Source organism: Vibrio sp. QJM3NY_26 (assembly GCF_057786005.1).
Genome location: NZ_CM173516.1, coordinates 1,038,090 through 1,949,255, shown reverse-complemented (window position 1 = coordinate 1,949,255; position 911,166 = coordinate 1,038,090). Strand labels below are relative to the sequence as shown.

754 protein-coding genes, 17 tRNA genes, 3 rRNA genes, 13 pseudogenes and 2 riboswitches (1 of these 789 cut by a window edge) are annotated in these 911,166 nt (G+C 43.3%); of the genes and pseudogenes, 361 read left to right on the top strand and 426 right to left on the bottom strand.

What is annotated here, in order from left to right; translation table 11 throughout:
* Nucleotides 1–105: 105 nt before the first annotated feature.
* The 6 genes from rbsK to AC3CH4_RS23830 all read right to left on the bottom strand — a co-directional run bounded on the left by rbsK (nt 106) and on the right by AC3CH4_RS23830 (nt 5,899).
* Complete coding sequence (rbsK, locus tag AC3CH4_RS23855; protein ID WP_488543970.1) at nt 106–1,050, bottom strand: ribokinase; 945 nt, start codon at nt 1,048–1,050, stop codon at nt 106–108.
* Between the two features lie 192 nt (nt 1,051–1,242).
* The gene (gene rbsB, locus AC3CH4_RS23850; RefSeq protein WP_054547007.1) at nt 1,243–2,121 is read right to left on the bottom strand and encodes a ribose ABC transporter substrate-binding protein RbsB; all 879 of its coding nucleotides are present in this window, start codon (nt 2,119–2,121) and stop codon (nt 1,243–1,245) included.
* Nucleotides 2,122–2,248: 127 nt separating this feature from the next.
* Nucleotides 2,249–3,241 (bottom strand): ribose ABC transporter permease, encoded by a 993-nt coding sequence (gene rbsC / locus AC3CH4_RS23845; RefSeq protein WP_488543969.1) that lies wholly within the window; start codon nt 3,239–3,241, stop codon nt 2,249–2,251.
* On the bottom strand, nt 3,238–4,743 hold the full coding sequence (gene rbsA, locus AC3CH4_RS23840) for a ribose ABC transporter ATP-binding protein RbsA (RefSeq protein WP_076673518.1): 1,506 nt from the start codon (nt 4,741–4,743) through the stop codon (nt 3,238–3,240). Before rbsA ends, rbsC begins: the two co-directional genes overlap by 4 nt.
* Nucleotides 4,744–4,843: 100 nt before the next feature.
* The gene (gene rbsD, locus AC3CH4_RS23835) at nt 4,844–5,263 is read right to left on the bottom strand and encodes a D-ribose pyranase (protein WP_065206271.1); all 420 of its coding nucleotides are present in this window, start codon (nt 5,261–5,263) and stop codon (nt 4,844–4,846) included.
* 234 nt (nt 5,264–5,497) lie between these two features.
* Entirely contained in the window at nt 5,498–5,899 is a 402-nt protein-coding gene (locus tag AC3CH4_RS23830; protein ID WP_114635460.1) for a winged helix-turn-helix domain-containing protein, read from the bottom strand.
* A 390-nt stretch (nt 5,900–6,289) separates the two neighbouring features.
* On the opposite strand from AC3CH4_RS23830, the gene AC3CH4_RS23825 reads away from it, so the two are divergent.
* Nucleotides 6,290–6,925: a porin family protein gene (locus tag AC3CH4_RS23825; RefSeq protein WP_114635459.1), complete on the top strand. Its 636-nt coding sequence runs from the start codon at nt 6,290–6,292 to the stop codon at nt 6,923–6,925.
* Between the two features lie 194 nt (nt 6,926–7,119).
* Here the strand turns inward: AC3CH4_RS23825 and AC3CH4_RS23820 are convergent, their stop codons facing one another.
* Nucleotides 7,120–8,172, bottom strand: a complete 1,053-nt coding sequence (locus AC3CH4_RS23820) for an endonuclease/exonuclease/phosphatase family protein (RefSeq protein WP_171310627.1) — start codon at nt 8,170–8,172, stop codon at nt 7,120–7,122.
* A 380-nt stretch (nt 8,173–8,552) separates the two neighbouring features.
* On the opposite strand from AC3CH4_RS23820, the gene AC3CH4_RS23815 reads away from it, so the two are divergent.
* From AC3CH4_RS23815 to AC3CH4_RS23750, 14 genes are all read left to right on the top strand, one after another.
* Nucleotides 8,553–10,448, top strand: a complete 1,896-nt coding sequence (locus AC3CH4_RS23815) for an extracellular solute-binding protein (RefSeq protein WP_488543968.1) — start codon at nt 8,553–8,555, stop codon at nt 10,446–10,448.
* Between the two features lie 12 nt (nt 10,449–10,460).
* A complete protein-coding gene (locus AC3CH4_RS23810; protein ID WP_004730359.1) occupies nt 10,461–11,549 on the top strand; it encodes a microcin C ABC transporter permease YejB in 1,089 nt (362 codons plus the stop codon).
* Nucleotides 11,550–11,580: 31 nt separating this feature from the next.
* A complete protein-coding gene (locus tag AC3CH4_RS23805; protein ID WP_488543967.1) occupies nt 11,581–12,603 on the top strand; it encodes an ABC transporter permease in 1,023 nt (340 codons plus the stop codon).
* A gap of 9 nt (nt 12,604–12,612) precedes the next feature.
* Entirely contained in the window at nt 12,613–14,262 is a 1,650-nt protein-coding gene (gene yejF / locus AC3CH4_RS23800; protein WP_488543966.1) for a microcin C ABC transporter ATP-binding protein YejF, read from the top strand.
* A 376-nt stretch (nt 14,263–14,638) separates the two neighbouring features.
* Entirely contained in the window at nt 14,639–15,664 is a 1,026-nt protein-coding gene (locus AC3CH4_RS23795) for an ABC transporter permease subunit (RefSeq protein WP_017074025.1), read from the top strand.
* A gap of 2 nt (nt 15,665–15,666) precedes the next feature.
* The gene (locus AC3CH4_RS23790) at nt 15,667–16,710 is read left to right on the top strand and encodes an ABC transporter permease (protein ID WP_146453876.1); all 1,044 of its coding nucleotides are present in this window, start codon (nt 15,667–15,669) and stop codon (nt 16,708–16,710) included.
* A 16-nt stretch (nt 16,711–16,726) separates the two neighbouring features.
* On the top strand, nt 16,727–18,550 hold the full coding sequence (locus AC3CH4_RS23785) for an extracellular solute-binding protein (RefSeq protein ID WP_171330067.1): 1,824 nt from the start codon (nt 16,727–16,729) through the stop codon (nt 18,548–18,550).
* A 13-nt stretch (nt 18,551–18,563) separates the two neighbouring features.
* Nucleotides 18,564–19,433, top strand: coding sequence for an ABC transporter ATP-binding protein (locus tag AC3CH4_RS23780; protein ID WP_171310623.1), 870 nt, complete (start codon nt 18,564–18,566; stop codon nt 19,431–19,433).
* A 2-nt stretch (nt 19,434–19,435) separates the two neighbouring features.
* A complete protein-coding gene (locus AC3CH4_RS23775; RefSeq protein WP_428783121.1) occupies nt 19,436–20,269 on the top strand; it encodes an ABC transporter ATP-binding protein in 834 nt (277 codons plus the stop codon).
* Nucleotides 20,270–20,324: 55 nt separating this feature from the next.
* The gene (locus AC3CH4_RS23770) at nt 20,325–21,164 is read left to right on the top strand and encodes a hypothetical protein (protein ID WP_146453835.1); all 840 of its coding nucleotides are present in this window, start codon (nt 20,325–20,327) and stop codon (nt 21,162–21,164) included.
* Nucleotides 21,165–21,236: 72 nt separating this feature from the next.
* On the top strand, nt 21,237–25,181 hold the full coding sequence (locus AC3CH4_RS23765; protein WP_146453833.1) for a zinc-dependent metalloprotease: 3,945 nt from the start codon (nt 21,237–21,239) through the stop codon (nt 25,179–25,181).
* 236 nt (nt 25,182–25,417) lie between these two features.
* Nucleotides 25,418–26,122 (top strand): response regulator, encoded by a 705-nt coding sequence (locus AC3CH4_RS23760; RefSeq protein ID WP_145565444.1) that lies wholly within the window; start codon nt 25,418–25,420, stop codon nt 26,120–26,122.
* Between the two features lie 18 nt (nt 26,123–26,140).
* The gene (locus tag AC3CH4_RS23755) at nt 26,141–27,430 is read left to right on the top strand and encodes an ATP-binding protein (protein WP_108123152.1); all 1,290 of its coding nucleotides are present in this window, start codon (nt 26,141–26,143) and stop codon (nt 27,428–27,430) included.
* Between the two features lie 79 nt (nt 27,431–27,509).
* A complete protein-coding gene (locus tag AC3CH4_RS23750) occupies nt 27,510–28,058 on the top strand; it encodes an RNA-binding S4 domain-containing protein (RefSeq protein WP_237289003.1) in 549 nt (182 codons plus the stop codon).
* Nucleotides 28,059–28,238: 180 nt separating this feature from the next.
* On the opposite strand, the gene AC3CH4_RS23745 is transcribed toward AC3CH4_RS23750, so the two are convergent.
* The gene (locus AC3CH4_RS23745; protein WP_488543965.1) at nt 28,239–29,114 is read right to left on the bottom strand and encodes a LysR family transcriptional regulator; all 876 of its coding nucleotides are present in this window, start codon (nt 29,112–29,114) and stop codon (nt 28,239–28,241) included.
* Between the two features lie 105 nt (nt 29,115–29,219).
* Between AC3CH4_RS23745 and AC3CH4_RS23740 the strand changes: the two genes are divergently transcribed.
* Entirely contained in the window at nt 29,220–30,182 is a 963-nt protein-coding gene (locus AC3CH4_RS23740) for a nitrilase family protein (RefSeq protein WP_488543964.1), read from the top strand.
* A gap of 163 nt (nt 30,183–30,345) precedes the next feature.
* Here the strand turns inward: AC3CH4_RS23740 and AC3CH4_RS23735 are convergent, their stop codons facing one another.
* The 10 genes from AC3CH4_RS23735 to AC3CH4_RS23690 form a co-directional block, all read right to left on the bottom strand.
* A complete protein-coding gene (locus AC3CH4_RS23735; protein WP_488543963.1) occupies nt 30,346–30,789 on the bottom strand; it encodes a F0F1 ATP synthase subunit epsilon in 444 nt (147 codons plus the stop codon).
* Nucleotides 30,790–30,803: 14 nt separating this feature from the next.
* Nucleotides 30,804–32,189, bottom strand: a complete 1,386-nt coding sequence (gene atpD / locus AC3CH4_RS23730; protein WP_004730394.1) for a F0F1 ATP synthase subunit beta — start codon at nt 32,187–32,189, stop codon at nt 30,804–30,806.
* A gap of 42 nt (nt 32,190–32,231) precedes the next feature.
* Complete coding sequence (gene atpG / locus AC3CH4_RS23725; protein ID WP_016793640.1) at nt 32,232–33,101, bottom strand: F0F1 ATP synthase subunit gamma; 870 nt, start codon at nt 33,099–33,101, stop codon at nt 32,232–32,234.
* Nucleotides 33,102–33,148: 47 nt separating this feature from the next.
* Nucleotides 33,149–34,690 carry a F0F1 ATP synthase subunit alpha gene (atpA, locus tag AC3CH4_RS23720; RefSeq protein WP_012600780.1) on the bottom strand — a complete coding sequence of 514 codons (1,542 nt, stop codon included), beginning with the start codon at nt 34,688–34,690 and terminating at the stop codon, nt 33,149–33,151.
* A 9-nt stretch (nt 34,691–34,699) separates the two neighbouring features.
* A complete protein-coding gene (locus tag AC3CH4_RS23715; protein ID WP_009844933.1) occupies nt 34,700–35,251 on the bottom strand; it encodes a F0F1 ATP synthase subunit delta in 552 nt (183 codons plus the stop codon).
* A gap of 11 nt (nt 35,252–35,262) precedes the next feature.
* Nucleotides 35,263–35,733, bottom strand: a complete 471-nt coding sequence (locus tag AC3CH4_RS23710) for a F0F1 ATP synthase subunit B (protein WP_371977537.1) — start codon at nt 35,731–35,733, stop codon at nt 35,263–35,265.
* 54 nt (nt 35,734–35,787) lie between these two features.
* A complete protein-coding gene (gene atpE / locus AC3CH4_RS23705; protein WP_004730405.1) occupies nt 35,788–36,024 on the bottom strand; it encodes a F0F1 ATP synthase subunit C in 237 nt (78 codons plus the stop codon).
* 46 nt (nt 36,025–36,070) lie between these two features.
* Nucleotides 36,071–36,841: a F0F1 ATP synthase subunit A gene (gene atpB / locus AC3CH4_RS23700; protein ID WP_017082381.1), complete on the bottom strand. Its 771-nt coding sequence runs from the start codon at nt 36,839–36,841 to the stop codon at nt 36,071–36,073.
* 1 nt (nt 36,842) lies between these two features.
* Nucleotides 36,843–37,244, bottom strand: coding sequence for a hypothetical protein (locus AC3CH4_RS23695; RefSeq protein ID WP_004730409.1), 402 nt, complete (start codon nt 37,242–37,244; stop codon nt 36,843–36,845).
* Between the two features lie 896 nt (nt 37,245–38,140).
* Entirely contained in the window at nt 38,141–39,022 is an 882-nt protein-coding gene (locus AC3CH4_RS23690) for a LysR family transcriptional regulator (RefSeq protein WP_017091180.1), read from the bottom strand.
* A 157-nt stretch (nt 39,023–39,179) separates the two neighbouring features.
* Between AC3CH4_RS23690 and AC3CH4_RS23685 the strand changes: the two genes are divergently transcribed.
* The 7 genes from AC3CH4_RS23685 to AC3CH4_RS23655 all read left to right on the top strand — a co-directional run bounded on the left by AC3CH4_RS23685 (nt 39,180) and on the right by AC3CH4_RS23655 (nt 48,833).
* On the top strand, nt 39,180–39,578 hold the full coding sequence (locus AC3CH4_RS23685; protein WP_004730412.1) for a RidA family protein: 399 nt from the start codon (nt 39,180–39,182) through the stop codon (nt 39,576–39,578).
* Between the two features lie 199 nt (nt 39,579–39,777).
* Nucleotides 39,778–41,238, top strand: a complete 1,461-nt coding sequence (locus tag AC3CH4_RS23680; RefSeq protein ID WP_488543962.1) for an aldehyde dehydrogenase family protein — start codon at nt 39,778–39,780, stop codon at nt 41,236–41,238.
* Nucleotides 41,239–41,448: 210 nt separating this feature from the next.
* On the top strand, nt 41,449–42,444 hold the full coding sequence (locus AC3CH4_RS23675; RefSeq protein WP_372244178.1) for a membrane dipeptidase: 996 nt from the start codon (nt 41,449–41,451) through the stop codon (nt 42,442–42,444).
* Between the two features lie 231 nt (nt 42,445–42,675).
* Complete coding sequence (locus AC3CH4_RS23670) at nt 42,676–44,283, top strand: BCCT family transporter (RefSeq protein ID WP_372244177.1); 1,608 nt, start codon at nt 42,676–42,678, stop codon at nt 44,281–44,283.
* Between the two features lie 279 nt (nt 44,284–44,562).
* Nucleotides 44,563–46,419 (top strand): hypothetical protein, encoded by a 1,857-nt coding sequence (locus tag AC3CH4_RS23665; protein WP_488543961.1) that lies wholly within the window; start codon nt 44,563–44,565, stop codon nt 46,417–46,419.
* The gene (locus tag AC3CH4_RS23660; protein ID WP_488519207.1) at nt 46,416–47,153 is read left to right on the top strand and encodes a DUF3726 domain-containing protein; all 738 of its coding nucleotides are present in this window, start codon (nt 46,416–46,418) and stop codon (nt 47,151–47,153) included. The genes AC3CH4_RS23665 and AC3CH4_RS23660 overlap by 4 nt, the downstream gene beginning before the upstream one ends.
* Before the next feature lie 387 nt (nt 47,154–47,540).
* Nucleotides 47,541–48,833: an alpha/beta fold hydrolase gene (locus AC3CH4_RS23655; protein WP_488543960.1), complete on the top strand. Its 1,293-nt coding sequence runs from the start codon at nt 47,541–47,543 to the stop codon at nt 48,831–48,833.
* Nucleotides 48,834–49,098: 265 nt separating this feature from the next.
* Here AC3CH4_RS23655 and AC3CH4_RS23650 read toward each other — a convergent pair whose 3' ends face one another.
* The 6 genes from AC3CH4_RS23650 to AC3CH4_RS23625 all read right to left on the bottom strand — a co-directional run bounded on the left by AC3CH4_RS23650 (nt 49,099) and on the right by AC3CH4_RS23625 (nt 54,583).
* A complete protein-coding gene (locus AC3CH4_RS23650; RefSeq protein ID WP_004730424.1) occupies nt 49,099–49,281 on the bottom strand; it encodes a hypothetical protein in 183 nt (60 codons plus the stop codon).
* 263 nt (nt 49,282–49,544) lie between these two features.
* The gene (locus tag AC3CH4_RS23645) at nt 49,545–49,772 is read right to left on the bottom strand and encodes a PAS factor family protein (protein ID WP_048613371.1); all 228 of its coding nucleotides are present in this window, start codon (nt 49,770–49,772) and stop codon (nt 49,545–49,547) included.
* 207 nt (nt 49,773–49,979) lie between these two features.
* Nucleotides 49,980–52,136 carry a c-type cytochrome gene (locus AC3CH4_RS23640; protein WP_488543959.1) on the bottom strand — a complete coding sequence of 719 codons (2,157 nt, stop codon included), beginning with the start codon at nt 52,134–52,136 and terminating at the stop codon, nt 49,980–49,982.
* The gene (locus AC3CH4_RS23635; protein ID WP_102339248.1) at nt 52,133–52,747 is read right to left on the bottom strand and encodes a cbb3-type cytochrome c oxidase subunit II; all 615 of its coding nucleotides are present in this window, start codon (nt 52,745–52,747) and stop codon (nt 52,133–52,135) included. Before AC3CH4_RS23635 ends, AC3CH4_RS23640 begins: the two co-directional genes overlap by 4 nt.
* Nucleotides 52,748–54,172 carry a cytochrome-c oxidase, cbb3-type subunit I gene (gene ccoN / locus AC3CH4_RS23630; RefSeq protein WP_488543958.1) on the bottom strand — a complete coding sequence of 475 codons (1,425 nt, stop codon included), beginning with the start codon at nt 54,170–54,172 and terminating at the stop codon, nt 52,748–52,750.
* 15 nt (nt 54,173–54,187) lie between these two features.
* Nucleotides 54,188–54,583 carry a c-type cytochrome gene (locus tag AC3CH4_RS23625; protein ID WP_146453807.1) on the bottom strand — a complete coding sequence of 132 codons (396 nt, stop codon included), beginning with the start codon at nt 54,581–54,583 and terminating at the stop codon, nt 54,188–54,190.
* A 488-nt stretch (nt 54,584–55,071) separates the two neighbouring features.
* On the opposite strand from AC3CH4_RS23625, the gene AC3CH4_RS23620 reads away from it, so the two are divergent.
* Nucleotides 55,072–55,527, top strand: coding sequence for a putative pterin-binding protein (locus AC3CH4_RS23620; protein ID WP_065206011.1), 456 nt, complete (start codon nt 55,072–55,074; stop codon nt 55,525–55,527).
* A 9-nt stretch (nt 55,528–55,536) separates the two neighbouring features.
* Entirely contained in the window at nt 55,537–56,562 is a 1,026-nt protein-coding gene (locus AC3CH4_RS23615) for a diguanylate cyclase domain-containing protein (protein ID WP_065206012.1), read from the top strand.
* A gap of 384 nt (nt 56,563–56,946) precedes the next feature.
* Here AC3CH4_RS23615 and AC3CH4_RS23610 read toward each other — a convergent pair whose 3' ends face one another.
* Together AC3CH4_RS23610 and AC3CH4_RS23605 are read right to left on the bottom strand one after the other, a co-directional pair.
* Nucleotides 56,947–59,379 carry a putative bifunctional diguanylate cyclase/phosphodiesterase gene (locus AC3CH4_RS23610; protein WP_065206013.1) on the bottom strand — a complete coding sequence of 811 codons (2,433 nt, stop codon included), beginning with the start codon at nt 59,377–59,379 and terminating at the stop codon, nt 56,947–56,949.
* A gap of 3 nt (nt 59,380–59,382) precedes the next feature.
* Nucleotides 59,383–60,414 carry an extracellular solute-binding protein gene (locus AC3CH4_RS23605; protein WP_114635439.1) on the bottom strand — a complete coding sequence of 344 codons (1,032 nt, stop codon included), beginning with the start codon at nt 60,412–60,414 and terminating at the stop codon, nt 59,383–59,385.
* A 360-nt stretch (nt 60,415–60,774) separates the two neighbouring features.
* On the opposite strand from AC3CH4_RS23605, the gene AC3CH4_RS23600 reads away from it, so the two are divergent.
* The 6 genes and pseudogenes from AC3CH4_RS23600 to AC3CH4_RS23575 all read left to right on the top strand — a co-directional run bounded on the left by AC3CH4_RS23600 (nt 60,775) and on the right by AC3CH4_RS23575 (nt 64,504).
* A complete protein-coding gene (locus AC3CH4_RS23600; protein ID WP_488543957.1) occupies nt 60,775–61,425 on the top strand; it encodes a LysE family translocator in 651 nt (216 codons plus the stop codon).
* Nucleotides 61,426–61,702: 277 nt separating this feature from the next.
* The gene (locus AC3CH4_RS23595; RefSeq protein ID WP_488543956.1) at nt 61,703–62,503 is read left to right on the top strand and encodes a PhzF family phenazine biosynthesis protein; all 801 of its coding nucleotides are present in this window, start codon (nt 61,703–61,705) and stop codon (nt 62,501–62,503) included.
* Nucleotides 62,504–62,622: 119 nt separating this feature from the next.
* Complete coding sequence (locus AC3CH4_RS23590) at nt 62,623–63,126, top strand: YgjV family protein (protein ID WP_488543955.1); 504 nt, start codon at nt 62,623–62,625, stop codon at nt 63,124–63,126.
* A gap of 90 nt (nt 63,127–63,216) precedes the next feature.
* A pseudogene (locus AC3CH4_RS23585) lies at nt 63,217–63,530 on the top strand (cupin domain-containing protein).
* A gap of 91 nt (nt 63,531–63,621) precedes the next feature.
* The gene (locus tag AC3CH4_RS23580; RefSeq protein ID WP_010429227.1) at nt 63,622–64,101 is read left to right on the top strand and encodes a GNAT family N-acetyltransferase; all 480 of its coding nucleotides are present in this window, start codon (nt 63,622–63,624) and stop codon (nt 64,099–64,101) included.
* 106 nt (nt 64,102–64,207) lie between these two features.
* Nucleotides 64,208–64,504, top strand: a complete 297-nt coding sequence (locus AC3CH4_RS23575) for a hypothetical protein (protein WP_488543954.1) — start codon at nt 64,208–64,210, stop codon at nt 64,502–64,504.
* 142 nt (nt 64,505–64,646) lie between these two features.
* Here the strand turns inward: AC3CH4_RS23575 and AC3CH4_RS23570 are convergent, their stop codons facing one another.
* Nucleotides 64,647–65,144, bottom strand: a complete 498-nt coding sequence (locus AC3CH4_RS23570) for a fasciclin domain-containing protein (protein WP_488543953.1) — start codon at nt 65,142–65,144, stop codon at nt 64,647–64,649.
* A gap of 202 nt (nt 65,145–65,346) precedes the next feature.
* Between AC3CH4_RS23570 and AC3CH4_RS23565 the strand changes: the two genes are divergently transcribed.
* From AC3CH4_RS23565 to AC3CH4_RS23545, 5 genes are all read left to right on the top strand, one after another.
* Nucleotides 65,347–66,330 carry a DUF2860 family protein gene (locus AC3CH4_RS23565; RefSeq protein WP_488543952.1) on the top strand — a complete coding sequence of 328 codons (984 nt, stop codon included), beginning with the start codon at nt 65,347–65,349 and terminating at the stop codon, nt 66,328–66,330.
* 166 nt (nt 66,331–66,496) lie between these two features.
* Nucleotides 66,497–66,991 carry a GNAT family N-acetyltransferase gene (locus AC3CH4_RS23560; protein WP_114635433.1) on the top strand — a complete coding sequence of 165 codons (495 nt, stop codon included), beginning with the start codon at nt 66,497–66,499 and terminating at the stop codon, nt 66,989–66,991.
* An 86-nt stretch (nt 66,992–67,077) separates the two neighbouring features.
* Nucleotides 67,078–67,177, top strand: a riboswitch (purine riboswitch).
* Nucleotides 67,178–67,267: 90 nt separating this feature from the next.
* Nucleotides 67,268–68,266 (top strand): adenosine deaminase, encoded by a 999-nt coding sequence (locus AC3CH4_RS23555; protein WP_488543951.1) that lies wholly within the window; start codon nt 67,268–67,270, stop codon nt 68,264–68,266.
* A 345-nt stretch (nt 68,267–68,611) separates the two neighbouring features.
* Nucleotides 68,612–69,328, top strand: coding sequence for a Crp/Fnr family transcriptional regulator (locus tag AC3CH4_RS23550; protein ID WP_017081172.1), 717 nt, complete (start codon nt 68,612–68,614; stop codon nt 69,326–69,328).
* 164 nt (nt 69,329–69,492) lie between these two features.
* Nucleotides 69,493–69,651, top strand: coding sequence for a hypothetical protein (locus AC3CH4_RS23545; protein ID WP_202910123.1), 159 nt, complete (start codon nt 69,493–69,495; stop codon nt 69,649–69,651).
* 87 nt (nt 69,652–69,738) lie between these two features.
* On the opposite strand, the gene AC3CH4_RS23540 is transcribed toward AC3CH4_RS23545, so the two are convergent.
* From AC3CH4_RS23540 to AC3CH4_RS23520, 5 genes are all read right to left on the bottom strand, one after another.
* Nucleotides 69,739–70,392: a DUF2057 family protein gene (locus AC3CH4_RS23540; RefSeq protein ID WP_488543950.1), complete on the bottom strand. Its 654-nt coding sequence runs from the start codon at nt 70,390–70,392 to the stop codon at nt 69,739–69,741.
* A 107-nt stretch (nt 70,393–70,499) separates the two neighbouring features.
* Nucleotides 70,500–70,928, bottom strand: coding sequence for a hypothetical protein (locus AC3CH4_RS23535; RefSeq protein WP_488543949.1), 429 nt, complete (start codon nt 70,926–70,928; stop codon nt 70,500–70,502).
* Nucleotides 70,929–70,936: 8 nt separating this feature from the next.
* Nucleotides 70,937–73,390 carry a hybrid sensor histidine kinase/response regulator gene (locus AC3CH4_RS23530; RefSeq protein ID WP_488543948.1) on the bottom strand — a complete coding sequence of 818 codons (2,454 nt, stop codon included), beginning with the start codon at nt 73,388–73,390 and terminating at the stop codon, nt 70,937–70,939.
* Complete coding sequence (locus tag AC3CH4_RS23525; protein WP_488543947.1) at nt 73,383–74,477, bottom strand: cytochrome-c peroxidase; 1,095 nt, start codon at nt 74,475–74,477, stop codon at nt 73,383–73,385. Before AC3CH4_RS23525 ends, AC3CH4_RS23530 begins: the two co-directional genes overlap by 8 nt.
* A gap of 398 nt (nt 74,478–74,875) precedes the next feature.
* Nucleotides 74,876–76,438 (bottom strand): arylsulfatase, encoded by a 1,563-nt coding sequence (locus AC3CH4_RS23520; protein WP_108086006.1) that lies wholly within the window; start codon nt 76,436–76,438, stop codon nt 74,876–74,878.
* A 347-nt stretch (nt 76,439–76,785) separates the two neighbouring features.
* Between AC3CH4_RS23520 and AC3CH4_RS23515 the strand changes: the two genes are divergently transcribed.
* From AC3CH4_RS23515 to AC3CH4_RS23470, 10 genes and pseudogenes are all read left to right on the top strand, one after another.
* Nucleotides 76,786–78,333: an arylsulfatase gene (locus AC3CH4_RS23515; RefSeq protein WP_004730481.1), complete on the top strand. Its 1,548-nt coding sequence runs from the start codon at nt 76,786–76,788 to the stop codon at nt 78,331–78,333.
* A 209-nt stretch (nt 78,334–78,542) separates the two neighbouring features.
* The gene (locus tag AC3CH4_RS23510; RefSeq protein WP_488543946.1) at nt 78,543–80,951 is read left to right on the top strand and encodes a tetratricopeptide repeat protein; all 2,409 of its coding nucleotides are present in this window, start codon (nt 78,543–78,545) and stop codon (nt 80,949–80,951) included.
* A gap of 95 nt (nt 80,952–81,046) precedes the next feature.
* Nucleotides 81,047–82,030: an AAA family ATPase gene (locus AC3CH4_RS23505; RefSeq protein WP_488543945.1), complete on the top strand. Its 984-nt coding sequence runs from the start codon at nt 81,047–81,049 to the stop codon at nt 82,028–82,030.
* 12 nt (nt 82,031–82,042) lie between these two features.
* Nucleotides 82,043–83,005, top strand: a complete 963-nt coding sequence (locus AC3CH4_RS23500) for a DUF58 domain-containing protein (protein WP_488543944.1) — start codon at nt 82,043–82,045, stop codon at nt 83,003–83,005.
* Nucleotides 83,006–83,548: a DUF4381 domain-containing protein gene (locus tag AC3CH4_RS23495; RefSeq protein WP_488543943.1), complete on the top strand. Its 543-nt coding sequence runs from the start codon at nt 83,006–83,008 to the stop codon at nt 83,546–83,548.
* Complete coding sequence (locus AC3CH4_RS23490) at nt 83,541–84,620, top strand: vWA domain-containing protein (protein ID WP_017082356.1); 1,080 nt, start codon at nt 83,541–83,543, stop codon at nt 84,618–84,620. Before AC3CH4_RS23495 ends, AC3CH4_RS23490 begins: the two co-directional genes overlap by 8 nt.
* A complete protein-coding gene (locus AC3CH4_RS23485) occupies nt 84,613–86,337 on the top strand; it encodes a vWA domain-containing protein (RefSeq protein ID WP_488543942.1) in 1,725 nt (574 codons plus the stop codon). The genes AC3CH4_RS23490 and AC3CH4_RS23485 overlap by 8 nt, the downstream gene beginning before the upstream one ends.
* Nucleotides 86,334–87,701, top strand: coding sequence for a BatD family protein (locus AC3CH4_RS23480; protein WP_488543941.1), 1,368 nt, complete (start codon nt 86,334–86,336; stop codon nt 87,699–87,701). Before AC3CH4_RS23485 ends, AC3CH4_RS23480 begins: the two co-directional genes overlap by 4 nt.
* 78 nt (nt 87,702–87,779) lie before the next feature.
* Complete coding sequence (locus tag AC3CH4_RS23475; protein ID WP_171330147.1) at nt 87,780–88,685, top strand: LysR family transcriptional regulator; 906 nt, start codon at nt 87,780–87,782, stop codon at nt 88,683–88,685.
* Nucleotides 88,686–88,703: 18 nt separating this feature from the next.
* Nucleotides 88,704–88,844: pseudogene (locus AC3CH4_RS23470) on the top strand (lipid kinase YegS); the annotation flags it as partial.
* Nucleotides 88,845–88,925: 81 nt separating this feature from the next.
* On the opposite strand, the gene AC3CH4_RS23465 reads toward AC3CH4_RS23470, so the two are convergent.
* Nucleotides 88,926–91,400 carry an EAL domain-containing protein gene (locus AC3CH4_RS23465; RefSeq protein WP_017094544.1) on the bottom strand — a complete coding sequence of 825 codons (2,475 nt, stop codon included), beginning with the start codon at nt 91,398–91,400 and terminating at the stop codon, nt 88,926–88,928.
* Entirely contained in the window at nt 91,397–92,515 is a 1,119-nt protein-coding gene (locus tag AC3CH4_RS23460) for a substrate-binding domain-containing protein (protein ID WP_488543940.1), read from the bottom strand. Before AC3CH4_RS23460 ends, AC3CH4_RS23465 begins: the two co-directional genes overlap by 4 nt.
* 81 nt (nt 92,516–92,596) lie before the next feature.
* Here AC3CH4_RS23460 and AC3CH4_RS23455 point away from each other — a divergent pair, with 81 nt between their 5' ends.
* Entirely contained in the window at nt 92,597–93,691 is a 1,095-nt protein-coding gene (locus AC3CH4_RS23455; protein ID WP_029221937.1) for a substrate-binding domain-containing protein, read from the top strand.
* A 140-nt stretch (nt 93,692–93,831) separates the two neighbouring features.
* On the opposite strand, the gene AC3CH4_RS23450 is transcribed toward AC3CH4_RS23455, so the two are convergent.
* Both AC3CH4_RS23450 and AC3CH4_RS23445 read right to left on the bottom strand, forming a co-directional pair.
* Entirely contained in the window at nt 93,832–95,514 is a 1,683-nt protein-coding gene (locus tag AC3CH4_RS23450) for an alkaline phosphatase family protein (RefSeq protein WP_488543939.1), read from the bottom strand.
* Between the two features lie 148 nt (nt 95,515–95,662).
* Nucleotides 95,663–96,451, bottom strand: coding sequence for a formylglycine-generating enzyme family protein (locus AC3CH4_RS23445; protein ID WP_054546959.1), 789 nt, complete (start codon nt 96,449–96,451; stop codon nt 95,663–95,665).
* Between the two features lie 136 nt (nt 96,452–96,587).
* Between AC3CH4_RS23445 and AC3CH4_RS23440 the strand changes: the two genes are divergently transcribed.
* A complete protein-coding gene (locus AC3CH4_RS23440; protein ID WP_488543938.1) occupies nt 96,588–97,919 on the top strand; it encodes an anaerobic sulfatase maturase in 1,332 nt (443 codons plus the stop codon).
* 88 nt (nt 97,920–98,007) lie between these two features.
* A complete protein-coding gene (locus tag AC3CH4_RS23435; RefSeq protein WP_488543937.1) occupies nt 98,008–99,066 on the top strand; it encodes a hypothetical protein in 1,059 nt (352 codons plus the stop codon).
* 147 nt (nt 99,067–99,213) lie between these two features.
* Here AC3CH4_RS23435 and ggt read toward each other — a convergent pair whose 3' ends face one another.
* Nucleotides 99,214–100,944 carry a gamma-glutamyltransferase gene (gene ggt, locus AC3CH4_RS23430; protein ID WP_488543936.1) on the bottom strand — a complete coding sequence of 577 codons (1,731 nt, stop codon included), beginning with the start codon at nt 100,942–100,944 and terminating at the stop codon, nt 99,214–99,216.
* A gap of 619 nt (nt 100,945–101,563) precedes the next feature.
* On the opposite strand from ggt, the gene AC3CH4_RS23425 reads away from it, so the two are divergent.
* From AC3CH4_RS23425 to AC3CH4_RS23415, 3 genes are all read left to right on the top strand, one after another.
* Nucleotides 101,564–103,030, top strand: a complete 1,467-nt coding sequence (locus AC3CH4_RS23425) for a methyl-accepting chemotaxis protein (RefSeq protein WP_237290159.1) — start codon at nt 101,564–101,566, stop codon at nt 103,028–103,030.
* A gap of 118 nt (nt 103,031–103,148) precedes the next feature.
* A complete protein-coding gene (locus tag AC3CH4_RS23420; RefSeq protein WP_146453763.1) occupies nt 103,149–104,285 on the top strand; it encodes a porin family protein in 1,137 nt (378 codons plus the stop codon).
* A 9-nt stretch (nt 104,286–104,294) separates the two neighbouring features.
* Nucleotides 104,295–104,705, top strand: coding sequence for a type 2 periplasmic-binding domain-containing protein (locus AC3CH4_RS23415; protein WP_017081159.1), 411 nt, complete (start codon nt 104,295–104,297; stop codon nt 104,703–104,705).
* A gap of 85 nt (nt 104,706–104,790) precedes the next feature.
* Here the strand turns inward: AC3CH4_RS23415 and AC3CH4_RS23410 are convergent, their stop codons facing one another.
* The 10 genes and pseudogenes from AC3CH4_RS23410 to AC3CH4_RS23365 all read right to left on the bottom strand — a co-directional run bounded on the left by AC3CH4_RS23410 (nt 104,791) and on the right by AC3CH4_RS23365 (nt 119,316).
* Nucleotides 104,791–105,870 carry a sulfate ABC transporter permease gene (locus AC3CH4_RS23410; protein ID WP_488543935.1) on the bottom strand — a complete coding sequence of 360 codons (1,080 nt, stop codon included), beginning with the start codon at nt 105,868–105,870 and terminating at the stop codon, nt 104,791–104,793.
* Nucleotide 105,871: 1 nt separating this feature from the next.
* Nucleotides 105,872–106,348, bottom strand: a complete 477-nt coding sequence (locus AC3CH4_RS23405; protein WP_054546952.1) for a hypothetical protein — start codon at nt 106,346–106,348, stop codon at nt 105,872–105,874.
* Nucleotides 106,349–106,357: 9 nt separating this feature from the next.
* Nucleotides 106,358–109,558, bottom strand: a complete 3,201-nt coding sequence (locus AC3CH4_RS23400; RefSeq protein ID WP_488543934.1) for a response regulator — start codon at nt 109,556–109,558, stop codon at nt 106,358–106,360.
* Nucleotides 109,559–109,772: 214 nt separating this feature from the next.
* A complete protein-coding gene (locus AC3CH4_RS23395; RefSeq protein WP_065206041.1) occupies nt 109,773–110,147 on the bottom strand; it encodes a hypothetical protein in 375 nt (124 codons plus the stop codon).
* A 109-nt stretch (nt 110,148–110,256) separates the two neighbouring features.
* The gene (locus AC3CH4_RS23390; RefSeq protein WP_488543933.1) at nt 110,257–112,395 is read right to left on the bottom strand and encodes an ATP-binding cassette domain-containing protein; all 2,139 of its coding nucleotides are present in this window, start codon (nt 112,393–112,395) and stop codon (nt 110,257–110,259) included.
* Nucleotides 112,392–113,978, bottom strand: a complete 1,587-nt coding sequence (locus AC3CH4_RS23385) for an ABC transporter transmembrane domain-containing protein (RefSeq protein ID WP_055319490.1) — start codon at nt 113,976–113,978, stop codon at nt 112,392–112,394. Before AC3CH4_RS23385 ends, AC3CH4_RS23390 begins: the two co-directional genes overlap by 4 nt.
* The gene (locus AC3CH4_RS23380; RefSeq protein WP_488543932.1) at nt 113,968–115,392 is read right to left on the bottom strand and encodes a TolC family protein; all 1,425 of its coding nucleotides are present in this window, start codon (nt 115,390–115,392) and stop codon (nt 113,968–113,970) included. The genes AC3CH4_RS23385 and AC3CH4_RS23380 overlap by 11 nt, the downstream gene beginning before the upstream one ends.
* A complete protein-coding gene (locus AC3CH4_RS23375; RefSeq protein WP_488543931.1) occupies nt 115,367–117,598 on the bottom strand; it encodes an ATP-binding response regulator in 2,232 nt (743 codons plus the stop codon). The genes AC3CH4_RS23380 and AC3CH4_RS23375 overlap by 26 nt, the downstream gene beginning before the upstream one ends.
* A 3-nt stretch (nt 117,599–117,601) precedes the next feature.
* Nucleotides 117,602–118,951 carry an HlyD family type I secretion periplasmic adaptor subunit gene (locus AC3CH4_RS23370; RefSeq protein WP_016799357.1) on the bottom strand — a complete coding sequence of 450 codons (1,350 nt, stop codon included), beginning with the start codon at nt 118,949–118,951 and terminating at the stop codon, nt 117,602–117,604.
* 3 nt (nt 118,952–118,954) lie between these two features.
* A pseudogene (locus AC3CH4_RS23365) lies at nt 118,955–119,316 on the bottom strand (hypothetical protein).
* Between the two features lie 186 nt (nt 119,317–119,502).
* On the opposite strand from AC3CH4_RS23365, the gene AC3CH4_RS23360 reads away from it, so the two are divergent.
* Complete coding sequence (locus AC3CH4_RS23360) at nt 119,503–139,878, top strand: tandem-95 repeat protein (RefSeq protein ID WP_488543930.1); 20,376 nt, start codon at nt 119,503–119,505, stop codon at nt 139,876–139,878.
* Between the two features lie 221 nt (nt 139,879–140,099).
* Nucleotides 140,100–140,453 carry a hypothetical protein gene (locus tag AC3CH4_RS23355; RefSeq protein ID WP_017079131.1) on the top strand — a complete coding sequence of 118 codons (354 nt, stop codon included), beginning with the start codon at nt 140,100–140,102 and terminating at the stop codon, nt 140,451–140,453.
* A gap of 232 nt (nt 140,454–140,685) precedes the next feature.
* Here AC3CH4_RS23355 and AC3CH4_RS23350 read toward each other — a convergent pair whose 3' ends face one another.
* The 5 genes from AC3CH4_RS23350 to AC3CH4_RS23330 form a co-directional block, all read right to left on the bottom strand.
* On the bottom strand, nt 140,686–141,582 hold the full coding sequence (locus tag AC3CH4_RS23350; protein WP_054546945.1) for a sigma-70 family RNA polymerase sigma factor: 897 nt from the start codon (nt 141,580–141,582) through the stop codon (nt 140,686–140,688).
* Between the two features lie 477 nt (nt 141,583–142,059).
* A complete protein-coding gene (locus AC3CH4_RS23345; RefSeq protein ID WP_017079133.1) occupies nt 142,060–142,392 on the bottom strand; it encodes an Hpt domain-containing protein in 333 nt (110 codons plus the stop codon).
* Nucleotides 142,386–143,975, bottom strand: a complete 1,590-nt coding sequence (locus AC3CH4_RS23340; RefSeq protein WP_108118007.1) for a response regulator — start codon at nt 143,973–143,975, stop codon at nt 142,386–142,388. Before AC3CH4_RS23340 ends, AC3CH4_RS23345 begins: the two co-directional genes overlap by 7 nt.
* A gap of 286 nt (nt 143,976–144,261) precedes the next feature.
* On the bottom strand, nt 144,262–145,812 hold the full coding sequence (locus tag AC3CH4_RS23335; protein WP_017088492.1) for a DHA2 family efflux MFS transporter permease subunit: 1,551 nt from the start codon (nt 145,810–145,812) through the stop codon (nt 144,262–144,264).
* Between the two features lie 3 nt (nt 145,813–145,815).
* Nucleotides 145,816–146,880: an HlyD family secretion protein gene (locus AC3CH4_RS23330; RefSeq protein ID WP_009844998.1), complete on the bottom strand. Its 1,065-nt coding sequence runs from the start codon at nt 146,878–146,880 to the stop codon at nt 145,816–145,818.
* Nucleotides 146,881–147,008: 128 nt separating this feature from the next.
* On the opposite strand from AC3CH4_RS23330, the gene AC3CH4_RS23325 reads away from it, so the two are divergent.
* On the top strand, nt 147,009–147,911 hold the full coding sequence (locus AC3CH4_RS23325) for a LysR family transcriptional regulator (protein WP_017092646.1): 903 nt from the start codon (nt 147,009–147,011) through the stop codon (nt 147,909–147,911).
* 72 nt (nt 147,912–147,983) lie between these two features.
* Here AC3CH4_RS23325 and AC3CH4_RS23320 read toward each other — a convergent pair whose 3' ends face one another.
* From AC3CH4_RS23320 to AC3CH4_RS23305, 4 genes are all read right to left on the bottom strand, one after another.
* Nucleotides 147,984–150,428: a glycoside hydrolase gene (locus AC3CH4_RS23320; RefSeq protein ID WP_488543929.1), complete on the bottom strand. Its 2,445-nt coding sequence runs from the start codon at nt 150,426–150,428 to the stop codon at nt 147,984–147,986.
* A gap of 120 nt (nt 150,429–150,548) precedes the next feature.
* Nucleotides 150,549–151,367 (bottom strand): DUF2861 family protein, encoded by an 819-nt coding sequence (locus AC3CH4_RS23315; protein ID WP_488543928.1) that lies wholly within the window; start codon nt 151,365–151,367, stop codon nt 150,549–150,551.
* Nucleotides 151,367–152,014 (bottom strand): response regulator transcription factor, encoded by a 648-nt coding sequence (locus AC3CH4_RS23310; RefSeq protein ID WP_054546940.1) that lies wholly within the window; start codon nt 152,012–152,014, stop codon nt 151,367–151,369. Before AC3CH4_RS23310 ends, AC3CH4_RS23315 begins: the two co-directional genes overlap by 1 nt.
* Nucleotides 151,992–153,401, bottom strand: coding sequence for an ATP-binding protein (locus AC3CH4_RS23305; RefSeq protein WP_171328508.1), 1,410 nt, complete (start codon nt 153,399–153,401; stop codon nt 151,992–151,994). Before AC3CH4_RS23305 ends, AC3CH4_RS23310 begins: the two co-directional genes overlap by 23 nt.
* Before the next feature lie 243 nt (nt 153,402–153,644).
* Here AC3CH4_RS23305 and AC3CH4_RS23300 point away from each other — a divergent pair, with 243 nt between their 5' ends.
* Both AC3CH4_RS23300 and AC3CH4_RS23295 read left to right on the top strand, forming a co-directional pair.
* Nucleotides 153,645–154,178, top strand: a complete 534-nt coding sequence (locus AC3CH4_RS23300) for a YbhB/YbcL family Raf kinase inhibitor-like protein (RefSeq protein ID WP_029222229.1) — start codon at nt 153,645–153,647, stop codon at nt 154,176–154,178.
* A gap of 97 nt (nt 154,179–154,275) precedes the next feature.
* Nucleotides 154,276–155,073 (top strand): helix-turn-helix transcriptional regulator, encoded by a 798-nt coding sequence (locus AC3CH4_RS23295; RefSeq protein ID WP_488543927.1) that lies wholly within the window; start codon nt 154,276–154,278, stop codon nt 155,071–155,073.
* Nucleotides 155,074–155,087: 14 nt separating this feature from the next.
* On the opposite strand, the gene AC3CH4_RS23290 is transcribed toward AC3CH4_RS23295, so the two are convergent.
* Nucleotides 155,088–156,281 (bottom strand): MFS transporter, encoded by a 1,194-nt coding sequence (locus AC3CH4_RS23290; protein WP_488543926.1) that lies wholly within the window; start codon nt 156,279–156,281, stop codon nt 155,088–155,090.
* A gap of 133 nt (nt 156,282–156,414) precedes the next feature.
* Here AC3CH4_RS23290 and dsdA point away from each other — a divergent pair, with 133 nt between their 5' ends.
* The 7 genes from dsdA to AC3CH4_RS23255 all read left to right on the top strand — a co-directional run bounded on the left by dsdA (nt 156,415) and on the right by AC3CH4_RS23255 (nt 162,956).
* A complete protein-coding gene (gene dsdA / locus AC3CH4_RS23285; protein WP_488543925.1) occupies nt 156,415–157,740 on the top strand; it encodes a D-serine ammonia-lyase in 1,326 nt (441 codons plus the stop codon).
* Between the two features lie 260 nt (nt 157,741–158,000).
* A complete protein-coding gene (locus AC3CH4_RS23280; protein WP_488543924.1) occupies nt 158,001–158,801 on the top strand; it encodes a hypothetical protein in 801 nt (266 codons plus the stop codon).
* A gap of 251 nt (nt 158,802–159,052) precedes the next feature.
* The gene (trpS, locus tag AC3CH4_RS23275) at nt 159,053–160,135 is read left to right on the top strand and encodes a tryptophan--tRNA ligase (RefSeq protein WP_488543923.1); all 1,083 of its coding nucleotides are present in this window, start codon (nt 159,053–159,055) and stop codon (nt 160,133–160,135) included.
* A gap of 137 nt (nt 160,136–160,272) precedes the next feature.
* Nucleotides 160,273–160,641, top strand: a complete 369-nt coding sequence (locus AC3CH4_RS23270; RefSeq protein WP_488543922.1) for a YbbD-related protein — start codon at nt 160,273–160,275, stop codon at nt 160,639–160,641.
* A gap of 115 nt (nt 160,642–160,756) precedes the next feature.
* Nucleotides 160,757–161,134 carry a VOC family protein gene (locus AC3CH4_RS23265; RefSeq protein WP_488544349.1) on the top strand — a complete coding sequence of 126 codons (378 nt, stop codon included), beginning with the start codon at nt 160,757–160,759 and terminating at the stop codon, nt 161,132–161,134.
* Between the two features lie 134 nt (nt 161,135–161,268).
* The gene (locus AC3CH4_RS23260; RefSeq protein WP_488543921.1) at nt 161,269–161,730 is read left to right on the top strand and encodes a hypothetical protein; all 462 of its coding nucleotides are present in this window, start codon (nt 161,269–161,271) and stop codon (nt 161,728–161,730) included.
* A gap of 365 nt (nt 161,731–162,095) precedes the next feature.
* A complete protein-coding gene (locus AC3CH4_RS23255) occupies nt 162,096–162,956 on the top strand; it encodes a delta-class carbonic anhydrase (RefSeq protein WP_488543920.1) in 861 nt (286 codons plus the stop codon).
* A gap of 5 nt (nt 162,957–162,961) precedes the next feature.
* Here the strand turns inward: AC3CH4_RS23255 and AC3CH4_RS23250 are convergent, their stop codons facing one another.
* The gene (locus AC3CH4_RS23250) at nt 162,962–163,171 is read right to left on the bottom strand and encodes a hypothetical protein (RefSeq protein ID WP_488543919.1); all 210 of its coding nucleotides are present in this window, start codon (nt 163,169–163,171) and stop codon (nt 162,962–162,964) included.
* 103 nt (nt 163,172–163,274) lie between these two features.
* Between AC3CH4_RS23250 and AC3CH4_RS23245 the strand changes: the two genes are divergently transcribed.
* Nucleotides 163,275–163,901 (top strand): LysE family translocator, encoded by a 627-nt coding sequence (locus AC3CH4_RS23245; RefSeq protein ID WP_135457791.1) that lies wholly within the window; start codon nt 163,275–163,277, stop codon nt 163,899–163,901.
* 143 nt (nt 163,902–164,044) lie between these two features.
* Here the strand turns inward: AC3CH4_RS23245 and AC3CH4_RS23240 are convergent, their stop codons facing one another.
* Nucleotides 164,045–164,650, bottom strand: a complete 606-nt coding sequence (locus tag AC3CH4_RS23240) for a short chain dehydrogenase (protein WP_488543918.1) — start codon at nt 164,648–164,650, stop codon at nt 164,045–164,047.
* A 153-nt stretch (nt 164,651–164,803) separates the two neighbouring features.
* On the opposite strand from AC3CH4_RS23240, the gene AC3CH4_RS23235 reads away from it, so the two are divergent.
* The 3 genes from AC3CH4_RS23235 to AC3CH4_RS23225 all read left to right on the top strand — a co-directional run bounded on the left by AC3CH4_RS23235 (nt 164,804) and on the right by AC3CH4_RS23225 (nt 168,558).
* Nucleotides 164,804–165,688: a LysR family transcriptional regulator gene (locus AC3CH4_RS23235; RefSeq protein WP_488543917.1), complete on the top strand. Its 885-nt coding sequence runs from the start codon at nt 164,804–164,806 to the stop codon at nt 165,686–165,688.
* A 420-nt stretch (nt 165,689–166,108) separates the two neighbouring features.
* Entirely contained in the window at nt 166,109–167,635 is a 1,527-nt protein-coding gene (locus tag AC3CH4_RS23230) for a methyl-accepting chemotaxis protein (RefSeq protein WP_488544348.1), read from the top strand.
* Between the two features lie 359 nt (nt 167,636–167,994).
* Nucleotides 167,995–168,558 (top strand): type II secretion system protein, encoded by a 564-nt coding sequence (locus AC3CH4_RS23225; protein ID WP_488543916.1) that lies wholly within the window; start codon nt 167,995–167,997, stop codon nt 168,556–168,558.
* A gap of 97 nt (nt 168,559–168,655) precedes the next feature.
* Here the strand turns inward: AC3CH4_RS23225 and AC3CH4_RS23220 are convergent, their stop codons facing one another.
* Nucleotides 168,656–170,038, bottom strand: a complete 1,383-nt coding sequence (locus AC3CH4_RS23220; RefSeq protein WP_488543915.1) for an MATE family efflux transporter — start codon at nt 170,036–170,038, stop codon at nt 168,656–168,658.
* Nucleotides 170,039–170,444: 406 nt separating this feature from the next.
* On the opposite strand from AC3CH4_RS23220, the gene AC3CH4_RS23215 reads away from it, so the two are divergent.
* Nucleotides 170,445–170,885, top strand: coding sequence for a hypothetical protein (locus tag AC3CH4_RS23215; RefSeq protein WP_488543914.1), 441 nt, complete (start codon nt 170,445–170,447; stop codon nt 170,883–170,885).
* A gap of 151 nt (nt 170,886–171,036) precedes the next feature.
* Nucleotides 171,037–171,570, top strand: a complete 534-nt coding sequence (locus AC3CH4_RS23210; RefSeq protein WP_123924966.1) for a hypothetical protein — start codon at nt 171,037–171,039, stop codon at nt 171,568–171,570.
* Between the two features lie 888 nt (nt 171,571–172,458).
* Here the strand turns inward: AC3CH4_RS23210 and gcvP are convergent.
* The 3 genes from gcvP to AC3CH4_RS23195 form a co-directional block, all read right to left on the bottom strand.
* Nucleotides 172,459–175,338: an aminomethyl-transferring glycine dehydrogenase gene (gene gcvP / locus AC3CH4_RS23205; RefSeq protein ID WP_488543913.1), complete on the bottom strand. Its 2,880-nt coding sequence runs from the start codon at nt 175,336–175,338 to the stop codon at nt 172,459–172,461.
* An 89-nt stretch (nt 175,339–175,427) separates the two neighbouring features.
* Nucleotides 175,428–175,808 (bottom strand): glycine cleavage system protein GcvH, encoded by a 381-nt coding sequence (gcvH, locus tag AC3CH4_RS23200; protein WP_017074376.1) that lies wholly within the window; start codon nt 175,806–175,808, stop codon nt 175,428–175,430.
* A gap of 51 nt (nt 175,809–175,859) precedes the next feature.
* Nucleotides 175,860–177,152: a serine hydroxymethyltransferase gene (locus tag AC3CH4_RS23195; RefSeq protein ID WP_017079171.1), complete on the bottom strand. Its 1,293-nt coding sequence runs from the start codon at nt 177,150–177,152 to the stop codon at nt 175,860–175,862.
* Between the two features lie 441 nt (nt 177,153–177,593).
* Here AC3CH4_RS23195 and AC3CH4_RS23190 point away from each other — a divergent pair, with 441 nt between their 5' ends.
* The 3 genes from AC3CH4_RS23190 (at nt 177,594) to AC3CH4_RS23180 (ending at nt 181,171) form a co-directional block, all read left to right on the top strand.
* The gene (locus AC3CH4_RS23190; RefSeq protein WP_017082298.1) at nt 177,594–178,217 is read left to right on the top strand and encodes a helix-turn-helix domain-containing protein; all 624 of its coding nucleotides are present in this window, start codon (nt 177,594–177,596) and stop codon (nt 178,215–178,217) included.
* A 494-nt stretch (nt 178,218–178,711) separates the two neighbouring features.
* Nucleotides 178,712–179,845 carry a glycine cleavage system aminomethyltransferase GcvT gene (gcvT, locus tag AC3CH4_RS23185; RefSeq protein WP_488543912.1) on the top strand — a complete coding sequence of 378 codons (1,134 nt, stop codon included), beginning with the start codon at nt 178,712–178,714 and terminating at the stop codon, nt 179,843–179,845.
* A gap of 264 nt (nt 179,846–180,109) precedes the next feature.
* A complete protein-coding gene (locus tag AC3CH4_RS23180) occupies nt 180,110–181,171 on the top strand; it encodes a S1 family peptidase (protein ID WP_488543911.1) in 1,062 nt (353 codons plus the stop codon).
* A 116-nt stretch (nt 181,172–181,287) separates the two neighbouring features.
* Here AC3CH4_RS23180 and AC3CH4_RS23175 read toward each other — a convergent pair whose 3' ends face one another.
* Entirely contained in the window at nt 181,288–181,614 is a 327-nt protein-coding gene (locus AC3CH4_RS23175; protein ID WP_171310550.1) for a hypothetical protein, read from the bottom strand.
* Nucleotides 181,615–181,815: 201 nt separating this feature from the next.
* On the opposite strand from AC3CH4_RS23175, the gene AC3CH4_RS23170 reads away from it, so the two are divergent.
* A complete protein-coding gene (locus tag AC3CH4_RS23170) occupies nt 181,816–182,133 on the top strand; it encodes a helix-turn-helix transcriptional regulator (RefSeq protein ID WP_004730913.1) in 318 nt (105 codons plus the stop codon).
* Between the two features lie 204 nt (nt 182,134–182,337).
* On the opposite strand, the gene arfB is transcribed toward AC3CH4_RS23170, so the two are convergent.
* Nucleotides 182,338–182,748, bottom strand: coding sequence for an alternative ribosome rescue aminoacyl-tRNA hydrolase ArfB (gene arfB, locus AC3CH4_RS23165; protein WP_171328535.1), 411 nt, complete (start codon nt 182,746–182,748; stop codon nt 182,338–182,340).
* Nucleotides 182,749–182,835: 87 nt separating this feature from the next.
* Between arfB and AC3CH4_RS23160 the strand changes: the two genes are divergently transcribed.
* Nucleotides 182,836–183,441 (top strand): beta-phosphoglucomutase family hydrolase, encoded by a 606-nt coding sequence (locus tag AC3CH4_RS23160; protein WP_065206072.1) that lies wholly within the window; start codon nt 182,836–182,838, stop codon nt 183,439–183,441.
* 36 nt (nt 183,442–183,477) lie between these two features.
* Here AC3CH4_RS23160 and AC3CH4_RS23155 read toward each other — a convergent pair whose 3' ends face one another.
* The 4 genes from AC3CH4_RS23155 to AC3CH4_RS23140 all read right to left on the bottom strand — a co-directional run bounded on the left by AC3CH4_RS23155 (nt 183,478) and on the right by AC3CH4_RS23140 (nt 189,585).
* Nucleotides 183,478–185,382 (bottom strand): sensor domain-containing diguanylate cyclase, encoded by a 1,905-nt coding sequence (locus AC3CH4_RS23155; protein ID WP_488543910.1) that lies wholly within the window; start codon nt 185,380–185,382, stop codon nt 183,478–183,480.
* A gap of 237 nt (nt 185,383–185,619) precedes the next feature.
* Complete coding sequence (locus tag AC3CH4_RS23150) at nt 185,620–187,368, bottom strand: formate--tetrahydrofolate ligase (protein WP_488543909.1); 1,749 nt, start codon at nt 187,366–187,368, stop codon at nt 185,620–185,622.
* A 293-nt stretch (nt 187,369–187,661) separates the two neighbouring features.
* Nucleotides 187,662–188,966: an inosine/guanosine kinase gene (locus AC3CH4_RS23145; RefSeq protein ID WP_054546914.1), complete on the bottom strand. Its 1,305-nt coding sequence runs from the start codon at nt 188,964–188,966 to the stop codon at nt 187,662–187,664.
* Nucleotides 188,967–189,108: 142 nt separating this feature from the next.
* Nucleotides 189,109–189,585 (bottom strand): CreA family protein, encoded by a 477-nt coding sequence (locus tag AC3CH4_RS23140; RefSeq protein ID WP_017088239.1) that lies wholly within the window; start codon nt 189,583–189,585, stop codon nt 189,109–189,111.
* Between the two features lie 248 nt (nt 189,586–189,833).
* Here AC3CH4_RS23140 and AC3CH4_RS23135 point away from each other — a divergent pair, with 248 nt between their 5' ends.
* The 3 genes from AC3CH4_RS23135 (at nt 189,834) to AC3CH4_RS23125 (ending at nt 193,228) form a co-directional block, all read left to right on the top strand.
* A complete protein-coding gene (locus AC3CH4_RS23135) occupies nt 189,834–190,328 on the top strand; it encodes a hypothetical protein (RefSeq protein ID WP_372290093.1) in 495 nt (164 codons plus the stop codon).
* Nucleotides 190,329–190,388: 60 nt separating this feature from the next.
* Entirely contained in the window at nt 190,389–192,197 is a 1,809-nt protein-coding gene (locus AC3CH4_RS23130; RefSeq protein ID WP_488543908.1) for an HD domain-containing phosphohydrolase, read from the top strand.
* Between the two features lie 305 nt (nt 192,198–192,502).
* Nucleotides 192,503–193,228 carry an HAD-IA family hydrolase gene (locus AC3CH4_RS23125; RefSeq protein ID WP_029224226.1) on the top strand — a complete coding sequence of 242 codons (726 nt, stop codon included), beginning with the start codon at nt 192,503–192,505 and terminating at the stop codon, nt 193,226–193,228.
* A gap of 458 nt (nt 193,229–193,686) precedes the next feature.
* Here AC3CH4_RS23125 and AC3CH4_RS23120 read toward each other — a convergent pair whose 3' ends face one another.
* Both AC3CH4_RS23120 and AC3CH4_RS23115 read right to left on the bottom strand, forming a co-directional pair.
* Nucleotides 193,687–195,111: a methyl-accepting chemotaxis protein gene (locus AC3CH4_RS23120; RefSeq protein WP_102503469.1), complete on the bottom strand. Its 1,425-nt coding sequence runs from the start codon at nt 195,109–195,111 to the stop codon at nt 193,687–193,689.
* A gap of 148 nt (nt 195,112–195,259) precedes the next feature.
* Nucleotides 195,260–196,483 carry an aromatic amino acid transport family protein gene (locus tag AC3CH4_RS23115; RefSeq protein ID WP_488543907.1) on the bottom strand — a complete coding sequence of 408 codons (1,224 nt, stop codon included), beginning with the start codon at nt 196,481–196,483 and terminating at the stop codon, nt 195,260–195,262.
* A gap of 446 nt (nt 196,484–196,929) precedes the next feature.
* On the opposite strand from AC3CH4_RS23115, the gene AC3CH4_RS23110 reads away from it, so the two are divergent.
* The 3 genes from AC3CH4_RS23110 (at nt 196,930) to AC3CH4_RS23100 (ending at nt 199,173) form a co-directional block, all read left to right on the top strand.
* Nucleotides 196,930–197,058 carry a hypothetical protein gene (locus AC3CH4_RS23110; protein ID WP_004730901.1) on the top strand — a complete coding sequence of 43 codons (129 nt, stop codon included), beginning with the start codon at nt 196,930–196,932 and terminating at the stop codon, nt 197,056–197,058.
* A 174-nt stretch (nt 197,059–197,232) separates the two neighbouring features.
* Entirely contained in the window at nt 197,233–197,844 is a 612-nt protein-coding gene (locus tag AC3CH4_RS23105; RefSeq protein ID WP_488543906.1) for an acyl carrier protein phosphodiesterase, read from the top strand.
* 57 nt (nt 197,845–197,901) lie between these two features.
* Nucleotides 197,902–199,173, top strand: coding sequence for a DEAD/DEAH box helicase (locus AC3CH4_RS23100; protein WP_237298104.1), 1,272 nt, complete (start codon nt 197,902–197,904; stop codon nt 199,171–199,173).
* Nucleotides 199,174–199,299: 126 nt separating this feature from the next.
* Here AC3CH4_RS23100 and AC3CH4_RS23095 read toward each other — a convergent pair whose 3' ends face one another.
* Nucleotides 199,300–200,040, bottom strand: coding sequence for a TetR/AcrR family transcriptional regulator (locus tag AC3CH4_RS23095; protein WP_428783173.1), 741 nt, complete (start codon nt 200,038–200,040; stop codon nt 199,300–199,302).
* A 150-nt stretch (nt 200,041–200,190) separates the two neighbouring features.
* Here AC3CH4_RS23095 and AC3CH4_RS23090 point away from each other — a divergent pair, with 150 nt between their 5' ends.
* Genes AC3CH4_RS23090 through AC3CH4_RS23080 form a run of 3 tightly spaced genes read left to right on the top strand, consistent with a single transcriptional unit; the run spans nt 200,191 to nt 205,390 of the window.
* Nucleotides 200,191–201,279 carry an efflux RND transporter periplasmic adaptor subunit gene (locus AC3CH4_RS23090; protein WP_076645376.1) on the top strand — a complete coding sequence of 363 codons (1,089 nt, stop codon included), beginning with the start codon at nt 200,191–200,193 and terminating at the stop codon, nt 201,277–201,279.
* Nucleotides 201,279–202,334, top strand: a complete 1,056-nt coding sequence (locus AC3CH4_RS23085; protein ID WP_171308670.1) for an efflux RND transporter periplasmic adaptor subunit — start codon at nt 201,279–201,281, stop codon at nt 202,332–202,334. The genes AC3CH4_RS23090 and AC3CH4_RS23085 overlap by 1 nt, the downstream gene beginning before the upstream one ends.
* Complete coding sequence (locus AC3CH4_RS23080; protein WP_488543905.1) at nt 202,331–205,390, top strand: efflux RND transporter permease subunit; 3,060 nt, start codon at nt 202,331–202,333, stop codon at nt 205,388–205,390. The genes AC3CH4_RS23085 and AC3CH4_RS23080 overlap by 4 nt, the downstream gene beginning before the upstream one ends.
* 193 nt (nt 205,391–205,583) lie before the next feature.
* Here the strand turns inward: AC3CH4_RS23080 and AC3CH4_RS23075 are convergent, their stop codons facing one another.
* Together AC3CH4_RS23075 and AC3CH4_RS23070 are read right to left on the bottom strand one after the other, a co-directional pair.
* Complete coding sequence (locus AC3CH4_RS23075) at nt 205,584–206,321, bottom strand: EAL domain-containing protein (protein WP_081279982.1); 738 nt, start codon at nt 206,319–206,321, stop codon at nt 205,584–205,586.
* 575 nt (nt 206,322–206,896) lie between these two features.
* A complete protein-coding gene (locus AC3CH4_RS23070) occupies nt 206,897–207,532 on the bottom strand; it encodes a hypothetical protein (protein WP_114635373.1) in 636 nt (211 codons plus the stop codon).
* Between the two features lie 285 nt (nt 207,533–207,817).
* On the opposite strand from AC3CH4_RS23070, the gene AC3CH4_RS23065 reads away from it, so the two are divergent.
* The 3 genes from AC3CH4_RS23065 to AC3CH4_RS23055 all read left to right on the top strand — a co-directional run bounded on the left by AC3CH4_RS23065 (nt 207,818) and on the right by AC3CH4_RS23055 (nt 209,354).
* On the top strand, nt 207,818–208,063 hold the full coding sequence (locus AC3CH4_RS23065) for a DUF2164 domain-containing protein (protein WP_017059821.1): 246 nt from the start codon (nt 207,818–207,820) through the stop codon (nt 208,061–208,063).
* A 185-nt stretch (nt 208,064–208,248) separates the two neighbouring features.
* The gene (locus tag AC3CH4_RS23060; protein ID WP_146455689.1) at nt 208,249–208,788 is read left to right on the top strand and encodes a cytochrome b; all 540 of its coding nucleotides are present in this window, start codon (nt 208,249–208,251) and stop codon (nt 208,786–208,788) included.
* A complete protein-coding gene (locus AC3CH4_RS23055) occupies nt 208,785–209,354 on the top strand; it encodes a YceI family protein (RefSeq protein ID WP_004730890.1) in 570 nt (189 codons plus the stop codon). The genes AC3CH4_RS23060 and AC3CH4_RS23055 overlap by 4 nt, the downstream gene beginning before the upstream one ends.
* Before the next feature lie 314 nt (nt 209,355–209,668).
* Here AC3CH4_RS23055 and focA read toward each other — a convergent pair whose 3' ends face one another.
* Entirely contained in the window at nt 209,669–211,120 is a 1,452-nt protein-coding gene (gene focA / locus AC3CH4_RS23050) for a formate transporter FocA (RefSeq protein WP_054546901.1), read from the bottom strand.
* Between the two features lie 273 nt (nt 211,121–211,393).
* Here focA and AC3CH4_RS23045 point away from each other — a divergent pair, with 273 nt between their 5' ends.
* Nucleotides 211,394–212,299, top strand: coding sequence for a LysR substrate-binding domain-containing protein (locus AC3CH4_RS23045; protein WP_488543904.1), 906 nt, complete (start codon nt 211,394–211,396; stop codon nt 212,297–212,299).
* Nucleotides 212,300–212,503: 204 nt separating this feature from the next.
* Nucleotides 212,504–212,998 carry a DUF1097 domain-containing protein gene (locus AC3CH4_RS23040; RefSeq protein ID WP_017079195.1) on the top strand — a complete coding sequence of 165 codons (495 nt, stop codon included), beginning with the start codon at nt 212,504–212,506 and terminating at the stop codon, nt 212,996–212,998.
* A gap of 181 nt (nt 212,999–213,179) precedes the next feature.
* On the opposite strand, the gene AC3CH4_RS23035 is transcribed toward AC3CH4_RS23040, so the two are convergent.
* Nucleotides 213,180–214,991 (bottom strand): DUF2813 domain-containing protein, encoded by a 1,812-nt coding sequence (locus AC3CH4_RS23035; protein WP_488543903.1) that lies wholly within the window; start codon nt 214,989–214,991, stop codon nt 213,180–213,182.
* Nucleotides 214,992–215,229: 238 nt separating this feature from the next.
* Here AC3CH4_RS23035 and AC3CH4_RS23030 point away from each other — a divergent pair, with 238 nt between their 5' ends.
* From AC3CH4_RS23030 to AC3CH4_RS23010, 5 genes are all read left to right on the top strand, one after another.
* On the top strand, nt 215,230–216,969 hold the full coding sequence (locus AC3CH4_RS23030; RefSeq protein WP_488543902.1) for a bifunctional metallophosphatase/5'-nucleotidase: 1,740 nt from the start codon (nt 215,230–215,232) through the stop codon (nt 216,967–216,969).
* Nucleotides 216,970–217,632: 663 nt separating this feature from the next.
* Complete coding sequence (locus AC3CH4_RS23025; RefSeq protein WP_488543901.1) at nt 217,633–218,634, top strand: TerC/Alx family metal homeostasis membrane protein; 1,002 nt, start codon at nt 217,633–217,635, stop codon at nt 218,632–218,634.
* Between the two features lie 312 nt (nt 218,635–218,946).
* Nucleotides 218,947–219,135: a hypothetical protein gene (locus AC3CH4_RS23020; RefSeq protein ID WP_017079198.1), complete on the top strand. Its 189-nt coding sequence runs from the start codon at nt 218,947–218,949 to the stop codon at nt 219,133–219,135.
* Between the two features lie 213 nt (nt 219,136–219,348).
* On the top strand, nt 219,349–220,089 hold the full coding sequence (locus AC3CH4_RS23015) for a DUF1223 domain-containing protein (RefSeq protein ID WP_171310536.1): 741 nt from the start codon (nt 219,349–219,351) through the stop codon (nt 220,087–220,089).
* A gap of 143 nt (nt 220,090–220,232) precedes the next feature.
* Nucleotides 220,233–221,519 (top strand): DEAD/DEAH box helicase, encoded by a 1,287-nt coding sequence (locus AC3CH4_RS23010; protein ID WP_171310535.1) that lies wholly within the window; start codon nt 220,233–220,235, stop codon nt 221,517–221,519.
* A gap of 90 nt (nt 221,520–221,609) precedes the next feature.
* Here the strand turns inward: AC3CH4_RS23010 and AC3CH4_RS23005 are convergent, their stop codons facing one another.
* From AC3CH4_RS23005 to AC3CH4_RS22995, 3 genes are read right to left on the bottom strand one after another with little or no spacing between them, the layout of a single operon-like run.
* Nucleotides 221,610–222,965 (bottom strand): FUSC family protein, encoded by a 1,356-nt coding sequence (locus AC3CH4_RS23005; protein ID WP_488543900.1) that lies wholly within the window; start codon nt 222,963–222,965, stop codon nt 221,610–221,612.
* Between the two features lie 13 nt (nt 222,966–222,978).
* Complete coding sequence (locus AC3CH4_RS23000) at nt 222,979–223,839, bottom strand: HlyD family secretion protein (RefSeq protein WP_054546894.1); 861 nt, start codon at nt 223,837–223,839, stop codon at nt 222,979–222,981.
* Nucleotides 223,840–223,849: 10 nt separating this feature from the next.
* Entirely contained in the window at nt 223,850–224,062 is a 213-nt protein-coding gene (locus AC3CH4_RS22995) for a DUF1656 domain-containing protein (RefSeq protein WP_054546893.1), read from the bottom strand.
* Between the two features lie 237 nt (nt 224,063–224,299).
* On the opposite strand from AC3CH4_RS22995, the gene AC3CH4_RS22990 reads away from it, so the two are divergent.
* On the top strand, nt 224,300–225,214 hold the full coding sequence (locus tag AC3CH4_RS22990) for a LysR family transcriptional regulator (RefSeq protein WP_488543899.1): 915 nt from the start codon (nt 224,300–224,302) through the stop codon (nt 225,212–225,214).
* A gap of 72 nt (nt 225,215–225,286) precedes the next feature.
* Here AC3CH4_RS22990 and AC3CH4_RS22985 read toward each other — a convergent pair whose 3' ends face one another.
* From AC3CH4_RS22985 to AC3CH4_RS22975, 3 genes are all read right to left on the bottom strand, one after another.
* Nucleotides 225,287–225,844 (bottom strand): PhnA domain-containing protein, encoded by a 558-nt coding sequence (locus tag AC3CH4_RS22985; protein WP_004730927.1) that lies wholly within the window; start codon nt 225,842–225,844, stop codon nt 225,287–225,289.
* Nucleotides 225,845–226,072: 228 nt separating this feature from the next.
* Entirely contained in the window at nt 226,073–228,592 is a 2,520-nt protein-coding gene (locus AC3CH4_RS22980; protein WP_488543898.1) for a VolA/Pla-1 family phospholipase, read from the bottom strand.
* An 18-nt stretch (nt 228,593–228,610) separates the two neighbouring features.
* Nucleotides 228,611–229,864, bottom strand: a complete 1,254-nt coding sequence (locus AC3CH4_RS22975) for an outer membrane protein transport protein (RefSeq protein ID WP_237298112.1) — start codon at nt 229,862–229,864, stop codon at nt 228,611–228,613.
* A 356-nt stretch (nt 229,865–230,220) separates the two neighbouring features.
* Here AC3CH4_RS22975 and AC3CH4_RS22970 point away from each other — a divergent pair, with 356 nt between their 5' ends.
* Nucleotides 230,221–231,303 carry a site-2 protease family protein gene (locus AC3CH4_RS22970; RefSeq protein WP_488543897.1) on the top strand — a complete coding sequence of 361 codons (1,083 nt, stop codon included), beginning with the start codon at nt 230,221–230,223 and terminating at the stop codon, nt 231,301–231,303.
* Between the two features lie 84 nt (nt 231,304–231,387).
* Here AC3CH4_RS22970 and AC3CH4_RS22965 read toward each other — a convergent pair whose 3' ends face one another.
* The gene (locus AC3CH4_RS22965) at nt 231,388–232,176 is read right to left on the bottom strand and encodes a M48 family metallopeptidase (RefSeq protein ID WP_004730934.1); all 789 of its coding nucleotides are present in this window, start codon (nt 232,174–232,176) and stop codon (nt 231,388–231,390) included.
* A gap of 188 nt (nt 232,177–232,364) precedes the next feature.
* Here AC3CH4_RS22965 and AC3CH4_RS22960 point away from each other — a divergent pair, with 188 nt between their 5' ends.
* From AC3CH4_RS22960 to AC3CH4_RS22940, 5 genes are all read left to right on the top strand, one after another.
* Complete coding sequence (locus AC3CH4_RS22960; RefSeq protein WP_004730936.1) at nt 232,365–232,790, top strand: hotdog fold thioesterase; 426 nt, start codon at nt 232,365–232,367, stop codon at nt 232,788–232,790.
* 77 nt (nt 232,791–232,867) lie between these two features.
* Nucleotides 232,868–233,101 (top strand): DUF3389 domain-containing protein, encoded by a 234-nt coding sequence (locus AC3CH4_RS22955; protein ID WP_004730938.1) that lies wholly within the window; start codon nt 232,868–232,870, stop codon nt 233,099–233,101.
* A 154-nt stretch (nt 233,102–233,255) separates the two neighbouring features.
* Nucleotides 233,256–234,947, top strand: coding sequence for an SgrR family transcriptional regulator (locus AC3CH4_RS22950; protein ID WP_017079218.1), 1,692 nt, complete (start codon nt 233,256–233,258; stop codon nt 234,945–234,947).
* A gap of 48 nt (nt 234,948–234,995) precedes the next feature.
* A complete protein-coding gene (locus AC3CH4_RS22945) occupies nt 234,996–235,904 on the top strand; it encodes a DMT family transporter (RefSeq protein WP_488519136.1) in 909 nt (302 codons plus the stop codon).
* 21 nt (nt 235,905–235,925) lie between these two features.
* Nucleotides 235,926–236,177: a hypothetical protein gene (locus AC3CH4_RS22940; RefSeq protein WP_017082269.1), complete on the top strand. Its 252-nt coding sequence runs from the start codon at nt 235,926–235,928 to the stop codon at nt 236,175–236,177.
* 101 nt (nt 236,178–236,278) lie between these two features.
* Here the strand turns inward: AC3CH4_RS22940 and AC3CH4_RS22935 are convergent, their stop codons facing one another.
* Nucleotides 236,279–236,887, bottom strand: coding sequence for a DUF2238 domain-containing protein (locus AC3CH4_RS22935; protein ID WP_488543896.1), 609 nt, complete (start codon nt 236,885–236,887; stop codon nt 236,279–236,281).
* Nucleotides 236,888–237,089: 202 nt separating this feature from the next.
* Between AC3CH4_RS22935 and AC3CH4_RS22930 the strand changes: the two genes are divergently transcribed.
* Nucleotides 237,090–237,929, top strand: a complete 840-nt coding sequence (locus AC3CH4_RS22930) for an isopenicillin N synthase family dioxygenase (RefSeq protein WP_004730947.1) — start codon at nt 237,090–237,092, stop codon at nt 237,927–237,929.
* A gap of 308 nt (nt 237,930–238,237) precedes the next feature.
* Nucleotides 238,238–238,858, top strand: a complete 621-nt coding sequence (locus AC3CH4_RS22925) for a DNA-J related domain-containing protein (protein WP_488543895.1) — start codon at nt 238,238–238,240, stop codon at nt 238,856–238,858.
* An 84-nt stretch (nt 238,859–238,942) separates the two neighbouring features.
* Here the strand turns inward: AC3CH4_RS22925 and mrdA are convergent, their stop codons facing one another.
* The 5 genes from mrdA to AC3CH4_RS22900 all read right to left on the bottom strand — a co-directional run bounded on the left by mrdA (nt 238,943) and on the right by AC3CH4_RS22900 (nt 246,859).
* The gene (gene mrdA / locus AC3CH4_RS22920; RefSeq protein ID WP_488543894.1) at nt 238,943–240,841 is read right to left on the bottom strand and encodes a penicillin-binding protein 2; all 1,899 of its coding nucleotides are present in this window, start codon (nt 240,839–240,841) and stop codon (nt 238,943–238,945) included.
* Between the two features lie 258 nt (nt 240,842–241,099).
* Nucleotides 241,100–242,755 carry an ABC-ATPase domain-containing protein gene (locus AC3CH4_RS22915; protein WP_237288892.1) on the bottom strand — a complete coding sequence of 552 codons (1,656 nt, stop codon included), beginning with the start codon at nt 242,753–242,755 and terminating at the stop codon, nt 241,100–241,102.
* A 119-nt stretch (nt 242,756–242,874) separates the two neighbouring features.
* A complete protein-coding gene (locus AC3CH4_RS22910) occupies nt 242,875–244,782 on the bottom strand; it encodes a sensor domain-containing phosphodiesterase (RefSeq protein WP_488543893.1) in 1,908 nt (635 codons plus the stop codon).
* 178 nt (nt 244,783–244,960) lie between these two features.
* The gene (gene fabV, locus AC3CH4_RS22905) at nt 244,961–246,160 is read right to left on the bottom strand and encodes an enoyl-ACP reductase FabV (protein ID WP_054546882.1); all 1,200 of its coding nucleotides are present in this window, start codon (nt 246,158–246,160) and stop codon (nt 244,961–244,963) included.
* An 81-nt stretch (nt 246,161–246,241) separates the two neighbouring features.
* Complete coding sequence (locus AC3CH4_RS22900; protein WP_004730957.1) at nt 246,242–246,859, bottom strand: arylesterase; 618 nt, start codon at nt 246,857–246,859, stop codon at nt 246,242–246,244.
* Here AC3CH4_RS22900 and AC3CH4_RS22895 point away from each other — a divergent pair.
* The 3 genes from AC3CH4_RS22895 (at nt 246,858) to AC3CH4_RS22885 (ending at nt 251,958) form a co-directional block, all read left to right on the top strand.
* On the top strand, nt 246,858–247,532 hold the full coding sequence (locus tag AC3CH4_RS22895; protein WP_004730959.1) for an ABC transporter ATP-binding protein: 675 nt from the start codon (nt 246,858–246,860) through the stop codon (nt 247,530–247,532). The genes AC3CH4_RS22900 and AC3CH4_RS22895 overlap by 2 nt on opposite strands.
* A gap of 1 nt (nt 247,533) precedes the next feature.
* A complete protein-coding gene (locus AC3CH4_RS22890; RefSeq protein WP_488543892.1) occupies nt 247,534–249,972 on the top strand; it encodes an ABC transporter permease in 2,439 nt (812 codons plus the stop codon).
* Between the two features lie 531 nt (nt 249,973–250,503).
* Nucleotides 250,504–251,958, top strand: coding sequence for an FAD-dependent oxidoreductase (locus tag AC3CH4_RS22885; protein WP_488543891.1), 1,455 nt, complete (start codon nt 250,504–250,506; stop codon nt 251,956–251,958).
* 211 nt (nt 251,959–252,169) lie between these two features.
* On the opposite strand, the gene AC3CH4_RS22880 is transcribed toward AC3CH4_RS22885, so the two are convergent.
* From AC3CH4_RS22880 to AC3CH4_RS22870, 3 genes are all read right to left on the bottom strand, one after another.
* Nucleotides 252,170–253,120 (bottom strand): 5-oxoprolinase subunit C family protein, encoded by a 951-nt coding sequence (locus AC3CH4_RS22880; RefSeq protein ID WP_488543890.1) that lies wholly within the window; start codon nt 253,118–253,120, stop codon nt 252,170–252,172.
* Nucleotides 253,113–253,880: a 5-oxoprolinase subunit B family protein gene (locus tag AC3CH4_RS22875; protein ID WP_488543889.1), complete on the bottom strand. Its 768-nt coding sequence runs from the start codon at nt 253,878–253,880 to the stop codon at nt 253,113–253,115. The genes AC3CH4_RS22880 and AC3CH4_RS22875 overlap by 8 nt, the downstream gene beginning before the upstream one ends.
* 177 nt (nt 253,881–254,057) lie before the next feature.
* Nucleotides 254,058–254,801, bottom strand: coding sequence for a 5-oxoprolinase subunit PxpA (locus AC3CH4_RS22870; protein WP_017064591.1), 744 nt, complete (start codon nt 254,799–254,801; stop codon nt 254,058–254,060).
* Nucleotides 254,802–254,971: 170 nt separating this feature from the next.
* Between AC3CH4_RS22870 and AC3CH4_RS22865 the strand changes: the two genes are divergently transcribed.
* The 4 genes from AC3CH4_RS22865 to galE all read left to right on the top strand — a co-directional run bounded on the left by AC3CH4_RS22865 (nt 254,972) and on the right by galE (nt 260,633).
* Entirely contained in the window at nt 254,972–257,035 is a 2,064-nt protein-coding gene (locus AC3CH4_RS22865; RefSeq protein WP_488543888.1) for a TonB-dependent receptor plug domain-containing protein, read from the top strand.
* On the top strand, nt 257,025–257,561 hold the full coding sequence (locus AC3CH4_RS22860) for a YfiR family protein (RefSeq protein ID WP_488543887.1): 537 nt from the start codon (nt 257,025–257,027) through the stop codon (nt 257,559–257,561). Before AC3CH4_RS22865 ends, AC3CH4_RS22860 begins: the two co-directional genes overlap by 11 nt.
* Nucleotides 257,561–259,534, top strand: a complete 1,974-nt coding sequence (locus AC3CH4_RS22855) for a diguanylate cyclase (protein WP_488543886.1) — start codon at nt 257,561–257,563, stop codon at nt 259,532–259,534. Before AC3CH4_RS22860 ends, AC3CH4_RS22855 begins: the two co-directional genes overlap by 1 nt.
* A gap of 85 nt (nt 259,535–259,619) precedes the next feature.
* Nucleotides 259,620–260,633, top strand: coding sequence for a UDP-glucose 4-epimerase GalE (galE, locus tag AC3CH4_RS22850; RefSeq protein ID WP_488543885.1), 1,014 nt, complete (start codon nt 259,620–259,622; stop codon nt 260,631–260,633).
* A 355-nt stretch (nt 260,634–260,988) separates the two neighbouring features.
* On the opposite strand, the gene AC3CH4_RS22845 is transcribed toward galE, so the two are convergent.
* On the bottom strand, nt 260,989–263,124 hold the full coding sequence (locus AC3CH4_RS22845; protein WP_171310512.1) for a TonB-dependent hemoglobin/transferrin/lactoferrin family receptor: 2,136 nt from the start codon (nt 263,122–263,124) through the stop codon (nt 260,989–260,991).
* A 224-nt stretch (nt 263,125–263,348) separates the two neighbouring features.
* Here AC3CH4_RS22845 and AC3CH4_RS22840 point away from each other — a divergent pair, with 224 nt between their 5' ends.
* Nucleotides 263,349–264,236: a LysR family transcriptional regulator gene (locus AC3CH4_RS22840; protein ID WP_488543884.1), complete on the top strand. Its 888-nt coding sequence runs from the start codon at nt 263,349–263,351 to the stop codon at nt 264,234–264,236.
* On the opposite strand, the gene AC3CH4_RS22835 is transcribed toward AC3CH4_RS22840, so the two are convergent.
* Nucleotides 264,228–266,909, bottom strand: a complete 2,682-nt coding sequence (locus tag AC3CH4_RS22835) for a bifunctional acetate--CoA ligase family protein/GNAT family N-acetyltransferase (RefSeq protein ID WP_237288879.1) — start codon at nt 266,907–266,909, stop codon at nt 264,228–264,230. The genes AC3CH4_RS22840 and AC3CH4_RS22835 overlap by 9 nt on opposite strands.
* A gap of 216 nt (nt 266,910–267,125) precedes the next feature.
* Here AC3CH4_RS22835 and AC3CH4_RS22830 point away from each other — a divergent pair, with 216 nt between their 5' ends.
* Together AC3CH4_RS22830 and AC3CH4_RS22825 are read left to right on the top strand one after the other, a co-directional pair.
* Nucleotides 267,126–267,689, top strand: a complete 564-nt coding sequence (locus AC3CH4_RS22830; protein WP_004730988.1) for an SPOR domain-containing protein — start codon at nt 267,126–267,128, stop codon at nt 267,687–267,689.
* Between the two features lie 179 nt (nt 267,690–267,868).
* Nucleotides 267,869–268,864: a D-alanine--D-alanine ligase gene (locus AC3CH4_RS22825; protein ID WP_054546869.1), complete on the top strand. Its 996-nt coding sequence runs from the start codon at nt 267,869–267,871 to the stop codon at nt 268,862–268,864.
* Between the two features lie 63 nt (nt 268,865–268,927).
* Here AC3CH4_RS22825 and AC3CH4_RS22820 read toward each other — a convergent pair whose 3' ends face one another.
* The gene (locus tag AC3CH4_RS22820; RefSeq protein WP_488543883.1) at nt 268,928–269,896 is read right to left on the bottom strand and encodes a tyrosine-type recombinase/integrase; all 969 of its coding nucleotides are present in this window, start codon (nt 269,894–269,896) and stop codon (nt 268,928–268,930) included.
* 100 nt (nt 269,897–269,996) lie between these two features.
* On the opposite strand from AC3CH4_RS22820, the gene AC3CH4_RS22815 reads away from it, so the two are divergent.
* On the top strand, nt 269,997–270,365 hold the full coding sequence (locus AC3CH4_RS22815) for a DUF3319 domain-containing protein (protein WP_004730993.1): 369 nt from the start codon (nt 269,997–269,999) through the stop codon (nt 270,363–270,365).
* Nucleotides 270,366–270,368: 3 nt separating this feature from the next.
* Nucleotides 270,369–270,680 (top strand): stress response translation initiation inhibitor YciH, encoded by a 312-nt coding sequence (gene yciH, locus AC3CH4_RS22810; protein WP_009845368.1) that lies wholly within the window; start codon nt 270,369–270,371, stop codon nt 270,678–270,680.
* A 170-nt stretch (nt 270,681–270,850) separates the two neighbouring features.
* On the opposite strand, the gene AC3CH4_RS22805 is transcribed toward yciH, so the two are convergent.
* Nucleotides 270,851–271,219 carry a DUF3693 domain-containing protein gene (locus AC3CH4_RS22805; protein WP_488543882.1) on the bottom strand — a complete coding sequence of 123 codons (369 nt, stop codon included), beginning with the start codon at nt 271,217–271,219 and terminating at the stop codon, nt 270,851–270,853.
* 201 nt (nt 271,220–271,420) lie between these two features.
* Here AC3CH4_RS22805 and AC3CH4_RS22800 point away from each other — a divergent pair, with 201 nt between their 5' ends.
* From AC3CH4_RS22800 to AC3CH4_RS22760, 9 genes are all read left to right on the top strand, one after another.
* On the top strand, nt 271,421–272,008 hold the full coding sequence (locus tag AC3CH4_RS22800; RefSeq protein WP_488543881.1) for a 3'-5' exonuclease: 588 nt from the start codon (nt 271,421–271,423) through the stop codon (nt 272,006–272,008).
* Nucleotides 272,009–272,010: 2 nt separating this feature from the next.
* Entirely contained in the window at nt 272,011–272,211 is a 201-nt protein-coding gene (locus AC3CH4_RS22795; RefSeq protein WP_016786329.1) for a hypothetical protein, read from the top strand.
* Nucleotides 272,201–273,313, top strand: coding sequence for a replication initiation factor domain-containing protein (locus AC3CH4_RS22790; RefSeq protein ID WP_488543880.1), 1,113 nt, complete (start codon nt 272,201–272,203; stop codon nt 273,311–273,313). The genes AC3CH4_RS22795 and AC3CH4_RS22790 overlap by 11 nt, the downstream gene beginning before the upstream one ends.
* Nucleotides 273,301–273,648, top strand: a complete 348-nt coding sequence (locus AC3CH4_RS22785; protein WP_123326314.1) for a DUF1293 family protein — start codon at nt 273,301–273,303, stop codon at nt 273,646–273,648. The genes AC3CH4_RS22790 and AC3CH4_RS22785 overlap by 13 nt, the downstream gene beginning before the upstream one ends.
* A 3-nt stretch (nt 273,649–273,651) precedes the next feature.
* The gene (locus AC3CH4_RS22780; RefSeq protein WP_016786877.1) at nt 273,652–273,876 is read left to right on the top strand and encodes a hypothetical protein; all 225 of its coding nucleotides are present in this window, start codon (nt 273,652–273,654) and stop codon (nt 273,874–273,876) included.
* Nucleotides 273,877–273,917: 41 nt separating this feature from the next.
* A complete protein-coding gene (locus AC3CH4_RS22775; RefSeq protein WP_055319872.1) occupies nt 273,918–274,118 on the top strand; it encodes a hypothetical protein in 201 nt (66 codons plus the stop codon).
* A 130-nt stretch (nt 274,119–274,248) separates the two neighbouring features.
* Complete coding sequence (locus AC3CH4_RS22770; protein WP_133148573.1) at nt 274,249–275,853, top strand: hypothetical protein; 1,605 nt, start codon at nt 274,249–274,251, stop codon at nt 275,851–275,853.
* Nucleotides 275,854–275,855: 2 nt separating this feature from the next.
* Nucleotides 275,856–276,197 (top strand): DUF2523 domain-containing protein, encoded by a 342-nt coding sequence (locus tag AC3CH4_RS22765; RefSeq protein ID WP_488543879.1) that lies wholly within the window; start codon nt 275,856–275,858, stop codon nt 276,195–276,197.
* Nucleotides 276,197–277,564 (top strand): zonular occludens toxin domain-containing protein, encoded by a 1,368-nt coding sequence (locus AC3CH4_RS22760; protein WP_488543878.1) that lies wholly within the window; start codon nt 276,197–276,199, stop codon nt 277,562–277,564. Before AC3CH4_RS22765 ends, AC3CH4_RS22760 begins: the two co-directional genes overlap by 1 nt.
* Nucleotides 277,565–277,643: 79 nt before the next feature.
* Here AC3CH4_RS22760 and AC3CH4_RS22755 read toward each other — a convergent pair whose 3' ends face one another.
* Nucleotides 277,644–277,967 (bottom strand): hypothetical protein, encoded by a 324-nt coding sequence (locus AC3CH4_RS22755; RefSeq protein ID WP_488543877.1) that lies wholly within the window; start codon nt 277,965–277,967, stop codon nt 277,644–277,646.
* Between the two features lie 96 nt (nt 277,968–278,063).
* Here AC3CH4_RS22755 and AC3CH4_RS22750 point away from each other — a divergent pair, with 96 nt between their 5' ends.
* Together AC3CH4_RS22750 and AC3CH4_RS22745 are read left to right on the top strand one after the other, a co-directional pair.
* Entirely contained in the window at nt 278,064–279,023 is a 960-nt protein-coding gene (locus AC3CH4_RS22750) for a hypothetical protein (protein WP_488543876.1), read from the top strand.
* A gap of 91 nt (nt 279,024–279,114) precedes the next feature.
* Nucleotides 279,115–279,699, top strand: coding sequence for a hypothetical protein (locus AC3CH4_RS22745; protein WP_488543875.1), 585 nt, complete (start codon nt 279,115–279,117; stop codon nt 279,697–279,699).
* A gap of 208 nt (nt 279,700–279,907) precedes the next feature.
* Here AC3CH4_RS22745 and AC3CH4_RS22740 read toward each other — a convergent pair whose 3' ends face one another.
* Nucleotides 279,908–280,276 carry a phage protein gene (locus tag AC3CH4_RS22740; RefSeq protein ID WP_102579542.1) on the bottom strand — a complete coding sequence of 123 codons (369 nt, stop codon included), beginning with the start codon at nt 280,274–280,276 and terminating at the stop codon, nt 279,908–279,910.
* 207 nt (nt 280,277–280,483) lie between these two features.
* On the opposite strand from AC3CH4_RS22740, the gene AC3CH4_RS22735 reads away from it, so the two are divergent.
* Both AC3CH4_RS22735 and AC3CH4_RS22730 read left to right on the top strand, forming a co-directional pair.
* Nucleotides 280,484–281,830 (top strand): ISNCY family transposase, encoded by a 1,347-nt coding sequence (locus tag AC3CH4_RS22735; protein WP_488544347.1) that lies wholly within the window; start codon nt 280,484–280,486, stop codon nt 281,828–281,830.
* Between the two features lie 323 nt (nt 281,831–282,153).
* A complete protein-coding gene (locus AC3CH4_RS22730; protein WP_428784916.1) occupies nt 282,154–282,576 on the top strand; it encodes a phage protein in 423 nt (140 codons plus the stop codon).
* A 277-nt stretch (nt 282,577–282,853) separates the two neighbouring features.
* Here AC3CH4_RS22730 and AC3CH4_RS22725 read toward each other — a convergent pair whose 3' ends face one another.
* The 9 genes and pseudogenes from AC3CH4_RS22725 to AC3CH4_RS22685 all read right to left on the bottom strand — a co-directional run bounded on the left by AC3CH4_RS22725 (nt 282,854) and on the right by AC3CH4_RS22685 (nt 288,332).
* Entirely contained in the window at nt 282,854–283,624 is a 771-nt protein-coding gene (locus AC3CH4_RS22725) for a hypothetical protein (protein WP_428792598.1), read from the bottom strand.
* A 71-nt stretch (nt 283,625–283,695) separates the two neighbouring features.
* Nucleotides 283,696–284,376, bottom strand: coding sequence for a hypothetical protein (locus tag AC3CH4_RS22720; protein ID WP_428792599.1), 681 nt, complete (start codon nt 284,374–284,376; stop codon nt 283,696–283,698).
* Nucleotides 284,377–284,480: 104 nt separating this feature from the next.
* Nucleotides 284,481–285,815 carry a KAP family P-loop NTPase fold protein gene (locus AC3CH4_RS22715; RefSeq protein WP_428792600.1) on the bottom strand — a complete coding sequence of 445 codons (1,335 nt, stop codon included), beginning with the start codon at nt 285,813–285,815 and terminating at the stop codon, nt 284,481–284,483.
* Between the two features lie 158 nt (nt 285,816–285,973).
* Nucleotides 285,974–286,204 (bottom strand): hypothetical protein, encoded by a 231-nt coding sequence (locus AC3CH4_RS22710; RefSeq protein ID WP_428786802.1) that lies wholly within the window; start codon nt 286,202–286,204, stop codon nt 285,974–285,976.
* 153 nt (nt 286,205–286,357) lie between these two features.
* Nucleotides 286,358–286,828, bottom strand: a complete 471-nt coding sequence (locus tag AC3CH4_RS22705) for a hypothetical protein (protein ID WP_428786801.1) — start codon at nt 286,826–286,828, stop codon at nt 286,358–286,360.
* 125 nt (nt 286,829–286,953) lie between these two features.
* A complete protein-coding gene (locus tag AC3CH4_RS22700) occupies nt 286,954–287,637 on the bottom strand; it encodes a hypothetical protein (protein WP_428792041.1) in 684 nt (227 codons plus the stop codon).
* Between the two features lie 240 nt (nt 287,638–287,877).
* Nucleotides 287,878–288,000, bottom strand: a complete 123-nt coding sequence (locus tag AC3CH4_RS22695; RefSeq protein ID WP_258186662.1) for a hypothetical protein — start codon at nt 287,998–288,000, stop codon at nt 287,878–287,880.
* Nucleotides 287,954–288,147: pseudogene (locus tag AC3CH4_RS22690) on the bottom strand (hypothetical protein). The gene AC3CH4_RS22695 and the pseudogene AC3CH4_RS22690 overlap by 47 nt, the downstream one beginning before the upstream one ends.
* A gap of 11 nt (nt 288,148–288,158) precedes the next feature.
* Nucleotides 288,159–288,332, bottom strand: a complete 174-nt coding sequence (locus tag AC3CH4_RS22685; protein WP_428786411.1) for a hypothetical protein — start codon at nt 288,330–288,332, stop codon at nt 288,159–288,161.
* A gap of 402 nt (nt 288,333–288,734) precedes the next feature.
* Between AC3CH4_RS22685 and AC3CH4_RS22680 the strand changes: the two genes are divergently transcribed.
* The gene (locus tag AC3CH4_RS22680; RefSeq protein WP_428786412.1) at nt 288,735–290,042 is read left to right on the top strand and encodes a GGDEF domain-containing protein; all 1,308 of its coding nucleotides are present in this window, start codon (nt 288,735–288,737) and stop codon (nt 290,040–290,042) included.
* Between the two features lie 828 nt (nt 290,043–290,870).
* On the opposite strand, the gene AC3CH4_RS22675 is transcribed toward AC3CH4_RS22680, so the two are convergent.
* The 9 genes from AC3CH4_RS22675 to AC3CH4_RS22635 form a co-directional block, all read right to left on the bottom strand.
* A complete protein-coding gene (locus AC3CH4_RS22675) occupies nt 290,871–291,023 on the bottom strand; it encodes a YoaH family protein (protein ID WP_004731009.1) in 153 nt (50 codons plus the stop codon).
* 41 nt (nt 291,024–291,064) lie between these two features.
* On the bottom strand, nt 291,065–292,195 hold the full coding sequence (locus AC3CH4_RS22670; protein WP_372244813.1) for a conjugal transfer protein TraF: 1,131 nt from the start codon (nt 292,193–292,195) through the stop codon (nt 291,065–291,067).
* 50 nt (nt 292,196–292,245) lie between these two features.
* The gene (locus tag AC3CH4_RS22665; RefSeq protein ID WP_488543874.1) at nt 292,246–293,133 is read right to left on the bottom strand and encodes a DUF2861 family protein; all 888 of its coding nucleotides are present in this window, start codon (nt 293,131–293,133) and stop codon (nt 292,246–292,248) included.
* Nucleotides 293,133–293,792 (bottom strand): response regulator transcription factor VxrB, encoded by a 660-nt coding sequence (gene vxrB, locus AC3CH4_RS22660; protein ID WP_009845363.1) that lies wholly within the window; start codon nt 293,790–293,792, stop codon nt 293,133–293,135. Before vxrB ends, AC3CH4_RS22665 begins: the two co-directional genes overlap by 1 nt.
* The gene (gene vxrA / locus AC3CH4_RS22655) at nt 293,767–295,239 is read right to left on the bottom strand and encodes a sensor histidine kinase VxrA (RefSeq protein WP_102462008.1); all 1,473 of its coding nucleotides are present in this window, start codon (nt 295,237–295,239) and stop codon (nt 293,767–293,769) included. Before vxrA ends, vxrB begins: the two co-directional genes overlap by 26 nt.
* 368 nt (nt 295,240–295,607) lie before the next feature.
* Entirely contained in the window at nt 295,608–296,987 is a 1,380-nt protein-coding gene (gene pntB / locus AC3CH4_RS22650; protein WP_017079246.1) for a Re/Si-specific NAD(P)(+) transhydrogenase subunit beta, read from the bottom strand.
* A gap of 10 nt (nt 296,988–296,997) precedes the next feature.
* Nucleotides 296,998–298,548, bottom strand: coding sequence for a Re/Si-specific NAD(P)(+) transhydrogenase subunit alpha (pntA, locus tag AC3CH4_RS22645; protein ID WP_237288875.1), 1,551 nt, complete (start codon nt 298,546–298,548; stop codon nt 296,998–297,000).
* A gap of 300 nt (nt 298,549–298,848) precedes the next feature.
* Nucleotides 298,849–299,130, bottom strand: a complete 282-nt coding sequence (locus tag AC3CH4_RS22640; protein ID WP_004731023.1) for an HlyU family transcriptional regulator — start codon at nt 299,128–299,130, stop codon at nt 298,849–298,851.
* Nucleotides 299,131–299,169: 39 nt separating this feature from the next.
* Nucleotides 299,170–299,538, bottom strand: coding sequence for a late competence development ComFB family protein (locus AC3CH4_RS22635; RefSeq protein WP_004731025.1), 369 nt, complete (start codon nt 299,536–299,538; stop codon nt 299,170–299,172).
* 354 nt (nt 299,539–299,892) lie between these two features.
* Here AC3CH4_RS22635 and AC3CH4_RS22630 point away from each other — a divergent pair, with 354 nt between their 5' ends.
* A complete protein-coding gene (locus tag AC3CH4_RS22630; RefSeq protein ID WP_428785856.1) occupies nt 299,893–301,134 on the top strand; it encodes a GGDEF domain-containing protein in 1,242 nt (413 codons plus the stop codon).
* A 32-nt stretch (nt 301,135–301,166) separates the two neighbouring features.
* Here the strand turns inward: AC3CH4_RS22630 and AC3CH4_RS22625 are convergent, their stop codons facing one another.
* Nucleotides 301,167–302,177: a Solitary outer membrane autotransporter beta-barrel domain gene (locus AC3CH4_RS22625; protein ID WP_488543873.1), complete on the bottom strand. Its 1,011-nt coding sequence runs from the start codon at nt 302,175–302,177 to the stop codon at nt 301,167–301,169.
* Between the two features lie 77 nt (nt 302,178–302,254).
* Nucleotides 302,255–303,226: a diguanylate cyclase gene (locus AC3CH4_RS22620; RefSeq protein ID WP_488543872.1), complete on the bottom strand. Its 972-nt coding sequence runs from the start codon at nt 303,224–303,226 to the stop codon at nt 302,255–302,257.
* A 131-nt stretch (nt 303,227–303,357) separates the two neighbouring features.
* Here AC3CH4_RS22620 and AC3CH4_RS22615 point away from each other — a divergent pair, with 131 nt between their 5' ends.
* Nucleotides 303,358–303,795, top strand: coding sequence for a DUF3069 domain-containing protein (locus AC3CH4_RS22615; protein ID WP_004731036.1), 438 nt, complete (start codon nt 303,358–303,360; stop codon nt 303,793–303,795).
* A gap of 468 nt (nt 303,796–304,263) precedes the next feature.
* Here the strand turns inward: AC3CH4_RS22615 and modC are convergent, their stop codons facing one another.
* From modC to AC3CH4_RS22595, 4 genes are all read right to left on the bottom strand, one after another.
* Nucleotides 304,264–305,370 (bottom strand): molybdenum ABC transporter ATP-binding protein ModC, encoded by a 1,107-nt coding sequence (modC, locus tag AC3CH4_RS22610; RefSeq protein WP_372244816.1) that lies wholly within the window; start codon nt 305,368–305,370, stop codon nt 304,264–304,266.
* Entirely contained in the window at nt 305,367–306,065 is a 699-nt protein-coding gene (modB, locus tag AC3CH4_RS22605) for a molybdate ABC transporter permease subunit (RefSeq protein ID WP_004731040.1), read from the bottom strand. Before modB ends, modC begins: the two co-directional genes overlap by 4 nt.
* The gene (gene modA, locus AC3CH4_RS22600) at nt 306,066–306,824 is read right to left on the bottom strand and encodes a molybdate ABC transporter substrate-binding protein (protein ID WP_372244817.1); all 759 of its coding nucleotides are present in this window, start codon (nt 306,822–306,824) and stop codon (nt 306,066–306,068) included.
* A 120-nt stretch (nt 306,825–306,944) separates the two neighbouring features.
* Entirely contained in the window at nt 306,945–308,423 is a 1,479-nt protein-coding gene (locus AC3CH4_RS22595; protein ID WP_372244818.1) for a cobyric acid synthase, read from the bottom strand.
* Nucleotides 308,424–308,703: 280 nt separating this feature from the next.
* On the opposite strand from AC3CH4_RS22595, the gene AC3CH4_RS22590 reads away from it, so the two are divergent.
* Both AC3CH4_RS22590 and AC3CH4_RS22585 read left to right on the top strand, forming a co-directional pair.
* The gene (locus tag AC3CH4_RS22590) at nt 308,704–309,084 is read left to right on the top strand and encodes a YgiW/YdeI family stress tolerance OB fold protein (RefSeq protein ID WP_171314424.1); all 381 of its coding nucleotides are present in this window, start codon (nt 308,704–308,706) and stop codon (nt 309,082–309,084) included.
* A gap of 98 nt (nt 309,085–309,182) precedes the next feature.
* A complete protein-coding gene (locus AC3CH4_RS22585) occupies nt 309,183–309,707 on the top strand; it encodes a hypothetical protein (RefSeq protein ID WP_017087055.1) in 525 nt (174 codons plus the stop codon).
* Nucleotides 309,708–309,912: 205 nt separating this feature from the next.
* Here AC3CH4_RS22585 and AC3CH4_RS22580 read toward each other — a convergent pair whose 3' ends face one another.
* From AC3CH4_RS22580 to AC3CH4_RS22565, 4 genes are all read right to left on the bottom strand, one after another.
* The gene (locus AC3CH4_RS22580) at nt 309,913–311,520 is read right to left on the bottom strand and encodes an ABC-F family ATPase (RefSeq protein WP_171328635.1); all 1,608 of its coding nucleotides are present in this window, start codon (nt 311,518–311,520) and stop codon (nt 309,913–309,915) included.
* Between the two features lie 324 nt (nt 311,521–311,844).
* Nucleotides 311,845–312,531: a putative ATP-dependent zinc protease gene (locus AC3CH4_RS22575; RefSeq protein ID WP_054546836.1), complete on the bottom strand. Its 687-nt coding sequence runs from the start codon at nt 312,529–312,531 to the stop codon at nt 311,845–311,847.
* Nucleotides 312,532–312,542: 11 nt separating this feature from the next.
* Nucleotides 312,543–313,727 (bottom strand): amino acid aminotransferase, encoded by a 1,185-nt coding sequence (locus AC3CH4_RS22570; RefSeq protein ID WP_171328638.1) that lies wholly within the window; start codon nt 313,725–313,727, stop codon nt 312,543–312,545.
* A gap of 210 nt (nt 313,728–313,937) precedes the next feature.
* Entirely contained in the window at nt 313,938–314,774 is an 837-nt protein-coding gene (locus tag AC3CH4_RS22565) for an AraC family transcriptional regulator (RefSeq protein WP_171312800.1), read from the bottom strand.
* Between the two features lie 121 nt (nt 314,775–314,895).
* Between AC3CH4_RS22565 and AC3CH4_RS22560 the strand changes: the two genes are divergently transcribed.
* The gene (locus AC3CH4_RS22560; RefSeq protein ID WP_428785957.1) at nt 314,896–316,323 is read left to right on the top strand and encodes an MATE family efflux transporter; all 1,428 of its coding nucleotides are present in this window, start codon (nt 314,896–314,898) and stop codon (nt 316,321–316,323) included.
* Between the two features lie 169 nt (nt 316,324–316,492).
* Here AC3CH4_RS22560 and nrdG read toward each other — a convergent pair whose 3' ends face one another.
* Together nrdG and nrdD are read right to left on the bottom strand one after the other, a co-directional pair.
* On the bottom strand, nt 316,493–316,963 hold the full coding sequence (gene nrdG / locus AC3CH4_RS22555) for an anaerobic ribonucleoside-triphosphate reductase-activating protein (protein WP_171312804.1): 471 nt from the start codon (nt 316,961–316,963) through the stop codon (nt 316,493–316,495).
* Between the two features lie 177 nt (nt 316,964–317,140).
* Nucleotides 317,141–319,261: an anaerobic ribonucleoside-triphosphate reductase gene (gene nrdD / locus AC3CH4_RS22550; protein ID WP_017081069.1), complete on the bottom strand. Its 2,121-nt coding sequence runs from the start codon at nt 319,259–319,261 to the stop codon at nt 317,141–317,143.
* A 303-nt stretch (nt 319,262–319,564) separates the two neighbouring features.
* On the opposite strand from nrdD, the gene AC3CH4_RS22545 reads away from it, so the two are divergent.
* Nucleotides 319,565–320,443, top strand: coding sequence for an endonuclease/exonuclease/phosphatase family protein (locus AC3CH4_RS22545; RefSeq protein ID WP_428786329.1), 879 nt, complete (start codon nt 319,565–319,567; stop codon nt 320,441–320,443).
* Nucleotides 320,444–320,599: 156 nt separating this feature from the next.
* Here AC3CH4_RS22545 and AC3CH4_RS22540 read toward each other — a convergent pair whose 3' ends face one another.
* The 5 genes from AC3CH4_RS22540 to AC3CH4_RS22520 all read right to left on the bottom strand — a co-directional run bounded on the left by AC3CH4_RS22540 (nt 320,600) and on the right by AC3CH4_RS22520 (nt 324,635).
* Complete coding sequence (locus AC3CH4_RS22540; RefSeq protein WP_237288868.1) at nt 320,600–321,031, bottom strand: YeeE/YedE family protein; 432 nt, start codon at nt 321,029–321,031, stop codon at nt 320,600–320,602.
* The gene (locus AC3CH4_RS22535) at nt 321,031–321,507 is read right to left on the bottom strand and encodes a YeeE/YedE family protein (protein ID WP_428786330.1); all 477 of its coding nucleotides are present in this window, start codon (nt 321,505–321,507) and stop codon (nt 321,031–321,033) included. Before AC3CH4_RS22535 ends, AC3CH4_RS22540 begins: the two co-directional genes overlap by 1 nt.
* 201 nt (nt 321,508–321,708) lie before the next feature.
* Entirely contained in the window at nt 321,709–322,941 is a 1,233-nt protein-coding gene (locus AC3CH4_RS22530; protein ID WP_488543871.1) for a glycosyltransferase, read from the bottom strand.
* Nucleotides 322,942–323,040: 99 nt separating this feature from the next.
* Complete coding sequence (locus tag AC3CH4_RS22525) at nt 323,041–323,505, bottom strand: GNAT family N-acetyltransferase (RefSeq protein WP_428786091.1); 465 nt, start codon at nt 323,503–323,505, stop codon at nt 323,041–323,043.
* Nucleotides 323,506–323,537: 32 nt separating this feature from the next.
* A complete protein-coding gene (locus tag AC3CH4_RS22520; RefSeq protein WP_488544346.1) occupies nt 323,538–324,635 on the bottom strand; it encodes a beta-ketoacyl-ACP synthase 3 in 1,098 nt (365 codons plus the stop codon).
* 122 nt (nt 324,636–324,757) lie between these two features.
* On the opposite strand from AC3CH4_RS22520, the gene trxC reads away from it, so the two are divergent.
* The gene (trxC, locus tag AC3CH4_RS22515; protein ID WP_488527951.1) at nt 324,758–325,192 is read left to right on the top strand and encodes a thioredoxin TrxC; all 435 of its coding nucleotides are present in this window, start codon (nt 324,758–324,760) and stop codon (nt 325,190–325,192) included.
* A 132-nt stretch (nt 325,193–325,324) separates the two neighbouring features.
* Here the strand turns inward: trxC and AC3CH4_RS22510 are convergent, their stop codons facing one another.
* Both AC3CH4_RS22510 and AC3CH4_RS22505 read right to left on the bottom strand, forming a co-directional pair.
* Nucleotides 325,325–326,974: a GMC family oxidoreductase gene (locus tag AC3CH4_RS22510; protein ID WP_488543870.1), complete on the bottom strand. Its 1,650-nt coding sequence runs from the start codon at nt 326,972–326,974 to the stop codon at nt 325,325–325,327.
* Entirely contained in the window at nt 326,967–328,568 is a 1,602-nt protein-coding gene (locus AC3CH4_RS22505; RefSeq protein ID WP_488543869.1) for a long-chain-fatty-acid--CoA ligase, read from the bottom strand. Before AC3CH4_RS22505 ends, AC3CH4_RS22510 begins: the two co-directional genes overlap by 8 nt.
* A 303-nt stretch (nt 328,569–328,871) precedes the next feature.
* Between AC3CH4_RS22505 and AC3CH4_RS22500 the strand changes: the two genes are divergently transcribed.
* Nucleotides 328,872–329,897 carry an AraC family transcriptional regulator gene (locus AC3CH4_RS22500; protein ID WP_017095742.1) on the top strand — a complete coding sequence of 342 codons (1,026 nt, stop codon included), beginning with the start codon at nt 328,872–328,874 and terminating at the stop codon, nt 329,895–329,897.
* 270 nt (nt 329,898–330,167) lie between these two features.
* Nucleotides 330,168–331,319, top strand: coding sequence for an MFS transporter (locus AC3CH4_RS22495; RefSeq protein ID WP_017079268.1), 1,152 nt, complete (start codon nt 330,168–330,170; stop codon nt 331,317–331,319).
* A gap of 158 nt (nt 331,320–331,477) precedes the next feature.
* On the opposite strand, the gene AC3CH4_RS22490 is transcribed toward AC3CH4_RS22495, so the two are convergent.
* The 3 genes and pseudogenes from AC3CH4_RS22490 to AC3CH4_RS22480 form a co-directional block, all read right to left on the bottom strand.
* Nucleotides 331,478–331,813, bottom strand: a complete 336-nt coding sequence (locus AC3CH4_RS22490) for a winged helix-turn-helix domain-containing protein (RefSeq protein WP_017079269.1) — start codon at nt 331,811–331,813, stop codon at nt 331,478–331,480.
* A gap of 147 nt (nt 331,814–331,960) precedes the next feature.
* A pseudogene (locus tag AC3CH4_RS22485) lies at nt 331,961–332,347 on the bottom strand (winged helix-turn-helix domain-containing protein).
* 120 nt (nt 332,348–332,467) lie between these two features.
* A complete protein-coding gene (locus AC3CH4_RS22480) occupies nt 332,468–333,361 on the bottom strand; it encodes a helix-turn-helix transcriptional regulator (protein WP_114635309.1) in 894 nt (297 codons plus the stop codon).
* Nucleotides 333,362–333,411: 50 nt separating this feature from the next.
* On the opposite strand from AC3CH4_RS22480, the gene AC3CH4_RS22475 reads away from it, so the two are divergent.
* Nucleotides 333,412–334,809 (top strand): MATE family efflux transporter, encoded by a 1,398-nt coding sequence (locus tag AC3CH4_RS22475; protein ID WP_428786336.1) that lies wholly within the window; start codon nt 333,412–333,414, stop codon nt 334,807–334,809.
* Between the two features lie 182 nt (nt 334,810–334,991).
* Here AC3CH4_RS22475 and AC3CH4_RS22470 read toward each other — a convergent pair whose 3' ends face one another.
* Both AC3CH4_RS22470 and AC3CH4_RS22465 read right to left on the bottom strand, forming a co-directional pair.
* Nucleotides 334,992–335,387 carry a nitrous oxide-stimulated promoter family protein gene (locus tag AC3CH4_RS22470; protein WP_171312824.1) on the bottom strand — a complete coding sequence of 132 codons (396 nt, stop codon included), beginning with the start codon at nt 335,385–335,387 and terminating at the stop codon, nt 334,992–334,994.
* A gap of 2 nt (nt 335,388–335,389) precedes the next feature.
* Nucleotides 335,390–335,905, bottom strand: coding sequence for a GNAT family N-acetyltransferase (locus tag AC3CH4_RS22465; RefSeq protein ID WP_372244827.1), 516 nt, complete (start codon nt 335,903–335,905; stop codon nt 335,390–335,392).
* Nucleotides 335,906–336,002: 97 nt separating this feature from the next.
* Here AC3CH4_RS22465 and AC3CH4_RS22460 point away from each other — a divergent pair, with 97 nt between their 5' ends.
* Nucleotides 336,003–336,233 carry a DUF2986 domain-containing protein gene (locus tag AC3CH4_RS22460; protein ID WP_065206160.1) on the top strand — a complete coding sequence of 77 codons (231 nt, stop codon included), beginning with the start codon at nt 336,003–336,005 and terminating at the stop codon, nt 336,231–336,233.
* Between the two features lie 126 nt (nt 336,234–336,359).
* Here the strand turns inward: AC3CH4_RS22460 and AC3CH4_RS22455 are convergent, their stop codons facing one another.
* The 9 genes from AC3CH4_RS22455 to AC3CH4_RS22415 all read right to left on the bottom strand — a co-directional run bounded on the left by AC3CH4_RS22455 (nt 336,360) and on the right by AC3CH4_RS22415 (nt 343,103).
* Nucleotides 336,360–337,283, bottom strand: a complete 924-nt coding sequence (locus AC3CH4_RS22455) for an ABC transporter substrate-binding protein (protein WP_488527948.1) — start codon at nt 337,281–337,283, stop codon at nt 336,360–336,362.
* A 2-nt stretch (nt 337,284–337,285) separates the two neighbouring features.
* Nucleotides 337,286–338,161 (bottom strand): metal ABC transporter permease, encoded by an 876-nt coding sequence (locus tag AC3CH4_RS22450; RefSeq protein WP_488527947.1) that lies wholly within the window; start codon nt 338,159–338,161, stop codon nt 337,286–337,288.
* The gene (locus tag AC3CH4_RS22445) at nt 338,161–338,895 is read right to left on the bottom strand and encodes a metal ABC transporter ATP-binding protein (RefSeq protein WP_428784995.1); all 735 of its coding nucleotides are present in this window, start codon (nt 338,893–338,895) and stop codon (nt 338,161–338,163) included. The genes AC3CH4_RS22450 and AC3CH4_RS22445 overlap by 1 nt, the downstream gene beginning before the upstream one ends.
* A complete protein-coding gene (locus AC3CH4_RS22440; RefSeq protein ID WP_488527946.1) occupies nt 338,895–339,830 on the bottom strand; it encodes a metal ABC transporter solute-binding protein, Zn/Mn family in 936 nt (311 codons plus the stop codon). Before AC3CH4_RS22440 ends, AC3CH4_RS22445 begins: the two co-directional genes overlap by 1 nt.
* 49 nt (nt 339,831–339,879) lie before the next feature.
* Nucleotides 339,880–340,473 (bottom strand): DUF6162 family protein, encoded by a 594-nt coding sequence (locus AC3CH4_RS22435; protein ID WP_171312834.1) that lies wholly within the window; start codon nt 340,471–340,473, stop codon nt 339,880–339,882.
* Nucleotides 340,470–340,805: a hypothetical protein gene (locus tag AC3CH4_RS22430; RefSeq protein ID WP_488527945.1), complete on the bottom strand. Its 336-nt coding sequence runs from the start codon at nt 340,803–340,805 to the stop codon at nt 340,470–340,472. Before AC3CH4_RS22430 ends, AC3CH4_RS22435 begins: the two co-directional genes overlap by 4 nt.
* A 115-nt stretch (nt 340,806–340,920) precedes the next feature.
* Entirely contained in the window at nt 340,921–341,757 is an 837-nt protein-coding gene (locus AC3CH4_RS22425) for a DUF4198 domain-containing protein (protein ID WP_065206166.1), read from the bottom strand.
* 100 nt (nt 341,758–341,857) lie between these two features.
* Nucleotides 341,858–342,376, bottom strand: coding sequence for a DUF2271 domain-containing protein (locus AC3CH4_RS22420; protein ID WP_061025159.1), 519 nt, complete (start codon nt 342,374–342,376; stop codon nt 341,858–341,860).
* Nucleotides 342,377–342,473: 97 nt separating this feature from the next.
* Nucleotides 342,474–343,103, bottom strand: coding sequence for a PepSY-associated TM helix domain-containing protein (locus tag AC3CH4_RS22415; protein WP_428786028.1), 630 nt, complete (start codon nt 343,101–343,103; stop codon nt 342,474–342,476).
* Nucleotides 343,104–343,520: 417 nt separating this feature from the next.
* Between AC3CH4_RS22415 and AC3CH4_RS22410 the strand changes: the two genes are divergently transcribed.
* A complete protein-coding gene (locus tag AC3CH4_RS22410; RefSeq protein WP_017082146.1) occupies nt 343,521–343,841 on the top strand; it encodes a hypothetical protein in 321 nt (106 codons plus the stop codon).
* Nucleotides 343,842–344,007: 166 nt separating this feature from the next.
* Here the strand turns inward: AC3CH4_RS22410 and AC3CH4_RS22405 are convergent, their stop codons facing one another.
* The 7 genes from AC3CH4_RS22405 to AC3CH4_RS22375 all read right to left on the bottom strand — a co-directional run bounded on the left by AC3CH4_RS22405 (nt 344,008) and on the right by AC3CH4_RS22375 (nt 351,203).
* Nucleotides 344,008–345,186, bottom strand: a complete 1,179-nt coding sequence (locus AC3CH4_RS22405) for a tetratricopeptide repeat protein (RefSeq protein WP_488543868.1) — start codon at nt 345,184–345,186, stop codon at nt 344,008–344,010.
* A complete protein-coding gene (locus AC3CH4_RS22400) occupies nt 345,183–345,803 on the bottom strand; it encodes an energy transducer TonB (protein ID WP_488543867.1) in 621 nt (206 codons plus the stop codon). The genes AC3CH4_RS22405 and AC3CH4_RS22400 overlap by 4 nt, the downstream gene beginning before the upstream one ends.
* Nucleotides 345,804–345,822: 19 nt before the next feature.
* A complete protein-coding gene (locus tag AC3CH4_RS22395) occupies nt 345,823–346,227 on the bottom strand; it encodes an ExbD/TolR family protein (protein WP_004731145.1) in 405 nt (134 codons plus the stop codon).
* On the bottom strand, nt 346,224–346,784 hold the full coding sequence (locus AC3CH4_RS22390; protein WP_004731144.1) for a MotA/TolQ/ExbB proton channel family protein: 561 nt from the start codon (nt 346,782–346,784) through the stop codon (nt 346,224–346,226). The genes AC3CH4_RS22395 and AC3CH4_RS22390 overlap by 4 nt, the downstream gene beginning before the upstream one ends.
* Nucleotides 346,784–348,160, bottom strand: a complete 1,377-nt coding sequence (locus AC3CH4_RS22385) for a MotA/TolQ/ExbB proton channel family protein (protein ID WP_479301939.1) — start codon at nt 348,158–348,160, stop codon at nt 346,784–346,786. Before AC3CH4_RS22385 ends, AC3CH4_RS22390 begins: the two co-directional genes overlap by 1 nt.
* Nucleotides 348,160–348,927, bottom strand: a complete 768-nt coding sequence (locus tag AC3CH4_RS22380; RefSeq protein WP_372244835.1) for a DUF3450 family protein — start codon at nt 348,925–348,927, stop codon at nt 348,160–348,162. The genes AC3CH4_RS22385 and AC3CH4_RS22380 overlap by 1 nt, the downstream gene beginning before the upstream one ends.
* Nucleotides 348,928–349,106: 179 nt before the next feature.
* The gene (locus AC3CH4_RS22375; protein WP_488543866.1) at nt 349,107–351,203 is read right to left on the bottom strand and encodes a TonB-dependent siderophore receptor; all 2,097 of its coding nucleotides are present in this window, start codon (nt 351,201–351,203) and stop codon (nt 349,107–349,109) included.
* A gap of 548 nt (nt 351,204–351,751) precedes the next feature.
* Between AC3CH4_RS22375 and AC3CH4_RS22370 the strand changes: the two genes are divergently transcribed.
* The gene (locus tag AC3CH4_RS22370) at nt 351,752–353,056 is read left to right on the top strand and encodes a dicarboxylate/amino acid:cation symporter (RefSeq protein WP_017093555.1); all 1,305 of its coding nucleotides are present in this window, start codon (nt 351,752–351,754) and stop codon (nt 353,054–353,056) included.
* Nucleotides 353,057–353,267: 211 nt separating this feature from the next.
* Here AC3CH4_RS22370 and AC3CH4_RS22365 read toward each other — a convergent pair whose 3' ends face one another.
* From AC3CH4_RS22365 to AC3CH4_RS22355, 3 genes are all read right to left on the bottom strand, one after another.
* Entirely contained in the window at nt 353,268–354,653 is a 1,386-nt protein-coding gene (locus AC3CH4_RS22365) for a sensor histidine kinase (protein ID WP_054546804.1), read from the bottom strand.
* A complete protein-coding gene (locus AC3CH4_RS22360; RefSeq protein ID WP_065206173.1) occupies nt 354,650–355,315 on the bottom strand; it encodes a response regulator transcription factor in 666 nt (221 codons plus the stop codon). The genes AC3CH4_RS22365 and AC3CH4_RS22360 overlap by 4 nt, the downstream gene beginning before the upstream one ends.
* Before the next feature lie 80 nt (nt 355,316–355,395).
* Nucleotides 355,396–355,869, bottom strand: a complete 474-nt coding sequence (locus AC3CH4_RS22355) for a LabA-like NYN domain-containing protein (RefSeq protein ID WP_017076007.1) — start codon at nt 355,867–355,869, stop codon at nt 355,396–355,398.
* A 235-nt stretch (nt 355,870–356,104) separates the two neighbouring features.
* Between AC3CH4_RS22355 and AC3CH4_RS22350 the strand changes: the two genes are divergently transcribed.
* Nucleotides 356,105–356,656 carry a DUF4174 domain-containing protein gene (locus AC3CH4_RS22350; RefSeq protein WP_488543865.1) on the top strand — a complete coding sequence of 184 codons (552 nt, stop codon included), beginning with the start codon at nt 356,105–356,107 and terminating at the stop codon, nt 356,654–356,656.
* Nucleotides 356,657–356,707: 51 nt separating this feature from the next.
* Here the strand turns inward: AC3CH4_RS22350 and cobA are convergent, their stop codons facing one another.
* The 4 genes from cobA to nirB all read right to left on the bottom strand — a co-directional run bounded on the left by cobA (nt 356,708) and on the right by nirB (nt 361,784).
* Nucleotides 356,708–357,484 (bottom strand): uroporphyrinogen-III C-methyltransferase, encoded by a 777-nt coding sequence (gene cobA / locus AC3CH4_RS22345; RefSeq protein ID WP_171312852.1) that lies wholly within the window; start codon nt 357,482–357,484, stop codon nt 356,708–356,710.
* A 463-nt stretch (nt 357,485–357,947) separates the two neighbouring features.
* Nucleotides 357,948–358,763 (bottom strand): formate/nitrite transporter family protein, encoded by an 816-nt coding sequence (locus tag AC3CH4_RS22340; protein WP_017109568.1) that lies wholly within the window; start codon nt 358,761–358,763, stop codon nt 357,948–357,950.
* Between the two features lie 123 nt (nt 358,764–358,886).
* Complete coding sequence (nirD, locus tag AC3CH4_RS22335; RefSeq protein ID WP_004731122.1) at nt 358,887–359,210, bottom strand: nitrite reductase small subunit NirD; 324 nt, start codon at nt 359,208–359,210, stop codon at nt 358,887–358,889.
* A gap of 15 nt (nt 359,211–359,225) precedes the next feature.
* Nucleotides 359,226–361,784, bottom strand: a complete 2,559-nt coding sequence (nirB, locus tag AC3CH4_RS22330) for a nitrite reductase large subunit NirB (RefSeq protein ID WP_237288844.1) — start codon at nt 361,782–361,784, stop codon at nt 359,226–359,228.
* 621 nt (nt 361,785–362,405) lie between these two features.
* Between nirB and AC3CH4_RS22325 the strand changes: the two genes are divergently transcribed.
* Both AC3CH4_RS22325 and AC3CH4_RS22320 read left to right on the top strand, forming a co-directional pair.
* Nucleotides 362,406–363,596 (top strand): hypothetical protein, encoded by a 1,191-nt coding sequence (locus AC3CH4_RS22325; RefSeq protein WP_488543864.1) that lies wholly within the window; start codon nt 362,406–362,408, stop codon nt 363,594–363,596.
* A 392-nt stretch (nt 363,597–363,988) separates the two neighbouring features.
* Nucleotides 363,989–364,927: a VirK/YbjX family protein gene (locus tag AC3CH4_RS22320; RefSeq protein ID WP_488543863.1), complete on the top strand. Its 939-nt coding sequence runs from the start codon at nt 363,989–363,991 to the stop codon at nt 364,925–364,927.
* Nucleotides 364,928–365,433: 506 nt separating this feature from the next.
* Here AC3CH4_RS22320 and AC3CH4_RS22315 read toward each other — a convergent pair.
* From AC3CH4_RS22315 to AC3CH4_RS22295, 5 genes are all read right to left on the bottom strand, one after another.
* A tRNA-Cys gene (locus AC3CH4_RS22315) sits at nt 365,434–365,507 on the bottom strand.
* Nucleotides 365,508–365,571: 64 nt separating this feature from the next.
* Nucleotides 365,572–365,658: transfer RNA gene (locus AC3CH4_RS22310), tRNA-Leu, on the bottom strand.
* Between the two features lie 80 nt (nt 365,659–365,738).
* A tRNA-Gly gene (locus AC3CH4_RS22305) sits at nt 365,739–365,814 on the bottom strand.
* Between the two features lie 50 nt (nt 365,815–365,864).
* Nucleotides 365,865–365,938: transfer RNA gene (locus AC3CH4_RS22300), tRNA-Cys, on the bottom strand.
* Nucleotides 365,939–366,021: 83 nt separating this feature from the next.
* Nucleotides 366,022–366,108: transfer RNA gene (locus AC3CH4_RS22295), tRNA-Leu, on the bottom strand.
* Between the two features lie 349 nt (nt 366,109–366,457).
* Between AC3CH4_RS22295 and AC3CH4_RS22290 the strand changes: the two genes are divergently transcribed.
* Nucleotides 366,458–367,246 carry a lipase family protein gene (locus AC3CH4_RS22290; RefSeq protein WP_146457481.1) on the top strand — a complete coding sequence of 263 codons (789 nt, stop codon included), beginning with the start codon at nt 366,458–366,460 and terminating at the stop codon, nt 367,244–367,246.
* An 84-nt stretch (nt 367,247–367,330) separates the two neighbouring features.
* Here AC3CH4_RS22290 and AC3CH4_RS22285 read toward each other — a convergent pair whose 3' ends face one another.
* From AC3CH4_RS22285 to AC3CH4_RS22255, 7 genes are all read right to left on the bottom strand, one after another.
* Nucleotides 367,331–369,220 carry a methyl-accepting chemotaxis protein gene (locus AC3CH4_RS22285; protein ID WP_488543862.1) on the bottom strand — a complete coding sequence of 630 codons (1,890 nt, stop codon included), beginning with the start codon at nt 369,218–369,220 and terminating at the stop codon, nt 367,331–367,333.
* 313 nt (nt 369,221–369,533) lie between these two features.
* Nucleotides 369,534–369,607 (bottom strand) — tRNA-Cys (locus AC3CH4_RS22280).
* Between the two features lie 65 nt (nt 369,608–369,672).
* Nucleotides 369,673–369,759, bottom strand: a tRNA-Leu gene (locus AC3CH4_RS22275).
* Nucleotides 369,760–369,840: 81 nt separating this feature from the next.
* A tRNA-Gly gene (locus AC3CH4_RS22270) sits at nt 369,841–369,916 on the bottom strand.
* Between the two features lie 48 nt (nt 369,917–369,964).
* Nucleotides 369,965–370,038, bottom strand: a tRNA-Cys gene (locus AC3CH4_RS22265).
* Nucleotides 370,039–370,235: 197 nt separating this feature from the next.
* Nucleotides 370,236–371,681: an ATPase RavA stimulator ViaA gene (gene viaA / locus AC3CH4_RS22260; RefSeq protein WP_065105819.1), complete on the bottom strand. Its 1,446-nt coding sequence runs from the start codon at nt 371,679–371,681 to the stop codon at nt 370,236–370,238.
* A gap of 11 nt (nt 371,682–371,692) precedes the next feature.
* Nucleotides 371,693–373,348, bottom strand: coding sequence for an ATPase RavA domain-containing protein (locus AC3CH4_RS22255; protein WP_488543861.1), 1,656 nt, complete (start codon nt 373,346–373,348; stop codon nt 371,693–371,695).
* A 287-nt stretch (nt 373,349–373,635) separates the two neighbouring features.
* On the opposite strand from AC3CH4_RS22255, the gene AC3CH4_RS22250 reads away from it, so the two are divergent.
* A complete protein-coding gene (locus AC3CH4_RS22250) occupies nt 373,636–374,151 on the top strand; it encodes an NUDIX hydrolase (RefSeq protein ID WP_488543860.1) in 516 nt (171 codons plus the stop codon).
* A 39-nt stretch (nt 374,152–374,190) separates the two neighbouring features.
* Nucleotides 374,191–375,195, top strand: coding sequence for a low-specificity L-threonine aldolase (ltaE, locus tag AC3CH4_RS22245; RefSeq protein WP_146457811.1), 1,005 nt, complete (start codon nt 374,191–374,193; stop codon nt 375,193–375,195).
* Nucleotides 375,196–375,344: 149 nt separating this feature from the next.
* Here the strand turns inward: ltaE and AC3CH4_RS22240 are convergent, their stop codons facing one another.
* On the bottom strand, nt 375,345–376,160 hold the full coding sequence (locus tag AC3CH4_RS22240; protein ID WP_261383288.1) for a LysR family transcriptional regulator: 816 nt from the start codon (nt 376,158–376,160) through the stop codon (nt 375,345–375,347).
* A 943-nt stretch (nt 376,161–377,103) separates the two neighbouring features.
* On the opposite strand from AC3CH4_RS22240, the gene AC3CH4_RS22235 reads away from it, so the two are divergent.
* The gene (locus tag AC3CH4_RS22235; protein WP_146457808.1) at nt 377,104–377,493 is read left to right on the top strand and encodes a glycine zipper family protein; all 390 of its coding nucleotides are present in this window, start codon (nt 377,104–377,106) and stop codon (nt 377,491–377,493) included.
* Between the two features lie 194 nt (nt 377,494–377,687).
* Here AC3CH4_RS22235 and AC3CH4_RS22230 read toward each other — a convergent pair whose 3' ends face one another.
* The gene (locus AC3CH4_RS22230; RefSeq protein WP_146457807.1) at nt 377,688–379,142 is read right to left on the bottom strand and encodes a DUF1214 domain-containing protein; all 1,455 of its coding nucleotides are present in this window, start codon (nt 379,140–379,142) and stop codon (nt 377,688–377,690) included.
* 103 nt (nt 379,143–379,245) lie between these two features.
* Nucleotides 379,246–380,166: a LysR family transcriptional regulator gene (locus tag AC3CH4_RS22225; RefSeq protein WP_488543859.1), complete on the bottom strand. Its 921-nt coding sequence runs from the start codon at nt 380,164–380,166 to the stop codon at nt 379,246–379,248.
* 1,133 nt (nt 380,167–381,299) lie between these two features.
* On the opposite strand from AC3CH4_RS22225, the gene AC3CH4_RS22220 reads away from it, so the two are divergent.
* From AC3CH4_RS22220 to AC3CH4_RS22185, 8 genes are all read left to right on the top strand, one after another.
* Nucleotides 381,300–381,809, top strand: a complete 510-nt coding sequence (locus tag AC3CH4_RS22220; protein WP_488543858.1) for a hypothetical protein — start codon at nt 381,300–381,302, stop codon at nt 381,807–381,809.
* A gap of 77 nt (nt 381,810–381,886) precedes the next feature.
* Nucleotides 381,887–382,384 (top strand): hypothetical protein, encoded by a 498-nt coding sequence (locus AC3CH4_RS22215; RefSeq protein WP_017080976.1) that lies wholly within the window; start codon nt 381,887–381,889, stop codon nt 382,382–382,384.
* Nucleotides 382,385–382,478: 94 nt separating this feature from the next.
* Entirely contained in the window at nt 382,479–383,204 is a 726-nt protein-coding gene (locus AC3CH4_RS22210) for a fimbrial biogenesis chaperone (protein WP_341635762.1), read from the top strand.
* Nucleotides 383,205–383,206: 2 nt separating this feature from the next.
* A complete protein-coding gene (locus AC3CH4_RS22205; protein WP_488543857.1) occupies nt 383,207–383,893 on the top strand; it encodes a fimbrial biogenesis chaperone in 687 nt (228 codons plus the stop codon).
* 91 nt (nt 383,894–383,984) lie between these two features.
* Entirely contained in the window at nt 383,985–386,369 is a 2,385-nt protein-coding gene (locus AC3CH4_RS22200) for a fimbria/pilus outer membrane usher protein (protein ID WP_488543856.1), read from the top strand.
* Nucleotides 386,359–387,240 (top strand): hypothetical protein, encoded by an 882-nt coding sequence (locus AC3CH4_RS22195; RefSeq protein WP_488543855.1) that lies wholly within the window; start codon nt 386,359–386,361, stop codon nt 387,238–387,240. Before AC3CH4_RS22200 ends, AC3CH4_RS22195 begins: the two co-directional genes overlap by 11 nt.
* 94 nt (nt 387,241–387,334) lie before the next feature.
* Nucleotides 387,335–388,018 (top strand): response regulator transcription factor, encoded by a 684-nt coding sequence (locus AC3CH4_RS22190; RefSeq protein ID WP_004731200.1) that lies wholly within the window; start codon nt 387,335–387,337, stop codon nt 388,016–388,018.
* Between the two features lie 377 nt (nt 388,019–388,395).
* The gene (locus tag AC3CH4_RS22185; RefSeq protein WP_054545540.1) at nt 388,396–388,743 is read left to right on the top strand and encodes a c-type cytochrome; all 348 of its coding nucleotides are present in this window, start codon (nt 388,396–388,398) and stop codon (nt 388,741–388,743) included.
* A gap of 46 nt (nt 388,744–388,789) precedes the next feature.
* On the opposite strand, the gene AC3CH4_RS22180 is transcribed toward AC3CH4_RS22185, so the two are convergent.
* The 3 genes from AC3CH4_RS22180 to AC3CH4_RS22170 form a co-directional block, all read right to left on the bottom strand.
* Complete coding sequence (locus AC3CH4_RS22180) at nt 388,790–390,235, bottom strand: pyridoxal phosphate-dependent decarboxylase family protein (protein ID WP_488543854.1); 1,446 nt, start codon at nt 390,233–390,235, stop codon at nt 388,790–388,792.
* A gap of 196 nt (nt 390,236–390,431) precedes the next feature.
* Nucleotides 390,432–391,442 carry a helix-turn-helix domain-containing protein gene (locus tag AC3CH4_RS22175; RefSeq protein WP_488543853.1) on the bottom strand — a complete coding sequence of 337 codons (1,011 nt, stop codon included), beginning with the start codon at nt 391,440–391,442 and terminating at the stop codon, nt 390,432–390,434.
* Nucleotides 391,443–391,557: 115 nt separating this feature from the next.
* The gene (locus tag AC3CH4_RS22170; protein WP_488543852.1) at nt 391,558–391,878 is read right to left on the bottom strand and encodes a hypothetical protein; all 321 of its coding nucleotides are present in this window, start codon (nt 391,876–391,878) and stop codon (nt 391,558–391,560) included.
* 355 nt (nt 391,879–392,233) lie between these two features.
* Between AC3CH4_RS22170 and AC3CH4_RS22165 the strand changes: the two genes are divergently transcribed.
* From AC3CH4_RS22165 to AC3CH4_RS22155, 3 genes are all read left to right on the top strand, one after another.
* Nucleotides 392,234–393,340: an HlyD family secretion protein gene (locus tag AC3CH4_RS22165; protein ID WP_114635278.1), complete on the top strand. Its 1,107-nt coding sequence runs from the start codon at nt 392,234–392,236 to the stop codon at nt 393,338–393,340.
* Nucleotides 393,330–394,325, top strand: a complete 996-nt coding sequence (locus tag AC3CH4_RS22160; RefSeq protein ID WP_488543851.1) for a DUF2955 domain-containing protein — start codon at nt 393,330–393,332, stop codon at nt 394,323–394,325. The genes AC3CH4_RS22165 and AC3CH4_RS22160 overlap by 11 nt, the downstream gene beginning before the upstream one ends.
* Nucleotides 394,326–394,752: 427 nt before the next feature.
* A complete protein-coding gene (locus AC3CH4_RS22155; protein ID WP_488543850.1) occupies nt 394,753–395,955 on the top strand; it encodes an integrase arm-type DNA-binding domain-containing protein in 1,203 nt (400 codons plus the stop codon).
* Between the two features lie 209 nt (nt 395,956–396,164).
* Here AC3CH4_RS22155 and AC3CH4_RS22150 read toward each other — a convergent pair whose 3' ends face one another.
* From AC3CH4_RS22150 to AC3CH4_RS22140, 3 genes are read right to left on the bottom strand one after another with little or no spacing between them, the layout of a single operon-like run.
* Nucleotides 396,165–396,497 (bottom strand): hypothetical protein, encoded by a 333-nt coding sequence (locus AC3CH4_RS22150; protein WP_065101036.1) that lies wholly within the window; start codon nt 396,495–396,497, stop codon nt 396,165–396,167.
* Nucleotides 396,498–396,500: 3 nt separating this feature from the next.
* Nucleotides 396,501–397,439 carry a hypothetical protein gene (locus tag AC3CH4_RS22145; RefSeq protein ID WP_102458910.1) on the bottom strand — a complete coding sequence of 313 codons (939 nt, stop codon included), beginning with the start codon at nt 397,437–397,439 and terminating at the stop codon, nt 396,501–396,503.
* Between the two features lie 34 nt (nt 397,440–397,473).
* Nucleotides 397,474–398,544 (bottom strand): DUF6765 family protein, encoded by a 1,071-nt coding sequence (locus AC3CH4_RS22140; RefSeq protein WP_488543849.1) that lies wholly within the window; start codon nt 398,542–398,544, stop codon nt 397,474–397,476.
* Between the two features lie 672 nt (nt 398,545–399,216).
* Here AC3CH4_RS22140 and AC3CH4_RS22135 point away from each other — a divergent pair.
* Nucleotides 399,217–399,873, top strand: coding sequence for a hypothetical protein (locus AC3CH4_RS22135; RefSeq protein WP_488543848.1), 657 nt, complete (start codon nt 399,217–399,219; stop codon nt 399,871–399,873).
* Nucleotides 399,874–400,075: 202 nt separating this feature from the next.
* Here AC3CH4_RS22135 and AC3CH4_RS22130 read toward each other — a convergent pair whose 3' ends face one another.
* Nucleotides 400,076–401,950, bottom strand: coding sequence for a hypothetical protein (locus tag AC3CH4_RS22130; RefSeq protein WP_488543847.1), 1,875 nt, complete (start codon nt 401,948–401,950; stop codon nt 400,076–400,078).
* Between the two features lie 433 nt (nt 401,951–402,383).
* Complete coding sequence (locus AC3CH4_RS22125) at nt 402,384–404,315, bottom strand: hypothetical protein (protein WP_488543846.1); 1,932 nt, start codon at nt 404,313–404,315, stop codon at nt 402,384–402,386.
* Nucleotides 404,316–404,868: 553 nt separating this feature from the next.
* Here AC3CH4_RS22125 and AC3CH4_RS22120 point away from each other — a divergent pair.
* Nucleotides 404,869–405,795 carry an FRG domain-containing protein gene (locus tag AC3CH4_RS22120; protein WP_488543845.1) on the top strand — a complete coding sequence of 309 codons (927 nt, stop codon included), beginning with the start codon at nt 404,869–404,871 and terminating at the stop codon, nt 405,793–405,795.
* A 272-nt stretch (nt 405,796–406,067) separates the two neighbouring features.
* On the opposite strand, the gene AC3CH4_RS22115 is transcribed toward AC3CH4_RS22120, so the two are convergent.
* From AC3CH4_RS22115 to AC3CH4_RS22105, 3 genes are all read right to left on the bottom strand, one after another.
* Complete coding sequence (locus AC3CH4_RS22115; RefSeq protein WP_488543844.1) at nt 406,068–406,742, bottom strand: hypothetical protein; 675 nt, start codon at nt 406,740–406,742, stop codon at nt 406,068–406,070.
* 170 nt (nt 406,743–406,912) lie between these two features.
* Nucleotides 406,913–407,554: a hypothetical protein gene (locus AC3CH4_RS22110; protein ID WP_108339091.1), complete on the bottom strand. Its 642-nt coding sequence runs from the start codon at nt 407,552–407,554 to the stop codon at nt 406,913–406,915.
* A 239-nt stretch (nt 407,555–407,793) separates the two neighbouring features.
* Nucleotides 407,794–408,567 (bottom strand): hypothetical protein, encoded by a 774-nt coding sequence (locus AC3CH4_RS22105; RefSeq protein WP_488543843.1) that lies wholly within the window; start codon nt 408,565–408,567, stop codon nt 407,794–407,796.
* Between the two features lie 427 nt (nt 408,568–408,994).
* Between AC3CH4_RS22105 and AC3CH4_RS22100 the strand changes: the two genes are divergently transcribed.
* Nucleotides 408,995–410,251 carry a tetratricopeptide repeat protein gene (locus AC3CH4_RS22100; RefSeq protein ID WP_280543353.1) on the top strand — a complete coding sequence of 419 codons (1,257 nt, stop codon included), beginning with the start codon at nt 408,995–408,997 and terminating at the stop codon, nt 410,249–410,251.
* A gap of 302 nt (nt 410,252–410,553) precedes the next feature.
* On the opposite strand, the gene AC3CH4_RS22095 is transcribed toward AC3CH4_RS22100, so the two are convergent.
* Both AC3CH4_RS22095 and AC3CH4_RS22090 read right to left on the bottom strand, forming a co-directional pair.
* Complete coding sequence (locus AC3CH4_RS22095) at nt 410,554–411,246, bottom strand: hypothetical protein (protein ID WP_488543842.1); 693 nt, start codon at nt 411,244–411,246, stop codon at nt 410,554–410,556.
* A 142-nt stretch (nt 411,247–411,388) separates the two neighbouring features.
* Nucleotides 411,389–412,300 (bottom strand): BrxR family helix-turn-helix transcriptional regulator, encoded by a 912-nt coding sequence (locus AC3CH4_RS22090; protein ID WP_280543352.1) that lies wholly within the window; start codon nt 412,298–412,300, stop codon nt 411,389–411,391.
* Nucleotides 412,301–412,473: 173 nt separating this feature from the next.
* Here AC3CH4_RS22090 and AC3CH4_RS22085 point away from each other — a divergent pair, with 173 nt between their 5' ends.
* Genes AC3CH4_RS22085 through AC3CH4_RS22075 form a run of 3 tightly spaced genes read left to right on the top strand, consistent with a single transcriptional unit; the run spans nt 412,474 to nt 415,343 of the window.
* Complete coding sequence (locus tag AC3CH4_RS22085; protein WP_488543841.1) at nt 412,474–413,730, top strand: nucleotidyltransferase domain-containing protein; 1,257 nt, start codon at nt 412,474–412,476, stop codon at nt 413,728–413,730.
* Nucleotides 413,731–414,225, top strand: a complete 495-nt coding sequence (locus tag AC3CH4_RS22080; RefSeq protein WP_108338727.1) for a type II CBASS E2 protein — start codon at nt 413,731–413,733, stop codon at nt 414,223–414,225.
* Nucleotides 414,222–415,343, top strand: a complete 1,122-nt coding sequence (locus AC3CH4_RS22075; protein WP_488543840.1) for an SAVED domain-containing protein — start codon at nt 414,222–414,224, stop codon at nt 415,341–415,343. Before AC3CH4_RS22080 ends, AC3CH4_RS22075 begins: the two co-directional genes overlap by 4 nt.
* Before the next feature lie 160 nt (nt 415,344–415,503).
* Here the strand turns inward: AC3CH4_RS22075 and AC3CH4_RS22070 are convergent, their stop codons facing one another.
* On the bottom strand, nt 415,504–416,811 hold the full coding sequence (locus tag AC3CH4_RS22070; protein ID WP_488543839.1) for a hypothetical protein: 1,308 nt from the start codon (nt 416,809–416,811) through the stop codon (nt 415,504–415,506).
* Between the two features lie 459 nt (nt 416,812–417,270).
* On the opposite strand from AC3CH4_RS22070, the gene AC3CH4_RS22065 reads away from it, so the two are divergent.
* A complete protein-coding gene (locus tag AC3CH4_RS22065) occupies nt 417,271–418,008 on the top strand; it encodes a DNA/RNA non-specific endonuclease (RefSeq protein WP_479255436.1) in 738 nt (245 codons plus the stop codon).
* Nucleotides 418,009–418,424: 416 nt separating this feature from the next.
* On the opposite strand, the gene AC3CH4_RS22060 is transcribed toward AC3CH4_RS22065, so the two are convergent.
* Entirely contained in the window at nt 418,425–418,697 is a 273-nt protein-coding gene (locus AC3CH4_RS22060; protein WP_488543838.1) for a hypothetical protein, read from the bottom strand.
* A gap of 236 nt (nt 418,698–418,933) precedes the next feature.
* On the opposite strand from AC3CH4_RS22060, the gene AC3CH4_RS22055 reads away from it, so the two are divergent.
* From AC3CH4_RS22055 to AC3CH4_RS22040, 4 genes are all read left to right on the top strand, one after another.
* Entirely contained in the window at nt 418,934–419,344 is a 411-nt protein-coding gene (locus AC3CH4_RS22055) for a LexA family protein (RefSeq protein ID WP_061025084.1), read from the top strand.
* Nucleotides 419,344–420,597, top strand: coding sequence for a Y-family DNA polymerase (locus AC3CH4_RS22050; protein ID WP_488543837.1), 1,254 nt, complete (start codon nt 419,344–419,346; stop codon nt 420,595–420,597). The genes AC3CH4_RS22055 and AC3CH4_RS22050 overlap by 1 nt, the downstream gene beginning before the upstream one ends.
* Before the next feature lie 346 nt (nt 420,598–420,943).
* Nucleotides 420,944–421,645, top strand: coding sequence for a DUF726 domain-containing protein (locus tag AC3CH4_RS22045; protein WP_488543836.1), 702 nt, complete (start codon nt 420,944–420,946; stop codon nt 421,643–421,645).
* Nucleotides 421,646–422,048: 403 nt separating this feature from the next.
* A complete protein-coding gene (locus AC3CH4_RS22040; protein WP_488543835.1) occupies nt 422,049–423,254 on the top strand; it encodes a hypothetical protein in 1,206 nt (401 codons plus the stop codon).
* 257 nt (nt 423,255–423,511) lie between these two features.
* On the opposite strand, the gene AC3CH4_RS22035 is transcribed toward AC3CH4_RS22040, so the two are convergent.
* The 7 genes from AC3CH4_RS22035 to AC3CH4_RS22005 all read right to left on the bottom strand — a co-directional run bounded on the left by AC3CH4_RS22035 (nt 423,512) and on the right by AC3CH4_RS22005 (nt 428,977).
* On the bottom strand, nt 423,512–423,646 hold the full coding sequence (locus AC3CH4_RS22035; RefSeq protein WP_279432291.1) for a hypothetical protein: 135 nt from the start codon (nt 423,644–423,646) through the stop codon (nt 423,512–423,514).
* Between the two features lie 9 nt (nt 423,647–423,655).
* A complete protein-coding gene (locus tag AC3CH4_RS22030; protein ID WP_210444871.1) occupies nt 423,656–423,877 on the bottom strand; it encodes a hypothetical protein in 222 nt (73 codons plus the stop codon).
* A gap of 334 nt (nt 423,878–424,211) precedes the next feature.
* On the bottom strand, nt 424,212–425,063 hold the full coding sequence (locus AC3CH4_RS22025; protein ID WP_488543834.1) for a putative phage abortive infection protein: 852 nt from the start codon (nt 425,061–425,063) through the stop codon (nt 424,212–424,214).
* A 470-nt stretch (nt 425,064–425,533) separates the two neighbouring features.
* Nucleotides 425,534–425,722: a hypothetical protein gene (locus AC3CH4_RS22020; protein ID WP_065113523.1), complete on the bottom strand. Its 189-nt coding sequence runs from the start codon at nt 425,720–425,722 to the stop codon at nt 425,534–425,536.
* Nucleotides 425,723–425,730: 8 nt separating this feature from the next.
* Nucleotides 425,731–426,468, bottom strand: a complete 738-nt coding sequence (locus tag AC3CH4_RS22015) for a hypothetical protein (RefSeq protein WP_488543833.1) — start codon at nt 426,466–426,468, stop codon at nt 425,731–425,733.
* A 619-nt stretch (nt 426,469–427,087) separates the two neighbouring features.
* The gene (locus tag AC3CH4_RS22010) at nt 427,088–427,807 is read right to left on the bottom strand and encodes an NYN domain-containing protein (RefSeq protein ID WP_016788570.1); all 720 of its coding nucleotides are present in this window, start codon (nt 427,805–427,807) and stop codon (nt 427,088–427,090) included.
* A 57-nt stretch (nt 427,808–427,864) separates the two neighbouring features.
* Complete coding sequence (locus tag AC3CH4_RS22005) at nt 427,865–428,977, bottom strand: helix-turn-helix domain-containing protein (RefSeq protein ID WP_488543832.1); 1,113 nt, start codon at nt 428,975–428,977, stop codon at nt 427,865–427,867.
* A gap of 996 nt (nt 428,978–429,973) precedes the next feature.
* Between AC3CH4_RS22005 and AC3CH4_RS22000 the strand changes: the two genes are divergently transcribed.
* The 3 genes from AC3CH4_RS22000 to AC3CH4_RS21990 all read left to right on the top strand — a co-directional run bounded on the left by AC3CH4_RS22000 (nt 429,974) and on the right by AC3CH4_RS21990 (nt 433,431).
* Nucleotides 429,974–430,477, top strand: coding sequence for a hypothetical protein (locus tag AC3CH4_RS22000; protein ID WP_488543831.1), 504 nt, complete (start codon nt 429,974–429,976; stop codon nt 430,475–430,477).
* Nucleotides 430,474–432,048, top strand: a complete 1,575-nt coding sequence (locus AC3CH4_RS21995; RefSeq protein ID WP_488543830.1) for a relaxase/mobilization nuclease domain-containing protein — start codon at nt 430,474–430,476, stop codon at nt 432,046–432,048. Before AC3CH4_RS22000 ends, AC3CH4_RS21995 begins: the two co-directional genes overlap by 4 nt.
* 537 nt (nt 432,049–432,585) lie before the next feature.
* Entirely contained in the window at nt 432,586–433,431 is an 846-nt protein-coding gene (locus AC3CH4_RS21990; RefSeq protein ID WP_488543829.1) for a hypothetical protein, read from the top strand.
* A gap of 409 nt (nt 433,432–433,840) precedes the next feature.
* On the opposite strand, the gene AC3CH4_RS21985 is transcribed toward AC3CH4_RS21990, so the two are convergent.
* Together AC3CH4_RS21985 and AC3CH4_RS21980 are read right to left on the bottom strand one after the other, a co-directional pair.
* Complete coding sequence (locus AC3CH4_RS21985) at nt 433,841–436,087, bottom strand: AAA family ATPase (RefSeq protein ID WP_488543828.1); 2,247 nt, start codon at nt 436,085–436,087, stop codon at nt 433,841–433,843.
* Nucleotides 436,088–436,135: 48 nt separating this feature from the next.
* Nucleotides 436,136–436,398, bottom strand: a pseudogene (locus AC3CH4_RS21980) (site-specific integrase); the annotation flags it as partial.
* 350 nt (nt 436,399–436,748) lie between these two features.
* On the opposite strand from AC3CH4_RS21980, the gene AC3CH4_RS21975 reads away from it, so the two are divergent.
* Nucleotides 436,749–437,495: a hypothetical protein gene (locus AC3CH4_RS21975; protein ID WP_488543827.1), complete on the top strand. Its 747-nt coding sequence runs from the start codon at nt 436,749–436,751 to the stop codon at nt 437,493–437,495.
* A gap of 381 nt (nt 437,496–437,876) precedes the next feature.
* Here AC3CH4_RS21975 and AC3CH4_RS21970 read toward each other — a convergent pair whose 3' ends face one another.
* The 4 genes and pseudogenes from AC3CH4_RS21970 to AC3CH4_RS21955 all read right to left on the bottom strand — a co-directional run bounded on the left by AC3CH4_RS21970 (nt 437,877) and on the right by AC3CH4_RS21955 (nt 445,154).
* Nucleotides 437,877–440,750, bottom strand: coding sequence for a UvrD-helicase domain-containing protein (locus AC3CH4_RS21970; protein ID WP_488543826.1), 2,874 nt, complete (start codon nt 440,748–440,750; stop codon nt 437,877–437,879).
* Nucleotides 440,751–441,207: 457 nt separating this feature from the next.
* On the bottom strand, nt 441,208–442,728 hold the full coding sequence (locus AC3CH4_RS21965; RefSeq protein WP_488543825.1) for a KAP family P-loop NTPase fold protein: 1,521 nt from the start codon (nt 442,726–442,728) through the stop codon (nt 441,208–441,210).
* Nucleotides 442,729–442,894: 166 nt separating this feature from the next.
* Nucleotides 442,895–443,240, bottom strand: a pseudogene (locus tag AC3CH4_RS21960) (regulator).
* A gap of 390 nt (nt 443,241–443,630) precedes the next feature.
* A complete protein-coding gene (locus AC3CH4_RS21955) occupies nt 443,631–445,154 on the bottom strand; it encodes an ATP synthase subunit B family protein (protein ID WP_488543824.1) in 1,524 nt (507 codons plus the stop codon).
* A 760-nt stretch (nt 445,155–445,914) separates the two neighbouring features.
* Between AC3CH4_RS21955 and AC3CH4_RS21950 the strand changes: the two genes are divergently transcribed.
* The 3 genes from AC3CH4_RS21950 (at nt 445,915) to AC3CH4_RS21940 (ending at nt 448,378) form a co-directional block, all read left to right on the top strand.
* Nucleotides 445,915–446,214, top strand: coding sequence for a hypothetical protein (locus AC3CH4_RS21950; protein ID WP_065101379.1), 300 nt, complete (start codon nt 445,915–445,917; stop codon nt 446,212–446,214).
* Between the two features lie 48 nt (nt 446,215–446,262).
* Nucleotides 446,263–446,481, top strand: coding sequence for a hypothetical protein (locus AC3CH4_RS21945; RefSeq protein WP_065101380.1), 219 nt, complete (start codon nt 446,263–446,265; stop codon nt 446,479–446,481).
* 388 nt (nt 446,482–446,869) lie between these two features.
* The gene (locus AC3CH4_RS21940; protein WP_488543823.1) at nt 446,870–448,378 is read left to right on the top strand and encodes an SUI1 family translation initiation factor; all 1,509 of its coding nucleotides are present in this window, start codon (nt 446,870–446,872) and stop codon (nt 448,376–448,378) included.
* A 508-nt stretch (nt 448,379–448,886) separates the two neighbouring features.
* Here the strand turns inward: AC3CH4_RS21940 and AC3CH4_RS21935 are convergent.
* The 5 genes from AC3CH4_RS21935 to AC3CH4_RS21915 form a co-directional block, all read right to left on the bottom strand.
* Nucleotides 448,887–449,450, bottom strand: coding sequence for a hypothetical protein (locus tag AC3CH4_RS21935; protein ID WP_488543822.1), 564 nt, complete (start codon nt 449,448–449,450; stop codon nt 448,887–448,889).
* Nucleotides 449,451–449,603: 153 nt separating this feature from the next.
* Nucleotides 449,604–450,038: an AAA family ATPase gene (locus tag AC3CH4_RS21930; RefSeq protein ID WP_488543821.1), complete on the bottom strand. Its 435-nt coding sequence runs from the start codon at nt 450,036–450,038 to the stop codon at nt 449,604–449,606.
* A gap of 87 nt (nt 450,039–450,125) precedes the next feature.
* Nucleotides 450,126–450,764: a hypothetical protein gene (locus tag AC3CH4_RS21925; RefSeq protein WP_488543820.1), complete on the bottom strand. Its 639-nt coding sequence runs from the start codon at nt 450,762–450,764 to the stop codon at nt 450,126–450,128.
* Nucleotides 450,765–450,887: 123 nt separating this feature from the next.
* Nucleotides 450,888–451,184 carry a hypothetical protein gene (locus AC3CH4_RS21920; RefSeq protein ID WP_155759418.1) on the bottom strand — a complete coding sequence of 99 codons (297 nt, stop codon included), beginning with the start codon at nt 451,182–451,184 and terminating at the stop codon, nt 450,888–450,890.
* A gap of 650 nt (nt 451,185–451,834) precedes the next feature.
* Nucleotides 451,835–452,635 (bottom strand): metallophosphoesterase, encoded by an 801-nt coding sequence (locus AC3CH4_RS21915; RefSeq protein WP_488543819.1) that lies wholly within the window; start codon nt 452,633–452,635, stop codon nt 451,835–451,837.
* 1,098 nt (nt 452,636–453,733) lie between these two features.
* Here AC3CH4_RS21915 and AC3CH4_RS21910 point away from each other — a divergent pair.
* The 4 genes from AC3CH4_RS21910 to AC3CH4_RS21895 all read left to right on the top strand — a co-directional run bounded on the left by AC3CH4_RS21910 (nt 453,734) and on the right by AC3CH4_RS21895 (nt 459,488).
* A complete protein-coding gene (locus tag AC3CH4_RS21910) occupies nt 453,734–456,052 on the top strand; it encodes a hypothetical protein (RefSeq protein ID WP_488543818.1) in 2,319 nt (772 codons plus the stop codon).
* A 411-nt stretch (nt 456,053–456,463) separates the two neighbouring features.
* Nucleotides 456,464–456,730 carry a helix-turn-helix transcriptional regulator gene (locus AC3CH4_RS21905; protein ID WP_016788587.1) on the top strand — a complete coding sequence of 89 codons (267 nt, stop codon included), beginning with the start codon at nt 456,464–456,466 and terminating at the stop codon, nt 456,728–456,730.
* A 503-nt stretch (nt 456,731–457,233) separates the two neighbouring features.
* The gene (ylqF, locus tag AC3CH4_RS21900) at nt 457,234–458,178 is read left to right on the top strand and encodes a ribosome biogenesis GTPase YlqF (RefSeq protein ID WP_102577131.1); all 945 of its coding nucleotides are present in this window, start codon (nt 457,234–457,236) and stop codon (nt 458,176–458,178) included.
* Nucleotides 458,179–458,462: 284 nt separating this feature from the next.
* Nucleotides 458,463–459,488 (top strand): GGDEF domain-containing protein, encoded by a 1,026-nt coding sequence (locus tag AC3CH4_RS21895; RefSeq protein ID WP_488543817.1) that lies wholly within the window; start codon nt 458,463–458,465, stop codon nt 459,486–459,488.
* A 151-nt stretch (nt 459,489–459,639) separates the two neighbouring features.
* Here AC3CH4_RS21895 and AC3CH4_RS21890 read toward each other — a convergent pair whose 3' ends face one another.
* A complete protein-coding gene (locus tag AC3CH4_RS21890) occupies nt 459,640–460,185 on the bottom strand; it encodes a GNAT family N-acetyltransferase (protein ID WP_004731280.1) in 546 nt (181 codons plus the stop codon).
* Nucleotides 460,186–460,351: 166 nt separating this feature from the next.
* Here AC3CH4_RS21890 and AC3CH4_RS21885 point away from each other — a divergent pair, with 166 nt between their 5' ends.
* The 6 genes and pseudogenes from AC3CH4_RS21885 (at nt 460,352) to AC3CH4_RS21860 (ending at nt 465,882) form a co-directional block, all read left to right on the top strand.
* Nucleotides 460,352–461,494: an acyl-CoA desaturase gene (locus tag AC3CH4_RS21885; protein WP_488543816.1), complete on the top strand. Its 1,143-nt coding sequence runs from the start codon at nt 460,352–460,354 to the stop codon at nt 461,492–461,494.
* 259 nt (nt 461,495–461,753) lie between these two features.
* On the top strand, nt 461,754–463,175 hold the full coding sequence (locus AC3CH4_RS21880) for an endonuclease/exonuclease/phosphatase family protein (RefSeq protein ID WP_488543815.1): 1,422 nt from the start codon (nt 461,754–461,756) through the stop codon (nt 463,173–463,175).
* Between the two features lie 182 nt (nt 463,176–463,357).
* On the top strand, nt 463,358–463,648 hold the full coding sequence (locus AC3CH4_RS21875) for a putative quinol monooxygenase (RefSeq protein WP_054545549.1): 291 nt from the start codon (nt 463,358–463,360) through the stop codon (nt 463,646–463,648).
* A 30-nt stretch (nt 463,649–463,678) separates the two neighbouring features.
* Nucleotides 463,679–463,810 (top strand): annotated as a pseudogene (locus tag AC3CH4_RS21870) (transcriptional regulator); the annotation flags it as partial.
* Between the two features lie 231 nt (nt 463,811–464,041).
* Complete coding sequence (locus AC3CH4_RS21865; protein ID WP_146457787.1) at nt 464,042–464,938, top strand: hypothetical protein; 897 nt, start codon at nt 464,042–464,044, stop codon at nt 464,936–464,938.
* Between the two features lie 191 nt (nt 464,939–465,129).
* The gene (locus AC3CH4_RS21860) at nt 465,130–465,882 is read left to right on the top strand and encodes a DUF481 domain-containing protein (protein WP_171329719.1); all 753 of its coding nucleotides are present in this window, start codon (nt 465,130–465,132) and stop codon (nt 465,880–465,882) included.
* 118 nt (nt 465,883–466,000) lie between these two features.
* Here the strand turns inward: AC3CH4_RS21860 and AC3CH4_RS21855 are convergent, their stop codons facing one another.
* The 4 genes from AC3CH4_RS21855 to AC3CH4_RS21840 all read right to left on the bottom strand — a co-directional run bounded on the left by AC3CH4_RS21855 (nt 466,001) and on the right by AC3CH4_RS21840 (nt 474,017).
* On the bottom strand, nt 466,001–469,078 hold the full coding sequence (locus AC3CH4_RS21855; RefSeq protein WP_488543814.1) for an efflux RND transporter permease subunit: 3,078 nt from the start codon (nt 469,076–469,078) through the stop codon (nt 466,001–466,003).
* Nucleotides 469,065–470,417: an efflux RND transporter periplasmic adaptor subunit gene (locus AC3CH4_RS21850; protein WP_488543813.1), complete on the bottom strand. Its 1,353-nt coding sequence runs from the start codon at nt 470,415–470,417 to the stop codon at nt 469,065–469,067. The genes AC3CH4_RS21855 and AC3CH4_RS21850 overlap by 14 nt, the downstream gene beginning before the upstream one ends.
* A gap of 194 nt (nt 470,418–470,611) precedes the next feature.
* The gene (locus AC3CH4_RS21845; RefSeq protein WP_054545558.1) at nt 470,612–471,805 is read right to left on the bottom strand and encodes an outer membrane protein transport protein; all 1,194 of its coding nucleotides are present in this window, start codon (nt 471,803–471,805) and stop codon (nt 470,612–470,614) included.
* Nucleotides 471,795–474,017, bottom strand: coding sequence for an alpha/beta fold hydrolase (locus AC3CH4_RS21840; protein ID WP_488543812.1), 2,223 nt, complete (start codon nt 474,015–474,017; stop codon nt 471,795–471,797). The genes AC3CH4_RS21845 and AC3CH4_RS21840 overlap by 11 nt, the downstream gene beginning before the upstream one ends.
* A gap of 357 nt (nt 474,018–474,374) precedes the next feature.
* On the opposite strand from AC3CH4_RS21840, the gene AC3CH4_RS21835 reads away from it, so the two are divergent.
* From AC3CH4_RS21835 to dcuC, 3 genes are all read left to right on the top strand, one after another.
* Nucleotides 474,375–475,094 (top strand): winged helix-turn-helix domain-containing protein, encoded by a 720-nt coding sequence (locus AC3CH4_RS21835; RefSeq protein ID WP_488543811.1) that lies wholly within the window; start codon nt 474,375–474,377, stop codon nt 475,092–475,094.
* Nucleotides 475,087–475,593 carry a hypothetical protein gene (locus AC3CH4_RS21830; protein WP_065206213.1) on the top strand — a complete coding sequence of 169 codons (507 nt, stop codon included), beginning with the start codon at nt 475,087–475,089 and terminating at the stop codon, nt 475,591–475,593. Before AC3CH4_RS21835 ends, AC3CH4_RS21830 begins: the two co-directional genes overlap by 8 nt.
* A gap of 461 nt (nt 475,594–476,054) precedes the next feature.
* Nucleotides 476,055–477,422, top strand: a complete 1,368-nt coding sequence (dcuC, locus tag AC3CH4_RS21825; protein ID WP_016785306.1) for an anaerobic C4-dicarboxylate transporter DcuC — start codon at nt 476,055–476,057, stop codon at nt 477,420–477,422.
* Between the two features lie 234 nt (nt 477,423–477,656).
* On the opposite strand, the gene AC3CH4_RS21820 is transcribed toward dcuC, so the two are convergent.
* Both AC3CH4_RS21820 and narQ read right to left on the bottom strand, forming a co-directional pair.
* Complete coding sequence (locus tag AC3CH4_RS21820; RefSeq protein WP_004731316.1) at nt 477,657–478,289, bottom strand: response regulator; 633 nt, start codon at nt 478,287–478,289, stop codon at nt 477,657–477,659.
* The gene (narQ, locus tag AC3CH4_RS21815) at nt 478,276–480,006 is read right to left on the bottom strand and encodes a nitrate/nitrite two-component system sensor histidine kinase NarQ (protein ID WP_488543810.1); all 1,731 of its coding nucleotides are present in this window, start codon (nt 480,004–480,006) and stop codon (nt 478,276–478,278) included. The genes AC3CH4_RS21820 and narQ overlap by 14 nt, the downstream gene beginning before the upstream one ends.
* Nucleotides 480,007–480,259: 253 nt before the next feature.
* Between narQ and napF the strand changes: the two genes are divergently transcribed.
* From napF to AC3CH4_RS21785, 6 genes are all read left to right on the top strand, one after another.
* Nucleotides 480,260–480,739 (top strand): ferredoxin-type protein NapF, encoded by a 480-nt coding sequence (gene napF, locus AC3CH4_RS21810; RefSeq protein ID WP_488543809.1) that lies wholly within the window; start codon nt 480,260–480,262, stop codon nt 480,737–480,739.
* A 23-nt stretch (nt 480,740–480,762) separates the two neighbouring features.
* Nucleotides 480,763–481,068, top strand: coding sequence for a chaperone NapD (locus AC3CH4_RS21805; protein WP_004731320.1), 306 nt, complete (start codon nt 480,763–480,765; stop codon nt 481,066–481,068).
* Nucleotides 481,065–483,554: a periplasmic nitrate reductase subunit alpha gene (gene napA, locus AC3CH4_RS21800; protein WP_488543808.1), complete on the top strand. Its 2,490-nt coding sequence runs from the start codon at nt 481,065–481,067 to the stop codon at nt 483,552–483,554. Before AC3CH4_RS21805 ends, napA begins: the two co-directional genes overlap by 4 nt.
* 125 nt (nt 483,555–483,679) lie before the next feature.
* Nucleotides 483,680–484,141: a nitrate reductase cytochrome c-type subunit gene (locus AC3CH4_RS21795; RefSeq protein ID WP_004731324.1), complete on the top strand. Its 462-nt coding sequence runs from the start codon at nt 483,680–483,682 to the stop codon at nt 484,139–484,141.
* A gap of 29 nt (nt 484,142–484,170) precedes the next feature.
* Nucleotides 484,171–484,752, top strand: coding sequence for a NapC/NirT family cytochrome c (locus AC3CH4_RS21790; protein WP_017105877.1), 582 nt, complete (start codon nt 484,171–484,173; stop codon nt 484,750–484,752).
* Nucleotides 484,753–484,763: 11 nt separating this feature from the next.
* Nucleotides 484,764–484,901, top strand: coding sequence for a TIGR02808 family protein (locus AC3CH4_RS21785; protein WP_004731329.1), 138 nt, complete (start codon nt 484,764–484,766; stop codon nt 484,899–484,901).
* A gap of 144 nt (nt 484,902–485,045) precedes the next feature.
* On the opposite strand, the gene phaC is transcribed toward AC3CH4_RS21785, so the two are convergent.
* The 5 genes from phaC to AC3CH4_RS21760 form a co-directional block, all read right to left on the bottom strand.
* Entirely contained in the window at nt 485,046–486,872 is a 1,827-nt protein-coding gene (gene phaC / locus AC3CH4_RS21780) for a class I poly(R)-hydroxyalkanoic acid synthase (RefSeq protein WP_488543807.1), read from the bottom strand.
* Between the two features lie 75 nt (nt 486,873–486,947).
* The gene (locus AC3CH4_RS21775) at nt 486,948–487,295 is read right to left on the bottom strand and encodes a phasin family protein (RefSeq protein WP_054545566.1); all 348 of its coding nucleotides are present in this window, start codon (nt 487,293–487,295) and stop codon (nt 486,948–486,950) included.
* A 111-nt stretch (nt 487,296–487,406) separates the two neighbouring features.
* A complete protein-coding gene (locus AC3CH4_RS21770; RefSeq protein ID WP_488543806.1) occupies nt 487,407–488,618 on the bottom strand; it encodes an acetyl-CoA C-acetyltransferase in 1,212 nt (403 codons plus the stop codon).
* 26 nt (nt 488,619–488,644) lie between these two features.
* A complete protein-coding gene (locus AC3CH4_RS21765) occupies nt 488,645–489,385 on the bottom strand; it encodes an SDR family oxidoreductase (protein ID WP_054545568.1) in 741 nt (246 codons plus the stop codon).
* Between the two features lie 531 nt (nt 489,386–489,916).
* A complete protein-coding gene (locus AC3CH4_RS21760; protein ID WP_488543805.1) occupies nt 489,917–490,594 on the bottom strand; it encodes an SH3 domain-containing protein in 678 nt (225 codons plus the stop codon).
* A 96-nt stretch (nt 490,595–490,690) separates the two neighbouring features.
* On the opposite strand from AC3CH4_RS21760, the gene AC3CH4_RS21755 reads away from it, so the two are divergent.
* Nucleotides 490,691–491,266, top strand: coding sequence for a hypothetical protein (locus AC3CH4_RS21755; RefSeq protein WP_114635231.1), 576 nt, complete (start codon nt 490,691–490,693; stop codon nt 491,264–491,266).
* A 269-nt stretch (nt 491,267–491,535) separates the two neighbouring features.
* Nucleotides 491,536–491,778, top strand: coding sequence for a hypothetical protein (locus AC3CH4_RS21750; protein ID WP_017062621.1), 243 nt, complete (start codon nt 491,536–491,538; stop codon nt 491,776–491,778).
* Nucleotides 491,779–491,946: 168 nt separating this feature from the next.
* Here AC3CH4_RS21750 and AC3CH4_RS21745 read toward each other — a convergent pair whose 3' ends face one another.
* Entirely contained in the window at nt 491,947–492,405 is a 459-nt protein-coding gene (locus AC3CH4_RS21745) for an Lrp/AsnC family transcriptional regulator (RefSeq protein ID WP_017078313.1), read from the bottom strand.
* 149 nt (nt 492,406–492,554) lie between these two features.
* Here AC3CH4_RS21745 and AC3CH4_RS21740 point away from each other — a divergent pair, with 149 nt between their 5' ends.
* Together AC3CH4_RS21740 and AC3CH4_RS21735 are read left to right on the top strand one after the other, a co-directional pair.
* Nucleotides 492,555–493,484 (top strand): DMT family transporter, encoded by a 930-nt coding sequence (locus tag AC3CH4_RS21740; RefSeq protein ID WP_171312970.1) that lies wholly within the window; start codon nt 492,555–492,557, stop codon nt 493,482–493,484.
* A gap of 137 nt (nt 493,485–493,621) precedes the next feature.
* Nucleotides 493,622–494,107, top strand: a complete 486-nt coding sequence (locus tag AC3CH4_RS21735; RefSeq protein WP_081279987.1) for an exoribonuclease R — start codon at nt 493,622–493,624, stop codon at nt 494,105–494,107.
* A gap of 131 nt (nt 494,108–494,238) precedes the next feature.
* Here AC3CH4_RS21735 and AC3CH4_RS21730 read toward each other — a convergent pair whose 3' ends face one another.
* The 5 genes from AC3CH4_RS21730 to AC3CH4_RS21710 all read right to left on the bottom strand — a co-directional run bounded on the left by AC3CH4_RS21730 (nt 494,239) and on the right by AC3CH4_RS21710 (nt 498,603).
* Nucleotides 494,239–495,612, bottom strand: coding sequence for a sensor histidine kinase (locus AC3CH4_RS21730; RefSeq protein WP_474357295.1), 1,374 nt, complete (start codon nt 495,610–495,612; stop codon nt 494,239–494,241).
* Between the two features lie 66 nt (nt 495,613–495,678).
* Complete coding sequence (locus AC3CH4_RS21725; protein WP_146457768.1) at nt 495,679–496,410, bottom strand: response regulator transcription factor; 732 nt, start codon at nt 496,408–496,410, stop codon at nt 495,679–495,681.
* Between the two features lie 89 nt (nt 496,411–496,499).
* Nucleotides 496,500–497,180: a spondin domain-containing protein gene (locus tag AC3CH4_RS21720; RefSeq protein ID WP_428784179.1), complete on the bottom strand. Its 681-nt coding sequence runs from the start codon at nt 497,178–497,180 to the stop codon at nt 496,500–496,502.
* A gap of 9 nt (nt 497,181–497,189) precedes the next feature.
* Nucleotides 497,190–497,873: a spondin domain-containing protein gene (locus AC3CH4_RS21715; protein ID WP_065206226.1), complete on the bottom strand. Its 684-nt coding sequence runs from the start codon at nt 497,871–497,873 to the stop codon at nt 497,190–497,192.
* 388 nt (nt 497,874–498,261) lie between these two features.
* Nucleotides 498,262–498,603, bottom strand: a complete 342-nt coding sequence (locus AC3CH4_RS21710) for a YggL 50S ribosome-binding family protein (RefSeq protein ID WP_004731398.1) — start codon at nt 498,601–498,603, stop codon at nt 498,262–498,264.
* 254 nt (nt 498,604–498,857) lie between these two features.
* Between AC3CH4_RS21710 and AC3CH4_RS21705 the strand changes: the two genes are divergently transcribed.
* The gene (locus AC3CH4_RS21705) at nt 498,858–500,894 is read left to right on the top strand and encodes a PhoX family protein (RefSeq protein WP_488543804.1); all 2,037 of its coding nucleotides are present in this window, start codon (nt 498,858–498,860) and stop codon (nt 500,892–500,894) included.
* A 244-nt stretch (nt 500,895–501,138) separates the two neighbouring features.
* Here AC3CH4_RS21705 and AC3CH4_RS21700 read toward each other — a convergent pair whose 3' ends face one another.
* The 3 genes from AC3CH4_RS21700 to AC3CH4_RS21690 all read right to left on the bottom strand — a co-directional run bounded on the left by AC3CH4_RS21700 (nt 501,139) and on the right by AC3CH4_RS21690 (nt 504,416).
* Nucleotides 501,139–501,759, bottom strand: coding sequence for a LysE family translocator (locus tag AC3CH4_RS21700; protein WP_488543803.1), 621 nt, complete (start codon nt 501,757–501,759; stop codon nt 501,139–501,141).
* A 205-nt stretch (nt 501,760–501,964) separates the two neighbouring features.
* Nucleotides 501,965–503,251: a DEAD/DEAH box helicase gene (locus AC3CH4_RS21695; RefSeq protein WP_054545580.1), complete on the bottom strand. Its 1,287-nt coding sequence runs from the start codon at nt 503,249–503,251 to the stop codon at nt 501,965–501,967.
* Between the two features lie 181 nt (nt 503,252–503,432).
* Entirely contained in the window at nt 503,433–504,416 is a 984-nt protein-coding gene (locus AC3CH4_RS21690) for a CobW family GTP-binding protein (RefSeq protein ID WP_488543802.1), read from the bottom strand.
* A 736-nt stretch (nt 504,417–505,152) separates the two neighbouring features.
* Here AC3CH4_RS21690 and clcA point away from each other — a divergent pair.
* Both clcA and AC3CH4_RS21680 read left to right on the top strand, forming a co-directional pair.
* Entirely contained in the window at nt 505,153–506,559 is a 1,407-nt protein-coding gene (clcA, locus tag AC3CH4_RS21685) for a H(+)/Cl(-) exchange transporter ClcA (RefSeq protein ID WP_488543801.1), read from the top strand.
* Nucleotides 506,560–506,895: 336 nt separating this feature from the next.
* Nucleotides 506,896–507,876 carry a TDT family transporter gene (locus tag AC3CH4_RS21680; protein ID WP_488543800.1) on the top strand — a complete coding sequence of 327 codons (981 nt, stop codon included), beginning with the start codon at nt 506,896–506,898 and terminating at the stop codon, nt 507,874–507,876.
* Nucleotides 507,877–508,026: 150 nt separating this feature from the next.
* Here AC3CH4_RS21680 and AC3CH4_RS21675 read toward each other — a convergent pair whose 3' ends face one another.
* The 7 genes from AC3CH4_RS21675 to hmpA all read right to left on the bottom strand — a co-directional run bounded on the left by AC3CH4_RS21675 (nt 508,027) and on the right by hmpA (nt 515,294).
* Nucleotides 508,027–508,842: a phosphodiesterase gene (locus AC3CH4_RS21675; RefSeq protein WP_488543799.1), complete on the bottom strand. Its 816-nt coding sequence runs from the start codon at nt 508,840–508,842 to the stop codon at nt 508,027–508,029.
* A gap of 4 nt (nt 508,843–508,846) precedes the next feature.
* The gene (locus tag AC3CH4_RS21670; protein ID WP_488543798.1) at nt 508,847–509,929 is read right to left on the bottom strand and encodes an ABC transporter ATP-binding protein; all 1,083 of its coding nucleotides are present in this window, start codon (nt 509,927–509,929) and stop codon (nt 508,847–508,849) included.
* A gap of 13 nt (nt 509,930–509,942) precedes the next feature.
* The gene (locus AC3CH4_RS21665) at nt 509,943–510,731 is read right to left on the bottom strand and encodes an ABC transporter permease (RefSeq protein WP_248376562.1); all 789 of its coding nucleotides are present in this window, start codon (nt 510,729–510,731) and stop codon (nt 509,943–509,945) included.
* Between the two features lie 2 nt (nt 510,732–510,733).
* On the bottom strand, nt 510,734–511,546 hold the full coding sequence (locus tag AC3CH4_RS21660; RefSeq protein ID WP_248376563.1) for an ABC transporter permease: 813 nt from the start codon (nt 511,544–511,546) through the stop codon (nt 510,734–510,736).
* A 48-nt stretch (nt 511,547–511,594) separates the two neighbouring features.
* Entirely contained in the window at nt 511,595–512,632 is a 1,038-nt protein-coding gene (locus AC3CH4_RS21655; protein WP_488543797.1) for an ABC transporter substrate-binding protein, read from the bottom strand.
* 23 nt (nt 512,633–512,655) lie between these two features.
* Nucleotides 512,656–513,669: a substrate-binding domain-containing protein gene (locus tag AC3CH4_RS21650; protein WP_488543796.1), complete on the bottom strand. Its 1,014-nt coding sequence runs from the start codon at nt 513,667–513,669 to the stop codon at nt 512,656–512,658.
* Between the two features lie 428 nt (nt 513,670–514,097).
* The gene (hmpA, locus tag AC3CH4_RS21645) at nt 514,098–515,294 is read right to left on the bottom strand and encodes an NO-inducible flavohemoprotein (protein ID WP_017078299.1); all 1,197 of its coding nucleotides are present in this window, start codon (nt 515,292–515,294) and stop codon (nt 514,098–514,100) included.
* 349 nt (nt 515,295–515,643) lie between these two features.
* On the opposite strand from hmpA, the gene norR reads away from it, so the two are divergent.
* A complete protein-coding gene (gene norR / locus AC3CH4_RS21640; RefSeq protein WP_488543795.1) occupies nt 515,644–517,236 on the top strand; it encodes a nitric oxide reductase transcriptional regulator NorR in 1,593 nt (530 codons plus the stop codon).
* A gap of 89 nt (nt 517,237–517,325) precedes the next feature.
* Nucleotides 517,326–517,685, top strand: coding sequence for a glutaredoxin family protein (locus AC3CH4_RS21635; RefSeq protein ID WP_488543794.1), 360 nt, complete (start codon nt 517,326–517,328; stop codon nt 517,683–517,685).
* Nucleotides 517,686–517,797: 112 nt separating this feature from the next.
* Here the strand turns inward: AC3CH4_RS21635 and AC3CH4_RS21630 are convergent, their stop codons facing one another.
* Nucleotides 517,798–518,433, bottom strand: a complete 636-nt coding sequence (locus AC3CH4_RS21630) for an OmpA family protein (protein WP_488543793.1) — start codon at nt 518,431–518,433, stop codon at nt 517,798–517,800.
* Nucleotides 518,434–518,704: 271 nt separating this feature from the next.
* On the opposite strand from AC3CH4_RS21630, the gene AC3CH4_RS21625 reads away from it, so the two are divergent.
* The 6 genes from AC3CH4_RS21625 to AC3CH4_RS21600 all read left to right on the top strand — a co-directional run bounded on the left by AC3CH4_RS21625 (nt 518,705) and on the right by AC3CH4_RS21600 (nt 524,341).
* Nucleotides 518,705–519,331 carry a thioredoxin domain-containing protein gene (locus AC3CH4_RS21625; protein ID WP_004731367.1) on the top strand — a complete coding sequence of 209 codons (627 nt, stop codon included), beginning with the start codon at nt 518,705–518,707 and terminating at the stop codon, nt 519,329–519,331.
* Nucleotides 519,332–519,426: 95 nt separating this feature from the next.
* On the top strand, nt 519,427–519,900 hold the full coding sequence (bamJ, locus tag AC3CH4_RS21620) for a BamJ family beta-barrel-assembly machinery protein (RefSeq protein ID WP_004731366.1): 474 nt from the start codon (nt 519,427–519,429) through the stop codon (nt 519,898–519,900).
* A 188-nt stretch (nt 519,901–520,088) separates the two neighbouring features.
* Complete coding sequence (locus tag AC3CH4_RS21615; protein WP_065605159.1) at nt 520,089–520,679, top strand: TetR/AcrR family transcriptional regulator; 591 nt, start codon at nt 520,089–520,091, stop codon at nt 520,677–520,679.
* Nucleotides 520,680–520,816: 137 nt separating this feature from the next.
* Nucleotides 520,817–521,848, top strand: a complete 1,032-nt coding sequence (locus tag AC3CH4_RS21610) for an NADP-dependent oxidoreductase (RefSeq protein ID WP_488543792.1) — start codon at nt 520,817–520,819, stop codon at nt 521,846–521,848.
* Nucleotides 521,849–521,886: 38 nt separating this feature from the next.
* Nucleotides 521,887–522,507 (top strand): glutathione S-transferase family protein, encoded by a 621-nt coding sequence (locus AC3CH4_RS21605; RefSeq protein WP_004731417.1) that lies wholly within the window; start codon nt 521,887–521,889, stop codon nt 522,505–522,507.
* Between the two features lie 151 nt (nt 522,508–522,658).
* Nucleotides 522,659–524,341, top strand: coding sequence for a pseudouridine synthase (locus AC3CH4_RS21600; RefSeq protein ID WP_488543791.1), 1,683 nt, complete (start codon nt 522,659–522,661; stop codon nt 524,339–524,341).
* A gap of 79 nt (nt 524,342–524,420) precedes the next feature.
* Here the strand turns inward: AC3CH4_RS21600 and AC3CH4_RS21595 are convergent, their stop codons facing one another.
* Entirely contained in the window at nt 524,421–524,777 is a 357-nt protein-coding gene (locus AC3CH4_RS21595; RefSeq protein ID WP_488543790.1) for a DoxX family protein, read from the bottom strand.
* 128 nt (nt 524,778–524,905) lie between these two features.
* Here AC3CH4_RS21595 and AC3CH4_RS21590 point away from each other — a divergent pair, with 128 nt between their 5' ends.
* Nucleotides 524,906–525,802: a LysR family transcriptional regulator gene (locus AC3CH4_RS21590; RefSeq protein WP_488543789.1), complete on the top strand. Its 897-nt coding sequence runs from the start codon at nt 524,906–524,908 to the stop codon at nt 525,800–525,802.
* Nucleotides 525,803–525,884: 82 nt separating this feature from the next.
* Here the strand turns inward: AC3CH4_RS21590 and AC3CH4_RS21585 are convergent, their stop codons facing one another.
* From AC3CH4_RS21585 to AC3CH4_RS21575, 3 genes are all read right to left on the bottom strand, one after another.
* Entirely contained in the window at nt 525,885–526,178 is a 294-nt protein-coding gene (locus tag AC3CH4_RS21585; protein WP_017085602.1) for a YkgJ family cysteine cluster protein, read from the bottom strand.
* 164 nt (nt 526,179–526,342) lie between these two features.
* Nucleotides 526,343–527,527 carry a D-alanyl-D-alanine carboxypeptidase family protein gene (locus tag AC3CH4_RS21580; RefSeq protein WP_065206239.1) on the bottom strand — a complete coding sequence of 395 codons (1,185 nt, stop codon included), beginning with the start codon at nt 527,525–527,527 and terminating at the stop codon, nt 526,343–526,345.
* 178 nt (nt 527,528–527,705) lie between these two features.
* On the bottom strand, nt 527,706–528,296 hold the full coding sequence (locus tag AC3CH4_RS21575) for a DUF4136 domain-containing protein (protein WP_114635210.1): 591 nt from the start codon (nt 528,294–528,296) through the stop codon (nt 527,706–527,708).
* A gap of 268 nt (nt 528,297–528,564) precedes the next feature.
* Here AC3CH4_RS21575 and AC3CH4_RS21570 point away from each other — a divergent pair, with 268 nt between their 5' ends.
* Nucleotides 528,565–528,819 carry a YgjV family protein gene (locus AC3CH4_RS21570; RefSeq protein WP_010430226.1) on the top strand — a complete coding sequence of 85 codons (255 nt, stop codon included), beginning with the start codon at nt 528,565–528,567 and terminating at the stop codon, nt 528,817–528,819.
* A gap of 135 nt (nt 528,820–528,954) precedes the next feature.
* Here AC3CH4_RS21570 and AC3CH4_RS21565 read toward each other — a convergent pair whose 3' ends face one another.
* Both AC3CH4_RS21565 and AC3CH4_RS21560 read right to left on the bottom strand, forming a co-directional pair.
* Nucleotides 528,955–530,418 (bottom strand): sensor domain-containing diguanylate cyclase, encoded by a 1,464-nt coding sequence (locus tag AC3CH4_RS21565; protein WP_171329682.1) that lies wholly within the window; start codon nt 530,416–530,418, stop codon nt 528,955–528,957.
* Between the two features lie 295 nt (nt 530,419–530,713).
* Nucleotides 530,714–533,881, bottom strand: a complete 3,168-nt coding sequence (locus AC3CH4_RS21560; protein ID WP_372243700.1) for a chitinase C-terminal domain-containing protein — start codon at nt 533,879–533,881, stop codon at nt 530,714–530,716.
* Nucleotides 533,882–533,924: 43 nt separating this feature from the next.
* Here AC3CH4_RS21560 and AC3CH4_RS21555 point away from each other — a divergent pair, with 43 nt between their 5' ends.
* On the top strand, nt 533,925–534,332 hold the full coding sequence (locus AC3CH4_RS21555; protein WP_488543788.1) for a hypothetical protein: 408 nt from the start codon (nt 533,925–533,927) through the stop codon (nt 534,330–534,332).
* Entirely contained in the window at nt 534,332–535,918 is a 1,587-nt protein-coding gene (locus tag AC3CH4_RS21550; RefSeq protein WP_017076096.1) for a BCCT family transporter, read from the top strand. Before AC3CH4_RS21555 ends, AC3CH4_RS21550 begins: the two co-directional genes overlap by 1 nt.
* Before the next feature lie 141 nt (nt 535,919–536,059).
* Here AC3CH4_RS21550 and AC3CH4_RS21545 read toward each other — a convergent pair whose 3' ends face one another.
* Nucleotides 536,060–536,422 (bottom strand): RidA family protein, encoded by a 363-nt coding sequence (locus AC3CH4_RS21545; protein ID WP_060981198.1) that lies wholly within the window; start codon nt 536,420–536,422, stop codon nt 536,060–536,062.
* A gap of 112 nt (nt 536,423–536,534) precedes the next feature.
* On the bottom strand, nt 536,535–537,299 hold the full coding sequence (locus tag AC3CH4_RS21540; RefSeq protein ID WP_488544345.1) for a PhzF family phenazine biosynthesis protein: 765 nt from the start codon (nt 537,297–537,299) through the stop codon (nt 536,535–536,537).
* A gap of 197 nt (nt 537,300–537,496) precedes the next feature.
* Between AC3CH4_RS21540 and AC3CH4_RS21535 the strand changes: the two genes are divergently transcribed.
* The gene (locus tag AC3CH4_RS21535; protein WP_488543787.1) at nt 537,497–537,943 is read left to right on the top strand and encodes a DUF417 family protein; all 447 of its coding nucleotides are present in this window, start codon (nt 537,497–537,499) and stop codon (nt 537,941–537,943) included.
* Between the two features lie 103 nt (nt 537,944–538,046).
* Here the strand turns inward: AC3CH4_RS21535 and AC3CH4_RS21530 are convergent, their stop codons facing one another.
* From AC3CH4_RS21530 to AC3CH4_RS21485, 10 genes are all read right to left on the bottom strand, one after another.
* Nucleotides 538,047–538,523, bottom strand: a complete 477-nt coding sequence (locus tag AC3CH4_RS21530) for a GNAT family N-acetyltransferase (RefSeq protein WP_488543786.1) — start codon at nt 538,521–538,523, stop codon at nt 538,047–538,049.
* 101 nt (nt 538,524–538,624) lie between these two features.
* On the bottom strand, nt 538,625–538,912 hold the full coding sequence (locus AC3CH4_RS21525) for a YciI family protein (RefSeq protein WP_488543785.1): 288 nt from the start codon (nt 538,910–538,912) through the stop codon (nt 538,625–538,627).
* A 44-nt stretch (nt 538,913–538,956) separates the two neighbouring features.
* Complete coding sequence (locus AC3CH4_RS21520; protein ID WP_488543784.1) at nt 538,957–539,475, bottom strand: GNAT family N-acetyltransferase; 519 nt, start codon at nt 539,473–539,475, stop codon at nt 538,957–538,959.
* A 66-nt stretch (nt 539,476–539,541) separates the two neighbouring features.
* Nucleotides 539,542–540,006, bottom strand: a complete 465-nt coding sequence (locus AC3CH4_RS21515; protein WP_488543783.1) for an acyltransferase — start codon at nt 540,004–540,006, stop codon at nt 539,542–539,544.
* A gap of 125 nt (nt 540,007–540,131) precedes the next feature.
* Nucleotides 540,132–540,281 carry a hypothetical protein gene (locus AC3CH4_RS21510; protein ID WP_473578351.1) on the bottom strand — a complete coding sequence of 50 codons (150 nt, stop codon included), beginning with the start codon at nt 540,279–540,281 and terminating at the stop codon, nt 540,132–540,134.
* A 94-nt stretch (nt 540,282–540,375) separates the two neighbouring features.
* On the bottom strand, nt 540,376–540,732 hold the full coding sequence (locus AC3CH4_RS21505) for a hypothetical protein (RefSeq protein WP_488543782.1): 357 nt from the start codon (nt 540,730–540,732) through the stop codon (nt 540,376–540,378).
* 224 nt (nt 540,733–540,956) lie between these two features.
* Entirely contained in the window at nt 540,957–542,204 is a 1,248-nt protein-coding gene (locus tag AC3CH4_RS21500) for a RidA family protein (RefSeq protein WP_488543781.1), read from the bottom strand.
* Between the two features lie 578 nt (nt 542,205–542,782).
* Entirely contained in the window at nt 542,783–543,262 is a 480-nt protein-coding gene (locus AC3CH4_RS21495) for a GNAT family N-acetyltransferase (RefSeq protein WP_488543780.1), read from the bottom strand.
* 100 nt (nt 543,263–543,362) lie between these two features.
* Nucleotides 543,363–543,713 carry a hypothetical protein gene (locus AC3CH4_RS21490; RefSeq protein ID WP_488543779.1) on the bottom strand — a complete coding sequence of 117 codons (351 nt, stop codon included), beginning with the start codon at nt 543,711–543,713 and terminating at the stop codon, nt 543,363–543,365.
* A 165-nt stretch (nt 543,714–543,878) separates the two neighbouring features.
* Nucleotides 543,879–544,763 (bottom strand): AraC family transcriptional regulator, encoded by an 885-nt coding sequence (locus AC3CH4_RS21485; RefSeq protein WP_171308950.1) that lies wholly within the window; start codon nt 544,761–544,763, stop codon nt 543,879–543,881.
* 193 nt (nt 544,764–544,956) lie between these two features.
* On the opposite strand from AC3CH4_RS21485, the gene AC3CH4_RS21480 reads away from it, so the two are divergent.
* The 6 genes from AC3CH4_RS21480 to AC3CH4_RS21455 all read left to right on the top strand — a co-directional run bounded on the left by AC3CH4_RS21480 (nt 544,957) and on the right by AC3CH4_RS21455 (nt 550,904).
* Entirely contained in the window at nt 544,957–546,105 is a 1,149-nt protein-coding gene (locus AC3CH4_RS21480) for an iron-containing alcohol dehydrogenase (protein ID WP_372243704.1), read from the top strand.
* A gap of 235 nt (nt 546,106–546,340) precedes the next feature.
* Nucleotides 546,341–547,087: an amino acid ABC transporter ATP-binding protein gene (locus AC3CH4_RS21475; protein WP_019350835.1), complete on the top strand. Its 747-nt coding sequence runs from the start codon at nt 546,341–546,343 to the stop codon at nt 547,085–547,087.
* The gene (locus tag AC3CH4_RS21470; RefSeq protein ID WP_488543778.1) at nt 547,087–547,884 is read left to right on the top strand and encodes an amino acid ABC transporter permease; all 798 of its coding nucleotides are present in this window, start codon (nt 547,087–547,089) and stop codon (nt 547,882–547,884) included. The genes AC3CH4_RS21475 and AC3CH4_RS21470 overlap by 1 nt, the downstream gene beginning before the upstream one ends.
* 12 nt (nt 547,885–547,896) lie before the next feature.
* Complete coding sequence (locus AC3CH4_RS21465) at nt 547,897–548,706, top strand: transporter substrate-binding domain-containing protein (RefSeq protein ID WP_012600468.1); 810 nt, start codon at nt 547,897–547,899, stop codon at nt 548,704–548,706.
* 134 nt (nt 548,707–548,840) lie between these two features.
* Nucleotides 548,841–549,767, top strand: a complete 927-nt coding sequence (locus AC3CH4_RS21460) for an amino acid ABC transporter permease (RefSeq protein WP_017085584.1) — start codon at nt 548,841–548,843, stop codon at nt 549,765–549,767.
* A gap of 192 nt (nt 549,768–549,959) precedes the next feature.
* Entirely contained in the window at nt 549,960–550,904 is a 945-nt protein-coding gene (locus tag AC3CH4_RS21455) for an ADP-ribosylglycohydrolase family protein (RefSeq protein ID WP_488543777.1), read from the top strand.
* Between the two features lie 225 nt (nt 550,905–551,129).
* Here the strand turns inward: AC3CH4_RS21455 and AC3CH4_RS21450 are convergent, their stop codons facing one another.
* Nucleotides 551,130–553,136: a TonB-dependent siderophore receptor gene (locus AC3CH4_RS21450; RefSeq protein ID WP_488543776.1), complete on the bottom strand. Its 2,007-nt coding sequence runs from the start codon at nt 553,134–553,136 to the stop codon at nt 551,130–551,132.
* Between the two features lie 20 nt (nt 553,137–553,156).
* On the opposite strand from AC3CH4_RS21450, the gene AC3CH4_RS21445 reads away from it, so the two are divergent.
* Entirely contained in the window at nt 553,157–554,431 is a 1,275-nt protein-coding gene (locus tag AC3CH4_RS21445; protein ID WP_488543775.1) for a helix-turn-helix transcriptional regulator, read from the top strand.
* A gap of 330 nt (nt 554,432–554,761) precedes the next feature.
* On the opposite strand, the gene AC3CH4_RS21440 is transcribed toward AC3CH4_RS21445, so the two are convergent.
* From AC3CH4_RS21440 to AC3CH4_RS21415, 6 genes are all read right to left on the bottom strand, one after another.
* The gene (locus AC3CH4_RS21440) at nt 554,762–555,322 is read right to left on the bottom strand and encodes a hypothetical protein (RefSeq protein ID WP_171308958.1); all 561 of its coding nucleotides are present in this window, start codon (nt 555,320–555,322) and stop codon (nt 554,762–554,764) included.
* A gap of 215 nt (nt 555,323–555,537) precedes the next feature.
* Nucleotides 555,538–555,969 (bottom strand): GNAT family N-acetyltransferase, encoded by a 432-nt coding sequence (locus AC3CH4_RS21435; protein WP_372243706.1) that lies wholly within the window; start codon nt 555,967–555,969, stop codon nt 555,538–555,540.
* 114 nt (nt 555,970–556,083) lie between these two features.
* Nucleotides 556,084–556,578: a GNAT family N-acetyltransferase gene (locus AC3CH4_RS21430; protein WP_488543774.1), complete on the bottom strand. Its 495-nt coding sequence runs from the start codon at nt 556,576–556,578 to the stop codon at nt 556,084–556,086.
* 51 nt (nt 556,579–556,629) lie between these two features.
* Nucleotides 556,630–557,052 carry an N-acetyltransferase gene (locus AC3CH4_RS21425; RefSeq protein ID WP_488543773.1) on the bottom strand — a complete coding sequence of 141 codons (423 nt, stop codon included), beginning with the start codon at nt 557,050–557,052 and terminating at the stop codon, nt 556,630–556,632.
* Nucleotides 557,053–557,187: 135 nt separating this feature from the next.
* The gene (locus tag AC3CH4_RS21420) at nt 557,188–557,526 is read right to left on the bottom strand and encodes a zinc ribbon domain-containing protein YjdM (protein ID WP_004731484.1); all 339 of its coding nucleotides are present in this window, start codon (nt 557,524–557,526) and stop codon (nt 557,188–557,190) included.
* A 173-nt stretch (nt 557,527–557,699) separates the two neighbouring features.
* Entirely contained in the window at nt 557,700–558,863 is a 1,164-nt protein-coding gene (locus tag AC3CH4_RS21415) for a threonine/serine exporter family protein (RefSeq protein ID WP_488544344.1), read from the bottom strand.
* A 521-nt stretch (nt 558,864–559,384) separates the two neighbouring features.
* Between AC3CH4_RS21415 and AC3CH4_RS21410 the strand changes: the two genes are divergently transcribed.
* Both AC3CH4_RS21410 and AC3CH4_RS21405 read left to right on the top strand, forming a co-directional pair.
* Nucleotides 559,385–559,459, top strand: a tRNA-Gly gene (locus tag AC3CH4_RS21410).
* A gap of 38 nt (nt 559,460–559,497) precedes the next feature.
* Nucleotides 559,498–559,572 (top strand) — tRNA-Gly (locus tag AC3CH4_RS21405).
* Nucleotides 559,573–559,750: 178 nt separating this feature from the next.
* Here AC3CH4_RS21405 and AC3CH4_RS21400 read toward each other — a convergent pair.
* Nucleotides 559,751–562,036, bottom strand: a complete 2,286-nt coding sequence (locus AC3CH4_RS21400) for a glycoside hydrolase family 9 protein (protein WP_488543772.1) — start codon at nt 562,034–562,036, stop codon at nt 559,751–559,753.
* 300 nt (nt 562,037–562,336) lie between these two features.
* On the opposite strand from AC3CH4_RS21400, the gene AC3CH4_RS21395 reads away from it, so the two are divergent.
* The gene (locus tag AC3CH4_RS21395) at nt 562,337–562,594 is read left to right on the top strand and encodes a hypothetical protein (RefSeq protein WP_017078262.1); all 258 of its coding nucleotides are present in this window, start codon (nt 562,337–562,339) and stop codon (nt 562,592–562,594) included.
* A gap of 161 nt (nt 562,595–562,755) precedes the next feature.
* Here the strand turns inward: AC3CH4_RS21395 and AC3CH4_RS21390 are convergent, their stop codons facing one another.
* The 6 genes from AC3CH4_RS21390 to AC3CH4_RS21365 all read right to left on the bottom strand — a co-directional run bounded on the left by AC3CH4_RS21390 (nt 562,756) and on the right by AC3CH4_RS21365 (nt 570,980).
* The gene (locus tag AC3CH4_RS21390) at nt 562,756–563,241 is read right to left on the bottom strand and encodes a hypothetical protein (RefSeq protein ID WP_488543771.1); all 486 of its coding nucleotides are present in this window, start codon (nt 563,239–563,241) and stop codon (nt 562,756–562,758) included.
* Between the two features lie 112 nt (nt 563,242–563,353).
* The gene (gene copI / locus AC3CH4_RS21385) at nt 563,354–563,959 is read right to left on the bottom strand and encodes a copper-resistant cuproprotein CopI (protein WP_488543770.1); all 606 of its coding nucleotides are present in this window, start codon (nt 563,957–563,959) and stop codon (nt 563,354–563,356) included.
* Nucleotides 563,960–564,066: 107 nt separating this feature from the next.
* Nucleotides 564,067–567,210 carry an efflux RND transporter permease subunit gene (locus tag AC3CH4_RS21380; RefSeq protein ID WP_372243711.1) on the bottom strand — a complete coding sequence of 1,048 codons (3,144 nt, stop codon included), beginning with the start codon at nt 567,208–567,210 and terminating at the stop codon, nt 564,067–564,069.
* Complete coding sequence (locus AC3CH4_RS21375; RefSeq protein ID WP_488543769.1) at nt 567,207–568,946, bottom strand: efflux RND transporter periplasmic adaptor subunit; 1,740 nt, start codon at nt 568,944–568,946, stop codon at nt 567,207–567,209. Before AC3CH4_RS21375 ends, AC3CH4_RS21380 begins: the two co-directional genes overlap by 4 nt.
* Nucleotides 568,947–568,949: 3 nt before the next feature.
* Complete coding sequence (locus tag AC3CH4_RS21370) at nt 568,950–570,416, bottom strand: TolC family protein (RefSeq protein WP_488544343.1); 1,467 nt, start codon at nt 570,414–570,416, stop codon at nt 568,950–568,952.
* A gap of 99 nt (nt 570,417–570,515) precedes the next feature.
* Nucleotides 570,516–570,980 (bottom strand): hypothetical protein, encoded by a 465-nt coding sequence (locus AC3CH4_RS21365; protein ID WP_054545614.1) that lies wholly within the window; start codon nt 570,978–570,980, stop codon nt 570,516–570,518.
* Nucleotides 570,981–571,213: 233 nt separating this feature from the next.
* Between AC3CH4_RS21365 and AC3CH4_RS21360 the strand changes: the two genes are divergently transcribed.
* Complete coding sequence (locus AC3CH4_RS21360) at nt 571,214–589,396, top strand: VCBS domain-containing protein (protein ID WP_488543768.1); 18,183 nt, start codon at nt 571,214–571,216, stop codon at nt 589,394–589,396.
* A gap of 96 nt (nt 589,397–589,492) precedes the next feature.
* Here the strand turns inward: AC3CH4_RS21360 and AC3CH4_RS21355 are convergent, their stop codons facing one another.
* From AC3CH4_RS21355 to AC3CH4_RS21330, 6 genes are all read right to left on the bottom strand, one after another.
* Nucleotides 589,493–590,806 (bottom strand): HlyD family type I secretion periplasmic adaptor subunit, encoded by a 1,314-nt coding sequence (locus tag AC3CH4_RS21355; protein WP_048614198.1) that lies wholly within the window; start codon nt 590,804–590,806, stop codon nt 589,493–589,495.
* On the bottom strand, nt 590,799–593,051 hold the full coding sequence (locus AC3CH4_RS21350) for an ABC transporter transmembrane domain-containing protein (protein WP_237298211.1): 2,253 nt from the start codon (nt 593,049–593,051) through the stop codon (nt 590,799–590,801). The genes AC3CH4_RS21355 and AC3CH4_RS21350 overlap by 8 nt, the downstream gene beginning before the upstream one ends.
* Nucleotides 593,048–594,694 (bottom strand): ABC transporter transmembrane domain-containing protein, encoded by a 1,647-nt coding sequence (locus tag AC3CH4_RS21345; protein ID WP_237298212.1) that lies wholly within the window; start codon nt 594,692–594,694, stop codon nt 593,048–593,050. The genes AC3CH4_RS21350 and AC3CH4_RS21345 overlap by 4 nt, the downstream gene beginning before the upstream one ends.
* Nucleotides 594,695–594,833: 139 nt before the next feature.
* A complete protein-coding gene (locus AC3CH4_RS21340) occupies nt 594,834–595,469 on the bottom strand; it encodes a CatB-related O-acetyltransferase (protein ID WP_114635164.1) in 636 nt (211 codons plus the stop codon).
* 415 nt (nt 595,470–595,884) lie between these two features.
* Nucleotides 595,885–596,997, bottom strand: a complete 1,113-nt coding sequence (locus tag AC3CH4_RS21335; protein ID WP_488543767.1) for an NADH:flavin oxidoreductase — start codon at nt 596,995–596,997, stop codon at nt 595,885–595,887.
* A gap of 285 nt (nt 596,998–597,282) precedes the next feature.
* Nucleotides 597,283–597,918 carry an SDR family oxidoreductase gene (locus tag AC3CH4_RS21330; protein ID WP_054545621.1) on the bottom strand — a complete coding sequence of 212 codons (636 nt, stop codon included), beginning with the start codon at nt 597,916–597,918 and terminating at the stop codon, nt 597,283–597,285.
* 231 nt (nt 597,919–598,149) lie between these two features.
* Between AC3CH4_RS21330 and AC3CH4_RS21325 the strand changes: the two genes are divergently transcribed.
* Nucleotides 598,150–600,078 carry a winged helix-turn-helix domain-containing protein gene (locus tag AC3CH4_RS21325; protein WP_488543766.1) on the top strand — a complete coding sequence of 643 codons (1,929 nt, stop codon included), beginning with the start codon at nt 598,150–598,152 and terminating at the stop codon, nt 600,076–600,078.
* A 103-nt stretch (nt 600,079–600,181) separates the two neighbouring features.
* Here AC3CH4_RS21325 and AC3CH4_RS21320 read toward each other — a convergent pair whose 3' ends face one another.
* Complete coding sequence (locus tag AC3CH4_RS21320) at nt 600,182–603,229, bottom strand: efflux RND transporter permease subunit (protein ID WP_488543765.1); 3,048 nt, start codon at nt 603,227–603,229, stop codon at nt 600,182–600,184.
* Between the two features lie 9 nt (nt 603,230–603,238).
* On the bottom strand, nt 603,239–604,390 hold the full coding sequence (locus AC3CH4_RS21315; RefSeq protein ID WP_488543764.1) for an efflux RND transporter periplasmic adaptor subunit: 1,152 nt from the start codon (nt 604,388–604,390) through the stop codon (nt 603,239–603,241).
* A gap of 244 nt (nt 604,391–604,634) precedes the next feature.
* Here AC3CH4_RS21315 and AC3CH4_RS21310 point away from each other — a divergent pair, with 244 nt between their 5' ends.
* The 3 genes from AC3CH4_RS21310 to AC3CH4_RS21300 all read left to right on the top strand — a co-directional run bounded on the left by AC3CH4_RS21310 (nt 604,635) and on the right by AC3CH4_RS21300 (nt 608,508).
* Nucleotides 604,635–604,937, top strand: coding sequence for a hypothetical protein (locus AC3CH4_RS21310; RefSeq protein ID WP_488543763.1), 303 nt, complete (start codon nt 604,635–604,637; stop codon nt 604,935–604,937).
* Nucleotides 604,938–605,042: 105 nt separating this feature from the next.
* A complete protein-coding gene (aspT, locus tag AC3CH4_RS21305; protein WP_017082038.1) occupies nt 605,043–606,761 on the top strand; it encodes an aspartate-alanine antiporter in 1,719 nt (572 codons plus the stop codon).
* Between the two features lie 148 nt (nt 606,762–606,909).
* Nucleotides 606,910–608,508, top strand: coding sequence for a bifunctional aspartate transaminase/aspartate 4-decarboxylase (locus AC3CH4_RS21300; RefSeq protein WP_488543762.1), 1,599 nt, complete (start codon nt 606,910–606,912; stop codon nt 608,506–608,508).
* Nucleotides 608,509–608,621: 113 nt separating this feature from the next.
* Here AC3CH4_RS21300 and AC3CH4_RS21295 read toward each other — a convergent pair whose 3' ends face one another.
* From AC3CH4_RS21295 to AC3CH4_RS21265, 7 genes are all read right to left on the bottom strand, one after another.
* Nucleotides 608,622–609,311, bottom strand: coding sequence for a hypothetical protein (locus AC3CH4_RS21295; RefSeq protein ID WP_114635146.1), 690 nt, complete (start codon nt 609,309–609,311; stop codon nt 608,622–608,624).
* Nucleotides 609,311–610,486, bottom strand: a complete 1,176-nt coding sequence (locus tag AC3CH4_RS21290; protein ID WP_488543761.1) for an OmpP1/FadL family transporter — start codon at nt 610,484–610,486, stop codon at nt 609,311–609,313. The genes AC3CH4_RS21295 and AC3CH4_RS21290 overlap by 1 nt, the downstream gene beginning before the upstream one ends.
* Nucleotides 610,487–610,579: 93 nt before the next feature.
* Nucleotides 610,580–611,392, bottom strand: coding sequence for a crotonase/enoyl-CoA hydratase family protein (locus AC3CH4_RS21285; RefSeq protein ID WP_488543760.1), 813 nt, complete (start codon nt 611,390–611,392; stop codon nt 610,580–610,582).
* Nucleotides 611,393–611,616: 224 nt separating this feature from the next.
* Nucleotides 611,617–613,611, bottom strand: a complete 1,995-nt coding sequence (gene fhuB / locus AC3CH4_RS21280; RefSeq protein WP_488543759.1) for a Fe(3+)-hydroxamate ABC transporter permease FhuB — start codon at nt 613,609–613,611, stop codon at nt 611,617–611,619.
* Nucleotides 613,612–613,613: 2 nt separating this feature from the next.
* The gene (locus AC3CH4_RS21275; protein ID WP_488543758.1) at nt 613,614–614,564 is read right to left on the bottom strand and encodes an iron-siderophore ABC transporter substrate-binding protein; all 951 of its coding nucleotides are present in this window, start codon (nt 614,562–614,564) and stop codon (nt 613,614–613,616) included.
* 91 nt (nt 614,565–614,655) lie between these two features.
* Nucleotides 614,656–616,785, bottom strand: a complete 2,130-nt coding sequence (locus tag AC3CH4_RS21270; protein WP_428783851.1) for a TonB-dependent siderophore receptor — start codon at nt 616,783–616,785, stop codon at nt 614,656–614,658.
* Between the two features lie 206 nt (nt 616,786–616,991).
* The gene (locus AC3CH4_RS21265; protein ID WP_017091277.1) at nt 616,992–617,900 is read right to left on the bottom strand and encodes an AraC family transcriptional regulator; all 909 of its coding nucleotides are present in this window, start codon (nt 617,898–617,900) and stop codon (nt 616,992–616,994) included.
* A gap of 220 nt (nt 617,901–618,120) precedes the next feature.
* On the opposite strand from AC3CH4_RS21265, the gene AC3CH4_RS21260 reads away from it, so the two are divergent.
* Both AC3CH4_RS21260 and AC3CH4_RS21255 read left to right on the top strand, forming a co-directional pair.
* On the top strand, nt 618,121–618,882 hold the full coding sequence (locus AC3CH4_RS21260; protein ID WP_488543757.1) for a siderophore ferric iron reductase: 762 nt from the start codon (nt 618,121–618,123) through the stop codon (nt 618,880–618,882).
* A gap of 77 nt (nt 618,883–618,959) precedes the next feature.
* Entirely contained in the window at nt 618,960–619,745 is a 786-nt protein-coding gene (locus AC3CH4_RS21255; RefSeq protein WP_488543756.1) for an ABC transporter ATP-binding protein, read from the top strand.
* A 192-nt stretch (nt 619,746–619,937) separates the two neighbouring features.
* On the opposite strand, the gene AC3CH4_RS21250 is transcribed toward AC3CH4_RS21255, so the two are convergent.
* Nucleotides 619,938–621,131 (bottom strand): multidrug effflux MFS transporter, encoded by a 1,194-nt coding sequence (locus AC3CH4_RS21250; RefSeq protein WP_004731540.1) that lies wholly within the window; start codon nt 621,129–621,131, stop codon nt 619,938–619,940.
* A gap of 270 nt (nt 621,132–621,401) precedes the next feature.
* Between AC3CH4_RS21250 and AC3CH4_RS21245 the strand changes: the two genes are divergently transcribed.
* From AC3CH4_RS21245 to AC3CH4_RS21225, 5 genes are all read left to right on the top strand, one after another.
* Nucleotides 621,402–622,487, top strand: a complete 1,086-nt coding sequence (locus AC3CH4_RS21245) for a PQQ-dependent sugar dehydrogenase (protein ID WP_171309394.1) — start codon at nt 621,402–621,404, stop codon at nt 622,485–622,487.
* A gap of 449 nt (nt 622,488–622,936) precedes the next feature.
* Entirely contained in the window at nt 622,937–623,146 is a 210-nt protein-coding gene (locus AC3CH4_RS21240; RefSeq protein WP_004731543.1) for a cold-shock protein, read from the top strand.
* A 117-nt stretch (nt 623,147–623,263) separates the two neighbouring features.
* Entirely contained in the window at nt 623,264–623,803 is a 540-nt protein-coding gene (locus tag AC3CH4_RS21235; RefSeq protein WP_004731545.1) for a YaeQ family protein, read from the top strand.
* Complete coding sequence (locus AC3CH4_RS21230) at nt 623,796–624,377, top strand: hypothetical protein (RefSeq protein WP_171309393.1); 582 nt, start codon at nt 623,796–623,798, stop codon at nt 624,375–624,377. Before AC3CH4_RS21235 ends, AC3CH4_RS21230 begins: the two co-directional genes overlap by 8 nt.
* A 508-nt stretch (nt 624,378–624,885) precedes the next feature.
* Nucleotides 624,886–626,358, top strand: coding sequence for a C69 family dipeptidase (locus tag AC3CH4_RS21225; protein WP_488543755.1), 1,473 nt, complete (start codon nt 624,886–624,888; stop codon nt 626,356–626,358).
* 65 nt (nt 626,359–626,423) lie between these two features.
* Here AC3CH4_RS21225 and folE read toward each other — a convergent pair whose 3' ends face one another.
* Nucleotides 626,424–627,077: a GTP cyclohydrolase I FolE gene (gene folE, locus AC3CH4_RS21220; RefSeq protein ID WP_004731548.1), complete on the bottom strand. Its 654-nt coding sequence runs from the start codon at nt 627,075–627,077 to the stop codon at nt 626,424–626,426.
* Nucleotides 627,078–627,293: 216 nt separating this feature from the next.
* Between folE and moeA the strand changes: the two genes are divergently transcribed.
* The 7 genes from moeA to AC3CH4_RS21185 all read left to right on the top strand — a co-directional run bounded on the left by moeA (nt 627,294) and on the right by AC3CH4_RS21185 (nt 636,463).
* A complete protein-coding gene (gene moeA, locus AC3CH4_RS21215) occupies nt 627,294–628,529 on the top strand; it encodes a molybdopterin molybdotransferase MoeA (RefSeq protein WP_428783846.1) in 1,236 nt (411 codons plus the stop codon).
* A gap of 12 nt (nt 628,530–628,541) precedes the next feature.
* A complete protein-coding gene (gene moeB, locus AC3CH4_RS21210) occupies nt 628,542–629,291 on the top strand; it encodes a molybdopterin-synthase adenylyltransferase MoeB (protein ID WP_054545642.1) in 750 nt (249 codons plus the stop codon).
* A 255-nt stretch (nt 629,292–629,546) separates the two neighbouring features.
* On the top strand, nt 629,547–631,682 hold the full coding sequence (locus AC3CH4_RS21205; RefSeq protein WP_488543754.1) for an LruC domain-containing protein: 2,136 nt from the start codon (nt 629,547–629,549) through the stop codon (nt 631,680–631,682).
* A gap of 11 nt (nt 631,683–631,693) precedes the next feature.
* Nucleotides 631,694–632,299, top strand: a complete 606-nt coding sequence (locus AC3CH4_RS21200) for a hypothetical protein (RefSeq protein WP_473578420.1) — start codon at nt 631,694–631,696, stop codon at nt 632,297–632,299.
* A gap of 243 nt (nt 632,300–632,542) precedes the next feature.
* On the top strand, nt 632,543–632,857 hold the full coding sequence (locus tag AC3CH4_RS21195; RefSeq protein ID WP_146457673.1) for a hypothetical protein: 315 nt from the start codon (nt 632,543–632,545) through the stop codon (nt 632,855–632,857).
* 71 nt (nt 632,858–632,928) lie between these two features.
* On the top strand, nt 632,929–633,777 hold the full coding sequence (locus tag AC3CH4_RS21190) for a sulfurtransferase (RefSeq protein WP_488543753.1): 849 nt from the start codon (nt 632,929–632,931) through the stop codon (nt 633,775–633,777).
* A 394-nt stretch (nt 633,778–634,171) separates the two neighbouring features.
* Entirely contained in the window at nt 634,172–636,463 is a 2,292-nt protein-coding gene (locus AC3CH4_RS21185) for a putative bifunctional diguanylate cyclase/phosphodiesterase (RefSeq protein WP_488543752.1), read from the top strand.
* Between the two features lie 125 nt (nt 636,464–636,588).
* Here AC3CH4_RS21185 and AC3CH4_RS21180 read toward each other — a convergent pair whose 3' ends face one another.
* Genes AC3CH4_RS21180 through AC3CH4_RS21170 form a run of 3 tightly spaced genes read right to left on the bottom strand, consistent with a single transcriptional unit; the run spans nt 636,589 to nt 639,889 of the window.
* Nucleotides 636,589–637,779: a patatin-like phospholipase family protein gene (locus tag AC3CH4_RS21180; RefSeq protein WP_488519033.1), complete on the bottom strand. Its 1,191-nt coding sequence runs from the start codon at nt 637,777–637,779 to the stop codon at nt 636,589–636,591.
* Nucleotides 637,769–638,815 (bottom strand): DUF2955 domain-containing protein, encoded by a 1,047-nt coding sequence (locus tag AC3CH4_RS21175; protein ID WP_488519032.1) that lies wholly within the window; start codon nt 638,813–638,815, stop codon nt 637,769–637,771. The genes AC3CH4_RS21180 and AC3CH4_RS21175 overlap by 11 nt, the downstream gene beginning before the upstream one ends.
* A gap of 9 nt (nt 638,816–638,824) precedes the next feature.
* A complete protein-coding gene (locus AC3CH4_RS21170; RefSeq protein WP_488519031.1) occupies nt 638,825–639,889 on the bottom strand; it encodes an HlyD family secretion protein in 1,065 nt (354 codons plus the stop codon).
* 98 nt (nt 639,890–639,987) lie between these two features.
* On the opposite strand from AC3CH4_RS21170, the gene AC3CH4_RS21165 reads away from it, so the two are divergent.
* Nucleotides 639,988–640,866, top strand: coding sequence for a LysR family transcriptional regulator (locus AC3CH4_RS21165; RefSeq protein ID WP_488519030.1), 879 nt, complete (start codon nt 639,988–639,990; stop codon nt 640,864–640,866).
* A gap of 171 nt (nt 640,867–641,037) precedes the next feature.
* On the opposite strand, the gene AC3CH4_RS21160 is transcribed toward AC3CH4_RS21165, so the two are convergent.
* Nucleotides 641,038–642,042 (bottom strand): sugar-binding transcriptional regulator, encoded by a 1,005-nt coding sequence (locus tag AC3CH4_RS21160; RefSeq protein WP_054545652.1) that lies wholly within the window; start codon nt 642,040–642,042, stop codon nt 641,038–641,040.
* A gap of 457 nt (nt 642,043–642,499) precedes the next feature.
* On the opposite strand from AC3CH4_RS21160, the gene tal reads away from it, so the two are divergent.
* The gene (gene tal / locus AC3CH4_RS21155; protein ID WP_029224345.1) at nt 642,500–643,450 is read left to right on the top strand and encodes a transaldolase; all 951 of its coding nucleotides are present in this window, start codon (nt 642,500–642,502) and stop codon (nt 643,448–643,450) included.
* 90 nt (nt 643,451–643,540) lie between these two features.
* The gene (gene tkt / locus AC3CH4_RS21150) at nt 643,541–645,532 is read left to right on the top strand and encodes a transketolase (protein ID WP_065207112.1); all 1,992 of its coding nucleotides are present in this window, start codon (nt 643,541–643,543) and stop codon (nt 645,530–645,532) included.
* A 174-nt stretch (nt 645,533–645,706) separates the two neighbouring features.
* Here the strand turns inward: tkt and AC3CH4_RS21145 are convergent, their stop codons facing one another.
* Both AC3CH4_RS21145 and AC3CH4_RS21140 read right to left on the bottom strand, forming a co-directional pair.
* Entirely contained in the window at nt 645,707–647,269 is a 1,563-nt protein-coding gene (locus AC3CH4_RS21145; RefSeq protein ID WP_237288766.1) for a methyl-accepting chemotaxis protein, read from the bottom strand.
* 182 nt (nt 647,270–647,451) lie between these two features.
* A complete protein-coding gene (locus AC3CH4_RS21140; protein WP_017086398.1) occupies nt 647,452–647,919 on the bottom strand; it encodes an Lrp/AsnC family transcriptional regulator in 468 nt (155 codons plus the stop codon).
* A 153-nt stretch (nt 647,920–648,072) separates the two neighbouring features.
* Here AC3CH4_RS21140 and AC3CH4_RS21135 point away from each other — a divergent pair, with 153 nt between their 5' ends.
* The 3 genes from AC3CH4_RS21135 to AC3CH4_RS21125 all read left to right on the top strand — a co-directional run bounded on the left by AC3CH4_RS21135 (nt 648,073) and on the right by AC3CH4_RS21125 (nt 652,667).
* Nucleotides 648,073–649,038 carry a hypothetical protein gene (locus AC3CH4_RS21135; protein ID WP_488543751.1) on the top strand — a complete coding sequence of 322 codons (966 nt, stop codon included), beginning with the start codon at nt 648,073–648,075 and terminating at the stop codon, nt 649,036–649,038.
* A 499-nt stretch (nt 649,039–649,537) separates the two neighbouring features.
* Entirely contained in the window at nt 649,538–649,855 is a 318-nt protein-coding gene (locus tag AC3CH4_RS21130) for a hypothetical protein (protein ID WP_474357232.1), read from the top strand.
* A 55-nt stretch (nt 649,856–649,910) separates the two neighbouring features.
* Nucleotides 649,911–652,667 (top strand): immune inhibitor A domain-containing protein, encoded by a 2,757-nt coding sequence (locus AC3CH4_RS21125; protein WP_488543750.1) that lies wholly within the window; start codon nt 649,911–649,913, stop codon nt 652,665–652,667.
* A 288-nt stretch (nt 652,668–652,955) separates the two neighbouring features.
* On the opposite strand, the gene AC3CH4_RS21120 is transcribed toward AC3CH4_RS21125, so the two are convergent.
* On the bottom strand, nt 652,956–654,131 hold the full coding sequence (locus tag AC3CH4_RS21120; protein ID WP_054545657.1) for an MFS transporter: 1,176 nt from the start codon (nt 654,129–654,131) through the stop codon (nt 652,956–652,958).
* 230 nt (nt 654,132–654,361) lie between these two features.
* On the opposite strand from AC3CH4_RS21120, the gene AC3CH4_RS21115 reads away from it, so the two are divergent.
* Entirely contained in the window at nt 654,362–655,252 is an 891-nt protein-coding gene (locus tag AC3CH4_RS21115) for a LysR family transcriptional regulator (RefSeq protein ID WP_488519026.1), read from the top strand.
* Nucleotides 655,253–655,400: 148 nt separating this feature from the next.
* On the opposite strand, the gene AC3CH4_RS21110 is transcribed toward AC3CH4_RS21115, so the two are convergent.
* The 6 genes from AC3CH4_RS21110 to AC3CH4_RS21085 all read right to left on the bottom strand — a co-directional run bounded on the left by AC3CH4_RS21110 (nt 655,401) and on the right by AC3CH4_RS21085 (nt 665,537).
* On the bottom strand, nt 655,401–660,323 hold the full coding sequence (locus tag AC3CH4_RS21110) for an ATP-binding protein (protein WP_488543749.1): 4,923 nt from the start codon (nt 660,321–660,323) through the stop codon (nt 655,401–655,403).
* Entirely contained in the window at nt 660,316–661,341 is a 1,026-nt protein-coding gene (locus AC3CH4_RS21105) for an HD-GYP domain-containing protein (RefSeq protein WP_054545659.1), read from the bottom strand. The genes AC3CH4_RS21110 and AC3CH4_RS21105 overlap by 8 nt, the downstream gene beginning before the upstream one ends.
* Nucleotides 661,342–661,831: 490 nt before the next feature.
* Nucleotides 661,832–662,596 (bottom strand): iron ABC transporter ATP-binding protein, encoded by a 765-nt coding sequence (locus AC3CH4_RS21100; RefSeq protein ID WP_488543748.1) that lies wholly within the window; start codon nt 662,594–662,596, stop codon nt 661,832–661,834.
* Between the two features lie 12 nt (nt 662,597–662,608).
* The gene (locus AC3CH4_RS21095) at nt 662,609–663,559 is read right to left on the bottom strand and encodes an iron chelate uptake ABC transporter family permease subunit (protein ID WP_016793444.1); all 951 of its coding nucleotides are present in this window, start codon (nt 663,557–663,559) and stop codon (nt 662,609–662,611) included.
* Nucleotides 663,552–664,505: an ABC transporter permease gene (locus AC3CH4_RS21090; protein WP_016793445.1), complete on the bottom strand. Its 954-nt coding sequence runs from the start codon at nt 664,503–664,505 to the stop codon at nt 663,552–663,554. Before AC3CH4_RS21090 ends, AC3CH4_RS21095 begins: the two co-directional genes overlap by 8 nt.
* Before the next feature lie 99 nt (nt 664,506–664,604).
* The gene (locus AC3CH4_RS21085; protein ID WP_114635078.1) at nt 664,605–665,537 is read right to left on the bottom strand and encodes a siderophore ABC transporter substrate-binding protein; all 933 of its coding nucleotides are present in this window, start codon (nt 665,535–665,537) and stop codon (nt 664,605–664,607) included.
* A 971-nt stretch (nt 665,538–666,508) separates the two neighbouring features.
* Between AC3CH4_RS21085 and AC3CH4_RS21080 the strand changes: the two genes are divergently transcribed.
* Nucleotides 666,509–666,718 carry a hypothetical protein gene (locus AC3CH4_RS21080; RefSeq protein WP_004731601.1) on the top strand — a complete coding sequence of 70 codons (210 nt, stop codon included), beginning with the start codon at nt 666,509–666,511 and terminating at the stop codon, nt 666,716–666,718.
* 231 nt (nt 666,719–666,949) lie between these two features.
* On the opposite strand, the gene AC3CH4_RS21075 is transcribed toward AC3CH4_RS21080, so the two are convergent.
* Nucleotides 666,950–667,543 (bottom strand): hypothetical protein, encoded by a 594-nt coding sequence (locus AC3CH4_RS21075; protein ID WP_114634991.1) that lies wholly within the window; start codon nt 667,541–667,543, stop codon nt 666,950–666,952.
* A 254-nt stretch (nt 667,544–667,797) separates the two neighbouring features.
* On the opposite strand from AC3CH4_RS21075, the gene AC3CH4_RS21070 reads away from it, so the two are divergent.
* Both AC3CH4_RS21070 and AC3CH4_RS21065 read left to right on the top strand, forming a co-directional pair.
* Nucleotides 667,798–667,971 (top strand): hypothetical protein, encoded by a 174-nt coding sequence (locus AC3CH4_RS21070; RefSeq protein ID WP_488544364.1) that lies wholly within the window; start codon nt 667,798–667,800, stop codon nt 667,969–667,971.
* A gap of 259 nt (nt 667,972–668,230) precedes the next feature.
* Entirely contained in the window at nt 668,231–668,770 is a 540-nt protein-coding gene (locus AC3CH4_RS21065; RefSeq protein ID WP_488543747.1) for a DUF3332 domain-containing protein, read from the top strand.
* A gap of 112 nt (nt 668,771–668,882) precedes the next feature.
* Here the strand turns inward: AC3CH4_RS21065 and AC3CH4_RS21060 are convergent, their stop codons facing one another.
* Genes AC3CH4_RS21060 through AC3CH4_RS21045 form a run of 4 tightly spaced genes read right to left on the bottom strand, consistent with a single transcriptional unit; the run spans nt 668,883 to nt 672,796 of the window.
* Nucleotides 668,883–669,542, bottom strand: a complete 660-nt coding sequence (locus tag AC3CH4_RS21060; protein ID WP_016796765.1) for a potassium channel family protein — start codon at nt 669,540–669,542, stop codon at nt 668,883–668,885.
* Nucleotides 669,543–670,643, bottom strand: coding sequence for an AI-2E family transporter (locus tag AC3CH4_RS21055; RefSeq protein ID WP_114634989.1), 1,101 nt, complete (start codon nt 670,641–670,643; stop codon nt 669,543–669,545).
* A 22-nt stretch (nt 670,644–670,665) separates the two neighbouring features.
* A complete protein-coding gene (locus tag AC3CH4_RS21050; protein WP_065207094.1) occupies nt 670,666–671,685 on the bottom strand; it encodes a DUF2955 domain-containing protein in 1,020 nt (339 codons plus the stop codon).
* Nucleotides 671,675–672,796, bottom strand: a complete 1,122-nt coding sequence (locus AC3CH4_RS21045; RefSeq protein WP_054545666.1) for an HlyD family secretion protein — start codon at nt 672,794–672,796, stop codon at nt 671,675–671,677. Before AC3CH4_RS21045 ends, AC3CH4_RS21050 begins: the two co-directional genes overlap by 11 nt.
* A gap of 159 nt (nt 672,797–672,955) precedes the next feature.
* Between AC3CH4_RS21045 and AC3CH4_RS21040 the strand changes: the two genes are divergently transcribed.
* Complete coding sequence (locus AC3CH4_RS21040; protein WP_488543746.1) at nt 672,956–673,951, top strand: helix-turn-helix domain-containing protein; 996 nt, start codon at nt 672,956–672,958, stop codon at nt 673,949–673,951.
* Between the two features lie 37 nt (nt 673,952–673,988).
* Here the strand turns inward: AC3CH4_RS21040 and AC3CH4_RS21035 are convergent, their stop codons facing one another.
* Nucleotides 673,989–675,068, bottom strand: coding sequence for a sensor domain-containing diguanylate cyclase (locus AC3CH4_RS21035; RefSeq protein ID WP_488543745.1), 1,080 nt, complete (start codon nt 675,066–675,068; stop codon nt 673,989–673,991).
* Nucleotides 675,069–675,186: 118 nt separating this feature from the next.
* Entirely contained in the window at nt 675,187–676,191 is a 1,005-nt protein-coding gene (locus AC3CH4_RS21030; protein WP_488543744.1) for a Solitary outer membrane autotransporter beta-barrel domain, read from the bottom strand.
* 343 nt (nt 676,192–676,534) lie between these two features.
* Between AC3CH4_RS21030 and AC3CH4_RS21025 the strand changes: the two genes are divergently transcribed.
* Complete coding sequence (locus AC3CH4_RS21025; protein WP_004731619.1) at nt 676,535–677,002, top strand: hypothetical protein; 468 nt, start codon at nt 676,535–676,537, stop codon at nt 677,000–677,002.
* Between the two features lie 96 nt (nt 677,003–677,098).
* Here the strand turns inward: AC3CH4_RS21025 and AC3CH4_RS21020 are convergent, their stop codons facing one another.
* From AC3CH4_RS21020 to AC3CH4_RS21000, 5 genes are all read right to left on the bottom strand, one after another.
* Entirely contained in the window at nt 677,099–678,340 is a 1,242-nt protein-coding gene (locus tag AC3CH4_RS21020; RefSeq protein WP_488543743.1) for a carbohydrate porin, read from the bottom strand.
* A gap of 122 nt (nt 678,341–678,462) precedes the next feature.
* The gene (locus tag AC3CH4_RS21015; RefSeq protein WP_422824332.1) at nt 678,463–679,011 is read right to left on the bottom strand and encodes a DUF3299 domain-containing protein; all 549 of its coding nucleotides are present in this window, start codon (nt 679,009–679,011) and stop codon (nt 678,463–678,465) included.
* 203 nt (nt 679,012–679,214) lie between these two features.
* Nucleotides 679,215–680,591, bottom strand: a complete 1,377-nt coding sequence (locus AC3CH4_RS21010) for a metal-dependent hydrolase family protein (RefSeq protein WP_488543742.1) — start codon at nt 680,589–680,591, stop codon at nt 679,215–679,217.
* Between the two features lie 327 nt (nt 680,592–680,918).
* Nucleotides 680,919–681,899, bottom strand: a complete 981-nt coding sequence (locus tag AC3CH4_RS21005; protein ID WP_488544342.1) for a helix-turn-helix domain-containing protein — start codon at nt 681,897–681,899, stop codon at nt 680,919–680,921.
* 181 nt (nt 681,900–682,080) lie between these two features.
* Entirely contained in the window at nt 682,081–682,509 is a 429-nt protein-coding gene (locus tag AC3CH4_RS21000) for a PACE efflux transporter (RefSeq protein WP_488543741.1), read from the bottom strand.
* 139 nt (nt 682,510–682,648) lie between these two features.
* Here AC3CH4_RS21000 and AC3CH4_RS20995 point away from each other — a divergent pair, with 139 nt between their 5' ends.
* Together AC3CH4_RS20995 and AC3CH4_RS20990 are read left to right on the top strand one after the other, a co-directional pair.
* On the top strand, nt 682,649–683,551 hold the full coding sequence (locus AC3CH4_RS20995) for a LysR family transcriptional regulator (protein ID WP_488543740.1): 903 nt from the start codon (nt 682,649–682,651) through the stop codon (nt 683,549–683,551).
* A gap of 418 nt (nt 683,552–683,969) precedes the next feature.
* On the top strand, nt 683,970–684,314 hold the full coding sequence (locus AC3CH4_RS20990) for a hypothetical protein (protein WP_009844840.1): 345 nt from the start codon (nt 683,970–683,972) through the stop codon (nt 684,312–684,314).
* Nucleotides 684,315–684,498: 184 nt separating this feature from the next.
* Here AC3CH4_RS20990 and thiE read toward each other — a convergent pair whose 3' ends face one another.
* Complete coding sequence (gene thiE / locus AC3CH4_RS20985; protein WP_488543739.1) at nt 684,499–685,116, bottom strand: thiamine phosphate synthase; 618 nt, start codon at nt 685,114–685,116, stop codon at nt 684,499–684,501.
* A gap of 260 nt (nt 685,117–685,376) precedes the next feature.
* Between thiE and AC3CH4_RS20980 the strand changes: the two genes are divergently transcribed.
* Nucleotides 685,377–687,320: a methyl-accepting chemotaxis protein gene (locus AC3CH4_RS20980; protein WP_488543738.1), complete on the top strand. Its 1,944-nt coding sequence runs from the start codon at nt 685,377–685,379 to the stop codon at nt 687,318–687,320.
* Between the two features lie 137 nt (nt 687,321–687,457).
* Here AC3CH4_RS20980 and thiM read toward each other — a convergent pair whose 3' ends face one another.
* From thiM to AC3CH4_RS20925, 11 genes are all read right to left on the bottom strand, one after another.
* The gene (thiM, locus tag AC3CH4_RS20975; protein ID WP_488543737.1) at nt 687,458–688,243 is read right to left on the bottom strand and encodes a hydroxyethylthiazole kinase; all 786 of its coding nucleotides are present in this window, start codon (nt 688,241–688,243) and stop codon (nt 687,458–687,460) included.
* A gap of 70 nt (nt 688,244–688,313) precedes the next feature.
* The gene (tenA, locus tag AC3CH4_RS20970) at nt 688,314–688,982 is read right to left on the bottom strand and encodes a thiaminase II (protein WP_473578464.1); all 669 of its coding nucleotides are present in this window, start codon (nt 688,980–688,982) and stop codon (nt 688,314–688,316) included.
* An 8-nt stretch (nt 688,983–688,990) separates the two neighbouring features.
* Entirely contained in the window at nt 688,991–689,947 is a 957-nt protein-coding gene (locus AC3CH4_RS20965) for an ABC transporter substrate-binding protein (RefSeq protein WP_104214947.1), read from the bottom strand.
* A 118-nt stretch (nt 689,948–690,065) separates the two neighbouring features.
* Nucleotides 690,066–690,881 carry an ABC transporter permease gene (locus AC3CH4_RS20960; RefSeq protein ID WP_488543736.1) on the bottom strand — a complete coding sequence of 272 codons (816 nt, stop codon included), beginning with the start codon at nt 690,879–690,881 and terminating at the stop codon, nt 690,066–690,068.
* Nucleotides 690,874–691,632 carry an ABC transporter ATP-binding protein gene (locus tag AC3CH4_RS20955; protein ID WP_488543735.1) on the bottom strand — a complete coding sequence of 253 codons (759 nt, stop codon included), beginning with the start codon at nt 691,630–691,632 and terminating at the stop codon, nt 690,874–690,876. Before AC3CH4_RS20955 ends, AC3CH4_RS20960 begins: the two co-directional genes overlap by 8 nt.
* The gene (thiD, locus tag AC3CH4_RS20950) at nt 691,622–692,515 is read right to left on the bottom strand and encodes a bifunctional hydroxymethylpyrimidine kinase/phosphomethylpyrimidine kinase (protein ID WP_428786073.1); all 894 of its coding nucleotides are present in this window, start codon (nt 692,513–692,515) and stop codon (nt 691,622–691,624) included. The genes AC3CH4_RS20955 and thiD overlap by 11 nt, the downstream gene beginning before the upstream one ends.
* A 96-nt stretch (nt 692,516–692,611) precedes the next feature.
* Nucleotides 692,612–692,723: riboswitch (TPP riboswitch) on the bottom strand.
* A 98-nt stretch (nt 692,724–692,821) separates the two neighbouring features.
* Complete coding sequence (locus AC3CH4_RS20945; protein ID WP_488543734.1) at nt 692,822–693,739, bottom strand: DMT family transporter; 918 nt, start codon at nt 693,737–693,739, stop codon at nt 692,822–692,824.
* A gap of 85 nt (nt 693,740–693,824) precedes the next feature.
* Nucleotides 693,825–694,553 carry a helix-turn-helix domain-containing protein gene (locus AC3CH4_RS20940; protein WP_488543733.1) on the bottom strand — a complete coding sequence of 243 codons (729 nt, stop codon included), beginning with the start codon at nt 694,551–694,553 and terminating at the stop codon, nt 693,825–693,827.
* A 174-nt stretch (nt 694,554–694,727) separates the two neighbouring features.
* Nucleotides 694,728–695,756, bottom strand: a complete 1,029-nt coding sequence (locus AC3CH4_RS20935; protein ID WP_488543732.1) for a DUF4382 domain-containing protein — start codon at nt 695,754–695,756, stop codon at nt 694,728–694,730.
* 423 nt (nt 695,757–696,179) lie between these two features.
* A complete protein-coding gene (locus AC3CH4_RS20930) occupies nt 696,180–696,431 on the bottom strand; it encodes a DUF2999 family protein (RefSeq protein WP_009844829.1) in 252 nt (83 codons plus the stop codon).
* A gap of 130 nt (nt 696,432–696,561) precedes the next feature.
* The gene (locus tag AC3CH4_RS20925) at nt 696,562–697,659 is read right to left on the bottom strand and encodes an ElyC/SanA/YdcF family protein (protein WP_488543731.1); all 1,098 of its coding nucleotides are present in this window, start codon (nt 697,657–697,659) and stop codon (nt 696,562–696,564) included.
* A 496-nt stretch (nt 697,660–698,155) separates the two neighbouring features.
* Here AC3CH4_RS20925 and AC3CH4_RS20920 point away from each other — a divergent pair, with 496 nt between their 5' ends.
* On the top strand, nt 698,156–698,830 hold the full coding sequence (locus AC3CH4_RS20920) for a glutathione S-transferase family protein (protein WP_488543730.1): 675 nt from the start codon (nt 698,156–698,158) through the stop codon (nt 698,828–698,830).
* 207 nt (nt 698,831–699,037) lie between these two features.
* Here the strand turns inward: AC3CH4_RS20920 and AC3CH4_RS20915 are convergent, their stop codons facing one another.
* From AC3CH4_RS20915 to AC3CH4_RS20875, 9 genes and pseudogenes are all read right to left on the bottom strand, one after another.
* Complete coding sequence (locus AC3CH4_RS20915) at nt 699,038–701,200, bottom strand: AAA family ATPase (RefSeq protein ID WP_488543729.1); 2,163 nt, start codon at nt 701,198–701,200, stop codon at nt 699,038–699,040.
* 520 nt (nt 701,201–701,720) lie between these two features.
* Nucleotides 701,721–701,978: pseudogene (locus tag AC3CH4_RS20910) on the bottom strand (IMP dehydrogenase); the annotation flags it as partial.
* A 195-nt stretch (nt 701,979–702,173) separates the two neighbouring features.
* Nucleotides 702,174–703,664, bottom strand: coding sequence for a hypothetical protein (locus AC3CH4_RS20905; protein ID WP_171313596.1), 1,491 nt, complete (start codon nt 703,662–703,664; stop codon nt 702,174–702,176).
* A 12-nt stretch (nt 703,665–703,676) separates the two neighbouring features.
* Entirely contained in the window at nt 703,677–704,309 is a 633-nt protein-coding gene (locus AC3CH4_RS20900; RefSeq protein ID WP_171313594.1) for a hypothetical protein, read from the bottom strand.
* Between the two features lie 128 nt (nt 704,310–704,437).
* Nucleotides 704,438–704,634, bottom strand: a pseudogene (locus AC3CH4_RS20895) (hypothetical protein).
* Nucleotides 704,634–705,068: pseudogene (locus AC3CH4_RS20890) on the bottom strand (hypothetical protein); the annotation flags it as partial. The pseudogenes AC3CH4_RS20890 and AC3CH4_RS20895, both read right to left, overlap by 1 nt.
* 92 nt (nt 705,069–705,160) lie before the next feature.
* On the bottom strand, nt 705,161–706,204 hold the full coding sequence (locus AC3CH4_RS20885; RefSeq protein WP_009844818.1) for a GMP reductase: 1,044 nt from the start codon (nt 706,202–706,204) through the stop codon (nt 705,161–705,163).
* An 866-nt stretch (nt 706,205–707,070) separates the two neighbouring features.
* The gene (locus AC3CH4_RS20880) at nt 707,071–707,508 is read right to left on the bottom strand and encodes a PAS domain-containing protein (RefSeq protein ID WP_004731659.1); all 438 of its coding nucleotides are present in this window, start codon (nt 707,506–707,508) and stop codon (nt 707,071–707,073) included.
* Nucleotide 707,509: 1 nt separating this feature from the next.
* Complete coding sequence (locus AC3CH4_RS20875; RefSeq protein WP_004731662.1) at nt 707,510–708,514, bottom strand: response regulator; 1,005 nt, start codon at nt 708,512–708,514, stop codon at nt 707,510–707,512.
* A 102-nt stretch (nt 708,515–708,616) separates the two neighbouring features.
* Here AC3CH4_RS20875 and AC3CH4_RS20870 point away from each other — a divergent pair, with 102 nt between their 5' ends.
* Nucleotides 708,617–708,814: a hypothetical protein gene (locus tag AC3CH4_RS20870; RefSeq protein WP_146456578.1), complete on the top strand. Its 198-nt coding sequence runs from the start codon at nt 708,617–708,619 to the stop codon at nt 708,812–708,814.
* 27 nt (nt 708,815–708,841) lie between these two features.
* Here the strand turns inward: AC3CH4_RS20870 and AC3CH4_RS20865 are convergent, their stop codons facing one another.
* Complete coding sequence (locus AC3CH4_RS20865) at nt 708,842–709,087, bottom strand: hypothetical protein (RefSeq protein WP_004731665.1); 246 nt, start codon at nt 709,085–709,087, stop codon at nt 708,842–708,844.
* Between the two features lie 225 nt (nt 709,088–709,312).
* On the opposite strand from AC3CH4_RS20865, the gene AC3CH4_RS20860 reads away from it, so the two are divergent.
* Complete coding sequence (locus AC3CH4_RS20860) at nt 709,313–709,750, top strand: Spy/CpxP family protein refolding chaperone (protein WP_488543728.1); 438 nt, start codon at nt 709,313–709,315, stop codon at nt 709,748–709,750.
* A 183-nt stretch (nt 709,751–709,933) separates the two neighbouring features.
* Here the strand turns inward: AC3CH4_RS20860 and AC3CH4_RS20855 are convergent, their stop codons facing one another.
* Nucleotides 709,934–711,286 carry an MATE family efflux transporter gene (locus tag AC3CH4_RS20855; protein WP_488543727.1) on the bottom strand — a complete coding sequence of 451 codons (1,353 nt, stop codon included), beginning with the start codon at nt 711,284–711,286 and terminating at the stop codon, nt 709,934–709,936.
* A 100-nt stretch (nt 711,287–711,386) separates the two neighbouring features.
* Between AC3CH4_RS20855 and AC3CH4_RS20850 the strand changes: the two genes are divergently transcribed.
* The gene (locus AC3CH4_RS20850) at nt 711,387–712,379 is read left to right on the top strand and encodes a LysR family transcriptional regulator (protein ID WP_488543726.1); all 993 of its coding nucleotides are present in this window, start codon (nt 711,387–711,389) and stop codon (nt 712,377–712,379) included.
* Between the two features lie 92 nt (nt 712,380–712,471).
* Here the strand turns inward: AC3CH4_RS20850 and AC3CH4_RS20845 are convergent, their stop codons facing one another.
* Entirely contained in the window at nt 712,472–713,872 is a 1,401-nt protein-coding gene (locus AC3CH4_RS20845; RefSeq protein WP_488543725.1) for an alpha-amylase family protein, read from the bottom strand.
* Between the two features lie 269 nt (nt 713,873–714,141).
* Between AC3CH4_RS20845 and AC3CH4_RS20840 the strand changes: the two genes are divergently transcribed.
* Nucleotides 714,142–715,041, top strand: a complete 900-nt coding sequence (locus AC3CH4_RS20840; protein WP_081008954.1) for a DMT family transporter — start codon at nt 714,142–714,144, stop codon at nt 715,039–715,041.
* A gap of 177 nt (nt 715,042–715,218) precedes the next feature.
* Here the strand turns inward: AC3CH4_RS20840 and AC3CH4_RS20835 are convergent, their stop codons facing one another.
* The 8 genes from AC3CH4_RS20835 to AC3CH4_RS20800 all read right to left on the bottom strand — a co-directional run bounded on the left by AC3CH4_RS20835 (nt 715,219) and on the right by AC3CH4_RS20800 (nt 725,227).
* Entirely contained in the window at nt 715,219–715,635 is a 417-nt protein-coding gene (locus AC3CH4_RS20835) for a VOC family protein (protein WP_132762292.1), read from the bottom strand.
* 354 nt (nt 715,636–715,989) lie between these two features.
* Entirely contained in the window at nt 715,990–716,883 is an 894-nt protein-coding gene (locus tag AC3CH4_RS20830) for a DMT family transporter (protein ID WP_065207062.1), read from the bottom strand.
* Nucleotides 716,884–717,038: 155 nt separating this feature from the next.
* On the bottom strand, nt 717,039–717,803 hold the full coding sequence (fecE, locus tag AC3CH4_RS20825; protein ID WP_114634946.1) for a Fe(3+) dicitrate ABC transporter ATP-binding protein FecE: 765 nt from the start codon (nt 717,801–717,803) through the stop codon (nt 717,039–717,041).
* A 2-nt stretch (nt 717,804–717,805) separates the two neighbouring features.
* The gene (locus tag AC3CH4_RS20820; RefSeq protein ID WP_488543724.1) at nt 717,806–718,777 is read right to left on the bottom strand and encodes a FecCD family ABC transporter permease; all 972 of its coding nucleotides are present in this window, start codon (nt 718,775–718,777) and stop codon (nt 717,806–717,808) included.
* The gene (locus tag AC3CH4_RS20815; protein ID WP_488543723.1) at nt 718,777–719,811 is read right to left on the bottom strand and encodes a FecCD family ABC transporter permease; all 1,035 of its coding nucleotides are present in this window, start codon (nt 719,809–719,811) and stop codon (nt 718,777–718,779) included. Before AC3CH4_RS20815 ends, AC3CH4_RS20820 begins: the two co-directional genes overlap by 1 nt.
* Entirely contained in the window at nt 719,808–720,785 is a 978-nt protein-coding gene (locus AC3CH4_RS20810) for a Fe(3+) dicitrate ABC transporter substrate-binding protein FecB (RefSeq protein WP_146456387.1), read from the bottom strand. The genes AC3CH4_RS20815 and AC3CH4_RS20810 overlap by 4 nt, the downstream gene beginning before the upstream one ends.
* A gap of 87 nt (nt 720,786–720,872) precedes the next feature.
* Nucleotides 720,873–723,002, bottom strand: coding sequence for a TonB-dependent receptor family protein (locus tag AC3CH4_RS20805; protein ID WP_488543722.1), 2,130 nt, complete (start codon nt 723,000–723,002; stop codon nt 720,873–720,875).
* Between the two features lie 188 nt (nt 723,003–723,190).
* Nucleotides 723,191–725,227, bottom strand: a complete 2,037-nt coding sequence (locus tag AC3CH4_RS20800) for a TonB-dependent receptor (protein WP_146456391.1) — start codon at nt 725,225–725,227, stop codon at nt 723,191–723,193.
* A gap of 240 nt (nt 725,228–725,467) precedes the next feature.
* Between AC3CH4_RS20800 and AC3CH4_RS20795 the strand changes: the two genes are divergently transcribed.
* The 7 genes from AC3CH4_RS20795 (at nt 725,468) to AC3CH4_RS20765 (ending at nt 733,950) form a co-directional block, all read left to right on the top strand.
* Nucleotides 725,468–726,679: an ATP-grasp domain-containing protein gene (locus tag AC3CH4_RS20795; protein ID WP_488543721.1), complete on the top strand. Its 1,212-nt coding sequence runs from the start codon at nt 725,468–725,470 to the stop codon at nt 726,677–726,679.
* Entirely contained in the window at nt 726,676–728,487 is a 1,812-nt protein-coding gene (locus tag AC3CH4_RS20790; protein ID WP_488543720.1) for an IucA/IucC family protein, read from the top strand. Before AC3CH4_RS20795 ends, AC3CH4_RS20790 begins: the two co-directional genes overlap by 4 nt.
* 6 nt (nt 728,488–728,493) lie before the next feature.
* Nucleotides 728,494–729,711 carry an MFS transporter gene (locus tag AC3CH4_RS20785; protein ID WP_488543719.1) on the top strand — a complete coding sequence of 406 codons (1,218 nt, stop codon included), beginning with the start codon at nt 728,494–728,496 and terminating at the stop codon, nt 729,709–729,711.
* Nucleotides 729,683–731,548 carry an IucA/IucC family protein gene (locus AC3CH4_RS20780; protein WP_488543718.1) on the top strand — a complete coding sequence of 622 codons (1,866 nt, stop codon included), beginning with the start codon at nt 729,683–729,685 and terminating at the stop codon, nt 731,546–731,548. The genes AC3CH4_RS20785 and AC3CH4_RS20780 overlap by 29 nt, the downstream gene beginning before the upstream one ends.
* Entirely contained in the window at nt 731,541–732,743 is a 1,203-nt protein-coding gene (locus AC3CH4_RS20775; protein WP_488543717.1) for a type III PLP-dependent enzyme, read from the top strand. The genes AC3CH4_RS20780 and AC3CH4_RS20775 overlap by 8 nt, the downstream gene beginning before the upstream one ends.
* Before the next feature lie 260 nt (nt 732,744–733,003).
* On the top strand, nt 733,004–733,270 hold the full coding sequence (locus AC3CH4_RS20770) for a DUF3081 domain-containing protein (RefSeq protein WP_488543716.1): 267 nt from the start codon (nt 733,004–733,006) through the stop codon (nt 733,268–733,270).
* Nucleotides 733,271–733,317: 47 nt separating this feature from the next.
* The gene (locus AC3CH4_RS20765) at nt 733,318–733,950 is read left to right on the top strand and encodes a CIA30 family protein (protein ID WP_488543715.1); all 633 of its coding nucleotides are present in this window, start codon (nt 733,318–733,320) and stop codon (nt 733,948–733,950) included.
* A 111-nt stretch (nt 733,951–734,061) separates the two neighbouring features.
* On the opposite strand, the gene AC3CH4_RS20760 is transcribed toward AC3CH4_RS20765, so the two are convergent.
* Both AC3CH4_RS20760 and AC3CH4_RS20755 read right to left on the bottom strand, forming a co-directional pair.
* Nucleotides 734,062–735,087: a zinc-binding alcohol dehydrogenase family protein gene (locus AC3CH4_RS20760; RefSeq protein ID WP_488543714.1), complete on the bottom strand. Its 1,026-nt coding sequence runs from the start codon at nt 735,085–735,087 to the stop codon at nt 734,062–734,064.
* Nucleotides 735,088–735,243: 156 nt separating this feature from the next.
* On the bottom strand, nt 735,244–736,011 hold the full coding sequence (locus AC3CH4_RS20755) for a glycine betaine ABC transporter substrate-binding protein (protein ID WP_488526322.1): 768 nt from the start codon (nt 736,009–736,011) through the stop codon (nt 735,244–735,246).
* A gap of 267 nt (nt 736,012–736,278) precedes the next feature.
* Here AC3CH4_RS20755 and AC3CH4_RS20750 point away from each other — a divergent pair, with 267 nt between their 5' ends.
* Entirely contained in the window at nt 736,279–737,211 is a 933-nt protein-coding gene (locus AC3CH4_RS20750; RefSeq protein ID WP_146456406.1) for a LysR family transcriptional regulator, read from the top strand.
* A 156-nt stretch (nt 737,212–737,367) separates the two neighbouring features.
* On the opposite strand, the gene AC3CH4_RS20745 is transcribed toward AC3CH4_RS20750, so the two are convergent.
* Together AC3CH4_RS20745 and AC3CH4_RS20740 are read right to left on the bottom strand one after the other, a co-directional pair.
* Nucleotides 737,368–737,757, bottom strand: coding sequence for a hypothetical protein (locus tag AC3CH4_RS20745; RefSeq protein WP_054545708.1), 390 nt, complete (start codon nt 737,755–737,757; stop codon nt 737,368–737,370).
* A 399-nt stretch (nt 737,758–738,156) separates the two neighbouring features.
* The gene (locus AC3CH4_RS20740; protein WP_488543713.1) at nt 738,157–738,975 is read right to left on the bottom strand and encodes a hypothetical protein; all 819 of its coding nucleotides are present in this window, start codon (nt 738,973–738,975) and stop codon (nt 738,157–738,159) included.
* 418 nt (nt 738,976–739,393) lie between these two features.
* Here AC3CH4_RS20740 and AC3CH4_RS20735 point away from each other — a divergent pair, with 418 nt between their 5' ends.
* The 4 genes from AC3CH4_RS20735 to AC3CH4_RS20720 all read left to right on the top strand — a co-directional run bounded on the left by AC3CH4_RS20735 (nt 739,394) and on the right by AC3CH4_RS20720 (nt 744,125).
* Nucleotides 739,394–740,155, top strand: coding sequence for a winged helix-turn-helix domain-containing protein (locus AC3CH4_RS20735; protein WP_488543712.1), 762 nt, complete (start codon nt 739,394–739,396; stop codon nt 740,153–740,155).
* On the top strand, nt 740,134–740,616 hold the full coding sequence (locus AC3CH4_RS20730; RefSeq protein WP_054545711.1) for a hypothetical protein: 483 nt from the start codon (nt 740,134–740,136) through the stop codon (nt 740,614–740,616). Before AC3CH4_RS20735 ends, AC3CH4_RS20730 begins: the two co-directional genes overlap by 22 nt.
* Nucleotides 740,617–740,785: 169 nt before the next feature.
* Entirely contained in the window at nt 740,786–742,411 is a 1,626-nt protein-coding gene (locus tag AC3CH4_RS20725) for an MFS transporter (protein ID WP_488543711.1), read from the top strand.
* Nucleotides 742,412–742,484: 73 nt separating this feature from the next.
* Nucleotides 742,485–744,125 (top strand): MFS transporter, encoded by a 1,641-nt coding sequence (locus AC3CH4_RS20720; RefSeq protein WP_488543710.1) that lies wholly within the window; start codon nt 742,485–742,487, stop codon nt 744,123–744,125.
* Nucleotides 744,126–744,610: 485 nt separating this feature from the next.
* On the opposite strand, the gene AC3CH4_RS20715 is transcribed toward AC3CH4_RS20720, so the two are convergent.
* The 3 genes from AC3CH4_RS20715 to AC3CH4_RS20705 form a co-directional block, all read right to left on the bottom strand.
* Complete coding sequence (locus tag AC3CH4_RS20715; protein ID WP_065207044.1) at nt 744,611–746,347, bottom strand: amidohydrolase; 1,737 nt, start codon at nt 746,345–746,347, stop codon at nt 744,611–744,613.
* A gap of 823 nt (nt 746,348–747,170) precedes the next feature.
* Nucleotides 747,171–748,364, bottom strand: coding sequence for an acetate/propionate family kinase (locus AC3CH4_RS20710; RefSeq protein WP_054545715.1), 1,194 nt, complete (start codon nt 748,362–748,364; stop codon nt 747,171–747,173).
* Nucleotides 748,365–749,129: 765 nt separating this feature from the next.
* The gene (locus AC3CH4_RS20705; RefSeq protein ID WP_054541796.1) at nt 749,130–751,139 is read right to left on the bottom strand and encodes a DEAD/DEAH box helicase; all 2,010 of its coding nucleotides are present in this window, start codon (nt 751,137–751,139) and stop codon (nt 749,130–749,132) included.
* Between the two features lie 393 nt (nt 751,140–751,532).
* Here AC3CH4_RS20705 and rnb point away from each other — a divergent pair, with 393 nt between their 5' ends.
* Nucleotides 751,533–753,539 (top strand): exoribonuclease II, encoded by a 2,007-nt coding sequence (rnb, locus tag AC3CH4_RS20700; RefSeq protein ID WP_017088444.1) that lies wholly within the window; start codon nt 751,533–751,535, stop codon nt 753,537–753,539.
* 233 nt (nt 753,540–753,772) lie between these two features.
* Nucleotides 753,773–754,579 (top strand): helix-turn-helix domain-containing protein, encoded by an 807-nt coding sequence (locus AC3CH4_RS20695; RefSeq protein WP_004731740.1) that lies wholly within the window; start codon nt 753,773–753,775, stop codon nt 754,577–754,579.
* Nucleotides 754,580–754,746: 167 nt separating this feature from the next.
* On the opposite strand, the gene AC3CH4_RS20690 is transcribed toward AC3CH4_RS20695, so the two are convergent.
* Entirely contained in the window at nt 754,747–755,109 is a 363-nt protein-coding gene (locus tag AC3CH4_RS20690; protein ID WP_372332861.1) for a DUF3024 domain-containing protein, read from the bottom strand.
* A gap of 309 nt (nt 755,110–755,418) precedes the next feature.
* On the opposite strand from AC3CH4_RS20690, the gene AC3CH4_RS20685 reads away from it, so the two are divergent.
* A complete protein-coding gene (locus AC3CH4_RS20685; protein ID WP_017087313.1) occupies nt 755,419–756,234 on the top strand; it encodes a phosphate ABC transporter substrate-binding protein in 816 nt (271 codons plus the stop codon).
* 157 nt (nt 756,235–756,391) lie between these two features.
* Here the strand turns inward: AC3CH4_RS20685 and AC3CH4_RS20680 are convergent, their stop codons facing one another.
* From AC3CH4_RS20680 to AC3CH4_RS20670, 3 genes are all read right to left on the bottom strand, one after another.
* Nucleotides 756,392–757,078, bottom strand: coding sequence for a MaoC family dehydratase (locus AC3CH4_RS20680; protein WP_004731744.1), 687 nt, complete (start codon nt 757,076–757,078; stop codon nt 756,392–756,394).
* A 333-nt stretch (nt 757,079–757,411) separates the two neighbouring features.
* Entirely contained in the window at nt 757,412–760,564 is a 3,153-nt protein-coding gene (locus tag AC3CH4_RS20675; RefSeq protein ID WP_004731746.1) for an efflux RND transporter permease subunit, read from the bottom strand.
* Between the two features lie 11 nt (nt 760,565–760,575).
* A complete protein-coding gene (locus AC3CH4_RS20670) occupies nt 760,576–761,712 on the bottom strand; it encodes an efflux RND transporter periplasmic adaptor subunit (RefSeq protein ID WP_029405039.1) in 1,137 nt (378 codons plus the stop codon).
* Nucleotides 761,713–761,971: 259 nt separating this feature from the next.
* Between AC3CH4_RS20670 and AC3CH4_RS20665 the strand changes: the two genes are divergently transcribed.
* Nucleotides 761,972–762,415 carry a dCMP deaminase family protein gene (locus AC3CH4_RS20665; protein WP_054541800.1) on the top strand — a complete coding sequence of 148 codons (444 nt, stop codon included), beginning with the start codon at nt 761,972–761,974 and terminating at the stop codon, nt 762,413–762,415.
* A 134-nt stretch (nt 762,416–762,549) separates the two neighbouring features.
* Here AC3CH4_RS20665 and AC3CH4_RS20660 read toward each other — a convergent pair whose 3' ends face one another.
* From AC3CH4_RS20660 to pepT, 3 genes are all read right to left on the bottom strand, one after another.
* Complete coding sequence (locus AC3CH4_RS20660) at nt 762,550–763,392, bottom strand: mechanosensitive ion channel family protein (RefSeq protein ID WP_065207038.1); 843 nt, start codon at nt 763,390–763,392, stop codon at nt 762,550–762,552.
* A gap of 173 nt (nt 763,393–763,565) precedes the next feature.
* A complete protein-coding gene (locus AC3CH4_RS20655; RefSeq protein ID WP_171308376.1) occupies nt 763,566–764,033 on the bottom strand; it encodes a DM13 domain-containing protein in 468 nt (155 codons plus the stop codon).
* A 76-nt stretch (nt 764,034–764,109) separates the two neighbouring features.
* Nucleotides 764,110–765,342 (bottom strand): peptidase T, encoded by a 1,233-nt coding sequence (pepT, locus tag AC3CH4_RS20650; RefSeq protein ID WP_488543709.1) that lies wholly within the window; start codon nt 765,340–765,342, stop codon nt 764,110–764,112.
* Between the two features lie 348 nt (nt 765,343–765,690).
* On the opposite strand from pepT, the gene AC3CH4_RS20645 reads away from it, so the two are divergent.
* The 3 genes from AC3CH4_RS20645 to AC3CH4_RS20635 all read left to right on the top strand — a co-directional run bounded on the left by AC3CH4_RS20645 (nt 765,691) and on the right by AC3CH4_RS20635 (nt 768,180).
* Nucleotides 765,691–765,837 (top strand): hypothetical protein, encoded by a 147-nt coding sequence (locus AC3CH4_RS20645; protein ID WP_004731758.1) that lies wholly within the window; start codon nt 765,691–765,693, stop codon nt 765,835–765,837.
* Between the two features lie 349 nt (nt 765,838–766,186).
* Nucleotides 766,187–767,239: an aldo/keto reductase gene (locus tag AC3CH4_RS20640; protein ID WP_267136080.1), complete on the top strand. Its 1,053-nt coding sequence runs from the start codon at nt 766,187–766,189 to the stop codon at nt 767,237–767,239.
* 206 nt (nt 767,240–767,445) lie between these two features.
* Nucleotides 767,446–768,180 carry a TrmH family RNA methyltransferase gene (locus tag AC3CH4_RS20635; protein ID WP_488543708.1) on the top strand — a complete coding sequence of 245 codons (735 nt, stop codon included), beginning with the start codon at nt 767,446–767,448 and terminating at the stop codon, nt 768,178–768,180.
* Between the two features lie 97 nt (nt 768,181–768,277).
* On the opposite strand, the gene fdxA is transcribed toward AC3CH4_RS20635, so the two are convergent.
* Entirely contained in the window at nt 768,278–768,601 is a 324-nt protein-coding gene (gene fdxA, locus AC3CH4_RS20630) for a ferredoxin FdxA (protein ID WP_004731764.1), read from the bottom strand.
* Nucleotides 768,602–768,855: 254 nt separating this feature from the next.
* Between fdxA and AC3CH4_RS20625 the strand changes: the two genes are divergently transcribed.
* Nucleotides 768,856–770,487, top strand: coding sequence for an NAD(P)/FAD-dependent oxidoreductase (locus AC3CH4_RS20625; protein ID WP_017077435.1), 1,632 nt, complete (start codon nt 768,856–768,858; stop codon nt 770,485–770,487).
* Between the two features lie 114 nt (nt 770,488–770,601).
* On the opposite strand, the gene bluB is transcribed toward AC3CH4_RS20625, so the two are convergent.
* On the bottom strand, nt 770,602–771,270 hold the full coding sequence (gene bluB, locus AC3CH4_RS20620; RefSeq protein WP_488543707.1) for a 5,6-dimethylbenzimidazole synthase: 669 nt from the start codon (nt 771,268–771,270) through the stop codon (nt 770,602–770,604).
* A gap of 167 nt (nt 771,271–771,437) precedes the next feature.
* Between bluB and AC3CH4_RS20615 the strand changes: the two genes are divergently transcribed.
* From AC3CH4_RS20615 to AC3CH4_RS20605, 3 genes are all read left to right on the top strand, one after another.
* Nucleotides 771,438–772,634, top strand: a complete 1,197-nt coding sequence (locus AC3CH4_RS20615) for a DEAD/DEAH box helicase (RefSeq protein ID WP_017109066.1) — start codon at nt 771,438–771,440, stop codon at nt 772,632–772,634.
* A 112-nt stretch (nt 772,635–772,746) separates the two neighbouring features.
* Nucleotides 772,747–773,151: a PPC domain-containing DNA-binding protein gene (locus tag AC3CH4_RS20610; RefSeq protein WP_488543706.1), complete on the top strand. Its 405-nt coding sequence runs from the start codon at nt 772,747–772,749 to the stop codon at nt 773,149–773,151.
* A gap of 69 nt (nt 773,152–773,220) precedes the next feature.
* Nucleotides 773,221–773,844: a 3'-5' exonuclease gene (locus AC3CH4_RS20605; protein WP_004731776.1), complete on the top strand. Its 624-nt coding sequence runs from the start codon at nt 773,221–773,223 to the stop codon at nt 773,842–773,844.
* A gap of 71 nt (nt 773,845–773,915) precedes the next feature.
* Here AC3CH4_RS20605 and AC3CH4_RS20600 read toward each other — a convergent pair whose 3' ends face one another.
* The gene (locus tag AC3CH4_RS20600) at nt 773,916–774,752 is read right to left on the bottom strand and encodes a DUF6279 family lipoprotein (RefSeq protein ID WP_102551468.1); all 837 of its coding nucleotides are present in this window, start codon (nt 774,750–774,752) and stop codon (nt 773,916–773,918) included.
* 312 nt (nt 774,753–775,064) lie between these two features.
* Between AC3CH4_RS20600 and AC3CH4_RS20595 the strand changes: the two genes are divergently transcribed.
* On the top strand, nt 775,065–775,238 hold the full coding sequence (locus AC3CH4_RS20595) for a hypothetical protein (RefSeq protein ID WP_017077429.1): 174 nt from the start codon (nt 775,065–775,067) through the stop codon (nt 775,236–775,238).
* Nucleotides 775,239–775,322: 84 nt separating this feature from the next.
* Here AC3CH4_RS20595 and dbpA read toward each other — a convergent pair whose 3' ends face one another.
* The 3 genes from dbpA to AC3CH4_RS20580 form a co-directional block, all read right to left on the bottom strand.
* The gene (gene dbpA, locus AC3CH4_RS20590; protein ID WP_017074818.1) at nt 775,323–776,702 is read right to left on the bottom strand and encodes an ATP-dependent RNA helicase DbpA; all 1,380 of its coding nucleotides are present in this window, start codon (nt 776,700–776,702) and stop codon (nt 775,323–775,325) included.
* Between the two features lie 176 nt (nt 776,703–776,878).
* On the bottom strand, nt 776,879–777,787 hold the full coding sequence (locus tag AC3CH4_RS20585) for an aldo/keto reductase (protein ID WP_488543705.1): 909 nt from the start codon (nt 777,785–777,787) through the stop codon (nt 776,879–776,881).
* A gap of 217 nt (nt 777,788–778,004) precedes the next feature.
* Nucleotides 778,005–778,589: a hypothetical protein gene (locus AC3CH4_RS20580; RefSeq protein ID WP_488543704.1), complete on the bottom strand. Its 585-nt coding sequence runs from the start codon at nt 778,587–778,589 to the stop codon at nt 778,005–778,007.
* 222 nt (nt 778,590–778,811) lie between these two features.
* On the opposite strand from AC3CH4_RS20580, the gene AC3CH4_RS20575 reads away from it, so the two are divergent.
* On the top strand, nt 778,812–780,659 hold the full coding sequence (locus AC3CH4_RS20575) for a M3 family metallopeptidase (protein WP_488543703.1): 1,848 nt from the start codon (nt 778,812–778,814) through the stop codon (nt 780,657–780,659).
* A 92-nt stretch (nt 780,660–780,751) separates the two neighbouring features.
* Here the strand turns inward: AC3CH4_RS20575 and AC3CH4_RS20570 are convergent, their stop codons facing one another.
* Both AC3CH4_RS20570 and AC3CH4_RS20565 read right to left on the bottom strand, forming a co-directional pair.
* Complete coding sequence (locus AC3CH4_RS20570; RefSeq protein WP_029222415.1) at nt 780,752–781,063, bottom strand: hypothetical protein; 312 nt, start codon at nt 781,061–781,063, stop codon at nt 780,752–780,754.
* A 157-nt stretch (nt 781,064–781,220) separates the two neighbouring features.
* Nucleotides 781,221–782,255, bottom strand: coding sequence for a porin (locus AC3CH4_RS20565; protein ID WP_488543702.1), 1,035 nt, complete (start codon nt 782,253–782,255; stop codon nt 781,221–781,223).
* A gap of 452 nt (nt 782,256–782,707) precedes the next feature.
* Between AC3CH4_RS20565 and AC3CH4_RS20560 the strand changes: the two genes are divergently transcribed.
* Nucleotides 782,708–783,502, top strand: coding sequence for a response regulator transcription factor (locus AC3CH4_RS20560; protein WP_017077418.1), 795 nt, complete (start codon nt 782,708–782,710; stop codon nt 783,500–783,502).
* A 40-nt stretch (nt 783,503–783,542) separates the two neighbouring features.
* Here AC3CH4_RS20560 and AC3CH4_RS20555 read toward each other — a convergent pair whose 3' ends face one another.
* Together AC3CH4_RS20555 and AC3CH4_RS20550 are read right to left on the bottom strand one after the other, a co-directional pair.
* Nucleotides 783,543–784,376, bottom strand: a complete 834-nt coding sequence (locus tag AC3CH4_RS20555) for a RecX family transcriptional regulator (RefSeq protein ID WP_488543701.1) — start codon at nt 784,374–784,376, stop codon at nt 783,543–783,545.
* A gap of 235 nt (nt 784,377–784,611) precedes the next feature.
* Nucleotides 784,612–786,216, bottom strand: coding sequence for a mechanosensitive ion channel family protein (locus AC3CH4_RS20550; RefSeq protein WP_146456440.1), 1,605 nt, complete (start codon nt 786,214–786,216; stop codon nt 784,612–784,614).
* Between the two features lie 252 nt (nt 786,217–786,468).
* Here AC3CH4_RS20550 and AC3CH4_RS20545 point away from each other — a divergent pair, with 252 nt between their 5' ends.
* From AC3CH4_RS20545 to AC3CH4_RS20525, 5 genes are all read left to right on the top strand, one after another.
* Nucleotides 786,469–786,717, top strand: coding sequence for a hypothetical protein (locus AC3CH4_RS20545; protein WP_004731805.1), 249 nt, complete (start codon nt 786,469–786,471; stop codon nt 786,715–786,717).
* 351 nt (nt 786,718–787,068) lie between these two features.
* Nucleotides 787,069–787,545, top strand: coding sequence for a hypothetical protein (locus tag AC3CH4_RS20540; protein ID WP_152960497.1), 477 nt, complete (start codon nt 787,069–787,071; stop codon nt 787,543–787,545).
* 95 nt (nt 787,546–787,640) lie between these two features.
* Complete coding sequence (locus AC3CH4_RS20535) at nt 787,641–789,704, top strand: protein-disulfide reductase DsbD family protein (RefSeq protein ID WP_488544341.1); 2,064 nt, start codon at nt 787,641–787,643, stop codon at nt 789,702–789,704.
* A gap of 3 nt (nt 789,705–789,707) precedes the next feature.
* Entirely contained in the window at nt 789,708–790,277 is a 570-nt protein-coding gene (locus AC3CH4_RS20530; protein ID WP_114634850.1) for a protein disulfide oxidoreductase, read from the top strand.
* A 127-nt stretch (nt 790,278–790,404) separates the two neighbouring features.
* Nucleotides 790,405–791,124 carry a DsbA family protein gene (locus AC3CH4_RS20525; protein ID WP_488543700.1) on the top strand — a complete coding sequence of 240 codons (720 nt, stop codon included), beginning with the start codon at nt 790,405–790,407 and terminating at the stop codon, nt 791,122–791,124.
* Nucleotides 791,125–791,385: 261 nt separating this feature from the next.
* Here AC3CH4_RS20525 and AC3CH4_RS20520 read toward each other — a convergent pair whose 3' ends face one another.
* On the bottom strand, nt 791,386–792,399 hold the full coding sequence (locus AC3CH4_RS20520; protein WP_114634844.1) for a succinylglutamate desuccinylase/aspartoacylase family protein: 1,014 nt from the start codon (nt 792,397–792,399) through the stop codon (nt 791,386–791,388).
* Nucleotides 792,400–792,775: 376 nt separating this feature from the next.
* Here AC3CH4_RS20520 and AC3CH4_RS20515 point away from each other — a divergent pair, with 376 nt between their 5' ends.
* The 3 genes from AC3CH4_RS20515 to AC3CH4_RS20505 all read left to right on the top strand — a co-directional run bounded on the left by AC3CH4_RS20515 (nt 792,776) and on the right by AC3CH4_RS20505 (nt 795,495).
* Entirely contained in the window at nt 792,776–793,765 is a 990-nt protein-coding gene (locus AC3CH4_RS20515; RefSeq protein WP_488543699.1) for a porin, read from the top strand.
* A 153-nt stretch (nt 793,766–793,918) separates the two neighbouring features.
* Nucleotides 793,919–794,809, top strand: a complete 891-nt coding sequence (locus AC3CH4_RS20510; RefSeq protein ID WP_017089881.1) for a DMT family transporter — start codon at nt 793,919–793,921, stop codon at nt 794,807–794,809.
* Between the two features lie 68 nt (nt 794,810–794,877).
* Nucleotides 794,878–795,495 (top strand): glutaredoxin domain-containing protein, encoded by a 618-nt coding sequence (locus AC3CH4_RS20505; RefSeq protein WP_004731823.1) that lies wholly within the window; start codon nt 794,878–794,880, stop codon nt 795,493–795,495.
* 156 nt (nt 795,496–795,651) lie between these two features.
* On the opposite strand, the gene AC3CH4_RS20500 is transcribed toward AC3CH4_RS20505, so the two are convergent.
* From AC3CH4_RS20500 to AC3CH4_RS20490, 3 genes are all read right to left on the bottom strand, one after another.
* Nucleotides 795,652–795,786 (bottom strand): hypothetical protein, encoded by a 135-nt coding sequence (locus AC3CH4_RS20500; RefSeq protein WP_004731825.1) that lies wholly within the window; start codon nt 795,784–795,786, stop codon nt 795,652–795,654.
* Between the two features lie 337 nt (nt 795,787–796,123).
* Nucleotides 796,124–796,474 (bottom strand): hypothetical protein, encoded by a 351-nt coding sequence (locus AC3CH4_RS20495; protein ID WP_004731829.1) that lies wholly within the window; start codon nt 796,472–796,474, stop codon nt 796,124–796,126.
* A gap of 98 nt (nt 796,475–796,572) precedes the next feature.
* On the bottom strand, nt 796,573–797,778 hold the full coding sequence (locus tag AC3CH4_RS20490) for a multidrug effflux MFS transporter (protein WP_171311611.1): 1,206 nt from the start codon (nt 797,776–797,778) through the stop codon (nt 796,573–796,575).
* A 108-nt stretch (nt 797,779–797,886) separates the two neighbouring features.
* On the opposite strand from AC3CH4_RS20490, the gene AC3CH4_RS20485 reads away from it, so the two are divergent.
* On the top strand, nt 797,887–798,783 hold the full coding sequence (locus AC3CH4_RS20485; RefSeq protein WP_004731832.1) for a LysR family transcriptional regulator: 897 nt from the start codon (nt 797,887–797,889) through the stop codon (nt 798,781–798,783).
* 131 nt (nt 798,784–798,914) lie between these two features.
* Nucleotides 798,915–800,753 carry a putative bifunctional diguanylate cyclase/phosphodiesterase gene (locus AC3CH4_RS20480; protein WP_171328342.1) on the top strand — a complete coding sequence of 613 codons (1,839 nt, stop codon included), beginning with the start codon at nt 798,915–798,917 and terminating at the stop codon, nt 800,751–800,753.
* Between the two features lie 122 nt (nt 800,754–800,875).
* On the opposite strand, the gene shyA is transcribed toward AC3CH4_RS20480, so the two are convergent.
* The 3 genes from shyA to AC3CH4_RS20465 form a co-directional block, all read right to left on the bottom strand.
* Nucleotides 800,876–802,168 carry a peptidoglycan DD-endopeptidase ShyA gene (shyA, locus tag AC3CH4_RS20475; RefSeq protein WP_017077403.1) on the bottom strand — a complete coding sequence of 431 codons (1,293 nt, stop codon included), beginning with the start codon at nt 802,166–802,168 and terminating at the stop codon, nt 800,876–800,878.
* Nucleotides 802,169–802,391: 223 nt separating this feature from the next.
* On the bottom strand, nt 802,392–802,691 hold the full coding sequence (locus tag AC3CH4_RS20470; RefSeq protein WP_009845720.1) for an isoamylase early set domain-containing protein: 300 nt from the start codon (nt 802,689–802,691) through the stop codon (nt 802,392–802,394).
* A 126-nt stretch (nt 802,692–802,817) separates the two neighbouring features.
* The gene (locus tag AC3CH4_RS20465) at nt 802,818–803,471 is read right to left on the bottom strand and encodes a hypothetical protein (RefSeq protein ID WP_102538539.1); all 654 of its coding nucleotides are present in this window, start codon (nt 803,469–803,471) and stop codon (nt 802,818–802,820) included.
* A gap of 32 nt (nt 803,472–803,503) precedes the next feature.
* Between AC3CH4_RS20465 and AC3CH4_RS20460 the strand changes: the two genes are divergently transcribed.
* The 4 genes from AC3CH4_RS20460 (at nt 803,504) to AC3CH4_RS20445 (ending at nt 808,741) form a co-directional block, all read left to right on the top strand.
* On the top strand, nt 803,504–803,986 hold the full coding sequence (locus AC3CH4_RS20460) for a GFA family protein (protein ID WP_017077401.1): 483 nt from the start codon (nt 803,504–803,506) through the stop codon (nt 803,984–803,986).
* 150 nt (nt 803,987–804,136) lie between these two features.
* Nucleotides 804,137–804,811, top strand: a complete 675-nt coding sequence (locus tag AC3CH4_RS20455) for a YoaK family protein (RefSeq protein ID WP_004731845.1) — start codon at nt 804,137–804,139, stop codon at nt 804,809–804,811.
* A 229-nt stretch (nt 804,812–805,040) separates the two neighbouring features.
* Entirely contained in the window at nt 805,041–806,411 is a 1,371-nt protein-coding gene (locus AC3CH4_RS20450) for a YjiH family protein (protein ID WP_004731847.1), read from the top strand.
* 458 nt (nt 806,412–806,869) lie between these two features.
* Nucleotides 806,870–808,741, top strand: coding sequence for a methyl-accepting chemotaxis protein (locus AC3CH4_RS20445; RefSeq protein WP_114634832.1), 1,872 nt, complete (start codon nt 806,870–806,872; stop codon nt 808,739–808,741).
* 148 nt (nt 808,742–808,889) lie between these two features.
* Here AC3CH4_RS20445 and AC3CH4_RS20440 read toward each other — a convergent pair whose 3' ends face one another.
* Complete coding sequence (locus AC3CH4_RS20440) at nt 808,890–810,296, bottom strand: alpha-amylase family glycosyl hydrolase (protein ID WP_146456461.1); 1,407 nt, start codon at nt 810,294–810,296, stop codon at nt 808,890–808,892.
* A 283-nt stretch (nt 810,297–810,579) separates the two neighbouring features.
* Nucleotides 810,580–810,858 carry a peptidylprolyl isomerase PpiC gene (gene ppiC, locus AC3CH4_RS20435; RefSeq protein WP_004731852.1) on the bottom strand — a complete coding sequence of 93 codons (279 nt, stop codon included), beginning with the start codon at nt 810,856–810,858 and terminating at the stop codon, nt 810,580–810,582.
* A 282-nt stretch (nt 810,859–811,140) separates the two neighbouring features.
* On the opposite strand from ppiC, the gene AC3CH4_RS20430 reads away from it, so the two are divergent.
* Nucleotides 811,141–812,055 carry a chemotaxis protein gene (locus AC3CH4_RS20430; RefSeq protein ID WP_146456463.1) on the top strand — a complete coding sequence of 305 codons (915 nt, stop codon included), beginning with the start codon at nt 811,141–811,143 and terminating at the stop codon, nt 812,053–812,055.
* Between the two features lie 85 nt (nt 812,056–812,140).
* Here AC3CH4_RS20430 and AC3CH4_RS20425 read toward each other — a convergent pair whose 3' ends face one another.
* The 4 genes from AC3CH4_RS20425 to hutW form a co-directional block, all read right to left on the bottom strand.
* On the bottom strand, nt 812,141–812,683 hold the full coding sequence (locus tag AC3CH4_RS20425; RefSeq protein WP_488543698.1) for an ATP:cob(I)alamin adenosyltransferase: 543 nt from the start codon (nt 812,681–812,683) through the stop codon (nt 812,141–812,143).
* 112 nt (nt 812,684–812,795) lie between these two features.
* Nucleotides 812,796–813,326 carry a heme utilization protein HutZ gene (gene hutZ / locus AC3CH4_RS20420; protein ID WP_004731858.1) on the bottom strand — a complete coding sequence of 177 codons (531 nt, stop codon included), beginning with the start codon at nt 813,324–813,326 and terminating at the stop codon, nt 812,796–812,798.
* Nucleotides 813,327–813,467: 141 nt separating this feature from the next.
* Nucleotides 813,468–813,989, bottom strand: a complete 522-nt coding sequence (gene hutX, locus AC3CH4_RS20415; RefSeq protein ID WP_102424125.1) for a heme utilization cystosolic carrier protein HutX — start codon at nt 813,987–813,989, stop codon at nt 813,468–813,470.
* A gap of 58 nt (nt 813,990–814,047) precedes the next feature.
* Nucleotides 814,048–815,457: a heme anaerobic degradation radical SAM methyltransferase ChuW/HutW gene (gene hutW / locus AC3CH4_RS20410; RefSeq protein ID WP_171311599.1), complete on the bottom strand. Its 1,410-nt coding sequence runs from the start codon at nt 815,455–815,457 to the stop codon at nt 814,048–814,050.
* A 160-nt stretch (nt 815,458–815,617) separates the two neighbouring features.
* Here hutW and AC3CH4_RS20405 point away from each other — a divergent pair, with 160 nt between their 5' ends.
* From AC3CH4_RS20405 to AC3CH4_RS20375, 7 genes are all read left to right on the top strand, one after another.
* Entirely contained in the window at nt 815,618–816,433 is an 816-nt protein-coding gene (locus tag AC3CH4_RS20405; RefSeq protein ID WP_171311597.1) for a TonB family protein, read from the top strand.
* 2 nt (nt 816,434–816,435) lie between these two features.
* Nucleotides 816,436–817,137, top strand: coding sequence for a MotA/TolQ/ExbB proton channel family protein (locus AC3CH4_RS20400; protein ID WP_171311595.1), 702 nt, complete (start codon nt 816,436–816,438; stop codon nt 817,135–817,137).
* Nucleotides 817,134–817,547, top strand: coding sequence for an ExbD/TolR family protein (locus AC3CH4_RS20395; protein WP_017077389.1), 414 nt, complete (start codon nt 817,134–817,136; stop codon nt 817,545–817,547). Before AC3CH4_RS20400 ends, AC3CH4_RS20395 begins: the two co-directional genes overlap by 4 nt.
* Before the next feature lie 168 nt (nt 817,548–817,715).
* Nucleotides 817,716–818,606, top strand: coding sequence for a heme/hemin ABC transporter substrate-binding protein (locus AC3CH4_RS20390; protein WP_488518968.1), 891 nt, complete (start codon nt 817,716–817,718; stop codon nt 818,604–818,606).
* 126 nt (nt 818,607–818,732) lie between these two features.
* Nucleotides 818,733–819,770: a FecCD family ABC transporter permease gene (locus tag AC3CH4_RS20385; protein WP_171311591.1), complete on the top strand. Its 1,038-nt coding sequence runs from the start codon at nt 818,733–818,735 to the stop codon at nt 819,768–819,770.
* Nucleotides 819,770–820,552, top strand: coding sequence for a heme ABC transporter ATP-binding protein (locus tag AC3CH4_RS20380; protein WP_108187788.1), 783 nt, complete (start codon nt 819,770–819,772; stop codon nt 820,550–820,552). Before AC3CH4_RS20385 ends, AC3CH4_RS20380 begins: the two co-directional genes overlap by 1 nt.
* Before the next feature lie 229 nt (nt 820,553–820,781).
* Nucleotides 820,782–820,967 (top strand): hypothetical protein, encoded by a 186-nt coding sequence (locus AC3CH4_RS20375; RefSeq protein ID WP_488543697.1) that lies wholly within the window; start codon nt 820,782–820,784, stop codon nt 820,965–820,967.
* Between the two features lie 23 nt (nt 820,968–820,990).
* On the opposite strand, the gene AC3CH4_RS20370 is transcribed toward AC3CH4_RS20375, so the two are convergent.
* Nucleotides 820,991–821,452 carry a TetR/AcrR family transcriptional regulator gene (locus tag AC3CH4_RS20370; protein WP_004731875.1) on the bottom strand — a complete coding sequence of 154 codons (462 nt, stop codon included), beginning with the start codon at nt 821,450–821,452 and terminating at the stop codon, nt 820,991–820,993.
* Between the two features lie 530 nt (nt 821,453–821,982).
* Between AC3CH4_RS20370 and AC3CH4_RS20365 the strand changes: the two genes are divergently transcribed.
* Nucleotides 821,983–822,282 carry a YfcZ/YiiS family protein gene (locus AC3CH4_RS20365; RefSeq protein ID WP_065206993.1) on the top strand — a complete coding sequence of 100 codons (300 nt, stop codon included), beginning with the start codon at nt 821,983–821,985 and terminating at the stop codon, nt 822,280–822,282.
* Between the two features lie 39 nt (nt 822,283–822,321).
* On the opposite strand, the gene AC3CH4_RS20360 is transcribed toward AC3CH4_RS20365, so the two are convergent.
* A complete protein-coding gene (locus tag AC3CH4_RS20360) occupies nt 822,322–822,621 on the bottom strand; it encodes a DUF1496 domain-containing protein (protein ID WP_065206992.1) in 300 nt (99 codons plus the stop codon).
* Between the two features lie 101 nt (nt 822,622–822,722).
* Between AC3CH4_RS20360 and AC3CH4_RS20355 the strand changes: the two genes are divergently transcribed.
* On the top strand, nt 822,723–823,322 hold the full coding sequence (locus tag AC3CH4_RS20355; protein WP_065206991.1) for a hypothetical protein: 600 nt from the start codon (nt 822,723–822,725) through the stop codon (nt 823,320–823,322).
* 173 nt (nt 823,323–823,495) lie between these two features.
* Here AC3CH4_RS20355 and AC3CH4_RS20350 read toward each other — a convergent pair whose 3' ends face one another.
* Nucleotides 823,496–824,602, bottom strand: coding sequence for a 1-acyl-sn-glycerol-3-phosphate acyltransferase (locus AC3CH4_RS20350; RefSeq protein WP_488543696.1), 1,107 nt, complete (start codon nt 824,600–824,602; stop codon nt 823,496–823,498).
* Between the two features lie 175 nt (nt 824,603–824,777).
* On the opposite strand from AC3CH4_RS20350, the gene AC3CH4_RS20345 reads away from it, so the two are divergent.
* Nucleotides 824,778–825,404, top strand: a complete 627-nt coding sequence (locus tag AC3CH4_RS20345; protein ID WP_017074752.1) for a hypothetical protein — start codon at nt 824,778–824,780, stop codon at nt 825,402–825,404.
* Between the two features lie 217 nt (nt 825,405–825,621).
* On the opposite strand, the gene AC3CH4_RS20340 is transcribed toward AC3CH4_RS20345, so the two are convergent.
* Together AC3CH4_RS20340 and AC3CH4_RS20335 are read right to left on the bottom strand one after the other, a co-directional pair.
* On the bottom strand, nt 825,622–826,110 hold the full coding sequence (locus AC3CH4_RS20340) for a hypothetical protein (RefSeq protein ID WP_488527774.1): 489 nt from the start codon (nt 826,108–826,110) through the stop codon (nt 825,622–825,624).
* Nucleotides 826,111–826,132: 22 nt separating this feature from the next.
* On the bottom strand, nt 826,133–826,654 hold the full coding sequence (locus AC3CH4_RS20335; protein ID WP_171311582.1) for a nicotinate-nicotinamide nucleotide adenylyltransferase: 522 nt from the start codon (nt 826,652–826,654) through the stop codon (nt 826,133–826,135).
* 109 nt (nt 826,655–826,763) lie between these two features.
* On the opposite strand from AC3CH4_RS20335, the gene nadE reads away from it, so the two are divergent.
* Nucleotides 826,764–827,594, top strand: coding sequence for an NAD(+) synthase (gene nadE, locus AC3CH4_RS20330; protein WP_488543695.1), 831 nt, complete (start codon nt 826,764–826,766; stop codon nt 827,592–827,594).
* Between the two features lie 101 nt (nt 827,595–827,695).
* Here nadE and AC3CH4_RS20325 read toward each other — a convergent pair whose 3' ends face one another.
* Nucleotides 827,696–829,552 (bottom strand): MOSC N-terminal beta barrel domain-containing protein, encoded by a 1,857-nt coding sequence (locus AC3CH4_RS20325; protein ID WP_488543694.1) that lies wholly within the window; start codon nt 829,550–829,552, stop codon nt 827,696–827,698.
* 216 nt (nt 829,553–829,768) lie between these two features.
* Here AC3CH4_RS20325 and AC3CH4_RS20320 point away from each other — a divergent pair, with 216 nt between their 5' ends.
* From AC3CH4_RS20320 to AC3CH4_RS20305, 4 genes are all read left to right on the top strand, one after another.
* On the top strand, nt 829,769–829,927 hold the full coding sequence (locus AC3CH4_RS20320) for a YqaE/Pmp3 family membrane protein (protein ID WP_004731890.1): 159 nt from the start codon (nt 829,769–829,771) through the stop codon (nt 829,925–829,927).
* Between the two features lie 202 nt (nt 829,928–830,129).
* Nucleotides 830,130–831,158, top strand: coding sequence for a dihydroorotase (gene pyrC, locus AC3CH4_RS20315; RefSeq protein WP_488543693.1), 1,029 nt, complete (start codon nt 830,130–830,132; stop codon nt 831,156–831,158).
* A gap of 275 nt (nt 831,159–831,433) precedes the next feature.
* Entirely contained in the window at nt 831,434–832,528 is a 1,095-nt protein-coding gene (locus AC3CH4_RS20310) for a GGDEF domain-containing protein (protein ID WP_488543692.1), read from the top strand.
* Between the two features lie 166 nt (nt 832,529–832,694).
* The gene (locus AC3CH4_RS20305; protein ID WP_488543691.1) at nt 832,695–833,621 is read left to right on the top strand and encodes a M14 family metallopeptidase; all 927 of its coding nucleotides are present in this window, start codon (nt 832,695–832,697) and stop codon (nt 833,619–833,621) included.
* A 252-nt stretch (nt 833,622–833,873) separates the two neighbouring features.
* Here the strand turns inward: AC3CH4_RS20305 and AC3CH4_RS20300 are convergent, their stop codons facing one another.
* From AC3CH4_RS20300 to xsc, 10 genes are all read right to left on the bottom strand, one after another.
* Nucleotides 833,874–835,481 (bottom strand): BCCT family transporter, encoded by a 1,608-nt coding sequence (locus tag AC3CH4_RS20300; protein WP_372214001.1) that lies wholly within the window; start codon nt 835,479–835,481, stop codon nt 833,874–833,876.
* A 486-nt stretch (nt 835,482–835,967) separates the two neighbouring features.
* On the bottom strand, nt 835,968–836,540 hold the full coding sequence (locus AC3CH4_RS20295) for an aldolase/citrate lyase/malate synthase family protein (protein WP_004731899.1): 573 nt from the start codon (nt 836,538–836,540) through the stop codon (nt 835,968–835,970).
* A gap of 236 nt (nt 836,541–836,776) precedes the next feature.
* On the bottom strand, nt 836,777–837,697 hold the full coding sequence (locus AC3CH4_RS20290) for a cache domain-containing protein (RefSeq protein ID WP_054545772.1): 921 nt from the start codon (nt 837,695–837,697) through the stop codon (nt 836,777–836,779).
* Between the two features lie 11 nt (nt 837,698–837,708).
* Nucleotides 837,709–839,049 carry a TRAP transporter large permease gene (locus AC3CH4_RS20285; RefSeq protein WP_004731904.1) on the bottom strand — a complete coding sequence of 447 codons (1,341 nt, stop codon included), beginning with the start codon at nt 839,047–839,049 and terminating at the stop codon, nt 837,709–837,711.
* 37 nt (nt 839,050–839,086) lie between these two features.
* On the bottom strand, nt 839,087–839,629 hold the full coding sequence (locus tag AC3CH4_RS20280; protein WP_017074740.1) for a TRAP transporter small permease: 543 nt from the start codon (nt 839,627–839,629) through the stop codon (nt 839,087–839,089).
* A 164-nt stretch (nt 839,630–839,793) separates the two neighbouring features.
* Nucleotides 839,794–840,795 carry a TRAP transporter substrate-binding protein gene (locus tag AC3CH4_RS20275; protein WP_102513168.1) on the bottom strand — a complete coding sequence of 334 codons (1,002 nt, stop codon included), beginning with the start codon at nt 840,793–840,795 and terminating at the stop codon, nt 839,794–839,796.
* 117 nt (nt 840,796–840,912) lie between these two features.
* Nucleotides 840,913–842,379, bottom strand: coding sequence for an FAD-dependent oxidoreductase (locus tag AC3CH4_RS20270; RefSeq protein ID WP_372215753.1), 1,467 nt, complete (start codon nt 842,377–842,379; stop codon nt 840,913–840,915).
* Between the two features lie 48 nt (nt 842,380–842,427).
* On the bottom strand, nt 842,428–842,865 hold the full coding sequence (locus tag AC3CH4_RS20265; protein WP_488543690.1) for a nuclear transport factor 2 family protein: 438 nt from the start codon (nt 842,863–842,865) through the stop codon (nt 842,428–842,430).
* Nucleotides 842,866–843,129: 264 nt separating this feature from the next.
* Nucleotides 843,130–843,945, bottom strand: coding sequence for an FRG domain-containing protein (locus AC3CH4_RS20260; protein ID WP_488543689.1), 816 nt, complete (start codon nt 843,943–843,945; stop codon nt 843,130–843,132).
* 428 nt (nt 843,946–844,373) lie between these two features.
* Nucleotides 844,374–846,185, bottom strand: a complete 1,812-nt coding sequence (gene xsc / locus AC3CH4_RS20255) for a sulfoacetaldehyde acetyltransferase (protein ID WP_004731917.1) — start codon at nt 846,183–846,185, stop codon at nt 844,374–844,376.
* 262 nt (nt 846,186–846,447) lie between these two features.
* Here xsc and AC3CH4_RS20250 point away from each other — a divergent pair, with 262 nt between their 5' ends.
* Entirely contained in the window at nt 846,448–847,431 is a 984-nt protein-coding gene (locus tag AC3CH4_RS20250) for an AAA family ATPase (protein WP_488543688.1), read from the top strand.
* Between the two features lie 3 nt (nt 847,432–847,434).
* Nucleotides 847,435–849,153 (top strand): cobaltochelatase CobT-related protein, encoded by a 1,719-nt coding sequence (locus tag AC3CH4_RS20245; protein ID WP_488543687.1) that lies wholly within the window; start codon nt 847,435–847,437, stop codon nt 849,151–849,153.
* A gap of 100 nt (nt 849,154–849,253) precedes the next feature.
* Here the strand turns inward: AC3CH4_RS20245 and AC3CH4_RS20240 are convergent, their stop codons facing one another.
* Together AC3CH4_RS20240 and pta are read right to left on the bottom strand one after the other, a co-directional pair.
* The gene (locus AC3CH4_RS20240; RefSeq protein WP_237288684.1) at nt 849,254–850,021 is read right to left on the bottom strand and encodes a TSUP family transporter; all 768 of its coding nucleotides are present in this window, start codon (nt 850,019–850,021) and stop codon (nt 849,254–849,256) included.
* A 73-nt stretch (nt 850,022–850,094) separates the two neighbouring features.
* Nucleotides 850,095–851,180 carry a phosphate acetyltransferase gene (gene pta, locus AC3CH4_RS20235; RefSeq protein WP_488543686.1) on the bottom strand — a complete coding sequence of 362 codons (1,086 nt, stop codon included), beginning with the start codon at nt 851,178–851,180 and terminating at the stop codon, nt 850,095–850,097.
* Nucleotides 851,181–851,333: 153 nt separating this feature from the next.
* Here pta and AC3CH4_RS20230 point away from each other — a divergent pair, with 153 nt between their 5' ends.
* Nucleotides 851,334–852,116 (top strand): IclR family transcriptional regulator, encoded by a 783-nt coding sequence (locus tag AC3CH4_RS20230; RefSeq protein ID WP_016767893.1) that lies wholly within the window; start codon nt 851,334–851,336, stop codon nt 852,114–852,116.
* A 182-nt stretch (nt 852,117–852,298) separates the two neighbouring features.
* Nucleotides 852,299–853,726 (top strand): NAD-dependent succinate-semialdehyde dehydrogenase, encoded by a 1,428-nt coding sequence (locus AC3CH4_RS20225; RefSeq protein ID WP_488543685.1) that lies wholly within the window; start codon nt 852,299–852,301, stop codon nt 853,724–853,726.
* Nucleotides 853,727–853,883: 157 nt separating this feature from the next.
* On the opposite strand, the gene AC3CH4_RS20220 is transcribed toward AC3CH4_RS20225, so the two are convergent.
* The 3 genes from AC3CH4_RS20220 to AC3CH4_RS20210 form a co-directional block, all read right to left on the bottom strand.
* Nucleotides 853,884–854,648, bottom strand: coding sequence for a hydratase (locus AC3CH4_RS20220; RefSeq protein ID WP_488543684.1), 765 nt, complete (start codon nt 854,646–854,648; stop codon nt 853,884–853,886).
* 207 nt (nt 854,649–854,855) lie between these two features.
* Entirely contained in the window at nt 854,856–855,161 is a 306-nt protein-coding gene (locus tag AC3CH4_RS20215; RefSeq protein ID WP_372244579.1) for a DUF3861 domain-containing protein, read from the bottom strand.
* 34 nt (nt 855,162–855,195) lie between these two features.
* Complete coding sequence (locus tag AC3CH4_RS20210; protein WP_488543683.1) at nt 855,196–855,687, bottom strand: DUF2798 domain-containing protein; 492 nt, start codon at nt 855,685–855,687, stop codon at nt 855,196–855,198.
* 98 nt (nt 855,688–855,785) lie between these two features.
* On the opposite strand from AC3CH4_RS20210, the gene AC3CH4_RS20205 reads away from it, so the two are divergent.
* Complete coding sequence (locus AC3CH4_RS20205) at nt 855,786–856,223, top strand: MarR family winged helix-turn-helix transcriptional regulator (protein ID WP_488543682.1); 438 nt, start codon at nt 855,786–855,788, stop codon at nt 856,221–856,223.
* A 183-nt stretch (nt 856,224–856,406) separates the two neighbouring features.
* Here the strand turns inward: AC3CH4_RS20205 and AC3CH4_RS20200 are convergent, their stop codons facing one another.
* Together AC3CH4_RS20200 and AC3CH4_RS20195 are read right to left on the bottom strand one after the other, a co-directional pair.
* Nucleotides 856,407–857,468: an MBL fold metallo-hydrolase gene (locus AC3CH4_RS20200; RefSeq protein ID WP_488543681.1), complete on the bottom strand. Its 1,062-nt coding sequence runs from the start codon at nt 857,466–857,468 to the stop codon at nt 856,407–856,409.
* Nucleotides 857,469–857,647: 179 nt separating this feature from the next.
* Nucleotides 857,648–859,432 carry an SgrR family transcriptional regulator gene (locus AC3CH4_RS20195; RefSeq protein ID WP_171308037.1) on the bottom strand — a complete coding sequence of 595 codons (1,785 nt, stop codon included), beginning with the start codon at nt 859,430–859,432 and terminating at the stop codon, nt 857,648–857,650.
* 602 nt (nt 859,433–860,034) lie between these two features.
* Between AC3CH4_RS20195 and rimK the strand changes: the two genes are divergently transcribed.
* The 3 genes from rimK (at nt 860,035) to AC3CH4_RS20180 (ending at nt 862,768) form a co-directional block, all read left to right on the top strand.
* The gene (rimK, locus tag AC3CH4_RS20190; RefSeq protein WP_010428457.1) at nt 860,035–860,940 is read left to right on the top strand and encodes a 30S ribosomal protein S6--L-glutamate ligase; all 906 of its coding nucleotides are present in this window, start codon (nt 860,035–860,037) and stop codon (nt 860,938–860,940) included.
* 32 nt (nt 860,941–860,972) lie between these two features.
* A complete protein-coding gene (locus AC3CH4_RS20185) occupies nt 860,973–861,401 on the top strand; it encodes an ATP-dependent zinc protease family protein (protein WP_004733090.1) in 429 nt (142 codons plus the stop codon).
* A 126-nt stretch (nt 861,402–861,527) separates the two neighbouring features.
* Nucleotides 861,528–862,768, top strand: a protein-coding gene (locus AC3CH4_RS20180) for an IS3 family transposase (RefSeq protein WP_488544340.1) whose coding sequence is annotated in 2 segments (ribosomal slippage) — nt 861,528–861,900 and nt 861,900–862,768 — 1,242 coding nt in all. Because the reading frame shifts where the segments join, the coding sequence is not laid out codon by codon here.
* Nucleotides 862,769–862,783: 15 nt separating this feature from the next.
* On the opposite strand, the gene AC3CH4_RS20175 is transcribed toward AC3CH4_RS20180, so the two are convergent.
* Nucleotides 862,784–863,575, bottom strand: coding sequence for an MBL fold metallo-hydrolase (locus AC3CH4_RS20175; RefSeq protein WP_488543680.1), 792 nt, complete (start codon nt 863,573–863,575; stop codon nt 862,784–862,786).
* 403 nt (nt 863,576–863,978) lie between these two features.
* Between AC3CH4_RS20175 and AC3CH4_RS20170 the strand changes: the two genes are divergently transcribed.
* From AC3CH4_RS20170 to AC3CH4_RS20140, 7 genes are all read left to right on the top strand, one after another.
* Entirely contained in the window at nt 863,979–864,581 is a 603-nt protein-coding gene (locus AC3CH4_RS20170) for a 2OG-Fe(II) oxygenase (RefSeq protein WP_488543679.1), read from the top strand.
* A 287-nt stretch (nt 864,582–864,868) separates the two neighbouring features.
* A complete protein-coding gene (locus AC3CH4_RS20165; protein ID WP_488543678.1) occupies nt 864,869–866,161 on the top strand; it encodes an extracellular solute-binding protein in 1,293 nt (430 codons plus the stop codon).
* Nucleotides 866,162–866,402: 241 nt separating this feature from the next.
* Nucleotides 866,403–867,284: an ABC transporter permease subunit gene (locus AC3CH4_RS20160; RefSeq protein ID WP_488543677.1), complete on the top strand. Its 882-nt coding sequence runs from the start codon at nt 866,403–866,405 to the stop codon at nt 867,282–867,284.
* Nucleotides 867,285–867,322: 38 nt separating this feature from the next.
* Nucleotides 867,323–868,165, top strand: a complete 843-nt coding sequence (gene ugpE / locus AC3CH4_RS20155) for a sn-glycerol-3-phosphate ABC transporter permease UgpE (RefSeq protein WP_012601047.1) — start codon at nt 867,323–867,325, stop codon at nt 868,163–868,165.
* A complete protein-coding gene (locus AC3CH4_RS20150; protein ID WP_488543676.1) occupies nt 868,155–869,465 on the top strand; it encodes a sn-glycerol-3-phosphate import ATP-binding protein UgpC in 1,311 nt (436 codons plus the stop codon). The genes ugpE and AC3CH4_RS20150 overlap by 11 nt, the downstream gene beginning before the upstream one ends.
* Nucleotides 869,466–869,521: 56 nt before the next feature.
* Nucleotides 869,522–870,241, top strand: coding sequence for a glycerophosphodiester phosphodiesterase family protein (locus tag AC3CH4_RS20145; RefSeq protein ID WP_017083204.1), 720 nt, complete (start codon nt 869,522–869,524; stop codon nt 870,239–870,241).
* A gap of 159 nt (nt 870,242–870,400) precedes the next feature.
* Nucleotides 870,401–871,138 (top strand): sulfite exporter TauE/SafE family protein, encoded by a 738-nt coding sequence (locus AC3CH4_RS20140; RefSeq protein ID WP_488543675.1) that lies wholly within the window; start codon nt 870,401–870,403, stop codon nt 871,136–871,138.
* Nucleotides 871,139–871,215: 77 nt separating this feature from the next.
* On the opposite strand, the gene AC3CH4_RS20135 is transcribed toward AC3CH4_RS20140, so the two are convergent.
* Both AC3CH4_RS20135 and AC3CH4_RS20130 read right to left on the bottom strand, forming a co-directional pair.
* On the bottom strand, nt 871,216–871,989 hold the full coding sequence (locus tag AC3CH4_RS20135; RefSeq protein WP_488543674.1) for a L,D-transpeptidase family protein: 774 nt from the start codon (nt 871,987–871,989) through the stop codon (nt 871,216–871,218).
* Between the two features lie 2 nt (nt 871,990–871,991).
* Nucleotides 871,992–872,474: a GNAT family N-acetyltransferase gene (locus AC3CH4_RS20130; RefSeq protein ID WP_488543673.1), complete on the bottom strand. Its 483-nt coding sequence runs from the start codon at nt 872,472–872,474 to the stop codon at nt 871,992–871,994.
* 209 nt (nt 872,475–872,683) lie between these two features.
* Here AC3CH4_RS20130 and AC3CH4_RS20125 point away from each other — a divergent pair, with 209 nt between their 5' ends.
* The 3 genes from AC3CH4_RS20125 (at nt 872,684) to grxB (ending at nt 874,953) form a co-directional block, all read left to right on the top strand.
* Nucleotides 872,684–873,664, top strand: coding sequence for a Gfo/Idh/MocA family protein (locus AC3CH4_RS20125; RefSeq protein WP_488543672.1), 981 nt, complete (start codon nt 872,684–872,686; stop codon nt 873,662–873,664).
* A 164-nt stretch (nt 873,665–873,828) separates the two neighbouring features.
* Nucleotides 873,829–873,987, top strand: a complete 159-nt coding sequence (locus AC3CH4_RS20120) for a hypothetical protein (protein ID WP_004733064.1) — start codon at nt 873,829–873,831, stop codon at nt 873,985–873,987.
* Between the two features lie 333 nt (nt 873,988–874,320).
* On the top strand, nt 874,321–874,953 hold the full coding sequence (grxB, locus tag AC3CH4_RS20115) for a glutaredoxin 2 (protein ID WP_054548426.1): 633 nt from the start codon (nt 874,321–874,323) through the stop codon (nt 874,951–874,953).
* A gap of 120 nt (nt 874,954–875,073) precedes the next feature.
* On the opposite strand, the gene ppsR is transcribed toward grxB, so the two are convergent.
* Nucleotides 875,074–875,907: a posphoenolpyruvate synthetase regulatory kinase/phosphorylase PpsR gene (gene ppsR / locus AC3CH4_RS20110; RefSeq protein WP_017069200.1), complete on the bottom strand. Its 834-nt coding sequence runs from the start codon at nt 875,905–875,907 to the stop codon at nt 875,074–875,076.
* A gap of 178 nt (nt 875,908–876,085) precedes the next feature.
* Between ppsR and ppsA the strand changes: the two genes are divergently transcribed.
* Nucleotides 876,086–878,458: a phosphoenolpyruvate synthase gene (gene ppsA, locus AC3CH4_RS20105; protein ID WP_017086817.1), complete on the top strand. Its 2,373-nt coding sequence runs from the start codon at nt 876,086–876,088 to the stop codon at nt 878,456–878,458.
* Between the two features lie 83 nt (nt 878,459–878,541).
* Here ppsA and AC3CH4_RS20100 read toward each other — a convergent pair whose 3' ends face one another.
* Together AC3CH4_RS20100 and AC3CH4_RS20095 are read right to left on the bottom strand one after the other, a co-directional pair.
* Entirely contained in the window at nt 878,542–879,333 is a 792-nt protein-coding gene (locus AC3CH4_RS20100) for a hypothetical protein (protein WP_054548428.1), read from the bottom strand.
* A gap of 66 nt (nt 879,334–879,399) precedes the next feature.
* Nucleotides 879,400–880,770: a serine hydrolase domain-containing protein gene (locus AC3CH4_RS20095; RefSeq protein ID WP_054548429.1), complete on the bottom strand. Its 1,371-nt coding sequence runs from the start codon at nt 880,768–880,770 to the stop codon at nt 879,400–879,402.
* Nucleotides 880,771–880,862: 92 nt separating this feature from the next.
* Between AC3CH4_RS20095 and AC3CH4_RS20090 the strand changes: the two genes are divergently transcribed.
* The 3 genes from AC3CH4_RS20090 to AC3CH4_RS20080 all read left to right on the top strand — a co-directional run bounded on the left by AC3CH4_RS20090 (nt 880,863) and on the right by AC3CH4_RS20080 (nt 883,886).
* On the top strand, nt 880,863–881,837 hold the full coding sequence (locus AC3CH4_RS20090; RefSeq protein ID WP_054548430.1) for a helix-turn-helix domain-containing protein: 975 nt from the start codon (nt 880,863–880,865) through the stop codon (nt 881,835–881,837).
* 261 nt (nt 881,838–882,098) lie between these two features.
* Complete coding sequence (locus AC3CH4_RS20085; RefSeq protein ID WP_488543671.1) at nt 882,099–883,433, top strand: MATE family efflux transporter; 1,335 nt, start codon at nt 882,099–882,101, stop codon at nt 883,431–883,433.
* Between the two features lie 366 nt (nt 883,434–883,799).
* Entirely contained in the window at nt 883,800–883,886 is an 87-nt protein-coding gene (locus AC3CH4_RS20080) for a DUF3087 family protein (protein ID WP_171311705.1), read from the top strand.
* 138 nt (nt 883,887–884,024) lie between these two features.
* Here the strand turns inward: AC3CH4_RS20080 and AC3CH4_RS20075 are convergent.
* Nucleotides 884,025–884,182 (bottom strand): annotated as a pseudogene (locus AC3CH4_RS20075) (ISAs1 family transposase); the annotation flags it as partial.
* A gap of 12 nt (nt 884,183–884,194) precedes the next feature.
* Here AC3CH4_RS20075 and AC3CH4_RS20070 point away from each other — a divergent pair.
* The 10 genes and pseudogenes from AC3CH4_RS20070 to AC3CH4_RS20025 all read left to right on the top strand — a co-directional run.
* Nucleotides 884,195–884,461 (top strand): annotated as a pseudogene (locus tag AC3CH4_RS20070) (NAD-binding protein); the annotation flags it as partial.
* Between the two features lie 416 nt (nt 884,462–884,877).
* The gene (locus tag AC3CH4_RS20065) at nt 884,878–886,011 is read left to right on the top strand and encodes a sugar ABC transporter substrate-binding protein (RefSeq protein ID WP_171311523.1); all 1,134 of its coding nucleotides are present in this window, start codon (nt 884,878–884,880) and stop codon (nt 886,009–886,011) included.
* 143 nt (nt 886,012–886,154) lie between these two features.
* On the top strand, nt 886,155–887,453 hold the full coding sequence (locus tag AC3CH4_RS20060; RefSeq protein ID WP_114635626.1) for an ABC transporter permease subunit: 1,299 nt from the start codon (nt 886,155–886,157) through the stop codon (nt 887,451–887,453).
* Nucleotides 887,453–888,367, top strand: a complete 915-nt coding sequence (locus AC3CH4_RS20055) for a sugar ABC transporter permease (RefSeq protein WP_114635627.1) — start codon at nt 887,453–887,455, stop codon at nt 888,365–888,367. Before AC3CH4_RS20060 ends, AC3CH4_RS20055 begins: the two co-directional genes overlap by 1 nt.
* Entirely contained in the window at nt 888,367–889,503 is a 1,137-nt protein-coding gene (locus AC3CH4_RS20050; protein WP_114635628.1) for an ABC transporter ATP-binding protein, read from the top strand. Before AC3CH4_RS20055 ends, AC3CH4_RS20050 begins: the two co-directional genes overlap by 1 nt.
* 91 nt (nt 889,504–889,594) lie before the next feature.
* Entirely contained in the window at nt 889,595–890,218 is a 624-nt protein-coding gene (locus tag AC3CH4_RS20045; protein WP_428783755.1) for a hypothetical protein, read from the top strand.
* An 85-nt stretch (nt 890,219–890,303) separates the two neighbouring features.
* Complete coding sequence (locus AC3CH4_RS20040; protein ID WP_114635629.1) at nt 890,304–892,277, top strand: amylo-alpha-1,6-glucosidase; 1,974 nt, start codon at nt 890,304–890,306, stop codon at nt 892,275–892,277.
* A gap of 89 nt (nt 892,278–892,366) precedes the next feature.
* Nucleotides 892,367–894,205 carry a glycoside hydrolase family 13 protein gene (locus AC3CH4_RS20035; protein WP_488543670.1) on the top strand — a complete coding sequence of 613 codons (1,839 nt, stop codon included), beginning with the start codon at nt 892,367–892,369 and terminating at the stop codon, nt 894,203–894,205.
* A gap of 63 nt (nt 894,206–894,268) precedes the next feature.
* Nucleotides 894,269–895,204 carry a LysR family transcriptional regulator gene (locus AC3CH4_RS20030; RefSeq protein ID WP_114635631.1) on the top strand — a complete coding sequence of 312 codons (936 nt, stop codon included), beginning with the start codon at nt 894,269–894,271 and terminating at the stop codon, nt 895,202–895,204.
* 673 nt (nt 895,205–895,877) lie between these two features.
* Nucleotides 895,878–896,108, top strand: coding sequence for a transposase (locus AC3CH4_RS20025; protein ID WP_488543669.1), 231 nt, complete (start codon nt 895,878–895,880; stop codon nt 896,106–896,108).
* A 352-nt stretch (nt 896,109–896,460) separates the two neighbouring features.
* Here the strand turns inward: AC3CH4_RS20025 and AC3CH4_RS20020 are convergent.
* The 10 genes from AC3CH4_RS20020 to AC3CH4_RS19975 all read right to left on the bottom strand — a co-directional run bounded on the left by AC3CH4_RS20020 (nt 896,461) and on the right by AC3CH4_RS19975 (nt 903,434).
* Nucleotides 896,461–896,551, bottom strand: a tRNA-Ser gene (locus AC3CH4_RS20020).
* A gap of 84 nt (nt 896,552–896,635) precedes the next feature.
* Nucleotides 896,636–896,751 (bottom strand): 5S ribosomal RNA (gene rrf, locus AC3CH4_RS20015).
* Between the two features lie 116 nt (nt 896,752–896,867).
* Nucleotides 896,868–899,760: ribosomal RNA gene (locus tag AC3CH4_RS20010) — 23S ribosomal RNA — on the bottom strand.
* Nucleotides 899,761–900,144: 384 nt separating this feature from the next.
* Nucleotides 900,145–900,220: transfer RNA gene (locus AC3CH4_RS20005), tRNA-Val, on the bottom strand.
* Between the two features lie 65 nt (nt 900,221–900,285).
* Nucleotides 900,286–900,361, bottom strand: a tRNA-Ala gene (locus AC3CH4_RS20000).
* Between the two features lie 25 nt (nt 900,362–900,386).
* Nucleotides 900,387–900,462: transfer RNA gene (locus tag AC3CH4_RS19995), tRNA-Val, on the bottom strand.
* A gap of 26 nt (nt 900,463–900,488) precedes the next feature.
* Nucleotides 900,489–900,564: transfer RNA gene (locus tag AC3CH4_RS19990), tRNA-Lys, on the bottom strand.
* A 20-nt stretch (nt 900,565–900,584) separates the two neighbouring features.
* Nucleotides 900,585–900,660: transfer RNA gene (locus AC3CH4_RS19985), tRNA-Glu, on the bottom strand.
* Between the two features lie 123 nt (nt 900,661–900,783).
* A 16S ribosomal RNA gene (locus tag AC3CH4_RS19980) occupies nt 900,784–902,338 on the bottom strand.
* The 16S, 23S and 5S rRNA genes sit together here with 6 tRNA genes alongside, the layout of an rRNA operon.
* Before the next feature lie 571 nt (nt 902,339–902,909).
* A complete protein-coding gene (locus AC3CH4_RS19975; RefSeq protein ID WP_488543668.1) occupies nt 902,910–903,434 on the bottom strand; it encodes a DUF3087 family protein in 525 nt (174 codons plus the stop codon).
* Nucleotides 903,435–903,868: 434 nt separating this feature from the next.
* Between AC3CH4_RS19975 and trmY the strand changes: the two genes are divergently transcribed.
* Entirely contained in the window at nt 903,869–904,468 is a 600-nt protein-coding gene (gene trmY, locus AC3CH4_RS19970; protein WP_004733046.1) for a tRNA (pseudouridine(54)-N(1))-methyltransferase TrmY, read from the top strand.
* 103 nt (nt 904,469–904,571) lie between these two features.
* On the opposite strand, the gene AC3CH4_RS19965 is transcribed toward trmY, so the two are convergent.
* Nucleotides 904,572–905,672, bottom strand: coding sequence for a permease (locus AC3CH4_RS19965; protein WP_488543667.1), 1,101 nt, complete (start codon nt 905,670–905,672; stop codon nt 904,572–904,574).
* 232 nt (nt 905,673–905,904) lie between these two features.
* Between AC3CH4_RS19965 and AC3CH4_RS19960 the strand changes: the two genes are divergently transcribed.
* Together AC3CH4_RS19960 and sigZ are read left to right on the top strand one after the other, a co-directional pair.
* Complete coding sequence (locus tag AC3CH4_RS19960; protein ID WP_004733042.1) at nt 905,905–906,201, top strand: ArsR/SmtB family transcription factor; 297 nt, start codon at nt 905,905–905,907, stop codon at nt 906,199–906,201.
* Complete coding sequence (gene sigZ, locus AC3CH4_RS19955) at nt 906,185–906,784, top strand: RNA polymerase sigma factor SigZ (RefSeq protein WP_488543666.1); 600 nt, start codon at nt 906,185–906,187, stop codon at nt 906,782–906,784. The genes AC3CH4_RS19960 and sigZ overlap by 17 nt, the downstream gene beginning before the upstream one ends.
* Nucleotides 906,785–906,919: 135 nt before the next feature.
* Here the strand turns inward: sigZ and AC3CH4_RS19950 are convergent, their stop codons facing one another.
* Nucleotides 906,920–907,534, bottom strand: a complete 615-nt coding sequence (locus AC3CH4_RS19950; RefSeq protein ID WP_029222369.1) for a DUF6198 family protein — start codon at nt 907,532–907,534, stop codon at nt 906,920–906,922.
* A 396-nt stretch (nt 907,535–907,930) separates the two neighbouring features.
* On the opposite strand from AC3CH4_RS19950, the gene AC3CH4_RS19945 reads away from it, so the two are divergent.
* From AC3CH4_RS19945 to AC3CH4_RS19930, 4 genes are all read left to right on the top strand, one after another.
* Nucleotides 907,931–908,158, top strand: a complete 228-nt coding sequence (locus AC3CH4_RS19945) for a hypothetical protein (RefSeq protein WP_171312079.1) — start codon at nt 907,931–907,933, stop codon at nt 908,156–908,158.
* Nucleotides 908,159–908,173: 15 nt separating this feature from the next.
* Nucleotides 908,174–909,379, top strand: coding sequence for an MFS transporter (locus AC3CH4_RS19940; protein WP_054546296.1), 1,206 nt, complete (start codon nt 908,174–908,176; stop codon nt 909,377–909,379).
* 225 nt (nt 909,380–909,604) lie between these two features.
* The gene (locus tag AC3CH4_RS19935; protein WP_017075912.1) at nt 909,605–910,330 is read left to right on the top strand and encodes a sulfite exporter TauE/SafE family protein; all 726 of its coding nucleotides are present in this window, start codon (nt 909,605–909,607) and stop codon (nt 910,328–910,330) included.
* Between the two features lie 70 nt (nt 910,331–910,400).
* On the top strand, nt 910,401–910,763 hold the full coding sequence (locus tag AC3CH4_RS19930; RefSeq protein ID WP_054546295.1) for an MmcQ/YjbR family DNA-binding protein: 363 nt from the start codon (nt 910,401–910,403) through the stop codon (nt 910,761–910,763).
* A 52-nt stretch (nt 910,764–910,815) separates the two neighbouring features.
* Here AC3CH4_RS19930 and AC3CH4_RS19925 read toward each other — a convergent pair whose 3' ends face one another.
* Nucleotides 910,816–911,166, bottom strand: the final stretch of a protein-coding gene (locus AC3CH4_RS19925; RefSeq protein ID WP_065206288.1) for a phosphatase PAP2 family protein. 396 nt of this gene lie beyond the right edge of the window; 351 of the gene's 747 nt are visible here — the last part of the coding sequence; its start codon lies off the right edge, out of view; its stop codon occupies nt 910,816–910,818.

Here is a 911,166-nt window from a genome sequence, read left to right as displayed (position 1 = left end):
AAAAAATCCTTGTGGGAAACTTGTCCACGTTGCGCGATATTTTGCCTGAAAACAGAGGCTTATGCTTGGGTATTTGTGCGGTCTAATTAAAGACCAGACAATACATTAAGCCGAAAGCTGTTCTGATAGAAAAGCATCCGTTTCAGCTCGGCTTGGAATTGACGTTTGAGCGCCAAAGCGAGTCACAGAAATTGCAGCTGCAGCATGAGCAAATTTAATTGCGCGTTCTAATGGCATATCTTCAAGCAGTCCTGTGACTAATGCGCCATTGAATGTGTCACCTGCTGCGGTTGTATCCGTTGCTTCAACGCGAAAACCTGCGATTAGCTCGCCTTTGCTTTCTTCATCACCTTGACCTTCATGACTAATCCAAACGCCTTTGGCGCCTAGAGTGATCATCACCGTTTCAATGCCTTTCGCATGTAAAGCCAATGCTGCAGTATGAGCCGATTCGTTGTCCGTTACTGTAATACCCGTTAACACTTCCGCTTCTGTTTCGTTGGGTGTAATCACATCAACACAAGCCAATAACGCATCTGAGAGTGGACGAGCCGGGGCTGGATTTAAGATAACTTTAGTGCCATTTTCTTTTGCAATTTTCGCTGCGTATTCAATGCCTTCGATTGGCGTTTCAAGTTGAGTTAACAAATACTTAGCGTCGCGAATTTTAGCCAAATGCGGTTCGATTTGGTCGCAAGTCAGCTTGTTGTTTGCTTCAGCCGATAGACAAATACTGTTTTCACCCGTTGCCGATACTTGAATCATAGCGATGCCGGTAGGGGTGTTGTCTGCAACAATAACGCCATCGATATTGATGCCATCTTTAGCAAAGTCTTGACGAATATTGATCCCAAATGCGTCGTCACCAACACAGGCGATAAAGCCAATGTCTGCGTTTAATCTTGCTGCTGCTACGGCTTGGTTTGCACCTTTGCCCCCAGGGATGACCTGATAGTTACCGCCAATCAAGGTTTCACCCGGACGAGGGAACGAAGGAACTTGCAGTACGTGGTCAGCGTTAACGCTACCTAAAACAATCAGTTGAGTCATGATACGAGCCTTATGATATATCGTATTTGAAAATGCATGGGTCTTTCTCATTACGTTAATTACACGTCTTTTTAGACGACTTATGAGAAACAGCGATACACTATCTGGGTTGGGCAAATAAGGCAGGGATAGGGGAATCCCTGCCAATGTGTAGCTCTATTTTTTGCTTTATTTAATCGATGTTGGATTCAATTACTTAGCAACAATTTTTAGAGGTACTGGTACGTACTCGTCTACTGTCTCGCCTTTCAGTACTTTGTCTGCCATTTCAACACCTAAAGAACCGATTAGGTCAGGTTGTTGTGCAACCGTTGCGCCAAGTAGGCCACGGTTAACAGCAGCAATACCATCGTCAGTGCCATCAAAGCCAACGATCATTACGTCTTTACCTGAAGCTTGAACTGCGCGAAGTGCACCTAGTGCCATTTCATCGTTTTGAGCGAATACTGCTTGTACGTCTGGGTTAGCTGCAAGCAAGTTTTCCATTACGTTCAGACCTTTAGTGCGATCAAAATCAGCAGGTTGGCTTGCAAGAAGCTCAAGGTCGCTGCCGTTTACTGCGTTCATGAAGCCTTCGCCACGTTCACGAGCTGCTGATGTACCAGCGATACCTTCAAGTTGGATTACTTTCGCTTTTTCGCCGACTTTTTCCATGATGAAGTGACCCGCCATTTCACCACCGATAACGTTATCAGAAGCGATATGGCTAACTACGTCACCACGGCTTGCGCCACGGTCTAGCGTTAGTACTGGGATGTTTGAACGGTTAGCAATGCGAATCGCGTTAGATACTGCATCTGAATCTGTAGGATTAATCAGAATTGCTTTAACACCACGAATGGTTAGATCTTCAATGTTCGAAAGCTCTTTGCTTGGGTCGTTTTGAGAATCAAGAACGATAAGCTTGTAGCCTAGCTCTTCAGCTTTCGCTTCTGCGCCATCTTTCATGGTTACGAAGAATGGGTTGTTCAATGTAGACAGAACGATTGCCATTGTATCTTGCGCCTGTGCAGACACAGATACCGTTGTAGAAAGAAGAGCAGCAGAAATAAGAGTCGCTAATTTTTTCATGGTGTAAGTCCTTTATGTAGGGTGAGCTAGGTTGGATAATCCTAGCTCGTTGTTACGTTATTTATTGATTTAATTGTTACGTCTTGTTTTTAATAGGTGTTGCGTTTACTGAATAAATTAATTTGTGTTACTTGTTTTTGTTGTCGACCAATACCGCCAGAAGAATAACCACTGCTTTTGCAATCATCTGGTAGTAAGAAGATACGTCTAGTAGGTTTAGGGCGTTATTTAGGAAGCCGATAATCAGAGCACCAATTAATGTACCCATGATGCGACCACGACCACCAGCTAAGCTTGTGCCGCCAAGTACTACCGCAGCGATGGCGTCTAGCTCGTAGCCCATACCTGCGGTAGGTTGAGCAGAAGATAAACGAGATGCCACGATGATGCCTGCCACTGCTGCTAACAGACCACAGATTGCGTAAACGCCGATTTTTACTTTGTCTACGTCGATGCCTGATAGGCGAGTTGCTGATTCGTTGCCACCCAGTGCGTAAACGTAGCGACCAAAGCGTGTGTGGTTAAGTAGGTACCATACTGCAGCGAATACCACGGCCATGATCCATACTGGAACAGGGATGCCCATTGCGTAGCCTGTACCGAACCAAGCGAATGCGTCTGCTGTTTCAGTGAAGCCTGTTGAGATCGGACGACCGTCGGTGTAAACCATGGTTACGCCGCGCAATAGAGTCATGGTTACTAGCGTTGCGATGAAAGCTTGAACTTTACCCTTAGCGATAATCACACCACTGATAGCACCCAGTGCTGCACCTGCTATTAGAGCGGTTGGAACGGCGATCATGACCGGGATTTCCATGCCAATCATGCTGGCAGCGAAAGCACCACAAAGTGCAAGTACAGAGCCGACACTCAAGTCGATACCTGCAGTTAAGATAACCAGTGTCATACCCACTGCGATAATTGCATTCACAGAGGTTTGGCGCAGAATGTTCAGGATGTTATCGACGGTAAAAAAGTTTGGATTTAAGAAAGAAACGACAACAATCAGGAAGATCAAAGCAATCAATGATTTTTGATCAATCAGCCATTCTTTGCTGATTAACGGCTTCTTCTTTGGCGCTTCAGTTTCAGTTGTTTTGCTCATGGTTTTAGTACTCATGCTGCGTCCTCGTTAATCTTTTTACCGACCGCACATGCCAGTAATAATTCTTGGTTTGCTTCTTTAGCATCAAATTCACCGCTGATGCGGCCTTCATGCATCACCATGATGCGGTCACTCATTCCTAACACTTCTGGCATTTCAGATGAGACCAAAATAATGCTCATGCCGTCGGCTTTGAATTTATTAATGAGTTGGTAAATCTCTTTTTTCGCACCAACATCGACACCACGAGTAGGTTCGTCGAGAATCAGTACTTTTGGTTTGGTCATCAAGCCTTTAGCGATGGCCACTTTTTGTTGGTTACCACCAGAAAGGTTGCCAATGATTTGCTCGCGAGTCGGGGTCTTGATGTTGAAAAGCTTAATGAAGTCATCAACTGCAATCACTTCATCTTTATGTTGGATTTGACCTTTCTTAGTCAGCAGATCCAGCGCACATAACGACATGTTTTCTTTCACTGAAAGCCCTAGCACAAGGCCATCACCTTTACGGTCTTCAGAGATATAAGCAATGCCATTAGCAAGTCCGTCTTTTGGACTGACTGGGTTAATGGTTTTGTTTTCTAAGTTGATGACGCCGCGCTCACTCGGAAGTGCACCGTAAATCACCTTCATCAGTTCAGTTCGGCCAGCACCCATTAGGCCAGATACGCCAAGGATTTCACCGCGTTTTAGCGTAAAGCTCACGTCATGAACACCAGAACCGGTCAGGCCAATCACTTCAAGGCAGGTTTCACCGTGACTCTGGCCGATACGTGGATATTGCTCGTCCAGCTTACGGCCAACCATCATTTCTATTAGGCCATCTTCGTCGGTGTCTTTTACTTCACACTGACCAATGAACTTACCGTCACGAAGCACTGTGATGTCATCGCAAATCTCAAAAATCTCTTTCAAGCGGTGAGAGATGTAAACAATGCCGCAGCCTTCAGAACGCAGCTCATTAATTACCTTGAACAGAGACTCAGTTTCGGTATCTGTTAGCGCATCTGTTGGTTCATCCATGATGATGACCTTAGATTCAAACGATAGGGCTTTTGCGATCTCTACCATTTGTTGCTCACCAAGGCTCAGCTGGCCTAAAGGTGTTTTCGAGCTGTGTTTCACGTTAAGGCGTTTAAGTAGCTTGTCGGCTTCTTGGTACATTTCGTTCCACAAGATGCGACCCATAGTCCCTGTGATTTCACGACCTAAGAAGATGTTCTCGGCGATGGTTAACTCTGGAATTAGGTTCAATTCTTGGTGAATGATACTAATGCCAGCTTGTTGTGAATCACGCGGTCCTTTAAATGCAGCCGGTTTTCCTTGATAAGCGATAGTGCCGCTGTCCAAGTGGTAGATACCCGTAAGCACTTTCATAAGCGTTGATTTACCTGCACCGTTTTCACCCATTAACGCCATTACGCGTCCTGGGTAAACGTTGAGGCTTGCCTTATCCAGTGCTTTAACACCAGGGAAGGCTTTCTCAATTGAACTAAGTTCTAAAATGGCTTGAGTCATGTCGGTTCCTTTACTCGGGGCCAGTTGTATTTGATTGTTCTGTATATGCATTGTTTTTGGTTCAGTGATGACACTGAGCTGTCGTTGCGTTTCGCTTGAGCTAAAACGTTACGCCAGTTTGGAAAATAACATTTGCGTATGGTGTGCATTCACCAGTGCGAATAACCGCGCGGCTTTCATGCGTTCGCTCTTTGAATTCTTCATGAGTGATGTAAGTAATCGAAAGCGGTTTGCCGCAACGCGCTTCTTCTGTCTTGATCAAATCAATCAGCGCAGCGTGGTGCTCTGGGCTTACTTTCGCAAACTCTTCTGCGATTACAACGCCTTCAATTTGAGATTCATCCAGCATGGTTTTTACTGTCTGCTGAAAACTTGGAACACCGTGAGTCAAAGCAAGGTCTATGCGAGTCACATGATCCGGAATCGGCAACCCTGCATCACAAATCGTGATTTCATCTGTATGGCCAAGAGTCGCCACTAGGTAAGAGAGCTCAGAGTTTATTAGGGTACTTTTTTTCATATCACGACCTATCGAAAAATAACGCTTAATGGGTTGAGAACAACTCAAGAAAAAGCCATCGAAACGTTTCGATAGTGATAATAGTGTGTGATTTATCATTTGCACGTTTGATTGTTTTAGAGTGTGACAACGATCATCGAAACGTTTCGATGGGGCGTTTTTTGGTGATCGCAATCACTTTCATCGGCAATTAAGAAGGTAAGGCAACGTAACGTTAACTTAAGGAAAAGGGAGCTAAGGTTTACTCACCGGAACATTTAGAACAGATTCTGTAGGGGATGTTTTAAGAGGGTTTTCTGATGCTACATAACCGGCTTCATTGGTATTGGGTATGACGAACAAGGTATAGCCATATCGAGGAATCGTAACAATTTTGATGTTAGATGCTCTCAAGCGAACAAAAACATTCCTTAAGCAATAAATGACATTGGTTAGTGCTTGTGTCGGCACCGTTTCGTTTCCCCAACATGCATTCACGATGTCTTTTCTAGGGATGGGTTGTCCGGCGCTTTTCGACAGTAGACAAAGCACGGAAAACAAGTGGTGACGTAAATAGATCTTGTTCCCCTGTTTGTTAGTGATGTTTCGAGTATCTACATTAAGAGTTAGGTCGCCAAAGTGGATTTCGTTATTCATTGTTTTTCGATCTTTCTCATTCTTCATTGTGGAGGAGTGGGTTGGGATAGCAGATAAAGCGCGCGGATTATGCAAAATAACGTCACTGTTGAAAGTAAGCCTTCGTAAGTCCTTACCAATAAAATATAAAAATCGGATAGTTTGAAAAATAAGGGGAGGTCTGGTCTAGAAATGGATTGATTTTTATTTGCTTATTATTCAGATGTTTATTTTGTTTTAACTGATTGTGTTGTTTGAAATTACAAAGTGATTATATTTTTATTTATTTTTTTGTTTTCTGTGAGATTAACCTGCTTGCCAATTCGACGGGGTGTCGGATAACTCTAACAGGATTGTGCAGCAGTGGAAGGCGTAACAATCTTGATTTGCAATAAGTAAGGTCAATCAGTAATGAACAACAAACTAATTTTCAGCATCGCGATGATGTCAGCATTTGCAGCAAACAATGTAATAGCAGCAGACAGTGGTTTCTACCTAGGCGGCGCAATCGGTAGCTCTGGTATTGATGATGGTGGTTTAGTTTCATCAACTACAGCTCCAGTGACCTTTGAAGCCGAAGATAATTCTTACCGCCTGATTGCAGGATACAAGTTTAATCGAATCGTATCACTTGAGCTTCAATACACAGATTATGGCGACGTTGTAGCAAAGAACCGTGCTGACAAAAGTGATGGCTTTACGTGGACACCTCAAATCGCTTCAGTAGCAGCGAACGTTGGTTACACATTTGATAACGGTTTACGTCCATTTGGTATTATTGGTTTATCTTCTGTAGATTTAGATATGAAATTCGCAGACGGCTCAAGCCAGACGAGTTCTAACTTCGACGATACAGGTACAGGTGTACGTTATGGTGTTGGCATTGAATTTACACCACCAAAGTTATCAAAGCTAAGCCTAAGACTTGGTTACGAAGCTGATGCCTTTACTATAGAAACTTACGAGGGTGCGTTTGCTCAAAAAAGAAAAGTTGAAAGAGACATTGTATTGGACTCATTTTATGTTGGCGCAACTTACAACTTCTAAGTTTCACACTTTGCTAAATGGTAAATCGGTTTCTAAATGGGGCGTCGGTTGGCTCAACTCGTTTAGCTAAAGTGGACAGCCGCAGTTTTGAACTGCGGCTTTTTTCTATCTGTTTTGTTAGGCCTTACGTAGAGTAGAGTTGCTTTAGTGAGAGCGGGTGAGACTTCTGTTTAAAGCGAATATCAATTGGGCAGCTAGGCTTCACGGATATGAGCGGTGACAGCAACGATGGCATGGTCAGTACTGAATTGGTCGTGTTCAAAGCTGGGATTGATGAGGTGATGGTCGAGCACTGTGTAGCGAGAGATCTCCATCAAGCTTGATGAGTTCTGACAATCGAACTCATTGGACATCAAAATGTAGTCCAGTACAGAACCAGAGGCACCATAATAGTGTGTTGGTTTGCGTTGCTCTAGTAAGTCTTCTTCGTGCAGTTGATGATAGAGATCCCAGCTGTCTTTCAAGCGAAAGTGGGAAAGCCAATGCTTGCTGTTTTCGTCTCGGTTTATTGAATAACTTAGTAGCCCTTTGAACTCATCGTGAAACAGTGGTTTGTTAAAGTCACCCATTAACACCACAGGCTGATCGGTTTGGTAACGCTGATTGGTGATGTATTGATGGAGCATCTGGCTTTCTAGGCCGCGCTGAACACTTGATAACCAAGAACCGAGTTGCTCTTGGTGAAGTCTAGTCAACGTGTCACTTTTCGGCTTGTGTTTGCCCGAGGCTTTAGAGCTATCAGCGTTATCTGGAGTTTGCCCTTTTGGTTCGGTAGGTCGCTGAGATTTGAAGTGCACCACATAACAATCAATCGAGCCCAAATGGGGTAAGGTAATTGTGGCGTGTACTGGCGTTCGGTTGAATGAAAAACTGTCACTAAGATTGAAGGCTGAAAGCAACTCTAAATCGGGTTTAACCGGCTGCACTTTTTCAATCGGGTAGCGAGAGGCGATACCTACGACAGGCGAGGTATACAGGTAATCATCTTCAACATGCGCGCTATCGACGACAGCAAAGTACGGGTAACCAAGCTCCTTCATCAATTGCTCTAAAGACTGCGGGCTAAATATCTCCTGGAAACCAATCACATCGCAATCTGTTGAACCAATCGCTTTCGCCATCCAATGTTGCTTCTTCTGCCACTCTTCGAAGCTGTAGATATTCTCAAAATCATAATAAGCATTCGGTGGTTCTAGGTAGTTCAAAAGGTTGAACGTTGCGAATGTTATTTGGTTTGGTTTGTTCAAAGTGTCATTCCATTTAGACCAAGGCGATAAGGATACTCCACTAAAGCACTGATTGTTGATCAATTCGTGGGTTAAATATCACTTGTCGGTAAAGTTAGTTTAGTTGAACGTCCCATAACAACGGAACTTCATGCCGTAACAGATAGACAAATTATAGTGCTCTTCTCTTAGACCGTGCCATTCAATTGCTTCGAGTAGGGGCGAGTAATTGTAAATAAACGGTAAGAGATACAGCGCTGATGGTTTTATTAGTTATTACATGATGTTAGATTTGAACCTATACTTGTTTTATCGACTTGAATACAAAGCTGATAATGACTTTCGTATAAAACCGATATTATAGCGATACAACGAATTTATACATTTGAAGGGAGAGTCAAATGGGAACAGTTTTTCGACGCAAAGCCTCGCAGCGCACTCAGTTATTCAGGTTTAACTTAGCCTCATGTGCCATCATGTTACCGCTTATTGCTCTACAACCCTCTGTTACTTACGCTTCCGATACCGAATCAACTCCTGCTGTCACTGTTATTGAAACCACTCAACTGGTCGGTTTTGGTGAAGCAAAATATCCTGCCGACTTTTCTCACTTCGATTACGTTAATCCTGATGCGCCAAAGCAAGGTAAAGTGACCTATGGCAGCATTGGTACGTACGATAGCTTTAATCGATTCGGTTCCCGCGGCGTTGCAGCCAGCTATACAGGGGAAATCTACGATACCTTGATGTTTTCTCCGAGCGACGAGATTGATGCTTACTATCCATTGATCGCTTCCAAAATTCGTTACGCAAGCGACTTCTCTTGGATGGAAATCGACATCAATCCAGATGCTAAATTCCAAGATGGAAAACCAATCACGGCTCATGATGTGGCCTTCACCTTTGATAAGTTTTCAAAAGAAGGTGTGCCTCAATATCGCGTGTATTACAAAGAAATTGAATCAGTAACGGCTGTTTCTGATTCGGTTGTTCGTATTGAGATGAACAAGCCAAACCGCGAGAAGCTGTTTAGCTTTGCCCAAAGTACTCGTGTATTACCAAAACATTTCTGGAAAGACAGAAAACTGTCTGAGCCGCTAAGTGAACCGCCTGTGGGCAGTGGCCCTTATAAGATCATCAGCTATAAATCGGGTCAAAGCGTGACCTACGGTTTAGATGAAAATTACTGGGCTGCGGATCTGCCTGTTAACGTGGGTCGCAACAACTTCAAGCAAGTGCAGTACGATTACTATCGCGATGACACGGTAATGCTGGAAGCCTTCAAAGCAGGGGAGTTCGATCTTCGAACCGAGAACTCGGCTAAGTTCTGGGCCAACTCTTACACGGGCGCAAACTTCGACAAAGGCTACATCATTAAAGAAGAGATCAACCATGAGAAGCCAGAGACGACTCAAGGTTTTGTCTTCAATATTCAATCTCCTGTGTTCTCTGATCCTAAAGTTCGAGAAGCGTTAACCTACGCGATGGACTTTGAGTGGATGAACAAGAACATGTTCTACGGTCAGTACAAACGTACTCGTAGTTACTTCCAAAACACTGACTATGAAGCGAAGGGCTTACCAAGCGAAGCTGAAGTCGAGTTGCTTTCTCAGTATAAAGATCAAATCCCACCGAGAGTCTTCACTGAAGAATTTCAACCTTCAGTAACCGATGGCAGCGGCCGTATTCGTAGCCAAATGCGCACCGCTTTCAAGTTATTGAAAGAGTCAGGGTGGGTACTGAAAGACAAAGTGATGACCAATGAAAAGACCGGCAAGCCGATGTCATTTGAGTTGTTGATTTACAGCCCAACTACGGAACGTATTGCAACGCCGGTTCAAAAGAACCTCAAGCGTATGGGCATCGAGATGAAGATTCGTACTATCGATACGACTCAGTACATCAAGCGTCTTCGTGATCGTGATTTCGACATGGTGTCTTCATCGTTTTCTGCAAACCCTTATCCTAGCCCGAACTTAATGATTGTTTGGAACTCTAACTACATTGATTCTACTTACAATACTGCAGGTGTGATGGATCCGGTGGTTGATGCGTTAACAGAAGAAATTGCGCGTAACCAACAGCATCCTGAAAAGCTTCTTACACTAGGTCGTTCACTTGACCGTGTATTGCAGTGGAATTTCTACAACATCCCTCAATGGCACGTTGGTGAATATCGCGTTGCAATGTGGGACAAGTTTGAGCGTCCAGATGTATTACCTAAATACGATTTAGGCATTGATACATGGTGGATTTCAGAAGAGAAGGCGGCATTGCTTCCTGAAAAACGTCGCTAGGAGTTAGTTAGCATGGCCGCGTATATATTTCGGCGTTTACTGTTGGTGATCCCCACGTTGTGGGCGATCATCACCATCAACTTTTTCATTATCCAGATTGCCCCAGGAGGTCCGGTAGAACAAGCCGTTGCTCAGTTAGAAGGGCACAACTCCGGTATTATGGAACGCTTTTCTGGTGGTGGACAAGAAGTTGATTTAAGTGAAAGTGACCAAGCGTCTGCCAGTGGCTATAAAGGCTCTCGCGGGCTTGATCCTGAAGTGGTTGAAGAGATCAAAAAGCAGTTTGGTTTTGATAAGCCGATTCATGTTCGCTACTTCGACATGTTGAAAAACTACGCGACCTTTAACTTTGGCGAAAGCTTGTTTAAAGGCGGCAACGTTATTGATTTAATCATCGAACGGTTGCCAGTCTCCATTTCTTTAGGGTTGTGGAGTACGTTAATCATCTATGTGATTTCGATACCCTTAGGCATCATGAAAGCGATACATCACGGATCTCGCTTTGATATTTGGTCGAGTGCGGTGGTGATTGTCGGCTATGCCGTTCCGGGCTTCTTGTTTGCGATTATCCTGATTATTTTGTTCGCGAGTGGTAACTACTTCAGTTGGTTCCCATTGCGTGGGTTAGTGTCGAGTAACTTCGACCAACTGAATTGGTATCAGCAAATTGGCGACTATTTCTGGCACTTAGCTTTGCCTATTTTTGCGATGGTTATCGGTGGCTTTGCCACGCTCAGCATGCTGACCAAAAACTCCTTCCTTGATGAAATCAATAAGCAATATGTGGTGACGGCGCGAGCAAAAGGTTTGGACGAGAGCAGTATTCTCTATAAGCACGTTTTCCGTAACGCGATGTTGATCATTATTGCGGGTTTCCCGAGCGCATTTATTAGTATTTTCTTCACGGGTTCTATGTTGATTGAAGTGATGTTTTCACTCGAAGGCATCGGTCTGCTTGGTTTTGAGTCGACCATTCAACGAGATTACCCAGTGGTGTTCAGCTCTCTCTATATCATGACCTTGCTTGGCTTGGTGTTGAGCATTATCTCCGACCTGACTTATACCTGGGTTGATCCTCGAATTGATTTTGAAGCGCGTTAATGGCGAACGAATAACAAGGTATTGATAATAAATGTTTAACAACCCTTTAGCTGAAGCTCGTTGGTTACGTTTTAAAGCAAACAAGCGTGGTTTTATCTCCCTTTGGATATTCACCATCTTGTTTGGCTTGAGCCTGTTCGCAGAGATCATTGCCAACGATAAACCTCTCTTGGTTTCTTACGATAATCAGTGGTTTGTACCTGTTATCAATGAATATGCCGAAACAGAGTTTGGCGGCGAGTTTGAAACCGAAGCCGACTACAAAGACCCGTATGTTATCGAACTCATCGAAGACAGCGGATATATTGTGTGGCCAATCATTCCGTTTAGCTACGACACGATAAACTTCGATATTTCAGGCGCGGTGCCATCGGGGCCAGATTCAGTAAACTGGCTCGGAACCGATGATAAAGGGCGAGATGTGCTAGCTCGCATCATTTATGGGTTCCGTATTTCCGTTCTGTTTGGTTTCATTCTGACGATTGTATCGAGCGTTGTCGGCGTAGTCGTCGGCGCGACACAAGGTTATTACGGTGGTTGGATCGATTTGCTCGGGCAGCGTTTTATCGAAGTCTGGTCTGGCATGCCGACTTTGTTCTTGCTGATTATTTTGTCTAGCTTTATCGAGCCTAATTTCTGGTGGTTGCTCGGGATTATGGTGTTGTTCAGTTGGATGAGTCTAGTGGGCATCGTGCGAGCTGAATTCCTACGCTGTCGAAACTTTGATTACGTAAGAGCCGCGCAAGCGATGGGCGTTGATGACAAACGCATTATGCTTCGTCATATGCTGCCAAATGCGATGGTGGCGTCGTTAACCATGATGCCATTTATCCTTTCTGGCTCTGTCACCACATTAACCTCATTAGATTTCTTGGGCTTTGGTCTTCCTGCTGGTTCGCCTTCTTTAGGTGAGCTTTTGGCGCAAGGTAAAGCTAATTTACAAGCGCCTTGGCTTGGTATTTCTGCCTTTGTCGTACTTTCTCTGATGCTTACGTTACTCGTCTTCGTTGGTGAAGCGGTGCGTGATGCCTTCGACCCACATCAACAGAAGTAAGGATAAGTTATGACTTCAAATACAGTTCCTACTTCAGGGTCAACAGCAGAGGCTTCTAATGCATCTCCAGTTCTGACCATAGATAAACTGTCTGTCGGTTTCGGCCGAAAAGATTCGATAGAGCAAGTGACGCAAGATGTCTCTTTAGAAATATACAAAGGTGAGACATTGGCGCTGGTGGGCGAGAGTGGTTCAGGTAAATCTGTTACAGCCAACTCGATTTTAAAACTGCTGCCTAAAGGCTCATCGCACTACTTAAACGGTAAGATTAACTTCTCTGGTACCGATATCCTGAGTTGCTCTGAAAGACAGCTGCGCGGGATTCGTGGTGGCCGCATTGGTATGATCTTCCAAGAGCCTATGGTTTCATTGAATCCGCTTCATCGAGTCGGTAAGCAACTGGTTGAAACTCTATCTATTCACCGAGGGATGCGAACCAACAAAGCGCAAGCCTTGGCGATAGAATGGCTATCAAAGGTTGGGATTCGTTACCCGGAACAAAAAATATCGGCTTACCCTCATGAATTATCGGGTGGTGAACGTCAACGTGTAATGATAGCGATGGCATTAATCAACGAACCAGAGCTACTTATCGCAGATGAACCTACAACTGCGTTGGATGTTTCGGTGCAAGCGCAAATCCTCGATCTTCTGAATGATCTTCAACAAGAGCTGGGTATGGCGATGCTTTTTATCACCCATGATTTGAGTATTGTTCGTAAAATTGCTGATAGAGTCGCAGTAATGAAAGATGGTCGCCTTGTCGAAAGCAATGACTGCAAAACACTCTTTAATGCGCCAGCTCATCCTTACACACACAAGCTTATCAACTCTGACCCGAAAGGCTTGCCCGTTCCAGTTTCTCAGGAAAGTGAACCCCTGCTCAACGTCGACCAACTGCGTGTTTGGTTCCCCATTACAGGGGGTTTATTCAAGCGAACTATTTCTCATGTTAAAGCTGTGACCGATATGGAGTTCACTTTGAAGAAAGGGCACTCAATCGGTTTAGTTGGCGAAAGTGGTTCTGGTAAATCGACAACCGGTATGGCGATATTGAAGTTGGTGGAGAGTGAAGGTTCAATAACTTACGCGAATGAACAAATTCAAGGTTTAAATCGACAACAAATGTTGCCATTTCGAAGTCGCATGCAAGTTGTATTTCAAGATCCGTTTTCTGCGCTGAACCCAAGAATGTCAGTCGCCCAGGTGATTGGTGAGGGCTTGCTAGTGCATCAACAATTGGATGAGAATGAACTCGACCAACGCATCTGTGAAGTAATGAAAGAGGTCGACCTCGATCCTGAGACTCGCCATCGTTATCCGAACGAGTTTTCTGGCGGTCAAAGGCAACGTATTGCTATTGCTCGTGCTTTGATTCTTAAGCCAGAGTTTATCCTGCTAGACGAACCAACATCGTCATTAGACAGAACGGTCCAAGCGCAGGTGCTGGATCTATTGAAATCACTTCAAGAAAAGTACGGTCTGACCTATCTATTCATCAGCCATGACCTCAACGTGGTGAAGTCTCTATGTCACTACACCATTGTGATGAAAGCTGGAGAGGTGATAGAGAAGGGCGACACGGAAACTTTGTTTGGCAATCCACAGCATGAGTACACCAAGCAACTTGTGAGTCTTTCGAATGTCGGTGTTGTATAGGTTAGTGGATTACCCATCGAATTAGCACCTATCTTGTGAATATCAATAAATCGCTTCTGTTCTGCAGAGGCGATTTTTCTTTGTAGACACTGAATTTCGTTAAGTCTTCAGATCTACATAACTTACAAACATGTTCGAATTGCCGTGATGGTTCTATTCCTAGGTTACAAATTAATCTTTTCTACATTTCCCCAATCAAAACTTCTTTCTTGTATTGTCATTAATACTTTGATTTTAAGTACTAAAATCAAAATTTGAGATGGTTTTAGGTTAAATGTATTTGTAAGCAAATGTAGGTGAATGTAACCATTTGACTACTTTATTTTATTGATTAAATTGATGGGATATTGCTTTAAATGGAATTTGGCTAGTTAGAATGATTGCATATTTACTGAAACGTTTTGCTTTAGTCGTACCTACGTTTCTTGGTATTACGATTTTGATATTCGCGATCACGCGTTTTGTCCCTGGTGGTCCTGTTGAGAGGATGCTGGCAAACATGCAGCCTCAGGGGGACGGTGGTGGCGCGTCTAGTCTCGTTGGCCAAAACTCAGCTCTGTCTGAAGATCAGCTTGCTGATCTAAATAAATTTTATGGATTAGATAAACCGGTAACGGAAGCGTATCTCGAATGGTTAGTTCGACTTGTTCATTTTGATCTAGGCGAGTCGACGCGCTACTACGAACCTGTCAGTGACATGATTTTTGAGCGCCTGCCAGTCTCTGTTATGTATGGTGGTGTTACCTTTTTCATTAGTTATTTTATCTCTATTCCTCTTGGTTATTTTAAGGCGATGAAGCACGGCAGCGTTTTTGATTCTGTTTCATCAATCATGATTTTTGTCGGCTATGCCTTACCGGGATATGTGGTCGGCGTGCTTCTTATTACGTTTTTCAGTTATCACTTAGAGTGGTTCCCAATGGGTGGCTTTGTTGATGATGACTTCGACGACTTCAATACTTTCTCAGAGCAAATTACTGACATTTTGTGGCATGCGGTCTTACCTTTGCTTTGTTACCTGATAGGTGACTTTGCGACGTTAACCATGACCATGAAGAATAATTTGATGGAAAACTTATCGTCAGATTACATTCGCACCGCTATCGCTAAAGGTTTGCCTTTCAGAGAGGCGATTCGTAAACACGCACTACGAAATAGTTTAATTCCAATCGCTAGCCACTTTGGCAACTCTCTTCTTTTCTTCATGACGGGCTCTTTCTTAATTGAGGTTATTTTCGATATTAATGGCATAGGCCTGCTTGGTTATGAATCAATTGTAGAAAGAGATTATCCAGTGGTTATGGGTATTGTCGCAATCAACGCCTGCATATTGCTACTTGGCAATATCTTGTCTGATGTCTGCGTTGCATTGGTCGATCCTAGAGTGAAATTTGGAGCTTGATGATGATTAAATTAAATCCGCTGACGCTAAAGCAGATCAAGCGATTCAAACAAATAAAGCGTGGATACTGGTCGCTGATAATTCTATCCGTAATGTTGTTACTGTCTCTTTTTGCTGAAGCGTTGATCAACAGTAAGGCTTTGGTGGTGCGTTATCAGGGGGAATATTACTTTCCAATGGTATCTGATGTTTACTCAGGTAAGACCTTTGGTTTGGAGTCTTCGGGAGAGGCAAACTATCGACTACTTCAATTAGCGCTTAAAGATAAAAACAATGGTGACTTTGCGATTCTACCTTTAGTGCCTTGGAATCCGTATGAACAAGACTTCTCCGGCGAATATCCACCACATGCTCCAAGTGCCTACTCAAAACACTATTTGGGAACAGATGTAATCGGCCGGGACATTTTAGCCAGACTGGTTTATGGATTCAGAACTGCAATGGGATTTGCTCTGATAACAATGGTCATTGCATACAGCATTGGTGTAACAGTTGGTTGTGCAATGGGTTTCTTTGGTGGCAAGTTTGATCTGATTGTTCAAAGAATCATTGAAACTTGGTCTATGGTTCCGTTCCTTTACGTGATCATGATTTTGGTTTCGATAGCGCAACCAACGTTTATGCTTTTCGTGTTAATTAATGTGACTTTTGGGTGGATGGGTATTACTTGGTATATGCGGACGATGACCTACAGAGAATCGGCCCGAGAGTATGTCTTAGCAGCAAAGGCTTTAGGCGCATCAACAGCAAGGATCATCTTTCACCATATTTTACCCAACACAATGGTAATGATCGTTACTTTGGCCCCTTTCACTATTGCTGCAAACATTACAGCTCTTACCGCATTGGATTATTTAGGTTTAGGTCTTATTCCACCTACCCCTAGTTGGGGGGAGCTTCTTCAGCAAGGTAAGTCAAACTTAGATTCCCCATGGATTGTTGGTTCCGTTGTGACCGCAATAGTCGGTGTGTTGGTCATGGTTACATTCATTGGTGAAGCGATAAGAACAGCCTTTGATCCGAAAAAATACACAGTTTATAGATAAGCACTAGGAAGTGATGATGTACAGATATGGACTATTCGCTTTGTTGTTGAGTTTTCTAGCTCAAGCACAGCAAACACCAGACAATTTGGAATGGCATAGTAACTGGGTTGATCCAGTATTTGCGTCTGATGAAGCTAAGCGCGGAGGCACATTACGCAGCTATATGCCTAGCTTTCCACAAACACTGCGTTCAGTTGGCCCAGACGCGAACTCTGGCATCCGTTTCTATTTAATGGATGGCACACCAAAATTGTCGCAACGACATCCAAATACAGACAGTTGGATTCCTCAACTGGCTAATGAATGGGCATTTGGGGATGATCACAAGACAGTTTATTTCAAACTGAATCCTGATGCGAAATGGTCTGACGGAGAGAGCGTAACGGCTGACGACTATCTATTTATGCTGACGTATTACCGTTCGAAAGACATTATTGATCCTTGGTATAACGACTTTTTCCGCAACAGCATCAAGGCCGTTGAAAAATTCGATGACTATACGATCAGTATTACGATGGCCGAGCCTAAAAGTAATGATGAACTTATGGCTCTTATCAATATGCCGAGTCATGGAGTCCAGCCTCGTCCCAAGCATCATTTTGTTGATATTAACGATGGGAATAAGGATGGCATGGATGATAATTTTGTTCGTAAGTACAACTTCAAGTCAGAGCCTACAACGTCGCCTTATTACATATCGAAAATAAATAAAGGCCGCAGCATTACGTTTTCACATGTTGGTGATAACTGGTGGGGTTACGGAAATAAATACTATAAAAACCGATTTAACGTGGAAAAACTTCGCATCAAGGTAATTCGTGATAGTGATATTGCACGTAAGCACTTTGAAAAAGGAAAGTTAGACACGTTTGCGATGGTACAGCCTCAACTGTGGCATGAGAAAACCAGCTCAGAACCTTTTAGCCATGGTTTTATCCAGAAATTCTGGGGCTTCAATCAAAGGCCACAAGGCGCTGGCGGTTTATGGATAAATACATCCATGCCACTGCTGAGCAACATTAATGTTCGAAAAGGCATTACTTACGCTACTGATTTTGATGGCATGATCAAAAACGTGTTGCGAGGCGATTACTCTAGAAAACCTCATGCTATGGGGTTTGGACACGGTAAATACGATTTAGAGGGTGTAGAGGCTCCACCGTTTAGACCTGAACTTGCGATTGGCTATTTCGAATCTGCAGGTTTCGATAGTATCGGTTCTGATGGTATTCGCATGAATGCCAGTGGGGTTCGTTTGAGTTTCAAAATTACATATGGCTACAACATTTGGACACCAAGAGTTGCCTATCTAAAAGAGCAAGCGAAGTTAGCTGGTTTAGAGCTCAACTTAAACCTTGTCGATGGCTCTGCTGCATTCAAATTTATTCTCGAGAAAAAACACCAGCTTGCTTTTCTTAATATGGGCGGAGGGGAGATACCAGCATACAAAGAGTATTTTCACTCGACAAATGCCAACCGCCCTCAAACTAATAATCATACAAATTTTAGTTCACCAGAGCTAGATCAGAAAATTGAGGCGTTTATTTCGGAGTTTGATATGGAAAGAAAACAGCAGCTATCTCAGAGCATCCAAAGAAAAATAAAGGATGCGTATGTCATTGTGCCTGGCTATATGGTGCCTTATACACGAGATGCCTACTGGCGTTGGATTAAGTTCCCAAAGAACCCAATGACGAAGAAGACTGGCGCGATGTTTAATATTTTAGATACCAGTAATTTCTGGATTGATACAGACCTAAAAGAAGAAACTCAGTTGGCTTCTAAAGAAGGTAAGGCATATCCACCCATCACCATCATTGATGACAGATATAAGCTCTAAGGATGACCGTGGAATGAACCAAAATATTGTATTAAAAGTTCGTGACTTAGAAGCAGAGTTCAGTACTGATGAGGGCATTGTCAAGATACTAAAAGGTGTGTCCTTTGACGTGAAATCAGGCCAAACACTCGGTTTGGTTGGGGAGTCGGGCAGTGGGAAGAGCGTAACTTCAATGTCTATTATGGGACTACTTCCTAAGCCTTATGGAAAGGTCACGGCTGGAAAAATAATTTATCGTGATACAGACCTTACAGAGGTGCCTGAACATGAGATGCATAAGATGCGTGGGAATCGTATCTCAATCATTTTCCAAGACCCTATGACTGCTTTGAACCCTGTTCAGACAATTGGCAAGCAGATTGTCGAGGTTCTGGATTTGCACCATAGCCAGATGTCTAAGTCTGAAAAGATAGAGTACGCAATTGGTTTGCTTGAAAAAGTTGAAATTCCAATGCCGAAACTACGTTTCAAAGAATACCCTCATAGCCTGTCAGGGGGGATGCGACAAAGGGTAATGATTGCGATAGCTCTTGCATGTAAGCCTGACATCTTGATATGCGATGAGCCGACGACTGCATTAGATGTAACGGTTCAAGCATCCATTTTGGAGTTAATAAGAGAGCTTCAAGAAGAGACCGGGATGGCAGTGATCTTTATCACTCATGATCTAGGCGTTGTTGCGGAAATTTGCGATGAAGTCGCTGTGATGTATGACGGACGTATTGTTGAGCATGCAGAAATTTTCGAACTTTTTGATCACCCACAACATCCGTATACAAAAAGACTCTTGAGCTTAATTCCAGATCTCAATGTAGAACCGAAACAAACCATTCAAATTAACCCAATTGATTTGAATGAATTCCCAGAATATAAGGGGAATTGATTATGTCAGAAGTCATTAGAATTGAAGGGCTAAAGCAGCATTTTCTATCAGGTAAGAATCTATTTAAGAAAGGTTATTTAATCAAGGCTGTTGACGGCGTTTCATTTTCAGTGAAGCAAGGTGAGACGTTAGGTTTGGTTGGAGAGTCTGGCTGTGGAAAAAGTACGCTTGGTAGAACATTACTCAAACTGTATGAGCCATCCGCTGGGAAGATCTTTTTTGAAGGCGAAGACATCACCCATTACAGCACAAAAAGAATGCGTCCACTTCGTCGAGATATGCAGATTGTATTTCAGGATCCTCTCGAATCATTGAATCAGAGGCATACAGTAGGCGGCATACTTGAAGAACCTTTTATTATTCATGGGATTGGTTCGAAGAAAGACCGAAAGCAATGGGTTTTAGATCTACTCGATAAGATCGGATTACCTCACTCCGCCGTAACCCGTTATCCGCACGAGTTTTCTGGAGGGCAGAGGCAGCGTATAGGCATAGCAAGAGCAATAGCATTAAAGCCAAAGTTATTGATTTGCGATGAGTCAGTATCGGCATTAGATGTTTCTGTGCAAGCACAGATATTGAATTTATTACTAAAAATACAAAAAGAGATGAACCTTTCCATTATTTTCATTTCACACGATCTCTCTGTCGTTAAGCACATTTCAGATAATGTGGTCGTAATGAAAAAAGGTAAAATAATTGAGTTTGGAAGTGTGGAAGATGTTTATAAAAACCCAAAAGAAGAATATACAAAAACTCTATTAGCGTCGATTCCAATAACGCATCCATCTCAAAGGAATAAAATAGAAACAACGAGGTCAGCTAAACAGGCTTAAAACTGGAAAAAGAAAATGTAGATATAATACGGAAGTGTAATACAAGAAGGAAAATATGAATAAACTACTTATGTTGCCAGCGTTCATGCTGGTGGCGCCTTCGCTCGCCCTAGCAAATAATTTGCAAGATGAGTGGGAGTCCAAAAACAATGAAAATCCTTGGTCTGGTTACATTAGCGCTGACTATTCTCGAAACGGTTATGAAGACAGTGCGTCTTTAGCAAATCGTTCGGCTTCTGCAACGGGCGTTGTCCGATATTCGTTTTCAGACAAATCTCGACTCCAAGTAGTGGCGTCAGGTTACCATTTGTCCGACGGTGATGAATATGGGACTAGGGGGCAGTTCTGGAATGATACGTCCATCTCATGGGGGCGCAATGGATTATTCAAACCAACTGATGGTTCATCACTGAGTGGCGAGGTGAGAGTAATATTGCCGACGTCCAAATGGTCAAGGAGGAACGATTTAACGTTAGGAACTAGATTGAAAGTCAGGTGGAGTGCTCCATTCGATAATTGGATTGAAGGGCTTTCATTGAGTAATACGTTATTACTTAGAAAAAACTTTCACGAATATAAAACAGCCGGTGGTAATCAGCTTATTGAATACCAATTGAGTAGCCAATTTTCTCTTGATTATGTTTTTGCAGAAGACTTCTATTTTAACATTTTCGTAATGCCTAGACAGTCATGGAATTATAGCGGGAACACATTTGATCCAACTCTATTACATGGGGGAGAGGTGGGCTACCAAATAACTAAGAGTATTTCTATTTCTTCTGGACTGACTAATGGCATTAGTTATTACAATCCAGAAAGAGGTTCAAACCCTCTTAATGATTTAGTCGATTTAAAGAAAACAACTTATTACGCAGTGATTAACTATCAATTCTAATATTGCTCCGTTCGCATTGAATTTAGGTAGTTAGAAATAAAAATGTAATATAATTATAAATATAGGTAAATTATGTTTAAACACGCAATTATCGCAGCAAGTATTGCCGCAATCCTCAGCGGGTGTGGGGCCGAAGATCGTGCCTATGACACCTATGAAAAACCAACCGAAGAGATTTCTGTTCAATCTTTAGATACAGAATCACTTTGGATGTACATGCCGTCGACTGGTGAAGCTCCTCGCTATGCTATGACTCAGCGTGGCTTTTTCCAAGGCGATCCAAAGCTAGTTAAACTGCGCTTTGACAAAACTAACGGTATTTATGTTGAAGCATTGGATCGCGATAAAGTAGATTCACTGGAGCCAAGTCGTTGGGGTTCTGAGATCAACCGAGTGCCAGTATTGAAAATTCCTGGCGAATTCCGTCAGTATCGCTGTGCCGAAAATGGTTACGGTGAGTGTACGAACAAAGAAGAGATCAACAGTGATGAAAACGTGGATTGGACTAACGCGACGCACTTCATCCCTGACTACGAAAACATCGAACCGCTATCGAAAGATACATTAAGCACGTGGTATACGGCTAGCAATGTAACCGAAAGTGCAGAACCTCGAGTTGTTTCATACGAATACAACCCAGAAGGAGGGGTGATAAACGTAGAAATTGAGCGTACGTTTACCGCTGACCCAGATGATAGATACCAATTCGACCCGTCTGGCAGTTTAGAGAGTCTGTCATTCAAAACTCGTTTTTTCTATTCACTTGTGAAATTAGATAAACTTGCAAGCTCAAACTACGAACCTGTTTATTATCAGGGACAAGACAGCGCATATTATGGCTTTTTTAATGACAGCAAAGCGGTGAAAACCCACACAGGTGAGAGCGATGTACAAGGTTCACGCTTCGCTTACATCAACCGTTTCAATCCGAACTTAGAGTCGATTGATTACCATCTAAGTGATAGCTATTTTGACGAAGGCAATGAAGCGTATCGCCAATTGACGATCGACACCATGAAAGAGGTAAATGAGTCACTTGAAGGCACTGGCGTGCCGGCAATTAAAATTGTAAATACTGATGCGAAAGCAGGTATTCAATCTGGTGACCTTCGTTACAACGTGTTTAACCTTATCGCAGACCCTGTAGATAATGGTCTGTTGGGTTACGGGCCTTCCGCAACTAACCCACTCACGGGTGAGATTATTCACGCACACGTCAACCAATACCTTGGTGTGATTCGTACAACGACTCGTCGCTACTGGAATGATTTAGCGTTGCGTTATAACCGTCAGGAAATTGCGAAACTAGAACCTGTTTCTGAAGAAACTCAGAATGTTGATGCTGGAGATGATGACGCAGCACCGGTTGCTGAGCCACGAACTGACATTGATGTCTTTACAGACATGATCGCAAGTGATCGTGGGCCAGATCAGTTTGTTCCTGCTGTAACTGAAGGTGAAATGGCGTTTGTAGGACAAGGTAAATTTGTCAATGAAAACCCGAAAGCTGACCTTGATCATCAGTTTGATGTGAACAGCAAAGACTTGGCACTTCAAACTTTCTACAAGCGTCAAGATATGCTTAAGCGTTTCTCTGAGCAGAACGTTTACAGCGAAGATGCAATGTGGCTGAGCACCAAAGCGAAAGGTTTGATCACAGGTATTGACTACACTAATGGTGGATTCTTTGCTGATGACGAGCAGAACACCATGAAAACGTGGAACGACCTCGATCTTGATCAGCAGAAACTCGCAAGCGAAGCAATCTCTATGCATATGTTTAAGTCGACTTTGATTCATGAATTAGGCCACAACTTAGGTTTACGTCATAACTTCATGGGTTCGACAGACAAAGCGCATTTTTACACAGAAGAAGAGTTAGCACGCAGCACATTGGGTCACCAAGCAAAACCCGCTGCTTACAGTTCAATTATGGACTATGGCGCATCGATTTTTGATGAGTTACTTGTGTTCGGTAAATATGATAAAGCTGCACTTAAATTTGCTTATGCTCGTGAAATAGAAACCAATGAATTTGTTGGTGATTCAGTTAATGACAAAACAGGTGCTCAACTCCGTAAAACTTATTCCCTTTCTAAGTACGACCGAGAGTTGACAGAAGATTACAATGCTTACCCTACTGGCGTGATTGCACACCTTCGCGCCAATGCGGGTACAGATGATATCCCAGAACTGGCGAGTTACCGTTTCTGTACCGATGAACATACCTATACAAGCTTAAACTGTGATCGCTTTGATGAAGGTACGTCTCTCACTGAAATCACAGAGTTCCGTATCCAACGCTACTACGATAGTTACGAAACGGCAAACCGCAGAAACGGTCGTGATTGGTTTACTCAGTACAAGCAGTATGAGTACTTCTGGATGCGTATGAATGAGTTCCAGAAAATTCGTGACATTGTTGAAAACGTTGGTGAAATTGATTTTGTATTTGCGCGTTACATCGGCGCAGACACAACCAATAATAAGGGACAAGTCTTTGAAGAAATCGCAGAGAATAACTGTCTAGATTGGCGTGGTAATCCAGTACCACTTGATAATATGTCGGCAGGCCTTCGTCCAATTTGTGACACTTACAACGCCGCAAATATGGCTGCAGACTTCTTCCTTGACGTGTTAACGGCACCCGACAAAGTATGTGAGTTGGAAGAGCTAAGTGGTGTTGATGGGGTACCAAACCGTTATCGTTTCGCAACGCTTTCTGATCTGTGGTTAACATACCAAAGTGGTATGTCGTCAAATCGGGATGTTCCAACAAGCTGTTTTGATGAAGAGCTTGTTCAAACGTTGAAAGGTCAAAGCAACGAAGTTGTTATGCGTTCGGAGACTCGTGACGGTCATATCTGGGCTAGCTTGAAGGCGAACAACCCGTATCAAACAGCCTCTAACTCCATGGATTTGCTTGGTGTGTGGCCTGATAAATTGCTAGCAGCACAAATGTTGGTGCGTCGTGATTCGCCGTATATTTCAACAGAGAACTCAAGCTTAGCACTGATCGACCTATCGGATAAGATAACGAAGCTATATACACACTTGTCTGATCTAGCGGGCCGACCAGAAGCACGTCAAGCGATTTTCGTTGATGGCAATGGCGATTACGTTGAAACTGTTTTGCGCTACCAACAAAGCCTAACTAAAACGATTGAAGCTGTGCCGTCATACTTGTGGCCGATGAAACGCTATTTTGTGATGGGCGGGCAAGAAGCGTTTGAATACTGGACGGAAGGTTCACCGCAAGATACAACAGTCCCTTACTTTGGTACGCTTCTAGAAAACCTGAACAAATACAACCGTGCAAATGAGTATGGCTTGAGTGACTCGGTGAGAGGTTTAAGCGACTCGATCCATATCAATTTGGCAAACAGTAGTTCTGCTGACCCTGATGGCGTCAAGTTTACATGGAAAGGCGTTAACTACTCGTTGAACTCACGTAATACGCTTGCCAATGCTGTGGCGTCACGTGCCCTGTATCAAGAAGATCAAAAGGCTCGAGTCGAGAAGCTAAATGGCTTGCCTTACCGTGTTCGCAATGCTCTGTCAGTGTTTAGAAATACACGTGATCGCAATGAAGCCCGTATTATTGCAATCGGTGACAAGGATGCGTTGGTTGCACTTCGAGACACAACTGGGTTTGCGCGTTGGACTATGTTTGACCGTATGTTCGAAGAGTATGAAGAAGAGGGCAACAAGTGTCTGCGTTTCAAAGTGGATGGTGAGTCAGATGAAGATCATATGAAGCGCAAGTGTAACTCTTTAGCTCGCCTACAAACGGCACAAAACAGTGCGATTGGCAAGTTTGAAGGCGATGAGTTAGATAATATGTTTAACGTGGCACAGATCTTTGGTGACCAAATTACTGAGAATAATACAAGTTCTCTCAATGCATCTCACAAAGAAGTGTATGACTACGACCCAGAGGAGCTTCGTCTGTGGAGTTCAAATGAGTACGTATCATTCCGCCGCGCATTTGAGCAGCTCCCTATTTATGATGATTAAATATAAAATGTTCAAATAAACTTATAAATAGAACCGGTTGCCTTGTTTAGGTGGCCGGTTTTTTTGAGTATAAAATTAAGAGCTTTTGGTCTATTTTTAGCTGCATTACCTTTTATTTATATGTTATATAGATACTTTTGTTATTTTTATAAATAGAAGCTATGTAAAAGAATGTGCTGAATTTTTAGATAAATAAGCAGTTCGCAAGTTAGCAGAAGGCATGGTGAAAAGGATTTATGACCAACCCGAAACTCGTGATCGTAGAAGACGACCCCATTTTAAGAGAGATGTTACAGGAGTACTTTGAAAGCCAATCTTTTGAAGTCGTCACTATTTCTGATGGAGCATTAGCGTGTGAGCAAATTTTAACTATTCAGCCCGATATTGTTCTACTTGATCTCATGTTGCCAGAAGTTGATGGACTGACTATTTGCCGACAAGTGCGAAGTCAGTTTAATGGAAAAATATTGATTCTAACGGCGAGTGATGATGATTTCGATCATGTAGCCGCTCTAGAAACTGGCGCCGATGACTTTATTAGTAAACCCATTCGTCAACGAGTGTTATTGGCGAGAGTACGAATGCTATTACGTCGAGGCCCTGAAAGTTCGATGAATGCTGAGGTGAATAAAAATGAATTGGTTTTTGGCAAACTAAATCTAAATCGAACAACTAAGGCCTGTACGCATGTTGGACAAGATATATCGATAGCTGAGAGTGAATTTGAATTGCTTTGGTTATTAGCTTCTTCCCCCGAACAAGTGTTATCACGTAATTTCCTTACTCAACAATTGAGAGGAGTCGATTACGATGGCATTGATCGTTTTATCGACAATAAAATTGTCATTTTGCGTAAGAAGCTTAACGATATAACCGTTCCACCTAAAAAGATCATCACTGTAAGGGGTAAAGGCTACCTGTTTGTACCCGAGCGTTGGTAACGGTGGCTGATAAATAACATGCGACGTATCTATTTTGAATACCTAGCGGGACTGACTGTCATCTTCTTAGTGAGTATATATTCCTATGCTTTTATTGTTTACAAGTTAAGCACTGACTACGAATACATATTACGAGACCATGAAGCAGAAGCTTATCAAGAATTGATTGATGTGGTTTACCGCGAAAAAGGTTTGCTTGAAACGCAGAATCTATTAAAAAGTTATGCAAATAAGACTCGGCAGAACCTGCGAATCATCCCTTTTGATAACGCTCCAGAATTAGTGAGAAAAGCGTTTCAGCAACAAGGCCGAAATGTCTACTACCATGACGAATACTTCCTTTGGTTAAGGTTGGTTGGAAGTGATGAGTTATATGAGTTATCTAAGAACAAAGATTCTTACCTGAGGAAGCAAATCAAGTTTGAAAACCGGCTTATTTGGGTTTTTGCCATAACTGGTTTTGCATTTAGTGGCCTGTTTTTAGTTTGGAGAATAAAGCGCCGATTAAACAACCTTGAAATGGCGACAGTGGCTTTTTCTCATGGTGATCTATTAGAGCGAGCATCTGAGAAGAACAGCATAAAGTTGGGGACGTTGAACCGCAGCTTTAATGTTATGGCAGACAAGATAAGAGATTTAATCAATAGTAATAAGTCTTTGACTAATGCGGTAGCACATGAGCTAAGAACCCCTATATTCCGGATTCAATGGCAAGCTGAGTTGTTGAGTGATTTAGCGCCAACGAAGCAGCAGTCTAAGGCTATAGCTCGTATTCTTGCGGATACCGAAGAAATGGAAGATATGGTCGATGAGTTGTTGTATTACGCCCGCTTGGAAAGGGGAGGTTTTGAGTTACTTAAGCAACCTATTGATGCTAATGAATGGCTAAATGAGCGTTTTACTATTTGGGAGAAAGAGACAACCCTCGATCTCATTAAGGTGCCATTAAAAATTCCAGCCTCTTTTTATGTCGATCTAAAATTATTCAATCGGGCGGTGGATAACATCGTAAGGAATGCGTTTAAGTTTGCTGATACTAAGATCGTTATTGAGTTATGGTATACCGACAATGAATTTGTTATTGAGGTTCATGATGACGGCAAAGGCGTTGAAGCGGAGCATTGGCCTTTTTTGTTTGATCCTTTCTACAGCGCTAATGCAGCGAGGAACAAGGGGAAAACGGGCCATGGTTTAGGGTTAGCTATTGTTAAACAGGTGTGTGACCGTCACCAAGCACATGTCACTGTTGGTGAAAGTTACTTGGATGGTGCGTGTTTTGCCTTGTCGTTTCCTCGGCTTGAGTTATAAATTCAACATGGTCATTTAGTTGTTTTAAGATTACACTGCGCCCAATATTTCAGAAGTACATATTTAGGTAGAGGTCACCATGGACCAAGAACATTACGAAGACGCTGACTACGAAGGCCAAGAGCTGGGCGAAGAAGGCGAAGAGATTGAGATTGAAGCAATTGGTATCGATGTTTCATCACAGCCAATCGAGCTCTACAAGGTGTTTAAAATTGCTAACCTAGTGAGTGGTGGCGGTGAGGCTAAACACATCATTTCTGAAGGTTATGTTGCGGTAAATGGTGAATTAGAAACTCGTAAACGTCGTAAAATGTACGATGGCGACTTCTTTGAATTCAACCAAGAGTATTATGTAGTGGTGTGTGATCAGCCAGTACAAGAAGAATCAGAAAAAACGAAAAAGAAAGAAGCGCCTAAAAAAGACAACAAGGCGAAGAAAGCTCAGTCTAAAAAGGATTCTAAGAAGAAAGAATCTAAGAAAAGCAAAGCAGAAATGCTAAGCGCAACGGCTGAACCAAAGAAAGAGAAAAAAGAGAAGAAGAAAGAAAACAAACCGAAAAAGAAAGCGGATGCGCCAAAGGCAACACGTGATGATAAAAGCGGCCGTAATTCTATCGAATTCTTCTAAACTACAGATCTAAACGGCTGCTCTAAAACTATTTTTTTAACCATTTGTTTAAAAAACAAGCAACGTTAAACCTCGGTTTTGCGTTAAGCAGATATCAAAAGGCTCACTATCTAGTGAGCCTTTTTTGTGCCATTAAGCCTGACTTATTCACTGACTTTTTATCTCATTTTTTCTTTGTTGTTATCTCTGTTCGACAACAAACTCTACAAATCGATCACGGAGTGTATTTTCGCTATTTCTATTCCATATCAGGCCGACTGGCCAAGTGGCGTATTCACCTTCTAACGCAATGAATTCCACATCGGTATTACTAATGAACTGCGCACTGCTGGGTACAATGGTGAAACCGATATTGGCCGATACCAAGGCAAGCAGGGTCAGAATATCATCGGCTTCTTGCGTCTTTGATAAGTCGATTTTATTGGCAAGACAATATTGTTGAATCTGTCTGTCTAATCCAGGGCCGCGATGTTGGGCCAGCTTTAGATAAGGCCATTTCGATAACTTAGAGACGACGTGATTTTTACTTGGCGCTTGCTTGAGAAGATCTTGGTGTATCGCTATTACAAGCGAATCATTGAAAAGCGTTAGGCTCTCTAAATTCGATGATTCTGGTATCCGATTGAAGCTGATATCGAGTTCATGGCTCAATAACTCATCCGTCTGCTGCTTAGAAGGTGTGTCATTTAAAGTGACATGAACGTCCGGATATCGCTGTTTATAAGCCGCAATAAGCTTGGGTGCTTCATGGTAAGTAGATACACCAAAACCAATGTTCAAATGTCCTTGAGTTCCTTTCACCACCGAGCCTGACAGTTGTTCAAACGCTTGCATTGAATGAACCAAACGTTGGGCTTCTGCCAGTAACGTTTTGCCTGCATGCGTTAGCTCTGCGCCATTCCTACTACGAGAAAACAGAGACGCCCCAATATTGGATTCAAGTCGTTGAATCTTTTTAGTGAGGGCCGATTGAGTAATGTAGATCTGCTCTGACGCCAAACGGTAATTGCCCGATTTGGCCAACTGGCAGAATGCCTTCAGTAAATCAAATTCCATTCCAAATGCTCATTGAACTAAGAATATCTTTCATTATATGGAATTGAATCGATTTTTTATACTGAGCTCATACCAATTCGATAAAGACAAGTTTGAGGGCGAATAATGAAGAGAGACATCAAAGTGGCGTCGGTTCAATTCAACCACCATGCAGGTGATAAGGCGTATAACTTATCGGTTATAGAGCAATACGTTCAAAAGGCTGCGGACAGTGGCGTAGAGATCATCTGCTTCCCAGAGATGTGCATCACTGGCTACTGGCATGTGTCTGCTTTGTCGCGAGATGAAATTGAAGTGCTAGCGGAACCTGTACCGAGCGGTGAATCAACTCAAGAACTCATTTCTCTGGTAACGCAATTTGGGATGAGCGTTGGCGCAGGCTTGATAGAGCAGGGTACTGATGGCGAGCTATACAACACCTATGTGTTCGCCATGCCTAATGGCGAGGTGCAGAAACATCGAAAACTGCATACCTTTGTTAGTTCTCACATGAGCAGTGGCGATCAATACACGGTCTTCGATACGCCGCATGGCTGCAAAGTCGGTATCTTGATTTGTTGGGATAACAACTTGGTCGAAAATGTCAGGATCACTGCTTTGAAAGGGGCAGATATATTGATTGCGCCACACCAAACGGGCGGTTGTCATTCACGAAGCCCTAATGCGATGAAGCGAATTGACCCAGAGTTATGGTTTAACCGAGATGACAATCCGGAAGCAATTCGTGCTGAAATGCAGGGTAAGAATGGTCGAGAGTGGCTAATGCGTTGGCTGCCTGCAAGAGCGCACGACAATGGTATGTTTGTGGTGTTTAGTAATGGTGTCGGCGTTGATATGGATGAAGTAAGAACAGGCAATGCGATGATCCTCAGCCCTTATGGTGAAATCATTGCTGAGACCGATAGTGTTGATAACGATATGGTGATTGCAGAGCTAAAAGCAGAAGAGTTAGATATGTGTACTGGCAGACGCTGGATTCGCGGCCGCAAGCCAGAGTTATATCATTCACTCACACAACCTCTTGGTCATGAGCTAGATCCGCACCAAGCGCGTTTTGCTGAGAAGTAATGTGAAGATGCTGGTGGATAAGGCGAGTAAATAAGGAGTCGGCAGGGAAGGGGTTGATTCAATAACATCGGATGTAGTCTACCCACTTAAACTGTTTTTAAGTGGGTAGACTATTTACACATCAAGCACTAAGCACTAAGCATCAAGCATCTAAGTTCTATTCTCAGTGTCGAGTGCGAGAAGACGTCAGTTCTGATGCGCGTAGCTGAGCAACGGCTTTCGCCAGTTCAAGTTGAGCTTGTGCAAAGTTGATGTCTACATTGCCCTTATTGATATTCTCTAGGGCTGCATATTTTGCTTCTTCTGCGCGAGCGCGGTCAATATCTTGGCCGTGCAAGGCAGTATCGGCTAACACCGTTACCACATCCGGCTGAACTTCTAGCATCCCGCCAGAAACATAAAGCACTTGCTCCTCTGATTTAGGGTCTGTGACAAACACTGTTACGCCTGGCTTTATTTTACTGAGAAGCGGGGAGTGACCGGGGCGGATCCCCAGCTCACCATCAGCGCCAGAAACGGCTAGGGCATACGCTGGACCTGAAAACAGCGTACCTTCCGCACTTACAATATTAAGTTGAAATGTATTATCTGTAATTCCGATAGCCATGGTGCACCTGCCTCTTAGAGTGATTTTGCTTTGTTAAGCACTTCGTCGATAGAACCACAGTACAAGAATGCTTGCTCTGGAATATCGTCGTATTCGCCGCCTAGCAGGCCTTTAAAGCCTCTCAGTGTTTCACTTAGCGGTACAAATACACCTTTCTGACCAGTAAATACTTCTGCCACGTGATAAGGCTGAGTTAAGAAACGTTCAATCTTACGAGCGCGAGATACGGTCTGTTTGTCTTCAGTAGACAGCTCATCCATACCAAGAATCGCGATGATGTCTTTTAGCTCTTTGTAGCGTTGCAGCGTTGTTTGGACTTTTTGTGCAATGTCGTAGTGCTCTTGGCCAACCACAAGCGGGTCCAATTGGCGAGATGTTGAATCCAATGGGTCGATTGCAGGGTAGAGGCCTAATGCAGCGATGTTACGAGACAGCACAACAGTTGCATCCAAGTGAGCAAAGGTTGTTGCTGGTGATGGGTCAGTCAAGTCATCCGCAGGTACGTATACCGCTTGAATAGACGTGATCGAACCTTGTCTGGTTGATGTGATACGTTCTTGTAGAACACCCATCTCTTCAGCCAATGTTGGTTGGTAACCTACCGCTGAAGGCATACGACCTAGCAGTGCTGATACTTCTGTTCCCGCAAGCGTGTAACGGTAAATGTTATCAATGAACAACAGTACGTCACGACCTTCATCACGGAAGCGCTCAGCCATAGTCAGGCCTGTCAGTGCAACACGTAGACGGTTTCCCGGTGGCTCGTTCATTTGGCCGTAAACCATGGCTACTTTGTCTAGTACACCCGCTTCTTTCATCTCGTAGTAGAAGTCGTTACCTTCACGAGTACGCTCACCAACACCGGTAAATACAGAGAGACCTGAGTGGGCTTTAGCGATGTTGTTGATAAGCTCCATCATGTTGACGGTTTTACCTACGCCAGCACCACCGAACAGACCGATTTTACCGCCCTTTGCGAACGGACAAATAAGGTCAATAACCTTAACGCCTGTTTCTAGAAGCTCAGTGCTGTTGGCTTGTTCTTCATAAGAAGGAGCTTCACGGTGAATTTCGTAGCTTTCCTTTTGGCCGATTTCACCACATTCATCGATAGGCTGACCAAGAACGTTCATGATACGGCCTAAGGTTTCTTCGCCCACAGGAACCGTGATTGGAGAACCAGTGTTTTCAACAGTTAGGCCGCGGCGTAAGCCATCTGACGTGCCCATTGCAATACAACGAACGATACTGCCACCCAGCTGTTGTTGAACTTCTAATACGAGTGAGCTTGCTTCTTCGCTCGTCACTTTCAATGCATCATAAACGCGTGGGCTGTTGCCACCGCTGAACTCGACGTCTACCACCGCGCCGATAACTTTAACTATTTTTCCAACACTCATCTCTAAATCCTCAAATTCTATTCTGACCCACTCTTTCTGCCCTTAGACAGCTTGAGCACCTGAGACTATTTCACTCAGCTCTTGGGTAATGGCAGCCTGTCGCGCTTTGTTGTAAACCAACTGCAAATCATCGATGAGTTGGCCTGCGTTATCGGTCGCCGCTTTCATGGCCACCATTCGGGCTGCTTGTTCACAGGCAATGCTCTCTACGATGCCTTGATACACTTGTGATTCAATGTATCGATGTAACAGCTCAGAGAGGATGTCTCTTGGTGCTTGTTCGTAGATGTAGTCCCAACGACGTGCTTTTTTCGCGCCTCCATCGGCCTCAGAATCTGAAGGGTGGGGCAGCAACTGCAAGGTCGTTGGTTCTTGAACCATGGTGTTGATGAACTGGTTATACACGAGATACAAACTGTCGATTTTTTCGTCGTCGTAATGCCCTAGCATCGCGTTAACCGTACCTAAAATGTCTTCTAATTTAGGCGCGTCACCAAGGCCTGACGTTTGCGCGATAACATTGCCGCTGCGTTGGAAAAATGAGATAGCTTTTGAACCAATTAAGGTCGTTTCTACTTCAACACCTTTGGTACGCCACTGTTCCATTTCTTCCAGCACTTTCTTGAACAAGTTCGAGTTCAAGCCACCACATAAGCCCCGATCGGACGAAATAATGATGTAAGCAACACGTTTTGGTTCACGCTGTTGAAGATAGGGGTGCTGGTATTCCAGCGACCCTGATGCGACATGAGAGATAACTTTACGCATGTTCTCGGCATATGGACGCGTTAGCGTCATATTGTCTTGAACTTTACGCATCTTACTTGCCGCAACCATCTCCATTGCACTGGTGATTTTCTGAGTGTTACTAACACTGCCTATCTTGGTGCGAATTTCTTTAGTATTTGCCATTATCTGCTCCTAATTTGTTTTGATTTCCAGCCAACAAACCGGAGCGTTTACCAAGCTTTCAACGCTACAAAGTCACCGAGAAGCTTTGCAAGAGCGCCATCAATTTCATCGTTGTAGTCACCGTTAGCGTTAATGGTGTCGAACAATTCTGGGTTTTGACCTTTCGCGTAAGCAATTAATTCTTCTTCAAAACGTGCAACTTTGTGCAACTCTACGTCAGCCAAATAGCCTTTTTCTGCTGCGTAGATAACCGTTGCTTGCTCAGCGACAGACATCGGCGAGTATTGCTTTTGTTTCATCAGTTCGGTTACACGTTCACCATGATCAAGCTGCTTGCGCGTCATGTCGTCTAGGTCAGAAGAGAACTGAGCAAATGCGGCTAACTCACGGTATTGAGCTAACGATGTACGAATACCACCAGAGAGTTTTTTGATGATCTTGCACTGCGCTGCACCACCCACACGAGATACCGAGATACCTGGGTCAACAGCAGGACGTAGACCTGAGTTGAATAGTTGAGTTTGTAGGAAAACCTGACCATCAGTAATTGAGATTACGTTGGTTGGTACAAACGCCGATACGTCACCCGCTTGAGTTTCAATGATAGGAAGCGCGGTTAATGAACCTGTTTGGCCTTTAACTTCACCGTTTGTGAACTTCTCTACATATTCCGCATTCACTCGTGCAGCACGTTCTAGTAGGCGTGAGTGGAGGTAGAATACGTCGCCAGGGAAGGCTTCACGACCCGGTGGGCGCTTAAGTAGCAATGAGATTTGACGGTAAGCGACGGCTTGTTTTGATAGGTCATCATAGATGATCAGTGCATCTTCACCGCGGTCACGGAAGTATTCGCCCATGGTGCAACCCGCATAAGGTGCTAGGTATTGAAGCGCGGCTGATTCTGATGCTGATGCTACAACTACGATGGTGTTTTTAAGCGCATCGTGGTCTTCGAGTTTACGAACAACGTTTGCGATAGTAGAGGCTTTCTGGCCAATAGCCACGTACACACATTTGATGCCAGAATCTTTCTGATTGATGATCGCATCGATAGCTAGCGCTGTTTTACCCGTCTGACGGTCACCGATGATAAGTTCACGTTGACCACGACCGATAGGCACCATGGTATCAACGGCTTTATAACCGGTTTGAATTGGTTGATCGACGGACTTACGCTCGATTACGCCGGGTGCAATTACTTCTACAGGGTCGAGCCGGTCGCAACTCACTGGGCCTTTGCCATCGATTGGCTCGCCTAATGTGTTCACTACACGGCCAAGAAGTCCATTACCGACTGGTACTTCCAAGATACGACCAGTCCCTTTCACTTTCATACCTTCAGATAGGTCAGTGTAGGGACCCATAACCACGGCACCGACTGAGTGCGTGTCAAGGTTAAGAGCAAGAGCGTATTTGCCACCAGGAAGCTCGATCATCTCACCCTGCATGACATCCGCAAGGCCGTTTATGGTAATGATGCCGTCACGAACCGAGACTATAGTGCCTTCGTTGCGAGCTTCGGTGCTCACATTAAATTTCGAGATGCGATCTTTAATCAGGTCGCTGATTTCATTTGAATTTAATTGCATAATTGTTACCTATCTCGCGTGAAGTTGATGAGCCAAACGGTTAATTGATGTGTTCAAAGAACCATCGATGACGGTTTCACCCGCCTTGATTACGATCCCGCCAACCAGCGAGTCATCAATAACCTGTTCCATTTCAACCTGACGCTCTAATTTCTTCTCAAGTGCAGCAGTGAGTGATGTAACTTGATCTTGTGTAAGCAATTCTGAACTGGTGACAGTGACAGGGATTACACGTTCATGTTCGTCCTTTAGGTCGCTGAACAAGTTAAACAAGTCTCTTATCACTGCAAGACGGCCATTCTCAGCCAAGACTTTAATGAGATTAATGACGTGGTCATCAACGAGTCCTTGGCAAACGTGAATGATGAGATTGACCAGTTCTTCAGATTGCTGTGTATGAACACCTTCTGCTGATGAAATCTGTTTAGCGATCGTTTCTTCTTCCGCTACCGTCACAAGAATGGACAGCATTGAGTGCCACTCTTGTAACTTGTTTTCACCCAAAGCAAAGTCGAACGATGCTTTAGCGTAGGGATGAGCAATATTGGTGTAATCTGACATATTGCCTCCGTTTAGAGTTCGCTTATCATTTGATCAACTAACGCTCGGTTCGTTTCAGAATCTAGGTTTTTGCTGATCAATTTCTGTGCACTTTGAATAACAGCATCTGCCATATCCGCCTGAAGTTCACGGCGTAACTTTTGACGTTCGCCTTCTAGCTCAGCTCTACCTTGCTCTAAGATGCGCGCTTTTTCTTGCTCACCTTCTTGGTGAGCTAAGGTGATGATTTCGTTGCGGCGTTTTTTGCCTTGCTCAATCAGTTCGGTCACATTTTTTTTCGCATCTGCGACGAGTTGTGCGCCATTTGATTTTGCTAGTTCTAGCTCTTTCACTGCATTCTCTGAGTGGCGTAAACCATCAGCGATTTCTTTTTGGCGCTCGTCTAACATCGCGGTGAGAGGGGGCCATACATATTTCATGCATAGCCAAACAAAAATCACGAATGAGATTGCTTGACCAAACATGCTGGCATTTAAATTCATACCTTCCTCACTAAATCTTGATTATTTACAAATCGATCTTTTCAAAGCTATTAATTAAGCAACGGCAAAGATGATGTATAGACCGATACCAACACCGATCATCGGTACAGCATCAACAAGGCCCATCATGATGAAGAATTGAGTACGAAGCATTGGAGTAAGGTCTGGTTGACGAGCAACACCTTCAAGGTATTTACCTGCTAAGTTACCAATACCAGATGCTGCACCCGCTGCACCTAAACCGATCAGTAATGCACCTGCTACATATAAAACTGCGCTTACGATATCCATTTGTATCTCCGATAAATAATTTGTTAGTTAATTTTTTAGTTATTAATTAATGGTGTTCTTCTGTTGCCATTGCTAAATAAACAACGGTCAGTACCATAAATATAAATGCTTGCAAGAATACGATTAATATGTGGAATAAGGCCCATGGAACACTTAGTGCCCATTGCATCCACCAAGGCATTAGTGCGATAAGGATGAATATCATCTCGCCTGCATACATATTTCCGAATAATCGTAAGCCTAGCGATATTGGCTTTGAAATTAATGTTATTAATTCAAGAACAAAGTTAACAGGATATAAAAGAGGGTTATCAAATGGCTGAGTAGTTAGCTCTTTGATAAAGCCTTTCAAACCTTTATTTTTAAACGTATAAGTTAACAATAAAATAAACACACCGAGTGCCATCGACATTGGGATATTTACATCCGCTGTCGGTAGGTCTCTAAAGTGCTCTAAACCCATTACACGAGTTAACCCTGGTATTAAATCTATAGGCAATAGGTCGACTGCATTCATTAACAACACCCAAACAAAAGTGGTTAATGCCAGTGGCCCTATTAATTTATCCTCCGCTTGAAAAATCTCTTTGACTAGGTTGTTAACGAAATCAAAGATAAGCTCGATAAAACATTGAAAACGACCTGGAACACCGCTAGTGCCCTTGGTCACTACATATCGAAAAGCTCCAATAAACAGTAAACCCGTGATCCAAGATACCAACATTGAGTCAATGTTGAACGCCCAGAAACCATCACCTGTAGTTAAGAAGGTTAAGTGATGCTCTATGTATTCGTGAGCGGTAGTGACTTGATCCATACTACACGTACTCCGATCTTGTAGAGGCAGTAATAAATGGTGTTAAGAAGTACCCAATCATTGTGAAAATGTACGCGTATAATATTACTGGGTTATCCAATTTAAAAAACTGGAATGCCAGGATAAACATTAAGAACGTATAGGTTATTTTCACGACACGACTCATTTGCATTAAGTCACGTAAACTATAATTAGGATTCTTGTGCACCTTAAGGCTTGCATATATAAAACCAAACAGTGGTGGTAACATCGCGATTACGACACCCAAAGCTGAAGACTCCATATCTACTTTATTACCAAAAAACACTTCATATAAAACTACACCGACGGCTAATACTATTTGGCAGAGAACAACTCTTTTAGCAGCAACAAGGATGTCGCTACTTATCCCATTAAGCCTCATAATAAAACCTTATATTTAACAGTGTAAGTCAATATAAAACACAGTTTGAATATGTTTTGTTACTAGCACTTAATTGTTACTAGCAATTTGACTTGTTAATAAACCTTTACTTGTTAACAAAGAAATAATCATTCTGGCTTTATATCTCCTGACGAAATTAAACGTTAAAAACTAACTCGCTATCGTTTCGACAAAATATAAACTACGCCTAAAATTATGTGATCAAAACGACAAATATCGGCATCAATAATTCCATTTTTGAAATGAGTGTTTTCCATTTATGAAAGTAATAGTTCTATTATTAAATCCATGAATATTTAAAATGCTTTGTTTATAGCGAGAAAAGGGAGGTTTCACCCAGAAAATTAGAGAGAAAAAATATTAAGATATGACGTTATCAATTAAGCATATTCAATGACTTAGAGTCTTTTCTAAATGTGATGACGGGTTGGTATTCGAAGCGGGGTATAACCAAGATTTTGTTGATATTGGAAGGTTTCGTTTGTGTAGTGAAATAGCAGTATGGTGCTCCTTATCATTAAGCTGATTTTTTTTAATATCGTTATCATATTTTCATTATTGATGTATTGGAACGCGAATCAACACGCCCAGCACCGGGTTCAAGATGAAAATTTGATGAAAAATTCAGCGTCCAACCGCTGATGCAACAAGATCTAGGGTCAATGATGAGGGCGAGGAAACGTACGTGCAGATGGAAAGTTCGGGTTAATTGACTAAAAAATAGAGGTATCGCTGAGGTTGGGTCGAATTATTATCAGACGAATTCGCGGAGCATCGACCCAGAAATAACAGTTTCAATACAGAAATAATCGGAATCTAAAGATGTTTGTCGTATCAATAGGCCTATAGGAAGCGCCTTCAATCATGTTCCTTTATTACTCTTCATAGCTTAGGTATTGAATACATAAGTCATGAAAGGCCTGTGCTTGTGGCGAGATCGTGCGGTCAGCCAACCTGAAAATACCGATTTGACGCTGTAAGGGCGGGTCAATCAATGGAATCCACACCAAACGGGTTTCATTGGTTGGGAAAGCCAGTTTAGGCAGCGTAGTCACGCCTATCCCGAGCTCTAACACCGAAAACAAAGAAGTAATGTTCTCTACTGAATACAGAGCTTGTTCGCTGAGCATTCGCGCAGGTGTTGGGTCAAGTAGGGTACAAGTACCGTTGCGAATAAAAGGTTGTTTTAACAAAGTTTGCCACTCTATTCCCTCTCGTTGGGAGGCAATAGGGTTGTCTTTCAAGCAGACCACACCAATAGGATCTGAAAGCAAAGGGGTGAAATCGATGCTCTCTTCTTCTAAATGGGAGCTATTTCCGAGGGCAACATCCACCTCTCCAGAGAGTAATCTCGCTTCCACACCCGCCGCATTATCATCAATCAAACTGACTTCTACATTAGGGTACTGCTCACAAAAAGCCCCTAAAACGCTAGGGATTAATTTTGCTGCTACCGATGGCACGCTTGCTATTCGAACTCTTCCTTGTTGTCCTGCCGCTGCTGCGCGCAAGTCATTATCTAAAGCTTTGTAAACATTCAGGAATTGAATGATTTTTGGCAAGCATATTTCTCCGAAAGGTGTCAGCGTTGATTTGTTGCCTGTTTCAAACAGTGGCTGACCGAGTATTTTTTCCAGTTCTTTTATTGAGGTGGAAAGTGCCGCTTGCGATCGATTTGCTCGGTGAGATGCCGCTCTAAATCCACCTTCTTCGACCACTAAAACGAAATGTTTTAACTGTTGTAGCTTAATACTCATGGCGCTGATCCTTCTCTAGCCCTTGCTATACCTTACTTTTTGAAAGGTGATAGATTTTATTTATCAAATGCACAAAATTTACCGTTAGATTTATCAGTCGTCAAGGTGCAGTATTTAACCATCTTGAAACATAGTTGTTACAAAGTTGGATGGAATCGTGAACGCACAAACTAAAAAACACCCAGTAAAAACGGAGCTTTTTGCTTCAAAAGCACCACTAGAGTGGGCAATCGTTAATAACGGCACTCTATACACCGCGCAGATTCCAATTGATGAAACTGGCGCAGTAGTAGAAGGCGGTATTGAAGCGCAAACGCGTCAGACTTTTAACAACCTTGTTCATACGTTGGAGTGTGCAGGCGAATCTATGGATTCAGTGCTGCAAGTTCTGATTTACGTGACAGACCGCGAATACTTAAAAACGGTAAACAGCGTATACGGAGAATACTTCAATGCACCTTATCCAAACCGTGCTGCGGTCGTTGTTGCAGGGTTAGCAAGAGAAGAGATGCTGGTCGAGTTCGTGGTTTATGCATCGGCGTCTCAACCTGAATAATCAGACTGTGAACTAAAGCTATTTGCGGAGCAAAACTCTTTTGAATTGAAGTAGTTTATTGATACAAGCGACTTGGTTCACTTTAGAAACAAAATATACACCTTATTTTAGCAATTAATTACCTGAATATTAACAGTTTATTAATTAACCAGATGGTTGCCAGACTCAACCGCAACCTAACCGTTACAAGGACAGAATGATGACTCAATTACAGAATGTTCAAGCAGAAAACGAACTTTACATTGGCGGCGAATGGCAAGCGGGTGTAAGCACCGTTGCGAACATTAACCCATCAGATATTTCTGAAAACATCGGTAACTTTGCACAAGCAAGCACTGACCAAGTTCAACAAGCGATTTCAGCGGCGAAGCACGCTCAGCCAGAGTGGGAAAAAACACCGATTGAACGTAAGCAAGCTGTGCTTCAAGCGATTGGTGATGAACTGATTGCACGTTGTGACGAGCTAGGTACATTACTTTCTCGTGAAGAAGGTAAGCCTTTTGCTGAAGGTCGTGGTGAAATTTACCGTGCAGGTCAGTTCTTCCAATACTTCGCAGCTGAAGTGCTTCGTCAAATTGGCGACAACGCAGAATCAGTACGCCCAGGCGTTTCTGTAGAAGTGACACGTGAAGCAGTGGGTGTTATCGGCATCATCTCTCCTTGGAACTTCCCAACAGCGACAGCAGCTTGGAAAATCGCTCCAGCATTGGCTTTCGGTAACAGCGTTATCTGGAAACCTGCAAACCTAACACCAGCAAGTGCAGTTGCGCTAACTGAGATTATCCACCGCCAAGGCATGCCAGCAGGCACGTTCAACCTTGTACTGGGTAGTGGTTCAAAGGTTGGTGATGCACTGATCAACTCTAAAGACGTGAATGGTGTGAGCTTTACTGGTTCTGTTGATACGGGTCGTAAAGTAGCGGCTGCTACCGCGCCAAACTTCGTTCGTTGCCAATTAGAAATGGGCAGTAAGAACGCACTTGTTATTGCTGACGATGCAGACATCCAAACTGCGGTTGACGCAACGATTGCAGGTTCGTTCTCGGGTGCTGGTCAAAAATGTACAGCGTCTTCTCGCCTTGTGGTTATGGATAGCATTCACGACCAATACGTTGAAGCACTAATCAAACGTATGAGCGAGCTTAAAGTGGGTCACGCACTAGAAGACGGCGTATTCATGGGCCCTGTTGTTGACGGCAACCAACTTGAAGCAAACCTTGGTTGGGTTGAGAAAGCACGTCAAAGCGGCGGTGAGCTAGCATTTGGTGGCGAACGCCTAAGCATGAAACACGAAGGTTTCTACATGTCTCCAACGCTGTTCTTGAATACTAAGAACGATTGGGAAGTGAACCAAGAAGAAGTGTTTGCACCAATGGCAAGCGTGATTCGTGTAGCTGACCTAGAAGAAGCTATCGCGACAACAAACGATACTCGCTTTGGTCTAACGGGCGGCATCATTACTCAAAGCCTACGCACTAGCGCAATGTTCAAGCAACAAGCGCAAACAGGTTGTGTGATGGTGAACCTACCAACAGCAGGCACCGATTACCACGTACCGTTTGGTGGTCGTAAAGAGTCTAGCTTCGGTCCTCGTGAGCAAGGTCAGTACGCGAAAGAGTTCTACACAGTAGTGAAGACAGCTTACCAGCGTCCTTACTAATCAACTTTCTATATAAGAATTGGATAGCTGAGGATATAAAGTCCCAAGCTATCCTGCTATCGAATTGGCCTGATTCACAGAGTCAGGCCAACATCCCAACCAAAGCAGCAAACGAAATTAGACAAGTGATTTAACCCATTTTTGAAAACATGTTATTTGAGCGTGTTTTCAAAACCGAGCTAGAACACTGAGCTTTCAATAGGAGTGGTTATGTACCAGCAACGGATTGTTATAGATGGATTGCAATACTGCAATTGGAACAGAGAATATTTCCAAACACTAAAGGCGAGCGGCATTACAGCAGTTCACGCTACCGCGGTTTACCACGAGACAGCTCGTGAAACCTTATCTCGCTTTGCAGAATGGAACTTAAGATTCGAGCAGAATGCAGACATTATCATGCCGATTCATTCAATGGCTGATGTTGAAACTGCAAAAGCGACGGGCAAAGTCGGCATTTTTCTAGGTGCTCAAAACTGTTCTCCAATCGATGATGAGATTGGTCTTATCGAAGTAATGCGTCAGCAAGGTCTTTTGATCATGCAGCTTACTTACAACAACCAGAGCTTATTGGCGACGGGTTGCTACGAAAAGAACGACACAGGCATCACGCGCTTTGGTAAGCAAGCAATCGAAGAGATGAACCGAGTGGGCATGATCATCGATATGTCTCACAGTGCCGAGCGTTCAACGCTTGAGGCGATTGACCTGTCTTCTCGTCCTATTTGTATCAGCCATGCGAACCCAACGTTTGCTCATGATGCACTACGAAATAAATCAAATGATGTGATTAAAGCCCTAACCGCACGCGGTGGCTTGATCGGATTCAGCTTGTACCCATTCCACCTACCAAATGGCAGCCAATGTACGTTGGAAGATTTCTGCCAAATGGTTGCGATTACCGCTGACATGGTTGGCGTAGAGCACCTAGGTATTGGTAGTGACCTATGCTTAAACCAACCTCAAGCCGTTCTTGAATGGATGAGAAATGGTCGTTGGTCTAAAGCAATGGACTACGGTGAAGGCTCTGCGAACAACTCAGGTTGGCCAGATGCGTTGCCTTGGTTCTGTGGTAGTGCGGGTATGGAAAATATTTATAACGGATTGATGCGCCATGGTTTCAGCGAATCTGAAGCTGGGCAAGTCTTGGGAGAAAACTGGTTTAACTTCTTGAAAGATGGCCTAGAGCCTCAAAGCAAGGGTTAAGTGCTTTCTCACTAGTAATCATCGAATTAGCAGCCTTCTAATTGACCTTCATTTAGAAGTGCTGTTGTAACCAATTTAACTATTCAAAAGGAACAACGGTCTATTTCGCAACGCGGTAACCCAAACATGGATTAGCCTGCCCAACACAAAAAACAATAGGGCAGGTGTTAAATACACCTCTTGTAGTCATCATTAAAATGACAGCTGCAAAGAAACCTCTGGAGTCAGAGTATGTCTGATTTAACCAATAGCGTGAAATCTTCAAACGTAAATGCGGGTCAAACACACACAGCAAGTAATACAACAAGCCAAAATACACAGTCTGAATCTACTTCAGACAAATTAGGACTAACCAACCCAGCACTATGGTACAGCGGCGGCTTTATTGCTCTGTTCGTGGCACTGGCTCTATTTGATGGCGAGCTGTTATCAAGCCTTGTAAATACGGGTTTTGCTTGGTCTGTAAAAGTGTTCGGTCCTTATTGGCAAATGCTTCTTCTTCTGACTTTTCTTATTGGTCTTGGCCTAGCGGCAGGGCGAACAGGCAAGGTTATCCTAGGTGGCATCGATAAACCTGAGATGGATGGCTTCCGCTGGATGGCAATCATCTTCTGTACACTACTGGCGGGTGGCGGCGTATTTTGGGCAGCAGCAGAGCCTATCGCACACTATGTGAGTCCACCACCGTTGTATGGCACACAAGAAAATGCACAACAAGGCGCGGTGAATGCTCTATCACAATCATTCATGCACTGGGGTTTTCTTGCATGGGCAATCGTTGGTAGCTTAACGTCTATCGTGGTTATGCATCTTCACTACGACAAAGGCTTACCGCTTAAACCTCGTATTCTTCTTTACCCTGTATTAGGTGAAAGAGCTCTGAAAGGCCATACAGGCGCATTGATTGATGCATGTTGTATTGTTGCAGTAGCAGCGGGAACCATCGGTCCGATTGGCTTCTTAGGCCTGCAAGTGAGCTATGCCCTGAACGAACTGTTTGGTATTCCTGATGGCTTCACGACACAGCTGATCATCATCTTGTTCGCTATCGTTCTTTACACATTGTCTGCATTAAGTGGTCTTAACCGCGGGATGCAAATGCTAAGCCGTTACAACGTAATTTTGGCAATGGCATTGATGGTCTACATCCTGATCTTCGGCCCAACAAACTTCATTTTCAATGGCTACATCCAAGGTGTAGGCAGCATGATAGATAACTTCATCCCAATGGCAACATACCGTGGTGACGAAGGTTGGTTGAGCTGGTGGACAGTATTCTTCTGGGGTTGGTTCTTAGGTTACGGCCCAATGATGGCAATCTTCATCGCACGTATTTCACGTGGTCGTAGTATTCGCCAATTGGTATCAACCATCAGTCTTATTGCACCGTTCGTAACATGTTTCTGGTTCACCATTGTTGGCGGTTCTGGCCTTGCGTTTGAAATTGCAGACCCAGGCAGCGTAAGTAAAGCGTTCGAAGGCTTTAACTTACCTGGCGCGCTATTGGCGGTAACTCAGCAACTACCAATGCCAATGCTTATCTCTATTCTGTTCTTGATCTTGACGACGATCTTCATCGTAACGACAGGTGACTCAATGACTTACACCATCAGTGTGGTAGTCAGCGGTGAGACAGAGCCTAACGCAATTATTCGTACTTTCTGGGGTGTGATGATGGGGGTAACAGCATTGATTCTGATTTCCCTAGGTTCAGGCGGAATCTCTGCGCTGCAATCGTTCATTGTAATCACAGCGGTACCGGTGTCCATAATCTTACTGCCATCGCTTTGGAATGCGCCTCAAATCGCAATCAAGATGGCGAAAGAGCAAGGTTTCTAAAGAACAGGCTCTTTAAAGAGCAGATTTTGTAAAGAAAAGGGCTCTGTAAGGCAAGAGCTCTGTAAAACAAGAAACTGATTAAATAAGAACAAATCAGCCTTCGAAAGAAGGCTGATGCAAAAATTCCGAAAGGAACAGCAAAACCGTACTGGTGAAGATACACCGGACGGCAACGTATTTAGGTCAATCGATCTAGTCAGGACAAATAATAAGGGGCGAGCTCGCTTGCCCCACATAACGTGAAAGCTAACCAGCATACAGTAATAACGAATGCTTCAAATGACGGCAACGATCGGTTCTGAATGGCTAGCAAAATCCTATAACTATAAGGTGGTGAGCAAAATGGATGCACATCGTTCTACCTACACTGAATCAGCATTACGTGACGCAACGGTCGTCATGGCACCGGAAAGGCTAGGTGCGATGCACCAAACACGTATCAGCTTTGTAAGAACTCTGATTCGTAAAATGGCGCAGCAAGAATGGAAAGTGACGAAACATGAATGGCAATTAGACGCTCAGGGTTTTGGTCATGTTATCTATAAACTAGCGACGCCAAACCATGTTTATCATTTGGTTGTTTTTTGCGATGAAATTGCAGATGACGAACGAAATGACCGTGTAATTGCTGAAAAGTGGGACGTAACGTTTGCGCTTGTTCTTGGTGATGTTGATGTCACCCTACTTGAAAGACTTCGTGCGAATGTACCGCTTCAAGAAGCCGGCCGTAATCCAAATAACGTACTTGTTTTAGCGCGTGCAAACAAAAGTGTACGTGTGTTTGAACACATCGTGAGTCACTTGGCGAAAGGTGTTCAACCAACGCCAAAAGAACTCGCTGAAGTAGGCTACATCCTACGAACCACTGCCGTATATGGTAATGGAAAATTTGGCATTGCAGACTTCAAAATCTTAGAGAAAAATGAAGATTTTAATCAGTCATTTAGTGCGCAAATGTGTGCAGTTTATATGCTACGTGAGTTCAGCTTAGATTGGGTTCATTACCTAGCCGAACAACAAGGCGGTGAACAAGCGATTGCTTTACACCGTGGATTACAACGCTACCTAGGCGTTGGTAACGCGACAGGTTTAGGCATGGCGCCTTACCTGATTAACCACCCAAGTATTGTCGATCAGTGGATGACAACCCGTGAACATGCATTGGCGGACGTGTTGTCCAGTCAGACTGATACGGCGTTGATTGAGCCACTACGTACATTAGTTAAAAAAGCGATTTGTCATTTAGAACAAGTCGTTACCATCAATGAAACACAGCAAGAGCTGAACAAAGCCGCTGTTGATGATTTGAAGTACACAGAACAATCATTAGAAGCTTCTGTCAGCCTGTGCGATACATGGGCACAGCTAGTCGAACAATCTAAGCAAATGAGTATGGAAGCCCAAGAAATCCTTATCTCATGCTTGATGGAATTGTACCCAGAATTAGTGGACGCCCATCAAGAGCAAATGAATTGTAGCGAAACACTGTCGCTTCCTAGTGGCAAAAAGATCCAAGATCTTCTTGTTGTACTAGAAGAAAAGTACCGTTGGGCGATCACGACCGACTTTACGAAAGCAGAAAACAACTACTGGTTCTGGTATCGATCTCAAGACAAAGAAGAGCCAAGACTCGGTGTTCGAGGTGAAGAGCTAGGTGAAGAGCGTGAATTGCCTTTAGATATCGGCCGTCAAGCTTACCGTTTGTACCACGCTTTATTGCAATTCGCGCCTGAGCTTTCATTGGCTGAATTCCTTGTTAAACAGCCGCAGCATCGTGCAATCGCACGCCGTGTGTGGACGCTAGGTAACAAAGCGATGGGCGACATTCAAATGAATGTGTTGCATCAAGATTCACCACCAATGCACTTGTTGCGCTGTAAGCTTGCGATGTTTGGTGCAACAAAATTTGATCCTCGCTCAGATCGCTGGGTACGAGTGACGTTTTTCCAAGGTGCACCATTGCTTGATGAAATTCATCAGGACGAATGGGTGTTCCCAATATTACCAAGTGAAGCGGAGCTGTCTGGTTCTCAAAATGTTTCAATTCACAGCACATCTACTCACGGCACAGCTATTCACAGCACACTAACTCACAGTACAAATGCGAAAGGCCAACATGGAGGTAAATCGTTATGATCGTTTCTCACAATGAACTGGTAGCGGCCGTCAATAAAGCCTTTCTGGGTATGCGTCGTACATGTGGTGAAGCTGATGTGATAGCGAACATGGTGGCAGATTTACAAATGGTGGGTTTGGATGGTGTTCGTCATTTTAACAATGCGAGCAACTTTATGGGCCTAGAAGACGATTGCCCTGTAGACATTCAAGTGCGCAGCGATAATACAGTTGAAGTCGACCTACACAAGGCGAGTTTGGCATGTCATCTTCCTGTGATTATGGACTATTCGATTGAACAAATGGTTGGCAAGAAGACGCTGAAAATTGAGCTAAACAACTGTCACAACCGTTGGTTAGCGTACAGCGAGCTTGTGAAGCTTGCTGCGAAAGGCATTGCGTGCATGGCACGTTGGGACAACGGCTCTAATCCTAAGAGCACTTTGTATGTGCTTAACCGTGGTTGCGTTGCTCCAGAACTGTTTTTATCAGATTTGCCACTGGCATCGGACGAACATATCCACAATATGACTATCGAACTTTCCGTCCAGGATTTCGATATCGAACGTTTGTCAGATGGCTACCAAACACACATTGAATCGGACGCGCTTTTTAAAACTCAAGAGAAAGCGTGGAGCGATGGCATTGAAGTTGATGATGGAGAGTGGGGCGCGTTGAAAGAGACCGCGACGGCTATCCTTGTTGAAAGTAGCCAACGTTCGACTCAAGGTGCAGGTGAATTAACGGCTTCGTAGTCGCTAGATTCGTTAGGTTCATTAGAACTAACAGGTTCGATAGATTAACAGTGAGTAATCTAGTTAGTTTATCAACACAGATAAAACCAAAGAGCTTAACGTATCCTCACCTCGTTAAGCTCTTTTTATTTGCCTCTCGCTTTTGGTTTTCTTCACTTTATTCTTCCGATCTCTCGTTAGATAAATCCCTTCTAAACGGACTGTTTTGACACATGTTGTTACCCGTTGAGGGGTAATTGAACAATTAAACGAAGCACCTTCACATTCATGTTAAACAAACGGTTTCATTTACAAGCCACTATGCGTATCTTGCTAATTAAAGGTGCCAAAGGGCGCCGTTTTTATTCGTACCGACGACTTTAGAATCAGATAAAAAAGGAATGAAGCGTGCAAGCTAACTTTATTGATGGAACCACCCTGTATCGTCAGCACTCTTTTGAGCTGCCACTCGATTACCAAGCCAAAGATGGACAACAGATCCAAGTCTTCGCACGTGAACTGGTTGATGTTACAAAAGATGCACAAGAACTGCCGTGGTTGATCTATTTTCAAGGTGGGCCAGGCTTTCCTTCTCCACGAGTAAGCGGTCAATCAGGCTGGCTAAAGCGTGCATTGCAAAACTATCGTGTTCTGCTTCTTGACCAACGCGGCACAGGCAACAGCACGGTTATCAGTCATGAAACGTTGGCGCACCTTTCTCCAGAACAACAAGTCGAGTACTTAACGCATTTCAGAGCCGACAATATCGTTCGTGACGCTGAAGCGATTCGTGAGCAGTTTGGTGTTAAACAATGGTCGACGATTGGTCAAAGCTTTGGTGGCTTCTGTACACTGAGCTATTTGTCACTGTTCCCACAAAGTCTACAGCGCTGTTATGTAACGGGTGGTATTCCGTCTATTGAGCGTGAAGCTGATGACGTTTATCGTGCGACTTACAAGCGTGTAGAAGACAAAAACAGGGCTTTCTTTGCTCAGTTCCCACAAGCGCAAGCTATGTGTCGTGAGATCTCTGATTATCTGCTTAACAATGATGTGAGACTGCCAAACGGTCAGGTGTTTACAGTTGAACAGTTCCAGTTGATCGGCATTAATCTTGGTGGCGGCGAAGCAAACCTTCCGATGTACTTCACGCTAGAGAGTGCGTTTGTTGAAGTGAACGGAAACAAGCAGTTGAGCTACAGCTTCTTAAATCAAATGCAGCAAGAGCAGGGTTACCTAACGAACCCAATCTACGCAATTTTGCATGAATCGATTTACTGCCAAGGCACAGCATCACAATGGTCGGCTCACAGAGTACGCGAACAGTACCCACACTTTAACTACCAAGCGGGTAGCGAGTTTTGGTTTACCGGAGAAATGGTGTACCCATGGATGTTCGATCAACTAGAAACGTTGAAGCCATTGCGCGAAGCGGCGAATCTTTTGGCTGAGAAATCGGATTGGGGCAAGTTGTATAATGCAGAACAGCTGAGCAAGAACACGGTGCCAATGGCATGTGCGGTTTACGCTGATGATATGTACGTAGAGCTGGATTACAGTCGTGAAACACTAGCGAACATTCCAAACTCAAAAGCGTGGATCACTAACGAGTACGAACACAATGGCTTGAGAGTCGATGGCGAAAGAATTGTAGATAAATTAATGACGATGGTTGAAGCGTTAGAAAACCTGCCAAAATAATTAGACGATTTACGTTAGAAGCTGTCTACGTTAAAAAGTTATCTACGTAAAAAGCTATGTACGTTAGAGGCCATCTGCGTTAAAGGCTATCTACGTCAGAGGCTATCTACGTTAGAAATCAGATACGCTAGAAACAAGAAAACGCTGCATCCGTGCAGCGTTTTTTTTTATGTCATCTAACTCTGTTTTTACTCAGTATCGTATTGATTACTAAAGCGAGTAAAACAGAGAGTTTAAGAACCGGGAGGGATAGTTCCTAAACTCATTATGGTTGGATGACGATATCTTGATTTTCAGTAGTCGATAAGCTGGCGCGGTTCTGTTCGATAAGTTGAGCCGCATAAGAGGGAGTCACAGCTTGAATTTCGCCTTTCGAACGAATAGTTAGTGCTTCCCACGCATGATCACGATATTTGCCTGTTTGTGTATATTCAATAAGTACTCTCATGATTCTTCCATCCGATGTGTGGTTAACGTGCTACTAACATTAGCGCCATTGTTGAGGTTGCACACCTGTTAAAAATGGAACATAAGATTAACCAAATGAGAATGTGTGTAACTTGAAAAACAGGCCTAACTGCACTTATCTTACTTAACCGTACTTATCGTAACTAACGGCGTTTATCGTAACCAACCGTCCTTATCGTAAATAGCGTCCATAAAAAACGCTGCACAGTGGCAGCGTTAAAATAGAGATAAGTTGAAGAGCGATCAGTTGTTTTCTAAACCAACGATCTTACGCGCGGACATCACCGCACTATCTAAATCGGTCAATCTACCAGCACTCGCAGGACCAAGAACTGATGAATACAAAGCCAACTGCTTCTCAAATGATAAATCTAATTGGTTATATAGATTTTGGCGGATTTGAGCGTGTTGCTGTGGCTTTGCGCTCGACAGGCCTTCCAACGTATCGTAGATGAGTGTAGTTGTATCCATATCTGTCCTTAGTACACCTTTATAAAATTTTGTATATTATGCACTTGGTGTCATCTTTGTTCTGCGAGATTGATCGCATTATGTGCAGCTCTGCTTAATTGTGTAATCAGTTGGTTATAATTGTGTTGTTTTGACGATGTTAACTATGAAATCAACATAAAGAAAAGGAGGCACATTGGCCTCCTTTTAAAGGGTGATAGATAGCGGTTATCTAATGTTAATCGAGTTATCTCTGCGGTCATACATGTCTGGTGTGGTATGTAAGCCGCCAGCGTAACCTGCAGCTTCCAGTGTTTCTCTTACCTCTCTAACATGTTCCGCGGTTACTGGCTCCTCTCTATCCCCAAGGTGCAATCGTACGAAGGTGATCAACTCTGCCAAGCGTTTATCCGACAGGACATCTTCAAAACTTGCCATCGGCATGAAGTTTCTGTCTTTGTCGAGATAAGTGGGTTGAAGGCCGCGCACGGTTACCGCGATGGTGTTGAACGGGTCGCTGTGCATGATGATGCCATTATTCAGCAGTGTAGGTGCGATGGGATCTCGCCCTTTACCATCGTCACCATGACAAGCACCACACGTTTGGCGGTAAGTGGTGTAAATGTCAGTCGCATAAGCGTCTTCATCAAACCCTTTAGGCTGCAACGGAACAGCGTCACTGCTAATGGTGTTGTTGATGTCACCACTGAGTAGGTAATAGGACATCGACTCGACATCTTCACGAGTCATCAAGCTCAGGCTGTTTTTCACGACATCTGCCATACCCGCAAAAGCAGTCCCTTTGTCTGAGTGACCGGTATGTAAGAAGTCGGTGAGTGTTGCTTCGTCCCAACCGTCGATATACAGCTCATTGGCCGTGATATCAGGCGCGTTCCAACCATCAATCAAGTTACCTTGGAAAATACGTTCAGGTATCAGCGCTTGGGCAATGTTTCGCGGCGTGTGACATTCAGAACAATGTCCAAGTCCCGCAACCCAGTATTTCCCTTGTTGCCATTTGTCGACGTTTTCGATTTCCGTTTTAAGATCTTCAGGCACTTGGTAGTCAATCGGATCGGTATCCATGAACACAATATTCCACCCGAGCAACCCTAGACGAATGTTCGATGGGAACATCATGCTGTTGTCGTCATTACGTCGAGGTACCGCGGTGATTGACTGCATGTATTCCCACAAATCGACCATGTCTTGGTCTGTGAGATACTGATATGACGTGTAGGGCATAGCTGGGTATAGATAACCGTTCTTACCCTTGCCGGCGACTAACGCGGCTCGGAAGTCCTCAAAGTCATATGTTCCAATACCTTCCGTTGTGTGTGGCGTAATATTGGTTGAATAGACGGTGCCAAAAGGTGTCACAAAAGGAAGCCCGCCAGCAAAGGGTTCGCCACCTTCTGCACTGTGACACGCGACACAGTCACCGGCATAAGCGAGGTATTCACCACGTTCAACAGACAGAGCTTCTAGGTTCGCGAGTCTTTGCTGCTGCTCTGATCCTGCATGTCGGATGTAAGCACCCAGTGCGAGTATCTCGTTTTCCGTAAGCTGTTTATCAAACGCAGGCATCAGGTTGTTCAAGCCTTTATTGATAGTGTGTTGTATCTCTTCAATACTCCCTCCGTGCAGCCAGATATCATCTGAAAGATCAGGGACGCCAATCGCCGGATTCGCGATAGAACCATCGGCGTGACAAGACGAACAGTATTTTACAAACAGCTCTTTACCGACTTTAACTTTCACCTGTGGCACATCGGTATGACGTTGATTAAGTGAGGCTAGATAATAAGAAACCTTAGCCACTTCATCGGGGCGCATTATCTCGCTCCAACCCGGCATCGCGCCGTTGCGACCCTTGGCGATCGAATGAATGATCGCTTCATCACTGCCACCGTAGAGCCACTCCTGGTCTATCAGGTTAGGGAAGTGCTTTTGTCCCTGAGCATTATCTCGGTGACAGGCCGCACAGTGAGTTTGGAACAGGATTTTACCGCTGTTAACGATCTCTGGTACTGCAGCTAATCCTTCTAAAGTGGTTTCACTAGTTTGAGAGAATTGTTCATTCAGGCTGGTGGTCGGCGAGCTGAGCTTATCGTCGCTTTGTTTCCAATCGACTAATCCTTCCCATTCCCCTAATCCAGGGTAAAGGACTAAATAGCCTGCAGACATTAAGAAGGCAACGGCATAGCTAACAAAGAGTAGTTTTGGCGGTGGCGCATCTTTTTCTTCAATGCCATCAAAAGTACCAAGGGTGTGGTCTTGATCGGCTTGGTGATTGCTACGCCAATATTTAACGATAACAGACACCATAAGAACGAAGAAGATTAAGGTTAAAATTACCGCCCATAGATTCCAAAATGCACTCATTGTGATACCTCCTGTGACGTATCTTTACCAAGGCTTTGTAGATAGCGGATCAGAGCTTCACCTTTGGTTTTTCCTCTTACTTGTAATCTGGCATCGCCTATTTCTTGGTCAGTATAAGGAACGCCGAGTATGCGGAGGGTCTCCATTTTGTCGCTTATGTCATCACCTGACAGAGTCTGTTCAAATAACCAAGGGTAGGCGGGCATGATCGATGTCGGTACGACTTTTCGAGGGTCAATTAGATGAATAGCATGCCACTGGTCAGAATACTTTCTACCTAGGTTAGTGAGGTCAGGCCCCGTACGCTTAGAACCCCACAAGTTGGGAAACTCATAGATATCGTCTGCTTCTTTGTTCGGACGACCATTACGTTTCACTTCAGGCTCTAGAGGGCGAACCATTTGTGTGTGACACACATGACAGCCTTCACTGATGTAAATGTCTCGTCCTGCTAACTCAAGAGGTGTGAGCGGCATTGCTAAGCTGCCTTTGGTAATATCGTCTCCACGGACAATGCTAGGCACTACCCAAACCAACAGAGAGAAGGAGGCAACGACAACGGTGGTCAAAATTAAAATGACGATTGAATGTGTAAAGTCTTTACTCATCATTTAAGCCCCCTCATTAACGGTGTGTTTAGCGTCATGTACGACTGGCATACGAACCGTTTTGAACAAATTAAATGCCATTAGCAATAAACCCAGAACAAACAGTGCACCACCAAAGAATCGTAAGAACAACCAAGGTGCTTTAAAGTCCATCGCTTCTACAAAACTGTATATCAGTTCGCCATTTTCATTTTGAGCGAGCCACATATAACCTTCACCGATACCCGCGACCCAAAGCGCAATCGCATAAATCGCCACGCCAACATGAGCAAGCCAGAAGTGCCATTTAATGAGTCGTCGTGACCAGAGTTCGGTTTGGCCCCACAAGCGCGGAATGAAGTAGTAAAAAACCGCAATCCCTGACATTCCTACCCAACCGAGCGCTGCGGAATGTACGTGGCCGATGATCCATTCGGTGTTGTGTGCCACCATGTTGAACCAGCGGATAGCAAGCAGGGGCCCTTCGAATGTTGCCAAACAGTAGTAAAGAATCGCTGAGAAAAAGAATAAAAGAATGTAGTCGGACTTTAGCTTTTCTTTGTTTTGTAGAAGGGTCATTGCGCTATTGAATGCGCCAGCCCATGAAGGGAGCCAAAGGATCAATGACATCACGATTCCGATGTTTTGAATCCAGATAGGAACGGAAGAATAAACTAAGTGATGCGTTCCGGCCCATGTGTAAAAGCCGACTAAGCCCCAGAAGTGAATCACGGATAAACGATAGGAGTAGATAGGTCGATCCGCTGCCTTGGGTATGAAATAGTAATTCATACCAATCACACCTGCTGTCAATAAGAACCCAACGGCATTATGTCCCCACCACCATTGCACAATCGCGTCTTGAGCCCCGGCAAACACAGAGTAGGACTTCATCGCCAATACTGGCATCGCGAGGTTGTTGACGATGAAAATCATGGCAACGACGATAATAAAAGCAGCAAAGAACCAGTTAGCCACGAATATATGACTGACTTTCCGTTTCGCGAGGGTACCAAAGAAGAGCACAGCGTAGAGCACCCAAACCAAAACAATCAGTAAGTCGATTGGCCATTCAAGTTCTGCATACTCTTTTGAGCTGGTGTGGCCTGCGGGTAAGGAAATGACTGCAAGCAATAGAATGAACTGCCAGCCCCAAAATACCATCCACGACAGGCTTTTATTGAATAAGTCACAGTGGCCTGTTCGTTGGGCAATGTACAAAGAGGTTCCCATCAAAATATTTACGACGAAGCCGTAGATCACTCCAGATGTATGCAGCGGACGTAGTCGACCAAACTGGAAGTATTGAGAATCAAAGTTTAATACCGGCCAATATAACTGCGCGGCGAGAATCACGCCGATGATCATACCTACAATAGCCCACGCCAAGGACGCGACGATGAAGTATTTCACGACCTTAATGCTGTATTGCGTTGTCACTTGTTCCATAGCAAGGCTCCTTGCCTAAAGTTTTGAATCACTGACTTCGTCTGTATCGTTAAGCGAACTTGGGTCGTTGCCAAGCATTGAGTAGAAATAGGATATGTCGCGGATGTCTTGGTCGGAAAGCGTGTCGGCTTGTTGCTGCATAAGTATCGCCAAACCGCTGGTTCTTTCTCTGGTCTGGTAGTCTTTTAAAGAAGAAATGAGATAACCGACCTTCTGACCTCGAAGGTTAGGGTAGGGATCTTGTGTCGAGATACCATCTTCGCCATGACAGGTCATGCATACCTTGGCTTTTTGTTTTCCCAATTCGAATTTTTCATTATCGGCTTCCGCATAAACTGGATGCGTTACGAGCGTCATTAAAAGGACGGAAAGTGCGGTTATGGGGTTAAACTTGTGTGTATTTAAACTCATTACTGGTTCCCTTGGTTCTAAAGTTAACAAGCGATTTTTGGTTTAAGAACTGTGTTGCTTGGCTGTGACAACCTGAACGAAAGCTATTGGAAAGGCTCTAAATATAGATTCGTTCGATTAAAGGTTATGCAGCGTTGAGCATTCCCGCTACTTGTTGAGCCATATTTATTATTAAATTTATAACTTGATACGTATTTAACTGGTCAATTGGATTACTTACCGAGTTCGAAAAGTAATGTTATTGATAATAAACATCGTTAAACAGAGAATGTTTGAAGGGTAAGAAGCGTCGCACTGCGGATTTGAATACGGTGTTGATGAAAAAGCAGAGGAGAGTCTTCAATTAATGTGAAAGCTATACGATTAACGTGAAAGCTATATGATTAACATGAAAGTTATGTGATTGAAAAATTAGCTAATAGCGAGGCAAGTCAAATGCTCAATATAGGCTAGACTGAATTTAGTGACCTTTTTAAATGGAGTTTAGAATGAGAACTGTACTTTTGTTTGCCCTCTCGCTTTTTTCGTTTTCCAATTTTGCCGCTTCAGAGTTAACGGTTTTCGATCACTTAGGTCAAAAACATGAGTTAAGTAGGGACCAACTTCTTTTAATGCCTCAAAAAGAAATCACCACTTTGCTGCCTTGGGTTGATGGTAAGTCGGTTTATAGTGGTGTGACGCTACAAACGATTCTTGAAACCATTGATTTACCAATATCGTCGCAAGTGACGTTTGTGGCATTGAACGATTATAAAATTACCGTACCTAAAGAAGATTTTGATGATTATCATCCGATTATCGCTATCAAACAAAATGGTGAGTTTATGTCAGTAAGAGATAAAGGTCCTTATTGGTTGATCTATCCACTTTCTTCAAATCCAAGCATCAACAATACGGATTTCCATGCCAAGATGATTTGGCAGATACGAGATATTCATTTGTAAGGGATTACTATGAAAAAGCTGCTGTCATTGGCTGCCATTAAAATTGTCGTGTTATCTTTAGCGGCGGTGGTGCTCGCCGTAAATATCTACAGTGTCACGCGTATTAACGACATCAATAAGAGTTTTTCGAGTCGACAAAATGAAGCAACGTGGTTCGTTTTTCAGTTAGTAAAAGAATACGCCAACTTCTTGATGGTCAGTCGCTCTGACACCATCGATTATGATGAATTATGGTTAGCGTACGATATTACTTGGAGTCGTTTTGATATTTTAATAAACAGCACTGAATCGTCTAACTTCATTAAGTCAGCCAACTTTAGACCTTACTTTACAACAGAGTTTGAAAAGTTTAAGGCGTTAGAGTCTTCAATTAAGCTAGTCAACGAAGGCGTCCTTCCTAAAGAGTCGTTACAGAAAAAAATCGATATTTGTTATCATACGTTAGTGGGCTTTATTAATGAAAAATTTCGCCTACAAAGCCCAGTGATAGAGGAAAACACCTCCATGGTCGACAAATTGGTCATGGTCCATCAAATCAGTAGCGCGTTTCTTGTTTTAATATTGATGATGACGGGAGCTATTTTTTATATCGATTTTTCCGCTAAACGAAAACTCCGTTCGACCGATTGTATTACAGGATTTCATAATAGAGTCTCGCTAATGAAATTTGTAAAAAATAATTACTCGAGAGACAACAACTTCGATCTGTACTTCGTGCGAATCAGAAATCTTAGCGAGATTAATCAAAAGTATGGGCTTGAATATGGCGACTTAGTCGTGAGTTCAGCCGCTAAGTCTCTTACGGCAAAGATCCCTGAAAGTGCTATTTCGTTTCGTAGCAGTGGTAGTCAGTTTTTGTTCTTTATCCCTGATCACTTACATGCGAGTGGTGAAATACAGGAGAAATTTAACGAGGTGCTCAGTGATTATATTTCGGCAGGTAATTTAGAATTGATGATTGACGCTGTAGTAAGACATAAGAAAAATATAAGTTCTAAAGACATGATGGAGTTGGTCACCACCATGCAAGGTTAATGCTCTTTCATGTGAGAGCATTATTGAGTTTACCTGAGCTGTTTAATTCATTCTCCCCATTCATTAATCGCTTTGCTCGGTTCCTCTTCGTTCAGCCGCGTTTAGGTTGAGCAATGTATCGCTCGTGTCCAATCTTTTATTGAGTCGCTTTACGTTTCTATCGACTACTTGATATCGCTTCAATTAGATTCTTCGTTCGTTTAATTTTCACCATAAGAGCCACGTCAGATTTGATTTGTTCACTTTGGACCTTATCTTGGATGAGATGGATGAGATGGATGAGATGGATGAGATGGATGAGATGGATGAGATGGCGAACTCTCTGCGCTGCGGATAATAGTGGCAACCAATACGAGTTCGAAAATATGAAGCGATGTATTGAGGTTATTTTTTCTGAGTTAGAGAAACAATTCTTTCGTCAGGACTAGAATCTACAGTGGATTGAGGGTCTAAGATTTCCTGAGGATTATGGTCTCGAACAAACTCGATAAATTGAAGGTATGTTAATGGTTGGCTGAATAAGTAACCTTGTATCAAATCGCAATTCGCCTCTTTGAGATGTCGATATTGCTCTATTGATTCCACACCCTCACCGACAACTAAAGTGTCACAAGAATGGCCTAAGTTAATCATTGATTCGACCATCTTGCGGCCGGCTTTGTCGTTTACGATATTATCGATAAAACTCTTATCCACCTTTAACTCATCCACAGGGTAGTGGAGAAGTTGATTAAATGCGGTGTAGCCAGTACCAAAATCATCGAGGGACACTTTTAGTCCTAAGCCTCTGAGGTTTTCAATAGTTTGAACCGTAAGTTTTGTACTTTTGACATAACTGGTCTCGGTAATTTCGATAATAATCTTGGCCGGAGGCACTTGATATCGTTCAAGAACTTTACGAATGTTATTTGCAAAATTGCGGTTATATAACTCCATTGCTGAAATGTTGATGGATAAGGTACCTTCGTACTTGTGAACCTCTGACAGCTCTTTATAGCTCTTGATTGCGGTACTAATCACCCACATGTCGAGTTTTGAAATTAGATTACTTTTTTCAGCGACAGGAATGAATTCATCGGGTCCGGCATTAATACTAAACAAAGCAGGGCAACGGATAAGGCACTCTGCGCCATCGATGTGAAGTGTTTGGGCATTGAGAATAGGCATGAAACGAAGTTCAAAATTGTCACTTTCACAACATTCCAAAAGCCTTTTCTCGATGACATCATGTCTCTCTAATGTGTGTAATAACTCTTCGCCGTAAATAACGCGACTTTCGCCATCACTGTGAGACTTAGCATTGATCAACATCTCATCAATACATCGATGCCAAATCTCTTCAAATTTTGGTGTGTCGACAGGCAATACGCCTGTTGCAACCGAGAGCCTAAATCCATAGTAATCAAGGAAAGTGGTTCCGGTCAGTGTGTTGTTGATGTTCTCAATTTCTTCGCTTATCGATTGGTGTTCATCGATTTCCAATATGGCAATAAACTGGTTTCCCCCGAGCCTTGCAAGAGAATAATCACTACAACTAAAGCCCAAAGACGATTGTTGGTTCTGTAGCGTTTCTCTCAATGCTTTAGCTAGGCTAATTAGCACATTATCACCTACTTTTGCACCGTATAAATCATTGATTTTTCTGAAATCGATGATATCCCAACAAACCAAATAGCAACGTGAGTTCATTGAACTTTTTAAACGTACATCAAGGTGACGTATGAACGAACGTCGGTTGGCTAACTTAGTGAGTTGATCAAACTCAGCCTCGAATTTTAATTCCGTCAACGAGTCAATGTACGCGTTCTTTAAGCCATCAATTTCACTTTGCCCAGACGACCGCTTGAAATAACGAAGCTTTAACCCACCGATAGATATCTCGTGCAATAAGCCTTTGAGGGGTCGCACAAGTTGGTATCGCACAACCAGGTGGACAATTAACATGATTATAAATAGAGTAGCTAAGCAGCCAAGTAGGGTCTGTTTGGCGATGATGGCTTTCTCATGATTAAACTTTTTCTCGCGAATGTTAACTTGAGCAATGAGATGACGGCTTGTCATCTGTACATTGATGCTTTCGTTAGTTTGTTCAATGGACTTGATGACGAACTGAGTATTTTCGATGTTGGCAACGTCTGATGAAGGTTCAATCAATAGCTGCATATTGTCATCATCGTTGTATTTGATTAACAAGCTAGAGAGTTGCTTTAAGGGCCCGTCGGCAATCAATATGTATCGATTTAAACTGTTATTTGCACGTTTATCCTGAGGGAGTAAATAAGGATCAATTGCAGCAACATAAGCGTACCTAAGCTCACCACTGACTGAGATATAAGAAAAACCTTCGTTTGATAGTTCGTTCTTATTTATCAATGAAGTATATATGTCGAAGATTTTTTCATAAATATTATCGGGAATTTTTAACCCTTCGAAAGGGTCGGCTCTCAATGTAGACAGTGTTAATTTAAACTTGGGATCTATGATGTAGATATTACGTTGTCCAAATTGGCTAACGTGGTTCTGGTTTATTACGCGCAGTACTCGTTTTTCAAGGAGAGACAGGGTGGTGTAATCACTAGGGTTTTGAATGTAGCGAAGAAACTGTAACGACGACCCGATATCTTTAACTAACAAAGACAAACCGAGTTGTTCATATTCAGCAGCAACTAACGCAGTGTTAACGTCAGATTGTACTTTGTCGAGGTACATGTGTTTCGCATGGTTTGATGCGAAATTATAGGTGACCATTCCCGCTATCGTAAAGACAAATAGCAGTGTTGGTATGAGTACGAAATACAGCTTTTTCAATACTGGCATCAATTATCTCAGACTGTCGACAATACGGTTACGAATTTGAATGCTATTAGGTTCTAATTGTTTATATAGGTAGCTGCGATCTAATATCTCTTTACTAGGAAAAAGTTCAGGGTCATTTTGATACTCTTGAGAGGTCAACTCTTTTGCTTTTGTACTAGGGGTTGCAAACCATGAATCCATCGCGTTTTGAGCTGCGATATTGGGTTGAGATAAGAATGTCATTATTGTGGTGGCTTGTGAAGATAACGCTCCGTTGTTAATTGCTGCGATACACTCTAGCCACAAAGTTGTTCCTTCTTGAGGCACGACATATGCCCAAGATGAACCAGGCTCGGCATCATTGAGTGCATAGCTATCGCCTGAATAACCGTAGGCGAGGTCAATGTTTGAGAGGCGTTCAGGCTGGTGAATATAATCGATAACGTATTCGTTGCTTTCAAGATGCGGCTTCTGTGTTTGTAGGGTTTTATACGCAACGCGCAGTTCTTGTTCGTTGTTCGTGAACGGATCAAATTGATGTGCCAACAGTGCAGTACTCACTAAATCTGTTGCTTCGTAATACATACTTATTTTGCCACTGGCTTTTGTGTCGGGATCAAGAATGGCATTCCAAGATTCGGGAGTAGTAACTTTATCGCTTCGATACAAGATGCCTGATGTCCCCCAAGCATAAGGGATACCGTAATCTCCACATCCATCAACCCATCTAGAATCAAAGTTTCCTGCAATGGATTGTTGCAAGTCTTGGAGGTTGTGGAATAGATTTTGTTCGGCTAACGCTTTAAGTTTTACACTTTCTACAATAACTAGTTCAAAAGCGCCTCGACGTTCGCTCAATAAAACTTCATCTCTTATTGACTCATCAGAGAAGTACTGTTGTTTCAGCGAAATATCGTAAGTATCGCGTAACTGAGTAATGACACGATCAGATAAAAACTCATCCCAATTGTAGAGGTAAATTTCATGGGTTTGGCCAAGTGCAGAGCCAGTTAAAAAGGATGATGATGCAACAATTGAAACATAGAATGTTTTCACTGACGGATTCCTTTCGTACTGTGATTAATTAAATCGTAGCCCAATTCTTGAGACATAGTTCAAATTTAGGCCTCTTATTTTAGTACAACCTAATGCATTGCACGTGAACAACAATTTTCTGACTCCAAATAAGCGAGTTATTGAGCCTTGGTCAAAAGCTCACTAAGCTAAATCGTGGTTTGATAATCTAAACATTGAAAAGCTTATTATTAGGAAGTCTCGTACCTAACAAGACTGATGAAAACGTGTTGTCTGTCTGATTCTCTTAGTATCGAAACCCTAATAATTAACCCAAAAAGCTAATTGTAGGTTAATTATGCAATAATAATGCATTAAATTTTATAATAAGGACATTGGTTTATGGATGCGGGTTTAGTCGGAATTTTTGTTACCGTGGCGATTGCTCACTTTCTAGCGTTATTGAGTCCCGGGCCAGACTTTGTGATTGTGGTGAAGAGTGCTGTTCGAAATAAGGGAAGAAAAGCATTAGGCGTTGCATTCGGTATTGCCAGTGCGAATGCGGTTTATATTGCTTTGTGCTTGGTTGGAGTAGGGTCTATTCTAGCGGCTTCCGTTTCCGTTATGATTGTACTGAAGATCATTGGTGGTGTGTTTCTTGTTTATCTTGCTGTGCAAGCGATAAGAGCGAAGAAATGTAATTACAACAATATAGATGTGGTACCAGAAAATGCATCGAGCCAAACGACTTTCCTAAAGGAGTTCATCACTGGTTTCTTATCAGGAGCCCTCAACCCCAAGAATCTCTTGTTCTATTTAAGCTTATTCACTGTGGTATTGAATAATGATGTGAGCTTTATGTTCAAGCTCGGACTGGGAGTTTGGATGACGGTGGTTGTATTTGTCTGGGATGCAGCAATCATATTCCTTTTATCGGCACCTAAAGTTCGTCGAGAGTTTACACGTGTTGCTTACTATATTGATAAAGTGACAGGAGTCATGCTGGGTCTGCTTGGCTTGACCATTGTGAAATCTGCTTTGGTACGTCAGTAGATTCATCATTACTGAGTAACCTACGTTTGTGGCACGATACAATGCCTATGTGCCGCGAATGTGTGCTTGTTACCTGACAGGCTGATACGTTTTAGCTCTTATCTGCCCGATATTAAACCTTCTGCTTAATCCGCCTATTATTTTCATAACTCTTTGTTTATCATTCCTTACTTCTTAAATAAGTATTAATTATGTCGCTTTTGAACACTTGTAGCACGGGGTGTTTGTGCTTATTGTAGGCAACAATATTTATCCAATATAAGAGCTAGGAACTATTGTGAATTTAGATATATATCAAGTGGACTCGTTCACAACTCAAGCTTTTAAAGGAAACCCAGCTGGGGTCTGCATTTCTCAAAATCTACTTGACGAGTCACTCATGTTCTCAATCGCTGAAGAGATGGCGGTATCTGAAACCGCTTTTCTCGCGCTTAACACTATGACGCTTAAATGGTTCACTCCAGAAGTAGAAGTGAAGCTGTGTGGGCATGGCACATTGGCAACCGTTCATGTAATGAAAGAGCAAGGGTTGGTTAAAACAGGCGACAGTGTTGTGTTTAACACCTTCTCGGGTGAGTTATCTGCCACAGTTTGTGAATCGTCTATCGTGCTTGATTTTCCTAGCACTCATTTATCGCCGAGTCTGGAACCCGATCAAGAATTGCTCGAACACCTTGGCTTGGAGTTCAACCAAGTTGTTTCATTTAGAGAGTTTGATTCAAAGCAGTTAATCGAAGTCGTTGATGAGCGCGTTCTATTGGATTTGTCGCCAAACTTTGACTCCTTGAAACGCATGGATGGTAGAGGTGTTGTGGTAACGGCAGTTCCATCAAATCCTGAACTTGATTTTGTTTCTCGCTACTTTGCGCCATGGGTGGGTGTTAGTGAAGACCCCGTCACTGGTTCGGCACATTGTGCATTGACGCAGCACTGGGCAGACAAGCTAAACAAAAGTAGTTTCAATGCTTATCAGGCGTCTCGTCGTGGTGGCTATATGTCGACAGAGTTATTAGCTAACGGGCGAATAAAGTTAATCGGTTCTGCTATCACTGTGATTAGTGGTGTGTTGAAACTTTAGTTCTCTGTTGAAGCTTTAGATCACTGCTGCCGTATTTTTGAATTAACCAAGAGAGTTTCTTTGGCTATTCATGGTTGAACGAAACGGCTCGGCGTAATGTTATTATTGAAGGAATCACCGTGTCAGCCTTTTATCTTTCTCAAGTATTAGTCGCGATTGCGATCTGTTTCGATCTTTTGTCATTCCAGTTTAAGGAAAGGAAGAAAATCGTCACTTGTCTGTTCTTTGCTGGTGTGCTTATTTCGAGTCACTTTATTCTTCTCGAACAATGGACAGCGGCGAGCCTAATGACGATTGCCACTGTTCGCTATTTAACGAGCGTGTTTTCTACATCGTCTAAGTTTAAATATTTGTTCTGTTCCATGTCGGTGGTCGCAACGGCCGTGACTTACTCTGGGCTGACAAGCATATTGAGTTGCTTTGCTTCCGTATTTCAAACCTTTGCAGCCTTCAATAAAGATGACCGTCGATTGAGAGAGTTGATGATCATCGGAACCAGTTTTTGGTTGGTTCACAACTACTTAGTTGGCTCTCCAACAGCCGTACTGATGGAAGCGCTGTTTATATGCAGTAACTTAGTGGGCTATTACCGTTTTTACTTCAAAAAGAGTGTTTCTGCCTAGGTTTCGGCTTTCTACGGTTTATTAAGTTAAAGAACCACAAGCTTCAAAGCGCAGCACCAGATTACAGTTAACAAGGATTAGGAGAGTTCGATGTCTAATATTTACGCTGATGTTCCTTCGTCGATGCCCAATGAAATATTCAATGACCTGCTTGCGAACGACAGTGTTCGAATCGAAAGAATATTGTCTCATGGTCACAGTTCCCCAGAAGAGGGTTGGTATGACCAAGATGAGAATGAGTGGGTAATGGTGATCGAAGGTCAAGGTGTGATTGAGTTTGAAGATGGACGCGTTGTGACTTTATAAAAGGGGATTACATCAACATTGCCGCAAGAGAAAAGCACAAGGTTATTGGTACAGACAAAGACATGGTGACGATCTGGTTGGCTGTGTTTTATCGTTGAAACTCTTTGTTCTATAGTCGACTCATTCAGAGAGCACATAGGGATAATACTTTATCTGTCCAATACACTAGATACATGAAAGGACTATGTCGTGGTTAGAATCCGAAATTACCAAACCAGTGATGCTAAGGCGTTGTGGGAGATTTACTTTCATACCGTTCGTAACATTAATGTTCGAGATTATTCTCAGCAGCAAGTAGAGGCTTGGGCTCCAAACGGTTTTGACTCTGAGCTTTGGCAAAAGCGCATGAATGAGTTACTACCTTTTGTGGCTGAGCTAGATGGTTGCGTTGTTGGTTATACTGACCTGCAACCCAATGGCTTGATTGATCATTTCTTCTGTCATCATGAATGCCAGGGTAAAGGCGTTGGAAGAGCGCTAATGGAACATGTTCTTGCTGTTGGTCGTGTTCGTGGTGTATCGCGGTATTTCTCTGAAGTAAGTATTACCGCAAGGCCTTTCTATGAACACCTTGGTTTTAAGGTCGTTAATGAGCAGGAAGTTGAAATGCGTGGCGTAAAACTCACCAATTACGTGATGGAGAAGGTAGTGCCTTCAGACGAACGGTAATCTCATTTTTGTTACAGTTTTCACCTGTTTTTGGTTCTCTTCTTAAAGAAAAATCATCACTTTAGCGATAATATTCACTGCAACTAATTTGAGTGAAGGAAGTAACGTGGGAATTGAAGCTTTAGCGTTTGTGATGGACGCATTAATAACAGCATGCTGCATGTATATCGCCTCCAAAATGCCTTTCGTGGTCGCAGACTTTAAATCCCTTCTTACTATTGCTGTAATCGTTGCTTTGGTGTCATTGATTCCGACAGTGGGTTGGGTGTTGGGGTTGATTCTGTTTGTGTTCCTTCTCGGGAAAGCGACGCACTCTAGTATTGGTGATTGCATCTGGGTGGTGGTCTTCACGAAGGTGGTGTCGATGGCGGCATTGCTAATATTCGGCCGCTTGTTTGTGTAACTCGGGTTCTTGTCGATATAGTTCTTGTTGATATAAAGGCAGCCTCGGTTGGCTTGATACAGTTATTAACTTTTTAATTAAAAGATGAAAAGGGTGTGACCTGTCACACCCTCTTAAAAGACTTTGACCGATATTGTATTTCTTATTTAGGCAAGAGCACAGCGTCAATCACATGGATAACACCATTGCTAGCCTCAACGTCTGGCAGAATAACTTTGGCGTTGTCTATCATTACGTTGCCGTCATCTATCGCTATCATTACCGCACCGCCTTGAACCGTCACTGCGCTATTTAACTTCATAACTTCAGCTGCCATCATTTTACCTGGTATTACATGGTATGTGAGCACTGCAACTAATTTGTCTTTGTTTTCTGGCTTCAACAACATGTCGACCGTTCCTTCTGGTAACGCAGCAAATGCCTCATCAGTGGGAGCTAATACGGTGAAAGGGCCTTCACCTTTCAATGTGTCAACTAAGTCCGCTGCTTTTACTGCAGCCACTAAAGTATTGAAAGAGCCGTTTTCAGCCGCAACATCAACGATGTCTTTCTTCATCTCGTGGTGGTTAGCGTGAGCAAAAGCCGTAAAAAGAAGCGTCGCAACTAGCACTGATGTGGTTTTGATTAATTTGTTAAACATATTGTCTTCCTTTGAGTTTTGTCCGTTATTTTCGAGAAGTACTACGAAAGCTTAAAAGCGATAGATCAACTTATTGCACCTTTGAACCTATTTTTTAGACACCCAATTCGTCAGTTGAATAAATGTCCCCGTTAAATAGTTGTTATAATTTTAATTTAATACATATAGTTAACGGGTGATTATTCAATTAATGGATGTGAATATGAGGTTTGTTTTACCAGTTGTATTTTCGGCATTCGCTTCAATGCCAGCTTGTAGTGGCCTTGCACCGACGGAAGGTTTCAGTGGTAACTTCAGTGTCTTGACGGGTGTATCTTCTGACAGCAGTAACTTGAGCACCGAGCAAGACGCGAATCAAGCAACTAACACCAAGGAGGGGGACAGCGAAAATCTAGGGCTACTCGGTTTTTTGGGTACGGTTCAATATACCTTTGGTGAGTCACTGACTCATCAAGTGTATGCGGGTACCACTCGAGAGGACATTGCAACAGGTACCATTGCTTTTGAGATTGGTTATCGACATCAGCTATCTGGAGGCACAATATTGGATTTTTCTGTTCTTCCTACACTTATCTCGGGCAAGGCTTGGACGGATCCGTATGCTGTTGGCGTTAATCGAAATGAAACGGATGTGAAAGGTAATGTAGGACGACTGCAGCTCACTAATATCGGTGGAACTGGTTTTCGAACGGATCTCGCATTTGGGCAATCTGATGTTGATGAAGAGCTATCTGGTAGCCAAGGCTTATCTCCGGAAAATGCTGTGCTGCTGGATAGGGAAAGAACCTATGTGTACGCCAAAGTAGGGTACCGCTTTATCTTGCCAAACCAAGCAGGTCTATTTGTTCCTTCAATGGTGTATTTCCACTCAGACGCAGAAGGAGGAGCACTCAGCTTCGATAGTTATGGTATTGAATTAAACTACGCGAAGAGAATCGGTCGTCATGGTTTTGTTGTCACCCTAGATGCAAGTGATCGTGAATATGATGAGTCGAATCCAATTTACGGGCAAGTACGTGAAGAGAATGAATTCGGTGCATTCTTAGCTTATGAGTTTGGTGGCTTAATGGGTTATGAAGATTGGTCGTTTATTTCATTACTCGGTGTAAGGTCGATTGACTCTAAGATTGACTTTTACAGCTCTGAACAAGCATTAGCGAGTGTTGGTGTTGACTACAAATTCTGATAGTCACACTGCGTAAACAATACTAATCAAAGCTGAAGTAGAAGCTCAGTCTTTCTATTTGTTTAATTATTTCGGGCACTTACACTTTCAAAGGTTGTAGGTGCCCGTTGCTATCCGTAATATGAAAATTAGCTTATGGACAAAAATAATATGATAAGGAAACGTTTTGGATATACAAATTAGACATTTAGAAGCAACGGATAGCCACGATATTTTTGATATTTATCGCCGCCCTTCAGTTTCAGAAAATACCTCACAAAAGCCTTATCTTAGTTCTGACCAAGTGGAGCGACTGTTTGGCCATTCTGATCATTTCACATTGGTCGCCGAATTATCAGAGAAAGTCGTAGGACACATTACGCTATTCATGACCACAAAGGTAAGAGACAGGCACTGTGCTGGGCTTGGTATTGCGATTCACCCTGAAGCTCAAGGGAAGGGGATAGGAAAGGCTTTGATGCAAGAGGTGGTTAATCAGGCCGATAATTGGCTAAATCTAGTTCGTCTTGAGCTTGAGGTTCATGCAGATAACCACTCCGCGATTGCTTTATATGAACGAGTGGGTTTTCAGTTAGAAGGCACCAAAAGGCTGAGTACATTCAAAGCGGGTAAATATATCGATATGTTGCTGATGTCGAGAATTCGACCGGATTATCGTTGATATCGAGCTAAACGGGTTCCTGCTATATAAATCGGTTTTTACTATGTTAATGAGTAATTGATTAGTGAAATTCACACTGAACTCTGTATAGTGGCAACCGTTTGCTTCGTATAACCCCAATGATATGGTTTGGGGGTCTCTACCAGCTCCCGCAAAGTGCTGATTACGAAGGGTTTAGATCACAATTGTGTTCTTACTCTTTGTAATGGCGCTCAAGAAAACCTCCTGTCTATTATTCAGAGTAAGTGCACACCTAAAATCCATAGTAGGTGAAATATGAACGCATTTATTCAAGGGCTTCCAAAAGTAGAGTTGCATTTACACATTGAAGGTTCGCTCGAACCTGAGTTACTTTTCCAACTTGCTCAACGCAACGGCATTGATCTGCCTTATTCATCCCCAGAGCAGCTAAGACGCGCATACGAATTTGATGACCTGCAGTCATTTCTTGATATCTATTATCAAGGTGCGGATGCATTGCGCACTGAACAAGACTTCTATGACTTAACCTGGGCTTATCTAGAACGCTGTAAAGCTGACAATGTTATTCATACTGAAATTTTCTTTGACCCTCAGACACATACCGATCGTGGCATTGCATTCGACACCGTTATTAACGGCATTCATCGTGCGCTTGAACAGAGTCATAAAGAGTTGGGTATTACCTCTCAAATCATCGCATGTTTTCTGCGCCATTTATCTGAAGAGAGCGCCATTCAAACGTTCGCCGATGTGTTGAAGCATCAAGACAAGATCATCGGAGTTGGCCTAGACTCTTCTGAATTAGGGCACCCACCAGAGAAGTTCAAGCGTGTATTCCAGCAAGCAAAACAAGCAGGCTTCTTAACTGTTGCCCATGCAGGAGAAGAAGGGCCTGCTCAAAACATTGTGGATGCGATTGAAATGCTCAGCGTGAGCCGAGTGGATCATGGTGTGCAGTGTATGACCGACGAAGCTCTGATAGCCGAATTGATTGAAACCAAAATGCCGCTGACCGTGTGCCCACTGTCTAATATTAAATTGCGTGTATTCGATGAGATGGAAGACCACAATATTGTTGAGCTGTTAAGACGAGGCGTAGCGGTGACGATTAACTCGGACGACCCCGCATACTTTGGTGGTTATATGTCGGATAACTTTAACGCGGTGAGCTTAGCTCATGAGATGACGGAGCAAGAGCTTGCTCAATTTACTTTAAATGCTATAGAAGCGAGCTTTATTGAAGAATCATTGAAACAGCAATATCGTGATGTTGTTTTGGCGTATCTCGCTTAAGTTAAAAGTTAAAAGTTAAAAGTTTCAGTATGAAGCTAAAGGCGAAGTTTAGGGTATAGGTGAATGCGAACGAACTCTCGGCATTCTGCGATTTAGAAAGCTTAAACGGCCAACAAGTGTTGGTCGTTTTTATTTTGGTTCTCAAGCGGGTTTTAAGCTAGATAAGTGGCTTAAGACATTAAGAAATATGATTTTATTTGGGTAAAAACATCTTGTCTTAAGCTTTAATGAACTACATTTAAACGAGGTGTAGATATACAGTGTCACGCTGTATTGAAATAGAGATTAACTTAAGCATAAGCGTATAAAAGCAGACACAGAGATTGTCTGAGGAGGAACAAACTGTTGTTAGATCCAACAATCAGTGAACAAATACAATGGCCGTGTGAATTGTCTGCGGACTTGATAGAAAGCTTGCTTGATATTGCCGTTTTTAAATCGGGTGTCGACAGCTTTGAGATTACAAAAAAGTTTCAGAATTTGCCCGGTGTCTTTTATATTTTAAGTGGCTCCGCTGGAATCTGTTTTTCTACAGAAAACATGAAAAGCTTATCTGGTGGTGTTATTGGAAGGGGAGATTGGATGGGGGCTTTGTCTATACATGCTGACTACAACCTCTTTGCCGTGGCAGAAGAAGTCGAGCCTATTACTATGGTACTTTTTCCTGCAAGCAAGGTATTAGAGCTCGCAGAGCGGAAATGCATGGTTTACAAATGGCTACTTCACTGTGGAACCAAAGCGCAATCTATTTGGATGCAGGCTTACTTATCCTCGATTCATGAAAAAGAGCAGAAAACCATTTACGTCTTGTTGGAACTTGCGGCACGCCAGACCAATATCGCGGGGGCAACCGTCAGCATTAATATTTCACAAATTCAACTGAGTTCGATAACAGGCATATCAAGACCTAGGCTAAACGAAGTTCTTAAAGGGATAGAGCAACAAGGCTTGGTTAAGATACAAAGAGGAAAGGTGTTTATCACCGATGTTAAGGGCTTGTATGAGCATATTTCACCGATGAATTTGATGATACGAGATCCTGTTGCTGAAATTAAGGCATGAATCTTTAACACTACGAGCTAACGTTTGGATTACTAGATTTTCAGTGTTTATTAGATATTTCAAAAAATTATGCACAGTGTTCTTTTAGGAACATACATTACAAGAGAACACCTATAATGTTCACTCTAGATTTATAAATTGAATTAGAGCGGAATAGAATTGTTATGAAAATGGCTGTATTGGAATATAAAGTATTGGGGCTTGGTGATTGGATTAAAACAAGAGTTTCTAGCCGCTGTGCGCACTTACTGGCAGCAGAATACAAAGCGCTAGGATGGCCAACGAAAGTAGATGGGAAAGTGTTATCGACTGAGTCTGTCTAATCTATGTAAGCCTAAATCATTTAGATGAAGACAAAAAAGAAGCTGGCAGTGCGCCAGCTTCTTTCATTTTTAATTAAGACCATTGAGCTACTTGTTCACGTAGTCTTTGAATTTCTGCTTCGTTTCAGCATCCGCTTTTTCGTACCAGAAATACAACATTTCTTCGGCTGTATTCGCCGCATTTCCATCAATCTTTGCTGGAAGCGTTACGGGTTGTACTACAGCAGCCGCTGTGCCCGCGCTAGCACCTAGTGTAAGTGCTGCGATGCCGCCTTTCTGGTTGTATTCTTTAGCTTCTTGGGGGTATTTACGACCAATCTGCATGCCATCTTTGATCAGCTTATCTTGCTTAACACTGATTGCATTTTGGTTTTCATCAACCAGTTTCCAATCTAAGTTTTGAAGGCTTTTTTTCGCTTCAGCTGTATTACGGTATTTAGGCATATCAAACGTTAATACGGCGCCAGTCGCGCTAAAGGTTGCAATAATAGCGTCGCTATCAATGAACTCACGATCGTTGCCTTTATCAAAAGCAAGTTGATATTGGAATACGATTTGATTTTGACCGTCCGGAACGGTTAGCGTTTTATAAGAAGAGAATAAGCTACCATCGAGATCTGGCTTAGCTTCGTTGACCGCTAGAATATCAACACTTGATGGAACTTGGATTTCAACGTCAGCTAACACGTGCGGTGCTACGATAATTGTGGAAAGCAGTGCAATGGATTGTAATGTTTTCATAATCATACAGTTGTTTATGGATAGTTAAATTACAATCTCATGCAGAACGAAGTATTTCAAGTTACCTTGTCTCGATTTGGTAAAATTCACCGAAACTTAACCTAAGCCTAATTCTTGAACGTACGAAACGTATTTTTTTCGTTCGTATTATGGTGTGGCCTCAACGTTTTCTCTTCTGGATTATCTAAATCGCTCTCTTGAGCGCTTCGAAGCGACTGCAGAGTGATATACATAGGAACGAGAGCAGATACCCAAATGGCATAAATCGTAATCACTCGGTTGAAGGCGACGAACCAGGTTTCACTACCTGTCCCCGACAAGTAGTAACCCAATAGAGTCAGCAGGGTGCAGATGATTGCCCACATGATTGTGGAAAATGGGTCTCTTGTTGTCGATGCGAGTATCACAATCGTAATGTAAGGGACTGCCATAGCAACGCCCAAAGGAACATGGTAATCGACGGCGAAAATAATGGTCGCACCAAGGGCTAAGAGCACGTTTGATCGCGTATTGGGTAAATTGAAGTTCCATGTCATGTGATATCTCACTTAGCCCGTTTTACGTTGTTGATTGAGCCTGTTTTACGTTGTTGATTGAGTTTGTTTATTAGGCGTGTTGCTTGGTGGCTGTTGACCATTAAACGGTTGATCAGTTGTTGGATTAATTCGGCTTCTGGCATGATTTGACGCTCTGCTATCTGTTCAGCGAAAGTGGCAAGTTCCAGTACTTCCGTCATTTCAAACTTTGACGCAATGCTTATTACTGCGTTTAAAGTTTTATTTAAGTCATCGGGTCTGGCGCTCGAGAACAGCTCTATCAATTCATCAATTTCGTTTTCTAGGTCATCAACGAGAGACGTTAAGCATTTGAGTTTTTCATCTAATTTAAGCTTACCTGTGGCTAATAAATGGCTTCGAGAAAGCTCTTCTTCCGTCAGTGGAAGTTTGTTCTTGGGTGGGCGCGTTAATATAGTGATGTTGCTTTCATCTTTGTCTGGAAAGTTATGTACGTTAACCAAGTTATGTCGGTTGCTCTCAAACTGATGATGAAACTCATTGATGGCGTTTTGTAAGCTGTTTTTCTGTAATGGTTTGGTGAGCACGAAATCAGCCCCGGACATGATAAATTCGTCATGCGCTTCTTTAAACACATCGGCTGTACACGCGAAAACTACGGTAGTCAGCTTGAGTTCCTTGCGGATTTTTTGAATCGCTTCAACACCGCTCATGTTCGGCATGTGGTTGTCCATTATGATTAGGTCATATTGGTTTGAAGCCAATTTATCTAAGGCTTGCAAACCGTCGTAGGCGTTCTCAACGGTTAAGTTTATAGATTCACAAAACTTCCTAATCACCATTGCGTTGATCTTATTGTCTTCTACTAACAATACCGAGAAGTTGTCGAGTGCCTGATTGGTTTTTGTTGGTGTTTTAACGACGACTTTTTCTTCGAGTTCGTGCATTTCAAGCGGAAGCGAAATGGTAAATCGAGTGCCTAGATTAAGTTCACTGGTAACCGTAATTGTACCACCCATCAGTTCGACTAACTGCTTAACAATGGAAAGCCCTAATCCTGTGCCACCAAACTTACGGGTCGTGGAAAGCTCGGCTTGTTCAAAGGCTGTGAATATATGGTCTATCTTGTCTGCTGCAATGCCAATACCAGTATCCGTCACCAAAATATTAACGCTTGGCGGGATTGTCTGTGCAATCAAAAATTCAACTTCGACTTTACCTGATTCAGTAAATTTAACTGCATTGCCTGCCAAATTAAACAAGATCTGACGCGTACGCGCGGGGTCTCCCACCAACTGAATATTGGTAGGTATGTTGTCCTTGATGACAAAACTTAGCCCTTTGTCCTCTGCAAGTGGTGTCAATGTCTTATCGAGATGTGTAACCACGTCTGTGACTGAGAATGGGCTGTATTCAAGTTCCATTTTTCCTTGTTCAACCTTAGAGAAGTCAAGAATGTCATTCAATATGGTGACGAGGTGCTGACCTGAGTCGATGATGATCTGTGCTTGCTTACGAGTGTCTGTGTTTTGCGATTCCTCTTTGATAATTTGAGCAATACCTAGTACGCCATTCATCGGCGTTCTTAATTCATGACTCATGGTGGCAAGGAATAAGGACTTCGCTTCGTTGGCTTTTTCTGCTTTGTCTGCGGCTTCTTGATAGGCAAGGTTGTTTCGTTTTAATTCAAAGACCCGGAAGATAAATATGGCGAACGAGAACACGAAGGTTAGTAGTGCTAGTGTGATGGTGAGTTTAACCATGACGCCTTCTAATTGGTCTTGAAGGTCGGTGAATTGGTGTTCAATTTGCTCAAGGTACTCCATGTTATGCACCGAAAGAACTTGAGATAACAATACATTTTGTTGCTGATTAAGTTCAGCGAACGTTTTAGACAGGTCCGCCAACTCTGAGCTTATCTGTTGATGTTGAATTTGGGTGCCTGTAAATAACACGCTAGCGAGCAGCTCACTTTGAATATTGATATCCGGTGTAGAGAGTGCATTTAACTCTTCTGAATTAAGCTCGCTTGCTGCTTCACGATGGTTTGCTGAATGACTATCAATGAGTTGTAGCGTTAGGGATTGCAGTATGAACTGACGAGCGACGCTCAACCCTACGAGCTTGTCGAGCGTATCGACATTGGATATCGAGGCTTTGTGGAAACGTTCAAGTAATTGAGTGGTTTGTAAGTCTTGAAAGAACGTTGAGTGGATGCTTTCACCCTGATAGCTACCCTTTAACTCTTGCAGTTCTATTTCTAGTCTGACTAACTCAGCCGAAATTTGGTAAGGGTTCGAAATATCAGCGAGAGCAGCGTTGGTTATCTGATCACGCATTTCTAAAACTTCATGCCCCAGCTCTCGAACAGATTCTCCATATTCCGATACTTTCTCGTGCTCAGAGTAGGTCAGTATGATTAAGCTAACCAGCCCCACAAATAGCGAAATAAAGAATAAAAATATGAGTCTTATCTTATTCATTTTCAAACTCCACTAACATTTTAGGACGGTTACCTGTTAGGGTTTCGAGGAACACTTTAATCTCGTTAATGGTTTGTTTTTCAAATGTCTTGCCGAGTTGGCTTTCACCCATGATTTTGATGGCTTCCTCTAACGTTTCAGTTTGACCATCATGAAAATAGGGTGCAGTGATCGCCACGTTTCTTAAACTGGCGACACGGAAGAGGTGCTTGTCTTGTGGTTGTCCTGTAAACATAAATCGACCTTGGTCTTCACTTCGTTCTGAACCCGTTTTTGATAACCCAAAATAACCAAATCGCATGACCATTCCTCCGCCAATATTGGTACCTTGGTGGCAACGAATACAACCTTCCTTCTGAAAGGTTTCCCAGCCTCGCTTGGCCTTATCAGACAGCGCTGAATGATCGCCTCGCAAGTACTGGTCGAAAGGAGAATCAGGTGTGGTTAGCCCTTGCATGAACTCAATAAGCACAGCCTTAATCGAAGCTTCGTTGATGGTTGTCGATTGTTCTTTGAATAGGCTGATGTAGGTCTCCGATTGAGATACATAGTCCGTAATATGTTTCCAGTTTGAATCCATTTCGTCAACGTTGTGTACTGGACCATCGATTTGATCGCCAAGGTTATTCACCCGACCATCCCAAAAAAATCGGTAGTTAAAGGCAGCGTTAAAAACGGTGAGTGAATTTCTCATTCCCGCTCCATTTACGCCAATGGAAACAGGAATCACTTCAGCGCCATTGGTTTGTAGGCTATGACAACTTTCACAGCTGACACTTCGGTTCGACGATAAGTTAGGGTCTTTGAATAGCGCCCAACCTATCTTGGCAAGTTCATTGTTAATCTCGGTCGAATCTGGAATTGGGAAGATTTGTTGATCTGGAAATGCCGCTTGTTGGGCATCTTGTGAGTTTGTATTTGAGTCGTGTTCTGAAGAGTATGAATCATCATGGTCGTTTGCATGAGAGTGATTTTCTTGGTGCTCAAATGAGGCGTGCATCTTTAAAGAAGCGGCGTCATAAACCAGTAGGCCTATTGAAACGCAGATGACAGTGATGCTTATTACTGCTAAATATGGCGTTTTCATAGTATTAGTTCCATCTAGTTTAGATAATTTTGGCAAGTCAGAATCCTTCTGATTTAAACCTTATTCACCCTGTGGATGAGAGGTGCATAATTATAAACTTAGTTTCATACCGGTGATGTTGCAAGAAGATGGTGTAACAAGAGGAGAGGAGCAAGATGAAGTCATTGAATCGTTGAATGACAAGGTACAGGGATCGTTAGAAACAACGCGTTACGTAGGGCAAGTTAGTGAGTTAACGGTCAATTCGAAAAGACTTTGTTGTATAAAACTCGGATTTTTAAGATACAGAATATAAGTGCCAGACGTAGAAAAACCGTGGTAACTGCATAGAGTGACCACGGCTTTGGTATTACATCATGTACTTTCTAAACTGCTTGAATTACATGGTCTAGAGGGGCTTATTTAGCTTGAGCTGCTGCCGCTTCTAGTTGCTTAAGTTTACCTTGAAGCATGTAAGCATTTTGGTTGAAGTTACCAGGGTTCAACACTTGGCTTTGCTGCATTGGGTAGTCAGGTAGCGTGTTCATGAACTCTTGTACTTTGCCGCCTACTGGTACGAATAGCCACATGTTGTCTGCCATCCAGCGTAGGTACATGCCCGATTCGTGTGGTGCTTTTTCGAATGGGTCAGCACGTAGGTGAACAACTTGAGGCCAGTTTGGTTGGAAGCGAACCGCATCAACGATGTTACCGTCCATCACTGCGAACGAAATCTTGAAGTCATTCCAACGAACTGCGTTTAGCTCAGCGTTAGCAGAGAAGTAAAGCATGCTGTCACGAGGTCCTTTTTCTTCTTTACCTTGGAAGTAAGGTAGGAAGTTGTAACCATCTAGGTGAACACGCCAGTTTTTACCGTTGTAAGTTGCACCTTTATCAGACGCTAGCTTATCAACTACTTTATCATCACCAGCGGCTGCTAGTAGAGTAGGGATCCAGTCTTGGTGCCCCATGATATCGTTGATCTTAGTTCCCGGTTTGATAGTACCAGGCCAGCGAACTAGCTGAGGAACACGCATGCCACCTTCGTAAGTTGTACCTTTCTCACCGTGGAAGTAAGTAGCACCACCATCAGGCCAAGATACGGTTTCTGCACCGTTATCGGTAGAGTAGATTACGATAGTGTTGTCTGCGATTTTAAGCTCATCAAGCTTGTCTAAAAGGATACCCACTTGGTCATCGTGCTCTAGCATGCCATCAGCGTAGATGCTGATACCAGATGCGCCTTGGTATTTTTCTTGTAGACGAGTCCACACGTGCATACGAGTTGTGTTGTGCCAGATGAAGAATGGTTTGTCAGCTTTCACGGCTTTTTCCATGAAGGCTAGAGATTCTTCTAGGAACTCTTCATCCGCATGCTCCATACGCTTACGCGTCATTGGGCCTGTATCTTCAATCTTACCGTCAGAAGTCGATTTGATTACACCACGAGGGCCAAAGTTCTTACGGAACTCAGGATCTTTAGGGTAGTAGTAAGTCTCTGGCTCTTCTTCCGCGTTTAGGTGGTACAGGTTACCGAAGAACTGGTCAAAACCGTGGTTCGTTGGAAGGTGTTTGTCTTGGTCACCCATGTGGTTCTTACCGAACTGAGCGGTCATGTAGCCCTGTTCTTTAAGAAGGTCTGCGATCGTTGGAGCCCAATCAGGGATACCGTGGTCCGAACCTGGCATACCGATAGTCAGTAGACCTGTACGGAAAGGTTCTTGACCGGTTAGGAATGCAGCACGACCAGCAGTACACGATTGTTGACCGTAGTGGTCAGTAAATAGTGCGCCTTCGTTAGCAATACGGTCGATGTTAGGTGTTTCGTAACCCATCATACCGTTGTTGTATGCACTGATGTTGAATACACCAATGTCATCACCCCAGATAGCAAGAATGTTTGGTTTTTCTGCTGCTGTTGCCGCTGAAGAAGCTGCTAATAAGCCAACACCTAATGCTAGTTTATTAATTTTAGTACCCATAAGGACTCCGATTTACTTTTAAGATTAATGCGTTAGAACAACGCATCGATGAGTAAATGTTATTCTCAAAATTCCGTTACGTCCTTTTATAGTGCTTATAACCAATCGTTATGATGCATGGTTAACTTGCTGATTAAATTGAATTTAGGCTGATGGTTACCAGAAACCCTTAGATAACATGTGTGATCCTTATCATGTTTGTCGCCGTAAACCTTATCGATAACTTCTGCACCTGTATCTGAATAAAAAATGACAAAAAGATTAATAGCTTAGCGAACCTCGCGCATGCTTAAAAAATGGACTATACGTTGTAGGGCAGGATGCAAATAACTTACGAAGAGGTTTCTATGACAGCGAAATATGGCGTTAAACGTCGTTTAGCGATTTTGGGTACGGCGATGATGGCGGCTTCCACCACCACATTCGCAGCTGAAAAGCCAAATATTCTCGTGATTTGGGGAGATGATATTGGACAGTCTAATGTTAGTGCATACACCTTTGGTTTAATGGGTTACAAAACGCCTAATATTGATAGCATCGCCAAAGAAGGGATGATGTTTACCGATTATTACGCTGAACAATCGTGTACTGCGGGTCGCTCTACCTTTATTACGGGACAAAGTGTATTACGAACAGGTTTGAGTAAAGTAGGTTTGCCGGGCGCAGACATTGGCTTGCAAGCGGAAGACGCGACAATTGCAGAAATGCTGAAACCTATGGGTTACATGACAGGTCAATTTGGTAAAAACCACCTTGGCGACAAAGATGAATTCCTTCCAACAGCACACGGGTTTGACGAATTTTTTGGCAACCTTTACCACCTGAATGCTGAAGAAGAACCAGAGAATGAAGATTACCCAACCGATCCTGAGTTTCGTAAGAAGTTCGGTCCGCGTGGTGTTATTAAGTCATTCGCTGATGGCAAGATTGAAGATACGGGTCCACTGACGCGCAAGCGTATGGAAACGGTCGATGAAGAAACACTAGACGCGGCACTTGATTTCATGGATCGCGCAGTGAAAGCGGACAAGCCATTCTTCGTTTGGTGGAACGCAACACGTATGCACTTTAGAACGCACGTGAAAGCCGATAGTAAAGGTGTGACCGGTGTCGGTAATTACGCCGATGGTATGGTTGAGCACGATCGACACGTTGGGCAACTATTGAAGCAAGTGGATGAGTTGGGAATCAAAGACAACACGATTGTTTTCTACTCAACGGATAACGGCCCACACATGAACTCTTGGCCAGATGCGGGTACAACCCCGTTCCGTGGTGAGAAAAACACTAATTGGGAAGGCGCATACCGTGTACCAGCAATGGTCCGTTGGCCTGGTAAGATTGAACCAGGAACAGTATCCAATGAAATCATGCACCACATGGACTGGATGCCAACTTTCGTTGCCGCTGCTGGTGATGACCAAATCAAAGAGAAATTGCTGAAAGGTCATACTGCCGGTGATAAAACGTTTAAGGTTCACTTAGATGGTTATAACTTCCTTCCTTACCTAACGGGTGAAGAAGAAAAAGGCCGTCGTTCAGAGATCTTCTACTTTACCGATGATGGCGATTTAGCGGCGCTTCGTTACAACCAATGGAAAGCGGTGTTCATGGAGCAACGTGCAACGGGTACCATGCAGATTTGGTCAGAACCGTTCGTGACGTTACGTCTTCCTAAGCTGTTTAACCTGCGTATGGACCCATACGAAAACGCAGATATTACTTCGAATACCTATTATGACTGGTTGTTAGACCATGCTTATATGTTCGTTCCTGCGCAAGCGTATGTAGGCGAGTTCCTAGAAACCTTTGCCGAATACCCACCACGCCAAAAAGCAGCAAGCTTTAGCTTGGATCAGGTTATGGAGAAACTTCAAGAGAACCATAATAAGTAAGCTTTGGTTTATTGAAACTGATAGCTTGATGAAACTGATAACACGAAAGAGCTCCTAGGAGCTCTTTTTTTTATGCGCATATCGATGAGTAAATCCCGGTCGTGAATATGAATCACAACTATCGTGCTCATTGCCACTAAATAATTGTATTTTAGTCGTTTTTACGTCTACCTTAGTAAGCATAAGGATGTATAAAAACAAGGAATGTTATGTCTGCATGGTTGTGCTCGCTAGTGAACGGATTGAAACACCAGAGAGTCGCAGTATTATCCGTAATCTTGTCTCCACTTATGTTGTCGTTGTTCAGTTTGAGCACCTATGCCAACGAGCAAGATCCTAATAGCAACACTGAGGCTTCAAAGCTCAGTTCTGTAGCTTCACACGCTAGCTCTGATGTTTTACCTATCGGCTCTAAAGCCACCTATGTCGGATCGGAAGCTTGTGTTGATTGTCATAGTGAAGAAGTCGAAGCGTGGCAGGGCTCTCATCATGACATGGCGATGAAACACGCTACAGATGAATCTGTATTAGGCGATTTCAACGATCAAACGGTCACTCATGGCGGTAAACCCAACCGATTTTTTCGCAAGGGTGAAGAGTTCTGGGTCAATATCGAAGGTCCAGACGGGCAATTCAAAGATTACAAAATCAGCTATACCTTTGCCTTTGAACCATTACAACAGTACATGGTTGAGTTTGAAGACGGCCGTGTACAGTTGATTCCTTTCGCTTGGGACTCTCGCACTGAGGGCGAAGGCGGCCAACGCTGGTTTAACCTCTACCCGGATACCACCAACACTGATGAATTCTACTGGACCAATAGCGGTCAAAACTGGAACTTCATGTGTGCCGATTGCCACTCAACGAATCTAGAGAAAAACTACGACAGCGCGAGTAATACCTATAACACTACTTGGTCTGAGATTAATGTCGGTTGTGAAGCCTGTCATGGCCCTGCAAGCGAGCACGTTAAACAAGCCCAGCTAGCAAAAGCCAACGGCGGAAAGGATGCTCAAGTCTCGTCACATTATGGCTTTGATCGCGACTTGTCGAAGTCAGTGAAAGAGTGGATCTACCAAGAGGGCAACTCAACCCTTCAACCGAAAGACATCGTCCATACCAATCAAGTTCAAACTTGTGCTCAATGCCACAGCCGACGAACTCAATTGAACGAAAGCGGCGATCACGTAAATGGTTCGTTCTTCGATAAATATCGCCTTAGCTTGATTACCCCTGAGCTTTACCACAACGATGGTCAAATCTATGATGAAGATTATGTTTACGGCTCTTTTCTTCAATCGGTGATGGCAGAGAAAGGCGTCACTTGTACAAATTGCCACGATCCCCATACTGCAGAACTGAAAATTGCAGAAGAAGCGGTGTGTAGCCAATGTCACATTGCCTCTGAATACACGCCTGAAAAGCACACATTCCATGAAGCGAATACCGAGGCTTCACAATGTACGACTTGCCATATGCCTGAAACGACGTATATGGAAGTTGACCCAAGGCGTGACCACAGTTGGCACATCCCGCGACCTGATGTTAGCCAACATATAAAAACACCGAACGTGTGTACCAGTTGTCATGAAGATCAAACCGACCAGTGGGCCGATAAGCAGATTAGCGCATGGTTCCCAGATTCTAAGTATCGTAATCAACAGCATTTTTCCGTCGCCTTTTATGCCGATTCAATAGGGCACAGAGGGGCAGAGGATGCGTTGGCATACTCGGCTCAGGACTCCAGCTTAAGCAATATCATTCGTGCATCGAGCTTAGAACGTTTGGGCGGCAATACGGGTAAGAATACGCTTATCTCGCTAGCAAGAGCGGTGAAACATGATGATGAAATGATCCGTTTGGGCGTTGTGCAAGGCTCGTCTGGTTTCCCATTCACTGACCGTTGGCAAATTCTAGAGCCACTACTGAAAGACCCTGTATTGTCGATTCGTTCAGAAACCGCAGGTGCATTGGTACGTTATTGGGGAGAAATGAACCCTCTGCAGAAAGATCAAATCAAGCCTGCATTGGAAGAGTACATTGAGATACAGCAATTTAATGCCGATAGAGGATTTGGACGAACTAACCTAGGCAACGTTTACCGCGATCTAGGTCAGCACGATAAAGCGATTGAGTTCTATCAAGGTGCTATCGAGATTGAGCCTTACTTCGAAAACAGCTACGCCAACTTGGCGGATTTGTATCGAGCGCAAGGTAACGAAGCAAAAGCGTTGTCGACGTTGAAGCAAGGTATTGAAGCTCAGCCTAAATCGAGTGTATTGCCATACAGCACAGGGTTATCTCTGCTTCGTGTGAAAGATTACGACAAAGCAACGGAGTACCTTAAACAAGCTGCTGAAACGGCACAAACCGACCCACAATATTGGTATGTGTACGGATTGACTTTGGAGAAATCAGATGTGCTTGCGGCAAGTCAATCACTGCACAAGGCTTACCAATTCAGCCGCAATCCACAACACCTGTATGTACAGTGTGAAATCTTAGCGCGAAATTACCAACAACCCGGTGTATCTAAAGCGTTTGAACAATGTGTTTCACCATTGAGTAAGGTGGCGCCGCCTGAGGCGATTAACCAATTGAAAGCTATGCTGAAATAAAGCACCAGAATTGACGTGGCTATGGTGTTTATAACTAATAGTTATGGGGCTTGTGAGTAGGATGTACGCAGCCAGATTGAATTAAGGGAAGACCTATGAACCATGCGCAACAAGCAATAAACCAACTGATTGAACAGACAGAGAAAAGTGTTATCGGTCAGAGCCACGTCGTTCGGGCTCTGGTAATCGGATTATTGACCAATGGCCATGTGCTTCTAGAAGGGCTTCCCGGCACAGCGAAAACACGCTCGGTCAAGTCGTTGGCGAATTTATTGAACACAAGCTTTGGCCGAATTCAGTTTACGCCCGATCTCTTGCCATCAGATGTGACAGGTACTGAGGTGTATCAAGAGCTAGAGGGTAAGCCTCAACTGCATTTCCAACCGGGGCCTATTTTCAACAGCATTGTTCTAGCCGATGAAGTGAACCGTGCTCCTGCAAAGGTACAAGCGGCTCTGCTTGAAGCCATGGCGGAAGGAACGATTACGGTGGGTGGTCAAACTCATATTCTGCCAGATCTATTCATGGTGCTAGCCACTCAAAACCCAGTAGAGCAAGAAGGTACGTATCCACTACCTGAAGCCCAAATGGACCGTTTTATCATGAAAGTGACGGTCGACTATCCAGAAGATGAAGCTGAACGTGACATCATTCGACTTGTGCGCAGTGAGGAACTTGGTAGCGAGACGAGTTCGGAACTTGTAACTCCACAGCATATTGAACCTGAATTGGTGCTTGAAGCGCGTCGCCAACTTCCAGACATTGCCGTTTCCGATTTAGTTGAGAACTACATTGTGGCTTTGGTAATGGCTACACGAAAACCTGAGCGTTATCCAGAATCAGACTTATCGAAATGGATTGAAATTGGTTCAAGCCCTCGTGCATCTATTTCATTGGATAAATGCGCTCGCGCTTATGCGTGGTTGCGAGGGCGTGACCACGTCACGTTAGATGATGTGCGTGCCATGTTGCCGACCGTATTAGGCCACCGATTCTCGTTGTCTTATGACGCATTGGCCGATGGCGTTGATCATCAAAGAGTGGTTGAAGAACTGCTTGATAATGTTGAGATCGGATAACTAGGGGGCGTCATGGCGAAGCCAACACAAGCTCCCAAACCGCAAGGCCTTGATCCACGATTGTACTGTGACTATTCAAGGTTAGTGCGAATGCAGGCTCAAGCTGAGTCATTTTCTCTGTTGCCTCATCTTAAGGCGGGCAGTGTACTGTCGGGTCGACATAATTCTCTGTTCCGTGGCCGTGGTTTGAACTTCGAAGAATTACGTCATTACCAATTGGGTGATGATATCCGTAATCTCGATTGGAAAGTTACGATGCGAACGGGGAAGCCTCATGTTCGCAGCTATACCGAAGAGAAAGACCGTAATGTGATTATCTGCGTCGATCAGCGTAGTTCGATGTTCTTCGCTTCTCAAAACACCATGAAATCCGTTGTGGCAGCGGAAGTAGCTGCATTGTGTGGATGGCGAGTGCTAAAAGACGGTGACCGTGTCGGCTTTGTTTTAGCCTCACATCAAAAGCTCTTTCATACCAAAGCACAGCGTTCACAGCCTGATTTATTGGCTCAGTTAAAGCACCTTACCAAGGCTAATCAAAGCTTAGATGTGAGTGTGAGTGACAGCGAGGGAGTTGGGTTTAGTCAGTGGATTGAACTGATCAAGAGAATGAGACTCAAGCAGTCGACTTTAATTTTTATTAGTGATTGGCGTGACTGCCAAGAACAACACCTTGACCGACTCAAGCAGCTTCAACAACACAATGACATCCTAGCGATCATGGTGACTGACCCATTAGAACAGTCATTGCCTCAAGATCTTGCAAGCGCAAACTGGGTGGTGGGTGATGGTCGCTTTCAACTTAATCTGGATAGTCAATCTAAGGTAAACCTCGCGAGTGAAAGTCTTGCTCAGAAAGCGGAACTTCAGAAACAGTCCCTTGCTAAATTGATGGCGATGAAAAACCTCCCTTATATTGAATTAGACACGTCAGGCAATCACATATCACAGCTGCAGAAGCTAGTGGGAGGGCGCTAAATGTCTGTTGAACATACTCCCCCAAGTACTTATATCCTTCGTGAACTGCACGATGTAGCGATTCCTGACAGTGTGAGCTGGGCTCCTCAAACGATCGGCTGGAAGATCCTTGGCGTTATTTTGTTATTGGCCGCTATCTATCTGGCTTATCGTTTAGCGCAGAAATGGTGGAATAACCGTTATCGCAAAGAAGCGCTTCAAGAGCTCATGGTATTGGATGCACGAGACAAAAATTCAACAGAACGAACCTTCAAAGTACTAAAAGTGGTACTTCGTTACCTAGACAGCAGTAATGCAAAGCTGTTTGGACAAGCTTATGTGAACCGTCTGAACGCTTATCTGCCTGTTAGCGCTAAAACAAGTGAAAACAGCAATGCGTTCTTTGCCGATGAAGTTTCAGAATTATGGATGCAAAGCCTAATTGACCCTAATGTGCGTTTGAGCTTTGAACAGCGTTTAGAGGTGATTCAAACCGCGATGATGTGGCTAAAACTTCATAAGCCGAATGTACAGGTAACGGTTGAGGGGCAAGACAATGTTTGATGTTTTATCTTCCAGCTTTGAATTTGCGCATCCGCTGTGGTTTATCGCGTTACCTCTGCCTTTGTTGGTCTACTTTGCAGTGCCTGCTTATCGAACCAAGCAAATGGCCATCAAGGTGCCATTTTTCAGTGAATTGGTTGAAGCGATAGGTGAAGCACCGTCTGAAGGGGCAAGCCAGCTAACACCAAGCTGGTGGCAACGAACCACGCTCATTATTACTTGGGCATTGGTCGTGTGCGCGCTCGCTAAACCAACCATTCTTGGTGAGCCGCAAGTTCGCGAACAATTAGGTCGTGATGTGATGGTAGTGGTCGATTTATCTGGCTCAATGGCAGAACAAGACTTTACCTCTAAGCGGGGCGATAAAATATCTCGTTTGGACGCGACCAAAGAAGTGCTGGCTGATTTTGCGACTACCCGAAAAGGGGACCGACTCGGTTTGATTCTTTTTGGTGATGCAGCGTTTGTACAAACACCGTTTACAGCTGACCAAGATGTGTGGCTTGAACTGCTTAATCAAACCGATGTCGCTATGGCAGGGCAAAGCACGCACTTAGGTGATGCAATTGGCTTGGCGATTAAGGTGTTTGAACAAAGCGAAAAGCAAAGTGCTGCCGTTCAAGATTCAAGTGTTGATGCCAACGAAAAAGAGAAGGTCGTGATCGTACTAACCGACGGTAATGATACGGGAAGCTTTGTTGAACCGATTGATGCAGCCAAAGTTGCGAAGGCGAAAGGCGTTCGTATTCACGTGATCGCCATGGGTGACCCACAAACCGTTGGTGAAGTGGCTTTGGATATGGAAACCATCAAACGAGTGGCTCAAGAGTCTGGTGGCGAAGCCTTTGAGGCACTTAACCGCGACGAACTTACCAAAGCCTACGCTCAAATCGGTGAACTAGAACCACAGTTATATGAAAGTACCACTTATCGTCCTAAACAGGGACTGCACCATTACTTAATGGCGATTGTTGTTGTGATGTATTTGACGGCCTTTAGTCTGGCGACTTTACGTAGAAGGTCGCTTTTGGCTTCTAAAACTAAAAAATTGAAAGGAGAGGATGATGCCTGATTCTCTCACTCTACAACAGTTATTCACCCAGTTTCATTTTATCCGACCTTTGTGGTTGTTGGCCTTTATTCCGATGTTCTTCCTGTTATGGGTTCGTTGGAGAGAAGAGACCAAACCAACGTGGAAAGACATTCTACCTGCACACTTACGTGATGCATTGACGATTGGCGAAACAGGCTGGCGTAAGCAGCTGCCATTGAAGCTATTGGTGGTGATTGTAACTATCGCCATCATTATCTGTTCTGGCCCAACATGGCAGCGTGAGGCTTCGCCTTTTGGTGAAGACAAAGCGTCGATGTTGGTTGTGCTTGATAACAGTGAATCTATGCTCGCTAAAGACTTACCACCGAGTCGCTTGGAACGATCTAAGCAGAAGATTAGAGACTTATTGGCAGCTCGGAAAGGCGGTAATACGGGCTTAGTGGTTTATGCAGGCAGCGCACACGTCGCGATGCCCGTTACTCAAGACAGCAAAGTATTCGAACCGTTTCTAGCGGCTATCACGCCCGATATCATGCCGGTATCAGGTAAGTCAGCAGAAGAAGCACTGCCACTGATTAATCAGCAACTGTCTGGTGAGTTAGGCTCTTCTGTACTGTTGGTATCAGATGGTGTAAACCCAGGCACCATTAGGGCGTACGAGAGTTTCTTTAACGACAATCCGTATCAGTTGCTCATTCTCGCCGCAGGAAACAGTAATGTGGTGAGCGATAACCCTGTCGACCTAGATTCACTGCGTAACTTAGCGAGTAAGACGGGTGGACGAGTGATTGAAGTGACCGTTGATGATTCGGATATCCAACAACTGAACAGAGCGGTTGAAAGAAACATGCAGCTCAACGGCGAATCTTCAATGCCTTGGAAAGACATGGGCTATGGACTGCTTATTCCAATGGCTTTCATTATGTTGCTATGGTTCAGAAAAGGGTGGTTGGTGCAGTGGTGTGTCGTTGGTTTGATGATCACAAGCAGCATGTATTCACCAGACACTTTGGCGAAAACAGTCAACTTAACCGCTGAGAAACCAGTTGTGGTGGAGTCGGTTACTACTTGGGCCAAAACAGCTCAATGGTGGTGGGACTTATGGTTAACGCCCGATCAGCAAGGTCAACGCCTGTTGAATCAGAAAGAATATCTTCAAGCTGCCAAACATTTTACTGACCCAATGCGAAAGGGCGCGGCTTATTACTATGCTCGTGATTTTAAGCTCGCTCACAGTGCATTCCTGCAAACCAAAACTGACCTTGGTTTATACAACGCGGCGAGCGCGTTAGCCAGGCAGCGTGAATACCTTGCCGCGCGAGATCTTTTGAAATCATTAAGCGAGAAAGAGGATCTGTCACCAGAACTAAGAACGGATGTGGAGAACAATCTTGCTGTACTTAGTGGAATTGTCGAAGAGGTAAACCGAACCAGTGAAAGCCAGTCCGGAACCACAGATGGCCCTGAAGAGTCGTTAGAACTCGAAGACGATCAGCCACGAACGGGTGATGGCGCTGAAGAAGAAACGGTATCGGAATTGATGCTCAAGGAAACGCTTAATGCCAATGAAATTTTGGGTAGCCAAGAGCTTGCCGATAAGTGGTTAAAACGAGTAGAAGCGGACCCTAAGTTCTTCTTAAAATCTAAATTCCAAATTCAGCTACGAGACCCTGCACCTTCCATCGAACAAGCGTCAAAACCGGAACAGGCATCAAAACAGGAGCAAACCCAATGAGTCGATATGATTTAGCTCTTGAAGCCATTCAATCAAAGAGAGTGCGATTCAGAACCCATAAGTGGTTACTGTCGATGACTCTTATATTGAGTTGGTTTTCTCCTTTTGTTGCTTCTGCTGCCGATATCTTCGATCTCCAAAAAAGTGGTGACGTTGAGCTTATCGCTTGGGTAGGGGAAAAGCCAAAGTCAGGCGATAAGATAACGCCGACTAAAGTGAGCGTAAATGAGCAGGTGATTCTGAACATTGAGGTGGCGACGCCGCGCTGGTTAACGGGAGGGACTCGAATCGGCAGTATCGAAATCCCTAACGTGATTGCTAAACAGCGTAACCAACTCGCAACTAACTACACGGAACGGGTCAATGGCACTACATGGTCACGCCAGCGTTGGGAAGTGACACTTTATCCGATGACTTCTGGCGAGTTTGTCATTCCAACCGTGCAGGTTCGCATCCAAGTTTCTGCACCTGATGGTTCTAACGTTGGCGGCACGCTTTACACGCAGCCAATTAAGTTTGAAGCTTCGTTACCTTCTGGTTTACTTGATAATGAATCGCCTTGGTTTTCTGCAACAGAAGTAGATACAGAGCAACAATGGCTACGCTCGAGTGAAAACTTAAAAGTAGGCGATGCCATTACTCGAACGGTAACCATCAAGGCAAAAGACAGCCTTTCTGTATTACTGCCGGATGTGTTGAACAATGAATCGACCCAGCAGTACCAAGCTTACCCGCAACCTAATCGTTCAGATGATACTCAAGATCGTGGTAACTACCGTTCCAGTCGAATTGAGGAGACGGTTTATGTTATTCAGCAGGGCGGTGAATTTACGTTGCCAGAGTTTTCATTTCAGTGGTGGGACAGCAAAAATCAACGCCTTGAAACCGTGGTGATAAAAGGGAATCTGTTTGAAGCCAAACACACAGTCCAATCTTTCATCAAGGCTTACATGTCAGTGTTTATTAGCGTTGGTCTGGCACTGTTGTTCAGTGTGGCGTGCTTTGTTTCGGTTAAACGTTATTATGCGAACCGCCCAACACCAGGTTGGTTGGTACTGCGTCGTTTACTTAAGCAAGGTAATTGGGCTGCATTAAGAACCTTTATCTACCGTCAATTGCGAAACGAAACCTCTCAGCTAGAGCTGGATAAAGCACAACTTGGTAAATTGAATGGACAAAAGCGTTGGCTAGAAGACAGTGAATCCCTCCAACAAGGGCGTGAAGACAAAAACGTATTTACTCGTTTATGGAAAAGCTTACGTAAATTACCCAGTGATAAATCAAACTCAAGCAATTCTCGTTCAATTTTTGACCGCTTGAAAATCCCTAAAGCCTTGCCAGACTTAAAAGATAGAACTAAGTAGCAAACTTTAGTCATTCGCATCGAACAAAATCGGCAGGTTCTCTACTATAGGGAACCTGCTTCTTTAATATGGAACTGTATGAAAAGTACTGAACTCAATCTAATTCCTATATTTGTCGCTATTTATGAAGAGCAGAACTTATCTAGGGCTGCTAATCGCATGGATATAAGCCAGCCAGCTGTGAGCAAAGCGCTTGCAAGGTTGAGAGATATCTATGACGAGCCACTGTTTCATCGAACTACTTCTGGCGTAGAGCCAACCACATTCGCTATTGATATCTATCCTGCAATGGCTGCTGCGCTTAAAAACTTTACTTCTACCTTATCCGCATCAAGAGATTTTGACCCTAAAACCTCTGGCCGCGTGTTTTCAATTGCCTGTGTTTCAGCTGCGAGTTATGAAATGATGCCAAGAGTCATGCAGTTAATCAGTCAAGTCGCACCTGGTATCGCATTAGAAATTCATCCTCTATTTACGGAAGATTACGAGTCTGATTTAAGGCTTCAAAGACATGATGTCATTATCGATATGACGCCAAGAGGAAGAACCATGCTCAAGCATGAGGTGATCTCTAAAGAGGAACTGGTGGTGGTGTGCCGTAAAGACCATCCCACGATTGGTGACACTATCGATATGGAACAGTTTTTATCACTTGATCATGTGGTTGTTTCAAGATGGCATGCACGTAGAAGCTTATTGAGTTCTGAGCACTACAGTGACCTTGAAAAACGCAGAATAGTCTATCGAGCTGCAGGCGTTGTTGAGATGCTGCCTGTTATTGAGGGCTCTGATTACATTGGCGTGCTACCTATGTCATCGGTGCGTTGCTTTTCTGAAAAATATGACGTTAAAACACTTCCTTTGCCATTTGAATTGGAAGACCTCGATATGTGTATGATTTGGCACCCCAGTCGCACTAATGAACCTAGTCACAAGTGGTTGCGCACTAAGCTCAAAGCGGCAGCAAAAGAGTTATCAAGTTAGCTTCTAAAGGGGATGGTCATAGAAAGCATTCGCGCAATTTTAAATGGAAAGAAAGCCAGTATCCCCGAGCTGAGGTAAGCGGTGTTTACTACAAGGGGACGGGATATTGACCTACAAGTTAGAGTCATGTGGGACTCGTCAGATATGTTTCGCTTGGTGCTGCCCGAAGGCAGCCCTTGTTTAATCATAAATCAGTGAAAGAACTTAACTTACTGAATTGTTTAATTTAAGTAACGGATACTAAGCCTCTTTGGGGCTCTGTTCTGAGTTAAGCAAGAAGTAGGACACCCAATCATCAATAGGTAAAGGTCGCGCGAAGAAATAGCCTTGAGCGTATTTACAACCGATCTGGCGCAGAGTCGTTACATGATTCTGGGTTTCAAGGCCTTCTGCAATCACTGAGAAATCGAGTATTTGCGCGAGCTTGAGAACCGCGCAAGTAATCTCATAATCTACTTTTGACGAGTTAATATCTTCAATAAAGCTTCGATCTAATTTTACGCAATCGGCGGAAAGATTCTTCAACACCGACAACGAAGAATAACCCGTTCCAAAATCATCGATAGCGATCTTGTAACCCTTAGAATGAAGTACCTCAATGGTCCTTGAACAGGTCTCGAAATCTCGCATCATATCCCTTTCTGTGATCTCCAGAAGCAGTTGATGAGGCTGACAATCTGTTTCGTCGAGTATCACTTGTAACTGGTCTGCGAGATCGGTCATATAGAACATTCTCGCTGAGAAGTTGATGGAAAAAATCACGCCCTGTAGGTCCATTCCTGCGCGTTGCCATTCGGTAATCAGATTCGCTACTTTCTTAAATACCCATTTATCAATGTCGATAATGAGATCACTTTTTTCGGCAACCTCAAGGAAATCGACGGGCGGTAATAAGCCCAGTTTAGGGTGACGCCAACGTATTAGAGCTTCGGCACCAATGATGTCTTGCGAGTCTAAGTTGACTTTGGGTTGGAAGAAGACTTCAAGCTCGTCATTGGCAATGGCTTGATGAAGCCCCATGTTGGTTTCAATCAAGTCATTTACCTCGTGAGTCATTTCGTCCGCGTAGACGCGATATTGATCTCGGCCGTTTCGCTTTGCGTGATACATTGCTGTGTCCGCATTTCTGATTAGAGTTTCACGATCTAAACCATGAGTAGGGTACTCACACACACCAATACTCGCCGATACAAAGATAGAATTATCATCGATGTAATAAGGCTTTCTTAACGCTTGATTTAAGCGGTCTGCGATAGGTTCGCCTTCGTCTAACCCAATGTTTGAGTAAACAACCAAGAACTCGTCTCCGCCCATTCGCGCAACAAAGCCTTTATCACCCACTAAGTTACTCAATATGTGCCCGACATTGACTAATAAGTTGTCACCTGGTGCATGCCCTAAAGAATCATTAATGGTCTTAAACTCGTCAATGTCGAGGTAGAACAGCAAGAAAGAGGCGTTGTTCTCATAGGATTTCCTGATCTCTTCATCTAACTGTTTCGTTGCCAATAGTCGATTTGCCAAACTGGTCAGTGGATCGTGGTGGGCGAGGAAGTCGAAATTCTTTTTTTCTTCAGTGAGGTCTAGGTATGCTTTAGATAGCCTTGAAGCCATATCATTATAGGCTTTCTCTAAGTGAGACCATTCGTCACTTCGGCCCAAGTTAATGGGGTTTTTTAGGCTTCCAGACTCTAGACGATCGAAGCCATGTCTCAGTGCATTGAGTGGCTTTCGAATGTGATGTCGAACAACGTGGTGAACCAACAACATCGATAATACAACGGCTGAAAAACTGATAATAATGGCGTTTAGTCTTGATAAACCGATCTCTTTTTCAAGCTGGTCGGTTAATTCTAAGGCTTGGCTTTGTACGCGTGACTCGGTTTTTTCTACCATCTCCAATAGGTCGCTTTGAGCGACTAAGAGTGAAGCCATCACCAACCAACGCTGCTCCAGATTAGCTCTAATGCGCTTCAAAGCGGCGTTGTATCGTTTCACCGTTCGATTGATTCTTTTCTTCTCAGCAATAACCGCCGTCGTTTCGATATCAACGTTTTCTAAGTGGAGTAAGAATATATCGAGTTCTTTCTCGACTTCGATAAGCAGTACTTTCTCCGTTTCTGGCGTGATGCGACTGTGAATGTCTCCAACCATTTTTCCTGAGGTGAGGAACGACTCTCTCAACATGTTGATAAGATCTAATTCATTGTTATAACGAATGAAATTGGGTTGGTCTAAGTGCCTAAGCTTGCTGTCGGCTATCGCAAATTCGAGCTGATCAAGCTGTTCGGCTAAGGTGGCGTCGATCTGATTGGTCTGTTTTAGAATTCGATTCAATGCGAGCGAACTGCCTAAGAAACGGTGGAAGTTATCGATAAAGGCATCAATTTTTTGCGAGAAACCTTCGTTAGTTGATAGGTCTCTGAGTCGTTGAAGCTGGAAATCCACATTAAATGCTTCTTCCGACAGTGTGGTTTCACTGAACAAAAAAGTTTGTTCAAGTAGCTTAACTCGAGAGGTGAGCGTAAATACGCGTCGGCTGATTTCAGAGTTAACAATCAAGTCTGATACGTGTGTAGAAGTTTCGTTTTTAAGCGTCGACTCGACGTAATACAGAGATCGAATCACCATGATGACAGCAAAGCTGACAATCAAAAGCGAAAGCAGGTTCGAAATAATGAGTCGTTGGGTGATGTTTATCTGAGGTAATTTCATTGTGGCTTCCAAATTTTCAGATACGCTTCACGGTAGCCATTTTTAGGGTCGTAGATGCCTTTGTCTGACTGGCTGATGAGCTCTTCAACATTATCGGGCGTGACGAGATGCACAGGGGCAGAGTAGCCACTTGGCGGCATGTGATTAAATGATCGGTTGAGTTCGTCGACTATTTGCCAGCCTTGTAGATATAAGGGCTCAGGTACTGTTGCCAGTTGGAATTGACCGCTATTGATTCTTTTGTACGCGGCCTTGCTACCATCACCCGCTGAGATATTTTGTGGTATTAACCGGTACTCCTCGAGGTTTGACTCCAAAGACGGGATAGCATAGTCAATGTACAGGTCGTTGATTGCCAGAAGATGAGTGACTTTCTCGCCGTACTTCTCATCTAGGTTCTTTAATGTCGCAGGCATTTGCTCGGCAATTTTATCGAGCGGTAAATAGTTAAGCTCAAGTACATCACAAGTGCTGCAACGCTTGATGGTATTGACCATCGCGTTGGCTTTGATCATCGCGATTTCATAGTTAGGGTCGGTGAACACCACGGTTCTCGCTCGACCGTTTGAGTTTACAATCGCGAGTAGCGCGGCCACTTCCGCCACATCGAGAGGGTCGGTGGTGATGTTGGTGTATAAACCTATTTCTGGATTACCACCGACAAGTTCAGTCGCGTGCCATCCAATGACTACAATTCCCAGATCTTCTGCTTGTTTCAAAATGGTTTTGTGTCGGACAGCGTCAATGCCGCCCAAAACAATGGCATCGGGTTCAAAACCAATCGCTTTCCTGATAGCTGCACCTTGGCGCACTTCTGAGCCTAATCCATCGATGAATCTAAGGTGCCAATTGATGTTAGAAATGGCTTCAGATATGCCTTTCCCAACGCCATAAACGCCACCATTACGTAAATCAGACGCGACAAAAATAACGTTCTTTTCATGGCGCACAGCAGGGCCTTGTGTGGGGCCATTCCACGTTCGCTGGTTGGAAACCGCACGCATCACTTTTTCTTCAGCATATTGGAAGAAATCGTCTTCATTATTACCCGCAAAACTCTGAGAGTAGCAAGTAATAGCGAGCAACAAACTCGCAAAATTTAATCTCTTATTCATATGGCTTATAAAACGCTTTAACTTATAATCGCTCTATATTTATAATAATGTTAATAAACATTCAAACATTTGGTAACAGTTATGCCGGGTCAAATTTGTAAAAACGTCTTGCTAACCCTACTGACAGCGTGTTTTTCCCTCCCTTTGTACGCCAAGTCCGACCGTATAAGGGTGGAGGCTGATGCTCAGAAACTCGAAAAATTTCAAGAGACTGTGAGTGGCGAACCGATTCTTTTGGCTCCAATGTCGGTAGAAAAACCGGTAAGAATTGCATTAATTTACCCAAGTGCAGATATTTCTGACTTTTGGACAAGAAATTACACAGCATTGAAGCAAAGGCTCGTCGCTTTGGAGTTACCATTTGAGATAAGCGAGTTCACCTCAAGGCAAATTGAGCACTCATTGCAGACCCAATACACCGAACAAGTGTTGAACTCTGAAACCCCTTACGACTTCGTTATTTTTGGCCCTTCTGAACTGGGTATTCAAGCGGAGAATATTCAAAAACTGTCTGCTTCGACAGAATTCAAAACGTTTATTTGGGCTTTTCACACGCCCAATGAACAATGGAAACATCAACCGGATAGCTGGTTCGATTTTTCAAGCGCGATGGGGGCCGATGTCCTGTGTGACCATGTGGTGAAAGAGCTCGGTAACGACGTAGAATTTTCAGCGAATCGTGGGATACCGGGAATAACAGATACCCAACGCTCACAAGGTTTCATTGATTGCGTAGAAGAGAAAGGTGATTGGCTAACAGTGTATGAGCACTTTGGACAATACCAGAAGATAGGCGGTGCCGATGGAATTCGTTTAGTGCTCGGTAATTTCCCTGAGGTGACCATGGTTCACAATGCCAATACTGCGATGACCATGGGAGCGGTGGATGCATTAAACAATGCCGACATGTTGTCTGAAATCTATGTGACGGGTTGGGGCGGTACAGCGAAAGAGATTGAAAAGATTCGTACGGATGAACTGGATGCGACTCCAATGAGAATGAGTGATGACCTTGGTGTGGCAACGGCCGAGGCGATCAAGTTTCACTTGGAAGAGCGTGAAGCAGAAGTCCCATTGGTTTATTTAGGCCGTATCACGGTTGTGCACAACAAGATGAATGATGACCAGTTGGATCAGCTGACTAGAGAAGCGTTTCGATATTCTGGTAAGAACTAGGCTAGATTCAATCTATCCTTTATCAATCAAAAAGAGCCGCTTATCCGTTTCGACTGAATCAGTCTGAATATGATAAACGACTCTTTTAATGAGTGGGTTCTGGATTCGAAATTTAGCTCGCGAAACTTTAGAGGTATAGTCTACTCAGTGACCTCTTGTAACACCTCTCCAATTGATCCACTTGGTTGGGTTATACCCAGTTTGTTCGAAAGTGTTGGTGCAATGTCGTATGGCGTGATTGAACGCGAGATCTTCTGAGCTTCAACGTCGTAGCCTGCGAAGATTACAGGGACGTGCGTATCGTACTTCCATGGCGAGCCATGTGTAGAGGCGATTTGAAGGCCTTCCATGTCGTTAATGTAACTACGCGGTGCAAATACCACATACACGTCACCAGAACGAGCAGGGTGGTAGTTGTTTTTGATTAGCTGCATCACATGAGTATCAGGCACTCGGTTCGCTGCAATATCGCTGCTTGATACTGCAAACGCCACACCCTTCACTTTCGCTATTTCATCCGCGATCGCTTCCTGCACTTTAGCTAGGTCAAGTTTCTTCTCTGCGATTAAATCGTGATTCAGATAGATATAAGGCTGTGCATACAAGCGAATGGCGTCTTTGGATAAACCAAATTGATCCTTCAATCTTTTTTCTACGCCACTCGAGAGCAGTGTATCTTTATTGAAGTATTGAGCTTGATTAAAGCCAAGCGCATTTGCCGCAGGTGAAGATTCAGGGACACCATGATCGGCAGACAACACAATTAATGTATTTTTTAGTCCGACTTGGTTATCAACGGTTTTAAGAAGCTTGGCGATCGTCTTATCAAGTCGAATTAGGTTGTCTTCTGTTTCTAGGCTTTCGGGGCCGTATAAATGCACCACGTAGTCGTTTGATGAGAAACTCACAGACAGATAATCGGTCACGTCACTTTGGCCTAGCTTCTCTTGCATCAACAGTGTGCTTGCAAAGTTTTCTGTGATCTCGTCACCAGCCGGGCTAACGGTTAGCGTTGTGCTGTAGTACTTGTAACTTGCAGGGCCATAAGGGTGAGGGAAGGTGCGTTGGAAGTCACCGAGTTTCACTTTGTGTTCGGTATCGTGCTCTTGCAGCGTGTACTTCTCACGTGGTAACGAGAGCTCCCACTTCTGTTTCGAATACTGAGCAGCAATCGCTTTCTCGTTCCAACGTGATACCCAATCTGGATACTCGTCGTAGTAATAGTTACTGGTGACAAACTCAGATTGCGCTTTGGAGAACCAGAAGGCTTTACCACTGTGTCCCGCCAATGAGATAGCGCCGCGGTCTTTCACTGATACACCGAACACTTTTGATTTGCCACTATTGGAAATCGTCAATTCGTCACCAAACGTGGTGGAAAGTATTGGCTCAGGAGAACGTCCATCGCCCTGTGCTGTCTTCTGCGTTGGGTCGATCTCTGTTGCTTTGTCGACACCCGCGCCAGAGGTCAACATTTGGTAGTTACCGTCTTCTACGTTATACACCAAACGCTCTTCGCTACGGTCATACCAAACGTTACCTACCATGCCGTGTACGCTCGGTGGCGCACCTGTTGCGAGCGACACGTGCCCCACGATCGTTTCCGTGTTGCCATGTTGGTAGTTCGCGTTGGTGTAGTAAGTGCCGTCATCCATTAAGTACCGGAAACCACCTTCACCGAAGTTATGCTTATATCGTTCGATTAGGTCTGCGCGCAGGCCATCTACCGTGATTTGAAGGACTAGATCTGGCTTTTCCGCAGCCGAAGCTGGGAGAGCACAGAGTAACGCGAGTGTTAGTCCTGAAAGCTTGGTGTATTGCATAGAGTTTCCTTATTCAGTATTGCCGCAGCGTTCTAAGGTTTGGTCAGATTTCCAACGTTTGGTCAGATTTCTAATGTTTGTACAGTGCGAATCGTATTTTTAGGATTGTTTGTGAAGATTATTGAGTCATAACCGTCGGCATCTTTAGTTAGTTCGTATCCTTAACTAAACGCAGGCCCATATCTGACATAGTGATCGATTGGCTTGCGAAGTCGCGACGGTAACTTTCAGATTCATTTTCGTCATAAGCAAAGCTGCCACCGCGAACCGATTTATGTGATAAACCAACGTCGCTGTGTTTTGCATTGTTAGGATTGTCTGTTGGACCGAATCGGTAGAAGGTGTCATCGAAGGCATCAATCACAAACTCACCCACGTTTCCGGTCATGTCATATAAGCCTAGTTCATTTGGCTTCTTTAGCCCGACTGGATGTGCGCTATTTTTAGAATTTGCTGAGTACCACGCAACATCATCTAAGTTATTGGAACCACTGTAAGTATAGCCTTTGCTCTTGTTGCCACCTTTCGCTGCAAATTCCCATTCAGCTTCAGTCGGCAGACGGTATTCTTCACCCGTAAGTTCGTTCAATTGTTCAACGAAGTAGTTCGCCTGTTGCCAACTTAAGTTATTGACCGGAACTTGTGGGTTTTGGAAATAACTGAGAGATGAACCCATCACCGATTCGAACAATTCTTGAGTTACCTCAAACTTCGCAATGTAGAAACTATCTACAGTTATATTTCGCGCTGGTCGTTCTGCTTTGGTCGCTTCAGGATCGTTCGAACCCATGGTGAATGTACCACCTTCAACTAGCACCATTTCTTGGTCGATTTGTTGAGCGATAGGGTGTGTAGGCACGCTCGCACAGCCGCTTAGGAAAATAGTCATGGTGACGCTGCTGATCGCCGCTAATTGTTTGTAATTGAAAAATTTCATCACGTGCCTCGAATGTTCGAAATAGAGGGCAATTTTAACGTTTAAGGTCATTCCTATTGGTTATAAAGGGTATAACATGCCACTGACTGAAATAGGCATTATGATGGCTACAGACACTAAGATAGGTAGGTAAATCATGCACATTACTCAAGGTCCACAATACAATGGTAAAGCGTCTAAACGCTTGCATGTTATGGCTAAGCCAATTGGCGCAGCGTGCAACATTGACTGTAAATATTGTTATTACCTAAGTAAGCAAGATTTGTTGGAGTACAAGAAAGGCAGTTCTCCAAGAATGGATGATGAGACGTTAGAAACCTACATCCGACAATACATCGAAGGTCAAAATACGCCTGAAATTATCTTTTCATGGCAGGGCGGTGAACCGACCATGCTAGGTTTAGCGTACTTCGAAAGAGTGGTTGAACTACAGAAAAAGTACCGACCTCAAGGTGTGTTGATCTCAAACGATCTACAAACCAATGGCACATTATTGAATGACGACTGGGGCCGATTCTTAGCAAATAACAATTTCCTAATCGGCTTGAGTATTGATGGCCCTGAAATGCTGCACAATGCGTATCGTGTTAACAGAGCAGGCCGTGGCACATTCAAACAAGTGATGGCGGCTGTGGAGCTACTCCACAAACACCAAGTGAAGTTCGCAACGCTGACTTGTGTGAATAACCTCACCAGTCAAAATGCACTTGAGGTGTATCGTTTCCTACGTGATGTGGTGAAGTCACCGCAAATGCAGTTTATTCCTATCGTTGAACAGAAAACGTTCCGAACGGTTGCGCCACAAACATCCCAAGTGAGCGAGCAGCTCAAACAAGGCGATAAACGCCTGATCCCCGGCCATAAAGACTCGATCTTGGAATCGTGGTGTGTGTCGGACTTGGCTTGGGGTAACTTCCTTATTTCTGTATTTGATGAGTGGGCGAAGAACGACATCGGTAAAGTGTTCGTTCAGTATTTTGAAGCAAGTTTAGAAACATGGATAGGGCGTCCTAACCCGCTTTGTACCTTGAATGAGATATGCGGAAAGGGTTTGGCAATGGAGCCAAATGGCGATGTGTTCTCGTGCGACCACTATGTTTACCCTGAATACAAGATTGGCAATATTCATCACGAGAAGCTTGATGATTTGGCGTACAGCGCACCACAGCAAAAGTTTGGTTTTGCTAAATCACGCACAATGACCAGTCAATGTCAGCAGTGTGATTACAAGTTTGCTTGTCATGGTGAATGTCCTAAAAACCGCTTTATCAAAACTCGCGCAGGCGAACCGGGCTTGAACTACTTATGTGCAGGTTGGCATAAGTTCTTTTCTCATGTCGACAAGTCGATGGCTTATATCGCTCGTGCGATGGGGCATCCGGTTGCTCATGGCAAATTTAGCGACTCAGTATTGATAGCGCATCAAGCAAAACAGGCGCAACAAGCTACGTTCGAGACCAAGTTTTAACTCGTTTTTTTGGGTCAACAGGTCCAAAACAAATTTAATCAGATACGAGTCTAAGGACAGGCTAAGTTCTCCAGTTTAAGGTAATACTATGATGAAGAAGAGTTTAGCGACGGCTGTTGCTTTATTGATTTCAACGTCCGCAATGATTTCAACGTCTGCGATGGCAGCGAATAGCGTTCAGCAAACTGTTGACGCACCGGCACAAAATATCAATCAAGTGCTTGAAATGACGGACACACAAACCCGTATTCAACAGTTGTCTTACATGGCACAAGATCAAAATCAGTCCATTGAAAACCGCACTGGCGCGCTGCAGGAGCTAGCATCATACCCAAGCCAGAATGCGCTGGTGGCAGTTGCGCGAGGCTTAAAGGATCAAAACCCTGAAGTTCGTGAAGCGTCGGTTATCGGTTCTGCACCGTATCAATTGGAGCACCGTTGGGCGTTGGTTTCTCCTTTGCTAAAAGACAGTGATTCGATGGTGCGTCACACAGCGACATCCAATTTAGTTCGTGATTACAATACGTTAGATGACGAGCAGAAAGCTCAAATAGAACAGCCTGTTGCTGAGCTAATCACATTTTTGGAAACACAAGAATCTGAAAAGTTTCAATTGTTGTTCGCTGACGTGCTCCGTTGGCACAATGAATGGGATAAAGCGGAAACGATTTATATTGAGTTAATTAATACTCACCAGAAAGACCCTCAAGTTTGGTTGAGCTACGCGGATAACTTCCGAGCTCAGAATAAAGATCAACAAGCGGTCGAGGTGTTGGATCGTGGTTTGAAGAACGTGCCGGACAATGCAGCGATGCACTATTCTAAATCATTAACTTTGGTTCGCCTTGAAGATAAGGCAGCAGCAGCCAAAGAGATTGAAGTAGCAGCAGAACTTGCAAAAGATAACAGCTACTACTGGTACTTGAATGGGGTACTACAAGAAGAGCTGGATATCGACAAATCGACTAAATCGTTCGAGAAGGCGTATTTGATCTCTGGTTCTCCAGAGCAGTTATATGCGGTATGTGATATCTACGTGCGATACGGCAACGACAAGACCGATGATTGCTTAAGTGAGCTAGGTAAAGTGGCTCCTGACTATGTTATTGAGCAGTTGAAAGAGAAGCGAGTAGCGCCAAGTTCATAATATTTGAATGAGTAAATAGATAAGCCGCTAATGAAAAGCCAGTCGAAATATTCGACTGGCTTTTTCGTATCAATGAACTGCTTATACAAGGCTCAAGTGACTAGAGACAAAACAAGGGCAAGCCTATTACTTGCCCGTTTCGTTTTATCATTCCCCCATAGAGCTTGATGCACGGCGTCTGTCGGTCGCGCCATGGATCTTGCCATCTTTGATTTCAATGGCGTTCAAACCGCTGACCACTGGAATGACATGTACTGGGTAACCGAGCTGCATAAATTCTGGAACCAACATTTCAGCGTAAGTCTTCTTCTCGATCAATAAACCGGTTGGGTCATAAGGTTTGGTGCGGTCGATCTTGGTGCCGTACTGAATGTTCGGCAGGTCAATTGCTTCTTGTGCGGAGAGATCCCAATCGAGAACGCCAACCACGGTTTTCAACACGTAACCTGGGATTTGCGAACTACCCGGAGACCCGACCACTAAGCGCAGGTCGTCTTTTTTGTCAATCACCATTAACGGCGTAATCGCTGAGCGAGGACGTTTGCCTGCTTCGATAGCGTTTTGTGTCGGTTTACCGTTTATGGTGGGCTTGGTGGAGAAGTTGGCCATTTGGGCATTAAGAATCACACCATCGACCATTACACCTGAACCCATGCCTGTGCCGACAGTACTTGTCATTGCAATCGCGTTTCCGTCTTTGTCGATGATAGATATGTGCCCTGTATCTTGGCTCTCAAAACCTTGATATTGAGCGTAATCGGTATCAGATAGCTTGCCTGCTTTCGGTTTTGTTTTCGCAATGCCACTCTCCGGAATGAGCTTACGTCGCTCGTCGATGTAGGTTTTGTCGAGTAGGGCAGCAATTGGCGCTTCAATGTAATCTGGGCCACCTGCATACGCAATGCGATCGGCTTTGGCGATTCTCATGGCTTCAGTCATCAAGCGCCAAGGTTCAACATCAGTTTTAGACATGGCGGCTAAGTCATAAGCTTCTAACATTTCAAGGCTTTGAGCAACCATCACGCCACCAGAGGCTGGATAACCGAACGAGACAATCTTGTTGCCTCGGTAGTCGCTTTCAATAACCTCACGCTGTTTGACTTGGTATTGTGCAAAATCTTCTATAGAGAGCTTTGCGTGGTCGGCATCGATTCTGCTGTTCACAGTTTCAACGATGTGCTTACCAAACTCGCCACCATAAAGGTACTTATCGCCTTGTTGAGCAATGTTGCTAAGAGTGTCAGCAAACTTTGGGTTCTTCATCAATGTGCCGGTTGGTTTGATTTGGTCGTCACTCCAATACAGGGCTTCGATTTCTGGATCTTCAATCAATCGTTCTTGTTCACGAACCACGATGTCGTAGGTGTAGCTGTTCATCGCGTAACCCTTGCTTGCCAGTTCAATCGCGGGTTGAACAAGCTCAGACCATGGTAGCTTTCCGTATTGTTGATGAGTGCTATAGAGCAAACGAAGCGTGCCGGGAACGGCAACAGATCTTGGTCCTAAAATCTCATTTCGACGGAGTGCTTTACCATCTTCCATAAACATATTTGGAGTCGCACTTGAGGGCGCTTCATCACGCCCATCCAGTGCGAGAAATTGATCTTTGTCTTTTTGATAAAACAGCGCAAAAGTACCACCGCCAATCCCTGTCATATCCGGTTCAACCACCGACATTGTCATCTGCATCGCCACCATCGCATCGACCGCATTACCGCCATGCTTAAGTACCGAATACCCGGTGCTGCTTACATATGGATTCGTTGCACTGACCATAAACTCTTCGCCACTTTCATCTGGCGTAATTGGAAAAGGATTTGGCTCAGCCGCGAAACCGACCGCTGAAACCAAACTTAAAGATAAAGTAGCTATTCGCATGCGTTCTCCGTTTAAGGTATCTGTTTATTCGCTCTAAGATTGACCGAGTAAGGGCGGTGAAGTTCGTGAGTTTGCAGCCTTTTTACACAATGCTGACGGCTCTGACAGAACCATTAAATTGTAGATCACTCTGCGACGTTAATTTATTACCAAGTTGAATGTAAGAAGGGTTTTGGCTTCTTTATATCGATTTAATCGTGACGATAGGTCTGCTCTTAAATAATAAAAATGAGGACAAAAACCGCAGAACTATATTTTAAATAAAGGGCCGATATTTTGATGACTAAGGGTTTTTAATAAAATGGTTATTTATACATGTTGATTTATATGGTTATTTTTCTGAGATAACAGTTTATAAATAATATTAACATTTCTGTCACTATTTTTGGTGTGACAGATTGATATACTGGTCAGATCTGTTATTGTTCGAATAATTAGTGCAGTTTATCATACTGTTTAGCAAGGAAAGCTTATGTTTACACTATCGATCAAGAATAGAATTCTAGCGTTATGTTTAGTTTCGTTAGTCGGGTTTATTAGTATTCTATTTGTTGGAGGGGATACATTAACCAACAATACAAAGCAGGTTAATCGAATTGATCAAGTGACTTATCCTGTCATGAATTCTGCTTCGTTGAATAGTGTTTTAATCTCTCAATTAGCAGAGCGTTTTAATTTAGCCGTGACTCTCGGTGATGAAGAGATTTTGGAGATGAATAAGCAAACTCTTGCTGCGATCCAAAGCAACTTCAATATTCAAATTTCATTGGACCCATCTTTACAGGGTTCATCCGCACTTTTGCAAAATCAAACCAATCAATATTTCGATCTGGCTTATCGTATCGCGCAAGGCATGATCGACGAAGAAATTAGCCTTAGTGAGGCAGGTCGTCTCGCGAAGCAAAGCACTGCAATTTTAGAAGAGCTTACTACGGGGATGAGTGAGTTTTCGTCGGCTCGTCAGTCAGAGTTTGAGAACGCAGTGCAAGAGTTGGAATCGAATAACAAAGCAGCTAACCAGATCATGAGTATTTCAGGTGCATTAGCCATGCTTGCTATGTGTATCTTTGGGTGGTTTGTTGTAAAAGGTATACGGAAAGATTTAGCAAACATCAGTGATAAAATGCGTGATATTGCGGAAGGAGATGGTGACCTAACCGTTCGCTTACAACACGAGAAAAACGACGAACTAAAACCTCTAGTTGAATCATTCAATAGCTTTGTTTCTCACCTACAACAAAACGTGACGCATACAATCGAAAACGTCACTCAATTGGACACTATTTCTGGCTCTTTGGTGAGATCTAGTCAGGTCACGAACGAACTTTCAACCAAACAACATCTTTCTATTGAAGAAGTATCTAGTTCATTAAATCAGTTGTTTGTTGCTGCCAGAGAGATCGCAACGAACGCGAATGATGCTTCGACTTCTGCTTCGAGTGCCAGTGAACAGGCGACACTAGGAGAGCAGCAGGTTAAAAGTACCATTTTAGCCGTGCAAGAACTGACGCAAGATGTAGGCAATGCTTCACAAGTGGTTAAGCAATTGAATGACAAGACTCAAAGTGCCGGATCTATCTTAGAGGCGATAAGCGCTATTGCTGAGCAAACAAATCTACTGGCACTAAATGCTGCAATCGAAGCGGCACGTGCTGGTGAGCAAGGTCGTGGTTTTGCTGTTGTTGCTGATGAAGTTAGAACGTTAGCATCAAGAACACAAACGTCGACACAAGAAATCCAATCTGTACTTTTGCAGTTACAAGAGCAAGCTAAAACAGCCTCTACGATCATTTCGGATAGCGTGACGAAAGCTGAAACTTGCGTTGAAAAGTCACTTGTTGCTGAAAACTCGCTACAAAAAATCACTTCCGAGATCACTGAAATCAGTCAGCGAAACGAAAGTATTGCCGCTGCAACTGAAGAGCAGGAACAAACTTCAACTCGTATAGAAACTTTTGTCGAAGAAATTAGAAAAATGGCAGAAGGTACAAGCAACAGCGTTCAACAAGTCGATGCAGTTGCTCATGACATTCAGGAAGTCACTCGTAACATATCAACATTAACTGGCCACTTTAAGGTGAGTTAAGCCCCCTAGAATCATTCCTTCTCTCTTTCTGGCGATGCCTCAAGGAGGGCGGGAGTATGCCCAACATTTGGGTTAATTACATAAAAACAAGAAACAACATAACAAATTGGAGTTAGTTATGAAGAAGACAGTGGTTGCTGCCCTAGTAAGTATGGCGTTTGGAGCAAATGCTGCAAATATGGATAACCTTCGTATTAGCGGATTTGGTTCTGTAGGTATCGGTAAGTCAGATAACGCAATCGGTTATGCTGGCTACACGGACGAAAAGTTGGATTGGGAGCAAGAAACACTAGCGGGCTTGCAGTTTGATTTTCAAGTTAACGAGCGAGCGAAGTTCGTGACGCAAATTGTTGCAAACAGCCGTTATGACTATGAACCAAAAATCGAAATGGCTTACGCCTCTTATGATTTTGATTCATTTACTGCCCGTGCAGGTAAGCTGCGTCTACCTCTGTTTTTCTACTCTGACTACACTGATCTTGGTTATGCATACCCTATGATCAGGCCTTCTCAAGAATTGTATGAAAACATTGTTTTAAAGGGCTATACGGGCGCTGATTTATTGATTCCGATTGAGCTTGAAGATTCAAGCATTCTTCTTCAGCCTGTGGTCGGTATTGGTACTATTGATGAAGACGACTCAATTGTTGGTGAAGTTAAACTGGATAAACTATTCGGTATCAGTGCCAACTGGAACGTTGATGATTTTACTTTCCGTGGTTCGTACTTTGTTGCTGAGTCAAACCCTTCTTGTGATTTCCAAAACTCACAAGACCCGTATTGTCAATTGGGTGCAATGCTAGATAGCCAAGATGGTCAGTTCATCTCCTTGGGTGCTCAATATGACAATGGTGATCTGTTAGTTAATGTTGAAGCTGCGGATGTTCAGTTGGAAGGGCAGTTTTATGACTATCAATCGGTTTCTGGCTTGGTCGGTTACCGAATTAATGAATTTACGCCTTACGTTTCTGTTAGCTGGGTTGAAACAACAGACAACGAAGAACGTGAAAACATGACTACGACGGCAATTAAAGAGTCGATGAATTACGAGCGTCTTTCTTACTCTGTTGGTAGTCGTTGGGATTTCGCTAAGAACATGTCTTTAAAAGCGGATGTGACGTATGTGGATTACCGAGATACTAGTGGTGGGTTCCAAAGCAATGTTGAAACAACAGCAAACCCATATATTGCAACGGGTAACTACCTTGAAGACAGCTCTATTGTCTATTCAGCACGTCTTGATTTCGTATTCTAAGGAGGCAACATGAAAAGTTTACTGGCAGCAATAACCGTAGCGGTTCTTTCATTTAACGCTTCTGCTGGAATGGTAGTGATTGGTAACAATGCTGGCGTTGATTCTCTATCTAAATCTGACGTTAAAAAGTTATTCATGGGTAAGAAAAGCAAGCTATCGAATGGTACCAAAGCACAGATCATCGAGCTGGCTGATGGTTCTGAAGGTCGACTAGCCTTCCATGAGGTGGCGACGGGGCGCAGCGAATCACAACTTCAATCAGCGTGGTCGCGACTTGTATTTACCGGTAAAGCTGAAGCGCCAATCCAGGTTGCAGACTACAACGAAGCAATCACAACGGTTGCTTCAAAAACCAACGCAATTGGTTATGTCGACGAAGCCGCTGTAACAGGTGACGTGAAAGTATTATTTAAATACTAAGCGTTGTTTGCTTACCAACATTAAAAAGCCCAAGGTTATTTGATTACCTTGGGCTTTTATTTAATGACGATTGTTTAATTCTAGGTTAGAAAACGAAACTCAACATGATGGTGTAAAGGACGGCATCTTTATCATCAAAACCAGTAAGTGCATTGAAATCCTCAACAAAGGCGCCGTTTGTTTTGCGAGCCTCAAAATATTGCACTTCACCATTAATAGACACGTTAGGTAACACATCATAGTCAACGCCAATTAAGTAGCTGTTCCCTTCTAAGTGTTCATTGGAGTCAAATTGTGCGCCATAAACGACGTAAGGCGTGAATGACCCTAAGTGGTAGCCAAGACTTGCGTACATGGATGAAGAGAAGTCGCTGATTTGCCCTTCACTGGCAAGTACAGCTTGACCAAATTCGTACTCAGCACCTAACGACCAAAGTTGGATGTGTTGGTTATCTTGCTTAGTTCTGAATGGGGCTGGTACTCCAGGAATTGTCGTGGTGACCGTTTGATCAAAATTTGAATCTAAGAAAGATAGATTCCAACGATAATCTTCTCCACTCAATTGTAGATTGGCACCAAACATTCGATTGGTTTCAAATTCAAGCTCAGTTGTCGAATTGAAGTCGACTTCATTGTTATCTTTAATTCCGAAAAACGGAGAGAGTAGTAGGGTAGCTTCATCGCTTACATCATGAGTCCAGCTCACTTTGATACCATTGAAGGCAGTGATACCTAATACGGCGTTATATACCTCTGTAGGGGGTCTCGCCGTCATATAGGCTTGGCCGACATAGTAGTATTCAGAGGCAAGGAACAGTGGCAGCCTTAAGCGTCCAACACTGACATCGAAGTCATTAAACTCGTAACCGACGTAAGCCCACTCTAATTGAGGGTCACTCCAATCATATTGGGGTGGTTTGACAACTTGCACAGAAGCTTTGAATGAGTTGTAGAAGTAGTCTAACTGAACCCCAAATGTGGTATCACAGTCGTAACAATTTTCATCGGTAAAACCACGGTTGATGATTAATGGATTATCGTTATCTGAGGTTGCCCAAGAAGTAGAACCGAATCCGCTTAACGAAAAATTATCGGTAAGTTCAATAATCGCAAAAGCCGGAGAGGCAACTGAAGCACACAGTACTGACGTAATTATTCTTTTCATATTATTTCTCCGAACTTATAACGTAGAGAATGTTGGCATTTTGAGGAACCGAAGAGAGTGGGGAGTAACCAATACGGTTTGGTTTGTCATCAAGCCAGTCCACTAAGCTGTCGGTTGACGCCGTTTTGATTTCTCTTGGATAACGCGCTTTTCCTGAAAAAGATAAACCAGCCCAGTGTGCATTCATTTGAGCGGCATTTTTTCCAAGCAAAAGCTGATAAAAGTCCTCTCTTTCGGCACTGTTCTCAGGCCAATCAGACAGTTCAACACGTTTGCCATTGAGGCGTTTAGTTTTCCCTCTATAGAGCTTTCGCGCTTTGTTTATTGATATCTCTTCAAATCCGGAGTCTAAAGAAAATATGGCATAATCTTCAGCGGCGTGAGCAGGGCTGAGAAGAAGCAAGCTTCCTAATAGCCCTACCGTGACTGGCAATATGACTCTGCGGGGAAGTGTTTTTATTGTTCTAATCCAATCCATGGGTATCTCCTAACAAGTCGCACTTTCTATTTGATGGAATAGCTTTTCTTTTCTTACGGGCTTCGCTACATAACCATCCATGCCTGAATCAAAGCACTTTTGAATATCATCGTCGATAACACTGGCGGTTAACGCGATGATAGGAGTTTTGCTTAAGCCTAGGTTTTTCTCATGCTCTCTGATCTCTTTGGTCGCAGTGAAGCCGTCCATAACGGGCATCATGCAATCCATTAAAATAATGTCGAAGCTACTGTCGTTTTGGTACATGTCGACGGCGATTTGTCCGTTGTCGGCGATTTCAAACGCGTAGCCCGCCTTTGTTAACATCACAGAAGCGACTTTTTGGTTAACTCGATTGTCTTCGACGAGCAGTATTCTTTCAGATTTACTCGGAACCGTGTTTTGTACTCTTTCTTCTGGCAATGTTCGCTTAGCTGCAGCATTAAGAATCGGTGTTACGGTCGCGGGTTTTTTCGTAGATTTAGTTTTGTAGGCAGCAGGAAGTGGCATCGCTTCAACGGCGGCAAGTACTTTTTCTTTTAGCATTTCAAATTTGAAAGGCTTTGGTACATAGTCATCCATACCTACGTCGAAACACTTTTGAATATCATCATCAATCACACTGGCGGTTAAGGCGATGATAGGGATACGACGCGTGGCATTGGTCTCTTTTTCAACGCGTCGAATGTTGCTTGTCGCTTCAAAGCCATCCATGACGGGCATCATACAGTCCATCAGTATCACTGCGTAATGAGGATTTGCGGTGAACATGTCCACAGCTTCCTGACCATTATTAGCGAACTCGAATTCAAAACCACTTTTACCGACATGAAGCCCAGCAATTTTTTGGTTGATCTTGTTGTCTTCGACGATGAGGATTTTGTGTTGGATCTCTAGAGGTTGCTGGCTTGCCTCTGAAAGCTCAGCCAAACCCTGCGTATCACAGAGCTCAATAGCTTTAATTAAACGTAAGCCGAGTAGGGGTTGTGCGACTTGTGCAGTAACGCTGTCGCCAAGATCCGCAGGCTCACTTAAGAAAGAACGTATCAAACAGATAGTGATGCCATTTTGGTGCAGCTTAGCTAAGTTATCTGCGTGGGTATTAGCTAGGAATGCATCATCTTCAGCGAAAACGACAGTAATCGGTTTATTGTGTTTCTGAGTCGCGAGTTGCTCGGTCATCGCGGAAGAGTTATTCGTTCGCTGAGTTACCTTTAAGCCATAAAGGTTAAGGTCGCATTCTATTCGTGTAGAAAGCATGCTCTCGTTACCCAGAATATAAATGTCAGCGGTTGCCGTGCTTGGTTTCGGTAGCATCATGTCAACGGGTAATTCTAAGTCGAAGTAGAAACAGCTGCCTTTACCCTTGACTGAATCGAGCTGAATCTGGCCACCCATCAGTTCGACCAACTGTGTACTGATGGCGAGGCCAAGACCAGTACCGCCAAACTGACGTGTAGTTGAGTCATCTTCTTGAGCGAAGGGCTCGAATATTTGTTTCTGTTGTTGCTTGCCGATACCAATACCTGTGTCGCGAACGGCAAATCGAATGGTGACATTATCGTCAGATTGTTCGAGCGTTTGGATTGATAATGTGACGCCACCTTCTGCCGTGAACTTCACTGCATTCGACATAAAGTTCATTAGGATCTGTCTTAAGCGGTGATCGTCGATCATCACGCGTGCAGGTGTGTCTGGGCTGATATCAACGTTAACCGATATTTTTTGCTCTTTCGCTTTTGGCGCAACAATAGAGGCTATGTCGTATATCGATTCTCTAATCGACGCCGAGTGCGGGCTGATTAACAGCATGCCAGATTCAATCTTCGAGAAGTCTAAGATATCGTTGATCAAGCTAAGTAGCAGTTGGGATGAAGTTTCAATCGTATCCACATAATCACGCTGTGTGGGTGTGAGTGGGGTATCTGCAAGAATCTCGGAAATACCAATAACGCCATTGAGTGGGGTACGAATTTCATGAGACATATTGGCTAAGAAGCTGCTTTTCGCTTTGCTAGCTTGTATTGCATGATCTTTCGCTTCTTCAGCGTCTTCTTTGGCTCGCTCAGCGTCTTCTTTCGCTATCGTAAGCCTGTCTTTTGCAAGTTCTCGCTCGATGGTCAACCGTTCAACTTGCTGAGCAAATAGGCTGAGTTCATCTTTGCCTTGAATCAGCTTATCCAAAGAAGGTCGAGTTTCATCATTTTCGCTTTTCAAGAAAGCTAACACCAAATTCAGGTTGTTGGTGACTTGTCGTGCCAAGCTTAGGGTTAATCCCATTACAATGGTCGCGAGCAAAGCAACGATGGAGATAAACAGTGTTCGTTGGATTTGCGCTTCATAGATGGCTTGCTCAACTTCCTGTTGAAACTCTTGCTTGATAACATTACCGAGGCTTTGCAATAAGCTGAGTCGAGCACTCATAGCCTCTAATCCGACTGAAATCCCTTGTGGCGTCAGTTGGCTGATTGCGTTTAGGTCGAGTAGGGCGCTGCGGATCTCTTGGCTTTGAGCAAATACATCGTTTCTAAACACTTCAACCATCAATGACACTTGATGTTCGTTGGCATTCAATGACACAAAGCGTTCTAGGAACAGTTGTTGTCTTTCACTCAGAGTTTCGATCTGTTCAGCGAGTTCTGGATCGTATTCTTGGCTATTTTGGAATATCTCAATCAATGAGGTACCCAGTTTAAATTCTTCATTTGACCAAAACATCAGCCATTCAAGCTGTTGTAACGCGGTGAGGTGCTGTTGAATTTCACGCTTGGTGTTTTCGAAAGGGACTTTTTCTATCTCAAGGAGCAACTGTTTGTACAAATCACTCTGCCATTCAAGTGCATCCAATTTATCGTAACTATCAGTCGCTTCCATCGTTGATAGAGTCGCTTCGCTGAAGTCTGCAACCAGTTGGTTCATTTCATCAGAGGTGTTTAAAAATATAGCTGGAGAAAGCGTTTTTAGTTCTGCCTTTACTTGGTTGCTTTGTGTCGCGAATTCTTCAGGGCTAGAAGCCAGAGTGCTCCGATATAAGACCGAAATATCTTGAAGATACACAGATAACTGATTGGTTCGTTCAAAATCGGTTAACTGAGTCGTTAAAATATACGCTTGTCTGCCTGCTAGAAAGAGCAGTAGTGAAATGGGAAGTAGAACTAAGCCAAAGAGTTTATGTTTGACTGAAAGGTTATTCCAGACCGTAATCGCCATATAAGGATCCATCCAACTGTTTTTATATAAAAACAGTAGAATAAAAATGCGGATATGGAAACCTTGAAACGGTAAATTTAATGGAAGTGTGGGAGGGGTATAAGTTCTTGTGATTCCAGAGCTTATTTTGAAATATCTTCTCTTACTAGCAACTTATAGCGATTGTCAGTCGGTTTAATTTTTATGCTTATTGATGAATAGCTTATAAAGCGAGTTAATGAGGACGCTTTTTATCGAGGCTTAGTTCAAACAGAAGTTGCTCTAACACCGTTTTTGCAGAGGGCTCTAACGCCCAAACACCAAGCATTCTATTCAGTGCAGCGCGGTACACTCTGTTTTTGAGTAGGAAAGCGAGCGTACTCGTATCGTTGCTCAAAACATGTGTTTGTACGACGGTTAGCTCAGCTTTGTTCTCGATATCGATTTTCTGAAGGTTGAAAGCAGGGAGAAAGGCACACTCATACCAAACCTCAACGATCTCTCGAAGTTCGATTTCCTCTTCAGGAACATCGCAGTCCTGAAGTTGATGGTTTTCAGGAATTGCGGATAAGTAAGCTACATCAAGCTTGTCTGCAACGAATGTGTACATTTGCTTCCTTGTTATAGGTGATTTTAGAGCGAATCATCTCTCTCACTTATGTTTTTGTCAATTACATCCATTTATCGAACGAGTAATCTGTGAGTAAGCATCGCTGTGTTTAACTTAAACTGTTTAAGTATTTGTCTGTTAAGCCAAAATATTTAAGATTCCCGTCAGGCTCTAGAACCAAACTCATATTGGAAGTGGCGATCAAGCCGGGATCATTGGTTGAAAAAATGACTGTTTTGTTCAACAACTTATCGCTGAACAAACGGTTAAAATACTGCGCGTTTTCATTTTCAGCCCCATTAAAGGGTTCATCAATGATGATCAGAGATTGCTCACAGTTGCCTAAACCAAGCGCCAAACGCAGCTTTTGCTGAATACCATTGGGAAGGCCTTTGCATTTATCGACACTCAATTGCGTTGCCAATCCTTCTGCTAGCCATTCGTCTAGTTCGAAGAAGCTCACCATTTCCTGCATTTTCTCTGTCGGAATCAACCCATTGTGCAAAATGAAGTTGGTCTCTAAAGAGCCTTCGAAAATGTGCAGATTGAAAGGGATGTAATTGATCGATGTGCGGTAGCGATAGCTGTTGAACTGCTTAATGTTATAACCATCGACAGATACGGCACCCTGATAACGATCTTCTAAGCCAACAATAATAGAGATGAGTGTTGTTTTCCCACAGCCAGTAGGGCCACAAATGACGACTTTTGCACTGGGTGGTATCTTAAAACCAAGGTTGGTTAAGCCGGTCGCCGCACCTGTGTAACGATGACTGACGCCACTGCCAACAATACTACCTTGGAACAGACGAATCGGTGGGCTTTTCTCTAAGGTCAATTTGTCGTCATTCATCGACATTAAGTTATTGATCTGTGCTGATGAAGCCTTAATCGATTGGAATTTAGAAATTGAGTTGTAGATACCCATGATCGGACCTAACGCCTTCCAAACCAATATTACTGTCGCGAGCATCGCACCGGCATCAGAAGTCCCTTCCATTACTCCGATTACTGCGGTCACGATACTTGCAGTACCAATCACCTGAATCAAACTGCCGCCAGCAGCCTGAATCTTACTGTTAGTCACGGCAACGTTCTCGGCATCACTGGTACTTTGCATATGCGAAGCGCTAAAGCGAGATTGAACCACACGCAGCAGAGGCAAGCCTTGAATGGTCTTGATACCGCGCAGGATTTCGTTCCATTGATAAGAGACCATTGCGTTAGCGCGCGAGCTTTTGGATGTCGCTTGTGAGTAGATATAGCGCGAGTACACACAGAACACCAACATCAAGATCAAGCCGCCCATTACCACAAGCGCGGCTGTACCAGACATCAGAGCGATCGCAATAATGAACACAATCACAAATGGCATATCAAAGTAGCTTAGGGTGGATTCTGCGGTCACTAATCGGCGGAAGGTGTCGATATCTTTCAAACGAGCCAATTGGGATGAAACCCCTGCGGTTGATGTCATCGCGTAGGGCAGCCAAAGAAGCTTGGATATTACGGCTTGGGATATGTGTACTGCGAGATCTTTACCTGAGGTAGCAATGATGTTGACCCGCATCTTCTTAAAGAAGTATTCCGAGAAACCGACAATCACGGCGAATAAGGTCAACCAATAGAGTGTGGCTTGAGAGCTCGAAGTCAGTGCGAAATTATAGACACTCATGATGAAGAATGGCTGTAACGCGCCTAAGATACTGATTACGAAGCTGAGGATGATCAGGCTTTTGAGTTCATTGTTGTAACGATAGAAAGCGTACTTTATCCAATTACTTCTGTCTTGAGATTCCGGTGGTGGTTCACGGAACAAACGAGAGTATTCACTAATTGAAATAAGCAGACAGGGCTTTTTGCACATTGGATATTCAATGGTGTTGTTGTTCGTGTAATCAAACAGGATCAACTTTCCATCTTTGGTGCCTAAGAAGATCGCACTAAGGTTCTCTATCTCAATAAAGCATGGGTGAGGGTATTTATCGATATTCTCGAGTGTCTTTAGCTTGGTTACATCACAGCGATATCCAAGACGCTCTATAGTTGCAGTAAAACTGTCGCTGTCTTTTGGCTTAGGAATAAAAGCGTCACTGAGTATAGAAGGCGTCCCCTCCCATTCCAGCGCTATCAAGGTGTAGGCTAAGCCGCGGATCAGCGGTGACTGACCGTAGCGCTCATCATAACCACTTGATTCAAAGTCCAATACACGCTGCGGCACATTGTTGAAGTCAACTAGGATACTCATTGGTCACCTCCCGTAAGCTTGACACGTTTGAGGCGGTGGTTGAGTTTGTCCATTTTATTGCTGGCGATGATTAAGATTTTGTCATTGGCACGATAGGCGGTGCTAGTGAGTACAACACGCGCAAACTCTTCATCAAAGACGCAGTCTATGTCATCGAATATCAATACGCGTTTACTGGCGAGCAGGGCCCGGACTAATAACAGAGCATACCCAACTTGGCGAGAGAATGGATTACGCATGTGTCCTTTCAGTTCGGTATAAAAACCGGCGGGCAACCCATCGATTTGAGCCTTGATATTCATGGTTTCACATAAGGCGAAAGCCGTGTTATTCAGGCTTGGTCGAAAACAGGTTAGGTTATCAATAATGGTCCCTTCCACGAATGAGCTTGTTTTATCGACCATCAGCACGCTGTTACGCCAAACGTTGTAGTTCACGTCATCCAGAGGCGTGTCATTAATCATGATGTCCAGTTTGTTATCGCTGTTCTGCCGCGTAATACAGTTGGCGAGATGGGTCTTGCCTGTGCCACTTTTCCCTGTCAATAAATAAGCTTGTCCGAGTTCGAATTCAATACGCTGCTTTTCAGAGTATTTAACCGAAATACGTTCTACTTCCGTTGTCTCATGTTGGTGTTCAACAGACGCTGCTAGTTCAAGAAGCTCGGCGATACGCTGTATGTGAAGTTTGTTCAATTCCCAACGGCTCGCGGTACGCATCACTTGTTGGTAGGGCGCGAAGTAACGGTTGGTCAGCATGATGATCGCGGCCATGATGCCTTGGCTTGATTCCATGTTGATAACGGCGGTTGCTAGTACTACAACAACGCAAGCAATAGAAAGCTGTTGGATGAGCGCCAAGATCAAGCCGAAGTTCGATTCAATCTGTTCGTATTTGATGTTCTCCACTTCACGCTCTTCCACCATTTGTGTCATCAAGCTTTCAACGCGGTATTCCATGTTTCGCGCTTTGATATCTAGCGGGCTAGAGATGATCTCGATGATTTTAGAAGTGGTTAAGCCTTCTATGTCGGACTTGTTTTGTAGGCTGCCAATCTTTTGTTTAGAAAGGCTCCAAGCGAAAATCGCTAAAATGAGTGAGGCAATCAGAAGCGTCACGCCTGCCCATATGTTGATTAGGCCAATGATGAGGATGGTTATCACGCTGACAGCAAGGTTGATCAGTGCTCGAACCGACTCTCCGCCAAAGAAGGTTTTCAACTCGGGAATTGTTGAGATTCGCTCTAAGTATTCCCCCGGTTCTAAACGGCGGAATTTAGATATTTCAGCCAAACAGATGGATTGGAACACCTTGTTGGTTAAGTTGGTCTCAAACTGCCTCATGATGACGGAAGATATCTTCTCTTCCTGATTTTTCAGGTGATAGTCGAGGAAGATGGAAATCAAGATAATCGCGAACAATAAGAACAGAGTATCTTGTGCTTGGTTGGGTAACACTCGGTCAAAAATGATCAGAATAGAGAAGGGCAGTACCAAGCCAAACAGGGTGGAAATTATCGTAGAGAAAGTCAGATAGCACTTATCTGCCATATTGATCTTTTGAGAAAACTGTTCAGTTTGCATTGCGGCCTCCTGTTTTCAACGACTCCGTTGAGAGAAGGTGTTTCGGCACGAGTTCTTGATTGTTGCGACCTTCGATATCGCTCATCAATTGCATGATGCTCTCTATCGATTGAATAGAGAGTATGCCCTTAATTTGCTCTAGCTTGATCGTCTCGATGATGTAGTCGTATCGTGCGCTTTCGTAGTCTCTTAAGGCGCTGAACAGCTTACTTTCTGCGGCCAGTAGATCGGTGATGGTACGGGTGCCTAACTGGTAAGCTCTTTGGATACCTTTATAAGATGCATAGTTGGCGCGAATGATATTTTCGTAACTGCTTATAGATTGCGAAAAATCGTTAATGTTGAGCACAGAGGTGTTCACGCTGTTACGGGTAGTGTAAAGCGAGTCTTGATAAAGCAGCTCGGTACGTTCAATTGCCGTCGATGATTTTTGATATCCATAGTAATCAGAACCACCAGACAAAATAGGCAAGGCTAGATTCAAGCCAACGCTAGTTGAGTTGCTTTCGCCTGTAGCAGTGATGTCGGTTTTATCGTAGTTATTGGCGTCATCGTGACGATAACTGGCTGAAAGCGACACGGTAGGTAAGAAGTTTGTACCGCTCTCTTTTAAGCTTCTACGGCTTCTCTCGACGTTTTTCTTCGCCACTAACAAGTCGTTGTTGAGCTTTAATGCTTGATCCATGATTGAGTGTTGTTCGCTTTCGTTTATCTCTTTTAATGGCACACTTTCGTATATATCTTGCGATGGAGTGATAGGGTACTGAATCTGAATCGTTAGTCCGTTGAGAATGACACGGCGATCTTTCTGCAAGGTTCTTAATCGATTCGACACACCTTCTTTCTGAGCGATCACTTCGTACAGCTCGCTGGCGGCTGTGTTCCCCAATTCTACGTTACGTCGCATCTGATGTTCACGAGTCTCAGACGACTTAAGTTCGACCTTGGTCGCTTTTATTTGCGCATTGTTTTTCAAATACTCGAAGTATTGAGATCCGATTTCAGAAATGGTGCTCTGGATTTTGTTTTCGTGTTTAATCTCTTCAATATTGAAGTCGAGTTTTGCCGTGCCATATTTGAAAATATCACCAAGATTGAATATCGACTGAGAAAGGGAAAGGCTGTAGCTGTTTGAGTTATAGCTAGAGGTTTCATCGGGCACGCTTGATAATAAGGTTTCGTTTTCATTCCATGTGGTATCGGCTGCACCATTGAGTGAAGGAAGAAACTTAGAGCGGCTGATCCCAATGTTGTATTCGTTCTCTTCCACACCTTTATCACTGGCGCGAAGGGATAGGCTGTTTTGCAGGCCGAGTTCTACCGCCTCAAGCAGGGTCGTCGCCGATGCTGAAGGTGTTGTGCTCAATGCAAGCGCAGCCATAATGCTGCTAGTTAAGTTTCTGTACCGCCACATACTTGTTGATCACCTTGATGATTTGGTCGCTTTTGTAAGGTTTGCTGATCACGTAATCCATTCCGGCTTCAATACAAGCCTGGTGTTCGTTACTGCTGGTCAATGCGGTTGCCCCTATGATGGTACAAGGGTTTTTCTCGTTCTCTTGTTCAAACTGGCGAATGCGTTTGGTCGCTTCAATGCCGCCCATACCTGGCATGATGCAGTCCATAAAGATGATGTCAGAACGTTTATTCATAAAGTGCTCCACTGCGTCGGCACCATCGCCAACCGTGTCTGGTTCATACTCTTGTTTGGTGAGGATTCGTTTCAGTAAGATTTGTTGAACTCGGTCATCCTCTACGATAAGGAATGAACTGTTTTCCATCTGCTCTTCTGATGCTTCTGCTTCCATAATGGTGAGTAAGTTCGGAATAAACTCATAAGGAATCGCAGGGGAGTTGATGATCTTATCGACGAAGCTGTGACACTCTTGTGCATGCTGAGTATTGGTTACTGATAGCAACAGCTTGGTATTTGGATGATTCTTAAGTTGAGATTTCACCGTTTTGCTCAGTGATGGCAGCTTGTTAGGTTCAAAGGTATCGGTCAGCATGATGGCATCGTACTCACCAAAGGTCTTCGCCGCTGAAAACAACTCATTTGCAGTGCGGATTTCAGTGATATCAAGCCCCAAGTTGTTGAGCATTTTCTTCATTACATCGATACGAACTTGTGTATTGGCGCACAGCAGTAAACGTTTGCCGTCGAAGCGTGTTTTCTCTGTATGGAAATTCTTCGCCTTGAGATCAAGCTCGATCTGAAAACGTTCCTGTGTACCCGATTGGAACCAGTGACTTTCGTAATACCCGTAATCTTTTAATACGCTTTTTGCTAAGTCGTCTGTGCTTGCGGTGTGGTCCTTGTGACTGCTCCAATGGAGTTTATTGAGCTTGGCTACAGAGACATCTAACGTTGAAAGGAAGTTTAGATTGATGGTAACTCGGGTATTTTCCATGTCTGAAGCCGCCCCAGATTCAATCGTCACAAATAGTTTCTTATTTGATTTGAGTTGAATGGCATTGGAAAGCTGCAGGAACAATATCCAGAACAAGCTGGTGGATTGGCCTTCTACGCGATTGGGTAAGTTGTCGGAAATAAAGCAGTCCAGTTGGCTTTCATTACGTTGTACTTTGGCACTGATATGAATCATTAATTCAGATAACACGTTCAATAACGAGAACTCTTTCGACTTGCTTTCCGTACCCTGTGAAATCAATCGATTATAGTTTTCTGCTAGCTCAGATAGGGTGCTACATGCAGAGGTAATGTCCTTCGCCATCAAAACGCCGTTTTCATCGGTTTCTTGAACGAGGTACTGGACACCACCGTTAATGGTGTTGGTGATCCCACGAATCTCATAGCCGATGAGTGCATACAACTGTTTGTAGAGATCGTTATTGCGCTTTTGGTCTTCCAATTTACTGAAGATCAGTTTGAGATGAGAGTAGATCTGACGCTGTTTGGGATTGATGCTCACTTCATTAAGAAGCTCTTCAAGCCTTTGTAAATCTAACTGTTTTAGTTCTTGATACAGTGCATCGAACTCATAGTCGATTTCGCGTTCGTTAGAGCTGGATTTCTTCAGTTTCAACATGGCGACAGCGTTAGATAGAACCGTGATCACAGCCAGTATTACGACCACTATAAACAACCAAACGAAGAACTCGTTTTTCTCAGACATCAAATCGCTCGCATGGTTGTTAAACATGGTGCGGTAGTTGTCATCCATCTGCAGATAGTTGTTGGTCAGTGAGAGATATAAATCGAGTACATCGGCACGTGCTTTAGCGCTATCGGAGAAACGGTTAATCGCTAATTCAAGTTGAGTGTATTCAGTAGCGCCAACCAAGCTGAACTCAGTTTTGTTCAAAGAGGCTAAAGATCGAAATTCATCTATTTTACGCTTCAAGTTAACTAGATTGAATTCGTTAGTACCACAAGTGTCGTTACTTAAGCACTGCTGCAGAGTTTGAATATCTTGTTCGATGGTCTGATTAAGCTTCTGAGCTTGTATGAGCAGTGGGGCACTTTGCACTTGCGCGACTGAATCTACTTTTGACCAAGAAAAGTATAAATAGAAAGCGAGCGCAGCCAGTACGATGCTAAACAATATGCTCAGTCGCAGGGCGGGTACAGAAATATTGTACGAAGGTTTTCCGCTCATTGATTACCTCTCATCGAAAGCATCTTCGATGGCAGACATAACTGGCTTCGCTGCGTATTCGATCACGCGACGCGAACCTGTTTTTACATCGGCGGTAAATTCCATATAAGGTGATAATTTGTATTGAGTGCCTCCTCGTTCAAGAAAGTTTCGGTCAATTTCAATCTCTGCTAAATAGAATTCGGCGTCTTCTTCTTCATAAGACGAGCGGCTGATTGAGGCGATGGTTCCCTCAACAAATCCATATTTAGCGAAGTTATAGGTATCCATTTTTACCTTCACAGCCTGTCCGATTTCTACAAATCCCATGTCTTTACGTGGAATCTTCGCTTCGCCGTGTAGCGAATTATTTATTGGGGCAATATCGGCGATACTCTCGCCTGGCGGAATCACAGCTGAACGGAAATTGAAGTGCAGTTTGTCGACCACACCATCCACCGGAGAGTAGACGACTAGGCGATCAACCTTGTCGGAATGCTGCGGTTGTAAGATTCGCTTCAGCTTTAGGTCTTTATTCGCTTGAATGATTTGCGCTTGATACTCAGAGTTTCGGTTCTCAACCAAGTCACGGTGTTGCTTTTCAAGCTTGTCGAGTTGGAAGCGCTCATTCATCACCGATTCGTCAAGGTTCTCAATCTCACGCACCATATTCGACTCTTGTACTTTCATGTTAAGAACGTCGACATAAGACGCCATCTCTTCTTTATAAAGCGTATTTTTGATGTTGAGTTGTTTGCGAATGAGCGATAGTTGGTTCTCTGAGCTTTTACGACGCTTAAGCATCGACCTAATCAGAGAGTTTTTGTGTTTAATATCATGGGTAATGAGCTCTTCGTTGGAGCGGTTTTTAGAAAACTCTTGTTGCCACGTATTCATGTTGACCTGAACTTGTTCTGGAAATTTTTCGATATAAGAAGCGAAGTTTGGTTCTACCATGTCGCGTAGGCTTTCATAACGAATTTTGTCTAGCTCTAGCTGAGTGATTTCGGTATTCACGGTATCGAGTTGTGTGTTGCGATCTAGTGAGCGTATTCGTGCGATCGGTTGTCCTTCATAAACAACTTCTCCTTTTCGGACTAACATCTCTTCTAATATGCCGCCTTCTAGGTGTTGAACCTTCTCTACGTCAGATTCCAGTAGCAGCTCTCCACGCACAGAAACGACAATGTCGATACGCGCCTGTGACGCCACGGCGATAGCGACCAAAGCGAGTAGGAATATGATGAGCAAGGTTTTATGAACGCTGGTCATGGCACTCGCAAGTACGATGGTGTCATCTGCTGTCACCTTAGACGCTTCGTTATTAGAAACGAGTGCTTTTCTGAGGTGGTGCTCTATTTGGTTATTACTCATGACCTACCTCGATGACTTGTCATCGACCCTTCCTTAATATCCAGCAAGTGATTGATTTGTCGATTGACGTTTTGTAGTTCAGTTTTTACATCCTCTAAAAGCGCTTCCGGCGCAGGGAATTCGTGCTTACTCAAATGTTCCAATTTGGCCATTTTGGGTGGCAAGTCTTGATCGCACAGTAAAGTTAAGATGGTCTTCAGTTTTTTAGAGTAGTTGTTGAGTTCGTCAAAACGATTCCCTTTATGAAGTGTCTCTATGTTCATTGGTGCGTCCGAGAAGTCCTTATAAAAGTCGCCTAACAGCAATTGCAGCCCTTTGTGGTTGTTGTCGATTGAACGCAACAAATTCGTCATGTCTATCATCATTCCACTGCCTTAATTGCTTTAATCACAATAACTAAGGATGTTTAAAGGCAGTTTTCAAATTTTTTTTGATTCTTTATGTATAAAAAGAAAAATATGAAAAATGTTGTATAAAAACTTGGTTTTTCAAAATGGTGTCCTTTAATGCCTCTAAATACGATCAGTTAGCTAGTAGCAACGGAGGCTGTAATGGCAGGCGAAAATAACCAAAACAACCAAAATGAAGATCTCAATGACGCGGTAGAACAGACGGACACGAACGACGCGGGTACGCCCTCCCAACAGCAGAATCAACAAAATCAACAGAACACGATTGCGTCGACGGTAGCGACGGGTGCTGAAAATACGGATGCAGCAGACGAAGTTAACCAAGCGTTGGAAGACAATCCAAGTGGCGCAGGTAATGCGGAAGAAGCATCGGCTTCTGGTGCGGCTGTTCAAGAAGAGACACCAGAAAGCGATGGAGATTCAGACGCCGCTCAATCTAATGTAGTCGACAGTGTGGCTTCTGAAGGAGGAAGTACTGAAGGCGCATCCGGAAGTGGTGGTGGGGATTCTGGTGCAGGCGCACAGGCAGTAGGAGGCGGTGGTGCAGCCGGATCTGAAGGGGGAGTTGATGCAGAAGGCAATCAAGCCCAAGGTCAAGCAGTACAAACTTCAGTAGCATCAAGCTCGTCAACAGATTCTGAAGGGTCACAAGGTGGTGATAATCTAGACTCGGAAACCGCAGAAGAAACGTTTGCAGTCGATGTTCAGGACCAAAGCGGTGAAGCAACGAATCAAGTAGAAGAAGATTTTGATTCTGAAACGACGAGTGAAACTTTCCAAATCAATGTAGAAAGTGAAAATGACGCGCCAGAAGCAGAACAAGATCTGGCTTACATCATGGATGAAGATGGCTCCATAACATTCACTCAAGAACAATTACTCGAATACGCAAGTGATGTAGATGGGGACGAATTGGTTGCCTCTAACGTTCAAGTTGGTGCTGATGCAACAGTTCAAGACAATGGTGATGGTACTTTCACAGTAGTTCCTTCAGTTGACTTCAATGGTGAACTTGACCTTACTTTCGACATCACTGACGGCCAAGAAACGATTAGCAGCGCAATTGATTTAACGGTACGTCCGATTAATGACGCGCCGGTTCCTGAAGATAAAACGTTTGAAATAGAGGAAGACGGAACTCTTGTCTTCACCGACGCAGAGCTGTTAACAGGCGCGACAGATATTGAAGGCGACAACCTTTCTGTTGAAGGTGTGACCTACGATGGTGGCGATGGCATTCTTACCGACAACGGTAATGGTACGTACACCTTTGCTCCGAATGAAAACTTCAATGGTGATGTAAACTTCGGCTTCGATGTATCAGACGGTACAGACACGGTTGCTGCAAACATTGATGTAAGCGTAACAGCAGTTGATGATGCACCAGTATCTGGCGACTTAGCTTACTCAGTCGATGAAGACGGTTCGATTCGTCTAAGCCAAGAGCAATTGCTGTCTCAAGCATCAGATGTAGAAGGCGATGACCTAACTGCTAGTGGCCTAACGGTTGGTGGCGATGCGACAGTTACTCAAAACGACGATGGCAGCTTTACCATCACGCCAGATGAGAACTTCAATGGCGACATCGATATCAGCTTTGATATCTCAGATGGCACTAACACGGTTCAAGCCTCTGCCGATTTAACTGTTAACCCAATCAATGACCTGCCAGTTCCCCAAGATCAACAGTTCAGCATTGAAGAAGACGGTACGCTGCAGTTTACTGATGCAGATCTGCTAACTGGTGCAAACGATATCGAAGGTGATGATTTAACGGTTGAAGGCATCAGTTATGAAGGAACTGATGGGGTACTGACAGACCATGGTGACGGCTCATACAGCTTTGCGCCAAATGAAAACTTCAATGGCGACGTGAACTTTAGTTTCGATGTTTCAGACGGCACCGATACGGTGTCTGCAAACATTGATGTTAGCGTGACTCCAGAGAACGATCCGCCAGTTGCTGGCTCTACGTCTTACACTGTTAATGAAGACAATTCGATTACCATTTCTGATGCACAACTATTGGCAACATCTTCAGATATTGAAGGTGATGTATCGATAGACAGCGTGACTTACTCGGGTAGTGATGGTGTACTTGAAATCAACGGTAACGGCACTTACACCTTCTCGCCAAACGAGAACTTCAATGGTGAAATTGCTCTAGATGTCGTGGTTGCCGATGAAGAAGGTGCAACCGATGCGACAACTGCGGGTATCACCGTACTTGAAGTGAATGATCCGCCAGTCGCAGGCCCAACGTCTTACACCATTGATGAAGACTCAGTACTGACCTTCAGTGAGTCACAAGTGCTACTGAATGCTTCTGATGTAGAAGGGGATGTTGAGCTTGTTGGTATTAACTACAACGGCCCTGACGGTATCTTCTCGGTAAATGGTGATGGCACTTGCAGCTTTGCTCCGAATGAGAACTTTAATGGCCAAGTTCAACTTGATGTGACCATTCGTGATGAAGACGGTGCAGAAGTTGATACCGTCATCAACGTGGATGTTCTGCCAATCAACGATGTACCAGTATCGGGTGATTTGGCATATAACGTAAACGAAGACGGTTCAATCACATTGAGCCAAGATCAGTTGTTGTCTCAAGCGTCCGATATTGAAGGCGAAGACCTAACCGCGAGCGATCTAACGGTTGATGGTAACGCAACGGTAACCGCTAATGATGACGGTAGCTTCACCATTGTTCCAGATGCGAACTTTAACGGTGACGTTGATATCCAATTCAACATCACAGATGGTACAGACACGGTTCAAGCTACAGCGGACTTAACCGTTAATCCTGTGAATGACTTGCCGGTCCCTCAAGATCAACAATTCAGTATTGAGGAAGACGGCACACTGCAATTCACTGACGCTGACCTGCTTACGGGTGCCACCGATATTGATGGCGATGACCTCACCGTAGAAGGCATCAGCTACACAGGCGGTGACGGTGTATTAACAGACCATGGTGATGGTACTTATACCTTTGCACCAAACGAAAACTTCAATGGCGATGTCAACTTCAGTTTCGATGTCTCTGATGGCACAGAAACGGTTAGTGCAAACATTGATGTGAGCGTAACGCCTGAGAATGATCCGCCCGTTGCGGGTTCTACTTCGTATATGGTCAATGAAGACAATGCGATCACCATTTCTGATGAGCAATTATTAGCTAACTCTTCGGATATTGAAGGTGCGGTATCGGTTGATAGCGTGACCTACAGTGGCACCGATGGTGTGTTCCAAGATAACGGTGACGGTAGTTACACCTTCCTTCCTAATGAAAACTTCAGTGGCGATATCAGCCTTGACGTTATTGTTGTTGATGAAGATGGTTCGATTGATGAGACCACCGCGGGCATTACCGTTCTAGAAGTGAATGATCCACCAGTCGCAGGTCCAACGTCATACACCATTGACGAAGATTCGGTACTGACGTTCAGCGAATCTCAGATTCTAGTGAATGCCTCTGATGTTGAAGGTGATGTAGAACTAGTCGGCATCAATTACGATGGGGAAGACGGTATCTTCACTGTAAATGGTGATGGTACATGTAGCTTTGCACCAAACGAAAACTTCAATGGTCAGGTTCAACTGGGTGTGACCATTCAAGATGAAGATGGTGCGACGGTAGAGACACAGATTAATGTTGATGTACTGCCAATTAACGATCCACCAGTATCGGGCGATTTGGCTTACACCATAAATGAAGACAGCTCAATCACACTAAGCCAAGATCAGTTATTGGCGCGAGCTGGTGATATTGATAGCGAAAACCTAGAAGCTATTAACCTTTCGACCGATGAAAACGCAACCATCCAACAAAACGACGATGGTAGCTACACCATTACACCAGACGCTGATTACAACGGCGACCTAGACTTGAGTTTCGATATCATCGATAACGATGGTGGTGAGGTTCAAGTTGGTCTTGATATCACAGTGAACCCGTTGAATGACTTGCCACAAGCACAAGATCAACAGTTCACGATTGAAGAAGACGGTACATTACTATTTACCGATGCTGACCTACTTGCAGGTGCGTCAGATATTGATGGTGATGAGCTGTCGATTGAAAACGTGCTCTACACGGGGGCTGATGGTGTTCTTAGTGACAATGGTGACGGCACATATAGCTTTGCACCAAACGAGAACTTCAATGGCGATGTTCAATTCTCATTTGATGTTTCTGATGGCACGGGCTCAACGGCTGCTGTCATCGATGTCAGCGTGACGCCAGAGAACGATCCTCCAGTCGCAGGTTCAACGTCCTACACAGTTCAAGAAGACGGCCAAATCACCATCAGTGATGAGCAGTTATTAGCAAATTCTTCCGATGTTGAAGGTGATGTTGCTCTATCAAGTGTTAGTTACGCTGGTGATGACGGCTCATTCGTTGATAACGGTAATGGCACATACACCTTCACACCAAATGAAAACTTCGACGGTGACATCTCACTTGATGTTGTTGTGGTTGACGAAGATGGTGCAACGGCGACAACCACAGCTGGCATTGATGTTATTGCCGTGAATGACGGTCCTGAAACGTCTGGCATTCAGGCTGAAGTCGACGAAGATAATTCAATCACCATTACTCAAGAGCAGTTACTTGCGAATGCAACTGACGTTGAAGGTGATGAGTTAACGGCATCTAACTTACAAACCAACGATCCAGACGCAACAATTGTTACTAATGACGATGGTTCATTCACCATCACGCACACGGAGAACTTCAATGGCGAGTTGGACTTCACATACAGCATCAGTGATGGTGACAATGAAGTTCTGACCACACTCGACTTAACGATTAACCCAGTTAATGATGCGCCAGAAGCGGGCGAAGAAATCTTCATCCAAGCGCAAGAAGACCAAACAGTTGGCGTGACGCTTCGTGAAGAGCCCGCACTGCGTTTAGACCAAGCGCCAGAAAACGGCATTATTGAAGCGAATATCAATGATGAATGGGTGGTACTGGAAGTAGGACAAGAAGTTCCTGCAGATACAGAAGTGCGCTTTGTTCCAAGTGAAGATGCTCTGGCTGAAGGCACACACACCACACAAATCGGTACGTTTGACGATAACGCGAGTGTGGATGACTGGGGCACAGAAGTTGACCCTTACACACGTGAGTTCTCAGATGGTGACTTAACAGTAACCGTTCAAAGTAACGATGATCCTCTAGGTGCTTGGAATGGCAATACTCACATTGGTCATGGCCTCGGTGATACAGACCGCCAAGGGTTGAGTGGTGATGAAAAACTGACAGTTTCAGTTGAAGGTCAAGACATCAATGAAATCAGTTTCCACCTAGATGGTTTAGGTGGTTGGTTCATGGAAGATTCACGTCACTTTACAGAAGTAGAAATTAAAGCATTCAATGAGGATGGCGACCTAATTGACTCGATGACTTACCACAAAGAAGATCGTGGTGGTTACGAGACTGATTACACGCTTACTGTTTCTGAACCTGTGTCTTACTTTGAACTCGGTACGGTACAAGGAAATGGTACTTACGTCGTTCAAAACATGACAGTGTCACAAACCTGTCATGATGAAGCAGTGTTTACTTCGATTGGTGTAGACGGTTCTGAAATCACTGAAACGGTTGAGTTGAACATCCATGCGGGTGACAACGAAATCGAGCTAACGGCTGATCTTCCAAATATCACTATCGATACGGAAGGTTCTGCTCAGTTTGCTTCTGTTGTGATTACAGAAGAACAGCTACTGGCACAAGCCTCTGATATTGATGGCGACGACCTTGATATTCAAAATCTAGAGCTGGTGGGTGAAAACTCAGAGCATGCAACACTGACTGATAATGGTGATGGTACTTGGACGGTAACACCGGATGAAAACTTCCATGGTGAAATCGAACTGGGTTATCAAGTTACCGATGGTGAATTGACCGACGACAACATCATTAACATTAACTTCGAGTCGGTGAATGATGCACCAATCGTTTCTGGTCCAATGGTGCTATCGACAGACGAAGACCAAGGTATTACTTTCAGTGCTGATGATTTATTGGCGAACACTACAGATGTGGAAGGCGATACGCTGTCTATTTCTGACATCACTTACGGTGGTGATCACGGTGACTTGGTCGACAACGGCGATGGCACGTTTACCTTCATGCCGAATGAAAACTTCAATGGTGAAATCGACATCGACTACAAGGTGTTTGATGGTACTGATGAAGTTGCAACGCACCTAGACCTAACGGTTGTACCGGTCAATGATGTGCCGGTTCCGGGCGAACCACTGCACACCCAAATGCTTGAAAACGGATCCATGATCATTGAAGCGAAAGACCTATTGTCTGGCGCAACGGATGTCGATGGTGACATTCTTCATGTTGAAAACCTATTACTTGCAGACCAAACGCAAGGTACGTTAACAGATAATGGCGATAATACGTTCACCTTTGAGCCTGCAGAGAACTTCTCTGGTGAAGTGAATCTGACCTTCGATATCAGTGACGGGCAAGCAAGCGCGCCAAGCATTGCAACAGTCGACGTTGAAATTGTCAACGAAGGCCCTGAAGTTAGCGGCCCAATTGAAGCGGCGGTTGATGAAGATGGTTCAATCACCATTACGCAAGAGGACTTGTTGGCGAATGCAACCGATGTCGATGGTGATAACCTTGAAGCCGTTAACTTAGCGACCAACGATCCAAATGCGGTTATTGTAGAAAACTCAGACGGTAGCTTCACAATCACACCAAGTGCAGACTTCTTTGGTGAGATTGAGTTCACTTACGATGTCACTGACGCAATTGAGACAGTGGCAGCCGATCTTAACCTGACCGTAAATCCAATCAACGATGCGCCAGACGTACCGGATATGTCTTTCACAACGGAAGATGGTCAAGCAATCACCATTACCGAAGCTGAGCTATTAGCACAAGCGACAGACGTTGAAGGCGATGAGCTGTCTGTTGTGAATGTGACTAGCGCGAGCGACACGGTAGAAGTCACGGACAACGGTGACGGTACATACACATTAACGCCAGAGCAGGGTTTCTTCGGCAATGTTGATTTAGCGTTTGATGTGAGCGATGGCACTGACGTGGTTGCCGCAAACATTGACCTAAAAGTTGAGTTCGTCAATGACACGCCAGAAGCGACGCCAATGGTTGCAGATGTCGACGAAGATGGTTCAATTCTCGTTACACAAGAGATGTTGTTGGAAAGCGCGAGCGATCAAGATGGTGATGAGCTGTTTGCGAGTGCGCTGGAAACCAATGATCCAAACGCCACCATCGTAAATAATGGTGATGGCACGTACACAGTGACGCCTTCGGAAAACTTCAATGGTGATATCGCATTCACTTATGAGGTGAGCGACGGTGAGCTGAGCACGTCTAATGACATGACATTGACCGTGAATCCGGTGAATGACATTCCAATCGTTGCTCCAGGCATGTACCACATTGAAGAGGATGGCAGCATCCTGTTCACTCAAGAAGATCTGTTGAGTGGTGCGATTGATATTGATGGCGACGACTTAAGCGTTACTAGCATCAATTACTCTGGTGATGAAGGCACAGTCACCGATAACGGCGATGGCACGTTCAGCTTCGTTCCTGAAGAGCACTTTAGTGGCGATCTACAGTTCAGTTTTACAGTTACCGATGGCACAACTGAAGTAGAACAAGACCTCAATGTTCACATTGAAGCGGTCGCAGATGCGCCGGATCTTGTGATTACCGATAGCGATGGCGTTAACGTCGATGACCAAGCGATTTTGGTTGAGCCAGGCGGCATTGTTGAACTGAATATTGCAGCGGCGCTTGTCGACCAAGACTTGTCTGAAACACTTACCGTAACTGTAGATGGTGTGCCAGAAGGTTCGGTTATTCAATACGATAACGAAGGCGTTCTGAATGACCAAGAAAACGGTATCACCAGTTACAACGATACTGAAATCACAGTAACGTTTGAAGGCGAAACCGCGGGATACCAAAATGCAGCGGGTTACTACAAAGTCGATGAAGACGGCAACATCACAGGTGTTGAAGTTGTCTACGAGAATGCATCACAAGTGGGTGGCGGCGGTGACCTTGTCCCTGGGCAAGATCAGTTCAGCTTCCAAGTTGAGGAGGGTGAGAGCTTTAACCTGTTCTTAATTCCAAACGGGCATCAACACAACGACTTTGATGCGATGCAAGACGGTCAGTACGAGTTCCGTGCTGAGGATGGGTCGCCTGCGAACATGGACACGGTTGATCCTCAACTTGTCTTCGTTGCTGCTGATGGAACCGAAACCGTGGTGCAAGGGCAGAATGGTGACGCGATCTTCCATGGTGGTTCAAGCTCTCAGCTAAACCAAGATGGTATCGAACATACGCGCACGACGGTTAATGAAGACGGCGAGCTGGTTTACGGATTTGAAGATTTGTATGGCGGCGGTGATGCTGACTATTCAGACTTCAACTTCACAATCGATGTCGGTGAAGTGAACAGCCAAATCTACAGTGGTGAAGTGACGGTTGGTCCTGATGGTACGGTGAACCTACCAACAACGGCTATCGAAAATGCACTACAAATCCAGTTACCAGAAGACTTCAACGAACAGCTTGAAGTTCATGTAACAGCAACCGCAACAGAGCTATCGAATGATGATTCTGAAACGGTCTCTCAAACCATCTACATTAACGCGACAGGCGCCCACATTGAACATGCACCTGAAGCACTTCCTGTTGCTGCTACTGTGGAAGAAGATGGTTCTATCATCATTACGCAAGAAGACTTGTTAGCTAATGCTCGTGATCTCGATGGCGACCAGCTGACAGCTCTGAATTTAGCAACCGATGATGAGAGCGTAACTATCACAGATAACGGTGATGGTACGTACACATTAACGCCAGATGCTGACTTCAATGGCGATGTTAGCTTTACGTTTGATGTGTCTGATGGTGATGATGTTGTCTCTACCAACCTAGAGCTAACAGTTTCACCAGTGAACGATGGTCCAGAAGCACAAGACCAGGCATTCACAGTTGGTGAAGATGGCGTGTTAACTTTCAATGACCAAGACCTATTAACGGGCGCGACGGACATTGAGGGAGATGACCTAAGTGTTGAAGGTGTAACTTACACTGGCGCAGACGGTGTCCTAACCGATAATGGCGATGGCACCTACAGTTTCGCGCCAAACGAAAACTTCAATGGCGATGTGAATTTCTCGTTCAATGTATCAGATGGTACCGATACGGTAACCGCTAACATTGATGTGAGCGTGACGCCAGAGAATGATCCTCCGGTTGCGGGTAGTACGTCTTACACGGTTCATGAAGACAACTCTATTACAATCAGCAACGAGCAACTGCTAGCGAACTCTTCGGATATCGAAGGCGAAGTCGCAATTGATAACGTGACTTACAGTGGTAGCGACGGTGTTCTGGAAATCAACGGTGACGGCACATATACCTTCTCGCCAAACGAGAACTTCAATGGCGAAGTTAGCCTAGATGTTGTCGTGACGGATGAAGATGGCGCGACCGAAGAAACAACTGCGGGTATTACTGTCCTTGAGGTGAACGATCCGCCAGTTGCTGGGCCAACGTCATACACCATCGATGAAGATTCAGTACTGACTTTCAATGAGTCTCAAGTTCTGTTGAACGCTTCTGATATTGAAGGTGATGTTGAGCTTGTTGAGATTAACTACGATGGCCCAGACGGAATCTTCTCAATCAATGGTGACGGTACATGTAGCTTCGCACCGAATGAAAACTTCAACGGCCAAGTGCAGTTGGATGTGACCATTCAAGATGAAGACGGCGCTCAAGTTGATACGTTTATTACGGTTGATGTATTACCAATCAACGATGTACCAGTATCAGGCGACCTAGCATACAGTGTTGAGGAAGACGGTTCGATTACCTTGAGCCAAGAGCAGCTTCTTTCTCAAGCCAGTGATGTAGATGGCGACGACCTTACTGCTTCTAACTTGATTGTTGATGGAGACGCGACGGTTGTTGCTAACGATGACGGCAGCTTTACCATTACCCCTGATGCGAACTTCAATGGTGACATTGACCTAACGTTCGACATTAGCGACGGTACAGATACGCTTGTTGCGACGGCTGACCTCACCGTTAACCCAGTTAATGACCTTCCACAACCACAAGATCAAACGTTCAGCATTGGCGAAGACGGCGTCTTGAGCTTCACTGATGAAGACTTGCTGACAGGTGCGACCGACATTGATGGAGATGACCTATCGGTTGAAGGTGTTACTTACACAGGTGCGGACGGTGTTCTTACTGATAATGGCGACGGAAGCTACAGCTTTGCGCCAAACGAGAACTTCAATGGTGATGTGAACTTCAGTTTTGATGTGTCAGATGGCACGGATACGGTTCAAGCCAACATTGATGTCAGCGTGACACCAGAGAATGATCCACCGGTTGCAGGTAGCACGTCTTACACCGTTCATGAAGACAACTCAATTACCATCAGCGACGAACAGTTACTTGCTAACTCTTCGGACATTGAAGGTGATGTGGCCGTTGACAGCGTGACTTACACTGGCGCTGATGGTGTCTTTGAAGACAACGGTGACGGTACTTACACCTTCTCACCAAACGAAAACTTCAACGGCGAAGTTAGCCTTGATGTTGTCGTTACCGATGAAGAGGGTGCAACTGAATCGACCACCGCGGGTATTACTGTACTTGAGGTGAACGATCCACCAATCGCAGGTTCAACGAGCTACTCAGTCAACGAGGACGAAGTTATCACCATCAGTTCAGAGCAACTGTTGGCGAACGCTTCTGATATAGAAGGTGAAGTGGCGATTGATAGCGTTAACTACACCGGTTCAGACGGTATCTTTAGCGACAATGGTGACGGAACATTCAGCTTCGCACCTAACGCTAACTTCGATGGCGATGTAAGCCTTGATGTTGTCGTTACTGATGAAGAAGGCGCAACCGCAACTACCACAGCAAGCATTGATGTTCTGCCTGTTAACGATGCTCCGGTATCGGGCGACTTGGCGTACAGCGTGGACGAAGATGGTTCAATTACCTTGAGCCAAGAGCAATTACTTGCTCAAGCTGGTGACATTGACGGCGATGACTTAACAGCGGCTAATCTAACTGTTGGTGGTGATGCGACCGTCACTGCAAACGATGATGGTAGTTTCACTATCACGCCAGATGCTAACTTCAATGGCGACATTGATTTGAACTTCGACATTACCGATGGTGATGCGACGCTTCAAGCAACGGCTGATCTTACCGTTAACCCTGTCAATGACTTGCCAACTGTCGGTGAGCCACAGTTTGTGACTCAAGAAGACACGAGCTTTACCTTTACAGAAGAGCAACTGCTGCAAAATGCGGGCGACATTGATGGCGATAACCTATCGGTTGAAAATGTGGCTTCAGATAGCGGTACTTTGGTTGATAACGGCGACGGTACTTATACATTCGCACCGAATGAAAACTTCGACGGCAATGTGAATGTGACGTTCGACGTGAATGACGGTACAGCGACAGTACCAGCAGAAGCGACGATTGATGTTCAATCTGTGGTTGATATGCCAGAGCTGTCGATTGCTTCTGACCTAGTGATTGCTTCAGACAACTTCGAGTCTGGCTCAAACGGTTGGAATACCGGTACTGAAAGCTCACAAGGCTTCGAATCAGGTGACATGCTGGGTCGTATTGGTGGCACTGGTGGCGATGAAGCTGTCAGCAAAACTTACGACATTCCAAGTGATGTGAGCGAAGTTAATATCTCGTTCAGTTTCTACGAAATTGATTCTTGGGATGGTGAGTCATTCCAAATTTTTGTCGGCGGCGAAGAGCTTACTTCGTTAGACAACTCGGCGTTCCAAACTCAAGATGGCACGACAACGTTGTACGATTCAGCGGGCAATGAAGTGGGTGAAGTTGTCCATGGCGTGTCGCAAGGTGAAGGCTTCAGTGGTTGGAACGACCAAGCACACCAAATCAACCTAACGGTACCCGTTGAAGACGGCCAACTTGAGTTAGGCTTCGGTTCAACCTTGAACCAAGGTGTGAGTGATGAGTCGTTTGGCATCGATAACATTGAAATCACAGTGTCTGACGCGGATTACCAAATCATTGGTACCGAAGATACACCTGTACCACTCGATATTGATGCCGCTCTAACCGATACCGATGGTTCAGAAAACCTTGCTATTTTGATTGAAGATGTGCCGGAAGGCAGCTCGCTTTCTGCAGGTACTGATAACGGTGATGGCACTTGGTCATTGCAACCTGGCGAGCTAGAAGGGCTAGAGTTTATCCCTTCAGGTGACTTCAATGGGGATGTGGTTCTAACCGTGAATGCGACGTCGACTGATGTTGATACGGGCACCACCGCAACGGCAACACAAGATGTGAAGATTCACATTTCGCCAGCGAACGATGCTCCAGAAGTTGATGGTGATATCAGTGCCGTGACAGCCGAAGATAACAGCATCACGCTAACTCAAGAGCAGTTGCTAGAGCACGCTGTCGACATTGATGGTGATGACCTATCAGCAATCAACCTAACCACCAATGATGAAAATGCGACCGTTCAAATGAACGACGATGGCAGTTTCACCATTACACCGAGTGAAAACTTCAACGGTAATATCGAATTTAGTTACGATGTAACTGATGGGGAAGACATGGTCGCTGCAGGCCTAGACTTGACGGTAACACCTGTCAATGATGCGCCAGAGCCACAAGACCAAGCATTCACTATTGGTGAAGATGGGGTTCTTAACTTCACTGACGCTGACCTGTTAACGGGTGCAACGGATGTTGAAGGTGATGACCTAACAGTCGAAGGTGTGACATACACGGGTGCTGATGGTGTGCTTACCGACAATGGTGACGGAAGCTACAGCTTTGCGCCAAACGAGAACTTCAATGGTGATGTGAACTTCAGCTTTGATGTCTCAGATGGAACGGATACGGTTCAAGCCAACATTGATGTGAGCGTGACGCCTGAGAACGATCCACCAGTGGCGGGCAGCACGTCTTACACTGTGGATGAAGACAACTCAATCACGATCAGTAATGAACAGTTATTAGCCAACTCTTCAGATATTGAAGGTGAGGTTGCGATTGATAGCGTGACTTACACTGGCAGTGATGGTGTCTTTGAAGACAACGGTGACGGCACTTATACTTTCTCGCCAAACGAGAACTTCAATGGTGATGTGAGCTTAGCGGTTGTTGTTACCGATGAAGAAGGGGCAACAGAAGCGACCACAGCGGGAATCACTGTACTTGAGGTGAACGATCCGCCAATCGCAGGCTCAACCAGCTACTCAGTCAACGAAGATGAAGTTATCACCATCAGTGCAGAGCAACTGTTGGCGAACGCTTCGGATATTGAAGGCGAAGTGGCGATTGATAGCGTTACTTACACAGGCGCTGACGGTATCTTTACTGACAACGGTAACGGCACATTCAGCTTTGCACCGAACGCAAACTTCGATGGCGATGTTAGCCTAGATGTAGTGGTGACAGATGAAGAAGGTGCGACAGTAGCCACTAGCGCAAGTATTGATGTTCTTCCAATTAACGATCCACCTGTATCGGGTGATTTGGCATACAGCATTGATGAAGATGGTTCCATTACTCTGACTCAAGAGCAGTTGCTGTCTCAAGCATCTGATGTGGATGGCGATGATCTGACCGCAAGTAACTTAAGCGCAGGCGATAATGCAACCGTTGTTGATAATGGTGATGGCACCTTTACGGTAACGCCAGATGCGAACTTCAATGGCGATATCGACCTAAGCTTTGATATTTCGGATGGTACAGAGTCAATTGTGGCAAACGCCGATCTGACGGTAAACCCAGTCAACGACTTGCCAACGACATCTGATGTATATGCGAACGTTGATGAAGATAATGTCATCACTATCACACAGGAGCAGCTACTTGCGAATGCCGCTGATATTGAGGGAGATGACCTTGTCGCTTCCGACTTAACCTTAGTGGGTGACGACGCAACGATTGTCGATAATGGCGATGGTACGTTCTCAATCACTCCAAGCGAAAACTTCAATGGCTACATCGACGTTGCCTACAGCATCAGCGATGGCGACACACCAATTGCCGCTAACTTAGGCTTAACCGTTGACCCAGTTAACGACGCGCCAATTGTTTCTGCTGATGTGGCGATAACCATTGAAGAAGACGGTTCATACACCATTACTCAAGAAGAGCTCCTACAATTCGCGACTGACATCGAAGACGATGACATGACCGCAATTATCGGAGAGCAGGGCGATGAAACGACCGTTACTGGTACTGTGTTGGATGCTGAAACTGGCAATCCAATCGCAGGTGCGGATGTTACGCTAACCGACAACGCTGGTCATTCTTACACGGCGGAGACGGATCAATCCGGTAACTACTCTGTGAGCGGTCCTGTTGTTGACCAAGGTACCGTTACGATTGAACAAGAAGGCTCAATTACTAGCAGTTTCCTAGTTCCAGCAGGCGAAGATACCAATGGTGGCGTGACTGCAATATCTGAAGTCCTTGAAGAAACAGATATGCGTATCGTGGTCACATGGGGTGACAGTCCACGTGATATGGACAACCACCTATGGCTCTACGATACAGAGAATGGCAGTGAGCTAGACCATATTTACTATCGCGACATGAGCCATGATTTGGGTGAAGGTAATGTCGTTCAGCAAGATGTAGATGATACGAATGGCGGTGGTCCTGAAACCATCACCATTCCAAACTACCAAGATGCGGACATGCACTATTCAGTACACAACTACACCAGCAGAAGTTGGGATGTAGATGGTGTTGAAGATGTACAGGTTCAGGTATTTGTTGGCGATACATTGGTTGAAACCTTTAGCCCTGATTTATCTGAAAGCCCATCGGGTGACCACTGGCATGTATTCGATATCGTTAATGGCGTTGTGGTTCCAAGCCAAGATGTAGGCAGCGAGAATGCGTTTGATTTACCAACGGCTGAAGAAGCGCTCACGAATGAAAACGGCATTGATATCTCTGAGTTGCTAACGGGTGATGAAGATGGAGGCTCTGGTGAAACGGGTGGTAACGAACCAAGTGTTGGAGACGTCTCAATTGAGAACGCACTTATCACTGACAATGGTGACGGCACTTACACCATCACTCCTGAAGAGAACTTCAATGGTGAATTCTCGATTAGCTATAACGTGGACGATGGCAACGGTGGGATTACTCCAGCAGAACTAGACGTTACCGTTACAGCAGTTAACGACCTTTCTGTTATTTACGACCACGACTACACCATTAATGAAGATGGGTCGTTGATCTTTACCGATGAACAGCTATTGGCTGGTGCAACGGATATTGATGGCGAGAACCTTTCTGTCGAATCGGTTAATTACGAAGGCACCGACGGTGTGTTCACGGATAATGGCGATGGTACTTATACCTTTGCTCCAAACGAGAACTTCAATGGTAACGTTGACCTAACTTACGATGTCAGTGACGGTACCGATGTTGTATCGGCAAACATTGATGTGCAAGTTGTCCCAATTAATGACGTACCGGTTGCTGGAACCACCGCTTACAGTGTTGAAGAGGATGGCAGCATAACCCTAAGCGATGCACAACTTCTGACGAACAGTTCGGATGTTGAAGGGGAAGTGTTTGTTAGCGATGTAAGTTACAGCGGCACAGATGGCGTGTTCACTGACAATGGTAATGGCACTTACACCTTCTCGCCAAACGAAAACTTTAACGGTGACATCAGTCTTGATGTGTCCATTATGGATGAAGATGGTGCAACGGCCGAAACCACAGCAGGTATTGATGTCATAGCAGTAAATGACTTACCAGTAGCGGGTTCTACGGCTTACAGTGTCGACGAAGACAACGTCATTATACTATCTGACGCACAACTTCTGGCAAACAGCTCAGACATTGAAGGTGATGTATCCGTAAGTGATGTTTCGTACTCGGGTGCAGACGGCATATTTACCGACAATGGTGATGGTACATACAGCTTTGCACCAAATGAAAACTTCAACGGCAATGTCAGCCTAGATGTGACGGTTGCTGATGAAGACGGTGCAACCGCTGAAACGACGGCGGGTATTGATGTTATCGCAGTCAACGATGCTCCAGTATCTGGCGACTTGGCTTACTCAGTAGATGAAGATGGTTCAATCACGCTAAGCCAAGAACAATTGCTAGCTCAAGCATCGGATGTGGACGGCGATGATCTTACCGCTGCCAACCTAACTGCGGGTGATAACGCTACCGTTACGGCAAACGATGATGGTTCATTTACCATTACTCCGGATGCCGACTTCAATGGCGACATTGACCTTAGCTTCGACCTTTCTGATGGTACTGAAACGGTTGTTGCAACGGCCGACCTTACTGTGAATCCAGTGAATGACATTGCGGTTGTAGAAGATGTCGCTTACACCATTGAAGAAGACGGTTCACTTACCTTTACAGACGAGCAACTGCTAGCGGGTGCCTCTGATATTGATGGTGACGAGCTTTCAGTTGCCGATGTGTCTTACACTGGCTCAGAGGGTGTGTTCACCGACAATGGCGATGGCACTTACACCTTTGCTCCAAACGAAAACTTCAATGGTGAAGTAAGTCTGGACTTCTCAGTATCTGACGGTACAGAGACGGTTGATTCAAACATCGACGTCACGGTAACAGACGTTAACGATGCACCAGTGGCAGGCGCAACGTCTTACCAAATGAACGAAGATGGCACTATTACATTGAGCCCTGAGCAGTTGATTGCTAATAGCTCCGATGTGGACGGTGACGTGTCGCTTGATAGCGTGAGCTACTCAGGTGCAGACGGTATCTTGGTTCAAAATGAAGATGGTTCGGTAACGTTCGCACCAAACGAAAACTTTAACGGCGACATCAACCTTGATGTGACGGTTATTGATGACGACGGTGCGACGGCTCAGACTACCGCTGGTATTGAAGTCATTGCAGTTAATGACGCACCTGTTGCCGGAAACGTGGCCTACTCAGTTGATGAAGACGGTTCAATTACGCTATCGCAAGAGCAGTTGCTGGCTAACGCATCCGATGTTGATGGTGATGCACTGACCGCAAGCAACCTATCTGCAGGTGACAATGCGACCGTAACAGCGAACGATGATGGTTCATTTACTATCACTCCGGATGCTGACTTCAACGGCGACATAGACCTAAGCTTCGATGTTTCAGACGGTATCGAGACAGTCCAAGCTGGCGTAGACCTAACCGTTAACCCAGTGAACGACTTACCAACGGCTGCTGACCAGAGCTTTACCGTTGAGGAAGATGGTACGTTAACCTTCACTGACGCTGACCTATTAGCAGGCGCTGCAGACATTGACGGCGATGACTTGTCTATCACGGATGTGTCTTACACGGGCGCAGAAGGTGTGTTCACTGAAAATGGCGATGGCACTTATAGCTTTGCTCCAAACGAGAACTTCAATGGCGATGTAAACCTTGGCTTCACAGTGACTGATGGCACTGAAACAGTCGATGCCAATATTGATGTGACGGTAACGGATGTGAATGATGCGCCGGTAGCGGGTTCTACGTCTTACCAAATGAACGAAGATGGCACGATTACCATTAGCCCTGAACAGTTGATTGCTAACAGTTCTGACGTTGATGGTGAAGTGTCGCTTGAAAGCGTGACTTACTCAGGCTCTGACGGCACCTTGGTTCAAAACGATAATGGGTCTGTGACCTTCACGCCAAACGAGAACTTTAATGGTGATATCAGCCTAGATGTGGTCGTGACCGATGATGACGGTGCAACTGCAACAACAACGGCAGGTATCGAAGTTCTGGCTGTGAACGATGGACCAGAGTCGGAGGATGTGAAACTAACCACAGCCGAAGACAGCACCATTATTATCACACAAGACATGTTGTTAGCTCAAGCTACCGACATCGATAACACCGCAGATGAGCTGTCAGCTTCTGGTCTACAAATCGACTCTAGCTTGGGTGAGTTGCTAGACAACGAAGATGGTACTTGGTCATTTACGCCAAACGAAAACTTCAATGGCGATGTGCCAATGACGTTTAACGTTAGCGATGGCCAAGAGACAATTTCAGTCGACGGCAACATCGATGTCACGCCAGTGAATGATGCACCTGAAGCACCAATGATTGAGATGCAAGGCGAAGAAGATGTGGTCATGGTGATTGACCCAGCTTACATCGCGGATCAAGTGACAGACCTTGATGGCGACGATATCAGCATTGAAAGCATCACAGTTCGAGCTCCAGCGAACGCGACCTTAACTCAGCAACCAGACGGCATGTATCACTTAGTGACTACGCAAGACTTCAATGGCTTGGTAGAACTGGGTTATCAAGCGACTGACGGCGAAGAAGTGGTTGATGGCTCGCTGAATGTGGATGTCATTCCGGTTAACGACGCACCATTCAATGTCGGCAACGCAATGATGACCACAGACGAAGATGGCGCGTTCACCTTCGATGCTGGCGACTTGATGAACTTGTTCGGTGACATTGATACCGCTGACCTTGTTGTTTCTCGCATTATCACCGCAGACGGTGAAGATGGCGGAGAAGTAACAGACAACGGTGATGGTACGTGGACATTCACACCAACAGGCGACTTTGCGGGTGTTTCTGACCTACAAGTTGTCGTGAGTGACGGTGAGTTTGAAACCGTTCTCGATGTTCCTGTGTTCGTACGTCCTGTCGCAGATGGCGCGGTTATTTCAACTGACCATGACGGTCCATTGGTGTTCGGTGAGGATGAAACCGGTCACTTAGGACTGAATGTTGGCCTAGTCGATGACTCAGAGACACTGAGTAACCTAGTGATGACAGGTTTCCCTGTTGGATTCGAGGTAACAGATGGTGTGAATACCGTGATGATCACCGAGCCGGGTCAATACATCGACCTGTTCGATTGGGATATCTCAAACATTCAAATGACGCCTCCTGAAGACTTCCATGGTGAGTTCTTCGTAACGGTTAGCGCAACAACGGTTGATTACGGAGATGAGCCGGAAGCGTTTGAAGATGGCATCGATTCTGGTGATTTCGAAACCGTAGCGGGTGATTCCATCATCCTAACGGCGGACGACCTAATCGGTTTGGCTGAGAATGTGGATGCTGACAGCGATGATGAAGTGAAACTGGTTCATCTTGCTGACCGCAGCCAAGGTGAGATTGTCGATAATGGCGATGGCACTTGGACGTTCACACCAGCACCAGGCTTCACGGGCGAAGCAGACATTGCGTACGTAGTTGATAAAGATGGCGTGCTTCATGATGAGCAAACTGGCGTAGTCGTGAAAGAAGGCGACTCACAAGAGAATGCAGCACCAGAAGTTAACAGCATCACAACGACGGAAATCGCAGCTGATGCAACCTTGTCGTTCACTGATGAAGACATGTTAGCGAACCTGAGCGATGCAGAAGGCGATAGCATGAGCATTGAGTCAGTAAGCTTGATGGAAGGTCAGGGCGTAATTGAGAGCGATAACCAAGGTAACTATCAATTCACACCTGCTGAAGACTACACCGATGATGTTCAAGTTGGATTTATAGCGACCGATGGCGAAAATCGCATCGAAAGCTTCTTCAATGTGGATATCCAAGGCGGAGATGAAGCAGCGGCGAGTGAAGGTTATGCCTTAGCTGATGATGGTTCACTAACTATCACGGATGCACAGCTGGTGGATGAGTTGGGCGTGAGTGATTCTGCACAAGTTGTTGATGTTGCAGACGCGAACGATGCTGGCTTCTTTGCCGAATCAGGTGAAGGTGAGTGGACTTACTGGCCGAACGAAGACTTCGATGGCAACTTAGCGATGAATGTTGAAGTTAACGACGGCGGTGAAGTATCAAGTCATAGCTTAAGCATCCAAGTTGAAGATGATTCAGTACAAAGTGATGAACCACAAGTCCAAGCTGCTCAAGCAACAGAAGAGCAACAAGTGGAAGTGGCTCAACAAGCTGATGACCAAGCTCAAGATGCTGAAACTGAAGACAGTACAGCAGATATAACCGCGGCACCGGGTGATACCATCTCTATCTCGATTCCAGATGAGGTAAGTGGTAACGAATCGGTTGATTACGCTGATATGTCTGGTCTACCTGAGGGCGCTACTGTGAGCAACGCACTGGATAACGGTGATGGTAGCTTCACAATCAGTGGCAACCTAGAGCAGCCTGTATCCGTTGAACTTCCAGAAGGTTACGAAGGGACTAGCGAGATCCAATTCCAAGGTTACGACGAATTGGGTAGTTCAATAGACGGTGCTAGCGGTTCTGTTGAAGTTGAGGTCGATGATCAATACACCATGCAAGGTTCTACGCAAGAGCAGCAACCGGACATGGCGGGTATGGAATCTGGAGGCAGCGACTGGACAAGTTCAGGTGGTCAAGATCAAGGTGTTGACTTCACGGATGACTCTGGAAGCTTCGATTCAGATTCTCAAACTGGAACCGATCAAGGCAACGACTTCGACCAAAGCTCGATTTAATCGAGAGGGCTTAGTTTTAGTCTGAACCGACATTTAGTCTAAACCAACAAGTAGATAGGGCAGCGTAAAGTTGCCCTCATTAAAGCCATGTAGGGTTATTGATACATGGCTTTTTTCTTGCTTGTTCTTCTAAATAATATTGTTTGTTTCGTTAAATAAACTTGAGAACAGATAAAAATGTCCTTAATTATTAGACGAGTTAGTTAGAAAGGAGGGACGACATGTATCGTTATGTTAGTTCACCGCAAGCGTCGAAGTACATCGTGCCGCCACCTCAACATCGTGAGTTGTCGAGTGTGGATGTGCCTGAGTCTGAATTAGAGATGCGAGAAATATTGAATAATTGGTTTGCTGATGGTTTAGCACCCATTATTGAAAGTGAAGATGACTACATCTCTGCGAGCGATCACGTTCGATTTGAAAAGCTCAGCGGCACCGTTGGGATGCTGTTGAGAAACAAAGATTATTATTTTGCGGCCAAACGGATTTTATCTGTGTGGGAACAAGATTGCCTTGAAACCACTTACATCAATTATCTCATTTTACGCAGTGAGCGAGTCACTTCTTTAAGGTAAGTGAATGCTGTGGCACTTCTCATTAGCCATTAGCCATTAGCCATTAGCGACTTACGGTTCGTGTGCTTACGATCTTTTTGTTTTTCTAGCGAATCAGGCAAACAAAAAGGGCAAGCTTTGAGGCTCACCCTTAAGGTTCTTTTTACCTAACGTTGTTGCTCTCAATTAACGATGCTTTTGTCTAACGTTATTGTTCTTTCCTGTCGTTATAACTTCTCAGTAGGGTTGAGACTTACACCCAACCATCAAATTTGAGTCGTTTTTGAATTCTCTCGACTGCTTCTTTCTGCATTTGTCTAACACGCTCATTAGAAACATTTACATCTTGCATTTGTCCCACCTCAGACAGTGTTTTCACCTTGTTATCAAAGAAACCAAAACGGTGAATGAGAACCTTCTGTAATTTGGGTGGCAGTGTGTTTATGATTTGCTCTAGAGCTTGGGTAAAAGACTGATCTTCACAATCTTTTTGCGGGTCAGGGATATACTCACTTTCACACTGTTCAAGTACTATCGGTGCGTGGCTGATACCAACCGTTGTTGTTACGTCAATAAACCCGCTAAGCGCCACGAGTTGGTCGACACGTTTTGCCTTTACGCCAGAGCTGTCTGACAACTCTGAAATAGAAATCTCTTTACTCATTTTTTTACTTACATCGAGCTTCTTGGACGCGAGGCTGTTTATTTCTTTGCATACGTGGGCGGGCAATCGGACAGTACGACCTTTGTTCATCAATGCCGCTTCAATATTCTCTCGAATCCACCATACGGCGTAAGTCGAAAAGCGATAACCGGGTTCGGGATCGTATTTATCGATTGCTTTGATTAAGCCGATGTTACCTTCTTCGATAAGGTCGAGCAGCGTGAAGTTGTTGCCTTTACGTTTTAGGTAACTCTTTGCGATTTTTACAACAAGTCGCAGGTTTGATTCGATCATGATGTCACGTGCTTGCTTGTCACCAGCGCGATTCAATTTTGCGTAATACACCTCATCTTCACGCGACAGCAGATCAATCCCCACAATATCCTTTAGATAGTGAGCATAAGGTTCTGCAGTGGTAGAAAATGATTCTTTAATGGGTGTGTCATCCGTGAACCCTTGAAACGCAGCAAAACTGTCATTGTTCATTTCCTTGTCCTTTTTTAGCCGACTGAACGTTTTATTTTTTTATTTTATTATTATGCCACCAAGTGATTAACGCTTGGTTTCATTAGAGTGTAGATAACAGTTTCTTCTTTACCAATAAATAAAATGCAATTTCGTATACTTACGTCACAAAAAGATCTACAAGTATTTAACCATTTTACATCTCATCGAACGTGTCGGTTTTTCATAGGAAACATGAACATGCATAGCTTATAAAGTATGTGTTATGCATTGGCGTATGTAGATAAACCGAGTGAATTTATAGGAGCGGGCGGCTATATAATTGATAGGGAAAATGAGGAGAACGTGGCAAGAGTCGAGGTTCCATGTTGCCAAAGTACCTCAGCTCTTTAACCTGTTCAGCTGACATTGTTTGCTGCGTAAAACTATAAAACTATTAGTGGAGACTAAAAGCTGTTACGGAATACTAAAAGCTATTACAAAAGCTCAGTGAATTGACTAATAGGTGCTGAGCACCTCATCGATTTGTTTGTTGATGATCTTCATTTCGCTGTAGATAACAGAAAGATCATCATCTTGAGGTGCAAGCTTATTAAGTGTGTTTTGCTCGACTCTTTCTAAGGCCACGGTGGCGGTTTCTTCGCCGAAGCTGGCTAATATGCCTTTTAATGTGTGCACGGTAAAATGAAGCTTGCCCCAATCCTGTTGCTGTACCAGTTCTTGTATCTCTTCTAATGAATTGCCATGGTCTTCTTGATACACAGACAACACAGCGAAAATCACTTCTTTGTCATTATCTAAGTAGGCATTTAAGGCATCAAAATCTAGCATATAGACTCCTGTCGGCTGTATGTTGAAAATGGGCTGGGCGGCTTAGTAGAAAAACCAGATCTTAATGAATCACTGAGCCATTGGCTCCATCTTGGTGGAAGCTCTAGCTGTGCGAGCTGTTTCAAGTATTCGTGTCTAAGGTTTTCTTCTATATGAGCTTTATGGACGGCATATATATAGTCAAGTTTCGCCGCAATTGAATATGGGTAATTGTGAATGTAGTCCTTTAGTTCTTGGATGGAATCGGAATTTTCGATATTTACACAAGTAGAAGGGTCTACATCTTTTGATTCGAGTTGATGGTTTATTGTCTCCCCTCGAGCTTTTAGGCACTCTGCAACTAAGTGGTACAGGGAGTACTCGCCAAAGTGAGTTAAAAGAGGTAGCAATTGAAGCAATAAGTGAGTGGGTTGGTTGTAAAAGTTATTTGCTAACAGTGTCGAGGCTCGAATCACTTTCTTGTGAGCAACTTGAGGGCTGTTCTCAATGAGTAAAATATTACTTTGAAATAGGGCAAGGCTGGCCAGAACTTGTTGCTGTTGTTTTACGGGAAGTTTGAGGTTTACCAACTCTGTGAATTGATTAGCATGTTCCAGCAGAATACGTTTGTACTTTAATTGAGTCTCACGTTGGTAGGTCGCCTTTAGTGAACTGAAGTGAGCGCTAATGGAATGAATAATATCAATGTCGGCAGACGATATATGCGTCGCGTACATCTCACCAAGCTTGATAAGCATCAGGGTGTTGTCGACGTTTTCTGCCAAGTCGATTGCTCTTATCGCACGGTGACTGATGCTAGGCGTCATTTCAAACGCTCTTATGGCCAGTTTAAGCGCGGGCAGTAACATATTATGTTTTTCATAAATGCAGCTTAAACAATCAATAACGTTTAATGACAACGGCTGAGCAATCAGGTAATTGTGGAGCTTTTCTATGGCTAGGTTCGGTTTACCCAAGCTGTCTAGAATTAATGCCTCTGCGACTAATTTGGTCGGGTGCATTTTCGTGTTCGAGTTGTTGATTGTACTTGAAAGCAAATCCCATTCTTTACCTCCGATTAAGTGTTCAATCAACGTCGCTTCAAATTGAACGCTATTGCCATTCGGGGAGATCGCTAACGCTTGTGTCAATCGTTCCAGATTAGTGATCGGATACAAGTCATTCAGTTGGGTGAGTTTCTTCGAAACGGACACAGCACTTTGAATCTTCTTGCCTAAAGATTGAGTATTGATCGGTTTAGAAACAAAGTGATGTGCTTCGCCAGAAAGGGCCGTCAATACGGTTTCCTGACGCATATCCCCAGAAACAAGAATCGTGGCGACTGTATGATCGATGAGCCTGTTTCGATAGAGGATCCCCAAAAGCTCAAACCCCGTGAAGGATTGCTCTAAGTGGTAGTCAATGAGGAGTACATGAAATGAGTGCGTCTCGACCGCCTTGATGGCTTGTCGATAATCGGTCGCAATAAAGATGCAATCATGTGAAATGCCCAAGCTCGAGAGTTGCTGCTTAATAAGTATTGTTGCGCTCTTAGAGTCGTCGACAATCAAAACCCGCAGGTCTGTTGGTAAGGTCAAATCCATTTTCCTCAATACCAAATGTTATGTTTAATTTAGGTGTCAGGTTGCACATTGTCAAGGTGCCTATATCACATACAAACACTCAATAAACTATTGGTAATTAAAGAGTATTCGATAACATTTATGAAAGCCTTCAAACGCAGGTTACGTTTACCTTATTTTTGTGGGGTTATCCGTGTTTTAGAAATAAAAAAGAGGTAAGCCGATAAGCTTACCTCTCTGTTTTCTTACACGATTGTTTATTTGAAATGTAGTCTTTTTTGAAGTTTTACTTACTAAAAAACTAGCGCTAATCACGCATGTTCAAAATCAATACTGCCGCTAGAGCCAAGAACGCCGTCATCATTAAGAACACATCGTTGTAAGCCATGATGGCAGCGTCACGTTGCATTGTACCAAGTAAGCTTGCTTGCGCTTGTTGCATCGCCGTTGCGGCATCACTTCCTGACTGAATGAAAAACGCCTGTTGTTGCTGAAGCGTCTGCCAACCGAGTTGACTCACAGAAGGTAGCGACTCCTTGATGTGAGCCAGATGCTCACGGGTTTTGTTATCCAATAGCGTAGCGATAATCGCGATGCTGAAAGCGCCCCCTAAGTTTCGCATCACGTTGGTTAACGTTGATGCGTCTGGCGTGTCCATTTTGCTGATGTTCTTCATGGCAACCAAAGACAGCGGAACCATAATAAATGGGCTACCGATAGCACGCAGAACCATAGACAAAATCAGCTGCTGGCCACCAAAATCGATTGTCATGTGCGTATTCACGTAACAACTGAAACCGAACATTGCGAAGCCAAAGGTCACCAAGTACTTAGGCTTAATTATCTGTGTTAGCTTGGGCACAATTGGGAATATCAGAAGTTGTGGGAAACCCATCCACATTAGCACTTCACCAATTTCCATCGCGTTATATTGCTGAATTTGAGTGAGATACATCGGCAGAACATAGATAGAGCCGAGCAATGCCATCCCCAAAATCAAATAGGCGATACAAGACATAGCAAACTGCCCATCCCGCAATAGCCGCAGGTTAACCAATGGCTTTTTGTGTTGGAGTTCGTTTATCACAAAGTAAACCAAACTCACCGCCGACACGATACTCAAGCCAATAATAAAGCTCGAACTGAACCACTCTTCACGGTTACCTTCTTCTAGTACCACTTCCAAACAACCTAGCCCTAACGCCATGGTGGCGATACCAAACCAGTCCGCTTTTTTCAGCGTGCCAAGGTCGAGCTTTTCATCATCCAAGCCATATCGGATCATGGTGATCACAAGCAAAGCAGGCGGAATATTGATGTAGAAAATATAGTGCCATGAAAAGTTCTCCGTCAGCCAACCACCAAATGTTGGGCCGATCGATGGAGCAAAGGTCGCGGTTACGCCAAACAGTGCCATACCCACAGCCCGTTTGTTAACAGGCAATAACTGAATCACTAACGAGAAAGCAAGCGGGATTAAAGCGCCACCACTGAAGCCTTGCATCGCTCGGAATACGATCATCGAGGTCATATTCCAAGAGAACGAACACAGCAAAGATGAAATGGTGAAAATGGCCGTCGTCCACGTGATATAACGGCGTTTACCGAGCGCTTTAGAAAGCCAACCACTGAGTGGGATAGCAATCATCTCTGCGACTAGATAAGACGTAGAGATCCATGAACTTTCATCTAAGGTGGCAGACAGCGCGCCTTGAATATCTTTGAGAGACGAGTTGGTGATCTGAATATCCAAGATCGCCATAAACGCGCCAATCAAACCGCCAAATAGGGCGATCCAATGGCGTCTAGAAACCACTCCATCATCATTAGTGTGGGTGACAACACCAGCGTTACTCATGATCTAGCCTCGTTTATCGATGGTCGCTACCACAGACAAACCAGGAAGCAATCTACCTTTCAATTCTTGCTGATCTGGAATGGTAATTTTCACCGGTACACGTTGAACGATTTTAGTAAAGTTACCGGTCGCGTTTTCTGGTGGCAGTAGCGCAAACTTGGCGCCAGTCGCAGGAGAGAAACTGTCTACCACGCCTTCAAGTGGCTGACCCGGAAAGGCATCTAGTTCGACTTCTACCGTTTGGCCTTTGTGAATGCCGCTTAGCTGTGTTTCTTTGAAGTTAGCTTCAATCCACACTTGGTTGTTTGGTACCAAGCTCATAAGTGGCGCGCCTGCTTGAATCAGCAAGCCTTCACGGACGCTACGTTTACCAATCACGCCATCCGCTGGCGCGTAAACCTTGGTGTAATCAAGGTTAAGTTGTGCTTGATCTCTTTGTGCTTGAGCTTCAGTCACGGATGCGTTTGCTTGTTCGATTTCACTCGCAATCACGATTAGTTGGTCATTACTTGCGACGAGGTTTGCTTTTGCTTCTTCAAGTTCTGCTTGGGTGACTTTTTGTTGTGCGACCATGCTGTCGACTTCATCTTGCGAAGCATAGTTGCGCTTTAATAAGCTGCGAGAACGCACGACTTGTTGGATTGCACGCTCGTATTCAGCTTGTGCGGAATCAACACGGCTCTCGGCTTGATTTATTTGGCTACGTTGTAACGTTTGTTGAGCGATAAGGTTGTGTACGCTTGATTGAACGACGCTTAAATGCGCATTCGCCTGAGCAAGTGCAGATTGGTAATCACGATCATCGATTTGAACCAACAAGTCACCTTGTTTAACCGATTGGTTATCACTCACGTAAGACTTAACAATATAACCCGACACCTTCGGGCTTATATTAGTGATGTCGCCTTGTAGGTAGGCATTGTCGGTAGATTCAAAGTATTGGCCATAGCCGTACCAATATCCGGCACCAGCAAGACCTAATGACAGCATGATCGCAGTAGCAATAAGCGGAGCTTTTTTACGTTTTTTTGTGCTTACTGATTGCGAAGCGTTATTGTTCTCTGTCATTTTTTATTTCTCATTTTGTTTTTATTTAGATGTAACGAATTGTAAATGAATTCGATTGATTGATAAGATAGGAAAAAAGGGAAACACTGTTGCAAAAATCTTACTAATATAGCTTTGGGAGAAATACGATGGACTTAAATGCTGTGACTGTTTTTACACAAGTTGTTGATTGTGGGAGTTTCACGCACGCAGCTGAAGCATTGAACATGACCAAGTCGACCGTCAGCCGAAAGCTTGATGAGCTCGAGCAGCACCTAGGTGTGAGGTTGATCACTCGTTCGACACGAAGTTTAGTTTTAACGCCAGAGGGTGAGCGCTTTTATCAGTCGAGCATGCAGATGCAAGAGATCATGAACCAAGCTGAGTTAGAGGTTTCTGCCAATCAGGATTTGATCCGAGGGCAGTTGAATGTTGTGTTGCCTGTCGAATTGGGACATCAAGTATTAGCCACATACATCCACAGTTTCCTAAAAGAGCACCCAAACGTGACTTTGAACTTAGAACTGTCGAATCGAGAAGTCGACATCATTGCGGAGGGGATCGATCTTTACGCGCAAATTGGTGAGCTGGTGGATTCGAGCTTGGTTTCTCGCTACCTCACAACATCGAAGCGTGTATTGGTAGCCAGCCCTGAGTATTTAGAACAGTTCGGTGAAATCTCTTCACCCGATGACCTTAAGCCTCCATTTAGGATGATTGAGGTGGTGAACAAGGCGGCACGTCTACCTAAGTGGCATTTGCAATTAGAAGGCGGAGAGTCGATTTTGATCGATCTACCGTGTCAGTTGCGGGTGAATACCATCACGGCATGCCTAACAGCGTGTGTGGATGGGCTCGGCTTGGCGGTGCTTCCTGAATTCATTTGTCGTGAGCACTTCAAGACAGGGAAGCTGATTCGTTTGTTACCTGAGTATGAGATGCCAGAAGTTTCAGTAAGCCTAGTGTATGCAGACAGACAGTTGATGCCGAAACGTAAAAAGGTCTTTATCGACTATCTACTGACTGCCTTTCAAAATAGGAAGCAAAAGTAACGGGGATAACCTTAGCGGGTAAATAAGTGCTTAGGCTTCCTATTAATCGTTTTTGCCTAAACCGTATCGAAGCTAATGATAAGTTGACTGCCAATCGACGACTTGTCCATTCGCCAATATAGCTTTGACCGACAGGGCCGCAATATCAACGTTATCGTGACGAAAGGTCTTGTTGGAGAAGTTGGCAATGATCTTACTCCCGTCACTGAACTCGGTTTGTTGAACATCTCCGTTCTTATCTAACCAGTCGAAATCGACCAACTGTTTATCCCATAACTGTTCGTGCATCGGTTCAAAGCCATTTTGATAGTGTTTCAATGCTCTGATTCTCGGGCTTGAACTTGATAAAGCTTCATCTCTGGTCAAGTGAACCATCGGTGGCGTGTTATACAGCATGGCGCTTAAGTCACGATTTGCTTGTATATTGGTGAACTTAAGGCTGTCTGAGTGCCAATGGTGCGTATTGATTACTTCATCATGGAAAACGGCTTGGTAAAGCGGAATTCGATATTGTGGCGAAAACAGTAGCGACTTGTAGGGCTCTTTAACCTCGGAGGGTTTAAAGAAGAAGTCAGGCTTGTGGTCTGGGTACCAACGACCTAAGTAATAGGGAGATCGGCGGTTCTCTTTCATGTCTTTATCTGTCCAACCAAAACCAACCGTTTCTAAGCCGTGCGCAAACGCGATGCCTTTTGTTGTTAGGCTGTTGCCGTCTTCAGATCCTAATACTAACGATGGTTGCTCGCTTAGCCACTGCATTCGGTTGTTGAAGGCAGAAAGCATATCCGATTCGTTTGTATCGCCATTACCATTGCTGTTGCTATGACTCTTGCTATGACTGTCTATAGAGCCGCTGTAATCCTCACGTGCCATGGCGGTTGCATCAACATCTAAGAACAAGCTGTTGAAGTTGCCGAATTTCATAATGTCTTGAGCGCGCTGCTTTACGTAATCTAAATGGCAATTCGGATTAAGATAGAATCCGTTACCTCGAAACCCTTTTTTTAGGCTGCCATCCGCTAGTTCAATGGCACAACTTTGACGCATTGGCTCTGGTAATTGAGCGGTTAGCCAGTTGTCGTTCAGCTTCGCAGGAATGGCTGTGTTGTAGGAGTCATAGGTGCCGACCAGATATCCTGACTGTTTTGCCAGACCCACAGCGTTAGGTTGATAGAATGCTGGCATCCAATTATCAAATCCGAGCCAAAGTTTGTTTAAGCCTGCCTTATTTAGATTGGTTACCATGTCTGAAGACAACGCTTGTCCCCAAGTGTCTGACGAGTTTAGGTAAGGGGAAGCGTGCTCTAGCAACCAGTTCTTCTTATTCTGCGCTGCCACGTATTGAGCTTTAATCGTGTTGTTTTCGAGTGTCGGATTACCGACTGAAAATAACACCTGCAACGACTGGCTAATAGAGTCCAACAATAACTGTTTGTGGTACTGACTGAACCAATCTTTACCCTTGGAGAGTGATGAAAGCTCTCTTTTTGCTTCCTTGGAAACGTTGAGTTTTGAGCCCTTTAGATACCAGCTTTTCAATCCCCACCAGTCGCTTACATCTTGGACGCTTAGTGGATCTTTGCCAAACAAATAAACGTGGCTCGCGCCGATCAACTTACTCACATCTGGATTGCGCTTTTGCTTTGCTACAAGTGTTTCAGACTGGTCATTATTGATGCGCCAATCTCGGTATTGTTTGGCACCATCTAACCACGAGTCTCCGAGGGTGATACGAACAATAAAAGGCTGTGACTGATTGAGCATCGTAAATTGGTGTGATGCCTTCATATCAATTTTGGTCTTTGTATTTGAGGAAGCATTAGAGGATGCATCTGAAAAGAGCAGTTGATTGTTGGTTGCATTAATCATCTGATAGCTAATGAAGTGGTCGTTCTGTTGTGCTGTCCCAAAAGGCATCTTTAGGTCTTGAGTGGTGTTGCTTCCAGAATGGTTGTCGACTAGGTAACTACCCCAAAGCTTGTTATTTGTAGGTACACGCATGCCTTCGCTAAAAGGAAGAAATAGGGTCTGAGTTTGTTGTTCTGCAAGATCAAACCACGCCAACTCTACGGGCTGGTTACGTTTCACCTGTATATTTGAAGGGAAGCTGAACTGAAAAGTGAGTTGATCTTGATTTAGTTCTGCCTCAATGTTTATCCCACTAGGTACTAAGGTCCAAGTTGCGGTCTTTGCTGAGTTAGTTTTATCGGAAAGACCAATGACTAGATTGGTCGCTTTCTGTGGTTGGCTATCAACGGTGAGAGCGCCGCTGTTAACGCTTAAGCCGTTCCAATCTATCTCTAAAGTATTCGATGAAATAGAGACTGTATTGTTAGTGGCGGTGTTAGCGTTGTCGCGAATACTGCTGCCGCTAATGCTATTTCCGCTAACGCTGCTGGTGCTAATAGTGGTTAGCGTTATTTGGCTCGCTTGTGCATTGGATGAAAACAGACAAGCTGTTGTTAAAGCCACAATGGCACAAGTAGAAAGATTGAGTGGGTGACGTACGCTGAGCATATCTAGATTCCGTAAAGGGTAAGTACGGTTATTACACCCAAGTAGCGCTAGTGCTTTGTCACCTATATGTCTCTATTTTCTGCATTACCTAGTTTCTAATCTTCTTCTGAATGCATTCCATTAGAAAGGCACCGCGACACGCTGCACATATTGGACTTCAATCGCGCCTTGGTATTCAAACATTTCAACCGAAGCACTCAAGTGTTTGGCATTAGTCCCTAGTGGGCTTTCTGTGGGAACGGGTGCTTGCGCTGTCTTGATTGGCACTTTGTAGCCTAACAGGTTGTAGTTCTCATCGAACCATTGCCAACTCACATTGGCGTTAGGGCAGTTGTCGATCACCTTCGGTGGCGTGATCACGATATGTGGTTCGCTGAGTTTACTTTCGAGTGTTAACCATCGCTTGCTGTTGTCTAAAGCGACAACAATAGGATAGTGGTTCGAACCTATCCTTAGTTGATAAACACCAGATTCGGGTTTGATAAACATTTCACTGGTCTCAATCTCTTGATACTCATTGTTAGAAGCGAGTTGTCCATCGAGAAGGATCTTACCTCTTGGGGAAACTAGAGAGATAGGTTGTGTTTGGATTTTCATGTCTTCACTGAGTTGTTCTGCAGCGACTTTGATTTGATAACCTTGCGATGACAGGCCGTAGCGTCGAATGAAGCTAACTTGAATGTGATGTTTCGTCTCAATGTCTTGTCTTAGTGAAGTTCCGCATTGAGTTTGGCTCAGTATCTCTTGTTTAACTGGCAACCAAAGCTCGCTATCAAGTGTTTGTTGATTGAGTGCGATTTGAAGCTCTTGCCACGCGACTTGAGGTTGTTCATCAAGCAGAGATTGATACGTATGTTGTAATGGCGTGTTGGTAAACCAAGCGGCGTGACACGCAAACGGCAAAGCGCAGATCAATGCGATTAACGAAGTGACTCTCATTATGATTCCCCAGCTAAGCGGTAACCAACGCCGCGATGTGTTTCGATCTTTAGGGTTGGCAGCTTCTGGCGCAAGCGCAGTATGTGATTATCCACGGTTCGGGTACTTGGAAAGGCTTGATAACCCCAAATCTTATTGAGTAACTCATCACGATGAAACACACGACTTTGGTTCTGAACAAACAAGACCAATAACTGGAACTCTTTAGGTTTTAACGTGATCGGGCTTTCATCCAGATAAGCGATTCGTTCCGATAAGTTGATTTGGATATTTGCGTAATTTAAGTGGCTCACCCCTAACGGACGAAGTTGGGTAATGACTCGAGCAAGCAACTCCTCGTTCGAGAAAGGTTTAGTGACGTAATCTTTGGCACCTGCCATTAAGCCTTCTACGCGTTGTTGGACTTCCACTTTAGCCGTTAACACAATCACTGGTAGGGCTTTGAGCAGTAACCAATTCGGCAAATGTCGCAAGCTGTCACCGTCTTCGAGTTGTCGATCCAGTATCACTAGATCGGCTCGGAACCATTGCTTACTGGCACTCTCTGAATCCTTCGCCCAAAGGCATTGGTAACCATTGGACTCAAAGAAGCTGACGAGGCCCTGTCCAAGTAGATGGTCGTCTTCAATCAGCAGTAGGGTGTTCATAAGCTATTTCCAAAATACATCGGGTTGGGTTACGAAGAATAATGAGGCGGCCATTCGCTTGTTTCATCAAGTGTTCGACAATTGTGAGGCCAATGCCCATGTTGTCTTGTCTGTGATTGATATTCGGTGTTGCTCGAGATACTAACCGTTGCAGAAAAGAAGGGAAGTGACCTTCGTCTTGCACCTCAATCCTGAGCTTATCAGCGAGTTCTACCTTGACCAAAACCTCACCTATACCGTGCTGTTTAGCGTTCTTAATCAAGTTATCTAAGCAGATGGTTAGCCAGTAATACGGTAGGTTAAGTTCAGCATCACTTGAATCACATTGATACTCGATATTGTGCTTTTCACATACATGATCGAGCCACTCTTCTAATGAAGCGTTTTGCTTCAACAAAGGTTCTGACTGATCCGAACTTAGATACACTTTACTGTTTTCGGTGAGCTGAGAGAGCCTTTGATAGTCGGATATTAAACGCCAAACCGCATTTTGAGTTTCATCAGAAAAGTCATCGTAGCGATTTCTAAACATTTCGACGGTTAGACCTAGGCTAGTAATGGGCGTGCGAAGTTCATGAGTAAGAAGCTGTAAAACGAACTGCCTCTCTTTTCGTTGTTTTGTTCTTAGGTATAAGACTCTACCGAGTCCGGAAAGCAACGTTAACAGCAATGTAAAGATCAACGTTTTCATGATCAGATTGTCATTGCTAGGTTCGCTTAAGCAGACGTTGCTGTAACGAAAAGTGCAGGTTTCACCCGTCAAAGACACCTCTTGCTGCTCTGCAATAGGTTGCCAAACATTTAAGGGAATGGCTTTCCAGCCTTGTTCGCCACTTAACCAAAGCACATCGTCCTGTTGCCAAGCTCGGTACCCACTGAGCAGTGCTTCTCTGCCTTGTGCACTTAGGTTTTCTAGCTGGTTATATAAAGGGTGTAGAGGGTTGGTAAGACTCAAAAATGGGCGTATCTGCTCGGTCACATCTGGGTAAGCTGCTAAATAACGATCAGCAAAACTGCCACCTGCAGGGTGTCGTTTGGAGTGTGCAGCAAACCAAATGGAATCCAATGCTTGTTGCTGACACAAAGCGAGCTCAAACTCGATGGCGTCATGTAATGAAGGGTTATCGCTTTCAATCGCTCGGCAGTGATCTTGTATTGACGCTAACGCTGCGATGTCGTCCCAACTGAATTGGTTGAAATCAGGATAGCGGCTACGTTCATGAAGCAGAACTTTCGGATACTGAGCCAACTCTTGTTGAGATACTAGGATTGGGGATGATTGCCAGCTCAGTTGATACAGGGTTTGCCACTTGTCTTGCAAACTTTGGGCATTAGCTAGAGTGGGGAGCCAAAAGATCAAGCAAAGAGCTAAGGTAAACCTACGCATCCAATCATTCTCGTTAAAAGTCGTGGGACGAGTCTAAAGAGTTTTGGACGTGATTTGTAACCTGAATGTCAACAAGTGTTCCTTTAACAACAAATTGTCAAGTGGGTCATGTTTTAAAATAATAAATTGGAAATGCAGTAAGTATCATTTGGATGGATTAAACTAGATTATTGTGTACTTATTGTCATTATTGAACGAATGGAGGGGACTATACTGGGCTCATACCTAATCAGAGGAACCACCATGAAAACACTCATTAAATCAGTATTGGCACTTAGTATCTTAACAGCTGGCTCGGCTCAGGCATTCGAATTAACGAGTAATGATATTCAAGAAGGTCACCCAATGGCGAAGACGTTTGAATATTCAAGTTGGGGCTGTGATGGCGAAAACTTGTCACCGCAGTTGATGTGGAAAGATGCTCCAGCAGGAACCAAAAGCTTTGCAATCACGGCTTATGATCCAGATGCTCCGACTGAAAGTGGTTTCTGGCACTGGGTCGCGTTTGACATTCCAGCAACAGTGAGCGAGCTACCTCGTGGTGTCGACATCTCTAAAGTGGGTGGCAAAGAAGGCCGCATAGATTATGGAACGGTAGGTTTCGGTGGCGCTTGTCCTCCTGAAAAAGATGGCATGCACCGCTACCAGTTCACGGTTTGGGCATTGCCAACGGATAAGCTCAACCTAGACGAAAACACGCCGTCGGCTGTGGTTGGATTCACGTTGAACAGCATGGCTCTAGACAAAGCGAAACTGACTACAACTTACACACGTTAATAGCTTTATACACGTTAATAATTGACACACGCTAATAAAGCGACCAGTTATTGATGCGATAGCTGGTCGTTGATAATAAGTAAACAAGGGGGATGAGATGAATCATCAATATCAAGTGACGATCTTTCGTGCAGAGCAGTTACAAAAACTGCGTAATGTGAGGATTCTATCTCCTAGTATTATTCAGATCATTACAGGCAGTAAGCGCCTGTTTTGGAAAGACTCAACGGCAGAACTCTCACATTCTGAGCTGCTGTTGTGTGAGGCATCAGCGTCATTAAGTTTTGAGAATATGCCTCACAAAGGACGCTTCTTATCACGAGTGTTCAGCTTTCAATTCCAACCTTCTCAGGCGATGCTTGATTTAAGTGAGGAACGCTCGAATGATCTGGGGCTGCCTAAAGTACAAGCGGATCGTAGCTTACAAGATTCACTCAATGCTCTGTTTTCCTTTGATAGACAAAGCATGAGTAAAGAGACCCAGCAGTTTTGGTTGCAGGGCTTATACCAGCAATTAGCCGAGAAGGGCGTACTGCATCTATTGTTTATTAGCTCAAACGTCTCGTTTAGCCAGAAACTCAGCCACTACCTTTCACATTCACCGGACGAGAAACATCCGTTAGAGTCGGTAGCAGAGCGCTTTGCGATGAGCCGCGCCACGCTTATCCGTAAATTGAAACTTGAAGGCATGCAATATCGTGAGGTACTGGCTGAAGTTCGCTTGAGTCATGCGCTTTATCTGATGCAAAACGGGCAGCAGAATGTGGCGATGTTGGCTCAGTCTTGCGGTTACCAATCGGAGGGGCGTTTTAGTCAGCGCTTTAAAGGGAAGTTTGGTTTGTCGCCAAGCGAATACATCAAAACCGTCGTCAGCAATAGAGTCGCGACGCCATAACAATTCTGTTTGTCCTAAACGCTCACTTTTTTATCTCGTGCTGCCAGTGCTGCGAAAATCGTGCACGCAAAGGCAACAGATGCGATCAGCAGAATAGGAACACTCCAAGAATCTGTCTGAGCATGAAGCTTACCCACCATCGTTGGGCCTGTTGCTGCTAAAGCATAACCAATTCCTTGCGCCATACCCGACAGCGATGCGGCTTGGCTGCTATTCGATGTTCTCAGGCCAACAAAAGAAAGCGCGATAATAAACGTAGAGCAGTTGGCTAATCCAAACAGTCCCACCCAAAAGATCGCAAACTCAGGCAAATACAGCAGCCCAATCAATCCAATAAATACACTCGAAGTACAAAGCGTAATGAGCCATTGTTGGTTATCGCTTTTACCTAAGAACGGCAGTAACAGCAATCCCGGAACCATAGTCGAAAATTGTAGAAATCCGTAGATGTAACCCGCATCGATTTCGCTGTAGCCAAGGTCGTTCAAGATCTGTGGAAGCCAGCCTGCCAAAGAATAGAAGGTAAATGAGTTAAGCCCAAGAGCTAGTGTCACTTGCCATGCAACGCCACTCTTGATCATCTTCTTCATCGGAATCGGCTTTTCTTGATGCTTGTTATTGGTTGCTGAAGAAGAGCGCTTTCTGATTTTAGGCAACCAGATCATCAAAGCTAATATTGGGAATATTAGGTTCATTAACAGTGCTAATTGCCAACCAGTGACCGTGAATAAAGTTAGATTTGAAAACGGCACCATCAAACTTGAACCTAACGTCGAACCGATGCCCATCGTAAAAATGTACAAAGAAGTCACTGTCGCAATACGAGTAGGGAAGCTAATTTTCACTACAACGGGCAACAACACGTTACCAATCGCGATACCAAGTCCAATCATTACTGTGCCGATGTATAACGTCGGAATTGCGCCAAAAGAGCGCAGTGTAATACCCGAAGTGATCAAAACTAAGCCTAAGAGCAAGCTTGGTTCTAGACCAATTCGTTGAGATATCTTGGTGACTAATGGTGAAAATAAGGCAAAAGTTAACAGTGGCAAAGCTGTTAAGAAGCCAGCAGCCGACGACGTAAGGTTGAGGCCTTCCATAACCTGAGAAAGCACAGGAGCCAAGCTCGTAAAAGGCCCTCGAAGGTTAAGTGCTAGGAATAGAATCCCTAACATGACGAAAATGCTATTACGAAGAGAGGCGCTCATAGGTTGTTCTACTGTTTGCTTATGAGAAGAAAAGCTAGCCTACAGGTCATTGAATGATTACACAAATACCGTTTAAATAGGTTTACTAATGACTGAACCAGCGTCGCGCGCGCTTTACCAAAGAAGGTAATCCATGACCGTATTGAATATCGATAAACTCATCTCAGATTTCCCATTACTTCAACAATTGATTGCATTGGAAGAGGTTGTTTGGTTTAACCCAAATGTGACGACTCTGGAGCGCGGTTTACCTTATGTGGGATTGGGCGAACAAGATATTCATGATGCGAGTTTGAGGTTACAAAGGTTTGCCCCTTATCTGGCGAAGGCATTTCCTGAAACTCATGTGACGAATGGCATCATCGAATCTGAGCTTATCGATATCCCTGCAATGAAGTTGGCATTAGAAGCTCATTATCAGCAGCCAATAAAAGGGCGTTTGATGATGAAGAAAGACAGCCACTTGCCGATTTCAGGTTCAATCAAAGCGCGCGGAGGTATTTATGAAGTACTAACGCATGCCGAGAAGCTTGCGATTGAAGCCGGGTTACTGTGTGAGAGCGATGACTACAGCAAGTTGCTCGAACCTGAGTTTCGTAACTTCTTCCAACAATACAGCATTGCAGTAGGTTCAACGGGTAACCTAGGCATGTCGATCGGTATCATGAGTGCCAAATTGGGCTTTACGGTCTCTGTTCACATGTCGGCTGATGCAAGAGCGTGGAAGAAAAATAAACTGCGAGAGCACGGTGTTAACGTGGTCGAGTATCAACAAGATTATGGCGTTGCAGTAGAACAAGGACGTAAAGAAGCGGAACAAGACCCACGCTGTTTCTTTATTGATGATGAAAACTCAAAAACACTGTTCCTTGGTTACTCTGTGGCTGGAGAAAGGCTTAAGAAGCAATTCGAGCAACAGGGTATTGTGGTTAATGAACAGCATCCTTTGTTTGTTTACTTGCCATGTGGGGTAGGTGGTGGCCCCGGTGGTGTTGCATTTGGCTTGAAGATGGCATTTGGTGACAACGTGCACTGTATTTTTGCTGAGCCGACCCATTCGCCTTGCATGTTGCTCGGTGTTCACTCGGGTTTGCATGATGAGATCGCAGTGCAAGATCTGGGTATTGATAACCTCACCGCCGCAGACGGTTTAGCGGTTGGTCGGGCTTCAGGTTTCGTGGGTCGCGCGATGGAGCGCTTGCTTGATGGTTATTACACATTAACCGACGAGCGCATGTATCAATTGCTAGGCGAACTGAACCAAGCAGAGGGTATTCAACTTGAGCCTTCAGCACTCGCAGGCATGCCGGGTGTGATTCATGTTGAGCAGAATAGCGAATACCTTGCTCGTCTACAAATTGATGAGTCGACGCTAGCGAATGCAACGCATCTTGTGTGGGCGACTGGCGGAGGCATGGTGCCGAAAGAAGAAATGGCCGCTTACTTGGAAAAATCGTAGGTTTAGCCCTAAAGCGTTTATAAGCTCGCTGTTTGTAGATGCTTAGCTGTTACAAATATAAGCATTTAAAAAGATAAGTCATGATAGAAGAGTGTTGTTTATCGGTTGAATGCACTCTTTTTTACTCCTAAATTCAGTCGTTATTCAAACAATAACTTGCGCAGATCGTTATCCAAAACACACATTTTATAAATTAAGCTTCTTAGATGTTCTAACTATCAGTTAGGTTGAGTGGCATTCAACTTAATAGGGATTTAGCAATGCAAACGGATAAAGTGATGCAGACAAGACACACAAACACACCAGAAAAATTACTCCAGCGTCTAGATGCTATTGGGGAGTCTTTGGAAGCATCGGGTAAGGCTCATGCTCTATTAGGGTTAGGTTCAGTCGGTATTGAAACAGAACGACTTGATCAGTATTCAGATGTCGATTTTTTCGCGATAGTACAAACGGGGCATAAGCAGTATTTCTTAGACAGCTTGCATTGGCTCTCAGACATTCACCCAATCGACTACGCGGTGAGAAACACCGTCGATGGCTATAAAGTGCTTTACGCTGACGGAATCTTCTGTGAATTTGCTGTGTTTGAACCCCACGAGTTAGCGCATATACCATTTGCTGAAGGGCGCATTGTTTGGCAGCAACCGGAATTTGATTCGCAATGTTGTGTTCCACCAGTAAAAGGGGAGTCAGACGCTAACTCCCAAGAGTGGATCATTGGTGAGGCACTTACCAATCTTTATGTGGGCATGTCTCGTTATAATCGAGGCGAAAAGCTGGCTGGGAGTCGGTTCGTTCAATCTTACGCACTTGATCGTTTGATCGATCTTGTGGATCAAACTGAACATTCTGAGCCTGAATTCGTCGATGAGTTTATGTCGGATAGAAGGCTAGAAGCGCGCTTTCCTAAGTTTGCCCAATTGCTACCAACCTTTACCCAAGGTTACGAGCGCACCGCTGAATCAGCACTTGCCCAACTAGCGTTCCTCAACACCCACTTCACAGTTAACCAAGCCATGTGTGACCGAATCACTGAACTGTGTTCCGGTAAAGATTAAGCTTATAACCTGTTAATCTTAAAACCTATTTTCCTGGTGCGCGTAAATAACAGTTGTCGCTAGTCTGTATTGTTGATAGGTTTTAACCATGAAATTTAATTCTGCTTCAACTTCAATTTTCTTTTGGTGGTGCTCTTAATAGAGCAGCACGGAATATTCACATTCTTTAGCTGCTGGACGGTAGCTAAGAATGTCATCAAAAATGTCGCCTCTTTTTATCTCCAGTAGCCTTTCTAACTTGGAGATACCTCATGAAAACCCATTCAAACAGCCATATTGATAGCAACAGCGATGCGGTCAGCAACTATAGCGCTGGCAGTAAGAACAATACCAACAAGCCTGAAATCATTCTGACTGGCGATAGAGCAACTGGGCCTTTGCATTTAGGCCATTACGTCGGTTCTCTCGAACAAAGAGTTTCTTTGCAGCATATTCACGACCAAACGATATTGGTCGCCGACATGCAAGGGCTGACCGACAACGCCCATAACCCCTCGAAGGTTTCTTCTAACATTCTCAATGTAGTCGCTGACTATCTTGCTGTTGGAATTGATCCGGCGAAGACCACGATTTGTCTGCAATCACAGCTGCCGGTGTTAGCTGAGCTCACCATGTTCTACAGTAATCTTGTTTCTATCGCTCGCTTGGAACGCAATCCAACAGTCAAAAGTGAAATTCAGAACAAAGAGTTTGGACGTTCAATTCCAGCAGGCTTCCTCACTTATCCCATCTCACAGGCGGCAGACATCACCGCTTTCAACGCGACTTTAGTGCCTGTCGGTGATGATCAACTGCCGATGTTAGAACAAACCAATGAGATTGTAAGAAAGGTTAACTCGCTCGCTGGCAAACCAATCTTGAATGAATGTAGACCGCTTCTAAGCAATGCATCTCGTCTCCCTAGTACCGATGGTAAAAGTAAGATGTCTAAATCGATGGGTAACGCCATTAATTTGGGTGCGACAGAGAAAGAGATCAGAGCTGCCGTTAAATCTATGTATACCGATCCAAATCATCTACGAATTGAAGACCCAGGCAAGGTAGAAGGCAATATCGTGTTCACTTATCTTGATGCTTTTCACACAGACGCTAACTATGTCAGTCAACTAAAAGAGCATTACCAAAGAGGTGGGCTAGGCGATGGACAAACTAAGAAAGTGTTGGAAGAGTGCCTGCAAGAGATGCTTCGTCCTATTCGTGAAAGGAGAGCAGAGCTGTTGGACGACAAAGCGCAACTCATCGAAATTTTACGAAATGGTAGCGAAGTCTCTAGGGAAAGAACGCAAAAGGTATTGTTCGATGTAAAAGGCGTCTTTGGTTTGAATATTATCTAGCACTGGCTACGTGTAAATAAAGTCAATTAATTTGAATGCTGATTACGATTGATTTATAAAATGGATTTTGTGAATGGAAATGAGGCTGTATGGCAACGCATGATCCCAAACTCCAGCTTTCAAGTTATGGTAATTAAATGAAAATTAACGTTTTACTCTCTGTCTTATTTTCGGCTTTGGTTTCAATGTCTGGCTGTTCCGATGTGGTCTGCGATGAGTACTCGACTTATGCGCAAGCCAAACAAGAGCGATTGTTCGACAGAGGTTGGTTACCCGACATTCTGCCTAAATCTACCGTGAAGATTGAAGTGAATAACGATCTGGATGTGAATACTTCAGAAGGAAGCTTCGTTATCAGCGAGCCAGCATTGTCTGAATTTATTGGGAAATTAAAGCTGACTGAATCAACCAATCAATTTCAGTTTGTAGATGGCGAGAATGTTTGGGTGTTCAAGGTAGGTGATGATAATTTAGTTTCCTACACGCTCAGTAAGCACGAAGGCTAAGTTCAGTAATTCCAACCTACATTTCTGTTATGAGTTATGTGGGTTGTAGAATGACGTTGCCCACCTAACTCACCGCCAATAAGCCCTTATCACTCTTAGTTACAGGAAGGTAATGATGGAAATCAGTCATTTAGATCATTTGGTATTAACCGTGAAAGATTTACAAGTTACGGTCGATTTTTACCAACGGGTACTTGGAATGAAGCCTATCGAATTTGGCGAGGGCAGGTTGGCGTTGTCATTTGGGACGCAGAAGATCAATTTACGCCTCAGTGGTAGCGAGTTCGAGCCAAAGGCAAGGCATGTGCAGGTCGGTAGTGCAGATCTCTGCTTTATTACCAATACGCCAATTGCTGAAGTTGCCGAACATATCAAAGCGCAAGGAGTCGTGATAGAAGAGGGACCAATACAACGAACAGGTGCGACGGGGAAAATTGTCTCCGTTTACGTTCGAGACCCTGATGGCAATCTGATTGAGGTTTCTAACTATTAGGCTCTAGCGTCAAACTTCATTTCCACTTTATCTTTAGATTCAATCAATCTCGCTCTTAAGCCACTTGGGACTGGATGTAGCAAGACAAATAAATTACAATCGAACAATGTTTTATTAATTCGAGCCTTATCGTCATGGTGCGAAACCTAGTCACATTCATCATTAGTGTGTTTTTCTTAACCGCTTGCTCTACAACGAGTAATAATCAGCTAGACGACAATACATTGAGCAACGAAGACGCTATGTCGAAAAGCGTAGAGGGACAGAGTAATCTCGAGACTTCAAAGGAGACAAATGCTGAGACCAGCGTTAATTCTTCCCCTGAATCAATCGTTAATCATCAACCACTCACTAACCTTGATTCAAATAAAGACACGATAACTCACGCCAATGCAGAGCTAGAATCAGTGGAACCTTCTCAAGTAGCAGCGACAGAAACAACAGAAAGCGATGCTAAGAGTGGCGGTGAGAAAGGCATCGGAAGCTATTTTATTCGTCATAACCAACCGACTAAGACCGTGATTAAATCACTAGAGGGCGTGACAGATGCATTGAACGTCATGACGTTTGGGATATTTGCCACCGGTAATGGTTAAACCGTTAACCAAGAACGCCAACCTAATAGATAGAATGAAACGATGAAGGCGAACCCAGTGGTTCGCCTTTTTTGATCTTCTAAATCTAGCCAGCGTTGCGCCTAATCATCGTGTTCACTTATCTGAGCGTTTGAGTCAAGCGACGGTTAACGAAAATAGGAAATTATTAGTTCTGGGATGGACTCGCCGTATTTACCGAGTTCGACTTGTTATATGCACCAAGGCTTTTAATACTCTTACCCAAAAGTAAGCAATGAAATCTAATCTTGCTAAGACAATGTCTTATATTCACTTTGAAGCATAGTAATATGTTTGTTGTGAAGTTCGATGTTTAGATTAAGTTATCAATATTCTAGGGAAGAGATATGAAGAATAAGAGTGCATTTTTAAGCGTCGCGATGGTTATGTTAGCTGCTCAAGCGAACGCATCTGAGGGGAGCTATGAGGCTGTAGCAGACAGTGTTATCGCTGAACAAAGAGCGAATCTATCTGAAAATACTCAAGGGAAAGGTTTTGGCCCGCAAGCCCCACGAGATTTGGACTCTTTAAAGGGAACTAACGCCCGCCTGTTTTCGGATGCGCCAGATTCAACAGCAATGAACTTATGTAATATTCACTTTCACAAGAACGCTGAGCATAAAGGTGGTGAGTTTACTCAATACGCTGGCAATGGTGATGGCAAGGGCTTCCAAAGTGGTTTCAAATACACAGGTAAGCTAAGTGCGGTTGAACTTAAACCATTCGATCAAAAGGTTTGTCCAAGTGATCATGGTTCTCTTCACTCGGGAGATACTATTGAGGTGCATTACGTGTATTCAACGGCGCAAGTTGAACCGGGTGAAACATTGGGCGCTTGTTTTAACGATGCGATTACCAATCCACAATTGCGTGTTGAAACTCAAGTCTATGTATTAGTTAATGACGACAAAGCTCTCGACTTCGAAGCATTAGCGAAACACTCTAAAGTCAACGGTTTAAACCAAGCCCCGAACATTCCACAAGATACCGGTTCTGCGATTCAATACGCAGGCTCTACAACTGGCCCTGGCTACAATGAACAAGGTTCGCCGTTCCAAGTAACATGGAGCGTGAGACCGCAAGTAGCGAAAGTGAACATTGCGACGGTTGGCAGCTGGTGTGAAGGCAATGACTTCAACGAAGATCACGCGCATGGTGTGAGAAACATAGTTGTAAACCCAGATTTGTTGTCACCAATAGCGAACTAATCTTGTTACGTTGATTTGTAATCAATATTTTTCAAAGGCGAGCCACTAGGTTCGCCTTTTTTGTGTCTTAACGAAAAACGCTTAGTTTCAGTTTCAGTTTCAGTTTCAGTTTCAGTTTCAGTTTTAGGCTTAGGCTTAGGCTTAGGCATAGGCATAGGCATAGGCATAGGCATAGGCTTAGCGGGGAAATTACGTGTGACACTTATTCTAAACATGAGTTGTGTTAAACGTGCTTAGTCAAAAACGTTCTTTACCCGAATCGAAGCTCCATGATACGTTCATGATCAATTATGTTGGGTTATAAATAAGGACAGTCCAATGTCATTAGAAGGTGCGATTACATTCTTTATTGCCATGTTTATATTTGGTATTACTCCGGGGCCTGGCGTATTTGCCATTTTAGCTCGAGGCATGGTTAACGGTTGGCGAAAGTGCATCACTCTCTCGTTGGGGATGATATGCAGTGATCTTATCTATCTTGCGCTTGCCTGTTTTGGTCTCGCGACGATTGCTGAGAACTGGTCGTTTGCTTTTGAGGTAATTCGCTACGTTGGTGCGGCTTATTTGATTTACTTAGGCTACAAGATGTTTAAGAGCCTACCGGAAGTGCAAGGCTCAGCGGAGCTCGCTGCTAAACAAAGTCAAAAATCAGAACTCGCCAGTTTCGCACAAGGCTTTTTGATCTCAGCATCAAACCCTAAAGTGATTCTCTTTTATATTTCATTTTTGCCGACGTTCATTGACCTGACTGTTTTGCGCTCACAAGACATCGTCTTGGTTTCTGTTCTGGCGGCTGTTGCGCTGATGTCTGGTTTAATGCTCATTGCAATGGGCGCGGGCAGAATGGCCAGTTTACTGAAAACGCCACGCGCACATAAAAGATTAAACCAAAGTGCTGGTGGAATAATGATTGCTGCTGGCTCATATTTGGCGATAAATCGATAAACACGACTTTTTAAGCACGACTCTTTAAACAAGAAGGCGAACCGAATGGCTCGCCTTTTTTGTTAGAGAGAAATGGACTATGTGCTTGTAAAAACTATTCGTATAAAAAGCGAGCGCTTATAAACACGGTTCATTTGCTAAATCTAAGCATCTACAAAAATCACTTCACCGGTAATGAAGCCATCGACAGAACGCTCGAAAGCTTTACCGACTAATTTGCTCGGTACAGGTTCAAAGCCTGGCATCATTTCACCGTAAACATCCCATGCTTCAGCAAGAACCGTTGGGTTGATTACATTGATACGTGTGTTTCTTGGCATTTCATAAGCGACACACTTTACGAATGTATCAATTGCGCCGCTGGTGGTTGCGTCAGCAATAGCGAAAGGAATTGGTTTAACGTTCAATATGCCACTAATCAGCGTAAATGAACCACCGTCAGCGATGTACTTTTGGCCGATACGAACAAGATTAATTTGTCCCATCATTTTGCTCATTACCGTGGTCATCCATTGATCTTCAGTCATATCCGCAAAGGTGTTGTATTCGCACAAGCCAACGGTGTTAACAACTGCATCAAAGTGTCCGACTTTTTTGTAAAGTGCCTCAATTGATTGCGGGTCAGTGATATCAACGATGTGGTCGACATCGCCAGAGCGACCCGCAGTGATAACGTTGTGATTGCCCAGTCCCATTAATGCTGCTTGACCCATCTTGCCACGTGCGCCAATTAGAATGATTGTTTTCATGTTGTTCTCCGATCTGTATATGTTTCGTTTCGATGGAAGAACTTTAACTAAACCTCTAAACAAGTAGAAACAAAGTCTAATTGTGAGTGTTACTGGTTTTTCTTGTTGAGTGTTACACTGACATGGAACCCAACTACACCGAAGCGAGTGCGTGTGAGTAAACTAGACCGATTAGACATTAAGCAGCTTAGAGTTTTCCAAGCTTTAATCCGTGAAGAGAACGCGTCTAAAGCTGCGAATCAATTGGGGCTGACCCAGCAAGCGGTTAGTGAGCATTTGAAGAAGCTGCGAGAAGTGTTCGACGATAGGCTGTTTGTGAGAAAAACCAACGGCTTTGTTCCGACCACCTTCGCACAAGAGTTATCTGTTGGTGTTGATCGTTTACTGATCGATTTCAATTTGTTGTTATCTAGAACAAATTTCATACCAGAGAAAGCTAACGGGACGTTTGTGATTGCGGCGACGGATTATGCCCAGCAGATCATCCTACCAAGCCTAATTGCAAAGCTAAGGGCACAAGCACCAGAGTTAAAGCTGATTGTGCGTGACTTCGAAATCGACAACCTGCACGAGCTAATGGAAAGCGGCAAAGTTAACTTAGCGATCGCGTTTCCAGACTACATTCCAAGCAGCTACAAAGTAATCAAGCTGTTTGAAGAGCACCATGTGTGTGTTGCATCACCTCATTCTTCAATAGCACAGATCACGCCTTCATTAGAGGAGGTGGCGACCTATCCAACCATTATTGCTTCACCATCGCGTCCAAACTTCAAAGGGTCGATTGATGAATGGTTCGGTCAGTTTAGGTTAAAGCGTAACGTGGTGGTATCTGCACCGTGTTTCTCTATCGTACCTATGTATTTAAACACTACTGACTCTATTGCTTTCTTACCATCAAGGGCAATCGAAGGGCTGAACTTGGTGACTATTCCAATGGAACAATCACCCGAGAGTTTTGATGTGATAGCCGCATGGCACCCAAGGTATAACGATGATCCGCTACAAAAATGGGTGACGTCTTTGTTAGAAGTCGATTAATGGGAAGAGTGTTTTTGTATCGCAGCGAACCAAAGAAGGCTCTTGTTGGGCTGTCTATGTGATTAGATTAGATTAGATCAGATATTTCGACCTGAACCGACGCTACTTTAATTGGTGTTCTTGCACTTATTTGTTCATCGACATTTTTTTCTTCTAACCTGAACTCCAACTACTTGATTTCCAGTCAATTGACCTTTATTGAATGATTTTGCGTGTTGCATAAATGTGACCAATATATATTTTTTATATTCTTCGGCTAAAGTTATCGGGATTTTTACAGATAAAGGAATAGAGGCGAGCTCTAACACGAGATAAACGTGCGAGCTTTGGTTTCAGTTATTGAAACCTTCAGAGAATTTTTAACAAACTTGCGTCGAGACAACCTAAATGAAGAAAACAATCCTATTTGCCGTTTTTATTATGTTTGGCATTGCAGTCGCTGCGAGTATGGCGTCAACCTATTTCATTTCAAGCGAAAAAATTGATGAGATAATATTGAACAAATCTCAAGTCCAAGCTGAATTTTTGGCTGGAAACGCTGGGTATATCTTAGAGAATTCGGATAATCCAGTTCAAGACTTACAAAAGCTGGTGGGTGAGCTGAAACAGCGATCTGATGTCACTTATGCCATTGTTATTGATAGTAACGTAAGCGCTGTTGCACACAGCGACAAAAATAAACTGAATAAAGTTTACGAAGATAGCTATACCGTTAAAGGCGCAACCCAAGGCGTCCAACAGTATTCAAAATGGTACGCTGATGTTCAACAAGTGTGGGTGTTTGACATCATGGCACCTATCTACGTCAACGGTGAGCTGTACGGTACCTTTGATATCGGTATTCCGATCACGGAAGTGAGCCAAGCAACGAATGGTATTATTAGCTACCAGCTCGCTTCAATGGTTTTCATTTTTGTTGTTTGTCTCGTTGTTCTATCGCTTCTTCTTAGCAAACTGATGCAGCCTCTCTTAGTATTGAAAAACACATTACACGATATTTCTGAAGGTGATGGTGACCTATCGGTACGTTTGCCTATCAAAGGGAATGACGAAGTCGCTCAAATCTCATCGGCTTTCAATGTGTTCGTTGGCAAGGTGCACGAGATAATTACGCAAACAGTGAATACGGGTGTTGAATTAAATAGCACCGCTATTGGGCTTCGTGAACAGTCGCAGCAAGCATTGCAAAGAGGACAAGAGCAGAACGAACAAACCATGTTGGTCGTGACATCTATGAATGAAATGATCGCCACGGTTAATGAAATTGCGTCTAGCGCGGCTGGTGCTGCAAGCGCGGCAAACATGGCGGCAAGTGAAACTCAAGAAGGTCATAAGACGATCGAGAAGACAACAAATTCGATTGCAAACCTTGAAGCCGAAATGAATAGTGCTTCTAACATCATCGTGAGCCTTGCTGATAATACTCAGTCGATCGGTACTATTCTTGACGTTATTCGAGGTATCTCTGAGCAAACAAACTTGCTTGCACTCAACGCTGCAATTGAAGCTGCACGTGCTGGTGAAGCTGGCCGAGGCTTTGCGGTTGTTGCTGACGAAGTTCGTAACCTTGCGACAAAAACAGCACAGTCGACCGATGAAATTGACACTATGATCAACCAACTTCAAACCGAAGCTAAGAACGCTGTTAGCTCGATGAGTAATAGTAAGAACCTAATTGAAGAGGGTACGACTGAAACTGAAATGGCTCGCCAAGCTTTGGAAAAAATTTCAACGCAAGTTTTGGCTATTCTCGATATTAATACGCAAGTCGCAACGGCAACGGAGCAGCAATCAGCGGTAGCGAATGAAATTAATATGAACATGGATACGGTTAATAGCTCAGTCAAAAACGGTTTGAGCGCAAGTGAAAAGTTAGAGCAATCAAGCCAGCAGCTGGCAGAGTTGTCACAAGTTCTCGATCGTTATGTCGGTTCATTTAAAATCTAGAATTCCCAACATATCTCTTTAAGAGAGGTGTGGGTCTCCAGTTATTTAATAGCGCTTATGTCATACATGAGCGCTATTTTTTTGCGATATGCAGACGCAGGTCTCCGATAGAGCGCAACAGAAATGAAGAATGTACCTGCAGTGTAAAATTGTGACAATTTGGCCTATTTAGAACAACGCGATCAAATAAGACTGTGACAGGAGGCACTTACTTTTATTTCCGCATGCGTAAGGTCAAAAAATCGACTAAACAACAGCTCTGACGCGACACATAAGGTGTTCCGCATCTCATCACGATGTATAGTTATTGATAGTTCATTCAGTAATTGTATCTGTAGTTGTCAGTTGATGTGGGTGTTATGAAGAAAAACGGATTTACTTTAATGGAATTAATCATTGTGATCGTGATACTTGGAGTATTGGCCGTTACAGCAGCCCCGAGGTTCCTCAATATTCAAGAGTCAGCAAGAGAAGCGGTACTTGAAGGTGTTGCTGGTGCGATGGAAGGCGTGATCACGCAGGTGACCTCTAAAGCCATTATTGTTGGGCTTAACCCGGACGCAATAAACCCAGGTGATCAGAGCAACTATGTAATCGATTTTGGCATTGGTAGCGTTGAAGTAGATTGGGGAACACTTTGCCCTGAAAGCCGAGGGGAGTCCGGAGACAAGTTAAAAATGCTCGATTTCCTTACCTTGTCAGATGATGACAGTATTATCTCAGATTATGGAAATAGACATACGGTAGTCGGATACAATCAACCTTTTAGTGACGCAGACCTGAACAGCAATAATATTACCGACGATGCCTTACCTTCGGGTTGTTATGTTCTTTATGATTCTTTTGGCGGCAGGACAAGTGGAGACACATGTCCAGTAGATGGTTGTGAGTGTACAGTTCGTGTTATGAACGATGAGTGTTAAACCAAGCACACCAACTGATTTATAGAAATTCAATAAAAAAGCGCGTTATTGCCGAGTAGCAATAACGCGCTTTTTTGTATTAGCTTAATGATTTGTCTTAGTTTACCAATGGAGTACTTGCTGGTGGCAAGCCACGCTTCTTAATCACGTATCGCAAGCGAATTAGCATCAGCGTCGCTGAAACGCTTAATCCCGTTAGGATACCAATCCAAAAGCCTTCTTCACCCATTGCTGGAACAATATGGTCTGTTAGTCCTAGCACCATGCCGAGTGGCAGTGCCAAGCCCCAATATGAAGCGATGGCTAAGATCATTGGGATCTTAGTGTCTTTATAGCCACGTAATGCACCGTTAGCCGATGTTTGTAATGCATCGCTGAATTGGTACATCGCCGTAAAGGTCAACAATACCGCTGCTGTAGCGCTTATTGCAGGGTCGGTGGTGTAAAGCCTAATGATCCACTCAGGGAACAGTAAGAACATCGCTACTGAAAGAAGCGAGATTAATGCTGCAACTAAGATACCGACTTTGCTGCGTTCAATTGCGCCGAGTTCATCTTTCTCGCCTAGTGCATGCCCAACACGAATTGTAATGCCAAATGAGATACTCATTGGAATCACGTAAGTCAGGCTCGATATATTCAGAGCAATTTGCGCCGCTGCCACGTTCTCTGCACCAATACGACCAATCATCAGAGCGATTACCGCAAAGATACTGCCACATACCGCGATGTTCATCCCGATAGGTAAACCTAATCTTAGAAGGTGAAGCATCTCTTTTGCTTTTGGCTTCGCGTCTGCAAAGCTAATAATGGTCTTGTAGTGGTGATGGCCTTTAATGTAGGAATACAGCATTCCCGACATTAACCAATACACCAAACTTGTTGCCCAACCACAACCTACAGCGCCCATTTCAGGGAAGCCGAACTTTCCGTAGATAAGCACGTAGTTAACAGGAATATTAACCAACAAACCAACCACCGAAATGATCATCGGCACTTTGGTGTTGTTCATACCCTCACAGAAGCCATTCAAGGTGTAGAACAGGGCAATACCCGGTACACCAAAGGCTAGGGCAAATGCATAGTCACTGCCAATTGGAATGATCTCAGCGGCTACGCCAATCCATTCTAAGATCGGTTTCGCACTCACCAAGTAAGCGATCAGCAGTACGCTCGCGATTAATGCCAACCAAACCATCTGGAAGAACTCGACAGAGATACTTTGAAAGTCGCGTGCGCCGCGGTGGTAAGCGACAACAGGCGTTAACGCCATAATCACGCCACGCAGTAACAGCAACACAGGAATCCAAAGGCTGGTGCCAAGTGCAATAGCGGCGAGATCGGCAGGGCTTACTTGGCCAGCCATTGTCGTATCGACAAATCCCATCGCTTGGGTAGCTACTTGAGTCAAAATGATTGGAATCGAAAGATGCATAAGCGCACCTGATTCACGAGTAAAAGGACGAAATTTCGTTAGCATGGAAGTTCACAACACCAATATAAATACACGAATGATGGCAGGATGGCCGGTGTGCATTTTAGGATGTGCCCCGTTGGGCGGGCGACAATATAAACACCTTACCGTATAGGGTCAAGCTTTGGATTTATAGAGTTTCACTTGCTCCGAGATACGGATAGGTTCTGATGGTCAAAACACAGCACCAACGCACGTAAGTTAATGATTTAGTGGGAATCATTCGAGAAAGATAAATTCTATATTTGCCACGCTAATCACTAAGCTAACGGTATAAGTGATTGTTATGAAAAGACAAAGGCTAGTACAATTGATGGCATAATAAACTAGATAGAAAACTTTGTATTTATATGCGGGATTTTTCTTTCTAAGAACTGTTATAACGCAGTTGAGTTCATCAGCAAGAGGTAGTATGGATATTCAAATTTTAGTAACTGTCCTATCGGGTGTAAGTGTTTTTATTTTTGGGCAAATAGTACTAAAGCTCTTTATTGAACCCGTTGTTACTCTAAAGGCTACATTTGGTGAAATTTCAGGGTTGTTTCTACGAGAGCAACCAAAAATAATTGGCGCAGTCGCTAAAAGTGAAACTCGTGAGGATATGTTCAGGTTCGCTTCATTGTTGTTGGCGCAAAAGAGTGCAATTCCTTTATATTGCTTTACTCGTTTGTTGTTTGGTTTGCCTAGTGAGAAGGCATTGGTATCGGCAGCTTGTTCGTTGAATCTTCTAGGCTCAATAACTAACGAGAAAGCGCTTGATATTGCGGGCAAAAATAAGTACGAGTTTGTGCTCGAATCAATGAAAAACATATCTAATAAGCTAAAAATCATCACTGATTACACAACGTTATAACAAGTTATTTAAGAGTGATTCACCACGCTTGGTATTCTTGGTTTAAGTCTAGTTCGGCGTTTACGGCGTCCAAATAAAGTGTAGTGTTGGTGTGGCGTCACCTTAATTGGAGGTGATGAGTTTTAGCAAGGTACAGCACTTTGAGGTAAGAATGAAAGAAGTCTTCACAATTGTAGCATCTAGTAGCGTCTTGCTTGGGTTGATAGCGTATTTAATCAAATCTGTAGTCAAACAATACCTAGACAAAGATTTGAAGGTGCATGAAGCTCAATTACAAGCAAAAGCTGAGTTGCAACTTACTAAGTTCAAAGATGATCTTGAAAGAGATAGAACAAGGGTTCAAATCTCCTATAGTGGTATATTTGAGCGACAAGCTAATGTCATTATTGAACTTTATAGTAAAGTTATAGCGCTAGAAGGGCGATTGAATGACGGTATCTCAACCCCAGATACGAGAGAAGAATTTCATGATTTAGTGCTCCAGTTTCGCGCTTATTATCACGAAAATAGAATATTACTTCCCGAAATTCTTGATGGTCTAGCTGGTGAAATATTAGGATTTGCGATCAACATATATTCTGAATCATCGGGTGGGAAAGTACCACAAGATCTGTACTTTGCAATGAAGGATGCCAAAGACGAAGCCATTCGTAATATAAGGCGCCTTTTGTCCACAAACTCATAACAAACCACTATGGCGCCAACACCAATTTGGCGCTATCTATCTTGTCCATACCATCACTGCTTAGTTTCAAACCCAGTGCGATATAAGCCTCTCACTGCCACAAAGCCAGCAGAAAAACAAAAAGACCAATCCCAAGCGTGACTTTTAAAAGCAAGCCAAGAGGGGCCCCACCTTTTGGTGCTTTGTTGCAACATCCCATAATTGTTTCCTCATTCATCGTTGGATTCATTTCACCTTAAACCTTTCCCTTACGGTAAGGTCAATGCATTTGTTGACGTTGAATTTCAGAAAACAAAAAGGCGAACCGTTTGGTTCGCCTTTTGTTATGTTTTTCAGCTTAGCGTCGTGGTCAAAAGTGAACAATACAACGTAGACTGTTATTACCTAGCATTAGCTAGAAATAATATACCAGCTTTCAATATCTTTTCGTTAGAGCGAAAAGCATTCTTCTATGAACTTGTTTCTTAATTTACCAGCAAGTTACATTTCCCCACGCATCTTTGCTACATGTTTGAGTTTCGCTTGTTGGTGACGGATTGTTGTTACAACCAAATGTTGTATCACAGTGCCCTGCAAATACAGTGGTTGATGTAGATAGTAAGATTAGTGCGCATAGTTTTTTCATTTTGATTCTCTTTACTCTTAGAGTGAATTTTCCCATTGAACTATAAATCAACGATTTTAAAATAAAGGGTAACGTCCTTTATTTGGAGTTTATAGTAATTTATTCGAAAATAAAAGAGGCTAGCTGTTTAGGTCAATAATTGCGGAACACTATCTTACGAATGTCTAGTTCAATGTATCAGTAAATACGATTTGTCTAAAAACAAAAAAGCGAACCATTTGGTTCGCCTTTTGTTATGTTTTTCTGCTTAGCGTCGCTACGAATTAGTCTTCGTAGTTGTCGATGCTTGGGCAAGAACAGATTAGGTTACGGTCGCCGTATACGTTGTCTACACGGTTAACTGTTGGCCAGTACTTCGAGTTCTTCGTTGCTTTCGATGGGAAGCAAGCCAGTTCGCGAGAGTAAGGGCGATCCCATTCTGCGCCTGAAATGTCAACTTGTGTGTGTGGTGCGTTCACTAGAGGGTTGTTGTCTAGTGGCCATTCACCCGCTTTCACTGCTGCCATTTCGTGACGGATTGCGATCATCGCTTCACAGAAACGGTCTAGCTCTTCTAAATCTTCTGATTCAGTTGGTTCTACCATTAATGTGCCAGCTACTGGGAAAGACATCGTAGGCGCGTGGAAACCGAAGTCCATTAGACGCTTAGCAATATCTTCTTCGCTGATGCCTGTGTCTTCTTTAAGCGGACGAATATCGATAATACATTCGTGCGCTACGCGTCCGTTAGTGCCACGGTAAAGAACAGGGTAGTGAGGACGTAGTTTCTCCATCACGTAGTTCGCGTTCAGAATCGCTACTTTAGTTGCGTCTGTTAGGCCTGATTCGCCCATCATCGCGATGTAAGCCCAAGAGATAGGCAGGATTGAAGCACTACCTAGATCTGCAGCTGATACCGCGTAATCTGAACCTTGTACACCGTTTTCGATGTGACCCGGTAGGAAAGGTGCTAGGTGCGATTTAACGCCGATAGGACCCATACCCGGACCGCCACCACCGTGTGGGATACAGAATGTTTTGTGTAGGTTCAAGTGAGATACGTCTGAACCGATGAAGCCAGGTGAAGTTAGACCTACTTGAGCGTTCATGTTCGCGCCGTCTAGGTAAACCTGACCGCCCGCTGCGTGTACTTGTTCACACACTTCTTTCACTTGCTCTTCGTATACGCCGTGCGTAGAAGGGTAAGTGATCATGATGCTTGATAAGTTTTCTTTGTGCTTCTCGATTTTCGCTGCTAGGTCTGTCATGTCGATGTTGCCATCTTCATCACACTTAACAACCACTACCTTCATTGAAACCATAGATGCTGTTGCAGGGTTAGTACCGTGCGCAGAGCTTGGAATCAGACAAACGTTACGGTGAGCTTCACCGCGGCTTGCGTGGTAACGTTGAATCGCGATTAGACCTGCGTATTCACCCGATGCACCAGAGTTAGGCTGTAGTGAGAAATCGTCGTAACCAGTGATTTCACATAGCTTCTCTTTAAGATCTTTTGCTAGTGCCGTGTAACCAGCCGCTTGCTCTAGAGGTGCGAATGGGTGAATCGAACCAAATTCAGGCCATGTTACTGGAATCATCTCAGCAGCAGCGTTCAGCTTCATCGTACAGCTTCCCAGAGGGATCATGCCGTGCGTTAGTGAGAAGTCTTTGTTCTCAAGCTGTTTTAGGTAACGCATCATTTGCGTTTCGCTGTGGTGCGTATTGAATACTGGGTGAGTTAGGAACTCTGATTCACGACGGCAGTTTTCTGGAATTGCTGCAAACTCGTTTGATGCAATGTCAGAAGATAGTGCTTGAACGTCTTCTTTCACGTCGAAGATTGCGAACAATGCGTTCACGTCGTCGATCGTTGTTGTTTCATCTAAGCTGATACCGATCTTACCAACAAGTCGACGAAGGTTGATGTCTGCTGCTTGCGCTTTCGCGTACAGTGCATCTGTCTTGTCTTCTGTGTTCAGCGTAATAGTATCAAAGAAGCTGTTGTTCGTTAGCTCGTAACCCGCTTTAGTCAGGCCAGCCGCTAGGATAGCTGTCATGTGGTGTGTACGACGAGCAATAGTACGTAGGCCTTCTGCACCGTGGTAAACCGCGTAGAAAGACGCCATGTTTGCTAGAAGTGCTTGAGCTGTACAGATGTTTGATGTCGCTTTCTCGCGGCGGATGTGTTGCTCGCGAGTTTGCATTGCCATACGTAGCGCTTGGTTACCGTGAGTATCGATTGAAACACCGATTACACGACCTGGCATTGTACGCTTATGCTTTTCACGAGTACCCATGAATGCAGCGTGTGGACCGCCGTAACCCATAGGAACGCCGAAACGTTGCGCTGAACCGATGACTACGTCTGCACCCATTTCGCCCGCAGGCTTAAGTAGAGCAGAAGCAAGTAGGTCAGTTGCAACTGTAACCAGTGTTTTGTTAGCTTGAGCTTTCGCGATGATGTCTGTTAGGTCACGCACTTCACCCGTTGTACTAGGGTATTGAAGAAGCGCACCAAATACGTCTTGCTCTGGCAGTGTTTCAAGAGCACCAACCATTACTTCAAAACCGATGTACTCAGCACGAGTTTTAACAACTTCTAGTGTTTGAGGGTGAACATCGTCAGCAACGAAGAATACTTTGCTCTTGCTTTTGCCAGCACGCTTACACAGTGTCATCGCTTCGCCAGCCGCTGTCGCTTCATCAAGAAGGGATGCGTTCGCGATTTCCATACCTGTTAGGTCCATTACCATTTGTTGGTAATTGAGTAGAGCTTCAAGACGACCTTGAGAAATCTCTGGTTGATATGGTGTGTAAGCTGTGTACCAGCCAGGGTTCTCTAAAACGTTACGTAGAATAACGTTTGGAGTGAATGTGTTGTAGTAGCCTTGGCCAATGAAAGTACGTTTCACTTGGTTTAGGTTAGCGATCTCTTTAAGAGAGGTCAGCATGTCCATTTCGCTCAGTGGCGCGGCAAGTGTCATTGGTTTTTCAAGACGGATTTGTGCAGGAACCGTTTCGTCGATCAGTGCGTCTAAGCTAGTCGCGTTGATCGCTTCAAGCATTTTTTGCTGGTCTGCTTTATTAGGGCCGTTATGACGAGCAACAAACTCGTTTTGAGTACCCAAGTCTTTCAGTAATTGGCTTTGAAGTAATTCAGTCATGATATGTTCTACTTTCTCTCTGGAGCCGTGAGCTAGCCCCTAAAATTAAGCTGCTCACAAGAGCAGCTTTATCGTAATGAGGTTACCTATTAGTCTTCTTCTACAGAGCTTAGGTATTCTTCCGCATCTTTAAGGTTGTTTAGTTCAGACGCATCAGACATCTTCACTTTAACAATCCAACCACCTTCATAAGATTCTTCGTTAATTAACTCTGGGCTATCTTCTAATTCTTCGTTGATTTCTACGATTTCGCCAGAGATTGGTGCGTAGATATCAGAAGCTGCTTTCACTGACTCAACGAGAGAGAAGCTTTCGCCAGCTTCAATTTCGTCTCCAGTGTCAGGCAGGTCAACAAACACAACGTCACCTAGTAGCTCTTGAGCGTGCTCAGAAATACCGATAGTTACAGTACCGTCACCGTTGTCTTTTACCCACTCGTGGCTGTCTGCAAACTTTAGTGTATTGTCCATTGCTTATTCTCCAAAAATTTATGAGGTTTTAATTTAAATCTTAAAAACGGTTTAACGGTAAAGAGGGAAGCGCTTGCAAAGCTCTTTAACTTGCTTGCGAACACGTTGCTCAACTTCGGCATTGCCTTCAGGGCTTTCAACTAAGCCATCAAGTACATCGCCGATCCATTCACCGATAAGTTTGAATTCTTCAGTGCCAAAACCACGAGTGGTTCCAGCTGGCGTGCCTAAACGGATACCAGAAGTAATCATAGGCTTCTCTGTATCGAATGGTATGCCATTTTTGTTACATGTGATCCCAGCACGCTCTAACGCTTCTTCTGTTACGTTACCTTTCAAGCCTTTAGGGCGAAGGTCAACCAGCATTAGGTGTGTGTCTGTTCCGCCTGTCACAATGTCACAACCGCGAGTTTGCAACACTTCAGCGAGAACTTTTGCGTTATCGATCACTGAATCAATATAAGTATTAAATTCTGGGCCAAGAGCTTCGCCAAACGCGACTGCTTTCGCTGCGATAACGTGCATTAGTGGGCCGCCTTGTAGGCCTGGGAACACTGCAGAGTTAATCTTTTTGTTGATGTCTTCGTGGTTAGTCAGAATCATGCCGCCGCGTGGGCCGCGAAGTGTTTTGTGCGTTGTTGTGGTTACAACGTGTGCGTGTGGTAGTGGGCTCGGGTGAGCACCTGTCGCGATAAGACCCGCGATGTGTGCCATATCGACCATTAGGATAGCGCCAACTTCGTCAGCGATTTCACGGAACTTAGCGAAATCAATAACGCGTGGGATAGCACTACCACCAGCAATAATCATTTTAGGTTGGCTTTCGATAGCTAAAGTACGAACTGCTTCGTAATCGATTTCTAGAGTATCGCGGTCTACGCCATATTGAACGGCATTGAACCATTTACCAGACATTGCAGGGCGTGCACCGTGTGTAAGGTGACCACCAGCGTCAAGAGACATACCCAAAATAGTGTCGCCAGGTTGAAGCAGAGCAAGTTTAACTGCACCGTTTGCTTGAGCGCCTGAGTGAGGCTGTACGTTTACGTATTCGCATTTGAATAGTTGCTTCGCACGTTCAATCGCAATCGCTTCAACTGTATCTACATGTTCACAACCACCGTAGTAACGGCGGCCTGGGTAGCCTTCTGCGTATTTGTTTGTTAGGCAAGTGCCTTGAGCTTGCATTACTGCTTTAGAAACGATGTTCTCAGAAGCAATAAGTTCGATTTGTTCATTTTGACGAGTGTTCTCTGCTTGGATGCCAGCAAATACTGCGTCGTCAGTACCAGATAGGTTCGTAGTGAAAAAACTGTCTAAGCTATGGTTTTGGTAAGCGTTCATTGTCGAGACCTTTCATTAAGCTAATGGTGATTATTTTTATAGTCCATTAGGTCTTACGTTGATTTCTGCATCGGTATCGTTTGCGCTATATAGGTATAGATAAACGTGAATTGCGTTATAAATATACTCTTACAGCGTCTAAGCGATCGTTGTAGGGTCAATGCAGCACGAATTGTTTCCCAAAAAGTTCGGGTAAAAAACAGCTCTTACAAATGTTAAATCTATCATTTGCTGCAAGCTGAAGTAGCATCTCTTCATCTAACAAGTCGATAACATAGCTCCGATAAAATCAATTTTCAACAAAAATTTCCAATAGGAAACAACTTTTCTTGTTTTGCTACGGGGAGCACGCTTTATTTCTCTGTGTGCTCTTTAATCAACAAAGCGCTTCATGCAACAATGAAATTAATAGACAGGAAGCAAGAATTTAATGAGGGACCTATGTCAGAAGACATTTATGATGAGTACCCATCTTTAACGTTGGCGAAGGAAACGTTAGACCAGAATATCGAACCACTTAGGCTTGGCCAGCGCATTAAAGATATCCGCGGCAAGCTTGGGATTACGTTAGAAGAAGCGAGCCAACGTACTGGTTTAGCTCGCTCTACGCTCAGCAAAATTGAGAACGAGCAAATCTCTCCAACCTTCCAAGCGATGCAAAAGCTAGCGATGGGCTTACAAATAAATATGCCCCAACTGTTTGAGCCACCAAGGAAAAAGGTCGCAACAGGGCGTCGTGACTTAACTAAGGCCGGTCAAGGTAAACCTCACCCAACCCCAACGTACGAGCATGAACTGCTTGCAACAGAGCTGTCTAATAAGAAGATGATGCCCTTTAAGAGTCGCGTGAGAGCGCGTACTTTTGAAGAGTATAACGATTGGGTACGTCACGACGGTGAAGAGTTTTTGATGATCATCTCTGGTGATGTGATGTTCTACTCAGAATTCTACGAACCTGTGCCAATGAGTGAAGGTGATAGCATGTATTACGATGCCAATATGGGTCACATGCTTATCTCGACCAGCGCAGAAGACGCGCTCATTTTGTGGGTGACAGCAAAATAAATTAACAAAGTTGGAATTTCTTATAGTGAATGCAACCGTTTGCTATTGTTTCTTACGTTAGCCAACAGACGCGATATTGATTTGATAATCATCAATATCGCGTTTTTGTATGCATCGAAAAATTGTTTTTAAATTGTTAAATGTCACATTTTGAGCTGTTTTACTATTGTTAAGGGTGTAAAACTGACTCAGGCTTGTTTATTATAGTGAACACGGTTTACTCATGTTGATTGAAGTTTACTGAAGTGAATTCTTAGAAAGTGACTTGTAGAGCTTTTGTACAGCTAACCTGATTTATCAAGCTAACGATATAAGCCTATATAAAAGACATCACTTTTTACTATCTACTGTTTCTAAGGTTAAGACGTCAAGGTGACTAACGCGAATACGCTGAGGTGACTAATGATGAGACTTATCGTTAGAGGCGACTCTAAATAGAGATATAAGCGGCAGACTTGACTTTGGACAGCCTGCAACGCTTCATGGAGAAGAAAATGACTCAAGAACACGCTAATCAAGACCTACTAACAACACCACTGCATGCACTTCATGTTGAAGAGGGTGCAAAAATGGTTCCTTTCGCTGGCTACGATATGCCAGTTCAGTATCCACTAGGTGTAAAGAAAGAGCACTTACACACTCGTGATGCCGCCGGTCTTTTTGATGTTTCTCACATGGGGCAACTTCGTCTTCATGGCGTAAACGCAGCTGCTGTCTTAGAATCTTTGGTTCCTGTAGATATTATTGACCTTCCTTCTGGTAAGCAGCGCTATGCGTTCTTTACTAATGAACAGGGCGGCATTATGGATGATCTGATGGTTGCTAACCTAGGCGATCACCTATTTGTTGTTGTGAACGCAGCATGTAAGACACAAGATATCGACCATCTAACTGCGCACCTTCCTGCTGACGTAGAAATGGAAGTGATTGATGATCGTGCTCTATTAGCACTTCAAGGCCCTAAAGCGTCTGAAGTTCTTGCTCGTTTCCAACCAAGCGTTGCTGACATGCTGTTCATGGATGTTCAAAAAGTCGATATCGATGGCGTTGAATGCATCGTAAGCCGCAGTGGTTACACGGGTGAAGATGGCTATGAGATTTCAGTACCGAACGATCACGCAGAAGCGCTAGCGCGTAAGCTAACTGCAGAAGCTGAAGTAGAGTGGATCGGCCTTGGCGCTCGTGACTCACTTCGTCTTGAGTGTGGTCTATGTCTATACGGTCATGACCTAGATACAACAACTACTCCAGTAGAAGCTAGCCTTCTATGGGGTATTCAAAAAGTTCGTCGTACTGACGGTGAACGTGCAGGCGGTTTCCCTGGCGCTGATATCATCCTCGAGCAAATCGCAACGAAAGATGTTCAACGTAAGCGTGTTGGTCTAGTGGGTCAAACTAAGGCTCCAGTACGTGAAGGCGCTGAGTTGTTCGATGCTGAAGACAACAAGATTGGCGTTGTAACAAGTGGTACAGCGGGCCCTAACGCTGGCAAGCCTGTTTCTATGGCGTACGTTCGTACAGACCTAGCAGTAATTGGCACTGAAGTCTTCGCTGACGTTCGTGGCAAGAAACTACCAATGACAGTAGAAAAAATGCCTTTCGTGCCTCAACGTTACTACCGTGGCTAATCTCTTTTAAGAGAAACCATTAAGCTAAATGAAAGCCTATTGTTTACCTCTTTATAATAAGATGTTTGACAGTAGGCTTTTTTGTATTTGGTAACGTACATAACTTTGAGTATTGGCTAAAGGCACGTCGTCTGAAATTTCGTTTATAAAATGAGAGATGTGGCCATATCGTTACAAATACTTACTATACTCAGGGTTATGCCGTGTTATGGTGGCCACATATCATTTTTATAAATAAGTCGTAGTGGTTACAAGGAGTTAACTATGAATGTGAACTATACAGTGAGTCCGGTTCGTAAAGCCGTTTTAGTGCTATTAGCACCGTTGATTTATACATCTAGTGTATTGGCGACGGAAAACACGGCCGAGAGTGCTCCTGATGTGGGTGTCACACCTTATATCGTGAATGGTAGCAATGCTTCGGTCACTGAGTTTCCTTCGATGGCGAGCTTGTTCATTGATCGTATTGATTATGACGGTGTTTACTCTACAGGCCCTTACTGTGGAGCAACAATTTTAGATAACTATCATGTATTAACGGCTGCTCACTGTATTTATGATGACGAGAATGCTCAACTTTTCACTGTAGTTGTTCCGCAATTACAAGATACCTCTTTATTCCCAAGTGGCGGTGTCCAGAAAGTTCGAGTATCTGACGTTTATTATCGTAGTGACTATTCAGACCTCGAAGCCAATCTTTTGCCGAACGATATCGCTATTTTGAAGTTAGAATCATCTCTTGGTTTGACTTCATCCTCAGAAACTCAAATTCCTGATTTCGAAACATATCGCGATATTAATAACAGTTTTGTTGCAGTAGGACACGGTAATACAAAATCAGGAGAGGACAGCACTACTTTGTTGCAAAAAGTAGACCTGACATATGTTGATACTCTTAATTGTAAAGCTGTCTTCGGTCCGTTAGTCACTGATAAACAAATTTGTTTCAATGGTAATGGACCTGATAATGGCCTATACGGTGGTACATGCCAAGGCGATTCCGGTGGTCCGGTATTTTGGAAAAATGGCTCTACATATGAACAGGTCGGTATAACGAGTTTTGGACCGACCACTTGTGGTGCTGGCATCGGTGTTACATCGGTATTTACAGAGATATATGACTATAAAGATTGGATAACTGATGTGACTAATGGAGTAATCGATAGCGCTGAAACTGTCCAATTTACCGCGACAGAAGCAAAACGAGTTGCTGTTGCTGGTAGAAGTTCTTCATCTGGCTCTGGTAGCAGTGGTGGTAGTGTTTCATTTGGTTTGCTAGGGATGCTGATGTTGTTCGCGGGTCTTAGAAAAGCTGTGTTACGTTAAAGCTTCAATGTTCTGAACAAGTCGACGCTTTATCTAACGATAGCGTCGACTTTTTTATGTCTGCAGGTTTAGCTGTTTAGTTATTTACTCGCTTAGTTGCTTAGTTGCTTAGTTGCTTAGTTGCTTAGTTCTACAACTGCTTTACGGCTGTACCTTTCTAGAATCTCGTCCATCTCTTTTATTGCATCGTTGATGCTTTTAATACCGCCTTGCGCGACATCTTTTTCATCTTGGTTCAACGCCGAAAAAGCCTGTCTTAATTCCTTGTCTTCCAACATGTTCCCGTGTAACAACACTTCTTTGTAGGTGAGTAGCCTATGCTGTACCGCGATAATTTGACTGCGGGTATTGTCTGATTCTAAAGCGTGCTTTATGCAAGGAAATGCCAATGTATAACGATTCGCAATTTCCAATTTGACGTCTTCATTATTCGCAATTTGCAATTTTTCTTATTTCCCAACACTTGAATATTCAAGTTTAGTAGCCTGTACGCTCACGACCGATCTAAGTGTCAAAGTTTATGAAACGTAACGTTTTTTAATAATCGAATAATATGCCTTTAATGGCGTATGTAAACCGTTGCGAGTCAATATGGTCTGCTTCTTGCTGAAATTAGGTCATAACTGTCTATTGAGGATAAGCTTATGTCACAAGAACCCATAATCATGGCGCTGATTGATCGCAGGAAGCTCGCCAATTTGTCCCAGGAAAAATTAGCCTCAAGTGCGGGAATGAGCTTAAAAACCTACCAACGAATCGAGCGTGGTGAAGCTGATATCAAAATGTCTCAGTATCGTTCGCTCACTAGGACGTTGAAAGTTACCGATTTGGATGTAGTACTGGATGTTGTTGGCGCATCACAAGCGACAGCGGAAGATGTAGCGGCGGTCAGTCGTTTACTGACCAGCGAAGAGCGCATGTTGTTAATCAAGCTGATTTTGTCGGTCAAAAAACAGCAGTAGAGTTTTGTTCCATTAGGTTATTTTGGAATACCTAGCTTTCTAATACCTAGATTGCGCATGCCTAGCGTTCGAACTAATAGGCTTCGAATCAATACTTCGAACAAATGCCCTGCGAATAAATAGCGTTGGGTATCGTTTTTGTTCAAGCAAATAGAGTTAGAACGGCTGTTTGATGGGTGACGTGTTCACTGATGAAATCAAAAATTATTCTACTCTTCCACGCAGTTGCTTGGTGGAGCTTCTTTGTTTCTTTCCTTCTAAACGTCTTTTCTGAGAGCCACGCGTCGGTTTAGTTGCTCGTCTTACTTTTTGAACTTTTGTTGCTTCCAAGATCAGTTCTTTCAAACGCACCAAAGCATCGTCACGGTTTTGTTCTTGAGTTCTATACTGCTGCGCTTTAATGATAATTACTCCATCTTTCGTGATGCGGCTATCTTTGTGCGCTAACAGTCTTTCTTTATAGAAATCAGGTAGTGTGGAGTGATTAATATCAAAACGTAAGTGTATCGCGCTCGATACTTTATTGACGTTTTGACCGCCAGCTCCTTGTGCTCTGATCGCAGTTAACTGGATTTCCCAGTCTTGAATTGAAACAGAGTTAGATATTTGTAACATAAACATCCATTTTGAACGGTAATATGGGGTCATGATACTGAATATTGGTTATGGTATCAGTAACTTTCTCAAACAGTGGTAGTAGTGATGAAAATAGATTTAACGGCATATGATGGATTAATCTTTGATATGGATGGTACGTTGATCGATACGATGCCAGCACATGTAAAGGCGTGGCAGCAAACGGCTGAAGAATTCGGTTTTCATTTTGAAGCGTCTTGGCTGCATAGCTTAGGTGGCATGCCGAGTTATAAGATCGCCAGTGAAGTGAACAGTAAGTACGGTTTATCGCTCGACCCACAAGCGGTTTCTACGTTTAAGATGGCGTCGTTTGCGGCTATTGAAGATAAAGGGGATATTATCCCTTGTACGCATTCTCTGTTGTTAGAGCATTTAGGCAGCAAAAAGATTGCGGTTGGAACGGGCAGCCAACGTAAAAGTGCCGAACAGTTGTTGGACAAAACAGATATCTTGAGCAAGCTCGATATCCTAGTGACAGCAACAGATGTTAAGAATCACAAACCCAATCCAGATACCTTCTTAGATGCGTGTTTTGGTATGGGATTACAGCCAAAGCAGTGTGTTGTGTTTGAAGATACGAACTTAGGTAAACAAGCCGCTCATGCTGCGAAGATGGATTGCATTCTGGTGGTAGAAGGGAACAAGTTAGAGTTTTACCCGGCCCCAAGTTGATCGAGAGCCTAACAAGAGTGCTTGTACTATCTTTTGTTAGGCTATTTCACTTATTTCTTTGTCTAGGAATAAGCATACATTGTTTCTACCTGCTGCTTTAGCTTCGTATAACGCTAAATCAGCGCACTTGTAGTTCAGTGCTGGATCATTGGTGATGTTAGTAATGCCGCCACTCACAGTGACTACGTTATCGAGTTCAAGGCTGACTGCAATTCTCAGCCTGTTGAGAACGTATTCAGCTCCTTCCGTTGTGGTGTGAGGAAGAATAACACCAAACTCTTCGCCACCAATGCGAGCAACAAAATCTGTTTCACGGCATTCACGCTGAAGTACTTGAGCGACTGTTTGAATGACTCGATCACCGTAGTCGTGCCCAAATCTGTCGTTAATGCGTTTGAAGTAGTCAATATCCAAGATAGCTAAGCAAGATTGCTCGCGAGTAGGGTAACGATTAACACGAGAACATTCGTCGCGAAGTTCAAGGTCAAATTTTCTTCGATTCCAGCAACCAGCTAATGCGTCCTTTTCACTTAGATTTCTGAGCTTTTTCTCGAGTTCTTTGTGTTTACTAATATCGACAAAAGAAGCGACGTAAAACTGAATCACATCTTTCGAATCTTTGATGGTTTGGATTCGTAGTATTTCGGTAATCAATGAACCGTCTTTGCGACGATTTATCACTTCTCCCTCCCACATGCCTTTCTTCTGGATTACGCTCCACATCTTGATGTAGAACTCCTGATTATAGCGCCCAGAGGCAAACATCGATGGTTGGCGACCTTTTACTTCTTCCAGTTCGTAGCCACTGACTCGAGTAAATTCTTGGTTAACTTTAATGATTCGGTTATTTCTGTCGGTAATGACCAGTGCAGACATACCGTTCATTGCTGCTTTGGCCAGTTGGCTATCTATGCTGTTCTTTTTATGGTTACTGTTCCACAAAACAAAACCAGCAGAGATCATAGAAATTAGGAAAGATAAGGTGATGACCTGCACGAATATGGCTTGTTTTTCTTGTAGGTACTGGCTGCTGAACAGTTGGTTTTCAACATGAAGAACCAAATAAATTGGTCCTTCAAATTGCTTTATTTTAGGGCTGATATCTGAGTGGAAATACCAGTTTTTACCATCAAAGTAGCTAGAAGAGGTATTTTCTTGAATGGCTTTCCAAAGTTCAGGGTAAAGCTTCGCGTAGGTTTTATCTGAACGAGATTCAATAAGATGGCCAAACGATTCTTCGATATCCGGGCCCATGATGACATGTCCGGTCCTGTTAAGAATAACAGGGACGGCGGATGACGTACCGATTTGATAAAGAAGACGGTCGTAGACCTCGAGCATATTCAGGTTAGCGATAAAGTAACCAATAATACGATCTTCTGATGCGACGGGTGTCATTATCCTTAGGGCTGGCATCAAAGGATGGACAACCTCACCATTTTCAATCTCTAAATCGATACCGTTGGAGCTTACGTCTCCAATCTTCAGTCGATGGAGATCTTTAAAGTAGCTACGAGCTGATTTGTTCTGCAGTTTATTCTCAGGAACTATTGTCGCTTTATTGTTGTTGTAATTGATACGGTAAACCTCGTTACCTTCTAGGTCGAGGTAGCGAAGTTGAGAATAGTATTGTTGTCCGCGAGCTAACATCACCCACAAATCTTGCAGAGCTTGTTTATGAACAATTGATGGTTCTTCAATTGCGCGAAGCAACGTTTGAGAGTCTGCGATGGAAGGAACAGAATTAGATATTTGGTCAACAATAACGGCCAGTTCGTGGAAGCTGTATTCAATTTGGTTTTGACTTGATTGCTTAATATTTAGCGTGTGCTGAGCGTCTATCCGATCAAATTCAGAGTTAATATAGAGGGCAGGGACTAGTCCTAGGGCAAAAATGGTACATAGAAATTGGCTGACTAGTTTTTTTATACTCGTATTCATCACTGTCCTCAAAGAATCAGCGCAATACTATATATTTTATGGGGTTTTTAATGTGATCTTGACCCAGAACTTAAAACAAGCTTTGCATATAATTATGGTTTTAGTGCAACTTTTTGCAATTAAGCTTGATTGTTGAGCAATCACTTCGTTAAAAAATGATTGCTCGATATAGAACGACGATCTGAAACTTGAGCCCAATTAATCGCGATTAATTGCCGTTTATCTAGCTATGAGCAGCTAGCTTAGGCCGATAATATTTCCATTGCTATCAATATCTAATGACATGAAAGCCGGTTTATCAGGTAAACCTGGCATGGTCATTACGTTGCCGCACAAAGCGTAGATGAAGCCTGCACCAGCACATAGTTTTAACTCTCTAACGGGTACGTCAAACTGAGTGGGTGCACCCTTTATTTGAGCTTCTGTTGAAATCGATAATGGCGTTTTTGCCAAACAAACCGATAGGTCGCTATAGCCGTGTTGGTTGAACTCAGTCAGTTGCTTTCTTGCCAGTGGTGATAGCGAAATACTTGCTGCGCCGTATCCGACTTCAGCGACTGCCATCAGTTTCTCTTCTAAGCTTTGCTCAGAGTAGTACAAAGGCTTAAATTTACTCTCTGTTTTGCATGCTTTTACCACGGCGTGAGCCAACTGAGTTGTACCTTCACCACCTTGACCAAAGGCTTCACTTACTTCAACGCTGACACTTGGGTCAAAGTCGGTGATCATTTGTTTCAAAGCATCGATCTCTTGAGCAGAATCTTGTGGGAATTGGTTAATTGCTACTACCGTTGGCACTTGGTATTGCTTAACATTGTTGATATGCCATTTAAGGTTTTCGAAGCCCGCGGCTAGGGCGTCTTGGTCATCATTAAAAATCGAATCCGGTAACGGAGTGCCTGGTCTTAAATCGTATAATCCAGAGTTCGCCTTTAATCCGCGTAATGTAGCTACAACGACTGCGCAATCGGGTTTTTTGTTCGATGCTTTCACCTTTATGTTACAAGCTTTCTCAAACCCCATGTCAGAGCCGAAGCCGCCTTCAGTCACAACAAAATCACTCAGTTTGAGAGCAATCTTATCGGCAATAATTGAAGAGTTACCATGTGCAATGTTAGCGAAAGGCCCCGCGTGTATTAGGGTAGGAACGCCTTCAAGGGTTTGCATCAATGTAGGTTCAATAGAGTCCTTCATCGTTACTGTCATCGCGCCTGCAACGTTGAAGTCTTCTGCGGTTAATGGCGAACCTTGATTGTTGTATGCGAGTACGACACGGCCGATACGCTTGCGTAGGTCTTGTAGATCATCGGCCAGCGCGAGAATAGCCATCAGCTCTGAAGCGGCTGAGATATCAAAACCATCTTCGCGTTCAAGGCCATTAATTGTTTTGTCTGCTTCGTTTTTGCCTACTGTGATCATGCGCAATGCGCGGTCATTGTGGTCGAGTACACGGCGCCACACGATTCTGCTTGGATCGATGTCTAATGATTTTAAGCCAGAGCGCGTTTCAAAGGCTTCTAATCCTTCACGCTGCTCGTGATACAAACGAGCGTCGATAGCGGCAGAGGCAAGGTTGTGAGCGGCTGTTACAGCATGAATATCACCGGTGAGGTGCAAGTTTAATTGTTCCATAGGGGCGACTTGAGAGTAACCACCACCGGCTGCGCCACCTTTAACACCAAAAACTGGGCCCATTGAAGGCTGGCGAATGCAGGCCATCGCAGATTGGTTAATCTTTGCGAGGCCTTGTGCTAATCCAATAGTAGTGACGGTTTTGCCTTCGCCAAGAGGCGTTGGTGTGATAGCGGTCACCACGACCAATTTACCATCTTGTTGGTTGGCGAGGCGTTCAAGTGATGTCAGAGACACTTTAGATTTGTATTGCCCTAATGGCTGATGTTCGTTGTGTTGCAGGCCAGCTTGTTTGGCAACTTCACTGATGTTTTTAAGGGGAGTAGAGCGACAAATATCAATATCAGACAGCATATTTGATCCTTATATCAGAACCGAAAGGTTGTACGTAAACGTTTGCGTGGCGATAGTACTGTATAAATTTGCCAAGTAAAGGCAAACCACACGAATTATGTGCTGGAAGATAACAGATCTAAAGAGTCATTGCGCGAGATCAAATGTTAAACGAGCAAAATATTCGATGTGACTACCTTCAGCTGCAGTTATATTAGTGCTGAATACAAAAAGGGCTGCATATAGCAGCCCTTTAGGAATGGAAAATCTAGCTGGTCATCAACTTTGATGAGTTAACAACCTGGCATGGTTGATTATCGATCCCAGTATGTTTCTTCTAAGCTATCTTCGCGTTCAGGTAGCGCACGAGAAAGGCGAGGAGAGTGCTGAGTTAGCACCTCATAGCTTACGCGGTTTGCGTACTTACAAATTTGAGACAGTGAAGAGTAAGTCAAGCACGCGTGCTCGTGTTTCTCTGAATTCGGTACGTTCACGTGATGGTAACTGTTCGCTGCCATGTCATGTAGAAGTGCCGAAAGCGCGCCATCACCAGCACCGTTTGTGTTTTTAATCTCAAGTGGGCCACCTAAGTAAGGGCCGATGTGAGAGTACACTTTTACTGGGTCTTTACAGTCTTGCTTACGCATCGCACGGCTGAATTCGTATTTGTTAAATTCAGGAATGTTACCCGGTAATAACGGTAGTGTGGTTTCGCGTTTCGCTGGCTCGTCAGTGTAGCCTGCCATGTATAAGCCGACAGGACCCGCAGTGCAGAGAACTAGGTCAACCCACTCAAGCGCTTTGTTCGCCGCTAGCAAAGGATCTTTTTCACCCGTTAATGCTTCACCTTCATCTTCGTTCATTGCGACGATGGTTACGTTCTCTTTCAGGTATTCTTGCCACCATTCAGCGTTACCTTCGATCACGTACTTCGTACCAAGCGTCAGTACAACAGGCACATTGTGCGCTTTCGCGTATTCAATCGCTTTTTGTACCGCTTTTGGCATCGGATCTTCAGGCTTACCGCGCATTAAGTATGAAGACACAACCAATGCAGACGCTTTTTCAAAAATCTGTTCAGGAATACTTTCAGGGAGTAGTTGGTTCATGTGTCCTTCGTTGATCGCAAACGTACGTTCGCCATCTTCGGTAATGAGCGTATAACAACGACCAATTGGACCATCAACGGTTTGTAGGTGGTTTAAGTTCATACGAGAAGAAGTGCGGCAAAGGTAGCGGTAACCAAATGAGCCAACTTCAATCTTCTTAGACATTACGCCAAGCAGGACAGATTTACTGTCTGCAAGTACGGAATAGTTGTGCAATGTATTGCCGATAGTATCGCCAGGGTATTGATGCGTGATCAAACCGCGTTGAACTAATTCTTCATACAGCGCATCTGCTTTACTTTCTTCCAATACTAGTGAGTGACCTTTACTCAGCTCGTATTTTTCTAGGAACGCGTTGTCAACACGGGCCTCGATATCAACAATAGTTTGACCCACACCGACAATTGTTGCGCGGTGAAGCTTAGGTGTTTGTTGAATTTGGTTGACCAACGGATCACGGGCGTGAGTTGGAAAGTAGTGCTTAGATTTACGCTGTCCAGGAAATTTCATATGACAAATACAGTGAAAAAATTTTGCCGCATGATATCACATTTTGTTTCTGTTTCTTTCATTTTTATTACATTTTGAATCACCTGCGCAATGTCTGTACAGGTGATTCAGCTTACTCTTGCTTCAGACCATTCGTGTGAGACTATTCGACTGGAACGAGTGTTGCCGGATCTACGTAAGCCTTTGTACCCCATAGCGGAACGGTTGAAAGGCTATGTTTGAAACTGCCTTCTGTTTCTTTGGTTGTGTAAGACAAGTAAAGCAGCGATTGATTCTCAGCATCGTAGATACGACGAACCTTCATCGTTTTAAAAAAGATACTTTTCGACTGCTTGAATACCACTTCACCTGATTTACTTTTGTCTATTTTAGCAATCATTTCTGGAGTGATTTCGCCCGTTTGACGACAAGATATAGAGCTATCGCTTGGATCAGAAAGGCTAAGATTTGCTTCGATTGATGCAATGTGACAAGTCACACCTTCGATCTTATCATCATCTAAAGATGACATTTTGATATCCTTCATTGTGAAGAATCCCAAAGAGACGTCGCCAACCTCGTTGTCCGAACAGCCTGCTAACATTGTGATGATACCTGCTGCTATTAAGGCTTTTTTCATAAGAAGTCCTTTTTATTTATATAGTTCTGTTTACTATAAGGATATTGAAAGCTTGAATACGAGTGTAGAGCTTTTCACCGAGTTCTTAAAGGATGTTATGAGAGAATGAAAAATATGAAGCATTTAAAGTACTTGTTGGTGTTAGTTATGCTCTGTATCCTTTCTGCATGTAGCTCGGCACCTACGCCGACCATATGTCTTCCAAATAACTGTGATATTTGGGGTTACTAATCTTAGGTACTAAAAGAATGAATAACGAAATACCTGAAAGCGCGCATAAGAAAAACCAATGGCTGTTTAGCCAACTCGACATTGCTTATCCCGCAAAGGAGAGCTTGCTAGGTCGAGAACTTTATCAAAGCAGACTCCCATCCAAGAATTACCAACTCCTCGCTCAAGATCAAATTCCTTCCCAAATTGATGAACTTCATAAAGTCGATTTCCATAAACTGACGGTACTTTTTTCACTTAACCAAGCCAGTGTTTATCACGATGAAACCGAAAGGGCACATATGCTCGAGTTCTTGAGTCAGATTATGTTGTCTGATGAGCATGTTTTATACATTGGTACTCAAAGTGGTGATGTTGTGGCGAGTGCTATTGTCACAGAAGTGGAAGACTCTCTGTTGATCTCCGACGTGATTATTGAAAACGGTCAAGATATCAACGGCTTTGCCAAGCAGTTACATGATTTTTGGGCACAAGATCATGCTTCTCACGATAAAGTGTGGGTCGAGAACTAAAGATTCTTTGAGAAAGCGTTAATCTAAGTACAATACCCCATCTTTTATAAAGGGTTTTGTATGTACAAGCTATTGATATCAATCGCTGTATTGTGTGTTAGCGCTTTTTCTACAGTCAGTTTTGCTACCGACTGGGATATCAAACGCATCCTAGTTTTACACTCATACGAACCTTCTTACCAATGGACTGCTGACTTTCAGAAAGGGATAGACAGTGCGTTCAGCCAATCTCAAACCGAAGTTAAACTCTCAATCGAGTATTTGGATACAAAGCGCGTCCATAGCTCTGAGTACTACCACTCTCTCACCGATTACTTACAAGCCAAATACGCAGGTTATAAATTTGATGGTGTTATTGCGACTGACGATAACGCGGCTAATTTCCTTGAATCACTGAGTGCGTTGATTGACCGTGCGACACCTATTGTTGCGGCGGGTATCAATGATATAAGCACCGATATGTATGCGGTGTCTGATAGAGCGACTGTGCTTTATGAAAACGATCAGATAGACGTCAATATTAAGCTGATCTCTAAACTAAGACCTAATCTAAAGAACCTCTATTTCATCAATGATTACAGTGTCACTTCTGAGCTAATCCGTAAAGATATAAGCCATATTATGGCAAGCTTTCCATCGATTAATTTGGTAGAAATACGCGATTTGTCGCTCAAGCAAACAAGTGAGTTCTTGAAAGGGGTCTCTGTTGACGATGCGGTCTTACTGAGCCACTACAATACTGAGTTAGATCAAGGTGTATATCATACCTATCAAGAGGTCGCGGAAACCTTATCTGCATCGAGCGCCGCACCAGTGTTTGCGTTATGGCAGTTTAATATAGTCGGTGATGTACTCGGAGGTTATGTAAACCACTCGCGAAGTATGGGCGAAGAGGCCGTTAGTGCATTGGATAAGTATGTGCCTCTTAATTTTTCTACACCTTTAGTTCCCGGTGACAACAAGCGTTTTGTTTTCAATTATCCGGCGCTTAAAAAGTTTGGTATTGGTGATAATGTACTGCCGACAGGATCTGTGATTGTTAACGAGCCTTCCTCCTTTTTACAAAAGAACTTTCAATTGTTGTTGGGCTTAATCATGGTCATTACAGGGCTGAGCGTGATTATCGTGATGCAATTTATTACCCTGCGCCAAAAGAAAGAGTTGGCAAAAAAGAACAAGCGAATCCTTGCACTACAGAAACAAACTTTGAATGTTCAAAAAGACATGATTCATGTGCTGGGTGAAGCCATTGAAACTCGCTCTGGCGAGACGGGTAATCACGTTAAGCGTGTAGCCAAGTTATCCGCATTGCTTGCCAAGTATCGTGGCTTGAGCCATCGCGAGGTCGAGATGATTGAGATCATAAGCCCGATGCATGATGTAGGTAAGATTTCGGTTCCGGAATCTATCTTGGATAAACCAGGTAAATTGACAGACCAAGAGTGGGATGTAATGAAACTTCACACCACTGCGGGCTACAATTTACTGAAGAGCGGAGCGGGTGATATTACCAACCTCGCAGCAATCATTGCTAACGAACATCATGAGCGTTGGGATGGCACTGGATACCCTAATGGTAAGGTAGGTGAACAAATTCATTTGTTTGCTCGCATTACTGCGGTAGCCGATGTATTTGACGCATTGCTTAGTGCCCGCTGCTACAAAGAACCATGGCCATTAGAGATGGTCGTCGATTTGTTCGATAGAGAGTGTGGCTATCAATTTGACCCTAAACTAACCAAACTGCTACTGAAACACTTGCCCGAGTTTGTCGCCATCCGAGATTCGTATCCCGATACTGGAACTGTAGAATATGCGTCTGTACCTTCGATTGAAGTTAAGGTATTAGAAGAGTCGGTTGTTAGCTAACTCTCGCTCTATCTGAATAGTCTATAAGTCTTGGTTTCTTTATCAATTCGCCATAATCCGACTAGGACGTGGCAATTTATATTTTCCACTGAGATTAAGTCGTTTATGTAAACCTTGCAGTATTTGGTTTGGCAGATTCTGGGTTAATTTGATGAAAGCTGTTGCTTATGTCGAGCGATAAGGTGATCAAGCCCATATTTCGCGAAGAGAAATAAGCCTGCGTCCGTAAACTGTTATCTTAATCATCCCACGCATTGAAAGAACACTATAGGATAAAACTTGAATTCAATGCGAGTGAGAGAGCTATGCGGTTAGAACAGACTAAATGTGTAATTTTCGATTGTGATGGAACACTCATCGATAGCGAAAAGCTTTGTTGCCAAGCCCTAGTGAATGTATTCACCGGCTTTGGGGCGGAGCTAAACGTTAATGACTGCTATGCGCACTTTCAAGGTGGAAAGCTAGCCGACATCTTAATGGATACACAGGAACGTTTAGGGCTATCTATCTCGATTGATACGCTTGAGCCGTTATATCGTATTGAATTAGAAGCCTTGTTCCAACGTCATTTAAAGCCGATGGATGGTGCTATCGAGCTCATTGAATTTCTAAAGCGACAGGACATCGAATTTTGTATCGCTTCTAATGCGCCTAAGTCTCGGGTTGAATCTTCATTGGCCATGACAGGAATGCTTGATGACTTTAAAGGTAAAGTGTTTTCAGCTTTTGATGCCAACAGCTGGAAGCCAGAACCTGACCTGATTATGTATACAGCCATGAATATGGGCTTTTTACCCAATGAGTGTATCTATGTGGACGATACTTTGAAAGGAATTGAAGCGGGTGTTCGTGCGGGTATTCAATCATTCCGATTGCGCCCAAGTATTAATGAATCAATCGTAGATCCCGAAGCCGACTCATCAGAGGTAGCGGCTCAGGATATCTACAGTTTGGAAGAGATTTCGGTTTGGATTAATGGCAAACACTGCTCAAGTGGTGGAATACCGAACCCTGCAGCTTTGGTGGGGTAGAGCCTAGCTGAAGGCTGACTACCTTACTAAATTGTTTAGTGTGAAAACCGCAAGATGCACAAGTAAACTTTTCTCCACTTTCTGAGAGCAGATATTCGTCGTGTTGGCATAAAGGACATGTAATGTCGTCGGTGTTTGGTGTTTCTGTTTTATTCATTATGTGTCACCTGCAGCAAGAGGGTAAGCGAAAAAAGACCCGTTTAATTAGATTACCCCTAAGCTCGAATATTAGACAGTTTTGACACTTGATAATCTCGCCTTTGCGACTTGCTTCATGGTAATGATAATCTCATCGTTAAAGACCATGCGTTTCTTGTTGTTATTAAAGGAGGTTGTTATTAGTGAAAGTTGCTATAAACGGACGTTGCTATTAACGAACGTCGATAAAAAAGGACTCATGATGAGTCCTTTTTAGTTTCGCTGAATTTAACTTGGTCAGCCTAAGTCATCACTCAAACCTAAGTGCGGTATCTTGCCAAAGTTTTAGACAAAGAAACTGATGCGTCTGTCAGTGTAGACACGCCATTTGAAGAGTTTTGAGCCACTTCTTTAATCACATCGGATTGACTGCGAATATCGTTAAGCTCAGCTGCGATGGTGTTCGCTACGTTGCTTTGCTCGTCCGCTGAGGTTGCAATCTGAATACTCATATCCATTAGCGCTTGAGCTGAGTCAGCAATCGAGTTTACATCGTCCCCAATGTTTGAAATCAGTTGGCTGCTTGTTTGCGCTTGGTCGACCGTTTGCTCGGTGATCTTAGCGATATTTTGGCTCTCTTGCTGTAAGCGTTCAATCATCGCTTGGATTTCAACCGTAGCCGACTGAGTGCGACTTGCCAGTGTTCTTACTTCATCCGCAACAACTGCGAAACCACGGCCTTGTTCGCCCGCACGAGCGGCTTCAATCGCCGCGTTCAGTGCAAGCAAGTTAGTTTGCTCTGAGATTGCGTTGATCGTCGTGATCACTTCATTAATTTGACTAGTGTTCACATTCAAGCTGGTAACTGAAGATGAGGTTTGCTCAATCAAAGAAGAGAGCGTGGTGATCTCTGAGATGGCTTGTTGAACTTTCGTATGGCTGTCGTTGATTTGCTGCGCGTCTTGTTCAGTTTGTTCAGTTGAACGTGCTGAAATGTTAGAGACTTCATTGGCTGAAGCGGTCATTTGATCCATGGCAGTAGCAACAGAGTCTAGAGACGCATTCTGGCTCATGATTTGTGTTTCACTGCGCTTCATCTCTGTTTCGAAAGAAGCCGATGTTTCGCTTAGTGTCGCTGCACTGTGGTTTACGTTGTTGACTAGCTCACTAAGCGTGTCCATTGAACGGTCAAGTGCACAACCAATCGTACCGAACTCATCACGTCCAGGGTGGAAACCAAGGCGTGATGTTAAGTCGCCATCACCAATCTTTTGAGTGGTTGAGTAAAGCACCCAAAGTGCGCCGCCTAGAAAAGTCGCCACCCAGTAACAGAAAAGACCAAAAGGCACACACCACAAAAAGCTCAGTAATAAAGTGTACAGTGCTTGCTGCTTTTGATTCTGTATATCGTTAGCTGAAACGGTAAGTGAGTAGTAGTTGCCATCTTGTGCGAGTGCTGTGGCAGTCACCGAACCATTGTTTGAAATAGTGGTTTGTTGAGCGCGAGTTTGCTGGCTAACAGAGCGAACAGAAGCAGGGGAATCTGATGCTGATAAAATGCCTTGCAGTTGATACTCGACCTGCTGTTTTGCAGTTACGTCAATGTGTTCCATTTTGTTGACGTAGTTGAGTCCAGCTAGGCTTGCCAGAGCGGCAAAAAAGATTAAGAAAATGACCCAAAACTTGTCGTTGATCGACATCTTGATAAACAGTTTGTCTATCGTTCGAAATTGTACTTCTTTCATAAAAACTCCACGGTAAATCCTTTACCGTGGACTCTAAATAACCGACCTCAATAAAAATGTGATGCCAATCGACTAATTGTGAAAATTAATGATACCAACATATCGTTTATGAGACATCTATCAAGTATTTTTGTTCTCTATGGGTTTATTAGCCCAGAGAAGGCAATAGCCCTACTGAAATAAGGATTTGAATCGCAATGATAAAAACGCCTACGCTGCCAACTAAAAACAACGCTTTACTTCCACCGAGCACTTGGTAAGTCGCTTCTGTACCTTGAGGTTCTACAGAGAAATCCGTGTAACGAATCTTGTATACCATCACTGTCGGCAGCAAAATTGCGAGCACTGAAAGTGCTATGGCTGCGTAGCCCAGAGCTGTAATGAAACCCTGTGGGTAGAACAAGGCAAAACCTAATGGCGGTAAGAAAGTGATAGCGGCCGTTTTAACGCGTTTTGCACTGCCTAGTTTCTTGCTCAGTGAATCCCCCATGAATTCAAATAACCCCAAGCTCACACCAATAAAAGAAGTCAGCAGTGCAAGGTCTGCGAATACGCCAACGATCACGCTAAGGTTTGATTGATGAACGGTTTGTGACAATGAGACTAACAGTGCGCCTAAGCTTGTATCCGACAAAAGCTGCTCTTGGCTGATCACACCTAGAGTCACACTCTGCCAGAAAATATAGATGACCAAAGGCAGTGCAGAGCCAATAATCATGACCTTACGTAGAGATCGAACGTCACCATCTAAGTATCGAACAATTGAAGGGATGCTGCCGTGGAAGCCAAAAGAGGTAAACACGACTGGGATTGCTGCAACAATCAGCCCTTGCTGTAAAGGCATGCTCATCAGGTATTGAGAGGTGATGTTTGGTGCTAGGAAGCTGAGTACCAGTACCATCGCAATCAGTTTAAGTCCGAATAAAACGCGGTTAACTTTATCAACACTGTGCGTACCAATCGTCACAACGCCAGCAACTAACAGTGTGAATAGAAGGGTTGTGATTTGGCCATTAAGCTCAATGCCTGAAATATCCGAGATACGTTGATTAAACTGCGCACCACCGCCTGCAATATAAGCTGCACACAGAGCGTAGAAAAGGAACATAACTGCAAAGCTAGCGATCCACTTACCTTTTGTCCCTAAAATTTTGTCAGCTAGCGTATGTAGGGTTGCGTCAGAATCAGCGAATTGATGTAGTTCTACCATTAACAATGCAGTAAAGGCCATTAGGGCCCATAAGCCAAGCATTAAAAAAAGTGAGGTTGAAAAGCCAATACCTGCAGAAGCAAGTGGAAGAGCGAGCATGCCAGCACCAATAGTGGTGCCTGCAATGATCAAAGTACTACCAAAAACCTTTGATTTATTCATTGTATATAATTCTTTACGTTAGGGTGTGTTTTCATTGTAATTCTTCTAGCTTAAGCGCATAAACCCAAAGAATATCTCGATTTTTAAGTATTCTGATTGAGTTTAATTCCAAATGCAATGTCTAATGTAATTAAAAATATCCACTGTAAACTTTATTTTACGATTGGTGGGTTGGAAGCACTCAAATGCCCGAAGCAAACGTTTGACCATGATCTGCTTCAAAATTTGTAGAGTAATTTGTTGTACTTGGTGTAAGGTGACAGTACATATGTCGTTCGCGTATACCCCTTTGGCGTAAACAAGCGCTAATGATCGCGAGTAGCTTCAAGCTATAAATATGGAATGGGTAGAGTAGAGTGCGTTCATCAAAGTGACATAATATAAGTCCAAGATGGTGCACTAGTTAATCGGACATCATGTCCGCATCAAGGAATAGAGGGGGCACTATGAGTGACCAATCTTTTAATGACGAAAGTCTTGAGTTGTTAGATGCCATGGAAATTGGCATTGATTTATCTGACTACGAGCAGGCGGTTAAACAATTAGCAGAAGAACTTTTTAAGTCTTCGAACTAGGTTTTACCTGAACTAAAGGTTTCTGTAGTTCAACGTTCTCAAATTAGACAATTCTTAAACTGAGCAAATCTCATTCGCTCACACGTCATAACAAAACTATCCTCATTAAAGTTCGCGAAGATAAACGAGTACGTTTACCATGTTACTTAGTTCTCGATACTTTAATGAGGTTCAATGAACTTTCTCGCACACCTCCATATCGCTCAACACTGTAAAAGTAACTTAGCTGGTAATCTGTTAGGTGACTTCGTTAAAGGCGACCCTAATAAACACTATTCAACCTCGCTTTCAGACGGAATAAGACTTCATCGATTCGTGGATAGTTACACAGACCGCCACGATGTATCCCGATCGGCAAAATCGCTTTTTTTAGACCAAACACGACGCTTTGCACCTATCGCACTCGATGTATTTTGGGATCACTGCTTAGCCAATCATTGGACTCAGTTCTCGCAGCAGACGCTAGAGCATTTTTGTTTCGATAGTCATCAACAGATCTTTGAACATCAAGAGCCTCACTGGCCTGAGAACTTCATTACGATTCATCAGAAGATGGCTGAACAACGTTGGCTGGAAAGCTATCAAGACATGTCTTCCATAGAGGTGGTATTGCAACGTATGGCTTTGAGAAGGCCCAAGCTAGGGATGCTCAAAAATTGTTACGGCGACCTCGAACGTCATTATGATACGTTGCAGTGTCACTTTAATGAACTGTATCCCAACGTTTTAGAAGAAGCGAAGCAGTTTAATGCACTTCAAATGAAGAAAAATCACAAGGAAAGGTAAACAGCGTAATGCAGGTTTGCTACAATCCGCGCCTATTTAATCTTTGAGCATCATACTATGTCTGAATCTACCCAATCTTTTAACCAACTAGGATTGTCTGAGCAACTTCTTACAACGCTATCAGAGCTAAACTTTACGGCTCCGACTAGTGTTCAAGAACAAGCTATTCCATTGGTACTGGAAGGCAAAGATGTACTGGCTGGTGCGCAAACGGGTACCGGTAAAACCGCGGCATTTGGTTTGCCGATTATTCAAAGATTAATCGAGACTAAAGACAATGTTATTCCGAACCCTAAGCTCGTTCGCGCACTTGTGTTAGTGCCAACGCGTGAATTGGCACAACAGGTGTTTGATAACGTAACGAGTTATGCGAAAGGCACCGATATTAAAGTTGTAGTGGCTTACGGCGGCGTTAGCATGAAGGTTCAAACCGATAACTTACGTGGAGGCGCCGACATTCTTGTAGCGACGCCTGGTCGTCTTATTGACCATATGTTCACCAAGAACATCATGTTGAGCCAAACGGAAGTGTTGGTATTAGACGAAGCAGACCGTATGCTAGATATGGGCTTCATGCCTGACATCAAACGCATTCTTTCTCGCATGAACGACGTACGTCAGACGCTGTTCTTCTCTGCGACGTTCGACAATAAAATTAAAGCGCTTGCACATCGAATGATGCAGTCACCAAGCGAAATTCAAGTTACGCCAAAAAACAGCACCGCTGACACCGTTACCCAGATGGTTTATCCGGTTGATAAATCGCGTAAAAGTGAACTGTTGGCCTATTTGATTGGCTCAAAAAACTGGCAACAAGTGTTGGTGTTCACGAAAACTAAGCAGGGCACTGATGCTCTAGTTAAAGAGCTTAAGTTAGACGGCATCAAAGCGGCATCAATCAATGGTGATAAGAGCCAAGGTGCGCGCCAAAAAGCACTGGACGATTTCAAATCAGGCAAGGTGAGAGCGTTGATTGCAACCGACGTGGCAGCTCGTGGTATTGATATCCAGCAGCTAGAACAAGTTGTGAACTATGACATGCCATTTAAAGCTGAAGATTACGTTCACCGAATCGGACGTACTGGCCGCGCAGGTAATACTGGCTTAGCGATTTCTTTGATGAGTCAGGATGAAGCGTACCTATTGGGTGACATTGAACGCTTACTTGATACTCGCTTGCCTCAAGAGTGGTTAGAGGGCTTTGAACCAAGCCTAGAAAAAGATGTAGCCCCTGATCGCGGTGGTCGCAGTAAAAGTCGTTCATCAGAAAAACGTAAGATGAAAGCGAAGCTTAAGATTCACCAAAATCGCGGTAAAGCACGTCGCTAACAAGCTGGACAAAGCTCCAGTTTAAAGATCTATAGATATAAAAATGCGCCGTTACAGTTGGTTCTGTAACGGCGCATTTTTGTTTCAAGTAAATCAATTTATGACCAAGGAAAATAAAACACTGGATTAATGATGTTCTTGATTGCACTTCCATACACAGGGCACTTCATAAATTAGATCATCTAGGCTAATTGGGTTTAGCACCCATTGGTCTTCGATTCTAAACTTACTTACCATTTGTGAGTTGAATAGTTGCCAATGCTTAAGTAGGGCATCTTCGGGCGAGGTGACCATATCGCCTTCATTCCAAGTGCTTTCCATGAAGGGAGTTAGGCATACCGCTCCGTGCGCATACATGATCATTTGCCATTTAATCTCATAAATGTTGATCAAGTTCTTTGGATTCGCATCGTTATATTGTTCAGCTAACATGTTGATTTCTTTTTCGACATCGCCAACATTGTCGATAAAGTAATCGACCAAGTTGTCTTTTTGACGAACAGAGTCAGTGATAAGTTGCATCGGTTTTCGTGAGTGAATCATGTTGCTAAAGAGGCGCATACTAAATAAATAGATAGTAATGTTTGGTGCGACGCCTTTTGGTAACTCTTCCACTATCTTAGCAATATAAGACTGAAAATAAGCGTGTAAACAATCACTTATCGCATGCCAAATTTTTTCTTTGCTGCCAAAGTGGTGGCGAATAAGGCTATGCGATACGCCTGCTTTTTCACTGATGTTACGAAGCGAAACGCTATCATAACCATGCTCACAGAACATATCCGCGGCAACACCCATGATCAAAAATCTCGTCTCTTCAGCGTCTTTTGCGCTTCTTCTGCCTTGTTTCTTTTCAGTCATCTTCATTTCACACATTTACCTGATTACCACATTCTACACTGTTTTTACTCAAATAAAAAATACTGCACAGGTGGAAAGTAAAGCTTGTGGATTATGGATTTTTGAATATACTGCCCACCTGTGTAATAAATCATAATAATTAAATGGAGAGACATCATGCAGTCCAATTTGTCTATCAATGCCATATCGAGTAAGCGCATGGGAGCTGTGATTGCAGCACTATTGCTCGCAGGCTCTTTGACCGGATGTAATAAGGTTCAGTCAGAAGAAACGGTTCAAGTTGTTAAGCCTGTAAAGCTGTTTGAGATTCCTTTGCAGACGGATATCGAGCTTGATAGCTTTATCGCAAAAGTGGATGCAACCGACCGTGCTGCGCTTTCCTTCCAAGTAGGAGGCGACATTGAAACCTTCGATGTTCGTATGGGACAAGAAGTGAAGAAAGGTCAGGTGCTCGCCGTATTAGATGCGACGGATTACCGTATTGCGGTTGATGCAGCACAAGCCAAATTTGATCTTGCGAATAGCCAATACAAACAAGCTTCTGAGTTGTACGCGAAAAAGTTAGTCAGTACCGATTACTACGACCAAGCCGTGAACACCTTTACTGCCGCTGACGTTGAGTTGGACCAAGCAAAAACAAACCTTGGCTACACCACCTTAGTTGCTCCATTCGATGGCGTGGTATCGATGGTGTTTGGAAAACAATATCAATTGATCGCAGAAAAGCAGCCTGTACTGAATATTTTGAATCACAGTGAGATGGACGTGACGTTTTCAATTCCAGTATCAAAGCTTGAAGACCGTTCTATTCAAGACCTAACGAGCTCAAACATGTGGGTTGTGATGGATAGCCACCGTGGTATTCGTATCCCGACTCGCTTTAAAGAAATCTCTACACAACCAGATGAAGACACCAACAGCTACCAAGCGGTTGTATCCATCGAAAAGCCGGAAGGCATCAATTTACTTTCTGGAATGACAGCGCAAGTTGAAGTTCAGAAGCATAAATCTGACTACGGTATTGGCATTGTTGATTCAGCTTGGTTAACCAAAGAAGCTGACCATGGTGAGCTATGGCGCTATAACCCTGACTCTCAATTGATTTCTAAAGTACAAGTCCTTCTTGATGAGCAAGGCAAGGTTATTGATGGATTGTCGTCTGGCGACCTTATCGTTGAAGCGGGTGTGGATGTGTTATCCGATGGACAGCAAGTAAAAGCTTGGTTACGTGAGGGAGGTATTTAATGAACCTTTCCAAATTATCAATTGTTGTCGCGTCGGCTATGTTGCTTCAAGCCTGTAACAGTGAAGCCGTACACCGTGAACAACGCCCTCTGCTAGTTTCTACCTTTGAAGTTGGCGCGCCGCTGACTGATCAATTCAGAAGTTTTAACGGTCAGGTAATGCCCGCTGAATTGACCCCCTTGGCATTTAAGCTCGCAGGCGAAATCCAACAAGTCTTGGTAGAAGCCGGTGACAACGTCGAAAAAGGGCAGTTACTTGCGACCTTAGACAACGCAACGTATCTCCAAGATCTTACTGACGCTAACTCTCAATTCAAACTGGCGAGCAAGCAGTTAGCCCGTGGTACGGAGATGTTTGGTAGCAAGATGTTGTCGCAGTCAGAGCTAGACCAACTAACGGCTAACTATAAGCTGGCATCGGCGAATTTGGCGGCTGCAGAGCGCAAGCTAAGTTACACAGAGCTTTTAGCGCCATTTTCCGGGACCGTTTCTACCGTGGACAAGCAACGTTTCGAAAACACGACACCGGGTGAAACACTATTAAGCGTGTACCAGAACGACAAGGTATATGTACGAATTCAAGTATCAGATTCGATCTTGGCATCGATCAGTCCAGACATGCGTTCAAATAGCTATCGTCCTGAGGCGACCTTTGGCGGTCACACTGGCCAATATCCACTGACGTATTTGGAGCACACCAGTGAATTGCACCCGCAATCGCGTACTTACGAATTTTGGATGCAGATGCAACAACCTAAAAGCGAAATCCTGCCGGGCACCAGCGTTACGGTGAACGTGGATATGGCGAAAGCTGGCTTGAGCGATGTTCAAGGCTACCAATTACCAATGACAACTTTAGAAGCGGGTTCTGAAGCGAATCAGTTTTATGTGTGGAAAATGGAAGACGGACAAGCATTCAAAAGCGAAGTAGAAGTCGACAAGATCAGTGGCCAAGGCGCATTAATCGCTCATGGTGTTGAGCAAGGTGATCGACTCGTAAACTCGAATCTAAGAAAACTCCGTGACGGAATCAAATTGTCAGGAAAAGCAGAATGAACATCGCAGAATATTCAATAAAGAACAAAGTAATCAGCTGGCTATTTCTAGTCATTTTGGCCATTGGCGGTGTGACGTCTTTTGGTAATCTATCCCGTTTAGAAGACCCAGCTTTTACCATTAAAGATGCAATGATTATTTCAACTTACCCTGGCGCTACGTCAATGGAAGTTGAGGAAGAACTGACTTATCCCCTTGAGAAAGAGATAAGACAGCTCCCTTATATTGACAAGATCACTTCGACCTCATCGAATGGCATGTCCCAAATTATGGTGAGTATGAAGATGGACTACGGTCCAGACGAGCTACCACAAATATGGGATGAAATGCGTCGTAAAATCAATGATCTACAGCCAACACTACCAAATGGTGTTAACTCAGTTCAGATCATTGATGATTTTGGTGACGTATTTGGTGTGATGATCATGCTGACTGGTGATGGCTACGATTATGTCGAGCTAAAACAGTACGCAGATTACCTAACACGTGAAATCGAACTGGTTGAAGGCGTAGGCAAAGTAAGTATCGCAGGCGACCAACAAGAGCAATTGTTCGTTGAGATGTCACTTGAGCGTTTAGCTGCATTAAACCTAGACATGTCGACAGTGACATCATTGCTCGCACAGCAAAACAGTGTGGTATCGGCAGGCGAGGTAATGCTCAATGGTCAAAGCCTAACGATCAAACCGAATGGCACTTTAAGTACGGTTGAAGAGCTAGAAAACTTAATCATTCATGGTCGCGATACGGGTAACCTAATTCGCTTAAAAGATGTCGCTGAGGTCACTCGCGGAATCCAAGAAAAGCCAGGCAATGTACTCACTTACAATGGTATGCCAGCCATCAACCTCGGGATCGCATTTTCTTCAGGCGTAAACGTCGTCGAAATTGGTAGCGCGTTAGATGCCGAACTGGATCGTTTAGAAAGCATTAAGCCAGCCGGTGTTGAGTTGAATTACTTCTACAACCAAGCACAAGAAGTGGACAAGTCTGTTGCTGATTTCTTGATCAGCCTAGTGGAAGCGGTCGCAATTGTTATCATCGTACTTCTGTTCGCGATGGGCTTGCGCAGTGGTTTGATCATTGGTTTGGTTCTGTTGCTGACTGTATTCGGTACGTTCATTCTTATGGACTACAACGATGTTGAACTGCACCGTATCTCGCTGGGTGCTTTGATCATCGCACTGGGTATGCTGGTGGATAACGCGATTGTTGTCGTTGAAGGTATTTTAGTTGGCTTGAAGAAAGGCAAAACCAAGCTTGAAGCAGCGAAAGACATCGTGACACAAACACAATGGCCACTATTAGGTGCAACCATTATTGCTATCACAGCCTTTGCACCTATCGGCTTGTCGAAAGATGCAACGGGCGAGTTCATGGGCTCGTTGTTCTGGGTACTGTGTTTCTCGCTATTCTTGAGCTGGGTAACGGCGCTAACATTAACGCCTTTCCTGGCTGAGATGTTGCTTAAAGAAGAAGACAAGGTTGATGAAAACGTAGACCCTTACAAAGGCATCTTGTTCGTTGTATTTGGTGCGTGCCTGAAAGTAGCGCTTCGATTTAGATGGCTTACTGTTGTCAGCATGGTTGCGCTATTAGCGGTTTCCGTTGTCGGCTTTGGTATGGTGAAACAGCAGTTCTTCCCGCCATCAAACACGCCAATGTTCTATGTAGACATGTGGATGCCGGAAGGTACTGATGTTCGTGAAACGATCAAGCAGACAGAAAAAGTCGAAAGCTACATTCGTCAACAAGACGACGTAGAGTTTGTAACCACAACGGTTGGGCAGGGCATGCAACGTTTCGCGCTGACATACCAACCAGAGAAAAGCTACGAAGCGTACAGTCAGTTACAAGTAAGAACCACTGACCGTGACACCATGTTCGAAGTCCTAGAAGAGTTAGACAAGGACTTAGCCAACAAATTTGAACAACCTACGTTCCAATTCAAATTGATTGAGTTTGGCCCGTCACCAGCTTCAAAAATCGAGGCTCGTATTAGTGGTGCCGACCCACAAATCTTGCGCAGTATTGCGGTTGAAGTGGAAGACATCTTGTTAGCGGACCCTGGCTCTCGAAATGTTCGTCACGACTGGCGTGAACGTACCAAAGAGCTAGTGCCACTGTTTAACGAATCAAAGGCTCGTCGTCTTGGTATTTCAAAGACGGATCTGTCCGAGACGTTACAGATGGCGTTTGGCGGTTACAACATCGGTCTACTGCGTGATGGTACTCATATGTTGCCTATTGTTGCGCGTTTACCTGAAGCAGAGCGTTTTGATTTTGAATCACTGAACAATGTGAAGATTTGGAGCCCATCGTTACAAACCTACATTCCAGTTGAACAAGTGATTGATGGTGTAGAGCTTCAATGGTCTGAACCACTGATTCAACGTCGTGATAGAAAACGTACGCTAACCGTACTGGCTGATCATGATGTATTGGGTGATGAAACGCCGGCTAGCTTGTTTGCTCGTGTTAAACCAAAGGTAGAAGCATTAGAGCTACCAGCAGGTTACAACATTAGCTGGGGTGGCGAGTACGAAAGTTCGAAAGATGCACAAGAATCTCTATTTGGTTCACTACCAATGGGTTACTTATTGATGTTTATCATCACCATGCTTTTGTTTAATTCGCTTCGTAAGCCACTTGTGATTTGGTTTACGGTACCACTTTCTATCATTGGTGTTTCGATTGGTCTGTTAGGTACCAATATGCCATTCAGCTTCACGGCGTTCCTTGGCCTACTGAGCCTAAGCGGCATGATTTTGAAAAACGGAATCGTCCTGCTTGACCAGATCAACACCGAACTCTCAACAGGTAAAGACCCATACCTAGCGGTTGTCGACAGCGCGATCAGTCGTGTACGACCTGTATCTATGGCAGCATTGACGACTATCTTGGGTATGATTCCTTTGGTATTCGATGCATTTTTCGGCTCGATGGCGATTACCATCATGGCAGGCTTAGGCTTTGCTACAGTACTAACGCTAATAGTAGTACCAGTGATGTTCGCTATTCTATATAGAATCAAACCGTCCACTGCGGGTTATTAGGGAATGATATAAAACAGATTCTTTTAAGCCAGCCTAGTCAATTTTGACTGGGCTTTTTTATGGGTGTGATTTGGCGACTAAGGGACTATAGCGTCAGCGAACGTTGCGTTAAGAAAGAGATAGGTATTAAAAAGCCGCTAACCAATGGTAAAGCGGCTTCCTGTAGAATAGAGAATAGAGAATAGGGGGCAGTTTAGATTGCGAGGCGGAGATCTAACTCAATCGGCTTTGGCATCGCTAAGTGATAGCCTTGATACATATCGAAGCCTAAGCTTTGCATTGCTGCGAGCTGTTGTTCGGTTTCGATACCTTCGATTACGGTCTTAGCACCAATTTGATTAGCAAGGCTAAGAACCAATTCCATCTCGCTTGTGTCGCCTTGTTCAAAATCCAACATGACAGAGCGATCTATCTTGATGATATGAGGATTAATATGACGAACGCGCTGTTCTGTTGACGCTTGTGTTCCAAAATCATCAACAGCAATTTGAAAGCCGTTCTCTGCGAGAGAGTGAGCAGCATCTTTCAAGCGTTCTTCACTTTCTGCATTCAGTTCTACCAGCTCCATGACGATTTGTTCGCATGAAAGGTTAAGTTCATGCAGGCGTTTAGCCAACAGGCTGTCACTGACTTTTTCTGCGGCAAACAGCTCACCAACGTTTGGAAGAACGTTTAGGAAGAGGTGTAAATGACGAATATTCGATTGCGCGAAGTTACGGATATGGATAGCGCGACTCAGCCTTTCTACATTGATCTTGTCAGTGCACAAGGTATCGTCGGAATGGAAGAAGTGATCAGGACGAACAACATCCCCTTTGCTATTCGAAATACGAACCAAAGCCTCAACGCCTATCTGAGTCATTGAACTGTCAAATATAGGTTGATAGACACTTCTAAGTGTTAAGTCTTGATATTTCGCAATAAACTGCATATCGGCATCCACAGATATACAGCTAATAAATTCACTTCTGTCTGATAAAATCATAGTCGCTAATAAAGGTGTTTATTTAATGACGAAAATATACGTCATGGCTGTCACAATATTGACAGGTGTAAGTAAATTGTCAATTAATAAAAATTCATTTGTAGGGTCAATATTTAAATAAATATAATTAACGAAAAATCAGCATGATAAATGACATTAGCCATTAAATTTACTTATCATTCACTATATTTGATAGTTGCAGTGAATTTAATGGCTAAGTAACGTCTCTCATATTAACCCCAGCCAATATAAGGCTAGAATGCTGATACACCAGAGAAAAGTAGGGTTAAAGGCTTAGATTGTGGGGGAATGTCAAAGTTACAAAACAGAGAGACTAAGCGAGTTACATAGAAATGGTATCTATCTCTCAAAATCGAGACGGCAAGTACAACAACTATTAATAATTAAAACAGAAGGTTCGAATAATTAATGAACAAGGAATGAGTTGTCTTTTATAAAATATTGGGATGAAGGTCTAACAATTTACTTTCAATATTGAATGAAAAAGTTGACCCGTATTATCACTGCCATTGAAGTACCGCATAAAGTTGCAGGTATTTACGAACCAATTGTTGATTTCCTGACCGTTTGAGTGGGTGGCTGAATTTAATAAAGCAAGGGCTGATTCTGAAATTGTTATTTAAATCGGAAGCGAATTGAGAATCACTCTCTCTTAGGGTGATGCCTTGCTGGCTGTATTCCGTTATCTCGTCTGGGAGTTCTCCCATCCACCAATGTAACAACTCACTACTGTTTTTACTTCGGCTTATCCAATGGTCGGAGACAATGATCAAAACGTCATTTGGCTGAATGGCAAATCCATACTCTTGCTGCCAGTTATGAATGTCTAGCATCAACTTTTTACGACAGGTTTTTCCTGCACTCACCATATGATGGCTGATCATCCAAACGGTACCGATTTCAGAAGAGATTCGGAAGTGTCGAGGGTTTTCACCAGAAGAGAGTATTTCGAGTGGGCTGATGTTGCTTGCATGGTTAAAGCTAACAAAGGTGTGTTCCATTCGTCGGGCAAAGGCTTTGCCGATGTGATGCTCACTGATTCCTTGATTGTGTACCGTAGGGTAGTGGCGTTCACATAGCTTTAGGCAATCATCTTGAAATTGATTGACGCTTTTAATCACTAGATCTAATAACAATGAAGTCCCTTATACACAGTTACTATCTTATTGATGGGCAATAGTACGGTAATTGAGGTTCCGTTACCTATCGCCAAAGTGCGAGTTCTTGATCCCTCTATCAAAATTAGCTATTGCCGAGCGATTTTATGGATAGCACTGGCACTTCAATTGTCTGTATTCTAAATTATTAGGAATTCTAATTAGTTAGAAGGATTATGCTTAGTTAGCAAAGTTACTGGTGGCTAGCTTAATCTTAGTCAGCTAATCACAATTGATCTACTTACTCTTTATTTGGAAACATTCATGACCATTCAATTAGATTCGAAACAAAAGTCTGAACTCACGCATACGCTTCAAAAGTACCTTCAAGATGAACTTGATGTAGAACTCGGTCAGTTCGACACAGAATTCTTGGTCGACTTCATTAGCAAAAAGTTTGGTGCGGTGTATTACAACAAGGGGATAGAAGATGCTCAGAAAGTCATGGAACGAAAAATGTTGGATATCTCAGATGAGCTCTATGAAATTGAACAAATCGTTGAAATATAGACACAGCAAGCGATTGTTCGACAAAGAAATTTGTCAATAAAGCAACTTGTTCAAAAATTTTGAATAACTTGTTTAATTTGAAATGATGTAACTAATGTAAAGCTTGGTAAATAATATGTTACACAAACTTAGTGTAGGGTACGCTTTTCAAAATTACACGACTCGTTAACATTCGGAACAGATGCATGGACAACAACGTTAAAAATTACAATCCCTTAGCAAGAGCAATGCATTGGATTTCAGCACTCGCAATATTTGGCTTATTTGGTGTAGGCCTATGGATGGTTGATCTTTCATACTACAGCGAGTGGTACAAAACAGCACCAGACTACCACCGTTCGGTAGGCATTCTTTTGGCTACAGTTACTGTTCTCCGCTTGCTTTGGAAACTAGTTACCGCGTCACCTAAGGTGGAAGGTAAAAGCTATGAAGTTGCAGCAGCGAAGATCGCTCACGGCTTTATGTACATCAACTTAGCAGTTTTATTTGTTTCAGGTTATTTGATTTCGACATCAGATGGCCGCGGGATCGAGGTTTTCAATTGGTTCACTGTACCAAGTATGGGTGAACTGTTTGCAAACCAATCTGATCTCGCAGGTACGGTTCACTACTATGCTGCATGGGTACTGATCATTATGGCATCAGTGCACGCCTTAGCGGCGATAAAACACCACGTTATCGACAAAGACGATACGCTACGAAAAATGATAGGAGCTTCAAAATGAAAAAGTCAATTATCGCTACAGGATTAGCACTTGCTATGGCAATGCCTTTCGCTGCGAACGCCGCTGATTACGTGATTGATACAAAAGGTGCGCATGCTTCAGTTAACTTTAAAGTTAGCCACCTAGGTTACAGCTTTATCCAAGGTCGTTTTAACACATTCTCAGGTGATTTCTCATTTGATGAAAGCAACGTTGAAGCGTCTAAAATAAACGTAACGGTTGATACTACAAGTCTTGACTCAAACCACGCAGAACGTGATAAGCACATCCGTAGCGGTGATTTCATCGATGCAAGCAAGTTTTCTGATGCTACATTCAACAGCACGAAAGTGGTTGATAAAGGCGACGGCAAACTTGAAGTTATGGGCGACCTTAAACTTCATGGCGTAACTAAGCCTATCGTTATCGAAGCTGAATTCATTGGTGCTGGTCAAGACCCATGGGGCGGTGAGCGTGCTGGTTTCGTTGGTACAACTCGTCTAGAGCTTGCTGACTTCAACATTCCAGTAATGGGCGCTTCAAGCTATGTAGACATGGATCTGCACGTTGAAGGTGTAAAGAAATAATCTAGCTTTCAATATTCGCTGACAGGTATCAACATTTTTTAGAAACATCAAAAGTTTGGTCGATACTAAAGAGGTCAGCAGCTGGCTAGTTAGTTAGTCATCGGGAAAGTAGTAAAATAGCTAAAATATAGAGAAAGGCGCAAAGTTTTCACTTTGCGCCTTTTTTATTGAGGTAAATGGCCACGCGTTTAGGTCTGTTTTGTGTCAAACCTTTTACTGCGTCTTAAGCCACCATTTACTTCTGCCAGTCAACGTTGCCATGACTGAGTTATCTAATTGAACTACTAATCCCTAATAGTTCAACTTACGATTCGTTAAGCCGTTTCTAGTTCAGCCTTTGGAACCACGTTTAGTCGGTCACCGTAAATTGGACGTAGTGCTTGCATCACTTCAATGCGAGTTAACACACCGACCATTACGCCATTTTCTAACACTGGCAGCATATGTGGTTGGCTTACTTTCATCGCTTTTGCACGCTCTTCTAGAGAAAGAGAAGTCAGGCGAGTGGCGTAGCCCATGCTTGTAGTAGGGTAAAGTTGCTCTTTGTCGATACATAGGAATTCAGCAACATCGACCAACTTATCACTAGCAGAGATAGCGACTACGTCACGGCTCATTAGGTCTACGACTTTCTGACCTTTTGTCGGGATGTAATCTTGGCACCAAAGGTCAACCATTACGTCGTGAACAGAGAAGATACCCACTAGACGACCTTCAACATCGCAAACAGGAGCGCTAACAAGTTGAGCGTCTAGAAGGGAATCAATTGCTACTGATGTAGGCATTTCTACGCTCAGTGTAATTGGTTGAGTGTTCATGATTTGCTTGATAGTCGTTGCTGTGTTCATAGTGATTTCCTTAACTGACGTAATTTCTGTTGTTTGTGTAATTGCTGTAATTTTTGCTGCTTTCAGCTGCGGGCGACGGTAAATGCTCCAGTTAGCTAAGCCGACCAATACTGAACCACCTACAATGTTGCCGATTGTCACTGGTATTAAGTTTGCGGTGACAAATTTCATGATGTTTAAGTCTGCGTACTGAGCAGGCGTTGCTCCGATTTGCATCCAAAAACTCTCTGGTGCGAATGTTTGAATCGTGATGCCTAGTGGAACCATGAACATATTCGCCACACAGTGCTCAAAGCCTGAGCTAACGAACATTGCAACGGGTAATACGGTCATCATTGCTTTGGTCATGGCGTTCGCAGAGCTGAACGTTAACCAAATCGCTAAACACACCAATAAGTTACAAAGCACACCCAAAGCAAAAGCTTGAACAGGGCTGTGGTGTAGCTTGTGTTGAGCAATGTTCAGAGCGTTTAAGCCCCATTGACCGCCATCCAGTTGATATAAGCCTGCTGCGCTTACCAAAGCCAATAGGAACATGGCACCGATAAAGTTACCGACGTAGACCTTGCCCCAGATAGACAACATCTTGGTGAAGGTTATCTGCTTGTTAGCCCATGAAATGCTTGATAACACTGAACTGGTAAACAGCTCGCCACCGCAAATCACAATCAGGATTAACCCCATACTGAATGCAAGACCGCCGGCTAAACGACTCAATCCCCATCCAGCATCAGCGCTACCCGTGGTCACCGTGATGTAGAATAAAAAAGCAAGCCCGATGAATGCGCCAGCCATGATTGCCAAACTCAATGTCATGCTGCTGGTTTTATTTGCTTTGCTTAATGCAAACTTCTCGGCTTCCGCCATCATTTCTGTTGGCGAGAACAGTTGCTGATTTTCAGAAGTGCTGGTTGCCATATCCCCCCCTTGAACAATCCGTCATGTGTAATTCCTAGTGTTAACGACTTGGTTAATCCGTAATGGTTAATCAGTGATTTTTTGCAGGGCTCGTTGTGTCCTGCCATTCCAGATTAGGGGGTAGAGGGGTAGAGGTAAAATTGATAATTTTTAGAAACCACATCAAATTTATTGATATAGATTGGGTTACGCGTAGAATGAAATTGATTGCTCATCGGCTTAAGAAAAAACGAGCAACAGGACACAAGTTATTAAAAGAATTAAGGATGAATTTTGCGTTATTCATTAAAGCAACTCGCGGTATTTGATGCAGTGGCAGATTCCGGGAGTGTAAGTCAAGCAGCAGACAGATTGGCGTTGACTCAATCGGCGACAAGTATGTCTCTTGCACAGTTGGAAAAAATGCTCGGCAGGCCTTTGTTTGAAAGGCAGGGCAAGCAAATGGCCCTTACTCATTGGGGTATGTGGCTAAGGCCTAAAGCGAAGCGTTTACTGCAAGATGCGCAGCAAATTGAGATGGGTTTTTATGAGCAGCACTTACTAAGTGGAGAGCTCAAACTCGGTGCAAGCCAAACACCAGCGGAACACCTTGTTCCTGACCTCATCAGTATTATTGATAACGACTTTCCTGAGATGCGAATCTCGCTCGGCGTACAAAGTACCGATGCGGTTATTGATGGCGTATTAGATTATCAATATGACATGGGTGTTATCGAAGGCCGTTGTGATGACAACCGAGTTCACCAAGAAGTGTGGTGTACTGACCATTTAACGGTGGTTGCATCGGCTCATCACCCGTTTGCGAAGCGTGAACGAGTAAGCTTGGCGCAATTAGAACAAGCAAAATGGGTATTACGTGAACATGGTTCGGGTACTCGCAAAGTTTTTGATAGCTCTATTCATCATTTAATTGGTGATCTTGATGTTTGGCGAGAGTATGAACACGTTCCTGTTTTAAGAAGTTTGGTTGCAAACGGCCCATATTTAACGTGTTTACCTTATCTCGATGTCGAACAGTTTGTTGAGTCTGGCCAACTGGTCACGTTAAATGTCCCTGAGCTTGAAATGGAAAGAACCTTGTCCTTTATTTGGCGTGCAGATATGTCTGAGAACCCACTTGCTGAGTGTATTAAGCGAGAAGGTAAACGCATGATGAAAGGCAAACCGTCGGTTCTGTAGCGATAAATTGATAAAAGACTAATAACTATTTATGTTGAATAAGCGATTCCGGTCTCCATCTGGTGATAAATGCATGTTCGCATACATTATTAATGTGATCACGATCGGCTAAAAGAAGGCGTTCTTCCCATAATATGCTTACTTGATTTTAAGTGAGGCTAAATCCGGTTGCGATGAGTTACGTAATTAGGCTTTAGAAATAGTATGAGTACATTAGTCGCGATTTCATTAACAACAGGTATTTTGTCAGGTCTATGGGGATGGATTGCTATCTCTTTCGGCTTATTGTCATGGGCAGGTTTCTTAGGTTGCACCAGTTATTTTGCTTCGCCAACAGGCGGCGTTAAAGGACTAGCCGGTAGCTTATTGACCAACATGACAGGCGTATTCTGGGCAATGGTGATTATCGAAAGCTCAACCTTCGCAGGGTTAGAGATATTAGGCTATATGATTACCGCTATTGTGGCTTTCTTTATGTGTATCCAAGCGAAACAAGCGTGGCTAGGTTATATCCCAGGAACCTTCATTGGTTGTTGTGCGACGTTTGCTGCAGGTGGCGATTGGCAACTTGTAGTACCATCTTTACTGCTTGGTGGTGTATTTGGATACTTGATGAAAGCAACGGGGCTATGGCTTCACGAGAAATCGACTCAATCTTCGGAAGTGGTTGAACAACACACTAAGCAAGCTAAGGCCTAATTAATACGTTAAGCCGTAGTTTAGTGACTGTAAACTCTTGCAAGATAACCCCCAATTAATTTGTATATCGATTTATACAGGCACACCACTTGGTGTGCCTTTTTTGGTTCTTGGTTAAGCCAATCAGTCAAAAAATTCATCTGCAGAAGAACCAATAGCATCTATCAATTAATTAAAGCACTTAGGTGTTGCCGTTTGCCATGGTGATGACACGTTTTAGCGTCCACCTCAATAACAAGGGAATACAGTCTTGTCCTTGATTCTCACAATGAGACACGATCGCTAAAGCCAGATCTGGTTTTGCGTGTTTCTTAAGAACTTTAGCTACGACTTTTTTCGCTGGGATAGGGTGATCGTGAGGAATCTTAACCATGTCTCTGAAAAAGTTCTCAAACCCATTCATATACAAGTAGTGCTCGATGTCCCTATCAGGCAGTTCTGTGAGGCGATGTCGCTCTTGATCGTTCCCAAGTTTAGATAGCACTGTTGCCGCATATTTTTTGCCTGCTGCATCACCATCGGTGACGACATGCCAATCGATGCCAAACTCTTGCGCGACTTTGATTAATGCCTTTAGTCCTGATTGAGCGAACTCAATAATCTGAACGCCTTCCGCAGCAAGGTTATACCCACATTGGTTGGCTAGCTCGTTAAACAACCAAACTTCAGTCTCACCTTCTACCAATAACCAACAGCGAGCATACAGAGCACCTGAACGATGGAAACGAATATGAAAACCAATTCGACGAAGCTCATCTTTGCTAAAGTGGTTCATGTTGAGTTGGTTAGCGATGGTTTTATCGGACTGACGCACCAAACGACGAATCGATTGAAGTGGTACAGCAGCAAGTAGATCGCCACTGTTGGTGGTAAGGATTTTTTGCATGGGTAACTTCTGCATTAAGCTCCAAGCCCTTGCTAGGTGCGTTGGGTGCAGTCGACCCTCTGGATCTTCAAGGATCAAAAGAGGGCGCGCACATCGTCTTAAGTCTGTCGGCCCTTTGGCCTGTAGATAAGCGTTAAGTAACCCCATGAATAACAGCCGAGTTTGCTTATTCTTGGTCTCCTCGACCAATTGATGAATGCTCTTGTCGTTCGCTCCAGCTGAGTACAGTAGCCCGTCACGCGGTTTTCTCGGATTCTTACGTGAGACACTCTTAAACGAGAAGTAGTGTTCTATTAAGCTTTGCATTGACTCAAGACTACTGCGCATTTCACCTTTATTAACATGTCCGGGTATCGCCATAAGACGGCGGCAGGTGTTGTCGATCCGCTTTTCTATTCTTGCCTGACGGCCATTGCCATTGCCATTGCCATTGCCGTTGCTGGCGTTTCCATTCGTGCCGTGACCATTGGTTGTGTGATTATGTCCGTTCCCATGCACGTTATTTGGATTATTGTTCCCATTTCCGTTTGCATTGTTAGCGTGACCGTTATTAGCGTGAACATTAGTCGGCAGGTGAGCATTGTGGTTGAGTGAATTTCCGTTGAAAGGGCGATCAAAGTGCCTAGCGTCTCGTAAACGGATCACAGGATGTAAGGTCATTAATTCTTGAGCGAGTTTTTCTGAGTGATGGAGTTTGAGCGGATTACCGTCCAAACCTAAGAATGCGTAGTTTGTGGTCGTTTCATATTGTTCTAATGTGGCACTGATTCGATAATAGATACGATAGACGCCAAATTCATCTTGAACCCATATAGGTTTAAGCTTGCGATAACGACCAGCGTTGAGTTCGCTCTTGTCATTGGCTTTTAAAGCGAGAACAATTTGAAGATGTTGAGATTGTGGATGTGAAACCGAGTAATCGACATGAAAATCAGTCATTTCGAAGTGATATGGCACACCGTCAGAGGGAAGAACGACGGAAAGGGCATCCAGTAATGAAGACTTACCCCAAGTATTTTCACCAATCAGCGTGGTTAGCTCGTCAAACGCGAGTGACATGCGCTTGATACCTCGAAAGCCAGAAATCTCGATTCTTTCTAGTTGCATAGGCTTACTCCTAACGGAAGGCTCTGCTAATTGTTTGAAAGCTAACAGATATCTTTAATCATAATCGAAAAATACCAATCCGGTATGCTCACCTGTCACAAAACCCGTTGTTTATTTATACGGATCGAAACGAGATTTTTGATCTATCTCGAGTATTTTTTTGCAGTGCAGTTTCATAAAATTCACGATTCTGTCATGATTCTCGACCTAGTATGAAGGGACAAAGAGAGAAGAAAATATGACTAAAAAGAATAAGCCGACAAAAATAGTGTTGGCACACATCAACGACACCCACTCATACTTTGAACCAACCTCGTTACAGCTATCACTTAAAATGAACAACCACATCATTGAACCTTATGTGAGTGCAGGTGGCTTTGCTCGAATTTCAACACGCTTTAAACAAATAGAACAAGATGCCCAGCGTCAGAAGGTTGGAACCCTGTTCCTACACGCTGGTGACTGCTTCCAGGGGACTTTGTACTTTTCTTTATTCAAGGGAAAAGCCAACGCCGATTTGTTGAATGCCCTTAATGTAGATGCCATGACGCTTGGCAATCACGAGCTAGATATGGGTAATGAGCCCGTTGCGATTTTCGCGAAAAGAATCAAATTCCCATTGTTGGCCGGTAACTGGAATCTATCGAATGAGGATATCAATAAAACTCATACCTTAGCGGACAACGAAATTGTTAAGCCTTATCTGACTGAAACGCGAAGTGCTTCTTTTATAACGAAAGAGTTTGATGGCGAGAAGGTTGCAATATTCGGCTTAAGCATCGACAAGATGGCAGGCATTGCTAATCCAGATATCGATACACCATTTGAAAATGCTTTAGAAACAGCAAAAGCGACCATTGAGCAGATTCATAAAGCTGGTATCAACAAGATTGTGTTACTTAGCCATCTTGGTTACGAAGCTGATTTAGAGTTAGCAGCCAACGTAACAGGTATTGGTGTCATTGTTGGTGGTCATAGTCATCGCTTACAAGGTGATTTCTCTGATATTGGCTTAGTTAAAGATGATGATTACGGCGTGAAAATCGGTGACACTTATGTTGTGCAAGCGGGTTTCCATGCAATGAGTCTAGGACACTGCGAAATTGAGTTCGATGCTAAAGGCAAAGTGACTCACTTTAACGGTAAGAACGAACTGCTACTAGGCCGTCGACTGTTTATAGACGCAAAATTGAGTGAAGTAGGGCAAGACGATGCCCACGATATGGCGTGTGAGTTTTTGAACAACCACCCCAATATTGCGGTATGTAAAAAAGATCCGGAACTTCAGAGCATTCTTACGGATAAATATCAGCCGAGAGTTCGAAAGCTTCAGCAACAAGTTATTGCTCATGCAGATACAAAACTGCGCCACATACGTATCCCGGACGAGAAAGGCCCGAGCCAACTAGCGCCCTTAGTTGCTCAATCATTTCACTACCTAATGAACAAAAAAGGGCATCAGGTTGAATTTGCCATTCACAACGCAGGTGGTGTTAGAAATTCACTGAATAGCGGCGATGTCTCTATTGCCGATATTGCCGGAAAACTACTACCGTTTGCCGTACCCATTGGTGTGTATGAAGTAAAAGGTGAAACGATCGCAGGCATGCTTGAAGGTGCAATCAACAATGCTTTGGATAATGGCGTTGTAGGGACAGGTTCAGGCAGCTTTCCTTATACGCATAACTTGAGGTTTTGTTACCACAAAGAAGCACCTCTAGGGCATAGGGTTCACCATTTAGAAATTCACTCTGAAGTATTGGGCTGGCAGGCTGTTTCTCGTGACCGTATTTACCGAGGCGCGTCGTCAGCCTATACCATGAAAGGAAAAGAGGGCTATAACGCCGTCTTGGATATGATAGGTGATGGCGTGGTTACGACCGACTCAATGGCAGACTGTTTCATCGAGTTTCTACAAGACCACCCAGAGTCACTGCAACACAACGAGCCGCTAAATTGTTTGGAGTGTTTTAGATAGTCACAGGTAATTTAGATAGTTACAGGTAATGCTTGTGGTTAGTATTATTAGTTTTGCCTATTTATAAATTTGGCATTGTTTATGCTTTATTCCTGCAGGTCGCCTTCTTGTGGAGATAAGCATGGATAAGAAAGATTGGTTAGATGCGGTAGCGGTGGTTGGTTGGGTATCGGTTTGGTCTGCGTTAGTGTACTTGGTACCCGCTGCAGGTTTATAACGTAGCGTGCCTTGAAGTGAGCTGTCAGACAAAGCGCGTACAAGACTCGTTCGTTATTCGTATCATTGAATAACGGATTTGTATCATGAGTAACGGTAATAGGGGTTAATCCTCTAAGTAGTATTCTCAGAATCAATACGAATGTCGTTTTGATAAGCCTATAGAAATAAATGAGGAGCGTTTTGCTCCTTTTTTATTTATTTCCGAAAATTTTTCTAGACGAAACAAAGATAGAGGAATATTATCCACGCGTTTGGGGAGTAGTTAGCGCAAGTTTACATATCGTCATCTCGTTAGGCCAAGAGTCTATCCGGTATGTAAAGGTGAAATCCCATATTTCACTTCAACGAGACCAACGCAATCACAATCACAATCAAGATCCGTCGTGGAACTTGATAGTTTTGTTTGCGGAAGGTCTTTGTACAGTTCTTCCGCCCGGAGGAATAATGAACTCAACACAATCTCTATTATCTACAAATAGTGAATCCTTTTTTTCATCGCCAATCATGACGACTTACGTGGGCTTTTTCCTGCTGACAGTCATTCTCGTCTCTATTGATATCTATCAGACTCGTGGTGGCAGCGTAACCATCAAGAAAGCGGCAATTTGGAGCGTTTTCTGGTTTGTGCTCGCGTTTTTATTTGCTGGTTCCATTTACCTTTTTTGGGACATCTATGCGCCGAATAGTGAATACACAGCCCAAAAAGCAACCGTGTCATTTATTACCGGTTACTTGTTAGAAAAATCCCTTAGTGTAGACAACTTGTTTGTTTTCGCGATGATCTTTGCTCAATACCAAGTTCCCGAGCACCTAAGGCCTCGAGCGCTTCTTTGGGGCGTAATTGGCGCATTAGTGCTTCGTGCAATTATGATCGCATTAGGTGCTCAGTTATTGGCTGAATACCACTGGGTGCTTTATGTATTTGCTGCGTTCCTAATTGGTACGGGTATTAAGCTGGCGTTAGACAAGGGCGAAGAGGAGAGCGTGAATACGCTACCTGAGAAGTTACTTCGTAAAGTGATGCCTGTAACTGAAAACTTCCACGGCCCAGCGTTGATGATCAAGCAAGGTACCAAATGGGTACTCACGCCAATGATGTTGGTGATTGGTGCCATTGCGGTCATGGATGTGATGTTCGCACTGGATTCTATTCCAGCGATTTTCGCCGTTACGCGAGAACCATTCTTAGTACTGGCTGCGAACGTATTTGCATTGCTTGGCCTTCGTTCTTTGTACTTTGTTCTTCAAGGCATGATGGATAAGTTCATCTACTTGAAGCCTGCACTGGCATTCATCATGGTGTTCATTGGTGTGAAAATGCTATTGGTTGACAGTGAGTGGGCTATCCCAACGTATTGGTCGCTAGCTGTTCTGATTTCTACTATGACGATTGCAGTTATAGCGTCGATTTATGCGAAGAAGCCAGACATTGAACAAGTAAATTAAAACAAAAATAACTTATCGAAAACTCGATAATAATTAGGTGATCAATGAAGCTTGAAATTTATTTATGTAAATTTTTTGTGACATTGACCGCTGTTGTTTGAGGGTTATTTGTACTAAATGCATGATTTAGGCACTACTGTGAATTTTTAATCATCAAGCGTGAATATGTATTTCGAGGCGTTGTTAATGATTTGTTTTATTAGAAAAACTAATCTGAATTTCTAATTTTAGTCATTTTTTAACCTGCAAAAGATCACCTATTATTCTTGTCATCAGAACGAACCACATAAACAAATTTATAGAGAGGCAATCATGGCTCAAGCAATGCAAATGAATACTATCGCTGTTCCTAACTCTATGGATAAGAAGACCTACTCGGTTAACATCAAAGGATTGATTGCACACATTTTCGATATTCTTTTCGTAGACAACTCTCCACGTAGTTACTACGCAAGCGACCTATCTGGTCACATGCAACGCGATATCGGTATCAACCGTTAATCTCTGCGTTAACATGTAAAAATATAGAATTTTAAAAAACGCCAGCTTCTAAAGCTGGCGTTTTTTTATCTGAAATAAGCTGTGCATCTAAAATAAGCTGTGTATCTGAAATAAACTACACATCTGAAATAAACCCAGCACCTGAAAGAAATACTTAGGCATAACGGTCTTTGTTTGAGCGCCAGTAAATTCGCTTTGTACGAGGATCTCGGTATGTCACACGCCACACGCAATTCATCATTGATTAAACTTTGTTTATTTGCCTTACCGATCGGCGCCTATTCCTCTGTGTCGTTTGCACAAATCTGGAGTAACGAAGGCCAGCCTGCTCAGGTTATTGAGCTGTTTACCTCTGAAGGTTGTTCGAGTTGTCCGCCTGCTGACACGTACCTTAGTACTTTTGCAGATCATCCAAAACTTTGGACCGAGGTCATACCGCTTGCTTATCACGTAGACTACTGGGATTACTTAGGCTGGGGAGACAAGTTCGCCAGCAAGGCATTCAGTCAGAAGCAGCGTTTATACAAAGCTTATGGGGTAACAAGTGGCGTTTATACTCCGGGCTTTGTTGTCGATGGAAAAGAGTGGCGTGGTTACTTTAATTGGCTAGACAGAACGTTGCCTTCGCTCCAACAACAAACTAATCCCAAATTAACAGTGAACCATAAAGGCGATACGTTCAACGTGAGTTACGAAGGCAAAGGGGATTATGTCGCTCATATTGCCTTGTTGGCGATGAACGAAGTCACCAGCGTTAAAGCGGGCGAGAACAGAGGTAAGAAACTTAAGCACGATTTTGTCGTGGTTTACGACGGCTATCAACGTGGTGAGTCTGATTGGCAATTCAATATCGATTTCTCTCCTTTAGTCGCCACGCCAGATGCTGTAGCCGTGTGGTTAACTGAGCTCAACTCGTATACGCCAGAGCAAACGGTAGCAGGGTGGCTTAACTAAATTTGCGATAACTTGATATCTGGATGTGTTTTAGAGGGGCTTAATCGCTGAAACACGGGAGAAAGGGGCGATTTAGTTACGTAATACTGCTGAAATACGTTAATATAGCGCGCTATTATTTTAGCTTTGAGTTCCTGCAATTAATGACTAACACCACAACACCAACCAACTTCTCTGATCTTGGCTTAATCTCTCCTTTGATGGCTCGTTTAACAGAGCTTGAATACCAACAGCCAACGCCTATCCAAGCGCAAGTTATTCCAAGTGTGTTAGCAGGACGCGACCTAATTGCAGGTGCAAATACGGGTTCAGGTAAAACTGCAGCATTTGCACTGCCGCTGTTACAACAAATCCATGAAGATTCACCTTTAGACCGCAGAGCAGGCAAAGGTAACTTTGTGTCTGGTCTTATCTTAGTTCCTACTCGTGAACTTGCTAAGCAAGTGGCTGACAGCGTTAAGTCTTACGCAGTACACTTCAATGGTGCGATCAAAACGGTTTGTGTATTTGGTGGTGTATCGGTAAACACTCAGATGCAAGCGCTACGTGGCGGCACTGATATCTTGGTGGCAACACCGGGTCGTTTACTTGACCTGATCTCAAGCAACGCTATCAAGCTAGATAAAGTAAAAACGCTAGTGCTTGATGAAGCTGACCGTATGTTGAGCCTTGGCTTTACCGAAGAGCTCGATGCTATCTTGAAGCTATTGCCGAGCAAGAAGCAAACCTTGTTGTTCTCTGCGACTTTCCCAGAGCAAGTAAAAACGCTGACTCACGAACTACTGAACGATCCAATTGAAGTTCAACTTCAAAGTGCTAATGCAAGCACATTGGTTCAACGTGTATTCGAAGTTGAAAAAGGCCGTAAGACCGCATTGCTAGCGCACCTGATTCAACAGCACGAATGGCGCCAAGCTCTGATCTTCGTTAATGCGAAGAACAGCTGTGAGCACTTGGCAGACAAGCTTTACAAGCGCGGTATTATCGCGGAAGTATTCCACGGTGATAAAGGGCAGGGTTCACGTACTCGCATCCTTGAAGATTTCAAATCTGGCGAGATCGACGTTCTTATCGCGACAGACATCGCGGCACGTGGTCTGGATATCGAAAAGCTACCAGTAGTAATCAACTTTGACCTACCACGTAGCCCATCAGACTACATGCATCGTATTGGCCGAAGTGGTCGTGCGGGTGAGGTTGGTCTAGCGCTATCTTTGATCGACCACGAAGATTACCATCACTTCACAATCATTGAGAAGAAGAACAAAATCCGTCTTGAGCGTGAGCAAATTGAAGGTTTTGAAGTGGATGAAGAGGCAACCGCTGAACTTGTTGCTGCATTAAAACCCGTTGCGCCACCGGCTGGTACAGGCAAGAAGAAAAAGAAGAAAGCACCTAAAAACCAAGATGTTTGGTTGAGAAACAACTGATATGAGTCAATAAAAATAGAATTTCTAAAGGCGCTTAATTGCGCCTTTTTGTTTTTATTATTCCAAGTTTAGCGAATCCGCGTAACGAGATTAAACGACACTCTTGACTCTAAAGAGGTCAGTAAATAATTTGCCGATCATCAAAATGATGAGCAGTGTGGTTAACATTAGCAAAGGTGTTTGAATCTGATAAACCGGTGTTAGATTGAGCGCGCCAGATGTAAGGACGACCAACAGGTTAATGCCAAGTATTCGGTGTATCATCAGTTTAGGCGTTGCGAACACTTTCCATATCACCATGCTATTAATGAAATAGAACAGTGCCAATTGCCACAATTCAGTCATCATCGGCATGATAAAGATGTATTGAAGCAAGATAACGGTGCCAGTGCCAATCACACCGAAAAAAGCATCTTTGATAACACTTGGTGGCATCGTAGGCAACATGGAAGAAAATACGCCTGCAATCATCGGAAAAATAAAACCACCCGGCACAGGTAGATATATCCAAACCAATAGCGACGTTACGAACATCGAGACTCCTTGTAAAACTTTTCTCCCATCTTCATCTAGGTGTTGAACAAAGGTACGGTGCTCATGGTGCCAAGAAACGTTTTTCTTCTCACTCTTCACAAACGGCACATCATCAATCAATGATAAGTGCGGCGCCATTAACTCTAGTTTTTCCATTTTTTCGGTGAGAATTGGCCAATCAATAGGTTGAGTCAGTTCATCAGAGGCGAGTTCAAGCAGACGATCTTGAATATGAGCCATTTCACAGACTCGTAAACGCCACGCATGGATATTTTGTTTTAGGTGATAACTGCCAGTGAGCGGTAAATCTAACAGTTGATAAAGCTTCTCAATATTAGCGGTATTGGACTCCAATGCTTCTATATCTAAGTTGTTAGTGTTGCTCATTGCTGTTATCAGCGTTTCTCTGCTTGTTTCAAATCGTTGTACGAAGTTTTGTTCAGTGTTTACCGGCCAGATTAGACGATAAACAATTGAGAAGGTGATAACGCCTAGCAAAGTTTCTTGTATTCGTAGTACCGCAAAATAAAATGTAATTTGGTTATCGAATCCGCCCATGCAAGAGATGATGGAGCAGACAGCAAAGCCTATAGAAAAGACATAACCGTATTTTTCATCACTCGACATGAAGATGCATGTACCGAGAAATAAGGTGAAAAACATCAGAAACAGAAAGCGGTCCTGAGAAAACATCGCTATTAAGAAAAAGGCATAACCCGTCCCTAACAAGGTTCCCATTAATCGGTTATGGCCTTTGTTTATTGAATGGGCAAAACTCTCGTTCAATGCCATGACTGCAACCGCAATTGCCGCCCAATAGGGCTTCTCCCACTGAAACCACAACGCAAGGCAGATAGAGATAACAATCGCGAGAGAAGCCTTAATTGCTTCTTTGGTCGATGCACTGAACATAAATGCCATCCAACTATTTGATTATTTTGATTGAAGCTGTCATGCCGACACGAAGTTGCAAGTCTTCAGGCACGTTATCGAGTACTACTTTAATTGGTATACGCTGAGCGAGGCGAATCCATTGAAAATTTGGGTTCACGTTGGGAAGAAGGTTATTACCAGTACTGCCATCTTGTGTCGCAATGCCAAAACCAATACTTTTAATATGGCCTTTTAATTGAACATCATTGTGCATCATGAGCGTGACGATAGCTTTGTCGTTTGGTGCAACGTTCACAAGATCAGTTTCTTTGAAATAACCTTCAATCCAAAAACTATCCTCATCGATTAATGCCACCACAGGGGTATTAGCAACAACTTGAGAACCTTCACGTAGGTTTAAGTTCGTGATGAAGCCATTCGTTGGAGCGTACACCTTGGTGTATTTGAGATTTAAATGTGCCTCTTCAACATTGGCCTTTGCTAGTGCAACGTTAGCTGCATTTGTCTCAACCGCATTGTTCAGGTTATTCAAGGTCAGCACTGGCAGCGCGCCAGGCGTTCTTTTTTCTAAGTTCAACGCGCGTTGCTCTTCGTTTTTAGCTTTTGCTAAGAGCGCGCGAGCCTGTTTCTGTGTCGCGAGTGCTTTATTGTAGGCTGCCTGATAAATGCTTGGGTCGATCTCAAACAGTAGATCCCCTTTAGCTACCTGTGAGTTGTCTTCAATATGGACTTTGGTTACTTGCCCGGTGACTCTAGGGGTAATCGAAACGATGTATGCGCTGACCTGACCATCTCTAGTCCAAGGATTACTTGAATAGGATTGGTAATAGCTATAAACCACAGAGCTTGCGGCAACGACCAGTAGTAGCGTGATGAGATAACGTTTAATCAAGGTGAATGCCTCAGAAAATGGTAATAAATTGGCCGATAACGCCGACGAAAATAACGATTAAGCTTATTTCGGCTATTGCAGGAAAAGCGACATATTTATGTAGCCCAAGTTTTGTCGCGATTGAGCCAGTCAATATCGTCAATACATACGCTAACGCGATAACCAAAAGCAAAGGCGGGAAGTAGATCTCACCCCACACGAGTTCATGTGGCATTGTGTTCATGGGTCTGTCTCTATCGTTTGAAGAAGGTTACGATAAAGGAACTATGGCAATGTTAATAATCGTATATAGAGGATCGGATCCATCAAACGTAGGTAGGTTTAGGTATATACTAGAAAGAAGAGTTAGCAAAAGGCACAAATCATTAGCTATTTAGATCCGTCTTTTTATCATTATTATTCTGATGCAGTAGATATTTTTCTATTTCATATGCATGACTAAGAAAGTAAGCACATCAAAATGAACTTTAGTATTGAACAACTTCTCGCGTTTGTGACCGTTTATGAACAACGGTCATTCAGCAAAGCAGCAGTCAAACTCAACAAGCACAGAACGACCGTCGGCCAGGTTATTACAAATTTGGAAGATCATCTTGCTGTGCATCTTTTTGAAAGAGTTGGCCGCTCTGTTGAACCAACGGAGGACGGGCACCTCCTTTATCACTACGCAAAACAGACGATTGAACAAGCTCGTACTTTTGACAAAGTAGCGTTGAGCCTTTCTTATGGTGGGTTAGAGAAAATAACAATCGCGTATTCTAGTTTCGTTCCACAACGTGTTTTGGTGGATATACGTAAACGACTTAAGCACGACTTCCCAATGATGCGAGTGAACTTTCTGGTTAGGAATAAGAACGAAATTAAACAAGGAATACAAAGTGGGGAATATCACTTTGGACTTGTGAATGCTCACAATAGCCGAGCGATGCATAGTTTTGATTCTACCTTCCTTGGACACTTTGAGTTCTACCCATTCGGACAAAAAGGTGGAGAACTATCACATATAAATAAAGACGAAGTATTAGTCGCACTAAGGAACTCAAAACAGTTCGTATTGAAGTCTCTGATTGATGAAGGGATGTCTGAGAAGATTATTGTTAGCTCTGACTATGAGGAAATCGATCAGCTTTCGTTAATGATCAAAATGCTTGAAGAGGGTTTTGGATGGGCACTTCTTCCTAAGGCATTTTTTACCGACTCTGAATTTTCAAAACATTCAATCGAGCCCATTCACTCTGCGCAAATGGTGGAAGGATTCAAATTTGGATTCGCGTTGTGGTGTCCGCACTCAAAACAAGTCAGTGGTATCAAAGGCTCTTTGGTGTCTGTTATTAAAGAGTACCGCGAGCAACTTATTGATAGTTTTAAGTCGTGAAAATTTGAGATATTAAAAAGGCGCTAATTATTCATTAGCGCCTTTTTAGATTTTGTTCAGCGAAAAGAAGAATTACTTCTTACGGCAGAACTCAGCGATTACGTACATTGATTGACCGCCGTTTGTTTTACCAGAAACAAGCTTAGGATCGTCACCAACGCTGATGCCACGGATAACAGTACCTTGCTTAATCACTTGGTTAGTACCTTTGATTGGCAGGTCTTTGATTACTGTTACGTCGTCACCTTTTTTAAGTTCAACGCCGTTCACATCAAGAGGTTTGTCATCAGCAGACATGCCGATTTGTGCCCAAACTGATGTTTCTTCTTCAAGGTACATCATGTCTAGCGCGTCTTGAGCCCAGCTTTCAGAGTTCAGACGAGTAAGTTGACGCCACGCCATTACTTGAACTGGCGCTTCTTGGCTCCACATGCTGTCGCTTAGGCAACGCCAGTGGTTGATATCTTTTGGATCGTCAATCTCACCCAGGCATTTGTCACATACCATGATGCCGTGATCCACTGTTACGTGGCTGTGTGGCGGTACTGCGTATGCAGTAAGAGAAGAATCAGAACCACATAGTTCACATTTAGATTGGCAGCGTTCTAGCATCGTAGCTTCAGAAGACATAATGGACTCACATTTATTAGGTATTAAATTACGGGGCTATTATCCACTTTATTTACAATAAAGAAAGAGGTCGTACGGTATTCTGTCTTGATTAATTTTAGCTGAGATCAACCATTTGTGTTTTAAGGTTCTATGCAAACGGTTAACTAGGGGAATTGTTCGAACGACAGATACAAAAATGCCAGCGGTTAGGCTGGCATTTAGAGGGTAGTTTATCTCCGGAAACGTCTACTGAACATTTTTAGAAGCATCAAGTAGAGTATCATCTACCGCTAACGTTCCAGTGGCGTTACCTTGAGTAAGAGTAAACTGGACGATTTGAGAGGTCATTTCTGTATTTGCAGCAACATCTGCACCAGTAGTGCTCGGTGAAATTACAGTTGAATGCCCAGCTGAAGAGTTTGCGTCAAAGTAAGAAGCAACTCTCATCCCCGAAGCATCGAGTGCAGTATTAACCAAGGATAATTTCTTAAACAGTGGTTCAGTTCCGGCTGTTGGAATCTCAGCAACAGAGTTTGGTATTGTTCCATCACCATCTGCTTGAATACCAAGTACAGGTCCGGTAGTTGTAGATGCAATATTATATGGATCAACGTTATCTAGAACTGTTTGCGCAGCATACATGAATGAAGTCAGGGTAGAGTCAATTGTCGCTTTAATTGCTTTATCTGAACTCGACGCACTGTCACTACTTAAGGTCGTATAATACTCAGTAAAGCAAAGGCCACCTGACTTACTGACTGGAGCACAGTTACTTGAATAGTGTGCTTGGTACTCTGTTACACTTGATAGGCTAACGGTATGCTTGATTTCAGGAGAGAAAGAACCTGAATTAAGCAAGAAAGGAGCAATGCCACCACCAGGGTTAGCAAGGGTTGCACTTGTATAACTAAACATAGAATCGATTGCAGGGTTCAACACAGTGTTACCTACCGTGTAAGAGCTGATTCCCGTAATAGCCCCAATAGAATGCCCAAATAGAGAGACATTCGCTTTATCGAGGTTACTGAATGCGGCATCTGTAGCTGAATTTAAAGCAAAACGAACTCCAAGCCCATCAATGGCGCTCTGACGTATGTTATCTCGTGCAACGGGTAAATACTCAAGATTCATATAAACGGTAGGTGTTGTTGGTGTCGTGACAACATCAGCACTTAGTGCGCGTTGACCGTGAAGTGGTTGGTCAATAGCGATGATAGCGTAAGGCTTAAATGGAGCTGCACCATTTATTGCGCCACCAATGTGTTGCATAGCGTATGCGAAGGCACTTTCCTTTACACTTGTAATTCCGTGCTGGTATTGAAGAATAGGTAAGTCACTACCAATTGCTCCACCTTCTGGTACAAACATTACGAATGGCACTGATTTCACTGCGCGAATTTGAGGTACAGCACTGTATTTGGTCATGATACGCGCACTGTCTAACTGTTCTCCATCTGCGAGAGTTAACTTTTCGCCAATAAGTAGTTGTTGATATTCTGCAAGATAAAGTTGGGTCGCAGGTTCGGTGATACCTAAGCTAGCAAGTTGTGTCGTGATCGCTGTTTTATCTTCGTTACTACCTGAACTTAGAATGTTTAGTATCGTTAGAACACTTGGCATTGCGCTGCGCCAAGGCATTGTTTTCCATTCATCATCTGTTAGTGAATCGGACAAGAAATACGGTAGTTCAATCGTCCCGCGATATACCTGAATCGAAGCTATTGCAGCATTAGAAAAGTTTGTATTGTAAGCCGCAGTAAGTTGGTCTGCTGCTGCCTGTCCAAATGCCGATTTAAAAACATCATCGTTTTGAACTGCTGTAGCAAGGTCTTCTACTGTACTTGAAACATTAAAAGTATATAAGCTGTCTAAATCAGTCGTCGAAATATTGTTTGGATTCGCTAGGTTCTTCCATATGTCCGAAGGGGAAACGGCTGGGCTGATTGTTTGAGCAATCGCTGCTTTAGCACCGTTCATTACGTTACCTGCCGACGCAGTAGTAAACCAAGATGAGTAGATGATTTCATCGGAGCTTGATACAGAACCATAGCCTGCGAATAACGCTTCAACTTGATGGATGATTTTTTGTGGTAAATCGAGCGAGCCTGCTTGGTCTATATCTGTCGTTTTTAAAGACGCGTAGGAGCTTGATGTTCCTAGTGGTTCATCTGCGCTATCAATAATTGAGTCAGTTAATGCATAAATGTAGTCAGAGCTAGGATCTAAACCTTTAAGAGGTAAAACTTGTATGGTCTTAAAATCGCTAGATGCCACTAAGTAGTCAACGCCAGCAGTTAGCGCAGTAAAGTTAGACATGACACCAGTGCTCAGATCAACATCGACTTTAGCAACTTTTACCCCAGCATTGAGGTGCGCACTAAACGGTGTCGTCCCGTTCATCACGACATCATTCTTCAACGTTCTGTCACTAGGAAGGTTCACATTGATAGTGAACGGCATGATAGTACTCCAACCATCAGCTTCTCCCATTGCTACTTTGGGATCATTCAGTAATCCTGTTGAACTTGCATCTAACGGGATGTTCAGAGTGTGATCGTTAGTATCGAACAAGAAAAAAGAAGGAAGAGGGACATCCGCTTCATTACCTAAAAGCGTAAAGCTAATTTTTGAGCTTCTAGCTAATGATTGGTTGATTGCATCGGAATAAGGTGCAGCCGTTGAATCACCGGAGCTTTCACTGTTGTCCCCACAGCCAGCAAGAAGTAATGCTGAGCATACGAGAGATAAAGAAAATTTGTTATTCATGTAATTATTCCCGTACGGTTAGTTGAACGTGTAGTTAAGTTGTATCGCTGAAAGGTAAGCAACGCCTTCAGCATCAAATGTAAGCTTTTGTCCTGCTGCATCGGTTTCGGTAAACGAGCCGCTTTCGCTTTGTACTAATGCAAATGCTGCATCGACAGTCATGTTTTCAGAAACTGCATAAGTTAAACCGGCTGAATACCACATACGGTCGCTATCGGGGATGCTTAACGTTGCTTCACCAGCTTGTTCGTCATATGCCAAACCTGCACGTAGAGTCCAGCTTTGGTTAACCATGTAAGTAGCACCAACAGACCATCTTTGGTTGTCTTCGTAATGCTCGGTTTTTAAGAAACACTCATTATTTTTACAATCTGAACTCGTTGCTTTTAATTCTTTGAACTTACTCCATTTGGTTAATTGCCAACCATAGTGTATTGCCCAAGCATCGCTAAGTTGATGAAAAGCGGATAGTTCAAAGATATCGGGTAGTTCAATTTCTAAACGTCCGGTAGTCTTACCTGGAGCGCCACTTTCCATTTTTAAGCCGGTGTAATCAGTGAACTCTCCGTCATCAAAATCAAGTTCGACAGATGAGCGATAGCCAAAACCAAAACGGTTATTTTCATTCAGTTCATACAGCGCACCGACATTCCAGCCAAAAGCAAACGTTTCACCAGTCATTGATATCAGTTTGTCACTTGGCGATCCGCCAACAGGCAGACTGCCTTTGTGTCTATTTAATTCAGCTTCCGCATATACCAGATTGATACCAGCACCGAGGCTTACGCTTTCATTTACTCTGTAAGCAATGTTTGGATTTAGGTTTACGGACACCAAAGATGTGTCACCGGCTAAATCACCTGCATAAATATCGTCGGGATAATCAGTAGCAACGCCATATGTAGTGAACATGCCAATCCCCCATGCCCATTTTTCATTGATTGGACTGATGTAGTAAGCGGCTGGGACTATTTGCAAAGGGGCTACGTCAGAAGACTTCTGATTGAAATCGCTATCATTAATTTTGGTTTGAGTGACGTTAACCTCTGGATCAACGATAGAAACCGCGCCTGAAAATTGGGCTGTATCAAATAGGGTCATTGCGGCGGGGTTTCTCGCTAGTACACTCGCGTTATCAGCTACAGCACCTTCACCTGAAAATGCGCGACCAAGACCTGAGGCAGAGTGCTCAGCAACTTGGAAACCAGCCGCAAGTGAATTACATGCAAATAGCACAGAAAGTGAAACGAGAGAGCGTTGTATTGTTTTCATCCTTGACCCTCCTAGGGCATCAAATCTCATTCTTATTGTTGAAAACACACTGAGCGTTTTTGGTGCTTAAGCTCTAATGTAAACGACATGTTAAATTCATGTTTAATATAAAGTCAAAGAATGAGTTGTCATTTTGTGAAGTAATATTTTTAAGGGGCGGCACTCTAACACTAATAATATAATTACAATCAATGATTTATGGGTGGTTGGAGGTGTGACCAGAATGTTTGTGTTAGGTGTTGGTATAAATAGTGTTCAACTGCTCAATATGTAACAACTTTGTTTATGTTTACCGTTTATCGTTAAATCGGCATAATATCGATTCATATTGATAGTCATTAAATTGGGATTAAAGTTTGGAATTACTCGCGATAGAGTTTCTTGGAAAACCACTTCGTTTAGAGGGGTCAATGGCAGGGTGGCAACAGTTGTATTGGGACAATACTTTGGTGTCCCAATTAGATGCAACCACAGATCAAGATGACGCTCGAACTCATGCATTTACTCTGCGCGCAGGTGAAGAAACGTTGCAGTGTCACGTTGAGGCGACCGTTCAGTGGCAACCGTTTGAGATGACCTATAAAGCGACCGTGAATGGCCAAACCGTTACCGAAGGCAATCGAAACACCAAAGATATCGAGCAACAAACACCGGTTGTCGCACCAAAACCAGAGAAGCGTTTTAGCTTAATCGGGTTAGTTTCGCTGGGAATGAAAGCCCTTAAGAGTGCCAAGTTAATCAAGGTGGTACTTGCCTCTGCGAGTTTAGCCGCTTACTCATGGCTATTTTCAATTCAGTTCGCTTTAGCCTTGATCGCTTGTTTAATGTTCCATGAATATGGCCACATCAGAGCAATGAAATACTTTGGAATGAAGACCAAAGGCATCTATTTGATCCCATTCCTTGGAGGCTTGGCGTTATCCGATGAAAAGATCAATACGCGCTGGCAAGATGTAGTTATCTCGATCATGGGACCATTGTTTGGCTTGATATTGTCATTGATATTTATGGTGTTGTACTGGGCGACTGGCGAAATGTTCTTCGCGGGGCTTGCGGTATTTAACGCCTTGTTAAACTTGTTTAATCTATTACCGATTTTGCCTCTCGATGGCGGACATGTACTAAAAAGTATCAGTTTCTCGATGAACAGTGTGCTTGGTATTGTCCTGTGTGTTGCGGCAGCTCTTGCTGGCGTGGTACTGAGTTATCAGTTGAATTTGACCCTGTTTGGCTTCTTATTGATTATGGGCAGTGTGGAAATACTATTCGAATGGAAAGGGCGTCACCACAGTCACTTGTTGCCATTAGACAAATACGGTCAAGTCGTGTCGTTTGTTTGGTATGTGGGTCTAGTGAGCAGTTTGATCGGTGTTATCTGGTATTTTGCATCTACTGGTGATCAGCTATTAAGCCTACCATTGCAAATTCTTGGTACTTAACAAGAATCAAAAACAAAAAATGCCCTAAACAATATGGATAGGGCATTTTTGTATTCGAAGTTTAGCGTCTAAACAAATGTAAAATTACGCTTTGCAATTTGGTCTTGGTGAACCTGATTGAGGTAACGTTTTTATCGTCGCCTGTAGATCTTTGATACGCGTACTGTGGGAAGGGTGCGTAGACAGCAATTCTGGCGGTTGGCTACCACCTGATGCTTTCGCCATGTTTTGCCACAAGTCGACGCTCTGTTTAGGATCGAACCCTGCCTGAGCCATATATTCTAAACCAACAACATCGGCTTCTGATTCCTGAGTTCGGCCATACGGTAGAATAACCCCGTATTGAACACCTAAACCTAGGGCAGCCATTGTCATTCCTTGGTACTGTTTGTATTCTGATGCGCCTAACGCAACACTGGTAATGGATAAACCAGTATTAGCGATTTGAGACTGAGATAGACGCTCATTACTGTGGTCAGCGAGAACGTGAGCCACTTCGTGTCCGATAACCGTTGCGAGTTGGTCTTGATTGACCGCTACCTTAAGTAACCCTGTGTACACACCAATTTTGCCACCCGGCAAAGCAAAGGCATTCACTTGGTCACTATCAAAAACAACAACTTCCCATTCACTAAAGCCTTGTTTTGGAATATGTTGAGTAATGCTATTTGCAACGCACTGTACATAAGCGTTCGTTTTCGCGTCTTTACTTATTGGCTGTTCTTTCTTCATTTGTTCAAAAGATTGCGCCCCAAGTTGAGACATGTCTTGATCAGAAAAAAGCAGTAATTGGTTTCTTCCTGTCGGGGAAGCGCTACATGCGGTTAGGCCTGCAAGTGTGAGAAGCGAGGCAAACTTCATCCATGACGTCATACAATATCCTCTGTGTATTCGGTTTTTATGCATGTTAACATCAACTTGCGTAATAACTAAGAGCTGTAAGATAAGTATTGTATTTAAAAACATTGTTATCGTTAAGATCACTATTAACGATAATGAAGCTATTCACTTACTAATAAAGCGATTCACGCACTAATAAAGTCAATAATTAAGGAACCCATATGAGTATTTGGAAAAAGCCCGTTGACCTAGATACCTTCAACGCGACCTCAAAAAATACCTTAATTGAGCACCTCAACATTGTTTACACAGAGGTAAACGATAATTCCTTAGTGGCAACCATGCCGGTTTGTCATTTTACGCACCAACCACTAGGCATGCTTCATGGCGGCGCATCGGTTGTGCTAGCTGAAACGCTTGGCTCATTGGCGGCTAATTTCTGCGTACCAGAAGGCTACTATTGCGTTGGCTTAGATATCAACGCGAATCACGTAAGATCAATGCGTGAAGGCCATGTTATCGGTACGGCTGAACCTATTCACCTGGGTGTCTCTACCCAAGTATGGCAAATCAATATCACTGACGAGCGTCAACGCTTAGTGTGTACGAGTCGATTAACGATTGCCGTGAAGAAACATAAGCGATAATAGAGTAGGAAGCAGTTAACTGTGTACTATTTAGAATAATAGTAATTTGTATTTAAAAGAAGTAGCTAGAGAAACCGATGGTCATAACGTTTAAAAGTGGAAAAGTTATCGCAACCGCACATGAGCTGGTTGTTCGTTTAGATGGTGAACATAGAGTCACGCTGCAAGCCCAAGTTGATGCGATTCAATTAATTGGAAAAGGGGCAAATGTCATTTCGGCGAATGGCTCTGAGTGCAAGTGGTCAATTAAATTAGATAATGAACAACAGCTTCGTGACATCGCCAATGAAATCGGCTGTGATGTGATGTAACCGTATGCTGCAAAAGTACTTAGCCATTCTGTTTGAATAACATATTGGGACGTCATACCCAATAATTCGCAATAAAAACATGTCAGTAAGATTGATTTTACGTCTTAAAATAGGGAAACTGAATTCAATGTCCTTTGAATAAGTTTTCCTCTTTATGAGCAGCCCAAGACTTCGCGTTCAATTTGAAACTCTGTTTGAATACTTCGATGGTAAAGATTCTGATGTTCAGCTCGATGACATAACAGATGTACTCTGTTGTACCCGTCGTAATGCAAGAATGGTACTCAACAAACTTGAAGAACAAGGCTGGGTAGAGTGGCTACCGGCGGCTGGCCGAGGTAAGTTATCTCAACTTATCTTTAAGCAGAATCGTTGCGATGTCAGTGAAAATTTAGCGAGGCGATACTTACAGGAAGGTAAAATTGGTCAGGCGTTGTCAGTGCTCGATCACAATGCTGCCAAGCTTACTCAGGTTATTCAAAACTATTTGGGTGTGCAATATCAAGAAGGTGAGCAGGTCATTCGTTTGCCTTATTACCGACCGCTCTCTATGCTTAACCCGACAAAATCGATGCGACGTTCAGAGCAGCATATTGCCTGCCAAGTCTTCAGTGGGTTAACGCGATTGGATGAAAATGATCAGTTACAGCCCGATCTTGCTCATTCATGGCAAAAAATCAGCGACTATCAATGGCGATTCTTCTTAAGGCCGGGTGTCCGTTTTCATAACGGGGAGCCTCTATTAACGAACCATGTTGTCGACACGCTTCTTGCGCTCGAACCACTCAATTTGTTCTCGCATATTAAAGATGTCTCTTCACCCGCAAATTGCGTGGTCGATGTATTCTTAACGCGCCCAGATAAGTATTTCCCACTTGCGCTCACGGAATCGGTCGCTAAGGTCACTTTACCGATGATTTTACGTGGCGAAGACTACGATATTCGACCAATTGGTACGGGGCCGTATCGCATTGAGAAGAACGATGAGAAGCAACTGGTATTAACGGCTTTCAACGGATACTTCGGTTTCAGGCCGCTGATTGATCGCGTTGAGGTTTGGGTGGTTGATGAGGCGTATTCTTCTATGGTTTACCCAAGCCTTTCGAAACCAGTAATGGCCGACCGTGGTGATAGTGATGAAGTAGAGCTTGATCCCGGCTGTACGTATTTACTGTTGAATAGAAAGAAGGGCATCGCACAAGATCCCGCATGGGCGGAGTTTTTGTCTAATGCATTGAATGCAGCTGATCTGTTTGTTCATATCCCAAAAGAGACCGTCATCGATTTGGGCGTTCTACACGCCTATGGGATAAAACCTGGTTGGTATGACATAAAGTTAAACACGCCAGTCTGTCCACCAGCAAATGCGAAACCAACCATTAGATTGGCGTACCAATGCCAACACCCGATGTTTCCAACACTTGCCAAAGCGATTGTCACCGTGTTGAAGCAATATAATGTCGATGTTGAGCTTATCGGTTACGAAACTGATCCTCCACACGCCGATAATGTTGATATTTGGATTAATCCAATGGGTATCGCTAACAATAGAGACGATGCATTAGCCGGTTGGTTAATGGATTACAGTTTTCTTGATGAATCTAGCCCAGCTGAAGACTTCGACCAATGGTGTCACATGATTGATCGTTGGCGCTCGGGCGAGTTTGAGCAATTCCCAGCAAGACAACTCGGGAAACAACTTGTGCAAAGCAATCAGTTGATCCCTATGTTTCACTGTTGGCTAGGTGTAAACAAAGACCAATGCGGTACGTTGCAGAACGCAAAGTGTAATGCACTCGGTTGGTTCGACTTTAGCCAAGTTTGGGTGAAGCCTGACGTTGATTGAAATCCAAGAACACTTATTAGGACCAAACAACTCAATTAGGACAAAACGATGCAAACTGTGATGGTTACATTTATTACGCTGGTGGCCTTTGCTGCTAATTCAGTTTTGTGTCGCTGGGCTTTAATGGATCAAACGATTGATCCTTTGAGCTTTTCGATCGTGCGCATCTTGTCTGGTGCGCTTACACTTCTGATTTTATTCACTTTATCTGCCCAACCTAAGCATAAACAGGAGTTAGCAAACAACAGCACATCGGTATATACAAAGCTAAAGTCACAGTTTCAATTCACATCAATATTGTCACTGCTTGTGTATATGTTTGGCTTTTCATTCGCTTACTTAAAGCTTGGCGCAGGTCTCGGTGCGTTGGTGCTGTTTGTCGCAGTACAATTTACGATGATTGCCGCGCACTTGTTCTCTGGAAACAGAATGTCATTACTTGAGTGGGGCGGATGTTTGTTATCGGTGGCAGGGCTTGTTTACTTGTTAATGCCAACTGAATCGACACAGGCACCAGACTTAGTTTCTATCATCTTGATGTCTCTGGCAGGAGTTGGGTGGGGTATTTACACATTGGCAGGAAAGAAATCTTTAAACGCACTGCAATCGACGACCGCTAACTTTGGATTTAGCTCGCTAGTTATCCTTGCAGGTTTAAGCCTTCTAGTTGTAATACCTAATGCAATGCCTCAAGTCTCTATCACTGAGCAAGGTTTGATTTACGCGGTTATATCGGGCTCGGTGGCTTCTGGTGTGGGTTATAGTTTGTGGTATTACGTGGTGAAAAAGCTTAATACAGTGGTCGCATCCATTGCACAGCTCTCTGTGCCGGTTATCGCGACACTCGGTGGCGTCTTGTTACTCTCCGAGCCGGTCACCATGCAATTCATTATCTCATCGACCGTTATTTTACTCGGGATAAGCTTGGTTCTTGTCGCACCTAAACTTAAGAAATAAAGAGTTCAATCATTAACTTCTATGGCTAAACCAAATAAGAAGCAACCGACCAAAACGGTTCAGATTTTCTGTGCGAAATGCAAAACGCAACTTTTTAAGTATCGGAAAGGTGGCAAAGGTGCCCTCGTGAAGTGTTTTAAGGAACGTATTGTTGAAGATTTCACTAAAGAGCCATGTGTGTGCCCTGAATGTGGGATTGAATTTGCGCGAGATACCTTGGTTCGAGGTACGCCAGCCTACAAGTTTGTGGGTGGCAAGGTGACTATGAAGTAGAAAAGAACAAATGCCACCACACAGTTTCTGTGTCGTGGCATTTAGATCGACTTATTAGCTTATTAGCTTATAAGCAAGAAGTTGAGCGGGCTATCCACGAACTACTGATCTCTAACTCGCCCTTGAAGTTTCAGAAGTAATAGCGAGACAATAGCACCCGTTGTATCACACAGCATGTCTTTCTGTGCATCCCAAATATCACCTTGTGAGCCAAGGAACGCGATACCTTCATCACCACCTGCAATCTCGGCATACCACCACTCGATAATTTCGTAACCTGCGGCAACACTCATGATCGCAAATAAGGCAAAGAAACATGCCAGTACTGGTTGAGCCAATTTCTTACGGATCAAATATTCAGCGAGCGGGTAAGCGTAGAGACCAATCGAAAAGTGCGCCACGCGGTCAAAGTTATTACGCTCAGATCCAATCAGGTTATTAAACCAATCAAAGGGGACTTCAGCGAAAGTGTACTTAGCGCCAATCGTATGCAGAACCAACCAGATGAACATCAGGACGTAAGCCGTCTTTGAAAAGGTGAGCTTGGTGGATAGCCACCAGATACCTACTAATATCGCTAGAGCAGGAACAATTTCGGCAATCCATACTGCTCTTGAAGAGGGAGCAAACGCTGAAAATAGAAACACAATCAGATAAAGCGTCGTTAATGAAAGCAATGGTCGATTTTGAGCAAGTGGCGTAATTGTCATATCGAGATCTCTCGTCGAAGTTTTTAATAGTGTTACACAATATTGAACAGTGTTCAATTGGGCTCTAGTACCCATATTTGTTGAAAACTGGCGTTATCGCCCAGTATCTAGACAAACGGTTGCGAGAGTTTCACAAAAGTTTGATTTACAACAAAGCGATCCTTAAAATCGCTTTATCACTACATAACAAGAAAGAAAAGTCATGAAACTGGAAACTGTCGATTACCTTGCTGACGACGCAGCAGAACAATTTGTTCGCTCTCTACGTGAAACTGGTTTTGGTGTTCTTAAGAACCATCCAATCCCAAAAGAGCTTGTTGAGTCTATTTACGAAAACTGGTACCAATTCTTCATCTCTGAAGAGAAAGAAAACTTCCACTTTAATGTTGAAACACAAGATGGATATTTTCCACCATCAGTGTCTGAAGTTGCTAAGGGCCACACTGTAAAAGACATCAAAGAGTACTTTCACGTATACCCTTGGGGCCAAATTCCTGAGCAGCTGAAAGAACAGATTCTAGATTACTACCAACGTGCGAATGCTTTTGCTCAAGAGCTTCTAGGATGGGTTGAAGCTCATGCTCCTAAAGAAGTACAAGAGAAGTTCTCTATCGCGTTGTCTGAAATGATCAACGGCAGTGAGCAGACTCTGCTTCGTGTTCTTCACTACCCACCAATGCAAGGTGACGAAGAGCCAGGCGCTATCCGTGCAGCAGCACACGAAGACATCAACTTACTGACTGTTCTTCCTGCAGCAAACGAGCCAGGCCTTCAAGTTAAAGCTCAAAACGACGAGTGGTTAGATGTTCCGTGTGACTTCGGCAACATGATCATCAACATTGGTGACATGCTTCAAGAGGCATCGGGTGGTTACTTTCCATCGACAACTCACCGTGTAATCAATCCATCAGGTGAACGCCAAGAGAAATCTCGTATCTCTTTGCCTCTATTCCTTCACCCGAAACCGGAAGTTGTGCTGTCAGAAAAGTACACAGCAAACGAGTACCTAATGGAGCGCCTAAGAGAACTTGGCGTTATCTAATTAGCGAAATATGTCGTGCTAAAATTGGTATAGATATCAAAGGTCAGCTAAATTGCTGACCTTTTTTGTACCTGTACTTCAGGATCACTTCTGCATTGATGGCGGTTGCACTCACTTAATGACTTTCAGTTTCATGATGAAAGGGTGCCTTTGAGCCAAGCGTTTGAAAGTTGTTGGTCCATTAGCTCGACAAATCACAGAAAATCGCTTTCAATTAAAAGATATACGCCAATGGGTATGATGTAGGTTGCTCATTGTATCCAATGCCCTAGTCATCCATTAATACAGAAAATCTAACTGAGTCCACTATGTCGAATCATCAAGAGGTGAGAGCAAACTTTCATTGCCATATGGAGAACCCATTGCTTTGGCCGATTATGGAAGTGCTCAAGCAAAAGCCAAGCGGCTGGAAAGTACACACATTGGCGGCTCACCTTAACGACCTTGGATTTGTGCCGGTGCTAGACCCAGCACCAGAGAAAGAGTTGTTTAAAAAGAACTTCCTCATCATGAATGCGCTTTATCAGCTTCAAGAAACCTTACACCCTGATGGTTGGCTACAAGTCCAAGCCATGGACATTGAACTGATGAGCGGCCGTTATCATGGCAGCACTCATACCATCGACCTTCAAGACCCATTGCGTGACTACTACATCAACTGGCTCAACTATGAGGCGAATGAGGGTGAAGTCAAAAGGTTGTTGAATGAGTTTTGGACTCGATACAAAAGGTTTGTTGGTGGCAGTGAAACGGATATGGACAGAAGCCATGCACTCAGTTTGTTTGAGTTGCCATTAGATGCGACTCAACAGGAGATTCGTAAAAGATGGCGACGTCTTGCGCTACGTTGGCATCCAGATAGGGACGAGGGCAACACGGCTAAGTTTCAGACATTGTGCGAAGCATGGCATATATTGAGAAGCTCGTAACCTAACGAAGTCTCTAGCTACGTCTAATGCAACTCTAAAATAAAAAGCCCCATACTATGAATCTAGAGTGGGGCTTTCTTGGTATTAGGAGTTATCTTTGTTTTGGCCACTTTTATGCTCAAACGCATAATCGAGTACTTTACGGATATATGGCGCGCCGACTTTTGAACCGCCGTTACCGTGTTCAATGACCACCGTCGCGACATACTCAGGGTGCTCATAAGGTGCGAAAGCCGTGTAAAGCGCATGGTCGAGTAAATGCTTAGCCAACTTTTTCGAGTTATAGACCTGATCTTTCGCAAGATCAAAGACTTGTGCCGTACCTGATTTTCCGCCGCTAGTGTAGCTAGTTCCCTTAAATGCGCGCCTGCCGCTACCTCGGCTGCCGTGGTTTACGAGTCTCATTGCATTGATGGGTACATCCCATATTTTGTCAGGGACTTCAGTGATAGACGGCATAGGTTCAGGTGTAACGAGTTGTTGTGTGTCAAAGTCCTCACCATGATCCAAGATTGCTCTCAGGATATGAGGTGGCATCACCTTTCCATGATTGACCAACACTGAAGTCGCTTTGGCAAGTTGCATTGGTGTCGATGTCCAATAACCCTGGCCAATGCCAATTGGAACTGTGTCACCTTGATACCAAGGCGTACGATAACGCATCATCTTCCATTCTCGGGTTGGCATGTTGGCGGTACTCTCTTCATAGATATCGATACCTGTAGGTTCACCAAAACCAAAGCGATTCATCCAGCTTGATATACGGTCAATGCCCAAATCAAAAGCGGTTTGATAGAAGAACGAATCCACTGACTCTTCAATGGCTTGAGTAACGTCGACAGGGCCGTGACCCCAGCGTTTCCAGTCTCGCCATGATTTAGAGTTACGCTTAGAACCAGGAATTTGCCATGAACCGTGGTCATCACGAATCGTATCCTCAGAGATGACATGCTCTTGCAAGCCAGCGACTGCCATAAATGGTTTGATGGTAGATGCCGGAGGATAAACGCCGAGAGTAGTGCGGTTTACCAATGGGTGAGCAGGATCATTCAATAAACGTTGATAGTTCTTGCTAGAAATACCGTCGACAAAGAGGTTCGGGTCGTAGCTGGGGCTTGATGCCATTGCAAGTACACTGTTGTCTTTCGGGTCCAGAACGACTGCGCTGCCTGTTCGGTGATCAAGCTGGTCGAATACGTATTTTTGTAGTTCGAGATCGATATTTAATACGATATCTTTTCCTGCTACTGGAGCTACATACTCAATGGTGCGGACGACTCGCCCACGGCTGTTTACTTCGACTTCTTGATAACCTTTGGTACCGTGCAAAATGTCTTCGTAATAGCGTTCGACACCAAGCTTACCGATAATGGTCGTCGCTTGATAATTCGCTTCGATGCCTTTTTCTTCTAGTCTCTTAAGATCGCTATCATTGATGTGTGCGACATATCCTAAGACATGGGTAAGTACCTCTCCATTTGGATAAAATCGTTTCAAGCTGGTATCGATCGATAAGCCGGGGAATTGGTACTGGTGCACTGAGAACTTAGCAATTTCCTCTTCGCTTAGGTTCTCTAGTATCGTGACAGATTTGAAACGGCGAGTGTTGTGATAACGCTTTTTGAAACGAGCAATCTGCTCAGCCTCTCGCGGGATGTATTTGTCCAACTTGGTAAGCATTGCATCGACATCATCAGTTTGCTCTGGAATCATCGTCAGATTAAAGACAAGTTCATTCTCGGCGAGCAACACACCATTACGGTCGTAAATAAGCCCGCGAGTCGGGGGAATAGGTAATACTTTGATTCTGTTGCCATCGGCACGGGTTTGATAGCTTTTAAAATTTTCGACTTGAAGTCGGTAAAGGTTGCCGACTAAGACAAGAGTGAACAGCAAGATCCCACAAAACGCAACGGTTACACGGTTTTTGAACAGATTTACTTCTTTTTTATGGTCACGCATCTTAACGCGTTTATGATTCATTGAAGCCTCAAAGGGTTGTTACATTTGGTTACACTTGTCGAGTCGGAACTTTATATGAATATCGCCATAGTTTTGTAAAAGCTGTGTCATGATTTTTAGGATAAGCACAATATTGGTGGGTTTTATCGTCAAACAAGAAAAGTGAGGCAGGAGACGGTCTTAAGGCTTTAGATCTAGATATAGAGCTAGAGCTAGCGAATAAAAAAACGGCCCTCACAATGAGGGCCGTCCATACAATTTATGATGCTTGGATCTAACTTAGTTCGAAGGTTTGAACTGAGATTTACGCATACGGTTTAGTGCGGCCATTACATCCAATACTCTTGGTTTCGCTAAATCACCGTAGTTTGGCATATTAACGTGCCACTCATCGCTTAAGATAGCGCTAAACTCTTTAGCAGGGTTGTTTGACCAACCCGGAGTTTGTGCAAACTGGAACCATGCCCAACCAATCGCGTTCACTTCTGATGTTGACTCTAACTGCTCTAATGCAGAAAGATCAGCGAATTCCTTACCAAAACGCAGTGACTCTTTGCCTTTCGCGTTAACTCGGAATTTGCCGTCAGTAAGAATGTTCATCAGTGCAGCACGGTTTAACGAGCGAGGAACAAACGTTTCTAATGCTGTCTCACATTCGTTAGTTCGTTGAGTAGGGTGTTGAGCGATGACTTCTTGTGCTTTTTCAGTGACGTCTACCGCTTGGTAGTCGTGCATTTGAATCACAGTGTCAGCAACATCTAAGTAATCACCAGAACCACCCATTACCACGATAGTTGAGATGTCCATCTCTTCGCGAAGTTGGCCAATACGGTCAACAAGTGGAGTGATAGGCTCAGCCCCTTTTGATACAAGCGCTTGCATACGCTCGTCACGAATCATGAAGTTAGTCGCTGACGTATCTTCATCAATAAGTAGCGTTTGAACGCCTGCTTCAATTGATTCTTGTAGCCAAGCCGCTTGCGATGTCGAGCCAGACGCATCTTGTGTACTGAAATCAGACGTGTCTTTTTGCATCGGCAAATGGTTGATGTAATTTGATAGGTTCAAGTTGTGAACACATCGGCCATCTTCAGCGCGGATCTTCATTGTATCAGTCGCAGTCACGATACCTTCACGACCGTCACCAGGAATATGGTTGTAGATAGAACGTTCAACGGCGTTCAACAGCGTAGATTTACCATGGAAACCACCACCAACGATTAGCGTGATACCTTTTGGAATGCCTAGGCCAGTCACATCACCTTTGTTCGGTGTGTTTAACGTAACACTCAACGATTCTGGAGCAGAGAAAGGCACCGCACCTTTCATTGGTAGGTCACAGTTACCAGCAATACGAGGTAATACGCTGCCATTTGCTACGAATGCCGCTAGGTTGTTTTCTTCCAATTGAGCACGCAACGCGTCTTGGTCTTCAACGGCTTCACAATGCTTAATCATCGCTTCAATGTTGAGTTCGCGTTCAAGCGTTGCGCGACGAATAAACTTAGGCAAATAGAATGTAATGATGTTGATTGCTTTCTTTGCAAGAATACTACGACCATCAGCAGGTAGGTTGATACGAAAACGGATTTCGATACCGTGCTCGGTGAAAACCACAGATGTGTTATCCAAAACAGTTTGGCCTGTTAGTGCGATAGACACAGTCGTTTCTTGCTTAGCAAATTCAGAGAAGCTACGTGCAATGAAATCACGCGCTGCTACTTGGTATTCGTAAGACTTTTCTTTCAGCCAACCTAACCCTGTTAACGACCAGGCGCGTGTTGCGCGAAAACGTGAAGAAGATGCGTACGGGTCACCTTGAACGTGGTCGATGTGTAATTCGAAATCAGCAAAGTCGTATTGACCTTTAATTTGTTGATATGCGCGGAAGTTTTGTTTTTCGAGCTTTTTAAGCTTTGCAGTCAACTGATCCATAACGAGGAATGCCTATATAAAGGGAAGATTAAAACAGAAAGGCGGCGATTATAAAAATCACCACCTTTAGAGTAAAGAGAAAGTAGGCCTAAATCCAAAACAAACTGCTCTTTTTCGCTTTAAGCGTAACGGGTTGTCCCCAAATAGTTTTGATTGATTAAACTGTGTTCGAATTCTTGGCTCGGCATTGGCCGCCCATAAAGGTAACCTTGGCCCACATCGCAGCCCTCGTTGATAATAAATTGCTCTTGAACTTCAGATTCTATCCCTTCAATCGTGACTTTTAGGTCGAGCTTCTTCGCGATTTGGACAATAGAACGAACGATTTCCGAGTCTTCGTGTGAGTTAAGCATCTGATCGATGAAGCTCTTATCAATTTTAATCGTATCGAACGGAAATTTCTTGAGATAACTGAAAGAGGCGTAGCCCGTCCCAAAGTCATCCAGTGACAATGTAACGCCAATGTCATGCAGCGATTCTAAGGTATTCTTAGCGACAACTTCATCGGCAATCAGGCCACTTTCTGTCACCTCGAGTTCCAAAAAATGAGGTTCTAGGTGATAGGTTTCGAGTAGGTGAACCACTTGTTCCGCAAAGTGCACGTTCTTGAGTTGAATTGCAGACACATTCACAGCCATCTTGAAATCTTCAACGTATTCGGACCACTCTTTCGCTTTTTCAATCGCATTACGCAGAACAAAGCTTCCGACTTCGAAAATCAAGCCGTTTTGCTCGGCCATATGTATCAAGGTTTCGTTGGAGATATCACCTAATACTGGATGGCGCCAACGTAGTAGGGCTTCAGCACCAACCCAACGATGCGTTAATGGACATACCTTAGGTTGAAAGTAGAGCATGAGGTCATCATTACGGACAGCTTGAAGCAAATAACCTTCGATCTTATTGATGTGACTTTGTTGTTCAGTATGAGATTGAGAGTAGTAAGCGAATTTTTGCCCGGAATCTTTACAGGCGAGCATGGCTTCTGATGATTTCTGGAGAATGCTTTCCGCATCGTCTTCGTTATCAGTAATCGCAATCCCGATAAAGGCATGCAAATGTACTCTGTCACTGTCGATATCGAACTCTGAATGGCCGACCTTAACGAGCGTCTGGCAAAGTTCTTCTAGGCGTTGGTGTAAATCTTTTACGCTGAAGGCCAGTACGAGATCGATAGAAGTAGGACGTGCAGTTAGTACATCGATATCAGAGATACTGTCGATACGTTTTCGGTATTCAACCAACACTTGGTCTAAAGCGTCATAGCCATATCGAGCCTGTATGCGCCTTCCATTCGTAAACCCTATATGAATAACCGCAAATGAACTGTCCGTCAGCCTTTGTTGTGACGATAGTTTGTTATTTAAGCGAGACTCGAATGCGGTTCGGTTCAAAAAACCGGTGCCGATGTCATGATTCTTTTGGAAGTTTATCTTTTGTTCAGCCGCTCTTCGCTTATCAATCTCTTGGTTTAAAGAATAATTGAGGCTCGCAAGATCTTTAGTGCGAGTGTAGACCCGGTTCTTTAAGTCACGATTCATTTGGGTGAGCTTAGCGTGCTGAAACAAGGTTTTAAGCTGGGACTCTATTGAGGTACGAAAGCTCTCTAATAGCTTGATATAGGTAGGCGTATAGTGATTCTCTTTCGAATCCAAGATACAAATGGTGCCGAACAATTCGCCGTTAGGCCAAAATAGCGGAATGCCACAATAAGAGATTAAGCCAAGCTTTGTATCGGGGTTGTTTTCCCAATCAGGAGCGGCAAGCGCATTGGGCACCACAAGTTGTTGCTGAGACTCCATCACCGTTTCGCAGTAAAGCCCATTTCCTAAGGTTTCAGAATCGCCTTTGTTGTAAGGGTTATTCTCACTGTGACTGGTAGAGAAAACTTCAATGTAGTTGGTGTGAACACGCATGATAAGTGCGGCAGGCACTTCAGTGATTTGAGCCAAGAGGTCGACAATATTCTGCCAACTGGAGGCCATATCGTCTGGGATATCTAAGTCTATCGTTTTTATCTTCTTCATATGACTCCGAGTCAATTATGCTAAATGCATCAACACATCCTGTGTTAATTAAGATGAACCAAATAAACTGTGAATCTTACTTTTACTAAGTATAAGAAATGTTGCACAAAAAAACCTCTGCAATTTTGCAGAGGTTTTCAAATGTGAATCTGGGTCTCAGTAATGAGATAAGTTTCGATTAAGGCTTTAACTTTATAAAATCATCAGTGTTAAGTTTCTCTTTATAGTCTACCGACGGTTGAGCAAAACCGTTCAACTGTAAAAACTCTTCTTTGAATCCTTGATAGTCGCCAATTGCTTGAAAGTTGTTTTCATCCATAGCTTCAAGTAGCTCAGTCACATGGGCTTGGGTTTCTGGATCGAGTTCCCATTCATCCATCCGAATTAGGCGTTCGCCATCCAGAGGGACTTTTGATTGACCATACAGTTTACTGCTGAATAGACGCTGCATTTGTTGGATACAGCCTTCGTGCGTCTCTTTCTCTTTCATCACTTTATATAAAGCGAGCAGATAAGGACTTAATCCCGGAATGAATACACTGGCTTTGGTGACGAGTGCCTTACACACAGTCGCGTAGGCATTACCGCCGAAGTTTGCTAGTTCAAGATTCAGAGCATGGCTGGTTTGATGAAGGTCTATTTTAGCGCGCCCCAAAGTGCCGTCTAAGTAAATAGGGTGCGTGACTTCTGGACCAACATAGGAAAATGCGATGGTTTTACAACCAGGGGCAATGGATTCAGCGTTGATGAGCTCATCTATCCACTGTTCCCAATCTTCGCCGCCCATGACTTTGAGTGTACTTTCGGCTTCTTCTTCCGTCGCTGCAGCAAGTGTGTCTGTCACCCAGTTGTCGTGCTCTAGCGAGATAGTCGCGCCGGTAACGCTTTCACCAATAGGCTTAATGGCAGAACGCCAAAGCTCATCAGTATTTGGCTTAGGTCGAACGCCCGCCGCTAAGCTATAGATAATCAGATCCACTTCACCTTCGAAGTAGGTTTCAATGGCTTCGACAACTTGTGTACGTGTTTCTTGTGAAAATGCATCGCCAACGATGTTGATAGCAGTGCGTTGCTCTCGTTCGGCTTCTTTCTTGAAGTAGATGTTGTTGTACCAACCAGCACTACCGAGGGACTTTTCGTTAGGACCGCGCTCGAATGAGACGCCGATGGTGTCAGCTTTTGCACCGCCAAAGGTCACGGCAATACGAGCGGCAAGGCCGAAGCCTGAGGAAGCGCCGATAATCAGTACTCGTTTGGGGCCATCTTTGATTTGCGGCGCACTCTTAACAAACTTGATTTGTTGCTTTACAGCTTCTTGACAGCCAAGAGGGTGAGCGCTTTTGGCTACCACACCCTTGATAATAGGTTCGATCAGCATAAATAACCTTACAGTTAACGGTGATATGCACTCAGGCTAACGTAAAGCTGTGTAAAATTTATTGAGCTAGACCATTAAAACTTAAAGATACTGATATAATTCTTCGGCGACGAATTCAGCGATCCAAGGTTGAGCTTCTGGTTTTGGATGCAGTCCGTCGTTCATCATCCACTCAGGTTTAAGGATGATATGCTCTAGGAAAAACGGCAAAAGCGGCACATTTTGTTGATCAGCAAGCGCTGCAAAAACGTATTCAAATTGCTGGTTGTAACGCTTACCGTAATTCGGTGGGATTTTAATCTGCATCATAATTGGCTTGGCGCCCGCAGCTTTTATCTGCTCAATGATTTGATCAAGGTTCGCAGACATCAGCTTAGGTGGGAAGCCACGAAGGCCATCATTTGCACCGAGTTCGATAAGAACAGTGTCTGGAGCATGTTCTTCGAGTAATTGTGGTAAACGAGCTAACCCGTTGCCAGTTGTGTCGCCCGAAATACTGCCGTTTACCACGGTAACTGTTTTGTCATGCTTCGCTAATGCGTTTGGCAATAGACTTGGCCAACTCTGTTTGATGTCCATGTTATAACCAGCACTCAAGCTATCACCAAGTACCAGTAACTTAGAATCTAACTCGGTATCTTGAGCCAAAGAAGCGGTTGAAAATATAATAAAGAATAAAAAGGAAATTAGTCGAGTCATGCATACATCCATCATTAAAGCTGAAGCTGTTTCGAAGACAGTGTCTACTAATCAAGAACATTTAACAATCCTAGAGCACGTCGATATTGATATTCGTGAAGGTGAAACTGTCGCGATTGTCGGCACGTCTGGCGCAGGTAAATCAACCCTAATGACATTGCTTGCAGGGCTTGATGTGCCAACGAAAGGCGAAATCAGTTTATTAGGGCAGCCACTTTCACAGCTTGATGATGAAGCAAGGGCTAAGATCCGCAGTGAATCGGTAGGATTTGTATTTCAAAGCTTCTTATTGATCCCAAGCCTTTCTGCACTGCAAAATGTCACGCTTCCTTGTCTACTTAAAGGGGAAGACGAAGACATCGAACGTGCGACGGCTTTGCTTGAATCAGTGGGCTTAAAAGACAGGCTTGATCACCTGCCATCTCAACTATCAGGCGGTGAACAACAAAGAGTCGCTTTAGCTCGAGCTTTTATGATCAAGCCAAAAATCCTTTTTGCTGACGAACCCACAGGCAACCTAGACCAACAAACTGCAGCCAAAATTGTCGAATTGTTGTTTGAGTTGAACTCATCACATGGCACAACGCTTGTTCTAGTGACGCATGATCCTAAACTCGCACAACGTTGCCAGCGAACACTTAAGATGCATGTCGGTCAGATAGAGGAAGTCTAAATTGAATTCATCAAACGGACTGAATAAACGCCTGTTCTCATGGAGTATCGAAGAGATTCGACACGGTCAATTGTGGCCAGTTTCCATAGCATTAACACTGATCATTGCGTGTGTTTTTGCATTGTCGGCATTGGCCGAACGTATGGAGCAGGTGATTGTTAAACAGGGCAAAGATGCGCTTACTGCCGATAGTGTGTTTATCTCAGCAAACCCAATCCCGCAATCCTTATTAGACCTCACTCAGGTTGAACAGTTAGACAGCTCTCAGTTGACCCGTTTTTCAACGATGGCATTCAGTGATAACTCGATGCAGCTAGTGACGGTGAAAGCGGTTGAAAGTAATTACCCATTACGCGGTGAAATGATCTTAGAGGGTGCTGATAAAGCATCAAGTAACCATGTTGAGCCAGGTGAACTTTGGTTAGACGAGCGTATATTTGCACAGCTTGAGGTTGAAATTGGTGACAATGTCACTATTGGCGATGCCGATTTAACGATAACTGGGCGTATCACCCAAGAGCCAGGTTTGAGCTTTAACCCATTCCAACAAATGCCTGCTGTGCTAATTCATACCAGCGATATCGAGGCCACTGGAGCGATTCAACCGGGCAGTCGCGTAAGCTTTAGGCTATTTCTAAACGGTGATGATACAAAACTGAAAGCCGCGCAAGACAGCGTAGAATTGACACCGAGCGATCGCTGGCGCACGCAAGATTCAGCGAGTCGCACTAACGACATGTTCGAGAGCACAACTCAATATCTTTCGCTAACGGTTGCTATCGTTGTGATCATGGCTGCGACCACTTTGGTACTTACTTGCCAACATTATGTTGCGAGTCGCCGTAAAACCATTGCGATGCTTAAGAGTTTAGGCGCAAGCAAGCAATGGATCATTAAATGGTTGTTTGTACAGGTATCTCTGTTAGTGGCCATCGGCGCTGTACTAGGAATTACAATAGGGGTCGGCTTAGAGTTTCTACTTCGTATACCATTAGGTGATTTGTTGCCAACACCACTTCCTAGCTATGGTATTGAACCTGTCATTTTGGCGATTTTATCAAGTATCCTCATTGGTGTGCCTGCTCTTGGTATTCCGTTAATTGGCTTGGTCAACACTTCGGCAATCAGCGTGATTCAATCAAGTCATCAATCAAATGAAAGCTACAAGAAATACTTGTTATTGCTGGTACCTATAATTCCAATGATGCTGATGTACGGCGACAATCTGTTGGTATGGATAGTTCTAGCAGGTATCGCATGCCTGTTCTTAGTGCTCGCGATTGTCAGTACGTTTGTTCTGCGTTTGGTCGGCAAGCTGCCGACGTCGACATCTATGCGTTTGGCATTGAGCCGAATTAATCGCACACCATTAGCAACAGGGATTCAATTTGGTTCTCTAGCGCTATCTTTGATGCTGCTATCGATCATATGGCTTGTGAGAAGTGACTTGTTGTCGGATTGGCAACAAACCTTGCCCGAGAACGCACCTAATGCGTTTGCGCTGAATATTGCGAGCTATGAGAAAGACAGTTATCTCGAGACGATTGATGCAAACGGAGTAGAGCGTACTCAAGCGTTTCCAATTATACGAGGAAGACTCACGACCATTAATGGCGTTGAAGCGGCAAAATACAGTGATACCTCACAAGAAACAGATGCACTAAGCCGCGAAATCAACTTCACTTGGGGAGATAGCCTTCCTGAGTACAATGAAGTGTTAGAAGGCAGCTGGACACAAGAGCAGGGCGTATCTGTGGAATCCGATGTCGCGGAGCAGCTGGGTCTAAAGATTGGCGATGAGTTATCGTTCACAATCAACAGCCAGAATGTCTCTGCCAAGGTGAACAGCATCCGAAAAGTAGAGTGGCGAGAAATGAAGCCGAACTTCTACTTCATATTTACGCCAGATGTCTTGAGCTCTATTCCTTCTACTTGGCTCGTCAGCTTCCGACTAGAAGAACAACATAATCAGATGCTCAACGAACTCTCTCGAAATCACCCAACCGTGAGTTTGATGGATATTCGTAAGATGGGTAGCAAGATCCAAGAGTTGCTCAAACAGATTGTTTGGTCGATAACCGTACTTGCGGCTCTGGGTGTGATAGCAGGGTTGTTGCTAATCTTTACTCTGTTGCGATTGAGCTTGTCTCAAAGACAACAAGAGATACGTTTGTACCGCACTTTAGGTGCGAGCAAGAAGCGAATTCTCAACACTATTTGGTGTGAATACGGGTTAATGGCGTTAGTGGCTGGCTCGATTGCTGCGATGGGTTCTGAGCTCAGTGTTGCAGGGGTAATGAACTTTGGCTTCGAGTTAGAACCTTCACTCCACCCAATGCTGTGGATAGCGCTACCTGTACTAACGTTCATCACATTGGCTGCGGTAGTGAATAGCTTAATCAAACGTTTGTTGGCACCCGTGAACAAGGATTTTGGCTAGTCGCTAGCGAGATCTCACAAATGCTTAAAACGGTCTAAAAGTGACATTATTTATATTTAGTCATGCACTATTTATAAGGCGTCGCTTTAGACCGTTTTTTATTTGACCAATGGGTAGCACAAGTAACGAATATAGCACCTTAATTTTCCAATTTTTTAGTGTTTTTTAAAACTAATCGCACAATAATGCCGATTTAATGAACAGCGGTTAGTCCCTGTAAACAAAGGGTTTGCGCAACTTAGCAAGAACGTTATCAACAGTTATCCACAAAAACGGTGGATAACTTTAGGGATAAGTTAACATCTATGTTTTAAGAGTACTGAGGCAGCCTTTATGTGGCGTCACTTAGGACAATTTTGACTGTTAGAATAACCTTTAAAACTCTATCTGGAGTTATTGAGTCAAGAGATTATTTATGTTTTTTACATAGATATTAAATCCCACTGAACTAAGACCTTGATAAAAATGTGTTTTAATTCATCGCAGAACAAAAGTAGAATAGCGGCAGTTAATCTTATTCTACAGAACACGATGAACCACAACAAAACGGATACAAATCAGCCTTCTATTGCCATTGTTGGTGGTGGTATTGCCGGAACAACGAGCGCGATTCACTTTAGTGAGTTGGGTTTTAAGGTCACTATCTTGGAAAAAGGGCCGAGTTTGGTTAATGGTCCACCAATTTGCCACCTGCACGCTGGCGGCAATTTGTATCGAGATATTTCTGTAGAGCAGTGTCTTCAGTTGCTCACTCAGTCAATTGATACTGTCCGCTTGTTTCCCCACACGATCAATATTCGACCGACAATTATTGCTGTTCCACACAGTGATGGTGGAGAGCCGTTGGATCTACTTCCGCGTCTAAAGATAATCAAAAACGCTTATGCTGAGCTTGTTAATCAAGATAAAAGCAACCAAGTGCTTGGTAAACCGGAAGAGTATTACAAGCTGTATGGTAAAGAAGAGTTACTAGCACTTGCTACCCGAACACAGCCTCTGAAACCAACATCGCTTGATGATTGGTGTATTCCTTTCGCGAAACATACGGATCTAGAAACCCTTAAGTATCCTGTTGCTATGGTTCAAGAGTATGGCTGGAGTGTATTCCGCTTATCTGCAACCGCTCAACTGTCTTTGGGGCAACAATCGAATTGCTCAGTATTAACCAACAGCCGATTACAATCTGTTGAATCGTTAGAGCAAGGCTGGTCTTTGACTTATACAGACGCTGATAACCAAAGCTGTCATCTAACGACCGACTACTTGATTAATGCAAGTGGCTTTGAGACGGGCATCGTGGATGACTTTGTCGGTTCTAAGCAACAAAGGCTTGTTGAGTTCAAAGCCGCATATGTTACAGAGTGGCCGTATTCGCAAGAATGTAAGGAAGAGTGGCCAGAGGTGATCTTCCATGGCCCGAGAGGCACACCGCAAGGCATGGCTCAGTTAACACCGTACGCTGATGGTGTATTCCAACTTCACGGTATGACAGAAGGGATTACTCTATTTGAGGGTGGGCTTGTTTCATCATCAACAGATTCATCACAACCACAGTTACCTTCGAAGCTTCTTAAGAAAATCGTATCAGGTTGGAGTGAAGAGCAGCTTGAATTAAGAACTCGCGCTGCGATAACGCATATGTCTCAGTTCATCCCAAGTTTTAGCTCTGCACTGGTAGGTGGTAAGCCTCTGTTCGGTGCACAGCAGATTCCGGGAACCGATCCGAGCTTAAGAGCTTCAGATGTTTCATTCTGTGGTGAGCGCTATGCTCGACTTGAAGTAGTCAAAGCTTCCTCAACCCTTGAGGCTGCACAAAAGGTTGCTGAGCATTGGTTTGATGTCGCAGAGTCAGTATCGATTGAAGATACGCACTCAGTGACAATGTCACTTAATCTAAATGCTATTGAAAACAGAGCGATAGATTTGACACAAGAACGTGGATACCCAGAAGCGCTTGCAAAGGTGTCAGGTCAAGACCACGCTTAATACTCAGTCATAATCGACTACGCTGAACATCTTCAATTCGGCTTACTTTGACAGGTAAGCCGAACCTTTAACTGCAACGCCTGCTTGTATCTTGTCAATTGCCTGAACTACATCTTCCAAACGAAACCTTCCTGGCTAACTCTTTCAAGATTCTTAGATTCTTTGCGACATAACTACAGAGTCACAGAGTTACATAGCTACAGAGCAAAAACTAATAGCCGAAAAACTGAGCCCATTGGCACCACACATCTTGTAATCCTAAGCGATCTCCTTTACTAAACGAGACCTCATGTCCAGGTTTGGCTTGTGCTAAGCGTGGCAAATCGATTCTGGCGACACATCCAATCTTCGGATAGCCACCAATGGTCTGTCTGTCATTAAGCAATACGATAGGTTGCCCATCTTGGGGGATTTGAATCGCACCCAAGGCAATGCCTTCTGACAATAGCGAAATATCAGGTGAATCAACCGATTCACCACTCAGTCGATAGCCCATGCGATTTGAATTTTGATCAACGTGATACTGTGCGTTATACAAAGTCTCTTTTGCTGACTCGGAGAACAGCTCGCTTTGATAGCCTTCAATCACTCGCAGGTTCACTGGTAGGTTGTAATTAGGCGTGTATCGGAAAGTGACACTCAACGCTTTAAACGGGCGAGAGAGTTTGTGTTGGGTAAACGCAATTTGTTGCCCTTGCTGGCATGGCTCTCCATCTTGCGTTAATCCACCAATGTTTTCTCGAGTCACCGTAGAACAGCTATGAAGAGTTGATGGAACATCGAAGCCCCCCTTAATGGCTAAATACGCCCTTAGACCATTTTTAGGTAAACCAAATGAGAGAACTTGCCCTGCGAAAGCTTGAAAAGTACGCCAGTTCGACTGTGGTTTGCCATCAATCTTCGCTTGTAAATCGCCACCACATAACGCCATCTCACAATCAAAGTCGATTCGTAACGCGCATTGCCCAAGAGTGATTTCCAACGCCGCTTGGTTGACTGGGTTTCCGAGCAGGTGATTGGCCCAGCTATACGAGTAATCATCAACAGGGCCACCTTGTGTCAACCCGAGATGAGCGACACCAAATCGTCCGAAATCTTGAATCAAACTCAACGGGCCGGGTTTAATCACTGTTAGTGTTGGTTTAGCTATTGTATTAACCATTAGCGACATCTCCACTAATCTCCATAAGCCTAAGCTCTACAAATTCTTGTTTTGAAATCGCGATGAAACGGACCGTATCACCGACATTAAGTAGAGACAGCGGCGTTTGCGTGGTATCAGCGTTCTTCAATTGGCTGTGATCAAACAGTGCGATCGGGCAATTGCCAATAATATTCCAACCGCCCGGTGAGTCCGAAGGATACACCGCCGTTTTCGTATCCGCGATGGCGATGCTGCCTTTCGGTACACTTAAACGTGGGGTTGAATGACGAGGCAAAGCAAGCTCGCTGACCACATTAGACATAAACGCAAAGCCAGGCGTAAACCCAATCGCACTGACGCTGTATGTTTGTGAGGTGTGATGTTGAATGATTTCATCCAGCGACATGCCTTTGGCTTGATATCGGTCTAAATCGAGTGCTGTTTCTGGTGAGTAATAGGCGGGAAGCTCGATAGTGTTACGCGTGTTACTAACGCTAGAGAAAGACGAAAGAGCGTGATTCAACAAATTATTGAGTTGTTCCATGAGCTGCTGTTCTGATATTCGATAAGGTAGGTAATCGACCAATATTGTTTGGTAAGCCGGCGTCACATTCATCAATACAGATGTTAAATTTTGGCGAATGGCATCGGAAAAGTGAGCCATGTACTGCGCATAATCGGCGCTAGATTGATTATTTGAAGGCGATAGCGTCAAGGTCACCAAAACGCTGCATTCTGCGACTGGCGCTATATTGAACTCAATTTGATTCGTCGTCATTTCGTTTCCATACGTTTGTTTGCCTTTGATTGACTTACTGCCTTTTATTTGCGTATTTGGCGTTTTTAACATCCGTGTCTAAACCAATACAAAGCGATTAGACCTTACGAGTAATTGGTTGGATGCTCGGTTAGGCGAGTGATAAGGCCATGCGCCATACCAATCACACGCTTCATACTAGTTAAAAGCGTTAAGGTCTTGTCTGATTTTTCTAATTAATGCGATGGATTGGGGGTTATCACCATGAACACAGATGGTATCGGCTTCAATAGGCAGTCGTTCACCTTCAATGGTCGTGACCGAACCGTAGTTAATGATTTGCATGACTTGGTTGTAGATGTCGTCTTGATTGACGTAAACCGAGCCTTTTTGAGTTCGCGGCGATAACTGCCCATTATTCAAGTATGCACGGTCGGCAAACGCTTCAAACAAGAGGGGTAAGTCATGATCGTCAGCAATATCTAAATACTGCTGATTGTCTGACGAAGAGAGGATCATTAAGGGGATGTTAAATTCAGCGACTGCTTGGGCTACCGCATTAAACACATCAATGTTCGCCATCATATCGTTGTAAAGGGCGCCATGAGGTTTCACATAGCCAACAGATGCATGGTGATATCGGCAAAGGGCTTGTAGTGCACCGACTTGATAACAAACCAGTTCACTGATCTCGTCCATGGTATGAGGAATAGAACGGCGACCAAACCCAACCAAATCTTGATAACCAGGGTGAGCACCGATTTGGGTGTGATAGTGCTGCGCTAGTTTTATGGTTTTGGACATAACGTGCGGATCAGACGCGTGAAAGCCACAAGCGATGTTTGCCATATCGACCCATTCCATGACCGACTCATCATCGCCCATCTTCCAATTGCCGAAACTTTCTCCCATGTCGCAATTAAGCAAAATCTTCGTTGTCACGTGGTGCTAATCCTTTACGTTGAGGTAAGTAATGACGGTCTTATAAATGCCATAAATAAACAGTGACCTGACTCAAACTTTCGACACCGAAAATTTACCAGTATGGCATTTCATATATGATTGAACTATTGATTAAAGGATTAATATCTATCTGTATATTAGGTGAGCACATGATATCGCGCCAGGTTTGCTTAGGACTAGCATTAACGACACCTGTTTTTGTAGCTGCTCAAGAAAACTCTTTAGACCAACTCATGTCGATGAGCCTTGAAGAGTTGTCTATGTTAGATGTTGAGATGGAAACGGCTTCGAAAGTGACACAAAAACTTACCGACATTCCCTCATCGGTTTATGTACTTTCTAATGAGCGAATTCAACGCAGTGGGGCGAAAACCATTGCGGAAGTGCTGACGCTAGTACCCGGCCTCAAAGTGACTAAGTTTAACGAGACCTCGTGGTTTGTTTCGACGCGCGGCTTTCATGATGGGCTGTATAACAAAATGCTCGTGATGATGGATGGACGAAGCTTATTTAGCCCAGTCTATGGCGGCACGTATTGGAGTGATGTTGACTATATACTTGCCGACATCGAACGTATCGAAGTATTAAAAGGCCCCGGCGGAACGATTTGGGGAGGCAATGCGGTTAATGGTGTGGTGAATATCATTACTAAGTCTGCCAGTGATACTCAAGGGACGTATCTCTCTGGTGTCGCTTCTAATACTGATAATTACGAGTTTAGTGTTCGTCAGGGTTTAAGCTTTAATGACGATGTGAATGCGCGTGCATTCTATAAGTACCGAGAAGAACCCACGTATCGCACAAACGAATCTGAAAAATGGAAAGCGCAAACGGCTGGGATGGTGTTTCAACCAAGTAATGCCGAAGAAAGTTGGTCATTACGTATCGGCGGCGAGAAAAGCTTTTACGAGTCGGAACTCTATACGTTCCAATATGATAACTCAGGTTCGTTTGTCGATTCACAAGCCAATGATTTCGATAACAAGAGCCAATCTGTTTACGTCCAATTCAACGACTCTCGCCATTTTGATGAAAGTTCGACACTCTCATACTCGTTATGGGGGGAATATAATGAGGATAACGCGCCAGATGCTCCGGGAAGCTACTCGACCCTCGATTTTGACTCGACCTATATCAACCAGCTATCTGCAAAGCATCAGATGACACTCGGTGGTGGCCTGCGATATATGTATCTTGATTTCTCGTCTAGCCAAGTTTCGGAGGTTGATTGGTACAATCCCGATTACGAAGGTCGAGCCTACAATATCCAATCTGCCAACGATTATATTGCGAACGCTTTTATACAGTCTCAAATTCAAATGACGGAAGCGCTATCTATTACTATTGGTGCCAAGGTCGAGCACTTTACACAGAATGATTCAACTGAGCTTTCACCTCAATTGCGAGGTTTATATAAGTTAACTCAACGTCATTCTGTGTGGGCGGGGCTCAGCCGTGCAGTGGTTGCACCATCATATATGGATTCAAACTCTACATACTACTTCAACAGTTATAATACCGATTCAAACGACAGTTATCTGGATGTCTATAAATCAAACTCTAACCTTGAAATAGAGGACGTCATAACGGCTGAAATGGGGTATCGCTACTCTAACAATTCAAATTTCGAGCTCGATGCAACAATCTACCTGAGTGAACATGACAATCTACGCTTCCACAGCTATGACCCGAATGATATCCCCGCGAATCATGTCTATGTCGGTGCATTATCTGATGATTATAAAGCGAAAACCTATGGCTTAGAGCTAGGTGCAAGTTATCAACTTACAGAAGATCTCACCAGTTACCTTAGTTATGCTTATTCAACGTTAGAAGGCGAAAACAAAGGGGATGACCCTAAATCTAGCCCACAAACTGGCGTCTATTACGATATTGATAATGAACATTTAGCCACGGCACAGTTGATGTGGAATATCACCGATAGCTGGCAATTCGATGTTATCGGCCAATACATTAATGTGAATTACCCAGACTATTGGATAGCAGGCGATGGCACTCAATACGAATGGCAATCTTACCCACATGAAATAACCTTTGATGCACGTCTTGCATGGAAAAAATCATCCGCAGCACCTTTAATTGAAGTGGTCGTTGAAAACATTGGTAAGAGTGACGGTTATCAAGCTGAGTTCACGTCTGAGAAAAGTGTTAACCAAGAGTCCGTATATGTGAGGGTCTCTCATGAATTCTAAGTGGCTCAAGTACCGTATTAAGCTTGGTTTTACTAAACTCAGCCTTGCCACTTTAGCGATGTTTATTGTGCCTTTGAATACATCGGCGGCTAGCTTCAAGCCTTATGAAGTGAAAGCGGTGTACCTATTTAGAATTGCCAACTTTATTCGTTGGAACGACGAAAGCACAATGAATACGGTTAACTTCTGTGTGATTGGCGATGAGAAGGTAAGCAAAGCACTGAAGTCGATTACACAAGGAAAATCTATTCGTTCTTTTGCTATTCAAGTTCATCAATTGGTGACTCCTAAGTGTGATATCACTTATCTATCTGATCTCGATAATGATGAATTTAGCCGTAAAGCCCACTCACCACATACTGTGACGATTAGCGATATCCCAAACTTTACGGACATGGGAGGAGTCATTGAGCTAACGCACATCAATAATAAGCTAAAGCCTAAGATCAACTTAGTGAATGCAAGACGCGGTGAATACGTCATCGGCTCAAACCTGTTACGAATCGCTATAGTGGAGGGCCAATAATGTTGTCTTTCATTAATAATTTATCGATTAAAAACAAGCTGATATTACCGATTGTCATCTTCATCGCGGTTACTTTTGTGACGATTCAATCAGTGAATTACACTGTCACTTTTGAGCGAGAAAAAGAGAGTCTTATTCAGCGAGTTAAAGTGTTGGCACAAGGTGTTGCTTATAACCTACAAGCCGCGATTCTATTTGAGGATAAATCCTCGGCTCAGGAGATTTTGTCAGCCTTCGTTGCGGATAAAGATATCGTCAGGGTGAAGCTCTATGACATTAATGAACAGCTTTTTGCGAGTTATCAAGTGAGTAATACGCTGGTTCCAAGGCCGAATACAGATGAATTAAATGACATCGTGGATCACCAATTTGCCATCTCCGAGAATTTCATCTTTTTGCTTGTTCCGGTGACGCTGGATGACGCTGTGATCGCTAACTTGAGAGTGACAATATCAAAAGAGACGTTTAATACGATCTTAACGAATATTTTCAAGGTTGCGGCCGTCTACTTGCTGTTTCTGGTGATCTTAGGCGGGGTACTAGTCAAATTGGTTCAACGCTTGATTATCGAACCGATGTTTGACCTTAATGAGGCGATGCAAGCCTTTGTTGAACGTCGTTCAGAACAACAAAAATTAGTCGCAACGAACCACGATGAGATAGGGGATCTGGTTCGAGCTTTTAATACCATGCTCGAAAGACTTCAACATCGTGACAACCAAATCAATTTTACGCTCGATAAACTACAAGAAGAAAAGTCGTTTGCAAATGAGGTAATTGAAACTGTTCAGCACTCGTTGTTGGTAGCCGATGAAAAAGGGTTCATCGTTCATGCGAACGCTGCTACTCGTGACATTTTTAAATGTACCGAAGCGTTTCTTGAAAATTTGTTGATCCAAGAGTTGATCGCGACAAAGCAAACTGGGCTCTTACAAGAGGTTATCGACGCTAAGATTGAGCTCAATGACGAACTACTCGAAACCACCGATCTCTTTCACTCAAAACGCTGGCTTCGTGTGAGTAGCCGTTCGTTGCCAAAGCACGGTCGTATTCTTTATGCAATCCAAGATGTCACGGGGATGGAAACGGCCATGAGTCGCCAGCGTATAGCTGCGGGTGTTTTTGAGAACAGCAAAGACGGCTTAATCGTACTGAATTCATCCAACGTAATTACCATGGTTAACCCAGCTGTCACCCAACTTCTCGGTTATCACGCCGATCTGCTGGTGGGCAAAACACCATTTGACGTGTTTTCTTGGCAACAATTTTCATCCCTAATGCCGACAATTCGCAGTTCATTGGAAAATTATGGGCAGTGGCAAGGCGAGGTATGGGAGAAGAGTGCATCCGGCACTTTGGTTCCAATGTTTGTAAAAGTGAATCGAGTTTCGTCAGACAACGAGAAAGACGAGTTTGATATGGTACTCACATTGTCTGATTTATCTAATGTCAAAGAGATGGAAAGGCTCGAACACTTGGCTCATCACGACGCATTAACGGGTTTGGCCAACAGAGCTCAGCTGTATAAAGTGATGGATGATGTAGTCACGTCTAGCCATTATTCTAATCAACACTTCGCGGTTATCTATTTGGATCTCGATGGCTTTAAACACGTTAATGATAACTATGGACACGATGCGGGCGACGAAATCCTCAAAGCAGTATCGAGCCGGTTGTTATCTCAAGTTCGTGCAGGAGATTTGGTAGCACGTTTGTCGGGTGATGAATTTGTTCTTATTATTAAACAAACCAACAAAGTCTTGTTAGCAAAGTTAGCGGAGCGACTGTTGGAGCTGATCGGGCAAGAAGTGATCCATAAACAGCGCTCGCTTCATGTTGGAGCGAGCTTGGGCATACACTTAGTTGATGGTTCAGAGCGTGATATAGACGTGATCCTAAAGGTTGCCGATGAGGCGATGTACCAAGCAAAACGCAAAGGAAAAGGTCAATTTGTGTTCTCTCGTGATAGTTAATAGCCGTAGGCGTTTGTGACCTCTACCTAAGTTGTTGTATCATAAGTGATAGGTTGAATATTTTTAATTAAAAGGTCTGCTAGACATGAATGTTTTAGTTACAGGTGGCATGGGTTACATAGGTAGCCATACAAGTATCCAGATGATCAACGCAGGAATGACACCTGTACTTTTTGATAGCTTGTATAACAGTAAACCAAGCGTTCTAGAGCGTATCGAAAAAGTATCTGGTGTTCGCCCTAATTTCATTGAAGGTGACGTTCGTGATAAAGTGCTTTTGACTGAAACCATGAAGCAACACAACATTGAAGCCGTTATTCATTTCGCTGGTCTAAAGGCGGTTGGTGAATCTGTGGCTAAGCCACTTGAATACTATGACAATAACGTGAACGGTACGTTAGTTCTTGTTGATGCAATGCGTGACGCTGGTGTGAAAACCTTAGTATTCAGCTCTTCAGCAACGGTCTACGGCGATCCTGCGAGTGTGCCTATCACAGAAGATTTTCCAACAAGCGCAACCAATCCTTACGGTCGTAGTAAGCTAATGGTTGAAGAGTGCTTAACCGATTTCCAAAAAGCCAATCCAGATTGGAGCATTACACTGCTGCGTTACTTTAACCCAGTAGGTTCACACCCAAGTGGTGAGCTAGGTGAAGACCCGCAAGGTATTCCAAATAACCTAATGCCATTTGTCTCTCAAGTAGCCGTGGGCCGCCGTGAATTCCTATCGGTATTTGGTAGCGATTATCCAACAAAAGATGGGACTGGTGTTCGTGATTACATTCACGTCATGGATCTGTCTGATGGCCATATTGCAGCGCTTGAGAAAGTAGGGCGTAAAGACGGTCTTCATATCTACAACCTTGGCACTGGTAACGGTTCGAGTGTATTAGATATGGTTAAAGCGTTCGAGAAAGCGAGCGGTAAACAAGTCCCTTATAAACTGGTCGATCGTCGCCCAGGTGATATCGCAGAATGTTGGGCAGACCCTGCTAAAGCTCAGAAAGAGCTGGGCTGGAATGCGACGCGTACATTGACTGAAATGACGGAAGATACATGGCGCTGGCAGTCAACGAACCCTAATGGTTTCCCTGGCTGATCTAGTAGTTTCATGAATGATTAATATACAAAAAGATGCTTTAGGGCATCTTTTTTGATCTAAATCGAATAAAAAGTGAATTAGTGGTTAAAAAGTATCATTCTGTATCGGTTGTTGTTATCATGCTCGCGAATTATATGTTTAATGTTAATTTTCTTTGGAGTTAATCATGGAACTAGGCCTAATTATCACTTTCATCATTGCTGCTGCAGTAATGGTTAAGAAAGAGATGGCAGAGAAGTAATTTCACTTTATCCCTTTTTGATACAATTTTTAGTGAAATAATAAAAGCCAGCATTTAGCTGGCTTTTTAGTCTCTGCTGTATACGTTTCTGTGGTTCAGCTTACTAACGAATTAGAATTCGTATTTAGCGGTGATTGACCAGTTACGACCAGCTTGCGTGTAATCTTTATCTTCTTGTGAGAATCCACGAACATCATTCCACGAATAGTACTCTTCATCCGTAACGTTGAAAAGACCAGCTCTAAGCGTAAGATCCTTCATCGGCAAGTAGTATGCAGTTAGGTCAACTACTGTTGCAGAATCAGTCGGTAGAATTTCGTCTTTAAGACCCGCGCTATTTATATCACTAGACTTCTTGCCAGCTGTATAACTAATGTTAAGTGATGTACCCCATAACGCTGAAGGAGCATCATAGTTAAATCCAACTACAGCATTCCAAGGATTCACACTGTTAAGAGGGTTACCTTCACCGTCTTCACCTTCTGTGTACGTAGCTGCAACACGGGTACTCACACCTTGTACCGGCATGAAGCTATTCCAAGACAACGTGTTTGAAGCCTCGATACCTTTGATTACTGCTTCATCAATGTTGATATTCTTATAGACTGTCGGATCCATAGGAGAGCCAGAACCACTAACAGGCTGAGTATCAATAAAGTTATCATAGTCGCTGTAGAAGATAGCGATTTCACTTGATGAATAATTTGTGTTGTGGCGCCAACCTAGCTCGTATGAAATACTTTCTTCAGCTTCTAAATCTGGGTTAGGGGCATTAACATAACCGTGAGCTGGATTACCAAATGAATAGTAAAGCTCTTGGAAATCAGGAGCTCTGAATCCTTGGCTAATTTGACCGAAGATCTTATTTTCGTCATTAAGCGTGTAAGTTGTACCTAAGCGTCCAGTTACAGCTGAGTCTGAATATTTTGCATAAGCTTCTTCAGGGTTTCCACTTGGGTTTTGGCTTGTATCACCAGGATCCGTTTCAAAGCCGTCAAAACGAACCCCCGGAGTAATCATCCAATTTCCGATCGTCATTTCATTTTGTGCAAAAAATCCATACTTTCTTTCTGATGCTGAAGGAATATAGAAGATAACTTGGTCTGCACTGATTGAGTTATATTCGTTATTAACGTTTTTAATATCTTTGTCCGAATATGAAGCACCATAGATAAAGTAATTTTCTACATTACCTGTCATGAAGAACTTATCGAATTGCACATCCAGCTGGTAACCTTTATCTTCGTAGATATAGTCCTTTTTCTGAACGTTGCCAGCTGGCGGTAAGAACATACTACCGCCATTAGAAGTACGATTAGTTACGCCATTTTCTTCTTTGCTCAACCAGTCAGCTTGCCAAGTAACGGTGTCGGCAAACGCTAAGTTAGCATCCCAAATATGTTTGATACCAATTTGTTGTTGACTAGTCGAATCTTCGCCAGTGTAACCGGTGTAGCTTGAGCTATTTAAATCGGTATCACCTGAATTCTCGATAAAATTACCTGAGAATTCTAAACGATGTTGTTCATTGAATTGATATTGAAGCTTAACCAGTAAGTTGTTGTTTTGAGTGTCTTGCTCATTAGGTGTACCGAAGTTTTCAGTTTGCTCACCATCCCTGCGAGTATAAGCAACTAGCGTTTCAAGATCTCCAATACGATTCGCTAAGGCAACAGATTCGCTAAATGTGTTATCAGATGAAGAGTAGTTGAACTTCGCGTGCCCCCCGAAATCTTTGCCTTTTAAAAAGTCACTTGGGTCTTTTGTTTCAAACGCAGCAATACCACCAATAGCGTCTGAACCGTAAAGAGAAGAAGCCGCACCTTTAACTATCTCTACAGACTTCAACATGTCCGTATCAATATCAACGCGCGAAGAGTTGATGAAGTTATATGACTGAGTACCACTCGGGGTAAATTGGCTAGTTTGTGATACTCCATCAACGATAACCTTTACTCGGTTACCTTCCATACCACGAATATTAATACCTTGAATCCCCTGACGAGAATTCGTAGTGACGGTGACACCTGGTGTGTACTTAAATAAATCATTTACATCCGTTACCATGTTTTTTTCGATATCTTTATCGTTAATCACAGTTACCGATGCAGCAACATCTTCAAGTTGTTGATTAGTACGAGTCGAAGATACAACAACCTCATCAAATAGGGCATAATCGTCAGCAAAGGCTGATGTTGATGAAAGCGCTAAAACAATTGAAGCAGAGAGTAGGGATTGCTTATACATCTGATAGTTACCTTAGTTCCATAGTATTATCTTGATTTGCGAAAGATGATATTGGATCTAAATGATAATTACTATTATTTGCATTTAAATAATTTTTAATCTTATCAACTAATTCATAATTAATAATCTTAAACATCTGTATTAAAAAGACTTTTACAGTTCCATTCATAGCCTGAATGCTTCTGTTTTTGTGATTCAAGTCTCATTTATAAAGTAGGAAAGCTATGCATAGTCCAATAACACTTGAAGCATTACACATATTAGATGCCATTGATCGTCGTGGGAGTTTCGCAGCTGCAGCGAATGAACTGGACCGAGCGCCTTCTTCATTGAGTTATCAAATCCAGAAGTTAGAGCAAGACTTAGATATCATGATTTTTGATCGCTCAGGCCACCGTGCAAATTTCACGGAAGCGGGGCAGTTAATCTTAGAGCAAGGTAGAATCATTCTTGGTGCCACAGAACAACTCGTTAACGATGCGAGTATTCTTGCTAATGGCTGGGAGCTAGATTTGACCATTGCCTTTGATGGCATCATTCCTATTACCAATTTCTTCCCGTTGGTCGACGAACTCGGGAAAATCAGCAAAACACGTGTTCGCTTACAAGAAGAGATCTTAGCCGGATGTTGGGAATCCCTGACAGATGGCCGAGCCGATTTATTGGTATGTCCCAAGCTCGACACGATTCCAAACGATATGAAAAGTGACATCATTGGTAAGATGGAAATGGTATGGGTCGCTGCAACAAACCACTATGTTCATAAGCGATCTGGCGAGTTCGATCAAAAAGCGAGGGAAAGTTACAGGGTTATTGCAATTGCGGATACTGCACGCGATCAACCAGCGTTAAGTCGCAACATTCTAGAGAAACAACCTCGTTTGACCGTAACAAGCTTCCCTGCAAAGGTAGAGGCTCTAACAACTGGATTAGGGATTGGCACCTTGCCGAGTAGTATTGCTAAGCCGCTGATTGAATCTGGCGTTCTACAGCAGATTTCGGGTACAGAACCACAGCCGATCGATATCGTCATGGCTTGGCGACGCAACAAAATGGGCGACGCCAAGTCTTGGTGTATCCAACATCTTAAAAAGACATGGGCGTTAAAGTAACGGTAACACCATATCTGCAGTACCATCTTCAAAACTGATATCTAGCTCGAAGCCGAGCTTTTGAGCTAGTGTCAGCATCCCTCTATTCGTTGGCATCGTCATGCCCGACATCTGTTTAGTCTGCTTCGCACGGCAGTAATCAATAACCTTAGTCATAAGAATACGACCTAAGCCGACACCTTTCAGATCGGAACGTATCAGAATCGCGAACTCGGCATCGGTGTTCTCTGGGTTAATTAGCGCTCTCGATACACCAATAATCGCAGGCACACCTTGTTCCTTACGTACCACCACAAACGCGATTTCTCTATCAAAATCAATCTGAGTAAAGTTCGCCAACGCCTCATGGTTGAATTCTCCAACATCACTAAAGAAACGCTTATACAGATCCTCTTTAGAGACGCGATTAATAAAATCGGCATGAAGCGGTTCATCTTCAGGAAGAATAGGGCGTAGCAACACTTCGGTGCCGTCCTTGAGTACTATATTCTCTTCAAGCTCGACCGGATAAGGGCGAATCGCAAGACGTTCTTGTGGATCGCCTTCGTACGCTTTCAAGATGATATCGGCATCTAATATCGTGAACTTGTCACCATTGGCCAGTACTGGGTGGATATCCAAATCATGTATTTCGGGGCAATCCACTACCATTTGCGATATACGAACCAGCAACTCAGAGAGACCTTCAATGTCGATCGGGTTAGGCAGTTTTTGCAGGCGAATCTTGCCACTTTTTATCGCCCTAATGATCAAGTAACGCGCCAGTGTCATGTTAAGCGGTGGGAAAGCAGCAGCGGCATCAATTGATTCGTCCCACTCAGAGCCACCTTGGCCAAGTAAAATGATAGGGCCAAAGGTTTCATCCGTTGTAACCTTAACTCGCAGTTCTTGGCCGCCTGCAAGCTTGGCCATACCTTGAATCAACAAGCCATGGATATGAGCAGTAGGGAACGACAATTGAGATCGATCGAGAATTGCCTGAGCGGCATTCGCGACTTCACTACTGTTTCGTAAATTGAGCATCACACCTTGAACGTCCGACTTATGCGCAATGTCTGGCGAGCGAAGTTTTACGGCGACCGGGTAACCGATCGTTTCAGCAATGTGCACCGCTTCACTTGGGTCGGAAGCTATCCAAGTTGGCAACACATCAAGATTGAAGTGCTTGAAAAACTGGCTGTTTTGATGGGTATCAAGACTAACTGTTTCTTTATCCAGTAGTTGGCGTTCTATCCAATGTTTGGCATCTGCCAAGTCTTCAATGTGCACTTTTTCTGCCGTGGTCGGCGTTTCCATTAACTGACGTTGGTTGCGTCTGTACTCGACCAAGTGCATGAATGCGACCACTGAACTTTCAGGCGTTCGATAGGTTGGGAAACCCGCTTCCGTAAACAGCTTTCTCGCTGGCCTTGCGGTTAACTCCCCAGACCAATTCGTTAAGATATTAAAGCGCTTGTGGCGAGGATGCTTTTTAATCGCCTCAATAATTCGCTCTGCTGTTTTGGCTGAATGTGCGACCGCAGAAGGGCTGTGCATGATAAGAATGGCATCCGCTTCATCACCATCGAGCAAGATGTTTATGGTGTCGATATAGCGTTGATCGCCGGCATCGCCAACAATGTCGATAGGATTGCTATGAGACCAACTCGATGGCAAAACCTTACTGAGTTTATCGAGCGTATCTTCAGATAATTCTGCGAGCTTACCGCCGCGGTCAAATAGGGTGTCCACGGCCATAATTGCAGGGCCGCCACCATTGGTAACAATAGCCAAACGCTCGCCACGCAAGGGCACTGAATGAGTCAGTGTCTCTACCGCAGCAAACAGTTCATGTAAGTTCTTAACTCGTAACATACCGCTACGTCGGATCGCAGAGTCATAGATAATGTCTAAGGTATCGGCACCACCGGTATGTGCCATGGCCGCTGCTCGGCCTTTCGCGGTACGCCCGCCTTTTAGTACTAGAATTCGTCGATTGCGTGACGCTGCACGCGCTGCAGAGATAAAGCGCCTCGCATCAGTAATGCTATCGACATAAAGCAATATCGCTTCGGTGTGAGAATCGGTACTCAGATAATCCAAGAGTTCCGAGAATTCAATGTCACTGCCATTGCCTATCGAGATAAACGCTGAGAAGCCAATCTCTTTGTCGTTCGCCCAATCGAGAATCGTGGTACACACTGCAGCCGACTGAGAAACAAAGGCGATTTTACCTGGCAGCGCAGTTACCGGAGAAAAAGAGGCATTCAAATTTAACCAAGGGACAATAATCCCCAAGCTATTGGAGCCAAGCACCCGAATGTTGTGTTTTTTAGCAATCGCTAGGCATCGTGCATCATACGTTTCGCCATTATCGCTTTGTTGCTGCATGTCGGAAGAAAGCACAATGACAGAGGCTATGCCTTTCTCGGCCAGCTCTTCAAAAATGGCCACATTACGGGTCGCATTGGTACAGAGAATCGCAAGGTCAGGCACGATAGGCAGCGACAAAATGTTCTTGTATGAGAGTACGCCTGCCACCGAGTCATATTTTGGCGTAACGGGCATCACCGCACCTTTAAAATCCCCGTGCAACAAATTGTTCATGACGATATATCCCGCGCGCGTTTCTCGTTGAGAAGCACCAACAACAGCGATTGAACGGGGTTTAAGGAGGGGATCAAGATGATTCATAGACATATCCTAGCAATGCACGTAAGTTCATCGTAACTTACTTTTCACTCACGGGTTGATGGCAAATTCACCGAATTCAGATGAATAAGCAAACACTGCATAAAGTTTGTGAAATAGGTCACCCACTAATGGTGTATAATCTCAAAGTTAACTTGATTCTAAACCGACGTATCGGCATGATTTATAGTAATTATTATTAAGGATATAGAGCTTTCCATGAAAAAATTTGCAATTGTGACTTTGCCACTGCTCTTGGCTGCATGTGTATCGGACGACTACGTTACAAATGTAACTTCAGATAGTTATCAAGAAGAGTACAAAACGGCAAAAGTTGAAGCTCCAGTTGTATCTCAATCTGAGCAAACAGGCGTTGTTGAAGAAAACGTTGTCAACGTGATCAGAACCGAACCTGTTGAGCAGAAAGTCACTCAAACGACTAAAGCTAAGCCAGTTGCAGTAGTGACAGGCCCAACGAAGAAACAACAAGATATGAACCAGCGTTTTGGTTACACGGTTCAAGTTGTTGCTGTTGGCAGCCAGAGTAAAGTCGATTCTTTCGTGAAAATGCTACCTACGACTTCTCAACCAGTTTGGGAAAACTACAAAATGGTTAACGGCACTAAGTGGTTTACCGTACTTTACGGTGATTACGCAACACGCTTAGAAGCTAAAAAGGCAATCTCAACGCTGCCAACCACTTTCCAAAACTTGAAGCCGTTTGTTAAGAGCATTGATGACATCAAGAACTCTGAATACCCAACGCTTAACAAGTTGAACTAAGTTTTAATTCAGAAAGAGGGAGCAAATGCTCCTTCTTTTGTTTTAAGACCAGCAGTTTTGTTTAATAGTTAATCGCTCGATCTTTCGAACACAATTTTAACGTTCAAAACACTGTACCTATTTCGACTTTTGTTTATCATTGAAGTCAGTATTCCTAGTTTCAAGGACCGAATTTACCCATGAACACCATTAACATCCTTCTACTTTGTGGCGGTGGATCTTCAGAGCATGAAGTCTCTTTAGTTTCAGCCAATTATCTTTTTGAACAACTGAATAGCGTTGCAGATTTTAACGTTGTCAGAGTTGAAATTAAAAACGAAGGCTGGTGTCTTGATTCAGGTGAATTGGTTTATCTAGATATCAATAATCAAACCTTACGTGGCGACAACCTAGAGTCTAAAGTCGATTTCATTGCGCCTTGTATTCACGGCTTCCCGGGTGAAACAGGTGACATTCAATCATTGTTTGAAATGGCTAAGATTCCGTACTTAGGTTGTGGTTCTGAAGCGAGCAACAACAGCTTCAACAAAATCACTTCAAAGCTTTGGTACGATGCACTTGGCATCCCAAACACGCCGTATCTGTTTTTATCAGACAACAACGACCAAGCTCATTCACAAGCGACTCAAGCTTTTGAAAATTGGGGTAAAGTGTTCGTGAAGGCGGCTCGTCAAGGTTCTTCTGTAGGTTGTTACCAAGTTAACCAAGTGGAAGACTTAAGCGAAGCGATCAATAAGGCGTTTACCTTCTCTGATCAAGTGCTGGTTGAGAAATCAGTTGTGCCTAGAGAGCTAGAAGTTGCCGCTTATGAAATCGATGGTGAGCTACACATCAGCAAACCGGGCGAGGTGATTGCACCTAATGGCGCATTTTACTCTTACGAAGAGAAATACAGCTCAGACAGCCACTCAATTACCGAAGTTGAAGCAAATAACTTAACAGATGAACAACTAGAGTTAATTGCAGACAGTGCTCGTAAAGTATTCACCCAAATGAAGCTTCGTCACTTGTCTCGTATCGATTTCTTCTTAACACAAGACAACGAGATCTACCTGAATGAAGTCAACACCTTCCCAGGTATGACACCAATTTCCATGTTCCCTAAAATGGTTGAACATGATGGCCACAAATTCAGCCAGTTCCTAGAGAACTGTGTGAGAACAAGCATTTCTTAGTTGTTTCAAAATATCTTAGCGAGTCTTACACCACTGGCTAAAGAACATAATAGTGCCTTGAGCTTATTGCCAAGGCACTAGTGTTTTAAACTTCATCTTCTCACTCTCAGCCGTCCCCGAATAACCCACATATTGCGCAGGCATTGCAGGGCTGAGCCAACGACCAAAATCCTGAATCTCCCTCACCTTAAGACCTTGTTTTGACAACTCTTGTGCGGCACCCACACGAATCGAATTCCCTGAAAAATGGTGGTTTTCTGCGAGCTGAAGTAAGTCGCTTGCACTTCTTAGTATCCTATAGATCGACGAATCATCTAAAGGTTGCAGACTGATATTCTCATGCTTGTCTATCGCACGAAACACTGGTAACTCGTCTTGTGTCCCAGTAAACGCAAACCAACGCTGAAGTGCAGCACTTGCAACTTGCGACAGGCGATACGCTGAATCTTTTACTGTAATCTGGTAATCATTTTCAACGCACTCGACATTACCCATTGATAACGCCTTAAGTTCTGATCGTTTTAAAGCACACTCAAACATCACATTATAAATGGCGATATCTCTGATCTCTTTTAAGCTCGATTTCTCATTTGAAAGTAACGTGTTTAACTCCGCGAGGTGTGCAGATGTCATGGCATTGGTTTGCTTAGCGTCGCCAGCCATTTGAGCTTGCAAGTGGAGCAGGGCAAAACGAACTTGTCTATGCTTGATTGGGTTGGCAAAGCTCAACACAGTATGCAACAAACTAAGCGTTGCAGTGTAACGTTTTAAAGATGCGTATTTTCTGTCACTGGATTCCGTCTCAAGAAAACGACGAACAGCAGTAATAGAGGCTGGGAGTGTGTTGATACGGTTTTTAGTACAGAACGCATGGTAGCGATTCCAATCACTGTAGATACCCAGCAGTGAGTTACGAGAGTACTGATATCCTGTTAACTCATCTATAATTTCAATTGTCGCGTGCCTGTTCAATTTTTCAACAAATGAATTAATTGTCACAGAGTCGGTTAAAATAGGGACTTTTTTTCGCAAATTACCGTACCTCGACAGGTGTTTTTACCATATTATGCTTGATATCATTATAAGTATACTTATGATTAATACAGTGAAAACAAAAAGATGATTAATAGATATGGCTAATTCAATTTACCGTAGCGTCCATCTGCAATCGATGGATGCGAATAACACCATTTGGCGTGCTAAGTTAAAAAACAATGTGATTCAGGGCAACCTAGCTGCCGTGAAGAAGAGTATTGATTGGTGGATTGACACGGCGTCTATTATTGACCCTAAAGAGTTCACTGCATTAAATAAGTCGAGAGGAACTGGTGGCCTAACTGAAAACTTCAACGGCTATCAGATCAAGAATGACACCGGTGAGCCTAACGCGTGGTATTGCATGTTTAACGGGCGTCTTATCAAAGGCGGCAAGATTGCAATCCAGCGTCATATAGAAGCTTACTTACTCGCAAAACAAAAAGCAGAGCAACAAAAGAAGTAATTTATGAGCCTAGTATATTCAACAGAAACAGGTCGCATTAAACCTGAAGAAGAGAAAGTCCAACGTCCTAAAGGCGATGGTATCGTTCGAATCCAAAAAGAAACCAAAGGCCGTAAAGGCAAAGGCGTTTCTATCGTAACGGGCCTAGACCTAGATGACGCACCATTAAAACTAATGGCAGCGGAACTCAAAAAAGTGTGTGGCTGCGGCGGCTCAGTAAAAGATGGCAACATCGAGATTCAAGGCGACGCTCGTGACAAGCTCAAAGCGCATCTTGAAAAGAAAGGCTACAAAGTTAAATTTGCTGGCGGTTAAGCTCTAACTAATGCCAGGGGTAAAATCGAAGATTATTATCACTGGTTATTAGGTATTTTATGGTAAATAGCCAGTATGGTTAAATACACAGTATAAATCAAAGAATATCGACACCAAATAAAGGCAGGGCATCACACAAAGATACCTGCCTTATAAAGGCTAAAATCAATTTAACATAACGTACATAATACGCACTGAATCGTGGGATCAACTGGGGTGGTCGCCAGTAACGCCAAACTACCACAAGCCATTGATACACCTGACATATTAAGCCCGTTAAACTTTTTTGCGATGTTCTGCCAAGCCATCTGAGCCTTATGATTTTTGCTGCGGTCAGCGGCTAAGTACACTAAGACTTCTTCTTCTGACAAACCAATCCTTTCAGCAATAAAAAGTGCTTCTGTTTCAGTTAGATAGCGTTCTCCGCTTCTAATTTTGCAAATCTTCTGAGGTGTAATCCCTAAGTCATGCGCTATTTGCTTATCTTGTACGTAGTTTTGAGCCTGTTTATAGGCATTTAAGATTTTATCTTGGTACATAAGTACACCTCCATTTAATTCATTTTAGCCCATTAGTTGCGATTTTTGTTTACTTGTAATTCCGATTTTCGTTAATTAGGATTAACACAAATCGGGACTCACTTGATTTGGCTGTCTAGGTTTGGGCTGTTTGCCCTTGACGCTTATAGCTCGGCTTAGATGGTCACTCCCAACTCTCAATAATCAGTCAAGGTGGTTGTTATGAAAAAACTGAATACTCAAAACGCTATTATTCTGGATACTGAAACTACCGGTTTGGATAGATTTGCTGAAGTTATCGAGGTTTCTCTTATCTGTGCAACATCAGGTAAAGTTCTTTTCAACTCATTGATAGACCCAGTTAAACCTATCCCTTCAGACGCATCGGCTATTCATGGTATTACTTCTCAAGATGTTATTGGAAAGCCTACTTTTTCCGAGGTAAAACAAACTATTGAATCACTGTTGTGCTCTTGTGATTCGCTGCTTATCTATAACGATTCTTTCGACCTTCGTTTGCTTTCCCAGTCCTTCAAATACTCCGGTGCTTCATCAGAATCGGTTGATTCATTTTCCAAGTTCCTGTCTGACCTTAAACAAAAGTCACAGTGTGTCATGAATTGGTATGCAATGTTTTATGGCGAACTTACTGATACTGATGGCTTCAAATGGCAGTCTTTGTCTAATGCTTGTGTTCAACAAGGTATTGATAACTCTGACTTAAAAGCACATCGAGCCACTGCTGACTGTGAAATGACAAGACGCTTAATTGATGTCGTCAATGCCAAGATTGAAGCATCAGAGGCTTAGTCATGGACTCTATCTACTTCGACAACGAACCCAATCACGGCATCAACGCCTATTTTCCTTGGGGTCATAACTTCTTCAAGACTCCGCGTGATTTCTTCCAGTTCATGGAAGCTCACTACGGCATGGTGTCATTTCAAGTTGTTGAAATCACAGATGAGAACTACCAAGAGCTTTTGGTTAAGGGTGTGTTCCATGCCATCTAAAAAACCACATAAGTTCCATGATGAAATTCGTCCGGTTCAAGTGGATCACCTAGCCTTTTCGTTTTCGTACGGCTCGCTTAGACACTTGGACAGCTCAAACGAACAAGACTTTATCAACATGCAGTTTCCTGAGTTTAAAAAGCAAAGCGTCAACGGCCGTCTTAACTCACCAGAAGCTATAGAGAAATCAATCGAGTTACACCGTAACAAGTGTCGTAAGGTTTTGGCTGATAGGTTTGATGAGTTCATGTCTAGAGTCTTTAACTTTCGTATCTCTCCTATGCGTGGCCGTGGCTTACATGGTTATGAGGATTCGATGGTGATTTACGATTCTACTGGAACGGTTGAATGTGGTTTGGTTGGTATTGGCGGAAACAACGATACGGTCTACGTGCAAATCAATGGTACGGGTTGCGCTAAGTTGTTCGACTTCACCACTCACAAAAAGGTGCATTGGTGGTTGTCTCTTTTAGGTATCACTCGCCTAGCCCGCTTAGATCTCTGCGTGGATGACTACACCGGAATCTTTGACTGTAAGTATGCTGAGAAATGTTTTTATGAGGGAGCATTTCGCACTGCTTCTCGTGGACGTGGTCCCACAATGGTTCCTCATAAGCGCGTTTCACAATCCGGTGAATTATCAGAGGAAGCCGTTCTTGTTGGCTCTCGTACCTCTGCAATCTACTGGCGTGTGTACAACAAGAAGTTCGAGCAAAACATCGCTGACCCTGAAGTGATTTGGTACCGCAATGAAGTGGAATTGAAGAAGTGCGATTTGGCACTACTCGCCTCGCCTGCTTCGGCCTTTGCTGGCCTGTGTGACTTCTCGGCCAGTATCGACCCTGCTGAACCAATGAAGATTGAGCTTAATAAAAAGAAAGCGGGTCTTGAGTTCTTCGCTCGTATCGCTTGGGTTCGTCGTCAATGTGGCAAGGCACTCTCTGAAGTTATTGCAATGACGGACGGTGACTTGGGTGAAGCCTTTGGAATGCTCATTCCTACGCATCATAGACGTGCAAACTTTGAAACCTCGTTAGGTATTCCTGACGAATACACTAAACAGAAAATCGAAATTTTGGAGTCAAGAATATGCCTACAATAACTGGTATTGCTATCAAGCGTTTCCCTAAATCTAATATGGAGTTCGCGGAGCTGTCTGTCCTGCGTGCTGTTGAAGAAGTCGATAACGAGAAGTTTCAGCAAACGGGTATCGGTTACTCGACTGACATCCCTTACAACAAACAAGCGTTGAAAATTGATGTGGCTTACGCTCGTCAGCTTATCCAATCACGCGCTTTTGTTGCTAACCGTGACTACGAACTGAGCTTTGGTGCTAACCCAAATGATCCACTCGATATCTTGGTGAACAAGCTTGTTCCTGTCGATGAAGAAATTAAAAAGCACTTCGATAACTTCATGAAAGCTAACAAGGCTTAATCAATGAACTGCATTACGACCACTCAACAAGGTTACTTAAGAACGTCAACCGACTTTGATTGTCAGCTCGTAATGCTTACAGATTCTGAATACAACAATTTAGTCTCTGCGTCTCAATCTTTGAACATCGACAGTGAACTCTACACCGCGGTTTCAGGTTGGATTTTATTATCTTTCGTGTCTGGCCATGTGCTAGGACGAATCTTAAAAACTCTTGGCAAAGGCTAAGGGGCAACTTTTAGTAACACACTCTTAAAAAAGGAAATATCATGAAAAAACGTCTATTGGTTCTAGGTTCTACTGCATTTGTATCTGCTTCTTCATTTGCTGATAATACTGCAATCACAACGGCTATCAACGAAGCTGTAACGACTGGTCAATCTAACTACGGTTTGGTTGTGGTTGGTCTTATCGGTCTTGCTGCGATTGGCTTTGGTCTTCGCGCTATCATGAACTCTATGGGGAACTAATGGGAGACATTGTCTCTCAAGTCGTAACCGTCCTGTTTGGGGTGGTTATGGCTATGTCATTCGTATATGGCGTATATACGGGTATCAATGCCTCCTAGTTTGGGGGCTTTTTTATATCTAGGCTTTGAATATGAGAATAATACGATACACGCTCTTGGTACTGTTCGCGTCTTTAAGTAGTTACGCTCATGCCATTAGCTGCCCTTTGGGGGAAGTTGATGATGGTGGCGTTTGTACTTCGGTTTGCACCGTATTGAAATCTCAATCACGAACCTATACCTATGATGCTTACATATGGGGCGAAAGCCCAACCTCTGCGTGTATTGGCCAATATGGTTCAGCTTGTGTTCTTCGCGGAAGCTCTGTATCGATAAGCGTTGACCCGACCAAACGTATGTGGAGTAATTCTTTTACTTTTACGGGTGAAAAATGCTCTAGTGGTGATAGCTTTTCAGGTGACTCAGCCAAGCCTTTCCCTTGGGAGGGTGACATTAATATGAATGGCATTCTCGACAGTGAGGAAGATTGGGATGGTGACGGAATCCCTAACCATTCCGATGCGAATCCAGAGAGTAATGACAATGTGGTTGCCGATACTGACGCAGATGGTATCCCCGACCGAATTCAATCCGACTATGACAAGTTAGTCGAATTAAAAGAGATCAAGAACTACAACTGTGTTGGTGGCTTGGATTGTATGAACACTAAGGCGTGGTCGGATTCAGTCAGAGAATTGTCCAAAAACCAAAATGATTTGGTTGGTGTAATCGATAAATTGGTACGAACGGGTATCACTCGTAAGCAGTTTAATGAAGCGCTTGATACTTATAATGGCGGCCTCAACGAAACGATCATTAACGGTCATCAAAGCATTCGACAAGACATCTCCCACCTTCACCGTAACTTCATCGAAAGAACGGGCAACATCAATGAGATACCCAATCGCATCAGCAACATGGGCGCTAACCTTTCATACAAATTTGTAGAAATGGACAAAGCGCTATCTGAGGTTGAGCAAAACATACTAAATCAAACCTATGCTTTGGATTATCGACACGTACAAGCCAAACAGTTGCTATTAGACGTTCAATACAAACTCGATAACTTAGAAGTCGACGTTGACCTTGATGAGCTTTCGCTTTCAGAAACCGACTCGAACCGATTAAGAAACGCAGCTAAGGCCAGTGCCAACCAAAAGATACTCAAACGCATGGAGTCATCCCAAAAAGAGATGACAACTAACGTGTCAGGCCTTTCAGACCAGGTCACGGTTGTTGATGGAAAACTGGATTCTTTGAATACACAACTAGGCACCCTATCTTCTCAAATAGACGGTATAGACGGCTCTGATATGTCCGGTGTCGAAAGTAAGCTGACTGACCTCATCAATGGTGTCACTAACAACAATAACTTTGTTGAACCTAACTATGGCTTTAATGGTGAGGGTTTCATTGTCACTCAAAACCAAATAGCTGAAGTTCAAAATGAAGTCACAGAAATCAAACAAGAAATGACCGATGAATTTGAAAAGTTCAAAGCGTTATTCTCTATCGATACCAGCTCTTTCAATAACGGCACCTATAAAGAGCACTCATTAAATCTCAATGTTAACCATGCAGAACGCTCTTTCAAATCAGGTGTGCTCTCTGCTCTATTGGAGAACGCCACGATCATTTCAGCTGTTGTGATGTTCTTGTTTGTTTTGTCTGGCATCAGAATGTTAGGTAAGGATTAGTTATGGATTACATCTACTCTTTTATTGATTGGATTAGCTTACAGATGGCATTTATTACTGACTTCTTTAAAGCTATACCCCAAATGACGTTAGACCTCTTTTCATACATCCAGATTTTCATGATTAAGATGAAGTTAAAAGCGGAATTGGAGTTCATTAAACTCTCTTACAACTCGGCTCAAATTCTCTTAAAAGAGATCGGCTTTAACGACATTCTGTCCAAAACTTTTAATGCTTTACCTGATGAGCTGAGGTTTTATGCGTTTAAGTTTGGCGTACCTCAAGGCCTCGCGGTATGGGCTAACTTCTTCACAACCGCTTTAGTAATGAGGCTCTCTAGATAATGGCTATCACCATAAGAACGGGCGCTAATGGCTCTTACAAGTCTGCATACACGGCTTACTTTTCTATCTACCAAGCTTTAAAGGCAGGTAGAACAGTTGTAACTAACATCGAGGGTATGCAGCCCTTAGCTGTCATTGAAGAGCGATTTAATATCCAATTCCCTAGCACCGCTAAACTCTTTCGTATTAGCTCTAGGGATGAATCTGGCGTTCACCTTTGGACGCATTTCTTCTGTTGGTGCCCTATTGGTGCGCTTATCGTTATTGATGAGTGCCAAGATATATTCTCTAAAAACGTCGGCTTTGATATTCGCAAAGTGAAATACAAACCGCTATCTGACTTCATCACTCAATCACCTCGTGACGGTTTACTACCTAAAGATTACGAACGCTTTTTCAATTCTCGTTACACCCCTGCGAACATGGACGAATTACAAGATTCTGAAATAGATGATAGAGGGATTGCTGAGTACGATTCAGAAGGCAGAATTATCTATCCTCATAGCTTCAATGAGGGGTTCATGAGACATCGAAAATATGATTGGGACATCGAGTTGCTTTCACCCGATTGGAAGCAAATTGATTCTGGCATTAAAGCCTGTGCGAATCAGAACTTCTTCCACAAGGGACGCGATCAGTTTTTCTGGACGAAACGAAATCCTTATATCTTGAAGCATGACAAATCGGTATCGACTCCTGTTATTCCCAAAAAGAAAGACGTTAACTTAACCAACCAAAAAATCCCTCTAGACTCTTTCCTACTCTACAAATCTACGGGTACAGGCAGCGCGAAACAACAATTAGCCATGAATACGCTTTTTCGTAACCCTAAAGCTATTTTGGTTTTCCTTTTATCCATCTTCTGTTTGGGGTACATAATCTATGACTTATCCAATCGTTATTTTGAAACTACTGAGACGGTGGAGGAAGCGGGACAAACAACGTCTTCAACTGCCGTTCCTAAGCAAAGTGAAACACTACCTAGTGAAAATAGTGAAGCTTCTGGGGATGTACGTTCTAGTGGGGATAGCAGTAAAGGCACTGACAAAGATAGCCTTTCTCATGTTCCTATAGCTGAGGTTCTTCCTTTTGAAGGAATTAAGAAAGCGTATGTAACGGGGATTAATTTCGCCATCAAGAGAGGAGCTATCGAGCAACACATTAGCATCGAGGTGGAAGCTCTAGACGGTCTTTATTATGTAAACGAAAACTTCCTAAAGGCTTATAACGTTACTGTCGACCACATTGATGATTGCCTGTTGAAACTGAACAGAGGCCAACTGTCGAAGTTGATAACATGTAAGCCTTACGCAGCTGCGGCAGCCGCTTTGCCAGAAGTGAGTCGAGCTGATGTCAGTTTGTTTTAGCTAGCCCCGCAGGGATAAGGGAGTGCGAAGCGCGAACGAGGCACCGAGCCACACCGTAGAGGTTATTAGTCCGTATGTCTCAACTGGCGAGTGTTTCTAACTGCCAATGCCAATCTAAGTAGCACCCTCCCTCATCCTGCCAGAATCGCTCTTTAAGGCCTTGCCACATCGGTAAGGCTTTTTTGTGTTCACTAGCTTTCTTTAAGATCATTTGAGTGTCGAAAAGGATCTCTTTCCAGTGCTGACGGACAACAAGTGAGAACGACGAAGACTGAGGAGGACGAGCGCGGCGGGAGGAAGCCAACCCCCGTGTTGTATCACGGGGGTAAATTCGACCAAACTTGTAGCGATCACCAAAACCTGTCTCTTCGGTTTTGCGTTCATTCACCACATTTAAAAGCATAAGTAATTGTTAGCAAATAGAAACTTCTAGTAGAATTGCACCAACAAAGAACTAGATATAAATTTTCTGGTCAATTGATTTAGCGCGGAGCTATTTGTGATTTTAGAATTTCCAACAAAAGAAGATTTTTATAATGTAGCGGATGGCTTCTTGAACTCTTCCTGGGACTCTGTAATAGAACATTTACATGAGTTTGAATTATTAAATAGTATTGTTGATGGTTTAGATGGTGAGAATGAAAGCCAGCGCTACTGGGCTTCGGCAAAGCAAACATTAGTCAGTGCTACAGCTTTAGTTCAACAAGCTGTTGAGTTCTACATTAAAGGGAGAATCGTAGATGTTTCCCCTTATCTTCTGATACCCGGTAACCCTCAATCATGGCCAAAAGGCTGTCACAAGAACGATATTGAATTCTCTGCATTCCGGACATTAGATGCACAAGATTTGATTAAAGTTCACGATACGGTTTGCTCCGAACGGTTTAGTGACCAATTTATTCAATGGAATGATGATTTGAGAACGATCCGAAACAAAGTGATGCATACAGTTGATAAGTCCTTATCCGTAACTCCAGAACAAGTCGTTAATTTTATCTTGTACACGCATGCCTATTTCAACAACTCAGAACTTTGGTTCGAATCTAGACGAAAATACATCGCGAATACGCCTGCTAATTCAATGAAAAGTATTAGGTCAGATAGCAATTATGAGTCATCTATAACTCAATCTCTTTTGACTGATTACCATTTAACTCTTGCTGTATTGCCTCCTGCAGCATGTAAAAAATATTTAGGTTACGATAAAAAGGCTAAATCTCGTCATTGCCCATGCTGCGCTAACACAATGTCACTCAATGAATTTTGGGAAATCGAGTATTTACAAGATTGTGCGGAAACCTATCAAAACTTACCTAATTCAGAACAGTATTTGTGTCGATTATGTGGATACCAAGGGGAAATAGTTGAACGTGACTGTGAAGAGTGTGGATGCGAAGGTGCTCAACAGGATAGTGAATATGGTATTTGCTTTACTTGTTTTATGGAGCATGGCACGTAATAAATTGTTTAGTACACAACCCTAATCTTCAAACCAAGACCAACAAATTTCCCAATTTTATTGGGCATTATGTAACATATTGGAAATCTAGATGAAAATTAAAAAGACACCAGTGGGTCAAACCATCCTAGAGAACTTAGGTGATACTGATAATAGTTATGAAGCTATCGAAGATTTCCTGCCTATTATCGGAGAGATTGTTGTTGCCTTTAACGGCCTTGAAGCTTGCCTCGACAGTGTGTTATGCGAGACGTTTTCTGATCGGTCAGATCAAAAAGGCTTACTTGTTCTGAACTCTATGATGTATTCAACAAAGGTCGATCTGTTCAAAAAGTTTAATGATGACTTTATTCGTGGGTTTGAGTGGGATATTAAAGAATACAAACCTTTGATTTCTAGCCTAAAAGAGTGCGGAGTACTGAGAAATAAAGTTGTTCATGCTAACTGGGAATATACAAACGATGCAGGCTATACGCAGGTCAAATTCAAAGTTGGCAACGATGGTCTGGAACACGAGCTGTGCCAGTTTTCTGTAGAGTCATTAGATTCCATTGTAGTCAAGATTTATGAAACTAGGCATGCTTTGTCTGACTTTGATGCTGAATGCAGTTATAAAATATCCGAATGGAATCGAGAAGTTTTTGAAGCCAACCAAATCAGAAATCGTTCATCGTAACTTCTAGTTTCTAGATGTAAAAAAGCCGAACCCTCTCGATAAAGGTTCGGCTTCTTTCTCCTTGATATGACCAAAAAGGAGGACTGGTTAATCCCACAAGGAACGTCTCGTGCCCAGTCGCAGTAACTTTAACAACTAATTACCACGCCACGTAGTTGATAACTATAAACCTTTGTGACCAGCCTGAAAAAACCATACTTTTCTAATCCTATTTCTTGATATTGGCTATCGCCCTAGCAAGACTAAGTAAATGTGTTGAAGTCTTGATCTCTAATTCTGACTGAATCCCTAATAGTGCAATCCCTGCCAATATCTGTTGTGGCCTCACCACTTGGCCAGTTGGCAACTCCATACTGTCGTATAACATTTTGAACTGTTCCCAATCATCACTTACGCTCAGTTCCCGACCTTTTGCCATACGCATAAGCCTTTTACATTCAGGAGGTATCGGTTTCCCTTCATCCCAACCCGTGACAGTCCTCACAGTTTTAAAACACAGTTCAGCAACCTCTTCCTTGGTCATTTGGCACTCTAACTCTCGAAAAATGTAATTCTTACTCATTTCGCGATACTTCAATGATAAAACCTCTAAATACAAGAGGTTGTACTGATTTTATAAGATATGCACCATTAAACATAATTAGACATAATACGCACTTAGAGTGTAAGCCCCAGATAGTAATGTCACTTTTGAGCTAGGTTAAAATGTCACCTTAGTACTGGTTGCTGACTACATTTCATGTACCAGCTTCGGTTACTAAGGACTACTGAGATGTTGATTGCCATGAGTGAAAAAGAAATTAGTCGATTCAAAGTTATTCAAGACGTCTGTGAACATCGTTTGCGTCGTACTGATGCGGCAGAGATACTTTCGTTAAGTGAGCGTCAAGTTCAAAGGTTAATGAACAAACTACGTGAACATGGTGCGGCTAGTTTAACCCATGCTTCTAGAGGTAAACCCAGTAATCGGCGTTATTCTAACGAATATCGCAAAGAGATTCTTTCGACTATCCATAAACACTATTCTGATTTCTCGCCCACATTTGCACGTGAAAAGATCATAGAAAATCATAATTTAGCTATCTCGTTAGAGACACTTCGCCAATGGATGATTGCCGACAATCTTTGGATCCCGCACTCACAACGAAAACCTAGAGTCTATCAACCTCGTTACCGTCGAGATTGTCTTGGAGAATTGATTCAGATAGATGGCTCACATCATGACTGGTTTGAAGGCCGCAGCGACAAATGCTGCCTATTGGTGTTCATTGATGATGCGACTGGCCGTCTGATGAACCTAAGATTCAGCGAGACAGAATCCGCGTTTGACTACATGATGACCACGCGAGAATACCTCAATGAGCACGGCAAGCCCATCGCATTTTACAGTGACAAGCACTCTATTTTTCGAGTGAATCAGGAGAAACATACACAAGTTGGCCAAACTCAATACGGGCGCGTGTTGAAAGAACTGGCCATAGAACTCATCTGTGCCAACAGCTCCCAAGCCAAAGGCCGCGTTGAGCGAGCCAACCTCACGCTGCAAGACCGACTGGTTAAAGAGATGCGCTTACAAGGTATCGACACCATCGAACAAGCCAACGCCTGGCTTCCCTACTTCATCGCCGATTTTAACCATCGCTTTGCTAAGCCCGCTCAATACCCAAAAGACATGCATCGTCCGGTTCGAGAGTCCAAGCAAGAACTCGACGATATTTTCAGTTGGCAAGAAACTCGTAAGCTCTCAAAGTCACTGACATTTCAATACGATAAAGTGATTTATCTCATTGAGCCTACCGAAGAAAACAGCCGATTAACGCACGAAACCGTCAAGATACTCGACTACCCAAACGGTGAAATCGCCATCCAATACGGGCATCGAAAACTCGAATTCAAAACCTTCGACAAACTCGAGCACGTTCAACAAACCCAAATCGTCGACAACAAACGCCTCGGCCAAGTTTTAAAATTTGCTCAGCAACAACAACAAGAATTCGAACAACAACAGCAACGAACCCGCAGTAAGAAAGCCCCCAAGCGCCGTGCACAACAAAGAGCCCTTCAAACAGCCCCTCGAACCATCAACTCAGTCCTCACCGAACCATTCAAAGCCTCCAGTCGAAAGACCTAATAACGGGACATTTCTATTTGGGACAAATGAGGACATTTTAAAATGGGATTGACAGATTGTACGTGAAATGTGAGGGGTTTCAGTGCCTTAGTCCTTACGAATTTTGCACACAACGCCGGATTAAGTCCTTAATGTTGTTGGTTTTATGGATTTTGGCTGCACGTTTATGCACGTTGCGTTCAATATTGTTGGCTATACTTGGTTTTCTTGTCTCTGATTTCTGCGCTCACGCGTCACCGTTTCCAGAGACTTTCTACTACAAACACACTTTATGAGGAGGAAAAAAACTTTGCGCCCTTGTCTTAATTTTTGAAGGAGATCACATGCTCACGCCACACTTTGCGGATCTCGTGCATCATCACTTTGATGGTATCCACGACGCCGCGGCCTTTTTTCACGTTCAACCAATCACAGTCCAACGCTGGCTCTCAGGTGAAGTCCCTGTGAACCCGATGGCCGAAAAATTGATGAACATCCACGCTCGCGGCTATTTGCCTTTAGACTATCGTTGGAATGGATTTAAGGTGCACTTTGACCGTGCTACCTTGATCACGCCTGAACGACGCGAGTTTAATCCGAAAGAATTGCTCAGTTTTGCGTATTGGCGCGATGAACATCGTCAGCTCGTCGAACGCCACGGTCGAATTGATTCCCCAAAGTTTTACCCACCTAAAGAGCATCCTTTGCCATTTCGTGGCGGTCGTCGTATGCCGGCGAAACCTTGGGTGCCTGCCAAGTTCAAGTAAACCTCACGCAGAACTTAGTGAATTACCATCCGCATAATAAGAACAAAAATGCCAAAATAAAGGTAATGAATCCCTATTGTAAGGTACCGAGTAAAAGGTATGACTCTCCTATCCCATTTTTATACGCTGGCACTTAAGAGATCAGACTGTTTCCAGGGCGCCCCCATAGCGTATGAAAGCAATATCGAAGCCGCCGCATGCCCCCTAAACACTAAAACCAACGCATATGAACATACCACGCGTTACGAATGACTCTTACAGTTTGTTAGGTTTTGGTTCAACTTAGTTCACTTGAAAGTTCTTTCCACGCTTCATCAGCGGATATAGGTAACTTCAGCTGACGCTCTACTTTAGACGAAAAACCAATAAACCTAGAGCCTAAATCTTCTGGCTTTACATTAAGTTCTTTACACAGTTTTTCTATGTAGCCCAGTACGCCCGGGGCTAAAAATGCAGATTTAGGATCGAATGGAGGATACATCTTCAATATCTCAGGGTCCTTTGTGCCACAATTATTCGGACCGTTTAGATCTATAAAGCAAACCTCAAGATATGTGTCCAACGCTTCAGATAGTTTACCTTGCTTCTTTAGGACATCTCCCATTCCCAAGCGAGCATTACGATATAAGCCCCATTTGTACTCTGATGCTAGTTGAGGCAATGAAACCTTTAATTGCTCCCACTTAACATCTAAGTCCGTAGGAGTGTTGATGCCTTGGCTCATCAGCTTGTTTTTTGTTACTACTCTATCGTGCTTTTCCGCTAAGAATTGTTCATGGGTACCGTTCTCAATTGCCCACTTTTCTTCTATGAGTTCAATTTGATCTTCACGTACTAAAATCTTAACTCGTTCATCAGGGCAAGTTCGAACATACATAAATTGACTGCAACTAGGGCATTTTTTCTTTCGCCCAGGCATTTTATCTAAAGTACTACTGCAATAAGGACAAACTGGTTCTTTGTTTCCTACTCTAGGCATCTCAGTTGTTTTGTTCCCCTCGGTACAACTATTACCGAATACTCTAAATATCTTGGATAAGAAACTCATAGCTTTCCCTTATAAAACCTAACGCCTTGTTAGGTAACCGCTAACTGTTAGCTGTCTGCTTGAACAATTTGTTATAACCCGGCTATATCGTATCCAGAGTCAAAAAACCTTTGTACCATTCTGTTTTTATACTGTTTACTTTCTCCCCAATCAAACTGAATATAATTCCACTCTGATTCCAAAGCTTCCTTAGGAACCAAAAACTCAATATTACGTCTGATTAAAGAAGCTATTAGATACTCATACGGGGTACTATCTTCGTTGTAATTCACCGCAAACAGTCCCCAGCATTGATTGACTAAAGGATCTATAACTTTGTAAATGAAATTTGCTGATTCTAAAGAGCAATCTTTCCCCCTAGGGTCTGCGAAGTGCTGTATGCAATTGCGCAAATTACCAAAGCTCTTAAACGTTTCAAGATCGTTAATCTTGATTCCAGTAGTTGCCCATAGCCTTTCAGGTAACTCAGAATACTGAATTGTTTTAGCTTTCTCGACTAAATGTTCAAAATTCAATGTATCAGACTTGACTTGCGTCGAGCGAGGAAGTTGCTCAAATATTAATAGAGGGTGCTCCTGTGCAATTCGAGCTTTTATTAATATTTCAGCTGCGTGAGCAGCCTGTAGCACTGATAACTGCGCCCATTTATCGTTTTCAATACTATAGTAGTTGGCATGCCAGTTAGCATGTGCCAACGCACCTAACCCTAGTTCTCGCATATTTTCAGGAACATTTTTTAATTCTGGATTCATAATTGAGCAACACTAAATTATTACACCGTAAACACAAAAGCTAATTCAAACCAAAACCGCCGAGCGTTGCGAATCACTCTTAAACAGGTTTTGTTATACCACCGTTAGCTTGGATTGATTTCTGACAGCCATGAGCTGATTGTTTTGAGAAAACTTTTTGGTGCTCGCGCTGGTCTATCGAGTTGAATCTCTTTTTCTTCTAACATACTTTGTCTAGTAGCGTCGTCGGCTAAATCGAAGCGTACAAGCCTATTAACATATTCAAGGGAGTAATATGACCCGGAAGATCCGATTTCGTCTAACCTAGCTGCATTTATAATATTACGAGAGTCCAATTGCCCATTAACTGGTTTCAAGCAATTTGGGTGGCAAGCTTTCAAATAACATACCATAGCAATCATATACTGATAATTTTCGTAGTATCTTTTTGCACCTAGCATATTGTTTATAATTGCGAAATACGACAGCATGCGCTCTATCTCTCTGAATGATGGCTGATAAAACTTAACGATATCATTCAGCACTGAAACTGAATCAGAATTTGCGATAACCTCATTATCCTCTTTCATTGCAGAAAGAGCATTTTGTAAGAATTGATAACCATTATCATCATACTCACCTGCGGCACGAGGCATGGTTAACCAAACATTAATGAACTTATGAAGATAATTTGTAGGGTCGATTCCTTGACCATACTTGGATTTAATTGACTCTTCTAACTGCTCTCTATTAGTAACGAGAAGAAAGGTAATACCTTTAACTGAAAACAAATGCTTAATTTGTTCTAGCAATTCTAAAGCAAAGTCGGGCTTACAGCGGTCAAGTTCATCGATAATAAATACAATTGGCTTGCCACCATTCATTTCATTGGCAAACGTAGATAAATGATTTCTAAACTCTTTCAGAGCCAACTTATCTTTTTCTGCGTGTTCAAACCTTTCTTTTATCAAGTCATCAACTTGATCCGAAACCAAATTTGATATCTCTTTCTCTGCGGCATCCACTGCACTACCATCAACGATTCCGGCTGTACCAACTTTTACTGATACTTTTAAAGCCCCTCTGAAAAGAGACTTAGCAGCCTTAGCCGCTTTATCCTTAAACTTAGCCTTTCTTTCTTCATCTTCAACTGTGATAAGTTGATAAATTTCGGATGCCAATGTCAAAAACGGGTCTTTTTGATAGTCATTTTCAAAAGCATCAAAGTAAATAGATTTAATTTCTGGATCTCGGTGGTTCTCAAGGTAACCTCGCCACATTTTAATAAATGTACTCTTACCTTCACCCCAGCCCGAATCTAGAGCTATAACCGGACTTCCGCCTGAATTTTCAACAAGGTTAGCCAGTCTTTCACCAAAACCTTTTCGTTTGAATATATCAATATCCGAACTAAATCCACACTCATCAGAAATCTGAATATCAGGGACAACTATCTTCATACTAAATCCTTATATTGATATGTTTGGTAATACCGACTTAGGGGTATAACGCCTGCAATAAGGTGTGCCCCACTGAACCAACAAAGCACACCGAACTCCATACAAAACCGCCGAGTGTAACGCATCACCTTGATTGCTTTGTTAGTTTTATAAGGCCCTTACATATGAAGACGCTGTTGCTCTAACTCATCAATTTTATCAGTGATAAATGTTACATTGTTAGTTCGTTTATTAAACTCTTCATACTGCTGAGGAGTTGCATTCTGTGAATCATGATAAAGTGCAGCAATGACTTTGTTCAAAGCTTCCTTTTCTTTTGCAAGCTGAGTTTTGTAATACCCAATTACGATATGTACTCCCTCTTTCGTGAGCTCAAAATGATCTGTCATTTGTTATCCTTATTTTGATTAAACTAACGCCGCGTTAAGTGGTGAGCAACGCCACCACGACACTTAACCATACCACCGTAAACAAAACCCAACGATGGAATGAAAAATGCCATGCGTTGGGAATCAATCTTAATTGCTTTGTTATACAAATGGTTACTGATTACTTTTAGCTACAGAAAACGCAGATGCAATGTTTTTTAGTTCTTCATCAAATCGCTTTTCTTGAAGTTCTATCATTGCTGTGATTTCTTGCGCTTTAACCCTATTTTTCTCTTGGGTCGAATCTAGGTTACCAATATAAACGCTCTGTTCTAGAGCATTATCCCTTTCTTCAATTAATGGCTTTGTTACCGATTCTAGACGAGTACGAGCATTTACTATCTCAGCCTGAATCATGCTAACTGTAGATTCTTTAGCTTGCGAACTCTTCAACTCTTTTTCAGCCCATATATAGCCAATGAAGATCAGACCACAAGCAAGAAGTAGAAATGCAAAAACGACAGGTAAGCTATGTTTAGCGGGTTGAGGTGTCTTTATATATGTGACGACTGCATGACCAACGACGACCAACGCTAAAGCAACCAAACCCAAATACCCATATTGCATTACATCTAACTGATTCAATTACTTTCTCCTCATTTGATAAATTTGTATAACGCCGCATTAAGGTGTGAGCGGCGCTTGGCTATACTTGAGCGAAGCGAAACTGCCAAGTGTTGCGAATCACTCTTAAATGCTTTGTTATGTGACTATTTAACGTAATAATAAAGAAGGTCTTCATCAAACCAGTTTTCATGACAAAATATTTTAACCATATGAGCATACTCATTGATGTAAAAGCTCTTAATTGGTGTTTGTTTTGTCGATATTTTCGAAGAAATAACTTCATAATCATCAAGTAAAACCACAAGAGTTCTCAAATCTGCCTCCATATATTTAACGCGACTATAACCGCTAGAAAGTGGATCCATCATTGAGCCGGTAAGTTCATAATACGCATCATTTTCGTTTACATTCAGAGCGCCACACAGCGCCGCATGAATTGACTTACCATTGGGTAAATGGTTTTTGTTGTAAGTATTATTAATCCGCTCTGCTAACTTTGAAATTAATCTGTAAGCATCATCACGCTCTTGCTGCGTCGCGAGATAAGTAGACTGTTTCTCATTAGCATCGGCTGTCCGTGAAAGTTCAACTCTAGTCTGCTCCAACTCTTTACTTTGCAGTACGATTGTAATTAACAACGCAATCAAAGCCATAAAGCTTAATAATGGATTAAGAGTCCCCCCAATGAAATCACCAAACGTACCCCAGTCACCTTGTTCGGAACTCCAACTAGTTCCAAAATTTAATACGTAAGACGTAATGACGACAGCATATGCTAAAAGGCTAAAACCGACTATCGAACAAAGAATCGTTAATGTTTTTTTCATAGAAGTCTCAATATTGTGCTGTCACATAACAGCTTATTAGACAGAAAAATTCTGCATTTAAATACAGAATTTTTCTGTCTAGTCTGATTTATGGAAAAGGATTATAACCATTAACCCCATCTATAACAGTAATTTAAATCATTAGCTCTAAAACTAGGTGCTCATAGCTCAGTCTCTTATAGAGAGAATGAAAAATGAGCCACTTTTATAAGAAAAGTAGCTCATTTTGATTGGTGTGAATTATCGGCGTTTCTTGTAGCGTTTTCGGGTGGTATTCGCCCTCACCACTCGCCCGTTCTTGAGCGTGTAACCTTTCTTAAGTTGGCCGTTTGGTCGGCGGCCTTTGCACTTGTGTCCTTTCATTCGGAATCTCCAATTTTCGTATCCGTTGCTCTTGGTCTTGTTGCACTCGTTTTATCCAATTGATTCCGTTTTCAAAGCCGCAATCGTGCCAAGGCTTGAGACTCCACCGGTAATCAATGCAATGATTAACGCATAAAGGAACACCATCACTTCGTTTTTCATCGAGATGCGTAGTATTCAAGTAGGTATCGCACCATGGCGCGCATGCCTAGCATATCGACCACAACAGCACTGGCTACAATCCAATAAGTGTTAGGGATGTTCTGCAGCGCGTTAAAGCCTTGCTCAACATAGGGCGCGTAATTGGGAGTGAAAGACAAAATGAGTGACAAGAAGGCTTACATAGCTAACAAAGTGTTTCGATAAAATTGAGCTTAAAAAGTGACACTGCAACATAACCACCCGACACTTTAATTGATGAACAGTAACTGTGGCCTCGTGACTCGTTATCACAGCAAGCCTTATAACTCGCGCACACTACTCTGATTACAACAAACCGAACCACTTTAAATATAACTGTATAAACATACAGTTATATTGCTACCCCCGTAAAAACCGCACTTATTGAGCAAATAACATTCAGAATCAAGGCTCTGCGTTCAAATTTTAAACTTACATTTGGTTAAACGAATCTCTTTACTGTATAACCTCTGCTCTGTATTAGTTTTAGGTATACCGATTCCGCCTAAGGCAATACCTCAAATAGAATCTTCGATTGCGCCAACTCTAAGGCATTGCGCATTACATTCGAATCACGTGTACGGGTTAGTATCATGAGCGACAAAGCATTCCGAAAACTCAACATATTCCTTTCGATTTTTTGCCTAGCAATCACGCTAGTGTCGTTGATCTCTTTTAATACGCTCATGAATAAGAGCTACGTTATTACACCCGACAAATACCCTACACGCGTTAACACAGACAGAGACCACGATGGTGGCACCGTAGGCTCATTACATAAGTCAGAAGGTGGAATTGAGTTACAGTGTGACTTTGAACGGACCTATAGCTTACCCTTCTGTGAAATTGAATTCGTTATATCGACACAAGGTAAAGGGCTCGATCTCTCTACGTACGATTCGGTCACCATTAATATGGATTACCAAGGCCAAGAAGACCCAAGGTTTCGCTTCTACATTCGTAATTACGACAAGAATTACAGCGTGAAAGGCGATGCTATGTCGAATAAGTTCAATCGCTTAGACTTCTCGCTACCAGATAAAAACTACATCGACTTAAACTACTTCAACGTTCCTTTTTGGTGGATTGATCATTACAACCAACCTATTACTAGTAGCGCGGTAGACATTACAAATGCGGTGTCTGTTGAGCTCGGGCTTGGAGCCAGCACGCTAGATGGACACCATTCACTTAAGATCTCGAGCATTGTTTTCCACGGTAAAGTCATCAGCAAAGCTTTGTTGGGTGAGCTTTTGGTTGGATTATGGGTGACGTATGCCATCTATTATGTGGGTTGTGCGTTACATATCGCGCAAAGAAGCAAAACGCGTGCAGCAGAGCAACAACGCTATTTAACCCAAGAAATTGAAGAGCTAAAGGTAAAGGCCACAACCGATCCGTTAACCGGATGTAGAAACCGAACCGAAGCGTTAGATACCTTCTATGATTTCGAATGGCTGGCGCAACAAGGAAAAACCATTCACATCGCGTTGTTTGATTTAGACCATTTTAAGCAGATCAATGATCAACATGGCCATGAAGTGGGTGACAAAGTACTTATTCAGTTTGTCGCAACGGCGAACGAGAGCCTTGGTGATCAGTACTTACTTTATCGCTGGGGTGGTGAGGAGTTCCTTTTAGTTTGCCTGGAACAAACTGCGCTACAGTGTAACGAATCTATCGATGATTTTTACCTAGCAATGGACCAAAGCCCTTGGCCTAAAGCGCTTAAAGTAACGACTTCGACCGGAGTAACGCAACTTAAGGAGCATGAATCGATACGTACTGCCATCAAACGTGCAGACAAAGCGCTCTACCAAGCGAAAGACAACGGACGAAACCAAGTCGTTACGTTTTATTAAGGCTCGCTAGACTGGACCGCAGCTAAACATTCAACTCTGGGCCACTACTCAATCAACTCTCTGCTAATACTCAATCAACACGCCATTAATACCCTGTCGATATCTAATCTCCACTTAAGCACCCGTTAGATTCTTTAGTGCTGACCAAACAAGCCCATAAGCTTTGCTGTCTCATCAGAACTCAAATCGATTCGTATGCCTATAAGCGTGCTCTCGCCATCTGCTATAACACCGTTTGCTATAACACCACCTGTAATAACGCCATCAATAGCATCCTCAGGTTGATACGTATCGTTCCTGAATCGCTCTATAAACAGCTCTTCCGTACGCCTCTATCTTCCTAAGTAACTGTTTTAATTGCACATATTTGGCTAGCAAAGCGCGCTCTAACCAGTGGTTATTCACTCGCGGTATCGGTTTTGAACATTACCGTCGTCACTTATCTCGCACTGTTCTTCGATGAAATCCTCATTTGTCTGCTTCTGAACATTCATCCACTCGTATCCGCTAAAAATAGAAGTCACAACGTCACCAGCCTTAAAAAACGCAATATATTTAACCACTTAGACGTGGTGACATAAATGCTGACACCTAAAGTGGCGATTATTCTACTTTCAGACCTTGATGTAATTTAATTACAACCCAAAGCCAAGGAAAGCCTAAAAAGTGGATTACTCCGACGTAACTTACTGAATATAAGGAATTTAAGGATTTTTGGCGGATCGGGTTTTAGGGTAACTAAAGAGTTCGGATGTACGAGATAATATACTAGAGGGTAATATATTTAGTTATAGTGCACTAAGGTGTTAAAAAAGAAGGGCTGATGCCCTACTCTTCTTTATTACTCATTTCTTCACGAATTTGCTCAGCAACGATTTTGATAGCTTGTGCTGTGCTGATGCCCTGAGTCATCATTTCTTGAATTCGTTCAACAGCTTTCTGTTGTTCTTCGTGAGAAAGGGTTGGTAAGTCGTTTAGCATGCTCTGCTCCTTTATTTAGGAGCAGAACTATATAAGGACTGTTAGTAACTAGCAAGGAAATTGATTGAAGCACCCATTGCATTTTCGTTTGTGTAGTTCGCACTTAAATCTAACTGGAACAAGTTGAGTGGCGAGATACCAATACCGGCTGTGACTGTTCCTTCTGAATCAGAGTAAGCCAGGTTCTTGTAGTACCCTCCCCTTAACTTAAGCTGACGTAGAAGATCGACTTCGGTACCCACACGAATCATCTGTTCGTTATCAGCAAACGAAGTAAACTTCTCAGTCTCATTTAGGTCGTAATCAACACTGAAAGAAAAGTAATCCGATACGATGCCGGCACCCACTGTGTAAACAGGCTCTAATTTGTAGGCGTATTTGCCCCCAACTGAATGTCCGGGAACGATTTCTTTTGTAGAGTCTTTTGTCTCGATGTCTCGAGAGATTAAGTTAGTCGCTGCGAATCCAACTCTAAACGGGCCAAAAAACCACAGTGCGCCAGCATCAACGTTAAACGTCGTGTCACCATCACCATTTTCACGTACGTCAGATAAGTCATAGTCGTTTACCGACGCAACATAATTGTACGTGTAGATACGCTGGAGTTTTGGTGAGATGCCAAATGATAAGTGCTGCCCCATAAAAGTTTGATACTTCGCTAAGGATATACCAACTTCAGCGACTCCAATTGAAACCGCTTCTACTGCCGAACGCTGCAAATTATCCGCGTCACTTCCTGCCGTATACACATCTGGTGTTACAAAACTTTCAGTGTACGCTTTACCAAATATATTCGCAGCGACAAATTGATTAGGCAGTGCAAAAGCTACGACGCCACCTAAGTCAAAGTTCGCTTGATTACCATCAAGCTTCTTCAATCCATCTGTAATATCACTGCCTGAAGCATCAAGCACTGCATCGATGTTCGATTTCATGTCGTTGGGGTCGTTATAGCTACCACCAAAACTTGGCGTGATCATTCCCATATCATCATTACGACGATAAATAGCAACAAGTGCTGGGTTATAGAATGGAGCGGTTAGGAAGTTTGCTGAAACAACACCAACACCACCCATCGCATCACCACGCGCTTCAATGGCGTAGTTTGCTGCTGAAAGAGGAAGACTGGCGAATGCAATTGATGCTGCGAGTAGTTTAGTCGTATTTTTCATGCCGTTTATCTTTGTTAGATCCCTTACATAGTTAACGGCTCAATTTTAAATTACTTTAACTCTTCTTCGCTAGAAATATCATAAGTTTTACTGATAGTTTGTGCTTGTTCTATCGCTATGTCACCTTGCCAGCGTGAATGCACCATTGAAACCGCCAAAACGTAGCGATCATTTGGAAGTTCTTCGCCAGTTAGGTTCATTGGATAATCAGATTCATAGCTCTTGCCCCACACCTGCTCATAGTGTTCATCGACGTAATCGTACAAACCAATTTCGAGCTTAGGAAGCGGACAATAAGGGTTCAGCAGTTCTTTTTTATCGATGCGCCACGTGTCTTTTGATGCCCAACGAACTTGCTGGCGAAAAGAAACGTCACCAAGAATAATCCAAGTACTCCATGAATTACCGCCATCGCCTTTCACACTTAAACGATACAGGCCTGACTCAAGTTGAGATGCTAAATTGTAACGCTTGCGGTATAGGCTCACCGATGCGTTGTTTACCACTTCACTGTCTTTGGTTAGCTCACTGTCCGATGAAACAATCTTATCGACCCACTTCTCGAAGGTAATATCTTGAATGTTGTTTTCGGATTCAACATCAATTGATACGCGAAAAGTATCTCGGCCAGGGCTTTGAATGATGTGTCTTTTAACGACGACTGAACTGATCCAATCTGGGAGTGTTTTTCTGGTGAGGGTTTTACCACAATCTTTGTTCAATGCTTGATCGAACAGCTCATTGAGGTGGTCTTCTCGTGATTGAGAAGAGTTGATTTGCCAAACTTCCACTAGTGAATCAAACATCTGAGGTAAGTCATTATCCAACAGGTGTTTATGAACTTGAGTTAGAGTATCGCTACTCTTAAACCAATCTGCAGCTTGCGCGGTATTCACCACGCAAGACAACATTAATAGTGGAAGTGAGGCTTTTTTCATTACGCTTTCATCTTGTAACCAACGCCACGCAGCGTTTCGATTTCTAGACCCGGTAGTTTCTGTCTTAGTTGCAGAACGTGCGTGTCTACCGTACGTGTTGTTGGGAAATGGTTGTAACCCCATACATGGTCAAGCAGCTCATCACGCGTGAAAACACGGCCAAGATTGCTTGCCAAAAATAGCAGTAGGTCAAACTCAGTGCGCGTTAGCGTGACTTCCAGTTCATTGAAAAACACTTCACGTGTCGCTTTATCGATAACCAAATTTTGAGCCATCACTTTTGATGCGTCTTGATCTTCAGCATCAGGTAGGCGTAACTGAGCGCGAATTCGAGCAAACAATTCAGCTTCAGCGAAAGGCTTAGTTAGGTAGTCGTTTGCACCTGAGTCTAGGCCCGCAACTTTGTCTTTTACTGTTACGAGAGCCGTTAGCAAAATAACTGGGATGTCTTTCTTTTTCTTCCAACCTGGAAGTGAATCTACTGAGTCACCATCAGGAAGTTGACGGTCTAGAATCACTAGGTCCGCTTGTTCCCAGTAGCCTTCAACTTCAGAGATCAGTTCTGCATGCAAACATTCATATCCAGCTTGCTCAAGGCTAACTAATAAACCGTCAGCTAAATTTTTATCATCTTCAACGAGAAGCAATGTCTGTTTCACAAGGTATCTCCAAAATAAATGTTGTTGGGGGGCCTATCAGCGTCATGTGACCGCCCATTTTTCCGACCATAGATTCCACTATCGTCAGACCTAAACCGAGTCCACTCTTACTTACGAATGGCTTTCTTAGTTGCCCCCAATCTTTGCGGGACAAGTCTCCATTATCTATAACTTTGAATGTCAGCTTCTTGTCAGAAGTATTCAGTTCTAGTATCACTGGTGCGACACCGTATTTCACGGCGTTCCTGATCAGGTTGTCGATGCACGTTCCTAACCAATATACGTTTATTTTTGCAGCAATATCTTTGTTTACACGGAGTTCAATACCCGGTGCAAATTCTTCTTCAACTTTGTATTGAAGCCACTCTTCTACGCTTGGTACCCACTCTGTTGCGAGCGGTTGGTTGTCTGATTGCAAATAGTCTTTACTTGCTTCTGCCAACTGTCTTAAACGGCGTGTATCTTCACACAGCCTACGAAACTCATCATATACCGATTCTGGTAAGTGTTCGAACTCACGTCTAAACCCTTCAACCGTCAATGACAAACTTGCAATCGGCGTTCTTAATTCGTGCGTTAGGATTTGAAGCACCAGCATGCGGCTCTTCATCTCTTGTTTCTTACTGTTCCAACGGTAAACCGCCCACCCCAAAACAAGCATGATGTTGGCGAGCACCAAGATAAACATGGCGACTTGCAGAAGCTCTGAATGATCTTCTATTTCCCAACATACATTACCGCGCTGAACAAAACAGCTTTTGCCTTCTGAAGATAAACTGAACGATAAGCCGGCAAGTGTCGCGTTTTCATTCCAGTCTGATTCTTTGTACAGGTAATATCTGTCGCCGCGTTTTACCCACATTTCGTCAAGCTCGACAAACATGCTCGAACCGGCTAACAGTGCCGTGATGGCCTCACTGTCCATGTTTTGTAAACGAGATAACAGTTCATCATGTTCAGTATTTGGACGCTCTTGAATATGCATAAAACGTTTCAAAGAGTCGAACTTGTCAGGATACTTCTCTACGTATCGCGCCGCATAAGAACCACCACCTGGGTGAATCAAGCCACTACGGCTAAACCAACGATCAGAAAGCTTGGTTCCTTTACACATTGCACGAGTAAAGACCAATGGTTCAGTGATCAACGGGCTTAACGGTAATTTCCCGCTACAGGTTTTTGATAACTGGTATAAGCGCTGTATGTCTTTTAATGGGTACTCTGCGGTTTGTGGCAGCATAGAAGACGGCATGATCAAACGTGTTGGATAATCAGCCTGCAACAATCGAATATCATAAGATTCGATTGCGGTTTCATGATCAAAGAGTTTGGTGAAATTATCGATACGCTCAGGTAAAGAGTCAGCAAGCGCGTTTGCAGACACAGATAACGTAGCGATAAGAAGAGTAAATGTTCTTTTGATGATCACAAACCAACGCAAATTCATATAGATCAAACAAATATATACCATTCGCTATCAAAGATAAATTTTTAACCGCATGAAAAACAGTGGGAATGGTGAGTTATAGCGATAAATCCCATCATATTAGGATTGTGTTGCACAGGCGTACTCGCTAGCTGATTGATGAATCCAGCCATCATTCGAATGGATTTTGCTTTGGTTTCTTTACCCCATTTGTTGTGGGTTTGGGTTAAGACAAGTTCTGAGGATCAAAAAAAGGAGCTCAAATGAGCTCCTAGTCTGGTTATTACATGGTGCTTAGAAAGCACACTCAGAAAACTATTAGAAACCCCCTCAGAAAACTCTTAGAAATCTTCTTAAAAACTTCTTAGCAAGAGATTAGAAAATGCTTTCTATAGATGTTCTAGAATGCCTAAACAGCTCTGTTTAGCATCACCAAACAACATCTGCGTATTCTCTTTGAAGAACAGTGGGTTTTGCACACCGGCGTAACCTGTGTTCATCGAACGTTTGAATACGATAACATTCTGAGCATTCCAAACTTCAAGTACTGGCATACCAGCAATTGGGCTGTTCGGATCTTCAAGTGCTGCAGGGTTCACGGTATCATTTGCACCAATAACCAATACAGTATCGGTCTCATCGAAGTCATCATTGATTTCGTCCATTTCAAGAACGATATCGTAAGGCACTTTTGCTTCAGCAAGCAGTACATTCATGTGACCCGGTAACCTACCAGCAACTGGGTGGATACCAAATCGAACTTTGATGCCCTGCGCTCTTAGCTTGTCAGTGATTTCATGCACTGGGTATTGAGCTTGAGCTACTGCCATGCCGTACCCTGGAGTGATGATGACTGACTTTGAGTTTTTCAGCATGTCTGCCACATCTTCAGCTGATGTTTCGCGGTGTTCACCCTGCTCTTCATCGCCATCAGACACAACCACGTCTTGGCCGAATCCACCAGCGATAACACTAATGAACGAACGGTTCATCGCCTTACACATGATGTAAGACAGAATCGCACCTGACGAACCTACCAACGCACCAGTTACGATAAGCAGATCGTTCGCAAGCATGAAGCCTGCTGCCGCTGCTGCCCAACCAGAGTATGAGTTCAGCATAGAAACAACCACTGGCATATCTGCGCCGCCAATCGATGCCACTAGGTGGTAACCGAATGCGAATGCGATAAGAGTCATCACCATTAATGCGAACATACTGCCGTCAGCTTTAACGAACATAATCATGAGCAATGTAGAAGCAACGATAGCCGCTAGGTTCCACTTATGCTTATGAGGGATGTTCAGTGCCGACGAAGAGATAACGCCGCGAAGCTTACCAAATGCAACAATAGAACCGGTGAAGGTTACCGCACCGATAAACACGCCTAGGAACACTTCCACTAAGTGGATAACGTGCTCTGCATGCGTTGCCGCTTCTGGTGCATCAATGTAGCTGTTGTAACCAACAAGTACCGCCGCCATACCTACGAAGCTGTGCAGAATTGCCACCAGCTCTGGCATTTCGGTCATTTCTACTTTCTTCGCGAAGTGGATACCAATACCACCACCGATCACCATAGCAATGATGATCCACACAATTCCTGCAGAATGAGGGCCAAAGATCGTCGCGATCAACGCGATTGCCATACCCGTAATACCGTAATAGTTACCTGCACGTGCAGATTCCTGTTTCGATAACCCGGCCAAGCTCATTATAAAGAATACAGCAGCAACAATATAAGCTGCTTGTACTAATCCTTCAGACATCTGTTACTCCTTAGTCTTTACGGAACATTTCAAGCATACGTTTGGTCACGGTAAAGCCACCAAAGATATTGATACTTGCAATTAATACGGCAATAAATGATAAGAATGTGACGACGCCACTTCCTTGTCCTATCTGTAACAGTGCGCCTACTACAATGATCCCTGAAATCGCGTTAGTTACGGACATCAGAGGTGTATGCAGAGAATGGCTTACATTCCAAACTACGTAATAACCCACCACACAAGCGAGAACAAAAACGGTAAAGTGAGATAAGAACGCAGCAGGAGCAACCGAAGCTATCCAAGCGAAAGCACCAACAGCAACCGCCATACCCGCCACTTTCTTAATTGGAGAGACAGGTTCTTGAACTTTTGGTTCAGGTCTCACCGCTTTAGGCTTAGCTTGTTGTTGTGGTTGAGCAGAAACTTGAATTGGTGGAGCTGGCCAAGTCACTTCGCCCTCTTTAACCACCGTTACGCCACGTAAGACGACATCTTCAAAGTCGATATTGATGTTGCCATCTTTCTCTTTGCAAAGCAGTTTCAGCAGGTTAACTAAGTTAGTCGCGTATAGCTGAGATGATTGAGTCGGCAGTCGACCAACCATATCGGTGTAACCTACCACTTTCACGCCATTAGCGGTTGTGATCACTTGATCTGCAACCGTGTATTCACAGTTACCGCCATTCGCAGCGGCAAGATCCACAATGACGCTACCTGCACTCATGCTGTCTACCATTTCTTTGGTAATCAGTTTAGGTGCCGGGCGACCTGGGATCAGTGCCGTTGTAATAATGATATCGACGTCTTTTGCTTGAGCCGCATAAAGCTCTTCCGCTTTCTTGTTGAATGCTTCAGACATCTCTTTTGCGTAGCCATCACCCGCGCTGGTATCTTCCTTGAAATCAACTTCCAAGAATTCAGCGCCCATAGATTCGACTTGCTCTTTTACTTCAGGACGAACATCGAACGAACGAACGATCGCACCCAAACTACCTGCAGCACCAATCGCCGCTAGGCCAGCAACACCCGCACCAGCAACCAATACTTTCGCTGGTGGAACTTTACCTGCCGCCGTAATTTGACCCGTGAAGAATCGACCAAACTCATGTGCCGCTTCAACAACGGCACGATAACCGGCGATGTTTGCCATAGAACTCAATGCATCTAGCGCCTGAGCTCTCGAAATTCGTGGAACAGAATCCATCGCCATCACGTTGATGCTACGAGTGGACAATTGTTCCATTAATTCTGGATTTTGAGCAGGCCAAATAAAGCTGACCAATGTTGCGCCATCTTTAAGTAGATCGATTTCGTTTTTAGACTCGTCAACGATCGGAGCGTTAACTTTAAAGATAATATCGGATTTCCAAGCTTCGTCTGCAGTAACAACTTTTGCTCCAGCTTGTTCATAAGCTGCATCTTCAAAACTTGCTAACGCACCTGCTTGTGATTCAACACAAACTTCAAACCCTAATTTTAGAAGCTGTTCTACCGATTTCGGCGAAGCAGCGACTCGCGTTTCACCTGCGAGTGTTTCTCTTGGTACACCAATTTGCATAGCTATTCCTTGACTATTGGCACGAATGACTTATTCGTTTGTATCTAACGACAACTAATACTTCAAGCGTTTTGTTCAAAGAACAGGAAAAGTTATTACTTATAACGATTTGGATGGAATTTGAGCGCTTCATTTGAAGAAATGACGACCGTCTCGAACTAAGAGGTCAAACCACTTGCAAATAATCCTTTAAATAACAACTTACTAGCTGTTCTTTGTCCCTAAAACTAAAAAGAGCTTTCAGCATATACACTGAAAGCTCTCTAAATTATGACCAACATCAATTCTAACCCTATTTGGTTAGCTAAATATATTGTCGCCCATTTGGTCGATGAACATCTGCGATTTTTTTAGCATCAATTCATCGGCATCTTGTTTGTTTGAAACAACATCTGAACGAATAAAACGATGAGTTTTGATTTCACCGTCGAATTCTTTCTCGATTCGCCCAGCAACACGGTATTGACCAGATTCTGCAATGGCATCTTGATAGATATTGAAACCTTTATATTCGACTGGCTCAATCTCTACTTTTTGTTCGGTTTTTTCTTTGCCACCAAATAATCTAGAAAAGAATCCCACGTTTTTTACTCCTTAAATGACCGTATTAACCCTAAACTATCACGACTGTTTACGGTTCAACAATGGCTTTTCATACCACTGCAATTCTACGTCATCATCAAAATTGTGTTGACTAAAGATAACGGGCACATTGTCGTCACGTTCGCGTCTTCTATCGTCAATGATCATACTTTCTGCATTCTTGACCGCGATCTCACTATTTCGTTTATAGAGTACCAATTTGTCTTCTGGCAATGCCGAAAGAAAATCGATATCGAAACGAATATAGATGGGCTTAAGTTGACCTAAAGCCAAACACGCGAGATCAGCCAACTGTTCGTTGTTATAACTAGACACATATTCCTCGGTAGCCAAGACCTGACCCACCAACGTTTCCATATAGTTGTGAACATCAACACTAATTTGCATACCACACCTCCATTTGTAGCTATCACGACAGATCGCTATCACGACAGATCGAGTTCTAGCCTGATTGGCAACGACCTACATATTGTTACCTTACTATACCCTACTCATTACTACAGATTTACTAACTGCATGTTAACTAACTATAACGACTAATTAATTTCTCATATATACTGTGTAGTTGGTTCTATGGTTAATAGCAACTCAAATACATATAAAAATGGTTGCACCATTAGCGGCCTATGACTATGTTTTTGCTCTAATTTAAGTAAAAAGCTTGGCATTCGCTTGTTTAACCGTATCCTACGTATAAAATTAAATTATAAGATCATCAGTATAATTAGGCTCACCACGTAAATGGCATCTTCTTTTGTAACGTCGAGCATGTTTCGATTTTGCTTCCCTCTATTTTTATTGGCAATTTTACTCGCTGGTATGAACAACGTCATTCTTGTGACGGATTCAAACCTAGGGTTTGCTAGCAACCTTCCATATATCTTATTGAGCGTTGCCGTTTTGCTATGCCATACATTCAGACAAGGGCGCATGGCCATGGTGTCATTAACCATGCTAGTAGCCTATTTGATCATCCAAGTTCGCTTACAGACCCCTTTAAACACCGGAACCACCTTATTAGAGCTGTCGTTACTTGCGGCATTAGTACCGGTTACTTGCTTATTGGTGTATGCCTTCCCGGATAACGGTGTCAATTCAAAGTCGATGCTCCTCTACGCCATCGTTCTCGTGCTGTTTATGGTATGGGCGCAATTGATCGTTTCTCATTTCCATGCTGGCGGTTTTGAATCATGGAGTGAAGGCCTACTGTTCATTGTTAGAGACTTCTCCAAACTGCCTTTTGTTTTGGTGTTGTATAGCCTTTGCTTGCTTGGCCTTACAGCCATCCTCGTGCTGGTGTACAACCGTTCTATTGATGTTGTCGTTTATAGCACTATCTTGCTGTCTTCTTGTACGTTCATCTTCTTTGACGTGCAGTACATCTCTAGCACTATGTTCTCCTTATCAGGCACGTTGATCATCGTCTATGTGATGTCTGCTAGCCACGATATGGCGTTTAATGACCAACTGACTAACATCCCAGGTCGACACGCCTTAGAAGTCGATATGAAGCACTTAGGCCGCAAATATTCGATGGCTATGGTTGATATCGACCACTTCAAGAAATTTAACGATACCTATGGCCATGACATTGGCGACGATGTGCTGAAACTGGTGGCTCGTATTCTTAAAGAAACCACTGGTGGTGCGAAAGCGTATCGCTATGGTGGAGAAGAGTTCACGATTATTTTTAAAGGCAAATACACGGAACAGGTGAAAGAGCACCTTCAAGTTCTGATTTCAGAGATCCAAAATTACGACATGACCATTCGAAATAGCCACGAGCGCCCTGATGACCATGAAGTGGGTATCAAAAATCGTGGTCAGAACGGAAAACCATCGGAAGTGGTAAACGTGACGGTGAGCATTGGGCTGTCTGATAGCACAACCACCAAGCATCCTGAAGAAGTATTGAAGCTTGCTGACAAGGCACTCTACAAAGCGAAAGAAACCGGCCGAAACAAGCTGTGTGTTGATAGCTAAACGTAAGTGTCGATAACTAGACTAGAGTGAGATTAATCTTGGTTGAAGAAGATAACTAAGCTCCCTCCTTTCAGACTACTTCCGTAATTGATCGTAAACCCAATTCCAACATTATCAACCCAGTCGTTAAATAGATTTGGGTTGAGTAGCCAACCTACACTGCCTTCGTAGTATGACGTTGTACCCATAGAAGCAACGGTATCACCACCGATATCAATTCTTCTTATACTGGAGTACATAGAAGTAATGTTCTTATCCCAGCGTATTAAGTCATAGAAAATCTTGGCTTCATTGGCGATATACCAACCTTCGGGATATCCAACGTTGCCATTATTAGCCTCTCCCCAACCTATACCATTGAAGTAATGCCAACTAGTACTTAACTTGTATTTTCCCCAGTCATTCTTGTCTTCAAAGGTCATTTTAATTTTAGGTTCAATGATGTAAGCCCATGCATCGGTATTGAGATAAACGTTATCCAATTGATCTTTAATAGTCACAAGCAATGATGAACGATATTCGAAGTCGTTACGGTAATAAGAGATGTGGTTACCAATAGCAGAACTGAAACTCCAGTGCTCATCTAATTGGGATACATTCGCAAATTCTACATAGCCAGAAATGACTGATTCTTTTTGAAAATCGCTTTTCACCGTAGACGCGTACGAAATGTCCTTCTCAATACGCAGTGCAGACAAACGCAATGTTATCTCTTGATGATTATCTTCAATATATTCAGGTAGTTCAAACGTATACGGAAGGCTGATTGAAGTAATATCTTTTCTGCGACTTACAGAGTCTTTTGAACCAATATCTTCGTTATCTAAACTAAAGACTTTGTTTGGATCAAAATTATTAATACCAAAGGTAAACACGTCGGTGTCGTTAAGCAGTACGCTCGTCGCGAATGTTCGTTCGATGTCCTTTCTGAATGCATCTGTCAACGAATTTGCATTACCTATTGTAGGAAAGATAAAACAAAGCAGTGGAAGTATGGCTGCCCTATTTATATTAACCCTAGAGCATAACTTTGAATGTGGCATTTCTTTTATCACTAAATCGGCTTCCTAGCTCAATGCTATTAGAAGTATAAATTCAATTATCTAAAAGAGCTCACCAACTAACGTGCAAGCTCCAAAATAGTTCGCTGTATAAAGGTATTTCTACCACTTTGCTTTGCTTGATAAAGTGCCTGGTCAACCTTGTCGTAAATAGAGGCCGTAGATTCATCACCTCCGGGTACAAATGACAACACACCTTGTGACACTGTCACCCTATCAGATACCGTTGAATGATCGTGTGCATAGTTCATTTCATGCAGCGCTTCTTTGACCCGGATAGCTTGTAACTTAGCCGTTTCACTGTCGGTATCACTCAGAATCAAAACAAACTCTTCACCGCCATAACGCCCTACATACTCACCCGCACGAACGAAGAGTTGCTTTAAGGTCGTTGCAAGGCCTTGCAAGCAGATATCCCCTTGAATATGCCCGTAATTATCGTTGTAAGGCTTAAAGAAGTCTACATCTAATAAAATGACTGTCATGGGTATATTACGCCTTCCATGCCATGCAATACTTTCTTCAAGCTTAGTGTCCATATATCGACGATTATACAGTTTGGTGAGACCGTCTTCGTTTGCTTGTTGCTGTAGGAGTATGTTGAGTTCTTCGAGTTTGGCAGTACTCTGCTTTAATTCTCGTCGCATGTGCGCGATACGCTGCATTGCGATCAGCTTGGAATTCAAAACAACTTTGTTAACTGGCTTAATCAGGTAATCGTCACCGCCCGCATCAATCGCCTTAGCGATCATTGCTGGCTCTTCGTGACCACTCAAAAAGATGATAGGAACCCATTCAGGGAATCGACTGCGAACCTCATTAGCTACTTCAAAACCATCCATGTCTGGCATGCTGATATCGAGCAATACGAGTTCAGGATCAAAATCAGAATAAACATTCAGGGCTTCCTTTCCGCTGCCAACAGCTTCAACAATATGACCTAATTGCTTAAGTCGAATAGCAAGTTGCATCCGGTCGAGTTGAACATCATCAACCAGCAATATGCGCATCGAAGATCCCTTTTCTATCATCACATCACCTTTATCTAGTGTTGAATATTCAAAGTAGCTCAAATTTGGGCTTAAATCATGCCCTAATCTCTATATTATATTGACTTTTTTACAGATCTTTTTAGCATTGTTTCTTTTTAAAGAGAAATACTATGTCAGACGCTACAAACAACGAAGTACAAGAAATCGATTTAACCACTATCTCACCAGAGCTTCGCCAAGTTATCGAATTTGATGAAGTGCCTAAAGAGATGCACAACATGGTTACTTCTATTCATGAGGTGTCTGAAGAAGCAGTGCGTGAAACTTGGAGCAGCCTTCCAGCAAGCGCACAAAATGTTTTAGACAACTTTGAGCAATTCCACGCTCTAATCTCTGTTAGCCAAGCTTTCGCTGGCGTAAACATGATGGAGGAGTTCCCTACTCTTAAACTTCCAGAAGGCATGTCTGATGAAGAAAAAGAAGAGTACCGAGCTCAACTGCTTGACCAAATTTTACATAACTGTGTAAAAGACATGGCTAAGCAAATCAAGAAAGCGCGCCGTGATGCTATCTTGAAGCGTGATTTCAAAGAAGTTTTCATCCGCTAAGCTATTCATCGCACCTAAATTTAGGTTGAATATTTAACGAAAACTTAATGATTAAGCCGTATGTTATTTAAAACATGCGGCTTTTTTGTGCCTGCAGCTTTTTCTGTTCGTTGCTTGAGAGCTTCGCTCACAATATGTTTGTGTTTTTGCCACTGAAGCTCTTGTCAGTGTCGCTTTTGACATTCGACAAATAAGCAATATGCCTTAACACTCATACAGTGTGGCGCAAAACTGGCAGTTATACCGTAAAAAAATGACGCATGTATCCATTCATGGAATCAAGATCAATATTCATATCGCGGACAAGTATTCATATTGCAGACAAGCATTACACTCGCTGGCAAGCAGCAAGGATCACTGACAAACGTTAGACTCGCTGACAAACGTTAAATTCGCAGACAAGCAGTAAACATAGAAAAGACAATGATCGAACTTATCTCACTCATTGCCTCAAAGGTCGCGCTTGAATCAGTGCGTAACGGCAATATCTCGCTGAGCGACACTCACGCCTTTAATTTGAGCGTAGACTTGCTGACCAATTTCCAAACTCAACTCGTCCAGAGCCCACAAGGTTATAGTGGCCCACAAGTAACAACCAGGCTCTAGCTCCAGTTCTACTGCAACACTCTGCTTGTTTGAGCCTTGCTGGTGCGTCTCTACGCTTTTAATGGTCACAGGAAGGATATTACGTATCGAAGTGCCTTGCGGCTGTTCTAGCGTAATAGAGACATCATTTGCTCTAACTTGTAACCTTACCGCGGCTCCAATGTCGCTCGACACCTTCTGAACCCACAACGATGTCGATTTACCAAGCTTCAGTCGAGATAACGCGTAATCGTCATTGTGCTCAGCCAACGTCCCCTCAAACAATGAACTTTGTTCTGAGAATGATTGCCAAGGCTGCATGGCTCTTGAAGCCCACACTTCTTCTGTCACACCCGACGAAATGACTTTGCCTTGATCTATGATCACAAGGTGATTGGCCAAGCGTAGGATTTCATTAAGGCTGTGCGTCACGTAGATAATTGGAACATTCACTGTTTCAGAAAGGTTTTCCAAAAACGGCATCACTTCGCGCTTACGAGGTAAGTCGAGAGAGGCTAGTGGCTCATCCATCAACAAAATACTCGGTTTAGACAACAAAGCACGTCCAATTGCCACACGTTGCTTCTCACCGCCAGACAGGCGAGCTGGATAGCGATCAAGCAATGAGTCCAAAGACAACAGCGAAACTATTTGCTCAAAGTGCGCTTTGTCGGCACCTTTCATGCCGTACTTAAGATTCGCCGCGACTTTCATGTGCGGGAACAATCGCGATTCTTGGAACACATAACCAACGTTGCGCTTATGGGTTGGCAAATTAATGCCATTGCGACTATCAAACAGAGTGGTTCCAGATACGCTGATCAAGCCTTTGTCTGGCTGTTTAAGGCCACTGATCGCATTGATAAGGGAGGTTTTCCCCGCTCCAGAACGACCAAAAATCGCTGTAATTCCGCGGCTAGGGAGTTCTAAGTCGATATCGAAAAAGGTTTCTCCAAGCTGCTGTTGGTATTGGAGGATCAAAGCACTCATGCGTTTCCTCCCAAGCGTTTTGCTGACTTTTTGTTGAGCCACTCAGATAGCATTAATGAACCAAGCGCTATTACAATAGAAATGACACACAAACGCGCCGCTTCCATTTCTGCGCCAGGGGTTTCAATAAAGGTATACATGGCCAATGGAATGGTTTGAGTTTCACCGGGAATATTTGAAACGAAACTGATGGTCGCACCAAACTCACCTAGGCTTCTTGCGAATGAAAGCATGGTGCCGGTAATGATCCCAGGGATCATCAAAGGTAAAGTGATGGTGAAAAACACACGAAGAGGTGAAGCGCCCAATGTGGCTGCGGCCTCTTCCAGTTTACTGTCTACGGTTTCTAGGCTCAGGCGAATAGAGCGAACCATTAATGGCAACGCGACAACAACACACGCGAGTGCCGCGCCCTTCCAGCTAAAACTGAATACGATACCAAACACGTCATTAAGCCAAGAGCCAATAACGCCTTGTCTGCCCATCATCACAAGTAACAAATAACCAATGACCACAGGTGGAAGCACCAAAGGTAAATGGACAATACTTTCTACAATGCTTTTACCCACAAATTGTTTCTTAGCAAGCAACCATGCTAAGCCGATGCCGATAGGAATAAGCCACAAGATGGCAAACCCAGCGACTTTCAAGCTAAGCATTAAGGCTTGGTATTCGTATTCCGATAAATACATCATTTAACGCACTTCAAATCCAAAGCTGTTCAAGGTGTCCTTCGCTTTTTCGCTATTTAGGAAAGTATAAAATTCTTCTGCGACGACTTTATCGCTCAATTTCGCTACAGGGTAACGTATTGACGTATGTGAATTTGATGGGAACGTCGACACTAGGTTCACTTCTTTAGAAAGCAACGCATCTGTTTTGTAGACAATGCCAAGCTTAGCTTCACTACGCTCTACCAAAGCCAATGCCATACGAACATTGTTACTTGGTGCCAATCGAGTCTTCACATCGTCCCATACACCTAACGTTTCTAGCGCTTCTTTCGCATAGATACCCGCAGGAACCGACATGGTGTTGCCAACCGCAAGTCTTTCATTCGTTAGTAGTTTAGCCCATTGGTCACCGTTTGAGAGATCCAACGATATTGGCGTCTCTTTCGGGGAAATCAGCACCAATTCGTTTTCGCACAAGTTTGTGACATTGTCACTAGAAACCAATTGACGATCCACTAAATGCGTCATCCATTTTTCGTTTGCCGAGATAAAGATGTCTGCTGGCGCGCCTCTTTCGATTTGGCGTACCAAAGATGACGTGCTCGCATAGACTGGAATAACATCGACAGAATGAGCTTTCTCAAACTCTTCGACCAACAAGTTAACCGCATTCGTCATCGACGATGCAGCGTAAACTCGTAGCTTTTCCGCAGCCAAAAGATGACTAGAACTCAATGCCGAAGTTAAGGCGATGGTTAAAAGGATGACTCGCTTTTTCATTGTGATCACTTATCTATTGTTCGTTTCAGTTCTTGAGCTCGCTTTTAAGTCAGACTCAACGGTTTAACGCAGGCTAAAGTTATTAACGCAAGCTAAGGCTTTTAACTCTGACTGAAGCTATTAAGTCAGACATAAGCTTTTGAATTCAGGCCAAAGCAAATCAAGATTTAAATGCTCTTCGATGGCATCAGCGATTCGATTGATACCCAGCTCTTTAAGCTGTTCATGGTCAATCGCTGTTACATCGTTGGCTCCTGCCCATTCGCAAATAAGCGACAACGCATCGCTGTTATCGAATACGCCATGCAGGTAAGTACCAAAAATCGAGTTATCTTGATTCACAGCGCCATCAAGGCTGCCTGATTCTAACTGAACCGGTAATGCTATTTCTTTGACATCAGTCCTACCTACGTGGATCTCATACCCTTTTACTTGTGCTGTTTTACCATCAAGTGTCATGGTGCCGCGCATGTTTGTTAAGGTTTTCTGTTGTGTTAGCGTCGTTTCAGTATCGAGATATCCTAACCCTTCGCTGCTTCCTGGCTCACCTTCAACGCCATCTGGATCGTGGATGATATTTCCTAGCATCTGGTAACCACCACAAATACCAATCACTTTGCCGCCCAAGCGTAAATGACGCTGAATATCTTTATCCCAGCCTTGTTGTTTTAGGTAATCCAAATCTGCTCTTACCGATTTTGTACCCGGCAAGATAATCAAATCTGCATTGTTTACACGTTCACCTTTACCGACATAACGTAAATCAATGGAAGGATTAAGTCTTAACGCGTCGAAGTCCGTATGGTTGCTGATTCGGGTTAGCACTGGCACCACCACCTTAAGCTTAGCTTCTCCGTCAGACTCTTGAGCTGAGGTAATGGCATCTTCCGCTTCTAGGTTAAAACCATGGAGATATGGCAATACACCAATCACTGGCTTGCCGGTTTTCTCTTCTAGCCAATCAAGTCCAGATTGAAGTAGCGCGATATCGCCTCTAAAGCGGTTTATCACAAAGCCTTTTACGCGAGCTTGTTCAGATTCAGATAACAACTCTAATGTGCCGTAGAGGTGTGCAAAAACGCCACCACGGTCAATGTCAGCAACAATGATCACAGGGATATCCGCCTTTTCAGCAAATCCCATGTTCGCAATATCATTTTCGCGGAGGTTAATTTCTGCTGGGCTACCCGCCCCTTCAATCATCACGCTTTCGTATTCGTCAGAAAGTCGGTCAAATGAGTCAATAACGGTATCCATCGCCACTTTCTTGTAATCGTGATAGCCCGTAGCTTCCATGTTACTGATCGCTCGGCCTTGCAGAATCACTTGTGCGCCAGTATCTGAATTGGGTTTTAGCAATACCGGATTCATGTGAACAGTGGGTTCAATGTTACAAGCTTGCGCCTGAACGGCTTGAGCGCGACCAATTTCGCCGCCATCTTTTGTCACCGCACTGTTTAACGCCATGTTTTGTGGCTTAAAAGGTGCCACTTTGATTCCTTTCCTTGCCAAAACACGGCATAAACCTGCCACCAAAACACTTTTTCCGGCATCTGACGTTGTCCCTTGAACCATAAGGGCGTTTAACGGTGATCGCATCTGTACTTAAATCCTTAATTTCTTAATGTTCAATTTATAGCTGTACGCAATATTTCTCTGCCTCCATCTTAACGTCATTGCCGAGTAGATGCTCAATAAAATGAATGGAAAATGAATGTGTTACTCACTCTGGATTCAACCCCGGTGTTGTTTAATGGCTCCATCGAAACGAAGCTTATGAACAATAAGCAGCGCATCAACAAATAAAACGTACTAACGAAAAGAAACGTTTCAAATTCAGAAAAACGTTTCTACTAAAAACAACATTAAGGGATTCACCATGAAAAAAACTGTATTAGCTATCGCATCTACTATTATCCTTGCCCCTACTTTCGCAATGGCTAGTGACCACAACAGCAATAGCAAGCACGAGAGCGCTATCGCTTACACAGGGCCGATTGAAACCGTTTCTGTTGCGACACTACTTGCAGACACAAGCATGTTCGCAGAGCAAGAAGCGATTGTAGATGGCAAGATTGTTCGTCAGCTAAAGAATGATACATTTGTCTTCTCTGATGGGCAGAGTGAAATTCAAATCGAATTGGATGATGATATCCGCCTAGCACAACCGCTAACTGCTGATACTAAAGTACGCATCTTCGGCGAATATGAAGGCGGCAAGACACCGGAAATCGAAGTGGATCATATCCAAGTTCTATAAGCGATAAATACAAAACATACTGACTTCAAGTAATTGGCCTGCATATTGCAGGCTTTTTTGTATTATACTGCCGAAAATACAATTTATATGGAGTCACCATGCTAGGTTGCACGAATAAGACTGTCCTTTTAGGACTAGCTGCACTGTGTTCATTCTCTGCGTCTGCAAACAACTTTAACTACAACACATTCGAGCTACGCATGGGGGCTAGCCCTAGTACGTTTGGTGGTGAGTTCACAACATTATTTACTCAAAATGCTCATTTTATCGGTCGTATTGATAGTGGTTTCGAAAGTGACTGGGATGCTGCAGCTGGTGTTGGCTTTAATGGTCCGATTGGGCAGTTTGCCGATATCTATGGCCAGATGCTATTACACAACATCGAGCGAAACGATGAAAACGACATTAAAACGGAAGTAAACATCGGCGTAAAAGCCTGGATCATTGCAAATGTTGAAGTCAACGCACGCCTTGGTCAACTGATTGATAACGATAACAGCAACTCAATTGTTGGTTTTGGTGCTCGTTTTCACTCAACCGATCAACTTTCTGTTGGTGTAGATCTGCGAAACAATGGTACTTATGGCCACCAAATCTTAATGTCTGCTCGATTCGGCTTCTAAACTGAATCGGCTGCTAAACTGAATTAGTTGCCTTAGTTAAGTTCTGTTTCTAAGCTAGGGTCGACTTTCAAGCTAAATTCCCTTTCTAAGTAGTGATACAGAGATACTAATTAAAAAGCCCCGAGCACAATCATGCTCGGGGCTTTTTATTATTCGCTGTTATCGCTCGCTTTAGCCACATTAAGGCTTAGCGAGCAATTTGCATCTATAGAGCAACCATCAGCATCTTTTTCTGATGATCTAAGTACTCTTCATAAGTACCTTGGAAACTAACCAGTTGCTTGTCTTTCACATCAATAACGTGTGTCGCCAAAGAAGAAACGAACTCACGGTCATGGCTTACGAAGATAAGTGTGCCAGTGTAAACCTTCAACGCATCGTTAAGCGCTTGAATTGCTTCCATGTCCATGTGGTTCGTTGGTTCGTCCATTACAAGCACGTTGATGTCTTGCATCATTAGCTTGCCGAATAACAGACGGTTCTTCTCACCACCTGAACAGTTACGCGCTTTCTTGTTCGCGTCATCAGCAGTAAACAATAGACGACCTAGAATGCCACGTACCATAAGGTCATCGTGCTTCACTGTGCGCCATTGAGAGATCCAATCGAAGATGCTCAGGTCGTTGTCAAAGTCAGTCGTGCTATCTTGTGGGCAGTAGCCTACCGATGCGTTTTCAGACCATTTAACGATACCTTCGTTTTGCTCTAGTTCTTGAACTAGGCAACGTAGCAGCGTGGTTTTACCCACACCGTTCTCACCAATAACAGCAAGGCGTGTACCCGCTTCAAGCAGCAAGTTACCACCAGCAAACAGTGTTTCGCCATCGAAGCCGTGACCAAGCTCTTTAAGTTCAAGCGCTTGACGGTGTAATTTCTTGCCTTCACCAAAATCAATTGATGGGCTCATACGGCTCGATGATTTCACTTCATCAAGCGTGATTTTGTCCATTTTCTTAGCACGTGAACTTGCTTGCTTCGCTTTAGATGCATTTGCGCCAAAACGGTTAACGAAATCTTGAAGTTCGCTAATTTCAGCCGCTTTCTTAGCGTTGTTTGCTAGAAGTTGCTCGCGAATCAAACCAGAAGCTTCTAGGAAGTATTCGTAGTTACCAGGGTAAACACGTAGCTCACCGTAGTCGATATCAGCCATGTGCGTACACACAGAGTTCAGGAAGTGTCTATCATGCGAAATGATGATCATTGTACATTTACGCTGGTTTAGCTCTTCAGCAAGCCAGTTGATCGTGTGAATGTCCAAGTTGTTGGTTGGTTCATCAAGAAGCAGAATATCTGGGTTTGCAAATAGAGCCTGTGCCAGAAGCACACGCAGTTTCCAACCTGGAGCAACTTGCTGCATCAGGCCGAAATGGAACTCTTCTTCGATACCCGCTTGAATTAGGATGTCACCTGCACGGCTTTCTGCTGTGTAGCCATCCATTTCAGCGAATTCACTTTCAAGTTCAGCGACTTTCATACCATCGTCTTCGCTCATTTCTGGCAAAGAGTAAATACGGTCACGTTCTTGTTTTACTTCCCACAGTTTTCTGTCCCCCATGATCACAACGTCGATAACGCTGTATTGTTCAAAAGCGAACTGATCTTGGCTTAGCACACCCAGTTTCTCTCCTGGAGTGATAGAAACGTTGCCCGAGCTTGGCGTTAATGCACCACTTAGGATTTTCATGAACGTTGACTTGCCGCAACCATTGGCGCCGATCAAACCATAGCGGTTGCCGTTACCAAATTTAGCAGAGATGTTTTCAAACAACGGCTCTGCGCCAAATTGCATTGTGATGTTCGCGGTAGATATCAAAGAACTAATTCCTAAGCGTGTACTGACAGATAATTATTAGGCTATTTCAAGAACCTAAATAAGAAGTACGAAAGTATGGATTAAACAAAAATCGAAGCGCGGATTATATAGAGATCTCGATCACGTTGTCGAGGCCAAACAGTAAACGAATGGTAAACATAGACCATTTAGATGCTTTTCATACGTTATTAACGTGTAAATAGAAAAATCCCCACCAGTTGAACTGACAGGGATTCAATTTATCGATACTAAAAATGTTCTAATCTGATCGCTTTTAAAGCTATCTCTCTTCAAGTCTAAAAGCCTTGATTATGAGAAGAACCGTTATTTAGTAATTTTCTTTTGAACGTACTTTTGACTTACATCCACTACCGCAACATCTCTAAAGAAGCTTCTACCCAATAGAATAGGGAAAGAAAGATGCGTTCGGTCTGCTAGCGTAAACTCAGTTTTGTCTTTCAGATCGCCGATTTGAATTGAAGCTACGACAACAGCACGTCGTTGTGTGCCTTCCGCGCTCGACTGCTTGATCTTAACCCAACGCTCTACCGGTAAACTGATCTCTTTGGTTGTGATACCGTCATGCTCAATTTTAAACTTAACCCAGTCTTTTCCGTCACGCTCAAAATCAACGATATCTACAGCACTGATCGAAGATGTTGTTGCACCTGTATCAATACGAGCTTTAAATGCTTCTTTCAAACCAGGAACAAACACCCACTCTTCTTCACCAAGAATCAGTTTTCCATCATCCGTTTTTAACGGTTTTGCTGGTGGCTTTTCAACTGGCTCAGGTTTAACTTCTGGCTCAGTTGGTTTTACTTCTTCAGGCTTCTCTGTAGGTTCCGTTACTTTCTCGCCTTCAGTTGCTTCAGTCTTTGAAGAGTCATCCACAACAGGTTGTTCTACTTGAGGCTTTTGCTCTGGCTCGACAGGAACTTGAGTCGTCGTCGAACAAGCAAACAGGCCACCACTGAGCATTAAAACTACAATCGCTTTCCAATTATACATTCAGTCACCTTCTATTTCGAAACGTTAGCTATCGCTTTAGCTACATAAGGAATATGGGATTCAGAAAGGCCTGCGATATTGATGCGTCCGTCACCAACACCATAGACTCCATATTCTTCACGTAATTGATTCATTTGAGTTTCTTTAAAGCCTAGTACACTAAACATACCTTTATGGCTTTCAATGAAGTCAAAGTGTGACGTGTTGTAAGTATTTCGCAATTCATCACATAAACTTTGGCGCAGATTTAACAAACGTTGCTGCATTTCACTCAACTCTTGCTTCCAAATCTTCGTTAGCTCTTGATTCTGAAGAATTGTTTTAACCAGAGCAGCACCGTGATCAGGCGGCATAGTGTAAGTTGAACGAGCCAGCGTAAGAAGCTTGCCTCTTGCGTTGCCAACGTGTTCGCTGTTCTTACCGATAACGATCGCAGCACCCGTTCTTTCACGATACAAACCGAAGTTTTTTGAACAAGACGTAGTAATCAGCATTTCTTCAACGTTGTTAGCCATGTGTTGAAGACCTTTTGCATCTTCTTCTAGGCCGTCACCAAAGCCTTGATAGGCAATATCAACGAACGGTAAGAAACCATTTTTCTGAGATAGTTTGGTGATTTCCTGCCACGCTTCAAAGTTGATATCAGCACCCGTTGGGTTATGGCAGCAACCGTGAAGTAGTACAACGTCTGATGGACCCGCTGTTGATAGGTCTTCCATCATTCTTGCAACATCAACTTGCTTCGTTTCAGGACTGAAGTAATTGTAGTATCGAACTTTTAAGCCCGCCGCTTCCATCACCGGTTTATGGTTAACGTAGCTTGGGTTTGAAATCCAAACCGTGGTGTCTGGTTGAGAGACTTTCATCAAGTCGCCCAACATACGAAGTGCGCCACTTGCACCTGGTGTTTGAATCGCAGCAACACGATCCATTGCTGAAGTCCCTTTAAGCAGCAGATCAACCATACTCTGGTTAAACTCTTCACAGCCTGCTAGGCCAACGTAAGCTTTGGTTTTCTGAGTATCGACAACAATGTCTTGAGCCATAGAAACGGCTTTCATGATCGGTGTTTCGCCTTGGTCGTTTTTGTAAACGCCAATGCCTAAATCGACTTTGTCAGTACGAGGATCGCCGCGGTAAGCGACAGAAAGAGATAAAATTGGATCTAAAGTTGGTTTTGGTAGATGTGAAAACATGAAAGTCACAACCCTTTGAAATTCAAGTATTGAATTTCACGTTAACATTTTCGTACTAAAATCAGAAACATTTTTTAATAGAAGAGCTTAGTTACCATAAGTAATCAGAGATTGGTCATTTTAAGCCAAGATAATGTGAAAATTTCGGGCGTTTAATAACCAATCACAAAATAAACGGGCTTATTGTTAAGTCTTTTATTACGACTTCAATTAGGTGTTCTGTTTGAATTGCCTCGGTGTCACTCCCGACCAAGCCTTGAATCGAGTACTAAAGTTAGACGCATTCGGGTAACCGACTATCTCGCCGATGTGTTGAATCGACCAATCACTCGACTTCAGCAAGCGTGCTGCGTACTCCATCCTCATACGCATAATATGGGTCATCGGGCTGTGTGAGTAATAGCGCTGGCACAAACGATGGAAATGCGGCTCTGAACACGGGAATAAGCCTGCCAGCTCATGAACGTTCCATTCCTTGTGGAGCTGCTTTTGTACGTTGTCGAACACTCGTCTTAAACGAAGCAAATTTCGTGACTGCTGTTGTGGAACCGGTGCATTAATCATGAACTCTATTTGGGCTACGCTGTGAATCGCAATCGCTACACCCAAATCCATGGGTAAAGCAATGCTTCTCAATAGAGTGTGAATGCACGACGAGACGACTTCTGCTGCGGGAGACAGCGTATAACTCACTTCATCACTGACGACATTTTCCCATTGTTTATCGGGCGAGAGAAAGATCCATGCAATTTGCCATGTTTCTTCTTCAATCCCGAATCCATTCTCAATGCCCGCAGGCACGGTAATACACGACCCTGGCTCTAGAATGTAGCGACACGCCCCACTTTCTAACCAACCCTTTCCTCTCACGGTATACAGCAACATGTGTTTTTGTTGGTTTTTCCGATACACCGAAAAGAAATCACGACACGACGCCGTCCCACACTGAACGATACCTAGCTCTTCGAATGCCAATACATGGCTTTGGTCGACAAACTCTTGATGCGTGTTTTCAGAAATCTCATACCGTTCTTGCTTCTCACTCATTTCTCTTTTCGCTCATTGGGTTTGCCTGCAACTCAGTCGCCACGTAAGTAGTTCGATAGTTTTGGAAAATAGATAGTTTGGCAAAAGTTTGTGATGAACAGGAACAATACAGGCAAAACAAATGCCGATAAACTTCTCGCATATTAACCACAGGAGAAATGCGATGCTCTCGACATATCGTTATTTGGACAAAGAGTTTTGGCAAAAACTATTACACATTGGTTTACCTGTCTCACTGCAAACCATGTTGTTTTCATTACTAGGCGTGGTCGATATTTTTATGGTCAATCAGCTTGGTGATTCTGCAACCGCCGCAGTGGGCGTTGGCAACCGCATTTTCTTCTTCAACTTGATCATGGTATCGGGGATTAGCGGCGCCGTCAGCGTGCTAGCTTCGCAATATTTTGGTGCGGGTAATTTCAACGGGATTAGACGCACACTAGCGCAATCGTGGGCATTGTCGATTGTCGCCATTATCCCGTTTGTGTTGATTTATACATTGGCTCCTGAATCAGTGGTGTCTGTGGTGGCCTCAGACACTGATTACGTCCGCTTGGCAACGGATTACCTTTGGATAACAGGAGCCAGCCTTTTTGGTACCGCGATCGTAGTGCCCTTAGAAAGCGCACTACGATCGGTCGGCGAAGCAAAACTACCTACCAAGATCAGCATCTGGGCGATCATCATCAATGCGATCCTCAATGCCTTATTGATCTTTGGCTTGTTTGGATTTCCAGAACTGGGTGTGGTTGGCGCGGCAATCGGTACTACGGTGTCTCGATTCTTTCAAACGATTGCCCTGCTTGTTATGGCAAAGAAACACTACGCCCACCTATTCCCAACACTAAGCAATTGGCGCGATGCAATATTGCCTAAGCATAGAAAGAAGTATTTCAAGATAGCAATTCCGATGTTGGTTCATGACACGGCTTGGGCGGGTGGCATTCTGATTTATAACGTTATTGTTGGTCAGATGGGTGTTGGCGAGCTTGCGATCATTTCACTGTTATCACCAGTAGAAAGCATCTTGATCTCGGCGTTCATGGGCTTTGCCGTCGCTGCTTCGATCATTTTAGTCAACGAGATCGGCGCAAAGAACTATCAACGTGTTGAGAATACCGCTTGGGGATATGTATTGGTCAGCTGTGGGCTTGCGGCTCTGTTAGCCTTGATGTGCTGGTTTGCTAAACCCGCGATCGTGTACATGATCGGGCTTACTCACTTAGAGCTAAAAGACACGGCCGTAAACGTCACCTTAGTCATGGCACTCGGCATGATACTGAGAGTCTTCAATATGGTTGGTATCGGCGGAGTGCTGAAAAGCGGTGGCGATATCAACTACAGCATCTTCATCGATCTGTTTGGCCAATGGGCGATTGGTATTCCCCTTGCCTACTATACTGCTCTGGTGTTGAGGTGGCCGCTAGAATGGGTTTTGATGATTGTGCTGCTGGAAGAACTAGCCAAAATCGTTCTAACCAGTAAGAGGATTCAATCCAAGAAATGGATAAACAACCTAATTGATGAGCCTGAGCACATTCCTATTTAAACAGGCGCCAAACCAACACTTAGGTATCGGGCGATAGATTCAAAAGAACTCACACCCAAGGGCTGATTTGTAGCATTGCGCTAACGATGAAGCCCTTTTTTCTGTTTCTTTTTCTGTTCACGAGAATACTGAATCATAACAAACCTTATAAGTTTATAAGTTTATAAGTTTATAAGTCAGTAAATCGATGGATGATTTGGTTTGAACTACCACGCCAATCTAACATTGGGTCCGCTTTATCTTGTTCGAAACGACCGTCAATCAGGGTATCAACGTATTCCAATACTTGCTTCTGCTTTTCATCAAGCTCATCTAACTCATAACCCGTCCACATCCAAATATCTTTACCTTCACATTCTGCTTTTACACGCTGAACAAGCTTAAGCACTTCAGACACGTTTGCAGGATGCAGAGGATCGCCACCAGAAAGCGATAAACCACGACGCTTAATTCGCGGATCATTGAGGTCAGAGATAATTTGGTCTTGTAGCTCTTGAGTAAACAAATGCCCAGAGTCCAATCTTTGTGTCGACTGGTTATAGCACCCGCGACATTGGTGTACACAACCCGACACAAACAAAGTGCAGCGTGTTCCTGGGCCGTTTACAACGTCGATTGGGTGATATTGGTGATAATTCATAAGGCAGTATTGAAAACTCGTTATTGCTTAATAGTTTGAAGTGAAGTGCTGTAACAGCTGAAACGAAAGAATTGGCATCGACATAGCGCCGATACCAATCTTATGTCTTGAAACGTAGCTCTTCTAAGTGAGTGAGCTAGCTAAAGATCGCAGATCTTACTAAGATCCTTCGTTAGATCAAAGGTGCTTCACGCGACGTTTAACTTCTTCTTGTTTACCGAAGTTAAACGGTCGTGCATCTGGGCTACCAAGGTAACCACATACGCGGCGCGTTACCGACACTTTGGTTGAGTCGTGGTTGCCACATTTAGGACACGTAAAGCCCTTACTTGTGCAGTCGAACTCACCGTTGTAACCACATTCGTAACACTCATCAATCGGCGTGTTGGTGCCGTAGTAAGGAACACGTGTGTAGCTGTAATCCCATACATTTTCTAGTGCTTCGATGTTCTTCTGCATGTTCGGGAATTCGCCGTAACAGATAAAACCACCACTAGAGATTTCAGGATAAGGCATCTCGAAATCGATCTTGTCGTATGGGTTCACTTTCTTCTGCACGTCTAAGTGGAAGCTGTTTGTGTAGTAACCACGGTCTGTCACGCCATCAATCACACCAAACTCTTTGGTATCAATGCTGCAGAAACGGCTGCATAGGTTTTCACTTGGTGTGCCGTATAGGCTGAACGCGTAACCTGTTTCTTTGGTCCAAGATTCCACTTCACGCTTCATGTACTCCACTAACTCAAGCGCTTTAGCACGCATTTCGCCGTCGTCATACAGGTGAACATCTGTGCCGTAAAGCGCAGTCATTGCTTCGTGGATACCAATGTAGCCGAGAGAAACAGAAGCACGGCCGTTCTTGAAGATATCGGCAATAGAGTCGTCCGCTTTCAAGCGAACACCACATGCACCTTCCATATATAGGATTGGAGCAACACGTGCTTTGACGTTTTCTAGACGAGAGATACGAGTCTCTAGAGCACGACGAGCCAGCTTCAATTTTTCATCAAGCAGTTCGTAGAACTTAACCATATCTTGCTTCGCGTTAATCGCGATACGTGGCAAGTTGAGGCTAACTACACCTAAGTTGTTACGGCCTTCGTGAATCAACTCACCATTTTCTTCGTAAGTATTCAAGAAGCTACGACAACCCATAGGCGTTTTAAATGACCCTGTCACTTCTACTACTTTGTCGTAGTTAAGAATGTCTGGGTACATACGCTTAGACGCACACTCAAGCGCCAATTGCTTGATGTCGTAGTTTGGATCTTGCTTCTGGTGGTTCAAACCATCTTTGATTGCAAACACCAGTTTAGGGAATACCGCTGTTTTGCGGTTCTTACCCAAACCTGCAATGCGGTTTTTCAAGATAGATTGCTGGATAAGTTTCGAACCCCAGCTTTCGCCTAGACCAAAACCAAACGTAACGAATGGTGTTTGACCGTTAGCCGTGTGTAGCGTGTTTACTTCGTATTCCAGAGATTGGAACGCGTCGTAACACTCTTTCTCGGTACGAGAGATAGCAAAAGCTTCTGGGCTATGAATGTCCCACTCTTTCGCTAGTGATAAATGCTTCTCGTAGCTCGCCATAACGTAAGGCTCTAGAACCTCATCGATACGGTTAATCGTAGTACCGCCATAGATGTGGCTCGCGACTTGCGCGATGATCTGCGCGGTTACCGCTGTTGCTGTAGAAATAGACTTAGGCGTGTCGATCTCCGCGTTACCCATCTTGAAGCCATGCGTTAACATGCCTTTCAAGTCGATAAGCATACAGTTAAACATTGGGAAGAACGGTGCGTAGTCTAGATCGTGGTAATGAATGTCACCACACTCGTGAGCTTGTACGATGTCACGCGGCAAAATGTGAGTTTTTGCATAGTGTTTAGCCACGATACCCGCCAGCAAATCACGCTGAGTTGGGATAACTTTACCGTCTTTGTTGGCGTTCTCATTGATCAGATCAACATTGCTTTCTTCGATCAAACCTTCGATCTCGCGAGTTAAAGCGCTTTGCTTCTCACGTGCGATGTCGCGGTCATGACGATACTCGATGTAGGCACGAGCTAGAGACTTATATGGTCCCTGCATTAGCTCGTTCTCAACCAAAGTCTGAATTTCAGAAATATGAACTTCATCGTAGTCTTCGAGCTTCAACTCAACTGCTAATGCCACATTCAGAGCATAAATAGCAATTTCCTTATCGGCTTTGTCTGATGCTGCTTCCACTGCAGCTTGGATACGATCTCTACTGAATGGAGCTCTTGAGCCATCACGCTTGATTACGATTGATTTCACCACTTCTCCTTACTCTTGAGGTATTCACAGACTTATCCACAAACACACTATATAGAGCGATTTATCGTTTAACTAACACTAGATATTGTGGCGTATTTAACGAGAACCACCAACTTTGAGTATTGATTTGGATCAATAAAACGCGCACGCTGAACAAGATAAATCCAATATTATTACGTGAGTTCTCAAGTCGAAAAGAAACAATGTAACAATAAAAAAACTGCTAAAAAGAGTTGAATTTTTGGTAAGTGTTGTAGGATAACGGCTCAACTATATTGGACACCAAAATTAGGGATATTTGGGATGAAACGACTTCAAAAGTGGATAATGTTAGCTTGCTTACTCAGTAGCCAGACATTTGCTGAACCTTTGACCATATCCAGTTGGAATATCGAATGGTTATCAACCAACGAGGCTGTGAATAAGTTTTCTTCCAAACGAAACCAAGCAGAGTTCGATAAACTCGAACAGTATTTCCAATCCTTAAATGCGGATGTGGTCGCTTTTCAAGAAGTCGATGACGTCAATGCCATTCAACGCATCGCTGGCGATCAATACAAAATCTTGATGTCTGATCGTTCATTGCCCAAAAACAGTAACCGACAATTCAAAGAAGTGAACCAATATACGGGCTTCGCGGTTCGTAAAGGAATCACACTCACCGACTACGCTGACTTTCCTCTGGAAGCGAGTGCTAACAGCAAGCTTAGGTTTGCAAGCTATATGGTTGTAGAAACGGATACAAAGCCAATTCACATGTTGTCAGTGCACTTAAAGGCCGGATGCAGCGGCGCTTACAAGTCGAACCGTGACTGTTCAAGACTTAAAGACCAAGCTAAGCAACTGAATAAGTGGATACAGCAAAGAGAACGTAATGGTGAAGACTACGCGATTCTGGGCGACTTTAACCATAACCTCTCCTATTCAAGAGATTGGACGTGGAAAGATATGACGCAAAATACCGATGCTCAGTTGGCAACAAGAAAAACTCGAGCAGATTGTAAGGTACGCTCAAACCGCAATAACCATCGCACGCATCAATTTCGTTCGGTGATTGACCATATTGTTGTGAGCAAGTCCTTGGATGCCTCTCCTGCGAAACAAAAGGTGTTTGAAACGCAAGATGTGCTGGACTACAAACTCAGCGACCACTGCCCAGTTTCAACAACGATCAAACAGTAAGTTATAGATAACTGCAGATTGTAGATAAGTGCAAATAATAGAAAACAGTAGATATAGAAAGAGGCTGACTGGCTTTTACTGAAAGCGGGTCAGCCTCTCTGTTTGGTCAGATAAGATCGAATCCTCTCAGCCATGCAAGAAATGGTAGGCGTACTGCTAGCAACCTTTATTGGTTCGACCCGCTAGCCACATCCCCACCAGCATACTTAAGACGAACAACCATACCGTAGGGTTACCGCCACTAAGGCTGGTTACTGCAGGCCCTGGGCAAAAGCCTGCAATCCCCCAGCCTAAACCAAAAGAAGTTGAACCTAAGATCAACTTTCTATCTATTAGTGGATTATTACTGCTATCTAAAGGTTCACCATTGACGGCTTGAGAGCGCTTTTTAATGACCAGATGGTAAAACGGAGCGAAGACCAACAGCGCGCCACCCATAACGAATGCCAAACTAATGTCCCAGTTACCGGTAATGTCTAAGAATCCGAGTACCTTGTTAGGATCAACCATGCCTGAAATGATCATGCCAGAGCCGAAAAGAATACCTGCGAGCAAGCCGATAACGATAGTAAATGAAGAGTTTTTCATTATGCCCCCAAGCCAATCAGGTTTTTAACCAACACTGTTACCATCGCGACACCCATAAATACACAGGTCGCGACAATTGAACGTTTAGACAAGCGCGCCATGCCCACAATGCCATGACCGCTAGTACAACCGTTCGCCATCTTGGTACCGAAGCCCACCAATAGTCCGGCTATGATAACCGCTGCGAAGTTGATCTCTTCTAATTGCGGAAGTTGGTAGCCCGTTGGAATCAATAACCAACCGCTCGCGATCATTCCGACAACAAAAGCAAGTCGCCAATGTTTTTCGGTTTTCTCTGTGTTGGTATCCGAGCTGGATTCAGATCCTGATTCTAATCTTTTGTTCTTTCTAGACGGTAATAAGCGGCTAACGATTCCACTGATCCCCGCAACTCGCCCGATACCCAACATCAGAACAATTGCCGACGCGCCTAGCAGCATGCCACCAAAAAATGCATCCCAAGGTATTAAACTCATCACTGACCTCTCCCATAACGTCGATTAACTCATGACTCTCAATTTAAATTAGAGTTTACTAATAAATATAAATTAGTCAATGCTAATGTAATGACACTATGTTTCGGTTTGTAAATCTGGAATTAAAAAGCGTCCCGCATGAAAAAGCCCCTAGGTGTTAACCTAAGGGCTTAAGATTTATTCTGTCCTCTCAAAGAACAGCTATTTGATCTTGTTCTTTTCAGCTATCCACTGCGACATGTACTTGGTGCTCGCCATGCTGTGGTGCTTGAGCATTGAACCAAAGAAGTTATCCAGTCGATGAGATTCAAGTTCAGACTCTAACGCAGTTAATCGCTCAATCAATTTGTCACCCAGTTGATTCTGCTCGTAGTGCGCTTCAAGGATTGAATGACACTGGCTTTGTGCCTTAAGCCACTTCTCTTCATCTTTGTATAGACCGACAGCTTGTTCAACAAACTCGTCGATATCATCAGCAACCGCACCCGGCCATTGCAGTTCACCTTGCGGTAGCATGCCTTCACTGCCGATCTCGCTGGTTACATTCGGAGTTTGCAGCTTCATCGCATCAAGCAACTTACCTTTAATGCCAGCGCCAAAACGTAATGGAGCAACACAAACACGCGCATCTTCCATCACTTCTTGAGCATCTTTAGCCCAACCTTTGATATGGAAACCGGTTTTAGGGTTGTGTAATGCGGTCGCTTTTGGCGGCGGATACGATCCATAAATATGAAGTTCAGTGTCAGGTAGCTGTTTGCGAATCTTCGGCCAAATCTTCTGTAACTGCAGCACAGCATCCCAGTTAGGTGCGTGTCTAAAATTGCCTATCGTCATGAAATTCTTACGTTCTTCAAAGCTTTTCGTGCTTTCAGGTAGCGTATTAAGATCAACCATGAAAGGCAGATGATGAAGCAGTTTTGGATCGATATTGAACTCAGATTGAAGAAGTTCCATCTCGTAACTTGAAATGATCAACGAAAGATCACAGCGTAGAATCGCGGCAATTTCACGTTTCGCTAAGTCACTGTACAAATGCGCTTTGGTCAGTTCAGTCTCTTTCTTAACAGCTTCATGGCGCGCGTTACGTAGGAACTGTAAATCTTCAGTATCCAGTAACTTAAATGCATTCGGGCATACTTTCTCAACACGCCAACCAAACTGCTCTTCCATCATAAAACGGTCGAACATCACGACATCGGGTTGCAGCTCTTCAATGTATTGGTCAAAGCTGTCGCAATTCAACTGTATAGATTGGCTTGTGATGCCCTCTTCAGAAAGATCGATCATGTGCTCGGTTTCTTGAGCTGGCGTTGCAAATTCAACTGACCAACCTTGTCTCTTGAACAGGCGTAAAAGTGACATCATATGGCTACCCGCCGCCGATGAATTCGGTTCTGGCCAAACGTAGCCAATTGCTAAAACTTTCTTCAAAACACTTCCTAAGAAATAACAAAAGGGACTGTAGAAGTCCCTAATTAAACGTAAGTCGATTTATACCGCTGATTATAATTGGTTCTAAAAACTCAGCGATCAGATTCGCTCACCTATATTGCGAGCGATCATAAGTACTTCATCAGCAGAATACAGGTTTGAAATCGTGGTTTCGACTTCTGCACCCAACGTAGATTGATAAAGCTTTTGTGCAAAGTTGTCTGCTCTGGTGGTCACTAGCACGTGTTTGAGCGTCGAGCCTTGCTCTGCTAGCTTCTGCTTCACTTGCGGCAAGGAGTCTAGAATCAGCGTTTTTCCCAATCCTTGCCCTTGCACGCTTGGTAACACGGCAAGTTGCTCTAGTTCTAAAACAGCTTCAGGTCTAAACCCGCTTTTCTGAACCCAGATGATGTAACCCAAGATCTCACCTTCACTCTCCGCAACAAAGTTAAGAAAGCGTGGTGAAGCGCTTAAGTTACATTGTAACCACTCTCGCGAATTTTGCTGTCGAACAAATGCAGCTTGGTGGACTAAAGCCGCCTCATCAAGGTCGGCTTTAGTCATAAGACGTACTTTGACGACTGTACCCATCAGCGTTATTCGCTCGCTGAATTCGGGTGTGTTTTACAGTGTAAAATGGCTCTTTCTAGAAGCTCTAAAGCGGATTTATCAGCTTCTGGAAGCTTAGCATCTGATTGACCTAGCGGTTCAACACGGTTACCCCATTTAATGTGGCCAGCGCCCCAAGTTAAACCAGCGCCAAATGCCGCAACAAGAATGTTGTCGTTAGGCTTAACGAAACCTTGCTCTAGCGACTCACATAATGCAATTGGCACAGTAGCAGCCGATGTGTTGCCGTAATTTTGGATGTTAACAAACGCTTTCTCGCGATCGATACCCGCCATGTCACAAAGAGTTTGAATAATTCGGATGTTCGCTTGGTGCGGAATCACAACGTCAATGTTGTCGGTTGAGATACCTGTGCGACTCAAGACTGTGTGCGCCGCTGCGCCCATGCCTTTCACTGCGCGTTTGAAGATCTCTTTACCAACGAAATCAAAGTCCCAGTAACCGTTATCAGCAGCAAAGCGATCCATAGACGTACCGAATTTTGGTACCGCTAGAATATCGCGGCCTTCGGCGTCACAACCGATCTGAGCTTCTTGTAAGCCAACTTGTTCTTCGGTGCGAGATAGAACCACAGCGCCAGCGCCGTCACCGAAAAGAACTGCAGTGTCACGCTTGGTCCAATCAATGAAGAATGACAGACGCTCAGCACCCACAACGATGGCGTTGCGGTAATTACCAGCCTGAATCAGTCGAGTCGCCGTTTCGACACCGTAAATGAAGCCAGTACACGCTGCGTTAAGATCGAAAGCCGCTGCACTCTTAATGCCTAAGTTCTGTTGAACCTTAGATGCGGTATTTGGAATAAGGGAGTCTGGGCTGCACGTCGCGATGATCACGAGGTCGATATCTTCGGCTGTTAGGCCAGCACACGCCATGGCATGTTTCGCTGCAATAGTCGCTAGCTCAGAGGTATTTACATGACTGATACGACGGTTTTCGATACCAGTTCGAGTTCGAATCCACTCGTCAGACGTATCAATGAAAGTGCTTAAATCATCATTGGACAGCACGGCTGGTGGCAGACACTTTCCCCAGCCAGTAATTTCGGCGTAAAATTTTGTCATCATTTACCTGTTTATTGTTTGTTTTTATTTAAGTATCGTATTCTAGTTTTAAACAGTATAAGCGCTCCGTGCGTGATTCGTAAATCGCGTTAGCAACGGAGTTACAATAAAAAGAGAAAGTTATGTCTACATTCAACACACGATGCCCTTCTTGTAATGGCATAAACCGCGTTCCTTCAGAAAGAATTTCAGAAAGCCCAACTTGTGGTAAATGCAAAAACGCATTACTAGATGGCGCGCCAATTGAAGGCACATCATTGAATTTCCAATCTATTTTGAACAGTTCACAGCCTGTGGTTGTCGATTTCTGGGCAACATGGTGCAACCCATGTGTTGGCTTTGCGCCAGTGTTCAGTGACGTTGCTAAAGAGCGTTCGGGAGATGTTCGATTCGTTAAGATTGATACTGAAGCTCAGCAGCAGCTTGCCGCGATGTACCAAATCAGAAGTATTCCGACGGTGATGGTGTTTAAAGATGGCAAACGTGTCGATACGATTAACGGTGCGTTACCAAAAGGCCAATTTGATCAATGGCTTAATCAAGCGCTGGCCAAGTAGACCCGTATTTTATATCGCTTTTGATTTAGCTTGTGCTTGAAGCAAGCGTACAAAAAATAGGTTAGAGAGTCTTATCAAATCAAGACTATCTAACCTACTGTTTTATTTATGGTTATCACTTAACTTCTTGAATTAAACCACAGCTTCGCCTTTCGCTTGAATACTAGATTCTTGCTGACCTAACCCGTATTCCCCTTTGATTTGATCTGCGACTTTTTCAGCAATCATAATGGTTGGCGCGTTGGTGTTTGCCCCAATCAATGTCGGCATCACAGAAGCATCAATGACTCTCAAATTATCCAATCCAAAAACTTTAAGATCGTTATCTACCACGGCTAATGAATCACTACTAGGGCCCATTTTACAGGTCCCGACCGGGTGATACTGAGTGTCTGCACGGTTACGAATGTCTTGCTCGATAGCCTTGTCATCACTGGCGTCCACTGGGTAGAAAGCATTGCCACGGATGTCATCAAACGCCGAACTCTCTAACATTTGATACTGCTTCTTCCAGCCCTTAATCATGATCTCCATATCTTCAGGATGACTGAAAAACGCAGGATCGATCTTAGGCGGATCATAAGGATCACTACTATTAAGCGTTACGGTTCCTATGCTTTTCGGTCGTAGCAAGGTGACGTGAGAGGTAAACCCATGACTGGTATGTATTTTTCGGGCGTGGTCATCTACCACAGCGACGACAAATACAAACTCTAAATCCGGCACGGCGATATGATCTTCTGAACAGAGAAAGCCTATCCCTTCTGCAAAATTACTGGTCATCTTGCCACGACGTTCTTTGTGCCATAGCGGCAGAGCTTTGGTCATTTCAGAGGCCATTTGCAATGAAATACCAAAAGTTTCACGCTTTTCGCTGCATTTGTAAGAATGCACTAAGTCGATATGGTCTTGGAGGTTCTTGCCGACACCGGGTAGTTCGTGAACCAGCTCAATTCCGTGCGCCTCTAGTTCAGCTTTAGCACCGACACCAGACAGTAATAACAACTGGGGAGAACCAAATGCACCAGCAGATAGAATCACCTCTTTGTTGGATCTGATCTGATAACGCTGTCCGTCCGAGCCATATTCAGCGCCAACCGCTTTCTTACCTTCAAACAAGACCTTATGTGTGGTGGCTTTAGTAACGACCGTGAGATTCGATCGTGAAAGGTTTGGCGTTAAGTAAGCCTTGGCAGCGCTGCATCGTTCACCATTCAGCTGAGTGACCTGGGTCGGCATCGCCCCAAACTGAGCAGCACCGTTAATGTCCTCGTTACGAGGCACACCTATCGATTCACACGCCGTTAAATAACGTTCCAGCATAGGGCTTGGCGATCTAAGGTTTGCCACATTAAGAGGACCACCTTGACCATGAAACTCATCTTGATGAACTTCGTTGTTTTCGGCTTTCTTGAAGTAAGGCAGACACGAATCATAGCTCCATCCCGCATTACCCATGCTTACCCATGTATCGTAGTCGGAACAGTGCCCACGAGCGTACATCATGGCATTGATAGAACTAGACCCGCCAAGTGTCTTACCTCTTGGCTGATAACCTCTACGACCATTTAAACCCGGCTGTTCAACGGTTTCGAAAGCCCAATTATTGAGTTTGGTTGGCATCATAGCCACCACGCCAACGGGTGTATGAATGAATGGGCTCGTGTCTTTACCGCCCGCTTCTAACAAGCAAACAGTGACATTAGGATCTTCCGACAACCGAGAAGCCATGACACACCCCGCTGAACCACCGCCAACAACAATAAAATCATAACTATCCATTGGTTGCCTCCGCTATTTCTAGTGGGTGTAGTTCTCGCTTCAAAATTTTGCCGGTTGCTGTCATTGGTAGCCCTTTACGAATAAACACCTTACGAGGGTATTTGTAGTCGGCCAATTGTTCACGACACCAAGCTATCAGTACTTCGCTATCACATTGCGTATGTTCATGCAGCACCACATGAGCGTGAATCTCTTCACCTAGGCGATCATGATGCTCACCCACAACGGCGACCATTTCGACATCAGGATGGCACATCAAAACTTCTTCAACTTCGCGCGGATACACGTTGTAACCACCACGGATAATCATGTCTTTGACTCGGTCAACAATGAACAAGTTGCCGTGCTCATCGGTGCGTCCGATATCTCCGGTTAGGAACCAACCATCTCTAATGGCTTCCGCCGTAGCTTCTGGCCTTTGATAGTAGCCTTTCATGACACTTGGGCTTTTGATGCAGACTTCGCCCAATTCACCCATGGCGACTGAGTTGCCTTGTATATCAGTGATCTTGATAAGGTGACTACACAAAGGTTGACCCACACTGCCAGACAATCGGTCACCATCAATATGATTAAAGGTCGCAACTGGCGCTGTTTCTGATAAACCATAGCCTTCTAATACTGGAAGCTCAAAGCGAGACTCAAACTGTCGAATAACCTCAAGTGGCATAGAAGCACCGCCAGAAACACCCAACCTCAAGCTGTGTTTAACCTGTTCAGAGCGTTTGCTTATTTCTAAACTACTAGAGGAGTCTTCTCCCGCCTTTAATAGTGCGATATACATGGTTGGAACGCCCGCAAACACGCTTACTTTATGGTTAATGATCTGTTCGATCACCAGTGACGGTTCGAAACGCGGAATCAACACCATGGTCGACCCTGTTAGCACACTCGCGTTCATCATGACCGTCTGGCCGAAGCTATGGAATAAAGGCAGTGTGGCCATTGTGGTGTCGCTGTACTCCAATCGCATTAGATACTGTGACGACATGGCATTGGTTTGCATATTGGTGTGAGAAAGCTCTGCGCCTTTTGGCTGACCTGTCGTACCTGAAGTATAAAGAATCACAGCGGTATCATCACCATGGCAAGCCACAGACTCAAAAGGGATCAAAGGTTGTGCTAACCAGTCAGCGATTGATTCATGCTGCTCGTTTCTTTCTGAAGTCGTGTCTGCGCCGGTTGGGATGGGCATCTCGACAAAGTGCTCACAATGGTTTGCCTGTTCGAAACCTTGTAAGCCATAACGACCGATGGGCAGCTCTTCACTGCCCTCAAAGCATAAATAGGCTTTCGCGTCCGAGTCATTAAGGTGGTAAGCGATCTCTCTTGCTTTAAATAACACGTTCAAAGGCACCACGACGCAGCCTGCTTTCAGAATTCCATAATAGGCAATCGGGAAATACGTGACATTCGGACACGACAACGCGACCTTATCTCCTTTCTTGAGCCCCAGCCTCTTTAAATTAGCGGCGACGTTTCCAGAAAGTTGTTCCAACTGAGAAAAGCTGACTTCATCCGTCCCCATTCGCAGAGCGACTTTATTTGGGAAAAGCGAAGCGCTGCGCTCCAAGTTAACAGCAAGATTGTGCATCCATGATCTCCTTATTCGGCTTAGACCTATTAGTCACGGTCACCGTAGACGTTGTTGTGTTTTGTTTCGAATATGTGTTTAACCTATGTTCATTTGCTCTTTGCTTTCGTTTCTAATCTATTGTTATTTCGACCCTATGCACACGTGTCCGTGTATGACTTATTAAATTACAACATTTTGATAACACTCTGCAAAGGTTGCAAAAAGACAAAAAACGGTGATATTCGGACATAATTGCAACACAGCCGACGAAAAGATGTCCGTGGTTAAGATAGAATAAGAACACTCAACAAGAGGCATATTATGGAATACACCGCAGTTTACGAACCGGATATGCAGGCATTTGGAATTCTTGATCTTCAACTATTGTCTCGCTATTTTTCATCATCCTTGACGGTCGATACGTTATTGAAAGGCAGTAACATCGATGAGTTCCAGCTTAATACGCCAGATACCCACATCACGCTCGCACAAAAATTAGCGGTGTTCAGTAACGCGCTTGAGAGTTCCAACGTAGAGGGGCTAGGACTAAAAGTTGGACAGGAAGCCCGATTCAGTGATTTTGGTGTGTTGGGTTACGCAGTGTTCAGCAGTGAGACACTGTTAGACGCTCTTTTAATGGGCTTCAAATATCTGCGTCTTGCGGGCCCTGTTCTCAAGAAGACCATGTCCGTTGAACATCAAACCGGATACTTTCGCGCTGAGCAACTTATCGAGCTCGACTCTTTGTTGCCTTTCTGTTGTGAGTATTGGTTTTCCGCCATTCAAAGTTTGTGTGAAGAAGTGCTACAACAGCCGTTTCCCTCTCTTGTGATCCGCTTCCCTTACCCTAAACCTACTTATGGCGATCTCTATCAGGAGATTTTCCGTTGCCGTGTAGAGTTTGATTGCGAGCAGCTTGAATGGCAGTTCGATGCAACACGCCTATATTCACCTTTACCAACGGCTAACCCAATCACCTTACAAATGTGTTTGAAATCTTGTGACGACATGTTGGCTAGAGTCAGCGCGCCCACCAGCCTTAAAGAGAAGATCTCACAAATGTTTATTGAAAGGCCTGGCTGTTACCCTTCCATTGAGGCGCTATCCACAGAATTAGGAATGTCTTCTAGAACACTACGTAGACACCTTAAAGCTGCAGACACGAGCTATCAGAAAATATTGGATCACGTGCGATTTCACCTCTCTCGACACTATCTTTCATCGACGCATATGAGTATTGAAGAGATCTCCGATAGAGTGGGTTTTTCGGACAGTGCGAACTTTCGGCATGCCTTTCGTAGGTGGAGCGGCAGCTCGCCCAGACAATACCGAAAAGAAGTGGTCTAACACGATTAAACGCCCTAAATTAAAATCTGATGAATACAACGAATCTCTCTCCGTCTTTCAAATTAAATAGTCGTTTGAACAACGCTTTATCGGCTATTTAACCGCAGAAAATATCGCGAAAACATGAAATATCACAACGGTATTTTAGCCAACAAACACGATAAATTTCTTTTATCTTAACGACCATTTTTATTCGTTTTACCCAATTCAGTTTCTCCCCCATAGTCGCGGAAAATTCATCGTTTCTTTTACTATTTAGAGGCTCCTGCATTGGACAACATCCAACCAACAACTCGCATAACTGTTCCTGTTATTGCATTGTCTTTTTACGCGATCGCTTCAGGCTACTTAATGAGTTCATTACCATTAATGCTGTCTGAGTATGGCTTAGACAGTAATCTATCGAGTTGGTTGGCGAGTGCCTTTTATGCAGGTCTTTTAGCGGGTACGTTATTGATTGAGCGTGCGATCGCTCGCGTTGGTCACAAAGACGCTTTCGTCATTGCACTTAGCGTATTTATCGCAACAATTCTTGTATTACCGTTGGCGCCACATCAATCAGTTTGGTTGTTGGCTCGTTTCGTCGCGGGTGTATCAGTCGCTGGGATCTTTGTGATTGTGGAATCTTGGCTAATGAGCGGTGAAGAATCTCAACGTGCGAAACGTTTAGGGGTTTACATGTGTTCGTTATATGGCGGTTCGGCCGTTGGTCAACTTGGCATCGGATACCTTGGTATTACGGGCGGCGTGCCTTTCATTGCAATGTTCACCTTGCTGTTTGGAGCAATCATTGTATTGATGTACGGACAAGCAACAGCACCACAAATTCACGATGCGCAGTCTTTATCACTGAAACAAATCAGCAAGCTAAGTCACAGCGCTTTGATTGGCTGTATTGTATCTGGGTTAACACTTGGGTCTATTTACGGATTGATGCCTGTAGAACTCGCTCAGCGCAACATCGCACACCAAGACATTGGCGGTTTGATGGCGTTAGTGATTATGGGTGGTATGGCCGTTCAACCAATGGTGACGTGGTTGTCTCACCACATAGGACAAGTGTTATTAATGGCTCTGTTCTGCCTGCTAGGGGTTGCAAGCATTGGTGTGCTCACTATCAACCATGATTTTTACGTTCTTGGTATGAGCTTGTTTGTTTTAGGTATGGCGACCTTTGCACTTTACCCAATTGCGATTAACTTGGGTTGTCGTAACTTAGACCCGAGCTACTTAGTTTCAGTGACTCAAGTTATGTTGTTGTGTTACAGCATCGGCTCTGTAGCAGGGCCATTGGTTGCGGATAGCTTTATGGATTCACAAGCAGGCTTATTCACTTACCTGTTCGCGTCTCTACTCGCTACAACCATCTACATGCTAATTGCTAGCCTAAAACGTTCTCCTCTACAGATTGCAGGCGAGTAAATGGAATAGACAGGCACAAGAACTGTATCACTAGGGCTCTTAGTTATGACTTCCCGTCTAAATTAAGAGCCCTTTTTGTTTTATGTCGCCTGGAGGAAAGATCGACAAAAAACCAATAGCAAATAGCAAATAGCAATAAAATCTATTATTTCAGAAGGTTAAGGTTGAAATACGTAACCTTCACCAGTAATCGTGATGATTAATCCGTCTCCGAATAATGATCTAATTTCGGATATCGCAACAATCACAGATGAGTTGGTCACTTTCTCACTTTCCCAGCCAATCTTCTTTAATTGGCCAACACTGAACAGTTCACCTCGATGTCGATTCATAAATAAAATGATCTTTCGGTACGCCAAAGGCATGGTAGCCAGTACGTAACCATTTTCAACATTGCGAATGAGTTTGGTGTTGAGTTCAACAATTTTACCGTTTAGTTCAAGTACTACGTTGTTTTCAGAGTGGTTCGTTTCTATTGCAGGATAAGAGTCCATTTTTATATCATTCCCTTACTATATAGCCAGCGACAAAGTCAGATTCGATCGTATTTATATAACGTCGCTTATAAGTGGACGTTTTAGATTTGACGATAATCAATGGAATTCGTACGGTAAAGAGATTAAATTTTTATTATTAATATATTAACAGGATATCAATAGAAGATTATTTATTACTCCATGACATACCCTTCGTTGGAAACGGTTTGTATACAACGGCAGTCAAGAATCCTCCTTATCTCGTAAATAGCAACCAACACAGATGCAGATGTCACCGCTTTACCAGCCCAGCCTACACGCTTCAAAATTTGCTTGCTCACCACTTGGCCTCTGTTCAGGTAAAGATAGAAAAGTACTTTACGATGAGGCTCAGCAAGCGTTCCTATTATTGAACCACAACCCTGCTTGCGTACGATTTTAGTGCCTGATTGAAACTCTTTATTGTTTAAAATGAGCTTCGACGGAAGAGCTAAATCATCCGTCTCACTGATAACTTGGTGCATTAATTCCTCGCATTGCATATGCAGTCACCCTCTTGGATATTTCCAATAGTACCGAATAGAGTAAAAATACTAAATTGATAGATAGCTCAATACGGTAATATTACTGCAAAGCTTGATCTTGCGTAATTGATCGAGGAAATAAGCAAGGCTAACCAAGAAGTCGATGGCTTTTTCGATACTGGCTGGGTGACAGACCAAAATGTTTTTTGAAACGATGTGAAAAGTTATAAGGATCTTTGTAGCCCAACCGATTCGCAATCATAGAGACTGACCAATCTTGATATTTCAGCAAACTGGTGGCTTTATCCATGCGTAATTGAATCAATTTACTGCGTGGTGACAGGTTGAATAGCGTCTTGGTGACTCTATTGAGCTGCTCTTCACTGATGAACACCCTTTCGGCCATCCCTGCGACGGTCCATGGCTGGTGCAGACTGCTTTCAATCTCGTTATAGAGTGCTTGAACACGTGCTGTGGTGCTGGTCGATTTGGGTTCAAACCCCGTCAACGTTCGGATGATTTCACTCAAAAGTAACTTACGGTAACTGGCTCTACCGCCTATCTCAAAGTAAACCAAGTTCATTAATGACCAGATCTGCTCACACTCTCCGAACGGCACTATCCCCTGACCTAAACTTGCTATGTGCTGCCATTGCTGCGTATCGGGCGTCAGCATCCACGCCATTTTCCAATAGTTGTATTGAGGATCAAGCTCAAAACGAAATGGGGTTTCGGCAGGAAGAACCACCAGCGTATAAGGCGTAATCGCTTGTACCGAAGTTGAAGTGGTTAGAATTCCGCCCCCTTCTTGAGTAAAAATCAACGTATGAACATTAACGGATTCGCGCTCAACCCAGTAGCCATCATATAGCTTCGCCATGCCGCCCATATAGACACCAAAGCTTTTCATCTCTGGAATATCTTCAACGGTCAAAAAACGTTCTTTGCACTGTTCAGCGAGAAAAACATCATCGTGCCAAGTTGATTTTGGTCTCATTGAATCAATGACGGATTCGCACAGGTTTTGTTGTTTTTTAAACATGTTGTTACTTCGCTCAAAACACTATAGTTCTGCCATAAATCGGAGAGCTTATGACAACTAACATCAACCCTAACTCATCTATGAATAACAAGCCAGAGAGCATCTTACCTCGTATCGTTAAACTTGGTTTGCCTGTTGCTTTGCAAAGTGCGCTTGTCGCTATTCTTGCCCTTGCTGACGTATTAATGGTCAGTGATTATGGTATGGAAGCAGCTGCTGCTGTGGGAATTGCGTCAAAATGGCACTTCGTTGCGATTATGATTATGGCAGGGTTGGCCTCAGCAAACGGTACATTAGTCGCTCAATACTGGGGAAAGAATGACCGAAAAAGCGCACGAACAGTATCCTCGATTGCGATGATATTTGGCTTAAAAGTTCTGTTGCCTGTTACTGCAATCATCACTCTTGGTTCTCAGTTTTTAATGATGTTGCAAACCAGCGATCAAACCGTGATTGAACTTGGTGCGACTTACCTATGGTATGGCTTCCCTGTTCTACTTCTGACTCACATTGTTGTCGTGGTAGAAGCTAGCATGCGCTCATCAGGTGACACCGTAACTCCGCTATTATTAGGTGGCGTTACCATCGCACTCAACATTGCGCTTAACTTCGTTCTTATTAAAGGTGCTTTCGGCATTCCAGCAATGGGCGTAGCAGGTGCGGCATTGGCAACAACCTTAGCGCGATTGATTCAAGTGGGCTTAATGTATAGCTACATGCGTATGCGTAAACATTGGCTATTAACGACACCGAGCTCACCACATCGCCCGTCATTGTGGTTGTCTTACCGTCGCATTGCTTTGCCGTTGACGATGAATGCTGTGTTGTGGGCAATGGGTACCATGGCATATCAAATGATCTTCGGTCACATGGGCACGACTGAGCTTGCCGTGTTCTCGATGCTCGCACCATTTGAATCGCTGTGTTACTCGATCTTCTTTGGTATCTCAGTGGCGTGTTCTGTTTTGTTAGGCCATTCATTAGGCCGTGATGAATTTGATGACGCGATGAGCATGGGTCTAACATTCATTAAAGCCGTCGTTGGTTTTGGCGCGGTCGTTGGGTTGCTACTGTTTATGGGTAAAGAACATGTTCTATCATGGCTAAACCTTTCTACCGATGCATTGTACCCACTCGCTGCACCTGCAATGACTATTATGTGTTTTGCGGTAGTCATTCGCATGCTCAACATGGTGATCATTAACGGTATTATTCGTGCTGGTGGTGATAACGCTTTTTGCCTGCGAATGGATTTCATCGCGATGTGGATGGTGGGTATTCCAGTATGTGTTTACAGTGCGTTTGTCGCTGGATGGGATTTCAAATACATCTATGGTCTGATGTTGGTAGAAGAAGTGGTGAAGTTAGCTATATGCTCGCACCGATACTTGAGCCGACGCTGGATCAACAACCTCACAGTGACCTACGACGAGCCTCAAGCGGCATAAGTTACCTGTCTACCTGCCTAGCTACCTAGCTACCTAGCTACCTAGCTACCTAGCTACCTAGCTACCTAGCTGCATTCAAGCTTAGATAGAAGTGTATCTACATCAAAAAGGTCTGAGTAATCAGACCTTTTTTGTTTCGATTACTTTCACATTACACATACTTTCACACAGTAAACAATGTGTTACTTCTTATTCATTCGGATATGGCGGTTCGACACATTCGGCAATGGCTTCTCTGGCACTTTCCGCTTCTCATGTATCAAATGTCGTACCGCTAAAATCGGATGCTTGAGTAGCATTCTTGGCCCAGCATATCGCATCACTAAACGCATCTGCTCTTTAGGGTCAGGCTTATAGCAATGAATTGGACACTTATTGCAGGTTGGTTTCGCCTCACCATAAGGACAGCGATCAAGTCGCGTCTCTGCATAACGCAACAGTTGCTCACACTCTTCACATAACGCGTTATTTTGACGAACCGCACCATGGTGATCTTTGCAATAGATGTGCACCATCGCAATAACAGTTTTGTACTCGGTTGCGAGTTCGCCTTGCAGAATATTGTTATGTTGAAACATGATTAATTACTCAGTGATAAACCGTACAGGTTGAGGTTGACGTTTTCACTTAACACGTCCTCGACTCGCTCAAACACAAAACCCAACTTAGTCAGCAGTGCGATGCTTCGAATATTATCAGAGGTCGTGATGGCAACTAAATGATCGATATCAGCATTATGTTGAGCTTGTTCAATTATCGCTTGCGCCGCTTCCAATGCAAAACCTTGCCCATAGACTTCAGGGACAAAACCATAACCAATATCATGCGCCTCTAGTGTGTCTCTTTTAATCAAACCACAGACACCGATTGGCGTTGAAGACTCTTTCATTTCGACCATCAGTAAACACACACCCTTCTCTCTATACATCTTAAGAATGTTGTTTTCGATGTATTCAACAGCCTTGCCAGTATCTGTAATTTCCTTGTCTCCGATGTAACGCAGGAAATCTTCTGAGCCATATAATCGTTGGATAAACGCCGCATCTTGAGGTGTGCTCATTCTTAATCTTAAACGTGCGGTCTCGACTGCCTGCATAGTGATATTTTCCTTGCTGAATACCATGTAAATATTGAGTTCTAGATCTAAAATGATTATCCTCCACCGCATAAACTAAATACAAGGCTATGCAGCAATGAACCGTAAGAAAAAAATCAATCAAATTCTAAAGAAAAGACAGAAACAGGCGACGTCTAAACTGCATGGTAGCAACAAGCCTCGCTATATTTCTAAAGCTGACCGCGCAAAAATGGAAGCTGAAGAGCAAGCAAAAGCCGCTCAAGAGCAAGCGGAAGGATCGGTAGAAGCTTCTGTTGAATCTGAAGAAGCTGGTATCGAAACTAAAGATACAAAAGCTGCAGAGTAAGTTTTAAACTAGCAGTATTCTTGCCCAGCACTCTGACCAGAGCCAACGGACAAGAACAAAAAAAGCAGCCTCTATTTGGGCTGCTTTTTTGAACGAGCGGTTTATTAGCTAAATTGTTTTAACCACTTAACCTTTGAAAGGCTCAACTTCCCAGCGAGCAAATGGCGTTTTTGCGTTAATCCCTGCTCTTCCCCAACGGTCTACGGAATCAACAACAAGAATTCGCTCATTCGGTACCAGCGACTTAATCAACGTCGTTGGCTTTTTCGCTGTGACTAACCATAACGCGTCATCTTCTGAAAACATCGCTTTGAGTTTCGCTTTATCTTGCTCTGTCCATTCCAGTTCTGCTTTGAACATACGCGCTTCAACAAACAGTTGGCTACCCGAAGCAAAATCTTCCAAGCTTTCTGAAAGCAACAACACTGAATCTACGTCGTTATCCAGTAATACCGCTTGTTGTTTGTTAATCAGTTCACGAACATCAAGCATTACACGCTGTAAGTTGCTATCAATCGTGTTTGCTTGCGCTGGCCACAATAGCTTAAAGTCATCAGCCACAATTGCCGCCATACGCGTTAAGTTTGTCGGGTTTAACCACGCGTACTTAGACACTTCACCATTTGATAACGTCAGCGCAGCGACACCTTGTGCTCGTGGAGTAGTCGCTTGAGCCGCATCCACCTCTACCAAACGGATGTTGCCTTGTCTTGCGTATACAAATGTAGGATCAGCTTGCCAGATAGATGACAGCGTTAATGCTACGGTCGCCTTTTCTCCTGATTGAAGGACTTTGCTCGCCCCCTTAGTGCCAAACCAATTAGGCAAGCGATCAATACCGTAGCGTTTTGGTGGTAAGTATTCAGTCGTAATGTCAGTGCCTTTGGTGAGCTCAGTCGCCAACGCATAGGTCACCGGCGTACTGGTTAGGATATCTTCGGCATTAGCGCTGAAAGACACCATTGAGGCACCTAACAACATGCTGCTGACCGCACTCACTTGAGCCGTTGCTTTTAGTGAACTTGAAATACGATTCATTAAAGAAGTCATGATTATGCCTTTCTTACAATTCGGTATAGCGTTGCCGCTAGGAAAAACGTTGCAGAAACGATGATGATTGAAGCACCGGATGGTACTGGCAGTTTAAGTTCCATCGGTAATACTGTTCCGACCAAACACGCGATGGTTGCCAGTAACGCAGACAACAAAACAAAGCTGCCCATGCGTTTAGTCAGCAATCGAGCCGTAGCTCCAGGAATCAGCAATAACGCGCCAACCAGAACCGCACCCACTATTTTCACCGCTGCAATCGTCACTAGAGTGATCATCATGACAAACAGGTAGTCGTAGAAGCTGGTGTTATAGCCACGAACCTTGGCAATATCGGGGCTAATACAAGTCAAAAGAATGCGGTTGAACGTCGGTATCAAGAGCAAAATGATGATCGCGCAGCTGCCTGCGAGAATTGCTAAATCTTGGTCTGTTACTGTCAGAATCGATCCAAATAACACGTTCTCAAGCATGTGGATATTGATCTTACGTGCTACGTACATCAGCAATGCCGCGCCTACTGCCAATGCTAGCGCAAGGAAAACTCCGACTAAAGTATCGTATGGCACATTGGTTCTGTTTCTTACAAAATGAAGAAGCAAAGCAAAGATCATACAGAAACTAAACAGACCAATAATTGGGTTTTCTGGTGGCTCACCAAGCAAAACACCGATAGCAATACCAGTTAATGCGGCGTGACCTACCGCTTCAGAGAAAAAAGCGAGACGCTTTGCAATCACCAAAGTACCAAGGCCACCTAATAACGGGCCAAGTAATAGCGCCGCAACCAAGGCATTCACCATGAACGCATACATGAAGCTGTCTGATAACCAACCCGCTTCAACGCCACTTGCGGCAAGTTGTCGTAACCATTCCATTACGCAACCTCCTTCGATTTAACGATAGCTGCGCCACTGCTGTAGTGCTGGAATAGACTCTCAATCTTACTTGGATGTAGTACCTGTTCATGTGGACCACTATCCACCAAGAATCGATTCACAACATGCACATTCGCTTCAAGGCGACGCACTGCGGTTACATCATGGTGAACCGCAAGGATCGTACGGCCTTCATCAACACATTCACGAATTAGAGATTCAAGATAACGAACGCCCTGCTCATCCATACCGGTCGTTGGTTCATCCAACACCAGTAAGCTTGGGTTATCCAACAACGCTTGAGCAAACAACACACGTTGCTGCTCACCACCCGACAACTGTCCCATTCGGCGATCGCTACGTGTCGCCATACCGACGCGATCCAATTGTGCTAATGCAAGATCCAATTGCTTGGACTTACGACGCCAAAATAGCGGAATTCGAGTTTGGTTAAGCAACACGAAGTCCATGACCGTCAGAGGTAAGCTCGATTCGAAGGTCGCTTTTTGAGGAACGTAACCAATACTTGGCTTTTCTGGCCAGTGGATATTGATTTGACCAGAGAAAGGCGTAAGTCCAAGTACAGATCGCAACAAAGAAGTTTTGCCTCCACCGTTTGGTCCCATAATCACATGACACTCACCCGCTTTAAGTTCTAGCGAGATATCATCAAGAATCACATTGTTATCGTATTGCAGGCCGAGTTTATTAATTGAGATTGATGGACCTAACATTATGCGTTCCCGCTTTTAACTTGGTTCGCCGCCGCAAATTTCATTGCTTCGATTAACGTTTCTAGGTTTTTCTTCATCTCAACTTCCACTTTATCGTCTTCATATTCGCCATGCGTCATGTGAGAAAAACGGTAAAGCTGAACACCTGTTTCCGCTTCAATGGTGTCAACAAAGCGGTTTGGCATGTTGAGCTCATAGAACAGAACATCAATGCCCGAAGCGCGGATCTTTTCGATCGTATCTTGCAGTTGGCTCGCACTTGGCTCAACACCGTGTGCTGGCTCAATCACCGCCGCGACATCAACACCAAACTCTTGCAGAATGTACCCATAAGCATTGTGCGTGGTCGCCACTTTCATGCCTGATGTATCGAGTTCACCTAATGACAACATCGCATCACGCTTCATAAAGCGAAATTTCTTGGCGTATTTACGCGCGTTCTTACGATAAAACGCCGCGTTGTCAGGGTCGAGCTTAGATACTTCGCTCGCGATCGTGTAAACCTTTTGAATCGTTGTAGAAAGGCCAACAAACGTATGCGGGTTCACTGCACCTTGACCAACAGACTGACCTAATGCTGGAAGTAGAGGCACTTCTTTGTTCGCTTCGATCACCACTAAGTCATCACGTTGCGCGGCTGAAATCACTTTAAGCGCGAAGTCATCGTGACCAATACCGTTTACCACGATCGCATCCATCTGGCTCAATCGCTTTAAATCATTCGGTTGTGGCAAGTAGTTATGCGGATTAAAGCCAGCATCAACCAATGGAAGGATGTTCACTTTGTCACCCACCACCGCTTTTACGTAGCTGTAGTAAGGCTGAAGGGTTATGCCAATCGTCAGCTTGTCGCTGTCGATCTTGTATTCTTTTGCCAATGCATTGGGTGCCATGAACACCGCCAATAACGACATGAACAGAGTCATAATTCGCATAGTAAATCTCTTATTATTAGTGAGCATTTTGTTTTTCGAGAGTCCGGGATTAATGTGAAGAAGCATCATGCTGCTCAACTTCTGATTCATTGACGACCATTTTCCAGCCTGCAGATTCCAGTGTGTTCTCATCAAAATTAGTCGGTTGACTTGCTACGCCACCAAAGAAAATCCAGATTTCAGGAGAAACGATGTTCGCGTTTAAAATAAAGGAATCAGCAAAGCCATGATCGCTTTGTGCAGCTTGTTCACTTGGTGTCGCGTATTCGCTTGGCGTAGAAAAGTAGTAACCACGCTCGTCCAATAACCAAGTATGAGAACCTTTACGTTTCCAACTCTGGTCTTCAACAAATGGCGCGACCCATTCATCTTTAAGTGATACGACACTTGGCCATTCGCCATCAGAGTCCATACGCAGGTCGCGAATCTCTTCATGCGCTAAACGCAGCTCTGACAACATTGCCAAGTTTTCTTGTTCAACATCGGTCACCAGAATTTGATGATCAAGTACCGCTTTTACGTGGGATTCTGCTTGATGAAATGGAATAGCGACCGTAGCAAAGCTCAGAATGAACACAATGATAAGCCCTACCCATTTGCCTTCTCTGCCACCCGTGTCAGCACGTACGCCTTGAATCATCATTTCTCGCTGATCTCAACAACATCGACTTCAACAGGAAACTCATGGCCTGAATCGAATACAAGGTAGAACTCAGTGTCAGGATTTGGGAATTCAACGATAGAGCGTTTATCTGTCATCTCTTTTGCAATCAAGTTGTCTTCGTAGTCGTACATCTCAACCGCGTAATCAATCGCTTTGCTACCATCAGAGTAACCCGCTTCACAGGCCACGGTTTTGCCTTCAAACCAGCAACTCATCAGTGGAAAGTGTGCTTGCGCAGGTAATGCCGCGAAACCAAGTCCCAGTGCCAAGCATGGAATGATTATCGATTTTAGTTTTGTTTTTATTGTCATGGTTCGTACCCTAGCCACAGTGCAAATTCTCAGAAGTTAACTGAGCGATAAAGGGCTCAAATGAGCCCTTAAGTTTTTAGTTGCTTAATCAGGAATCGAGCCCCGATATCACAGATTATTGAAGCAATGCTTCGAACGTTAGGTGAACGTTCGCGCTTGCTTTGTCTGCCAGTGGGTTGTCAATCAACTCACCTTTGTAGTTCGCTTTCATTACATAACGACCCGCTACGTCTGGAGTGAAGGTAATTTCACCGTTCTCGTTACTCACAACATCAATCTGCTCTTGGTGGTTACGGTAAAGCGTGCCTTCTCGAGTGATCTCCGCTTTCACGTCTTTCTGGATTTCACCGTTGTAGAAGAATTGGAAAGTCACTGGTTCACCTTCAATGATGTCTGAAGGGTGCGTTACTGGCTTCATTTCAAGTAGCTTGCCTTCAATTTTGAAGACTGAATCCGATGGCTTGCCCACTGTGATGTAGCTTTCTGCACGAGTGAAGCTGATTTGTGTTACCACGTCACGCGACTTTTCAGGAAGAACTGAATCACGTTCCGCTTTGTTTGCTTTGATCCATTTCACTGTGTCACGACGACCCGCTTTGTATTGCGTGTAGTAAGAAGGCTCATTGTTGATCGCCACTTTGTGTGTGCCTTCTTCTTCAAAATAGAAGTCGAAGATTGAACGACGTTTACCGCGAACAACAAAGTTTGGACGCTCGCTGCGACCGTCTGGCATGATGACATGAGCGTTTTCACTGCCTGCTGGCTTATCGAAAACGAACGTACCGTGAGATGCAGTCACGTCGAACGTTAGCCAGTCACCGCCTTCTTTCGATACAGTAAAGTGAGATGGTAGTATCCAACGCGGGTGAGCTTGCGCTGTTGTCGTTGCGGCTAGGCCGAATGCCATCACACCCGCTAGAGCAAGTGCTTTGATTTTTGTTTGTTTCATCATGTTCAATTCCATTATTTATAATTGTTAGCCGTGTCGCTCTATCTGAGCCTACGATGATTGCTGTCTATTCTGTTCAGTTTGCTTTTGCTATTCGTGCTTACTATTTAGCGATGTAGTTCAGAGTGATTTCACCCGTCTCTTCCGTCGCCTTTAGCTCATAAGAAGCGTTTGAATCTGTTAGCGATACTTTTTGACGAAGGTAATTACGGCCACCGTGTTCGCGAACAACTTCGATATGAACCGTGTACTCGCCCTGTTCTAGAGTTTGGCCATCATCGCTCTTACCATCCCAAACGAAGCGGTACTGGCCAGCAGGGCGCGTTGCAGACGTCACTGCATCAACCAATTCACGATCGTAACGCCCAACCTTTCTCCACCAGCTACGTAAATCTTTAAGCCATTCATCTTTACCGACCCAAAGCTCAATGGTTTTCACTGACTTTCGTTCGCTGTTCTCTACCCACACCGCCACATAAGGACGTGCGTACATAGAGGTATCAATCTTTGGAAGCTTAAAGTTCACATCAAGTTTTGCCGTATCAGGGATCGCTTGTGCCATACCTAGGCTTGGCAAAAGAGATAATGCAAGAAGCGCCTTGCTCCAGTTCATTTTTTTCATGTTTAACAACCTTTTAAATCCGTTTAACCTTTAATTCGCTCTTCAAGTTGATTCACCAAGCTGACTCATCAACCTGATTGATCAAGCTAATTAAGAATTAAGGTACGGCGACAAAATAGATAGCAAGAGAGATTGCAGACCCAAACACCGTCCATTTAATGGAGGTATTGAGCGTTTTTTTCTTAGGTAACAATAAGCACACGCCAGTCAGCACAAAAAAGATCATCAGCAGAGCAGTGATATCGATGAACCACTTCCAAACTTCACCGCTGTTACGGCCTTTGTGTAGGTCGTTCAAAAGCGCGATAATGCCGTAATTGGTGGTTTCGACTTCCACCATTTCAGACGTCACGTCAACGAACACAGAGGCGTTGTAGCCTGGTCCTTTGAAGTCCATAGACACTTCGCCGATGAGCAACTCACCGTTTTCAATCTCTGCGTAGATGTCTAAACCTGAAGGAACGCCAGATAAGTTGGCTTCTTCAAACAAAAACGTTTCAAAGGTCGTTTCGTCGGCTTTCAATCGTCCTTCTTGTATCGTGAATAAATTCGCAGGAAGCGTTAACGTAGACCGTTGGATATTGGGTTGTGTTGATTCAAATAACTCAGGGCGATTAAGGGTGATGCCTGTCACTGAGAAGAAAAGAACAACGAACAGAAGTGCCATTGAAATATAAACATGAAGTCGACGAGCCCATGATTGAACCGCCCTACTTTTTAACGACATACAAACCAATACCTATAAATTTTATGGCGTCAATTTAGTTGATAATCATTCGTATTGGCATTCAATTTACATTGTTTACGTTTGCCGAGCAGCGTAAGGAAATTTACATAACATTACATGGGAAGTAATCGAACTGTTTATCTACTCTGTTAACATGTAAATCTTGTTAACGTTTAGAGTTAGCGGTAATAACTGGTTAAAACGTCAATCAAGGGCACAAACGTCAATCTGATTCAGCCGAAAGATCATCGATAGAAACCAATAGGTGGATACACCGTGCATTCAAGGAAAGAAAACTGGAAGTATTTAGAACTGAGATCACTATCAAGATCATTAACATCACGATCTGTTCAAGAGTAGTTTAAGCTTATTGTCTATAAAACGAGCATGGCGATACATGTTTAAAAGGATTTTGAAATGCGTATTATTATTTTAGCTTTTACCCTGTTGGTAACGGCTTGTACTAGCCAAATTATCGGCACTGACGAACATATCGAGAGTTATATCGGCTCCAATATTGCCGACGCCCAAAAGTTATATTTAACGCCTCACTCTCAAGCTGTTTCATTTTGGGAGTCGCGCACGTTTGCTTGGGTAGAAACTCAAACCCCACTCGAGAATGGCGAAACACAACATGCTTTCAAAAACCCCTATCGTGACTGCACTATCAACTGGGTTGCTGACCAAAACGGAATGATCATCGCGGGATCGCACAGTGGCGAGATGTGTAGCCCTTAGTTTTGCCTTTGCTCATACCTCGATCAAACACCAAGGCCTAATGAAACACTAAGGCTCAATTTTATTCAATATATAAAAAAGGGTGTCATTTGAACGATCAAATGACACCCTTTTGCTTTTCTTGTTTCTAATGTACTGTTTCTTGTCTTCTGTTTGCTATGAGTGGTTAGACGTTTCCGTTATCACTTACCGTTCTAAGCTGAGTCAGATATTTAATCCAACCTTTCGCCTCAGAAGATGGTTCAATGTTGTTCGCACGCTTCGCTTGAGCAAGGGCGTTATCTAAGTTCTTTAACTTATACCATGAGCGCACTTTTGCTAATGCAACGTCGGCCTGTTTGTTTTTGTCTTTCACTTTGTCTAAAACAACAAGCGCTCGGTCGTAGTAACCTTGCTGTACCAATAGCTGTGCCACATTCCAGTGGTATTGATTGTCCTTTTTAGACGCTAATGTCCACACTTCAATGGCATTGTCCCACTCTTTAGCTAGCTGCCAGTAAGTTGCTTGCTCAGCCAGAAGTTGAACGTCGCTGTTCGCATCATCTAGCTTGCTAATTTCTTGTGCTGCGCGTTCTGGAATGCCGCGTTTCGCGTAAAGCTGTGCTAACAAGCGGCGATCTGAGTTTTTCAGCTCAACACCTTGTAGATCAGCCAGCGCTAATGTGTTCAATGCATCACGATTACGTTCTAATCTTAGCTGAATACCAACAAGTTGACGCCACCAGTTATCTTTCTCTGGTTGAAGTTCAATGAGGCTTTCCAGTGTTGGAATAGATTGCTTCCACTGTTTTAACTGAAGCTGTGCGCCCAATTTTAGCGATAGAGGCGACAACTCTGCTTTTGAATTGAATTTGTCTCGATTACCGATGGCAACTAGGACTTTCGACCAGTTTTCAATTTGGTATTCAGCTTGTGCAATTCGCATCCAAAGCGTATCTTTCTTTTCTTTTTCTGGCGCTGTTTTCACTAACTGATAGTAGTGCGGAAGCGCGTTTTTAAACTGCTGATCGTTCAACAACAAATCAGCCAGCATGCGTTTCGTTATCCAAGCCTGTTCATCAACCAGCAAATTGCTGTCGACCGCATAAGTAAGCTGCTTAATTGCCGTGTCGGTTTTGCCATCTTGCCAGTAAAACACACCAAGCATACGAGCTACGTACGCTTTGTCGTAGCCTTTCGAAAGCTCCAAGCCTGCAAGCACATCAATCGCCTGTTTAACCTGTTCATCTTGAGCAAGCTTATGCGCCTTTTGAACACGAATAGCAGTATATTGAGTTAGCTCTTTTGCTTGTGTTGTAAGGGGCATTAACAACAAGCCCACTAATATCCATATCTGTTTCATCATTTTGCCAACTTAAACTCTAGTTTCACGGTTTGACCAACCTGAGCTATCGCTTTTCCATCGACGACTTTCGGTTGATATTTCCATTTTTTAAGTGCTCTCATCGCTTCACGTTCAAACATACGACGTGGGTTCGCGTCAGTGACTTGGATATCAACTGGGCGTCCCGTTTCATCGATGGTAAAAGACATAATGACATGCCCTTCAGCACCACGCTTAAGCGCTTTTGCTGGGTAACGAGGTTCAACTCGATACAAAGGCATTGCCTGTTGGTTCGACCCAAAATCAGAAAATGTCGGCGCGTTAATCGCGAGGCCATCAACAGATGTATTCAAATCCAATGAAGGCAGTGAAGACATCGAATTCAGAGGCGTAATTTCAGCTTGTGACTGAGACGTTTGCGCTTCTGGTGGTGGTTCTGGCATTTCTGGCTGTTCAGGAACGGCACGTTGTCTTCTTTGGACATCTTGTTCTTGTTCTACCATCACCATGTTGAAACTTAAAGTCTCACCACTTTCTGGAGAACGTTGATGACCATTATCAACCATCCAAGCCATGAAGGAGAACAGAGCTAAACCCAGTGCCCCCGCTATCGGTAAGGCAAGAAAAAGGCGAATCATTTATGAAGATCCTCCAAGATCATCGCTTTTCAGCAGCAAGTGCAATGTTCTTAACACCCGCACCTTTAGCAGCGTCCATCACTTTAACCACCGTTCCGTTATAAGCGTGTTCATCCGCTTGGATAACCAAAGATGCATCAGGTTGTTCTAGTAATAAATGTTCTAACGTCGCTTGAACACGTTCAACATCAACGACACGTTTATCAATGAAAATGTCATTCGCAGACGTAATCGCAACAAAGATGCCCGCATCCTTTTGGCTTACTACGTTAGAAGCTTGTGGGCGATTGACTTCAACCCCTGATTCACGAACAAATGAACTGGTCACAATAAAGAAAATAAGCATGATAAATACGATATCAAGCATCGAAGTAAGGTCTATTTGAGCCTCTTCGTTTTTAGAATGACGTCGACCGAGTCTCATCGTTGACTCCTTAAAGATTTTTCTAATTTTAATTCTAAACGGTTACACACTTTCGCTAAACGCGCGTGAACAAACATGCCCGCTAGTGCAGCAACCATACCCGCCATGGTTGGCAGCGTTGCTAACGAGATACCTGAAGCCATCAATTTAGGGTCGCTGCTTCCTTGAGTCGCCATGACATCAAAAACAGAGATCATACCGGTAACGGTGCCTAACAAGCCCAACATCGGACAAATAGCGACTAACAGTTTAATAAAATTCAAGTTTTGGTTAAGCAAAATACTCGCTTGTCCTAACCAACCTTCACGAATGGCTTTGGCATGCCAAGAAGAGTGATCTTCTCTTTCATGCCACTTTGTAATCCAAGCTTGGCGTTGTTTTGGAAAATAGAACGCAAGATAAAGCACGCGTTCTACCACAAGCACCCAATACACTAGGACAACAGCCGCTAGCCACCACAGGACGAAACCGCCCTGCTCCATAAAGCTTGATAAAGACAGCAGCCAGTCACTCGTTAACCAACTCGCTGGTAATAGAGAACCCGACAAAATATCCATTACGCAGCAGTCCCAACTGGTGAAACAACAGCTTTTGATTCAACTGTCTTTTCTGCCTGCTCAGCAACAAGGCCAATACCCTGCTTCTCAAGAATATTGCGAATATTTTCTGACTGAGTGCTGAGAATGTTGTGTGCCAATAGCAGTGGCATTGCAGCAACCAGGCCAAGTACGGTTGTTACAAGCGCCATCGAAATACCACCAGCCATGACTTTAGGGTCACCATTACCAAACTGTGTGATCACTTGGAATGTTTCGATCATGCCGGTTACGGTGCCCAACAAGCCAAGCATAGGAGCGAGTGCTGCTAAAAGCTTTAGCATCGACAAACCTTTCTCAAGGTGAGTTTGTTCATCAACGACGGCTTCTAAAAGACGTAACTCTAGTGCTTCAACCGTTTGGTTTTGCTCTTTGTTGTAAACTGCAAGAACGCGACCAAGAGGGTTGTCGCCCGCTTGTTCAGGGTTTTTCAGTTGTGCGCGAATTTTCTGACGAGCGATAGCCAAAGAAATACCACGAACCAATGCGATGATTAAACCAATTGCCAACAAGCCAAGAATCACTTTGCCTACTACGCCACCAGCTTGAAGGCGATCAGTTAGGCTTGGTTCCAAAGCTAATTGTTCTAGCATGAATCCACGAGAAGGATCGACAACGATATTAGATACGTCACCATTAGCAAGTGCGGAAAGCGACGCGAATGTTGGACCATTTGATGGCTGTTTCAGATACGCGATTGCATCTTCGCGTTGGGTGTTCCAGCTAACATAACCCTGGTCAGTCACTAGGCCGATTGAACCTAGACGATATGCATTAGCCTTTTGTGTGTTGCCTTCACCATTGATGAACGCAATTTGAGATTTACCAAGCTCAGAACTCGCTTGAATTTGCTCAACCATACTCATCCACAAGCCAGATAGCTGTGGCATTGATGGCAATGATTTAGCATCAATGATTTGCTCAACGGTTGCAGTATGTTCAGCACGATCAACACTGTTCACTGTAGAACTAAGCTCTGCACCTAGCTCTTTTGCGTTTTGGCGAACGACGCCAAACAACTCACCGAGACTACCCGTTTCTAAACGCAGTTTCTCTTCTAAACGAGCAAGTTTGTTTTCGTTGTCGCTGAATGTTTGAGTCAGAACATCTGTAGCGCTTTGGATTGAGGTGCGTTTCTCTTCAAGCTGCACTTTGATCGCTTTGAGCTCTTGTTCTGTCTTTTTGAAATCCGCTTCTCGAACCACATTGTGAGAAGCTTGAGTTCGACTCTCTGATTTTGCTTTATTAACTAATTGAGCAGTCGTGTCTGATGCAGAGAAAGCAGAGAATGAAATAGATGTAATGCAAAGTAATGCGGCCAACGGTTTTAAGTTCATTACTTAACCTCCGCAACAGTTAGAGAAACAGGTAAAGTAATCAAGCTTGGCGCCGCTTGTTGACCAGCAATATCGTAGGCTTTATCTAGCTCAGACTTCATCGAATGATCAAGCTCTTGCCACTGAGCATTTGTTTGATTCCAAGCCCAGTACTGGCTGCCATTTAGATTGCGAGCGACTAAAGATATGCGACCTAGGTGCAGTACATCAGCCTCAATCGTTTTTTCACTGGTCAATGCTACGCGACCTTGATAGACACCCAGCTTGATACCGTAATCCATCTCAATTTGATATGCCTCCAGGATACGACGATACTTTTCTGCATCACTTACGTCAGCGCGAGTCATCATAGCTTGAAGCTTTTCAACTCTTTCTAGACGCTGTTCTTTCTTGATTGGCACATCTTGCTCAACTAACTGCTGAAGGCCATCAATCATCTGGTACATCAGAGGCACAACACCTTGACGTGTATATTTGATTTCGTCGATCTGCGCTTCAATGCTCTGAGCTTCTTGATTCTGGCTCTCAACCAATGCAGCAAGATGGTCGTGATAGATTTCTAAGTTTTTAACTTCTTCTTGCAGACGCTCAATCTCAGCTTGCAGCATTAAAGTCGCTTGTGAGCTTTTATCAATAACCTTTTGGCTCGAAGCCGACGCGTTATTGGTCTTGTTTTGAATTGATTGAGCTTGATCCAAGCTGTTTGCCATCGAAGACGTTGCAACCAAACTGATGGCAAGCGCTAGGCTAGTTTTTAAAAGATTCATAATTGTAGTCATTTACTATAAGAAGAAGGTCAAATGAGTTTTATTGATAAGCAGTCTCATTATCATTAAAAGTCACTCGCATTACTAGGGATATTTTTACTAAATAGCAGAATCACGAAAGGGGAAAGTCGAAACCTTCCCCTTAGTATTTAAGCTATCAATGACACCCTACAAACAAATTAGTATTTAACCTGCAGTGTTGCCATGTAGTTGCGGCCTTCGCCAATGACTACGTCTTCTGCAAATTGGTGTTTTGAAGAAGTTGAACCACCACCCGCTAGGTATTCTTTATCAAATACGTTCTCTACTGTTAGGCGAGCAACGAAGTCTAGAGAGTCGTCGTACTTAAGTGTGTATGCTGCACCCATGTCGACACGAGCATAGCCATCTTTCTTGAACGTGTTCGCACTATCACCGTAACGAGAACCCTCATAGATAAGACCTAGGTTCACATCAACTTCGTTTGTTGCTGCGTAAGTAGACCAAACGCTTGCTGCAAACTCAGGTACGTCAACTGGACGGTTACCTTCATACGTTTCATGGTTAGCGATTTCCGCGTCTAAGTACATTGCAGAACCAGACATAGAGAATTTTTCTGAGATAAAGCCTTGCGCGGCTAACTCAGCACCACGGTGAACTTGTTCGCCACCTTGTGTCTTCGTCCAATCACCTGATGAAGTGTCTTCTACATCCATCGAGATGTTTTCTTGGGTAATATCAAATACCGCACCTGAAACGAATAGACGCTCGTCCATCAGTTCCCACTTAGTACCAACTTCGTATGATACACCTGTCGCGGCGTCAAGAAGTTCACCGTCGTTGGTGTAGTTGCGGCTTCCGCTAGAAACAACACCTTGTGGCTCAAAGCTTTCGGAGTAAGAAGCGTAAATGCTACCGTTTGATGCTGGGTGGTAAATCACGCCAAGCTTAGGTGCTACGTTTTCTTCTGCAACGCCATCACTTACTTTACGGTCGAAACGAGCACCCGCAAGAACTTGCCATTCGTCATTGATAGTAATCAGATCTTGGATATAGAAACCCCAAGTATCGTAAGTGCTCATCTTACCTAGCGATGTTGACCCCACTGACGGTGCTGGTACCGTTGCATCTGGTGCGTATTCACCGCTGCTGAAGCGATCCATACCACGATAATAGCTGTAACCTAACCAGTTAGCGCCGAATAGTAATTGGTGCTCTGTGCCAGCAAGATCAGCGGTTGTAGTTAGATCGACGTAAGCCGTTCTGAAACGCCATTTATCGTGACGATAGTTACCACCTTGAGTGACTGTACCCGTACCATCAGGGTTCATATTTCTAAAGCTTGGGTAGCTTTCCATATCAATGCGTTCGAAATCTTGGTAGTTGAAACCTGTTTTTAAAGACCATGTGTCTGTCAGGTTAGCAGCAATATCAAAACCTACGTTCTCAACATCGTTTTCAATTTGTGACCACTGCGCATCCCAAATGTGCTTGTCGCTACCCACTCGGTTGCCGTCTAGTGTGTATAGTGCACCAGAATCTACGCTACCTTCGTCGTTAGTCTTGTCGTAGTGAACAGAAACCGTCACGTCTTCAGATACATCGTAATCAACGAAGACACCACCAACAAAACGCTCTGTTTGTGGTTCAGTACCATCACCGTATGTTCTCCAAGAGCCGTAGCTTTCTTTAGATAGAATTGCGCGACCACGTAGAGTTTCAGCATCGTTTAATGCGCCACTTACATCTAGAGTCGTGCGAGTGTGATCATTAGAGCCGATGTCTTGGCTAAGGCTTACTTGTGTATCGTAAGTAGGCTTCTTGCTTACCATGTTGATCAAACCACCTGGAGCAGAAATACCGTAAAGAAGACCTGATGGACCTTTAAGTACTTCAACACGCTCTAGAAGTTCGATTGGTTGGCGGTAGTGAGACCAGTGTTGTTGACCATTTTTGAGGAAGCCCGAAGAGCTCTGTACAGAAAAACCACGTAGAGAAAAACGCTCACGGTTACGGCTTGTGCCACCAGCACTTACACTCGCGTCATTCTTAAGAACGTCACCTAGCGTTGTTGCACGCTGTTCATCGATGATTTGCTCATCGATTACTGAAACTTGTCCCGGAGTCTCTAATTGAGTCGCCTCCATGCGCATTGCTGTTGTGTTTGTGTCGGCCTTGTAACCGTAGTCACGACCTTCAACAACCATGTGCTCGTCTGTTTTTACTGTTTCTGCCAATACTGCTGGTGAAGCTAATACTGCGCCGATCACTAAGGCCAATGGGCTCTTTGAAAACATGTCCTTTACTCCGCTTTTATTCTTTTGTACGAGCACTTTGTTATTTATTCGATGTGCTCGGTTGAACCGTTTCCGGTACCACTGAATCATTTCGGGAGTGAATATAAGTGATAATTATTACCATTTGCATTAAATTTACATTCTTTGCATTCGTAAAGATTTGTAAAGCCCACTGAACGTACACTTTCTTTAGCTCAACAAAATCAATTCAATACGTTAATTGAGCGTGCAGATCTGTAAACATGAAGTCAACATTTCACTATAAGGTCATTTGTCTGATCAATCTAAGCAGCCAAGATCAATACAAATACTGTCTTGTCTTATTTACTACCTTTGAAACGACTGATTGATGTATAAAACCCTCGATAAATGTAAATAAATGGTGAATTATTTTGTTTTTATTTGTTTAATTTACACAATTATCAGTGATTTTGATCACATCTATAATTTCAAACTCATTTTTTGTTTTTCGATTTGATCAACCGACTGCTAATCTCCCGCTCACTTTGAAAAGGTATCAAAGTTATAAATAATAAGGAGTGTTCTAAATGAATACCAAGAAACCTATGTCGCTAACTGGTCGAGTTATCCTCGGTATGGTCGTGGGCATATTAACGGGATTTGCCATTCAATCCCTTTTTGCAGACAGCGGATTTGTTAACAACTACATTGTTAACGGACTCTTTGAAGTAGGCGGACAAATTTTTGTCGCCAGTTTAAAAATGCTTGTTGTGCCACTAGTCTTCGTTTCACTAGTGTGCGGTACAAGCTCTCTTAAAGACTTATCAACTCTTGGCCGTATGGGTGGCAAAACGCTTGCACTTTATATCGGTACTACAGCCGTTGCTATCACTCTAGCACTTACTATCGGCAACCTGTTCCAACCTGGAGCTGGTGCGGATCTTACTGCTGCGAGCTCTTTCAAATCAGCGGATGCCCCTTCTTTGGGCCAAGTAATCATCGACATGTTCCCAACCAACCCTATTCAGGCGATGGCTGAGGGCAAAACGCTGCAAGTTATCGTATTTGCTGTGTTGTTTGGTATTGCAATCAGTGCAGCGGGTAAACCTGGCGAGCGTATCGCTGCGGTTTTCTCTGATTTGAACGAAGTGATCATGAAGCTTGTTGCGCTACTGATGAACCTTGCGCCTTATGGTGTGTTCTTCTTGATGGCGAAGCTGTTCTCCGGCCTTGGTTTAAGCGCAATCTGGAACCTAGCAGAATACTTCTTAGTACTTGCAGGTACCCTACTCCTACACGGTTTGGTTACTTACAGTGCGATGCTAAAAGGTTTCACAGGTTTAAGCCCTATTACGTTCCTACGTAAAATGGAAGATGCCATCATGTTCGCATTTTCAACGGCTTCTTCGAATGCGACGATTCCAGTAACAATGGAAACGGCTAAAAACCGCATGGGCGTTGACAACAAAGTCGCTTCTTTCACTGTACCACTAGGTGCAACAGTGAACATGGACGGCACTGCTATCATGCAGGGTGTTGCAACGGCGTTTATCGCACAAGCCTACAACATTGACCTTACTATGGGTGACTACTTGATGGTTATCCTAACAGCGACATTGGCGTCTGTTGGTACTGCAGGTGTTCCTGGTGTTGGTCTTGTTATGCTAGCAATGGTATTGAACCAAGTTGGTCTACCGCTTGAAGGTATCGCGCTTATCATGGGTGTTGACCGCCTTCTTGATATGATTCGTACCGCAGTAAACATCACAGGTGATAGTGCCGTAACTATCATTGTGGCTAAGTCTGAAGGTTCTTTTGACGAAGCTCGCTTCAATGACCCTGCGGCTGGTGAGAAAGAAGAAGAAGTTAAGCTAACACGCCAACAGGCATAATCTAGCTTTTCTGTCGCTCTTACCTTCAAGCTGAGGCGTAATTAATGGCTATGCCTTAGCTGATAATGAAAAGCGTATAAATAAAAACGCCACTGCTGATGCAGTGGCGTTTTTTATTGGGCTATGTTTCTAAGCTATATTACTAAGTAATGTTTCTCAGCACGCTTTCAGTCATCGTTATAGATGGAGCACGACAGGTAACAACAAGAGGCTAGTCGGCGATTGGGAACATAAGGTTCACTCTAAGCCCTCCACCGTCTCTATTCTCAGCAGTAACATGCCCATTCATCACTCCCATCGCTTCCTTCACGATCGCTAGCCCAAGACCGTAACCACCAGACTGTTTATCACGGGCTGACTCTATGCGAGTAAACGGATCGAAAATCCCTGCAATCTTGTTATCAGGAATGCCATGGCCGTCATCTTCTACAGATATGACACTGTAACGTTTATCGGTTAACAGTTCATAGGTAGTCACGACAACATGAGCATTCTCACCCGCATATTTGATCGCGTTACTGACCAAATTACCGATAACTCGCAGGAGCAACCTTTCATCAACATTAACCATTGATGTCGGCGTCTCTAAATCACCAATCAAAGTTTGATTCGGTTTTAAATCATTTTGCATCTGCGCGATTAGCATCGAACAATAATGCTCAAGATGCATCAAGCTTAACTTGGAGTCATAGCGAGACGTTTCTAGACGACTGAATTCAAGGATCTCACCCACCAGCTTGTTCATCTCTTCCGTTTCGCTTTCCATTCGCTCAAGCAAGCCAATGCTCTTATCATCTACCTTGCTACGCAAAAGATGCAATGCGAGGTTTTGCCTTGCCAATGGTGTTCTAAGTTCATGAGACACATCACGAATCAAACGGCGTTGCTTTTCAGCCAAAGACTTAATCTCAACCGTCATATGATCAAAATCATGAGCAAGTTCGTTGAACTCCCGCGTCGTGGAATTTAACTCAGAAACAACACTGACAGTGAAGTCGCCTTGCGCTAATCTTCGGCTCGCTTCTCTTAATCTATCCAGCGGCTGCTGCAGGCTTTTCGCCATGATAATTGAGAACAGAGACAACACGATCAAAGCTATTACCGCTTTCAACATGTAAGAATATGGCGCAAAGGATTTAGCCGGGTGAAACTGGTGAGGGAGTTGGATAACCAGTGTTTTACCGTTATCGAGTGGCAGGCCGAATATCGGCTTACTCACACGGTCACTAAGTTGATGATCTAAGGTACGCAGGTACTTGAGTTTGAATTCAAAGTGCGGATGCATGTGTCGATGGGTAATTGGTCGATTATTTTCATCAATCACAAATAGATAGTAACCTTGAGCATTGCCCCAGTCAGCTAACTCATCCATATCCCCTTCTTCGATCAGCACATTAGCTTGATACGCAAGATCCAACATTTCAGCTTTGACGGATTCTGGTACCTTCAACAAAGCCTTCATCAACGCTCGTTCAGCCACGCCTTGAAGGATTAATATACTTACCAGAATCACCGTCAGGTAACTGAACAACTGGAACGTTAAGCCATCCTTACGCTTGGCAATAAAATCAGGGCAACGCAGCAGTTTCTGACTCATACCCCTACCGACTCTAGGTAGCTATAGCCTTTACCACGAACGGTTTTGATATGTTGCTTAGACAAACCTGCCTGAACGAGCTTTCGACGAATATTACTGATATGCATATCTAAATTACGATCGAAAGGACAGAGTTCTTTCTTTAGAACATGGATTTGAAGGTCAGATTTAGATACAACAATACCGTCGTTTTTGACCAAGTAATCAAGCAGTTCTTTCTCAGTACCCGTTAACGGTAAACGAGAAAGTTGTTCACACAAGCCTTGATTAGATGAAGCCAAAGATTGCCTTTGACGTTCAAAACCAACGCGGCGCAAGATCACCTTGATTCGGGTTAGGAGCTCAGGAACATTGAAAGGTTTGGCGATATACTGGTCGGCTCCAGCTTGGTAGCCATCCAGCATAGAGGCATCGTCGTTCAGTGCAGTCAGCATAAGAATAGGAGTAGCAAAACGCTGACAAATACGCCTTGCCACTTGAATTCCGCTCAAGTTTGGAAGCATTACGTCTAGTAGAACCAAATCGACAGGGTTCGATTGAATAAACTCTAGCGCAGATTCACCACAATGAACGGTATCGACGTGATACCCCTCATTTTCCAATACTTCACCCAGTAACTCACACAACTGGATATCATCATCAACAACTAAAACGCGAGACATTGCACACACCGATAAATAAGAACAGTTTGCATTCTAATTATCGTTATTATTGATTTCAATTATAAAGTGCAGGATTTCCTCTATAGAAGAAAATCTTTTTCAATCGGTACAAATTTTGAGGCAGAATCGATAAGATTTTGAGCAGTTAACCCTGGTACACCATACACTTCAACAGGTTTGCCAAAACGCTCTTTGATTCGCTCTACAAGGATTTCGAAATCACCATCTCCTGATACCAAAACAATCTTATCAACCGTCTCCGCAAGTTCTATCGCGTCTAACGCAATACCCACGTCCCAGTCGCCTTTTGCACTGCCATCTCGACGCTGAATAAAGGGTTTTAACTTCACATTAAAACCAACACCACGAAGGATATGATGAAATTGACGCTGCTTTGGATCTTGGCTTGAGATTGCGTAAGCATTAGCTGCCACCACGTTACGCCCTTCCGTGGCAACATACCAAAACTGGTTATAGTCGAAGTTAGAACGGTATTTGTCGCGCGTTGTGTAGTAAACGTTCTGAACGTCGACCAAAATTGCTATGTTTTCCATAATTTCATACCTTTAGATTTTCCGTATACCCTATTCTATTCAACTCTAAAATGCGAGCCGCTTTCTTTAATAAAAATGAACTCATTGGCTATGCTTAACGTAGTTATTATTGGCTTAACGCAGCTGTTATTGGCCTAACGTAACTGCTATTGGCTTAACGTCGCTACTATTAGCTTAACGTAGTTGTTATTAGCTTAACTCAGAGCTTGTTTGAGTTTATCAAGGAAGGTGGAACATGCAGTACCGACAAATAATCAGATCGTACGTTGGCAGCAACACCAATGGCTCAGTATTGCCACGTTGCTGCGCAGCGATAACCAAAGCAATATCCAAACCATTGAAAACTCTATTAACAAGCGTGGTTATGTTTATGATTCTGTCAGTCAACTCGTTGCACGCTTACCCAGCCTACTCTCACTCCAAGGCCTTGCCGCACCGCAGTGTGATCTATTTTGCACCGAAGGAGGACTCTACCGTCAAAGAGTTTCTCAATGAAGTGTTGATCAATAACTGTCAATTGGACGAACGTGATGTGGTCGTAATGGTAATAGCAGAAAGCGGCTACACCGTACCGACATGGCTTGATGAAGAGTTTAATCTAGAGGCAGTAACCAGCATCTATGAGATACAGAAAGGGTCGCATACTGCTGTTTTGATAGGTAAAGACGGAAAAGAAAAGCATCGATGGAATGGGAAGACTGATTGGAACCTGATCACCAACATTATTGATGAGATGCCTATGCGCCAAAAAGAAATGCAGCGACAAAGTAGCCGCTGCAGTATTTGATTCTTAGTCAGCTAAGCGGTCGCTTAACACATTAACTTGTAAATTAATCAATTAAGCTTGCTTGTTAAACCAAGCCAATTTTTCATGAAGCTGAGCAACGCTACCTACCACAATCAATGCTGGGCTTTTTGCGACACTCGCAAGGTTGGCTAAGTCACTCAAACCACCACGGAACACTTTCTGTTCTTGGCGCGTACCATTTTCAATAATCGCAACAGGCATGTCTGCTCGCATACCGTTATCTAGTAAGTTTTTCTGAATGTTCGGGCTCTCTTTTAAACCCATGTAAAACACGATCGTGTGATTGTGTTGAGCAAGCGAACGCCAATCAATATCTTCACCATCTTTCTTTAGATGACCAGTAATGAATTGAACGCTTTGTGCGTGATCTCTATGTGTAAGCGGAATACCCGCATACGCGGTCGCGCCTGCAGCTGCGGTGATACCGGGTACCACTTCAAATCTCACACCATTTTCAGCCAGAGTTTCGCACTCTTCACCACCACGACCAAAGATAAACGAGTCACCGCCTTTAAGGCGAACAACATGTTTATTTTCTTGCGCTTTAGTCACTAGCAGTTGGTTGATCTGATCTTGTGGTACACAGTGATGGTCGAGCTTTTTCCCCACATACAGCATTTCCGCACCGGAGTTAGCCATTGCCAAGATATCTTTAGATACTAAGCGGTCATAAACGACCACATCAGCCTGTTGAATAACACGTGCCGCTTTTAGGGTAAGTAAGTCTGGGTCACCAGGGCCCGCGCCTACTAATGAAACCAATCCTTTGGTTACTTCTTTAACATTCGATGACGATACTTCTGACATGCTGTGCTCCGAAGGTTTGCTTGTTTTATCTCAAGCTTCAATCTATGTGATAAGTCACTGTACTCATGATGACTTATCCAAATCCTTAACCCTTAGACTATCAGGTGTTGAGCTAAATATTCAGTCTAAATACTAACGAAGATAGAAGTAATTATAACAAAACAATCTATTGCAGGTATTTGATACCAATCGTAGTAAATAACTGTTCATCCTAGCTGGTTAAAACGCTCGATAACTTCGTTAGAATTTTTGATTGTAGAATAACTACTTATCGAAAAATTCCGCCTTGTTCTCAATCCTTTTTCCTGCGCTATTTCTGATCACTTACTTACTTACTGTGATTGGTATTACTCAATAACAATCAACGCATTGATGATGTTTAAGGCTTTCGAACTAAAAAAGCCCCAAACATGTTGTTGGGGCTCTTAATCTCATACTAAATTACGTTTCACCGTATTCAGAATTACTTAGCACCTAGAGAAGGAGCTGTTCTTGCGTGTGTTAGGAACAAAGGAACACATGTTAAGAAAAGGCCACCTACGATGTTACCAAGGATTGTAGGGATAAGGTTGAAGTTCAACCATGTCGCGATACCGAAATCAGCGCCTAGAATCATACCTAGTGGGAATAGGAACATGTTTACTACTGTATGCTCGAATACTAATGCGAAGAAGATAAAGATTGGGAACCACATCATTGCTACACGACCAGACACAGTACGTGCTGTCATGTTACCAATCACGCCTAGACATACCATTAGGTTACAGAAGATACCGCGTACGAAACACGTGATCCATCCGTCCATACCCATGTTTTCAAAACCTAGGCTACGAGCTGTAGAAACCGCAATGAACTTTTGTGCTACTGCGTTTGGATCTAAAGAGAAGTTACCCGTTAATGAGATAGCAACCAGTACCGCAACGATTAGAGAACCGATAAGGTTACCAAGGCCAACAATACCCCAACAACGTAGAACACGCCCCCAAGTCACACCTGGGCGGTTATCGAATTTCGCTAAAGGAGCAAGGCCAAATACACCCGTTACTAGGTCGTAGCCCATAACACTTAGAATAACGAAGCCCACTGGGAACACAAGAGCGCCAACAATACCAATGCCTGTTTGCACGATAGTCGTAATTGCCACAACAACAGCAAGAGAAAGAATGATGCCTGCCATTGTGCTTCGAATCAGAAGATCGCGAGTACTTGTTTTCGTTTTCGCTTCACCCACATCGATCATCGTTTGAACGAATTCAGCTGGTTTAAAATCAGGAGACATAAGGTTGTCCTTAAAAAGTTAAAATTAAAAGTTAAAATCGGATAGGAAAAGGTTCTAGTTGCCGAACTAAGGCAATGTCGATAACTAGAACCCTTGATCTATCAAATCTTGTTACGTATTCGATTATGCTGAGATTTCAACAGCACCTTTGGTAATTCGAGCTTTATACGCTTTCACGCTGAAGTTCTCGTCTTCCATGCACACACCTGTTGCTAGGTTAAAGCGTTGTTTCTTAAGTGGGCTCGCCACCCAAAGCTCACCTTTGTGCTCAACCGTTAAACCGCGAGATAAAACGTTTGATTGGAAAAACGGGTCAGTATTACTAATAGCGAACACTTCTTCAGCTTTAGTTGGGCGGAAAATAGCAACTTGCTCACCACCAACCAATGCACAAACACCGGTACCTGGAATAATATCTTCGATCTTACAAACTTTGGTAAATGCCATGATGTCGTCTCCCAATTAAACCAGTTCAACGTGAAGGATGTCGCCCTTCGCTTCTGGGTGTTTTTCTGTAAATGTTGCTGGGCGGTGTTGTTCACGGCCATCGTTAACAAACACAACGTTTTCATCACGGTCATCAGCATTGATGAAGTGTGAGAAGCGCTTAAGTTGAGCTTCATCGTTGATAGTGTCAGTCCACTCACAAGCAAAGTTGCCCACTAGGCCAGCGACGTCAGCTTCAAGCTGGTCGTTGATGCCAAGTTTATTATCTACAATCACTTCACGTAGGTAGTCAACGCCGCCTTCTAGGTTATCCATCCATACCGAAGTACGTTGTAGTGGCGCGGCCGTACGGATGTAGAACATCATGAAACGATCGATGTATTTCAGCAGTGTTTCTTGGTCTAGATCGCTTGCCAATAAATCTGCGTGACGAGGCTTCATACCACCGTTGCCACACACATACATGTTCCAACCAGCGTCCGTTGCGATAATACCTAAATCTTTACCTTGAGCTTCAGCACACTCACGAGTACAGCCAGACACACCGAACTTCATCTTATGAGGAGTACGGATGCCTTTGTAACGGTTCTCGATCATCACGCCTAGGCCAACTGAATCTTGAACGCCGTAACGACACCAAGTTGAACCGACACATGTCTTAGCCATACGAAGTGCTTTTGCGTAAGCTTGACCCGTTTCGTAACCGGCTGCGATTAACTTCTTCCAGATTGCTGGTAAGTCATCTTTCTGAGCACCGAATAGACCGATACGTTGTGCACCAGTGATCTTCGTATATAGGTTGTATTCAGCCGCAACATCCGCAAGAACGCTTAGAGCTTGAGGCGTTACTTCGCCACCCGCCATGCGAGGGATAACCGAATAAGTACCATCTTTCTGAATGTTACCTAAGAAGTTGTCGTTGGTATCGTGCAGTTTTACTAACTCAGGCTTAAGGATGTGTTCACCCCAGCAAGAAGCAAGAATAGAACCCGCAAGTGGCTTACATACTTCACAACCGTAGCCTTTACCGTACTTCTCAAGTAGCTCGTCGAATGTTTTGATTTCTTCGATGCGGATTAGGTGGAAAAGCTCTTGGCGAGAGTAAGCAAAGTGCTCACAAACGTCGTTCTTCACTTCCACACCCGCTTTAGCAAGTTCAGCGTTTAGCACAGAAGTCACAAGTGGAATACAACCACCACAACCTGTACCTGCGCCAGTCACTGCTTTGATATCACCAATGGTGTGGTGACCTTCAGCAACAGCTTGAGCGATCTTGCCTTTGGTTACGTCGAAACAAGAACAGATAACTGCAGTTTCCGGTAATGAGTCAGCGCCAAGCGTTGGTTTTTCACCGCCAGCGTGTGCTGGAAGAATCAATGCATCTGGATGTTCTGGTAGGTCAATTTCGTTCAACATAAGTTGAAGAAGGTCACCGTAATCAGAAGTATCGCCAACCATTACTGCGCCAAGCAGTTTCTTGTTGTCTTCAGAAACGATTAAGCGTTTGTAAACTTCTTGCTCTTCGTTTTGGTAAACGTAGCTTTTACAACCAGGAGTACGACCGTTTGCATCACCGATTGAACCTACTTTCACGCCCAGAAGCTTAAGCTTCGCAGACATGTCAGCACCTTCAAATGTGCTTTCGTTACCAACAACGTGGTCAACAGCAACGGTCGCCATTTTGTAACCCGGAGCAACAAGGCCGTAGAACGTTTGGTTCCAAGACGCACACTCACCAATCGCATAGATGTCTTTATCCGTCGTTTGACAGTGATCATTAATCTCGATACCGCCACGAGGTGCGATACCCAAGCCCATTTGACGAGCAAGTTTGTCTTGTGGGCGAATACCAGCAGAGAATACGATGAAATCTGTTTCGAGCTCTGTTCCGTCTGCAAAACGCATCACGTTACGAGCTTCAGTGCCTTCAGGAGCAATCTCAAGCGTGTTCTTGCTTGTATGTACGTTTACGCCCATACGTTCGATTTTTTGACGCAGTTGGTTACCACCCGCTAGGTCAAGTTGCTCAGCCATTAGCTTAGGAGCAAACTCAACAACGTGTGTTGTCACGCCAAGTGCTTTTAGTGCACCAGCCGCTTCAAGACCTAGTAAACCGCCACCAACAACAACACCAGACTTAGAATTCTTAGCGGTTGCTTCAATAGCTTTTAGATCTTCGATTGTGCGGTAAACAAAACAGTCTTTACCTTCGTTGCCTTTAATTGGCGGAACGAAAGGGAAAGAACCAGTAGCAAGAACAAGTTTGTCGTATTGGATTTCACGGCCAGTGCTTGAGTAAACCGTTTTTTTCTCACGGTTAACGTTGATTGCACGTTCACCGATCAGCATGTTTATGCCGTTTTTCTCGTAGAAGCCTTCTTTAACTAAAGAAAGTTCGTCTGCAGTGTGGTGTGAAAAGTAAGAAGAAAGGTGCACACGGTCATACGCAACACGTGGTTCTTCACAGAACACCGTAATGTCCATGTTCGCAACATCTGTCTTCTCGACTAAATCTTCGATATAGCGATGACCGACCATCCCGTTACCAATTACGACTAGCTTCATCTTGCTCATAAGAATTCCTGAAGGTTATATATTTCTTAACTACACGAATAATGAATTATGAAAGAAAATGAAAATATGATGTAAATCAATTACGAAAACGAACTACCCGAAAGGGGTAGAACAAAAGAGGTAGATCTGCTTATTTATCGAGCTAAGCAAACGAATAACCTTTGTTTTGATAGGGTTTAGCGGGATTTTATATACACTTTGGCGCACTAGAAAGAGTGTTGTAAAGTTTCATAATAGGTTAGCAACAACGTAAGTAAATAACAATCATTTTCATTTACCGTTCCATTTTCTACTCTACAAATTGCCAAATCTCTTACTTCATGAAGAAGTATGAGTAATTGTGAAGAGTCATATGATCAATTAATGGTGACAAAGCAAATACCATCTCCTCCACTATTACGCATAACGTGTCTATGACAGACGAAACTATTACCTTCGCAATTTTACTCATCCATACCTCGACACTACTCGCGGCCGCTAACAACTTAAAATGATAGAACGGTTAGGATCACGGGCTTTGTAAGACATTGTATGGATATGTATTACAGCAACTGTAATCACCCAATATCACGCGACATCTCGGTATATTGGCACTACGTTCAAAATCATAAGATGTGTCCCATGAAAGTGTTATCTTTAACTGCATTCGCTGCCACTGTTCTTCTTGTCGGTTGTAATAGTTCAAGCCAAAGCAAGCCTGTGGCAAGCCAAGAAAATGTCAAACCATCCGTTGTTCACGGGATCACAATAGAAACAGTCCCTTCTCAGTTCTCTGCGTATTCCAAAGCAGGTTATAACCGACATGTCGCGGTCAATGCCCCCAATGGCAAGTCAATCCATATTCTAATTATGGATCGCCTGAGCGATTATCAAATAGTCAAAGCAGTCAATATTCTCAACCACTATCTAACCCCCGTTGATGGCACTAAATACGGGAGCGCTAACTCAAAACGCGATATTGCAAATGCGATGGCGAACAATGGCGCAATATTGAAACTAATGAATTATCACGATGAGCCCCAATATAACGACGATTTGGATGGCCAACCCTTGTTCGAAGAGGAAATTCAAGTAGAAGGCGGAGAATGGTATGTTCGACAGGATTATGAAGAGCATCGCGATGCGTCTTACGAGGAAATTCTCCACCTAGTCCATGACTATGGTATTGGTGTTCTTAACTCCCCTCAAAGTGGCGAATCGGCATTACCTTTATTTCAAAAAGAGCTAAATACAATACAGACTCAGGCTTTACATAATGCCTATACACCTCCAGTTGACACTTTGGAAGAGTGGCAAGAAGAAGTCAGTGTTGACCAAGAGTACTTTGCAGCCGTCATTGATAGCTATTACGGGCTTTGGGGGGCGTATAGTGGCGAAGGTATGTGGGGGTTATACAGAGTTAAAACTCGCGACGACTTTTCTACAAGAGATCCTAACGCGCAATATATTACGGAACAGATTTTCTCTCCAACCCTGGCTTACGACGCATACATTGCTGATACATTCACCGGCACTTTTAAAATGCAATATGACCCAGCAACGCCCTACACTCATCACTCTCAATATCTGACGAAACTAACGCTATCGGGCAAGAATAACGCAAATATTGAGATCAATGGATATGATAATAAGGTAACCGGAAATTTAGGTGTTAATACGGTTGTAGTACATGGTCCTAAAAGTGAATACCAAATCCACAATCTTGGGGGCGGTAAATTTCAGCTCAATGACACCGTTACTTCACGCGATGGCTTGAATACCCTATCAAGCATTGAACAAGTGCAGTTCACTGATCAGCGTTGGACTCTTTGATTCACATACACGTGTTTACTAATCAAACAGAGATGTGATTCAAAGTACCTCTTCCCTTAGAAACTCCGCACAAGATACCGGAGGTAGATCGGGCACGAAGCTTTCAGAACATTCCTTTCCCAGGAGCAAGCTCAACTTGACGATTTTTTCACACTTTAGCCTCTGATACACACATTGGCGAAAAATGTCGAACAATGAGCAAGCCTTACTTGAGCTTGCTTTTCTCTCTTTTTGAAGACATCTAATACGTCCATTCTCGAGCTTTTGTTCAATCGTTGTATTTTTTGGGCAGCCCTTCTTAACTTTGTATAAAGTTGGGTTACATTAAATTACGTCAAATTACATTAAATCACGTTAAATTGCGTCATTCATTTCAAAAGAAGCACCGGCTAATGACTGATCATCAAATGACCATGAACAAATCCATCGTTCATCAAAGCAAGACTATTTACTCGGAGCAGTTTGCAGAGAACTTTCACCCGATCTGGATTTACCGTATCAAGTTTATTACGCGAGCGTTATTCTACAGAAAGGCATTCAACTACTTGGCTAATAACATTGAAGAGTCTATGTTAGAGATACTGTGTACACGCTCGCATCGCTTTTTGGAAAAACCTTTTCGCCCGTACATCATCAAAAACAACCCGGCTATCGATCGCTCAGAGCTTGTTATTGAGCATTACAAAACAGCATCAAAACTGATATCACCAACATTAATGAAACAGATCTATACAGATTCCATAGGGCTTACTCTTATGACCTTTGAGATTAATGAGATCTTATACACTGTGAAATTGGTATATGAAGAGCGCTATCAAAAAGAAGGCGATATGAGCTTAGTACTGCATAGCCAAGAGGACGGTAACTTCTACACCATCTCCTTTATCCTCGGGAATGAAAATGGGATCCGTTGCATTAAGATTGGCGGGTTGCAAGGTCCACGCAGTAACGAGACCAGCAACGAGAAGATAAAAAATCTGACTCGTAAACTTTATGGCCAACGTCCAAAAAGTCTAATGGTAAGCCTACTGAGTATCCTTGCACAGATCTGGGATATAGAGACCATTCTTGCGGTGAAGACACAGTCTCACACTTTTGCGGCTAAACGCTATAAAAATGGGCGAATTAAGACCGACTACGACGCATTATGGATTGAACTGGGCGGCACCGAATACGACCGTAACTTCTATTCGCTTAGCGTTGATGCACCACGCCGCGACATCGAAGGTATGTCTCGTTCTAAACGTTCTATGTACCGCCGCCGTTATGAATGGTTAGACAACACCAAAACGACATTCAAAGAAGCATTAAAATACTCTTATGACGAGTGATAAATTAGGCACTATGAATATACGAGTATCCACCACTTTTCTCCGAATCATGAAAAGTAACGTGGTGCATATCCTCAAAATTAACAATCTCGGTATCACCTGAATGACAGTTAGAGCTCGTACTTAGTTAAATGACAGTACCACTTCGATTCGCGAGATCACAGTCAGTAATGATCATCACTGACACCTTTGTGCCTAATAACATGTCAGTTAACACTTGCCGGCTAAAAGTTATCACCAACTCTATTAATTTTTTTATTTAAGCTTCGTGTACGCTTTCCGCCCGACAAGACAAAGATCAGAGACATACCGGAGGTTTTCCCTTCGGTATTTTCGCACAAAACTTCCGCACGACTCATCAGCGCAGATATTTCCTCGCGCATCCTTCCCCTAGAAATTCCGTGCAAGATACCGGAGATAGACAAGACAAGAAGTTATCTAAACCGAAACCACTTTCCTACAGACGTAAAAAAGCCCGATCATTTCTGATCGGGCTTTCTAAATAATGGAGGCGCCTCCCGGAGTCGAACCGAGGTCCACGGATTTGCAATCCGCTGCATAGCCACTCTGCCAAGGCGCCTTCAGTAGTGTTTAAAGAGAACAACTCTTTTGATTACTACCAACTAAGATAACAATCAAATAGATGGTGCCCCGGGCCGGACTTGAACCGGCACAGCGCGAACGCCGAGGGATTTTAAATCCCTTGTGTCTACCAATTCCACCACCAGGGCACGCAATTCTTTATTGCGATACCGATTACTGAAAAGTAAAACACCATCTTAATGTCAAAATGAATCAACATTACAAAATTTGGAGCGATACATCGGGTTCGAACCGATGACCTCAACCTTGGCAAGGTTGCGCTCTACCAACTGAGCTAGTATCGCATTTTCATTCTTCTAATTTCTTACCCTATCAAAACGTAAGAGAAAGAGAATGGAGGCGCCTCCCGGAGTCGAACCGAGGTCCACGGATTTGCAATCCGCTGCATAGCCACTCTGCCAAGGCGCCTTTATCAACATAAAACTATATTGAAGTGTTTAAAGAGAACTACTCTTTGTTCAACACTCTACTTAAAGTAGAAACTAGATAGATGGTGCCCCGGGCCGGACTTGAACCGGCACAGCGCGAACGCCGAGGGATTTTAAATCCCTTGTGTCTACCAATTCCACCACCAGGGCAACGCAATCATGCGATGCTGATTACTGAAGAGTAAAACACCATCTCTCAGCGACCTAAGCCGTGAGAACGAGGTGTACTTTAACGGATAGAAAAAATTCGTCAACAGTAAATTTTATCTTTCAATTCAAGTGATTAATTATCGAACTCAAACGATTGAATTTAGTGCAGCTTGTACGGTTCTTATACGTAGATTTTGAGTTTTAACGGGAACTCATAAGCCGAAATCCAGTTCGAAGATTCACTAAATACTGTTGATTCCATAGAATCAACGAAACACTCCCTCGTTTTCATGTGCTTTTCACATTCAAAGACTAAAGTTTTAAGTAACAACTATTACGAAATGACAACGTGAAGCCACTAAAACGATACCAATATGAACGCTACGCCGTGCTCTGCAACCTCGCCTACCCTAGAGTATTTAAACAAACTCGTTATGGTTTTGATCCTAATGGACAGCGCATCATAAAGAATCAGTTTGGCAAAACCATGATTCGAGTCTTATGGAGCAGCGACAAAGATGAAGTCGTCGTGGTTATCAAGGGGTCACACAGCGTTTCTGACTGGCTACTCACTTTTGCACTATGGACCAGAAGCTGTAAAAGGATTGGGTTGAACTATCGGGTACACGCTGGCTTCTATCATCTTATGTTCCAAGAAAGCCAACCAGGTCGTAACGAAGACAAGCTTGGGCAAACCGTTATCGAACGCTTAGAAGCCACGCTCTTGCCTTTGTTAGAGCAAGGGAAAAGAATTTCTATTACTGGGCACTCTTCTGGTGGCTCTATTGGTTGTGTATTTGCTGACTACCTAGACCAAAAGTATCCAGGCTGTATCAAACGAATTGTGACTTTTGGACAACCTGCAATTGGTGATTGGAGTTTTAAAAAGAACTACCGTTTGAGCAAGAAAACCTACCGTATCTGTTGTGACATCGATATTGTCACCTTCATGCCGCCCGTGCCACTGCTGTATTGGCATGTAGGGAAAGTACTTTGGCTCTATAACGGCAGGATCTATGAAAACACACCGACGTTAATACGCCTTGGACGCTCAATTTTCAGTTGGTTGATCCGACCTTTCTCTTATCACTTAATGAGCAAGTATATTCGTAACAAAGATTTCTTCGATAAGCACTGAGGCAGTGAATTAAGTTGATGCTGGCTGGATAAAAAAAGAGCACAAGCTTGTAATGACTTGTGCTCTTTATGGTTTTAACTGAACTTAAAGTTTAAATCTTGATAGTTCCTGTTTGAGATCGTTAGCTAAGTGGCTGAGCTGATCGGCTTGCGAAACTGCATCTGTCGCATCAAGCGCCATCACATCACTAACTTCACGAACAGACTCAGTATTCGCATTGATTTCCGCGGTAACTAAAGATTGTTCTTCAGCGGCAGAAGCAATCTGAGTCGCCATATCACTGATCATCTGAATCGCTTCACGGATTTGAGCTAGGCTCTCTCCGGCCATGTCCACGTCATGTACGCTTGTTTTCGCCATATCATGGCTTTGTGTCATCACTTTCACCGCACCATTGGTCGCTTGTTGTAAGCGTTTGATCTTGTCTTCGATCTCTTCTGTTGAAGCATGAGTACGTTGAGAAAGCACACGAACCTCGTCAGCCACCACAGCAAAACCTCTGCCTTGTTCGCCTGCCCTAGCCGCTTCAATGGCCGCATTGAGCGCGAGTAAGTTAGTTTGCTCCGCTATTTCACGAATCGTCGCTAAGATAGACGCGATTTGTTGACCATGCTCTTCAAGCTCGCTGATGATAGACACAGCGCTTGTTAGCTCAGTAGCAAGTTCATTGATCGATGATTGGCTTTTGGCCATCTGTTGAAAACCTTGCTCGCTCAACTCCACCGAATGAGTCGCACTTTTGGCCGTACTCTCAGCATTCGTGGCGATTTCGGCTGTTGCTGTCGCCATTTCTGTCACAGCCGTTGCTACCATAGTGATCTCATCTTGTTGTCTGCTTACACTATCACTGCGCTTCATCGCACTGGTATTAGCATGCTCGGCACCGCTGTTCATCGCGGTAGAAACTTGAGTGACGTTTTGCATCATTTGGTGGAGTCGATCAACGAAGACATTAAATTTATCGGCAAGCTGACCCACCTCATCTTGGCTCGACACTTGTAGTCTTTGGGTGAGATCGCCTTCCCCTTCCGCAATATCAGCTAATGCTTCACTCACTCGACCCAGTTCAACTAATTGACGAGCCACAAACCATGAGGTTGCTACAGCCATAACGATCAATACAATCAAACCTGTGGTAATTTGGCTAATCAACATATCGAACAGGGGCTGCTCTAGTACGTCTTTATCCATTTCAATCACAAGTAACCAGTCAGTGCCTTTAATTGGCTCAGCCATGATGACTCGCTCGGCACCATCCACTTGCGTAAAGATCGTCGTCAAGTTCTGCGCAGCACTGTTTAATCCAGAAACACTTAATTCAGGTGCTATCTCTTTGACTTCCTTAAGGATGAAATCTTTATTCTTATGAGCAACGACCGTGCCTTGCTTATCAATTAGTATCGCTCGTCCATTACCTGGAACCTGAATAGCCAACACATCTTCAATTAGCTTGTCTAACGCAAGATTAGATGCCACAACACCGATGATTGAACCATTTTCGGTCACAGGATCGGTCAGTGTCACCACCAAGGTTTGCATCGTCACACTCACATACGGCTTTGTTGTCACAGCTCGATTTTCAGCCAATGTTTGTTTATACCAACCTCGGACTCTTGGGTCGTAACCCGCTTTATTCAATGAAGGATCATGGCGAAACATCTCACCTTCTTTGTTACCGTAATAGCTCAATCCAAACCCACCAGATACCAAGGTTTGACGTAAATGAGGAACGATATCTATTGAAGGGTTAAGCTGTACTTGTTGCTTAAGCCCGTTTACTGCTTGCTTCTTATCGTAAAACCAGTCGCTGATGCCTTTTGCATGAGCTTGAAGCGTATTGCGGCTTTCACTTTCGATTGCTTGCCAGCTGTTTGTTTGAAACGTCTTATAACCCATGAAAAGAAGAATGGCAGATGTAACAGCAATCGCCAAAACTACAGAGAAAACCATTTTCCTCTTTAGACTAAATTGCATATTTAAGAACCTCTTATAGAACAATTAAAGAAATATAAAAGAGGGACACTATCACTCATACACATGTTTTAATTTGGTTTATCCCATAAAACAATGAAACAAATTGAGCATTATGGTTAATTGTGACTTTGGTTTATTTACCTGTCTATCAACAAAGGTTCAACTTAGGATCTCATCAAAATAGAGTGGGTCTATGAAAGGTAAAGGGGAGAAATGAAGAGGCAAGGATGGAGAAACAAGAAACAAAGAAACAAAGAAACAAAGAAGCCAGAAACGAAAAAACCAGCCACAAGGACTGGTTTCTTCTAAATGATGGAGGCGCCTCCCGGAGTCGAACCGAGGTCCACGGATTTGCAATCCGCTGCATAGCCACTCTGCCAAGGCGCCTTCAAGTCGTGTTTTAAGAGAACGACTCTGTTGATCACTACCAAACAAGATAACAATCAAATAGATGGTGCCCCGGGCCGGACTTGAACCGGCACAGCGCGAACGCCGAGGGATTTTAAATCCCTTGTGTCTACCAATTCCACCACCAGGGCAACGCAATTCTTTATTGCGATGCCGATTACTGAAAAGTAAAACACCATCTTAATGTCAAAATGAATCAACATTACAAAATTTGGAGCGATACATCGGGTTCGAACCGATGACCTCAACCTTGGCAAGGTTGCGCTCTACCAACTGAGCTAGTATCGCAATTTCATTCGTCTAATTTCTCATTAACTAAATAAGAGAGAAAGAGAATGGAGGCGCCTCCCGGAGTCGAACCGAGGTCCACGGATTTGCAATCCGCTGCATAGCCACTCTGCCAAGGCGCCATTTTTCAACACGTTAGAACCGACTAAACGTTAGCCCCGCTGTGTTCGGGTGCCTACTTTACGGATTGAGTGAAGATAGTCAAACAAAAATGTGAATTTAAATTCTGTTTGCTGACATTTAAATCAAATTGCTGCATGTTCGATCTTTTTATTCAAAAAGCATACAGCAAAGTCGATTCATTTAAGGAGTTTGCGCCCTACCACTTTTTCATGAAGCGGCCAACGAGGCTTGGATGATACGACCAACAGTGATCAAACATGGTCATAAGTTGAGGGTTACCGTACTTAGAAAGACTAACTGCATGGAAACGGTTTTTGTGCGTTTTAAGTTTCTCGACTTGAGCAATCATTTCATCAGACTGCTTTGGTGCGATAAAGTCAGAAAGAACGATCAAATCAGCATTCTTGTACTTGTCGCCCATCATCAAATCTATCGACTTCATTAGCACTGGCTCAAGGTCTGTCCCGCCGTGGAATGAGTAACTTAGGAAGTCACTGGCTTCACGTAGGCCGTCTTGTCGCGTCAATTCATAAGTAATGTGTTCTGAAGAGAACAAAATCACATAACAGTCGCGTTCTTCAGCTAAGGCGATTTGCATCAAGGCATAAGCCATCGCTTTTGCCGACTGTTCTGGGAAACCACTCATTGACCCCGAAGCATCAACACAAACAATAAATGGACCTTTTTCAATGTCCACCGATTTGCTGTCTGGCTTTTGAGCTTTCACCTTACGTAGCGTTCGAGATTTACCTTGCGAACGATAGCTAAGCAAACGCTTATCAGCCAAGTGTTTATAGAAGATAACCTCAAGCTCTGGGTACGCTAAGAACATGGTCTCATTCGGCAGCATCTTGTTGAGGTCATCACTTTCATGGATCCCAACAATATCATCGACTGCCTCATCGCTCTTCTCTTCAACCATCTGTAGTTCTTCTACAGGGGCTTTGTGCAGAGAAGGATCATCTTCTAAGCCAGCCATGCGACCGAGTTTTTCAGCAATTTCTTGAAGGCCTTTGTGCTTATTTAGAAACTCCGCATGACGCTTCATTACTGTTAGGTCGGTTTTACTCAACTTAGCCGAAGCCATGTCCCACAAGCGCCCTACACTGCCTTCATCACCAGACTCCGTCACTTTATCCATGTTTTTCATGGTTTCCATGCGTTGATAAAGGTCAGCTAAGACTTTTTCTTTACTTGTTTCAAGTTCGGTTACTTGAGCTTGCTTAATCGCATCTGAAAGCGATTGATACCACTGGTCGCAAAAGTAGTGTGGAAACATTGCGTTATAAACGCCTTTGTTGTTTTCCATTAAACGTCTTGCTTGAAGGTAGAACGCTGAGTGCCACTCCAATTTTTTGATGACACTGTCAATCTCATCAAAAAACTGGGGTTCATCCCAGTAGATAACCTCTTGGTACAATGCAATTTCTTCCTGGAAACGATCAGTTTCACACACTTTAGTGACGCGTTTTTTTACTTTACCGCGCCATTTAACTAAGTGGTTTTTCACTGATGTTTTAACGCCTTTGTTCTCAGCAGCCATCATGACTTGAGAACGAGCAATGAGATCATTCATCGCGGTATCAATGATACCTGAATCAGCCACCATCAAAGCGAGGTTTAAGCCGTCTGCTCCTAACATATGCTCTCCCCTTACTCGAAGTACTGACTCATGAACTTAATACGTTGTGCGATCTTGCTACTCTTCACTTTCGTCGTTTCGAGATCTTGCGTTACCGCTTGCAAGCTTGATTCCATCGCTTTCGGCAAATCAGGGTCTATATAGTTATGAGGTAGCGCATCATGGAATTCAGTGCGAACTCGTTTTAACTTGAATTCAGCTTCAGTTAACTGCTCTAGGGCTTTCTCAGCACCACTCAACCACTTGTTGTACAATTCTTGGTCTAAACCGTCAGTTGTAACAACACTCACCAGTACAGAACGATTGGCAATATCTTTAATGACTAATTGGTTCGATGCATCCAAGTCGAGTTTTAAACGACATAGGTTTTTGTTTTCGTTTACGTAACCGTAAATATCACCGTGGCCTTCTTTAAGTGCTCGGTCAAAATCGTCTTTGGCTACGTATACCCAACGGCTGTCGCCTTTCTCAGATTCAGAAACAGACATATTGCTTTGCAACATCACCAGTTTAACTAGATTGTATGCACTGCCCACGCTGTACATTTTCGCGTTCTTGATGTCATTCTGATAAACGTCTTTACGCAACAAGCCGCTGGTTGACTCCATAGAGAGCGAAACAGATAGCGTCGATTCAGCATCTTCTTGAATCTCTTCGAGCTCTTCACGTGACATTTCAATTTGAGCTTTCGACTCTTGTTGGTCAAACGCTCGGTTCAATGCAAAGTCTTTTACCACACTACGAACCACATCACGCGATTCTGGGCTATGCCATAAACAATCTTGCAGTAGCATAATATCCAGCGGGTTTACGCTATCACGACCACTGAAGAATGCGCTTGCCTTCAACAGCTTGACCGCTTTCTTCCAGCGTCTATCCGATACATATAGATCAGTTTCAGTAGCCGAACTTTGCTTTTTGACAGTCTCTTCAAGCATGGTTTTCAGTTCAAATAGCTTGTTGAACGAGTTATCTGTCAATTCCAGGTTATCGAGCTCTTTCTGCCATTGATGGTATTCAATATCAGTAATCGCCAAACCTTTTGGAATCACAGCTTCCTGAGAGGTACCCGTCGTCAGCATCGATTTGAAGTTTTGTTTGTTTTGAATACGGTTTACGAACACACGAACGAGCATCCGGTCGTAAAGAGCTTCTAAGCCGCTGTCTTCATCTGGAAGTTCGTTAGATGCAGACACTAATAAACGCATCGGCACGCGCTCGATGTCTGCGCCATTTTTGAACGTCTTTTCGTTAACGACCGTGAGCAAAGTATTTAGGATTGCAGGACCTGCTTTCCAGATCTCATCAAGAAATACAACTTGTGCGGTTGGTAGGTAACCCTCGGTCAGTCTTACGTAACGACCGTTGTCTTTTAATTCTTGGATACTTAGCGGGCCAAACACTTCCTCTGGTGTAGAGAAACGTGTCATCAAATATTCGAAGTAGCTACTGTTGTCAAAAGCTTGGATGAGGCGTTTAGCGATAAGACTTTTTGCAATACCCGGAGGGCCTAATAGGAACACACTTTCACCGGCAAGAGCCGCCAGTAAACAAAGCTTAATGGTGTCTTCTCTTTCGTAAACGCCATCTGAGAGAGCATGCGCTAATTTGTTGATTCTTTCAGAGAGTAGCGCCTTGTCAGCATGTGAGGAAATAGAAGGGTTCATGCGTTACTCCGAAAATCTTTGAACAGTTGAGAGTGTAGATACGTTTTTATACATTTGTTAGCACTTTGTTACAAGTATCTTTTATTATTGAGTTGCCTTTATATCAGATGGTTACGCTGCAATTTTCGCGCAATCATAGATTCCAATTATGAGAGTAACATCACGAACGGCGTCAAATTAAATCTATTGCTAAGACTAATTTTTCTTTTATTTTCGACACCATAGACGTTATGGTGGTACACGTCTTCAGTTATACGAAAAATTGGCAAGGAATGTGGCCAAATTGCATGAGTAAAGTTATCCATCAATGGAAAAGTATTTCTCTCATCGAAGAGAACGTGACGCTCCCTACGAACGTCGTGGTAAAACATACAACAATACACCACCCTGGCGCGGCCGTTATTCTTCCTATCACTTCGTCAGGAAAAATCATCCTCATTAATCAGTTTCGTCCTTCTCTTAAGAAATGGCTTTTGGAGCTACCTGCAGGCACGATGGAAATGGATGAGACACCTCTTCAATGTGCCCAGCGCGAACTGGAAGAAGAAACCGGTTACAGTGCAACTTTTTTTCAGAGCTTAGGACAAGTCACACCTTTGGCTGGATTCTGCGATGAGATTCAGCATTTATTTGTCGCAAAACATCTTAGCCTCACTACCCGATTTGAATGCGACGAAGATGAAGTTATAGAAGTGATAGAGCAGAGCTTAGAAGAGCTGCACAACAAAATACGACACGATCAAATCACCGATACAAAAACTATCGCTTGTTTAAGCAAAGCCCAACTATGTGGCTATCTATAGCCAATTATATGACTACCTAAAGTACTCTAGGAGAGAAGCATGGACTTTCGTTCTGATACCGTAACTAAACCTTCGCAAGCTATGCGTGACGTAATGGCAAATGCAGAAGTGGGCGATGATGTTTATGGCGATGACCCAACCGTAAACGAATTGGAACAGTGGGCTGCCAATGAAACCGGCTTTGAAGCAGCGATGTTCACCTCTTCAGGGACACAAGCCAACCTACTTGGTTTAATGGCACACTGTGAGCGTGGTGATGAATACCTTTGTGGCCAACAAGCGCATAACTATAAGTATGAAGCCGGCGGTGCTGCAGTGCTCGGCTCGATTCAACCTCAACCCATTGAGAATAACCCAGACGGCACACTTGACTTTAAAAAACTTGCTGCTGCAATTAAACCAGACGACAGCCACTTTGCTCGTACTAAGCTGCTTAGTTTAGAAAACACGATCAATGGTAAAGTGCTGCCAATGTCTTACCTAGCGGAAGCACGTGAATTCGTAAACCAACACGGCTTACAAATGCACCTAGATGGCGCGCGCGTTTATAATGCAGCAGCGGCGCTGGATGTACACATCAAAGAGATCGCACAGCACTTCGACTCTATGACAATTTGCTTATCAAAAGGTTTAGGCGCTCCAATCGGTTCACTACTCCTTGGCAACAAAAACTACATCGCTAAAGCTCGTCGACTGCGTAAAATGGTCGGAGGCGGTATGCGCCAAGCGGGTATTCTTGCCGCCGCAGGTAAAATGGCGCTGACTGAGAACGTAGCTCAACTTAAAAATGATCACGAGAACGCAAAAAACCTAGCGATTGGTTTAAGCAAGCTAGAAGGCTTCTCTGTTAACCCTGATTTCATTCAAACTAACATTGTATTTGCGAAGTTAGATGAATCTGTGGATATTAACCGCATCGCAAGCGAGTTAAGTGAGCAAGACATTACAATGTCGCCAGGCAACCCTGTTCGGTTTGTGACTCACCGTGACATTAACGCAGAAGATATCTCTACATTCTTAATTGCTATAGAAAAAGCACTATAAACAAGCACTAGGCCGTTAAGACTTAAGCTTCCCCCTAGGGGAAGCTTTATTTTGTAGGAGTAAAAACATGATTTACCAGTCCCTAGCTCTTGTATTAACGGTCTTCACTCCAAGTTTTTACACCGCTGAACCTAAACTCATCTTGAAATTCAGATCACAGGGCCCTGGTTGATAATTGGCTCCACTAACTCGCAAAGCCATTGAATTTTTTCAGAGTGCCTCCGTGAAGATTTTACTATTAACGCTATATCTATACTTACATCGGCGTGAGCTAGTTCATCGCTCACTTTGTTGTATCTAAGTGTATAGAAATCATCCATAAGTTGAGACATAAGTTGATAGTTATCAATATACAACTTAGGTTTTATTGTTGGATCTAGCTTATTAAATAGATTTTCATGGTCATTAACTCCAGCTACAACATACTTCACATATTCCCGACTACCAATATTACCTTTGAAACTCGCAGAACCTTGATGTAATCGCTTTTGGTAAAAACTTTGTGGTTTATCACTGAGTATATGGATTCCCAAATCAACGTCTTCTCGTAAAAGAAGTGATTCGCTATCCTCTCCCCATGTACGTATATCAATAATAGCATCTGTTTCTTGGCGAATAGCTTTGATGATTCCACTGCCTTTTTGAACTAAATACGGCTCTATAATATGTAAAGATACTTTCGTTATTTTTCGTGGATCAAAGTGAGCAGGTTCTAGCGCTAAAAAAACAGATTCTAGTGCGGCCTTGAGTTTAGGCTCAACAGCTAAAGCGTAAGAGGTCGGAACCATACCCTCAGGGCTTCGGATAAATAAAGGGTCATCAAGAGTTTCACGGAGTTGAGCCAACATCTTAGAAATGTATGACTGAGATCGACCTAGTTTAATAGCAGCTCGACTTGTCGAACCAGTCTGCATTAAGGCTAGAAAAACGCGTAATACGTTTAACTCATTTATATCATTATTCATTTGACCTCATCGTTTTCGGTTAGACCGTCTTACAAAAAACAAATCCCGCAGATTGCAACTGGCTAACTTATGGAAAATTTATTTCATTTGAGTTGTTGGGCTAGGGCTAAGTTCAAAAACACATCAACTGTTCATCTAGATCGAAATATTCTAAGAATTCTACGTATTCAAAGGCATCTCCAAATATTGACCGAGTTTGCTTCTCAATAAATTCTCGATGAATCAGCTTAAGAGCGTATACCCCATTAATACCATCAACATACCCCTTAATGAGTAATCCCTCAGGTAAAATAGTTATTTCACCAAGTGAATCAGCATTGAAAAGTAAAGGTTTTCCGATTTGACAAATGATCTCGCCATTGAAAATTAGATACACTGACGCCACAAGATTCTTGCTAAATTCGTCACCATAGTATTGACAGCTGTTTGTCTCAAATCTAGTAATAAGCTCGTGCTTTCTAAATTCTTCATATTTCAACGAATCATAAATCTCTTCGTAGAATCCCTCTCCCTTTGCCTTTAATAAATTATTAAAAAACAAAAGTTGAAAACATTGAAATAAACATTGGAATAAACAAAATCTTTGGGGGTAATTTAAATTACCACCTCAAATACCAAAACAAGTTACTAAAAACTTCAAAAAAACAAGATTTATCTTTATTCTGACTAAATAGCAGCCATTAAATATACTTTAAAATGTCAATTTTTAAAATCAAAATAAAATTAACCCATCGTTAAGCCCCAGTTAACGAACCAACATACAGCCCGCATATTTAATGAAAAACACCTAAGTTCAAATCACATCACATCACATCATGTTAACCCTATCCGTACAGTGTAAATCATGCAGCACCGCATGGAATAAATCATATTCCATATAAAATCTAAAGATTGATAGACTTGTTTTTACTAATGTTAAACACACACCCATAGGTTTAAAGTTATGATTAAATACGCGCCAATTATACTCACATTGTTATTTACTACACATCTACAAGCAAAACTTATTATCGACAAAGATGGCGTTGATGAAAAAGAATATATTTACGATATGCACAAATGTGAAGAGCTAGCAAACCAAACTAAGAAAGACAGTGGTTCACGTGGAGCTGTCGGTGGTGCAATTAAAGGCGCTGCTATTGGCTCTGCCGGTAAAGCAATCGCTGGTGGTTCAGGCTCCGATGGCGCAAAAAAAGGAGCGGCGGTAGGTTTGGCAGCTGGTGTTGTTGGAGGAAGTCGTGACCGAAGAAAAAACCAACAAAACTACGAAAAAGAAAAACAAACAGTTCTGAGAAACTGTATGTCTAATCGAGGATACACAGTTTTGAACTAGTATAAAACTGTGCATATACCAATAGATCTACAAATCTACCACGACTAAAAATTAAGACGCTATTGTCACAACGCACAGTTTTATAACTTCTCGTTTGTATTTTCTAATCAACCACTCTAATTAATCTCGTTCTTCGAGAACGGTTCCCTAACTAGTGCCCTTCCACCTAGCCAAAAAGCTAAGGCTTTAATTTACTATTGAACTAGCTGAATATTATCTAGAGACCAGTCTCCTGAGAAATAGCGCTCATTCGGAGTATATAAACGGAAATAGGTAAACCATGTTTGACCAGGCTCAGTTTGAACCCAATTAGAGGACACACACCCTTTACTCTTCTCGCATTGAGGACCAATAAACACATCAACACTGCCATCTTCGTTATAAGTTAACTTGTTTGAAGAGTTGATCTCTGCTTGACCCGTACTGTTAGCAATTAGGTTACGATACTTAGAATCATAAATAGTCACCGCCCAAAAAAGATCCGCAGGCACATCTGCTGGTACATTGAGATGATAATTGTTGCTGCCATCAAATCCGATACCGTTCGCATCCTCATAAGCACCTAAGTACATCTGACCAGGGCCCGGTTTATACATCTTCATCGCTTTGGTCGAACCAATCGCCTCATGGAACCAAGCCGCACGCTCACGAAGCTCACCGTGAGTCTCTTGTTGTTGAGTCGAATCGTTTACCAGAGCGACAAACCAGTTCTTATCGCCAAAGTAATTCGCTCCCTCAAAATTCTTTTTGTAGGTGTTGTTAATTGCCTGTAAATAACCTAGCTCTTCGCCAGCAATCAGAATAGCTTTCTGTTCTTTGGTTGGATTAAACAGCTTGCCTTTCTCAATGCCAAGATCTTTCAACATGGCGTAGAAGAACACATCACGTTCGTGCATGACTTCCCGCTGAACGATCTCATTTAGATTTTCCCAAAACGTCATACCGCGTGGCTGAGCTTGGATAAACGCATCGCCCTGCTTTGATACGATTGGGCGATCTCTAAGTTCCTGTTGGTTAAATGGATAGGCTTTGAAGGACTCCGTGATTTGCTTATGCTTGATTGGGTCACGCTCCATATTACGCGTCCCGAGCCAGATAACGTTGGTTGGTGACTCAACGACAGTATAAGAGCCATCGTGTTCAGGTTCTTGTTGACCTGGACCTAGGATAAGCAGTTTCACACCTTTGCCTTGCTCTGGCCCAGCAACACCAACATCGATAATAGGGCGTTGCCATTGATCACCCACATAGCCTGCTGTCATACCTGCTGGGACTTCCCACACCACAGGACCATGAACATCGGCATTATGAAAAGCAATTAGATACTCCACTACTTGGTTGGGAGTCAAAATACCGCGAGCCCCGTCACCTTGATAAGAAGAGATTTGCGCACTGTTCGCACTATTGCCCATGTCATGATTGGCATTTTCCCACCCCTTCAAACCCATAGCAGGCATTGACCATTGATAAACCATAGCTGCATATTGAATATTCTGATCTTGATACATCTTCTGCGAGGTTTCAGCAGAAGGTACATTGTTGACAAATTGATAACCGTGAGAGCTGGTAAAAGTAAGATCATTGTTGTCACCCGCAAACGCGGTAGTGACGGAGAGTGAAAGCACAGAGGCAATAAAAGTCAGTTTCATGTTGTGTCCTAATGTTCAGGGAATACACAACACTCTAATGACTCTTAGATATACGATCTAATTCCTAATTTTGACCTAAGAAATACGTAAAATGCATATCTGGCTATTCAGTAGCAAACACCTCTTCTAATTGAGTCATAACCCATAGGTGAAATTCTGAACTTCGGTTTTTCTGATGATAGAACAAGCTACGATCGAACTCCACGGCAGGCACATCCAATATTTCTTGTATAGGTATGCTAACAATATTGGGTTGATTGTTTTCATCCAACAAGCCAGAAATAGCGGGAAAAATTAAGTTGCTGTCTGCCAACGACCTAATTATCGCGTGTACATTTTCCGAACGCAGCGCCACGTTAACTGGGACCTTTGCTTTGCGTAAGATCTTTTCAACTCGCGATTCTTTCTGGTTCCAATTGGAGATAAGCACTGAGGCTAAGGGGTAATCGGACAACGCTTCTAAGCGAACGTTATCGAGATATGGGTGACCTTTTCGCATATACAAAGAGAATGCTTCTCTACCCAATGAGTTACTAACTAACTCTTTCGGCGCGTCAATACCGTAGAAATTGATGCCAAAATCTAGCTCCCCTTGCATCAACTTGGATAGGCTAGCTTGGTTCCAAGACTCTATCTCCAACTGTAAGTTTGGCGCTAAACGGGAGATATTTCGATATAGGGTGCTGGCATAGCGTTCAGCCATAAAGTGGTTCAAGCCAATACTAAGTTTACCTTCAGCTCTCTCTGGGGAGAATGTGTGTAACGCGACACTTTGCTCAAGAACTTGCAAGGCTTGGTTTACCTCACGACAGATTTTGTCGCCTTCTGGAGTTGGCGTTAACCCGTATTGATTGCGAATAAACAGCTCTTGCTGAAAGTGCTCTCTCAACTTAGTTAGGGCACGGCTGACTGACGGTTGAGTGGTAAACAAACGCTCTGCGGCAAGGCGAGTATTTCTCTCTTGATAGAGCACAACCAAAGTCTTTAAAAGGTTAAGGTCTAGATTTCGAAAAACGCGATCCATCAAGTCTCTCCACAGATAAATTCAACTAAAGCACACTTTGTAACGTGCATGCTTGATTTGGTGCTGACAGTATATACTGACCTTAACGTACAAAGACAGTGGCCCTATAACGATCTGATTTTCAAAAGGTTTATCACCTCAGATCAGTTCTCCAATTTTGGGACACGAGCTCTACATCGTGACAGATTATCGACTGGGTTAAAGTAGTTGATAGAGATATATGTTCATCGGCATTCTTGCCGTTGTAGAAAACGAATGCTCAAGATATTTCTACATTTCTAGTTGCGCTAGAAAAGGCGCTAGAAACAAATAGTAAGCAACTTGAAACCTGAGCTTGCCCTAAAAGAATCCGTCTGTTCTTTTTCTCAGGAGAAGCACTAACCAGAGTTACATTGAAAAAACAGTAGTTTGATGAGGTTAATAAATAGTTTTCTGAGGTTAATTGTCGGGCCGAAATCACCATATTGAATTGCAAAAAAAACTAGCTCTCAATATGACCTATATAGATGCATTCGACGAATTAAATTTTGTTTAATCAAAACAGTTCCTTAAAATTCAAACCCTATCAATTTTGTAACGAGTAAAAATACTACTCGATGTTAAAGGTCAAAATCAAACTGGAATATTTTCTTTCTCGGTAATGATTTAGCATCAGACTAACTCAGCTAGAGGATACAATTTTTAATCTTAATTTATTTTAATATATTCATGCAGTTACAACAAAACACCTTCAATTTATTGTTAACAACTCTCCATTACTTATTGCACCCAAAAAACTAAATTATGTATTTATAGTTCTAATTTAAACTTTGGTTATTAATAATTACCACCTAATAACTACAGGGATAATACTATCATCGAAACGACCTTTTTCGGGTCGGTAGTATACAAACCCACTTTTAGCAACACAATAAAAATACCATTCCGAACTGATCTTCAGTTAGATGCCCCCTATCTGATTGAATATTATGTTATTACTAAAAATATGGTTTCCACCTCTCGGGCTAAACTCATACCAAATTTCATACTTCTCTTTAATAATAAACTTTTTTTACTACTTCACCATTTTTTTTAGCACTTATAGTTTTGAAAGTTAAGCAACAAGTTACATTCAATCAGCGAGAGGTGGAATTATGATTAGAGTATTTTTGATTCTTCATAACTTCATCGTCTCCGGGTTAATTTTTAGTCTGTCACTTTCATTCTATGCCAGTGCTAACAACTTAACGTTAGGAATTAGCGGTCAGATCAAAGATCAATGCGAAATAAACTTCTTTTCTGGCAACATTATGAATTTTACGGAACACCGTGATGTGCAGTCGTTACCTTTTAATATGTATTGTAACCGTCCATTGGGTATAACGATTAACTCAAAATACGGTGGCCTAAAATATCAACAACAAGGCGTTGATATTATTGAAACTTATAATTTTTCATTACAAATAGATGAGCTTCGTCTTTATGAAAGTCGACACAGCAGCCAACTTATATCATCAGTAATGATAGACAGTTCTGGTGTTATTCCTTTCGCTCAACATGGGAGCCTTAGGGTAGCACTCGAAAATAGCTTGCGTTTCGCAGGTTATTATCAAGACGTTATCGAGATCGAAGTTTACCCTTCGATTCATAGCGTGACAAAGTGAAAACTCTGCAATGTATCTGCAGAACAACAAACGCTCAGCAGTATTCGAGCCAATCATTTAAGATAAAGGAATTTCTAATGAAAAAGCTAACACTCTACGCAGCAACAGTCACTGCTATTTTTGGTGCTCAAGTCCAAGCCGCTCCTGGTGATGTCCAGTTAGTTGGTTTTGTTTCACCTGTATGTGAAGTTACTGGTCTTTCAACGCAACTGATGGACTTCGGTAACGTATCTCAAATTCAAAACCTTTCTGTTAGTGGTCTTAACATGAAGTGTAATGACGTCGATGGTGCAACTGTGACACTGACAAGTGCTGAAGGTGGTCTAGAGTCAGACGATAGCGAAGACTACGCTCTTACCTACGATGCAACATTTAATCCTTCAGGTTTAGCTCCTTTCACGCTTAATGCACCAGGGGGCCCAGGTCTAAATGACGTTTCAGTCAGTAATTCTTATGGCGGTTCTGGAGCATTAGCGACAGGTGTTGCCGCATCTATTGATATTGTGACAACAGAAACCTCCCCATGGGCAGGTGGCTACTCAGATACATTAACCGTAAATATCACCTCAAATTAGAGGTTAATAAGTCGGGGGCTATTATTTGGCCCCCGGCTTAATCTCATCTCAATATCAACATCAACGACATAATTTTAATTTGGAGCTCTTCGCGATGTATAAATGGATCATGCATAAATGGACTGTTCTCTTGTTATTGTCACTCACTTGTTTGTCCGCTCATGCGTTCAAAGTGGAGCCGATGTCTATGGAAATGACACCGCTTGGCAAAAGAGCTCAAATGACCATGAGGGTTGAGAATTCGTCTACCGAACCACTCACGGTTGAATTGTCTCCAGTATTTATGACAATGAACGAATATGGGAAAGAGACCACGACGCCTGCAGATGACGAGCTATTAGTGATACCGGTGACCGCAATAATAGAACCTGGAAGATCACAATCCATTATGGTGCGGTATTTGGGCGATCCTTCCATCACAGAATCTAAAGCGTATCGCATTGCTGTTAAGCAAGTAAAAGTTCAAAGAGCGAGCAGTAATCAAGGGCAAGTAAGTCTTTTGCTTCAGTTTAATACGCTTATCAACGTGCGACCTCAGAACACGGCTTCTCAGCTAGAAATTAAAAGTATCGAACAAAATGACAAAAAGAACAAATGGGTTCTTGAGGTACTTAACAGTGGTAATAGTTATGGTCGATTAACCAATACAACATGGAAAATATCTGATGGTAAAAATTCAACATATTTAAAAGGCGTAGAAATCGCTAAACGTATTCCGGGTACTTTAGTCCTACCCTACTCCACTCGCTTTTTCGAAATGCAGCCTCTTAAAAATTATGATGTGGACACCCTATCGATTGAAATAGAGCAGGATCAATAACAATGAGACGTTATATCTTGGGTGGGCTCATTTATTGCTTTCTGTGTGCTCAAACGTTTGGCATAACATTGTTTCCAACCGTCATCGAGCTCAACACAGATCACCGGGCAACATCGCAACTGGTTGTAACTAACAATTCAACACAAGCTCTCCCACTTGAAGCTAACGTTCGTCGTTTGAACTTCTTATCTGATGGCACGTTCCAAACATCAGATCTATCGAGTGAAGAGATGTTTGTGTTTCCACCAGCCGCAATGTTGGCACCCGGTGCACGCCAAGTATTCCGTATACAGTGGTTGGGAAACCGACCACTCGAAACCTCCCAGAGTTACTTCGTTCGCTTCAGTACCGTGAATATTGGCCAGAACAACGCGAGGATAGACAAACCCATCGGGCTAACAACCGGTATCAATTTACAAGTTCACTACAATGCGTTGTTGCACATTCACTCGTCCTCTTTAGAGCCTGACGTGAAATTACACATAGATGAACAAGGTCAACTGACACTCACTAATTCTGGGTCGCGATTTACCTATACATCGTTACTTCAGTTTGCGGGGCTCGAATCTCAGAGCCAAAAAGTACATGAGGCTTTAGGTGAGCAGTTTATTCCACCACGCTCCATTATTACTTTGCCTTCTTCTTTAAATTATTTACCAGTGGGCACTTACCATGGGCATGAAAACTGAAACCTATCCCAAGATATGGCAAGTTTTGTATATCTTGGTATTAGTACTTTTTTATTGTGCTGCCTTAAGCCCTGCTGCTTGGGGTCAAGAAATGGTCTTGAACCCGACAGGACGAGATATTCAACTTACCTCTTTGTTAAGAATAAGTGACACCATACTTGGAGAAGCGGACATTATCATTACCGCAAACAATGAAATCTTGTTACCGAAGGAAAGTACGCTTTCTCTCCTTTCGTCCGTCGTAACTCAAGAAGGTATTGGGAAACTCAATGACACGACAAGCGATAAAATGCTGTCTCAGCACCATTTTGAGAGCGTAGGATTAGGTCTTAGTTTCGATTTTTCTTCATTAGAATGCATCGTGACAGTACCGCCTGAATTTAGCTTAACCCAGCAACTGTCTATGAATGGCGCAGATGATTTTTATAACTATGCTGAGCCAAGTTTGTTTAGTGGATACGTTAACTTTGCCCTTTCGGCTAATGAGAGCCAATATGTCGATCAGAATTCGTCAAGGCAGGATCTCTATCGCAGTCAGTTTGACTCAGCACTTAACATTGGTTTTCTAAACTTTGAGTATGAATCTTATTTAGAAAACAGCTCATCACAAGATTCGCGATACGTAAGAGAAGGATCTCGTCTTAATATTGACTTTGCAGAACAAGGCACACGACTTGTGCTCGGTGATATGTACAACAGTGGTCAATCTTTTCAGGACAGCACCGACATACTTGGTATTGGCTTAACTCGAGATTTCACGCTCATTCCAACCAGAAATGCACGACCACGAGCCAATCAATCATTCACACTTCAAAGAGCTTCAAATGTTGATGTCTATATAGATGGGATTGCAGTCCAGCGATTAACGCTAGGCGCTGGTAGCTATAACCTTAGTGACATACCTCTAGCACAAGGTAGCAATGATATTGTACTCGTCATCACCGACCGCTCCGGGAATGAAGAACGCATCGAGTTTTCTATTGCGACCGGTAACGACTTGCTCAATAGCGGTGAGTTTGAATATAGCGTCATGTATGGAGCGCCTTCTGAATTACAGAATGGGCAAATAGAATATCTAACCGACGAACGTATTTTGCATGGTTATATCGATGTGGGTATTAACCCTTGGTTAACGTTAGGTACCAACTTCCAAACCCGTGAAGATCTTTACCAATATGGAGCCACCGCTTTACTCGCTTCTACATGGGGCGTCACTGAACTCAATGCTTCGCGTAGCGAACACCCTACATTTGGAACTGGCGACGCTTACAAATTTGCGTTCGATGCGGAATTTTCTAATACGAACACGCTGTCCCCACAACTGAGTGTAAGTTATGAATATCTGACCAACAATTTTACTGGGGTCTCAGGGTTTGATGCTTCCGATACCGATATCAATCTAACCACCCATTATGTATCTGCATTCAGCTCTATTTACCTTGGTCAGTCTTTACGTGCCGCCATGACCCTCAATTATCGCTCAGGGGTAGACAAAGAGAACGATTATTGGTTGATTAGCCCGAGTTTATCGGACGGACTGTTTGATACTCCCGCCACCTGGAGTGCACGCGTTAACTATCGGCATAACGCAACCGAAGACGATGATATCAGCACGACTGTCACCATAAGCTGGCCCCTTAGTCGACAAACTCGTGTAGTCGGTCGTTACACCACTGAGCTTAATGAAGCCGCCTTAGATTACAGCTATCAGAATAATATTGGTAATACTGGGGGGATGTCGGCGTTTGCGAGTGTCATTACTAACGAAGAAACGGATGCCGATATGGATGCTGGGATTAACTACACGGCTAACCGTTATGAGTTAAACGCGACCCACGCTTCGCGGCTTGAAAACATTAATGGTGAAACACGAAATCACAGTACTGATGTGACGATAAGTAGTGCCCTTGCTTTTGCAGGTTCATCTGTGACGATCGGCAGACCGGTGCGCGAAGCATTTGCTATTGTTAGCAAGCACGAAAGTCTCGCAAAAAATGACGTGGCTGTCGACCCAACAAAAGATGGTGAGTACGCACGCGTTTACCTTAAAGGAGATGCAAGTGCCATGGTTCCTGACCTTGTTGCTTATAATGGCCAAGTAGTCGGTTACGAGGTCGATAACTTGCCACCAGGGTATGACTTAGGCGATGGTGCTTTTTGGATTAAGCCTGGTTATAAACGGGGATTCCAGCTACAGATCGGATCGGATGCGGTATTAACGGTTATTGGCAAGCTATTCGATCGTCCAAGTAACAACCCTATTTCACTTGTCGCTGGTGTCGCACATTACCTTGGTGATGCAAAACAGTTGCCGATTGACTTCTTTACCAATCGTAACGGCATATTCGCAATCTCTGGATTAAAGCCGGGGAAATATCAATTGGTACTCGACACTAAAGAACAAGAATCAGTCATCATTACCCTCAGTGAACGCAGTGACAACTTGATAAGACTAGGAGATGTTTATGTGGAATAAACAAGTTCTTTGGGGATCCTTGTTCCTCATCACCATAAACCATGTACCTTCGGCATTGGCGTGTGAAGCCAGTGCCTTGGCTATTCAACCCGTCTCATCGAAATCACAATATGATGTTTTCAGCGCAGGAACTTTCGCAACAATAAACACTTACCGTATAGATGCGAACATAATTGGCGAACCCTGCAAATTAGACTTAATTTTACAACTTAACGATACCAGTCGATCGTTAAAAGGGGTAAACCAAGCAAAACTCGGCTTTGAATGGAGTGGGCAGATTGGTATGTCAGTGGCTAATCAATGGCACTTATCATTAACCGAAAACCAACCTTCGGCAACGATACAAATGCGTTTCCCAAGTAAACAATGGTTAGCGTCAGGAACCTATCGAGGGTTATTGGAAGTCTCGCCTTCTTATACCTCAGATAGTAAACAAATAGAAATTAGCCCTAGTTCACTCCCGGTATCTGTTAACGTTCCGCCTGCTGCAAAAATTCATTTTTATGGATTGACCCAACAACATTATGACCTTGATCTAGGGACTTTATATTCCAACAAGGTTATTCGTTCCGCACCTAACCTATGGGTTCAAAGCAACACAGCTTATACCATTGTATTGGAATCAACCCATCAAGGAATGCTACGTCATGAATCTAATGAGGAAAAATGGGACATTCCATACCAACTTTCCCTTGATAACGACAGAGTAAACCTTGAACAACTGGATGCAAAAATTCAACGTCTTTCCGCTACGATTGGTCAGCCTATTCCTTTGAGTTTTGTCATCGGTGAGACAGAGAGCAAACCAGGAGGACAATATGACGATACATTACAAATTTCTATCGAACCCCAACTTTCACAACAACCATAATTATGTAATTATATAAAAAGTGAGATATGCAACTCAATTATATAAAATCTATCATCATACAATCAAACGTGATTTTTCAGTTTCGGAGTAAATTATGTATGAAAATAAAAATAATTTAAAGCACATACTCCTGGTAGGTGACAACGGTATTAACAACCAGTTTATTCAACGAGAAATAGGGAAATACAGTGATTTTTCTTTTAGCAGAGAATGTATTTTAAGCATTGAGCGCTCTCGTAATCATAAAACGTTCGATGTCGTTCTCATTAGCTACTTACTCTTGGAAAATATCGAAGATATCAACATCATCTTATCAAAAATAGAGTCCAGTAAATGGGTAGTCTATGACGTTCCCTCAGATATTACCGGACAGAGTATTACCGTAATGCAACTATTCAACCTGTTTAATATAAAGGGGATGATTTATCAAGATGCTCCTATTGAACACCTTACACGTTGTTTAAAAACAGTATGTGATGACGATCTATGGCTACCTAGGAAGTTAATGTCACATATTTTATCCAATGCGTGCTCTTATACTTTCAAGTCTCAGGTAATACTGTCTAACCTGACGAAAAGAGAGGCTCAGATATTTAAACGAGTTGTCAGAGGAGATTCAAATCTAGAGATATCAAGCGAACTATTTATTTCAGAAAGCACGGTAAAAACGCACGTATACAACATATACAAAAAAATAAATGTCACCAATAGAAAAGAAGCGATAAGAAAAGCACATTTTATCAATAGTTTAGAGACTATTATACAACCAGACATATAGTTGAAATTATGAACATAAAAATGCCGATTGCAGTTCTTTTTCAAACAGACGTATTAGAATTTAAGCCCTTGAAAGGTGACCTGATATTATTCAGTTCCTCATAGAATCACTGTCAGGCTAATAAACGAAGTTTAAATCGAATCGTCTGTGGTTTAATCACATTTTAAAAAGTAGAAAAACATCCCGCCCTCTAAAATACGAGTCGAACTTGTTAACTCACGAAAACATCACTTCTGCAGCCCCTCTACTTGCCTAACAGAGCAAAAAGTACGCTTTAACTGTTAACACCTATAGCATCTATAGCATCTATAGCAATTCAGACTTGAGCTTCCCCTTAGGGTAAGCCTTATTGTCATGTTTTTAACTGGAGTAAAAACATGACTTATCAATCCTTCGCTTTACTATTACTCACTCTTTCCCCTAGCCTTCATGCCTCTGATTTTGGCGATCCTGAACTGGGTAAAATGAAATCACCAAGTTGCGTTTTCTGTCATAGCCCCACGGGTGAAACAAGTAACACTGATTACCCCAAACTTTCGGGTCAAAATTCAACTTACCTCTATAACACGATGAAAGCATACCAAAGCGGAAATAGACAAGGCGACTACGCAGAAATGATGCGAGTTCAGCTCAGTAAGCTCGATGATCAAGACTTGAGAGATATAGCGGCTTTTTATTCATCTCAAGATAATGGTTCCAGAACTCATGTATTAGATGGAAATTAGTAAAAAGTCCCAATATTCAATTGGGACTTACTCCCTAAGGGATGAATTAAGAAGCTCCATTATCCATAAATTCTTTCTCCGTCAGGTATGCTTCAACAATCTTCTCAGCAGATAGGTTGATGTCTTCAGTCGAAGTATGGCAGCTCAGAACAGAGAACAGCATCGTCTTCAAGCCTTTGTAACCCGAAGTTGATGGATATAATGTTCCCTCTTCCTGTAAACGGTGAACTACTCGATCTGTTAGTTCATTGCGGTAAGTGTCATCACCTTCACCAAATTGTGCTGAGAAACGATTAGAAATAACATCATTCAAAATCGTAATACCTTGCACGGATGAAAGCTTATTCGCCATACGCTGAGCTAACTCAGTACAACGATCAATGTGTTCAACAATCCCTTCTTTGCCTAATGATTTGAACGCTGCATACACAGGAACACCACGTGCTCTTCTTGATGCAGAAATACCAAAATTAATCGCATTTCGATCTGGTTTTTCCATTGCATCATTAAGGTAGTCACCCATGTTACTACCTCCCATCGCTTTAGATAGTGCCGCTGCATCTTTTACGATGATCATTCCACTGTCATACGGCATGTTGAACCATTTATGCCCGTCAGTATCAATAGAATCTGCGCGTTCAATACCTGCTAATAAATACTTTTGTTTATCACTTGCGGAAGCCCATAAACCAATTGCACCATCTACGTGAAGCCACGCGTTGCCGTGGTTCTCGACAGCATCAGCCAATTCATTAAATGGGTCGAAAGCACCGGAATCAATACAGCCAGCTTGAGCGCAAACAAGTGTTGGGCCTTCTAAGCCTGAAATAATTTCTTTTAAGTTATCTGGGATAATACGTAAGTTATCGTCAGTTGGTACTTTGACAATCGTTTCAAGACCAATGCCAATCATGGATAGCGCGCGCTTGATCGTTGAATGAATTTGATCACTGACAACAACGTTAATACGAGGAGCTCCAAACAAGCCTTTTGTCACCACATCCCAACCAGCGCGTTCAAGCAGTGTATTGCGGGCAGTAATCAAACCGGTGTAAATCGCTTCTTGAGCACCAGAAGTGAAACCTACCGCCGTACCTTTATTTAAACCTAGTAGCTCAACCATCCACTCTGCAGCTGTTTCTTCAACAACAGACATAGCAGGGCTAGAAACGTAATAAGGCACATTTTGGTCCCAAGCACTCACGAGCCAATCGGCTGCTAGTGAAGCGGGAAATGAACTGCCAATCGCGTACCCAAAGAAACGTGCACCACCAGATGCCATTAAACCAGCATCGACATTCTTTACCATGTCATTAATCACTTGTGATGGGTCTGTTGGTCGCAATGGTAAATCCCCGCCGATAGCTTCACGTAACGCTTGTGAGGTTGTACCTTTGTCTACCGGTCTATCTGCTAAAGATTCTAGGTAAGAAACTGCATGTTTGAGAGAGCTTTCAAGTGGTAAGCGATATTCATTAAAACGGTGTGACATGATGATCCCTCTATTTGTTGTCTACCCAATAATGTTATTGGATCAGAGCGTTCAGGAATTGTCATATCGCGCCACGGGAATGCGATTTAATAAAGTTCATATATCCGGCACAAAAACGAGAAACCAAAGACGAACTTTTCTAATCAATGTATAGAGTCTTGAGTCAACCATATAATTACCCCTCACTGACAGAAAACTATAAACCTTGATGTTGGCTGCGGAACTGTGAAGGAGTAAACCCTGTTTTGCGTTTAAAGAAACGAGTGAAGTTAGCAGATTCACCATACCCGATATTGGTTGCTATTGACGTTATTGAGTCGTCCGAGTACTTCAGCCGAACCTGAACTTCATTTAGAATAAGATCATCCAATACTTCGCGATAAGTTACACTTGCGCCGAATAAGCGCCTCTGGATAGTCCTAGGACTCATTCCCAGTATGTTCGCAGCCGTTGATATGGGTAACTTTCCCATCGACAAATATGGTTGCATGGCATGTTTGAATGAGCACAAAAAATCACTAGGTATACCTTCTCGATCTATGACCTCTCTTCCTGAATTTTTTATTAAGTTAACTTTTTGACTCAAAATTTTGTTATTTAGACGAATACCTGTGACTGAGCGGAGTGTAAAAAACTGAACATGTGCTAACTGTGAGCATTCAAAAAAGCACTCCGTATGTGGGCTGACAATTGTCACATACTTTTCTTTGCTGTTGTGTTTTGTCAAAGCTGTTATCAACTCATCCAGGAAAATGAACGAGAATATTTCCGCGTACTTAAACCAGTCTTGTGTCGCACCCTCTTTTTCGCGAACTAACCAGTAACAATCATTATGGCGCTTTAACGATATTTTAACTCCGCTTGAGTAATATCGAATGATTTCACAGAATTCTTCTAGCGCTTCTTTTACAGTGCCCTCCCTTGCTTTAACCAACTGAGCAATCACGCCCGGTATATAGGTGTTCTTACACATTAACCAAACACGAGTCACAAATGTGTCCAACGAAACACTTTCACCAAACATTCTGATTATGTTGAGTAAAACAGTCTCAGGTATAAACGGGAATTCACATCTTTGTATGTCAACCGGTGCTTTAACACCAGTAATCAAAGAATAAACATTAATATCTCTTTCACTAAAGAGTTCAGCCAGGTCATGAACACAATCTGTGCGAACAAGTGGTACTCCTCTATTCGGTAACGCCATACGTTAGGACCTTCTTTATAATTAGATGTTTCTCGTTTGATATGTTGACAGTCGTGCCTAAGAATTAGAAAACCCCTTACTTGGCAAATCAAATAAGGGGTTAGATTCATACTATTTAGTTATATTTAATATAAAGCACCTTTCGTAGGCTATTGCATCGACTCTTATCCAGAGGGTCTCCTAAATAATCGCCACCTTCTGCAGCCATTTTCATTAATAACGCTCTTGCACGTTCATCACTAAGTAGATCTCGGTACTTTTCATAGGTTTTCAGTTTGAGAATTTTATATTTCGAATTTTGGCTAGGGTCAGAAAAGTTATCGTAGCAGTAATTCATAGCACCTGAGTTTGCGCCAATCTTACTGGCATCTGTGATTGCATACGCGTTGGAAATCAACACAATCATAGAGAATGCGAGAATCTTTATCAGTTTCATATCCAGTACCCTTTAACGTTAATCTTGTTTCAATTGCAGTTCTCGAACCTCTTAATTGGCTGCAATTGATGTTCAAAATCCATGTTAATCATTCATCTAACGTCATGCTTGCCATTTGGTGACACATCAAAAATAACCAATTTAATTAATACCGATTTGACTCTGCCTAGCATATGTTTCAATTTCATCACGAAAATAAAAAAACCAATGTCACGACATGGCCATTAAATCAAGATATTTGATCTTATTTTTATCTTAAAAATAGTTCACTCTCTCATTAATAACGTGATGGTTCATTGATGGGAGTAGAACACCTAACTCCCTACATATCAGAATCTTAAATTGAGAGCCTCACATGTCAGAAATAAAAAAAATCGGCACTGAAACGCAAAAAAAGAAACCAATCAATAAAGTAAAAATAGCGACAAACAGTCTGTTGGCATTCACCATACTTTCTATTGGTATCGCTGTAGTTTCAGACAGGATTATTCCAACTACCGACAACGTTAGAGTTGAAGGCAACGTCATTTCCTTAAAACCACAAGTATCAGGTTTAATAGAACAAATTAATATTACAGCAAACACTAAAGTAGAGAAAAATGACGTGTTGCTCAAAATTGTCTCTACCGACTATGAGATAGCCGTTAAACAAGCAGAAGCAAAATTGAAGATAGCCGGGCAGCAAGTTGGGGCGCAAATGGCCAGTATTATTTCCGCTCAAGCACAACTCACGACATCGTTAGTTGCACAACAAAATGCTCGGCGTCAGGGTCAACGAGTATTAGCGATGGCAGACAAAGGGGTTGTATCAAAGTCAGATGCAGATACAACACGTGCCACGATTGATAAAGCTAATGCTGAGGTCATGAACGCTCACGCTAATCTAGAAAAAGCTAAAGCTCAAGTGGGTTCAGAGGGAGAGGAAAATGCACAAATACAATCAGCACTACTTGAATTACAAAAAGCCCAATTAGACTTATCGCGCACAACCCTATCAGCGCCTTCAGATGGTGCGGTAACCAACTTGAATTTATCAGAAGGTTCATACGCTTCTTCAGGCTCTCCATTAGTCACCTTCGTCGAAAGCGACAATTTATGGCTTGAAGCTTATTTTCGAGAGAATAGTCTCGGTAACATAAAGCCAGGCGATGATGTTGAAATCGCATTAGATCTTGCTCCAGGCACTACGTTCAAAGGCACAGTTTCTTCAATCGACCTGGGAGTCACATGGGGTAAAAACGAACAACTTGGCGACCTTGCGAGTGTACAAAACCAAAATGGATGGTTAAGAGACACACAACGTATTCCAGTTACGATCAAAATAAACGAACCATCAGCGATCCAATCAATGCGAATTGGAGGCCAAGCAGATGTCATCGTTTATACTGGCGAAAACACTCTATTCAACCTACTTGGAAAATTCTGGATTAACGTAGTGAGCTTGTTCTCTTATGTTCGATAAAATAGAACAAGCACAAGAGCGTAGGATTTTTCGCTACGTCACGACAGTCGGCTTGGCAACATTCCTTGCACTATGGTTTAACTGGCCATTAGCTTTTTGTACGCCACTTCTGACCGCAAAATTTATCACTGATAAACCTCAATTTCATATTCTCCATGTCAAACAGTTGGCCTATGCGCTTCTATCCACCGCTGTAATTGGATTCGTAGTATCAACGGGGCTACCTGAGTATAAAATTGCCTTTCTTTCTATACTCACACTCGGGATGCTTTGGGCATACTATTTATTTACCGACCCTAAATGGGTCATGTTCGCAACATTCTTAATGATCGAACTGATATTACTTCCATCTATAACGATAATCGATCAAGCATCCGCGCTGAATGTAGGAATCGGTTTTGCGTTTTCAGGCACTTTGGCCGTCGCTTTGTATGCCCTTTCACACGTTTATTTTCCCGATGAAGAGAAGACGGACTTTGTTAGCTTTCCCGTATCTCCACTTACCAAAGAAATGCGATGGACAGCCGCTATACGCGCATGGGTGATTTCATTTCCACTCGTATGCTTTTACTTCTATTTTCAACTTTCACAGATACTGCTTACCGTTGCATTTGTAATGTTACTATCGTTAATGGCAAGCAGCGAAACGTCCGGTAAGACCGCGTTATTTTTCACAGTAAGTAACATCTTCGCAGGCCTGATTTCATTCGTCACTTTTCTCATCATATCTTTAGCACCTAATATGTATGTATATATGATGGTTGTACTCAGTGTCATTGCACTTTTCGGAATAAAGATTTATACCGTTCCACAAAAGGCGCCTATATATATTACGGCCTTTACCGGATTCAATGTACTTATGGGAACATCAATAAGCAGCGGCGCGTTGGATGACAAATTTTACGTTCGTATTTTCCAGCTATTTTTAGTCTTGCTATACATGGTATTTATGACCTATTTCTTAGAGTCACGAACTAGGAAATAACCCGTCAAAAATCAACTTTCAGTCGTTCGTACAATCTCATCCATTGTTACTAGGTGTTGTTAAATGGCAGGGAAACTCCTGCCATATCTAGTCATGTGACAGCCACAGCCCCTAGATTACACTGTAAAGACATGGCTTCAGGTACAACATAGCGCTTTACACGCCCTAGCGAACCCTTACAATGTGCAGCAAATATATTTATCAAGGTTTATCTCTATGTCTATTCAATGGTTTCCGGGGCTACTGAATTAAACAATCACCCTAACTCATCAAGACCAATCATAACAATAAAAACAATAACTTAAAAACGAAACTGGATTCATACCCTCTCATAGCAACTCACCACCCCTCATGTTTTTTGTACCCCATCATGTACCCCAAACCATGAACTAGTGTAGAATATGTAACAACTTATTGGGGAGTTCATATGCCAAAGAAAACCACTAGTTTATCTGACAAAGAAATCAAAGCAGCCGAGATCAAAGCGAAAGAATATATTTTGTCTGACGGAAACGGGCTTAACCTCCGCATTAGACCTAATGGCACCAAATCATGGCAGTATCGTTACACCAATCGCGTCACTGGCAAAGTTAAGAAGCTCTCGCTAGGTTCATACCCGACGTTAAAGCTTGCTGACGCAAGGAAGATCGCTCAAGATCACCGAAATCAACTTGCCAATGGCGTTGACCCGCGCGAGCACATTGAGGCACTAAAGCAAGACACCATTCGTAGAGAATCTAATACTTTCATTTGCGTTGCCGAGCAATGGTTCAAAAGAAAGAAAAAAACAATTAGCAAGGAGCATGCTGAACGTATTTGGAGAACTTTACAAATATACATATTCCCCAAATTTCAAAATGTTCCCATCGAGTCAATTACGCGTAGAGATGCCATTCAGCTCCTACGTCCTCTTGAAGAAACTCAGAAACTTTCGACGATTAAACGAATCTGTCAATCTCTTAATCAGATCATGGAATATGGAGTTGATAGTGATGTGATCGATGTAAATCCTTTGACCAGGATGATCAAGGCGTTCGAGCACCATGATGTTAAGCATATGCCAACAATCCGTCCAGAAATACTTCAAGAGTTCCTATGTAAGCTTCAGAAAAACAACACGATACAAGATAAAACCAAATACCTAATACTATGGCAACTTCATACAATGTTAAGGCCTAAAGAGGCGGCCCGAACTCGCTGGAGCTACATTGATATTCACAAAAGATGTTTGACAATACCGCCTGAAGAAATGAAAGGCCAAAGAGCACATAGAGTTCCTTTGACTGATGAGATGATAGAGATACTAAACAAAATACGCCCTCTAAGTGAAGATAAAGAATTTGTCTTCCCTGGTGAGCGCAACTCTAATACCCATATAGGTGAATCCACAGCTAACGCTGCAATAAAGCGCAGCCTAGGATATAAAGGTAAGCTTGTGGCGCATGGCTTACGGTCTATTGCCTCTACTGCCCTGCACGAACAGGAGTTTGATTCACTGCATATTGAAGCCTGTTTGTCGCACGCTGATAAAAATACAACTAGGGCAAGCTATAATCGAACCGATTTTTTTGAGCAAAGAAAAAACATTATGGCTTGGTGGAGTGAGTTTATTATGTCGTCATCTTCATAGTATGAGGTCATTCTTAAACCCACAAGTTTAGGTTTGCGAGGCACATTTTGATTGCTTCTTCTGCGTTGGTATTTAGGGTGTTCAACAGGGGCGATGTAGCCCCCTTTAGTTACGAAACATAAAGGTCTACACAGCCCACTATGGCTAACTCATCAAATCGTCATTTCGTCCGAAAGGACGGTGTGTGAGATGTAAATAACCCAAGGCACTTATAAAAATTTAGCTAACTGTGATAATAGCTTATCGATAGCATTAGCTACCTGAGCTAGTATTTTGACCTTATCTTCTGCTTTCTTTAAAGCTACTTTAGCTCCTTTAGCTTGATTAATAAGCTCCTTAACACTTCCTTGTCCTTTAGCTAGTGTGACCGAATTCTTTTTTAGTATGGCCGCATTGTAAGCATAAATTTGATCACCCAGCTGTTCGCATTGTAGTAACAACGGTTCATCTTCTGGATCTAACATGACAGAGTCAAGGTAGCTTTGAAGTTCGTCATACATACTTTTCAGTTCATCGTAAGCAATCTTGTGGCTATGATCCATTTGTTAGTCCTCTAGGCTATCGCGAAACTCTTTGATCGCATCGATCTGAGTCTTCGTTGATTTGAGCGCTTTCTTGGCGGCGTCTTTTGTTAAATCGTCATCATTTTTTAAGGATATGATTATCGATTGGTTCAACTCTTGAAGATTAACTAGAGCACTCGCAAGTTTTGTAAACTTCACATCTAGCTCGTTGATGCGGACTCGAATCTTATAAGCTTTCTTGTAAGCATCAGCTCGTTCTTCAAGTGAATGATAGAACGTCACACAACGTTTGCTGCCACTGGTCTCACAGCGATTAGGGTTATTAAGTAAATACAAACGAATACGTAATTCTTTTTCCAAAGAAACCCTTGTCGCTTCCTGCCAGGAATCCAACTCACCTTCTAATGATTTAAGTGCGCTTTGAACTATGCTTTCCGAATCAATGACTATTTCCTTTAAAAGGTCATAACGCATTTTCTCCGTATAAGCTCTCGCTATTGCATTCACGCTAGTTGAAAGTAACTCAACATCCTTTACATCAATCTCTCCCATTTGGGGCATCTGGGATAAAGATACCAGCGATGAATTGAGCTTCTCCGAGTATTTATCTAGGTCTTCGCTTCTATCGTCTGTCGCAAGAAGATAAATACTCTGGGAAAATGTGTTCAAGTTCTTTAGTAAGGCCTCTTGGCCTTCATTGTCTATGGTAGAAATATCTAGATCTGCCCCAGTAGCTCCATCCCTTGTTGCTTTCATAAGTTCGGCGTTAATACGCACTTCATCTGTATATTCATACACAGCAATTAACTCATTTTGAACCTCTGTAGATTGCTTGGCGTATTCTCCTACCATTGAAATCGACTCATTAGATGCACAGCCACTAAGGCCTATCACTACCAACGAAGCCGTCGTAATATGCTTTAACCTTGGAGCAATGGATACTTCAAACCATTCAGTCATGGATTTACCTTTTTACTATTGAGGAGTGGATGCACTAAGCGATACAAATTCCGTACTTAGGCAGTACATCTCTGATCACTTCTATCCGATAGGTTTTGAGCGCGTCATGGAAGAGTTTCCAGTCAGAATTTAGAAAGGATGGTGAGTATCGATAGACCAGTTGACCATCTTGCGTAAAACCTTGCCCCCTCGCCCGTTGTTTCCAACTGTTATCTCCATTCTTGTCAAATGACAAATCGACCGCAGGAAAGCCAAACCTTCCATCTCGCAACCACTTAAGCCACTCGGCATGGCGAATTTCCCCATCTTCTTCATCTATGGTTGTTAGAGCATGTTCTATTAAAGTTCGCTGTTGCGAACTCAAACCTGGTTGATTATCAATATCGACCTCAACGTCACCTTGTGTCCAACATTGCAGTGCTTTGCACATCGCATCCGCAGCTTGTAGAAATATAGAGGTATTGTCTCTTACAACGCTTTCTCCCTCACCATTTCGATAAGTCCAAGAAGCATAAGGTCTATCAGGAAAAGATAGGGCCGCACCATGCCCAAGAGGAGAAGAAGCGGATACCCCACCGCTCAACAAGTCATCTTTAATTCGTTGTAACAAAGAGCTCGCGGTCGATTCGAGACCATCTACTTTATTGTAATCGTGGATCACCCCTGCAAAACCTTGATGAGCAAAAGTATCTGCATAAACATGCATTGCAATCCCCATAAGGTGGGCACCGTAAGGCTTGTTCCAATGTGTTGCCACCATTCTCAGCATATCTCTTGCAACAGCGCTGTCTGGTTTACAAACTAAACGATGTATGAACCGTCCGTCAGGTTCAACATTTGAAGGGAAGCCCTGATTGCCAGGAAGAAAGTGGAATGGAATCCATACCTGATGATTTGCAAGCTCTTGCGTATTTCGATAGTCGAGCATTTTGTGAGCGGACACAATGCGGTCATACATCGCACCATTATCAAAATGGATTGGCTTATCATTTGTTGCCTCATCTACATATTGAGCAGAATACGCAACTTTTTCAGCGTCATGATGCTCAATACCCGCATATCGAGCGATAACGTAAGTGAGAGTATGATGTCCATCTATTTGCATTCGAGCCTCCGCAGGCATGATTGTCAACATTGAGCACGCAGCAACAAATAAAGTGACTACCCCGAATAGCTAAACAGCATAAATTTCGGCTGGCTTGCACTTCTTGAATGAACTATTTTTATCACCGCATATAGAATATGAAACATCAGTAATATAACAGACGGTGAAGCTGAACTCATATGGATTATGGATATGTGAAAGGCATGGATCACAAATATCTATACAAATTAGTCAAATACTTGATCTAAGTAGGATATCGCTGGAAAAGAATACGCCAATGCCTCCAGAACCTAGCCGTAATAAAGATATGTTTAATAGACAGCGTTCTGGAGTATCTGAAGTGCGGCTATTAGCTATCAAGAACAACGCAAGAGTCCTTCGCTACCTTACACACACCTTCAGCTATATCTAGCCCTTGGACAAAGCCTGTCACCGTATTCTTTCAGCTCAAACGTACTCACGCAGACGTTGTTAGGAAGTAATCAGCACTCCATACAACTATATTGTATTTTGTGTTACATCCCTGAGAGCCTAAAGTTGTGATTATTCCTACTTCGTTCACAACGTTGTATTTACCTGATGCTATAAGCTTGAAAATCACAACGCTAACCTAAACATATCGAGGTATGCAACTCTTGCTGCATATCGAATAGAAAAACAATAGGAGGGAGTGTGAAGATAGATAAACAATTAATACGTTACATCGATCAGCTTGTCGGTGCTCGTGAACTTGAAATGACGTTGTTTCCTGAAAAGTTTGAAGATACAGGTATCGATCTAAATACTTTCCGTAAGTTCTACAGACAAACTGTGACTTCATTCGATAGCAAGGAACTGACTGCATACCACAACCTATTTGTTAACTACTGCGCTAAAGTTATGGATTACAGGCTTTTTAATGGGCAATCTTCTGCCCAGAATTGCCATGAGTCATGTGAAACAATTATGCGAGCTATTCACCAAGAAGATAGCCTTAAGCTTCGTGAGACTCTGTTAGATTTAAAGCCACAGCTCACAATTGGGGATGTCTTGATTGAGGGACAACCACAATATAAGGTTACAAAAAAATCAATCAAAGACATAATTGCAGAAGGCTTTAATCCCAACAAGACACTCAATGTTCATGTATGGATAACATTATTTGATGGTACTGTTTTTGACCCAACAATCGCTGCGACGTTGGTAGCCCAAAAAATGCTACTGCCTCAAGAAATCAATAGTATGCATATTCAACCTTTTGGTATGACTAATGATATAAACATCACCTACAGACCTTTGCTTATTGATGACGAATTCTATTCCAGAGTAGATCGTGATAGAAGTATCTAGAAGTTTGAAGTTTGAAGTTTGAAGTTTGAAGTTATTTTATGGGGGCTCAGAGCTTGCTGGTACCTTTATGAGAAAAATACCACGAGTAAAACTTCAAGCTTATGAAACCTCTGAACAAAAGTGCGCTAGATTCTTAGCACTAACGCACTTACATCAGATAAGAAATAATATCTTTATCTGTGTCAAAATCGTTTGTATTGTCCTAAAGCATTGACTTGATCTTCTTCAGAAACTTGTTCCATCGCTGATTAGATTTGTGCTCTAGTTGTTTCTCATATTTTCTTTGTTCATTACCAAAGTGATTACGAATGTGACCAACAACTCGACCTTTGTAACCTGAACCTCTTCCCCATTCATATTGCGCACTATTCCACATATTGCTGGCATAGTAAAAATCACTATTGTAGAACTCAGTACTTTGTTCGTATACAGTCATCAACTCTTGTTGACGAACACGTTGTGCGACTTGTTTAAGCTGTACTGATATATTGTATACCTTGCGAAGTTGCGGATTCTCTATGCAGCTATCAACCAAGCAATCGAAGTCGTTAAACAGTTTTGCTTTATTTTTGTTTATGTCGAATTTCGCTTGTTGCGCTAGCGTCTCGTACATATCTAAGTTGTGCCAGTGACCACGACGAGCTACGCTGGCTCGGATAGTTGCAGCAGCACGAGTTGTGTTGATCTCAGTTAGAAGGGATGAGTGTAATGGATCAACGGAGGTAGTAAAATTTTCTGCATCATTAAACCATTTGCTAAATACATCTAACAATGCTTTTTTTGCAATATCAAATGATTGTGAGTTTTGCTCATCGATTAGCTCTGTAACGCCCTTGGTAATTAGCTCAACCTTCGTCTTGTATGAAAGTTCTAATTCATTTAGTTTATTTTGGATACAGTCCAATAAAACGCTTCTTTCATCGTCAAAAGCATCGTAACAAACTACATTTAGTCTATCGCCATCCAATCCGTACTTTTGCTCTAGGTCGTTAAGTACCTGACCAATGCGGATTGCTCGTCCATATTTTTTGTCGCCTACAAGTTCTCCATCATCGTCAGCTACACTAGATGATGCTTTTTCTCTATCGATTATCAATAAAATAGTTTTTGTATACAGCTGTTCTGTTAGCCCCCCCTTAATCATCTGTTCAACAATTTTTCGCATTGATTGGTCTGGCGCATCATTAAAACTTGAACAGATCACGTTTAGTGTCAGATCACTTTCAAGACACTGGTTGATATCACGGCGATTCGTAGTACCATCCAAACCTTTAGTGTCAACGATGTGGTAATTAGAAAGATCATCAGCAACATGAATAAAGACTTTACGAGGAAGGCTAACTGTAGAAGTTTTGCCGATATTGATACTCTTGAATGTATCTTTAATCCACTCAAATGAGTTATTGGTCATTTCCTTAGGGGCTTCCAGCACAGTATCCATGCGCTTATGCAATTCTAGTTTGCTTTCCATTACACGCAACATATCATTGCGATCGGTAAACCCGCTGGCAAACTTGACGTCATTCTGGATCATACGACCACGCTCATTCAAACTGCCGCCGTTAAGACCTAGCATATTGCGGAATGCTTTTTCGACTTCTCCGCTTAAAGCAAAGCCCTCATTAATAGCATTAGCATTTATGCGATCATCTGTAGCCACAGGGTGTGCTTTGTTAAAGATATTCTTTGAATAATCATTTAACAGATGCATAACCTCTTCATTTTCGTAAGGGAGGATTTCAATCTTAATGCTGCTAGAGTTTGGAATGATCTCAACTTCACAAATAGTTGTACGTCCAGATGAGTGACTTAACAATAAATCTGTTGGGTCATTTTGATTGAATAACTCAAACGCTCTACAAATTGCTGTTGTTTTACCTTTTCCTACATCACCAATAAATGCAACTCGTTTTGACTTGTTAAGGAAACCTATTGATTGCTGATAATCTTCCTTATATTCATTTATGCGACGATGTTGTGATTCATACTCCACAGGTAGATCTTGCTTAACAATGTGGAGTTTTTCTAAAAATTGGTTTTGTTTTTCAGTTTGCAGATTTACAGTTTGAATATTCATACTATTAATATGTTAGTTGGCTAGATACTCCCGATTCTAAGGTCTTGTTATATCTTAATAAAGCATTTTACACGTCATTGGAGTGCGTAACATTGCATATTTGATCATTCTGGGTTTTAAAGCACTGGATGTAGGTCTTCCAACTTGCCTACCTATTAAACAATGTATCGCAAAGCTAGTTTATAAAATAGTTTCTGGTCACAATACCTAACTCATTTCGGGGCATTTTTGAGCTAGAAAATGCCAAATGTTAAAATTCAGATTATGACATTTTTGGACATAAACGAGTTTGAAATTGTGCTCTATTTTTGTTATTTCGCATAACCTTTAGTCGTATGCCGAGAACGTTATTCTTCCCTTCTAAGGGGAAATAAGAGCAACGTTAAGCACATCACTTATCCTAGAGATAGGTATTCCTTCCGTTTAAGTCCACTTACCTTAAAACTGATTTTTCTAAAATATATGCGTCGCTTGAAATGTACTCATTGACCATCACCATAAGAGCATCTAATGAGTGTGGAGGTATCGTTTCAGTAAACCCATCTGGGAACACCTCTTTTGATAAATAGCAGGATGGGAGATTTGAACTTTTTATATAGTTCTCCAGATCAAGAACCTTTTGACCATTTGCATTGTTCAATGAGTACAATAGAGAATGAGCAAAGTTGTTTACTCTAGACTGCTGGGCCATTCTTGCTTCAGGTGTCCTACAAGTAATACCGTACTTGTAAGCAACGATCTCAGTTTCATAGCTTAGTTGCTGAATGTAAAAGAATGCTTCCCTAGCTGGATCGAACCCATAAGTGGCACATGTTGGGCATCTTCGCCCTTTTTTGAAGTTTTTAGGTGTAATAGAGCAAAGGTGTCCATCGGGGCATTTGACATCTACCTTTGTTGTTGAGTTTATGTAGAAGAAGTTATCAGATAGAGACCATCCCTCTCGCTCTATTAAAGTCAATAGTTCATCTTTGGCTGTATCTGCATTGGTTCCATTACAAATAGAGCAGCCAAAGCCTGCTTTAAAGTTATCTGGTAATACACGAACATTATGACCATCATCACAAATGAGGCTTACCTTTTCGCCAGAGTTTGCATAAACATAATCTGGGGCAAGCTGCCACCCTCTACGATGCACAATCTCTACGAATGACTCTGATATTTTGTCGATTCTATCTTTTCGAGAACACGTAGGGCAGCCTTTTCCTCGGTATATATCAGCAGGAGTTCGTTTTACTAAATGACCATCATCACAAATGAGGCTTACCTTTTCGCCGGAGTTTGCATAAACATAATCTGGGGCAAGCTGCCACCCTCTACGATGCACAATCTCTACGAATGACTCTGATATTTTGTCGATTCTATCTTTTCGAGAACACGTAGGGCAGCCTTTTCCTCGGTATATATCAGCAGGAGCTCGTTTTACTAAATGACCATTATCACATATAAGTGCGATAATCTCATTTGCCCCCTTATAACTTTCATTTGGAGAAAGAACCCAGCCTTTGATATCAAGCTCAAAATTAAATCTTTCTTTTCCAACCTCTGGTAGATTGATGTCACATGCTTTGCAGTATTGCGTTACCCTAAATTGATTTGGGGCAATGGTTTTGAAATGTCCATTTGGGCACTCTATTGCAACTACCGCTGTAGCATTTTGATATTCATAGTCTTCAGAAAACTTCCAACGAGTGGCTAAGACAGTATTTTCAAATAGTTTCCGCGCAAGATCTTTGCTGTTGCCAGCACATATTGAACATCCTTTACCTTGCTTAAAGTCTGATGGGGTTATTTTGACTGAATGACCATGCTCACATATCAAGTCAGCTTTTGTCTGTGAGGTCACGTACCTAAAAGTCTTGCTTTTGCGCCAACCACGAGCTTTTATTCTATCGTCAAGATCTTTAATAGCATTTTCTACATTGTTAGAAGAACACTTGCTACACCTAACACCACATTTAAACTTTTCAGGAGATATACTGATCTCGTGACCTTTGTTGCATATAACGTTTACCTTCTTTTTAGTAGTTTGGTAACAGTACATACTAGATAGTTTCCAGTTACTTCTAACAATCAAACTTTCAAAGTCCAGTCTCGCTTGTTCAGGACATTTACCAGAGCACTTTTTACATCGACGACCATTTTTAAAGTTGTCAGGTCTTATATTGCATTCATGCTCGTTTGGGCAGACTAACGCTACGGGTACTGACACTCCTTTATAGTTGTATTTATCTGTTAGTCTCCAACCTTGTTCGATAACATAAAGCTCAAAGTTTTTCTGAGCAACTAAGCTACGTTTCTTTGGCAATTGGCTTTCGAGTCGTTGTTCGAATTCATGCTCAGATAAATGGTGTACAGGGCGTGACATTTAACTATTTTCTAGTGCGGTAAATACCAATCACTATACTATTTTTGGAAGCTAAAAGTGTGTCTTATTCTTTTTTTGTTGCTAAACCACATACTCAACATACTGCCTAGCATCACACAGCGATTGCACCAGCGAATGAATACATCAACAGCTTTGAAATACGATACGTATACTAGAAACATGCAAGCAAATGATAATCATTTGAAGTGTTACAAAAAACTATTCTAAATGACAATGGGGGGAAGATGTGTTTAACCGCCCCGTCAGCACACCTGTGGACAGGAATAAATCGGTGAACTTGCTAGTTTAGCAGTTAATGAATAACTGCGGGTACGTCATAGTCCCAATTAACTGGAGGTAAGGTTTGATGTTATTATACAGGCACTTAGAGCTACTATGTGGAGTCAGATATATCGCTGTGGGTAAAGTTGTCGAGATATAAAACATACGTTCGTCACATTCTTACCAAGCGATACTCTCTGATAGTTGAAGTCTTCTACCGTAGTACCAATTACATCAGTACGAAACACCGAATTAACAACGAGGTAATGTGTTGAAATTTCCAACGTTTGATTATCGAGCATGGTACAAAACTGATGTAGCCTCAATGGAGCAGGTTGATACACTATTTTTTAATGAAAAGGCACACAGCGATTTTTACTATCGTGGGATGGCTGACTATGACTTTGTCTGCATTTCAACATTTTATCGCTATTTCATCAATAGTCGTAAACTAAATTGGCGAGAGGTCAATGTAGGTTTCAATTCGATGGTTGAGCTACCCGAAATCGACGAAGATGAATACAAGAACCTCTCGTTTAACATTCTAGATGATTTTTATTCAAACCTGCTTTCCCTTGGTTCTAACGAGATTTCTTATGAGTCAGTAGCTTACTTGGCGCAGCACTATGGCTTACCAACTGATCTGATTGATTTTAGCTTTGATCCAAAGATCGCGTTGTATTTTGCTTGCTGTGAGATGCCAGACAGTGATTGTAGCCTTTACATGTTCGATATCTATGCCCATGTCAAAAATATGATGGCTTTGGCTGGTCAAGGGCCAACGCCTAACATTGGTTATATGCTCAACGAAGATGGTACACATATGACCAATGAAGAACGAGCGCAAGTATTTAAAGACTACTGCACGACTTTAAGTAAAGACGGTGCCTCAACAGTGACACCAATCATTAAAGGTGGTGATATTCGCTTTGGTGAGCGTATCATTAATCAAAAAGGAGCGTTCATCTATCATCGTAGCGAAGTTCCCATGGATCAGCTGATGTATACTGCTTCTAGTGAATCCTATTATCGCGGACGCAGAATCTATAAAATCGCCAAAGAACTAAAACCACAAATTCTACAGGTTCTTGATGAACGTTTTGGTATTAACGAAGCATTTGTTTACCCGCCCACTGATCTGAACCTTGAAATCATTGATAAGGCGTCAGCTATGACCAAAGAAAAATTCGAATTATAAATACCTTACTGCCCAAAGCTTCATGAACTTATTAACAAATTAAAGACTCAGCACTGAGGCTCCATTTTTATAAGAAAAACTAGGTTAAGTTCTGCTGAGACCTGTGAAGACTGATTCTGGCATAACACATAATGGGGCATAAATGAGTTGGGGCCACTAGGCTCGAATATATTGCGCGGGCCCGTTCAGTTCAATAGCTTCAACCACATGATAAACATCACAATAACAACTGTCTGATTTGTTTGTGCTCTGGTGTAGCGTTCTTCCCTACATTAACTTTCCATACTTGCATACGAACGGAAAGCTCCAGCCGTTGCGTTAGAACCTGCGTTATGTAGACCTAGAGCTAGGCAAACCTGCTTGTAATACTGAGGGTCAATAGCTGCCCCAAAGTTCCATGACTCCTCGCCATCGTGCATCGTCAAGTCGCCTGTTAGTGTCGGATATCTTATCCACAACTTATTGGCGAGAATCCATGCTGATAACTGTCCGCTAGTTGAGAACTCTTGGCTACGAGCAGCTACAATCAAAGCGTTAAGCTCAGAGTCACGAGTATCACGAGCTTTACGAAGAGCCTCTTGCTGAACAGCCTCACGGGCACGTTTCTCTGATTTAGCTGCTTCATAGGTCTTAATGTTATCCGACACTTGACTAACGAACTTGGCGTTACCTTCGCGAATATCTTGAGGAATGTCGGATATATTGCTCCACATCTGCTTAACGACCTCCCCTTTACGAGAGGTCTCTGTAGTGAACCAGAAGCATAGGTCTTCTTTAGACGTAGCAGTCTTCAGTATGGACTCAAACTGCTTAGCCTGTTTGATGTGAAAGAAAACTTCTTTAGAACCCATGATTACACAGTGAATGAATTTGCATTCCGTAAAAATGAAGCCGAACCCACGAACATCTTTATAGTTTTTTATTTTACCGAATTTAAGTTGTTGCATAATAAAAACCCTTTAAATTGACAAGGAGTTTACTGCCGATATTAAAATAGACACACCTAAGGGAAAATCTCATGGACAAGCAACACTTGAAAACATCGTACAACCATAATCCCTTAACGTAAAATGTGTCAGATCGTGTGTGAACCATTACAACTTAACTTAGCTCCTTGTCATACGCGACCGATAGATGGAGAAACATCAATGACACTTACAGACCCTTTATGAATCTCATAGTAATCTCTTACTACTTTAATCGCTGATCCATACTTTTCTGATATACCGTTGTATATTGCTGGTTGCTTTGATAGCACGCTAGTTAGGGCTCTTCCTCCATTCAAGAACTTTAGTGGATAATGAGTGCCTATTACGTAGAGGTTTTTAGCCTTTTCAGTATCATATTCCGCAAGTTCATAGAAATCTTTAAATAACCCATTCTGCCGTATTGACTCAGCCCCACCTTTCCAATCGATAAACTTGAATTCAGCTACTTGAAGATTTGTTTCGAGATCAAATTTTCGACCAGTATTACCAGCTCCTAAAGAAACACTTTGAACAACTTCTCCTTTTTTTAGAATATCTTTAAGTGAGTGTAATATTCCTGAGGCATGAATAATAACATTGATTTCTCCAGCGACTTTTTTTACAGCCAAGGCTGATGCAACAAAGTCATCATCTATTTTTCTCTCAGAGCAAAACTCTAATGAGTCGGCACCGTTAGCGCCGATAATGTCTTCTTCCATACAAGAAAGACTTTCAGTGAGAGAACCTCCTTGAAATTTATTAATTGCTTCAATTGCACTTTCAATACTCATCTGTACCTTTACGTATAATAAAGTTAAGTCATATGTATACCCACATTACTGTTATTACGAAAAGTAAGTCAAATGACACTTAGATGAAGTGTGTGCTCAATCAGACGTAACACCAAACAGGGTACTTTTGAGCTAGAAAGTGCCATGGGTAAAAATTCAGCCTATGAACGCTATAGTACAAAAGTGAGTCATTGCTTTTCCCAAATTAGCAATTTGTGAATAACTAAAAGTATGGAAAGTCACTGAACTTGGTGTCCAGTCTTGACGGTGCAGATCAGTTTGTCAAAAAACAAGTCGCACGACGTATAAAAATTATTGTGATAACTTGTTGCTATACACGTGTAGTAATCCATACCTCTCTCTCGAAAAGCTTCTATAAGGGCATCACGAAGACCTTCAAACACACCAATGTGTCTTGCATAAGGGGCTAAAAACTCGTCATCTGATGTTTCACTTTCAACTAATCCAATTAATTGATTTTTAGCTTCTTTACACCGCTGCGACATGTAACTAGTCGAGTTTGAGTATTGATCCAGCGCAGAAAGAAATTTCTTATATTCAAATTCATTTCGTCTGAAAAAAGGAATACTCTTCATTATAGCGTTCTGATCTATGCTTTCACTTGTAATTAGATGTGCCCACCTATCATTTTGCCACAAGGACTTGTGGAATATTTGATTACTAACTCCACACACACACACATAGTTGACAAAATCGAGCCTCAATAGCTTTTCTACAAGTAGATTAAACAAATCTTTATTTTGCATTTTTGTGTCAAGAATTTCTATTCGTTCAATTGTTGGACAAGATTTTTGAAGACCTGTGATGGATCCGAGTATTGATGAATCAAAGAGTTCAGATTCTCTAAGTTTTAATAGCTCCATAGGCATGTGCGTAGGGGCTCTTATTATAAGTTCAATTGAGTCATCGAAATAACTAAACTGTTCGCGTGGGTATACCGATATTGCGAATTGTTTAACAATTTTTTCAACTACTTTTTCCACAACAATCATATCTAGAACCCCTCACTAATTTCGAAACCCAAGAGTACCAGAAAATCATTCCCGATCAATAAGTTCATATAATTCAATTATTTAAGTTATAATATCTTAGCATGTAAAATAGTAACCACGTATTTAAACGAGGTAGTAGTGAGTCAATATTACCAATCGCTCCCAAGGCACGGCACTCAACCTTATGAGCGAATGGTCACTTAATCACCCGAACTGCCATAGAACGGGGACACAACCTAAACCTAGTCGGTGTTCCCACCCTGTATATCAGGTTTTAGATCCCATAAGAGATCGTGTTAGCTCAACTAATGCACACCAATTTAGACAACATGCTATTATTGTATAAGTTGCATAACTAGTGCGAGCAAGATATACCAAATGAATCCTTTAAAAAACATATCTCATCGCCACTTCGGGAGAGTTGAGTATGGAAATTGAAGTGCTACTACAGGGCTTATCTGCGGCAGCAAAAAGCCCCCTAGCATTTGTGGCTTATTGCTTAGTTGTACTTTGTTGGGCGACTATTGGCTACAAAGAAGCAAGATTCAGAATGATTGCTAAGAGTCTTGAGTTTCTACCAGAAAATCAAAGGCTTGAAGCAATGAAACTTGAATATGGACTAGAGCCCAAAAAAGGTCTAAGTCCTGAGTTATATCTCAGCTTAAAGAGAAAAAACTATATATTCTTAGCCTTTGCTATAACTGTAGTTGCAATACTTCTTATATCTACCTTAACTATTTATCGCTCAATTCAAATCGATAAAGCAAATGTTGCTAAGCAAACAATGAATATTGCTTATGAAACGTTCATACGTGGAACTACTACAGCGGACGATAATCGGTTTAAAAACGCAATAGGGAAGTTAGAAGAAGCTTTGGCAGTGAATCCATCTTATTCTGGATACTCAAACTTAGCAGACATATATGATGAAGTGGGCAATGTTGATGGAGCTCTATGGGCGAGCAGGAAAGCCGCAGCGTTAGATCCAACGAACCCCAGCCCTCAATTGAATATTGGGATGTACTTAAAAGATAAAGGCAAACTTCAAGCGGCACTGAAACATTCACAGAAAGCTCTCAGCTTATTCCAGAATACTAATATAGACGATGACGAGTTTATGGTCGCAATACTCGTAAATATTGGTAATATTTATTACGAGATGGCTGAATCATCAAGTGGTGAACAAAAAACTAAATTTGCAAACTTGGCTAAACAGAATTACTACCAGCCTGCTTTAGAATTACGTGGAGGGATGAGAAATAAAAGGTTTTTAGCTAACCTGTTAGGGAATGCGGCGAACAATCATCGTCTACTCAAAGAGTTTGATGCCGCCGAAGATTTAATGTTCCAATCTATTTCAATTAAAGAAAAACTTTCAAAGCAATCTTCTATATGGAGTAGTCTAGGAATTGGTTACTTCAACTTAGGAGATATTTACCTCAAGCAAGGAAATCTTGATGACGCAAATAAGTATTTTAATAAAAGCGAAGATATATTCTTAGCATCAGATCACCAAATTGGCCTAGGCAGTATTCATTTAGCCAAAGGTGAGATCGCTTTTCTTAAAAACAACTTTCAACAGGCTAAGCAAGAATGGTTGCTTGCCCGTCAAATATTCGCCTCAAACGGACTTAACTTGTACACAAACAAAGCGGTTAACAAACTGAAATTATTAGAGAATTAGAGTTATTAAATAGCTAGTCTTCCAAAACTTTGCATGCGCATCTGAATGTTTGAGCAGAGCGATTAAAAGAGTTTGTACTAGGTCGCTTTTGCACCGAAGTGAGTTTACCTACATAAAAATCTCATTACGGTATTAGCCTTGTTGACACCACGTGACCTTCATTTAGGTAAATTCTGGTTGTTTATGAACGATACAATCTAATCCGCAACTGATAATTGGGCAAAGACATGTTAATGGTGATCGTTCTGTCCGTATCTGAACAGAAGCGAGTTATTGGATTTGCTAAATTGATAAGAGATGGATTAGCTAGAATGACTTCCTGACCTTTTACTGGTTTGCGAATTCAACAACTTCAAACAATCATCATAATCCTCTTCTGAGAACTGAGCTAAACTTCGCTCAAGGCTTTTTTCGTGCTTCTTGTGAAATAATGCTATTGATTCTTCTTGAAACCGCGCATTACCAGCATAGGCCAGCTCAGATTCAACCATCATAAATAACGTTTTCGAACCACTTTTTTCAGCTTTGTTAATCTCAAAATCATACAAATCAAGAAACAGTTGCTCCAAATACTTTGCTAGGCGGTTTAGACACTCATAAAAAGTCAGAAAAGTTTTGCTGCTTTCTATTTTCTCACGAAGATGCTCATTAACTCTTTCATCAGCCCAGCCCTTACCAACGTAAACACACTCCAGTAACTTTCTACCTTCACTGTCAACACAATACTCTTCCCAGAGTAAATAAACACCCATTTTATCAAGTAGATTGACAGGGTTTTCTCTTATAAACTTCTTGTTTTCTGTGAACTCTTTTAGATACTTGTATATAGGAAAGAAAATACCATGAGAAACAATCTCATTAACCGATATAGGCTCAGAAAGTTCTTTACTAGATATAGCATCAAAATCAGAGTAACCCTTAACCTTCTCACGGCTCAAGGTGGACATTTCTTCATGTGAGATTTCAAACGTTCTATCGTGTTGCTTCTTTCTCATACGGATACTCTAGTTATTAGCGCTTTATAGACAGTAGACAAGACCTAGACCCCGAAGGGATATTCTAACAGGCAGGCTATACATTATAATTGAGTTTGGCTTGGTTAATTGGCGATTGGGCAAGCAAGTTGTTGAAGAAGAACTAAGCTTTTTCCATCTGCTCAACCATTTCTAAGTTGCTCAGTTCAAACTTGTAAAAGCGATTGAAGCCCTTTTTGTCATCTTCTAGCTTCATTTTGTTTGAACGGACATCGATATACCATTTTTTTTCAACGATCCATCTAAATGCAGCTCTCTCCGTAACAATAAGCTCATCTTTATCACTAGCCATCCCAAAGTCAGTTCTGACTTTGCTCTTGTTCTTTTCTGACAGTGATGGGTGAAGTTTTAAAATCAGAGGCAGTCTTAAGTTCCATAGCTTGTCTTGCGTCAAAGTCTCATGAGCATGCTGCCTAGATTCTTTAATCTTATGTTCTTCAACAACATTTCTAACTCGAGCAAAATGAAAGTTCTTAAACTTGTTCGCTTCGGGTTCAGAGCGATCAAAGGCTCTAAACATCCAACTAGTCCCATCGTACATAATTGCCAACGGTACTAACGTTCTTCTTTCATGGTTAGTGCTATTTTCAGAAAGGTACTTGCAAGAAATGGCGTAGTTACCAGCGATTGCTCTGGTGAGCATAGCCACTTCATTAGTATTTAGTTGGTTAGGAATTTTCCCAATTTTTTCGTATGAAAGCTCTGTTACTCCAAAAATTTTGTTGCTATTGAAACCATTAGCAAGCATCCCCAGAGCTAGTTCACCATCAATATCTAATAGTGGTTCAAACGTGCTCCTGTTAATCGTATTAGTTTTTTGTGTTTTATTATTTGGCCGACGTTTGGTGTACTCAGTAAGAACTCGGGAAGCCGCAGCTTCTGCAATTCCAAACGCATCTTTCAGGTCTGACCGAGTAACACGACCAGTAAAATAAAGCTTAAAGTCGATATAAGCTAGGCGAGCATTACTAGAGGTGGTCTCTGCTGTTATGTCAGCTTGAGAGCTAGTTACCATGATGCTTTTCCGTTGTTCAATCTTTTCTTTAGCATACCAACAATTCCTTATCGTGCAATTAAAACACGCAAAAAATATCACAATAGATCATTGCAATGTATCATTTCGATCTGTTAGCATGATCCATATTGAAATTATGGTTATTTCATTAACAGTGTTACTAGGAGGTAATTGTGCAAGATCAAGGCTTCAAATCACTAAGACAACTAAGTGCAAGCGATAAAGAGTTCTGCTTCGAAATGATCTCTCAAATCACCTCGAACCTAGATTTGACAGAAACACAGTTGTCTCAGCTTAAAAAGGCCTACAAAGCTATTGGGTCTTACTTGGCAAATCAAGAGGGATGGCTGGCTGAATGCTACATTTATGCTCAAGGTAGTGTCGGTATCGGGACATCAGTAAAGCCTATTAATGAAAACTCTGACATGGATATAGATCTAGTTCTTCACATACCAAATAAACGCTATCCTTCATCTGTACACGAAGCTAATGAACTCCTCTATGGCTTGATCAGTGTATTGAGAGATTCCCAGCGATATGGTCAGAAAATTGAGAGTGTGCCAAAGCGTCGGTGTGTCACTCTTCGTTACGGAGGTATCGAAGGTCAAGGCTTTCACATGGACATTACTCCTAGCATGCCAGAAGATCTAGGCGCCCCAAGTTATAAAAATAATGTCAGGGTTGCTGATACCAAAACTGCTAATAGCCCTTCTCAACCTCATGGCTACCGAACATGGTTTAGAAGTGCATGCAGTAAAGATATTCGTTGGAGTCGAAAGAGCAGTTACCGTATTGAAAATGGGATGAATGCTGGAACCGTTGAGCAACTACCAGGTCAGGTTCGTAAGACTGTGCTTCAGATTGTTGTTCAACTGCTTAAACGACATAGAGACATGTGGAAGCAAGACAATCACAACATTTACTCTGACTACGCCCCGATTAGTATAATCATCACTACCCTAGCTGGTCTTGCATATGAGCAGTGTGCAAGATCCAACAAAGAGTATAGCAACCCTTTTGATCTGGTATTAGATGTACTTGAGGCTATGCCAAGCTTCATTTCCCAGCAGCGCTTATCTGATGGCACTTTCGCCTATACAATTCTTAACCCAGCACTTCCTTTGGAAAACTTTGCCGATAAGTGGCACGAGAAACCGATGTTAGCTCATGCATTTAAAGCATGGTATGCACATGCCACCGATGACTTGGCAAGGCTACTTGAATCAGGTGAGGGTATTGACGAGACCATTGAACGCTCAAAATTAATATTTGGGTCTCAAGCAGCAAGAGGTCTTCAGCAAAAATTAGCCAATACTTTGAACAACCGCAGAGCGATGGATCAAGCCGTTGTTTCTTCCGTGGGTTTAGGGTTATCTACATCTGCATCTGCAAAGCCAGTCCCTAAGCATAACTTCTACGGTGATTTATAGATGACCTATAACCTTCGTCGACAATTGAACGCTTTGCAAAAGCGTTACCATGGCGGAAGAGGCCAAATCATCAAAAGGAAGAATGGGTTACAACTAGAGTGGAGGCAATGGTTGCAACCTTCACGACTTAGCCGTGAATACTTAGTCCTTGTAAGGTGGGGGGGATTAAGCAGTATTCCTGAAGTGGAGGTTTTGTCACCAAATCTTAGAGAAATATCAGGAGGGAAGCGCTCCCCTCACGAGTTTTACTCAAAAGAGAATACCAAGCCATGCCTGATGTTTAACAACGGAAGCTCCAAAGATTGGGTTCCAAGTATGTTGTTCTCAGAGTCGATCATTCCATGGACACAAGAATGGCTATTGTATTGGGAGCTTTGGTTATCAGATGGACAATGGCGTGGCGGTGGTGTCCATCCAGGTGAACTCACGATAGAACAATACATTGCCCAACAAAAAAACTCTCTTCATCAGACCTCAAACAAAGGAAAGTTATGAATCTGCTGACTTATATCATTGTTCAGACCACCAACTGGTTGTTTAGAAAGCGTTCACCTGCGTTGTTCGTTTTTAGAACGGGAGCCTCCTTTTTCCCGATAACACTAATGGGAGGCGTAGCGTTCAATGCTCAATATTCAACAACTAGTCAACTCATTAGACTTGATGTTGTAGGTTCTGACGTACCCACCCTACTCGTTTTTGTCGGTTTCTCTTTCAGTATACTGCTCATGATAGTTGGGCTAGTTTGGGAGATAATTCGTTCAGTTATGGAACACCGAAAGCTTACGAAAAAAGTTATGTTCACAATAGAGCAAAGAGGCTTAGTAAATACATCTGATTCTCCCCTATCTGAACACATTAGGCAGAAACATAAAGGTAAACAAATCTCGAATACTGTGATAGATATCCGAGATAGTCTTGCTAATGGAACAGTAAGTAAACCAAAATTGGCACTTAAGAAGTTTCTTAATCTAGAGCTCTCTATAGAAGAGCGTAGAAATAGCGTGACTGCTGAAGACTTCCATGTCGTTTATGGAGGATTAGTTCCTATTCCATTTGCCTTCTTGTCAGGATATCTATTAGATGATGAATCATCTGTCGAGGTTCTTGATTGGGATCGACAAATCTCATGTTGGAGAGCACTTGATGCCATCAATGATGATCTAGAGACGTTTGAGGTAATTAAAAAGCAAGCTACCCGTAAAGATGCTGTTGTACTTGCAGTATCTTTCTCGTATCTCGTTGATGAGAAAGCTATTGATCAGTGTTTTCCGAACATGCCTCAAGTCCACTTAAGGCTGGCCACAAAACGTTTTGATAATCATTGGTCAAGCAAAAAGCAGAGTCGCTTGGCTTATGATTTAATCGAAAACGTTAAGTCTATAATGGCTGATGGCTATGAGGAGATCCACCTCGTACTAGCCTCACAAAATAGTGTCGCATTCAAATTTGGCCAGGCATATGACCGAAGAAACCTTCCCCCAATTACAATCTATCAGTACGAAAAAAATAACGATGTTCCTTACCCATGGGGAGTTCATATTACCAATGTAGCGCACGCAGCTCCTTCCATCATTACGACTCCAAGTAATGACCACTTAAAGCGAGCAGTTTAAATACGCAATGGGGTCAGGTCTTGTCTTTTGCCAACAATTAGTGAGGTTAATTGAATGAAGAGCAGTACTAGCAAAATCCTAGAGCACTTCTGAGTTACAAAGTGCTAACTATGAAGGTTCTGGACAACAATGAGTTGACGTATTCGCTTATTTCCTTTAATCAATGAACGGTCAAAGTATCAAGAATTGAGTCATTTTTTTTCGCAGTTATCATCTTTAGTTCTCCTCTTTCTACAACAACCAGATCTTGCGTATCATGTGCTAAAAAGAAGCCAAAGTTAGAATTCAGCATGATTAACGAGTGATTAGGCATTTGTTTTATTGAGTCTTTGAATACGACAGAATACTGCTCTGTATTGGGTTTACTCTCTAGTTTGTACGCATGATCTATGGATGAATAGACAAGATTTATAGCCATGGCTACAACTATAAATAGATAGATTGAAACTTGTTTGTAATTTTCGATATAGCGCCAGATGGGCAATCTAAAAAAGCACAGATAAAAGGCTACAATTGCACTTAAGTAAATAGTTCTAGGTTCTATCTTCCCTGTTATAGCGCCTGAGACTATTGGCAGGCTAATAAATCCAATAGCCAGTAATTTGTAACCAAAACCCTTAAATGCTCTTAACTTATCATTCTGACCATAATCTTCTTCAACAGCAAACTGCTTCAATGCATTAACTGAACCAAACAGAACGCCAAGTAAAGACATGACGGTGGTTACTAAAAGCCAAGCTATCGATTCAATGCTCGCAGACACATAATCATTAATTGTGAAAAAGTCCCCAACATTTATATCGTAGTTCCAAAACAAAAGCTTAGTATGCAGGAAGCCACTGACAAAAAACATTGCCGTTAAAAAAGCGAGAAATGTTGAAAATTGCTGACTAGTTACTTCTACTTTACCAATAACGTCAGCCGCAAAATAATTCACTCTATTCTTGGTCAGTAGCTTTTTTTTTTGTCGGCTCTCTTTGCGTGCCATTTTAGATGCCACGCATATTTGATTGGCTTTAATCTCATTGAGTTCTTCAATTTTTATGTGGCTTTGAGGTGCCTTATCCCAAGTGGCTTCGTGAAAGCTTAGCAAGTTTCGTTTTGCGTTATACCTCCATAAATTGTGATAGTCTGAAATTAAACCCTGATACTTCTCTAGAGGTACGCTTTCTAACACAATCTCTTCATCAACAGATAATTTCTCGTTGAAGCCATCACCTACATCATAAAAGCCAAAAGCTTTATTCCTTACTTTATTTGCCATTTTGTCATGTTGATACATGCTGTATTCGGGAAACAGCTTCACGGACTGCATGCTAAACAAAGTAAAAGCTACATATCTAAGGTCGTTTCCTGCTCTCCCATACCTACCTTTTCGAAATTTATACAACCTATATTGCAGTAAAATGCGGTAAAGCAAAGTAGCAATGCGCAGCTTGAGCAAATAATACTTTGTTTGAAAGAACATATAGAGCACCTATGAAAACACATTAGTATAGAGTTTAAAGTGTATGAGTCTCAGAGCAAGTACTCTATGTTGTCGTTATTCAATTAATAAATTTCTATCAACTTGAAACAGTCTGAACGACGATACGGCTTTTTCTGCTTGAGCATTGATGGCTCAGAAAAGTGATATCTCATTTCGGGGCAAAAGTAACTCAGACTGGATTCGGCAACAAGTGAAGGGGCTTTTCTCGGTTACTATGCCACTTCTGTACACAGTAACCCCTAAAGCCGAAGACCGAAATTGTGAAAAACGTCAGAATAAAACGGCCAATTAGGAAAAACGTCAGAATAAGGAAGCTCACGAGGAAACCAAAATGAAATGAAACGAGGAACTCCCGTTTCAGAGACGTTAACCCACTCTGCTTCTACCGTTTTGATAGTTATGCTAAATTTGGGTCGAAGCTCATCTAAAGGAATGATAATGAAATCATGGATAGCAATTACAGTGTTAGCCTCAGGGGTTTTGAGTGCTGCTGAATTTCGGACACCAAACTGCCCAATTGGCTGCCCTAGCCTTGAAATTGACGGTAATGTTGTCATCTTCGAACGTTTGTACGCGCTCTCTCAAAATAAGAAAACACAGTTTGCTGATTGGGTCGCATATGAAGTCGATATTCTTAACTTTGGAACAACAACTAATCGGACTTGGAAAAATAACCCTCTACTTGTTGAAGCTGAACGATTAGAGAAAGGTGATTATACTGGGGCTTCAAGTAAGCTCGATGTTGATCGTGGGCACCAGGCTCCCTTAGCCAGTTTTGTCGGCAGTCGCTATTGGCCTACTCTTAACTATTTATCGAATATCACTCCCCAATCAAAAGACTTAAACCAAGGCGCATGGAAAAACTTGGAAGAAGCAGTTAGGGATGCCGTTGGGTTTCGAGAAAGCCTGTACGTTATTACGGGGACTCTCTACCGTAACGAAATGGATGCTTTGCCAAAAGCTGATGAGCCTCATGCAATACCTTCGGATTACTACAAAATTGTGTACGATGAGAAAGGCAATTCTGTAGCCTTTTTCATGAACCAACACACAACCAGAGATACTAATTACTGCACGAAAAAGTTAGCAGTGTCTGAATTGAGATCAATCGTCCCATATACCCTGCCAAGTGGATTAGCTGATAGTAATGAAATATTGGAACGTTTAGGTTGTTGATCACTGAGGTTATTTGGGCTCGAATTGGTCAGCTCAGAACATGCTAGAAGTTGTAGCTATGCCGCACTTCCATTTGAATTTCCGACTTCCAACATGCAGTGTAACTACGAATAAGTAATCAAGCTATTTAGTCCACTACTTCAAGAACAAGTAGCTCTTTATAGGATTGAGATACTTAACTTACCTAGAAACAACCATGGGCTACGCCCATGAACCAATCGAGCTCTTTCAAAGCGTAGCTTTGGTATGTCTTCATGAGGGTCACTTTTACTCTATATATAATATTAAAGTGAAAGTGACCCTATACATTTAACCCATTTCAAATTAACAATCCAGTGAAAGAACTAACCAGTTATATGGATGAGTGTACTAATGAACTGTCCAAACGACTGCATGTTAAACACCAAGCTACAAATCTAGTGAAGTGGGTGATTTTCAAAGTTCATTACGTGAGTGACTGCGGTCGCAAGTACGATCTCGTCATACTGAGTAGTTAAATCAATATCGGTTAAGACGATCAGCAGCAACAGGTCGGGATCCGATACATCGCTCATCAAATGCAAAGCTATGTCATCAGAATCGACCTTCATCACAGCTTGAGCCATCAATGAAAACAACTGGTTTAAACAGCTATCGCACTGAGTATTTGCGCGATGGATATACTCTAGAAAAATTGATTTAGTATTCATACGTACAGAATAATAAAAACACTCATAGTTAAAGTATTGGAATTGACTGCCACCATGTGAAGAGAATCACGATTCAGTCGCTTGCATAACTGATTAGTTCAAACAAGCCCAACTTTTAAAAGTGAGCTTTATTAACTCGAACATAGGCTAATTAAACCGCACTTAGTTTTACAAACATTGACGGCTTCAGAACTCATACTGTATATTTATACAGTATAGATTCTAAGGTCGTAAATATGAACATTCTACCGCTTTCCTCATCCAGTATATCTTGCTCACTCACCTCATGGGAATCACCAGCGGCTGAGTATGTAGAGCTTGGTGTTTCACTGGATTCTGTCTTAGTGAATAACCCTAATGCTACATATCTTGCTTATGCTAATGGAGATTCCATGGAAAGAATTGGCATCTTCAACGGTGACTTGTTAGTCATCGATAGAAAGCCACAAGCTCAGCATTTTGATACCGTTATTGTCAGCTTAAATGGTGCATTTATGTGCAAGATCCTTGATGTGAATAACAGGCTTTTGCTGTCAGCAAATCCTCATCATTTACCTATTGAGATCCATCCAGAAGATGCCTTTGCTATTGAAGGGGTTGTGATACGTTCTATTCGTCTACATAAACCACTGCCTGAGTTCATGTAATGTTTGCTCTTATAGATTGCAACGCTATGTATGTCGCTTGTGAACAAGTATTTCGACCTGATTTACGACACCTACCCTGTATTGTCTTATCAAACAATGATGGTGCCGTTGTAGCAGCAAATAGGTTGGCAAAAGAAGCTGGAGTTAAGAAATTTGAGCCCTATTTCAGGCAAAAGACACTCATTGAAAAGCGTGGTGTGAACGTTTTTTCATCAAACTATGCTTTATATGCTGATCTGTCTGCAAAAATGATGGCCACAATTACTGCTTTCTCACCGAGGAGCCACATTTACTCAATAGACGAATGCTTTTTAGATATCAGCCGTTTTTCACATATTGAGTCAGACTTAACCTCTTTCGGTCAACGAATTCGTCAAACCGTCTGGAAAGAATGTCGACTGCCCGTTTGCTTTGGTGCTGGTGATACTTTGACACTATCCAAAATGGCTAACAGAGTTGCAAAAGTTGACAAAGAATTGAATGGTGTCTGCATCATAGATTCTGAAGACAAACGCCAACAATATTTAGCATCACAACCTGTATCTGAAGTTTGGGGCGTTGGAAGAAGATTGACACAACGTATGAAGTTAATGGGGATTAAAACGGCTCTAGATCTAGCGAATTTATGTCCTGAACAAGCAAGGTGCTCTTTCAATGTAGAAATTGAACGAACCGTTCGTGAGTTAAATGGCCATCCTTGCAAGGCTTGGGACGAATGCAGAGCGGACAAACAACAGATATTTAGCACTCGTAGTGTCGGTAACCGAATAACGTCACTTGAAGAGCTAAAGCAAGCCCTCGCCTTTCACGCAGCCACAGTGGCAAGAAAAGCACGCAACCAAAAGAGCTCATGCGCTATTCTCATGGCTTTTGCCAACACCTCGCCTTTCGATGATTTACCACAAAACTTCAAAGACACCTGCACATTTGAATTTCCAACCAATGACACAGGTAAGTTGACTAAAGCTGTGACGTTGATGGCAACTAGATTGTTTAAGCCAGGTGTCAGCTATTACAAGATTGGCGTAGGTGCGATGAACCTAGTATCCGATCGGCAGCGTCAACAGGACTTATTTTCAGAACCTGACAAGCCAGCATTGATGCAAGCCATCGATAGACTCAATAACAAACTGGGGCGAGATTCGATATTCCTAGCAGCCCAAGGAACTACACAAGACTGGGCTATGAAGCGTAATTTCTTGTCCCCTCAATACACGACAAAGTTAAAAGACCTACCGAGAGTGCTCTGTTAATTGAGACCTTGAAGAGTCGAGACCTGTTCTTATCAAGCTTTTAGAGAAAAGCAAGTTGATAGCTTCATGAACTAGCTCTGAGTCAATTAACTGAGATCGAGGCTGTGATCTATACATAATATATATGTTCACCCCTATTTTTTATCAACAGAAGTTAAAGTCCAGGATATGTAACCAATACTATGATTCTATTAGAATTTTATTCATGAATGATTACATAAATCGTGCCTATCATCACTTTAGTGATTAGCTATTTCATTCATAATTACAGTTTTTTTCAATTCATAGGTAACAATAATCGATGGGTCTAAATCTTAGTAAAATACGATCAGGAACAGATACTACTGTGATTGTTATCAATGGCTTCCTTTCGGAGTCAGATAACGACTTAACTGACTGGTTGAGCATTGTTGAGAACACTTACAAAGACGCAACTGTATTGCATCTAGAGTGGCCAGCAAGCAACATCGGTAAGAATATTAAACGTATTGCCAGTTCGAAGGTCGCAACTTTTGCCCTATCCGCATTTGTTCCAGGTATGGCCTTACTTTCATCGGCAAAATCAGCTGTAGATCTGACCGCCATGACGAGTGAATGGAGAAAGTCGATAGTCAACACCGAGGAAGCTGGTGAATTCTTAGCTAAATATATCGACTCAAACAGTGGTAACTACGTTGTCATGGGCCACTCTCTTGGTGCTCGTGTAAGCTACCATACATTGCGCAACCTTAAACGCGTTGAACGATTAAACAATGTTTTCTTACTGGGTGGTGCTGTTTCTAACCAAGGTGATTGGAATCAGTTTGCTCTAAACAATTACAGCTTGCGAATATTTAATGTGTACTCAAAAAACGATAGTGTTTTAAAGTATCTTTACCGCACAGGGACTGCATTCCGTAGCACTCCTATTGGGCGGCATAAAATCAACTCGCCATTTCAGAAACAAATACAAAATTTCGATGCTTCGCACCTCGTCAGTGGACACATGGAATATAAAAAAGAAGAACTAGGAACTTACATAGCCTCCATTATAAGTTCGGATATTTAGCATAATTTATTTTTGGCGATGTGGATTTATTTACAAGTAATATTAGTTCATATAGCGGTTTAGGTTCCCCCATCGACAAATATTTTGGGGGCTTTGCAAACTCGTAAAGGGACACTTTTGAGCTAAAAAAGTGTAACGCGTAAAAATTCTACCTGTGAAAGTTGGACAAAAGTGTTTCAGCGAACCTGTTAAATTAGTGAACCATGAATTAGCTCAAGTATAGAAAGTGTCGATAGGTTAAAGCAACTGCTAGCGTCTTGTAAGTTACAAGCATGATTTCAATCATGTGATCTGGCTTCCCCAGCGCTGTTGCTGGACAACGATGTAGAAGATCGGTGGTAACGTTTAATAACAATTAAATATTATGTAGAATGCTGCTCTTTATCTTTGATCGGTAACTTCGATGAAATCATCTCACGCTGTGTTCTTTTTCTTAGCGGGCATATTCGGTGTCTGGGTTGGGGGGCTATTTTTTGGGCTTTTCTGGGACATGTATATTAGCGGTAGATTAGAGGTTGGTGATGTAGCCACATGGGCTGCTGCATTCGGTACTATCTGTACTTTAGGCTTCTTAATCAATCAACACAAACAAATTCATAACGAACAAAAGAAAGAAAAAATTGACCGTAAAAGAGAAAGCAGTCAACAGCAAAACGCACTAAGAGAAGAACGTAAAAAACGAGAATCTCATGAGCGCCAGCAAAAAGAAATGTGGAACGAGCAGAGAGAAATGTTAGTTTTTCAAAAATATTTAGATCACAAAAAACAATTCTTAGACCACATAAATCACTTTGAAGCGACACTTAAAGGAAAGGTAACATTCGTTGATACTATTACTCTCTATAAGCTTCTTTTCCCAAAAAATAATTTCAGTAACTGTATTTGCATTTACTCCTCTAAAAAAGACTCAACTTTCATAAATGACATCACTCATCTGTATGAGAATATCGATAAATCAATTCGTTCGAAAGGCATAGATGAGCAACAGTTAATCAGAGACATGTTTGAAATTTGTCGACTGCTACATATTCAAGTTGGTCAGCGAGAGTTCGGTACAATCCGAGTTGAAGATATATATATTGATTATTTTGAACCACTGAAAACGTTAGAAGTAATTAAATTTGTCATATACGACTTAATGACGTTTTGTAATCTACCAGTAACCGACTTCCCATATAGTGGTACACAAAACATTCGTATCGAATGGCTAAAAGCGATGAATAGACTAATTGAACCTAAAATTGGTAGTCATCACAAACTTATGCTCAACAATAGTCATCAGCTGATTAGATTATTCCTCCATGCTCATTGCTCTTTATGGACATCTTCAATCAATAATGAAATCAGTTATAAATTAACTTATCATTTGAATTCTAGTGAGAGTTGTTTAAATTTTTTACAAGAAAAAAATCTATGTTATGACCTAATCACTGAAATACAACACGCTTTTAGGGCGCTAGCGAGCGATGAACAGCATTCAGAGTATGAAGAAATGTTCTATTCAATAGCATCCGCAGCACTTTTATTGCAACGTAACGAAGAGTTTGAATGGGAGGATTTACCCAAGAATGAATCACAATATGTCGACCTTTTCATTCGCTTATATTGATTCTGATGAATTGTAAAAGACCAGACAAGCCAATGAAAAGGTTTAAAAATGGATAATTTTTTGTAGGCCAAACGTACATAAACAGCATGTGAATGAGTAAAAGCACTAAGTGGAAATGGGGCATTTTCTAGCTCGAAAATGCCACGCGTGAAAATTCAGGATGTGATGTTTTTGGACAAAAGCACGTTAGAGTATGGATTCTAACGTGCCAATTTTTAATTAGAAAAGGTATCTTGAAGCCTGCTTGTATGAGTATATTACCCACGCTCCTTTGGTTGATCTTCTCGACTCTTTTTAACCCAATCGATTCCTATACCACCACCATCATTTCCCTGCTTAGGCGTTGGGGTATGTGGAGTTTTATCATTTGGACGCTTGTTTTCAGATGTCATTATTTTTCCTTACAATTGAGAAAGTAATATGAAGAATGCAGCGACGATAGTCGTTACTGCACTAAACTGAATATACCTATAAGCTGAGTCAACCAACTCAATTTTTTGAGTCATTACCGATCTGTGGACTTCTATTAGGTTCGCATAAATCTTCAATATATCTTTGAATACTTGTTCATTTTCTTGACTCAGATAATCACATGCACGTTCTTCTAGCTTTAATGTTGGCATATTAGTAATTCGGATGGATGCAAATAATTTAAACCATGAGCCGACTAAGCCAAATACAATCAGAAATAAAAGAAACACTACCCAGCATTGCATTGCGGTAACGGGTGGAAAGAACTTACCAAATCCCCACCCAACCAAACTAGCAAAGATACCTAATACCGCAGATACCAAACCTAAAAACTTATTAGCCTTTGAATCTAGTGCATCAAAGCGTTTAAGCTCGTGATCTAAGCTAGATTTGGCATAATCATATGCAACCTCTTTTATAATAGTGATAATACCTCCTTAATATACTCATAACGCCAAACGGTGTGAGTCACTCTTAAACTTATTGTTATAATTGTACTAGCGGGTGATCGCCAAACGCCCCTAATTCATAAACATTTCTGAGCTCATGCATCCACTCGTGTTCAAAACTCAAATGCTCCAACAAAGCATACCTTTCGACCAGTAACTTAAACTTATAGAAATCATCATTTGCTGATATCGTCACGCAGTTCACAGCTAGTAATTGAGTTACCTTTTGATTGATAAAAGACCTAACTATATTTGTGTAAAATTTTTCGGTCTTACTAACATCTCGAGTAATGGCATCTTCAAAATCTAACGGTTCACCACCATAATTATTATTAAGCATAATGAACTTTAACAGGTGATATAATATCCTAAAGTAATGATTGCATTCGATATCGCATCGCATGTTGCCAGCTCTTTCGACTGGAGATAAGCCGACACCGTTTTTTATAATATTTCGGTGAAGTTTCCCAATTTTAGATTTTTGAGGTCTGTTTTGTACAACTACCTCCTCATTAAGCGAGTCGAATACTGAATTCATTTGGCTGAGTAATGAATGAAACGTATCTTCAAACCGCTTCTTCTCTTGAGTTTTAGCTTGTTCTTTTTGAGCATTTTCTGTTTCCTTCAAAATCTGTTGTGTCGCTGCCAATTCAGTTTTCTGAATCAATACGGACTGAGTTAACCAGTAAAATGCAAGTAACGCGATCATCGGGTTTAGTATTCCACCAATAAAATCTCCAAATGAGCCCCATACAGAACTGTCTGTAGATAACGGAATATCGTTTATCAGGAAAAACCAAACAACATACACCATAGGAGTAGAGACAATGAAACAAGCAGCAATTTTTTTACTTGTTTTGACACCAATTTCGATTTGTTTCGGTTCCATCTTAAGTTCCAATAAATAGAAAAATCATAACGCCTATTAGCCGACAAATTGTCGCTTTTTACTCTTACATAATGCACTCTTAGTCATATCATTTTAACTATTAATCAATAGGTTAAAACACTTAAAGGTGTACTAAGCATTCAAAATTCCGTCTAAAAACGGGAGCGATAAGATATCAACTCAATCGGATAAATTTGAGTAGGACAATTTCAGGTTAATAAGATATTAATAAGTAGAAGATCTAACAAGGAGTGGGGAATTTTTGTGTTAAAAAATGCCACGGGTAAAAATTCAGCCCATAAAGGTTCTGGACAGGAGTTAAGGTCTTAATACTGACTATCCAAGAAAAGATCTGTAACGGGGAGCCAAAAACATCAGAGCAAAAGGCCTGCCCTCACCCTTATCAAGTACGATGGCAATCAAATGTGCTTTTGCTCATCCCGTCTTTGATGACTCAAGTATGTATGCCGTTAATCTACTGACTTATTGGTGCTAATTAGCGCATCATTTAGTTCAGCAAGTACACGTAAGACAAATTCCTTATCCTTGGGTGAATCAAAGCGGTATTCGAAGTAGTCATCTAAATCGTTTACTGCCTTTACATAAGCTTCAATAACTTGAGCCTTGTTGATCATGTTGTTGGCATTTATTGCGGTCATAACACTCACTACCCTGTAACTTTATTAATAACTAAGCTTCGAAAGTCTTGCTGCTCTTTAGAGTTTGCTCTCGGATGAGCTATCCTGTAGCAATCCATACCATTACTAGTAAATCTCCAGTACTTTTTGCTCTCCAGTTCCTTCGTTTGATACCCTCCAAAATACTTGTTCATGACAAGTTTAATTGTCTCATCGTTTTTACGATTACATCCAACTGCGAACACAATACTATCGGGTTTACAAAATTTGATCGTCTCAACCAAAAGCTCTGCGGATAACTTTTGAATAACCGAGAACTCTTCTTTACCGCGCCGTTGTGGCGATACCCCGTTATAATCCCAAGCATACAAGTTGGCATAAATAAGCTGTTGAGGGCTGAGAGAAAGCTCTTGAGCAAGCTTGGAGTAGAATCGTTTAAAGTGAGAACGATGAGAAACTTTTAACTCTCCGCCTTTCTTGTCCAATAAATGCCAAGAATATCGTTCAAACGCTTCATCAATGATAGATCGTAGGTTTTTAGTATCATTATGCTTAACAATGCGACTTATCGTATTTTTATTGTTGAGCGTATTCCATCTAGCAGTTTCCCTTCCTACTATCATTACGCGCTTGTTGGCAGAACTAAACTCCTCAAACGGATAAGGTAGAAAAACTCCTGAATACCTGTCTTCACCATTGATAAAGTCAGTACTATTAAGATCTTTTAGTACCGATTCATAGTTAGATTTTAGTAAGTTTAAGTCCATTTTTTTTACCGTAATACCTTGTTTTTCAAGGTATAGAGTATAACTTACCCATACTCATCAAACATTGAACCTTGTCAAAGCCACTGATATACATAAGGCCACGCTATGCAAAATATTTGCGAAGGACTTTTAAAAATTTGTCCTGAACTAAAGTATGTAAATGGATACATTATCTTTGGTTCGCTTTCAGACCTACCACCATACAACCAGTCGTATTACATAAATTGGCGAACAGATAGTGATGACTACTCAGAAGTGGATACAAAGGCCAAAGATATTGAAGAGTACATTACAGATATTTTGAAGCAATACACGTCCCCTAGCCCATCGCCTCATGGGTACTTCAAGATTAAATCTAGAATCATAGAATTTCAGCTAACAACACAAGATATCGTAGACACAATCTTGGATAACATAGATAAGGCAAATCAGCTGAAGGATTTTCGTATATAAAAACCTACACTCTTCCCTGTATAAAGAAAGAGTATGAGAAAGAAAATGTCTAACATCCAACTAGACTTACCATTAGGCCTAGTTGGATAACGAACGATGTAAAACGACGTCCTACTCACAAAATTCAAGGCCAAATATTCACCTAGTTTGCCACCATGACAATGCCCTATTTTTGTTTCTTTGACCGCTTTTTGTCTCTCACCCACAGTACAGAACCGTTCGTTTTTTTCATTTCAAATAGATCAATTGCCACAAACAGATCGCTTAGTTTTTTGAACCCGTAATTCCGTTGGTCAAATGAAGCATGATTAGATATATGGTTGCCAATTGGCCCCAAACTAGCCCAACCATTCTCCTCTTCAGTTGCCTCTACTGCTTGGCGCAGTAGATTCATTAAACGTGTATCTCTATGTAGCTGCTTGTCTTTTACTACTGGATGACGAGCCTCTTTGGGGTCATCATCCAGATACAAGAACTTAGAACAACTATTAACAAATGGCGACGGAGCCTTTCTTTCTCCAAAACCAATAACGGTTTTACCATCAGCCAAGGTTCGAGTTACTAAGGGCGTAAAGTCGCAATCAGATGAAACTAAGCAAATTACATCAATATCTTTTGTATATAGGACATCCATTACATCGATCACTAATGCCATGTCAGTCGCGTTTTTACCTCTTGTTAGATCAAATTGCTGAATTGGCTGTATCGCATGTTCATGCAGAACATCCTCCCATGCCTTAAGGTTCTGGTTTTTCCAGTTGCCATATGCCTTCCGAATATTAACAACTCCATAACGAGCGAGCTCAGACAGGATTTTATCTATCTTTTTTGCTGGAGCGTTATCGGCATCGATGAAAAGGCCAATTTTTTCTTTTTCTTCTTTCATTTTATTATCCTAGCTTTCTGAAGTTATATAACCCTTTGCTCATCCTACACTTGGTTATTAAACCAGCACGTAAGCTCCAGGAATATGCCCTCCAGCTTTAGCTATGTTTTGCTTAAGTTCGTAGAGGTTATCTTGCTCTAAACCTTGCCATTTCCTAAGTTCTTCTATCTGTCTAAACAAATCCAAAGTATTAACATTCTTAATCACTGCTATTCGATCACGTTCGCCAACGGCGGCATCGTAGTTACACCATTCGAAACCCTCGGGGATAGTAGATTCATGAGAAAGGTCTAATGGCTCTAAGTTACCGTGAGACATGTGGATCAATAGGTGATAGTTCATGTTCTCACTCAAATACACCTCTACACGTATAGTGTTCCAATTATCCAATTTTGGTAGGTCACGTATGGATGGAAGGTAGTCACTAATTAGCCTGATTAACTCTTTCTCTACCAGTTCGTTCGCTGGCCCATCATGCATTGAATGTTCTGGCATAAATGCAGCTATCCGCTTTCCAGTTAGAACAATAGGTGTTTTTGGTACAATAAGGTCAAGTCCATGATTGGTTTCACAACCAAATTGAAACTCGTCAAGCGCCTCGTTGAGTGACCACAATTGCCTCAAAACATGAAACGTCCCTTTGTCTGAAATCTGAAAACCATGTAACTTAGTAATCGAACAAAGTTGCTCAATGGAGGAACTCGTTACTATTCTATTAAATTCAATATCTTTACAAACTTTCGCAAATTCATCGGACTTTAATAGTAGGTTTACACTTCTAATCTGGTCATCTCTAGATGACGATTCAAAAAAACACATATAAAGAACCTCATCAATAACGCGGGTGGTAGACATGTATTGATAAACGTCACGCTGAAATCGATTCAAAGTTACAGGTATGTACTGCTCAAAGAACGACTCTAAGCTATCGTACAACTCTGCGAGCTCAAATCGACCAGGATCTCTTTTAGGTGACCCACACAAATCAATAATCTGCCTTATTTGGTTAGGCGTAACTTTAAGAGGTTTCTGTAAATTTTTGAGTTCGCTCAACCTTGATTCTGGAATACCAAAATCTTGCGCGAGATCTTTCTGCTTCTTACCCAAATTTTCGTAAAATGCAATAGCATGATTAATCCACCTAATGGACTCTTCTTTAGTCATGTTCATATTTAGACTTCCTCTTCATTCGTTGTAAGCAGACTATCACCAACAACAAAATCTGTAATTACATAATTTATGTAATTATCCGTAATTTGTTACACGGAAAAGTATTTCCATTAAGCACAAACAGATCAGATAGAAGCCTATGCCTGCTACTAGAGAACTAGCCCACAGAAAAATTAACGTCAGCATTACTGAGAATCAAACTATTCTTAGACATCTTGCATCCCTCTTCTTGAACTCGACTCTTAATTTTGTCCGCTAATTTTCCAGTGTTTGTACGTCTACATAATTCATTTAACTCATTTTGTTCATTTCAAATAAAAATCTTGTGGAAAATGACTAACTTTTGTTAGTTGTTTATAAATAAAAATTGGTTATATTTAATTAAAAACAAACACACTTGAGAATATGTTCACCTTAATAAATATGGTTTTTAGAACATCAAAAAGTCGTAATATTAAAATAAATTTAAAAAAATAACAATTAAAAATTTCAATGTCAGTTGATTAATAAATAATTAAATTTTATTATATAAGAATGAATACAAATAAACGGTTATTCATAGCTCTTTAAAAACTTAGTAATTAACTAATTTAAGAAAAACACCTTATCTAAAATTAGTAAACATATAATTAAGCGCACACGCGCACTGCAAAAAAATTATGAATAAAGCTTTTTAGCTACCCTAAATTCAAATAGTAAGCTTGTTCTTATTTTTCATATATTTAAATAATTAGCAAGCTGGAGTTTCAGAGGATACGTAACTTCGTTACTACCCCTTCAACTGCTTGAACTCCGTTGGCTCTTTAAAATTCGCTTCGCAATTTTCGCTGGCTGGTCGATTAACGACCAAAATGGCATCTTCGATGCCAAAATCGACTTTATTTGGGTTTCGTATCCCTAGCTTGGCAACACTGATGCCTCAAATGGCAACAACAGTGCCAAGCACAAAAAATTAACTCACTACCAAATAATAATAATAATAATAATGGTACAACTATGAAAAACAATAACGAATATAAAGAAAGCAAAAACAAAGGTGGCGCACCTAAAAAAGAAGCTCACCTTAAACAAAGCAAAGATCTACGATGCAAAATCACTAATGCTCAAAACGACGCTATAGTGAGAGCATACAAAGATGCTGGGTATAAGTATAAATCAGACTATGTTCGAGACTGCGTCTTTAGTGCAATTAAGCCTAAAGCAATAATCACTAAAACATCGCTAGAATTTCTTAAAAGCTCACGAAGTTATTTCAGCAACTTCAATCAACTGATGCACTCTTTACATCGGGGAGAACAGCTGAATGGGCACATGAAAGTATTCGTTGAAGACACAGTAAGTCTTCGAGATGAAATCAGGGGGCTTCGCGAGGAAATTAAAGGCGACATAAGCACCGACACCATAATCTCACTCGCCATCAATAATCTTTCACTTGATGAAGTTAAAGAAGTAGTGAATGGCTATAAGCTTAAGAACAGCAAAGCGAGAGGTGATGCATGATTGGATTTGAATGCAAACCGAAAGAGTCTGTTCAGACTGCAAAAGACGTCATCCAAATGATGCGTTATGTGTCTAAATCAGGTAAATGCGGCATGGAGGCCGCCGTTCCACTGGAAGTCGTCGATGACACTGAGCTAAACGCAGAGCAGATGCTTCTATATAGCGCAAACTCCAAGGAGGGCTCTGTAAGCGAGTTCATCACTTCAAATGAAATGAGATCAGCAGACGATATGATATTTAGACCCAACGCGACCGTTGAAAACTGGGACGATGTCATCAAGGAGCTAATTGAAGTTAGCAGCAGAAACGACAGATGCAAGCGCCCTCTCAAGCACTGGGTGCTCTCAAACCCAGAGGGCGAAGACTTAGCTAATCACCAATGGGCAAAAGTTGCAGAGCAATTTATGACAGGTCTCGGATACGAAAACTGCAAGTGGATTTGTTTTAAGCACGCGAAAGAGTCCAACCCACACATCCACCTCATCATCAGCCGAATCGACACGATGACAAACAAAGTCATCCCAGATTGGAAAGAACATGAGCGCTCCTTCCCATTAATTCGACAGATAGAGAAAGACTTCAAGCTAACTCGTCTAGCAAGTCCAGGCGACCTTCTAAAGCCAGAGCGACAACCTGATGGCACTTATGAAATGGTTCCTAATAACTGTGAACAAGGTGATCGCAGAAGGCCACATGTGAACGACATCATCAGGCGATTAAATGTTGTACATGACCAATTCCTCACGGAAACCCAAATAGAACCATCTCTGTCTGAGTGGATGCTGGCACTACGAGAAGCCAGTATCGGCGTCCAGTTTACATACACTAAAGACGGCGCAATCAAAGGCATCTCATATAGAATCAAAACTCAAAGCGGTGAGAACTTTATCTGTTCAGCCTCAAAACTAGGAAAGCAAAGCAAGTTTGGATTCAAAAAAATCAAGGACAGACTGTCTCATATCACCGATGAGCAACTTAGTATTGCGAAAGAAATATCAGCTCGTGAAACCAGGATGAGAGATGATGAAGAAAAGGACATCATCTCATTCAAGAAACTTGATGACATAAGATTGTTGGGCAAAAAGGTTTACGATGTTCAAGTCAAAATGGACGAACTTCATTTCTCCAAACATATTCTCAAAATCCTGCGTAAGAAACGAAACTTTAGAGCTCATCGAAAAGATGGAGTTTTTATTGTCAGTCGTCGATTTACAGTCAAAAATCTCGAAGAAACACCGAGAATGACAGGCCCCGAGTATCGTGCTTATCTTGAGCTAAAATGGGCCGAGATGTTTATCGATATGATTCTAGAATTTTTTGGATTTGACACTCGGGAAGTGCGCCCACCATCGACAGATATAAAGTTTGCAAAAGTACTTCTCGACAGTGAGTACCAAAATCTCTTCGGCTTTACTGAGAATCAAGAATATCATCATGATGGCCGTAAAAACGAAGTCATTGATACTATCGACCTAGAAATGCACATTAAAGGCAAACAAGGCTCAGGAGACGGGACAAAGAGCACTGCTAGAGCACGAACTATCGCAAATGACCTATCCCCTTCCCTATAAACGAAAAACGCCCCTGTGAGCAGGGGCGATGAATCTCCAGATTACCTTTTTATACGCTTTTCGCAGTCGCTCTGCATTATCTTCTCCCGAAGCATCTTGCAATGGCAGCGCGGGTGGAGGGGCTTTTTCAATCCGACGAATCTCTCTCTTACCTTATATTTAGTGTGTCTGAAATAGCTTATGCGAACAAGCCTTGCCGTTTGGAAGAGTCCGTCACTATACCAACAATAAACCTACGAACTTTAAATTATTGATAATCCGTTATTTATATTTAAATTTCATAACTTTGTTTGTTGATTATTAATTATTACCTTATATGTTTTATTTATAACAATTACTCGAACTAAATTTATTTAAATAGAGAAAACCTCAACTAGATGAATATTAACTTTAATACAACAATAGGAAAGTAAATTGTTAAGCCTTACTAGTTGATAATATTCATTTGTCAAATATTAACAAGAACCATTGCTATATTTATCCATTCCAATTAATATATCCATATACCAATAAAAATAATAAGAAATGGTTAGAAGCATGAATAATAAAGAGCGAATAATCGAACTTGAATACAAATTAAAAAATGACATTAAAATGCAGGGTAGTGATAATTTAACTGTACATTACCAAATTCAAAAGCCAGATTTCCAGCACATTGATGAGCTTCAAACGAATGATAAAAAACAAGTTTCATTACACATTCGAGCCACAGTGAAAAAGGACGGAAAGAAAGTTAAAGACGAGAGCGGCGTGATATTGAGCGCTAAGCTGCATTTAGCAACGAAAAAGCCAGTTTCAAAAAAAGAAGCTTTCGAGATATTTGGTACTGAGCTATACCAACCTGAAATCATGGAGCTGAAAGACAATCACTTCAATGCTCTGCAAGATTACTGTCAAGTTGCTGCATACAAAAATAATATTAGAAAGCAAAGAGAAGTCCAAAAAGGTCGAGACAAAGTCGAATTACAACATGGAATTACTACACATAGTCTCGCTGCCCCAATCCATCATGTTTGCGAGCAAATTGGTGCAATTGAATCTGTCGATCGAGTTACGGCATTTGAAGCTGAATCTTTACTACAAGCAGTCTTCAGACTTGAAGAAATTCTTAGAGCTAAAGGCATGGACGAGAAGGCTCTTCACAAACCTTTATCGGACTTCTCGATGCTGAACGACACTATCGCATCACAAGTGCACATAAAATATCAAGTAGCAAACAAGTCAAGAAAGAATCAGATTGAAGCCGATATTTTTGGAAGCCTTACAGACGAAGATGTACTGAGCATTCAAGAGATGACTCACAAAGATCACTCCTACCCTAGACAAGAGCTAGAGAAAAGGAAGAAAAAGATATTGGCAACTTCGCCGCAGGCGGTATTTTAAAATGTAAACACATCGCAACATTGATAAAGCAGTTAATAATTGGAATTCTTAAATTTTCTTTCGTTTTTTAAGAATTCTTAATTCGCTTAAGAATTGCTAAGAATTAACAATAATCGCTCCGAGTACTCACAGCTAAACATCCAGATCAAACCTCCGTCTGAGATTGGCCGTTCAATGTAAGTTCTCCTCTGCCTAACTAACTTATGCCCCAACATGAGTTTCGCTTCTAGAAAAACAGGCATCGAACGTTTTATTTTCCCTGAGAAAAACTAATGTCTAGAGCAAGTATTGCTCGTGAGTAACCATACGTTACTGGCAAATATGCATCTGCTGAGGATACAAGTTCAGAAACCGTTTGAGTCGCTTGGGGGGCAAAAGCGAGTTAGGCTAATGCCCCAGTTAACACTTATTAAGCACTCATGGGTAAATCTACAGGCGCTGACTCTGCCTGCTCTCCCATCATCATATTGTAGTGTGAAAGGTGGTCGGCATATTCAAAGACTTTTTTGAACACAGACATATATAGTTCTGTTGAGTCATCAGGGTGTTGAACATAAAGATCGTCGGGGAGACAGTGTGAACCATCATTAATCCAATGAAGTAATGAAGTGCAAACTTGTTGTTCCTGCAAATTCTCAAACTTTGACAATATATCTTCATCACTAAAGCGCCCGAGAATTTTGAAGTAATTCTCTATTATTCTACGCATAGTGTTTTGAATAGTAATCCCAGAGTTTGCATTCCGTTCTTTTAACTCACGCCACAGTAACTCGTATGATGACTCTATCGGGTTTTTCTGCTCATATGCACTTACGCTAGTGACATTGTTTGCTTTTCTTAAAATCCAAAAGTTAGTGTCTTTACAACCATTTGAACGACCATTTTGAAATGAAACTTCTTTATGAAAATAAACGTTGTGAGTCAATAATATAAGCTGTTTAATGCTAGAGTCTGACTCTGTTTTTATTTCACGGATAAGGTCTTTTACAAGAGCGCTGACGATGTAAAGCACATTGCTATCTAAACTCGAGATTGGATCATCTATGACTACAACTCGATCTTCAGTTATTTCTTCTTCTGAAAATGAACCTCGGGTCAGTTGATAGAAGTAAAGGAATGTTATGAAGGTGACTTCGCCTTCACTCAAAGTGTTTTTAACTTGCTCCCCATCTAATCGCTCAATGCAGTAATGATTAGGTAGTGTTGCTGATGGAGCTATCCTGAAGTTTAAGAAACCAAAGCTCACCAGAAGCCTATTTATTTCATCAACTGTGGGTTGAACACTCGTCATGTTACGACTTAGGTCTCTAATTTCCTGCGTTAGTTCAGACTCATTTCTCTTTCGTTGAGAAAGGGTCTCAGATATCTTAGTCAGCGCCTTAGTCAGACCTTTCGTTTTCTTGTTATATGCCTTTAAATCGTCTTCTACTTGATTGGTTAAAAATCTCCAAATTTCCTGCACAAAAATTGCTAGAGCAGAATCAAAGTCTCGGGCTAGTTTATTGTGCTCATTGAGGGAATCATTTGCTTTACCTATCAATTTATTGAGTTCTGTTATCTCATCTTTAGAACTTATCACCTCGATTCGCAGGCTGGCCTTTTCTGATTTCGAAATGAACTCTAAATGATTAGATTTAATGATATTTTCGAGAGAGGTTAAATGAGTTTGAAAAAGCTCGGTGTCGAGTTTGGTGTTGAGATTATTTTTCTCAGCAACCAAAGTGCGTTGAAACCCTTCGAGTAGTCTATCTGCCGCACTACGATAAGCATGCTCTAAGGTTTTAACCCGCTCTGTATCTCGGGCAAATGAGCCATCAAAATATCTTTCGAGATCGGCTCTAAATTCGTCGCCTATCGTATGTTGTTGGCAAAAAGGACAACGAGAGTCACTTGTTAAGAAGCTTCTACCTTGGTTTACCCAGTCGTTGTTACCAAGATGAGAAACTAACTCGGAGATTGCAACATCAGATTTACCAATGATGACTTTTAACCAGATCTCATCTTCTTCTATTGCTGAAAGAGTCGTATCAGCAGAAGACCCTATTAAAGGGTACACTGGTGGTTTATCTCCCAATAGAGTTCTACCTTTTGTTTGTAACTCCTCTAATGAAAGCAATGTCGTCGAGTCAATATTAAGGAACTCTGATAGCATTTTGTCTCGAAATCTTAATTTGCTACCTATAGAGCCTGTTAACGCAGAACGAAATTCTGACTCATACAATTTGAATACTTTCCAGCAACGCTCAGTGATATCTTTATCCGCCTCATTTTTTACTTCAGTTTGTTGGTTGAGGCTAACCGTGAGGCGTGAAATCTGTTCTTTTTCATTTTGTAATGAAGACCTTTTGTCTTTAATAGTATCAACTTGCTCTTTTGTTGCCTGCCCAAGAGTAAAAACGCCAGCAATGTCGCTTGAACCAAAGTTTTTCTCTCTGAACTCCTTGTTGTAGACTAGAGTGCTAAGTGGTCTCTCATTATCCCATGTGAGTTGACAGTTCTGATACTTTCCATCATCAGGTTGGCTCAAATAATTAGAAGCAGTAGTCTTGCCACAACCATTAGCTCCATAGATAAAATTAATCTTTTTTAAGTTCGAAAAATGAACACCAGTAGGGCTGTATGTTGCAACGTCTGCTAGCTTGATTGCGTGTATCATTGAAAACCTTCTTACCTGATACTGTAATAATGAACATGCTGAAGAGCATTAAGTCTCACAACTCTCTGAAATCCTCAGCGTACCCTCAATCTCGACACCTTTTTAATTTAGCATGACCAAGAAGCAACTGGATAGCACGCAAGTTATTGATTTTGCGGTAGATCAAAGAATCTTTGGTACGACGTAAAGAATGAGTGCCGTATTTTTTATCGAGTCCGATATCAGTAACCCATCGATTAAGTAGTAATGGTACGAGATGGTTACCCTTCACGTCGTGGATTTGGAAACAGATAGTCTGTTGGTAACAACGTCTCGGTAGTCGAGTTGAGATACATAAACTAATGCAGTGAATGTTATTTAGGTTTTCCAATCTAAATGATTTATGTCCACTTTCGCGTCAGAATGATTTTTAGTCTCTTACACCTTCTACCTCAGAAGCCCAATCCGTACTTTTAGACCAAAGGAAGTTGACTATTTAACACGACTTAATCGTTGGGTCGTATACTCACATTCCCGTTGAACAGTTCATTTGATTTAAATAGGTCACCACCATTTCATACCCAGAGATATTATAACTTAAATAATTGAATTATAAGAAGTTATTGACAACCACCGTCAGTCTGGCACTCTTGAATTCTGAAGTTATTAAGGAGCTCTAGATATGAATGATGTAAAAACAACAGTTGAGAAAATTGTTAAAAACTTCTCAATGTCGGCATATCCACGTGAGGCGTTTAATTATATCGATGACTCAATCGAACTTATAATAAGAAGCCCACTTAAAATGCCAAGAGAGCTATTAGAGGTTAGAGAATCTGAACTTTTTAATTCATCAATACCTGGATCCATAATAGCTCTTCAGAAATCTTGCCCTTCAATCGAACGCATTGAAATTCTGGACATAAAAATGCAAAACAAAGGGTTGTTCAATCTACTTGTAGAAAAGCTATTGAGGCTCGATAACATCGACTACGTGTGTGTCTGTGGAGTTACTAATCAATTGTTTCGTAAGTCACTGAGAAACAATGACAAGTGGGCACATCTAATTACAAGTGAAAGCATAGATCAGGAAGCTATAATGAAAAGTGTTCCATTTTTTAGACGAAATGAGCTGGAATATAAGAAATTTCTTTATGCTCTGGATCAATACTCAAACTCGACAAATCACATGTCCCAGTGGTGTAAAGACGCAAAAAAGCAATTAATTGAATTAGTTGAAAGTGAAGCATCAGATGACGAGTTTTTAGCTCTTCATATGAGAGACGCTGGTGTATTTGAAGGTCTTCGTGATGCTTTTATAGAAGTTTTTCGAGAAAGAGGTGTGGATCACTACACGTTTATAGCGACAGGTTATCACAACAATTTTTATACATCGTGCGACTTGTTTTTTGACAACAAGGCTCAATAGTATGCCGTAATTTCAATGCCAATTACAAACGCACTCTGATTATCGGGATAAAGACTAAATTAAACTTTCACCAAAACCTAAGACAAAGTTCCCATCATAGCCAACCATAGTGTGGCTATGATAGAACTTCATTGCTTGGTTTGTTTTTGAGAACTAGTAACCGAGTTGTAGATCTACACTGTCAAGACTGGATATCAAGTTAAGTTACTTTCCATACTCTTAGTTATTCATAAATTTATATTTAGGGAAAATACAGACACACTTTTGTCCAAAATTTAGCTAAACGACGCAACATTTCATGCAGAAAGATCTACGTAAAGATTAATTCTATCTATAATTGCTCGATTAGCGTGCCAATCAATGCCTAGTTCATTCTCAGGATTACCCTTTCAGCTTAAATGAACAAGAACCATCCATGCCCTTTCGATAAGTAGAACAGCCCCAGAAGTCGCTATATTTCCCTTTCCAGAGCTTCATTTCACTGCCGCAATTCTGACACAATGGACGCTCGTCACTACAGCTTTCATCTATACATACTTGAAGACCACTTTTGATATCTCGACTCATAGGGCTTCCACACTTGATGCACGGTGTCTCTTTGTTTTTGCATCTAGGATATAAAGAACACGACATAAACTTGCCGTATTGCCCTACTTTCAACCTTAATGTACCTTCACCACAGCAATGGCATGAAATCTTTTCAGCTTGCTGCTGAATGATTGATACATGAAACTCATTAGTTTCCACTAGATATCTTTCTTTAACTAGCTCTGTTACGAACTCACTAGCATCCATCATATCAACGAGAAGATAAGCTCGGTGTTTTGCACGGGTTAGAGCAACATAGAACAAACGACGCTCTTCGGCATGCTCAAACTTATCTCCTTGCGGTAACAGTGCATCCACAAGTGGTGGGGTTTGTTTTTGAGATGGAAATCCATGCTTTCCCGAGCTCAACCCCATTACTATGACATATTCGGATTCTTTTCCTTTTGAAGCATGGAACGATTGGTTTTCAATTTCCAAAGTCGGAAATTTATGTTTTAGGGTTCTTAATTGATGCAAATCAGGAAGTTGATACCAGTAACGAGCAAGAAGATAAACTTTATTCTTACTCGCCTTCTTGGAAGCCAGTACTTGGTTCGATATAGCAGAAAGCGCTTTTTCTAAAGCTGATAATCCGACCTCATCAGTACCTTGACGAACAATACTTACCGCAGGAGTATTCACATGGACTAGTGAGTTGATCTTTTTGTTCAACTGAACTGGGTTTTGAGTGACGAATCGAGTCGCTACGTCCCCAATAGAGTTGTTAAATCTAAACGTCATATCCAGCGTAGTTTCAGAAGTTGAACCGAAGTAATTGGAAAACTCTGTAGTAAGTCGTACATCGGCTCCGCTGAAGCGGTATATTGCTTGCCAATCATCACCAACACAAAACAATGATGAACCAAGGTAACTATCACGTAGTGCCTTAACAAGCCTAGCCCTTGGCTCTGAAATATCTTGGAATTCATCGACCAACAGGTACTTCCAAGAAGACAGGAATTGACCTGTTTGAACATACTGTAAAGCTTTACCTATCATATCGTTAAAATCTATAACTTGATGCTCTCGAAGGTACTTTTCATAATTGTGATATAACGGCATTAATAGTTCGAGTGCTTTAGCTGTTTGTTTAGAATCTATCGACTCTTTGATGATTTTGTTTATACCATCTTCATCCAGACACGCTGCTTTGTACATATCAACTAACGCTCCAAGCAGTTTCGCTAATTCTGTCACTTGACCAAGCTGCTCCAAGTTAGCTAACAGAGCGTTATCAGATACAGGTTGTGTTTCTACGCCGCGCTTAATCAGTTCATTTTCTAGCGCGTTAAGTAGTTTGCCGTTTTTATGTTGGTGGTAGAACACCTCCACATAACCCGTCTGATATTTCTTGTGAGTTTCCCGTTTCCACTTGATACTTGCATGATAACTTTCCTTATCAACATAAGGGGCAGTGTTTCCGTTTTCATCGGTGCCATAATATTCGATGTAAATATCATAATCAGGAAGGTAGAAATCTGGTTCATACTGACGATACTCACTGGTTGCAACATCAAATCGATATTTAGCTTCATATTCATAGTTGATGCCCTTACGCAACAACCAGTTCGCAATCACTAGCTCACCATAGCTTTTAACCTGCTCTCCCCTCATTGAGCGGATGTCGTTATCATTTAGATACTTAAGATGTGCTCCTTGAGATTCAAAATCCCAAGGGTTTTTGTCGACGTAGTAATATGAACTGAAATAATCGAGTAAGTTTTTTTTGTAGTGACTATCGAGCATCAATTTCTCGATTTCATCATTCATCCATTTGGCTTTAACTTTGGCGCTCTCTTCGAGCTTCGACAAGCTCGGTGCTTTACCCTCGATAGATGAAATGATTTTCACACCCAGACTATGAAATGTGCTCGCTTTCACATCATCGAAGCCTAGCTTTTCCTTGATTCTCTCATCCATCTCCTGGGCAGCAATACGTCCATAAGCAAGCAACAAAATATCATTTGACCTAGCTTGTCCGCTGTTAACTAGATAACCTGTCCTTCCGATCATTACACTTGTTTTACCCGTACCTGCACCAGCGAGTAGAAGGTTATTGTCGTTATCAGTCACACAAGCAATTCTCTGCTTATTTGTCAGAGGATTCGATTCCACACCATCAAAGAACAACTCAAATTGAGCAAGTTGTTTTGCTACATAACGATTGCGTATCTTATCTATATCCGAAGCATCCCAGTTTTGGATGTTAGTAAGTTGTGATGCCGTTTTCTTTGCCAATTCTGAAAGGCCTTGTACTTTTTCCCAGCCTTTCCAACGCTTAATTTCAAGACTCACAACCGACTGAATTTGCTCAATTGAAGAATCTCTAAGGAAATTAGATGTACATTTTGTGTAGGCATCATTTAGGAAGTCTTGCAAGCGCTCCGCACTTCGATTTGCCCACAATGGAAACAGTTCTTTTGAATATTGATAAGGAGTTAGATAGCCCAGCATACGATAACGATATGTTTGACCGTGTGAGACCAAAGCCAAACACCCGCCGTCTATAGAAAGATAGAGATGTGGTGGACAGTCGAGGTGCTCCCAATCAAAGCGAGCTTCATTTCCTCTTTCAACAACACGAATTCCATTATCGTCTACCGTTACCTCGATCGCTTTGTTAAAGAGACGGGCAATCGGGTTAGCAGTAAGAGTCCACAAAGTCATTGTACGCAGCCAGTTTAAGGTTGATGTATTTCGAAAGTTGCAACCATTGTACGGTAATTGTTGATGAATTGCCTTTGAGCGTGGTTAAGCACTGAGTTGATTTTAATGTTGACTGACAACTACTTTACTAAATTAGATTCATTACTATGACTAACCGTGTAATGGTTGAGTGAAGATGGTCATTTATTATACGGCACTCATATGCTGGGGTTTGTCACAGTTCGATAAAGAGGCCTGCTTCACCGAGGATCGTGACACACGAGAGCAAGCAGATGACCTCTAGAACACCTATGCCCCAAAGTTGCTTAGACCTTTACTCATTCGCATCCTGTTTATGAGCTTTATCCCTACTAAAACTTATCCATTATTCTAATGCTATTAGTTGTGAATCCCCGTGTATCACGGGGTAAATTCGACATAACCATCAACGTTCGCTCAACACGTTTCTGTTAGACTTCTACTCAATATTGGAAGCTAACCCGATCATGTTTTTGTAATCTTCCCAAAACCAGTATGATTCAGGGTTATTGGCATAATTTTCTTCTTGTTTTCTATTTGATTCTATTATATCCAAACTTCTCCACGAGGCGCCTCTCAAGTTCCTAAAGTCTGTGGCAGAAAACTTTAACATCAATTGTTCTGCGCCGAATGTATGTTCTACATTAGCTTCGTATTTTTTTCGGGAGTAGGTTTCGAAAACTAATGTCATCTGCAATGACAAGAACTCTCCCACACTAAAATCATCAGTAAATGCTACATTTGACCATTCTCCATTGATTGATATATTTCCTTGCTGTCTGACTTCAAAGTTTTTATCGTTTATATGGTGCTCAATGATCCCTGAAAGCAGGATTGAAATGTTAATGTTGGTCACACCTTTTGGCTTATAGTGCGCTATGTAATTTAAACTACTGGCGAGCTTTGCTAATACTTGTTCAACATCCCTTAATTCAAGTTGTTGAATCCCTAAAAGCTTAGAGACTAATAAATCATTACGTTCTTTATGATTACCGAATGGATAAATGCAGATCCCTTTCTTTTCATACTCTGAGTATTCAATCTCTTTTGCTACTACATACTCGTAGATTAAAGGTCTTTTTAACGAAACACGTTGGTTAAAAAAACGTTTCAAATAACGCTCAGAGTCAAATTTTTCTCCATAAACTGCATTAATAGATGATTCCAAAGATTCAGTATCTGTAGCAATTAAAAATGTACAACCATCTACGTTGAAAAAATGTTTTATGATTTCAAGCATTTTAATCGCATAGTCTGGGCGACACCTATCTAGCTCATCTAGGAGGATAACTATTGGTGATTTGAGAGCATACAAGTCGTTCAGAATGTGACTGATTGTACTAATCTGTTTTCTGATATCCTCCATGGAATCGACTAAGTCGTTTTGTTGGGTCATCAGTTTTGTGATTAAAGCAGTATTTGTGTCATCCACACCCCTCATAACTTCAATCTGGGGAGTTTTGAAGTTAATTACCTGTTCAAACAGATCCAACGCTTCTAAATCCACGGCTTGCCCTGTTCCAGATGCATATAACTTTTGCGCACCTTGTATGATTGAGCTAAGTTTATTGAAGTTATATAGCAGGCCATTTATCTGTTCTATAAATTGCTTGTACTTTTTCGTACGTTTATCTGCTTTACTATTTCTAAACAGAAATCCAAGTTGATTCAAAAGCTCTGTACATACGACTGTTAAAGGGTCTTTAAGAAAGTCACTTTCCCAAGCATCAATATATACCACGGGGTATGATTGCTCAGCCAACTCAACATATATGCGCCTCAAGAACTCTGTTTTACCCGTCCCCCAAGCTCCGTTCAAGTTCAATACAAAGCCATTTTTTTCTGAGGTAAGAATAGATACTAGAAACTTTCCGTATTCTTTTCTGTTAGTAATGCAAGTAGACCAGTTATAACGTCCATTCCATTCTTCATAACGACTTGCATGATCCACTGTCTTCATAAACTGTCCATTATTCAAGGGCATATCTTTGCAATTTTACACCTAAGTGGATATTTAGAAAGCCGAATCTTGAGTGCAGCATTGTTATAGTCAGCAAAAAGCCATCTAGTTAGAAGAGATGGCCTAGGCTTTGAATTCGCCTTGATAGAACCATACTTTTCTAATCCTATTTCTTGATATTAGCTATCGCTCTAGCAAGGCTAAGCAGTGTGTTGAAGTCTTAATCTCTAACTCTGATTGAATACCCAATAATGCAATCCCTACCAATATTTGTTGTGGCCTCACCACTTGATCAGTAGGGAGTTCCATACCGTCGTATAGCATTTTGAACTGTAACCAATCTTCGCTCATGCTTAGTTCTCGACCTTTTGCCATTCGCATAAGTCTTTTGCACTCGGGAGGTATTGGATTTTCCTCACCTCAACCTGTGACAGTTCTCACAGGTTTAAAACACAATTCAGCAACCTCGTCATTTGGCACCCTAACTCTCGAAAAATGTAATTCTTACTCATTCCGCGGCACTTCGATGATAAAACCTCTAAATGCAAGAGGTTGCTCTGTGTTGGTAATATATGCAGCGCTGATCATGGGTGGGCAAAGTGCGCATTGTACGAAGGCGTATTAATTGGCAAATTTGCCTTATAAAAAGTTATTCATGAATCGCTAATATTAGAATTCCTGAAACTCATAAATGTCCAGAAATTAGTTAGCTATCACGGCTACCTCAGATCCGCCCTGTGATCACCAAGCAATTCTGTCGTATCGTAACTACCAAGCGACTTTGTCATTACGTTAACTACCGAGGGATTTTGACGGGACTAAATTGGCTTACCTTTTAAAGTAATTAATTAAACTTTGGAAGGGGCTAAGGATGTTCTATATGGTGACCTTCTCCCCTGTGACTACTTGGTTTTTGGTGTCTCAGAGCAAGCGGGAAAGTGCTCTTTAAGATCATCTAGATCGGTTAGCACAGCTAGGTATACCGAGCGCTCTAAAGGCATAGATTCTTCGACACCCTTAGAGTTGTCTATTATAGTTTGTACAGATTTCTCATAGTTCTGAACTATATTCATAGCGAAATTGTTATTATCCTCAGCAATTCTAAGGTTAGCGTTTGAAGTTTTTACTGACTGCTTAGCAGCTTTTTCTTTTGATTTTGCTTCTTCAAGCTTCTCTTTTGCATTGTTTAGCTCGATTTCTACATCAACTACTTTGCGTATGGCTAAAGTTAGTTCTTCATCTGTAGTTGTTTCTTCCGCATTCAATTTCTTAACAGTGCCCAAAGCACTATCTCTCGCTGTACTAGCGTTCTCAGCGTTTTTCCTAGCAGCTTCTAAAGCGTTACTAGCTTCAGTTGATTGTTTATCAGAATGTCCCTTAGAGTTCTGCGCCTTTTTCAAAGCGTTCTTCGCTATTACAGAGGGTTTCTCACTATTTGATTTGTACAACGAGTAGGGTTTAGTGCTTTCTTTATGGAGCTTAGCCATGCTCGATATAGTGCTAGCAGATTGGAGAGCCACTTCAAGTGCTGCCAACTCTTTGATAAATACCGTCGAAGCATTTTTAATGTCAGCTGCGTCTAGTTTTAACTTAAGTTTGTTTAATTTAGATTGAGTATTGATAAATGAAATTGAATCAGCCGAGATTAGTTTGGTAACAACTTTCAAGTGATCTGATTTTTCGGCTGAGATACGACTTTCATCTATACACTTCATTCTCAATTCAAATACTTTGTATCCCGATACAATGGTGTAACCTTCTGTTTTTTTCTCACTCGAAGCCGCTACGTTCTTGCTCTTGTTAGAGCCAGATGCCGACACATTATCGCTCCAATTGTAAACACGAACGTTGACTTCACTCGTGGCTTTTTGAAGGTCGTCGTTAGCTTTATTGATTGCTTTTCGATTGGTCTCGATATCTTTCGCACATTCAGCGTCATCCTTACATGTCGCTAAAGTTAGGGTTGTTGCACTGAGGGCATTTGTTAGATCAAGTGCTGCGGTTTTCACATCGACAGGAACGCTATCTTTGTTTTCCCCATTAACATCTGTTATTTCACTCGGTACTGGTTCCCCTTTAGCATTTTTTGCTTTATTCGCTTTATTCGCTTTAGAATCATCGTCAAGTGGGTAATTATGGACAATTACAGAGGCTTCGAATTGAGAGTTTCGAAGGCTGTCAGCCAAGCAGTTGGCGGTCATAGGTGAACGGTTTCTATCTGCATAGCACAGGTCACCAATTTTATAGTTCAATTGACCATCTAGGCTTACTTGCGTTGTTTGTAAGGGATAAAATCGGATAGGGTCATCGTACCCACCTTCATTTTCCGCAGTGTAGGTTAACCCATCAAAAACAGTGAGTTGACTAGAGCTGCAAGCCGAGAGTCCTATGACACACAGCGGTGCTAAGATTCCATTCTTAAACATGGTTCAATTCCTTTGAGTAACATAACTATCGAAGCAAGCCACATCCAATTCAAACTTGCGATATACATCGAATTTTAGCGGAACCTTTGATTGTTATTAGTGATGGATGTCTAATAGTTTATGCGTTTGGTTGATGGGCATTGACACTCTCCCTTAAAAAGTGCAGAGTTATCATGTTCCAGAGCCTCATCTATTCGATGGGGCTTTGTTGTTTCTGGTCATAAATTTAAATTGAAGCGCCACTTTCTATTGTGAAAGCGGCGCTTTTTTGTGGGTGCTATATGCAAGAGAAGATTTCTTCATTTCTTACCTACCTCACCAGTTGCTTACTTTGTAGTGGTACGTTGAACTTGGCCATCTAGTAAGAGCTAGGCAAAGTATCCCTACAACCATTTGCAATACTAGACGTTATCCGAAGACAATCTATAGAGCTGAATCTCTAAGTAGGTTTTGTCCAAAACCTTCACAGATTGAAATCTTTCCCGTGTGCGAATTCTTTCCCGTGGCACTTTGTGGATCTGATGGCTCGAAAAAGCTTCTGCCCCTTTATGTGCTAGGTCTTTTACCCCAACATCTCAATACTGTTTCGTTGTAAACCCCCGCGATGTATAAGGGGCGACTATTTACAAAACTACACTTCATGTTGAATATGATTTCAAATCATAATTACATGTTGCAAACTTATGCACCAAGGAGCACTCTTGTTATGTTCCTGATTTAATGGGACTTATGTAAATTTATTGTATTTTTGGGGTGACATATGGCAACAACAGATTTTGAATCGTGGCTAAGTAATGCCGAACCTGAAGGGCATGAAGAAGTATATGCTCTTTATCGTGCAGTATCGGATATTGATGAGACGGGTATGTTTACTTGTTCAGAGAACAATGGACGTTTTTTTCTGAAAGCTTCTCATGTTGAAGAGACATTATTACTCGCATCTGAAAAAGCTCGCAAAGCATTTATTGCAACTATTAACTCCAGCTTTGGAATTAGTGATTTTGGTGGAGATATTGAAGGGTGGTACGCCTATCGTCGAGCTATGTCAAAAGATGACTAAGTATCAAAATCATACACAATAAAAACAATTAATAGGAAAATTGCACTGATGAGACTTAACAATGAAAATGGCTTAATGGCATTGGCTAATCTTTTAATTAACAAGCACGCGGCGGAGACATTTCCAATCGACCATGGTACACAATATGTATCTAGGTCTGGTTTGGTTTGTAATATTTACAACACCAAAACAATTTTAATTCAAAATGAAAAGGCCGACCCTAATTTGGCTAATGATATCCGAAGCTTGGTTGATATGTGGAATTAATATACGTAAACAGAACTGGAAAGGCAGTGACATGATCACATTTATTTGCTTCGTGCGTATCAAAAACTAAGCCTTCCAGCTAGCGTAAGTACAGTGCTTACGCTAGTTACCACAACTTACTCTACAATACCTATATCTATATCTATATCTATATCTATATCTATATCTATATCTATTCATGCTTCACTCAATGGTCAAAAACACTGACAAGGTTTTGCCTTCTTATAATTTATATGCAATAAATCATACGCCTTCTGTTAAGGTCACTTTCCCTTAACAAAAGTTATCCATGTGGTGATGTCAGCTCGGATGTTTTGCGAACCCAATGAGGCAATACAGGGGGAAGTATTTTTTATAAGTGACAATAAGCGTCTATGAGTGTATTGTCATGGCGGCAATCACTCCGCTGAACTTAAACTACAAAAAAATCATGATTTTAGAGTATAACTCAGTTACAACCCTTGTCTGGAACCAAGTTCCAGCAATAAGCACTTATATGGAGGCTGTAAATCCATACAAAATTGGCTCATTTATTACTCTTCCATTGCTTTTAATATTCTTAATACGCTTGTATTGGAACTACCGAAACGATGAATCTTGGAAGCCTTACGAACGTTCATCTGCACTTCGAAATGTTATAAATTTAGTCTTTCTGTTCTTTAGTATATTCTGGGCGGCGGCCGTTTCAGTTTTTGGCACTGAGCTGAATAAGCAGTGGTTTGGTTCAGACATACTAGGTTATGAATCTTTACTCTTCTTTATGTCGGCTTCTGCTGCATTTTATCTAGGCTGTAGAGCATTTTTGTCTAACACTAAGAAAGAAGAAAACGACAAAACCTCTCCTTCGTCAGAAGTAGTAAAGAAAGCGGCTGAAAAGATAATTGTGATTCAGGGGAACTATGAAGCTTGTTTAGAGGACTGGATTTTAACTTACAACAATTTTGACGAAGTTGATATTCAACAATTGGAAGTACTTGAAGAAACCATAGTTAACTCGATAAAAAACTGCATGAAGAACATGCTAGTTATCTTGCGTACTTGGACTGATGATAGCGGTACTGTCCTAAAAGTGAACTTGTTAAATGTCCTTAATGCTCAAGGTGTATTAAAGGAACTGGAAAAGAATCTAGATACAGGACTAGTAACCCCTCTTATTCTTAAAGACTCTCCCTTTTTTCTTTTTAACGACAATTGGCAATCGTGCTTACAACGTTGTGATAAAGTTCTAATCAATGAGCAAGATTTAACTCAAATTGATGGTACATGTGATATTCCACGAACTCATTCACCTATTTGCATGCCATATTCTATAAATGAGTTCAACAAGTATGGCGATCAAACGCAACCGAATCTCATAGGAGCCCCCGAAGCACTAAAGTCAGGTAGCATAAAGTATGTAACTCCCTTGAAAACTAGAATTCAAGAATTTATTGGAACTCAAATAAATGGAACCTGTTACTCGGAGCATACAAGGAAGACCTTTGAGTTAGGTCTACAAAAATACTATGATAGAGATACGGCTGCTTCGATTATCTCAATCCCATTAAGCTATATCGAACCGAAAGTACTATATGATAGTCAAGAGCAAGGTAATCACTATTCTGGTAAAGAAGATTTTACTAGTGTACTAAACATCTACGCCCACAGTAATTATATACTTGCGAATAATCATGTCGTACAATCATACTGTCAATTGACAAAGCCTATTACAGATACACTTGCTAAGCTCGTATCAATGCGATTACAGTTGCTTTTTGATATAGACGTAAAACGACAGCGAATACTTGAGGTGGAGCCAGAGCAAAAACATAATTCATCTGGTACAATTGATCGTAAAGGTTGCAAGATTCTTTCAGACTGGAGAACAAAATGGACAACAAAAGACTTTGGATCTTAACTGCTCAAAACGTAGTGAAGTTTTGTCGTGTTTCTACCGCTAGTTCTGATAACAAAAAACGCCCTGCTCGGAAAATGAAAGTTAGACAAGCATCTGAAAAACCGAGCAGAAATATTAGCGTCACTGTTACTAACTAATTGTCGAATATTTTAAAGGGAGCCTCAGTTGCTCCCTTTATCTTTACGTTGAACTATAAGCAAAATCTTGATCTATACCAAAACTACCTATCGAACCACAATTATGCGTGCGGTTGCATTTTTTCTGGTGTGAGTTTGCTGTTCGCACTAATCCTTAGACCCTTAGTAACTCATTTTTGTCCAACAACGAGCTAGCTCAGATCTACCCATTGTGTGTTTCAAATATGGTTCAACATCGCGGCTCCCCCCTACTGTCTCGAATGCAGTTCTGACTATATCAAACTTGCAGAACGAAGCGCCTTCTCACCTTGGGTTGCTAACTCCCTATCTAATTGAGCGTTGAAATAACAGCTCTTTCTCGTAACTGTCTTTCAACATACTTGTATGCCATACCCTAGTTTTCGGTTATCAACTGAGAATCGCTTAATCGTCAACAGATTTAGCTTATCAAGTTGTTTCAGTTGCTTATAAGCAGTAGACGCATAGTTGACACCTTGTTTCTTCAGACGCTCTATCAACTCTTTAGAAGATTCGATGTTGAACATTACCACATATAAAAAAACGAAAATAAGGGTTGGAGTGAGCATTGTCCGACTTGATTCCCCGTAGCTTTTATTCAGCGCCAAACGGATCTTTTTTACTAAAGCATGGTCATCATGGGAGGTGTCAATCAGTTTGAAATACCCTCGAAACTTTAAATAGTTTACATGATAACCTCCTGTTTCTTGGAGTTTTTTGATTTCAAACATATCCGAAATTACAGAAGCGCGAACGATATCGTAACCATATGGTTTACTATCAGGACATAGTTGGGAAGCGATAACAAAATCTGCATTAGCTTGATGTGAATAATTCAGGGCGATTAAAACAGGTAAAAGTGATTTATTTGGATTATCTCGGTGAATCACCTCACAAAGATATTTTAGTTCATTCAAAGACATTTCCATCAAGCGAACACCTCGCACTCAGCTTGGACACATTGATAAAGTGCTGAAACCAATGTATCTGCTTCATGATTATCATACACATAACGCCTATTTTGCTTCACTGTTAAACCAGGTTCTATACTTTTCATCGACATTCCCTTATTAGCCTACAACCAAGTTATCACTATCTGATGAGCGCATTGGTTTTAGTTCAAAATGCTCATACTGCTTTCTCATGCGCTCCACCACCTCACCAGGAACTCCATGAACATTCTGATAATTACCTTTCGCCTCAAGCACCTCAATTTCCAGGTCTAGTCCTGAGCTTTGAGCTACCTTAAGATAGTTCATCAATTCCCATTTTTTGATGAAGGTATTCGCTACTACTACATCATATCCTGCTAACAAGAGTCGTTTCATTTCTAGTTGGCACCATGCATGTGCATCTTTGATGTAGCGACTGTCAAATTTGTACTCACCCTCACTACTGGTGAAGAACATATCAGCCTCAACTAGCACCCCTTCTTGCTCATGTGCTTTCGTTGTTTTACCCGAGCCAGAAACGCCTCGGATATATGTAAGTTTCTGTTTTTTCATGCCTTTACCTTTTTTATAATTTTTAGTGGTCGTACAGAATCCAGCCGCCCAATTTTTGATCAGCCGAATAAAATGAAGATATAAGGATTAATTAATTATCTTAACGTCAAACCGATTGTCTTGATAAAGCAAGAGTAGCTTTGATGGCATTTGAAGCCTGAGAACCGTTCCTTCATTCAGAATAGTTGTCCAGTTATTACGAGAGCCACCAGACGTTGCGTAACCAGATATCATTGCGATATCTGAATTGATTCGAGCGCCAGAGTCTCGTCCAAAAGCTTTGCACAAGGGCTTACCGATGAAACCAATACCTTGTTTGCACTTGCGAATTTCTTCGAGCGCTGTTATTTCAAGCGTTACTGGTTCACTGTTGAATATTTCATCAAGCTTATCGACTTCTTTAGACACGAAACTAGGAAAGATCCAGGCCTTTTCATCTTTATTCCATGAGCCACCAAGAGCTCGGGATCTATCAACAAGAATAGTGTTGTAATCAGACCTTAGAGTAGTAATGCCCTGTCCAACCTGCTCTTTAGCACTTGCTTTCAATTTGTAGATTAAGTCAGTGCTATATTTTGAACGAACTGAGACATCTTCTACCGCGAGTACCTGGTCACCTAGCTCAAGTTCTTCAGAATGGTCGTCTATCAGTATTTTACAATCTGCACCACGAGCGGTTTTAGCGGCATAGTATTTTCTGTTTCTTTTTATAATATTCAATTGCATTGGATTTACCTATTTTCAGTTAATAATCATAATGTTGTATTCCCCTTTTTATTTAGTGACATCTTGTTAGATGATTCCCCAACCACCAATACTTTCTTTTCTATACTTGTTTCGCTAATTCATTCAAATCCTTTCGTCCAAAGTTAAACTAAATCCCATATCGTCAAATGACTTATGTAACGGTTCTATTTGACCAGTATGGAGCTTCATAATGGTAATCAAAAATTCTGGAATTGGATTTTTACCGCTCCAGTATTTTTCTAATGCCGAGCGCTTGACGGGAAAAACTTTCATTGCTTCTTGAAAATCTAATGACATCGTATTCCGTTCTGAATACCTCTTTGTTTTAGTCAATCCATAAATTCGACAGAAAGACAAAAATGCACTATGTCGTAATTCACTCAACTCTTCATCGTTCATAGTAATAACCTTCTGCAAAATAACCTCGTTGTACATAAACGAGACTTTCTTAACCTGCACAAACATCTTCACACACAAAAGTGGCAGAATCAACACTTTTACGCACAAAGGCCACTAAAATGCAGATTGCACGTACTAAGATATAAAATATCACGATTTTACTCATCTGATACGTAATATTACTTATTTTAGTGCTTTTGGTGCTATTCAGGTAGATACTTATTAACCTTGGTTACCGAATTTCACTGATATTTATACGCCCTCCATTTTTAAACCAAAGCATTTTGTAGTATCGGGCTGGTGAAAAACGAAGGGGATTATTTTAAGAAGTAACCGATCATGTAATGAGGGAATTTGATTGATAAAACGCTGCTTGACTATGATTAAATAATAAGCTGAGGCTATCAGGTTAATCGATGAAATCTGATTGTTCAGCACTATCATTTCTAGTAGTTAAGATGCTTCGAAGAGTAAAAATTTGTTTTCAATCTAATAGAGAAAAACCATAGCAGACAAGGTTCACTTGCTCTCTCTACAGAATTGAGGAAAGTCCCATTTTTAAGCCATAAGAGCGTCTTCTTGACTCTGATACTTATTGAAATCAAGATAATGAACCTGTATTACTTGACTTGATGACAGTGATTTCAATATCAAGTTTTAAGTAGTTTATGTAATTTCCTTGCGTTCAGAAGGTTGTTTTCAAACCCGTCTTCATGTGGGTATCCAACTTGGCTTGAAACCTGTCTTACGCCCTCAACTATGCGATCAAAATTATCGTGAGTATGCCCACTAACCATAACGGTTACACCATGCCGAGCTAACTCTCGGATTAACTCATTGTCGTCAGAGCAGAAATAACACGTTAAAAGGTCAACTGGATAGCCTGAGTGTTTCAATTCAAAAGTTTGTGGAAAGTGAGAAATAACCAGCTTGTTCTTCTTTGGAGAGCTGGACATAGATTCAATACAAGAACTCCTAAACTCAGCATTCAACTCCCTCATTTTTGTTGGTGTCAAAGTTTGATTATTCACGGTTATGTACTTGAAATCATTGATTCTTATCTGTAGAGAAAGTGTGTTGACGTCATTTAGCCCACTGAGGTTTGTCCAACCAACCCCTCCAAATATCTCAAGATCATACTTATCAATAACTACCGACGTGTTTTCGAGAAAGTGCAAGTTGCAACTTAATTGATTCCAAAGAGGCAAACAGCTCAAATAATCAAGATAATCGAAACCTTGAGGATAAAACTCATGGTTACCAGCAATCACGATAAATTCAATGTCAGGGTTTGATTTAGCAGCTTGAAAAGCGAGTTCTGCTAGCCCTACCCCATGCGTAATGTCCCCACCTAGTATCACAATATCAGCGTCAGGGTTAACCAATTGTTTAATAGTGGTTCCACTAAACTCTTCATGCAAATCTGAAATCACTTGAAACAACGTATCCACTGGCAATCCCTTAAAAAATGACTGTTATAACAGGATAATAGTAGCTCAAACCGATGTCCAACAAGTCATGTACGACTCCATTGATACGTCAGATTAATTGACGATATAACCCTTATAGAGCACCACCAAAGCGGTGCTTTGAATAAATCGACAGATTCGTGAGCGAAGCTCATGGGAAAGTTCTTACCGATTCTTAGTCCATTTAAGAATTCTTAAATTTGGGTTGGAATTTTAAGAACTTCTATAGTTGAAATGACTATTAACCAAGGGCTATGTGTGACATGAGGTTTTCGCAAGTACACCACTAAAACCAGATCTAGTTTTAGTGGTGAGTTCGACCATTGGGCTTCCGAAAAAGGCACGATACCTCTGCCATTCAGGATCGTTCACAAAAAACATTTCCATGAGCATTGCTCATGAACATATCGATTTAGTTCAAAGCTAAGCTTTGGCGAACTTTAAAACAGGGGCACTTTGAACATATTTTATACATATAGTAGAAAGTGCCCCTTTTACATTATGGGAAAATGAAGTTGTTGTTGAATCCGATCGAGTTTATGGAAGATCAACAAGCCCTTTAAATACGATATGTGAATATCGTAAAAAAAATACACTCCACAACATATTGATTAACAATAACAACGTTAAAAAAACTACCTAAGCCATTGATTATATAAGTAGTAGTATATGGTGTAAGAACCGTATCTACGTTAAGGTTTGACCAAATCGACGGTAAACCACCATGAACAAACTTATCTGTAGAGCCTTAAACCAAAACTCAAACTGCAACATAAAAGCCTTGAAAACTCTTAGTGCATTAAAAGGCCTTCCTCTTCTTGTCGGCTGCTCAAAATATAGGCATATCGAGCAATTCAAAACGAAGTTTTGGAAAACTGCTCATAGGGACACTTTCCCTTATTTATATATAAACACTTCAAAGTGCCCCCCTTTTACTTAAGGCAACGCTTTGCTGATAAATGTCAGTAGTACACCCTCCAAAGAGTCACTCTTTGAATCTATCGATTATGGTTCATTCTAAAGGGCCAATTTTAAACAGTTTCCACCACATAAAACCCAAATAATTATAATAAGGTAAATATGAAAATTACTAATAAATCAACAATATCAGAACACATTGTCATGGCTGGTCATGCATTCGATAAAGTCACGATTCTTGTATCAAATGGTGTCGAATATTCTTCATCAGATAGAAGGATCGTGGCACCAATATATGGTCAAAAAAACATTATGGAAATTTACCGTTCATATAAACAAGCAGGAATAAAAGACATACAGTTTGCAGTCGATTCTCAGTCACTTCCAGAGGCTTCCTCGACTCTAATGCTTGAAAACTTCAAAGCCGACAAAAAGCATATTATTGATGTAGTAACGGGCGTTAACTACTCTAGCTACCATTCATTTCAGTACTTATTTGAAGCTTACAAGATACATCCAAGTGAAGAGTTAGCATCATTCCTTTCTAGGTACTTAATTCAGCAAATCCCGCTTCGGTTTGACACAGCAGAGGCATGCTTAAATCACTTTCTTACTGGTAGCTCTGATGATAGTTACAAAAAGCTTCTCTCCAAGTTACAAGAACTTGAAGCGTCGCACGAAAGCGAACTCATAGAGGCAACTAGGGTCTCCAACTTTGACGATATTGTTGAAGTCGAAACTTTTGCGGATGTGGGCCACTACATTGACTCTGAAAAGTACAACACATATGCACTCTTAGGTAGAGCAGGATCAGGGAAAACTAAAAATGTACTGCAACCTATATCGAAGTCTGCTCATAGCAAAAAGCGTATCGTGTATCTTTCATATCTCATTCCACTAGTTGAACAGTTCTGTGAAATGACTGATGCAATTTCTTATAAAAAAGCGTCCTTATATGAGATAGAAAATGCAGATGCACTTGGAGTTGTAGTTAACAGTAGCTACAAAGATCACATAACGTCTGTCGTACTTAGTTGCGACGTACTTATTATCGATGAATTTGAAAAAGTCACTTCGACTGTTTGCTCAAACAGCAACAATACAATGCCGCGAGAAGAAGTCTTTGAAATCTTGAGCAAAGCAATTAAGAAGGCTCCCAAGGTTGTTGTTGCTGACGCTGATATTACTGACACAACTCTACGTTGGCTGAAAAAACTAGGCAAAAACATTCAGGTTATCAAAGCAACACATAATCCATACAAAAATGTGAACGTCACAATCGCAGACAAGCTCCATGTTTTCACAAATACAAGAAAACAGTTTAAAAATGAAAAGGTCATTTTATTTGACACGCTCAAATCACTCAGACTTGTAATGATAGATTTAGGATTGAAAGATAGCTCTGGTCAACCATGCGAAAAAGTGGCTTTACGTAAGAAAATACTTGTTATCACAGGCGCTAACAAAGGCTCATCAGAACAAGCCAAATTTCTAAAAAATCCTTCTATGGAATGCTTGAAATACGACAAGATTTTCGCATCTCCATGTCTTGCTTCAGGATATTCGATAGAAAGTGACTATACAGACAATGTGAACGTCATGAGTGATCTCACGCTGGGTGTGAAAGAACTGATTAATTTTTCAAAAAGATTCAGAACTAGCACGAAAATAACGTTCTATTTAACATCAAATTTTATGTACGACTATCAACCAATACACAACAATTTTCTTGATTCAGATTGTGACCTATTGAATCTAGAATTTGTTAACAAGCGGAAACTGTTCAATAGCAACCAACCATTAAGTATGAGATGGGCGCTAAAACAACTTGGATTCAATGTTCAAATATTAACCACCACCCATGAGTTATTGGAGAAGGGACAAAATCAGCTCAATGTATTGAATGGATTGGACAAAGAGAGTCGAATACAAGCAATCTTGGATGCGCCTCTAACCACGCAAACAGAAGTAGACAGGCTCATGGCAACAAACCAAGTAGGTTTTCAAGAGCAAGCGATGATAAAGAGATTCGAGATCATGCGTGACTATCAGATTAGTTCAGTAAAAGAAGAAGATGTTCTTTTTGATATGTCTTTTACGAATAAACAGCTTTTCAAACACGTCTGGACTAATCAACTGGACAAAAGCACAAAACACCTCGTTGAACCTGCCAAGATTCTGAATTCAATGATCTTTGAGAGTTCTGAATATAGTAATCGGGATGAAAAACTTAGACTTTCACGTCCACAGGTTCTTGAAATATCGCGAAAAATTTATGACAACCATGAATATTTTCATGAGGTACTTCCAAGAGTAAAGTTTTATGAGGAATGTACACAGGCCCGAGCAACCAAACTCTTAAAATCCCTATTAACCTCATTGGGGTATATATGGCCAAAGCATGGATACAATGGCAACAAAAACTTAGTGAGAATTAAACTTGATGATAGAGCTTTAGCTTTTAGAAACACCATCAGCTAGGATTCAGATCGAAGCCCCCTAAATGCCACTACACACGCGGCATTTAGGGGGTTATATGATTTAACTTTATCGTATTAATCATTTAACTATATAAACCAACAACTTGAATCGCTTACACATTAAGCAGAAAACACCACTAATCGTGAGGTTAATCACAAATAATTGCATGTGCAAATGTTTCACCTTTACCAAGCAAATAAGTAGCAGTTAACATATTCACCTCGTAAAGCTGTCCTCACAGTTTACTTTGTATTCAACTTGAAGGAGTTACTAACAATATAGAGCCTTGTTTGCTGGCGATAAATTATGCAAACGATTTTTCCCTTGGCACATTATGCCACTTAGTTCTCATAAACATTTGAAAACCATCCACTCATTTCACTGATTTGAACAGTGACATATAGGTTTTTTATGAGCATTAAATTCAAGATCGAACGTAAAAAAGACGTTTTAGCACGCATCCCATTTTCGATGGCAACACTTCATCGCAAAATTAATGATGGAACTTTCCCACCTTCAATATCTCTTGGCGCGAACTCGGTTGGATTTCTTTCTCATGAGATTGATAGCATAATTGCTGCAATGGTCTTGGGCAAAGACCTCAAGGTTGTGGTATCAGAGCTAGTCGAAAAACGTCAGTACTTTCTTGATGATAGCTATTTAGCATTAGCCGCATAACTCTTGCTTTAGGCTTACCATGATAAGTGGGATTTTCACTTCGATATGTAAACACAAAATTCCACTTTACAATTAATTGCTATAGAGCACTGTTATCCCGCAACATGATGAGTTAAGCGCATTTCTTTACGTAGAATTTGACTCACCCATACACAGTAGCGTTGTGTTACTTCAGAACCTCTTCATTTTAAAAACTACCTCCTTGATATACGCACCTCTCTCAATCACTAGAACCAAATTAAGATATAGCTAAGAACAGGAGCTCCATCGCTTTCTATCTGCTTTATCCATCGCAATCATCCCTAGAAATTAATTTTAAATACTCTCTGCGCCTTCACACCTGTTATTCGATTCACGCTACCCTTATAAAGTGTTAAGATCTCTTTATCAAAGTTTATTGTGGCGACGAAACAGTACATGTATTGTGATTTCCTTATCAAATCTTATGTACCCCACTTTGTACCCCACTTTAAACAACTAAAATTTAAAGGTAATAGTTTCAAATGGTTAACAGCAGTATTCAATGGTTTCCGGGTCACATGCATAAAGCCCGCAAAGAAATCGAAGAAGTTATCCCACAGGTTGATGTGATCATCGAAGTACTGGACGCTCGTATCCCGTTCAGTAGTGAAAACCCAATGATCTCTTCACTGCGCGGCGATAAGCCTTGTGTAAAAGTGTTGAACAAGCGCGACCTTGCCGATCCTGAGCTTACTGAACGTTGGATTGAACACTTCGAGAAAGAGCAAGGCGTTAAAGCTATTGCCATTACCACCAGCGTAAAAGAAGAAGTTAACCACGTGATGGAGCTAGTACGTAAACTGGCACCGCACCGTGAGCAAATGGGCAAGAACATTCGAACAATGATTATGGGTATCCCTAACGTGGGTAAATCGACCATTATCAACTGCTTGGCTGGACGTACGATTGCGGTAACGGGTAACCAACCTGCGGTAACTCGTCGCCAACAACGTATCAACCTGCAAAACGGCGTGATCCTTTCAGATACTCCTGGGATCCTTTGGCCTAAAGTAGAAAACCCACACAGCGGCTTCCGTTTAGCTGCGACTGGTGCGGTAAAAGATACAGCAATGGAATATGACGAAGTGGCATTCTACACAGTCGAGTACTTAGCTAAGCAGTACCCTCACCTTTTACAAGAACGCTACCAAATTGAAGAGCTGCCCGAGTCTGACATCGAGTTGATGGAAGCGATTGGTCGTAAACGCGGTGCACTTCGTGCAGGTGGTCATATAGACATTCACAAGTGTTCGGAAATCCTACTTCACGAACTTCGCAACGGTACTTTAGGTAAAGTAACGCTAGAGCTACCAGAGATGATCACCAAAGAATTGGTTGAAGTAGAAGAAGCGGCTGCGCTAAAAGCCGAGCAACAAATAAAGAAAAAAGAAGAACGCCGTAAACGTTACTTGAAGAACAAGCGCTAATCGCTATTAGTTTTTGTTAATCTGCATTAGTTTCTGTTAACCACTCTTACACCAACCTCTAATATATTCACGCTCTATCGATAATAGGGCGTGAATATTGCGTGCTACCGTTTGTTGATCTAGCTAACATACTGACAAATCTATAGAAACGGTCATTTACAATCCCAAAGACTGTGACATACTACGCAAATTATTGTGTATCAATCTCGGTTAGTTTCTCAATGCGCTCTTATTCTGGGTTCAAGAATCAAAGATTTAAAACCTATTTCGATAATGAAATTTATTTGCCGTACATAAATTTCATTTACATTCCAATCTCAATATTCTGTGCTTTCATTGTTACCGACTACATCCACTTTGGTACAGAATGCGTAACCCCTATCATTTTCCGAGTCATACTTTTTCTATTGATGATGGCTGTCGCCAGATACTGCATTACAAATAAACCCAACGTTTTAGAACTCGTAGAAAGTACCTTCCTTGTAATTAGCTCGCTTTTCTTGGTCTATGTAGGTCGGCTCGCTATTGAGTTGAACAATTTCGATTACCAAGGTGGCATTATTCTCGTAATGATCTACATCGGAACCTTTTCAAGACTGTCTGCTAAATACAGCATCACTACTCTGTCGTTTATGTTTTTGGCTTATCTCATCGGCCTTGCTCCAATACTTTATGAGGCAGAGCCAAAGCATGAGATCGAAACAATTTCCGTTTATATTTCAGCTTACATCCTAATCTCAGCGGCCTGTATAAGGCGAGACTTAGAAGTACACAAACGTTTTGCTCAATCCGAACAACTGCGCAAACAAGCGATTCAGCTTCGCAAACAATCCAATATGTTTGAAGCCCTTTCTTATCAAGATGCGCTAACGGGTTGCTACAACCGCCTTTATCTTCATCAGGTGATCGAACCAAGCATAGACCGTCAGTTATCCATAACATCGATCATGATAGATATTGATCATTTCAAATCGATTAACGACACCTACGGCCACCAAATGGGTGATATGGTGATCAAAGAACTGGCCGATGAGATTCAAAAAAGGCTACCAACCAGCAGTAACTGCTTTCGATACGGCGGTGAAGAGTTTTTGGTGATGGTCCAAGGAGAAACTGAGGCTTCAATTGAATCGCTAGTTAACTCCCTATTAGAATCTCCTTCTCTCCTTCGGTTAGAAGTAACAATTTCAATCGGTGTGAAATATGCGTCACAGGCTCTCGGCTCTGTCGAACAACTTATCGACGATGCCGATCAAGCACTCTACATTTCGAAGAAGAGCGGTAGAAATAAGATCACATGGAGTGATTAATCGCACAGTATTTGACGCGCCTTAGCGATTCATTATAACCACCATTAATCCAATCAAAAAAGCCCCGAACAATTGAATGCTCGGGGCTTTTGTCTTTGTTCTTCGGCTTTAAAGTGACTTCAGTAATTATAGTTACTTAAATAAGAAGCTACTAAGAATACACAACGCTCGCTGTTTTCTGTTCAAGTTCAACGGGAGAGCTCCAAGAAATCACTTTTTCATTCACTTGGCTGCCACATGGTGCGTTCCAAACTTGCTCTAGTTCTTCTTTGCCACCAATCGCCTGATAAAAAGCAATCGCTTGGTGGTTCTCAGACATCACCTCTAGGTAAAGCCCCGAATCAGAATAGTATTGCTGCAACCACTTTGACAATTCAGACAATAGACGCTTGCCAACACCACGACCGTGGTAATTATTGTCTACGTGTAACGCATCAATGAACGTACCACGTTCAAAGTTGTGATTACCAAACGCGCAGACAAAACCAACCAGTAAACCGCCTTCTTCAAGCAATAAAACATGTTGGTTGAAAGGAGGATTAATCAAACGAGTCTGCCAAATAACAGATCTGTCCTCCAAAACATCATTTTCTAGGTAATCATCAGCAAGAATGCCACGGTAATATAGCTTCCAGCTGTCCGCGTGTAATTGGGCAATCCGCTCATAATCTTTATATTCAGCTACCTTAATTTCCATTTATTAGCCCTTAGTACTTCCATTTATGACTTGCTACTACATTTCACACTACCTTTATACAATATTTAAGCAAAACATACTAATACACGTTTACACTTTCAATATTGACTTACACGTGTACGCTGATATTCTAGCGCACAGATGTAAGCCCAATGGAAATTTGCTAATGAATAGTGCCGACAAACCATCAACCAAAAAGCCGCCGTTAATCTGGCTAAATATTTTTGTATTCTCTTCTAGTATGCTGCTTGCTGTGGTCGCGGCTCCCGTTTATGGCTACTTTTTTGGCTATGGTATGGAGCACTGGATATGGCTAGCGATCTGTTTTACTTTTTGTAACCTGTCTATCACGACAGGCTATCACCGCTTATGGTCTCATAAAGCGTTTGAAGCGCATTCAAGCCTAAGATTCCTGTTTGCTTTGGGCGGTGCTTTTGCTCTGCAAAACAGCGCGCTGCACTGGTCTTCTGACCACCGTGTGCACCATAAGCATGTCGACAACAACGACAAAGACCCATACTCAGCCAAACGTGGCTTCTGGTACTCACACATCGGCTGGATGATCCGTAACTACAACACTGCAATGTATACAGATTACGAAAATTGTCGTGACCTGAAAAAAGACAAAATCGTGATGTGGCAGCACAAGCACTACGTTTCATTAGCATTGCTTATGAACTTCGGTGTTCCAATCGTATTAGGTGTAATTTACGGTGACGTGCTTGGCATGTTGTTAATCGTGGGCGCTGTTCGTTTGGTACTTAACCACCACACAACTTTCTTCATTAATTCTCTTGCTCACATCTGGGGCAGCCAACCTTTTACCGACAAAAACACAGCGCGTGACAACGGTGTGCTAGCGGTACTCACTTTTGGCGAAGGCTACCACAACTTCCACCACATCTTTGAGAACGACTACCGTAACGGCATCTACTGGTGGCAATACGATCCAACTAAATGGTTGATTAAGAGTGCTTCTTTAATGGGCTTAGCAAGCAAGCTTAAGAAAACGCCTCAAGCTCGCATCGAAAAAGCCGAAGCATCAATGTTATTAAAGCGCACCCAGCAAAAAATCATGCACCGTGCCGATAAGCAACAAATCGCGGAAAAGCTTCAACAAGAATTCGATGCACTTGTATCAAACATGAACGAATACTACGAGGTCAAAAAGCAGCTAATTGAAAGTAAACGCGAAGATGTTGTGAAAAAGTACGAACACTCAGTACTTAAGGTTCGTTACCAACAAATCAAAATGAATTTTGAACAGCAGAAGAAAAATTGGGCTATGACGGTGGAACAGTACGCTTAACCTTTTAATAACATATTCTTTTTTATCAAGCGCCTAGGCTCAAACTGTCTCGGCGCTTTCTTGTTTTTATTACCCTATTTACGATTTGGGTTGAATAAAAACTCTAATCAAAAATGGACCAATGTCAAATATCACACATACAGTGTAAGAAAACGTTTTCTTACATTACCAACTGTGACAAGAGTCACTTACAGGATTTCATTTTGTAACATAAAATGCGCGCCCTCCTATTCCACGGACTACAAAAGCGAATCATTTTATGAAAATGTTAAAAACATCACTAGCGCTAGCAATCTCTACTACCCTTTTATTCGGCTGCGGTGACGAAACAACTAATAACTACTACCCTCAAGAACCAACCGTACCATCTTCTACAGAAGCTAAAATCGCCGTATTCAACCTGTCTTTTGACCGTTATACCTACGAAGATCTTGTAGCTGAAATGAAACTGACTAAGCCAGAGCAAGACGCATTGGTTGAAGGCTGGGAAAATGATACTTTGTCTGAAGAAGTCAAAGCCACCGCTCTTAAGGTAATCCAGATTCGTAACGTAGCTGCAATCATCCAGACTGAACGCCCAGAAGTAATCATGATGGCGGAGTTTAACAACGATGGTACCGCTGAAAATAACGATGCTCTTATCGGTTTCCGCTTGAACTACCTATCTGTATCTCAAAATTCAAATAGCTTTGATCAAGACGGCACTCAGTTAGATCCAATCGTATTCCAGTACTTTGCCAACTTCGCGACCAACACTGGCCTTTTAAACGAATTTGGTTTTGACCTAGATAATGACGGTAATCCGGGGCAACTACCAGGCGATGCATGGGGCTTTGGTACCTACCACGGACAATATGCGTTCGCTCTAATGTCTATGTATGAAATTGATCACGACAACATTCGTACTTTCCAAAAGTTCAAATGGAGCGATATGCCTTCGGCTACCATGCCAACTATCACCAACTGTAACGATTCTTGGAACCCTATCCCAGATGGCATGGAGTGTGGTGACGACTGGTATACTACTGAAGAGTGGGCAGAAGTTCGCCTTTCTTCTAAAAACCACGTTGACGCACCGATCCTAATCCCTCAAGAAGATGGTACCTCAGAGACGATTCACCTACTTATGTCTCACCCAACGCCACCTATTTTCGACACGGGTAAGAACAAGGTTCAAAATGCAGATGAAGTTAATTTCTGGGTCGATTACATCGAAGGTCAAAGCTACATGTACGACGATAAAGGCGTGACTGGCGGACTAAGTACAGACGCTAAATTCGTTGTTATGGGCGACCTTAACGCTGACCCTCTTAAAGGTGATGGTGATTTGACAGCAATCAATGCACTGATGGACCACGACAAAGTTAACCGGTTAGCGACGTTCGGTCCATTAGCACCTGCCAGCCTTGGTGGCCCAGAATGTCTAGCTCTTGGCGAATGTAAAGAAGCAAACTGGGATACTCCATACCCTGGTCAAGTGACCAGCACGAGCGGACTACGCCTTGATCATGTTGTACCATCAGAAAACCTAACGATTTCAGACTCTGGTATTTACTGGCCAGCAACGTTCGAAGACGGCCGTCTATTAATGAATGACGAACGTGTAGGTAATTACGGAAACGGTAAGGACATATCTTCTGACCACCGTATGGTTTGGATTAAAGCAGAAATCAACAACTAATACTTTCGAATAAACTCTATCATCCATGTCCGACTATTATAGTCGGGCATTTTTTATTAAAGAGACAGGCTTTGATTATGGATTAAAGTATCCATAGTAATTGGATCTAGCCAATCTTTACCCCTCTCATTCAACTGCTTATATTAATTACACTTACCGAGTGGAACACTGAGGAATAAAGAATGGGCAAGCTGACTATTATTGCAACAATCGTATCTAAAGAAGATAAGATTGAGTTAGTTAAATCAGAGATGATTAAATTGATCGACAAAACCCGTGTTGAAGATGGTTGTATAAATTACGACCTGCACCAAGATAACAGTAACCCAGCTCATTTTGTATTTCATGAGAACTGGGAGTCGGAAGTTCATCTAGAGAAACACTTAGCGAGCCAACACATTGCAGAGTATGTAGCTGCGACTGAAGGTTGTATTGAAACCTTCGTGCTTAATAAAATGACGCACATAGCCTAACTAGCCAATGCAGCACTGATATAAGTGACAAACCCTGCTCAACCGATTATTGAAAAGCGCACTCGTGGTTACCTTGCCAATAATACGGTGTTTGAATACAGCCGTAACTACTTCACGTCTAACGATTACCGATTTACTTTGGTCGCAAGACGCCAAAGATAATACTCATCAGCGAGTTTCTATAGTCGTAATATGACCAACACAGAGAGCGCCTGTTCTCTGTGTTTCTATGCTGTTATCTCAATCATAAACCTAACTTTCTCCCCAAAATATTCCTAAACCAATGTCAAGCAACCTCACGAAAGATCATTCACGTTCATTTAAATACTGTTCGCGCACTTTGAACATAAACTAAGCGCCAAATGACAAAAACAACAGTCGGCAGGAATGTAGATGAATACCAAACAACTTGAGGACGCTGTAAGCGAAGTGAGCTTATTCAATCAACACCTCCACTTAATCCAATCCGTGCATACCATTCCGACCCCAAAAATGAATTGGGAGTCGATTGCGATGGAACCTGCGCCGGCAATGCCAACGGTCCGATTCGATCATAAAGTCAAAGCCATGGAAGCACTCGATGAGTACAAGCCTAACTGGCTAGATATGCTGTTGGGCAGCAAGTCGAAGTTGTACACACTGACCAACAATATTGAGCGTGCCGCCGAGAAAGACATCGAACAATACAAAACTGAGTTTGTAAGTTGGGTTCAACACTACAGCTACTGGGCCAAAGGTAATCAGTTGTCGAAAGGCATTTTAAACAACGATAGTGGCGCCAAGCTTTCTGCCCTTTCAGAAGCGCAACAGAACCCTATAAACGCCGCGGTAGTCGACACTAAGCTGATAAACCATAACTTTAATACCTATAAGAATGGGCACCTGTTAGAAGTCAATATTCAGGTTAATAAGCACAACGTGATCCCAAAAGAAAAAAAGGTATTGTGCCAAGGCGAAGTAAAGTTAGAAACCTTATCCCTTTCAGACAGCAACACCTTATATCGTGAGTATGTGTGTAGCTGTATTCTTAAATGCGCGCAAGATGCTTTCAACGTCTTGCCTGAGACGAGCGTCTTAATCAATGTTGAACAGGTTTTAGCTGACTATTCGAGTGAGACCATTGTTTCATGCCATGTCGAACAGGGATTACTCGAGTTCCTATTAGTCGAAGATGATAAACCCTCTGAGATACTTGAATTTTTCGTTCACATTGAAGACTTTAATCCTCATCGAGGTAACGGGTTTTCAGCGATCAAAACGATCTTTTCGCCTTTGCCTATCGCGTCGTAACTCACTCGACCTTACGGTTCAATCATTGACTGCTCATCACGACTAACTCTTGGTTGGTCGTGTTCAATCACCTTATAAACCAAACCATTATGTCAACACACACTATCTCACAAACAACGCGCCCATTAACAAGCACAGTTTCATACACACGTTCCCTAGCAAAGCTACCTATAGTTCTAATCGCTATCTCTATGCCCGTATTTGCCGAAGAGGTTGATGAAGTGGTACTCGAAGGCGACGTCGTATTAAGCGAAGGTTCTGAGTTAAAAGAAGAAGCTGAAGAATCTCCTTTTACAACCCTGACTAAGCTTGGCTTTATCTACTCTCAAAACACCAGTTCATCCTTGTCTATCAATTCTGGGATATCCGTTGGCTACAAGAAAGAAAACTGGGGTCAGCGCGTTCAGTTCGATACCTACTATACCGATGCTGAAAATGATGAAGATGGTACTAATCGTTATACCACTAACTATGGCATCAGCTATGACTTAAACGAAGTCACCTATTTGGTTGCAACAACCCGTTTTGAACACGACCACTTTGGTACCTATCGTAAGCAGTTCATTGCTGCTACCGGACTAGGTCGTCACTTTTACGATACCGAAAGAATTAAGCTTCAAGGATCGGCGGGCCCGGGTTATCGAATCAGTAAACGACAATCCTCCGATGAAGAGTTCCCCAACAAAGAGAACTATGAACTGATCGTTAATGCCAGTGTTGATGGCTCATTAACGCTCACAGAAACGTTTTCTATGGGCGCAACCGCTAATATGGCTTACGGTGAAGAGAACACCAACTACAACCTTAAGGGCTATCTAAAGAACATTCTGATGGGCAATTTGGCACTAACCTTTGATACCGAGTACATTTACAACACGACAGTTGCATCAGACCAAAGCAACGCCGAAATCTACAGCTCAATGAATCTAAACTACGATTTCTAACCGTCAGCACCGCTCATTTCGCTTAATCTAGAAACCTCCATAGCAAAAGGCCCTCACAACGAGGGCCTTGAAGTATCTAGCTTAGACTTAAACTTAAACTTAAACTTAAAGTATATCGCTATGCTGCTTTCGTTCTCAAGCGAGCTAATATGTCCGTCTGTTTTAGGTTCGCCATACCGACGTAAGCCACTGGCACTAAGAACAGCGAGAAGAAGGTTCCGGCAGTCAAACCTCCGACCAACACTAAACCAATATTGATACGGCCTAATGAACCCGGACCATCCGCTAGTGCCAGTGGCAATGAACCGAGGATCATGGTGAGTGATGTCATCAAGATAGGACGCAATCTTGAACGCGCACTGCTGATCGCCGCCTCTTGAGCACTTGCACCCGATTTACGTTTCTCGTTAGCAAATTCCACCAGTAAAATACCATGTTTGGTCACTAGCCCAACCAGAGTAAGCAAGCCGATTTTTGAGTAGATATTAAGGCTTTGGCCAAATATCGATAACGTCAGAATCGCACCCACGATACACAACGGAACCGTTAGCAAGATGATCATTGGATCAACAAAGCTTTCAAACTGCGCCGCCAAGATCAAGAAGATAAAAATTAACGCCAATACAAACAACACTTGTGCACCCGCCGTTGAATCAACCAAGTCTTTAACTATGCCATTGAACTCGTAGCTCTGTGCAGGTTTCAAGAGGCTTGGAACCGTATCATCAATGTAGGATTTCACATCACTCGCTGTGTATCCAGGCATTAAGTCAGCCGTAATTTCTGCGCTGTCTTTTCCCATGAATGTTTTGAAGTTCGATTCTGATGTCACTTGTTTGATCGAAACAAACTGAGACAAAGGAAGCCTTTGGCCCGACTGTGAATCCACATACAGCTTATCGAGCACCTTGAAATCGCCGAGATCCTTTCGGTTAACTTGAACTTGAATTGGGTACGTATAACCGTCATCGGCTTGCAAATCTGCCGCCTTCACTGATCCTAAGAAAGTAGATAGCGCATTGGTGACATTACTGTAATCCACACCAGACAATACGATAGCATTGCGGTCAATCGACAAGTCATAACGCAATTGGTCACGCAACATCGAATTTTTAATGTTGGTCACGCCCTCATAACTCTCAAGCGCCTCCACCACCTCATTCGCAGTTTCCGACAATACGGTGGTATAACGGTTAACCGTCGTTAACTCTAGGATCATATTAGTGGCAATGTTCAAGTTATCAGCCGAGCGAACCTTGAAAGACATGCCATAAGCAGAGACCGAACTTTGCGCTTTAGCGATAAACTCGTTAACCAACTCATCAGCTGACTGGTCACGCTCGCTCCATGATTTCAATAAAACGTGATTGGTCGGAGTCCCTTCGATATAAGATAAATTCGCTTCTACTGAATTATCACCTTTGAACACACTGTTAAGTTGCTCGTTGTTGTCTAGGTGATACTGACGTCCGACTCCTGTAGGAGGCGTTGAAGTTACCTCAACAAAACCAGTGTCTTCCGTTGGAAGCAACACTTGAGGCATTGTCCAAACCGCTAAAGCAGATAGAGCAATCAATGCCAAGGCAATACCACTCATCAGTGTTTTACGCTCAAACCATTTGCTAAGTTCCTTGGTGTACAAGTCAGACAGAACATTCAGCTTCGCATCAACTTTTTTGTACCACCTTGCCGGCTTTGTAACTGGCTTCATTAAGTAAGCACACATCATGGGCGAGAGCGTTAAAGCCACAAACCCAGAGATGATCACTGCTGCTGCTAACGTGAAAGCAAATTGTCTAAATAGGTCGGCGGTTAAGCCCGACATCAAACCAATAGGGAGATACACGACCGCTAAAGTCAGCGTCATCGCTATCACAGGAAAGACGATCTCTCGGCACCCTTTGATTGCCGCATTAAAAGGGGTTTCGCCCTCTTCGATATGTCGGTAACAGTTTTCAGCCACTACGATGGCATCATCGACGACCAAACCAATCGCAAGAATAATGGCCAAGATAGTCAGCACGTTGATACTAAACCCGAGCACATGCATAACTGCAAACACACCAATCACACACACTGGGATCGTGATAATAGGAATAGACGCCACACGAACTGAACCAAGGAACAACACGACAACGGCTGAAACAAGAACAATCGCCTCAACCAAAGTCATAAAACCTTCATCAATCGCAGTTTTAATGAAGTCGGCTTGGTTATAAACCATCTTCATCTCAATGCCTTCTGGCAACTGAGGCTGAATCACGTCTATTTGCTTCTTAACCTTATTGGCAACAGTCACTGGGTTTTCACTTTTCAGTGGCAGTACCTGAATCGACATTGCTAAGTTGTCATCGACTCGAAGAATACTCGGGGTTAAGCTTTCTTCTCCCATTTTAACTTCTGCAATATCGCCGACACGAATGATTTTGCCGTTATCAACACGAATCACCAAATCTCGCACATCATCAACACTGGTCACTTGGTTGACCGGGTTAATAGAGAAATCTCTCACCTGACCTTTGATAGTACCCGCGGTAAATGTCGCGTTGTATGAGCTTAATGTACCAACTACATCCGATGCACTCATGTTAAGCGCCATCATTCGATCAGGTTGTAACCACACTCGAACCGCTTTTTCACTGCCGCCGTACGGTCCCCAAATACCGCCAACGCCTTGTATATGCTTAAACTGAGGCACAACCTGTTGGCTAATGTAGTCGTACATATCTTGCTTCGACATCTTGCCAGTATTGACAAAAGTGATGATGTTACTGGGCATACTGGTGTCAGAAGAGTCATCCGTTACCGTTGGCTTATCCGTCATACTTGGTGGAAAATCGCCAATCGCTTCGACACTGCTGCGCAGGTTGTTCATTAAGCTGGTGTATTCGACATCATCTATGTCGTCTTCAAAGATGATTTTTAGATTACACGTACCTTCCTGACAGTCCGTCGTCATGGTTTTCACGCTGTCGAGACCGGTTGCAGCGGTAATCAGTTTGTCGGCCACGTTACGTGACATGAACTCTGCGCTCGCACCATTAATCGCCGCAGTTACGGTCGCTGACGGTGTTTTATGTTCAGGGAAATATTGGATCGATAATTTCTGAAATGACAGCATGCCAAATAAAACAATTGCGATACTCAGTACTGAAGCAAAAACTGGATGCTTAATACAAATCTCAGGAAGCTTCATTCAGATTCTCCTTCGTTACGGCTTCCTTGCTCTGGGTTTCCTTACTTTGGATTTCCTTGCTTAAAGTTTCCTTGTTGTGGGTTTCGCTCGATAACGGCTCAACAGTCGCGCTTGCCTCTGCTTGCTCGGTGTTTTCGTTGATCGCTTCGTCCACATCTTTCGATGCATCAGTCCAATCAACCGAAGGCTCTACCGGATGTTGTTCATCCACCTTTGTTACGCTCTTTTCTACTTTAGAGTCAACAATCTGCTGAGTGTCTTCTTTGCCTGTCGGTTCCGTTATTAGCTCAACCGTTTTCTGTTCCGCATTAGGGTTCATTACCTTAACTAGAGACGCTTTCTTTAGGTTCTGTTGTCCCGTCACTACGACCTTATCACCCAGTTTCAAGCCTTTCTCGACAACAACGTATCCGTCGTTAGTATTTACGCCCAATTCAACAATGCGTTGTTCGATCTTTTCGCCATTCACAACCCACACAAAGCGCTCAGCATCTTTTGCTTGAACGGAATTTTGTGAAACCACCATCTGCGTTGTGTCTTCGCTCGTCATTTGGCTTACTTTGGCAAACATACCTGGAACCAAGCGATGGTCTGGGTTGGTTACGTGCGCGTGTACTTCTACACGGCCTGAACTCTCGTCCACCGCGGGGGCAATGTAATCCACTACGCCTGAAAAGGCTTCATCGACAAAAGCATCAACTTGGATGGAAACGTTCTGTCCAAGCTGCGCGTTACCTAAATCCGACTGTCCAATGGAATACTGAACTTCGACAGGATCGAGTTTGATCAAACTCACCAACGCGGTTGCGCTATCAATCTTACTGCCCACTGAGTGGGTAAAATTAGTTAACTGCCCATCAAATGGCGCTACCAATAAATAGTCATTCATCAGCGCTTCTTTCTGTCGGTAATCCGCGGCTGCTAGATTCGCCTGCTCTCCCAGTTCTTCCACATCTTGTTGAGACATAGAGTCAGGCTGTTTCTTTAGTAATTCTTGTACTCGCTTTAATTTCGACTTTGCTAGCGCGAGCGAGCTTCTTGCTTTGTCTAAATCGGCTTTCGCTTTGGTATTGTCCAACTGAGCTATCAACTCGCCTTTTTTAACTGAATCTCCATCTTTGAAATGGATGTTGAGAATTTTGTCGGAGGCACTAAATGTCAATGCAGCAGAATCCGTTGCCCTGATTTTGCCAACCTCGTTGATTGAAGATGTGAATGCTTGTTTGTGCGCTTTTTCGATAGTCACAGGAATCAAGTTTGAGTCTTGGGCAAACGATGGAGAGATATGTAAGGCAAACAGTACCAGACAGATTGTTTTACTAAGCTTTGTAAATTTCATTTTTAATAACCATAACCGTTGAATTCGTCTGAATTAAAACGTTTTTCTAAGCAGCTATTTCTTACTTAATGAGCTTCCAGCTATTTAAATAATGCTAAAACAGCTAATAATGAGAAAAGGGCTCAACTCACTGTCGAGCCCTGCAATTTTTATATGATTCCTAAATTTTTACGTTCTGAACTCCAAAGTAAAAGTTAAAAACGATGCTGATATTGAACACCAAGCAAGAGAGCATCGGCAGTCACATCAGCAGTTATATTGGAACTCGTTCCTGGAATCGTCGTCAGGTTTTCGTCAATATCTTGTGATTCTCCGATGATAAATCCGACTCCAACGTCCACAGAGCTGGCAGCCGTGAAGCTATATGTCCCTCCAACTGTGAGCCAGTGTCGGTTTACATCAGGTATAGACAAGGATGTAAGTTCATCGGTCGGTGAGATGTCGTACATGTAGCCCGCTCGTAGAACGATGTCTTCTGACATAGTGTATGTACCACCGACAGAAACATGCCCTGCATCTTTCCATTGATACTCTTTGATCGAGTCGTCATAAGAGTTAGATGTTAGCGAGTCAAATTCAGACCAGTTCACCCACTGCAGGCTGTAGTGAAAAGCCCAATGATCGTTGAGTTGGTGCCAACCGGAAAACTCCAAAGTATCGGGTAACGGGACGTTCATTTTGTCAGCAGAAACACCTGCTTTAGTGATGTCACCTTCAACTTCGATATCAGGGCTGTAGCGATAAGAAATACCGAACCTGTTTCGCTCATTCACTTGATAAGTCGCACCAATGTTGGCTCCCAAACCAAAGCCGTCCGCATCTACATTCAACAAGCCCTGACGGTAGATCTCACCTTCACCGTAAATAACGTCAAGCCCTGCACCTAAGTTGATTTTTTCAGACAACTCATAAGCCACAGCAAAGCCAACGTTGATACTGGAAAGCGCCGTTTTGCCCCCAAACTCATCTGCTTCGAACGAGTTATCAAATTCGACATCGGTACCAAAGTTGGAGTGAACCGTCGCACCTAATGTGAACTTTGAATCTTCGATAGGATGAACATAATGAATGTTTGGAACTAATGTCCCTGCGTCTAATGATTGGTCATCCAACATTTCAGTATCACCAATCATTGGTGTGTAGCTAACACTAGACACATCAATACCACTATCGATATAGATAGCGCCGACAGAGAGTGTTGGTTGCTCGATGTAAGCCATCGCAGCACTGTTCTTAGCAACAATCGCAGCGCTATCGGCTATCACAGCATCACCCGCGAATGCACGACCTAACCCTGTTGCGGACTGTGCATTAAGTTGAAAACCGGCCGCGTTAGTCAGACAAGGAACAAGAGCAACTACAGTACCCAATAAAAGTTTATTCTTCATTTTGAGGCACCTCTGTTTCGATATGATCTTCGTTCACTATTTCGATTGAGGCACCCTTTGTTGTTACCATAGAGGCAACGGCGACCTGCTGAGTATTGGTCGCATCCCAAACAAAATTAAGCTCTTCTGAATCTGGAAACCCGGGTAATCCTGATTCGTCCATCGTTCCTTCATAAGGGAACAGGTAAGTACCATGTCCTCCCGTGGTCGTTCGAATGACCCCCCGGGTTTCTGTTATAGTTAATGGCTGTCCTGTCGTACCCGTAATTGGAGCTAATCCCAAAGCCTTAATTAGTGGCTCAGTTCCCGTTCTTATGTTGTCTGGAGCTGAGTTGGGAACGACACTGTCTGGTACATAATCCACTCCAACATCACACGTTTCACCGCAGTCGCCCACTGCCGCCAGCAATAACGTTGGTTGTTTGTTGTTAGCTTGGCGGGATGTAAAACTCGCAGGGTCAGAGCTATCAATAGCAGCCTGAACACCCTGCTTTAAACCAGTCACAAGAAGGTCATAAATATCATTTTCTAACTGGTTAACCGTAAGAGAATTTTCGGAAGATAAACTGACAAACTCGTTTAATGACTCAATACACTCTTGGTTGTTATTCTCTACATCGCAGCTTTCCGGAATCACAGTTTCAGCGATACTACGCTGTACATCCGGCGATTTTTTCACACCTTCAGACATTTCTGGTCCCAGAGTTTGAGAAGACAAAACCAAATTGGTTAAACCTTGTCCCGGAACAACAAAATTAACAGTATTAAATGAGAAGTCAGAGTTAGCCTGTAGCTCACGAGTCTCTTGGCTAAACTCGCTGACCATTACCGACATAATTCCGCCCAAAGAGTGTCCGACTAGGTGGATATTGCTCTTATCAACCCACGGCTGATCATTCAAAGCAAAGCGTAACCCTAGAAAATCAGAAACTGACTGTTGTAAATTGGAGCGAAGAGCGAGAGGTGAGTCGATATTGATGAAGAAAGATTTGTTTGCTTTAGCACTAATTTCAAGTCCATTTACATCGTATCTCATGCGCTCACCATGATAAGGCATATCAATAGCCACCACCGCAAAGCCCTGTGTTGTATAATCTTTTGCCATTAGCGAAGCGGCAGACTTATCAGCTGTAACGCCATGAACAAAAACCACCGTCGGTAGCTGTTCGATTCCATCCCAACGAGCTGGGGTGTAGATATCAGCATTGATAATTTGTGACTCTACGACAATTGGAAGTGGATCATCTCCAGTAGGAAAGCCACCAGAGCCTGTTTTCATCCATTCATATAACGGTGGACATGATGCTTTAGGCTCGTATTGATCATAATTACATTCAGCCTCACGACTTTCAGTAAAAGGTAAATAAAATGGAAGCTTTAATTTTTGAGTATAAAGATCATATTTAGTCGTTTTATCTTCGACCAAGATGAGTTCGCGTAAGAAAGTCGTTCCTTCAGAAATATGGTTATCTCTCATCGCATCTAAAGTCGAATAAGCACTCTGCGTTGTAAACTGAGCGGCATACACAGGAACACCTTGTTCAGGAAAGTGCTTGTAGTATGCGTCCATAGCACTAAGTACTTGTTTCTGTAATTCAATATCTCTTTCACTTTCAAGGGGAACACCTGAATATAAAAGGTCATTGAAAGATTGCGCAGCTTGAAGCGACTCTCCAAATTCTGTTTTCACACCATCAGTTACAACGACTGAATAAATTTCATGAGGTTTGAGACTAGCTTCACATTGAATCTTAATATTTGAACCATCAGCTTCGACGCGAGTTGCAACTAATTCCCCACTCTCATCAATTAACACGACATTATTTAATAAAGAGTTGTTATCTAATGGATAACGCTTATCAGAATTAACACTTTGTAGAGGAATTAAAATCGGTTCTGCACAAAGGCCCCAGCCATCTAGTGCTGCGTATGAATTGTTGTAGTCCTGATAATAAGCGTCATTCTTCGATGACATAGTCACAGCGTGTTCACCGACTCCGGTAATGGTTCTATCCTCGTCATACCCATACCCATCGTTCGGTTTTGGTAGTTCGTTAATGTTGTAAGGAACCAAAACTGAAACAGGTTCTTGAGTCGAGTCTTCAGACTGACAGCCGAGTAAGGCAAGCGTAATTAGTCCACATATATATGGCTTATTGAAATCTTTCAAAACAGCTCCTTCGTAGCTTTCGCATTTAACTGGTGTGGCCATGCGATTTATCGTTATTTGAGTTGCCAATTGAGTCGGAGGTAAGCTCGACTTTTATTCGTAGAGAGCAAGGCAACACAGAGTTGGAATGACACGTTGATAAAACTACGTAAGAAATTTGAGCAGTTAACCCACACCCACTAAATCAGCGTCACCCGTTAATGATCCAATAGCTACTAACGGCAAGCACCTGAAACCGCATTAAACAACCTAAAAAAGGTATATAAGGAAATCTAATTAGATTAATAATCAACATAAATTCAGTTACTTAAATATCAAAGACGATGAAATCAGTAAGTTTATGTTTGTTGTAAGATTTGTTATATTTAGGTTAGAACGCTTATAACAATGAGAACCCAGATGTCTGCTGAATTTATTATCAATGATGATATACAGGTCAATTTAGAAGAGAGTGAAATCCATCACTTTAAGACGGGCCGTACCTACCCAATAGGTTCTAATGAATCAGAGCTGCTTAAGTTTTTTATCTCGAGACCCAATGAGGTGATCACTCGCCAAGTTCTGATTGAACAAGTGTGGGTGTCTAAAGGTATCTACGTTGAAGATGGCAGCCTAATGCAGACCATCTCGATTTGCCGAAAAGCATTAGAAGATAAGAGCGGGATGATCATCGTCACTGAGCGAGGTAAAGGCTACCGATTTGCAGGACAAGTGACACAAGACAAAGAACGCGCGCTGAGTAAAATTCAATCACAACCCAAACAAGAAATGAAACAACCTGAAGACAACACAGCGACAGATAGCATAGCGACAGAAAATTCAACAACCGAGAAAACGGCCGCAGCGAAAAAAACAAACACTGTACTAGCGCTGGTTGCATTATTTGTGGTGACTGCAGGTTTATCCCATTATTTATTTTCTTATTTAGATAGAAATAGCCTAGGCGAAGATCTCGTGGGTCAGCATTTTATCTCTTGTAAAATCGAATCCGACGAATTCACTTTTAGTGAATTATTCAACGTCACACTTTATGAATATAAGGGACGAAAAATCATCATCGATAATTCAGGAAAATCTCTGAGCTTTCCAGCAGGATTTAAAGGAGTGACTTGTGAATAACAAAACGAATAAAGCAATTTTTGTGGTACTGCTTGGCGTATTAGCCGGCTGGCTTTCTACTTTTATTCCTAAATCACACCTTGAAGGGCATTATTTAGCAAATACAGCATCAATTATTAACCCGTCCAATAATATGATTCATAACCAGTCTTCTATTAACATCGAATTTAAGAAGAATGACAGTTATGACCTATTATACGTGTCGACCAAGCAAGTCGGTTTTACGTCATCAGGATCTTACTCTGTCACTCAACACGACATCTCACTGGATGAGAACCAACACCAGCAAATCATCCCGAATCGCGAGTTGTCGTTTTACGAAAAAGTCATGATAAGTGAAGGTTCTACACTATCGTCTGACGCCATGCCTTACATTCCATTGAATAGAGAAGAGTTTTTACTGGTGACGCGTTATGGGATGATTCATTTTTGTAAGAAGGTAGTCTGCTCTGAGCTGTCAACGTATTCAAATGACATTCCTGACGTTGATATGAACTAAACTCACTCGCTATTTTTAACCCTAATTATATTTTAGTGCTAGCTTGTGTTTTAACGCTTACTTAGGGAAATAAGTAGGCGTTAAGCGTAAGTAAGCGTCAAAGCTAAGTAATCGTCAAAGCGAAGATTCTCACCTCTTTACTCCGATAAATACCCACTTCGTTACACATTTCCTTCCAAATTACAAAAAACACTCACGATTTATAAAACAACGCATCCATATGCAACTAAAACAACCAAAAGTGATCCAAGTTATATTCTAACGAGCTACAAAATTTGTTTATTAACATCTAAACAACAGTAGTTAATCACGATTTACAACCACAATTAACATCGAAAAAAATGTTTGTCTTAGATCATATCAACCTCAACTATGCCTCGTGCCACAGTGCAGTTTTCTGTACATTCATTGTCATATTCTGAAACACTTTCTTATATTTTTTAAACTTTGTGGAGATTTCTATGTTAGAGCTCTTGATCGGATTAGTGATTACTATCGCTGTTGGTTACTTTATTGTGAAAGGCTATAAAGCGGCAGGCGTATTACTAACTGCTGGCCTTGCCCTACTTCTTATTACTGGCCTTATTGGTCACACAGTCTTACCAGCTAAGGTCGCTTCAACAGGTAACATGGTTACCGACTCACTAGAATTTGTTAAGTACATGCTTCAGTACCGTGGAGGCGGCTTAGGCATGCAAATCATGCTTCTTTGTGGCTTTGCTTCTTACATGACGCACATCGGCGCAAACAACGTGGTAGTGAAACAATTCTCTAAACCGCTTGCTGCGATCAAATCTCCATACGTTCTTCTTGTTGCGGCTTACATCGTAGCGTGTCTAATGTCTCTAGCAGTAAGTTCTGCAACAGGCCTTGGTGTGCTATTGATGGCTACCCTATTCCCAATGATGACGGCAATGGGTATTTCACGCCCGGCAGCGGTTGCAGTTTGTGCGTCACCTGCAGCAATCATTCTTTCACCAACCTCTGGTGATGTGGTTATTGCAGCTGAAAAATCAGGCATGTCTCTTGATGTGTTTGCCGTTCAAACGGTACTACCTGTTTCTATCTGTGCAATCATCGTGATGGCTGCGGCCGCTTTCTTCTGGAACAAGTATCTGGATAAGAAAGAAAACACACCAATGGAAAAAGTAGACGTTTCAGACATTGAAACAACGGCACCCGCTTTCTACGCTGCACTGCCATTCCTGCCTATCATCGGTGTATTCCTATTTAACGGCCGTACGATTCCAGGCCTTTCACTTGATATCTACACCATCGTCGTGGGCTCTATCTTCGTGGGTGCTATCATCGATTACGTTGTGAAGAAGTTCGACGGTGAGAAAACATTAGAAGACCTAGATTCTTGCTACCAAGGTATGGCAGAAGCATTCAAAGGCGTGGTAATGCTGTTGGTTGCGGCGGGCGTATTTGCTCAAGGCCTAATGTCTATCGGTGCTATTGATAACCTAATCGGTCTTGCTGAATCAGCTGGCGCTGGCGGCATCGCGTTAATGCTTATCCTAACAGGTCTAACGGTGGCTGCTGCTATCGCGACAGGTTCTGGTAACGCACCGTTCTATGCATTCGTAGAACTGGCTCCGTCACTTGCTGCGAAAATGGGCTTGAACCCTGCGTTCCTAATCATCCCAATGCTTCAAGCATCGAACCTAGGTCGTACCATCTCGCCAGTCTCTGGTGTAATTGTCGCGACATCTGGTATGGGTAAGATCAGCCCATTTGAAGTTGTAAAACGTACTTCTGTCCCTGTAATCTGTGGTCTTATCACGGTTATCTTCGGTACGCTTGTTCTAGTACCAATGGCAGCTTAATTGTCAGTAAAACAGACATGATTATTTGGATATAAAATGCCCTAACAAAAAGGCGCTGAACTTAATAAGTTCAGCGCCTTTTTTCATGTCACGTGTTCAAAATCATTAGAGGCTATTTAGATGCTAAATTAAAAGTAATCACGAGAAACTGTCGTTAAAACCTCGCGTTATTTGCCCCTAACATTTACAACCAACAGTACGGCTTGAAATAGTTTTATTTCAAAGGAACAAGCCCTACTTCATGTCACCATAGCGTTCTAGGTACAGAACCGTTGCTGCAGTACGTGAAGGAACTTGTAGCTTTTTCAGCAAACTCTTCATATGTACCTTAACTGTCGATTCAGAAATGAACAGATGGTCTGCGATCTGCTTGTTGCGGTAGCCTTTTGCAACTTCTTGAAGGATCTGCATTTCACGTTCAGTCAGTTGGTCGAAGATGTCGTTGCGGCTCTCAGCATCATTTAAGTAGCGAGATACAACACTGCTGTAGGCTTTATCGCCATGGTGCGCTTGTTTCAGTAATTCGATGAGTTCATCGGGTTCAGTGTCTTTAAGCAAGTAACCATCAGCGCCCGCTTTTACAATTGCTTCAATATCTGCAGGGCTGTCAGAAACCGTTAGAATAACGATGTTAGCGCTTGAGCCATCAGTACGAAGTGCCTTCAGCGTGTCAAGGCCAGACATGCCTTTCATATTAAGATCCAAAAGGATCAAGTCCGGTTCTTCTTCATGGGCAAGAGCGACCGCTTCAGTACCGTTACTTGCTTCTGCAATCACTTCGAATTCATCTTCAAAGCTCAGTAATTGGCTTATACCTCTGCGCATCAATGGATGATCATCAACCAGCATTACTTTACAAATCGTCAACTTTAACTTCCTTCAAACTTTTATATTTCAATATGACTGTACAGCCTTCACCTTGAGCCGCTTCAATCGTTAAGTCGCCATTCAGTCTTGCCGCACGCTCCTGCATAATGCTCATCCCGTAGTGGTTCATCTTCGAACTACTTGGGTCAAAGCCATCTCCATTATCTTTAATCACGACGAATACTTCACCTTCCTCATCGATACAACATACATCTATCAAGTCGGCATTGGCGTGTTTTATTGCGTTTATTGTTGCTTCACGAATCAATTGAAGCAAGTGAACCTGACTGTGTGCATCAAGCTCAATCGATGAAAGATTATTGGTTAGGTTAATCTTCGCTTCTGTTCTTTCGCTGAGTTCTTCAAGCATGGTGCTCAAAGCATCTCCAAAGTTGCCCTCTTTTATCGTCAACCTAAAGGTTGTGAGCAACTCTCGTAACTGAGTATAGGCATCAGCCAAACCGTTACCGATCTCCGACGCTATTTGTTCCGACTGCTCTCGGTGTTGTTGCTCTGGCAGTTTGCCTATCACACGCTTCAGCAATGTCACCTGAATTTTCAAATACGACAGTGATTGAGCCAGTGAATCATGCAGTTCACGTGCAATTGTTGCACGCTCTTCCATAATAATAAGCTGCTCAGCTTTTTTTTGCGCGCGATTATAATAGATAGCTCGCGATAAGAGTTGGATAAAACTCTCAATCAGCGTCTTGGTTGAATGGCCATGATGATACGAACAATATAAATAGCCCAAGATAAGCTCATTGTCATCCAGCTTCATTTCAAATTTTTCATAATCTAATTTCGAGTCGTACCCTTCATCCATAATCAATGAACGACCTGAGTTGTCTACAATCTCTAGCCTTAACGATTCGATGCCTTCTAAGCTCACGAGGTGTTGCAGGATTGCTCGGAAATTCTCTGGGGCGATACGAGTTACGGTCAGCTCTTGTGAAGAGTGATACAACGCCTGGAGTGATTGGTTAGCGTTTTGTAGCTCTATTGTCTTAGCATCCACAACGTCTTCAAGGTTTCGATAGAGCGCACCCAAGTCTTTCGCCATTGAGTTAAATGTCTTGGTCAAAATACCCAGTTCGTTGTTATTGGTGACCTTCAACTCTACTTCAAAGTCACTGTTTTTGATTCGCTGACTGGCGCCAACGAGTGCATGTAACGGCTTAACAACTTGTTTACGGACAAAGTGAACAACAAAAAGAGATATGACGAGAATTCCCCCTAAGCCAATACCACCAGCCCACGCCAACTTTATCAGCTTATCTTCAGAGAACTCTTGCAGCTTAAAAACGAAGCCATCGATTTCAGCAACGAAGTTTTCAACTAATACGAGATAGTGCTTTCGGTCTTCGCTGCTTAATACCTGTTTAAGCTCGTGCCAACGACCAATAATTAAATAGTAATCTTCGGTAATGTCTGTCGGAACTTCCCAACTGACCAAGTTGGCCATTGAAGGGGAATAAAGAGAACTTTCGAATTCACGAATATGAGAATCATAATCAGCTGATTCTATTTGAATATCATGCGCTAAACGATAGCTTTGCATACGCATTGAGCCAGCCACGTTAACCGCCTCTGCGTCGTTGAGACTTGACGCCAATGTGAAGATAGCAAAACCAGTAGTGGCAACCGAAAGGAGCAGTATGGACAGCAATGATTTAGCTATTGTACTCGTTACAGATGAAACTGGTTTAATAAGCAAAATCAAAATCCTGAAGGTATATAAGTGGCTATCCGAAACCTATTGTCACACATCAAAAAACAGAGCTCCATTCAATATGTGACCAAACGCTTCGTAATTTATTGATCTAAGACAATATAGGATCCTATTTAGCCCTTAAGGGGTATTTATACAAATATTTCTAAAACTACACTACTTGTGAGGATAAATGACAAGATATTAACAAAACAATGATCTACAATTACAACATCTTAGCAACATTAGTAGGCATTTAGTGGTAGACCTATCGAGACGACGCCTATTTTCTAGGCGAAAAGTAGATTCAAGCCAGATTCGATTGCCTTGGATTAACAGCCTAGAAAGCTTTACAGATGACTGCACTCGTTGCGGTAAATGTATCGAAAATTGTGAGACTAAGATAATCATTGTAGGCGATGGTGGTTTTCCTACTGTCGACTATTCAAAAGACGAATGCACTTTTTGTTATCAATGTGCTGACGTTTGTCCTGAACCAATTTTTAAACCCAAGGAAGAAACACCTTGGCAAGCAAAAGCAAGTATCTCTGATAAGTGCTTAGCGCAACAAAATGTTGAATGCCGAAGCTGTGGTGACACGTGTGAACCTATGGCCATTCAATTTCAACTTAGAGCAGGCAGTGTTGCTCTACCAAAAATCGAGTTAGATGAGTGTAACGGTTGTGGAGCCTGCGTAGCAGTTTGCCCTACTTCAGCTATTCTTGTGAGTAATGCATAAAACAAAAATAACGAGAGCAATTTATGGCACTAAATGAAGTGCATATATCAAGTTTAGTCGTGCATGTGAGCCCAGAGCATCTAGACGAGATCAAAGCACAAATCGAGAAATTCGATAACGCAGAGATTTACGGCAGCAGCCCTGAAGGCAAAATCATAGTAGTCCTAGAAACCGAAAACCAAGGTTTTGTAACGGACACCATCGAAGAAATTAATAATATTACGAACGTTTTAGGCACAGCTTTGGTTTATCACCAAATCGAAACTGAGCTCGACGAAACGGATTTAGAAACTGGAAGCAACAATTCTCAACTTGAGGGTGAAGTATGAAAATGACAAGACGCGCGTTTGTGAAAGCAAACGCAGCTGCATCAGCGGCAGCCGTTGCAGGTGTAACTCTGCCAGCAACAGCAACCAACCTGATTGCTAGCTCTGATCAAACAAAAATCACGTGGGATAAAGCGCCTTGTCGTTTTTGTGGTACGGGCTGTTCGGTACTAGTTGGTACTCAAAACGGTAAAGTGGTTGCGACTCAAGGCGACCCAGAAGCACCTGTAAACAAAGGCCTTAACTGTATTAAAGGCTACTTCCTTTCAAAAATCATGTACGGTAAAGACCGTCTTGAACAGCCTCTTCTTCGTATGAAAGACGGTGAGTTCCACAAAGATGGTGATTTTACACCAGTATCTTGGGACCAAGCTTTCGACGTAATGGCCGAGAAATGGAAAGCCGCTCTGAAGAAGAATGGTCCAACAGGCGTTGGTATGTTCGGTTCAGGCCAGTGGACTGTAATGGAAGGCTACGCAGCCGTTAAGATGATGAAAGCGGGCTTCCGTTCAAACAACATCGATCCAAACGCTCGTCACTGTATGGCTTCTGCGGTAGGTGCATTCATGCGTACCTTCGGTATCGATGAGCCAATGGGTTGTTACGATGACTTTGAACACGCAGACGCATTTGTACTGTGGGGTTCAAACATGGCAGAAATGCACCCAGTACTATGGACTCGTATTACAGACCGTCGTCTAAGCCACCCACACGTTAAAGTAAACGTACTGTCTACTTACTACCACCGTTCTTTTGAGCTTGCAGACACGGGTTATATCTTCGAACCTCAATCAGATCTAGCGATTGCTAACTTCATTGCTAACTACATCATTCAAAACGATGCCGTTAACTGGGACTTCGTGAACAAACACACGAACTTCAAGCAAGCAACGACAGACATCGGTTATGGCCTTCGTGACGACGATCCACTACAGCAAGCCGCTGCGAACCCTAACTCAGGCAAAATGACTGATATCAGCTTCGAGAACTACAAAGCTTCTGTTGCTGAATACACCGTTGAGAAAGCGTCTGAAATGTCAGGTGTCTCTCAAGGCGATCTAATCAAACTTGCGAAGCAATACGCGGATCCAAACATCAAAGTAATGTCACTTTGGACTATGGGTATGAACCAACATACTCGTGGCGTTTGGATGAACAGCCTTGTGTACAACATCCACCTTCTAACAGGTAAGATTTCTACTCCAGGTAACAGCCCATTCTCACTAACTGGCCAACCATCTGCGTGTGGTACAGCTCGTGAAGTTGGTACGTTCTCTCACCGTCTACCAGCAGATATGGTGGTTGCTAACCCTAAACACCGTAAGATCGCAGAAGACATCTGGAAACTTCCAGAAGGCACTATCCCTGCTAAACCGGGTGCTCACGCTGTTGTTCAAGACCGTATGCTTAAAGACGGCAAGATCAATGCGTACTGGGTAATGTGTAACAACAACATGCAAGCTGGTCCAAACATCAACACTGAACGTCTGCCAGGTTACCGCAACCCAGACAACTTCATTGTATGTTCTGACCCATACCCAACGGCAACAGCTCAAGCGGCTGACCTTATCCTTCCAACAGCAATGTGGATCGAAAAAGAAGGTGCTTACGGTAACGCTGAACGTCGTACACAAGCATGGTACCAACAAGTTAAAACTGTGGGTAACGCGAAGTCTGACCTATGGCAAATCATGGAGTTCTCTAAGCGCTTCACTATTGAAGAAGTTTGGGGCGAAGAACTTGTTGCGAAAATGCCTGAGTACCGTGGTAAAACCATGTACGACGTGCTTTACAAAAACGGCAACGTTGATGCATTCCCACTGTCTGAAGCTCAAGAGCTTAACGACGATGCACAAGCTCAAGGTTTCTACGTTCAAAAAGGTCTATTCGAAGAATACGCAGCCTTTGGTCGCGGCCACGGTCACGATTTAGCACCATACGATCGCTACCACCAAGTTCGTGGTCTACGTTGGCCAGTTGTTGACGGTAAAGAAACACTATGGCGCTTTAAAGAAGGTTCAGATCCATACGCTAAGAAAGGTTCTGATTGGGACTTCTACGGTAAGCCAGATGGTAAAGCGCTGATCATCAACGCTCCATACGAAGCGCCACCAGAAGTACCAAACGATGAATACGATATGTGGCTATGTACAGGTCGTGTTCTTGAGCACTGGCATACAGGTACTATGACTCGTCGTGTACCAGAACTTTACAAAGCAGTACCGGATGCACTTTGTTACATCCACCCTGCTGACGCTAAAGCTCGTGGCCTTCGCCGTGGTGATGAAGTTCTTATCGAAAACAAACGTGGTGAAGTACGCGTTCGTGTTGAAACTCGTGGTCGTAACCGTCCACCACAAGGCTTGGTATTCGTACCATTCTTTGATGCAAGAATTCTGATCAACAAGTTGATCTTGGATGCAACGGATCCTCTGTCTAAGCAGACGGATTACAAGAAGTGTCCAGTTAAGATCACTAAGGTTTCTTAAGCGCCAATTGCTTTTGGAACCTAGATACAAGATCTAACGTATTTAATATTGCGACTACTTTTTTCATCACTTTTTGAAGGAAGTAGTCCACTCAAAGAATTAGCCTTTAGGCGGAGAAATTAACCATGAAAAAACTGATTACTGCCCTACTATCAGCTGGTCTTTTGCTAGCTGGTGCAGTTCAAGCTCAAGCTGAGCTGGATAACCCAGGCGGCATTGGTGGCGTAGAATCTCTACGTGGTGCAAGTGAACTTGAAGCTACTCGCGCAGCAGATGACTTCAAAAAGTTCCCTCGTGACCAAGTACTCGAGAGTGACTACGTATACCAACCACCTCTAGTGCCTCATACTATTCGTAGCTATGAAGTTTCTCTTAACGCAAACAAGTGTCTTTCTTGCCACAGCTGGAAAAACGCAAAAGAAATGGGTGCGACTAAAGTGAGTGTAACTCACTACATGAACCGTGAAGATGCGGTACTTGCAGACGTATCACCTCGTCGTTATTTCTGTCTACAGTGTCACGTACCTCAAGCTAATGCTAAGCCACTAGTTGAGAACGAGTTCAAACCTGTAGATTCACTGCGTTAATCGTAGCCAGACGGTAAGAGAGGCTATATATGATAAAATTACTTAAAGCGTTTTGGAAAAGACTCGCGACACCAAGTAAGGCAGCGGTAGGCGTTGTACTTTTCTTGGGGTTTGCAGGTGGTCTTTTATTCTGGGGTGCATTCAACACAGGTATGCAAGCAACCAACACGGAAGAGTTCTGTTCTGGTTGTCACGCTCCTATTGTTGCTGAAATCCAAGAAACAATTCACTACTCTAACCGCTCAGGCGTTCGTGCTATCTGTTCAGATTGTCACGTACCTCACGAGTGGACAGATAAAATTGTTCGTAAGGTTCAGGCATCTAAAGAGTTGTACGCGCACTTCATTGCAAAAACCATCGATACTGAAGAGAAGTTCAAAGCACGTCGTGCTCACCTTGCTGAACGCGAGTGGAAACGTATGAAAGGCAATGACTCACTTGAGTGTCGTAACTGTCACCAGTTCGATTACATGGACTTCTCAGAGCAGAGCCCTCGTAGTGCGAAACAACACTCAACTGCGCTAGCTTCTGGTGAAAAAACGTGTGTAGATTGCCACAAAGGTATCGCACATAAACTACCAGACATGCACGGCGTTGAAGGCTGGCAATAAGGAGCGATTGAATGAGTACTTTAGAAAGCGTAATTTGGCACATCCTAGGTTACAGTGCTATGCCAGTTATCATTCTTGGTGGCTTTGCAGGTGTTGCAGCCGTATCTCTTTGGCTTTTATCTATGACTAAAGACAAAGAAATCGATTAGAAATCGAAATTGCGTCAACTTTTACCAGTTATTTTTGAGATGAGTTGATACTAGAAAGCCACTGAATTCAGTGGCTTTTTTATTGTCTGGCATTTCTTACTTCTACTGTTGAGGTGTTTCTACTGTTAAGTAAGAGGCAAAACGTTAAGCTTGATTTTCCGAAGCTTCTGGATCGACGCTCTCTTTATCGACATCTTCCTTATCAACAATCGGCAGTACCTGTTTTACATAGTTACCCGGTGCTTTACCAATTACAGGGTGAAGCTCGGAACCTTGATTGAAAGGTTCGATTTTCTCGTCAGCTTCAAAGCCTTGTAACCATTGATCCCAGTGTGTCCACCATGAGCCTTCGTTGTGACTTGCGTTATTTAGCCATTCGTCAGCGGAATCGTCTAGGTTATCGTTCAACCAGTAGCCGTATTTCTTTTTCTCTGGATGGTTAACAATGCCGGCAATATGACCCGACTCACCCAGAACAAACGTTTTGTTTCCACCAGTGTTCAATGCACCACGGTAAGTCCCTTGCCACAAAGCAATATGGTCTTCTTTGGCTGAGATAAAGTAGCTTGGAATTTTGATCTTATTCAAATCAATCCAAACACCGCCTACTTTTACGCCTTTGTCTTGAACCAGTTTGTTTTCAAGATAAAGCTCTCGCAGCAAGAAGTTATGGCATTTAGCCGCCACGTTAGTGCTATCACTGTTCCAGTACAGAAGATCAAACTCCATCGGGCTACTGCCTTTGAGGTAGTTATCGATGTAATAGTTCCAGTATAAGCTGTTCTCTCGAAGCAAACTGAACGTCACGCTCAACGAGCGACCATCCATATAACCTTTAGCGTCGTTCTGTTTCTCAATAGCGTCGATTATCGTCTCATTGATGTACGCCCCAACCTCACCTGGCTGCGAGAAATCTAATAACGTGGTAAAGAAGGTCGCCGTTTTTATGCGCTTCTTCATACGCTTAGCCGCATAGTAAGCCACTGTAGATGCGAGTACCGTACCGCCAATACAATAACCTGCGGCATTGATTTGCTCTTTGCTGGTGATGTCTTCAATAGCGGTGACCGCCTTAACGACACCTTCCGTGACGTAGTCTCCGAATTCTTGGTCTTTCTGTGCCACACCCGGATTGCGCCAAGACATCATAAATACGCTATGCCCTTGTTCAAGCAGCCAACGCACCATCGAGTTCTTTTCTCGAAGGTCGAGAATGTAGTACTTATTGATAAACGGCGGAACGATCAACAATGGTGTCGCATTGACTTGTGGGGTCTTCGGGTGATACTGAATCAATTCAAACAAATCATTTTGGAAGACGACATCACCTTCTGTATTCGCAACATCCACACCCAATCGGAATGCATTATTGTTGGTCATACGGATCTTAAGGATGTCGGCACTCGCTTCCACGTCCGCTTGCAACTGCTCTAACCCATCAAGAAGGTTCTCGCCATTTCTCTCAAGAGTCAGCTTCATCAGCTCCGGGTTAGTCGCGATAAAATTACTTGGGGACATGGCATTGATAGCCTGACGTGAAAAGAACGCTACACGCTCTTTGGTTTTCTCGTCAATGCCTTCAATCGAGTTGATGGTATCGATATAGCTTTTACTAAACAGCAAGTAAGATTGCTTGATGAAGCTATAGAAAGGGTCGTTCTTCCATGCATCATCGATAAAACGCTTGTCACCACGATCTTCAGCGATAACGCTCTCGGTGTTACCCATCAGTGCAGCGTTTTGCCAGATTTGCAGTTGCTGTTCCCACCATTGGGATTGCAGCTGAAGTAGAACGGCTGGTTGGTTTGCGGCTTGCTCAAAAATTTTCGATGCATCATTAAAATTCAATTCTTGCATCGCTTTATTTAGGGGAGATTGCGCGGCTTCCTTGTTTTGTTCAAAATTTTCCCACCATTGCAGGTTCGTTTGTTGAAGCTTAACAAGGTAGTCCGAAAAGAAGTGTTGAAACATAACATGGCTCCAATAATCGGAAAATCGCCACCAAGCGGCACAGGCCAACCTGTACCAACTTGAAGGCGACTAATTTTATGCAGGTGTAACTGTTTTCAAGTTTTCAGTTGTTAGTGTTTCAACATCTTCTTTGAACTCTTTTGCAGCAGCTTGCATTTTTGAGCTATCAGTCATCATCTGTTGAGACAATTGAGTGAGTGCCGTTAGTTGCTGGCCGTTAAAAGCTGTAAGACTATTTACGTCTTTGATTTCACTGACTGCTTTCATTTGTGCAAGACCCATATCGGTATAAGTCTGCAACGCATTCATTTGAAGTTCAGTCATTGTTTGAACGTTCTTTGCAACCAACTTATTGAATTTCAAGTACGGTTCGAACTGCTTTTCAGTTTGGTCTGTGATTGTTTTGAAGATATCCGTGTACATAAGTAACTCCTGGTGAATACATAGTTAGTGAAGAAATAGCTTAATAAAGACATATTTTTATAAAGAGATAGTTTAAGGAACCAATTTGGCTCGCCTATCGCACATCGAGTTCTAACCCTCGATACCTTTCAGCAAAACAGCGGTTCCCATTCCCCCGCCCACACAAAGCGAAGCAACACCATAATTGGTATGTTGCTCGATCATTTCGTGGATGAGTGAAACAATAATTCGGTTACCTGATGCCCCTAGAGGGTGACCAAGTGCGATAGCGCCACCGTTGACATTAACTTTAGATTTGAACGCTTCAAGCGGCAGATCATGTTGTTCAGACAACTGGTACATCACGCCTAACGCCTGTGCAGCGAAAGCTTCATTCAGCTCAAACAACTCGACTTCTTCTAAAGTTAAATCCGCTTTATCTAGCGCTTTAGATACTGCTTCTACTGGGCCCAATCCCATGATCTTTGGGTCTAAACCCGATTGTGCGTAGCTGCTCAGCTCTACCAGTGGAGTCAGGCCGTATTTCAAGACCGCAGATTCAGACGCTAAGATAATGGCACTTGCGCCATCATTGATGCCCGAAGCATTACCAGCGGTGACCGTTCCTTCTCGGTCGAAGGCTGGACGAAGCTTTTGTAGAGCTTCGAATGTCGCGTCTGACTTCGGATACTCATCGGTATCAAAAGTGACGGTTTGTCTGCGTTGCTTAACTTCTACAGGCACGATTTGCTCGTTGAACTTACCCGCTTCGATTGCAGCTACTGCTTTCTGTTGGCTTTCTAACGCGTAGTTATCTTGTGCGAGACGCGAAATATTCAAAGCGTTAGCAATGTTTTCAGCCGTCATACCCATGTGGTAATGATTGAACGCATCGGTTAACCCATCCCCCACCAACAAGTCTTTCATCGAGATGTCACCCATCTTGTGTCCGTTGCGAATACTCGGTGGCACAATAAAAGGAATCTGAGACATCACCTCAACACCCGCTGCAATAACGACTTCAGCATCTTGTGCTTTGATGTGCGCCGCTGCATCCATCACCGACTTCATGCCGCTGCCGCAAATCATGTTCACACCGTATGCAGGTGTTTCCTCTGGTAACCCTGCATAAATGGAAGCCTGGCGAGCAATCCCCATACCTTGACCTGCCGAAATCACATTACCAACGATCACTTCATCAATCGCATCCAACGAAAGATCTACGGACTCCAACGCGCCTTTGATCGCAACGCCAGCCAACTCGCCCGCAGATACGTTTTTTAGCGACCCGGTGAATGCACCAATAGGAGTACGTTTAGCCGCAACAATAAATACTTTTTCCATTATTCCATTCCCTTCAGTTTCGCCAATTAGTGCATGTACAAGCCGCCATTCACAGACAGTGTTTCGCCTGTAATGTACGCGCCAGATTCACTTGCTAAAAAGCCCACTGCGTCTGCAATTTCTATAGGCGTCGCTAAACGTTTCATTGGGATTTGGTTTTTAATTGAATCAAGGACTTCAGGCTTCATTTGCTCAACCATAGGTGTGCCTGTGTAGCCAGGGGCAACCACGTTTACCGTAACGCCGCTTCTAGCCCCCTCTGCTGCCAAGGCTTTTGAAAAGCCAATCATTCCCGCTTTAGCCGCCGAGTAGTTAGTTTGTCCGAACTGACCTTTTAAGCCATTGACTGAAGAAATATTGATGACTCGGCAATTGCCCTTTTCGCACATAGGTGCAAACAAAGGCTGTGTCACATTGAAAAGGCTGTTGAGGTTAGTCTCAATCACATCTTTCCAAGCTTCGGCATCCATCTTTTTGAAGACGCTGTCACGAGTAATACCTGCGTTATTGACCAAAACATCCACCGTGCCTTCTTCTTCTAACAACTTGCTTAAGCTCTGTGCACATTCAGCGGTGTTGGTGACATCTAATTCAAACAATCGCACTTGATCTTCAGTAAATTGCTTTTCATTAAACCAATCCAGTGCGCACTGATAATTCCCAGTAAAATAGGTCGCGATAACACGATATCCATCCGCGACTAATTTAGAAGAAATTGCTGAGCCGATACCGCCTTTTGATCCTGTAATTAAAGCAAGCTTTTTCATTAATGGTTCCATCCCTTACAAGCGATTAAATAACAATGATGTTAATAAGATAATGTCTTAGTCGAAAATTAAACTTTACGTTTTTCTTTTATTTAAACCCTACAGCTCAAAATCAAAAATTATTATTACAAATATAAAACATTTTCATATCATGATTAAAAACTAGACTTTCGTCCCAAAATCAATGAAATGTTACATGGATGTAAAACCACACAATACTTTGATTTTAATAAGGTTTATTTAGTTTTACTTTTATCACCAAGCAGATAAGTCTTTGTTAATACGAGACAAACCTATATCTCTCAGCTTGTTTCAAGAAGAATGCAATGTGGGGATTTGAAATGATTGATCATGAGAATAATAACAAAACTCTAATTAGCCATTAATAAATGGTTCCTTATCATTCTATATAAACCTCAATATAATTAACGTTCTGGATTGGAAAGCTGAACATTATGAATAGACAAAAAAAGCCCACTCAATCTATGAATGGGCTTAAGTAAATGTTATTAATAAATAGAGCGCAGGATTCTACTTCGTAAATATTTCATTTGTATTTACATCTAAATAAATTTTATTTTCAAGCGATAGTCCGCCGCAATAAATAAAATAGACATCTCGGTCACTGTACTTTACCGATTTCACCCAACCACCCAATTCTTCGAAGTCACTTGGGTCACATTCGCCATCAGAGATCAGCTCGGCAACCGTATTGCGGAACTTCTCTTTATGGATCTTAAGATCGTCGGATTTAACCAAATATGAATCCAATATCTCTATGCTTTCTTTCTCGGAAATAATCACTTCATCATTAGATAGGCCAGACATCGAAACCCATTCGGCTGTCTGTGGCCCGCCTTCTTTTAGAACGATGTAATCTGAGATACGAGACCATTCGCCTTGTTTCTCTAACACTTCGACCTTTTCACCTTTATAGAGGTAATCTGTTATCAACCCATCAATTTCAGGCTGCTCTACCACTTCGAGCTTTCTATCCAGAACGTAAAACTCTGTCTGTTCTGGCTCAGGTTTAAGTTCCATGATCGGTTTTAAATCAGCTTCAGGCTGAGCAACTTCTTCAACGGACTCTTCGGTTTTGTCTGCTGGTGGTGAGTCTTTCTTCATAACAAAGAAGTAGTACGCTGCTCCTCCTCCGCCCAATATTAACAACACAAGTAAAGCGATCAGCGCTTTTTTCATCAAATCCACCAGCTCTTCCGTCTTAGGTATCTTTTAAGTGTACATCAACTCATGCTGCTGCTCATCTATACTCTCAATAGAGAACGCAGTAAGTAGAGGAAAGTCATGAGTTTTTGGGTGAAGGTTATCATTGTGAGTGTACCTTTGAGTGCTAATGTCGCGCTAGCAAACCATTGTGACCGTGAAAACTGGCAAGTACTGTTGGACCGCCAACTCTCATTTGAAGGGCGGTACAACCAATACACTAAAGAATTCAACCAAGTTCTCTCAACCTATAAATCACAAACGCTGTTATCCAAACATTTCACCAAAAAGCAGATCATTGAACTTTGGGCAAAGTACGAACAAAGGTTTAATTTACAGCTCAATAGTCATATGAATACCGCTTACGATGTCTCTGAGGTTCTATTAAAACAGGCATACGTTGTGTCTACCGAGCTAGATGGGACGGAATCTCTAACGCATTCTTGGCAAGCCGTGGCTAAACATTGCACCAACGCAAAACTACCACGACAGACAGAAAGTGCGCTGGTGCATGTACAAAGCTCACAATCACTCTCCCGAGAGCTCCATACACTCAGTGAAAAGTTCCGTCAGCTGTCTTCAAAATACCGCAAAGAAGCCACGATGATTGACGAAGCACGCCACACAAATCAACCGACAAACGATGGCCCAAACTGAAAACATTACTAGGTTTCATCGCTTTCTCGACTGGATTTTTCCGATAAATATGCTTCCCTCAAGCCAAAATAGTCAGATAAGTCGTTAATCAAAGCTTTATCAATAAGTTGTAAAACTAATGTGCGAACTATCAACAATAAAGTTCAATTTCCGACCAATGCAAGCGAGCATATGAGATATTCATCACAAAATAGATTTACAAACGCCAAGAAATTGTTATCATGATTATTCATATAACTTAATAACAAGAAACATTTTGGCTAGGTAATATGCAAAAAACTATGGCTTTCAACTGCTTGAGTAACACGGAATGGACTGCGGAGATAAGAGGTAAACTTTTATCTGTAGCTAAACACATGGAAGAGTTCGGTTCAGTAAGTGAGCTAGAGCTATGTAAGATATTTGGAGAGACGATTTGGAATGACGGTGTGGATTATCATTCACATGCTTTCTCATTCAGAATTAACGCTCAAACTGGGGATTGTTCAATCTCTAACTTTAAGTATCACTAAGTTTTGCACCTATCATATGCGGAGTGCCTTTCACGAGGCGCTCCGTTTTTTATTGCTGCGCATCTGGTATTTGACAACAGTCTTTAAGAGCAGCGGCACCCTAGTTTAACAACGAAAGTCATTTCGTTTTCAGCTCATTTCACCCAAAGGCGTATCCCCTACTACTGTTCAGTCAGTGTAAACCGGAAGTGGCGCATTGCCTTTCACCTGCCTAATCGCAAGGTGAGTATGTATATCTTTTACGTTAGAGAGACGCTGTAGCTTTCTTGTAAATGCTTCATAAGCCATAAGATTTGGGCTGACAACTTCTAAAAGGTAGTCATAAGCTCCGGATACAACGTGGCAGCTGATGACCTCTTCCATCTCGACAATTGCACTTTCAAATTTATCAATCGACACTTCTTGGTGGTTATTTAAGCTCACCTCAACAAACACACTCATTGCGATGCCGACCTGTTCTCGCGACAGGCTCACGCGATAACCGTCAATGATTCCTTTCTCTTCCAGTCTTTTGATGCGCCTTGCGCACGGTGAAGCCGACAAGCCAACCTCATCAGCTAGCTCAGCCGTGGTTAGCCTACCGTCTTTCTGAAGCAACTCAAGAAGATGTCTATCAATCCTATCCATAGTAAATACCGATCATTGGTTAAATTCATTAACAATTAGGAAAATATTAGCAGAAATCATCAACCATGACTCAAGTTAGAATAAAATTTGCCAACCTGTGGCACACCAAGTACCCCATAATGAGTCATCATCCACTTTCCTTGTTTATTATGAAGCTTGGCTACCTATCTATTATTGTCACTCTGCTCATCTGGGCGAGCTTTTTCCTTTCTCTTAAAGGCGGCGCAAATTCAGACTTAACACCTGCAGACATCGCACTGACTCGATTCCTCATTCCTGCATTGGTGCTATTGCCTTTGATGTGGAAAGCGCGCAGCACGATCGTTGCTGTCCCGAATCGATACTTGGCTGGTATGTTTGTGGGGTGCGGGTTGCCTTATTTGCTCGTTGCAGGAACAGCCATGCAGTTTGTTCCGGTATCACACGGGAGTGCTTTGGTTCCGGGAACGCTTCCTCTGTTCGTAACAGGAATCGCGGTACTCTTTTTTAAACAACCGCTTAGCCGGCACCGTGTCGTTGGTTTAGGTCTTGTCTTACTCGGGATATTGTTGTTTCTAGGAAATAGCTTAAGCAGCTTCAACTTTGAATACACCAAAGGTCACTTGTTGTTTTTGTGCGGCAGCTTGATGTGGGCGACTTTTACCATCTCAGCACGTGTTGCCAACCTTAATGCGCTCGTGAGTGCAGGTTTTATCTCATTCTGTTCCACTTTGCTACTACTGATCCTTATCCTTACAGGAACCCTTCCTAGCCATTTAATGAGTACACCAATTGCTCAATGGCCAGTCACAGAGCTTGCCGTGCATTCAGCAGTACAAGGCGTTGGTGCAGGTTTAATCGCGGCTTTCACTTATTTATATGCTGTAAACACGTTAGGGGCAGAGCGTTCAGCAGCATTTGGAAGTGCAACTCCAGCCGTAGCAACTTTGTTGGCGATCCCACTGTTCAACGAGATTCCGGATACGATGACTTGGTTAGCACTTGGTTCAATTTGTATCGGCAGCTTGGTCGCGAGCAACATTTTCATGAGAAACGACCAGTCTATGCAGTATCAACCGCCAAGCCATAGTAAAGCCTGATACTGCGTTCCAACCTAAATACAGTTCCCCTAAACATCAATTTTAGGGCTTGTAGTACACAGATAAGCCCACAAACGTAGGCTTATCTAAAATCTCCTTTTTCTGAGCTCGCTTCTCCATTAAACTGTCCGACCTTTTTGCAGATCCAAGAGAACACCATGCAACGCGATTACACTTTAACTTGCTTAAACAACATGCCACGTGAAGAACTAGAAGAATTTAGTTTAAGAATGATTCATCGCCTTGTCCCTGAAGATGCAATGACGGAACTGTTTACGTTCGAACAGGAAGAAGTGACCAATGAAGAGCGTATGCAATCAGCGAAGTTTGATGCGATGCTTAGAATGACTGCAATCGCGCTGAGTGAAGTGAATCTTGCGTTTAGTGAGTCGGATAACTCGCAACAAAACATCGAGCGCATGACTCGACTATTGCTTTGGCACTTCTATGCAATGTCGTTCAACCTTGAGCAAGCGATCAGCCTTGAAACTCACTGTGATAAAGTCGAGAAGATTTTGTTGAAAGCACCGACAGAAGCGTTTGGTTGGGTAAAAGAGCTAACAGAGTTGCTTCACTTCTATGCTGAAGTAAATGAAGGCAACGAAGACAAAAAAGACGCATAAAGTCCCTTCAACTTAAAAGCATTTCAACTTCTCAACTTAAAAGCTGCTCAACGAGTTGTTCGTTACTCAAGGAACAACTCGCCTATCCCCTAGAACGGCGGCAAGTAGAACGATATCGGAGGGAAATAGAACTAAATCGAAGGCAAATAGAAACTTTGCTGAAATGAGTTCTCTGCCTTTGTTGTTTCTAACACGCTGTGATGCAACATCAGTATCGACTGAGCGATTTTAGTCCCAATACCCAGCGATCCATTGGGTGCTTCCAACTCGATCTCATTGTGTATAACCACTTTCACCCGTTTTGAATCAGCTTCTAGACCAACATTCATCGATACCACCGTTCCACTTGGACTATGCCTCAATGCATTATCTAACAGATTCAAGATCAATCTCTCAAGCAGATCACTATCACCTACAGCCTTAATCCCATCTGGTATTTCGATATTGATCTGAACATTTTTCTGCAAGTATTGGCTTTGTATCGTCTCTAAGCACTCTCCCATCAACACATTGATATCAATCGAAGCATACTGATAGGTTGGCACAGGGTTATCAAGTTTTGCATTGTCTAACAGAGAATGCAGCTGTTGAGATAGCTTGTTACCATTACGGTAAGCAACGTCGATCAGCGGATCCGATTGCGGATTTTGAATCTTCCATGTTTCTAAATAACCAAGCACACTGGAAAGCGGCGTTTTCAAATCGTGACTGAGCTGTAATAAGCTTTGTCTACGATGCGAGGATTGGTATTCAAGTTGCAAGAATTGTTGTTGAATGTGTTTCGCCATCAATTGATAAGAACGTGCTATGGGTACTAATTCTGGTACTTGGTGTGTGAAATTAGGTTCTAACCTAAAGTCTTGTTCAGCTTGTTGCTGCAATTTATTGGTTACCGCCTCTATTGGGTTCAACAAGCTGCGTTTCACTAACAGATACGCACCAATTGCAAAGCCCAAGATAGAAACCAGCACAAGCGCTGCTAGCGCGATATATGGCGTATCAACCTGGGAATTAGTAATTACAGTATGGCGATTACTTCCAATAACCACATACAAATAGCCGACAGTAGAACCAAGCTCTTCAATCGCCGCAACAGAAAAGACTTTAGGTGACTCGGGGTTAATCGGGTCCTCTCCCAAGATAGGATAAGCCCCTTCATTTAAAAACTGTTGGATAGGCGCTAAATCGATTTGGCTCGATAATTGGGTACCTTCAGGCGCCGCATGTGTAGTGATATTGCCCTGACTATCAAGAAAATAGATGTCGAAATCAGGTCCTATCAACATCAATGTATGGAATATAGATTTGAGTGCTTTGGGGTTGTAGTCGGTACCAATCATGAGAGGATTATCATCACGCATATGAACTGCCAGATCTTTATGTAAGCTCTGCTTGGTTCTTTGTTCTATGGTCTCTTTTTGCCAATGATAAGTGTAGGCGATGACCACACTCACCAACAGAAACCACAAACTTGTGAACAATACTAAACGCGATTTAAAACTCATGTTCTCTCCTCTATGGCTCGTAGATCTTACTGACTTTTTAATAAGCTTAGAAAGCGATACATAAACCTATACTTTCGATTCAAACTTGTATCCGACACCCCAAACGGTTTTAATGAAATCATCATCGTTATTGGGCATGGCAAGCTTGGTTCTTAGACGGTTGACCGTGCTACACACAGTGTGGTGGTAGCCAGAGTGATGAGTGTTCCAAACATGATCGAGCAACTCGTCTTTGCTGTATACGCGTCCCGGTCGGGTGGCTAAAAAGTGAAGTAAGGTAAATTCTGTTGCAGTCAACGGGACATCTTGGTTGTTAAGTGAAACCTGATGGCGCTCAGGTTGGATGGTGAGCCCACCAAAACTCATAATCGATTCTATTGTTGAGGTAGACTGGCCGGTTGATTCAACATGGTTTAGACGACGTAGTACGTTCCTCACGCGAGCTTGAAACTCCAGCACGCTAAATGGTTTAGTGATGTAATCATCGACGCCAGCTTCTAAACCCGACACCTTGTCTAGCTCCGCATCTCTTGCCGTTAGCATCAATACAGGTGTCCAGTCCTCTTGCTGACGTAACATTCGACAAAAATCGAGCCCATCTCCATCAGGCAAGCCTCGGTCAAGTACAACCAAATCAAACTGATCATTACTGTATAACGCGTTAGCTTTATCAATTGAGTTGGTTCTTGTTACGTCATGACCTTGGAACTTGAGATGCATTTGCACCAGTTCTGCCAAGTCATCATCGTCTTCGACCAACAATATGTTTGCCATCAAATTTACCGCAGCACTATTCATGATCCCTGCTCTATTCGGAGTCTGCCCACCTAAGATTGACCGGAACAGAGCAGGAATTCTTTCATTACACCTTTAACTCAGTTAATCAGCTACTCAGTTCGAGTAATAGTGATTTTTGCGCCTGGGTTAAGGAAGCGATGGTTGCCACTTAATGCCGACGTCGTCAGACCGTCATCTTGGCTGATTACACCAGAGTGGAAACTTACTACATCGGTGTCGTCTCGTGTGGTATTAAAACCCTCACCACCGCCCGCAGGTCCCGGAATCGTTGCAGCAAGCTCGTCGTTCAGCTCAGTCCCCGAATCCCAAACATTCATGTTCATGACGAAGGTATCACCCACGGCTAATGACTTGAGCGACAAACCGGATTCACCAACAAACGCATCATTAGTGTTTACCAGCATTGAAGCGACGGAGAGGTAGCCTTCTTGGTTAGGATCGACACGGATTGAAACAGTGTCCCTTTCACCTGAAAGAATCAGCCCATTGCCTGAGATGCCTTGATAAACATTGGCGTCACTGTCACTGAGCGCAAGCAATTGTGCATTACTGCCACCTTCCGCCAAGTATTCAAGATCGACCGAGGCACTTTGCCCGATTTCAAACAGATTGAAGCTATTATTGTGAGTCAATACCGCGAGTGGCGACATCGGCTGGTTTGGAGTGAGGTTAGTTACGCTCACATCGTATCGATAGTAATCGTCGTCATCGTCCGGACAACCTGCTAACACAGCTACTGATGCAGCAATAAATAGAATTCTAGCTTTCATACATCCCCCTTACTTCACAACAATGGTGATAGTTGCAACAGGGTTTAACCAACGATGGCTGCTGCTATCGAGGTCACTGATGCCGCCCGCCGCATCACTATCACCAATGTTACCCGGATGAATATGAACCTTAGCGTTTGACACTGCAGTTTCAACTCCGGTACCACCAGCACCAAAGGTAATAAATGGCGGGTTTGGCATGCTGCCCGCTAGCTCATCATTGGCTTCTGTGCCTGCGTCATAGCCATTGAGGGTCGCTTTGTAGGTGCCCGCTTGAGTTGGGATTTTCCAACTGTCTAAGCCAACAAAACCATCGTTGGTTGGCAGCAACATTGCACCCAATGACAAGTAAGCTAAATCACCAGTGTCGATATCAAACGTAGTTGCGACGCCCGGGTTAAGAATTCCGCTAGCTGGGTTTTCTACCACCACACCACCCGCGTTAGCAATCAAACTCGATAGACCTGAAATATCACCACCTTCGGCCATAGCTTCTAATTCCGCAGAAGCGGATTCACCCGTTCGAAACATGTATAAGCTTGAGTCGTGGGCTGCTGCCAAGATAGGCGTAAAGTAGATCCCTTTCGTTGCGTTGGTAACGGTCACCTCAAGCTCTACAGCCTGAACCTGAGCCGCTCCGAAGGCCAACATAGCCGAGCTAATCACTAAGCTGATTTGAGTACGTTTGTTCATTTTGATTCCATCCTTTATCGAGTCCTATCGTTGCTAACAAAACAAATAACAGCGATATACCGTTACATTTGCCAGAACGAACTATGGGGTTGTTGACTCTAAGAATGGCGATCAAATCTATCAGCAACTTCATTGAATTCTCATAAAACTCTCACAAGTTTATTCAAACTTCTTACTATCCAGAAAGACAGACTTAAGAGACTGACATGTAAATAGAAACTCTCGTTCTAGAAATGAGAGTTACACAAGAAATCATGGTTCAAGAATAGCGCTGACCAAACGTAAAAAAGGCCCAATCGATATATCGACTGGGCCTTTCACCGATGTATAAAGCTTATCTCAGGAAAGCTCTATTCGCTTCCAACTGAGCTAGCCGAACAACACCAATTTAGAATGCGTAGTTTGCGTCAACAAGTTCGCTTACTTCAACTTTGCTTACTTCTGCGCGAGCTTCAAGCCATTGTGCAACTTGCAGTTGCTCGGCTTCTGTCACTGAACGGTAGCGCTCAATAGAACATAAGAAACCTTCGAACAGCTCTAAACCACCGCCACCAAAGCACAGGCCGATGCTGTCGATAAAATCGATAAATTCATCGATGAACACATCGTATTGGTCAAAATCAGCAATCGAAGTCGTGCAGCTTACTTCAAAACCTAGAATAGCGAATTCACCTAGGTATAACTTCTTGCGTAGGCGGCGGTTTTTGTTTTCGATTTTATCTAATTTCATAACTGTCTCTCTTTTCGTTTGATAAAGCATTTATACACAGTTCCTTGATGATCCCCAAGAGTTTTGTATTACACGAGACGCTTAATGGCAAAAGTCGTGCTACAGAAACAAAACCTTAATCAAAACCATAACAATCTGTCACTTAACTGCTTCACGATTAGTCACACATTGACCCAGGTTATTAACTTATTCGCTGATAGCCAGGTTACTCATGAACAACTAATAATAAATACAGCCAACAGGAAGCAGTAACAATGAGCAAGGAAACATTTAATAGCACTCGTTTCAACAAGAGCAAAAACAAACCCTTCGACGAAGTCCTAGACGCTAACCTATCAAGAAGAAATGTATTGAAAGGCGGTTTAGGCATCAGTGCTATGACGGCCTTTGGTGCATTTGGGCTTTCTGGGTGCAACTCTTCTAGCCCAAACACTTCTGTAGGTAATGGTTCTGGCGTCTCAAATGCAGTACTGAATTTCGATTCGATCCCAGGCTCACTTACCGACGCAGTTTCCGTTCCACAAGGGTATGTTGCACAAGTTTTAGTTCCATGGGGAACGCCTCTAAACGCGCAAGGCAGTTCATGGAAGGACGACGGAAGTAATACAAGTACAGATCAACTCAACGCGCTTGGTATGCACCACGACGGCATGCACTTTTTCTCGTTAAACGACAGCGATACTGATGGCTTGCTGTGTATTAACCATGAGTATATAGACACTTCAGCACTGCACCCAAGTGGCCCAACGATTGTGGGTGGTGTTCGTACTATCACCGATGAAGTTCGTAAAGAAATTAACGCGCATGGTGTATCTGTCGTTCGAATTCAACTTGAAGACAATATGTGGAAGCTGGTCGATACTGATCCACTCAACCGCCGTTATACTGGTGCAACCGTAATGGATCTCTCAGGTCCTGTTGCGAACACGGAACTAACAGTAACGCGCTTCTCACAAGATGGCAGCCAAGCACGCGGTACATTAAACAATTGCGGTAACGGCTTTACTCCTTGGGGCACTTATCTAACGTGTGAAGAAAACTGGCCGGGGTACTTTGTGAATACTGGCGTTCGTACTGAAGAACAAGACCGTATTGGCATCGATGATAAAAACACACGTTACTTATGGGAAACTTTGGCAGGTAATGCAGAAGAACGTTTGGATGAATTTACTCGCTTTAACGTAGAGCCTACGGGCACAAGCTCAATCGACGATTACCGCAACGAAGCAAATGGTCACGGTTATATTGTTGAAATTGACCCATATACGCAAAATTCTCGTGCCAAAAAGCGTACTGCCCTAGGTCGTTTCCGTCATGAAGGTTGTACGTTTGGTCAGCTTAAAGCGGGGCAACCAGTAGTATTCTACTCTGGTCACGATTCTCGCTTTGAGTACTTATATAAGTTTGAATCAACAGCTAACTGGAACCCAGCAGATGCAAATCCGTCAAACCGCTTGGCAACCGGTGATAAATACATGGATGAAGGTACGCTGTACGTGGCTCGCTTCAACGAAGACAGCACTGGTACTTGGCTGCCGCTAACGTTAGAGAGTACAACTGCTTCTGGGGGTACGCTGGCGGACAACTTTAACTCGTTAGCAGAAATTATCCTAAACACGGCAGGTGCAGCCGACCTTGTTGGAGCCACTCCAATGGATCGTCCGGAGTGGTGTACAGTAGACCCATACACTGGTTCTGTATATCTAACGCTAACCAACAACACTTCTCGCACAGATGAAACAAACGCAGCAAACCCACGTTTGAACAACAAATTTGGTCATGTGATTCGCTGGGATGAGGGGGAAGACGCAACAGACTTTACTTGGGATATCTTTGTGTTCGGTTCGCCAGCCAATGGTGATGCGGACACGAATCGATCAAGCTTAACAGACATGAACCAATTCGCGAGCCCAGACGGTTTGGCGTTTGATGCTCGTGGCATCTTGTGGATTCAAACCGATAACGGTGCAGATGAAGTGACCGGCTACACCAATGATCAAATGCTAGCAGTAGTCCCATCAAAGCTAACGGATGAAAATGGCACTCAAGAAGTCATTAGTGCCGAGAACCAAGCACAACTCAAGCGCTTCTTTGTTGGTCCTAACGGTTGTGAAGTAACAGGCTTTACCATCAGCCCAGACTACAAGTCATTGTTTGTAAACATTCAGCACCCAGGCAACTGGCCATACAGCGCAGACGCAGCAGAAGAGACTCCGTCAGGAATTTCAGTTCGCCCAAGAGCATCTACGGTTGTGATTCGTCGTGAAAACGGCGGTGAAATCGCGGTTTAATACGTAAATCTAGCTAAGATCAGCAACCTTACTGTTATCTAGTTTCTGTTCGCTAGCTAAGTAAAATCAAAAAGAGCGATAAGGCCAAATACCCTATCGCTCTTTTTAAATTCTATACGCTCTTTGATTCAACTAATGATCTACTGCTTCGTAAACTGCTCTTCACCCCAAAGCACTCACCGTCATCCTCGAGAAGGAGGAACGACTAAGTCGGGGATCTTTGCTCGTTGTCGGCTAACCAGAATTAACTCACGAACAACCACACACCAACGCCCATCATCAGCGTACCTGCGATACGGTTCATCAACTTGACGTTATCGGCTTTACCCAGCATATGTTTTAAGCTCTTTCCGCCTGTCGCGTACAAGGTCATGCAGACAAATTCAGAAACCAGAATAATAGACACTAAAATCAACAATTGCGGGGCTAAGTCTTTATTACTGTTAATAAAAGGAGGCAATAACGAAATCATGAACGCCCAACCTTTCGGGTTAGCGATTGCCGTCACGAAACCTTGCACCACCAAATCCCAATCATTACTGACTTTGGTTGTTTGGTTGTCAGTACTGATCGCCAGTTTGCCTCTTGAACGCCACATCTGAACACCCAAATAGAACAAGTAGCTTGCACCCACAAACTTAAAGCCCGTAAATAGCCACGGGTAGTTCAACATAATAGATGCAATACCCAATACCGCAGCAATGGAAACCACCGCAACACCAGCCAATTCACCGATCATCATCCATAATGTACGCTTGTATCCAACACTCATTCCTAGCGTCAACGCCAAAGTCATACACATGCCGGGCGTGATTGACACAAAGAAGAACGTGGGAATAAAAGCCCAAAGTAGTGCGCTATCCATATCATTACCTTACTGGCTTAGTGTTATCTGATAACTGAAGTTACCCAAAATTTAAGTACTGTCTGAGAGCGCTGATTATTGAATCAACACACATTAGAGCTCGCTACTGAATTAGGTTTATTTATACCAAGAGCTTTTATAAACAGAACAGTGTTAAAACAAAAAGAGCCACATCACCGTGGCTCTTTTCAATCACCAACCGTAATTACTTACGACGGTTTTTAATTCGCTTCATCATAGTCAAACGACGTTCAGCGCTTGCTTGATCTTGAGGCTCTTCGCTCGCGTTGTTCTTGCGACCCTGACGGTTTTTGTAAGCCGATTTTGTGTTCAACTTCTCGATGTAAGCATCACGTTTCTTCGGTTCATAACCTGGTTGCTCGACACGGCGAATACGTTGTTGAATCAGTGTTTCAACTTGAACAACAGTCAGCTCTTCTTCGCGGTTAACGAAAGAAATCGCGTGACCTTGTTTACCAGCACGACCTGTACGGCCAATACGGTGAACGTAATCTTCCGCTAGGAAAGGCATGTCGTAGTTAATTACGTGTGGTAAGTCTTCGATATCAAGACCACGAGCCGCAACGTCGGTTGCTACCATTACGCGCGCTCTGCCTTCTTTAAAGTCATCCAGAGCACGACGACGAGCGCTTTGCGCTTTATCACCGTGACAAAGTACTGCTTTGATGCCGTCTAGCTTAAGCTCTTTTACCACATCATTCGCTGTTTCTTTGTAGTTCACGAATACAAGAACTTGGCGCCAGTTTTTACGGCCAATAAGCTCAGAAAGCAGTTCTGTTTTACGCTCTTGATCTACTGGGTAAACCACGTGACCGACAGTAGCAGCCGTTGAGTTTTCACGCTCAACACTAATACGTTTTGGTTTACGTAAAATATCAACAGACAATTGATTTAACTGAGTAGAAGTCGTTGCCGAGAACATCATGATTTGTGGAGACGTTTCTACATCTAGCATGATCTTACGAACGGCATTGATGAAGCCCATATCAAGTATACGGTCAGCTTCATCGAATACTAGGAATTCTAGGTTAGCAATAGACACATTACCCGCTTCTAAGTGCTCTTCTAAACGGCCTGGTGTTGCAACCAAAATATCAACACCCAGTTCTAATTGACGAACTTGTGAAGACATCTTGTTACCACCGTAAACCGCAGAAACGCTTAGTTCAGTGTATTTAACGTAGTCTTTAATGTTTTGAGCGATCTGCGCAGCTAGCTCACGAGTTGGCGCAAGAATTAGGCCACGAGCCGTACCACGAGATGCTTTTTTACCGCTATTCAAAAGACTCTGAATAACAGGCAATGAGAATGCCGCTGTTTTACCCGTACCGGTTTGAGCAGTAGCAAAAATATCATGGCCTTTACGAGCCATTGGAATCGCTTTTTGTTGAATTGGAGTGAGTTTTTCATAACCACACTCAGTCAACGCTTTGACTAATTCAGGAGCAAAACCTTGAGAAGAAAATGACATTGTTACGGGTTCCTTAAGCAGACAGCCTACATTCTTATTTCAGCCGAGCACTATAAAGTAATTAGAGTGATTTATCTCACATTTATCGTGATATAACGCAAACTTTCTCATTTAATCTGGTGTTTACTTCACCATCCGCGAAGCAAACACCAGAATCATCGTTTCAAACAGGATAATTGAGCTAGTTGATACCACACAGCTTAAGCAAAATCTGTTCGAGCTCAGCCCAAGGCATCTGTTGTGAGTCAATCACTTCAAGTCGAGATTCGAAGCCATCAAGGGAAATTTCATTCACTGATACGACTTGATTCGCCACGTTAAACGCGTAACAACCTTGGTCAGTATTCACCACCGCTTTTACACGCTCAGCCGTTAGATCCGACAACATAGAGAATAGCTCATCAAAATCAAATTTATGCTCTGCGCCAAATAGCCACCCACAACTAAAGTAGCCTTGTCCTTTGTTCTCTTTTCGGATGAAAGCTTCACCGGGAGGAAGTTGGAATTGAGGCTCTTGTTCAGCGTGATCGTGATGGTGCGATTCAATATGAGAGGAAGCACTGCCATATACTCTTTCAATATCCAACACTTCCAATGGCACTTCACCATCGTGGATTAGCTTGTGGAAGACTTTGGCTGGCGTTTGATCCGCCACCCAATCATTGAACACATCGATGTCTTCAGAATGAACAAGGTCAACCTTAGTACCAAGAATCACATCTGCACTGTCCAGCTGATCATTGAAATTCTGATTCGACGTGTACTTTTCATTGGATAAGTTTCGTGGGTCAACCAAGCCAAGCGTCGCTTTTAAATCAACATAAGGTGTGTATTGCTCTGAAGTGAGTGTCGCAATAACCTGTTTAGGGTGACCAAGCCCAGTTGGCTCAATCAATAAACGGTCCGGCTTTTGGCGCAGTAAAGCATTAATGCCCACCGACATTGGAACGCCTGCAGTACAACACATGCAACCACCCGGCACTTCTTTAATCAAAGCGCCTTGATCTGTCATCAATGCGCCATCAATGCCGATTTCCCCGAATTCATTAACCAGAACAGCCCAGTTTTCATTCTCAGGTTTGTTTTTTAGTAGGTTCAAAATAGCGGTCGTCTTACCGACACCCAGAAAACCCGTAATTATGTTTGTAGGAACTTTTTTGGTCATATCAGTTCTCCTTTTTCAGGGAGTATATACTCAATCACGGAGAAATTGACCCCAATCGATTGTTTATACCAATCACAGTAAGTAAGTGATCAGAAATAGCGCAGGAAAAAGGCTTGAGAACAAGGCGTAATTTTTTGATAAGTAGTTATTCTACAATAAAAAATTATAACGCAGTTATCGAGTGTTTTAACCAGCTAGGGTGACCAGTTATTTACTACGATTGGTATTACACTGAGATTCATTAATAGAGATATGGCGCAAATATAATCAGAAGAGATAAGAGTAGAGATAAATAGAGGGTAAATAGATAAGTAGATGCGAAAGTTGGATGCTCCAAACGAACTAAAGGCGTACTTTATCAGTACGCCTCACCCTCGTTACTCAATCGTGAGTTCGCGAATCAGGAAGCCTTAAATATCGACCTGAACATTTAACGAGGAACTAAAACTTTGTTTCTGAATCCATCCAAATTGTGTGTAAAACCTCACTTCTCCTTGCGGTTCGTTATGTTGCTTTACGATTTAACTATGGTTCATTTTTGGGGATATTCAAGCCACCAACAGAGAATCGATCAAAATTGTGACGGCGATTCCACAATTGCCCATAGATTCCATTTATGTAACACGCACATTCCATAAATGAAATTCAACTTTTCATCTTTGCTGCTATAGGATATGCAGAGGACGCGTATAATTTACGACAAACCCGCCTTAACCCATTCAGGAGCCTTATCTAAATGACCAGAAGAGAGAAAATTAAGCAATCCTTATTAGCCAAAATGCCAAGGGATGCTATTAATCAATTTCTCTCAAGAGATAAGACACCCGCTTCCGTTCTCTTTCTTTCTTGTATTGTAGGTATACTTGCTGGTGTGGTGGGTACCTATTTCGAAGTCGCGGTTCATTTCATCACAGAAACTCGCACCGACTGGCTTAAAGATGAAATCGGTAGCTATTTACCCCTTTGGCTTGCCGCTTTCCTTATTAGTGCTGCATTTGCCTTTATTGGTTACTTCCTCGTTCATCGCTTTGCTCCAGAGGCTGCAGGCTCAGGCATCCCTGAAATTGAAGGGGCGATGGACGGTATGCGCCCAGTTCGATGGTGGAGAGTATTGCCAGTAAAATTCTTTGGAGGTATGGGCGCATTAGGTTCTGGTATGGTTTTAGGTCGAGAAGGACCAACCGTTCAAATGGGCGGCAGTATTGGTCGCATGGTCACCGATATCTTTCGGGTCAAAGATGACGACACTCGCCACTCACTATTAGCTTCGGGTGCCGCAGGTGGTTTAGCCGCCGCATTCAATGCACCACTGGCTGGCATCATGTTTGTAGTCGAGGAGATGAGACCACAGTTTCGCTACTCACTCATATCAATTAAAGCCGTCATCATCTCCGCGGTTTCAGCCAACATCGTTTTTCGATCAATCAACGGACAGTCTGCCGTTATCACAATGCCTCAATACCAACCGCCTGAACTGGATGCTCTGTGGTTATTCTTGTTGTTAGGTGTGTTGTTCGGCCTGTTTGGTGTGATTTTCAATAAGCTGATTACACTTTCGCAAGACCTGTTTGTGGCAATACACAAGAATGACCGTAAACGCTACTTAATAACAGGTTCCCTGCTGGGCGGTTGCTTTGGCTTATTGCTGCTCTATATACCGGAGTTGACTGGCGGTGGTATTGGTATCATCCCGAATATCACTAATGGCAACTACAACGCAAACGTGCTGCTGTTAATCTTTTTAGGGCGCGTGCTCACCACGCTACTTTGTTTCGGCTCTGGTGCACCGGGTGGTATCTTTGCACCAATGCTTGCTCTAGGAACGCTCTTTGGTTACGCGTTTGGGCTTATCGCGGCGGCATTCTTCCCTGAACTGAATATAGAGCCGGGTATGTTTGCGATTGCTGGCATGGGCGCATTATTTGCCGCCACCGTACGAGCGCCTATCACTGGCATACTGTTGGTTATTGAGATGACCAATAACTACTATCTCATCCTACCGTTGATCATCACCTGCTTGGGCGCAGTAATCATTGCTCAGATGTTAGGAGGTCAGCCAATTTATAGCCAATTACTCAACCGTACGCTCAAAAACGAGAAACTAAGACAGCAAGACCTCCCTCAGCAAGAGGAAGTACGTTAACGACATTGAGAACGGTAGTTCAAATGTGGAACTTAAACGTAACTCGTCAAGTTCCACTAATACAGTCAAGTTCCATTGATACATGAGCAAACCCAGCTCGGTATTTATAAATCACTCAAAAAATAAAGCACACTTTCCTCGTGCTTAATGTCCCGATTTCGTATCAAAATCAAAAAAGCAAACGTTAAACTTGCTATCATCCACTCAAAATTATTTGAGTGTCCTTAACATCTATTGAGGACACAACTGAGCGCTCACTCTAGAGCAAAAATTCTATAATTGACTCATATTATATAAACAGCTCACATTCTATAAATAACTAGTTGGAGAAAGACGTTGAACTGGAGAAGGTTAACCCAAGTAAAAAATGTGCCGCCATCTCAGGCGTCTTTGGCACTTGGTGTTATTGGACTAGGACAAGCTTGGGCATTATATCTGCCTGGGGTTGGTGAGATCATTCGCCCTTACCTTGCTGCATTTGGCGCACTGTTATTGCTACCCGTTTTACTTCGTTATCTCACCAGCTTTAATACTTTCATCAATGACATTCGTCATCCGCTTAGTGGAAGCTTGATGGCACCAATGAGCATGGCGTTATTGATTCTATGCGACTATTTAGCCGAAATCTCTCCAGTCATTGCTTACCCAGTCTGGTTCTGCGCGTTGTTATTACATTTTACCATGATGGTGTTGTTCTTTAGTTTCCAGATCATCAACTTCAAAATGTCGAACATTGTACCGAGTTGGTTTCTGTATCCGGTGGGGTTAATCAGCAGTTCCTTAGCAGGTTCACAATTTGGGCACACCGTTTTTTCAGAAACACTTGCGGCCACTTGTATCGGTATCTATTTCCTAATGCTGCCAGTGGTGTTGTACCGATTGGTATTCGAAGGAAACCTGCCACGCCGAGCGAGGCCAACCTTAGCCATCATGGCAGCACCTGTGAACCTGTCTTTAGCGGCTTACTTGGTTAACTTCGACAGCCCAGACCCGATTCTAACAGGCGCGTTGGCTGGCATTGCTATTACCATGACGCTACTGATCTACTTGTGTTACATACGATTGATGCGTCTGAAATTTCAACCTTCGATTGCTGCCGTCACTTTCCCTTCCGTGATCAGCGCTATTGCCATGCATCGTCTAACTACGTTTTTCGGCGCGGAATACCCACAATGGTATTGGCTGCACAAGTTTGGTTTCTTCGAGCTAACCATCGCGACTCTCCTAGTGATTTGGGTTGCAGGTGGTTACGTGAAGATGTATTGGCCGGAGTTTTTTGATTCTGATTACATGTCCAAAAAGGTTAAGCGCTCTTAGAGTTTACTTGGTAAAACTCAGTTGTTTTATCTGTACCAACAAAAAATTAGCTCTTAGCTCTTAGCTCTTAGCTCCCAAAATAACGCCATTTGTTACGTGTAACAAATGGCGTTATTGGTTCGCGCTGAATCAACTTACGATCGAAATGGTTTAATCGATCAAAGCACCATATTGGTCAAAGAATGGATAGGGACCATCACTATCTTCTATATAACTAATATGAGAAACCACAGAATTCTCAGCTATGGTCAGAAGCTGTATAGCTTTAGGTTCTAATGAAAATGACGAGTTTGCCTTTGGATCCAGATCTAATGTGACTGAATGACTATGAGAAGGCCCCACCCAAACTGGAATTGAATTCCAAACTGCCGTAATTGGTCGATGTAGGTGGCCAGCACAAATACCCAAGATATTGCTAAAAGGCTTAATTATTTCGTAAAATTCATCAGCATTCTGCAAGTTCTGCACATCCATATGATTTAAACCTACGGCCATCGGTGGGTGATGGATGAACAACATTATTGGCCTATCTCGATATTGCTCTAATACCAAACTAAGCCATTCCAAAGTATCCGCTGCTAAATATCCATAAGGTTTACCAAGGACCGAAGTGTCTAAGCCAATAAGTACTTCGTCATGGATATCTACGACAAAATTACAATATTCATCGTGATCAAATGAAACAAGATTCGACAATCCCTGACGCAGATTGTGTCTATCATCATGGTTCCCAGGAATAACATACAATGGCATTTCAAATTCTGCGAGAGCCTTATTGATCAATTGATACTCTTCAGGCACTCCGAAATCACCCAAGTCTCCCGTCACCACAACACAATCAGGTTTTGGATGTAAGGCATTGATATGATTGACGGCATCATATAAACATTTCAACGTATCAACTTTCTTATAGGCCTGCTTGCCCCCCCGCTTGATGTGCAAGTCTGTCAGTTGTGCAATTAACATGGTATTACTTCTTCAAAGGGATGAGCCGTTCAGGGGCAAAAGAGACCGCGACAACTTGACCAGTTTGGTAATCAACGCGCGCAAAGCAATCAACCATCAAAGTGCTCATTTTCTGTATCCCAGAGAGAGTGACACGTGTACGATCACCAAGAAAGACCGTACTAATAACCGTTGCCGTTAGTCCGTTGTTTTTATCAGTCACTTCCGTTAATAAAATATCTTCAGGCCTTAGCATTACGCTAATTTCTTTGTGAGTAGATACTTGTGCGAGAACCTGATCGGGCAAAATAATCTGCTTACATGTATCCAATAACAGGCATCCCTCACTCACTTGTCCTTCGAGTCGGTTCATTTGACCAATAAAATCGGCAACAAAGTTGTTAACTGGCTTCAAATAGATATCTTTTGCTGAACCAATTTGCGCAATTTCCCCATGGTCTAAAACCGCAATGCGATCCCCCATAGCCATTGCCTCTTCTTGATCATGAGTGACATATACCGCTGTAATACCGAGTTTTTTTAAGAGATTTCGGATATCACCACGTAACCTTTGTTTCAGCAGAGCATCTAATGCAGATAACGGTTCATCAAGTAAAAGAACATCAGGTTCTGTGATAATTGCTCTTGCTAAAGCGACGCGCTGACGCTGGCCTCCTGAAAGCTGATGGACATTTCGACTCGCATATTTTTCTAAGTCGAACATGCTAAGCATCTCTTTTAGCTTTCTGGTTATCTCAGACGGAGCGACTCCACGAACCTTAAGCCCATACGCAATGTTTTCGCTAACATTCATATTCGGGAATAGAGCATAAGACTGAAACACCATCCCAACTTTACGCTGTTCGATTGGCAAACACGTAACATCATGATCACCAAACTCAATCGTGCCGCCATTTTCATCCGCAAACTCTAGGCCTGCAATCATACGCAACGTAGTTGTCTTTCCGCATCCTGATGGGCCCAGCAAAACTAAGATTTCGCCCGCCTCAATTTTGAGATTTGTCGGCTTTAACGCCAAGGTTCCATCTGGGAATGTCTTCGTAATATTATTTAGCGAAATTTCCACGCCATTTTGTTGTTCTAACATATTGATTTTGATCTTAATTATTTATCACTGGTTTCTTGTTCAACGCTTGAGCCAAGACCAATAGAGGGAGAATTAAACAAAGGAAAATAAGTGTGTACGCTGAACTTATCTCAAGTCGCATAGAAGCATATGAATCAGCAAGTCCAACAGGCAGCGTTTTCGTCAATGGTGTGTGTAGCATCCATGTCAGGTTAAACTCGCCAATAGACAAAGTGAGTGTCATCAACATACCAGCGACAATACCAGCCTTGCAGTTGGGTACAATCACATCGAAAAATCGCTGCCAAAAAGTCGCTCCAAGACTTGCAGCGCCTTCCTCAAGAACACGGAAGTTAATACTCTGCAAAATTGATAGGACAGACTTAACCATGAAAGGCAATGTGAAAATCACATGACCAACAAGAATAAACATCCAACTTGAGCGGAAGTCATTAAACCCTCCATACGCTAGAATCAAACCTAACGAAATTGCCATCCCCGGAATTGCTATGGGGAGTGTAAGTAGCTCGTCAAAAATAGAAGCCCATCGACTTTTACTTTTCGCAAGTACGTAAGCACACGGTACACCTATGACAACATTGATTAACGTGGTTGCAATGGCTATTTGTAGGGTTAACCAAATCGTATCTGAATACAGTGCCCATACTTGTTCAACCCAACGAAAGGTAAACCCACTTTTAACACCGACAAAATAGTTATTTGTAAGACCAGCGACTACCGACATAAACACCGGCACAATCAAGAACGCACATACCGTCAATGTGAAAAACAGCTGCATGTAAAAGTATTTATCTTTTTTCATTATTATCCCCCCATCGCTGCAGATGCGTTGCCATATCGCTTAGCCAACGCCAAACAAAACCAAGTCACTAGGCCGAGAATCAAACTCAGTGCAGCTGCCATTGCGAAATTGGCATTGAGCGTAAATTCGGTATATATCGTCATAGGAAGAACGTTGATATTAGTCGCCAACGTAAACGCGGTACCAAATGCTCCCATAGATGTAGCAAAACAAATCGAACCCGAAGAGATTAGGCCGGGGGTTAACGCCGGAAGCGTGACGTCTTTAAAGATCTGCCAACGATTTGCACCTAGGGATCGACCGGCTTCAAGTAGATTGTGATCAAGCTTTTCCGCCGTTCCCATTACGGTCAATACAACCCGTGGAATAGAAAAATATAAATAACCCAAAAACAGCCCTGCCATCGTATAAGCAAACATCCAACGTTCACCCGTCAACATCAACCCAAGCTGAGCAAAAAGCCCCTGTCGCCCTGAAAGCATGATGACAAAAAAACCAATAACAACACCTGGGAAAGCCAATGGGAAGCTCAACATTGCAACCAAGATCTGCTTACCTTTAAAGTCATAGCGAGTCAAAAACAATCCTGAGATAGTCGCTATCGCTAAACTAACCAGAGTGACTAAAACAGACAGTCCAACTGTCGAAATCAAACTTTTTAAATAGATAGGTCTAGTTAAAATATGCCAGTAACTTATAGCGCCGCCATCTATTAGCGAAACCTTGATTAACTGCACGACTGGCAATAGAAAAAATGCACAGCTAACGGTGATGGCTGGCAAAATCAGAAATAAGGAAATACGATCATTTTTCATAGAGATATTGGCGGGTGTAGCCCCGCCATCCAACATTTTAATAGGCTATTAGTTCATTTCTCGAATATACATATCCGCAAATGTAGATTGATTTTCAGACATTTTTGCGAAATCAACAGAGCCTACTCGTTCGTACTCTGATGCTGGGAGGAACTTACTTTGCGCCTCTTCGCTCATCACACCATCAATTACTGGGCGTAAATAGGCTTCTGCCCATAATTGTTGGCCTTTATCTGACAAGACAAAGTCTAAAATCTTCTGAGCATTCTCTGAATTCGGAGCATTCTTCACTTTACTCATTACATAAGGAACAGCGATAGAGCCTTCCTTGGGAATAACAAAAGCCGCATTAGTAAAATCGTTGTATTTTGCGCGATACGCATTGAAGTCGTAATCAATTAAAATAGGGATCTCACCAGAAATCACACGGGCATAAGAAGTTTGTCGAGGTACAATTGGTCGATTCTTCGCTAACTGCTGAAAATACTTAATGGCTGGTTTGAAATTATCAATATCGCCGCCCATAGCCTCATTAACCGCTACAGCACTTGCGTAACCAACAAAAGCACTCGTTGGATCTAAATACCCAACCATACCTCTATAATCTGGCTTCAACAGGTCTTCCCAGCTCGTCGGCACTTCTGCGCCATCAAGAGCATCAACATTCACAAAAAAGCCAATCGTGCCTGAGTGGATAGTAAACCAGTTCCCGTTAGGATCTTTCATACCTTCTGGAATCTGGTCCCAATTTTTAGGCTTATATGTATCAACAACGCCTTGTTCTGTTGCGTTAATACCAAAAGAAACACCGTAATAGACCACATCAGCAACTGGGCTATTCTTCTCTGCAACTAACTGAGATAAAGACTGACCTGAGTTCTTATTGTCCATAGGAACTCGGATACCCAACTCTTTATTAATTAACTGAAGTTGTCCCCCCCAGTTAGCCCATTCCGGTGGACAGTTGTAACAAATCGCATCAGATGCCTGCGCTTGAAAAGCGACGCCAGCAAAACCAAGAATTAAGCTCGCTAATTTTCTAGTTTTTGATGACTTATTAACTCGTAGTAATTGATGTGGTGCCATTATGTTCTCCAACGAATTTTCCATTAATTAAATTGGGTTATAACGGGAACCGCACCAAGCGATCCCTTCATTTGTAATTCATACTTCAACGCAAATTCAAACCGCTCGATTGAGCCTGCTTTTGCGTTAAACAAAATATCGACGGCCATTTTCCCCATATCAATATGAGGAACAGCCACAGTAGCCAAATTCGGACTCACCAATTGCCCAAGCCCCATACCATCAAAGCCCACAACCGAAACGTCTTGTGGGATTCGTCTACCTGTACTCTTCAACGCATTCATTGTTTTCAGCGCAAGTAAATCATTGCTACAAAACCAAACCGTAGGACCACACTCACCGCTTAATAAGCTCATCTCAGAGTCCGTGAACGGAACAAGTTTGTTTTGGTCGACTTCAAGAAGCTGGCTTAGTTCAACCCCCTTCTCATAGAGACCTTGTTTGAACCCTTCATAACGCTTTTTTGCACGGTCGGATGAGGCAAAGTGCCCTGTAATCATTCCTATTTTGATATGGCCATATTCTAGAATTTTCTCTGCAACATCCTTACCTGCTTGATAGTTATCAACATAGACACAAGGTTCATTTTCAACAGATTGGTTGTGAAGCAAACAGTAAGGAAATTTAAAACTTCGGAGTAATTCGAGTGCAGCATTATCAGACACATCGGCTATCGTTAAGATCACACCTTCCACTCTTTGACGGATCAGATCGATAGCTGCTTGTTGTTCTTGTTCACTGTCATATTGAGTGTCCAGCACTATAGTCGAGTAGCCAAAATGCCGCGCGCGCTGCTGAATACCTGCAACAACTTCTGAAAATACGGGATTCAATAAACTCGGAATCAATACGCCAATCGTTGGGTTTTTATTGAACTCAAGAGCATGCGACTTCCTGTCTATTCGATAACCTGTCGTATCGATGACACGCTCGATCTTTTGAGCTGTAGCAGAAGCCACAGATTCTGGTGTGTTAACGAATCGAGAGACTGTCGCAGGAGAAACACCCGCGAGAACTGCCACATCCTTGATATTCATTCGTTATCCCTATCCATCCCGTTAATTGATGAACGCAAGACTAGATGACGGGTGTGACAGTTTTATTAATGAAAACAGGCGATATCTATACTTTTAACCAACGTTAAAAGCACCTTCAAAGCAAATAGCGATATTTTAATTCATGAAACAAATTCGTTTCACTCAATAACACGGATTTTCTAATGATTTATTTCGAGTAAAAAAAGTGATTTATAAGAGATGTAAGTCAATAAGATCGGCGTAAACGATTCGACTAACTAGAATTGGGGATTTCTGCGACTCAATCTCAATTGCGTGTCACATGTCGCCTAGTCATGACGAACACGATTTGAAGGGACGAAAACGAAAAAAGGCCTCACAATGTGAGGCCTTTGAATAGGCAAGGTGTTAATAGTTCAGGCGAGTGTTAATAGAACTGGCGAGAGCTATTAGAAGTTAGCGTGAGGGCCAAATACTTCGTAGTGTACGCGTGAGCGATCTACTTTAAGTGCGTCTAACTGCTCTACGATGTTCTTCATGAAACCAACAGGGCCACAGATATAGAAATCACTCTCTTCAAAGCCTTTAGTATCAGAGATAGACGCTAGATCCATTTGACCTTGATGTGTGTTCTCACATGCAGACTCGTCTTTGTTCATGTACCACGTTTTCGCTTCCCAACCTTTGTCAGCAACAATATCTTTAACACGAGTCGTGAAAGAGTGTTGGCCTACGTTTTCACAAGCGTGAAGGTAAAGAACCGGTTCGTTTTTCTGCTCGTTGTTCAAGAACTCAAGCATAGACTGCATTGGCGTTACACCAACACCTGCAGAGATGAGCGTTACTGGCTTGCTGCGCTCTTGATACATAAAGTCACCTGCTGGTGCGTATAGGCTAACTTCATCGCCGATAGCAACGGTATCGTGCATGTGGTTAGAAACAACACCTTGCGTTTCTTGACCTTGGCCTTCACGCTTCACAGAGATACGGTAGTATTTTCCGTTCGGCTTGTCTGACAGTGAATACTGACGAATTTCGCTGTATTGTGCGCCTTCAGGTTTCACTTCAATACCGATGTATTGACCCGGTGTGTAATCCAAAACCTCACCGCCATCTTTTGGCTGTAAGATGAAGCTTGTTACGAGTGCTGACTCTTCGATCTTGTCTGCGATTACGAATGCACGTGCTGCTTCCCAGCCACCAACAGCCTGCTTGCGCTGTAGATAAAGTTCAGCTTCACGGTCGATGAATACTTGCGCTAAGAATAGGTAAGCGGCAGTCCATGCTTCTTCCACTTCTGGAGTAAATGCCTCAGTAGCTAATTCACGTAGTGTTTCAATCAGGTGCAAACCAACAATTTGATAGTGCTCTGGTTGAATGTTAAAGCTTGTGTGCTTCTGTGCAATACGTTCAACCGCGGTGGTTAACGCTGCTAGGTTTTCAATGTTTTTAGCATAAGCCGCGATAGCTTCAAACAGTGCCACACCTTGGCGACCTGTTCTTTGGTGAGTCATATTGAAGATATCTTTCAATTCAGGGTTATGCGTGAACATACGTTGATAGAAGTGTTGAGTTAAAGCAGGGCCTGCGCTTTCTAAAAGAGGAATCGTCGATTTGATGATGTTGATATGTAGATTGTTTAGCATTGATTTACTCCGAACACTTAGTCTTTTGACCACTTGAGTCAAATTGACTAGTTTTATTTAAAGATGACTTTATACCAATTCATTCTCAATGAGCTCTCTGGCTGCATTTTTTATGAGAATCACGTGGACTGATAAATGGGCATTAATTGATTCAAATCAACTATAGGTCAGTTATTCAGTCATATAGACAACACGTAATGGACACATTGCACAAACGGTGCCAACATGCGAAAGCTTGCTGTGTCTGGCATCCTTTCAAAAATTCACTTCAAACTTTAGTCAAAAAGACCTTTTTTTTGTGTCATAAAGACTCTACCATGTATAAAAATACAAACAGTATGAGCCCTTTATGCAAGATATCTCAGCATCCACTCTCATGGAAATGACCATTGGTTTAGCCAGCGGTGTGAACGATCAAGACCGTTTTAATCGCCTAATCGATGCCATTCGTAAAACCATAACGTGTGATTGCGTCGCGCTTTTAAGCCTTCAAGGCGACACGCTAGTACCCATCGCAATGCAAGGGCTCAGTCGAGATACATTCGGTCGCCGCTTTATCATTTCGGAACACCCTCGCTTTGATGAGATTTGCGTATCACGTTCTCCTGTTCGTTTTGATGCTGATAGCTCATTGCCTGATCCTTTCGATGGCTTACTGATCGACCACGACGGCGATTTACCAATGCATGCCTGCATGGGTTTGCCTCTGCTGTTTGGTGACAAATTGTTAGGAGTGCTAACCCTAGACAGCCTAAAACCTGATGTCTTTGCGAATATTCCTGCTCGTAACCTAGAAGTTCTCGCTGCTATTGCGGCTTCAACCATGCAGATGGCGATGACTTTCTCGCAACTTGAGCATCAAGCAAAACAGTCAAAGCAATTACTGGAAGAGTTGAACGTAGAAGCGTGGGAACGTGACGGCGGCGAGTTAATTGGTAACAGTGACACCATGGTCGCGCTTAAGAACGACATCGCGGTTGTAGCGCCGTCTGAGTTTAATATTCTGATTCATGGTGATACTGGTGTTGGTAAAGAGCTCGTTGCTCGCACCCTGCACCACCAATCGCAACGTAAGCGTAATCCGTTGGTCTACGTGAACTGTGCTGCTATTCCTGAGAACTTGGTAGAGAGTGAACTATTTGGTCACGTTCGTGGCGCATTTACTGGCGCAGACAAAAACCGCTTAGGTAAGTTTGCTCTAGCCGATGGCGGCACACTGTTCTTAGATGAAATTGGTGAATTGCCTTTGGCAGCACAAAGTAAGTTACTGCGTGCGCTGCAAAACAACGAAATCCAACCGGTAGGCCAAGACAACATCCAAACCATTGATGTTCGTGTTCTGGCTGCAACCAACCGAGACTTAAAGCAAGAAGTTGAAGACGGTCGATTCAGAGCCGACTTGTATCACCGACTTAGTGTGTACCCTATCGCGGTACCTGCATTGAAAGAGCGTGGTGACGACATCAGCTTATTAGCTGGTTTCTTCCTAGAACAAGCGCGCCGTAAGCTTGGTATCAACCAAGTTAAGTTCCGTTCTGATGTTCTGGTATTCCTAAACCGTTACGGTTGGCCAGGTAACGTTCGTGAGCTTGAACACGTTATCAGCCGTTCAGCACTGAAAGCATTGGCTCGCAGCACTAACAAAAACCTCGTGACAATCACTAAAGAAGATTGTGGTCCACTCGACCAAGATCAACCGATTGCGACGACACAGGTAAAAAACACACCATTATCAACACCAACGATCGACCTATCCGCTGGTTTACGTGGCGCGACGGACGATTTTCAACGCAGCATCATTACTGAAGTGTTGGAAGATGCCAACTTTAACTGGGCGCAAGCAGGACGAGCTCTAAAAACAGACCGAGCAAATCTGACTCGACTGTCTAAGCGTTTAGGACTAAATGTGGCTAAGTCTCACACGATCGAACGGACAAAATAGATATTAGCGGTTTGTTGCGAGCATCTAGCAAAACTTGTGTATATAATGCTGCAAATTGTAACGCTAATTTTAAATATGTAGAGAGAGTTATGAAGTTTATCCGTTGGTTCTTAGGTCGTGTCATCTTGTTATTGAATTTTGTATTCAGCCCACGTGGTGTGAAACGTTCTCAAGAAGAGCAAAGCAAAGTGAATGAGCAGGCAAAGACGCACACGTTATACCAATTCGAAGCGTGCCCATTTTGTGTAAAAGTGCGCCGCGCGATGAAACGTCAATCGGTTCAATTTGAACTTCGTGATGCAAAGAACAATGATCAACACCGTGCAGAGCTTGAAGCTGGTGGCGGTCGCGTTAAAGTGCCTTGCCTACGTATCGAAAAAAACGGCAAAACTAAGTGGATGTACGAATCTTCAGATATCGTGACTTACTTAGAAAAACAATTCGCATAAGCTAACCTGCGAAACGAAAGTCAGATACAAAAAATCCCTCAAATATGAGGGATTTTTTATGTCTGTTATTTGGATCTCGTCGCTTTCAATTTAGGGAAGAAAACTCAAATGACTACTTCGACACAATCAGCATCAATTCTACACGGCGATTACACGCCTTGCCTTGCGGCGACGCGTTAGTACAAGCCGGAACGTATTCGCCAAAGCCGCGAGTGTAAATAGCACGACTCGAAACATAGTTACTTTCCAAGCGCGCTTTCACTTCTTTTGCACGTAGCTCAGAAAGCGGATCATTAACACGATCACTGCCCGTATTATCAGTATGGCCCTCAATCACCACATCAATATCTTCGCGTTGGGAAAGGTAACTGCCTAAAGTATCCAGCCATTGATTGTAGGCTGGCTCAGGGAATGCCGAACCCGTTTTAAAGTTCACGTGCTGTTCCAGCTTTACCATCACATGGTTGCCCGGCAGTACTTCAAAATCGATACGGTTTTGTCTTAAAAAAACTTCCAGTGGGTCATTAGTCGAGACACCACGTCCATAGTTGGTTGTGATGGTTTTTTGTTGATGAGTGCTGTTCTGGACTGAGTAACTGCGATTGCTCGCTACAGATGTCGTTTGAACCACACCCCATTCAGGATGCATAAGGTCGTAATCGGTTTGCGGAGCAGTTTCTAGCAGATCGTCACCTAACATACCCGTTGGTAACGTCGTTTCACACCCTGCCAAAGCTATGCTTAACATTATCGCTAAATATCTCATTACTTCACCAACCACTCATGCAGATAAACCATTCACTAATGTCTATATCGGCACCGAGGGAAAAACTTTAGACAAAAACTTTATACGAAAAGAAAGCACATCCCAAAAAAGTGCTTTTGATCACAGTTAACCGTCAACTAGCCTGTCATCACCCGCTAGTTCCAACTGTTTGCATTTATTTACCTTATAATTGTTTTCCAATTCGTACTAAATAGTTAGAATCTCACGACTTCTCAACGCTAGAGCAAACATTATGTTTAAACCATTTACTAAATTCATCACAGCACTCGCTGCCGTACTTATTATTGCGGGTTGTAGTGAAACAGACGAGCCACAGAAAGGCGTTCAATACGAAGCACTTCCTACTGCTCTAACTGAATTTAACCTGTCTCCGATCACTGAAATCTTCTCTTTAAACTGTGGTCACTGTCGTCAAATGGAAAGTGCAATTCCAGAGATTGAGTCGCTAACAGACCAAACTATTGGCAAGATGCACGTAACGTTCAATGAAAGTGCTCAAATCAGCGCAATGATCTACTACACAGCAGTGATGCAACTTGACGCGACACCTGACCACGCGTTCATGGACGACCTATTTGGTGCCGTTCAAATGGGTGCAGATGCAACGCCAGAACAGCGTCAACAAGCACTAGAGACAGCGTTCACTTCTCGTGGTTTGGTTAGCCCATACCAACTGAATAAAGAACAGCAAGTTGCTCTATTTGACTACGTTAAGAAAGCAGAAGAGATCTCAGTAAAAGGTCAAATCAACTCAGTACCAACATTTATCATCAACGGTAAATACCAAGTACTCACTGCAGGTCACCAAGATGTTGCTGGCATCGCAAAAACGATCAACTACCTTTTGACTCAACCCTAATCACGGCTTTAACCCATTGATTAACACACTCTGTATTAACTGCGAAATTCTGCATTAACTATGAAATACAGCATTAACTATAAATAGGTTTTACTATGTCTAAATTTATCATCCCGGTCATTGTCTTTATTTTGGCTGGCTTCATGATCTACCGCACTTGGATGAATCATAAATCTGGCGAAGAAAATATCGAGCAAGGCCAACAGTTTCTTGTCGAAAACGGTGCTAAAGAAGGGGTTGTTACGACTGAAAGCGGTCTTCAATACCTTGTACTTGAAGAAGGTACAGGCACAGAGCACCCAACTAAGAACAGTAAAGTAACGGTTCACTACCACGGTACACTTATCGACGGCACTGTTTTCGACAGCTCTGTTGAGCGCGGCGAGCCAATCTCATTTGCTCTTAAGCAAGTAATCAAAGGCTGGCAAGAAGGTTTGACTTACATGGTTGAAGGCCAAAAAGTTCGCCTGTTTATCCCGAGCCAATTGGCTTACGGTAAAGGCGGTTCAGGCCCTATCCCACCGTCATCAACTCTGATTTTTGATGTTGAGTTAATCTCTATCAAATAACCGAACTGACTGATTTAAGCCCCAACATACGAGCTATGTTGGGGCTTTTTTATATGTGAACATTTGAAAGCACTTTGGCACTTTGGCTATTTAGCTATTTAGCTATTTAGCTACTTTAACAACGACCAAATATACCCTCAAAAATCGACCACTAGACGACTGGTCTAATTTGAATTATAGTACTGCCCATGAACGAAAAAACGAATGACACACGCCTGCATGTTTTAGATGTTGGCTACCAATTAATAGTGAACAACGGCTTTACGGGCGTTGGCTTGTCGCAATTGCTTAAAGAAGCGGATGTTCCAAAAGGATCGTTTTACCACTACTTTAAATCGAAAGAGCAATTTGGCGAGGCTCTGATCCAACACTATTTTGAGACCTACATCAGCAGAGTTGAAACTATTTTGGTTCATGGCGAAGGAAACCATTACCAGAGAATTATCAGTTATTTCACTCGATGGTCACAGATTGAAAACGGTACCTGTAACGCTCATAAATGCTTAGTCGTTAAGCTCAGCGCTGAAGTTTCTGATCTTTCTGATCCTATGCGTCAAGCCTTACTAAAAGGGGCTGAAAAAGTGACCTCTACGATACAACACTGTGTTGCTGGTGGTATTGAAGATGGCTCCATTAAAGTTGAAGACAGCCAAGAAACCGCTCAAAATCTATATTCTATGTGGTTGGGCGCAAGTTTGTTGAGCAAACTAAGCCAGAGCTCAAGCAGCTTAGAATCAGCTTTAAACCTAACCCAACAGATTTTAAAAGGTAAAAACTAACCACGTACTGTGTTTAGTCTTTATTAACGACAGATAACCCGCCTCTTATCAATTTGATGATGGCGGGATTTTTAGACAACAAGACTAGACGACTGGTCTAATTCCAAATAAACATAATATAAAATTAAGGATATCCAATGACTCAACAAGACAATCGCCGCATCGTATTGGCTTCTCGCCCAGTTGGCGCACCGACTCAAGATAACTTCCGTTTAGAGTCAGTAGCCGCACCAACAATTCAAGATGGCGAGATGTTACTTCGCTCAGTTTATCTTTCTCTAGACCCATACATGCGTGGTCGTATGAGCGATGCTAAATCTTACGCAGACCCAGTTGCGATTGATGAAGTGATGGTTGGTGCAACCGTATGTCAGGTTGAAGAATCAAACCACGCTGATTACGAAATTGGCGAGTGGGTACTGGCTTACACTGGTTGGCAAGATCTTGGTGTGTCTAACGGTGAAGGCCTCATCAAACTAGGCAAAGAACCAACGCACCCTTCTTATGCACTTGGCATTATGGGTATGCCTGGCTTTACGGCTTACATGGGTTTGCTTGATATCGGCCAACCTAAACAAGGCGACACGCTAGTCGTTGCGGCGGCAACAGGTGCAGTAGGCGCAACCGTTGGACAAATCGGCAAACTAAAAGGCTGTCGTGTTATCGGCATTGCAGGTGGTCAAGAGAAGTGTCAGTACGCGAAAGACGTGCTTGGCTTTGACGAATGTATCGACCACAAAGCTGACGACTTCGCGGAACGACTGGCTAAAGCATGTGACAACGGCATCGACGTTTATTTTGAAAACGTTGGCGGCAAGGTTTTCGATGCCGTAATGCCATTGCTTAACACCGGTGCTCGTATTCCTGTATGTGGCCTTATCTCTCAATACAATGCGACATCACTGCCTGAAGGCCCGGATCGCATGTCTAGCCTTATGGGTACGCTGCTGGTCAAGCGTATTAAGATGCAAGGCTTCATTATCTTTGATGACTACGCGCACCGTTATAACGAGTTTGCTGTTCAAATGACAGAATGGTTGTCTCAAGGCAAGATGCACTATCGTGAGCACCTAATTGAAGGTCTAGACGAGGCGCCACAAGCATTCATGGGTCTATTAGAAGGCCAAAACTTCGGTAAGCTTGTTATCAAAACAAACGAAGCTAAATAAATTCAAAAACTGAACCCGTTAGTTAACTAGGTAGAATCATGATTACTTTGCATCACCTGAATAAATCACGCTCAAAGCGCATCATCTGGCTGTTGGAAGAGCTTGGGGTAGATTACCAGATCAAGCCATACCAACGAGACAGTGTCACTTTTCTTGCGCCACCAGAGCTTAAGTCCGTTCACCCATTGGGTAAATCTCCTGTCATTGAAGACGATGGCATCGTGATCACTGAATCTGGCGCTATCACGGAATACCTAATCGACAAATACGGTCAGGGTAAGTTCGCACCAACACGCGGCACCGCAGACTACGTGGAATATTCTCAATGGCTTCACTTCGCTGAAAGCTCAGGTATTTTGCCAATGTTGCTTAAGATCTTTGTAATGAAAGACGGCTGTGAGACTAACTTCCTAGGCGGTTATGCAGACGACGAAAACCAAAAGATCTTAACTTACGTGAATAATGCACTTGAAGGTAAAACCTACTTGGTTGCAGACACACTAACAGGTGCAGACTTTATGATGTCGTTCATCGTAGAAATCGTTGGTAACTTTGGTGCAACTGCGCTTTACCCTAACATTGCTAAATACGGTAAGCTTTTGGCTGACCACCCTGCTTACCAAAAAGCAGAGCAAGTAGAGCTAGAACACTCGAACTGATCGAGTTTCAATCAAGTTCGGACGCGCTTAGGATAAGCACAAGCAACTAAATGAAGCCAAAGCCGATTTATCTTTCGCTTTGGCTTCTCATTTGCCTTCATTTCGACAACAATACCGAACTCTAACTGAACAGCCATAGAGTTTGATTTTCATGTCAGCAAACCTTGCTCAATACACACCACTGCACGCTTTAAACCAACCAGCGAACCAAGACTTATCGCTACCCACTCGGTTTACGTTTCCGTATTACTATACTCCGCACCCAATGTGTGAGTTAGCAATGCTGCAGCTTCAACAGTCACTGCTCGACTGTGGTGTGAATGAAACATCGCAAGGCAACCTCTATGCCGTACTTCTTGTTCAGGATCCAACAACTCAAGAACTAGGCTACCTTTCTGCGTTTTCAGGTTTGCAGTTAGATTCGTCACTCGCCTCTCAGCTAACAAGTATTGCCTTTGTTCCTTCTGCTTTTGATGGGCAACAGTTTCAAGTCCAAAACACGCAAGGCTTAGTCAAGCAAGCAACCTTGATTAATGACATTACGAACCTAGAACAAACTCATAACCTAGATGATTTGACGTCAAGCCTAAATGAACTCAAAAACGATGCGAGTAAAGCAGTTGAAGCATTTCAGATCGCAATGGCTGCTAACAAGGCTGAGCGTACGATTCTAAGAGAAAAAGCCAATCAAGAGAAAGCGTTGGGGAATCTTGATTCAGCCGCTGACCTGCTTAAACAATTAGGTAATCAAAGCAGCCAAGAGAAGCGCGACCTAAAAGCGCTCCGTATCGAGTGGAAACAAAAGATCGCAGAACGCCAGTTGCAAGTTGATGCTATCGAAAGCGAACTTAAGAGCCGCAAGCAAGAGTACCAAGCGATCTCAGCCGAATTAGAAGCGCAACGTTTGTTCCATTATCGCTTTATCAACCAAGCACTCGAATCAAAGAACCTGCTTGAATTGTTAGATGGCAAAGACGCTCTTGAAGGCTCTGGCGACTGTTGCCTACCTAAGCTGCTTAACTTTGCTTTTGAACACGGGTTTAAGCCATTAGCTTTGTCTGAGTTTTGGTGGGGATTACCTCCAACAGCTGTCATTCGCCAACACGGAAACCTCTACCCGGTTTGTCAGAGTAAAAGCTTTGAGATCCTCGACCACCAGCTAAACGGCATCGAGCTAGAAGATAACTCCCTTATCGTGAACCCTGCGGTTGGTAAGTCTTTTGATATTGTTTATGAAGACGACGAGATCGTGGTGGTGAATAAACCCGAGGAGTTCTTGTCGGTTCCTGGTAAGTTTATCGAAGACTCGGTTTATACACGCATTAAAGCGCATTACCCGAATGCGACAGGGCCTTTGATCATCCATAGATTAGACATGTCGACGTCAGGCTTGTTGATCTTGGCGCTGACGGCGGAGTCAAACAAGCACATTCAGAAGCAATTCATTGATAGAACCGTCGAGAAACGATACACAGCTCTGTTAGATGGTGAAATCGACGGTAAATCTGGCGATATCAGCTTGCCTTTGCGCGGTGACATCACAGACAGACCAAGACAACTGGTTTGCCATGAACATGGACGTAACGCTGAAACTCATTGGGAAGCGATTGGTACCAGCAATGGTAAAACCAAGGTTCATCTGTATCCGAAAACAGGCCGCACCCATCAGTTGCGTGTGCATTGTGCTCATCCATTAGGGCTTGGTGTACCGATTCGTGGTGACGACTTATACGGATACAAACGCGAACGCTTGCACCTACACGCGGGTTACCTAAAGTTGATTCACCCAACAACCGGTGAATGGATGGAATTTGAAGTGCCTTCTGAGTTTTAAATGATTTCTATTTGGTAGGGCTTCGTGCCCTACTCTTATTTTCTTTGCCTCTCACCTCTATCGCTACATGCGAATAAACTTAGTACGCTGCAATGACCAAGAAGCCAGAGCCCAACAGAGTAACCATCGCGGGAATACCGTCCTTCCAAGTATCAAAGCGTAAGTGGAAATAAAGCGCCCCTATCGAAGTCGCCCCCAATATTGCACTACCCATCAATTGAGTCTGTGCTGGTGAGATGTCACATAGGGCTAAAATCAAAAGAGCCGCTCCGGTCAATTCGACTAACCCCACGAGAAACATGATCTTTCTATTCAAGCCATAGCTTTTAAAGAAACCAAGCTGAATTTCAAAGACCTTCTTTTGCCAACCAAGCGTCTTGATTGAGCTCGCCAACACAAAGAACATCACCATCAAAATACTTATTACTGTACTCATTCCGTCTACCTCTATAAGAATCATTAATTTCAACGATGTTATTTAATCATTCATAATTAAGGTGATAAATGCTAGTTTCATGATAGTAAAGATTCCAAATTGGAATAGATAAACACAAGGTGAGTAAGATGGATAAGATTGAGTGTATTCGTATCTTTGTGGAAACCGCGCAACTGAATAGCTTCACCGCAACCGCCAATAAGTTCAACATGACACAGGGTGCGGTTAGTAAGAAGATCGCATGGTTGGAAAGTGACTTGGGGATGACTCTGTTTCAACGAAACAGCCGCAAGATATCGCTCACTCATGCAGGGAAAGACTACCTAGAATATTGCTCCCGTTTGCTCGAAGAGATGTCTGCCATAGAAAGCAAGCTCAAGCGTGAGACAGAATCCGTAGAAGGCGAGCTCAAGATATCTGCGCCAAGTGCCTTTTCATCGATGTTACTCAGTGAGCCGCTTCAAGCTTTCATTGAACAGCACCCAGGTATCCGCATTAACCTGAGTGTCGACGACCGTATTGTTAACCTCAATGAACACAATATAGATGTCGCCATTCGAGCATCACAACTTGAAGACTCAGGGTTAAAAGCTCGCTTTCTTTTCAACAATAGAGTTCACTACTTTGCATCGCCCGATTACTTAAAAAATCACGGAAAACCTAAACATCCGCAAGATCTTAGCCAGCATAAGTGCTTAACTTATTCACTAATGAGCCCCGCTAACGAGTGGCGCTTTACGGATAAAAACCGCCAATTCAGCAGTGTGAAAGTAAACCAAATTTTCACCTCAGACAGTCCAGAAATGTTACTTAAAATGGCTAGACAAGGTTTAGGTGTGGTTGCTTTACCGGATTGGATGGGCAAAAAATTTGTAGAGAATGGGGAATTAACGCAGTTATTAGAAGATTGGAGCAATGACTACTTGCCTATGTACGCGGTGTACCATGCAAGCGATTATTTGCCCCAACGAATTCGAGTATTTATTGATTTTATTGCGGAGTGTTTAAGTTCCACAAACAGTTAGAGCTCAACCAGAAATCAATCAACCAATCGATCAATAACTCATCAAGCCTCTATAAACGACCAATCAAACATTAAGATGCTACTTAGCCCATCACATCGGTACGTTGCTCAACGCATTCAAAAGAGCCCATTTCGAACTCACGGCAGATCCAAGGTCGGTTTTCGTAAATAGTACACATCAGTGTTTCTCGATCAACTGCCGAACACCAGCCATCGTCTAATCTCAGCATGGTCTCGCCGCCCCACTCGTCATAAGCAATATGCTCTTCAGGAACGCCGGTATCTGTGATGATCATAACCTCTAAACGACAACAGCATGCCTGACAATTGGCACAAGTTACTTCAGGTTCGGTTACGTTCTTTATCTCTATGGTCATAAGTGACTACACTGCTAAATTTTGCGTATAGTAATCGAAACCGTCCGCTACGGCTAATAAAGAAAGTAGATGACGGTGTTTTCATGGATGTAGAAATAACAATGGGCGCTATGATTCACTCACAACACCCATTCATTTATTTTTTAGCTCGGTAAAGATTCTAATTAGAATAGGCTCGCGAAAAACAACTTAATGTAATCCATCAGACGTTTGAATATTCCACCTTGTTCAACAGCCTCTAGCGCAATCAATGGCTGAGTTTGAACATCTTCACCATCAACGGTGTAATGAACCACACCTAGAGTTTGACCTTCTGCAATCGGTGCCTTCAACTCAGAATCAAGCTCAATCGATGCCGTTAGCTTTTTACTGTCTGACTTAGGCAGTGTGATAAACGTGTCTTCTGCAACACCCAGCTTCAATGTATCTTTGGCTCCAAACCATACCTTCTCTTCAGCGACTTCATCTCCACCTTGATGTGGGTTTAGAGTATCGAAGAAGCGGAAGCCATAGCTCAACAACTGTTTGCTGTCTGACTCACGGCTCTTAACGCTTGATGCGCCCATAACAACCGCGATAAGTCTCATCTCTCCTTGTGTCGCCGAACTCGCTAAACTGTAGCCAGCGCCAGAGGTATAGCCCGTTTTCATGCCATCAACCGTCAAGCTTCTATCACGCAGTAAGCCATTACGGTTGTGTTGTGTGATGCCGTTGTAACTGAACGAACGTTCGCTGTATAAGCCATAAACATCCGGTAAATCACGAATAATCGCACGACCTAGTAATGCAATATCGTAAGGAGTCGAATAAAGATCGTCAGCGTCTAAACCATGCGCGTTCGCAAAATGGGTGTTTTCTAGTTTCAGAGACGAAGCCCAAGAGTTCATAAGATCCACAAATGCATCTTGTGAGCCCGCAACGTGTTCCGCAATCGCAACACTCGCATCGTTACCTGATTGAATAATCAAGCCGCGGTAAAGGTCCATCATTGCTACATCGGTGTTCACTTCGATGAACATTTTTGAAGAGTCAGGGAAGTTCTTCGCCCACGCGTTCTCGCTGATTCGTACCTGATCGTCAGCAGAGATGTTGCCTCGCTTCATCTCTTGCCCAGCCACATAGCTGGTCATTAGTTTAGTCAAACTCGCTGGGTTTAACTTAGTGTGTGCGTTTTTCTCTACCAGCACATCACCAGAATTAAAATCAATTAACACATACCCTTTTGCGCCTAGGCTAGGTGGGCTTGGTACTATAGAAGGTGCTGCGATAGCTGCATTACTTACCATCGCTGCGTTACTTACAATGAATATACTTAATAGAGGGAGAGAGTATTTGGAAAACAGTTTCATTGAATCAAACCTAAGTTAACGTTTTGAGCAGTATAGACAAATGCTAGCAAAAGAAGCGCGAACTTTACGTTGCTTTACGTATTTGTACCATTCGTTACAAATAAAAAAGTATAATCTGCGATCTGACCATATTTTCAACACCCAATATTGACTCAACGAATGCATCCAACGCCTTATTCTATCGCTTAGGCATGCGTCTAAATAACATTTCAACAAAGCCAGTAATGCGCTGTTTGCTCTCGCTTGGCTCTAAATCAGGTTGAATGCCAGACTGTGCCAATGCTTGCCATTGTACGACCTGAGAGTTAGGTACGAAAAAAGCAATGTACAGCGATCCTTTCTCGGCGACTTTTCCGTCACCATCATAAAATGGCACCCCTGTTGAAAGCTTAATCGCATCGAAAATCGAGTCATCATTTAACTCTGATTCTTCGGCCAGTCCAAAACCGACAACAACATCACCAACTGCACCATTTTGATTCAGTTGATAACCTTTCGTAGCGAGTTGATCTTCAATCGCATCACGCACTAGATCGGTTACTACGGTCTCATCGTATTTTTGAGAAAGATAAACCTGCTCTGATTCAGGGTGCCACGAATACGTCGTTACTCCGTGTTCCATGAACTCAAAATCACCACTGGTGACCACACCATAATTGTGCGTTGGCGGCATTTCTTGTGTGGTACATGCTGTCAGTCCAATCGCTATCAAAGCCAATAACGCTGCTTTTTTTATGCTTTTTGTTGCACAAATGGATCGTTTTATCATTCGCGGCTTCCTTACCTATATAAGAATAAATATCAATTAGCCTCCCAACATAAATAGTAATTATGTTAATAGAAAGGTCATTAAACGTTTGCGTAATCGCTAACCTTCACTTCTGCCCGTTTTGGGGGTTTAATCACAAAAACAGAGTTGGTATAGTCTACCTCGTTAAACATAACCAGACCATTCGAGGCACGGAGCTTCCTCAATCATCTCATGAAGAGAAGAATTGGTACCGACAAAGTATCGGCAAATTTAAGAGGGTCAAACAATGGAATTCAATATGGTTGAAATTTTAGGTTACGCGGCATCTATTATGGTCGCAATTTCATTAACAATGAAAGATATCGTTCGTCTGCGTGTCCTTAACTTTATTGGCTGTACTCTCTTTACAGCATACGGCGTTATGATTGACGCATGGCCAGTGGTCGCGACCAACGGTTTCATCGCTTGTGTAAATATCTACTTCCTTGCAAAAATGCAAAAGGAAAAAAAAACGGAAGCGATGAAAGCAGCGAAAGCTTAAATTAGCGATTAGCATTTCAAATATTTCTGAAAAAGCCCAAGTAGAGCGATCTATTTGGGCTTTTTTGTGTCTGTCGCTCTCAAGAGCATGATTTCCAATTTTCCAGCCTTTGAAGACATCGATTTTTTCAACTGATCACATATAAGCAACGCGATATTCGTTCTTTTGATACGTCTGAGTGTTGTTACGTCCCCTCTCTTTTGCTTGATAAAGCGCTTTGTCAGCTTTATCGATCGCTGTTTCAATATCAGTGAGCGCTCGATCGTGACAACAGCCAGCACTGATTGTGACAGGTGACACCAAACCTTGCAGTTGCTCTACACTTCGTCTTAGTTCCTCAGACAATTCGAATAACTCACGCTCATCACAATCAAATGTCACCAAAATAAACTCTTCACCGCCATAGCGCGCAATCAAGCGACGACGATTAACAAATCTCTTTAGCGATTTTGCGACCTCACAGATAACCCTATCGCCTTGAGCATGACCATATTGATCGTTCACCCGTTTGAAATGGTCAATATCAAGCAAAATGACACCGACATTTGTTAGCGGGTAAGGCGACCTTTGAGCAACGTTCAGTTTTAAGTGCTCGATAAAACTCCGCCGACTAGGAAGACCAGTAAGGTAATCGAGGCTCGCAACATCTAAGATTTTAAGATGACGATGCCGCAGGTAAAGCACCAACACGACAATAATACTCAGCAAACTCACAACCAAAGCCATCAAACTAATGAATAGTAGGCTGTGATTTCGATTGAGCTCTTGCTCTAAGATACCTGCGGAAATAACCCAATTCAGATAGGGGTAAAACTTATAGAAGACGTTTTTGTTGGTCGTGCCATTATCACTGGAAACCGTGTAGCTAAAGTGACCTTCTGGCTGGGTTGCGATTCGATCAATTAGCAGTTCGGACGAGTAGCCTATCAAGGCTTTCAATGACTTGTGTTCATAATCAGGATGAAGCACTAAGTTACCCTGAAGATCAATAATGTACACATATCCGCTATCACCGAACGCGTACTTTCTCAGCTTATCTTTTAAGCCTTCAAGATCGACCAAATACATCAATTCTTCTTTATAGGTCGTCGCGACCAAAGTATTGCCACTCGGTAGCCTCATCGAATAGGCAACTTTTGCACGCCGACTTATCTCATGAGGATTAGCGTGAAAGTATTCGATCATACCAGAGTCGATACTGAGTTGTTTTTGGATATGAGTAAGATGCCCGCGCTTCTTGCCTTGCAAGAAAGGATGGTAGAGGTGAACACCTTGCGGTGACATCAAATAGATATAACCTGATTGTCCAATGTGCAGTTCACTGGCGATCTGGCTTACTTGTTCAATTTCTTGTTCCGGTGCGGCATGCCATACATGGGACGCAACGGTATCAGTAATTCCTTTGAGATATGTCTTTATCGCCTCATTAACTGTTGTGTCGACAATATCGTAACTCGCATTGACAATCGTTCGAAAAAATAGCTGGTTGGATTCCAACAGTGACCTTTCAGTTCGGTTAAATTGAAAGGCCGAAAGAATCATCGACACAATGGCGAGCGCAATGGAAAAACTAAGAATGTATTTACGTCTGACTTTCAAGATTACCCCATAGATTTATAATTTTAGGTAACGCTGTGACTTCTCTTATATACAGACTGTTTTATATCATGGTTTTATTTTTTACTGAACGAGTGTCGATATTTTTAAGGGTTTCTATACGCAATCTGTGACTTAAAGCAAAAACGCCGAACTGGATTCAGTTCGGCGTTTTAATTTTACGTTGAAGTTGATTACTTAAATTACACTAAAACCCTGATAAATAGACTTAAAAGCATTCGTATTTACTGACTATCAACGTAACCTATTGTCTATAAATGGATCAGTTAGCATTAAATTAAGAACAAACCTGAGTCCAGCTACCATCGCTACCCGGTTCAGAACTTGTCCACCAGTTCGCTTGGTAAATACTACCGTTATGAACCACTTGGTCGCCAGTGTTTGCATGGCTTGGGTTACCCGCCCAATCTTTCTGAGGTAAGTCTGGGTAAACCGCTAAACCGGCTGTATCACATGTACCTGGGTTTGTTCCACCATCGCCAGGGTTACCGCCACCTGAACTGATATCACCTAATGGTAGGTCTGGTTGCTCAAAGCTAAAGGCATAATCGATACCGTTCACGCTTACTGCATAGTTAGCAGGGCCGGAGATTGGCAAGTAATACACCATATCTAGCTCATACACACCACCAGCTGGAAGCTCTTCCCATGTAGGCAAAGTAAACGCCACTCGGTGCATGGTTCCATCTAATCCACCAATATTATCCGCACGAGTATGACCCGAAGCAATCACCGTTAAACCACCACCCGATTGATCTTTTGCATTGTCAGGCGCTGACACTGGGATATCGAATTGGAACTCGGTACCACCCGGAAGTGCTTGACCGGTGTTGTTTGTAAACGTGATCTTAGGATTGATTGGGTAGTTTTGGTCACCGACTTTGAAGCCACCAACTGATACCGTAATATCTAACGCTTCTGTCGGGATAGCACCCGTCGCTACCTTGTTTCCATATGGAGTTGCAGACTTAAACTTATCGTAGATAGCTTTCGTCATTGTGTTACCCATGTGGAACTCACCGTTACCGCTGTTACACGCTTGTTCTGTCGTATCGATAGACGTTCGGTTGCCACTTGCATCGAGTACATAACAGTTGTAATCCCCTGCCAGTTCCCAGAACATGATACCGCCGATCTCTTTGTCGATAACGTAGTCTGCTTTCACGTTGATAGAATCTTTATCTTCCGTTGAAAGGAATACGCCCTTCTCTGCGTTCCACAACCAAGGAGCAACCGCCACGCTGTCGTAGTTACGCGTGTAAGTTCCCGTTAGAACATCAGACGGATCATTCACAGGATCAAGCTTGTAAGCCTCTGCATAAGAACCCCAAATGCCTTTCTCTAGGTTCTTCGCGTGCCACATAGGGTTAGAACCCGCGCCCATTTCGTTGCCTTTTGGATCGGTATCGTGCCACATATTGTCGATACCAACTGCGCCATGGCCACAGTTGTTTTTCTCGCCTTCACCGGTACCCGCTGAACATTCAGATTGGTTTGGCAGTGCTGCTCGGCCCCAAAGACCATTTTCGCCTCCGGTTACACCTTGCCAACCACGAGTGTAGTAAGGCACACCGATGTTAATACGGCCTGCTGGCATAGAACCACGGAAGTAATGGTAAGCCCAATCCGTGTTCAGATAACCGATACCACCGTAAGCCGCAGTGCCGTAAACGTTCCACTGTGCTAATTCCGAATCTTTACCTGTATCGAACAAGGCTGCGTTATGACCGACGTGATCGTTCCACGCACCGTGAAGGTCATAAGACATGATGTTTACGTAATCGAGGTACTTAGTTACATCGAATGTTTCCATACCGCGTAACAGATAACCAGAAGAAGGCGCCGCGATAGTTAACATGTAGTGGTTTCCATCTTGCGCAGACGCCGCATCAAGCTTCTCACGTAGCACTTTCATCAAGACTTGGTACGAAGCCCACAGGTATTGACGACGCGGCTCCATGAAGTCTTTGTCGTACGGATTACCAGCACCCGCCATAGAAGTTGGGTATTCGTAATCGATATCTAAGCCATCGAATTGGTATTTACGAAGCATTTCAACCGCGGAAGTGGCGAATGTTTCGATACCTTGATGGTTAATAGAACCGTCGGCGTTGGTCGTCATTGTGTAGAAACCACCATCAGCCACTCGGCTACCGTCAGTGGCGAAGTGACCACCCGTTTCCGCCCAACCACCGATTGAGATTAAAGTCTTAACATCGTGTTTTTTCTTAGCGGTCGCTAATGCACCGAAGTGACCTTTGAAGCCTAAGGTAGGATCAACTTCAACGCCCGGCCACTCTTTACCAACCGCTGCGTTATTCGGATCGTTCACATCACCCACGTTTACTTTGCCATCTGAGCCAATGCTCACGAAAGCGTAGTTAATGTGTGTGAGTTGTTCCCAAGGGATGTCATTTACTAGGTAAGCAGCTTGTGGGTCGTCCCCTGCACGCCAGCTGGTGAAGTAACCAATGACACGACGTGGGTGATCCGCGCCCATTTTCTCACGGCCTTCATCATCGTAAATAGTACAGTAAGGAACATCGACACCTTGAGTTTGATATAAGCCATCAGGTCGACAAGTGCTCACCGTTGGTGTGCCATTCACCGTCAAAGAAGCCAGCGCTGAATCTGTCGTTGCGCCTTGATTGTCAGTCGCTTTTGCGTAAACCGCTAAAGAACCCGCTTGAGTGGTTGTGTAATCAAGCGTGTAAGGGTTAGTTGCAGCTGTTCCAATAAGAGCGCCTGCCACATAGAAATCTACTTTATCAACCGTGCCATCGCTGTCTGCTGCTGTTGCGGTAAGCGTTACTACACCACCAACATCGACCGAAGCTGCTGAAAGCGCAACCGAAACTGTCGGTGCTTCATTTCCTGGCATAGCTGAATCAACAACCACTGAAACTTCACTAGCAAGGCTTGCCGCACCTTCGTTGTCTGTCGCGACAACAGAAACCTGATGGTTACCCGACGTTGCAGCCCACGTTGCTTCAAATGGTGCCGCTGTCACAACCGCGACCGAAGAACCATCAACAAAGAATTCTACGGAAGCAACACTACCATCAGCGTCCAGTGCTGTTGCGCTTAATACGACATTGTCGCCTTCAACAATCACATCTGATGCTGTAGGCGTTGTTAATGAAGCCGTTGGTGCTTCGTTTGGTGTACCACCACCGCCATTACCACTACACACATCGACTTTCTTCCATTGTGCGTAATCACCTTCAAATTGGCTTGGGTTGTTATTTTGATTCCAGTAGTTTGCTGAGTACGCGCTGCCGTCATGTGAAACCTGATCACCACCGGTATAAACAGTGGCAGAGTCCCACGTTTCTAACGTTGAGCAATCAACAGCCGCATAACTGTTGAACGCCATCAAGCATGACGCAGTGAGAGTACTGAGTGTAAAAACCTTCTTGGCCACTCTTCCTTGGTTTAGGTGCATGTTAGCTATCCCTTAAGTTGTTGTTTCAAGATGTTTAATTTAAATGAGACTTTACTCACCACTTAAATCTCTTCGCAAAACAACTGTAGGTAACAACGCAAATTTAACACCTAAAATATTCTCTATTTATAAAATGACTCGCATTAATTTGTTTATAGCATGCAATGAGTCGACACTTATTTTGCACCAACAACTAATATTAATTTATTTCGGAAAGCTAAAAAATAATGTCTCAAAAATCAGAAATGTGACTCAGCGTTGGGAAAAAATTCGCGTCAAAACTAACCAAAAAGGGGGGATTTGCAGGCGATTTGGCTTTCTTTTTGGAATTCGCCCACCTTTTGATAACAAATGTGTTAGTATCTGCGGCTTTTTTGACGAACCTCACACTTCTATGCAAGTGTGGGAGAAATACATAGGCTTGAAAGAGCCAAATATAGCGAAGAAATAATGTCCAACTTGACGCAAGTCGCCAACGAAAACATCAACGCAGAAGCTACTTCTATCGATTTCAATAAAGCTCAATCTTTGGGTGAAAAACTGGAACTCGGAAACCCAGTATTTTGGCTTAGTGGGAGTTTTTTAACCCTCTTTGTCGTCCTTGCTTTCACCAACACCTCCGTGTTGTCCGAACTTGTTAACATCGGCTTTAGTTACTCAACTAAGTGGTTCGGTGCTTTCTGGCAAGTCCTACTACTACTCAACTTCATTATCGGCTTAGTGCTTGCACTAGGGCGCACAGGCCACGTTCGTTTAGGAACGCTTGCCCTCCCTGAAATGACCACCTTTAAATGGATGTCTATCGTCCTATGTACGCTGCTAGCCGGCGGTGGTGTGTTCTGGGCAGCGGCAGAGCCTATTGCTCACTTTGTTTCAGCTCCGCCTCTTTATGGCAACGCTGATCCACAAGCGATGGCGTTCAACGCCCTATCACAATCTTTCATGCACTGGGGTTTCCTTGCATGGGCAATCTTAGGCGGTTTGTCTTCCATCGTGTTAATGCACCTGCATTACGATAAAGGCCTTCCCCTTAAGCCTCGTACTCTTCTTTACCCAGTACTTGGCGACAAAGCAATCAACAGCTGGATCGGCAACGTAGTCGACGCGTGCAGCATCGTTGCAGTCGCTGCGGGTACTATCGGTCCTATCGGCTTCCTTGGTCTTCAAATCAGCTACGCACTGAGCGAACTGTTTGGTATTTCAGACACATTCGCAACGCAAAGCGTCGTGATCATTTTTGCTATTGCTATGTACACGCTGTCTGCATTGAGTGGCGTTAACAAAGGCATCCAACTGGTAAGCCGTTACAACATCATCTTATCAGTGTGCCTAATCGGCTATATTCTGTTAGTAGGCCCTACAAGCTTCATTATTGATGGCTACCTGCAAGGTATGGGCGAAATGGTCGATAACTTCATCCCAATGGCACTGTACCGCCAAGATACAGCGTGGCTAGGTGGTTGGACGGTATTCTTCTGGGGTTGGTTCTTAGGTTATGGTCCGATGATGGCAATCTTTATTGCTCGTATTTCACGTGGCCGTACCATTCGCCAAATGATCGTTTCTATCAGCATCGTTGCACCGCTAGTAACATGTTTTTGGTTCAGCATCGTTGGTGGTAGTGGTTTAGCGTTTGAATTAGAGAACCCAGGCGTAATTTCTAGCGCGTTCGAAGGCTTTAACCTTCCTGCTGTGCTATTGGCAATTACTGCTCAACTGCCGTTCCCTACTTTGATTGCGATTCTATTCCTGATCCTGACGACCACGTTCATCGTGACAACAGGTGACTCGATGACTTACACCATCAGTGTGGTAATGACAGGCACTACAGAGCCTAATGCAGCCGTACGTACCTTCTGGGGTATCATCATGGGTGCAGTAGCCATTGCACTTATCTCAATGGGCGCAGGCGGCATCTCTGCCCTACAGTCGTTCATTGTGATAACAGCCGTTCCTGTATCGTTCATCTTGTTACCATGTTTATGGCACGCACCGAAGATCGCGAAACAGATGGCCAGAGATCAAGGTCTCGTTTAATGCCTAATCCGATTTAGTTTCGGATAACGTAGAATACTAAAAAGCCACTCAAGTAATTCACCTGAGTGGCTTTGTTTTATCTGTTCGCTGTCGACTTTATTAGTACTGATGTCTAGCGATTGTATCTACCAATATTTCGGCTTATTGAAACTTTTCACCTGCAGCAACCATGAATGACATCTCAACCAATAGCTCAGGGTTAGCAAGTTCAGCTTTCACGCATGCACGGCTTGGCGCGCAGCCTTCAGGGAACCACGCTTCCCACACTTCATTTAACGCGTCAAAATTGGCAAAATCTGTTAAGTAAATCGTTACCGACAATACGCGAGATTTGTCACTGTCTACTAAACTCATCATTTCTTCAGCTTGATCAAAAATTTGCTGAACCTGACTCTTAATTCCTGCCGTTGTATCCGTCTCTGGTACCTCAACAAAACTTGCGATGCCATTAAATACAGTTACATCTGACCAACGTTTGGTCGGGTTAATTCTATGGATTTTCACGAGCAATTCTCTTCTTATAATTTGGATTTTCGTCTGCGTAATCTAATCCAAATTCCTAATATTGAAAACAAAAATTAGAAGGCTCTATCTCTCCAGTGAGATCATCATTCTGTTATGGACGGCGCTCAACTCGTGCCGACACCACAATTGAAGAGTCTGCCTTCCTCTCAACTTCAAAACAACCACCAGAGCTTGAAAGCTGGCGAACTGAAAGCTTGTCTTTCCCTAGCTTATCAAACCAATATGGAGCCAGTGAACATTGTGCCGAACCTGTTGCTAAATCCTCCGAAATACCGATTTTCGGCGCAAAATAGCGCAGAACATAACTGTCATCTGAGCTTTTGGCTGTCACCATCACTGCATGCAGATCTTTAATTTTTTTATACAATTCAAAGTCAGGCGAAAAATTCTTTACGGCTTCTTCTGATTCCAAAATCAGCACTAAATCTCTTGCAGAAAAAGCTTCGACAACAGATTGATTTAAAGCCGCCAAATCAATAGGAACATCGTGTAACTGCGAGTAAGGTTTACCCTTCCAGCTTGGCAACTCTATTTGAGACAAGCCTTCCTTTCTAGAAATCACGACCTGTCCATAATCACTATTTAAGGTAACCTCATTGAACTTATACTTTTCGATCAAACTAGTGCCTGCAGCCAAACTGCCGTGACCACAAAGGTTTATTTCACCATCTAAGGAGAACCAACGAATATCGAAATCATTCCCTGATTTCACGACGAAAGCAGTGATTGGCTGTGCGAGTTGATGCGTTACTACTAGTAATTCCGAGTCGGCTAACCATTGGCCAAGTTCTACGACCCCACAAGGGTTACCTTTCGCTGACTCCCCACCAAATACATCATATATAAGCGCTTTGATAACCTATCTCCTTATTCTGTCATCTAAAGCTCTCATTCAAAGCTCTAGTTTCTTTTTCTTTACACAAATCATTAGCATAGAGAACACTAAAAGTTGCCAAGCATTATGATTCATACAGAAAACTAATACTCTCATAGCGAAATTAATTTTGCACTAGTGCGGTCATATTCAGGGATTTTATTAAATGGAGTACTTTTATGCATGTTCAAACCTATGATTTAAAACAGAGTAATATCGGATACAACCTTGGTGTGATTGGCGTAGCATTAGTGCTAGCTTGGATTGGTATTTACAAATTTACACCAACTGAAGCGATGCTTATAGAACCCCTAATCACAAACCACCCAGCAATGAACTGGCTTTACAATCTGTTCTCAGTGCAAGCTGTGTCTAACATGGTGGGTGGTGCAGAGATCATCGTCGCGATTGGATTGATCGTTGGATTTAAGAAGCCGACAGTCGCATTCTATTCAGGCATTGCAGCAGCGGCTATCTTTGTTGTGACACTCAGCTTCCTGATTACAACGCCAAATGCTTGGAAAGTATCGGATGGCATCTTAGTCACTAACTTCTTCCTAGTGAAAGATATTCTATTTTTGGCGATCGCGATTAGCGTAATCGAACGTAACAAACCTCAGAAGTAACCGTAAATCTATAAGCGGCCGTAACTAGAAGTAACCTTAAACCTGAAACAAAAAGACTCGAAGCTGGCTAGAAGGACGCTGCCAGCTTCTAATGTATAAAGTTTTACTCTGCACTAGTATCGTGATTGAAGCATTGTCTCGTTACCAAGCCCCATTTTTCGTCCTGGTATTGATCTTCCACGTAATTACCTGAGGTGTAGTCGTTAACAACCTCTCTCCAGAACTTAACAGCGTGCTCTGCGCCCAGTACTTGCTTGATTTCCCAACTGCCTTTTAGATGTTCAAACAATTCACAGATAAACCGTTTCCCTACTTTGTTTTTCCGAAAATAAGGTACGACATAGAAATCGCAGATCTCAAACTCGTTTGGGGCTTTAGTTTCAATGGCTGTTAACGCCGCAGGGACACCATCAATGTAGAGTAAGTAACCTGTTACGGTATCACCAAGCGTCGGATAAATTTCAAACAAACCGTACTCGTCTGGTTTATCTCCGATGATCTTTGAAAACTCGGCGGCATAACCCTGATATAGATTCGCGTATACCTGCTGATTACCACTATAGACTGTCACAATGTTCATAAACTGTTCTCTATATTGTTTACTCTGCAATTCATGTGAGCGTATCTTTACGATCACTCATTATCTCAGTGATCGTAAAGGGAGTTACCGATATCAGACGACTATGCAATCAAAAACTCAAACTCTCTTGAAGCTTTCGTTGGTGACATCTCGATGACTTCGTATTTGGCTATACCTTCACGATGAAATGGGTCTTGAGTAAGAATCGCATCTAGTTGCTCTCTATTACTAAGCGTAGATAAGATAACTCCACCGGTTCTAGGGTTTTTACGCCCGGACAGCTGGAAAGACCCCAATTCATACTGCTCATTCAAAAATTTAACGTGTTCAGGAATGAAGCGGTCTACCTCTTCCAGCGGCACTTGGTATTCGAGAGAAACAATAAACATAATAATTCCTTATTTCAGAATATGAGTGATGTTGAGAAAATAATTTAAACAGATAACGCTTTACGGTAGTAATTGGCGTCTTGATTTTTCCCTTTGAATACAGCGTAGTTCTCTACATGATCAACTAACTCAAAACCTGTATTGGATAAGATTTTATTTGAGCCGACATTACCCACTAACGCGTAGGCATCAACATATTTAAGGGAGGAGTGCTCAGCCAAGTAGATAAGTAACGTCCTCACCGCATTAGACGCAATACCTTTAGAACCAAATGAGTACCCAACACGATATCCCAACTCTCCACTTTCACCATTCTTGTCGATATCACGTATGTTGATTCTCCCGCAGATAGTGCCATGGACATCTTTTATCAACATCGGGATCATCTCGCCATTGTCATACTCTCTTAGAAAGTTTGTAACTTGCTCGGCAACACCCGCATTAGAATAGAAGCTATCATCCCGAGCCGGAACAAATGCCTCAAACCACTCTCTGTTTTCGAGTTCAAACTCCAATAGATCACCGGCATCGTTTGAATGAAGTAAGTGTAAAAATACTTCCATAATTAACCCTCTAACATTTATCTAAACGCCACGCCTTGCGATTCATGCAGACAACCAGTTTTAAATTTACGGTAAGTCTCTTAGCTTCTTAGCTGGATTACCCGCATAAATACCTTTTTCGGTGATGTCTTTGGTCACAACGCTTCCCGCACCAATCACCACCCCTTCACAAATGCTGACAGACAACACTGTCGCGTTGGAACCAATGGTAACGTTATTTGCGATAACAGTGCGTCCCCAACTCTCTGGGTTTGGATCTGGTTTGCCATCTTTAAACAAGTCATTGGCAAACATCACCCCGTGCCCAACAAAGCAGTCACTTCCGATAGTCACATACTCGCAAATAAAGGTGTGAGATTGAATCTTACTCCTCTCGCCTATCACAGAGTTCTTTTGAATCTCGACAAAGGGGCCAACGAACACGTCATCTTTAAACTCACAACCATAAACGTTGCTCGGCTCGATGATGGTGACATTCTCACCACACGTAATATCAGTAATCTGCGCCTTTAACACTCTTGGACTGGCCATACTTCCTCTCGACATTAGCGTCACAATTCAACATAAGTGATTGTGCCGTAGCCATTTAAGCATAAGCAAGTTGGAGTAGAGAGAGTTGGCAGCGGATCAAACATTCTACGAGTCTGTTTAGTTTACTAAAATAACCCAACCAGCAAAACTGACAATAACACTCCACTGATAAAACTTGGGGCATGAAATGGGCGAGCTTTAGATTTTACGTACTCTTTATGAAGATCTTCTTGATAAGTTTTAACAGCGAGTTCTTTTACGTAGTTATTTTGCATAATAAGCTCCTTTTCAATGAGTAAGAGAAGCTTAAGACTTGAAGTTAGGTTGAGGTAAAGCAAAAATTCAAATTAATTGAACACTTTAGTTTTGTTACTCGAGGATTACTCTAAATACATCATTGTTCACGCCGCCAACATCCACTAATTCGCCCGGCTTCATAACAAGCGAAGCGTTTAGTTGTCGTGTTGAACGCGGCTCTTTCTTTTCTCGAATCACGAGTATATCGACGAAGTAGCCAGAATCTTGCTTACGTATTGCCCCTGAAAAAGTCACGCTTTCAACCCTATCCGCGAGCACTGAACTAAATGTTTTATCTTCTAAAACACCCGAAGAGATCGAAGTATCACCATAGAAAAGAGTGATAGTTTTTGGGTCAGGAGCTAACTCTGGATTGGATGAACAACCCATCAGAGTTAGGCACAGCATTAAAATAACTCGAAATTGCATAAACTGGTATTCTTACGTTAAGCGTCTGTTTTTCATATTAAAACACTTCGCATCAATAAACACCATATGTCGGGCAGAAGCTTGTTTAGAATGAACTGTATAGCAAGGCTTAATGATGGGGTTACGTCTTGGGATGGAGTTCGCGAATCAGAGAATCGGCTCTGGTTCCTTGTTAGGAATTAGAGCCTTAATGTAATTGCTTTTATCGAAGGGGTTCAATGGTTCTAAGCAACACCGTCTTGTGGAGGCGTGCCTTCACAGTTAGAAACGACTGCGTCAATTTGTACCAAAGCATTCATAGGAATTCCTGAAACCCCTACTACGGTTCTTGCCGGCAAATCAGCATTAAAGAATGTGGTGTAAATCTCGTTCACCGCATCAATATCTGAAATATCCTTAAGTTGAATATTAATTTTCACCGTGTCGTCCATGCTATGGTCAACACTTTCAATTATCGCCTTAATATTTTTTAAACATTGCTCAGCTTGTTCTTTTACCCCACCTGCAACAATTTTATTTGTTTTCGGGTCTAAAGGTAATTGGCCTGAAATATGATTGTAGTGAGAGAAAGCAACAGTATGCGAATAAGGCACGAATGGTGCAGCAGCAGTATTATTGGTTTCAATAACCAGTAAGCGAGTGTCTTCTGGTAATTGCGGCGGTGTACCGTCGCCATGTGAAACGGATGTATCAATTTGAATTAGAGCACCCATTGGTAATTCAGCGGCATTAACAACGGTACGAGCAGGAACATAGCTTGGGAAGAATTTAGCACATACTTCATTTACCACTTCCGCATCTGCGATATTTTTTACGTAGATAGTCGTTTTAACCACATCATTCATGACATGTCCGATGCTTTCTAAAATAGCTTTAATGTTTGATAGACATTGGGCCGTTTGCGCTTCGATACCACCATCAACCAACTCACCTGTGGTTACATCTATAGGTAACTGAGCTGAAAGGTTGTTGTAGTGAGAAAAAGCTGCGGTCTGTGTGGATACAGCACTTTGAGGCGCATTATCCGTATTTCTTGATACCTTAACTAGTGCGCAAGGTGCTTGTGGTTTAGTGCCTTCGCCGTTTGAAATAAGAGCATCCATTTGAACTAAAGCGTCACTGTTCGGTAGTGCAGCTACGCCCACGACTGTACGTGTCGGAAGGCTGTTGTGGAAGAAGCTTTTGTAAACTTCATCAATAGCGTCGATATCAGATATATTCTTAACGAAAACATTAATCTTCACGACATCATCCATAACATGGTCGATGCTTTCAACAATGGCCTTAATATTATTTAAGCATTGTGCTGCTTGGTCTTTAATATCACCAGTTACTATTTCACCTGTTTTAGGATCAACAGGTAATTGAGCAGAAAAGTTATTATAATGAGAAAAAGCGACCGTTTGTGTAGATACAGAATTAATTGGTGCATTTTCAGTATTTCTTGAAATCTTAATGATATCGCTACTCATCGGTATTATCCTTTTAATAAAATAGGCATACGTATTTATATTTAACAATCGTATTGGAAAGAATGATTAAAGTAGCGCCATGTTAAGTGAATTATTTTAGGGTAAACGTGATATCCATCAGACTCTCAGTTGACTATAAATCAGCAAGTTACAGAATAATTAGTCATCGAACGACTAATTATCCGTAACACTAGGCTTTATCAACTGCTAAATTCTCTTTAATTTTAAGTCTATTCAATAATCCTGAATACTCTCTCTGAGAATACGATGAGTAATTCCTAAATTTTAGATAATATTTGATAGGTTGTTCACACTAAAAGTCCTATAACTCTTTTACTAGCCTAATTATTGAGCTTACTCTCTTATATACGTGCATAAACTCTTAGGCTGTTTAACTAATTATTTTAGAGAGCTATTTTTATATAAATACGTTAATAATATACTCGACAATCAAATACCAACACACTGAAAATGCCCACAATTAGATACATTTACTCACTTAATTCAACAAGACAACTGTGTTCGTTCAAGGTATCCGATAAGTCGGCCTAGAAGTAGCCACTGTAATTTTCAAAACATTAACGACGAGCGCCTAAGAAGCTTGACCATTTGTCTTTTACTTCAGGCGTTAAATCTAGCGAGAATTCGTAGCCTAAATGGTTTTCACGTGTGACCTCAAAACCTAGATGCTTGTGAAACCGCACCGACAACTCATTAAGACGTAGGACATTACTCACTAACACAGTTGAGTGTTTGTTTTTTAGGTTATCGGCAATGGAGCGAAACAAAGAAAGGAAAGCCGCCTTACTACGATAGTTTGGGTGTACCACAAACATAGGTACAAACCACTGACCATCGCCTAAATCACGCAGTGTCGTATAACCAATTAACTTGTCGCCTCTACGATATTCAAAAAGTAACCCTTGCTCAATTGATTCAGCACGTGACGCCAAATAAACATCTCTTTCGATCGGAAACCCGGCTTCTTTAGAAATTGACTCCAACGTGAGCATATCTAGTTCCAAATACTCTTCCATTACTTCCTTGTTAACTAACATCTTATGGTGAACCTTTAAATATCATGGATGCACAAAACACACTTCAAGCTAAAAATTCCAAGCATTAAGTATCGTTGCGACGCATTTTTTCTGCTGTGACTCAAAGAAATTGAAGAACTAAGCAAGTAATAAAAGCAGGTAAGCCTGCAATAAATAACACTAGGCCTGTTTGATAATTCATTCGATAATGTTCTTGCTGGTCTGTATCAAAATCATGGCCTTCGACCATTTTGTAGACTTTATCTGTTATAGGGTCATCAAGACGTGTGGTCTTACTATGAACACCACCTTCCCACATTAACTTGGCTAGAACCCAAATGACGATAACCACGAAAAACAAGAAATCGACGATTCTTGTAGTGGCAAAGAAAGGAAAAAACTGAGATAAGGCTAGAACAACCAATGCTGCCGTCAAATTAATCAATGCTACTTTCTTCATTAAATCGAGCAAGAGAACTCCTAGAAAATGTCTGTAAATTAAGCTTTCCTGACGAGAGAAAAGCAACGACTAAACAGGTATTTATAAAATAAACACTTCTCGATCAACCAAAAGATATGCGTGATATCGCACAACATGAAATGCCGCACGTTTCGGGACATAGATATTGAGTAAAGACTAAACCGCTCTTGGAGTGGTGTTGAAGTGGCGCTTAAATTCGCGACTGAATTGGGATGGGCTGGAGTAGCCGACTCGGCGAGCAGCATCGCTGATGCGTAGGCCTTCTAGTTGAATCAATTCTTTGGCTTTGTTGAGCCTGACCTTCTTCAAGTATTGCAGCGGTGATTCGAACGTTACGTTACGAAAGGCGTTGTGGAACGCAGACACACTCATGTTGGCTTCGTCGGCAAGCGATTGAACAGTGATGGTTTGGTCGTACTCTTCATGCACTTTAGACAGCGCTTTAGCGACACGTGCATAGTGTCCGTCATGATGAGCTAAATCAAACAGCACACGCCCTTCTGAACCTGTTAATGCGCGGTAGACAATCTCCGTCACCATAGCATCTCCCAATATATTGGCTTCAATGTCACAATGTAGAGTTTTGACCAATCGAGTAAAGCTCTCCAGCATTTGCTCTTCCATCGGCGTGGACTCTAAGCCGCTAGAATTCTGTTTGTGCTTATTGCAGTAGCTCTCAAGAAAGCCTTGGTCTTCTAACTTTTTTACCAAGCTGTGCAAACGTTGAGAGTCAATGTTGATAGATAAACCAAGCAATGGTTCACCATTAACAGGCAAAGCCTCACACTCCAACGGCATTGGCACACCGACTACAAGGTAATCACCCGCGGCGTAAGTGACTGGGCGTTCGCCAATATAGATATTCTTTTTACCTTGCCCCAGCATTATGATGCCAGATTGGTAAGTAAAAGGCTGACGCTGATTGCCGCCGCTGCTTCTATATAACCACACGCCGTCAATTTCTGTTTCTCTGATCCCTTCAAGATCATCCCAACCTTTGTGTTCAACGTAAGACTGTAATAACTGCGCGAGTTCTTTCATAAGTGGCGACTTTCCATTCCAAGTGCTAAGAGTATGTAAGCTAAAGCAGAGGAAGAATATCAACTTTGTAGAAATAGGCAATTTATTTGGAGAAACAGCCCTTCATTACCCCGAATGACTGTACTAATATGCAAATATAGAAATTGAGCAATAAACCAAAATAACAAATTTAGCTTTACACAAGGAATCTCTAATGCAATTTACTTATGTTAACCCTACAGTTATCCACTTCGGCCAAGGCCAAATCAACGCTATCAGCCAAGCGGTTGATACTTCGAAGAAAGTACTAGTCATTTACGGTGGCGGTTCAATCAAAAGCAACGGTGTTTACGACCAAGTTGTCGCTTCTCTGAAGGATCACGCTTGGATTGAGTTCGCGGGTGTTGAAGCTAACCCAACGAAAGAGACGCTAGATAAAGCCGTCGCTCTTGTTAAAGAAGAAAACGTAGAGTTCATTATCGCTGTTGGCGGTGGTTCAGTAATCGACGGTTCTAAGTACGTTGCTGCGGCGGCTAAATACGACGGTGACGGTTGGGATATCCTAGCGGGCAAACACCAAGTAACTGAAGCTACTCCTATTGGTGCAGTACTGACACTTCCTGCGACAGGTTCTGAATCTAACATGGGTGCTGTAATCACTCGTAAAGAGACTCAAGAGAAACTGGCGTTCATGAACCCTGCAGTACAACCTAAGTTCGCGGTTATGGATCCAGACGTAATGAAGTCTCTTCCAGAGCGTCAATTGATCAACGGTCTAGTTGACGCATGGGTTCACGTGTGTGAGCAATACATCACGATGCCAACAGACGCGATGGTTCAAGACGGTTACGCAGAAACACTGCTTAAGAACCTACTTGTACTGGGTAAGCAATACGACGAGCGTGACAACGACGCATGGCGTGCAAACCTAATGTGGACTGCAAACCAAGCGCTTAACGGCCTGATTGGTACGGGCGTTCCTCAAGATTGGGCAACACATATGATTGGCCACGAATTCACAGCACTATGGCACGTAGACCACGCACGTTCTCTTGCGATTGTTCAACCTTCACTACTTCGTAATCAAATCGAAGCGAAGCGTGGCAAGCTAGAGCAAATGGGTCGTAACGTATTTGGCCTAGAAGCGGGTGCGGATTTAGCAGAGCGCACTATTGATGCAATCGAAGCCTTCTACCACAGCCTAGACGTTCCAACCATGTTCGACGGTTACGAAGCAACTAAAGCGGCAGCAATCGACAACGTTGTTGCTCAGCTTGAATCTCACGGTTACCTAGAGCTTGGCGAGAACAAAGCAATCACGCCTCAGAAAACACGCGAGATTCTAGAGTCTGCGATTCAATAACGGTCAAAATTAGAGCAAGGAAGACAAGGTTCTAAAGAAAATCACCATAATCTAAAAATTTATTCCGTGAAACTGAACCAAATTCTTTGCCTTTGCGTATATCCTCAAGCAGCGTCCAAATCAGGCGCTGCTTTTTAATTTGCCCTACAAGATGCTATTAAATTCTCATAAGTCCTTAATTTTATGTGCATTCAGATTTCTATATTGGTAAGGTAAACCTGTCTCTTTACTAGGTATGAACAACGATTTGAACAATCTCAAGGAAATGGTTAAGTTTAAGTCACTTAACAAGTGGTATGGTGATTTTCATGCCCTAAAGGATATCGATTTAAATATTGAACAAGGAGAGATAGTGGTGATTTGCGGGCCATCAGGTTCGGGTAAATCAACCTTAATCCGTTGTATCAATCAGCTAGAACCTTTCGAAAGTGGCGAGCTTTGCGTGTTAGAACAAGTGCTTCCGAGTAAATTCAACACACCTGGTCAAGTCGGAATGGTGTTTCAGCACTTTCATTTGTTCCCCCATCTTACCGTGCTTGAGAACCTAACTCTGTCGCCGATTCGTACGCTTAAAAAAAGCAAACAAGAAGCCGAGAAGATTGCAATGCACTATCTCGAACGCGTACACATTGCAGAACAAGCCAACAAATACCCTGTACAACTTTCTGGTGGCCAACAACAACGAGTGGCTATCGCACGTTCACTGTGCATGAAGCCTGAATTGCTGCTTTTTGATGAACCAACTTCAGCGCTTGATCCGGAGATGATCAACGAAGTGCTCGACGTGATGGTTGAACTGGCGAGCGAAGGTATCACCATGGTGTGTGTGACCCACGAAATGGGCTTTGCGAAACAAGTGGCCGACCGCGTTATCTTCATGGATGAAGGACAAATTGTGGAATCCAATACGCCTCAAGCGCTTTTTGAAAACCCGCAACATGAACGTACTCAAGCGTTCCTAAATCAAATCCTGACCTATTGATGTTGATTCGAATTATTAAACCCGCCCTATCCGCTTTGGTACAAATTATTGTGCTCGTGGTTTCGGTTGTCTGGATCCTCGATTCTGGCGCACAAACCATGGGATACACCTGGCAATGGGAGCGCGTCCCGGACTATATTGCTTTCTATGAAGATGGTGAATGGTGGCCAGCAGAGCTGATTGAAGGGCTACTGGTTACCATCAATATCTCTTTGATTTCTTTGGTCGCTACGTTGATCATTGGTTTAACGACAGCGCTATTGAGAAACTCAAACTCTGTAGTCGGACGCACCTTAGCCACCAGCTATGTTGAGTTGATTCGTAACACGCCGTTATTGGTACAGATTTATTTGCTCTATTTTGTATTTGGCCCCGTATTAGGGCTGGATCGCTTTAGCACTGCCGTTTTAGCCTTGGCACTTTTCCAAGGTGCTTACACCGCCGAGATATTCCGTGCCGGTTTAAATGGTATTGCGAGAGGACAATTTGAAGCAGCTCAATCCTTGGGCTTATCAAAGACCTATACTTACTGGGATGTGATTCTTCCTCAGGTGGTGCAACGCACCTTGCCACCTTTGACCAATGAAGTAATCTCTCTTATTAAAAACTCTTCGATTGTGAGTGTCATGGCTATTTTTGACCTGACGACAGAAGCCAGAAACATTGTTTCTGAAACCGCGATGCCATTTGAGATCTGGTTCTCTGTGGCGATCATTTATCTTGCTCTTACACTTTCACTTTCTGCCGTTGCTGCTTGGCTTGAGCATAAGCTCGGGGCTAACTGGCGAACACAATAAGGATTTATCAGCATGAAGCTATTTAAAACCGCGATTACAGCCCTACTTGCGCTTGCCGTAAGTTTGCCTGCACTTGCTTCTGAAACGCCTAACCTCGATAAAATCAACGAACGTGGCTCACTGCGCGTTGGTATGTCGACATTTGTTCCTTGGGCGATGCGTAACAAACAAGGCGATCTCGTTGGCTTTGAAATCGACGTGGCGAAACGCCTTGCCGAAGATTCTGGTTGGAAAGTCGAATTTGTACCTACGGCATGGGACGGCATCATCCCTTCTCTACTATCGAAGAAATTTGATGTGATCATCGGCGGTATGTCTATTACTGAAGCTCGTGCCAAAAGCGTACTGTTCACTGAACCTTACTCGCACTCTGGTGTTCAACTGGCGGCTAATAAAGAGCTAGCGGAAGGTTTTACTCAGATCTCTGATTTTGATTCTCGCCGTGTGAAAATTGCAGCACGTCGTGGCGCTTTCACTGTTCAAGTCGCTCGTGAAACCTTCCCGAAAGCAAAAGTACTTCAGTTCGATGACGATGCTCAAGCATTCCAAGAAGTGTTGAACGGCAACGCACACGCGGTTATTGCGTCTAGCCCGAAACCAGAACACGAAACGATCAAAAACGCGGACACGCTATTTATTCCATTTGAAGAGCGTCTATCAAAAGGTAACGAAGCATTTGCAGTTCGCCTAGGCGAAACTGACAAGGCAGAATTCTTCAACGAATGGATCAAAGCACGTACTGAAGACGGTTGGTTGAAAGAGCGTTACGAGTACTGGTTCTCTACTCTAGATTGGCAAGACCAGATTGCTCAAGGTCAGTAATCAGAACTTTTGCTAGTGAATCGAGGCAGTGCGTTGTCTGCACTGCCTTCTCATCGGCAACTTGATTCGCTTTATTGATGATCTAAAACTTAACAAAACAGCCTACTAATTATTATTGTTTAAACAGGAATGACGTGAGTAGTACTAGCGCATTGACAACACCTAAACCCAACGTTCATATGAAGCCTTGGTATCAACGCCTTAACCTTTTGGATGGCGTGTTACTCGCTGTCATGTGTGTATTCTCAGGCTGGCTTTATTATCGTTCGGCTGTTGGTATTAATTACCAGTGGCGCTGGGAAGATGCGTTTACACTAATTTTTATTCCACCTTCTCAAGGCAGTATTCCCTATTTTTTCCAAGGCTTGATCGCAACGCTGCGCTTAAGTTTATGGAGTATGGTGTTAGCACTCTCTTTTGGCACATTGTTAGGTGTGGCAAGGCACTCAAAGATCGCTTTTTTCAAAACACCGGCACTGATTTTCATTCAGTTGGTTCGTAATATTCCGCCACTGGTGTTTGTCTTCATATTCTATTTCTTCGTTTCTAACCAACTGATTCCATTACTTGGTTTAGAAAGTATCTTGCGTGAACACAATGGCGAGATTAACGCTGTTCAAGATTTCCTGTTCGGCCCAGCTAACCTTTGGGAAAACTTGGCGTCTGGTGTTATCTGTATTGGCTTGCTCTCTTCTGCTTATATTGCTGAAGTGATTAGAGCTGGCTTAGAAGGTATTCCTAAAGGCCAATGGGAAGCGGCCGATTCACTCGGTCTGTCTGCATTGTCTAAGTATCGATTTGTGGTCGGTCCACAGGTATTAACGGCTATCACACCGCCTTTGGCTGGCCAAGCAATCTCCTTGGTTAAAGACACGTCAATTGTGTCTCTGATTTCGATCCAAGAGATGACGTTTGTTGGCACTGAGATGGCAAACTCCTCAGGTTTGATCTTTGAGATCTGGCTGATTGTAGGCTTCGTATATTTTGCTTTGTGCTTTGCACTTTCGCGTCTGTTCAAAGTGATTGAGCAACGTTCTAGTGCTTACCTTAACCACCAGTAACGTCATTAATCAAAAGTACCAAATCGCCCGACCATTCATTGCCCTTATCAATTTTACCTGATTGGTTTAAACTATTGACCAATCAGGATTTATCCCTTCATATTTCTTCTTAGAAACACAGCAAAATGCTCGCCTAATCACTATACTTAACGTACCGAACTACGTTGATTCATCTCAAGGACATTGCTCAACATGGACAATCATAAAGAAAGAGCTTTTTACGCCGTTGTTGGCGCATTGGTTGGAGACGCAGCTTCAATGGGGCTGCACTGGCTGTATGACCAAGAGAGGATCTTACACGTGGCTGGTTTTGAGCCTGAATTTCGCTCACCGAATCGGTTCGATTATCAAGACAAAGGCTACTTTGCGCACCAAGGTAAAACCGCAGGTGAGCAATCGCAATATGGTGCTCAGTTACTGGCGATGGTCGACAGCTTAGTCGACAACCAAAAATACGATGAAGCGAACTATATTCAACATTTCCGCTTCTGGTTTGATTTTGGCGGCAGTTGGCAAGGCTACATTGATAAAGCGACGCGCATGAGCTTGCTGAACATCCATCAATTAGAACTAGAGGACGCCCCGATTACTGCCTGTGGCGCAGACGATACGCAACTTCCCGCAGTCTCAAAGATCATCCCATTGGTGGCGTGTACTTACACCTCTCACACTTTGCCAGCCATGGTAGAGAGTGCGGTGCGAGTCACTAACAATAACGACAAAGCAGTGGAGTGGGCGCAAGCCATCACCCTATTGGTTCAAGCGGCAATTCAAGGCAACTCGCCATTGCAGTCAGTAGAAATGGTGCGACAAACCTGTAGCAAGTTTGTACACGACCAAATCGACATGGCTTTGGCTGATCCCGAACTTTCAATAACAGATGCCGCGAAGAAGTTCGGATTGCATTGTGAACTGAGTGCCGCATTTCCCTTGCTGATTCGCATCATTGCGGGTGCTCAGAGCTTTAAACAAGGTATTCGAGATAACATCTTATGTGGTGGTGACAGCTGCGGGCGTGCAATTGTGATTGGCGCTGTATTAGCGGCGTGTTTCTACGAAGAAGATGGCGAAATTCCAACCGAATGGCTAAAACAAGTCGAACTCAATGGCGGTGTATTGTCTTTGCCTATTGAGTGATTTGCCGCAATAACGAACAAGGCAAAAGCGCCTTTCTTGCTCAAGAGCTCGAAAGGCGCTTTTCTTTTCACTAGCCACCTAAAGTAATCACTTAAAAGAATGACTTAAATGAATGCTTTAAACGACTGACTTAAAGGAATAGCTTCAGTTTTGGTCAATAAACTTTGCGGATCCCTACGACCGCCAGTTTATTGAGCTAACCAACCCTGATAACTAGAACCTTCTCTAGAACTGATACGCAGCGGAAAGCTTGTAGTTACGACCTGGTTCATAGTCATCCAAGGTAAAGCCTCTTGCTGTACCCGAACGAGACGCGTGTGAGGTGTATTGCCCATCAAACACGTTATCGATACCAAAGGTGACAGACAATCCATCCACATTTGATGGCACCCACTGAGCATACAGGTTATGAACGTCATAGCTTTCTTTCATCGGCTGACCATCGAATACATTGTCTTCGTCTTTAACAAACATTGAGTTCCATCCAAAGATCGTCTCAAGAGCTTCAGACTGATAATCGAGTGTTAGCGTGATGCTGTCACCCATATCAATGCTGCGACCATTACCACCCGCGACAGCGCCGCCTGTGTCTTTGTTTTTAGTATCTGAACGAGCATAAGAAAGCTTACTGTTAAACATCTCGTAACCGTAAGACAAGCTCGCCTCAAAGCCCTTTATCTCGACGTCACCTAAGTTGTAAATCAAGTAACTCTGGTTTGCGGGTTGATACTCTTCGGCAATGTAATCATCAATATTGGTTTGGAATACAGTTAGGTTTGCGCCAATAAAGTGGTTATCTAAACGTTTATCGAAGCGCACACCACCTTGCGTGTTCTGCCCGGTTTCAGCCTTAATGTCGTCAGCTAAGAACGCTGCGTCTTGGTAAGCAATAAAGGTCTCCATCAACTCGGGTCCTTTGAACAGTGAACGGGTGCTCGCGAACAGCGTCCAATCTTGGGTCACATCCCATTGCGTTGCCAACGACCATGTTACGTCGTCAAAGTCATCGTTTCCTGTTTCGGCTTTACGCTGGTAATCATCAAAACGAACACCTGCAGTGATCGAAAAGGCTTGAGTAAAGTAGAACTGGTCTTCAACAAAAAGTGCGGTAGAAATTGCTGACTCATCCATAAACTTACTGCTGCCGTAATAGCTGCTCGATGACTTGTCCATGTAGTCAAAGCCATAAGTCGCGATATTATTAAACGACATCAGGCGATAGTCCGATTGGAACTTAGCATTCAGGCCAAAGTTTTGGTTTTTCGCTGTATTGTTAGATAAGCGGTTCGATGGCCAACGCGGTGCCATAACACTTTCATCACGCTGAATCTCGGTCTCTGTGTTGTACAGAGTGACGTTACCTTGATGACTTTCGCCACGTAGCTCATAACTTGCCGTAATAGTGTCACGGTCATAATCAGTTGGAATCAGGATGTCGCTAGACAAGCCTTCGTTAGCACCACCTGACATATCTGGACGCGGGCTGTAATCACCACTATCACGGTAGAGATCATAAGAGAGTTCAAAGCGGTGTAAGTCACTCGGTTCATAACCAATCTTACCGAGAATGTTATACACGTCCCCTTCTGAGCCGAAGGTTTCATTGCCGTCGCCGTCCTTAAAATCATCACGGCTCATATAGTGACTGTAGAGCATGGCATCGACCTTATCCGACAACAAACCATACACAGTTAAAGAACCTTGCTGACTTGCATTCGTTGCGTAGCCGCCATAAACACGAGCGCCAAAACTCTCGTCATAACGAAGCAGATCTTTCGCATCTTTGGTTTCAAAAAGCACCGAACCGCCTAGTCCATTTTGCGTAACCGAGTTATTACCGACTTGGATATCGGCCGATTTCAAGATGTCAGGATTAAGAGTCAAGTTACCGATATGGTGGAACATATTGGCGTGCTGAGAAGCACCATCGAGCCGAATGTCTAAGTCGGTTTCACTTAAGCCACGGATGGTAATTCGTTGGTTCACCGAGTGCGTGCCCCCAACATCAACACCGGGAATCTCACGCAGTAGATCTGACATATGGTCAGCTTGCTTGAGTGACATGTCATCGGCAATGATCGACTCAGTGTTGCTTGATACTCTCGTTCCCCACACCACAACTTCATCAAAGTGCGATGTTTTTTCCTCTGCAATCACTGGGCAACTAAACGCGCTGGCAATTGCAATGCAGAGGGCTGAAAGCTTGATTGTTGAGTTGACTGGGCTTTCCATAAATTCAATCCTAGATGTAAATGATAATAATTCGCAAACATGATAGGATTGTAATTTATAAATGCACAGATGATTTGCTTATGCAGAAACGCATAGGTGTTATGAGGAACGGTCAAATGAGTGAAGTAACATCAAAGCAAACTAAACTTGCCGAAACGGCTACGACTGGAAGAGTCGAATTAAACAAGAAAGCTGTGTTAACGAACAAACCAGTGTTAACAAAGAAGCCCGTGTTAACTAAAAAAGTGGCTCTGACCAAGAAGCTAGAACAGACTGAAAAGCAGATCATCGTGACACAAGGTCAAACCAAACAGACCTCGCTTGCTGAGGGCAAATTCCTTTCTTACCAATACAATGACCAAATTTTTGTGCATGGCGGACGCTGTATAGAATTGGTCGACAGCAACATCGTTTCAACGGCTCACTCAGCGATCTTGATTACGATTCTTCTTGAAGGGAAACTCACCTTTGGCTATGACGATCTTGAGTTCGATCTCGATGCCAGCAATGGACCACAAGGCGTGGTGGTAAACTTAGCCAAACCAGCTAACTTTAGGCGCTCGTTAATCCAAGACAACAAGATGAACAAGATCAACATATTGGTTAAGCCTCAATGGGTAGAGCCACGTTTAAGTGAGCACTGCACAAGCAAGTCATTCCTCGATTCGCACAAGGCATTTTATGACTTACAAATCAACGCTGACATCATTCAACTCACCAACAGATTAACCAACCAAGCGACACCGACTAACTTTCAAGACAAGCTCGTCGTAGAGACGCTGACCCAGCAGTTACTTGCTCAAACCTTGTCTCAGATGCCAATTCAATGTTGCCAGCAATGTACTTATGAGGATTCCAATCTCAGTTCATCAAATACCAGTCCATCAATCGTCAGTTCAAATAGCACGTTGAAGAGTTTAGATTTAAACGAAAGCATTGATGAAGTAACCACCTCAAAAGGGTTCGACACCAAGATAGAAGACATCATCAGCTACATTGAAATCAATCTGGATCAGCCACTCAGTCTTGAAAGCATCGCGAGTAAATTCTCGATGAGTATCTCCAACTTACAACGTCGATTTAAGCAGTCTTACAACCTCACTATCAACGGCTATATCCGACACCGACGCTTAGATATCGCGCGCCAACACTTAGAACGAGGCTTAGTTTCAATAACCGAAGCAGCCTATGAAGCGGGTTATCAGCACCCTTCCAACTTCACCAGTGCTTTTAAGAAAGCCTTTGGTGTTCCGCCCCATGCACTTGTAAAAAGTTCAGTCGCAAGAAACCGCTAGTTACCGAACCCAGTAAGATTAATAACTCCGAGTTAAAATCGGGAGATGAATGTCGATAACTCTGATCCTAGCGATGCTACAAACAAGTTTTGGGGTAGTATCGTCGCAAGGTTTTACTTCGAAGATATTGCAGGCAAACTATTAGGAGCCAAGAGAAGGCTTAATGAAGAGTGCAGATTTGGATTGGTGACATTCGGGGCATTGTTGGCGATTAAGTCTTAAATAGAAGCTAAAACTAATCAACTCAATGACACATTGTGCCATTGAGTTGATTTATAATTTTCAATTAGCTGGTTCTAAAGTAGTTATTACTTTGAAAGCCACAAACGATTAGAGCTGCTGACTCTTAGGAGTTTCTATATTCCACTCTTCACCGATAGTCTCAGATACCGCAAGCAGGCCCTCAAGGTAAATGGAAACTTCTTCACTTGATTCAACTGTGAAATAAAAGTCCTTCTCAGTTTCCTGAGCAGCAAAGATTAGGTCATCAGTTAAAGTCAATGTGTTGGGTTTAACCATGTACTCACTCGACATTTCGATAGAGTGGTAACGTTTATATCCGTCTACAGCGATCCCTCTTGGAACATTGCAGCGTGCTTCTTTAACAACGTAACTACCTGGCTTGATATTATCAAACAATACGTACTCTAGATCTTCGTAGACTGTCATTCTCAACGTCTCCGGTTCTTGAGCGAGTTCATCACCAATCTTTTCGTACATTAGAATCGAAAAAGTATCACACGGATAAGCACTGCCAACCTTAATGATCTTCGTAGTAATACCAATAGCTCCATCTCCATGAGGAGCAGATAGAGTATTCGACGCATTATGAGGTAACGTCATACAACCAGTTAAGCTAGCTACCAAAGCCATTGGCAGAAAATATTTCATACAAAGCCTTTATTCTTATCAATATAATTATTCGGCGACCCTATCATTAAAAATCCAGACCGAAAACACGGATTGATAAAATATTGATATAGTTAGCATTATTTTATAATTCAGCTGACAGTTCTCATATTTACACGTCCTTTGTTGGCAAGATTAAGACAACTATCTGATGGAGATACAGACTAAAGGAATGAGTTCATCTCAATTATTACTAACTATTTACGCCACATATAGACAAACTGATCGTTTTGCGAGGTGATTTCGAAGCCAAACCTTAAATACAACTCCCCAACTCGATTACCTTGTAAATAACACAACTGCACAGGCTTATTGAGTTTGGCTGCTTGAGCTAAGCAATCCGTTAAAACCTGGCTGCCAATACCTTTGCCATGATATTCAGGCAGTAGGAAGAATCGGCAAAAATAGCAGTGCTCGCCTTTGTCTTGCAACAACACACTACCAATCGCTTTACCCTGATATTCAATGATTTCAGGCCGTTCTTCTGCCCACTCTTCGGCGTGTATATCTCGTTGAATCTGCTCATCCCAGCCAAAAACAGCCTTAATTGGCTCAAATTCAGCCGCCTTTTTTAGCTCGAACAGGAATTCATAATCTGATGACTGAGCGGGTCTTGTCGAATACTTCAAAATATCTCCAACAATAATCAATGAACTATAACTAATGAATCAGAATCACCAGCGGCTTCATTTCCAAAAAGCTCGCTCACGACAAGTAAGTGAGAATGAGAAAGGTGCCAGTGTTCATTTAGGGTTTAGTTGATAGCGTAGAACTTCGTGTTTATCTTGCTCTGAGTAAAAGGTATTTAAGAACTGCCCACCACACTTCTCAATCACTTTTTGCGAAGTAATATTGCCCCTCTCACACGTAATAATAGCGCTTTCAGACAATACGTGCCGTTGAACCCAAGACAACATATGACTTGCGATACCCCGCCCTCTCGCTTGTGGCAAAGTCTCGTAGCCGATATGTCCTATGACATCGTGAATGTACTCACTAGTCCCATGACGAACTCTTATGACACCAAGGATTTGACCAGAGTCGATACAAAAATATGTAGAAGCCGGCGTCCAACCTTCTGGCAGTTCATCACCTTTTGAATAAGCGACTCGCCTTTTTAAATACGCATCACTACTGTCAGAAATACCTGTGTAAATATCTAACCCATCCTCAGAGCAAGCATTCACATAGTGATGAAAGGCATTTGAGTGCGCCATATCTGCTTTGACTATATCCATATAACTTCTATTCCTACCTAATACTCGCCTGACTATTCACTAAGCTCAAAGCTAAGCTAAGTGCATGGTGTATTCTTGATGCCCTGTATGTTCATCAACTTGTTCACTCACAATAGAAAAGCCTTGGGACAAGTAGAACTGAATCGTCGCTTGGTTCTCTTTGTAAACACTCAAAGACAAAGTCGGGCATTCAAGCTTGGCATGTTGCATTAGCTGCTTGCCAATACCACTTCCTTGATATTCTGGGCTGACAAAGATGGCTGCCAATATCCCTTCATAAAGCGAATAAAACCCGCGAACACCTCCATCAACTTCGAACACATAGGTTTTTGAGGCAGGAAGGTAGATATCACGCATATTCCCCACTTGCGACTCCCAAAACTCAGGAGCCACAAAGTCATGGGCCTTTATCGAGGCGGTTAACCAAATATCTAAAACGGCTTCAATATCAGTTGGGATGTACTCTCTAATCATCTTAATTCTCAGGCAATTAATGTTGTTTAAACTGCGAACCAGTATGCCAAGAAGCGACGTAAATTCATTGAAGATTTACGACAATGTCCCAGTCAGAATTATTGAACGGCAATGATAGACCAATACTATTAGCCTCTATTGCTTCTTAACGTATTTAGCTGTCACAAGCATTTCACCGCCACCATCAAGCTTACAGTCTAGTTGGTGGTCTTTGCCTTCATTGATTCGTCTGATTACCGCTTTAGTGCCGATTTTCAATACAGAAGAACTGCCTTTAATTTTTAGATCTTTAATGAAGGTAACTTTATCGCCACTTTCCAATACAACGCCATTCACGTCCTTAACACGCGCGGCTTCTCTTTCTAAACGCTCTTCTTCTGGGTTCCATTCATAGGCACACTCAGGACAAATTAGGTTGTTTTGGTCTGGGTAGACATATTCAGATTGGCATTGCGGACAAGGAGGTAAAGACATACGTTAATACTTCATTTAAATAGAATTTGCATCCATTTTAATGACTCTTGTTAGGCTTAGCGAGCACAAATCTAACCATTTTTTAAGATGAATCTAACGATGAAATGTGCAGCTCCCAAAACAAACACAGCCGCTAAGCTGTGTTTGTTTAAAGATTTGAGAAGCAGAACGGCTTAACGTTCGACTTTTGGCGAGTAAATCGAGTAAGCGGTGATTTGCCCTGCAACGATTGCAGAGAACATAAACAACGCCGACAAACCAATACTCGGAATAGGCAAAATCGATTGTTCAAACACCGACTGGCTGGCACTCACTAATACTCGGCTACCCGGAACCAAAATGATGATCCCTTGCACGATGTAAATAGAGCCTGTGAGCTCCATCTTCTTGGCGATCCAAGTTCCGTACAGAGTAATAAGAACCGTGGTTACCCAAGTACCCACAACCCAACCACTATCAAAACCGAGGTAGAACGGCCCCCACATGCCAAGAACCGCAACTGGCAAGCCAAGCAAGATGTCTTTAGGGCGCGCATTGAACATCACACCGATAGATACTGAGATCAACACTAAGCCTGATATGTGCATCCACATCGGCACCGCATTGGTATAGTCGATAGAGACTGCTTGTCCCCATATCGCTTCACCAATATTGAGACCCATGATAATTCCAACAAACAGCTTGATCAGCGTTAAGGCACTCTGCCCTAGCAAACTGGTACCAGAGACGAGATCGTTAAACGCCAAACATTCTAATGCGTTAGCTATCGATAATCCGGGGACCAACAAGACGATTGAGGCAATACACAACGCCCACACTGGTATCGGCAAACCTGTACTTGCCAAAAACGCCACAAAGATACCCGTCAATAATGCTGAGATAAATTCAACCGCAATTGCGCGACGTGAATGCAGAACTTGCTGACATACCCAAACCATCAAGCCCAATAACGCAGAAAAGCCAACCGCTTCCAACGTACTGCCGACTAGCATCAAGTACGCAGGAGGAATGCCCATGTTGGCAAGTGCAGTCACAAATTTAGAGTAGCCGACAGGTTCTGGCACTGGCTCACTGCTCGGTTGGTTAATGCGAATGATGGTATTTGCCAACAAACTCAGATTAATTGAAGCAGGTTTTAAACGCTTGAGAATAACGGCGTTGTTATCGTCTGGAAATTGATAGTTAATCGCAGTTGGCGTTGCTTGGATCATCACATCCACACCATGCTTTTTTGCATAGAATTGTGTGTACTTTTCAAGCTTATAGGGAGCACAACCGCTGCGGTGAAGAGTGTCACCAATTTCAACAATTTTGTTAATTCTGAACTGAGAAGGCATGGGTATTTTAGGCGAGACAAAATGTGCGGCAAATGTACCAAACGACAGACGGAATGACGAGACTTTTGCGTGAATTATCAACTAAATTCGTTACTTTTTTCTGCGAACGCACAGAGGCGTGTATCACTCTACTCATTTGGGATTACTTTAATGAATAATACGAATCGTTTCTAAGTTAAAACCATGCATCCACATTGTTATAAACGCGCTTATAAATTTGGCTCAAATCTCGATTGTGTTAACACGCTCAACCATAGAGTTTGCCTACGTAGGTGAGGAAATAACATTCAATATCGGTTTATAAATTCACCCCAAAATCCCTCTCAAAAAATAATAAACTAACTGCGACGTTAAACCTTGAGCTTAACGAGAGTTTAGTCACATTTTATTCACTCTTGAAACGTCAGATATGATTGAAAAACTAGCATAGTGGTGGTTATGCGAGCACTTAGAATAAAAATGAAAGAAAAAGGTTTCGTTTTCAGTTAGATGTGGCATTATCAAACTCGTTAAGACGATGTGCGTACATCGTATAATGGCTATTACCTCAGCCTTCCAAGCTGATGATGCGGGTTCGATTCCCGCTGTACGCTCCAGCCTTCTTGATGCCTCAGTCTTACTCTTAAGACAGTGTGCGTGCATCGTATAATGGCTATTACCTCAGCCTTCCAAGCTGATGATGCGGGTTCGATTCCCGCTGCACGCTCCAACTTCTGTTTAGTTTCAAATTCTCTTTAGTTACAATATCCCTTTAGATTCACCATCTCCTCTTAACTTCAAAACCTAAAACAATTAGAACTGCGCACTTCATTGTGTGATTTTTTGTATTAAAAAGAGCAATACCAAATGATATTACTCTTTGAATATTCTTAATTTAATTGATTACCTCAATCAAGCTGCCCTTCATCTAAAGCAGAAGTAACCCATACTAGCGGTGCATTCCAGTTGATGGTTATCTCGTTCAACGTCCAAGCACCAATATTATCGCTGTAACACGTTTGTCCAACACACTTACCTTTCATCACAGCAGCAATAGGATCACTAAAACTTACCGAATTTGGGCCTCCAATTAACGCACCCGGCGCTGGTTTTGGTGAACTTTCATCAGCAGCATAAGCCCAGAATCGATGATGAGGATTCTCAGCAGGTTTCGTTCCATAACCAGTAACATAAGAGATATTCATAGGGTTACCTCCGAGGATATAATCCATCGCACTAGCCGCCGCTTTGATGTATCGAACATCATTAGAAAAATCGTGAGCGTAAATCAAAAAGATACTTCGGTTTACAAGATTGGAGTTTGAGCCCCACGAATACTCTTCGACTGTATAAGGGATGTTGTAGCCTTCATTGGCAACTTGCTTGGTATAAGATTCTGCCGTTTTAATGATGTTCTTACGTGCTTGTTCAATAACTTGGCTGTCCAATGAGTTAGGTACCACGGCTAAACTCACGGTGCCCGCAGGCGCTATATACTGCCAGTACATGTCACCATCGGCATTGATGTTCCCCTTCGGCACTTCAAGATAGTGTGGAGAATCAATCAATACTTTTTTGTAAATCTCATCATTGGTTGTGATAAAGAGCTCGGCCGCAGCCCAGTATCGCTCATCACTCAATTCGATATCATCATACGGCCCAGAACCTGTGAAGTTGTCGTAAGCATAGATATCTTGATGTTGATTTGCGGCGTTCCACGCTTTGGTCGCTGAATCCAAACATAACTGTGAGAAATCACTGTCGATATCTTTCCAAATACGTGCACACTGAGCGCCAATTGCGGCCAAATTCAATGAAGCCGCTGTCGTAGGGTAACCAACATAACGTTTCTGAGTATCTTTGTGTGGCGGTAATGGCATGCCAGTCCAAGACTCATCTGCGAGCTTGTGGAATGCCAGCCCTCTCGCGTTAATCTCGGTAAGTTTTAGCTGTTTACTGGCAGACTGATTACCAACAGGGACAGAGATAGGCGTGTCAGAGTCAACTTGCATGGCTAACATGAACTCTATGTTCCAGCGTGCTTCAGACAACAACGGGTTAACGCCATTGGTTGCTTCAGGGATTTTTACTTTATCCTCTGAAAAAGGAAGTGATTTGTTCTCTAAGAACTTACCTCGCTCGTATAAGTTCAGAAGTGTCCATGTTGAGATGCCACTATTCACCGTGTATTTACCATGATCGCCTGCATCATACCAACCACCAGTCGCATCAATAGTCAGGTCGCAGCCAGGCCATTTATTTCCCCAACTATCGACTTTATCAAAACATGTTGCAGTATCAGACATATGGCCACCGGGCCTCGCAAGATCCTCACGTTGAACGAACTCTGGCTTTATTTCAATGCCGCTGCGATTTTGATAGAAGTAAGACAACGCATCGAGCTTCAACTTGCTATAAACATCATTTCGAATATCGAATGGATAGCTGACATCGTCATCGACCTTGACCGTTAAACCTCTCATCGAGTCTGTATATTTTGAAAGGTTAACTCGGTGAATGTGCTCACCCGACGCTTTATTCAAACCGAATACTTCTGTTTTGCCGAGGTCGAGGCTGATCCCTGATTGAGAGACTAATGTCCATTTCAAAGGTGTCGTCGAGGTATTTTCAACAAAGATATATTTATCTGATTTCGGTAAGAAGCCAACTTGGTTAGCTCGAATAGGCATCTTAGTCGCTATTTTTACAAATGGCTTACCTACAACAGAAACGTTATCAACACAGATGACACCAGTTTTCTGTGCGCCTAATTGAAACTGGAATTCTGTATCGGCGTCACTATCAAGTTCGTGTACAAAATCAAACGTATAGCTTTGCTTGTCTGTTGGTATACCCACGTCACTTAGAAAATAATGCGTATAAGGAGGCCCTTCATGTTGGATCAAGGCTTTCATCTCAGTATCAATATTCGCATATGCATCGAACGATACTTGGTACCTTTGACCTTGCTCTAAACCAATGCCACTGTGGCCAAAAATGACATCCCAAGAATTCTTTCCTGGGTTTTTTATATCAATACACGCTTCATTACTTTCTGTTGCTATGTTGGCGCCAGCATTCCACCAACCATCCATATTGCCTTTAAAGTGACTATTTCTAATCTGCTCTTCTGCGTAAATTGCTCCAGAAGATAAAACCATGACAATCGCGAGAGATAACGTTCCTTTTTTCATCATTATTCCTTAAAGATGTTTCATATCTCCAAGGAAACTAGCGAAATAGATTCAATAATAGAGAGTTAACATTCGCAAAAAATAGACTCGTAAAAATAAATATTATGATTTCTTGTGATGTTTAACACTAAGGAACAAGCTCATGAATCAATTGCATGGATAGACAAAACGATATTGTGCTAGTGCCTCTCAATTAAACTCAGATTTCATAAAAGTGCGGGTTTAATAATCTTGGTCAATATCCGAAAAATCAGTTGTGGTAATGTGCGCGCATTAGCAACAACCCATAAATAATAAAAAATGTTTAAAAGCAATGAGTTAACAATTAATATCGATGCAATTAATGTCGCACTGTCAAAAGTCGAAAATGCGAACAAAATTCAGCTAGATACATTGAAAGGTTATGTGAACAGCGAGCCTGAACAGGCTGTACTGGCTTTTCGATCGCTGAATGAAGCAGAGTCAATCGATGACAAGTTTAAAAAGATCATGGCAGAGCTACCGCACCTGAGCGGCGAAGCACACCACCTGCTTGAAACTTCTATCTTGCTACAGTGATTCTAACTACAGATAAGCCTCAGCCAATACAAGTTAGTTCATGTATTCCTGGACAGGTTGAGACTTATCTTTAACTGGTCACAGCGTTTAACCAATGACTTACCCGTTACACAAAGCTGTACTGATAGGTTGAAATGAATTGGTGATGTAAGACCCTCGCATTACTCCCAGAAGTTCCACCATTTTTTGCTGTTTTCCTCACGCTGCTGTTGGCCTTTTTCTGAACCTTTCCCCTCTTCTTTACGCTCTTGTTCCGCTTTTTTGTCTTTCTGCTTTTCTAATCCCGACTTTTCTTCGTCCTTATCCATATCATCTTTAAGCTTCTCTTTCTTATCTTTGAGCTTCTCTTTACTCTCTTCGAGGGCTTCTTTCTCGTCTTCTAAATCATCAAGCTCTTTATCTAACTTCTGCTTATCTTTTTTGTTCTTACTTTTTTTCACTTTTTTCTTTCTCTCTTCGATCATCGAATCAAGCTGCTTCTCACGATCATCCATTTCGCCTTCAACTTTTTTTGCCTCAGCGAATGTTTTTACTTCTTCTAAATCGGGTTTACCTTTACCAGCCCACTCAGGTTTAGCAGCAATGCTGTGGGTCGACCACGTTATCAAAGCACCCGTTACTGCAAGTACTAGAACTGTCTTATTCATCCTTAAACTCCTATTCCTATAGTCTTTTAAAGCTAATACCTAAATAGCACTAAAACAAGGTAGCCATACCTAGCACTCATCCCTTTGAACTAGATATGGCTTGTGTATCACCTTATAGCGTTAATGCTTTGACCATACCCGCTTCAGCGTGACCAGGAATATTGCACGCGAACTCTACGTTATTATCACCATGAAAATGCCACAGTAATTGCTTCGCTTTACCCGGCTCAACTGTAACTGTTCTACCCGAATCATGGGCGTGATTCCCCATGTTTTTCATCATTTCACGATGCTCCAATTGCTCTGAAGCAGAGCCAATCGAGAATTCGTGATCAATCTTGCCGGTATTCATCACAACAAACTGCACTACGTCGTTCGGCTCTATATCGACCTTGTTTTTAAATGTGATTTTCATATCATCACTTAGCAGCACATGAACCACTTTATCGGGCTTCGCGCCTTTAGCTGGCATCCCAACTTCTGACATACCTTCCATGTCCATCATTCCATCCATATTCATCATCTTTGAATGGTCCATCTTTCCACTCGTCATCATACTGTGATCCATTTTTGAATGATCCATTTCTCCGCTCTTCATCATCGAATGATCCATACCTGATTGATCCATATTTGATTGGTCACCAGCTGAATGGTCCATTGCAGCAAACGCGGTTGCTGTAGTCAGTGTTAGAGCTATAGCAATTAGTGTCTTTTTCATGATCGTTCCTTAGATTAATTCAGTTATTTATTTGTTAGTTTCACATGTTCATGTGGTGAACCCTTACCTACTCTTGTTTTGGCAAGTAAGGGCTAATAATCAAGACTTTATTTGTTTGTCTCGCTTTGGCTGTGCGTAATCTCACGCTGTTTCCAGAGCTTAAAGATTGCAGGCAACACCAGTAGGGTAAGCAACAGCGCAGAAGCCATTCCGCCTATCATCGGCGCGGCAATTCGTTGCATCACTTCCGAACCAGTACCCTCGCCATACATAATTGGAATGAGACCAATGATCACCGTAAGAACCGTCATCATCACAGGGCGCACACGCAGTCCTGCGCCTTCTCTAATGGCATCGGTTAGATCAGCTTGTTGAAGCGTTTGTTGGTTTTGTTCTGCATCGAGCTTTTTGTAGTGCCACGCTTGGTTGAGATAAACCAACATGATCACGCCTATCTCGACCGCAACGCCTGCAAGTGCAATAAAGCCAACACCCACCGCAATCGAGAAGTTGTAATTTAGGAAATGCATCAACCACAGTCCGCCCACCATAGCCAAAGGAAGTGTTGCCATGATCATCATCACTTCACCGACGCGGCGGAAGCTTAGGTAGAGCAACAACATGATGATGGCGATGGTGATCGGCACAACGACACTCAAACGCTCCTTCGCACGCTCCATGTATTCGTATTGACCAGACCAAGCGAGCGAGTAACCCGCCGGTAATACAACTTGTTCGGCAACGACTTTTTGCGCTTCAGCCACGTAAGAACCTAAATCACGACCATCAATGTCCACGAACACCCAACCGTTAGGGCGTGCGTTCTCCGTTTTGATCATCGGTGGGCCATCTTCATAACGAATATCCGCGACATCAGACAGTGCAATACGAGCTCCGTTTGGTGTCACCAATGGCAAGTTCTGCAACTTAACGACAGAATCACGATAGCTTTGTGGGTAACGTACATTGATTGGATAACGTTCTAGCCCCTCAACGGTTTCGCCCACATTCATGCCACCAACCGCAGTCGAGATAACCTGTTGCACTTCTTTAATGCTCAAGCCATATCGCGCAGCCGAGCGACGTTTGATATCTATCGTCACATAACGACCACCAGCCACACGTTCGGCATACACAGAAGCCGTACCACTGACACCATTCAAGATAGGTTCAAGTTGCGAACCAATATCTTCAATCACGCTCAGATCCGGGCCTGCGATTTTGATACCAATGGGGGTTTTAATACCAGTCGCTAACATGTCGATACGGGTTTTGATTGGCATAACCCAAGCATTGGTTAAACCGGGGAACTGAATCAGATCATCAAACTCTTTACGCAGCGACTCCGTAGTGACACCGTCACGCCACTCATCTCGCGGTTTAAGCTGAATCACGGTTTCAATCATGGTTAACGGTGCAGGATCGGTTGCCGTCTCTGCTCGACCAATTTTGCCCCATGTGGTTTCGACTTCTGGAATGGTTTTGATGAGCTTGTTGGTTTGTTGCAACAACTCACGAGCCTTACCTATTGAGATACCCGGATACGTGGTTGGCATGTACATCAAATCCCCTTCGTCCAAAGGAGGAATGAACTCACTACCAAGCTTGCTGGTTGGGTAATAGGCAGACGCCATTAAGCCAAGTGCGATAACAATCATCACCTTTGGATATTTTAGGCTGAGGTTTAGAAGCGGCTTGTACATCGCCACTAGGCTGCGGTTCACCGGGTTTTTGTGTTCAGGTAGCACGTTGCCGCGAATGAAGTAACCCATTAGCACAGGCACAAGCGTGATAGCCAAACCAGCTGCGGCGGCCATCGCATACGTCTTGGTAAACGCAAGTGGCGAGAACATCTTGCCTTCTTGTCCTTCTAACGCGAACACAGGCACAAAACTCAAGGTAATGATGATGAGCGAGAAGAACAGTGGCGCACCAACTTCTTCTGCCGCTTTGCCAATTACCTGCCAACGGTTTTTGTCAGTGAGCGGAGTCCGTTCAATGTGTTTATGAACGTTCTCGATCATTACTATGGCACCATCTACCATGGCGCCAATCGCAATCGCAATCCCTCCAAGAGACATGATATTGGCGTTAATACCCTGCCAATGCATCACAATGAATGCACCCAAGATACCGACAGGCAGACTTAGAGCGATAACCAACGACGAACGGATATGGAACAGAAACAGCGCACACACGATCGCAACCACGATGAACTCTTCAGCCAGCTTCTTCCATAGGTTTTCAACGGCTGAATCAATCAAAGTTGAACGGTCATAAGTCGCGACAATCTCGACACCATCAGGTAAGCCCGCTTGCAGTTCAGCGAGTTTGGATTTAACCGAGTCGATCACTTCACTGGCATTTTCACCAAAGCGCATCACGATAACGCCGCCAACCGCTTCGCCCTCACCATTGAGTTCAGAGATACCACGACGCATTTGCGGGCCAAGGTTGATGTCAGCAATGTCACCTAATAGCAGCGGAGTACCTTTGTCGGTCACTTTTAACGGCAGAGATTGAATGTCTTCGATGCTTGTCAGGTAACCGGTCGTACGAACCATGTGTTCGGCTTCGGCAATCTCAACAACAGACGCTCCTGTTTCTTGATTACCATCTTGGATTGCCTTGTTGACTTGCTGAAGCGTCAGGTCATATGCACGTAACTTGGCAGGATCAATCTGTACTTGGTACTGCTTCACCATGCCGCCAACGGTCGCCACTTCAGACACGCCTTCTACGGTTTGCAATTCATACTTCAAGAACCAATCTTGCAAGCTGCGAAGTTCCGCTAAGTCATGCTGACCGGTTTTATCTTGCAACACGTAGCTGTAAACCCAGCCCACACCGGTTGCATCTGGCCCTAGTGTTGGCTTGGCACTCGATGGCAAGTTAGGTGCAACTTGGCTTAAGTACTCCAACACTCGTGAACGCGCCCAGTACATATCGGTATCGTCATTGAAGATGATATAGACATAAGAATCACCAAAGAACGAGTAACCACGAACCGTTTCAGCTCCTGGTACAGCTAACATGGCGGTGGTCAATGGATAAGTCACCTGATCCTCGACCACCTGCGGGGCTTGCCCCGGATAACTGGTTTTGATGATCACCTGAACGTCTGACAAATCAGGAATGGCATCGACCGGTGTATTTTTAACGCTGTATAAGCCGCCAAATACGATGGCTACAGTGGCAACCAGCACTAAGAATCGGTTACTGATAGACCAGCGAATGATTGCATTGATCATAGTTCGCCCTCACCCGTGCTATTCGTCGGTTCGAGAGATTTGAGCACATAATCAGAACCTTGCTTCGCCACTAGAAACCGAATGGTTTGACCCTCGGTAAACTCAGATAAATCAAGGTCATCACTGGCTTGGAAATTCATTTCACCCGCTTTCCAATTCCACTCAGGGACTGGCTGATGTTTTACGGTGATCATGCCAAAATCTGCCATCAACATAGTGATGTCAGCTGTTACCCAAACTTCGCCAGCGATCTTGTGTTTGTTGACCTTGTAATCAACAACCTCGTACTGCCCTGACTCTGTCTTTCTCATCTCAAAATCAATCGCCTTACCACGTTGCACGTCACTCATATCCAAGCCTTCCGCAAAGGTGAAATTCATCACCATGCCCGGCCAATCCCATTCAGGAACAGGCTGATGGTTAATCGTCACCATGCGACTGCCTTTCATAACATCGGAAATTTCACCGTTTGCCCATACGGTTTCAGCTTCTTCCTCAACACCATTGATACGTGACAGATCAGCCGATTGGTTCGATTCAGAGTCCAACATAAAGTGCGCAGAAGTCACGATATGTTCACCTTGTTCAAGCCCTTGCAACACCTCGATTTTCTCGTCAGCTTCACGCCCGACTTCAATGCGTGCTGAACGGTATTTGCCCTCACCTTCGGACAACACTACTCGTGTCATACCACCAGAATGAATCACCGACGATCTTGGGATAGTAAGAACAGATTCATCACTGATTGGCTTCAACGCAATATTGGCGAACATGTTCGGTTTTAGCTCGCCATTAGGATTCGAGAACTTCAAACGAACGCGTAAAGTTCGAGTTTTCGGGTCAAGAATTGGATACACATAATCAACGTTGCCCTGCCACTCTTTGCCCGGAATCGCATCAAGTGTCATCTCTGCATTACTGCCCGATGAGATCCAGTGAGCTTGGCGTTCAAAGACTTCAGCATCAACCCACACTTCATTTAGAGGCCCTGCACTGATTACCGCTTGAGCAGGCGAAAGATAGCCACCTTCACGAATATTGAGGCTAGCGATAACGCCATCTGCAGGCGCTTTGATTTCTATGGTTTGTGAGGCTTTACCTCGGCGAGTGATCGAACGAATCTGAGCTTTATCGACACCCAAGGTGATCAAGCGTTCAGTGGAGCCCTTGACCAACCCTTTGCGACCCGTTTTGTATGCACTAAGTAACTCTTCTTGTGCCTTAACCAGCTCTGGAGAGTAAAGAGTGAACAACACATCGCCCTTATTCACCTTCTCACCGACAGCATTGATATAAAGCTTCTCAACCCAGCCAGCTGCTCTTACGTTGGTTTGCCACAATGTACTTTCATCAAACGCCACATAACCCACGGTTTCAATCCGAGGAGACAACGCTTCAAAGTTAACTGTTGCTGTTTTGACACCAAGATTATTTTCTACCGACGGGTCGATAAACACAGTTCCCGCCTTGTCTGCTCCCGCACTTGAGTCATCCGCATAAACAGGAATTAAATCCATCCCCATAGGCGACTGACCCGGCTTATCACGCTGATAATTGGGGTCCATCGGAGCCACCCAGTACAGAGGCTCATCCTTGGTTTGTTTACTTACTTCGGCGTCTGTACTCGTTGCCATTTCTGACATGTTATGTGCTGACCCAACGACAAAGTGATTCACTCCAAAACCCAATGCACCACCGACCAATAAAGCGATTGTTGCTACTTTTACTGTATTCATTGTCTATTCCTTTACTGATTGGCTGTTGTTTTGAGTTACGGTGGGATTGAGTTGCGGTTGCTTAACTTGGTAGTCAAAACCACTGACCAGTGAGGCCAGTTTACTATTTACGATGTTGAGATCAGTGATTAGGCGTTGCTGTTCAAGCTGGAGTGCCAGCTCATCGGTCGTTGCTAAAATGACATCGTTAAACTGAGCGGTATTGTTTTGATAACCCCTTTCAACCGCGCTGATTCGGGCTGCGGTTTGAGGAAGCAAGGACGTTTGATAGCGATCTAATCGCTGGATCAGATTTGATCTGTCCACCAGCAATGCGTTCACTTGCGCGTTCATTTGGGAAAGTAAGGTGTCTTTTTGGGATTTAGCTGCACCGACTTGGTACTGAGCCGCCGACAAGTTCTTATCCTGTCGGTTACCCGTAAACAAAGGGATATCGACAGTAAGATAAGCACTGACAAGATCAGAGGCAGGTTCGCCAGCCATGTTGTTCGCTTGTCGATGGGCATACATCACTTCCACGCCAAACTGAGGCGTATACGCTTGCTCAGCTAGCTCTACTTGAGTTTGATTAGATGAGATAGTCGCATCTGTGATCTTAACGAGCGGATGATCCGTCAACAGTTGATAGTGCTTGGTTGAATCACGGTTAGTCGCCAGCTTGCTCTCTAATAACGACCAATCAATGTAATTGGTCGCATGAAGCCTCCCCTGAGGATCAAGAGCCTGAGAGTCAATCGCTTGGTTCCCTAACCAATCAGAACCGAGCCACTCAGACAGTTGAGAGATCAGACGGCGTTGAACTTGCTGATTGGCTTGCAACTTTTCATCAAGCTTGCTGACTTGAAGCTGAGCATTAAGCAGATCTTGCGCTTCGCTTTTACCAATCGAGTAGTTGGTTTGCACATAGTTTTCTAGCTCAACCAAAAGGCGTCGGTTTTCACGCATAACACCTTCTGCGACTTTCTGGTAACCCAATTCAAGCCAAAGCTGCGTCATGCTATTCGCAACCGTCAATTCTCTTGCTTGCACCTGCAAAGCTAAAGCATCAGCCTGTTGGCCTGCCTTTTTCTGTTGGAGGTTAAGCGTATCGCCACGCTCAAACTGCTGCATCACCCCTACCGATATATTAGTCATCGGGTCTTCGTCGAATTGAAAGCTATCGACAGGCAAACCGCCAAATCCAACTTTTAATTTCGGGTCCATTAAGGTCGCGTTGGCAATGCCCGTTTCTCGCATCGCTTGTGACTGAGCAAAGTACTGCTTGCGATTTCCATCTTCGCTTAAAGCAATCTCAATCAGTGTATTGAGTTGCTGCGTCGAGCTTGCTTGGTCATGTGCTGAAATGTGTTGAGCATTTGAAGCTGACGCAGTGGTAGCCGCGAGCGTAGCACTTGAAAACAAGGCCATAGGCAAGGCAGCAGCAACCACTAAGCTCGTGTTCATAACAAACACAGAGGTTGTTGGTTTCATATTCACAATGAATGTCCATATCTAGCGTTAAATAACGCATATAAAAGATTGGCGTATCAGATTTATTCCCCTGATATCGCTATGTTTTTAGATATAGATTTATGCGGTGGGTGGGCGTAGTAAAGATTGAGCGCGTGCGACTTTCTGGCCAATAGTGACCGATTGAAAACGAGCTAATGAAAAGGAAAGTTGATCAACGGCTTGAACAGCCTGAATTGGATAGGGACTTGCAGAACACATTGAGGCACAGCAATCGGCACTCGAACAATGGTTACCCATCATCGAACTGCCGTCTTCGCTCATTGAAGACATATCGCATTGAGCCATCAAAGCATGGGCACTCATGTTAGAGTCTTCAGCGTGTACTTTTTCACTCATCACATGACACCCTGCCATTGAATCATTAACCGAAGTACCGCTGTGGTAGCAAGCCGATTTGCTCGACCCCATTTCCATCATCATTACTTCAGTCATCAAGGCTGAGGAGCTTGAGGCATAGCTAGACATCAACATCGCAATGATGCTGAAAACAATAATCCAAGTTTTTCGGAATGTGTTTGTCATAGTTTACCTTTGAATTTACACCGCAACTATAAACGTTACCCTTAGGGTAAGGTCAATGCCATTGTGCCGATATTTATCTGACCGTTGAAAAAGTATTCATCCTCTCTTTCATCAAAATGAGATAATTCTTCGACTTTGCAGTTTTTTCTTTAAAAATTATCCAATTAGCTAGCGAAACCTCTATCTGTGTATTTTACTTAAAATAGTGCAACCACGATTCACGGATGATAAAAATGGCTAACAAAAAAAACGTCGAAACAGACAAGAAAAATACAGAAATCAAAAATAAAAAAAGTAACGAGCTAGAACAAAGAAAGAAGCGCAGACTGCATTCACATCTAAAAGTGAATATCCCACTTTTTCAGTCACTCATGATGATTTTGCCATCATTGGCTAAACACGCTGCTGCCGAAAGTATAGACAATTCCAGCGACGCTGCAGATCAAGTAACCGCAAATAACGTGACCGAAAAAGATGTCACCGATGACCATAGCAAGGCGGACTCATCTGCGGTTGCTAATCAAGAAGCTCAGACAAGTGACAGCGATGTAAACTCAACCTTAAGTGCAAGTCATGCCCCCCATGGTTCGAGCTCTCACTTGGTTCCTTCTCATCATTTGTCGACGCTTTCTCACCCGCAAGTCCATTACATTCCTTCGGTATCGATGCCGACTATCTCCTCAGGAAGTAACGGTCAGCCGACTCATTCGAATGCGCCTACGACGCCCGCTTTACCCGTCACCTTCATGCCAGAAGTCATAAAAGGTACGTACGGAGAGCTTCATGTTGATGCAAATGGTCAATACACATTCATATTGAATCCAAATTCTCCTCAATACATCCTGTTAAATCAGCACCAACCAGGTACTGACCATTTTGCGTTACATCTATCTAATGGCTCGAGCATCATTGTTCAGATACCGGTAACAGGTAAGCAAGACACGCCAAATATTTCTGGAGACCTAACAGGTGTCGTAACAGAAGATCACAATATTGATTCACAAGGTTTGTTACATGCGAACGGCAAAATCGATGTCATAGACCCTGACCAAAATGAAAGTTCGGTTACGCCGGAAGTTATCCCAGGTAAATATGGCGCATTAACCATCGACGCAGATGGGCATTGGCAGTATCAAGTTGATAACTCTCTTTCGAATGTTCAAGCGTTAACCGCAGCCACTTCATTGCACGAAAGCTTCACTATTCACACCAAAGACGGCACACCGCAAACCATCGACATGACGATTGGTGGGAACGACGACAACGCCGTTATCACAGGTGTGGATGCTGGCACAGTAACTGAAGATTTAACGACACAAGTTCAAGGGCAGCTTTCAGTAACGGACTCTGATCTTGGAGAAGACCACTTTCAAGCCTCACAAGTGACTAGTAATTTCGGTACGCTAAGCATCACCAAAGACGGTGCATGGACATACAATTTAGATAACAATAACCCTGTAGTTCAAGGACTTGGCCAAGGATCAACTGCGACAGACATCGTCACTGTTCACTCTGCCGATGGCACAGCACATCAAGTTACGGTTACGATTAATGGCACCAACGACCATGCGGTAATCACGAGTAGTACAGCAAATTCACCAAGTTCGTTTTTCGCTATCGGGAAAAATAATGGCTCAAGCCAAGTTACTGAAGATAAAGACCTAACGGTTTCGGGCCAACTCAATATCACCGATATCGACTCAAAAGAGGCGCATTTTTCTAATTCCGACCTCAAGGGGACACTGGGTACTTTACACCTTAAAGACAATGGCGATTGGACCTACGATCTAGATAATAAAAATCCACAAGTTCAGGCTATTGGTAAAGGGTCTGCGACAACAGACATCATAACCATCCACTCCGCTGACGGCACTCCCCATCAAATCACTATTACCGTTAACGGCACCAATGATAAAGCCGTGATAAGCGGAACTAGTACCGGCGTGGTAACCGAAGAGTCCCAACTTCAGACCTCGGGCACACTTGCGGTAACGGATGTGGATACTGGCGAGGCACACTTCTCCAACACCGATATCGCAGGCTCGTTTGGTACGCTTCATCTGACCGATACTGGTTCTTGGACGTACGATCTTGATAATACAAATCCTAACGTTCAATCATTGGGCAAAGGAGCAACCGCTACCGACACCATCACCGTTCATTCCGCTGACGGCACGCCGCATCAAGTGACTATCACAGTAAATGGCACTAATGACAAAGCCACTGTTAGCAGCGCAACTGTCGCTATCAATGAAACTGACAAAGCGGTAACTACATCAGGTACGTTGATCAGCACCGACGTAGATAACCCCGATAATACGTTCACGCCGGATTCTATTTCAGGCACCAACGGTAACCTGACTATTGACGCCAATGGTCACTGGACGTTCACCGCCAACAGCGTATTTAACCAATTGAACGTCGGCGATAAAGTCGAAGAAACGTTCACCGTAAATTCTGTTGATGGCACACCGTCCACCATCAAGGTGACGATTAACGGGACTAACGACGCCGCAACTGTCAGCAGTGCGACCGTTGCTATCGATGAAACCGACAAAGCGGTAACAGCTTCAGGAACGCTAACCAGTATCGACGTTGATAATCCAGATAATACGTTTACACCGGATTCTATTTCAGGCACCAACGGTGACCTGACTATTGATGCCAATGGTCATTGGGTCTTCACCGCCAACAGCGCGTTTAATCAGTTGAATGTCGGCGATAAAGTCGAAGAAATCTTTACGGTGTCGTCTGTAGATGGCACAACATCCACCATCAAAATTACGATTAATGGCACCAATGATAAGGCGACGGTAAGCAGTGCGACCGTTGCCATCGATGAAACCGACAAAGCAGTAACAACATCAGGAACGTTGACCAGCACCGATGTTGATAATCCAGATAATACATTTACGCCAGACTCCATTGTTGGAGCTAATGGTGATCTCACTATTGATGTTAGTGGACATTGGGTGTTCACAGCCAACAGCGCGTTTAATCAACTAAACGTCGGCGATAAGGTCGAAGAGACCTTCACTGTCTCGTCTATTGATGGCACACCCTCAACCATAAAAGTCACGATTAATGGCACCAATGATAAAGCGACGGTCAGTACCGCAACTGTAAGTGTGGACGAAACCGACAAAGCGGTAACCACGTCTGGCACGCTAACCAGCACCGACGTCGATAACCCAGACAATACGTTTACGCCGGACTCCATTTCAGGTACCAACGGCAACCTTACCATTGACGTTAATGGTCATTGGGTGTTCACCGCCAACAGCGCGTTTAATCAATTGAACGTCGGCGACAAGGTCGAAGAAACCTTCACGGTGTCGTCTGTAGATGGCACACCGTCCACCATCAAGGTGACGATTAACGGTACTAACGACGTCGCAACTGTCAGCAGTGCGACCGTTGCCATCGATGAGACTGACAAAGCAGCAATCACCTCAGGCACCCTAATCAGTACCGACGTGGATAACCCAGACAATACGTTTACGCCAGATTCTATTTCAGGCACTAACGGCGACCTGACCATTGATGCCACGGGTCACTGGAATTTCACCGCCAACAGCGCGTTTAATCAACTAAACGTTGGCGATAAGATCGAAGAAACCTTCACGGTAACTTCGGTTGATGGCACACCCTCGACTATCAAAGTGACGATTAATGGCACCAATGATAAAGCCACCGTCAGTAGCGCAACAGTCGTAGTTGATGAAACCGATACAGCGGTAACAACATCAGGAACATTGACCAGTACCGACGTTGATAACCCAAATAATGCGTTTACGCCGGATTCCATTACAGGCACTAACGGTGATCTCACTATTGATGCCAATGGTCATTGGACGTTCACCGCCACCAGTGCGTTTAATCAATTGAACGTCGGCGATAAAATCGAAGAAACCTTCACGGTGTCGTCTTTTGATGGCACCCCCTCAACCGTCAAAGTGACGATCAACGGCACCAACGATCAAGCGACCGTTAGCAGTGCGACCGTTGCTATCGATGAAACCGACAAAGCGGTAACTACTTCAGGAACATTGACTAGTACCGATGTTGATAATCCAGATAACATATTTACGCCAGACTCCATTGTTGGATCTAATGGTGATCTCACCATTGATGCCAATGGCCATTGGACATTCACTGCTAACAGCGCATTTAATCAGTTGAACGTCGGTGACAAAGTTGAAGAAACCTTTACGGTGTCGTCTATTGATGGCACACCGTCAACGATCAAAGTGACAATTAATGGCACCAATGATAAAGCGACGGTCAGTACCGCAACGGTAAGTGTGGATGAGACTGACAAAGCAGTAATCACCTCAGGTACCCTAACCAGTACCGATGTCGATAACCCCGATAATACGTTCACGCCGGATTCTATTTCAGGCACCAACGGTAACCTGACTATTGATGCCAATGGTCATTGGGTCTTCACCGCCAACAGCGCGTTTAATCAGTTGAATGTCGGCGATAAAGTCGAAGAAACCTTCACGGTGTCGTCTGTTGATGGCACAACGTCGACCATCAAAGTTACGATCAACGGAACCAATGACAAAGCCACAGTTAGCAGTGCGACCGTCGCTATCGATGAGACTGACAAAGCGGTAACCACATCAGGTACGTTGATCAGCACCGACGTAGATAACCCAGATAATACGTTCACACCGGATTCAATTATTGGTGCCAACGGCAATCTAAGCATTGATGCTAATGGTCATTGGAACTTCACAGCCAACAGCGCGTTTAATCAATTAAATGTCGGCGATAAAGTCGAAGAAACGTTCACCGTAAATTCTATCGATGGCACACCATCGACCATTAAAGTCACGATCAATGGCACCGATGATGCCGCCACGGTTAGCACTGCCACTGTTGCTATCGATGAAACCGACAAAGCGGTGACAACTTCAGGAATGCTGACCAGTACTGACGTGGATAATCCAGATAATACGTTCACGCCAGACTCCATTGTTGGAGCTAATGGTGCTCTCATCATTGATGCCAATGGCCATTGGACATTCACCGCCAACAGCGCGTTTAATCACTTGAACGTCGGTGACAAAGTTGACGAAACCTTTACTGTGTCGTCTGTTGATGGCACCCCTTCGATCATCAAAGTAACGATTAACGGTACTAACGATGCAGCGACGGTCAGTACCGCAACTGTAAGTGTGGACGAAACCGACAAAGCGGCGACCACGTCAGGTACACTAACCAGCACTGACATCGATAATCCAGATAACACATTTACGCCAGACTCCATTGTTGGATCTAATGGTGATCTCACCATTGATGCCAATGGCCATTGGACATTCACCGCCAACAGCACGTTTAACCAATTGAACGTCGGCGATAAGGTCGAAGAGACCTTCACTGTCTCGTCTGTTGATGGCACGTCCTCGACCATCAAAGTCACGATTAATGGTACTAACGACGCCGCAACTGTCAGTAGCGCGACCGTTGCCATCGATGAGACTGACAAAGCAGTAACAACTTCAGGTACGCTAACCAGTACCGATATCGATAATCCAGACAACGCATTCACGCCAGATTCTATTTCCGGCACCAATGGCGACCTAACTATTGACGCTAATGGTCATTGGGTGTTCACCGCCAACAGCGCGTTTAACCAATTAAATGTGGGCGATAAAGTCAAAGAAACCTTTACCGTAAATTCTGTTGATGGCACACCGTCGACAATCAAAGTGACGATTAATGGCACCAATGATAAAGCTACCGTCAGTAGCGCAACCGTCGCCATCGATGAGACTGACAAAGCGGTGACAACCTCAGGCACCCTAACCAGTATCGACGTCGATAACCCAGATAACGCATTCACACCGGATTCGATTACTGGCACCAACGGCAACCTCACCATTGGTGCTAATGGCCAATGGGCCTTCACCGCCAACAGCGCGTTTAATCAATTGAATGTCGGCGATAAAGTCGAAGAGACCTTCATGGTGTCGTCTGTTGATGGCACAACGTCGACCATCAAGGTCACGATTAATGGTACCAATGATAAGGCAACGATCAGTACCGCAGCTGTAAGTGTGGACGAAACCGACAAAGCGGTAACCACCTCAGGCACGCTAACCAGTGCTGACGTGGATAACCCAAATAATGCGTTTACGCCGGATTCCATTACAGGCACTAACGGTGATCTCACTATTGACGCTAATGGGCATTGGGTTTTCACCGCGAGCAGTGCGTTTAATCAGTTAAACGTCGGTGACAAAGTCGAAGAAACCTTCACGGTGTCGTCTGTTGATGGCACCCCCTCAACCGTCAAAGTGACGATCAACGGCACCAACGATCAAGCGACCGTTAGCAGTGCGACCGTTGCTATCGATGAAACCGACAAAGCGGTAACTACTTCAGGAACATTGACTAGTACCGATGTTGATAATCCAGATAACATATTTACGCCAGACTCCATTGTTGGATCTAATGGTGACCTCACCATTGATGCCAATGGCCATTGGACATTCACCGCCAACAGTGCGTTTAATCAGTTGAACGTCGGTGACAAAGTCGAAGAAACCTTTACGGTGTCGTCTATTGATGGCACACCGTCAACGATCAAAGTGACAATTAATGGCACCAATGATAAAGCGACGGTCAGTACCGCAACGGTAAGTGTGGATGAGACTGACAAAGCAGTAATCACCTCAGGTACCCTAACCAGTACCGATGTCGATAACCCCGATAATACGTTCACGCCAGACTCCATTGTTGGATCTAATGGTGATCTCACCATTGATGCCAATGGCCATTGGACATTCACCGCCAACAGCGCGTTTAATCAATTAAACGTCGGCGATAAGGTCGAAGAAACCTTCACGGTGTCGTCTGTTGATGGCACAGCGTCCACCATCAAGGTGACGATTAACGGCACTAACGACGCCGCTACTGTCAGCAGTGCGGCCGTTGCCATCGATGAAACCGACAAAGCAGTAACGACATCAGGAACATTGACCAGTACTGACGTGGATAATCCAGATAATGCGTTCACACCGGATTCAATTATTGGTGCTAACGGCAACCTAAACATTGATGCTAATGGTCATTGGACGTTCACCGCCAACAGCGCATTTAATCAATTGAACGTTGGCGATAAAGCCGAAGAGACCTTTACGGTGTCGTCTGTTGATGGCACCCCCTCAACCATCAAAGTGACGATCAACGGAACCAACGATCAAGCGACCGTTAGCAGTGCAACCGTCTCGATTGATGAAACCGACAAAGCGGTAACTACTTCAGGAACATTGACTAGTACCGATGTTGATAATCCAGATAACACATTTACACCAGACTCCATTGTTGGATCTAATGGTGATCTCACCATTGATGCCAATGGCCATTGGACATTCACCGCCAACAGTGCGTTTAATCAATTAAACGTCGGTGACAAAGTCGAAGAAACCTTTACGGTGTCGTCTATTGATGGCACACCGTCAACGATCAAAGTGACAATTAATGGCACCAATGATAAAGCGACGGTCAGTACCGCAACGGTAAGTGTGGATGAGACTGACAAAGCAGTAATCACCTCAGGTACCCTAACCAGTACCGATGTCGATAACCCCGATAATACGTTCACACCAGACTCCATTACTGGCACCAATGGCGACTTAACTATTGACGCCAATGGTCACTGGACGTTCACCGCCAACAACGCATTCAATCAATTAAACGTTGGCGATAAAGTCGAAGAGACCTTCACGGTGTCGTCTGTTGATGGCACAACGTCGACCATCAAAGTAACGATCAATGGCACCAATGACAAAGCGACTGTCAGCAGTGCGACCGTTGCTATCAATGAAACCGACAAAGCGGTAACTACTTCAGGAACATTGACTAGTACCGATGTTGATAATCCAGATAACACATTTACACCAGACTCCATTATTGGATCTAATGGTGATCTCACCATTGATGCCAATGGCCATTGGACATTCACCGCCAACAGTGCGTTTAATCAATTAAACATCGGTGACAAAGTCGAAGAAACCTTTACGGTGTCGTCTATTGATGGCACACCGTCAACGATCAAAGTGACAATTAATGGCACCAATGATAAAGCGACGGTCAGTACCGCAACGGTAAGTGTGGATGAGACTGACAAAGCAGTAATCACCTCAGGTACCCTAACCAGTACCGATGTCGATAACCCCGATAATACGTTCACGCCAGACTCCATTGTTGGATCTAATGGTGATCTCACCATTGATGCCAATGGCCATTGGACATTCACCGCCAACAGTGCGTTTAATCAATTAAACGTCGGTGACAAAGTCGAAGAAACCTTTACGGTGTCGTCTATTGATGGCACACCGTCAACGATCAAAGTGACAATTAATGGCACCAATGATAAAGCGACGGTCAGTACCGCAACGGTAAGTGTGGATGAGACTGACAAAGCAGTAATCACCTCAGGTACCCTAACCAGTACCGATGTCGATAACCCCGATAATACGTTCACGCCAGACTCCATTGTTGGATCTAATGGTGATCTCACCATTGATGCCAATGGCCATTGGACATTCACCGCCAACAGTGCGTTTAATCAATTAAACGTCGGTGACAAAGTCGAAGAAACCTTTACCGTAAATTCTGTTGATGGCACACCGTCGACCATCAAAGTGACGATTAATGGCACCAACGATAAAGCGACGGTCAGTACAGCAACAGTCAGTGTAGATGAAACTGACAAAGCGGTAACGGCTTCAGGTACGCTAACCAGTACCGACGTCGATAACCCAGACAATACGTTTACACCCGACTCGATTACTGGATCTAACGGCGACCTCACCATTGATGCCACAGGCCACTGGGTATTCACTGCCAACAGCGCATTTAATCAATTGAACGTCGGCGATAAAGTCGAAGAAACCTTCACGGTGTCGTCTGTTGATGGCACAGCGTCCACCATCAAGGTGACGATTAACGGCACTAACGACGCCGCTACTGTCAGCAGTGCGGCCGTCGCCATCGATGAAACCGACAAAGCAGTAACGACATCAGGAACATTGACCAGTACTGACGTGGATAATCCAGATAATGCGTTCACACCGGATTCAATTATTGGTGCCAACGGCAACCTAAACATTGATTCTAATGGTCATTGGACGTTCACCGCCAACAGCGCGTTTAACCAATTGAATGTCGGCGATAAAGTCGAAGAAACGTTCACCGTAAATTCTATCGATGGCACACCATCAACGATCAAAGTCACCATCAATGGTACCAACGATAAAGCGACCGTTAGCAGTGCGACCGTCGCCATCGATGAGACTGACAAAGCAGTAACAACTTCAGGTACGCTAACCAGTACCGATATCGATAATCCAGACAACGCATTCACGCCAGATTCCATCACTGGCACGAACGGCAACCTAAACATTGATACTAATGGTCACTGGACGTTCACCGCCAACAGCGCGTTTAACCAATTGAATGTCGGCGATAAAGTCGAAGAAACGTTCACCGTAAATTCTATCGATGGCACACCATCAACGATCAAAGTCACCATCAATGGTACCAACGATAAAGCGACCGTTAGCAGTGCAACAGTCGTAGTTGATGAAACCGACAAAGCGGTAACCACGTCAGGCACGCTAACCAGCACCGATATCGATAACCCAGACAATACGTTCACGCCGGATTCCATCATTGGCACGAACGGCAACCTAAACATCGACGCCCATGGTCAATGGATCTTCACCGCCAACAGCGCATTCAATCAATTAAACGTTGGCGATAAAGTCGAAGAGACGTTCACTGTCTCTTCCATCGATGGTACCCCATCAACAATCAAAGTTACGATCAACGGAACCAACGATAAAGCTACTGTTAGCAGCGCTAGCGTCGCTATTGATGAAACCGACAAAGCGGCGACCACGTCAGGTACACTAACCAGCACCGACATCGATAATCCAGATAATGCATTCACACCGGATTCTATTTCAGGCACCAACGGTAACCTGACTATTGATGCCAATGGTCATTGGGTCTTCATCGCCAACAGCGCGTTTAATCAATTAAACGTCGGCGATAAAGTCGAAGAAACCTTCACTGTAAATTCTGTTGATGGCACCCCTTCGACGATCAAAATTACGATTAATGGTACTAACGACGCTGCGACTGTTAGCAGCGCAACCGTAACTATTGATGAGACGGACAAAGCGGTTACCACGTCAGGCACGCTAACCAGCACCGATATCGATAATCCAGATAACACGTTCACGCCCGATTCTATTTCAGGTACCAACGGCAACCTTACCATTGACGCCCATGGTCAATGGACATTCACTGCGAACAACGCATTCAATCAATTAAACGTTGGCGATAAAGTCGAAGAGACCTTCACGGTGTCGTCTGTCGATGGCACACCATCCACCATCAAAATTACGATTAATGGCACCAATGATAAAGCGACTGTCAGCAGTGCGAACGTTGCTATCAATGAAACCGACAAAGCAGTAACGACATCAGGAACATTGACTAATACCGATGTTGATAATCCAGATAACACATTTACACCAGACTCCATTGTTGGATCTAATGGTGATCTCACCATTGATGCCAATGGCCATTGGACATTCACCGCCAACAGTGCGTTTAATCAATTAAACGTCGGTGATAAAGTCGAAGAAACCTTTACGGTGTCGTCTATTGATGGCACACCGTCAACGATCAAAGTGACAATTAATGGCACCAATGATAAAGCGACGGTCAGTACCGCAACGGTAAGTGTGGATGAGACTGACAAAGCAGTAATCACCTCAGGTACCCTAACCAGTACCGATGTCGATAACCCCGATAATACGTTCACGCCAGACTCCATTGTTGGATCTAATGGTGATCTCACCATTGATGCCAATGGCCATTGGACATTCACCGCCAACAGTGCGTTTAATCAATTAAACGTCGGTGACAAAGTCGAAGAAACCTTTACCGTAAATTCTGTTGATGGCACACCGTCGACCATCAAAGTGACGATTAATGGCACCAACGATAAAGCGACGGTCAGTACAGCAACAGTCAGTGTAGATGAAACTGACAAAGCGGTAACGGCTTCAGGTACGCTAACCAGTACCGACGTCGATAACCCAGACAATACGTTTACACCCGACTCGATTACTGGATCTAACGGCGACCTCACCATTGATGCCACAGGCCACTGGGTATTCACTGCCAACAGCGCATTTAATCAATTGAACGTCGGCGATAAAGTCGAAGAAACCTTCACGGTGTCGTCTGTTGATGGCACAGCGTCCACCATCAAGGTGACGATTAACGGCACTAACGACGCCGCTACTGTCAGCAGTGCGGCCGTTGCCATCGATGAAACCGACAAAGCAGTAACGACATCAGGAACATTGACCAGTACTGACGTGGATAATCCAGATAATGCGTTCACATCAGACTCCATTACTGGCACCAATGGCGACTTAACTATTGACGCCAATGGTCACTGGACGTTCACCGCCAACAGCGCATTTAATCAGTTGAACGTCGGTGACAAAGTTGAAGAAACCTTCACTGTCTCGTCTATTGATGGCACCCCCTCAACCATCAAGGTGACGATTAACGGCACCAACGATAAAGCGACCGTTAGCAGCACAAATGTGGCAGTTGATGAAACTGATACAGCGGTAACTACCTCAGGTACGCTAACCAGCACCGATGTTGATAACCCCGATAATACGTTTACGCCGGACTCCATTTCAGGTACCAACGGCAACCTTACCATTGACGTTAATGGTCATTGGGTTTTCACCGCCAACAGCGCGTTTAATCAATTGAACGTCGGCGATAAGGTCGAAGAAACCTTTACGGTGTCGTCTATTGATGGCACACCGTCAACGATCAAAGTGACAATTAATGGCACCAATGATAAAGCGACGGTCAGTACCGCAACGGTAAGTGTGGATGAGACTGACAAAGCAGTAATCACCTCAGGTACCCTAACCAGTACCGATGTCGATAACCCCGATAATACGTTCACGCCAGACTCCATTACTGGCACCAATGGCGACTTAACTATTGACGCCAATGGTCACTGGACGTTCACCGCCAACAGCGTATTCAATCAACTGAACGTCGGCGATAAGGTTGAAGAAACCTTTACTGTGTCGTCCGTTGATGGCACACCCTCGACCATAAAAGTCACGATAAATGGTACCAACGATAAACCAATTATTGCTGCGCAATCGCACTCGGTTACCGAAGATGGGCAATTACTCCAAGGTCAGATGGTCGGCACAGATATCGATAATGGTGCCCAGTTAACTTATTCAGTAGCAAATCCTGTAGATGGATTGACCCTAAATAAAGACGGTAGCTACAGCTTTGATCCTTCGAATAGTAACTACCAACATCTGGCAGATAAACAAACTCAAACCCTTACGATTCCAGTCACAATCACTGATGAGCACAACAGCAGCTCAACAGAAAACCTAACCATTACTATTACTGGTACTGGTGATGCCGCCATTATTGGTGGTGTGGATACGGGTTCTGTCATTGAAAAAACAGCGGGTGATAATATGTCACCCGATTTTGCTCACTCCGGAATGGCAACACTGGGAAATAGTGTTTTATATGCCGATGGACAATTAACCATTGTTGACGCAGATAAAGGCGAACAAGGTTTTGCTTCCCACACCAATGCCTATAACTACCATGGTACTTATGGTGATTTAATTTTAAACCCTGATGGTAGTTGGCATTACGTTGCCGATGCAGGCAGTGTCAGTCATATTGGTGGGCGACCAACCACCAGAGGGACAGCCATCGACCAACTTGGTAAAGGTGATACGTTAACTGACACCATCACTGTCCATTCTATAGATGGTACTACGCACGATATTGTAATTACCATAAACGGTAGCAATGACCGTCCCTATTGCTCTTCAGAAGTACAACTAAATTCAGGCAAAGAAGATGCAGTTCAAACCATAACAACCAGTGAACTGCTTTCGAATAGCGTAGATGTTGATTCAAACGATGCAGGTAAGCTGTCTGTCGCTAACCTTCATGCCGATCATGGTTCAATACGGGATAATCACAACGGTACTTTCACCTTTACTCCCAACCATAATTACAACGGTAACATCCATTTTACCTATGATGTCGTCGATGCACATAGTGGCACCACTCATACTGGTGCAAATACAACGATTACTGGTACTCCAGATCAAGCCACTATTGCTGAGGTGACAACAGGAAGCGTGACTGAAGATGGCACGCATGCCACTCACAACAACGGAATCACTACAGAGCTAGCATATGGGCAACTTCAAGTTATCGACCCTGATAGCGGTGAAAATAAATTCCAATACAGTCAGTTTGGTGAAACCTCTATTCACGATCCATTTGGTGGCATGTTGCGAATCGACAGCGCCGGAAATTGGGGTTATAGCGTTGACAACGCAGCTCTACAACACCTTGCTCAAGGACAGACTGAAACGGTGGTGTATCGTGTTCATAGTTATGATGGGACTGCTTACGATCTGCATATTGATGTAACTGGAACCAACGACGCTCCTGCGGTGAATAAAGTTGTTCTCAGCAACGGCACAGAAGACACACATTACCAAATGCAAGCAAGTCAGTTTGGTTTCACCGATATAGACACCAAAGACACGTTGCACTCGATTTCGATTACAGACCTACCACCAGCGATACAAGGTAAGTTTGTTCTTGACGGGCATGACATCTCTTCAGGTCAGAGCATTGCCACCGCAGACATCAGTAAACTTCAATTCGTCCCCGCGCAAGATTTCAATGGTGATGTTCAATTTAAGTACACAGTCAATGATGGTCATGTAAACTCACAAAAAGCGACGAATACTCTTCACATAGATGCCGTTAGCGACGCTGCAAAAATTACAGGAACAGATACTGGTGATGTGCATGAAGGACACACTTTTACGGCGCCAGACGGCAGTATGTCGGGTTCGAGGGTGAACGATCGATCGCCCGATCATCAGCATCACAATACTGGCAAATTATGGAATGATCAGATCCATACCAAGGGCCACCTTAATATCCACGATGCCGATAGTGGCGAAGCTCACGCCCAAAATGGTGTTTACCACGGACATTATGGTCAGATCATATTGCAAGAAAACGGTGATTGGAGCTATTACGCTTCAATTGGCCAAGATTCAACGGGTAGAGCAATAGATAAACTCGGTCAGGGACAAAACCTAACCGATACAATCACAATCAAGTCAGCGGACGGTACAGCTCATAACATTGTTATCACTATTCATGGCAGTAATGACCGCCCGTATTGTTCATCAGAAGTGCAACTTAACGCGGGCACAGAAGATACCCGCCAAACCATCACTATCGAACAATTACTACACAACACGGTTGATGTCGATAATAATGATACTGGGCTACTTACTGTAGAAAATTTGCATGCTGATCATGGTTCAATTGCAATTAATTCAGATGGTAGCTTTTCATTTACACCAGAGAAAAATTATAACGGTAATGTCCACTTTTCATATGATGTTAGGGATGCACATGGTGGAGTGACCCATACAGGAGCAATCACCTCACTAGGCGCGATCAACGATAACCCTGATAATATTCCTGTTGTTGATTCTGTAACAGAAGACACAGATACGCACCATATTATAAATTTACTTGCAGGTGCCACTGATGTTGATGGTGATGCCTTATCTATTAGTCAGATACAGGCTTCGTTTGAAGGCAGTACTGGCAAGTTACCTCAAGGTGTCACAATAGCGAGCGATGGTCATTCGTTGATCATTGATAGCCATGCTCAAGTATTTCAGCACCTAAGAGTTGGTGAAAAATCAGATGTCGTTGTCCATTACATGATTGACGATAATCATGGAGGGCAAACACCTGCCATAGCAACTATTACTATTGCTGGTACAGATGATAAAGCAGGATTAACCTCAAACATCATTCAAATGAGTGAAACAGAAGCCGTTGATAGTGCGCAACATACCTATAAAGGTTCATTACAACTAGTCGACCCTGATACGGGAGATAATACACAGTTTCTATTTGGCGGGCGATATATCGGCCAACATTACTCACCCGGTTCACTTAATGTTTTTCCTGATGGTTCCTATCAATTCCGGCTCCAAGGAGCGCTTAACCGACACGCCAATGATGATATCCAAAGCTTACATGCCGGTGAGTCCATTGATTTTCCTTATGAGATAAAAACCAGTGACGGACAAACACTGACCATTATGGTCAGGGTAACCGGTGAAGATAGTAACGCACAAATCCATGTTTCGATGCCAAATTCATTGCCTGCTAATCAATCTGTTATTGAAGAACATTTTGTTCCGGCGAGTACAACAAATCTCTATGCTGGCGGGCGTTTGCATGTGGTTGACCCTGACCATGATCAATCTTATCTGCAAGCTGAAACCATCAATACCACACACCATGGTCAGTTCAAAATTAGCGCTGATGGAGGATGGAACTACACCATTGATAACTCCATCGATGAAGTACAAAAACTCGGTGCTGGTGAATCATTTACCGAGACCCACACAGTCCATTCCCTAGATGGCACCGCCAGTCAATTACTTACAGTGACAGTTCAGGGAACCAACGATGCACCAGTAGTTTCAGCGCAAGTTAAATTAGCACCAGGAATAGAAGATACCGATATTCAGCTAAACAAGTCTGATCTTCTTTCAAATGCTACAGACATCGATCACAACGACATAGGGCACTTAAACATAACCAACTTAGTCACTGATCACGGCGTCATTATTGATAACAAAGATGGGACATTTAACTTCCATCCCGAACCCAACTATAACGGACAAGTCCATTTCTCTTACGATGTCATCGATGGGCATGGTGGAGTGACACACACGGGTGCAAGTACCACACTAGCCGCCGTCAATGATGCAGCTGTATTTTCAGTAGACGATACCGGATCGGTAAAAGAAGATGTCCACGTTCAAGGAGACTCACAACATACTGTAGCAGTATCGGGAGTACTAATTGTTTCCGACCCTGACGCAGGAGAAAGTGAGTTCGTCGCCAACCGAAATGTACATGCTGTGAGTGACCAATTTGGTGGTGATTTAAGTATTGGCCGAGCCGGCGACTGGACTTACTCGGTTCCGAACAACAATTTAAATAGGCTTGCTGAAGGCGAAAAACATCAAGTTACATATGAAGTGGTTTCTCGCGGAGGAGATAAACACCAAATAGTCATCACCGTCGTTGGTACCAATGATGACCCTATACTATCCGTTACCCAAACCACCCCAACAACGGGAACCCTCACTGAAACCGATATTGACGTTAAAGATATGCATACTTTCTCTGTCGTCAGTTCAACAGGCCAATTTGGTTCGCTCTCCGTCGATCCGGATACCGGTGCCTATGTGTACACGGCAAACTCTTCGGTTGCAGGGATGACTTATAACTCAGCTACACACACGTATCACGGAACCGATGTGTTTGAAGTGAAAGTGGCTGACAATCATGGTGGTGAATCATCGAAGTTCATTACTTTTGATACCAATGGTCATGTTTCCGTTGTCCCCGGACAACAACCAACGATTTCAACAACGGTGCCTGTTAATCCGCTGATTACTACAACTCAACCGAGCTTACCTACTGGAACAAACACACCACCAAGTAATGCAGTAACCCTAGATCTAGCCGCATCTAGTGATACTGGTATATCAGATACCGATAATGTCACCAAAGAAACCACACCAACCATCACGGGACATACGGATATCCCTTATTCACAAGTCACGGTCTATGATGGTTCAATACTCGTTGGACACGCGGTGTCTGATGCATCTGGACAATATAGTGTTGCGGTAAACAGCTTATCGGACGGCGATCATAATCTATCCGCCAAAGCATTGGCTCCTTCGTCAGTGCTACCGGCTACCTCTTCGCTCCTTTCCGTCCATATAGATACACAAGTGCACGTCGGCATTCAAACAAACCCTATTACCTCTGATAATGTAGTTAATGCTCAAGAGTCCAACAGCTCCATTGATATCACAGGTTCCGTTTCTGGTGATTTTAATGCTGGAGATATTGTCACTTTAAATGTAAATGGCACAAAACATACTGGCGTTGTCGGTTCACATGGGCACTATTCAATTACTGTACCTGGCAGTGAACTCATTACCGATGCTGACCAAAAAATAGAGGCATCAATAGCGGTAACAGATAGCGCAGGCAATAGCACTCAAGCTACTGCAGATGTTACTTACCAAGTCGATACACAGGTTAGCATTCCTACGATTACTTTTGAAAACGCAGGGGCAGACAACTTATACAGCAAAGCTGAAATCGCCCGAGCACAGGCAAACACGATTACAGCAACCGTTACGCCTCCTGGTGACGCCAAAATCGGTGAGCATCTTGTCGTTAACGGACAAGATCATGTATTAGATGCTCACACTCTTCAGCATGGAATACAAATTGAAGTTCATCCCGGTTCTAATGTGCAAGCAACAATGACTGACGAACACGGTAATACCGCAGGTAGCCAAGGTTTTGCTGCAAGCGCTATTCCTGAACCGATCATTGTCAGACCGCCATCGGGAAGCCACCAAGTGTCTGGCACGCTTGGGGTACCACCACTGTTACCATCTTTAACTCCGGTACCAACAACACAAAGCGGTTGGCGAATCCATTTACCCAATGGACAGTATGTCACCAGCCACCATGGGCAATATGGAACATTAACCATTGATCCTCAAACCGGCCACTTACATTACCAAGAGCAAGCTCAGGTTCACACCGGGCCGCATGGTAGCGCTTCGGGCGTCGGCCAGCATGAGGATAAATTTGAAGTGGCACTGCAAGGGACAAATCAAGATGAAGTAGTCGCCCACGTGAACATCCAGATACTCAGCCATGGTCCAGGAGGTAGTGGTAAGCTGACAATTGGAACCGAGGTGGTTGATATGACGATCACTCCTGTCGTCCATACATCACATCCAGCCCCACCGCCGCCTCCTCCGCCTCCGGCGCAACATGACGAGCCAGACATGGCTTCACAATCGGACTTTACGGTTACACTAAGCGATGATAGTAATCTAGATTTAACTCAGCAGACCCATCAAGAACCAGATGAGAAAACCAACCACCATGGTGCAGCCGCTTATCTGGATGCTCTGGGCATTAAACCCGATGCGACATCAACAACGGTTCACGATCAACCTGCGGATATGGATATCGTACTTGCCCAAGTCGACCAACAAGATGCAGCAACACATGACCAAGCGCACTTGGATATGTCAGACGCGTTGGAACACCATGACGCGAACATCAACCATAACCAAGATGATGAGCATCACCACCACAACGATATCGATGGGTTACCGGACATAGATCCAAATAGTTAACCGATAACGAGACTAAACAAAAGGGAGCACATGATGTGCTCCCTTTTTATTATTTGCTGTTGTTATTCGTTGACTCTCAACGACTCTTTATAACGATTACCTTTCACCAAATGCGACACTCACATTGGTGTAGATCGGTTTCCATAAATACTGGAATACTGATTTCTCACCAGTGGTAATATCTACCTCGCCCGTCATACCTGGCAAGATAGAAAAGCTCTCAGGATTATCACGGAAATAAGGAACATCCACCGAGACGACTACTTCATAATAGATCTCGCCACGTTCGCTTTGACTTGTGGTCGGTGAAATACTCTCAACCGCCCCTTTTAGCGCCCCAAAGCGGCTGTAATCAAACGCATCAATCTTGATACGAGTCGGCTGCCCTACACTCACAAAACCAATATCTCTTGGCGACAAACGGGCTTTAAAATCGGCTTTCCCACCAACAGGAACAATTTCAACCACAGTGCCACCCGGCTGAATAACACCTCCGTTCTGTGTACTTGGCAGGCTTTGCACCAAACCTTGTAGCGGCGACACTAACATGGTGTTCGTCAATTTCGCTTGGCTTGAACGTACTCTGGCGTTCAGGGCTGACAAGTCAGAGACAGCTTTAGAACGATCATCGCTCACTTTAGCTTTCGCCTCCGCAAGAAGCTGTATGATTTTTTGATCATTACTGTCAGCTTGTCTAATCAATACAGACTTCTTGCCACGAGCTTCTTCAATTTTCTGCTCAATGCTGGCCAGTTTTTGACGCATTTCAAGCACACGTAAGCGTGAAATGTTGCCCGATTTATAACCCTTTTCTAGTATGTTCAACTCTTGCTTGGTCGCATTCAACTCTTTCTCATAACTCGGCAAGGCCTTTTCTACACTACGAAGCTGCTCTGCAATTTGCTCACTCTCTTTCTCAAGCACCACTCGCTTTTGGAAGTACAGGGCTTTTTGCGCGTTCAGCTGCGCTTTTTGTTGGCTGACGATCTCTGGGTAATCGACCTCGAACTCAGCAAGGTTAGGCTCGCGTTGTTCAAGCAGCGCATTCATACGCTCCACACTGGCTAGAAGCGTCACTTGTTGAGACTTTAGTTCCTCGAGGGCGGTACGCTGGAAAGTGGCATCAAACTCAACAAGCGGCTGGCCTTTCTCAACCAACTGGCCTTCTTTTACGAGAATTTGCTTTAACTTACCGCCAATCGCACTTTGTAATACTTGCTTCTCGCCTTCCGGAATCACAGCGCCTTTGGCTTTGGCAATTTCATCAACTTGAGTGACGACAGACCAAGTGGCAAAAGCAATAACACATAAGGCAACCGACCATGTGGCCAGCGCTAATGTACGAGCCGTATTTTGTGATTCTACAAGTTCACCGTAGCGCTTGCCCTTCTCGATAGATTGTTTAGTCATTAGCGACTCCTTGCTTAGACTCTGATTGTTCTTGTTGGGCTGCATTTTGTTGAGCAGACGAATCTTGAGTTGACGGCTGTAGCTCTTGAGATAACGGTTGCTCAGATAACTGCGGTTCTTGAGAAGCTTGAAGTTCTGAAGGCTGTTCCTGATTCGAAGACTGCTCCGGCTCTAATGGACCGGCATAAACCACTGCACCTTCATTTAATACCACAACTTTATCGGCAAGCTTGATTAAATCCGGATCGTGGGACGTGTAGATCACGGTTGCTTTTCCTTTTTTAGACTGCACAAACTCACCAAATATACGTTTAGCATTTGGGTGAGCATCCGGCACAGGATTATCCATTAAGAACATAGGGTAGTCATAAACCAGCGCTTTCGCGTCAATGAGGATCTGCGCGACGCTGCCAGACAACATGTCAAAAAGGCTGTCCGGCTGAATACTGCTGATGGAAGTATCGAGCCCACCTGATAATGTCTCGAACCAACGCTTTCCGCCCACCATTTCAATTGCAGAGATCATTTTCTGATCTTCGACTTTATGGCCGTCGTTTAGCCACTCTCGAATACTCAGCGTAAGCAAATCAGGATAAGCGGCTCGAATGAAACACCAGTGACGATAGAGCTGCGGGTCGTATTGGACGAGGTTAACGCCTTCAAGCTCGACCATGCCGTTTTGGATAGGCTGCAAGCCAGACAGCACTTCAATTAATGTTGATTTACCGCTCCCAGAAGGGCCGGTAATCGCGACAATTTCACCGGCTTCAATATCAAAGCTGACACCATTCAAGGCAGGGCGACTCTGTTTGGGATAGCGCAGTGTCACTTGGTCTAATTTCAAATTAGGCGCTACCACAGGTAACGGGTGATGCTGGTAACTGAATTCACGCTCAGACGGCTGAGACAAAATACGGTTCACTTGCAGCTTGGATTGATTAAAGCTATTAAAACGCATCGCACTGTTTGCCAACACCTGAGCAGGACCCGTCACTTTAGATATCAACATCATTGAAGCAATCAAACCACCAGGGGTCATCACTTGTTCAAAAATAAGTCCTATACCTAACCCCATCACGGCTAATGTCGAACCAACCCCAATGAAATAGTAAATCGAGGTGTACCGGCTCTGGAGAACCGATTGATTAAAGGTCACTGTTGAAGCAAGAAGATTGGCCTTTTTGAAGCGTTGAATCCAGTGCTCTGAGAATCCGGCACTGCGAATAAAGGCAAGCTTGGATGACAATTCATTGGTCATATTTTGACGATTTGTACCTGCTACCGTCGATTGCATTGAGCGCTTGCTACTTGAGCGTATCGAACGCTTAGCTAATAGGTAATAAAGAACCAAAGAAACGATAGGAACCAGTACTAACCACCCACCTAACACACCTATCGCAAGGACAAAAATTAGAATGAATGGCAGATCAAACAGCGCATTTCCTAATGGCCCTGAAAGCACACCTGAAATACGCTCCGACAACATCACTTGGTTTTGTTGACTAGAAGAAGCTGTTTGCTGATTTTGCGCATAGCTATTTCGAAGCAGACGCTGCACGAGGGATTGAGAGATCTCACGACTTACTCGGTTGGAAACTGAAGCAAACACTCGGCTACGCAATGTTCTCAACCAACCCATCATCATAAACAACAACGCCGCGCCAATGGCGATACCTTGCAGCTCATGCCCTGCATCACCGCCAATCACATGGTCATAAATTGACATCGTGATGAAAGGAACGGCAAGCGCAAATAAGTTAGTGATAAAACTGACTAGCAGCAATTTAGGAATAATGGGGCGAAACGCATGTAGCCGTTCGCCAACCCAATCAGGAGAAGCCTTCTCTAGTGGTGGACCTTCGATAACAATACAAAACTGTGGGATCTGGGTAATGTCTTCATTGGTATCAAAAGCAATAAACTGTTTCGATTCTATATGACCACAGACCAACTCATGTTCACCAAGCACCAGTAATACTAATTTGTGTTCGCCAACTTCATCTAGGTTGGCAACCAAGCGATAAGGCAATGCAAGCCTGTCGAACAGGGCAAACATATCATCTATTGATTCAATCCCATTTTCATCGACCCATTGATGGGCGAACAACTGGATATTCGCATTCACTTCCAACTGCTTAAGAACGGAAAGGCTCTCGGTTTCTAAATGATTCATCACCTCTTGTCGACCGTTGGTATCTGCACGGTTGTTCGTACCTGAAGGGTTACCAATATCTAAACGATTCATACGATAGCCTCCTGATTGCTCTCGCTGTCGACCGTAAGAGCTCGACTTTCCACTGTAATGATTCGATTAGCCAATTCGCGAAGCTTCGAATGGTAGCTGACCATCAGTATCGTGCGTCCTGCCGTCACTTCTTCTTCCAACACCTTAGCTAGGTTTCCAAGGGCATCTAAATCAAGTGAAGAATCCGGCCTTTCCAACATGATTATGGGTTTATCGCTTGCCAATTGAGCCGCGATATTGAGCATTTTCACGTTACCCATACTCAACAAAGAAGCACTCGTGTGGCCGATTTGTGTCTCTAGTCCATCAGGTAATCGAGTAATTTCCTTGGTTAAACCCAAACGCTTTGCATAGTCACTGGCGCTTTGCGTTTTCTCAGGGTCAAAGCCACACAAGTTATCAAGAATGGTCCCCGACACCAACTGCCCTTTAACGCCACAGTAGGCAGCAATATTGGTTACGGATGCGATTGAAACTGCAGATCCGTTAATGAAGCACTCACCCGCTTTCAGATCATCAATACCTGCAATCGACGACAATAAATGACTGTTGGTGTGGCGATCCTCACTCTCTAACAATACCAACTCACCTTTATTCAGGGTGACATCTGCATGAGAGAATTCACCGTATCTTTCAACGGTCGCTTGCTTAATTTCCAACGTCTCAAAGTCAGATAAGTGGTTCTCAGCTTGCTCAGAATCTGAAGATTCCGATAATGATAAGTCACTCAATTTTTCTATTGCCTGATTGGCACTGTGTATTGAATTAAGCTTGATTCTAACCCCAACCAGAGCACTCAAAGGCGCAACCGCTCTGCCAGATAAGATAGAACATGCCGCTAATCCACCAGTAGTTAACTGCCCATCCAACACCCACAAGCTCCCCGTAATCACCAGTAAAACTGACGTCGCTAATGCGGCAAGTTGAATACACTCTTGGGCGAAGGCGTTCTGTTCTTCTTCTCTCGCTTTAGACTGAGAGCGAACATTATTGAGGGATTTAAACTGATTGAAGATTCGAGACTCAACGGCCTGACGTTTGATTCCCTGAATGGTTTGGCTCAGCAAAATCAAGAACGCTTTTCGCTCCTGCTCATCTTGAGAGGCTTCTTCACTTAAGCTTTTAACGCGAATAGAAGATAACCAAACGATTCCGAGCGTAATAAGCCAAACTGCCAAAGGTATCGCCACCAGCTCACCGCCGATGTAAGCCACTAAGCCCAAGAAGATCAATGCAAAAGGTAAATCAATAAAGCCTGCAATCACACCACCGGAATACCAATCTTTGACTTTTGATACTGAGCCCAGCCCCTCTTCCACACCGCCAACACCAATGTGGCGAAGATGGCCTGATGAAGCCGTTGTTACTCTTTCAACCAAGGTTTGATAGGTCGCTTTCTCGGTATTGCTGGCCGCGGCTGACAAAAGCCAAGTACGCACAAACCTGATCAATGCTTCCATGGCAACAGCCAACGCTGCACCCGCCAACAACAAAGTGGCAGTACCGTAACTTTGGTTAGGTAAAATACGATCATAAATTTGTAAAACCGTTAACGGAACGGCGAGAGAGAGAAGATTTATGAGTAAAGAAGGCAGTAGGACTTTTCCTACCACCCCTTTGTTTTTCATTGAACTTGCGGGCATACACAATCCTTATCCATGCTTATGAAATAAGATTGGTACACCATGTTGAGTATTGCAAGGTAACGGACTGATTTAACGTGTTTTTCAATATAACTATGACGCAGATCTTCCTACACAAATCTTCCGTTCTATTCGTGCTCTACAATCTGTTGTCATAATCCTCAATCGCCTGCTTTAACTTTGTAAAATCCGAATCACACAAGTGCTTTCTTAATGACTCAAACTTCTCTTCAGGCCAGTCGTATATTTTCATCGAAATCAGTTCTTCGATAACGGACTTGTCAAAACGGTACTTAACGACTTTCGCAGGAGAACCACCAACAATACTGTAGGGTGCGACGTCTTTTGTCACAACGCTATTCGCTGCAACTACAGCGCCTTCGCCAATCGTAACTCCGGGCATCACCATCGCTCGCATGCCTAACCACACCCCATCTTCAATATGGGTATCGCCTTTGCCGATATAGGCGTCTTCAATCACATCCATAAATGGATACAGTGAAAACCAGTCGACTCTGTGGGTATGGTTACCGCCCATGAGAATGACCACTTCTGCCCCGATACAAACATAGTCACCAATATAGAGTTCGTCGATTTCCCAACGAGGCTCCCACTGACGACTGACTTCGTCACCATGAAGATAACGGACAACTGAACCTTCAAACCCATTGTCCCAGCAATCGCTGTAGTAACTGTGTTGACCTTTGATGTGAATGTTGGGGTTGCTGACTACTTCATGCAGCAATTCGAATTTAGACCAATGCTTGTTTTGCATTTTTACCTCTGATTAATCTTTATTAGTTAAATATCAATATATTCGACAATACAGATTCAACGTGCACAGTTTCGCTGACGTAGTAGCAATGGGTGCCCTGATACATCAATAGTGTAGTCACAGTTGAAATGATCGTAATGCCGCTGAAACTAAAAAGGCGTCAGTGGATTCGAGGTTGCTTTAAGAGAGGAAGTAATTTCAAAGTTTGCTCAGTTTGTTATCGATAACTTGGTTAGATAATTTACAGGTATATTGTATCCGTTAATGCACACTCATTTGACAGAAGAATGTGATTAATAAGGTTACAAATATCGTTTCGTAGAATACGGAATGAACAAGAGCCTGCGCGATTACACAGGCTCAAACTTAGACTCGCTTATAAATTTAGGCTTACGCTTGGGTCTAGGATCAGCGGTTACATGCGAGCAAGTTGTACTTTTCTGTCTTTGTTCACGACACAGAAGTTACCGCGCTTGGTACGACACTTAGAACATCGCTCACATTCAACAGGGCTTCGGTCACCCTCTTTCCAACGCTTAACTAAATGGGGTTCAGAAAGCAGCGGTCTTGAAAGCGCGAAGTATTCAATGCCAGTATTGTTTGCAATCGCTTCGATAGCATCAAAATCAGTTAGGCCACCAACCGTCATAACTGGGATATTAACGTCTTGGCTGATTGCGTGACCATACTCCTGGAAGTAGCCTTCTGCCTGAATGGTAAAACCATCGTGCGACTCGCCAATCATAGTGTCTGCTTTGCCATGAATATTGCCTGACACAACAATGCCATCCACACCAATTTCTTCAAGCTTCTTGCACACCAAGCGAGTTTCATCAAACGTCACTCCGCCCTCGAAAAACTCAGAAGCTGTAAGCTTAACTAAGATTGGGAAATCATCGCCAACTAGCTTACGAGTCGCGGTATAGATCTCTAACAAAAATCTCATGCGGTTCTCAAGGCTACCACCGTATTCATCTTCACGTTGGTTGTAATAAGGGCTTAAGAACTGGTTAATTAGGTAAGTGTGAGCGGCATGAATTTCAACGCCATCAAAACCTGACTTCTGTGCTCTTAATGACGCTTGAGCAAAGGCATCAACAATGTAGTCGATCTCATCTTTGGTCATCGCTTTGCCTAGTGTTTGAGTTCCTTTTTCTGGAACCTCACTTGGTGCGTAGATTACTCGCTCGCCAAGATCATGCGTGGTTTTGGTGCCACCATAAGCCAATTGCATCACGATTTTAGAGTCGTTGTCGTGCACCAGTTGAGTCAGCTTCTGATACTCTGAAATGAATGAGTCGTTATACATACCCATCATGCCCGCATTCGGCTTTTCTTCTTCAACGATGTTCGCGTAACCCGTCACGATCAGGCCGACTTCACCTTGAGCCAACTCTTCATAGATAGCGTACAGTTTATCTGTCATATGCCCATCTTCGGTGGCCATATTTTCCCACGTTGCACTTCTCATGAAGCGGTTCTTTAGTGTCATCTTGCCAATGTGGGTTTCTGTAAACAAAGTGCTCAAGTGTCTTCCTCTCAAAATCGTGTTACGCGAGTTACCCATCAAGCATGGGCACTGATTCAGGCGGATACTACAGAGAATAAACTAGGGAAAACTTAATCTAGATTAAGAGAGCGGCACTCTCATATGAGAAAAAGGCAGAAAGAGATCAGAAAGACAGAAATTAGAGAAGACAAAGGAAGTAAACAGAAGCCACTTAATTTCACTAAACGGCTTCACAGATTTATAAGCTTATAGCTTTATAGCTTTATAGCTTGAAGGCTTTACTAAAATTCAGACTTAACAGCGTTACCCATATTTAACCGTAGGATCAACACACTGATAGATCTGCCCAATGCTCGCTTCATTGGTTAACAAGGCTTCGATAAGTCGCGCCACTTCTTGCCGGTAAATCACACCATGTACTTCCACTTGTTGAGAAAGATCACCGTTTCCAGTCACCTCTCCATCGAGCAAACCACCTGGACGTAAGATGGTGTAACCCAGAGAACTCGAGGTTAGCCAAGCTTCAGCCAACGACTTTTCACGAACCGCTGCGCCAAACCCTTTTCTAGATCGCTCAGATAAATACTGCCAAGAGTCACCACAACCTAACGACGTTACCAGCACAAATCGAGCGATACCATTGGCTTCAAGTGCATCAGTCAGATGTCGGTGTCCAATGTAATCAACGGGAACATCCGCTCTGAAGCTGCCCATACTAGAAACGACCAGTGCCGATTTAGGTAATTGAGCGACCACAGATTCAACCTGTTCTTTATCGGTAGCATCACAACGCAGTGTGGTGATACCAAGTTCAGCCAAGCGCGTGTTCTTCTCTGGGCTTCTCGCAATCGCTATCACTTGATAATCTTGTTTGTGAAAATGCTCAACAATTGCAGCACCCAATCCACTTCCTGCTCCCCATACAACGACAGTACTCATAAAAAACCTCATAATATTCATGTTGTAGTGATATTAACCAGACAATTTAAACCGTTCCTTTATTGAGATCAATAAATGAGAATAAGTCTCAATATTATTTTTATTTTTTTGCCAGCTCTTACTAATCCGTTCAAAAGCACGACCACTTATCATAATTAGACATTGGTTGATTGAATTGCCCAAACATGTCTACTAAAGTAATTTTAATACAATGACTTAGTCTCGGTGGTTATGAAAAAAGAACGCATTCAATACTCTTTCGACGTGTGGTTATTTATTCCTGATGAAGACAAACTCATCATGAATGATGAAGACGTGATCATCGACAATCGCTTGTCCAAGCTACTCAACTTTTTCTGCCAAAATCCTAAGATCGTATTCTCACGAGATGAGCTGATTAATGAAGTCTGGAATGGCTCAATCTTGACAGATCAGGTGATCACGCAAGCCATTTTTGAACTGCGCAAAATACTCAAAGCGGCTGAACGACATTCCATGGGACACATCATCACCGTGCCCAAACGCGGTTATAAACTCGATGTTGATGTACACAAAACCATCTTAGTACCTGCAAGTATCACCACAGATACCGTGTCAGTTGCAGACATGAATCATGCACCTAATGCTTTTGGTTCCTTTCCTTCAACTCAATCAAACGCACCTGATACATCGCCAGTTTTGGATGAGGATAAAAAACAACAAGTCGAACCAAAAGCAGAATCGGTTACTGGTGAGAACCTAATAAGCGATCAAGGCTCAGAGGCCAAAACCGTACTCGAAGAACCTAAAGAGAGTTCAATCGATGCAACCTCAGAAAAACCTGCTTCACAAGAGCCTGTTCAGCCTATCGCTTCGAAACCTAGCGCTTCGAGGCCTAGCGATTCGAGCTATGTCGATCCAAGCCATACCGATTCGAGTACAGCACAGTTCATTCAACAGTCACCTGTAAATAAAACAGCTAACGACAAACAAGCGCCTATAGCAGCCAATAAACCTCAGAAAAGAACGTCTCGTGCTGTGATGTTTGGGGGCGCTATAGTTATTGCGCTTGGACTTATTTGGTGGACGTTAAAACCGACCAGCCCTACATCGGACGCCTTCGATTTGAGCAGTTTAAATACCGCCGCTAATGAATCAAACCAACCACTCGCTGACTCAAATCAATCAACGGAACAAAATCGTCTTAATCAAACAGCAAACAGCCAAAATCTAGATGCCCACAAAGCACACGAATCTGTGCACTACTTGTCTTTAGAGCCTAGATACATCTACGTAAGTATCGATGACAACTTGAAGACGGATGCCTTTAAGCGTGGGATCATCCATAAATTAATGAGCTACTTGACCACCTATCGCGATTTTCGTGTCGTAATCGATGAAACCTTGGTGCCAAATTCAGCCAACGTGATCAGTTTCAAGAGTGAAATTGATGGTGATAGAGAATACCTTGATATCACCTACTTCAACCGAATTTCTAACTTCAGACACCTAGGTCGAGATTACCTGATTGACCCAGCTTCACTCCACACGACCATGCGTTCAATGCTCGATGACCTGTTGGATTCATTTAGTTTGGATATTCAAAAATCGATATTAAAGCAACAAATCTCTGAGTTACCCAAACAAGAAGAAGCCTTAAAGCTCACCCTTGAAGCGCTCGGACTCACCTTCATGACATTAGACAGAACCGACACATTGTCTAAGATCGCCCAAGCCAATGAGCTAGAACCCGACAACCACTTCGTTATGTCGAACCGTTACATGTATGAGCTTGCCGACATTTTTATAATGAGATCGAAGAATAAGAATAAGCAGGTTGAAGCGCTCAATAAGAAATTCAAAAAACAGTTACTAAATGCTCAGAACAATGCTAACTCTTATCGAGTCTATGACGCGTTAGCAGCCTACTTCCTCACTGAAGATAACCCTGACCAAGCCGAATACTATCTGAGCTTGATCCCGAGGAATGAATACAGTGTGATGTCTATGATTATCTTGGCAAAAATTGAAGAATCTCAAGGCAACCCTTCAATGGCGGAAGAGTATTACTATGAAGCGATATTAGAATCTGGCCACCCTGTAGTTTTGAAAGTAGCTCAAACACTGTTTTTCAAAAGTAACATCACCGAGATTGAATCCAAATTGGGTATCAAGCATTGATGAGTTTATAATTCTCGATCATTAAGAAGCACACAGCCCATACAGGCGATGTGCTTCTTGTGAGCTAAATACTAGTGAATAAAATAACAAACTGGATAACGGACTAAACTTCTTGCTCTTGCCCGCGGTGATCCGCAGCCAAGTAGGTGTATATCGTTGGTACAACGAACAGAGTGAATAATGTGCCCACCGACATACCAACCGTGATGACCAAACCAATCGAGAAACGGCTTTGAGCACCAGCTCCGCTTGCAATGAGCAGCGGTACGACACCGACAACCATCGCAGCTGTGGTCATCAATACCGGTCTCATTCGAACAGTCGCTGAACGAATAGCGGCCTCGCGTCGGCTACATTTCAATTCCTGTTGCATTTGGTTTGCAAACTCCACAATCAGAATACCGTGCTTACTGATTAAGCCTATCAAGGTCACCAGCCCTACTTCGGTGTATATGTTGAGCGTATCAATGCCTAAATACAGTGGCATCAGAGCACCAAAGATAGACAATGGCACACTGGTTAATACCACTAGTGGGTCTCGCAAACTTTCAAATTGAGCAGCCAGAACCAAGTAAATAATCACAAGAGCAAGGAAGAACGTCGTAACCAGTGAAGAGCCTTCTTGTAGGAACTGTCTCAATTGGCCTGAAGTATCCGTCGTATAAGATTTAGGCAATATCTTCGCTGCCCCTTCTTCCATCACTTTATAGGCTTCACCGATACTGATTCCCGGCATCATTTTCGCTTCAATCATGGCGCTATTAAGCTGTTGAAACTGATCCACTTTCGATGGCTGTACTGATTGGCTAATTTCAATCAATGACGCCAGCGGGACCATCTCATTGGTGTTAGAGCGTACGTGGTAGCTCTTCAGATCATCCCAAGAGTTACGGTTCTCGTTAGGTACCTGAGTGATAACTTGATAGCTGCGCTGATCCATCGAGAAGTAATTCACGAAGCCTTCACTGATAAAGCGAGACAACACGGTACCGATGTCTTGTGCGTTCACGTTCATCTGAGCCGCTTTATCGCGGTCGATGCGAATCTCTACCTGTGGCTTATTAAAATTCAGGTCGTTTTGCACATAGATGAACTTGCCACTCTTCTGTGCGTACTCTTTCAGTTTTTCAGCGTACTGATAGAGATCCTGATAAGAACCCGTTGGCGTTTTCAGAACCATTTGGAATGGCAGACCTTGCGGCGTGCCTGGCAAATCCGGTGGAGAGAAGGTATACACCTGCAAACCCGGTAATACAGAACTCTCATTTTCGAAACGTTGCATTACCTCTTTTGCTGTTGCTTCGCGCGAATCCCAATCTTTCAAAACACCCAAACCAAAGAACGCATTGTTGTTCATGTAACCGTTATCTAGCATGGTCATTTCGACTTCATCGTTCTTGCTGATAGAGTCAATAAGAGCCGGAGTAAAGTGGCGAATGTAATCGGTATTCGCTTGTGCAGGACCTTGTCCCATCACAATCATCACGCCTTGATCTTCTTCAGGTGCCAGTTCAGATGAAGTATTCATAAACATGAACACCAGACTGATCAGCAACGTTCCTACCACAGGCCAAATATAAACACGGTTATTCAACACATGTTCGAGCACTTTACGATAGCGCTCTGTTACGCCTTCAATTACCGCATCGATTTTCTTAACCAGTTTTCCGTCGAGAACCGATTTATTAAGCAGTTTTGAACACATCATCGGCGTTAGCGTTAAGGCGATGAAACCCGAAATTAGTACTGAACCCGCCAAAGTGAATGCGAACTCAGTAAACAACTTACCGGTGAGTCCACCCATGAAACCAATCGGCGCATACACTGCGGCCAATGTAATGGTCATCGCAATAACCGAGCCTGCAATTTCACGAGCACTGTCTATTGCTGCCTTAATTGGGCTAGTGCCGTCTTCTAAGTGACGGAATGTGTTTTCCACAACAACGATGGCATCATCAACCACCAGCGATATTGCTAATACCATGGCAAGCAGCGTCAACAGGTTAATACTGAAGCCCATGCTCAACATGAAGAACATAGAGCCAATCAATGACAAAGGAATCGTTACGAGTGGTATCAACATCGCTCGCATTGAGCCCAAAAAGGCGAAGATAACGATGACAACGATCAGTGCGGCTTCGATTAAGGTTTTTGCTACTTCATCAATTGAGGTTTCGATAAACTTAGTCGAGTCATAGATTACATCCGCTTTAATACCTTCAGGTAAGCCTGCTTGGATCTGTGGAAGCAATTCGTAAATGCCTTCAACAACGGTCAATGGGTTAGATGTTGCCGTATTGCTGATCGCCGTTGATACGGTAGTCACACCATTGAATTCAACGTCTGAGTCATAGTTTGCTGCGCCTAGTTCAACCGTCGCCACATCTTTTAAGTGCACCAGTTGCCCGTCATGCGCTTTCAAAGCCATGTTCTTGAAATCGTCTACAGAACTTGAATCGGTATGAGCGTTAATATCAACTTCGATATAAGGGTTTTGCAACTTGCCCGCCGCACTCACAATGTTATTTGCACGAAGCGCGTTTTGAACATCTTCAGCCGTCAGAGCATATGAAACCAGTCGCTTAGGGTTCAGCCAGATTCGCATTGCAAAATCTTCTTGCCCCAATATGTCGACCTTTGACACCCCCTCAACAGTAGAGAAAGTCGGCTTAACTACGCGGCTCACATAGTCCGAGACTTGCTCCGTCTTCAATGTGTCACTCGAAAATGAAACATATAAGATCGGAGATTGAGACGTCGATTTAAGAATACTCGGGTCCAATACACCCGACGGCAGCTTATATTTCACTTGCTGCACGAGAGACAAAATTTCGGTCAAAGCACTATCAGACGGGTACCCTAGCTTCAAATAAACCGTGATAACCGACTTACCCAGAGCACTATCCGATGTCATGTAATCAATGCCCGCTGTTTGAGCAATTTCTGCCTGCAGTGGCTGCGTTACATACCCTTGAACGCTGGATGCACTGGCACCTGGATAACTCGTTGTAATGGTAATAACGCCTGTTTCAATTTCTGGATATTGACGCACTTGCAGTGAGGTGAAGGCTTTAAGGCCTAACACCAACAGTACAAGGCTTAATACCGTAGCCAAAACTGGACGTTTGATAAATACATCAGTAAATGTCATGGGAGTTTCCTAGTTACTTTGCTTAGTACTTTTGTCAGTAATCAACGGATGTTGGTTATTAACCAGAACCCATCCACTATTCTTGAGTTGGTGTTGGTTTGAAGTCACAACCACATCCCCCTCTTTCAAGCCCGAAACCACACCAACATAACCGCCTTGTTTGGGGCCGACTTCAACAGTGCGCTGCACAACCTTGTACTCGTAAAATGGTGATGCATCGTTGCTCGAATGTTCGCTGGCCTTTTTAGTCGACGTATCCAACACAAACACGGTGTTTCCGTATAAGGTGTAACTGATCGCAACAGAAGGTACTGCCACGATAGTGTCCGATTCTGATGTGATTAACGTAGCGTCGACATACATACCCGCCTCTAACGGCACGGCTTGGTTAGCCATGGCTCTCAATTCGATATTGTGCGTGTTGCTGTCTGAGCTCGGTTCAATGGCAGAAATCGTGCCGTGAAAGACTTCATCGTTCGTTGCTTCTGAATAAAACTGTAAATCTTGCCCTACCTTCACATCGTGTAAATAAAGCTCTGGAATAGAGAAATCGACATATTGCTTTGATTTGTCTTCCAGCTCGACAATCGCTGTGCTTGAATTAATAAAGTCACCCACATCGATATTACGAATCCCAACGCTGCCAGAAAATGGCGCTTTCACTTTCATGTAGTCAATTTGCGTAGCAATATATTCCAGCTTTGCACCTTCAGCATTAAATTGAGCTTGTAGTTTATCAACCGAGTTTTTTGAAACACTGTTATTTCTAAGGAGCAATTTGTTTCTCATCAATTCAACTCTTACCAATTCAACTTTGGATAGTTGGCTCTTATAGTTGGACTTCAATAACGCATCATCCAATTTAACAAGAACATCACCTTTATTTACTGGCTGACCTGAAGTAAATAGAATCTCTTTTACTTGGCCTGACATTTGACTCGTCACATCAATAGATTGATTAGAATGAATGTTACCAATGACTTTTAAACTTTTATCCCAAGTGTCTTGATTTACTTTTTCCGTTGTTACAGATATAGCTGGCAATTTAAAATTAGCGACCTTCTCTTTGATCATTTCACCTTTTACATAATGAAAGCCAAATACAAAAGACAGTAATATAAAAAGAGCTGACCCGACAATAACGCCTTTATACTTACTCATGTGTTCACCTTGTTTTTTAAGTCTGGTCATTCTATCTATCGACACTGCCAATAAATCAAACTCATATAACATCCACCCAATCTTATATAAAATAAAAATCAAACATTAAAAATCAAACACTTACCATGAAAACATCAATCGACACTCAATTTTTGTTTTATTGCTATTTTATTTAAACATGATTTATCTATTTTCTCGATCGATATAATTCTCATCGTTCCTTAAAAAAATAAACGAGTTAACTATGTCGAATCAAATTAATCACACTAAAGTCGCTATTAAAGAAAAGATGAAACGTATATATGGAGAAGATGTTACACATAAACATAATAAAGACCATTTAGAATATAGAGAACATCAACCCTCTCATTCTGGTCAACATGGTGGCGACCCAGAAGGTCATAAGCATTTAGTCAATCACCATTCTGATGGTCATCATGATAAACATCACAAAGATAAAATTCATGACCATAAAAAATCATCGCGACTGCATCATAAAAAAGTAGAAGGCTGGATGAAGCCCAGATTATTAAAAATAAAGCATTAGATCAGTTCATCAACCAAATATTGATTAATGCTTAATCAAACGTTAAACCAAATTAAAAAATGAAATAGCGAGTCAATGATGATGCTATTTCATTCAAGGATTACTATGTCATTTATTATTGAACAACTTAGAGACTATCCGTTTATAGCGCTCTTTTTATCACTCGGTCTCGGTTACTTAATCGGTAAAATTAAAATCGGTAAGTTTGAATTAGGTGGAATCGCCGGTTCACTGCTTGTTGCTGTAGCACTTGGTCAGATCGGCGGTATCGCGATCTCTAACGAAGTAAAAAGCATCTTCTTTGCTTTATTTATTTTTATGGTGGGTTACAACGGCGGTCCGCAGTTTTTCTCGTCATTCCGCCTTTCATCGCTAACACGCTTATTCGCTTCGTTTGTGATGACGTTTGTAGGATTAATCACGGTTGTATTGCTCTCTAAATGGGCAGGACTAGATAAAGGTTTAGCGGCGGGCCTTGCGGCTGGTGGCTTAACACAATCGGCAATCATAGGTACTGCAGGTAATGCTATCGATCAGCTGAACCTAGCGCCAGATGTCACCTCAACGCTTAAAACAAACGTGGCTGTGGGTTACTCGATCACCTACATCTTCGGCTCTCTTGGTCCGATTCTAATGATGTCACTCATTCCAATGGTAATGGGTTGGAACATAACCAAAGAAGCGAAGAAGCTTGCGGAAAAAATGGGCGCAGGCAGCAAGCAGCTAAACGAGGGTGAATTCTCTGCATTGAACCGCGTATCTTCTCGTGCTTATCAAGTGACCGCGAACTCTATGTTTGTTGGAAAAAGTGTTGTCGAGTTAGAAGAAGCATTCGATGCCGACCTCACAATTGAAGCTATTTACCGCTCACACCAAGACACAGAATCAACGTTAGATTTGGCAAAGAACCCTATTTTAGCGGCGGATGACAAAGTTTACCTTACTGGTCTGACTCAGGCATTTCCTAAAGTGACCTCGCTGGGTGTCGAACTCGGTGAATTTAGTGAAGAAAGCAATGTTGTCCAAACACAACAGAAGGTCGTACTCACGAATAAGAAACTAGCGGGTATTACGCTACGTAAGCTTCACGATGAAACGAATGCACGTATTCGTCGTGGTGTTTATATCACTCAGCTATCACGCATGGGCCATGATATTTCGACTTTGCCAGAAACCGAACTGCACATTGGTGACGAAATCACCTTAGTTGGACAAAAAGAAGACATAGCTAAAGTCATCAAAAAAATTGGCTACAACAGCCCACTGCCTAGTGTTACTGACTTCGTAACAATGTCTTTCGGCATGGTGCTTGGCTATCTGATTGGCGAGATTGGTTTCACTATCGGTGGTTCTCATATCGCTCTAGGTTCAGGTTTAGGTTGTCTGGTTTCCGGCCTACTTGTGGGCTACCTAAGAATGCGTACACCTCGTTTAGGCAGTGTTAACCACGGCGCAGCCAACTTTATGCAGACATTCGGCCTTGCAGTATTTGTTGCGGTTGTTGGTATTAATGCAGGCGCTCCAGCGCTGACGGCAATCAAAGAGAATGGCGTAACGCTCTTACTGCTAGGTGTGTTGGTCACTCTAATTCCTCAAGTACTGACGTTCCTATTCAACTACTACGTACTCAAAATCAAAAACCCAGTAGAAGCGCTAGCGGTTATCGCGGGTAGCCGCAGTGCAAACCCTGCATTCGCATCGCTACTAGAAAAAACACAAAACAGCACACCAGTACCGAGTTTCACGATGACTTATGCGGTTGCCAATATCTTCCTCACCTTATGGGGTCCGATCATCATCAACCTAATTACCAAAATCTCGTAATCAACATCGAATCAGCCAATTGATGATTCAACTTATTCATTAACTACTTAACACAGTAGCTAGCCAAGCAGGCTAGCTGCTCAAAGAAATTAACTCATTTATATATCCAAAAAACTTGGATCTTAAACAAATTTAAAGAGAACCTACTATGAAACGCACAGATGAAAAGCGCCTAGAAACACTAAGCCCATTCGAAGTAAAAAACACACTGATCGACCTTGCTCAACATTCACATGAGAAAACCATGATCAACGCTGGTCGTGGTAACCCAAACTGGGTCGCGACAGCGCCACGTGAAGCCTTTTTCCAATTAGGTATGTTTGCACTAGAAGAATCAAAATCGAATTTCTCAGGGTATGAAGGCTTTGGTGGAATGGGAGTTCAACAGGATATTAGCCTACGCTTTCTTCAGTTTTGTGAAAAATACGAAGACCAAGAAGGTGTGCAATTCCTCATTGAAGCCTTCCAGTTTATTACGGATCAATATCAGGTAGACGGTGATGCGCTTATTTATGAATGGGTTGAGGGGATTCTAGGTAACAACTACCCAGTGCCTGATCGCATGCTCAAATATTCAGAACTTATTGCTCGCAAATACATTGAGCAAGAAATGGCGGGCTCGCAGCCATTACCTGCAGGAAAGTTTGACTTGTTCGCCGTTGAGGGTGGCACAGCGGCCATGGTTTACATCTTTAACACGCTAAAGAGCAACCGACTATTGAACCCTGGTGACACCATCGCGATTGGTGCGCCGATTTTCACTCCGTATATCGAAATGCCAGAGCTAGAAGATTACGCGCTCAACAAAGTAGAAATCATGGCGGATGAAGCGTCTGCATGGCAAATTCCAGACTCTGAATTAGAAAAACTGAACGATCCAAGTGTTAAAGCTTTCTTCCTCGTTAACCCAAGCAACCCTGCTTCGGTTCGATTAAGCGATGAGACACTCTATAAGATTGCAGAGGTTGCTAACCGCCGCCCTGACCTAATCCTTCTTACAGATGATGTTTATGGCACTTTCGCTGATAACTTCACATCACTAGCGATGCTGGCTCCAAAGAACACGATTCTAGTGTATTCGTACTCTAAGTACTTTGGTGCAACAGGCTGGCGTTTAGGCGTGATTGGCGTGCACGAAGACAATAATTTCGACCGCATGATTCGAGATCTTCCAGAAGACACTCGAAGCACGTTATCTCAGCGATACCAAGGTATTGCACTTGAGCCTAGTAAGATTAAGTTCATTGACCGTTTAGTGGCAGACAGCCGTGCAGTGGCACTTAACCATACCGCCGGTCTTTCAACACCTCAGCAGATTCAAATGACAATGTTCTCACTGTTGTCTTTGATGAAGGATGGCGAAGAGTACAAGCGAATCGCGAAACAAATTGTGCGTCGTCGCTATCACACTCTAATGCAGAAGAACTTAGCCGCGCCAATCGTTGCTGAAGGCGATCAAACCGGTGCGTTCTATTACGTGGAGATAGATCTGAAAGAGATTGCTCAAACGATTCACAGCAACGATTTCTTCACATGGTTAGAAGAAACGTATGAGCCGCTTGATTTCTTGGTACGCCTTGCAGAAGAACATGGCGTGATTGTGATGCCGGGTGCGGGTTTTGATGCGCCAACGTGGTCTCTGCGTGTATCTCTCGCGAACCTAGAAGAAGCTCAATACGCAAATATCACTAAAGCGATGAACGCGGTAATGCAGAGCTATGTTGAACGTTACGAAGCGGCTTGCTAACACGACCTCAACACTAGAAAGCTCATAGAAAAGCGATAAATTCTGAGTGTAGATTCACTAAATTAGTGAGCCTACACTCAGTTCTTTTTATCTAAGACGATATGTTAGAAAAGCTATTTGAACTCATAGGTATAAGAAGCGCCAACACTGTTATTTTCACCGAAGTCATCCTCAGCAAAAATAGTGAAGAAGTTGAATGATTGAGCATCACTCAACTTGTAGCTAGCACCGACGCCTGCCCAATACCCTGAATAATCATCAGACCCCATTGAACCGCCACCGAAGCCCATGATAGACCATTCATCAGTAATCGTTTTTAAACCAAACGCACCAATGTAGCCACCGTGTGTTGAGCTCGGCATCAACACATAGTCAGAACCAACGTTATCATCATCGAAAACAGCTACTTCGCCGTCATTATAGCTGTAACCAGCCATAGGGAAGATTTGCCAACCGAACGGCTCAATATCGAAATAGCTCAGTGGTATAAATGTGCCAATACTGTAGTTGTTCTTATAAGCATCGTTGTCATATTCAGAACGGCTAAAGTTGAAGTTCACAATACCCATAGGCAACAGCCATGAACCGCCTAATCGCCACTCTTCACCGTCGGCATTGACACGAGCATTGATCATTCGCGCTTCATCTAAACCAATAGAGCCTGAAAACTGCAAATCTTCGTTATAAGCAACGCCAGCTTTTGTCACGATTTTAGTCGGATCATCAGGGTGCTTCTCTTCAGCCAAAGCATCCATCGATCCGAACGTTGCCACAGCAACAAGTAATAGATTACGTAATGTCATTAGAAGGTCGCACTAACGCCAACAAAGTGGATACGGCCGTCGAACGAACCATCAACCATTAGACGATCCATTTCAACCGAACCCAAGTCAGCGTATTCGTAGAACACGTCGATCAAGATATCATCCCAATACGTTGAAGCACCTACTGAGTAGCGATACTGTTCGCCAACAGGGAGGTCAACCCATTGCATTGACGGATCATCTTGTGGCGAGGTCTCGTAAGAGAAGCCCGCTTTTAAACGCCAGTCTGAATTCAATTGATAATCAGCACCAACCGCAAATTTCCAAACATCATCCCAGTCACGCTTGATTGGAATTCCGCCTGTAGGGTCACCACCAACTGATGCACCAAAGTCTAGTACTGTCTCGTCCCACGCGCTCCAACGATGGAACTGAATACTTGCCAATAGGTCAAGTTGTTGGTTCAAGGCATAACTAGCACTGACATCGACAATCTCAGGTAACGCAATATCCGTAGATAAAGAACGATTGCTACCAGGTAATGGGCCTTTTAACTCATTCTTAAACTCATGTTCTAGTTTCGAGCGGTAGCTGACACCCAACTTAAGTTTATCCGTTGGTGTATACATCACACCAAGGTTATATCCATAGGTCCAATCGGTATCTTGTTTAGCTGTAAACCCAGAAGTTGACTGCTCAAATGCTGCCCAGCTCAATTGCACACCCGCGCCTACTGACCACTGGTCATTCAGCTTATAACTCAGTGATGGATTCACTTGCATTGCTGTGAGAGTGATATCTTCTAGAAGTGCAGCACCCGCCCAATCACTGCCATAATCGAGGCTTGAACCGCCAACAGCACCAAGCGCAATACCAAAGTGTAGTTTGTCTGTGACTTGATGAGCATGAAAGGCACCAAATGAGGGAAGAACTGAGTGCCCTTTTCCATCATCGCTAGAATCTTGGTTATCTTGATATTTCATCTCAAGATCAAACGCCATAGTATTAATGGTAGTCTTGCTTTCGCCCATGTGTGACATGGTGGCTGGGTTGGTCCACATCGCCGCAGCCGAACGAGTGTAAACACCATCACCGGCACCAGTAGTACCGGCATTGGCGACAACAGCTTCTTGCAAAAACAAACCACTTGCGAAAGCATTTAAGCTTGTAAAAATTGCGGTGGCAGCTAGCGAGTAAGTAAAAGTTTTGTTCATCAGATTGCTCATTTAGCCTCAGACATAAAATTGCTCTAAGGTTACCGCAAAGCCCCATAAACAAAGGTAATAACGATTATTCCTTTACAAGTCCTACTTAAAGGTTCGAGGGAGGTATTCCCGTGGTTTATCGTTATGAATTTCACGCTGCACGGCTATCGCTCTGTTCTTCCTTGCTCCGACTTTAATTTGGTACCAAGTCTCGTAAAATAAGGCAATACCAGGGCTAGACCACCACGTTTTATTGTAGAGCTTCTTATTGGCAGCAACTACATCTGGCGAACGATTCGCGCACTCAAGTGCCAAGGAATAAGCTTCAGCGTAAGGATCTTCAGCAATTTTTGTCACCAAACCGTACTCTTTGGCGGTTTGGCAATCAATCACCTTAGCTGTCATCGCCATTTCCAAAGTATGATCCTTACGCATCAGTTCACGAAATGCGATAGCGCCACCCATGTCAGGAATCAAACCCCATTTCGCTTCTAATATCGAGAAGTTGGCGTCTGGACTAGCAATTCTAAAATCACCACCGCTGACTAGTTGTAGACCTCCTCCCCAGCAGCGTCCATGTATCGCGAAAATGACCGGGCATGGAATATCTCGCCAACCAATAGAGAAGTATTGCGCAGCATTCGGCAACGTTGGCCACCATTTAAATAAAAGCTTCAATGCCCCGGTTTTACTATTCAATAGAGACTTAACATCCAGCCCTGAACAAAAATCCGCACCATTGCCCTTGACGATCACAGCTCGAATCTCGGTATTCTTTTTGAGTTCCTTGATCATCTTAATTACATCCTGAAACATCGCCATATCAATAGCATTCAGCTTATCTGGGCGATTCAATGCTACGGTCGCGATTTGGTTTTCATCGATGGAACAAGTGATACGAGAGAGGTCGGTCATGTGGGCTACTCAACTAAGTGGTCAGACCTTTAGATTATACATCTTGTTAACATATGCAAAGTTTGCGTATGAGAAGCGAGAGCTGTGTTGTTCATTTTCTCGCCGAGTTAACCAAGAGACGCAAATAAAAAAGCAGTGATGGATCACTCCAATCACTGCTTTTCATTAGTCGCTTTTATTGACAATAGCTTTGATGTCCAAGAACTTTCAGTTAGTCGCTAAATCTAGGTTCTTCGAGACTTCAATAACAGGAAGATAAAGTAGCTACCACCGATAATCGAGACCAAAGTACCTGCAGCTAATTGTGCAGGAAACACCACCACTTGCCCTAGCCAATCGGCAAATAGCATCAGTGTTGCACCAATCAAAAAAGACAAAATGATCTGCTCTCGAACCAAGCGAGCGCCAACCATAGCAGCGATATGTGGTGCCAATAAGCCGACAAAAGCGACAGGCCCCATGGTTGTTGTCACGACCGAACATAAGATCGCAACAATACACAACAATGCCACGTAAGCGATATTGATATTCAATCCTCTGGCACTCGCGAACTGACGTCCAGTCGCAATTAAGGTCACCCAACGACTCAACAGCAGAGCCACACCAATACAAGCCGTTATCACTATGGCCATAATCATTGCTGACTCAGGTTCAACACGATAGGTAGACCCTGCTAACCAAGCCAATAAAGTGTATTTCCCCTCACCCACTCGCGTTAGAGAGAATTGCACCAAAGCTTCCAATACCGCGGTCAGCGAGATACCTGTCAGAATTAGAATAGACGGAGCAAACTGATGCTTCTTGCCAAGAAACAGCAATAAACAAAGTGCAATCGCACTACCTAAAAATGCAACCCACGGGCTTAGTGAGTGAATCGAATAGCCCATGAATAAGCTACTGAAAATCAATGCCAGAACTGCACCCGCCGACACACCAAGAATATCTGGGCTTGCGAGCGGGTTGTAGACCAATCTTTGTAAAATCACACCCGCCACCGCTAAGCCGCCACCAGCGAATATCGCGGTTAACATTCTCGGCCAACGAATAGACCATTCAAATGCGTCTGGAATAACAAAGTAGCCCATATCAGAAAAAGGCTGAGACAATGTACTCAACGCCAACAGCCCCAAGATCATCGTCCCCAACAAGAAGTAAGCCAAAGGTGAAATAGACTTTGGACCTTTAGGCATCGAGAAAAACAGCTGATCTTGAGCCGATAATTGCTTTCTCGCAATAATAATCAATGCAGGAGCACCAATCACTGCAGTTGCCGTTCCTGTTGGAATCATGTCCAAAGACCATTGCGCCAAGAAGATCGCCAAGCTATCAGTGACACACAGCAGTAACGCACCTAATACACAGCTTGCGATGAGTTCAGATTTCGCCTTTAGAAAACCTAGATGTCTAGCAATGTTCGGAGCAATCAAGCCGATAAAGCTGATCACGCCCACTGAGGTAATCGATACTGAAACCAACCAAACGCCAACCACCATCAATACAAAGAATGTGGTGCCAATATTGAGCCCGCGCGCTGCTGCCCCTTCTGTGCCGATGGAAAGCAAAGTCAGAACTCGCGGAGCTAAGAAGAATATGGCAAAAATCGGCAACAGCCTAGGCATCAACCAAAGCACTTGTTCCCAGCCATTTTGCCCTAGGTCGCCCGCTCCCCATACAAACAGATTCTGTGCGTACTGGTCGTTAAGCAGAATAATCGCCGTTGCGAATGCGCCTAGCAGTAAGTTAACTGCCATACCCGCCAAAACAATTGGCAAGCCGCTCATATTTTTGATGCCGACAATGGAAACAATCAGCCCCATCGCAAGCAGCGCACCGACCAAAGCAAACCAAACTGAATACTGAGCGACCAACATCGGCGCAACCACATTCAGAATAACCAGACCAAGCCATGCACCTGACGATGTACCGAGTGTCAGTGGAGACATCATGCGATTCTGCGTCAATTGTTGAAACAAGCTACCGATGGTGCCAAGTGTTCCGCCAACCAAAATCGCCATGACCAAGCGAGGTAAGTTGACATAGGCTAACGCCATCAACTCGAATGAATCATCGACCATTGAGTTGAATGTAGCGATTTCACTGATCTGTGAGACTTGTTGAAGCAACTCACCAATAGGGCCAAATTCCGACTGCCCTAACCATAAATGAACAAGGGCAGCGCAAAACAGCACAACCCCCATCATAAAACTACTGGATTTCATTACTACTCCGCTAGCGTCAGCAGCGATTGCGCCATAGCTTCAGCGTTATACAAAATCGACATGGCACCGCCGTAACTCCAACTTGCCGCTACTGGGCTAAATTGACCGTTACGAACGAAAGGCATGCTCTTCCAAATCGGAGAACGGTCTAACTTGTCTTGATACGGGAAAGGTTCAAAGTAAAGCGCAATGCCACCCTTGACGTTCTTAAGCTCGGTCATACGCTTTTGACTGATGCCCCACTGACTCGCGGGCAGATCCATCGCATTTTCAAAACCAAGCTTTTCGAGTGCATATTGTGGAATCGAGTTATCGCCGTAGATAAACACCGATGTAGTACTCGCAAAACGGAATGAGGTGACTTTCGGCTTGTCGCCAGGATACGCTTTATCCAGTTCGGCTTTTAAAACCGCGAGACGCTCATCCATTGCAGCCAGTTTGTTGTTCGCTTGCTCTTCTTTGCCAAGCAATTGACCTATCTTCTTGAAGTTCTCGATAGCAGCCGCAGCATTGCTGTGTTGTTCACTGTACGTTTGGTAGTAGAGCACGGGCGCGATTTCAGACAGACGCTCCTGAAGATCTTTCTGAGGCGAAGCAATAAGAATCACATCGGGGTTTAACTTCTTCAAAGCAGAGAAATTAGGCTCAGTTCGAGTGCCAATGTCCGCCACGCCTTCTGGAATCGCAGGTTGAACAACCCAATCTGTATAGCCAGCGATATCAGGCACTGCCACTGGTGTTATACCGAGTTCAATCACTTGTTCGGCTATGTCCCAGTTCAGCGCAGCCACTCTAACAGGCTGAGCTTCAAGGGTTTTAACGCCCTCACTGTCTTCAACTTGAAAGTTGGCCATCGCATTAAACGATAAAGCGCTCGCCAATAAGGTTACCACCAGCTTTGCATTCAAGCTCTTTGCTTTAGAAAAATGGGAAGCTATTCGTTGTAAATTCATACTGTTGCCTACTTAATCTAAATTCTATATTTCTTCAAACGACAAAAGCAGCCCAGTGAAGGCTGCTTTAAAATTAATAACCCTAACCTAATTAGAATTCATAGTTGACATTGAATTCAACGGTTTGCTCTTGTCCGTACCAACAGTAGCTCTCATTCCAACAAGTGTAATATTCTTCATTGAAGATATTATTGGCAACAATATTAGCTGTCGCATTCTTTAAAGAACTGTTCATTTCACCTAAGTCATAACCAAGTGACAAATCAACTAACGTGTATGATGGAACGGTGCCTTTGTTTTTATCTGATGCATCGTTTAGTACTGTTTCACCTACATAACGTACGCCACCGCCAACTCTAAGACCATTCACGACACCGTCACGCACAAAGTAGTTAGCCCAAACATTTGCAGTATGATCTGGTACGAAAACAGGTGTTTGCCCAATGTTTGAAGCATCTTTATCTTCAGTGATTTCCATGTCGGTATACGTATAGTTGGCCAACAAGTCTAAGTTATCAGTTACTTGAGCACGTCCCTCTAACTCAATACCTTGCGAGCGAATCTCGCCAACAGCTGTCCACGGCGAAGCTCCGTCAGGACGAACGCCCACATTTTTTTTCTTAACTTGAAACAGAGCCATGGAGCCTGACAACATGTTTTCGTATGAGTCATACTTGAGACCAAACTCTACTTGCTCTCCTGTCTCTGGATCCAAGTTATTGCCGCTAGCATCCAGCTTTGCACTAGGTTCGAAACTAGTCGCAAAATTTGCGAATGGGGATAAACCATTATCAAATTTATATAGAGCACCTAAGCGGTACGAAAAGTTAGTATCATCAGTTTTAGTTTTACTTGGAGTGCCACCAAATACTGATACTTTTGTCGTTGTTTCGACTTTGTCAAAACGACCACCAGCAATGAACACCCAATTATCAATCAACATCTGATCTTGGAAGTAAAGACCAAGCTGACTCATTTCAATGTCGTCATTTTGATAATACACTTTTGTGAAATCGTCCGGATTCAGCTTATCGTTATTTGGGTTATAAAGGTTAATTCCATCAACACCTGCAAAAGCGTCGTAAGCTACATCACCTTCAATGTTTCTGTAATCTAAGCCAAAGAGTAAATAATGATCCAATGAGCCAGTGGACACTAAACCTGATAGTTGGTTATCAACACTGATGCCCTTAGAGCTTTCATCAGTACTATATGCTGAGCGCTCCAACTCTCCCGTTATCGCATCAAAATTGCCACTGGCGGTACTTTCTTGATAAAAATCAGCCTGCATATAGCGGAAGTTTTGTAAGAAAGCCCAGTTAGAGTTGAAGTCATGATTAAATTTGTAACCAGTAATCAAGAAATCTCTTTCGATGGTGTTGTAGTTAACGTCACCAGCAAATGTCGATGGTGAAATTTTACCTGATTCAATCGCAGCTAACGGTAGAGTCACGTTCTGACCGAGTGCAGGATCATTCTGATAATAAAGGTTAAAGTTAATAAAAGTTTTATCAGACACATACCAATCGATTGAAGGCGCAATCACATATCGCTCTTCTTCAACACCGTCCACTTGCGTATCTTTTTTACGACCAAGAGCGACTAAACGATAAGCAACGTTGTCACTCAAAGCACCCGTTGTATCAATTGATGCTTCAACTAGGTTATCTAAACCCGTTGCTAAACCAACTTTCGTAGATTCTTCGAACTTAGGAGCTTTCGCAATGATGTTAACCATGCCTCCAGGTGGCATACTTCCATAAAGAACAGACGTTGGACCTTTAAAAATTTCTAAGCGCTCCATCGCAATTGGATCAATTTGAGGTTTTACATTCCATCCAGGAAGGATTGGCAACATCATCCCATCGTAATAGTTATTTGAAGACTCAAAGCCACGAATTTTAACCCAATCACTAAGAACCACTGCACCACCTTTGTTCTCAGTTGAAACACCTGGAGCATAACGAAGAGCTTGCATAACAGACTTAACACCACGTTGTTCCATCTGTTCACTTTCGATAACGTTGAGAGTCTGTGGCGTTTCTTCTGGATCTAAAACGGTTTTCGTTGCTGTATTACGATAGGCTTTACCCATAATAGTGACAGTTTCGATATTCGAATCTGCCGCTGTAACGGTTTCTTCCGCCAACGCTTGCGCTGAAAACGCAGTGAGCAACGCTACTGCAAGTGATGAATATTTAAAACGAGTGTGAGTGGTCATGATTCCCTCGGTACCAATGCTTAATATAAATAATAATAAATCTCATTTGCATTGTATGTATCTAGAGGTGGGATAATTAACAATTTGGTGCAAATTCAAAAAGAACTTGACCTATTTTTATCAGAAAACGGTCAATTGGTGATTTAAAAGACAATTGACCCTATTGATAGGAAAGCTTTGCTAGAAGAGAGTAAGCGGGAATATGACTACGATTTAATAATAGGAACCCAGTACTCCATTTCAGCGTCAGAGGCATGTGCTTGGTAGGCAAACGGGTACACTTCAAGCTCATATCCATCAACGCCACGATAACCTGAACTTGGCATCCAATTCAGCACAAACCAACTCAAGGTGTGTCGTAAATTCTCAATTGGACCACAGTGCTTCACTACAGCATAAGTTTGCTTAGGAACCGTCAGTACCTCTAACCTTTCAGAGATAATACTCGGTAATTGCGGGATTGAAATTCCTTCCTGAAGCTCAACCCCTGCCCAATAGTGAATATTCGTGCCGTCAAAGCAAGACTGAGTCAGGTCAACCACGCCAATGAACTGGAGCACGTTGTCGTCAGGGATCTCAACCTCACCTTCTAAACGTGACCATAGCTGAGGGACTTTCTGAGCGAAGTCTTGCGTGAGTGAAAACAAACCACTGATTTCTGATGTCATACCTTTCACTAGGAAAGACTCTCTTTCATCAATGCGCACTTCCACAAAGCTTAACGCCCCTTTTTCAGAAGTACTCGCTGTTTCAGATACTTGTATCGGCTTTCTTAGCCCAACTCTTTTGCCTGCTTTTCTATACTGACTTGGGCTAGACCCAAACATCTGCTTAAACGAGCGGCTAAAGCTTATTTCTGAATTGAACCCGAGCCCAAGAGCAATATCTATCACGCGCTCTTTTCCATCAAGCAGGTGTTCTGCAGCTTGGCTTAACTTTAGCTCTCTCACATAGTTAGCCACAGTAAGCCCTGTTTCGGCTTGAAACACTCTTTGAAGCTGCCAACGAGACCAACAGCTTTGTGTCGCAATATCTTCTAACGATAGCGAGGAGCTAAGGTTCGAATGGATATAGGTCAAAACGCGACTGATACGACCAAATGCAGGTGTGTTCATATTCAAGCTTTCATATTCTCTATAGTTGACAGCAACATATTCGATTCACCAATACTTTTATCATTTAAAACGGCTTTTATCACTCAAAAAAAGAAGCGCTCATGTGTGTTCTATAAAATGGCCAAAAGACAGAGGCACCGAATAGATGCTCCATTTTGTATGGTTATCCTCGATTATGTTCGTTATGATAACGCAACTGATTCTCATTTATTGATTTAAGATGCTTCCCCAACTGCACAATATTATCACTCGTCGGAGAGCCCCGTCTCTACATCAGAAAATCTTCGCTCACTCAAAACAAGTGACACCTTATTTAAGTGGAAGCTTTGGTGCTCTGCATAGCAAGAGCATTGCAATAACGAATGATGATAGCCATAAAGAAATCAAACGCGTTTACGATGGCCTTGCGCAGAGCCACCCTGAAGCAGGCAAAGCCTATTGGTTAACCCGAACGTGGGATCTGGTTTGCTGGCAACCAATCTACGTGACCTTTATATCTATCTACGGCCTTCACTCACTGCCTGATATTAAGAATATCGGCCAGTTTAGGTACAAAGAATTTGTCACAGGCTACCGTTTCTTTAATGGTGATCATGAACACGGCTCACCAGAAGAACTGATTCCACAAGCGGGCGAAGCTATTCTTGCACTAACAGAGTTTTATCGTAGCCAGATTAGTGAATGGACACGTATTCGTCCGGGGTTTACCAATCATCTACTTGCTGATCTATTACTAGGCAGCTTGATAAAACTACAGCAGCACGAACCGAGCCTAACCAACGATTATATCACTGAACAAGCTAAGCTTTGGTTAGAAGCATGCCAGTTACCTGAAAATCATTTAGACAGCCTTAAAATAGACGCCGATTCGGGGATGCTAAAACTGATCAGAATCAGCTGCTGTTTGGTTTATAAGTGTGATTCAAGAAAGTACTGCGACGATTGCCCAAGACACCCCGACAACAAAAAAACAGCTCAATAACACCCTCTATTTTTAAAAGCCAATAAAGCTCGTTTAATTTCACTGAAGCGCTTTATTGGCCTAGGCACAGGACTGACATGTTTCAGCTTTCAAACATCAAAATTGTTCGTGATGAACGAACGATTCTCTCAATCGAAGACCTCACGATTCCGACCAACGAACTGACCGTCGTTCTTGGCCATAATGGTTCGGGTAAATCTACACTCGTTAATTTACTCTCAGGGCAAATGTCTCCGGATCATGGCAGCGTGGAACTAGACGGTGCTTCCCTCTCTTCATTCAAAAGCAAAGACTTAGCCAAGCAGATTGCTTATTTACCGCAAAAGCTCCCCGCTTCTGCTGGCTTAACAGTCGAAGAGCTGGTTCGTTTAGGACGTTTCCCATGGAGAGGCGCACTAGGTCGTTGGAATTCAGAAGACAAATCGATTATCCAACAAGCGATGGAAAGAACCGGTGTCACTAAATTCTCACAAGCTTTGGCGGATGATTTGTCTGGAGGAGAACGTCAACGAGCATGGGTCTCTATGTTACTAGCTCAGCAGTCACCGGTATTGATCCTTGATGAACCGACCTCTGCATTGGATGTTCATCATCAGTTTCAGCTAATGGGCTTACTGTCTGAACTCAACAAAAAAGAAGATGTTGGGGTGATCGTTATTTTGCACGATTTGAACCTAGCGCTTCGTTACGCGACGCATATTGTCGCCCTGAAAAAAGGTCAGATTGCGTTCGAAGGCAGCGCGGATAAGTTGCTTGATGAACAAGCGCTATCGGCTTTGTATGAGTCCCCTATCCGACTGATCGATCATCCAGTTCCAGCCAATACTGCAGCAAGTGAGAAGGTTGCAGTCGTCTGTGAATAGTTCGGGTATTTCAGTTTAAATCTAAGCTCTAAGCTCTAAGCTCTAAGCTCTAAGCTCTAAGCTCTAAGCTCTAAGCTCTAAGCTCTAAGCATAATAAAGGCCATTGAAATCATAAACTTCAATGGCCTTTTCGTTTTTCACTCGCTAGCTAAATAAATAACCAAATAACTAAATAACTAAATAGCCAAATAACTAGCTCAGCTGTGACTCTCTCGCTTCTTGGCTACTGAAACCGCGTAAAATATTAAACAGGGTAATCAGTGTGAACAACATGATGACAAGCGATAGATGCCACGCTTCTCCTAGCCCTAATTGAACTAGCCCCATACTCACCATTGAAGACACCACCATCTGCCCTCCGCCAGACATCGCAGCAGCCGCGCCAGCGTTCTTCTTATAAGGCAACATCACCAAGGCCTGAGCGCAAGGTAACGCAATACCATTGCCAAGAATCATCAAGAACTGGCCAAGCATTAAATACAGTGGCTCAAGTGGACAAAAGAAAAGCCATAACGCCGCAGCAACATGTAATACAGGTGTGCATAACAGAGTTTTCTTGTTGCCCAGCATAGGGCGAATACGGTTACATAAGCTTGTTCCGCCCAGCATGCCTAATGCAGGAATCACCGCCCACATCGCGTATTCATCTGACGTCATGCCAATCTGGTTTTGCATGATAAATGGCATCACTGATACGGTGGTGATCATCAAGCTAAAGTTAAGCCAACCGATACTCGCAAAGCTCATAAAATAACGAGAAGTAAGTAACTCTTTATATTGAGAAACCATTTTCTTCGGTGAAGGGATAGCTGAAACCTGAGTGACGGTTTCCTTAAACTTGAACGCCAATACCACCCAAGCCAATGAGACATAGCCAAGTAGTGAGATAAACACCATACTCCAGCCAAAGTGGAAGTTAATAAACCCACCGATAACAGGCGCGATCAAAGGTGTTATAGACGCAACCATCGCAATATAAGACATCGCCAAAGGCAAGTCTGCACCGTTGAATCTATCGCGCGTCGAAGCGCGAGCAAGTACAGCGCAACAGCCGGTTCCTAGACCTTGCAGAAATCGCCCCATCACCATATTTGTGAACGAGTGGCTGAAGAAAATGATCATCAATAGTCCAAGCATGGCGATTAATAATCCGCTCAGCAGAACTTTCTTGCGCCCGAGAGCATCGGAAATAGGACCATAAATAAACTGGGAAGGCCCAAAACCTAATAGGTACACGCTCACCAAAAGCTGAGCTTGCTCTAGTGATACATCGAAGTCTTTGGCGATCCAAGGTAGTGATGGGAACACAAGACCCATACTGAGCTGACCGATACTGATGACCAAACACGCAAGTAAGATCGATTTAAAATCAAATCGACGACTCATCGTTTAATACGTCCGTTCGAAGAAAAAACGTGCGTATCTAACTCACAACATAAAAACAGAGAAAATAGCGGAAACGCTGCTGGCGAGTTGTTCATAATGCTCCGACTGGATCAAATAGAGAAAGGCACAGTAAACATACGTGAGCTTGTATAATCATACAATAGACGTTCAACTAAATATGTGAATAGTCACTTTTCAGTAACCTCAACTTTCCGCCTATCAACCACAGGAGCTAGACTAACACTAGACGCTCATAATCAAGGGACTTAAATGAACACTCATCACCGTATTTTTCCATGTGCTTTGGCGCTGCTTGCCCTTGCTCCTACAACGTCAGCCTTTGCGTGGCAGGCAGAAAAGCTCACCGACGGACTCGTGATACCTTGGGGGTTGGCTTATATCAACGACAACTCCATGCTAGTAACAGAAAAATCAGGCGTCATTAAACACATTGATTTAAAGACCGGCGATCAAAACACATTGTTCAGGCTGCCAAATGTTTGGGCGAAAGGCCAAGGTGGATTATTGGATATCGCACTCTCTCCTTTTGAAAGCGGAAGGTTCTACGTCACTTATAGTAAAGAGGTCGATGGTGAAGGTGTAACGACACTGGCTTCTGCTAATTACAGTAATAATGAAATCACTAATTGGACAGACGTGTTTGTGTCGAAATCCAGAACGGACACAGGGCGTCACTTTGGTAGCCGTATCACCTTTGATAAGAGCCACCTGTATTTTTCAATCGGCGATCGTGGTGACAGGGACAACGGCCAAGACACCATGACTCATGCTGGCTCAATATTGCGATTAAATGCCGATGGAAGCACACCAAGCGACAACCCATTTACTGATAACAACAAAGTACTCAATGAGATTTGGAGCTATGGCCATCGTAATCCACAAGGGTTGTTCTATGATGCCCCGACTCAAAAACTTTGGTCGATTGAACACGGCCCGCGCGGTGGTGATGAAATCAACCTAATAAAAGCAGGCGGCAACTATGGATGGCCAGTCACATCACACGGAAAAGAGTATTGGGGCCCAATTAACGTTGGCGAGTCTGAAACCAAAGATGGTATTGAAGCGCCTAAAAAAGTCTACGTTCCTTCAATCGCTCCGGGGAGCTTGATTGTTTACCAAGGCGATAAATACCCAGAGTTAAAAGGAAAGTTGCTGACTGGCGCACTTAAGCTTACTCACATTAATATTGTGACAGTCAATGAACAAGGTGAGGCAATCAAGGAAGAGCGTATTTTAGAAGACTTAGGCGAAAGGATAAGAGACATCGAAACTTCACCAAGCGGCGACATCTTTTTCAGTACCGATAATGGCAACCTGTACCGCTTGAAAAAGTAGTCTAGTTCTCGTTCAAGTAAAGACATTTTCTTTACAACGACAGTTATAAATATAAGCCGTTAAAAGTGGGGCTAAGCTCCAACTAGCAACTTCTAAACTTGGAAAAATTAACGTGCCAAAACAGTGCATTCACTCCAAATTTGTCATCAATTTCGACCACCATTTTCACAAAAACGACAACAAATCACCATACAACTGTAACTCCATGATATTTAAGGAATGCAAAGTTTGACTACCCCCAAGTTTCTGCAACCTTTCACTATGGATTCGATTGACTATCCCCTGATTTGATTTAGACTTCATCTCGGCTAGAAAGAAAGTTCTTTGTATATAAACATTTCGTTGGATTACTAGTAACCCCGTTGTGTTGTACGCAATAGCAATAAACTTTTCCACGCTATCAGTGCCACAATTGGCTCATAATAAAAATTTAATTTTAGGATATCATCATGTCTAACACAGTTACTGGTAAAGTAAAATGGTTCAACGAAACTAAAGGCTTCGGCTTCATCGAGCAAGAAAACGGCCCAGACGTATTCGCACACTTCTCTGCAATCACAGGCGACGGTTTCAAAACTCTTGCTGAAGGCCAACAAGTTGAGTTCACTGTATCTCAAGGTCAAAAAGGCCCACAAGCTGACAGCATCAAAGTACTTTAATTTAGTATTTTAAAGCTTTCTAAAAATAGCCAGCCTCTGCTGGCTATTTTTTTACCCGCTATTCAGAGATTTAAGGTAATATTCCCCCTCACTATTTCTACCTAAGACACCCTATCAATGGCTCTTAAACCGACAATCTATAAGTTTCGTATCTCTTTAACCGATATGAATCGCGACTATTACGACTCTTTTAATCTAACGGTTGCACAACACCCTTCTGAAACAGAACAGCGCATGATGGCTCGTATTATTGCTTTCTGTATCAATGCATCTCCTGAACTTGAGTTCACTAAAGGGTTGTCTAGCATTGAAGAACCCGATTTATGGCAGAAGTCGTTAGATGACCAAATCTTAGAGTGGATTGATGTTGGCGAACCCGATCCAGAACGCGTTAAGAAAGCGACTCGCTTATCTAAGTCTGTGAGCGTGTTCAGCTTCAACACTAAATCGAATGTTTGGTGGGAACAAAACAAAGGTAAGTTCGGTTACCTGAAAGCTCAGATCGTTCGTCTAGACAACGATGGTATTGAGCAACTAGCAGCGATGACACAACGTACTATGGACCTTTCAGTAATGCTGTCGGGTAACTCTGCGTTCGTAAACAGCGACACGCAATCTGCAGAAGTAACGTGGGAAGAGCTACAGAGTAATGACTGAGATCCAAACTCAGACTGAACCTCAGCGCCAAACTAAGCTCGAAGCGTGTTTGCAGCTCGCTGGTCTCGATTCAGTAAAAGCGCTCTCAACAGGCTACGAGAAAGAGCTATCATCATTTATTGATGAAAACCATGCTCTTTTCAGACATGCTTGTGAGAATAAGCCTGATAACTCTGCACGTCAGACGTTGCTTGGTCTGTTAACCAAGGTACATATCGATGCAAGTTATCGCTTTGAAAGCAATAAAGAAGCGAATGAGGCGATGCAAAATGTATTCGATAATACAGTGGGCACTGAGTACAGCGACAAGTTTCAAAACTCTAACGCCCAGCAGTTAAAATTAGTGACGCATTTGTGGTTGTTCATTCAAGGACGACTAGGAATGGATTACAGCCTTGCCAATGATCATGCTGCTGTAGCCGCTACGCTGTTGTCTCGCATATCGAGAAGCAGTGATGATGAGATTCGCGTAGAGTTTATGGCCAGTTTTTATGATGGTTTGAACCTCTATCAAACTGAGAATAAGCCGTCCGGTTTTGTTCACCACTTTAAGCGTTTGTTTAATCTTACTTAAGCATTCCACCAGCGGCTTTACCCAAATTTGCGCTTTATAGATTCTGTAGAGCGCATCTAATTTCCGTTCCAACCAACCCACATCGAAAATGCAGATTCCCTATTACGCTCGTTCCTCACTTTAGGGAATGACGACACTTCATTACAAGTACAAAAAAGCCCCCACAAGATCCTGCGCTTCAGCATCGTTGTTTATCCGATTGCAATCCAAAAACCATACGTTAGAAACGAACAAAGTTTTGTTGTGATAATGATACTTCCCATAAAACGACGAATTAAAGCTACGTATATGGCAAGGTTATTTTACAAATGTAACTTATCAATTTATTCAAAAAGTGCATATTTTTCAGATAATTATTCTCAAATGAAAATGATCATTTATGTGACGAGCGGAAGCATTTTTTCCTATGATGATAAGTACACTGACTTTTATAAAATGATAATAAAAAACCTGCAAATACAACTAACGTTAACTTTAAATTATCTTGTTTTATAAGCGGAGAATTAAAATGAAAATATGGTCTGTATCCTTTCTTGCAACTGCAGTAGCTGTCGCTCTAAGCAGTAATGCGATAGCTTGTACTGGGCTTATTGTTGGCAAAGGAGCCTCGAGCGACGGTAGCATTATGATTGCTCGTAATGAAGATTTTGGCATTAACAACTGGAACAAATACCTAAAGTTTCGACCTGCGCAAGATAACCAAGAAGGTGACTGGCAGTTAGGTAACGGATTAATTGTTCCAATGCCAAAGCACTTCTTTGCTTACTCTGCGATACCAGACTGGGATGCGGATACCGTTAATCGCGATGGAAAGTTCTATGAAGAACGTGGGATTAATGAACACAACGTTGCCATTTCAGCAACAACCAGCGCAGAAATAAACGACAAAGTCGCCAAGGTAGATCCTTTAATCGACAATGGCGTAATCGAAGCCATTATACCTACGCTAATCCTTCCTCAGGCAGAAAACGCAAAACAAGCCGTAGAGTTACTCGGTCATTACATCGAAACCTATGGTGCTGGTGAAGGTAACAGTCTCTATATTGCAGACACCAATGAGGCGTGGTTATTTGAAATTGGTTCAGGTCACCATTGGATTGCTGTAAAAGTGCCAGATGACAGTTACGCCATGATTGCAAATGGCTTGCGTGTACATGATGTAAACTTGGCAAACAAAGAAGTACTGCATTCAAAAGATATATTCGAGTTTGTAGAACAACACAAACTGCTTGATAACGCAGATAAAAAATCTTTCAATTTTGCTAAAGCATTCGGAGTTATTGGTGATGAGTATAATATCGATCGTGAATGGCTAGGCCAAAAAATGCTGACACCTTCGCTGCATCAACAAAGTCGCATGACGCAATACCCTTTGTTTATGAAGCCAGATACAAAAATCTCAGTTGAAGATGTGGCAGAAGTACTTAGCGCGACTTATAAAGACACGGTTTTGGAAGGAAAATCGAAACGACCAATTAGAGTTGAGCGTCAACTAGAGTCGCATATTATTCAGCTTCGCCCTGAGATGCCAGAAGAGCTTCAAGGTATTATTTGGCAAAGCTTCGGCGTGTTACCAGAATCTGTTTTAGTGCCGTTATACTCAACCCTACAAGATTACCCCAAAGCGTACCAAGTAGGCGATGATAACTACAGCGATGACTCTGCTTATTGGCAGTCCCGTAGCTTAACCGCCCTCGCTTCTGCAAATCCAGACAAGTATTTACCAGTACTAAAAGCAACTTGGGACAAAGAAGAAACTCAACTATACAAGCAGGTCGCACACTTAGATAAAACGTTAACAGACATGTATAAAGTAGATAAACAAGCGGCTCTGAACATGGCTGCCGACTACTCATACGGACAGCTTATGCGTACATTGGATATGGCAACTGAGCTTAGATACAAAATGATTACAGATTTGACTAAAAGCACAGAGAAGAAATACTCAGAGGAAGAATTTAAGAAAATAGTCAATCTGTAGGTTTATGAAGCAACCAATAAAAACGGAGCATAATGCTCCGTTTTTTGTTCTTAATAGGTTTAGTTCTAACGCAGGCCGTGTAAGAACTCGTGGCGCGTTGCTGGATTTGATCTGAAGATACCACCCAATGCGGTTGTCGTCGTTTCACTAGTAGCGTCCATAACACCACGAGATTTTACGCAGTAGTGAACCGCATCCATGGTTACAGCAACATCATCCGTTTCTAGTAGCGTTTGCAATGCTACAAGGATTTGCTGTGTCATGCGCTCTTGAACTTGTGGACGCTGAGCAAAGAAACGAACGATTCGGTTGATCTTCGAAAGACCAATGATCTTACCTTGAGGAATGTAAGCGACTGCGGTTTTACCATCAATGGTGACTAAATGATGCTCACATGTGCTGGTTACGGTAATGTCTTTTACTCGTACCATCTCACGAACACCCATCTTGTTTTCGATCACGGTGATTTTAGGGAAATTGGCGTAATCCAAACCAGAGAAAATCTCATCCACATACATTTTCGCAATGCGTTGTGGTGTTTCTTCCAGACTGTCATCTGCAAGATCAAGTTCAAGGAGAGTGAGAATCTCACGCATATGGTGTTCGATTCGTTCCTTTTTCTCTTCTCGGCTAACCTGGTTAGGACGCATTGGTGTCTCTAATCCGCGGCTTGCTAGCGCATCTTTAACCAACTTCGCTGATTCGCTAAGACCTGACATTGAACTTCCTCTTTTATTGCCCCTTCTGGATGGCAGACAAGGATACTCGGAATTTTGAATAAATACACCCATATTTTAAGGGAGGTCATTATTTACGGGGCTTAAACTATGCTAAAGTGGCTGCAATTTCGTTGGCGAACAAACGTGATTTGATAATTATTGAGCCACCATTGCCAACCACTAAATCAAAATAATAACGACCAAAGGATTTCAATTATGGGCTGTTGCGACGCTCCGGGCTTAATGCCAATTGAAGAAGCACTAGATAAGCTGCTATCACCAATCAAACCAATCCAAACGACTTTATCTCTACCTCTTGCTGAAGCATTAGGTTATGTCCTTGCTGAAGATATTCTTTCCCCTATTTTCGTACCTCCTTTTGATAACTCAGCAATGGATGGCTATGCATTGCGCTTAGCAGATCTAGAAAACGGTAAAGTACTACCATTAGCAGGCAAATCTTTTGCAGGCCAACCGTTCGAAGGTGAATGGCCAAGCAATACCTGTATTCGCATTATGACTGGCGCAAAGATCCCTGAAGGTTGTGACGCCGTCATCATGCAAGAAAATACGGCCGAAACTGAGGCTGGTATCGAGATTCAACAAGACGACATCAAGCTGAACAATAACATTCGCCCTACTGGTGACGACATCAAACAAGGCGATATCGTTCTTAGCCGCGGTGAGCGTTTAACACCTCGTGACATTCCAATGATTGCTTCATTGGGTGTGAGCCACGTGACAGTGTTACATAAGCCTAAAGTCGCTTTCTTCTCTACTGGCGATGAGCTAAAGCCATTAGGTCAACCTCTTGAAGACGGTCAGATCTACGACAGTAACCGTTACGGTATTAAACCATTAATCGAAGCCTTTGGTTGTGAAGCTATCGACTTGGGTATCATCCCAGATTGTCCTGCGACGCTTAAAGAAACCTTCGAAAGAGCACAGCAAATAGCAGACGTGGTTGTGACTTCTGGTGGCGTGAGTGTTGGTGAGGCGGATTACACCAAAGACATTTTGGAAGAGATCGGCCAAATCGGCTTCTGGAAACTGGCAATCAAACCGGGCAAACCGTTCGCATTCGGTGAATTAGATAACGCGTGGTTCTGTGGCTTACCGGGTAACCCAGTGTCGGCAATGATGACCATGTATGTTTTGGTTCAACCTATGCTGGCTAAACTTTCAGGTCACACCGCATGGACGGCACCAGAGTCGATCCCTGCTATTACTAAATCTGCATTCAAAAAAGGCCCAGGCCGTACTGATTACCAACGTGGTATTTACTCGATTGAAAACGGTCAATTTGTTGTAGAAACAACAGGCAACCAAAGTTCAGGCGCTTTCCGCTCAATGAGCTTAGCAAACTGCTTTGTGGTTCTAGAGCGTGAACGTGGCCGTGTTGCAGTCGGTGAAACGGTTCAGATCCAACTGTTTAACTCGACGCTTTACTAACGAGGCTTACTGATGGAAATACTGTCTGACGCAGAGATGCTTCGCTACAACCGTCAAATCATCCTTAAACAGTTTGATTTTGAAGGCCAAGAAGCGCTAAAGCAGAGCTCAATCTTAGTATTAGGGGCTGGAGGCTTAGGTTGCGCTTCTGCTCAATACCTTGCGACTGCGGGTGTTGGTAAGCTGACACTGATCGACGATGATGTTGTTGAGCTTTCAAACCTGCAGCGACAGGTGCTTCACACCGATGCAGATATTGGTAAAAAGAAGGTGGATTCAGCCGCTGAATCGTTACAGGCACTGAACCCTCACCTGACGATTGAAACTGTTGACCACAGGCTTGATGACCAAGCACTTGGCAAGTTGATTGAAACACACTCGCTTGTTCTTGATGCCAGTGACAACGTTGAAACGCGCAATCAACTCAACCGCTTGTGTCACGCCTCTAAAACGCCACTCGTATCAGGTGCTGCGATTCGAATGGAAGGTCAGATTAGTGTGTTCACGTATCAAGACGCAGATGCACCGTGTTACCAGTGTTTGAGCGCCCTATTTGGCAACGCTGCACTAAGCTGTGTTGAAGCTGGTGTGATGGCGCCTGTTGTTGGTATGGTGGGCGCGGCTCAAGCTTTGGAAGCTATCAAGGTTATTGCTAAGTTTGGACAACCAAAACAAGGCAAGCTTTTAATTCTCGATGCCATGTCTCATAGCTGGCGTGAAATGAATTTAATGAAGATGCCTAATTGTTCGGTGTGTGGATAAGCTAAGTCCTATCCCCTCTTATCGAAAACCTAAGCCTTGACTAAAAGTCAGGGCTTTTTTAGAGATCAACATCAACTTCTCAAATCGCTTTATCAATTTGAAAGACTCTATGAGAGATTAATTTCATTTGAGTTCTCATTTTGAGAATACAATAAAAACCCCAGCACCAAAAAATATAAACAATAAAAATCAACAACTTAAAGTTGGCACGTAACTTGTAAAAGTATCTAGACCTTCCATGACAAGGATGTAGATATGAGAATTACAACGTTAAGTTTGCTATTAAGTGCGCCCCTAGTCGCCAACGCAGCGCCATTCGATACATGTCCAAGTAAGGCGTACCTCTTTCAATCCACCCCAGTGCAAGTTTGGGGCGTTAACCTAGTGACCGGCTCAACCACTCTGTTAGAAGACGACACGGGAATGAATGCCAATATCAATGGTGTTGGTTTCGACTTTCAAGACAGATATATTTATGGCTATGACACAACCAACAAACGCTTGGTGCGCCTTGGCCAGGATTTCCAAGCTGAAGTCATCAATACCAGTGGCTTACCCACCGATCACACCTTTTATGTAGGTGACGTATATGATCACGTTTACTACTTATACCGTACAGGAAAAGGGCTATTCACCGTTGACCTATCTCCTTTAGATTCCGACCCAAACGCGACTGTTACGGTTAACAAAATTGTAGGCAGCCCAGCAACTGTAAAACTGACCGATTTTGCTTTCCACCCAAGTGATGGCTCTTTATATGGTATTGATAACAACTCGGGTGGCCTGTACAGCTTCAACCCCACTACAGGCGCAGAAACCTACATTGGTGACACCGGAGAAACAGGTACATTCGGCGCAGGTTATTTCGATGTAAACGGCTACTACTACGTATCTCGAAATCAAGACGGCAAGATTTACCGAATCAACTTATCTCCTGACAACGCGACCAATATCGCTGCTGGGATTGTTCCGGCGGTTGAATTTGTATCGAATGGCCCAGCTTCTGGTCAAAACGATGGTGCTCGTTGTGCTAATGCACCTGTTGTTGATGAAGACTCAAACATCGACTTCGGTGATGCTCCAGACAGCTACCTAACGTTACTGGCGAGCAATGGCCCTCGACATGAACTCGATGGCATCACATGGTTAGGTACAACTCCTCCAGATGCGGATCTAGATGGTTATGTCACACCACAATCAGACGAAACTGTCGGGGTGGATGATGAATGGGCCAACGGTGGTATCGGTTTTGTTACCGCACTTGAAGCCGGACTTGATTCAAAAGTTGTGATTGAAGCTTCAACAACCGGTTACCTTTCAGCTTGGATCGACTGGAACCAAGATGGCAGCTTCGATGGCGCTAACGAACAAGTATTTACCGACTACCAACTGGATGCGGGTGAAAACGAACTGTTCCTTAATGTTGATATCAACGCACTGACTGGTACGACGTGGGCTCGATTTAGATTCAGCCAACAAACCAACCTAAGTTACTTTGGCGGTTCAACCTCTGGTGAGGTAGTCGATATTCAAGTCGATGTCCTTAACGATGGTGCCACCGCTCGTTACTTCCCAAGTGCTTCTGGCTACGCAACGCTCGCGTACGAAGATAACTGGCCATATAAAGCAGATTACGACATGAACGATGCTGTTCTTATGTATCGTATTACCGAGATCCTTAAAGATGGAAAAGTCGTGAAATCCACTATCGACGGACGGTTAGCTGCTGTCGGGGCATCGTACAGAAATGGTTTTGCTGTTCGACTTCCTAACTTAGACCCGAGCTTAGTAAGTAGTGGTAACTCTTACATGAAACACAACGGTGTATTCACTGACCTCGACTTAGAAGATGGACGTAGCGAAGCAATATTTGTAATCGCCAATGACCTGACAGAAAAAATCAGCACTGGCTGTACCTTCTACCGCACCAGTAATGGATGTAAAGAGGATGAGCAGTTCTCATTCCAAATTGGTATTACTTTAGCCGGTAACGGTGTGAGTACTGGCAGTTGGACCGATATGCCTTACGACCCGTTCATTTTTGCAACGCCTGGGTATTATCACGGTGAAAACCTACCTCTACACCCCGGACGCAGCTGGGAGGTTCACTTGCCAGACCAAGCGCCAACCGAGGCCTTTGATACTACTAACCTCTTTGAGTCTGGATTAGGCGTCGATGACAGTAATCCATCAACAGGTAAATACTTCAAAACATTAGAAAACCACCCTTGGGCGCTAATAGTGACTTCAGATGAAGAATGGGAGTGGCCTCTAGAGTACGTCGATATTGTGACCGCTTACCCAGAGTTTAAAGAATTCTCAGAATCCGGCGGTGACACGAACCAAACATGGTACCAATCACCTGCAGACAACCAACGTTACGAACCATAAGGAGAGACGTTATGACTATTCACACTAAACAATACCGAGACAATCATTGCGTTGATTCAAGTCGCAATCTCTCTGAGGAAAAACGTATGTCTGTACAAAGCACTTGGAACATGAAGAAGTCACTAGCCGTTATTTTAGCTGCAGCTCCATTAGTACTAGCCGGTTGTGGGGGCGGCGGTGGAGGCGGAAGTGCATCTACTCCATCGCCATCGACACCTGCAACCCCTTCGACTCCGGTAACAGCAACGCCTTCGCCGTCTCCCGCCACAAGTACGGTAGCTGCGCAAAGCTATACGATGAGTGATTTGGTGGTACCTGACGGGTTTGACTACAGCTCTGTTGAACAATTTGATCTCGACATCGACATCAGCAGCATTTCGACAGACCGTTCTTTTGTGACCGTTTATAGCCGATTTAGTACAAGAGATGACTCAACCTTGAAGCCGGATTACTCCAGTAAAGTCATTGCAGGTCCACTAGACAATGGTGTGTTCGCCTCCAACTTTGCAGCACCGGTAAACCATGAAGTACTCTTGATAGAGATTTGGTTCTACGATGGTCAGCCTCCATTACAACAAGTGGTTTCTAGCGGTGATTCTCAGATTGCCTGGCAGTAAGTCATTAACAGCAGGTAAGTCATTAACAGCAGGTAAGTCGTTTAACAGCAGGTAACTTGTCGTTAGCGAGGTCTATGACGAAACAGATTCAAAATTGATTCTTTGTAGGTAGAAAGTGAGCAGAAATGCTCACTTCTTTGTTTTCGCCGATGAGCGGTTAATTCAGTTTTCTTAGCCAATAGCATTCACTTTTCCGCCAATCTCACTTATATTTTTCAATATAACCTTCAAAGACTTACTCTCATGAAACAGTTTAAAATAGGTCTATTTATATTGATGTGTGGTGTGGGGGTGCTATTGGCCCTTACCTATTTCCCGCTAACATCTGAGACGGGACAACGCATTCAAGCCAAAGTGATTTCGAACACGCTCACTCAGTCCTTAGATGGACACAGGCGTTATCTTACGGTTCAGACAAAAGATAATGACGTATTTCGCGTCTCTATTGCTCCAACCACAGACTGCCCTATTGATTCTGTGGTTGCGCTTGATACATTAAACAATCAAATAACCGGACAAAGCAGTTATCAGTTCATCCACTGTCGAGCTGCACAGTAGTAATCGATGCAACAACTGTATTAGCTAAAACAACCGTAATCGCTATAACAACAAGAATGGATATAACAATAATGAATCAGCCACTCATCTCACCACAACAACTTCAACAACGTTTGCTAGCAGAAGACAATATCACCCTCCTCGACGCCAGTATCGAGTTTCAAATTCCAAGCGAGTCAGAGAAGGTCAAAGGACAAATGATTCCTGGGGCTATTCGTTTTGACTACGACAAAGACTTTTGTAACAAGCATACTCTGCTTCCTCACATGTTCCCGACCGAAAAACACTTCAACATACGTGCACAAGAAATTGGCATCAATCAAGACAGTACGATTGTGGTTTACGATAACGCCGGAACCTTCGCTTCGCCCCGTGCGTGGTGGATGTTTATGGCAATGGGACACAACGACGTATACATCTTAGATGGTGGTTTACCAGCGTGGATCAAAGCCGGTTACGCGACAGAGACTGACTATCGAACCGAAGTGAAAACGGGCAACTTTGAAGGCAATATTCAAGACAACTATTTTGTAACTGCTCATCAGATTGAAAGTTACTCAACTGACAAGAGCGCAAACATTGTAGATGCGCGTTCTCAAGCTCGCTTCGATTCAGAAGTTCCTGAACCACGTGAAGGTTTACGCAGTGGCCACATCCCAAACTCACTTTGCTTACCGTTCGCTCAGGTATTAAATGATGGCAAATTAAGAACTCAACAAGAGTTAATTGAGATATTTTCCACCATAGAGATCGCCCCTTCTCAACCTATGTTCTTTAGCTGTGGCTCTGGAGTAACAGCCTGCATCATATTATTGGCCGCTAAACTCGCTGGCTATACAGGTGAAATGGGCGTTTACGATGGCTCATGGACTGAGTGGGGCGCTAACGACAAACTCCCTATCGCCGTGACTAAAAAGTAATTCAACTTCGCTCAGTGCTACTGTTAATCTTACTGCTAGAACATACTACGTGCGCATAAGAAGCTTATTCACCGTGAGAATAAAACCTCATGGAGTAAGCTTTTTACTATGTAGCTAACGGCTACCTCCGCTTGAAGCCAGAGCTCGATTAGCGTTACTGCTATAAACGACGACTGTTTGCTAACTATAAACTGTGATTAACCATGGGTTATTCGTCATCAAAATTCTGAATACTAATATTTCGCTCAAGAATCTCTGCTCGTAGTCGTTACACTATTTAATCATTAATACTTTCATTATTGATATTTGTATCCTTCGTTGCATGAATCACGCTGACAATCCACTAGTTTGTCACTTGCTCTCTGTTTAAGTAGTAATTAACAAAAGGCATCTCATGGCTCTATTTAAGAAAAATATCTGGTCGCTGTATGTTCTGATCGTACTGCTTACCCTGATACTTTTCGCTGTGTTGGGCGTAAGCAAGTGGCAAGCAAACAGAGACGATTTCACGGAGCAACAGCACATTCAGGTAGAACTTTTTTCTAGCTCTGTTAGCTCGCTGATGACCAGCCAAGAAGCACTACTTGAAGTTGTTGGGCACCAGTTAGCCCAACAATCTGACTTTACTCGCACGGCTTCTATCCAGATTCGACCAATATTAGATAAGCTACTTGATACTCACCCCGCGATAGCCGCATTTGGGTTACTTAATCCTGAAGGTGATTACCTTGCAATTAGCTCAAACTTACAGCTGTCCGATCAGCATAATTTGCTTAACGACTCATACAGCAGAGATTCATTTCTCGAGGCCATGTCTAGCGAAAAAATGGTGTTGGGACGTACCTATTTCCAGGACTCACTTAACAGCCTAGTAATTCCGCTAAGAAAGTCGATTTCAATCGATGGCAAGCACGTCGATGCAGTCATGACTGCGGGTTTGCGTTTGGACAGTACGATCGTATTTGAAAGCAACGCACACGCAGGTAGCTACAACACGTTAACCTTGCTTAGAACAGACAACTATCGTCAGTTCTTTTCTAGCGACATCGAATCTCTTGACGCCTATTTGAAACCTGTTGCTCACGACCTGATGAAGCGCATTACCAAAAATTTTTTAGAACAAGTGAATGTCAGTGTCAAAGAAGCAAAAACAGGTAAAGACACGTACTCTTTCAGTATCAGTGACGACACATATCACTCGCTCGTTAGCGCTAAATACATTCCAGACTACAAGCTTTGGGTGGTCGGCCGTACAGACCTATCGCACGTCGATGTCATATTCGTAAAAGAGTTTGGCATTCTTTTTGTTGCCTTTATTTTTCTTCAATTTGGTTTCTACTTTTTAGTAAAATCGATTGCCAAAAACGAACAACGCACTCGAAGCCAACTCATCTACCAAGCGAATCATGACCCATTAACCTCTCTACCCAACCGTTTATACATGCGTAGAAACATTGGTAAATGGATTGAAGATGAGTCAGAGTCGTTCTCACTATTGTTTATCGATATCGATAACTTCAAGTGCGTCAACGATACCCACGGACACGACTTCGGTGACAAGGTGCTCAAGCAAATCGCTTTACGTTTGATGAGATTCCGCTCTCGAGTCAGCCTTTTAGTGCGCGAATCCAGTGATGAGTTTTTATTCTTAACGCCTTTATCGAATGAAGTTGAAATTAAACGACTAGCAAAGCGGATTATTGAAGTGCTGTCTCAACCTTATGAAGTCGAAAGCGCGCAGTTCTTGTTAGGTTGCAGCATTGGCGTAGCGCGTTTTCCTGAACACGGAAAAGATTTAGATAGCCTGTTACGCTCTGCCGACATTTCCATGTACAAAGCGAAGCAGCAGCAAAACTCGTACAGTATTTTTACAACGGAGATGCAAGACGCTCACCTCTACAAAATGAAAGTAGAACAGAGGCTACGTATCGCGATCGAAAAACAAACTCTGTTCATGGTTTTCCAACCACTGGTCCGTGCTGATGAAAGTATTCACGGTGTAGAAGCACTCGTTCGCTGGATTGATGCCGAGCTGGGTTTCGTTCCGCCAGATGTCTTTATACCGGTGGCTGAAAGCACTGGCTTAATGCAAAAGCTCGGCACTTTTATTATTGAGTCCAGCATTATGCAGATCGCTCATTTGCACCGAACGACGGAACAAAAGATCGGGCTTTCGATCAACATATCTGTTCGACAGTTTTCTCACCGATCTTTCTCTGAGCATTTATTTACAACGCTGGAGAAATATCAGCTCTCTGCAAGTTGTCTAACATTAGAGATCACTGAAAGCCTGTTCATTGAAGACGTAGACATAGTAAAACCAATTTTCGAGGCCTTACACGAAAAGAATATTAAAATATCTTTAGATGACTTCGGTACAGGCTATTCATCACTAAGCATGTTAAAAGCACTCCCTATCGATGAACTTAAAATCGATAAGAGCTTTATTGAGAACATTGCAGTCGATCAACAGTCTCTTACCATGGTTCAAAACATCATCGCGATAGGTAAAAATTTCGGCATGGTGGTATTGGCTGAAGGCGTAGAATCGAACGAGCACTTCGCGATTCTAAAGGCATGTGGATGTGACTTAATGCAAGGCTATTACTTCTCTCGTCCTATTCCTTACGGTGAGTTGTACGAATTTTTATCTCCAGCCTCAGTCAAGGAAGTCGAACTGGCATAAACCGCAAGTTAACCAATAGCACCACTATTTCTACCCCTGGCTATTGCGACCTCAGAGTCTAATGAACCAAGAAAGTGAATTTACTGCCATGCCCCCTCAAAAGCATGGAGGTATTCAAATATAACTCAACCTGGATCCGGTAAGTTTCTACGCCATAAGTCACTATCTAGCGTTTTTTGATACCCATAGTCATACAATTTCTGCACATACTCTAAACTAAATGAACTTAGATCATCCTTCGAAAAATCATCATCGATATAGGCAAGATTAAAACCAATTTGGTTACGCTCACTGTAGTTATAAATATGCTCTATATCACCGATACTTTGACGACGAATCAATATTGATAACGCACGATAAGAAACTGATGTTAAGCCATTCTCTATCTCTTCAAACTCAGGTTTAAGAAAACCATTACGTATAACGTAAATGTTCTTTTCTATATTTTTGGGAACAAAGGTTTTTTGGAAACCCTGTGGAATAAGAAAGACCTGCCTTGAAACACCTCCATCCACATGCAATTCGTCGACCGTTCCCCCTCGATATGGCAATGTAATTCGAGTGGCAGGGAATAGCCCAGGAACGGCACTGCTCGCAATAATGATATCTTGTATCAACTGCTGGGCTTGAGGCGTTCCGATCTGGGCAATTTTTCCAACGTCCCAAATCGCCATTTTTTCATTGTCTAAGCTTGTTGTCGCGATAAGTAATATCCGCCCTTTGCTTCTCTCAACAGCAAGTTGATTGACCATTATAGCGTCGACAGCATCACGGACTTTGAATTCAAAACCACTAACATCCACCATTGAATTTCGAAAAGGTAACTGAAAAATTGAGTTACGTTTAAACATTTCATCGGCTGTCGTTCGCGTATAGTAACCCTTCAGTTTTTGATCGTATTCACTGCCTAAAAATGCAAATATCGACACAATCGCACCCGTTGATACCCCTGTAACAACATCAAATTCGGGTCGAGTTCCACTTTCACTCCATGCGTTCAAAACGCCCGCGGAGAAAGCCCCATTAAACCCACCCCCTGACAGCGCAAGATGGTTTACCTGCCCGGACTTGTTACTGTGCTCAACAAGAGATTCTATAGCGTGACTAAAGTCGTAATTATCAGTCGAGATAACGGACTCATCCCAAAACCTCAAACCCGGCGTGTCTAAGGGGTTTAACTGCTCGGAATTTAATAAGACGTTACGTTCAGGTGTATAGGCGCAACCCGATACCAACAACACGAATATTACGATAATGAACAACGCAGGTTTTGGTGTCATCAATGCTGTGTCTCTTTCAGGCGGCTTATACAGCACGATTTACCACCTTATACTCGAGTATTTTCTGCATCAATAAGATAAATAGAGCGCTGATCACTACTGCGATAAAAATAGAGCTAAATCGATATAAAATCGAGAAAAAGGCATCTTGTTCACCGGGAATAAGCACGGTTGTCAACGGCACCGTTAATGAAGCCATCGCAGAAGATGCTAAGGCCGACTTGAGCTTGCCTTGTGTGTGCCAATAACAAAATGGTCCCATCGCAATCGTGAATAAAAGCCAGTATAAAAATGCATTTGCGTACCATTGCCCTAATGTTAACTGCACCACTAAGCCTGCAGCACATCCTGCGGCAGTGCCAATCACTCTCACTTTGGCCATATCGACCGCGCCAGTACAAGTTAAAGGAGCTAAAATCACCAATATTGATGCGTAAGCCGCTGATGAGTCATACAGATCGACCACTTGGAAAACAATAAAAGATAGCATCACGACAACCCAAATCACCATAATTTGCGTGATGTCATACTGAATAGGGAGTTCTACCTCACCTTTCAGATTATCAGCGGGTTGATCTTGCTGCTGTTGATGTACCTCTTGCCGTTGCTGATATTGCTCATCACAAATCGGATCAGGAAAGAGCCAATACGCTATTGAACAGATAACAATATTCAATAAGCAATAAACCCCAATGGTAATAGAGATCTGCTCGACATCGATAAAGTCATAGCTACTTAGATGCAGTAATATAGAGACGACAATTAAGCCCATATAACCGACGACAAAGGTCTGCTTTTTTGTCATGGCGATACATTTAAACAAGAACATCACGGCCACAGCAGTCAGTAAAATAAGGGGATAGCTACCTAAGACTCCCCACAACACATTGGCCTGAATGATTGACCAAATAGCACTGACGAAAATGATCAGTAACAATGGCAAGTTCAAGCTATCGCTGATACTAAGGACAAAAAGAGGCAGCAAAATTGCCAAGAAACCCAGCTCCCAACCCATGGCCATACTAACAGCCAGACCAAAAGAACAACCAAACCATATTCGAAGTGTCTTCATCGCAACCGCCTAATAGATGAAATGAAACCAACTAATCAAACGGATACGCGTTTTTGCTACGAATCGCCAAAAACGGTTGTCGTTTGAATATAAAGCAAGCGTTGCGCGCGAACCTACGAATAACGGGCTTGGCAGTGCATCATCGCTTTGTAGGTTAATTCGAGTGCGCTGTGCATCTCGTACCCAACGGTTGTTCCCTTCAATCTGAGTCAATGTACCATTTGGATTTTGGTGTCCAGAAGCGACACCTAAGTCTCGACTCGCTACGCTGTAGTCAAAGATCTTCCCGGGATGAGCATCAAACGTAACCAGCGCTCGATAACGTTCTTGTACGTGAGCGACTGACTTTTCTCTGAAGTCTGCAGCGACCCACATAGAACCGTCAGAGATTAAGGTAATCAGCGGCATATTCGCGTTCGCCATTGCGCCAACTTCTAAACGCAAGTTAGTCACTACCCCCGCACTTTGTGAACGTACCGTCGTATTAGTCAAATCAAGCTTTGCTTGTCTTACACGGTTTTCAGCTAACAAGACATCTGTTGTTGGTATACCCGGCTCTCCTAAGCGCGCAACTAAAGTACCAAGATGATGTTGCTCAATTTCAAGAACTGAACTTGCCACTTGATACTGCTTGAACACATTATCCAAATTCGACTTTGATACGGCTTGGCTCTTAGCAAGCTCAGCAACTCGTTGGTAATCTGCACGCGCGTTTTCGTAGCCTGCTTCAGCTCTGGAGATACTGGCCATCGCCATCTTCTTTTGAGCGTATAGAGATCTTTCCTGCTCTTGAGCTGCTTTCAATGCGAGTTCAGCTTGCTCTAGTGCTATAACATATTTACCAGGGTCAAGAACAAACAAGATATCGTCCTTGTCTACCGCTTCGTTGTTTTTGACGAGGACTTCTGTGACCCTGCTAGTCACTTCAGGCGCGACTTGCACAACTTGACCATAAACACGTCCCTCTGTCGTAAAAGGAGCTCGACGATCAGCGACAATTAAATACACAAACGAGACAATAAACACGCTACCCAAAATTTTCATGACGCGTTGAAATACTTGCTTTTGCTGCATGATTTATCCTAAGCCTAAAGATTTTGTGCAATTATAGTCATAACAAGGTCATTCTGGTATGCTCATAAAAAGCCCCCATTTGAGCTAAAAATAGGACAATGAAAGCAAATTTTGACGATATCCGACTTTTTTCACAAGTCGTACTTCATGGCGGAATAAGTGCTGCAGCTAAAGCAAACGATATGCAGCGTTCCAAGGTTAGTCGTCGCCTAAAAGCTTTAGAATTTTCGTTGGGTTCAGAGTTGCTTATTCGCACGACACGCAATATTGAATTGACAGAATCTGGGAGACATTTTTACGAATTGGTGGCTAAGCAGGTTTATCATATCGAACAAGGAGTAGAAGCTTTACAGGAGAGCCAGAGAGATTTTAATGGTCTTTTACGTCTTGCGATTCCTTCGGCTTTGATGAGCTCAAGCATCTTTAACTCAACTATTGATGACTACTCAGCACAATTTCCCAACGTACAAATAGAAATTGAAAATCACCAAGACAGTGTAGATTTAAAACGATATGGTTTTGATCTACAAATACTACCTAATGTTGTTGAAGTCATTGATGATAGTTATATTCAGTTTAACTTACTGCAGTACGGATCTCGGCTCGTAGCGACCAAAAAATACCTAGAATCTCACCCATTCTGTGATACGTTAAATGACCTGAAACTCCATCGTATTTTATCCAATAGATACAGTGCAGACTTTCTTGATAAGTCCATTAAAGTACACTTAAAATCTGATGACCTAAACCTCTTACTCAAGTTAGCCTTACAACACCGCGGTATTGCTTTTCTACCTGATATATACCTGACACGTTCGGTTGACGATTCGAGCCTAGTACATGTATTACCCGATGTTGTTTTCCCAAAATTGAGCTTAACTATGCTCTACCCGTCTGCCAATTCTTTATCAAAAAAGACCCGTTCCTTTATCGACTTATTCAAGCTCAATTTAGAACAGAGTATTTCAATAGGTTAGAGGTCACCCTGACTATAATAAAGTTAATTTTATCAGTGTTTTACATCTAAATTATAAACAGAAATGCAAAACGGGAACCTAGATAGATTCCAGTTTTAGTGACGAATGAAGCTCATTTTCGTAAGAACAACAAGGGATAGGACAATAAAGTATATCTCCTTTGTCTTCTCTTTAGTTTTTATCAATCAGTTCAACATGCTTCATCTGCTCATCCAAGTTAAGTACCGTTAATGCATTACTTACACTGGTCGCAATCACGTCAACCACGCCAGTTCTTAACGCACCTAACAGAGCTAATGGCTTACTGTTCTCGGCAGCAATGGCGATTACTTCAGCGATAGGACGAAACTCTTCCAAACCTAAGCCGATGACTCGATCACTCATTACTGTGTTTGCTGCTTTGCCGTGTACGTCGAAAAAGTCATAACCCGCAAAGTCACCGACGACACCTTGTAGTAAACGAGACTGTACTACCTCACCCGCGGTAAACCAACCTAAGTCGACCATATAGCTGTTTTCACTCATATCACCGATACCCACTAATGCGACATCCGCTTTACGAGCTAGATCCAGTGTTTGCTTAACAGTACTGTTTTCCATAAAAGCGGTTTTTTGTGCTTTATTCTCTGCATAAGCAGGCGCATATAAAGTTTCTGATGAACCACCGTACTTCTTAGCTAGTTGTCTACATATATGGTCGGCATTAAACATACCGCCTCTTGGGTGAATACCGCCGATACCACATACAAACTTACAGTCACGCGGTGTAATCACCCCAGTATGGTGAGCAACCGACGATACGTTTCGACCTTGGCCTACTGTCACCACCATGCCGTTTTTCAGTGTACTGGTAAGATAGTTAGAGACTAAACCAGCCACTTGCAGTCGTTGCTTCTCTTCATTCGGTTGGTCTAGTGCAACCAGTGCCCGCTTCACGCCAAAGCGCTCGATCAAACGTTGTTCGATCTTCGCACTGAATACAGGATGGTATTTCACTGTAATCTCGACAATCCCTTCATCGCGAGCTTGCTTGAGCATTCGACCAACCTTTGCACGAGAGATAGAGAACTTTTTAGAGATCTCTTCCTGGGTGGCACCATCTTGATAGTAAGCAACCGCTACTTCAGTGAGGAGATCAGTGTTTTCTTCGGAAACATCTTGGATATTCTTACTCATATACCACTCAACCAATATTTAACAATTATTTTACCTGCTGTACTTCCTAATATAGGAGAGCTCAGTAAGTGATACACAAGCTTACACCCTGAACATATGTAACAACAAGGAACATTTGCTCAGCGTCATAACCATAGTTTCGTTGTTGATTAATTCACATCACTTTGTTCGTTAAACGTTTGCTTGCATACCCCATGATTACTAGAGCGAAATATATTTGACTGAAGTCACCATACGGCACTATTTACCGTTGACTTTGGGGCTAGATCGGATAAATATGGCTACATCATTTACTCATCGAGCGAACAAATGTTCTGTGCAAATGTTCGTTCGGAGAAAAATTTAAATTAATGTAAGTTAGGCTCACTGGTACAACCATGAGGAACTTCATTAGTTCGCTTGCAAATGCCCACACCTCCCATTAAAGGGGTGTTCTGCGATACATAGGATGATCAAAATGAGCAATAAATTAGAGCAACTTCGTAAACTAACAACTGTTGTAGCTGACACTGGCGATATCGAAGCTATCAGCAAGTACACTCCGGAAGATGCAACAACTAACCCATCTCTAATTCTTAAAGCCGCTCAAATTGCTGAGTACGCACCTCTAATCGATGCTTCTATCGAATACGCTAAAGCGCAAAGCGCTGATAAAGCACAACAAGTTCAAGACACTTGTGACATGCTTAACGTGAACATCGGTAAAGAAATCCTTAACGTTGTACCTGGCCGTATCTCTACTGAAGTAGATGCTCGTCTTTCTTACGACATGGAAGGCAGCGTTGCTAAAGCTCGTCAACTTATCAAAATGTACAACGACGCTGGCATCACTAACGACCGCATCCTTATCAAACTGGCTTCTACTTGGGAAGGCATCCGTGCTGCTGAAATCCTAGAGAAAGAAGGCATCAACTGTAACCTAACGCTTCTATTCTCTTTCGCTCAAGCTCGTGCTTGTGCTGAAGCTGGCGTATTCCTTATCTCTCCTTTCGTTGGTCGCATCATGGACTGGTACAAAGCGAAAGAAGGTCGCGATTTCGAAGCTTCAGAAGATCCAGGCGTAATCTCTGTTTCAGACATCTACAACTACTACAAAGAGCACGGTTACAAGACTGTTGTTATGGGCGCAAGCTTCCGTAACATCGGTGAGATCCTTGAACTTGCTGGCTGTGACCGTCTAACTATCGCTCCTCAACTTCTAGCTGACCTAGAAGCAGCTGAAGGCGAAGTAGTAGAGAAGCTAATCGACTCTAACGGTACTAAAGAGCGTCCTGCTGCAATGACTCACGCTGAGTTCCTATGGGATCACAACCAAGACCCAATGGCTGTAGAGAAGCTAGCTGAAGGCATCCGCAACTTCGCCGTTGACCAAGGCAAACTAGAAGACATGATCGCAGCTAAGCTGTAATCACTACTGAATAAATAAGAGGAACGAATTTCGTTCCTCTTTTACATCTATCCACGAATTTTTAATTTCGAATCAATTTTGGAAGCAATTATGAACCGCAAACATCTAGCTAACGCGATCCGTGCTCTAAGCATGGACGGCGTACAACAAGCAAACTCTGGTCACCCTGGCGCACCTATGGGCATGGCTGACATCGCTGAAGTACTTTGGCGCTCTCACCTAAACCACAACCCGTCAAACCCAGAGTGGGCTGACCGTGACCGTTTTATCCTGTCTAACGGCCACGGCTCTATGCTGATTTACTCTCTGCTTCACCTAGCAGGTTACGAGCTTTCAATTGAAGACCTTAAGAACTTCCGTCAACTGCACTCTAAGACTCCAGGTCACCCAGAGTACGGCTACGCACCAGGTATAGAAACAACGACTGGTCCTCTAGGTCAAGGCATCACTAACGCTGTTGGTATGGCGATGGCTGAGAAAGCGCTGGCAGCACAGTTCAACAAAGAAGGCCACGACATCGTAGACCACTACACTTATGCATTCATGGGTGATGGCTGTCTGATGGAAGGTATTTCTCACGAAGCATGTTCTCTAGCAGGTACGCTAGGTCTTGGTAAGCTGGTTGCTTTCTGGGATGACAACGGCATCTCTATCGATGGCGAAGTTGAAGGTTGGTTCTCTGACGATACGCCTAAGCGTTTTGAAGCTTACGGCTGGCACGTAATCCCAGCAGTTGATGGTCACGATGCTGACGCTATCAACGCAGCTATCGAAGCAGCTAAAGCGGATCCTCGTCCTACTCTAATCTGTACTAAAACTGTAATCGGCTTTGGTTCTCCAAACAAAGCAGGTACGCACGACTGTCACGGTGCACCATTAGGCGCTGATGAAATCGCAGCAACTCGTAAGCAACTAGGTTGGGAGCACGGTCCTTTTGAAATTCCGTCGGAAGTTTACTCAGAGTGGGATGCGAAAGAAGCAGGCGCAGCTAAGGAAGCAGCGTGGAACGAGAAACTTGCAGCTTATGAAGCAGCATACCCTGAGCTGGCAGCTGAATTCAAACGCCGCGTAAACGGTGATCTTCCTGCTGAATGGGAAGAGAAAGCATCGGCAATCATCGCTGATCTTCAAGCTAACCCAGCAAACATCGCATCACGTAAAGCATCTCAAAATGCACTAGAAGCTTTCGGTGCTATGCTACCTGAATTCATGGGCGGCTCTGCTGACCTTGCGCCTTCTAACCTAACTATGTGGTCTGGTTCTAAGTCTCTTGAAGCAAATGACTTCTCTGGTAACTACATCCACTACGGTGTACGTGAATTCGGTATGACGGCTATCATGAACGGTATCGCTCTGCACGGTGGTTTCGTACCATACGGCGCAACGTTCCTAATGTTCATGGAATACGCACGTAACGCAATGCGTATGGCTGCTCTGATGAAGACTCAGAACATCCAAGTTTACACGCACGATTCTATCGGCCTAGGCGAAGATGGTCCTACTCACCAACCGGTTGAGCAGATCGCATCTCTACGTCTGACTCCAAACATGAGCACATGGCGCCCATGTGACCAAGTTGAGTCTGCTGTTGCTTGGAAACTGGCAATCGAGCGTAAAGATGGTCCTTCTGCACTTATCTTCTCTCGTCAAAACCTAGCACAACAAGATCGTGACGCTGAGCAAGTAGCAAACATCGCTAAGGGTGGTTACATCCTGAAAGATTGTGCTGGCAAGCCAGAGCTAATCATCATTGCAACGGGTTCTGAAGTTGAGCTAGCGGTTAGCGCTGCTGCTGAACTAACAGCTGAAGGTAAAGCGGTACGCGTAGTATCTATGCCTGCAACTGACGCTTTCGATAAGCAAGACGCTGAATACCGTGAGTCTGTGCTTCCAGCTGACGTAACAGCACGTATCGCAGTAGAAGCTGGCATCGCTGACTTCTGGTACAAGTACGTTGGCTTCGGTGGCAAGATCATCGGCATGACAACGTTCGGCGAATCTGCACCAGCAGGCGAGCTATTCAAGATGTTCGGTTTCACTACTGAAAACGTAGTAAACACAGCAAAAGAGATTCTTGCTTAGTCTGCTAATCCGTTAGCTGATTTCTAAGCACATAATAGAAAGCCCTACTCTTTTGAGTAGGGCTTTTTTGTATCTGTTGCCTGTTAATCTGTTATCTGTTCTTTTAGCTCACAAAAAAGCCCTGCAAATTTCGCAAGGCTTTCTCTTATCTCTCATTCAGCTTGTCTTTAACGGTTATTTCTCTTCGAAGCGCTTCGCCAAGTGATAGAACTCATTCACTTGCTCTTTTAGCTCAGTGGAGTGATCTTTCACGGAATGTGTTGCCACTAAGTTTTGCTCGGCGGTCGACGCGATAGACTGCATATGCAGGTTTACATCACTCGATAGCTGACGCTGTTTATGCGCGGAGCTTTCAACCGACTGCATCAAATCGTTCATCGATTGCATTAAGGTTTCGACTTCAGACAAGCGCTCTGCACTCACCTTCGCCACATCCCCACACGCGTCCGTTTGCTCTCGGTTCGCCAGAATATCCTTTTGCCAGCCTTCAATCGTCGCTAGCATGGTGTCGATACTCTCTTTGATCTGAACCGTCGCCTTTGACGTGCGACCCGATAGTGCACGTACTTCGTCGGCAACCACCGCAAAGCCTCGCCCTTGCTCGCCCGCTCTAGCCGCTTCAATTGCTGCGTTTAGTGCCAATAAGTTGGTCTGTTCGGCGATTCCACCAATCTCTTCCATTATCTTGCTGACACTTTGCGCTTGGTCGCTCAATTGGTAAGTCGTTTGAGTCGCCTTTTCAGCCTGTGAAGCCAAGCTTTCGAGGTTACGGTGTGTTTGATTAATACTCTCTTTCGCACCCGCACAGGTTTGCAGAGTAACGTCGACAATTTGATGCGCTTCTTCGGTACGAGATGACACTTCATTCGCGGTTACTTCAACTTCTTCAGTCGCCTCTCGTACTTGAAGGATGTCTTTTGTTTGTTGGTCTAAGGCTTCTGATACTTCAAATGACGTGGCATTCAGGTTGTCCGCCAAATCCTGCAGTGGCTTGGCTGAGTCTGTCATACGGCCTAACACTGTTCTGATTCGAGCAGACAGCAACTTCAGATGGAAATCGGCAATAGAGAACTGACTATTGCCTGAATAGACAAGGCGACTGACACTATCGAATTTAGATTGCAGCTTTTTTAACTGCAATGGAGTATCAATGAGCTCTTGTCGGAAAAGCAATGCTAATGCGGAAACAGGAAGTAAGCTCAATAACCATTGCGATACTTGCCCTACTTCGATTAGGTTTGAAATCAAAGGGGCAGCTAAAGAACCGAGTAACACTGCGTAACGAACACTGTCACTGATCTGTAACGACCATTGACGACCCGACTTCTCAGCCTTCAATAAGCTTTGGTAAGCCTTATCCGCGACTTGTACCCATTCGTTTTTAGGCTTAACACGAACCGATTGGTAGCCACTCACCTTCCCGCCATCATAAATAGGGGTAACGTAAGCATCAACCCAGTAGTAACCACCAGATTGGGTTTTATTTTTTACGATACCGCGCCACGCTTTACCCTGCTTTAGGTTAACCCACATATCGGCAAAAGCCGCTTTCGGCATATCATTATGCCTCACGATATTGTGGTGTTGCCCTAGCAATTCTTGTTGGCTGTATTCTGCGATGCGACAAAAAGCATCATTACTGTAAGTAATCACACCTTTAAGGTCGGTAGTCGAGACAAGTTGTTCGTTTTCGCTTAGAAGCGTTTCACGAGATTGAGAAGATGAACTGACAGTCATTTATATTAACTTTTGTTAATTATTGTTTTAGGCGAGGAATATATACAATTATTAAAGTTATGACAAAATGTGAACGTCACATTTTATGTAAATGCCTGCTATTTATACAAAAATACGCCTGACACCTCACAAAGCTCAAAGCTTCACGTCTTTTCTCTTCTCTTCTCTTCTCAAATTAGCGGTCATGACTCATCTAAGTTAACTGCAGTGGTAAATTTCACGGTTCTCATAGAAACAGAGGTATGGAACTTGCGAATGTTTAAATCTTTGCGCAGTACTCGTTCAACAAAATCTTCGTAGGCTTGAATGTCTTTGACCGTCACAATCAACATGAAGTCAAAACTGCCCGATATCTGATAGCACTGCGTGACCTCTGACGCCTTAGAAATAGAATGGCGAAAGATCTGATAAATATCCCCTCGGTCTCGTTCCATTTCTACGGACACAACCAAAGTCATCTTACTGCCTGTAAGTTCTGGGTTGATGATAGACACATCACTCACAATCACGCCTTCCTCTCTCAATCGTTTCACTCGCTTTAAGCAAGCCGGAGGCGATAACCCAACCATCTCAGCCAATGTGAGGTTTGGGATTCGGTTGTTCTTCTGCAGTTCAACGAGAATATTCCTATCTATACGATCAATTTCCATAATTTCTCAAAACTCTAATTTTGTGACCAATAATTTCTAATACTACAACAAATAAAAAATTGGAGTTGAATATTGATATAGATTTTGAAATAACCATCACAATAATCAAGGTAAAATCTTCTCATTCCAAACAATCGAACCATGGTCGTAACTATGAAATCAATCTATCAATTTTTTAAAGAACTCCTCAGAGAGATTTTCGATGTCACCTCGACTCTTTTCCGAATCATGATTCCAATCATCATCGTGATAAAGATCGTTGAAGAACTTGGCGGCGTCGTGATTCTTAGCGAATGGCTAAGCCCAATAATGCAAAGCGTCGGATTACCGAAAGAAATGGGCTTGGTATGGGCAACAACCATACTCACTAACATCTATGCGGGACTGATTATTCTTATTAATTCCGATGCTCCCTTAACGGTTGCTCAAGCCTCGGTTTTAGGCAGCATGATGCTACTAGCGCATTCATTACCGATTGAGGGTGCAATAGCTAAAAAGGCGGGTGTGAGTTGGCTGGCTACCCTATCAGTGAGAGTCGGTGGTAGCTTGGTGCTGGCATGGTTACTCAATCTCAGTTATCAATACGGGGATTTGCTCAACTACCCAGCAACCGTGCTTTGGCAGCCTAAAGTATCTGGAGACACTAGCTATCTTGGATGGGCTATTGAGCAGCTAAAGAGCTTTGCCGTTATCTTCATCGTGATATCAGCACTATTACTGCTACTCAAGATCTTAAAGATTCTAGGCGTTGAAAAGCTCATGGCAATATTGTTAAGACCATTCTTGAGACTACTCGGAATCAGCAAGGACGCGACTAACCTAACCATTATTGGAATCACGCTTGGTCTTTCGTTTGGCGGCGGCTTATTGATCAATGAAGCTAAAAAGGGACATATCTCTGCGAGGGATGTATTCACTGCAATCATGCTGCTCAATCTACTCCACAGTTTGATTGAAGATACACTTTTGATCATGTTAATTGGGGCTGATTTTTACACCATATTTTGGGGAAGGTTAGTATTCTCAGTGCTGGTTATCGCCTTAATATCAAACGTCATTAAGCGCATGAATCCACGTACTTGTGAACGTTATTTTTATCGTGATGTCTCTCAGTCATAAGTAAATCGCCAACGAGAATAAAAGGAAAAGAGCTCAAATACGGGCTCTTTTTTACGACTTGGTGCTCCTATCACCTCCACTATTGTTAAATTTCACGCCCTTGAAACACTGAAAATCATTCTCAACACCCCAATTATTGATATTTAGAGTGAAAATAATTTCAGTATGGGTATTTACTAAACACTCAATTATTAAATGCAATTTTTAAACACCGATAATAAAAACGTATCTTATTATTTATCACCCCACACCTTGTATAAAGCGGTCTCAAGATAATAAACACTTACCAACCAATGTTATTAAAAATCCAAACTATCAGCTATTCATTCAACAAAACCCATTAAATAGCTGACAATAAAATAAATAACCATCCTTATTTGATATTAACTCTTAATGTTGAAACCGGAACGAATAATGATTTGTAATGATTATTCATTTGATTGGTTAATTTTATAAATATATTTTGTTACATAATCAAAACTGATGGCTTGATATAAGAATGTCACACAAAACAATGGCTTTAATGGTTCTCATTTTTTCCTCACTGTCACAGGCTTCCACTATTGAGAACGACGAACTATTGCTGAAGTCATTGATTGAACGAGGCGTTATCTGCCCTGGCTTAACCTATGAGGGCAATCAAGAAGCTTTGCGTATCTATCTAAACGCCAAAAAAGTAAAGAGCACTCCGTTTGATTCAAAAAATAGAAAAGAGACAACCAATACAAAAGAGATAGAAAGTACGAAACATACAGCAAACACACGTCAGTTAAATAAGACACCACAAGAGTGTATTAGGCCAGACTCGGACAACTGATTCGAATAAGGCAGTTGATACTGATATCGACATGGAAATATAAAAAGGAAATATAATGAAAATGATGAGAAAAACATTGTTGGCTTCAGCAATGCTTACTCTATTTAGCGTCAGTAGTTATGCAAAAACACCTATTGATTTAGGCGTTGTTAATGAAGACAAACTTATTGAAATGCTAGTTAGACAAGGCTTAGTCGACCAAGATGCAACCGATGTGGCAAAGCACGACGCACTTGACCGTTACTTAAAAAATAAGATCAATTCCGGTTTTAAAGGCGACGCTCAATTCGGTAAAAAAGCACTTGAGCAACGAGCGAAAATACTCAAAGCCATCGAAAAAGGATCCGGTGTTAAAAAAGCGAGTGTCTTTGCTTTAGAAGTCGGCACCAAGCGTACCGATAAAGTACTCGCTCTGTTAGTCGATTTCCCTGATTTGAACTGGGATAATAACAAGCTGACCGAAGAGCACACGCAGATGCTCTATGAGAGCTACAACCCAGAGCATTATCAAGAGCTGTTGTTCTCAAATTCTGGCTACACAGGGCCCAACGGCGAGAACCTAATCTCGATGCGCCAATATTACCAAAGCGAATCAGGTGATAGTTACAGCGTTGCAGGTCAAGCGGCAGGTTGGTATCGCGCCTCTAAGCCTGCGTCATTCTATGGTGGCAACTCCCCTACCACCGACAACGACTTAAACGCACAGGAACTGGTTCGTGAAGCACTGAATCAATTGGCTCAAGATCCGAGCATCAACCTAGCCGACTACGACATCGAAGATCGTTACGATTACGACGGTGACGGGAACTTCCGTGAACCCGATGGTGTGATTGATCACCTAATGGTGTTCCACGCATCTGTTGGCGAAGAAGCCGGTGGTGGCGTATTGGGCCCAGATGCTATCTGGTCTCACCGATTCAACCTTGGTCGCACACATGTGCTTGAAGGTACCTCTAGCTCGCTTCCTGACCGCTTTGGTGGCCAATACGCAGCATTTGATTACACCATTCAACCGATTGACGCGGCAGCGGGTGTCTGTGCTCACGAGTATGGCCATGATTTGGGTCTACCAGACGAATACGACACACAATACACAGGCAAGGGTGAACCAGTATCTTACTGGTCAATCATGTCTTCAGGCAGCTGGGCTGGTCAAATCGGTGGCACACAACCAACGGCATTCAGCTCTTGGGCAAAGCACTTCCTACAAAAATCGATTGGTGGTCGCTGGGTTAACGATGATCAAATCTCGATTGATGACCTAGAAGACAACCCACAAGTTTATACACTGTTCCAAACAACGGATAACAGCCGTCCGAACATGATTAAGGTCGATCTTCCTGAAAAGCAAATTGAAAGTCTGAAACCCTTTGAGGGAGAGTATTCATTCCACTCTCAAAAAGGCGATGACCTGAAAAACAGCATGACACGCAAGTTGGTGATTCCAGCCGGTGATTCTGCATTGCTTTCGTTCAAAACGTGGTATGAAATTGAGAAAGACTACGACTTCGCTCGCGTGCTTGTGAATGGACAAGCAATAGCTGGCAACATCACCTCAATGGATGACCCATACAATACTGGCCTCGTTCCTACTATTGGCGGCGAATCTGGCGGGTGGATTGACGCTGAGTTTGACGTTTCACAATGGGTAGGCCAAGAAATAGAACTGTCATTTGAGTACATCACCGATGGTGGCTTGGCGATGGAAGGCTTCTATCTGGATAACCTCAGTGTGGTCGTTGATGGTGAAGTCACCTCAATAGACGATGGTGAAAGCAACTCCACCTTCGCCCTAAATGGCTACAAGCTGAGCAATGGATTCCACCAAGCGCAACACTACTACCTGCTGCAATGGCGTAGCCACATGGATGTTGATGAAGGCCTAGCCAACATCAAACGTATGGGGCAACTTATCTCATTCGATCCGGGTTTGATCATTTGGTACGTAGACGAGTCACTGACTGATAACTGGGTAGGCAAACACCCAGGTGAAGGTTGGTTAGGTGTGGTCGATGCAGACCAGAATGCCATGACTTGGGAAAAATCTGGTGAAGTCGCTCAAACTCGTTACCAAGTTCGTGATGCTGCGTTCTCACTCAAAGATCATACCCCAATGCGTCTTGTGAACAGCGACAATGATGTACTTGAAGATACTAGTTTGCTTGGTAACGCTAGCTTCTCTGACGACCAAGACTACACGTCTCCTCAAGCGCCTGATTCAGGACGTATCCTGACGGAGTTTGGTTTAGCCGTTGATATTGTGAATCAGAGTAACGACAACGAATACGGCGTGGTGCGCTTATCTAAAGTAAGCCAACACAACATCGCTCCTACTGCGAACTTCGAGCTTAATGTTAACGGTCTGAATGTTTCTACAAACAACTTCAGCTCTGATCAAGACGGTGAGATCGCCAGTTATCTATGGGACTTTGGCAACGGCACAACAAGTAACGAAGTGGCACCAACTTGGTCTTACGAGCAAGCCGGTGAATACACGGTGAACTTGACTGTTGTCGACGACAAAGGCGCTACCGATTCATTTAGCTCCGTAGTGAGTGTTGAATCTCCAAACGCCCTTCCAGAAGCGAGTGCAAAGTACATTCACTTGGGTCGTTGGGTAACCATGTGGTCTACAAGTTCAGACAGCGATGGTCGTATTGTTGATACCGAGTGGACACTTCCAAACGGAAAGGTGAAACGAGGTCGCACATTCACTTCTATCTTCCCTTCATACGGAAAGCACGAGGTGACTCTGAAGATAATCGATGACCAAGGTGGGATTACGACTAAGACAATTTTGGTCGACCTGTAGCTCATCTTGGGTCTTAGGTCTTAGGTCTTAGGTCTTAGGTCTTAGGTCTTAGGTCTTAAACGATAGACCATCAAAATAAGTACGCGGCTCTATCACACGTACTTACAAGCAAGCTTAAGCACTGTTGTCTTCGAGCATGAGCCAAGACAGCAGTTTTAAGGAAACGTTATTATTTAAGCCGTAAGCAAAAGCCCTACCGATTTGGTAGGGCTTTTTATTGGTCGCAGTTCGAGATACTAGGGTTCTAATCACAGTAACGAATTTACTGAACCACTATTCGATGAGTCATTACACAGGCTGCTTTTGAATACGCGATTTACGAGCACTAAATGCGAACAGCAAGATAACAGCTAACACGAATGGTAATACGTAGATATTAAGGTTCTGCCACCCTGCTGTCGATTCTAGCCAGCCAGAGAGCATCGCTGTAATAGTCACACAGCCAAAGACAATAAATTCATTAAACGCTTGTGCCTTAGCTTTATTCTGCGATTGGTAGGACTGACTAAACAAACCTGTTGCCGCGATAAACATGAAGTTCCAACCCACACCAAGCACAACCAAGGCCGCTCTGAAGTGCCAAATAGATTCTCCATGAATGTTAATCGCGATACAGACGACGAACAGAATCCCGCCCGCCAAGATCATCATTCTTGAGCCAAACCTCTCGATAAGTGATCCGGTAAAAAATGCAGGTACAAACATCCCCAACACGTGCCACTCAATCACGCCAGCAGCTTTAGTAAAGTCAAAACCACAGCCAATCATTGCCAATGGCGTTGCAGTCATCAAAATGTTCATTACAGCGTAAGCAACCATGGCTGCAAAGACCGCACCAATAAAGTTCGGTGCTTTAACGATCACACCTAAAGGATCGGCTTTGGGAGCCTGACTATTAAAAGAGACTTTAGGAAATTGAATGGTTTGTAAGATGAGTAACGCAAGAATATTCAACCCAATCAAAGAAGCAAAAGCACCAATGTACAAGCCATCTGCTGACCATTGTTGAGACATGATCGCTAAGTTAGGCCCGAGTACTGCAGCAAGAACGCCACCAGCCATCGATATAGAAATTGCGCGATGTCGTGCATTTTCATCACACACTTCGATAGCAGCAAAACGATAAAGCGTGCCAAAACCTATACCTATCCCAAGTAAGAACGTGGCGAAACAAAACAGATAGAAATTTTGCTGAGATAAAGCGTAAGTTGCAAGGCTCGCCCCTGTAATGCCAACCACATTACCGATACTGAACCCTCGTTTTCGTCCTAATTTTCCTGAAATTAAAGATGCAGGAATAGTGGCTGCCATTAAACCCAAAAACTGCAGTGCTACCGGCAAGGTAATCATGCTCACACTGGGCGCAATCTGCTTACCGATCAAACCAATCACCGAGATCAACAATATGTTACCCGTCATCAATAAGGCCTGACACAGTGAGAGCAGCCAAACATTTCTATTCATCTTCGTTCCTAAATATGAGCACAGTGGGTCAATAGACCAAATAATCAACAAAGTCGCAACACTTTGTTACTCAAAAGAACTCCAGCAAACAACCGCAGGCTCTGCCTCGAACAATATTCAATCCAGCATACTTTGATCTTCGCTGCTTTACGCCCTAGGGTTGAAATTATCATTACTTAAGATAATAATAATTTTCTATTATTTATAGGCTTTAGCATTTGAAGGTGAGTATGATTAATCCACTTTGGCTCAATACATTTAAGACTCTGGTTGAAGTTGGACATTTCACCCAAACCGCAGAAAAGTTGTACATGACACAACCAGGGGTCAGCCAGCACATCAAGAAGCTTGAACAAGCTTGCAATTGTGACCTGTTATCGAGAGAAAATAAAAGCTTCGAGCTGACCGAACAGGGTCGGATTATTTATCGCTATGCGCTCAAGCTAGAAAAAGACCAAGAAGATTTATTCGAATCTCTGAGTTTTGACAATCCTTATGCTGGGCAATGTCATCTATCCTGTTCGGGTTCACTCTCTTTACGTCTGTATCCCAAGCTTCTTGAACTTCAGCAGCAACACCAAGATCTGAGCATTAACTTAGAAGCAGCTCCAAACAAAAAGATATTGAACGACCTAATCCAAGGCACCACCGATATCGGCATTGTTAGGCACTCCCCAAACGACAGTTACTATCAGAGCCAAGTCATTGGTAAAGAAGCACTCTGCCTCATCGTTCACAGCAGTCTGGCTCACTTAGAGATAACTCCACAAGTACTGCACGACATTGGCCTGATTGCGCATCCAGATTCTGCTCACTACCTGTCTTTGTATTTCGATCTGTGTGGAGACAAGGATCTCGCGAACATCAACGTTAATGAAATACCAAGATCTGGCTACATCAATCAGCTTCACCAGATCTTGCTGCCAGTATCGAAAGGGTTAGGCTTTACCGTCTTACCGGCAGGTGCAGTTGAGCACTTCCCGGAAAGAGACAAGTTGCACGTTGTGCCACCCAAAATAGAGGTTGAGGAAATACTGTATCTGGTTCAAAAACGAAACCGAAAACTGCCGCACCGATACGATACGGTTATCGATCTGATCAAACAGAACGTGAGTGGTTAGAAGCGTTGATTAGTTGATTAGTTGATTAGTTGATTAAATTTAAAACCTTTAACCCAGAAGATTAAAGGCTTTAGTACTGAAGCACTTATTATTCAGACAGTAATAGCGATAAGACAGCAACTGTTATATGCCGACTAAGCAAAGCGGCTTATTCCAAGGTACTGAGAACCTGACAGGCTCGCTCGAAGTCATAATTATCTAACGCACTTTGCACATCGTTAAGCGCAACAGAATTTGGATACTCTTTAAGTAACTCGGCCACGTATTGCGTTGCATCGTTATCATAAGCTTCCAGCAGCGAGAGTAGCTTAACCCTTTGATCTTCTTTGACCACGGTTCCCATCGCACTTGCTTCACTCATGTATTCTACTTGTGGCTTCACAATCTGGCTTTCCGTTGCTGCAATAAGCTCAACTAACCTCGCCTCACCTTCTCTGAGGGCTTGATCATCACACAAACGATTGTGAGCTTTATCTTCTAACTCTCCCATCAAATCAGCAAACCGGAGGCCGCCAATCGACGCTGCCATACTTTTCAAAGTATGCAGGTTTCTTTCAAGCGTAATCCAATCGTCTTGTGCCAAATTATCAAACGCATCAACCATCATGTTTGGGGCACTGCTATGGAACTTCCCAATCAGTTTGTTTTGAAGTTCCGCATCATGATGAGTGAGCTGTTCAAATCGTTGCTGAGAAAACACACTGATCACATCAATGCTGTTAGGTTGATTTGTTAGGCCTTCGAGTTGCTCTGCCTGCCCATCTAACGGCGCTGCCTTCTCTTCTACCATCACCTCTGGCACGATGTATTTGATAAGCAAAGAGGTCGCTTTATCAATGATTATCGGCTTATCTAAGAAATCCGTTACCCCTGCGTCTCTTGCTCTCTGTTTTGCATCAGCGAATACATTAGCCGACATCGCAATGATAGGAACTTTCGTATCAAACTCTCTAATTTTTCGTGTCGCTTCGAAGCCATCCATAATCGGCATTTGAAGGTCCATAAAGATCATTTCGTAATCGTTAGTTTGAGCTAACGCCACGGCTTCTGCGCCATTTTCGGCTAAATCAGCATTCAATTTAGCACGACTAAAATATGCCAGAGCTAAATCTTGGTTCAGCTCGTTGTCTTCAACCAACAACACCCTTTGTCCTTTAAACTCAATATGATAATCCAGTTTAAGTTCTTGCGACTTAAAGTCCGCGAGTTCCTCTGTGTTCGATCTAGGTAACGTCAAAGGGAAAGAGAACTCACTGCCCTGTCCCAATATGCTCACTACTGAAATTTCACTGCCCATAGCTTGTACAAGCTTTTGACTGATATTAAGCCCTAAACCTGTGCCCCCAAACCTGCGCGTGGTGGTACTGTCTGCTTGGCTAAACGCTTGAAATAGTTTATGTAGGTTCTCTTCTGATATACCTATCCCAGTATCCGAAACAATGATCTTCATACTCACACTGTTCTCGTCAGATTTAACCAGTTCAACGGCTAAGGTCACTTGCCCGTACTCTGTAAATTTAATGGCATTACCAATAAGGTTCAGGATCACCTGAAATAGCCTCAATGGGTCACCAAGCATTGGCACCTCTAGTTCCGGTGCAATCGACATTGATAAATTCAGCTGCTTTTCGATTGCTTTCGACTCCATCAACTCAATCACATCTTTGAATGTCGTTACAGGATCAAATGGAATACTATCAATAACAAGTTGCCCTGCTTCTATCTTTGAAAAATCAAGAATATCGTTGATGATAGTTAATAATGAATGACCAGAACGATGCACTTTCTCAATATAATTTCGAGCAACCGGGTTAGATATTTCCCCAATCGCTAGATAAGATAAGCCAATAATCGCGTTCATCGGCGTTCTTATTTCATGGCTCATGTTAGCTAAGAATTCAGATTTGGCTTGGCTCGCCAAATCGGCTCGCTTTTTCTCTTCTTCTAGTTGTTCATTTAGGCGTTTCATTTCTGAAATATCAAAAGCCCAAAATAGAGTCGCGACTTCCCCATCAAGCTCGAGTAGGTAGTAACTAACAAGAGCGACAAAACGACTGCCATCAAATTTCCGAAGCACTAACTCCCGATTCACAACCTTACCGTTAAGATTCAGTTCTTTATACAAAGTATCACGATCGGATAAAGTGTTGTAAACGACTTCAACATCAATAGAAGAGAGCTCTCTTCGCTCTACTCCAAAAAGACGTTTCGCCGTATCATTCGTATAACGAACTTGTTCGTCGACAATAACACTCGCAGCTATAGGGGACGTGTTCAAAATGTTGTAAAGCTGATTTTGTGCTTTGCGAAGTGCTTCGGTAGCGTTATTAGCAATAATGATTTGCTTGGATAATTTCCTATTCCAAAATACAATCAACAACACTATCACGACGGAAAATATCGAGATGGTATAAACGAGTTGGTAATCAACTTTTTCAATCGCTTTAGGTGCCGCCCATTTAGCGGATATTTTTTGGTGGTCTTCTGCAGATATACTTCCTATTGCTTTGTTAACAATAGACAGTAATAACGGCTCTGATTTAATGACGTGTAAGGTCGGCGACAAAAAGAAATCCAATCGACCAATAATTCCGATACCTCGATAACCAAATGAATTGATCAAATAATTCAATACATCGACAGTATCAATAAATCCATCAAGCTCACCAGATTCAACTCGGTCCAACCCTTCTTTGGTGGATTCGACAAGATCCCACTTAATATTTGGGTAACTTTCAACGATGGCTTCGGTATTAGCACCACTGGCTAATATTCCAAGCTTCCAACCTTTAGCCTCTTTAAGCACAATACTATTTACATCACGCCTTGAAGCTATCGCAAGGCGGCTAGAGAATAGCGCTTTTGCTGGCTTTACACTTTCGCCTAATGAGCGATTCTCAACCGCAGCTGACACTAAATGTACTCGTCGATGATCAACGAGGCGACGAGTTTCTTGCCAACTTTCAACGTCGACATGACTAAGACGCAGTCCGGTTTTTTGTTCAATTAACTTGAGGTAATCATCAATCATCCCTATATATTCATCCTTGTTTGACAAAGCTTCATAAGGTAATGAGTTTGGATCGATACCTATCTTTAGTTCGGGATGATCCTTGATCCATTGACGCTCTTTCTGACTAAGGTTAAGAAGTTCACCAGTCAGGCTGTTCGATTGGTAAACATCTGAGATATAACGCTGAGCTCCTTCACCAAACGACTCAAATTGGTCAATTGAAGGGAAATACACATAATTACTCTCAACCGAATTGACATCAAAATAAAATGTCATGAAGCCCGCATTAATACTTCCTGTTTGCGTTTTATAACCAGCGCCTTTGGTAACAGATGATAATTCAGACGTATTCTTTTTACTCAGTGAAAAATCTAATACTTCGCCTAAATACCAAGATTCAATCGGTCTTTTATTATTATCCGCTTGAGCAGAAATAACCTTGAATGTGTGCTCAGCATCGAATATGTCAAAGATCTTAGGGAGTTCTTCGAAGCGGTCATTCACAATAAAGTAAGCGGAGATTTGAGCGATAATATCGGCTTTTCTAAGTACAGGAGTAAGATCATTCTTAACTTGGGTTTCAAGTATCTGTTCAAACTCATCATCAGTTTGCTTTAAATATTTAATCGCTTCGTTAAAGCTGTCTCTTAACTTGGGCGTTCTAAAATCAACATAAATTGGATAGTCGACTTTAAAATCTTCGTGTAGTTCGATTTCACGCATTTCAATGAAACGAGTATTTGTCACAAACCATCTTAATACCCGTTTTTCGACCATTAACAAGTCAACATTTTGTGCTCGTAGTTGAGAAAATGCAGACTCTAAGCTATCAATATCTTCAATTCGATCGATGCTCACCTTATCTTTAAGTAGTTCGACAGAATTTTTTATTGGTGATGTTTCATCGAATAACAAAGCACCTAAAGACAGGTTTTTGGCAGATTTGAGGTTCAAGTTACGTCTTTTTAACGAAACTGGCACGAACTCAACACCCATGACTTTATCACTCAAAAAGTGCACTGAAGACCCGTCAGCCTGTATCCCTGAGACAAACGATATCGAACTATTGTTATCGATGGCTTGATTCGCAGCACTACGAGGCAGCGTGACAACGTCACCTAATCGATAGCCCATGTTGTTTAGAGCCCTTTGCATAATGTCGTGTTCGATACCGACAGAAGTGCTATCCGGGTACATATATGGTGGATTACCAAAACCAAATACCCCTTTAACTGGAGTCCGGTAGGGTGAGTCTTTTAACCAATGCGATAGAATCCGGTTTTTCTTCCCAATATCAAACGTTGCGATTTGTTGGTTTAACAAAGCAAGCAATTCGGTGTCCTTAGTTCGAACAACCATTGCAGCTTCTATGTATTTCCAGCGGTCGAGAACGTAATTGACCGCTAAACTGTATACACCACTCTTGTGAGCAAGATTTAATGTTGTAACGGGCTCGGCAAGCATCCCATCGACTGAACCATCTTCCAGTGCTCGGATAGCATCAATCGCAGTATCAAATTGGACTCTTTCGATTGAGCTGAGTTGTACCCCCGACTTTTCTAGATCGATACTATCTTGAACCATGGCGATACGCCGCTTATCGGACTGCTCAATGTTGTCGGTGGTAGGGTCGTCGGTAGGAAGAATCACCGCGATTTGGTAAGGGATGTAAGGATTAGTAGCGAGAAATCGCCCACCTTCGCTCGGATCAAACTGTTGGAAAGGGAAAACATCTCCTTTCCCATCAAGTAGCGCTTGTTTCGCGTCAGAATTAGAGTTTACGCTTATAAAATCCGTCTCAATTCCATAATTAAGTTCAAACTCGTTCGCCCAATCCCGAATGATACCTGACACCTCCCCTCTATCATCAATAAACGAATAAGGATAATGACTGGAAAGCGCGATAAAGGTCACTTTAGGTTTACTTTCTAACCACCGGGTTAAATCATCTTCACTAACACTCACGGCATGAGCATGTGGTAAACCAATGAGAAGAAACAACAAACTGGAAATGAGTATAAAGCACTGCTTAATCCATATAACAAAGCGCTTATTCATCTTTAAATTTCTCTTTAATCGCTAGTATTTCGGGCAAGTTGACGAAAAAAAGATCGACGATAGTCGGATCAAAATGCTTGCCTTTCTGTTCTTCAAACAAGCTCAGCGCCTCATCGACACTCCAAGCCTTCTTATAAGGACGCTCTGCTGTCAGGGCATCAAATACGTCAGCAACGGCCGCAATTCGTCCGACCAATGGAATATCTTCGCCGGCTATCTGGTTTGGGTAACCACTGCCATCCCACTTTTCATGGTGATACTGCGCGACTTGAATGGCCATACGCATCAGTTTGGAATCGCCCTGCCTACCAAGGATTTCAACACCGAACTCGACGTGTTTCTGCATTGTAGTCCATTCATCGGCATCCAATTTGCCTGGCTTCAGTAACACACTGTCAGGAATGCCAATCTTGCCAATATCATGCATCGGCGCTGCATCGCGCAAGGTCTCGGCATCTTCGTCTGTCATGCCCAAGGCTTTGGCTAATATCTCGCAATAATGGCTCATGCGCATAACATGCATGCCTGTTTCGTTATCTTTAAATTCAGCGGCTCTACCCAATATGTTGAGCGTTTCTAGTTTGCCGAGATTGATCTCTTGGGTTTTCTCTTTCACCTGACTAAACAAAGCTCGTTGCTGGTCATAAAGAGCAATATGGGTTTTTACACGTTGTAGTGCAATTTCAGGTGTAATTGGCTTCGTTAAATAATCAACAGCACCTAAGGACAAGCCTTTTACTTCGGCTTCAGGGCCAATCTTTGCGGTAACGAATATAATGGGGATATGCGCAGTATTTGGCTGAGCTTTTAATTGACGGCACACTTCGTAGCCATCGATGTCAGGCATCATAATATCAAGGAGAATAAGATCTGGCTGCGGCACCATCTTCGCTATTTTGATACCGATAGTACCGTTAATCGCGACCTTAACTTGATAGGTATCTTTGAGGATTGCCGTTAACACATCTAAGTTACTTGGGGTGTCATCCACGACTAACACTATAGGTTTACGACTCATTGACACCTCGTATAAAAATCAAACAGTTATAAACATAGTGTAGATGGCTTTTCGCACCACTCAACATGAAAATGACAAATGATTGTTAAAAATCAAGGGTAGATCTTCGACTGACATCAAACTAACGATGAGTACAGCTTGATGTCAAAAACTCGACGTAAAATCTTTATGCGACTTATCTCGTAATACACGCATTCTCAGGGATTAGGTTTAAACATACCTTGGTACTTGGGGTAACTATTCTCCGCGTGTTATTAGATATCTCACCACGCTCCCGACGATATCGGATAAATTTGGGCAATGAATCAAAACGAGTAAGAAACTAAGATAGTAAGAAGCAAAGACAACAAGAAACAAAAAGAGCTCCACATTGGGAGCTCATTCGTTTGAGTATTCGGTAGGGGTAAGATGAGTCTTAGGAGTTAGAACTGATCCGAGCCAATAGAATTGACGACCAGAGCAGTAGAACCAATGACCTGGGTAATAGAAATTAACGACCTGAGTAATACATACAGATTCGAACACCATCGAACTCACGAATCTCAAACGGGATCTCGTAGATCGATTCCATTACAGTCTTTTCAACCACCTCTGATACCTTGCCCGACTTCACCACTTGGCCTTTTTTCATCGCGACAATGTTATCTGAGTAACACGAAGCAAAGTTGATGTCGTGAATAACGATAACGACCGCTTTATTAAACTCATGTGCTAAGCGACGAAGCGTCTGCATGATTTCAACCGAGTGTTTGATATCAAGGTTATTCAAAGGCTCATCTAAGAACACATAGTCGGTATCTTGCGCCACAACCATCGCGATAAACGCCATTTGACGCTGACCACCACTCAACTCATCAAGGTATTTGTTTTGGATATCGGTAATGCCAAGGTGTTCTAGCGCTGTATCGACGATCTTATGATCTTCGTCTTTCAAGCGACCTTGAGAGTGTGGGAAACGACCAAAACAAACCAACTCACGAATCGTAAATCGCATATTGATGTTGTTTGACTGTCTTAACACGGCAAGGTGCTTGGCTAGCTCTTTGGTATCCCACTCAGCCAATAACTTATCGCCAATGACCACTTCACCCGCGTCACTGTCTGTTAAACGGCTTGCCATTGAAAGCAGTGTACTTTTACCCGCACCATTTGGGCCAATGATAGAAGTCACTTCTCCTTTCGGGAACATAGCACTGGCATCATCAACCACGAGTGACTTGCCATACTTCTTAGTTAAACCTGTTAATTTAATCACTACTTACTACCTTTACTGAATTCTGGTGCGTAACAACAAGAACATAAAATACAAACCACCGACCAAGTTAATGATCACACTCACTGTGGTTTCAAACGCCATTACTTTTTCGATGAACCATTGACCAGACACGAGCAACACTACCGCTAACAAGCTGCTAGCGATGATTAGAGTACGGTGCTGATAAGAGCTGAATATCTGACGAGCCAAACTTACTGTGATTAAACCGAAGAAAAGTACCGGGCCAACCAAGGCAGTTGATACCGCGACCATCACTGACACAATAACCAAGGTAATCTGAGTCAGTCGCTTGGTATTCACGCCCAAGCTTGTTGCGTTATCGACACCAAGCCAAAGCACATCAAGCTTAGGTGCTAACAACCACAGGCCAAGCAAGCTCAAACCTAATGGAATAAGGCTGAGGTAAACCAGTTCGCCTTTCACGTTATTGAAGCTTGCAAACATCACATTCTGCAACACCGCAAATTCATTGGGATCAATCAACATCGCAAGGAAGTTCGCTAAGCTCGAGAATACGCTGCCACACACGATACCAATCAGAAGCAGTGTGAATACGTTATTTCGCTTGCTCTTAAAGTAGAAATGGAACAGAGCAAACGAGAACAAGATCATCACGGTTACAGACATCGAAAAGTTTGCGATTGAATCAATGACCCAGAAGCTTGTACTGCCAAACACAAACAGAAGCACCGTTTGAACCAGCATATACAAGCTGTCAAAGCCCAAGATGGATGGGGTTAGAATTCGATTATTAGTGATGGTTTGGAAAACCAATGACGACGCCGAGATCGCCACCGCCGCCAACACAATCGACAGCAATTTTGGTAGTCGCAGAGACAAGAAGAACTCATAGTTATCCCACGTAAGTCCCTGCCCCACAAATACTGCCGCCATACACAAAGACGCGATGGCCAGAATCGCAATTTTTACTGAATCACGCATTCGACTTGTCTCTCATGATTAGGTAGATAAAAATCAAGCCACCAAAGATGCTGATTACCATCGAGATTGGAATCTCATAAGGGAAGATGACGATTCGAGCTAACAAGTCACAAACCAATACCAAGATCACGCCCCAATAGGCTGTCCAAGGCAGAATCTTCTTCATGTTATCGCCCATCATTAGCGAGACGATATTCGGCACGATAAGGCCAAGGAATGGGATAACACCAACGATCATCACCACAGAAGAGGCACAGATAGCGACCAATGCAACACCAATGAAGACGATCTTCTGATAATTCAAGCCGATGTTTTTCGCAAAGCTCTCGCCAATACTCGCCGCACTGAACTGACTCGCGAAGTAGTAAGCCAACACACAAGCAGGCACTGCGAGGTAAAGAATTTCATAGCTGCCTTGCAACACACTCGCAAAGTTCGCCATTGTCCATGCCGACATGGTTTGTACTAAGTCGTACTTGTAAGCAATAAAGGTTGTTAGAGACGAAACAACGTTGCCATACATGATGCCAATCAAAGGCACCAACACCGCATTCTTGAACTTGAGGTGCTGTAGGAAGCGGACCAATAGCATGGTTCCGAAAACCGCAAACGCGAAAATGAAACCTAAGTAGCTCCATTGCGCTGCATTGCCCAGAACCAGAATACCGACTATGTAGCCAAGCATGGCGCAGTCAATGGTACCCATAGTCGAAGGCGCGGCAAACTTGTTCTGCACGATCTGTTGCATGATCAAGCCAGCGACACTCAAGCCCGCACCGGCAAGTACAATCGCGAACAGTCGAGGGATTCGACTAACAACATAAATAGAGTTGGCGTGTTGGTTGCCATTGAAGAAGTCGCTAAAACTGATTTCAGCGACTCCAATCATCAATGACATAATGCATAACACAACAAGAAATACAGCAGCGGCAATGGGTTTCAACATAGAAATAATACTAAAGGTAGGGCTCTTTGAGTCCGTATGAAAAGTGAAAAAGGGCTTATAAGAACGCTCTTATAAGCCCAAAAATCTGATGATTGATGACTATTGAATCGTTCGTTCAATATCACCCAACATTCTGTGAATCGCTGTCACGCCACCACCAGCCAAATACCAAGCACTTGAATCAAGGTAAACGATGTTGCCTTTCTGCGCTGCAGGTGTCGCCGCAACTAATGGGTTATCAAACAGCTGTTGTGCGCGCCCTTCTGATTTACCGATCGCTTTTTCGCGGTCAAGAACGTAAAGCACTTCAGGTTTTGCGTCAGCAATGTATTCGAACGAGATTAGGTTGCCGTGAGTCCCTTTAATTGGAGCCACTGTCGCACTCTTTGACTCCTCGAAACCAAAATCATCAAAAATGATCGAGAAGCGACTGCCCTTATTGAACATCGCAATGTTGTTGCCGTTGTTCATCAGCATCATTGCAGACGTTTCGTCAGACGCAACTTTGTCGTTTACCGCCGTGATAGACGCTTGAGTCTCTTTGATTATCGCTTCTACTTCAGCTTGCTTACCAAAGATGTCACCTAGCGCGCGCCAGTTTTGCTGAGCATCAGCCCAGTATTTATCACCTTCAATAGAGAACATGACCGTTGGAGCGATTTGTGCCAGCTTGTCGTAAACCTTAAGCATACGGTTTTCCGCGATAATGATGTCAGGCTTCAACATGTAGATAGCTTCAAAATCCGGTTCACTCAATGATCCTGTATTTGCTGTCGTTTCTTTGTACGAAGCTAGGTAATCGGGCAGCAAGCTATGAGGCGCACCAACTGGCTGTACACCAATTTGATCAAGCACATCCAAGCTACCAAAGCCAAGTACCACAACGCGCTGTGGTACTTCAGTAAACTGCGCCGTGCCCTTTACGTGTTCAATGGTCACGGTTTTCGCTTGAGCGGTCATCAGTAATGATGATGCAAGAATGATGGCAAACCCGCTTAACAACTGGCGAACTGAATTGATTGTTTTCTTCATGTTTCTTCCTTTGCCATTGATACTAACCACCACTCATGACAATGAAAGTCACACTACTCATAGGCGAGCATGGGGCGAACACAACGGCTAAATAACGATAATTTAAAGTCTGTCATTGCTTTGATAACAAACCCGTAACGCAAGTGAGAACTATTATCAATTATATTTGCGTTAAACTGGCGACACAACAACTTTATTATTCAGAAATGTAAAAGTGAGTATTCATATTTTGCGTAGTCAGGAGAGATACTCGGGATCAGAAATAGCAAAAAGACGCGAAGAGGAAAATGATCATCAATCTGAAGAATAAACTGATGGGGAAAAGTGCCCGAAAATCCTGTAATTACAACGCTAAATCACAGAATTACGACGCCAAACTCCAGAATTACAACGCTCAACCTCAGAGTCACGACTTGTAATTTACAATGTAAAGACTATATACAACAGATACTTAATCATAAATAAATTAGCTGAACAATTAAAACCACTAATGACAAAGAACACAAAGCGGTGCAAAGCCAAACATCGGTCAGGTATCATGGTGAATTACCTGCCCATCGCTCATTTAACTCTCAACAAGCGACGGCAAATCATTCAAAAATATTTTTAAATTTAATTAAAAATAGAGTTGCAATTCAAAAAACTAGGCGTATAGTGCGCCACTTGGCTCTAATCTATAGAGCTGTTAATGCTAAAGTAAGTCCAAGTTCCTCAAAGACAGTTCTCGATTTCCTCGTTACACCATCTCTGCGTCAGCTTTCACCTAGATAGTCATTCAATAGCTTTTAAATTCGATCCTCACTACCGATCTATCGTCATTCGCTCTTTTGCTAGCGAAGTCAAAATAGATCGATCACTTAAATATAAATGTAATAAACACAAGGCACAGTTATGTCACGCAGAACAACACGACAAACCCATTGGTACCAACTATCACGCGACAAATCAGTCAATAAACTAAAAGGTAATAAATGCTCAAGATTAAAATAGACTTACACAAAGAAGAAATTTCATGGGTCACAGAGATTCGACAGCTCAATAGCGATATACTCCACCGCCACATATTGCCCAAGCTACAACATCACAGTTATCTCATCGATTTTGAATTTAATGAACGAGAAAGCATCGGAACTATTGTTTCAGGCAACGGAAACACCCTAGGACATTTCACACTCCTATAGCATTTCCCATAGGCTACAAAAAGAAACACCGTTTAGTCCCAAAGATGTAAAAGATGTCACCCTCAATTCGCTCTAGCAGAACAAAATAGAGTAGAAGTAAAACAGAACAGAAACCTAGCCCTTTTTGCATTTCACACGCGGCTAACGCTAGCTAGGTTATCGTACTTCTATTGAAACCAACTTATATCAAACTCTGAATCACCAATGAGTCATTATCAGTGCATTCATGGACTAATAAGTTAACGGCATCGACCTTAACTTTTGATCAAGAGTATATAAGTGTTCTGCAGCTTGCATGTGTTGAGGGTAATCACTGAATTTCTCACGATTTTCCTCATTCATCTTACATGTCTCATCCACCAGCATTAATTTCCAATACAGCTTTGTTGTATGCAGCATAGCCAGTAAAGGTTTGAATACCTCTTTTTCATAAGCTTGAATCAACTCTTCAATCAATTCGTCACGCTCGTCTTCACTTGCGATTGAACCATTGGTTGCCGACAATACTTTTTGATATTTCAGATTGAGTTGCAACTTATCCATCACCGTTTGGTTATCTTCCGCCAGTTCGACAAGTTTTGACTTAATGATGTTCACCCAATTCTCTTGGCTAAGAACCCTATCATCGATACTCGCAAAATCTTCGCGTATTTGACGTTCGACGTCTTTTTGAGCTTTCTTTAAAACGGCGCGCACCTTTTGAAATGGCAGCTGATATTCCTTACTTAGATCGATAATCAGTTTATGAAAACCACCATTTGGAAGGTGTAAGTTTTCCTTAAACGTCGCCATTGCAGCTTCTTGCTGATCGGTAAGGTGAGTCATTCTGTTTCCTATTCTTTATCACTTATGGTGCTGAGCCCGCGATCATACCACTATATAACCTTGTTTTTTCGGTAACTTGATAGGTTACATCTAGGTACGTACTTAATTTCTCTCAACACGTTATCTTTTGGCTAGTTTTCACACTACTTGGCATTAAATGGTAAGTTTCTATCGATGAATATTCGTACATTAGTCGTACAGGGTATATCGCCAGACAGGAGTCATTACTTACATATGAAAGACAACAGCGAGAAATGAGAAAACATATGACCTATTCCGAATACAAAGAATCCGATCTGCATAAGTGCGTTAGCGTTGGTGCAGAAGCAACGGTATCAATCGCCAAGTTTACCGTTAAAGCCACTACCCTTTTATTTCGATTTTTCCGCTGGCTTGCCGTATCGGCCTATTCTTATGTGATGAAGTAATTCTGTATTGGAGTCGTTGTTTTCATTACGACTTATCCAAATACCCAAAAGCGCGCCCTATTAGGTCGCGCTTTTTTTATGCTCCGATTTTTGTAGCCAGCTTTTCTATGTCCGGTTTTCTAGATCTAGCTTTTGATACTTAAAGTACATAACCAATTTTCTATCGTCAGTGGCGCTAAATGGTAAAACTCTGAATCGAATAAAAACCATACTACACCTGTTCCAACAAAACAGACTTCTAACTTATACAGGTACTAAAATGAAAAAGATTGCACTTAAAATTGTAGGACTAACGGTTTTGGCTTCTGCGCTAACTGGTTGTATCGGCAGCAACGCCGTAACAGGGAAAGTGATGAAATTTAACGTTGAAGTTGTCGATAACCGCTATGCTCGTGCAGGTGTAAACTTCTTATTAGCGCCTGTGTACGGTATTACAACCGCAGCCGACTATGTCGTATTCAACTCACTCGAATTCTGGACAGGTAAAAACCCAATCAGTGGTTCACCACACGTATTTGATACAAAAACAGATACACACTTCGAAGTGAACGACGACCTAGACTCAAGCTTGAAAGAAGCACCTGTTGGGCCAATTTCAAACAATCGCACGATTGAAACGGGTGAGATGATTAAGATTGACGAAAACACGGTTCAAATGGACATCGTCTATACCTCTGGTGAAACGGCAACTCTGACAGGTATCAAAGAGGGTCAAAACGTTAGCTATTACATGGATGGTCAGCTTGTGTCACAAACGACCATCGCTGAATTAGAGAAGATACAAGGCACTGAAGCGTAAGATTCATCGCCCACACAGAGTTCAAACTTAAAAAGACTTTAAAGCTCACAAAATAGAAGAAGCCCAGCAACTGCTGGGCTTCTTCGTATGTGCTCTATTATTTGTAAATGCCCTATTGAGATTGAGACTGTGTAAGTCGAATGCTCACCAAACTCGCCACCATTATGGCCAAGTAAAAACTGCCGATAATGGATTCCATAAACACGAAGAACTGAGCAATAGGTAATGCCGGTGATATGTCACCATAACCAACCGTAGTCAATGTGATAAAGCTAAAGTACATCGCATTAAACAAATTCGTTAGCCAGATTTGCTCTTCTAACCCATTAAAGGCGTTGGGAAATATTTCTAAAATCAACAAGTAGATGGTCGACCAAGCGAACCCCAACAACAAGTAAATACAGATCGAGCCGATAATGTGATTGGGTGTTACCGTTTTTGCTTTCATCACCTGTTTTAACGCCGAGTAAATGTGTGAAAACAAGAACACAGCCAACGCCGATAGCGTCACTATCGACAGGTTATAGCCTTCCAAAAACGAAAACACACCAGACACCAATGCCGTAATCAACAACATCCCATACCAAGATCGATACAAAGCTCGCTCTTTATGGATACCAACAATTGAACTCGCCAGAGTAATGATGATGAGAAATAGTATTGTTTTCTGGCCTTGAGGATAAAACTGCTGCATCACCGCGCAACCAAAAAACAACACCAACAGTGCATAGAATAAGAAGTAGAAGTTGTCGTCTTTAGAGACTGGCTTCATCTATTTGTCCTCTGCCTCTACTGGTTTTTTCTCAGTTTCTTCTTGGTTTTTCTCTTCAAGCCCAAGCCACGCCATCATCAGCTCATAGCTTAAACTCAGTATCACAGCACCAACAAACAGACCGACGATTCCTGACATCGCCATTCCGCCCAGTGCGCCGAGTAAAATAACCAACATTGGAATGTGAGAGCCACGGCTCAGCAGTACTGGCTTCAAGATAGCGTCACTGCCACTGACCAAAATACACCACACTAAGAACAAGCTCGCCGCCAGTGTCGATTCAACACTAAACATGTAAATAATGGCAGGTAACAAAGCAAGAATCGGAGGCAACTGAATAATAGCGACCAGTAACACCGCTAGCGCCCACAATGCCGCGGCTGGAACACCCGCGATAACCAAACCAATTGCCGACATGATAGATTGAATCACAGCAACACCAATCACACCTTGCACAACGCTGCGCACAGTCGATTTAGATAACTGCACGAGCTCTACGCCTTTGCCATCCGTTAAACGAACCACTAAGTGAGTCACACCGGTTTGACATTTATCGGCGTTACTCATGAACGCACCTGCAATGATGGTTGAGATAATAAATTGGACAAAACCACCGCCCAATGAGCCTAAGATCGATGCCATTTTAGAAGCAAATACCTTAAGTTCGTCTGCGTACGTGATAAACACGCCCTCTATATTCGAAGAAGCATGGACCAAGGCGGCATAGACCCTTTCGCCAACTAATGGGATATCTTGCAAGGACTCTTTGGGTTTCGGCAGAGACAAGGTTCCGTCCTGTAGCCCTGTCATTAGGTCCGAAGCACTGGTGTAAATACCGGAAGAGAGCGCAACTAAAGGAATGAGTAGTAAAAGTACTCCGATAAAGCTCAATAACGCGCTGGCTTTTCCTTTCGACATTCCCGTCTTATTTGAAATGGCGACAGCAACTGGATAGAGCGCAGTTGCAATGATCGCCCCCCAAATAACCAATAGAATGAATGGGCGCAAAATCGAGAAACACCAATACACGAGCATGGCAATCGCTGCGATTTTGATGGCAGCGTCTATCGCCTGTTTTGAAAAATCATCGGTTAACTTCATGAGACGTCCTTGTAAGACATAATTAAGGCTGGTTTTGTAGGAACTTCCAATTCCGAGTTTCTAGGAATAAAGAAGCCAAAATCATATATATGCCAATTAACACTAATTGGAATATGCGTATAAGAGTGTTGCTATCGATGTCGCCTGAGCTCATCAAAGTGCTACCGACAAGTACTAACAACGTACTAAATGCAGTGGCGAAAATCGGCGCTTTTTCGGGAACTGTGTAGATCTTCTTGGCGATCACAATAGCGACCAAGCCTATGAATAAAGAGTAGAAGATAATATTAGGAACAATCGAAAGGATTGAAAAAGCCGCTATCGCGAGCAACCCCCCGATACCGTTACTTATCACTAGAAAAGCACTCAACTTTATCGACTTCTCTGACGTAATCATCAACGATAACAGCGCGATGAACATCATTGTCAATAAAGCTTCAGATATTTGAAAAATAAAGAAAAAACATACCACTGGATAGGAGATAATCATCGCTCTAAAGGCCGCATACCAACGCTGTTTCTTTTCGAGTGGTGCAGCAGCAAAACCTGAGAACTCCGATTTAGGCTCAGGGAAAAATACATGCACTAACGCAAAGATCATCACTGAAACCACACCAGAAGTTGCTAAGCCAGATGCCAGCATTACCGAAACGCCAGGGTTATCAATCGCCATGAATGGCAACATCAAGACAGCAATCAACAATATGGTGGCGAACAGGTTCCATTTAGGGTCGACAAACAAGTAGTAACCCCAAAGCATCATTAGCCCCACTAAAATCAGCAATGGGATTGGGTAATGGGTAATGCCTCGCGACAGCAATAAACCTAACCCCATAGTCACCACAACTGCCAAGAGCAATTCGTAGACCGTTTCCTTATGGAGATTTGGTTTATCAATTAGGAACTTAGCAGTGAACACTGGCGCCACAAACGCAAGTGGCCAGTTTATCCATGCCGCCAAGAAAACAGCCAACGTGACCCCAACCGTATACCTCAGGATCCGTTGCTGTGTTTGCTGGTCAAGAATCGGCTTATCGGACATAAGACAATACGCTAATCAGACGAATCCATACTTTGCCTATCGCATTGAAAACAAAGTTATCACCGCTATAAACAATCACATCCGCTTGGCCACCCACTCGAAGCATGCCTTGCATCTCATCTCGTTCAAATTCAATAGTGATAGGAAGCATCTGTGTTTGACGCAACCAACCCGTTTGTTGGCTAGCTTGCGCAAGCTTACCTGCTTGATCATTTTGCCCCCAATCAACCCCCCAATCGATACTACTTACGCGCCCTTTTACCACTTTGCCCGGTGCGAAATCCAACGCCACTTCAACTTCATCACCGACCGTTACATTACCTAGGCTGTTCTCTCGATAATAAGCTTCAATCCAAATATCTTCGGTTGAAACAAAGGTCATGATTGCTTGCCCTGCCGATGCATAAAACCCTTCAGACAGGCTAAAGTTAGAAACACCACCTTGTGTCGGCGCGGTAATCACGGTGCGCTCTAGGTTCAATTGAGCTTGTTCAAGTGCCAGCAACGCCGCTTTCACTTGACTGTTTTCTTGTCCCTCTTTACCCATTTGTTGCTTCGCACCTTCAAGATCAGCCTCTGCATTCACAACAGCCGCCCGAGAGGTCGCTAATGCTGCTCGCGCTTTATCTGCATCTGATTTAGAAACCACACCTTTATCGGCCATCTCTAAAACACGCTTGGCTTGCAGTTTGGTGTTTTGTCTTTCAACAATCGCTGAAGTGAGTTTCGCTTGAGCTGAAGCAATACTCGCGGTTTGAGCACCGACATTTTGGCCTGCAATCTCTAAATTTTGCTCGGCTTGTTGTACTGCAATTTTGTAATCAGACTCATCTAAAATGGCTAACTTGTCGCCTTGATTAACCAGTTGGTTAGGTTGAACCAGTATATCGAGTACTTTACCCGACACCTCTGGCTTGATTGGAACGATATAACCTTTTACACGAGCATTATCAGTAATAGGGATGATGCGGTCTGAAATGACACTGAAGATCAACATGAATGCAACAAACAACAATAGGTAGTTTGTGACCTTTCTTACTTTGTCTTTTCCATTTTCTTGCTGGCCAACTTCTTCATTGGCTTCTTGCTTATTCCCTTTGGCTTCTGACATGGGACTCCCTTCTAGATAACTAAGATCAACAAAATTAATACTTTAAAAATAAACCCAGCGATGGAAAACTCAAGTAAATAGGGTTAGATTTAGTAAACAAAACGTTGCAAATGATATGCACGTCTAATAATGCAACAATATATACAGGATTGTATTCCAATGACCTCTAGTCACTACCAAGTCCCGGTAATTCAAACGAACTACGCTAAAATTCTGGTTCAGGTTTTTTCTGACTATGGTCTTGATTTACATCTGTTGCTCAAAGATTCCGGCTTACCACCCGACCTTATCGAATCAGAAAGTGATTTTGTGCCATCGGAATCCATTAAGCGTTTGATTTATCTGACATCAGCACAACTCGGCGTATCTCGGTTCACCGATATTCTTGGACTCGCATTTCGACGTCGAATCATCCCAAATGTTTTGCATCAATTTACCGAATTCGAAACCATTGGTGATGCACTAAAACAGATCAATTCAATCTTTGCCTATGACTCCCCAGGCAGCAAAGTCGAGTTTATTCAAGAACACGGTCAGAGCTGGTTTTGCCGAACTGCCCCCGAAGACAACTCCCCTATGTTTCAATGGGGGGAAGCTTTTGCGATTACATATATCATTGAATTAATAACCATTTTATCCCAATCATCCTGGTTACCTAGTAAGGTTCGCTTGCAAGGGCACGATATCGATGTCGTCAAAACACTAGTACCAAATAGTTGCCAGCTATTTGTTGATCAGTCGTCGACGGCTGTGCTTATTCCTGAAGAAATCTTACAACTCCCAATTCGCCTAACCTCTAAAGAACTCAGTGCTAAACCGACACTCATTGAGTGGCATACCAGCTTTACCGATAGCGTTTATGAGCTTCTAAAGCCGTACATGAAAGAGCAAGACCTCTCTCTTGAAGACGCTGCAGAGCTGCTCAACTTTTCAGTGCGAACGTTCCAACGCAAACTCAAGAACGAAAACACCACTTATCGAAAGATCAAAGAAAACCTGATGTTTTCGGTAGCTTGCGAACTGATGGAAGAAGGCCACACGCTGACCTACATTTCTAGCCAGCTCGGTTACACCAACATCTCGCATTTTTCTCGTGCGTTTAAGCGCGTTTCAGGGTTAACACCCAAGATCTATCAACGCTCGATTTCGGCTTAGATACCGCTCTCACCGATTAGTTAATTGCAACACACGCCTAACCAAGGACAATGGGCGCTGCACTGCCCGAGCCTGAGCTAGAACTAGAACTAGAGCTACACACTCTATTTCGCCCATTACCTTTAGCGCGATAAAGCGCCTTATCCGCACTGCGATAGGTCGCTTCGGCTTGTGCCTGTATTTCAGACACACCACTGCTCACAGTCAGGTTCAGTGTTGTTCCTTTGGCAATCACTTCTTTCAATCGATACATCGCCTCAAACGCTTCTGCTAAATTAGTTTCGGGCATCAAGATAGCGAACTCCTCGCCGCCTACTCGCGCGACGATGTCGGTGTCTCGACTGTTATTTCTCAACAGTTCTGCGACCTCTTTCAGCGCTGAATCACCTTGATCATGACCATGATTATCATTGATGGCCTTGAAATGATCTAAATCGATCAACGCCAAACAAGAGTGTGTATAACCATAACGCTCCGCTAAGTTTGAATAATGGTTGAGATCTTTATCAAAACGGCGGCGGTTCCAGCACCCTGTGAGAGAATCTGTGTCCACCAACATTCTTAATCGACGTTCTAATACTTTGCGTCGACTAATATCCGTAAAGGTCACCACATATTTATTATTGTGCGACAGTATTTCAGCTAACTTTTCGACAACCACATTCACAGTAAAATGTTCGCCAAGTCGACTGACTCCACTCAACTCCCCCTTCCATCTCTGGTTTTCCTTGAGTGAGCGAGTAATGGTCGATATTAAACTGCTGTTATTCATAAAACAGAGATCAGAAATCGGGCGAGACTCGACTTGGTTAAAGGCATAGCCTGAAACTCTAGAGAACTGTTGATTAACTTGTATTACCCTCAATTGACTATCGAGGATGATAAAACCAGCGACGCCATCAATGATCGCTTCAGACAAGCTATTCTTGCTTTGAGCCATTTCATGTCGATATAGGCGTGCGGTAATGATGGTGCTGAGAAAAAACAACGCGCACACAGAAAAAGCCATGACTGCCGAAGAAGCCATACTCAATAACCACAAGCTAACTGCCATATTAAGGGCAAGTGTAGACACCACGTATAGCGGCATTTTTCGGTCCAAACTTAACTTATTCATAGTCTGCTCTAGTGATGGGCGAATGACTATGATGGCTAAGTTTTCACTAAGATATTTACCATTTTACGACACATACAAATTCAAATTATATGAGTACCATTAAGATCAATAACTTATGCTAATTATTGAGTAAGAATAGCAAGCTACCACCACTGAGTGAGCTGCCATAATTGAAGTTAATTCCAATCCCGAAGTTGTCAAAAAAGTAAGAATCGTAAGGCACATCAAATACTAATCCGGCCCCGAATTCATAGTAATAGTGCGTATCTAAAGGAGCTGTCAAATCACCCGCGACATCGATTCTTGTTAAGTTATAGTGGATTTGAGGGTTATTAAGCGACCAAGCATCGAGCGCTACATTTTGCCTAAACTCTAGTTCATTAATGAATCGCATCCCTTCTGGGTTACCGATATCGCCATCGTTCGCTTCGCCCCAGCCTGTTCCATAAAAGTAACGAACTCTGGAAGACACATTCCAACTGCCCCACTCCTTTGGTTGCAAGTATTGAAGTTTGACTGAAGGTTCAGCAACAAGCGCCCATGCTGATGTATTCAATGCGTAGCCATCTAGCTGAGATTGAAATGCTTGAGAGTAGCTGTTGTTGTATTCGTATTTATTGCGGTAATAGAGCAAGTGAGTGCCTAACCCATAGGCGATAGACCAATACTGGTTTAAATGGTTTTGCCCTCCGAAAAAGCCATACAGGCCCAATACCGAGTCTTCATTTGGGTTAACACGACGGTCAGGAGTCACATCTGATGAGATCTCAATATCCTGTTCAGAAAGCGCATAAGACCCTCGCACAGACCAAATAAGGTCGAAGTCAGGGTCATCCGTTTTAATCACGGAAGAGTAAGGGATGGAGCCCACACTCACTTGGCTTCGAGTATCGATGGTTTTATCGGATCCAAAACCACTGTCGTTTAAATTGATAAACGAATTAGGATCAAAATCCACAAAGCCAATTGAAATGGCATCGCTGTCAGTCAGCGCAATTGACACAGAAAATATCTTCTCTAAGCGGTTCTGAATCAATTCATTGGATGCATAGGCCGAGGAAGAACTGAGGCCCATTAAGAGCAGAATAATAGAACGGGGATAGTACGATAGGGGTGAAAGCATTAAGTTGACTCCATTCAAACTTATGCTTCAAGTGTAATTGGTAACTTAACTAATTCAATCAGAGAGTTAACGGTGTGGTTGATACTGCTCTCAGTTCCAGCTGCAAGAGCGTTGCTAAATCGATGGCTCCCCAAAGTTCTTCTACGTCTTGGATTCTAAAATGAATAATCATATGCGCCTCTGTCTAAATTGAAGTCTTATCTTGAATCATTCTTAAAACGCTTACTTACCATAATGCGCCAAACTGACTTTAAGACCTATTTCGCATATAAAACAATAAGCGCTTGAAAATTATAGGATTACCTCCTAAGTTTTTTATAACCCTTTACTCAGGAAGAAGTAGATGAGCAATATAGAAAAAGTATATGGATTTAATACGCCCCAACGACTCTTTGTCGGATACACGCTTGCGGTACTCGTCGATTTAACGGTTCTTAATTTTTTTGATGAATACTGGGACTTCGTCAATATCGAGTCTTTCACCATCTCATTTGCAGCTGCGATTCTGCTACAACTCCTGCTCAAACTGTCTATCGGCTTAGAACATAAGCTCGCAGATTACTTCAAATCTAAACCGGGTACAGCGCCTAAGATTTATCGCGGTTTATCCAGTTACGTGATTTTGGTGGGCTCTAAGTTTGTGATGTTGGAAGCCATCAATATCTTGTTTGGCGACAAGGTAGACTTCACAGGCCCATGGAATGGTGTGGTGGCATTCTTCGCTGTGGTATTCACGATTTTGGTCGCAGAGATTATTGTTTCAAAAATCTACTTCGCACTCGATGACACGCCCAAAGCCGAAAAAGCATAGCCGCTTTTGATACACACCTAAGACAAAAAAAGTGAGCCAAACAGGCTCACTTTTTACATCTATTCTTTACGTTTCAGCGATTAACAAACAGAGAAGTTAGATAAAGACTCTCGCTCTAATACCAAACACCCAAGCGCTACTTTCATTGGAGAAAGCTGGATCTTTAATGTATTGAATATCAGGTGTCACTTGGATGAAATCGTTGAGTTGCATGTTGTAGTAAATTTCAGCCGTCCATTGCTCTGTATTACCGCTTATTGCTTTCGCATCAGCTGCAAAAGAATCACCATTCACTTCCGCCCAGTTTAGCGCAACACCAAGGTTGTTCGTCGGTTTTCCTAACCCGAAATATCCCATACCAACCGAGATTGATTTATCGTAAAGGGCAACATCACCTTCTGAGAAACCACCTCGCACAAACGGCATAACTTGAGGCGTGATAAATTGACTCCATGAGAAATTGACACCTGAGCCACCTTCAGTTGCAAGGCTATTACTGTGGCGAGTATCGTCACCAAAATCCCAGAACGTCACATGGAAGTTGTCTGTATAAATCAGGTCTTGTGAAGCCGTCCAACCTAATTCAAGTGTTGTAAAGTAAGATGCATCACTACCAAAAGCGCTATCAAAGCCATCAAAAATATCATCTGACTGACCATTTGCATCAGCGATACCACCGACCACATAAAAGTTCTCGCCTAGCATATGACCGGCAGAAAGGGCCAATACACCGTCATCCGGTAAGCCCATCGCACCTGAGCCTGTCGAGAATACCAAGTTAGTAAAGCCAGACCACGGGCTTGCTAGAGCGTAAACATCCGCATAGTTCGTTACATCCTGCCAACCGACGACAATGGTGCCTTTGCCATCATTGATTTTTTGCTTCCAATTTAAGTCCGTAACACGAAACCCTTGATCGCTAAATGCCGGGCCAATTGCACCGACATAGCCAAGCTGGCCGAATGAATAGTCTTTTGGCGGAGTATCACCATAGGCATGCCTATGTTCCACCTTCCAAACTAAGCTACCTGAGTTCTGTGTGCCGTTTCCTAATAGATGCCATGAACCGTATAATCGTGCCACACCCGACGATGCATCAACGCTATCGCCGCCAACCCCATCCCCAGAGGTCAGCCCCAAAGCAAAGTAATCTGCACCAAATGTAAATCCATCTTCAGCTAATGACTCCCTCCAAGATTTCTTTTGTGCTTTCTGCTCTGCAATTGTATTTTCAACAGAATCTGGGCCTTCAAAGTTAGCGCCGTAAACAACGCCGCTCATTGGGCTAGCCGCCATCACAATAGCCATACTTACTTTAGAGAATCTTGAGTTCATCATGTCACCAGTGCTTATTAAGTTAGTTTTATTTTATTCATTACTCACATTGAAAATTGTCATTTGATGACACTGAGTGATTTAGATACTTCCAACAAGAGATTGGATTCAACTAGATGCACTAGCTAAGGTTGATACTGTTCTATACCTTCCGCTTTCATCGCATACACCGACTGCACATTGGCTGCGCCGTCAGAGTAATTCACATTTTCTTTCGATTGATGACCCGTTAACTGACCTTCAACCCAAACTGGTGTCATTAAGCTGACCAATTCAATGCCCTCAGGAAAATCAATCAATACAAGCTGGTTCGCTGGAGGCGGTGGTGTATGAATACACGCTCCAGCAGAAGGCACTAAAAAGAACTTAGTCACCTTAGTTCCATCCATTTCAATCGGCGTGATGTAACCAGGGATACGATGTTTACTACCTACTACCTCTGTATTGGGTTTCGAACCTAACGCTTCGCGTTGCTTCATGATCTGAGCACGAGCAACGAACAATGCTTCTACATCTATATCTTGCTTTGTTAATCTTTCAGTAACTTCGACGATTTCTTGTCTCGCTTTATCACTTGCCACAAAACCGTCTTCAGCCTGAGCCTCTTTAAAGCGAGCAATAGTCGCCATGTCAAACATCTGATTTCTATCTAACTTTTGAAATGGATCCTCCATTAACTCCATACTCGGAACTAACTCATCCCAGTACGTCACTTTTATTTCACTAGCCAATGATGAAAATGACAAACAACAGAACATAAAAAATGAGCCTATTGATTTTAAATCAACCATCAAAATCTACTCCAACCAAACACAACAAAAAGGAAGTAGGTAGAGGAAAAGCTCCCCTACCAAATGATTAAAAATCGAATCGGAAATTACATTTCGTTGCGGTATACAACGCCATCTTTCATTACCAATTTAATAGTATCGATAGTCTTGTATTCAGGATCAGCGTCGAACCATTCCGGAGTCGCGCCTATCACTGCCATATCTTCCAATGGGTTACCCTCAATCAATAAGATGTCTGCAACCGCTCCATTTTCAATAACGCCTAATTTCCCTTGTGTAGTGCCTCTAGGGCCTGACATCGCCAACATCTCACCGGCCGTTGAAGTCATTTGTTTCAATACTTCAAAGTTGCTGCCGAAAGCTTGTGTGCGCCAGTAAATTTCGTAACGACGAGCTCGCTCTGCATCGGAATCTGCTCCTACATAGTCAGAGGCAAAAACGACCTTCACATTGTTTTCTAACAATCGTTTACCGTAATCACCGTATTCTTCTTGAAGTTGGGCGACCATTGGCAATTTCTCAGCTGGCATTAACGGGTTTTTCGCTAAGTCTGGCGATAGTCCCCACATTTGAGGAACAACATATCCGCCTTCTTTGGCAATTCTCTTCATCGTTTCATCATTAATAAAGAACCCATGTTCAAAGCTTTTAACGCCACAATCCAATAATCGATTTACCGATCGATCGTTAAAAGTGTGTGCCGCGACATAGGTATTCCAATCTTTAGCGGCTTCAACAATCGCACACGTCTCATCAACCGAGTATTGAGTCGTATCTATTGGGTCAAATCGAGATGAACCACCGCCACCAGCCATGATCTTGATTTGAGTCGCGCCATTTCGTAGGTTCAATCGTGTCGCTTTCAACACTTCTGGTACGCCATCGGCAACCGCACCAATCCCCATACGTTCAAAGTTAGAAATGTCACCCACAGAATTCGGAGTAAAACCTGGGTCACTTCGATCTCGGAAATCACCATGACCAGAGGTTTGAGAAATAAATGCACCAGAAGGGTAAATACGTGGGCCGACAACGTTACCCGCCTCAATTTCACGAGTTAGACCGAAGGCTGGACCGCCCATATCACGAACAGTGGTAAAACCATCATCTAAGTAGCGCTTAGCCACTTGAGTCGCATGAATTGAAATGTCAGTAAGGTCTTTATTAGATTCAATATCGCCAAAATTATAATTAATCATGACGTGAGCATGGCCATCGATTAAGCCGGGCATCAAAGTCTTGCCCTCGCCATCAATCACTTTAGCTTCACCCGCTTCTATTGGATTTGCGGAGATTTGCTTGATCAGGTTGTCTTCAACCAGTACGTGATGATCTTCGTAAAGTTTGTTTTCTGTACCATTGAAAATATCAACGTTTGTGAATAACGTTGAAGCGGCATTTGCAGAAAAAGCAAATGAACACGAAAGAGCAACAACAGAGAGTTTTAAGCCTGCATTTTTCATTTATACACCTTGATTCCGTTTATGAGTGGAGTCCACTTCCCATAACGATTCCGTAACTACTAATGAGTGTCATGAGGTTTCAAAGGTGTTTTTGTTAGCCGCGATAATCACAAAAATCTAATCAAAATTTCGAGAAAAAATCGAGGCAAAAACAACTCATCAACATTCAATAACTTAGTAGTGATACTGCCAGTGTTCAAGGTTGACAAATGGCCATTTGGTGACAATAAATAAATCTGCGTTCAGGCTCCGGTTTCTGCTTGATGGCTGGAGGAACTGTTATTGCCGGAGCTCTTACTGATAGCTTTGTACTGTTGCTTACCGACGTTAGCTGTGCTCTTTTCGGTACTGTCTTGGCGTCATGTTCATCTGTCTTTTGAACGCTCGGGTAAAGTGGGAAGAATCGGAATAGCCCATTTTCGCGCCTACTTGCGTGATCGATAGATCTGACTGCTTAAGCAATTCCAAAACCTGCTCAAGAACCATCTCTTCAATCAAGGTTTTGTAGACCACCCCTTCACTTTCCAACCGACGCTGGATCGTTCTGACATGAATATTTAGAATCTCAGAAGCTAAGCTAATTGGGAGTTTCCCCATCGTGAGATAAGGTTTAATAACAAGCTTAAAAGCGCTCAGGAATGAGCTAGGTAAAGGCTTAGTGAGGTCTGATACTTGAGCAATTTTGGGTAAAACAATCGGTGCAAACATGATGTCTTCAGGGATCTCAAAGGCAGTGACCGGTCTATGCGTATAAAACTGAGCACAGCCCATTTGTGGTAGAGATTGAAAACATTGGAGATCACCATTCTGAATTCCGACCTCAGACGGCTTCCAACGACCTTGCGTTAATACTGAAAGTAGCTCGTTAATGAAAATAACAGAGAACAGTTCAGCGAACTTAAACCAAGGTGCGTTAGTAAATGGCTTCTCACGAACCAACCACCACTTGCCTCCGGATTGCTTGGTATAGACATTCGCACCATTGGATACGAGCTTCAGCTGCTCACCAAATTGGTCTAGCGCGTTTTTCAATGAACCCTGCTGGCTTAGCTTAGCCACAAACCTTGGCACATAGGTTTGCTTGCAAAAACTCCACATAAACAGCGAAAACTCTTCTCTCGACGCAGATTCCCCCATAATCTTGACCACGTTTTTAATAGTGGTCTCAGGGAGATAATCGTAATGGTCATTACTGGTGAGAATATCATTAGGGATTTGGGCACTGCGTAGTAAGGTGTAGATTTCACCATCAATATGTTTGAACAGTTCCGCGAACAATTCGACTTCTTTCTTATCAACAACCGTCATTGCCTGAGGGGTATTTGGCATCCTTTCCTCTTATCTATCCGTTCACGAACTCAAATTATCACCTTCTTTAAGATAGCAGAACAAACGCCGCGTTACCTAGAGTTACTAACCGAATATACCCGTCAAAATAACGAATAAACAAACGGTTAGTCGCTCAAATCACATTTACTGACTTGGTAGTTTACTGAACCGCTAAATCGGCTTTTCGTACCCAAAATGCTCGCACATGGTCGTAAATCAGATTAAACACAAACGCGTAAATGGTAATAAAAATGGTCACGCCGATGTCCATCAAAAATGCCTGCCATAACCCGACGTTGAGCAAGTATGCCATCACCGGGATCGTCGCCACCAGCAAGCCTGCCTCAAATAACACGACATGAAAAACACGTAACTTGAGCGAACGCTTTGATTTTTCACCCGTGAAATAACGGTCAAAAATGCAATTGAAACAGTAGTTCCAAATCATCGCGATAGTGGCAACAACTATCATGGTTCCTGATAAGGCATTCACATCGTGATCGGTAAATATCGCCAAGCCCATAATTGAAAGTGTTACGGCCAAAACTTCGAATAACACTGAGTGGAACACTCTTTCTAATGTACTCATACATTCCTCTAAATAATCTAGTCTATGTTGGATTAGCTCGGATTATGTCATCGAAAATAATAAGAGAAAGTTAACAGCCATCACGAACAGTGATAGCCTAGGAGTTATCCCCCCCCTTTGGTATTGAGCGAGAGATAGAATGTACAGTTTTGAGCAATTAAAAGTCTTCGTCACCGTGTGTGAAAGTGGCTCTTTTTCTGCTGCTGCACGCAAGCTGAAACGCGCTCAGTCTGGTGTAAGCCAATCGATCGCCAATCTCGAAATAGCTATCGACCAAGAGCTGTTTAACCGCGAAAAAAACATCCCCGTTTTGACCAACACAGGTAAAGCGTTATTGCCTGTCGCTAAGTCGATTCTCGACCAACAAAAATACTTCGACCAAAAAGTAGAATCGCTGACACAAGAAGATGAACACGAACTGATCATTGCCATTGATGAGAGCATCATAGATAAGAATTTCATTAAGATAATCAGCTCACTAGCCGATCAGTTTCCAATCACACACTTCGATATCATTACCACCTCAACCTTCGATGTTGAAGACTTAGTAAGGCGCGGAAAAGCACAGATTGGCATCATCTATGCGGATGGTGAACTGAAGGTGGATATGGACTTTTTCCTACTTGGCCAAGCGCGCTTTCTTACTGTCAGCTCTGCCACGCACGAGCTGAGCCAAATGCCCGTCGTTCAAGACTCTGACCTAAAGCGCTACCGCCAATGTGTGCATCGTAGTTCGAAGCAGCGCGAATTGTGGTTCACCTATGGCATTAGCTCCATGCTTTGGTATGCCAACAGCCACAAAACGATCATCGATCTCGTTGAACAGAACGTAGGATGGGCAAATGTGCCTGAAATGATGGTGATGGAAGGAATTCAGAAAGGCGATCTCGTTGCACTGCCAGTGGCACACGAGCATGGTGGTTGGATTACTCCAGTGGGTTGCTTAGTGTCTCGCAGCCATATCAATGGGCCAGTGTTAACAAGTTTACTTGAAAAACTAAAAGGCCACTCATTAGAGAACAATCAATGGCAATCCAACTAACCTTCCCCTATCCTTGAGTTCAGCCTATTTCAGCAACTGAATCCTAAATCAATGACGGTGGTGTTTTCTCCAGCACTACCTCATTTGCGCTTTTCGTGCCGATAATTTTCTTTGTCGTGTGGATAAAACACCCTAGTTGATATCCCAAAGTGACATAACTAGTATGCGATCCCAAAGGATTTGTCTTATCAAACTGATATCGACAAAACCAAATCGCTCTTTAACACCACTGACCCAACTTCAAATCTCCCACATAAGTACCCCTGCCCTGCAACCACTTGTGAAAGCTTCAAATAGATCACTTTTGAATATTGATTCGCACCCAGTTTATGAGCCCTCTTCGAGTGCTTTTTTATATCTAAATGAACCTTTTGGAAAATTTGTCGTGAACGTTTTAAGAAATATTTGCCCTGAGAAAATGGGCAAAGAGCGTAACAAACGAGAGTATGATTTACGCGTACTTAATTGTGTCAGTGAAAGCGAATATGAATCGCGTATGGCAGTTTGGAATAGCTTAACTTTGGTTGCTACTCCGTCTGTTTCAGAAACCAAAGGCTTCATCGATGAGGCTTTCAACAAACTTCAGCAAGACTTGAAAGAAGCGAGCCGCGAGTTATCGATTAACTACACGGACTTCATTGCAATGGCGCATGAAGAACTTAACTACATTAAGGTGTTTGTTGCTGATAAGACCGCACAATACGGCTGGTATGCCGCGATCGTTCTTATGATCATCGGTACTGTTGCTCTGTGTGCTCAGTAGATCAAACTGTGCATTCAATAGACGCTTTCAGGCTCAATAAAAACGTTATGCCTCACACGCAGCATAGCGTGCTTAATAGTTTGCCTTAAAAGCTCAAGCGATAAACATAAGCACATCTCTGTGCTTATGTTTTAGCTAAAAAAAACAAACAGTTAAAATCATTTGTTTTCTAGTCTAAAAGACTTCACTCTCCCATTAGAGACAACAAATCCTGCGTCGCTTGTTTTGGGTCTTGTGCGTGACATATCGCAGACACCAATGCCAATCCATGAATGCCTGTCTTAACCAACTTTGGAATGTTCGACTCGTTGATTCCACCGATACCAACAATCGGCAACTTCGTTGTCTCCAAAGCCATTTGAATGCCTTCATAACCCCAATATTTCTTTAGATTGGTCTTGGTCGGTGTGGCAAAAAGCGCACTGAGGCCAATGTAATCGATCGGCAAGCTATCAGCTGTTTGTAGCTGTTGTTCAGTTTCAATCGATAACCCAAGAATCTTATCAGGACCAATCAACTGACGAGCCAGCGCTGCAGGCATATCCGATTGCCCCAAATGCAAACCATCGGCGTCCACCGCCAATGCGACGTCTACTCGGTCGTTAATGATCAAAGGTACACCTGTTCCCGCCAAAATCGACTTAACAGCTTGTGCTCGTTCAATGAACGCTCTTACGTCCCCATGCTTTTCTCTCACTTGGACCATAGTGACACCACCAGCGACCGCTTGTTCAACCACGAACTTAAGCGTTTCTAAATCTTGTTGGTCATCCGTTACTAAGTAGAGCTTATAAGGGTTCATACCGTGCCTTTGGAGTCGGAGTCTAAATAGAGTTGCTACCATTTTACCGACAAATCGCATCATGTGCATGGAAGTTAATACTAAATTAGCTCAATTAAGCGCGTGCCATTGAATATACAACTCGTTGAAAGCATGCCGAAAATCCTGAGATTTTTAACTAAAGCGTTACTTATTACACAAACTATTCACTTAAGCCTGTCCAGAACGCTGTTTTATGGAATACTTCGCTATGAAGGAATCAGGTAAATATAGGGATAGTTATGCGCCACCTTTCTATAGCGTTTAAGATCAAGCTGGGTTATGCCATCTGCTTACTCTTTTTCGTCATTTCAGGCTTTGTGAGTTACAAAGGTATCCAAACCTTGTCGAACGGCTTTAGCCAGTACAGTGAGCTCAGCCAGAAAGCGACACTGTCAGGCAACATTCAAGTGCATTTTCTTCAGATGCGCTTAGCCTCTGAACGTTACTTAGAGTCATTGGATGAGCAATACGAAACGAATTATCAATCAAGCAAACTCGCGATTGATGAACTGCTGAACAACTTAATCCAAACCACCACCAAAACCGATAGCCTAGCTAGCCTGCAATTAGTGCAAGACAGCGTGGCGGCATTTGACACGGCTTATGGCTCAATGAAACAGAGCCAGCTACTCATCGACCAATTGGTGAATGTCGAGATGGTCAAACGAGAAACCAACGCCCTCAAAGCCGCTCAGAGCTTGTTGTATGAGTCGTACAACAACAACGATCCAAACGCGAGCTTATACGCGGGCATGTTGATGGAGAACTTCCTCGCAGCCAAAATCACCGTACTCAGTTATTCAAACAACAACGATCTAAAAACCTATGAAGCGGGTAAAGATATCTTTGAATACGTGCTGCCGGGTATTGAAGGCGACATTGAATCTCTCAAATCATCGCCTTATCAAAGTGAACTGATTGAAGACTTCTCGAATCAACGCGAAGCGTATGCAAAAGGCTTTGCGCAAGTTCATCAACAGATGATTGAGAACACTCAAAGAACCGCGACTCTTGCCTCGATTGGCGACAGCTTAGCGATTGCGGTCGCGGATGCTCAAAGCATTCTCGAGCGACAGAAACAAGCATTAACGCCAGAACTGCAAGCCAGTGAAAAACGTTCAGTTCAAATCATCTTCTTGCTAACGGGTGTGGCTTTAATCATTGGTATGACAAGCGCCGTTTTGGTTACTCGTTCAATTACTAAAGGACTTGCACAGGTTAAGCAGATCACCAATGAGCTTTCTCAAGGTAACTTAAATGTTGAAGTGAACATTGAGAGCAAGAACGAGATCGGCGAACTGCTGACCAACATGGAGATCACCATTGAATCTCTACGCGATATCGTTGGCGAAGTGAACCGATCTAGTGTGCGTATTGGTGAGATGTCGGAGTCGCTGAATCAAGTGACCAATAACAGCTCGACCAACGCAACACAGTTGAACAATGAGATGATCAATATCTCTTCTGCCGTTGATCAATTGGCTTCGAGTACATCGGAAATTGCTGCAAGTGCTAACCACGCCTCTCAAGTTGCAAACCAAGCAACCGAGAATGTAGCGATGGGACTTAAAGAAGTAGACAAAACACTGCACGAAATTGGCAGTGCCGATGAAAGCATGCAGGTCAGCAGCCAAAAAGTGACGGACCTACACAAAGAGTCGATGAACATTGGTGCCATTCTTGAAGTCATCAAAGGCGTTTCTGAGCAAACTAACCTACTGGCATTGAACGCAGCTATTGAAGCCGCTCGTGCGGGTGAACAAGGTCGTGGATTTGCAGTAGTAGCCGATGAAGTGAGAACGCTAGCTAAGCGTACTCAAGATTCTGCTAGCCAAATTGATGAACTCATCACATCGCTACAGCGTGGCGCTAAAGATGCGTTAGAGTCGATCAAAGAGAGCCACAGCACGGTTTCAGATGCTTCAACTCAGGCACAACAAGCTTCTCAGAATTTGCATGTGATTAACCAACACATCCAAGATCTGAATCAGGCCAACAGCCAAATTGCAGTATCGGTTGATGAACAGGATTGCTTGACCAAGTCACTGGGTGAAAACGCGCAAGGTGCCAATACCATCGCGCAGAGCAACCAAGAATCTGTCAGCAGCATTTCAGGTGCAGCGAGCGACTTAACCGAAGTTGCTCATCACTTAGAAAGCCAAGTGAATCGATTTAGAACCTAACGAAACCAATTGCTGATATAACGAGATAGCTAACACTACAACGAGTTAATACGGTTTTGAAGCAATAATAGAAAAGCCCTCAACACATATGTGCTGAGGGCTTTTTAATAAGCTACGAATGCAGATCTAGATTGAATCTACTGAATCTTCAAACGTTGAATCAGTGTCTCTTCGTCTAACTGGTACAACTCATCAAGCAAGTTCATTTGCAAGCTACCTGGGCCGCGTGAGTTCTCAGCTGCGATTTCACCAACCACACCTAATACCGACGCTGCCGCTAAACCACTTTCATCTCCAACAGCAGCGAAAGCTCCCGTTAATGCAGTAAGAGTACAACCCATGCCCGTCACATACGGCATCATTGGATGTCCGTTGTTTAACGTAACAACGCTGTCTTTAGTGACAACGTAATCCGTCTCACCAGAAATCACCACATTCGCACCGTATTCAGCGACTAAGCATTGCGCTGCGCCTAATGCGGCATCACTGCTATCTAGCGCATCAACGCCTTTACTCTGCGCTTGCTCGCCCGCTAACGCGATAATCTCAGACGCGTTACCACGAATGATCAACTTATCGGCTAAGCGTGCAATTTCACGAGAAGTCTCGGTACGCAGCGTACTTGCGCCACAACCCACAGGATCAAGAACCACAACCTTGCAGTTTGCATTCGCTTGTTCAACGGCGAAGCGCATTCTTGGCGTCCACACACTGTCGAGCGTACCGATGTTAATCACCAGCGCGCCAGAGAAAGACATCATCTCAGCCAATTCTTGCTGTGAGTGCGCCATGATAGGAGAAGCGCCAATCGCCAATAAAGCATTCGCCGTATTGTTCATCACGACGTAGTTGGTGATATTCACAACCAGCGGTTTTTGCTCTCGTACTGCGCGCAGCGATTGGATGATTTGTTCAGTTAGCATGGGTAAATCCTTATAAAAGAAAGTCGTTTTAAGCCGCTGCTGATTGGTTAGCGACAAGGTTTAGCCGTGGTTAATCATTAAGTGCATTCAGACCTTGCTGCCAAAAAGCCACTTCCATACGCGTTGCGGTTTTAAAGATATGAACGATGTTCTGGCCGCGCTCGCTGTTGATATCGATTTCAGCAAGCAGTTGATTGAAGTATTCCGCGCCCGTTGCCACGCCAGACTGGAACTCTTCTCCACCGTACAGTTGCAGCCAGCTTGCGTATGGGTTGCCTTCCAAAACGGTTTCACTGCTTTCTAACAGCGCTTTACCAATCACAGCGTAACCAATGGAACACGGAGCCAGTGCCGCATATAAGTCGACAAGATCACCTGTCATACCCGCATCTAGAACGTAGCGCGTGTAAGCGACTGTACCGAAATCTTCAGGCTCGTTTTCCAAATCAGATTCGGTTAACCCCCACTGACCACAGTAAGTCACATGGTGAGAGATTTCAGAATCGAGCAGGGCATGAACACTTGGCAGTGCACGACGCATATCAGCCAGTGTTTTCGCCTTGTAGATCGCCAATGCATAAGCGCGGGCATACTGTTTTAAGAACAGAAAATCTTGCTTCAAATAATGCAGAAAACAAGGCTGAGCGAGTGTGCCGTTCGCCAGCGTTTTAACAAAAGCGTGCTCGGTGTAGTCTTGCCAATCTTGCTGACAGGCTTGGATTAAGTCTTGGTATTTCATGAGATTCCTTAGTCAAAAGTCGGTACGTAGTCAGCGGCTTTTGGTAGTGATTTGATAATGCCTTTGTCGAACATGAACTGCGCGTAATCGTCGTAACGTTTTAGGTCGACTGCTGAAGGGCGAAGTGCAAAACGAGTCAGCGTGTCATTCCATGCGCGTTGGTTAAGTTCGTTGTTCAACGTATCCGGTGAATACGCAACAAACTCACTCCATGAATCTTGCGGGTGGTTCACAATGTAAGTTGTTGCTTGTTCCAATGCTTTGTTGAACGCTTTGATCGCTTCATCGTCGTGCTGCTTTGCGTTCGCAACAAAGATAAGCTCATCGTAAGCTGGCACACCGTGTTCTTCAGGGAAGAATGCCTTCGCTTTAAAGCCTTCAAGTGCTAACTGGTTGGTTTCGAAGTTACGTAAGCCACCCCAAATTGCGTCTACCTTGCCCGATGCTAATGAAGACGAAAGCGCCCAACCGACATTGATGGTTTGCACGTCTGTAAACGCAACATTTTCTTGCGCTAGCATGGTGCCGATAGTCGCTTCTTCGTTGCCAGCAATCGCAATACCGATCTTTTTACCTTTCAGATCTGCTAGTGAATCGTTCTTGCCGTTATCCAAAACCATCAGCGTGTTCAGTGGTGTTGCAATAAGGGTTGATGCACGAACTAGAGGCAAACCTGCCGCTACATCCATGGTTAAACTTGGTTGGTAAGTTACCGCTAAATCGACTTTACCTGCCGCGACCAGTTTTGCTGGCGTGCTTGGGTCTGCTGGCTCTTGGATTTCCACCTCTAAGCCTTGGTCAGCAAAGTAGCCACGCTCTTGAGCAATCACAATTGGGCCGTGGTTCGGGTTCACAAACCAATCCAACATCAATGTCAGTTTCTTTTGTTCAGAATCCGCCAATGCATGACCTGAAACCAATGAAGCAAGCAGTGCCACTGCACCTACCAATTTGGTATTTTTCATAGTTAACCTTTCCTTTTGAATATTATTATTGTGTTTATAGAGCTAATTTTTAACGAGGTTTGTTTAGATAAATAGCGTTGAGCGAAGCTTTATTAAACAAGTGTTATTGAGCGAACCATCACTGGTTCTCCCAAGGGATAGCTTTTTTAAGTAATTTGTCTGTGATGAAGTAGAGCGAGATAGACAGCACCGCCAAGATGAATAAGGCAGCAAACATCTCATCAATGATCATGCGTGCGTTGGCTTGCAGCATTAGGTAACCCAGCCCTTCACTCGAACCCACCCACTCGCCGACAACCGCACCAATTGGGGCAATAACCACAGCGACACGAATGCCAGACGCCAAAGTTGGCAGCGCAGCAGGCAGTTGGATATAACGCAACAATTGCCATTTCGATGCACCCATGGTCTTGGCAAGATCGAGATAACCCGTCGGTGTATTTCGCAGGCCGTCGTAACAACAAGTGGTTACAGGGAAGAAGATAATGATCGCCGCCATCACCACTTTTGACGCGATGCCATAGCCTAGCCACAACATCAATACTGGCGCGATCGCAAACACAGGGATAGCTTGGCTAGCAATTAAGATAGGCAACAACCAGCGTTTCAACGGTTCGAACATCAACATCTGTAGGGCGAAAAACAGCCCCATCGACAAACCGAGCAATAGACCAAGTAAGATCTCCTGCGCAGTCACCCAAGTGTGTTTGAGTAGCACATCGTAACGTTCAATTAGCTTGATGAAGACTTCTTCGGGAGCTGGCAGAATGAAGCTTGGCATCTCGAAGATAACCACCACCAGTTGCCATAAACCGAGAATCACGGCGCTGCTGATAAGCAAACGCATAACGGGATTCATCTGACGAGGACGTTCAGTGCTAGCCTGTATGTCGGTTGAACGAGCCCCAACTTCGCTTCGCGTTAGATCATTCATAATCACGCTCCAACTGATCTAAGATCGCTTGTTGTAACTCAGCACATTCACCATCTAACACTCTTGGTGTGGCTGTATTTGGCACAGACAGTGACTGTGCGCTTGCAGGTGTGCCTTGCAACACATACAAGTTATCCGCCAAGCGCACCGCTTCTTGTGGATCATGGGTGATCAACACAACAGTTTTATCTTTTAGCAGTTCACACGCTAAACTTTGCAGCTTGTGTCTCGTTACCGCATCCAGCGCAGAGAACGGTTCATCCATCAGTACGACTGGCTTGTCTTGCATTAAGGTGCGAGCCAAAGCAACACGCTGACGCATGCCACCAGACAACTGATCCGGCATAGTAGACGCGTGATCAGCTAAACCAACCGCAGCTAGCAACTCTAGAGCTTGATTGGTTTGCGGTGCTTTATCAGAAGCTGGATTTTGAAAGCGATGACTTAAGCAAACATTGTCGATAACCGACAACCATGGCAGTAACAAATCTTGCTGCGCCATGTAAGCGATGCGATCCGTTAAAGGCAATTCATCAGAGGTTGCCAATGTGCCCTGCCACTCCACCTTATCGTCCAGTAAGCCTGCCAGATAACGCAATACCGTGGTTTTTCCGCAGCCACTTCGACCGAGCAATACCGTCCACTTACCTGCGTTTAAGCTAAGCGACAACCCAGATAAGGTCGCGTGCTCACTGTCGTTATAACGTAAGGAGGCACTGCTGAGTTGAACACCAACCGTATTAACGGACATTACCGTGCCCAACGAAGAAGTGATTTACCGGGCCGTGACCTTGACCGACTTGCAACTCATCAGCATGAGCAATAGCACGTGAAATGTATTGTTTACCTAAGTCAACAGCTTGAGTAAGCGTGTTGCCTTGAGCTAAGAAAGAAGCAATCGCAGAAGAGAGCGTACAGCCAGTGCCATGGGTGTTTTTAGTAGGAAAACGCTTCGCACTAATCAAAGCAGAGGTCGTCGGGAGAATCAGTAAGTCGTTACTGTTCTCATCCTTCTCTAAGTGACCGCCTTTTAGCAGGACAGCTTTAGCACCTAGTGCGCGTAAGTCTTCAATCATGCCCTGCATTTCAGCTTCGCTTTCAGGGACAGCTTTGCCTGTCAGTGCAGCACCTTCTGGCAAGTTAGGTGTGATGATGTCTGCCAGCGGAATCAGCTCTTGCTTCAGCGTCGTGATGGCTGAGTTTTCTAGAAGAAGATCGCCACTCGTCGCAACCATTACAGGGTCAATCACAAGATGCTTAGGTTGATACTGCTTAATTTTATCTGCAACGACTTTGATGATTTGCGAATCAGCCAACATGCCGACTTTTACTGCCACGATATTGAGATCAGTAAACACTGCATCTAACTGACTAGCTACATGGTCGAGTGGAATAGGGAAAATGGCTGACACGCCTTGAGTGTTCTGAGATGTGATAGCGGTAATGACCGAACAAGCAAAACTACCGGTAGCAGACATCGCTTTAATATCAGCTTGGATCCCTGCACCGCCGCCGCTGTCTGAGCCTGCGATCGTCAATACAATCGGAGTGTTCGTTCGAATCGAACCATCAGCAGAGTGCTGTGAAACTGAGGCTTTGGGCGTTAAATCTTTTGAAATAGAACTGTGTGTCATTGTCGCTCCTACTATCTTACAAGACGTAGGAGAACGAACACTGATCGAAGGAGAAGTCGCATTAGGCTCATGAAAGTTTTCATGGGTGCAGACGTAGATCGAGTGCTTATAGTTCCCTACGCCAGTGTTAACTGAATCAGGTTCAACGGGTCTCGATTAACGATCTCAGCAAACACCAAATAAGGTATATGCCCCCCGACTATTGATAGCGATAGTAACAGCACTCTCACAACTGAGATACTGATTTTATTCAATTATAAGAATTACACATGAAAAAATTTCAATTAGGTCCAACAAAACAAATACTTATAACGTTCCTTTAGATGGCTTCGACTGTATCAACAAGCACAACACAATCAGAAACATACCTAGCCAGCCTGTAAAAGGAATCAGCTCACCGACAACACAGACGGCAAGCACCGCTGCGACTACCGGTTCAAACAAAGTAAGTAGATTGGCACTACTCGCGGTCACGTGGCGTAAACCAAAACTGAACGCGATATAGCCCAAGCATTGTGGGATTAGCGTCAGATAACTGATGACTAATACGTTAATCTGCGAGGAAAACAGGTTCTCACCAGTAAACCAGAGCGTTGGCAGCAACAGCATCGCACCCAGGCCAAAAATACTGCCCATCGCCGCTTGTGACTTAATCCCTTTATCGATCAGTGCTTTGGTCGCCCAAGAATAAATGGCGTAACACAACCCAGCGAGCAAACCTAAAGCTATGCCGAATAACTTCAAATCATCAGCGGATTCACTCACCGATTCAGACTCAGAAAACACCAACAACCCAATACCCACCACACCAATCGCAAAGCTAGTGAGCCAACGTTTGTTGATATTATTTTTTTTGCTAATCAGACACTCTAACAGTGCCGAAAAGAAAGGTGCGGTCGCAATCGAAACCACGGTTCCAATCGCCACACCTGATAATTTCATTGAAGAATAGAAAGCTAAAGGATAGACCGCCAAAGCCAAAGCGCTCACTGCCAACAGCTTCTTATTCTGCAAAAGTTTATCAAGGGCTAATAGGATTTTTCGATACGCTAAGCCCGCTTGCATTAGGCCGCCGACACCCATAGAGAAAGCACCAATCGCTAATGGGCTTAGATCAGGCGCAAAACTTGCGGCGGTGCCTGTCGTGCCCCATAAAATGGAAGCAAACAAAATGGCTAAAGTGCCCGTTTGGAATTCGTTAACGCGATTGATGGCAAGATTCATTTCTATTACCCAATTTTCAGTTCTGAAATAGATAATAGTGAAGATTGATAGAAGTTAGTTTGCCGAAAGGACGCTATTTTTGTTTCTAAAGACTGTCTTTCATTGAGCCTAGAAACGCCCTTGGAGACATTCCAAAGTGCTGAGAGAAACGACGACTGAAAGCAGAAACATCACTATAACCCACATTTTCGGCTATCAATTGAACAGGTAAATCTGTGTGGGTTAACAAGGCTTGAGCTTTCTCCATACGATATCGCGTGATGTATTTAAGCGCACTGATACCCAAGCACTCTTTGAAGCGTTTTTTGAATTGAGTAGGGCTCAAACAGGCCGTTTCTGCAAGTTGTGATATGGATAACGGTTGCGTGTAGTTATCCGCTATCAGCCTTTGTACGGCGCGGATTCTTGGGTCGATGCTCTTGCTCACTTGTTGTTGCTCTAACAGCAGTGAAAACACATCCAAGATGGATGACTCAATACCGCTATCGACCTGATATTCCAGCTGCTTCTCAACAAACAACAAGAAGCTCATCAAAGGTGGCGTTATCGTGAAAACCGAGAGCTCGTGCTCTAACAAATGCTGAGGCAACACAGCCATATCCGCGACAATAAACCGCGCTGCTTCGTCCGCTTTAAACGCATGTGCTGTGGTTACCGGAATCACCACACATTCGCCCACCGCCACTTTACCGACATACCCCACCATTTCGATATTGATACTGCCTTGGATCGGCAATACCAGTTGATGATGGTAATCATGAGCATGGGTATTAAATTGCTTGGTGTAAGATCGAATGCTTAAGCTAGATTTCATAATCAACGCCGGAGTACATTTCGCTAAGTTAGAGTAAGAGATACAACGTTACATTATCACTTCCCTAGAGTCACACTCAATGCGCATCAAATTCATGCTTGCTAGGTGACATGATCAAAAACGGCCTCCAAATAAGAGGCCGTATTTATTCGAATGCTTAATCACGTCAAAGATTTAAAACGATACTTGGTTATCCTGACCAACCACTACCTGAACACTATTTTGAACATCATAGATTTCAAAACCATCAGCAACCGGATCAGCATTGTCTTCATCACTGTCGTACTGCGCAGTACAGGTATAACCCAATGAGTAAGTACCTGGATCAATGAAGCCCAGAGAGAACTCATAGTTAGTCTGTGCTTCATTCATTGCCACTGACGCTGAAGTGATCGGTTTCACTTCATCACTGCCGCCAATCGGAGCCATGTTAGCTTTAGCGATGTCACCTTCATACAAATAAACCGATTGGACGAAGGTATTGTCATTTGTAGGGTTACAAGCTCCAAAAGTTGTTGTCGCTACAGTACCTTCAATGTTTCCTGTCTCAACCGTATTAATAAGGCTTACAGACGTTCTTTGAATGGTGTAATCAGGGAGAGTTGAACTGTTCTTTAGGCCACGTCGAAGATCGAACTCGACAACAAAATCGTTACTTTGTTGATTCACATTAAATGAGTTATTAAAGTAAAGTACGCCAGCATTATCTTCTTTACCCACGCCTTGCGGGCACGCGCCTTCACCTTTCACCGTTAACTCACGATTCGTATCATCATTTTCTACCACGTAAGATGGATCTGTTGGGTGATCGCCATCATTCGCAAACACACACAACTTATAGCTGCCTACCGGAACTACCTCATTTTCAATCAAAGGGAGCGCATCGCTGCCTTGGTAATCCAATAAATTAACACTTAACGGAATAGGATCTGCGCCATCAGGTAATGGATCGCCATTTTCATCAACGTAGTCGCCGTTTTCGTCCGTTTTATACACATCATAAATCAGTGGCGAACCTCCCCCTTGAGGAAGTAAAGCCACCTTGCTGAATGTCACGGTGACGTCTTTAACATCATCAATGGGCGCATCACTCACACTCAAGGTAATGGGTGTCGTACTGCTTGATGATCCTGAGTCTCCGCCACAACCAACAAGCCCTGCCAACACAAGGCTCGCTAAAGCCGTTTCCTTTAAATATTTCATAACTCATTTCCTATAAAATCACTGCTCAATAAAGGGCTTATTCGAGTGCCCTCTTATTCTTTTTCTTGTTGTGACCCATAAATAAACAGCGCTATTGTTTGATGTTTATATCCCTACTATTCAGGGCATTCCTCATCCAAAAAAAACTGTTCATCAAGGTGCACATATCAAGTCGCACATAGGTTAATTAAGTCTAGTAAGCAAATTGTCAGTAGCAACACATATTTGGCAAAGGTGCTGTCAATTGTGTTGAAATAGTCGTTGAGTAGAAAATGGGAGGCAGGGATTGAAAGCAACTTGATCAAAGTGAATAATCGCCACCAAGATCAAAAAAGGCCGTTAAGACAGCCTGTTGCTGAACTTAAACGACCTTTTCATTGAATTTTGATTAAGCTAAGACGATATCAGCTCATTCAAACTCACTTATTTTTGAAGTTGCTCTTTAGCGGCTTCAACCTTAGAAAAATCTAGGCCAAGCTCTTCAACTGCTTCTTTGATTAGCGCAGGGTTTTGCATTACCTGACCCATCAGCATTTGAAGCTTATCTTGTGGTAAACCAAGTTGGCTGATTGTCGCCATTGCTGCAAGAGGGTTCTCGGTCAACGTCTTGAATATCTCGCTGATCTGCTCGTCGCTGATATTGTTCTCTTTCAACATTGCTAAAATCGGGTTCATTTTTTTGCCTTTGAAACACTAAATTAAGTAGGAGCACAGCATACCATCTAGCTGTGCTCGATTGTACTAACAAGTGAAGCTTTGGTTGAACGCGATCTGTGCTTTTCCCAAACGCAAATAATGCTTGGGCTTAACGAGACTCTAATGGGTAAGAACGGTAGCTCCACATACCATACGTTCTCAGTGCGTCACGGTAGATGCCTAGAAGCTCACCACTGCTCGCTTTCTTAAGATCTTCTAGCGGCTTATCTGGGTAAGAAACCGTATCGAAGGTAATGCCCTGAGGGCCAGTTTGCCAGCTAGCAATTTCAAACAGAGTTTGACCACGACGAACATGGCTTGCCGAGCTAATAATGGTCGCGTGCTTAATATCATGACGAGCAAGCGCATAGCTACTGAATAAGGCATTGCCTACCGTGCTGGTCGCGTAGTTCTCTTCAATGATGCGGTCTTTGCTTACCCCTTTTGAGATAAGCCAATCCGCCATTAACTTGCCTTCTGTCTTATGGTTCTTAGGCACGCCGCCGGTTAACACAATCATCGCATCCGGGTTGGCTTTAGACATTGCCAATGTGGTTTCAAGACGTTCAATCAAGATCTCATGCATTGAACCATCTGGGTTCAGCGCGTAACCCAAAGTAACTATCGCGCCGTGATCGCTCAGTAGCCCTTTATCTGCTGATTCTTTCAACGGTGTTTCTAATACGCGATCGACCGTAGCAAAGATACGTTTGATGTCTTCGGCTTTGCCTTTGTTCAGGCTCTCAAGCTTCTGCATATGCTTGTTGGATTCACTATCATTACCATCGAATCTTTGCCAAACCGCAAGGTAAGCATGAAGATCGACATCGTCTGGCGCAACCGTCAGTGCTTGTTCAAACAACTCAATAGCGCGCTCTGCGTTCTTGTTGTAGATCTGAGCGTTCGCTGCCGAGATCAACAAATCAGTACGGTAAGGTTCTAGCTGGTAAGCTTCTAACAATCGGTTAGTCACAATCTCCATGTTGCTTGGCATTTTAGCCGTAAAGCCCGCGTGAGAAATTCTTGCCGGAGACTTAAACGCCTGCAACGCATCAAGAAGTAGTTGGTCGACAACTTGTCGCTTAGTCACCAACTGCGCATAATCCGCTGAAGCTTGTACTGCGCCATCGTTAGCAGCAAAAGAATAAGGTGTTGCGCCAAAAGCAAGCATGCCACCAAGAGCAAGGGCGATAATGTTCTTTTTCATGGAAAGATCCTGTGTCGTTAAGTGTTCACATCAGATTTGCTCCCCAATGTAAGCCCCCAAGATTAAAAAACCGTGAACCACACCAGAATCTCCAAGGTTAATATTCATTTGTTGCATAAGGTGTGGCAACAGATCACGATTTTGAACTTACCAGTAAGCCTGCGCATCGAGATAATTTTGGTTTCGAGGGGAATTTACGGGTAATTTTGGAATATCTAACTGCGGAATCCATACGCCCTATTCCACCGAAAACCACCCATCACAAATCCAAACTCCGCAGAAAACAACACGCCCAAACAGCAACTTTAAGCTCATTTTTTCAACAACTTAAAATCCAACACACTGAATCGCTCGATTCCCTTCTCGCTCTAATAACGAAGTTTTAAGCGCATAGATTTAAAACACGCATCAACCGATTTTCAAATAAATTAAAATCAATTATTGAACGACCGTTCAAGTGATGCTTTAATGAATTACCAATACAAGGAGTTACCCCATGCTTAAGTTCTATTTTCACCAAACACCCAACCCAATGAAGATCGCTCTGTTTCTAGAAGAGACCGGCCTAGATTTTGAACTTGTTCCTGTTGATACCTTAAAAGGCGAGCAACACACGCCGGAATATCGTTTGATTAATCCGAACGGTAAAACACCAGCCATTGAAGACGATGGACAACGTGTATTCGACTCTAACGCTATCCTTCTTTACCTATCAGAGAAAACTGGCAAGCTAGCGGGACAACCAGAAGACAGAGCAGAACTTCTATCTTGGATGATGTTTATCGCGAGCGGTCTTGGTCCTTATTCGGGTCAATCGGTACACTTCCGCCATGCTGCACCAGCAGGCTTAGATTACGCGGTAAATCGTTATCTACGCGAAGCACAACGTCATTACGAAGTGTTAGACAAGCACATGGAAGGTCGTGAATTTATCGTCGGAAATGAGTACACCATTGTCGATGTCGCGGCATGGGGTTGGATTGATAAAGCACCTTTCGTGCTTGGTGAAGAAGGCCTAGAACCTTACCCGAACTTGAAGCGTTGGTTCGATGCAATCAACGCCCGCCCTGCTGCACTGCGCGCTCGCGAAATCGGCAAAGGCATTGAATTTAAAACTGAACGTGATGAAGAAGCGAAACGAGCACTGTTTCCTTCGAATTATGCGAAGTAGAAAAATTGAGAGTTAATGCTCTACTGAGTGATAGCTAAAACTCAAACATAAAGAGCCGCTAAAAAGCGGCTCTTTATGTTCAAATCATATTGAAAAAGCACAAGTTGATATTTTTGTGAATTGATACAAAGAGTATAAAGTCCTACTCTATTTTTCTTACACAACAATAGTTTAAATACAGCCTATCTACAGTGCTGTCGTGGGAAACTAAGCCTTAATTTTCGCCATTTTATTGTAATGGGAATTATAACCTGTTACATCAAACACCAATCTTAAACCTTCTTTAAAATCGTTATAGTCAAATTCTTTAAAATCAAAGATGTTCTGCCCTAATGAGTGAGACTCTCTGTTGATGTACCTTACAAATGCTTGGAACCTTAATTCCTTCAATTCTGGCTTTTGAATTACATTACTTAAATCTTCTTTTTGGACAAAGTTAAAGAAATACTCAATGATATTCCTCATACAATTAGCAATCAAAGCTGGTGGCTGTTTATCATCGTTAATCACAGACCAGTATGACTGATAATCGTTTTGAACTTCTTCATACTTCATAACGTTAATTGAACTACCAATGGTATTCTTAGATAGACGGAAAAGATTCTGATTTTCCTTACGTCTTGTATGATTAGCATCCGTTAACTCATAGAAAAAATACAAGCTATGGGTCAAAACAAAAACTTGCTCTACCGATGTTGAGTTAAAGAAATCATTTTTTAATAATTGTCCTATGTTGTATACAAAGATGTGTGAAAGGCTTGATACAGGATCATCTATAATAGCAATTTTCTTAACCTGCCCTTCCGTTGCACTTTGTTTACCTCTGAACAATTCCCTAAAATAAAGAAAGCTGATAATCATTTTTTCGCCTTCACTTAAAGAAGAGAAAATTTTGTCGTTAGCATCTTCACGCACAAGACGATATAAGTCATCTTCATACCTTTCTATATGAAAATCCATAATGCCAATCTCAGTTAAGCCTTGGTTTATGTTATAAATTGCATCTTCGATATTAACCGTAGATTTTTGGTGCTTAACTCGTTCTGTATCTTTTTCTCTTTGTAAGTTTGTTTTCTCTTTCAGCTCTTTTTGCTTTTCATCGATCACCTTATCGGCACTACTTTTTACATCATAGAAAGCACTGATCGTCTGATCATATTCATATCTCAATATGATCCAGAATTGTTCGTTAATTTTAGCCAACTCAGCAGAAGAGTTATCTATACGTGCGTTATGCTCGCCAATCTCTTTGTTAATTTTATCTATCAATAAATTAAAATTATCAGCAGGTTCAGATACATCGGTCAAAACTACTTTTAAACTTGGGTTCGATACCTTCTTTTGAATTGAAGTTAGGTTTGATTTGAGTCCATTGAGAACTTGACCGTGATACTTTACCAAATCTATAAGATTAGACGCTGAAAAAGGGTTTTGTTTATATTCATCTAAACTAGCAAATTGAGTTATTTTTGTTTCATACTGAGACTTAATACCTTTAATTTCATTGACACTATCTTGATAAGACTCATCGAAATAGTCTTTAATTTGTTTAGTAAATGCTTCTGTTATTGTCTTTGACTGACAGAAAGGACACTGATCATCTTCAATATTTTCAATGTATTTTAAACCATCGCTTACCCAATCTGAGTTTTGCAATTTCAAAATTAATGTTGAAACTGGACTGTCATCACTTCCCACAATGATATTTTTTAGCGAAGTAACATCTTCATCGCGCAATTTGTATGAACTTAGCTTACTAAGGACTGAATATTTCGTTGCAGTATCACCACCAATTGCATTGGCTTCGTCTTTTAAAATAGCAACCGTTTTTGTTGGTTTGGATTGCGGTAAAGGAATTGAAACAAGATGATTAAATAGAGGCTCTTTACCTCCCATTCTCCCTTTCAGACAAAACTCTAGAACTCGATCACCACCAGAGTAACTTGTTTTTATTTCCCACGCTTTAGCTTGAGCCTTAAGCTTCGCTGTCGTTATAAGCAGTTCTTGAGCATCAATTTCTTTTTGTAAGGCTTCCTTGTCTTTTGCTAACTTTCCTATCTCTACAGTTACAGCTTCGACTTTTTCTTTTGCATCTTTATTTTCTTTGGATAGGCTAAAGATGCCATTCAGCGAATCTTTGTCATAAAAGTTTTCTTTAATGAAGCTTTGGTTATACACAAGGATAGAAGCATCACCAACACGATGGCTACATTGGTTGTAATTGGGATTATCTAGATCATAAAAATAATTTGAGAAAGTACTTTTACCGGACCCATTGAGGCCATAAACAATATTGACTTTTTTATCAGTGGTGAGAATCGCTTTCTTCTTATAACTCGCCACGCCATCAAGTGTAATTTCAGTTATCACGCATAAGCTCCATAGCATCAAACATTATGAAACAACGCTATCATAAATTAAACTAGCTTTACGTGACTTAGACTAAGGTTGATGTAAGTACCTGACCAACAAAACATTATGTTGGTAATAAAGGATTGCTCTAAAGATATCAAGAGTAATAATCCCGTCGTTCCAATAGTTTCATGTGCTACCTACCACGTCGCTAACATTGAGGGAGGACTCAGCCTCGCCGCCCCATCCCACTCGTCAATATCTTGCCAGCGTGACCAGAGTACACGTTAAGCCGAACCTTAAGACTCCTCACTAGCACCGTTATAGTTGAAGGCGTTCTAACAAAGTTTGGGGCAATAATGTTCTGCGTGAACGTCTAACATTGAAATAACTCATACACTTTATTTTGCCCAACTTGATCAAGGGATTTGATTGGATGGCGTAGGCTGCCCATCAAATAACGTTTTTATAAGTCCCAAAACAAAAAGAGCCGCTAAAAAGCGACTCTTGATTTTCAAACTATTCAAACTCGTTCAGATTACTCTTTACCGAATACGTTGTTCTCTTGCTCTTGTACACGGATGAAAGTCGTACGCTTAGTTAGCTCTTTAAGCTTTGCTGCGCCTACGTATGTACAAGTTGAGCGTACACCACCAAGGATGTCAGAAATTGTGTTGTGAACTGAACCACGGTATGGAAGTAAAACAGTTTTACCTTCCGCAGCACGGTACTTAGCAACACCACCTGAGTGCTTGTCCATAGCCGACTGTGAAGACATGCCGTAGAACTTAACAAAAAGCACAACAATCAAAATAAAATCAATTAGTTAACTTGACACCTATGTATATAAAAACAGTAAAAACGACGATTTACACCCATAAATAACGCTGTTTTACAATGAATGCCGCCATTTTTGCCGCCACTTCTCAGTGACTGAGTAACAAAAAGGCGGTATACCTAGGTAATACCGCCATCGTTTCACTTTCCAGAATTAATAACTTAAATTCAGTCGGTTAATAATTGCTTCCGTACTCTCTATACGACTATCAATTCTTGGCTCTAAAGTACCAATGATAAACTCATGACGTTCATCTGCATTGACCCCAAAAAGATCTAGCTTATCCAGTAAGTACACAACAAACAGGGAACCTAAACCAGATAACAGTCCTCCTATAACCATAGCGATGGTATCAGCAAAAGGAATACCATTTATAAAAGTAGCGATAGACTCAGTCGCAAGTATCCCGCCAGTAACCACTAAACCAGTAGCAAAGACTTTACTAGCCTCATGAGCAGCTTGGTTCATTGTCATACCTTCAGGAGGAAATATCAGGGTTTTAATCGCTTTCATTAGAGACATAAAACCTTCTCTAATCAATCTAACTGCATTCTTGCTCGTTCTCACGAACATGTTTATAACAGCAGTAGAAATCGCAGAAAGTAACCCGGAAATCGCTCCTGTAGAAAAAGCTGAGGCAACATTTTTCCATTGACCTAATACCTTAGTAACAACTCTTCCCAGCCTGACTTTTAGGACACCTAACCATGAGTCACTGTATTCACCATTTTTCCAACCATTAGAAATAACATCTTTAACCTCTTCAAAAATAGACGATATAAAACCTGAAAGCAAAGCTCCTAACGCTTGTTGAAGACCTTGGTTAGCTCCAGTTTTGATACCATCTTTTGCTCCTTCTCTTGCTATCCAAATCGTTTTTTCAAGCGGGTCAGAAGGAACGTATTTTTCCGCAGCTTGTTCACCTCTAGCATGGACTGCGTTAGTACGTCTTTTATCAAGGTCGCCATTGTTCGAGCCTTCAACAAACTCTTTATGGTCTTTATCACCTTTAGAGCGATTTATACTTTGATGTGTAAAACTATGATTGTCAGAGTCTGCGCCAAATTCCGCTTTTTTCGCATCAGATAACATAAAACCACCGTCATCATGCATGCTCTTTAATGGCTTATTATGATCGAAATCCATAACTGACGAATCATGATAGTCCCCCGTGTTGATATCTTTAATTTGCCCTTCGGGGGTCGTGGCATCTAACTTACTTCGTTTTTTTTGAGTATCAAATGAAACTCCCTGCCCGCCTACACTTTTAGGTGATTTGGTATAATCAACTCGGTTGTATTCAAAATTCCTATCTACACCTTCTAGGTCTGCACGACTCAATTTCAGTGGCGACAAAAGCTGATCAATTAAAACCTCTTTGCTAGATTCAAAAAGAACATCGTACTTATCTTTAGTAAATGAACGGTCTAACATGTTTAGCGAATCATTTACTTCTTGCTCTGTCACTTCCAAATCATAAGTTGGACTAACAAAAAACATTTTGTCAGAAAAACTGCTATCCGACTCTTCTGACAAAAACTGGGAGACCAACTCCTGAGAAGCAACTTCATTGATATGGGCTGTTTCACGAAACGTTTTACGATTGGCCTTTCTTTGCTGATATCGTTTTGCTCTAGTTGTCATAAAAACTCCTTATCAAGCAACAAGCTTTCTCCAAGCTTCCAAAAATGCTTTTTCGTTTTCATGCACATAATCATCAGCATGCATTACCACATCAATAATCTCTTCGAATAGCCCCATAGACTCTGGAGACACTTTGCTGGCATATTCATAAGCAGTAGTAATATTTGGTGGGTTATTCGCAATACTATCTATTTTGGTTTTAATATGTGGTGGTAAAGAGCTACTCATCACGCCAGAAATAAATTCATCAATTTCAACTCGTTCTTCCTGAGATACCTCGCCATCACAAGCGGCACATGCTAGTCCCACAGCTTCCATTGCGATTAGAAGATTAAAGTAATCATCCGTATCGTTAAGCCTTTTCTCTGCGTCTTTGAAAGCAGATTCAATTTTGTTATATTTAGCTTCATATTTAGCGGCTGCTTTTTCTTCTCCTCGTTTTTCGGCATCATCATCACCATCAAAGCTGGCACCTACTGCGGCACCAGCTACGCCAGCCCCAACAGCTGCAGCAACTGTCGCGGTTCCCGCCAAAGAGCCTGCCAATGTGGCAGCTCCAAGTAATGAACCACCGCCAGTAAAAGGGGCTGCTGCAATTGCACCAACTCCAATAGCGGCTCCACCTAGCACCTTCCAAAAACTCATATTATTATCCTTTTGTATTGTTCAATAAACAGCCTAAGCCAACTGATAACTAAGATAAAAATACCATACCGATACACACGCTGAATGTGAGCTAGGTATATAATTTGATTGGAAAATAATTTCTAAAACTACCTCACTTGGTAATTACCTTTCGAGCTCCCCTCGATAACCTCTACCTGTGCATTCTGAGTGATCTCATCTACTACAGCATTCGCAATGGCTTCCACCACCATGCCTGCCATGGCGAACTCGCCATCAAGCACAAAGCCTTTGGCTTTCAGTTCGGTTTCTAGCTTCTGTTTCAATGATGTTTACTTAATGCCATTAGTCTTTCCCTGCATAAACGGTGGATGATACATCGACATGCGGTTTTCCCATGAAAGGGCAAATGCTCGCGCCGGTACAAACGCCTTCCCCCGCCATTAAACTTTATGGTGTCAGCGTCTTCAGTGATGTTCTTAACTTTGATGATTCTATCGCCTTTGACGGTTTCAGTGTGGTTACCACCAATTTCAGAGCCTCGATCTTCTAGCACTTTGATTTGTTGAGCGAGGCATTCAAGCTTGTCGGCTTGGTCTGCCTTACGTTCAAAGTTACCTTTCTGGTCAAAACGCCTTTGCGCTGCAGGTATCGTCTTTCGCCTTCTTTGATGCCAGGCAGTTTGAAACCAAGTGGCAGCACGCATCGAATAAAGGGCTTATCCGGTTGGCCGAGCATGAAACCAAGTTCAACAATACTTCCGATTTCCAGCAACTCTAGTAGCACAACAATCGTAGCTTTTGTCCCCAGACAAAAAAAAAGAGCCGCAAAAAAGCGGCTCTTGATTTTCAAACTATTCGAACTCGTTCAGATTACTCTTTACCGAATACGTTGTTCTCTTGCTCTTGTACACGGATGAAAGTCGTACGCTTAGTTAGCTCTTTAAGCTTTGCTGCGCCTACGTATGTACAAGTTGAACGTACACCACCAAGGATGTCAGAAATTGTGTTGTGAACTGAACCACGGTATGGAAGTAAAACAGTTTTACCTTCCGCAGCACGGTACTTAGCAACACCACCTGAGTGCTTGTCCATAGCTGACTGAGACGACATTCCATAGAACTTCATGTATTGCTTACCGTCTTGCTCTACAACTTCACCACCTGACTCAGAGTGACCCGCTAGCATGCCGCCTAGCATTACGAAGTCAGCACCGCCGCCGAACGCTTTAGATACGTCACCCGCACACGAACAGCCACCGTCACCGATGATCATGCCGCCAAGGCCGTGTGCTGCGTCGCCACACTCGATGATTGCAGAAAGTTGAGGGTAACCTACGCCTGTTTTAACACGTGTAGTACAAACAGAACCAGGGCCGATACCAACCTTAACAATGTCTGCGCCAGCTAAGATTAGCTCTTCAACCATGTCACCTGTTACAACGTTACCAGCAGAGATAACTTTAGTCGGGAATTCTGCACGTACTTTCTGTACGAACTCAACAAGGTGCTCTGAGTAACCGTTAGCGATATCGATACAGATGAATACGAACTCTTCGCTAAGCGCCATAATCTTCTTAACTTTCTCGAACTCAGCTTCAGACGTACCCGTTGATACAAATACGTTGTTCAGAGTTTTCTTGTCTGCTGTTTTAGCGAACTCAGCCCACTGCTCTACTGTGTAGTGCTTGTGTACTGCAGTCATAACACCGTGCTCTGCTAGAGCGGCTGCCATTTCAAAGCTTGCTACCGAATCCATGTTCGCTGCAATTACTGGAGTACCAGACCATTGACGACCGCTATGCTTGAATGTAAAATCGCGGGTTAATTCAACTTGAGAACGGCTTTTAAGGGTAGAACGCTTCGGACGGAAGAGTACATCTTTGAAACCTAACTTAAGTTCTTGTTCGATACGCATGGTGTTTTCCTTGATTCATAAAATTATGTGTCTCTCGCGAAATGCGTAGTAAAACCGTTGGCAGACGAGTTTACTTTTCTTCGGACACAAAAAAACCGGAGCGTTGGCAGACGCTCCGGTTTTCAGCATTATAGGTCGTGATTTAGTAACAGCAAGTCTGATATTTCACTTTTTTTTGTGCTATCCTCTCAAAGATTCCATACCTGCTTCAAACCCCTCAGCTTTACTTTCCCACTAAATTCTTATTAATTAATAACTTAGCGAACTATTCACGCAAACGCTGTCGGTTTATTGCGCAATCGTTTTCCTCCCTATCTCACTCAATATCACCCTCATTAAGCAATAATGTGAAGAAAATGCCTCGAAATCACATAAAAATCACACTTTTCTCCAACAAAAAAATGTCTTTTTTCTTAAATAAATTCGATTTTTTCCCAAATTTTCTTTGTTTTCGACCAAATCCGGCAATCTCATCACCTTGTCAGTTCGCCTCAATTTGGAAAAGCACTGTGCCATGGGGCCGATTTATAGGTCGAGATTCACTTGGGTTTGAGAATCCAGCCCTTGCACTCCATTAAATAATGCTTTGAAGCTCAAACTTTATAAATCTAATTTCTATTAACCCGTAGCATTACCGTTCCAAAAGCACATTTCGTGGCTGCCCTTTCGTTCATTTAACCAGGAACATTCAGCAAAGCGCTTAGTAAAAGAGGATTGGTTGACGTGAAAAACTAGGGGAAAGATTAGATTTGAAGAATAGAAAGCAAAAAAATGGCTAAAGTGGTAAACCTTAGCCATTTTTATTCGCTGATCAGACTGATACTAATACGCACATAGAAAAGTGCTGTTTAGTGAATAGAGCAGTGCTAGTTCTTTTGAGAAACTAACGCTTCAGCGGTCGCATCTTGAATAGATAAGAACAATGAGCTGACTTGCCCTGTTGGTGAGCGCATTGGGTTCAGCGTCACGTTCTGGTACATGAAATCGGCTTGTTGAGTTACAGGGCGAACATTGCGGCACTTAAACAGATAAGGCCTTTGTTGCCATGTAATGAAGCTGCGGCAACCTAGGTCATAGACTGGCTTGGTTTTCAGTCTAAACCACTCTTCTGGGATCTCAGGAAATAACTCAAAGATCGACTTACCGATCGCATCATGCGATTGCTTACCGCTATGGTGCGTCATAAAGCCATTCCAAACTTGTACCTGAAAGTCACGATTAATGACCACCAGCCCCATATCGACGTTTTGAACCATGTCCACCATCCAGTGGAACTGTTCAAATTCAGCAGGAAGATTCAGCATATTAAAACTCCTCCATTAGGTAGGCCAATTTGTTGTCTAGAAGAGGCAGAGACTCATCGACAAACATAAACAGAAGGTCACAACGGATAGAAGTGCCATCAATGTTATAGCTGACTTCGAAAGTCATGGTCTTCTTAAATGAACCACTGGTGTTTTCAATCACAGAATCAATCGAGATGTGTTGACCTAGCAGTACAGGAGAGCTCTGGAAGAAACGAACTTCTGACTGCTCCCCTAACCCATTCAAGAATGAGCCGACTAAGATGTTCGACACATCCATCAGTAGCTCTAACTCTTCTAGCTGCTCGCTTTCAGTTGGCACCTTCATGAGCTTTTTAAGGTCGCTCACGCTGGAGTCACTCAACAAAACTAATGCTTCGCCTGCAATGCCTTCTCCGCTAAAACCTTGGCAAACACCCGACACTTGGTCGTTGTCGGCTAGGTCACGAAGCGCCATGTGCAATTCACTCACTTCGAAGATGTTGACGTTCGGCAGTGGTAAGTGGACAAATACATTAAAGTGACGAGCCAGTGCATCAGCTGCACGGCCTATCGCTACGTTCGCCACTTCCATATAGATATCGCGTCTGCGAAGTATTGGCAGTTCTAAAGCGGTTGGAGTAATGATCTGAGGCTGTTTTGGCGGCTCAACATGCTCACGTAAAATAGCTTTTAGCGCTTCTTTATCGATCGGCTTTTGTAAAAACGCTTTGGCGCCGAGATCCAACACCTTCTGTTGTGCTTTTGGTTGTATGTCACCCGAAACAACGACAACAGGTGTGGTATCACCCAAACGTTGCATCTCTTCCAATGTGCCATAGCCGTCTAATTCCGGCATGGTGAGGTCGAGGAACATCAATTTAAATTGGTTTTGAGCGAGCTCTTCAAGTGCATTGAGCCCATGAACAGCAAAAGTTATATCTGCATTTAGAGAACTAGGCAGTGATCGAGCCATCTGCTTCCTTGCTAACGCAGAATCATCACATATAAGAACTGGGAACGACATAAATGCACCACCGACAAATTAAAGCTAATTCGGACGAGTGTAACAGAACATTATAGTATCAGGTACGGGGTGAATGAATTTATGTGTAGATTATTAGTAAGAATGATGGAACAAGCAGGTGAGCTATTATCTGGCATTATTCTTCATGAAAAACAATATGCTACAAAGGTAATAACCGTTCATCATAATAGAGTAATAGCACTTTTTGATAGAACAATAGAGCTAGTTTATGAAATGGTAGCCTTAATAAGTGAGTTTATTAAGGCTCGGTTTACTCATTCATTTATCGGCTTTATGTAGCCATGATAAGAGACGTAGTGTGAAGAACTAGAACTGGTATGAAGGCCATAAGATCAGTAATGCGAAACGTATAACCACAGCAAACACCAATAAAGCGATACCCAAACGATACCATTTGTATTCCGCGATACTCATTGGGATACGCTTATAAAACATCGTAATCACGCCCTTCCAATCGCTACTGCGTCTTCCGTACTGCATCATGCTCGTCAAAACAAACAGTGCGCCAAGCACTAACATTCCTTTTTCAGCCCAGAACAATCCAACTTCCATTTGTGTATTCCTTGATAAAACGGTGAGCAACTCAAATCATTCTAGTCACCTTTGCGCTCGGTTTCTGTAAGACCAAGGTCTAACCCGCCCTATACTATCTGAACATACCAATCTGGACGCTCTTAGTTGAACGTAGTTAGCTGCGTGTACTTAACTGAACAGCGTGTTCATATCGAGTTCAGCTTCGCAATCTATACTCATGTTTCCACTAACAGGAGAAATTCAATGAAATCACTGAAAAAGTCGCTTTATGTATTAACTGCTTCAGCTCTACTCGTTACCGCTCCGTTTGTGAGTGCTTCATCACCACAACAACCGCCACAACCCGCAGTGAGCCCACTGCAAATGGTTATTGCTTCTTTAAACCTAAGCGAAGAGCAACACGCGGAAGTCATCTCCCTTGTTGAAGGCTATCAATCTGATAGAACACAGATTGACATGGATAGCGCGATAGAACTCAAGAAGAAACAGATCAGCCTTGTGACTCAACCTGATTTCAATGAAGCCGAGATGGAAAAGATCATCGACACCGTTCAAGCAACCGAGAAGTCGATGGTGATGCAAGAGATGCGTCTAAAGAACAACATTTATAATGTGTTAACTGAAGAGCAGAAAGAGCAATTCAAAACCATGATGAAGTCTGCGCTCTCTGGTGAAAAATAGTTTGGTAGAAAGCAGTTTGGTAGAAAGTAGCCTGGCAATAAATCGTCTAGTAGAAAATAGCTGCACCTAATCCTGATATTGATTCTTCCCCCTCCCCCAAAAGGCAGAATCTGAATAGATAACAAAAAGCCGCAGTCACTTTAATGACTGCGGCTTTTTGCTGTTCAGTGCACCATTAGCAAATCACGTATAAGCATGATTCGACAAATCTGGAGATTGGTTGTTCTTTTGAATGACACGCATCAATTGGATAAGCAATAGAATACCCGTTACACCTAAACCAACGCCGATTCCGCCCCAAATCCCTGCCAATTCAAATTTTGGCATCAAATACCAAGCAGCAGGTAGGCCAAATACCCAGTAACCAATGGCTGTCATCACGGTTGGCATTGAAACAATCTTCATCCCTCTCAATAGGTTAATTGCCAGTAACTGCCAAGCATCAACGATGAAGCACAACGCGACTACCCAGATAACAGAAGCCAATAACGAAGTCATCGCGCCCGTGCCGTCGTCTAGCTTAAAGAGAGAAGCGATCATTTCAGGCCATATGATGAACACGGCAGACAACGCCACGCTCAACACCGACACCAAGATAAAGCTGAGAATCGAGGTTCTTTTGATCCCTTCGTAGTTACCCGCACCAAAATCACGCCCCACCAAAATCGCCGCAGCTTGTGAGAAACCGAAATTGAAGTTCCAAGTAAAGCTTAAGCATTGCAGCAGGATTTGGTGTAAGGCTAAAGAAGCAATACTGATCGTTCCCGCCATCAAAGTGCCACCGTAAATGAGACCATGTTCAAGTAATGCTGCTAATCCGATAGGTAAACCCATCATTAAAAGCGGACTCATCAACTTAATTGAATACTCTTCTGTGTTTAACCAAGGGGCGAACTGCCTGAATTCATCACGTTTGAATACCCAAACCGTGTATCCAACCATCACGATAAATGCCGCGATAGCCGTACCTAGCCCTAAACCCGTTAAGCCCATGTCTAATTGGAAGGTTAAGAAGTAGCTGACTGGCACATTCAGAATTACGGTGATAATCGACATCACAAGAATGGAGCGCACATTACCAAACGCACTGGTTAAGCCACGAAGCACCAATAAGATAAGCGAAGGCAACATCACCCATTTCAAGGCGTGTACATATTCCATGGCTAAGGTGATCACTTCTGGCGGCTGTTTTGCTGCTTCCAATACCAACGGAGCAAACCAGAAGCTGGCCATTAAGGTCACACTGAGCACGAATGCCAGCATGCTTGCGCCTTTCACAGCCAATCTAATTTGCGTGTTACCAAACTCTGGACGAGCTACGCGCTGACCATAAGCGATCGCGATCAGGTTCGCGACACAACCCACGGTGCTGCTCGCAATAATGAAGATGAAAAAGTAGATAGAGGCGCCTAAGCCACCAGCCGCAAGGGCTGACACACTGATACGCGACATCATCCAAACATCAGTAAGGACTAACGCCATAGAGATCAGCTGTGAAATGATCAAAGGGAATGCGAGAGTGAGTATTTTTTTCATGAGCGCCTCAGGTAATTTCGCCCAAAATACGATCGATGAGGCTAGCGTTCAATTGATAAATTTGCGACTCTAACATTCCATAAACTCATGCGAACGAATTATGACCCCATATCCTAGCTTGCCATCCTCACATAATGGTTTCAAAGCCTTTGAAGCTGTAGCAAGGCTGATGAGCTTTACTCTGGCTGCCGAAGAGCTGCATGTGACACAAAGTGCGATCAGCCGACAGATCAAACAGCTTGAAGATGAGTTAAACGCATCATTGGTTATTCGTAAGCATCGAGCGATTGAATTAACAGAACAAGGTCATGATTTGTATGTGGCTTTGCGTGATAGCTACGCCAATATCGAAGCTGTCATTTCCTCTTGGAGTGAGCCCAAGCAGAAACGTATTGTGATCAAAGCGACCCTGAGTTTCGCGACGCGAGTATTGATCTCTAAAGTGCGGGAATTAAACGAGCGTTATCAAGATCATGAGATCGTCATTGTTCCTGTGATTGAGGAAGACGAATCGATTAATAGTAGTGAGTATGATCTACTGATCTTCCACACGCGTTTCAAAAAACGCTATGACAAGGCACCTGACATCACCTTCTTGCGTGAAGAGTTCATGGCGCCGGTCTGCTCGACTAGCTTAACTAATTCTGCCAATTTAACTAATTCGACCAACTTAACGAATAAAGACACCGACCTCGATTCGATCTTAACCTTGCCAAGGCTCCATCCAACCTTAGATCATCATGACTGGAAAGTGTGGTTGGCCGATGTTGAATTCCCACCAAAGAAACCCGTCAGAAATACCAGTTTCTTGTCTTTAGATATGGCGCTCAGTGCCTGTTTATCCGGTGAAGGCGTTACGGTCACAGATCTATTGCTAGTACAACAAGAGCTCCAACGAGGCTTCTTATACTGCCCTAAGAATGCAAAGATCCAACACAGTGCTTGGACTTACTTTATGCACCAGCGTACTCACACACCTATCATCAATGACCTTATTGAATGGCTTAGGGAAGAGACAACAAAAGAGATCGAGTTGCTGAAATCATTAGCTCACCAGAATCATTGGTTTGGTGTTATTAGCGATCATCAGTAACGGTAAGCCGTAAGCCCAGATACAACTAAGCCGCAGAACTTGCTGCGGCTTATGCTTTCTACCAGTCGTTTATCGCTTTTATTTAGTGAGCATTAAAGCTTAAACATACGCGCACTGCGTGGTGGTAGATTGAAGGTATGGTAGCGAGAAGAAATGGTTTCTGTCGCGCTGCTTAATACGTCTTTGTATTGAACATTCCAATTGAATTCATGTTGGTAGGTATCAACCGTCACGCCACGGGTTTCACCACACTTGTTAATACCAACAACGCCTTCTTTGCCACGCTTAAACAGCAAAGTACATTGGTCGCTGGAAATCATCGTCATCGATTTACCTTGCATCGCGTTATGGAAGCTCAACATATTCTTCATATTTGAGCTATTCCAAACATTGCCCCAACGACCGTTATCCTTATCTTCAGAATCAGGAAGGTCATCACTGTAGATCAACGGCGTACCGCCATCTTTGCCAAGGATGTAAGCGTAAGCAAGCTGCTCGTCTTGTGGATCCATAATTTGGTAACGGAAACCGTCATTGGTTGGAATATCATGTGTGATCGCAAAAGTAATTGAGCGATTATCATCCAATGCTTGGCCGTAGGCTTTAGGATCATGCAGCTGATTCAAGCCACCGCCCATTGAGAATGCCGAGCGAATCGACGCAAACAGTGGGAAATCGTACGCGGAGTGATTAGTATTATTCAGGTACGGCGCTAAGAATGACTCATAGCCGCTGTTTCCTGCTCCACCGCTGGTAATGACTTCACCGAACACATGCATGTTCGCAGTAATTTCAGACGTGAATACCTGATCGATTTGGTACTGGCTCATGTGTTTTACCGCATCAATACGGAAACCTTTGATCCCCATATCTTTTAGCGCTTTCAGATATAAACGTTGCTGTGAAACCACCCAGTTATTCGGATCAAGGTCAGGTAAACCTACATCGCCATCGGCACCACACAAACGCCAGTACTGAACGTGACCTGGATCGTTCCAATCTGAAATACAACCTGCGGCATGGAAATCGTTAGCCGAGACAAAACCTTGCGCTAAGTTGCCAAACAGAGTCTGGTCAGCAAAGTAGCTTGAACGGCTCGCATAATCGTTTAGCACTTCTGTGCCAGGGTAATCCAAGTCACTTCGCTTCCAGCTTTCATTCGCCATATGGTTCAACACCACATCGGCATACACATCAACACCCACACCTTTAAGTGCGGCAATCATTGCGGCTAAATCTTGTGTGTTGCCGAGAGGTGAATCAATGGCACGAAGGTCTTGAGGTTGGTAACGCGCCCACCATTGGCTGCCGCTCGATTTCATTGCCGGAGCAACGAGTACTTTCTTGTAACCAGCTTGTGCAATTTGATTAGCGTTGGCCGTTACGTCCGAATACTTCCAATTGAAAGCATGCAAAATAGTGTCAGCATAAGTGGCTGAGCTAAAAGAACAAACGGCAAGTGCGGATATGAGTAGGGTATTGATTGGTTTCATAGAACATATCTCTCATTATAAATTCACAAGAATGATATGAATAAGAACGACAATTAAAACGACGGATAAATCAGAGTTGAATTAGCGTCACCTTCTGTTGATGGTGATTTTATAAAACTGAGCTATCGCCGATGTTATGCGGGATGAGTTTTGAACAGAACTGAAATGAGAATTAATTGAATCAAGTTGACCAGAACAGGACAAAGGCTTTGGTCGGCTCTTCTAAACTACGTTATGATTCCTTTTCCCCTCAACCAATTGATATTTTTATGCCTTCTTTCTCTTTTTCACTGATCCCTGTCGGGGTTCGGTTCATGATCCTTTCCGCTTTTGGATTCGCACTGATGTCAGCTTGTGTGAAATACGTTAGCAATTACGGCATACCTGTATTTGAAATTGTTGCAGCAAGGGCTTTGGTGTCTTTGATCATCAGCTACATCGACGTTAAACGAAAAGGCATTTCTATCTGGGGCAATAACAAGCCTCTGTTGTTTGTTCGTGGCGCTGTTGGTACCGCAGCCTTGATGTGCGTTTACTACGCTGTAACCACTCTTCCGTTAGCAGAAGCCACCATTCTACAATACGTGCATCCCGTATTTACTGCGTTACTTGGCGTACTGTTCCTGAAAGAACGCGTCCAAAAGTCGACCATGATATGCATTGTATTCTGCCTAGCGGGATTATCGGTAATGGTACAGCCAAGCATGAACAGCAGCGCGAGCAGCGAGTTGCCGCTATTCAGTATTATGCTGGCGTTATGTGGCGCGTTTGGTAGCTCAATTGCTTATGTGATTGTAAGAAAGCTTAGCCAAACTGAAGACAGCTCAGTCATCATCTTCTACTTCCCACTGGTCGCTCTGCCAATATCGACCGCCCTGATCTGGAACGACTTTGTGTGGCCTAGCCTTTTCTTAACCATGATGCTGGTTCTGGTGGGGATTTTCACACAAATAGGCCAATACGGTTTGACCAAAGCAATGCAAACTCAAGCGGCTGGTAAAGCTTCAGCTTACTCATACGTTCAGATCGTATTCTCAGCACTATTAGGTGTTTGGGTGTTCAATGAGATTCCATCGGTTTGGACATATCTAGGTGGTGGGCTGATCGTGACAGGCGCACTAATCAATGTGTTTGGTAAACAGTTATTGGTCCCATTTAAAGCTAAGTAGATAGCCAAATAACAGAGCTGAATACCAGTTAGCCAATCAGCGATTAAATAGATCTAAAAAGGGCATTGCGGATTATTCCACAACGCCCTTTTCTGTAAGTCTTTCCTAGCACCTTTTCTCAGACGTTTTATTTCGAACAAACTCGCTCTAACACACCAACTCGATTAATGAGTTTTATTACGTAGCATTGCGCAGTTTAGGATCATCACTTAGGTATTCTACGAACTCGATTTCAAAACCTGCCGGATCCACAAAGTAGACGTTTTTACGATAAGGTTCTTCGGCTCCGGGTTTGGCTATTGGGAAGCCCGCATCAATAAGGCGTTCAATCACACTCTCAATATTATGGGTCACATAAGCGAAGTGAGCGAGACCAACGGAGTGTCCGGCTAAGTCTCTATTTTCACCCTCTCCATGATCACTCATTGCGATATATTGATACTCATCGCCAAAGTGCAGCCAGTTACGTGGCTTACCTGACCACTCCCCTTTCCCCTCATCACGGACATACCAATGAGGGAACGCCGCTTTGTAGAAAGTCAGCATTTCAGGGATGTCTTTGACGACTAAATTTACATGTTCAAGTTGGATCATTCTTCTCTCCTTAAAGTATTCTCATAAGCAACGTTGTACATGCTAATACCTCAAGTTAAGTTGAGGTAAAGGGTTAATTTACGTTTATTTTCGAGAACGTTTTTAGAGTCCAAATTGTTCTATTTTTTGATGCTATACAAACTTTAAGCATGAGAACTTTAATCACCTAAGTTTTAAACAACAGACGTTAAGTTTAGACGACCTACCCCAAACTGACTTCCTAATCATGCGGCTTGTTAAGCTCGTTTCTTAAGTCTTTAATGATTCAAAAACAAAAAGCGAACCACTTAGGTTCGCTTTTCTTTCATCTAGCACGTTTCGTCTTTGCAATACGCGGCGGTTAAGCCGCAGATATTATGACTTGGGCTGATTCACCTCTACATCGAGAGATGCTCTGTTCCCTAGACTAAAGAACTTCTTCCATTTAATCGGCATCATTGGAATAACGATGAGGCTGATACCAACCAGTGTCAGAATGTCGGGGATCTCGTCAAACCACATCACGCCAAACAAGGTTACAAACACTAACCCCGAGTATTCTGCGAGCGCGATTTGGTTTGCTGGAGCCTTTTTATACGCGACCACCACCAATGCATGATAACCAAGAACAAATAGATTGATTGCCATGATCCACCCCACATGACGCCATTCAATCTCGGCCCATGCCGGCAATGCAAACGCCAGTGCAAGTGGCAGAGTCATAACACTAGTCCAAAATAAGGTCGAGATAATGTGTTGTTCGGCGTTCAGACGCTTGATCAAAATATTACCAACACCCATTGCAAGCGCACTGCCTAGCCCTGCAATCGCCGCCCAGTGAAATTGCTCTGGACGCAACACAATTAATACACCCACGAAGCCTATCAGTGTCGCTATCACTTTTGATGATGTCGGCCTTTCTTTCAACAACACAATAGACAGAGGAAGCATCAGGATTGGCCCAACATAGAACATCGCGTTCGCTGTCGCCAAGGTAAGGTGTGTAATGGCAATCATCGCACAACCACTGCCCACTAATATAAATTGAGCCCGTAAAAAATTGATGCGGCAACCGCCTTGCATGCGAGTTTCTTTAGGGAGCTTTAGCCAAAAAGGAAGCAGTAAGATCACGCTCAATAGCTGGCGGATAAACACATACTGAAATGTGGGAACTTCACCATTAAGTATTTTTAGTGAGACATCGGAAAAAGACGCCAATAGGTTTGCAAATACCAAAAGCAAGATGGCGTGGTTGGTGACTTTATTCATACGGAAACAGAGCTACACATTTGTCATACAATTATGGGCAGGCATAATACATGAGAATGGAAAATAAGTAAGAACAAAGTTTCCGGATACTTATTACCAAAAACCAAAGGTATTAAGGAATAAGTATCCATCCTTTCCAGCTGCCTGATAGTCTCCTAAATAGCAACACACATTGGCGTATTTGAAATAGGGTCACGAAACACGCTCGCTTTGAGATCAAACACGTTACTGAGCATAGTTTCGGTCATCACCTCATCAGGCGAGCCTTCTGCTATTACGCATCCCTTTTCCAAAACCACTAAATGGTCGCAGTAACGACTGGCTTGGTTAAGATCATGCAGCACAACAACCACCGTTTTTCCTTTGGCATTCATCTGTTGCATCAGGTTCATTAATTCCACTTGGTGAGACATATCAAGGTATGTGGTCGGTTCATCCAACATCACTACGTCCGTATCTTGTGCAATTACCATCGCGATCCATGCTCTTTGACGCTGCCCACCAGACAGTGACTCAACCGGCTTATCAGCAAACTCAAGCACACCTGTATCTCGCATTGCTTGCTCAACAATCCTTTGATCGTCCTGCCCTAACCTTCCCCAATGCGAGACATAAGGCGAACGGCCATATTCGACCAACTTTCTTACCGTGATCCCCTCAGGACTGACCAAGATTTGCGGAAGAAGTGACAACGAACGAGCGAGCGCTTTATCGCCATAGCTTGATAGCGGTTTGTCTTCAAACAACACCTCTCCATCCACTGGCTTGTTAATTCTGACTAACGTCTTTAACAAGGTAGATTTACCGCACCCGTTAGGTCCTATCAATGCGGTAATTTTTCCCTTAGGGATAGAAACCGACAGGTTCGGTATGATCGTTTGTTTGCCGTACGCGACGGAAAGATTCTGCGTTTTAAGCATGGTTACCAACCTCGATAACGATAGAGAAGAAAGATGAAATATGGCGCGCCAATCACAGACGTGAGAACGCCTGCTGGCAATTCAATAGGTGGTTGTAGACCTCTGGCTAACCCATCAGCGCTGGTAACCAGAATTGCCCCCACCAGTGCAGAAGCTGGGATTAACAACTTATGATTATGCCCAAACAACAAGCGGGCTAAATGAGGTGCTAATAAACCCACAAAACTGATCGTTCCAGCAACAGAAACGCTAACACTGGCAAGCAAAACCGCGGCCAATAGCGCAAGAGCCTGAATCTGTTTTGGCTTAGTACCCAATATGGTCGCACTTTCCTCGCCAAGCCCCATCACATCTAATCGCCAAGCAAGCCACAATGCCATGGGTAACAACAAGAGCAGTACGCTCCAAATAAAGGGAACTTGCTGCCAGTTTCGTCCCCAAAGGCTGCCAGTTAACCACACCATGGCCGTGTTGATCTCGATCGGATTGGTAACCAGCAAGAAGTCGATACAACTGGCCAGAAACGCACTCACCGCAATACCAATCAGCGCCAACTTGGCGGGTGTTGGCCTTGACCACCATGCCAATACAGCAATCAGCCCTGCAGCCAATACCCCACCGAACATAGCTACAACAGGAAGCTCACTGACTGGTGCATTGGGAAACCAAACTAAACTCGCTGTCGCAGCAAGGCCTGCCCCAGCGCTAATACCCATAAGGTCAGGCGATGCTAACGGATTACGTATCACGCCTTGCACTAATACCCCAGAAAGCCCTAACCCTGCGCCCACGCTTATCGCGAGCAACATACGTGGTAACCGATACTGATGGATAACAAAGTCGTCACTGGAAAACGCGACCAAATGTTCGATGACTTGAGAAACAGAAAGCGAAGCTGCGCCGACAAACAAACCCGCAGATGCCACTAATATGAGAATCCCAGATAACAAAACTATCTTGGTGTGATGGTGCATTAAGATCTCCTCGCCGCAATCAAAATAAAACAAGGTGTCCCGAGCAAAGCAGTAATAACACCAACGGGTGTTTCAGTCGGGAAAGCAATCGCTCGCGACAGCGCATCCGACCAAGACACCAATGCTGCGCCTGCCAATGCTGAAATAGGAATCAGTAAATGGTAATTGTGCCCGACCATAGGTCGAACCAAATGAGGCACTAACAGTCCTACAAAGCCAATTGGCCCTGCGATAGCGACGCTTGCTCCGGCAAGCAACACGATCGTCAGTCCACTCACGAGGCGGGTAAACCTGATGTTACTGCCCAACCCCACGGCTACCTCTTCGCCAAGTGCCAGTAAGTTGAGATTGCGAGCAAGACTCATTGCCAACACCAAACCAATCACTACAGGCGGCCAAAGCTGTTGCCATTGCCCATCATCCACACTAGACAGTGAACCAGTAAGCCACTGCAAGACGCTATAAGCCATGTCGTCAGCAAGAATCAGCGCCGCTCGTGTCAGTCCGAGCAATAACGCAGTAATGGCGATACCTGCTAGAACCAAACGTAACGGATGAGAACGTGCGGAGAAAAAGCCGCCCAGAAGCATCACAGCACCGCCGCTTAGCAACGCACCAAGAACCGCATTAAGGATAGGGTTTAGCTCGCTAACCACAGGTATACCTATTGCAGCTAACGCCATAAAACAGGCTGCGCCAGCGTTAATGCCAAGAATCGACGGAGACGCCAGTGGATTGCGCGTCAAACCTTGCATCAATAACCCAGCGACGGCCAAACTCGCACCAATCAATAGCCCTGCATAAGCTCTTGGCGCTCTTAGCGTCGCCAATATTTGATGAGTCATGTTGCTTTCATCAAACGCGAACCAGTAGTGAATCAAATCACTCAATGTTAAAGAGAAATTAGACCACCCGGTCATAGAGGCCGCGTAACCAGACAGTGCCAAACACGACACGAATGCCGTAAATAACGTGACTCGCCACGACAGTATTGGCCAGAATTTCTTACTTTTAGAGAACAACATCGTACTCATGATGGGTCCAAGATCTGCTCAAGATTTTTCGCCATTTGTTCTGCCGCTAACATGCCTCGATTCAGTGACCAAAGTGCTGGTGACACTTCTACAACTTGCTGACTTTTTGCAGAGGTTAGTACATTGAATAACGGGTTTTTCTGCCAATCATCAACAATATTAGGATGAGAGTAAGCGCCAAGGAGCAACCAATCCGGGTTGGTTTTCAACAACAACTCAAAGCTGGTTGGTAAATATGCCTTCTCTGTTGGTTTCACAATAGGGCTCGCAATGCCTAATGTGGTCAGCACGCCCCCTGCGTAAGATGCAGGGCTATGTAACCACATACCTTTATCCGACACGACAGCGAATTGGACGGTTTGTTTGAGCGAGAAATGACTTTTGAATTCAGCCATGGCGTGTTGATGCTGTTGAATTCGTTGGTCCATTGACGATTGCTTGTCGAGAGCGATGCCAATCTTGAGCGCAGACTCCAAATTCTCTTGATACGTCTCGCCGCGGCTTTTAAGCAGCAGCGTTGGTGCGATGCGTTGTAGATCTTGATAGACCGTACGATGACGCTCTGCATCTGCAATGATCAGGTCAGGCTTTAATACCGCAATGGCTTCTAGGCTAGGCTGAGAACGCATGCCAACCGATTCCCATGGTTGAACCAATTCGCGTACCGCCGGAATCACTCGCGAAGAATCATTGTCATCCGCAACACCAACAGGAGATACACCCACCGCAGCGAGTGCATCTACAAATGAAAACTCCAACACCACAATACGTTGCGGGGTAGTCGCTATCTCAAACTGACCCTGCTCGTCTTGTATGACCCTTGTTTGTGCTGAACTGGAGAATGAGAACAAGTTTAAGATCAGCAAAGCTAAGGTTATTGCTATCCTGCTGAATAAAAACGGCCGATTAAATGACAGCAGTCCGTTCGACAGCTGCAATGGATTCGAAAACAAGAGTCGGGAGCTGTTTTCCATATTTAATTTTCCTTAAACGCTAGAACCGTGAAAGCCGCCAAGAGTATTGGCGACTTTTATTCGTTATTACTTTCAATAAATTACGTATTAGAACTGATAATTCAGATCCAAAGTGTAAGAACGTCCTGGTGCTGGATAACGACCAACTGGGCTGGTATCAATACCACGGAAGTAATAGTCCTCATCAAACAAGTTGTTCACCGCAAAGTTCATGCGCAGCTTACTGTTTTCATCCTTGTACAAATCCGAACCTAGGTTGAAGTTCCAGACCATGTAGGCAGGCACTTTACCTGTCGCGCCCGTTGCATCTTCGGCACTTGTATTCGCATTGTCAGAATAAGATTCGCTAAAGTAGTAACCAGATAAAGTCGTATCTACCTTGCTAAAGGCGTAAGTCGCATCCCAACTAAATTGATGTTTAGACGTATAAGGAAGTTGATTACCTTTGTTTGCGCCCTCTTCCTCGATCGTTGCATCTAAGTAGTTATAGCCAGCGCCCAAACTCAACGCTTGCATCGCTTGAGGCACGTAACGACCTGAAAGTTCAACACCTTGGTGAAGTGTTTTGCCAATGTTGTGAAAAGTTTGAGTAGCACTTTGCCATTGTAGCTGATCTTCAAAATCGATTCGGTAAAGCGCCACATTGAAGCTGGTTGAATCTTGGTTATAACGTGCACCTAACTCGTAGTTCCATGCGAGCTCACTGCCCTCTTTACCATTAACCTTAATGTTAGATATCTGTGGTGCACGTAAAGATTTCTGTGCATTAGTGTATCCAACCCATTGTTCAGTCAGATGGTATGCCACAGTCAAGCCCGGCAACCACTCAGTCACCTTATTGTTTCTATTCTTTCCTTGGCCTAAATCACTATATGCCATATCTATTGATTCATAGCGAATACCCGGCGTCACTTTCAGTACATCATTAAACAAGCCAATTTCATTGCTGATATAGCCTGCAAAAGCATCAGTATCCAAATGCCAATCGCGTGGCGTTGTGGTTACTCCACTAGAAATTGATGTTTGAATGAGCTTGTAATCGATATCTTCGTTGACGTAGCGTGCCCCAACAATCACGTTTTGGGTCACAGTATTACCGTCAAAATACATTGCGATTTTAGGCTCTACGCCGTAAACGGAAAACTCACGTGGTGACGTGCGAATATCGGTTGATGGTAATGCCGGATCGGCCCAGTGACCGCCCGCACTATTAAAGCCCCATTGGAAGAAGCGCTCAGAACGGTGACCAAATGTCAGTATCTCTAGCTCTGCACTATCGGCAATGTTCAAATCATGTAAATACTTTAGGCTCCAACGCGTCGATTTACCTTGGTATTCATCATATGGTCGCTTCGATTGAGTACGATCGTTCTTGTAATCTTCTGGCGATAAAGCACCCGGCATTTGGGTGTCGGCATCATAACGCTGAACGAAAGCTTGTAACTCTTGAGTATCACTCAGTAACCATTGCAACTTCGCTTGGAAGTTTTTGACATCGGTGTCGGAGTGTTCACGGAAGCTTTCACCTTTTAAGAAATTCCCCTCGACTTGAAGTGCCAGCGTATCGGTTAACCAACCACCCGTGCGCAGGTAAAAGTCGTTGAGCGGCGTATCGCCATCCTCGAATACAGTAAAGCGATTACTGATTTCCGTTTGCCACTCATGTGGAATAGGCTTGGTCACCAAGTTGATCACACCACCGACGTTGTTTGGTCCGTACTGAACCGCAGCGCCGCCTCGCACAATATCAATACGATCAAGCATCGACAGCGTTGCAGGGAAAATTGATTGTCCTGTGTGACCATACGGCGCCAGTGTCAGAGGAACACCATCCATTAGGAATTGAGCGTGCCCACTGCGACTCGCTTTCAAACCACGCACCGAGATGTTAGGCAATACACCCGTGCCCGTTTCGTCTTGAACCTTAATGCCCGGTACACTTTGGAAGGCCGAATCAATCGAAAGTGCGCCAGTCTTTTTAATTTGTTCGTTAGTTAGAACGGTACGCGCTCCCGGATACTCTTTCACATCCTCTAGCTCCGAGTTACCGATTAAGCTACCTGTCACGACAACCGTTTCCATGGTCGTTGTTTGAGGATCAGGTGCAGCAAATGCGCCCATGGAAGTCACTGAAGCGATGGCGACCGCAAGTGTACTTAGACGCAACGTTTGATGTGATTGAGTACAGGGTTTACCATCCAAATTCTGGTAAGGCATGAAAATCTCCTAAGTAGGCAGGTTAGGATCAAAGGCCGTGTTTTCGGTTATATCGGCGCTTTGACCCTATGGGCTAAATGGCCTCAAAATAAGACCAACTGTTCACTCATTCGTAGCGAACAAAACAATCGTTTTTAGAGTAGAAAGAGCTCTTAGAAATGAACTCATTCTTAGAACATAATTAGCTTTTAAAACTGATAGCCGTAGCTGAGCATGAATTCGGCTGGCGCTCCGTAACCAATCTGGTTAGTACCAGACGTGCCGTTGGTTGCACCCAGAATGTATTTCTCATTAAGCACGTTGTAAGCGTTCGCTTGAACTTTGTGACGACCCGTGGTGTACGCTGCCATCAAGTCAACCGTGGTGTAGTCACCCAGAGCTACCGCTTCATCATTACCCGCGTAACGGTCACCTACGTATTTCACGCCACCACCTAAACGCCAGTTATCATCTAACTGATAAGTGCTCCAAAGAGAGAACAAATGATCAGACACATCGTTTGGCTTTTTGCCTGTCTCTTTGTTCTCCGCGTCTAAATAGCTGTAGCCCACAGAAATGTCCCATTGCTCTGTAAACTGACCGCGAGCTTCTAGCTCAATACCTTGGTGACGAGCTTCGATCTTGTTAACAACGTCTCCGTCTATATTCGTTTCTGGTTGCTCTTGATCAATTTGGAAGACCGCGGCATTAAGCATCAAGGCGTTATCGAGTAAGTAAGCTTTTGCACCCACTTCTTTTAGATCGGTATGGAAAAATTCAGCCAATTTAGGATTGATATAGATACCCGAGTAAGGCAGTTGCCATGAACGAGCTAAACTCGCATACACTGACATATCATTGTTGAGACGGTAGACCAAACCACCACGGTAGCTCACTTTGTCATCGTCTAGATTCTCATTTGCTGAGCCCGCTTTTTGCTGTTCAAGCTCCATCGAGTCGTAACGCACGTTACCGATCACTGAAAGATCACCAAAGGTGTAAACGTCTTGAATGTAAACACCTGTCGTCGTTGTGGTGTTATCACGGGAAGGTTTAAACCCCGGATCAGGCGTTGGGCCTGCTACAGGGTTATAGATATCTTTCGGAGGTAAGGTTTCATCTCTTGCGAGCATTAGGTCGATATTGATCTGATTATAATCCGCACCGATCATCATTTGGTTCGAATCCGTTTCCCAAACTAGCTCAGATTGAAGAGTCGTCGTGGTACGAGGGTCGTAACCGAGGTTATTTACACTCTGAGATACTCCATTCCCAGTTACCGTCCCTTGGCGTGTACCCTTTTGCTCAAGTTCGATATGGTTGTATGCTGCGCGGTTTGTCCATGCCCATTCGCTATTCAAAAGCCATTCATAATTAACGCCAACACGAATGCTGTCCGACTCTTGATAATCGTTCGTGCCACCGTAAAACGTGCTTTCAGAGACGTCGACAGGCTTACCATTCTTTGATGGAACACCACGATATGGCACTAACTCTTGGTGCGCATATTCGACATCGAGATCAATAATGTGTCCATCAGAAGGCATCACTCGAATTGTTGGCGCAATAAAGAAATCATTAGAGTCGACATGGTCTACATAGGAATCAGACTGTCGACTTTCCACGTTGATACGACCACTGACCTTGTCACTAAGCGCCATCGAACTATCAACTTGACCAACAAACAAATTGTTGCTGCCAACACTGCCATTTACGTTGGTGAAGTTATCACCGTTAGCTCGCTTGGTGACCAAGTTAATGATACCGCCCGCGGAGCCTCGGCCATAAAGTGCGCCCGCAGGGCCTTTTACCACTTCGACACGTTCGATATTCGCTAGGCTTCGGTACGATTGCAGAGTCCCGTCATCACGCATACCATCACGGTAGATATCGTTGAGTGCATCAAAACCACGAATCACAAATTGGTCTCGGCTTCCCTCACCCAGAGTATTGTTAACCCCTGCAACACCATCAAGTGCATCCACTAAACGTACCGCGCCACGGTCTTCCATTTCTGTCTTTGTAACAACCGATACCGCTTGTGGCACATCTAACCACTCGACATCCGTTTTGGTTCCTGACTGAGGCATATGCTCTGCATAACCTTCGTATTGATGGCCAATAATTTGCACTGTTTCATCTACAGTGGCTTGTTCTTCCGCCACTGCAGTTGACACACCAGCCACCGCCGCCAAGGCTCCGCCAATTGCCAAAGCAAGAGGGGACAAGGTCAATCTCATGTTCATTTTCTAATTCCGTTTTAGTTTATAAAATAACAATATTGCGAATAAGAACAAATATCATTTATATTTGCAATATATATTTTTTGATCTATATTTGCTTTGCAATATGCAACACTACTAATGACATAAGAATCAATAAAAACAATAAGATAGAAAAATTCTCTTTCTTTTAACCCCGAAAGAGAGCACTTGAAAGCGAGTTGTGAGCAGGCGACAACAACGTTTTAAAATTAGGAAAGCCCCATGAAATCTACGATTATTATCGTAAGTCACGTCGTGAATGATGCAGTCACTCACGGCTTCGTACCTACCGCAAAGGCGATGGGTCTTCACGTCGTTTTGATCACAGATCACAAGCTCAATCACCTGAAATTGAGCAGTGATGATGAACGCTTTAATCCCGATGAAATTTTAGAATGCGATGTCTTCAACCCTCTTGAACTCATCGAAATCATCACCGAGAAAAATCTAGCACCTCATGCTGTTTTCAGTAATAGCGACCACCTACAAACTTCCACTGCAATCTGTGCACAGTTCTTTGGTTTACCCGCTAAAGATTGGAACGTGACGATTAAGGCGAAAAACAAATACTTAACTCGTCAGGTTCTCAACGAAAAATCGTTACCTAATACTCGAAGTGTTTTGTTAAGTCGAGAGAGCGCTCCTGTATTCGATTTCGATTTTCCTGTCGTTGCGAAGCCCAAGGAAGGCGTGGCTAGTTTAGACGTGCAGCGCTGCGATTCTGCGGCTGAGCTGGATAACTATTGCGATACCTTTTGGCAAAGGCACCCTACTACTCCCATCTTGGTTGAGGCGTTTTTGCAAGGCCCATTGATTACTGTCGAAACCATTGGCGACGGGGATCATTTGGTCGCGCTTGGTGGGTTTGATGTAGAGCTCTCAGCACCACCCTACTTCATCGAAACAGCGGCGAGTTGGAATGGTGTTAACAGCGTTCACTACCGTGATGAATGTATACGTCAGCTTCAAGAATTCGGGGTGGGGTTTGGTGTCTGTCATAGCGAGTTCATCATCACAGATTCAGGGCCTGTACTGGTCGAAATCAACTATCGAAGTATTGGTGATGGCCGGGAGTTTTTGCTTAATAACCTCAGTGGCGGGAATTGGTTCAATACCATCTTAAATCTTCACTTGGGTCACAAGCTTGATCCTACATTTCGTATTGATGGCAGCGCCCATGTGCACTATTTAGTGGCCAAACAAAGCGGTTTGATTGAAGGATCATCAACCTCTTTCATTCACCAAGAGGGCGATATTGTCACTCAGCAGCAAGTCCTTAAAAAGGTTGGTGATACGTTCCAACAAAGTTTCTCCAACAAGGATTACTTAGCGCGAATTTCGGTCGTTTCTCCTTCTGGTCAAAATCTAGAACCCGCACTACAACAGGCAATCTCTCGCTTCAATCTAACAGCAACAAACGAGGTAACAGCATGAATAAAAACGCGTTATACCTCACTCAACGACTAGTCGATACTTGCTTGCGTGAAGATTTGTTTGGATTAGTTTCTCAAAGCCAATTTGAGTCTCAGCTCCCGAGTGCACTCAAGTTATCTTCTTATCCTCGTAATCAAATTTGGGCTATTTTTACAGGTTTAGACTTTACACTCTACCTGCCCGTTACTCCCAGCTATTACATGCAGCGTTGGGTATACGGCCAACCAGATGGCTCGGAAGGTGATGGTTGGTTCATCGAGAGAAATGGTGTCGTTGAAAGCCAGCAGTACTATCAAGATTGGATTGAATTATTGAAAGCAAGTGCTCACGAAAGCTCGCATTCGTTATTAGATGGTTATTTGCAAGAACTCGAATGCGCAGAAAAACACAAAGGATTGTGTGACAGCGCCTTCAGTCAGCAATCCGAATCACTCATGCAGCCGATTTCTCAACTAGAACGTTGGGAGAAAAAGCTATTACGTGCCGATCAAATCGCATCCTATCTTGACCACCCTTACTACCCGACAGCACGTGCTAAGTTCGGTTTAAGCGATCACGACCTAGAGCAATTCGCGCCAGAATTTGCACAAAGCTTTGAACTTCGTTGGCTCGCAATCGAGAAGTCACTCGTTACATTGACCAGTCCACAACCAGAATGTTGGCCAACGATGGAGCAAGTGGGTCTGCCCGCCGATTTTGCTCTTAGCCATGAGCTATTCCCCGCACACCCATTAACACTAAGAAGTCTTGACGGCATTCCTGACGGTGTCATTGAAGCACCGGTTGCGTATCTTGAGGTAACTCCAACCCTGTCAGTGCGCACTGTGGTCGTGAACACAACACCACAGGTCCATATCAAGGTGCCGCTGATCATGCGATCTTTGGGTACTAAAAACATTCGCCTAATCAAACCATCTACGCTCTATGATGGGCATTGGTTTGAACGTTTGTTGACGCACTTAGAGCAAACAGATAAAGACTTACACGGCACGTTTTTCCATTGTTATGAGAAACATGGCGGCCATGTTGGAGACGATAAAACCTTTGCTTACATTGTGCGCGAATACCCGCAGAGTTACTTCCAAGACAAAGCACTAGTACCTGTTGCTGCCCTTGCCAGCCCAATGCCTGATGGACGCTTGTTCTTGGAACACCTCGCCGAACAGTATTATCAACAAGATACACTGACTTGGTTTAAAGATTACGTTGATCTACTTTGCAAAGTGCACCTTACATTGTGGATTCGTTACGGTATCGCTTTGGAGTCCAACCAACAAAACGCCATCATTGCATTCGATGAGCAAGGTAAGATGACCTTAGCAATGAAAGACAACGATGCAGCGCGTATTTGGCCAGAACGTTTCCAAACCTTTGAACAACAATCGCCTGTAAAATGTGCGCAGCTTTTAGATCAACGTATCACTGTAGATAACGAGCTTGCTCTTGGTCAGATGTTTACCACGATTACTTTGCAGTTAGACATTGCCGCGATTGTCGAAGCAATGGCGACGAAAGGAATCGCCACGTCAGCTTATCTGTATGAAGTGGTCGCCAATAGCCTCTCCCAACAACTTAACCAGTTGGATGAACAAGGACACAACACCAAGCTCGCAAACGAGATGTTGTTTGAATCACCTAACCTATACGCTAAGTATCTATTGAGCTCGGGTAGCTTATTGTCTAAAGAGGCGTCTGGCGCAAGCGATATCAATAAGTTCTATGGCTTGTCGGCACCGAACTTTTTATTGCTAACCAGCGAAGAAGCACAACACGCTTACCTTGAAAACATCAAGCAGAGCGTGAGTTAACCCATCATGACCAAACTCATCTATTGTGTACTTTTAAGCCACTTTATCGCCGCGTTTGCAGCCTTAGGCATGCCGCTGTTTTTACCAATGGTATTGCCAACACTGGATGCAAACATTACTTCGGATTGGGCGGGGGTACTGTTCATTTTGCCGACCTTTTGCACTGCCGTTGCGGCGCGCTTTTGGGGGCAGTTTGCTGATAAATATGGCAGACGTCGCTCTCTATTACGTGCTCAACTCGGGCTTGCAGCAGGCTTCGCGCTGTGTGGCTTAGCCGATAATCTCTCAATGTTTGTGTTTGGTCTTATCGTTCAAGGAACCTTTGGTGGCACCATGGCCGCCTCAAACAGCTACTTATCCAGCCAAATCAAGGATGCAAAATCACTCGGTAAGTCACTCAATAAAACTCAGCTTTCTGCTCGTCTGGCGCTAATTATTGCTCCGATAGGGCTTGGCTGGAGCTTATCAGAAACAAACCCGCTGAACGCGTATCTGTGGCTGTCCGCTTTACCGCTATTCGCGCTATTGATCACCTTAACATTACCCATCGATGACTTAGCGAAATCTAAGGGGATTGTAAAAGATCAGGCGTCGAATAAAGCTCAAAGCAGCCAAACCAATTCGTTAAATACGCTTTATTGGGTGTTTGGCGCGCAGTTCAGCTTTGCTTTCGCCATGGTCGTCACGCTCCCCTATTTCTCGCCTTATGTGCAGCAATATGGAGTGACAAGCCAAGCGTGGATTGGATTTTTATATGCCCTCCCACATGGTGTTTATCTGATCTTTGCAGGAAAAGTTCATCTGTTCTCAGAATGGGTTGATCGCCACCAGCTTGAACGCAATCAAACGCAGCGTACTTTATGGCTAGGCTTTGGTTTGCTTTCACTCAGTGCAGCAATGCATCTCACTCCTTATCAAGAAGTGTTGATTATTGCTCGTATTGTTTTCGGACTTGGCATGGTTTGCTGTTATCACGGCTTGCATCAAGCGTTAGCAAACCAAATTGATCGACGACAAAGCGGCAAAGTATTTTCGCGCTTTGATGCTATGTCTAAATGGGGTGGCGTTGCGGCTGGATTGAGCGCTTCTTTTATATCAAGCCTGGGCTGGCTTGAGGTTCCTTTCATACTTTCTATGTTGGTCAGTAGCATTGCTGCTATCGCGCTGATCATCCATTCAAAATTTGGACATCAACATGTTACAGACTCAATTATCTCCAAGTGAATATTCCGCTGAAGACCAAGTTCTTCAAAATCGTAAAAAAGCACTGCTAAACCGAGAAAAAGCCCAACTCAATACCATCATGGGCGTGGTGAACTGTTACTTACGTGAATACGCGATACCAAAGAAACAGGTTAATTGGTGCTACAGTTCGGCCTCTCTTCCTCAAACTTTGAAAAGAAACTACAACGCTCACCAACGCGTGGCCATTCACCTACCTCACCAAGATCAACCTCAGAAAAATGGTCTGATGGTTTTACCCGTTGAGTACACCAGTAAACTGGGGAAAGTGAAGCTCAGTGATACACCTTGGGCTAAAATGCCCGGTGCAGCTTGGTGCAAATTGGACGCAACTCAAACCCTGACGCTTCTACTCAGTTACCTAAAAGAAATGCTGACGATTCCATTCAATCACGAGTTGGTCGAGCAAATGGAAAACAGTTTGTTGATTACCGAGCAGTTCCTAAACTCAGACAACTCACCTCAGCATCACAACGCGTTTATCGCATCAGAGCAATCGTTACTTTGGGGACATACTTTTCATCCAACGCCAAAGAGTCGTTCAGGTGTCAGTATCGATGATCTGCTCGCGTGTTCCCCTGAGGTTGGCGCTAAGGTTCCCCTGTATTGGTTTAAGGTCAACACTACGTTGCTCGACGTCTTGAGTTCAGATAACCGTACCTCACCAACGACCATGCTTGAACAACTTGCACCTGATGAAAACAATTCAGCAGGTACCATGCTTTACCCTTGTCACCCTTGGGAAGTTTACACACTTTTGCAAAACCCAGTGGTCAAAACGGCCATTGAACAAGGCAAAATCATCCCGCTTGGATTAGGTGGTGAAAAACTCTTACCCACTTCATCCGTGCGCACTCTGTACCACCCAGATATGGATTGGTTTGCTAAGTTCTCTATCAATGTACGTTTAACTAACTGCGTACGTAAAAACGCATGGTATGAGCTCGATAGTGCCGTTCAATTAACCTCGATTCTGCATCCCATCAAAGAGAGTGAACAGTTACGTAATCCAGTATTCAAAGTAATGACAGAACCTTACGCAACCACATTGAATCTAGAATCTATGGCTGAACAAGAACATGCGGATGTTATTAAGGCTCGAGAGTCGTTTGGTATTTTGTATAGAGAGAATTTCACCTTAAGCGAAACCGATATTTTGCAACCAACGTTAGCGGGTGCCCTCTTTGCTTACGATACAGACGGGAACAGTTGCATCGCCACTCAACTCAAACAAAAAGCGCAAACAACACAATCCCAATATGAAAATATCGCCACGCTGTGGTTTGAGCGCTATCTGCATTGTTTGATTCCGGGCGTCTTTAACTACTACTTCAAACATGGGGTTGCGTTTGAACCTCATTTACAAAATACGTTGATTGGATTTGAAAAAGGCATGCCTTGCTGTGTATGGATTCGAGACTTAGAAGGTACCAAGCTACTACAAGAGTTTTGGCCATCAGAAACACTTCAGCAACTTTCAGAACGTGCTCGTCAATCGGTGTACTACAGTCGTGAGCAAGGTTGGAACCGTATTGGCTATTGCACCTTCATAAACAATATCAGTGAGGCCATTTTCTTTATCGCTGAGGGTAATTCGGCACTTGAGAGCTCGTTATGGGGAACTTTAAAAGACGCTATCGTCCGCTGGCAGTCGATCAATGGCCAGCAACCCGAACTAATGGCATTGCTTAACGATGGTCATTTCCCAAGCAAAAATAACTTCACAACACGTTTGATGCAAAATGCCGATAAAGAGTCCGGTTACACCCAAGTTGCAGCACCGTGGCCAACTCATTCAAAAGGAGTTCACCATGCTTAATTCTCCTCAACTTTCTGCCTCTATCCATCAAGAAATACAGCAATTGGCCAAGCAACAAACTCAACCATTATGTGCTTATCTTTATGACCTCGATGCGTTGGAGCTGCACATTAAGCAGATGCGCCATGTATTGCCAAAAAACGTAGAGCTATTTTACGCGGCGAAAGCGAATCCTTCAGCGCCGATACTGCGGACTTTAGCTCCTTATGTTGATGGCTTCGAAGCTGCATCAGGCGGAGAGCTTACACACCTCCACCAGCAACAACTCAATAAACCACTGATCTTTGGTGGCCCGGGGAAAATGCCCAGTGAACTGGAGCAAGCAATTGAACTCGATGTTGATGCGATTCATGTAGAGAGCCTCACTGAGTTACAACGCATTGGTCTTTTAACACAAAAATTGAATAGGCCTGCTTCGATCTTCCTGCGTATGAACATCGACATTGGAGACATCACACTTAGCAAATTAGCCATGGGCGGAAAGCCCACCCCATTTGGTTTAGATGAAAGTGAGTTAAACAACGCGCTGATGTACCTACGCGATTTCCCCTTAATAAAGTTGAAAGGCTTTCACTTCCATTTGATGTCACATCAACTCGACGTTGATCGCCACCTCGCCTTGATGCAACGCTATTTCCAAGTGGTCAAAGAGTGGAAAAAAACGTTCTCACTCGATGAGTTAATCATCAACCTCGGTGGTGGCATGGGGATCAATTACCAAAACCCGCAGCAACACTTTCCTTGGATGGAGTTCTGCGACAGATTGGAGTTCTTGATTGCTAAAGAACAACTACAAGACTGGAAGCTACGTTTTGAATGTGGCCGCTATATCTCGGCACCGTGCGGCTATTACGTGATGGAGGTACTGGATATTAAGCAAAACCTTGGTGAGAACTTTGTGATTGCTCGTGGTGGAACACATCATTTCCGTACACCGGCTGCACAAAACCATGACCACCCTTTTGCTATCGTGAAAAGTAATCAACAACCCACCATTTCACATCCAATAAACCATGCTAAAGCCACGTTGGTTGGCCAGCTTTGCACTCCAAAAGATGTTATGGCACGAAATCAACATATCGAACAGCTCGATATCGGTGACTATGTAGTGTTCACTCTAGCAGGCGCTTACGCATGGAATATCTCGCATCAAAACTTTTTAATGCATGAACCTCCGGTGTTTCATTACTTCTAAAGCTCTCCAGTGCTCTATGATTTCTAACTTACGGGTTGAGTCAAAACGCCATAGAGTTAACTAAAGGCGCTAAATTAAAAAGGCGTTAGCAAACTCAGGTCTGCTCACGCCTTTCTTATGTTTATCGTAACCCTTTTGCCAAACAGCTAAGGTGAGTGAACACTCGACTCCCTACAGTGATCGCAATGTAGAACCAAACCGTAGTTAATTCAAATACAAGCACTTAGCATTTTTCATCGACTGCGCAACGGGAGTGGTACATGGACAACAGAATCACCATTATTGATTTTCTTAGAGTGTTCGATTGCATTCGTTCATCTGGCGAGCAATTGGATAACAAATATCAATTTGGCGAGATGGTAGCGTGGCACGATTACGACGGCTACACCTGTTGGTTAAGCTACCGAGACGTTACCGTGACCCTAATGTTCCACGGCTCATTGAAGATCGAATACGACAAAGCATCGAACTATGAAGACTTCATCAAGCGTTGTTTAGCTATGCTTGAAACTGAACCTTCTTCATAAGTTACCCATCGCTATCGAGTAAATAACGCATAGTCTACAGGGAAAGAGTGGAGAAATTCATGAACGGAACCAATTGTAAAACGCGGTTACACCTTAGGTTAACGACACCTTTACTCCTTCTACTCAGCCTACATTCGTTAAGTCTTAAGGCAGATGCAACAGGGACAAACATGATCGACTTTACACAAGCTAGTGAGCATCAAAACTGGACAGTGACCAACGACGATGTAATGGGCGGCATCTCAACAGGCGAGCTCATTTATCTTAATAACATGAGTCGATTTAGGGGAGAGCTCTCGTTAGAAAATAATGGTGGTTTCAGTTCTGTAAAGCGCTCCATTGAATCACCTGCCCATGAAATAGATAGTGCAGAGCTGATATTCGTTGGTGATGGTCGCACCTACCAACTGAGGTTCACCACTTGTAAGGAGGGTAATAGAGTTCAATACAAACACGATTTCGATACCATAAAGGGAGAGCAGCTAAACAAGGTCTTCCACTTCAATGATTTTCAATCGGTGTTCAGAGGTCGGCTACTGAGCGATGCCCCGGAACTTAAGGCACAAGACATCAAGCAAATTGGCTTTTTGATTGCAGACAAACAGCCCCTGCCCTTCGAGCTAAACCTAATCCAGATTCAATTCAAAGTATCCCAAAAACCTGAGCAAGACTCTAAGTAAACCACAGACGAACAAAAGCCCCTGATATCTTACCGATTCGCGAGTAATATAAGGGGCTTGCTGTTCAAGAGATCATTACTTCAAACCGTCAAAGATCTAAATCATTAACTATTAATATTTAATGGCTGTTTTACCAATCGAAGCGCTGCTTTCAATACGTTGATGCGCATCTTTCAGTGTCTCAACACTAAAGCCATTCAATGTGGTGGTCAGCGTCGATTTAATACGACCCGCATCAATCAGATTCGCGGCTTGGAATAGGATGTCTTGCTGCTTCTGGATATCGTCGGTGTTGAACAGTGAACGTGTAAACATCAGTTCCCAAATAAAGCCTGCTGATTTGCCTTGCAGCGCTGATAAGTCAATCCCGCCATCGAACTCTACAATCGAACTGATCAGGCCTTGTGGTGCAATCAGCTCAACCATCGCATCCCAGTGCCCTTTGGTATCAGCAACATTGAAGATGTAGTCGACATGTTGAATGCCTTGCTCTCGCACAGACTCGACAAGGTTACGGTGGTTCACCACATAGTCCGCCCCCATATCTCTTACCCACTGTTCAGTTTCAGGTCTTGAAGCTGTTGCGATAACATTTAGGTTGGTCAGTTGCTTAGCCAGTTGAATCGTAATTGAACCTACACCGCCTGCTCCACCAATGATCAGGATAGACTTTTTCTCTTCAGGACGAACACGAAGGCGGTCAAACAACGCTTCCCATGCCGTAAGCGTTGCTAGTGGCATAACGGCCGCAGCTTCATCAGAAAGGCTCTTCGGCGCTTTAGCGGTAATACGGTAGTCCACAGCTTGGTATTCGGCATTAGCGCCCATACGAGTTACGTCACCTGCATAGTAGACACGGTCACCGACTTCGAAGCCTTCAACGTCAGCACCTTTGCCAACAACTTCACCGACTGCGTCATAACCCAAGACTTTTGATTGTTCGAGTGTTTTGTCTTTGGCACTACGAATACGAATTTTTGCGTCAGCAGGGTTAATAGAAGTCGCGCTCACTTTTACCAGCAAGTCATTATTTTTTAGTTCTGGCAGACTCGTTTCAAACTCAAATAAACTGTCTTGCTCTGTAATCGCAAGTGATTGAGTAAATCCGATAGCTTTCATTTTTGATGGTACTGACATTGTGCTTTCTCCTTGAATTAGACGGGTTAATCTTAGTCAATTCTCACTCTAGATAAACCGCCTAATATTTGAATAATTCTCAAATAATTTTTGATAATGGTGTTACCGCTATCTGGGTAATGCAGACATCTAACTGCATTGCCGAAGACTGAGAGGTTAAATCAGGCCTTTCTCAATCAACCAATCATGTGTGACTTGATCTTGTGGTTTACCTTCACGGCAAACTTTGTAATCCAGCTCTGCGATAATGTCATTCGAGAAGCGTAGGGAATCCAACTTCTGAATCTGCTCTTCGTTAAACAAGTGCTTCTTGTCATCTCTTAAAAGCAGTACCGCTCTGTCAACGATTCCGAGTAAGCCTTTAGGCTCTTTAAGTTCTCGAATATCGTAACGATGGTGCAAAAACTGAGGTTTCCACAGTGGCACTACCACCCACTCTTTGTTTGCGACCGCACTTTCAAAGGCACTGAAACAATCGTCTTCACTGCCAGGAAAGAACTGGTAACCAGCATCGCTCAGGCCATAGTCTTTCATCATCTGGATAGAGAAGCGTGTGATACCAGCACCGGGGTTGATACCCTGGATGGTCGAGTTCATTTTCTCGATCACTTCGGCTTTTAATAAATCAGAGACTTCACAAACCACCTCTTCAGGCACATAGTCTGGTACGCCCCACAAGGCATAAGGTTCATAATGAAGCCCAAGCTCGATAAGCGGCTCAACTTCTTCAACGCCCGCTTTGTAGATGCCGTGACTTGATGGCAGCCACGCAGAAGAAAGCATATCCACTTGGCCTGTTTTCAGCTTTTCAAAGTTCTCCTGATGTGGAGAGAAAATGCGCTCTACCTCAAAACCCATGGTCTTCAATACATTGGCAACCAATGAAGCGGTCGTACGGTGGAACGACAAATCCGTTACACCCATTGTGATTGTCTTAGTCATCTTATCCCCCTAGATCGTAGGCTTCGTCCATACGGTGTGTACTGCGCTACGTTGTCGATAGGGGAAATGATAGTGAGAAAATTACTAATGAAAAACAGCTTCACATTTGAATTATTATCAAATTAATTTTGACAATTAAGTGTTTGAAGCTAACTTAGAAGCGATAAGTAGAGATAACCCATTTGCAGAGTGTGATCGGGAAATATCCCAACCCCATGTTTAGAACATAATTCAATACAGGTAGATAACATGCTTCTTGAAGACTTACAGGTCATTTTGAAAGTGGCGGAGTTTCGCAGTATCACCGCTGCAGCCACCAACCTTGATATGCGCACTGCCACCGCAAGCGCTGCCGTCAAACGTGTTGAAGCTGCACTGGGGGCAGAATTGTTTGTAAGAACCACACGCCACCTAAGGCTCTCTTCAGCAGGCGAACGCTATTTACCTGAGTGTGAACAAGCCTTAAAAATGTTGGAGCAAGCGAAACTCAACATGCGCGAGGAGCTCGGTATTGTTGACGGTGAAATTCGCATCGCGCTTTCATCGGATCTAGGGCGAAACTTAATCACACCTTGGCTTGATGAATTTTTACTGGAATACCCTAACGTCGCACTACGTACTAGCATCAGCGATAGCAATATCGATTTTTACCGTGATTCTGTTGATATGGCGTTGCGTTATGGCTCCCCGACAGATGCCAACATGTATGGCTTTAAAATCTGCGATGTACCCAGAATATTGTGTGCGGCCCCTGAATACTTGGCTGAAATGGGAACACCAAAACGCCCGAGTGACTTAACTCAACATAATGGTTTGCTCTACCAACTTCATGACATATTACAAGACGAGTGGATATTCAACGATGGCACTCAAGATCATAAAGTGAAACTAAAAGGGAACCGCGCTTCGAACGACGCTGACCTTGTAAGACGTTGGTGTATCGCGGGTAAAGGAGTGGCAATAAAATCTTGTCTAGACATGTCCCCTCATCTGCTTTCAGGCGAAGTAGTTAAAGTCATGCCTGAATTTAAACCAACATCTACAGAGTTGTGGTTAGTGTGTCCAAGTCGTCAATCCATCACCCCTACTGTGCGTCTACTGAGAGATTTGTTCAGAGAGAAGACCGCAGAGATCCTTTCGCAACTTAGTGAGCAAGGCATTATAGAAAGCAAAATATCATAGGATCTAATACAGCTTAGAGATAAAAAGTAGAGATACAAAAAAGGCGTTAGCGAACTTCAATTCGCTAACGCCTTTAATCATTTGAACATCATATGGGTATGATGAACATACTGACTTTATTACAAGTACTTGGTTTAATAACCTTAATACAAGAGTTTAGTTTGACTCGTCTTCAACAACGTCACAACCTGCACAGCACTGAAGAGCAATTTCATGTTCGAAGGTGATGGTGTCTTCGCCTTCTTCCAGTAGCTCTGCGATTTCATCCGCGACTTCTTTCTCATCATCCGCTTCAATTTCGCTTGCTAGCTCTTCTTCTGAATAACCGAAGAAGTTAAGCAATAGGTACTCACGAGCTTCCTCTTTAGTACAGACCACGTTTGCTGAAAGATCAGGTGTAATCTCACCTTGCGCAAGAGTCGCTGTCAGTTGAGCGAGAGCATCCTCTTTCATCGCAGGCGTTAACCAACCAAGATCAGTACTTACTGTTGTTTTTTTACAGTCGAAGCAAGGCAGTTGGTGGAAGTAGTATTGAAAGGTAGTCATAGGTAATTTCTTCGTTAAGTGTTGTATAGCAAGATTATGCGCGTTTTGTAGCAAAATACTATCTCAATCAACAACGAAGACGGATTGGTCGTTGATAATTTATACTAAACACATAACAAGGTAATGAGTGAAGTAACTCAGTTGTTTTTTAGACGACCAATACATTTCGTAAACTTACTGTAAGACGATAAACGAAGCCTCGTAACTGCCACGATATAATGTGTCATATGTAGATGCTCTAGCGATAAAGAAAACTAGAGCAATTTGTTTATGGTCTTGAAATTCAGTGAGGAAAACGGAACAACAAGAATGAAGTCTTGCGATCTCACATTATTTAAATAAACCTAGAAACAGCACTAGATGAAGTAAATAGCTCACTAAGACTTACCTTATACCCAGTTAAAAGTAATAGCTGTAGGTAAACTTTAATTCTGTTCCCTGTCTATTGTGACCAAAGCTTTGCTCCGTATCATCGAAGAATTCCGTATACGTCACTTTACCCCAGTGCTTGCGGTTGTCCGATAGTGGGCCTTGAAATGCGAGGTCAAGTTGCAACTGATTTATCGTCCCAACACTGCCACCGAAATCAAGCGAGCTAAACTGCGGATTTATTTGTACATGAGTGCCGTTTTCATGCAAATAAATCGAGTTCAAGAAATTAAATTGAACGCCATAGGTATAGTCATCGGTAAGGCCTAATCGACTAAAATCGCTGTTGTTTTGCCCTACTGCACCGGCCAAAATTGGGAAAGATAACCAGTTATCAAACGGAGTATTTACACGAATCAACCCACCGACTGCGAACAAACGATCTGAAATAGCATCGGTGAAACTGGTTTCTATATAATCAAGCGATACACCAACCATTGGCGCATGCTGCCAATCGGTTCGGCTTACTTCGAAATAACGAGCGCGAACTTGAGATAGGTTAAAGTCTTCACTCCCCACTTTTCCGTTATCTTGACCTTGTATTGTTAACTGCCCAAGAAACAAGTTCTCATTGCTCTTTTGTCCGGAAATCTGAGCCTGGATTTGCGCGAGGTCGTTATCTTCTTCTCTGAAACTTTGCTTCCCGTAAGTCACGTTGATAACAGATGAAACTTTGGTGTGGTCGCCGGGGTCTGGGGCATCATCTGGTGTGATGTGGTCATCTGACAATGCATGAGATGAGAAAAGAATAAGGGCACTACTGAGTGTTATTTTTTTATAATTAGTCATGATCAAAAACCTATTATACGTTATTGGGCTCTTAGCCTAGTTAAGCCAAGTTCCAAAACACTTTAGAGAAATTCGATCCCGCTAGATAACAAAATAAAGAGACAAAAAATAAAAAAAAGTAGGGCTAAAAGTATCAAATGACAAAACCTTAAATAACGTTAACTTTGTCACTCTTTCCCATACATGAAACTCGTCCTCCTCTAATTTAATATTCAATAAATTTATATTTAGGCAAAACACATTCACTAGATATAGTTTCATTAATATTTAAATACACATGGTTATTTTTATTTCTGCTTAAATTCTCATTTTTTAATATTCGCATTTCGATGTGAAACATTTATTGCTGTGGATCAAAATGAAAAACCACATATACCAGTTAGCATATTTAAAGACGTTACGTAAGTGAGAAGACTAAATGCTCAAACTATGCCTAGAGCCACCAGTATATAAAGTTGGTGAACTCTATTATTCACCAACTTCTGCTGTGATAGATAGCCAGGGAGAGCGAAGTCGCCTAAGAGCACGAGAATCCAACCTCTTTCACGAACTCATCAAGACATTCCCTGAAGTCCTTTCACGTTCGTCGATCGAAGAAACACTTTGGAAAGACTCTTACGCGACAAACGCAACAATTAATCAAACAGTTAAAGCGTTGAGGTTTTCTTTAGAAGACACTGATAGAACTTTGATTAGAACCATCCCCAAGCAAGGCTATGTTCTGGCAGTTGCACCAAAGATTGACAACAACACAGTACCAAAACTCAACGAGTCAAACGCTAACGAGTTGACCGTAGACGTATCAATAACTGCCCAGACAATATCAAGTACCGAGGTAGAGACAGTTGACACCACCAGCGAACAGATCAACTCAGTAACTACTAATAATACCAATACAGAGGCCACACCACGGAGTATCGTTAATTCAATCACTCTATTACTGGCTATCTCTATCGCTACTTTCGCCCTCTGCGCATCTGGCCTTTTTACTGATCAACCTGAGCGTATTAGCCACCAATATGGCAATCACTGGATACTCTTCAATGCTACAGAGCAGGAGCTCAGCTCGTTACCTATACAACCCGGAGACTCGACAAAATATGTGTCTAAGAATAAGTCGTTCTATCGAATTTGTTCAGAGATAAGAGGAGTTTTGGAATGCCAGCAAGTCGAACTTTAACCCTTTTATCCATAGTCATTGCCATTGTCGTTTCTGGCGTACTTGGCACACAAGCTTATCAATATTTAAATAATCCTCTCCGATTAAATGAAGGGGCATGGGAAGGGAAAGGGGCTGTCTATATTGATGACTCAAGGATTGACAGTAATGCAATGATGTTAGTCGCAAACGATGGGATTCGACTTTCAATAAGCAATCGGTACAACGAATTTAACTACACCTACGATGTCACATTAGAATTGAAACGTGTTGATCACGTCAGTACCGATTTCGAGATAAAGAAGAGAGAAGTGCGAGGTTTAGAAGCGTTTATCGAAAATACCAATATTGACATACCACTGGGTAGTAATTTGATCCGTCTGAATGCTTGGAACCTCAATGAAGGTCGAATTTTTATTGAGGTCGAGCAAAGTGCAGGCTTAGATGTATCTTATATTTTAGACAAGAAATCAGGTAGTTAGTACTAATTTACTTTTTTTTATCTCTCAATTTACAAATACAATTTTTTTTCTTCTAAAGATACTTTTTTTGGTTGGAGAGTAAGTGAGCTCACAGGTTTAAATGGTGATGAAGATTATTTCATAACTATAACGACTTGAGCTTTCGCTCTTCAACATAAAGGTATCTACAATGACGGTATCCGCAACCACACTCCCTACTCCGGAAGAAAAATCAGGGTTAGCCAAATGGTTCCCTCTAATTGTTCTCCTCGCAGCCCAATTTTCAACCATGGCCGATAACTCTGGATTGGCTATTTCTACTGAGGCACTTATAGCCCTTCACGGTGCAAGCATGCCGCAAATTCAAATGGCTAATGCAATGTACCCGCTTATTGCAGGCGCCGGCATGATCGCTGGTGGCCTGATCGGTCTGATTATTGGATGGAAGCGTCAAATGATCATCGGAGCAGGCATGCTTGCTGTGGGGTCATTTGCAGCCGCATTAGCTCCAAATATGGAAGTCTTAAATTATGGAGCTCGTGTGGGTTCTGGTTTAGGTGCTTGTTTGCTGATCCCTGCAGTGCTGGCAAACGTGGCAGGTATTTACAAAGGTAAAGACCAAGCGATCGCGTTCTCTGCGATTGCAGCTCTGGTTGGCCTCGCAAGTGCAGTTACGCCATTGTTGTTTGGCTTTATTTTGGATGTCGCGAGCTTCCAAGTCGCTTTCAGCGGCTTAGGCATTTACTGCTTATTTGTGATGTTCGGTAGCATGAAACTACCAACGCTTGAGTCTAGCCCTTTCAAAGGTAAACTCGACACTATCGGTATCGCCTTAGCAGGTGTTGGCCTTCTTTGTTTCGTGACTGGTTTGCTTAAAATCTCTGATTGGGGATTGATCAAGCCCCTAACTGACTTCAACCTTTTTGGCATGTCTCCAGCGATTCCAACAGTACTATTAGGCGCTACACTACTTAAAGTGCTGATGGTGTGGGAGCGCCGTTTTGAAGAGCAAGGTGGCACACCTCTTCTTCCTTCTTCTTATGTTAAAAATCCACAAGTTGTGGTCGGCTTAGTCTTGTGTGCCACGATCTTCTTACTGTTTGGCGCTACGGGTTTCATCAACGTTTCTTACATGCAGCTTGTCGCGGGTATGAGTGCATTCTCATCTGGCATGGCATTATGTGCGTTCGCTCTTGGCATGATGATTGGTTCCCTTGGTGCTCCAGTTAAATTGGCTCACTTAACGTGTCAGCGTATTTGCCAATTGGGCTTCAGTATTGCTGCGACAGGTACTGCGCTGATGTTCTTAGGCTTTACCACTGAAGGTATCACCTTCTGGCAATACATTTCTCTAACCATCTTTGGCACAGGTGCTGGCTTACTGGCTTCTCAAGCTTCAATTGTTGTAACGTCTGCACTAAGTGAGCGTGAGGCTCAACAATCAGGTGGCATTCAAGCGACGTCTCGTAACGTAGGACAAGCGTTTGGTGTGGCTATCCTAGGTTCAGTGATGCTGTTCTCTTTAACTGGTGCGATTAAGTCAAACGTAGCTGAACATGAGGCGCTATCAGCAGAAACGAAGCAAATCATTATTGAGCAACCTTCGCTACCATTCGTATCAAACGCTATGGCAGTTGACCTTATGGAGAATCTGATTGCAGATAAAGAAGAGCAACGCATTGTCATCGAAGTCATGGCGGAGTCTCGCTTACAGTCGGTTCACTATGCGCTATTTACTTTGATTGGATTAATGCTTGGTGGGTTAGCCTTGTGCTCTAAACTTCCCCAACGTTCATTAATGAAGAGCGAAGAGTAACATTTCAAGCCTCGGCAATGCCGGGGCTTTATTCGTTTCACCCGACGTAATTTCAATCACCTAATGAGATTTTATGGATAAGAAAAACGATAGCAAAACAACTTGGTTACTCATCGCGCTCTGCTTAGCACAATTCACACTCTCGGCAGATGTCGCCAACCTGTCTATCTCCACCTCCGCACTGGTTAATGTTTTTCAAACAGACATTTCGAACATCCAGTTTCTAAGCAGTGTTCAACCACTTGTTGGCGCGGCTTTGATGCTTTCTGCAAGCATTTTCGGTTTGATTATTGGTTGGCGACGATTATTGATCCTTGGCACAAGCATCGGCTTTATTTCCACACTTGGTTTTATCGCAATCGATGATATAACCACCCTATCCCTTTTAGTCCGCCCTCTCGCTGGCATTGCCTCTGCGCTCATACTTCCCGCTGTTCTGGCGCTTGTGGTTGCGCATTTCCCGGGGAAAAATCGCGCTGTTGGATTCGGCTTTATGGCCGCTGCCACCGGATTAGCAGCAGCCATCATCCCCTTGTTGAGCGGCTGGCTGCACGACAACACCGATTGGTATTGGTCTTTCGTTATTATTGCAATGTGCTATTTCTCAAGCTTAATGGCGGCCATCTTTGCTATTCGTCCTATTCATACTAACAGCCCGACTAAGTTCGATGTTGTTGGTGCAATACTCGGTGCAGTAAGCACGGTCGCTGTTTTTCTAGGGCTAATTAAGATGCCTTATTGGGGCGTATTCACAGTCTTAAATGGCGCAAAGGTTCCTTACTGGCTGAACGTGATTTACCCATTAAGCCCTGCCCTGTTTTTGCTCGGCCTAGGCGTTTTGCTATTTACGCTGTTTGTTATTCAGCAAATTAGGTTTGAAAGGAAGCACGGCTTTGCGCTTTTACCGTTTAGCTGGTTCAAAAATAGTGCGTCAAGAACGGGATTTATCGTACTTTCACTGATGTACATTGCACTAGGCGGAAGTAGCTTTGTCACCGTCACTTACTTGCAAGTCGCCATCTCGCTCTCTTCTGCTCACTCTGGTAGCATTATTCTTCTGTTCTCTGCCTGTATGATTGTTCTATCAGTGGCGACTCCAATCATATTTAAACAGCAATCACAGAAAAAACTCTGCCAAATTGCTTTCATTACAATGTTTTTCGCCGGGTTAACATTGATATTATCGAGCCAAAGCCAGCAAATATTAGCCCCTTTCTATTTGGGCATGGCGTTGCTAGGGGCTGCGATGGGTATTTTGGCTTCCCAATGTCCCGTCATCATTACAAGCACCTTAGGTGAAAGAGATGCGGAGCAATCTGGTGGCCTACAAGCAACGGTAAGAAACATTGGTTTGGTGTTAGGTATCAGTCTATTTGGCGGATTAAACCAAGGTGCAATGGACCACAACATTCGCTCTAACCATGAGATCGCGACCTACTACCCTCAAGATTTCGTTTCGGATTTGAACCAACTTTCTCATGTACCCTATGTTGATGATAGCCGTGTTAACACATTGATTAAAAATTATCAGTTAGATAACCATCAAGCTGAATATCTATTAAATGAAAATGCAAACGCTCGCGTTTTTGGTTTCAACTTAGCGATGATGGTTCTGGTGTTGATTTCACTCCTCGGTGGATATGTCAGCTCTCGAATCGATCCACCGAAGCTTCAGCCTCGTCCCCCCACTCTCAAACACTCTCTAAAAATCTAGTGAAAGGTCAACCTTAACGGGTTGGCTTTTTAAGTTTTGCTCAGGTCATCAGGTCATCAGGTCATCAGGTCATCAGGCAAAGCTATCAAGCCTTTAGAGACAACTCCACTCATCGATTAAAGCGCCTTAAACACTGTGAAAACGATAGTCCAGTATCAACGCCCTAATATTGTTTCTCTCGACCTTCCCCTCTCCATTGGCAACTCATCCAACTTTAGAAAATACATTTGTGAATAATGGCGTTCTATCACCCTCAGCTCGTTAATCGAAAATTTAGATTTAGGGGCGCTAGTATCAGGCATTTACAGACATTGGTTATATTGCTTGCCACCAATGCTTGGCTCTGAGGCGGCTTCTTGCAGCAAATTTTAAAAGATACAGTCAAACCCTCACTTTATAGTTAATACTTTTAAGGGCTTTCTATAGACACAAAAAAAGAGCACTTACGTGCTCTTTGAGTTAATGTGAAAGTTGTATTTATATGATTAAGCCATTTCTGGTTCTTTCACTGACGTTGTTGCATTTTTGTGTACTGAAACATCGCCACCTAACACTGTGGCATGTACTCGAATATCTTTTATCTCTAGCTTTGGCGTCTCTAATGGGTTTGCGTCTAGTACAGCAAAATCAGCCAGTTTCCCAGCACAAATCGAGCCTTTGCTGTCTTCGTGTCCCATTAGATAAGCCGCACCTAGTGTAACAGCGTGCAGTGCTTGCTCAGCGGTTAGGCACTCTTCTTCTCCATACACGTTACCTGAGAAAATGCACTTACGATTCATTGCACCCCACATCATAAACAACGGGTTAACCTGCGTTACGCCATCATCACAGTGAATAGAGAACGGGATGCCTTTTTTCGCCGAAGTTTGGAACGGGTTTAATCGATTGACATACTCAGGCCCAACGGTTTGTGTTGCGTGTACGTCACCCCAAACCGGAATATGAGTACCAAACAAGTTGTGACACACACCTAACTTGACCATTCTGTCCATTTGCTCATCAGTCACCATTTGGTTATGTTCTAAGCAGTGACGAGCTTCTGGCATTGGTGTGTCTTTCTGCATGCGTTCGATAATATTTAGCAGTTTTTCTGTGGTGCCATTACCGTTACAGTGGAACGAGATGTTGTAGCCCGCTTTATGGAACGGCAAAGCAGACTCGTAGATCTCTTCTACGTCGCGAGTCAGCGAGGTACTCGGCTTGCCATTATAATAAGTTTGGCCGTCTAACAGATTCGCAGTGAAACCTTGAATTGAGCCATCGGTATTCACATACTTCACGCTACCGATACAAAGCCTGTCTGTATCGTTCTGCTTCATGGTGTTTACGTCTTCCAAATTGAAAGGCCCTACCAAAGGGTAAGCCGTAATACGAAGCTTAAACGCTGGGTTGGTACTCAATGCTTGGTAAAGCGGATATGGATTCGACGGCAAGCCCATGCCACAATCCGAGACTGTAGTCACACCCAATGAGTGGGCAATATTCGCGTAATCGATCAAGGTCTTTCCGATCACGGCCGGGTCAGTTCCGTAGTTAAATGCTCCAACATTGAGTGCACGGTAGATGTCTTTCATTTCGGCAATATCGCCTGTCAATCGACCATTTTCACGTAATACAAATTCAGCATTGTCGTCCAAGCTGAACCCTGACATTTCAAGCGCTAATGTATTGAGTCCTGCTAAGTGGCAGCTTGCGTGCATAAAAAACACCGGAGAGTCATCAATAACAGAATCCAAGAAATCACGATTCACAATGGTCCCATCAGTCATCAACAGTGGGTCTAAACCCCAAAGATTGATCCATTCTCCTGTTTTACCTGCCTTGTCGTGCTCTTTTTTAAGATCTTGTAAGTGCGCTTTTAATGTTTCAGCAGTTGCACACCCCTTTAGTAACTTACCTTCTACACCTAGACGGTCGTATTGTCCGCCATATTCAAACATACCTGTAAACAATGCTGCAATCAGTGGATGCATATGCGCTTCAATAAAACCTGGCACAATTGTTTTGCCTTCGAACTGAGCATCTAAGCGATATTCTAAGCTTTTATCGGTTAAAAATGTTTCAGCCTGATCTTTAGTACCTGCGAATAGTATTTTCCCATCTTGTACAATGGTCGCTGCTGCCTTTGGAAGCTCTTCATTCATAGTAATAAAGTTGCCTGTGTAAAGGACGGTTTCGGCGTTGTATTGAATACCAGGCTTAAGAGCTGTTTTAGTTGTCATAGTTAAACTCCAGATGTGTAGGGTTCATTGTAATTTTTGTTCCTCTTCAACTTGCCTTAACCTGTATTTCGTTTCGAGAATTTTAAAATGAAATAAAATGATGAAATAAAATTGCGATATAAAAAAAGATAAAGACGATGATTTATATGAATTTTTTAACTATAAGGAATGCCAGTGCTGTTCAAAAAAAGCATGAACTTCAAAACTGCCTATTGGATAGTGATGTTCAACATCAGGCGTAAAAGAAAAGGAAGAGAGCTCAGGGAAAATCAACAAACTCAATAGTGTCCCCAATATAATGACAACGAACAATTTAAAATAAACACTCATCACTGCATTCCTTATTTATTAGTAATGCAGACTTTATAAGGCTTATTTAGCCGTCTTTTATTGACAATCCACGCTGTAAAACAATTTCTTATCTATTATCATTTTTATTTGTTAACCTAGATATCGTTGAATAAAACCATTTAGTAGTTCGCCAACACCAATCATTCACCAAGCTTAACAATAGCGATGAAATATTGATCAAAAACTTAGAACAACAAGCAATGAACCCATTAATTTATCCTAAATACGTTCATTCACTCGGCCACGAAGCGCTTTATCGCATACCTCAGATAACAATCGAATAAACTCATATTATTTCTCCCACTACACAATAGGAGTAAGATAATGAACGCTCAGTTAGTAAGACAAATTTTAAGGTGAGCACATGTTGTTTGCACATTATTAGCTACTAAAACATTTCAACGTCCAAAAAAAAGCGAGCCACTTAGGCTCGCTTTTGATTGTCTTTTTCTTGCTTAGACTTCAGTTCAGATTACAAAAGTTCTACCGACTGTTGAGCAATCACGAACTCTTCGTTGGTTGGGATAACCATTGCTACTGCGTCTAACATTTCAGACTTACCGATGATGCCTTCTGCACCAAAGCGAGCCGATTCGTTACCCGCTACATCTTCAACGAACCCAAGAATCTTAAGGTTGTCTAGGATTTCACGACGAATTGGTAGAGAGTTCTCACCGATACCACCAGTGAAGATGATGCCGTCTAAAGAATCTAACGTTGCAAGGTAAGAAGCAATGTACTTTGATACGCGGTAAGTAAACACCTCAAATGCAAGCTTAGCGCCTTCATGGCCCTCTTCCATTGCTTCTAAGATGCCACGAGCATCGCTCGTAAGACCAGACACGCCAAGGAAGCCAGACTCCTTGTTTAGAGAGTTAAATACTTGCTCTTGTGACCAGCCTTTCTTAAGTAGGTATTCGATAATACCTGGGTCTAAGTCACCACAACGTGTGCCCATCATAAGACCAGAAAGCGGTGTGAAGCCCATTGAAGTATCAACACTGTTACCGTCTTTGATAGCACATACAGATGCGCCGTTACCTAGGTGAACAGAGATGAAGCTCGATTCTTCTACTGGCTTGTTGACCATTTTCGCAGCTTCACGGCTAACGAAGTAGTGGCTAGTACCGTGGAAACCGTAGCGACGAACACCGAAGTCTGTGTATAGCTCTTTTGCAATTGCACCTGTAAATGCACGTTGTGGCATTGTTTGGTGGAAAGCAGTATCAAACACGGCGAACTGAGGTAAAGAAGGGAAAGCTTCAATTGCAGCACGGATACCGATAGCACCTGCTGGGTTATGAAGTGGAGCTAAGTCAGATAGGCTTTCAATCTCACTCGTTACTTCTTCAGTAATACGAACAGTTTGAGTGAACTTCTCACCGCCGTGAACGATACGGTGACCGATCGCCACGATATCAGCTGTGAAGCCTAAGTCTTCCATCAGGCCAACCAATTTGCCAATGGCAATTTTGTGGTGGTTACCCTCGCCTTGAATAGCAATTTCTGTTTTCTGACCTTGATGCTTCCAGCTCATACGAGCATCTTCAAGACCAAAACACTCCCCTAAGCCACTTAATACTGCGTCACCAGAAACAGAATCGATGACAGCAAATTTAAGGGAAGAACTACCCGAGTTAATAACCAGAACAAACGAATTAGACATTGGATATGGATCCTGTTTCAGTACGAATTTAGTGAAGTTTGCGCTTCAATTTTAGTTAAGTCTATTATTCAATAATTTTTGAATCTTTCAACTTTTGTTTTGCAAAAACCACCAAATGAACACAATTAAGTTGATCTTAGTCATCAATTCATTTCTTTCGAGAACGAAAATTAAAAAATAGTTGAATTAGATGAAGTAAATGCAGTTATGAAACTGATAGGTTCATACAAACCACATTGAGAGCAAAGTCATCTAGGATTGAAATCTTATCCAAGAGTCCAATTCATAAATTAAGCCCATAAAGCAAAAAAACAAGCTGGCGTTCTACGCTGCGACTTAAAAAATACAGCACGACACTTAAATATAGAGCTGTTGGTTGCCAATACCCGCTAATAGACTTTAAGGCGTTTAACTTCGCCTCAGCACTATAAAGAGATCACTTATTTGGATCGAAAGGTTGAATAGATCTTACTTCAAAATCCATTTTCATTTTTCATTATAGCTGTGCATTTCTTTTGCTAGACATCGCTCGACTCCCATACCTCTAGGCTAGACACGCTAAACGGCGCTTTACGCACATGTCACTGTGGCAGCCTTATGATGCGAGGCACTATCTTAATCAGGGCTTAGGACGTGCTACAGGCGTAAAGAATAAAATAGCAGGCACAAAAAAGCCGAGCATAATACTCGGCTTCTAATTTCACTGTTTAAGCTATTCGTCTATAAGCACTTGGCTTGTAAATTTCAACTTAAACTAAAGGTTGATTAACCTTCGCTGCGCTCTGGACGACGACCGCGGTTGCCGCCATTGCCAGCTGCTGCGTTGCCATGGCCACGTTCGCCACGGTGGTTACCACGGTGATCACCACCACGGTTACGGTCAAAACGACGTTCGCCATCACGACCACCTGCAGAGTTACCATCACGTGCGCCGTCACGGTTGCCACGGTAGCCACCACGACCGCCATTGCCACCTTCACGGTTACCACCTTCGCGATTACCGCCTTCACGGTTACCACGGTAGCCGCCGCCATCACGACCGCCACGACCGCCATCACGACCGCCACGGTTGCCATCACGACCGCCGCCGCCACGACGAGGCTCACGGAAGTCGTTGAAATCAACAACTACAGCGCCAGCTTCTTTTTGACGAATGCGAAGTTTGCTTAGCTTACCAGCAGTTTCAGAGTTCATTGCTTTTGGCAGTTGAACGTAAGTAGAACCTTGGTCTAGCTTGATAGCACCGATAGAACCTTTAGTTAGGCCTAGTTCGTTTGCTAGTGCGCCAACGATGTCTTTAACCTGAACGCCTTGCTCACGGCCAACTTGTAGTTGGTACGTATCCCAATCTTGAGTATTGAAGTTACGACCACCACCGTCACGGCCATTGTCACGATCTTCACGACGCTCTTTGCGACGGTTCTTATCACGCTCAATAGCAGCGATCATTGGGTCTTCGCCAACGTAGAATAGTGGGCTCTTACCTTGCTGACGCTTAAGAAGCATTGCAGCTAGAGTAGCAGCATCAACTTCTAGAGACTCTTGTAGTGTAGAGATTAAACCTGCGAAGTTTTCTAGAGCTTTGCTCTCTTTCTCAGTTTCAAGCTCAGCACCAAGCTTAGCAACACGTGCAGCAGCAACTTCGTCACGTTGTGGAAGTTGGATTTCTTCCATTTGAGACTTAGTTACACGCTCGATTGTGCGAAGCATACGGATTTGGTTAGTGCGAACTAGTAGGATCGCTTTACCTTTACGTCCAGCACGACCAGTACGGCCAATACGGTGGATGTAAGATTCAACATCGAATGGGATGTCGTAGTTAAATACGTGAGTGATACGTGGAACATCAAGACCACGTGCTACAACGTCAGTTGCAACTAGGATATCGATAACACCTTGTTTGATGTGATCAACAGTGCGCTCACGTAGAGACTGAGGAATATCACCGTGCAATGCAGCAGCTTTGAAGCCACGTGCAGATAGCCAATCAGCTAGACGCTCAGTGTCTTGACGAGTACGTACGAATACGATTGACGCGTCAGTTTCTTCAGTTTCTAGAAGACGAGACATTGCTTCGTCTTTTTCTACGCCTTTAACAACCCAGTAATTCTGCGCTACTTTGTCAACTGTGTGGTTAGTACCAGCAACGTCAACTCGTGCAGGGTTACGTAGGTAACGGTCAACAATAGTCTTAACCATTGGAGGCATAGTTGCAGAGAAAAGTACGCGTTGTGCAGTTTCTGGAGCTTGCTCAAGAATCCAAGTAACGTCATCTACGAAACCCATTTTTAGCATTTCATCTGCTTCATCAAGAACAAATGTATGTGCTTCATCTAGGTGTAGACGGTCACGAGTTAGTAAGTCTTTAACACGACCTGGAGTACCAACAACAATGTGAGCACCGCGGCTTAGAGCACGCATTTGGTCAACAATTGAAGCACCACCGTAGATTTCAAGAACTTTAAGACCGTTGATGTCACGACCTAAGTTTTTGATTTCCGCAGCAACTTGAATCGCTAGCTCACGAGTAGGAGCCATGATGATTGCTTGTGGTTTGTGTTGGTTCAGGTTGATTTTGTTAAGTAAAGGCAGAGAGAATGCTGCTGTTTTACCAGTACCAGTCTGTGCTTTACCTAGTGCGTCACGGCCTTCAAGAAGAAGAGGAATAGCTGCTGCTTGGATTGGAGTCGGAGAAACGAAACCCATGCTATCAAGAGCTGAAAGAATGTTATCGTTAAGGGCTAATTCATTAAATTGAATTACAGATTCGGACATTGGGATCCCACTATATATAAGTAAACAAAAGGTCCCGGGAGCTCTATCAATTCCAATACTGATCCAATCAGATACTGATTCCATTCAGAGTTACGAAGCAGTAATAAAACACTTCAAGCCATTAGGGACGTCTAAGGGAGGCGGATTATTCCCTAAATGCATAAAAAAATCCAGAAAAAATTGAAATACATCACATATTTTTCGCTTTTACATCAATACTGGTTATCATATCGTCAAAACTTGATGAATATCTCGTCACAGCACCCATCTTCTAGCAAATTGACCTAGTTAAATAAGAGGGCAATTAATTAACGCTCACTTCGCCTTTAAGTAGTAATCAAGCCTCGCAATGATTATAGTGTGCTCAATTGTCCTCGATAGATAAAAGTCAAAATGTTTCAAGATAATCCTCTACTCGCTCAACTCAAACAGCAAATCCAAGAAACCCTCCCTAAAAAGGAAGGTACAATCAAAGCCACTGAAAAAGGGTTTGGTTTTCTCGAAGTCGATAACAAGACCAGCTTCTTCATTCCACCTCCATACATGAAGAAATGTGTACACGGTGACAAGGTAATTGCCATCATTCGCACCGAGAAAGATCGCGAAGTAGCAGAGCCTGAGGAATTGATTGAACAAGGTCTTACTCGTTTTATTGCACGAGTGAAGTTGTTTAAAGGTCGTTTGAACGTTGTTCCAGATCACCCACAACTGAAAAAGCTGCAACTTAAAGCGAAAGCAAAAAAGGGGCTAAACCCTGAAACGCTAAAAGAAGGCGACTGGGTTGTTGCTCATATCATTCAACACCCGTTAAAAGGTGACAACGGATTCTTGGCTCAAATCTCTGAAAAAATCACAGATGCTGACGACAAGATCGCACCTTGGTGGGTAACGCTTGCACAAAACGACCTACCAAACAGCGAACCTGAAGGCATCGACGACTGGCAGATCAAAGACGACGCTGATCTTGAACGTATCGACATGACTCACGTCCCTTTTGTGACTATCGATGGCGAAAGCACAAAAGATATGGACGATGCGCTTTACGCTAAGAAGAAAGAGAACGGTGATTTTGAGCTAACTATTGCGATTGCTGATCCTACCGCTTACATCTCTCCAGATGATGCGATGGATAAAGTGGCTCGTGAGCGCGGTTTCACTATTTACCTTCCAGGTCGTAACATCCCAATGTTACCGCGTGATCTAGCTGACAACTTATGTTCACTAATAGAGAACGAAGTTCGCCCGGCACTTTGCTGCACAGTAACAGTATCTAAAGAGGGTGTTATCGGCGATGACATTAACTTCTTCGCTGCGAACATCAAATCTCATGCTCGTCTTGCTTACGACCACGTATCTGACTGGCTAGAAACCGGTGCATCAGACAAATGGCAACCATCAGAAGAGATCGCTGCTATTGTTTCTGACCTTCACCAATTTGCACAAGCACGTTCAGCATGGCGCTCAACAAACGCTGTTGTATTCCCAGACCGCCCTGACTACCGCTTTGAACTTAGCGAAGATAACGATGTTGTCGCTATCCACGCAGACATGCGTCGCACTGCAAACAAGTTGGTTGAAGAATCTATGATCAGCGCGAACATCTGTGCAGGTCGAGTATTAAAAGAAAGCTTTAACCAAGGTGTCTTTAACTGTCACTCTGGATTTAAAGCAGAGAAAGTAGCAGACGTTCTAGAACTGGTTAATCCAGAAGCCGAAACACCATTTACAGAAGAGCAGATCGTTTCTCTGGAAGGTTTTGCTACTCTGCGTCGTTGGTTAGGCTCTCTAGACAACAGCTACTACGACAACCGTATTCGTAAATTCCAAGCGTACAGCGAGATCAGCAATGAACCTGCGCCACACTACGCGATGGGTTTAGACATTTACGCGACGTGGACTTCTCCAATTCGTAAATACGGCGACATGATTAACCACCGTATGCTTAAGGCTCACATCCTAGGTAAAGCGCCAATTCAAACACCAGACGAAACTATTGGTGATGAACTTGCCCTGCACCGCCGTCACCACGGTATGGCTGAGCGCAATGTTGGCGATTGGTTGTACGCTCGTACTCTAGCAAACGCTCCTGTAGAAGAGACTCGCTTCCAAGCAGAGATCTTCGACATTAACCGTGCTGGTATGCGTGTGCGTCTGCTTGAGAATGGTGCAGCTGCATTTATCCCTGGTTCTCTCATTATTGATAATAAAGAGAGAATAGAGTGCAACGGTGATATGGGTACTGTATCTATCGATAAAGAAATGGTATACAAACTGGGAGACGTTTTAGAAGTAGTTCTCTTCGAAGTTAATCAGGAAAACCGTAACTTAGTAGCAAAACCTACTCAAGTATTTGCGGACTTGCCTAGCGAGCCTGAAACGACAAACGAAACCGAAGCTTAAGAACTTTAAAGGTTACGGCTTTCAAGGTTACGGCTTTCAAGGTCAAAGCTTGCAAGGTTAAGGCTTTCAAGGTTATAGCTTTCAAGGTTATAGCTTTCAAGGTCAAAAGCTTCAAAGGTTCACTTCTAAAGGCGCTAATTATTAGCGCCTTTTTTGTAAATGTCTCATGCTTAAACAATACTTAAAAAAAACAATCAATAAGCAATCAGTTTACAACGTCAAAGAAGCGCACTATGTCATCAATCACAGTTACTCAATTCAGAAACTTCATTCCCAGGAAACGGGAACGTTACCCCGCCTCTAAAAACGGTATTTTCATCGTTTCTAAAGGCAGTATTTCTTTCGTGCTACCTGATGGGACTGAAGCCTCATTGCAAGCCGGAGATTTTACTCTTTACAATTCTGGTCAGATTAAAGACATCACCGTTGACACTGAAAATGGCGAATTCAGCGCAACCTGTGTAGATTTTGATTTAGCTATTTTTCAGAAATTCATTAATCAGTTCAGCGATTTAGAACCCACACGAGTCCCAGATAAATACATTAAGTTTAATCAAACTGATACCGAAATATGCCAATTGAAAGAGCTCATCATGTCGCTCGTTCATTCATCGACTCAGAATGACTACGCACTCACTCAATTAGGTTTAGGTTTGCTCTCTCTAATGGTCGAGCAGCACCCTGCTCTGTTAGTTATTATTGCCCGAGCGTCAAGGTTAACCGTGACGCAAAAGGTCATTCATTACATTGAACAGAACATTGAAAATAATATCTCACTCGATACCCTAGCCAGCTATATGGGGATGTCACCAGCCACACTTAAGCGCCGTTTGTCGGCTGAAGACCTTTCCTTTTCAAATCTATTAAAGATAAAGCGAATCGCCCATGCAGCGACACAGCTCAGAACATCGAATAAATCTATTACTCAAATCGCTTATGAATCTGGATTTAAAAGCGCGGCACACTTCAGTACAGCCTTTAAAACCTATCATGGCAAGACTCCAAAAGACTTCCGCTCTTTGGTTGCACAGTCTTATTAGTTGCACAATCTTATTGGCTGTACTGTCTTATTGGTTGAACAGTCTTAGAAAGTACGAGTGCAGATGCAGATGCAGATAAAAGTATAAATCTGAAATGTGTTGGTGGGAATTTACGAAGGTCGTTCGTTTTTGGTATCAAACCACCAGCGAACGCCTAAGTAAAATGGTCACGACCAGAAGTAGGATTTAGGGTCTTTTTCTATTTCAGCCAAAATAGCATCAAGATCCTTGGATTGAGGAAGGTAAGGGTAAGGTCCCCAATTTACAGAGTCGGTTTCCGCATTATCTTCAAGTGGCACCATCACCACCCAGCAAGATAACGACTCATCAAAGGTAACGCAGGCGATCTCGTTGGTATAATCACTATGAGATGAGTCGAGTAGATAATGCGCCTGAGAAAACAGCACACCACCCTCACACTCTTCATAAAGGGATTTGCCTAGCTCTACAGGTAAACTACGATTTCGTGAAATACAGAGCCTCTCAGCTCCAATTAAAAGACGATTCAGTTCTATATGAATAACGGACATAACACCCCTTGTAACTTCATAGAAACTTCTAAGTAGTGAATTCCTCTACTTAGCTTAGGACTCAACGATCATTTTAGCGAACAAGTGCAAACAAAATACCCGCCCTGCTCCCAGAAACGAATCCTTCTTCAGTAAACACATTCTAAAAGGGCAAAGCCGTCTAAATTCCATTAACCAGTGCCATTTTGGCAGCCACACTGTCTTTCACTAACCAGACTAACTGCTATAACGTATCCGTATAGAATTTCACAAAAGTGTCATATAACCGACCTATCATAGCCAGCAAATGTTATTAACTAGGAGTTGTTTATGTTACGAGTCGCGCTTGCCTCTCTTTTATCCTTAGCCCTGTCTTCTCAAGCTGCTTTAGCACAAGAAACCACTATTTCGGGCTCCACTTCAGTATCACGAGTGATGGATGTATTAGCTGAGGAGTACAACAAGACTCACCCTGATAACTATATTGCGGTTCAGGGCATCGGTTCTACAGCGGGTATTACCATGGTTAACAAAGGTGTCTCTGATATCGGTATGAGCTCGCGTTATTTAACCGACCGCGAACAGGACGAGAAGTTGAAGGTGTTTCCAATTGCCTTTGACGGCCTAGCTGTCGTAACTAACCGCTCAAACGCTGTAAGCAACGTTACACGTGAGCAGCTATTCGATATCTACAAAGGCAAGATTACGAACTGGAAAGCCGTGGGTGGTGCGGATCAGCCTATCGCAGTTGTAACTCGCGAAGCGTCTTCTGGTTCACGCTATAGCTTCGAAAGCTTGCTTGGTTTAACGAAAATCATTAATGATCGTCTAGTTTCTGACATCAACCCAAATAACTTGGTTGTAAACAGCAACAGCATGGTTAAAACGATTGTTAACCATAACCCACACGCGATTGGATTTATCTCTGTAGGTTCGATCGACCGTTCGATTAAGGCAATTACATTTGAAGGTGTAGAGCCAACATCTAAGAACATTGCTAACCACAGCTATGAATTGGCTCGCCCGTTCTTGTTGCTGCACAAAACTGAATCAGTTTCTGACGAGAGCAAAGATTTCATCAAGTTCGTGAAGTCAAAGCAAGGGCAAGATCTTATCGAAGAGTACGGCTACACACGTATTAAGTAGCTATTCACGAATGAAGTAAGATAAGTACTTTTAGTGATGTTATTAGGATGCTGATGATATCGCCTTGATAGACACAAACAAAAAGAGAGAGCCTTAAGCTCTCTCTTTTTTTGAATCTATAATCTTCGCTTAAAGCAGTTCCTCTTACAAAAAAACTCTAGAAGTGAAGTTGGATTACCGAAACAATCACAGCGCCAGGACGACGAATACCTTCGATTTCTACGCGAATTTCGCGTTCAATCTCTAGGCCTTTCTTAATTGGCGTTACTTTTGTTAGCGTACTTTTAGCACGAACGTTACTGCCCGATTTTACAGGATATGGGAAACGTACTTGGTTGAGACCAATGTTTACAACCATCTTCGCTGTTGGGAATTGAGACTTATCAGGATCAACACTGTCAGTCAGTCTAGGAAGCAGAGACAAAGTCAAAAAACCATGTGCGATGGTTGTTTTGAACGGAGAATCTGTTTCAGCCTTAGAAGGTTCAGTATGGATCCATTGCATATCTTCAGTAACAAGGCCGAACTGGTTGATACGGTCTTGACTAACATTGATCCAGTCGCCAGTATGAATAACTTCACCGATCTGCTGATTAAGCTCATCAAACACAAGCTGTGCTTCTCGCGTTAATACGAGCGGCTGTTCTATTGGCATCTCTGGTGCATCTTCATTTACAGCAGGTTTGTGGTGATCACGAACCCAAGCAAAGAAATGGCTATTTTGCGTACGATTCAGAAAGTCACCCCAGTAATCTCTAAGAGCTGGAGACATCCATTGCATAAACTCTGAGTGTTGCGAAGACACGCTGTCGCCTCGGTGTTTAAATAAATCAATGACTTTCATAAGAACCTCAATGCACAAAAAATTTCAATATAACTAGTTAATTTTGAAACACTTCACACTATTGTGCAAATGTTTTCGAGCATACACTCGTTAGCTGAACACTGTTATTTCCATATTAAACAGACACTTAATAATAAAACATCATTTTATTACAAAACCTAAATTAGAGTGTTAGCTCCATCACAAAACGAACATTTGATTATATAAATGGCGTTTTTATTCACAAGCAGAATAAAAAAGGCTTAGCGCAATGCTAAGCCTCAGTTTTTATAAGGATTTAATCCTGCAAGGGATTAGCCTTGAAAGGCGTTAATCTTACCGGTGTTAAGTCTCCTATTCGTCATCAAGTGGAATCAACTTAGTCGTACCACCGTGTGCCTTCTCACGCTTACGTTGCACGAATGCATAGAAGCCTGGGATTAGGAACGTACCCGCTAACAACACACATAACAGACCGCCGATCAATGAAATACCCAACGAGTTCTGGCTCACGTGACCTGCGCCCGCTGCGAAGATAAGCGGGAAGATACCTAAAATGAACGACCAAGAGGTCATATTCACAGCACGGAAACGCAGCGTACCGCCCTTCACTGCCGCATCTTCAATTGATGCGTCTTTCTCTTCACGCTCCACTTTTGCGAACTCTACAATCAAGATTGCGTTCTTCGCGGCCAAGGCTATCAAGAGAACCAAACCAATTTGCGCATAGAGGTTCAACGGTGTGCCTGTTAGATTCAACGCTAAGAAGGAGCCTAAGGTTGCAACCGGTACCACCAAGATAATCGCTATCGGTATTGTCCAACTCTCGTATTGAGCCACCATAAACAGGTAGATGAAGATCAGAGCCAGTGCAAAAGCAAAGATCGCTTGATTGCCTGCCAAGACTTCTTGGTAAGCCATGCCTGTCCATTCATACTGATAACCCTGAGGTAAGACTTCAGCGGCTACACGTTCCATTGCAGCAATCGCATCACCGCTTGAGTAACCCGGTGCTGGTTGGCCTTGAATCACGGCACTGCGGTACATGTTGTAACGCCATGCGACATCTGGTTCGAAGATCTGGTCGTAAGTCACCAATGTACTGAGCGGGATCATCTCGCCATTAGACGAGCGCACGTGGAATCGTTGGAGATCATCCATGCTGCTACGGTGTTCACTATCAGCTTGCATGGTCACGCGGAAGTTCTTACCAAACATGGTGAAATCGTTCACGTACAGTGAACCAAGATTACCTTGCAGAGTTTGGAAGATTTCCGATAGTGGGATACCTAACTGTTGCGCTTTCTCACGGTCGATATCGACATAGTAGTGAGGAACGTTGGCACGGAAAGTACTGAACGTATGTGAAATCTCAGGCTGTTTGTTCGCCTCAGCAATCACGTCATTCATTACCATCGCCAGATCAGTACGACTACGACCTAATGTATCTTCTAGAACAAATTCGAAACCAGAAGCAGCACCCATACCCGGAACTGCTGGAGGTCCCATTGCAAACACGATAGCTTGAGGCAGTTCAGTGGCCGCTCGACCATTAATACGTTGTGAGATAGCTTGTGCGGAATGTTGACCATCCAGTGCGTTACGCATATCCCAATCATGCAGTTTGATAAATAGCGACGCGCCATTCGAAGCAGAAGCGCCTGTCATGAATGCGTAGCCGTTTACCAGTGTCACACCATCAACACCCGGCTCTTGCTCAACCATCTCTAGCAACTGCTCAGTCACATCTTCTGTACGAGACAGTGATGCCGCGTCAGGAAGCTGCACGTTAACCAGCAAAATACCTTTATCTTCTTGAGGTACAAACGCGGTTGACGTCGTTTTCGCGAAGTAAGTAACCGCTGCTAGCGCCACAACAAAGAAGGTGAACAGCAGAACACCTTTTTTCACAAGGAAGCCGGCGATTTGGCCGTATTTGTTAGTAACAGACTCTAAGCCACGGTTGAACGCTTGGTACCAACGAGCTGTGTTGCCACCGCCCTGCTTGAGAACCAGTGAACACAATGCTGGTGACAGCGTTAGAGCATTAATAGAAGAGATAACAACAGCGATACAAATAGTCAGAGCAAACTGACGATACATGATGCCAGTAATACCCGGCAACATCGCTACAGGGATGAACACCGCTAACAGAACCAAGGTTGAGGTAACGATAGGTCCCGTTACTTCTTTCATCGCAATCAGCGTTGCTTTACGCGGTGAAATCGTTGGGTCTTTAGCCATCGTGGTATCGACATTCTCGATAACCAATATCGCATCATCTACTACGATACCAATCGCCAATATCAAACCAAACAGGGTTACCGTGTTGATGGTAAAGCCGGTCATCTGCATGACGGCAAATGTACCAATCAACGACACCGGAATCGCAACCACAGGAATCAAGGTTGCACGCGCACTGCCCAAGAACAGATAAGTCACCGCGATAACCAGCAAGATAGCTTCGATCAGCGTTTTCACTACGCCTTTAATCGACTCAGCAACGAAGACCGTGGTGTCATAACTCGCCTCGTAAGCCACACCTTCAGGGAAGTTCGTACTTAGATTGTCCAGCATCGCCATGACCGCTTTGCCACTTTCCAACGCGTTTGCGTCTGACTGAAGTGACAGCGTTACGATTGAAGCATCTTGTCCTCGATATTTACCATTGCCATCGTAGAATTTTTTACCTAACTCAACGCGTGCAATGTCTTTTAAGTAAACGGTTGAACCATCTTGATTTGCGCGAAGTACAACATTTTCAAACTCATCAGCCGTTTCTAAGCGGCCTTTTGTCACCAAGTTGAACTGTACTTCTTGTGGATTGGCGTATGGTGCGGCACCAATACGACCGGCAGCGACTTGAACATTTTGTTCAGCCAATGCGCCATACACATCGGATGTTGTTAAGTTCAGGTTAGCCATTTTCTCAGGGTCTAACCAAACACGCATCGAATACTCACCGCCGCCCAACACGTTTACTTCACTAATACCAGACACACGTGCCAGTTGGTCTTTAATGTTTAAGTTTACGTAGTTGATTAGGAACTGATCGTCATACTCACCGTTTGGAGAGTAGAAGTTCAATACCATCAAAAGGTCAGGTGAACGTTTCTTAACCGTTACGCCGACCATTCTAACTTCTTGTGGAAGCTTCGATTCGATTTGGGCTACTCGGTTCTGAACGTTGACCTGAGCCATATCAGCATCAGTACCGACATCAAAGGTCACATTAAGATTGTATGAACCGTCGTTAGCACTTTTAGAAGACATGTAGATCATATCTTCTACGCCATTCACCGACGTCTCTATGGGGTCGGCTATCGCCTGTTCCACAACTTCAGCACTGGCACCCGTGTAGAATGCCGATACACTGACCGATGGTGGGCTAATTTTTGGATATTCGGCCACTGGTAAGATAGCGAGAGAGATCGCACCCGCCAGCGTTAATATTATGGATATGACAAGGGCAAACTTAGGCCTTTGAATAAAGAAACGACTTAACATAAATAGCCCTCTTACTCAGCTTGTTCAGCAGAAGCTTGAATACGAACGGACATACCATTACGTACACGCTGTAGGCCTTGAGTGATCACCGCGTCGTCTTTCTCTAATCCAGATTGAACAATCACGCCACCTTCAACTTGTCGCCCCATCTCAATATTTCTACGCTCAGCGACTGGTGCAGCTTCGCCTTCAACCAGTACCATTACAAAGTCACCTTCTAGGTCGGTTTGAACTGCACGTCGCGGGATAGTCACAACATCAATCGATTGTTTTTCACGTAGATCAACGCGAACGTGTTGGCCTGGAAGTAGTTGCTGATTCGGGTTATCAGCAATGGCGCGCATCGCGATTGTACCTGTATTAAGGTTGATACGGTTGCCCAAGAAATCAAGCTGACCTAGATGTTCAAACGCTTCACCATTCTCAAGTATGATCTGAACTTCAACCCCTGCAGAGTCACTGCTGCCGTCGCCTTCAATGCGATCCATCCCTAACTCAATACGCTCACGTTCACTGATGCTGAACGACGCATGGATTGGGTCTAGGCTAACCAACGTAGTTAATACACCTGAAGACGGCGAAACCAGGTCACCCGTGCTCACTTTGGTGTCGCTGATTCTTCCAGAAAAAGGCGCGGTAATTTGGGTATGGGAAAGCTGAACATTGGCTGCGTTTAGCTGAGCATGGCTAGCTTCAAGTTGCGCTTGAGAACCTAATAAGTTTGCCGTCAATGCATCAAATTCCGATTGAGAAATACTGCCTTTAGGAAGCAGATTCTTACCGCGGTTGAAATCAAGTTCGGCTTTTTTAAGGTTTGCATTCGCTTGAGCAACAGACGCTTTTGCGCTTGCGACTTCAGCTTCAAAAGAAGATGGCTCGATCGAGTAAAGCAATTGGCCCTTTTCGACCATTTGACCTTCATTGAAATGACGGCTTTGTAGATAGCCTGAAACCTGCGCGGTGATAGCCGTGTCTTCAACGGCTTCAATACGACCGATGTACGACTTACTTTGCTGGTGAGAAACAACGCTAACATCCTGTACAGCTACGAGAGGTAGAGGCGCTTGCTTGGCATTTTGAGCATCTTGCCCACACCCAGCAAGAATAAGAGAGCTTGCAAGAGCCGTAAGGATCAACTTTTTACGCATGGTTATACCGTCACTTATTAGTATTTGAACAGCATAAAATTTACGTAACACACTCGTCACCATTGTCCGAGGAATATCAATTATAACTAGCCAAAGTGTATCAATATGTTAATTGAAACCAAGTGCTTATAAAGTGATTACAAACGCGTTACAATTTCTAAGTAAATCAACCTCTCAGCTTTTGTTCTCTATGGATATTGTCTAACATCATGTATGGTCAGACAGATAAGCATTCACATTTAATTGTTAAGGAATTCTCATGATTTCAAAATGGGCTAAACGTTTCTATCAAATGGCGGAATTGGTCGGTTCTTGGAGTAAAGATCCTTCAACTCAAGTCGGCGCCGTAATCACTAAGCACAACCGTATTGTTTCCGTTGGTTTTAATGGCTACCCACATGGCGTGTCTGATAGTGCGGATACTGATGACAGGGAAATGAAGTACCTTAAGACGCTTCACGCTGAAGAAAATGCAATCTTGTTTGCTAAACGTGATTTAGACAGTTGTGAAGTTTGGGTGACTCACTTCCCTTGTCCGAACTGTGCAGCAAAAATCATCCAAACTGGGATTTCAGCGGTACATTGCCCAGAGCAAAGTGAAGACTTCCTTTCTCGTTGGGGCGATAAAATCAAGATAAGCCAAGATATGTTTGAGCAAGCTGGTGTGGAAATAGACTGGTTACCACTCGCTGATCTGGACTAATATCGAAGCTGAATTTCAGATACAAAAAAGCCGAGAGTCGATATATCGCTCTCGGCTTTCTTTTTTTCGGGCGCTATAGTTTGGACACTATAGTTTAGACGCTGTAGGTTAGTCGCAATAGACTGACGAGTAAATTAATCGTTGCTTGGGAATGCAAGAGCGTAAGCTTCCATGAAATCCTTACGGATATCTTGCTCAAGATGAATCGCTTTTTCGGTCGGACAGAAGATCATAAAGTGCACTTCTTGCTCACCCGTCGAACTGCTCGTGATATGGATATGAGGCTCAGATCCCGGAAGGTCAACGCCAGCGTGTTTTTCGATCACACCGTTATAACGACGGGCAACATCGATAAACTCTTCACAATGCTCTTCAATTTTCACGATAAGACCCGGCACCATAGGGTATAGGTTTACAAAGTCTTTCACCGTCACAAAAAAGTTATGATAGACATAGCGCTTCATGAAGTTGAGGTTCTTTACCGGATAAGTGAAGAACATGCTATTAGGCAGCGTAGCGGTCTTGCCAGTAAAGTGGTATTGCCCGTGATACAAATCGATTTCTTGAATCACAGTCGCCATCAAGTTGTGCTCAATCACCTCGCCGCTGATTTTACCTACTTCAATCCAGTCACCAATTCTAAATGAACGAGAGCTTGCGCGCTGGATCGACCCCGTAAAACATAAGATGATCTCTTTTGAAGCCACGACTATCGCAACCGCAATAGCGGTAACAGACAGCGCAAATTCGCTGATTTCAGATTTCCACAGCACAAATAAAGTGACCATAATAATGGCAAACGTACCGTTCTTGGTGCGTGACATCCAATTACGTTGGTCTTCACTTAGAAAAGCGACATCACCACGGATTCGAGACAAAGTGATTCGTCGGATTATTAATATAATGCAGATGATCAGCATACTAAAAATAAACTTATTAGCGAGTAAGAAATCGATCACTTGCCACAACTTTTCCATTACGTATTCCTTTGTATTACAACAATTAAGCTTTATAACAACGAGCATTAAAACAATTGAGCTCTATAACGATGAGCTTTACAGCGACTGACTCAACCCAAAAAACGCATTATAAAAAAGCGCTCAAAAATAGAGCGCCCCTTTTCATGATTAATTCAGCTTAGGTAAGGCTATCATTTTATCTTGGCAGAAGTAATAAATTGGCCAAAAGTTTCACACCAAATCACAACCGTATTAAATCGATTGAGATCAACACCTTCAGGCAACTCAACCATAAATCGGTCGAATGTTTTCACATCTCCGACTCTCAGTAGCTCGCTCTTACTGTCATTGAAAGCTTGTTCGGTTTCAATAAACTTAGGTGATAGGTAAACTTTGTAATCAGGCCCCGGTGCCAATTCACCTTCAAAAGCTATCGCATTTTCAGAAACCGAGACGATGCCTTCTCCCCAATGCAAAAAGTCACTGTCTTGTCGGTCTTTTGTGAACTCGCCTGTGTAGATAGCCTGCTGGCTGATCGCTTCAACAGAACTTGAGGAAGGAGAATCAGGCTCAATTAAGATAGGTAGTGCATAAACACCAAGCCCAAAACCAAAAGCACCCACGGCTAAGTGGGTGCAAAGTAAAACTAACTTTTTCATCGCGTACTCCCTTATGCTTAAAGAGAGTATTATTGAATACTCTTAAAAATACAAAGAGATATAACGCTTTGATATCCTATTTTTGGTAATGAGTCGCCGTACGCTGAGACAATTCGACAATCACTTTTACCGCTTGCTCCATGCCTTGAATGGTAATGAACTCATGAATACCGTGGAAGTTATAGCCGCCAGTGAAGATATTCGGACATGGTAGCCCCATGAAAGATAAGCGAGCGCCGTCTGTACCGCCTCGGATCGGTTTGATCATTGGCTCAACATCGCACTCAATCATCGCTTGCTTCGCTAATTCAATAATATGTTGATGCGGTTCAACCATCTCTTTCATGTTGAAGTAGCTATCGGTTAGCACCAGCTCAACACGGCCTTTCTCAAGACGCTCATTCAGCTCATCCACTTTCTGTTGCATGAATGCCTTACGCGCTTCTACACCCTCACGTTCAAAATCACGGATGATGTAACCTAGTTCAGAGCGAGCCACACCCATTTCAGCTGATTTCAGGTGGTAGAAACCTTCATAACCTTCTGTGCACTCTGGTGTTTCTTGCGTTGGCATCATCAATTGGAATTGCGCCGCGATGTTCATCGAGTTCACCATTTTACCTTTTGCGGTACCCGGATGAACGTTCACGCCATGACAGACAACATCGGCGCTCGTGGCATTAAAGTTCTCAAATTCCAACTCCCCTACCGGGCCACCATCAATGGTATACGCCCATTCGGCACCAAACTTCTTAACATCAAACAAGTTAGCACCACGACCGATCTCTTCGTCTGGCGTGAAGCCAATACAAATATCGCCATGTTTAACGTCTGGGTTTGCTTTAAGGTAAGCAATCGCGCTGATGATTTCAGCGATACCCGCCTTATTATCAGCCCCAAGCAGAGTCGTACCATCGGTAGTGATGAGGTCATGGCCATGCAAGGCATCAAGATCTGGGTATTGGCTTGGATTCAGGCATTCACCGCTTGCACCTAATTCTATCGTTCCACCTTGATAATCTTTAATCACCTGTGGTTTCACGTTCGCGCCGGAAGCATCAGGAGCGGTATCCATATGTGCGACAAAGCCAATAGCAGGCACATCGTAATCGACATTCGACGGCAGTTTCGCCATCAAATAGCCATTTTCGTCTAAAGAGACATCAGTTAACTCTAATGCGATCAATTCTGATTTTAAGGCTTCAGCAAATGTTATTTGACCCGGTGAACTTGGGCACTGCTGATTAGAAGGATCGGATTTAGTATCAAAAGTAACGTAATTCAGAAAACGTTCTACAAGCTTTTCCATAATTCATCTCACCATGGATTAAGTAATTGATTTACTGACTTAATTATTATGTCGATAAGCGATACATCGTTAAATTAAGACGAACATAGAGTCAGTAGCGAGGTTTTTCATCTTACGCCCCTGACCATGTATGTAATTGCTCTACATCATTATTGTGCGAAATTAGACGAGCTTCCTATACTTGAAATAAGAGGGTTTCGTCAGTTCAACATTGCATACGGATGATAAGAGATCGCTTTGTACGCATTCTACGCCCTCCGCTCTCAGCCTAAAAAAAGTACAAAGTGGATGATGATCACAATTTATCCTTGATGCAGAATCTGTCATACGTTACACGGAGACACAGTTATGACGATTAATAAATATTTCATTTTATCTCCTCAAGCCTCTGAGGAAACGCTTCAACCAGCATTAACTGAGAAAGAAGTTCAAAGGCAGGAAGCTCTAAGACAGGCGCAATCTCAAGGTGGGTTTGACACCAACGCGACCTCGTAACTTAATCAATACTCAGAACATATTTAAGAACCCCTAATAAAAGAGCTCTACTTCTCTATGATGTAGAGCTCTTTTGTCTTTGACTCTTCTTCTCTCTTTCTATGATGTCCTATTCAGGCGTCGAACCCATTCACGTTTTGTGACTCCCCTGCTTTATATCTATAGCTCCACGACTATGCAGCTAGCTCATTCGCTACGTTGAGAAATGACTCATTAAACTTCCCTCAGCCATACCTTGTCGTGTCATTTTGTGCTAATAATTTATATTCGTTTTCATTCCTCACTCGCTCTCTTTTCAAAAACTCTAATGCGAGTACCAGAGAACTTAACCACAGGAATCCCGAATTCAATGGAATATTCAAAACTAGGAAGTAGTCAAATTCCCGTTTCCCGCATCTGTCTTGGCAGCATGACTTGGGGGCTGCAAAATACGCAACAGCAAGCCGACCAACAAATCGAATACGCACTAAGCCAAGGTATTAACTTCATCGATACTGCAGAAATGTATGCGGTTCCCCCGTCTCCAGAGACCTACGGCAAAACAGAAGCGATTATTGGTAACTGGCTATCGCGCCACCCGCAGCGCCGCCAAGAACTGATCATAGCGAGTAAGATTGCAGGCCCAGGTCTTCCTTGGGTTCGAGATGGTGGTCCTATAACGGGTGAAGCCGTAATCGAAGCGGTTGATGCGTCATTAAAGCGTCTACAGACTGATTATATCGACCTATATCAACTGCATTGGCCAAATCGAAATACACCTCACTTTGGAAAACAGTTCCCAAATCAAATTCGCTTCAGTGATATCGACCGAAAGCAGCATGAAGGGGAAATGTTGGAGATCCTTCAAGCCCTAGCGAGCTGCATTAAAGCAGGAAAAATCCGTCATGTTGGTTTGTCTGATGACACCACTTGGGGCATCAACACTTATCTCAAGCTGAGCGAAAAACACGATTTGCCACGCATGGTCTCGATTCAGAATGAATTCAGCCTACTTCACGCAAAAGACTGGCCGTATCTGATTGAGAACTGTGTGCATGAAGATGTCGCTTACCTGCCTTGGTCACCGTTATCTGGAGGAATGCTCAGTGGCAAATACATTGATGGTGCGAGACCAGAAGGAAGCCGTTGGACTTACATGCAGCGTAAAGGCATTTTCCGCGACACTGAGTCTGCCAATGAAGCCGTAAAAGGATATGTCGAAGTTGCGAACTCTCATGGATTTACGCCGAGCCAGCTTGCATTAGCATGGTGTAATCAAGTCGATGGTGTTACCTCATCCATCATTGGGGCGACCACGATGGAGCAGCTAAAAGAGAACGTGGCTGCTTTCAGTAAGCCATTATCAGAAGAGATTCTTACCGATATCAACACAGTGTTTAAGCGCTATCCTGTTCCATATTAAGCTGTAGTACACCCAGCCTTCTCAGTTTGTCTAGCCTGTTCAGCTTAATCTTTGGTAAGTAAATCAGATAAGAGCGTACTATTTAGTACGCTTTTCTTTTTGTAAGTGGGTCGCTTTGCTTTTTATGTGGATCGCATTGAGCTATCACGCTTTTGGTTCTCCAACCTTTGCTCTATAATGCGCGGGCTTATATCTAGGATAAAAACATGATTTCAAAAAACCAATTAAAACTCCTTCGTGCTTTGGGCCAAAAGAAACAACGTAAAGCCCACGGCTTGTTTCTAGTTCAAGGTGAAAAGAACGTTCTTGAGCTTTTCAATAGTGACTTAGTCGTGAAGAACGTCTTTGCTACCGCTGATTTCTTATCTGAAAATCACGCTTCACTTATTGAGTTTGATTGTGTTGAAGCCTCGCTGGATGACCTAACCAAAGCGAGTACTTTGGTGAGTAACAATGCCGCGATTGCTGTCGTTGAGATCCCAACATTTGAACTGCCAAAAGCAACTGGGTTGATGATTGCACTGGATGGTGTATCTGATCCGGGCAACCTAGGTACCATTATTCGCGTAGCAGACTGGTATGGTATTAAGCATATCGTTGCGAGCAGCGATTGTGCAGACCCATACAACCCTAAGACCATCAGTGCAACTATGGGTAGCTTTGGCCGAGTACACGTAAGCCAAACAGACTTACCGGCTTATTTAGAACAAGCGAACCTACCGGTTTACGGCGCGTTCTTAGAAGGCGAAAGTGTTCATCAGACAGAATTTACTGCCAATGGCATTTTGCTGATGGGCAGCGAGTCTCACGGCATTCGTGAACATGCGGCTAAATACGTAACTGATAAGATTACGATTCCTGCATTCGGTGGCGCGGAGTCTTTGAACGTAGCAATGGCGACAGGCATCATTCTCGACAATATGCGTCGTCAGCATAGCTAGATTTCATAAACTAACGAGCCAATCGACAGTGTTCAGGTATTAAAAAAGGCGTATTGATTAAATCAGTACGCCTTTTTATTTGAGTTCTTTTCAACAACTACTTTTCTAGCATTGCCAACTTATCAGACACACCATTCCACTTTTCAGCTTCATCCATCGGTGCTTTTACTTCCGTTTGTACCGGCCAAATCTCGGCAAGCTCGGCATTCACTTCAATAAAGATCTTTTGATCTTCTGGCAGTTCATCTTCTTGGAAGATTGCTTGAGCATCACATTCAGGTACACATAAACCACAATCAATGCATTCGATTGGGTTGATTACCATGAAATTCGGGCCTTCATGGAACGCATCTGCGGGGCATACCGCCACACAGTCTGTGTATTTACATTGAATACAGTTATCGCCTACGACAAATGCCATGATGCTCTGCTCTATAAGTTAGTCAAAATTGAAGAATGGGGGATAATACTCATCCCAAGGCAAAATTCAACATCATACGACTCTAATATCGTGTCTATTTGCTCCATGTTTCCAAATTAGTATGACAGATAAATCAATTTCTCGTAAAATGCGCGCCATTGTGAGCTTATCGCATCTTTCAACATCAGCGTTGTCATCAAACTCTGTATTAAGAAACGATCTAGCTAAGACACCTATAAAAACGAGACATCAAAATGATACGTTTAACCGAAATTAAACTCCCACTAGACCATGAAGAGTCAGCCATTCAAGACGCTATTGAAGCAAAGCTTGGCATTAACGCTGATCAGGTACTTTCTTTTAATATCTTTAAACGTGGCTACGATGCTCGTAAGAAATCAAAAATCTTACTTATCTACACGCTTGATGTTCTCGTTGAAAACGAAGCTGAGTTGTTAGAACAATTCATCAGCGACCCACACGTAAAAGTGACTCCTGACATGGAGTACAAATTCGTGGCTAAAGCGGTTGAGAACCAAACTGAGCGCCCTGTGGTTATCGGTTTTGGCCCTTGTGGTTTGTTCGCAGGCCTAGTGCTTGCTCAAATGGGCTTCAATCCAATCATCGTTGAGCGTGGTAAAGAAGTTCGTGAACGTACCAAAGATACCTTTGGTTTCTGGCGTAAGCGTACTCTAAACACAGAATCAAACGTACAGTTTGGTGAAGGTGGCGCAGGTACATTCTCTGACGGTAAGCTATACAGCCAAGTTAAAGATCCAAAGCACTACGGCCGTAAAGTAATCGAAGAATTCGTTGCAGCTGGCGCACCAGAAGAAATTCTATACGTAAGTAAGCCGCACATCGGTACCTTTAAACTGGTTACCATGATCGAAAAAATGCGTGCTTCTATCATTGAACTCGGCGGTGAAATCCGTTTCAGTACTCGCGTAGACGACGTTCATATGGAAGACGGTCAAATCACTGGCCTAACGCTTTCTAACGGTGAAGAGATTAAAACTCGTCACGTAGTACTGGCTGTTGGCCACAGTGCTCGTGATACGTTTGAAATGCTGCACGAACGTGGCGTTTACATGGAAGCGAAGCCTTTCTCTGTTGGTTTCCGTATCGAACACAAGCAAGCGATGATCGATGAAGCTCGCTTCGGTAAGAACGCAGGCAACCCTATCCTAGGTGCTGCGGACTACAAACTCGTTCACCACTGTAAAAATGGCCGTACTGTATACAGCTTCTGTATGTGCCCGGGTGGTACTGTGGTTGCAGCGACTTCTGAAGAAGGCCGCGTAGTAACTAACGGCATGAGCCAATACTCTCGTGCAGAGCGCAACGCAAACAGCGCCATCGTTGTGGGTATCGACCCTGAACGCGATTACCCAGGTGACGCACTAGCCGGTATCCGTTTACAGCGTGAGTTAGAAAGTGCCGCTTATGTTCTAGGTGGCGAGAACTACGACGCCCCTGCACAGAAAATCGGTGACTTCCTGAAAGGTCGTGATCCAAGTGAAATCGGTGAAGTAAAACCATCATTCACGCCGGGTATCCACCTTACGGACATTTCAAAAGCACTACCTGATTTTGCTATCGAAGCAATTCGTGAAGCAATTCCAGCGTTCGAGAAGAAGATCAAAGGCTTCTCTACGCCAGACGGTCTATTAACAGGCGTTGAGACGCGTACGTCTTCTCCTGTATGTATCAAACGTGGCAAAGACTTCCAAAGCATCAACTTAAAGGGCTTCTTCCCTGCAGGTGAAGGCGCAGGCTACGCTGGTGGTATCCTATCTGCCGGTATCGATGGTATTAAGGCTGCAGAAGCACTAGCGATATCAATGGCAGAACAGAACCAAGCTGAGAAGATTGAGATCGCTTAGGCTCTCGGTTTGTATATCTAAATCAGATAACAGCAAGCAAATATCAAAAAGGGCTCAATGAGCCCTTTTTTAGATCTTGATACTAGCCATCGAGATTAATGTCGGTAGATGCAATTACTCTTCGTCTGACTTGATTTGGTCTGAGTTCCACTTCCCTTCATGAATCGCTGAATTGACGTCCCTTCTTGGTAGCCAGCCCATGGTTTCAAGTTCGGGTTTATCTTTGAAGTGTTCAACGTAGCCGATACATAAGTACGCCACGATATCAATGTCTTCCGGGATATCTAATGCGTCTCGCAGTGTTGAGTCATGCAGGATGCTCACCCAACCTAACCCTAGGTTTTCAGCTCTTGCCGCCAGCCATAAATTTTGAACCGCACACACGGTGCTGTACAGATCCATCTCTTGTTTGATGGTTCTACCTAAAACGACTTTTCCGGTTCGATTACGGTCACAAGTGACGCAGATACCGATAGGTGATTCGACGATACCTTCGAGCTTTAGACGCTTATACATCGCCTGTTTTTCATCGGTGAACATTTCCGCGGATTCTGCATGTGCTTGATTGAAGCCGGCTTTGATTTGTTGCTTGGTTTCGATATCACGGACAACGACAAAATCCCAAGGCTGCATAAATCCAACACTAGGAGCATGGTGCGCTGCGGTTAACACACGCATCAAAACGTCTTCTGGGATCTCATTAGGAAGAAACTGACCACGAACATCTCGGCGAGAAAAAATCGTTTTATATACTGCATCGCGTTCATTCGGCGTAATTTCCATACATCCCTATCTTATCGTCGTCTTATTGAGCCAGTATTATCCAACTAAAGTGTCTATGTTACTAGCGGTACACAAGCAACATGGTAGAATGCCGCCATTAATCTTATCCTTGTATAAGATTGTTGAACCTTTCCATCGCTATTTAGCCAAATCATACCGAGAAACTTATGCCATTTTCCAAGCTTGGATTAAGCTCACCTATTGTTAAAGCCGTTGCAAAACAAGGCTATGAAAAGCCAACCTCTATTCAAGAAAAAGCAATTCCAATTGTACTTTCTGGTAAGAACCTTATTGCTGCTGCACAAACAGGTACAGGTAAAACTGCGAGCTTTGTTCTCCCTATCTTAGAAATGCTAAGTAAAGGTGAAACACAACGTAAAAAGCGTATTCGTGCTGTTATTCTGACACCAACTCGTGAACTTGCGATTCAGGTTGAGCAGAACATTACTAAGTACGCGAAGTTCCTAAACCTAACATCATTAGCGATGTACGGTGGCGTCTCTTACCAACACCAGAAAGATCGTCTTATTGAAGGCGTCGATATTCTTGTGGCAACACCAGGTCGTTTGATCGATATGTACGGACAACGTGCCGTTCACTTTGATGAAGTCGAAGTACTGGTTCTTGATGAAGCTGACCGCATGCTAGACATGGGTTTCATCGAAGACATCAACAAGATCATCGCACGTTTGCCACAAAACATTCAAAACCTGTTGTTCTCAGCAACGCTATCAACGCCAGTTCGTGCGCTAGCGAAAAGCGCAATCAGTGAAGCGGAAGAGATTTCAATTGCCAAAACTGACGCTTCTAAAGCAAACATCGAACAATGGCTTGTTACTGTAGATAAAGACCGTAAGTCTGCGCTATTAAGCCACATGATCACTGACGGTGAGTGGGACCAAGCGCTTATCTTTATCGAGACTAAGCACGGCGCGGCTAAGTTGGTTGCTCAACTTGAAAAGCGTGGTATCGAAGCGGAAGCTTTCCACAGTGGACGTAGCCAAGCGATTCGTGAAAAGATTCTGGCTGATTTCAAAAAAGGTCGTCTAAAATATCTAGTTGCAACAGGGGTTGCTGCTCGTGGTATCGATATCGATAACCTAAGCCGCGTAGTGAACTACGACATCCCATTCCCAGCAGACGACTATGTTCACCGTATTGGTCGTACAGGCCGTGCTGATGCGTCTGGTGAAGCGATCTCTTTCCTATCGAAAGACAACTTCAAGAACCTGTGCATTATCGAAAAACGTCTTGGTCACTTGATTGAGCGTCGCGTTGTTGAAGGTTTCGAACCACGCAAAGAAGTACCAATTTCAGTATTGAACTTCGTTCCTAAGAAGAAAAGAGAACAGCAACAAGACTAGTAATTTCAGCGACAGAAAATGCTACAGTCGCGTTAGCCAAAATGAAAATAAAACGAAGCCCTATGTGGCTTCGTTTTGTTCTTTGAAATACAAATAAAACTGAGGCAATAAGATGATCACTCCTATCGCAACGAGATTAACCCGTGGGCAAGACCTAAAGCTTGGACTCCAAAAGCTTGTGACAGCGCACAATATCTCAGCGGGCTCTGTCGCGTCTTGTGTCGGATGTGTTTCTCAACTCAATATTCGTCTGGCTAATGCAAACAACACCAAGCTAATCAAAGCTCCGTTCGAAATTGTGTCTGTGATGGCGACGCTAACCCCAAACCACCAGCATGTTCATATATCCGTTGCTGATGAAAATGGCGATGTGATTGGTGGGCACTTGCTTGAAGGGACGATTATCGCGACCACGGTTGAATTGATTGTTCACCGCTACGATACCTTGACCTTTAACAGAGAGCATGACGATTCGACGGGTTACACTGAGCTCACTATCAGCAACAACACGCAATAGATTGCCCCGTAGCAGCACTAGCGCCCCATATAAAGCGATACAACTAAATAAATAGTATTAGGAAACACGATGGCTCCAAACTCCGCAGACTCCGTTATCGTTCTCGATTTCGAAACCACAGGCTTATCACCAAACATGGGTGACCGGGCGATTGAAATCGGTGCGGTTAAATTAGTTAACGGCGAAGTCGTCGACACCTTCCAGCAACTCATGAACCCGGGATTTCGCGTTAGTGGGTTCATTGAAAGCTATACCGGGATCAGTAACCGTATGTTAAGCACAGCGGCCAGTTGCAGTGAAGTGATGGATGAGTTTGCAGACTTTATCCAAGGCAGCCAACTTGTTGCTCACAATGCATCGTTTGATAAGCGCTTTCTCGATGCGGAATTAGACTTTATTGGCCGAGACTACACAGGCAAGTTCGCTTGCTCAATGTTGATTGCTCGTCGTCTAATCCAAGACGCACCGACTCATAAGCTAGGCGACCTTGTGCGTTTCAAAAATATCGACAACGACGGTACTTTCCACAGAGCGTTAGCCGATTCAGAAATGACAGCACGGTTATGGTTATTGATGATTGATGAACTGCAAAGTGATCACGGTATTCAACAGCCGAGCTTTCAATTGATGCAAAAAATATCTAAGACAGCTAAAGGCTCGATTCCAAAGCTGCTGATGAGTAACAGAGGCTAACTCTCTGCATTCGGTTTAGGGTTTGTCAGAAGGCTAGTAGCAAACAGTCACTATAGCCTAATATAGCTACCCTACTCCTGCAGTGACACTAACGTCGTCTTGAGGCTTTCTAGCTCACTCATAAAATAAGCCCATTGTTTATCACTGCTCACTGCCGCGATATCCACCAAGAATTTCGCTGATGTCTGCATATTCTTATCAAGCTTAGACTCCAGCTCTTGCGGATAATAATCTTCATTGTTCAAAAGTAGCTTCATAATAATTGGCTGTGCAATATGTAAATCGGTCTTCTTCTGCATAAGTGTCGTTAGGTCTTGATACGTATTATTTTGATATTGTCGCCAGCTGTCGTTAGTATTTACCCACTCTTGAGACCACGTCAAAATAATCGTTTTTTGCTCTTTCGATACCGACCCGAGCCATCGCTCTAACCGATCTTCAATTCGACTTCGATAACGTTCTCTCGAATCTTCATCATTCAATGATAATCTTTCTTCGTAATATTCTTGCTGCTTTTCCCTAAAGTTCTTTAAGAATTCGTTATCTTGCTCTGGGGTAAGCTGCATACTTAACGCGTAAATATCGGGAGCGAACTTGTTAACGATCGAGCGAATATGATTTTTAGTTTGTTCACTTTGATCAATGATAAAAGCAGAATTCATATCAGAACGGTCTAAGTTTTGAATCGCTTGCAGTTGCGACATATACAGCGGAAGTTGGGTTTCTTTGTGCCATTGCTGTAATAAGTCGAGGCGCTCTTCGAGCTCTGATTCTTGACTGTTGGATAGAGAAACAAAGTCTTCAATATAGCTAACCGCAAACCAGCTTATATTGTTGTAGGCAAATTTAGTCCCGCAACCAGCGAATACAAAACAGACTAATAAGACTAACCATCGACACTTTCTCATTTAACCCTCTCACGATATTCAGCAAATCCACAAATCCACAAATCCATTAACTCACCCTTTTAAGGTTAGCTCTAGTTCTTATAACGCTATATTCTAGCTCTTATAAAAGTAGCCTTAATAAGCAGTGGCTGTAAAAACTTTGAGATAAATTGAGACTCAGACTTGCTAATCTAGCTATTTCGGCAAATGATTAAACTAAAAATAATTAATGGCAGTGATGTAACTTGATTTTTATTGCTCATTTGATGTAAACGAATCCTATAAACGAATGGTTTATTTATTTTCAAATGATTAATATTTGGGAGGTAAGCTATGGCCGCTACTCCTCATTATACAAGCGAGTTAGAGTACGAGCTTTGTTATTTTGACGATGGAAGACTAACCACAATTACGATATCCGCTAATAATCGACAGGAAGCGATGACTTGGTATCTTAGCGAAGGAAGACATATCAACGATTTCTATTCGATCAGACCTGATGAATAAACGTTTGATACGTTACTGACTGTGGAACACCCTTTACTGCATTATCACTAGCATGACTTAGCAGTAAAGGGATACAATCTCGAATTACTTCAGAATTCGGGCGCGGAATTGACGACCCTTCATTTTACCTGATTCGATTTTACCTAATGCTTTCTTAGCCATTGATCTTTCTACAGCAACGTAAGCACGCATCGCGAACAAGTTGATCTTACCTACTGACTTACCATCAATACCGCCTTGGCCTGTCAACGCACCAAGGATATCGCCTGCGCGAAGTTTCGCTTTCTTACCACCATCAATCTGGATGGTTACCATGTTTGAGTAGTACGGCTTAGCTATTGGTTTAGCTGGCAACTGAGACGGTTCGATTGGCATATCCATGTACTCATCAATTTGAGCAACACGGTGCATCTCTTTTTCGCTAAAGAAGCTAATTGCGACACCTTTGCTTCCTGCACGACCAGTACGACCGATGCGGTGCACGTGTACTTCAGGATCGCGAGACAACTCAAAGTTGAACACAGCATCTAGGTTATCAACATCAAGACCTCGAGCAGCAACATCTGTTGCAACCAAGATAGAGATGGTTTTGTTCGAGAACTGAACCAAAGCTTGGTCACGTTCACGCTGTTCCATGTCGCCATGAAGCTCGATAACACTGAAACCACGGTGGCTTAGCTCATCATTTACGTTCTGTACTTCTTTCTTAGTATTACAGAACACAACCGCTGACTCTGGTTGATGATGAAGAAGCATTAGCTCTAGTGCGTCATCACGAGCTTCAGTACCTTCAACCTTATAAAAGTGTTGTTGGATGCTTGAGTGATCGTGCGTTGATTCAACCTTCACCATTTCAGGGTTATTCATGATGCGGTCTGCAACAGATTTAATCTGTTTAGGGAAAGTTGCACTGAACAATAACGTTTGACGATCTTTTGGTGCTGCTTCAATAACAGCATCTAGTGCATCTTGGAAACCCATTTCCAGCATGCGATCGGCTTCATCTAACACAAGTGTGTTCAACTCAGACAGGTCAATACGCTCTCTCTCTAGGTGGTCCAGGATACGACCAGGAGTGCCCACAAGAATGTGTGCGCCATGCTCTAATGAACCAATTTGTGGCCCCATTGGCATACCGCCACATAGTGTCAGCACTTTAATATTGTGAATGCCACGAGCAAGAGTACGGATCTCTTTTGCTACTTGGTCTGCAAGCTCACGAGTCGGACATAACACTAAAGATTGAACACGAAAACGCTTAACGCGTAGGTTTTGCAGCACGCCTAAACCAAAGGCAGCTGTTTTACCTGAACCCGTTTTACCCTGACCGATAACATCCTTGCCATCCAGAATAATAGGAAGACTTAACGCTTGAATAGGCGTCATTTCAGTATAACCAAGAGAATCTAACGTATTTAGAAGCTCTGGCTTAAGGGCGATTGAAGAGAATTTTGAAGTGCTCAATGGAAATATCCAACTGGTGAAAAACAGAGTGCATTATGAGTGTTTTTGAAAATTATTCCACCTTAATCACAGTTTTGGAGCAACATGTTAGGCGAATACAAAAAAACCAGCTGGGGTGCTGGTTTTTTACGTTGAAACATCTAAGTCTGTGGATAAATGCCAGACCCCAAAGGTCTCTATGGCACACCGTGGCCTTTAGATGCAACCCATACGCGGTACCACTGCTCACGAGTCAGTTCGATTTTCAGTGCATCAACGGCAGTTTTCACACGTTCAATCTTTCCTGAGCCAATAATCGCGATCGGGTTAGATGGTAAACGGCGAACCCAAGCGTAAATCACTTGGTCAATGCTGTCCGCACTCACTTCTTGGCGAATCGCTTCTAGCTCATCACGAACGCGAATTGCTTGTGCTGAATCGCCACTGAAGATGCTACCACCACCGAGACAAGACCACGCCATTGGACGAATACGGTTCATCTGCAGTTGATCCAGCGTACCATCGTGGGCTACTTCGAAGTTCAATGGATTGATTTCAACTTGGTTAGTCACCAGTGGCTTACCTAGTCGAGATTGCAGTAAGTCGAACTGACGTGGTGAAAAGTTAGAGACACCGAAGTGCTTAACTTTACCGACCTTATGTAGTTCAGCGAACGCTTCTGCTACTTCATCTGCATTCATCAGTACATCTGGGCGGTGAATCAGTAATACATCCAGTTCGGTTACACCCAAGCGCTCTAGAGAATTATTTACTGATTGGTAAATATGGTGCGCGCTGGTGTCATAGTGATTGATCTTGCGATCTGGAGTGTGGTCACCACACAAGTTGATGTCGCACTTGGTGACGATTTGAATATCATCACGAAGGCTTGGCTCAAGCGCCAATGCTTCACCAAACAACTTTTCACATTGGTAGTTACCGTAAATATCCGCGTGATCAACAGTTGTGATACCAAGATCAATGTGCTGCTTCAGGAAAGTCAGGCGTTGTTGCGGGGTCATGCCCCACTCTGCTGTACGCCAGTATCCTTGCACCAACTCAGAAAGTTCTGGGCCTTGTGGCGCTGTCGTTACTTTTGCAACCATGGGTTGTCTCCTTTATCAATACTGAACGTATCGTAAGCTCGTTTTACCGAGGGCTCAACGTATAACAAATGGCAAAGGTAAACGCTTACTAAAAATGTGAGAGCCACAGAAAAACGAACACTTAAATCAATAATAGCTTGCTGTCTGCCCGTCAGCCGTTCTCCCAAAAGGCTTGTTTACCCTAATGAATTACGAAACTATCTATAAATTTGAGCAATTAAAGACGATTTAGTTCAACCGTTAAGTTGTCACCATCACTATGTAATTGAATCCAAGGAGTTGAAGAAGATGAGGAAGAACTAGGCACATTCCATAAACTCATTTGCTCAGAGGAATGATGTGGAGTATTGATGAATTTGACGAGTTGTTTATCTACCATGTCGTAACCAACTCCCTCACGCTTCGCTTGTTCGAGTTGAGCGACCACATCAAACTCATCCTCTCCAATACGAATTGAGCTGAGAGCAAAGCCATCTTGGCGAAGGTAGGCTTGAAGCTTTGTGTAACTTAGGTTCGAATATGGCAGGTTTAAGCGAACCACCTCGACGCTTGAGTCGCCCAACTCCAATTCAACATAAACATTCAGATCGTAATACCGCGTCAAATCACTGCACAGAAGAGCACCTTCGATCTCACCACAATCCATTAGGTCATTATCGTTAACATAATTTTGAGAACTAGGTTGAGCTGAACTGCTATTGAATACCGTTCGCAACCACCAGCTTTCACTCGCTTGCACAGAAAATGAAAGGGTACTCAGAGCCAATAACAAAGGTAGGATTAAGACAGGAAGAGTTCTCATTAATTGTGCTTATTTCGCGCGGTATGAAGCGTTCATTATACGTGACCAGCCGACAAACAACTTATCGACTGACCTCTTTTTAGCTAAAAAATTATTGGTAATGGCTAATATTAACAAGCTTGATACTAAGCAGACTTGCATTCTGTTATATCTATCGTCACAAAATACATTCAATGAATGTGTCATAATGTTGAAATTACTGGTTAAATTTCAAGGAATGTCATGACTGCAACGAACTATCTCAACCAATTGAATCAAAAGTACCTTGCGACTCATAAAGCGAAAGAAGACTTCTTTTGGGATACATATATGGGCATCAGTGACGACCACGATGGCTCGACACTCGCGCAGACTCAGTGGACTGAATTTCTAAGCTCTGCCGAACAGATTGCTGCTATCGAAACTCAACTCGCTGCTATCGATAAAATTCAAGATCCCCTAGAAAAAGAGAGTACGCTAACAGGCTTGAATGGTTGGTTAGCGACCTTTAGATCTCACGCTATTGAGTCTGAGCAGTCACAGAAGCTTAAAGCCGATCTCATAAAGTTTGAGGCTGAACTGTTTGAGAAAAAACAGAATCATGTGATGACTTACGTAAATGAAACAGGCGACGAAACAGAAGGATCACTGCCAGTTTTAGGTTCAGCCGTTAGAAGTAATGGTAATGAACAAGTCAGGCTTTCTGCACACCAAGCACTATTAGATTTAGAACAGTGGCTGCTGGCTAACGGCTTCATTGAACTGATCAAAAAACGTAACCAATTTGCTCAATCACTGGGTTTTAAAACCTTCTTTGATTACTCGGTGGTTAAAACCGAACAGATGACGACAGAGCAGCTGTTTACGATTCTTGACGACTTCGAAGCACGTACACGCGATAGCCATCAGCAAAGTCTAGCCAATTTAGCAGAACAGAAAGGCGAGAATGCACTTCAAGCCCATAACTTTACCTACTCTTTTGCAGGTGACGTTATGAATGATCTTGATCCTTATGTTCCGTTCTCAAAGTCACTTCGACGATGGATTGAATCTTTTGGTCGCCTAAACATCGAATACTCTCAAGCGACATTAAAATTGGATCTGCTTGATCGTAAAGGTAAGTACCCTAATGGTTTCTGCCATGGCCCTATCCCATCTTTCTACGATCAAGACACTTGGGTAGCGGCTCAAGTTAACTTCACGAGCAACGCCAAGCCCGACCAAATCGGCAGCGGTTATGATGGTATCAACACGCTATTTCACGAGGGCGGCCACGCAGCGCATTTCGCCAATGTTAAGATGAACGCGCCTTGTTTCTCTCAGGAATTTGCACCAACTTCGATGGCTTATGCGGAAACTCAATCCATGTTCTGTGACAGCTTATTGAATGACGCCGATTGGCTCAAACAATACGCGCTTAATGCAGATGGCCAAGCAGTACCTGATGAGTTAATCAAAGCAATCATCGATAACAAACAACCTTTCAGAGCTTATCAAGAACGCAGCATTTTAGTGGTTCCATATTTCGAGCGAGCACTTTACGAATTGGCGGATGAAGATCTGACACCTGAAAAGATCACCGCGCTTGCTCGTGGCAGTGAGAAAACGATTCTTGGATTGGCTTGTAGCCCTCGTCCATTAATGGCGATCCCGCATCTCTTATCGGATGAAGCCTCTTGCGCGTATCAAGGTTACCTGCTGGCTCATATGGCGGTGTATCAGACTCGTGCGTATTTCACCGATAAGTTTGGCTACTTAACGGATAACCCAGAGATCGGCCCTTTATTAGCTAAGCACTATTGGCACCAAGGAAATAGCATCAATCATAATGGGACAATCGAAAGCCTGACAGGGGAAGGTTTTAATGCCAAATACCTCGCTGACGAGTGCAACTTATCGCCAGAGCAAGCTTGGGCTATTGAGGAGCAAAAAATCAAACAGCTGTCGACAAGAGAACGTGCACCAGTCGCTGATTTGAATGCGAAGATATCGATCGTTGATGGGGCAACCGAGTTGGCGAATAATAATAAGTCAAACCATCACATGTGTGATGAGTTTGAACACTTTATCGTTGGGCAATACGGCCGATAGCGGGTGCTGAGCATCTATAACCAAGGTTGAACCAAAAGACCAAACGAAAAAAGGACGATAATTTATCGTCCTTTTTATATTCAGCGTTGGATCTATGCCGTGACACATATCGAGCGAGTTTCACAATTAAACTCAACATCAACAGAATCAACACTTCGCAATGATTTTCGATGAATGCCAAACACTTGCCCCGTCAAAACAATATAAAACTTCTCTGTTTTGAGTAGATTCCAAGCTTCATCAAGAGATTCAGCATAAACCTTGTTCTTGAGATCTTGCGGGCGAGTACCTGCTACTCTTCCATGTTTGCGCGCCAATTCAAATAATCCATTACGATTCGGTTTACACGTAAACAGGGTATCATTTCCGTAAATACTACCCTTAGCAGTAATGTTTTTAACCATTACATTTCTCCAAATAATAATTCCACTCGTAACACCTGAGTGGCATACCACATGTCGAACTGTGGATATTTAAACTGCGTAAAGAAGAGAATATGGTGTAAAGACCGGGCAAGCTATTACACCATTATCATCAAATTTCTTAGAAGTTCTTAAGTTCTTAGAAATAGTAGTAAGCTGCTGCGAATACGTGTGTTTCTTCGTCGTATTGCGCGCTAGTTTTACCCACACGGTAACCGTCTAAGTCTTGCTTGATATCAATACCCATGTCAGCGTTGTCAGCAATACGGTACATTGCAGCGATATTGATGTAAGAAGAATCTACGTCAGATTGACCATCTAATTCATTGCTGCTAGACGCGTAACCTGCTGCGATTGTTAGGTCTTCAGAAACTGTGTAGCCACCTGAAACGTAGTAACCCGTATTCTTAGCAGAATCACTCTCTTCAATCCAAGAGTTCATGCCTAGTTTAAGAGCACCAACCTTAACGTTACCTGTCACTGTGTAAACTTCGTAATCAGCATCGTCATCACGAGCTTCATAACCTGCGTATAGGTTGAATACCTCTTGCTCTAAACCGATGTAACCGTTAATGCCTTTATCCGCATCATTATGATCGTCACCTGTTTCAAAGTAAGAAATACCATAAGCGATACCGTTTGTTGCGCCTTGGAATTTAACAACATTGAAGCCGTCAGATGCATCACCAGCAGAAGCGCCAAACTCGTAAGTGTTATCGCCAGCGCCATCCACTTTGTCTAGTGCTGTGTCGTTTTCCCAACCGAATGAAGCAATACCGTAGCCAGTATCGAAACCTAACCATGCTTTGTCTACGTCTGTTGCTGGACCAGTATCGATACCGTTTGTCCAACCAGCTGTTGCTGCGTCGTTCGCAGATACGTTGTTGTCTGTCGTGTAGTTCACCATCAAATCAGTTTCGAAATAACCAACAATACGGTTGTTACGGTAGTTTACGGCAAGAGTAAGACCCGTTGCCCAGTCATCGTAGAACGCTTTAGAGCCAGTGTCGTAGTAACCACCAACACCGAAAGAGCCTGATACTGAGAATTGATCTTTGTGCATTGAATCGAATGCAAACATGTCTTCGTTTTGGCTGTTTTGGCTGCTTGTGCTTACTGCGAAAGCTGTACTTGAAATGCTCGCAATCGCAAGTGCTACTAATGTCTTTTTCATGATAACCACTACCTATATATTGATTCGGCCTTGTTAGTCCGGCCTTTTGGAGTGGCGCTATTGTTCAAAAAAATACGTTATTGATATACCGTAAATTTACTGAAAATTTTATAGCTTTGGTCAATTAAATTACATAATGATATGTTGATATGGCTTTTATATTGAGAATCGCAGCCGAGCGTAAACCCTATATCCGTGCTGTTATCCATATTCCGGATGTTCTCAATCATCACGGGGTTTGTTAGGCAGAATTAAAATCCTGAGCCTATAAAAAACACCGTTCAATTAATGCAGTAAATGTACTGCTTATCATTCGACAATCTAGAACTAAGAGTTATAAAAAACTTAAAAATAGAACCTATGATATATATAAGAATCTTATCTTGCACTGAGCCACTCGAACGAATATCTTCTGAGTATTGACCTAATGAATGTATCGAGAAAGGAAAAACGTGTCTGCTTTAAGCCTAAGTTTTGAACAGCTATTAATGAAACAATCAACCTCTCTTATTAATAGCGATCCTAAAAACTTTCAAACAACGTGGTCAGAAGCAAGCTTTGACGTACTCGATTGGTTCGGGATTGATCGTTTAACGCTTTACCCGAATTCAATGGTCTTACTTGAAGACGGGAAAACTTGTTCAGTATCCAAAGCAAACATACCTCCTGTCGATAAGAAAAGTTTGGTTGGCGGTAACTACCTTGATTACCTAAAGCTATTGAAAACCAATGAAACATATCTCACCTTTACCAGTGACGAACTCGTTTCAACCAAAAACTATGTGTTAAAGAAGATCTATAAAGAAGGGGGAAGATGGCACTGCATCATTCCTTTGCAGCTGTTTAACCAACGCTGGGGAGCATTGTCTTTTACTAACTTTCACGACAACGAAACCACCTTCGACCTCGAAGACATCCAGCGCTTAAAGTTAGTCTGTGAACTTTGGCTCTGTTATTGGCAGCACTCAACGCTAGCGAGGACACTAAAACAAAATGAGAATCGGCTAGCAGATGATAGTGAAAAGCTATTATTACTCACCAAAAAACAAACCAAGGTTTTGGCTCTTATTGCTCAAGGATTTAGTGCAAAAGAGTGTGCAGAACAGCTCCATCTTAGCTCTCGAACGATAGAATCGCATAAATACAGAATGCTTGGATTGCTCGATTTAAACAGCCACAATGACCTGATTCAATTCGCCTTACGCAATGGCCTAGGTCTTACAGAAAACCTACACACGACACGTTAAAGCAAGGCTATGCACACTTCTTTACGCATAATATTGATTGTTATTCGTTGCCTTCACTCAGAGCAAATTTGATTTCATCCGACGAAAAGCCTTTTCGACTTAACATTGCGTACGCCTTTGAACGCTCTTTGTGATCGTTGAGGTCATATGATTTCTTCTGCAGCTGTTCCAAACAAGATGAATAGAAATCCAGTTGCTCCTCATTAGTTAATCGGTCGACCAACGATGACAACTCGCTGGTGTCGATTTGTCGCTGTCTGAGCTCTTGCTGAATAGCAGTCAAGCCTTTGCCTTTACGAGCATATTTAAGCACCTCTTTTTCCAAATCAGCTTTCTCTGCCTTAATTTGAATATTACTTTTCAGTTCATGCGACTGCGTGTGCTGGTCAATCGCTACCTTCACCTGCTGGTAGCTAAAACCACGCTTTTGCAGGGTCGCGACAAGCTTTTCACGGCTCATGGTAAAACTTGTATAGTAATGGTTGATGCGGTCTATCAAGATGGTTTGTTCATCAATAGACTTTTCGAAGGACACTTTATGGATTGCATCAGAAATCACTGAATCGGTCAGGCCCTTCTTTTTCAATTTTTCGACAATGTATCGAGAACCAAATTCACCAGAGAAAGCTTGTTCCACGAATTGTTCAGCAAACACTTGGTCAGACTTTAGATACCCAAAGCCTTTCAAAGTATTCAACGTTTCATCGATCCATTCTTGATTGTCGGTTTTCACTTTTAGCTTAGCAATCAGCTCGCTTTCCGTCATATCTCTCTGGGTTAAATGCCACATCGCAGAGTTCATAACACTTTCAATTCGTGTTGCTTTTCTTACCGTTGTATTTCTACTATTCGTTTTTTGCTGTGAATCATCCATTCGATTTCAACTGTCCAAACTGAGCCTACCCCATCATAACTTAATTCTAAGGTGGTTGAGTTACATAAAAGAATGAAGCTCAATATAAACTGACAGCCAATAAAAATGGACGCTTATTCAGCGTCCATTTGATATCACATTAAGAATGTCGACTCTAAGCCATGCTTATCTTTGTCGTATTAGCTTTTTTCGTAATCGCTCTTTTCTAAATTGCTTTTCGTATTAGCTTTTTCGTTTAGTTCTCTTCGTGATTGTAAATATGCACATCTCGTTGAGGGAATGGGATAGTGATGCCTTCTTCATCGAAGCGTTTCTTCACGGTTTCCGTCACATCCCAATACACATCCCAATAGTCATCGGTCTTAACCCAAGGTCTGACGACAAAATCAACAGAAGACGTATTCAAGGTATGAAGCTTGATCATATGCTCCGGTTTTTTCAGTACTAGAGGGTGCGCAAGAATGATGTCGTTCAATACCGCTTTCGCTTTATCGATATCATCTGAGTAACCAATGCCGAAGACCATATCAACACGTCTCACACGTTCTGCAGTGATGTTGTTGATCACGTCACCCCAAATCTTGTTGTTCGGGATCACCAAGCGTTGGTTATCGATGGTTTGAATGGTCGTCGACACTAAGCTCATGTCTTTTACTGTGCCTTGAACGCCGGCCACTTTAACCATGTCGCCCACATCATAAGGGCGATAGATCAAGATCATCAAACCTGACGCAAAGTTAGATAGTGTGTCTTGCAATGCGAAACCAATAATGACACCCGCCACACCGAAACCGGTTAATAGTGGCGCTAGCTCAATCCCAATTTGAGACAGAGCGATAAGCAAACCAATAAACACGACCGCTTTAGATGCGATGGATACGAAGAACTCCTGCATCAATACGCTAAAGTCCATTTTAGAGTGCGAGACACTCTTACGAACGGTCTTACGAGCCACGTTAGCAATAAGGCGAGTTACGTATAAAATACCGAGAAACAGAGCGAGTTTAACGATAAATGAAGGCGTGTTGTCAAACGCCCATGAACTGAACGATCGAAGCCAGCTATCCAATAGATCCAGTGCAACATCGACATCCAACACATCGGCGTTAATATCCCCAGTCGTCGCTAATAGAATGCGCTTGTACGAAGTGACATCCACACCAAACGGGGCCATCATAGAGATACTTGTCTCTAAGCTGGCAACCATTACACTGGTTCGTTCGCTGAAACGTATTAACTCAGTTTTTATTGTCGCCTTTTCGTCTTCACTAACAAAAGACAAGCGACGCTCTAGATCTTGACGCTGCGTGTCTGTATACAGGATCGCATTGGTCAGATATTGAGAACGAGAAACCAATGCGGTTTTTAACTGACTTTCCGCAGCCGATACATCAACGCCTCGATCTTTTGACCAACTTAAGGTTTTAGAGAGTTGCTGATAGTAATCATCCATCATTCCGATACGTTTTTGAATCAACAATTCAAGACGCTTTTTTGAATCCCCCTCAGCCGAACGGTTGTCTTTGCTCATAGAGACAATTTTGACTTCGTTCAATGACAGTAAATGTTGTAAAAGATCTACCTGTTGGGCAAGAACAGCGTCTAAGCCTTCCTTCTTATCGGATGATAATTGCGAGGAAATCTCTTTACGTAGTGCTTGGTTCTTTCGTCTTAATATATCTTCTAGAAACGGCTTCTCAGCATCGTGCGCTGTTTCTAATGTTGTTAGGTCCAGCATTAGCTGGTCTTGTACTTCTGCTATTTTATCGACACTTTGTGCAAAACTCCCTGATGCAACAAACGCCAACATTAAAAATAGACAACGCCAAACCTTTATCATGTTAATTCCTATGAATGTCTAAATTGACCCCTTAAATAGTAGTAAAAAGAATATGGATAACAAGCATTTAAACGTATGTTGTGTTAAAAATTAGCAAAATATCAGTACGTATCTAATATTTGAGAGTTCCAATCCCCTCTTATGATCTGTAGAGTACGCAACCAACAAAGAACAACAGCCAATATCGTCACTTAAGCACATGCACAAAAACGCCTTAAATCCGATGTTAGCTAACAGCAAGAGAGCATAGAAATGAACAACGAACTTGATATTATCGAATCCTTAGAAGAACTAGAAAAGTTCCTAATCTCAGTGGAAGCTGGCGGTTTGGGTCTTGAAGGCGTTGAAGGTGTAGGCATGGCAACCAATAATTCAGATGGTCGTCACTTCGTTGCTGTATTCAACAGCAGCCACAAAGTTCTGCTCGCTCGCTGGATCACCAAAGAAGTTTTCGAAAATGGTAAAGACTTGGTACGTAATGGCCCTCGCCGTACTCACTAAGCCTTTCCAATAGAACCAACGATTAAGCCCAATAAGTTCCTCTAAGATCTGTTGGGCTTTTTGCACCTCCTCATCGTGAATAAACAAATCGATACAGAATAAATTAGTTCTAATTGCCGGTTGTTGTGAACTTTAACCAGAGCCCAATGTCGTACTCGCGTGAGTTGATGTTTATACGTCTTTTATCGTGTATATGCCGTTTCCCGCGTTTATATAGTTTCTCTAGTTTATACATGGTTTCACTTTAACAATTTTATGACTTGTGGCGCGAAGAGAACTTATCTAAGCTAGCCACAATTCAATGAGCTCGCTTTAGCTATTAACTATTAACTGATTTGATTACTGACTAATTTGCTGAACACATCGCTACTTTTCTTACCCACACAGAATCGCCAACAAAAGCAATCGCTTTGGGCTCTTCTCCTTACCGGACTGGTTATTGTAACTTGTCTGGCGAGTACGCTGTCGGCAAATAAAGTAACGGCTTCAGCTTCCTTAGTTGGACAATCAATATTTGTCGGCGCAGAAACCAGCAACCCACATGCTGTCATCGCATCTTTAGATAAAATGTCTGAGCTTTATGCCAGCGTTTTTGGTTCAGAAGCATCTAAAGCTCTGACAACACCAAATTCAAGTTCATGCAGCCTGAGTTCGAAAATGCTGACCTTTGCCGCCCCGAAAACCGGCTGGCTGATCCCATTCGTACTTATTATTGCTGTTGCATTTAACTTACCTCCTCACATCTCGAGATTATCTAGAGACAATCATCGCTCTGCTCGACCTACAAAACACCGCTTACACCTAAAGCACTGTATATTTAGAGAGTAAATAACCGGGCTATTCCACCCTTTTATTTATTTTTTGGAGATACATTTGTGTACAACACACTACTAACTAAGTTTGTCGATTTGTTGGCATTCTGCATGCGCACATGCGCAAAAGCTTTCGTCACTGCAATCTTAGTCATGACGTCATTTACCGCCCTTGCTCAAACCACGGGCTGGATAAGCGTGCCTGAGCATCCGCCAGTTAAGATGCGAATGATGTCGACGGGGGAACAGTCGGATAACGGCGGTACCGTTCAAACTGTATTGGACGTTACACTCGACGGTGACTGGAAAACCTATTGGCGCAGTCCAGGTGAAGGTGGCATTCCGCCAAGCTGGAATTGGTCTGATTCAACTAATATAGAGTCTGTAGATTGGCATTGGCCGATCCCTAAATACTACGAACAACTTGACGTAATGACGCTGGGATACAAAAAGCACGTAAGCTTTCCTGTCACCCTAACGTTGAAAGACAAAACGCAACCCGCTGTATTTAGGGCTTCTCTCTCGTTCCCGTCGTGCACCAATATTTGTGTTTTGACTGACTATGACATCGAACTCCCTATCGACACACAGCAATTGAAGTTCGATGAAGAAGCGATGTTCTTGTTCAACCAAGGCATGAGCCAATCTCCAAGAGAAGCGAACCGGACTTCAGTGAACGGTCTATTTTGGGACAAAAGCAAGCAACAACTGGTCACTCAACTAACCAGTAACGAAGGCTGGGATAAGCCGATGGTGTTGATCGATGGCCAAGAAGTCATCGATGACTTCTTTGCTCAACCAACCGTCCATATCACCGGCAATACGATGACCGCGGTATTTGACGTCAGCAACTGGATAGGCGAAGTCGACTTAACGGATCGCACCGTTAGTGTCACAGTTTCAGACACTAATTTTGCCGAAGAGATGACGGCTCAAGTCGGCTCAGAACCTATTGCTTATCAAGCAAGTAACAACGGTTTTCTTGCAATGATCGGCTTTGCTTTGATTGGCGGTTTGATCCTCAATATTATGCCATGTGTGTTGCCTGTATTAGGAATGAAGTTAAACAGCATCATTCAAAATCAAGGTGCATCCAATCGACATATCCGACTCTCCTTCTTAGCTTCTGCGTCAGGTGTCATTACGTCATTTGCACTCCTAGCCCTTGGCATGACCGCTCTAAAAATGGGTGGCAATGCGATTGGTTGGGGAATCCAGTTCCAAAATGTTTGGTTCATCGGGTTCATGCTGATCATCACTTTGCTGTTCTCGATTAACCTACTTGGGTTATTCGAATTCAGACTACCATCAGGTTTAAACACTTGGATGGCGACTAAAGGCGACGACTCACATTCAGGCCACTTTATTCAAGGCATGTTTGCTACGCTGTTGGCAACACCGTGTAGCGCTCCATTCCTAGGAACCGCAGTCGCTTATGCACTTGGGGCAAGCTACCAAGAGTTGTGGGCTATCTTTATCGCACTCGGCATCGGTATGAGTGCACCTTGGTTGATTTTCGCGCTGTTCCCAAGTCTTACAAAACTGCTTCCAAAACCTGGGGCATGGATGTTCAGAGTTAAGCTGGTATTTGGCTTAATGATGTTCATTACCAGTCTATGGTTAGCAAGCCTAATGAGCCCATTCATTGGTAAATTTCCGACGATCCTGTTGTCACTGTTTATCGTGATTACAGTATTGATTTGGATTGGCCGTAAGTTGGGTCGCAAGGTACTTATTCCTATCGTCGCAACCACAACCTTGGTGTTTGGTGCTGCATTAATCGTAGGCAGTGTGACCGCAGACAATTGGGCGACACCGATTGTTGACGATCTCGCTTGGCAAAAGCTAGATGCTCAACAAATCCCTCAATTGGTTGAGCAAGGCAAAACGGTATTTGTCGATGTGACCGCTGATTGGTGTATTACCTGTAAGGCCAACAAAATCGGCGTCGTTCTCCAAGACCCTGTCTACAGCCACCTACAGCAAGAAAACATTGTTTTGATGAAAGGCGATTGGACAACACCAAGTGAAAGTGTCACTCAATACCTACAAAGTAATGGTCGATTTGGTGTGCCATTTAATATCGTCTACGGCCCAAGCTATAAAAGCGGTATTCCACTGCCTGTCATTCTCAACAGTGACACGGTCGTTCAAGCCATCGATGCTGCGAGATAACTAATGAAGACTCCCAACAATGAAGATAAATCTAGCACGACTGAAGACAGCGCTGTAAAGGGTGAAACCAAAAAGCCAAGTCGTCTTAAGAAGTGGGGAAAGGAACTGGTTTCAATGATATTGATCGTTGGCGTGGTTTCATTTGCGATGGACTTTTATCACAGCAGAAGCATGCCTCAGGGCGACGCGATTCCAATTGTGGGTCAATCACTCAAAGGCAAAGATATTGATGTTATCGAGCTAAGCAAAAATGGTAAGCCAGTCATTGTCTATTTTTGGGCAACTTGGTGTGGCGCCTGCAAATTTGTGAGCCCAACGGTCAATAGCTTCAACGACTCCCATCAAGTGGTTTCGGTCGCTCTGTCATCGGGCCCAGACGAACGTGTTCAGCGCTACTTAGAGGCCAAAGAGTATGACTTCCCTGTTATCAATGATCTCTCTGGATCGATCAGCAGAAGTTGGGGAGTCAATGTCACGCCAAGCATCGTCATCATCAAAGATGGAAAGATTAGCAGTATCGCAACAGGCGTTACTTCCCCGATAGGGCTCTGGTTAAGAACCTACTTTGCATAACTCGCTTACAAAGAAAAACTGAGCAAAGCAAGGCGAATAACTCGATTTAGCCCGTTTAACGAACAGCATTACCGTGAGCGCGACCCAATGAGCGCTCACGATTATCAAGAATTAGAGAATATATAGCATGAAAAAACATCTGATTAGTACACTGATTTTAGGCTCACTAATGAGTACCGCTGCCTTCGCTGAGTTGAGTACAGAGCAAACCCAGCAACTTGAAGAGATTAACCAATTTCTGAAAGAGAACCCTTCTACGATCTCTGGCTTACATACCAGCTTAGAGCAGTACGTAGCAGGGCAAGAACAGTCGAAGAAAGCTCAAGCAGGAAGCCATGATTGGTTATACAACAATGACGCTCACCCAATCACGGGCAACCCGGATGGCAAATCAGTCATCATTAACTTTACCGACTATAACTGTCCTTACTGTAAGCGCTTGGAAAAAGGCTTAGTTCAATTAGCCACTGAAAATAGCGACATCAAAGTGATCAACGTGTACTTATCGTTTAAACAACAACAAGTTGCAGGGCTAGACACCAACGCGGCGCTATACGCGATGAAAGTATGGAAAGATAACCCAGAAGCATTCCCTGAAGTTAATAGATTGCTGATGGCCAAAAGCGGTATTCACTCGAAAAGCTCACTAGAAGCCGTTGCCAAGAAGACGGGAACAGAGGCGGAACTAAAAACAACTAAAGAACAAAACCAGGTTCTAACCACTAACCACCAAACGTTCAGTGCACTCGGCTTAACGGGCACTCCAACCATGATGATGAACGGAAATGTTTTACCAGGATATGTGCCTTACGACCGACTTAAAGATATCGTGGATGACGCTTTTTAATCGAGTGTAGATAGAGATAAAGACTCGAAAGAGAAGTGAATAAAAGCCGACTCGCGTCACTCGCCGTCGGCTTTTTAATGAGCTTAAGATAATGTTTTCAATATTATTTTTGAAACAGAAAAGCAATCGAAATGTCACTATCTTGCAATGGATTCTTAATTTACCCTCGCTACGCTAAAAGCTGTTCTGTCGATGAGTCAAAGACGTGTTAACTCAAGACAACTGTCCTTTGACCGAGCCTTGCTTGGTCTTTTTTTTTGCTTAACTCAGCAAGCGACAAACAAGCGCGCCCGGTTCCCTTAATGCATCCACGTTATAGCTGAGTACACGCCCAGAAGATGGTGCGTGGTAGCGGCGACATTCATTACCGAACGCATCATATTGGATGGCGAGCAGATCATCTTGTTCGACACTTTGCAAAAGCTCGACCTGAGGCAGCACAAAGCCACCAATATCAGCGCGGATAGACACGACGTTGTTGCCTTCTATCCAGTCCATACTTGGCAGCTGCTTTGCCTCTAACGGGTCTTCACCATTAAGCATTTCATAGTAAGACAGCATATTAAAAACACCGTCCACGGCTCGTTGAATCATGTCAGGCTGAGTAAACTTACCCATCCCCACTTCCACCGTAATGCTCGGAATTCCACTTCGATTCCAAACCGTTTCAAGAATACCTGGATCGCCAGGATCATTGAGAACACAATCTGGCGTCATCAACCTTGCCATTTCAAGGCATTGTTCAATTCGGTAGTCAGCAAAAACATAAAGTGGGTAGACAGCGCCACGAGTTTGGGTATGCAGGTCAACGGCGAATGTCGCATTGTGTTTGAGTAAGCGATCCCACAAAGACGCAACAAAGCGCTCTGCCGCTAAGCCATTCGCATCCCCTGGAAAGAGTCGATTAAGGTTGGCAGGGCAAGAGCCCGGATCCGAAGAGATAAAATCGCGGCTATGGTTAAGCAAACCCGACAAATTCACAGTAGGCACTATCGTTACCGTGCCTTTGAGAGTTTTACCGACTAAGTCTCTGATAATTTGCTGAGCAGCCAACACACCGTTGAGCTCATCACCGTGAATACCAGCGGTGATCATCAACTTAGGACCTGCTTGACTGCCTTTAAAAACAGAAACCGGCATGTTTTTAGGTTGCCCTAAACCGTCACTGGTTACTTGAAACCAAAACTGGTGCTCTCCAACGGGTAGGTCTTCAACATTCAAGGAGCCAATAACCTGCCTACCTTGTAAAACATCGCCTAAGTACTCTGTTTTCATCCAACGTCTCCATCTTGTTGAGCAAAATCTATTCTCTTCTAAGTTTTTGCATCATAGAGGATATCTTAATCAGTACAAACAGTTAATAAGATGAACAAGCTCTGACTTCCCCATAATACTCACTCATATCATCATCACTTCCCCTAAATAAAAGCTTGTGAAAGTCAGCACTCAAGAACAGATAAGTTATATAACCATTCACAAACCACTCAGTCTATTGAAATAAAAGTGCAATAAAATCAACACTTAAAAAGTTCCCTATTCACGAAAATGTAATTTTATAGAAATGAAAGCTTAATTTAGCTGCTCTAAATTAGCTTCATATCGAAACGGAGAGCACATTGCTCACGGATTTTAAAATACAAGGTAAGTGATTATGAAAAAGGCAGTTCTAGCTTCTGCAGTGGTAGCGGCACTAGTTTCAGGTTCATCTCTAGCAGCAACAGTTTACAGCTCTGATGGTACAGAACTTAAAATTGGCGGCCGTGCGGAATTCCGTGGTGATTTCATTGGTAATTCTGACGGTGCAGAGGTAGAGGGCTCAATGAGCGATGAAACTCGTTTCCGTCTTAACGTTGGCGGTGAAACTCAACTGACTGATTCTGTATCTGCATTTGGCTTCTACGAAGCTGAACAAGGTACTGGCGACAGCACCTTCAAAAACCGTTACATGTACGCTGGTGTTGACTTTGATGGCCAAGCAGTTTCTTTTGGTCGTCAAGACATGGCTTCAGTCATCGTTTCTGATTTTACGGATATCACTGAGTTCTCTGGTGTTCAGCAAGTAATCGGTGCTGCAAAAGATAAACAAGATGGCGTTATCGCATACCGTGGCGGCTTTGATGCTCTGCAACTAGAAGCGACATACAAAACCAATAGCGTGAAAGACTCTGATGGTTACGGCATTTCTGGCGTTTACTCTCTACCATTCGGTCTAGACCTTGGTCTTGCTTACTCTGGTGAAGACCTAGGTGCTAGTGCAGGTAGTGCAAACCAAATCCTAGCAGGTCTAGCGTACTCTCTAGATAACCTATACCTTGCAGCAACCTACTCTACAGGTGATTCAGACGATAAAGCAGTTGGCGCAGATGTTGAGTCATTCACTGCAATGGAATTCGCAGCACAGTATAAATTCACTAAGCAGTTTTCTGCTGCTGTAGTGTACACGTACCAAGAAGACGAAGCGGCAAACGGTTCAAAAGCAGATGCTGTTGACGGTATTGAACTAGCGGGTTACTACAAGCTGAACAGCAATTTCCGTACATACCTTGCATACTACATCAATGGCTTAGATGAAGAGAAAACCGCAGGTATCGTAACTGCTGGCGAAGACACTCTTCGCCTAGGTGTACGCTACGACTTCTAATCTAAATCGGCTTTAGATACAGACTAAAAGGTTGGGCAATAGCTCAACCTTTTTCATATTCAAATATTCTGACTAACTTCATCAATGCTTTTTCTGGTTAAGTGGTGCTAAATCCGTATCATAGGTGAACCACATCAAATAATTAGAAGCATCATGTCACAACACCATCCGATCCAAGGCGCTAGCTGGATGCTAACCGCAGGCCTAGCCTTTGCCGTCATTAACAGCCTAACTCAAATCGCTAGCATTCATTTCGGACTTACTTCTACTACCGTTGCCGTCATTCAATACGCCATTGCGTTGTTCGCTATTCTTCCTTATCTGAAAACGCTGGGCATTCGCCGCGCGCTAAAAACCGACAACCTCAAATTACATGTATTCCGTGTGTTTTTATCGGTGATTGGTATTCAACTTTGGATATGGGCGCTGGCTTACCCTGTTCCTATTTGGCAAGGCATTGCCCTTCTCATGACGTCGCCATTGTTTGCAACCATAGGTTCAGGGCTTTTTCTCAAAGAGAAAGTGGGAGCTGCTCGCTGGGGCGCGACCTTAGCAGGCTTCGTGGGTGCGATGGTGATTCTAGAGCCATGGGCTGAAGACTTTAACTGGGCAACGCTACTACCGATTGGCGCCGCTTTCTTTTGGGCATGCTACTCACTAATGGTGAAAAAGCTCTCTTCACAAGACAGTCCTTCAACTATGGTGGTCTACCTTTTACTATTGATTACGCCATTTAACATCCTACTTGCTGCGCCAGATTGGCAGACTCCAAGCGGCGGTACGATTTGGGCTATCTTAATTGTCATCGGTGTTATGACGGCACTTGCTCAATGGGCAATTGTAAAAGCCTACTCAGTCGCTGATGCTTCATTCGTACAACCATTTGACCACGCAAAATTACCGCTAAATGTCCTAGCAGGTTGGATTGTATTTAGCTGGGTTCCACCGGGTCGTTTATGGCTCGGGGCTGCTATTATTATTGCGTCAGTCGCATTTATAACGCACTGGGAAACGAAAAAGCCGTCAAAACTGAAGAAAGTTTAGGGTTAGTGAAATAAATAGTTCAACTGTCCGTTCTATATGGATAAGAGAATTCAAACGAGGCCGTAACCATGAAGAAACCAGTCAAGATTACACTATACCGTTGGGCAGGCAGCTGGGGTCCATTTAAAGTTAATATCCCATGTGGGGAATGTACCCTTACCAAAGACATTCTTAAGGATACTTTTGAGAATGAATTATCAGATGTCGATGTCGAACTGGAAGTGAAAGATTGGTTGTCTCACTGGTGGGAGCCTCTAAAACTGGGCTCTTGGCATGCTCCAATCCTTGTTGTTGAAGGCAAGGTTGTAAGCCAAGGCGAAGCGCTTAACCGCGGTGTGTTAGTTCAATCCGTGATCAAAGAGTGGACCAAACGCGACAGCCTAAAAGGCAACATCGTTTATGGTAAAGCGACCTGCCCATTCTGTGTTAAAGCAAAGAAAATGCTTGATGAAGCGGGTGTTGAATACCAATACCACGATGTTGTAAAAGACAGCGCAGCTTTGTATCGCATGATTCCAGAGGTCAAAGCGCACATTGGTGAGAAAACACCAGTAACCGTTCCTCAGATCTGGCTCGATGGGAAATACATCGGTGGAGCAGACAACTTAGAAGCGTGGATGAAAGAAAATGGTTTAGATACCATTCCAAATAACGTTGTCGACCTGTCCAACCAATCGGCAGGCTAAACTCACACAGAGTACAAATCCTATCGTGAATTAATCAGTGTTTTTTTGTGTCCATCCACAACAAAACGAGCGATGACCTTCATTAATCGCTAAAACGAAAAAGGCCTTAAACTTCATCGAGTTTAAGGCCTTTTTAAATTCCGTTTCTGAAAATGCTTATTTCGCCATTTTCTTCATCATTCGCTTAAAGAATGATGCTTTTTTTGGCTTTGGCTTGCCATACAATGCTTCGTGCATCATGTTTTTTGCTACCATTTGACCAAGGTATGCGTGGCCTAGTTCGTAATTCATGCTTATCTCCGCACATAATCGATTTTCTTATGCGCGGATTCTACACTTAAATCGGCCAAAAACAAGATCTAAATCACACTTTTATGCAAGTAAACCATCCTATTGCAACATCCGTATTCTTGTCTCTGCGTAAATCAGCATTGTATCGTTATATCAATGAGTTAATGTTAAGCCCGTCTAACCTTGATTCACCATGCCCATTTGCAATCCAAGACATTGGTTTAGACATTCATAAAAAAAGCAGCTCAAGAGAGCTGCTTTTTAAATACTTAGCTTAGAAACACTGACCTTAAAAAGGGCACTATTCGCTAATGCCTAATAGTTAGTGACTAAAACACTAGCTACGCTTTGGCTGTCTGTAAGTTTTACCCGCAATTTGGTATGTGTCTTTTTGTTTTAATTCGAACATAGTTTCAAAGAACCAAGCTGCAAATTTGATTAAGTCATCGCCTTCATTCATGACATGTTCGATGTACTCTTGCTCTTCGCCTTGTTCATTTTCTTGAAGCGTCACGTGGTAAATACGCTTTTCGCCTTCTACTTCAGCTAGCGCAAATTGACCTGTTAGTGATCCAGCAGCCTCAGCGACTTCTGTATCCTCATTGGATTTCAATAGCTCAAGCGCTTGAGGCAGGCCATCTAGTGCGCAGATAGCTTTTACCAGTACTTCAAATTCATTTTGCTGCATGTTTATTACCTATTAAATGGACGCAGGTATTGTAGAAAACCATCCATACAAATACAACGTATTAACGACTGTACGCAGAACTATAGCGAGTTAGCTGTTTAACTGTACTCTACTTCGGTAGCTGCGGCTTTCTTATTCATTTTGGTTGAAGACCAAAGGACTGTACCCATGCAAGCACCAATAATCAGATAAAACCCGCCGAGTTGTAAGTGAGTTGTCACCCAGCTTTCTACTAGATACCCACCCAATAAACCCGCTAAACACATCTGAATTGAGCCAGACAATGCAGACACTGCACCCGCTTGTTTCTTATGGGGTTCTAATAACATGCTGATTGATAGTGGGAACGAGATGCCTTGTGCTATCGCCAACCAAGTAAACGCCCAAACTAAGTTAAAGATGGATAACTCATGAGTAAGAAGCCAAGTTCCCGAAGACAAAATGATCAAAATCGCAAGGCTCATCAATTGCGGAGTGCTAAACCTACGATTGAGCAAGTTCAAAGCCACGCTACCTATCAGTAAACCTGCCGAAGGGACAATCATCAATGAGCCATATTCAGCGGCGGTCAGCCCCAATTGCTCTTGCATTAAGAATGGAAACAGCGATAAAGATACCAAACTTGCCATGTAGCTCATCCAGTTATAACTGGCACTGGTCAACACTTGGCGGTTAGTCAACAAGCGTCCGTAGTTCTTCACTACTTGGCAGGCATCAAAGCGACTCTTTCCATATGGCAAAGTCTCAGGCAACACAAAGTAACCCAGCGTAAATATTGCCAGTAGATAAAGAAGAACAAACAGGAACACCGCCTGCCAACCGAGGTGAAATGAAATCCAACCACCAAATACGGGGGCAATGATCGGCATGATCGAAGCGGTGATCGAAATATAAGACAACGCTTTGGTCAGTTGAGGGCCATCATAGCTGTCGCGAAGCACACTTCGTCCGAGAACCGAGGCGCTGCCCGCCCCTAAACCTTGCAATAAGCGACCAACCTCTAGCGCCGTCATGTTGTCAGAAAAAACAACACAAACGACAGTACCAATCAAATAAACACCCTGACCTAACAAGAAGATAGGTCTTCTTCCCACTGCATCGGACATCGGCCCGTAAAATAGCTGTGACAGGCCAAAACCCACAAGAAACAGCGTGACGAGCAGCTGTACATCTACCTGAGTCACACTTAAATCAGAAGCAATTAACGGCAATGATGGCAAGTAGATGCTCACACCCACCTGCCCCGTAGCAATAATCATCATTGCTAAAAGTAACGGCGTTTTTTTAAAGGTCGATTGGCTCAAAAAATTCCCTATTCGTTTGATATTTGTTCATGATATAAGTTTATATTCAAAACCAGTAATTGATAATTAACCAAATTGGAATTTAATTAAGTCCTAGCAGGAAATAATATGGATTGGATTCTCAACGTAAAAAGCTACGTTAGAGTAGTGGAAGAAGGCAGTTTCAATGGCGCCGCTCGCAAACTTAATACCACCAGCTCAGCGATCAGCAAAAGAGTAAACTGGCTCGAAGAGCGTATCGGTACTCAACTTTTAAAACGCACCACTCGCTCGATTAACCAAACCGAAGCGGGAGCACTCTTTTACTTGCGGGCCAAGGATCAACTCGACAATTGGCAATCAATTATTGATGAGACTCGCTCGGTTAACCAAACCCCGGCAGGCCTCTTAAAGATAGGCGCGACGATTGCTGTTGGCTCTAAATTTCTGGTGCAATACATGGACGACTTCTTAGAAAAATACCCAGACATTAAGGTACAGCTGATCACCACGACTCCTGGTCAATTACCTGAACTTGGCTTGGATCTGGTGATCAGTCGTGAACTGGAACAGCTCAACTCATTAAGCTTCAAGAAAACACCGCTGTTTGAACACAAGGCCAGTTTCTATGCTGCGCCGAGTTATCTTGCCAAACATGGTTATCCCACCAACGAGCAAGACTTAGAACAACACAACTCCTTAATATGGGGAGAGCGCCCTACCCGTGAAGTCACACTCACCAAAGGGCAGCGCATCACTTTGAACGGCAACTTTGCGACCACCAACCCTGAGGCTTTGTTTCACGCGGCGAAACGAGGAATGGGTGTGCTGTTAACCATCAAAGCAATGATCAAAGAGGATCTTAAACAAGGGACATTAGTTCCAGTATTGCCAAATATTACCGCCGACGAAGTGATGGTTTACGCGTACTACCCTAAGCTTGATTACTCACATACGCGAACCAAGTTATTTTTGGACCATTTGAAAGATAGGCTAGATAAAGAGCGAAATAACCAAATTTTGTGAAATAAGTCTCAACTTAATTTGAAAAATGATACAACGCGGCCAATAATAAACTAAGCGCATATAAGAATAGATGCGTACAAACTAAACACACAGGCTTACACGCTGGATCTGGTTAACTAGGGATGGTAGCTATGACTCAACAAACGTACAACAATATGATAGACACTGAGCGTATAGGGCGCTTGCTCAAGTTGGAAGGTATCGACCTTTTGGAATCAGCAGTGCTTACTCTACACCAAATGTTCGATACTAAGTACACCACTATCATTGAGAAAAAGTACTTTCCAGACCAAATTGTTCCTTTAGTTATTGCTCATTCTGATCACGTCTTGCATGACAGAATCAACCCTCGTCATGGGCAAATCTATCAGCAAGCCGTCAATCAAAACCACCCTGATTGCTCATTTGCTCAATACGTTGTCAAATCACTACCTACATCTGCCTTTCGGCAAGAGATTACCTCACAGAATTCCATTGCGATTCCTACACGGACTCAAAGCGGTGAAGTCATGGGGGTACTTTTTTCTACGTTTACTTCCCCACTGAGTAATGCTCAGCAACAAGAAGCGATTAAACATCATCAACTTTTTTCGGATATCATCATCCACACCCTGCGTGAGATGTGGTTCAACGATCGCTCCGAGCAACTGGTCAATCAACTCAGCTATGAAGTCTCACACGATAGCTTAACAGGTCTACTTAACCGCAGTTGCTTATCTGATACGCTAGAATCAATCACTCAGCAAAACTCAACACCGTTTACGTTAGCAATACTGGACATTAATAGTTTTAAAGCGATTAACGATCTTCACGGCAACTATATCGGAGACAAAGTACTGCAACATCTGGCTGAGATTTTGAGACGAACACTCCCAGAAAATAACCTCACCTTTAGAACGGCAGGAAATGAGTTCGCCTTCATCACCTATTACGCCGACCCAACCGCAATTTGTGAACAAATCGTCGCCAAAGTAAAACAGGGGTATAACAGTATTGATCTTAGGATCGATTTTGATATCAGCATAGGCATCGCAGGATCAACCGGAGATAGCAAAGACGTAGAGCAAATCATCTTCAACACCAGCTTGGCGTTGAAAGAATGTAAGCAATATTCGGGTACCCATATCAAGTGCTATGACACCCACTTAAGATCTCGATATCAGAGGAAGACCGAGTTAATTGCGGCCTTGAGAAATGAACTTGACAACTCTATCTCGCTGAACAGCGGAATGTATGTTGTGGCTCAGCCGATTGTTGGTCAACAAGACAAACGTTGGAAGTATTTCGAAGTACTCACTCGTTGGAAAACAGAAAAGCACGGCGACATATCCCCAGTTGAGTTTATACAGGTAGCAGAAGAATCCGGACTAATTGTCGAGCTGGGTGAACGCATTATCGAACTGGTATGCCGAGCTAAAACGACATTAGAACAAGGCTTAGGATACAAGGTTAAGCTCGGAATAAACTGTTCCGCCCATGAGCTTACCGACTCTAAGCGTTACATTTCCTACCTCACTCGGACCATTGAACAGCATCACTTTAAGGCTGATGAGTTTGTTATTGAGCTGACCGAAACAGTATTGCTATCTCCAACTCAAGACACCAAAGACGCACTCAACTTTTTGCGAGAACAAGGCTTTACGATTGCGCTAGACGATTTCGGCACCGGTTACTCTAGCTTGAATTACATTCACAGCTATCCGATTGACTGCATTAAAATTGATGCCATTTTCATTCAAAATTTACTCACCAATTCAACATCAGAGAGCGTTGTTTGGTTGATCATTCAGCTTGCTCATCGACTCAACGTATCACTTGTCGCAGAGGGCGTGGAAAAGCGTGAACAGCTAGAGAAACTTCACGATATGGGGTGCGACAAGATCCAAGGATACCTATACTCGCCTCCTATGCGACCTGAAGCTATCGTGAGTTTAGTGACTCATTCAGAAGCGCTCATTCAAAGCCCATAAAAATTAAAAATATAAAGCAGTAGCCAGACCAAAATCTAAAAAGCCGCGAAGCATGACTAAATACTTAAATATTTAGAAAAGCTCTCGCGGCTTGATTAATCGGCCTAATTTAGAGAAATCTATTAACTGTTATTAGATTGGGCTTCTAAAGCTACCTTTAACAGCTTATCTGCTTCATCTCTTGACGCTACAAACGTCGCTTTTTCCTTTTTAGGCACTGAATCAGCCATCGGAATATTCGCTGTCATCGCGTTCACAGGACGACCACGTTCGATTAACTCATAATGCAAGTGTGCACCCGTCACTCGGCCAGTTTTACCTGACAAGCCAATACGCTGACCACGAGATACCGTTTGTCCTTTACGAACTAGGATCTTACTCAAATGGAGATAACGCGTTTTGTAAGTGCTACCGTGCTGAATAACGACGTAGTTACCGGCGTATGGGTGCTTACGGGTCATGATCACTTTACCATCACCCGTCGCTTGAACTGGCGTACCAATTGGCGTAGCGAAATCTGTACCGTTGTGAGGTGAGACTCGGCCTGTCACAGGGTGTAAGCGCTTGGGGTTAAACTGAGAACTCTGACGCCATCCACTGCTTACAGGGTAACGCTGGAAAGCACGTTGTAAGCTATCGCCATTGGCATCGTAATATTGCCCATCAGTGTGTAAGTACGCAGAAACAACACGATTACGATTCATGATCTTAATCGCTTCGATTTCACGCTTTCCGGTTGCGACACCATCAACAAATTGCGCTTTCTGAAGCACTTCAAACTGATCGCCAGCGCGCAGGTCGCGGCTAAAGTTCAGCTTATCTTTAAGAAGCGTCACAATATGGTCAATCTCAAGACTATTCAGGCCAACCTTGTTCGCCGACATAGAGAAACTGCCGTGAATATCACCCACTAAAGGTTTTTGCTTCCATTCACCAGGAATAGAAATGTCTTCAAATTCATAGCTGCCATCTTCAAGTCGTCGGTAAACCGCTTTATCCGCAACACTAAATTGAATTTCCATTTTGGAAAGATTGCCCGTCGCCTCATCACGCCAAAAACGTAATGTGTTACCAGGACGAAGTGTGTCTAGGGCAAGGAAGTTTAAATCGGTTTCCATCACGCTCATCATCGATTTATAAGAAAATCCAAGTTGAGTAAAGATGCTACTCAAGTTATCGCCCGTTTGAATTTGATACTCAAACGTCGGCGGTTCGATAATCGCGACAGAAGAAGGTGATAGGATTGACTCAATAACGGTTGAGTCAGGTAAATCAAGATCGATCGTTTTCGTCAGATCCGATTCTGAAGATTGCAAAGCAATACCAAACGCTGCAATAAGTGGCAGTCCTAAAATAGCTACTTTTTTTACAGGTGAAAGCTCAGCAAACGGAGAGGAAAATATTTTTGAATACACGGTAAACAGGTCTTTCTACGATATAAAGGCATAGGATATGCTTTTCAAACGCATAAATCATCATTGCATTGTCATAATATGATGTGAATCTGCCCAATTTAGACTAAGTCATTGAGTTACCGTAAGTGGAAACCCACTTCACGATTAATAATATTAACCGCCAAATAAAAAAGCAGAAACGGCTAGTTTCTGCTTTCTATTGATTCACGCTACTTCATCTCGATTAAGCGTTAACCGTCGATACCAAGCAATTGTCTTCACCAAACTCATTCGGGATATAACGATCAGCATTCGCATCGTTCACCCATTGTTGGTCATCAACTAGATAGCGGAATTGAAACTCGCCATCTTTAGGTAGGCGAGTTTTAAATTTGTAAACCTTCCCTTTGGCCAGTTTTTTCATTGGGGTGGCTTTCCAATCAAGAAAGTCAGCAACGATGGATACAGAGTTCGCTTCTTGAGCTTCTAGCTCGAAGGTCACTTCAACTTCATCTTTCGTCTTAAAAAAACGTTTATTAATCATTCGCAAGCTCCATTTGTAAAAATAGGCAGACACCAAGCATAAGGAGTGTCTAAATTTCATTCATCTAATTAAGATAATATGTAATTTAGCTCACATAAACAACAGATCCTTGCATTAACGAAAACGTTATTGCTTACCAATTGATTGCGTATCAAAAGAAAAGCTCATTAACACCTTTTCAGAAGGGGATTCTGCAAATGATTGTTCCGCAGAATGCTGAGTAAAGCCGATAAAACCTTCCCCTGTTTGTTTGCTATCGGATTGTAAATCTTGCTGATGAGCGACCTCTAAAGTCTGAATTTGCACTCTATCGCCTAGAAAAAGCTGGTCGACTAGCACGACACGGCTTCGCTGCTGGTCATGTTTAAACAAGCCAAGATAATAGAACACGCCACTGCCTTGATTAGATACCCACATCGGTGCGACAAAGAAACTCGCCTTGCCCAACGTGACGGCTGAAAGGTTGTTGGTGTCTACCGTTACCACACCACGCTCAACACCCGAGTCATAGCGTCCAAAGGCTATAGCTCTAGGTTCATCGACTTCATTAATAAAAGCGTACGCGTTGGTTTCGGGTACTTTAATTGTCCATGGGTTGGTCGTCTTCAAATCAAAAACGGTTTCAACAACAGGGTCATAACTGACTTGAGAAGAAGGAAACTTCGCCAAGATCTCTTCGTCACTTAAGCTAAAGCGATAAATACCCGCCAGTATCACCACAACCAGCATGACAATTGGAATCAGTAAAATCAGAGGTATAGGTAAGATTTTCTTTTTCATAAGCAATTATATTCTTTTGTTTTCATCCAGTTGTGCAGACCATAAAGGGCTTTAGTATAATTATCAATACAGGGTTAACCAGAAGTGGAGCATGGATGGATATCAATCATATTAAAGATAGAAATATCAGAAGTTGCGAATGCCGCTGTGGAGCAGTCAACCTAGTATGCAGAGGCGAACCCCAACGAACCTCTGTATGCCATTGCTATGAATGTCAGAAACGCACCGGAAGTGTGTTTGGTGTTCAGGCTCGATTCCCAATAGAACAAGTCACATTAAACGGAGAAGTCACTTCTTTCTCACGCATCAGTGATACGGGCAGTGAAGTGACCTATCAGTTTTGCCCTAAGTGTGGCACCACCATGCTCTTACAATCTGTTGCTGCTGCCGATTTTTATATCGTCCCGCTCGGATTATTTAAAGAGCAAGACTTTCCGCTACCGAGCTTTTCAGTCTACGAAGAACGTAAACACGGCTGGGTCAAATTTGACCATCAAATGAGTCACTACAACTAGCCTGTTACTGACCTTTATCTCGATAAAGCAACGGCATTAGAACAAACTGCAATACTGTTGCCTAAGATCAAATATCAACGCACCACAGCGCTAGCGTATCTTTTCGCTAGCGTTATAATCTGCTCCTCTTTTTAACCCAGGGTGAACCACATGATTTCTAAGCTACCTCGCTGGGTTGAATACGGCGCTTTGCTGCTCGCAGGCCTTGCTGGCAGCGTTAATGCGATTGGCTTACTCGGCTTTCAGCATCAAGCAATCTCCCACATTTCAGGCACCATGTCTTTATTAGGCAGTAGCCTGCTCACACCAACTTCGGCTTCTTTACATCTTTTACTGATTATCATGAGCTTTATGTTAGGTGCAGCCTTCAGCGGATTCTTTATTGAGAACCAAGCACTGAAGTTAGGGCGTCGTTACGGCGTTGCTCTGTGCATTGAAGGGGGGTTGCTATTTTTAGCACTTTGGGCACTGTTACAGGGCTACACTTCAGGCCAATACTTCGCTTCAGCAGCCTGTGGTTTGCAGAACGCGATGATAACGACTTATAGCGGTGCGATCATTCGAACAACGCACATGAGCGGGATCATCACGGATCTTGGGATCATGATTGGTGCTCGCTTAAAGGGGATGCCTTTTGACCGTCGTAAAGCCAAACTACTGATGTTCATTGTGGTTGGCTTTCTGTTTGGTGGTTTAAGCGGAGCTTGTCTGTTCCAGCGCTTTGAAATTTTGGCGCTGGCTTTCCCTGCCTCTTTTGCTTTCATTATCGCATTTAGCTACTGGCTCTACCTGACCTATCGAACTGAAACGCCAGTCAATTTATAAATATCTGGCAATATATCCTCAAATTACGTAACATCCGCAACACTTTATCCTAAACTCTTAATGAGTTGCAGAATAACCAGTGTGAATAGTTAGCGATATTTGATGAATAGTATTGCAAGCACTATCAATACTGGGTAATCTTGCATCCAGTGAGAAAATACGGATGTTTAGAGAATAAAAACGCCAAGGATGTGGCTTTTTTACATGTAGAAATACGAGAACAATTAACATGTCTAACAACACGAATACTGCTCAACCAGAGAAATCTAAAGGCAGTTTCTGGGTTTTCTTAATCCCATCTCTGATTGGTTTATTCCTTTTCATGGCACCAATCAGCTACCAAGGTGATCTAACGATCCCTGTCGCTATTCTAGCAAAATCAATTCAAGCGGTTTTCGGTGAGTCTCTAGTTGCTATTATCACTGCAATCGTTGCCTTCATGTCTGTAGCTTCCGTTTTAAGCACCATTTTCAAACCTGCATTCATTACATCGAACTCATTTTTAAACGGCCTTTTCAACCCATCGCCACTGTGGTTGTTGGTTCGTCTTATCGGTGGTGCTGCAGCATTCATGGCTTTCTTCCAAGTCGGCCCTGAATTTATTTGGGAAGAAAACACCGGAGGTCTCGTACTAGAAGGCCTATTGCCGACTCTATTTTCAGTGTTTATCTTTGCTGGTTTGTTACTGCCACTACTACTTAACTTTGGTTTGCTAGAATTGTTTGGCACCTTACTAAGTAAAGTAATGCGCCCAATCTTCAACCTACCAGGTCGTAGTGCTATCGATTGTATGGCTTCTTGGTTAGGTGACGGCAGTGTCGGTATCCTACTTACAAGTAAACAGTACGAGAAGAAATTCTACACCCAGCGTGAAGCCGCTGTAGTTGGTACGACTTTCTCTGCAGTCTCTATCACGTTCAGCCTTGTGGTTATTGCTCAAGTAGAGCTAGAGCACCTATTCCTACCTTTCTACGCAGCAATCTGTCTAGCGGGTATTGTGGCTGCGGTCATCATTCCTCGCCTTCCGCCACTAAGCATGAAGAAAGACACCTTCATTGATGGCAGCAAGCCTCACAAAGACGCTGACGCGATTCCTGCAGGTCACTCAACATTCTCTTGGGGTCTTGAGCTAGCAGTAAACAAAGCATCACAAGTTAAGTCAGCTAAGTCAGTATTTGCTGAAGGCATCCGTAACGCCGTAGATATGGTATTTGGTGTACTGCCTGTTGTTATGGGCCTTGGTACGATGGCACTGGTTATTGCGGAATACACATCGGTATTCTCATTCCTAGGTCAACCTTTCATTCCATTCCTAGAGCTACTTGGTGTTCCTGAAGCGGTTGCAGCATCTGAAACCATCGTGGTTGGCTTTGCAGACATGTTCATCCCAGCAATCCTTGCGGCTTCTATCGACAACGAGATGACTCGCTTTGTTATTGCAGCAATGTCGGTAACTCAGCTGATCTACATGTCTGAAGTAGGCGCTCTGCTTCTAGGCAGTAAGATTCCAGTGAACATCCTCGAGCTGTTTATTATCTTTATTCTGCGTACGTTAATTACACTTCCGGTTATCGCTGGTGTAGCACATCTAATATTCTAAATTAGACCCTACTGATATAGCGTAATTAAGAACTATTTTATAAAGCCTCACTTTTGTGGGGCTTTTTATTGCCAGTAAAGACATTCCCTACCCGCTCAAAATACATTCACCTACCCACCAAAAATACATCCAAGATATAAAATTGGCAGTTCATTTAATTTCATATCTGTTTACCTTCCTTCTCGTCTTAGAATAGAAAACCACACACATAAACGTCTAATTAATAAATTATCAATACCCGTAGGCTCTAGGCTCGCGTGTATCTTCAACTCATTGAACCAAATGCTAAAAGTAACAAATATATGATTTAGTGAATTTTGTATTGTTTAGGTTGTTGTATTTTTGTAGTCTATTTTGTGAAATTACATTCAAGTAAATTTCAATCTCGTCGATATATATAATTAGAAAAACACGATTAACTTTAGACTTCGCAAAGCCTGTGAGAAGGGGAACACTCAATGAAATTTAGCCATAAGGTGGTTGCTGCATCATCAGCCTTGCTGCTAGTGACAGTATCATTGCTTTCAATACAACAACTTTACACCGTAAGAAGTGCTGTAGAAAACCACGTCAATGCGAGCCTAAAAGAGATGGTCTCTGGCGTAAAAAATACAGTCGTATCAGAAATGAACGCCAAGAAAGCGTTGGCTCAATCGACGACTGAAGTCATCGAGATTAACCCTCAAGACCGTACTTACGTAAAAGAAATCCTAGAAAAACCAAAGCTTAAAAACAGCTTCCTAGCGGTTGGCTTTGGTTATGAAGCAAACGGTTTCGTCATTGAGAATGATGACGGTTGGGAAGCCGGTCCAGATTACGACCCACGAATCCGCCCTTGGTACATTGATGCTAAATCCAAAAACAGTTTAGTGGTTACCGCTCCTTATGTGGATGCATCAAGTAAGAAAGTCATCATCTCTGTGGGTACGCCAGTTAAAGACAGCGGCCGCTTCACGGCAGGTATGTTCTACGACCTAGAACTGACCAACCTTGCGACATTGGTAAACCAAGTGAACTTGTTTGATGCCGGCTACCTATTCCTAGTCACTGCTGACGGCACAACGATTGCTCACCCGAATGCGAAAAACAACGGTGAAACGCTTTCAAGCTACATGCCACAAGCAAGCATTCGTGAAGGCTCTCAAGAAATTGAAGTCGACGGAAAAATGTTCCTAGTTAACTTCACCCACATCCCAAGTGAAGATTGGTACATTGGCGCAATCCTTGATGAAGAGATCGCGTTCCAAACCGTGGAAGATCTGAAGAACAGCTCGATGATCTACTCATTGATTGCGGTAATTCTCAGCATCATTGCACTGACTGTTCTGATCCGTGTGTTAATGCGTCCACTTGATGTGCTTAACCAAGCAATTCAAGATGTGGCGAGCGGTCAAGGTGACTTAACCAAACGACTAGACACCAACACAGACAAAGAGTTCTCTGACCTAGCAAAAGGTTTCAATACCTTTACTGAAAACCTGCAAAACCAAATCATTCAATCAAAAGCGATTGGTGTTGAGATTAAGCGTGGTACTGAAATCACGGTTAAAGGTGCAGGCGAATCAGCAAACGCGATGAATACCCAACTGCAAGAGCTTGAGCAATTAGCGACTGCAATGAACGAGATGGCAGTGACTGCAACAGAAGTCGCGAACAACGCTCAAGGCGCAGCAGCAGCGGCTCGTGAAGCTGACGAAGCAACGCTAGACGGTACATCTGTAGTCAGTGATACCACTCAAGCCATTGATAACCTTTCAGCACGTATCGACCAAGCGGTTGCAGAAGTACAAGTACTGGAATCAGCGACAGCCAACATCGAAACGATTCTTAAAGTAATCAACGATATTGCAGACCAAACTAACCTACTCGCATTGAACGCAGCGATTGAAGCGGCACGTGCTGGTGAATCTGGTCGTGGTTTCGCAGTCGTAGCCGACGAAGTTCGAACTCTGGCGCAACGTACTCAAGAATCGACCACTGAAATCCGCAACATGATTGAGCAACTCCAAGCGGGTGCAAGCTCAGTATCGAACGCGATGAACCAAAGTAAAGACACAGCCACTGACGCCGTTGAACGCGCTCAGCAAGCAAACTCTTCACTTGACCGCATCCGTGACGCGATTCAGCGTATCTCTGATATGAATATTCAAATTGCTTCAGCAGCAGAAGAGCAGAGCTTAGTAGCGGAAGAGATCAACAACAACACAGTTAAGATCAAAGACCTTTCAACACAAGTATCCAACGCGGCTCAAGAAGCAAACACGGCAATGCAGGTACAAACTGACAATGTTCGCCAACAAGACGAGCTATTGAACAAGTTTACGGTTTAACAGAAGTTTGTGTTAATCAGCGCTTAGCTTAACCAATACATAGGCTTAACCAACGTTCCGCCAAGAACCTAAAAAACAAAAGACCCGTTTACTAGATGCTAGTAAACGGGTCTTTCTTTTTTCGACTTCTCTTTCTAACCGATCAGACTTAACTCATCACAGGTTCGAACTCATTGGTCGTCAGCATCATGCACTGATTAGATTCAACCTGAATGGTTAGCGTCTTATCGACACAATCAAACACTGCACCAGACAATAAGTCAGTTACTGTACCAGTCCAAGCCAGTGATGCCGTTTTACTTCGCTTCGACTTGTTGATCACCACAATGCCTTTGTCTCCACGGACAAACACCAGCAAATCATCATTTGCCTCAACCACACGCATCGCTTCGCCATGAACATGGTTATGAAACTGAATCATGTTTTTCATGTAAGGCGCTTGCCAATCGTTAAGCCAACGAGGCTGACCGTTCTGATCCAGAATGCCGCTGGTACTTAGCTCACTGTAAACAAGCGGCACACCGCCGTCTCGACCAAGAATAAAGGCGTGAGCTAATCGCTCGTCAACTTCACCCATTACGTGATCCAAAAATACTTCATTATTTGGAATATCATGAGTGACGGCAAAAGTGATTGCTCGCATATTCGATAACGCCTGACCAAAACAGTAAGGGTTGATCAGAGATTTAAAGCTGCCCTGCTCTTCAAAGGATTTGAAGATAGTATTGAACAGAGGGAAATCGTAAGCACCTAAGCGAGTGTGTTTGAGGTAAGGCTCAAGGAACAACTCATACTCTTCTTTGGTCGCACCACCATCAGTAATGATCTCGCCAAAGATGTGCATTTCTTCGCAAATATCATCAGTCCACACCTTACGTAGATGTGACAGTGTCATGTGTTTTGCTGCGTCTATGCGAAACCCTTTCACGCCAATCTCTTTTAAGGCTTTTAGGTAAGCTCTCTGCTGCGCGACCACATTGTCGTTGTCTAACAGCGTTGGCAAGCCAGGGTCACTAACTCCACCGGTAATACGTCCGTTCTGCACTTCCCAAGTGTCTTTCCAGTTTTTGATACCAAACGCTTCAACAAAGTCGTTTTCATCAAATAAAGGCTTAGAAAGATCGCCAAACAAACGTATGGATTCGTAATAGTCAGCATCTTCTTGATAAGACGCCATATCTTGCTGATTTGGATACGTTAAATCGCCACGGATACCCGACTCATTGGCCATGTGGTTAAACACGACGTCCACATAGGTACGAAGCCCGTATTGCTTTAACGTGTTCACCATCGCAGTGAAATCTTGCGTGTCACCAAGCTGATTATCAATCACACGATAATCTTGTGGTTGATAGCGCTGCCACCATTGGGTGCCAGAATCACGGTCGCAACCTTTAGGTCCGCGTAACGACTTCATTGCCGGTGATACTAAAACAGATTTATAACCCAACTCTTGGATCAGTGGGGCGTTCTTCATTACGTCAGCGTAGCACCAGTCAAAGGCATGCAATATCACATCTGTCGCTGGGTTGCTTAACATAGCTGAACTATCCATGTTGTTCTCCTACCAAACTTGTTTACAGCTTTCTAGATAAATACAAAGGCTAAAAGGCAAAGCTGCATAAATTTCCTTAAGAATGGTATTTATTATATGAGTTACTCATTAAAAACCCTCCTCCTCCCACCGATTAGTCACGGCGGATAGTCAAGGGCGTAGTGCCAATTATCGCATAACGTCTGGGATGAACACTCAACCGTAGTGCTTTAAACTGCACAAAAAAGTGACAAAAAAGGAGCGTACATACGCTCCTTTTATTCAATCTAACACATATTTATGACTAAGTTCTGTAAAGAACCTTCACTACGTGCCAGCCAAATTTTGTTTTAACAAGGTGTGGTACTAGCGTCTCACCAGAGAAACAAACCTTATCAAACTGAGGCACCATTTGACCTTTTTTGAACTCGCCTAGGTCTCCGCCCTTTTTACCAGATGGACACGTTGAATGCTTCTTCGCTAGCGTTTGAAACTTAGCACCTTTTTTAAGCTGCTTGATGATGTCTTCTGCTACTTCTTTGTGCTTCACCAAAATATGAAGCGCTGCTGCTGTTCTTGCCATGATAATTCTCAGTGCGTTGCGGTCAGTTTACTTACGATGGTTGCTTAGAGCATCGTTAATGAACTGACTATTGTAATTCTGTTTATCGCTAACGACTTGTCGACATAAAACCATCGACAGCGCGCGTTTAGCGTGATTTTAACCCAAGAACTGCCAATCTTCACTCTATAACCGAAAACAACTGCCTTAAAACCCCTAAAAACCGTATAGTGACTTGCCGACATCTCTGTTTCCCTTTAAATTAATCCTTATAAATTAAGCGCGTATTAAGTAGGAGCCACTATGGCCAAACCGATCAGTAAAGCGAGTCAGTCACAGGGAATGTTGATGTTCAAATTATCCCTTACTCAAAGTTTTGCGATTGGCACGCTTAAGGTAAGAGAAATAGTGCCTTTTCAGCCGATGACTCAAATCCCATACTCCCATCATCACGTGATTGGTACGGTGACCATCCGCGATCTTACCGTTCCAGTCATTGATATGTCTGCAGCGATTGGCTTTCGACCGATAACACCCTCTGAATACCAAGATTGTGTGCTCATCGTCACCGATTGTTTAAGAACAGTAGTGGCATTTTTGGTTCGTTCGATTGATAAAATCATTGAATGTGATTGGAAAAGCATTGAATCGCCACCCGCCAGTGTGGGTCGCAATGTATTTGTGACTGGTATTACGCGTTTTGAAGATCGTATCGTTCAAATGCTCGACGTGGAGTTATTACTTTCTAAAATCTACCCGGCTTATGAAAACGCGCATATTCCAATGCTGACCGATGTAGAAAGGGAGCGTCTCAAAGCGCTGAATATCTTATTGGTTGATGACTCTTTAATCGCGAGGAAACAGCTATCTGATGCCTTGGACAGTATCAACATCCCTTACAGCATTTGTAATAACGGCTTAGATGCTATTGACCTGATGCGAGGCGAGGCCGCAAAAGGTACAGCAATTGATCTACTCGTGAGTGATATTGAGATGCCTGGACTCGATGGCTATGAGCTTGCGTTTGAAGTACAAAATGACAGCGCACTGAGTCATGCCTACTGTATTTTGCATACCTCACTGTCCAGTGAAATCTGTGTCGACCGAGCCAATCAGGTAGGTGCACATGAAGCACTTGAGAAGTTCAATGCGGGCGAATTAATCGAAGCCATGCTACGCGGCGCAAAAGTCTTAAACGAAGCATCTACGGCTGCTTAGACGCTATTTTGGAAGCTAAACCTAGCATCATGCTTAATGGTTTAGCTTTTTTAGGATTAGAGATGAATCAATGTAGAACTCTTCCTTAAGATTTCTTTGGCATAGAATAGCTCTTACTCACAAATTCCACTTCCTCTACCTCATTGACATGATTGGTAAAAGACGCCAATGCATAGAGTGTGTTCGCGACTAAGTTAGCGTATTTAAAAAGAATCGGGTCCGGCGATTTTTTGCTTTCATGATGCTCAATACTCACCAATGCTCGCACGACTTTTTTAGCCTGACAGCGACACAAGTGAAGCTCGCTGGACACTCGGTGCCCACCGGGCAAAACAAACCCTTTGAAACCGCCTTCTAGCTGCTCACGGATACAGTGATAATCTTGCTTGAGCTCGACCAATTCAGATTCGGTGATGGCAAGCTTACCGCGCACAGAGCCATTCAAATGGTAGATGTTTGGCTGCAAGCGTTGCAGGATCTCACGAACCCGAGGCTCTAGGTCTAAAGACAATACTAATCCAACTCGGCAACAAAGTTCATCCGATAAAATCTCAAAATCACAGATAGGACTGTCTTCATAAATAAACGGGTAGCAGAACTCGTCCCAATCTCGACTTACTGGTTTCACGTACCGATCCTTACACATAAATATAATCAGACGCCAATATACCAAACTCTTTGATTTAGACATAAAAAAGCCCTCACATTGGAGGGCTCCTAAAGAAATCGGTTAAACGAGCTTATTCGTTAGACACTTTTTTATGGCCTTCTTGCAGGTGAACGAAATCCACCAAATCGTCGCCAGACACTTGGTATGCCTGACCAAAGCCTTTCACAAACAGACCGTTCTCTGCTTTAAGGTTGAACAGAGAGAAGTCTTGAAGTTGGCTAAGACCATCAATGATTTCACCAAAGCGTTCTTGCATCTGGCCGATCACTTGAGTCCAAAGTTCCGTTTCACGCTCAACAACACTAGCTTGAGCATCAAACGTTAGACGCTTGCGTGCGTAAAGCTGCTTCGAGCTCTCTTCATCTTCAATCATCATCAAAGACACTTGAGGATTAGCCTTCAAGTTACGAGCGTGACGAGCAATATCAGAAATGAGAACAAAGTAACCTTCTTGGTTCTGAACGAAAGGTGCGTAACTTACGTTCGGGCGACCTTCTTCATCAACCGTTGCAAGTTGAAGGGTACGGCGCTCTTGGCGAAACTCTTTGATTTCTGGACCTAGGCGACCTTGTAGACGTTCTTGTTTTACTTGCTGTTCCATGGGTAATTCCTTTCTTCACTTTCTCTGATTTATTATTTTTGCCCGAGGTTGAGCGATCATTAGCGAACTAAACGATCCTCGAGCATTGATGTACTGTTTAAGCGAGTAGGCAACCTTATTTAAGCTTGCCGTTAATTATTCTTAAGCTTGTTCTTTTAGTGCTTTGAAGCGTTCTACTTGGTCGGCAATAAGCTCACGCTTTTCATTGCGGCCTAGGTAGATCTTAAAAATGTTCTCGCCCGTTTCACTGAAGAAACCGAAGTAATGACTTTCACGGCCCATGAACGCCTTGCTCACCAAACCGATATGTTTAACGTTATCGAGTTTTAGGTGACCATGAAGCTCGCCCTCTTTGCCCATTAGGTTGTAGTAACCACGTGCTACTTTACCTTTCGGGAATGGTGCTTTTACTTCGAAGATTGAGCCAAATGAATGCATAATTGTGGTCACTGGACCCCAACCAACTAAACCTTCTAGAATCTCTTGAGCACGGCTGCCATCTAGCATTACCGCCATGTCGTTTGGAAAAGCAGCCACTACTTCAACTTCTGAAACGCCTAACTTCTCAGCAATCGCTGTCGGCAGTAGTTTTGGCTCTTCTTCCAAAATTCGAGCGACACGTTGCTCTAGAGTTTCTGTCATTTCTAATGTTGTATCTGTCATTGAATAGGTTTCCGTATAAACGAGCAATTAACGTAAGTTATAAACTAAAAATTCGATATCAAGCGTGTTTCAAACTTGCGTGCGGGTGAGCCCCCGAACCAAACGGTTTCGGTGCTGGGTGCATCGCTTGATATTCAGCGTTAAGCACTTGAATTACGCTCTGTGCAAGGCTCACTGCCCAGAAGCTGCCAGCAATAGTCAGGCTCAGATAATCTTCTGAAAGCTCAACCAGACCATTCTTTTCCCAATGTGAGAACAGAGGCTTCAGATAATCGAACGTGTCTTGTCCCATAAAGGTCGGTAACGTGCTTCTTCTAACAACACCAGAATCAAAACCTGCCTTCAATGAAGAGAAGCTTGGCTCTAATGAGCTTTGCTTGGTCATCATGGCGATAGGTAATTGACCTTGCTTTATAGACTCCATGTAGCTGTCTAAAGTTCGATGCTGCATCACACCATGGCCACCGATGTTGCCACCAGCGCCACAACCAATGGGTAGAACTTCGGCATAAGTTTTCGCTAAGCTGTTGTAAATGCTGCGTTCGCGGTTATCACGCGTCCAGTGATTCACGCTGAGTTGCTTGACCTTATTTTTTGCCATGAACTCGACACCCGTCAAGTACATACTCGCTTTATCTGGCGTGTTCGCTGGTGGTGGAATTTTTCCTTTCTCAACGAGATTAAGCATAGGTGCATTACCCCCAACAATCAGTTGATAGAGGTCAATACCGTGTGCACCAGTAGACATGTAGTCTTCTAAATCTTGTTGGAACACTTCCATTGACTGGTATGGTAATCCGTATAACAGATCAAGAACTATTGGCGCTTGCTCGGTTCGACTCAAAGCACTGATACGTTCTAGCACAACCTCTCGGTCATCTAGGCGCTTAGCACTGCGTCGAACCTGAGTATTGAAACTTTGAATACCGAATGAGAAACGATTGAAGCCACCTTCAAGCGCACGATCAAACATCTCGTCGCCAAAGCGATTGATGCGCCCTTCCAAGGTCATTTCCACATCGTTTGCTAGCGGGAAATATTGGCGAATAGCCTTGCCTAACTGCTCTACTTGTTGAGGAGATAAATCGGTAGGTGTTCCACCACCAATGTAGACGGCGTGAAATAATCCAGACTGAGCCCAAGGGGTTTTGGCTTTTTGCTTCAACTCAACCATCAGCGCATCGAAATACTCATCCACTAATTTACGGCTTGCGGCATTTTGGAAGAAATTGCAGAACGTACAGCGCACGCGACAAAAAGGAATGTGGATATACAAGCAACGCTTATCCTGTTTTTTCCCTTCACTCAGCATCAGTTCGTCAAAGAGTTCTAACTTCTTACTCGGATCGACCGGAATTGAACTTCCTCCGGCATGGGCAGAATGCTTTTTAGCAAACGCAAAACGAAGCGGATCAGGGCTAGAAACACCCAAGATTGATTCGTCATACTTATAGATATTAAGACTCATATAATCTCTCTAAACACTTACATAGCAAAGTCTGGAAGACTATTCGCTAAAACTGAAATAATCATAAATAGACGCAAATGATAATGCAATTGATAATTGATCTTATTTAGATTCTAAGCAATAATCCGATACAGATTTTGGATTTGGTAAAGGATTGAGTGTGAACGTTCCTAGATATGTTATTGCAGGCGGTGCATCGTTAGTGATTCATGCGGCGCTATTATTTGTTGCTCAAGAATCCAAAGTATTCGCGATGCCTGCAGGTAGCCAATCGAACACGGTATCGATCAACTTCACTCCCAAGAGCACGCCTTCTCCAGCTCAACAAAAAACCATCACAGAGCCGGTTGAACCAGAACCAATCAAAGAAACGGTCTCACAAGCTGAACCTAAACCTGTCGAACCCAAGGCAGTCGAACCAAAGCAAGCCAAACCGACACCAAAGAAAAAAGCGATCACCAATAAACCTCAACCCAAGAAAGTAGAGAAAAAGGTTGTTGAAAAGAGAGTCGAGAAGAAGCCGATTCAAAAGAAACCAGTGACTCAGAAAAAGGTCGTTAAGAAAGAACGCCCAGAACCAAAGTCCAAACCAACGCCTCAACCAGAAAAGTTGGCCGACAAGAAAGTCGATAAGAATATGGACGAATCAGCCAATCAACCTCAGGAAGTAAGCCAAGGCGTATCAAACCAAGAGCCCGTATTAGTCACTAAGCCCTCTTTTTCTTCACGCCCCACACCACCAAATTACCCACGCCAAGCTAGACGTCGTGGCGTTGAAGGTGTCGCTACTTATGAGGTCTGGTTAGACGCTGAGGGCAAACAAATTAAACAAGCATTAGTAAATTCATCAGGCGCACTAATGCTCGACAACGCCGCTTTAGACGCCATTAAACAATGGAAATTCTCACCTCACACTGTCAATGGTCGAGCGATTGCTCACCGTGTACAAATACCTGTTCGTTTTAGGTTGGATTAATCATGCAACAAATCAGTTACTTACAATATCAACTTGGCTTAATGACTTGGCCTCTTCTCATCTGCTCAGCATTAACAGCAATGATCATCGCTGAACGTGTCTTCCAAGTGATGTTAAGCATTGGTGTTGGCAAACGCGCCATTCGTCGCGAGCTCAATCAGATCTCGCCAACCAACAGCAAAGAGATTGAGGATCTCGCTCAGTCTATTTCAGGGAAAAGACCGCTGCTGTACAAGGGCGTCTCGATGTTGCTTGCTCACCACTCTTTTTCGAAAGGACTACGTGAAGATGCAGCAGGCATCTGGCTACAAGAAAAACGCCACCAGCTGCACGCAGGTTTAAGGCTGCTTGGTTTGATTGGCGTGATCAGTCCACTAATTGGCTTGCTTGGTACGGTGCTTGGTCTTATTGAGATGTTTAAAGGTGTAGCTGCTACCACCGGAAGTATTACACCAAATGATCTAGCTGACGGCCTTGGCTTAGCAATGAGAACCACAGCTGCAGGTTTGATGATTGCACTGCCTGCGATCTCAGGGTCTCAACTGCTTGGGCTTTGGGCCGATCGGGTTTTGGCGCAGCTAGAACATACTTTGAATTATGTAAATGTGTGGTTAGAAGGCATGTCGATTCAAACTAATCAGTCTGACGAAACTAAAGATTCATCATTAAACAAAGTCGCTGTCGGTGATGCGAGACAAGCATGATTAAAACGCCCCACTCATCTCAAACACAAAGTTTAGCTCCGGACTTAACACCGCTGCTCGACATCATTTTTATCGTGATGGTTTTCCTGCTGCTGACAGCATCGGTGAAGTTGGAGTCATTAGAAGTCGAACTGCCGAGCTCTGATATTAAGAACGTTTCTGAAGTTCATAAAGATTCGATTAGCGTCAATATCTTAGACCACGAACCCTACTGGGCGATTAACGGCCAAGAGTACATCGACTGGGAAAACTTCAAGATTGCATTGCTAGAAGAAACAGGCACATCAGACAAGAAGCCGATCATCATTGGTGCAGATAAAGCCGCCAACGTTGAGAACCTAGTGAAGTTGCTGTCTTTCCTTCAAGAGAACGGAATACCAGCGACTCAATTGCTCACTGAAGATGGCTAGAACAACTCTCAATTTTCATGAGACCTAACACCTTTTATAAGGTTTGGCTATGTACTGGTTGAGTACTCAAACCAAACTTCTATCGATTCGAACTCAACATGCGAACGGACTGCTCACTGAGTATCTTCGCGATTACTCTCCATCAGAAGAAAGTATAAAGAAATTATTATGAAAGACTTAAAAATGCTCAACAAATTAAATAATAACAAAAACTTACTCGCAATCGCTGCAATGAGTTTGGTACTAACAACACCTATCGCCAATGCTAACGACGCTGAGCAACCTCGAATCATCAGTGCGGGCAGTGCTGTGACTGAATTGGTTTTAGCTCTAGGTGCTGAAGAGCAGTTAGTGGCGATTGATGTGACCAGCCATTTCCCTCAAGCAGGGAACCTGCCGAAGATTGGCTACCACCGAAACCTTTCAGCAGAAGGCTTGATTGCCTTAGAGCCAACGACACTGATTGGCTCGGATGAAATGGGGCCAGACAACGCGATTTCTCAATTGAAATCTGCCGGTGTCGATGTCGAGATCGTTAACACCGAAGCAAACGTTGAGGGGTTATTAAAGCGTATCGACCAGATCGCAAAAATTACCCACACCGAAGCTCACTCACAGCAAGTCAAAGCTGAAGTAAATAAGAAGATTGCGGCACTAAAAGCAAACCAAGTACCCAACAACGAAGCGAAGAAAGTTCTGTTCTTATTATTGCATGAAGGTCGCCCGGCGAACGTTGCTGGCGGTGAAACGTCACCAAACGCGATCATTGAATTGGCTGGCGGTGTAAACCCTGCGGCTAAAAACCTGACGTCTTACAAACCACTATCGATGGAATCACTCGTTGAAATGCAGCCTGATGTCATCTTGGTGAGTGGCCGCAGCTACAAAAAAATGGGCGGCGCTGACGCCATTCTTAAATCGCTGCCTATGTTAGCAGCGACTCCTGCTGGCATGAACAAGCAAATCATTACCGTAAAAGGCAGTGCATTAGTCGGCGGACTTGGCCTCGAAAGCCTTTCAGAAGCCAAGCGATTAAACGCTCTTATCTATCCGTTATAACTTATCTACCCGCTATAACTCGACCACCCTATTCTTACTGTTGCTAGCTCAGTTTCCATTACCTACCCGCTTTTCCGCAATGTTGGTGATGGATATTGAAGCTAGCGATGGACATTGAGGCCCTTTATGTTGCTACGATCCGTCCCACTGAAAACATCGATGTTAGGCCTAGGGGCTACCCTAGTCTTCGTCGCACTGTTCTCAATTACCGTTGGGCCAATGAACATTAGCTTAGCTGACAGTGCAGCGAGCTTACTCCAACCAAACAATGATTTAGCCCCACACATCAATTTGGTGATTCAAGAAATCCGTTTACCAAGAACCATCTTATGTATGCTAATCGGCGCGATTCTCGCATTATGTGGTGCCGTCATGCAGGGGCTATTTAGAAACCCGCTTGCTGAGCCAGGGATCATTGGTGTGTCTGCTGGTGCGGCGCTAGGCGCAGCACTGGCCATCGTACTTTTCTCTCAGCTATCGCTTCAATACCCTGCTTTCATGAACTTTGCTGCGGTTCCTGTGTTCGCTTTTCTTGGTGGCGCTTTAACCACACTCTTGGTCTATAAACTAGGCACGGGTAAGTTCGGCACTTCTGTCACCATCATGTTGTTGGCGGGTGTGGCGATCAGTGCGCTCTCTGGCGCTGGTATTGGGTTCTTGAACTTCATCGCTGATGACCAAATGCTGCGTGATCTTTCATTATGGTCGATGGGTTCACTAGCAGGAGCGAAGTGGTCAGGCATTTTGCTTGCTGCAGTTACGCTCGTAGCACTCTTTATTGTTTTTTACCGTCAAGCGATGTCACTGAATGCCCTGCTCTTAGGTGAGTCAGAAGCGCAACACCTTGGCATTCCAGTACAAAAACTCAAACGAAAGCTCATTCTACTGACAGCCGCAGGCGTTGGTATCACAGTGAGCCTGTCTGGCATGATCGGATTCATCGGGCTCGTTATCCCTCATTTAGGTCGTATGTTGGCAGGCCCAGATCACCGAGTTCTTTTGCCATTGTCAGCAGTACTAGGCGCACTACTGCTAACAGCCGCAGACATGTTCTCTCGTGTGGTACTGGCACCAGCAGAATTACCTGTGGGCATTGTTACCGCGATTATCGGCGCTCCATTCTTCTTGTACCTTCTATTTCAACAGAAAGGGAGAATCCTTTAATGTTTCCTTCAGCGTTAAAAGCGACCGATATCGAAGTGAAGTTCGGCAGCAAAGTGATATTAGATGGCGTTTCTATTGAGATTGAGGCAGGAAAGGTAACCACACTGCTTGGGCCAAATGGCGCAGGGAAAAGCACGTTACTTAAAGCCTTGTGCCAAGAGATATCAAGCAACGGCGATATCCAATATTTTGGACACACCAAAGACAAGTGGCCTTCTCAAAAATTGGCGAAGCATCTGGCTATGCTACCTCAGCACAGTACGTTGACCTTCCCATTTTTGGCACATGAAGTTGTCGAGCTTGGTGGAATCCCTCTGCAAGAGTCCAACAAGAAGCTCACCAACATCGCCAGTCAAAAAATGGATGTTGCCGATGTGACTCACCTGAGTGAAAGGCTCTACCCTTCGCTATCCGGCGGTGAAAAACAGCGTGTTCACTTGGCTCGAGTGCTAACCCAGCTTCACTATTCTGGTGACCAATGTATCTTGATGCTTGATGAACCCACATCAGCACTGGATCTTGCCCACCAGCACAACACCTTAAAGATCGCGAGAGATCTCGCCGACAACCACAATGCCGCGGTTATCGTGGTGTTGCATGACCTAAATTTAGCCGCTCAATATTCCGACCGATTAGTGGTATTGAAGGATGGACACTTAGTTTGCGATGGAAGTCCTTGGGAAGCGCTAAAGCCGTCAATGATTGAAGACGTATACGGATACAAAAGTATCGTCGAAAAACACCCAACCATGAGCTTCCCTCAGGTTCATCCCGCACAATAAACGCAACCAAAAACTGGCGCACTTAAAGTATTCGTTCCTTCTAACGCCGACACCATTCAAAGCCTCGATTTAGTCGAGGCTTTTTTATTGGCTCACAGCCTCTCTCTCGCCTTAAACTCAATTTTGTTAGTAACCATAGCAATAAGCTCTCAAACGGCTCACCCAGAGCGTTTGAGGCTCTAGAAATAAACATAATCAGTTAGTGTTGCTAAACTTTTCGCAATTGAGGTTGAATGTAAGACTCGAGCGTAAGCATATAAAAAGAAAAGAAATAACTTCATTTGGCACAAAGCAAGATAGCAGAAGCGATATGAGTTCGAGAGAGAAAGAGAAAGAGAAAGAGAAAGAGAAAGAAAAAGAAAAAGAAAAAGAAAAAGAAAAAGAGAAATTGCAGACACAAAAAAAGCCCCCGTAGGAGCTTCTTTTATCGTGTGTTGATTACTGACTCATGCGAATCAATGACTTACCAATCAACCACTCTAGTTCTTTACCGCTAGTATCACCAAACTGAGTTTCAGTCAGCTTGTATAGACGGTCAATACCGTTTGCAGCGAACTCATGAGCGCTCTCAGCAGTAACGATATGATGGAAAAGTAAACGTAAAATTGCTAGGAACTCAGCGTCTTCAAGTGCTGCAACCCAGCTAGCTGAAAATGCGTCAAGGCCATTTTCAAAGTCAATGTGTTCCATAAACATCTTGAAAATACGACCGTCTAAAGCAGCAGTAAAATCCGTTTTCTTAGGAAAGTGATGACTAATACCTGTACGAGAAACGCCTGTTTGTTGACTCAATGTCGTGTATGACATCTTGTCGTAACCCAATCTCAATAGCTGGTCCACAACGGCATCCATGATCTTCTGGATCGTGATTTCTGTATCTTCTTTACTACGCTTTGGCATATTCAGGCTCTTCTCTTTGTAAATCCATCTAACTCAATCAAATGAAGTCAGAATGAAAATCGTTATCAGCATTATGTGAGCAAGATGTTTTTTCGCAAGTATTTAGAACTAAATGCACACAAATACTATGTACGAACAATTTTACAGTGATGTCTCTTTGGACACTTTGTCTAATTATTCTTCGAAAATCACCTTACAATCCTAAGTCGATAATTTTAAATAACGACTTAGAATATGAAATACCCAACGAAAAATTCATTGTATAAATACCTATCAAGCGATAGATAGTCTTATAAAATCATTCCTGACGCAACTAAGTGAATGATATTCTGACAAATTAATAACATTCCTTTTCAACAAAACGTGAGGTAAATCACATACATATTTATCGGCGCGAATGTAGATATTCATTAAACACCTTAACAAACAACATAGCATACCAGTATAAATTAGTTCAAAGGTTTTAATTTTTGTAGATACAGTTCTAATTGCTCGTTAGAATAACCTCAGACTTTGTAAGAGGATTATTTATGAGCCAAGATATTGGTAACAACGATGTATGTGAGGCTTGCGGTTGCGCAGGTGAAATTGGCTTCATCATTAAAGAAGGCGACGAGGTTGCTGAGGTAACGGTTTACGGCAACTCTAAAGCCCTTATTGAAACTGAATTAGCTAAGTACGTTGAGTTAGCAAAGCAAGTGTCTAGCAATGTTGAATTTGAAGCATCAGAGATGACTGAAGACAGCACAGAATTGCACGCACGCTTTAAATTTGAAGTAAGCGCTGAGAAAATTATTTTCGAACTTAAGACTCGCTCTCTAGCGCGTTAATATAAGCACTTACACTCATAAAATTAAAAGACGAGTTTATTACTCGTCTTTTTTTATTATTTCAACCCAACCTAGAGCACCATTGGTCTCAAAGTCATTTTCAGCCGCACATTTAATCACAACACCGGAGACCTCAACGATAGCACCAACACTATATGCCTTATCATTGTAATAACAAACTCGTTGCTGTGAAGTACTCTGAGTGACAACCACTGCCGTTTTTGCAGGCGTTGATATTATTTTATTAGCACTTACTGATATTGAACAAAACGCAGAGGTCAGAATCACAACGCATTTTAGAATTTGATGCTTTATTCGAACCGAAAATTTACCTTTCATTGTCTCTTATTCCTTTCTACCTACCAACAAATGAGTAAAACACTATGCGAGAATAATTTTTTCTTTATAGTGTTAACGTCTATCGTAATAAGAAGCTTGTTATGCTCCGAATAATTGCACTTATTATTGGTTCCTTAACCATAACAAATGTGACTGCTGAACCACTCGATCAGTATCAAATATTGAACCATCTGGATAATTACGGAAACTTATATTTACGAAATAAGCCATACACATCACTGCCAACAGGGTTAATCGTTGATGGCAACCTCAATATTGAGAACACTGCGATTACCCGCCTACCCAAAGGGTTGGAAGTAAACGGGAGTCTTAAAGGCGGTAACAGCCAACTCACGCGGGTTCCCTCGGGAGTAAAGATAAAAGGCTATGCCGACTTGATTGGTAGTCAGATTACCAGTTGGCCACGAGGTGTGAGAGTGGGCGGATTTATTAACCTCACGGATACTCCCCTCCAGAGGCTACCCAATGGCTTTAGAGTGAAAGGCGACCTGAGCGTGATTCGTACGCCTTTGACAGAGCTACCAAACGGGATAGTGATTGATGGCGATTTATATATAGGCGGTTCTGGGATTACAACATTTCCTGACACCATGACAGTCAAAGGTAATATCTACCTCGGTGGTAACACGATTACCACGTGGCCGACCAGCCTAGAGCTCGGTGGCGCTGTCGCTCGCTAATTTAGCCTAAAGCTCTAATGCTCTAATGCTCTAATGCTCTAATGCTCTAATGCTCTATTGCTCTAAAACTCTAATGCAGCAGCAAGTAGTAATTCAGAAACAAAAAAGGAGCCCAAGGCTCCTTTTTCAATTCAATCAAGTTACTACTCAACTCACAAGCTAACTAACGCTCGTTAACCAATGTTCTTCACTGGATTCGCATAGCTGTCGATCAAGTACTGACGAGCACCTTGTGGCAAGCCAGATAGTTTATCTTCAAACTCCTGCTTAACCGCTGCTGTAATCGACTCGTCTTCTTTTTCCGCTGCCAGCAAGTTTACTGGAAACAGTTTGTAGTTGTCGTGGATCTGGCGGTCGATCTCTTGAGCAAGCGCTTCAGGCGTATCAAAATCTTGGTCGATAACCTGACCGAAACCAACATGAACACGTCCTTTATTGCCGATGATACCTTGAATGATACTTTCGATATCTTCAAATTCACCCTTTTCGTAACTGCCGTTTACGTCTTTTTCAAAAAGCTCGATCGCTTTCGCGATGTCACATGGATCGTTTTCATAAGAAATAGACACAGGAACGATCTTCAACGACTTCACGTATTCAGGGAAGGCGATTTTTTGCTTACGACCTTCAACGTGGAACATCTTCAAGATTGCTGGCTCAGTAAAATCATTGCCGTCTTTTGCACGGCCTTCTTTTTGAGCGATCCAGATAGAATTGCCCGTTTCCAAAGAATGCTTGATGTACGAAGACAACTGCCCTAGTGCTTTCATCATCTCACGCGGCCCTTTCAAAGAACGCTTTACAATAAAGCTCTTATTAAGGCGCATCAGTTCAGTCGCACATGGTTTCTTCAACAAGTTGTCACCAATTGCAATTCGGCAAGTTTGATGATTGTTGTGATGCAATGCGTAATTAACTAATGCTGGATCCATAGCAATATCACGGTGATTTGAAATAAACAGGTAAGCTTGACTAGCGTCCAGTGACTCTACACCTGTGTATGTCACACCATTCGTGGTTTTCGCTAATGTATCTCGCAAGTATTTCTTAACTTCAATCTGAATGGATTCAACGCTGGTCAACTTGCTCCACTTCATTTTTAAGTAAACGCGTAGAATTGGACTCATTAACGTTTTGAACCAAGACGCATGGTTTGAAAAACGGTAGTGCAGAATCGCACTGATAAATTCTTCATCATTAATAAGACGGTTTAGTGCCGCAGGAATTTCATCATCGCCGTAAGGACGAATATCAACATATGGATCGCTTGGAGAGGTCATTTTTTAATTCATATAATAAAAAGCTGGCTCATTCTACGCGTTGTTTTGACTTCTCGCAGCTACAGAGCCCATACTTTTGACAAGGTCAGACCAGAAACATTGAAAATCCCCTGTTATTGTTGGCATTCTTTAAGATTAACGGTAATCTTGACGCCCCAAAATTAAGGTACTATCTATGAACTTCGCTATTGAATATACATCGGCTTACTTTTCACACTTGGTAATTACACCAAGAAAGAAAGTACTTAAACATAGCCTTGTATCGGTTCAAAGTGGCTTGGTTTTGATAAAGCTGGGTAAACAAGAATATGCCGTCGAGCCAGGGCAAAGTATCTGGATTCCCTATGATTGCTTAACATCACTGACCTACTTTCCCAATACCCAAGTGAATCGTGTCGACTTTTCTGTACGTTTGACGGATTCTTTCCCAAGACAGGCGGGTTACATCACTCAAACAAACCTATCTTCAGCGCTACTAGAAAAGTTAGAACTCACCAAAGCTCGTGCTTTAAAAGCAAATAATACCGAACAAGCATTCAAAGATATGCTTTCTGTGCTTAAACAAGAAGTGTTGGCGTTCAAACCGTTGCTTTGCGAGAGCGCCCTGTCTCAGCGATTCAATCAGTGGAACATCGATGATTCGAATCTGCCACAAGAGCACACCTTGGTGATGGTAATGCGCGAAGCGAAGAAACGCATGCAGTCAGGTCAGAAACGTACGCTTGTGATTGATGATTTGTTCTCTGGAAAAGAAGAAGAGTTCGAACAGCTGTGTATGCTCGTGTTTGGTGAAGATCTCTAGCCAAAAGGATCGAGCATCGTTATTCACTCGCTAGAGCCCAACTTCAAGTCACTCTCTAAGCCGAGTTTTTAAACCAAACCAAAGACGCCAAACACTAAAAAGCCGCAAAAACTCAGTTTTTGCGGCTTTTTTAATTCTTAGCATTTCAACTTTTAACTCTCAACATCTCAACATCTCAACATCTCAACATCTCAACATAGATTAATAATCTACCAATCTAGAACGGCAATTCAACCTGCATCATAAGGTCTGCGTCTCGTGAATCATGCCAGCGGTAATCAAAGCGCATGCGAGGTTGCCCGTCGACTTTCTCGCCAAAACCTATGCTCAGCTGAAGGCCATGATTCATCAACCACTCTTCAGTCGACATATCATACTGCTCATCTTCAAGATCTTCTGGGAACCACATACCCAAACCAACATAGTTGGATTCAAGGCTCTGAGTTAACAGTGGCGTGTCTTTGCTTTGAAGAACCCAATCAGACCAATAGTCTGGAGCTTCAGGCTCTTCATCACTTAGCCCGCTGATTTCCATCATGCGTTGGCCAAAAGACTCAATACTCGAAGAGAAGTCTAAGCAGCTGTTGTCATCATCAGAAGTCAGCATGATCGAATCTAAACTAAAGAAATCACAATCAGCTTGAGCAGGCATACTGCATGCTGCAATGATCATCGTCGCTGGTATCGCGCGCTTTAGCATAGTCATCAGACCTCTTAAATTAGTGAATCTACATTATTGTATACAGTCCACTATCTTGCAATATCTTTGTAACTGACTTTGTGCTCAATTTCGCCACATTGCTCCCATTTTGCAAAGCAAGACGGATATCGGTGCTACGAATCTTCACTTTTTCAGGGCAAGCCATCACAGACCACTGCTTGGTAATCTCATCTGATTTATAGAAAGATGAGAATTTAAAGAAGTTATCTGGGCCAATAACAAACGTCAGTTCAGCGTCACGATGTAACTTTTGGAGTTCACTGAGCACTGCATAAGTCGTCACGCTTTCACCTGGAGTAAATAGGCTCTTTTCGATCAAAGAAAGCTCAACTTGATCCAGTGAAAGATCGCTAATAAATGCGTTAACTAACTGACATCTCGTATCAAAGTCTAGCATCTCTTTTCCCCAAGCATGGGCAATACTTGGAACAAGTAAAATTTTGTCAAAGTGAGCCAACGAATCAATCACACTTTTGTGCCCTAAGCTCGGCGGATTAAACGCACTACCGAAAATGGCTATTTTTTCCATTATTTATTACTGCCTTCTCTTTCTAAGCTTGTGCAAAGAGGTTTTTAAATCGGATGATTTAGGTATGATAACACTAGATTTTTAATTTGCTTGCAGGAAAGGAATACGAATGGAACAGTTAATTCGTGACGAAATGCGCGTACTACCTTCAATTGACCCTCACTTCGAAGTGACTCGCCGTGTGGACTTTATCAAAACTAAACTTCAGCAGTCAGGCTGCAAGTCTCTGATCCTTGGTATCAGTGGCGGTGTAGACTCAACGACCTGTGGCCGTTTAGCACAAATGGCAATTAATAGCCTGAATGAAAGCGCTGGTAGCGACAACTACCAATTCATCGCCGTTCGCCTGCCTTATGGTGAGCAAAAAGATGAAGATGAAGCACAGCTTGCTCTGTCTTTCATTCAGCCTTCTCAATCCGTTTCTGTAAACATTAAAGCCGGTGTTGATGGGCTCCACGCAGCATCTCACGTAGCTCTAGAAGGCACGGGATTACTACCAACAGATTCTGCAAAAATCGACTTTGTGAAAGGGAATGTAAAAGCACGTGCTCGTATGATCGCGCAATACGAGATCGCAGGTTACGTTGGCGGCCTTGTCATCGGTACTGACCACTCAGCGGAAAACATTACAGGCTTCTACACCAAGCACGGTGACGGCGCATGTGATTTAGCACCTTTGTTTGGTTTGAACAAACGCCAAGTTCGTGAGCTTGCAGCAACGCTAGGGGCTCCAGAGCAACTTGTTAAGAAAGTACCAACCGCTGATCTAGAAGAGCTTGACCCTCAGAAAGCCGATGAAGCAGCATTGAACCTTTCTTACGATCAAATCGATGATTTCCTTGAAGGCAAAGAAGTCTCTCAAGACGTATCCGATCGTTTAGTTGGTATCTACAAAGCAACACAGCACAAGCGTCAACCAATCCCAACGATCTACGATTAATTTTTTGAATTAATCTCAGAATTAAAAAGGCCGGAAGTTCATTTCAATGATCTTCCGGCCTTTTCTATTTAATGCGTTTTTCTTTATGATCTAGCGAGCTATTAATCCACAACTTCGATATCAGTTTGCGGAACACTGCAACACGCCAGTATCTGCCCCATGTTACGCTCATGCTCTTGCAACGCAGGTACATCTGGTTGGTGAACTTGCCCAGACTCAAGGGTCACTTTACACGCTCCGCAAAAACCAGCACGGCAGCTAGAAGCAATAGACACACCCGCCGATTCCGCCTGTTCTAGTAGCGTTGATTGGTTATTACCTTCAAACAAGTAACCATTAACACTCAACTGCAGTTGCTTCACTGTTTCTTCAGTTGATTGAGCCACGCCAAATGCTTCTTGGTGGTAATGCTGAGGATTAAGCCCCATTTGAATCAGTAGTTTCTTTGCATTGTCCATAAAGCCGTCAGGGCCACACACAAACGCTTGGCGTTTGTGTAACTCTTCAATTTTAGCGACATGAGACACGCTCAAACGGCCAGATAGACCATCCCACTTTTTGGTTGGTTGGCTTAATGAATAAATCACACGAAGACCCGTGTGCTCACTGGCGATCTTATCAATTTCAGCTTGATAAGGGATGTCTTCTTCGCTGCTGCATTGATGATAGAAAACCACGTCATCAATTTGACCATGGTCGGCTAGGTAACGCAGCATCGACAACATTGGCGTAATACCGCTTCCTGCAGACAAAAGCAGTAACGGGTGTTTTGGGTTTGCTTCTAAGTAGAATGCACCATCTGGGTTTTGAGCAACTAGAGTGTCGCCCACTTGGAAATGATCATTGAGCCAGTTTGAGATTTGACCATCGTCCACTCGCTTCACTGAAATCGCCAAACGACCTGCGCGTGTTGGGCTCGAAGATAACGTGTAACGACGAGACACTTTTTCACCATTAATCACCATCTCAATCGGTAGATGTTGCCCTGGCTGATAGCTTGGTAATGCGTGATTCTCTTTCGCTGGCTCTAGCCAGAACGTCGTAAAGTCACGAGCGATCTCTTCTCGCTCAACACACGTTAAATGTAACGACTCAACCCAAGTGTCTTCATAGTGCTCTTTCTCTTTGGTTTCGAGTACTTCAACGACATCACCGGCTTTGACTAAACCTTCATTTTTGGCCACAAGATTCTGACCAAAGAAAACACCACCGCGCTCATTGGCTCGGAATGTAGAGAAGGTATTAAGCGGCTCTTTTGTTGATCTAAATTCGCCACGCTCAACATCAACCGTAGTTAGGATACAACGCTCACAAGGCTTCACCGATTCGAACTCAACCTCGCCGATACGGATACGCTTCCAGCCATCTTCGGCAAAGGCTTCTGTATTTGAAACAACAAAGTTGGTGCGGAACTGATCCATTGAATGTGTTTCTGGGCTGCGGCGATTAAGTTCATCAAGAGAGGCTTGGCTGATCACTAACATTGGGTAACCGTCGGCAAAGCTTACATTATGACCAAGCTTTTCTCGAACACGATTCGATTGCTCACCAGAGAACAGTAGCTCAACACGAACACCAAGCACATCGCTGAACCAATCATCGGCTTCATCACATGTCGTATATGCCGTGAAGCTGTCTTTCCACACCGTTGCTGGCGCTTCTTGCATCTTGAAGCTCGCATACTTTAAGCGCAGCGGTTCTTTAGCTTCATAAGTGAAGATCAAACCATCTGGTTGCAAGCTAGAAGATACCTTGACCATTTTAGGGTACTTACGCGCCGTCACCATTGAGCCATCAGCCAACGCCAACATAAAGCGTCTGTCGAAAGTAAGACCTTGTTTTTCGACCCAAGCAGAAGAGAGCGCGATCCCGCCCACTGACTTAACCGGAAATACATTGATTTGAGATAGAGAAGGCACTTGCTGTGAAGCCTTTTGATCTGACGGTAGCTGCGACATAACGATTCCAATGTTTGTTGTTTGTCCCAATGCTAACAAATGGTTATAAATAGATAAACTGGCAGGCATTAAACACTTGATACTAAGCTATTATCTTGAGATGTTTAGCTTTCTGTTTTGATACATTAAGGCAGCAATGCAGTAACACTCTCCATACGTTCTATACTTTGAACACGATTAATGCATTGAACTTTCATTGAATAAAAAGGATTTATCATGAACAAACTCGTCATTATCATCTTATGTGTACTACTTCCGCCTGTTGGCGTGTTCTTCGCTCGTGGTGCAGGTAAAGACCTATTGATTAACATCATCCTGACTTTCTTCTTCTGGGTGCCAGGAATGATTCACGGACTCTGGGTGGCGACTCGTTAACACGTCTCCTACCATCTCCGAGAATCAATACCGAATAAAATACGCAGAAAAACAAGCTCCTAGCCCTGAAGAGTTAAAAATAGGATGAAATGAAAGTGCTTTTCCACTATCATCCTGTCGCCTAAACGTAAGCGATTGCTTTCACAGATTTCGCCGAGTTTAGGCTCCAACTACATAACACTTCAAATGGTGGGAGCCTTCAATGACACAACTTACGATTACTCGTCCTGACGACTGGCACGTTCATCTACGCGATGGCGAAGTATTAAAAGATACAGTGCGCGATATCAGCCGCTACAATGGTCGAGCGTTAATCATGCCAAACACCATCCCACCGGTAACCGATACGGAAATGGCTTTAGCTTACCGTGAACGCATCATGGCAGAGCAGCCAAGCGAGCAATTCCAGCCTCTAATGGCACTCTACCTGACAGACAACACCACTCCTGATGAAATTCGCAAAGCGAAAGAGTCTGGTGCCGTAGTCGCTGCAAAGCTTTACCCTGCAGGCGCAACGACTAACTCAGATTCAGGTGTAACGTCAGCGCAAAAGATTTACCACGTGTTAGAAGCCATGCAAGAAGTGGATATGTTGTTACTGGTTCACGGTGAAGTAACGGCTCACGATGTTGATATCTTTGACCGTGAAAAAGAGTTCCTAGACACAGTGCTAGCACCAATTGTGAACGATTTCCCTAACCTGAAAATCGTTCTAGAGCACATCACTACTGCAGACGCAGCGACTTTCGTTAAGAATGCTAACGACAACGTAGCGGCAACCATCACAGCTCACCACCTGCTTTACAACCGCAACCACATGTTGGTTGGCGGCATTAAGCCTCATTTCTACTGTCTTCCTATTCTGAAGCGTAACACGCACCAATTAGCGCTTATCGAAGCTGCAACAAGCGGCAGCAAGAAGTTCTTCTTGGGTACAGACTCTGCGCCACACGCTAAAGGCGCAAAAGAGTCAGCATGTGGTTGTGCGGGTTCATACACTGCGCACGCAGCAGTAGAGCTTTACACTGAAGTGTTTGAACTAGAGGGTAAGCTTGAAAACCTAGAAGCGTTCGCGAGCCACAACGGCCCAGACTTCTACGGCATGCCACGTAACTTAGACACCATCACTCTCGTTAAAGAAGACTGGAACGTTGCTGAAACCATGCCTTTCGGTTCAGACATCGTTGTGCCAATCCGTGGCGGCGAGACGATTGCTTGGTCTGTTAAATAGATTCTACGCAGTCAAATAAAACACTTATTAAAAAGCCCTTCACATAAGTGAAAGGCTTTTTTTCTTTCTAATCTAATTCGCTTGATTCTCTGCCATTAGCATCTAACCTTATCTCATGACCTCATATTTAATGAGGTTAATGATAAAAAGAATAATGGTTAAGTATGAATCTAGGCTTAGATATACGCACTCTGTGTTTAATTATGGTGTTCTTGTCTGGTACATATTGTATTGGTCTGATAATTAAACAACAAAATCAAACACGTGTTCTGGGAATGCGCAGCTTTATTTGTTCCATACTTTTATTCATGGCGGGCTTCTCTTTGCTGAGTTTTGGTCCTCATATCTCACCATGGCTTTCAAAAATCACTGCCAATATAACAATCGCTACAGGTTTCGCATTGATGGTATTTAGTCTTACTCAATTAAGGCAGTCCCCTACCATTTACACAAAAATCGTGTTGGCTGTATTACCCATCGTTATGGTTGCCTTGATTTACTTCACCTTTTTTGAAACTTCAACCAATGCGCGTGTCGTGACAATGAGCCTCTACATCACTCTATGTACGATAGCTAGCATGTTAGTCATCAACACAGGGACTATGGCCGATGTCAAAGCGGCACTGTATCTATTACTCGCCGTATTTGCCGTCCACTCACTTTTCATGGTGTTTAGAGTTTGGGTGACACTCAAAGAGCAGACTATTGAGGATTTCTTACAAGCCAGTGACATTCACCAACTGGCTATTATCATAAACGCAATCTTACTGAGCACACTAGGCTTTACGTACAACTGGCTTCTCAATGCGAGGATCATGCAGTCTCTCTATAGTTCTTCAATGAAAGACAGTTTGACAAACCTTTATAATCGTCGAGCAATGAATGACATGCTGAAACGAGAATGGATGCGCAGCGCAAGGCATCAACACCCTCTATCAGTGATAATTCTCGACCTCGACCATTTCAAGCAAGTAAATGATCAATATGGTCACCAAATTGGTGATTGTGTATTGAAAAGAATGGGACGCGTTCTGCTCGATAATCTACGAGCAGCCGACGTCCCTTTCCGATTTGGAGGTGAAGAGTTTTTAATTATGCTACCTGACACCAATATTAATGATGCATACAAAGTAGCTGAGAAACTAAGATTGATTGTTGAAGAAAGCAAATTTTGGCGACAGCAAAGTAATCATTTAACGGCAAGTTTTGGGATTTCTCAACTTCGTTCAGAAGATAAAATGACAGATATGATTAAGCGTGCGGATGAAGCCTTATACTATGCGAAGGAGCATGGTCGGAATACGGTTTGTCATTCAGAAAACGTTCAAGGCGCAACCAAAACCGGTTGCCTGTCTTCCTTCGTTTCGTAAATACAAAACTAACTTTGAGTCAAAAACACCATAGACGAACACTTCTACGGAACATTATTTAAAATACCAATCGTTTGTAACATAAGCCTACTCAATAAGAGTTGCACGATACTGTTCTGCTGATTATTCTCATTTAATCGCAACGTACCCCAAAGAGATATAAATAATGGAAAGTACTTACACCTACCCGATTGGTAAACCTGGAAAAAAATGGCAACAAGCAGAACGTCAAGCATGGTTAGCTCAACGAACGGTTAAGCGTGAATACCAGCAAGAAGTTGTACCAAAGGTTAAAGCACTCGCAGACCGCTTCGACATCGAACAATATGGCGCGCTGAGCTACGACGAAGCTCGCTTCCCGCTCTTCGCTATCAAGAGCAAAAACTGGGACGCATCAAAACCAACGCTCCTTGTAACGGGTGGTGTTCACGGTTACGAAACCAGTGGTGTGCATGGCGCGATCAAGTTCGCCGCAACTCAAGCAGAACAATACGCAGCGCACTTCAACATTGTAGTAGCACCTTGTGTGAGCCCTTGGGGTTACGAAGTGATCAACCGCTGGAATCCAAATGCTGTTGATCCAAACCGCTCTTTCTATGACGGTACGCCAGCAGAAGAATCAGCAAACCTACGAGCTTTAGTGGCCTCTTTGCCAGAAGTATTGGTTCACGTTGATCTGCATGAAACGACAGACTCTGATGAAACTGAATTCCGGCCGGCACTTGCTGCTCGTGATGGTATTGAGTACATCGAAGGCATGATCCCAGACGGTTTCTACACAGTTGGTGATACTGAAAACCCGCAACCAGAATTCCAAGCAGCGGTTATTGCTTCGGTCGAAAAAGTGACCCATATTGCACCAGCAGATGCAGACGGCAAGATCATTGGTTCTGAAGTCACACAACATGGCGTGATCAACTACCCTATGAAGAAGCTAGGCTTGTGTGGTGGTGTGACTGATTGTAAGTACGGCACAACCACTGAGGTTTACCCAGACAGCGATAAAGTAACAGATGAAGAGTGTAATGACGCTCAAGTTGCTGCGGTAGTCGGAGCTTTGGATTACGTAATCCAACACGAATTAAACGCTTAAGCGACTACTTAAGACCTCGCACCACGCACTTAATAGCGAGTTCCCTAATAGCTAGTCTCCTAAAGCGAATCCCTAAAACTAAAAAAGAGCCATAAGTGACGATTCACTTGTGGCTCCTTTTTGTCTTATCTGCTTGTCTTTGATTTCTTCTTGGGCATAAAAAAGCTCCCTTGCACACAGTACAAGAGAGCTTTGAAATAATACTTAATAAGGAGTAACTAGCGAACTATCTACTCCCCATACTTGATTACTTTATTTAGCGGTTTCGCTAACGTTTTCTTGTCCTTTATCTACTTCAGTCAGTAGACCTTTCAACAAGCTGAAACAACCAATCAGAAGAATGATCGTAAACGGCAGTGCAGCAATGATCGTGATCGATTGCAGAGCTTGGATAGATTGAGTACCACCAATCCACAACATCACCATTGCAATAGCGCCTGAGATAACCGCCCAAACCACTTTCTGTTTCACTGGCACTTCTAATTTACCACCCGCTGTCATGCCATCGATAACGATAGAGCCTGAGTCTAGCGTTGTAACGAAGAACACAATGATCAGTGCAACTGCGAGAACTGACAAAATGCTACCGAACGAGTAAGCATCTAGCATGTAGAACAAGCTTAGAGATACGTCTGTAATGCCTTGGTCAAGGCCAAGTTGCCCTACATGATTAATCACCTGCTCGATAGCCACGCCACCGAAGATAGCCATCCAAGCCGACGTTACCAATGTTGGGATAATCAGTACACAAAGTAAAAACTCACGAACCGTACGGCCTTTAGAAATACGCGCTACAAACATACCGAAGAAAGGTGCATACGCAACCCACCATGCCCAGTAGAACACGGTCCAGCCATGCAGCCATGTTGTGTCTTCACGACCAGAGCTTTGGCTCAACGCTACGATGTTATTCACATAACCCGTCACCGCCGTTGCCACAGAATCAAGCACGGTTGTGAAGTTCAGAATAGCGATAAGACCAAGGAATACGAACGCAATAACCATGTTCAAATTACTTAGGAACTTAACACCACCGTCCATACCACGTAGAACAGAGATGATCGCCAAGCCCATGATCAGAACGATAATAGATTGCTGAAGGAAGATGTTGTTTTCCAAGCCAAATACATGGCTGATACCACTTGCTGCTTGTGTACCACCTAAGCCTAATGAAGTCGCTAGACCAAACAATGTAACCAGTACCGTCAGTACATCGATCACATCACCGGTTTTGCCCCATACTCGTTCACCCAGAATCGGGTAAAACACAGAACGCATAGATAGCGGCAAGCCTTTGTTATAAACAAAATACGCTAGACAAAGTGCCGTCATGCCATAGATAGCCCATGCATGAAAACCCCAGTGGAACAGTGTCGCACCGAGAGCGAGTTCACGGCCAGCTTCTGTAAAAGGTTCTGCACCTAGTGGCGTTCCGAACCAGTTCGTGAAGAACGCGGTTGGCTCTGCAACACCCCAAAAAATAAGTCCTATACCCATACCCGCTGCGAATAGCATTGCTATCCAAGATGACATGGAGTAATCCGCCGTCGCGTCTTCGCCACCTAGACGAATTTTACCCAACGGTGAAAACGCGAGAACAACGGCAAACGCTAGCATGATGTTGGCTCCCCACATAAAGAGGAAGTCAAACTTTGATAAAACAGCACCCTTAATAGAATCAATAGCAGCTTTAGCATCTGCAGGAGGAAGAGCAAGAAGAGTGATGATGAAGAGAAGAGATAAGCCTACTGAGGCTACGAAGACTGTGTTATGGACATCCATGCCCCATTTACTGACGTTGTCTTGACCAACTTGATAGTCAGTAGAATCAATACTGTATTTTTTTGATTTAAAACTCATAAATTATGATGTTCGCATATCCGAATCAACGAATATAAGGACGCTCTCCATATCCAATTACTACTTGATTGGCTCGCCGCACCACCTAAATAAAAAGGCGATAAAAATCACAATGATTGGTGACAAATGGACTTATTGGCTCAATCCCAAGGCGCGGATTATAGCACAGCTCAAAGCATTTTGACTGAGTTTTAGCTCAATAGTCACCCAAACCACCGTCAATAGTGATAGTTAAGCCAATAAAAACAGAATAAAATAAACAAATAAAAATCTTTAAATACAGTGCTTTAAATTAAAATAACGCACCGTAAAATCTCATTCAAACTTTCTAAAGATAAAATCAACAACAGCCTAATTTATTTATAGCTCTAACAAAAAAGCCCCGCTATAGGGGCGGGGAAATTACCAAAGGTAAAAGAGAAATCAGTATTCAAATGTCAGTGCTACGTCTAGCAGAGCAGCACTTCACATTTCAAGGACAGCACATTAGATCGCGAAGCAAAAACCTAGGTTATAGTCTTCGCCATTTTTTGCCGTGAACTCTTTATCTTCACTTGAAGCGTTCGGTCGACCGCTTTCATCGCCTTTCACTAAGCTCACCCAGTGACGGATGCCAGAAGAACGGCTCGCCTCAGTTTGGCCAAACGTGGTGCATGTCTCTAACTGGATATCTTGAATATCAACCAATTCTAAGTAGCCAGTGCCTTTACGAGCACCGATTGTCACTTCAACATGTGTACCGCTTTCATCACGAAATAGGATTGCTGAAGGCTTAGACTTATCGCCGGTGAAAGCAACAAAGTGCTTCGCTCGTTTTAGGCCTGTATGTTCGCCATTTTTGAAGTAAACCTGAACATGTCGGTAGTCAATCTCATAGCTCACTGCGTCTTCGTGTGAACCAGCCTCAAGAGGAAATAGAGTATCAAGCAACTGTTTCGCCATTTTTTGTTTTTCGAGCTGCTTGTCTGCTTTCACCATTTCTACGGCAAAGACAGCTTCAGCAATAAATGTTGAATGGTTTCTGTGAAGTTCTGTTCTGTCTAGTGTCAGCATATTCATAGTCTTTCCCTCTTACGGCTTTGAATTTCATGTAGGTCAAAAATCCTGATTGACCCTTTTCAAAATTGTTCTTTACTGTGTTGCTTCCATGTATTTCATACTACTTGTATTTTAGAAACAATTTCACAACAAAAATTTCACAGTGTTAATTTTACTAAATTGCTTTTTTACACAAACCGGTATTTTGAGCCCCTAGCCCTTTATCTAACTGGGTTGAGGGCTCAGTAGAAACACTTTTACGTGTTGTTTGAATTTGTGTAATAACCAACACCAACCAGCTTATTGTCGATCACTCGATAGTAAGTGTGCTTGGTTTCCACTTTGCTCGACAGCGGGTTTAACCATTGATAGGTATAAACGCCTCGGCCATTTTCTTTCGCTAGGTTTAACATCTCAGTGAGAATTGGCTTATCGTCAGGGCTTAGGATTTCGTTGTGTGAACGCCCAACAAGCTCAGGGGATACACCGTGCGCGAGCAGCTTTCCAGAGCTCATATCCATCACGAACACATACAAGTCTCCCTCAACAAAGCTGCCTTCGGTATCATTGAACTCGGCGAGACTGTCCTGCTCTGACTCCACTATCGCGGCCATCGCTCTCGCCAATAATCGCTTAGCTTCTGTTGCACTAGAGCGTTCTGGGTAATACCCCACGGCAACAATCACATCACCCACACGTTCAAAGAAAGTGGTTTTAGGCTCGCCCATGCGGTCAGTCGGATTAGTCCAATGGTACTGAACTTCGCCAAACCCGTTGTGCACAGCCTTAGTGATCATTTCACGGAAAAAGGGATTACCGTAAACGTCTTGAGTATCCAAAACACTGTCGCCCACCAACACCATTGAAGAGCCTCCACTGGCAAGGAATTGGCCATCAATACCAAGAGCAAACACATAGAGCTCACCATCTATATATTCGGCATCACTCATGAAGTCTTTGACACTCTCATCGCCATCCTTTTGTACATGGACAACCGCTTTAGCAAGCAGGGTTTTGGCTCTTCTTTCAGCATCGCTGACGACATGTGGCTCTGAAATATCGAGCACATTAACTGGCTCGTTTTCTTTTGCTGTTTCTGAATGTTCGGCACGTAGTCCAATGCCACTGATCACTGCAAATACGGCACAACCAATAAGGATAATTCTTGATATATTCATAGTGACTTCTCCTAATAGCCCACTAAGGACGGTAGCCAGAGCGTAATTTGCGGGAAGAAAGCGATAACGAAAACGCCAATGACGGATGCAAGCACAAAGGGATGGATCTTCGCGGTAATCTGCTCGACCGTGGCTCCGCCTATCCCTGAGGCGACAAAGATATTTTCACCGAGTGGCGGCGTAGCAAATCCTATCGAGAGCGTACATACCACCACAATACCAACGTGAGTAGGATCCGCGCCGAGCATGTACATAATTGGCAGCAAGACCGGTACGATAATCATGATCGCGGCTAACGTTTCCATGAACATGCCAACGAAAAGCAGCAACACAATAGTCAGTGCCCACACCATGTACATGTTGTCAGTGAACCCTAACAGTGACTCCGCCACCACAACCGGGATTTTTTGTTCTATTAACAAGCGACCAAATACCGTTGCCGCGAATAGAATCAGCAACACACGTCCGGTGATCCATGTCGTTGTCGACAATGATTTAATCGTGCTTTTGAATGATAACTCTCGGTGAATAAACACCCCGACAAACAGTGAATAGAAGATAGCCACAACCGCCGACTCTGTTGGTGTGAACATGCCGCTGTAGATGCCTCCGAGAATCAAAAACGGAGCCAGTATCGACCAGATACCACGACGCAAAGAGTGTCTTACTTCGCCAAATGACCAGTTTTCAGTCAGCCCTTTGTAGCCTTCACGTTTAGCAATAAAGTAGTTAGTGACGACGAGTGTCGACGCCATAATGAAGCCAGGCACAACCCCAGCAACAAACAGTTTAGGGATAGATAAAGAGGCAAACTGTCCGTGTTGAGCAATGGCCTCTGGCGGTGCCATTAATCCCATTGCGGAGATACCGAAAATAACCAAGGGAATTGAGGGTGGGATAATAATACCCAGTCCACCCGATGCGGCAGTCACCGCAGAGGCGTAGCTCTTATCATAATCACGCTTAACCATCGCAGGTACCATCAACATACCCACCGCAGCAGTCGTAGCTGGCCCTGAACCCGATATAGCACCAAAAAACAGACACGCCATTACCGTTGCGGCGCCAAGACCACCCGTCACGGGGCCGGCTAAGCTCTCGGCTATATCCACCAACCGTTTGGAGATACCCGCCGCCTCCATCAAGGCACCGGCAAGAACAAAGGCCGGCAGCGCCATTAACGGGAAGTTACCCACCGAGGTAAACGCGATTTGTACTAAAGCGATGGGATTTTTGTCGAGCAACATATAGGCCGCCATTGAAGCGCCGGCCAGTGATACGGTGATTGGTGCACCCAGAATTAACAGGGTTAAGAAGCCACCAAATAAAATTAGAGTTAAATAGGATTCCATTATTACATCTCTCTATTACGACTATTCTCTATGACGACTACTGTGATGATTTTTGTGCCGTCATTTTGCGCAGTTCTTTAACTTCAGGATCTTCGTTTTTAGCGCCTTTGAACAAACGCTCGTAGTTGTTCCAGATAATTCGAATCATCATCAACGAAAACGCGATAGGTAAAATCATATAGAAGTATTTCATTGGGATGCCTGTTGTCTGAGACTTCCAAAACAGGTTCATTTTGTTGAACACGAAATCGTAGCTGAGGTAAACAAAGTAACCGTTGAACAGCAACCATAAGAAGTCAGCGATGGTTTCACAGACGGTCTGAACAATCGGTGGGAAGAACTTGAAGTGAAAACTGACTCGGTTATGCGCTGACATTTTTGCCGCCACAACGGCTCCTAAATAAGCAAACCAAACAAACATGTAAGTAGCCACTTCATCACCCCAAGGTATGGAGTAATCAAAAAACTGACGAGTAAGGATTTGTGTGAACAGCAATAAGACAAAGCTTGCTAGCAACAGACAACAGGTATATTCCTCGATGTTGTTAAGGTGCTTTTTTATCGTTTTAGCGACTGACATATAACCTCCAATGTTGATTTCCACATGACAACCAATCGCTCGCGGTACTAAAAAGATCAGGTACTGAACAGATCAACGAGTAAAGCCATGTAAAGGCCCTATCTCACTGTTCTATCGCTAGGTGATTAAGTAGCGGAGAACAGCAGATAGGGCGTATCTAATCGTTACTTTCTACCTAGTAACTCAAGAACGTCGTCTAGCTTGTCTTTGCCACCAATGCTTGAATAGAACTTAGGCCAAACTGATTTCGTTACCTTGCTAATCCACTCTTGCTCATTGTCTGCTGGGTCTGTGAATACCATGCCTTTTGCTTGTAGCTCTTCACGGATCTTGTTTTCAGTATTCTCTAGATAAGCAAAGCTGTGTTCTGTTGCTTCCTGACCCGCTTCAAGAATGATCTTTTGCATTTCCGGCGTCTGTTGCTGGAAGACCGTTTCACTGACGATTAACGGCTCAAGTGAGAAGATGTAACGGAGGTTTGTGACGTACTTTTGTACTTCATTGAACTTCATCGCATGAACAGTGATATATGGGTTGTCTTGACCATCAACCACGCCTTGTTGTAGGCCAGTAAAGGTTTCTGACCAAGCCATAGGTGTTGGGTTTACACCCCATGCTTGGTACGAAGCAATCATGATTTCGTTACGAGGAACACGAATCACTAGTCCTTTTAGATCCGCTGGTGAAGCCACTGATTTTTTAGAGTTAGTCAGAACCCTAAAACCAGAATAAGCCCAACCAACGATACGAACGCCTGCATCACGAATGGTGTTATCGACAAGGTCTTGACCCACTTGGCCTTGAGTTAATAGCACCGCTTCTTCTGCACTTTGAATGACATAAGGCATGGTCAATAGACCAACCGTTGGAGAGAAAGGCGTCACGTTGTTGATCGCCAATACAGAGAAGTCGAGAAGGCCGATTGCCGCGTCGTTGACGGTATCTTGCTCATTACCCAATTGACCATTCGGGAACAGGTCGATTTTGACTTTACCGTCTGTTTTTTGCTCCATCAATTCAGAAAATGAGGTCGCTAGTTCCCACTGCGTACCACCAGCAGCATCGCCGATAGCCATTTTAAAGTTTGCTGCTGCCGCGGTATGAGATAGCATCGCTGTTGCTACAATTGTGACGCCAGCAATAATTTTATTTTTAATAAATTTCATAGTCTTAACCTTTCATATCATACAGACTTCCTGCCTGTACTTTGCTCACAAGGTGACCTGGTACAACTTTCCTGGTCGTAGTTCTATTTCCCTATTTTGGAAACAATGTTCGAGTAGCTAAAGCACTTCATCCTTTAACGAATACCACTGATAAAGGAACTGTTGCCCTACTCTTCGAAATGGTGCAAACATCTCAGATTCCACCACTTCCCTTACGTTGGGGAACGGAAGTTTTGATTCAAATATTGGCAAGTCAAGCTTATGACCTTCACCTGCGATCCACTGAGCGAGGCGCTTGCCTGCTTGAGCGGAGTACATCACACCATTGCCGCCATACCCTAGTGCGTAGAATATGGATTGCTTTGGATTCGGCTGATAGATTCTTGGCATCATGTCGTGGCTAACATCAACCCAACCCCACCATGAATAATCGATTTTGATCTGATCGAGAGAAGGGAACTTTCGGGTTAAATCCGCTCTCAACATATCTTCGTATTTCTTTTCAGGTGCATTCTTGCCACTGATGGCACTGCGTGTACCAATCTGCACTCGGTTATCGGGTAACAAACGGTAGTAATGACGCAAGATTCTAGTATCAGTAATCACCTGATTGGTTTTGAAGTTACACGCGGCAATTTCGTCTTGAGTTAACGGACGCGTCACCATCGAGTTAGAAAGTACAGGTAATAGGCGATTCTTAAGTTCTGAATGCAAACCTTGACTGGTATACCCACCGGTACAAACACCGACAGAACGAGCCTTAACCACACCACCTGGTGTTTTTAGGTAGTGCACACCGTTGCGTGTTTCCCAACCCATCACAGGGCTTGCTGGGTGAACTTTTACGCCGAGTGCTCGCGCCTTTCTTAGATAACCAAACGCCAGTTTCCCTGCATGGATGCCAATACCTTCTGGCTCATGCATTGCGCCTGCTGCTTCTTGGTCACCAACGTAATCACGCTTTACGGTTTCCGCATCTAAGATCTGCGCATCGTAATCAAACGTGTCACGCAGCAACTTGGCTTCTTTCTCGAGTGTTGCCATCACTTTTGGACGGTGAGCAACGTATAAGTGGCCACCCGGCTGCGGGTCACAATCAATGTCTTTGATTAGAGACTTAAACGTGTTCATGCCATCGATGCATTCGCGGTGCATTTTTAGCGCGGTTTCGAGTCCCCAGCGTTCAATCCACTGAGAACGCTTCAAACGTCCTGACGCACACTGAGCCTGACCACCATTTCGGGTACTGCAGCCCCAACTCAAACGGTTAGCTTCAATCACAGTCGCTTTAATGCCGTACATTTCAGCAAGGTGTATCGCGGTACTTAGGCCTGTGTAGCCTGAACCGATTATCGCCACATCGACATCCATATCCGATGTAATTGGGCCATCATCTTCAGGTGGTGCACCTGCGGTATCTACCCAATAAGTCGGGGCGTATTCCTTACCGTGACCTGGGCTCTTGTCTTTAAGTGGATCGTATTTTGGATCGTATCTTTCTTTTGCTTGGGTACTTTCTTGTGCTTGGGTGCTTGTCACCTTTGGCGGCACATCGGCTGCCGGTTGTTCCATTACTAAACTCATAATTCGACTCTCCTAGTCATAACACGTGAACGGGTTGTGGTTTCGTGTCTAGCTCTTGGGAGTGTTGTTAGGAGTCAAAAGAGGTCGTGTTTTACGGAAGGCATTTTTTACGCTGATTTTTCCATCTTTCAGGGTAAACACATCAACCATACGAGCTTCGATGACGGTGCCATCAGGGTTAGTCGCAGAGAACGTTGACTCACTCACCGCGCGGTCGCCACACACAAAGTGGACAGGGTCGCTCCAGGCTGCATCTGGAAAGTTCTGCCAAACCAATTCAAAGCTATTGCGAACGGCTTCGTACCCTTCGATAGTGTTTCCAAGTTCGCCTTCTCCTGCCACGGTGTGGAAGACACAGTCTTCGGTCATAAACGACATTAGCGCTTCAATATCATGGTTATTCCATGCATCACTAAAAGACTGTAAAAAGGCGGTGTCGACTTGGTTTTCCAGCACGAATGTCGCTGCATTGGCTTGCATATTCATATTCCAGAATCCTTTATGTTTTCGTTATTGGTTTAAATTTCAGTAGCTTTGCGCCACTTTTTTATTAGAGTGTTTAAACTAGATCTGTGAGAATTTAACAACTTGATAACAAGATTCGCCACTCTAACTTCGAGTCACTTTATAAACAATCTTTAAGCTCACAGATTTCATCTTTTTATAAATTAATTGGTGTTCTAATTTTATTTTTCTCGTAATCACTAGATTTATATGAGGTCTAAATAAAATCAGTAGAAATATTAGACTTTAGTCGAAATCAAAATCTTGATGATACTTTCGTCCATACTGCTCAAGCTGGCGATCATGAGTATTAACTTGTAATTCGATATTACTCTCACCTTTATTCATTGCTTGATTGCTATCTACATGGGCTTCATTTTTCAAATCAGCCAGTGTCTCTTCAATATATTCTGTCGGTTCATTTAAAACATTCATGGAGATTAATTCCTTTATCAGGTTTACTTTCGCTGATGGAAGAATATGAACGGAGACTAGACCGTTTGAATATTCTTTCTCATCGTACAAAGGCTGAATGGCATCATTGCCACCTTCCTTAAATGGGTGAATGGAATACCACTTATCTTTTCGTGGCTCTTGCTGATCACAATCAGCCACATTGAATATCTGAGTTCTATTGAGGTCACATGGTGAGTTAAAAACACTAACCTTATGATAATCAATAGCTTTGATAATATTGATACAGTCTTTATTTTGGCTGTGACATACAGACCACAGCGCATTAATCAGGTTATCTGTCCATTCAAGTAAACGGGTTGGAAACCCCTGTTTCTTGGCTAAACACATCAATAACCAATCGTTTATCTCGTGTGCACTCAACGAATGCCCGCCATAAACTCTCACGGTCGATAAAAGCTCTTGTTCGACACGGCGAATGTTCTTTCGATTTGATCGACCTAAGCTTGGCATCAGGTTATTATTTTCATAATCACACACGTTATAAATCAAACCACGATGCCCACTACACTCAGCAATTAGCGAATCGATTATTTTATACAGCTCTTCGAGTGAGCTTATATAACGTTTATTTTTCACAACATGCATACTACGATTCACTTAATTTAAATCCGGTAAAATCCAAATATCAACAACCCTATCAATCGATGATAAAAACCAACCAATAATAACGATTAACCAATAGTCAACGAGTGTCGTTATTGTATTTTTCTAAAATGATAATAAGTATATATCTTCATAAACAAGTATCAGTAATAGAACCATTCACTAAGGAGCTATGAGTTAATGGTCGATTAATAATAACGAGTAACAAAGTTTATATAGCTATAACCACTTATGTTCCTAATAAACATTTAATTAGTGTTCTAATGTTTAACTGGAAATTATTGAACTAAGCGTTTACGTTCTTCACCTAAGTACTTTGCCAATGCCCGCTCGTATTGCCCGACCACATTCTCGATAGCACTTTCTCTAACACTCTCGAGATTTCTGTGGCCGGACAAACTTCCTATGACTTATACGTAATCTTTGTATTTATCTAGGAAACGAACTGGTGTTGATAGTGCATCTCGGCGGAACGGGTCGCCCAATTCCTGAGTACACATGATTTCAATGATGGTTGTTTTGCCTTCGTTCATCTGCATATCGATGGCTTTTTGCAAGGTTGGACCTACATCTTCTAGCTTATCAACCGTGATACCTTCAGCGCCCATTGCTCGTGCAATCTCTGCAAAGCTTTGGTTTTCAAGTTCACCGGCAACAAAGCGTCGGTTGTAGAAGTCGACTTGGTTCTTCTTCTCTGCACCCCATTGACGGTTGTGGAATACCACGGCTGTCACTGGAATGTTATGGCGAACACATGTCATGGTTTCCATCAGGCTCATGCCCCACGCACCGTCGCCTGCGTATGAGATAGCTGGACGATGAGGTGCCGCTGCTTTCGCACCAATGATGGTCGGGAATGCGTAACCACAGTTACCGAAACTCATTGCAGCAAAAAAGCTACGTGGTTTTTCAAAGCGTAAGTAGCTGTTTGCCACTGAGTTGATGTTACCGATATCCGTCGAGACCATAACGTCTTCTGGCATCGCTTTTTCTAGCTCACGCAATACTTGGCGTGGGTGTAGATATTCACCACCAGAGAACGGAGTCTCGTGTGAGTTTTCCTCAATCATATCCAAGCTAAAAGAGTCACGTTCGTGTGTCCACTCATCAAGCTCTTTTTCCCAAAGTGCTTTTTCTGTAGCGACTGTATCTTGGCGAGCGCCTTTGTTGTCATCACACAACAGTGCACGGCCTTCCAATCTTTCAGATAGAGCAACCGCAGCTGCCTTCGCATCACCACAGATACCAACCGAAATCTTCTTAACCAGACCCAGCATCTTGTTGTCTGCATCAATCTGAATGATTTTCGCATTCTTCGGCCAGTAGTCCATGCCATGTTGAGGCAAAGTACCAAATGGACCAAGACGTGTACCCAAAGCGATAACCACATCCGCTTGAGCCATCAATTTCATTGCTGCTTTCGAACCTTGGTAGCCTAAAGGACCACACCATAATGGGTGACTCGCAGGGAAAGAGTCATTGTGTAGGTAGCTGTTCACTACGGGTGCGCCTAATCTTTCTGCCAGTGCCGCACACTCTTGAACAGCATCTGCCATTACCACACCGCCACCAGAAATGATGACTGGGAATTTCGCTTCAGCTATCAGGTCTGCTGCTTCATTCAGAGATTTCTCACCACCTGGACCACGGTCTAAACGCGCAGGTTTAGGGATCTCGGTTTGAGTTTCGCCGTAGAAGTAATCACGTGGAATATTCAGTTGAGTCGGACCCATTTCGCTCATCGCGCGGTCAAAGCATCGACCCGTGTATTCCGCCATACGGTCTGGGTGCGTTACGTGTCCTTGATACTTAGTGAACTCTTGGAACATTGGAAGCTGGTTACACTCTTGGAAACCACCTAAGCCCATTGTTTTAGTGCCTGTCTCTGGCGTCACAATTACGACCGGGCTATGTGCCCAGAACGCCGCTGCAATCGCAGTCACACAGTTACTAATACCTGGGCCATTTTGCCCGATAACTACGCCGTGACGACCAGATACACGAGAGTAACCATCTGCCATGTGAGCAGCACCTTGCTCGTGTACCACTGGGACCAATCGAATGCCAGCAGGAGCAAAGATATCCATTGCGTCCATAAATGCCGACCCCATGATGCCGAACATATCGGTAACATCATTAGCAACCATAGTTTCAACGAACGCTTCTGATGGTGTCATTGTTACTGTGCCGGAAACAACCGTACGTTTTTCTTGCTCGCTCATTCTTCCATTCTCCTTGAGTTAACCAAAATTTCATTTTTCGGAATGAATTGTCTCTTTTTTGAATTCATTTTCACCTTAGTAGTAGAATTTTTGCGCGTCAACTTTTTATATTAAATTGGAACAATTCATTCTAATTAATAAAACTAGATCACATTATTGGTAGTTTTCCGTACAAAAAGTGCTGTTAACTTAAGCGGAGCTGTTAATAATCGATGACATATCGCGATAGCGGCGACAAGTGATGAGTTATATAGAGGGAAATATGATGAAAGAGGCGGAATTGGTACCAACGCAGCCGGTAAGCGTGAGAGAACGCTTTGGCATCGACAGTAACCTAACGGTGATGGCATTTGAACATCCGGGTGAATATGTGCCGAGAGTCGATCCTAATTACTGTTTTGACCTCGAAGTGACGCTGGCTATATTGGCGGGGTTCACCTCCAATCGTCGCACATTGATACAAGGCACGCACGGAACGGGCAAGTCTTCTCACATTGAGCAAATTGCCGCGAGATTGAACTGGCCGTGTTTGAGGATTAACCTAGACGGACACTTAAGTCGATTGGATTTCATAGGTAAAGACAGCATCGTCATTAAAGACGGGATGCAAGTAACAGAGTTTAAAGAAGGCATTCTTCCTCAGAGCATTCAACAACCCATCGCACTGGTATTAGATGAATACGACGCTGGTCGCCCTGACGTGATGTTTGTGATTCAACAACTATTAGAGCAAGACGGCAAATACACCTCTTTAGAACAAAACCGAGTGATCACTCCTCACCCTTCTTTCCGCCTGTTTGCTACCTGCAACACGCTTGGCTTGGGTAATTTTTCAGGTTTGTATTCGGGTACTCAAGTACTTAACCACAGTCAGTTAGATAGATGGAACATCATCGCTACACTCAACTATTTAGATCCACAACATGAAACTAAGATCGTGTTATCCAAGCTTCCAGATCTAAATAATGAAAGTGGCCGACAATTGGTTGAGAAAATGATCGCGACCGCCGGATTAACGCGTAACGGGTTTCGAGCTGGTGACCTTTCGACGGTGATGTCTCCACGAACGGTACTCACTTGGGCCGAAAACATCCAAATATTCGACGATGTAGCGACCGCATTTAGATTGTCATTCTTAAATCGCTGCGAAGACGAAGAGAAAGAGCTAGTCAGTGAATACTATTTCCGCTGCTTTGGTGAAGATTTAGAAACACCTACTCAAAACTATTCGCACTCGGAGTCGTAAACCATGGCCAATGTTTCTTCTCAGCAGAAAAAAATCCTTGATCTTGGCGTGTCTGTCGCCAGAGCGATCAGTGGTGAGTTGAATCTGAATTATCGGGGGGAGCGTCTCTATAAAGGCAATATCCCCTGTTATTACCAGTCTGCACACACTAACGATCTCACCTTTGTGTCTCGCCATGAGCTGAAAAACAGCAAACTATCGATGCAAGGTAAGATCGATTCATCAGCATTGCGACTATTGCTTTCAGACGCTGACCTCCATTATTCATTGCGCCCTCAAAACGAAATAGAACGTCTGCTTTACGACTTCTGCGAACAGGTCCGAATTGAATCTCAAGTCCCGCCTTATCTAAAAGGCGTGACCACTAGCATCCAATTCAACTTTGCGTATTGGAGCGACCAATATCATCAAAATGGCTTTACCGAATCACGAATAGGCATGTTGCTGTTTACACTGATGCAGGTCATCCACACCCGCTTAACTGGCGTCCCAGTTTCGGAGCCTATCGCTGAAACCATTGAATCGACTCGCGCCGGCATCGTGCCTACTTTGGGTCACTGCCTGAAGCGCTTAAAGCAACATCGAGCCGACCAGCAACAGTTTGCAGACTGCGCTAATAAGCTTGCCGCCCTTGCACAAGAGTTAGTCACCCAAGAACAAGAAAGTGATAACTCGCCCACTCCAACGGTCGAAGAAGACATTAAGATCCTTGCGCAGCTAGCCTTGATTGTTGATGGTGACATTCAAGATGAAGACGTCGATAGCGACATAACGGGCAGTAGTAAGGTATTCGAACTGTCAGGCGCCAATTATCAGGTCTTTAATTCAGAATTTGATCAAGTCATCACGGCAGACAAACTCGTCAGGCGCGCCCTATTACTCGAACTGAGACAAAAGCTGACTGATGACATCATGGCGAGACAAGTAAACACTCGCCGTTTAGCCGCTATGCTCACTCGCTTTGTTGCCGCGCCACAAAGGAACCGACGTCAGGATCATTTAGAAGAAGGCATTGTTAACGCCACTACCATCACCAAGCTCATCACTTCGCCATTGGATCGCACTGTCTTTTATCAACCTGACATCGGCGCATCTCATCAATGTGCGATCACGTTTTTAATGGATTGCTCAGGTTCAATGCAAAAGCACAGTCACAAGTTAATTTTGTTGATGGATACGATTCTCAAATCCGTTGGGCTGGCCAACATTCCATTTGAGATTATTGGCTTCACCACCAATAACTGGAACGGTGGCAAAGTTTATCGACAGTGGCTCAAGCAAGGTCAACCAAAACACCCAGGCCGCTTAAACGAAGTTCGACATATCGTGTTTAAGGATTTTGATACACATTGGAGACGCTCTCGCCTTGGCATTGCGAGTCTTCGTAAAGCAGATCTCTTTAAAGAAGGGATTGATGGCGAAGCGGTGCAGTTCGCTAGCCAGCGTTTAAAGCAGCACACCGCACAACGAAAGGTTTTGATCGTGTTCTCAGACGGCTGTCCGATGGATACCGCCACCAGCACCGCCAACGATCAGTTCTATTTGGATAACCATCTCAAACAAGTCATTGAACGCGAGTCGACCAAAAACGGTATTGAGATTCATGGCGTAGGGATGGGCGTCGATTTAAGCCCGTACTACCGCAGTAACATCACTTTAGATGTGCAAGAGAGCTGCCTATTTGGGCTATGTAAGAACGTATTTGAAATGCTAAAGCGTTAATGCTTTTTGTTTGTAGGTGTACTTAGCTTAGTGAGCAGTGACGTTGCGAGGAGCAGTGAAGTATTGGCTAGCAGGCCGCTAGCCTTTTATCTGAATGTTCTTAAGAGGCAGCGAGCAACGACCATGCAGAGACCGCCATCAAGTACCCACCAATCAACATCAACACAATAAACACTAACTTTCTGAGTTGATCATTAGACAGCGGCGGTGGAAAGCGCCGAGCAAACATCGTGACAAGCGCCACCAAGGGGACAGCAATAGCGGATAGCCACAGTATGCTCGGTTCCATGTCGCCTGCAACGTAGACATTGACAGTACGCGACATCGACGTACAAGCGAACACCATCAGCAGTGTGCTTCGCACCAGATCGAGTGTAAAAGGTTGTCGATAGAGATGATAAACAATCGGAGGGCCCGCCATCCCAAATAACCCGCCCGCTAAACCAGAGCTAAATCCTGATATAAGGAATGATACCGTTGCCGAACGATCCTTTCTGGTTTTAGGTTTGAACATAAAACTCAAACCTGCGAATAGCACCATCGCACCCAATAGCCCTCGCAAGATATTGGTCGCAGAGTCACTCAACTCGTCCAGCAAAAACACACCCATCGATACACCGGGAATAATACCGATGACTAACACCACCAGGATTTTGAGCTCCCCAAGCAGTGGCTTACCCATCAAAGCGACAAAGCAATTAAACAAAGTCACAATACTGACCACAGCAGCAATAACGGGTAAGGAAACCAGATTAAGACTGACCGTTAAACCAATTACAATGATCCCAAGACCAAACCCCGTGACGGTTTGGAAATAGGTACCCACCGCGATGGTGGCAAGAATAGCAAGTAAAACAGGTAACTCCATCAGCAATCCTAATTAGGTTGTTTAGGGTTTTATTTTGGGTGCAAGATTCAGTATTAGCTTCGGGCGCTAAATGTTAATACCTAAAATCAAACGTCGACTCTTCTCTTTCTTCAACATCAGCTTCAATATCAATATCAATATCAGCTTTAGAATCAGACACTTTCCCTTGCTGCGCTTGTACCGCGGTCACCGCGATCACATTAAAGATATCTTGCGCGCTACACCCTCTTGATAAGTCATTGGCAGGTTGATTCAGGCCTTGTAATAACGGTCCAATCGCAACTGCCCCACCTAACCTTTCCGCAAGCTTATAACCAATATTGCCTGCTTCTAAATTGGGGAATATCAACACGTTCGATTGACCTTTCACCTCTGAATCTGGCAACTTTTTCGCGGCAATCTCAGTCACAATCGCGGCATCGAGTTGAACATCCTGATCGACAGCTATTCCGGGGCAACGTTGTTTAACTAACTGAGCCGCGTTACGAACCTTATCGACCGATTCGTGCTTGGCACTGCCGTTGGTCGAAAACGACAGCATTGCGACTTTAGGTTCTTCCATCAGTAGCGTTTGAGCGCTGTTTGATGCGGCTACGGCAATCGATGCTAGCTCGGTTTCATTGGGGTTAATCACCAAACCACAGTCACTGAAAATCATGCCGCCTTTAAGATTATGGAAAGGCTCACACAACATCATCAGAAAGAAACTGGACACCAATTCACTGTCTGGCGCAGGGCCGATAATCTGAAGCGCAGCTCGCACCACATCAGACGTGGTATAAACTGCACCATTAACTGTGCCATCCACCAGCCCCTCTCTGACCATCAAATTGGCAAAAACGAGTGGGTCTAGAACCAGCTCTAGCGCATCATCGTAAGTCATACCTTTCGCTTTTCTTAATGTATACAACCGCTCAGCGAGGACTTCTTTGAGTGATGACGCTTGTGGGGAGACAATGTGAATGCCTACAAGATCAATGTGATGTAATTCTGCAGCAGCGATGATCGCTGGTTCATCCCCTACTAGGGTGATGTGAGCGAGCTGTTTGTCTATCGCCATTCTTGCGGCTGCTAGTACTCGCGGGTCCTCAGCTTCACTCAAAACCACTCGCTTACGATCTAAGTGAGCCTTGTCAATAATCCGTTCAATCGCCTTCATCTTAAATTCCATTTATTGAGATTAATTGTTCCATAATTTATATTTATATTATTGAAATAATAAAAAAGGTCAAATTTTATTCAGATAATTGAAGAATAATGATTTGGTATGTACACTCTTAAGCATAGACATATCGCAAGGATGGATCATTATATGCAAACAGAAACACCACCAGTTCAAGGGGATACACCGACTCTCCGACTTTTTGCACTATTAGAGGTGATAGCGCAAAAAGACGAGTTTATTTCTCTTCAAGGATTAGTCGAAGAAACTGGACTGCCAAAACCTACGCTGCACCGAATGCTTCAGCAGTTAGAAGCGGCAGGCATCATTCAAAGAGACGGCGATGAGAAGCACTACAGCTCAGGTATTCGACTCAGAAAGCTTGCCGAAAACCTATTGTTGAATAGCACCATGCACAGTGCCCGACGCACTATTCTTGAAAACCTGAGAGCAGAAGTTGGTGAAAGCTGTAACCTAACGGCGCTATCAAGTGGCGAGATCATCTATCTTGATCGCGCAGAAACTGAAGCACCCCTTCGTTTTCATCTACACCCAGGTTCTCGCGTCCCAGTGCATTGCTCAGCAAGCGGAAAACTGTTTTTGGCGCACATGTCTAAGTCACAGCGCAGACGATTAATTGAAAATGTGCCACTGACTCAATACACCGTGAACACCATTACAGACTATTCGATGTTAGAGAAAGACATCGAAGAAGCGAAAATCCAAGGCTTTGCGATTGATGACGAAGAATTTTTGCCGGGCTTAGTCTGTATCGCCGTGCTGATCCCGTCATCTACGGGTCAATCAAACCTCGGCCTAGCAATACAAGCGCCTGTAATTCGATTAAGACCAGATGAAGCGATTAAATTCTTACCGGCGCTTCAAAAAGCGGCAAAAGCGCTCGCAAAAATAGAATCTGATAATTGGGGTTAGTTTTGATAATTTCAGCTTAACAGTAGGTTCTGGCTTTAAGTACATATTGAAGCCTGTTGCCCCGTTGTCACTGTATTCGGCCAAACGGTATTCGGCCAAACGATGTTTGGTCGAAATCATTTTAACGCCCGCATTTATCATAAACAGCAACATACTTAAGTAATCACGACAAAGGAAACACGATGCTAAACATTAACAACAAGCACTTACTCTCTTTTATGGTGACAGAACCAACAAACGCTGTTTCGGTAACAAACCCGGCAACTGGGGAACTCGTAGGGCACGCACCTATTTTATCTGCGTCTGAATTAACAAGTGCTATCGAACGCGCTCACATAGCACAAAAAGAGTGGGCTCAAGTACCTGCTAAATCTCGCGCCGCATTACTTCATCGCTGGCATCAGCTGATCCTCGAAAACAAAGATGATCTTGCTCGGCTAATGACGATTGAACAAGGCAAACCGTTAGCCGAAGCAAAGGGCGAGATCGTTTATGGTGCGAGTTTTATAGAGTGGTTCGCCGAAGAAGCGAAGCGAACCTATGGCGATTCAATCCCGAGTACAGTCGCGGGCAAACGCTTAGTTACGATCAAGCAACCTATTGGAGTGTCTTGTGCCATTACCCCATGGAACTTTCCAACGGCGATGATCACGCGTAAAGCCGCACCTGCCTTAGCCGCGGGTTGTAGCTTTGTCGTGAAGCCGTCAGATGAAACACCGCTTTCTGCGTTTGCCGTGGTTGAGCTCGCTTATCAAGCCGGCATCCCCAAGGACCTACTTCAAGTCGTACTCGGTGAAAGCCCAGAGCAAGTGGGTGGTCTTTTCACCTCACACCCACTGATTAAAAAAATCTCTTTTACTGGTTCTACCCGAGTCGGCAGTATCTTGATGGCTCAAGCGGCGAAAGGCATCAAGCGCACCTCAATGGAGCTCGGTGGCAACGCTCCTTTTATTGTGTTTGACGATGCCGATATCGACGCGGCCGTTCAAGGCGCAATGGCGTCAAAATTCCGTAATGCGGGACAAACATGTGTCTGTGCAAACCGTTTCTATGTTCACAGTAAAGTATACGATGAGTTCGTGGCTAAATTCGATCAAGCGGTTCAACAGCTTAAGATTGGTAACGGTTTGGACGAAGGCGTAACGGTTGGCCCTGTTATCAATGAAGGTGCTAAGCAAAACATCCAAGGATTGATAAATCGAGCTATTGAACAAGGTGCTAAACCTGTGACGCCACTTCAACAACTTGATGGACTCTTCCTTCAGCCCGTTGTTCTTAAAGATGTAAAACACAGCATGGACATTGTTCAGCAAGAGATCTTTGGTCCTGTCGCTCCTGTGATGCGATTCGAGACAGACGAAGAGCTTATTGAGATGGCAAATGACACCATTTATGGATTAGCGTCGTACTTCTATAGCCAGAATATCCACCGTGTATGGAAAATCGCAGAAGCGCTTGAGTACGGAATGGTCGGCATCAATGATGGATTGATCTCTACCGAAGTCGCCCCTTTCGGTGGTGTTAAGCAATCAGGTATTGGCCGTGAAGGTGCCAAAGAAGGCATCGATGAGTACATGGACATTAAATATCTGTGTTTTGGTAGTAACTAGGTTTTAGAAGTAGTTAAATTTCGTATTCACTCGTTTTAATGGTAACGAGCACTAAAATAAGAGTCGTATTTGACTCTTATTGCTCCAGAAAATAGAAAAGGCTACTTACTAACCAAGTAAGCAGCCTTTAGATAACAGATCATGTGGGTAACAAGCTTTACAACTTTTGCTTGAACGTTACTTGGTATTCACCAATGCCTTGGTAGTGGAAGGTCGTTGGCTTATCGAAGCCCATCTCCACTATACCGCAGTAAGAGCCTGTGATAATTGCTTCACCCGCTTGGAAATCCACACCACGACGCGTCATGTAGTTAATCAGCCAGTAAATTGGGCTTGGTGGCAGTGTATTCGGATGCTTACCGTCGAATGCTTGAACTTGCTCGCCTTGAGTTACTTCAATACTGATCTCAGCAGAAGTGAACGCTTTTTCGCGATCAATCTCAGGGCCTATGAACAAGCCTTGATTTACTAGGCCGTCAGCAAGTCTTTCATAGAACTCGGCACCGCTGTCATCAGCAAAGCGAGATTGCATTAACTCAAGAGCCATATGGCAAGAACCAATCGCTTCATTGATTTGCTCTTCGCTGTAACCTTCTTGGCTTGCAGGCAGGCTCTTAGCAAGCGTAAATGCAATTTCAGGCTCAACGCGCACTGCGTCGTTGTCTGCAAACAGTTCGCAAACTTCGCCTTGTTGAACGCTACCCGAAAAGATAGGTGCAACAACAAACTTGTCTTCAGCCAGAGGAAGTAAACACTTCCAACCACCGACTTTATCGCTCTTGAGATCGATCATTGATGATTGGATCTTCAGGGCATCTTCCAAGTTGTTCGGACGGTACTGTTCGTCTAATCTTGGTGCTTTAGTTCCCGCAACGCGGCGACTTAGCAATTCTTCAGCTGCTTGCTTAAATACATTTGTCATATAATACCACCTTTAGTTTTATGACCAGTATAATATCGGATTTATTGAAGCTTGAATAGACAATTCAACAACGAAGCAACGCCGAAAATTAAGCCATCAATTTTCGCATATTCTAGACGCAAACAACTGAAATCATTTTGATTTAAATACCATAAAAGCCAGTAAGTTGGTTACTGGCTTTCTAGATGTACGATTGATGATTAGGCTTTACTGCCCTTTCAACGTCTTCTTTAGATTCTGCATGAAGTTTCTGAAATGAGGCATGAAATCAACAAACAGAGGGTGCTTTCTATCTTGCATCATCATTGGGCCGAGTAATCGAATGCTCACCCCTAGTCGCGTTGCTGATTGCTCGTCTAAGCCGCTGTCTTGTTTGATCTTCTCAACAATCGCGAACATGTTTTCTCTGTCTTCAATTTCAAACTGCATGGTTTGCAGTTCATGATCTTCTTTGATGTTCACTTCTTCGATAGTGATACGGTAGTTATTGTATTTGCCTGTGAATGCTGTCATGTGGATCTCCTACAATGCTTAAAAAGTATTTTGGCTAGCTCTTCATGAATCGTTCGAGCTTAGGTTTAACCGTCATCGACATCACGACCATGATCGTAAGGCCAATAGGAAGCGCAGCAATAAATCCATTAAACCATCCACTGGTAAACGCCGATGTATCCGAAAATCCAATATTATTTGCCGCTGTTACAAATGCCATGATGGACTCCATGATAAAAGCCATAATCAATCCCACGATTAGGTTGCGAGCTTTCTCGCCGTAATTGGGCAACGCCTTAGCAGTGACTTTAGTCACCAAAATCATCATCACCATGCCGATTGGCATCATAATCACGACAGCAAGCGCTAACGATGATAGCCAATTGCTGATGAAGTCCTCACCAAACCCGACATTCATGTAAGTCATAACCGCTGTTAAACTGCCGCCAATCGTCAGCATTAAACTCATCATTACCAAAGCTTTGTGCAATACAGGCGTGGCTTTTTGCTCAGGAAGAGTTGGCGTTAATGTTGCTTGAATCGTCATATCTATATTCCTGTCTTGAATTTACGAACAATTAAGTTGATAATGTCAACTATAAATAAAGTGGTTGATATTGTCAACTATATTTCTAAGGATCGTTTATGTCTGATAACACATCGCTAGAATCCATCTTTCGTTTGGTACACTCTTTGAAACGTCAAATGAGTGAACAGATTGAGAGTTTGGACTCTGACATCGCGCCAATGAATATTCGTGTAATGAAGATCATTACCAAGAAGTCTCCATGTACTTCTATTGATATTGCACACTTCCTAAACCGCGATAAGGCGCAAGTCACTAGGCTCGTTAACGCGTTGATCAGTCAGGAACTTGTGAAGAAATCGCCTAATCCCGAAGACAAGCGCAGCCAGTTATTGGTTCTGACCGATAAGGGTCAAGAGATCATGAATAAGGTCGCGAATATTGATCGTGAAATGCTGAAGAGAATGACCAAAGGCATGGCCGACGATGAGTTAGAACAGTTTCGAAAAATCGCGAGCAAGATGGCTCACAATCTAGAAAACGGATCTAGAGAATGAGTGATTAGAAATAGATCGGCTCTTTGAAACAAAGCCGATCTTAGAAAGATGAAAAAAACGCCACCGAATCGTACGATCGGTGGCGTTTTTTGTATGAGCTGATTTGATATAGATTAGCGGTATGGCTACCTCTAACTTAGATGACCGTTTTAATTAGATGCCAGTTCTAATTAGGTAACAGCTCTAATTCGATGCTAGTTTCCACCACGCTTGAACGGGGACTGGCTCTGCGATCACTAGGCGTTCACCCATCACAGGGCTCGCCATTTGCACGTCTCGCTTTTTGCTTATCGTCAGTGCTTGCTCCATTGGGTCTTGCCAATCGTGCATAGAAAGGTCAAACGTGCTGTTGTGGATTGGCATCATCACCTTACCCTGAAGGTCAATGTGCGCTTGAACGCTTTGCTCTGGGAACATATGAATATCCGCCCAAAGTGAGTTATACGCGCCCGTTTCAACCATGGTTAAATCAAACGGCCCGTAGCGCTCACCAATCTCTTTAAAGCCGTTGAAGTAACCAGAGTCACCGCTAAAGAAGACTTTCTTATCTGAAGCGTTAATGACCCAGCTCCCCCACAGTGTTTGGTCACGATCAAGTAACCCACGTCCAGAGAAGTGCTGTGTTGGAGTCAAAGTAAATTCGATGTCGGCAGCTGTCGCTGATTCCCACCAGTTCAGCTCAATGATCTTTGCTTTATCCACGCCCCACTTTTCCAGTAGCGCACCGACTCTGAGTGGCACCAAAAATGTCCCTACTTTGTCTGCTAATACCTTTACGGCACCTTTGTCTAAATGGTCGTAGTGATCGTGGCTGATCACTACCACATCAATATCAGGCAGTTCTTGCAGTGAGATTGGTGTGGGATGGAAGCGCTTTGGCCCCATCCATTGCACTGGCGATGCACGATCACTGAACACAGGATCAGTCATCACTAGCTTGCCATCCAGCTTCATCATCACGCTAGAGTGACCCAAGCGGTAAGCGACATCGTCTTGTTCTTCGATCAGTTGCTCGGCTGTCATTGGTATTAGAGGTAATGCAGCACGCGGCACTGGCTCATTCCTTTCCACTGTCACGTAAGCTTTCAGGATTGAAAAAATATCAGACATACCCGATTTGTATTCCAGTTCACTGTTAACAAACTTCTTCGGAAGCTTATCTAGATTGTCATTTGATTGTGAACCTGTGCTTACGATAACGACCACGGCAAGTACTCCTAAAATCGGTAATAGATATTTTTTCATTGGTATCTCTTTAATCATTGGGATAAACCCAACACAAAAACTACACTGAATAGTTTACATATCAAAATAAAAAAGTAAACCAATGAGTGTAAGTTTTAATTTATCTAAACGTGATCGTGCCAAAATCGATTTTGGAAAAACCGACTTTGAAAAGGAGTTACCCTATTTGGTAGGTAAGGTTAATCAGCAGACCATACATTCTTGAAATCTGGCCATCCCCAGTTAGTGATGGCTACGTTTTTCAAAATGCCTTGGAAACGCACGGTTTGTAGGTGATGGAACATAGGCACTAACCAATAGTCCGAGATCAGCGTCGATGCAACGGGCTCCAACTCTGCCAAGTAATTCGGCAGTTCAACCGATGCCTTATGATGATCTAAGCGCTGCTTCAGCCAATCGCTGTTCATCTCTCCTAGTGCAGAGTGCAAAACAGGATCATTCATCAACCACGAGAACAGTGAAGAAGGGGCATTGTCATCAAGATTGAGGTTACACAACACCAAGTCTTCTTTAAGGTCACCACTCTGAGATAGCTGAGCCAGTTCTCGAAAACTGTAGGTATTTACCTCAACTTCGACACCATATCGTTTCAATATGTCAGATACACAAATAGCACATCTATATAGGGCGTAGTAATTGTAAACGGCTATGGTCATCTTTTTAGGTAATTGAACTTCTTTCGAGGGCGTTCGATACAACTTTTGCCAGCTTGGCAATATATTCTGAGCTAAGGACACGCTGAACAACCCTTGATTTTGTTCCAATTGAGACAAAATAGCTTGCGGATTGGCGAGCCCGGAGAGGTATTTACGCTGCTCATCGCTTAACGAGTTTGCCGTTGAATTCTGATTGAACAGGATAAACAAGCAGCCATCTTCGACCCTACTACGAAGGCCATCAGTCTCTGCAGACACCAGCTCCGCATCGCTTTTCCCGAGTTGATGAAAACAAGACGAGTCTTCATAAGGTGACACTTGCATTTGGCTGTCATCAAAACGAGCACTGCCCGACATTGATTCTTCAAATTGCCAAATGGTGACCTCATCCGTTAAAGAACGACAGCCATAATAATGTTCAAATGCCGCGAGTTTGATACGTTCATTATTGGTCTCAACCACTTTGAAGGGCCCTGTTCCAATAACAGCATGAGATACCGAATTTAATGGCGATGGCTCACGGGTCACTTGGGCAGCAGGTTGAATTGAATACTTAACGCCAGCAAGCAAACCAGCAAAACCAGTATCGGCCTTGGTCAGTTGGAAGCTGATCCTTAACGGCTGCTCACTGTAAACCGAAGCAACATGAGCTAGCTCTGTCTGATAGAAAGGTAGCGGTTGTAAAGCGGTAAACAACGATACTAGCTGTTTGGCGTCGACGGGTTGACCATCGTGAAAAGTGAGACCGGGGCGCAAATAGAAAGTCCAAACCAACTTCTCAGAATCATATTCCCAATGGTGCGCCAGTTCAGGCTTCAACTTGCCCTTGCCATTACAAGTGACTAGGCAACTGAACACTTGCCTGATCAAAAACCGTTCACTACTGCGGTGAATATGATGCGGGAACAAGTCCTCAAACTTACGTTTGTAAGTTAATTGAACGTGCAGTAACCCTTCTCGAATCGTCGCACCGGAAGTTTCTTGGAGAAGAGCGCCAAATACAGCCCGGTCATCTTCCAAAATAGAAAGTGCTTTTTCGTATTTGCCCTGCTCTATCAGTTTACTGGCAACATGTTGAGTCATTTCTTGATTGCTAAAACGCAATGTCAGGTTAGAACGCTGATTCCGTCCCACTTTAGGCTCCCACACTACCCACTCAGCCTGATGCATCTTGCCTAACAAGGTTCGTGCATGGCGCAAACTAGTAAACAGCTTGTCTGCAACCTCAGTTAGGGTAACCGAATGTGAGATGTTAGGCTCGAACGAATCCAGCCTTGTGTAGTAACGCATCATGTTTAGATCAGACAAATAATGAACCTTTTAGAAATAATCTTTCCTCATAAAGCCAATTATAAAACACATTTGTCTTAAAGTGACGATAAAAGACAAAAACAGGAACGCTTTAATAAAAACCCATCTGTTTATTACTTCCTATTAAATAACCATAATTAGTAGGTCAGCAAGGAACTCAAAGTTCCTACCAAAGCCTAATACAAGAGAAGTAATCATCATGAGAAAATACTATCTTAATAAGCTTAAAAGCACCTGTAGCAAGCTCGAAAGAGAAGCACTACGAACACTTATAGAGCTATGTAACTGGCGTTATTAGTACACTTTTAAACACCGAGTTAACGCGAGTTGAGTACAACCTAATATGCTCCTACCCCCAATATGAGTTAGGCCTCAACTCGCTTTTCCATTCAAAACTCCCTCTAAACCCTGTTGTACCAATAGCTCACACACTTAATAAATTTCCGTTATCGACTCGACAAATTTAATTCGTTTTCTTAGTTAAACGAAAAGCCTTAAGGTTCGCCCCGAAGCAAGCAAAGAGCCTCAGAAAAACTGAAAGCTCAGCTAACAACTCATTTATTTGCAGTTACCAATCAGGTATTAACTAAGGAAACGCCATGCGTATCGCAATTCTTTCTCGCAACGAAAATCTATACTCTACTTCTCGCTTAAAAGCAGCAGGTGAAGCTCGTGGTCACCAGGTCGATGTTATCGACACGCTGCACTGTGATATAGATATCGCGAGTAACAATCCGAAGATTCGCTACATGGGTGAAGAGCTACCTCAATACGATGCTGTTATTCCACGTATTGGCGCTTCCATTACCTTTTACGGCACTGCGGTTGTTCGCCAATTCGAAATGATGGGTACTTTTTGTATCAATGAGTCAGTGGCTATTAGTCGTTCTCGCGACAAACTGCGCTCACTACAACTGTTATCTCGTAAAGGTATTGGCTTACCAAAAACAGGTTTCGCTAGCCGCCCAGACAAGATTCAAGACTTGATCAAAAACGTAGGTGGCGCGCCACTGGTTATCAAGCTTCTTGAAGGCACTCAAGGTATCGGTGTTGTTCTAGCAGAAACAAACAAAGCAGCTGAAAGCGTTATCGAAGCATTCATGGGCCTAAAAGCGAACATCTTGGTTCAAGAGTTCATTGAAGAAGCTAATGGCGCAGACATCCGTTGTTTTGTTGTGGGTAACAAGGTTATTGCAGCAATGAAACGTCAAGCTGGTGAGGGTGAATTCCGCTCTAACCTGCACCGTGGCGGTACAGCTCAACTGGTTAAACTAACCAAAGAAGAGCGCGCTACAGCGATCAATGCAGCTAAAATCATGGGATTAAACCTATGTGGTGTCGATATTCTACAATCTAAGAATGGCCCTGTTGTAATGGAAGTGAACTCTTCTCCAGGCCTAGAAGGTATCGAGAAAGCGACAGGTAAAGATGTAGCAGACATGATTTTCGGATTTATCGAGAAAAATGCAAAACCAAACGCTAACCGTACTCGTGGCAAAGGCTGATTAAACGCCGTTTACTCATGATTGGAAAAAACATGAACAATAAAATGATCATAGGGAATACAGAAGCACTTTGCTTACCAGAGTTAGGGATAACTGGACTACATACGCGTGTTGATACAGGGGCTCAAACCTCTTCTCTGCACGTAGACAATCTACTATGTGTAAAAACAGACGGTGAAAACTTCGTTGAGTTCGATCTTCACCCAGACGTTTACCACCTAGAAGAGACTGTGCGCTGCAAGGCGAAGCTGAAAACGAGTAAAAGAATCAAATCATCGAACGGCGAAGTTGAACACCGTTGTGTGATTGAAACCATGCTAAAAATTGGTGGTCAGGAATGGCCTATCGATATCACACTGAGCAACCGTCAGGATATGACTTATATGATGCTGCTTGGTCGTCAAGGCATGAGTGACAAAGTGATTGTTGACCCAGCGGGCGAATTTCTAATTTCTCACTAATTGAACTGCTCCACAGCTCAAATAGTGAGTCAACAACACACTAATAAAGGCCAGTCTTTGAGACTGGCCTTTATTATTTATGGCGATGTCCCGTCCTGAAATGTGTTTACACATTGAGGATTAATGATGACCATTCCAAATAAACACTACGTTAAGCGCACTCAGCGTGATTACACACTAGGCTTTAAATTACAGGTTGTAGACGCTATCGAAAAAGGCGACATGACCTATAAACAAGCCCAATCAATTTACGGCATACAAGGTCGTTCGACCGTTCTTACTTGGTTAAGAAAGCATGGGAAATTGGATTGGACAAACAATCCAAGGAAGAGCGCGATGCCTAAATTACCGAGAGCGAATGAAACGCCTGTCCAAAAAATAAAACGACTTGAACAAGAGCTTGAAGATGAACGCCTCAGATGCCTTCTTCTCAATAGGGTTGTTGATATTCTTGATGCTGAGCACGGGATGTCGCTAAGAAAAAAGTATATAGCGAAGGAGCAAGAAGCCTTCAAAAAGAGAAGAAAGTAAGCTTAAGTAAAGCTTGCTCATTGCTCAATATATCTCGTCAGTGTGTCTATCAGAGAGAAAAGCGTGAGACCACTCGTCAGGCTGAGCTTGCTCCTGTGAAAGGAATGGTGCTTGAACTAAGGCGGTTTATGCCTCGGTTGGGAGCTCGTAAGCTCTATTTCTTACTGAAGCCTAAGTTGATAGCTAAGGGAATAAAACTTGGCCGTGATGCTTTGTTTAATTACCTCAGGGAAGAGCGCCTACTAGTTAAGCCGAAACGAAGTTATACCAAAACAACGAACAGCAGGCACTGGATGAAAAAACATCCGAACTTGCTAAAAGAAGTCGTTCCGTCAAAACCAGAAGAAGTTCTGGTGAGCGACATTACTTATGTTCAGTCAAATGAGGGCGTTCACTACTTGTCATTGGTTACCGATGCCTTCAGCCGTAAAATCATGGGGTATGAAGTCAGCAATGAAATGAAAGCGAGCGATGTTGTGAAGGCTTTAGATATGACGATAAAAACTCGATGTTATTGTCATGCGACAATCCATCACTCAGATAGAGGGCTTCAGTATTGCTCAAACCTCTATCAAGAGAAACTTAAAAAGTATGGAATAACACCATCAATGACAGATGGTTATGACTGTTACCAAAACGCTTTAGCTGAGCGGGTCAATGGTATCCTCAAGCAAGAGTTCTTGCTTACTCAATGCAAAGATCTTCGCGAGTTGAAAACACTTGTTGAAGAGTCGATATATACGTACAACGAAATGAGGCCACATCTCAGCCTAGGTATGAATACGCCAAATAAGATGCATGAAAAAAGCCAGCAACTTGCGTTACTGGCTTACTAAAATCGTCAACGTATTTTAGGACGAGACACGATTCTTTTTATCTTTAAACCCAAATCGCCAAACAGATTTTAGCAATCCTTTGAGTTTGATTTTAGTCACTCGCCAATGTGTCACTGGCCTTCTTGGCGCACTCATCAACAGATGTTCAAAGGCTTGTTCACTCAAATTCACTTGTCCCCCATGCGCCACCAGCAAGGTATCAAGCTGCATGTCATAGATACGAGATACCGACGCTCGATACTTGTTGGGGTGAAAAATAGGAAACGGCGGAATCAGTTTCTTCTTAACCTCGACCATCAAGTCAGCCACATAAGCAACGCTGTGTGATGGGCAATAGACAGAGAGATCTCTGTCGGTATGGCCTGGCGTTTCCAGAACCAACCAATCATCAAAACCCGGAATGCTGTCACCATCCGACAGCTTGTAGTCCGGCTTCAACTTTCTTGAATACCACAGGTTTGCTTTGGGCCTGCCCAATCGATTCGCCATCCACCGTGCTAATGCCAAATCGGTCAAATGCATCAAGATACCATCAATGCCGTGATACCAATCCTTATCTCGGTTTGCTGCCACCAAATGACAATTCGTCAGCTTTCTGAGCTTGTGTGCTGCCCCTGCATGATCTGGATGCATGTGCGTAACCACAACCGTATGTAGATCAGCAAAATCACGCATAAGCTCTGTTTCGATGAAAGCCTTCAAATGCGGGATGTCAGCTCGACATGCACCATCAAGCAACAGCAACCTATCAGGGTACTCTACGAGATACATGTCTTGGATATAGCCTTTAATGGTATGCAGCTGCAAACCCACTCCTTGTGATAAAACAACTGGTCAGACCTATACAATAGCAAACCCACCTTCAATTGTGATCATTTTGTTAAAATTAACAATCTAAAACCGGATAAAAAGCTCGAATCTAGATTTCCATTGGTATTCACTAAATTATTCAAATTCAACGTTACTCAAAACCAATGTTACTCAAGTCCAATTTAACTCAGAATAATGAAGACACATTCCAAAGGTGATCATCAATTTCATCCGATATTTTTCAGCACTATTGAATACTCACATTATCGAAAACCTTGCTCAACAAGCCTTACGCTTTAAGCGCTCAGCACCATTTATCGTGACGACAAAACATGTGATTTGTTGACCTGAGTTATTCGGACTATATATGCGCCTCTAATTTATTGTCTGAGTGCTTTACATGAACCAATTAATCGATGCTCTTTCTACCCAAGGTTACTTTGTTTGGGATGACTTCTTAACTCACGAAGAAGTAGTGGCATTGAGGGATTGCATTCCAGAGAACTGGAAAAAGGCTAGGATCGGCCGTAACGATGATGTAGCACGAGAAGCAACGATTCGTAGTGACAAAATTCAGTGGGTACGCCGTGATATGGGCGAACCCGCATCTCTGTTCCTAGACAAAATGGAGCAAATTCGTTTAGAAGCAAACAGAGCGTTCTTTTTAGGTCTGTTCGAATACGAAGCGCACTTTGCTAAATACGAAGAAGGTGACTTTTATCAGAAGCACTTAGACTGCTTTAAAGGCAATGAAAACCGCCGCCTAACCACCGTTTTCTACATGAATGACGAATGGTCTGAGGAAGACGCAGGGGAGCTCGTGGTTTACGATCTGAAAGACAATTACATCGCGACCATTCCACCAAAGGGTGGTCGACTGTTGGTATTCTTGTCTGAACAGTTCCCACACGAGGTACTGCCAACCAACACAGAGCGATTCAGTATCGCTGGTTGGTTCCGTATTAACGGTGTGAAAGACAACCAATTGGATATCGCGCACTAAAACTGTATCCACATCGAACCTTCTTCTAAGCCTCTCCATCGAGAGGCTTTTTTATTGAACAACAGTTGTCCAATAAAACGTCTTAAAAACCGAACATGTTCAACATCAAAACCATCAATAACTTTTCTCTTAAATAAAATCGAAACGAATCTTTCATATCAGTGAAACGGTTTAGCCACGTAAGTGAAATATGGCCTGTTCAAGATAGCTTCAAACGACACCCCTACCGTCTCGTTAATACTCTAATTCAATACCTCTACATCGATTTTATCCAAAAGGAAAAGAAGATGAATAAGCTAATTTTGGCAGGCGTTCTTTCGGCGACAGCGGCAATGCCAGCGTTCGCAACGACTCAAGTCACTTGGTGGCACGCAATGGGCGGCCAGCTTGGAGAAACAGTAAACAAAATTGCGACTGACTTTAATGCGTCACAAGATGATTACAAGATCACGCCAATCTATAAAGGTTCATACACAGAGACCTTAACTGCGGGTATCGCAGCGTACCGAGCAGGTGAAGCACCCAATATTCTACAAGTCTTCGATGCCGGCGCTGCAACCATCATGAACGCGAAAGGCGTGGCGAAACCAGTACAGGATATTCTGGTTGAGTCGGGCTACAACTTTAATTCGAATGATTACCTGGCGGGCGTTCGTAACTTCTATGCCGACAACCAAGGCAAAATGGTTGGTATGCCTTTCAACAGTTCGACACCGGTTCTTTACTACAACAAAGACCTTCTCTCAGAAGTGGGTGCCAAAGCGCCTAAAACTTATGAAGAGTTAGAAGTGGTAGCCAAGAAGTTGAAAGCAGAAGGGCACATCGCGTTTTCTCAATCTCTAACGCCGTGGATCATGTTTGAGAACTTTAAGTCTCGCCACAATCTACCAGTCTCTGACCAGAACAACGGCTACGACGGCCTGTCCACCAAAATCATGTTCAACACCAAAGATATGATGATGCACGTTAGCAAGATGAAAGAGTGGTCAGATCTAGGTTACTACAAGTATTACGGCAGCGATTGGGATGCAAACCAAACGCCTTTCGAGCGTCAAGAAGTGGCAATGTGGATGGGTTCTTCAGGTTCATTCGGTGGCTTACGTAACCGCGTACCTTTCGAGCTAGGCACAACTTACCTTCCATACTGGAAATCGGTTAACCCAGATGCCGGCTTAACCTTCATTGGTGGTGCCGCTCTGTTTGCATTAAATGGCCATGACCAGAAACAGGACAAAGGTGTTGCCGCGTTCTTTGATTACCTGACTAAGCCTGAAACTCAGGTTTACTGGCACAAAACCACTGGCTATGTGCCTGTAACGACCGCTGCATATGAACTAGCGAAAGAGTCTGGTTACTACAAAGAACAGCCAGACGCAGAAGTGGGCGTAAAGCAGCTAAGCCTGAAATCGGGCGAGTGGACTAAGGGCTACCGCTTAGGTTATTACCCGCAGATCCGTGAAGTGATGCACCGTGAGTTCGATAACATCTTTGCTGACCGCTCTAGCGTCGAGAACAGCCTAGACAAGGTCGAAGATGAGAGCAGCAAACTGCTGAAACGCTTCGCTCGTACGATGAACTAATTCTGCTTTTTAACCAAAGCAGATTAATGAGCTAAAGGCTTAACAACCGAGAGCCGTTCATCGCTCCTCACGACTTGTCACTGCATCATTAAAAAACGCAATGGCAAGGTGTGAGGAGATTCTTCCCTAGCGCCATTTCTTGCTCCAACAACGATAACTCAACGGGATGCACGCCTTGATATCGCGCTAGTGGTAACGGTCGCAAATAGTGGCCACTGTAACTATTTTTAGGGATTACCCTGTGGAACGACGTCAGCAATTCTTTCACTCTCCGCTGCCTTACCTATTTTTGGCGCCTCAAATCCTCATCATTGCCGTTTTCTTTATCTACCCAGCAGCAAAGGCGGTTTACCTTTCATTTATGCTGGAAGACCCTTGGGGCACCTCATCTATATTCGTCTGGTTTGAGAATTACCAAATGCTATTCGAATCGAGCGAGTACCTGAACTCGATTGGATTTACTTTGATGTTCGCGATTGTGGTCTCTTTCTTATCACTTGCCTTGGCTCTGCTGCTTGCCGTGAAAGCCGACAACATCATTAACGGACAAGGCGTATACAAAGTCACCCTCACTTGGGTTTATGCAGTTGCGCCCGCGATAGCAGGCGTTATCGGTGCTTTCTTGTTTAACCCACACATTGGCGTGTTTACCGAAATATTTGCGGTTATAGGTTGGGACTTTAGCTTTCAGACCGATCCTGTTGATGCCACGTTTGCTCTGATTTTGGTGTCCGTGTGGAAACAAGTTTCGGTGAATTTCATCTACTTTCTGGCTGGGCTTCAATCGATCTCTTACGCCGTAAAAGAAGCAGCGATGTTGGATTGTATCAGTGACTCGAAACGTTTCTGGACCATCACTTTCCCACTACTGGCCCCTACTGGCTTCTTTCTGTTGGTCATCAACCTCACCTACTCCTTCTTTGAAACCTTTGGCGTGATAGACACCATGACCAATGGCGGTCCGGGCGGAGGCACAACGTCGTTAGTCTACAAGGTGTATCGAGATGGCTTTGTTGGCGCAGATTTAGGCGGCAGCTCTGCACAGTCTGTTGTGTTGTTACTACTGGTCCTCACTCTTACATTTATCCAGTTTCGCGTTGTAGAAAAGCGTGTTCATTACTAGCCCACGACAGCTAGGTTTTAACGCGACAGGAATTATTTATGAAAAGTAATAAGGTCTCTGACCACCTAATTTTAATTGCTGGGATGCTGTTTATGTTAGTCCCTATCTGGCTAATCTTTGCCAGTTCAACCCACAATCCAAACACCATTGTCAGCGAAGGTCTGCAATGGCTACCGGGCGATAACTTTACGGCTATTTATAGCGAAGCTTGGAACAAAAGTATGGGCTTCAGTGGCGAAGTCACCGCCAGTAAAATGATCGCCAACTCAATGATCATGGGGCTAGGTTTTGCGATCGGTAAGATCATCATTTCGATGATGGCGGCGTATGCTTTGGTCTACTTTCGACTGCCTTACGCCACGGCGTGGTTTTGGTTGATCTTCGTAACGCTGCTACTGCCATTAGAAGTTCGTATTATCCCTTCCTATGAAGTTGTCGCAGGGCTTGGGCTTCTTAATAGCTACACAGGGTTGATTCTACCTTTGATCGCATCAGCCACCGCGACCTTCTTTTTTAGACAGTTCTTCAAAACCATCCCCGATGAATTGTTAGAAGCCGCACAGTTAGATAACGCAGGTCCATTTCGATTCTTTGTCGATATCTTGCTGCCTCTATCTAAAACCATGATCGCCGCGATCTTCATCATCATGTTTGTTGTGGGTTGGAACCAATACTTATGGCCGATCATGATGACTACCGATGAAGGCTACAACACCATCGTGATGGGCATAAAACAAGTACTCAACAACATCAATGAAACCAGTTTACCGCGCTATGACTATGCTTTCGCCATGGTGATTTTAGCCATGTTGCCACCCGTTTTAGTGGTGGTTGTATTTCAGCGTTGGTTTGTAAAAGGGCTAGTAGAAAGTGAAAAATAATAACGACACAACTCAAATGAACAATAACCGCATTCAATCACTTGATGAGTACAAGACGTCTCAGCTGCCTTCTCACCAAACTATCCACAAAAATACAGAGGACACCTCGATGCCAAACTTAAAGCAGACGCTAGCGCACAACCAAGCCACTCACGATCATACGCGTAAAGCTGCCACCATGTTAGGTATCAAAAACTTGGTCAAGACGTATGAAAACGGCCATCAAGCCGTCAAAGGAGTCTCGCTTGATATCGATGAAGGTGAGTTCCTTGTTTTGGTGGGGCCTTCTGGTTGTGGCAAGTCTTCTATTTTGCGATCCATTGCGGGTTTGGAAAGCATCTCTGGTGGCGAGATTCACTTAGGTGGCCGTCGGGTTGATACAGAGAAACCTGCCCTGCGTGATATCGCGATGGTCTTTCAAAATTATGCGCTCTACCCTCACATGACGGTGTACAAAAACCTAGCTTATGGCTTAAAGAATCGAGGAGTCAGTCAGCACCTTATTGAAGAGAAAATTGAGAGAGTTGCCAAAACGCTGAAAATCGAAGAATACCTAGACCGCAAGCCAGCCAAGCTTTCTGGTGGTCAACGTCAACGTGTTGCTATGGGGCGAGCAATCGTTCGCGATCCGCAACTGTTCCTGTTTGACGAACCTTTGTCTAATCTAGATGCCTCACTGCGTGCTCACATGAGATTAGAAATCAAAAAGCTGCAACGCGAGCTTGACGTGACCAGTGTTTACGTCACTCATGATCAAGTTGAAGCCATGACACTGGCTGACAGAATCGTGGTACTCAACAACGGTCAAATAGAGCAAGTAGGAACACCAAGAGAGGTCTACCACCAGCCAGCCAGTACCTTTGTGGCAAGCTTCATTGGCAGCCCAGCGATGAATTTCTTGCCAGCAACACTCGACGACGGCTACCTTGAGATTGGCGACCAGCAAATGTACTTGCCCGAATACGCCCACGTAAAAAATACAGCCATCACACTTGGTATTCGCCCAGAACACTCTGAGGTTTGTGCCGATTTAGTCATGAACGCGCTGCCGCTTGAATTACGCATCAGCGTGGTTGAGCCTTTAGGGCCAAATCAATTGGTTCATGGCCTTGTGAACGAACAACCCTTTATTGCAGTGACACCCGAAACGACGCTGTGCCAAGCCGTCCCCCTCGGGCTAAGCATCGATAAATCCAACCTGCATATTTTTGACAATCTTGGCAAACGCATTCACCCAAATAACTTCACATCACAGGAGTCACACGAAGATGCGACAAGCTTAACGACGGCTCTAGCTTAATCGAGTACACTGATATTTAATGCGTTTTTACGGTGCGTCTTTAAGAAGGATTAATTATGTCGTCTATCATCGTAGGTCATCGGGGTGTGGCAGGTACTCACCCAGAAAATACCAAAGCAAGCATTGAACAAGCGGCTAAACTCGGCTTGAAATGGATTGAAGTTGATATTCAGCCCACTCAGGATGACCAACTGGTCGTTTGTCACGATCACACGCTTGAGCGCTGCAGCGATGGCAAGGGTCGAGTTGATGAACACACCCTTGCTGAGCTACGTCAGCTCGATTTTGGCAGTTGGAAGTCTGAGCAGTTCGCTGGAGAAAAAATACTGACGTTGGAAGAGTTACTCACACTTGTTGAGCAGCATGATCTTAGCGTCAACCTCGAAATCAAAGTCGACAGCCGACATCAAGCCCCTTATGTCGTTGATTTGCTGCACGACGAGTTGATTCGCTCAAATCTAGACACCGATAAGGTCTTACTTTCGAGCTTCAGCCATAAGGTGGTTGCTGAAATGGCTCGTCATTTACCGAGATATCGAGTGGGAGTAATCACAGAGCAACTGACTCAAGATGATCTTATGCTCATCAATGAGGTCAAAGCGTTCAGCTGTCACATGAACTATGAACACGTTGATCAGAGCGATCTTGACACTCTCAACGAAGCGAACATTCAAGCATGGTGCTACACCGTCAATGATCCGTCTCGCTTCAAATTTCTCTCAAAAGTAGACGCTGTATTTACTGATTTTCCGAATCAATTCAACCCTATAAATTGACCTCGTAAATACCGAAAAAGTACCCCCCGAGAGACTTTAAAATTAACCCTGAAAAACCTGAAAATTAGGTAGCAAACACAAGTGAGTAGGAGTACATTCCGCTACTCACTTGGTTTCACTAGCTCGCCTTATTAGACAGCTTCATTGGTTACTTAATTTATGGATCTTATTTTTAGTCCAACCTTCCCAATTTTGGGTGCAATCTTCATTTTCGCCGCTATTGTTCGTGGCTTCTCAGGTTTTGGTTTCACCTTAGTGGCATTGCCATTGAGTGCGTTATTCGTGCCTGTTATCGAACTGGTTCCTGTTTTCATGCTGATCGACCTGTTAGGTAATATCCAATTGCTGCCGAAGGTTAAACATCACGTAAATTGGCGCTGGGTTTCAAAGGTATTTATCCCTTGTTTGGCCTTCACGCCCGTCGGCTTGCTGTTGCTCAAATCCGTTAGCCAAGACACAATCATCTTGATCATCAGTGCCTTCATTTTTGCGTCAGCAATCATGATCTACAAAGGGTTCCAATACAAAAGCGAACCTAGATTTGCTCCCTATATTCTAGGCAGCCTTGCGGGGGTAATGAATGGCGCAGCTTCAATGTCTGGCCCTCCGGTTGGCACGCATGCATTGGCAAGTCCTGTCGCACCACACATTGCCAGAGCCGGCCTGATTGCGTTCTTTGTACTAGCTGATTCTAGCGCCTTTGTTACGGCCTCTATCGCAGGGTTAGTCGATCGTGATGTGGTCTGGCTTACTCTAGCACTCTTACCAAGCAGCATGTTTGGCGGCTATGTCGGTTCAAAATTGTTTGAGAGGTTTGGTGGGGCGAAGTTCAAGCCAGTCACGATTGCACTGCTGATTGTGATTGCTATCTTCAGTTCAGGTCGAGTCTTACTGTAACTGGCTCTAGCGCTGATTTCGGCAATTGTTTTTGAGAGTTTTTTTCGAGAATTGTTCAGGAAAATGGGTACCGATAACTACCATTCAATATGGATAGGGGTACCCATTTTTACGAGTTGGATGAACTCATCCATATCTTGATTGGTTAATGCAATACAACCATCCGTCCAATCGAAGCTTTGTATAAAACTAGGTGAACGACGCTCACCATTCTTGATTCCGTGAATCTTGATATTCCCCCCAGGATCAACATCATTTTTTTGTGCCCACTGCATATCTGATGATCGCGGGTAGTTGATATGCACCGAGCGGTAGAAGTCTGATTCTTCCATAACATAGTCGAGCTGGTATTGCCCTTCTGGCGTTCGGTTGTCCCCTTCAAAACGCTTATGCCCTTTCGGTTGTTTACCTAGCGCAATACGAAATTCCTGAACCACTTCCTCCCCTTTGAGCAGATACATTCTACGTTTAGATTTGTCGACTTTGACTAAGGTGACCACTTGCAATAACGGGTCTATGCCAGAAGACGCGTCAGGTAGAGTGTAAAACTCTTGAGAGGAACTTTGAGGTAGACCTGAGCTTTGAGGTGGACCTAGTGAAGAGCGTTGAGAAAGCTGGGCGACCTTTTGGCGAGAGTCCCCTTCAAGAACATCGTCCATAACAATGACATGCTTCGAATTCGAGGTGACCGATGACGTAGGTGTGCGATTAGAATGGGAAGGTGCTGACTCAAATACAATGGTTTCGATAGCGGTCGCATCAGACACAATTTTCTCAACGACGAGCTTCTCCGCATAAGCGAGCGAAGTAGAAAAGAGTAAGCATAACGATAAAGGCCAAATCAAACGCACCCTTAAATCTCCTCAAAACGCATGGACATGGTTCGAGATTGAGTTTCCATCCCTAACGACTCATAAAAACCCTGAGCTTGCTGGTTGAACTCCATCACTTCTAACCTAAGCTCGATAGCACCGCTCGCTTGAGCCCACTGATTGAATGACTTCATTAAAGCTCGACCGACACCTTGGCTTTGAACTTGATCGTTAACCACAATCGTATTCACTCTTGCCACCTTATGCGGCTGAATAAAGCTCACCCCTTTGTTCTGTGTCACCTTGCCGGCTAAGAAGCCAACCACTTGTTGCTCATCAACGGCAACGAAGAAAGCCCCTACAGGATCGATCATCAACCCTAACCAGTATTCTTCACTGTCAGTAAAAACCAATGAAGGTGGCGCAAATACCATCGGAGCACCAAGATGATGTTGACGATTTATCTGCTCTGAGAGCTCTAAGATCGAGCTTATATCAGTGACCTTGGCAGTCCGAATTTGCATATCATTACCTTATTTGAATTCACTAATACCTTAGCAAAAATGACTTCGTTGTGCACCGTTGTACTGGTCAACCCAGACGTTCTGTGAAGGCTGATTATTAATATTAGGCACTATGTTTAGGGAAATTGTTCCGTAAATCTCAGGCACATTGCCAGCCGTTGAGTGCTACTATCTCTGCAGAATCAATACACTAACTATTGGACACCTATATGATTAAGTTTGCTGTAATTGGAACGAATTGGATTTCACAAAAGTTTGTTCAAGCTGCTCACGAATCTCAATCGATGCAACTTGCAGCGGTTTACTCTCGAAATCTAGACAGTGCGGCACAGTTCGCCCAAGAGTTTGACGTTGAAACGACGTATAACTCACTCGACGCATTGGCCAATGACAAAACGGTTGAAGCCGTATACATCGCTTCACCGAACTCACTCCATTGCGAACAGTCCATCTTCATGATGGAGCACGGCAAACATGTCATCTGTGAAAAGCCTGTCGCATCGAATATTAATGAAGCAACCCGAATGTTTGAGGTTGCTCAGAAGAACGGTGTGGTGATGTTTGAGGCGTACAAATCTCAGTTTCTGCCGAACTTTAAGCAAATTCAACTTGGTTTAGAAAAGATTGGCAAGGTACATAAGGCACACATCAACTACTGCCAGTATTCATCGCGCTACCAAAAATACCTAAACGGCGAGAACCCAAACACCTTCAACCCAGCTTTTTCTAACGGCTCATTGGTCGATATTGGCTTCTACTGCGTCGCAGCAACAGTTGCTCTGTTTGGCAAACCTGAAAATGTACAGGCTTCTGCAAAGCTACTGGATTCAGGTGTTGATGCTCATGGCTGCGCGATCTTCCAGTATCCTGAGTTTGACGTAACGCTCGCTCACTCCAAAGTCAGCGACTCTTATGCGCCAAGCGAGATCCAAGGTGAACTAGGAGCGATCATCATCGATCACATCGCTGAATGTACTGACGTTAAGATCCGCTACCGCGATGGTAGTGTTGAGAGCCTCACCCAAACGCAAAGCGAAAATTCAATGTGTTACGAGACGCAAGCCTTTGCAGACTGCATTGGTGGCGATCAAGCAACTCAAACGCAAGCCCAACAGCGCGCTTTAACTGTTGCTAAGTTAATTACAGAGATGCGCCAACAAGTTGGTGTCGTTTATCCAGCGGATAAATAACGTCACAGCATAAGTTAACAAACTGATTTTTAAGAAATACTGTTTTATGCACAACTAAATTTAATCTTTACGACAAATAACCGGATTAGTCGATTGGGGTGCCATCTGTTTAAATCCGCGTTCGATATCTATCGTATTTATTTAATTTATTGAAGGTGTGTAAAGTGTTTTCAGTTGACGATCGCGTTGTAGCAACAAAAGGTGTTGAGCTTGGTGAAATGGTAGTGACTGGCCTAAGTGCTGGTGGTGGCTACGTTCACGTTACAACGGTAGAAGGCGCAATGACGCTTACTTACCCAGCACAAGACCTTAAAAAAGCATAGTTTAACTACTCTGCTCTTTTAGTAGTCACTCTGCTAAAGGTAACAACATTGAGGCTTTGGCTGACTTCACTCTTCTGCATTAGAGTGAGCCGCCAGAGCCTTTTTTGTGCCCGTTATTTCTCACTAGCCTTCCCATTAGTCTACTCATTACAGTAAAGCCGAATCCAACAGACAATAGAATTAATGAAAGAGCATTTATGCCAAGCACTTATTGTGTATTGTTGATGCTTGCTGTTTATCAGTACTTAGCGTTTATTGACGCTTAATGTTCGTAATACTTTCTGATACATTAGCATTAACTTATATTTATTCTATCCTGAACCAAGGGAAGCTATGAAGCTTTACATTTACGACCACTGCCCTTTCTGTGCAAGAGTTGCCTACATCGCTCAATCTTTAGGCTTGAACATCGAACTTGTTTCTGTGGATTATGATGATGCCCAAACCCTTATCGATCTGATCGGTAAGAAGATGGTGCCAGTCCTACAGAAAAACGACGGTTCTATTATGGCTGAAAGCCTAGACATCATTGTTTACTTCATGGATTTGAAATCAAGTGACGAGCAACGTGAGCCGTCTGAGCAGGCTGCGCTTTTTCAAAGCCGCGCTTTCCCTCTGACTCAACAGATCGGACGCCCACGTTGGTGGAACCTCGACTTGGCTGAATATCGCTCTGCTGGAGCCAAAGAAGCTTGGCGTACAAGTAAAGAGACCGAAGGTTTTAACTTTGAAGAGCTCTTAGAAAAGACCCCACAATACGTTCAACTGATTAACCCATTACTGAAAGATGCAGAGCTTCTATTGGATCTAGAGAATGGTGAATCATCGCTACCTTTAGTTGATCAAGCACTCTATTTCTCAATGCTTCGTGGCTTCTGTGTCGAACCAAGTATCACATGGCCACCAGCACTTGAGCGTTGGTTAGAAAAACAGAGTCAAACGTTAGGCATTAAGCTTCTTCGCTAATTTTCTACTTTTCTACTTTGCTAAAACATTAGTCGTTAGCAACTAGCCTAAACGAAAAATCGAAGCTCCCCGAACCATTGTTCGTATGAGCTTCGATTTTTATGACTCAATTGTCTTTTTCTACAACAAGCGCCTTCTCAACCCTGTTCGCTCCAAGATTCGTGTTGAAATTTCTTCAACCGATAGCGAAGACGTATTGATGTAAGGTATCGCTTCTCGGCGAAACATCGACTCTACCGTTTGCAATTCATACAAGCATTGCGAGTCACTCGCATACTCACTGCCGGCTAAACGGTTCTCTCGAATTTCAGTCAGCCTTTCCGCATCAATGGTTAAACCAAATAGCTTGTGTCGGTAAATCTCAAACTCTGGCAAAAGCTTCAAGCGAGCCAAGTCATCATGAATGAACGGATAGTTCGCTACGCGTAAGCCAAACTGCATCGCCATATACAAGCTTGTCGGTGTCTTACCGCTGCGAGAAACACCCAATAGGATGATATCCGCCTCTTCAAGCCCTTTCAGCGTGATGCCATCATCATGAGCCAACGTGTATTCAATCGCAGCAATACGGTCGAAGTACTTCACTGAATCTTTATTAACACTACGTGAGCGCTGCAGCTTAGGCACAGGGGCCATTTGGGTATCGTCTTGCACTTTCTGCACAATACTCTCTAGCACGTCATAACAATGCGCTGGTGCCTCCAAGAGCTTCTGCTTGATGTCTGGAATCACAATCGAAAAAAAGACCAACGGGTGGTTGCCCGTATCACGATACGAAATTTCGATCTCTTTTAATAAATCAGAAAGTTTGTCCTCACTTTCGACAAACGGGAAGGTTTTTTCATTGGCTTCGAATGGGAATTGACCTAGAACAACATGCCCTAAAGTCTCACATGTTATGGCCGTTCCATCAGAAACATAGAATACATCACGACTTTGGATATCAATTTGCATTTTTTATTTAATGTTTAAAATTATTTTGAGTAGGATGGGAACCATAATATATATAACGAAACCCTGCTGACTATTACGTCCCCCACAGCTTTAGAAAATAATTTACATTTTTTTAAACTGATACGTAATCGTTTGCCTTTAAATCCCTACAATGCTTGCTATGTTTCTGGAGAAATAAATGCAAAATAACACCCTATGGTTCAATGGCCTTTCCATGGAAGATGTCGACAAAGTCGGCGGTAAGAATGCTTCACTTGGCGAGATGGTTTCTAACCTAGCCAACGCTGGCGTATCAGTACCTAATGGTTTTGCTACCACATCTTATGCGTTTAATAACTTTCTTGACTACAAAGGTCTTGATGAGCGCATTCACCAACTCCTTGATGAACTTGATGTTGAAGACGTTGACGCACTGCGTAAGACAGGTGCAACGATTCGACAATGGGTTCTAGACGCACCCTTCCCAGAATCACTAGAGCAAGACATCCGTGATAACTACCGCGAACTGATTGAAGGCAACGAAGAATTGTCTGTAGCGGTTCGTTCATCGGCAACAGCTGAAGACCTTCCAGATGCTTCTTTTGCAGGCCAACAAGAAACCTTCCTTAACGTGAAAGGGATCGATGCGGTTATCGAAGCGACTAAACACGTGTTCGCTTCACTGTTTAACGACCGTGCTATCTCTTACCGAGTACACCAAGGCTTTGATCACCGTGGCATTTCATTGTCTGCGGGCATCCAGCGTATGGTTCGCTCAGACAAAGCCTCTTCAGGTGTGATGTTCACGCTTGATACTGAGTCAGGCTTCGACCAAGTGGTATTCATCACCTCTTCTTGGGGTCTAGGTGAAATGGTTGTACAAGGCGCTGTGAACCCAGACGAATTCTACGTTCACAAGCCAATGCTAGAAGCGGGTCACTACCCAGTTGTTAAAAAGACATTTGGTTCTAAGTTGATCAAGATGATCTACTCAACCAACCAAGAGATCGGCAAGCAAGTTGATATCATCGACACCGATACTCAAGAGCGTAACGAGTTTTCATTGAACGATGAAGAGATCAAAGAGCTAGCAAAACAAGCGATGATCATCGAGAAGCACTACCAACGTCCGATGGACATTGAGTGGGCAAAAGATGGCATCGACGGCAAGCTTTACATCGTTCAAGCTCGTCCTGAAACCGTATGTTCTCAAAGCGACCAAAACGTTATCGAGCGTTACGAACTAAACAACAAGGCAGATGTACTAGTTGAAGGCCGTGCTATCGGTCAACGCATCGGTTCAGGCCCTGTTCGCTTAGTTGATTCTCTAGACCAAATGTCACTGGTTCAAGAAGGCGACGTGCTGGTAACTGACATGACAGACCCGGACTGGGAACCTGTGATGAAGAAAGCCTCTGCGATTGTGACTAACCGTGGTGGCCGTACTTGTCACGCAGCAATCATTGCTCGTGAGCTAGGCATTCCTGCAATTGTTGGTTGTGGTACCGCAACAAGCAGCCTAAATGATGGCGACATCGTGACAGTGTCATGTTCAGAAGGTGAAACGGGCTACGTTTACAACGGCGAACTCGACTTTGAAATCAAACGTTCTGAGGTTGATGAGCTACCAATGCTGCCAACCAAAGTCATGATGAACGTAGGCAACCCAGATCGTGCCTTCGACTTCGCTCAGATCCCGAACGAAGGTGTTGGCCTTGCTCGTCTTGAATTCATCATCAACAAGATGATTGGTATTCACCCTAAAGCTCTGCTGAACTTCGATGAGCAAACGGATGAGATCAAAGCAGAAATCAACCAACGCATTCGTGGTTATAAAGATCCTATCGATTTCTACGTAAGCAAGCTAACGGAAGGTATCGCGACTATCGCTTCTGCATTCTGGCCTAAGCGTGTGATCGTACGTATGTCTGACTTCAAGTCGAACGAGTACAGTAACCTTGTTGGCGGTAAAACGTTTGAACCACATGAAGAGAATCCAATGCTGGGCTTCCGTGGTGCATCTCGTTACATCTCTCCAGTCTTTGAAGACTGTTTCGAGCTTGAAACTCAAGCGCTGAAACGCGTTCGTAACGAGATGGGACTGAAGAACGTTGAAATCATGATTCCATTCGTTCGTACTCCAAGCGAAGCGGCATCGGTTATCGACATTCTGGCTAAATTTAACCTGCGTCGTGGCGACCAAGGTCTGAAAGTCATCATGATGTGTGAGCTACCATCGAATGCGATATTGGCTGATGAGTTCTTGAAGTACTTCGATGGCTTCTCGATCGGTTCGAACGACATGACGCAGCTGACACTTGGCCTAGACCGAGATTCAGGTGACGTTGCACACTTATTCGATGAGCGTAACCCAGCGGTGAAAGCGATGCTGAAAATGGCAATCGATGCAGCAGCTAAAGCGGGTAAGTACGTGGGTATTTGTGGCCAAGGCCCATCTGACCATGATGACCTAGCTGAATGGTTAATGGAGCAAGGCATCAGCTCTGTTTCACTAAACCCAGATACGGTTATCGACACGTGGTTGAAGCTTGGTAACGTAGCAAATAAATAACGCTTCGTGCGAGACCTAAACGACAAAAGCCAGTCACGATGACTGGCTTTTTTAGGTTCTTTGCTAATTAGCTGGCTAGATCGCTAGAAGTAGTATCTCACACCAATCCAAGCCTCGGTTTGCCAATCATTCGACATTGACACACCTTTCACATCAACATCTGCTTTGGTAATGTCATAACGCGTATTCAACCACCAAGTTCTTGCACTGTTCATCGGTACATTTAACGATGTTTTGAAAGAGAAGTTCTGCATATCGATGTCATCGCCAGAAAGATCCTGCCACTCTGGTACTAAAGACACATAGGCGCCAGAGTCACCGAGATGCTTCGCGGTAATCAAACCAAGCGAGTATCCCGTTAAATCATCTTTAGATGAAGTAACACCAGGGATCTCCATGCTACCTGTCATCAACCCTGCTCTTGGAAATACAAGAAATCCACCGGTATAAACTGGATTAATCGCAACAACACCGCCAACCGACAATAAGTCATTTTTAATGCTGTTGCGCGTATTAATATAATCTAATGAAAGACCCACTTTAGGCGTAGCTTTAGTCCCCGTTTCAAAGACGTGGAAGTACTGGATTCTAGAGTTGCTATACTCTGTACCGAATTTGTCTGGATCGCGAAGCGCTGTGTTGCTTTCATCGACAAACGTCCCTTCAGCCAGTAGGGCAAACTGTTGACCGTTTTCTAAACCGCCAGAAACTTGTCCCTGAAATTGGATATCTGAGCTACCGTTCAACATCAATGCAGCTTGAGTATAAACTTTGGTGACATCAGCAGGGTCGATAACACGTTCGGACTCTGAACCTGCATGTGCAGGCAGCGCTAAACCTAAACTCAAAGGGATCAATAGAGCAAACTTTTTCATTATATATCTCGAAAGTCGTTTGCTTCCTCCTTGAAGCATGGAACATCCTGTTGGGTTATAAGTAGATTACTTGTCGGCAAGTAGTTTCGCTGCAGAGCGCATCAGTGCTGGACCTTTATTCTCACCAAAACCTGAGTGGTATGGGTTGGTTGAAAACATCACGCCTACAAAATCACGCTCTGGATCGATATAGATAAACTGCCCAAGGTTGCCACTTTTCGACATCGCACCGTCATTGAAGATATAGTCGAATTGATAAGCGTTGTAGTCAGCCTTTTCGTTAAAAGCGTGCACTGAACTGCTCTCTTTACTAGTACCTGCGAAGCCTTTCGAGTTGCCACCAGTATGAATGCGGTCAATCACTGCTTGTGAAATCACAGGCTCATCAGCAACGGCTTTCCAGCTCGGTGTAAATAACGTTCCCCAACGTGCCATATCTTCTAAGGTCGTCGAAACCAAACCTACCGCGATGCCCATTCCATCAGGTGTTAGGTTGATCTGCATAGGCTGACGAGCATGTACCTTAGACCAAACACGGTCTTCAAATACCTCAGTCCAAGTCTTGTTTTCAATGTTTTCGACTAGTTTGGTCAAAACCATGGTATTGATTGAGGCATAGCGGAAATGATCACCTGCTTTCTCGCCCTCTAGCTTTTGTGCGCCCTTAGCCACGTCCATCCATGTTTCCATCTCACCGGTTTTTGCTCTTGGTGAATTGAATGACGCAGCAAAGAAACGTACTACGTCAGAGTCCGGATTCAATATCGATTCAAGCGTTTCTTCGTTGTCTAACGCAGTCGACATGTTGAGCACTTGATGGACAGTGATGCTCTCCCAGTTAGTCTCTTTGAGTTCAGGAACGTAGTGAGCAATGTCCTGTTCAGGATCGACTTTACCTTCTTCAACCAGCATAGCGACTACTGCGCCTACCGTCGTTTTCGCTGTTGAGGCCCAAACGTGGGTGTCTGTTGGGCTCATGCCTGGATAAGCCTGATAAACGATCTCACCCTTGTGAATTAACATGAAGCCTTGAGTTCTGAACTGCTCATCCGCTAGGTATTGCTCCATTGTCAGCTCACCTTTGGTTTCGGTGTTTACGGTTAATTTAGCAAGGCGTGAATCGATATTTTTAACCAGTGGCTTATATTCAGCATTAGGAGCGGCAAGAGCGGTCGGCATAAATTCACTCATGTGCATGTTGTAATAGACACTATGATCACCACCCATTTGCCAATGGAAATTATTGAAATTTTCACGAGCTGAATCAACGAAACCAGGAGTAAAAGATTGGTGAGCATCTTTTACAGGTAGAGTAACCTGCGCGCCTTCAATCTTAAGCGCGGCTTCTACTGGGTTTTCTGCAAATACAGTCGATGACACAGCAAGCGATGAAATCGTGAGTGATGAAATAATTAAGGCAATGGGTGTAAGTTTCATGTTCTTCTCCTCTTTGGGTTAGAAGAAGTATATGGAGTTACGCTACACTTAATTAGGTCATTTGGTGACATTTATAGGTAATACTAACAACAATGAAAGCATCATCGAACATAACTAACATACTATTGAGCTCTACCAGTAATATTGCCCCGTACATTGCGTATTGTGATAAGAGATCGCTTGACTGGCGCAGTGTCGCTATCGAGTGCGGTTTACCAATTGAGCTAACACAATCTAACCAATGGCTTCCTACCCAAGATTTAATTCTCTTTATTCATCGACTTGAGCGTAAGTTTGGTTATTCGATTGGTATTGAAGTTGGGCGAAAAACCTCTCTGGAACAACTTTCACCACAGCTACACCATGAGATAGAGAAATGTAGTTCGTTAGAGCAAGCCATTCGTTGTTTGATCGCTGAAATGCCTAGTTTGAACAACCACGTCACGATATGGACCGAGAAAAAAGATGGCTTGTGGTGGCTATGTCATCGCAGTTGCTATCATCCATCAACCTCTGGATTTGAACAATCCGAATGGTTTAGATCCCTTACAGTGATTACCCTATGCCGTAAGTTTATAGACGACCAGTGGCAGCCATCACACGCTAAGCTTGTCTCTACCAACAACGGTGCGCGTCAGTTACCTAACCACTTTTTTAATTCTGATATTCAGTTTGAGCAACAATATGGAGCGCTTGCGATCCCACTGCCCGACGACTATCGCGCTATCTCAGAACAAAATAGTACCCAAGATTGGGAGCAAGCCGTAAAGACACTGATAAACACTTATTCGACTTTACCTTGGTTCAATATTGAATGGTTTGCGACCATGCTCGGCATGACAAAACGAACGCTACAGAGAAACCTAAAGAGTAAAGGCATTCTTTTTAAAGAAGCCAAAGAACAAGTTCGGGAAACCAAAGCAAAACAGCTACTCGAAGAGACCGATCTTTCAGTGCAAGAGATCAGTTGGCAAGTTGGTTACAGTGATTTGAGCAACTTTAACCGTGCTTTCAAAGGTTGGGTTGGTATCACAGCACCAAATTATCGGCATAAAGCGAAACCTTAGAAATAATCGATTTGAAAACCTTTAGACCCATCCGCCAATATAAAACTCAGGAACAAGAGACGACACCTTAAATTTCAATAAGCGAACGCATAAAGTTACATCGCACAATGCTCACATACCGATGAAACTGTGCAAAGGTAATATCGATAGATCTAATAACAATTATTGGTATCGAGCTGACCTTACGTTATCCTTTACGCAATTCTTCATTGAGAGGTTTGTCACCAACACAAGCCTAACTTCAAGACCGATAAGAGTGTTATGAATTCTACTACCGCAACTCCCTCGCCTTCTCTTGGCCGACAACTCTATACAATGACATGGCCAATGCTATTTGGGGTGCTTTCCCTAATGAGCTTCCAGCTTGTAGACAGTGCTTTTATTGGCCAACTGGGCGTGCTGCCGCTCGCTGTCCAAGGCTTCACGCTTCCAATACAGATGATCATCATCGGTATTCAGGTCGGGTTAGGTATCGCGACAACCGCGGTAATCGCTAGAGCCATTGGCGCGAATGAAACGCGCTACGCTAAGCAACTAGGTGGATTAGTGATTGCGATGGGCAGCGTGAGTGTTGCGCTTTTCTCTGTCATCATCTATCTGCTTCGTGGGCCAATTTTACAGTTGTTGGATGCGCCACCGACGGTATTACCGATCATTGATTCTTATTGGATCTATTGGCTAATCAGCTCTTGGACAGGAGCCCTACTCTACTTCTTCTACAGTGTTTGTCGTGCCAATGGTAATACCATGCTGCCCGGATCAATGATGATCGCGACCAGTATCATCAACTTGATATTGGACCCGATTTTCATCTTCACTTTCGACATGGGCATCAATGGAGCAGCCATTGCGACCATTTTGGCATTCGGTGCGGGTATCTTTATCGTTGCTCCAAAAGTTACGAAAAAGCATTGGATGACATTCGACTGGCACGATCTCGACATCGGCAAAAGTGTTCGTTCAATCGGTAACATCATGGGACCTGCCATGATCAGTCAATTGCTACCACCCGTTTCATCAATGTTCGCAACCAAGCTACTTGCTAGCTATGGGACTGCAGCCGTTGCAGCTTGGGCTTTGGGTTCTCGTTTTGAGTTTTTCTCCATTGTTGCCGTGTTAGCACTTACTATGTCGATGCCTCCAATGATTGGCCGCATGTTAGGAGAGAACAACCTCGAAAACATACGCAAGCTCGTTAAAATTGCTGTGATGTTCGTATTGGGTTTTCAATTGGTGATAGCGCTAGTAACTTGGTTGTTCTCTGGTGGGCTAGCAAACCTTATGACTAGTGAAAGCGAAGTATCGACGATTTTGAACTATCACCTACTGATCGTGCCTATTAGCTTAGGGCCACTGGGAATCTGTATGCTGATGGTTTCTGTCTCTAACGCATTGGGCAAGTCTTACACCGCATTAACGATTTCAGCGCTACGCCTGTTCGCCTTCTTCTTGCCTTGCTTGTGGGTTGGCTCTCAACTTGCTGGTATTGAAGGCCTGTTCTGGGGCGCAATGGTAGGGAATGTGCTTGCCGGAACATGTGCATGGTTTATGTACCAACGCGCACTTGGGCAAGTCGAGGCTAAGCTTGCTAATTAACCAGTTAGCGAACTAAACGGCTTACCAGCTAAACCACCAGAAAATTATTGAACGAAAAAGCAGCCACTTAGGCTGCTTTTTTAGTTTTCAGATTTAAAGAACATCGAGTTTAAGCTTGCTCAAAGTGACTCAAAAACTCACCGCAATCTTTTTGGAAAAGTGGCAATGCTTCTGCTAGGATTTCTAATCGCTCACGATATTATTACAATAGGCAGACCAAACAGTCATATCAGCTACATGAGTACACAAAACCATGAGTTTATGCTCGACCCCATGCGCTAACTGTAAAGTGGTATAACGTATGTTACTCATATCCAAAAGCCCCGTTGAGCAAAGATTTACTATTCTCAGTTTCACTGAAATACCATGAAGATCTCAAATATAGACAAAGACACTTACCGTAGAAAAACTAACTTGGTCATGGTAGGTTTTGCCGGCAGCCTTGTAATGTAAACCTTTGTATTCATCTCCGTTCTTATTTCTCTATTTGGTTTAAAGGGTTACAAATTCAGGTTCTACTAGCAATTCCCGCCTCAATGTTCTGGCGTTATCTTACCAGTCATAGCGGGCCGCGAGCATACTTCAATGGGTTTACAACCCGAACAAGATTCGCGCCAGATAATCGTTGCTCCATCCCGCTTTCTTCAACTTCACTTTCTGGCTTGCCGCTCCGTAATCTTATTGCTTTACATGTTGATAACGAAACGTCTAAGCACCGCTATATTTTCTAGCGCACCGTCTAACATAATACTGGCTGTTTTCTAGTGGTTGATACGCAAATACACGGAGCAGCGGGTTCATGGCGAGTAGAAAACCGCGCAAGTGCCATCACAAAAAAGATAAATTCGATTTTGACTTTGTCATTGATCTAATGAGAAGAGACCTTTGCATTTGTCTAGATGAAGCAAAATCTGATGGTATTAAACTGCCACTAACAGAATAAGTCGATCACGAATACAGCAATATTCAAGAACAAGATTTGGGCCGAATGGATATGTCCTATGTTAATCAAAGTGATTAAACAAAAGTGTAACCCCACAAGAAATCATATTAGCGTAAAAGGTGAAGATAATAATGCCCCTTTTTATTGCAAGCACACCACTCAGTCTCTTCTCTTATTTATCTCGTCCTACAGACTGTTATTGTCTTCACGTTTTTAACTTATCAAAGACCATGAATACCTTAGATATCGTTGCGTTAGATAACATTTATCTATGTGATATGCATTTTTTCTATGGCCACCAAATATAAATAGCATTTCACCACCTACCACCAAAGACCTATGATGATTTGAATGACGTTAGTCTTATAAACCAACAAACATGTGTCACCGGAGTGACTCTAGAGAGATCGCTTAACAAAAAGAATAAGCTGTTGATATTATTTAATTTATGCCTTATTTATTTTGTCAACCTAGTACCCTACCCTATTCAGGAGCAATAAAATGATTAAGAAATTGTCACTTGCTGTTTCAGCAGCCCTATTACTAAGTAACACTGCAATGGCTGCAGAAAACATCGTTATTGGCGTTGAAAAAAGCTATGTCCCTTACTTCACCGAACTTGCAGAGCAGTTCAATAAAGGGAAAGACTTTAAGGTAGAAGTAGCAGCAACAAGCATGTTTGATTTACTGGCAGCGCTACCAACTCAAAAAGGTAATATTGCTGATATTTTCATGATCCCAAACGACCGAATCGGTGAGTTAGCGGATCAACATTTAATTGCTCCAACCAATTTTACCGTTAATGGTTATACAGATGCCGCTACCAATGCATCAATCTACAATGGTCAAACTTATATGTTACCAATGTCTACAGATACAACGTTATTTCTATATAACAAAGACATGATAAATGAAGCACCAAAAACACTTAAAGAAATTCCACCTTCTGAGTGGGCTGCAAAATTTACTGATTTTTACTTCACTGGCGGCTTATTTATGTCTAATGGCGGCTATATCTTCAAAGACAATAATCCACAAGATATCGGCTTAAATACACCTGATGCAATCAAAGCAGGTTTAGCTGCCCAAGAGTTATATAAAAGTGGTGTGAGCCATTGGACCCTAATGCAAGATGATACCGTTGCTTATGACATCATGATGAAATACTTCATGGAAGGAAAAGTAAAAGCCATTATCAATGGTCCATGGGCAATTGCTGATATCGAAAAAGCCGGCATTAATGTTGGTGCAGCACCTATCCCAAGTTGGGATGGCAGTCATCCATATAAAGCTCTAACAGGCACAAAAGGGATGACCGTTAACGGCTACAGTGACAACAAAGAAGGCGCTCGTGCCTTTATTGAATTCCTAGCGACTCCTGAGAATGCAAACAAGTGGTATTCAGACACACGTGAAGTCTCACCTAGCCTGTCTGTTAATTACAAAGAAGGCTCTCTACACAAAGCCATATTTGATGCGACAAACATCGGCCAACCTATGCCAAGCATCCCAGAGTTCATGAAAGTGTGGGGACCAATGAAAACGGGTCTTGCTCAAATCGCACAAGGTCAAGATGTCAAAGCGGTATTAGACGCCGCCGTTGATACGATTGAAGTTGATATTGAAGACATGTAATCCGCTAGCTTAGTTTGCAGATCACTTAGTTTTCAAATCAACTAGGTTTCAAATCAACTACACGATGTCGAGTACATCCGGCATCGTGTAATACAAAGGCATGACATATCTACACAACACTAATAAATAAGTAGGTTATTTACATGAGTCAACAGTTTGTATTCTGGTTCTCTATGCTGATTCCAGGTAGTGGACACCTTGCACTACGTCGAATGCGAGAGGCTTTATTTGGGTTCTCGATATTGGCTTTGGAGATATTGGTTTTTATACAATTCACTCTTCCTAACTTCCGTCTTTTAGCTGTCGAACAACCTAATGGAAAAATCACTATTGGCGCAGAACGCTTTGTGGATGATTCTTTTCTTATCATGGTGGGTTCAACCGTTGGCGCAATGATGATTTTAGTCTTTTTCGCATTGCATTACGCTTTTGCTCGCGATGCAAAAGACGTAAAACGACAAATAGATGAGTCTGGTTTTGCGATTACCTTTACTGAAAAAGTACATGGATTATCACACGAAATTGTACCTAATCTAATTACAGCACCTAAGTTCATATTACTGTTTGTTTTTGCTTTATTACCAGCGATTGTTTCTATCGTTGTTGCCTTTACTAACTTCAAACGCCCTGTTTTACCACCAGCATTTCTTATTGAATGGAAAGGCTTTACCAACTTTGAGCGTTTGTTTACGAACGAACGAACAGCTGCCGCATTCCAAGAAACCTTATCTTGGACTCTAACATGGACTTTCTGCGCCTCTGCACTCACCATCGTTCTAGGTACCGTTCTTGCGGTTGTTGCAAACAATAAACATATCAGAGGGAAGAAGTTCTTCCGTACTGTCTACATTCTACCTTGGGCAGTTCCTGCTTTCTTAACCATTCTTGTTTTCCAACTTTTCTTCTCAAAGATTGGCGGCATGAACACCATGGTTATCCCATTTTTCACCGGTAACGAATATGATGTAAGCACAGCAATTGGCTTCTTCCTAAACGCAGATTACGCCAAAATCACCATCATATTAATTCAAGCATGGTTAGGTTTCCCTTACGTATTTATCTTGGTGACAGGCGTATTACAAACTATCCCTGATGACTTGTATGAAGCCAGTGCGATTGATGGCGGTAACGCATGGACCAACTTCTTCGACATCACTCTACCCTTGATATTAATAAGTGTTGCTCCGGTATTCATTACTCAATTTACCTTCAATTTTAATAACGTCACCATCGTTTACATGTTAGGTGAAGCAACAGTTCAAACGGTGGGCTCAATCTACAAACCACTCGATACGATTTCATCTCTTGGTTTCCGCTTAATGATGGATGCTAAATACAACGAAGCGGCGGTATATACCTTAATCACCAGTACTGTTGTTGGTGCCGTGGTCTTGTATTCATGGTTGAAAGCGGGTGCCTTTAAAAATGAGGAAGTGATGTAATGGACAAAGCAATCCCTTTAGCACGCCAGATCAAAGCGAAGCGTTTTAATCGTCATGTCATCACTAAGAACATGGGTGTGGCTTTTTGTTATGCGTTTTTGATCTCGATGGCAGTGATCATTCTATACCCGATATTAGTGACATTAATGAGTGCGTTTAACGTCAGTAACTCACTGTACTCTACGTCATTCTTCCCTGAAAATTTCAGTTTAACCAAAAACTTTGTTCGACTTTTTAATGATACGCCTTATTTAAGCTGGTACCGAAATACGTTCTTAGTATCGATAATCACCATGATCCTCTCTACATTCATCGTGACAATTTCGGGGTTTGTTTACTCTCGTTATCGTTACCAATCTCGTAAGAGTGCATTAATGTCATTGCTGATCATTCAAATCATCCCATCAGGCAGTGGCTTAATTGCTCTGTATGCGATTGCAAACTCTATCGGCATTTACAGCTCTGCCAACGCCACACTTTATACGTATATCTTTATGATCCTCATCTACACGACAGGTGGCATCACAATGAATACGATTCTAATGAAAGGCTATTACGATTCGATTCCTCGTGCATTAGATGAATCAGCAAAAATTGATGGTGCAACTCAAATGCAGATCTTCAAAGAAATACTGCTGCCTTTAGTTAAACCGATGATCATGGTTATCGCTATATTCTGTTTCTTAGGTCCAATTGGCGACATCATCATGCCTAAGTTCCTGATTGCAAGTATGGATTCAGAAGCGAAAACACTGGCGGTTGGCCTTATGGGTCTTATCAATAATATTAAAGAATCAAGCTACAACGTATTCGCAGCAGGCGCGGTCTTAGCAGCAATTCCGCCTGTTATCGTTTTCTATAAATTTCAAGATTATATCGTGGGCGGCTTAACGTCTGGTGGAGTAAAAGGCTAATGAGTAAAATTTCATTAAGAAACATCAATAAAAAATACCCCAATTCCGATACCTGCTCGGTACGTGATTTCAATCTCGATATTGAAGAAGGGGAATTCATTGTTCTTGTAGGCCCATCGGGTTGTGGTAAATCCACCACGCTACGCATGATTGCAGGCTTAGAAGACATTACTGATGGCGAATTTATCATCAATGGTGAAGTAGTAAACGATGTTAGCTCAAAAGATCGTGATATTGCGATGGTATTCCAAAGCTATGCACTTTACCCACACATGTCAGTACGTGACAACATTGGTTACGGCTTAAAATTACGCAATTACCCATGTGATGACATCAAAAACTCGGTTGATAGTATCTCTGACGATTTATTTCTAAAAGAGTACCTAGAGCGTAAGCCAAAAGAGTTGTCAGGTGGACAGCGTCAACGTGTGGCTTTAGGCCGTGCCATGGTTCGTACGCCTAAATTGTACCTAATGGATGAGCCGTTAAGTAACTTAGATGCGAAATTACGTACCACAACACGTACTGAAATCTCTCGCATGCACAGAGCTAAGGGCGCAATCACAATTTACGTAACCCATGACCAAGTTGAAGCAATGACCATGGCTGATCGCATCGTATTAATGTCGATGGGTGAAGTTCAGCAAATTGGTTCACCAAAAGAGTTATTTACTAACCCTAAAAACTGTTTTGTAGCGACTTTCATGGGTATGCCATCAATGAACCTTATTGAAGGAATGTACGAAGGGGGCCAGTTCATGTGTCACTCTTTCACTATTACCTTGAATGAAAGTGACCAGCAGATCCTAAACGATGCAGGCTACAACGGAAAACCCGTCACATTGGGCGCACGCTCTAGTGCCATTCGTTCTGGCAAAAAATACCGCGATGCGTTCCCTGATTGTTGTTTTGAAGTTACCGCACTTAACAGCGAATACTTAGGCGATGCGATTAACGTGTTCTTTAATGCCGCACCAATGAACATGTTTGTAGGCACATTGGGTACCGGCGAACCAGACGTTGATATCGACGAAAAAATCACCTTGGTTATCGACAATACCAAGCTGCATTTCTTTGATACTGAGACGGAAGAGTCCATCAAGTACTCAATCAAATCTGCTGAATTTAAGAAATAGTACACAACCACCATTATTGCCTTCATCTCATTGAGGGTAATAAACCATGCCTTATAGAGCATATTTACACCGTAAAGAAAGGAGTGACATTTTGAATTTTCGCGGCCAACTTCAACGCATTCACGACTATATGCTTCATATTGCAGTCGCTGTCGTTATTTTCATTACCGGCTTTATCATTGCTTACAGCAGCCTGCCTAAGCCATCATTTGACTACTCAACCTTTATTGAGCAGCAGCAAATTTTTAAACAATGTGTGAATAATGATGAGCTATTTGCTTCTGCACAACAGTTTGAAAATGACTATTTAACGCTGCCATTAGAAATCATAAATACGCAATACAAAGCACTGCGTAATCAGATCCCAAGTGATTGCGGATCGTTTCATGTAGAAAGCAGTTACGAACAACTGCAAGAAATGGCATTACCTGTATTAGCAGAAGCCCAGCGCTTTTATGGCACTCAAAACGTCAAAGCCGTGAATGCAGTGTATACCACGCCTTCTCAATACAACGCACTGCTTACACAGCCTCAGCCTTATCTGTTTTTCATTTCTGATAATGAGCAAGAACGCATTGCGGCATTCAAAGTAACACCGACTAAAGATGACGTCCAAATTACGTCGCTGTGGGGATACGAAGAGAGCCAAGATCTCGCGTATACCCAAGGTGAAGTGCAAAAACTATTACTCATTTATAACGAAATTAAAAGCTAACTATAAACTCCCTCGTTTATTTAATACCTACAGCGTGAATAAAATAAACACGAGATAACATTTGATATTTAATTGTAAGGTTCACATGAAAATCTCTCTTTCTAAAGCAAATTTTCGCGATATGGATCGCCTTGAAGAATCGAACTACCTGCTAACGAATGGATTAGGTGGTTATTCTTCTCTTACCCTTGCAGGCTCTTGCAGTCGAAGTGATCACGCGTTGTTTATGGCAAGTCTTGTTGCACCAAACAATCGCTTTAATTTTGTTCGTCACTTAGATGACCGTATTACCTTACCAAGCGGAGACTCCCATCCACTTTCTTCACAAGCGAATGTAAATCCTTATGACACTGTAGATTCAACCCTACTGTTTGATAATTTTACTCAAACTCATCTTCCAGAGTTCACGTATCGTATCCGTGGTATTGAGATCACCAAAACGATTGTAATGGCTCAAGGTGTAAATCGCCTTGCTGTAAAATATCAAATATTCAATCCGTTAAAACAAGCATTCACATTAAATGTAACGCCAAAATACCACTTCTGTGCAAAAGGACAGAACCTATCAAAACAGCAAGAATTTGCACACCAAGATGGGAAAATCACCAGTAACGGTCAAGCACTTACTTATCGTCACAATGGTGCTGATTCAGCATTGGATGCCCCTCGCTATGAGTCGGGTCTGTACTTTTCTTATGATGCTCGCGATGGCCGTCCTGCAACAGATGCTCAAATAGCGCTTCATACCATTGCTTTTGTTGGGACTGAAACGCACGAACAATTCTCGATAGTGTTTGAAGCTGAAGAAGATCGCGCAGTTTCTCTAGAAACACAGACTGCCGATAAAATGATTAACGCAGAAATTAAGCGCCAACAGGAGTACATCAAGCGCGCTAATCTAAAGAGCCTATTTGGAAAGCAATTGGTTCGTGCCAGTGAGCAGTTTGTCGTTGACCGTGACTCAACAGAATCCAAATCAATCATTGCAGGCTACCCATTCTTTGCCGATTGGGGTCGCGACACCATGATTGCATTATGGGGCTGCAATTTATCAACCAATCAATTTGAAGACGCAAGACAGATCTTCCGTACATTTATCCGTTACGAACGTCGTGGGGTACTGCCTAACCTTTTCCCTGAAGCTGGGGTTGAGCCAATGTATAACACCATTGATGCATCGCTACTCTTCATTGTTAGCTTATATGAATATTACCAAGCAAGCGGTGATCTAGAGTTTATTCGTGATGAAGCGTATCAATGCATGACTAACATTTATCAGCATTACCGTAACGGTACTGACTTTGAGATTAAGATGCTTGATAACGGCTTGATCAGCGGCGGCAGCGGTTTTGATCAGCTTACTTGGATGGACATTCGTTACGGAGATATCGTACCGACACCAAGACATGGTTGCGCTGTAGAAATCAATGCACTTTGGTTTAATGCGTTGTCTATTCTTGATTTCTTTAATCAAAAACTGAACAAACCAATGCCAGAATTACCTGCACTGGTAGAGCAAGTAAAAACCACCTTTAACGATGAGTTTTACAACAAAACTGGTTATTTAAATGATTGGATTAAAGAAGGTGAAGTAAACCAACAAATTCGCCCAAATCAAGCTTATGCCGTTGGCCTTCCTTTCCCAATATTAAGTCAAGAAAGAGCACGTTCGGTCATTCTTACCATTTATAAAGAGCTATATTCACCCTTGGGTTTACGCTCGCTTGCAATGAGTGATCCTGAATTTAAAGCCGTGTGTACAGGCTCGCATTTTGACCGAGACATGGCCTATCACCAAGGCACAGTTTGGGGCTTTATGATTGGTCAATTCTTAATGGGGATCTTACGCCAATTCCCACAAGATAAAGATTTATTTCGTATTGTGGAGCAGTTTATTGAGCATAACCAAGATGGCCTATACGAAGGCTGTATTGGTCAATTGGCTGAAATCTATGATGGTTACGCACCAAGTCAATCTCGTGGTTGTTTCGCCCAAGCGTGGAGCGTGAGTGAGGTATTACGCGTCGTGAAATATTACGAACAAATACACCAAAAATAGAATTGCATATTTAAACAATTATACTAACCTGGGTGGCTATTACGTCAGATAGTTATTCTGGTTGGTACTTTCATTAAACGGTATTAATCATGATTACAAAAGCAGCGATCTATCATAGATCTCACTCAAGTTATTCTTATACTTATGATAAAGAAACACTTCATTTGCGTATTCGCACAGCAAAAGGCGAAGTCAATAACGCTACGTTAAGAATTGGTGATCCATACGATTGGACGTCAGGTGGCGGTGGCGGCAACCTAAATGCAGAAGATGCAATGGGTTGGAGTGGCGGCGAAAACTTTGTGATGGAAAAAGAGTGTGAAACAGAACTGTTTGATTACTGGTTCTGCGAAGCACAACCACGATTTTTCCGTGCTCGTTATGCTTTTATTCTTGAAGGTGAAGAGAGCGAAAAACTGCTCGTTACTGAAAAACAAATTTTTACCATCACCGATGATGCAGATCCTGTATTAAGCCAATTACTCAACTTTTACTGCTTCCCATACATGAACCCCATCGATGTATTTAGCCCACCACATTGGGTAAAAGAGACAGTTTGGTATCAAATATTCCCTGAGCGCTTTGCCAATGGTGATCCCTCAATCTCACCTAAAAATGTACTATCTTGGGGTTCTGAAGACCCGAAAACTAAAAGCTTCTTTGGTGGTGATTTACAAGGTGTCATTGACCATCTTGACTACCTACAAGATCTCGGTATTACAGGCTTATATTTCACACCAATTACTCAAGGTAAAACGAATCACAAATACGACACCGTTGATTATCTAAAAGTTGACCCTGCTTTTGGTGATGACGACACAGTAAGAACCCTAATAGCAGAAACCCACAAGCGTGGCATGAAAGTCATGTTAGATGCCGTATTCAATCATATTGGTGCCGATTCTCTTCAATGGCAAGATGTCATCAAAAACGGTAAAGACTCTAAATACATTGATTGGTTCTATGTTGAGAAGTTCCCACTTTTAGACGAGTCTAAAAAGGATCAGCACAGTAAAGAGTATCTCAACTATCGCACCTTTGCCTTTGCGCAGAACATGCCAAAGTTAAATACCGAAAATCCAGAAGTGATGGCGTATTTACTTGAAGTTGGTCGCTATTGGGTACGTAATTTCAATATCGATGCGTGGCGTTTAGATGTCGCAAACGAAGTTGATCAACGCTTTTGGCGACGCTTCCGTGATGAATTAAAAGCGATTAAACCTGAGATCTACATCTTAGGTGAAGCGTGGCATGATTCAATGAATTGGCTTGCTGGTGATCAATTTGATGCCGTAATGAATTACCCATTATCCGATGCCATGATAGGATTTTTTGCTCATGGTAACCTCAATGCGAATCAGTTTAAATATGCGGTAAATGATGTCAACACAAGCTACCCGATTGCGGTTAATGAAGTGGCATTTTCCTTGTTAGATAGCCATGATACGGCTCGTATTCTTCATCGTTGTGATGGCAATAAAGAGAAAGTGAAACTGGCCTACTTATTCCAATTTACTCACAGTGGTACACCGTGTATTTATTATGGTAGTGAAATTGGCTTAGATGGCGGAGCCGATCCATTAAATCGTAAATGCATGATTTGGGATGAGGGCAAACATGATATGGACATGAGACGACATATTATGCAGATCATCAAATTACGCAAACAGCACCCAGCTCTGCGTGCTCATCACATTAATTGGTTAATGAGCGACAATGAAAAGCAATGTCTTATCTACCAAAAAACCTTAAAAGACGAGTGCATTACTATTGTTATAAATAACAGTGTAAACACGATTAATATTACTCTTCCTGATTCATTGTCAAATCATTATGTCACTGATATTTATAACGATACTGCTTGCAAATTAAAAGAGACCTTAACATTGGAACCCTTTAGCTTCTCCATGTATCAAAATAAGAAGTAATCGCTAGATATCATGTAATAAGCCACATAAAATAGCTCTTTATTATTCAAGTAAAGAGCTATTATGTTTAAATTAATGATCCAATTCATTCAAGTAGCTAAGACTCAAAACGTCACCCAAGCCGCTAATAATCTCTGCTTAAGTCAACCGACATTAAGTCATAACATGCAGAAGTTAGAGGAGAAACTAGGCAGCAAGTTGTTTAATCGTAACTCAAAAGGGATCACCCTAACCTCTAGTGGCGAGTTACTTTACGAACAAGCAAAAATGATGCAAAACCTCTATGAAAACACCCTTAATAAATTAGAGAAGAATAAGCTCCGACATCAAACCGAACTTAAAATTGGTTGTGGAGATGCATGGTGGCATTTGTTTATTCGAGACTGCGTACAAGGTTTTAGAGATTCTTATCCTCACAGCAATATCTCTGTTGACGTAGGGAATCACCTACAATTAATGAACTTATTGCTCAGCGACGAAATCAGTATCTTTGTTGGCCATGAAATACTCGGCCTAGCACAATATGAAGACATACTGTTCCATCCCCTTTTTCAATGCAGTGAAGAAGTCTATGTAAGAAAAGGTCATCCTTTGCTTGAAATAACCTGTAGCAACGAAGATATTGCTCGCTTTCCATCGGTTGATTTAGGCGCGGCAAAAAAACGATTTTCACATTTAGTTCAACAACAGAGTGAAGAATTAACAACCTTTCAAAAACGTCACTATTTACAAGAAAAGGTTATCTACAATACGAACTCACTGTTAACAGCAATTGATTTACTGCAAAACAGTGATGCTATTTTGCCTTACCCAATGAACATGAGATCTTATTTCAATACCCTTGATATTGTCCCACTTAAAATGAAAGAGTGCTTTAGTAACGCGACGATTGGCGCGTATCTGCACAAAGATAAATTGCAAAATAAACAAAGTATTGATCTATTGGAACAATTCAAGGCATTAATTAAAAATAACCCTCAAATCAATGGTGGAGTTTAAATTTGCTCTTCATCCTTAAGACATTGTTGATCAAATCAGCCTAGAGACAAAGCCACACAGTATATAGCTAGCTTCTAACTAGCATATCTAGATCTATAACTTTGTTTATAGGGTTGACACTCGCTATGATTTAACTCACTTGAGCGTTCGTTATAACAAAACTGGACTTTCCACTCTGCTATTTTACCATTATTAAGGTATTTCACAGCTTAGTTTCTTAGATGACTATCTCCCCAAAATACTGCATTTACGAGGCACAACCTTTTTCAGAGTATCTGTCGATATCGTATACACCAACAACTCAATACCTTCATAAAGAAAGATGCTGATTCTCCTTCTGGCGAGCGACGCCTTGTCGAGAGCCGATGTATATAACTACATCGTTAAGCATTTTGATAAACACTATCATCCTAACCCTACCTTTTAACTACTTGAGCACATGGAATTGTCGTGAATAAGTTCTCGTTCAATACATCCAAACAATCACAGTAAATCCACGACGATTTAAAAATTCCAAATAGAAACGCTCCTTAAGATCCCTGCGCATATCCACTTAAAAAAGTACTTGTTTGGTTTCAAGAGGAAGCTAGATTGGGTCAACGTAATACCACAACCAAGATTTGGGCTGAATGAGGAACTCGACCTAAAGCTGTTCAAAAGTAACATGGGAGCAATGACGAAGCACGTTGATTTGCTCTCAACGGCAACACCTACTGGTAAACATTCCTTAGTTATCATGGATCAAGCGAACTGGCATCAAACACACTTAGCCAATCACTTTAAGAACATCACGATAATCCATATCCCGCCATATTCACCAGAATTAAACCCGATAGGGCAAGTTTGGCAATGGCTTCGTCAGTACAAGCAGCGAATAGGTGTTTTGAAAACTATAACGATATAGTTAGCTCAGTATGTAGTACTTGGAAAAGCTTTTGTGAAGATAAACGCTGAGTTCAATCTCTCAGCTTTAGATATTGGGCTCGATTGATAGGTTAATTATTGGAATTACAACAACCCTACTAACGAACCAAAATTTCATTGATTATAATGACATTATTTCCAAGGTTTGTTGCGCTTGGAATAGATTTATTGATTACCAAGATCGCGTAACAAAACGTGCTAAAGAGATTGGATAGACCTGAGCAGTTAATTTTCCGGATTGGTATAAGACATATTTAGGACAATGAATACTTGTTTTGTACACTTTTTAGACGAAAAAAAGCCCGCTGATTTCTCAGCGGGCTTTTCAATGGTGGTGGAGGGATAGGGATTTGAACCCTAGAACCGCTATTAACGGTTGCCGGTTTTCAAGACCGGTGCTTTCGACCACTCAGCCATCCCTCCAACAAATTGTCACTAAAATCAGTCTTACTTGTGCGCTGCTTTTAGTTTTGCTTTCAGTTTTTGAAAACTGAAAGCATAAAGAAAGCCTGGCGATGTCCTACTCTCACATGGGGAAACCCCACACTACCATCGGCGCTATTGTGTTTCACTTCTGAGTTCGGCATGGAATCAGGTGGGTCCACAATGCTATGGTCGCCAAGCAAATTTTAAAATTCGGAAAGCTGCTTCTCTATTTAATAGAGCTATAAAAGTTATTTCTCTTCAAACGCATTCCAGGTCTGGTACATCTGAGTCCACAAAACCCCTTGGGTGTTGTATGGTTAAGCCTCACGGGCAATTAGTACAGGTTAGCTCAATGCCTCGCAGCACTTACACACCCTGCCTATCAACGTCGTAGTCTACGACAACCCTTTAGGACACTTATAGTGCCAGGGAAAACTCATCTCAAGGCTCGCTTCCCGCTTAGATGCTTTCAGCGGTTATCGATTCCGAACTTAGCTACCGGGCAATGCCATTGGCATGACAACCCGAACACCAGAGGTTCGTCCACTCCGGTCCTCTCGTACTAGGAGCAGCCCCTTTCAATTTTCCAACGCCCACGGCAGATAGGGACCGAACTGTCTCACGACGTTCTAAACCCAGCTCGCGTACCACTTTAAATGGCGAACAGCCATACCCTTGGGACCGACTTCAGCCCCAGGATGTGATGAGCCGACATCGAGGTGCCAAACACCGCCGTCGATATGAACTCTTGGGCGGTATCAGCCTGTTATCCCCGGAGTACCTTTTATCCGTTGAGCGATGGCCCTTCCATTCAGAACCACCGGATCACTATGACCTGCTTTCGCACCTGCTCGAATTGTCATTCTCGCAGTCAAGCGGGCTTATGCCATTGCACTAACCACACGATGTCCAACCGTGTTTAGCCCACCTTCGTGCTCCTCCGTTACTCTTTGGGAGGAGACCGCCCCAGTCAAACTACCCACCAGGCACTGTCCGTAATCCCGATTCAGGGACCAACGTTAGAACATCAAAACTACAAGGGTGGTATTTCAAGGACGACTCCATCACATCTAGCGACGCAATTTCATAGTCTCCCACCTATCCTACACATGTAGGTTCAATGTTCAGTGCCAAGCTGTAGTAAAGGTTCACGGGGTCTTTCCGTCTAGCCGCGGGTACACTGCATCTTCACAGCGATTTCAATTTCACTGAGTCTCGGGTGGAGACAGCGTGGCCATCATTACGCCATTCGTGCAGGTCGGAACTTACCCGACAAGGAATTTCGCTACCTTAGGACCGTTATAGTTACGGCCGCCGTTTACCGGGGCTTCGATCAAGAGCTTCGACCGAAGTCTAACCCCATCAATTAACCTTCCGGCACCGGGCAGGCGTCACACCGTATACGTCATCTTACGATTTTGCACAGTGCTGTGTTTTTAATAAACAGTTGCAGCCACCTGGTATCTGCGACTCTCGTCTGCTCCATCCGCAAAGGACTTCACTGATAAGAGCGTACCTTCTCCCGAAGTTACGGTACCATTTTGCCTAGTTCCTTCACCCGAGTTCTCTCAAGCGCCTTGGTATTCTCTACCCGACCACCTGTGTCGGTTTGGGGTACGATTCCTTACAATCTGAAGCTTAGAGGCTTTTCCTGGAAGCATGGCATCAATGACTTCACTACCGTAGTAGCTCGACATCGTATCTCAGCGTTAAGAAAGTCCGGATTTACCTAAACTTTCCGCCTACGTACTTGAACCTGGACAACCGTCGCCAGGCCCACCTAGCCTTCTCCGTCCCCCCATCGCAATTGTAAGAAGTACGGGAATATTAACCCGTTTCCCATCGACTACGCCTTTCGGCCTCGCCTTAGGAGTCGACTTACCCTGCCCCGATTAACGTTGGACAGGAACCCTTGGTCTTCCGGCGAGGGAGTTTTTCACTCCCTTTATCGTTACTCATGTCAGCATTCGCACTTCTGATACCTCCAGCATGCCTTACAGCACACCTTCAACGGCTTACAGAACGCTCCCCTACCCCACATACCCTAAGGTACGTAGCCGCAGCTTCGGTGTATAGCTTAGCCCCGTTACATCTTCCGCGCAGGCCGACTCGACCAGTGAGCTATTACGCTTTCTTTAAATGATGGCTGCTTCTAAGCCAACATCCTGGCTGTCTGAGCCTTCCCACATCGTTTCCCACTTAGCTATACTTTGGGACCTTAGCTGGCGGTCTGGGTTGTTTCCCTCTCCACGACGGACGTTAGCACCCGCCGTGTGTCTCCCGGATAGTACTTACTGGTATTCGGAGTTTGCAAAGGGTTGGTAAGTCGGGATGACCCCCTAGCCTTAACAGTGCTCTACCCCCAGTAGTATTCGTCCGAGGCGCTACCTAAATAGCTTTCGGGGAGAACCAGCTATCTCCAGGTTTGATTGGCCTTTCACCCCTAGCCACAAGTCATCCGCTAATTTTTCAACATTAGTCGGTTCGGTCCTCCAGTTGATGTTACTCAACCTTCAACCTGCCCATGGCTAGATCACCTGGTTTCGGGTCTAATCCTAGCAACTGTACGCCCAGTTAAGACTCGGTTTCCCTACGGCTCCCCTAAACGGTTAACCTTGCTACTAAAATTAAGTCGCTGACCCATTATACAAAAGGTACGCAGTCACACCACGAAGGTGCTCCTACTGCTTGTACGTACACGGTTTCAGGTTCTATTTCACTCCCCTCACAGGGGTTCTTTTCGCCTTTCCCTCACGGTACTGGTTCACTATCGGTCAGTCAGTAGTATTTAGCCTTGGAGGATGGTCCCCCCATATTCAGACAGGATATCACGTGTCCCGCCCTACTCGTTTTCACTGATTATGATGTGTCGGTTACGGGGCTATCACCCTTTATTGCGAGACTTTCCAGACTCTTCACCTGCATCATTAAAAGCTTAAGGGCTAATCCAATTTCGCTCGCCGCTACTTTCGGAATCTCGGTTGATTTCTCTTCCTCGGGGTACTTAGATGTTTCAGTTCCCCCGGTTTGCCTCCTGTTGCTATGTATTCACAACAGGATACTTGCTTATGCAAGTGGGTTTCCCCATTCAGGAATCCCAGACTCAAAAGGTTATTACTACCTAATCTGGGCTTATCGCAAGTTATTACGCCTTTCATCGCCTCTGACTGCCAAGGCATCCACCGTGTACGCTTAGTCACTTAACCATACAACCCGAAAGGGTCTTAGCGTATGGCAACTAACCAAGGTTTTTGGTTGTCATCAAGAAGGGTTAATTCTTGATAACTGTTTGCCGGACTCAATTTACTTTTTGTTTCCACTTTTTAATAAAAATTAGAATCAAAAAATGAACAATCATTTCTGATCATTCGAATACAAGACACTTGAATGTGTTTGTTTTGTTTATGCCGTTCTTATTAAATAAGAGCAGATAAACATTGAGAACTTTTAAATTTGATTTAAATAACTTCGTTATTCAAATCAGTCAGCTTTCCAAATTGTTAAAGAGCAAGAGTTTTTCGAGTTTTAAACTTTCAAAACCATTTTTAAAAACTCTCATTAGACTGTTGTCATCAAAGAATGTTTAAAGATGGTGGGCGATACCGGGCTCGAACCAGTGACCCCCTGCTTGTAAGGCAGGTGCTCTCCCAACTGAGCTAATCGCCCATGATAGTTCTTTTGTCTTCACTTTCAAAAAGTGAAAATAAAAGCCATTCTTCATGGAGAAAGAATGGTGGAGCTATGCGGGATCGAACCGCAGACCTCCTGCGTGCAAGGCAGGCGCTCTCCCAGCTGAGCTATAGCCCCATATTTTTATTTCCTTGGGAGGAAATGGTGGGCGATACCGGGCTCGAACCAGTGACCCCCTGCTTGTAAGGCAGGTGCTCTCCCAACTGAGCTAATCGCCCCAAATTTTTATTTCCTTGGGAGGAAATGGTGGGTCGTGCAGGATTCGAACCTGCGACCAATTGATTAAAAGTCAACTGCTCTACCAACTGAGCTAACGACCCTTTTTACTTCTTGAAGGAAGTGGTATCCCGTAGGGGAGTCGAACCCCTGTTACCGCCGTGAAAGGGCGGTGTCCTAGGCCTCTAGACGAACGGGACACTGCAATTTATCTCTACTTTAAAAAGTAGAAACAAACTTTGAAGAACCTTGGGAGTTCTTCTTCTCTTTGCTTTTCTAAACCTAATCAATCTGTGTGGACACTCATCGTGACTATCTTCGTATAAGGAGGTGATCCAGCCCCAGGTTCCCCTAGGGCTACCTTGTTACGACTTCACCCCAGTCATGAACCACAAAGTGGTGAGCGTCCTCCCCGAAAGGTTAAACTACCCACTTCTTTTGCAGCCCACTCCCATGGTGTGACGGGCGGTGTGTACAAGGCCCGGGAACGTATTCACCGTGACATTCTGATTCACGATTACTAGCGATTCCGACTTCATGGAGTCGAGTTGCAGACTCCAATCCGGACTACGACGCACTTTTTGGGATTCGCTCACTATCGCTAGCTTGCTGCCCTCTGTATGCGCCATTGTAGCACGTGTGTAGCCCTACTCGTAAGGGCCATGATGACTTGACGTCGTCCCCACCTTCCTCCGGTTTATCACCGGCAGTCTCCCTGGAGTTCCCGACATTACTCGCTGGCAAACAAGGATAAGGGTTGCGCTCGTTGCGGGACTTAACCCAACATTTCACAACACGAGCTGACGACAGCCATGCAGCACCTGTCTCAGAGTTCCCGAAGGCACACCTGCGTCTCCGCTGGCTTCTCTGGATGTCAAGAGTAGGTAAGGTTCTTCGCGTTGCATCGAATTAAACCACATGCTCCACCGCTTGTGCGGGCCCCCGTCAATTCATTTGAGTTTTAATCTTGCGACCGTACTCCCCAGGCGGTCTACTTAACGCGTTAGCTCCGAAAGCCACGGCTCAAGGCCACAACCTCCAAGTAGACATCGTTTACGGCGTGGACTACCAGGGTATCTAATCCTGTTTGCTCCCCACGCTTTCGCATCTGAGTGTCAGTGTCTGTCCAGGGGGCCGCCTTCGCCACTGGTATTCCTTCAGATCTCTACGCATTTCACCGCTACACCTGAAATTCTACCCCCCTCTACAGCACTCTAGTTCACCAGTTTCAAATGCAGTTCCGAGGTTGAGCCCCGGGCTTTCACATCTGACTTAATGAACCACCTGCATGCGCTTTACGCCCAGTAATTCCGATTAACGCTCGCACCCTCCGTATTACCGCGGCTGCTGGCACGGAGTTAGCCGGTGCTTCTTCTGTTGCTAACGTCAAGATGCGCAGCTATTAACTACACACCCTTCCTCACAACTGAAAGTACTTTACAACCCGAAGGCCTTCTTCATACACGCGGCATGGCTGCATCAGGCTTTCGCCCATTGTGCAATATTCCCCACTGCTGCCTCCCGTAGGAGTCTGGACCGTGTCTCAGTTCCAGTGTGGCTGATCATCCTCTCAGACCAGCTAGGGATCGTCGCCTTGGTGAGCCATTACCTCACCAACTAGCTAATCCCACCTAGGCATATCTTGACGCGAGAGGTCCGAAGATCCCCCTCTTTGGCCCGTAGGCATTATGCGGTATTAGCCATCGTTTCCAATGGTTATCCCCCACATCAAGGCAATTTCCTAGGCATTACTCACCCGTCCGCCGCTCGACGCCCATTAACGCACCCGAAGGATTGTTAGTGTCGTTTCCGCTCGACTTGCATGTGTTAGGCCTGCCGCCAGCGTTCAATCTGAGCCATGATCAAACTCTTCAATTTAAGATCTTGTCGGCTCAATGAATACTGACTTCAAAACTACAAAAAGTAATTCTAAAGCTATTATCTTTCCAACAGAAAGATAATGAATTGACTGTGCCAAATACCTTCTTTCTACAAGAGAAAGTAGTTATTCGTATTGGTCACTCAGTTCATTGAAACCAAAGTTGATTCCGAGGAATCTGTTTTACTTCTCTTAATAAAAGGGAAGATAAAACGTTTTGATATTCATCAACGAGTGCCCACACAGATTGATAGGTTTAAATTGTTAAAGAGCTTTGCTTGTCGAAACTTTCTTTTTACAAAGAAACCCTTGAAAGCGGACGTGAATTCTAGCGATTTAATCTTAAGTGTCAAACACTTTTTAAAATTAATTTCTTTCGAACTTTCCGTCTTACTGATTACCGCTGAAGCCTTGTGGCGTCTGCCGTGTCAGTGAGGCGGCATTATAGAGAACATCGAAAACATGGCAACCCCTATTTTAATGAAAATTCAAAAAAGTTGCTTAAGCGGCTACTTTTACGTCAAAACCCTCTTTCACAGGTTAAAGCTCATACAATCAAGAGCATATAACTTAGAATTTTGCGACTAGATCTTTCGAGAATGCCTCTATATCCAGTTCGATACTCCACTTTTCACTTAGCTCCGCTATGTTATCTAGCGATTGCTGAACCGTTTTAATCGTCAATGTATTGTTATCTAGGTCGTATACCTGTTTTTGCGTAGTGTAATAGAAGTAAAGGATAGTTAAGGCTTCTCGGTCGCCTTGCTCAGCTTTTGGTTGAATACGCTTAAGCTTACGGTAGATTTGATTGTGAATTTGTTTAAGGTTCCACACATAAAGCGCTTCTTTAAAGTAATCATGCCCTTTCAAACGACTCGCAATAAACCCATTCAAGGCAACTGATAAAATCACCCCGAGTACATTCAAATGGAAATTGCCTGTCGCTTCTCCAGTAGCGGATCCAGCTGAACCAAAAAGTTCAATCAGAATGCTACCAAATACGATAGCAAACAAGGCGAGTGACCCAACCAATGAAACCAACAGCAGGTTCATCTTCTTTCTATATTCTTCTTTATTAATCTTCTGTAACTTCATCGACTACTTCCTTATATGTAATACCAATCGTAGTAAATAACTGTTCATCCTAGCTGGTTAAAACGCTCAATAACTGCGTTAGAAATTTTGATTGTAGAATAACTACTTATCGAAACTCTTTGTCGAATAGAGCCGCCTTGTTTTCAAGCCTTTTTCCTGCACTGTTTATGATCACTTACTTACTGTGATTGGTATAAGTCGCCTAATAATTTGCGCATACTATCTATGTAAACCTTGGTTCACTTCAACCTTTACCGTCTTGTAATGTGGTCACTCTCTATTTAATACGTAAAGCTCTTCTGATCAGTACTATACATAACTCCATTTGACTTCATTAATAGAAAAGAGTTACATACCGCCATAATTTTGGTTATTCATCAATTCATGCTGATAAAGCCTGTTTCGCTTTATCACATACTGACAAGGTACATCCCATGCGTTCATTTGTATTACGCGCTCGCGCAGCCCCTACAGAGAGTAAACTTATCTTAGAGGGTGTTGGACAAGACGCTCATACCGAGATTCTGGCTCATACTCTGATGAACACGATCTTCGTTGCTCAATCTCACCGTGAGAATGTCACCGTGCACCTTGTGCTAGAGAGTACTAAAGACTTTTCACGTACCATTACATTCGATTCCAATGAAATCACCAACATTGGTGGCTTTCATGAGTCTGCATTGTTGTCAGCGGTAGTGCGTGCGGTTGATGCTTCTCAAGGTATGACAAAAGAGCAAACTCGTCAGGTTGAACCCGGTATCACTGTTCGTACGATGAGCTTTGAAAAGTTGGTTAAAGAGTTAGCTGAAGACCACCAGCTGTACATGATGGATAAGAAAGGCGACTTTATCCGTGATGCAGAGATTGCGGAAAACCCATGTTTCCTTCTAACTGACCATATCCCTATGCCGAAGAAAAGCTACAATAGCTTGAAGCGTTTAGGGACAGAGAAAATCAGCTTGGGTCCAAACATGCTGTTTGCTTCTCAGTGCGTTGTGTTGATCAACAATGAGCTTGATATTCGCGGTTTCTAATCTCCGAACTAATAGTCTCAACGCAAAAAGAGCTCAACTATGTGAGCTCTTTTTTATTATCGATGTCTTGTTATCAATGGTGTTATCTCGTAATCAGAACTGATTAACCAAAGATAAAGCTGTATAAGAAACCTGCACCCATCGCCATGCTTAGGATAACGAATAGGAATGCTGCAATCATTTGATTCTTAAAGATTGATTTAAGCAGGATAACTTCCGTTAAACTTGCGCCTGCACTACCAATGATCAATGCCATTACTGAACCAAACGCCATACCTTTTTGTACTAAAGCTGCACTTAGTGGGATTACCGCTTCAGCACGAATGTACAGTGGAATACCAATCACGGCTGCTACTGGAATCGCATACCACATACCTTCACCAGCGTACTGTGCAATGAGGTCTGTAGGAATGAAGCCGTAGATGAATGAACCAATCGCGATACCCATCATTAGATAAGGGAATACTTGTTTGAAGTCTTTCCAAGTTGAGAACCAAATTCTCATCCAACGGCTAGGTTCTTTCTTCTCTACGATTTCAGCCGTCGCGCTTCCATCCGTTGAGCAACATGACACAGTCACTTGTGGTTCTTCTTTTTTCGAATCGCAGCAAGATGTCTCTTTTGCCATTACAGGTGCAGGCTCACCACATGCACTTGTACCACATGAAGATTCCGCTTTAGCAGGTACTGCTTTCTTAGGGGCAGAGTCATCACAGCTAGTCCCACAGCTTGAAGAAGAACCTGTCGATTCATACGCTTCAGGTTTTACGTAACGCTCAAAGCCAAGCTTCTCAAGTGCGTAACCTGCGACTACCGATACCGTCATTGCGACTAAGAAGTAGAACACAGCCACTTGCCAGCCGAACGTAATCACGAACAAGCCAATGATCACCGGGTTCAAGAGTGGGCTACCGAATAGGAACACCATCATTGGACCAAAACCTGCTCTTGCACGCAGCAATCCTTTTAGGAAAGGAATCGTCGAACATGAACAGAAAGGCGTAATCGCACCCAATAGTGCTGCAACCACATAGCCCTTACCGTTACGTGAGCTCAAGATAGATTGAATCTTTTCTGGCGTAAGAAACTCTTGCAGAATCCCAACAATGTAGCTGATCGCCAAGAAAAGGATGATTAGCTCTGCTGCTAAGAAAGCGAACATATCAAGTGCGTCTTTTAGCATTGTTAACATTTCATTGCTCATAATAACTCCAAACTGGATTTAAGGCGGGACTCTATGAGGAAAGTAACCAACCCTTAATTTCGAATATTCTCGAATTATAGAAATATTTCGTAACAGATCAAGATTTATTTCGATAAAAATCGAATTAATTTTTAAAAGGAATAATTTTCAATAAGTTATAGAATCACTATTTTTACATTTGTATTCGGACTACATTTCGACTAACATCGAAATTAAATCTTGAGGAGTTAATATGAACTTAGAAGTCGTTGCGAAAGCACTTAAAGAGTTGGGTCACCCTATTCGCCTAACTATTTATAAGAGTGTCGTTAAAGCTGGCTACCAAGGCATTGCGGTTGGCGGCCTACAAGAAGAGCTCGGAATTCCGGGGTCTACCCTTTCTCACCACATATCAAGCTTGGCATCGGCAGGACTAATCAGCCAAAGACGAGAAGGAAGAACGTTATTCTGCGTGGCGGAATATGAATGTCTAGAAGGCGTGATTGATTTCTTACAAGACGAGTGTTGCGTAAATGAACAGTGCAACTAATGCACCTTTGAATAGGGCATCTTTGGACTTAGAACAGGTTTGGGCTGAGTATCAGCAAGCGTTAAAGTCATTCTTGCATTCTAAGGTCAGCAACACCGCCGATGTAGACGACTTGCTTCAAGAGATTTTGATTAAGACTTATCAAAACCTAGACAAAGTCCAAGATACAAGCAGCGTAAAATCGTGGCTATTCCAATTAGCCAATCACACGATCATCGACTTTTACCGTAAGCATGCTAGACAACAACGTGACAGCCAAATTGATGCTGAAGATCTATGGTTCACCGATTTAGACCATAACTCCGAGTTCAAACAGAAGCTTTCATTATGTATTGAACCCTTTATTCAGGCGCTACCTGAACAAAGTTCATCATTACTGCTTGCTGTCGACATAAAAGGCCAAAGCCAAAAAGAGATCGCAGAGACTCAAAACATCAGCTACTCGACCGTTAAGTCTCGTGTTCAGAAAAGTCGCGGGGATCTTAAAAACCTGTTTGAAGAGTGTTGTAACCTGTCACTTGATCAACAAGGCAATGTGATTGACTGCGAGCTCAAGCCAGACAACGATTGCAGCAACTGCTAATGGCTACATCGAAATAGTTATTGAAATGAACAAAGCCAGCAATTGATGCTGGCTTTGTTGTTTTTATAATCTGCAAATCACTTTGCTTAAGCTAACCTAGTGCTTGAGCGAACCTAACTACTCTGCTTCCACTTACTACGCTGCTTCCGCTTTGACGACCGGTTGATAGCGCCCCGGTTTATGGTTCATCGCTAGAATCAAGTTGGTGACTATCGCACCAAGCACAGACAATAGAACCAGTGACACGTCAACAATAAACAGTGAAAGCACTACAATCGTACAGTCTAACGCCATCTGAACTTTGCCCGCTCGAATACCAAAACGTTCTTGTAAGAATAACGCCAAAATGTTGAAGCCACCCAAACTCATCTTATGACGGAAGATCACCAGCATGCCGGTACCAATCAAGCCACCACCGATTAAAGCTGCATACAGTGCATGAATTTCGGCAATCTGAATCACGTGATACAAATGGTCCACAGCGAACGAAACAATCGAAACCGCGATAAAGGTATTGATGGTAAAACGCCAGCCCATACGAGCAACCGACAAAATATAGAAAGGTAAGTTGAGCGCGAAGAACACTTGACCAAAACTTAGGTCTGTTACTTTGGTAATGAAGATCGCTAGACCAGCCGTGCCTCCGGTGAGCAAACCGACTTGATTGAAAAAGATAACGCCAAGTGAAACCAGTGCGCTACCTAAGAGCAGTGCCAATAAGTTTTCGCGAAGATTATGATCTTTATCCATGTGAATGACTCTCCCTGAATCTTTGAACATCGCGTTTCAGTAGTTTTGAAACGATTTACGCCCAAATTTACGATGTTTGACAGATAAGTCGAGTGAACGGCCAATGTTGCTTAGTGATTAGTTTGTATATTAGTTTTTACAGTTTTGTGAAATCTTCAATTAAACAGGTAGTTAAAAACCTGCAGCTAGGCTCTCATTATTAATTGCATGCTTCTATCGTTGAATGAGTGAGCTTCGAGTTTTCCTATTTATTGGTCACGTTTCGCCCTGATTCTAACGATGCTTAAATATATGCATAAAACGCATAGACTAAATCACAAAAGGTCATTTGATACATACACTACTCGTCATTATGATGCGCGACTTCTTACAACATTGAGCGCATGTAAACACCTTATGTTTTCACAATCTCTTTTTGCCCAACTGGCCAGAATGACGCTATTCCTCGTCATTAGTTTGGTTATTGTGCATCACAGTCAGCCATTGATTAATCTCTTGGCTCAGCATGCCGTTAGCAGTGGATGCCACCAGCAGTCAGCGCATGAGCATTCTGGACACGAACATCACCATGAGATGACTGACCAACACATGTCAGCGCAAGACCACTCACATCACCACCATTAATTTAAGAGTATTAGAATGAGCATTTTCCGTTTTCCTTTACTGGTATGGCTTGGGATCGGCACACTTATTATCAGTCTAGGGATCAGACAATCATTCGGCATTTTCATGATGCCAATTTCAGAGCATTTCGGCACGGGGCGAGAGTTTTTCAGCTTCGCTATTGCTCTACAAAACCTGCTGTTCGGTGTGTTCCAACCTTTTGTGGGTATGGCCGCAGACAAATGGGGAGCAAGACGCATCATTATTGCTGGCGCATGTGCTTACGGTTTGGGTTTACTTCTTACCTCAATTTCTACCGAATCAAGCATGCTTTACGTTTCATTGGGCGCACTCGTTGGCCTTGGATTGAGTGCGACAAGCTATGTGATCGTGTTAGGTGCAGTAGCAAAAGTAGTACCTGCAGAGCACGCGGCTAAGGCATTTGGTTTAACCACAGCAGCAGGTTCGTTTGGCATGTTCGCTGTGATTCCAGGCGCACAATACATGTTGAACGAATTCGACTGGCAAAGTGCGATGCAAGTATTTGGCGTGCTTTGTTGTTTCATGATCTCTTTTGCCCTGTTTATGCGAGCGCCGAAGTCGGCAACCAATAAACAAGTAGAAGACACTCAGACACTAAAAGAAGCGCTGTCTGAAGCATTTGCGAACAAAAGTTATTGGTTAATTCACGCAGGCTTCTTCGTGTGTGGTTTCCACGTGATGTTCATTGCGACGCACTTACCGAGTTACTTAGCCGACAAAAACCTACCCGCGAGCAGTGCAGCAATGGCACTGGCTTATGTGGGTATTTTCAACATCTTCGGGTCTTATTTCTGGGGTGTGATGGGCGATAAGTTCAGCAAGCGTCATGTAATGTCGGCACTGTACTTAGTTCGTACTGTAGTTATTGGTGCGTTTGTGACTCTTCCTGTAACTGAATCAACGGCTGCTATCTTTGGTGCGGCGATTGGTTTCTGTTGGTTAGGAACGGTACCACTCACCTCTGGACTAGTTCGTCAGATCTTCGGTGCGCGTTACCTATCTACTCTGTACGGTTTGGTGTTCTTTACTCACCAAGTGGGTAGTTTCTTAGGCGCTTGGGTTGGTGGTCGTATTTACGATTACTACGGATCTTACGAGCCAATCTGGTGGTCAACAGTGATACTGGCATTTGCGGCTGCGCTTATCCATTTACCCATTAATGACAAGCCTATTGAACGCCTGAAATTGGCAATGGCTTAACGTTTAACGCTGACTCCCCCATCAGCTAAAAACCAACAGTCATTCCAATAAAGAGAGTGAGTATTGAAGGATAACATCCTGAGGTATTCGCTCTCTTTTTCGTTGCCCGTTATATCGACAATAATAAAGGTCGATATTTGCATAAACCTCACTGAATAATAAGACTATTCTTTTCGTTTTAATTTATAGTATTCGTTAGCTCCTTTAAAATTAATCCGCAGGCTTATGGAATACATAGATCAGACAGTACTTATCGCGATGGCACTCATTTTTGTCGGCTCGTTTGTGCAAACCGCAATCGGCTTTGGCTTGGCTATTGTGGCAGCCCCACTGCTGTTTTTAGTCTCACCTGACTACGTACCCGCGCCTATTTGTCTCGTTGGCCTGTTCATTTCTATATTCAATGCATTTAAACACCGAGCAAACATTTCTATCGGCGGATTAAAAATTGCACTGCTTGGACGCATTCCGGGGTCGATTGCAGGTGGTGCTTTGTTAGTGATGGTTTCAACGAGCGTGTTGTCTCTGTGGTTAGGCTTATTAGTGGTATTTGCGGTGATTGTCAGCTTGCTGCCGTTTAGGTTAGAGCCAACACCGACCAAGATGGGCATTGCTGGATTCTTCTCAGGATTCTTTGGCACCAGTTCAGGTATTGGTGGTCCACCAATGGCGTTACTACTTCAGCACCAAGATGCCAATCAACTTCGTGGTAACCTTTCTGCGTTTTTCGTGTTTAGTTCTATCATTTCATTACTGGTACAGATCCCAATTGGCTTCTTCACGATGCACCATTTGATTATCACAATCCCGTTGCTTCCTGCGGCTTGGTTGGGTTACAAAGTGGCGTTAATGACCACGCAAAGCATTCCAAAAGAGAAGATACGTATCGGTTCTTTATTGTTATGTTCTATCAGTGGCTTTACTGCTATCTGGCAGGGCTTAGCTGGCTAGTTCATAACGAAAACGCTGATAAAGAAATAAGCACAGTTCCAACACACCCATCTATTGAAAGGACACTCCTATGACATACGACGAGTTCAATGCATTCTGCGAGTCACTACCTGCCACCAGCTATGTGATGCAGTGGAATAACTCTCACGTTTGGAAAGTAGGTGGGAAGGTGTTTGCGATTGGTGGTTGGGGGCCTAACGACGAGCCTGCGTTTATCTTTAAGGCATCCGATCAGAACTTCGACTTTCTGAAAGAAGAACTGGGCTATAAACCTGCTCCCTACTTTGCTTCGCGCGGAATGAAGTGGATTCAGCTTTTTGAAAGCACATCAGAAAGGGATGAGGAGCTGAGATACTACCTCACTGAATCACACCGAATTGTTTCATTAGGGCTAACCAAAAAGAAACAAGCAGAACTAGGGCTCAATCAATAACGTTTATCACGTATTGCTAATCTGAGCCCTCTTTCGGAGTGAGGAAGAATCCCTAAGAAGTCTGTTTCAAAAATGCAGGTAAATAGCGTTCTATTTTTTGCTCTGAGATAAGCGGCACCAATAGATAGATAAGACCTGCAAAAGCGATAGATCCGGCTAAGTCTTCTGGGCGATGCATGCCAAGCCAAACTCGGCTGTAAGCGACACCACCAGCCCAAACCAGTAAACCACCTACCAAATAAAAACGCTTCGCTTCTAAAAACAATCCACCGAAGAACGCCAAACACACACCGACGAAAATCATGTGTCCAGATGGGAAAGAATAGTCAGTCTCACCCAACCAGTGGCGCGTTCGCCACTCACTCACCTTATCTTGCACAGATGCAATCGCTGCGTTCTTTTC

Excerpts from the sequence above, each read along its gene's own strand:
- AC3CH4_RS21650 (WP_488543796.1), bottom strand. The coding sequence starts at position 513,669 with ATGAATATCAAGGATGTGGCAGTTCTCGCGGGTGTTTCTCCTGCGACA.
- AC3CH4_RS22895 (WP_004730959.1), top strand. The coding sequence starts at position 246,858 with ATGCATACATCCATCATTAAAGCTGAAGCTGTTTCGAAGACAGTGTCT.
- AC3CH4_RS20340 (WP_488527774.1), bottom strand. The coding sequence starts at position 826,110 with ATGACTATGCTAAAGCGCGCGATACCAGCGACGATGATCATTGCAGCA.
- AC3CH4_RS21925 (WP_488543820.1), bottom strand. The coding sequence starts at position 450,764 with ATGCAATTGAATATTATAAAAAGAAACAGAAAATACTATGCCGCTAAA.
- AC3CH4_RS22885 (WP_488543891.1), top strand. The coding sequence starts at position 250,504 with ATGAACCACAACAAAACGGATACAAATCAGCCTTCTATTGCCATTGTT.
- AC3CH4_RS21775 (WP_054545566.1), bottom strand. The coding sequence starts at position 487,295 with ATGTACACGGATATCTTCAAAACAATCACAGACCAAACTGAAAAGCAG.
- AC3CH4_RS23330 (WP_009844998.1), bottom strand. The coding sequence starts at position 146,880 with ATGACAGAGAACAATAACGCTTCGCAATCAGTAAGCACAAAAAAACGT.
- atpD (WP_004730394.1), bottom strand. The coding sequence starts at position 32,189 with ATGAGTGTTGGAAAAATAGTTAAAGTTATCGGCGCGGTGGTAGACGTC.
- AC3CH4_RS23290 (WP_488543926.1), bottom strand. The coding sequence starts at position 156,281 with ATGAGCGCCTCTCTTCGTAATAGCATTTTCGTCATGTTAGGGATTCTA.
- AC3CH4_RS23135 (WP_372290093.1), top strand. The coding sequence starts at position 189,834 with ATGAATAACGAAATACCTGAAAGCGCGCATAAGAAAAACCAATGGCTG.
- modB (WP_004731040.1), bottom strand. The coding sequence starts at position 306,065 with ATGATGTATTTATCGGAATACGAATACCAAGCCTTAATGCTTAGCTTG.
- AC3CH4_RS20925 (WP_488543731.1), bottom strand. The coding sequence starts at position 697,659 with ATGAAAAAGAACATTATCGCCCTTGCTCTTGGTGGCATGCTTGCTTTT.
- AC3CH4_RS23305 (WP_171328508.1), bottom strand. The coding sequence starts at position 153,401 with ATGCGTAGGTTTACCTTAGCTCTTTGCTTGATCTTTTGGCTCCCCACT.
- AC3CH4_RS20470 (WP_009845720.1), bottom strand. The coding sequence starts at position 802,691 with ATGATTAATAAACGTTTTTTTAAGACGAAAGATGAAGTTGAAGTGACC.
- AC3CH4_RS21945 (WP_065101380.1), top strand. The coding sequence starts at position 446,263 with ATGAGACTTAACAATGAAAATGGCTTAATGGCATTGGCTAATCTTTTA.
- AC3CH4_RS21555 (WP_488543788.1), top strand. The coding sequence starts at position 533,925 with ATGAGACTTTACTCACCACTTAAATCTCTTCGCAAAACAACTGTAGGT.
- AC3CH4_RS23690 (WP_017091180.1), bottom strand. The coding sequence starts at position 39,022 with ATGAGTATTAAGCTACAACAGTTAAAACATTTCGTTTTAGTGGTCGAA.
- AC3CH4_RS22625 (WP_488543873.1), bottom strand. The coding sequence starts at position 302,177 with ATGCCACATTCAAAGTTATGCTCTAGGGTTAATATAAATAGGGCAGCC.
- AC3CH4_RS21835 (WP_488543811.1), top strand. The coding sequence starts at position 474,375 with ATGTCTGCTGAATTTATTATCAATGATGATATACAGGTCAATTTAGAA.
- AC3CH4_RS21015 (WP_422824332.1), bottom strand. The coding sequence starts at position 679,011 with ATGGAGGATCCATTTCAAAAGTTAGATAGAAATCAGATGTTTGACATG.
- AC3CH4_RS22010 (WP_016788570.1), bottom strand. The coding sequence starts at position 427,807 with ATGAAAGAAGAAAAAGAAAAAATTGGCCTTTTCATCGATGCCGATAAC.
- AC3CH4_RS22765 (WP_488543879.1), top strand. The coding sequence starts at position 275,856 with ATGGATTACATCTACTCTTTTATTGATTGGATTAGCTTACAGATGGCA.
- AC3CH4_RS20600 (WP_102551468.1), bottom strand. The coding sequence starts at position 774,752 with ATGAGAAAGTGTCGATGGTTAGTCTTATTAGTCTGTTTTGTATTCGCT.
- AC3CH4_RS22615 (WP_004731036.1), top strand. The coding sequence starts at position 303,358 with ATGTCAGACGCTACAAACAACGAAGTACAAGAAATCGATTTAACCACT.
- atpA (WP_012600780.1), bottom strand. The coding sequence starts at position 34,690 with ATGCAATTAAATTCAAATGAAATCAGCGACCTGATTAAAGATCGCATC.
- AC3CH4_RS21485 (WP_171308950.1), bottom strand. The coding sequence starts at position 544,763 with ATGAAAGAACTCGCGCAGTTATTACAGTCTTACGTTGAACACAAAGGT.
- AC3CH4_RS23350 (WP_054546945.1), bottom strand. The coding sequence starts at position 141,582 with ATGAACAATGACAGTTTTGCTGCGTTTCAAGGGTTCACGGATGACACA.
- AC3CH4_RS20615 (WP_017109066.1), top strand. The coding sequence starts at position 771,438 with ATGCCATTTTCCAAGCTTGGATTAAGCTCACCTATTGTTAAAGCCGTT.
- AC3CH4_RS21040 (WP_488543746.1), top strand. The coding sequence starts at position 672,956 with ATGACCTCTAGTCACTACCAAGTCCCGGTAATTCAAACGAACTACGCT.
- AC3CH4_RS23770 (WP_146453835.1), top strand. The coding sequence starts at position 20,325 with ATGAATAAACTACTTATGTTGCCAGCGTTCATGCTGGTGGCGCCTTCG.
- AC3CH4_RS23395 (WP_065206041.1), bottom strand. The coding sequence starts at position 110,147 with ATGTACACATTCGTTGCAGACAAGCTTGATGTAGCTTACTTATCCGCA.
- ugpE (WP_012601047.1), top strand. The coding sequence starts at position 867,323 with ATGAAAAGTAATAAGGTCTCTGACCACCTAATTTTAATTGCTGGGATG.
- AC3CH4_RS22205 (WP_488543857.1), top strand. The coding sequence starts at position 383,207 with ATGAGACGTTATATCTTGGGTGGGCTCATTTATTGCTTTCTGTGTGCT.
- AC3CH4_RS21560 (WP_372243700.1), bottom strand. The coding sequence starts at position 533,881 with ATGCACCTAAACCAAGGAAGAGTGGCCAAGAAGGTTTTTACACTCAGT.
- AC3CH4_RS22985 (WP_004730927.1), bottom strand. The coding sequence starts at position 225,844 with ATGTCTTCTGAAGCTACGATGCTAGAACGCTGCCAATCTAAATGTGAA.
- pta (WP_488543686.1), bottom strand. The coding sequence starts at position 851,180 with ATGAAGGCGATTGAACGGATTATTGACAAGGCTCACTTAGATCGTAAG.
- AC3CH4_RS23325 (WP_017092646.1), top strand. The coding sequence starts at position 147,009 with ATGGACTTAAATGCTGTGACTGTTTTTACACAAGTTGTTGATTGTGGG.
- AC3CH4_RS20205 (WP_488543682.1), top strand. The coding sequence starts at position 855,786 with ATGTCTGATAACACATCGCTAGAATCCATCTTTCGTTTGGTACACTCT.
- AC3CH4_RS23180 (WP_488543911.1), top strand. The coding sequence starts at position 180,110 with ATGAATGTGAACTATACAGTGAGTCCGGTTCGTAAAGCCGTTTTAGTG.
- AC3CH4_RS22460 (WP_065206160.1), top strand. The coding sequence starts at position 336,003 with ATGAACCGTAAGAAAAAAATCAATCAAATTCTAAAGAAAAGACAGAAA.
- AC3CH4_RS22180 (WP_488543854.1), bottom strand. The coding sequence starts at position 390,235 with ATGTCACACCGTTTTAATGAATATCGCTTACCACTTGAAAGCTCTCTC.
- AC3CH4_RS23345 (WP_017079133.1), bottom strand. The coding sequence starts at position 142,392 with ATGCTAGATTTTGATGCCTTAAATGCCTACTTAGATAATGACAAAGAA.
- AC3CH4_RS21070 (WP_488544364.1), top strand. The coding sequence starts at position 667,798 with ATGAGAAAACATATGACCTATTCCGAATACAAAGAATCCGATCTGCAT.
- clcA (WP_488543801.1), top strand. The coding sequence starts at position 505,153 with ATGACCAGAAGAGAGAAAATTAAGCAATCCTTATTAGCCAAAATGCCA.
- AC3CH4_RS20310 (WP_488543692.1), top strand. The coding sequence starts at position 831,434 with ATGCGCAGCTTTATTTGTTCCATACTTTTATTCATGGCGGGCTTCTCT.
- AC3CH4_RS21085 (WP_114635078.1), bottom strand. The coding sequence starts at position 665,537 with ATGAAGAAAACAATCAATTCAGTTCGCCAGTTGTTAAGCGGGTTTGCC.
- AC3CH4_RS21505 (WP_488543782.1), bottom strand. The coding sequence starts at position 540,732 with ATGCAATTTCGAGTTATTTTAATGCTGTGCCTAACTCTGATGGGTTGT.
- AC3CH4_RS20695 (WP_004731740.1), top strand. The coding sequence starts at position 753,773 with ATGTCATCAATCACAGTTACTCAATTCAGAAACTTCATTCCCAGGAAA.
- AC3CH4_RS23500 (WP_488543944.1), top strand. The coding sequence starts at position 82,043 with ATGGCGAAGCCAACACAAGCTCCCAAACCGCAAGGCCTTGATCCACGA.
- AC3CH4_RS22480 (WP_114635309.1), bottom strand. The coding sequence starts at position 333,361 with ATGTTTAAAAAACAACAAAACCTGTGCGAATCCGTCATTGATTCAATG.
- AC3CH4_RS21160 (WP_054545652.1), bottom strand. The coding sequence starts at position 642,042 with ATGAGTAAGAATATCCAAGATGTTTCCGAAGAAAACACTGATCTCCTC.
- AC3CH4_RS23355 (WP_017079131.1), top strand. The coding sequence starts at position 140,100 with ATGTATCGTTATGTTAGTTCACCGCAAGCGTCGAAGTACATCGTGCCG.
- AC3CH4_RS23065 (WP_017059821.1), top strand. The coding sequence starts at position 207,818 with ATGACCATTCAATTAGATTCGAAACAAAAGTCTGAACTCACGCATACG.
- AC3CH4_RS20055 (WP_114635627.1), top strand. The coding sequence starts at position 887,453 with ATGGACAAAGCAATCCCTTTAGCACGCCAGATCAAAGCGAAGCGTTTT.
- AC3CH4_RS21720 (WP_428784179.1), bottom strand. The coding sequence starts at position 497,180 with ATGAAAGCTAGAATTCTATTTATTGCTGCATCAGTAGCTGTGTTAGCA.
- AC3CH4_RS21865 (WP_146457787.1), top strand. The coding sequence starts at position 464,042 with ATGAATACCAAACAACTTGAGGACGCTGTAAGCGAAGTGAGCTTATTC.
- AC3CH4_RS23510 (WP_488543946.1), top strand. The coding sequence starts at position 78,543 with ATGTCTGCATGGTTGTGCTCGCTAGTGAACGGATTGAAACACCAGAGA.
- AC3CH4_RS22220 (WP_488543858.1), top strand. The coding sequence starts at position 381,300 with ATGATTAGAGTATTTTTGATTCTTCATAACTTCATCGTCTCCGGGTTA.
- AC3CH4_RS21875 (WP_054545549.1), top strand. The coding sequence starts at position 463,358 with ATGGGCAAGCTGACTATTATTGCAACAATCGTATCTAAAGAAGATAAG.
- AC3CH4_RS22185 (WP_054545540.1), top strand. The coding sequence starts at position 388,396 with ATGACTTATCAATCCTTCGCTTTACTATTACTCACTCTTTCCCCTAGC.
- AC3CH4_RS20095 (WP_054548429.1), bottom strand. The coding sequence starts at position 880,770 with ATGAAACTTACACCCATTGCCTTAATTATTTCATCACTCACGATTTCA.
- cobA (WP_171312852.1), bottom strand. The coding sequence starts at position 357,484 with ATGTCAGAAGTATCGTCATCGAATGTTAAAGAAGTAACCAAAGGATTG.
- AC3CH4_RS23535 (WP_488543949.1), bottom strand. The coding sequence starts at position 70,928 with ATGACATGGAACTTCAATTTACCCAATACGCGATCAAACGTGCTCTTA.
- AC3CH4_RS20580 (WP_488543704.1), bottom strand. The coding sequence starts at position 778,589 with ATGAGAACTCTTCCTGTCTTAATCCTACCTTTGTTATTGGCTCTGAGT.
- AC3CH4_RS22440 (WP_488527946.1), bottom strand. The coding sequence starts at position 339,830 with ATGCGAATTATGACTCTGTTCATGTCGTTATTGGCGGTGTTCATGGCA.
- trxC (WP_488527951.1), top strand. The coding sequence starts at position 324,758 with ATGTCTACATTCAACACACGATGCCCTTCTTGTAATGGCATAAACCGC.
- AC3CH4_RS22365 (WP_054546804.1), bottom strand. The coding sequence starts at position 354,653 with ATGAGTCAGAAACTGCTGCGTTGCCCTGATTTTATTGCCAAGCGTAAG.
- AC3CH4_RS22160 (WP_488543851.1), top strand. The coding sequence starts at position 393,330 with ATGTTCGATAAAATAGAACAAGCACAAGAGCGTAGGATTTTTCGCTAC.
- AC3CH4_RS20810 (WP_146456387.1), bottom strand. The coding sequence starts at position 720,785 with ATGGAAAACAGCTCCCGACTCTTGTTTTCGAATCCATTGCAGCTGTCG.
- AC3CH4_RS21660 (WP_248376563.1), bottom strand. The coding sequence starts at position 511,546 with ATGAAAAATGATCGTATTTCCTTATTTCTGATTTTGCCAGCCATCACC.
- AC3CH4_RS22630 (WP_428785856.1), top strand. The coding sequence starts at position 299,893 with ATGGCATCTTCTTTTGTAACGTCGAGCATGTTTCGATTTTGCTTCCCT.
- AC3CH4_RS22040 (WP_488543835.1), top strand. The coding sequence starts at position 422,049 with ATGAAATCATCTCACGCTGTGTTCTTTTTCTTAGCGGGCATATTCGGT.
- AC3CH4_RS21240 (WP_004731543.1), top strand. The coding sequence starts at position 622,937 with ATGTCTAACACAGTTACTGGTAAAGTAAAATGGTTCAACGAAACTAAA.
- AC3CH4_RS23750 (WP_237289003.1), top strand. The coding sequence starts at position 27,510 with ATGGACCAAGAACATTACGAAGACGCTGACTACGAAGGCCAAGAGCTG.
- AC3CH4_RS22575 (WP_054546836.1), bottom strand. The coding sequence starts at position 312,531 with ATGTATAATTGGAAAGCGATTGTAGTTTTAATGCTCAGTGGTGGCCTG.
- AC3CH4_RS21880 (WP_488543815.1), top strand. The coding sequence starts at position 461,754 with ATGAAAATGTTAAAAACATCACTAGCGCTAGCAATCTCTACTACCCTT.
- AC3CH4_RS21790 (WP_017105877.1), top strand. The coding sequence starts at position 484,171 with ATGATAAAATTACTTAAAGCGTTTTGGAAAAGACTCGCGACACCAAGT.
- AC3CH4_RS20350 (WP_488543696.1), bottom strand. The coding sequence starts at position 824,602 with ATGACCTCTCCAAGCGATCCATATGTTGATATTCGTCCTTACGGCGAT.
- AC3CH4_RS22925 (WP_488543895.1), top strand. The coding sequence starts at position 238,238 with ATGTCGAATCATCAAGAGGTGAGAGCAAACTTTCATTGCCATATGGAG.
- AC3CH4_RS23310 (WP_054546940.1), bottom strand. The coding sequence starts at position 152,014 with ATGAACACCCTACTGCTGATTGAAGACGACCATCTACTTGGACAGGGC.
- AC3CH4_RS20625 (WP_017077435.1), top strand. The coding sequence starts at position 768,856 with ATGATACGTTTAACCGAAATTAAACTCCCACTAGACCATGAAGAGTCA.
- AC3CH4_RS20370 (WP_004731875.1), bottom strand. The coding sequence starts at position 821,452 with ATGCCAAAGCGTAGTAAAGAAGATACAGAAATCACGATCCAGAAGATC.
- AC3CH4_RS21395 (WP_017078262.1), top strand. The coding sequence starts at position 562,337 with ATGTTTAAAAGCAATGAGTTAACAATTAATATCGATGCAATTAATGTC.
- AC3CH4_RS21035 (WP_488543745.1), bottom strand. The coding sequence starts at position 675,068 with ATGAATAAGTTAAGTTTGGACCGAAAAATGCCGCTATACGTGGTGTCT.
- AC3CH4_RS21590 (WP_488543789.1), top strand. The coding sequence starts at position 524,906 with ATGGATAAGATTGAGTGTATTCGTATCTTTGTGGAAACCGCGCAACTG.
- AC3CH4_RS21195 (WP_146457673.1), top strand. The coding sequence starts at position 632,543 with ATGAAACAGTTTAAAATAGGTCTATTTATATTGATGTGTGGTGTGGGG.
- AC3CH4_RS22490 (WP_017079269.1), bottom strand. The coding sequence starts at position 331,813 with ATGGACTCTTATCCTGCAATAGAAACGAACCACTCTGAAAACAACGTA.
- AC3CH4_RS23260 (WP_488543921.1), top strand. The coding sequence starts at position 161,269 with ATGGTGCGAAACCTAGTCACATTCATCATTAGTGTGTTTTTCTTAACC.
- AC3CH4_RS21520 (WP_488543784.1), bottom strand. The coding sequence starts at position 539,475 with ATGGAAGTATTTTTACACTTACTTCATTCAAACGATGCCGGTGATCTA.
- AC3CH4_RS22130 (WP_488543847.1), bottom strand. The coding sequence starts at position 401,950 with ATGAATATTCAAACTGTAAATCTGCAAACTGAAAAACAAAACCAATTT.
- AC3CH4_RS20090 (WP_054548430.1), top strand. The coding sequence starts at position 880,863 with ATGAAAGCATCATCGAACATAACTAACATACTATTGAGCTCTACCAGT.
- AC3CH4_RS22115 (WP_488543844.1), bottom strand. The coding sequence starts at position 406,742 with ATGCAACAACTTAAATTCGGTAAAATAAAAAACTATAAAGATGTTCGT.
- AC3CH4_RS23520 (WP_108086006.1), bottom strand. The coding sequence starts at position 76,438 with ATGGGTACTAAAATTAATAAACTAGCATTAGGTGTTGGCTTATTAGCA.
- AC3CH4_RS21700 (WP_488543803.1), bottom strand. The coding sequence starts at position 501,759 with ATGGATAGCGCACTACTTTGGGCTTTTATTCCCACGTTCTTCTTTGTG.
- AC3CH4_RS22950 (WP_017079218.1), top strand. The coding sequence starts at position 233,256 with ATGAGCAGCCCAAGACTTCGCGTTCAATTTGAAACTCTGTTTGAATAC.
- aspT (WP_017082038.1), top strand. The coding sequence starts at position 605,043 with ATGTCATTTATTATTGAACAACTTAGAGACTATCCGTTTATAGCGCTC.
- AC3CH4_RS21315 (WP_488543764.1), bottom strand. The coding sequence starts at position 604,390 with ATGAGTAAGTATAAAGGCGTTATTGTCGGGTCAGCTCTTTTTATATTA.
- AC3CH4_RS20780 (WP_488543718.1), top strand. The coding sequence starts at position 729,683 with ATGTTACAGACTCAATTATCTCCAAGTGAATATTCCGCTGAAGACCAA.
- AC3CH4_RS20465 (WP_102538539.1), bottom strand. The coding sequence starts at position 803,471 with ATGAAAAAGAAAATCTTACCTATACCTCTGATTTTACTGATTCCAATT.
- AC3CH4_RS23010 (WP_171310535.1), top strand. The coding sequence starts at position 220,233 with ATGACTAACACCACAACACCAACCAACTTCTCTGATCTTGGCTTAATC.
- AC3CH4_RS20685 (WP_017087313.1), top strand. The coding sequence starts at position 755,419 with ATGTTACGAGTCGCGCTTGCCTCTCTTTTATCCTTAGCCCTGTCTTCT.
- AC3CH4_RS20940 (WP_488543733.1), bottom strand. The coding sequence starts at position 694,553 with ATGAAATCTAGCTTAAGCATTCGATCTTACACCAAGCAATTTAATACC.
- AC3CH4_RS23370 (WP_016799357.1), bottom strand. The coding sequence starts at position 118,951 with ATGAGTAATAACCAAATAGAGCACCACCTCAGAAAAGCACTCGTTTCT.
- AC3CH4_RS20755 (WP_488526322.1), bottom strand. The coding sequence starts at position 736,011 with ATGGGTGTAACGGATTTGTCGTTCCACCGTACGACCGCTTCATTGGTT.
- AC3CH4_RS23125 (WP_029224226.1), top strand. The coding sequence starts at position 192,503 with ATGCGGTTAGAACAGACTAAATGTGTAATTTTCGATTGTGATGGAACA.
- AC3CH4_RS19975 (WP_488543668.1), bottom strand. The coding sequence starts at position 903,434 with ATGAAGTTACAGAAGATTAATAAAGAAGAATATAGAAAGAAGATGAAC.
- AC3CH4_RS19960 (WP_004733042.1), top strand. The coding sequence starts at position 905,905 with ATGAACTTAGAAGTCGTTGCGAAAGCACTTAAAGAGTTGGGTCACCCT.
- AC3CH4_RS23280 (WP_488543924.1), top strand. The coding sequence starts at position 158,001 with ATGCAAACGGATAAAGTGATGCAGACAAGACACACAAACACACCAGAA.
- AC3CH4_RS22840 (WP_488543884.1), top strand. The coding sequence starts at position 263,349 with ATGCATAGTCCAATAACACTTGAAGCATTACACATATTAGATGCCATT.
- phaC (WP_488543807.1), bottom strand. The coding sequence starts at position 486,872 with ATGTTTCAACACTTCTTTTCGGACTACCTTGTTAAGCTTCAACAAACG.
- AC3CH4_RS22380 (WP_372244835.1), bottom strand. The coding sequence starts at position 348,927 with ATGAATCTTTTAAAAACTAGCCTAGCGCTTGCCATCAGTTTGGTTGCA.
- AC3CH4_RS23030 (WP_488543902.1), top strand. The coding sequence starts at position 215,230 with ATGACTAAAAAGAATAAGCCGACAAAAATAGTGTTGGCACACATCAAC.
- AC3CH4_RS23090 (WP_076645376.1), top strand. The coding sequence starts at position 200,191 with ATGCAGTCCAATTTGTCTATCAATGCCATATCGAGTAAGCGCATGGGA.
- AC3CH4_RS20505 (WP_004731823.1), top strand. The coding sequence starts at position 794,878 with ATGAAGAAACCAGTCAAGATTACACTATACCGTTGGGCAGGCAGCTGG.
- AC3CH4_RS21755 (WP_114635231.1), top strand. The coding sequence starts at position 490,691 with ATGAGTTTTTGGGTGAAGGTTATCATTGTGAGTGTACCTTTGAGTGCT.
- AC3CH4_RS21585 (WP_017085602.1), bottom strand. The coding sequence starts at position 526,178 with ATGACCATAGAGATAAAGAACGTAACCGAACCTGAAGTAACTTGTGCC.
- AC3CH4_RS23375 (WP_488543931.1), bottom strand. The coding sequence starts at position 117,598 with ATGAGCGGAAAACCTTCGTACAATATTTCTGTACCCGCCCTGCGACTG.
- dsdA (WP_488543925.1), top strand. The coding sequence starts at position 156,415 with ATGACCGTATTGAATATCGATAAACTCATCTCAGATTTCCCATTACTT.
- AC3CH4_RS22230 (WP_146457807.1), bottom strand. The coding sequence starts at position 379,142 with ATGAAACTGACTTTTATTGCCTCTGTGCTTTCACTCTCCGTCACTACC.
- AC3CH4_RS21230 (WP_171309393.1), top strand. The coding sequence starts at position 623,796 with ATGACTGAGATCCAAACTCAGACTGAACCTCAGCGCCAAACTAAGCTC.
- AC3CH4_RS20325 (WP_488543694.1), bottom strand. The coding sequence starts at position 829,552 with ATGTCGCAGCTACCGTCAGATCAAAAGGCTTCACAGCAAGTGCCTTCT.
- AC3CH4_RS21665 (WP_248376562.1), bottom strand. The coding sequence starts at position 510,731 with ATGAAAAAAGATAAATACTTTTACATGCAGCTGTTTTTCACATTGACG.
- ppsR (WP_017069200.1), bottom strand. The coding sequence starts at position 875,907 with ATGCAAATTGATATCCAAAGTCGTGATGTATTCTATGTTTCTGATGGA.
- AC3CH4_RS21010 (WP_488543742.1), bottom strand. The coding sequence starts at position 680,591 with ATGAAAAATGCAGGCTTAAAACTCTCTGTTGTTGCTCTTTCGTGTTCA.
- AC3CH4_RS21635 (WP_488543794.1), top strand. The coding sequence starts at position 517,326 with ATGAAGTTTATCCGTTGGTTCTTAGGTCGTGTCATCTTGTTATTGAAT.
- AC3CH4_RS20225 (WP_488543685.1), top strand. The coding sequence starts at position 852,299 with ATGCTAAACATTAACAACAAGCACTTACTCTCTTTTATGGTGACAGAA.
- AC3CH4_RS22935 (WP_488543896.1), bottom strand. The coding sequence starts at position 236,887 with ATGACAATTACGCCACTTGCTCAAAATCGACCATTGCTTTCATTAACG.
- AC3CH4_RS21090 (WP_016793445.1), bottom strand. The coding sequence starts at position 664,505 with ATGTTGAAACCCATTGCCGCTGCTGTATTTCTTGTTGTGTTATGCATT.
- AC3CH4_RS20240 (WP_237288684.1), bottom strand. The coding sequence starts at position 850,021 with ATGGAGTTACCTGTTTTACTTGCTATTCTTGCCACCATCGCGGTGGGT.
- AC3CH4_RS20930 (WP_009844829.1), bottom strand. The coding sequence starts at position 696,431 with ATGAACCCGATTTTAGCAATGTTGAAAGAGAACAATATCAGCGACGAG.
- AC3CH4_RS22510 (WP_488543870.1), bottom strand. The coding sequence starts at position 326,974 with ATGGATAGTTATGATTTTATTGTTGTTGGCGGTGGTTCAGCGGGGTGT.
- AC3CH4_RS20675 (WP_004731746.1), bottom strand. The coding sequence starts at position 760,564 with ATGTTAAGTCGTTTCTTTATTCAAAGGCCTAAGTTTGCCCTTGTCATA.
- tenA (WP_473578464.1), bottom strand. The coding sequence starts at position 688,982 with ATGAAATACCAAGACTTAATCCAAGCCTGTCAGCAAGATTGGCAAGAC.
- AC3CH4_RS22165 (WP_114635278.1), top strand. The coding sequence starts at position 392,234 with ATGTCAGAAATAAAAAAAATCGGCACTGAAACGCAAAAAAAGAAACCA.
- AC3CH4_RS22250 (WP_488543860.1), top strand. The coding sequence starts at position 373,636 with ATGAGTAAAGTTATCCATCAATGGAAAAGTATTTCTCTCATCGAAGAG.
- AC3CH4_RS23610 (WP_065206013.1), bottom strand. The coding sequence starts at position 59,379 with ATGCCAGTATTGAAAAAGCTGTATTTCGTACTCATACCAACACTGCTA.
- AC3CH4_RS21690 (WP_488543802.1), bottom strand. The coding sequence starts at position 504,416 with ATGACCAAAAAAGTTCCTACAAACATAATTACGGGTTTTCTGGGTGTC.
- AC3CH4_RS20605 (WP_004731776.1), top strand. The coding sequence starts at position 773,221 with ATGGCTCCAAACTCCGCAGACTCCGTTATCGTTCTCGATTTCGAAACC.
- AC3CH4_RS20775 (WP_488543717.1), top strand. The coding sequence starts at position 731,541 with ATGCTTAATTCTCCTCAACTTTCTGCCTCTATCCATCAAGAAATACAG.
- AC3CH4_RS21245 (WP_171309394.1), top strand. The coding sequence starts at position 621,402 with ATGAACACTCATCACCGTATTTTTCCATGTGCTTTGGCGCTGCTTGCC.
- AC3CH4_RS21910 (WP_488543818.1), top strand. The coding sequence starts at position 453,734 with ATGAAAATTACTAATAAATCAACAATATCAGAACACATTGTCATGGCT.
- AC3CH4_RS22790 (WP_488543880.1), top strand. The coding sequence starts at position 272,201 with ATGCCATCTAAAAAACCACATAAGTTCCATGATGAAATTCGTCCGGTT.
- AC3CH4_RS22475 (WP_428786336.1), top strand. The coding sequence starts at position 333,412 with ATGACAACTAACATCAACCCTAACTCATCTATGAATAACAAGCCAGAG.
- AC3CH4_RS23775 (WP_428783121.1), top strand. The coding sequence starts at position 19,436 with ATGTCAGAAGTCATTAGAATTGAAGGGCTAAAGCAGCATTTTCTATCA.
- trpS (WP_488543923.1), top strand. The coding sequence starts at position 159,053 with ATGAAAACCCATTCAAACAGCCATATTGATAGCAACAGCGATGCGGTC.
- AC3CH4_RS20230 (WP_016767893.1), top strand. The coding sequence starts at position 851,334 with ATGCAAACAGAAACACCACCAGTTCAAGGGGATACACCGACTCTCCGA.
- AC3CH4_RS20355 (WP_065206991.1), top strand. The coding sequence starts at position 822,723 with ATGCTCCGAATAATTGCACTTATTATTGGTTCCTTAACCATAACAAAT.
- gcvT (WP_488543912.1), top strand. The coding sequence starts at position 178,712 with ATGACTCAAGAACACGCTAATCAAGACCTACTAACAACACCACTGCAT.
- AC3CH4_RS22930 (WP_004730947.1), top strand. The coding sequence starts at position 237,090 with ATGAAACTGGAAACTGTCGATTACCTTGCTGACGACGCAGCAGAACAA.
- AC3CH4_RS20745 (WP_054545708.1), bottom strand. The coding sequence starts at position 737,757 with ATGACTACCTTTCAATACTACTTCCACCAACTGCCTTGCTTCGACTGT.
- AC3CH4_RS20655 (WP_171308376.1), bottom strand. The coding sequence starts at position 764,033 with ATGAAAAAGTTAGTTTTACTTTGCACCCACTTAGCCGTGGGTGCTTTT.
- AC3CH4_RS23230 (WP_488544348.1), top strand. The coding sequence starts at position 166,109 with ATGTTTGGCATTGCAGTCGCTGCGAGTATGGCGTCAACCTATTTCATT.
- AC3CH4_RS22825 (WP_054546869.1), top strand. The coding sequence starts at position 267,869 with ATGAACACCATTAACATCCTTCTACTTTGTGGCGGTGGATCTTCAGAG.
- AC3CH4_RS20320 (WP_004731890.1), top strand. The coding sequence starts at position 829,769 with ATGAACAAACTCGTCATTATCATCTTATGTGTACTACTTCCGCCTGTT.
- AC3CH4_RS22760 (WP_488543878.1), top strand. The coding sequence starts at position 276,197 with ATGGCTATCACCATAAGAACGGGCGCTAATGGCTCTTACAAGTCTGCA.
- rbsB (WP_054547007.1), bottom strand. The coding sequence starts at position 2,121 with ATGAAAAAATTAGCGACTCTTATTTCTGCTGCTCTTCTTTCTACAACG.
- AC3CH4_RS21370 (WP_488544343.1), bottom strand. The coding sequence starts at position 570,416 with ATGAAACCAACAACCTCTGTGTTTGTTATGAACACGAGCTTAGTGGTT.
- AC3CH4_RS20760 (WP_488543714.1), bottom strand. The coding sequence starts at position 735,087 with ATGTCAGTACCATCAAAAATGAAAGCTATCGGATTTACTCAATCACTT.
- AC3CH4_RS22285 (WP_488543862.1), bottom strand. The coding sequence starts at position 369,220 with ATGCAATTTAGTCTAAAGAGGAAAATGGTTTTCTCTGTAGTTTTGGCG.
- mrdA (WP_488543894.1), bottom strand. The coding sequence starts at position 240,841 with ATGAATCATAAACGCGTTAAGATGCGTGACCATAAAAAAGAAGTAAAT.
- AC3CH4_RS20445 (WP_114634832.1), top strand. The coding sequence starts at position 806,870 with ATGAAATTTAGCCATAAGGTGGTTGCTGCATCATCAGCCTTGCTGCTA.
- AC3CH4_RS22795 (WP_016786329.1), top strand. The coding sequence starts at position 272,011 with ATGGACTCTATCTACTTCGACAACGAACCCAATCACGGCATCAACGCC.
- AC3CH4_RS21730 (WP_474357295.1), bottom strand. The coding sequence starts at position 495,612 with ATGAGTTTTAAATCGCGTTTAGTATTGTTCACAAGTTTGTGGTTTCTG.
- AC3CH4_RS20870 (WP_146456578.1), top strand. The coding sequence starts at position 708,617 with ATGATGGAACAAGCAGGTGAGCTATTATCTGGCATTATTCTTCATGAA.
- AC3CH4_RS22815 (WP_004730993.1), top strand. The coding sequence starts at position 269,997 with ATGGCTAATTCAATTTACCGTAGCGTCCATCTGCAATCGATGGATGCG.
- modA (WP_372244817.1), bottom strand. The coding sequence starts at position 306,824 with ATGAAAAAGCGAGTCATCCTTTTAACCATCGCCTTAACTTCGGCATTG.
- AC3CH4_RS20945 (WP_488543734.1), bottom strand. The coding sequence starts at position 693,739 with ATGAATCTTGCCATCAATCGCGTTAACGAATTCCAAACGGGCACTTTA.
- pepT (WP_488543709.1), bottom strand. The coding sequence starts at position 765,342 with ATGGAAAAGCTTGTAGAACGTTTTCTGAATTACGTTACTTTTGATACT.
- AC3CH4_RS23755 (WP_108123152.1), top strand. The coding sequence starts at position 26,141 with ATGCGACGTATCTATTTTGAATACCTAGCGGGACTGACTGTCATCTTC.
- AC3CH4_RS21445 (WP_488543775.1), top strand. The coding sequence starts at position 553,157 with ATGATAATAATTCGCAAACATGATAGGATTGTAATTTATAAATGCACA.
- nadE (WP_488543695.1), top strand. The coding sequence starts at position 826,764 with ATGGAACAGTTAATTCGTGACGAAATGCGCGTACTACCTTCAATTGAC.
- AC3CH4_RS22755 (WP_488543877.1), bottom strand. The coding sequence starts at position 277,967 with ATGCTTTTAAATGTGGTGAATGAACGCAAAACCGAAGAGACAGGTTTT.
- AC3CH4_RS23420 (WP_146453763.1), top strand. The coding sequence starts at position 103,149 with ATGAAGAAGACAGTGGTTGCTGCCCTAGTAAGTATGGCGTTTGGAGCA.
- AC3CH4_RS20990 (WP_009844840.1), top strand. The coding sequence starts at position 683,970 with ATGGGCAAAGAGCGTAACAAACGAGAGTATGATTTACGCGTACTTAAT.
- AC3CH4_RS20495 (WP_004731829.1), bottom strand. The coding sequence starts at position 796,474 with ATGCAGCAAAATGAATTTGAAGTACTGGTAAAAGCTATCTGCGCACTA.
- AC3CH4_RS21025 (WP_004731619.1), top strand. The coding sequence starts at position 676,535 with ATGAGCAATATAGAAAAAGTATATGGATTTAATACGCCCCAACGACTC.
- AC3CH4_RS21455 (WP_488543777.1), top strand. The coding sequence starts at position 549,960 with ATGGACAATCATAAAGAAAGAGCTTTTTACGCCGTTGTTGGCGCATTG.
- AC3CH4_RS20750 (WP_146456406.1), top strand. The coding sequence starts at position 736,279 with ATGCTTCTTGAAGACTTACAGGTCATTTTGAAAGTGGCGGAGTTTCGC.
- AC3CH4_RS21355 (WP_048614198.1), bottom strand. The coding sequence starts at position 590,806 with ATGACTAAACAATCTATCGAGAAGGGCAAGCGCTACGGTGAACTTGTA.
- AC3CH4_RS22720 (WP_428792599.1), bottom strand. The coding sequence starts at position 284,376 with ATGAATCCAGAATTAAAAAATGTTCCTGAAAATATGCGAGAACTAGGG.
- AC3CH4_RS23525 (WP_488543947.1), bottom strand. The coding sequence starts at position 74,477 with ATGAAAACGCCATATTTAGCAGTAATAAGCATCACTGTCATCTGCGTT.
- AC3CH4_RS23445 (WP_054546959.1), bottom strand. The coding sequence starts at position 96,451 with ATGAAATTTTTCAATTACAAACAATTAGCGGCGATCAGCAGCGTCACC.
- AC3CH4_RS21985 (WP_488543828.1), bottom strand. The coding sequence starts at position 436,087 with ATGATACACGCAATCAAGCTAGCAGACGTTGCAACATACAGCCCTACT.
- AC3CH4_RS21250 (WP_004731540.1), bottom strand. The coding sequence starts at position 621,131 with ATGAGTCGTCGATTTGATTTTAAATCGATCTTACTTGCGTGTTTGGTC.
- AC3CH4_RS23170 (WP_004730913.1), top strand. The coding sequence starts at position 181,816 with ATGTCACAAGAACCCATAATCATGGCGCTGATTGATCGCAGGAAGCTC.
- AC3CH4_RS21975 (WP_488543827.1), top strand. The coding sequence starts at position 436,749 with ATGAATGATGTAAAAACAACAGTTGAGAAAATTGTTAAAAACTTCTCA.
- AC3CH4_RS23555 (WP_488543951.1), top strand. The coding sequence starts at position 67,268 with ATGAACGCATTTATTCAAGGGCTTCCAAAAGTAGAGTTGCATTTACAC.
- AC3CH4_RS21205 (WP_488543754.1), top strand. The coding sequence starts at position 629,547 with ATGAGAATTACAACGTTAAGTTTGCTATTAAGTGCGCCCCTAGTCGCC.
- copI (WP_488543770.1), bottom strand. The coding sequence starts at position 563,959 with ATGAAAAAGACACTAATTGCTATAGCTCTAACACTGACTACAGCAACC.
- AC3CH4_RS23315 (WP_488543928.1), bottom strand. The coding sequence starts at position 151,367 with ATGAGAGTCACTTCGTTAATCGCATTGATCTGCGCTTTGCCGTTTGCG.
- AC3CH4_RS19930 (WP_054546295.1), top strand. The coding sequence starts at position 910,401 with ATGACATACGACGAGTTCAATGCATTCTGCGAGTCACTACCTGCCACC.
- AC3CH4_RS21970 (WP_488543826.1), bottom strand. The coding sequence starts at position 440,750 with ATGACTTTGTGGACTCTTACTGCTAACCCGATTGCCCGTCTCTTTAAC.
- AC3CH4_RS22340 (WP_017109568.1), bottom strand. The coding sequence starts at position 358,763 with ATGTCTCCTGATTTTAAACCAGCTGAATTCGTTCAAACGATGATCGAT.
- AC3CH4_RS23780 (WP_171310623.1), top strand. The coding sequence starts at position 18,564 with ATGAACCAAAATATTGTATTAAAAGTTCGTGACTTAGAAGCAGAGTTC.
- AC3CH4_RS23300 (WP_029222229.1), top strand. The coding sequence starts at position 153,645 with ATGAAAACACTCATTAAATCAGTATTGGCACTTAGTATCTTAACAGCT.
- AC3CH4_RS21695 (WP_054545580.1), bottom strand. The coding sequence starts at position 503,251 with ATGTCATTTTCTTCTCAAGGTTTTGCTCCTGAATTAGTCAAAGCGTTG.
- AC3CH4_RS23215 (WP_488543914.1), top strand. The coding sequence starts at position 170,445 with ATGGATATTCAAATTTTAGTAACTGTCCTATCGGGTGTAAGTGTTTTT.
- AC3CH4_RS22830 (WP_004730988.1), top strand. The coding sequence starts at position 267,126 with ATGAAAAAATTTGCAATTGTGACTTTGCCACTGCTCTTGGCTGCATGT.
- AC3CH4_RS23830 (WP_114635460.1), bottom strand. The coding sequence starts at position 5,899 with ATGAATAACGAAATCCACTTTGGCGACCTAACTCTTAATGTAGATACT.
- AC3CH4_RS22855 (WP_488543886.1), top strand. The coding sequence starts at position 257,561 with ATGTTGTCTTTCATTAATAATTTATCGATTAAAAACAAGCTGATATTA.
- AC3CH4_RS23110 (WP_004730901.1), top strand. The coding sequence starts at position 196,930 with ATGAGTGACCAATCTTTTAATGACGAAAGTCTTGAGTTGTTAGATGCC.
- AC3CH4_RS20800 (WP_146456391.1), bottom strand. The coding sequence starts at position 725,227 with ATGAACATGAGATTGACCTTGTCCCCTCTTGCTTTGGCAATTGGCGGA.
- AC3CH4_RS23530 (WP_488543948.1), bottom strand. The coding sequence starts at position 73,390 with ATGAATAAGATAAGACTCATATTTTTATTCTTTATTTCGCTATTTGTG.
- AC3CH4_RS21770 (WP_488543806.1), bottom strand. The coding sequence starts at position 488,618 with ATGGAAAAAGTATTTATTGTTGCGGCTAAACGTACTCCTATTGGTGCA.
- AC3CH4_RS21480 (WP_372243704.1), top strand. The coding sequence starts at position 544,957 with ATGCAATTTACTTATGTTAACCCTACAGTTATCCACTTCGGCCAAGGC.
- atpB (WP_017082381.1), bottom strand. The coding sequence starts at position 36,841 with ATGGATCAAGTCACTACCGCTCACGAATACATAGAGCATCACTTAACC.
- AC3CH4_RS23795 (WP_017074025.1), top strand. The coding sequence starts at position 14,639 with ATGATTGCATATTTACTGAAACGTTTTGCTTTAGTCGTACCTACGTTT.
- AC3CH4_RS20575 (WP_488543703.1), top strand. The coding sequence starts at position 778,812 with ATGACTGCAACGAACTATCTCAACCAATTGAATCAAAAGTACCTTGCG.
- AC3CH4_RS20275 (WP_102513168.1), bottom strand. The coding sequence starts at position 840,795 with ATGAAATTTATTAAAAATAAAATTATTGCTGGCGTCACAATTGTAGCA.
- AC3CH4_RS21225 (WP_488543755.1), top strand. The coding sequence starts at position 624,886 with ATGAAAATATGGTCTGTATCCTTTCTTGCAACTGCAGTAGCTGTCGCT.
- AC3CH4_RS21765 (WP_054545568.1), bottom strand. The coding sequence starts at position 489,385 with ATGAAAAAGCTTGCTTTAATTACAGGATCAAAAGGCGGTATCGGCTCA.
- thiM (WP_488543737.1), bottom strand. The coding sequence starts at position 688,243 with ATGCTAACTGAACAAATCATCCAATCGCTGCGCGCAGTACGAGAGCAA.
- AC3CH4_RS22405 (WP_488543868.1), bottom strand. The coding sequence starts at position 345,186 with ATGATGAAACAGATATGGATATTAGTGGGCTTGTTGTTAATGCCCCTT.
- moeB (WP_054545642.1), top strand. The coding sequence starts at position 628,542 with ATGGAAATACTGTCTGACGCAGAGATGCTTCGCTACAACCGTCAAATC.
- AC3CH4_RS21310 (WP_488543763.1), top strand. The coding sequence starts at position 604,635 with ATGTCGAATCAAATTAATCACACTAAAGTCGCTATTAAAGAAAAGATG.
- norR (WP_488543795.1), top strand. The coding sequence starts at position 515,644 with ATGCAAGATATCTCAGCATCCACTCTCATGGAAATGACCATTGGTTTA.
- ylqF (WP_102577131.1), top strand. The coding sequence starts at position 457,234 with ATGGTTAACAGCAGTATTCAATGGTTTCCGGGTCACATGCATAAAGCC.
- AC3CH4_RS21080 (WP_004731601.1), top strand. The coding sequence starts at position 666,509 with ATGCTCAAGATTAAAATAGACTTACACAAAGAAGAAATTTCATGGGTC.
- AC3CH4_RS21135 (WP_488543751.1), top strand. The coding sequence starts at position 648,073 with ATGAAATCAATCTATCAATTTTTTAAAGAACTCCTCAGAGAGATTTTC.
- AC3CH4_RS21295 (WP_114635146.1), bottom strand. The coding sequence starts at position 609,311 with ATGACATTACGTAATCTATTACTTGTTGCTGTGGCAACGTTCGGATCG.
- AC3CH4_RS22860 (WP_488543887.1), top strand. The coding sequence starts at position 257,025 with ATGAATTCTAAGTGGCTCAAGTACCGTATTAAGCTTGGTTTTACTAAA.
- AC3CH4_RS21950 (WP_065101379.1), top strand. The coding sequence starts at position 445,915 with ATGGCAACAACAGATTTTGAATCGTGGCTAAGTAATGCCGAACCTGAA.
- AC3CH4_RS20485 (WP_004731832.1), top strand. The coding sequence starts at position 797,887 with ATGGATTGGATTCTCAACGTAAAAAGCTACGTTAGAGTAGTGGAAGAA.
- rbsD (WP_065206271.1), bottom strand. The coding sequence starts at position 5,263 with ATGAAAAAAAGTACCCTAATAAACTCTGAGCTCTCTTACCTAGTGGCG.
- AC3CH4_RS22545 (WP_428786329.1), top strand. The coding sequence starts at position 319,565 with ATGAAACGACTTCAAAAGTGGATAATGTTAGCTTGCTTACTCAGTAGC.
- AC3CH4_RS23545 (WP_202910123.1), top strand. The coding sequence starts at position 69,493 with ATGAAAATGGCTGTATTGGAATATAAAGTATTGGGGCTTGGTGATTGG.
- AC3CH4_RS22715 (WP_428792600.1), bottom strand. The coding sequence starts at position 285,815 with ATGAAGATAGTTGTCCCTGATATTCAGATTTCTGATGAGTGTGGATTT.
- AC3CH4_RS23635 (WP_102339248.1), bottom strand. The coding sequence starts at position 52,747 with ATGATGAGTAAAGACTTTACACATTCAATCGTCATTTTAATTTTGACC.
- AC3CH4_RS22735 (WP_488544347.1), top strand. The coding sequence starts at position 280,484 with ATGAGTGAAAAAGAAATTAGTCGATTCAAAGTTATTCAAGACGTCTGT.
- AC3CH4_RS22805 (WP_488543882.1), bottom strand. The coding sequence starts at position 271,219 with ATGTACCAAGATAAAATCTTAAATGCCTATAAACAGGCTCAAAACTAC.
- AC3CH4_RS20785 (WP_488543719.1), top strand. The coding sequence starts at position 728,494 with ATGACCAAACTCATCTATTGTGTACTTTTAAGCCACTTTATCGCCGCG.
- AC3CH4_RS20725 (WP_488543711.1), top strand. The coding sequence starts at position 740,786 with ATGACGGTATCCGCAACCACACTCCCTACTCCGGAAGAAAAATCAGGG.
- AC3CH4_RS23465 (WP_017094544.1), bottom strand. The coding sequence starts at position 91,400 with ATGAAATTACCTCAGATAAACATCACCCAACGACTCATTATTTCGAAC.
- AC3CH4_RS23220 (WP_488543915.1), bottom strand. The coding sequence starts at position 170,038 with ATGCTAACGAAATTTCGTCCTTTTACTCGTGAATCAGGTGCGCTTATG.
- grxB (WP_054548426.1), top strand. The coding sequence starts at position 874,321 with ATGAAGCTTTACATTTACGACCACTGCCCTTTCTGTGCAAGAGTTGCC.
- tal (WP_029224345.1), top strand. The coding sequence starts at position 642,500 with ATGAGCAATAAATTAGAGCAACTTCGTAAACTAACAACTGTTGTAGCT.
- AC3CH4_RS22370 (WP_017093555.1), top strand. The coding sequence starts at position 351,752 with ATGAATACCAAGAAACCTATGTCGCTAACTGGTCGAGTTATCCTCGGT.
- AC3CH4_RS22385 (WP_479301939.1), bottom strand. The coding sequence starts at position 348,160 with ATGAACTTAAAACCGTTGGCCGCATTACTTTGCATTACATCTATTTCA.
- AC3CH4_RS21630 (WP_488543793.1), bottom strand. The coding sequence starts at position 518,433 with ATGTTAAGCATAGCTTTGGCAGGGTGTGAAACGACGTTACCAACGGGT.
- AC3CH4_RS23825 (WP_114635459.1), top strand. The coding sequence starts at position 6,290 with ATGAACAACAAACTAATTTTCAGCATCGCGATGATGTCAGCATTTGCA.
- AC3CH4_RS21145 (WP_237288766.1), bottom strand. The coding sequence starts at position 647,269 with ATGACTGTCAGTTCATCTTCTCAATCTCGTGAAACGCTTCTAAGCGAA.
- AC3CH4_RS23060 (WP_146455689.1), top strand. The coding sequence starts at position 208,249 with ATGGACAACAACGTTAAAAATTACAATCCCTTAGCAAGAGCAATGCAT.
- AC3CH4_RS21430 (WP_488543774.1), bottom strand. The coding sequence starts at position 556,578 with ATGGATATAGTCAAAGCAGATATGGCGCACTCAAATGCCTTTCATCAC.
- AC3CH4_RS21890 (WP_004731280.1), bottom strand. The coding sequence starts at position 460,185 with ATGGAAATTAAGGTAGCTGAATATAAAGATTATGAGCGGATTGCCCAA.
- AC3CH4_RS20520 (WP_114634844.1), bottom strand. The coding sequence starts at position 792,399 with ATGAAAACAGAGTACTTAGGCGATGTTTTACAAGGTAGGCAGGTTATT.
- fabV (WP_054546882.1), bottom strand. The coding sequence starts at position 246,160 with ATGCTGATCGAACCTATTATCAAGGGTGTGGTAGCCAAAAGCGCTCAC.
- AC3CH4_RS21930 (WP_488543821.1), bottom strand. The coding sequence starts at position 450,038 with ATGAAAAAACAGAAACTTACATATATCCGAGGCGTTTCTGGCTCGGGT.
- AC3CH4_RS21465 (WP_012600468.1), top strand. The coding sequence starts at position 547,897 with ATGAAGCTATTTAAAACCGCGATTACAGCCCTACTTGCGCTTGCCGTA.
- AC3CH4_RS21575 (WP_114635210.1), bottom strand. The coding sequence starts at position 528,296 with ATGATAAAACGATCCATTTGTGCAACAAAAAGCATAAAAAAAGCAGCG.
- AC3CH4_RS21705 (WP_488543804.1), top strand. The coding sequence starts at position 498,858 with ATGAGCAAGGAAACATTTAATAGCACTCGTTTCAACAAGAGCAAAAAC.
- AC3CH4_RS20885 (WP_009844818.1), bottom strand. The coding sequence starts at position 706,204 with ATGCGTATCGAACAAGAACTTAAGTTAGGTTTCAAAGATGTACTCTTC.
- AC3CH4_RS22780 (WP_016786877.1), top strand. The coding sequence starts at position 273,652 with ATGAACTGCATTACGACCACTCAACAAGGTTACTTAAGAACGTCAACC.
- AC3CH4_RS22965 (WP_004730934.1), bottom strand. The coding sequence starts at position 232,176 with ATGACGTCATGGATGAAGTTTGCCTCGCTTCTCACACTTGCAGGCCTA.
- AC3CH4_RS21750 (WP_017062621.1), top strand. The coding sequence starts at position 491,536 with ATGCAAAAAACTATGGCTTTCAACTGCTTGAGTAACACGGAATGGACT.
- AC3CH4_RS23190 (WP_017082298.1), top strand. The coding sequence starts at position 177,594 with ATGTCAGAAGACATTTATGATGAGTACCCATCTTTAACGTTGGCGAAG.
- AC3CH4_RS20820 (WP_488543724.1), bottom strand. The coding sequence starts at position 718,777 with ATGCACCATCACACCAAGATAGTTTTGTTATCTGGGATTCTCATATTA.
- AC3CH4_RS20250 (WP_488543688.1), top strand. The coding sequence starts at position 846,448 with ATGATGAAAGAGGCGGAATTGGTACCAACGCAGCCGGTAAGCGTGAGA.
- AC3CH4_RS20285 (WP_004731904.1), bottom strand. The coding sequence starts at position 839,049 with ATGGAATCCTATTTAACTCTAATTTTATTTGGTGGCTTCTTAACCCTG.
- AC3CH4_RS19965 (WP_488543667.1), bottom strand. The coding sequence starts at position 905,672 with ATGAGCAATGAAATGTTAACAATGCTAAAAGACGCACTTGATATGTTC.
- AC3CH4_RS22665 (WP_488543874.1), bottom strand. The coding sequence starts at position 293,133 with ATGAAAAAAGCCTCACTTCCACTATTAATGTTGTCTTGCGTGGTGAAT.
- AC3CH4_RS20980 (WP_488543738.1), top strand. The coding sequence starts at position 685,377 with ATGCGCCACCTTTCTATAGCGTTTAAGATCAAGCTGGGTTATGCCATC.
- AC3CH4_RS23295 (WP_488543927.1), top strand. The coding sequence starts at position 154,276 with ATGAATCATCAATATCAAGTGACGATCTTTCGTGCAGAGCAGTTACAA.
- AC3CH4_RS22520 (WP_488544346.1), bottom strand. The coding sequence starts at position 324,635 with ATGACAAAATTTTACGCCGAAATTACTGGCTGGGGAAAGTGTCTGCCA.
- AC3CH4_RS23735 (WP_488543963.1), bottom strand. The coding sequence starts at position 30,789 with ATGGCTATCGGAATTACAGATAATACATTTCAACTTAATATTGTAAGT.
- AC3CH4_RS20210 (WP_488543683.1), bottom strand. The coding sequence starts at position 855,687 with ATGACGATTCAAGCAACATTAACGCCAACTCTTCCTGAGCAAAAAGCC.
- AC3CH4_RS21020 (WP_488543743.1), bottom strand. The coding sequence starts at position 678,340 with ATGATGAACTCAAGATTCTCTAAAGTAAGTATGGCTATTGTGATGGCG.
- AC3CH4_RS21655 (WP_488543797.1), bottom strand. The coding sequence starts at position 512,632 with ATGGCACCACATCAATTACTACGAGTTAATAAGTCATCAAAAACTAGA.
- AC3CH4_RS23425 (WP_237290159.1), top strand. The coding sequence starts at position 101,564 with ATGAATTCTGCTTCGTTGAATAGTGTTTTAATCTCTCAATTAGCAGAG.
- AC3CH4_RS22195 (WP_488543855.1), top strand. The coding sequence starts at position 386,359 with ATGTGGAATAAACAAGTTCTTTGGGGATCCTTGTTCCTCATCACCATA.
- AC3CH4_RS22770 (WP_133148573.1), top strand. The coding sequence starts at position 274,249 with ATGAGAATAATACGATACACGCTCTTGGTACTGTTCGCGTCTTTAAGT.
- AC3CH4_RS21500 (WP_488543781.1), bottom strand. The coding sequence starts at position 542,204 with ATGAGTAGCGATATCATTAAGATTTCAAGAAATACTGAAAATGCACCA.
- AC3CH4_RS22355 (WP_017076007.1), bottom strand. The coding sequence starts at position 355,869 with ATGGAAAACATAGCAATTTTGGTCGACGTTCAGAACGTTTACTACACA.
- AC3CH4_RS21535 (WP_488543787.1), top strand. The coding sequence starts at position 537,497 with ATGCATGTTCAAACCTATGATTTAAAACAGAGTAATATCGGATACAAC.
- AC3CH4_RS23005 (WP_488543900.1), bottom strand. The coding sequence starts at position 222,965 with ATGTTCAGTGCATCGACCAAAGAAGCAATTAAGGCTTCTCTCGCGATT.
- AC3CH4_RS20525 (WP_488543700.1), top strand. The coding sequence starts at position 790,405 with ATGAAAAAACATCTGATTAGTACACTGATTTTAGGCTCACTAATGAGT.
- AC3CH4_RS20585 (WP_488543705.1), bottom strand. The coding sequence starts at position 777,787 with ATGGTTGCAAAAGTAACGACAGCGCCACAAGGCCCAGAACTTTCTGAG.
- AC3CH4_RS20360 (WP_065206992.1), bottom strand. The coding sequence starts at position 822,621 with ATGAAAGGTAAATTTTCGGTTCGAATAAAGCATCAAATTCTAAAATGC.
- AC3CH4_RS21745 (WP_017078313.1), bottom strand. The coding sequence starts at position 492,405 with ATGGATAGGATTGATAGACATCTTCTTGAGTTGCTTCAGAAAGACGGT.
- AC3CH4_RS20500 (WP_004731825.1), bottom strand. The coding sequence starts at position 795,786 with ATGAATTACGAACTAGGCCACGCATACCTTGGTCAAATGGTAGCAAAA.
- AC3CH4_RS22455 (WP_488527948.1), bottom strand. The coding sequence starts at position 337,283 with ATGACTTCTTTAATGAATCGTATTTCAAGTTCACTAAAAGCAACGGCT.
- AC3CH4_RS21570 (WP_010430226.1), top strand. The coding sequence starts at position 528,565 with ATGGAATTCAATATGGTTGAAATTTTAGGTTACGCGGCATCTATTATG.
- AC3CH4_RS20345 (WP_017074752.1), top strand. The coding sequence starts at position 824,778 with ATGAACTTCGCTATTGAATATACATCGGCTTACTTTTCACACTTGGTA.
- rbsA (WP_076673518.1), bottom strand. The coding sequence starts at position 4,743 with ATGACTCAAGCCATTTTAGAACTTAGTTCAATTGAGAAAGCCTTCCCT.
- AC3CH4_RS22560 (WP_428785957.1), top strand. The coding sequence starts at position 314,896 with ATGCCGATAAACTTCTCGCATATTAACCACAGGAGAAATGCGATGCTC.
- AC3CH4_RS20665 (WP_054541800.1), top strand. The coding sequence starts at position 761,972 with ATGATTTCAAAATGGGCTAAACGTTTCTATCAAATGGCGGAATTGGTC.
- AC3CH4_RS22170 (WP_488543852.1), bottom strand. The coding sequence starts at position 391,878 with ATGAAACTGATAAAGATTCTCGCATTCTCTATGATTGTGTTGATTTCC.
- AC3CH4_RS22995 (WP_054546893.1), bottom strand. The coding sequence starts at position 224,062 with ATGAACACAATGCCACATGAACTCGTGTGGGGTGAGATCTACTTCCCG.
- AC3CH4_RS21905 (WP_016788587.1), top strand. The coding sequence starts at position 456,464 with ATGAGCATTAAATTCAAGATCGAACGTAAAAAAGACGTTTTAGCACGC.
- AC3CH4_RS20080 (WP_171311705.1), top strand. The coding sequence starts at position 883,800 with ATGAAGATCTCAAATATAGACAAAGACACTTACCGTAGAAAAACTAAC.
- AC3CH4_RS20215 (WP_372244579.1), bottom strand. The coding sequence starts at position 855,161 with ATGACAGCATTCACAGGCAAATACAATAACTACCGTATCACTATCGAA.
- AC3CH4_RS20170 (WP_488543679.1), top strand. The coding sequence starts at position 863,979 with ATGAACCAATTAATCGATGCTCTTTCTACCCAAGGTTACTTTGTTTGG.
- AC3CH4_RS23405 (WP_054546952.1), bottom strand. The coding sequence starts at position 106,348 with ATGGATTGGATTAGAACAATAAAAACACTTCCCCGCAGAGTCATATTG.
- AC3CH4_RS22375 (WP_488543866.1), bottom strand. The coding sequence starts at position 351,203 with ATGTTTTCAAAGAGCCCATTGGCCTTAGTGATCGGCGCAGTATTAGCT.
- AC3CH4_RS21600 (WP_488543791.1), top strand. The coding sequence starts at position 522,659 with ATGTCAGCAAACCTTGCTCAATACACACCACTGCACGCTTTAAACCAA.
- AC3CH4_RS20565 (WP_488543702.1), bottom strand. The coding sequence starts at position 782,255 with ATGAAAAAGACATTAGTAGCACTTGCGATTGCGAGCATTTCAAGTACA.
- AC3CH4_RS23615 (WP_065206012.1), top strand. The coding sequence starts at position 55,537 with ATGAAAAAGCTGCTGTCATTGGCTGCCATTAAAATTGTCGTGTTATCT.
- AC3CH4_RS20085 (WP_488543671.1), top strand. The coding sequence starts at position 882,099 with ATGAATTCTACTACCGCAACTCCCTCGCCTTCTCTTGGCCGACAACTC.
- AC3CH4_RS21510 (WP_473578351.1), bottom strand. The coding sequence starts at position 540,281 with ATGCAAAATAACTACGTAAAAGAACTCGCTGTTAAAACTTATCAAGAA.
- AC3CH4_RS22425 (WP_065206166.1), bottom strand. The coding sequence starts at position 341,757 with ATGATGAAACAAACAAAAATCAAAGCACTTGCTCTAGCGGGTGTGATG.
- AC3CH4_RS22910 (WP_488543893.1), bottom strand. The coding sequence starts at position 244,782 with ATGAAGAAGATAAAAACGATAGACTTAGATATCCCAGACGATATGGCC.
- AC3CH4_RS22590 (WP_171314424.1), top strand. The coding sequence starts at position 308,704 with ATGAAAAAAACTGTATTAGCTATCGCATCTACTATTATCCTTGCCCCT.
- AC3CH4_RS23025 (WP_488543901.1), top strand. The coding sequence starts at position 217,633 with ATGAACTCAACACAATCTCTATTATCTACAAATAGTGAATCCTTTTTT.
- AC3CH4_RS21050 (WP_065207094.1), bottom strand. The coding sequence starts at position 671,685 with ATGTCCGATAAGCCGATTCTTGACCAGCAAACACAGCAACGGATCCTG.
- AC3CH4_RS22325 (WP_488543864.1), top strand. The coding sequence starts at position 362,406 with ATGAAAGTGTTATCTTTAACTGCATTCGCTGCCACTGTTCTTCTTGTC.
- AC3CH4_RS23210 (WP_123924966.1), top strand. The coding sequence starts at position 171,037 with ATGAAAGAAGTCTTCACAATTGTAGCATCTAGTAGCGTCTTGCTTGGG.
- AC3CH4_RS21495 (WP_488543780.1), bottom strand. The coding sequence starts at position 543,262 with ATGTTAGTTAACAAGGAAGTAATGGAAGAGTATTTGGAACTAGATATG.
- AC3CH4_RS22125 (WP_488543846.1), bottom strand. The coding sequence starts at position 404,315 with ATGTCACGCCCTGTACACCATTTATCTGAGCATGAATTCGAACAACGA.
- AC3CH4_RS22435 (WP_171312834.1), bottom strand. The coding sequence starts at position 340,473 with ATGATGATTCAAGGCGTACGTGCTGACACGGGTGGCAGAGAAGGCAAA.
- AC3CH4_RS22900 (WP_004730957.1), bottom strand. The coding sequence starts at position 246,859 with ATGACTCGACTAATTTCCTTTTTATTCTTTATTATATTTTCAACCGCT.
- AC3CH4_RS20220 (WP_488543684.1), bottom strand. The coding sequence starts at position 854,648 with ATGACAAATGTATTTAAGCAAGCAGCTGAAGAATTGCTAAGTCGCCGC.
- AC3CH4_RS23505 (WP_488543945.1), top strand. The coding sequence starts at position 81,047 with ATGAACCATGCGCAACAAGCAATAAACCAACTGATTGAACAGACAGAG.
- AC3CH4_RS21715 (WP_065206226.1), bottom strand. The coding sequence starts at position 497,873 with ATGAACAAACGTACTCAAATCAGCTTAGTGATTAGCTCGGCTATGTTG.
- AC3CH4_RS22955 (WP_004730938.1), top strand. The coding sequence starts at position 232,868 with ATGGTCATAACGTTTAAAAGTGGAAAAGTTATCGCAACCGCACATGAG.
- AC3CH4_RS21375 (WP_488543769.1), bottom strand. The coding sequence starts at position 568,946 with ATGAATACAGTAAAAGTAGCAACAATCGCTTTATTGGTCGGTGGTGCA.
- AC3CH4_RS23415 (WP_017081159.1), top strand. The coding sequence starts at position 104,295 with ATGAAAAGTTTACTGGCAGCAATAACCGTAGCGGTTCTTTCATTTAAC.
- AC3CH4_RS22470 (WP_171312824.1), bottom strand. The coding sequence starts at position 335,387 with ATGTTTCAACATAACAATATTCTGCAAGGCGAACTCGCAACCGAGTAC.
- AC3CH4_RS23715 (WP_009844933.1), bottom strand. The coding sequence starts at position 35,251 with ATGTCAGATTACACCAATATTGCTCATCCCTACGCTAAAGCATCGTTC.
- AC3CH4_RS22745 (WP_488543875.1), top strand. The coding sequence starts at position 279,115 with ATGAAAATTAAAAAGACACCAGTGGGTCAAACCATCCTAGAGAACTTA.
- AC3CH4_RS22710 (WP_428786802.1), bottom strand. The coding sequence starts at position 286,204 with ATGACAGATCATTTTGAGCTCACGAAAGAGGGAGTACATATCGTAATT.
- AC3CH4_RS21625 (WP_004731367.1), top strand. The coding sequence starts at position 518,705 with ATGTTTAAACCATTTACTAAATTCATCACAGCACTCGCTGCCGTACTT.
- AC3CH4_RS20710 (WP_054545715.1), bottom strand. The coding sequence starts at position 748,364 with ATGTCTAATTCGTTTGTTCTGGTTATTAACTCGGGTAGTTCTTCCCTT.
- AC3CH4_RS23245 (WP_135457791.1), top strand. The coding sequence starts at position 163,275 with ATGTCATTAGAAGGTGCGATTACATTCTTTATTGCCATGTTTATATTT.
- AC3CH4_RS21265 (WP_017091277.1), bottom strand. The coding sequence starts at position 617,900 with ATGAACACACCTGCATTTGGTCGTATCAGTCGCGTTTTGACCTATATC.
- AC3CH4_RS23570 (WP_488543953.1), bottom strand. The coding sequence starts at position 65,144 with ATGTTTAACAAATTAATCAAAACCACATCAGTGCTAGTTGCGACGCTT.
- AC3CH4_RS22875 (WP_488543889.1), bottom strand. The coding sequence starts at position 253,880 with ATGACGACGAATCAAATTGAGTTCAATATAGCGCCAGTCGCAGAATGC.
- AC3CH4_RS22225 (WP_488543859.1), bottom strand. The coding sequence starts at position 380,166 with ATGGATCGCGTTTTTCGAAATCTAGACCTTAACCTTTTAAAGACTTTG.
- AC3CH4_RS22350 (WP_488543865.1), top strand. The coding sequence starts at position 356,105 with ATGCAGTACCGACAAATAATCAGATCGTACGTTGGCAGCAACACCAAT.
- xsc (WP_004731917.1), bottom strand. The coding sequence starts at position 846,185 with ATGAGCGAGCAAGAAAAACGTACGGTTGTTTCCGGCACAGTAACAATG.
- AC3CH4_RS22360 (WP_065206173.1), bottom strand. The coding sequence starts at position 355,315 with ATGTCTCGCGTTTTAGTTGTTGATGATGATATCCAGTTGTGTGAGTTA.
- AC3CH4_RS23435 (WP_488543937.1), top strand. The coding sequence starts at position 98,008 with ATGATGAAGAAGAGTTTAGCGACGGCTGTTGCTTTATTGATTTCAACG.
- AC3CH4_RS20030 (WP_114635631.1), top strand. The coding sequence starts at position 894,269 with ATGTTTAAATTAATGATCCAATTCATTCAAGTAGCTAAGACTCAAAAC.
- AC3CH4_RS22945 (WP_488519136.1), top strand. The coding sequence starts at position 234,996 with ATGCAAACTGTGATGGTTACATTTATTACGCTGGTGGCCTTTGCTGCT.
- AC3CH4_RS22090 (WP_280543352.1), bottom strand. The coding sequence starts at position 412,300 with ATGGTAACTAGCTCTCAAGCTGACATAACAGCAGAGACCACCTCTAGT.
- AC3CH4_RS20165 (WP_488543678.1), top strand. The coding sequence starts at position 864,869 with ATGAATAAGCTAATTTTGGCAGGCGTTCTTTCGGCGACAGCGGCAATG.
- hutW (WP_171311599.1), bottom strand. The coding sequence starts at position 815,457 with ATGAGTCTTAATATCTATAAGTATGACGAATCAATCTTGGGTGTTTCT.
- AC3CH4_RS20100 (WP_054548428.1), bottom strand. The coding sequence starts at position 879,333 with ATGAAAAAGTTTGCTCTATTGATCCCTTTGAGTTTAGGTTTAGCGCTG.
- AC3CH4_RS20025 (WP_488543669.1), top strand. The coding sequence starts at position 895,878 with ATGACGAAGCACGTTGATTTGCTCTCAACGGCAACACCTACTGGTAAA.
- rnb (WP_017088444.1), top strand. The coding sequence starts at position 751,533 with ATGTTTCAAGATAATCCTCTACTCGCTCAACTCAAACAGCAAATCCAA.
- AC3CH4_RS23675 (WP_372244178.1), top strand. The coding sequence starts at position 41,449 with ATGTACCAGCAACGGATTGTTATAGATGGATTGCAATACTGCAATTGG.
- AC3CH4_RS20335 (WP_171311582.1), bottom strand. The coding sequence starts at position 826,654 with ATGGAAAAAATAGCCATTTTCGGTAGTGCGTTTAATCCGCCGAGCTTA.
- trmY (WP_004733046.1), top strand. The coding sequence starts at position 903,869 with ATGCGTTCATTTGTATTACGCGCTCGCGCAGCCCCTACAGAGAGTAAA.
- AC3CH4_RS20125 (WP_488543672.1), top strand. The coding sequence starts at position 872,684 with ATGATTAAGTTTGCTGTAATTGGAACGAATTGGATTTCACAAAAGTTT.
- AC3CH4_RS20555 (WP_488543701.1), bottom strand. The coding sequence starts at position 784,376 with ATGGATGATTCACAGCAAAAAACGAATAGTAGAAATACAACGGTAAGA.
- AC3CH4_RS21255 (WP_488543756.1), top strand. The coding sequence starts at position 618,960 with ATGTTTCAGCTTTCAAACATCAAAATTGTTCGTGATGAACGAACGATT.
- AC3CH4_RS20635 (WP_488543708.1), top strand. The coding sequence starts at position 767,446 with ATGATTTCAAAAAACCAATTAAAACTCCTTCGTGCTTTGGGCCAAAAG.
- fhuB (WP_488543759.1), bottom strand. The coding sequence starts at position 613,611 with ATGAAATCCAGTAGTTTTATGATGGGGGTTGTGCTGTTTTGCGCTGCC.
- rbsK (WP_488543970.1), bottom strand. The coding sequence starts at position 1,050 with ATGACTCAACTGATTGTTTTAGGTAGCGTTAACGCTGACCACGTACTG.
- AC3CH4_RS21530 (WP_488543786.1), bottom strand. The coding sequence starts at position 538,523 with ATGAACATTGTGACAGTCTATAGTGGTAATCAGCAGGTATACGCGAAT.
- AC3CH4_RS20920 (WP_488543730.1), top strand. The coding sequence starts at position 698,156 with ATGCTTAAGTTCTATTTTCACCAAACACCCAACCCAATGAAGATCGCT.
- atpE (WP_004730405.1), bottom strand. The coding sequence starts at position 36,024 with ATGGATATCGTAAGCGCAGTTTTATATGTAGCAGGTGCATTACTGATC.
- AC3CH4_RS23490 (WP_017082356.1), top strand. The coding sequence starts at position 83,541 with ATGTTTGATGTTTTATCTTCCAGCTTTGAATTTGCGCATCCGCTGTGG.
- AC3CH4_RS21475 (WP_019350835.1), top strand. The coding sequence starts at position 546,341 with ATGAACAACGATTTGAACAATCTCAAGGAAATGGTTAAGTTTAAGTCA.
- AC3CH4_RS22150 (WP_065101036.1), bottom strand. The coding sequence starts at position 396,497 with ATGGATCATAGCCACAAGATTGCTTACGATGAACTGAAAAGTATGTAT.
- AC3CH4_RS21325 (WP_488543766.1), top strand. The coding sequence starts at position 598,150 with ATGAAAAAAGAACGCATTCAATACTCTTTCGACGTGTGGTTATTTATT.
- AC3CH4_RS23250 (WP_488543919.1), bottom strand. The coding sequence starts at position 163,171 with ATGTTTAGAATAAGTGTCACACGTAATTTCCCCGCTAAGCCTATGCCT.
- AC3CH4_RS21515 (WP_488543783.1), bottom strand. The coding sequence starts at position 540,006 with ATGGCCAGTCCAAGAGTGTTAAAGGCGCAGATTACTGATATTACGTGT.
- AC3CH4_RS21710 (WP_004731398.1), bottom strand. The coding sequence starts at position 498,603 with ATGAAATTAGATAAAATCGAAAACAAAAACCGCCGCCTACGCAAGAAG.
- AC3CH4_RS22080 (WP_108338727.1), top strand. The coding sequence starts at position 413,731 with ATGACCTATAACCTTCGTCGACAATTGAACGCTTTGCAAAAGCGTTAC.
- AC3CH4_RS20660 (WP_065207038.1), bottom strand. The coding sequence starts at position 763,392 with ATGGAAAAGTTGTGGCAAGTGATCGATTTCTTACTCGCTAATAAGTTT.
- AC3CH4_RS20385 (WP_171311591.1), top strand. The coding sequence starts at position 818,733 with ATGTTGCTACGATCCGTCCCACTGAAAACATCGATGTTAGGCCTAGGG.
- AC3CH4_RS22140 (WP_488543849.1), bottom strand. The coding sequence starts at position 398,544 with ATGCAAATAGATGGACATCATACTCTCACTTACGTTATCGCTCGATAT.
- AC3CH4_RS23485 (WP_488543942.1), top strand. The coding sequence starts at position 84,613 with ATGCCTGATTCTCTCACTCTACAACAGTTATTCACCCAGTTTCATTTT.
- AC3CH4_RS20850 (WP_488543726.1), top strand. The coding sequence starts at position 711,387 with ATGACCCCATATCCTAGCTTGCCATCCTCACATAATGGTTTCAAAGCC.
- AC3CH4_RS22525 (WP_428786091.1), bottom strand. The coding sequence starts at position 323,505 with ATGACTAAAGCCGACCTTGATGAGGCGGCTTTAGTCCACCAAGCTGCA.
- AC3CH4_RS20365 (WP_065206993.1), top strand. The coding sequence starts at position 821,983 with ATGAGCCAAGATATTGGTAACAACGATGTATGTGAGGCTTGCGGTTGC.
- AC3CH4_RS22215 (WP_017080976.1), top strand. The coding sequence starts at position 381,887 with ATGAAAAAGCTAACACTCTACGCAGCAACAGTCACTGCTATTTTTGGT.
- AC3CH4_RS20060 (WP_114635626.1), top strand. The coding sequence starts at position 886,155 with ATGAGTCAACAGTTTGTATTCTGGTTCTCTATGCTGATTCCAGGTAGT.
- AC3CH4_RS21190 (WP_488543753.1), top strand. The coding sequence starts at position 632,929 with ATGAATCAGCCACTCATCTCACCACAACAACTTCAACAACGTTTGCTA.
- AC3CH4_RS23040 (WP_017079195.1), top strand. The coding sequence starts at position 212,504 with ATGAGTACATTAGTCGCGATTTCATTAACAACAGGTATTTTGTCAGGT.
- AC3CH4_RS20280 (WP_017074740.1), bottom strand. The coding sequence starts at position 839,629 with ATGTCAGTCGCTAAAACGATAAAAAAGCACCTTAACAACATCGAGGAA.
- AC3CH4_RS22390 (WP_004731144.1), bottom strand. The coding sequence starts at position 346,784 with ATGGATATTTTGTCGGGTTCTCTATTACCAGCGAGTTGGTTAACGAGT.
- AC3CH4_RS20430 (WP_146456463.1), top strand. The coding sequence starts at position 811,141 with ATGGCCAAACCGATCAGTAAAGCGAGTCAGTCACAGGGAATGTTGATG.
- AC3CH4_RS21125 (WP_488543750.1), top strand. The coding sequence starts at position 649,911 with ATGAAAATGATGAGAAAAACATTGTTGGCTTCAGCAATGCTTACTCTA.
- AC3CH4_RS20670 (WP_029405039.1), bottom strand. The coding sequence starts at position 761,712 with ATGCGTAAAAAGTTGATCCTTACGGCTCTTGCAAGCTCTCTTATTCTT.
- AC3CH4_RS22700 (WP_428792041.1), bottom strand. The coding sequence starts at position 287,637 with ATGAAAAAAACATTAACGATTCTTTGTTCGATAGTCGGTTTTAGCCTT.
- AC3CH4_RS22585 (WP_017087055.1), top strand. The coding sequence starts at position 309,183 with ATGCTAGGTTGCACGAATAAGACTGTCCTTTTAGGACTAGCTGCACTG.
- AC3CH4_RS22915 (WP_237288892.1), bottom strand. The coding sequence starts at position 242,755 with ATGGATCAGTTGACTGCAAAGCTTAAAAAGCTCGAAAAACAAAACTTC.
- napA (WP_488543808.1), top strand. The coding sequence starts at position 481,065 with ATGAAAATGACAAGACGCGCGTTTGTGAAAGCAAACGCAGCTGCATCA.
- AC3CH4_RS23645 (WP_048613371.1), bottom strand. The coding sequence starts at position 49,772 with ATGGATACAACTACACTCATCTACGATACGTTGGAAGGCCTGTCGAGC.
- AC3CH4_RS20715 (WP_065207044.1), bottom strand. The coding sequence starts at position 746,347 with ATGACAACTAAAACAGCTCTTAAGCCTGGTATTCAATACAACGCCGAA.
- AC3CH4_RS22540 (WP_237288868.1), bottom strand. The coding sequence starts at position 321,031 with ATGAAAAACTCTTCATTTACTATCGTTATCGGCTTGCTCGCAGGTATT.
- AC3CH4_RS23670 (WP_372244177.1), top strand. The coding sequence starts at position 42,676 with ATGTCTGATTTAACCAATAGCGTGAAATCTTCAAACGTAAATGCGGGT.
- AC3CH4_RS23450 (WP_488543939.1), bottom strand. The coding sequence starts at position 95,514 with ATGCAATACACCAAGCTTTCAGGACTAACACTCGCGTTACTCTGTGCT.
- AC3CH4_RS21390 (WP_488543771.1), bottom strand. The coding sequence starts at position 563,241 with ATGAATAAGACAGTTCTAGTACTTGCAGTAACGGGTGCTTTGATAACG.
- AC3CH4_RS23565 (WP_488543952.1), top strand. The coding sequence starts at position 65,347 with ATGAGGTTTGTTTTACCAGTTGTATTTTCGGCATTCGCTTCAATGCCA.
- AC3CH4_RS23385 (WP_055319490.1), bottom strand. The coding sequence starts at position 113,978 with ATGCAAACTGAACAGTTTTCTCAAAAGATCAATATGGCAGATAAGTGC.
- AC3CH4_RS21045 (WP_054545666.1), bottom strand. The coding sequence starts at position 672,796 with ATGTCAGAAGCCAAAGGGAATAAGCAAGAAGCCAATGAAGAAGTTGGC.
- AC3CH4_RS22465 (WP_372244827.1), bottom strand. The coding sequence starts at position 335,905 with ATGCAGGCAGTCGAGACCGCACGTTTAAGATTAAGAATGAGCACACCT.
- nirB (WP_237288844.1), bottom strand. The coding sequence starts at position 361,784 with ATGAGCAAGATGAAGCTAGTCGTAATTGGTAACGGGATGGTCGGTCAT.
- ccoN (WP_488543958.1), bottom strand. The coding sequence starts at position 54,172 with ATGGAACAAGTGACAACGCAATACAGCATTAAGGTCGTGAAATACTTC.
- AC3CH4_RS20530 (WP_114634850.1), top strand. The coding sequence starts at position 789,708 with ATGAAGACTCCCAACAATGAAGATAAATCTAGCACGACTGAAGACAGC.
- AC3CH4_RS20440 (WP_146456461.1), bottom strand. The coding sequence starts at position 810,296 with ATGGATAGTTCAGCTATGTTAAGCAACCCAGCGACAGATGTGATATTG.
- AC3CH4_RS21955 (WP_488543824.1), bottom strand. The coding sequence starts at position 445,154 with ATGTTTAAGAATGGAATCTTAGCACCGCTGTGTGTCATAGGACTCTCG.
- AC3CH4_RS20815 (WP_488543723.1), bottom strand. The coding sequence starts at position 719,811 with ATGAGTACGATGTTGTTCTCTAAAAGTAAGAAATTCTGGCCAATACTG.
- AC3CH4_RS23120 (WP_102503469.1), bottom strand. The coding sequence starts at position 195,111 with ATGAAAGAAGTACAATTTCGAACGATAGACAAACTGTTTATCAAGATG.
- AC3CH4_RS22450 (WP_488527947.1), bottom strand. The coding sequence starts at position 338,161 with ATGGAATGGTTACGACAACTTGCCGCAAGTGGCGTTGAAGCGGGTTGG.
- AC3CH4_RS21845 (WP_054545558.1), bottom strand. The coding sequence starts at position 471,805 with ATGAAGAATAAACTTTTATTGGGTACTGTAGTTGCTCTTGTTCCTTGT.
- AC3CH4_RS23080 (WP_488543905.1), top strand. The coding sequence starts at position 202,331 with ATGAACATCGCAGAATATTCAATAAAGAACAAAGTAATCAGCTGGCTA.
- pntB (WP_017079246.1), bottom strand. The coding sequence starts at position 296,987 with ATGTCTGAAGGATTAGTACAAGCAGCTTATATTGTTGCTGCTGTATTC.
- AC3CH4_RS21000 (WP_488543741.1), bottom strand. The coding sequence starts at position 682,509 with ATGAGTACATTAGAAAGAGTGTTCCACTCAGTGTTATTCGAAGTTTTG.
- AC3CH4_RS21380 (WP_372243711.1), bottom strand. The coding sequence starts at position 567,210 with ATGATCAATGCAATCATTCGCTGGTCTATCAGTAACCGATTCTTAGTG.
- AC3CH4_RS22865 (WP_488543888.1), top strand. The coding sequence starts at position 254,972 with ATGATATCGCGCCAGGTTTGCTTAGGACTAGCATTAACGACACCTGTT.
- AC3CH4_RS23240 (WP_488543918.1), bottom strand. The coding sequence starts at position 164,650 with ATGAAAACAATCATTCTAATTGGCGCACGTGGCAAGATGGGTCAAGCA.
- AC3CH4_RS23540 (WP_488543950.1), bottom strand. The coding sequence starts at position 70,392 with ATGAAAACATTACAATCCATTGCACTGCTTTCCACAATTATCGTAGCA.
- AC3CH4_RS20955 (WP_488543735.1), bottom strand. The coding sequence starts at position 691,632 with ATGTCCGTTAATACGGTTGGTGTTCAACTCAGCAGTGCCTCCTTACGT.
- AC3CH4_RS22670 (WP_372244813.1), bottom strand. The coding sequence starts at position 292,195 with ATGAAAAATACGACTAAACTACTCGCAGCATCAATTGCATTCGCCAGT.
- arfB (WP_171328535.1), bottom strand. The coding sequence starts at position 182,748 with ATGTTACAAATATCTAACTCTGTTTCAATTCAAGACTGGGAAATCCAG.
- AC3CH4_RS21550 (WP_017076096.1), top strand. The coding sequence starts at position 534,332 with ATGTCCAACTTGACGCAAGTCGCCAACGAAAACATCAACGCAGAAGCT.
- AC3CH4_RS23400 (WP_488543934.1), bottom strand. The coding sequence starts at position 109,558 with ATGGCGATTACGGTCTGGAATAACCTTTCAGTCAAACATAAACTCTTT.
- modC (WP_372244816.1), bottom strand. The coding sequence starts at position 305,370 with ATGAGTGCTTTGATCCTCCAATACCAACAGCAGCTTGGAGAAACCTTT.
- AC3CH4_RS21055 (WP_114634989.1), bottom strand. The coding sequence starts at position 670,643 with ATGAAGTTAACCGATGATTTTTCAAAACAGGCGATAGACGCTGCCATC.
- AC3CH4_RS21855 (WP_488543814.1), bottom strand. The coding sequence starts at position 469,078 with ATGAAGCTTCCTGAGATTTGTATTAAGCATCCAGTTTTTGCTTCAGTA.
- AC3CH4_RS23145 (WP_054546914.1), bottom strand. The coding sequence starts at position 188,966 with ATGAAATTTCCTGGACAGCGTAAATCTAAGCACTACTTTCCAACTCAC.
- AC3CH4_RS23805 (WP_488543967.1), top strand. The coding sequence starts at position 11,581 with ATGTTTAACAACCCTTTAGCTGAAGCTCGTTGGTTACGTTTTAAAGCA.
- AC3CH4_RS22075 (WP_488543840.1), top strand. The coding sequence starts at position 414,222 with ATGAATCTGCTGACTTATATCATTGTTCAGACCACCAACTGGTTGTTT.
- AC3CH4_RS21860 (WP_171329719.1), top strand. The coding sequence starts at position 465,130 with ATGCCCGTATTTGCCGAAGAGGTTGATGAAGTGGTACTCGAAGGCGAC.
- AC3CH4_RS22035 (WP_279432291.1), bottom strand. The coding sequence starts at position 423,646 with ATGACATCTGAAAACAAGCGTCCAAATGATAAAACTCCACATACCCCA.
- AC3CH4_RS20905 (WP_171313596.1), bottom strand. The coding sequence starts at position 703,664 with ATGACAACTAGAGCAAAACGATATCAGCAAAGAAAGGCCAATCGTAAA.
- AC3CH4_RS23225 (WP_488543916.1), top strand. The coding sequence starts at position 167,995 with ATGAAGAAAAACGGATTTACTTTAATGGAATTAATCATTGTGATCGTG.
- AC3CH4_RS22235 (WP_146457808.1), top strand. The coding sequence starts at position 377,104 with ATGATTAAATACGCGCCAATTATACTCACATTGTTATTTACTACACAT.
- AC3CH4_RS20065 (WP_171311523.1), top strand. The coding sequence starts at position 884,878 with ATGATTAAGAAATTGTCACTTGCTGTTTCAGCAGCCCTATTACTAAGT.
- AC3CH4_RS23665 (WP_488543961.1), top strand. The coding sequence starts at position 44,563 with ATGACGGCAACGATCGGTTCTGAATGGCTAGCAAAATCCTATAACTAT.
- AC3CH4_RS20545 (WP_004731805.1), top strand. The coding sequence starts at position 786,469 with ATGAACAACGAACTTGATATTATCGAATCCTTAGAAGAACTAGAAAAG.
- AC3CH4_RS21290 (WP_488543761.1), bottom strand. The coding sequence starts at position 610,486 with ATGAACAAAACTTTTACTTACTCGCTAGCTGCCACCGCAATTTTTACA.
- AC3CH4_RS22695 (WP_258186662.1), bottom strand. The coding sequence starts at position 288,000 with ATGAAAGGACACAAGTGCAAAGGCCGCCGACCAAACGGCCAACTTAAG.
- AC3CH4_RS21885 (WP_488543816.1), top strand. The coding sequence starts at position 460,352 with ATGAATAGTGCCGACAAACCATCAACCAAAAAGCCGCCGTTAATCTGG.
- AC3CH4_RS20965 (WP_104214947.1), bottom strand. The coding sequence starts at position 689,947 with ATGAAAAATACCAAATTGGTAGGTGCAGTGGCACTGCTTGCTTCATTG.
- AC3CH4_RS20570 (WP_029222415.1), bottom strand. The coding sequence starts at position 781,063 with ATGGTTAAAAACATTACTGCTAAGGGTAGTATTTACGGAAATGATACC.
- AC3CH4_RS23160 (WP_065206072.1), top strand. The coding sequence starts at position 182,836 with ATGAAAATAGATTTAACGGCATATGATGGATTAATCTTTGATATGGAT.
- AC3CH4_RS23335 (WP_017088492.1), bottom strand. The coding sequence starts at position 145,812 with ATGAGTAACGCTGGTGTTGTCACCCACACTAATGATGATGGAGTGGTT.
- AC3CH4_RS23620 (WP_065206011.1), top strand. The coding sequence starts at position 55,072 with ATGAGAACTGTACTTTTGTTTGCCCTCTCGCTTTTTTCGTTTTCCAAT.
- AC3CH4_RS20145 (WP_017083204.1), top strand. The coding sequence starts at position 869,522 with ATGTCGTCTATCATCGTAGGTCATCGGGGTGTGGCAGGTACTCACCCA.
- AC3CH4_RS20680 (WP_004731744.1), bottom strand. The coding sequence starts at position 757,078 with ATGAAAGTCATTGATTTATTTAAACACCGAGGCGACAGCGTGTCTTCG.
- AC3CH4_RS23105 (WP_488543906.1), top strand. The coding sequence starts at position 197,233 with ATGAACTTTCTCGCACACCTCCATATCGCTCAACACTGTAAAAGTAAC.
- AC3CH4_RS22145 (WP_102458910.1), bottom strand. The coding sequence starts at position 397,439 with ATGACTGAATGGTTTGAAGTATCCATTGCTCCAAGGTTAAAGCATATT.
- AC3CH4_RS21400 (WP_488543772.1), bottom strand. The coding sequence starts at position 562,036 with ATGAAAAAAGGAACGTTATCTCTCGCGATTGTCATGGTTTTATCTTCT.
- AC3CH4_RS23115 (WP_488543907.1), bottom strand. The coding sequence starts at position 196,483 with ATGAATAAATCAAAGGTTTTTGGTAGTACTTTGATCATTGCAGGCACC.
- AC3CH4_RS21725 (WP_146457768.1), bottom strand. The coding sequence starts at position 496,410 with ATGAATAGTGCTGCGGTAAATTTGATGGCAAACATATTGTTGGTCGAA.
- AC3CH4_RS23660 (WP_488519207.1), top strand. The coding sequence starts at position 46,416 with ATGATCGTTTCTCACAATGAACTGGTAGCGGCCGTCAATAAAGCCTTT.
- galE (WP_488543885.1), top strand. The coding sequence starts at position 259,620 with ATGAATGTTTTAGTTACAGGTGGCATGGGTTACATAGGTAGCCATACA.
- bamJ (WP_004731366.1), top strand. The coding sequence starts at position 519,427 with ATGTCTAAATTTATCATCCCGGTCATTGTCTTTATTTTGGCTGGCTTC.
- AC3CH4_RS23640 (WP_488543959.1), bottom strand. The coding sequence starts at position 52,136 with ATGAGTGCATTTTGGAATCTATGGGCGGTAATTTTAACCTTAATCTTC.
- AC3CH4_RS22675 (WP_004731009.1), bottom strand. The coding sequence starts at position 291,023 with ATGCTAAACGACTTACCAACCCTTTCTCACGAAGAACAACAGAAAGCT.
- AC3CH4_RS22445 (WP_428784995.1), bottom strand. The coding sequence starts at position 338,895 with ATGTTAGGTCCATCAATCTCAATTAATAAACTCGGCCTGCAATACGAT.
- AC3CH4_RS23810 (WP_004730359.1), top strand. The coding sequence starts at position 10,461 with ATGGCCGCGTATATATTTCGGCGTTTACTGTTGGTGATCCCCACGTTG.
- AC3CH4_RS20130 (WP_488543673.1), bottom strand. The coding sequence starts at position 872,474 with ATGCAAATTCGGACTGCCAAGGTCACTGATATAAGCTCGATCTTAGAG.
- AC3CH4_RS23760 (WP_145565444.1), top strand. The coding sequence starts at position 25,418 with ATGACCAACCCGAAACTCGTGATCGTAGAAGACGACCCCATTTTAAGA.
- AC3CH4_RS20875 (WP_004731662.1), bottom strand. The coding sequence starts at position 708,514 with ATGTCGTTCCCAGTTCTTATATGTGATGATTCTGCGTTAGCAAGGAAG.
- AC3CH4_RS23695 (WP_004730409.1), bottom strand. The coding sequence starts at position 37,244 with ATGAGGCTTAATGGGATAAGTAGCGACATCCTTGTTGCTGCTAAAAGA.
- AC3CH4_RS20595 (WP_017077429.1), top strand. The coding sequence starts at position 775,065 with ATGGCCGCTACTCCTCATTATACAAGCGAGTTAGAGTACGAGCTTTGT.
- AC3CH4_RS22000 (WP_488543831.1), top strand. The coding sequence starts at position 429,974 with ATGAAAAACAATAACGAATATAAAGAAAGCAAAAACAAAGGTGGCGCA.
- pntA (WP_237288875.1), bottom strand. The coding sequence starts at position 298,548 with ATGCAAATTGGTGTACCAAGAGAAACACTCGCAGGTGAAACGCGAGTC.
- AC3CH4_RS21675 (WP_488543799.1), bottom strand. The coding sequence starts at position 508,842 with ATGTTAATTGCACAACTGACAGACTTGCACATCAAGCGGGGGGGCAAG.
- vxrA (WP_102462008.1), bottom strand. The coding sequence starts at position 295,239 with ATGAATTTGCGTTGGTTTGTGATCATCAAAAGAACATTTACTCTTCTT.
- AC3CH4_RS22395 (WP_004731145.1), bottom strand. The coding sequence starts at position 346,227 with ATGAGACTCGGTCGACGTCATTCTAAAAACGAAGAGGCTCAAATAGAC.
- ggt (WP_488543936.1), bottom strand. The coding sequence starts at position 100,944 with ATGCGAATAGCTACTTTATCTTTAAGTTTGGTTTCAGCGGTCGGTTTC.
- AC3CH4_RS21840 (WP_488543812.1), bottom strand. The coding sequence starts at position 474,017 with ATGGCCACACCAGTTAAATGCGAAAGCTACGAAGGAGCTGTTTTGAAA.
- AC3CH4_RS21740 (WP_171312970.1), top strand. The coding sequence starts at position 492,555 with ATGAAGCTTGGCTACCTATCTATTATTGTCACTCTGCTCATCTGGGCG.
- AC3CH4_RS21170 (WP_488519031.1), bottom strand. The coding sequence starts at position 639,889 with ATGCAGCAAAAGCAAGTATTTCAACGCGTCATGAAAATTTTGGGTAGC.
- AC3CH4_RS21995 (WP_488543830.1), top strand. The coding sequence starts at position 430,474 with ATGATTGGATTTGAATGCAAACCGAAAGAGTCTGTTCAGACTGCAAAA.
- AC3CH4_RS20790 (WP_488543720.1), top strand. The coding sequence starts at position 726,676 with ATGAATAAAAACGCGTTATACCTCACTCAACGACTAGTCGATACTTGC.
- AC3CH4_RS22065 (WP_479255436.1), top strand. The coding sequence starts at position 417,271 with ATGAAATCATGGATAGCAATTACAGTGTTAGCCTCAGGGGTTTTGAGT.
- AC3CH4_RS21360 (WP_488543768.1), top strand. The coding sequence starts at position 571,214 with ATGGCTAACAAAAAAAACGTCGAAACAGACAAGAAAAATACAGAAATC.
- AC3CH4_RS22005 (WP_488543832.1), bottom strand. The coding sequence starts at position 428,977 with ATGAACATGACTAAAGAAGAGTCCATTAGGTGGATTAATCATGCTATT.
- moeA (WP_428783846.1), top strand. The coding sequence starts at position 627,294 with ATGGGCTGTTGCGACGCTCCGGGCTTAATGCCAATTGAAGAAGCACTA.
- AC3CH4_RS23440 (WP_488543938.1), top strand. The coding sequence starts at position 96,588 with ATGCACATTACTCAAGGTCCACAATACAATGGTAAAGCGTCTAAACGC.
- AC3CH4_RS20960 (WP_488543736.1), bottom strand. The coding sequence starts at position 690,881 with ATGAATGATCTAACGCGAAGCGAAGTTGGGGCTCGTTCAACCGACATA.
- AC3CH4_RS21450 (WP_488543776.1), bottom strand. The coding sequence starts at position 553,136 with ATGGAAAGCCCAGTCAACTCAACAATCAAGCTTTCAGCCCTCTGCATT.
- AC3CH4_RS22975 (WP_237298112.1), bottom strand. The coding sequence starts at position 229,864 with ATGAAAACAATACAACGCTCTCTCGTTTCACTTTCTGTGCTATTTGCA.
- AC3CH4_RS20855 (WP_488543727.1), bottom strand. The coding sequence starts at position 711,286 with ATGAAAAAAATACTCACTCTCGCATTCCCTTTGATCATTTCACAGCTG.
- AC3CH4_RS23155 (WP_488543910.1), bottom strand. The coding sequence starts at position 185,382 with ATGAATACGAGTATAAAAAAACTAGTCAGCCAATTTCTATGTACCATT.
- sigZ (WP_488543666.1), top strand. The coding sequence starts at position 906,185 with ATGAACAGTGCAACTAATGCACCTTTGAATAGGGCATCTTTGGACTTA.
- AC3CH4_RS21175 (WP_488519032.1), bottom strand. The coding sequence starts at position 638,815 with ATGAAGACACTTCGAATATGGTTTGGTTGTTCTTTTGGTCTGGCTGTT.
- AC3CH4_RS21320 (WP_488543765.1), bottom strand. The coding sequence starts at position 603,229 with ATGACATTTACTGATGTATTTATCAAACGTCCAGTTTTGGCTACGGTA.
- gcvP (WP_488543913.1), bottom strand. The coding sequence starts at position 175,338 with ATGACTGAATTACTTCAAAGCCAATTACTGAAAGACTTGGGTACTCAA.
- AC3CH4_RS22620 (WP_488543872.1), bottom strand. The coding sequence starts at position 303,226 with ATGATAGAAAAGGGATCTTCGATGCGCATATTGCTGGTTGATGATGTT.
- AC3CH4_RS23035 (WP_488543903.1), bottom strand. The coding sequence starts at position 214,991 with ATGCAACTAGAAAGAATCGAGATTTCTGGCTTTCGAGGTATCAAGCGC.
- AC3CH4_RS20845 (WP_488543725.1), bottom strand. The coding sequence starts at position 713,872 with ATGAAACCAATCAATACCCTACTCATATCCGCACTTGCCGTTTGTTCT.
- AC3CH4_RS23270 (WP_488543922.1), top strand. The coding sequence starts at position 160,273 with ATGAAAATTAACGTTTTACTCTCTGTCTTATTTTCGGCTTTGGTTTCA.
- AC3CH4_RS23320 (WP_488543929.1), bottom strand. The coding sequence starts at position 150,428 with ATGCTCAGCGTACGTCACCCACTCAATCTTTCTACTTGTGCCATTGTG.
- AC3CH4_RS22200 (WP_488543856.1), top strand. The coding sequence starts at position 383,985 with ATGGTCTTGAACCCGACAGGACGAGATATTCAACTTACCTCTTTGTTA.
- AC3CH4_RS20880 (WP_004731659.1), bottom strand. The coding sequence starts at position 707,508 with ATGCTGAATCTTCCTGCTGAATTTGAACAGTTCCACTGGATGGTGGAC.
- AC3CH4_RS21365 (WP_054545614.1), bottom strand. The coding sequence starts at position 570,980 with ATGACAAACACATTCCGAAAAACTTGGATTATTGTTTTCAGCATCATT.
- focA (WP_054546901.1), bottom strand. The coding sequence starts at position 211,120 with ATGGCAACCAGCACTTCTGAAAATCAGCAACTGTTCTCGCCAACAGAA.
- AC3CH4_RS20740 (WP_488543713.1), bottom strand. The coding sequence starts at position 738,975 with ATGACTAATTATAAAAAAATAACACTCAGTAGTGCCCTTATTCTTTTC.
- AC3CH4_RS20705 (WP_054541796.1), bottom strand. The coding sequence starts at position 751,139 with ATGTCCGAATCTGTAATTCAATTTAATGAATTAGCCCTTAACGATAAC.
- AC3CH4_RS23480 (WP_488543941.1), top strand. The coding sequence starts at position 86,334 with ATGAGTCGATATGATTTAGCTCTTGAAGCCATTCAATCAAAGAGAGTG.
- AC3CH4_RS21260 (WP_488543757.1), top strand. The coding sequence starts at position 618,121 with ATGCTTCCCCAACTGCACAATATTATCACTCGTCGGAGAGCCCCGTCT.
- AC3CH4_RS23360 (WP_488543930.1), top strand. The coding sequence starts at position 119,503 with ATGGCAGGCGAAAATAACCAAAACAACCAAAATGAAGATCTCAATGAC.
- viaA (WP_065105819.1), bottom strand. The coding sequence starts at position 371,681 with ATGTTAGGAGCAGACGGCTTAAACCTCGCTTTGATGGTGGCTGATTCA.
- AC3CH4_RS21425 (WP_488543773.1), bottom strand. The coding sequence starts at position 557,052 with ATGATTAGAGAGTACATCCCAACTGATATTGAAGCCGTTTTAGATATT.
- AC3CH4_RS22990 (WP_488543899.1), top strand. The coding sequence starts at position 224,300 with ATGAACTTTAGTATTGAACAACTTCTCGCGTTTGTGACCGTTTATGAA.
- pyrC (WP_488543693.1), top strand. The coding sequence starts at position 830,130 with ATGACACAACTTACGATTACTCGTCCTGACGACTGGCACGTTCATCTA.
- AC3CH4_RS23340 (WP_108118007.1), bottom strand. The coding sequence starts at position 143,975 with ATGGATTTGACCTTACCAACAGACCTGCGGGTTTTGATTGTCGACGAC.
- AC3CH4_RS22320 (WP_488543863.1), top strand. The coding sequence starts at position 363,989 with ATGACTGATCATCAAATGACCATGAACAAATCCATCGTTCATCAAAGC.
- AC3CH4_RS21115 (WP_488519026.1), top strand. The coding sequence starts at position 654,362 with ATGATTAATCCACTTTGGCTCAATACATTTAAGACTCTGGTTGAAGTT.
- ltaE (WP_146457811.1), top strand. The coding sequence starts at position 374,191 with ATGGACTTTCGTTCTGATACCGTAACTAAACCTTCGCAAGCTATGCGT.
- AC3CH4_RS20645 (WP_004731758.1), top strand. The coding sequence starts at position 765,691 with ATGACGATTAATAAATATTTCATTTTATCTCCTCAAGCCTCTGAGGAA.
- AC3CH4_RS20730 (WP_054545711.1), top strand. The coding sequence starts at position 740,134 with ATGCCAGCAAGTCGAACTTTAACCCTTTTATCCATAGTCATTGCCATT.
- AC3CH4_RS20290 (WP_054545772.1), bottom strand. The coding sequence starts at position 837,697 with ATGAATATATCAAGAATTATCCTTATTGGTTGTGCCGTATTTGCAGTG.
- AC3CH4_RS23055 (WP_004730890.1), top strand. The coding sequence starts at position 208,785 with ATGAAAAAGTCAATTATCGCTACAGGATTAGCACTTGCTATGGCAATG.
- AC3CH4_RS22500 (WP_017095742.1), top strand. The coding sequence starts at position 328,872 with ATGGAATACACCGCAGTTTACGAACCGGATATGCAGGCATTTGGAATT.
- AC3CH4_RS20735 (WP_488543712.1), top strand. The coding sequence starts at position 739,394 with ATGCTCAAACTATGCCTAGAGCCACCAGTATATAAAGTTGGTGAACTC.
- AC3CH4_RS23095 (WP_428783173.1), bottom strand. The coding sequence starts at position 200,040 with ATGAAGATGACTGAAAAGAAACAAGGCAGAAGAAGCGCAAAAGACGCT.
- AC3CH4_RS22730 (WP_428784916.1), top strand. The coding sequence starts at position 282,154 with ATGCTCACGCCACACTTTGCGGATCTCGTGCATCATCACTTTGATGGT.
- AC3CH4_RS23140 (WP_017088239.1), bottom strand. The coding sequence starts at position 189,585 with ATGAAAAAAGCCTTAATAGCAGCAGGTATCATCACAATGTTAGCAGGC.
- AC3CH4_RS22420 (WP_061025159.1), bottom strand. The coding sequence starts at position 342,376 with ATGAAAAAAATGAACTGGAGCAAGGCGCTTCTTGCATTATCTCTTTTG.
- atpG (WP_016793640.1), bottom strand. The coding sequence starts at position 33,101 with ATGGCAAATACTAAAGAAATTCGCACCAAGATAGGCAGTGTTAGTAAC.
- AC3CH4_RS20835 (WP_132762292.1), bottom strand. The coding sequence starts at position 715,635 with ATGATCCAACTTGAACATGTAAATTTAGTCGTCAAAGACATCCCTGAA.
- AC3CH4_RS20265 (WP_488543690.1), bottom strand. The coding sequence starts at position 842,865 with ATGAATATGCAAGCCAATGCAGCGACATTCGTGCTGGAAAACCAAGTC.
- AC3CH4_RS22105 (WP_488543843.1), bottom strand. The coding sequence starts at position 408,567 with ATGATTGTTGTGGAAAAAGTAGTTGAAAAAATTGTTAAACAATTCGCA.
- tkt (WP_065207112.1), top strand. The coding sequence starts at position 643,541 with ATGAACCGCAAACATCTAGCTAACGCGATCCGTGCTCTAAGCATGGAC.
- AC3CH4_RS20840 (WP_081008954.1), top strand. The coding sequence starts at position 714,142 with ATGCCTTCTTTCTCTTTTTCACTGATCCCTGTCGGGGTTCGGTTCATG.
- AC3CH4_RS20640 (WP_267136080.1), top strand. The coding sequence starts at position 766,187 with ATGGAATATTCAAAACTAGGAAGTAGTCAAATTCCCGTTTCCCGCATC.
- AC3CH4_RS20610 (WP_488543706.1), top strand. The coding sequence starts at position 772,747 with ATGATCACTCCTATCGCAACGAGATTAACCCGTGGGCAAGACCTAAAG.
- AC3CH4_RS23455 (WP_029221937.1), top strand. The coding sequence starts at position 92,597 with ATGCCGGGTCAAATTTGTAAAAACGTCTTGCTAACCCTACTGACAGCG.
- AC3CH4_RS19935 (WP_017075912.1), top strand. The coding sequence starts at position 909,605 with ATGGAATACATAGATCAGACAGTACTTATCGCGATGGCACTCATTTTT.
- AC3CH4_RS21165 (WP_488519030.1), top strand. The coding sequence starts at position 639,988 with ATGAAAGCAAATTTTGACGATATCCGACTTTTTTCACAAGTCGTACTT.
- AC3CH4_RS23130 (WP_488543908.1), top strand. The coding sequence starts at position 190,389 with ATGTACAAGCTATTGATATCAATCGCTGTATTGTGTGTTAGCGCTTTT.
- AC3CH4_RS20515 (WP_488543699.1), top strand. The coding sequence starts at position 792,776 with ATGAAAAAGGCAGTTCTAGCTTCTGCAGTGGTAGCGGCACTAGTTTCA.
- AC3CH4_RS22415 (WP_428786028.1), bottom strand. The coding sequence starts at position 343,103 with ATGTCGTTAAAAAGTAGGGCGGTTCAATCATGGGCTCGTCGACTTCAT.
- AC3CH4_RS23460 (WP_488543940.1), bottom strand. The coding sequence starts at position 92,515 with ATGAATAAGAGATTAAATTTTGCGAGTTTGTTGCTCGCTATTACTTGC.
- AC3CH4_RS21060 (WP_016796765.1), bottom strand. The coding sequence starts at position 669,542 with ATGAAGCCAGTCTCTAAAGACGACAACTTCTACTTCTTATTCTATGCA.
- AC3CH4_RS23765 (WP_146453833.1), top strand. The coding sequence starts at position 21,237 with ATGTTTAAACACGCAATTATCGCAGCAAGTATTGCCGCAATCCTCAGC.
- AC3CH4_RS20450 (WP_004731847.1), top strand. The coding sequence starts at position 805,041 with ATGTCTAACAACACGAATACTGCTCAACCAGAGAAATCTAAAGGCAGT.
- AC3CH4_RS21065 (WP_488543747.1), top strand. The coding sequence starts at position 668,231 with ATGAAAAAGATTGCACTTAAAATTGTAGGACTAACGGTTTTGGCTTCT.
- thiE (WP_488543739.1), bottom strand. The coding sequence starts at position 685,116 with ATGAACCCTTATAAGCTCTACTTAGTAACGGATGACCAACAAGATTTA.
- AC3CH4_RS22020 (WP_065113523.1), bottom strand. The coding sequence starts at position 425,722 with ATGACCGCAATAAATGCCAACAACATGATCAACAAGGCTCAAGTTATT.
- AC3CH4_RS20535 (WP_488544341.1), top strand. The coding sequence starts at position 787,641 with ATGCGCACATGCGCAAAAGCTTTCGTCACTGCAATCTTAGTCATGACG.
- AC3CH4_RS20995 (WP_488543740.1), top strand. The coding sequence starts at position 682,649 with ATGTACAGTTTTGAGCAATTAAAAGTCTTCGTCACCGTGTGTGAAAGT.
- AC3CH4_RS22845 (WP_171310512.1), bottom strand. The coding sequence starts at position 263,124 with ATGTATAAGCAATCCCTACTCTCTGCTTCAATTGTTTTAGCGCTTTCA.
- AC3CH4_RS23495 (WP_488543943.1), top strand. The coding sequence starts at position 83,006 with ATGTCTGTTGAACATACTCCCCCAAGTACTTATATCCTTCGTGAACTG.
- AC3CH4_RS21030 (WP_488543744.1), bottom strand. The coding sequence starts at position 676,191 with ATGCTTTCACCCCTATCGTACTATCCCCGTTCTATTATTCTGCTCTTA.
- AC3CH4_RS22015 (WP_488543833.1), bottom strand. The coding sequence starts at position 426,468 with ATGGACTTAAACTTACTAAAATCTAACTATGAATCGGTACTAAAAGAT.
- AC3CH4_RS20900 (WP_171313594.1), bottom strand. The coding sequence starts at position 704,309 with ATGAGTTTTTGGAAGGTGCTAGGTGGAGCCGCTATTGGAGTTGGTGCA.
- AC3CH4_RS20480 (WP_171328342.1), top strand. The coding sequence starts at position 798,915 with ATGACTCAACAAACGTACAACAATATGATAGACACTGAGCGTATAGGG.
- AC3CH4_RS22210 (WP_341635762.1), top strand. The coding sequence starts at position 382,479 with ATGTATAAATGGATCATGCATAAATGGACTGTTCTCTTGTTATTGTCA.
- AC3CH4_RS19950 (WP_029222369.1), bottom strand. The coding sequence starts at position 907,534 with ATGGATAAAGATCATAATCTTCGCGAAAACTTATTGGCACTGCTCTTA.
- AC3CH4_RS22240 (WP_261383288.1), bottom strand. The coding sequence starts at position 376,160 with ATGAATAATGATATAAATGAGTTAAACGTATTACGCGTTTTTCTAGCC.
- AC3CH4_RS21415 (WP_488544344.1), bottom strand. The coding sequence starts at position 558,863 with ATGCCTTCTCAGTTCAGAATTAACAAAATTGTTGAAATTGGTGACACT.
- AC3CH4_RS19945 (WP_171312079.1), top strand. The coding sequence starts at position 907,931 with ATGTTTTCACAATCTCTTTTTGCCCAACTGGCCAGAATGACGCTATTC.
- AC3CH4_RS23390 (WP_488543933.1), bottom strand. The coding sequence starts at position 112,395 with ATGAGTATCCTAGTTGACTTCAACAATGTGCCGCAGCGTGTATTGGAC.
- AC3CH4_RS21330 (WP_054545621.1), bottom strand. The coding sequence starts at position 597,918 with ATGAGTACTGTCGTTGTATGGGGAGCAGGAAGTGGATTGGGTGCTGCA.
- AC3CH4_RS20185 (WP_004733090.1), top strand. The coding sequence starts at position 860,973 with ATGAACAATAAAATGATCATAGGGAATACAGAAGCACTTTGCTTACCA.
- ppiC (WP_004731852.1), bottom strand. The coding sequence starts at position 810,858 with ATGGCAAGAACAGCAGCAGCGCTTCATATTTTGGTGAAGCACAAAGAA.
- AC3CH4_RS23020 (WP_017079198.1), top strand. The coding sequence starts at position 218,947 with ATGGCTCAAGCAATGCAAATGAATACTATCGCTGTTCCTAACTCTATG.
- AC3CH4_RS21420 (WP_004731484.1), bottom strand. The coding sequence starts at position 557,526 with ATGTCTTTACCTCCTTGTCCGCAATGCCAATCTGAATATGTCTACCCA.
- AC3CH4_RS20455 (WP_004731845.1), top strand. The coding sequence starts at position 804,137 with ATGATTTCTAAGCTACCTCGCTGGGTTGAATACGGCGCTTTGCTGCTC.
- AC3CH4_RS21235 (WP_004731545.1), top strand. The coding sequence starts at position 623,264 with ATGGCTCTTAAACCGACAATCTATAAGTTTCGTATCTCTTTAACCGAT.
- AC3CH4_RS22505 (WP_488543869.1), bottom strand. The coding sequence starts at position 328,568 with ATGCACAATCTTGCTGTTAACTTGGAGCGCAGCGCTTCGCTTTTCCCA.
- AC3CH4_RS21595 (WP_488543790.1), bottom strand. The coding sequence starts at position 524,777 with ATGAGTACAGTAATAAGTATTTTGATGGTGATGTTCTTTGTGTTGGCG.
- AC3CH4_RS21345 (WP_237298212.1), bottom strand. The coding sequence starts at position 594,694 with ATGCCCGCAAGTTCAATGAAAAACAAAGGGGTGGTAGGAAAAGTCCTA.
- AC3CH4_RS20770 (WP_488543716.1), top strand. The coding sequence starts at position 733,004 with ATGGACAACAGAATCACCATTATTGATTTTCTTAGAGTGTTCGATTGC.
- AC3CH4_RS21580 (WP_065206239.1), bottom strand. The coding sequence starts at position 527,527 with ATGAAACTGTTTTCCAAATACTCTCTCCCTCTATTAAGTATATTCATT.
- AC3CH4_RS23815 (WP_488543968.1), top strand. The coding sequence starts at position 8,553 with ATGGGAACAGTTTTTCGACGCAAAGCCTCGCAGCGCACTCAGTTATTC.
- AC3CH4_RS20720 (WP_488543710.1), top strand. The coding sequence starts at position 742,485 with ATGGATAAGAAAAACGATAGCAAAACAACTTGGTTACTCATCGCGCTC.
- AC3CH4_RS21300 (WP_488543762.1), top strand. The coding sequence starts at position 606,910 with ATGAAACGCACAGATGAAAAGCGCCTAGAAACACTAAGCCCATTCGAA.
- AC3CH4_RS22050 (WP_488543837.1), top strand. The coding sequence starts at position 419,344 with ATGTTTGCTCTTATAGATTGCAACGCTATGTATGTCGCTTGTGAACAA.
- AC3CH4_RS21110 (WP_488543749.1), bottom strand. The coding sequence starts at position 660,323 with ATGAATAAGCGCTTTGTTATATGGATTAAGCAGTGCTTTATACTCATT.
- AC3CH4_RS22410 (WP_017082146.1), top strand. The coding sequence starts at position 343,521 with ATGCGTATTATTATTTTAGCTTTTACCCTGTTGGTAACGGCTTGTACT.
- fdxA (WP_004731764.1), bottom strand. The coding sequence starts at position 768,601 with ATGGCATTTGTCGTAGGCGATAACTGTATTCAATGTAAATACACAGAC.
- AC3CH4_RS23515 (WP_004730481.1), top strand. The coding sequence starts at position 76,786 with ATGACAGCGAAATATGGCGTTAAACGTCGTTTAGCGATTTTGGGTACG.
- AC3CH4_RS21075 (WP_114634991.1), bottom strand. The coding sequence starts at position 667,543 with ATGACTCACCTTACCGATCAGCAAGAAGCTGCAATGGCGACGTTTAAG.
- AC3CH4_RS20690 (WP_372332861.1), bottom strand. The coding sequence starts at position 755,109 with ATGTCCGTTATTCATATAGAACTGAATCGTCTTTTAATTGGAGCTGAG.
- folE (WP_004731548.1), bottom strand. The coding sequence starts at position 627,077 with ATGTCAGGTCTTAGCGAATCAGCGAAGTTGGTTAAAGATGCGCTAGCA.
- AC3CH4_RS23790 (WP_146453876.1), top strand. The coding sequence starts at position 15,667 with ATGATTAAATTAAATCCGCTGACGCTAAAGCAGATCAAGCGATTCAAA.
- AC3CH4_RS23740 (WP_488543964.1), top strand. The coding sequence starts at position 29,220 with ATGAAGAGAGACATCAAAGTGGCGTCGGTTCAATTCAACCACCATGCA.
- AC3CH4_RS22400 (WP_488543867.1), bottom strand. The coding sequence starts at position 345,803 with ATGATTCGCCTTTTTCTTGCCTTACCGATAGCGGGGGCACTGGGTTTA.
- AC3CH4_RS22785 (WP_123326314.1), top strand. The coding sequence starts at position 273,301 with ATGCCTACAATAACTGGTATTGCTATCAAGCGTTTCCCTAAATCTAAT.
- AC3CH4_RS23745 (WP_488543965.1), bottom strand. The coding sequence starts at position 29,114 with ATGGAATTTGATTTACTGAAGGCATTCTGCCAGTTGGCCAAATCGGGC.
- AC3CH4_RS20140 (WP_488543675.1), top strand. The coding sequence starts at position 870,401 with ATGGATCTTATTTTTAGTCCAACCTTCCCAATTTTGGGTGCAATCTTC.
- AC3CH4_RS21140 (WP_017086398.1), bottom strand. The coding sequence starts at position 647,919 with ATGGAAATTGATCGTATAGATAGGAATATTCTCGTTGAACTGCAGAAG.
- AC3CH4_RS22070 (WP_488543839.1), bottom strand. The coding sequence starts at position 416,811 with ATGTTCTTTCAAACAAAGTATTATTTGCTCAAGCTGCGCATTGCTACT.
- AC3CH4_RS22110 (WP_108339091.1), bottom strand. The coding sequence starts at position 407,554 with ATGAGTATTGAAAGTGCAATTGAAGCAATTAATAAATTTCAAGGAGGT.
- AC3CH4_RS21965 (WP_488543825.1), bottom strand. The coding sequence starts at position 442,728 with ATGAAGACAGTGGATCATGCAAGTCGTTATGAAGAATGGAATGGACGT.
- AC3CH4_RS22800 (WP_488543881.1), top strand. The coding sequence starts at position 271,421 with ATGAAAAAACTGAATACTCAAAACGCTATTATTCTGGATACTGAAACT.
- AC3CH4_RS20550 (WP_146456440.1), bottom strand. The coding sequence starts at position 786,216 with ATGATAAAGGTTTGGCGTTGTCTATTTTTAATGTTGGCGTTTGTTGCA.
- AC3CH4_RS20400 (WP_171311595.1), top strand. The coding sequence starts at position 816,436 with ATGCAACAAATCAGTTACTTACAATATCAACTTGGCTTAATGACTTGG.
- AC3CH4_RS23680 (WP_488543962.1), top strand. The coding sequence starts at position 39,778 with ATGACTCAATTACAGAATGTTCAAGCAGAAAACGAACTTTACATTGGC.
- AC3CH4_RS23380 (WP_488543932.1), bottom strand. The coding sequence starts at position 115,392 with ATGTGGCGGTACAGAAACTTAACTAGCAGCATTATGGCTGCGCTTGCA.
- fecE (WP_114634946.1), bottom strand. The coding sequence starts at position 717,803 with ATGCTTAAAACGCAGAATCTTTCCGTCGCGTACGGCAAACAAACGATC.
- AC3CH4_RS23410 (WP_488543935.1), bottom strand. The coding sequence starts at position 105,870 with ATGAAAAGAATAATTACGTCAGTACTGTGTGCTTCAGTTGCCTCTCCG.
- AC3CH4_RS23150 (WP_488543909.1), bottom strand. The coding sequence starts at position 187,368 with ATGCTGTCTGATATTGATATTTGTCGCTCTACTCCCCTTAAAAACATC.
- AC3CH4_RS22255 (WP_488543861.1), bottom strand. The coding sequence starts at position 373,348 with ATGAACCCTTCTATTTCCTCACATGCTGACAAGGCGCTACTCTCTGAA.
- AC3CH4_RS20050 (WP_114635628.1), top strand. The coding sequence starts at position 888,367 with ATGAGTAAAATTTCATTAAGAAACATCAATAAAAAATACCCCAATTCC.
- AC3CH4_RS22155 (WP_488543850.1), top strand. The coding sequence starts at position 394,753 with ATGCCAAAGAAAACCACTAGTTTATCTGACAAAGAAATCAAAGCAGCC.
- AC3CH4_RS20795 (WP_488543721.1), top strand. The coding sequence starts at position 725,468 with ATGAAATCTACGATTATTATCGTAAGTCACGTCGTGAATGATGCAGTC.
- AC3CH4_RS20395 (WP_017077389.1), top strand. The coding sequence starts at position 817,134 with ATGATTAAAACGCCCCACTCATCTCAAACACAAAGTTTAGCTCCGGAC.
- AC3CH4_RS21470 (WP_488543778.1), top strand. The coding sequence starts at position 547,087 with ATGTTGATTCGAATTATTAAACCCGCCCTATCCGCTTTGGTACAAATT.
- AC3CH4_RS21610 (WP_488543792.1), top strand. The coding sequence starts at position 520,817 with ATGACTCAACAAGACAATCGCCGCATCGTATTGGCTTCTCGCCCAGTT.
- AC3CH4_RS21340 (WP_114635164.1), bottom strand. The coding sequence starts at position 595,469 with ATGCAAAACAAGCATTGGTCTAAATTCGAATTGCTGCATGAAGTAGTC.
- AC3CH4_RS23625 (WP_146453807.1), bottom strand. The coding sequence starts at position 54,583 with ATGAGTTTAAATACACACAAGTTTAACCCCATAACCGCACTTTCCGTC.
- AC3CH4_RS21785 (WP_004731329.1), top strand. The coding sequence starts at position 484,764 with ATGAGTACTTTAGAAAGCGTAATTTGGCACATCCTAGGTTACAGTGCT.
- AC3CH4_RS23085 (WP_171308670.1), top strand. The coding sequence starts at position 201,279 with ATGAACCTTTCCAAATTATCAATTGTTGTCGCGTCGGCTATGTTGCTT.
- AC3CH4_RS20805 (WP_488543722.1), bottom strand. The coding sequence starts at position 723,002 with ATGCCTTACCAGAATTTGGATGGTAAACCCTGTACTCAATCACATCAA.
- AC3CH4_RS23075 (WP_081279982.1), bottom strand. The coding sequence starts at position 206,321 with ATGCAGTTTATTGCGAAATATCAAGACTTAACACTTAGAAGTGTCTAT.
- AC3CH4_RS22060 (WP_488543838.1), bottom strand. The coding sequence starts at position 418,697 with ATGAATACTAAATCAATTTTTCTAGAGTATATCCATCGCGCAAATACT.
- hmpA (WP_017078299.1), bottom strand. The coding sequence starts at position 515,294 with ATGCTAAACAATCTACATATCAACATCATCAAATCGACGATTCCTCTT.
- AC3CH4_RS20040 (WP_114635629.1), top strand. The coding sequence starts at position 890,304 with ATGAAAATCTCTCTTTCTAAAGCAAATTTTCGCGATATGGATCGCCTT.
- AC3CH4_RS23785 (WP_171330067.1), top strand. The coding sequence starts at position 16,727 with ATGTACAGATATGGACTATTCGCTTTGTTGTTGAGTTTTCTAGCTCAA.
- AC3CH4_RS20200 (WP_488543681.1), bottom strand. The coding sequence starts at position 857,468 with ATGAAAAAATATCTATTACCGATTTTAGGAGTACTTGCCGTGGTCGTT.
- AC3CH4_RS20860 (WP_488543728.1), top strand. The coding sequence starts at position 709,313 with ATGAAATCACTGAAAAAGTCGCTTTATGTATTAACTGCTTCAGCTCTA.
- rbsC (WP_488543969.1), bottom strand. The coding sequence starts at position 3,241 with ATGAGTACTAAAACCATGAGCAAAACAACTGAAACTGAAGCGCCAAAG.
- AC3CH4_RS21615 (WP_065605159.1), top strand. The coding sequence starts at position 520,089 with ATGAACGAAAAAACGAATGACACACGCCTGCATGTTTTAGATGTTGGC.
- AC3CH4_RS20300 (WP_372214001.1), bottom strand. The coding sequence starts at position 835,481 with ATGAGTTTTAAATCAAAAAAATACAGTATTGATTCTACTGACTATCAA.
- AC3CH4_RS22570 (WP_171328638.1), bottom strand. The coding sequence starts at position 313,727 with ATGTTTTCACATCTACCAAAACCAACTTTAGATCCAATTTTATCTCTT.
- AC3CH4_RS21850 (WP_488543813.1), bottom strand. The coding sequence starts at position 470,417 with ATGAAATTTACAAAGCTTAGTAAAACAATCTGTCTGGTACTGTTTGCC.
- AC3CH4_RS21270 (WP_428783851.1), bottom strand. The coding sequence starts at position 616,785 with ATGACCACTCACACTCGTTTTAAATATTCATCACTTGCAGTAGCGTTG.
- AC3CH4_RS21200 (WP_473578420.1), top strand. The coding sequence starts at position 631,694 with ATGACTATTCACACTAAACAATACCGAGACAATCATTGCGTTGATTCA.
- AC3CH4_RS21940 (WP_488543823.1), top strand. The coding sequence starts at position 446,870 with ATGGCGGCAATCACTCCGCTGAACTTAAACTACAAAAAAATCATGATT.
- AC3CH4_RS20865 (WP_004731665.1), bottom strand. The coding sequence starts at position 709,087 with ATGGAAGTTGGATTGTTCTGGGCTGAAAAAGGAATGTTAGTGCTTGGC.
- AC3CH4_RS22635 (WP_004731025.1), bottom strand. The coding sequence starts at position 299,538 with ATGCAAATTAGTGTTGATGTTCACAACTATATGGAAACGTTGGTGGGT.
- AC3CH4_RS21350 (WP_237298211.1), bottom strand. The coding sequence starts at position 593,051 with ATGAATCGTTTAGATATTGGTAACCCTTCAGGTACGAACAACCGTGCA.
- AC3CH4_RS20245 (WP_488543687.1), top strand. The coding sequence starts at position 847,435 with ATGGCCAATGTTTCTTCTCAGCAGAAAAAAATCCTTGATCTTGGCGTG.
- AC3CH4_RS22595 (WP_372244818.1), bottom strand. The coding sequence starts at position 308,423 with ATGCGATCACCGTTAAACGCCCTTATGGTTCAAGGGACAACGTCAGAT.
- AC3CH4_RS22095 (WP_488543842.1), bottom strand. The coding sequence starts at position 411,246 with ATGAGAAAGAAGCAACACGATAGAACGTTTGAAATCTCACATGAAGAA.
- AC3CH4_RS21670 (WP_488543798.1), bottom strand. The coding sequence starts at position 509,929 with ATGTTAGAACAACAAAATGGCGTGGAAATTTCGCTAAATAATATTACG.
- AC3CH4_RS20035 (WP_488543670.1), top strand. The coding sequence starts at position 892,367 with ATGATTACAAAAGCAGCGATCTATCATAGATCTCACTCAAGTTATTCT.
- bluB (WP_488543707.1), bottom strand. The coding sequence starts at position 771,270 with ATGGAAATTACGCCGAATGAACGCGATGCAGTATATAAAACGATTTTT.
- AC3CH4_RS21795 (WP_004731324.1), top strand. The coding sequence starts at position 483,680 with ATGAAAAAACTGATTACTGCCCTACTATCAGCTGGTCTTTTGCTAGCT.
- AC3CH4_RS22175 (WP_488543853.1), bottom strand. The coding sequence starts at position 391,442 with ATGGCGTTACCGAATAGAGGAGTACCACTTGTTCGCACAGATTGTGTT.
- AC3CH4_RS21105 (WP_054545659.1), bottom strand. The coding sequence starts at position 661,341 with ATGAGTCGTAAACCTATAGTGTTAGTCGTGGATGACACCCCAAGTAAC.
- AC3CH4_RS21095 (WP_016793444.1), bottom strand. The coding sequence starts at position 663,559 with ATGCGTGATTCAGTAAAAATTGCGATTCTGGCCATCGCGTCTTTGTGT.
- AC3CH4_RS23475 (WP_171330147.1), top strand. The coding sequence starts at position 87,780 with ATGAAAAGTACTGAACTCAATCTAATTCCTATATTTGTCGCTATTTAT.
- AC3CH4_RS20305 (WP_488543691.1), top strand. The coding sequence starts at position 832,695 with ATGGAAAGTACTTACACCTACCCGATTGGTAAACCTGGAAAAAAATGG.
- AC3CH4_RS20260 (WP_488543689.1), bottom strand. The coding sequence starts at position 843,945 with ATGCATGTTGTGAAAAATAAACGTTATATAAGCTCACTCGAAGAGCTG.
- AC3CH4_RS20270 (WP_372215753.1), bottom strand. The coding sequence starts at position 842,379 with ATGAGTTTAGTAATGGAACAACCGGCAGCCGATGTGCCGCCAAAGGTG.
- AC3CH4_RS21920 (WP_155759418.1), bottom strand. The coding sequence starts at position 451,184 with ATGAACGATGAAGAGTTGAGTGAATTACGACATAGTGCATTTTTGTCT.
- AC3CH4_RS22055 (WP_061025084.1), top strand. The coding sequence starts at position 418,934 with ATGAACATTCTACCGCTTTCCTCATCCAGTATATCTTGCTCACTCACC.
- AC3CH4_RS23710 (WP_371977537.1), bottom strand. The coding sequence starts at position 35,733 with ATGAATTTAAATGCCAGCATGTTTGGTCAAGCAATCTCATTCGTGATT.
- gcvH (WP_017074376.1), bottom strand. The coding sequence starts at position 175,808 with ATGGACAATACACTAAAGTTTGCAGACAGCCACGAGTGGGTAAAAGAC.
- AC3CH4_RS22565 (WP_171312800.1), bottom strand. The coding sequence starts at position 314,774 with ATGAGTGAGAAGCAAGAACGGTATGAGATTTCTGAAAACACGCATCAA.
- AC3CH4_RS23195 (WP_017079171.1), bottom strand. The coding sequence starts at position 177,152 with ATGAACGCTTACCAAAACCATAGCTTAGACAGTTTTTTCACTACGAAC.
- AC3CH4_RS21185 (WP_488543752.1), top strand. The coding sequence starts at position 634,172 with ATGGCTCTATTTAAGAAAAATATCTGGTCGCTGTATGTTCTGATCGTA.
- yciH (WP_009845368.1), top strand. The coding sequence starts at position 270,369 with ATGAGCCTAGTATATTCAACAGAAACAGGTCGCATTAAACCTGAAGAA.
- AC3CH4_RS23600 (WP_488543957.1), top strand. The coding sequence starts at position 60,775 with ATGGATGCGGGTTTAGTCGGAATTTTTGTTACCGTGGCGATTGCTCAC.
- AC3CH4_RS23650 (WP_004730424.1), bottom strand. The coding sequence starts at position 49,281 with ATGAGAGTACTTATTGAATATACACAAACAGGCAAATATCGTGATCAT.
- AC3CH4_RS21605 (WP_004731417.1), top strand. The coding sequence starts at position 521,887 with ATGATTACTTTGCATCACCTGAATAAATCACGCTCAAAGCGCATCATC.
- AC3CH4_RS20390 (WP_488518968.1), top strand. The coding sequence starts at position 817,716 with ATGAAAGACTTAAAAATGCTCAACAAATTAAATAATAACAAAAACTTA.
- AC3CH4_RS23100 (WP_237298104.1), top strand. The coding sequence starts at position 197,902 with ATGTCTGAATCTACCCAATCTTTTAACCAACTAGGATTGTCTGAGCAA.
- AC3CH4_RS21285 (WP_488543760.1), bottom strand. The coding sequence starts at position 611,392 with ATGACCGACCTCTCTCGTATCACTTGTTCCATCGATGAAAACCAAATC.
- AC3CH4_RS21130 (WP_474357232.1), top strand. The coding sequence starts at position 649,538 with ATGTCACACAAAACAATGGCTTTAATGGTTCTCATTTTTTCCTCACTG.
- AC3CH4_RS22725 (WP_428792598.1), bottom strand. The coding sequence starts at position 283,624 with ATGAGTTTCTTATCCAAGATATTTAGAGTATTCGGTAATAGTTGTACC.
- nrdG (WP_171312804.1), bottom strand. The coding sequence starts at position 316,963 with ATGAATTATCACCAATATCACCCAATCGACGTTGTAAACGGCCCAGGA.
- AC3CH4_RS22980 (WP_488543898.1), bottom strand. The coding sequence starts at position 228,592 with ATGAATAACAAATTTTCTTTATCTCTCGTATGCTCAGCATTACTTCTT.
- AC3CH4_RS20935 (WP_488543732.1), bottom strand. The coding sequence starts at position 695,756 with ATGAAATATTTAAAGGAAACGGCTTTAGCGAGCCTTGTGTTGGCAGGG.
- AC3CH4_RS22190 (WP_004731200.1), top strand. The coding sequence starts at position 387,335 with ATGTATGAAAATAAAAATAATTTAAAGCACATACTCCTGGTAGGTGAC.
- hutZ (WP_004731858.1), bottom strand. The coding sequence starts at position 813,326 with ATGGAACAGCAAGTAAAACAAGAACGTCTACAAGGTCGCCTAGGTCCA.
- AC3CH4_RS20380 (WP_108187788.1), top strand. The coding sequence starts at position 819,770 with ATGTTTCCTTCAGCGTTAAAAGCGACCGATATCGAAGTGAAGTTCGGC.
- AC3CH4_RS22835 (WP_237288879.1), bottom strand. The coding sequence starts at position 266,909 with ATGAATCATCTTGATCCCCTCCTTAAACCCCGTTCAATCGCTGTTGTT.
- ppsA (WP_017086817.1), top strand. The coding sequence starts at position 876,086 with ATGCAAAATAACACCCTATGGTTCAATGGCCTTTCCATGGAAGATGTC.
- AC3CH4_RS21525 (WP_488543785.1), bottom strand. The coding sequence starts at position 538,912 with ATGTTTATTGTTTCTCTCGAATACCAAGTGCCGCTGGAAGAGGTAGAC.
- AC3CH4_RS23015 (WP_171310536.1), top strand. The coding sequence starts at position 219,349 with ATGTCACACGCCACACGCAATTCATCATTGATTAAACTTTGTTTATTT.
- AC3CH4_RS21805 (WP_004731320.1), top strand. The coding sequence starts at position 480,763 with ATGGCACTAAATGAAGTGCATATATCAAGTTTAGTCGTGCATGTGAGC.
- AC3CH4_RS22960 (WP_004730936.1), top strand. The coding sequence starts at position 232,365 with ATGAGTATTTGGAAAAAGCCCGTTGACCTAGATACCTTCAACGCGACC.
- AC3CH4_RS21990 (WP_488543829.1), top strand. The coding sequence starts at position 432,586 with ATGAATAATAAAGAGCGAATAATCGAACTTGAATACAAATTAAAAAAT.
- AC3CH4_RS20510 (WP_017089881.1), top strand. The coding sequence starts at position 793,919 with ATGTCACAACACCATCCGATCCAAGGCGCTAGCTGGATGCTAACCGCA.
- AC3CH4_RS21440 (WP_171308958.1), bottom strand. The coding sequence starts at position 555,322 with ATGAAATATTTTCTGCCAATGGCTTTGGTAGCTAGCTTAACTGGTTGT.
- AC3CH4_RS22100 (WP_280543353.1), top strand. The coding sequence starts at position 408,995 with ATGGAAATTGAAGTGCTACTACAGGGCTTATCTGCGGCAGCAAAAAGC.
- AC3CH4_RS21005 (WP_488544342.1), bottom strand. The coding sequence starts at position 681,899 with ATGACGGTTGTTGATAAGAAAGAAGTCGAATTGTTCGCGGAACTGTTC.
- AC3CH4_RS20295 (WP_004731899.1), bottom strand. The coding sequence starts at position 836,540 with ATGAATATGCTGACACTAGACAGAACAGAACTTCACAGAAACCATTCA.
- AC3CH4_RS22775 (WP_055319872.1), top strand. The coding sequence starts at position 273,918 with ATGAAAAAACGTCTATTGGTTCTAGGTTCTACTGCATTTGTATCTGCT.
- AC3CH4_RS22880 (WP_488543890.1), bottom strand. The coding sequence starts at position 253,120 with ATGGTTAATACAATAGCTAAACCAACACTAACAGTGATTAAACCCGGC.
- AC3CH4_RS22940 (WP_017082269.1), top strand. The coding sequence starts at position 235,926 with ATGGCTAAACCAAATAAGAAGCAACCGACCAAAACGGTTCAGATTTTC.
- dcuC (WP_016785306.1), top strand. The coding sequence starts at position 476,055 with ATGTTAGAGCTCTTGATCGGATTAGTGATTACTATCGCTGTTGGTTAC.
- AC3CH4_RS22430 (WP_488527945.1), bottom strand. The coding sequence starts at position 340,805 with ATGACAATAAAAACAAAACTAAAATCGATAATCATTCCATGCTTGGCA.
- AC3CH4_RS23265 (WP_488544349.1), top strand. The coding sequence starts at position 160,757 with ATGGAAATCAGTCATTTAGATCATTTGGTATTAACCGTGAAAGATTTA.
- AC3CH4_RS23255 (WP_488543920.1), top strand. The coding sequence starts at position 162,096 with ATGAAGAATAAGAGTGCATTTTTAAGCGTCGCGATGGTTATGTTAGCT.
- AC3CH4_RS22025 (WP_488543834.1), bottom strand. The coding sequence starts at position 425,063 with ATGGAACCGAAACAAATCGAAATTGGTGTCAAAACAAGTAAAAAAATT.
- yejF (WP_488543966.1), top strand. The coding sequence starts at position 12,613 with ATGACTTCAAATACAGTTCCTACTTCAGGGTCAACAGCAGAGGCTTCT.
- thiD (WP_428786073.1), bottom strand. The coding sequence starts at position 692,515 with ATGACACACAGTTCTATTTCAAAAGATTTAACGCCCAAAGCCTCAGTT.
- AC3CH4_RS22535 (WP_428786330.1), bottom strand. The coding sequence starts at position 321,507 with ATGAGTTTAATACCTTGGGATGCATTTTTTGGTGGCATGCTGCTAGGC.
- nirD (WP_004731122.1), bottom strand. The coding sequence starts at position 359,210 with ATGGCATTTACCAAAGTTTGTAAGATCGAAGATATTATTCCAGGTACC.
- rimK (WP_010428457.1), top strand. The coding sequence starts at position 860,035 with ATGCGTATCGCAATTCTTTCTCGCAACGAAAATCTATACTCTACTTCT.
- AC3CH4_RS19940 (WP_054546296.1), top strand. The coding sequence starts at position 908,174 with ATGAGCATTTTCCGTTTTCCTTTACTGGTATGGCTTGGGATCGGCACA.
- AC3CH4_RS21275 (WP_488543758.1), bottom strand. The coding sequence starts at position 614,564 with ATGAATTTACAACGAATAGCTTCCCATTTTTCTAAAGCAAAGAGCTTG.
- AC3CH4_RS22030 (WP_210444871.1), bottom strand. The coding sequence starts at position 423,877 with ATGCCAACATTAAAGCTAGAAGAACGTGCATGTGATTATCTGAGTCAA.
- AC3CH4_RS20830 (WP_065207062.1), bottom strand. The coding sequence starts at position 716,883 with ATGAATAAAGTCACCAACCACGCCATCTTGCTTTTGGTATTTGCAAAC.
- AC3CH4_RS21120 (WP_054545657.1), bottom strand. The coding sequence starts at position 654,131 with ATGAATAGAAATGTTTGGCTGCTCTCACTGTGTCAGGCCTTATTGATG.
- hutX (WP_102424125.1), bottom strand. The coding sequence starts at position 813,989 with ATGACAGATACAACATTAGAAATGACAGAAACTCTAGAGCAACGTGTC.